The sequence below is a fragment of the Nocardioides exalbidus genome (assembly GCF_900105585.1).
In the GTDB taxonomy this organism is placed as follows: Bacteria; Actinomycetota; Actinomycetes; order Propionibacteriales; family Nocardioidaceae; genus Nocardioides; species Nocardioides exalbidus.
The window spans coordinates 959,219-1,865,751 of sequence record NZ_FNRT01000002.1 but is presented as its reverse complement, the minus strand read 5'-3'; the positions used below and the strand labels follow the sequence as shown (position 1 = coordinate 1,865,751).

Annotated in this window: 847 protein-coding genes, 10 tRNA genes, 1 other RNA gene, 7 pseudogenes and 3 riboswitches (2 of these 868 running past the window's edge); of the genes and pseudogenes, 442 read left to right on the top strand and 423 right to left on the bottom strand. The window is 71.9% G+C overall.

Going from position 1 to position 906,533, the window contains the following annotated elements:
- Window positions 1–1,528, bottom strand: the 5' portion of a protein-coding gene (locus BLV76_RS09260) for a sodium-translocating pyrophosphatase (protein WP_090968871.1). The gene continues 764 nt to the left of window position 1, outside the view; 1,528 of the gene's 2,292 nt are visible here — the first part of the coding sequence; its start codon is at window positions 1,526–1,528; its stop codon lies beyond the left edge, outside the window.
- A 172-nt stretch (window positions 1,529–1,700) separates the two neighbouring features.
- A complete protein-coding gene (locus BLV76_RS09255) occupies window positions 1,701–2,036 on the bottom strand; it encodes an anti-sigma factor antagonist (protein ID WP_090968870.1) in 336 nt (111 codons plus the stop codon).
- A 201-nt stretch (window positions 2,037–2,237) separates the two neighbouring features.
- Here BLV76_RS09255 and BLV76_RS09250 point away from each other — a divergent pair, with 201 nt between their 5' ends.
- Together BLV76_RS09250 and BLV76_RS09245 are read left to right on the top strand one after the other, a co-directional pair.
- Window positions 2,238–4,586, top strand: a complete 2,349-nt coding sequence (locus tag BLV76_RS09250; RefSeq protein WP_090968869.1) for a DEAD/DEAH box helicase — start codon at window positions 2,238–2,240, stop codon at window positions 4,584–4,586.
- Between the two features lie 9 nt (window positions 4,587–4,595).
- Window positions 4,596–4,913, top strand: a complete 318-nt coding sequence (locus tag BLV76_RS09245) for a hypothetical protein (protein WP_090968868.1) — start codon at window positions 4,596–4,598, stop codon at window positions 4,911–4,913.
- A gap of 57 nt (window positions 4,914–4,970) precedes the next feature.
- Here BLV76_RS09245 and BLV76_RS09240 read toward each other — a convergent pair whose 3' ends face one another.
- Genes BLV76_RS09240 through BLV76_RS09230 form a run of 3 tightly spaced genes read right to left on the bottom strand, consistent with a single transcriptional unit; the run spans window position 4,971 to window position 5,856 of the window.
- The gene (locus BLV76_RS09240; RefSeq protein WP_139306531.1) at window positions 4,971–5,309 is read right to left on the bottom strand and encodes an Rv3654c family TadE-like protein; all 339 of its coding nucleotides are present in this window, start codon (window positions 5,307–5,309) and stop codon (window positions 4,971–4,973) included.
- Entirely contained in the window at window positions 5,306–5,668 is a 363-nt protein-coding gene (locus BLV76_RS09235) for a TadE family protein (RefSeq protein WP_090968866.1), read from the bottom strand. Before BLV76_RS09235 ends, BLV76_RS09240 begins: the two co-directional genes overlap by 4 nt.
- On the bottom strand, window positions 5,668–5,856 hold the full coding sequence (locus BLV76_RS09230; protein WP_217630301.1) for a DUF4244 domain-containing protein: 189 nt from the start codon (window positions 5,854–5,856) through the stop codon (window positions 5,668–5,670). Before BLV76_RS09230 ends, BLV76_RS09235 begins: the two co-directional genes overlap by 1 nt.
- A 164-nt stretch (window positions 5,857–6,020) precedes the next feature.
- Between BLV76_RS09230 and BLV76_RS09225 the strand changes: the two genes are divergently transcribed.
- Window positions 6,021–6,494 carry a GNAT family N-acetyltransferase gene (locus tag BLV76_RS09225; protein WP_175539618.1) on the top strand — a complete coding sequence of 158 codons (474 nt, stop codon included), beginning with the start codon at window positions 6,021–6,023 and terminating at the stop codon, window positions 6,492–6,494.
- A gap of 189 nt (window positions 6,495–6,683) precedes the next feature.
- On the opposite strand, the gene BLV76_RS09220 is transcribed toward BLV76_RS09225, so the two are convergent.
- Genes BLV76_RS09220 through ssd form a run of 4 tightly spaced genes read right to left on the bottom strand, consistent with a single transcriptional unit; the run spans window position 6,684 to window position 10,217 of the window.
- Window positions 6,684–7,370 carry a type II secretion system F family protein gene (locus BLV76_RS09220; RefSeq protein ID WP_090968863.1) on the bottom strand — a complete coding sequence of 229 codons (687 nt, stop codon included), beginning with the start codon at window positions 7,368–7,370 and terminating at the stop codon, window positions 6,684–6,686.
- Window positions 7,367–8,050 (bottom strand): type II secretion system F family protein, encoded by a 684-nt coding sequence (locus tag BLV76_RS09215; protein WP_175539617.1) that lies wholly within the window; start codon window positions 8,048–8,050, stop codon window positions 7,367–7,369. Before BLV76_RS09215 ends, BLV76_RS09220 begins: the two co-directional genes overlap by 4 nt.
- Complete coding sequence (locus BLV76_RS09210) at window positions 8,047–9,210, bottom strand: TadA family conjugal transfer-associated ATPase (RefSeq protein ID WP_090968861.1); 1,164 nt, start codon at window positions 9,208–9,210, stop codon at window positions 8,047–8,049. The genes BLV76_RS09215 and BLV76_RS09210 overlap by 4 nt, the downstream gene beginning before the upstream one ends.
- Window positions 9,207–10,217, bottom strand: coding sequence for a septum site-determining protein Ssd (gene ssd / locus BLV76_RS09205; RefSeq protein WP_090968860.1), 1,011 nt, complete (start codon window positions 10,215–10,217; stop codon window positions 9,207–9,209). The genes BLV76_RS09210 and ssd overlap by 4 nt, the downstream gene beginning before the upstream one ends.
- A 133-nt stretch (window positions 10,218–10,350) precedes the next feature.
- Between ssd and BLV76_RS09200 the strand changes: the two genes are divergently transcribed.
- Window positions 10,351–11,148, top strand: a complete 798-nt coding sequence (locus BLV76_RS09200) for an HAD family hydrolase (protein ID WP_090968859.1) — start codon at window positions 10,351–10,353, stop codon at window positions 11,146–11,148.
- 316 nt (window positions 11,149–11,464) lie between these two features.
- On the opposite strand, the gene BLV76_RS09195 is transcribed toward BLV76_RS09200, so the two are convergent.
- Together BLV76_RS09195 and BLV76_RS09190 are read right to left on the bottom strand one after the other, a co-directional pair.
- Complete coding sequence (locus BLV76_RS09195) at window positions 11,465–12,181, bottom strand: Fic family protein (RefSeq protein ID WP_090968858.1); 717 nt, start codon at window positions 12,179–12,181, stop codon at window positions 11,465–11,467.
- A gap of 20 nt (window positions 12,182–12,201) precedes the next feature.
- Complete coding sequence (locus BLV76_RS09190) at window positions 12,202–12,927, bottom strand: hypothetical protein (RefSeq protein ID WP_217630300.1); 726 nt, start codon at window positions 12,925–12,927, stop codon at window positions 12,202–12,204.
- Between the two features lie 83 nt (window positions 12,928–13,010).
- On the opposite strand from BLV76_RS09190, the gene BLV76_RS22500 reads away from it, so the two are divergent.
- The 6 genes from BLV76_RS22500 to BLV76_RS09160 are packed head-to-tail and all read left to right on the top strand — an operon-like array spanning window position 13,011 to window position 18,983.
- A complete protein-coding gene (locus tag BLV76_RS22500) occupies window positions 13,011–14,291 on the top strand; it encodes a hypothetical protein (RefSeq protein ID WP_090968857.1) in 1,281 nt (426 codons plus the stop codon).
- A 36-nt stretch (window positions 14,292–14,327) separates the two neighbouring features.
- Complete coding sequence (locus tag BLV76_RS09180; RefSeq protein WP_090968856.1) at window positions 14,328–15,176, top strand: class I SAM-dependent methyltransferase; 849 nt, start codon at window positions 14,328–14,330, stop codon at window positions 15,174–15,176.
- 49 nt (window positions 15,177–15,225) lie between these two features.
- Window positions 15,226–16,356, top strand: a complete 1,131-nt coding sequence (locus BLV76_RS09175) for a sensor histidine kinase (protein ID WP_090968855.1) — start codon at window positions 15,226–15,228, stop codon at window positions 16,354–16,356.
- On the top strand, window positions 16,353–17,072 hold the full coding sequence (locus tag BLV76_RS09170) for a LytR/AlgR family response regulator transcription factor (RefSeq protein ID WP_090968854.1): 720 nt from the start codon (window positions 16,353–16,355) through the stop codon (window positions 17,070–17,072). The genes BLV76_RS09175 and BLV76_RS09170 overlap by 4 nt, the downstream gene beginning before the upstream one ends.
- A 10-nt stretch (window positions 17,073–17,082) precedes the next feature.
- On the top strand, window positions 17,083–17,472 hold the full coding sequence (locus BLV76_RS09165) for a hypothetical protein (RefSeq protein ID WP_090968853.1): 390 nt from the start codon (window positions 17,083–17,085) through the stop codon (window positions 17,470–17,472).
- Window positions 17,469–18,983 (top strand): sodium/solute symporter, encoded by a 1,515-nt coding sequence (locus BLV76_RS09160; protein ID WP_090968852.1) that lies wholly within the window; start codon window positions 17,469–17,471, stop codon window positions 18,981–18,983. Before BLV76_RS09165 ends, BLV76_RS09160 begins: the two co-directional genes overlap by 4 nt.
- On the opposite strand, the gene BLV76_RS09155 is transcribed toward BLV76_RS09160, so the two are convergent.
- Complete coding sequence (locus tag BLV76_RS09155) at window positions 18,984–19,667, bottom strand: VOC family protein (protein ID WP_090968851.1); 684 nt, start codon at window positions 19,665–19,667, stop codon at window positions 18,984–18,986.
- Window positions 19,668–19,802: 135 nt separating this feature from the next.
- On the opposite strand from BLV76_RS09155, the gene BLV76_RS09150 reads away from it, so the two are divergent.
- A complete protein-coding gene (locus BLV76_RS09150) occupies window positions 19,803–20,384 on the top strand; it encodes a hypothetical protein (RefSeq protein ID WP_090968850.1) in 582 nt (193 codons plus the stop codon).
- A gap of 114 nt (window positions 20,385–20,498) precedes the next feature.
- Here the strand turns inward: BLV76_RS09150 and BLV76_RS09145 are convergent, their stop codons facing one another.
- Window positions 20,499–21,548 (bottom strand): S-adenosylmethionine:tRNA ribosyltransferase-isomerase, encoded by a 1,050-nt coding sequence (locus BLV76_RS09145; RefSeq protein ID WP_090968849.1) that lies wholly within the window; start codon window positions 21,546–21,548, stop codon window positions 20,499–20,501.
- Entirely contained in the window at window positions 21,545–22,243 is a 699-nt protein-coding gene (locus BLV76_RS09140) for an SDR family NAD(P)-dependent oxidoreductase (RefSeq protein WP_090968848.1), read from the bottom strand. Before BLV76_RS09140 ends, BLV76_RS09145 begins: the two co-directional genes overlap by 4 nt.
- A 64-nt stretch (window positions 22,244–22,307) precedes the next feature.
- Between BLV76_RS09140 and soxR the strand changes: the two genes are divergently transcribed.
- The gene (gene soxR / locus BLV76_RS09135) at window positions 22,308–22,784 is read left to right on the top strand and encodes a redox-sensitive transcriptional activator SoxR (RefSeq protein WP_245734608.1); all 477 of its coding nucleotides are present in this window, start codon (window positions 22,308–22,310) and stop codon (window positions 22,782–22,784) included.
- A gap of 57 nt (window positions 22,785–22,841) precedes the next feature.
- Window positions 22,842–23,255, top strand: coding sequence for a GNAT family N-acetyltransferase (locus BLV76_RS09130; protein WP_090968847.1), 414 nt, complete (start codon window positions 22,842–22,844; stop codon window positions 23,253–23,255).
- Here the strand turns inward: BLV76_RS09130 and BLV76_RS09125 are convergent.
- The 3 genes from BLV76_RS09125 to BLV76_RS09115 are packed head-to-tail and all read right to left on the bottom strand — an operon-like array spanning window position 23,239 to window position 25,221.
- Window positions 23,239–23,631, bottom strand: a complete 393-nt coding sequence (locus BLV76_RS09125) for a VOC family protein (protein ID WP_090968846.1) — start codon at window positions 23,629–23,631, stop codon at window positions 23,239–23,241. The genes BLV76_RS09130 and BLV76_RS09125 overlap by 17 nt on opposite strands.
- A 40-nt stretch (window positions 23,632–23,671) precedes the next feature.
- Window positions 23,672–24,571 carry an NAD-dependent epimerase/dehydratase family protein gene (locus tag BLV76_RS09120; RefSeq protein ID WP_090968845.1) on the bottom strand — a complete coding sequence of 300 codons (900 nt, stop codon included), beginning with the start codon at window positions 24,569–24,571 and terminating at the stop codon, window positions 23,672–23,674.
- Window positions 24,568–25,221 carry a phosphatase PAP2 family protein gene (locus tag BLV76_RS09115; protein WP_175539616.1) on the bottom strand — a complete coding sequence of 218 codons (654 nt, stop codon included), beginning with the start codon at window positions 25,219–25,221 and terminating at the stop codon, window positions 24,568–24,570. Before BLV76_RS09115 ends, BLV76_RS09120 begins: the two co-directional genes overlap by 4 nt.
- A 170-nt stretch (window positions 25,222–25,391) precedes the next feature.
- Here BLV76_RS09115 and BLV76_RS09110 point away from each other — a divergent pair, with 170 nt between their 5' ends.
- The 5 genes from BLV76_RS09110 to BLV76_RS09090 all read left to right on the top strand — a co-directional run bounded on the left by BLV76_RS09110 (window position 25,392) and on the right by BLV76_RS09090 (window position 31,493).
- Window positions 25,392–25,748: a DUF485 domain-containing protein gene (locus BLV76_RS09110; RefSeq protein ID WP_090968843.1), complete on the top strand. Its 357-nt coding sequence runs from the start codon at window positions 25,392–25,394 to the stop codon at window positions 25,746–25,748.
- On the top strand, window positions 25,748–27,355 hold the full coding sequence (locus BLV76_RS09105; RefSeq protein WP_090968842.1) for a solute symporter family protein: 1,608 nt from the start codon (window positions 25,748–25,750) through the stop codon (window positions 27,353–27,355). The genes BLV76_RS09110 and BLV76_RS09105 overlap by 1 nt, the downstream gene beginning before the upstream one ends.
- 205 nt (window positions 27,356–27,560) lie before the next feature.
- Window positions 27,561–29,489: an acetate--CoA ligase gene (gene acs, locus BLV76_RS09100; protein WP_217630469.1), complete on the top strand. Its 1,929-nt coding sequence runs from the start codon at window positions 27,561–27,563 to the stop codon at window positions 29,487–29,489.
- 142 nt (window positions 29,490–29,631) lie between these two features.
- Window positions 29,632–30,447: an S-methyl-5'-thioadenosine phosphorylase gene (locus BLV76_RS09095; RefSeq protein WP_090968840.1), complete on the top strand. Its 816-nt coding sequence runs from the start codon at window positions 29,632–29,634 to the stop codon at window positions 30,445–30,447.
- Window positions 30,444–31,493, top strand: coding sequence for an NAD-dependent epimerase/dehydratase family protein (locus BLV76_RS09090; RefSeq protein ID WP_090968839.1), 1,050 nt, complete (start codon window positions 30,444–30,446; stop codon window positions 31,491–31,493). The genes BLV76_RS09095 and BLV76_RS09090 overlap by 4 nt, the downstream gene beginning before the upstream one ends.
- Window positions 31,494–31,497: 4 nt before the next feature.
- Here BLV76_RS09090 and BLV76_RS09085 read toward each other — a convergent pair whose 3' ends face one another.
- Window positions 31,498–32,826 (bottom strand): hypothetical protein, encoded by a 1,329-nt coding sequence (locus tag BLV76_RS09085; protein WP_090968838.1) that lies wholly within the window; start codon window positions 32,824–32,826, stop codon window positions 31,498–31,500.
- 114 nt (window positions 32,827–32,940) lie between these two features.
- On the opposite strand from BLV76_RS09085, the gene BLV76_RS09080 reads away from it, so the two are divergent.
- From BLV76_RS09080 to BLV76_RS09050, 7 genes are read left to right on the top strand one after another with little or no spacing between them, the layout of a single operon-like run.
- Complete coding sequence (locus BLV76_RS09080) at window positions 32,941–33,609, top strand: glycosyltransferase family 2 protein (RefSeq protein WP_090968837.1); 669 nt, start codon at window positions 32,941–32,943, stop codon at window positions 33,607–33,609.
- Entirely contained in the window at window positions 33,606–34,256 is a 651-nt protein-coding gene (locus BLV76_RS09075) for a TIGR04282 family arsenosugar biosynthesis glycosyltransferase (RefSeq protein ID WP_090968836.1), read from the top strand. Before BLV76_RS09080 ends, BLV76_RS09075 begins: the two co-directional genes overlap by 4 nt.
- The gene (locus tag BLV76_RS09070; RefSeq protein WP_217630299.1) at window positions 34,253–34,888 is read left to right on the top strand and encodes a class I SAM-dependent methyltransferase; all 636 of its coding nucleotides are present in this window, start codon (window positions 34,253–34,255) and stop codon (window positions 34,886–34,888) included. Before BLV76_RS09075 ends, BLV76_RS09070 begins: the two co-directional genes overlap by 4 nt.
- Complete coding sequence (locus BLV76_RS09065) at window positions 34,888–36,060, top strand: molybdopterin-dependent oxidoreductase (RefSeq protein ID WP_090968835.1); 1,173 nt, start codon at window positions 34,888–34,890, stop codon at window positions 36,058–36,060. Before BLV76_RS09070 ends, BLV76_RS09065 begins: the two co-directional genes overlap by 1 nt.
- On the top strand, window positions 36,057–36,470 hold the full coding sequence (locus BLV76_RS09060) for a hypothetical protein (protein WP_090968834.1): 414 nt from the start codon (window positions 36,057–36,059) through the stop codon (window positions 36,468–36,470). The genes BLV76_RS09065 and BLV76_RS09060 overlap by 4 nt, the downstream gene beginning before the upstream one ends.
- A gap of 4 nt (window positions 36,471–36,474) precedes the next feature.
- Window positions 36,475–37,185 carry a response regulator transcription factor gene (locus BLV76_RS09055; RefSeq protein WP_090968833.1) on the top strand — a complete coding sequence of 237 codons (711 nt, stop codon included), beginning with the start codon at window positions 36,475–36,477 and terminating at the stop codon, window positions 37,183–37,185.
- On the top strand, window positions 37,182–38,327 hold the full coding sequence (locus BLV76_RS09050) for a sensor histidine kinase (protein ID WP_090968832.1): 1,146 nt from the start codon (window positions 37,182–37,184) through the stop codon (window positions 38,325–38,327). Before BLV76_RS09055 ends, BLV76_RS09050 begins: the two co-directional genes overlap by 4 nt.
- A gap of 25 nt (window positions 38,328–38,352) precedes the next feature.
- On the opposite strand, the gene BLV76_RS09045 is transcribed toward BLV76_RS09050, so the two are convergent.
- Window positions 38,353–38,784, bottom strand: a complete 432-nt coding sequence (locus BLV76_RS09045; RefSeq protein WP_090968831.1) for a VOC family protein — start codon at window positions 38,782–38,784, stop codon at window positions 38,353–38,355.
- 36 nt (window positions 38,785–38,820) lie between these two features.
- A complete protein-coding gene (nhaA, locus tag BLV76_RS09040) occupies window positions 38,821–40,209 on the bottom strand; it encodes a Na+/H+ antiporter NhaA (protein ID WP_090968830.1) in 1,389 nt (462 codons plus the stop codon).
- A gap of 156 nt (window positions 40,210–40,365) precedes the next feature.
- Here nhaA and BLV76_RS09035 point away from each other — a divergent pair, with 156 nt between their 5' ends.
- On the top strand, window positions 40,366–40,764 hold the full coding sequence (locus BLV76_RS09035; RefSeq protein ID WP_090968829.1) for a phage holin family protein: 399 nt from the start codon (window positions 40,366–40,368) through the stop codon (window positions 40,762–40,764).
- Between the two features lie 253 nt (window positions 40,765–41,017).
- Here the strand turns inward: BLV76_RS09035 and BLV76_RS09030 are convergent, their stop codons facing one another.
- The 4 genes from BLV76_RS09030 to nth are packed head-to-tail and all read right to left on the bottom strand — an operon-like array spanning window position 41,018 to window position 44,307.
- The gene (locus BLV76_RS09030; protein ID WP_090968828.1) at window positions 41,018–42,193 is read right to left on the bottom strand and encodes a MarP family serine protease; all 1,176 of its coding nucleotides are present in this window, start codon (window positions 42,191–42,193) and stop codon (window positions 41,018–41,020) included.
- A 5-nt stretch (window positions 42,194–42,198) separates the two neighbouring features.
- The gene (locus tag BLV76_RS09025) at window positions 42,199–42,936 is read right to left on the bottom strand and encodes an NUDIX hydrolase (protein ID WP_245734607.1); all 738 of its coding nucleotides are present in this window, start codon (window positions 42,934–42,936) and stop codon (window positions 42,199–42,201) included.
- Complete coding sequence (locus BLV76_RS09020; RefSeq protein WP_090968827.1) at window positions 42,933–43,556, bottom strand: TlpA family protein disulfide reductase; 624 nt, start codon at window positions 43,554–43,556, stop codon at window positions 42,933–42,935. The genes BLV76_RS09025 and BLV76_RS09020 overlap by 4 nt, the downstream gene beginning before the upstream one ends.
- Before the next feature lie 7 nt (window positions 43,557–43,563).
- Entirely contained in the window at window positions 43,564–44,307 is a 744-nt protein-coding gene (nth, locus tag BLV76_RS09015; protein ID WP_090968826.1) for an endonuclease III, read from the bottom strand.
- A gap of 141 nt (window positions 44,308–44,448) precedes the next feature.
- Here nth and BLV76_RS09010 point away from each other — a divergent pair, with 141 nt between their 5' ends.
- The 5 genes from BLV76_RS09010 (at window position 44,449) to BLV76_RS08990 (ending at window position 48,686) form a co-directional block, all read left to right on the top strand.
- Window positions 44,449–45,126, top strand: coding sequence for a Crp/Fnr family transcriptional regulator (locus BLV76_RS09010; RefSeq protein WP_090968825.1), 678 nt, complete (start codon window positions 44,449–44,451; stop codon window positions 45,124–45,126).
- A 77-nt stretch (window positions 45,127–45,203) separates the two neighbouring features.
- Complete coding sequence (locus tag BLV76_RS09005) at window positions 45,204–45,695, top strand: SigE family RNA polymerase sigma factor (protein WP_090972518.1); 492 nt, start codon at window positions 45,204–45,206, stop codon at window positions 45,693–45,695.
- Window positions 45,692–46,816, top strand: a complete 1,125-nt coding sequence (locus BLV76_RS09000; RefSeq protein WP_090968824.1) for a hypothetical protein — start codon at window positions 45,692–45,694, stop codon at window positions 46,814–46,816. The genes BLV76_RS09005 and BLV76_RS09000 overlap by 4 nt, the downstream gene beginning before the upstream one ends.
- Window positions 46,817–46,890: 74 nt before the next feature.
- The gene (locus tag BLV76_RS08995; protein WP_245734606.1) at window positions 46,891–47,391 is read left to right on the top strand and encodes a SigE family RNA polymerase sigma factor; all 501 of its coding nucleotides are present in this window, start codon (window positions 46,891–46,893) and stop codon (window positions 47,389–47,391) included.
- A complete protein-coding gene (locus BLV76_RS08990; protein WP_090968822.1) occupies window positions 47,388–48,686 on the top strand; it encodes a WD40 repeat domain-containing protein in 1,299 nt (432 codons plus the stop codon). Before BLV76_RS08995 ends, BLV76_RS08990 begins: the two co-directional genes overlap by 4 nt.
- A gap of 58 nt (window positions 48,687–48,744) precedes the next feature.
- Here BLV76_RS08990 and BLV76_RS08985 read toward each other — a convergent pair whose 3' ends face one another.
- Complete coding sequence (locus tag BLV76_RS08985; RefSeq protein ID WP_090968821.1) at window positions 48,745–49,281, bottom strand: TIGR03086 family metal-binding protein; 537 nt, start codon at window positions 49,279–49,281, stop codon at window positions 48,745–48,747.
- A 9-nt stretch (window positions 49,282–49,290) separates the two neighbouring features.
- On the bottom strand, window positions 49,291–50,679 hold the full coding sequence (locus BLV76_RS22830) for a helix-turn-helix transcriptional regulator (RefSeq protein WP_217630298.1): 1,389 nt from the start codon (window positions 50,677–50,679) through the stop codon (window positions 49,291–49,293).
- Between the two features lie 109 nt (window positions 50,680–50,788).
- Between BLV76_RS22830 and BLV76_RS08975 the strand changes: the two genes are divergently transcribed.
- Window positions 50,789–51,361, top strand: a complete 573-nt coding sequence (locus BLV76_RS08975; protein WP_090968820.1) for a hypothetical protein — start codon at window positions 50,789–50,791, stop codon at window positions 51,359–51,361.
- Here the strand turns inward: BLV76_RS08975 and BLV76_RS08970 are convergent.
- From BLV76_RS08970 to sp36, 4 genes are read right to left on the bottom strand one after another with little or no spacing between them, the layout of a single operon-like run.
- Window positions 51,343–52,152: an MBL fold metallo-hydrolase gene (locus BLV76_RS08970; RefSeq protein ID WP_090968819.1), complete on the bottom strand. Its 810-nt coding sequence runs from the start codon at window positions 52,150–52,152 to the stop codon at window positions 51,343–51,345. The genes BLV76_RS08975 and BLV76_RS08970 overlap by 19 nt on opposite strands.
- Window positions 52,149–53,024 (bottom strand): NUDIX hydrolase, encoded by an 876-nt coding sequence (locus BLV76_RS08965; protein ID WP_090968818.1) that lies wholly within the window; start codon window positions 53,022–53,024, stop codon window positions 52,149–52,151. The genes BLV76_RS08970 and BLV76_RS08965 overlap by 4 nt, the downstream gene beginning before the upstream one ends.
- Window positions 53,024–53,479 (bottom strand): RidA family protein, encoded by a 456-nt coding sequence (locus BLV76_RS08960; RefSeq protein WP_090968817.1) that lies wholly within the window; start codon window positions 53,477–53,479, stop codon window positions 53,024–53,026. The genes BLV76_RS08965 and BLV76_RS08960 overlap by 1 nt, the downstream gene beginning before the upstream one ends.
- A gap of 1 nt (window position 53,480) precedes the next feature.
- A complete protein-coding gene (gene sp36, locus BLV76_RS22495) occupies window positions 53,481–53,633 on the bottom strand; it encodes a Sp36 family protein (RefSeq protein ID WP_165354369.1) in 153 nt (50 codons plus the stop codon).
- 91 nt (window positions 53,634–53,724) lie between these two features.
- Between sp36 and BLV76_RS08955 the strand changes: the two genes are divergently transcribed.
- Together BLV76_RS08955 and BLV76_RS08950 are read left to right on the top strand one after the other, a co-directional pair.
- Window positions 53,725–54,918 (top strand): sensor histidine kinase, encoded by a 1,194-nt coding sequence (locus tag BLV76_RS08955; protein ID WP_175539615.1) that lies wholly within the window; start codon window positions 53,725–53,727, stop codon window positions 54,916–54,918.
- Window positions 54,915–55,583, top strand: a complete 669-nt coding sequence (locus BLV76_RS08950) for a response regulator (RefSeq protein WP_090968815.1) — start codon at window positions 54,915–54,917, stop codon at window positions 55,581–55,583. The genes BLV76_RS08955 and BLV76_RS08950 overlap by 4 nt, the downstream gene beginning before the upstream one ends.
- A gap of 97 nt (window positions 55,584–55,680) precedes the next feature.
- Here BLV76_RS08950 and BLV76_RS08945 read toward each other — a convergent pair whose 3' ends face one another.
- The gene (locus BLV76_RS08945; protein WP_217630297.1) at window positions 55,681–56,394 is read right to left on the bottom strand and encodes a TetR/AcrR family transcriptional regulator; all 714 of its coding nucleotides are present in this window, start codon (window positions 56,392–56,394) and stop codon (window positions 55,681–55,683) included.
- A gap of 84 nt (window positions 56,395–56,478) precedes the next feature.
- Between BLV76_RS08945 and BLV76_RS08940 the strand changes: the two genes are divergently transcribed.
- The 3 genes from BLV76_RS08940 to BLV76_RS08930 all read left to right on the top strand — a co-directional run bounded on the left by BLV76_RS08940 (window position 56,479) and on the right by BLV76_RS08930 (window position 60,615).
- Entirely contained in the window at window positions 56,479–57,327 is an 849-nt protein-coding gene (locus BLV76_RS08940) for an NmrA family NAD(P)-binding protein (protein WP_090968813.1), read from the top strand.
- Between the two features lie 121 nt (window positions 57,328–57,448).
- Entirely contained in the window at window positions 57,449–58,198 is a 750-nt protein-coding gene (locus BLV76_RS08935; protein ID WP_090968812.1) for an ABC transporter ATP-binding protein, read from the top strand.
- Window positions 58,198–60,615, top strand: a complete 2,418-nt coding sequence (locus BLV76_RS08930) for an ABC transporter permease (RefSeq protein WP_090968811.1) — start codon at window positions 58,198–58,200, stop codon at window positions 60,613–60,615. The genes BLV76_RS08935 and BLV76_RS08930 overlap by 1 nt, the downstream gene beginning before the upstream one ends.
- A gap of 7 nt (window positions 60,616–60,622) precedes the next feature.
- Here BLV76_RS08930 and BLV76_RS08925 read toward each other — a convergent pair whose 3' ends face one another.
- Complete coding sequence (locus BLV76_RS08925) at window positions 60,623–61,120, bottom strand: GAF domain-containing protein (RefSeq protein ID WP_090968810.1); 498 nt, start codon at window positions 61,118–61,120, stop codon at window positions 60,623–60,625.
- A 221-nt stretch (window positions 61,121–61,341) separates the two neighbouring features.
- Between BLV76_RS08925 and BLV76_RS08920 the strand changes: the two genes are divergently transcribed.
- Window positions 61,342–61,737 (top strand): low affinity iron permease family protein, encoded by a 396-nt coding sequence (locus tag BLV76_RS08920; protein ID WP_090968809.1) that lies wholly within the window; start codon window positions 61,342–61,344, stop codon window positions 61,735–61,737.
- 24 nt (window positions 61,738–61,761) lie between these two features.
- On the opposite strand, the gene BLV76_RS08915 is transcribed toward BLV76_RS08920, so the two are convergent.
- Entirely contained in the window at window positions 61,762–62,796 is a 1,035-nt protein-coding gene (locus BLV76_RS08915) for an LLM class flavin-dependent oxidoreductase (protein WP_090968808.1), read from the bottom strand.
- A 74-nt stretch (window positions 62,797–62,870) separates the two neighbouring features.
- Between BLV76_RS08915 and BLV76_RS08910 the strand changes: the two genes are divergently transcribed.
- Entirely contained in the window at window positions 62,871–64,268 is a 1,398-nt protein-coding gene (locus BLV76_RS08910; RefSeq protein WP_090968807.1) for an MFS transporter, read from the top strand.
- Here the strand turns inward: BLV76_RS08910 and BLV76_RS08905 are convergent.
- From BLV76_RS08905 to BLV76_RS08870, 8 genes are all read right to left on the bottom strand, one after another.
- On the bottom strand, window positions 64,246–65,403 hold the full coding sequence (locus BLV76_RS08905; protein ID WP_090968806.1) for a DUF418 domain-containing protein: 1,158 nt from the start codon (window positions 65,401–65,403) through the stop codon (window positions 64,246–64,248). The two genes, BLV76_RS08910 and BLV76_RS08905, sit on opposite strands and share 23 nt — an antisense overlap.
- Window positions 65,404–65,549: 146 nt before the next feature.
- Window positions 65,550–66,638, bottom strand: a complete 1,089-nt coding sequence (locus tag BLV76_RS08900) for an alkene reductase (RefSeq protein WP_090968805.1) — start codon at window positions 66,636–66,638, stop codon at window positions 65,550–65,552.
- 146 nt (window positions 66,639–66,784) lie between these two features.
- Entirely contained in the window at window positions 66,785–67,828 is a 1,044-nt protein-coding gene (locus BLV76_RS08895; RefSeq protein WP_090968804.1) for an aldo/keto reductase, read from the bottom strand.
- Window positions 67,825–69,177 (bottom strand): LLM class flavin-dependent oxidoreductase, encoded by a 1,353-nt coding sequence (locus BLV76_RS08890; protein WP_090968803.1) that lies wholly within the window; start codon window positions 69,175–69,177, stop codon window positions 67,825–67,827. Before BLV76_RS08890 ends, BLV76_RS08895 begins: the two co-directional genes overlap by 4 nt.
- The gene (locus BLV76_RS08885) at window positions 69,174–69,953 is read right to left on the bottom strand and encodes an ABC transporter ATP-binding protein (protein ID WP_090968802.1); all 780 of its coding nucleotides are present in this window, start codon (window positions 69,951–69,953) and stop codon (window positions 69,174–69,176) included. The genes BLV76_RS08890 and BLV76_RS08885 overlap by 4 nt, the downstream gene beginning before the upstream one ends.
- Window positions 69,929–70,786, bottom strand: a complete 858-nt coding sequence (locus tag BLV76_RS08880) for an ABC transporter permease (protein ID WP_090968801.1) — start codon at window positions 70,784–70,786, stop codon at window positions 69,929–69,931. The genes BLV76_RS08885 and BLV76_RS08880 overlap by 25 nt, the downstream gene beginning before the upstream one ends.
- Window positions 70,783–71,856, bottom strand: coding sequence for an ABC transporter substrate-binding protein (locus BLV76_RS08875; RefSeq protein WP_090968800.1), 1,074 nt, complete (start codon window positions 71,854–71,856; stop codon window positions 70,783–70,785). The genes BLV76_RS08880 and BLV76_RS08875 overlap by 4 nt, the downstream gene beginning before the upstream one ends.
- A 117-nt stretch (window positions 71,857–71,973) precedes the next feature.
- A complete protein-coding gene (locus BLV76_RS08870) occupies window positions 71,974–73,005 on the bottom strand; it encodes an LLM class flavin-dependent oxidoreductase (RefSeq protein WP_245734605.1) in 1,032 nt (343 codons plus the stop codon).
- A gap of 152 nt (window positions 73,006–73,157) precedes the next feature.
- Between BLV76_RS08870 and BLV76_RS08865 the strand changes: the two genes are divergently transcribed.
- The 3 genes from BLV76_RS08865 to BLV76_RS08855 all read left to right on the top strand — a co-directional run bounded on the left by BLV76_RS08865 (window position 73,158) and on the right by BLV76_RS08855 (window position 75,237).
- Complete coding sequence (locus BLV76_RS08865) at window positions 73,158–73,562, top strand: VOC family protein (protein ID WP_090968798.1); 405 nt, start codon at window positions 73,158–73,160, stop codon at window positions 73,560–73,562.
- Window positions 73,563–73,614: 52 nt separating this feature from the next.
- Complete coding sequence (locus BLV76_RS08860; RefSeq protein WP_090968797.1) at window positions 73,615–74,505, top strand: hypothetical protein; 891 nt, start codon at window positions 73,615–73,617, stop codon at window positions 74,503–74,505.
- A 93-nt stretch (window positions 74,506–74,598) separates the two neighbouring features.
- Window positions 74,599–75,237, top strand: a complete 639-nt coding sequence (locus tag BLV76_RS08855; RefSeq protein WP_139306530.1) for a hypothetical protein — start codon at window positions 74,599–74,601, stop codon at window positions 75,235–75,237.
- A 40-nt stretch (window positions 75,238–75,277) separates the two neighbouring features.
- On the opposite strand, the gene hrpB is transcribed toward BLV76_RS08855, so the two are convergent.
- From hrpB to BLV76_RS08835, 4 genes are all read right to left on the bottom strand, one after another.
- Entirely contained in the window at window positions 75,278–77,788 is a 2,511-nt protein-coding gene (hrpB, locus tag BLV76_RS08850; protein WP_245734604.1) for an ATP-dependent helicase HrpB, read from the bottom strand.
- A 32-nt stretch (window positions 77,789–77,820) separates the two neighbouring features.
- On the bottom strand, window positions 77,821–78,489 hold the full coding sequence (locus BLV76_RS08845; protein ID WP_090968795.1) for a 3-oxoacid CoA-transferase subunit B: 669 nt from the start codon (window positions 78,487–78,489) through the stop codon (window positions 77,821–77,823).
- Window position 78,490: 1 nt separating this feature from the next.
- The gene (locus tag BLV76_RS08840) at window positions 78,491–79,315 is read right to left on the bottom strand and encodes a CoA transferase subunit A (RefSeq protein ID WP_090968794.1); all 825 of its coding nucleotides are present in this window, start codon (window positions 79,313–79,315) and stop codon (window positions 78,491–78,493) included.
- Between the two features lie 146 nt (window positions 79,316–79,461).
- Window positions 79,462–86,334 (bottom strand): OmpL47-type beta-barrel domain-containing protein, encoded by a 6,873-nt coding sequence (locus BLV76_RS08835; RefSeq protein ID WP_090968793.1) that lies wholly within the window; start codon window positions 86,332–86,334, stop codon window positions 79,462–79,464.
- Between the two features lie 187 nt (window positions 86,335–86,521).
- On the opposite strand from BLV76_RS08835, the gene bagA reads away from it, so the two are divergent.
- The gene (bagA, locus tag BLV76_RS08830) at window positions 86,522–87,547 is read left to right on the top strand and encodes an ATPase BagA (RefSeq protein ID WP_175539614.1); all 1,026 of its coding nucleotides are present in this window, start codon (window positions 86,522–86,524) and stop codon (window positions 87,545–87,547) included.
- Window positions 87,544–88,689 (top strand): ArsA family ATPase, encoded by a 1,146-nt coding sequence (gene bagB, locus BLV76_RS08825; RefSeq protein WP_090968791.1) that lies wholly within the window; start codon window positions 87,544–87,546, stop codon window positions 88,687–88,689. The genes bagA and bagB overlap by 4 nt, the downstream gene beginning before the upstream one ends.
- Window positions 88,690–88,813: 124 nt before the next feature.
- Here the strand turns inward: bagB and BLV76_RS08820 are convergent, their stop codons facing one another.
- Window positions 88,814–89,092, bottom strand: a complete 279-nt coding sequence (locus BLV76_RS08820; RefSeq protein ID WP_090968790.1) for a WhiB family transcriptional regulator — start codon at window positions 89,090–89,092, stop codon at window positions 88,814–88,816.
- 194 nt (window positions 89,093–89,286) lie between these two features.
- On the opposite strand from BLV76_RS08820, the gene BLV76_RS08815 reads away from it, so the two are divergent.
- The gene (locus tag BLV76_RS08815; RefSeq protein WP_175539613.1) at window positions 89,287–91,638 is read left to right on the top strand and encodes a penicillin-binding protein; all 2,352 of its coding nucleotides are present in this window, start codon (window positions 89,287–89,289) and stop codon (window positions 91,636–91,638) included.
- Here BLV76_RS08815 and BLV76_RS08810 read toward each other — a convergent pair.
- Window positions 91,635–92,093 carry a GatB/YqeY domain-containing protein gene (locus BLV76_RS08810; RefSeq protein ID WP_090968788.1) on the bottom strand — a complete coding sequence of 153 codons (459 nt, stop codon included), beginning with the start codon at window positions 92,091–92,093 and terminating at the stop codon, window positions 91,635–91,637. The two genes, BLV76_RS08815 and BLV76_RS08810, sit on opposite strands and share 4 nt — an antisense overlap.
- Window positions 92,094–92,118: 25 nt before the next feature.
- Here BLV76_RS08810 and BLV76_RS08805 point away from each other — a divergent pair, with 25 nt between their 5' ends.
- The 3 genes from BLV76_RS08805 to BLV76_RS08795 all read left to right on the top strand — a co-directional run bounded on the left by BLV76_RS08805 (window position 92,119) and on the right by BLV76_RS08795 (window position 93,868).
- Entirely contained in the window at window positions 92,119–93,054 is a 936-nt protein-coding gene (locus BLV76_RS08805; protein WP_090968787.1) for a metallophosphoesterase, read from the top strand.
- A 10-nt stretch (window positions 93,055–93,064) separates the two neighbouring features.
- On the top strand, window positions 93,065–93,694 hold the full coding sequence (locus BLV76_RS08800) for a dihydrofolate reductase family protein (RefSeq protein ID WP_090968786.1): 630 nt from the start codon (window positions 93,065–93,067) through the stop codon (window positions 93,692–93,694).
- A gap of 100 nt (window positions 93,695–93,794) precedes the next feature.
- Window positions 93,795–93,868: transfer RNA gene (locus BLV76_RS08795), tRNA-Pro, on the top strand.
- Window positions 93,869–93,936: 68 nt separating this feature from the next.
- Here the strand turns inward: BLV76_RS08795 and BLV76_RS08790 are convergent.
- From BLV76_RS08790 to BLV76_RS08775, 4 genes are all read right to left on the bottom strand, one after another.
- The gene (locus tag BLV76_RS08790) at window positions 93,937–94,893 is read right to left on the bottom strand and encodes a hypothetical protein (RefSeq protein ID WP_090968785.1); all 957 of its coding nucleotides are present in this window, start codon (window positions 94,891–94,893) and stop codon (window positions 93,937–93,939) included.
- Window positions 94,893–95,597, bottom strand: a complete 705-nt coding sequence (locus BLV76_RS08785) for a class F sortase (RefSeq protein WP_090968784.1) — start codon at window positions 95,595–95,597, stop codon at window positions 94,893–94,895. The genes BLV76_RS08790 and BLV76_RS08785 overlap by 1 nt, the downstream gene beginning before the upstream one ends.
- Window positions 95,594–96,487, bottom strand: a complete 894-nt coding sequence (locus BLV76_RS08780) for a DUF4397 domain-containing protein (RefSeq protein ID WP_090968783.1) — start codon at window positions 96,485–96,487, stop codon at window positions 95,594–95,596. The genes BLV76_RS08785 and BLV76_RS08780 overlap by 4 nt, the downstream gene beginning before the upstream one ends.
- A 294-nt stretch (window positions 96,488–96,781) precedes the next feature.
- On the bottom strand, window positions 96,782–101,440 hold the full coding sequence (locus BLV76_RS08775; protein WP_217630296.1) for a LamG-like jellyroll fold domain-containing protein: 4,659 nt from the start codon (window positions 101,438–101,440) through the stop codon (window positions 96,782–96,784).
- Between the two features lie 148 nt (window positions 101,441–101,588).
- On the opposite strand from BLV76_RS08775, the gene BLV76_RS08770 reads away from it, so the two are divergent.
- Window positions 101,589–102,215 carry a hypothetical protein gene (locus BLV76_RS08770; protein WP_090968782.1) on the top strand — a complete coding sequence of 209 codons (627 nt, stop codon included), beginning with the start codon at window positions 101,589–101,591 and terminating at the stop codon, window positions 102,213–102,215.
- 104 nt (window positions 102,216–102,319) lie between these two features.
- On the opposite strand, the gene BLV76_RS08765 is transcribed toward BLV76_RS08770, so the two are convergent.
- The 7 genes from BLV76_RS08765 to ffs form a co-directional block, all read right to left on the bottom strand.
- Window positions 102,320–103,360 (bottom strand): aspartate-semialdehyde dehydrogenase, encoded by a 1,041-nt coding sequence (locus BLV76_RS08765; protein ID WP_090968781.1) that lies wholly within the window; start codon window positions 103,358–103,360, stop codon window positions 102,320–102,322.
- 1 nt (window position 103,361) lies between these two features.
- On the bottom strand, window positions 103,362–104,642 hold the full coding sequence (locus BLV76_RS08760) for an aspartate kinase (protein WP_090968780.1): 1,281 nt from the start codon (window positions 104,640–104,642) through the stop codon (window positions 103,362–103,364).
- Window positions 104,643–104,783: 141 nt separating this feature from the next.
- Window positions 104,784–105,371, bottom strand: coding sequence for a DUF5063 domain-containing protein (locus BLV76_RS08755; protein ID WP_090968779.1), 588 nt, complete (start codon window positions 105,369–105,371; stop codon window positions 104,784–104,786).
- Entirely contained in the window at window positions 105,368–105,964 is a 597-nt protein-coding gene (gene recR / locus BLV76_RS08750) for a recombination mediator RecR (protein WP_090968778.1), read from the bottom strand. The genes BLV76_RS08755 and recR overlap by 4 nt, the downstream gene beginning before the upstream one ends.
- Window positions 105,965–105,973: 9 nt before the next feature.
- Window positions 105,974–106,369, bottom strand: a complete 396-nt coding sequence (locus tag BLV76_RS08745) for a YbaB/EbfC family nucleoid-associated protein (RefSeq protein ID WP_090968777.1) — start codon at window positions 106,367–106,369, stop codon at window positions 105,974–105,976.
- Window positions 106,370–106,386: 17 nt separating this feature from the next.
- Window positions 106,387–108,588, bottom strand: coding sequence for a DNA polymerase III subunit gamma and tau (locus BLV76_RS08740; RefSeq protein ID WP_090968776.1), 2,202 nt, complete (start codon window positions 108,586–108,588; stop codon window positions 106,387–106,389).
- A 57-nt stretch (window positions 108,589–108,645) separates the two neighbouring features.
- Window positions 108,646–108,736, bottom strand: an RNA gene (ffs, locus tag BLV76_RS08735) — signal recognition particle sRNA small type.
- Window positions 108,737–108,831: 95 nt separating this feature from the next.
- Between ffs and BLV76_RS08730 the strand changes: the two genes are divergently transcribed.
- A tRNA-Ser gene (locus tag BLV76_RS08730) sits at window positions 108,832–108,917 on the top strand.
- 88 nt (window positions 108,918–109,005) lie between these two features.
- On the opposite strand, the gene BLV76_RS08725 is transcribed toward BLV76_RS08730, so the two are convergent.
- From BLV76_RS08725 to BLV76_RS08680, 10 genes are all read right to left on the bottom strand, one after another.
- Window positions 109,006–110,349 (bottom strand): FAD-dependent oxidoreductase, encoded by a 1,344-nt coding sequence (locus tag BLV76_RS08725; RefSeq protein ID WP_090968775.1) that lies wholly within the window; start codon window positions 110,347–110,349, stop codon window positions 109,006–109,008.
- 131 nt (window positions 110,350–110,480) lie between these two features.
- The gene (locus tag BLV76_RS08720; RefSeq protein ID WP_090968774.1) at window positions 110,481–110,921 is read right to left on the bottom strand and encodes a hypothetical protein; all 441 of its coding nucleotides are present in this window, start codon (window positions 110,919–110,921) and stop codon (window positions 110,481–110,483) included.
- A gap of 10 nt (window positions 110,922–110,931) precedes the next feature.
- The gene (locus BLV76_RS08715) at window positions 110,932–112,233 is read right to left on the bottom strand and encodes a UDP-N-acetyl glucosamine 2-epimerase (protein WP_090968773.1); all 1,302 of its coding nucleotides are present in this window, start codon (window positions 112,231–112,233) and stop codon (window positions 110,932–110,934) included.
- Window positions 112,234–112,275: 42 nt separating this feature from the next.
- The gene (locus BLV76_RS08710; protein ID WP_090968772.1) at window positions 112,276–113,343 is read right to left on the bottom strand and encodes a sugar phosphate nucleotidyltransferase; all 1,068 of its coding nucleotides are present in this window, start codon (window positions 113,341–113,343) and stop codon (window positions 112,276–112,278) included.
- Window positions 113,344–113,377: 34 nt separating this feature from the next.
- Window positions 113,378–114,625: a S8 family serine peptidase gene (locus tag BLV76_RS08705; RefSeq protein WP_090968771.1), complete on the bottom strand. Its 1,248-nt coding sequence runs from the start codon at window positions 114,623–114,625 to the stop codon at window positions 113,378–113,380.
- Window positions 114,625–116,043, bottom strand: a complete 1,419-nt coding sequence (locus BLV76_RS08700) for a type VII secretion protein EccB (RefSeq protein ID WP_090968770.1) — start codon at window positions 116,041–116,043, stop codon at window positions 114,625–114,627. The genes BLV76_RS08705 and BLV76_RS08700 overlap by 1 nt, the downstream gene beginning before the upstream one ends.
- A gap of 13 nt (window positions 116,044–116,056) precedes the next feature.
- Complete coding sequence (gene eccD, locus BLV76_RS08695; RefSeq protein ID WP_090968769.1) at window positions 116,057–117,439, bottom strand: type VII secretion integral membrane protein EccD; 1,383 nt, start codon at window positions 117,437–117,439, stop codon at window positions 116,057–116,059.
- A 151-nt stretch (window positions 117,440–117,590) separates the two neighbouring features.
- Window positions 117,591–117,881, bottom strand: a complete 291-nt coding sequence (locus BLV76_RS08690; RefSeq protein WP_090968768.1) for a WXG100 family type VII secretion target — start codon at window positions 117,879–117,881, stop codon at window positions 117,591–117,593.
- A 37-nt stretch (window positions 117,882–117,918) separates the two neighbouring features.
- A complete protein-coding gene (locus BLV76_RS08685) occupies window positions 117,919–118,230 on the bottom strand; it encodes a WXG100 family type VII secretion target (protein ID WP_090968767.1) in 312 nt (103 codons plus the stop codon).
- Window positions 118,231–118,416: 186 nt separating this feature from the next.
- Window positions 118,417–119,796, bottom strand: coding sequence for a hypothetical protein (locus BLV76_RS08680; protein ID WP_139306529.1), 1,380 nt, complete (start codon window positions 119,794–119,796; stop codon window positions 118,417–118,419).
- 123 nt (window positions 119,797–119,919) lie between these two features.
- Between BLV76_RS08680 and eccCa the strand changes: the two genes are divergently transcribed.
- Entirely contained in the window at window positions 119,920–123,921 is a 4,002-nt protein-coding gene (gene eccCa, locus BLV76_RS08675) for a type VII secretion protein EccCa (RefSeq protein ID WP_245734603.1), read from the top strand.
- A gap of 158 nt (window positions 123,922–124,079) precedes the next feature.
- On the opposite strand, the gene BLV76_RS08670 is transcribed toward eccCa, so the two are convergent.
- Complete coding sequence (locus tag BLV76_RS08670) at window positions 124,080–125,714, bottom strand: helicase HerA-like domain-containing protein (protein ID WP_090968765.1); 1,635 nt, start codon at window positions 125,712–125,714, stop codon at window positions 124,080–124,082.
- 57 nt (window positions 125,715–125,771) lie between these two features.
- On the opposite strand from BLV76_RS08670, the gene BLV76_RS22490 reads away from it, so the two are divergent.
- Window positions 125,772–126,071, top strand: coding sequence for a type II toxin-antitoxin system VapB family antitoxin (locus BLV76_RS22490; RefSeq protein WP_090968764.1), 300 nt, complete (start codon window positions 125,772–125,774; stop codon window positions 126,069–126,071).
- Window positions 126,068–126,571 (top strand): LytR C-terminal domain-containing protein, encoded by a 504-nt coding sequence (locus BLV76_RS08660; RefSeq protein WP_090968763.1) that lies wholly within the window; start codon window positions 126,068–126,070, stop codon window positions 126,569–126,571. The genes BLV76_RS22490 and BLV76_RS08660 overlap by 4 nt, the downstream gene beginning before the upstream one ends.
- A gap of 12 nt (window positions 126,572–126,583) precedes the next feature.
- On the opposite strand, the gene BLV76_RS08655 is transcribed toward BLV76_RS08660, so the two are convergent.
- Window positions 126,584–128,116 (bottom strand): potassium/proton antiporter, encoded by a 1,533-nt coding sequence (locus BLV76_RS08655; protein ID WP_090972509.1) that lies wholly within the window; start codon window positions 128,114–128,116, stop codon window positions 126,584–126,586.
- A gap of 173 nt (window positions 128,117–128,289) precedes the next feature.
- Here BLV76_RS08655 and BLV76_RS08650 point away from each other — a divergent pair, with 173 nt between their 5' ends.
- Genes BLV76_RS08650 through BLV76_RS08640 form a run of 3 tightly spaced genes read left to right on the top strand, consistent with a single transcriptional unit; the run spans window position 128,290 to window position 131,000 of the window.
- On the top strand, window positions 128,290–128,715 hold the full coding sequence (locus BLV76_RS08650; protein ID WP_090968762.1) for a hypothetical protein: 426 nt from the start codon (window positions 128,290–128,292) through the stop codon (window positions 128,713–128,715).
- A gap of 1 nt (window position 128,716) precedes the next feature.
- The gene (locus BLV76_RS08645) at window positions 128,717–129,670 is read left to right on the top strand and encodes a hypothetical protein (RefSeq protein WP_090968761.1); all 954 of its coding nucleotides are present in this window, start codon (window positions 128,717–128,719) and stop codon (window positions 129,668–129,670) included.
- Window position 129,671: 1 nt separating this feature from the next.
- The gene (locus BLV76_RS08640; RefSeq protein WP_090968760.1) at window positions 129,672–131,000 is read left to right on the top strand and encodes a hypothetical protein; all 1,329 of its coding nucleotides are present in this window, start codon (window positions 129,672–129,674) and stop codon (window positions 130,998–131,000) included.
- A 4-nt stretch (window positions 131,001–131,004) separates the two neighbouring features.
- Here the strand turns inward: BLV76_RS08640 and BLV76_RS08635 are convergent, their stop codons facing one another.
- The 3 genes from BLV76_RS08635 to BLV76_RS08625 all read right to left on the bottom strand — a co-directional run bounded on the left by BLV76_RS08635 (window position 131,005) and on the right by BLV76_RS08625 (window position 133,447).
- Window positions 131,005–132,369 carry a vWA domain-containing protein gene (locus tag BLV76_RS08635; RefSeq protein WP_090968759.1) on the bottom strand — a complete coding sequence of 455 codons (1,365 nt, stop codon included), beginning with the start codon at window positions 132,367–132,369 and terminating at the stop codon, window positions 131,005–131,007.
- Entirely contained in the window at window positions 132,366–133,238 is an 873-nt protein-coding gene (locus BLV76_RS08630) for an AAA family ATPase (RefSeq protein ID WP_090968758.1), read from the bottom strand. Before BLV76_RS08630 ends, BLV76_RS08635 begins: the two co-directional genes overlap by 4 nt.
- A gap of 124 nt (window positions 133,239–133,362) precedes the next feature.
- Window positions 133,363–133,447, bottom strand: a tRNA-Ser gene (locus BLV76_RS08625).
- Between the two features lie 81 nt (window positions 133,448–133,528).
- On the opposite strand from BLV76_RS08625, the gene BLV76_RS08620 reads away from it, so the two are divergent.
- From BLV76_RS08620 to BLV76_RS22485, 3 genes are all read left to right on the top strand, one after another.
- Complete coding sequence (locus BLV76_RS08620; RefSeq protein WP_090968757.1) at window positions 133,529–133,990, top strand: hypothetical protein; 462 nt, start codon at window positions 133,529–133,531, stop codon at window positions 133,988–133,990.
- 77 nt (window positions 133,991–134,067) lie between these two features.
- Window positions 134,068–134,158 (top strand) — tRNA-Ser (locus BLV76_RS08615).
- A 184-nt stretch (window positions 134,159–134,342) separates the two neighbouring features.
- Entirely contained in the window at window positions 134,343–134,564 is a 222-nt protein-coding gene (locus BLV76_RS22485; protein WP_175539612.1) for a hypothetical protein, read from the top strand.
- Window positions 134,565–134,729: 165 nt separating this feature from the next.
- Here BLV76_RS22485 and BLV76_RS08605 read toward each other — a convergent pair whose 3' ends face one another.
- The 4 genes from BLV76_RS08605 to BLV76_RS08590 all read right to left on the bottom strand — a co-directional run bounded on the left by BLV76_RS08605 (window position 134,730) and on the right by BLV76_RS08590 (window position 140,821).
- Window positions 134,730–135,740 (bottom strand): TrmB family transcriptional regulator, encoded by a 1,011-nt coding sequence (locus BLV76_RS08605; protein ID WP_090968755.1) that lies wholly within the window; start codon window positions 135,738–135,740, stop codon window positions 134,730–134,732.
- A 136-nt stretch (window positions 135,741–135,876) separates the two neighbouring features.
- Entirely contained in the window at window positions 135,877–137,727 is a 1,851-nt protein-coding gene (locus BLV76_RS08600; protein ID WP_090968754.1) for a phosphoenolpyruvate carboxykinase (GTP), read from the bottom strand.
- A gap of 226 nt (window positions 137,728–137,953) precedes the next feature.
- Complete coding sequence (locus BLV76_RS08595; RefSeq protein ID WP_090968753.1) at window positions 137,954–138,856, bottom strand: sulfite exporter TauE/SafE family protein; 903 nt, start codon at window positions 138,854–138,856, stop codon at window positions 137,954–137,956.
- Between the two features lie 126 nt (window positions 138,857–138,982).
- The gene (locus tag BLV76_RS08590) at window positions 138,983–140,821 is read right to left on the bottom strand and encodes a phosphoenolpyruvate carboxykinase (GTP) (RefSeq protein ID WP_175539611.1); all 1,839 of its coding nucleotides are present in this window, start codon (window positions 140,819–140,821) and stop codon (window positions 138,983–138,985) included.
- 177 nt (window positions 140,822–140,998) lie between these two features.
- Between BLV76_RS08590 and BLV76_RS08585 the strand changes: the two genes are divergently transcribed.
- The 5 genes from BLV76_RS08585 (at window position 140,999) to BLV76_RS08565 (ending at window position 145,963) form a co-directional block, all read left to right on the top strand.
- Window positions 140,999–141,071, top strand: a tRNA-Arg gene (locus tag BLV76_RS08585).
- A gap of 147 nt (window positions 141,072–141,218) precedes the next feature.
- Window positions 141,219–142,235: an AraC family transcriptional regulator gene (locus BLV76_RS08580; protein WP_090968751.1), complete on the top strand. Its 1,017-nt coding sequence runs from the start codon at window positions 141,219–141,221 to the stop codon at window positions 142,233–142,235.
- 76 nt (window positions 142,236–142,311) lie between these two features.
- Window positions 142,312–143,859: a flavin-containing monooxygenase gene (locus BLV76_RS08575; protein WP_090968750.1), complete on the top strand. Its 1,548-nt coding sequence runs from the start codon at window positions 142,312–142,314 to the stop codon at window positions 143,857–143,859.
- Complete coding sequence (locus BLV76_RS08570) at window positions 143,856–144,860, top strand: alpha/beta hydrolase (protein ID WP_090968749.1); 1,005 nt, start codon at window positions 143,856–143,858, stop codon at window positions 144,858–144,860. The genes BLV76_RS08575 and BLV76_RS08570 overlap by 4 nt, the downstream gene beginning before the upstream one ends.
- A 47-nt stretch (window positions 144,861–144,907) precedes the next feature.
- The gene (locus BLV76_RS08565; RefSeq protein ID WP_090972507.1) at window positions 144,908–145,963 is read left to right on the top strand and encodes a zinc-binding dehydrogenase; all 1,056 of its coding nucleotides are present in this window, start codon (window positions 144,908–144,910) and stop codon (window positions 145,961–145,963) included.
- A 9-nt stretch (window positions 145,964–145,972) separates the two neighbouring features.
- On the opposite strand, the gene BLV76_RS08560 is transcribed toward BLV76_RS08565, so the two are convergent.
- From BLV76_RS08560 to BLV76_RS08500, 13 genes are all read right to left on the bottom strand, one after another.
- Window positions 145,973–147,136 carry an acyl-CoA dehydrogenase family protein gene (locus BLV76_RS08560; RefSeq protein WP_090968748.1) on the bottom strand — a complete coding sequence of 388 codons (1,164 nt, stop codon included), beginning with the start codon at window positions 147,134–147,136 and terminating at the stop codon, window positions 145,973–145,975.
- Complete coding sequence (locus BLV76_RS08555) at window positions 147,133–149,097, bottom strand: acetyl/propionyl/methylcrotonyl-CoA carboxylase subunit alpha (RefSeq protein WP_090972505.1); 1,965 nt, start codon at window positions 149,095–149,097, stop codon at window positions 147,133–147,135. The genes BLV76_RS08560 and BLV76_RS08555 overlap by 4 nt, the downstream gene beginning before the upstream one ends.
- A 5-nt stretch (window positions 149,098–149,102) precedes the next feature.
- Window positions 149,103–150,746, bottom strand: coding sequence for an acyl-CoA carboxylase subunit beta (locus tag BLV76_RS08550; protein WP_090968747.1), 1,644 nt, complete (start codon window positions 150,744–150,746; stop codon window positions 149,103–149,105).
- Complete coding sequence (locus BLV76_RS08545) at window positions 150,743–151,213, bottom strand: SRPBCC family protein (protein WP_090968746.1); 471 nt, start codon at window positions 151,211–151,213, stop codon at window positions 150,743–150,745. The genes BLV76_RS08550 and BLV76_RS08545 overlap by 4 nt, the downstream gene beginning before the upstream one ends.
- Before the next feature lie 10 nt (window positions 151,214–151,223).
- Window positions 151,224–152,354 (bottom strand): acyl-CoA dehydrogenase family protein, encoded by a 1,131-nt coding sequence (locus tag BLV76_RS08540; protein WP_090968745.1) that lies wholly within the window; start codon window positions 152,352–152,354, stop codon window positions 151,224–151,226.
- Complete coding sequence (locus tag BLV76_RS08535) at window positions 152,351–154,054, bottom strand: acyclic terpene utilization AtuA family protein (RefSeq protein WP_090968744.1); 1,704 nt, start codon at window positions 154,052–154,054, stop codon at window positions 152,351–152,353. The genes BLV76_RS08540 and BLV76_RS08535 overlap by 4 nt, the downstream gene beginning before the upstream one ends.
- Window positions 154,051–154,830 (bottom strand): TIGR03084 family metal-binding protein, encoded by a 780-nt coding sequence (locus BLV76_RS08530; RefSeq protein ID WP_090968743.1) that lies wholly within the window; start codon window positions 154,828–154,830, stop codon window positions 154,051–154,053. The genes BLV76_RS08535 and BLV76_RS08530 overlap by 4 nt, the downstream gene beginning before the upstream one ends.
- Window positions 154,827–155,426 (bottom strand): TetR/AcrR family transcriptional regulator, encoded by a 600-nt coding sequence (locus BLV76_RS08525; RefSeq protein ID WP_342711574.1) that lies wholly within the window; start codon window positions 155,424–155,426, stop codon window positions 154,827–154,829. Before BLV76_RS08525 ends, BLV76_RS08530 begins: the two co-directional genes overlap by 4 nt.
- A gap of 48 nt (window positions 155,427–155,474) precedes the next feature.
- Entirely contained in the window at window positions 155,475–156,008 is a 534-nt protein-coding gene (locus BLV76_RS08520; RefSeq protein WP_090968742.1) for a DUF6199 family natural product biosynthesis protein, read from the bottom strand.
- A 41-nt stretch (window positions 156,009–156,049) separates the two neighbouring features.
- Window positions 156,050–157,597, bottom strand: a complete 1,548-nt coding sequence (locus BLV76_RS08515) for a hypothetical protein (RefSeq protein ID WP_090968741.1) — start codon at window positions 157,595–157,597, stop codon at window positions 156,050–156,052.
- Window positions 157,581–158,282, bottom strand: coding sequence for an ABC transporter ATP-binding protein (locus BLV76_RS08510; protein ID WP_090968740.1), 702 nt, complete (start codon window positions 158,280–158,282; stop codon window positions 157,581–157,583). Before BLV76_RS08510 ends, BLV76_RS08515 begins: the two co-directional genes overlap by 17 nt.
- 239 nt (window positions 158,283–158,521) lie before the next feature.
- Window positions 158,522–160,744, bottom strand: a complete 2,223-nt coding sequence (locus BLV76_RS08505; RefSeq protein WP_090968739.1) for a 3-hydroxyacyl-CoA dehydrogenase NAD-binding domain-containing protein — start codon at window positions 160,742–160,744, stop codon at window positions 158,522–158,524.
- A gap of 11 nt (window positions 160,745–160,755) precedes the next feature.
- Window positions 160,756–161,967, bottom strand: a complete 1,212-nt coding sequence (locus tag BLV76_RS08500) for an acetyl-CoA C-acetyltransferase (protein WP_090968738.1) — start codon at window positions 161,965–161,967, stop codon at window positions 160,756–160,758.
- A gap of 118 nt (window positions 161,968–162,085) precedes the next feature.
- Here BLV76_RS08500 and BLV76_RS08495 point away from each other — a divergent pair, with 118 nt between their 5' ends.
- From BLV76_RS08495 to BLV76_RS08485, 3 genes are read left to right on the top strand one after another with little or no spacing between them, the layout of a single operon-like run.
- On the top strand, window positions 162,086–162,673 hold the full coding sequence (locus BLV76_RS08495) for a helix-turn-helix domain-containing protein (RefSeq protein WP_090968737.1): 588 nt from the start codon (window positions 162,086–162,088) through the stop codon (window positions 162,671–162,673).
- A complete protein-coding gene (locus BLV76_RS08490; RefSeq protein ID WP_090968736.1) occupies window positions 162,670–163,989 on the top strand; it encodes a cation:proton antiporter in 1,320 nt (439 codons plus the stop codon). The genes BLV76_RS08495 and BLV76_RS08490 overlap by 4 nt, the downstream gene beginning before the upstream one ends.
- A gap of 35 nt (window positions 163,990–164,024) precedes the next feature.
- Window positions 164,025–164,921, top strand: a complete 897-nt coding sequence (locus BLV76_RS08485) for an NAD(P)H-binding protein (RefSeq protein ID WP_090968735.1) — start codon at window positions 164,025–164,027, stop codon at window positions 164,919–164,921.
- Window positions 164,922–164,952: 31 nt separating this feature from the next.
- Here BLV76_RS08485 and BLV76_RS08480 read toward each other — a convergent pair whose 3' ends face one another.
- The 14 genes from BLV76_RS08480 to BLV76_RS08415 form a co-directional block, all read right to left on the bottom strand.
- Window positions 164,953–165,732: an SDR family NAD(P)-dependent oxidoreductase gene (locus BLV76_RS08480; RefSeq protein ID WP_090968734.1), complete on the bottom strand. Its 780-nt coding sequence runs from the start codon at window positions 165,730–165,732 to the stop codon at window positions 164,953–164,955.
- Window positions 165,733–165,769: 37 nt separating this feature from the next.
- Window positions 165,770–166,456 (bottom strand): CPBP family intramembrane glutamic endopeptidase, encoded by a 687-nt coding sequence (locus tag BLV76_RS08475; protein ID WP_090972499.1) that lies wholly within the window; start codon window positions 166,454–166,456, stop codon window positions 165,770–165,772.
- A 33-nt stretch (window positions 166,457–166,489) separates the two neighbouring features.
- Entirely contained in the window at window positions 166,490–167,617 is a 1,128-nt protein-coding gene (locus BLV76_RS08470) for a carboxylate-amine ligase (protein ID WP_090968733.1), read from the bottom strand.
- 69 nt (window positions 167,618–167,686) lie between these two features.
- Window positions 167,687–168,763: an LLM class flavin-dependent oxidoreductase gene (locus BLV76_RS08465; protein WP_090968732.1), complete on the bottom strand. Its 1,077-nt coding sequence runs from the start codon at window positions 168,761–168,763 to the stop codon at window positions 167,687–167,689.
- Window positions 168,750–169,385, bottom strand: a complete 636-nt coding sequence (locus BLV76_RS08460; protein ID WP_090968731.1) for an alpha/beta hydrolase — start codon at window positions 169,383–169,385, stop codon at window positions 168,750–168,752. Before BLV76_RS08460 ends, BLV76_RS08465 begins: the two co-directional genes overlap by 14 nt.
- A 172-nt stretch (window positions 169,386–169,557) precedes the next feature.
- Window positions 169,558–171,081: a DEAD/DEAH box helicase gene (locus BLV76_RS08455; protein WP_090968730.1), complete on the bottom strand. Its 1,524-nt coding sequence runs from the start codon at window positions 171,079–171,081 to the stop codon at window positions 169,558–169,560.
- 233 nt (window positions 171,082–171,314) lie between these two features.
- The gene (locus tag BLV76_RS08450) at window positions 171,315–172,349 is read right to left on the bottom strand and encodes a LacI family DNA-binding transcriptional regulator (RefSeq protein ID WP_245734602.1); all 1,035 of its coding nucleotides are present in this window, start codon (window positions 172,347–172,349) and stop codon (window positions 171,315–171,317) included.
- Window positions 172,350–172,359: 10 nt separating this feature from the next.
- Entirely contained in the window at window positions 172,360–173,832 is a 1,473-nt protein-coding gene (locus BLV76_RS08445) for a GH1 family beta-glucosidase (RefSeq protein ID WP_090968728.1), read from the bottom strand.
- Window positions 173,829–174,647, bottom strand: coding sequence for a carbohydrate ABC transporter permease (locus tag BLV76_RS08440; RefSeq protein WP_090968727.1), 819 nt, complete (start codon window positions 174,645–174,647; stop codon window positions 173,829–173,831). Before BLV76_RS08440 ends, BLV76_RS08445 begins: the two co-directional genes overlap by 4 nt.
- Window positions 174,644–175,669 carry a carbohydrate ABC transporter permease gene (locus BLV76_RS08435; RefSeq protein ID WP_245734601.1) on the bottom strand — a complete coding sequence of 342 codons (1,026 nt, stop codon included), beginning with the start codon at window positions 175,667–175,669 and terminating at the stop codon, window positions 174,644–174,646. The genes BLV76_RS08440 and BLV76_RS08435 overlap by 4 nt, the downstream gene beginning before the upstream one ends.
- A 46-nt stretch (window positions 175,670–175,715) precedes the next feature.
- On the bottom strand, window positions 175,716–176,993 hold the full coding sequence (locus BLV76_RS08430; protein ID WP_090972495.1) for an ABC transporter substrate-binding protein: 1,278 nt from the start codon (window positions 176,991–176,993) through the stop codon (window positions 175,716–175,718).
- Window positions 176,994–177,187: 194 nt separating this feature from the next.
- On the bottom strand, window positions 177,188–178,630 hold the full coding sequence (locus BLV76_RS08425; protein WP_090968726.1) for a flavin-containing monooxygenase: 1,443 nt from the start codon (window positions 178,628–178,630) through the stop codon (window positions 177,188–177,190).
- Between the two features lie 159 nt (window positions 178,631–178,789).
- Complete coding sequence (locus BLV76_RS08420) at window positions 178,790–179,521, bottom strand: glutamine amidotransferase (RefSeq protein WP_090968725.1); 732 nt, start codon at window positions 179,519–179,521, stop codon at window positions 178,790–178,792.
- Complete coding sequence (locus BLV76_RS08415) at window positions 179,518–180,666, bottom strand: CaiB/BaiF CoA transferase family protein (protein ID WP_245734600.1); 1,149 nt, start codon at window positions 180,664–180,666, stop codon at window positions 179,518–179,520. The genes BLV76_RS08420 and BLV76_RS08415 overlap by 4 nt, the downstream gene beginning before the upstream one ends.
- 94 nt (window positions 180,667–180,760) lie before the next feature.
- Between BLV76_RS08415 and BLV76_RS08410 the strand changes: the two genes are divergently transcribed.
- Together BLV76_RS08410 and BLV76_RS08405 are read left to right on the top strand one after the other, a co-directional pair.
- Complete coding sequence (locus BLV76_RS08410) at window positions 180,761–181,291, top strand: PadR family transcriptional regulator (RefSeq protein WP_090968724.1); 531 nt, start codon at window positions 180,761–180,763, stop codon at window positions 181,289–181,291.
- Window positions 181,288–183,303 carry an NADPH-dependent 2,4-dienoyl-CoA reductase gene (locus tag BLV76_RS08405; RefSeq protein WP_090968723.1) on the top strand — a complete coding sequence of 672 codons (2,016 nt, stop codon included), beginning with the start codon at window positions 181,288–181,290 and terminating at the stop codon, window positions 183,301–183,303. Before BLV76_RS08410 ends, BLV76_RS08405 begins: the two co-directional genes overlap by 4 nt.
- Window positions 183,304–183,403: 100 nt before the next feature.
- Here the strand turns inward: BLV76_RS08405 and BLV76_RS08400 are convergent, their stop codons facing one another.
- A complete protein-coding gene (locus BLV76_RS08400) occupies window positions 183,404–183,799 on the bottom strand; it encodes a hypothetical protein (RefSeq protein WP_090968722.1) in 396 nt (131 codons plus the stop codon).
- 155 nt (window positions 183,800–183,954) lie between these two features.
- Between BLV76_RS08400 and BLV76_RS08395 the strand changes: the two genes are divergently transcribed.
- Both BLV76_RS08395 and BLV76_RS08390 read left to right on the top strand, forming a co-directional pair.
- Window positions 183,955–184,620 carry a response regulator gene (locus tag BLV76_RS08395; protein WP_090968721.1) on the top strand — a complete coding sequence of 222 codons (666 nt, stop codon included), beginning with the start codon at window positions 183,955–183,957 and terminating at the stop codon, window positions 184,618–184,620.
- Entirely contained in the window at window positions 184,617–186,377 is a 1,761-nt protein-coding gene (locus tag BLV76_RS08390; protein WP_090968720.1) for a sensor histidine kinase, read from the top strand. The genes BLV76_RS08395 and BLV76_RS08390 overlap by 4 nt, the downstream gene beginning before the upstream one ends.
- 1 nt (window position 186,378) lies before the next feature.
- On the opposite strand, the gene BLV76_RS08385 is transcribed toward BLV76_RS08390, so the two are convergent.
- Window positions 186,379–186,984 carry a hypothetical protein gene (locus tag BLV76_RS08385; RefSeq protein ID WP_139306527.1) on the bottom strand — a complete coding sequence of 202 codons (606 nt, stop codon included), beginning with the start codon at window positions 186,982–186,984 and terminating at the stop codon, window positions 186,379–186,381.
- 435 nt (window positions 186,985–187,419) lie between these two features.
- On the opposite strand from BLV76_RS08385, the gene BLV76_RS08380 reads away from it, so the two are divergent.
- Together BLV76_RS08380 and BLV76_RS08375 are read left to right on the top strand one after the other, a co-directional pair.
- Window positions 187,420–188,355 carry an ABC transporter ATP-binding protein gene (locus tag BLV76_RS08380; RefSeq protein ID WP_090972491.1) on the top strand — a complete coding sequence of 312 codons (936 nt, stop codon included), beginning with the start codon at window positions 187,420–187,422 and terminating at the stop codon, window positions 188,353–188,355.
- Window positions 188,355–189,140 (top strand): ABC transporter permease, encoded by a 786-nt coding sequence (locus BLV76_RS08375; RefSeq protein WP_090968718.1) that lies wholly within the window; start codon window positions 188,355–188,357, stop codon window positions 189,138–189,140. The genes BLV76_RS08380 and BLV76_RS08375 overlap by 1 nt, the downstream gene beginning before the upstream one ends.
- Before the next feature lie 174 nt (window positions 189,141–189,314).
- Here BLV76_RS08375 and BLV76_RS23310 read toward each other — a convergent pair whose 3' ends face one another.
- Both BLV76_RS23310 and BLV76_RS08370 read right to left on the bottom strand, forming a co-directional pair.
- Complete coding sequence (locus tag BLV76_RS23310) at window positions 189,315–189,437, bottom strand: hypothetical protein (RefSeq protein ID WP_281246158.1); 123 nt, start codon at window positions 189,435–189,437, stop codon at window positions 189,315–189,317.
- Window positions 189,438–189,477: 40 nt separating this feature from the next.
- Window positions 189,478–189,900 (bottom strand): DUF1810 domain-containing protein, encoded by a 423-nt coding sequence (locus BLV76_RS08370; RefSeq protein ID WP_090968717.1) that lies wholly within the window; start codon window positions 189,898–189,900, stop codon window positions 189,478–189,480.
- 31 nt (window positions 189,901–189,931) lie between these two features.
- Between BLV76_RS08370 and BLV76_RS08365 the strand changes: the two genes are divergently transcribed.
- Together BLV76_RS08365 and BLV76_RS08360 are read left to right on the top strand one after the other, a co-directional pair.
- Window positions 189,932–190,537 carry a DUF998 domain-containing protein gene (locus tag BLV76_RS08365; protein WP_090968716.1) on the top strand — a complete coding sequence of 202 codons (606 nt, stop codon included), beginning with the start codon at window positions 189,932–189,934 and terminating at the stop codon, window positions 190,535–190,537.
- Between the two features lie 27 nt (window positions 190,538–190,564).
- Window positions 190,565–191,242 carry a VOC family protein gene (locus BLV76_RS08360; protein ID WP_090968715.1) on the top strand — a complete coding sequence of 226 codons (678 nt, stop codon included), beginning with the start codon at window positions 190,565–190,567 and terminating at the stop codon, window positions 191,240–191,242.
- On the opposite strand, the gene BLV76_RS23305 is transcribed toward BLV76_RS08360, so the two are convergent.
- Window positions 191,236–191,367: a hypothetical protein gene (locus tag BLV76_RS23305; protein WP_281246157.1), complete on the bottom strand. Its 132-nt coding sequence runs from the start codon at window positions 191,365–191,367 to the stop codon at window positions 191,236–191,238. The genes BLV76_RS08360 and BLV76_RS23305 overlap by 7 nt on opposite strands.
- 160 nt (window positions 191,368–191,527) lie before the next feature.
- Between BLV76_RS23305 and BLV76_RS08355 the strand changes: the two genes are divergently transcribed.
- The 5 genes and pseudogenes from BLV76_RS08355 (at window position 191,528) to BLV76_RS08335 (ending at window position 196,231) form a co-directional block, all read left to right on the top strand.
- Window positions 191,528–192,262 carry a hypothetical protein gene (locus tag BLV76_RS08355; RefSeq protein ID WP_090968714.1) on the top strand — a complete coding sequence of 245 codons (735 nt, stop codon included), beginning with the start codon at window positions 191,528–191,530 and terminating at the stop codon, window positions 192,260–192,262.
- An 88-nt stretch (window positions 192,263–192,350) separates the two neighbouring features.
- Complete coding sequence (locus tag BLV76_RS08350) at window positions 192,351–192,635, top strand: hypothetical protein (protein ID WP_090968713.1); 285 nt, start codon at window positions 192,351–192,353, stop codon at window positions 192,633–192,635.
- Entirely contained in the window at window positions 192,619–194,109 is a 1,491-nt protein-coding gene (locus tag BLV76_RS08345; protein ID WP_090968712.1) for a WXG100 family type VII secretion target, read from the top strand. The genes BLV76_RS08350 and BLV76_RS08345 overlap by 17 nt, the downstream gene beginning before the upstream one ends.
- The gene (locus BLV76_RS08340) at window positions 194,082–195,104 is read left to right on the top strand and encodes a hypothetical protein (protein ID WP_090968711.1); all 1,023 of its coding nucleotides are present in this window, start codon (window positions 194,082–194,084) and stop codon (window positions 195,102–195,104) included. The genes BLV76_RS08345 and BLV76_RS08340 overlap by 28 nt, the downstream gene beginning before the upstream one ends.
- Window positions 195,105–195,215: 111 nt before the next feature.
- A pseudogene (locus BLV76_RS08335) lies at window positions 195,216–196,231 on the top strand (IS481 family transposase).
- Here BLV76_RS08335 and BLV76_RS08330 read toward each other — a convergent pair.
- Complete coding sequence (locus BLV76_RS08330; protein WP_090968710.1) at window positions 196,228–196,905, bottom strand: ribbon-helix-helix domain-containing protein; 678 nt, start codon at window positions 196,903–196,905, stop codon at window positions 196,228–196,230. The pseudogene BLV76_RS08335 and the gene BLV76_RS08330 sit on opposite strands and share 4 nt — an antisense overlap.
- A gap of 131 nt (window positions 196,906–197,036) precedes the next feature.
- Between BLV76_RS08330 and BLV76_RS08325 the strand changes: the two genes are divergently transcribed.
- Window positions 197,037–198,209, top strand: a complete 1,173-nt coding sequence (locus BLV76_RS08325; protein ID WP_281246156.1) for a nucleotide sugar dehydrogenase — start codon at window positions 197,037–197,039, stop codon at window positions 198,207–198,209.
- 295 nt (window positions 198,210–198,504) lie between these two features.
- Here BLV76_RS08325 and BLV76_RS08320 read toward each other — a convergent pair whose 3' ends face one another.
- The 8 genes from BLV76_RS08320 to BLV76_RS08285 form a co-directional block, all read right to left on the bottom strand.
- Complete coding sequence (locus tag BLV76_RS08320) at window positions 198,505–200,067, bottom strand: glycosyltransferase family A protein (protein ID WP_090968709.1); 1,563 nt, start codon at window positions 200,065–200,067, stop codon at window positions 198,505–198,507.
- Window positions 200,068–200,070: 3 nt separating this feature from the next.
- Window positions 200,071–201,837, bottom strand: coding sequence for a glycosyltransferase family A protein (locus tag BLV76_RS08315; RefSeq protein WP_090968708.1), 1,767 nt, complete (start codon window positions 201,835–201,837; stop codon window positions 200,071–200,073).
- Window positions 201,834–202,772 (bottom strand): glycosyltransferase family 2 protein, encoded by a 939-nt coding sequence (locus BLV76_RS08310; RefSeq protein ID WP_090968707.1) that lies wholly within the window; start codon window positions 202,770–202,772, stop codon window positions 201,834–201,836. The genes BLV76_RS08315 and BLV76_RS08310 overlap by 4 nt, the downstream gene beginning before the upstream one ends.
- Window positions 202,772–203,824: a sulfotransferase family protein gene (locus BLV76_RS08305; protein WP_090968706.1), complete on the bottom strand. Its 1,053-nt coding sequence runs from the start codon at window positions 203,822–203,824 to the stop codon at window positions 202,772–202,774. Before BLV76_RS08305 ends, BLV76_RS08310 begins: the two co-directional genes overlap by 1 nt.
- A 22-nt stretch (window positions 203,825–203,846) precedes the next feature.
- Window positions 203,847–204,251: a hypothetical protein gene (locus BLV76_RS08300; RefSeq protein WP_090968705.1), complete on the bottom strand. Its 405-nt coding sequence runs from the start codon at window positions 204,249–204,251 to the stop codon at window positions 203,847–203,849.
- Window positions 204,251–204,994: a hypothetical protein gene (locus BLV76_RS08295; protein WP_139306526.1), complete on the bottom strand. Its 744-nt coding sequence runs from the start codon at window positions 204,992–204,994 to the stop codon at window positions 204,251–204,253. The genes BLV76_RS08300 and BLV76_RS08295 overlap by 1 nt, the downstream gene beginning before the upstream one ends.
- The gene (locus BLV76_RS08290) at window positions 204,991–205,983 is read right to left on the bottom strand and encodes a hypothetical protein (protein WP_090968703.1); all 993 of its coding nucleotides are present in this window, start codon (window positions 205,981–205,983) and stop codon (window positions 204,991–204,993) included. Before BLV76_RS08290 ends, BLV76_RS08295 begins: the two co-directional genes overlap by 4 nt.
- Before the next feature lie 90 nt (window positions 205,984–206,073).
- Window positions 206,074–206,580: a hypothetical protein gene (locus tag BLV76_RS08285; protein ID WP_090968702.1), complete on the bottom strand. Its 507-nt coding sequence runs from the start codon at window positions 206,578–206,580 to the stop codon at window positions 206,074–206,076.
- Window positions 206,581–206,709: 129 nt separating this feature from the next.
- Here BLV76_RS08285 and BLV76_RS08280 point away from each other — a divergent pair, with 129 nt between their 5' ends.
- Complete coding sequence (locus tag BLV76_RS08280) at window positions 206,710–207,009, top strand: GIY-YIG nuclease family protein (RefSeq protein ID WP_175539610.1); 300 nt, start codon at window positions 206,710–206,712, stop codon at window positions 207,007–207,009.
- 104 nt (window positions 207,010–207,113) lie between these two features.
- On the opposite strand, the gene BLV76_RS08275 is transcribed toward BLV76_RS08280, so the two are convergent.
- Window positions 207,114–208,463 (bottom strand): GH1 family beta-glucosidase, encoded by a 1,350-nt coding sequence (locus BLV76_RS08275; protein ID WP_175539609.1) that lies wholly within the window; start codon window positions 208,461–208,463, stop codon window positions 207,114–207,116.
- A gap of 18 nt (window positions 208,464–208,481) precedes the next feature.
- On the opposite strand from BLV76_RS08275, the gene BLV76_RS08270 reads away from it, so the two are divergent.
- On the top strand, window positions 208,482–209,162 hold the full coding sequence (locus tag BLV76_RS08270; RefSeq protein WP_090968700.1) for a pirin family protein: 681 nt from the start codon (window positions 208,482–208,484) through the stop codon (window positions 209,160–209,162).
- A 44-nt stretch (window positions 209,163–209,206) separates the two neighbouring features.
- Window positions 209,207–210,748: a hypothetical protein gene (locus tag BLV76_RS08265; protein ID WP_090968699.1), complete on the top strand. Its 1,542-nt coding sequence runs from the start codon at window positions 209,207–209,209 to the stop codon at window positions 210,746–210,748.
- A gap of 93 nt (window positions 210,749–210,841) precedes the next feature.
- Here the strand turns inward: BLV76_RS08265 and BLV76_RS08260 are convergent, their stop codons facing one another.
- The gene (locus tag BLV76_RS08260; protein WP_090968698.1) at window positions 210,842–213,880 is read right to left on the bottom strand and encodes an amidase; all 3,039 of its coding nucleotides are present in this window, start codon (window positions 213,878–213,880) and stop codon (window positions 210,842–210,844) included.
- A gap of 177 nt (window positions 213,881–214,057) precedes the next feature.
- Entirely contained in the window at window positions 214,058–215,641 is a 1,584-nt protein-coding gene (locus BLV76_RS08255; protein WP_245734599.1) for an FAD-binding oxidoreductase, read from the bottom strand.
- A gap of 17 nt (window positions 215,642–215,658) precedes the next feature.
- On the opposite strand from BLV76_RS08255, the gene BLV76_RS08250 reads away from it, so the two are divergent.
- The 3 genes from BLV76_RS08250 to BLV76_RS08240 all read left to right on the top strand — a co-directional run bounded on the left by BLV76_RS08250 (window position 215,659) and on the right by BLV76_RS08240 (window position 219,249).
- Complete coding sequence (locus tag BLV76_RS08250) at window positions 215,659–216,252, top strand: TetR/AcrR family transcriptional regulator (RefSeq protein WP_090968697.1); 594 nt, start codon at window positions 215,659–215,661, stop codon at window positions 216,250–216,252.
- Window positions 216,249–217,808: a glycerol-3-phosphate dehydrogenase/oxidase gene (locus BLV76_RS08245; protein ID WP_090968696.1), complete on the top strand. Its 1,560-nt coding sequence runs from the start codon at window positions 216,249–216,251 to the stop codon at window positions 217,806–217,808. The genes BLV76_RS08250 and BLV76_RS08245 overlap by 4 nt, the downstream gene beginning before the upstream one ends.
- Window positions 217,809–217,869: 61 nt before the next feature.
- Window positions 217,870–219,249 carry a hypothetical protein gene (locus BLV76_RS08240; protein ID WP_090968695.1) on the top strand — a complete coding sequence of 460 codons (1,380 nt, stop codon included), beginning with the start codon at window positions 217,870–217,872 and terminating at the stop codon, window positions 219,247–219,249.
- A 247-nt stretch (window positions 219,250–219,496) separates the two neighbouring features.
- Here BLV76_RS08240 and glmS read toward each other — a convergent pair whose 3' ends face one another.
- Window positions 219,497–221,320: a glutamine--fructose-6-phosphate transaminase (isomerizing) gene (gene glmS / locus BLV76_RS08235; RefSeq protein WP_090968694.1), complete on the bottom strand. Its 1,824-nt coding sequence runs from the start codon at window positions 221,318–221,320 to the stop codon at window positions 219,497–219,499.
- Between the two features lie 14 nt (window positions 221,321–221,334).
- Window positions 221,335–221,595: a hypothetical protein gene (locus BLV76_RS08230; RefSeq protein WP_090968693.1), complete on the bottom strand. Its 261-nt coding sequence runs from the start codon at window positions 221,593–221,595 to the stop codon at window positions 221,335–221,337.
- Window positions 221,596–221,842: 247 nt separating this feature from the next.
- On the opposite strand from BLV76_RS08230, the gene BLV76_RS23300 reads away from it, so the two are divergent.
- From BLV76_RS23300 to BLV76_RS08220, 3 genes are all read left to right on the top strand, one after another.
- The gene (locus tag BLV76_RS23300; protein WP_281246155.1) at window positions 221,843–221,968 is read left to right on the top strand and encodes a hypothetical protein; all 126 of its coding nucleotides are present in this window, start codon (window positions 221,843–221,845) and stop codon (window positions 221,966–221,968) included.
- 174 nt (window positions 221,969–222,142) lie between these two features.
- Window positions 222,143–222,712 carry a YceI family protein gene (locus tag BLV76_RS08225; RefSeq protein ID WP_090968692.1) on the top strand — a complete coding sequence of 190 codons (570 nt, stop codon included), beginning with the start codon at window positions 222,143–222,145 and terminating at the stop codon, window positions 222,710–222,712.
- 187 nt (window positions 222,713–222,899) lie between these two features.
- Window positions 222,900–223,361 (top strand): DoxX family protein, encoded by a 462-nt coding sequence (locus BLV76_RS08220; protein WP_090968691.1) that lies wholly within the window; start codon window positions 222,900–222,902, stop codon window positions 223,359–223,361.
- 101 nt (window positions 223,362–223,462) lie between these two features.
- Here the strand turns inward: BLV76_RS08220 and BLV76_RS08215 are convergent, their stop codons facing one another.
- Window positions 223,463–225,196, bottom strand: coding sequence for a DEAD/DEAH box helicase (locus tag BLV76_RS08215; protein ID WP_245734598.1), 1,734 nt, complete (start codon window positions 225,194–225,196; stop codon window positions 223,463–223,465).
- A 94-nt stretch (window positions 225,197–225,290) separates the two neighbouring features.
- Here BLV76_RS08215 and BLV76_RS08210 point away from each other — a divergent pair, with 94 nt between their 5' ends.
- From BLV76_RS08210 to BLV76_RS08200, 3 genes are all read left to right on the top strand, one after another.
- Window positions 225,291–226,211 carry a GNAT family N-acetyltransferase gene (locus BLV76_RS08210; protein WP_090968689.1) on the top strand — a complete coding sequence of 307 codons (921 nt, stop codon included), beginning with the start codon at window positions 225,291–225,293 and terminating at the stop codon, window positions 226,209–226,211.
- 197 nt (window positions 226,212–226,408) lie between these two features.
- A complete protein-coding gene (locus tag BLV76_RS08205; protein WP_090968688.1) occupies window positions 226,409–227,239 on the top strand; it encodes a response regulator transcription factor in 831 nt (276 codons plus the stop codon).
- Window positions 227,240–227,514: 275 nt separating this feature from the next.
- Complete coding sequence (locus tag BLV76_RS08200) at window positions 227,515–228,291, top strand: response regulator transcription factor (RefSeq protein WP_090972483.1); 777 nt, start codon at window positions 227,515–227,517, stop codon at window positions 228,289–228,291.
- Window positions 228,292–228,303: 12 nt separating this feature from the next.
- On the opposite strand, the gene BLV76_RS08195 is transcribed toward BLV76_RS08200, so the two are convergent.
- Genes BLV76_RS08195 through BLV76_RS08180 form a run of 4 tightly spaced genes read right to left on the bottom strand, consistent with a single transcriptional unit; the run spans window position 228,304 to window position 235,364 of the window.
- The gene (locus BLV76_RS08195) at window positions 228,304–231,372 is read right to left on the bottom strand and encodes an FtsX-like permease family protein (RefSeq protein ID WP_342712394.1); all 3,069 of its coding nucleotides are present in this window, start codon (window positions 231,370–231,372) and stop codon (window positions 228,304–228,306) included.
- Between the two features lie 8 nt (window positions 231,373–231,380).
- Complete coding sequence (locus tag BLV76_RS08190; RefSeq protein ID WP_090968686.1) at window positions 231,381–233,762, bottom strand: ABC transporter permease; 2,382 nt, start codon at window positions 233,760–233,762, stop codon at window positions 231,381–231,383.
- Window positions 233,763–233,769: 7 nt separating this feature from the next.
- Complete coding sequence (locus BLV76_RS08185; RefSeq protein WP_175539608.1) at window positions 233,770–234,444, bottom strand: ATP-binding cassette domain-containing protein; 675 nt, start codon at window positions 234,442–234,444, stop codon at window positions 233,770–233,772.
- A complete protein-coding gene (locus tag BLV76_RS08180) occupies window positions 234,441–235,364 on the bottom strand; it encodes an ABC transporter ATP-binding protein (RefSeq protein WP_245734597.1) in 924 nt (307 codons plus the stop codon). Before BLV76_RS08180 ends, BLV76_RS08185 begins: the two co-directional genes overlap by 4 nt.
- Window positions 235,365–235,401: 37 nt before the next feature.
- On the opposite strand from BLV76_RS08180, the gene BLV76_RS08175 reads away from it, so the two are divergent.
- The 4 genes from BLV76_RS08175 (at window position 235,402) to BLV76_RS08160 (ending at window position 239,649) form a co-directional block, all read left to right on the top strand.
- Entirely contained in the window at window positions 235,402–236,052 is a 651-nt protein-coding gene (locus tag BLV76_RS08175; protein WP_090968683.1) for a response regulator transcription factor, read from the top strand.
- Window positions 236,053–236,102: 50 nt separating this feature from the next.
- Entirely contained in the window at window positions 236,103–237,635 is a 1,533-nt protein-coding gene (locus BLV76_RS08170) for an SDR family NAD(P)-dependent oxidoreductase (protein ID WP_245734596.1), read from the top strand.
- A gap of 241 nt (window positions 237,636–237,876) precedes the next feature.
- Window positions 237,877–238,947: an acyltransferase family protein gene (locus BLV76_RS08165; protein WP_175539607.1), complete on the top strand. Its 1,071-nt coding sequence runs from the start codon at window positions 237,877–237,879 to the stop codon at window positions 238,945–238,947.
- Window positions 238,948–239,013: 66 nt separating this feature from the next.
- A complete protein-coding gene (locus BLV76_RS08160; RefSeq protein ID WP_090968681.1) occupies window positions 239,014–239,649 on the top strand; it encodes an HIT family protein in 636 nt (211 codons plus the stop codon).
- 4 nt (window positions 239,650–239,653) lie between these two features.
- Here BLV76_RS08160 and BLV76_RS08155 read toward each other — a convergent pair whose 3' ends face one another.
- The 5 genes from BLV76_RS08155 to BLV76_RS08135 are packed head-to-tail and all read right to left on the bottom strand — an operon-like array spanning window position 239,654 to window position 247,069.
- Window positions 239,654–240,898 (bottom strand): vWA domain-containing protein, encoded by a 1,245-nt coding sequence (locus BLV76_RS08155; protein WP_090968680.1) that lies wholly within the window; start codon window positions 240,896–240,898, stop codon window positions 239,654–239,656.
- Window positions 240,882–243,164 (bottom strand): DUF5682 family protein, encoded by a 2,283-nt coding sequence (locus BLV76_RS08150; protein ID WP_090968679.1) that lies wholly within the window; start codon window positions 243,162–243,164, stop codon window positions 240,882–240,884. The genes BLV76_RS08155 and BLV76_RS08150 overlap by 17 nt, the downstream gene beginning before the upstream one ends.
- 16 nt (window positions 243,165–243,180) lie before the next feature.
- On the bottom strand, window positions 243,181–244,281 hold the full coding sequence (locus BLV76_RS08145; protein ID WP_090968678.1) for an ATP-binding protein: 1,101 nt from the start codon (window positions 244,279–244,281) through the stop codon (window positions 243,181–243,183).
- The gene (locus BLV76_RS08140) at window positions 244,278–245,774 is read right to left on the bottom strand and encodes a DUF5691 domain-containing protein (protein ID WP_090968677.1); all 1,497 of its coding nucleotides are present in this window, start codon (window positions 245,772–245,774) and stop codon (window positions 244,278–244,280) included. The genes BLV76_RS08145 and BLV76_RS08140 overlap by 4 nt, the downstream gene beginning before the upstream one ends.
- A complete protein-coding gene (locus BLV76_RS08135) occupies window positions 245,771–247,069 on the bottom strand; it encodes an SWIM zinc finger family protein (RefSeq protein ID WP_090968676.1) in 1,299 nt (432 codons plus the stop codon). Before BLV76_RS08135 ends, BLV76_RS08140 begins: the two co-directional genes overlap by 4 nt.
- Window positions 247,070–247,218: 149 nt before the next feature.
- Between BLV76_RS08135 and BLV76_RS22480 the strand changes: the two genes are divergently transcribed.
- Both BLV76_RS22480 and BLV76_RS08125 read left to right on the top strand, forming a co-directional pair.
- The gene (locus BLV76_RS22480) at window positions 247,219–248,229 is read left to right on the top strand and encodes a hypothetical protein (RefSeq protein WP_175539606.1); all 1,011 of its coding nucleotides are present in this window, start codon (window positions 247,219–247,221) and stop codon (window positions 248,227–248,229) included.
- A gap of 97 nt (window positions 248,230–248,326) precedes the next feature.
- Window positions 248,327–249,748 carry a hypothetical protein gene (locus BLV76_RS08125; RefSeq protein WP_090968675.1) on the top strand — a complete coding sequence of 474 codons (1,422 nt, stop codon included), beginning with the start codon at window positions 248,327–248,329 and terminating at the stop codon, window positions 249,746–249,748.
- Between the two features lie 57 nt (window positions 249,749–249,805).
- Here the strand turns inward: BLV76_RS08125 and BLV76_RS08120 are convergent, their stop codons facing one another.
- The 3 genes from BLV76_RS08120 to BLV76_RS08110 form a co-directional block, all read right to left on the bottom strand.
- A complete protein-coding gene (locus BLV76_RS08120) occupies window positions 249,806–250,093 on the bottom strand; it encodes a hypothetical protein (protein ID WP_090968674.1) in 288 nt (95 codons plus the stop codon).
- A gap of 131 nt (window positions 250,094–250,224) precedes the next feature.
- Complete coding sequence (locus BLV76_RS08115; protein WP_090968673.1) at window positions 250,225–250,887, bottom strand: CE1759 family FMN reductase; 663 nt, start codon at window positions 250,885–250,887, stop codon at window positions 250,225–250,227.
- Window positions 250,884–252,071 carry an LLM class flavin-dependent oxidoreductase gene (locus BLV76_RS08110; RefSeq protein ID WP_090968672.1) on the bottom strand — a complete coding sequence of 396 codons (1,188 nt, stop codon included), beginning with the start codon at window positions 252,069–252,071 and terminating at the stop codon, window positions 250,884–250,886. The genes BLV76_RS08115 and BLV76_RS08110 overlap by 4 nt, the downstream gene beginning before the upstream one ends.
- Window positions 252,072–252,217: 146 nt before the next feature.
- On the opposite strand from BLV76_RS08110, the gene BLV76_RS08105 reads away from it, so the two are divergent.
- From BLV76_RS08105 to BLV76_RS08075, 7 genes are all read left to right on the top strand, one after another.
- The gene (locus BLV76_RS08105; protein WP_090968671.1) at window positions 252,218–252,604 is read left to right on the top strand and encodes a tetratricopeptide repeat protein; all 387 of its coding nucleotides are present in this window, start codon (window positions 252,218–252,220) and stop codon (window positions 252,602–252,604) included.
- Between the two features lie 14 nt (window positions 252,605–252,618).
- Window positions 252,619–253,116, top strand: a complete 498-nt coding sequence (locus tag BLV76_RS08100; protein ID WP_090968670.1) for a 4'-phosphopantetheinyl transferase family protein — start codon at window positions 252,619–252,621, stop codon at window positions 253,114–253,116.
- A gap of 138 nt (window positions 253,117–253,254) precedes the next feature.
- Window positions 253,255–254,067 (top strand): glycerophosphodiester phosphodiesterase family protein, encoded by an 813-nt coding sequence (locus tag BLV76_RS08095; RefSeq protein WP_217630295.1) that lies wholly within the window; start codon window positions 253,255–253,257, stop codon window positions 254,065–254,067.
- Window positions 254,068–254,127: 60 nt separating this feature from the next.
- The gene (locus tag BLV76_RS08090; RefSeq protein WP_090968668.1) at window positions 254,128–254,430 is read left to right on the top strand and encodes a metal-sensitive transcriptional regulator; all 303 of its coding nucleotides are present in this window, start codon (window positions 254,128–254,130) and stop codon (window positions 254,428–254,430) included.
- 23 nt (window positions 254,431–254,453) lie between these two features.
- Window positions 254,454–254,657: a heavy-metal-associated domain-containing protein gene (locus tag BLV76_RS08085; RefSeq protein ID WP_090968667.1), complete on the top strand. Its 204-nt coding sequence runs from the start codon at window positions 254,454–254,456 to the stop codon at window positions 254,655–254,657.
- On the top strand, window positions 254,654–255,553 hold the full coding sequence (locus BLV76_RS08080; protein WP_090968666.1) for a nucleotide exchange factor GrpE: 900 nt from the start codon (window positions 254,654–254,656) through the stop codon (window positions 255,551–255,553). Before BLV76_RS08085 ends, BLV76_RS08080 begins: the two co-directional genes overlap by 4 nt.
- On the top strand, window positions 255,543–257,759 hold the full coding sequence (locus tag BLV76_RS08075; protein ID WP_090968665.1) for a heavy metal translocating P-type ATPase: 2,217 nt from the start codon (window positions 255,543–255,545) through the stop codon (window positions 257,757–257,759). Before BLV76_RS08080 ends, BLV76_RS08075 begins: the two co-directional genes overlap by 11 nt.
- Window positions 257,760–257,771: 12 nt before the next feature.
- Here the strand turns inward: BLV76_RS08075 and BLV76_RS08070 are convergent, their stop codons facing one another.
- Both BLV76_RS08070 and BLV76_RS08065 read right to left on the bottom strand, forming a co-directional pair.
- Window positions 257,772–259,010 (bottom strand): alpha/beta hydrolase family protein, encoded by a 1,239-nt coding sequence (locus tag BLV76_RS08070; RefSeq protein ID WP_217630294.1) that lies wholly within the window; start codon window positions 259,008–259,010, stop codon window positions 257,772–257,774.
- 110 nt (window positions 259,011–259,120) lie between these two features.
- Complete coding sequence (locus tag BLV76_RS08065) at window positions 259,121–260,014, bottom strand: SDR family oxidoreductase (protein WP_090968664.1); 894 nt, start codon at window positions 260,012–260,014, stop codon at window positions 259,121–259,123.
- Between the two features lie 88 nt (window positions 260,015–260,102).
- Between BLV76_RS08065 and BLV76_RS08060 the strand changes: the two genes are divergently transcribed.
- Genes BLV76_RS08060 through BLV76_RS08045 form a run of 5 tightly spaced genes read left to right on the top strand, consistent with a single transcriptional unit; the run spans window position 260,103 to window position 263,086 of the window.
- On the top strand, window positions 260,103–260,663 hold the full coding sequence (locus BLV76_RS08060; RefSeq protein WP_090968663.1) for a TetR/AcrR family transcriptional regulator: 561 nt from the start codon (window positions 260,103–260,105) through the stop codon (window positions 260,661–260,663).
- A gap of 33 nt (window positions 260,664–260,696) precedes the next feature.
- Window positions 260,697–261,398 carry an EcsC family protein gene (locus BLV76_RS08055; protein ID WP_090968662.1) on the top strand — a complete coding sequence of 234 codons (702 nt, stop codon included), beginning with the start codon at window positions 260,697–260,699 and terminating at the stop codon, window positions 261,396–261,398.
- 7 nt (window positions 261,399–261,405) lie between these two features.
- Window positions 261,406–262,278, top strand: a complete 873-nt coding sequence (locus tag BLV76_RS08050; RefSeq protein ID WP_217630293.1) for a ribokinase — start codon at window positions 261,406–261,408, stop codon at window positions 262,276–262,278.
- Window positions 262,279–262,325: 47 nt separating this feature from the next.
- Complete coding sequence (locus tag BLV76_RS22825) at window positions 262,326–262,685, top strand: hypothetical protein (RefSeq protein ID WP_217630292.1); 360 nt, start codon at window positions 262,326–262,328, stop codon at window positions 262,683–262,685.
- Complete coding sequence (locus BLV76_RS08045; RefSeq protein WP_090972477.1) at window positions 262,682–263,086, top strand: hypothetical protein; 405 nt, start codon at window positions 262,682–262,684, stop codon at window positions 263,084–263,086. The genes BLV76_RS22825 and BLV76_RS08045 overlap by 4 nt, the downstream gene beginning before the upstream one ends.
- Window positions 263,087–263,096: 10 nt before the next feature.
- On the opposite strand, the gene BLV76_RS08040 is transcribed toward BLV76_RS08045, so the two are convergent.
- The gene (locus BLV76_RS08040) at window positions 263,097–263,399 is read right to left on the bottom strand and encodes a hypothetical protein (RefSeq protein WP_139306524.1); all 303 of its coding nucleotides are present in this window, start codon (window positions 263,397–263,399) and stop codon (window positions 263,097–263,099) included.
- Between the two features lie 223 nt (window positions 263,400–263,622).
- Window positions 263,623–263,910, bottom strand: coding sequence for a hypothetical protein (locus BLV76_RS08035; RefSeq protein WP_090968660.1), 288 nt, complete (start codon window positions 263,908–263,910; stop codon window positions 263,623–263,625).
- 113 nt (window positions 263,911–264,023) lie between these two features.
- On the opposite strand from BLV76_RS08035, the gene BLV76_RS08030 reads away from it, so the two are divergent.
- The 4 genes and pseudogenes from BLV76_RS08030 to BLV76_RS23065 all read left to right on the top strand — a co-directional run bounded on the left by BLV76_RS08030 (window position 264,024) and on the right by BLV76_RS23065 (window position 267,494).
- On the top strand, window positions 264,024–264,524 hold the full coding sequence (locus BLV76_RS08030) for a hypothetical protein (protein ID WP_090968659.1): 501 nt from the start codon (window positions 264,024–264,026) through the stop codon (window positions 264,522–264,524).
- 143 nt (window positions 264,525–264,667) lie between these two features.
- Window positions 264,668–265,264 (top strand): hypothetical protein, encoded by a 597-nt coding sequence (locus BLV76_RS22110; RefSeq protein ID WP_139306523.1) that lies wholly within the window; start codon window positions 264,668–264,670, stop codon window positions 265,262–265,264.
- A 439-nt stretch (window positions 265,265–265,703) separates the two neighbouring features.
- Window positions 265,704–266,408 (top strand): annotated as a pseudogene (locus tag BLV76_RS23450) (zinc-ribbon domain-containing protein); the annotation flags it as partial.
- Window positions 266,409–266,423: 15 nt separating this feature from the next.
- Window positions 266,424–267,494: a zinc-ribbon domain-containing protein gene (locus tag BLV76_RS23065; protein ID WP_245734595.1), complete on the top strand. Its 1,071-nt coding sequence runs from the start codon at window positions 266,424–266,426 to the stop codon at window positions 267,492–267,494.
- A 152-nt stretch (window positions 267,495–267,646) separates the two neighbouring features.
- Here the strand turns inward: BLV76_RS23065 and BLV76_RS08020 are convergent, their stop codons facing one another.
- Window positions 267,647–268,450 carry a hypothetical protein gene (locus tag BLV76_RS08020; RefSeq protein ID WP_090968657.1) on the bottom strand — a complete coding sequence of 268 codons (804 nt, stop codon included), beginning with the start codon at window positions 268,448–268,450 and terminating at the stop codon, window positions 267,647–267,649.
- Window positions 268,451–268,649: 199 nt separating this feature from the next.
- Between BLV76_RS08020 and BLV76_RS08015 the strand changes: the two genes are divergently transcribed.
- Window positions 268,650–269,405 carry a hypothetical protein gene (locus BLV76_RS08015; RefSeq protein ID WP_090968656.1) on the top strand — a complete coding sequence of 252 codons (756 nt, stop codon included), beginning with the start codon at window positions 268,650–268,652 and terminating at the stop codon, window positions 269,403–269,405.
- Window positions 269,406–269,674: 269 nt separating this feature from the next.
- On the opposite strand, the gene BLV76_RS08010 is transcribed toward BLV76_RS08015, so the two are convergent.
- Together BLV76_RS08010 and BLV76_RS08005 are read right to left on the bottom strand one after the other, a co-directional pair.
- Window positions 269,675–270,688, bottom strand: a complete 1,014-nt coding sequence (locus tag BLV76_RS08010) for an IS481 family transposase (protein WP_090968655.1) — start codon at window positions 270,686–270,688, stop codon at window positions 269,675–269,677.
- A 111-nt stretch (window positions 270,689–270,799) separates the two neighbouring features.
- Window positions 270,800–271,249: a hypothetical protein gene (locus BLV76_RS08005; RefSeq protein ID WP_090968654.1), complete on the bottom strand. Its 450-nt coding sequence runs from the start codon at window positions 271,247–271,249 to the stop codon at window positions 270,800–270,802.
- A gap of 215 nt (window positions 271,250–271,464) precedes the next feature.
- On the opposite strand from BLV76_RS08005, the gene BLV76_RS22105 reads away from it, so the two are divergent.
- Complete coding sequence (locus BLV76_RS22105) at window positions 271,465–271,941, top strand: hypothetical protein (protein WP_139306522.1); 477 nt, start codon at window positions 271,465–271,467, stop codon at window positions 271,939–271,941.
- 149 nt (window positions 271,942–272,090) lie between these two features.
- On the opposite strand, the gene BLV76_RS08000 is transcribed toward BLV76_RS22105, so the two are convergent.
- Complete coding sequence (locus tag BLV76_RS08000) at window positions 272,091–272,996, bottom strand: tyrosine-type recombinase/integrase (RefSeq protein ID WP_090968653.1); 906 nt, start codon at window positions 272,994–272,996, stop codon at window positions 272,091–272,093.
- Between the two features lie 182 nt (window positions 272,997–273,178).
- On the opposite strand from BLV76_RS08000, the gene BLV76_RS07995 reads away from it, so the two are divergent.
- Complete coding sequence (locus tag BLV76_RS07995) at window positions 273,179–273,559, top strand: DUF6228 family protein (protein WP_090968652.1); 381 nt, start codon at window positions 273,179–273,181, stop codon at window positions 273,557–273,559.
- A 256-nt stretch (window positions 273,560–273,815) separates the two neighbouring features.
- On the top strand, window positions 273,816–274,766 hold the full coding sequence (locus BLV76_RS07990) for a hypothetical protein (protein ID WP_139306521.1): 951 nt from the start codon (window positions 273,816–273,818) through the stop codon (window positions 274,764–274,766).
- Between the two features lie 172 nt (window positions 274,767–274,938).
- On the opposite strand, the gene BLV76_RS07985 is transcribed toward BLV76_RS07990, so the two are convergent.
- The gene (locus BLV76_RS07985; protein ID WP_090968650.1) at window positions 274,939–275,934 is read right to left on the bottom strand and encodes a PIN domain-containing protein; all 996 of its coding nucleotides are present in this window, start codon (window positions 275,932–275,934) and stop codon (window positions 274,939–274,941) included.
- Between the two features lie 222 nt (window positions 275,935–276,156).
- Between BLV76_RS07985 and BLV76_RS07980 the strand changes: the two genes are divergently transcribed.
- The 5 genes from BLV76_RS07980 (at window position 276,157) to BLV76_RS22100 (ending at window position 281,776) form a co-directional block, all read left to right on the top strand.
- Window positions 276,157–277,245, top strand: coding sequence for an HNH endonuclease (locus BLV76_RS07980; protein WP_090968649.1), 1,089 nt, complete (start codon window positions 276,157–276,159; stop codon window positions 277,243–277,245).
- 465 nt (window positions 277,246–277,710) lie between these two features.
- Entirely contained in the window at window positions 277,711–278,073 is a 363-nt protein-coding gene (locus tag BLV76_RS22475; protein WP_175539604.1) for a TauD/TfdA family dioxygenase, read from the top strand.
- Window positions 278,070–278,987 carry a hypothetical protein gene (locus BLV76_RS07970; protein WP_090968647.1) on the top strand — a complete coding sequence of 306 codons (918 nt, stop codon included), beginning with the start codon at window positions 278,070–278,072 and terminating at the stop codon, window positions 278,985–278,987. The genes BLV76_RS22475 and BLV76_RS07970 overlap by 4 nt, the downstream gene beginning before the upstream one ends.
- A gap of 234 nt (window positions 278,988–279,221) precedes the next feature.
- A complete protein-coding gene (locus BLV76_RS07965; RefSeq protein WP_139306520.1) occupies window positions 279,222–280,721 on the top strand; it encodes a hypothetical protein in 1,500 nt (499 codons plus the stop codon).
- A 626-nt stretch (window positions 280,722–281,347) separates the two neighbouring features.
- Window positions 281,348–281,776: a hypothetical protein gene (locus BLV76_RS22100; RefSeq protein ID WP_139306519.1), complete on the top strand. Its 429-nt coding sequence runs from the start codon at window positions 281,348–281,350 to the stop codon at window positions 281,774–281,776.
- A gap of 176 nt (window positions 281,777–281,952) precedes the next feature.
- Here BLV76_RS22100 and BLV76_RS07955 read toward each other — a convergent pair whose 3' ends face one another.
- The 3 genes from BLV76_RS07955 to BLV76_RS07945 are packed head-to-tail and all read right to left on the bottom strand — an operon-like array spanning window position 281,953 to window position 285,787.
- Window positions 281,953–283,887 carry an ATP-binding protein gene (locus tag BLV76_RS07955; protein ID WP_090968644.1) on the bottom strand — a complete coding sequence of 645 codons (1,935 nt, stop codon included), beginning with the start codon at window positions 283,885–283,887 and terminating at the stop codon, window positions 281,953–281,955.
- Window positions 283,884–284,456, bottom strand: coding sequence for a hypothetical protein (locus BLV76_RS22820; protein WP_245734594.1), 573 nt, complete (start codon window positions 284,454–284,456; stop codon window positions 283,884–283,886). Before BLV76_RS22820 ends, BLV76_RS07955 begins: the two co-directional genes overlap by 4 nt.
- Window positions 284,453–285,787, bottom strand: a complete 1,335-nt coding sequence (locus BLV76_RS07945; protein WP_139306518.1) for a hypothetical protein — start codon at window positions 285,785–285,787, stop codon at window positions 284,453–284,455. The genes BLV76_RS22820 and BLV76_RS07945 overlap by 4 nt, the downstream gene beginning before the upstream one ends.
- A 233-nt stretch (window positions 285,788–286,020) precedes the next feature.
- On the opposite strand from BLV76_RS07945, the gene BLV76_RS07940 reads away from it, so the two are divergent.
- Window positions 286,021–287,403 carry a DUF222 domain-containing protein gene (locus BLV76_RS07940; protein ID WP_090968642.1) on the top strand — a complete coding sequence of 461 codons (1,383 nt, stop codon included), beginning with the start codon at window positions 286,021–286,023 and terminating at the stop codon, window positions 287,401–287,403.
- A gap of 12 nt (window positions 287,404–287,415) precedes the next feature.
- Here BLV76_RS07940 and BLV76_RS07935 read toward each other — a convergent pair whose 3' ends face one another.
- Window positions 287,416–288,603 (bottom strand): RimK family alpha-L-glutamate ligase, encoded by a 1,188-nt coding sequence (locus BLV76_RS07935; protein WP_090972474.1) that lies wholly within the window; start codon window positions 288,601–288,603, stop codon window positions 287,416–287,418.
- Window positions 288,604–288,668: 65 nt separating this feature from the next.
- On the opposite strand from BLV76_RS07935, the gene BLV76_RS22815 reads away from it, so the two are divergent.
- From BLV76_RS22815 to BLV76_RS07925, 3 genes are read left to right on the top strand one after another with little or no spacing between them, the layout of a single operon-like run.
- Complete coding sequence (locus tag BLV76_RS22815) at window positions 288,669–289,184, top strand: ATP-dependent zinc protease family protein (protein WP_217630291.1); 516 nt, start codon at window positions 288,669–288,671, stop codon at window positions 289,182–289,184.
- Entirely contained in the window at window positions 289,184–290,131 is a 948-nt protein-coding gene (locus BLV76_RS22810) for a succinylglutamate desuccinylase/aspartoacylase family protein (protein WP_217630290.1), read from the top strand. The genes BLV76_RS22815 and BLV76_RS22810 overlap by 1 nt, the downstream gene beginning before the upstream one ends.
- A gap of 10 nt (window positions 290,132–290,141) precedes the next feature.
- Complete coding sequence (locus BLV76_RS07925) at window positions 290,142–291,341, top strand: cysteine desulfurase-like protein (RefSeq protein WP_090968640.1); 1,200 nt, start codon at window positions 290,142–290,144, stop codon at window positions 291,339–291,341.
- Between the two features lie 7 nt (window positions 291,342–291,348).
- Here BLV76_RS07925 and BLV76_RS07920 read toward each other — a convergent pair whose 3' ends face one another.
- Window positions 291,349–291,582, bottom strand: a complete 234-nt coding sequence (locus BLV76_RS07920) for a hypothetical protein (protein WP_090968639.1) — start codon at window positions 291,580–291,582, stop codon at window positions 291,349–291,351.
- Between the two features lie 87 nt (window positions 291,583–291,669).
- On the opposite strand from BLV76_RS07920, the gene BLV76_RS07915 reads away from it, so the two are divergent.
- A complete protein-coding gene (locus BLV76_RS07915) occupies window positions 291,670–292,713 on the top strand; it encodes a DNA polymerase IV (RefSeq protein ID WP_090968638.1) in 1,044 nt (347 codons plus the stop codon).
- On the opposite strand, the gene BLV76_RS07910 is transcribed toward BLV76_RS07915, so the two are convergent.
- The 4 genes from BLV76_RS07910 to BLV76_RS07895 form a co-directional block, all read right to left on the bottom strand.
- Window positions 292,710–293,402, bottom strand: a complete 693-nt coding sequence (locus BLV76_RS07910; RefSeq protein WP_090968637.1) for a ZIP family metal transporter — start codon at window positions 293,400–293,402, stop codon at window positions 292,710–292,712. The genes BLV76_RS07915 and BLV76_RS07910 overlap by 4 nt on opposite strands.
- A gap of 18 nt (window positions 293,403–293,420) precedes the next feature.
- Window positions 293,421–294,902: a peptide MFS transporter gene (locus BLV76_RS07905; RefSeq protein ID WP_090968636.1), complete on the bottom strand. Its 1,482-nt coding sequence runs from the start codon at window positions 294,900–294,902 to the stop codon at window positions 293,421–293,423.
- A gap of 75 nt (window positions 294,903–294,977) precedes the next feature.
- Window positions 294,978–297,128: an ABC transporter permease gene (locus BLV76_RS07900; protein WP_245734593.1), complete on the bottom strand. Its 2,151-nt coding sequence runs from the start codon at window positions 297,126–297,128 to the stop codon at window positions 294,978–294,980.
- 400 nt (window positions 297,129–297,528) lie between these two features.
- Window positions 297,529–298,320, bottom strand: coding sequence for an ABC transporter ATP-binding protein (locus BLV76_RS07895; RefSeq protein WP_090968635.1), 792 nt, complete (start codon window positions 298,318–298,320; stop codon window positions 297,529–297,531).
- 96 nt (window positions 298,321–298,416) lie between these two features.
- Between BLV76_RS07895 and BLV76_RS07890 the strand changes: the two genes are divergently transcribed.
- On the top strand, window positions 298,417–299,019 hold the full coding sequence (locus tag BLV76_RS07890) for a LysE/ArgO family amino acid transporter (RefSeq protein ID WP_245734592.1): 603 nt from the start codon (window positions 298,417–298,419) through the stop codon (window positions 299,017–299,019).
- Window positions 299,020–299,028: 9 nt separating this feature from the next.
- Here BLV76_RS07890 and BLV76_RS22470 read toward each other — a convergent pair whose 3' ends face one another.
- Window positions 299,029–299,205 (bottom strand): hypothetical protein, encoded by a 177-nt coding sequence (locus BLV76_RS22470; protein ID WP_175539603.1) that lies wholly within the window; start codon window positions 299,203–299,205, stop codon window positions 299,029–299,031.
- Between the two features lie 41 nt (window positions 299,206–299,246).
- Here BLV76_RS22470 and BLV76_RS07885 point away from each other — a divergent pair, with 41 nt between their 5' ends.
- Complete coding sequence (locus BLV76_RS07885; RefSeq protein WP_090968633.1) at window positions 299,247–299,879, top strand: hypothetical protein; 633 nt, start codon at window positions 299,247–299,249, stop codon at window positions 299,877–299,879.
- Window position 299,880: 1 nt separating this feature from the next.
- On the opposite strand, the gene BLV76_RS07880 is transcribed toward BLV76_RS07885, so the two are convergent.
- On the bottom strand, window positions 299,881–300,834 hold the full coding sequence (locus tag BLV76_RS07880; RefSeq protein WP_090968632.1) for a helix-turn-helix transcriptional regulator: 954 nt from the start codon (window positions 300,832–300,834) through the stop codon (window positions 299,881–299,883).
- A gap of 94 nt (window positions 300,835–300,928) precedes the next feature.
- Between BLV76_RS07880 and BLV76_RS07875 the strand changes: the two genes are divergently transcribed.
- The 6 genes from BLV76_RS07875 (at window position 300,929) to BLV76_RS07850 (ending at window position 306,769) form a co-directional block, all read left to right on the top strand.
- Window positions 300,929–301,612 carry an alpha/beta fold hydrolase gene (locus BLV76_RS07875; RefSeq protein ID WP_090968631.1) on the top strand — a complete coding sequence of 228 codons (684 nt, stop codon included), beginning with the start codon at window positions 300,929–300,931 and terminating at the stop codon, window positions 301,610–301,612.
- 129 nt (window positions 301,613–301,741) lie between these two features.
- On the top strand, window positions 301,742–302,104 hold the full coding sequence (locus BLV76_RS07870; RefSeq protein WP_090968630.1) for an ArsR/SmtB family transcription factor: 363 nt from the start codon (window positions 301,742–301,744) through the stop codon (window positions 302,102–302,104).
- Between the two features lie 3 nt (window positions 302,105–302,107).
- Entirely contained in the window at window positions 302,108–302,596 is a 489-nt protein-coding gene (locus BLV76_RS07865) for an SRPBCC family protein (RefSeq protein WP_090968629.1), read from the top strand.
- Between the two features lie 39 nt (window positions 302,597–302,635).
- Complete coding sequence (locus tag BLV76_RS07860) at window positions 302,636–303,199, top strand: dihydrofolate reductase family protein (protein ID WP_090968628.1); 564 nt, start codon at window positions 302,636–302,638, stop codon at window positions 303,197–303,199.
- 42 nt (window positions 303,200–303,241) lie between these two features.
- Window positions 303,242–305,086 (top strand): Na+/H+ antiporter, encoded by a 1,845-nt coding sequence (locus tag BLV76_RS07855; RefSeq protein WP_090968627.1) that lies wholly within the window; start codon window positions 303,242–303,244, stop codon window positions 305,084–305,086.
- 21 nt (window positions 305,087–305,107) lie between these two features.
- Window positions 305,108–306,769, top strand: a complete 1,662-nt coding sequence (locus BLV76_RS07850; protein ID WP_090968626.1) for an NAD(P)/FAD-dependent oxidoreductase — start codon at window positions 305,108–305,110, stop codon at window positions 306,767–306,769.
- A gap of 3 nt (window positions 306,770–306,772) precedes the next feature.
- Here the strand turns inward: BLV76_RS07850 and BLV76_RS07845 are convergent, their stop codons facing one another.
- Window positions 306,773–307,150, bottom strand: a complete 378-nt coding sequence (locus tag BLV76_RS07845; protein WP_090968625.1) for a DUF1304 domain-containing protein — start codon at window positions 307,148–307,150, stop codon at window positions 306,773–306,775.
- A 102-nt stretch (window positions 307,151–307,252) separates the two neighbouring features.
- Here BLV76_RS07845 and BLV76_RS07840 point away from each other — a divergent pair, with 102 nt between their 5' ends.
- Window positions 307,253–307,462 (top strand): hypothetical protein, encoded by a 210-nt coding sequence (locus BLV76_RS07840; RefSeq protein WP_090968624.1) that lies wholly within the window; start codon window positions 307,253–307,255, stop codon window positions 307,460–307,462.
- Window positions 307,463–307,492: 30 nt separating this feature from the next.
- Here the strand turns inward: BLV76_RS07840 and BLV76_RS07835 are convergent, their stop codons facing one another.
- Complete coding sequence (locus BLV76_RS07835) at window positions 307,493–307,714, bottom strand: hypothetical protein (RefSeq protein WP_245734591.1); 222 nt, start codon at window positions 307,712–307,714, stop codon at window positions 307,493–307,495.
- A 58-nt stretch (window positions 307,715–307,772) separates the two neighbouring features.
- Window positions 307,773–308,351, bottom strand: coding sequence for a mycothiol transferase (locus BLV76_RS07830; RefSeq protein WP_090968622.1), 579 nt, complete (start codon window positions 308,349–308,351; stop codon window positions 307,773–307,775).
- A gap of 97 nt (window positions 308,352–308,448) precedes the next feature.
- Between BLV76_RS07830 and BLV76_RS07825 the strand changes: the two genes are divergently transcribed.
- Window positions 308,449–309,534: a beta propeller repeat protein gene (locus BLV76_RS07825; RefSeq protein ID WP_090968621.1), complete on the top strand. Its 1,086-nt coding sequence runs from the start codon at window positions 308,449–308,451 to the stop codon at window positions 309,532–309,534.
- Window positions 309,535–309,569: 35 nt separating this feature from the next.
- Window positions 309,570–309,821 (top strand): hypothetical protein, encoded by a 252-nt coding sequence (locus BLV76_RS07820; protein WP_090968620.1) that lies wholly within the window; start codon window positions 309,570–309,572, stop codon window positions 309,819–309,821.
- On the opposite strand, the gene BLV76_RS07815 is transcribed toward BLV76_RS07820, so the two are convergent.
- Window positions 309,818–310,111: a putative quinol monooxygenase gene (locus tag BLV76_RS07815; RefSeq protein WP_090968619.1), complete on the bottom strand. Its 294-nt coding sequence runs from the start codon at window positions 310,109–310,111 to the stop codon at window positions 309,818–309,820. The genes BLV76_RS07820 and BLV76_RS07815 overlap by 4 nt on opposite strands.
- Before the next feature lie 216 nt (window positions 310,112–310,327).
- On the opposite strand from BLV76_RS07815, the pseudogene BLV76_RS07810 reads away from it, so the two are divergent.
- Window positions 310,328–310,600: pseudogene (locus BLV76_RS07810) on the top strand (TetR family transcriptional regulator C-terminal domain-containing protein); the annotation flags it as partial.
- Between the two features lie 127 nt (window positions 310,601–310,727).
- The gene (locus BLV76_RS07805; RefSeq protein ID WP_090968617.1) at window positions 310,728–311,039 is read left to right on the top strand and encodes a hypothetical protein; all 312 of its coding nucleotides are present in this window, start codon (window positions 310,728–310,730) and stop codon (window positions 311,037–311,039) included.
- 6 nt (window positions 311,040–311,045) lie between these two features.
- Here BLV76_RS07805 and BLV76_RS07800 read toward each other — a convergent pair whose 3' ends face one another.
- Window positions 311,046–311,414 carry a VOC family protein gene (locus BLV76_RS07800; protein ID WP_090968616.1) on the bottom strand — a complete coding sequence of 123 codons (369 nt, stop codon included), beginning with the start codon at window positions 311,412–311,414 and terminating at the stop codon, window positions 311,046–311,048.
- Window positions 311,415–311,474: 60 nt separating this feature from the next.
- On the opposite strand from BLV76_RS07800, the gene BLV76_RS07795 reads away from it, so the two are divergent.
- On the top strand, window positions 311,475–311,912 hold the full coding sequence (locus BLV76_RS07795; protein WP_090968615.1) for a MarR family winged helix-turn-helix transcriptional regulator: 438 nt from the start codon (window positions 311,475–311,477) through the stop codon (window positions 311,910–311,912).
- A gap of 2 nt (window positions 311,913–311,914) precedes the next feature.
- On the opposite strand, the gene BLV76_RS07790 is transcribed toward BLV76_RS07795, so the two are convergent.
- Together BLV76_RS07790 and BLV76_RS07785 are read right to left on the bottom strand one after the other, a co-directional pair.
- Window positions 311,915–312,151 carry a DUF1059 domain-containing protein gene (locus tag BLV76_RS07790; protein WP_090968614.1) on the bottom strand — a complete coding sequence of 79 codons (237 nt, stop codon included), beginning with the start codon at window positions 312,149–312,151 and terminating at the stop codon, window positions 311,915–311,917.
- A 41-nt stretch (window positions 312,152–312,192) separates the two neighbouring features.
- Window positions 312,193–313,065 carry a sigma-70 family RNA polymerase sigma factor gene (locus BLV76_RS07785; RefSeq protein WP_090968613.1) on the bottom strand — a complete coding sequence of 291 codons (873 nt, stop codon included), beginning with the start codon at window positions 313,063–313,065 and terminating at the stop codon, window positions 312,193–312,195.
- Between the two features lie 121 nt (window positions 313,066–313,186).
- Here BLV76_RS07785 and BLV76_RS07780 point away from each other — a divergent pair, with 121 nt between their 5' ends.
- Window positions 313,187–314,299 carry an alpha/beta hydrolase family protein gene (locus BLV76_RS07780; protein WP_090968612.1) on the top strand — a complete coding sequence of 371 codons (1,113 nt, stop codon included), beginning with the start codon at window positions 313,187–313,189 and terminating at the stop codon, window positions 314,297–314,299.
- Window positions 314,300–314,363: 64 nt separating this feature from the next.
- On the opposite strand, the gene BLV76_RS07775 is transcribed toward BLV76_RS07780, so the two are convergent.
- The 4 genes from BLV76_RS07775 to BLV76_RS07760 form a co-directional block, all read right to left on the bottom strand.
- Window positions 314,364–316,817 carry an immune inhibitor A domain-containing protein gene (locus tag BLV76_RS07775; protein ID WP_090968611.1) on the bottom strand — a complete coding sequence of 818 codons (2,454 nt, stop codon included), beginning with the start codon at window positions 316,815–316,817 and terminating at the stop codon, window positions 314,364–314,366.
- A 136-nt stretch (window positions 316,818–316,953) separates the two neighbouring features.
- Window positions 316,954–318,354, bottom strand: a complete 1,401-nt coding sequence (locus BLV76_RS07770; RefSeq protein ID WP_245734590.1) for an MFS transporter — start codon at window positions 318,352–318,354, stop codon at window positions 316,954–316,956.
- Between the two features lie 37 nt (window positions 318,355–318,391).
- A complete protein-coding gene (locus BLV76_RS07765; RefSeq protein ID WP_090968610.1) occupies window positions 318,392–319,342 on the bottom strand; it encodes a homocysteine S-methyltransferase family protein in 951 nt (316 codons plus the stop codon).
- A gap of 64 nt (window positions 319,343–319,406) precedes the next feature.
- Complete coding sequence (locus BLV76_RS07760; RefSeq protein WP_090968609.1) at window positions 319,407–320,009, bottom strand: DinB family protein; 603 nt, start codon at window positions 320,007–320,009, stop codon at window positions 319,407–319,409.
- Window positions 320,010–320,127: 118 nt separating this feature from the next.
- On the opposite strand from BLV76_RS07760, the gene BLV76_RS07755 reads away from it, so the two are divergent.
- On the top strand, window positions 320,128–320,580 hold the full coding sequence (locus tag BLV76_RS07755; protein ID WP_217630289.1) for an MOSC domain-containing protein: 453 nt from the start codon (window positions 320,128–320,130) through the stop codon (window positions 320,578–320,580).
- 19 nt (window positions 320,581–320,599) lie between these two features.
- Here the strand turns inward: BLV76_RS07755 and BLV76_RS07750 are convergent, their stop codons facing one another.
- The 8 genes from BLV76_RS07750 to BLV76_RS07715 all read right to left on the bottom strand — a co-directional run bounded on the left by BLV76_RS07750 (window position 320,600) and on the right by BLV76_RS07715 (window position 329,939).
- Window positions 320,600–321,349: a glycoside hydrolase family 16 protein gene (locus BLV76_RS07750; protein ID WP_090968608.1), complete on the bottom strand. Its 750-nt coding sequence runs from the start codon at window positions 321,347–321,349 to the stop codon at window positions 320,600–320,602.
- A 10-nt stretch (window positions 321,350–321,359) separates the two neighbouring features.
- The gene (gene katG / locus BLV76_RS07745; protein WP_175539602.1) at window positions 321,360–323,597 is read right to left on the bottom strand and encodes a catalase/peroxidase HPI; all 2,238 of its coding nucleotides are present in this window, start codon (window positions 323,595–323,597) and stop codon (window positions 321,360–321,362) included.
- A 12-nt stretch (window positions 323,598–323,609) separates the two neighbouring features.
- The gene (locus BLV76_RS07740) at window positions 323,610–324,074 is read right to left on the bottom strand and encodes a Fur family transcriptional regulator (protein ID WP_090972466.1); all 465 of its coding nucleotides are present in this window, start codon (window positions 324,072–324,074) and stop codon (window positions 323,610–323,612) included.
- A gap of 53 nt (window positions 324,075–324,127) precedes the next feature.
- The gene (locus tag BLV76_RS07735) at window positions 324,128–325,084 is read right to left on the bottom strand and encodes an SDR family NAD(P)-dependent oxidoreductase (RefSeq protein WP_090968607.1); all 957 of its coding nucleotides are present in this window, start codon (window positions 325,082–325,084) and stop codon (window positions 324,128–324,130) included.
- Between the two features lie 17 nt (window positions 325,085–325,101).
- Window positions 325,102–325,971, bottom strand: a complete 870-nt coding sequence (locus BLV76_RS07730; protein ID WP_090968606.1) for an aldo/keto reductase — start codon at window positions 325,969–325,971, stop codon at window positions 325,102–325,104.
- 25 nt (window positions 325,972–325,996) lie between these two features.
- Window positions 325,997–326,575, bottom strand: a complete 579-nt coding sequence (locus BLV76_RS07725) for a TMEM165/GDT1 family protein (protein WP_090968605.1) — start codon at window positions 326,573–326,575, stop codon at window positions 325,997–325,999.
- A gap of 253 nt (window positions 326,576–326,828) precedes the next feature.
- Complete coding sequence (locus tag BLV76_RS07720) at window positions 326,829–327,260, bottom strand: BLUF domain-containing protein (RefSeq protein ID WP_090968604.1); 432 nt, start codon at window positions 327,258–327,260, stop codon at window positions 326,829–326,831.
- A gap of 141 nt (window positions 327,261–327,401) precedes the next feature.
- The gene (locus tag BLV76_RS07715; RefSeq protein ID WP_175539601.1) at window positions 327,402–329,939 is read right to left on the bottom strand and encodes a 5'-nucleotidase C-terminal domain-containing protein; all 2,538 of its coding nucleotides are present in this window, start codon (window positions 329,937–329,939) and stop codon (window positions 327,402–327,404) included.
- A gap of 247 nt (window positions 329,940–330,186) precedes the next feature.
- Here BLV76_RS07715 and BLV76_RS07710 point away from each other — a divergent pair, with 247 nt between their 5' ends.
- A complete protein-coding gene (locus BLV76_RS07710) occupies window positions 330,187–332,358 on the top strand; it encodes an acyltransferase family protein (protein WP_090968602.1) in 2,172 nt (723 codons plus the stop codon).
- On the opposite strand, the gene BLV76_RS07705 is transcribed toward BLV76_RS07710, so the two are convergent.
- Both BLV76_RS07705 and BLV76_RS07700 read right to left on the bottom strand, forming a co-directional pair.
- Window positions 332,334–332,948, bottom strand: a complete 615-nt coding sequence (locus BLV76_RS07705; protein WP_090972464.1) for a response regulator — start codon at window positions 332,946–332,948, stop codon at window positions 332,334–332,336. The genes BLV76_RS07710 and BLV76_RS07705 overlap by 25 nt on opposite strands.
- Before the next feature lie 44 nt (window positions 332,949–332,992).
- Entirely contained in the window at window positions 332,993–334,198 is a 1,206-nt protein-coding gene (locus BLV76_RS07700; RefSeq protein WP_139306517.1) for a sensor histidine kinase, read from the bottom strand.
- 176 nt (window positions 334,199–334,374) lie between these two features.
- Here BLV76_RS07700 and BLV76_RS07695 point away from each other — a divergent pair, with 176 nt between their 5' ends.
- From BLV76_RS07695 to BLV76_RS07685, 3 genes are all read left to right on the top strand, one after another.
- The gene (locus BLV76_RS07695; protein ID WP_090968600.1) at window positions 334,375–334,809 is read left to right on the top strand and encodes a DUF6069 family protein; all 435 of its coding nucleotides are present in this window, start codon (window positions 334,375–334,377) and stop codon (window positions 334,807–334,809) included.
- 27 nt (window positions 334,810–334,836) lie between these two features.
- Window positions 334,837–335,283 (top strand): hypothetical protein, encoded by a 447-nt coding sequence (locus BLV76_RS07690; RefSeq protein ID WP_090968599.1) that lies wholly within the window; start codon window positions 334,837–334,839, stop codon window positions 335,281–335,283.
- Window positions 335,284–335,359: 76 nt separating this feature from the next.
- Window positions 335,360–336,766: a DUF1963 domain-containing protein gene (locus BLV76_RS07685; RefSeq protein WP_090968598.1), complete on the top strand. Its 1,407-nt coding sequence runs from the start codon at window positions 335,360–335,362 to the stop codon at window positions 336,764–336,766.
- 5 nt (window positions 336,767–336,771) lie between these two features.
- Here BLV76_RS07685 and BLV76_RS07680 read toward each other — a convergent pair whose 3' ends face one another.
- Together BLV76_RS07680 and BLV76_RS07675 are read right to left on the bottom strand one after the other, a co-directional pair.
- Entirely contained in the window at window positions 336,772–337,014 is a 243-nt protein-coding gene (locus BLV76_RS07680; RefSeq protein ID WP_090968597.1) for a hypothetical protein, read from the bottom strand.
- Between the two features lie 112 nt (window positions 337,015–337,126).
- Window positions 337,127–337,873 carry a lipoate--protein ligase family protein gene (locus tag BLV76_RS07675; RefSeq protein ID WP_090968596.1) on the bottom strand — a complete coding sequence of 249 codons (747 nt, stop codon included), beginning with the start codon at window positions 337,871–337,873 and terminating at the stop codon, window positions 337,127–337,129.
- Between the two features lie 35 nt (window positions 337,874–337,908).
- On the opposite strand from BLV76_RS07675, the gene BLV76_RS07670 reads away from it, so the two are divergent.
- The gene (locus BLV76_RS07670) at window positions 337,909–338,757 is read left to right on the top strand and encodes an SCO6745 family protein (protein ID WP_090968595.1); all 849 of its coding nucleotides are present in this window, start codon (window positions 337,909–337,911) and stop codon (window positions 338,755–338,757) included.
- 59 nt (window positions 338,758–338,816) lie between these two features.
- On the top strand, window positions 338,817–339,476 hold the full coding sequence (locus BLV76_RS07665) for a GTP pyrophosphokinase (protein ID WP_090968594.1): 660 nt from the start codon (window positions 338,817–338,819) through the stop codon (window positions 339,474–339,476).
- 9 nt (window positions 339,477–339,485) lie between these two features.
- Here the strand turns inward: BLV76_RS07665 and BLV76_RS07660 are convergent, their stop codons facing one another.
- The 4 genes from BLV76_RS07660 to dnaB form a co-directional block, all read right to left on the bottom strand.
- Window positions 339,486–340,181, bottom strand: coding sequence for a SprT-like domain-containing protein (locus BLV76_RS07660; RefSeq protein ID WP_090968593.1), 696 nt, complete (start codon window positions 340,179–340,181; stop codon window positions 339,486–339,488).
- Window positions 340,182–340,232: 51 nt separating this feature from the next.
- Window positions 340,233–340,988 (bottom strand): exonuclease/endonuclease/phosphatase family protein, encoded by a 756-nt coding sequence (locus BLV76_RS07655; RefSeq protein WP_090968592.1) that lies wholly within the window; start codon window positions 340,986–340,988, stop codon window positions 340,233–340,235.
- A 29-nt stretch (window positions 340,989–341,017) separates the two neighbouring features.
- Complete coding sequence (locus BLV76_RS07650; RefSeq protein WP_090968591.1) at window positions 341,018–341,950, bottom strand: quinone oxidoreductase family protein; 933 nt, start codon at window positions 341,948–341,950, stop codon at window positions 341,018–341,020.
- Window positions 341,951–342,012: 62 nt separating this feature from the next.
- Window positions 342,013–343,410 (bottom strand): replicative DNA helicase, encoded by a 1,398-nt coding sequence (dnaB, locus tag BLV76_RS07645; protein WP_425433741.1) that lies wholly within the window; start codon window positions 343,408–343,410, stop codon window positions 342,013–342,015.
- 523 nt (window positions 343,411–343,933) lie between these two features.
- On the opposite strand from dnaB, the gene BLV76_RS07640 reads away from it, so the two are divergent.
- On the top strand, window positions 343,934–345,259 hold the full coding sequence (locus BLV76_RS07640) for an MATE family efflux transporter (protein ID WP_245734589.1): 1,326 nt from the start codon (window positions 343,934–343,936) through the stop codon (window positions 345,257–345,259).
- A gap of 35 nt (window positions 345,260–345,294) precedes the next feature.
- The gene (locus BLV76_RS07635) at window positions 345,295–346,491 is read left to right on the top strand and encodes a hypothetical protein (RefSeq protein ID WP_090968589.1); all 1,197 of its coding nucleotides are present in this window, start codon (window positions 345,295–345,297) and stop codon (window positions 346,489–346,491) included.
- Between the two features lie 86 nt (window positions 346,492–346,577).
- Here BLV76_RS07635 and rplI read toward each other — a convergent pair whose 3' ends face one another.
- From rplI to BLV76_RS07610, 5 genes are all read right to left on the bottom strand, one after another.
- Complete coding sequence (gene rplI, locus BLV76_RS07630; RefSeq protein WP_090968588.1) at window positions 346,578–347,024, bottom strand: 50S ribosomal protein L9; 447 nt, start codon at window positions 347,022–347,024, stop codon at window positions 346,578–346,580.
- A 14-nt stretch (window positions 347,025–347,038) separates the two neighbouring features.
- Complete coding sequence (rpsR, locus tag BLV76_RS07625; protein ID WP_056603689.1) at window positions 347,039–347,275, bottom strand: 30S ribosomal protein S18; 237 nt, start codon at window positions 347,273–347,275, stop codon at window positions 347,039–347,041.
- 85 nt (window positions 347,276–347,360) lie between these two features.
- Window positions 347,361–347,969 (bottom strand): single-stranded DNA-binding protein, encoded by a 609-nt coding sequence (locus BLV76_RS07620; protein WP_090968587.1) that lies wholly within the window; start codon window positions 347,967–347,969, stop codon window positions 347,361–347,363.
- A 112-nt stretch (window positions 347,970–348,081) separates the two neighbouring features.
- Window positions 348,082–348,372, bottom strand: a complete 291-nt coding sequence (gene rpsF / locus BLV76_RS07615; RefSeq protein ID WP_090968586.1) for a 30S ribosomal protein S6 — start codon at window positions 348,370–348,372, stop codon at window positions 348,082–348,084.
- Window positions 348,373–348,595: 223 nt separating this feature from the next.
- Window positions 348,596–349,189 (bottom strand): hypothetical protein, encoded by a 594-nt coding sequence (locus BLV76_RS07610; RefSeq protein WP_090968585.1) that lies wholly within the window; start codon window positions 349,187–349,189, stop codon window positions 348,596–348,598.
- A 173-nt stretch (window positions 349,190–349,362) separates the two neighbouring features.
- On the opposite strand from BLV76_RS07610, the gene BLV76_RS07605 reads away from it, so the two are divergent.
- The 4 genes from BLV76_RS07605 to BLV76_RS07590 all read left to right on the top strand — a co-directional run bounded on the left by BLV76_RS07605 (window position 349,363) and on the right by BLV76_RS07590 (window position 353,461).
- Window positions 349,363–350,289 (top strand): serine/threonine-protein kinase, encoded by a 927-nt coding sequence (locus BLV76_RS07605; protein ID WP_245734588.1) that lies wholly within the window; start codon window positions 349,363–349,365, stop codon window positions 350,287–350,289.
- Window positions 350,286–351,098 carry a deoxyribonuclease IV gene (locus BLV76_RS07600; RefSeq protein ID WP_090968584.1) on the top strand — a complete coding sequence of 271 codons (813 nt, stop codon included), beginning with the start codon at window positions 350,286–350,288 and terminating at the stop codon, window positions 351,096–351,098. The genes BLV76_RS07605 and BLV76_RS07600 overlap by 4 nt, the downstream gene beginning before the upstream one ends.
- Before the next feature lie 127 nt (window positions 351,099–351,225).
- Window positions 351,226–352,374: a lipid II:glycine glycyltransferase FemX gene (locus BLV76_RS07595; protein ID WP_281246154.1), complete on the top strand. Its 1,149-nt coding sequence runs from the start codon at window positions 351,226–351,228 to the stop codon at window positions 352,372–352,374.
- Between the two features lie 7 nt (window positions 352,375–352,381).
- Window positions 352,382–353,461 carry an alanine racemase gene (locus BLV76_RS07590; RefSeq protein ID WP_090968583.1) on the top strand — a complete coding sequence of 360 codons (1,080 nt, stop codon included), beginning with the start codon at window positions 352,382–352,384 and terminating at the stop codon, window positions 353,459–353,461.
- Here BLV76_RS07590 and BLV76_RS07585 read toward each other — a convergent pair.
- Window positions 353,372–354,607 carry a hypothetical protein gene (locus BLV76_RS07585; RefSeq protein WP_090968582.1) on the bottom strand — a complete coding sequence of 412 codons (1,236 nt, stop codon included), beginning with the start codon at window positions 354,605–354,607 and terminating at the stop codon, window positions 353,372–353,374. The two genes, BLV76_RS07590 and BLV76_RS07585, sit on opposite strands and share 90 nt — an antisense overlap.
- A gap of 5 nt (window positions 354,608–354,612) precedes the next feature.
- Entirely contained in the window at window positions 354,613–356,937 is a 2,325-nt protein-coding gene (locus tag BLV76_RS23295; protein ID WP_090968581.1) for a transglycosylase domain-containing protein, read from the bottom strand.
- A gap of 71 nt (window positions 356,938–357,008) precedes the next feature.
- Here BLV76_RS23295 and BLV76_RS07575 point away from each other — a divergent pair, with 71 nt between their 5' ends.
- Together BLV76_RS07575 and BLV76_RS07570 are read left to right on the top strand one after the other, a co-directional pair.
- Window positions 357,009–357,626 carry a PadR family transcriptional regulator gene (locus BLV76_RS07575; protein ID WP_090968580.1) on the top strand — a complete coding sequence of 206 codons (618 nt, stop codon included), beginning with the start codon at window positions 357,009–357,011 and terminating at the stop codon, window positions 357,624–357,626.
- A 53-nt stretch (window positions 357,627–357,679) separates the two neighbouring features.
- Complete coding sequence (locus BLV76_RS07570; RefSeq protein ID WP_090968579.1) at window positions 357,680–358,762, top strand: inositol-3-phosphate synthase; 1,083 nt, start codon at window positions 357,680–357,682, stop codon at window positions 358,760–358,762.
- A gap of 120 nt (window positions 358,763–358,882) precedes the next feature.
- Here the strand turns inward: BLV76_RS07570 and BLV76_RS07565 are convergent, their stop codons facing one another.
- Window positions 358,883–360,334 carry a CCA tRNA nucleotidyltransferase gene (locus BLV76_RS07565; RefSeq protein WP_090968578.1) on the bottom strand — a complete coding sequence of 484 codons (1,452 nt, stop codon included), beginning with the start codon at window positions 360,332–360,334 and terminating at the stop codon, window positions 358,883–358,885.
- Between the two features lie 53 nt (window positions 360,335–360,387).
- On the opposite strand from BLV76_RS07565, the gene BLV76_RS07560 reads away from it, so the two are divergent.
- The 6 genes from BLV76_RS07560 (at window position 360,388) to trxB (ending at window position 368,849) form a co-directional block, all read left to right on the top strand.
- Window positions 360,388–362,673: a DUF6049 family protein gene (locus tag BLV76_RS07560; RefSeq protein ID WP_090968577.1), complete on the top strand. Its 2,286-nt coding sequence runs from the start codon at window positions 360,388–360,390 to the stop codon at window positions 362,671–362,673.
- Window positions 362,670–364,304, top strand: coding sequence for a murein biosynthesis integral membrane protein MurJ (murJ, locus tag BLV76_RS07555; protein ID WP_090968576.1), 1,635 nt, complete (start codon window positions 362,670–362,672; stop codon window positions 364,302–364,304). Before BLV76_RS07560 ends, murJ begins: the two co-directional genes overlap by 4 nt.
- Window positions 364,305–364,394: 90 nt before the next feature.
- The gene (locus BLV76_RS07550; RefSeq protein ID WP_245734886.1) at window positions 364,395–366,302 is read left to right on the top strand and encodes a protein kinase family protein; all 1,908 of its coding nucleotides are present in this window, start codon (window positions 364,395–364,397) and stop codon (window positions 366,300–366,302) included.
- Window positions 366,299–366,976, top strand: coding sequence for an RNA polymerase sigma factor SigM (gene sigM, locus BLV76_RS07545; RefSeq protein ID WP_090968574.1), 678 nt, complete (start codon window positions 366,299–366,301; stop codon window positions 366,974–366,976). The genes BLV76_RS07550 and sigM overlap by 4 nt, the downstream gene beginning before the upstream one ends.
- A 44-nt stretch (window positions 366,977–367,020) precedes the next feature.
- Window positions 367,021–367,731 carry a hypothetical protein gene (locus BLV76_RS22465; protein WP_090968573.1) on the top strand — a complete coding sequence of 237 codons (711 nt, stop codon included), beginning with the start codon at window positions 367,021–367,023 and terminating at the stop codon, window positions 367,729–367,731.
- Between the two features lie 104 nt (window positions 367,732–367,835).
- Window positions 367,836–368,849, top strand: coding sequence for a thioredoxin-disulfide reductase (gene trxB / locus BLV76_RS07535; protein WP_090968572.1), 1,014 nt, complete (start codon window positions 367,836–367,838; stop codon window positions 368,847–368,849).
- Between the two features lie 34 nt (window positions 368,850–368,883).
- On the opposite strand, the gene BLV76_RS07530 is transcribed toward trxB, so the two are convergent.
- The 4 genes from BLV76_RS07530 to BLV76_RS07515 all read right to left on the bottom strand — a co-directional run bounded on the left by BLV76_RS07530 (window position 368,884) and on the right by BLV76_RS07515 (window position 373,121).
- A complete protein-coding gene (locus BLV76_RS07530; protein ID WP_090968571.1) occupies window positions 368,884–369,528 on the bottom strand; it encodes a response regulator transcription factor in 645 nt (214 codons plus the stop codon).
- Window positions 369,529–369,563: 35 nt separating this feature from the next.
- Window positions 369,564–371,783, bottom strand: coding sequence for an ATP-binding protein (locus BLV76_RS07525; protein ID WP_090968570.1), 2,220 nt, complete (start codon window positions 371,781–371,783; stop codon window positions 369,564–369,566).
- A 274-nt stretch (window positions 371,784–372,057) separates the two neighbouring features.
- A complete protein-coding gene (locus tag BLV76_RS07520; RefSeq protein ID WP_090968569.1) occupies window positions 372,058–372,675 on the bottom strand; it encodes a hypothetical protein in 618 nt (205 codons plus the stop codon).
- Window positions 372,672–373,121, bottom strand: coding sequence for a MarR family winged helix-turn-helix transcriptional regulator (locus BLV76_RS07515; RefSeq protein ID WP_090968568.1), 450 nt, complete (start codon window positions 373,119–373,121; stop codon window positions 372,672–372,674). The genes BLV76_RS07520 and BLV76_RS07515 overlap by 4 nt, the downstream gene beginning before the upstream one ends.
- A 122-nt stretch (window positions 373,122–373,243) precedes the next feature.
- On the opposite strand from BLV76_RS07515, the gene trxA reads away from it, so the two are divergent.
- Window positions 373,244–373,567 (top strand): thioredoxin, encoded by a 324-nt coding sequence (gene trxA / locus BLV76_RS07510; RefSeq protein WP_090968567.1) that lies wholly within the window; start codon window positions 373,244–373,246, stop codon window positions 373,565–373,567.
- A 29-nt stretch (window positions 373,568–373,596) separates the two neighbouring features.
- Here trxA and BLV76_RS07505 read toward each other — a convergent pair whose 3' ends face one another.
- Window positions 373,597–374,241, bottom strand: coding sequence for a GNAT family N-acetyltransferase (locus BLV76_RS07505; RefSeq protein WP_090968566.1), 645 nt, complete (start codon window positions 374,239–374,241; stop codon window positions 373,597–373,599).
- 43 nt (window positions 374,242–374,284) lie between these two features.
- Between BLV76_RS07505 and BLV76_RS07500 the strand changes: the two genes are divergently transcribed.
- Both BLV76_RS07500 and BLV76_RS07495 read left to right on the top strand, forming a co-directional pair.
- Window positions 374,285–375,499, top strand: coding sequence for a pyridoxal phosphate-dependent aminotransferase (locus BLV76_RS07500; protein WP_090968565.1), 1,215 nt, complete (start codon window positions 374,285–374,287; stop codon window positions 375,497–375,499).
- 60 nt (window positions 375,500–375,559) lie between these two features.
- Window positions 375,560–376,336 (top strand): lysophospholipid acyltransferase family protein, encoded by a 777-nt coding sequence (locus BLV76_RS07495; protein WP_090968564.1) that lies wholly within the window; start codon window positions 375,560–375,562, stop codon window positions 376,334–376,336.
- A gap of 99 nt (window positions 376,337–376,435) precedes the next feature.
- Here BLV76_RS07495 and BLV76_RS07490 read toward each other — a convergent pair whose 3' ends face one another.
- From BLV76_RS07490 to rpmH, 8 genes are all read right to left on the bottom strand, one after another.
- Window positions 376,436–377,425 carry a ParB/RepB/Spo0J family partition protein gene (locus tag BLV76_RS07490; RefSeq protein ID WP_090968563.1) on the bottom strand — a complete coding sequence of 330 codons (990 nt, stop codon included), beginning with the start codon at window positions 377,423–377,425 and terminating at the stop codon, window positions 376,436–376,438.
- Window positions 377,422–378,243 (bottom strand): ParA family protein, encoded by an 822-nt coding sequence (locus BLV76_RS07485; RefSeq protein ID WP_342711490.1) that lies wholly within the window; start codon window positions 378,241–378,243, stop codon window positions 377,422–377,424. Before BLV76_RS07485 ends, BLV76_RS07490 begins: the two co-directional genes overlap by 4 nt.
- A 322-nt stretch (window positions 378,244–378,565) precedes the next feature.
- Entirely contained in the window at window positions 378,566–379,270 is a 705-nt protein-coding gene (gene rsmG / locus BLV76_RS07480; RefSeq protein ID WP_342711489.1) for a 16S rRNA (guanine(527)-N(7))-methyltransferase RsmG, read from the bottom strand.
- Between the two features lie 29 nt (window positions 379,271–379,299).
- Window positions 379,300–379,884, bottom strand: a complete 585-nt coding sequence (locus tag BLV76_RS22090; protein ID WP_245734587.1) for a Jag family protein — start codon at window positions 379,882–379,884, stop codon at window positions 379,300–379,302.
- A gap of 61 nt (window positions 379,885–379,945) precedes the next feature.
- Complete coding sequence (yidC, locus tag BLV76_RS07470) at window positions 379,946–380,884, bottom strand: membrane protein insertase YidC (RefSeq protein WP_090972455.1); 939 nt, start codon at window positions 380,882–380,884, stop codon at window positions 379,946–379,948.
- Between the two features lie 36 nt (window positions 380,885–380,920).
- Window positions 380,921–381,175: a membrane protein insertion efficiency factor YidD gene (gene yidD, locus BLV76_RS07465; RefSeq protein ID WP_090968560.1), complete on the bottom strand. Its 255-nt coding sequence runs from the start codon at window positions 381,173–381,175 to the stop codon at window positions 380,921–380,923.
- Entirely contained in the window at window positions 381,172–381,525 is a 354-nt protein-coding gene (rnpA, locus tag BLV76_RS07460; protein ID WP_090968559.1) for a ribonuclease P protein component, read from the bottom strand. Before rnpA ends, yidD begins: the two co-directional genes overlap by 4 nt.
- 25 nt (window positions 381,526–381,550) lie before the next feature.
- Window positions 381,551–381,688: a 50S ribosomal protein L34 gene (rpmH, locus tag BLV76_RS07455; protein WP_056156542.1), complete on the bottom strand. Its 138-nt coding sequence runs from the start codon at window positions 381,686–381,688 to the stop codon at window positions 381,551–381,553.
- Window positions 381,689–382,182: 494 nt separating this feature from the next.
- Here rpmH and dnaA point away from each other — a divergent pair, with 494 nt between their 5' ends.
- The 13 genes from dnaA to leuE all read left to right on the top strand — a co-directional run bounded on the left by dnaA (window position 382,183) and on the right by leuE (window position 394,881).
- Window positions 382,183–383,616: a chromosomal replication initiator protein DnaA gene (gene dnaA, locus BLV76_RS07450; RefSeq protein WP_090968558.1), complete on the top strand. Its 1,434-nt coding sequence runs from the start codon at window positions 382,183–382,185 to the stop codon at window positions 383,614–383,616.
- A gap of 434 nt (window positions 383,617–384,050) precedes the next feature.
- Entirely contained in the window at window positions 384,051–385,187 is a 1,137-nt protein-coding gene (dnaN, locus tag BLV76_RS07445) for a DNA polymerase III subunit beta (protein ID WP_090968557.1), read from the top strand.
- Window positions 385,188–385,229: 42 nt separating this feature from the next.
- Window positions 385,230–386,204 (top strand): phosphogluconate dehydrogenase (NAD(+)-dependent, decarboxylating), encoded by a 975-nt coding sequence (gnd, locus tag BLV76_RS07440; protein ID WP_090968556.1) that lies wholly within the window; start codon window positions 385,230–385,232, stop codon window positions 386,202–386,204.
- Window positions 386,205–386,210: 6 nt separating this feature from the next.
- Window positions 386,211–387,338 (top strand): DNA replication/repair protein RecF, encoded by a 1,128-nt coding sequence (gene recF, locus BLV76_RS07435; protein ID WP_090968555.1) that lies wholly within the window; start codon window positions 386,211–386,213, stop codon window positions 387,336–387,338.
- The gene (locus BLV76_RS07430; protein ID WP_090968554.1) at window positions 387,331–387,876 is read left to right on the top strand and encodes a DciA family protein; all 546 of its coding nucleotides are present in this window, start codon (window positions 387,331–387,333) and stop codon (window positions 387,874–387,876) included. Before recF ends, BLV76_RS07430 begins: the two co-directional genes overlap by 8 nt.
- 288 nt (window positions 387,877–388,164) lie before the next feature.
- On the top strand, window positions 388,165–390,357 hold the full coding sequence (gyrB, locus tag BLV76_RS07425; protein WP_425433730.1) for a DNA topoisomerase (ATP-hydrolyzing) subunit B: 2,193 nt from the start codon (window positions 388,165–388,167) through the stop codon (window positions 390,355–390,357).
- Window positions 390,358–390,505: 148 nt separating this feature from the next.
- Window positions 390,506–393,160 (top strand): DNA gyrase subunit A, encoded by a 2,655-nt coding sequence (gene gyrA / locus BLV76_RS07420; RefSeq protein WP_245734879.1) that lies wholly within the window; start codon window positions 390,506–390,508, stop codon window positions 393,158–393,160.
- 7 nt (window positions 393,161–393,167) lie between these two features.
- A complete protein-coding gene (locus tag BLV76_RS07415; protein ID WP_090968552.1) occupies window positions 393,168–393,728 on the top strand; it encodes a DUF3566 domain-containing protein in 561 nt (186 codons plus the stop codon).
- A gap of 72 nt (window positions 393,729–393,800) precedes the next feature.
- A tRNA-Ile gene (locus tag BLV76_RS07410) sits at window positions 393,801–393,874 on the top strand.
- Window positions 393,875–393,906: 32 nt separating this feature from the next.
- Window positions 393,907–394,032, top strand: a complete 126-nt coding sequence (locus BLV76_RS22805) for a DLW-39 family protein (protein WP_217630287.1) — start codon at window positions 393,907–393,909, stop codon at window positions 394,030–394,032.
- Window positions 394,033–394,046: 14 nt separating this feature from the next.
- Window positions 394,047–394,122, top strand: a tRNA-Ala gene (locus BLV76_RS07405).
- 88 nt (window positions 394,123–394,210) lie between these two features.
- Window positions 394,211–394,372, top strand: a complete 162-nt coding sequence (locus BLV76_RS22800) for a LysE family translocator (RefSeq protein WP_217630286.1) — start codon at window positions 394,211–394,213, stop codon at window positions 394,370–394,372.
- Window positions 394,318–394,881, top strand: coding sequence for a leucine efflux protein LeuE (gene leuE, locus BLV76_RS07400; RefSeq protein ID WP_217630285.1), 564 nt, complete (start codon window positions 394,318–394,320; stop codon window positions 394,879–394,881). The genes BLV76_RS22800 and leuE overlap by 55 nt, the downstream gene beginning before the upstream one ends.
- A 3-nt stretch (window positions 394,882–394,884) precedes the next feature.
- On the opposite strand, the gene BLV76_RS07395 is transcribed toward leuE, so the two are convergent.
- Window positions 394,885–395,496 (bottom strand): TMEM175 family protein, encoded by a 612-nt coding sequence (locus tag BLV76_RS07395; RefSeq protein WP_090968551.1) that lies wholly within the window; start codon window positions 395,494–395,496, stop codon window positions 394,885–394,887.
- 101 nt (window positions 395,497–395,597) lie between these two features.
- On the opposite strand from BLV76_RS07395, the gene BLV76_RS07390 reads away from it, so the two are divergent.
- The 5 genes from BLV76_RS07390 to BLV76_RS07370 all read left to right on the top strand — a co-directional run bounded on the left by BLV76_RS07390 (window position 395,598) and on the right by BLV76_RS07370 (window position 399,071).
- Window positions 395,598–395,930 (top strand): YciI family protein, encoded by a 333-nt coding sequence (locus tag BLV76_RS07390; RefSeq protein WP_090968550.1) that lies wholly within the window; start codon window positions 395,598–395,600, stop codon window positions 395,928–395,930.
- 6 nt (window positions 395,931–395,936) lie between these two features.
- Entirely contained in the window at window positions 395,937–397,178 is a 1,242-nt protein-coding gene (locus tag BLV76_RS07385) for an RNA polymerase sigma factor (protein ID WP_090968549.1), read from the top strand.
- Window positions 397,179–397,187: 9 nt separating this feature from the next.
- Window positions 397,188–397,907, top strand: a complete 720-nt coding sequence (locus tag BLV76_RS07380) for a siderophore-interacting protein (RefSeq protein WP_090968548.1) — start codon at window positions 397,188–397,190, stop codon at window positions 397,905–397,907.
- Window positions 397,908–397,968: 61 nt separating this feature from the next.
- Window positions 397,969–398,733, top strand: coding sequence for an SURF1 family protein (locus BLV76_RS07375; RefSeq protein WP_139306514.1), 765 nt, complete (start codon window positions 397,969–397,971; stop codon window positions 398,731–398,733).
- Between the two features lie 5 nt (window positions 398,734–398,738).
- Window positions 398,739–399,071, top strand: coding sequence for a DUF3817 domain-containing protein (locus BLV76_RS07370; RefSeq protein WP_090968546.1), 333 nt, complete (start codon window positions 398,739–398,741; stop codon window positions 399,069–399,071).
- 169 nt (window positions 399,072–399,240) lie between these two features.
- Here the strand turns inward: BLV76_RS07370 and BLV76_RS22460 are convergent, their stop codons facing one another.
- Window positions 399,241–400,005, bottom strand: a complete 765-nt coding sequence (locus BLV76_RS22460) for a hypothetical protein (protein WP_090968545.1) — start codon at window positions 400,003–400,005, stop codon at window positions 399,241–399,243.
- A 185-nt stretch (window positions 400,006–400,190) separates the two neighbouring features.
- Here BLV76_RS22460 and BLV76_RS07360 point away from each other — a divergent pair, with 185 nt between their 5' ends.
- Both BLV76_RS07360 and BLV76_RS07355 read left to right on the top strand, forming a co-directional pair.
- A complete protein-coding gene (locus tag BLV76_RS07360; RefSeq protein WP_090968544.1) occupies window positions 400,191–400,703 on the top strand; it encodes a peptidylprolyl isomerase in 513 nt (170 codons plus the stop codon).
- A 33-nt stretch (window positions 400,704–400,736) separates the two neighbouring features.
- Window positions 400,737–401,696, top strand: a complete 960-nt coding sequence (locus BLV76_RS07355) for a rhomboid family intramembrane serine protease (RefSeq protein WP_090968543.1) — start codon at window positions 400,737–400,739, stop codon at window positions 401,694–401,696.
- A gap of 353 nt (window positions 401,697–402,049) precedes the next feature.
- Here BLV76_RS07355 and BLV76_RS07350 read toward each other — a convergent pair whose 3' ends face one another.
- Complete coding sequence (locus tag BLV76_RS07350; protein WP_090968542.1) at window positions 402,050–402,502, bottom strand: cell division protein CrgA; 453 nt, start codon at window positions 402,500–402,502, stop codon at window positions 402,050–402,052.
- A gap of 78 nt (window positions 402,503–402,580) precedes the next feature.
- Here BLV76_RS07350 and BLV76_RS07345 point away from each other — a divergent pair, with 78 nt between their 5' ends.
- The gene (locus BLV76_RS07345; RefSeq protein ID WP_090968541.1) at window positions 402,581–403,333 is read left to right on the top strand and encodes a DUF881 domain-containing protein; all 753 of its coding nucleotides are present in this window, start codon (window positions 402,581–402,583) and stop codon (window positions 403,331–403,333) included.
- On the opposite strand, the gene pknB is transcribed toward BLV76_RS07345, so the two are convergent.
- The 7 genes from pknB to BLV76_RS07310 are packed head-to-tail and all read right to left on the bottom strand — an operon-like array spanning window position 403,305 to window position 411,945.
- Entirely contained in the window at window positions 403,305–405,140 is a 1,836-nt protein-coding gene (gene pknB / locus BLV76_RS07340; RefSeq protein WP_090968540.1) for a Stk1 family PASTA domain-containing Ser/Thr kinase, read from the bottom strand. The two genes, BLV76_RS07345 and pknB, sit on opposite strands and share 29 nt — an antisense overlap.
- The gene (locus BLV76_RS07335; RefSeq protein ID WP_090968539.1) at window positions 405,137–406,615 is read right to left on the bottom strand and encodes a serine/threonine-protein kinase; all 1,479 of its coding nucleotides are present in this window, start codon (window positions 406,613–406,615) and stop codon (window positions 405,137–405,139) included. The genes pknB and BLV76_RS07335 overlap by 4 nt, the downstream gene beginning before the upstream one ends.
- The gene (locus BLV76_RS07330; RefSeq protein WP_090968538.1) at window positions 406,612–408,072 is read right to left on the bottom strand and encodes a peptidoglycan D,D-transpeptidase FtsI family protein; all 1,461 of its coding nucleotides are present in this window, start codon (window positions 408,070–408,072) and stop codon (window positions 406,612–406,614) included. The genes BLV76_RS07335 and BLV76_RS07330 overlap by 4 nt, the downstream gene beginning before the upstream one ends.
- Window positions 408,069–409,466: an FtsW/RodA/SpoVE family cell cycle protein gene (locus BLV76_RS07325; protein WP_090968537.1), complete on the bottom strand. Its 1,398-nt coding sequence runs from the start codon at window positions 409,464–409,466 to the stop codon at window positions 408,069–408,071. The genes BLV76_RS07330 and BLV76_RS07325 overlap by 4 nt, the downstream gene beginning before the upstream one ends.
- Window positions 409,467–409,500: 34 nt before the next feature.
- Window positions 409,501–410,760 (bottom strand): PP2C family protein-serine/threonine phosphatase, encoded by a 1,260-nt coding sequence (locus BLV76_RS07320; protein ID WP_090968536.1) that lies wholly within the window; start codon window positions 410,758–410,760, stop codon window positions 409,501–409,503.
- Complete coding sequence (locus BLV76_RS07315; RefSeq protein ID WP_090968535.1) at window positions 410,757–411,233, bottom strand: FHA domain-containing protein FhaB/FipA; 477 nt, start codon at window positions 411,231–411,233, stop codon at window positions 410,757–410,759. The genes BLV76_RS07320 and BLV76_RS07315 overlap by 4 nt, the downstream gene beginning before the upstream one ends.
- Window positions 411,226–411,945, bottom strand: coding sequence for an FHA domain-containing protein (locus tag BLV76_RS07310; protein ID WP_090968534.1), 720 nt, complete (start codon window positions 411,943–411,945; stop codon window positions 411,226–411,228). The genes BLV76_RS07315 and BLV76_RS07310 overlap by 8 nt, the downstream gene beginning before the upstream one ends.
- A gap of 187 nt (window positions 411,946–412,132) precedes the next feature.
- Between BLV76_RS07310 and BLV76_RS07305 the strand changes: the two genes are divergently transcribed.
- From BLV76_RS07305 to BLV76_RS22080, 6 genes are all read left to right on the top strand, one after another.
- A tRNA-Leu gene (locus BLV76_RS07305) sits at window positions 412,133–412,219 on the top strand.
- Between the two features lie 180 nt (window positions 412,220–412,399).
- Entirely contained in the window at window positions 412,400–412,639 is a 240-nt protein-coding gene (locus BLV76_RS07300; RefSeq protein ID WP_090968533.1) for a helix-turn-helix domain-containing protein, read from the top strand.
- Window positions 412,640–412,658: 19 nt separating this feature from the next.
- A complete protein-coding gene (locus BLV76_RS07295) occupies window positions 412,659–413,615 on the top strand; it encodes a hypothetical protein (protein ID WP_090968532.1) in 957 nt (318 codons plus the stop codon).
- A gap of 133 nt (window positions 413,616–413,748) precedes the next feature.
- Window positions 413,749–414,240: a hypothetical protein gene (locus BLV76_RS07290; RefSeq protein ID WP_139306513.1), complete on the top strand. Its 492-nt coding sequence runs from the start codon at window positions 413,749–413,751 to the stop codon at window positions 414,238–414,240.
- Window positions 414,240–415,376 carry a serine/threonine-protein kinase gene (locus BLV76_RS07285; protein WP_090968530.1) on the top strand — a complete coding sequence of 379 codons (1,137 nt, stop codon included), beginning with the start codon at window positions 414,240–414,242 and terminating at the stop codon, window positions 415,374–415,376. Before BLV76_RS07290 ends, BLV76_RS07285 begins: the two co-directional genes overlap by 1 nt.
- A 389-nt stretch (window positions 415,377–415,765) precedes the next feature.
- The gene (locus tag BLV76_RS22080) at window positions 415,766–416,089 is read left to right on the top strand and encodes a hypothetical protein (RefSeq protein ID WP_139306512.1); all 324 of its coding nucleotides are present in this window, start codon (window positions 415,766–415,768) and stop codon (window positions 416,087–416,089) included.
- 85 nt (window positions 416,090–416,174) lie between these two features.
- On the opposite strand, the gene BLV76_RS07275 is transcribed toward BLV76_RS22080, so the two are convergent.
- The 7 genes from BLV76_RS07275 to BLV76_RS07245 all read right to left on the bottom strand — a co-directional run bounded on the left by BLV76_RS07275 (window position 416,175) and on the right by BLV76_RS07245 (window position 421,797).
- Window positions 416,175–416,396, bottom strand: a complete 222-nt coding sequence (locus tag BLV76_RS07275; protein ID WP_090968528.1) for a hypothetical protein — start codon at window positions 416,394–416,396, stop codon at window positions 416,175–416,177.
- A 161-nt stretch (window positions 416,397–416,557) separates the two neighbouring features.
- On the bottom strand, window positions 416,558–417,652 hold the full coding sequence (locus BLV76_RS07270) for an ABC transporter permease (protein WP_090968527.1): 1,095 nt from the start codon (window positions 417,650–417,652) through the stop codon (window positions 416,558–416,560).
- Between the two features lie 7 nt (window positions 417,653–417,659).
- Window positions 417,660–418,310, bottom strand: coding sequence for an ABC transporter ATP-binding protein (locus BLV76_RS07265; RefSeq protein ID WP_090968526.1), 651 nt, complete (start codon window positions 418,308–418,310; stop codon window positions 417,660–417,662).
- Window positions 418,307–419,377 (bottom strand): peptidoglycan-binding domain-containing protein, encoded by a 1,071-nt coding sequence (locus tag BLV76_RS07260; RefSeq protein WP_175539599.1) that lies wholly within the window; start codon window positions 419,375–419,377, stop codon window positions 418,307–418,309. The genes BLV76_RS07265 and BLV76_RS07260 overlap by 4 nt, the downstream gene beginning before the upstream one ends.
- A gap of 85 nt (window positions 419,378–419,462) precedes the next feature.
- On the bottom strand, window positions 419,463–420,332 hold the full coding sequence (locus BLV76_RS22075; protein ID WP_139306509.1) for a hypothetical protein: 870 nt from the start codon (window positions 420,330–420,332) through the stop codon (window positions 419,463–419,465).
- Window positions 420,333–420,373: 41 nt separating this feature from the next.
- Window positions 420,374–420,901, bottom strand: a complete 528-nt coding sequence (locus BLV76_RS07250) for a SigE family RNA polymerase sigma factor (RefSeq protein ID WP_090968523.1) — start codon at window positions 420,899–420,901, stop codon at window positions 420,374–420,376.
- Window positions 420,898–421,797: a hypothetical protein gene (locus tag BLV76_RS07245; RefSeq protein ID WP_090968522.1), complete on the bottom strand. Its 900-nt coding sequence runs from the start codon at window positions 421,795–421,797 to the stop codon at window positions 420,898–420,900. Before BLV76_RS07245 ends, BLV76_RS07250 begins: the two co-directional genes overlap by 4 nt.
- Before the next feature lie 237 nt (window positions 421,798–422,034).
- Here BLV76_RS07245 and BLV76_RS07240 point away from each other — a divergent pair, with 237 nt between their 5' ends.
- On the top strand, window positions 422,035–422,619 hold the full coding sequence (locus BLV76_RS07240) for a hypothetical protein (RefSeq protein ID WP_090968521.1): 585 nt from the start codon (window positions 422,035–422,037) through the stop codon (window positions 422,617–422,619).
- Window positions 422,620–422,654: 35 nt separating this feature from the next.
- Here BLV76_RS07240 and BLV76_RS07235 read toward each other — a convergent pair whose 3' ends face one another.
- Window positions 422,655–423,011: an AsnC family protein gene (locus BLV76_RS07235; protein ID WP_139306508.1), complete on the bottom strand. Its 357-nt coding sequence runs from the start codon at window positions 423,009–423,011 to the stop codon at window positions 422,655–422,657.
- Window positions 423,012–423,168: 157 nt separating this feature from the next.
- Here BLV76_RS07235 and BLV76_RS22070 point away from each other — a divergent pair, with 157 nt between their 5' ends.
- Window positions 423,169–423,447, top strand: coding sequence for a hypothetical protein (locus BLV76_RS22070; protein ID WP_139306507.1), 279 nt, complete (start codon window positions 423,169–423,171; stop codon window positions 423,445–423,447).
- A 257-nt stretch (window positions 423,448–423,704) separates the two neighbouring features.
- Here the strand turns inward: BLV76_RS22070 and BLV76_RS07230 are convergent, their stop codons facing one another.
- Both BLV76_RS07230 and BLV76_RS22065 read right to left on the bottom strand, forming a co-directional pair.
- A complete protein-coding gene (locus BLV76_RS07230; protein ID WP_090968519.1) occupies window positions 423,705–424,616 on the bottom strand; it encodes a hypothetical protein in 912 nt (303 codons plus the stop codon).
- 231 nt (window positions 424,617–424,847) lie between these two features.
- On the bottom strand, window positions 424,848–425,345 hold the full coding sequence (locus BLV76_RS22065; protein ID WP_139306506.1) for a hypothetical protein: 498 nt from the start codon (window positions 425,343–425,345) through the stop codon (window positions 424,848–424,850).
- 118 nt (window positions 425,346–425,463) lie between these two features.
- On the opposite strand from BLV76_RS22065, the gene BLV76_RS07220 reads away from it, so the two are divergent.
- Window positions 425,464–426,120 carry a SufD family Fe-S cluster assembly protein gene (locus tag BLV76_RS07220; protein WP_175539598.1) on the top strand — a complete coding sequence of 219 codons (657 nt, stop codon included), beginning with the start codon at window positions 425,464–425,466 and terminating at the stop codon, window positions 426,118–426,120.
- A 1,150-nt stretch (window positions 426,121–427,270) separates the two neighbouring features.
- Here BLV76_RS07220 and BLV76_RS07210 read toward each other — a convergent pair.
- The 3 genes from BLV76_RS07210 to BLV76_RS07200 all read right to left on the bottom strand — a co-directional run bounded on the left by BLV76_RS07210 (window position 427,271) and on the right by BLV76_RS07200 (window position 429,108).
- Window positions 427,271–427,717, bottom strand: a complete 447-nt coding sequence (locus BLV76_RS07210; protein WP_090968515.1) for a hypothetical protein — start codon at window positions 427,715–427,717, stop codon at window positions 427,271–427,273.
- A 104-nt stretch (window positions 427,718–427,821) separates the two neighbouring features.
- Window positions 427,822–428,472, bottom strand: a complete 651-nt coding sequence (locus BLV76_RS07205) for a hypothetical protein (protein ID WP_090968514.1) — start codon at window positions 428,470–428,472, stop codon at window positions 427,822–427,824.
- A 9-nt stretch (window positions 428,473–428,481) separates the two neighbouring features.
- Window positions 428,482–429,108, bottom strand: coding sequence for a Panacea domain-containing protein (locus BLV76_RS07200; RefSeq protein WP_090968513.1), 627 nt, complete (start codon window positions 429,106–429,108; stop codon window positions 428,482–428,484).
- Window positions 429,109–430,358: 1,250 nt separating this feature from the next.
- Here BLV76_RS07200 and BLV76_RS07185 point away from each other — a divergent pair.
- The 3 genes from BLV76_RS07185 to BLV76_RS07175 all read left to right on the top strand — a co-directional run bounded on the left by BLV76_RS07185 (window position 430,359) and on the right by BLV76_RS07175 (window position 434,818).
- Window positions 430,359–431,486 carry a site-specific integrase gene (locus tag BLV76_RS07185; protein ID WP_090968510.1) on the top strand — a complete coding sequence of 376 codons (1,128 nt, stop codon included), beginning with the start codon at window positions 430,359–430,361 and terminating at the stop codon, window positions 431,484–431,486.
- A 72-nt stretch (window positions 431,487–431,558) separates the two neighbouring features.
- Window positions 431,559–433,493 carry a hypothetical protein gene (locus tag BLV76_RS07180; protein WP_090968509.1) on the top strand — a complete coding sequence of 645 codons (1,935 nt, stop codon included), beginning with the start codon at window positions 431,559–431,561 and terminating at the stop codon, window positions 433,491–433,493.
- A 614-nt stretch (window positions 433,494–434,107) separates the two neighbouring features.
- Complete coding sequence (locus BLV76_RS07175; RefSeq protein WP_090968508.1) at window positions 434,108–434,818, top strand: alpha/beta fold hydrolase; 711 nt, start codon at window positions 434,108–434,110, stop codon at window positions 434,816–434,818.
- Between the two features lie 6 nt (window positions 434,819–434,824).
- Here the strand turns inward: BLV76_RS07175 and BLV76_RS07170 are convergent, their stop codons facing one another.
- Window positions 434,825–436,678: a helix-turn-helix domain-containing protein gene (locus BLV76_RS07170; RefSeq protein WP_090968507.1), complete on the bottom strand. Its 1,854-nt coding sequence runs from the start codon at window positions 436,676–436,678 to the stop codon at window positions 434,825–434,827.
- A gap of 187 nt (window positions 436,679–436,865) precedes the next feature.
- Here BLV76_RS07170 and BLV76_RS07165 point away from each other — a divergent pair, with 187 nt between their 5' ends.
- The 4 genes from BLV76_RS07165 (at window position 436,866) to BLV76_RS07150 (ending at window position 439,259) form a co-directional block, all read left to right on the top strand.
- Entirely contained in the window at window positions 436,866–437,189 is a 324-nt protein-coding gene (locus BLV76_RS07165; protein ID WP_090968506.1) for a hypothetical protein, read from the top strand.
- Window positions 437,190–437,340: 151 nt separating this feature from the next.
- Window positions 437,341–437,721, top strand: a complete 381-nt coding sequence (locus BLV76_RS07160) for a YciI family protein (protein ID WP_090968505.1) — start codon at window positions 437,341–437,343, stop codon at window positions 437,719–437,721.
- An 18-nt stretch (window positions 437,722–437,739) separates the two neighbouring features.
- A complete protein-coding gene (locus BLV76_RS07155) occupies window positions 437,740–438,972 on the top strand; it encodes an RNA polymerase sigma factor (protein WP_090968504.1) in 1,233 nt (410 codons plus the stop codon).
- Window positions 438,969–439,259: a biopolymer transporter Tol gene (locus BLV76_RS07150; protein ID WP_090968503.1), complete on the top strand. Its 291-nt coding sequence runs from the start codon at window positions 438,969–438,971 to the stop codon at window positions 439,257–439,259. The genes BLV76_RS07155 and BLV76_RS07150 overlap by 4 nt, the downstream gene beginning before the upstream one ends.
- Before the next feature lie 4 nt (window positions 439,260–439,263).
- Here the strand turns inward: BLV76_RS07150 and BLV76_RS07145 are convergent, their stop codons facing one another.
- Window positions 439,264–439,629 carry a YciI family protein gene (locus BLV76_RS07145; protein WP_090968502.1) on the bottom strand — a complete coding sequence of 122 codons (366 nt, stop codon included), beginning with the start codon at window positions 439,627–439,629 and terminating at the stop codon, window positions 439,264–439,266.
- Between the two features lie 33 nt (window positions 439,630–439,662).
- Window positions 439,663–441,246 (bottom strand): MFS transporter, encoded by a 1,584-nt coding sequence (locus BLV76_RS07140; protein WP_175539597.1) that lies wholly within the window; start codon window positions 441,244–441,246, stop codon window positions 439,663–439,665.
- 211 nt (window positions 441,247–441,457) lie between these two features.
- Here BLV76_RS07140 and BLV76_RS07135 point away from each other — a divergent pair, with 211 nt between their 5' ends.
- The 4 genes from BLV76_RS07135 to BLV76_RS07120 are packed head-to-tail and all read left to right on the top strand — an operon-like array spanning window position 441,458 to window position 444,794.
- Entirely contained in the window at window positions 441,458–442,618 is a 1,161-nt protein-coding gene (locus BLV76_RS07135; protein WP_090972451.1) for a S1 family peptidase, read from the top strand.
- 45 nt (window positions 442,619–442,663) lie between these two features.
- Window positions 442,664–443,287: a nitroreductase family protein gene (locus BLV76_RS07130; protein WP_245734584.1), complete on the top strand. Its 624-nt coding sequence runs from the start codon at window positions 442,664–442,666 to the stop codon at window positions 443,285–443,287.
- Window positions 443,284–443,760, top strand: a complete 477-nt coding sequence (locus BLV76_RS07125) for a glutathione peroxidase (RefSeq protein ID WP_090968500.1) — start codon at window positions 443,284–443,286, stop codon at window positions 443,758–443,760. Before BLV76_RS07130 ends, BLV76_RS07125 begins: the two co-directional genes overlap by 4 nt.
- Entirely contained in the window at window positions 443,757–444,794 is a 1,038-nt protein-coding gene (locus BLV76_RS07120; protein ID WP_090968499.1) for a hypothetical protein, read from the top strand. The genes BLV76_RS07125 and BLV76_RS07120 overlap by 4 nt, the downstream gene beginning before the upstream one ends.
- A 3-nt stretch (window positions 444,795–444,797) precedes the next feature.
- Here the strand turns inward: BLV76_RS07120 and BLV76_RS07115 are convergent, their stop codons facing one another.
- Window positions 444,798–445,112 (bottom strand): GNAT family N-acetyltransferase, encoded by a 315-nt coding sequence (locus BLV76_RS07115; RefSeq protein ID WP_090968498.1) that lies wholly within the window; start codon window positions 445,110–445,112, stop codon window positions 444,798–444,800.
- Window positions 445,113–445,173: 61 nt separating this feature from the next.
- On the opposite strand from BLV76_RS07115, the gene BLV76_RS07110 reads away from it, so the two are divergent.
- A complete protein-coding gene (locus BLV76_RS07110; protein WP_090968497.1) occupies window positions 445,174–446,553 on the top strand; it encodes an NAD-dependent malic enzyme in 1,380 nt (459 codons plus the stop codon).
- A 153-nt stretch (window positions 446,554–446,706) separates the two neighbouring features.
- Here BLV76_RS07110 and BLV76_RS07105 read toward each other — a convergent pair whose 3' ends face one another.
- Window positions 446,707–448,755, bottom strand: a complete 2,049-nt coding sequence (locus BLV76_RS07105) for an MMPL family transporter (protein WP_090968496.1) — start codon at window positions 448,753–448,755, stop codon at window positions 446,707–446,709.
- Window positions 448,756–448,943: 188 nt separating this feature from the next.
- On the opposite strand from BLV76_RS07105, the gene BLV76_RS07100 reads away from it, so the two are divergent.
- Window positions 448,944–449,426 carry a MarR family winged helix-turn-helix transcriptional regulator gene (locus tag BLV76_RS07100; RefSeq protein ID WP_245734583.1) on the top strand — a complete coding sequence of 161 codons (483 nt, stop codon included), beginning with the start codon at window positions 448,944–448,946 and terminating at the stop codon, window positions 449,424–449,426.
- Between the two features lie 15 nt (window positions 449,427–449,441).
- Here BLV76_RS07100 and ppgK read toward each other — a convergent pair whose 3' ends face one another.
- Window positions 449,442–450,200 carry a polyphosphate--glucose phosphotransferase gene (ppgK, locus tag BLV76_RS07095; protein ID WP_090968495.1) on the bottom strand — a complete coding sequence of 253 codons (759 nt, stop codon included), beginning with the start codon at window positions 450,198–450,200 and terminating at the stop codon, window positions 449,442–449,444.
- Between the two features lie 120 nt (window positions 450,201–450,320).
- Between ppgK and BLV76_RS07090 the strand changes: the two genes are divergently transcribed.
- From BLV76_RS07090 to BLV76_RS07055, 8 genes are all read left to right on the top strand, one after another.
- Window positions 450,321–450,971, top strand: coding sequence for a PadR family transcriptional regulator (locus tag BLV76_RS07090; RefSeq protein ID WP_245734582.1), 651 nt, complete (start codon window positions 450,321–450,323; stop codon window positions 450,969–450,971).
- 135 nt (window positions 450,972–451,106) lie between these two features.
- Window positions 451,107–452,117, top strand: coding sequence for an ATP-binding cassette domain-containing protein (locus tag BLV76_RS07085; RefSeq protein ID WP_090972443.1), 1,011 nt, complete (start codon window positions 451,107–451,109; stop codon window positions 452,115–452,117).
- Window positions 452,117–452,875 (top strand): ABC transporter permease, encoded by a 759-nt coding sequence (locus BLV76_RS07080; RefSeq protein ID WP_090968494.1) that lies wholly within the window; start codon window positions 452,117–452,119, stop codon window positions 452,873–452,875. Before BLV76_RS07085 ends, BLV76_RS07080 begins: the two co-directional genes overlap by 1 nt.
- 191 nt (window positions 452,876–453,066) lie before the next feature.
- Window positions 453,067–454,545 (top strand): fatty acid desaturase, encoded by a 1,479-nt coding sequence (locus tag BLV76_RS23290; RefSeq protein WP_090968493.1) that lies wholly within the window; start codon window positions 453,067–453,069, stop codon window positions 454,543–454,545.
- Window positions 454,546–454,554: 9 nt separating this feature from the next.
- On the top strand, window positions 454,555–455,124 hold the full coding sequence (locus BLV76_RS07070) for a TetR/AcrR family transcriptional regulator (protein ID WP_090968492.1): 570 nt from the start codon (window positions 454,555–454,557) through the stop codon (window positions 455,122–455,124).
- Window positions 455,125–455,133: 9 nt separating this feature from the next.
- Window positions 455,134–456,537, top strand: coding sequence for an MFS transporter (locus BLV76_RS07065; RefSeq protein ID WP_090968491.1), 1,404 nt, complete (start codon window positions 455,134–455,136; stop codon window positions 456,535–456,537).
- Window positions 456,538–456,574: 37 nt separating this feature from the next.
- Window positions 456,575–457,804 carry a M15 family metallopeptidase gene (locus BLV76_RS07060; RefSeq protein ID WP_139306505.1) on the top strand — a complete coding sequence of 410 codons (1,230 nt, stop codon included), beginning with the start codon at window positions 456,575–456,577 and terminating at the stop codon, window positions 457,802–457,804.
- 106 nt (window positions 457,805–457,910) lie between these two features.
- Window positions 457,911–458,888 carry an NADPH:quinone oxidoreductase family protein gene (locus BLV76_RS07055; RefSeq protein ID WP_090968489.1) on the top strand — a complete coding sequence of 326 codons (978 nt, stop codon included), beginning with the start codon at window positions 457,911–457,913 and terminating at the stop codon, window positions 458,886–458,888.
- Window position 458,889: 1 nt separating this feature from the next.
- Here BLV76_RS07055 and BLV76_RS07050 read toward each other — a convergent pair whose 3' ends face one another.
- A complete protein-coding gene (locus tag BLV76_RS07050; RefSeq protein ID WP_090968488.1) occupies window positions 458,890–460,365 on the bottom strand; it encodes a hypothetical protein in 1,476 nt (491 codons plus the stop codon).
- A 157-nt stretch (window positions 460,366–460,522) separates the two neighbouring features.
- Here BLV76_RS07050 and BLV76_RS07045 point away from each other — a divergent pair, with 157 nt between their 5' ends.
- A complete protein-coding gene (locus tag BLV76_RS07045; protein WP_090968487.1) occupies window positions 460,523–462,466 on the top strand; it encodes a M13 family metallopeptidase in 1,944 nt (647 codons plus the stop codon).
- Between the two features lie 107 nt (window positions 462,467–462,573).
- On the opposite strand, the gene BLV76_RS07040 is transcribed toward BLV76_RS07045, so the two are convergent.
- Both BLV76_RS07040 and BLV76_RS22455 read right to left on the bottom strand, forming a co-directional pair.
- Window positions 462,574–463,563: a hypothetical protein gene (locus BLV76_RS07040; RefSeq protein ID WP_090968486.1), complete on the bottom strand. Its 990-nt coding sequence runs from the start codon at window positions 463,561–463,563 to the stop codon at window positions 462,574–462,576.
- A 218-nt stretch (window positions 463,564–463,781) separates the two neighbouring features.
- Window positions 463,782–465,581: a collagen-like domain-containing protein gene (locus tag BLV76_RS22455; protein ID WP_090968485.1), complete on the bottom strand. Its 1,800-nt coding sequence runs from the start codon at window positions 465,579–465,581 to the stop codon at window positions 463,782–463,784.
- A gap of 119 nt (window positions 465,582–465,700) precedes the next feature.
- Here BLV76_RS22455 and BLV76_RS07030 point away from each other — a divergent pair, with 119 nt between their 5' ends.
- From BLV76_RS07030 to BLV76_RS07010, 5 genes are all read left to right on the top strand, one after another.
- A complete protein-coding gene (locus BLV76_RS07030) occupies window positions 465,701–466,495 on the top strand; it encodes a 2-phosphosulfolactate phosphatase (RefSeq protein WP_090968484.1) in 795 nt (264 codons plus the stop codon).
- A gap of 121 nt (window positions 466,496–466,616) precedes the next feature.
- On the top strand, window positions 466,617–467,630 hold the full coding sequence (locus BLV76_RS07025; RefSeq protein WP_090968483.1) for an SGNH/GDSL hydrolase family protein: 1,014 nt from the start codon (window positions 466,617–466,619) through the stop codon (window positions 467,628–467,630).
- A gap of 74 nt (window positions 467,631–467,704) precedes the next feature.
- On the top strand, window positions 467,705–468,685 hold the full coding sequence (locus tag BLV76_RS07020) for a hypothetical protein (protein WP_090968482.1): 981 nt from the start codon (window positions 467,705–467,707) through the stop codon (window positions 468,683–468,685).
- Window positions 468,682–469,182, top strand: coding sequence for a SigE family RNA polymerase sigma factor (locus BLV76_RS07015; RefSeq protein ID WP_245734581.1), 501 nt, complete (start codon window positions 468,682–468,684; stop codon window positions 469,180–469,182). The genes BLV76_RS07020 and BLV76_RS07015 overlap by 4 nt, the downstream gene beginning before the upstream one ends.
- A gap of 50 nt (window positions 469,183–469,232) precedes the next feature.
- Window positions 469,233–471,374 carry a RecQ family ATP-dependent DNA helicase gene (locus BLV76_RS07010; protein WP_090968481.1) on the top strand — a complete coding sequence of 714 codons (2,142 nt, stop codon included), beginning with the start codon at window positions 469,233–469,235 and terminating at the stop codon, window positions 471,372–471,374.
- 4 nt (window positions 471,375–471,378) lie between these two features.
- Here BLV76_RS07010 and BLV76_RS07005 read toward each other — a convergent pair whose 3' ends face one another.
- From BLV76_RS07005 to BLV76_RS06990, 5 genes are all read right to left on the bottom strand, one after another.
- The gene (locus BLV76_RS07005; protein ID WP_090968480.1) at window positions 471,379–472,602 is read right to left on the bottom strand and encodes an RNA polymerase sigma factor; all 1,224 of its coding nucleotides are present in this window, start codon (window positions 472,600–472,602) and stop codon (window positions 471,379–471,381) included.
- A 7-nt stretch (window positions 472,603–472,609) separates the two neighbouring features.
- The gene (locus BLV76_RS07000) at window positions 472,610–472,975 is read right to left on the bottom strand and encodes a YciI family protein (protein WP_090968479.1); all 366 of its coding nucleotides are present in this window, start codon (window positions 472,973–472,975) and stop codon (window positions 472,610–472,612) included.
- Between the two features lie 250 nt (window positions 472,976–473,225).
- Window positions 473,226–474,071: an MFS transporter gene (locus BLV76_RS23040; RefSeq protein WP_245734580.1), complete on the bottom strand. Its 846-nt coding sequence runs from the start codon at window positions 474,069–474,071 to the stop codon at window positions 473,226–473,228.
- Entirely contained in the window at window positions 474,056–474,799 is a 744-nt protein-coding gene (locus BLV76_RS23035; RefSeq protein ID WP_245734579.1) for a DHA2 family efflux MFS transporter permease subunit, read from the bottom strand. The genes BLV76_RS23040 and BLV76_RS23035 overlap by 16 nt, the downstream gene beginning before the upstream one ends.
- Window positions 474,800–475,003: 204 nt before the next feature.
- On the bottom strand, window positions 475,004–476,179 hold the full coding sequence (locus BLV76_RS06990) for a dipeptidase (protein WP_090968478.1): 1,176 nt from the start codon (window positions 476,177–476,179) through the stop codon (window positions 475,004–475,006).
- A 124-nt stretch (window positions 476,180–476,303) separates the two neighbouring features.
- Between BLV76_RS06990 and BLV76_RS06985 the strand changes: the two genes are divergently transcribed.
- Both BLV76_RS06985 and BLV76_RS06980 read left to right on the top strand, forming a co-directional pair.
- Window positions 476,304–479,012: a DEAD/DEAH box helicase gene (locus tag BLV76_RS06985; RefSeq protein ID WP_090968477.1), complete on the top strand. Its 2,709-nt coding sequence runs from the start codon at window positions 476,304–476,306 to the stop codon at window positions 479,010–479,012.
- Window positions 479,009–479,734, top strand: a complete 726-nt coding sequence (locus BLV76_RS06980) for an SWIM zinc finger family protein (protein ID WP_090968476.1) — start codon at window positions 479,009–479,011, stop codon at window positions 479,732–479,734. Before BLV76_RS06985 ends, BLV76_RS06980 begins: the two co-directional genes overlap by 4 nt.
- 15 nt (window positions 479,735–479,749) lie before the next feature.
- Here BLV76_RS06980 and BLV76_RS06975 read toward each other — a convergent pair whose 3' ends face one another.
- Both BLV76_RS06975 and BLV76_RS06970 read right to left on the bottom strand, forming a co-directional pair.
- Window positions 479,750–480,262 carry a ferritin gene (locus BLV76_RS06975; RefSeq protein WP_090968475.1) on the bottom strand — a complete coding sequence of 171 codons (513 nt, stop codon included), beginning with the start codon at window positions 480,260–480,262 and terminating at the stop codon, window positions 479,750–479,752.
- Window positions 480,263–480,286: 24 nt separating this feature from the next.
- Window positions 480,287–480,838, bottom strand: a complete 552-nt coding sequence (locus BLV76_RS06970) for a TetR/AcrR family transcriptional regulator (RefSeq protein ID WP_090968474.1) — start codon at window positions 480,836–480,838, stop codon at window positions 480,287–480,289.
- A gap of 336 nt (window positions 480,839–481,174) precedes the next feature.
- Between BLV76_RS06970 and BLV76_RS06965 the strand changes: the two genes are divergently transcribed.
- The 8 genes from BLV76_RS06965 to BLV76_RS06930 are packed head-to-tail and all read left to right on the top strand — an operon-like array spanning window position 481,175 to window position 490,897.
- On the top strand, window positions 481,175–481,870 hold the full coding sequence (locus BLV76_RS06965; RefSeq protein ID WP_090968473.1) for a response regulator transcription factor: 696 nt from the start codon (window positions 481,175–481,177) through the stop codon (window positions 481,868–481,870).
- Window positions 481,867–483,081 carry a sensor histidine kinase gene (locus tag BLV76_RS06960; RefSeq protein WP_090968472.1) on the top strand — a complete coding sequence of 405 codons (1,215 nt, stop codon included), beginning with the start codon at window positions 481,867–481,869 and terminating at the stop codon, window positions 483,079–483,081. The genes BLV76_RS06965 and BLV76_RS06960 overlap by 4 nt, the downstream gene beginning before the upstream one ends.
- A 9-nt stretch (window positions 483,082–483,090) precedes the next feature.
- Window positions 483,091–484,677: a carboxyl transferase domain-containing protein gene (locus BLV76_RS06955; protein ID WP_281246153.1), complete on the top strand. Its 1,587-nt coding sequence runs from the start codon at window positions 483,091–483,093 to the stop codon at window positions 484,675–484,677.
- Window positions 484,678–484,682: 5 nt separating this feature from the next.
- Window positions 484,683–486,554: an ATP-binding protein gene (locus BLV76_RS06950; protein ID WP_090968470.1), complete on the top strand. Its 1,872-nt coding sequence runs from the start codon at window positions 484,683–484,685 to the stop codon at window positions 486,552–486,554.
- Window positions 486,551–487,495, top strand: coding sequence for a hydroxymethylglutaryl-CoA lyase (locus BLV76_RS06945; RefSeq protein WP_245734578.1), 945 nt, complete (start codon window positions 486,551–486,553; stop codon window positions 487,493–487,495). The genes BLV76_RS06950 and BLV76_RS06945 overlap by 4 nt, the downstream gene beginning before the upstream one ends.
- Window positions 487,492–488,577: a hypothetical protein gene (locus BLV76_RS06940; protein WP_090968469.1), complete on the top strand. Its 1,086-nt coding sequence runs from the start codon at window positions 487,492–487,494 to the stop codon at window positions 488,575–488,577. Before BLV76_RS06945 ends, BLV76_RS06940 begins: the two co-directional genes overlap by 4 nt.
- Window positions 488,574–489,710 (top strand): hypothetical protein, encoded by a 1,137-nt coding sequence (locus BLV76_RS06935; RefSeq protein WP_090968468.1) that lies wholly within the window; start codon window positions 488,574–488,576, stop codon window positions 489,708–489,710. The genes BLV76_RS06940 and BLV76_RS06935 overlap by 4 nt, the downstream gene beginning before the upstream one ends.
- Window positions 489,707–490,897 carry a hypothetical protein gene (locus BLV76_RS06930; protein WP_090968467.1) on the top strand — a complete coding sequence of 397 codons (1,191 nt, stop codon included), beginning with the start codon at window positions 489,707–489,709 and terminating at the stop codon, window positions 490,895–490,897. The genes BLV76_RS06935 and BLV76_RS06930 overlap by 4 nt, the downstream gene beginning before the upstream one ends.
- Window positions 490,898–490,901: 4 nt before the next feature.
- Here BLV76_RS06930 and BLV76_RS06925 read toward each other — a convergent pair whose 3' ends face one another.
- Window positions 490,902–491,579, bottom strand: a complete 678-nt coding sequence (locus BLV76_RS06925) for an EcsC family protein (RefSeq protein ID WP_090968466.1) — start codon at window positions 491,577–491,579, stop codon at window positions 490,902–490,904.
- 44 nt (window positions 491,580–491,623) lie between these two features.
- Here BLV76_RS06925 and aat point away from each other — a divergent pair, with 44 nt between their 5' ends.
- The 3 genes from aat to BLV76_RS06910 all read left to right on the top strand — a co-directional run bounded on the left by aat (window position 491,624) and on the right by BLV76_RS06910 (window position 493,304).
- On the top strand, window positions 491,624–492,310 hold the full coding sequence (gene aat / locus BLV76_RS06920; protein WP_342711457.1) for a leucyl/phenylalanyl-tRNA--protein transferase: 687 nt from the start codon (window positions 491,624–491,626) through the stop codon (window positions 492,308–492,310).
- Window positions 492,311–492,335: 25 nt separating this feature from the next.
- A complete protein-coding gene (locus tag BLV76_RS06915; RefSeq protein ID WP_090968464.1) occupies window positions 492,336–492,818 on the top strand; it encodes a hypothetical protein in 483 nt (160 codons plus the stop codon).
- 99 nt (window positions 492,819–492,917) lie between these two features.
- The gene (locus tag BLV76_RS06910; RefSeq protein ID WP_090968463.1) at window positions 492,918–493,304 is read left to right on the top strand and encodes a hypothetical protein; all 387 of its coding nucleotides are present in this window, start codon (window positions 492,918–492,920) and stop codon (window positions 493,302–493,304) included.
- 107 nt (window positions 493,305–493,411) lie between these two features.
- Here the strand turns inward: BLV76_RS06910 and BLV76_RS06905 are convergent, their stop codons facing one another.
- Window positions 493,412–494,293, bottom strand: a complete 882-nt coding sequence (locus BLV76_RS06905; RefSeq protein ID WP_090968462.1) for an Fpg/Nei family DNA glycosylase — start codon at window positions 494,291–494,293, stop codon at window positions 493,412–493,414.
- A gap of 46 nt (window positions 494,294–494,339) precedes the next feature.
- Here BLV76_RS06905 and BLV76_RS06900 point away from each other — a divergent pair, with 46 nt between their 5' ends.
- Window positions 494,340–494,603, top strand: coding sequence for a hypothetical protein (locus BLV76_RS06900; protein WP_090968461.1), 264 nt, complete (start codon window positions 494,340–494,342; stop codon window positions 494,601–494,603).
- A gap of 27 nt (window positions 494,604–494,630) precedes the next feature.
- Here BLV76_RS06900 and BLV76_RS06895 read toward each other — a convergent pair whose 3' ends face one another.
- The 3 genes from BLV76_RS06895 to zwf all read right to left on the bottom strand — a co-directional run bounded on the left by BLV76_RS06895 (window position 494,631) and on the right by zwf (window position 498,569).
- Window positions 494,631–495,506, bottom strand: a complete 876-nt coding sequence (locus tag BLV76_RS06895; protein WP_245734876.1) for a universal stress protein — start codon at window positions 495,504–495,506, stop codon at window positions 494,631–494,633.
- A gap of 5 nt (window positions 495,507–495,511) precedes the next feature.
- Complete coding sequence (locus BLV76_RS06890) at window positions 495,512–496,957, bottom strand: APC family permease (RefSeq protein WP_090968459.1); 1,446 nt, start codon at window positions 496,955–496,957, stop codon at window positions 495,512–495,514.
- A 103-nt stretch (window positions 496,958–497,060) separates the two neighbouring features.
- Window positions 497,061–498,569: a glucose-6-phosphate dehydrogenase gene (zwf, locus tag BLV76_RS06885; protein WP_425433729.1), complete on the bottom strand. Its 1,509-nt coding sequence runs from the start codon at window positions 498,567–498,569 to the stop codon at window positions 497,061–497,063.
- An 85-nt stretch (window positions 498,570–498,654) separates the two neighbouring features.
- On the opposite strand from zwf, the gene BLV76_RS06880 reads away from it, so the two are divergent.
- Complete coding sequence (locus tag BLV76_RS06880; RefSeq protein ID WP_090968458.1) at window positions 498,655–499,848, top strand: ATP-binding protein; 1,194 nt, start codon at window positions 498,655–498,657, stop codon at window positions 499,846–499,848.
- A 252-nt stretch (window positions 499,849–500,100) separates the two neighbouring features.
- Here BLV76_RS06880 and BLV76_RS06875 read toward each other — a convergent pair whose 3' ends face one another.
- The gene (locus BLV76_RS06875) at window positions 500,101–501,507 is read right to left on the bottom strand and encodes a dihydrolipoyl dehydrogenase family protein (protein ID WP_090968457.1); all 1,407 of its coding nucleotides are present in this window, start codon (window positions 501,505–501,507) and stop codon (window positions 500,101–500,103) included.
- A 190-nt stretch (window positions 501,508–501,697) separates the two neighbouring features.
- On the opposite strand from BLV76_RS06875, the gene BLV76_RS06870 reads away from it, so the two are divergent.
- Window positions 501,698–502,675, top strand: coding sequence for a TerC family protein (locus tag BLV76_RS06870; protein WP_090968456.1), 978 nt, complete (start codon window positions 501,698–501,700; stop codon window positions 502,673–502,675).
- 18 nt (window positions 502,676–502,693) lie between these two features.
- Here the strand turns inward: BLV76_RS06870 and BLV76_RS06865 are convergent, their stop codons facing one another.
- Genes BLV76_RS06865 through BLV76_RS06855 form a run of 3 tightly spaced genes read right to left on the bottom strand, consistent with a single transcriptional unit; the run spans window position 502,694 to window position 504,646 of the window.
- Window positions 502,694–503,455, bottom strand: coding sequence for an endo alpha-1,4 polygalactosaminidase (locus tag BLV76_RS06865; protein WP_090968455.1), 762 nt, complete (start codon window positions 503,453–503,455; stop codon window positions 502,694–502,696).
- 18 nt (window positions 503,456–503,473) lie between these two features.
- A complete protein-coding gene (locus tag BLV76_RS06860) occupies window positions 503,474–504,097 on the bottom strand; it encodes a LysE family translocator (protein WP_090968454.1) in 624 nt (207 codons plus the stop codon).
- Between the two features lie 54 nt (window positions 504,098–504,151).
- A complete protein-coding gene (locus tag BLV76_RS06855) occupies window positions 504,152–504,646 on the bottom strand; it encodes a hypothetical protein (RefSeq protein ID WP_090968453.1) in 495 nt (164 codons plus the stop codon).
- 239 nt (window positions 504,647–504,885) lie between these two features.
- On the opposite strand from BLV76_RS06855, the gene BLV76_RS06850 reads away from it, so the two are divergent.
- The 4 genes from BLV76_RS06850 (at window position 504,886) to BLV76_RS06835 (ending at window position 507,808) form a co-directional block, all read left to right on the top strand.
- The gene (locus tag BLV76_RS06850; protein WP_090972435.1) at window positions 504,886–505,335 is read left to right on the top strand and encodes a DUF2087 domain-containing protein; all 450 of its coding nucleotides are present in this window, start codon (window positions 504,886–504,888) and stop codon (window positions 505,333–505,335) included.
- 17 nt (window positions 505,336–505,352) lie between these two features.
- Window positions 505,353–505,706: a UBP-type zinc finger domain-containing protein gene (locus BLV76_RS06845; RefSeq protein WP_090968452.1), complete on the top strand. Its 354-nt coding sequence runs from the start codon at window positions 505,353–505,355 to the stop codon at window positions 505,704–505,706.
- 272 nt (window positions 505,707–505,978) lie between these two features.
- Window positions 505,979–506,824: a glycerophosphodiester phosphodiesterase family protein gene (locus BLV76_RS06840; protein WP_245734577.1), complete on the top strand. Its 846-nt coding sequence runs from the start codon at window positions 505,979–505,981 to the stop codon at window positions 506,822–506,824.
- A 51-nt stretch (window positions 506,825–506,875) separates the two neighbouring features.
- Window positions 506,876–507,808 carry a DUF5926 family protein gene (locus BLV76_RS06835; protein ID WP_090968450.1) on the top strand — a complete coding sequence of 311 codons (933 nt, stop codon included), beginning with the start codon at window positions 506,876–506,878 and terminating at the stop codon, window positions 507,806–507,808.
- A 127-nt stretch (window positions 507,809–507,935) separates the two neighbouring features.
- Here the strand turns inward: BLV76_RS06835 and BLV76_RS06830 are convergent, their stop codons facing one another.
- The 7 genes from BLV76_RS06830 to BLV76_RS06800 form a co-directional block, all read right to left on the bottom strand.
- The gene (locus BLV76_RS06830) at window positions 507,936–508,976 is read right to left on the bottom strand and encodes an adenylate/guanylate cyclase domain-containing protein (protein ID WP_245734576.1); all 1,041 of its coding nucleotides are present in this window, start codon (window positions 508,974–508,976) and stop codon (window positions 507,936–507,938) included.
- 3 nt (window positions 508,977–508,979) lie between these two features.
- Entirely contained in the window at window positions 508,980–509,354 is a 375-nt protein-coding gene (locus tag BLV76_RS06825; RefSeq protein ID WP_090968449.1) for a cyclic nucleotide-binding domain-containing protein, read from the bottom strand.
- A 69-nt stretch (window positions 509,355–509,423) separates the two neighbouring features.
- Window positions 509,424–510,650 carry an arginine deiminase gene (locus tag BLV76_RS06820; RefSeq protein ID WP_090968448.1) on the bottom strand — a complete coding sequence of 409 codons (1,227 nt, stop codon included), beginning with the start codon at window positions 510,648–510,650 and terminating at the stop codon, window positions 509,424–509,426.
- Window positions 510,651–510,741: 91 nt separating this feature from the next.
- Window positions 510,742–511,668 (bottom strand): hypothetical protein, encoded by a 927-nt coding sequence (locus BLV76_RS06815; protein WP_090968447.1) that lies wholly within the window; start codon window positions 511,666–511,668, stop codon window positions 510,742–510,744.
- A gap of 126 nt (window positions 511,669–511,794) precedes the next feature.
- Window positions 511,795–512,946: a GNAT family N-acetyltransferase gene (locus tag BLV76_RS22040; protein ID WP_139306504.1), complete on the bottom strand. Its 1,152-nt coding sequence runs from the start codon at window positions 512,944–512,946 to the stop codon at window positions 511,795–511,797.
- Window positions 512,928–513,527 (bottom strand): TMEM165/GDT1 family protein, encoded by a 600-nt coding sequence (locus BLV76_RS06805; RefSeq protein WP_245734575.1) that lies wholly within the window; start codon window positions 513,525–513,527, stop codon window positions 512,928–512,930. The genes BLV76_RS22040 and BLV76_RS06805 overlap by 19 nt, the downstream gene beginning before the upstream one ends.
- A gap of 107 nt (window positions 513,528–513,634) precedes the next feature.
- Entirely contained in the window at window positions 513,635–514,471 is an 837-nt protein-coding gene (locus tag BLV76_RS06800) for a prephenate dehydratase (RefSeq protein ID WP_217630452.1), read from the bottom strand.
- 80 nt (window positions 514,472–514,551) lie between these two features.
- Here BLV76_RS06800 and BLV76_RS06795 point away from each other — a divergent pair, with 80 nt between their 5' ends.
- The 7 genes from BLV76_RS06795 to BLV76_RS06770 all read left to right on the top strand — a co-directional run bounded on the left by BLV76_RS06795 (window position 514,552) and on the right by BLV76_RS06770 (window position 522,553).
- The gene (locus BLV76_RS06795) at window positions 514,552–514,944 is read left to right on the top strand and encodes a DUF4446 family protein (protein WP_090968446.1); all 393 of its coding nucleotides are present in this window, start codon (window positions 514,552–514,554) and stop codon (window positions 514,942–514,944) included.
- An 82-nt stretch (window positions 514,945–515,026) separates the two neighbouring features.
- On the top strand, window positions 515,027–515,119 hold the full coding sequence (locus tag BLV76_RS22035) for a potassium-transporting ATPase subunit F (protein ID WP_129399508.1): 93 nt from the start codon (window positions 515,027–515,029) through the stop codon (window positions 515,117–515,119).
- A complete protein-coding gene (gene kdpA, locus BLV76_RS06790) occupies window positions 515,116–516,774 on the top strand; it encodes a potassium-transporting ATPase subunit KdpA (protein WP_090968445.1) in 1,659 nt (552 codons plus the stop codon). The genes BLV76_RS22035 and kdpA overlap by 4 nt, the downstream gene beginning before the upstream one ends.
- Window positions 516,771–518,774, top strand: coding sequence for a potassium-transporting ATPase subunit KdpB (gene kdpB, locus BLV76_RS06785; protein WP_090968444.1), 2,004 nt, complete (start codon window positions 516,771–516,773; stop codon window positions 518,772–518,774). The genes kdpA and kdpB overlap by 4 nt, the downstream gene beginning before the upstream one ends.
- Window positions 518,771–519,382: a potassium-transporting ATPase subunit KdpC gene (gene kdpC, locus BLV76_RS06780; protein WP_342711449.1), complete on the top strand. Its 612-nt coding sequence runs from the start codon at window positions 518,771–518,773 to the stop codon at window positions 519,380–519,382. The genes kdpB and kdpC overlap by 4 nt, the downstream gene beginning before the upstream one ends.
- A gap of 4 nt (window positions 519,383–519,386) precedes the next feature.
- Window positions 519,387–521,882, top strand: a complete 2,496-nt coding sequence (locus BLV76_RS06775) for an ATP-binding protein (protein ID WP_090968443.1) — start codon at window positions 519,387–519,389, stop codon at window positions 521,880–521,882.
- On the top strand, window positions 521,879–522,553 hold the full coding sequence (locus tag BLV76_RS06770; RefSeq protein WP_090968442.1) for a response regulator: 675 nt from the start codon (window positions 521,879–521,881) through the stop codon (window positions 522,551–522,553). The genes BLV76_RS06775 and BLV76_RS06770 overlap by 4 nt, the downstream gene beginning before the upstream one ends.
- A gap of 23 nt (window positions 522,554–522,576) precedes the next feature.
- Here BLV76_RS06770 and BLV76_RS06765 read toward each other — a convergent pair whose 3' ends face one another.
- Window positions 522,577–524,151: a bifunctional phosphatase PAP2/diacylglycerol kinase family protein gene (locus BLV76_RS06765; protein WP_245734574.1), complete on the bottom strand. Its 1,575-nt coding sequence runs from the start codon at window positions 524,149–524,151 to the stop codon at window positions 522,577–522,579.
- Window positions 524,152–524,210: 59 nt separating this feature from the next.
- Between BLV76_RS06765 and serS the strand changes: the two genes are divergently transcribed.
- The 4 genes from serS to BLV76_RS06745 all read left to right on the top strand — a co-directional run bounded on the left by serS (window position 524,211) and on the right by BLV76_RS06745 (window position 527,761).
- Window positions 524,211–525,476, top strand: a complete 1,266-nt coding sequence (gene serS / locus BLV76_RS06760; RefSeq protein WP_090972423.1) for a serine--tRNA ligase — start codon at window positions 524,211–524,213, stop codon at window positions 525,474–525,476.
- Window positions 525,469–526,308: an HAD family hydrolase gene (locus BLV76_RS06755; protein ID WP_090968441.1), complete on the top strand. Its 840-nt coding sequence runs from the start codon at window positions 525,469–525,471 to the stop codon at window positions 526,306–526,308. The genes serS and BLV76_RS06755 overlap by 8 nt, the downstream gene beginning before the upstream one ends.
- Before the next feature lies 1 nt (window position 526,309).
- The gene (locus tag BLV76_RS06750) at window positions 526,310–527,107 is read left to right on the top strand and encodes a Cof-type HAD-IIB family hydrolase (RefSeq protein WP_090968440.1); all 798 of its coding nucleotides are present in this window, start codon (window positions 526,310–526,312) and stop codon (window positions 527,105–527,107) included.
- Between the two features lie 69 nt (window positions 527,108–527,176).
- Window positions 527,177–527,761, top strand: a complete 585-nt coding sequence (locus BLV76_RS06745) for a hypothetical protein (protein ID WP_090968439.1) — start codon at window positions 527,177–527,179, stop codon at window positions 527,759–527,761.
- Between the two features lie 25 nt (window positions 527,762–527,786).
- Here the strand turns inward: BLV76_RS06745 and BLV76_RS06740 are convergent, their stop codons facing one another.
- The 4 genes from BLV76_RS06740 to mobA form a co-directional block, all read right to left on the bottom strand.
- The gene (locus tag BLV76_RS06740) at window positions 527,787–528,305 is read right to left on the bottom strand and encodes a bacterial proteasome activator family protein (protein WP_090972421.1); all 519 of its coding nucleotides are present in this window, start codon (window positions 528,303–528,305) and stop codon (window positions 527,787–527,789) included.
- A 316-nt stretch (window positions 528,306–528,621) separates the two neighbouring features.
- Window positions 528,622–529,590 (bottom strand): NAD(P)H-quinone oxidoreductase, encoded by a 969-nt coding sequence (locus BLV76_RS06735; RefSeq protein ID WP_217630284.1) that lies wholly within the window; start codon window positions 529,588–529,590, stop codon window positions 528,622–528,624.
- A gap of 4 nt (window positions 529,591–529,594) precedes the next feature.
- Window positions 529,595–529,918, bottom strand: a complete 324-nt coding sequence (locus BLV76_RS06730; RefSeq protein WP_090968437.1) for a DUF6457 domain-containing protein — start codon at window positions 529,916–529,918, stop codon at window positions 529,595–529,597.
- Between the two features lie 66 nt (window positions 529,919–529,984).
- Window positions 529,985–530,542: a molybdenum cofactor guanylyltransferase gene (gene mobA / locus BLV76_RS06725; protein WP_245734573.1), complete on the bottom strand. Its 558-nt coding sequence runs from the start codon at window positions 530,540–530,542 to the stop codon at window positions 529,985–529,987.
- Window positions 530,543–530,576: 34 nt separating this feature from the next.
- Between mobA and BLV76_RS06720 the strand changes: the two genes are divergently transcribed.
- The 5 genes from BLV76_RS06720 to BLV76_RS06700 are packed head-to-tail and all read left to right on the top strand — an operon-like array spanning window position 530,577 to window position 534,576.
- A complete protein-coding gene (locus BLV76_RS06720) occupies window positions 530,577–531,359 on the top strand; it encodes a carbon-nitrogen hydrolase family protein (RefSeq protein WP_090968436.1) in 783 nt (260 codons plus the stop codon).
- An 11-nt stretch (window positions 531,360–531,370) separates the two neighbouring features.
- Entirely contained in the window at window positions 531,371–532,597 is a 1,227-nt protein-coding gene (locus tag BLV76_RS06715) for a hypothetical protein (protein ID WP_139306503.1), read from the top strand.
- Between the two features lie 46 nt (window positions 532,598–532,643).
- The gene (locus tag BLV76_RS06710) at window positions 532,644–532,871 is read left to right on the top strand and encodes a biotin/lipoyl-binding carrier protein (protein ID WP_090968434.1); all 228 of its coding nucleotides are present in this window, start codon (window positions 532,644–532,646) and stop codon (window positions 532,869–532,871) included.
- A 39-nt stretch (window positions 532,872–532,910) separates the two neighbouring features.
- On the top strand, window positions 532,911–533,555 hold the full coding sequence (locus BLV76_RS06705; RefSeq protein ID WP_139306502.1) for a Pr6Pr family membrane protein: 645 nt from the start codon (window positions 532,911–532,913) through the stop codon (window positions 533,553–533,555).
- A gap of 10 nt (window positions 533,556–533,565) precedes the next feature.
- Window positions 533,566–534,576 (top strand): aldo/keto reductase family protein, encoded by a 1,011-nt coding sequence (locus BLV76_RS06700; protein ID WP_090968432.1) that lies wholly within the window; start codon window positions 533,566–533,568, stop codon window positions 534,574–534,576.
- 144 nt (window positions 534,577–534,720) lie between these two features.
- Here the strand turns inward: BLV76_RS06700 and BLV76_RS06695 are convergent, their stop codons facing one another.
- On the bottom strand, window positions 534,721–535,986 hold the full coding sequence (locus tag BLV76_RS06695) for an MFS transporter (protein WP_090968431.1): 1,266 nt from the start codon (window positions 535,984–535,986) through the stop codon (window positions 534,721–534,723).
- 72 nt (window positions 535,987–536,058) lie between these two features.
- On the opposite strand from BLV76_RS06695, the gene BLV76_RS06690 reads away from it, so the two are divergent.
- Entirely contained in the window at window positions 536,059–536,391 is a 333-nt protein-coding gene (locus tag BLV76_RS06690) for an ArsR/SmtB family transcription factor (RefSeq protein ID WP_090972418.1), read from the top strand.
- A 30-nt stretch (window positions 536,392–536,421) separates the two neighbouring features.
- Here the strand turns inward: BLV76_RS06690 and BLV76_RS06685 are convergent, their stop codons facing one another.
- Complete coding sequence (locus BLV76_RS06685; RefSeq protein ID WP_090968430.1) at window positions 536,422–537,057, bottom strand: vitamin K epoxide reductase family protein; 636 nt, start codon at window positions 537,055–537,057, stop codon at window positions 536,422–536,424.
- A 147-nt stretch (window positions 537,058–537,204) separates the two neighbouring features.
- On the opposite strand from BLV76_RS06685, the gene BLV76_RS06680 reads away from it, so the two are divergent.
- The 3 genes from BLV76_RS06680 to BLV76_RS06670 all read left to right on the top strand — a co-directional run bounded on the left by BLV76_RS06680 (window position 537,205) and on the right by BLV76_RS06670 (window position 540,075).
- Complete coding sequence (locus tag BLV76_RS06680; protein ID WP_090968429.1) at window positions 537,205–538,104, top strand: cation diffusion facilitator family transporter; 900 nt, start codon at window positions 537,205–537,207, stop codon at window positions 538,102–538,104.
- 118 nt (window positions 538,105–538,222) lie between these two features.
- Window positions 538,223–538,489 (top strand): GlsB/YeaQ/YmgE family stress response membrane protein, encoded by a 267-nt coding sequence (locus BLV76_RS06675; protein ID WP_245734572.1) that lies wholly within the window; start codon window positions 538,223–538,225, stop codon window positions 538,487–538,489.
- A gap of 98 nt (window positions 538,490–538,587) precedes the next feature.
- Window positions 538,588–540,075 (top strand): fused MFS/spermidine synthase, encoded by a 1,488-nt coding sequence (locus tag BLV76_RS06670; protein WP_175539596.1) that lies wholly within the window; start codon window positions 538,588–538,590, stop codon window positions 540,073–540,075.
- A 3-nt stretch (window positions 540,076–540,078) separates the two neighbouring features.
- Here the strand turns inward: BLV76_RS06670 and BLV76_RS06665 are convergent, their stop codons facing one another.
- Entirely contained in the window at window positions 540,079–540,849 is a 771-nt protein-coding gene (locus tag BLV76_RS06665) for an HAD-IIA family hydrolase (protein ID WP_090972414.1), read from the bottom strand.
- 83 nt (window positions 540,850–540,932) lie between these two features.
- Between BLV76_RS06665 and BLV76_RS06660 the strand changes: the two genes are divergently transcribed.
- Window positions 540,933–541,298 carry a metallopeptidase family protein gene (locus BLV76_RS06660; RefSeq protein ID WP_090968428.1) on the top strand — a complete coding sequence of 122 codons (366 nt, stop codon included), beginning with the start codon at window positions 540,933–540,935 and terminating at the stop codon, window positions 541,296–541,298.
- Here BLV76_RS06660 and BLV76_RS06655 read toward each other — a convergent pair.
- A complete protein-coding gene (locus BLV76_RS06655) occupies window positions 541,295–543,775 on the bottom strand; it encodes an MMPL family transporter (protein WP_090968427.1) in 2,481 nt (826 codons plus the stop codon). The two genes, BLV76_RS06660 and BLV76_RS06655, sit on opposite strands and share 4 nt — an antisense overlap.
- The gene (locus BLV76_RS22450; protein ID WP_217630283.1) at window positions 543,768–544,451 is read right to left on the bottom strand and encodes a TetR/AcrR family transcriptional regulator; all 684 of its coding nucleotides are present in this window, start codon (window positions 544,449–544,451) and stop codon (window positions 543,768–543,770) included. Before BLV76_RS22450 ends, BLV76_RS06655 begins: the two co-directional genes overlap by 8 nt.
- A 112-nt stretch (window positions 544,452–544,563) precedes the next feature.
- On the opposite strand from BLV76_RS22450, the gene BLV76_RS06645 reads away from it, so the two are divergent.
- Window positions 544,564–545,031: an aminoacyl-tRNA deacylase gene (locus tag BLV76_RS06645; RefSeq protein WP_090968425.1), complete on the top strand. Its 468-nt coding sequence runs from the start codon at window positions 544,564–544,566 to the stop codon at window positions 545,029–545,031.
- A gap of 18 nt (window positions 545,032–545,049) precedes the next feature.
- Here BLV76_RS06645 and BLV76_RS06640 read toward each other — a convergent pair whose 3' ends face one another.
- Window positions 545,050–545,703 carry a GntR family transcriptional regulator gene (locus BLV76_RS06640; protein ID WP_090968424.1) on the bottom strand — a complete coding sequence of 218 codons (654 nt, stop codon included), beginning with the start codon at window positions 545,701–545,703 and terminating at the stop codon, window positions 545,050–545,052.
- 87 nt (window positions 545,704–545,790) lie between these two features.
- On the opposite strand from BLV76_RS06640, the gene BLV76_RS06635 reads away from it, so the two are divergent.
- Complete coding sequence (locus BLV76_RS06635; RefSeq protein WP_090968423.1) at window positions 545,791–546,954, top strand: enolase C-terminal domain-like protein; 1,164 nt, start codon at window positions 545,791–545,793, stop codon at window positions 546,952–546,954.
- A gap of 21 nt (window positions 546,955–546,975) precedes the next feature.
- Here the strand turns inward: BLV76_RS06635 and BLV76_RS06630 are convergent, their stop codons facing one another.
- Complete coding sequence (locus tag BLV76_RS06630; protein WP_090968422.1) at window positions 546,976–548,061, bottom strand: alkene reductase; 1,086 nt, start codon at window positions 548,059–548,061, stop codon at window positions 546,976–546,978.
- Between the two features lie 73 nt (window positions 548,062–548,134).
- Here BLV76_RS06630 and BLV76_RS06625 point away from each other — a divergent pair, with 73 nt between their 5' ends.
- Window positions 548,135–548,512 carry a MerR family transcriptional regulator gene (locus tag BLV76_RS06625; RefSeq protein WP_090968421.1) on the top strand — a complete coding sequence of 126 codons (378 nt, stop codon included), beginning with the start codon at window positions 548,135–548,137 and terminating at the stop codon, window positions 548,510–548,512.
- On the opposite strand, the gene BLV76_RS06620 is transcribed toward BLV76_RS06625, so the two are convergent.
- Complete coding sequence (locus BLV76_RS06620) at window positions 548,509–548,970, bottom strand: MarR family winged helix-turn-helix transcriptional regulator (RefSeq protein ID WP_090968420.1); 462 nt, start codon at window positions 548,968–548,970, stop codon at window positions 548,509–548,511. The genes BLV76_RS06625 and BLV76_RS06620 overlap by 4 nt on opposite strands.
- A gap of 92 nt (window positions 548,971–549,062) precedes the next feature.
- Here BLV76_RS06620 and BLV76_RS06615 point away from each other — a divergent pair, with 92 nt between their 5' ends.
- The 5 genes from BLV76_RS06615 (at window position 549,063) to BLV76_RS06595 (ending at window position 553,138) form a co-directional block, all read left to right on the top strand.
- Window positions 549,063–549,464 carry a VOC family protein gene (locus BLV76_RS06615; protein ID WP_090968419.1) on the top strand — a complete coding sequence of 134 codons (402 nt, stop codon included), beginning with the start codon at window positions 549,063–549,065 and terminating at the stop codon, window positions 549,462–549,464.
- 109 nt (window positions 549,465–549,573) lie between these two features.
- A complete protein-coding gene (locus tag BLV76_RS06610; protein WP_090968418.1) occupies window positions 549,574–550,719 on the top strand; it encodes a S1C family serine protease in 1,146 nt (381 codons plus the stop codon).
- 84 nt (window positions 550,720–550,803) lie between these two features.
- Window positions 550,804–551,526 (top strand): SDR family oxidoreductase, encoded by a 723-nt coding sequence (locus BLV76_RS06605; protein WP_342711435.1) that lies wholly within the window; start codon window positions 550,804–550,806, stop codon window positions 551,524–551,526.
- Window positions 551,526–552,131, top strand: coding sequence for a TetR/AcrR family transcriptional regulator (locus tag BLV76_RS06600; RefSeq protein ID WP_090968416.1), 606 nt, complete (start codon window positions 551,526–551,528; stop codon window positions 552,129–552,131). The genes BLV76_RS06605 and BLV76_RS06600 overlap by 1 nt, the downstream gene beginning before the upstream one ends.
- Entirely contained in the window at window positions 552,128–553,138 is a 1,011-nt protein-coding gene (locus BLV76_RS06595; protein WP_090968415.1) for an NADP-dependent oxidoreductase, read from the top strand. Before BLV76_RS06600 ends, BLV76_RS06595 begins: the two co-directional genes overlap by 4 nt.
- Window positions 553,139–553,176: 38 nt before the next feature.
- On the opposite strand, the gene BLV76_RS06590 is transcribed toward BLV76_RS06595, so the two are convergent.
- Window positions 553,177–553,266: transfer RNA gene (locus BLV76_RS06590), tRNA-Ser, on the bottom strand.
- A 117-nt stretch (window positions 553,267–553,383) separates the two neighbouring features.
- Here BLV76_RS06590 and BLV76_RS06585 point away from each other — a divergent pair.
- The 3 genes from BLV76_RS06585 to BLV76_RS06575 are packed head-to-tail and all read left to right on the top strand — an operon-like array spanning window position 553,384 to window position 558,165.
- A complete protein-coding gene (locus tag BLV76_RS06585) occupies window positions 553,384–555,309 on the top strand; it encodes a lysophospholipid acyltransferase (RefSeq protein ID WP_090968414.1) in 1,926 nt (641 codons plus the stop codon).
- A 25-nt stretch (window positions 555,310–555,334) separates the two neighbouring features.
- On the top strand, window positions 555,335–556,768 hold the full coding sequence (locus tag BLV76_RS06580; protein WP_090968413.1) for an HAD-IB family hydrolase: 1,434 nt from the start codon (window positions 555,335–555,337) through the stop codon (window positions 556,766–556,768).
- Window positions 556,765–558,165, top strand: a complete 1,401-nt coding sequence (locus tag BLV76_RS06575) for a wax ester/triacylglycerol synthase domain-containing protein (protein WP_139306501.1) — start codon at window positions 556,765–556,767, stop codon at window positions 558,163–558,165. The genes BLV76_RS06580 and BLV76_RS06575 overlap by 4 nt, the downstream gene beginning before the upstream one ends.
- Here the strand turns inward: BLV76_RS06575 and BLV76_RS06570 are convergent.
- The 4 genes from BLV76_RS06570 to BLV76_RS06555 all read right to left on the bottom strand — a co-directional run bounded on the left by BLV76_RS06570 (window position 558,144) and on the right by BLV76_RS06555 (window position 560,161).
- The gene (locus BLV76_RS06570) at window positions 558,144–558,608 is read right to left on the bottom strand and encodes a GNAT family N-acetyltransferase (protein ID WP_090968411.1); all 465 of its coding nucleotides are present in this window, start codon (window positions 558,606–558,608) and stop codon (window positions 558,144–558,146) included. The genes BLV76_RS06575 and BLV76_RS06570 overlap by 22 nt on opposite strands.
- A gap of 20 nt (window positions 558,609–558,628) precedes the next feature.
- Window positions 558,629–559,111 carry a hypothetical protein gene (locus tag BLV76_RS06565; protein ID WP_090968410.1) on the bottom strand — a complete coding sequence of 161 codons (483 nt, stop codon included), beginning with the start codon at window positions 559,109–559,111 and terminating at the stop codon, window positions 558,629–558,631.
- Window positions 559,112–559,217: 106 nt separating this feature from the next.
- Window positions 559,218–559,649, bottom strand: coding sequence for a nucleoside deaminase (locus BLV76_RS06560; RefSeq protein ID WP_090972412.1), 432 nt, complete (start codon window positions 559,647–559,649; stop codon window positions 559,218–559,220).
- 26 nt (window positions 559,650–559,675) lie between these two features.
- Complete coding sequence (locus BLV76_RS06555) at window positions 559,676–560,161, bottom strand: tRNA adenosine deaminase-associated protein (RefSeq protein ID WP_090968409.1); 486 nt, start codon at window positions 560,159–560,161, stop codon at window positions 559,676–559,678.
- Between the two features lie 98 nt (window positions 560,162–560,259).
- Between BLV76_RS06555 and upp the strand changes: the two genes are divergently transcribed.
- Window positions 560,260–560,901, top strand: coding sequence for a uracil phosphoribosyltransferase (gene upp / locus BLV76_RS06550; protein ID WP_090968408.1), 642 nt, complete (start codon window positions 560,260–560,262; stop codon window positions 560,899–560,901).
- Here the strand turns inward: upp and BLV76_RS06545 are convergent.
- The 5 genes from BLV76_RS06545 to BLV76_RS06525 form a co-directional block, all read right to left on the bottom strand.
- A complete protein-coding gene (locus BLV76_RS06545) occupies window positions 560,898–561,845 on the bottom strand; it encodes a glycoside hydrolase family protein (RefSeq protein ID WP_090968407.1) in 948 nt (315 codons plus the stop codon). The two genes, upp and BLV76_RS06545, sit on opposite strands and share 4 nt — an antisense overlap.
- Before the next feature lie 12 nt (window positions 561,846–561,857).
- Complete coding sequence (locus BLV76_RS06540; protein ID WP_090968406.1) at window positions 561,858–563,051, bottom strand: ABC transporter ATP-binding protein; 1,194 nt, start codon at window positions 563,049–563,051, stop codon at window positions 561,858–561,860.
- 7 nt (window positions 563,052–563,058) lie between these two features.
- Window positions 563,059–563,970, bottom strand: a complete 912-nt coding sequence (locus BLV76_RS06535) for a sugar ABC transporter permease (RefSeq protein WP_090968405.1) — start codon at window positions 563,968–563,970, stop codon at window positions 563,059–563,061.
- A complete protein-coding gene (locus tag BLV76_RS06530) occupies window positions 563,970–565,574 on the bottom strand; it encodes an ABC transporter permease subunit (RefSeq protein ID WP_217630282.1) in 1,605 nt (534 codons plus the stop codon). Before BLV76_RS06530 ends, BLV76_RS06535 begins: the two co-directional genes overlap by 1 nt.
- A gap of 93 nt (window positions 565,575–565,667) precedes the next feature.
- A complete protein-coding gene (locus tag BLV76_RS06525; RefSeq protein ID WP_090968404.1) occupies window positions 565,668–566,948 on the bottom strand; it encodes a sugar ABC transporter substrate-binding protein in 1,281 nt (426 codons plus the stop codon).
- A 212-nt stretch (window positions 566,949–567,160) separates the two neighbouring features.
- Here BLV76_RS06525 and BLV76_RS06520 point away from each other — a divergent pair, with 212 nt between their 5' ends.
- Window positions 567,161–568,177 (top strand): LacI family DNA-binding transcriptional regulator, encoded by a 1,017-nt coding sequence (locus BLV76_RS06520; protein ID WP_090968403.1) that lies wholly within the window; start codon window positions 567,161–567,163, stop codon window positions 568,175–568,177.
- 88 nt (window positions 568,178–568,265) lie between these two features.
- Here the strand turns inward: BLV76_RS06520 and BLV76_RS06515 are convergent, their stop codons facing one another.
- Window positions 568,266–569,279 (bottom strand): LacI family DNA-binding transcriptional regulator, encoded by a 1,014-nt coding sequence (locus tag BLV76_RS06515; protein ID WP_217630281.1) that lies wholly within the window; start codon window positions 569,277–569,279, stop codon window positions 568,266–568,268.
- A 187-nt stretch (window positions 569,280–569,466) separates the two neighbouring features.
- On the opposite strand from BLV76_RS06515, the gene BLV76_RS06510 reads away from it, so the two are divergent.
- The 17 genes and pseudogenes from BLV76_RS06510 (at window position 569,467) to pntB (ending at window position 602,286) form a co-directional block, all read left to right on the top strand.
- Window positions 569,467–570,984 (top strand): sugar ABC transporter ATP-binding protein, encoded by a 1,518-nt coding sequence (locus tag BLV76_RS06510; RefSeq protein ID WP_090968401.1) that lies wholly within the window; start codon window positions 569,467–569,469, stop codon window positions 570,982–570,984.
- The gene (locus BLV76_RS06505; RefSeq protein WP_090968400.1) at window positions 570,981–572,063 is read left to right on the top strand and encodes an ABC transporter permease; all 1,083 of its coding nucleotides are present in this window, start codon (window positions 570,981–570,983) and stop codon (window positions 572,061–572,063) included. Before BLV76_RS06510 ends, BLV76_RS06505 begins: the two co-directional genes overlap by 4 nt.
- Window positions 572,060–573,133: an ABC transporter permease gene (locus BLV76_RS06500; RefSeq protein WP_090968399.1), complete on the top strand. Its 1,074-nt coding sequence runs from the start codon at window positions 572,060–572,062 to the stop codon at window positions 573,131–573,133. Before BLV76_RS06505 ends, BLV76_RS06500 begins: the two co-directional genes overlap by 4 nt.
- 19 nt (window positions 573,134–573,152) lie before the next feature.
- Complete coding sequence (rhaS, locus tag BLV76_RS06495) at window positions 573,153–574,199, top strand: rhamnose ABC transporter substrate-binding protein (RefSeq protein WP_090968398.1); 1,047 nt, start codon at window positions 573,153–573,155, stop codon at window positions 574,197–574,199.
- Window positions 574,200–574,276: 77 nt separating this feature from the next.
- Window positions 574,277–574,672 carry an L-rhamnose mutarotase gene (locus BLV76_RS06490; RefSeq protein ID WP_090968397.1) on the top strand — a complete coding sequence of 132 codons (396 nt, stop codon included), beginning with the start codon at window positions 574,277–574,279 and terminating at the stop codon, window positions 574,670–574,672.
- The gene (gene rhaI, locus BLV76_RS06485; protein ID WP_090968396.1) at window positions 574,672–575,850 is read left to right on the top strand and encodes an L-rhamnose isomerase; all 1,179 of its coding nucleotides are present in this window, start codon (window positions 574,672–574,674) and stop codon (window positions 575,848–575,850) included. Before BLV76_RS06490 ends, rhaI begins: the two co-directional genes overlap by 1 nt.
- A 40-nt stretch (window positions 575,851–575,890) precedes the next feature.
- Window positions 575,891–577,933 (top strand): bifunctional aldolase/short-chain dehydrogenase, encoded by a 2,043-nt coding sequence (locus tag BLV76_RS06480; protein WP_090968395.1) that lies wholly within the window; start codon window positions 575,891–575,893, stop codon window positions 577,931–577,933.
- Window positions 577,930–579,402, top strand: a complete 1,473-nt coding sequence (locus BLV76_RS06475; RefSeq protein WP_090968394.1) for a rhamnulokinase — start codon at window positions 577,930–577,932, stop codon at window positions 579,400–579,402. Before BLV76_RS06480 ends, BLV76_RS06475 begins: the two co-directional genes overlap by 4 nt.
- The gene (locus BLV76_RS06470; RefSeq protein ID WP_139306500.1) at window positions 579,399–579,608 is read left to right on the top strand and encodes a LuxR C-terminal-related transcriptional regulator; all 210 of its coding nucleotides are present in this window, start codon (window positions 579,399–579,401) and stop codon (window positions 579,606–579,608) included. Before BLV76_RS06475 ends, BLV76_RS06470 begins: the two co-directional genes overlap by 4 nt.
- 84 nt (window positions 579,609–579,692) lie before the next feature.
- A complete protein-coding gene (locus tag BLV76_RS06465; RefSeq protein ID WP_090968393.1) occupies window positions 579,693–580,493 on the top strand; it encodes a (Fe-S)-binding protein in 801 nt (266 codons plus the stop codon).
- Window positions 580,490–582,010 (top strand): lactate utilization protein B, encoded by a 1,521-nt coding sequence (locus tag BLV76_RS06460; RefSeq protein ID WP_090968392.1) that lies wholly within the window; start codon window positions 580,490–580,492, stop codon window positions 582,008–582,010. The genes BLV76_RS06465 and BLV76_RS06460 overlap by 4 nt, the downstream gene beginning before the upstream one ends.
- Window positions 582,007–582,603: a LutC/YkgG family protein gene (locus BLV76_RS06455; protein WP_090968391.1), complete on the top strand. Its 597-nt coding sequence runs from the start codon at window positions 582,007–582,009 to the stop codon at window positions 582,601–582,603. The genes BLV76_RS06460 and BLV76_RS06455 overlap by 4 nt, the downstream gene beginning before the upstream one ends.
- Window positions 582,604–582,796: 193 nt before the next feature.
- On the top strand, window positions 582,797–588,259 hold the full coding sequence (locus BLV76_RS06450) for a family 78 glycoside hydrolase catalytic domain (protein WP_090968390.1): 5,463 nt from the start codon (window positions 582,797–582,799) through the stop codon (window positions 588,257–588,259).
- Window positions 588,260–588,279: 20 nt separating this feature from the next.
- Window positions 588,280–594,090, top strand: coding sequence for a family 78 glycoside hydrolase catalytic domain (locus tag BLV76_RS22445; RefSeq protein WP_090968389.1), 5,811 nt, complete (start codon window positions 588,280–588,282; stop codon window positions 594,088–594,090).
- Between the two features lie 4 nt (window positions 594,091–594,094).
- Window positions 594,095–599,191: an alpha-L-rhamnosidase-related protein gene (locus tag BLV76_RS06440; protein ID WP_090968388.1), complete on the top strand. Its 5,097-nt coding sequence runs from the start codon at window positions 594,095–594,097 to the stop codon at window positions 599,189–599,191.
- A gap of 128 nt (window positions 599,192–599,319) precedes the next feature.
- Window positions 599,320–600,869: pseudogene (locus BLV76_RS06435) on the top strand (Re/Si-specific NAD(P)(+) transhydrogenase subunit alpha).
- Between the two features lie 4 nt (window positions 600,870–600,873).
- Window positions 600,874–602,286 (top strand): Re/Si-specific NAD(P)(+) transhydrogenase subunit beta, encoded by a 1,413-nt coding sequence (pntB, locus tag BLV76_RS06430; RefSeq protein ID WP_090968387.1) that lies wholly within the window; start codon window positions 600,874–600,876, stop codon window positions 602,284–602,286.
- 18 nt (window positions 602,287–602,304) lie between these two features.
- On the opposite strand, the gene BLV76_RS06425 is transcribed toward pntB, so the two are convergent.
- The 3 genes from BLV76_RS06425 to BLV76_RS06415 form a co-directional block, all read right to left on the bottom strand.
- Entirely contained in the window at window positions 602,305–603,039 is a 735-nt protein-coding gene (locus BLV76_RS06425) for a VIT1/CCC1 transporter family protein (protein WP_217630280.1), read from the bottom strand.
- Between the two features lie 165 nt (window positions 603,040–603,204).
- A complete protein-coding gene (gene thpR, locus BLV76_RS06420) occupies window positions 603,205–603,795 on the bottom strand; it encodes an RNA 2',3'-cyclic phosphodiesterase (RefSeq protein WP_245734570.1) in 591 nt (196 codons plus the stop codon).
- Window positions 603,796–603,797: 2 nt separating this feature from the next.
- Entirely contained in the window at window positions 603,798–604,943 is a 1,146-nt protein-coding gene (locus BLV76_RS06415; RefSeq protein ID WP_090968386.1) for an acyl-CoA dehydrogenase family protein, read from the bottom strand.
- Window positions 604,944–605,059: 116 nt separating this feature from the next.
- On the opposite strand from BLV76_RS06415, the gene BLV76_RS06410 reads away from it, so the two are divergent.
- From BLV76_RS06410 to BLV76_RS06400, 3 genes are all read left to right on the top strand, one after another.
- The gene (locus BLV76_RS06410) at window positions 605,060–606,847 is read left to right on the top strand and encodes a sensor histidine kinase (RefSeq protein WP_090968385.1); all 1,788 of its coding nucleotides are present in this window, start codon (window positions 605,060–605,062) and stop codon (window positions 606,845–606,847) included.
- A gap of 4 nt (window positions 606,848–606,851) precedes the next feature.
- The gene (locus BLV76_RS06405) at window positions 606,852–607,700 is read left to right on the top strand and encodes a M15 family metallopeptidase (protein WP_245734569.1); all 849 of its coding nucleotides are present in this window, start codon (window positions 606,852–606,854) and stop codon (window positions 607,698–607,700) included.
- A 134-nt stretch (window positions 607,701–607,834) separates the two neighbouring features.
- Complete coding sequence (locus BLV76_RS06400; RefSeq protein WP_090968384.1) at window positions 607,835–609,586, top strand: sensor histidine kinase; 1,752 nt, start codon at window positions 607,835–607,837, stop codon at window positions 609,584–609,586.
- Here BLV76_RS06400 and BLV76_RS06395 read toward each other — a convergent pair.
- The 5 genes from BLV76_RS06395 to BLV76_RS06375 all read right to left on the bottom strand — a co-directional run bounded on the left by BLV76_RS06395 (window position 609,576) and on the right by BLV76_RS06375 (window position 613,899).
- Window positions 609,576–610,331, bottom strand: coding sequence for a hypothetical protein (locus BLV76_RS06395; RefSeq protein ID WP_090968383.1), 756 nt, complete (start codon window positions 610,329–610,331; stop codon window positions 609,576–609,578). The genes BLV76_RS06400 and BLV76_RS06395 overlap by 11 nt on opposite strands.
- Window positions 610,332–610,404: 73 nt before the next feature.
- Entirely contained in the window at window positions 610,405–611,091 is a 687-nt protein-coding gene (locus BLV76_RS06390) for an NAD-dependent deacylase (RefSeq protein ID WP_090968382.1), read from the bottom strand.
- Window positions 611,088–611,927: a hypothetical protein gene (locus BLV76_RS06385; protein WP_090968381.1), complete on the bottom strand. Its 840-nt coding sequence runs from the start codon at window positions 611,925–611,927 to the stop codon at window positions 611,088–611,090. Before BLV76_RS06385 ends, BLV76_RS06390 begins: the two co-directional genes overlap by 4 nt.
- Window positions 611,902–612,909: a type IV toxin-antitoxin system AbiEi family antitoxin gene (locus BLV76_RS06380; protein WP_175539595.1), complete on the bottom strand. Its 1,008-nt coding sequence runs from the start codon at window positions 612,907–612,909 to the stop codon at window positions 611,902–611,904. Before BLV76_RS06380 ends, BLV76_RS06385 begins: the two co-directional genes overlap by 26 nt.
- 45 nt (window positions 612,910–612,954) lie before the next feature.
- Window positions 612,955–613,899, bottom strand: a complete 945-nt coding sequence (locus BLV76_RS06375; RefSeq protein ID WP_090968379.1) for a 1,4-dihydroxy-2-naphthoyl-CoA synthase — start codon at window positions 613,897–613,899, stop codon at window positions 612,955–612,957.
- Between the two features lie 61 nt (window positions 613,900–613,960).
- On the opposite strand from BLV76_RS06375, the gene BLV76_RS06370 reads away from it, so the two are divergent.
- Both BLV76_RS06370 and BLV76_RS06365 read left to right on the top strand, forming a co-directional pair.
- A complete protein-coding gene (locus BLV76_RS06370; protein ID WP_090968378.1) occupies window positions 613,961–614,401 on the top strand; it encodes a nitroreductase family deazaflavin-dependent oxidoreductase in 441 nt (146 codons plus the stop codon).
- Complete coding sequence (locus BLV76_RS06365; RefSeq protein WP_090968377.1) at window positions 614,398–615,057, top strand: response regulator; 660 nt, start codon at window positions 614,398–614,400, stop codon at window positions 615,055–615,057. The genes BLV76_RS06370 and BLV76_RS06365 overlap by 4 nt, the downstream gene beginning before the upstream one ends.
- 2 nt (window positions 615,058–615,059) lie before the next feature.
- Here the strand turns inward: BLV76_RS06365 and csrA are convergent, their stop codons facing one another.
- The 5 genes from csrA to flgN are packed head-to-tail and all read right to left on the bottom strand — an operon-like array spanning window position 615,060 to window position 618,581.
- Complete coding sequence (csrA, locus tag BLV76_RS23285) at window positions 615,060–615,302, bottom strand: carbon storage regulator CsrA (RefSeq protein ID WP_090968376.1); 243 nt, start codon at window positions 615,300–615,302, stop codon at window positions 615,060–615,062.
- A 37-nt stretch (window positions 615,303–615,339) separates the two neighbouring features.
- Window positions 615,340–615,762 (bottom strand): flagellar assembly protein FliW, encoded by a 423-nt coding sequence (gene fliW, locus BLV76_RS06355; protein WP_217630279.1) that lies wholly within the window; start codon window positions 615,760–615,762, stop codon window positions 615,340–615,342.
- 8 nt (window positions 615,763–615,770) lie between these two features.
- The gene (gene flgL, locus BLV76_RS06350) at window positions 615,771–616,670 is read right to left on the bottom strand and encodes a flagellar hook-associated protein FlgL (RefSeq protein ID WP_090968374.1); all 900 of its coding nucleotides are present in this window, start codon (window positions 616,668–616,670) and stop codon (window positions 615,771–615,773) included.
- The gene (flgK, locus tag BLV76_RS06345; protein WP_090968373.1) at window positions 616,670–618,070 is read right to left on the bottom strand and encodes a flagellar hook-associated protein FlgK; all 1,401 of its coding nucleotides are present in this window, start codon (window positions 618,068–618,070) and stop codon (window positions 616,670–616,672) included. The genes flgL and flgK overlap by 1 nt, the downstream gene beginning before the upstream one ends.
- A 1-nt stretch (window position 618,071) precedes the next feature.
- Window positions 618,072–618,581, bottom strand: a complete 510-nt coding sequence (gene flgN, locus BLV76_RS06340; protein ID WP_090968372.1) for a flagellar export chaperone FlgN — start codon at window positions 618,579–618,581, stop codon at window positions 618,072–618,074.
- 289 nt (window positions 618,582–618,870) lie between these two features.
- Here flgN and BLV76_RS06335 point away from each other — a divergent pair, with 289 nt between their 5' ends.
- From BLV76_RS06335 to BLV76_RS06195, 29 genes are all read left to right on the top strand, one after another.
- A complete protein-coding gene (locus tag BLV76_RS06335) occupies window positions 618,871–619,686 on the top strand; it encodes a sigma-70 family RNA polymerase sigma factor (protein WP_245734568.1) in 816 nt (271 codons plus the stop codon).
- A 133-nt stretch (window positions 619,687–619,819) separates the two neighbouring features.
- Window positions 619,820–620,608 (top strand): flagellin N-terminal helical domain-containing protein, encoded by a 789-nt coding sequence (locus tag BLV76_RS06330; protein WP_090968370.1) that lies wholly within the window; start codon window positions 619,820–619,822, stop codon window positions 620,606–620,608.
- Between the two features lie 97 nt (window positions 620,609–620,705).
- Window positions 620,706–622,037 carry a flagellar filament capping protein FliD gene (gene fliD / locus BLV76_RS06325; RefSeq protein WP_090968369.1) on the top strand — a complete coding sequence of 444 codons (1,332 nt, stop codon included), beginning with the start codon at window positions 620,706–620,708 and terminating at the stop codon, window positions 622,035–622,037.
- Window positions 622,038–622,050: 13 nt separating this feature from the next.
- A complete protein-coding gene (gene fliS / locus BLV76_RS06320; protein WP_090968368.1) occupies window positions 622,051–622,500 on the top strand; it encodes a flagellar export chaperone FliS in 450 nt (149 codons plus the stop codon).
- On the top strand, window positions 622,497–622,835 hold the full coding sequence (locus BLV76_RS06315; RefSeq protein WP_090968367.1) for a hypothetical protein: 339 nt from the start codon (window positions 622,497–622,499) through the stop codon (window positions 622,833–622,835). Before fliS ends, BLV76_RS06315 begins: the two co-directional genes overlap by 4 nt.
- A 180-nt stretch (window positions 622,836–623,015) precedes the next feature.
- On the top strand, window positions 623,016–623,363 hold the full coding sequence (locus BLV76_RS06310) for a flagellar basal body rod protein FlgB (protein WP_175539594.1): 348 nt from the start codon (window positions 623,016–623,018) through the stop codon (window positions 623,361–623,363).
- Window positions 623,363–623,755 (top strand): flagellar basal body rod protein FlgC, encoded by a 393-nt coding sequence (locus BLV76_RS06305; protein ID WP_090968365.1) that lies wholly within the window; start codon window positions 623,363–623,365, stop codon window positions 623,753–623,755. Before BLV76_RS06310 ends, BLV76_RS06305 begins: the two co-directional genes overlap by 1 nt.
- The gene (gene fliE, locus BLV76_RS06300) at window positions 623,755–624,084 is read left to right on the top strand and encodes a flagellar hook-basal body complex protein FliE (protein ID WP_090968364.1); all 330 of its coding nucleotides are present in this window, start codon (window positions 623,755–623,757) and stop codon (window positions 624,082–624,084) included. Before BLV76_RS06305 ends, fliE begins: the two co-directional genes overlap by 1 nt.
- Window positions 624,081–625,664, top strand: a complete 1,584-nt coding sequence (fliF, locus tag BLV76_RS06295) for a flagellar basal-body MS-ring/collar protein FliF (protein WP_090968363.1) — start codon at window positions 624,081–624,083, stop codon at window positions 625,662–625,664. Before fliE ends, fliF begins: the two co-directional genes overlap by 4 nt.
- Entirely contained in the window at window positions 625,664–626,686 is a 1,023-nt protein-coding gene (gene fliG, locus BLV76_RS06290; protein ID WP_217630278.1) for a flagellar motor switch protein FliG, read from the top strand. Before fliF ends, fliG begins: the two co-directional genes overlap by 1 nt.
- Window positions 626,670–627,251 (top strand): FliH/SctL family protein, encoded by a 582-nt coding sequence (locus BLV76_RS06285; RefSeq protein ID WP_139306499.1) that lies wholly within the window; start codon window positions 626,670–626,672, stop codon window positions 627,249–627,251. Before fliG ends, BLV76_RS06285 begins: the two co-directional genes overlap by 17 nt.
- A complete protein-coding gene (locus BLV76_RS06280) occupies window positions 627,248–628,549 on the top strand; it encodes a FliI/YscN family ATPase (RefSeq protein ID WP_090968361.1) in 1,302 nt (433 codons plus the stop codon). Before BLV76_RS06285 ends, BLV76_RS06280 begins: the two co-directional genes overlap by 4 nt.
- Complete coding sequence (locus BLV76_RS06275) at window positions 628,549–629,031, top strand: flagellar FliJ family protein (RefSeq protein WP_090968360.1); 483 nt, start codon at window positions 628,549–628,551, stop codon at window positions 629,029–629,031. Before BLV76_RS06280 ends, BLV76_RS06275 begins: the two co-directional genes overlap by 1 nt.
- Window positions 629,028–629,984 (top strand): transglycosylase SLT domain-containing protein, encoded by a 957-nt coding sequence (locus BLV76_RS06270; protein WP_090968359.1) that lies wholly within the window; start codon window positions 629,028–629,030, stop codon window positions 629,982–629,984. The genes BLV76_RS06275 and BLV76_RS06270 overlap by 4 nt, the downstream gene beginning before the upstream one ends.
- On the top strand, window positions 629,981–631,246 hold the full coding sequence (locus tag BLV76_RS06265) for a flagellar hook-length control protein FliK (protein ID WP_090968358.1): 1,266 nt from the start codon (window positions 629,981–629,983) through the stop codon (window positions 631,244–631,246). Before BLV76_RS06270 ends, BLV76_RS06265 begins: the two co-directional genes overlap by 4 nt.
- Window positions 631,247–631,256: 10 nt before the next feature.
- Entirely contained in the window at window positions 631,257–631,715 is a 459-nt protein-coding gene (locus tag BLV76_RS06260) for a flagellar hook assembly protein FlgD (RefSeq protein WP_090968357.1), read from the top strand.
- A 23-nt stretch (window positions 631,716–631,738) separates the two neighbouring features.
- On the top strand, window positions 631,739–632,578 hold the full coding sequence (locus BLV76_RS06255; protein ID WP_090968356.1) for a flagellar hook protein FlgE: 840 nt from the start codon (window positions 631,739–631,741) through the stop codon (window positions 632,576–632,578).
- 140 nt (window positions 632,579–632,718) lie between these two features.
- Window positions 632,719–632,994, top strand: coding sequence for a flagellar FlbD family protein (locus tag BLV76_RS06250; protein WP_090968355.1), 276 nt, complete (start codon window positions 632,719–632,721; stop codon window positions 632,992–632,994).
- On the top strand, window positions 632,994–633,770 hold the full coding sequence (locus BLV76_RS06245) for a motility protein A (protein WP_090968354.1): 777 nt from the start codon (window positions 632,994–632,996) through the stop codon (window positions 633,768–633,770). Before BLV76_RS06250 ends, BLV76_RS06245 begins: the two co-directional genes overlap by 1 nt.
- A 1-nt stretch (window position 633,771) precedes the next feature.
- On the top strand, window positions 633,772–634,665 hold the full coding sequence (locus tag BLV76_RS06240) for an OmpA/MotB family protein (RefSeq protein WP_090968353.1): 894 nt from the start codon (window positions 633,772–633,774) through the stop codon (window positions 634,663–634,665).
- The gene (locus BLV76_RS06235; RefSeq protein ID WP_090968352.1) at window positions 634,662–635,102 is read left to right on the top strand and encodes a flagellar basal body-associated FliL family protein; all 441 of its coding nucleotides are present in this window, start codon (window positions 634,662–634,664) and stop codon (window positions 635,100–635,102) included. Before BLV76_RS06240 ends, BLV76_RS06235 begins: the two co-directional genes overlap by 4 nt.
- A gap of 50 nt (window positions 635,103–635,152) precedes the next feature.
- Entirely contained in the window at window positions 635,153–636,121 is a 969-nt protein-coding gene (locus BLV76_RS06230) for a flagellar motor switch protein FliM (protein ID WP_245734567.1), read from the top strand.
- The gene (fliN, locus tag BLV76_RS06225) at window positions 636,118–636,915 is read left to right on the top strand and encodes a flagellar motor switch protein FliN (RefSeq protein WP_090968350.1); all 798 of its coding nucleotides are present in this window, start codon (window positions 636,118–636,120) and stop codon (window positions 636,913–636,915) included. Before BLV76_RS06230 ends, fliN begins: the two co-directional genes overlap by 4 nt.
- Before the next feature lies 1 nt (window position 636,916).
- Complete coding sequence (locus tag BLV76_RS06220; RefSeq protein WP_090968349.1) at window positions 636,917–637,444, top strand: FliO/MopB family protein; 528 nt, start codon at window positions 636,917–636,919, stop codon at window positions 637,442–637,444.
- Window positions 637,441–638,337, top strand: a complete 897-nt coding sequence (gene fliP, locus BLV76_RS06215; RefSeq protein ID WP_245734566.1) for a flagellar type III secretion system pore protein FliP — start codon at window positions 637,441–637,443, stop codon at window positions 638,335–638,337. Before BLV76_RS06220 ends, fliP begins: the two co-directional genes overlap by 4 nt.
- A gap of 6 nt (window positions 638,338–638,343) precedes the next feature.
- Entirely contained in the window at window positions 638,344–638,613 is a 270-nt protein-coding gene (fliQ, locus tag BLV76_RS06210; RefSeq protein WP_090968348.1) for a flagellar biosynthesis protein FliQ, read from the top strand.
- 15 nt (window positions 638,614–638,628) lie between these two features.
- Window positions 638,629–639,396 (top strand): flagellar biosynthetic protein FliR, encoded by a 768-nt coding sequence (locus BLV76_RS06205; RefSeq protein WP_090968347.1) that lies wholly within the window; start codon window positions 638,629–638,631, stop codon window positions 639,394–639,396.
- A 6-nt stretch (window positions 639,397–639,402) separates the two neighbouring features.
- Window positions 639,403–640,569, top strand: coding sequence for an EscU/YscU/HrcU family type III secretion system export apparatus switch protein (locus BLV76_RS06200; RefSeq protein WP_090968346.1), 1,167 nt, complete (start codon window positions 639,403–639,405; stop codon window positions 640,567–640,569).
- Window positions 640,570–640,647: 78 nt separating this feature from the next.
- Window positions 640,648–642,693, top strand: coding sequence for a flagellar biosynthesis protein FlhA (locus tag BLV76_RS06195; protein ID WP_090968345.1), 2,046 nt, complete (start codon window positions 640,648–640,650; stop codon window positions 642,691–642,693).
- A 94-nt stretch (window positions 642,694–642,787) separates the two neighbouring features.
- On the opposite strand, the gene BLV76_RS06190 is transcribed toward BLV76_RS06195, so the two are convergent.
- From BLV76_RS06190 to recC, 5 genes are all read right to left on the bottom strand, one after another.
- Window positions 642,788–644,479, bottom strand: coding sequence for a sensor histidine kinase (locus BLV76_RS06190; protein WP_090968344.1), 1,692 nt, complete (start codon window positions 644,477–644,479; stop codon window positions 642,788–642,790).
- A gap of 202 nt (window positions 644,480–644,681) precedes the next feature.
- Window positions 644,682–645,278 carry an ACT domain-containing protein gene (locus BLV76_RS06185; protein WP_425433740.1) on the bottom strand — a complete coding sequence of 199 codons (597 nt, stop codon included), beginning with the start codon at window positions 645,276–645,278 and terminating at the stop codon, window positions 644,682–644,684.
- A 73-nt stretch (window positions 645,279–645,351) separates the two neighbouring features.
- The gene (recD, locus tag BLV76_RS06180) at window positions 645,352–647,121 is read right to left on the bottom strand and encodes an exodeoxyribonuclease V subunit alpha (protein WP_090968342.1); all 1,770 of its coding nucleotides are present in this window, start codon (window positions 647,119–647,121) and stop codon (window positions 645,352–645,354) included.
- Window positions 647,118–650,465 carry a UvrD-helicase domain-containing protein gene (locus tag BLV76_RS06175; RefSeq protein WP_090972399.1) on the bottom strand — a complete coding sequence of 1,116 codons (3,348 nt, stop codon included), beginning with the start codon at window positions 650,463–650,465 and terminating at the stop codon, window positions 647,118–647,120. Before BLV76_RS06175 ends, recD begins: the two co-directional genes overlap by 4 nt.
- Window positions 650,466–650,475: 10 nt before the next feature.
- Window positions 650,476–653,826 carry an exodeoxyribonuclease V subunit gamma gene (gene recC / locus BLV76_RS06170; RefSeq protein WP_090972397.1) on the bottom strand — a complete coding sequence of 1,117 codons (3,351 nt, stop codon included), beginning with the start codon at window positions 653,824–653,826 and terminating at the stop codon, window positions 650,476–650,478.
- Between the two features lie 77 nt (window positions 653,827–653,903).
- Between recC and BLV76_RS06165 the strand changes: the two genes are divergently transcribed.
- Window positions 653,904–654,644: an ABC transporter permease gene (locus BLV76_RS06165; RefSeq protein WP_090968341.1), complete on the top strand. Its 741-nt coding sequence runs from the start codon at window positions 653,904–653,906 to the stop codon at window positions 654,642–654,644.
- On the top strand, window positions 654,641–655,834 hold the full coding sequence (locus tag BLV76_RS06160) for a hypothetical protein (RefSeq protein WP_090968340.1): 1,194 nt from the start codon (window positions 654,641–654,643) through the stop codon (window positions 655,832–655,834). Before BLV76_RS06165 ends, BLV76_RS06160 begins: the two co-directional genes overlap by 4 nt.
- A gap of 9 nt (window positions 655,835–655,843) precedes the next feature.
- Here BLV76_RS06160 and BLV76_RS06155 read toward each other — a convergent pair whose 3' ends face one another.
- Entirely contained in the window at window positions 655,844–656,017 is a 174-nt protein-coding gene (locus BLV76_RS06155) for a CsbD family protein (protein ID WP_090968339.1), read from the bottom strand.
- Between the two features lie 121 nt (window positions 656,018–656,138).
- Entirely contained in the window at window positions 656,139–656,336 is a 198-nt protein-coding gene (locus BLV76_RS06150) for a hypothetical protein (protein WP_090968338.1), read from the bottom strand.
- A gap of 107 nt (window positions 656,337–656,443) precedes the next feature.
- On the opposite strand from BLV76_RS06150, the gene BLV76_RS06145 reads away from it, so the two are divergent.
- Window positions 656,444–657,280, top strand: a complete 837-nt coding sequence (locus BLV76_RS06145) for a DICT sensory domain-containing protein (RefSeq protein WP_090968337.1) — start codon at window positions 656,444–656,446, stop codon at window positions 657,278–657,280.
- 15 nt (window positions 657,281–657,295) lie between these two features.
- On the opposite strand, the gene BLV76_RS06140 is transcribed toward BLV76_RS06145, so the two are convergent.
- Together BLV76_RS06140 and BLV76_RS06135 are read right to left on the bottom strand one after the other, a co-directional pair.
- Window positions 657,296–657,571, bottom strand: a complete 276-nt coding sequence (locus BLV76_RS06140; RefSeq protein WP_090968336.1) for a DUF7218 family protein — start codon at window positions 657,569–657,571, stop codon at window positions 657,296–657,298.
- 53 nt (window positions 657,572–657,624) lie between these two features.
- Complete coding sequence (locus BLV76_RS06135; protein ID WP_090968335.1) at window positions 657,625–658,062, bottom strand: SRPBCC family protein; 438 nt, start codon at window positions 658,060–658,062, stop codon at window positions 657,625–657,627.
- Window positions 658,063–658,186: 124 nt separating this feature from the next.
- Between BLV76_RS06135 and BLV76_RS06130 the strand changes: the two genes are divergently transcribed.
- Window positions 658,187–658,768: a TetR/AcrR family transcriptional regulator gene (locus BLV76_RS06130; protein ID WP_217630277.1), complete on the top strand. Its 582-nt coding sequence runs from the start codon at window positions 658,187–658,189 to the stop codon at window positions 658,766–658,768.
- On the top strand, window positions 658,765–660,255 hold the full coding sequence (locus BLV76_RS06125; protein WP_090968334.1) for an MFS transporter: 1,491 nt from the start codon (window positions 658,765–658,767) through the stop codon (window positions 660,253–660,255). The genes BLV76_RS06130 and BLV76_RS06125 overlap by 4 nt, the downstream gene beginning before the upstream one ends.
- Before the next feature lie 13 nt (window positions 660,256–660,268).
- On the opposite strand, the gene BLV76_RS06120 is transcribed toward BLV76_RS06125, so the two are convergent.
- Entirely contained in the window at window positions 660,269–660,715 is a 447-nt protein-coding gene (locus BLV76_RS06120; protein ID WP_090968333.1) for a MarR family winged helix-turn-helix transcriptional regulator, read from the bottom strand.
- Window positions 660,716–660,816: 101 nt separating this feature from the next.
- Here BLV76_RS06120 and BLV76_RS06115 point away from each other — a divergent pair, with 101 nt between their 5' ends.
- Window positions 660,817–661,638, top strand: a complete 822-nt coding sequence (locus tag BLV76_RS06115; RefSeq protein WP_217630276.1) for an alpha/beta fold hydrolase — start codon at window positions 660,817–660,819, stop codon at window positions 661,636–661,638.
- A 27-nt stretch (window positions 661,639–661,665) separates the two neighbouring features.
- Here the strand turns inward: BLV76_RS06115 and BLV76_RS06110 are convergent, their stop codons facing one another.
- Together BLV76_RS06110 and BLV76_RS06105 are read right to left on the bottom strand one after the other, a co-directional pair.
- Window positions 661,666–662,082, bottom strand: coding sequence for a PPOX class F420-dependent oxidoreductase (locus BLV76_RS06110; protein ID WP_217630275.1), 417 nt, complete (start codon window positions 662,080–662,082; stop codon window positions 661,666–661,668).
- Window positions 662,083–662,135: 53 nt separating this feature from the next.
- Window positions 662,136–663,434 (bottom strand): aspartate aminotransferase family protein, encoded by a 1,299-nt coding sequence (locus tag BLV76_RS06105; RefSeq protein WP_090968332.1) that lies wholly within the window; start codon window positions 663,432–663,434, stop codon window positions 662,136–662,138.
- A gap of 175 nt (window positions 663,435–663,609) precedes the next feature.
- Between BLV76_RS06105 and BLV76_RS06100 the strand changes: the two genes are divergently transcribed.
- Complete coding sequence (locus BLV76_RS06100) at window positions 663,610–664,134, top strand: VanZ family protein (protein ID WP_090968331.1); 525 nt, start codon at window positions 663,610–663,612, stop codon at window positions 664,132–664,134.
- A 12-nt stretch (window positions 664,135–664,146) separates the two neighbouring features.
- Here the strand turns inward: BLV76_RS06100 and BLV76_RS06095 are convergent, their stop codons facing one another.
- A complete protein-coding gene (locus tag BLV76_RS06095; protein WP_090968330.1) occupies window positions 664,147–664,524 on the bottom strand; it encodes a winged helix-turn-helix transcriptional regulator in 378 nt (125 codons plus the stop codon).
- Between the two features lie 102 nt (window positions 664,525–664,626).
- Between BLV76_RS06095 and BLV76_RS06090 the strand changes: the two genes are divergently transcribed.
- Entirely contained in the window at window positions 664,627–664,995 is a 369-nt protein-coding gene (locus BLV76_RS06090; protein WP_090968329.1) for a DoxX family protein, read from the top strand.
- Here the strand turns inward: BLV76_RS06090 and BLV76_RS06085 are convergent.
- Window positions 664,992–665,255, bottom strand: coding sequence for a DUF1905 domain-containing protein (locus tag BLV76_RS06085; RefSeq protein ID WP_090968328.1), 264 nt, complete (start codon window positions 665,253–665,255; stop codon window positions 664,992–664,994). The two genes, BLV76_RS06090 and BLV76_RS06085, sit on opposite strands and share 4 nt — an antisense overlap.
- Window positions 665,256–665,316: 61 nt before the next feature.
- On the opposite strand from BLV76_RS06085, the gene speB reads away from it, so the two are divergent.
- Both speB and BLV76_RS06075 read left to right on the top strand, forming a co-directional pair.
- The gene (speB, locus tag BLV76_RS06080; RefSeq protein ID WP_090968327.1) at window positions 665,317–666,330 is read left to right on the top strand and encodes an agmatinase; all 1,014 of its coding nucleotides are present in this window, start codon (window positions 665,317–665,319) and stop codon (window positions 666,328–666,330) included.
- A 235-nt stretch (window positions 666,331–666,565) separates the two neighbouring features.
- A complete protein-coding gene (locus BLV76_RS06075) occupies window positions 666,566–667,141 on the top strand; it encodes a dihydrofolate reductase family protein (protein ID WP_090968326.1) in 576 nt (191 codons plus the stop codon).
- A 4-nt stretch (window positions 667,142–667,145) separates the two neighbouring features.
- Here BLV76_RS06075 and BLV76_RS06070 read toward each other — a convergent pair whose 3' ends face one another.
- On the bottom strand, window positions 667,146–669,398 hold the full coding sequence (locus BLV76_RS06070) for an LLM class flavin-dependent oxidoreductase (protein WP_090968325.1): 2,253 nt from the start codon (window positions 669,396–669,398) through the stop codon (window positions 667,146–667,148).
- A 64-nt stretch (window positions 669,399–669,462) separates the two neighbouring features.
- Between BLV76_RS06070 and BLV76_RS06065 the strand changes: the two genes are divergently transcribed.
- Together BLV76_RS06065 and BLV76_RS06060 are read left to right on the top strand one after the other, a co-directional pair.
- Window positions 669,463–669,795 (top strand): winged helix-turn-helix transcriptional regulator, encoded by a 333-nt coding sequence (locus BLV76_RS06065; protein ID WP_217630274.1) that lies wholly within the window; start codon window positions 669,463–669,465, stop codon window positions 669,793–669,795.
- Between the two features lie 57 nt (window positions 669,796–669,852).
- Window positions 669,853–670,230, top strand: a complete 378-nt coding sequence (locus tag BLV76_RS06060) for an MmcQ/YjbR family DNA-binding protein (protein WP_245734565.1) — start codon at window positions 669,853–669,855, stop codon at window positions 670,228–670,230.
- A 17-nt stretch (window positions 670,231–670,247) separates the two neighbouring features.
- Here the strand turns inward: BLV76_RS06060 and BLV76_RS06055 are convergent, their stop codons facing one another.
- The 11 genes from BLV76_RS06055 to BLV76_RS06005 all read right to left on the bottom strand — a co-directional run bounded on the left by BLV76_RS06055 (window position 670,248) and on the right by BLV76_RS06005 (window position 680,941).
- Complete coding sequence (locus tag BLV76_RS06055) at window positions 670,248–670,727, bottom strand: cupin domain-containing protein (RefSeq protein ID WP_090968324.1); 480 nt, start codon at window positions 670,725–670,727, stop codon at window positions 670,248–670,250.
- A complete protein-coding gene (locus BLV76_RS06050) occupies window positions 670,727–671,188 on the bottom strand; it encodes a VOC family protein (RefSeq protein WP_090968323.1) in 462 nt (153 codons plus the stop codon). Before BLV76_RS06050 ends, BLV76_RS06055 begins: the two co-directional genes overlap by 1 nt.
- Window positions 671,189–671,198: 10 nt before the next feature.
- A complete protein-coding gene (locus BLV76_RS06045; protein WP_245734564.1) occupies window positions 671,199–671,648 on the bottom strand; it encodes a helix-turn-helix domain-containing protein in 450 nt (149 codons plus the stop codon).
- Window positions 671,649–671,703: 55 nt separating this feature from the next.
- Complete coding sequence (locus BLV76_RS06040; RefSeq protein ID WP_245734563.1) at window positions 671,704–672,477, bottom strand: DUF1295 domain-containing protein; 774 nt, start codon at window positions 672,475–672,477, stop codon at window positions 671,704–671,706.
- A 7-nt stretch (window positions 672,478–672,484) separates the two neighbouring features.
- Window positions 672,485–673,795 (bottom strand): SAM-dependent methyltransferase, encoded by a 1,311-nt coding sequence (locus BLV76_RS06035; RefSeq protein ID WP_217630273.1) that lies wholly within the window; start codon window positions 673,793–673,795, stop codon window positions 672,485–672,487.
- On the bottom strand, window positions 673,792–675,165 hold the full coding sequence (locus BLV76_RS06030; protein ID WP_245734562.1) for an SAM-dependent methyltransferase: 1,374 nt from the start codon (window positions 675,163–675,165) through the stop codon (window positions 673,792–673,794). The genes BLV76_RS06035 and BLV76_RS06030 overlap by 4 nt, the downstream gene beginning before the upstream one ends.
- On the bottom strand, window positions 675,162–677,165 hold the full coding sequence (locus BLV76_RS06025; protein WP_090968322.1) for an FAD-dependent oxidoreductase: 2,004 nt from the start codon (window positions 677,163–677,165) through the stop codon (window positions 675,162–675,164). Before BLV76_RS06025 ends, BLV76_RS06030 begins: the two co-directional genes overlap by 4 nt.
- Window positions 677,162–677,872 (bottom strand): anti-sigma factor, encoded by a 711-nt coding sequence (locus BLV76_RS06020; protein ID WP_090968321.1) that lies wholly within the window; start codon window positions 677,870–677,872, stop codon window positions 677,162–677,164. Before BLV76_RS06020 ends, BLV76_RS06025 begins: the two co-directional genes overlap by 4 nt.
- The gene (gene sigK / locus BLV76_RS06015) at window positions 677,869–678,495 is read right to left on the bottom strand and encodes an ECF RNA polymerase sigma factor SigK (RefSeq protein WP_090968320.1); all 627 of its coding nucleotides are present in this window, start codon (window positions 678,493–678,495) and stop codon (window positions 677,869–677,871) included. Before sigK ends, BLV76_RS06020 begins: the two co-directional genes overlap by 4 nt.
- A 27-nt stretch (window positions 678,496–678,522) precedes the next feature.
- A complete protein-coding gene (locus BLV76_RS06010; RefSeq protein WP_090968319.1) occupies window positions 678,523–679,182 on the bottom strand; it encodes a fasciclin domain-containing protein in 660 nt (219 codons plus the stop codon).
- Window positions 679,183–679,399: 217 nt separating this feature from the next.
- Window positions 679,400–680,941 carry a molybdopterin-dependent oxidoreductase gene (locus tag BLV76_RS06005; RefSeq protein ID WP_090968318.1) on the bottom strand — a complete coding sequence of 514 codons (1,542 nt, stop codon included), beginning with the start codon at window positions 680,939–680,941 and terminating at the stop codon, window positions 679,400–679,402.
- Window positions 680,942–680,997: 56 nt separating this feature from the next.
- Between BLV76_RS06005 and BLV76_RS06000 the strand changes: the two genes are divergently transcribed.
- From BLV76_RS06000 to BLV76_RS05990, 3 genes are read left to right on the top strand one after another with little or no spacing between them, the layout of a single operon-like run.
- The gene (locus tag BLV76_RS06000) at window positions 680,998–681,756 is read left to right on the top strand and encodes an enoyl-CoA hydratase-related protein (protein ID WP_342711405.1); all 759 of its coding nucleotides are present in this window, start codon (window positions 680,998–681,000) and stop codon (window positions 681,754–681,756) included.
- Between the two features lie 25 nt (window positions 681,757–681,781).
- Entirely contained in the window at window positions 681,782–682,468 is a 687-nt protein-coding gene (locus tag BLV76_RS05995) for an SDR family NAD(P)-dependent oxidoreductase (protein ID WP_217630272.1), read from the top strand.
- Entirely contained in the window at window positions 682,465–682,899 is a 435-nt protein-coding gene (locus BLV76_RS05990) for a hypothetical protein (protein ID WP_090968315.1), read from the top strand. Before BLV76_RS05995 ends, BLV76_RS05990 begins: the two co-directional genes overlap by 4 nt.
- Before the next feature lie 9 nt (window positions 682,900–682,908).
- On the opposite strand, the gene gndA is transcribed toward BLV76_RS05990, so the two are convergent.
- The 4 genes from gndA to BLV76_RS05970 all read right to left on the bottom strand — a co-directional run bounded on the left by gndA (window position 682,909) and on the right by BLV76_RS05970 (window position 688,557).
- Window positions 682,909–684,357, bottom strand: coding sequence for an NADP-dependent phosphogluconate dehydrogenase (gene gndA / locus BLV76_RS05985; RefSeq protein WP_090968314.1), 1,449 nt, complete (start codon window positions 684,355–684,357; stop codon window positions 682,909–682,911).
- A 102-nt stretch (window positions 684,358–684,459) separates the two neighbouring features.
- On the bottom strand, window positions 684,460–685,656 hold the full coding sequence (locus tag BLV76_RS05980) for an IS110 family RNA-guided transposase (RefSeq protein ID WP_090968313.1): 1,197 nt from the start codon (window positions 685,654–685,656) through the stop codon (window positions 684,460–684,462).
- A 666-nt stretch (window positions 685,657–686,322) separates the two neighbouring features.
- Entirely contained in the window at window positions 686,323–687,756 is a 1,434-nt protein-coding gene (locus tag BLV76_RS05975) for an HNH endonuclease signature motif containing protein (protein ID WP_090968312.1), read from the bottom strand.
- Between the two features lie 234 nt (window positions 687,757–687,990).
- Window positions 687,991–688,557, bottom strand: coding sequence for a hypothetical protein (locus BLV76_RS05970; RefSeq protein WP_090968311.1), 567 nt, complete (start codon window positions 688,555–688,557; stop codon window positions 687,991–687,993).
- A 648-nt stretch (window positions 688,558–689,205) separates the two neighbouring features.
- On the opposite strand from BLV76_RS05970, the gene BLV76_RS05965 reads away from it, so the two are divergent.
- Together BLV76_RS05965 and BLV76_RS05960 are read left to right on the top strand one after the other, a co-directional pair.
- Window positions 689,206–691,386 (top strand): HelD family protein, encoded by a 2,181-nt coding sequence (locus tag BLV76_RS05965; RefSeq protein ID WP_090968310.1) that lies wholly within the window; start codon window positions 689,206–689,208, stop codon window positions 691,384–691,386.
- A 105-nt stretch (window positions 691,387–691,491) separates the two neighbouring features.
- Window positions 691,492–692,319: a LamG domain-containing protein gene (locus tag BLV76_RS05960; RefSeq protein WP_090968309.1), complete on the top strand. Its 828-nt coding sequence runs from the start codon at window positions 691,492–691,494 to the stop codon at window positions 692,317–692,319.
- Here the strand turns inward: BLV76_RS05960 and BLV76_RS05955 are convergent.
- Window positions 692,306–693,265 carry a DMT family transporter gene (locus tag BLV76_RS05955; RefSeq protein ID WP_090972377.1) on the bottom strand — a complete coding sequence of 320 codons (960 nt, stop codon included), beginning with the start codon at window positions 693,263–693,265 and terminating at the stop codon, window positions 692,306–692,308. The genes BLV76_RS05960 and BLV76_RS05955 overlap by 14 nt on opposite strands.
- On the opposite strand from BLV76_RS05955, the pseudogene BLV76_RS23025 reads away from it, so the two are divergent.
- The 3 genes and pseudogenes from BLV76_RS23025 to BLV76_RS05940 all read left to right on the top strand — a co-directional run bounded on the left by BLV76_RS23025 (window position 693,264) and on the right by BLV76_RS05940 (window position 697,543).
- A pseudogene (locus tag BLV76_RS23025) lies at window positions 693,264–695,176 on the top strand (polysaccharide biosynthesis protein). The gene BLV76_RS05955 and the pseudogene BLV76_RS23025 overlap by 2 nt on opposite strands.
- A 46-nt stretch (window positions 695,177–695,222) precedes the next feature.
- A complete protein-coding gene (locus tag BLV76_RS05945) occupies window positions 695,223–696,269 on the top strand; it encodes a polysaccharide biosynthesis protein (RefSeq protein WP_245734561.1) in 1,047 nt (348 codons plus the stop codon).
- A complete protein-coding gene (locus tag BLV76_RS05940) occupies window positions 696,266–697,543 on the top strand; it encodes a lipopolysaccharide biosynthesis protein (protein WP_090968307.1) in 1,278 nt (425 codons plus the stop codon). The genes BLV76_RS05945 and BLV76_RS05940 overlap by 4 nt, the downstream gene beginning before the upstream one ends.
- A 22-nt stretch (window positions 697,544–697,565) precedes the next feature.
- Here the strand turns inward: BLV76_RS05940 and BLV76_RS05935 are convergent, their stop codons facing one another.
- From BLV76_RS05935 to BLV76_RS05900, 8 genes are all read right to left on the bottom strand, one after another.
- Complete coding sequence (locus tag BLV76_RS05935) at window positions 697,566–699,005, bottom strand: hypothetical protein (protein WP_090968306.1); 1,440 nt, start codon at window positions 699,003–699,005, stop codon at window positions 697,566–697,568.
- On the bottom strand, window positions 699,002–700,255 hold the full coding sequence (locus BLV76_RS05930; protein ID WP_090968305.1) for a glycosyltransferase: 1,254 nt from the start codon (window positions 700,253–700,255) through the stop codon (window positions 699,002–699,004). Before BLV76_RS05930 ends, BLV76_RS05935 begins: the two co-directional genes overlap by 4 nt.
- Window positions 700,252–701,166: a glycosyltransferase family protein gene (locus tag BLV76_RS05925; protein ID WP_090968304.1), complete on the bottom strand. Its 915-nt coding sequence runs from the start codon at window positions 701,164–701,166 to the stop codon at window positions 700,252–700,254. Before BLV76_RS05925 ends, BLV76_RS05930 begins: the two co-directional genes overlap by 4 nt.
- Window positions 701,163–702,284 carry a non-hydrolyzing UDP-N-acetylglucosamine 2-epimerase gene (gene wecB / locus BLV76_RS05920; RefSeq protein WP_090968303.1) on the bottom strand — a complete coding sequence of 374 codons (1,122 nt, stop codon included), beginning with the start codon at window positions 702,282–702,284 and terminating at the stop codon, window positions 701,163–701,165. Before wecB ends, BLV76_RS05925 begins: the two co-directional genes overlap by 4 nt.
- The gene (locus tag BLV76_RS05915) at window positions 702,281–703,273 is read right to left on the bottom strand and encodes a polysaccharide biosynthesis C-terminal domain-containing protein (RefSeq protein ID WP_217630271.1); all 993 of its coding nucleotides are present in this window, start codon (window positions 703,271–703,273) and stop codon (window positions 702,281–702,283) included. Before BLV76_RS05915 ends, wecB begins: the two co-directional genes overlap by 4 nt.
- Before the next feature lie 101 nt (window positions 703,274–703,374).
- On the bottom strand, window positions 703,375–704,283 hold the full coding sequence (locus tag BLV76_RS05910; protein WP_090968301.1) for an NAD-dependent epimerase/dehydratase family protein: 909 nt from the start codon (window positions 704,281–704,283) through the stop codon (window positions 703,375–703,377).
- The gene (locus BLV76_RS05905) at window positions 704,280–705,512 is read right to left on the bottom strand and encodes a glycosyltransferase family 4 protein (protein ID WP_090968300.1); all 1,233 of its coding nucleotides are present in this window, start codon (window positions 705,510–705,512) and stop codon (window positions 704,280–704,282) included. The genes BLV76_RS05910 and BLV76_RS05905 overlap by 4 nt, the downstream gene beginning before the upstream one ends.
- Window positions 705,509–706,501, bottom strand: a complete 993-nt coding sequence (locus BLV76_RS05900) for an MraY family glycosyltransferase (protein ID WP_090968299.1) — start codon at window positions 706,499–706,501, stop codon at window positions 705,509–705,511. Before BLV76_RS05900 ends, BLV76_RS05905 begins: the two co-directional genes overlap by 4 nt.
- Window positions 706,502–706,641: 140 nt before the next feature.
- Between BLV76_RS05900 and BLV76_RS05895 the strand changes: the two genes are divergently transcribed.
- Together BLV76_RS05895 and BLV76_RS05890 are read left to right on the top strand one after the other, a co-directional pair.
- Complete coding sequence (locus BLV76_RS05895) at window positions 706,642–707,724, top strand: NAD-dependent epimerase/dehydratase family protein (protein ID WP_090968298.1); 1,083 nt, start codon at window positions 706,642–706,644, stop codon at window positions 707,722–707,724.
- Window positions 707,721–709,550 (top strand): glycosyltransferase family 2 protein, encoded by a 1,830-nt coding sequence (locus tag BLV76_RS05890; protein WP_090968297.1) that lies wholly within the window; start codon window positions 707,721–707,723, stop codon window positions 709,548–709,550. Before BLV76_RS05895 ends, BLV76_RS05890 begins: the two co-directional genes overlap by 4 nt.
- A gap of 21 nt (window positions 709,551–709,571) precedes the next feature.
- On the opposite strand, the gene BLV76_RS05885 is transcribed toward BLV76_RS05890, so the two are convergent.
- Window positions 709,572–710,948 carry an O-antigen ligase family protein gene (locus BLV76_RS05885; protein WP_090968296.1) on the bottom strand — a complete coding sequence of 459 codons (1,377 nt, stop codon included), beginning with the start codon at window positions 710,946–710,948 and terminating at the stop codon, window positions 709,572–709,574.
- Window positions 710,949–711,083: 135 nt separating this feature from the next.
- On the opposite strand from BLV76_RS05885, the gene BLV76_RS05880 reads away from it, so the two are divergent.
- From BLV76_RS05880 to BLV76_RS05865, 4 genes are all read left to right on the top strand, one after another.
- Entirely contained in the window at window positions 711,084–712,976 is a 1,893-nt protein-coding gene (locus tag BLV76_RS05880; protein WP_090968295.1) for an anthranilate synthase family protein, read from the top strand.
- A gap of 188 nt (window positions 712,977–713,164) precedes the next feature.
- Window positions 713,165–714,865 (top strand): sulfatase-like hydrolase/transferase, encoded by a 1,701-nt coding sequence (locus BLV76_RS05875; protein WP_090968294.1) that lies wholly within the window; start codon window positions 713,165–713,167, stop codon window positions 714,863–714,865.
- A gap of 25 nt (window positions 714,866–714,890) precedes the next feature.
- Window positions 714,891–715,451, top strand: coding sequence for an anthranilate synthase component II (locus BLV76_RS05870; RefSeq protein ID WP_090968293.1), 561 nt, complete (start codon window positions 714,891–714,893; stop codon window positions 715,449–715,451).
- Window positions 715,448–716,716, top strand: coding sequence for an anthranilate synthase component I family protein (locus BLV76_RS05865; protein WP_090968292.1), 1,269 nt, complete (start codon window positions 715,448–715,450; stop codon window positions 716,714–716,716). The genes BLV76_RS05870 and BLV76_RS05865 overlap by 4 nt, the downstream gene beginning before the upstream one ends.
- On the opposite strand, the gene BLV76_RS05860 is transcribed toward BLV76_RS05865, so the two are convergent.
- From BLV76_RS05860 to BLV76_RS05840, 5 genes are read right to left on the bottom strand one after another with little or no spacing between them, the layout of a single operon-like run.
- Window positions 716,696–718,087 (bottom strand): sensor histidine kinase, encoded by a 1,392-nt coding sequence (locus tag BLV76_RS05860; protein WP_090968291.1) that lies wholly within the window; start codon window positions 718,085–718,087, stop codon window positions 716,696–716,698. The two genes, BLV76_RS05865 and BLV76_RS05860, sit on opposite strands and share 21 nt — an antisense overlap.
- A gap of 9 nt (window positions 718,088–718,096) precedes the next feature.
- A complete protein-coding gene (locus tag BLV76_RS05855) occupies window positions 718,097–718,792 on the bottom strand; it encodes a response regulator transcription factor (RefSeq protein WP_090968290.1) in 696 nt (231 codons plus the stop codon).
- A 51-nt stretch (window positions 718,793–718,843) separates the two neighbouring features.
- On the bottom strand, window positions 718,844–719,707 hold the full coding sequence (locus BLV76_RS05850; protein WP_090968289.1) for a fructosamine kinase family protein: 864 nt from the start codon (window positions 719,705–719,707) through the stop codon (window positions 718,844–718,846).
- Entirely contained in the window at window positions 719,707–720,228 is a 522-nt protein-coding gene (locus BLV76_RS05845; protein ID WP_090968288.1) for a low molecular weight protein-tyrosine-phosphatase, read from the bottom strand. Before BLV76_RS05845 ends, BLV76_RS05850 begins: the two co-directional genes overlap by 1 nt.
- Entirely contained in the window at window positions 720,228–720,617 is a 390-nt protein-coding gene (locus BLV76_RS05840; protein ID WP_090968287.1) for a phage holin family protein, read from the bottom strand. The genes BLV76_RS05845 and BLV76_RS05840 overlap by 1 nt, the downstream gene beginning before the upstream one ends.
- 191 nt (window positions 720,618–720,808) lie before the next feature.
- On the opposite strand from BLV76_RS05840, the gene BLV76_RS05835 reads away from it, so the two are divergent.
- Both BLV76_RS05835 and hisC read left to right on the top strand, forming a co-directional pair.
- Complete coding sequence (locus tag BLV76_RS05835) at window positions 720,809–721,369, top strand: VanZ family protein (protein WP_139306496.1); 561 nt, start codon at window positions 720,809–720,811, stop codon at window positions 721,367–721,369.
- Window positions 721,366–722,436, top strand: a complete 1,071-nt coding sequence (gene hisC / locus BLV76_RS05830; protein ID WP_090968285.1) for a histidinol-phosphate transaminase — start codon at window positions 721,366–721,368, stop codon at window positions 722,434–722,436. Before BLV76_RS05835 ends, hisC begins: the two co-directional genes overlap by 4 nt.
- Window positions 722,437–722,466: 30 nt before the next feature.
- On the opposite strand, the gene BLV76_RS05825 is transcribed toward hisC, so the two are convergent.
- Window positions 722,467–723,726: an MFS transporter gene (locus BLV76_RS05825; protein ID WP_090968284.1), complete on the bottom strand. Its 1,260-nt coding sequence runs from the start codon at window positions 723,724–723,726 to the stop codon at window positions 722,467–722,469.
- Window positions 723,723–724,283 carry an ArsR/SmtB family transcription factor gene (locus BLV76_RS05820; RefSeq protein ID WP_090968283.1) on the bottom strand — a complete coding sequence of 187 codons (561 nt, stop codon included), beginning with the start codon at window positions 724,281–724,283 and terminating at the stop codon, window positions 723,723–723,725. Before BLV76_RS05820 ends, BLV76_RS05825 begins: the two co-directional genes overlap by 4 nt.
- A 73-nt stretch (window positions 724,284–724,356) precedes the next feature.
- On the opposite strand from BLV76_RS05820, the gene BLV76_RS05815 reads away from it, so the two are divergent.
- Window positions 724,357–725,346, top strand: coding sequence for a glutathione S-transferase family protein (locus tag BLV76_RS05815; RefSeq protein ID WP_090968282.1), 990 nt, complete (start codon window positions 724,357–724,359; stop codon window positions 725,344–725,346).
- 7 nt (window positions 725,347–725,353) lie between these two features.
- On the opposite strand, the gene BLV76_RS05810 is transcribed toward BLV76_RS05815, so the two are convergent.
- Complete coding sequence (locus tag BLV76_RS05810) at window positions 725,354–726,127, bottom strand: carbonic anhydrase family protein (protein ID WP_090968281.1); 774 nt, start codon at window positions 726,125–726,127, stop codon at window positions 725,354–725,356.
- Between the two features lie 53 nt (window positions 726,128–726,180).
- The gene (locus BLV76_RS05805; RefSeq protein WP_175539592.1) at window positions 726,181–727,284 is read right to left on the bottom strand and encodes a family 43 glycosylhydrolase; all 1,104 of its coding nucleotides are present in this window, start codon (window positions 727,282–727,284) and stop codon (window positions 726,181–726,183) included.
- 591 nt (window positions 727,285–727,875) lie between these two features.
- Between BLV76_RS05805 and pdhA the strand changes: the two genes are divergently transcribed.
- From pdhA to BLV76_RS05790, 3 genes are all read left to right on the top strand, one after another.
- Entirely contained in the window at window positions 727,876–729,060 is a 1,185-nt protein-coding gene (gene pdhA / locus BLV76_RS05800) for a pyruvate dehydrogenase (acetyl-transferring) E1 component subunit alpha (RefSeq protein WP_090968279.1), read from the top strand.
- A gap of 1 nt (window position 729,061) precedes the next feature.
- Window positions 729,062–730,048: an alpha-ketoacid dehydrogenase subunit beta gene (locus tag BLV76_RS05795; RefSeq protein ID WP_090968278.1), complete on the top strand. Its 987-nt coding sequence runs from the start codon at window positions 729,062–729,064 to the stop codon at window positions 730,046–730,048.
- Window positions 730,049–730,256: 208 nt separating this feature from the next.
- Window positions 730,257–731,846, top strand: coding sequence for a 2-oxo acid dehydrogenase subunit E2 (locus BLV76_RS05790; RefSeq protein ID WP_090968277.1), 1,590 nt, complete (start codon window positions 730,257–730,259; stop codon window positions 731,844–731,846).
- A gap of 100 nt (window positions 731,847–731,946) precedes the next feature.
- On the opposite strand, the gene BLV76_RS05785 is transcribed toward BLV76_RS05790, so the two are convergent.
- Window positions 731,947–732,894 carry an NAD-dependent epimerase/dehydratase family protein gene (locus BLV76_RS05785; protein ID WP_090968276.1) on the bottom strand — a complete coding sequence of 316 codons (948 nt, stop codon included), beginning with the start codon at window positions 732,892–732,894 and terminating at the stop codon, window positions 731,947–731,949.
- A gap of 134 nt (window positions 732,895–733,028) precedes the next feature.
- Between BLV76_RS05785 and BLV76_RS05780 the strand changes: the two genes are divergently transcribed.
- Together BLV76_RS05780 and BLV76_RS05775 are read left to right on the top strand one after the other, a co-directional pair.
- On the top strand, window positions 733,029–734,522 hold the full coding sequence (locus BLV76_RS05780) for a coiled-coil domain-containing protein (protein WP_090968275.1): 1,494 nt from the start codon (window positions 733,029–733,031) through the stop codon (window positions 734,520–734,522).
- A 36-nt stretch (window positions 734,523–734,558) separates the two neighbouring features.
- Window positions 734,559–735,617, top strand: coding sequence for a coiled-coil domain-containing protein (locus BLV76_RS05775; RefSeq protein WP_090968274.1), 1,059 nt, complete (start codon window positions 734,559–734,561; stop codon window positions 735,615–735,617).
- 117 nt (window positions 735,618–735,734) lie between these two features.
- Here the strand turns inward: BLV76_RS05775 and BLV76_RS05770 are convergent, their stop codons facing one another.
- Window positions 735,735–737,243, bottom strand: a complete 1,509-nt coding sequence (locus BLV76_RS05770; RefSeq protein WP_090968273.1) for a M1 family metallopeptidase — start codon at window positions 737,241–737,243, stop codon at window positions 735,735–735,737.
- The gene (locus tag BLV76_RS05765; RefSeq protein WP_245734560.1) at window positions 737,240–737,830 is read right to left on the bottom strand and encodes an RNA polymerase sigma factor; all 591 of its coding nucleotides are present in this window, start codon (window positions 737,828–737,830) and stop codon (window positions 737,240–737,242) included. The genes BLV76_RS05770 and BLV76_RS05765 overlap by 4 nt, the downstream gene beginning before the upstream one ends.
- Window positions 737,831–737,850: 20 nt before the next feature.
- Between BLV76_RS05765 and BLV76_RS05760 the strand changes: the two genes are divergently transcribed.
- Window positions 737,851–739,308, top strand: coding sequence for a serine/threonine-protein kinase (locus BLV76_RS05760; protein ID WP_090968272.1), 1,458 nt, complete (start codon window positions 737,851–737,853; stop codon window positions 739,306–739,308).
- Between the two features lie 3 nt (window positions 739,309–739,311).
- On the opposite strand, the gene BLV76_RS05755 is transcribed toward BLV76_RS05760, so the two are convergent.
- Complete coding sequence (locus tag BLV76_RS05755; RefSeq protein WP_090968271.1) at window positions 739,312–739,950, bottom strand: hypothetical protein; 639 nt, start codon at window positions 739,948–739,950, stop codon at window positions 739,312–739,314.
- 4 nt (window positions 739,951–739,954) lie between these two features.
- Window positions 739,955–740,605: an L-asparaginase family protein gene (locus BLV76_RS05750; RefSeq protein WP_090968270.1), complete on the bottom strand. Its 651-nt coding sequence runs from the start codon at window positions 740,603–740,605 to the stop codon at window positions 739,955–739,957.
- 55 nt (window positions 740,606–740,660) lie between these two features.
- On the opposite strand from BLV76_RS05750, the gene BLV76_RS05745 reads away from it, so the two are divergent.
- The 6 genes from BLV76_RS05745 (at window position 740,661) to BLV76_RS05725 (ending at window position 749,730) form a co-directional block, all read left to right on the top strand.
- Entirely contained in the window at window positions 740,661–742,172 is a 1,512-nt protein-coding gene (locus BLV76_RS05745) for an amidohydrolase (RefSeq protein ID WP_245734559.1), read from the top strand.
- A 105-nt stretch (window positions 742,173–742,277) separates the two neighbouring features.
- Window positions 742,278–743,741 carry a pyridoxal phosphate-dependent decarboxylase family protein gene (locus BLV76_RS05740; protein WP_217630270.1) on the top strand — a complete coding sequence of 488 codons (1,464 nt, stop codon included), beginning with the start codon at window positions 742,278–742,280 and terminating at the stop codon, window positions 743,739–743,741.
- Window positions 743,738–745,057, top strand: coding sequence for a lysine N(6)-hydroxylase/L-ornithine N(5)-oxygenase family protein (locus BLV76_RS05735; protein WP_090968267.1), 1,320 nt, complete (start codon window positions 743,738–743,740; stop codon window positions 745,055–745,057). Before BLV76_RS05740 ends, BLV76_RS05735 begins: the two co-directional genes overlap by 4 nt.
- Entirely contained in the window at window positions 745,054–745,587 is a 534-nt protein-coding gene (locus tag BLV76_RS22440) for a GNAT family N-acetyltransferase (protein WP_175539591.1), read from the top strand. Before BLV76_RS05735 ends, BLV76_RS22440 begins: the two co-directional genes overlap by 4 nt.
- On the top strand, window positions 745,584–747,365 hold the full coding sequence (locus BLV76_RS05730; RefSeq protein WP_175539590.1) for an IucA/IucC family protein: 1,782 nt from the start codon (window positions 745,584–745,586) through the stop codon (window positions 747,363–747,365). Before BLV76_RS22440 ends, BLV76_RS05730 begins: the two co-directional genes overlap by 4 nt.
- Before the next feature lie 7 nt (window positions 747,366–747,372).
- Complete coding sequence (locus tag BLV76_RS05725; protein ID WP_090968266.1) at window positions 747,373–749,730, top strand: GNAT family N-acetyltransferase; 2,358 nt, start codon at window positions 747,373–747,375, stop codon at window positions 749,728–749,730.
- Between the two features lie 133 nt (window positions 749,731–749,863).
- Here the strand turns inward: BLV76_RS05725 and BLV76_RS05720 are convergent, their stop codons facing one another.
- Entirely contained in the window at window positions 749,864–751,003 is a 1,140-nt protein-coding gene (locus tag BLV76_RS05720) for a PucR-like N-terminal domain-containing protein (protein ID WP_245734558.1), read from the bottom strand.
- Window positions 751,004–751,149: 146 nt separating this feature from the next.
- On the opposite strand from BLV76_RS05720, the gene BLV76_RS05715 reads away from it, so the two are divergent.
- From BLV76_RS05715 to BLV76_RS05700, 4 genes are all read left to right on the top strand, one after another.
- Window positions 751,150–752,280: a ferredoxin reductase gene (locus BLV76_RS05715; protein ID WP_090968264.1), complete on the top strand. Its 1,131-nt coding sequence runs from the start codon at window positions 751,150–751,152 to the stop codon at window positions 752,278–752,280.
- A gap of 34 nt (window positions 752,281–752,314) precedes the next feature.
- Complete coding sequence (locus BLV76_RS05710) at window positions 752,315–753,556, top strand: fatty acid desaturase family protein (protein WP_090968263.1); 1,242 nt, start codon at window positions 752,315–752,317, stop codon at window positions 753,554–753,556.
- Window positions 753,557–754,108: 552 nt separating this feature from the next.
- Window positions 754,109–754,354 (top strand): hypothetical protein, encoded by a 246-nt coding sequence (locus BLV76_RS05705; RefSeq protein WP_090968262.1) that lies wholly within the window; start codon window positions 754,109–754,111, stop codon window positions 754,352–754,354.
- 83 nt (window positions 754,355–754,437) lie between these two features.
- The gene (locus BLV76_RS05700; protein WP_090968261.1) at window positions 754,438–755,943 is read left to right on the top strand and encodes a PQQ-binding-like beta-propeller repeat protein; all 1,506 of its coding nucleotides are present in this window, start codon (window positions 754,438–754,440) and stop codon (window positions 755,941–755,943) included.
- Window positions 755,944–755,953: 10 nt separating this feature from the next.
- Here the strand turns inward: BLV76_RS05700 and BLV76_RS05695 are convergent, their stop codons facing one another.
- The 7 genes from BLV76_RS05695 to BLV76_RS05665 form a co-directional block, all read right to left on the bottom strand.
- Window positions 755,954–756,883: an oxidoreductase gene (locus BLV76_RS05695; protein WP_090968260.1), complete on the bottom strand. Its 930-nt coding sequence runs from the start codon at window positions 756,881–756,883 to the stop codon at window positions 755,954–755,956.
- Window positions 756,880–757,692, bottom strand: a complete 813-nt coding sequence (locus tag BLV76_RS05690; RefSeq protein WP_090968259.1) for a maleylpyruvate isomerase family mycothiol-dependent enzyme — start codon at window positions 757,690–757,692, stop codon at window positions 756,880–756,882. The genes BLV76_RS05695 and BLV76_RS05690 overlap by 4 nt, the downstream gene beginning before the upstream one ends.
- 141 nt (window positions 757,693–757,833) lie before the next feature.
- Window positions 757,834–758,439, bottom strand: a complete 606-nt coding sequence (locus BLV76_RS05685; protein WP_090968258.1) for a response regulator transcription factor — start codon at window positions 758,437–758,439, stop codon at window positions 757,834–757,836.
- Window positions 758,436–759,551, bottom strand: a complete 1,116-nt coding sequence (locus BLV76_RS05680; RefSeq protein WP_139306495.1) for a sensor histidine kinase — start codon at window positions 759,549–759,551, stop codon at window positions 758,436–758,438. Before BLV76_RS05680 ends, BLV76_RS05685 begins: the two co-directional genes overlap by 4 nt.
- Complete coding sequence (locus BLV76_RS05675) at window positions 759,488–760,297, bottom strand: ABC transporter permease (RefSeq protein WP_245734557.1); 810 nt, start codon at window positions 760,295–760,297, stop codon at window positions 759,488–759,490. Before BLV76_RS05675 ends, BLV76_RS05680 begins: the two co-directional genes overlap by 64 nt.
- Complete coding sequence (locus BLV76_RS05670; RefSeq protein ID WP_090968256.1) at window positions 760,294–761,175, bottom strand: ABC transporter ATP-binding protein; 882 nt, start codon at window positions 761,173–761,175, stop codon at window positions 760,294–760,296. Before BLV76_RS05670 ends, BLV76_RS05675 begins: the two co-directional genes overlap by 4 nt.
- A gap of 212 nt (window positions 761,176–761,387) precedes the next feature.
- A complete protein-coding gene (locus BLV76_RS05665) occupies window positions 761,388–763,262 on the bottom strand; it encodes an acyl-CoA dehydrogenase (protein WP_090968255.1) in 1,875 nt (624 codons plus the stop codon).
- Between the two features lie 215 nt (window positions 763,263–763,477).
- Here BLV76_RS05665 and BLV76_RS05660 point away from each other — a divergent pair, with 215 nt between their 5' ends.
- Window positions 763,478–763,936, top strand: a complete 459-nt coding sequence (locus BLV76_RS05660) for an RrF2 family transcriptional regulator (RefSeq protein ID WP_090968254.1) — start codon at window positions 763,478–763,480, stop codon at window positions 763,934–763,936.
- A 107-nt stretch (window positions 763,937–764,043) separates the two neighbouring features.
- Here BLV76_RS05660 and BLV76_RS05655 read toward each other — a convergent pair whose 3' ends face one another.
- Window positions 764,044–764,580 carry a hypothetical protein gene (locus BLV76_RS05655; RefSeq protein WP_090968253.1) on the bottom strand — a complete coding sequence of 179 codons (537 nt, stop codon included), beginning with the start codon at window positions 764,578–764,580 and terminating at the stop codon, window positions 764,044–764,046.
- 167 nt (window positions 764,581–764,747) lie between these two features.
- Between BLV76_RS05655 and BLV76_RS05650 the strand changes: the two genes are divergently transcribed.
- Together BLV76_RS05650 and BLV76_RS05645 are read left to right on the top strand one after the other, a co-directional pair.
- Window positions 764,748–765,254, top strand: coding sequence for a SigE family RNA polymerase sigma factor (locus BLV76_RS05650; RefSeq protein ID WP_090968252.1), 507 nt, complete (start codon window positions 764,748–764,750; stop codon window positions 765,252–765,254).
- Window positions 765,255–765,267: 13 nt separating this feature from the next.
- Window positions 765,268–766,059 carry a hypothetical protein gene (locus BLV76_RS05645; RefSeq protein WP_090968251.1) on the top strand — a complete coding sequence of 264 codons (792 nt, stop codon included), beginning with the start codon at window positions 765,268–765,270 and terminating at the stop codon, window positions 766,057–766,059.
- On the opposite strand, the gene BLV76_RS05640 is transcribed toward BLV76_RS05645, so the two are convergent.
- Window positions 766,056–766,673, bottom strand: coding sequence for a FadR/GntR family transcriptional regulator (locus tag BLV76_RS05640; RefSeq protein ID WP_090968250.1), 618 nt, complete (start codon window positions 766,671–766,673; stop codon window positions 766,056–766,058). The two genes, BLV76_RS05645 and BLV76_RS05640, sit on opposite strands and share 4 nt — an antisense overlap.
- Before the next feature lie 116 nt (window positions 766,674–766,789).
- Here BLV76_RS05640 and BLV76_RS05635 point away from each other — a divergent pair, with 116 nt between their 5' ends.
- Complete coding sequence (locus BLV76_RS05635; RefSeq protein WP_175539589.1) at window positions 766,790–768,148, top strand: SLC13 family permease; 1,359 nt, start codon at window positions 766,790–766,792, stop codon at window positions 768,146–768,148.
- Between the two features lie 4 nt (window positions 768,149–768,152).
- Here BLV76_RS05635 and BLV76_RS05630 read toward each other — a convergent pair whose 3' ends face one another.
- From BLV76_RS05630 to BLV76_RS05605, 6 genes are all read right to left on the bottom strand, one after another.
- Window positions 768,153–768,827, bottom strand: a complete 675-nt coding sequence (locus BLV76_RS05630; protein ID WP_090968249.1) for an HAD family hydrolase — start codon at window positions 768,825–768,827, stop codon at window positions 768,153–768,155.
- The gene (locus tag BLV76_RS05625) at window positions 768,824–769,462 is read right to left on the bottom strand and encodes a DUF2461 domain-containing protein (RefSeq protein ID WP_090968248.1); all 639 of its coding nucleotides are present in this window, start codon (window positions 769,460–769,462) and stop codon (window positions 768,824–768,826) included. The genes BLV76_RS05630 and BLV76_RS05625 overlap by 4 nt, the downstream gene beginning before the upstream one ends.
- Before the next feature lie 10 nt (window positions 769,463–769,472).
- Complete coding sequence (locus tag BLV76_RS05620) at window positions 769,473–770,582, bottom strand: hypothetical protein (RefSeq protein ID WP_139306494.1); 1,110 nt, start codon at window positions 770,580–770,582, stop codon at window positions 769,473–769,475.
- Window positions 770,579–771,793 carry a cysteine peptidase family C39 domain-containing protein gene (locus BLV76_RS05615; RefSeq protein WP_090968246.1) on the bottom strand — a complete coding sequence of 405 codons (1,215 nt, stop codon included), beginning with the start codon at window positions 771,791–771,793 and terminating at the stop codon, window positions 770,579–770,581. Before BLV76_RS05615 ends, BLV76_RS05620 begins: the two co-directional genes overlap by 4 nt.
- A 363-nt stretch (window positions 771,794–772,156) precedes the next feature.
- Window positions 772,157–772,232 (bottom strand) — tRNA-Gly (locus BLV76_RS05610).
- Between the two features lie 41 nt (window positions 772,233–772,273).
- Window positions 772,274–773,035: an SGNH/GDSL hydrolase family protein gene (locus BLV76_RS05605; protein WP_090968245.1), complete on the bottom strand. Its 762-nt coding sequence runs from the start codon at window positions 773,033–773,035 to the stop codon at window positions 772,274–772,276.
- A 122-nt stretch (window positions 773,036–773,157) separates the two neighbouring features.
- Between BLV76_RS05605 and dcd the strand changes: the two genes are divergently transcribed.
- The 6 genes from dcd to BLV76_RS05575 all read left to right on the top strand — a co-directional run bounded on the left by dcd (window position 773,158) and on the right by BLV76_RS05575 (window position 778,772).
- Window positions 773,158–773,733 (top strand): dCTP deaminase, encoded by a 576-nt coding sequence (dcd, locus tag BLV76_RS05600; protein WP_090968244.1) that lies wholly within the window; start codon window positions 773,158–773,160, stop codon window positions 773,731–773,733.
- A gap of 114 nt (window positions 773,734–773,847) precedes the next feature.
- Window positions 773,848–774,900: an ABC transporter substrate-binding protein gene (locus tag BLV76_RS05595; RefSeq protein ID WP_090968243.1), complete on the top strand. Its 1,053-nt coding sequence runs from the start codon at window positions 773,848–773,850 to the stop codon at window positions 774,898–774,900.
- Between the two features lie 41 nt (window positions 774,901–774,941).
- The gene (locus tag BLV76_RS05590; protein ID WP_245734556.1) at window positions 774,942–775,955 is read left to right on the top strand and encodes a FecCD family ABC transporter permease; all 1,014 of its coding nucleotides are present in this window, start codon (window positions 774,942–774,944) and stop codon (window positions 775,953–775,955) included.
- Complete coding sequence (locus BLV76_RS05585; protein ID WP_245734555.1) at window positions 775,952–777,001, top strand: FecCD family ABC transporter permease; 1,050 nt, start codon at window positions 775,952–775,954, stop codon at window positions 776,999–777,001. The genes BLV76_RS05590 and BLV76_RS05585 overlap by 4 nt, the downstream gene beginning before the upstream one ends.
- On the top strand, window positions 776,998–777,837 hold the full coding sequence (locus tag BLV76_RS05580; protein WP_090968242.1) for an ABC transporter ATP-binding protein: 840 nt from the start codon (window positions 776,998–777,000) through the stop codon (window positions 777,835–777,837). The genes BLV76_RS05585 and BLV76_RS05580 overlap by 4 nt, the downstream gene beginning before the upstream one ends.
- Window positions 777,834–778,772, top strand: coding sequence for a siderophore-interacting protein (locus BLV76_RS05575; RefSeq protein ID WP_090968241.1), 939 nt, complete (start codon window positions 777,834–777,836; stop codon window positions 778,770–778,772). The genes BLV76_RS05580 and BLV76_RS05575 overlap by 4 nt, the downstream gene beginning before the upstream one ends.
- Before the next feature lie 193 nt (window positions 778,773–778,965).
- On the opposite strand, the gene BLV76_RS05570 is transcribed toward BLV76_RS05575, so the two are convergent.
- From BLV76_RS05570 to BLV76_RS05550, 5 genes are all read right to left on the bottom strand, one after another.
- On the bottom strand, window positions 778,966–779,814 hold the full coding sequence (locus BLV76_RS05570) for a DUF4097 family beta strand repeat-containing protein (RefSeq protein WP_090968240.1): 849 nt from the start codon (window positions 779,812–779,814) through the stop codon (window positions 778,966–778,968).
- 109 nt (window positions 779,815–779,923) lie between these two features.
- A complete protein-coding gene (locus BLV76_RS05565; RefSeq protein ID WP_090968239.1) occupies window positions 779,924–780,472 on the bottom strand; it encodes a toxin-antitoxin system HicB family antitoxin in 549 nt (182 codons plus the stop codon).
- Between the two features lie 81 nt (window positions 780,473–780,553).
- On the bottom strand, window positions 780,554–784,288 hold the full coding sequence (locus BLV76_RS05560; protein ID WP_245734554.1) for a (Fe-S)-binding protein: 3,735 nt from the start codon (window positions 784,286–784,288) through the stop codon (window positions 780,554–780,556).
- 105 nt (window positions 784,289–784,393) lie between these two features.
- Entirely contained in the window at window positions 784,394–784,693 is a 300-nt protein-coding gene (locus BLV76_RS05555; protein ID WP_090968238.1) for a WXG100 family type VII secretion target, read from the bottom strand.
- Entirely contained in the window at window positions 784,690–785,010 is a 321-nt protein-coding gene (locus BLV76_RS05550; protein ID WP_090968237.1) for a WXG100 family type VII secretion target, read from the bottom strand. The genes BLV76_RS05555 and BLV76_RS05550 overlap by 4 nt, the downstream gene beginning before the upstream one ends.
- Window positions 785,011–785,143: 133 nt before the next feature.
- On the opposite strand from BLV76_RS05550, the gene BLV76_RS05545 reads away from it, so the two are divergent.
- Genes BLV76_RS05545 through BLV76_RS05530 form a run of 4 tightly spaced genes read left to right on the top strand, consistent with a single transcriptional unit; the run spans window position 785,144 to window position 788,101 of the window.
- Window positions 785,144–785,467 (top strand): hypothetical protein, encoded by a 324-nt coding sequence (locus BLV76_RS05545; protein WP_090968236.1) that lies wholly within the window; start codon window positions 785,144–785,146, stop codon window positions 785,465–785,467.
- On the top strand, window positions 785,467–787,158 hold the full coding sequence (locus BLV76_RS05540; protein ID WP_090968235.1) for a TNT domain-containing protein: 1,692 nt from the start codon (window positions 785,467–785,469) through the stop codon (window positions 787,156–787,158). The genes BLV76_RS05545 and BLV76_RS05540 overlap by 1 nt, the downstream gene beginning before the upstream one ends.
- Entirely contained in the window at window positions 787,155–787,433 is a 279-nt protein-coding gene (locus BLV76_RS05535) for a hypothetical protein (protein ID WP_090968234.1), read from the top strand. Before BLV76_RS05540 ends, BLV76_RS05535 begins: the two co-directional genes overlap by 4 nt.
- Window positions 787,430–788,101 (top strand): glycohydrolase toxin TNT-related protein, encoded by a 672-nt coding sequence (locus BLV76_RS05530; RefSeq protein ID WP_090968233.1) that lies wholly within the window; start codon window positions 787,430–787,432, stop codon window positions 788,099–788,101. Before BLV76_RS05535 ends, BLV76_RS05530 begins: the two co-directional genes overlap by 4 nt.
- Window positions 788,102–788,116: 15 nt before the next feature.
- Here BLV76_RS05530 and BLV76_RS05525 read toward each other — a convergent pair whose 3' ends face one another.
- The 3 genes from BLV76_RS05525 to BLV76_RS05515 all read right to left on the bottom strand — a co-directional run bounded on the left by BLV76_RS05525 (window position 788,117) and on the right by BLV76_RS05515 (window position 792,108).
- A complete protein-coding gene (locus BLV76_RS05525) occupies window positions 788,117–790,672 on the bottom strand; it encodes an amidohydrolase family protein (RefSeq protein WP_139306493.1) in 2,556 nt (851 codons plus the stop codon).
- Window positions 790,673–790,748: 76 nt separating this feature from the next.
- On the bottom strand, window positions 790,749–791,510 hold the full coding sequence (locus BLV76_RS05520; protein WP_090968231.1) for an IclR family transcriptional regulator: 762 nt from the start codon (window positions 791,508–791,510) through the stop codon (window positions 790,749–790,751).
- 1 nt (window position 791,511) lies between these two features.
- Entirely contained in the window at window positions 791,512–792,108 is a 597-nt protein-coding gene (locus BLV76_RS05515; protein WP_090968230.1) for a hypothetical protein, read from the bottom strand.
- A 143-nt stretch (window positions 792,109–792,251) separates the two neighbouring features.
- Between BLV76_RS05515 and hutH the strand changes: the two genes are divergently transcribed.
- A complete protein-coding gene (gene hutH / locus BLV76_RS05510) occupies window positions 792,252–793,826 on the top strand; it encodes a histidine ammonia-lyase (protein WP_090968229.1) in 1,575 nt (524 codons plus the stop codon).
- Between the two features lie 10 nt (window positions 793,827–793,836).
- Here hutH and BLV76_RS05505 read toward each other — a convergent pair whose 3' ends face one another.
- Window positions 793,837–794,322 (bottom strand): hypothetical protein, encoded by a 486-nt coding sequence (locus tag BLV76_RS05505; RefSeq protein WP_090968228.1) that lies wholly within the window; start codon window positions 794,320–794,322, stop codon window positions 793,837–793,839.
- Between the two features lie 220 nt (window positions 794,323–794,542).
- Here BLV76_RS05505 and hutU point away from each other — a divergent pair, with 220 nt between their 5' ends.
- The 3 genes from hutU (at window position 794,543) to BLV76_RS05490 (ending at window position 798,131) form a co-directional block, all read left to right on the top strand.
- A complete protein-coding gene (hutU, locus tag BLV76_RS05500) occupies window positions 794,543–796,270 on the top strand; it encodes a urocanate hydratase (RefSeq protein ID WP_245734553.1) in 1,728 nt (575 codons plus the stop codon).
- Window positions 796,271–796,298: 28 nt separating this feature from the next.
- Window positions 796,299–796,877, top strand: a complete 579-nt coding sequence (locus tag BLV76_RS05495; protein ID WP_090968227.1) for a DinB family protein — start codon at window positions 796,299–796,301, stop codon at window positions 796,875–796,877.
- Window positions 796,878–797,093: 216 nt separating this feature from the next.
- Entirely contained in the window at window positions 797,094–798,131 is a 1,038-nt protein-coding gene (locus BLV76_RS05490; protein ID WP_090968226.1) for a M48 family metallopeptidase, read from the top strand.
- Between the two features lie 3 nt (window positions 798,132–798,134).
- Here BLV76_RS05490 and BLV76_RS05485 read toward each other — a convergent pair whose 3' ends face one another.
- Complete coding sequence (locus BLV76_RS05485; protein WP_090968225.1) at window positions 798,135–799,454, bottom strand: MFS transporter; 1,320 nt, start codon at window positions 799,452–799,454, stop codon at window positions 798,135–798,137.
- A gap of 64 nt (window positions 799,455–799,518) precedes the next feature.
- Between BLV76_RS05485 and BLV76_RS05480 the strand changes: the two genes are divergently transcribed.
- A complete protein-coding gene (locus tag BLV76_RS05480; protein WP_139306492.1) occupies window positions 799,519–801,315 on the top strand; it encodes a glycerophosphoryl diester phosphodiesterase membrane domain-containing protein in 1,797 nt (598 codons plus the stop codon).
- 66 nt (window positions 801,316–801,381) lie between these two features.
- Here BLV76_RS05480 and BLV76_RS22435 read toward each other — a convergent pair whose 3' ends face one another.
- The 3 genes from BLV76_RS22435 to BLV76_RS05470 form a co-directional block, all read right to left on the bottom strand.
- Entirely contained in the window at window positions 801,382–801,525 is a 144-nt protein-coding gene (locus BLV76_RS22435; RefSeq protein ID WP_175539587.1) for a hypothetical protein, read from the bottom strand.
- 113 nt (window positions 801,526–801,638) lie between these two features.
- On the bottom strand, window positions 801,639–802,505 hold the full coding sequence (locus BLV76_RS05475; protein WP_090968223.1) for an HpcH/HpaI aldolase/citrate lyase family protein: 867 nt from the start codon (window positions 802,503–802,505) through the stop codon (window positions 801,639–801,641).
- Complete coding sequence (locus BLV76_RS05470) at window positions 802,502–803,593, bottom strand: HpcH/HpaI aldolase/citrate lyase family protein (protein ID WP_090968222.1); 1,092 nt, start codon at window positions 803,591–803,593, stop codon at window positions 802,502–802,504. The genes BLV76_RS05475 and BLV76_RS05470 overlap by 4 nt, the downstream gene beginning before the upstream one ends.
- A gap of 214 nt (window positions 803,594–803,807) precedes the next feature.
- Between BLV76_RS05470 and BLV76_RS05465 the strand changes: the two genes are divergently transcribed.
- Window positions 803,808–804,170, top strand: coding sequence for an NADH-quinone oxidoreductase subunit A (locus BLV76_RS05465; RefSeq protein WP_090968221.1), 363 nt, complete (start codon window positions 803,808–803,810; stop codon window positions 804,168–804,170).
- Window positions 804,171–804,173: 3 nt separating this feature from the next.
- On the opposite strand, the gene BLV76_RS05460 is transcribed toward BLV76_RS05465, so the two are convergent.
- A complete protein-coding gene (locus BLV76_RS05460) occupies window positions 804,174–804,746 on the bottom strand; it encodes a DnaJ family domain-containing protein (protein WP_090968220.1) in 573 nt (190 codons plus the stop codon).
- 195 nt (window positions 804,747–804,941) lie between these two features.
- Here BLV76_RS05460 and BLV76_RS05455 point away from each other — a divergent pair, with 195 nt between their 5' ends.
- The 10 genes from BLV76_RS05455 to BLV76_RS05410 all read left to right on the top strand — a co-directional run bounded on the left by BLV76_RS05455 (window position 804,942) and on the right by BLV76_RS05410 (window position 813,383).
- Window positions 804,942–805,568, top strand: a complete 627-nt coding sequence (locus BLV76_RS05455) for a M15 family metallopeptidase (RefSeq protein ID WP_090968219.1) — start codon at window positions 804,942–804,944, stop codon at window positions 805,566–805,568.
- Window positions 805,565–806,755: an alanine racemase gene (gene alr, locus BLV76_RS05450; protein WP_090968218.1), complete on the top strand. Its 1,191-nt coding sequence runs from the start codon at window positions 805,565–805,567 to the stop codon at window positions 806,753–806,755. The genes BLV76_RS05455 and alr overlap by 4 nt, the downstream gene beginning before the upstream one ends.
- Window positions 806,752–807,708, top strand: coding sequence for a D-alanine--D-alanine ligase family protein (locus BLV76_RS05445; protein WP_245734552.1), 957 nt, complete (start codon window positions 806,752–806,754; stop codon window positions 807,706–807,708). Before alr ends, BLV76_RS05445 begins: the two co-directional genes overlap by 4 nt.
- Entirely contained in the window at window positions 807,705–808,760 is a 1,056-nt protein-coding gene (locus BLV76_RS05440) for an acyltransferase family protein (protein ID WP_217630269.1), read from the top strand. Before BLV76_RS05445 ends, BLV76_RS05440 begins: the two co-directional genes overlap by 4 nt.
- Window positions 808,757–810,115: a sensor histidine kinase gene (locus BLV76_RS05435; RefSeq protein WP_090968217.1), complete on the top strand. Its 1,359-nt coding sequence runs from the start codon at window positions 808,757–808,759 to the stop codon at window positions 810,113–810,115. Before BLV76_RS05440 ends, BLV76_RS05435 begins: the two co-directional genes overlap by 4 nt.
- Window positions 810,088–810,771 (top strand): response regulator, encoded by a 684-nt coding sequence (locus BLV76_RS05430; protein ID WP_245734551.1) that lies wholly within the window; start codon window positions 810,088–810,090, stop codon window positions 810,769–810,771. The genes BLV76_RS05435 and BLV76_RS05430 overlap by 28 nt, the downstream gene beginning before the upstream one ends.
- 30 nt (window positions 810,772–810,801) lie before the next feature.
- The gene (locus tag BLV76_RS05425; protein ID WP_090968216.1) at window positions 810,802–811,683 is read left to right on the top strand and encodes a crotonase/enoyl-CoA hydratase family protein; all 882 of its coding nucleotides are present in this window, start codon (window positions 810,802–810,804) and stop codon (window positions 811,681–811,683) included.
- Between the two features lie 88 nt (window positions 811,684–811,771).
- On the top strand, window positions 811,772–812,023 hold the full coding sequence (locus BLV76_RS05420; RefSeq protein ID WP_090972357.1) for a PspC domain-containing protein: 252 nt from the start codon (window positions 811,772–811,774) through the stop codon (window positions 812,021–812,023).
- Between the two features lie 17 nt (window positions 812,024–812,040).
- Entirely contained in the window at window positions 812,041–812,715 is a 675-nt protein-coding gene (locus BLV76_RS05415) for a maleylpyruvate isomerase family mycothiol-dependent enzyme (RefSeq protein ID WP_090968215.1), read from the top strand.
- Window positions 812,716–812,747: 32 nt separating this feature from the next.
- Window positions 812,748–813,383, top strand: coding sequence for a maleylpyruvate isomerase family mycothiol-dependent enzyme (locus BLV76_RS05410; RefSeq protein ID WP_090968214.1), 636 nt, complete (start codon window positions 812,748–812,750; stop codon window positions 813,381–813,383).
- A gap of 44 nt (window positions 813,384–813,427) precedes the next feature.
- On the opposite strand, the gene BLV76_RS05405 is transcribed toward BLV76_RS05410, so the two are convergent.
- Genes BLV76_RS05405 through BLV76_RS05395 form a run of 3 tightly spaced genes read right to left on the bottom strand, consistent with a single transcriptional unit; the run spans window position 813,428 to window position 816,869 of the window.
- Entirely contained in the window at window positions 813,428–814,903 is a 1,476-nt protein-coding gene (locus tag BLV76_RS05405; RefSeq protein ID WP_090968213.1) for an MFS transporter, read from the bottom strand.
- Entirely contained in the window at window positions 814,900–816,258 is a 1,359-nt protein-coding gene (locus BLV76_RS05400) for a M20/M25/M40 family metallo-hydrolase (RefSeq protein WP_090968212.1), read from the bottom strand. The genes BLV76_RS05405 and BLV76_RS05400 overlap by 4 nt, the downstream gene beginning before the upstream one ends.
- Window positions 816,255–816,869 (bottom strand): nitroreductase family protein, encoded by a 615-nt coding sequence (locus tag BLV76_RS05395; protein ID WP_090968211.1) that lies wholly within the window; start codon window positions 816,867–816,869, stop codon window positions 816,255–816,257. Before BLV76_RS05395 ends, BLV76_RS05400 begins: the two co-directional genes overlap by 4 nt.
- Before the next feature lie 335 nt (window positions 816,870–817,204).
- On the opposite strand from BLV76_RS05395, the gene BLV76_RS05390 reads away from it, so the two are divergent.
- The 6 genes from BLV76_RS05390 (at window position 817,205) to BLV76_RS05365 (ending at window position 826,113) form a co-directional block, all read left to right on the top strand.
- On the top strand, window positions 817,205–818,404 hold the full coding sequence (locus tag BLV76_RS05390) for an allantoate amidohydrolase (RefSeq protein ID WP_217630268.1): 1,200 nt from the start codon (window positions 817,205–817,207) through the stop codon (window positions 818,402–818,404).
- Window positions 818,401–819,729, top strand: a complete 1,329-nt coding sequence (locus BLV76_RS05385; protein ID WP_090968210.1) for a formimidoylglutamate deiminase — start codon at window positions 818,401–818,403, stop codon at window positions 819,727–819,729. The genes BLV76_RS05390 and BLV76_RS05385 overlap by 4 nt, the downstream gene beginning before the upstream one ends.
- Window positions 819,726–820,898, top strand: coding sequence for an imidazolonepropionase (gene hutI, locus BLV76_RS05380; protein ID WP_090968209.1), 1,173 nt, complete (start codon window positions 819,726–819,728; stop codon window positions 820,896–820,898). The genes BLV76_RS05385 and hutI overlap by 4 nt, the downstream gene beginning before the upstream one ends.
- A 347-nt stretch (window positions 820,899–821,245) precedes the next feature.
- Window positions 821,246–824,197, top strand: coding sequence for a helix-turn-helix transcriptional regulator (locus BLV76_RS05375; protein WP_175539586.1), 2,952 nt, complete (start codon window positions 821,246–821,248; stop codon window positions 824,195–824,197).
- 69 nt (window positions 824,198–824,266) lie between these two features.
- Complete coding sequence (locus BLV76_RS05370; RefSeq protein ID WP_090968207.1) at window positions 824,267–825,328, top strand: hypothetical protein; 1,062 nt, start codon at window positions 824,267–824,269, stop codon at window positions 825,326–825,328.
- A 29-nt stretch (window positions 825,329–825,357) separates the two neighbouring features.
- Complete coding sequence (locus BLV76_RS05365; RefSeq protein ID WP_090968206.1) at window positions 825,358–826,113, top strand: sucrase ferredoxin; 756 nt, start codon at window positions 825,358–825,360, stop codon at window positions 826,111–826,113.
- An 8-nt stretch (window positions 826,114–826,121) separates the two neighbouring features.
- On the opposite strand, the gene BLV76_RS05360 is transcribed toward BLV76_RS05365, so the two are convergent.
- From BLV76_RS05360 to BLV76_RS05345, 4 genes are all read right to left on the bottom strand, one after another.
- The gene (locus BLV76_RS05360) at window positions 826,122–827,135 is read right to left on the bottom strand and encodes an SPFH domain-containing protein (protein ID WP_090968205.1); all 1,014 of its coding nucleotides are present in this window, start codon (window positions 827,133–827,135) and stop codon (window positions 826,122–826,124) included.
- A complete protein-coding gene (locus tag BLV76_RS22430) occupies window positions 827,132–827,431 on the bottom strand; it encodes a hypothetical protein (protein ID WP_090968204.1) in 300 nt (99 codons plus the stop codon). Before BLV76_RS22430 ends, BLV76_RS05360 begins: the two co-directional genes overlap by 4 nt.
- A gap of 101 nt (window positions 827,432–827,532) precedes the next feature.
- Window positions 827,533–828,039 carry a DUF1648 domain-containing protein gene (locus BLV76_RS05350; protein ID WP_175539585.1) on the bottom strand — a complete coding sequence of 169 codons (507 nt, stop codon included), beginning with the start codon at window positions 828,037–828,039 and terminating at the stop codon, window positions 827,533–827,535.
- 10 nt (window positions 828,040–828,049) lie between these two features.
- Complete coding sequence (locus BLV76_RS05345) at window positions 828,050–828,844, bottom strand: nucleoside/nucleotide kinase family protein (RefSeq protein ID WP_090968202.1); 795 nt, start codon at window positions 828,842–828,844, stop codon at window positions 828,050–828,052.
- 105 nt (window positions 828,845–828,949) lie between these two features.
- On the opposite strand from BLV76_RS05345, the gene BLV76_RS05340 reads away from it, so the two are divergent.
- Complete coding sequence (locus BLV76_RS05340) at window positions 828,950–829,477, top strand: hypothetical protein (RefSeq protein ID WP_090968201.1); 528 nt, start codon at window positions 828,950–828,952, stop codon at window positions 829,475–829,477.
- Here the strand turns inward: BLV76_RS05340 and BLV76_RS05335 are convergent.
- Window positions 829,474–830,688, bottom strand: a complete 1,215-nt coding sequence (locus BLV76_RS05335; RefSeq protein ID WP_245734550.1) for an MFS transporter — start codon at window positions 830,686–830,688, stop codon at window positions 829,474–829,476. The genes BLV76_RS05340 and BLV76_RS05335 overlap by 4 nt on opposite strands.
- 224 nt (window positions 830,689–830,912) lie before the next feature.
- Window positions 830,913–831,743, bottom strand: coding sequence for an aldo/keto reductase (locus BLV76_RS05330; RefSeq protein ID WP_090968200.1), 831 nt, complete (start codon window positions 831,741–831,743; stop codon window positions 830,913–830,915).
- 64 nt (window positions 831,744–831,807) lie between these two features.
- Here BLV76_RS05330 and BLV76_RS05325 point away from each other — a divergent pair, with 64 nt between their 5' ends.
- Window positions 831,808–833,745, top strand: coding sequence for a M3 family metallopeptidase (locus tag BLV76_RS05325; RefSeq protein WP_090968199.1), 1,938 nt, complete (start codon window positions 831,808–831,810; stop codon window positions 833,743–833,745).
- Between the two features lie 197 nt (window positions 833,746–833,942).
- Complete coding sequence (locus BLV76_RS05320; RefSeq protein ID WP_090968198.1) at window positions 833,943–834,272, top strand: GIY-YIG nuclease family protein; 330 nt, start codon at window positions 833,943–833,945, stop codon at window positions 834,270–834,272.
- 85 nt (window positions 834,273–834,357) lie between these two features.
- On the opposite strand, the gene BLV76_RS05315 is transcribed toward BLV76_RS05320, so the two are convergent.
- From BLV76_RS05315 to BLV76_RS05305, 3 genes are all read right to left on the bottom strand, one after another.
- Window positions 834,358–835,797 carry a M28 family metallopeptidase gene (locus BLV76_RS05315; protein ID WP_090968197.1) on the bottom strand — a complete coding sequence of 480 codons (1,440 nt, stop codon included), beginning with the start codon at window positions 835,795–835,797 and terminating at the stop codon, window positions 834,358–834,360.
- 99 nt (window positions 835,798–835,896) lie between these two features.
- Complete coding sequence (locus BLV76_RS05310; protein WP_090968196.1) at window positions 835,897–837,930, bottom strand: M4 family metallopeptidase; 2,034 nt, start codon at window positions 837,928–837,930, stop codon at window positions 835,897–835,899.
- A 210-nt stretch (window positions 837,931–838,140) separates the two neighbouring features.
- Window positions 838,141–838,854 (bottom strand): GDSL-type esterase/lipase family protein, encoded by a 714-nt coding sequence (locus BLV76_RS05305; RefSeq protein WP_139306490.1) that lies wholly within the window; start codon window positions 838,852–838,854, stop codon window positions 838,141–838,143.
- A gap of 118 nt (window positions 838,855–838,972) precedes the next feature.
- Here BLV76_RS05305 and BLV76_RS05300 point away from each other — a divergent pair, with 118 nt between their 5' ends.
- Complete coding sequence (locus tag BLV76_RS05300) at window positions 838,973–839,773, top strand: GNAT family N-acetyltransferase (protein ID WP_090968194.1); 801 nt, start codon at window positions 838,973–838,975, stop codon at window positions 839,771–839,773.
- Window positions 839,774–839,858: 85 nt separating this feature from the next.
- Here the strand turns inward: BLV76_RS05300 and BLV76_RS05295 are convergent, their stop codons facing one another.
- Window positions 839,859–840,149 carry a Dabb family protein gene (locus tag BLV76_RS05295; protein WP_090968193.1) on the bottom strand — a complete coding sequence of 97 codons (291 nt, stop codon included), beginning with the start codon at window positions 840,147–840,149 and terminating at the stop codon, window positions 839,859–839,861.
- 192 nt (window positions 840,150–840,341) lie between these two features.
- On the opposite strand from BLV76_RS05295, the gene dnaK reads away from it, so the two are divergent.
- The 7 genes from dnaK to BLV76_RS05260 all read left to right on the top strand — a co-directional run bounded on the left by dnaK (window position 840,342) and on the right by BLV76_RS05260 (window position 849,544).
- Window positions 840,342–842,216, top strand: coding sequence for a molecular chaperone DnaK (gene dnaK, locus BLV76_RS05290; RefSeq protein ID WP_090968192.1), 1,875 nt, complete (start codon window positions 840,342–840,344; stop codon window positions 842,214–842,216).
- Window positions 842,213–842,887, top strand: a complete 675-nt coding sequence (gene grpE, locus BLV76_RS05285) for a nucleotide exchange factor GrpE (RefSeq protein WP_245734549.1) — start codon at window positions 842,213–842,215, stop codon at window positions 842,885–842,887. Before dnaK ends, grpE begins: the two co-directional genes overlap by 4 nt.
- Window positions 842,888–842,933: 46 nt before the next feature.
- Window positions 842,934–844,109, top strand: coding sequence for a molecular chaperone DnaJ (dnaJ, locus tag BLV76_RS05280; RefSeq protein ID WP_090968191.1), 1,176 nt, complete (start codon window positions 842,934–842,936; stop codon window positions 844,107–844,109).
- A 70-nt stretch (window positions 844,110–844,179) separates the two neighbouring features.
- Window positions 844,180–844,596 (top strand): heat shock protein transcriptional repressor HspR, encoded by a 417-nt coding sequence (locus tag BLV76_RS05275; RefSeq protein WP_090968190.1) that lies wholly within the window; start codon window positions 844,180–844,182, stop codon window positions 844,594–844,596.
- 121 nt (window positions 844,597–844,717) lie between these two features.
- Window positions 844,718–847,627: an Ig-like domain repeat protein gene (locus BLV76_RS05270; RefSeq protein ID WP_090968189.1), complete on the top strand. Its 2,910-nt coding sequence runs from the start codon at window positions 844,718–844,720 to the stop codon at window positions 847,625–847,627.
- Window positions 847,628–847,935: 308 nt separating this feature from the next.
- Window positions 847,936–849,246, top strand: coding sequence for a reverse transcriptase family protein (locus BLV76_RS05265; RefSeq protein ID WP_090968188.1), 1,311 nt, complete (start codon window positions 847,936–847,938; stop codon window positions 849,244–849,246).
- A gap of 49 nt (window positions 849,247–849,295) precedes the next feature.
- Entirely contained in the window at window positions 849,296–849,544 is a 249-nt protein-coding gene (locus BLV76_RS05260; protein WP_090968187.1) for a hypothetical protein, read from the top strand.
- Window positions 849,545–849,550: 6 nt separating this feature from the next.
- On the opposite strand, the gene BLV76_RS05255 is transcribed toward BLV76_RS05260, so the two are convergent.
- The 3 genes from BLV76_RS05255 to BLV76_RS05245 are packed head-to-tail and all read right to left on the bottom strand — an operon-like array spanning window position 849,551 to window position 852,755.
- Window positions 849,551–850,330 carry a lysophospholipid acyltransferase family protein gene (locus BLV76_RS05255; RefSeq protein WP_090968186.1) on the bottom strand — a complete coding sequence of 260 codons (780 nt, stop codon included), beginning with the start codon at window positions 850,328–850,330 and terminating at the stop codon, window positions 849,551–849,553.
- Window positions 850,331–850,379: 49 nt separating this feature from the next.
- On the bottom strand, window positions 850,380–851,177 hold the full coding sequence (locus BLV76_RS05250; protein ID WP_090968185.1) for a pentapeptide repeat-containing protein: 798 nt from the start codon (window positions 851,175–851,177) through the stop codon (window positions 850,380–850,382).
- Between the two features lie 42 nt (window positions 851,178–851,219).
- Window positions 851,220–852,755, bottom strand: a complete 1,536-nt coding sequence (locus BLV76_RS05245) for a family 16 glycosylhydrolase (RefSeq protein WP_090968184.1) — start codon at window positions 852,753–852,755, stop codon at window positions 851,220–851,222.
- A 241-nt stretch (window positions 852,756–852,996) separates the two neighbouring features.
- On the opposite strand from BLV76_RS05245, the gene BLV76_RS05240 reads away from it, so the two are divergent.
- The 5 genes from BLV76_RS05240 to BLV76_RS05220 all read left to right on the top strand — a co-directional run bounded on the left by BLV76_RS05240 (window position 852,997) and on the right by BLV76_RS05220 (window position 857,379).
- Window positions 852,997–854,508, top strand: coding sequence for a cobyric acid synthase (locus BLV76_RS05240; protein WP_090968183.1), 1,512 nt, complete (start codon window positions 852,997–852,999; stop codon window positions 854,506–854,508).
- The gene (locus BLV76_RS05235) at window positions 854,505–855,248 is read left to right on the top strand and encodes a cobalt-precorrin-6A reductase (RefSeq protein ID WP_090968182.1); all 744 of its coding nucleotides are present in this window, start codon (window positions 854,505–854,507) and stop codon (window positions 855,246–855,248) included. The genes BLV76_RS05240 and BLV76_RS05235 overlap by 4 nt, the downstream gene beginning before the upstream one ends.
- A 31-nt stretch (window positions 855,249–855,279) precedes the next feature.
- A complete protein-coding gene (locus BLV76_RS05230; protein WP_090968181.1) occupies window positions 855,280–855,792 on the top strand; it encodes a YflT domain-containing protein in 513 nt (170 codons plus the stop codon).
- A 199-nt stretch (window positions 855,793–855,991) separates the two neighbouring features.
- Window positions 855,992–856,954, top strand: a complete 963-nt coding sequence (locus BLV76_RS05225) for an RNA polymerase subunit sigma-70 (protein WP_245734548.1) — start codon at window positions 855,992–855,994, stop codon at window positions 856,952–856,954.
- Window positions 856,951–857,379 carry a DUF6069 family protein gene (locus BLV76_RS05220; protein ID WP_217630266.1) on the top strand — a complete coding sequence of 143 codons (429 nt, stop codon included), beginning with the start codon at window positions 856,951–856,953 and terminating at the stop codon, window positions 857,377–857,379. Before BLV76_RS05225 ends, BLV76_RS05220 begins: the two co-directional genes overlap by 4 nt.
- 195 nt (window positions 857,380–857,574) lie before the next feature.
- Here BLV76_RS05220 and BLV76_RS05215 read toward each other — a convergent pair.
- The 7 genes and pseudogenes from BLV76_RS05215 to BLV76_RS05185 all read right to left on the bottom strand — a co-directional run.
- Window positions 857,575–858,291: pseudogene (locus tag BLV76_RS05215) on the bottom strand (CobD/CbiB family cobalamin biosynthesis protein); the annotation flags it as partial.
- A gap of 11 nt (window positions 858,292–858,302) precedes the next feature.
- Complete coding sequence (locus BLV76_RS05210; RefSeq protein WP_090968179.1) at window positions 858,303–859,112, bottom strand: CbtA family protein; 810 nt, start codon at window positions 859,110–859,112, stop codon at window positions 858,303–858,305.
- A 10-nt stretch (window positions 859,113–859,122) separates the two neighbouring features.
- Entirely contained in the window at window positions 859,123–859,341 is a 219-nt protein-coding gene (locus tag BLV76_RS05205) for a CbtB domain-containing protein (protein ID WP_090968178.1), read from the bottom strand.
- Window positions 859,342–859,497: 156 nt separating this feature from the next.
- Window positions 859,498–861,965 (bottom strand): annotated as a pseudogene (cobBC, locus tag BLV76_RS23445) (bifunctional hydrogenobyrinic acid a,c-diamide synthase/histidinol phosphate aminotransferase CobBC).
- Complete coding sequence (gene cobO / locus BLV76_RS05195; protein WP_090968177.1) at window positions 861,959–862,573, bottom strand: cob(I)yrinic acid a,c-diamide adenosyltransferase; 615 nt, start codon at window positions 862,571–862,573, stop codon at window positions 861,959–861,961. The pseudogene cobBC and the gene cobO overlap by 7 nt, the downstream one beginning before the upstream one ends.
- On the bottom strand, window positions 862,573–863,199 hold the full coding sequence (gene bluB, locus BLV76_RS05190; RefSeq protein WP_090968176.1) for a 5,6-dimethylbenzimidazole synthase: 627 nt from the start codon (window positions 863,197–863,199) through the stop codon (window positions 862,573–862,575). Before bluB ends, cobO begins: the two co-directional genes overlap by 1 nt.
- Window positions 863,196–865,229, bottom strand: a complete 2,034-nt coding sequence (locus tag BLV76_RS05185) for a magnesium chelatase subunit D family protein (protein ID WP_090968175.1) — start codon at window positions 865,227–865,229, stop codon at window positions 863,196–863,198. The genes bluB and BLV76_RS05185 overlap by 4 nt, the downstream gene beginning before the upstream one ends.
- Window positions 865,230–865,256: 27 nt before the next feature.
- A riboswitch (cobalamin riboswitch) is annotated at window positions 865,257–865,403 on the bottom strand.
- Between the two features lie 18 nt (window positions 865,404–865,421).
- Here BLV76_RS05185 and cbiE point away from each other — a divergent pair.
- A complete protein-coding gene (cbiE, locus tag BLV76_RS05180; RefSeq protein WP_090972348.1) occupies window positions 865,422–866,651 on the top strand; it encodes a precorrin-6y C5,15-methyltransferase (decarboxylating) subunit CbiE in 1,230 nt (409 codons plus the stop codon).
- 71 nt (window positions 866,652–866,722) lie between these two features.
- On the opposite strand, the gene BLV76_RS05175 is transcribed toward cbiE, so the two are convergent.
- Window positions 866,723–867,439 (bottom strand): CDP-alcohol phosphatidyltransferase family protein, encoded by a 717-nt coding sequence (locus BLV76_RS05175; RefSeq protein WP_090968174.1) that lies wholly within the window; start codon window positions 867,437–867,439, stop codon window positions 866,723–866,725.
- Window positions 867,440–867,740: 301 nt separating this feature from the next.
- Here BLV76_RS05175 and BLV76_RS05170 point away from each other — a divergent pair, with 301 nt between their 5' ends.
- Window positions 867,741–868,121 (top strand): GtrA family protein, encoded by a 381-nt coding sequence (locus BLV76_RS05170; RefSeq protein ID WP_175539581.1) that lies wholly within the window; start codon window positions 867,741–867,743, stop codon window positions 868,119–868,121.
- A 16-nt stretch (window positions 868,122–868,137) separates the two neighbouring features.
- Here the strand turns inward: BLV76_RS05170 and BLV76_RS05165 are convergent, their stop codons facing one another.
- Entirely contained in the window at window positions 868,138–869,337 is a 1,200-nt protein-coding gene (locus BLV76_RS05165) for an acyl-CoA dehydrogenase family protein (RefSeq protein WP_090972346.1), read from the bottom strand.
- Between the two features lie 331 nt (window positions 869,338–869,668).
- Here BLV76_RS05165 and BLV76_RS22415 point away from each other — a divergent pair, with 331 nt between their 5' ends.
- Entirely contained in the window at window positions 869,669–873,610 is a 3,942-nt protein-coding gene (locus BLV76_RS22415; RefSeq protein ID WP_090968172.1) for a phage tail tape measure protein, read from the top strand.
- Between the two features lie 10 nt (window positions 873,611–873,620).
- Here BLV76_RS22415 and BLV76_RS05155 read toward each other — a convergent pair whose 3' ends face one another.
- On the bottom strand, window positions 873,621–874,265 hold the full coding sequence (locus BLV76_RS05155; RefSeq protein ID WP_090968171.1) for a TetR/AcrR family transcriptional regulator: 645 nt from the start codon (window positions 874,263–874,265) through the stop codon (window positions 873,621–873,623).
- Window positions 874,266–874,323: 58 nt separating this feature from the next.
- On the opposite strand from BLV76_RS05155, the gene BLV76_RS05150 reads away from it, so the two are divergent.
- Window positions 874,324–874,839 (top strand): cupin domain-containing protein, encoded by a 516-nt coding sequence (locus BLV76_RS05150; RefSeq protein ID WP_090968170.1) that lies wholly within the window; start codon window positions 874,324–874,326, stop codon window positions 874,837–874,839.
- 74 nt (window positions 874,840–874,913) lie between these two features.
- A complete protein-coding gene (locus BLV76_RS05145; protein WP_090968169.1) occupies window positions 874,914–875,189 on the top strand; it encodes an iron-sulfur cluster assembly accessory protein in 276 nt (91 codons plus the stop codon).
- 296 nt (window positions 875,190–875,485) lie between these two features.
- On the opposite strand, the gene cobM is transcribed toward BLV76_RS05145, so the two are convergent.
- From cobM to BLV76_RS05130, 3 genes are read right to left on the bottom strand one after another with little or no spacing between them, the layout of a single operon-like run.
- Window positions 875,486–876,223, bottom strand: coding sequence for a precorrin-4 C(11)-methyltransferase (gene cobM, locus BLV76_RS05140; RefSeq protein ID WP_090968168.1), 738 nt, complete (start codon window positions 876,221–876,223; stop codon window positions 875,486–875,488).
- Window positions 876,220–877,767 (bottom strand): precorrin-2 C(20)-methyltransferase, encoded by a 1,548-nt coding sequence (locus BLV76_RS05135; RefSeq protein ID WP_090968167.1) that lies wholly within the window; start codon window positions 877,765–877,767, stop codon window positions 876,220–876,222. The genes cobM and BLV76_RS05135 overlap by 4 nt, the downstream gene beginning before the upstream one ends.
- On the bottom strand, window positions 877,764–878,444 hold the full coding sequence (locus BLV76_RS05130; RefSeq protein WP_090968166.1) for a precorrin-8X methylmutase: 681 nt from the start codon (window positions 878,442–878,444) through the stop codon (window positions 877,764–877,766). Before BLV76_RS05130 ends, BLV76_RS05135 begins: the two co-directional genes overlap by 4 nt.
- A 62-nt stretch (window positions 878,445–878,506) precedes the next feature.
- A riboswitch (cobalamin riboswitch) is annotated at window positions 878,507–878,569 on the bottom strand.
- Between the two features lie 318 nt (window positions 878,570–878,887).
- On the opposite strand from BLV76_RS05130, the gene BLV76_RS05125 reads away from it, so the two are divergent.
- A complete protein-coding gene (locus tag BLV76_RS05125) occupies window positions 878,888–879,574 on the top strand; it encodes a 4a-hydroxytetrahydrobiopterin dehydratase (RefSeq protein ID WP_090968165.1) in 687 nt (228 codons plus the stop codon).
- Here BLV76_RS05125 and BLV76_RS05120 read toward each other — a convergent pair.
- Window positions 879,558–880,394, bottom strand: a complete 837-nt coding sequence (locus tag BLV76_RS05120) for a hypothetical protein (protein ID WP_090968164.1) — start codon at window positions 880,392–880,394, stop codon at window positions 879,558–879,560. The genes BLV76_RS05125 and BLV76_RS05120 overlap by 17 nt on opposite strands.
- A riboswitch (cobalamin riboswitch) is annotated at window positions 880,388–880,534 on the top strand. Its footprint overlaps the gene before it by 7 nt.
- A gap of 28 nt (window positions 880,535–880,562) precedes the next feature.
- On the opposite strand from BLV76_RS05120, the gene cobN reads away from it, so the two are divergent.
- Together cobN and cobF are read left to right on the top strand one after the other, a co-directional pair.
- On the top strand, window positions 880,563–884,171 hold the full coding sequence (gene cobN, locus BLV76_RS05115; RefSeq protein ID WP_090968163.1) for a cobaltochelatase subunit CobN: 3,609 nt from the start codon (window positions 880,563–880,565) through the stop codon (window positions 884,169–884,171).
- Complete coding sequence (gene cobF, locus BLV76_RS05110; protein ID WP_090968162.1) at window positions 884,168–884,920, top strand: precorrin-6A synthase (deacetylating); 753 nt, start codon at window positions 884,168–884,170, stop codon at window positions 884,918–884,920. The genes cobN and cobF overlap by 4 nt, the downstream gene beginning before the upstream one ends.
- On the opposite strand, the gene BLV76_RS05105 is transcribed toward cobF, so the two are convergent.
- A complete protein-coding gene (locus tag BLV76_RS05105; RefSeq protein ID WP_090968161.1) occupies window positions 884,887–885,315 on the bottom strand; it encodes a hypothetical protein in 429 nt (142 codons plus the stop codon). The two genes, cobF and BLV76_RS05105, sit on opposite strands and share 34 nt — an antisense overlap.
- A gap of 166 nt (window positions 885,316–885,481) precedes the next feature.
- Between BLV76_RS05105 and clpB the strand changes: the two genes are divergently transcribed.
- The 3 genes from clpB to BLV76_RS05090 all read left to right on the top strand — a co-directional run bounded on the left by clpB (window position 885,482) and on the right by BLV76_RS05090 (window position 890,380).
- Window positions 885,482–888,064: an ATP-dependent chaperone ClpB gene (clpB, locus tag BLV76_RS05100; protein WP_090968160.1), complete on the top strand. Its 2,583-nt coding sequence runs from the start codon at window positions 885,482–885,484 to the stop codon at window positions 888,062–888,064.
- An 81-nt stretch (window positions 888,065–888,145) separates the two neighbouring features.
- Window positions 888,146–889,345: an MFS transporter gene (locus BLV76_RS05095; protein WP_245734547.1), complete on the top strand. Its 1,200-nt coding sequence runs from the start codon at window positions 888,146–888,148 to the stop codon at window positions 889,343–889,345.
- A gap of 69 nt (window positions 889,346–889,414) precedes the next feature.
- Window positions 889,415–890,380: a peptidoglycan-binding domain-containing protein gene (locus tag BLV76_RS05090; RefSeq protein ID WP_090968159.1), complete on the top strand. Its 966-nt coding sequence runs from the start codon at window positions 889,415–889,417 to the stop codon at window positions 890,378–890,380.
- Window positions 890,381–890,406: 26 nt separating this feature from the next.
- Here BLV76_RS05090 and BLV76_RS05085 read toward each other — a convergent pair whose 3' ends face one another.
- The gene (locus tag BLV76_RS05085; RefSeq protein ID WP_090968158.1) at window positions 890,407–892,068 is read right to left on the bottom strand and encodes a WXG100 family type VII secretion target; all 1,662 of its coding nucleotides are present in this window, start codon (window positions 892,066–892,068) and stop codon (window positions 890,407–890,409) included.
- A complete protein-coding gene (locus tag BLV76_RS05080; RefSeq protein ID WP_090968157.1) occupies window positions 892,065–893,063 on the bottom strand; it encodes a hypothetical protein in 999 nt (332 codons plus the stop codon). Before BLV76_RS05080 ends, BLV76_RS05085 begins: the two co-directional genes overlap by 4 nt.
- Window positions 893,064–893,166: 103 nt before the next feature.
- Here BLV76_RS05080 and BLV76_RS05075 point away from each other — a divergent pair, with 103 nt between their 5' ends.
- The gene (locus tag BLV76_RS05075) at window positions 893,167–894,000 is read left to right on the top strand and encodes a CPBP family intramembrane glutamic endopeptidase (protein ID WP_245734546.1); all 834 of its coding nucleotides are present in this window, start codon (window positions 893,167–893,169) and stop codon (window positions 893,998–894,000) included.
- A gap of 13 nt (window positions 894,001–894,013) precedes the next feature.
- On the opposite strand, the gene BLV76_RS05070 is transcribed toward BLV76_RS05075, so the two are convergent.
- The 5 genes from BLV76_RS05070 to BLV76_RS05050 all read right to left on the bottom strand — a co-directional run bounded on the left by BLV76_RS05070 (window position 894,014) and on the right by BLV76_RS05050 (window position 900,075).
- Window positions 894,014–895,216, bottom strand: coding sequence for an MFS transporter (locus tag BLV76_RS05070; RefSeq protein WP_090968155.1), 1,203 nt, complete (start codon window positions 895,214–895,216; stop codon window positions 894,014–894,016).
- Window positions 895,217–895,329: 113 nt separating this feature from the next.
- A complete protein-coding gene (locus BLV76_RS05065; RefSeq protein WP_090968154.1) occupies window positions 895,330–897,189 on the bottom strand; it encodes a reprolysin-like metallopeptidase in 1,860 nt (619 codons plus the stop codon).
- A 72-nt stretch (window positions 897,190–897,261) separates the two neighbouring features.
- A complete protein-coding gene (locus BLV76_RS05060; RefSeq protein WP_090968153.1) occupies window positions 897,262–897,705 on the bottom strand; it encodes a DoxX family protein in 444 nt (147 codons plus the stop codon).
- Window positions 897,706–897,727: 22 nt separating this feature from the next.
- The gene (locus BLV76_RS05055; protein ID WP_090968152.1) at window positions 897,728–899,146 is read right to left on the bottom strand and encodes an FAD-binding oxidoreductase; all 1,419 of its coding nucleotides are present in this window, start codon (window positions 899,144–899,146) and stop codon (window positions 897,728–897,730) included.
- Window positions 899,147–899,163: 17 nt separating this feature from the next.
- The gene (locus BLV76_RS05050; RefSeq protein ID WP_090968151.1) at window positions 899,164–900,075 is read right to left on the bottom strand and encodes an AEC family transporter; all 912 of its coding nucleotides are present in this window, start codon (window positions 900,073–900,075) and stop codon (window positions 899,164–899,166) included.
- 110 nt (window positions 900,076–900,185) lie between these two features.
- Here BLV76_RS05050 and BLV76_RS05045 point away from each other — a divergent pair, with 110 nt between their 5' ends.
- The 3 genes from BLV76_RS05045 to BLV76_RS05035 all read left to right on the top strand — a co-directional run bounded on the left by BLV76_RS05045 (window position 900,186) and on the right by BLV76_RS05035 (window position 903,024).
- Window positions 900,186–901,112 carry a 2-hydroxyacid dehydrogenase gene (locus tag BLV76_RS05045; protein WP_245734545.1) on the top strand — a complete coding sequence of 309 codons (927 nt, stop codon included), beginning with the start codon at window positions 900,186–900,188 and terminating at the stop codon, window positions 901,110–901,112.
- Window positions 901,113–901,195: 83 nt separating this feature from the next.
- On the top strand, window positions 901,196–902,353 hold the full coding sequence (locus BLV76_RS05040) for an L-talarate/galactarate dehydratase (protein ID WP_090968149.1): 1,158 nt from the start codon (window positions 901,196–901,198) through the stop codon (window positions 902,351–902,353).
- The gene (locus tag BLV76_RS05035) at window positions 902,350–903,024 is read left to right on the top strand and encodes a FadR/GntR family transcriptional regulator (RefSeq protein WP_090968148.1); all 675 of its coding nucleotides are present in this window, start codon (window positions 902,350–902,352) and stop codon (window positions 903,022–903,024) included. Before BLV76_RS05040 ends, BLV76_RS05035 begins: the two co-directional genes overlap by 4 nt.
- Before the next feature lie 169 nt (window positions 903,025–903,193).
- Here the strand turns inward: BLV76_RS05035 and BLV76_RS05030 are convergent, their stop codons facing one another.
- The 5 genes in view from BLV76_RS05030 to BLV76_RS05010 are tightly spaced (at most 43 nt apart) and all read right to left on the bottom strand, a layout consistent with a single transcriptional unit that may run on beyond the window.
- Complete coding sequence (locus BLV76_RS05030) at window positions 903,194–903,529, bottom strand: ArsR/SmtB family transcription factor (protein ID WP_090968147.1); 336 nt, start codon at window positions 903,527–903,529, stop codon at window positions 903,194–903,196.
- 3 nt (window positions 903,530–903,532) lie between these two features.
- Window positions 903,533–904,174, bottom strand: coding sequence for an SRPBCC family protein (locus BLV76_RS05025; protein ID WP_090968146.1), 642 nt, complete (start codon window positions 904,172–904,174; stop codon window positions 903,533–903,535).
- 43 nt (window positions 904,175–904,217) lie between these two features.
- Window positions 904,218–905,483, bottom strand: coding sequence for a glucarate dehydratase family protein (locus BLV76_RS05020; protein WP_090968145.1), 1,266 nt, complete (start codon window positions 905,481–905,483; stop codon window positions 904,218–904,220).
- An 8-nt stretch (window positions 905,484–905,491) separates the two neighbouring features.
- Complete coding sequence (locus BLV76_RS05015; protein WP_090968144.1) at window positions 905,492–905,887, bottom strand: universal stress protein; 396 nt, start codon at window positions 905,885–905,887, stop codon at window positions 905,492–905,494.
- A protein-coding gene (locus tag BLV76_RS05010) for a tripartite tricarboxylate transporter permease (protein WP_090968143.1) crosses the window boundary here: on the bottom strand, window positions 905,884–906,533 show its 3' portion. 901 nt of this gene lie beyond the right edge of the window; only the last 650 of its 1,551 coding nucleotides appear in the window; its start codon lies beyond the right edge, outside the window; it ends in the stop codon at window positions 905,884–905,886. Before BLV76_RS05010 ends, BLV76_RS05015 begins: the two co-directional genes overlap by 4 nt.

Below are 906,533 nucleotides of genomic sequence, written 5' to 3'. Positions count from 1 at the left end.
AGGACCCGAACAGCGCCGTCGCGGCGAGCACGGCCGTCGCGATCGCGATGCCCTTGGTGATGGCCTTGGTGGTGTTGCCGACGGCGTCGAGCTCGGTGAGGATCTGCGCCCCCTCCTCGCTGACGTCGCCCGACATCTCGGCGATGCCCTGGGCGTTGTCGGAGACCGGGCCGAAGGTGTCCATTGCGACGATGACGCCGACGGTGGTCAGCAGGCCGCAGCCGGCGAGCGCCACGGCGAACAGCGAGACCGTGAGGGTCGCGCCGCCGAGCAGGTAGGCGCCGAAGACGGCGGCGCCGATGACGAGCGTCGTGTAGACCGCCGACTCGAAGCCGACGCTCAGGCCGGCGAGGATCACCGTGGCCGGGCCGGTCAGCGACGTCTTGCCGACGTCCTTGACCGGGCGGTACTCGGTGCCGGTGTAGTAGCCGGTCAGGGCGAGGATGCCGGCAGCCATGACGATCCCGATGACGACGGCGGCGCTGGCGATGAAGCGCGGGTCGCCGTCGATCGCGGCGAAGTCCGGACCGAAGTCGGCGAACGAGCCGGGCAGGTAGATGTAGGACAGGATCACCGAGGCGACCGCGCCGATGGCGGCGGAGATGTAGAACGCCCGGTTGATGGTGGTGAGGCCGTTCTCGCCGGGCCTCGGCTTGGTGATGTAGATGCCGACGACCGCGGTGAGCGCGCCGATCGCAGGGATCAGCAGCGGGAAGACCAGGCCCTTGTCGCCGAAGGCCGCGGCGCCGAGGATCAGCGCGGCGACCAGCGTGACGGCGTACGACTCGAAGAGGTCGGCAGCCATGCCGGCGCAGTCACCGACGTTGTCGCCCACGTTGTCGGCGATGGTGGCGGCGTTGCGCGGGTCGTCCTCGGGGATGCCCTGCTCGACCTTGCCGACGAGGTCGGCGCCGACGTCGGCGGCCTTGGTGAAGATGCCGCCACCGACCCGCATGAACATGGCGAGCAGCGCGGCACCGAAGCCGAAGCCCTCGAGCACGTGCGGCGCCTCGTCCTTGAACAGGAGCACGACGACGCTGGCGCCGAGGAGGCCGAGCCCCACGGTCGCCATGCCGACGAACGCACCGGTGCGGAAGCCGATCGTCATGGCCGGGTCGCGACCCTCGGTCTCGGCGGCGGCCGCGACGCGGAGGTTGGCGCGGACGGCCAGGCTCATGCCGAGGTAGCCGATGGCGGCGGAGAAGCCGGCACCGACGAGGAAGAACACGGAGCGGCCGATGCGCACGGTGACGTCATCGGCGGGGAGTGCGAAGAGGACCACGAACGCGACAGCGGCGAAGATCCCGAGAGTGCGGAACTGCCGCTGCAGGTAGGCGTTGGCGCCTTCCTGGACGGCCTGGGCGATTGTCTTCATGTTGTCGGTGCCCTCGCCGGCGGCGAGCACCTGCGACCGGAACATCGCGGCCATCCCGAGCGCGCCGAGCGCGATCAGGGCGACGACGACGACCAGGACGAGGTTCCCGCCCTCGAGCTCCGGCTTCACGACTGCGGGCAGCATCCCCGTCATGCGTGTCCTCCTAGGACTTGGCCAAGTTGGTGAACGCGCCGGAGTCTACGCAGAAGTGACCCAGATCACGGGAGGGGGTGACCTACGCCACACGGGGGTGGGTCACCGGGGCATGCGCAAACCCCGCCGGACCCGTCCATCTGGGCATCCGTCGGGGTGGTGGAGCGGGCGGTCAGGCGCCCGGGGCGAGGCCGACGGAGTCGTGGATGACGAAGACCTTCGCGAGGCCGGTGATCCGGAAGATCTTGAGCAGGCGCTCCTGGGTGCACACGAGGTCGAGCGACCCGTCGTGGGCGCGGACCTTCTTCAGGCCACCGACCAGCACGCCGAGGCCGGTGGAGTCGAGGAACTCGACGGCCTCGAGGTCGACCACGATGTCGTAGGTGCCGGCGCCGACGAGCTCGGTGATGCAGTCACGCAGCTTGGGTGCGGTGTAGACGTCGATCTCGCCGCCGACGGACACGATGGCACGACCATCCACCTCGCGTGTCGCAAGGGTGAGATCCACGACTGCTTCCCCGGTCCCCGAACTCGTTCGGACAGTGCGGCGGGAGCGCGAGACGCGCCCCCCTTCATTCCGGGTGGTATCAAACCACGTCGTCCCAGGTTTCGCAGGACTCCCCAACAGTTCCCCGCGTGGGGTCACCGCTTCCGGGGAGGCGGACCTGCGATCGGCCCGCGGTCGGTGCCCACTGCCAGACTCGGGCGGGTGAGCCAGCCCCACCCGCACGCCCCGACCTCGGTCGACGGGCTCGTACGACGCCTCGCGGAGGTGCCGGGGCGGGAGGACCGGCTCCGCCACCTCGAGGTGCTCCCCGCGCGGGCGGCGGTCCACGAGGACTGGCCCGCGTGGGTGCCCGACGACGTGCGCGGGGCGTTCGCCGCCCAGGGCGTGGCGAGGCCGTGGCGCCACCAGGTCGTCGCCGCCGACGCGGCGCACGCGGGCGACCACGTCATCGTCGCGACCGGCACGGCGTCGGGGAAGTCGCTCGCCTACCAGCTCCCCGGGCTGTCGGCGATCCGCGCCGCGCGCGGTCCGCGCGGCGAGCGGGGCGCAGCGGTGCTCTACCTCTCACCCACGAAGGCGCTCGCCCACGACCAGCTCGCCGGGCTGTCGTCGCTCGGCCTCGACGTGCGGTTCGCCGCCCACGACGGCGACAGCTCGCACGAGGAGCGCGACTGGACGCGCGACTTCGGGGAGTACGTCCTCACCAACCCCGACATGCTCCACCGCTCGCTCCTCCCCTCCCACCACCGGTGGTCGCGGCTGCTCGGCTCGTTGCAGTACGTCGTCGTCGACGAGTGCCACCACTACCGCGGTGTCTTCGGGGCGCACGTCTCCCACGTGCTGCGTCGGCTGCGTCGGGTGTGCGCGATGTACGGCGCCAACCCGACGTTCGTGCTCGCCTCGGCCACCGTCGCCGAACCCGAGGTGACGGCCGCCCGGCTCACCGGGCTCGACGTCGTGGCGCTCACGCGTGACGACTCTCCGCGCGGCACCGTGTCGGTGCTGCTGTGGGAGCCGCCCTTCACGTCGTACGCCGGCGAGAACGGCGCTCCCGTGCGGCGAGCCGCCTCCTCCGAGGTGGCCGACCTGCTCGCGGACCTCGTCGCCGAGGACGTCCGGACGCTGGCCTTCATCCGCTCGCGGCGGGGCGCGGAGCAGGTGGCCCTGACGGCGTCCGAGCTGCTCTCCGAGGTCGACCCGTCGCTGCCGGACAAGGTCGCGGCCTACCGCGGCGGCTACCTGCCGGAGGAACGGCGGGCGCTTGAAGCAGCCCTGCGCCGCGGCGACCTGGTCGGGCTCGCGGCGACCAACGCGCTCGAGCTCGGCATCGACATCAGCGGGCTCGACGCCGTCCTGATCGCGGGCTTCCCCGGCACCCGCGCGGCCTTCTGGCAGCAGGTGGGGCGTGCCGGTCGTGGCAGCCAGGACGCGCTCGGGGTGCTCGTCGCCAAGGACGATCCCCTCGACACCTATCTCGTGACCCACCCCGAGACGCTGATCGGAGCGCCCGTCGAGGCCTCCGTCTTCGACCCGTCGAACCCCCACGTCATGGGCCCGCACCTGTGCGCGGCGGCCCAGGAGTCGCCGCTGGTCGAGGCCGACCTGCCGCTCTTCGGCCCGACCGCCCGCTCCGTGGTCGACGAACTGGTCGCGCTCAACCTGCTCCGCAAGCGCCCGCGCGGGTGGTTCTGGACCGACCGGTCGCGTGCGGCCGACCTCGCCGACATCCGCTCCGCGGGCGGGTCGGCGGTGCAGCTCATCGAGGCCGACACCGGCCGCGTGGTCGGCACCGTCGACGCGGGTGGCGCCCACAACCAGGCCCACGCGGGCGCCGTCTACGTCCACCAGGGCGAAACCTGGCTCGTGGAGGACCTCGACCTCGAGCACCACGTGGCCACGATGCGTCGCGACGAGCCGTCCTACAGCACCACGGCGCGCGAGGTCACCGACATCAGCATCGTGTCGACCCGCGAGCGCCGCTCGTGGGCCGGGTGCGAGCTGTCGCTCGGCGAGGTCGACGTGTCGCACCAGGTGGTCTCCTTCCTCAAGCGTCGCCAGCCCGGCGGCGAGGTGCTGTCGGAGGAACCGCTCGACCTGCCCGAGCGCACGCTGCGGACGACGGCCGTGTGGTGGACCGTGCCGGACGACGTGGTCGCCGAGTCGGGCCTCGCGACCCTCGACGTGCCGGGTGCAGCCCACGCAGCCGAGCACTGCTCGATCGGCCTCCTCCCCCTCTTCGCGACCTGCGACCGCTGGGACATCGGCGGCGTCTCGACCGCGCGCCACGCCGACACCGGGGTGCTGACCGTGTTCGTGTACGACGGCCACCCGGGCGGCGCGGGCTTCTCCGAGCGTGGCTTCCACACCGCCGTCTCCTGGCTCTCAGCCACGCGCGAGGCGATCGCCGGTTGCGAGTGCGCGAGCGGCTGCCCCTCGTGCATCCAGTCACCCAAGTGCGGCAACCAGAACAACCCACTCGACAAGGCCGGCGCGATCACTTTGCTTGATGCCCTCCTCGCGGGTGCCCCGAGCACGCCCGCGGAGGGCTAGATTCGCGTCATGGTCATCATCGGTCTCGGCCTCATCATCATCGGCGGCATCGCGATCCTCTCCGCCCTCTTCGTCAGCCAGCCCGGCACCGGTGGCGAGCTGCTCGGCTTCGACGTCACCACGCTCGAGTCGTTCTTCGTCGGGGTGGGCGCAGGAGCCGCCATCCTGTGGGGCTTCGCGATCCTCAAGTGGGGCACCAAGCGCAGCCTCGCGCACCGCAAGGAGCGCAAGGAGCTCAGCCAGCTCAACGCGAAGCTCGAGCGCGTCGAGGCCGAGCGTCGCGCCGAGGGTGACGACCACGACGGTCACGGGCACGACCGGGTCTGAGCCGTGCGCGTCGTCACCCGGCCGCCGCTCGTGACCACCCGCGCTTGATCCCCGCCCTCACCCCGGGCCCGCCCTCGCCTCCGCGGTAACCCTCACGACCCGCCACGGGACGTCCGGACCCGCGACGGACACCTCGACGGTGACGTCGTCGCCGGCCACGGTGCAGCTCTCCAGCAGTGCGTGGTTGGCCGACGCGACCCGTGCCGCCGAGGCGCAGGCGTCGTCCGTCGAGCCCGCTCCGGCCAGGGCCGCGAGGTCGGCTGCTGCTTGCGCCCGGCGCTGGGCGGCCACCAGGCCCCCTGCGGCGGCCAGACCCAGCATCACGAACATCAGCACCCCGGCCATCGCGACCACCAGCACCGTCGCCGCTCCGCCTTCTCCCCGCGGTCGCGTCACGACTCCTCCACCAGGGCGGTCGCCTCGGCGGAGACGGTGATGCCGGGCAGGGCGCCGAGAAGGCCGCCCGGGCCGGTGATCCGCGCGCTCGTCGTGACGACCACCTGGGCGTCGCCCGTGGAGATCGAGACCCGTGCGGAGTCCGGCGCGATCCGGAGGGCCACGGCCTCGGCCGAGGCCACGTCGTCCCCCCGCGCCACCGCACGGGCGGCCTCCCGGGAGGCGTCGATGACCCGGACCTGGGCCGCGCCGACCGCCAGCATCCAGACGAGTCCGGCGGTCAGCGCGACCAGGAGCGGGATCCCCAGCGCGAGTTCGGCCGTCGCCGCCCCGGACTCGCCCCGCGCCCGCCTCGACATCAGCCGATGCCGAGCAGGCCCATGACGTGCTTGAACAGCCGCTCGAGCAGCTGGTCACCGAAGCTGCCAGTGAGCAGCGTGTAGAGCAGCCCGGCGAACCCGGCACCTGCGGCGGTGCCGACCGCGTACTCCGCGGTGGTGATCCCCGCCTCGTCGCGCGCCACGTCCTTCGTCGTCCGCCTCTTCATGCGCATCCCCTCTCGTCGCGAGGCTCCCGGTGAACCTCGACGAGCACAGCCTTCGACGTCGGACCGACACCCCGCACCCGCGACCGACCGAGACTGGGGACGACGGCCATCTCGGACTGCCTGTGGACGGAAAGTGGCCCGTCGCGGTCGCTAGCCTCGGAGGCGTGAGCGAGATCGAGGTCGTCCGCATCGGGCCGGACGAGTGGCAGGAGTTCCGTTCGGTGCGACTCGCCTCGCTGCGCGACGCGCCCGGCGCGTTCGGGGCGAGGTACGACGACTGGGTGGCGGCCGACGGGGACCGCTGGCGCCGGCGGCTGGTCGACGTACCCCTCACGCTCGTCGCGCGCAGCGACGGCCACCCCGTCGGTGTGGTCTCCGGCGCCGACGACGGCCAGCGGGTCGAGCTGATCTCGATGTGGGTCGCGCCCGAGCAGCGAGGGACCGGGCTCGCCGGGCGCCTCATCGAGCAGGTGGTCGCCTGGGCCGCGTCGCACGAGCGGCCGACCTTCCTGATGGTGCGCGACGACAACGAGGCGGCGATCCGGTCGTACGCGCGCGCCGGCTTCACCGACCTCGGCGTGCCGGACGGCTGGCCCGCCGACGCACCCCTCGAGCGCCGGATGCGCCACGACGGCTGACGCACACGATCCGTCATCCCGACCCGCACCCATCAGTACGCCTTCGGATGACGGACCGGCGCGGCGACGGCACACGCACACGATCCGTCATCCCGACCCGCACGCATCAGTACGCCTTCGGATGACGGACCGGCGCGACGACGGCACGCGGGACCGACCGCACGAGGTCTGACGACCCAGGGCACACCCTCACGGCGCGACGGTGCTGAACAGCGAGGCGACCGTCGGCACGACACCGAGGAGGAGAAACGCGGGGAGCAGGCAGACGCCCAGCGGAAGGGCTGCCGAGACCCCGACCTTGCGCGCGGCGTCCTCGGCCCGGGCGAGCGACTCGCGCTCGAGCTCGTCGGCGAGGCGTTCGACGGCGTGCACGACGGACGCGCCGGAGACCTGCGACCGGACCATCGCGCGGGCCAGCGGCGCGAGCACGTCGTCGTCCGCGACCGCCGACCACGCCTCGGCGCCGGCCGCACCCCAGCGCGCACGTTCGACGACCGGAGCGAGCCGGTCGGCGGCCGGTCCGGGGAGGGCCCAGCACGCCTGCGCGAGGCCCGCGACCGGTTCGGCACCGGCACGAAGGGTCGCCGCGAACAGGTCGACGAGGTGGGGCAGCGTGCGCTCGGCCTCCTCGCGGTCGCGCCGGACCGACGACGGCTCGGCGTTCGCGAGGATCCGTCGGGCGACCAGGGCGGCGACGGCACCCGCCACGGCTCCCGGCAGGCCGCCGACGAGCAGCCACGCGCCGATACCTGCGCCGACCGCGGCCAGCGGTCGGACCGGGGAGCCGGACGACGGGCGCGGTCGGACGACCTGCGGCACCGGGGGTGCCAGGACCGCCACGGCGAGCGCCGCGCAGAGTGCGCTGAGCCAAATCACGGTGCGGCCGCCCGGTCGGCCAGCCGCTCGATCCACCAGAGCCCGAGCCCGAGCAGCGAGGCGCCGAGGGCGAGGCACAGCCACCCCACGGGCGTCGTCAGGAGGAACGACCACGGGTCGGAGCCGGCACCGGATCCCATGAGCAGCACGGCGACCGGGAGTGCCGCGACCAGGCGGGCGGTGGCCCGTGCCGACGCCAGCTCGGAGTCCACGAGCCGGCGCGTGCGACGGCGCGTCCGGAGACTGGCAGCGGTGCGGTCGAGGGCGGACGCCAGGCCGTGCCCCGAGTCCTGGGCGACCTGCCACGCCGCTGCCACCCACCGCAGGTCACCGGCTCCGGGTCGCTCAGCGGCCACCCGGCGGAGCGCCTCCGGGACGTCGGCCCCGAGGCGGGACGCCTCCACCGCGGCAGCCAGGGGCCGCCAGCGCTCGCTCGCCGACTCCAGGGCCAGGCCCGGAGGGCGACCGGCAGCGAGGTCAGCGGCGAGCAGCTCGCACACCTCGAGGACGGCCGCACGGTCCTCGGCGAGCGCCCGACGCCCCGGTCGCCAGCGCCGCCGGGGCCGGGCGGGAAGCGCCGACAGCCCGAGCGACTCCACGACCACCCCACCGGGCGGAACCAGGACGAGGACCGCTGCGGCCACCGCCAGCGCGGCGATCCACGTGGGATCGACGGTCACCACGCCACCCCGCCCAGCCGCTCCATGAGCGCCGGCGCCGCCGGCCCGCGCACCACCCGGTCGGGTTCGAAGGTCGCGGCCGTGCGCAGGGCGACCAGACCGGACGCGTCGCGCTCCGGCACCCCCAGCTCGAGGATGCGCCGTCTCCCGTCACGGCCCCGGCCGAGGTGGATCACCACGTCGAGGGCGGACGCGAGCTGGCTGTGCGCCGCCTCGCGAGGCAGGCCGGCGGCCAGCGAGAGGGCCTCGATCCGGGCCGGCACGTCGGCCGCGGAGTTCGCGTGGAGCGTGCCGCAGCCCCCTCCGTGCCCCGTGTTGAGCGCGGCCAGGAGGTCGACCACCTCGGCCCCTCGCACCTCGCCGACCACGAGCCGGTCCGGTCGCATCCGCAGCGCCTGCCGCACCAGCGTCTGCAGCGAGATCTCGCCCGCGCCCTCGATGTTGGCGGGCCTCCCCTCGAGCGCGACCACGTGCGGGTGCTCGGGGCGCAGCTCGCTGGCGTCCTCGACGAGCACGACCCGCTCGCCGGGGTCGACCAGGGACAGGAGCGCCGACAGCACCGAGGTCTTCCCGGTCCCGGTGCCGCCGGTGACCAGGAAAGCGCATCGCGCGTCGACGACCTCCTCGAGCAGGAAGGCACCGTCAGGAGGCAGGGCGCCCGCGGTCACCAGCTCGGGCAGCGTCCACACCCGGCCGCGCGGCACCCGGAGCGACAGCACCGTCCCGGTCCGCGCGACGGGCGCGAGCACTGCGTGGAAGCGTGTCCCGTCCGGGAGACGGACGTCGGCGTGCGGGGTCGCGTCGTCGAGCCGCCGACCTGCCGAGGCCGCGAGGCGTTGCGCGAGGCGACGCACGGACGAGTCGTCGGGGAAGGAGACCGCGACCCGCTCGAGGCCAGCACCCCGGTCGATCCACACGTCGTCGGGGCCGTTGACCAGCACGTCGGTCACGTCGGGCAGCCGGAGCAGGTCCTCGAGCGGGCCGGCCCCGAGGACGTCACGGCGGAGCAAGTCGTGCACCGCCAGGACGGTGGCGTCGCCCACCGGCGAGCCCGAGGCACGCAGCGCCTCGGCCACCCGGTGCGGCGTCAGGTCGCCGGCGGACCCGGCCAGCCGTCGTCGTACGTCGTCGAGGACCGCCGCCGGCACCGGGGCACTCATGCCGCCACCGGCAGCAGGTCGCGTGCGGCTCGCAGGAGCGGACCGCGGGCCCCGAGCGGACCGAGCCCGCGGTCGACGGCAGACGCGAGGCCGCGCTGGTCGCCGACGGCGGCGACGACCGGCAACCCCGTCACCTGGGTGGCGTCGGCGTCGCTGACCGAGCCGGGGCGCAGCACCAGTCCGGCCCCCGGCGCGCGGCCCAGCTCGGCCACCAGTCGAGCCGTCGCGGCCAGACCGGGCAGCGTCGCGGGCGTCACGACGAGCAGCTCGTCGCACCGGTCGGCCAGCTCGGCCACGCCCGCTCCGTGTCGGGCGAGGTCGACCACCACGAGGTCGTGCCCGGAGGTCGCCGACGGGAGGATCCGCCGCACCGTGGGCACGTCGAGCCATCGGCGGCGCCCGGACCAGGTCAGGACGCCCAGCAACCCCGCCCGCGGCACGCCCTCGCGCAGCGCGCGTGCACCCACCCGGCCCGCGGTGTCGACCAGTCCCTCCCACCGCACCCCGGGCACGGCCTCCATCCCGAGCAGCCGGTCGAGTCCCGGGCCGAGGGGATCGGCGTCGACCAGCAGCGTCGGCGCGAGCCTGGACTGCCACTGGGCGAGCGCGCAGGCGAGCGTCGTCGCCCCCGCGCCGCCGGATCCGCCCACGACTCCGACGACCCGGCCGGGCGAGGCCTGCTCGCCGACGTCGGCCAGCGCGTCGGAGAGCCACGAGGACCCGGCCGAGAGGTCGAGCACCGACGCCGCGCCGATCTCGAGCGCGCTGCGGAAGACCGCGTCACCGGGCGAGAGCCCCACCACGTGCACGCCCGCTCGCCGGGGCGGTGCGAGCTCTGCGACGGCGCTCGCGAGGTCGGTGCCGACGAGGACGAGCTCGGCCTCCGCCCATGCGGCGAGGGCGAGCGCGGGCGAGGACGACACCTCGGCGCCGACACCGGCCGCAGCGCAGAGCGGCACGACGACCTCGTGGACGGACGGGGAGCCGGTGAGGAGCAGGACAGCCATGCCCCGACGATCCCGTCGCCCACCGACGACGCCCACCCGCCGACGAGGTCACCTGTGGACAAGCCGCCTCAGGGCCCGCCTGTGGACGGTTGGCGGCCCGGTATCCATCCGCGTCCGCCCCTACGATGGCGGCATGACCCGCCCCACCGCGGCCTTCTTCGACCTCGACAAGACGATCATCGCCAAGTCGAGCACGCTCGCGTTCAGCCGCGAGTTCCAGGCCGGTGGGCTCATCACCCGGCGCGCGATGCTGCGCTCGGCCTACGCCCAGTTCGTCTTCTTCACCGGCGGCGCCGACCACGACCAGATGGACAAGATGCGCGAGTTCATGTCGCAGCTGTGTGCCGGCTGGGACGTCGCGACCGTCCGCGAGATCGTCCACGACACGCTGGACAACATCGTCGAGCCGCTCGTCTACCACGAGGCGGTCAGCCTCATCGAGGAGCACCGCGCGGCCGGGCGCGACGTCGTCATCGTGTCCGCCTCCGGCGCGGAGGTCGTCGAGCCGATCGGCGAGATGCTGGGCGCCGACCGGGTGATCGCGACGCGCATGGAGATCGTCGACGGGAGGTACACCGGCACCATCGACTACTACGCCTACGCCGAGGAGAAGGCACGGGCGATCGAGCACCTCGCGGAGACCGTCGGCTACGACCTCGACGAGTGCTTCGCCTACAGCGACTCGGTCACCGACGTCCACATGCTCGACGTCGTCGGCCACCCCTTCGCGGTCAACCCCGACAAGGAGCTGCGGCGCATCGCCCAGGAGCGCGACTGGCCCGTGCTGAGCTTCGTCCGGCCCGTCGCGCTGCGGCGCCGGATCCCCGTGCCGCCGGCCAGGCCGACCCTCGCGGCCCTCGCCGTCGGTGGCGCGGTGGCCGCCGGCGGGGTCCTCTGGGCCAACCGGAGACGCCGGGTGACGGACGCCTGACGTCGTACTCACCGGTACCCGGACGCCCCACCAGCGGTGGTCAAAGTCAAGCCTTGTGGGTGCTCCCGGACAGGGCTAGAACTGAGGCAACGAACTCCACAAGCAGCACGTGATCCAGGTACCCACGCGGCGATCCACCCATCCGATGGGGTGCTGACCGGTCGGGATCTGCCCGAGGCAGCGATTGAGAAGAGCACGCTTGGTAGCCAGGCGTCACGTGTCAGCGGCGGCACCCGATCCACGTGAGCGGGTGCCGCTCGCATGTCCGGGGTCTCCGTGCCGACCGACCGCGGTCAGGCGACCATCTGCCACTGGATTACCGCACGAGGGGCGAGGCCTCGGCGCCGGCCGCGAACGCCTCCGCGCCGTAGAGCGCCCAGGCCTGGACGCCGCGCGGGCCGCCAGCGCTGTAGGCACGGAGGTTGGACTCGTACGCCGCCCGGTGCGCGAGGTGCCCGGCCTCGGGGACCACCAGCGACTTGGCGTCGACCCCGCGGGAGACCAGCACGAGTCGCTCGAGGGCGCGGGCGACGATGCCGTTGTGCGAGGCGAACGGTGCGGCCGTCGCGACGTCGGCGTGCGCGACCGCCGCGACGAGCAGCGCCGGCGCCGACGTGCCCGAGACGAGGAGCTCGGCGACGCCGCGCAGCCGGTCGGCCGAGGCCGCGTCGCGTGGTCGGCCGAGCTCCTCGGGGTCGAGGGCGCCCGAGCCGACGACGGTGTGGAGCCGGGCGATCGCCTGCAGCGGCGCGGTCTTGAGCAGGGGCGCGAGCGCCAGCATCGAGGCCGAAAGCCGGACGGCGTCCGAGGCGATCTCGTCGCCCGTCCCCGCGCGCACCTCGTCCAGCGACGAGGCCGATCCCTCGAGCACGGCGCTCGCGTGGGCGCCGCGCAGGAGGGACTCCGCGGTCATCTCCGGCGACGTACGACGCAGGCCGCGGTCGCGCAGCAGCGCGTCGATCCCGTCGCGGACTCCGGCATAGGCCGACGGGACCCCTTCGAGGTCGGTCAGCCAGGCGAGCGGATCGGTCACGGGGAGGACGGTAGTCGGGATCAGTCCGCGACCGGCCGGGCGCCCTCGCTCGGCAGCAGCGAGATCTTCTGCCAGATCTTGCGCGACATGCCGGTGGTGAGCGTCTCGAGGTCGCTGACCGTGGTGAGCACCAGCGAGTCGCGCGACTCCTCCGCGCACAGTGCCGCGACCTTGCCGATCAGCGAGAGCATCTCCGAGCAGTAGTCGAGGTAGCGCTCCATCTCGCCGCGGTCGAGGTCGACCTTCACCATCTTCTCGGTCTTCACGAAGTCCGGTCGCAGCCGCTCGGGGTCCTTGGTGAGCTGGTGCATGTCGACGATGTGCGCGAGCGAGCGGAGCCGGTGGAGCAGGTCGAGGAGGTGGCCGCGCTCGAGGCGCTGCGGCAGCGCGTAGAGGAACCACAGCGCCAGCCCCGCGAAGACCAGGTCGTTGATCGCGGACTCGATCAGCGGCACCCACTCGAAGGTGCGCTCCGGACCGATGCGCAGCGCGTCGCGGAGCGCGAGCCCGAAGATCGTCACCGTCGCGACGAGCACGACGACCGCGGCCAGGCGCGAGGCCAGCCGGACCCACCGCAGCCGGACCCGGATCGCCGAGGACCCCTCGGCCACGTCGGAGGTGAGCACGCCGAGCTCGCCCACGACCGCGAGCAGCCCGCGGTCGGGGAACCGGGCCGCGATGCGGGACTCGAGGCGCGCGACGGTGTCCGCCACCGGCCCCGCGTCGAGGCGTTCGAACGAGCTCACGGACGTCAGCGTAGGGACAACTTCTCCGGCACGGGGCGCGTCACAGCCGTGGTACCCCACCACCGACCCGATCCGAGGTCCCGATGCGCCCGACCATCCCCCTCCTCATCACCGCCGCCCTGGTGGTCGGCACGGCCGTCTCGATGGCCCCGGCCAGTGCCGCGGCAGCCACCTGCCGCGGCGTGCCCGCGACGATCGAGGCCAGCGGCGTGCTCCGCGTGGACGGCACCGAGGGCGACGACGTGATCGTCGCCCACGACGTCAGCGGCGTGCGCGCACTGGGCGGGGACGACCTGGTCTGCGTCATCGGCAGCGTGGTCGGCGTCGTCGACGCCGGCACCGGCAACGACGTCGTCGACGCCACCGGCCGCACCGGGAGGACCACCACCTTCCTCGGCGAGGGCGACGACACCTTCCTCGGGTCCGCGGCGGTCGACGAGGTCCACGCCGGCACCCAGGGTCGGGTGGACACCGGCCGGGACGTCGTCGACGCCGGTCCTGCCGGTGCCGACCAGGACTTCGTCGTGTCCGGGCGGACCGGACTGCCCAACCCCGACGAGGTGGTCGGCCGGTTGGTCTGGCTCGACTGGGCGGGCGACCCGACTCCCACCAGCAGGGCCGAGGGAGGCACCGGCAGCACCTTCGCGCTCGGCACCGGCCCCGCCACGAGGCTGGCGATCGACGTCCCTGCCCGGACGCTCACCACTTCGGGGTCCGGCGCCGCGCTCACCGTCCGCGGGTTCTCGACCTTCAGCGTGCGCGCCTCCCGCGACCTCGAGCGGTTCACGTTCCGCGGCAGCAACCGCGACGAGGCACTCCTCGTGCCGCCGGGAGGGCGTACCGTCCTCCGTGCCGCGATGGGTGGGGGCGACGACACGATGCAGGTCGGGACCTACGCGAAGGGCAGCTGGTTCAGGGGCGGCCACGGCCGCGACCGCGTCTACGTCCAGTCCTCTGCGCGCCTCGACCTCGACCTCCGGCAGGGGGTGCTCACGAAGCGGTCCGGCAGGAAGGTGGTCACCCACGAGGTGACCGGCTTCGAGGACGCCGCCGTCGGCGCCCCCACCGTGCGGCTCACGGGCACCCACGGGAGCAACGCGCTCGAGGTCGACGCCTGCCGTGCGACGGTCCAGAGCCTGGGCGGCCGGGACACGACCTCCGCCCTGCCCAGCACGGGGAGCGGGTCCCCGTGCGTGGGCGGTCGACAGATGCGGTTCTTCGGCGGACACGGCGACGACCGGATGTTCGGGTCCAGCGGCAACGACCTCCTCGTCGGCGGTCCCGGTCGCGACCAGGCGGTCGGCGGAGGTGGTCGCGACACCTGCGGGGCCGAGATCCGGCGCGAGTGCGAGGTACGTCGCTGAGCGCGGGACGTCGCCGTCGCTTGTAGCCTGACCGGGATGAGCGACGAACTGCCCGGGACTCCCGCACCGACCGACCGCGCCCGCTCGTTCGGGTCGGTCGCCGGCGCCTACGACCGGGCGCGTCCGTCGTACCCCTCCGACGCGGTCGCGTGGCTGACGGGCGGCGAGGCCAAGGTCGTCCTCGAGCTCGGCGCCGGGACCGGCAAGCTGACGCGCCAGCTGGTCGACCACGGGCACGCGGTCTTCGCCACCGAGCCCGACGAGGCGATGCTGGCGATCCTGCGCGAGCGCGTGCCCGAGGTGAGCGCGAAGGTCGCGACGGCCGAGGAGATCCCGGCCAACGACCGCTCCGTCGACGTCGTGGTGGTCGCCCAGGCCTTCCACTGGTTCGACCACGGGTCGGCGCTGGCCGAGATCGCCCGGGTGCTCAAGCCCGGCGGCCACCTCGCCCTCGTGTGGAACAGCCGCGACGACCGCATCCCGTGGGTGCGGCGGCTGGGAGACATCCTGGGCATGCAGGACGGCAACACCACCTCGGCCCAGCACCTCGCCGACAGCGAGCTGTTCGGCGAGATGGAGGACACGACCTTCAAGAACTGGCAGGAGATCGACCGCGAGTCGATCCTCGACCTGGCCCGGTCGCGGTCGAACTTCGCCGTCATGGGCGAGGACGAGCGCGCCGAGAGCCTCGCCGCGGTCCTGGCGTTCTACGACGACTACGGCCGCGGCATGGACGGGATGCAGATCCCCTACGTCACCCGCTGCTACCGCGCCGTGGTGGTCGACGGCGACGAGCAGGCCTCCGGCCCCGACGACCCGTCGCAGGACGGACCGGCCGTGAGCGACGGCACCGACACCGACATGCTGCTCATCGACTTCCGGTAGACCACCCGTCCGGTAGCGCCCATCCGAGGTCGCACCTAGGGTCACGTGCGTGGCGAGGTGGAGGTGGCGGCGCACGTCGCTGGGCGGGGAGACCGACCGCGCCACCTTCCGCGCGCTGCACAACGCCTCCCTCGCGAGCCCGGCGCTGCGCGAGGGCCTGACGAGCGCGAGCGCGGAGCGGTCCGTGCGCCACCTGCGGGCGCTGCTCGGCACCCCGGCTGCCGGGCTCGGGGACACGAGCGGGCTGCTCGCGTGGGACGGGCTCGGCGGCCACCACCGCGGCCAGCTGACCGCCACGATCAGCCAGGTCGCGGAGACCGGGCGGACGATGATCGTCGACGAGCGGACCCTGGTCTGCGAGGACGGCGGCTGCCAGGTGCGGCAGGCGATCGTGAGCCCGCTGGTCGCCGAGGACACCCTCGTCGGAGCGCTCGTCGTCGGCGCCCCGCACACCACCGGCGGCCTCGTGCGCGCGGCCGACGAGGTGGCCTCGTGGGTGAGCGGCCAGCTCGAGCTCGCCGAGCTCGACCTCTCCCGCAACCGCCTGATGGAGGCCGAGGTGCGTGCCCTGCGGGCGCAGATCAGCCCGCACTTCATCTACAACTCGCTGGGCGCGATCGCGAGCTTCGTGCGCACCGACCCCGACCGGGCGCGCGAGCTGCTCCTCGAGTTCGCCGACTTCACCCGCTACTCCTTCCGGCGCCACGGCGAGTACACGACGCTCGCCGAGGAGCTCCGCTCCGTCGAGCGCTACCTCCTGCTCGAGCAGGCGCGCTTCGGCGACCGGCTCCAGGTGACCCTCCAGGTGGCGCCGGAGGTGCTGCCGGTCGCGGTCCCGTTCCTGTGCATCCAGCCGCTGGTCGAGAACGCCGTGCGCCACGGGCTGGAGGCCAGCGCCGACAAGGAGGACGGCGTCGGCCGGCTCCACATCACCGCGCGAGACCTCGACCAGGAGTGCGTCATCGAGGTCGAGGACGACGGCACCGGCGAGGACCCCGAGCGGGTGCGCCGGGCGCTGGCCGGCGACGCCTCGATGGACTCCGTCGGTCTCGGCAACGTCGACGCACGGCTGCGCAACGCCTACGGCGACGACTACGGTCTGGTCGTCGAGACCGCGCCCGGCGCCGGCACGAAGGTGATCGTGCGGGTGCCGAAGTTCGCCCCGGGAGTCCAGGTATGACTGCTCTGAAGGTCCTCGTCATCGACGACGAGCGCCCCGCCCTCGACGAGCTCACCTTCCTCCTCGGCCGCGATCCGCGCATCGGCGAGGTGAGGGGCAGCGACTCCGCGACCGAGGCCCTGCGGGTGCTGCAGGCCGAGGAGGTCGACGCGGTCTTCCTCGACATCCAGATGCCCGGCCTCACCGGGCTCGACCTCGCGCAGGTGCTCTCCCGCTTCAAGAACCCGCCACCGATCGTCTTCGTCACCGCGCACGAGGAGCACGCCGTCGCCGCCTTCGAGCTGCGCGCCGTCGACTACGTCCTCAAGCCGGTGCGCGAGGAGCGTCTCGCCGAGGCCGTACGACGGGTGGTGGAGGCCGGCGGCCCCGCTCCGTCCGGTGACGTGCAGATCCCCGTCGAGCGGGGCGGGGTGACCCGGTTCGTGAACCGGTCGGAGATCACCCACGTCGAGGCGCAGGGCGACTACGCGCGCCTCCACACCGCCGACGGCTCGCACCTCGTCCGCACGCCCCTCACCTCGCTGGCCGAGCAGTGGGCGTCGGCGGGCTTCGTCCGGATCCACCGCTCCGTGCTCGTCGCGCTCCCCCACGTCGAGGAGGTGCGCAGCGAAGGCGGCCGGGTCAGCGTCGTGGTCGGCGGCACCGAGCTGCCGGTCTCGCGGCGCCACACCCGGGAGCTCCGCTCGGTGCTGACCAGGCGCGAAGCGCCGTCGTGAGCAGGCCCTCGTGAGCGACCAGCCGCCACCCCGGGTGCGGGTCACCGGGCCGCCGCGGCGTCGCGCTGACGTCGTACGGCACCCGGGGGCGCGGGAGATCGACGCGGAGACCGCCCTGGGCGAGGTCTTCATGCGCTCGCTGCTGCGCGAGCAGCTCGTGCTCGCGCTGCGGGTGCTCGCGGCCCTGGCGCTCACGGTCGGGCTCGTGCCGCTGGTGTTCCACCTCGACCCGTCGCTGGGCGACGTCGAGGTGGGGCCGGTGCCCCTCGCGTGGCTCGTGCTCGGCGTCCTCACCTATCCGTGGCTGATCGTGCTCGGGTGGGTCTACGTGCGGCAGGCCGAGGCCAACGAGCGCGACTTCGCCGACCTCGTCGGAACCGTCGAGGAGGACTCCCCGTGAGCGCCGACGTCGTGCCGGGTGTTGTGGCGGTCGTCCTCGTCTCGCTCGCGACGCTGGCGATCGGCACGTGGGGCCTGCGGATCTCGCGCACCACGAGCGACTTCCTCGTCGCCTCGCGCACCGTCCGCCCGCGCCTGAACGCGAGCGCCATCGGCGGCGAGTACCTCTCGGCCGCCTCCTTCCTCGGCGCCGCCGGGCTGCTGCTGACGTTCGGCGCGGAGATGCTGTGGTACCCCGTCGGCTGGACCGCGGGCTACCTCGTCCTGCTGGTGCTCGTGGCCGCGCCGCTGCGCCGGTCCGGGGCGTACACCCTGCCGGACTTCGCCGAGGCCAGGCTCGGCTCGCGCGGCGTGCGCAAGCTCTGCTCGGTGCTGGTCGTCGGCATCGGCTGGCTCTACCTGCTCCCGCAGTTCCAGGGCGCCGGGGTCACGCTCCGCTCGACCATCGGCGCGCCCACGTGGGCGGGCTCGCTGGTCGTCGCGCTGGTCGTGCTGGCGTCGGTGAGCCCGGGCGGGATGCGCTCGATCACCTTCGTGCAGGCCTTCCAGTACTGGCTCAAGCTCACCGCCCTGCTGATCCCGATCTGCATCCTGCTGGCCGTGTGGATGGCGGACGGCGCGGCCGATCCGTCGGCCACCGCACCGGCGTCGTGGTCGATCCCGCTCGCCACGCCGGGCGGGGGCATCGGGCTCTACACGACGTACTCCCTCATCGTGGCGACGTTCCTCGGCACGATGGGACTGCCGCACGTGGTGGTGCGCTTCTACACGAACCCGGACGGCCGCGCCGCACGCCGTACGACGCTCGCGGTGCTCGGCCTGCTGGGGATCTTCTACGTGCTGCCGCCGGTGTACGGCGCCCTCGGCCGGCTCTACGCACCCGGACTCGTCGACGCCGGGTCGGACACGCTGGTGCTCGAGCTGCCGAACCTGATGGTCGGCGGCGTGCTCGGGGCCGTGCTCACCGGGCTGGTCACCGCGGGCGCGTTTGCGGCCTTCCTGTCGACGAGCTCGGGGCTGACCATCGCCGTCGCCGGCGTGCTGTCGCAGGACGTGACCGGGCGGCGCTGGGGCTCCTACCGGCTCGGCGGGGTCGCCGCCTTCCGGGTCGCGGCGGCGATCGCGGTCGTCGTACCCCTCCTCATGTCGCTCCCGGCGCAGGACGTGCCGGTGGCGCGGACGGTCGGCCTGGCGTTCGCCGTCACCGCCTCCACCTTCGCGCCGCTGCTGATGCTCGGGATCTGGTGGCGCGGCCTGACGCCGACGGGTGCCGTGTCCGGCCTCCTGGTCGGTGGCCTCGGGTCCGGTGCGGCGGTCGCGTGGACCCTCGCCTCGTCGGCGTCGACCGGCTGGTCGGCCGCGCTCCTCGGGCAGCCGGCCGCCTGGTCGGTGCCGGCCTCGCTCGCGACGATGGTCGTGGTGTCCCGCCTGACGCGTGCGTCGGTGCCCGCCCACGCCAACCGCTTCATGGTCCGCCTCCACACCCCCGAGGCGGTCGAGCTCCAGCGCTGATCAGCCGCGCACGTGGAACTCGCTGCCGTCGGGATCGGCCATCTCGACGTCTCCGTCGTCCGAGCGGGCGACCTCCCTCGCCCCGAGCTCCACGAGGTGCGCGACGTCGGCGTCGAGGTCGTCGGCGACCAGGACGAAGTGCATCCGGTTGCGCCCGACCCGGGCGTCGAGCGGTTCGCCGCCCCAGGCGATCTTCGGACCGCCGCCGGCGGGCTGGATCCCGGTCTCCCCGTCCTCGTCGTGCACCAGCGGCCAGCCGATCGCCGCGCTCCAGAACAGGCCGACCGCGCGGGTGCCGTCGCAGGCGAGCTCGCCGAGGAACGGCGTGCCGGCCATCCAGCTGTTGCCCTCCTCGATCACGCAGAACGGGACGCCGTCGGGGTCGGCCAGCACCACGTGGTCCTCGTCGGGCTGCTGCCCGACGTCGACGTGGCTGGCCCCCAGCGCCAGCGCGCGGGAGACGGTCTCCTGCTGGGAGGCGGAGTTGCTGCTCAGGTGGAGGTGGACCTGGGTCGGCAGCACGAGGGGCTCGAGCCAGGGCTCGAGGTGCACCTCGAACGGGGTCCCGTCACGCGGGACGAGCGTGACGCCGTCGACCTCCCAGCCGAGCAGGTCGCCCCAGAACTGCGCCGACCGGACGGGATCGGCGGCCAGGATCGTGAGCGCGTGCAGTCGGGCAGCCATCCCGGCAGCCTAGGGCGATCCCCTGTGTGATCTGCCACTCAAATCAACAAAACATCAACACAATTGCGTTGTCTTGGTAACTTCTTGACATTCGTCATGACGTTCCCCGTCCCTCCCCACGCCAGGACCGCACCCATGGAAGCCCTCCGCCCCTCCCGCCGCGCCATCGCGCGCAGTGCCGTGTGGACGGTTCCTGTCATCGCGGTGGCCGCCACGGCGCCGGCGTTCGCGGCGTCCCCGTGCGACTGCGCCGGCTTCTCGGTCCCGGCCTTCCCCGCCTCCGGAACGCTCGGCAACGGTTGGTCCCTGTCCTCGAACAACGTGAGCTCCGGCGGCGGGACCGACCGGTTCGAGAACGGCTCGTTCGTGACCGTCGAGGACTCCACCAGGTACGACACCCGCACCGTGACCGCCTCCCGATCGATCTGCGTCACGGCGGGCAAGACGTACCGGTTCCAGTACTCGTGGACCGCGTACCTCATCAACAACCGGAAGATGACCTCCGTGCTCCAGGTCAACGGCCAAGCGGTCGCCAACAGCCAGATCGACACCTCGACCAGCCAGGCGTCCGGGACGCGCAACGTCACCTGGATGTCCAACGCGAGCGGCACGGTGACGATGAGCTTTCTGCACACCGTGACCCCGCCCGGGTTGCTGGGCGGAAACCTCACCGGCGACGACATCACCATCAACAGCGTCACCGCCAGCTGCTCCTGACGGCCCGGCGTGGCCGCTCGAGCCAGCACCATGAAGGCGGTTCGAGAACGGACCGCGGGCCCGCGAGCGTGGCGGTCCGGCTCGTGGAGTCGAACTGCCTTCATCGTGCTGTCCTCACCTCCGCAGCAGCAGCGCCGAGTCCCCGAACTCGTGCCAGAGGTAGCCCTCGGCCACCGCTGCGTCGTACGCCGCCTGCGTGAGGCGCTCGCCCGCGACCGCCTCGACGAGGAGGAGGTGCGAGGCCATCGGGTCGTGCCAGCCGGTGACGAGGCCGTCGACGACGCGTGGCGGCTGGGCGGGCGTCACGACGCGCGAGGTCCAGCCGCGCGAGGCGACGACGTGCCGTCCGAGCACCGACGACTCGACGGCGCGCGTCGCGGTGGTGCCGACGGCGATGACGCGGCCACCGTTCTCGCGGGCCACGTTGATCGTGCGAGCGGACGTCGGCGGGACCTCGAACCACTCCGGCCCGGGCGCCTCGCCGGCCTCCTGCGAGGAGACACCGGTGTGCAGCGTCACCGGCGCGAGCTGGACGCCCGCGGTGACGAGACGGGTCACGAGAGACGGCGTGAAGGGGCGCCCGGCCGACGCCATCTCGGCGCTGCCCGGACGGGTCCCGAAGACGGTCTGGTAGTCGGCGAGCGGGTAGCGCCAGTCGAGGTAGCCGTAGGCGATCGGGCGCCCGTTCCACCCCAGCTGCCGGTCGAGGTCGCCGCGCACCGACGCCCGCCACAGGCGGTTGCCCGCACCCGTCGGGGAGGACGCCTCGCCCGGCCAGGGCGACCGCAGCACCAGGCGTACGTCGCCGACCCGCACGACGTCACCCGCCGCCCGGTCCAGCACGGCACGGCCCGCGTCGGGCGCCGACCGCACCTCGACGACGCGGTCGCCGTCCTCGAGGTGGTGGGCCACGTGGAGCACGACCGGCTGCCCGTCGATCGTGGCGTCGACCTCGGCGTTGACGGTGGCGGACGTGTTGACGACCAGGACGTCGCCCGGACGCAGGTGGTCGGGCAGGTCTCGGAAGCGCACGTGCGAGAGGCCGTCGGGCGTGCCGACCAGCAGGCGCACCTCGTCGCGCTCGAGGCCGCGCGCCTCGGCCGGCTGCGGCGCGAAGTCGGACGCGGCGAACCGGGTGTGCGGGGTCTCGGTCAGGGTGCTCATCCGTCGGCCTCCGCGAGGTCGGCAGCCCGGTAGCGGCCCGACTCCGGACGCGCGTCGAGCAGCGCCAGCAGCCGGGGTACGACCGTCGCCGGGAGCGGCCGGTCGGAGATGTCCTCCCCCGGGAAGGCGTCCTGCTGCATCGCCGTGCGCATGTCGCCGGGGTCGACGGCGTACGCCCTCAGGCCGGTCTCGGCGGCCCAGGTCAGCGTCACGTGGTCGAGCGCGGCCTTGCTCGCGCCGTAGAGCCCCCACGTCCCGTAGTGCTCGACGGCGGCGTCCGAGCTGATCGAGAGCAGGACGCCGTCCGCCTCGCGCAGCCACGGCAGCAGCGCCGACGTGAGGACGAGCGGCCCGCCGATGTTGGTGCGCCAGACGTGCATCAGGTCGGGGAAGTCGACGTCGGCCAGCGGGCGCATCGGCAGCGGACCGAGCGTGCTGGCGTTGTGGACCAGCAGGTCCAGGCGGCCTCGCCGCTCCACCTGGGCCACGAGCTCGGCCCTGTGGTCGGTGTCGGTCAGGTCGCCGATGACGACCGTGACCTCGGGAGGCAGGTCCGCCTCCTTGAACTTCTCCTCGCTGCGGCCGTCCGTGACGACGTCCCAGCCCCGGGCCGCGAGGGCCCTGCACAGGGCCAGCCCGAGGCCGGCCGATCCTCCGGTGACCAGGGCCACCCGTGTCTTCTTCGTGGTGTTCATGGCACCATGGTTCAAGTTGAAGTGAACTTGAGTTCAAGGGCCAGTTTCCAGGAGGGGGGCGCAGGTGGATCCCAAGGACCTGCTGCCGATGGGTGAGATCTCCAGCAGGAGCGGCTTCGCCGCGTCGGCGATCCGCTACTACGAGGCGGAGGGGCTCATCGAGGCGCACCGCTCGGGCGGCGGCCAGCGGCGGTTCGAGCGCAGCGTGCTGCGACGGCTGGCCTTCATCCGCGCCGCGTCCAACGTCGGCCTCACCATCGAGGAGATCCGCGACGAGCTCGGCCGGCTGCCCGGCAACCGCACCCCGACCAAGGCGGACTGGCACCGGATCTCGAAGCACTGGGGCGCCCGGCTCGACGAGCAGATCGCCGCCCTCCAGCGGCTCAAGGGCGGCCTCGACTCCTGCATCGGCTGCGGCTGCCTCAGCCTCCGCTCGTGCGCGTTCTCCAACGCCGGCGACTGGGCAGCCGAGCGCGGTTCCGGCGCCCAGCTCCTCCCCGACACCCTCCGGCGCCCACACCCCTCCCGCCGATCGGGGTGACCATCTGCCACCGGACTACCGCACGAGAGGCGGCCACCCGGTGTCAGGATCGACCACATGAGTGACGGCTACGAGATCCGGACCGACCTCGCCGAGATGGACCTCGACCGGGTGCACGGGTGGCTCAGCACCGACGCCTACTGGGCGCTGGGCCGCACGCGCGACAACGTCGGGACGGCCGCGGCCCACTCGCTCAACTACGGCGTCTTCCACGGCCGCGGGCAGGTCGCCTACGCCCGCGTCGTCACCGACCGCGCCAACTTCGCCTGGCTCTGCGACGTGTACGTCGACCGCGACCACTGCGGTCGAGGCCTGGGCCGGATGGTGGTCAAGGCTGTCAACCGCGACCTCGACGCGTTCGGCGTACGACGCACCCTGCTCGCCACCGGCACCGCCCACGGTGTCTACGAGCCGCTGGGCTTCGGGCCGCTGCCCGACCCGACGATGTGGATGATCAGGCAGGAAGGCTGAAGAGCGTCAGCTGCATCCCGTCGGGCGCGGCGACCCGGGCGTTCGTGTCGCCCCACGGCGTCGTCCGGGCCGGGGCGACGGACGTCGCGCCCGCCCCGACCAGCGCAGCCGAGGCGTCGGCAGCGGACGGGACCCGGAGTGCGAAGCGCACCTTCCCCGACACCCGCTGGCCCACCTCGAGGTCGTCGACCATCGCGGCCTGCCGCTCGTCGAAGAGCTCGAGCGTCGCGCGACCGGCGTCGAGCAGCAGCACCCGGCCGTCGTCACTGCTCCAGTCCTCGAGCTGGGCCAGCCCGAGCGCGTCTCGGTAGAACGCCACCGCCGCGTCGAAGTCGTCGACGGTGAGGGTGATGCGGAGCTCCTGGACCTCGGTCATGGACCCATCCTGCGAGCTCACGTGCACCTGAGGTCAAGCCTCAGCGCAACCCGGCCGCCAGCTCCTCGAGCGCCTCCTCGAGCGAGACCCTCGGGGTCCAGCCCCAGCCGCGCGCCCGGTCGGCGACGATCTGCCCGGTCCACACCGGCTCGTCCTCCCAGACCGGCTCGAGGCCCAGGGCCGTGGTCACCGTGCCGAGGTAGTCGCGCTGGGTCGCGGGCTCGCCGGCCGCGTTGACCGGGGTGCAGCCTCCCGCGACCGGACCGGCCTCCGGGTCGTCGCCTGCGGCGATCGCTCCGGAGGCGAGGTCGGCGATCAGGGCGGCGAGGTCGTCGACGTGCACCCAGGCGAAGCTCGCGTCGGGCGCGGCGTGCCGCTGGGCCTCGTCGTCCCGGATCCGCGCGGGGCGCAGGGCGTTCCAGACCGAGGAGTCGCCCGGCCCGAGGATCGCCGGCGGCCGCACCAGGACGCGGGTCGTTCCCGCAGCCCGGGCGAGCGCGGCGTCGACGTCGCGCTTCACGACCGCGTAGTCGCCGGCGTCGTCGTCGACGAGGTCGCCGTCCTCGGCGACGTCACCGGTGCCGGGGCTGCGGTCGTAGACCGCGGCCGTCGAGACGTGGACGTGCCGGGCGACCCCGGAGCCAGCAGCGGCGTCGGCGATGGTGAGCGTGCCGTCGACCCCGACCCGGCGCTGGCTGTCGCGGTCGTCGCCCATCGGGTGCACGGTCGTGACGAGTGCGTCCGCACCCGCGACCACCGAGCCGGCGAAGCCCGGATCGGCGAAGTCGCCGACGTGCTCCTCGACGCCCGGTCGCCCGGGTGCGGTCCCGGGTCGTCGTACGACGGCGCGCACCGTCGCCCCGCGGTCGACCAGGGCGGACACCACGTGGCTGCCCACCAGTCCGTTGGCACCGGTCACGACGACGACAGGAGAGGTCATGCGTCCACCTTGTCAGGCAGGAGGGCACGGGCGACCACTGCCACCCACAGGGGAGCGAAGACCAGGCTGGTCACGACGTCGGTGACGTGGTGGGCACCCTCGTAGAGCCGGGACGGCGCGACGACCACCGGCGCCAGGAAGAGGATCCACGCCCAGCGCCTCGAGCCGGGCACGGTCCGGAAGAGGTAGATGGCCAGTGCGCAGTAGACGACGATCGAGGTCGCGACGTGGCCCGAGGGAAAGCTGTGGTCGGGCACGAGACCCGGGTCGAGGATCTCCACCGGCGGTCGGTCGCGGGTGATGAGGGTCGTGACGACCAGGTAGAGCGCGAGCGTCCCGGCGACCAGCACCGTGAAGTAGACGAGCGGCAGCCGTGTGCGCTGCACCCGCCACAGCACCAACGCCGACACGGCCGCGAGGGCGACGCCGACGACCGTGTCGGCGACGTGGCTCCCCCAGGCCGCGAGGAGCTCCCCGTCGGGGGTCCTGCGCTCGGCGATCCAACGCGAGACGCTGTCGTCCCACGGATCGACGCTCGACTCGAGCGGGTGGGTCAGCAGCCATCCGACGGCCAGCACGGCCAGGAGCAGGACGATCCAGGCGATCGTCAGCGTGCGGGCGGCGTGGCGCGTGCGCGCGGAGATGTCCACGACGAGAGCGTGCCACCCCGACCGTTCGTCGTGCGCCACCCACCGCTCGGCGCGCGGCGGCACCCACCCGACGAGCAGGACGTACGTGCCCCTGCCGCCCGTCCTGTGACCGGTGTCACGGTGACGGCGGTCACATCCGTGACCCTCCCCCGCCCGGAAGGACTCGCTCCGTGACAGAGCAGGACCAGGCCGCCACTGAGCAGGCCCCACGACACGATCCGATCTACGACCGGTTGGCCGCCACCCCCGAGTTCGCCGAGCTGCGCCGTCGCTACCGCAGCTTCGTGTTCCCGGCGACGGCCGCCTTCCTGGCCTGGTACCTGCTCTACGTCATCCTCTCCAACTGGGCCGGCGGCTTCATGGACACCCGCGTGGTCGGCCACATCAACGTGGCGCTGATCTTCGGGCTGCTGCAGTTCGTCACGACCTTCGGGCTGGCGTGGATGTACGCCCGCTACTCCCAGCAGAAGCTCGACCCGCTGGCCCGCCAGCTCGACGCCGACTACCGCAAGGGAGAGGAGGCCTGATGGACACCCAGGTGCTCACCACGAGCCTGTTCCTGCTCGTCGTCGCGTTCACGATCGGCATCACCTTCTGGGCGAGCCGGCAGACCAAGAGCGCCGCCGACTTCTACTCCGGCGGCCGCTCCTTCTCGGGCTTCCAGAACGGCCTCGCGATCGGCGGCGACTACATGTCGGCGGCGTCGTTCCTCGGCATCTCCGGCGCCATCGCGGTCTACGGCTACGACGGCTTCCTCTACTCGATCGGCTTCCTGGTGGCGTGGCTCGTCGCGCTCCTGCTGGTCGCGGAGATGCTGCGCAACGCCGGCCGCTACACGATGGCCGACCAGCTCGCGTTCCGGATGAGCCAGCGCCCGGTGCGCACGGCCGCGTCGATCTCGACGGTCGTCGTCTCGATCTTCTACCTGCTGGCGCAGATGGTCGGCGCCGGCTCGCTCGTCGCGCTGCTCCTCGGCGTGGACAGCCAGACGATCAAGAACCTCACCATCGTGGGTGTGGGCGTCCTGATGATCTTCTACGTCGTCGTCGGCGGCATGAAGGGCACGACCTACGTCCAGATCGTCAAGGCCGTGCTGCTGATGATCGGCTCCGCGCTGATCGTCGTGCTGGTGCTGGCCAAGTTCAACTTCAACCTCTCCGACCTGCTCGGCACCGCAGCCGACAACAGCGGCAAGGGCGAGGCGTTCCTCCAGCCCGGACTGCAGTACGGCGCCACGCTGACGTCGCAGATCGACTTCCTGTCGCTCGGCCTGGCCCTCGTGCTCGGCACCGCCGGGCTGCCGCACATCCTGATCCGCTTCTACACCGTGCCGACCGCGCAGGACGCACGGAAGTCGGTGCTGTGGGCGATCGGCCTGATCGGCGTGTTCTACCTGATGACGCTGGTGCTCGGCTTCGGTGCCGCGGCCCTGCTCGACCGCTCGGCCGTCGACCCGCTGGAGGGCGGCAACCAGAACCTCGCCTCGCCGCTCCTCGCCGAGGCCGTCGGTGGCGGCGAGGGCTCCACGGGCGGCGCGATCCTGCTCGCCCTGATCGCGGCGGTCGCCTTCGCGACGATCCTCGCGGTGGTCGCCGGGCTCACCCTGGCCAGCTCCTCGTCGGTGGCGCACGACCTCTACAAGGGCGTCATCAAGAAGGACCAGCCGGTCAGCGAGCACGACGAGGTCCGGGTCGCCCGGATCGCCGCCTTCGTCATCGGCGCGGTCGCGATCGCGCTGTCGATCCCGGCGCAGCGGCTCAACATCGCCTTCCTCGTGGCGCTCGCCTTCGCGGTCGCGGCGTCGGCGAACCTGCCGTCGATCATCTTCAACATGTTCTGGAAGCGCTTCAACACCCGCGGCGCGACGTGGAGCATCTACGGCGGTCTCATCGCGGCCGTCGGCCTGGTGTTCTTCTCGCCGGTGATGTCGGGCCTGCCGACCTCGCTCTTCCCGGACTCCGACTGGGCGATCTTCCCGCTCAACAACCCGGGCATCATCTCGATCCCGATCGGCTTCCTGCTCGGCTACATCGGCGCCGTCACCTCCAAGGAGCCGGCTGCCGAGGACCGCTTCACCGAGCTCGAGGTGCGCGCCCTCACCGGCGCCGGCGCGGAGGAGGCGTCCCAGCACTGACGCGTCGCTGAGGCGTCGTACGACGACGGCGTTGCGGTCGCCAGCAGGCCTCCGCGAGCAGTGTCAGCCGTCACAGATCCACCGGTGACCCCCTCGCCGAGCCGGAGTAGGTTCGGCGAGGGGGTCATCGTCCCCGTCAGCACCACCCTGCACACGTGTCCCTCACGAGGAGAGAGCCTTGTCCGAGCAGACCCTGTCGAACCTGATGCACGAGGACCGCCGCTTCGAACCACCGGCCGGGCTCGCGGCCGACGCCAACGTGAAGGAGGAGGCCTACGCCCGCGCCGACTCCGACCGCGAGGCCTTCTGGGCCTCCGCCGCCGAGCGGCTGGACTGGGGCCAGAAGTGGGACCAGGTCCTCGACTGGTCGAACCCGCCCTTCGCGAAGTGGTTCGTCGGCGGCACCATCAACGCCTCGGTGAACTGCGTGGACCGGCACGTGGACGCCGGCAACGGCGACAAGGTCGCGCTGCACTGGATCGGCGAGCCTGAGGACGACACCCGCGACATCACCTACGCCCAGCTCAAGGACGAGGTCTCGAAGGCGGCCAACGCGCTGACCGGGCTCGGCGTGCAGAAGGGCGACCGGGTCGCGATCTACATGCCGATGATCCCCGAGGTCGTCGTCGCGATGCTGGCCTGCGCCCGCATCGGCGCACCGCACACGGTCGTGTTCGGCGGTTTCTCCGCCGACGCCCTCGCCTCCCGCATCACCGACTGCGGGGCGAAGGTCGTCATCACCGCCGACGGCGGCTACCGGCGCGGTGCGCCCTCGGCGCTCAAGCCCGCCGTCGACGAGGCGGTCACCAAGCTCGAGGACGACGAGCTGGCGAGCAAGGTGCTGGTCGTGCGCCGCACGGGTCAGGACGTCGACTGGGACGATGACCGCGACGTGTGGTGGCACGAGGCCGTCGACAACGCCTCCGCCGACCACGAGCCCGAGCTGCACGACGCCGAGCACCCGCTGTTCGTGATGTACACGTCCGGCTCCACCGGCAAGCCGAAGGGCATCCTGCACACCACCGGCGGCTACCTCACCGGCACGTCGTTCACCCACTGGGAGGTCTTCGACCTCAAGGACGACGACGTCTACTGGTGCACCGCCGACGTCGGGTGGATCACCGGCCACTCCTACATGGTCTACGGCCCGCTCGCCAACGGCGCGACGCAGGTGATGTTCGAGGGGACCCCGGAGAAGGGGCGCTGGTGGCAGATCGTCCAGGACTACAAGGTGACGCTCTTCTACACCGCGCCCACCGCGATCCGGACCTTCATGAAGCAGGGCCGCGAGATCCCCGACGCGTACGACATGTCGTCGCTGCGGCTGCTCGGCTCGGTCGGTGAGCCGATCAACCCGGAGGCCTACGTCTGGTACCGCGAGGTCATCGGCGGCGACCGCTGCCCGGTCGTCGACACCTGGTGGCAGACCGAGACCGGCCAGATCATGATCAGCCCGCTGCCCGGCGTCACTGCCGGCAAGCCGGGCTCGGCGATGAAGGCGCTGCCCGGCATCGCCGCCGACGTCGTCGACGACGACGCGCAGTCGGTCGGCAACGGCAACGGCGGCTACCTCGTGCTCAAGGAGCCGTGGCCGGCCATGCTGCGCACGCTGTGGGGCGACGACGAGCGCTTCAAGGACACCTACTGGTCGCGGTGGAAGGGCCTCTACTTCGCCGGCGACGGGGCCAAGCTCGACGACGACGGCGACATCTGGCTGCTCGGCCGGGTCGACGACGTCATGAACGTCTCAGGCCACCGCCTCTCCACCACCGAGATCGAGTCGGCCCTCGTGTCGCACCCGAAGGTCGCCGAGGCCGCCGTCGTCGGTGCCGCCGACGAGACCACCGGCCAGGCCGTCTGCGCCTTCGTCATCCTCCGTGACTCCGCGGGCGACGGCGGCGAGGACATCGTCGAGGAGCTCCGCAAGCACGTCGCCAAGGAGATCGGCGCGATCGCCAAGCCGCGCCAGATCATGGTCGTCGCCGAGCTGCCCAAGACCCGCTCCGGCAAGATCATGCGCCGCCTGCTCAAGGACGTCGCCGAGGACCGCGAGGTCGGTGACGTCACGACGCTCGCCGACTCGACGGTCATGGACCTGATCAAGTCGAAGAGCTCCGGCTCCTCCGAGGACTGAGTCGGCGCGGCTGACGCCTGAGCCCGCTGAGTCGGCAGAAGCTTTCTGCCGACTCAGCGGGTCTTCTGACGAGTTCCTGACGACTCAGCGTCCGGGGGACTCACTTCCTGCCGGGTCAGGAGGGGCTCACTAGGGTGGCGGGATGAGCGCCACCCCCCGCGTCGACGTCGCCGTGATCGGCGGATCCGGCTTCTACTCGTTCCTGCCCGACGCGACCGAGCACGAGGTCGCGACGCCGTACGGCGACCCGTCGGCGCCGATCGCGATCGGCGAGGTGGCGGGCCGCTCGGTCGCCTTCGTTCCCCGCCACGGCAAGCACCACGAGGCGCCGCCCCACGGCATCAACTACCGCGCGAACGCCTGGGCGCTCCGCTCCCTCGGCGTGCGCCAGGTGATCGCCCCCTGCGCGGTCGGCGGCCTCCGCGACACCGTCGCCCCGGGTGACCTCGTCGTCCCGGACCAGCTCGTCGACCGCACGTACCGCCGGATCGGCTCCTTCGTCGAGTCGGGCGCGGTCCACCTCCCCTTCGCCGATCCCTACTGCCCGGGCGTCTCGGCCGCGCTGGTCGGCGCCGATCCCGACGTGCGGGGCGGCGGCACGATGGTCGTCGTCGAGGGCCCGCGGTTCTCCACCCGCGCCGAGTCGCGCCACTACGCCGACCAGGGCTGGGACCTGATCAACATGACCGGCGCCCCCGAGGCCGCGCTCGCCCGCGAGATGGGCCAGTGCTACGCCTCCCTCGCGCTCGTCACCGACATGGACGCCGGCGCCGAGTCCGGCGAGGGCGTCGGCCAGGAGGAGGTCTTCGCGCTCTTCCGGGCGAACCTCGAGCGCCTCACCGGGCTCCTCACCTCGGCGGTCGCCGCGCTCCCCGACCCGGACGGCTGCGCCTGCGGCTCCTGGTGGGACGGCGGCGAGCTGACCTACGAGGTGCCCGGCGTCGAGGCCGGCCGATGAGGGTCCTGCTCACCGGCGCCGCCGGGTTCATCGGCACCGCGATCGGACGTCGGCTCGCCGAGGCCGGGCACGAGGTCGTCGGCGTCGACCTGATGCTCGCCTCCGCCCACGGCAGCAGCACGCCGCCCGACGGCGTCCACCAGCTCGACGTACGCGATGCCGGCTCGCCCGAGTGGGCCGACCTGCTGGGCGGCGTCGACGCCGTGTGCCACCAGGCCGCGCTCGTCGGCGCGGGCGTCCGCGTCGGGGACCTGCCGGCGTACGCCTCCCACAACGACGTCGGTACGACGGCGCTGCTGGCCGCGATGCATGACGCGGGCGTCGACCGGCTGGTGCTCGCCTCGTCGATGGTCGTCTACGGCGAGGGCCGCTACGCCTGCCCCGAGCACGGCGTCCAGGAACCGCCGCCGCGATCGGTCGCCGCGCTCGAGGGGGGCGACTTCGAGAACCACTGCCCGCTCTGCGACCGCGCGCTCGGCTGGTCGCTGGTCCCGGAGGACGCGCGGCTCGACCCGCGCAGCAGCTATGCCGCGAGCAAGCTCGCGCAGGAGCACTACACGTCGTCGTGGGTGCGCCAGGCCGGCGCGGGCGCCGTGGCGCTGCGCTACCACAACGTCTACGGGCCGGGGATGCCGCGCGACACCCCCTACTCGGGCGTCGCGGCGATGTTCCGCTCGTCGCTCGAGCGTGGCGAGCGTCCGCAGGTCTACGAGGACGGCGGCCAGGTGCGCGACTTCGTCCACGTCGACGACGTCGCCCGCGCCAACGTGCTCGCCCTCGAGCAGGTGGTGGCCGAGGACGTCCCGCGCTATGCGGCCTACAACGTCTGCTCCGGCACACCGGTCACGATCCTCGACGTCGCCCGGCAGGTCGGCGCCGGCACCGGCAGCGGGATCGAGCCCGAGGTCACCGGCCAGTTCCGGCCGGGCGACGTGAGGCACGTGGTCGCATCGCCGGAGCGGGCACGCGCGGACCTCGGCTTCACCGCCTCGGTCGAGCCCACCACCGGCCTGGCCGACTTCGCGACGGCGCCGCTGCGCACCTGAGGGGTCACCACGACGTGTAGAGCAGGTGCTGCACCAGCAGCGCGGCGACCACCTGGAGCGCGAGGCCCCACCGTCGCCAGCCGCCCGGCAGCAGCGCGAGCGACAGCGTCAGCCACGGGACGAACGGCAGCCAGATCCGCTCGACCTCGGCCTTCGACATCCCGCTGAGGTCGGCGAGCACGACAGCAGCCGCGCCGGCCAGCGCGAGGGTGGCGGGCACCCGGTCCTCGCCGGAGTGGCGGCGCGCCGCGACCGCGACGCCCGCCCCCAGCAACGGCCCGGCCGAGACGAGCAGGGCCCCGAAGTTGCCCCACATCCAGTACGACGCCGGGCGGGTCGCCGCGATCCCGTCCCAGTAGCGGTCGACGAGGACCGGGTAGGCCTCCCACCACGCGAAGCCGTAGGCCGCGAAGACGAGCACGACGGCCAGGGCCGCGACCGCGGCGACGGGGAGCGGCCACCACGACCTCGCCAGCCAGAGGACGGCGAGGGCCAGGATGCCGAGCAGCGGCAGTCCGTAGGAGCTCATCACGCACCAGCCGAGCAGCAGCCCGGCGGTCACGCCCCAGCCGACGAGCCCCCGCCGGGAGCGGGCGGTCGCGGAGCAGGCCAGCGCGGCCAGGCCCCACGCCGCGTAGGCGGTGAACAACGCGTCCCCCGAGACCGCGAGGTAGACCGCGGCAGGCGAGAGCACGAGGAACGGCGCCGCCAGCCTGGCCAGGCGGTCCGCGCCGAGCGCCCGCAGCGTCAGCATCGTCGCCGCCGGGATGCTCGCCGCGATCACGACGATCGTCAGCGCGGCCGACAGGTCACCGCCGAGACCGACGCGCACGAGCGCCACGAAGAACAGGAGGGCCCCGGGCGGGTGGCCGGCCGGGTGGGTGTCCCAGTTGTCGGGGTGCGAGCGCGGGATCCGGTCGACGTACTCGCGCAGCATCGCCGGGACGTCGTGGATCTCGCGAGCCGTGAGCAGGTACTCGTGGTGGTTGGTCATCACCCGGGTCAGGCCGGACGTGCCGTCGACCAGCGCGAGCGCGAGGAGCCACGCCAGCGCGACGACGTACGACGTCAGCAGGACCCGCCGCCACGACCACGCGAGCGCCCACGCCTCGGCCCGCCACACGCCCAGGGCGGCGATCACGAGCGCGGGCACGGTCCCGAGGCCGACCTTGGCCTGCCAGTAGCCGTGCGTCGGCGGGGCGCCGAGCATGTCGCTGCGCGCGTCGACGTCCCAGCCGGCGAGCGGCGGGACGACGAAGGATGCGAGCAGCACCACCGCCGCGACAGCCAGCCCGACCGCGGCCGCGCGTGCGATCGGGGTCCGGGCGGTCATGTCCTCGAGCCTAGGTCGCGCCATCCCGGCCGGTTTCGGGTGGCTCGGGACGTCACACTTCCGTAAGCCCCAGGGATGGTCCGTCGGCGGCCGTTCGTGGCTAGGTTCGACGACATGCCCAGCGATGCCGCCGTCTGCGACCTCGTCCTCCCCTGCCGCGACGAGGCTCCGGCGCTGGCAGCGCTGCTGGCGAGGGTGCCCGTCGAGTTCGCGGTGATCGTGGTCGACAACGGTTCACGGGACGGCACGGCCGCGGTGGCAGCAGGCCTCGGGGCCCGCGTGGTGGTCGAGCCGGTGCCGGGGTACGGCTCGGCCGTCCACGCGGGCATGGTCGCCGCGACCCGCGACTACGTCGCCGTGATGGACGGGGACGGCTCGTTCGACCCCGCCGACCTGCTCCCGCTGCTCGCGGACGTCCGGGAGGGACGAGCCGACATCGCGGTCGGCAGGCGTCGCCCCACCTCGCGGGGCGTGTGGCCCTGGCACGCCCGGGCCGGCAATGCACTCATCGCGGCCTGGCTGCGCCGCTCCATCGGGATGGACGCCCACGACATCGCGCCGATGCGGGTCTGCCGGCGCCAGGCCCTGCTCGACCTCGACCTGAAGGACCGCCGCTTCGGCTACCCGGTCGAGCTGCTGCAGGCGATCACCCGCGCCGGCTGGCGCGTCGTCGAGCACGACGTCGACTACCACCCGCGCGCCGAGGGCACCCGCTCCAAGGTCTCCGGCTCCGTCGTCGGCACCGCCCGCACGGCCCGTGACTTCATGCGGGTGCTGCGATGAAGGTGCTGCTCGTCGCCAAGGCGCCCGTCGCCGGCCAGGTGAAGACCCGGCTGGGCGCGGAGGTCGGGGCAGGGAGGGCCGCCGAGCTCGCCGCGGCTGCCCTCCTCGACACGATCGAGGCCTGTCGCGAGGCCGGCATGGAGGGCCACCTGAGCCTGTCGGGCGACCTCGCCGGTGCCGTCCGGGGCGAGGCCCTCGCGGCGGCCCTCGACGGCTGGACCATCACCGCCCAGCGAGGAGACAGCTTCGCCGAGCGCCTGGTGCACGCCCACGACGACGCCGGTCACGGCGTCGTGGTCCAGATCGGGATGGACACCCCGCACGTCACCGCCGAGGCGCTGACCGCTGCCGCCGCCGGGCTCGCCGACCACGACGCGGTGCTGGGCCCGGCCGACGACGGCGGCTGGTGGGCGCTGGCGCGCCGCGACCCCGACGTCGTACGACACGTGGCGGAGGTCGAGATGTCGACCGCGGACACCTACGCCGACACCCGGCGCGCGCTCGAGCGAGCCGGCTGCCGGGTCGGCAGCACCGGCGCCATGACCGACGTCGACACCGTCGAGGACGCCGACCGTGTGGCCGAGCTCGCCCCGCACACCCGATTCGCGCGCCTCTGGCGCAGCACCGCCCGAGGAGGCACCCTGTGACCGACCTGTCCTTCACCGAGGTGTTCGGCAACGCCCTGCACGGCTCGCCCACCGTCGTCGTCGGGCTCGGCGCGGAGCCGGTGGCCCTCCCGGTGGACATGTGGACCCGGCCGGCCGACGCGGTCGACCGCGCCATGGTCGCCCTGTGCGTCGACTCGACCCTCGACATCGGCTGCGGTCCCGGTCGGATGACCCACGCACTGCAGGAGGCGGGGCACGTCGCCCTCGGCATCGACGTGGTGGACGCCGCCGTGACCCTGACCCGCCAGCGTGGAGCCTCCGCGCTCTGCCGCGACGTCTTCCGCCGGGTGCCCGGTGAGGGACGGTGGGAGACCGTCCTCCTGGCCGACGGCAACATCGGCATCGGGGGTGACCCGGTCACGCTGCTCCAGCGCGTGCTGACCCTCCTGGCTCCCGGCGGCCGCGTCGTCGTCGAGGTCACCGGCCCCGGCACCGGGCTGGTCCAGAGCTGGGCCGTGCTCGACGCCGAGGGCCAGCGCAGCCGGCCGTTCCGGTGGGCGACCCTGGGGCTGGACGACCTCGAGGCCGTCGCCGAGCAGGCCGGGCTGGCGATCCTGGACGTGCACCACCTCGAGGACCGCTGGGTCGCCGTGCTCTGGGACGCCGACTGATGAGGACGCCCCTGGCTCCTCCCACGCCCGAGCAGTTCGCCTCGCGGCTCCGCAGCCCGGCCGTCGCCGCCCGCGTCGGCGTGTGGCTCGGCGTCTCGTTCGGCATCTGCTTCGTCACCGGCCTGGTCAGCCACTACGCGCAGCTGCCCACGCAGCCGGTCCCCTTCCCGACCAGCCCGAGCTGGGGCTACCGGGTGACCCAGGGCCTGCACGTGACCTCCGGGGTCGCCGCCATCCCGCTGCTGCTCGTGAAGCTCTGGTCGGTGCTGCCGAAGTTCTTCGAGCGCCTGCCGCTGCGCGACCACCGCCGCCTGCTGCTCGCGGTGCTCGAGCGCGCCTCGATCGGCGTGCTCGTGGCGTCGGCGATCTTCCAGCTCGCGACCGGGCTGCTCAACGCGGCCCAGTGGTACCCCTGGACGACCTTCTCCTTCCGCACCACCCACTTCGCCATCGCCTGGGTCGCCATCGGCGCGCTCGTCGTGCACATCGCGGTGAAGCTGCCGATCATCCGCGACGTGCTGACCAGCGACATCGAGGCGACCGCCCACGACCGCGCGACGGCGACCGCCCCGGGAGCGCTCTCGCGCCGCGGCCTGGTCCGGACGACCTTCATCGCCGCGGGCGTGGCCGTGCTCGCCACTGCCGGCGGCACCGTTCCCTGGCTCCGGAAGGTGTCGGTCTTCGCCACCCGCACCGGCGAGGGGCCGGGTGGCGTCCCGATCAACAAGTCCGCACGAGCAGCCGGGGTCGAGGAGTCGGCGATGTCGGACGACTGGCGGCTCGAGGTGCTCGTCGACGGGGTGGTCGCCACCTCGCTCCGGTACGACGACCTCCGCGCGATGCCGCAGCACACGGCCGACCTGCCGATCGCGTGCGTCGAGGGGTGGAGCGCCCAGGGCAGCTGGTCCGGCGTCCGGCTCGCCGACCTGCTCGACGCCGCCGGCGCACCTGCGGACCGCGACGTCACGGTGACCTCCCTCCAGGAGTCGGGGCCCTACCGGGTCACGACGCTGCCGGCGGGCTTCGCCGCCGACCCGCGCACGCTGCTGGCGCTCGACCTCTCCGGTGAGCAGCTGGCGCTCGACCACGGCTACCCGTGCCGGCTCATCGCACCGAACCGACCGGGCGTGCTGCAGACCAAGTGGGTCACCCGGCTGGAGGTGGGCACGTGAGGACCCGGCTCGCGCTCGGCGCCGTCGGCGTCCTGGTCGGCCTCTACGGTGCCTTCCTGTTCCTGTCCCGGCAGGACCCGGCGCAGTGGCTCGAGGTCGCCCTCTGGTTCGGCGCCGGCGTGGTCGCCCACGACTTCGTGCTCTCCGCCGCCCTCATCGGCGTGTGCCTGCTCGGGGCCCGCGTGCTCCCCCGGTCGTGGCGGGCACCGGCGCTCGTCGCCCTGGTCGTGTGGGGCACGCTCACCGTCGTCGCCGTGCCCGTGCTGACCCGGGGCGGGGCGCGTGCGGACAACCCCACGCTGCTCGACCGCCCCTACGTCGCGACCTGGTGGGCCCTCAGTGCGATCGTGGTGGTGTCCGTGGTGATCGCCGGGTTCGTCCGGTCCCGCCGGGCCCACGGCGAGGAGTGAGACGATGGCCCGTGTGCTCGTCGTCGACGACGACGCGACCGTGCGCGAGGTGGTCGTGGACTACCTCCGCAACGCCGGTCACCAGGTGCACGAGGCCGTCGACGGCGCGGGGGCGCTCGACGCCGTGCACCGGCTGGAGACCGACCTGGTCGTCCTCGACGTGATGATGCCCGGCCTCGACGGGCTGGAGGTGTGCCGTCGGCTGCGGCGGCACAGCGACGTACCGATCGTGCTGCTCACGGCGCTCGGCGGCGAGCAGGACCGGGTGGTCGGCCTGGAGATCGGCGCGGACGACTACGTCACCAAGCCGTTCAGCCCCCGCGAGCTCGTGCTGCGCGTCGATTCCATCCTGCGCCGCTCGGCGGGCTCGGCCGACGCCTCCGTGCCGTCCGTCGTGGTGGACGGCGACCTCATGATCGACCGCGCCCGACGGGTGGTGACCCGCGCCGGGCGCGAGGCCGCCCTGACCGTCCGCGAGTTCGACCTGCTGGCCCACTTCGCCTCCCGGCCGGGGGTCGCCTTCTCCCGCGACGACCTGCTGCAGCAGGTCTGGGGCTGGTCGTTCGGGGACCAGTCGACGGTCACCGTCCACGTCCGCCGGCTGCGCGAGAAGGTGGAGGCCGATCCCACGACCCCGACCCGGCTGCTCACCGTGTGGGGCGTCGGCTACCGCTGGGAGCCCCAGCCACCGCACGACCAGGAGGCGAGCCGATGAGCGACCTGGCCGAGATCTGGGCCGTGGCGATCTGCAGCGGCCTCGTCGTCGGCCTGCTCGGCCTGCTGGTCGGCTGGGCACTGCGTCATCGGTCCCTGCGCTGGCAGCTCGCGCTCGTCGCCGTGGTCACCACGCTGACCGTCCTCCTCGGCGTGCAGGCGATCTCGCGGCGGATGCTGATCTCCTCGCACGACCGCTCCGTGGTGCTGATCGTCACCAGTGCCGCTGCCGTGGTCTCGCTCGTCGCCGCGATGGTCCTCTCCACGGCGCTGGTGCGGTGGTCACGGTCGCTGCGGGAGGACGTACGCCGCGTGGGCGCAGGTGGCGAGGTCGCCGCCGGGCGACGGGGCCCGGCCGAGTTCCAGGAGCTGTCCGCGGAGCTGTCGGCGGCGCACGCGAGGCTGGCCGACGCGCGTGAGCGCGAGCAGCGGCTGGAGGAGTCCCGACGCGAGCTGGTGTCGTGGGTCTCCCACGACCTCCGCACGCCGCTTGCCGGGATCCGGGTGATGGCCGAGGCGCTGGAGGACTCGATCGCCACCGACCCGGCTCGCTACCACCGGCAGATCCGCGGCGAGGTCGACCGGATGGTGACCATGGTCGACGACCTGTTCGAGCTCTCCCGCATCCATGCCGGCCAGCTCGTCGTCGAGCCGCAGCCGGTGGTGCTCGGCGACCTCGTCAGCGAGGCCATCGCGGCCGCCGACCCCGTCGCCCGCGCCCGGCGCGTGCACCTCGGGGGCGAGGTCACCCACGGCCTGCAGGTCGCCGCCGACCCTGCCGGGCTCTCCCGGGTGCTGGCCAACCTCATCGTCAACGGCATCCGCCACACCCCGGCCGACGGCACCGTGCACGTCACCGCCGCGCCGGTGGACGGTGGGGTCGAGCTCGTGGTCACCGACGGGTGCGCAGGCATCCCCGACGAGTCACGCGAGCGGATCTTCGACGTCGGCTACAGGGGTACCACCGCGCGGACACCCGAGAGCCCGATGCACGACGTGCACACGTCGCGGGCCGGGCTGGGGCTCGCCATCGTCAAGGGCATCGTCGAGGCGCACCACGGCATGGTCGACGTGGAGAACGTCGGCAGCGCGGACGCTCCGGCTCCCGGCTGCCGCTTCCGCGTGGTGCTCCCCACCGGCTGAGTGCGGGGCCTGTCCCGCAGCGGGCTCAGCCGAGCGGTGCGGTCAGCTCGACGTTGATGTCGTCGGGGTCCTGGAAGGACAGGATCGCCATCCCGGCATCGGTGAGGTCGATGATCTCGCCGTGCTCGATGCCGGCCTCGCCGAGCGCGGTGACAGCCGCCTCGAGGTCGGCCCGGGAGTCGACGGCGAAGCTCACGTGGTCGAGACCGGTGGCATCGGGGTCGAAACCCTCCGCGCCGACCGGCCGCAGGCCGAACAGCGTGCCCTGCGGGGTCTGGTAGACCGTGCCGCCGAAGAACTCCTCGGCGGAGTCGCGCACGCCGGGCTCGTCGACGCGGGCCGAGTTGTCGACCGCGGTCGGCCACCCGAACAGCCGGTCGTAGAAGTCCTTCGAGCGCGCGATGTCGGTGACGGTGAGTCGGACGTGGGCGAAGCCGGTGCTGGTGACGAGTGCCATGTGACCTGTCTACCCGTCACCCGAAGGGGCGGGGAGTCACGCGTCGGCCGGCTCCACCGGCTCCTCCTCGGACGAGGTGCCGCCGGCGGTCAGCAGCAGGAGCACGACGCCCACCACGGCCGCGAGCAGCGAGGCCAGCAGGATCGCGATCTTCGCCTCCTCCGTCAGCAGGTCGGCGCCGGGGAAGGACAGTCCGGCGATGAAGATCGAGACGGTGAAGCCGATGCCGCCGACGGCGCCGAGGCCGAGCAGCATCGGCCACGAGGTCCCGTCGGGCAGCCGGCCCAGCCCGAGTCGTACGGCCACGAACGACGCCAGGAAGATGCCGACCGGCTTGCCGAGCACCAGCCCCAGCACGATGCCGAGCCCAACCGGTTCGGTGAAGACCTTGCCGATCGCACCGAGCTCGACGCCGGCGTTGGCGAGCGCGAAGACGGGGAGTACGACGTACGCCGACAGCGGGTGCAGGCTGCTCTGCAGACGCTCGACGACGGACACCGACTCGCGCAGCAGGAAGCGCAACCGGTGGAGCTCGTCGGCGTCGAGCTGGTTGTCCTTCAGGGCCTCGCGGGCGTAGCCGCGGGCGACGTCCTCCTTGAGCAGCGGGGTCGCCGGCGCCAGGAGGCCGATCGCGACGCCGGCCAGCGTGGCGTGCACGCCCGACTCGAGCAGGGCGAACCACACGCCGACGCCGAGGACGACGTAGACCACCGTCGACCAGACCCGCAGCAGGCGGGCGAGCACCATGACGGCGAGCAGCCCGACCGCGATCGCGAGCCAGCCGAGCGAGAGGTCGGCGGTGTAGAAGACCGCGATCACCAGGATCGCGCCGATGTCGTCGACGATCGCCAGAGTCAGCAGGAAGAGCCGTGCGGCCGACGGGATCCGTCGGCCGAGGATGCCGAGCACGCCGACCGCGAAGGCGATGTCGGTGGCCATCGGGATCCCCCAGCCGGCGTTGCCGTCGCTGCCCGGCAGGTTGAGCGCGAGGTAGATGCCGGCGGGCACGACCATCCCGCCCACCGCGGCGACGATCGGCAGGGCGGCCGTCTTCGGGTCACGCAGGTCCCCGTTGACCAGCTCGTACTTGATCTCCAGCCCGACCACGAAGAAGAAGACCACCATCAGCGCGTCGTTGACCCAGTGCTGGAGCGACTCGTCGAGGTGGAGCGGGCCGAGGTCGAGCACCAGGTGCGTGTGCCAGAGGGAGTCGTACGACGACGCCCACGGGCTGTTGGCCCACACGAGTGCGACCGCCGCCGCGAGGAGCAGGAGCAGCGAGCCGGCGGCCTCGACCCGGAGGAACTCGCGCACCGGCCGTGCCACGAGGCGGGCCAGCGGCTTGTCGCTCGCGCTGTAGACGGGACCGGTCTCCCAGAGCTCGTCGAGCTTGCGGGGGTCGGGGCTGCCGGGACGTGAGGCCATGCGGTGGCCACCTTTCGGGGTGGTCGGAGGATCATCACCGCAGTCGCAACCGCGGGCCGACCAGACTTCCCGGCTCACCTGCAGCCCAGTCTAGACGCGACCCGTTGGTAGGGTCGCAACGTCACCACACCGGCGTACCGAAGGACACCTCCGCACATGGCCAACGCACCGATCCAGGACGACGATCCGACGCTCGGCAAGCTCGTCATGGACGCGCAGCGCGACATCTCCTCGCTCATCTCCAAGGAGATCCAGCTCGCCAAGTCGGAGCTGAAGGTCAGCGTCCGGCACGGCGGCCTCGGCATCGGCCTCTTCGCCGCCGCGGCCTTCCTGCTGCTGCTCGCGATCATCATGCTGTCGGTCTCGATCGCCTACTTCATCCACTGGGCCGGCCTCGGCCTGCACTGGGCGTTCCTCATCGTCTTCGGCGTCTACGTCCTGCTCGCCGCGATCCTCGGCCTCGTCGGCGTGAAGCAGGTCAAGCAGGTCAAGGCGCCCGAGCGCGCGATCGAGCAGGGCAAGCAGATCCCCAGCGCCCTCAAGGGCAAGGGCTGACCCCTCCTTCGCTAGGAGCGGTGGCCCACCCACATTCCGGAGCTCGGGAATGTGGCTCACGCACCGCCCGCGCAGGACACGCTCGCAACTCGCCGACGGGCGGTGACCCACCCACATTCCTGATGGCGGGGATGTGGCTCACGCACCGCCCGCGCAGGACACGCTCGCGACTCGCCGGCGGGCGGTGGCCCACCCACATTCCTGACGCCGAGGATGTGGCTCACGCACCGCCCGGAGCGCGGGGGTACGACGCTCAGCGCACGCAGGTGCCGGTGTCGACGGGTGAGGTGCGGGCGATCCCGGCCTCCGCGGACTCGGCGACCTGGTCGGCGGTCAGCGCGTAGCCGGTGTCCTGGTCGCTGACCGAGGCGGCGAAGACGAGGCCCGCGACCTCGCCGGCCGAGGTGACGATCGGACCGCCGGAGTTGCCCGGGCGGATGAGCGCGCGGAGCGAGAAGACCTGGCGGATGACGGTGCCCTCGCCGTAGATGTCGGGCGAGCGGAGCCGCTGCTCGGAGCGGACGCGGCCGGACTCGACGTCGTAGGGGCCGTCCTCGGGGTAGCCGAGCACGGCGACCGGGTCGCGCGGCTCCACCTCGGTGTCGAACGCCAGGGTCGGCACGCCGGCGTCCGGCACCGACAGGACCGCGATGTCGAGGTCGGGGTCGTAGAGCACGACCGAGGCCACCACCGTGGAGCCGGCGACCTCGACCTCGGGTCGGGTGACGCCCGCGACGACGTGGGCGTTGGTCATCAGCCGGCCGGGTGCGTAGAAGAAGCCGGTGCCCTCGACGCCGCTGCCGCAGCCGTTGGCGCCGCGGACCTTGACCACGCTGGCCTCGGCCGCGACGACGTCGGGGTCGGTGAGCATCCGGGGGTCGCCGGGCTTGACCGCGACGATGCGCTCGGGCGCGAACGGCTCGAGGTAGCGCGGGAAGAACGTGGTGCCGACGACGTTGTTGAAGGCCTGCAGGACCTTGCTCGAGTCGGCCGGCAGGGTCTGGTCGACCTTCGCCAGGACCGTCGAGTCGCGCACCAGCGGCGTGATCGCGCCGATCCGGGTGCCCGACACCGCGACGCCGAGGGCCCACGCGACCAGGAGCACGGCGACCGCGCTGAGGGCGGCACCCCCGACGGCGTCGAGCGCGCGCACGGGCTGCCAGGTGATCCGGTCGCGGACCTTGGTGCCGGCGAACTGGAGCAGCGCCTGTCCGAGCGAGGCCGCGATGATGACGATGAACAGCGCGCCCAGCGAGACCCAGAGCGACGGCGAGGCGTCGCCGAGCGCGAGCGGTGCGGCCCAGATGCCGAGCATGCCGCCGAGCAGCAGGCCCGCCGTGGCGCAGGCGCCGGTGATGAACCCCTGCCAGTAGCCCGAGAGGGCATAGATGCCCACCAGTGCGACGAGGCACCAGTCGAGGAGGTTCATGGAGCTCACTCCTCGAGATCGGTGTTCGGCGCGGCCTGTCGCGGGTTCTGGGGGACACCTTGCAGCATGTGGTCCGGCAGGTCACGCACCCGCGCCCCACCCGGTTGCTCAGCCCAGTCCTCGGCCCAGCCGAGGTAGGAGAAGAGGCGGGCGATGATGCCGGCGGTGAAGCCCCAGAGGATCACGTCGTGGTCGGGCCCGATGAGGAAGCCCGGGCCGAGCCATCCGCTCGGGTGGCGGACCTGGATCCGGTTGTCGGGGTCGAGCAGGTCGGCGATCGCCACGTGGTGGATCTCGTGCACCTCGGCGGGGCTGGCGATGTGCACGTCGCTGCGGTCGCGCCAGTAGCCCAGCACTGGTGTGACGGCGTTGTTGCTCGGCGGCAGCCAGAGCTCGGGGAGCTCGCCGAAGACCTCGACCTCGGCCGGGTCGAGGCCGATCTCCTCCCACGCCTCGCGCAGCGCGGCCTCGACCGCGGTCTCGCCCGGGTCGAGGGAGCCGCCGGGGAAGGACACCTGGCCGGGGTGGGAGCGCATGTGGTGGTTGCGCTCGGTGAGGATCAGCTCGCCACGGTGGGCGAGGTCGTCGGGGCCGGTGACGTCGCCGTCGCGGTCCGCGAAGACCATGAGCACCGCGCTCCGCCGGGGATCGGCGTCCGCCGGCGGCATGAACCGGGTGAGCTCGTGGACCGTGATCGTGGACGACGCCTCGACCACGGGGGCGAGCCAGCCGGGGAGGGTCACAGGTCGATCCCGAGGTTGTCGGCCACCAGCTGCTTGAGCTCGTCCATCGACTCCACGCCGCCCGACGTCTGGGAGACGACCGTGCCGTCGGCGTCGACGAAGACGAAGGCCGGCAGTCCGCGGCGGCCGATCGCGAAGGCCTGCTCGACCATCAGGTCGCCGCCGGGGTCGGCGATCGCGGGGTAGGTCGCTCCGGTGCTCTCGGCCAGCGCCAGCGCCCGGGCCGGGTGCACGTCGTTGAAGTCGATGCCGACGACGGCCACCTGGTCGGCGTACTGCTGGTGGAACGCCTCGAGGACCGGCATCTCCTTCTTGCACGGCTCGCAGTTGGCCTGCCAGAGGTTGATCATCAAGGGGCCGCGCAGGGCGGCGAGGTCGACGTCGGGGCCGCCACCGAGGCACGGGAGCGTCACCTCGGGGAGACCGTCCGCGACGGGCTCGCCGGTGCCCGGCGTGCAGTCCTCGATGCCGGCCCGGGCCTTCTGCTCCCGCAGGGCAGGCGTGTCGACGTCCACGTCGGGAGGGCGTACGTCGATCCCGCCGCCGCTCATCGCGGACCACGTGAGCGCGCCGACGGCGACGATGGCGACCACGAAGACCGCGACCAGCACCTTCCTCATGCGGGCCTCACGCGGGACCTTGCGTGGTGACGAGCTTCTCCGCCTCGATCGGGTCGGTCGGCCCGGCGCCGAAGGACGGGCACAGCCGGGCGACCGGGCAGGCCCCGCACGCGGGCTTCTTCGCGTGGCAGCGACGGCGCCCGTGCCAGATGAGGTGGTGCGACAGCATCGTCCAGTCGCGCGGCGGGAAGAGCGCGCCGATCGCGTGCTCGACCTTGACCGGGTCGGTCTCCTCGGTCCAGCCCATGCGCCGCACGAGCCGGCCGAAGTGGGTGTCGACGGTGATCCCGGGCTTGTCGAACGCGTTGCCCAGCACGACGTTGGCGGTCTTGCGGCCCACGCCGGGCAGCTTCACCAGGTCGTCGAGCCGGGCCGGCACCTCGCCGCCGAAGTCCTCCACGAGCGCCTGGCTGAGCTTGAGCAGGGAGTCGGTCTTCTGCCGGAAGAAGCCGAGCGGGCCGAGCAGCTGCTCCATGTGCTCACGCGGCGCCGCCGCCATCGCCTCGGGCGTGGGGTAGGCCGCGAAGAGCGCCGGGCTGGCGGCGTTGACGCGCCGGTCGGTCGTCTGCGCCGAGATCACCGTGACGACGAGGCACTCGAACGGGTTCGTGAAGTCGAGCTCGGCCCTGGCGTCGGGATAGGTCTCGGCGAGGATCCGGTCGATCTTGCGCGCACGTCGCACGAGGGCGGTGTCGGGCTTCGGGACCTCGACGACCTTGACGGGCTTCTTCGCGGACGGGGCTGGCGGCACCCGCCCAGCGTACGGTCCGCCTCCGACAGCAGGCGCACCGCGGTTTGGTGGGCAGATTCACGTCTGTGAGGCGGCACACGGCTAGGATCGTGCCCGTCCCGACCGCATTGACTGGGACCGACCCGATCTTGGAGGAATGACGTGGACAACGACGTGCTCCGGCAGGCACCGCTGTTCAGCTCGCTCGACGACGAGGCAGCGACCGCGCTGGGCAACTCGATGGCCGAGACGACGCTGCGGCGCGGTGACGTCCTGTTCCACGAGGGCGACTCGGGCGACAAGCTCTACATCGTCACCGAGGGCAAGGTGAAGCTCGGCCGCTCCTCCTCCGACGGCCGCGAGAACCTCCTCGCGATCATGGGCCCCGGCCAGATGTTCGGCGAGCTCTCCCTCTTCGACCCGGGCCCGCGCTCGGCCACCGTCACCGCGGTCACCGACGCCACCTTCGGCTCGCTCTCGCACGACGACCTCCTGCGCTGGCTCGACGGCCGCCCGCAGGTCGCCCGCGGCCTGCTCTCCCAGCTCGCCTCGCGGCTGCGCAAGTCCAACGACGTCGTCGCCGACCTGGTCTTCTCCGACGTCCCGGGCCGGGTCGCCAAGGCGCTCCTCGACCTCGCCGACCGCTTCGGCCGCACTGCCGACGACGGCGTCCACGTGCACCACGACCTCACCCAGGAGGAGCTCGCCCAGCTGGTCGGCGCCTCCCGCGAGACGGTCAACAAGGCGCTCGCCGACTTCGCCTCGCGCGGCTGGCTGCGCCTCGAGCCCCGCTCCGTGGTGATCATGGACCTCGAGCGCCTCTCGCGCCGCGCCCGCTGAACCTGCGCGACATTTCTCGTACGACCTGACCCCCGCCGCGACGCATCCGTGCGTCTGTTGAGGTGAAGGGGGCCAAGATGACCGATCGATCCGGGTTCGACCAGTTCGTCCACGCGCGTGGCCCAGCCCTCGCGCGGACGGCGTACCTCCTCACGGGTGACCACCACCTGGCCGAGGACCTCGTGCAGGCCGCGCTCGTCAAGGCGGCCCAGCACTGGGAGCGCATCGACACCTCTCCGGAGGCCTACGTCCGGCGCACGATGTACCACCAGAACATCTCCTGGTGGCGTCGCCGCAAGCTCACCGAGACCTCGCTGGGGTCGTACGACGCCCCGGTGGCCGCGGCCGACCCGACGCTGCGGCTGAGCCTCGAGCAGGCCCTGCGCCGGCTCACCCCGCGCCAGCGCACCGTGCTGGTGCTGCGCTTCTTCGAGGACCTCACCGAGGTCCAGACGGCTGCCGCGCTGGGCATCTCCAGCGGCGCGGTGAAGTCCATGTCGCGCCAGGCCCTGAAGCGGCTGCGCGACCTCGCACCCGAGCTCGCCGACCTGGTGGGAGCAGACGCATGAGCACCGACCTGCGCGAGGAGCTCGACGCCCTCGCCGACACCCAGACCTTCAGCGCCGACCCCTCGGCGTGGGACCGCGGGCGCCGGGCGCGACGCAACTCCCGCCTCGCTCGCGGGGCCGCCGTGCTGGTCGCCGTCGCGGCCATCGCCGGAGCCGGAACCCTCGCCCTCCAGCCCGACCGCGAGGCCCGCACGGCCGACACCGAGGTGCCGGGTGGCGCGCTGCCGAGCGTCATCCCCGAGCCCAGCGGTGACGTCCTCACCGACGTCGCGATCGGCCGCGCCTCCGTGGCGTACGTCGACTCCGACGCGCAGCCGGTGCTGGTGGACGCCAGCACGGGCGAGGCGCATCGCGTGACGCTGCCGGACTTCCCGGACGCGCAGGCGTTCGACCTCTACACCGACTACCTCACGGGCTCCTGGCTCGCGCTGTCGCCCGACGGCACGCGCCTGGCCTACCCGACGGCCGTGCCCATGGAGCGCGATCCGGGCCAGTTCTTCGTGCAGACCGCCTGGTACCGCACCGTCGACCTCACCACCGGTCAGAGCGAGCTGGTCGACCTTCCCGAGTGCGGCCCGAACCCCTGGGCGATGACGTGGACGCCCGAAGGCCGGATCTCGATCGTCGCGTTGAGCCGGGGGACCTTCGAGGAGGAGCCGGAGGTGGTCAGCTGCACGGTCGACCCCACCACCGGTGACTCGACCTCCCAGCCGCTCGTCGGGGTGATGGCGCCCGGAGCCGGGATCAGTGCGACCTTCGCCGGCGCCGACCTGAGCTTCGATGACCTGCAGAAGGGCGGACCGCCCGTCGACGAGCCCGTCGACGCCGTGCCGTTCGTGACCTCGTCCGGCGCCGACCTCTCGCGCGAGCTCCCGGCCGACACCTACCCCGACGGCGCCGTCGTCCGACCGCTCGGGTGGGCCGACGACAGCCACCTCGTCGCCGAGGTGGGGAGCGACCTCGTGCTCCTCACCTCGCCCGACCGTCCCGAGTCGGAGTGGGTCTGGCGCACGCTGGTCGAGGACGTGCCCGAGGGCCTGGGCACGAGCGTCGCGGTCGACCTCGTCCCGGACCTGGACGGCGATCCCGACCAGGAGCTCACGCACGACTTCGGCGACTGATCGAAAGTTTCCTACCCTTCATGCCACCCGGCGCCCGTCCTGCGGGCGTCGTGGTGGGTGAAGGAGGTGCACCGGTGATCACTGACGACGAGGCGGGCTTCGCCGAGTTCGTGGCGGGGCGACAGGCCGCGCTGTCGCGGACGGCGTACCTCCTGACCGGCGACCACCACCTCGCCCAGGACCTGGTGCAGGCCGCGCTGCTGCAGGCGGCCAGGCACTGGCGACGGATCCACACCTCGCCGGAGGCCTACGTGCGCCGGGCGATGTACCACCAGAACATCTCCTGGTGGCGGCGCCGGCGCCACGTGGCCGAGACCTCGCTGGGGGCGTACGACGGTGCCTCCACGTCTCCCGACACCGACCTGCGGCTGACGCTCGACGAGGCACTCGGCCAGCTCACCACCAAGCAGCGCACCGTGCTCGTGCTGCGCTTCTACGAGGACCTCACCGAGGTCGAGACCGCCCGCGCGCTCGGGCTCTCGACCAGCACCGTGAAGTCCACGACCCGCCACGCCCTCGCCCGGCTGCGCGCGCTCGCGCCTGAGCTCGCCGAGCTGATCGGAGCCGACACATGAGCGACCTCCGCACGAATCTCCAGCGCCTCGCCGACTCCGCCGATCCGCTCCCCGTCGACGACGACCTCTGGCAGCGCGGCCAGGCCTCCCGCCGGCGCGGCCAGGCCCTCGTTGTGGCTGCTGTGCTCGCGATCATCGCCTCCGTCACCTGGAGCGCGGTCCTGCTCGGCACCGGCGACCGGGAGGCGCGTACGGCGTCCACCGACGTCGTGCCGGGTGGAGCGATCCCCAGCCGGATCGACGACATCCCCTCCGACCTCGAGGTGACGACACAGCTCGACCTGGGTCTCGCCTCCGCCGCCTTCATCTCGTCGACGACGAGCGACCCGGTCGTGATCACCGCGACCGACGGGGTGCCTCACCGACTCGGCCTCCCCGGCTGGATCCGCGACGGGACCGAGCTCGGAGAGCGGGTCAACCAGTCCCTCGCCCTGTCACCGGACGGCACTCGACTGGCGTGGCAGGCGGCTGACTCCGACGACGGGCATCCCGTGATCGGCGTGCTCGACCTCTCCACCGGGGAGTGGAAGGCCTACGCGCAGTCCCCGGGCGCGGGCATCCGGCTGCGGGAGATGTCGTGGTCCCCGGACTCCGCGTGGCTGGCCTGGATCGCCGACGACCTGCCGAACGTCCAGGTCGGCCGGTTGCGCCCCGGCTCCGCCCCGCAGAGCGACGTCACCGCGCTCACCGCAAACATCCAGGACGTGGCGGTGTCTGCCGACGGCACCTTGGTCATCAGCCGTCCGTCGGGCGGTCTCTACGAGGTCGAGGGCGACGACGCCACCCGCCTCACCCGCGCCGACGGCGTCGGGGCCGGGAGGTTCTCCCCCGACGGACGGCAGCTCTCACTGCGCTCCGGGATCGACCCCACGTCGTTCACCCTCGACCTGGCGACGGGGAAGGTGCTCGAGCACCCGTTCCCGGCCGGGACGTTCGAGGACGCCGCCGTGCTGCAACAGGGCTGGCTCGACGACCGGCTCCAGCTGCTGCTCGTGCAGTCGTCAGCCATGCCCGACCAGCGGGAGATGGTGGTCACCACGCCCACGGTCGGCCCCACCAGCACGTGGCGCCGGTCGGTCGGACTGGTCGAGGCCGGCCCGGCCGTCGACCTCAGCCTCGCCGTCGACCTCGTGCCCGACCTCGACGGCACCTCGTCCCAGCAGCTGACCCACGACTTCGGCGACCCGTTCGGCAGCGACCCGCGCGACCTCTCGTGGATCATCGGCCTCGGCGTCGCGGCAGCGATCGCCGTACTCATGGCACTGCGGTGGCTCCTCCGTCGCCTGCTGGGGTAGTCCAGTGACGGATGGTCGTCCGGGAGCCGAGATCCCAGCCATCCGTCACTGGACCACCTCACCCCGGGAAGGCGCGCGGGTTGCGACCGGCGAAGGCGACGAGCCGCTCGTAGGCCGTCGCGTCGTCGGGCAGGGGGACCTCGGGGTCGAAGGCGCCCTTGCGGTTCTCGTCGGTGAGCCCCTCCTGCATCGTGGCGAGGGCGGTCTCGGCGACGGCGTCGTCGAGCATGACGTCCGACCCGGTCGAGGCCACGAGGTCCCACGAGTGGACGGCGTACTCCGCGACGGCGACGGCCGCGCTGCCCTGCTGCTCCTCGGGCAGCTCGCGCAGCCCGGCGAGGAAGGTGTCGGCGGACGAGCGGAACGACGAGGCGAGGTCGTCGTCGGCGATGCCGGGGTCGGCGGCCCAGTCGACCTCCTCCCCCCGCGCCATCTGCCCGAAGCGGCCGGGCGAGGCCGCGACGTGCGAGGCGAGCTCGCGCACGGTCCAGCCGACGCAGGTGCTGGGGTTGTCGAGCTGGTTGGCGCCGACCGCGTCGAGCGCACGCCCCGCCTGGTCGAGTGCCTTCTCGAGGGTGTCCACGGGTGAGGTCATGACCTCACCTCACTCCTCGCGGCGGGCCGGCGCAAGACCCTCGACGGAGCGGAGGTAGGCCAGCACCGCCAGCACGCGCCGGTTGGTGTCGGGCTGCTGGTGCAGCTGCAGCTTGGCGAAGACCGAGCCGACCGCGGGCTCGACGGTCTTGATCGAGAGATGCAGCCGCTCGCAGATCGCGGCGTTCGACAGGCCGTCGGCCATCAGCTCCAGCACCTCCTGCTCCCGCGGCGTCAGACCCACGACCGGCCCCGGTCGGCACCCGACGAGCTCGCCCAGCGTCAGGTGCTCGAGCACGAGCGCCGCCTGCGCCGCGAGGTCGTCGAGCAGCCGGACCTCGGCGAGGGAGAGCGGGCCGTCGCGATCCACGACGAGCGCCCCGACCCGGTCGTCCGACAGCGCGACCAGCCGGGACCCGACCGGCAGGTCGGCCGCCGCCACCGGCGAGGGATCGGCGTCGACCGCCGGCCACGTCCCGACCACCTGGAGCCGCTCGGCGGTCCCGAGCCACACCGACGCCGGCGCGCCCATGGCGCCGGACGTCGCGTGCGCGAGGTCGGTCGGCAGGTCGTCGGCGGCAGGGCCGCGTCGCGACATCCACGTCAGCGCCGCGTAGGCCGCCGCGTGCTGGCCGTGCACGACGGCGAGCCCGGCCACGACGGGCACGAGCGTGGCCGCGAGCAGACCGGGCGTCGGCGTGCGCCACCCGACCAGGCCCACCACGAGCACCAGCACGGCAGCCGCAGCGGCCAGGAGCAGCCACGCGAGCTGGCGGCGTACTCCCCCCGTCGCGCTGCGCCACCGCAGCCAGATCGCGGCGGGCCACAGCAGCTGGAGGACGAGGTACGACGGGTGCGCGAGGGCCGACCACGCCGCGACCACCGCGTCGGGCGCAGGCCCCGCGAACGGGTGCGGGACGGACACCCCGGCGGCGTCGTACTCCACCGGCCACAGCAGCGACAGCGTCGAGCACGTGGTCGCCAGCACCGCGATCACGGCGACCACCGGACGCCAGCGCGGCGAGGGCAGGCGACCGTCCGGGTAGGCGACGACGGCAAGGGTCACGAGGGCGATCCCGAGCGCGATCGGCCAGACCCCGAGCCACGCGGCCCACCGCACGGGCACGGACGTCGGGTCGCCCGTGTGCCCGACCTGCCGACCCCAGAACATCACCGCCTGCACCACCCCGGTCGCGAGCAGCAGCACTCCCTCCGGATGGTGGCGGCGCTGGTGCAGGACGTAGGCGCCGACCAGCGCGAAGGCCAGCGCGAGCAGGCCGTTGTGCAGGTTGGTCAGCCACACGCCCTGCGCCAGCCCCCAGGTGACGAGCAGGACCACCACGCTCACGACCAGCAGCGGCACGAGGCCGCGCGGGAGCCGGGGTGGACCGCTGGTCATGCGGTCATCGTGGCACCGGATCCGCGAAAGGGGCACAGGGTTCTCCCTGGACCTCACCGCAGGGTCAGCCCCGTACCGCTCGACGAGGACAACGCGCAGCCTCGACGGCATGACCACCACCACCGAGACGACACCCGCGACCACGACCACCCCGACCGACCGCCTCCTCGACGGATCGCTCGCGGTGGCCCCGCTGCTCTACCTCGCCGCCGACACGACGTACGCCGTCCGCGGCTGGAGCGACGCGACCGCCGGCGTGCTGCACGTCCTGGGCGCGATCGCCTACGGATTCGTCGTCCTCGCGGTGGGGTCGTGGCTGCCGCGCGGCTCGCGCCTGGCTGCCGCGATCGTGCTCACCGGGCTGGTCGGCGCCGCGGGCAACGTCGCCTACGGCTTCGACACGATCCACCTCTCGCTCGGTGACACCGCCCTCGTCGACCAGCCGGGGGCGGCGAACCTCATCAAGCCGCTCGGCCTGTTCTTCCCGCTGTCGTTCGCGTTGGTCGCCGCCGCGCTCGCCCGGCTCGGCCACCGCTGGCAGGCCGTGCTGGTGCTCGTCGCGATCGTCGCGTGGCCGGTCGCGCACATCGGCAACATCGCCGCCGTCGCGGTGCCGGTCAACGTGGTGCTGGTCGTCGCCTTCGGCAGCCTGCTCTGGACCCGTCAGTCCTCGCCGAGGTAGGCCAGCTGGGCGCGGACCGAGAGCTCGGCCGCACCCCACAGCACCGGGTCGACGTCGGCGTACACGACCTCGACGACCGCACGGGCCGGGTCGTCGACGTCGGGCAGGGCGGCGAGCGCGGCACGCACCTGCTCGAGGCGCTGCTCGCGGTGGGCGAGGTAGAAGTCGAGGGCGCCGAGGGCGTCGTCGATGACGGGGCCGTGACCGGGCCACACGGTGGTGATGCCCTGCTCGCCGCAGAGCGCGTGGAGGCGCTGGAGGGAGGAGAGGTACGCCCCCAGCTGGCCGTCCGGGTGCGCCACGACGGTGGTGCCTCGGCCGAGGACGGTGTCGCCGGTGAGGACCGCGCGGTCCTGGGGGACGACGAAGGACAGCGAGTCCGACGTGTGCCCGGGCGTCGCCACGACGTGCACCTCGAGGCCGCCGACGGAGACGACGTCGCCCTCGCCGAGGCCCTCGGAGCCGAGGCGGTGGGCCGGGTCCAGGGCACGTACGCCGCACCCGTGCCGCTCGGCGAACTCGCGAGCGGCCTCGCTGTGGTCGGCGTGGTGGTGGGTCAGGAGCACGACCGCCACGCTCCCCCGTCCATCAGGGGCGGCAGCGGCGTCGATCGCGGACAGGTGCGCGTCGATCGACGGGCCGGGATCGACCACGACCGAGCGTGACGAGTCGGGGTCGCGCAGGACCCAGGTGTTGGTGCCGTCGAGGGTCATGATGCTGGCGTTGGGCGCGAGCACGCAGGTGCCGGTCTCCCCGAAGGAACCGCCGGCCCAGTCCTCCGACGACGTCATCGGTCCGCCATCAGCGCCGCGTAGGCCGGCGGCGTGGAGAGGATGAACTCCTCGCCGTCGGCCACGACCTCGGGCATGAACATCTCGACGGTCCGCTCCCGCGAAGCCGCGAGCACGGCGGCGGGGTCGGCGTACTGGCCCACCTCCAGGCAGGTCAGCCACGTCGGCGGCAGCATGAGGATCCGCTCCTCCTCGACCTGGGCGACCGCGTCGAGCGCGCCGGTCCACATCACCGACGACGACTCGGTCGACACGTCGCGGGTGACCTGGCCCTCCGGTAGGAGCGCGACGAAGAACCACGTGCGGTAGCGGCGCGGCTCGAAGACGGGGGTCAGCCAGCCCGACCAGGCGCCGAGGAGGTCGGTGCGGAGGACGAGCGACCGCTTCTCGAGGAAGGCGGTGAGCGACAGCTCGCGCGACTCGAGGGCCACCCGGTCGGCCTCCCAGTCGTCACCGGTGGTGTCGGCGACGACCTCGGTCGGACCCGCGCCGGCGAGCAGGACCGACGACTCCTCGAAGGTCTCGCGCACCGCTGCGCACACCAGCGCGCGCGCCTTCGGCTCGTCGCAGCCGAGCCGCGTCGCCCACTCGGCCGGCGACGGACCGGCCCAGAGACCGCGGTCCACGAGCCCGTCCTCGGTCAGCACGGAGTCGAAGTCGCGCGGGTCGACCCCGCCGCCGGGGAACACGCACATCCCGCCGGCGAACGCCATCGACGTGTGCCGGCGCAGGAGGTAGAGGTCCGGTCCCGAGGCGCCGGGACGCATCAGCACCACCGTCGCCGCGTCGCGCGGCTCGGCGGGCGTGGCGTCGCCGGCGGCGTAGGCCCGGGCCTGGGTGACGAGGGCGTCCGGCAGCGGGAGCCGCTGCATCAGACCTCGACGATGATCTCGACCTCGACGGGGACGTCGAGCGGGAGCACCGGGACGCCGACGGCGGAGCGGGCGTGCTTGCCGGCCTCGCCGAACACCTCCCCGAGCAGCTCGGAGGCGCCGTTGGCGACCCGCGGCTGTCCGGTGAAGTCGGTCGTGGACGCCACGAAGGCGACGACCTTGACGACGCGCTTGACGTGGTCGAGGGAGCCGATCTCGGCCCTCACCGCGGCCAGCGCGTTGAGCGCGCACTGGCGGGCGCAGGCGTAGCCCTCCTCCTCGGTGACCTCGCCGCCGACCTTGCCGATGGCGAGCATCTCGCCGTCCTTGGCGGGCAGCTGGCCGGAGGTGAAGACGAGGTTCCCGGTGCGGGCGGTGGGCTGGTAGGCCGCGACCGGCGGGACGACCTCGGGGATCGTGATGCCCAGCTCGGCCAGGCGTGCCTCAGCGCCCACGTCAGGCCTTCTGCTTCTTCAGGAAGGCGACGAGGCCGCCCTGGGCGTTGGTGTGGATGGCCACCAGCTCCCAGCCGTCCTGGCCGAAGTTGTTGAGCATCAGCGCTTCGTTGTGGAGCGGAATCGGCGCCACCTGGTATTCCCACTGGGTCATGGATCGCACCCTACTCGGGCCGGACGGAGCGGCTCCGAGGTCCTCCCGTGGTCCGACGCGCAGCGCCCGCGCGCCGTCTAGCGTTCGGCCCATGCCGACAGGAGGGCCAGCAGCAGGACCGATCCGGGACGACCAGCACCCGTGGCGCCTCGGCGTGCGGGGACGCCTGTGGTTCGACCGGCTCCTCGTGGCGGGCATGGGGCTGCTCACGCTCGGCCACGTGCTGTCGGACCAGCCCGTCTCGTTCGTCCTCGCGGTGCTCGAGGTGCTGCCGCTGCTGTGGCGGCGCACCCGCCCGGGCGCGGCGTTCGCCGCCGTCGCCGGCGTCAGTGTGCTGCAGGCCGTCGCGATCACCGAGCCCACCGTCGGGCAGCTGGCCTTCCCCGTCGCGGTCTACTCCGTGGCGCGCTGGTCGCCGCGGTGGCAGGGCGTCGCTGCGCTCCTGGTGGGCTACGCCGGCGCGCTGGTCGCCGCGGTCCGCTGGCTCATGGGGTTCGACGCCGACCTCACCGCGGCCGCCCTGATCCCCTACACCGTGACGATCGGCGCGATCGTCACCGCCGCCTGGGCGCTGGGCTTCGCCGCGCAGGAGCGGGAGAGGTACGTCGCCTCCCTCCTCGCGCGCGCCGAGCAGGCCGAGCGGATGGCCGAGCGCGAGGTCGAGCTGGCCGCCCGCGACGAGCGCTCCCGGATCGCGCGCGAGATGCACGACGTGGTGGCGCACGGCCTGTCGGTCATCGTGATCCAGGCCGACGGTGCGCGCTACGCGGCAGCCAAGGACCCCGACGTCGCCGTCGAGACGCTGGAGACGATCTCCGCCACCGGCCGCAGCGCGCTCGCCGAGATGCGCCGGCTGCTGGGGCTGCTCCGCGACGGTGACACCGGCGTGGTGCCGCAGCCCTCGCTCGACGACGTACGCCACCTGGTGGACGAGGCGCGCGCCGCCGGGATGAGGGTCGACGCCGACCTGCCGGCCGACCTGTCGGACGGGCTGCCCGAGGTGCCCGACGGTGTCGGGCTGGCGGCGTACCGCATCGTGCAGGAGGCGCTCACCAACGTCCGCAAGCACGCCGGCCCGTCGGCCGCGGTGTGCATCCGGGTGGCCGTGGGGCGCGACGTCGAGGTCGAGGTGCGCGACGACGGGCGCGGTGCCGCGGCGCAGTCCGACGGCCACGGGCTCGGGCTGGTCGGGATGCGCGAGCGGGCCGCGGTGCACGGCGGATCGGTCACGGCGGGACCCGCGGCCGGGGGCGGCTACGTCGTGTCTGCGAGGCTGCCGCTGTGAGCGATCCAGCCATTCGCATCTTCCTCGTCGACGACCAGCAGATGGTGCGCGCAGGCTTCCGGATGCTCGTCGAGAGCCAGGACGACATGACCGTGGTGGGCGAGGCGGGCGACGGCGGGGAGGCGCTGTCGCAGCTCGCCGTGACGTCCGCCGACGTGGTGCTGATGGACGTGCGGATGCCGCGCCTCGACGGCGTCGAGACGACCCGTCGGCTGCTGGCGACCGATGCCCCGCCGCGGGTCATCGTGCTGACCACCTTCGACCTCGACGAGTACGCCTTCGCCGCCATCCGCGCCGGCGCCTCGGCCTTCCTGCTGAAGGACGCCGCACCGCCCGACCTGCTCGGCGCCATCCGCTCGGTGGTCGCCGGCGACGCCGTGGTCGCGCCCAGCACCACCCGCCGGCTGCTCGACCACTTCGCGGCCCTCCCCGACCCGGCCACGCCCGCCGCCCACGACGACCGGCTCGCCCTGCTGACCGAGCGCGAGGTCGAGGTGCTCACCCTCATCGCACGCGGTCGCACCAACACCGAGATCGCCGCCGACCTCGTCGTCGCCGAGACGACGGTGAAGACCCACGTCGGCCGGATCCTCGCCAAGACCGGCTCGCGCGACCGCGTCCAGCTCGTCGTGCTCGGCTACGAGACGGGTCTCGTGACGGCCTGATCTGGGCCGGCCCCGGGCTGGAGTCACCGGATATCCGGTGACCGCCCCGCTTGTCGGCCGAGATCTCGGCCGACAAGCGGGAGACTCGGGTGCACAGTCACCCGGCGGCGATCCGGTCGAGCCACTCGGCGAGGAGCTGTCGCTCGGGCGGGCTGAGCACCTCGAGCTCCGGCGCGACGGCCCGGAGCGAGACCGCCGCCGCCACCGGCCCGTGCCCCGCGACGTCCGCGCTCGAGCCGGCGTCGACGAGGATCGCGTCGAGCACGGCGTCCATCATCGTCTCCCCCAGCGCCGGGTCACGCTGGTCGCCCGGCATGGCCAGCAGCGCGTGGATCACCCCCACCCCCGACGCGTGGATCAGGTCGACGGCGCGCGCCTCGGGCACGCGCAGCAGCCCCGCGGTCGCCAGCCGGTGCACGCGCGAGCGCAGCACCTCGCGCCCCGATTGCGCGGCCGGCGACCCACCCACGCGGTCCGGGTCGCTCAGCAGCCGGAACACCGCGGGGTTGGCGAGGCTGAACTCGACCTGGCGCCGCCAGCTCGCCCTCAGGTCCGCCACCGGGTCGAGGTCGTCCGCAGCGGTCGCCTCCATCTCGGCGGTCTTGACGGCCACGAAGCCGGCCATCACGTGCTCGGCGACGGCTTCCAGGAGGCCGTCCTTGTCGCCGAAGAGCCGGTAGATGGTGGGCGCCTGCACCCCGGCGAGCTCGGCCACCCCGCGCGTCGTCATCGCCGCCGGACCGCCCTCGCGGAGCAGGCGCGCACCCGCGTCCACGATGGCGTGGCGGGCGTCGGTGCGAGGTGGAGTCACGGACCAAGGATAACGACACCTTGCTATCACCGATCTCATGTGTCTATCGTCGTTGTTATCAACGTTAACAAGAAGGACGTAACCATGATCATCGTCACGGGCGCCGCCGGCGCCCTCAACGGTTCGACCGTCGACCACCTGCTCGAGCGAGTCCCACCCAGCGAGGTCGTGGTGGTGGCGCGCGACGTCGCCCGGGCCCAGCGGTTCGCCGACCTCGGCGTCGAGGTGCGACGCGGGGACTACGCCGACACCGCCTCGCTCCCGGCGGCGTACGACGGCGCCGACCAGCTGCTCCTCGTCTCGTCCAACGACCCGGCGGGGGACCACGTCGCGCTCCACCGGGCCGCGATCGAGGCCGCCGTTTCCGTCGGCGTCGGCAGGATCCTCTACACCAGCCACCAGGCCGCCGCTCCCGACAACCCGTTCCGCCCGGGCGCGACGCACTTCGCGACCGAGCAGCTGCTCGCCGCGTCCGGCGTCCCGTGGACCTCCCTGCGCAACGGCTTCTACGCCCACAGCCTCCAGTGGCTGGCCGGGCCGTGGCGCGAGACCGGCGTCATCGCCGTGCCCGGTGACGGACCGGTGTCGTGGACCGCCCGCGAGGACGCGGCCGAGGCCGCTGCCGCGATCCTGCTCTCCGACGGCGCCCACGACGGCCCCACGACCCTCACCGCCGCCGAGGCCCCGACCTTCGCCGAGCTCGCCGAGGCCGCCTCGGCACTGGCCGGCCGCACGGTCACGCTCCGGGTGCTGGAGGTCGACGAGTGGCTCGCGGCGCAGGCCGCTGCAGGGGTGGCCGAGCCCATGTCGCGCTTCCAGCTCGGCTTCTACGAGGCGGCCCGCGACGGCTTCTTCGCCGGCACGGACCCCCTCCTCGGCGAGCTGCTCGGCCGCGAGCCCCGCACGGCCCGGGAGGCGCTCGCCCACGCCTGACCCGGTCGCCCGGGTCCTCCCCAGGTCGTACGCCGACCACGCGGCGTCGGACCCCGGACCGAGTCGACGTCCGTGCCGGGGACCGACGATCGCAGGGCCGGGACGGACGAGCGTTGTCCCCATGACGACCACACTCGGAACGACGACCAGCACCGCCGCGAGCGCCCGCGGCCTCGCCCGCACCTACGGCAGCGGGGACAGCACGGTCCACGCGCTGCGCGGTGTCGACCTCGACCTCCCGGCCGGCCGCTTCACCGCGATCATGGGCCCGAGCGGCTCGGGCAAGTCAACGCTCATGCACTGCCTCGCCGGCCTCGACGTCGCGACCGCGGGCAGCGTCACCGTCGCCGGCCGCGACCTGGCCGGGCTCGACGACACCGCCCTCACCCTCTTCCGCCGCGAGCACATCGGCTTCGTCTTCCAGGCCTTCAACCTGCTGCCGATGCTCACCGCCGGACAGAACATCCTGCTCCCGCTCGAGCTCGCCGGCCGCCAGGTCGACCGGGAGCGCTACGACCAGGTCGTGGGCGTCCTCGGCCTCGCCGACCGGCTCGGCCACCTGCCCAGCCAGCTCTCCGGCGGCCAGCAACAGCGCGTCGCGATCGCGCGGGCCCTCGTGACCCAGCCCGACATCGTCTTCGCCGACGAGCCCACCGGCAACCTCGACAGCGAGGCCAGCGCCGAGGTCCTCGGCCACCTGCGCCGCTCGGTCCGCGAGCTCGGCATGACGGTCGTGATGGTGACCCACGAGCTCGACGCAGCGGCGTACGCCGACGACGTGGTCGTCATCCACGACGGCGCGGTCACCGCCCACCTCACCGACCCCGGCCAGGACCAGCTGGTCGTGGCACTGCGCGGAGGCAACGCCTGATGCGCACCGTGCTGCTGGCGTCGCTGCGCCACCACACCCGGAGGTACGTCGCCGCCTCGCTCGCCGTCGTCATCGGCGTCGCGTTCGTCGTGGTGACCGGGATGCTCACCGGCGCCACCCGGGCCGGGCTGACCGCCGACGTCGGCGCCCCGGTCGCCGGCCTCGACCACGTGGTGACCATCCACGACTCCCGGGAGGGCACGAAGCTCCTCGACGCCGCGACCGAGCAGGACGTCCCGGCCCTCGTCATCGGCTACGCGATGGAGCCGGTCTCGCGCGACGGCGTCGAGCTGGCACCGGCCGCGGACGTCTCCGAGGTCTCCCTCGACCCCGCCCTGCAGTGGCAGGAGCTCGAGGACGGCCGGTTCCCGACCGCGCCCGGCGAGGCCCTGGCCGACGCCAACGCCGCCAAGAGCACGGGCGTGGAGATCGGTGACACGCTCCGCATCGGCAGCGGTGACCTCGCCTCGGAGGTCGAGGTCGTCGGGCTCGTCGACAGCCCGGCCGGCGCGTCGTCGTCGCTCTACGTGCCGTGGCAGACGCTCGAGCGCTACCAGGACTCCAGCCTCTGGGTCGAGGCGCTCGCCTGGGGCGGCTCCACCGACCTCGCCGCCGAGGTCGCGCCCGGAGCGACGATCGAGTCCGCGGACACGTGGGTCGCGGCCAGGCAGGCCGAGATCTCCCGCGGGGTCGACGTCATCGCGATCATGGCGCTGGTCTTCGTCTTCATCGCGCTCTTCGTCGGCGTGCTGGTCATCGCCAACACGTTTGCGATCCTCTTCGCCCAGCGCCAGCGCGACTTCGCCCTGCTCCGCTGCGTCGGCGTGACCCGCCGCCAGCTCCGTCGCGCGATTTGCCTCGAGGCCCTGGCGATGGGTGTCGCCGCATCGGTCGTCGGCATCCTCGTGGGCACCGCGCTCGGCTACGGCCTCGTCGCGCTCGTGCACCACTGGTACGCCGACATGGGGGCCGCCACGATCGACCCGAGGTGGACCGGTGCCGCGTTCGCCGTCGGTGTCGTCGTCACCCTCCTCGCCGCCTGGCTCCCGACCCGCGCGGCCACGAAGGTCGCCCCGCTGGCGGCGCTGCGGCCCGACACCGGCGTCGACGTGCGCTCCGCCGCAGGACGCATCCGACTCGCGCTCGCCGCGCTGTTCCTCGTCGCCGGGGCCCTGCTCATGGCACTGTCGGTCGGCACGCACACCGTGCCGGTCATGCTCGGCGGCGGCGCGATCTTCTTCCTCGGCGTGCTGCTGCTGGGCCCGGTCCTGGTGCCGGCCCTGATCCGGCTCGTCGGCCGGATGTCGGGCACGGGCCCGGTCCGCCAGCTCGCCGCGGGCAACGCGGTGCGCAACCCACGTCGTACGGCGACCACCGCTGCGTCGCTGCTCGTCGGCGTCACCCTGACCACCGCCGTGCTCACCGGGCTCGCGTCGTCGCGCACGGAGATCAACCGCGAGATGGACGACGACTACCCGGTCGACGCCTCGATCACCGCCGTCGACCAGCCGCTCGCCGCGGACCTCACGTCGCGCACCGAGGCGGTCGACGGCGTCGCCGCCATCGCTGCCCTCGACGGCACGACGGCCACGATCGGCAAGGTCTCGTTCCCCCTCGTCGGCGCGACGCAGGAGCCCGGCGTCGTCCGCGGCAGCGACGACCTCGTCCCGGCCGACGGCGTGCTCGTGCTGCCGTACGACGTGGTCGGCGAGCTGCCCACGAAGGTCGGCGACCGGGGGTGGGACGACGAGGAGGTCACCATCACCGTCGGTGGTCGCGAGCGGACGCTGCAGGTCGAGCTGTCCAGCGGCTGGGGCCGTTCGGGCATCGTCTCGGCGGCGACGCTCGCTGCGCTCGACGCCGACCCGAGGCCGACGGCGATCTGGGTCCGCGCGGCGGACGGCGCCGACGCCGAGGACCTCCGCGGCGACCTCGCCGCGCTGGCCGGGGCGTCCGGTGCGGGCATCGACGGTGGCTACAGCAACCGCACGTGGGTCGACCTCCAGGTCGACATCCTCACCGGCGCCGTGGTCGGGCTGCTGGCCATCGCGATCGTGATCGCACTGGTCGGCATCGCCAACACGCTCGGCCTCTCCGTGCTCGAGCGCGGTCGCGAGAACGCCCTGCTCCGGGCGATGGGCCTGACCCGCTCGCAGCTGCGCCGGGCGATGGCGATGGAGGGGCTGCTGCTCTCGGCGGTCGCCACGCTGATCGGTACGACGCTGGGGCTGGTGTTCGCGTGGGTCGGCGTGAAGGTCATGGTCGGCACCGTCGTGGAGGGTGCCGGGATCACCGTCCCGGTGCTGCAGGTGGCGGCCGTCGTCGTGGTGGCCGCGCTCGCCGGCCTCGCCGCGTGCGTCGTGCCCGCACGCAAGGCCGCACGCGTCACGCCGGCCGCGGGGCTCGCGCTCGACTGACCGGTCGTCAGGCGGCGTCGCGCTCGAGCGCGGCGCCGATGGCGATCACGACGTCCTCGGCGAGGGCGAGCCCCTGGGCGACGTCGCTCGCGGTGAACGCCTCGGGCTCGAAGGAGTAGAGGTTCAGCACGCCGGCGACCTCGCCACCCACGAACAGCGTGAACCCGAGGTAGGCACGGACCCCGATGTCGTCCCACGACGACCACTGCGAGCCGTCCAGCAGGTCCGCGACTGCGACGACCTCGGGACGACGGCGCTCCGACACGACGACCGGTCCCTCGGACAGCGTCCGCTGGAGCTCGTCGAGGAGCTCCACAGTGGCGTGTCGCGCCACGTAGGACGTGGATCCTCCCGGTCCGACGAGCCCGATCCCCGCGAGGTCGCAGGCCCCGATCTCGCGGGCAGCCGACAGGGCCGCGCGCTCGAGGATCGCGAACACCTCCGGCTCGGACCGTGCGTCCCACACCCTCGCACCCGGACCGTCGACGACGTCCCCGTGGATCATGGTTCTCTCCCTCGGCCGTGCCTGCTCGTGTGCACGCCGAGTCGTGCGCCGTGTCGCCGGCGACTGGCCGGCGTCATCCTTCGATCCCGACAACGCATCGGATGGGGAAGGGTGACGCCGGTCTGGACCAGCGGTCCGGAAGGCGTGCCGCTCGAGGGTCGTCCCGGGTGACCGAGCACGAGCAGCGGGATCGGTCGGACGGACTCGACTAGCCTCCGGGCATGGAGCGCAAGGAGGCGGCCGAGAGCCGCGAGCGGCAGGACGGGCTCGACCCGTTCGAGAGGTTCGTCGAGGTGTCCACCGGCGTGATCAGCCGGGCGCCGTTCTTCGCCGTCTGCGTCGCGGTCGTCGTGATCTGGGCGGCGAGCTTCCCGCTCTGGAAGAGCACGACGAAGTGGGAGCTGGCCATCCACACCTTCGGTGCGGTGCTGTCGCTGCTCCTGCTCGTGCTGCTCGAGAACGCCGGGCGCCGCAACAGCGAGGCCCAGCAGGAGAAGCTCAACGTGATCGCCGAGGCGCTCGCCGCGCTGATGGACTCACGGGCGGCCGACGACCCCGAGCTGCGGGAGGCGGCCGAGAACCTCCGCGAGGCCGTCGGCCTGGAGGAGCGGCACTAGCCGTCGACCCGGCGTCGACAGGGCTCAGGCGGCGAGCAGCCGCAGCGTCGTCTCGCGGTTCGGGGACGCGGTGGCCTCGGTGCCGGCGTGGGCCCCGGCGACCGGGTGCACCATCACCTCGTCGACGCCGTACTCCCCGGCCAGCTCGGCGAGCTGCTTGCGCGCCTGCTCGGGGTCGCCGACGACCCACTTCGAGGACATCGCCTGGCCGAAGGCGCGCTGGTCCGGGGTCATCTCGACCGCCTCGGCCTCCTCGACCAGGCGCTGCGGCAGCAGCGGAGCGCCGGTGCGGAGCGCCAGCATCATCAAGATGTTGGGCAGCGCCTGACGACGCGCCTCCTCCTCGGTCTCGGCGACGACGGCGTTGACCGTGAGGAAGGTCCGCGGCTCGGGGTACTCCGGGGAGGGCCGGTAGGACGAGCGGTAGAGGTCCAGCGCGACGCCTGTCCCCTCGCCCTGGAAGTGGTGCGCGAAGACGTACGGCAGACCCTTCTCGGCGGCGAGCCGGGCGGAGTAGTCCGACGAGCCGAGCAGCCAGATGTCGGCGACCGAGCGGGCCGACGGGGTCGCGCGCAACGGCTGGCGACGCGGCCCGATCTGCAGCTCCACGCCGTCGCTCGTCATCAGCGTGCGGATGTCCTCGACGTAGTCGGGGAACTTGCTGACCGCCTCGTCCGCCGACTCCGCACTGCCCCCGCGCAGCACGTACCTGGTGAGCGGGTCGGTGCCGGGGGCGCGGCCGATGCCGAGGTCGATGCGACCGGGGTACGCCGCCTCCAGCAGGGCGAACTGCTCGGCCACCACGAGCGGCGCGTGGTTGGGCAGCATGACGCCGCCCGAGCCGACCTTGATGCGCGAGGTGGCGGCGGCGAGCATCGCGATGATGACCGGCGGGTTGGTCGCGGCGACTGCCGGCATGTTGTGGTGCTCGGCGACCCAGTAGCGGGTGTAGCCCGCCTCGTCGGCGACCTGCGCGAGGCTCCGGGACGCGGCGATCGCGTCGCCGGTGGTCTGGTCGCTGCGGACGGGGACGAGGTCGAGCACGGAGAGAGCAGTCACTGTCTCCACAGCGCTCGGCGGGCCTCGTCTATTCCGATTGACCTCACGTGCACCTGAGGTCCTACCGTCACGGGGTGACCACCGGCACCACCCCCGAGACCAGTCCCGCCTCCGGCGAGGGCGAGCGGATCCTGTCCCCTGCCTACGCCGCGACGACCATCGCGATGTTCGGCCTGATCGCGTTCGTCGCCTTCGAGGCGATGGCGGTCGCGACGGTGATGCCCACCGTGGCGCGCGACCTCGACGGCCTCGACCTGTACGCCCTCGCGTTCGCGGCGCCGCTCGCGAGCGGGGTCGTGGGGATGGTCGCCGCCGGCATGTGGAGCGACCGCACCGGACCGGTGGTGCCGCTGCTCGCCTCGATGGCGCTGTTCTCCCTCGGCCTGCTGGTGTGCGGGGTCGCGCCGTCGATGGACGTGCTGCTCGTCGGGCGCGTGCTGCAGGGGCTGGGCGGTGGTGCCCTCACTGTCGGGCTCTACGTCCTCGTCGGCCTCTGCTTCCCGTCGCGCCTGCGACCGGCGGTCTTCGCGTCCTTCGCGGCGGCCTGGGTGCTGCCGTCGCTCTTCGGCCCGGGACTCGCGGCGCTGGTCGCCGACACCTGGAGCTGGCGCTGGGTCTTCCTCGGCACCGTCGGCTTCGTGGTCGTCGCGCTGGCCCTGCTCGCGCCGGCACTGCGCGGGCTCGAGCCGCACCTCGAGGGCGTCTCCACCCCGGTCGCCCGGCTGTGGTGGGCCGTGCTCGGCGCGGTCGCCGTGCTCGTCCTCGAGCTCCTCGGCTCCGCGCAGGGGGTCGCGGTCGGCGGCGCGCTCGTCGCGCTGGCCGGCGTCTGGGTCGCGCTCGGCCGGCTGCTCCCGCAGGGCAGCCGGGTCCTCCGGCGCGGGCTGCCCTCCGTCATCGCGACGCGCGGGCTGCTCGCTGGCAACTTCTTCTGCGCCGAGGCCTACATCGTCTACGTGCTGCAGGACCACTGGAGCCTGACGCCCGGTCGGGCCGGCATCGCCCTGACGTGCGTCGGCGTCGTCTGGGCCGCAGCGTCCCAGGTGCAGGCACGCCTCGGCGACCGCGTCTCGCACCACCGGGCCATGGTCGTCGGCAGCTGCCTGGTGCTCGCCGGGCTCCTCGCCCTCGCCGGGTCGGTGCTCGCCCACGACTCGGGCCACGACCCGTCCGCGCTGCTGCCGGCGGCGGCGTACGTCCTCGCGGGTGCCGGCATGGGCTTCGCCTATCCGCGCACGGGTGTTGCGATGCTCGAGGTGTCGACCGATCGCGACCGCGGGTTCAACTCCTCCGCGCTCTCGATCGCCGACTCCCTCGGCGCCGCCCTCGCGCTGTCGCTCGCGGGCTCGGCGTTCGCGGCGGCCGGGCGCACCGATGTCGACCCGTTCCTGACCGTCTTCACCATCGCCGCGGTCGGAGGGTTCCTCGGCGTGCTCGCCGCGTCCCGCACCTTCAGCCGTACGTCGCCCGCCTGAGCAGGACCTCGAACGGTCCCCGCCGCCCCGTGCGGTGCATCCAGTCGGCGAGCGCCACGGTGAGCAGCCAGGTGGCGGTCGCGAGCACGGCGCAGCCGGTGACCGACAGCACGTCGGACAGGCCGAGCAGCGCCGGGGTGAAGGCCAGCGTCCACATCACCGACTGGGCGAGGTAGCAGGTCATCGAGCGCTGCCCGACGGCCGCGACCGCGTCGACCAGGCGGCTTCGCCGGTCCTGGAGGCGCAGGGCGAGCAGCGCCAGCAGCGCGGCGTACGCCACCCCGCCGGCGACCCCGGCGGTGTCGTGGAGCGGACCGAGCACGTCACCGTTGGCGGGCACGTCGAGCACCCCGAGCTGCACGAGTGCGATCGGCTGCGCGCCGGCGACCGCGACGGCGAGCCCGACCACGCCGGTGACGAGCAGGCCCCTCTCGCGAGCGGCCCGACGGTCGGCGGGCGGCGGCTCGAGCAGCCGGCGTCGCCCGGCCCACAGGCCGAGGAGGAAGGGGCAGCCGAAGCCGATCGGCCCGAGGGAGGCGACGAAGGCGGAGGTGAAGGCGCGGTCGACGAGCATCGCGCCGAGGTCGGTCGGCAGCATCGTGGTGGGGTCGGGCCCGTAGGTCGCGGCGGCGAACGACCCCTCGCCCGGCATCGACGTCAGGACGAGGAACAGCGCCGCGCCGGCGAGGAGCCAGCCGTCGCGCCACCGCACCGCCCACGCGCCGAGGAACAGCAGCACGCCGTAGGCGGCGAGGATGTCGCCGGCGAAGAGCAGCGTGGCGTGCAGGAAGCCGACCACGACGAGGAACGTCGCCCGCCGCCACAGCAGCCGGCGGACCCGCTTCGGCGGCGCGCCACCCTGGCGGCGTACGACCTGCGCCACGCCGTAGCCGAACAGCAGGCCGAACATCGGGAAGGCGCGACCGTCGACGAAGGTCGCGAGGGTCCACGCCACCGCGCGGTCGAGCGGACCCCCGTCCTGCGGGAAGCCGCCGAAGTACGACGACCCCTCGACGAAGTAGTGCGAGTTGGCCAGCGCGATCGCGAGCAGCATGACGCCCCGCGCGAGGTCCGGCCCGAGCGACCGCGCCGCCGGGGCCAGCGGTCCGGCCGGTGCGGTCACCTCGGTGGTCATGGCGGTAATACTAGAGTGCGTACTCCACTATTGGAACTGTAGTGCCTGCTTTGCACCCGAGACTCCCGCTTGTCGGCCCGGATCTCGGCCGACAAGCGGGGCGGTCACCGGATATCCGGTGACCGCCCCCGGTCAGGCGCCCGGCGTCAGGAGGCCTGCTCGAGCGTGGGGTAGTCGGTGTAGCCCTCGGCGCCGCCGCCGTAGAAGGTCGACTGGTCGGGCTCGTTGAGCTCGGCGCCGGCCTTCCAGCGCTCGGTCAGGTCGGGGTTGGCCAGGAACGGGCGGCCGACCACGACGACGTCCGCGAGCCCCGTGTCGAGGAGTCGCTCGACGGAGTCGAGGGTGGTGACGTCGCCGAAGCCGTCGTTGAGCAGCACCGGACCCTCGAAGCGCTCGCGCAGGTCGCGCACGAGCTCCTCGCGCGGCTCCAGCGGGCTGGCGAGCAGGCTGAGGTAGGCCAGCCCGAGCGGAGACACCGCGTCGACCACGGCGCGGTAGGTGGCGTCGAGGTCGTCGCCGACCTCCTCGCCGATGCCGTTGAACTGGTGGGCGGGGCTCAGCCGCAGGCCGACCCGCTCGGCGCCGACGGCCTCGGCGACCGCCGTCACGACCTCCACGACGAAGCGGGCCCGGTTCTCCGGGGAACCGCCGTAGGCGTCCTCGCGCAGGTTGACCGTCGGGTCGAGGAACTGGTGCAGGAGGTAGCCGTTGGCACCGTGGACCTCGACGCCGTCGAGACCGGCGGCGATCGCGTTGCGGGCGGCCGTGACGAAGTCCGCGACCAGCCCGGCGATCTCGTCGGTCCCGGGCGCGCGGGGCTCGTCGTGGGGCTTCGAGCCGTCGGCGGTGACCATCTCCCCGGGTGCCTGCACGGCGCTCGGGGCGATCGTCTCGGCGCCGTCCTTGTTGTCGGCGTGGGCGATGCGCCCGGCGTGCATCAGCTGCGCCACGACCACGCCGCCGCCGGCGTGCACCGCGTCGGCGACGAGGCGCCAGCCCGCGACCTGCTCGTCGGTGTAGAGGCCGGGCACGTCGAGGTAGCCCTGCCCCACCTGGCTCGGCGCGATGCCCTCGGTGACGATCAGCCCGGCACCCGCCCGCTGGCCGTAGTACTCCGCGTTCAGGCCGGTGGGTGCGTGGCCCTCCCCCGCGCGGTTGCGCGTCAGCGGCGCCATCACGAAGCGCTGCGGGAGCTGCCAGGGACCGACCGAGATCGTCTCGAATGCACGGGACATGAGGATGCTGCCTCCAGAGAAGTTGAGGACTGTACGACCGTCCTCAGCGACCCCGTGGCCCGCGATGTTCCCCGACGAGAGATGGCTCACAGCCCTCCCCCACCCGCCGGGGTAGTCCAGATGTCACTGGACCACCCCAGCTGGGATCAGCGGCGCCGCAGCGCCGCCTCCACCAGCGCCGGAGGTGCGTAACCCCGGTCGGCCTCGTTGATGGTCGTCCCGGGCGGGACGATCTCGTCGATCCGGTCGAGCAGGTCGGCGCTCAGCACGACCTTCTCCACGCCGAGCTGCGACTCGAGCTGCTCCAGGGTGCGCGGGCCGATGATCGCCGACGAGATCGCCGGGTGGGCGAGCACGAAGCCGATGGCGAGGTGGATGAGCGACAGGCCGGCCTCGTCGGCGAGCTCCTGCAGCTGGTGCACCGCCTCGAGCTTGACCTTGTTCTCCGGGCTGTTCGGGTCGTGCCGCGCCGGCTGGCGGTCCTGCCGGCTCGAGCGCACGGCGGGCTCCTCGCCACGGCGGTAGCGACCGGACAGCCAGCCGCCCGCGAGCGGGCTCCACGGCAGCACGCCGATGCCGTACTTCTGCGCCGTCGGCAGGATGTCGCGCTCCACCTCGCGGGCGAGGATGGAGTACGGCGGCTGCTCGGTCACCGGGCGCTCGCGGCCGCGCTTCTCGGCCACCCACTGCGCCTCGACGACCTGCGACGGCAGGAACGTCGACGTACCGAGGTAGCGGATCTTGCCCTGGCGGACCAGGTCGGTGAGCGCGCCGAGCGTCTCGTCGATGTCGACCTCGGGACGCGGGCGGTGCACCTGGTAGAGGTCGATGTGGTCGACCTGGAGCCGGCGCAGCGAGGCCTCGACCTCGCGGACGATCCAGCGACGCGAGTTGCCCTGCTGGTTGGGGTCCTCGTCGTGCATGGAGCCGTGGAACTTGGTGGCGAGGAAGACGTCGTCGCGGTCGCCGCGGGCCTTGAGCGCCTTGCCGACGATCTCCTCGGACTCGCCGCGGGCGTAGACGTCGGCGGTGTCGATGACGTTGATGCCGGCGTCGAGCGCGCGGTGGATGATCGTGATCGACGCGTCGTGGTCGGGGTTGCCCCACGCGCCGAACATCATGGCGCCGAGGGTCAGCGGGCTGACCTGGACGCCGGTCCGGCCGAGGGGGCGGAAGTGCTCGAAGCTCATGCGGATTCCTTTGCGGATCGGGGGGCGTACTGGCTGTCGGGGCGCGCGAGGCCGAGGTGGTCGCGCAGCGTGCTTCCTGTGTACTCCTCGCGGAACAACCCGCGCCGTCGCAGGATCGGGACGACCTCCTCGATGAAGACGTCGATCCCGCCCGGGAGCCACGGCGGCATCACGTTGAAGCCGTCGGCCGCGCCGTTCTCCGCCCACTGCTGGATGGTGTCGGCGACCTGGTCGGGCGTGCCGGTGACGACGCGGTGCCCGCGCGCGCCGGCGAGGCGGTGGCACAGCTGGCGCAGGGTCGGGTCCTCGCGCTCGACGATGTCGAGCACGAGCTGGAACCGGCTGCCCTCGCTGCGCTCCTCGTCGGCGTCGATCACCTCGCGCGGGAACGGCCCGTCGAGGTCGTACGACGAGAGGTCGACGCCGGTGAGCCGGTGCAGCTGCGCGAGGGAGTACTCCGGCTGCGTGAGGTCGTTGAGCTCCTGGTGGAGGTCCTCGGCCTCCTGCGCCGTGGACCCGATGAACGGGCTGATGCCGGGCAGCACCTTGAGCCCGCGCGGGTCCCGTCCCCCGGCCTGCGCCCGCTGCTTGATGTCGGCGTAGAACTCCTGCGCCGACCCGAGGGTCTGGTGCGCGGTGAAGATGGCTTCGGCCCAGCGCGCGGCGAACGCCCGACCGTCCTCCGACGACCCGGCCTGCACGTAGACCGGCCTGCCCTGCGGCGACCGGGGCGCGTTGAGCGGCCCGCGGACGGAGAAGTACTCGCCCTCGTGGTCGACGCGGTGGATCTTGTCGGTGTCGGCGAAGAGCCCGGAGCGCCGGTCGGCGACGACGGCGTCGTCCTCCCAGCTGTCCCACAGCTTCGTGACGACGTCGACGTACTCCTCGGCGCGGGCGTAGCGGTCGCGGTGGAGCGGGTGCGCGTCGAGGCCGAAGTTCAGCGCGGCGTTGGCGGCACCGGTGGTGACGATGTTCCAGCCCGCGCGACCCTTGCTGAGGTGGTCGAGGGCGGAGAGCTGCCGGGCCAGGTTGTAGGGCTCGGTGTAGGTCGTCGACGCGGTGCCGATCACGCCGATCCGCTCGGTCGCCGCGACGATCGCCGTCATCACGGTGATCGGCTCGAGGCGAAAGCGGGCGGCGTACCGGATGTTCTCGGCCAGCGACGGACCGTCGGCGAAGAAGACGGCGTCGAACTTCGCGGCCTCCGCCTTCTGCGCGAGCTCCTGGTAGTAGGAGATGTCGAGGATCCGGTCGGTCTCGCTGTCCGGGTGCCGCCAGGCCGCCTCGTGGTGGCCGTCGGGGTAGATGAACAGGTTCAGGTGCAGGCTCTTGCGCGGAGCGGAGGTCACGAGGCCGCCCTCGCGACCCGGCGCGGCGCGGCGTCGTGGTCGTCCTCGACGCCGAGCTCGTGGAGCAGCTCGGCGCGCAGGCGGGCGAAGGCCGGGTCGGCCTGCGAGCGCCGGGTGCCGAGGTCGATCCGCGCGTCGTGGCGTACGACGCCGCCGTCCAGGACGATGACGCGGTCGGCCAGCACGATCGCCTCGTCGACGTCGTGGGTCACGAGCAGCACTGCGGGCTGGTGCACCTCGCAGAGCTTGCGCAGCAGCGTGTGCATGCGGATCCGCGTGAGCGCGTCGAGGGCGCCGAAGGGCTCGTCGGCGAGCAGGAGCTCGGGGTCGCGGACCAGCGAGCGGGCCAGCGACGCGCGCTGCTGCTCACCGCCGGAGAGCTCGTGCGGCCACGCCCTCTCCCGACCGGCGAGGCCCACCTCCTCGAGCGCCTGCGACCCGCGCTCGGCCGCGTCGCCCGCCCGCAGCCCGAGGGTCACGTTGTCGAGCAGCCGCTTCCACGGCAGCAGGCGCGAGTCCTGGAAGACGACCGAGACCTTGTCGGGCACCTCGATCCGCCCGTGGCCGGCCACCCCCCTGTCGAGGCCGGCCAGCGCGCGGAGGAGGGTGCTCTTGCCCGAGCCGCTGCGGCCGAGCAGCGCGACGAACTCGCCGGGCGCGATCTCGAGGTCGAGGCCGTTGAGCACGCCGCCCGCCTCGTTGAAGCTGCGGTGCAGGGCCTCGACCCGGACCGCCGGGTCGGGCTGGGTGGTCAGCTCGCCAGTGTGCGACGCCATGACAGTGCCTTCCTCTCGATGAGCCGGACGACCGCGTCGGCGGTGACGCCGAGCAGCGCGTAGACGACCAGGCCGACGACGATGATGTCGGTCTGCCCGTAGTTCGACGCGAGCGTGATCATGTGGCCGATCCCGCTCGTGGCGTTGATGACCTCGACCACGACGAGCGCCAGCAGCGACGAGGTCACCGCGAAGCGCAGTCCCAGCAGGAAGCCGGGCATCGCGCCGGGGAGCACCACGTGCCGGACGAACTCGGCGCGGGTGACGCCGAGGGTCTCCGCCAGCTCGGCGTACCTGCCCTCGATGGAGCGCAGGCCGTTGTGCGTGTGGATGTAGATCGGCACGAAGACGGCCAGCGCGATCGTGATGACCTTCATCGGCTCGCCGATGCCGAGCCACAGGATGAGCAGCGGGATGAGGGCGAGCGTCGGGATGGATCGCTTGACCTGGATCGGCCCGTCGATGAGCGACTCGCCGATCCTGGAGAGCCCCGAGACGAGCGCCAGGACCGTGCCGACCGCGACGCCGAGCCCGAGGCCGAGCGCGGCGCGGACACCTGAGGTCACCAGGCTCTCCTGGAGGCGGCCGTTCTCGATGAGCGTCCCGGCGGACTCCACGACGGTCCAGGGCTCGGTGAGCGTCCGCGGGTCGAGCAGGCCGGTGGCCGAGCCGACGACCCACGCGGCGAGCAGCAGCGCGATGCCGATGAGCCCGCCGAACCGGATCGGGGCGCCGGGGCCCAGCCGGCGGCGGACGGGACGGACGTCCTCGGCGCCGGGGGGTGCCCCGGCGGATCGGGGCCGGGTGGTGACGTCGCCGGCGAGCGTCGTCATGACGATCCCTCCCCCTGGCCCGAGACGGCGGCGGCGATGGCCTTCTCGAAGCGCCGGTCGTAGAGCGTGGAGACGTCCAGCGGCTCCTGGTCCTGCTCCTTCACCAGCGTGTCCACGGTGACCTGGTGGCGGGCGATGAAGTCGTCCCAGTCGGTCGGCACGGTGAACTGGCCGAGCGCGTCGACGACGTAGGCCGCGTCCTCGGGCGAGAGCCCCTCGTGGTCGACGTAGTAGGCCTGGGCGAACTCGTCGGGGTGGTCGGAGATCCACTGCTGCGCCTCGGCCCAGAGACCGACGTACTCCTTGATCGCCGTCGCCTTGTCGGCGTCCTCGAGCACGGTGGTCGGCGCGTAGAGCGTCCACGCGTCGTCGCGCACGCCGGACGGGATCGTGGTGGCGCCGTCCTGCTCGTACTTCGCGAGGTAGGTCTTGACCAGCGTCTGGCCGAGCGGCGCGACGTCGACCTGGTTGCTGGCCAGCGCGACGGAGAAGGCGTCGTCGACGCTCTGCATCTCGACGAGCTCGACGTCGTCCTGGGTCAGGCCGGCCTCGCGCAGCACGTTGAGCACGAGCGCGCCCTGCGCCTGGCCGGGGCTGTAGGCGATCTTCTTGCCCGCGAGGTCCTCGACCGACTTCACGTCGACGGCCGGCGCGACGCCGAGCTCGTAGGTCGGGTGGTCGGCCGGGTCGACCGTCTCGCGCGCGGCGACGATGCGGACGTCGGTGCCGGTCCAGTGGGCGAAGAGCGGCGGGATGTCGGCGACCGAGCCGATGTCGATCGCGTCGGCCCGGAAGGCCTCGAGGGTCTTGGGGCCGCCGGTGATGTTGGCCCACTCGACGTCGACGTCGAGGTCGTCGATGAGGCCTGAGGTCTCGAGCGCCACCTGGGTGGCGGGGTCCCCCACACGGAGCACGGTCCCGTCGGGGGCGGCGTCCGGGAGCGCCGCGGTCAGCTCGAGCTTCGGTCCGGCGTCGCTGCTGCCGCACGCGGACAGGGTCGCCACCATCAAGCCTGCCGTGGTGAGCAGGGCGGCGCGGAACAGGGGGCGGGTGGGCCCTCGTCGTGGCATGGGGGTTCTCCTTCTCGGGATCGAGCGTCCAAAGTAATGTAAGTCAGTACATAAACCTCACTATTGGACGACAGGAGTTCCCTGTCGCCCGTGCACGCGTTCTCGGATCGGGTGCCGTCAGGCGGACCGGAGCAGGGGCAGCAGCGAGTCGCCGACCCGGACGATCTCCTGCTCGTACGGCGTGTCGCTGAGCACGAAGTGGGTGACGCCGAGGTCGGCGTAGCGCAGCAGCGCCTTCGCCACGTCGTCCGGCGACCCGACCAGCCAGGTCGTGCCGGCGCCTCCTCCGCCGACCCGGCCGGGGGCGGTGTAGAGGCAGTCGTCGAGGACGTCGCCCTGCTCGGCGAGGTCGAGCAACCGCTGCTGGCCGACGGCGACGCGGCGACCGGGATCGGCCGCCCACTCGTCGCGCCCGGCCGCCATCGCGGCGACGCGCGCCTCGGCGTCGGACCATGCCTCGTCGGTCGTGTCGCGCACGAGCGTGGTGATCCGCAGGCCGAACTCGAGCGGCGGCAGGTCGCGGTCCAGCTCCGCGCTCAGCTGCCGCAGGTGGTCGATGCGGGCAGCGACGCCGTCGAGGGGCTCGCCCCAGAACAGCTGCACGTCCGCCTCGGCCGCCGCGGTGCGCTGCGCCGCCTCCGACGCGCCGCCGAAGTAGAGCTGCGGGTGCGGTCGTCCGGGCCGAGCGACCGGCTTGTGCTCGAGCGTCGCCGCCTCCGCCCCGTAGTGCTCGCCCGCGAAAGTGATGTCGTCCTCGGTCCAGTAGCGCCGGACGAGCCGCATGAACTCCCGGGTCCGGGCGTACCGCTGCGCCTGGTCGCCCTCGTCGTCGCCGTACTGCGGCTGGTGGTCCGGGCCGCTCACGATGTTGACCTTCACGCGCCCGCCGCTGAGCTGGTCGAGCGTGGCGGCGGACGAGGCGAAGTGCGCCGGCGTCCAGTAGCCCGGCCGGATCGCGATGAGCGGGTTGAACGTCGTCGTCCCCGCCGCCAGCGCCGTCGCCACGGTGAACGTGTCGGGCCGCTTCCACCCCGTGCCGATCAGGGCGCCACCCCAGCCGTGGGCCTCGGTGAGCCGGGCGAGGTCGGTCAGCCGGCCCAGGCTGTTGTGCCCCTCGACCGTGTCGTCGAGCCGGTGGCCCGGGGCCACCTGGTTGGGGATGTACCAGAGAGAAGTCCATCACTGCGCCTTTCTATATTTTGTCGACCTAGTTACTACACATAACACACCTGCCACGTCCCACCCGGCATTCAGGGACGGAGCGGACAGGAACTGACCTGATGGCGTCCTAGCCTCGAGGCATGGACATGAAGCTGGAGCTGGTGATGGTGCCCGTGACCGACGTCGACCGGGCCAAGGAGTTCTACGTGCGGGCGGGGTTCGTCGCCGACCACGACCAGACCGTGAGCGAGGAGGTCCGCTTCGTGCAGCTCACCCCACCGGGGTCCGCCTGCTCGATCGCGATCGGCCGAGGCCTGACCGGGATGGTGCCGGGCTCGCTCGACAACATGCAGATGGTCGTCGCGGACGCCGACGCCACCCACGCCGACCTGGTGGCCCGCGGCATCGAGGTGAGCGAGGTCGTCGACCTGGCGTGGGGACGGTTCGTGCACTTCGCCGACCCCGACGGCAACCGCTGGTCGCTCCAGCAGCTCCCGGCCTGGTCGACCGGCGCCGGCGGCGACGGCGAGCGCCCGGGCGCCTGACGCGCGCTCGCGGCGTCCCGGATCCGGGCCGCCGTCCTGACAACCTAGGCGCATGGACCGCCCCGACGTCACGACCCTGCGTCGCCGACTCGAGCCGGGACGGCTCCTGCTCGGGTCGCTGCTGGAGATCGGCATCAAGGCCTACGGAGCCGGCGCCGCCCTGAGCGTGGCGCTGAGCGACACCGACACGGTCGGCGGCAAGGCGGGCGACGCGGTCCGCGCCGTGCCCAACCTGTCGGAGAAGTACCACCGGGCGCAGTACCTGGTCGACCACCGGCAGGAGATCGAGTCCGCCGTCACCTACCTCAACGAGCACACGGTCTCCCAGGCCGAGCTCGAGGGCACGATCACCCGGAGCTCGGCGACGCTCGACTCGATCGAGACGACGTACTCGGAGGTCGACCAGGCCCGCGAGGTGCTGCAGATCGACGGGATCCGCGGCACGATCGACAACGCGCGGAAGGCGATCGGCCACATCGGCAACGCCTGGAGCGCGAAGCCCGACCTCGACTCGATCAACCAGCTCGCCGTGGTGGCCGACCAGGTCCGGCCCCTCCTCGACCAGGTCGACGTGCTGATCCCGGTCTACTACGGCAGCATGCTGGCCCTCACCGACAACTTCGCGAGCGACGAGATCGCGGGGACCCTGGTCGTGATGGCCCTGGCCTTCGGGATCGCCGCGGTGCTCGGCCGCGTCGTCGGGTTCTGGGTGCGACGGGGGCGACCGGGACTCCTCGCCGTGCTCCTGCAGGCGCTGGGCGCCCGCGTCTTCCGTCCCTGGTACGTCGCCAACCTGCCGTGGGCGATGAGCCCACCGCTCTACGACGCCGCGCGCGAGGGCATCCAGCGCCGGATCGTCGCCGACCCCGAGGCCGCGCTCGACGAGGAGTCCTTCCGCGAGCTCGAGCAGTACTTCGCCCGCCGGGCGGACCCCGGCTCCTGAGCCGGAGCGCCCACCCCGTCGGCGCCTACCCCATCTGGTGGCAGTCCGCGTGGCCCTTCCCACGTGCACCCGCGGCGCGGTTCCATGGAGCGCATGACTGCCAGCCCCTCGGTCGTCGGCGCCCTCGCGATGACGCTCGCCTCGCTGTCGTACGACTTCGCCGACGACGAGCTGGCCTACCTCGCGCTCACCGGCGACGCCTTCCGGCCCGTGCGCGACCGCATCGCGTGGCGGCTCCAGCAGGAGCTGGGTGAGGAGTACGTCGTCGCGCGCACGTGGCGGCGCTCCGACATCGCCGTGCTGACCGGGGCCACGCCGGTGCTCCAGGTCGAGGCGCGGGCCATGGCGGCCCTCGACCTCCTGGACACCGTCACGCGGGCGGACCACCTCGCCGCGCTCACCGCCGACGGCCTCCGGATGGCCGCCGTCGCACCGGAGAGCTCGGCGTACCTCCTCGCCCTCGTCACCCACGTCGACGGCCCGGTCCCCGGCCACCTCCACGACGTCGTGGAGCAGAGCGACCTGATCGCGTCGGCGACGCCAGGCGCCGAGCCGGTCGCGGCGACGGCGCGCAAGCTCTGGGAGGCCGAGGTCGGCCGACTGGCCTGGCCCTGCACCCGCTTCGCCATCGGCGCGGGCTCGAGGTGGGGCCTGGCCGTCGAGCTCGACGCCCACCTCGTGGGACCGCTGCCGCAGGTCGTCGGGGAGACCGGGCTCCAGGTGGCCGGGTAGCCGCGGGCGCACCTCGTGCCGATCCGGCTCGACGCGTCGCTCAGCGCCGGCGAGGGTTGTTCGTCCGCGCGGTGGCCGGTGCGGTGCGCGGGTCCTCGGGCCAGGAGTGCCTGGGGTAGCGCCCACGGAGGTCGGCGCGGACGCCCGGGTAGCCGTTGTCCCAGAAGGACTCCAGGTCGGCGGTGACGGCGGCCGGGCGCCGGGCGGGTGAGAGCAGGTGCAGGAGCAGCGGGACCCTGCCGTCGGCCAGGACCGGGACTGCCGTCCAGCCGAAGACCTCCTGCAGACGCACGGCGAGCACCGGCTGGTCCTGGGAGTAGTCGATGCGCACGCTCGACCCGCTGGGCACCTCGACGCGCTCCGGGGCCAGCTCGTCGAGCCTTCCTGCCGCCGGCCACGGCAGCATCCCTCGCAGGGCCGCGGCGACGTCGATGCGCCGCAGGTCCTGGGCCGAGCGGACCCGGGCGAGCTGCTGCCCGAGCCACGGGTCGAGGTCCTCCGTCAGCGCCGCGTCGCTCACGTCGGGCCACGGGTCGCCGAGCGCGCGGTGCAGGAAGTCGAGGCGCGCACGCAGTGCGGTGGCCGCGTCCGTCCAGGTGAGGAGGGCGATGCCCTCGCGGGCGACGGCCTCGCCGATCGCGTCGCTGACGGCCTGCGCGGGGGGATCGCCGAGCGGGACCGAGCCGAGCTCGATCGCGCCGAGCAGCGTCCGGCGACGGGCCAGCACCCGACCCCCGGTCCAGGTGACCTCGTCCACCTCGGTCCACGACGGTGCCGCTGCCTCCAGCGCGAGGTCCTCGGTGAGGGGCGCCGCCGCGCGGATCCGGGCCTCCCGTTGCCCGGGCCGTCGCTCGGCGTCGGCGACCGCGAGCCACTCCAGGCCGGCCAGCGGCCCCGGGTCGCGCGGGTCGAGTGCCGCCCCGGTCCCGGACGTCATCAGGTAGCTCGACGTGCCGGAGCGCTTGCGCGCGATCCGGTCCGGGTGCGCGAGGGCCACCACCAGGCCCACCGCCACGTCGTCGGTGAGTGCTGGGGGGTCGCCGGTCGTGCCCTGCGTGGCGACGACCTCCTCGAGCCGGGTGACCTGGTGGCGCCAGGATCCGGACGTCCGGTCGGCGCGCAGCGCCCGGAGCGCAGCGACCAGGTCGCCGCCGGGAGCGCGGACGCCCTCGCTCAGCATCGCGACCACCTCCGCGGCCCGCCCTGCCCCGACCAGACCCGCCCCGTCGATGAGGGCACGTGCCAGCCGGGGATCGGCCGGCACGCCGGCGATCAACCGGCCACGCGGCGTGGCCCTCCCGTCCTCGGTCATCGCCCCCAGGCCGACCAGCACCTCCCTGGCCGCCGCCAGGGCGTGCGCCGGTGGCTGGTCCAGCAGCGCCATCGACTCGACGTCGGCGCTGCCCCAGCACGCCACCTCCAGCGCGAAGGCCGTCAGGTCGGCGGTCGCGATCTCCGGGGTCGGGTGGGCGGCGAGGTGCGCGTGGTCCGCCTCGGACCAGCACCGCAGCACCGTGCCCGGTCCCAGTCGTCCGGCACGTCCGGCCCGCTGCTCGGCCGCGGCCCGGCTCACCGCGACGGTGACCAGGGAGGCCAGTCCGCGACGGTGGTCGGTGCGCGGCTCGCGCGAGAAGCCGGCGTCCACCACGACGCGCACGCCGGGCACCGTCAGCGACGACTCGGCGACCGCGGTCGAGACGATCACCCGCCGGCGCGGGCCCTCGCCCAGCGCCCGGTCCTGCTCGGCTCCGCGCAGGCGTCCGTGCAGGGCGTGCACGTCGGCGTCCACGCCGGCCAGGCGTCGTAGGGTCGCGTCGACCTCGGCGACACCGGGCACGAAGACCAGGACGTCGCCCCCGTGGCCCGCCAGCGCGCGGCGCACGGTCGCTGCGACGTGGTCGTGGAACGCGGGCGTGATGCCCCGGTCGTCCGTACGACGCACTCCCGCAGGAGGCGGGCACCAGACCACCTCGACCGGGTGCAGCGCGCCCGGGACGCTGATCACCGGGACGTCCCCGCCGAGCAGGGCCGCCGTGCGGTCGGCCTCGATGGTGGCCGACATCGCCACCAGCGACAGGTCCTCACGCAGGTGGGTCCGGAGGTCGACGAGCAGCGCCAGGGTCAGGTCCGCGTCGAGGTGCCGCTCGTGCACCTCGTCGAGCACCACGGCGCCGACGCCGGCGAGCTCGGGGTCCTGCTGGATCCGCCGGAGCAGCAGACCGGTCGTGACGACGTCGACGCGCGTGCGCCGACCGGCGCGCCGGTCCCCGCGCACGGAGTACCCGACCGTCTCGCCGACGGGTTCACCGAGCAGGTGCGCCAGCCGGCGGGCGGCCGCCCGGGCCGCGATGCGGCTGGGCTGCGTGACGACGACCCGCCCGTCCACGACCCCGGCGACCGCGGGCGGGACCAGGGTCGTCTTGCCGGTGCCGGGCGGCGCGTGGACCACCGCGGCCCCGCGGGTGCGGAGCGCCTCGACGAGAGGCGCGAGGCCTGCAGTGACCGGGAGGTCGGGCGGCGCGGCGAGCAGGAGGCGCAGCGGGTCGGACACGCGTGCAGTGTGCCCGACCTGTCGGCGAGGGCTCAGACCAGCGCGGGGCCGGTCTTCTCCCGCACCTCGTCCTCGGTCACGCCAGGAGCGAGCTCGACGAGCTTGAGCTGCCGCTCGCCCAGGGTCCCGGACGGCGCGACCTCACCGGTGGCGGGGTCGATCACGTCGATGACCGCGAGGTCGGTGATGATCCGCTGAACCACGCGCTTGCCGGTGTAGGGCAGGTCGCACTCGTCGAGGATCTTCAGCGACCCGTCCTTGGCGGTGTGCTCCATCAGCACGATCACCCGCTTCGCGCCGTGGACCAGGTCCATCGCGCCACCCATGCCCTTGACCATCTTCCCGGGGATCATCCAGTTCGCGATGTCACCGTTGACCGACACCTGCATGGCGCCGAGGATCGCCGCGTCGATCTTGCCGCCGCGGATCATCCCGAACGACTGCGCGGAGTCGAAGAACGACGCGCCCTTGCGCAGGGTCACCGTCTCCTTGCCCGCGTTGATCAGGTCGGGGTCCTCCTCGCCCTCGAAGGGGTACGCCCCCACGCCGAGGATGCCGTTCTCCGACTGCAGCACCAGCTCCACGTCGTCGCCGACGTAGTTCGGCACCAGCGTCGGCAGCCCGATCCCGAGGTTCACGTAGGAGCCGTCGACCAGCTCCGAGGCCGCGCGCGCGGCCATCTCCTCACGCGTCCAGCTCATCTCAGCCTCCCAGTCCGTGCGTCGCCGCGTCGTCGACCAGCGCGTCCTCGGCCGAAGGCCGCGGTCGCGTGGTGACCTTCTCGATCCGCTTGTCCGCGGCCTGCTCGGGCGTCAGCTGCACCACCCGCTGCACGTAGACCCCCGGCGTGTGGACGTCGTTGGGGTCGAGCTCGCCGGGCTCGACGAGCTCCTCGACCTCCACGATGGTGATCCGCCCGCACATCGCCGCGAGCGGGTTGAAGTTGCGCGCGGAGTCGCGGAAGACGAGGTTGCCGTGGCGGTCGCCCTTCCAGGCCCGCACCAGCCCGAAGTCGGCCACGATGGCCTCCTCGAGGACGTACTCCCGGTCCCCTTCCTTCGTGGAGAAGACCTTGGTCTCCTTCGGCGGCGAGGCCACGACCACGTTGCCGGCGTCGTCGTACTTCCACGGCAGGCCACCCTCGGCGACCTGCGTGCCCACCCCGGTCGCGGTGTAGAACCCGGGGATCCCCGAACCGCCTGCGCGCATCCGCTCCGCGAGCGTGCCCTGCGGCGTCAGCTCGACCTCGAGCTCGCCGGAGAGGTACTGCCGGGCGAACTCCTTGTTCTCCCCGACGTAGGAGGAGATCATCCGCCGGATCCGCTTCGCGAACAGCAGCCGGCCCAGGCCCCACTCGTCCACACCGCAGTTGTTGGAGACCGCCTCGAGGTCGGACGTGCCCGCGTCGAGGATTGCGTCGATGAGGACCGACGGGATGCCGCACAGACCGAAGCCGCCGACCGCGAGGGTCGCACCGTCCGGGATGTCGGCCACGGCGTCGGCCGCCGAGGTGACCACTTTGTCCATGTCCCGCACCCTAGCGGGGGTGTGAGCGCCGCCACGGTGGGGGCGAGCCCGTCGTCCGGCCCCTCCGGGGCGTGCCGCGGCCGGACCCGGGGGGACCTGACTGGTCCTCCCGGGCACGGCCGGCACTCAGTGCCTCGGTCGGTGCCTCACAGCTTCGCCAGGCGCTCCTTCACCTGCGCCAGGAGGGCGGCGCGGAGGTCGCCCTCGACCTTCGTGCGGACCAGCTTGCGGATCGCCTTCAGCTGCTTCTTCGCCGCCCGCCGGTCGCCCGTGTTCTCGGCCCTGCGGGCGCCCTTGTCGAGCTGCATCAGCTTGTTCGCGAGCTTCGGGCGGAGGTCACCGCCGGCTGCCGAGGCCGCCAGCACCTTCTTCAGCGATGCACGGGTCGCCTGCACCGTGAACACCACCGTCCGGGAGCTGGTGTTCCCGGCGACGTCCGTCCCGGTGACGGTCAGGACGTGGCGGCCCGTGGACAGGGTCCACATCTGCCACTCGCCCGCCTCGACGACCTCGCCGTCGAGCCTCGCCCGCACCCCGCGGATCCCCGACGTCGCGTCGGAGCCCGACCACGACACGGTGGCCGACCGGTGGCTCGGGTAGGTCCGCGCCCGCAGCCCCTCGACCGCGACCTCCGGACCAGCCGTGTCGAGCGACATCTCCCTCGACTGCACCGACTCGACGTTGCCGGCCCGATCGACCGACCTCACCTCGAGCACCTGACGGCCCTGCGCGGTGATCGCGAAGGGAGCGACGTACGTCGTCCACGGGCCGCTGCCGACCCGGTACTCCGTGCGTGCCACGCCGGAGCCCTCGTCGGACGCGGACAGGGTGACCGTCGGTGCCGTGGTGAACCAGCCGGCGCTGCCGTCGGGCGAGCCCGGAGCCGTCGCCACCCTGGTCGTCGGTGCCGAGGTGTCGGCCGGCGGGCCGTCGACCGAGACCGTCAGCGACTGCTCGTCCTCGACGTTGCCGGCCTTGTCGGTCGAGCGGTAGCGGACCACGTGCTCGCCGGCACCGGTCACGACGACCGGGCCCGCGTAGTCGGCCCAGGCGCCACCGTCGACGCGCACCTCGGTGCCGGCCACGCCGGACGTGGCATCCGTCGCCTCCAGCACCACGCGGACGCCGTCGGCGACGGCCTCCTGGGTCGCGCCCGTCGCCGGGGTGACGGTGTCGGCCTTCACCTCGGCCGAGCCCGCGGTCTCGACGTTGCCCGCGACGTCGGTGGAGCGGAACTCCACCGTGTGCTCGCCGTCGGCCACCTCGACCGCACCGGCGTACGCCGTCCACGCGCCGCCGTCGAGGCGGTACTCGGTCGACTCGATGCCCGAGCCGTCGCCGTCGTCTGCCGCCAGGGTGAAGGTCGGCGTGCTGACGAACCAGCCCGCGTCACCGTCCGGTGCGGCCGGCGACCAGGTGAGGGTCGTCGTGGGCGCGGTCGTGTCGGGAGCCTCGACGACCACCTCGAGCGACTTTGTGACCTCGACGTTGCCGGCCACGTCGGTCGAGCGGTACCCGACCGTCCAGGTGCCGGGCTCGTCGATCACGAACGGAGCCTCGTAGTCGGTCCAGTCGCCGTCACCGACGCGGTACTCCGTCGACGCGACGCCCGATCCGCCTGCGTCGTCGGTGGCGGTGAGCGTGACCCGCACGCCGTCCGCCAGGACCTCCTGGCTCGCGGTGGTGGTCGGCGCCGTGGTGTCGACCGGCGGCTCCTCCCCCGTGTCGAGACGGAACCAGTCGAACTCGACCGTCACCGGCTCCTCCTGCTCCGGACCGATGGCCATCAGGCCGAGCGAGTTGAGCGGACCGTCGTAGGTGATGCCGTCGCCGATCGGCGTCCACGTGACGCCGCCGTCGCTGACCTCGGCGGTGTAGGCCGTTCCGGTCCTGGTCACCCGGACGTACCAGTAGCCGCTCTCGGTGCTGTCGGCGATGTTGATCGCGTCACCCCCTGCCACGCCGTTGCCACCCTTCTCGGCCGCGATCTCCGCACGGAGGTCGACCGCCGAGCCGGGAGCGTTGTAGGCCACGACGTCGGCCTTGGCGTAGTTGTCGTCGTCGCCGTACATCAGCAGGCCGGCCAGCTGGTAGCGGTGCTTCAGCGGCGCCTTGAAGCGGGTGGTCGCCACCCAGTCACCCTCGGGCGCGTCCTGCAGAACGAAGTTGCGCGGCGACAACGGGTTGGCCCCGTTGATGTCGCCGGGCTCCGTGCTGATCTTCAGGTGCCCGTCCACCACGGAGGCGGTGCGAGAGTTGTAGCGCACCGACTCCGCCCAGCGGCAGCCGTCGAGGCTCGTGCCGGCGAACTCGTCGTCGGCCTCCACCGCGCCGGCCGTGCCGTCCGGCGTCACCCGGAACCAGTCGACCTGGGCGACCCGCGGCGTGGCGCCGAGGTCACCGCCGGCCATGATCCCGATCCTCGTGCCGGCGCCGGTCTTGAGCGCCGTCGATCCGGCGACGTTGGTCCACGCCTCCCCGTTGGTGGAGTACGCCGCGGTCAGCGTGCCGCCGGTGTTGGTGAGGCGCAGGTGGATCGTCGACGGGAAGTCGACCGGCACGCGGGGGGCACCCGGCGTCGAGCGCGTCCCGTTGGTCTCCGACTGGAACTCCACCAGCCGGCCACCGTCCTGGTGCCGGACGAAGGCGAGCTTGTTGTACTCGTTGTCGTTGCGGTGCACGACCAGGCCGGCCCACTGCCAGTGCGAGCTGTGGTCGAGCGTGATCTTCGTGGTCGCGACCCAGTTGCCGGCCGGCAGCGCCTGCCCGGCGAAGCTCACCGGACCGGTGTTGGCCTCGTTGATGTCCGCACCGGTGACCGGCACCCGCAGGCTGCCGCCCGCCTGGGTGATCGGCTGGCCGGGCGCGTTGCGCAGCGCCCACTTCGGGAGCAGCGCCGGCGAGTCGAACTCGTCGGTCAGCGGCCCGCCCACGCAGCTGAGCGGCTCGCTCGGCGTCTCCGGCTCCGGCTCGGCCGGGTCGGAGTCGATGGCGAACTGGGCGAAGTCCCCGGTCCGCGCCGTTGTCTCGTGCGACATCACGAACATGCCGACGTCCTGGCTGGCGCCGATGCCGGCCAGGGTCACCGCCGCACCGACCTGGCTCCACGTGGTGCCGTTGTTGGACCAGTACGCCGACACCTCGGCACCGCGGCGGCTCAGCTTCAGCCACTTCGGCAGGCTCGTGCTGCCACCGGCGACCGACGCGTTGAGCTGGCCGTTGCCGTCGGGGTCGGTGAGGAACTCCATCCCGCCGCTCGGCCGCCACGCGACCATCGCGTAGCCGGGCGAGGTGCCGGGCTGCGTCATGTCGTTGCGGATGACGAGGCCGGCCTTGCCGGACTGGTGGGTGAGGTTGCTGGCGTCGACCCGCACCACGGCGTCGTACGAGTCGTCGCCGCCGGCGGGCTCGTAGAGGGCGGTGTACTGGTCGGTGCCCTGCCACGTGTCGGCACCCGCGCCGGTGAGCCGGAAGGAGCCGGCGCCGAGGCGCTCGAACTGGCCGCCCACGTTGCTGAAGGGCAGCAGGTCGCCGAAGAGCTCGCCGACCTGGGCGACCACGATGCGCGAGGTCTTCGACTCGCCCGCGGCGTTCGTCGCGACCGCGGTCAGGTGGTAGAGCCCCTCCTCCTCGGGCGTCGTCCACTCGGCGGTGTACGGCGCCGTGGTGTCGGTGCCGATCGAGTCGCCGTCGACGAAGAACTCGACCTCCGCGATCGAGCCGCCGTCCTGGCTGGCGTCCGCGGTGACCGTGACCTCCGAGCCCGGGTCGAGCTTCACGCCCTGCTGGGGAGCGGTGACCGCGACCTCCGGGAGCGCGTCCTCCGACGAGCCCTGGCCGATCGCCTCGAAGAAGTTGAACCGGATGTCGCTGCCGCCGGTGAAGACGAAGAAGAGGTTCATCGCCTCGTCACCGAGGTCGCTCACGTCCACCGAGACGTCGGTGAAGTTCGCGCCCGTCGCAGGCACCGGCACGGTCTTCACCAGGTCGCCGGTGGCCGAGCCCCTGCGGAGCTCGATCGCGCCACCGCCGGCCGTCGACTGCACCCGCAGGGCCAGCCGCTTGATCTGGTGGAAGTTGACCGGCGAGAAGTTGATCCAGGCACCGTCCTTGCCGACGACGACCTGCTTGCCGCCCTCGGCGTCGGTCGACGGGGCGAGCGTGGCCGAGGACGACTTGCGGGAGAAGAACTCCGCCTGCCGCAGCTTCGGGAACACCAGCGTGGTGTCCGACCCGGTGAGCGGGTTGGCGCCCCCCGCGCCGCCACCGTCGGTGTAGCGCGCGTCGATGGCGAAGAAGATGTTCTCGTCCGGCGCGTGCCCACCGAGGCTGGTCGGCGTGGTGCCGGTCAGCCCGGTGTACGGCGTCGTGGGGTGCGCGTGCTCGTCGTGGCCGAGGGCCGGCTGGATGATCACGTCGGCCGGGTCGACCGTGCCGTCCTCGGCGTCGGTGACCTCGACGTCCCAGTCGAGGTCGTCGCCGAAGTCGAAGAACGAGCCGTCCGGCGGCAGGTTGAAGTCGACGCTCGGGCGGGTGTTGCCGACCGTGATCGGGACCGTCGTCGTGCCGTCCTTGCCGGCCGGGTCGGTCACCGTGAGCCGCGGGTTGAAGACGCCCTTCGTGGAGAAGGTGTGGCTGGCGGTGGCGCCGGTCTCGTCGACCGTGCCGTCACCGTCGAAGTCCCACTCGTAGGTGAGGTCCTCTCCCTCCGGGTCGGACGAGCCGGAGCCGTCGAACGCCACGGTCAGCGGCGCGGGTCCGGAGTCGACGTCCACGGTGATCTTCGCGATCGGCGAGCGCGAGCCGGAGATGTAGTCGACGCGGAACAGCCCCGAGTTGGGGTTGTCGCGGCCGTAGCCGCCGCCCCAGTCCAGGACGTAGAGCGAGCCGTCGGGTCCGAACTTGGAGTCGATCGGCGCGAGGAACTGCTGGTTGGGCAGGAAGGGGTTGACCTTCTCCACCTCGGTGCCGGGCTCGCCGGTCGCCGGGTCCTTGAGCTGGATCGAGTACATCTTGTTGCGCGCCCACTCGTAGAAGAAGGGCTTGCCGTCGTAGGACTCGGGGAACTTGGTGTCGGACTCGAGGTCGGCGTCGTAGCGGTAGAACGGGCCGCCCATCGGGGCCAGGCCGCCGCCCTGCGGGATCACGCTGGGCACCGACGAGCGCTGGTAGCCGTACCACATGTCCGCGGCGCGAGCCGGCGGGAGCTCGGTGAGGCCGGTGTTGCGCACGGAGTCGTTGACCGGGTTGTCGCAGTCGAAGTAGCCGCCGACCGTGACCGGGTTGGTGCGGTAGTCGACGTCACGGAACGGCTCGTTGTCGCCCATGCACATCGGCCAGCCGTAGTTGCCCGCGGTCTTGATGAGGTTCCACTCCGCGATGCCGGCGGGGCCGCGCGTCGCGGGAGCGTCGTTGTTGTTGTCCGGCGAGTAGTCGGCCATGCTCAGCCAGCCGGTCTCCTGGTCGACGCTGAAGCGGAACGGGTTGCGGAAGCCCATCGCGTAGATCTCGGGAAGCGTCTTGTCGTCGGCGTCGTCCGCCTCGTCGAAGAGGTTGCCGTCGGGGATCGTGTAGCCGGTGCCGTCGGCCTTCGGCGTGATCCGGAGGATCTTGCCGCGCAGGTCGTTGGTGTTGGCCGAGGTCTCGCGGGCGTCGTGGAACGTGCCGGGCCGCTCCGAGATCGGGGCGTAGCCGCCGGACGGCTCGGAGTGCGGGTTCACGTCGTCGCCGACGCCGATGTAGAGGCTGCCGTCCGGACCGAAGTCGAGCGCGCCGCCGGTGTGGCCGGGCTCGTCGGGCAGGCGACGGGCCGGGATCCGGATGATCTCCTTCTCGCTGGCCGGGTCGAAGGCGCCGTTGACCATCGTGAAGCGCGAGACCGTGCTCCAGAAGTTGGCCGGGTCGCTCTCGTTGGCGCTGGCCGGTGCGCGGTAGACGAACACGTGCCCGTTGTCGAGGAAGTCCGGGTCGAGCGCGATGCCGAGCATCCCGTCCTCACCGCCGGAGTAGACCGGCACCTCGAGGACCGTGCTGACGTCCTGGGTCTCCGGGTCGTACTCGCGGATCTGGCCGCGGACGAGCTCGGTGTAGAAGACGCGGCCGTCGTCGGCGATGTCGATCGCGTAGGGCGCGGAGGTGTTCTGGTCGAGCGGGACGCGCTCGAAGTTGCTCCAGACGGTGCCGCCGCAGTCGCCCTCCTCGAGCCCGGCGACGTACTTCACGCCTCCGACGATCTGGGCCATGAACTCGGGCTCGTCGTAGTGCGAGGGGAAGTGACCCAGCGCGGTGGCCCAGAAGCGGCCGCCCTCGTAGGGCTTGCACCAGCTGATCGGGTGGTCGTAGCCCTGCGTGCCGCCGGAGTAGGTCGTCTCGTCCATCGTCTGGAGGACGTGGGCGGTGCCGCGGACGTTGTTCGAGAAGTTGTACCACTCGTCGTTGCGGGTCCAGCGGGTCACGGAGTCGGTGCCGTCGAAGTGCTTCGTCGAGGGGTGGCTGACGTCCTCGTTGCGGACGACGCCGGACGGACCGGGGTCGGTGCCGGTGGGTGCGTGGCCCGGCATCAGCGAGCCGACCATGTTGTCCCACCACGGGTAGTTGCCCCGCATGTCGAGGGCGTTGTGCACGGCCGCGATGCCGTTGCCCGCCTCCATCCAGCGCTCCATCGCCGCCTTCTCCGAGGCGTTCCACGGATCACCGTTGGCCTGGAACACCAGGATCGCGTCGAACGGCTCGAGGCCCTCGTCGGTGAAGACCGCCTCGGAGCCACCCGGCGTCTCCTTGTGCACGACGGTCACCGTCATGCCGGCCGCCTCGAGCGCCGCCTTCACCTTGGGCGTGGCCTGGGCGATGGCCGCGTCGTGCCAGTCACCCGCGGCGTCCTCGGTGAAGATCAGGACGTGGCCGTGGCCCGGGTGGGCGCTGGCCGGTGCTGCGGCGACGACGCCGAGCAGCAGCCCTCCGAGGAGGGCGAGCACGGTGAGCAGTGCGGTGGGCTTGAGCGGGGATGACAGGCGGGACATCGCGGCCTCCGGGTCGATGGGGTGCCCGCGGACGACGTGTGACGCACGTCACCGATGAGCGTGCTCGGACGCTGGCAGGCTTTTGCGTGTCCGTCAAGCAAAAGTCGTCGTATGCAAAGGAATAAGGTGCTTAAGTCGCATGAGAAGCCGTGGATCGCCGCGTGACCACGCTCGCTAGGCTCGGCTCGTGCCTCCCCCTCGCGACCGGTCCGGCGACTGGGGACAGGTGCGCCTCCACGTCGTCACCGGCAAGGGCGGCACCGGGAAGTCGACGGTGGCCGCGGCGCTCGCACTGGCCCTCGCCTCGTCGGGGCGCAACGTGCTGCTCTGCGAGGTCGAGGGCCGCCAGGGCATCGCCCGGATGTTCGACGTCGACCCGCTGCCCTACGAGGAGCGCCGCATCGCCAAGGGCGCACCCGACGCCGGCGGCCGCGCCGGCCAGGTGCACGCGCTGCACATCGACCCGGAGTCGGCGCTGCTGGAGTACCTCGCGATGTACTACAAGCTCGGTCGCGCCGGGAAGGCCCTCGACCGCTTCGGCGTCATCGACTTCGCCACGACCATCGCTCCCGGTGTCCGCGACGTGCTCCTCACGGGCAAGGTCTACGAGGCCGTTCAGCGCCCGCGCGCCGGGCGGCGCAAGGAGCAGATCACCTACGACGCGGTGGTGCTGGACGCACCCCCGACCGGACGGATCTCGCAGTTCCTCGGCGTGAACTCCGAGCTGGCCGGGCTGGCCAGGGTCGGTCCGATCAAGAACCAGGCCGACAACATCATGGAGCTGCTGCGCTCGCCCCGCACTGCCGTCCACCTCGTGACGATCCTCGAGGAGATGCCGGTCCAGGAGACCTCCGACGGCATCGCCGAGCTGAGGTCGGCCGGCCTCCCCGTCGGCGGGGTCGTGGTCAACCTGGTCCGGCCGCGCGACCTGGGTGACGCCGCCCTCGCGCAGGTGCGCGACGAGCAGGTCGACCAGGCGGCCGTCGCCTCGGACCTCACGCGCGCCAAGGTCGACGTCGACGCCGGCCTGGTGGAGTCGCTGCTCCAGGAGGGCCGTGACCACGCCGTGCGCCGCCTGCTCGAGGACCAGCAGCGCGCGCTGGTCGCCGAGGAGGGCGTGCCCACCTACGAGCTGCCGCGCATCGCGGGCGGCATCGACCGGGGCGCGCTCGTCGAGCTCGCCCAGCTGCTCCGGAAGCAGGGCCTGGCATGAGACTCACCCCCGTCCTCGACGTCGACGCGCTGGTCGACGACCCCGGCACGGGCATCATCGTGTGCTGCGGCTCGGGCGGCGTCGGCAAGACCACCACGTCGGCGGCGCTCGCGCTGCGCGCGGCCGAGCGCGGGCGCAAGGTCGTGGTGCTCACCATCGACCCGGCCCGGCGGCTGGCCCAGGCGATGGGCATCGAGCAGCTCGACAACACGCCGCGGCCGGTGGCCGGCGTACGCCCCCGGCGCGGCCGGTCGGGCGGCTCGCTCGACGCGATGATGCTCGACATGAAGCGCACCTTCGACGAGGTGGTCGAGGGCCAGGCCAGCCCGGAGAAGGCGAAGCAGATCCTGGAGAACCCGTTCTACGTCGCGCTGTCGACCTCGTTCTCCGGCACGCAGGAGTACATGGCGATGGAGAAGCTCGGCCAGCTCCACCGTCAGGCGCAGGCCGAGGGCACCTACGACCTGATCGTCGTCGACACGCCGCCCTCGCGCTCGGCGCTGGACTTCCTCGACGCGCCGGAGCGGCTCTCGGGCTTCCTCGACGGCCGGCTGATCCGGCTGCTGCTCGTGCCCGCCAAGGGCCCGGCCCGGCTGATGACCGCCGGGTTCTCGGTGATCACCGGTGCGCTCACCAAGATCCTCGGCGGGCAGATGCTGCGCGACGTGCAGACCTTCGTCGCGGCGCTCGACACCCTGTTCGGCAGCTTCCGCCAGCGCGCGGACAAGACGTTCGCACTGCTGCAGACCGACCAGACGGCGTTCGTCGTCGTCGCGGCACCGGAGCCCGACGCGCTGCGAGAGGCGGCGTACTTCGTGGACCGGCTGACCGACGACGCCATGCCCCTGGCGGGACTGGTGGTCAACCGGGCGAGCCCGTCGGCCCGCACCGAGTTGTCAGCGGAGGCCGCGATCGCGGCGGCCGACACGCTCGAGGCGTCCGACTCCTCGTCGCTGACGGCCGGCCTGCTCCGGCTCCACGCGGACCGGGTCCGCATCATCGAGCGCGAGCAGCACCTGCGTGAGCGGTTCGCCGCGTCGCACCCGCAGGTGCCGACGGCGGTCGTGCCGGCCATGGCGGGCGACGTGCACGACCTCGACGGCCTGCGCGCGATCGGCGACAGCCTGGCCCAGCAGGCCTGATCGGGTCTGTGCCTCCACGCGGGATCTCGACGCGACCGTCGCGCCTTCGTTCCTCAGCCGCGGGTCTTGCTCGATCTGGCCGCGCCCACGCGGCGAGCGAGTTCCTCGCTCGCCGCTGCGCGTCTCAGACCGAGACCTCGACCTTGGTGCGGGCGGTCTCCAGGATGGAGCGCCACGACGAGCCCGGGCGGCGACGGAGCAGCGCACGGCGCTCACGCTCGGTCATCCCGCCCCAGACGCCCCACTCGATCTGGTTGTCCAGCGCCTCGGCGAGGCACTCGGTGCGCACGGGGCAACCCGCGCACACGGCCTTCGCCTTGTTCTGCTCAGCGCCACGAACGAACAGCGCGTCCGGCGTCTCGCCCTTGCATGCTGCCCTTGATGCCCAGTCCTCGACCCACATAGTCAGATCCCCACGGTGTGTGCGAGCCGGTCGGCCGCCCCCATAGCGGCTGTCCTTGCTCGATACGGAAAGTAAAACCGTTCCGTAGCAGCGTCGGCAGGGCCAGGTGGCTCAATTCGAGTAGTCCGATGTGACTATTCGTCTGCGCAGGTGGAATTCCGGGTGCTATGCGGTTCCCACGTACCCTAGGGCCCATGTCTTCCCCCTCGCCGCGTCCTCCGAAGGGCTCGGGCCGACGCCTGGGCGCCGGCCGTGTCGCCTCGCACGTCGCCGTCATGGCGGCGGTCGCGGTGGTCATGGGCGTCCTCACCGCGTGCCTCGCCATCCCGTTCGCGGGCCTGGCCGGCGTGGCCGCCAAGGACGTCAGCCAGGGGATGGTCAACCTCCCGGAGTCGCTGGAGGCCAAGGACCTGTCGCAGAAGACCACGATCTACGACGTCAACGGCAACCCGATCGCCTCGCTCTACGACCAGAACCGGATCAACGTCCCGCTCACGTCGATCTCGCGGCCGATGGTGAAGGCGATCGTCGCGATCGAGGACTACCGCTTCTACGACCACGGCGCCCTCGACCTCAAGGGCACGCTCCGCGCCTTCATCACCAACCAGGCCAACGGCGGCGCCGTCCAGGGCGGGTCGTCGATCACCCAGCAGATGGTGAAGCAGACGCTGCTCTACCAGGCCGAGACGCCCGAGGAGAAGGCGGCGGCCACCGAGGAGACCTACGCGCGCAAGATCCGCGAGCTCCGCTACGCCATCGCCTTCGAGAAGAACCACACCAAGGACTGGATCCTCGAGCGCTACCTCAACATCGCCTACTTCGGCGACGGCGCCTTCGGCGTCCAGTCCGCCGCGCGCCACTTCTTCTCCAAGAACGCCAAGGACCTCAACCTCCTCGAGTCGGCCACCCTGGCGGGCCTGGTGAAGAACCCGGTCGGCTACGACCCGCTCGACAACCCCGAGCGGGCCGAGAGCCGCCGCAACGTCGTGCTCGACCGCCTCGCGCAGCTCAACGTGATGACCGAGAAGAAGGCCGAGCGGCTGAAGAAGAGGCCGATCGGCAAGACGCTCGACGTCGAGGTCGCCCCCAACGGCTGCCAGCAGTCGCGGGCGCCCTTCTTCTGCGACTACGTCGTCAACTGGCTGATGAAGGACCCGGTCCTCGGCGACACGCCCAAGGAGCGCGAGCGCACGCTGAAGAACGGCGGCCTCCAGATCCACACCACGGTCGACCTCGACATGCAGAAGGCCGCCGACGACTCGGTCTCGTCCCACGTCTTCCCCACCGACCAGGCCATCGGCGGCCTGGCGATGGTCGAGCCCGGCACCGGCGACGTCCGCGCGCTCGCGCAGTCGCGCCCGATGGGCAAGGACAAGGCCGCGGGCCAGACCTACCTCAACTACGTCGTGCCGAAGGCCTACGGCGACGCCAACGGCTTCCAGGCCGGGTCGACGTTCAAGGCGTTCGTGCTCGCCTCCGCCATCAACCAGGGCATCCCGCTCAGCACGAGCATCAACGCACCGCAGACCATGCACTTCGACGACTCCGACTTCGAGACCTGCGACGGGCCCTACGCCGGCGACGGCAAGGGCTGGGACCCGCAGAACTCCACCGGCTACGGCACCTACAACCTCTACTCCGGCACGCAGAACTCGGTGAACACCTTCTTCGCCCAGCTCGAGACCCGCACCGGCATGTGCGAGCCCCTCGAGCTGGCCAAGGCGATGGGCGTCGACGTGCCGCCCGCGCAGCAGGTGCCGTCCTGGATCCTCGGCGTCTCGGACGTCGACCCGCTGACGATGGCCCAGGCCTACGCCACCTTCGCGGCGCGCGGCCTGCACTGCGACCCGCGGCCGGTCACCCAGGTGCTCGACTCCTCCGGCAACACCCTCAAGGACTTCCCCTCGACCTGCGAGCAGGTCATGCCGGGCGCGACCGCCGATGCCGTCAACGACATCCTGCGCGGGGTCATGGAGGGCGGCTTCGGCTCGGCGCTCCAGATCGACAAGCCGTCGGCCGGCAAGACCGGCACGACCAACGACGGCCGGTCCGTCTGGTTCGTCGGCTACACGCCGAAGCTCGCCGCCGCCGCGATGATCGCCGGCGCCAACGGGGAGGGCCAGTGGCTCGAGCTGGAGGGCCAGACCATCGGCGGCCAGTACATCTACTCGGCCTCCGGCTCCGGCTTCGCCGGACCGGTCTGGGGTGACGCGATGGCCGCCATCTCGGCCAAGCTCCCCTACGAGAACTTCCAGTCACCGGCCGGCGACGAGATCGCCGGCGTGCTGACGACCGTCCCCGACGTGACCGGCCTGTCGCCCGAGGACGCCACCGCCCAGATCCAGGCGGCCGGCTTCACGGCGGCCGACGGCGGCCAGGTGAACTCGACGACCGAGGCCGGCCTGGTCGCCTCCACGTCGCCCGAGGTCGGCACCCAGCTCAGCAGCGGTGACACCGTCACCTACTACACCTCGACCGGCTACGTCCCGCCCAGCAAGGGCGGGAAGGGCAAGGGCAAGGGCCGCGGGGGCAAGGGTCGGGGCTAGCCCAGCTGCTTGCGCACCTCGGCGGCGACCACGCCGCCGTCGGCGCGACCCCTGACCTGGGGCGTCACGACGCCCATCACCTTGCCCATCGCGCGCATGCCCTCGTCGGCCGCACCGGTCTGGGCGATGGCGGCGGTGACCAGCTCGCTGATCTCGACCTCGGTGAGCGGGGTCGGGAGGTACTCCGCGATGACCTCGCCCTCGGCGGCCTCCTTGGCGGCCATCTCGGCCCGGCCACCCTCGGTGAACGCGGTCGCGGCCTCGCGGCGGCGCTTGGCCTCGGAGGTCAGCACGCCGAGGACGTCGTCGTCGGAGAGCTCGCGGGCCTCCTTGCCGGCGACCTCGGCGTTGGTGATGGCGGTCAGCACCATTCGCAGCGTCGAGGAGCGCAGCTCGTCACGCGCCTTCATGGCGGTGGTGAGGTCGGCGCGGAGACGGTCCTTCAGGGCACTCATGGGTCCATTGTGGCAGCCTTGGCGAATGGCTTTCCTCCCGCTGCTGCGCCGCGCCGCCACGCTCGGCGCAGTCGCCGGAGCCAGCCTGGCGTCGTACGCCGCCTGGGAGGCGCGGCAGTACACCCTCCGTCACGTGACGGTCCCGCTGCTGGCTCCGGGGGTCGCGCCGATGAAGGTGCTCCACCTCAGCGACATCCACATGACCCCCGACCAGCGGGCGAAGCAGGAGTGGCTGCGCGCGCTGGCCTCGCTCGAGCCCGACCTGGTCGTCAACACCGGCGACAACCTCGCGCACATGGGCTCGGTCCCCGTGGTCGCCGACTCCCTCGGCGGCCTGCTCGACGTGCCGGGCGTCTACGTCCTCGGCTCCAACGACTACTACTCCCCCGGCCTGCGCAACCCGTTCGCCTACCTGCTGCCCGACACCGGCAAGCGCAAGACCAACGTCCCCCAGCTGCCGTGGCCCGAGCTCAAGCAGCGGTTCGACGACGCGGGCTGGCAGGACCTCACCAACGGCTTCGGGTCGCTCGAGGTCGGGGGCACCCGGATCGCGTTCGCCGGCGTCGACGACCCGCACCTGCAGTACGACGACCTCGCCCGTGTCGCCGGCCCGGCCGACCCGCAGGCCGACGTCAGGCTCGCGGTCACCCACGCGCCGTACCTGAGGGTCCTCGACCAGTTCGCCGCCGACGGCTACGACGCGATCATCGCCGGCCACACCCACGGCGGGCAGGTCTGCCTGCCCACCCTCGACGGGCGGGGCCGCTCGCTGACCACCAACTGCGACCTCGAGCCCGCCCGCGCGAAGGGACTGCACCGCCACCCCGCCGACTCGGTGCCGGGCGACGACGGCTCCACCTGGTTGCACGTGTCCGCAGGCCTCGGCACCAACCCCTACGTCCGGCTCCGGGTGGCCTGCCGCCCCGAGGCGACCCTCATGACCCTCGTCCCCCACGACTGAAGGACCGCCCGTGCCACGTGTCCGCGTCACCAACTTCGCCATCTCCCTCGACGGCTTCGGCACCGGCGAGCCGCAGTCGCTCGAGAGCCCCTTCGGCCACGCCGGGATGAAGCTGCACCAGTGGCGCTTCGACAGCTGGCGCGACGACGCGCCCGACGGTCTCGACAAGCTCTACGGCGCCCAGTACGACGTCGGCTTCGGTGCCGAGATCATGGGCGCCCACAAGTTCGGCCCGCCCGGCTGGCAGGACGACCCCGACTGGCGCGGCTGGTGGGGCGAGGACCCGCCGTTCCACACCCCGACCTACGTCCTCACCCACACGGCGAGGCCGTCGATGGAGATGGAGGGCGGCACGACGTTCCACTTCGTCGACGCCAGCCCCGTCGACGCGCTCGCCCTCGCGCGGGAGGCGGCGGGCGACCTCGACGTCCGCATCGGCGGCGGCGCGACCACCGTCCGCGCCTTCGTGGCCGAGGACCTCGTCGACCACCTCCACGTCCCCGTCGTCCCGATCGTCCTCGGCCGCGGCGTGCGGCTCTGGGACGGCCTCGAGGGCCTCGAGGAGCGCTTCCACATCGAGTCCGTCGTCGCACCGAGCGGCGTCGTCCACCTCAGCCTGAGCCGCCGCCCACGCGGCTGAGGTCCAGCCGCCGGGTCGATTTCGGGAGGCCCTGACCGCTCCGGTATGCTCGCCCGCGTTGCCCGGATCGATCTCGAGTTCCGATCTCGACCCCGGGCGGCGGGCTGTGGCGCAGCTTGGTAGCGCGCCTCGTTCGGGACGAGGAGGCCGCAGGTTCAAATCCTGTCAGCCCGACAGATGAGTGACGGACCCACGCAGTGCGTGGGTCCGTCGCTCATTTCCTGCCTGCCCCTGACCCGGCCTCAGCGGCCGGGCGTGAGGTCGAGCTGGGCGATCACGGTGACCGGGCGGTCGTCGGCCGGCGAGATGACCTCCCACGTGTCGCCCACACGGGTCCCGCACAGCTCGGGAACGGCCCGGGCGCCCCGGCCCAGGCAGGCGAGGGTCAGCACGTCGTCGGACGCGAACACCTGCGTCCGCGCCAGGGTCGCGCCGCCGAGCCCGACGTCGAGCGCGGTGACGGTCGCGAGTCCACGGCCCGTGGCCGAGCCGGTGAGGTCGACGGCACCGGGGAGGACGTACCGGACGTAGAGCGTCCGGGTGGGGTCGATCGCGCGCGCGGGGGCTCCCGGAGCCACGTCGACGTCGAGGCGGACGCCGTCGGAGCCGACGACCACGTCATCGACCGCCAGGGCCGCGTCCTCGAGCCCGGGGCTCCTCGGCACCCTGAGGGCGACCTGTCGCACGGGCTCGGTCGTCGAGATCCAGTGCGTGACCTGCAGGCTGCCGTCCGCGAGCACGTCGGTCTCGACGTGCTCGTTGTCGGGCGCCAGGGCCACGGGCGGGGCGAGCTCGCTCGTCGGGGCGGGAGGGCGCGCGGCGCTCTCGACCGCCACCGCCGACCCGCCCTCCTGCCCGTCGGGCCACAGAAGCGCCGTCGCCGCGGAGCCGACGAGCAGGGCGCCCAGGACGGCGCCGACCACGGCCGTACGACGCCTCGGCCCGGGTCGGACGGGGGTCGCGACCTCGGGCACCGGCGCGGCGTCACCCGCCACAGGCCGCGCGGGTGCGGGCGCGACGGTGACGGCCACGTCCGGCGCATTGCGCCTGAGGGCGGACGAGGTCAGCCGGCTCCGCGGGCGGGGCGCGTCGGGATCGCGGGTCGGGGCCGGGCCGCCCGTGCCCCAGATCGGCTCGAGCGGGCCGAAGCCGTCGGGAAGGGGCTTCCCGCCCCGGTGCGGCAGGTCGTCGTCCGCCATCACGGCTTCTTCCGCGCGGGCTCGCCCACGGCGGTCGCCGTGACCACCGCGAGGCGCTGGTAGCCGCCCTTCGCGGGGACGAAGGGACCGGCGCACGTCACCATGACGAGCCGGTGCGGACCGGTGGCCGAGTAGACCCAGGGGTGGTCCAGCAGCGGGCCCTTGTCGAGCAGCCGCAGCGAGCTCACGACGTAGTCCTGGCTCAGGTGCGCCGACTGCAGCTCGATGCGCTGGCCGGCCCGGACCGAGAGCAGCTCGGCATAGGGGCCGAGGCCCTGGGTCGTGGAGTCGACGTGCGCGGAGACCAGCGTCGAGCCGAACGGGTCGCCGAGTCGCGATCCGCCTCGCCACCACCCGGCGGTGGTGATGTCCCCGGGCACCTCGAGCATCCCGTCGTCGTCCGTGGACACCGCGACGATCGGCACGTCGACGCCGCTGGGCAGCACCGCTCGGGTCGGCGGTTCCGGGGCCACCGAGCCGGTACGACGTCCGATGGCGGCGGGAGCCGCCGACGACGCCGCGCTGGCCGGCGCGGCCCCGGGTGCCACGGTGGCGGAGACGTCGGACGCCACCGCGCGGTCCTCGGGTGCCATCGGCCGGAGCGCGAGCACCGCGCCGAGGACCGTTGCCACGGCGAGGAACCCGACCGCCACCCTCCGACCGGTCGGACGCCTCGACGCGTGCCGCGGCACGTGCGTGCTCACCGCGAGGAGTCCACCGTGATCCGCCGGCGCGTGCGGCCGGCAGCGACGAACGCCATCCCGAGGAGGGTCACCATCGCTGCGCCGCCGAGCGGTCGCCACGCCACACCGGCGTCGGCTGCCGGAGCAGCCGCCTCGGTGGACGAGAACGGCGTGACGTGGATCCCGGCGGCCAGGCCGGCGCTGCCGGCCTCGATCGAGGCCGGCGGCATCGTGCCGTTGGAGGTGAGCGGGATCGAGTGGGTGATGGCCTGCATCGACCCGGACCCGGTGTTGCCGACGGCGTAGACCATGGTCGCGGTCGCCGGCGAGAGGCTGACGTCGAGGGGGCCCAGGATCGGCCGCGAGGTGAGGCCCGACGGCAGCAGCTCGGCGACGTGGTCACCCTGCGCGACGTCGGCCGTGGCGAACTCGCCGTTGGCGATGTTGGTGAACACCACCGTGCCGTCGAGTCGTACGTCGGCCGGTGCGACCGACGCCGTGTGGGCGATGAGCACCCGCGCCTTGTCGACGCCGATCGGCGTGGTCGGCGTCGTGTAGAGGGTGGCGAGGGGCGCACCGTCCACCTGCGCGGGCAGGTGGACGACGAGGTCCTGCGCGGCACCCGAGGTGAGGTCGACCGACGTCCGGACCACGACCTCGCCCGAGGCGTCGCTGAAGGTCACGTCGTGCTGTCCGGCATCGACGTCGAGGGGGCCGACGATCGCGCCGGTGGCGGAGTCGGTGGAGATCGGACGCCCGTCGAGGTCCACGTCCAGCGTCTGGCCGGGGACGGCCTGGACGACCGTGAGTCGGGTCGTGTCCTGCTGCTCGGCGTGCGCAGCGGAGACGACGGAGGTGGCGCCCGTGATCGCCAGTGATCCCACGAGTGAGATCCACGTCAGTGTCTTCATGAGTGCTCCTGCATGTCGGGCGCGTCCCGTCGCGCGGGTTCGGTTCGCGGGTCGTTCGCCCCGTCGAACGGCCCGGATTGGCACGTCACCGCGACGGCCCGATTTGTTGCCGGTGCGTGCCCTGGCGTGCACGTCACGTGTCCCCGGGGCCCGGATCGGACTAGACCGCACGCGAGCCGGCGCACCGGTCGGGACTCGGAGCGGGACATGGCACAGGGGCCGGGTCCACGTGGGTGGCTCCGGCCCCTGTGCGTTCCTCTGGGGGGTTCCTTCTGGTGTTTCCTTCTGGGGGGCTCAGCCGGTGAAGATGCTCGACACCTCCGCCTGGGTCAGCTCGTAGGGGTAGATCCGCAGGTCGTCGACCTGCTCGGTCGGGCGCGGGTCGTTCCAGCTGCCGTTGCCGACGAAGTTGGCGGTCGTGCCGCCGTCCCCGATGTCACCGATGCTGACCGGGATGTTGTTCCTCGTCCCGCCCGCCTGGAGCACGCCGTTGAAGTAGACCTTCCCCGTGGTGCCGCCGCCGGTCGGCGACGGACCGAGGGTGACGACCACGTGCGTCCACTGGTTGAGCGGCAGGTCGGTCGTGCCGTCCAGCTGGATCCGGTACTGCTCGCCGTTGTCGCGCCGCATCGTGACCCCGAACCCGCGGGTGCCGTTCTCCGTCCTCGACTGCAGCAGCAGGAACTCGCTGGTGTCCTTGCCGATCTGGAGGTGCGAGGTCCAGCTCGGCAGGGCCGTCGGGCGGATCCACGTGGAGACGGTGAGCTCGGTGGTCATGCCTGCCGTGAGGTTGTTCGGCAGGTTCACGTGACCGGCGCCCGGGAGGTTGAGGCCGGCGTTGTACTTCGCCGTCCCGACCCATCCGGCACTGCCCTGGAGCGTGCCCGCTCCGACCGAGGTGGTGGTGCCCGTGTTGGCGGCGCTCGTCCCGGTGTTCTCGTCGAACCGGTAGCGGATCGGCACGACCGTGTTCACCGGCGGCCGGCTCACCGTGTGGGTGACCGTGCCGCTCGAGTCCTTCCACCCGCCGCCGGCGACGAACCGCACCTGGACGCTGTGGGCACGCGGGGACATCGTGACCGCGGGGAACGAGACCGCTCCGTTGGTCACGGTGCGCTGCGCCCCTTCGCGTGCGCCGTCGATCCAGAGCTCGGCGACACCCGTCGGGTTGGCGTTGGTGGCGTCCTTGACCGTCGCCGACACCGCGACCGGGGCGTTGTACGCCGACGGGGACGCCGGCGACGTGCTGACGGTCGTGGTCGTGGCGAGCGCGCTGCCGTCGGCGTACAGGCCCGCGACGTCGGAGTCCGACAGCGTCGAGGTCCACATGCGCACGTCGTCGACGAGCCCGTCGAAGGCCGGGTCGGGGAAGCCGTTGCGACCCACCCAGTTGTCGGCCGTGGGACCGACGTCGGCCATCGAGATGGTCAGGTCGGACCGGGTCGCGATCTTGACGCCGTTGAGGAAGAGCGAGCCGGTCGTGCCCTGGCGGGTGAAGGCGACGTGGTTCCACTGGCCGGCGACGACGTCCTTCGTCGGCGTCGCGTAGATCCGCTCCTCCAGCGCGCTGCTCTTCTTCTTGAAGGTCGCCGCCAGACCCGTGCTGCCGTTGATCTGGGTCTGCATCTGGATCTGGAAGAAGCCACCCGCCCCGGCGACGCCGTCGCCGATGTGGAGCAGGTTGATCCAGTTGCCCTTCGTGTCCGGGCGCACCCACATCGAGGTCGAGAAGCTCGCCTCGTTCTGCAGCAGGTTGTCCGGGAGGTCCACGGCGTTGGCGTTGCTGCCGCCGGCGAGATCGACCGAACCACCGGTGATGCCGGTGGTGCTCCAGCCTGTCGTGCCGGTGAGGACCGCGCGTCCGGCCGTGACGTCGGACCCGGAGCTGGCCGACGTCGTGCCGCTGCCCTCGTCGAACTGGTAGCTGACGGCCGGCTCGGCCGTGCCGGACTGGGCGCCGACCACCACGAGGTCGTCGACCACCAGGTTGTTGCCGCTGCCGCCGCCGGCGATCGTCAGCGCGTGCTGCCGTGCACTGGCGGTGAAGGTGCCGACGTAGGTGCCGAAGGCGGTCTGCGAGGACAGGGCCGTCCCCGCCGTCAGGGGGGCGTTGAGGTTGGCGATGCTGACCGTCCCCGTGGCGCTCGCCGTGCCTGCCGACCTACTGTCACGGGCGTACCTCAGGGAGACGCGGTAGGTGCGACCGACGTCGAGGCCCTTGAGGGTGCGCGTGATGCTGCCGGCGTTGGTGAGCGCGAGGTGGTAGCCGGTCGAGCCGAGCCCACCGTTGCTCGCCGCGTTCGAACGGATCAGCTGGACCTGGCTGGTCACCTCCCACGGTGCCATCCGGCCGTTGCCGGGGGCCACGTCGACGGTGGTGGGCGGGGTGCCGGTCCGGAAGTCGGCCGGGATCCTCGGGTACTCGAACTGGTCGACCACCTTCGGCGCCGGGGCGTCCGTCGTCACCGCGGGGTCGATCTGCACGATGTTCGCGACCGAGGGCGTGCCGCCGCTCCACACGAACACCATGTAGGCACCGGGAGGCGCGTAGTTGCCGTTGCTCGGCGAGGTGATGGTGACCGTGCTCCCGGACTGCGTGAAGGCGAGGTCCTGGAAGTTCTGGTCGTTGTTGAAGCCGTGCGTCACCGAGCCGTTGCGCACCAGCGTGACCCGCTGGACGGTGCTGCTCGACGTCACGCCGAAGGTACCGCCGTAACCGATCCTCCTCGGCGCGTTGGTGACCACCGGACGCGGCGCCGGGGAGTTGCCGTCGAAGAGGTACGCCGGGGAGTAGTACTCGACGTCGGTGTAGCTGTGCGGGCCGGGAGCGCCGCCGCCGCCGATCATGATCCTGCCGTCGGGCAGGAGCAGGTTGACCGAGTGGTAGAGCCGGGCGTGCTCGTAGGGGACCTTGACCTCGGTCCACTGGCCGTTGTCGGGGTTCCAGATCTCGGCGTTGGTGACGAAGCCGGCCTGGCCGTTGTTGTCGCGCGAGCCGCCGGTGACCATGACGTTGCCGTCCGGCATGACGACCGAGGACGCCCAGTGCCGGCCGTACTTCATCGGCTGCGTGGCGGTCACGACCGGGTTGGCCGTGCCACCGGTGATGTCGACCGTGAAGCCGGCGCGGGCACCGGCCGGACCACCGCCGTTGGCCCACCAGCCGCCACCGACCTGCAGGATCTTGCCGGGTCGGTACATCGTGGCCGTCGAGGTCGCGCCCACGGGGTTGCCGAGCGCGCCCTGGTTGCCGGTCCCGGTGCCGAGCGTGCCCCGCATCGTGATCGAGCCGGTGCCGCTGTTGGCCGACGGGTCCAGCTCGTACATCTGCGTGCCCGTGATGTTGAACAGGTTGCCGTTGGTCGGCGCCACGAAGGCCCGCGGGTACCACCAGCGGTTCTCGTCCTGCGGGGCGCCCGCACCGTCGCCGTACGCCTGCGCGCTGGTCGCGCCGGTGAGCAGCTTCCACGAGCTGCCCGCGTTGGGCGTGTAGATCTCCGGCGTCTGGACGCCCGGGCCGCCGGGACCGCCGCGCAGCGAGCCGCCCTGCACGACGACCGAGCCGTCGGGCATCGTCGTACCGGTCGGGTACCAGCGGGGGATGTTCATCGGGGCCTCGTTGCGCAGGCCCTGGTTGGTCGTCCAGCTCGTCACGCCGATGGCGGCGTCATTGGGGGCGTTGCCGCCGAGGTTGTCGTCACCGCCGACCGTGAAGGTCGCGCGCCGGTGCGGCACCTGGACCTGCATGGAGCAGAAGAGGTCGGTGTAGGTCGCGTTCGGGACGATGCCCGAGACGAGGTTGGCGAGGGTGCGCGGGATCGCGGGGTCCCACACGTCGATCTCGGTCTGGCCGCCCTGGGTCACGCAGTCGTTGCCGCTGTAGTCGTAGGGGTTGCCGTCCGTGCACCCGGAGGTGACCGAGCCGAAGGACTGGACCTTGCCGTCCGCCGTCAGCGCGGCGTTGATCGGCACCAGCGGCCACGGGGTGACCGGGCTCATCTCGCCCTGCTGGTCCTTGACCGGCGGGGAGCAGTCGGCCGCGAGGAGGCCGGCCGAGTAGGCCATGCCGTTGCGGAGCTGCTGGCGGATGAAGTCGTCGGCGTCGTTGTCGTTCGCGTTCCCGCCGTCGTTGGCCGCCGTCCACGCCGAGGCGTGGTGGCCCAGCGAGGAGTACCACGACCGGCCGGAGTCGATCTTCTGGCACCACGTGACCGGGTGCGAGGTGCCCTCCTCACCGACGCGCGCACCGGCGGCGTACGACGACTCGTCGACGGAGACGAGCGTGCGCACGTTCTGCGTCGGGTTGACGTCCCACTCGTACCACTCGTCGGTGTAGGACAGCGAGGCCGGCATGCCGGCCGTCAGCGGGCTCGCGGCACCGAGGTTCACCGTGCCGCGCTGGCCGCCGGCCGGCTCGGGGTGGCCGGTGGCGGCCGCGCCGACGAGGCGCCGGTAGAAGGGGTTCACGTCGTGCTCGGTCTGGTCCGGCGACCACGCCGTGTAGTGGATGCCGACGAAGCCGCCGCCCCCACGGATGTAGGACTCGAGCGCTGTGCGCTGGGAGGTGTTGAAGAGGACGCCGGCGGTGTGGGCGAAGACGAGCAGGTCCTTGCTGGCGAGGTTGGCCGTCGTGAAGACGCTGGCGTCCGTCGTCTCCTGGATGTCGGCGACCGCCGCGCTCTGGCCGTTGTTGTCCAGGCCGTACTGCACGGCCAGCGCGTTGGCCATCTCGCGCACGGCGGCGCGGGTGTTGGCGACGGAGCCGTGCACGCCGTCGCCGCTGCTGAAGAGCAGCACGCGCAGCACGTCGTCGTCGCCGGGGGCGGCGGACGCCGGGGTGGCGACCGTCGTGGCGGCGAGCGCCGCCAGCGGGATCGCGACCCCGAGGGACGCGGTCACCGCCACGAAGCGCGTCGCGACGCGACGCAGGGAGGACCTGTGGAGCAGACTCATCTTCGATTCCCTTGGCTCGGTGGTGAGCTCGGCGGGCGACGGGTGCGGTCTGCGTCCTCGAGATTGAGCCGAACGTAGTGACGTAGGTCACACAGAGTCAAGAACTGCGTCCAGAAACGTGAATTCCCGGCGGTGGCAGACTGCGGGCATGGCTCCCGACCCCGACGAGCGGTCCTCGCTCGAGATGCCGTCCTTCTCGCTCCGGCGGCGGAAGAAGGATGCTCCCGAGCCGGCCGACGAGGCCGTGACCGAGCCTGTCGACACGCCGGTCGCCGAGCCGTCGGTCCCGGAGACACGGACCGTCGTCCAGCCCGATCCCGAGCCCGAGCCCGTCACCCCCCGCGTCCGTCGCGAGCTGCCGGCGGTGTCGGGCCTGGTCGCGGCGGTCGTGACCGGGCTCGTGGTCGGCCTGCTCGCCGTCGCGCTCGCCTGGCTGGCCGGCGTCGGCTGCGACGCGGCCCGGGGCACGACCTCGTGCGGTGGCGCGATCGGCTTCCCCGTGCTGGTCGCGGTGGTGGCGATCCTCGCGTGGGCAGGCACCCTGCTGCTGCGCACGCTCCGGGTCGTCGATGCCGGGTCGACCAGCCTGCTCGCGGTCGGCGTACTGGCCGTGCTGGTGATGGTCTTCCTGCTCGGCTCGCTCGACACCTGGTGGGCGGTCGTCGCCGTGCCCGTCCTCGCCGCAGCGTCCTACGCCGGCTCCTGGCTGCTCACCCATGCCGTCGCCGACTCGGAGGTCACGGAGCCGGTCGTGGAGTCGCACGACGTCCGGTGACGGGACCGTTGTCCGTCACTCACTGAACTTGTCAGGCCTTGCAAGGGCCGACAAGTGGAGCGATCCCCGGTCAGCCGGGGATCACGAGAGCCGGGCGACCCCGCTCAGCGGGCGGCGGCGATCAGCTCGGCGATCTGGACCGTGTTGAGGGCCGCGCCCTTGCGGAGGTTGTCGTTGCTGACGAAGAGCGCGAGGCCGCGGTCGTCCGGGACGCCCTCGTCCTTGCGGAGGCGCCCGACGTAGGACGGGTCCTTGCCGGCCGCCTTCAGCGGGGTCGGCACCTCGTCGAGCTCGACGCCGGCGGCGGTCGCGAGGATCTCGCGGGCACGCTCGGGGGTCATCGACCGCTCGAACTCCGCGTTGATCGCGAGCGAGTGGCCGGTGAAGACCGGGACGCGCACGCAGATGCCCGAGACCAGCAGGTCGGGGATGTCGAGGATCTTGCGCGACTCGTGGCGGAGCTTCTGCTCCTCGTCGGTCTCGTTGAGGCCGTCGTCGACGACCGAGCCGGCCATCGGGAGGACGTTGTAGGCGATGGTCTCGACGTACTTCACCGGCTCGGGGAAGGCGATCGCCTCCCCGTCGTAGGCCAGCTCGCGGGCCTTGTCGCCCGCCTGGGCCACGCCGCCCGCGAGCTCGTCGACGCCGGCGACGCCCGAGCCGGAGACGGCCTGGTAGGTCGAGACGACCAGCCGGGTCAGGCCGGCCTCCTCGTGGAGGGGCTTCAGCACGGGCATCGCGGCCATGGTCGTGCAGTTGGGGTTGGCGATGATGCCGCGCCCGGCCTCGATCACCGACGCCACCGCGTCGGGGTTGACCTCGGAGACGACCAGCGGGATCGACGGGTCCTTGCGGAAGGCCGAGGAGTTGTCGACGACGATCACGCCGGCCTCGACGAACCTCGGCGCCAGGTGGCGCGAGGTGGTGGCGCCGGCGGAGAACAGCGCGATGTCGAGCCCGGTCGGGTCGGCGGTCTCGGCGTCCTCGACGGTGATCTCGCGGTCGCCGAAGGGCAGCACCGTGCCGGCCGAGCGGGACGAGGCGAAGAAGCGGACCTGGTCGGCCGGGAACTCCCGCTCGAGCAGGATCTGGCGCATGGCGACGCCGACCTGGCCGGTCGCGCCGACGATGCCGATGTTCACCATGTCAGCGTCCCGTCCCGCCGTAGACGACGGCCTCGACCTCGTCGGCGTCCAGGTCGAACGCCGTGTGCGTCGCGCGGACCGCGTCGTCGACCGACGCCTCGTCGACCACGACGGAGATGCGGATCTCCGAGGTGGAGATCATCCCGATGTTGACGCCCGCCGAGGCGAGCGCGCCGAAGAACTTCGAGGTGATGCCGGGGTGCGAGCGCATGCCGGCGCCGATCAGCGAGACCTTGCCGATCTTGTCGTCGTAGAGCAGCTTGTCGTAGCCGACCTCGCCCTGGATCCGCGCGAGCGCGGTCATGGCGGTCTGGCCGTCGGTGCGCGGCAGCGTGAACGAGATGTCGGTCAGGCTGGTCGCCGCGGCCGAGATGTTCTGCACGATCATGTCGAGGTTGATCTGGGCGTCGGCCAGGGCCTCGAAGATGCGGGCGGCCTCGCCGACCTTGTCGGGCACGCCGACGACGGTGATCTTGGCCTCGCTGCGGTCGTGGGCGACACCCGCGATGATGGGCTGTTCCATGGTGGTCTCTTCCTGACCGGGCTTCGGGTCGTTGCTGACCCAGGTGCCCTCGAGCTGGCTGAACGACGAACGGACGTGGATCGGGATGTCGTAGCGACGGCCGTACTCCACGCACCGCAGGTGCAGGATCTTGGCGCCGCACGCGGCGAGCTCGAGCATCTCCTCGTAGGAGACCTTGTCGAGCTTGCGGGCGTTGGGCACGATGCGCGGGTCGGCGGTGAAGACCCCGTCGACGTCGGTGTAGATCTCGCACACGTCGGCGTCGAGCGCCGCGGCGAGAGCCACCGCGGTCGTGTCGGAGCCGCCACGACCGAGGGTGGTGATCTCCTTGGTGGTCTGGCTGACGCCCTGGAAGCCCGCGACGATCACGATGTGGCCCTCGCCGATGGCCTGGGTGACCCGGCCGGGCGTGACGTCGATGATCTTGGCCTTGCCGTGCTGCGCGTCGGTGATGACGCCGGCCTGCGAGCCGGTGAACGAGCGGGCCGTGAAGCCGAGGTCGTTGATGGCCATCGCGACGAGCGCCATCGAGATCCGCTCGCCGGCGGACTGCAGCATGTCGAGCTCACGGGCGGGGGGCAGCGGCGTCACGGCGGCGGCCAGGTCGAGCAGGTCGTCGGTGGTGTCGCCCATGGCGGACACGGCGACGACGACGTCGTGGCCGGACTTCTTGACCTCCACGATCCGCCGCGCGACGCGCTTGATGGCGTCGGCGTCGGCGAGCGAGGAGCCGCCGTACTTCTGCACGACAATGCCCACGGTTGAACCTCTGCGGTCGGGGTGCGGCCGTCAGCGGCCGCGAACGTCTGACGTGCCCTCCGGCGCCCTTGCCGGCGGGCCACCGAAGATTCTACGGCGCGCGGACCAGCGGGTGAGGGCCATCTCATCCCCGCCGGGCGACTACCGCGTGGTGACCTCGGTCGGGTCGCTGCCGAGGATCTCGTCGGCGACGGCCAGCGCCTCGGCGTCGGCGTCGAAGTCGGTGTTGAAGCGGTCGTGGGCCACGACGGTCAGCAGCGCGTTGAGCGCCGCGCCGGCGAGGTTGCCCCAGCTGTTGACGTAGGAGAACTGCCACCACCACAGCGCCTCGGCGACGTTGCCGGCGCGGAAGTGGCGCAGGCCGTTCTCGAGGTCGATCGCGATCGAGGCCATGTCGTCGGACAGCCGGCTCTCGACGACCTCGGGGACGTAGGGGTCGAAGACGAAGGTGTACGCGTCGACGCCACCGAGCATGTCGGCGAGCCGCAGCCGCAGCTCGTCGATGTCGGCCTCGGGCCCGACGTCGGGCTGGAACTCCTCGCGCGGGGTGAAGTCGTTCTGCGCGCCGAGCCGCGCGCCGGCGAGCAGCACCTGGCTGATCTCGAGCAGCAGCAGGGAGACCGCCTGGGCGCCGTTGCCCTCGCGCGCGATCGCGCGCAGGGCGAGCAGGAAGCTCTCCACGGAGTCGGCGATCTGCTCGCCGAACACCTTCTCGTCCGTCCCGGTCATTGCGCTGATCTCCTTCCGGCGAACGCTCGTCCGAGCGTCACCTCGTCGGCGTACTCCAGGTCGCCGCCCACAGGCAGTCCACTCGCCAGACGGGTCACGCGCAACCCCATCGGCGACAGCAGGCGCGTGAGATACGTCGCGGTCGCCTCGCCCTCGAGGTTGGGGTCGGTGGCGAGGATGACCTCGGTGACCGTGCCGTCGGCCAGGCGCGGCATGAGCTCCTTGACGTGGAGCTGGTCGGGGCCGATGCCGTCGATCGGCGAGATGGCGCCGCCGAGCACGTGGTAGCGCCCGCGGAACTCGCGCGTGCGCTCGATCGCGACGACGTCCTTGTACTCCTCGACGACGCACAGCACGCTCGGGTCACGCCGCTCGTCGCGGCAGATCCGGCACTGCTCGTCCTCGCTGACGTTGAAGCAGATCGAGCAGAACTTCACCCTGGCCTTGACCTCGATGAGCACGTCGGCGAGGCGGCGTACGTCGACCGCCTCGGCCTGCAGCAGGTGGAAGGCGATGCGTTGGGCGCTCTTCGGACCGACGCCGGGCAGCCGGCCCAGCTCGTCGATCAGGTCCTGGACGACACCCTCGTACAACGAAGCCCCTCAGCCCAGGCTGGGCGGGTTGAAGCCGAAGCCGCCGCCCTCGCCGCCGCCGAGGCCGCCGCCGAGGCCGTCCGTGAGCGGGCCGAGCGAGTCGCCGGCAAGCGCCTCGGACTTGGCGCGCGCGTCGCGGTAGGCGGCGACGATCAGGTCGGAGAGGTCGGACAGGTCGTCGGGGTCGCTCCCGTCGAACTCGCCCGCGCGGATCGTCACGCCGACCAGCTCGCCCACGCCGTTGGCGGTGACGGTGACCGCGCCGCCGGCGACGGTGCCGTCGACGGTCTGCTTGGCGAGGTTGGCCTGCGCCTCCTCGAGCTGCTGCTGCATCTGCTGCGCCTGCTGGAGCAGCGCGTTCATGTCGAAGCCGCCACCGAGGGCGTCGAAGGGGTTCTGGGTCATCGCATCGTCCTTGGTCGTCAGTCGTTCTTGATCTCGTCGATGAGCTTGGCGCCGAGCGTCTGGCTGAGCAGGGCCTCGGTGTCGATGGCGCCGGAGTCGGCGTCGGGGTCGTCGTCGGCGTCCACGTCGTCGTCGGCGTTGCGCACCGGCTGGGCCGGCTCGGTCGAGGTGGCGCCGTTGCGGAAGGCGTCGAGCGCCTCGCGGGCCGGCGCCGCGGAGACCGACGGCTGCGGCTCGACGGGCGCGTCCGGCTGCGGGGCGGCGGCAGCCGCGTCGCCGGTCACCCACGAGGGCGGCGCGTCGGGCGCCTCCTGGGCGGGCGGACCCGGCGGCGCCGGGTCGGCCGACGGCGCGGCGGGCGAGGTGCGGGGGTCGGTGGCGGCCTGCTTGACGACGGGCTGCTCGGCGGCGGCACCGCTCGGGTCGACGATCGACTCCACGCGCCAGTCCATGCCGACGATGTCGATCGCGGCCTGGCGCAGGATCTCGTCGCAGCCGCCGTTGACGAAGGAGTCGCGGGCCCCGGCGTTGGCGAAGCCGACGGTGAGGCGGGTCGCGTCGACGTCGACCACGTGGGCGTGCTGGGAGAGCACCATCCACGCGAGGCGGCGACGGTTCTTGGTCTGCTCGAGGATGTCGGGCCACAGGCGTCGGACGTCGACGAGGCTGAGGCCGCCGCGCGGCCCCGCGGGCTGCGCCGCGACGGGAGCGTCCGAAGCGGCCGGCACGGACGGCACCGGGGCCGGCTCCGCGACCGTGGGCGGCGGCTCGGGCGCGCTCGTGGGCATCGGCGGCGGAGGCGGCGGGCCGTCGTCGCGCACGCTCGGCGTGGTCGGCATCGGAGGCGGCGGGGCCGGCTCGTCGGCGTGGACGGGCGTGGCCTCCGGCGCTGGTGCCGCGGCGGGGCCCGGCGCAGCCGCCGGGGCCGCCACGGGCGGGGCCTGGGGTGCGGGGGCTGCCGGGGCCTCGGCGGGAGCGGCGGTCGGCAGCGCAGCCGCGGCAGGGGGCGCGGTCGCGGCACGCGCCTGGGCGGCACCGGTCGGGGCGCCGCTCACGTCCATCCGGCGCTCGAGCCGCTCGAGGCGGGCCATCACGCCGTCGGAGGTGTGGTCGGCACCCGGCAGCAGCACGCGTGCGCAGAGCAGCTCGAGGAGCAGGCGGGGCGCGGTGGCTCCGCGCATCTCGGTGAGACCCGCGGCCACGATGTCGGCGGCGCGGCTGAGCTCGATCGCGCCGAACCGGGCGGCCTGGGCGACCAGGCGCTCGCCGGCGGCCTCGTCGACGTCGATGAGGCCGGTGGCCGGGGCGTCGGGGACGGCGGTGACGATGACCAGGTCGCGCAGGCGGCGGAGCAGGTCCTCGGTGAACCGGCGCGGGTCCTGGCCGGTCTCGACGACCTTGTCGACGACCGAGAAGACGGCAGCGCCGTCGCGGGTGGCGAACGCCTCGACCACCTCGTCGAGCAGCGAGTCGGGGGTGAACCCGAGCAGGTCGGAGGCCAGCTTGTGGGTCACGCCGCCCGGACCGGCGCCGCCGAGGAGCTGGTCGAGGACGGACAGCGTGTCGCGCGCCGACCCCGCGCCCGCTCGGACGACGAGGGGCAGCGCCGCCGGCTCGATGGCGACGCCCTCCTCGCCGGCGAGCTGGGAGAGGTAGTCGCTCAGCAGGCGCGGCGGGATCAGCCGGAAGGGGTAGTGGTGGGTGCGCGAGCGGATGGTCGGCAGCACCTTGTCGGGCTCGGTCGTGGCGAAGATGAACCGCAGGTGCGGCGGCGGCTCCTCGACCAGCTTGAGCAGGGCGTTGAAGCCCTGCGTGGTGACCATGTGCGCCTCGTCGATGATGTAGACCTTGTAGCGGTCGCGCACCGGCGCGAAGAACGCCTTCTCGCGCAGGTCGCGGGCGTCGTCGACACCACCGTGGGACGCGGCGTCGATCTCGATGACGTCGATCGACCCGGGGCCGCCGCGCGCGAGGTCGCGGCAGCTGTCGCACTCGCCGCACGGGTCGGAGATCGGCGCCTGCGCGCAGTTGAGCGCCCGGGCGAGGATGCGCGCGGACGTCGTCTTGCCGCAGCCGCGGGGGCCGGAGAAGAGGTAGGCATGGTTGACCCGGTTGGCCGCGAGGGCGGCGCGCAGCGGCTCGGTCACGTGGTCCTGCCCGATGACCTCCTGGAAGGTCTCGGGCCGGTAGCGGCGATAGAGCGCGAGCGGTGACTCCACGTCGTGAACCCTAACCGGGCCCACCCACACTGCACACGGGCCGGGACCCGGACATGGAAAGGCCCCCCACGCACCCGTCAGAGCTCACTTACCCTTGCTGCCTTCCGGCCCTGGGGGAATTGGGCGAGATGTCGCCGCGTGGGGGGTTGCGGGGGAGTCTAGGTGAGCCGGCGACCGGTGCCCAAACCCGGTGGGGCGCACGCGATTTCACCGGCCCGCGAGCCGACCGGTACTCTCCTCCGCGGAGGTATCGCCTAGTGGCCTATGGCGCTCGCTTGGAAAGCGGGTTGGGTTAATAGCCCTCGGGGGTTCGAATCCCCCTACCTCCGCCGCACGAGGCCCCGGCACCGATCATCGGTGGCCGGGGCCTCGCTCATGCCGTGGGCTCACGCACCGCCCCAGGCGGACGTACGTCGCTCAGGCCTTGCTGCGGCGGAGCATCTCCTCGCGGTCGACGACCTTGACGCGCTCGCGGCCCTCGGCCTCGCCCAGCGAGATCTCGTGGGCGTCGAGGCGCTCCCAGTCCTCCCACAGGAACGGCTGGGTGCCGCCGGCGGCGAGGTGCTCGAGGATCGCGGACGGCTCCGGGCGCGCGGGCGCCGGCAGGGCGTCGAGGTCCTCGAGGAGGTGGGTGATGGTCTCCGACGCGTCGGACTTGGTGTGCCCGATCAGACCGACCGGGCCTCGCTTGACCCAGCCGGTGACGTAGACGCCCGGCACCTGGATGCCGTCGAGGTCGAGCACGCGGCCGCCCTCGTTGGGCACGACGCCGTTGGCGTCGTCGAAGGGGATGTCGGCCAGGTTCGTCGAGCGGTAGCCGACGGCGCGGTAGACGGCCTGCACGGGCCAGTCGATGAACTCGCCGGTCCCCTTCGCGGTGCCGTCGCCCTGGAGCTCGGTGCGCTCGGTGCGCAGGCCCTCGACCCGACCGTCACCGGTGATCTCCACGGGCGCCTGGCACATGTGGATGTGGATGCGGTGGGGCGCGCCGGTGGGCTCGGCCTCGAGGTACTTCAGCAGGGTGTCGACGACGAGGCGGGTGCCCTTCGACGCGGCGATCGCGGCCTGGCCGGCGTCGTCGACCTGGAAGCCCTCCTCGGTCACGTGCACGTCGACGCTCGGCGAGTGCGACAGCTCGCGCAGCTCCATCGGGCTGAACTTGATCGACGCGGGGCCGCGGCGGGCGAAGACGTGGATGTCGGTGGCCTGGTTGGCCGCGAGACCGGCCGCGACGTTGGCGGGGATCTCCGTGGTCATCTGCTCGGCGACGGGCTTGGCCAGCATCCGCGCGACGTCGAGCGCCACGTTGCCGGCACCGATGACGGCGACCTGCTGGGCGTCGAGCGGCCACTCACGGGGTACGTCGGGGTGGCCGGTGTACCAGGAGACGAAGTCCGCGGCGCCGTGGCTGCCCGGCAGGTCGACACCCGGGACGTCGAGGTCGCGGTCCTCGGTGGCGCCGGTCGCGAAGATGACGGCGTCGTAGAACTGGCGCAGCTCCTCGAGCTTCAGGTCGCGGCCGTAGTCGACGTTGCCGATGAGGCGCACGCCCGGCTTGCCCAGCGCGCGACGCAGCGCCTTGATGATCTCCTTGATCCGCGGGTGGTCCGGCGCGACGCCGTAACGGACCAGGCCGTAGGGCGCGGGCAGGCGTTCGATGACGTCGACACTGGCCTCGGGGTGCTGGTTGGTCAGGATGTCGGCGGCGTAGATGCCTGCGGGGCCGGCGCCGACGACGGCGACGCGGAGGGGGCGGGACACGAAGGGCTCCTGGAGCTAGGGACGGAACGAACCCCTCAAGGGTAAACTTAGGGTGACCTTACTTTCGTGAGAGATCCATCACGCGGACTTCGTCGGCGAGATCGCCGTCCGTGTGCTCCAGCAGGGGTCGGTCAACGACGTACGCGTCGCAGGACCAGCGCCAGCACCGCCGCCGTGCCGACCCCGACGAGGAGCTCCTGCGGCATCCGGGCCGACGACTCGCGGGTCTGGATGCGCGCGTGGAAGTCGTCGACGAACCGCGGGAACGGCGAGGCGCCGAGGAACACCGTGCCCGGCTTGTCGAGGTCGGGGACGGACGCCCCGGCCATCCCGGCGAGGACGCGCAGCCTCCGTCCCGGCGGAGTGCTGCGCCACACGACGGCGATCACGCCCAGCCCGGTGAGCCCATCGGCCATCGCGATCGGCATGACCTCGTCGATCGGCCGGTCGCCCCAGTGGGGCACGACGTCGAGCGCGAAGTGCGAGGCCACGCCACCGACGAACGCGGTGACGGGCCCCGGCGCGGCCAGGCCGACGAGGGCGCCGGCGAGGACGTGGTTGGTGACGAGCACGATCAGGCCGTCAGCGCAGCTGCTTCTTCAGCCCGTAGCGCCACTCCTCGGAGATGAGCAGGCTGCCCTCGTCGAGGCGGCGCTCGACCGCGTCGACGAGCATCGTGCTCGCGCCCTCGGGGTAGACGCGGTCCCAGGTCAGCTCGGCGCGGTGCTCGAAGACGTTGTGCACGACGCTGACCAGGAGGGCCCGGTCGATGGGCGGGGCGAGGAAGTTGCTGCCGGCGAGGAAGGTCTCGGAGCGGTCGGAGCCGAAGCGCAGGGTCACGCACGGGACCTGGAGCACGTTGGCCTCCTCGACGATCGAGCCGGAGTCGGTCACGATCACGGCGCACATCGACATCGCCGCGACGACGTCGAGGTAGCTGTCCCACACGGGCGTGGAGATCAGCGCATCGCCGTAGCGCGCCTCGAGGTCCTCGAGCCACTGGCGGCGCCCGAAGTTGTCGATCGCGGCCTCGGTGCCGAGGAGGCGGATGAAGAGCACGTGGTGGCCCTGCTCGAGCAGCGACTCCATCGCGTCCATGAGCAGGTTGAAGCGGTCGCGGTTGGTGGTGTTCTCGCGGCGGTGCACGCAGAAGCGGAGGAACGACCCGTCGCCCATCTGCGGGAACTTCTGCAGCACCTGGTTCTTGTCGCTGCCCGCGACCGCCTGCGCGAGCGCGTCGACGACGGAGTTGCCGACGACGTCGATCGCGGCCGGCGCGAAGCCCTCGTCGACGAGGAACTCGCGGTTGAGCTCGACGGGCGCGGCGTGGAGGTCGGTGCCGGCGTCGGCGACACGGGTGTTGAACTGCTCCGGCGAGGGCTCGCGACTGCCCTTGGACCAGCTGCCGCGGTCGATCGACTGGGCCCGGAACGACGCCCAGTCGAGGTCGGCACCCTGGTCGAGCCAGCCCTGGAGGACCTCGGGCTTCGGGGAGAGGGTGCGCAGGCCGGCCTCGACGTGGACCAGCGCCTGACGCTCGCCGAAGGTCGCGAGCGCACCGGCCATCGCGGTGGTGGTGTCGCCGTGCACGTAGGTGATCGGGAAGCCGCCCCGCTCGGCGAAGCCGCGGAGGTAGAGAGCGAGCTTGGCGGTGATCCCGGAGACGAGGTCGTTGACGCCGCCGCGGACCTCGAGGTTCACGTCCTCGCGGACGCCGAACTCGTCGAGCATCGACTGCGACAGGTTGTGGTCGTAGTGCTGGCCGGTGTGGCAGAGCACCACGTCGTGACCGCGGTTGCGCAGCTCGTGGTAGATCGGCGCCTGCTTGATGATGTCGGGCTTGGTGCCGACGACGACGATGTGCTGGGCGTTCTCGTGGGTCATGGGGTCCTTCGCTGGGACGGGCGGATCAGCCGGGTCGGTGGGTCAGAGGAGGTCTTCGCGCTCGGTGGCCGCGACGAGCGAGCGCAGCTGCTCGAGCGAGCCGGCGTTCATCGCCCGGCTCTTGTCGACGACGTAGACCGCGTCCTCGTGGGTGACGATGATGAGGCCGCTCACGCCGAGGGTGACGACGGACCGGCCGTCCATGCTGGCGACGAGGACGTCCTCGCTCTCGAGCTGGAGGGCGGCGCCGATGGACTGCACCACCTCCTCGGTCAGCACGTCCTCCAGCCGCCGCCAGGTGCCGATGTCGCTCCAGCCGAGCTGGCGCGGGACGACCAGGCACTCCATCCCCGCGGCGATCAGCGGGTAGAGCTCGTGCCCGCCGATGGCGGCACCGCGATAGCCGTTGACGTCGGGCCGGTCGCTCGCGAACCGCTCGATCGCGTCGAAGATGAGCGGCATGGCGGCGCGGTAGGCGTTGCACGCCTGCTCCACGCGTACGCCGTAGCAGGCGGTGTTCCAGTAGAGCGACCCCGCGTCGCCGAGCTCGTCGATCGTCGCCGGGTCGGGCTTCTCGAAGAAGCTGGTGATCACCTCGACGGGTCCGCCCTCGCCCTGGGTGTGGATGTAGCCGAGGCTGCCGTCGAAGCGCTGGGGCTCCGCACCGAGCACGACCATCGACTCCGGGCTGGTCCCGAGCTGGGCGAGCATGTCGCGCGAGGCCTGGTTGAAGGCCTCGTCCTCGGTGATGAGGTGGTCGGAGGGCGCGATGAGTGCGGGAGCGTTGCCGTAGCGGCGGGACAGGGTGGCGATGCTCAGCGCGAAGGCGGTGGCGGGCCCGGCCGGGTCCTCCTCGAGGATCAGGTTCTCCGGCGGCACCGGCCCGAGGGTCGCGCGCGCCGCGTCGGCGAAGCGCGCGCGGGTCGACACGTGGATCCGCGACGGGTCGACGATCTCGGTGAGTCGTTCGATCGTGCCCGTCAGCAGGGGGCGCCCGCCGACGACCGGCTGGAACTGCTTGGGCCGGCGGTCACGGCTGATCGGCCACAGCCGCGAGCCCTGGCCCCCGGCCAGGATGACGGCCACCGGCTCGTCAGAGGTGTCGCTCATTGCCAGATTCCATCACGTCGCGGTGTCGCGTGGGTCAACGTCGCAACAATGGACGGAGCATGAAGGCGAGCGCGAGGAGCGAGCCCGCGACCAGGCCCGACCAGAGCAGGATCGCTCGCGGCGTGCTGAACAGGTCGAGCCGCTGGGGCGCGGGCGGCGCCTGGGCGTCCGCGCGGGTCTCCGCGACGGTGGTCTCCAGCTTGCCCTGGCGGCCGGGCTTGATCTCGCGGGTGAGGGCGTCGTGGGCCTGTACGACGCCGGCGCCCGTCCACGGGTTCACCTCGTCGCGGACCTCCGAGTCGGCGGGCGGGCCCGACCCCTCGGTGGTGGCCTCGAGCCGCGCGACGAGCTGCTGGGGCGTCTCGCGCGGGAAGCGCTGTCGCAGCAGCGCCACCACCCCGCTGACCTCGGCCGCCGACCACGAGGTGGCGACGTCGCCGACCACGCACACCTGGCCGGTGGCGTTGACGGAGATCGCGCCCACCGTCGGAGCGGCGACGTCGGTGTCGCGGTTGGGTACGACGTAGGCGCTCGGGTCGTCGCCGTTGGGCGGGGTGGCGCTGACGGCCAGCACGCCGGGGTAGTCGGCCGGGTAGACGTCGGCGTCGCTGCCGGGCGTGCCCTTCGCGTCGTCCGACCCGTCGGGGTCGCGGTTGCCCGCCGACGCCACCACGACGACCGGCAGCGCCACGAGGCGGGCGACGGCCGCCTCGAGCTTCGGGTCGGAGGACGTCACGGCGAGCGAGATGTTGACGACGTCGAAGCGCTCCTGCGGGTAGTCCGCGACCACCGCGTCGATCCCGGCGATGATGCCGGCCGAGGTGAGCCGGACCTGGCCCTGCGCGGTGTCGGCCTGCTCGTTGTCGTAGACCTGGTAGTCGTAGACCGCGGCCTCGGGCGCGACGCCCCGGGGTCCGGCGATCAGCGCGGCGACGATCGTGCCGTGGCCCGAGAGCAAGCCGGTGCCCCTGACGACGGTGCGCTTGCCGATGCTCAGGCCGTCGACCGGCACGATGCCGCTGTCGATGACCGCGACCTTGACCCCGGCGCCGGTGGCGACCTGCTGCGCCTGCTCGACGTGCATCCGGTCGGAGGCCGGGTTGTCCTCCTCGTGGGTGTCGGCGAGCCGCTCGTTGCCGGGGATCTCGCCGGGGTTGCACGGCGCGTCGTGGTCGGCGTGGGCCGCCGGGGCGCCGACCCAGACCGGGACGACCGAGGCAGCGAGGACGCCGGCCGCGAGCGTCGTACGGACGAGCCGACGGGGTGGGCGGGCCGCGGGCATCAGCCGGCGTCCGCTTCGGACTCGTCGGGGAGCGGCGCGTCGAGGGGCATCCGCCGCGCCGCGGCCGTGGACAGGTCGACGCCGGACTCGAAGAACTCCAGCCAGGTGCTGGGCACGAGCGGCGGGTCGACCTCGCCGTAGCCGATGTAGTCGGGCACCGACGGGCCGACGAGCTCGTACTTCTCGCCCTTGGTGTCGATGACGTAGGGCGTGCCGTCGGCGGCGGCCTCGTCGGATCCGGACAGGACGTAGGAGCCGACGGTCGGCTCGACGTCGACCTCGTGCCGGCCGGTGCCGACGTCGTTCGGGTCGGCGGCGCCGGTCGGGTTGGTGGCCAGGCTGACCACGGGTGCGGCGTCGGGCGCGGGGTGCAGCTCGGCGCAGAGGGCGCCGCTGGTCACGGCCTGCGGCACCTCGGTCGGCCACTCCGCGGGGTACTTCTCGTCGCCGAACGACGCGACCAGCTCCTCGGGGAGCTCGGTCGCGGTCTTGCCCACGACGTCGTAGACCATGCCGGCGAAGGCCGAGAGCTCCTCGGGCCGGTCGTCGCCGAGCAGGTAGTAGCGACCGGTGGCCGAGCGCAGCAGGTCGCCGACGCGGTAGGCGGAGAGGTCGGTGCCGGTGTCGGCGTAGGGCACGGCCGCACCCTTGGCGGTCACGCCGAACGCCGCCTCGTCGAGCGCGTCGCCGAGCGGGAACAGGTTGAGCCACTCCGGGTCGACCTCGACCGGGGTGGCGGCGAAGCCGATGCGGTTGCCGACCGTGGAGGCGGCCGTGGCGTTGGTGGGCATCGGGTAGCGGTAGGCGCGACCCTGCGTGCTGCCGACCGGCGGAGCGGTCGCGACGAGCCACTGCCGGCCCTCGCTCGAGACGAGGAAGCCGGCACCGAGGAGGTCGTCGACGGTGGGCGTGCGCTGGATCGCGATCTTGATGCCGACTCCGCTGCCGGTGCAGGCGGTCCAGCCGTCGTCGACGAGCTCGTCGGCGGTGGGCAGGCCCGACGGCGCGCTGTCGATGCCGAGGTCCTCGCCGAGCTGGACGGTGCGGATGTACTTGTCGCGCACCGTGAACGGCGTCAGGGACGGCTCGCCGAGCAGCAGCTGGGCGGAGACGTAGTTGGGCACCCGCTGGAGCAGCGGGTCGTCGCCGCCGCGGAGGACGACGTACTGCTCGCCGGTGTCCTTGGAGATGATGAAGCTGCCCTCGTCGAGCCACTGGGCCGGCGGTCGGCCGAGCAGGAAGCCGGCGATCGCCGCTCCCGCCAGCAGCAGCACCGACAGCGCCACGCCGCCGATCAGCACGCGGCCCGGACGCACGGGCTCGACCTCGCGGCCGCCCGGCGCACCGGAGACGAACGCCGTCACCAGCCGGCGTCGGCTGAACGCGTGGGCCTCGACGAGGTCCTTCTTGGTCGCCACTCCTCAGCCCGCCTCAGCCCGCGACCGCGGAGACGAACCCGGCGGCGAGCACCATCAACGGCAGCAGCGCGAGCAGCGTCATCGTCTCGACGACGTCGCCCATCCGGCCGCGGCGCACCGAGGCGGAGGCCGGCACCAGGGTGAGCGCGAGCAGCAGGGCTCCGACACCTGCCAGGCCGATCGCGGCGCCGGCGCGCCAGCCGTCGTGGATCAGCAGCATCGACACGGCCACCGAGACCAGGCCGAGGATGCCCGACGCCAGACCGGCCAGCACCTCGGCGCTGGTGCGGTACTGGCGGGTGCGGAACATGACCGCCAGGCAGCACACGGCGGCGAGCACCGTGCCGTAGACGCCGCGGGCGACCGCGAACGGTGAGAACAGGACGAGCAGGGTGCCGACCGTCGCCGAGACGGCGAGCAGGATCTCGTGTCCGACGCGGGCGTCGTCGGCGACCTCGTGGGGGTCGATCTCCTCCGGGTCGGCGGTGATGTCGTGCAGCGAGTAGAGCTGGTCGACGTTGGTGCCGGTCACCCCGAGGGCCAGCCACGGGAAGATGCTGCCGGCGAGCACGACGAGGGTCATCAGGACGGTGAAGACCGGACCGGGCTCGAGGTCGAAGACCCGGATCACCACGGAGCTGGCCACCACGACCGCCCCGACCACGATGGCCGGGATGACGAGCGGGCGACCCTCCTGGAGGCCCACCACGGCGATCAGGCCGACCGCGAGGATGCCGAGGCCCGCGAAGAGCAGGGGGTCGACGAAGAAGGCGTCGTCGAGCGGCCAGCCCCAGGCGGGCAGGTCGCCGGGGGCGAGCAGCAGGCCGGCCACACCGGCGTACATCGCCGCGAGCAGCGACACCGCGACCCCGGCCTCGGGCTCCTCCTGGGCCCGCGCGAGCACGATGCCGCCGACGACCAGCAGGCCCGCGATCACACCGGCGGCGACGCCGCCGAGCAGGCTCTCGCCCTGGAGCAGCAGGGCCAGCGCGCCCAGGCCGAGCAGGATGCTGCCCGCGCCGAGTGCCGTACGACGACCGGCCGCCGGCTCCCACGGCTTGAGCTCGTTCTCCACGACGTCGGCCATGGCCTCGACCACGTCGTCGTAGACGCGGGGCGCCTTCTCGTCGACGCCGGCGGTGACGGTGAGCAACCCGCCGTCCTCGATGCCCTGGATGGTCAGGCCGGCGTCGTTGGCCAGGATCCGTCCCTCCTGGGTCACCAGCTTGTAGCCGCCGTAGACGGTGGAGGCGTCGAGCAGGCCCACCGAGCGGGCGAGCTCGGGGACGAGCTCGGCGACCGGGATCGAGCCCGGCAGCACCAGATCGACGCGTCGCGATCCCGAGGCGATGGTCACCCGGACCAGCCCGGACGCGACCGAGGACCCCTGAGCCATTGGTGTTTCCCCCTGAACAGTCCTGGACGTGCGTGGACGGGGTGCAGCCTAGATGAATGGTTGGCCAGTCATCCGCCCGACCACGCCTGCGGAAATGGCCCGAGGCCGGTCATCCCCGGAGGGACGACCGGCCTCGGAAGGTGGTCTGCGCTCAGAAGCGGTTGGCACCGCGGGCGTCGGCCGCCTTGTACTCGGCGTTGGACGAGTCGACGCCCTGGCTCGCCTGCTGCAGCAGGAGGGTCATCTCCTGCATGGCCTGGTCCCACTTCGCCTTGGCCTGGTCGTAGGCCATCTTGGCGTTACCGTTCCAGTCCGACTTCAGGGGGTTGAGCTCGTTCTCGAGCTGGTCGAGGCGGGCCTCGATGTCCTTGGCGGCCTTCATCACGTCGGCGGCACCGGCGTCGAGGTGGCCGTGCTGGACCTTGATTCCGTCGAAAGTCATGTCGATCTCCTAGATCTCAGAAAGTCAGGTGTCGGCGTCAGCCGAGACGGCCCTGGAGGTTGGTGTGGGTGGCGGACTGGTTCTCGTCGGTCGAGACGTTGTCGCGCTCCGTCTCCTTCATCGACGCCGAGAGCTGGTCGAGGGCCTTGAGGATGGTCTCCTGCTTCTGGTCCCAGGCGATCATCAGGTTGTTGAACGCGGTGGCGCCCTGGCCGCCCCATCCACCCATCATCGTCTGGATGTTGCCGGAGAGCACGCCGCACTTGTTCTTGACGTCGCCGCGGGCCTGGTCGACGTAGTCGGCGCCCTTGGAGAGAGCCTTCTCTGTCTGGCCGTACATCTCGCTCATGAAAGATCCTTCTCCCTCGGCTGGTCGAACCGTCCGAGATTCTCAGTGGGTTGGTGATCGCCGCTGTCGGTGATCCGTTGCTCGGGGAGACGTCCCGACCCCCCGCGCTGACGTGTCTCTACCCGGCGAAATCGGGGCTAAACATCAATCCACCGAACTTCGGCGGACCCGGGGTCCGGCCGGGGTTCAGGAGGTCATCTCCCACAGGCGGCGGAAGACACCCGCCGCGACGACGGCCGCGGCGAAGGCGAAGCTGCCGCAGAAGGACTCCGCCACCTCGGCCCGGCGCGACCACCACACCGAGCGCCAGCCGCGCCCGGTGGCGACCGCGGCCGCCAGCGCGATCGCGCCGAGCGCGACGACCGCGTAGAAGAACGAGCCCAGGTGCGGTGCGCCGGGGCCGGCGACCAGGTGGGCGGCGAGGGCGGCCAGGCCGCTGAGGCCGGCGAGGCGCAGGAGCACGCGCGCGGCCGCGTGCCGGTAGGACCGGGCGGCCAGCAGCAGCGAGCAGCCGGCGAAGAAGACGAGGCAGCGGGCGCCGATCACGTCGAGGTCGAGCGTCGCGGTGCGCAGCAGGAGCGGGCTCGCCACCGTCATCGTCACCAGGATCGCCACCGCTGCGCCGGTGACGATGCGCGAGGCCCGGCGGACCAGCCGCTCCATCGCGTCGCCGGCCACCACGATCCGTCCCCGCTTGCCCGAGCGCTGGCTGTCGCGTGCGGACCACGCCGTGACCGCGAGCCGGTCGAGGTCGAGCAGCGCCTCGTCCGGCACGTCGATGGCGAGCGAGGGCGCGAACCGGGCGGCCATCATCGACAGGAACACCAGCAGGGTCCACGCGACCCGGTCGTCCCAGCCCAGGAGGGCGGGCAGCCCGCAGCAGGCGAAGACCGTGAGGCCGCTCGCGATCCAGACCGCGCTGATCTCGTCGCCCGACTCCGACAGCGCCCGGCCGATCCCGGCGACCACGGCCGCGGAGATGCCGCACGCGCCGAGGATCGCGGGGAGCAGGTGGACCCCTGGCTCGTAGAGGGCCGCGAAGGCCGCGGCGGCGGCGAAGGCGGGCGCGGCGGCGGCACGCTGGCGGGTGTGCCGCCCGACCGGCAGCGACCCGACGAGGCCGCACGCCAGCAGGATCCCGGTCGCGACGGTGCGGATGGTGTCGTCGCCCGTGCGTCCGGCGTACCAGGCGGAGAGGACGGCGACGGCGGCCGCGATCGTGGCGATCATCGACGCCAGCGCGGGGCTCTCGGGCGCGTTCTTGGCCGCGTCGAGCAGGGTCTGCTTGCGCGGCAGGTGCACACCGGCCGTCGCGATGAGCACGTCGCCCGCCTGCACGCCGGCCTCGTGCAGCGGGACCGCGGCGTTGAGGCGCTGGCCGAGCGCCGTCTGCAGCAGCGGGATGCCCAGGGCCTGCCCGACCTCGGCGGCCTGCTTGGCGTACTCGCGGGCGACGTCGACCGACGTCGCGCCCGTGGGCACCACGAGGTCGAGCACGCCGGCGGGACCGTGCACGCTCACGGCGATGGTGGTGGCCGTGGGGCCGGGCATCGCGACCTCCGACACGGATTCCCCCTTCGCGTGCATCGGGCTGGCGCCTTCTGGGCAGGAGGGTAGTCGCTGGTGCGGCTCCGGCGGCAGCACACCTATCATCGTCGCGACTTCATCGAATGAGGCACTGGGGGAAGCGTGAGCACGACACTGCGAGGCGGCCAGAGGCTCGACGAGCCGGAGATGCCGGGCGGCCAGATCGTGCTCCAGCCGCCGCCGGAGCTCCAGGAGGGCGAGGGCGCCAGCGGCGTCCTGATGAACGCCATCCCGATGCTCGGCAGCCTCGGCTCCATCGTGCTCGTCGCGACGATGGGCGGCGCCAACAAGAGCCGCAGCTTCCTCGCCGCGGGCATGTTCCTCTTCGCCACGCTCGGCTTCATCGTCGTCCAGATCGACCGGCAGCGTAAGCAGCGCGCCCAGCAGGTCACCGGCTCGCGCACGGAGTACCTCCGCTACCTCAGCAACATCCGCAAGGTGGCCCGCGAGGCCGCCGACCAGCAGCGCCGCGCGCTCAACTGGCACCACCCCGAGCCCGCCGCGCTCCCCTCGCTGGCCGAGGACCGCACCCGGCTGTGGGAGCACACCGGGTCGGACGACCACTTCCTCCACGTGCGCTACGGCCTCAACTCCCAGCCGCTGTCGCTCGAGCTGGTGCCGCCTGAGAGCGCGCCCGTCGACCAGGTCGACCCGGCCGCGGCCTCGGCGCTGCACCGCCTGCTCGTGGTGCACCGGCTCCAGCCCAACCTGCCGGCCTCGATCGACCTGCGCGCCTTCGACCGCATCGAGCTGTGCGGCGGCGACGAGGAGGTCCGCTCGACGGCCCGGGCGATGATCTGCTCGGCCACGGCGTTCCAGAACCCCGACCAGCTCATCGTCGCGGTGCTCAGCTCGGAGGAGAACCTCACCCACTGGGACTGGGTGAAGTGGCTCCCCCACGCACAGAGCCAGCGGGAGTCCGACGCGGTCGGTCCGATGCGGCTGGTCTCGACGTCGCTCGACGACCTCGGCAACCTGCTGCCGCCCGACCTCGCCGAGCGCCCGCGCTTCGGCGCCGACGAGCGCGCCGCGACCCCGCACATCCTGCTGGTCATCGACGGCGGCCACCTGCCGCCCGGCAACCACATCGTCCCGCCCGACGGCCTGCACGGGGTGACCCTCCTCGACCTGCCGAGCCGGTGGGACGAGCTCGAGGACTCCACCCGGCTGCGGCTGGAGTTCACCGACGCCCCCGACGAGCTCGGCAAGCGACCGGTGCTGGCGCTGCGGCTGCGGCACGAGGCCGTCAAGGCGCTCGCCGACCAGTGCGACCTCGCGACCGCCGAGGCGTTCGCGCGCCGCATCGCCCCCCTCAAGACCGCGAGCGCCGAGTCGTCCTCGGCCGGCGGCGCCGTCGACATCACCTCGACCACGCCCGACCACATGGACCTGCTCGGGCTGGGCGACATCTTCCAGTACGACCCCGCGACCGCCTGGCGCCCGCGCCCGGCTCGCGACCGGCTGCGCGTGCCGATCGGCATCGGCGACTCCGGCGGCCTGATCCACCTCGACATCAAGGAGTCCGCCCAGCAGGGCATGGGCCCCCACGGCCTGGTGATCGGCGCGACCGGCTCCGGCAAGTCGGAGTTCCTCCGCACGCTGGTGCTCGGGCTCGTGATGACCCACTCCTCGGAGCAGCTCAACCTCGTCCTCGTGGACTTCAAGGGAGGTGCGACCTTCGCCGGCATGGCCGACATGCCGCACGTCTCGGCCGTCATCACCAACCTCGCCAACGAGCTCACCCTCGTCGACCGCATGCAGGACGCCCTGTCCGGCGAGATGACGCGTCGCCAGGAGCTGCTGCGCGACGCCGGCAACTACGCCTCGGTGCGCGACTACGAGAAGGCGCGCGCCAACGGCGAGCCGCTCGAGCCGATGCCGTCGCTCTTCATCGTCGTCGACGAGTTCTCCGAGATGCTGTCGGCCAAGCCGGAGTTCATCGACCTGTTCGTCGCCATCGGCCGCCTCGGCCGGTCGCTCGGGCTCCACCTCCTGCTCGCCTCGCAGCGCCTGGAGGAGGGCCGGCTCCGCGGCCTCGAGTCGCACCTGTCCTACCGGGTCGGCCTCCGCACCTTCTCCGCCGGCGAGTCCCGGGCGGTCCTCGGTGTCCCGGACGCCTACGAGCTCCCCGCCGTCCCGGGCCTGGGCTACCTCAAGCCCGACCAGTCCACGCTGCTGCGGTTCAAGGCGGCGTACGTCTCGGGGCCGCCGTCGAGCCGCACCCGCGTCACCCGCGACGAGGGCGGCGGCATCCGCGGCATCCTGCCCTTCACGATCTCCGAGGTGCAGGCCCTCGAGCCGACCCACGACACCGACGACGAGGTCGCCGCCCCGCAGCCGCAGCAGCAGGGCGAGCAGCCCTCGCTGCTCGACATCGCGGTCACCCGGATGATCGGCAAGGGCCCCGAGGCGCACCAGGTCTGGCTGCCGCCACTCGACGTGCCCGACACCCTCGACGAGCTGATGCCCGACCTGGTCGAGCACCCCGACCTCGGCCTCGTGTCGCAGCAGTGGCGCAACGTGCCGGGCCTGGTGATCCCGCTCGGCACCGTCGACCGCCCGCGCGAGCAGCGCCGCGACACGATGACGCTGAACCTCACCGGTGCCGCCGGCCACGTCGCGGTCGTCGGCGGACCCCGCTCGGGCAAGAGCACGCTCCTGCGCAGCATCGTCACGAGCATGGCGCTGGTGACGACCCCGCTGGAGTCGCAGTTCTTCGTGCTCGACTTCGGCGGCGGCACGTTCGCGCCGCTGACCCGCCTGCCGCACGTGTCGGGCGTCGCGACGCGCTCGGAGCCCGACGTCGTACGCCGCGTGATGGCGGAGGTCGAGGGCATCGTCGACCGGCGCGAGGCCTACTTCCGCGAGAACGGCATCGACTCGATCGAGACCTACCGCTCGCGGCGCAACCAGGGTCGCGCCGACGACGGCTGGGGCGACGTGTTCCTGGTCATCGACGGCTGGAGCACCCTGCGCGCGGAGTTCGACGACCTCGAGATGGAGATCCAGCAGCTCGCCGCGCGCGGCCTGACGTTCGGCCTCCACATCGTCACCGCCTCGACCCGCTGGGCCGACTACCGCGCCGCGATGCGCGACGTCTTCGGCTCCAAGCTCGAGCTGCGCCTCGGTGACCCGCTCGACTCCGAGGTCGACCGGAAGGTCGCCGCGCTCGTCCCGGTCGGCCGCCCGGGCCGTGGTCTCGTGCCGTCCAAGCTGCACTTCCTCGGCGCGCTGCCGCGCATCGACGGCGACGGCAACGCCGACAGCCTCGGCGACGGCGTCGACGACCTCATCGACAAGATGGCCGCCGCGTGGAAGGGCCCGCAGGGTCCCAAGCTGCGGCTGCTGCCCGAGCTCGTCACGCTCGAGGCGATCCGCGAGGACGCGGTGCGGCGCGCGATGCCCGAGAAGCTCATCCTGCTCGGCATCAACGAGAAGGAGCTCGCGCCGATCGGCCTCGACGTCGACGCCGAGCCGCACATGCTGATCTTCGGCGACGGGCAGTCGGGCAAGAGCGCCCTGCTGCGGGCGTACGTCCACGAGATCATGCGCACGCGCACGCCGAAGGAAGCCCAGATCGTCCTCGTCGACTACCGGCGCTCGATGCTCGGCGAGGTGCCCGACGAGTACCTCCTCAACTACCTGACGTCCGCCACGCAGGCGACGCCGACGCTGAAGGACATCGCGACCTACCTCGAGGGCCGCATCCCCGGCCAAGACGTGACGCCCGAGCAGCTGCGCAACCGGTCGTGGTGGACCGGCGCCGAGGTCTTCGTCGTGGTCGACGACTACGACCTCGTCGCGACCGCCCAGTCGTCACCGGTGTCCTCGCTCCAGCCGCTGATGGCGCAGGCCCGCGACGTCGGCCTGCACATCGTGGTCGCCCGCCGCACCGGTGGTGCCTCGCGTGCGCTCTACGAGCCGGTCATCCAGTCGCTGCGCGACCTCGCGATGCCCGGCGTGATGCTGTCGGGTCCGCGCGACGAGGGCGTCCTGATCGGCAACCTCCGCCCGCAGCCCGCGCCCGAGGGCCGCGCCCGCGTCGTCACCCGCGACGGCGGCACCCAGACTGCGCAGCTCGCCTGGCTCGACGCGACCATGTGATCGCTGGCCGAGCGCGGTGAGTGAGCCACATTCTCCTGACGCTGAATGTGGGTCACGCACCGCTCAGGCGCGTGTCGTACGACGACTCGCCCGGGGGGCGGTGAGCAGGCCACATTCCGAGGCGGCGTCATGTGGGTCACGCACCGCCCGGGCAGGGCTCAGCGACGACCGCTCTTGAACATCCCCCGCGCGATCTCGCGGCTCGCGGTGCGCATGAAGTCCTTGAACGCGGAGGACTTCACGACGGTCTCGATCATGCTGTCCTTCGGCTTCTCGGCCTTCCTGGTGACCCGCTCGTTCTTCTGCTCGCGGGCCATCTCCTTCACCTTCGCGTCCTCGGCGGCCTTGCGAGCGCCCTCCTCGAGCTTCTTGGCGAGCAGCTCGCGGGCGGACTCGCGGTCGATAGACTCGGCGTACTTCGTGCTCAGCGGCGAGGCCTTCACCGCGGCCTCCATCCCGTCCTCCGGCGCTGCGTCCATGAGCGACTCGGGTGCACGGAGGCGGGTCCAGGCGACGGGGGTCGGGGCGCCGCGCTCGTTCATCACGGTCACGATCGCCTCGCCGATCCCGAGCGAGGTGATGACCTGGCCGAGGTCGTCGTACGCGCTGTTGGGGTAGGTGTTGACGGTCGCCCTGAGTGCCTTGGCGTCGTTGGGCGTGTGCGCGCGGAGCTGGTGCTGGACCCGCGAGCCGAGCTGGGCGAGAACCTCGTCGGGCACGTCGGTCGGCGACTGCGTCACGAAGAAGACGCCCACTCCCTTGGAGCGGATGAGGCGCACGGTCTGGGCGATCTGGTCGAGGAAGGCGTCGGAGGCGTCGTTGAACAGCAGGTGCGCCTCGTCGAAGAAGAAGACCAGCTTGGGCTTGTCGAGGTCACCCTCCTCCGGCAGGTCGTGGAAGAGGTCGGCGAGGAGCCACATCAGGAACGTCGAGAAGAGCGCCGGGCGGTCCTGGAGGTGGGGCAGCTCGAGCAGGCTGATCACCCCGCGACCGTCGTCGGTCGTGCGGAGGAAGTCCTTGCTCTCGAACTCCGGCTCGCCGAAGAACACGTCGGCGCCCTGGGCCTGGAAGGAGACGAGCTCGCGCAGGATCACGCCGGCGGTCTGCGGGGAGAGCCCGCCGATCGTCTTGAGCTCGGCCTTGCCGGCCTCGTCGCCGGTGAGGTACTGCAGGACGGCGCGCAGGTCGGCGAGGTCGAGCAGCGGCAGCCCGTTCTGGTCGCAGTAGTAGAAGACCAGGCCCAGCGACGACTCCTGTGTGTCGTTGAGGCCGAGCACCTTCGCGAGCAGCGTCGGGCCGAAGGCGGTCATCGTCACCCGCACCGGTACGCCGATCCCCTGGCCGCCGATCGCGTAGAACTCGGTCGGGAAGCCGGTCGCCGCCCAGGTCTGGCCGACGCTCGCCGTGCGCGCGGTGAGCTTGTCGCTCGCCTCGCCCGGCAGGCTGAGCCCGGACAGGTCGCCCTTGATGTCGGCCGCGAACACCGGCACGCCGTTGGCGCTGAGCTGCTCGGCCAGCAGCTGGAGGGTCTTGGTCTTGCCGGTGCCGGTCGCCCCGGCGACGAGGCCGTGGCGGTTGACCATGCCGAGCGGGATCCTGATCCGCACGTCGCTGAGGTCGTCGGCGTCCAGCATCAGCCCGCCGAGCTCGAGCGCGGGACCCTCGAACGCGTAGCCCGGCGCCACGGCCGCGGAGATCGGGTCGTCGGCGGCAGGTGCCGGCGGCTGCGCCGGGGGTACGGCCTCGGCCGGCGTCGACTCGTCCGCGGGCGTCGCCTCAGGGGTCTCGGTCATGGGTCGAGCGTAGTCAGCCCGGAGGTCCGCGACGAGGGCGTCGTTATAGTCACCGGCGTGATCTTCAAGCGGGTGGGGGTGGGGAGGCCGTACCCCGAGCACGGGCTGACGTCTCGTGAGTGGGCCGACCTGCCGCCGCGCCAGGTGCGCCTCGACGACCTGGTGACCACGAAGGACACCCTCCAGCTCGACACCCTGCTCGACGAGGACTCCACGTTCTACGGCGACCTGTTCGCCCACGTCGTCTACTGGCGCGGCGAGCTCTACCTCGAGGACGGCCTGCACCGCGCCCTGCGGGCGGCGCTCCAGCAGCGCAGCGTGCTGCACGCCCGCATCCACCAGGCGGTGGACAAGTGACGGCAGGCCTGAGGTCGGCGGCCACCCTCGGCGTCCTCGTCGCACTGGTCCTCCTCGCCACGCTGTGGGGCTGGGCGGCCTTCACCGAGCCGTTCCCGAAGGACGAGCCCGTCGCGATCTGCGAGAACGCGACCGTCCCTGCCGGCGGCGAGGTGCGCCGCGACCAGGTCGTGGTCAGCGTCTTCAACGGCAGCGGCCGCAGCGGCCTGGCCAGCACGGCGAGCGCCGAGCTGGAGGAGCGCGGCTTCGTCGCCGGCGACGTCGGCAACGCACCCGACCCCTCGCCCACCACCCAGATCTGGGCCGACGACGCCGCCAACCCGGCCGTCGACCTCGTGCGCCAGCAGTTCAAGGGCGCCCAGGTCGTCGAGGGCGACGCCCTCGGACCGGGAGTGGTCGTGATCCTCGGCGAGAAGTTCCAGTCCCTGAAGAAGAAGCAGGTCGAGTCGGTCGTCGCCCAGGCCGACGCGACCTACTGCAGGGCCACCGGCTCGGAGTGATCCCGAGGGGGCCTACTCCTCGGTGCCGCGCTCGACCGCGCGCCGCTTGCTGTCGCCGAGCCAGAGCGCGAGCCGTCCGTTGGCCGAGACCTGCCGAAGCCGCTCCTCGGTGGCCTCGCGCAGCTTGCGGGGAGTGACCACCAGCAGGTCGTCGCCGGCGCGCAGGACCGTACGACGCTCCGGCACCAGCACGTTGTCGGCGCGGATCACCAGCGAGACCGAGGAGCCCTGCGGCAGCCGCAGCTCGCCGACCTCGACACCGTGCATCCGCGACTTCGGCGCGATCGTCACCTGCAGCAGGTCGGCGGCGACCTTGTCGAGCGGGGCGGCCTCGACGTCGAGGCCGCGCGGCTCGTTGCGCTGCGCGACGCCCAGCAGGCGGGCCACCCACGGCAGGGTCGGCCCGGTGAGCAGTGTGTAGATCACGACCATCACGAAGACGATGTCGAAGATGTCGTAGGACCCGTCCACGCCCTCCGACAGCGGGATCGTCGCGAGCACGATGGGCACGGCTCCGCGCAGGCCCGCCCAGGAGATGAAGGCGAGGTCGCGCGCCGCCATCGGTTGCACGATGCTGCTGACGAAGACCGAAAAGGGGCGGGCAACGATCGTCAGCACGAGCCCGGTCACGATCGCCTGGACGACGGTGTCGAGGTCGATCCGCGACGGCGAGAGCAGCAGCCCGAGCATGACGAAGAGGCCGATCTGGGCCAGCCACGCGACACCCTCGGAGAACGACCGCGTGGCCACGCGGTGCGGCAGCTCGCTGTTGCCGAGGATCAGCGCGGCGACGTAGATCGCGGCGAACCCGGACGCGTGCACCGCGGCCGCGGCGCCGTAGGCGGTGAACGCCAGGCACAGCACCGCCAAGGGGTAGAGACCCGACGACGGCAGGGCGGCCCGACGCATGACCCAGGCGCCGGCGACACCGCACGCAACGCCGATCAGCGCTCCCGCGATGAGCTCGAAGACGATCAGTCCGGCGGTCTCGAGCACGCCGGACTCGGCAGCGGCGCCGGTCGAGATGATGCCGACGAGCACGACGGTCGGGGCGTCGTTGAGCCCGGACTCGGCCTCTAGCGCGCCGGTCAGCCGTTTGGGCAGAGGCAGGGCGCGGAGCACGGAGAACACCGCGGCCGCGTCGGTCGGCGAGCAGATCGCGCCGAGCAGGATCGCGAGCTCCCAGGGCAGTCCGAGGAGGTAGTGCGTGCCCACCGCGACGACCGCGACCGACACCGCGACGCCGAGGGTCGCGAGCGACAGGCCCAGGCGCACGCTCGGTCGCATCTGGCGCCAGTCGGTCGTGAGACCACCCTCGGCGAGGATGATCGCGAGCGCGCCGAACCCGAGGGCGTGCGCGAGCTTGGCGTCGTCGAACTGGATCCCGAAGGGACCGCCCTCACCGAGGGCGACACCGATCAGCAGGTAGATCAGCAGCGAGGGCAGCCCGGCGCCGGCCGAGACCCGGACCGCGAGGATCGCCGCCAGCGTGACCACTGCGCCGACCAGCACGAACAGGTCGAGCTGGTGGACGTCGAAGGTCACCGGCACCCCGTCTCTGGTTGTCGCTGGCAGTTGTGTGCCACGATCCTATCGGTGCGGGAGGGAGCCGGACCGCCGTCGTTCCACGCCCTGCAGGGCGGGAATACCGAGCGTCGCCAGGACGTTTGGGGACGGCCCTCTCCGGGTACTCGGACCCGGACGAAAGGGTGTGATCGATGTACGGCGACACCGCCGCGGGCCGCAAACGCGTCGCCCAGCTCCGTGAGCAGAGCGGCGACATCCGCGCCCTCGCCGCCCGGCTCGTCGCCCAGGCCGAGGCCGTGCCGTGGCACGGCAAGGCCGCCGACGCGATGCGCGAGCGGATCAAGGAGCGCGCGGGGCACCTCCGCACCGCGGCCGCGCACCACGAGACCGCGGCCGACTCGCTCGCCAGGCACCTCGGCGAGGTCGACACCCTCAAGGAGGCGATCGACGTCCGCAGTGCCAAGGCGACCACCCTCGTCGAGGACGCCCGCACCCGTGCCAGCGAGGCCGGCGACGAGGCGGGCGAGCCCGACTCGGCCGACACCGCGCTGCTGGCCTTCGACCCTCCCCCGGCCGGTCACAAGGACTGGCTGACCGTGACCCTCCCGGGGCTCTGACATGGTGACCATCGACCTGACCACCCCGCCCCCGCCGCCCACGAGCATCCTCGACGGACTGGCCCGGCGGCTCGCCCTCACGCTCCCCGAGCTGCGCCACATGGCCGGTCTCGCGGGCGGCGCGCCGCTCCCCTTCGACCTGCGCGACTCCGACGGCGCCGCCCCGGCCGGGTCGCTGTCCGGCCGGCTCGGCCAGAGCCGTGGTTCGGTCGAGGACTCCGCCTACACCGACGCGCTCGGCACCCTGCACGACCCCGACGACTCGCTGCGGCGGCGCGGCCTCATCACCGACGACGGCGCCGACCCCGGCATCGTCGGCGCGATCGGCCTGCTCGCCACCCCCAGGCTCGCCCTCGACCTCGACGTCGCGGCCGGCGGCACGCAGGTGAAGGCCTGGCACCGCCAGTCGGGCGAGGCCGTCGCGAGCCTGTCCACCTGCGACGGCATCGTCTTCGAGCTGGCGTGGTTCCCCGTCGACCAGTGGACCACCGAGCTCGCCCGCGTCACGGCCGTGCCGGAGGACCTCGCGGTCACCGAGTCGCACGTCCCTGCGCTCCTCGACGTGCCCTACGCGCTCGCCGACTCCATCGGCGAGGCGCTGCGGGCCGGCCGCTCCGACCTGGTGCCGGTGCTGGTCGGCCAGTCCGACGGCGCGGTCCTCGCCGACGGGGACGAGCTCGGCGACGCCGAGGCGGGAGCCGCCCTCTCCGCGGTTCACGCCGAGAGCCGGGGCCGGCTGCGGATCCTGGCCGCCGAGGTCTCCGAGCGCGCGACGACCTCGGTCGGCGTCATCTCCTGGGTCCTGCTCAAGGACGGCTGGCACTCCCTGACCCCGCGCCACGACGACGGCGCCCGCGTCGCCGTGTCCCGCGTCGATCCCGACGACCTCGCCACCGAGCTCGCGCCGGTGCTCGCCCAGGTCGTCCGGGCCATCCCCGGAGAGGACGTGGCCTGACATGGGCGACCTCGAGATCCCCCGCACGCACTCGGCCGACGACGGCGCCGACTCGTCGGCGTCCGTCACCGCCGACAAGTACGACCAGATGCTGGCGCTGGCCGACCTCTTCGACTCCTCCGGCAACGAGATGCGCACCCGCGCCCGCCTCGGCTCGGAGATCCTCGGCGACGACGACGTCGTGGACTCCGGCGAGCTGTCGAAGGCCACGTGGGGCCAGGCCGAGGAGGACATCCGCGCCGCGACGACCGGCAAGCACGGGTTGCTGACCCGGTCGGTCGAGCTCGACGCCGACGCCCTCGTCGTACGCGCCACCGTGCTCACCTACCGCTGGATCGACGAGCTCCAGCAGGCGGCCTACAAGACGCTCGGCTCCATCGCGGGTCGCGCCATCGGCTACCTCGCTCCCGAGGTGGCCCTCGGCGGCGCGATCGTCAGCGCCGGCCTGATCGAGGCCGACGCGCTCGACCGCGACGGGGTCACCGCCTACCTGAGCGAGCTCGCCGACAGCAACCCCGACCTGATGGACCACCTCTCCGGTGGCGGTGGCCTGCTCGACGGACTGCACATGCGCTCGCTGCTGACCGCCGGCGTCCTCGCCTCCGACCAGGGCGCGCACGCCGCCCGCGGTGGCCTGCGCGCGATCGGCGTCGACGCGTTCCCGACCGACGCGGTGTCGGCGTTCCGCGACTCGGCCGGCTCCTTCGTGGAGGTCGAGGCTCCCGAGCCCGTGGCCGCCAGCGAGGAGGGCACCGCGCCGCGCTCCCTCGAGGAGCTCATGGCCAACCTGCTCGCCGAGGACCGCAGGATCAGCGTCCAGCGCGTGGGCGCGGGCCGCTACATCGCCTACCTCCCCAGTGGCCTCGGTGACGACTCCGGCCGGCTGCGCCTCGTCGGCGCCGATCCATCCACGTCGGCGCGCCAGGTCGTCCGGGCGATCGAGAAGGCCGTGACCGACGACGACGCCCGGGTCATGCTGGTCGGCTCGGCGGCCGGTGGAGCGCTCGCGGCCGAGATCGCCGCCGACGTGACCTCGGACCGCTTCGTGGTCGACCAGGTCGTCACCGCCGGCGCCCCCTCGGCACTGGTGCCGCGCATCCCCGACACGACGCGCATGCTGTCGCTCGAGGACCGCTCCGACCCCGTCGCGCTCCTCGGCTCGCTGATCAACGCCCGCACGAGCAACCGGCTCACCGTGGTCTTCGACGGAGCCGCGGCCGGCGGTGGACCGCTCTACGTCGCCGGTGCCCGCGCCGCCGACGTCGCCGAGCACCCGGAGCTCCGCGCCGAGATCGCGCGGATGCAGGACCTGGGCTACCTCGCCGGCTGAGCCGCTAGACGATCCCGTGCACGAACTCGCCGAGCTGGGCGAGGTTGCGGCACTCCGACATCGCGACGACCCCGCCGTAGGCGTCGGCCGCGCTGTCCCCCGTGCCCCAGTGGCGGGGGTGCTCGGGATTGAGCCACCACGCGTGGCGAGCGCGCCCGGCGAGGTCGGACAGGACCGGCAGGGCCAGGTCGCTGTAGTTCGAGCGCGCGTCGCCGAGCACGAGCAGTGACGACCGCGGCCCGATCGCGTCGGGGTGCTCCTCGGCGAAGCGGGTGAGCGCGCGTCCGTAGTTCGTGCGGCCCCACAGCGCGGCCTGCGAGATCTTCGGGGCGAGCGCCTCCATCACCTCGACCACGTCGGCGCCGCGCCGGAAGGTGTCGGTGACCTCGACGACGTCGTCGACGAAGGTGAAGGCCCGCACACCCGAGAAGGCCTCCCGGAGTGCGAAGACGAGCAGCAGGGTGAACTGCGCGAAGTTCGCCACCGACCCGCTGACGTCGCAGAGCACGACGAGGTCCGTGCGGTGGGGCCGCTTGGGACGGTGGTACGTCGTCAGCGGCACCCCGCCCGTCGCGATCGAGGCGCGCACCGTCCGGCGTACGTCGAGGGGGCCGCGACGCTGCGCGTGCTGCTCCTTCGTCAGCCGGGCCGCGAGCCGGCGGGCGAGCGGGTAGATCTCGCGCCGCATCTCCTCGAGGTCGCTGCGACGGGCGGCGGTGAAGTCGAGCCGGTCGATCGTCGGGCGGACCGTGACCTCGGCGACGTGCTCGGGTCCCTTCTCCTCCGCGATCCGGCGACGCGCGTCGCCCTCGACCATCCGGGTGAAGTCGCCGATGCGCCGACCGGCCGTCCGCTGCGCACGCTCGCCGTCGAGCCCGCCGGCCAGCAGGCCCTGCACGAGACGGTCCATCAGCTCCGCGGGCGAGACGCGCTGGAGGGAGGTGTACGCCGACCAGCTCGACAGGCCCGGTCCGCGCCCGGGCATCGCACCGAACCGGGCCACCGCCTCGACTGCAAGGTCCTGCAACGCCTGCTGGTCGCCGGAGGCCAGGGCCTCGGCGAGAGCCTCGCGGAAGCGGGCGAGCTCGGGACCGGTGTCGCGCGGACCGTCGGCGTCCGGCTGCTCGTCGCCCGCGACGCCACCGCCGACCAGGCGCGGGTAGTAGATGTCGAAGACCGCGTCGAAGGTGACCCGCTGCGGCTGCCGCTTGACCAGCGTCGCGGCGTAGGCCGCCCGCACCGTCTCGCGGTCGTGCCAGCGCACCTGCTCCAGCGCGGCGATCGCGTCGAGCCCCTCGGCCAGCGACACCGACAGGCCCGCGGAGCGCAGCGCCTCCACGAAGCCGATGTGGGTGTCGAGTAGGCTCATCGAGCGGCCAGCTTCAGCTCCTTGATCGCGCGCTGCTGGTCGGAGGCGTGCTTGAGCACGACGCCCAGCGTCCGCGCGACCGTGGCCTCGTCGAGGTCGTCGATCTCCAGCGCGATCAGGGTCCGCGCCCAGTCGACCGACTCCGCGATCGACGGGGCCTTCTTGAGCTCGAGCTCGCGCAGGCGTACGACGACGTCGACCAGCTGGGCGGCCACCCTGTCGTCCAGCCCGGGGACCTGGCTCCTGACGATCTCCCGCTCGCGCGCGGCGTCGGGGTAGTCGAGGTGCAGGAACAGGCAGCGACGCTTGACCGCCTCGGACAGCTCGCGGCTGGCGTTGGAGGTGAGCACCACGAAGGGGCGGCGGGTCGCAGTGACCGTGCCGAGCTCGGGGATGGTGACCTGGAAGTCGCTCAGCACCTCCAGCAGCAGGCCCTCGACCTCGACGTCGGTCTTGTCGACCTCGTCGACCAGCAACACCGTCGGCTCCTCGCGCCGGATCGCACCCAGGAGCGGCCGGGTCAGCAGGAACTCCTCGGTGAAGATGTCGTCGTGGGTCTCGCTCCACGTCGTGTCGTCGCCCTGCGCGGACTGGATCCGGAGCAGCTGCTTCTTGTAGTTCCACTCGTAGAGCGCCCGGGCCTCGTCGAGGCCCTCGTAGCACTGGAGCCGCACCAGCTCCGCGCTCGTCGCGCGGGCCACCGCCTTGGCCAGCTCGGTCTTGCCGACCCCCGCCGGTCCCTCGATGAGCAGCGGCTTCTCCAGCGCCCCCGCGAGGTAGGCCGTCAGCGCCGTCGCGTCGTCGGTGAGGTAGCCGGCCGCGCGCAGCCGCGCGGTCGCGTCGTCGGCGGACTCGAACCAGGTCGTCACGTGATCGACACTATCGGCGCGTCTCCCACGAGCGGAGGCGGTTTCCACGCGGAGCGCTCGCTGGCGCTCACGCCCTTCCGTTCACGACGTCTCTGCTGACCCCATCGCGGAGCGATGGGGTCAGCAGAGAGGGCGGGATTCGAACCCGCGGTAGGTCTCCCTACGACCGCTTTCAAGGCGGTTCCGATCGGCCGCTCCGGCACCTCTCCTCGTACGACGCCGGGGCGTCGCACACCGCCGGACTCTACCCAACGGGTCCGGGGCGCCCGGAGCGTGATGAAATCTCCGCCGTGACGTCCGAGACCGCCACCGTCTACCGCCTCGCACCCGCCATCGCGGCGCGGCTGGTGGGCCTGCTGCTGTGCGTGGTCGCCGTGCTCATCCTCGCGTGCACCCTCGCGATCGCGGTCGTCGACCTGCACACGGTGTTCCTGCTCGTGCCCGTGGGTCTCACGATCGCGATCCTCGTGGGGTCGTGGTGGCTGTGGCGGGAGAAGGGCTGGATCGTCCGGGCGACCGACGAGGGCTACCGGATCCAGTGGGTGCGCGGCGTCGGCGCCGAGGCCGCCCGCTGGAAGGACGTCGAGGACGCCGTGACCACGACCGTCGCCGAGGCGCCCGTGGTGGTGCTCCGGCTGCGCGACGGACGCAGCAGCACGATCCCGGTCGAGATGCTCGCCCTCGACCGCGAGGCCTTCGTGCGCGAGCTCCAGGAGCACCTGCGCCGCGGCCAGGGCCTCCGCAGTCTCTGACCCGAGTTGCCACCTGATTCGGCGCAGGGGCGCCGGGCCTTGTAGCCTTCTCTGCGCCCGACCTTCGGATCGGGCATGGAGGCGTCGCCTAGTCCGGTCTATGGCGCCCGCCTGCTAAGCGGGTTTGGGGCTACAACCCCATCGAGGGTTCAAATCCCTCCGCCTCCGCCGCGTGATCGGCCCCCTTCTGCGGAAGGGGGCCGATCTTCTGGGCGTCGATCGTCCGAATTGCACACTTTTGCAGGTATCTGCAATGCACAGACCTGCAGCACCATCGATGTGACGCCGCCACGGCCGTGGGGGAGAATGAAGACTGTCATCCCCTGTGACATTGACCCTCGAGGTGAAAGACATGACCCCTGTACGCCGCATAGCCGCAGCAGCCCTGGTGGCCGCGCTCGGCTCCGGATTCATCGGCCTCGGGGCCACTTCAGCACACGCCGACACGACCTGGGGCTTCAAGTCCAAGGGCAGCAGCCAGAACCTCGGCGACACGACCTGGGGCTTCAAGTCCCGGGGCAGCCAGAACGTTGGCGACACGACTTGGGGCTTCAAGATCAAGGGTCGCGACTGACCAGACGTGCCATGATGTGCACGCAAGTGAAGAACCGGGACCCGGACCCCTCAACCCCCCACGAGTTCTGGTCCGGAAGCCTCCCCCACAGGCGAGTCCCGGTCGCGAGGGCAGCAACTCATCGAGTTGCTGCCCTCGTCCACTTCCTGCCCGTCGGGCAGCTCGTCACGACGACGTGTCCGAGCCCTCGTCGGTCTCGCGACCGGAGATCCCACGCTTGCCCATCTCGTAGCCGAGCTGGAAGCGCGTCTCGATCTCGAACTCGCTCTTGAGGTCCGCCACGTAGCCGGCGTAGGTCCGGGGGCTGACGCCGAGCCGCTTGGCGCCGGCCGGGTCGGCCCGGCCCTCCAGCAGCATCCGGATGGTCATCGCGCGCTGCTCGGCGGCGATGTCGCGCATGAGCGAGGTCTCGCTGCTGGTGAAGGGGCGCGCGCGCTCCCAGTGCCGCTCGAACATGTCGACGAGGTAGCTCACCATCGACGGCTCGCTGATGACCATGGCGGCGCTCACGCCCTCGTGGCTGGGGATGATGGCCAGCCGCCGGTCGACCACGATGAGGCGGTTGAAGAACTCGTCGAGTGTGCGGACCTCGGCGCCCTCCGCGGTCACGGCGGCGACGTACTTGCGGGTGTCGGCGCCCCGTCGTGCGGCGTGCTGGTAGAGCGTGCGCATCTTGACGCCGCGCCGCAGGGCGGCGATCTCGCGCGCCCCCGCGGCGCCGAGCTGCTTCACCCCGCGCCGGTCCTGCGGCTGGGCGGTGAGCAGCTCCTCCTCCGCGTCGCTGACCATCGAGGCGAGGAAGCTGCCGATCGTGGCGCCCCGGATCTCCGCGAACGGCCCGCCCACCGCGGTCGGGGAGCGGCGCCAGGCGTGGGAGAGCGTGCTGAAGGCCTGCGCCCAGTGGGCCGACTCCGCGATCAGCTCGGCGCCCTGCTGGCCGAGCGGGGCCACGACCTGTGCCTGCACCGCCGCCGGGTCGACGGCGCGCCACTGGGCTCCGTCGTCGCTCTTGACGACCAGACCGATCTCGACGAGCAGCTCGAAGGCCTCGTGGAGCTCGCCGCGCTTGACGATGCGCTTGTCGGTGGCGCTGAGACCTCCCGACGCGACGATCTCCTCGTAGAGCGGCGTGGCCTGCTCCTCGAACATCCCGCGCTCGTGCTGCCCCAGGGGCATGACTCACCTCGCCTTCCCACCGAGACCCGACCCCGTAGGGGGTGATGCTGCCACAACGTCCCCCACCCTCCCCGGAGACGCGACGACCCGCCTCCCCGGGACGAGGGAGGCGGGTCGTACGACGCTGCTGCGGGCGTCAGGCGTCGAGTCGGGCCTTCAGCGTGTCGAGCTCGCTCCACAGGACCGCCGGGAGGTCGTCGCCGAACTTCTCGAACCACTCCTGGATCTGCGGGATCTCGGCCCGCCACTCCGCGGCGTCGACGGCGAGTGCCTGGGCCAGCTGCTCGTCGGTGAGGTCGAGGCCGTCGATGTCCATCGAGCCGGGGGCCGGCACGTGGCCGATCGGGGTCTCGACCGCGGCGGCCTGGCCGTCGATGCGCTCGATGACCCACTTGAGGACGCGGCTGTTCTCGCCGAAGCCGGGCCACAGGAAGCCGCCCTCGTCGTCGCGGCGGAACCAGTTGACGTAGAAGATCTTCGGCAGCTTGGCCGCGTCGTTGTCCTTGCCGATGCCGACCCAGTGGCCGAAGTAGTCGCCGGCGTTGTAGCCGATGAACGGCAGCATCGCCATCGGGTCGCGACGCACCACGCCCACGGCGCCCACGGCGGCGGCCGTGGTCTCCGACGACAGCGTGGCGCCCATGAACGTGCCGTGGTTCCAGTCGCGGGCCTCGGTGACCAGCGGGATCGTCGTCTTGCGGCGACCACCGAAGAGGATCGCGTCGATCGGGACGCCGCGCGGGTCGTCGTACTCGTCGGCGAGGATCGAGCACTGCTTGATCGGGGTGCAGTAGCGGCTGTTGGCGTGGCTGGAGAGCTCGCCGGTCTCCTCGAAGATCTCCGGCGTCCAGTGCTCGCCCTTCCAGCTGGTGGCCTCGGCCGGGGTGTTCTCCAGGCCCTCCCACCACACGTTGCCGTCGGGGGTCAGCGCGACGTTGGTGAAGACCGAGTTGCCCTTGCGGATGGTCTCCATGGCGTGCGGGTTGGTGTGCTCGTTGGTGCCGGGCGCGACGCCGAAGAAGCCGAACTCCGGGTTGACCGCCCACAGGCGGCCGTCCTCGCCGATGCGCATCCAGGCGATGTCGTCGCCGATGGCCTCGACCTTCCAGCCGGGGATGGTCGGCTTGAGCATCGCGAGGTTGGTCTTGCCGCACGCGCTCGGGAAGGCTGCGGCGACGTACTTGGTCACGCCCTGCGGTGAGGTGAGCTTGAGGATGAGCATGTGCTCGGCCAGCCAGCCCTCGTCGCGCGCCATGACCGAGGCGATGCGCAGCGCGTAGCACTTCTTGCCGAGCAGGGCGTTGCCGCCGTAGCCCGAGCCGAAGCTCCAGATCATCCGCTCCTCGGGGAACTGGACGATGTACTTGGTGTCGTTGCACGGCCACGCGACGTCCGCCTGGCCGGGCTCGAGCGGCATGCCGACGGAGTGGAGCGCGGGGACCCACTGCACGTCCTCGCCGATCTCCTCGATGCGGCTGAGCACCTCGGTGCCCATGCGGGCCATCACGCGCATCGAGACGGTGACGTAGGCCGAGTCGGTGACCTCGATGCCGAACATCGGATGCTCGGCGTCCACGTGCCCCATCACGAAGGGGATGACGTACATCGTGCGGCCCCGCATGCAGCCGGCGTAGAGCCCGCGCATGAGCTCCTTCATCTCGGCCGGGTCCATCCAGTTGTTGGTGGGGCCGGCGTCGCGCTCGTCGACGGAGCAGATGTAGGTGCGGTCCTCGACGCGGGCGACGTCGGTCGGGTCGGAGGCCGCGTGGAACGAGTTGGGCATGACGTCGGGGTTGAGGCGGGTGAACGTGCCGGTCGCCTCCAGCGACGCGGTGAGCTGCTCCCACTCCTCGTCGGAGCCGGTGCACCAGTGGATGGTGTCGGGCTGGGTCAGCTCGGCGACCTCGGTGACCCACGCCAGGATGCCCTGGTGGGTGGTCGGCCTGCCCTCGTGGATTGTCGTCTGCGGGTCGATCGTTGCGGTCATGACCGTTTCCTTCAGCGTGCGTAGCGGCTGGTTCGCGCGGCCTCGTTGTCGGCGACTTGCGGGGACGCTAACCGCCGCCGGAGTCCGCACATATTGGATCGATCACAGACTTGTGGCGTGGGTCTCACTGTGCATGCGTTGATTCGTTTCACCCTGTGCGGCGTCCCCGAAATGCGCGAAACCCCTGCCGGAGCAGGGGAAACGCGGCTCGGACGAGCGTGTCGGGTCAGGCCTCGACGGCGTCGCGCATCTCGTCCAGCTCGGCCATGTCGGCCTTGTGGGCACGCCAGGAGTGGCTGACGGCGAAGGCCCACACGGCGGCGATCGCGACGTAGAGGGTGATCGCCACGGCGCCGGGTACGGCGACCAGGTCGGCGTTGATGAGCGTGCGGGTGTTGGTGAGGACGATCAGGCCACCGACGAGGGAGCCGAGCATCCGGGCCGGGATGACCTTGACCAGCATCGCGGCGAACGGCGCGACGATCACGCCGCCGATGAGCAGGCCGGCGACGATCTCCCACTGGATGCCCGAGAGGCCGAGGGCGGCGAGGAAGCCGATCGAGGCGGCGAGGGTGACCACGAACTCCGACGTGCTGACCGAGCCGATGACCTTGCGGGGCTCCATCTTGCCGCTGGCGAGGAGGGCGGGGGTGCCGATCGGTCCCCAGCCGCCGCCGGCGGTCGCGTCGACGAAGCCGGCCACACCGCCGAGCGGGACGAGGAACCTCTTGCCGAGCGGCTCTCCGACGCGGCTGCTGTCGAAGCCCTTCACCGTGAAGCGCACGAGGAGGTAGGAGCCGAGCGCGAGGAGCAGGACCGCCATGACGACCTTGGCGAGGTCGACCGGCATGTTGACCAGCAGGGTGGCGCCGATGAACGCACCGATCGCGCCGGGGAGGGCGATGGTGCGCACGACGCGCCAGTCGACGTTGCCGAAGGAGTGGTGCGAGATGCCCGAGGCGGCGGTCGTGCCGAGCTGCGCGAGCTGCACCATGGCCGATGCCATCGCGGGGTTCGTGCCGATCATCAGCAGCAGCGTCGTGGAGGTGACGCCGTAGGCCATGCCCAGGCTCCCGTCGACGAGCTGGGCGGCGACACCCACCAGGGCGAACATGACGAGCTTCTGCACGGGGACTCCTCCGAGGGCAGGTTCAAGACGTAGTCACCAAAGTACACTGAATTGATAAGTTTTGCCTCATCAGTGATCGGTGTGGCCTTTCACCTGCCCCCAGTGGGGCTGTCACCCCTGTCGGGGTCACTCCTCCGCGTCGAGGTCGGCGGCGACCCGGCGGTGGGCCTCCCAGATCTCCTCGGGCATCCGGTCGAACTGCGACAGGTGCTCCTCGCGGAAGCCCATCTCCTGCTGCCACCGCTCCTTGTCGATGGTGAGGATCCGCTCGAGGTCCTCGGGCGTGATGTCGACGCCCTCGAGGTCGAGCTCGTCCTCGGTCGGGAGGATGCCCACGGCCGTACGACGTCCCTGCACCTCGCCGGCCTTGAGCTGCAGGAGCCAGAGCAGCGGGCGCAGGTTGTCGCGGTAGCCGGGCCAGAGGAAGTGGCCGTCCTCCGGGTCGCGCTGGAACCAGTTGACGTGCGCGAAGATCGGCTGCTCCTTCGCCGCGCCGACGACGTCGAGGTAGTGCCGTGCGTAGTCGCCCTCGCCGTAGGCCATGAAGGGCCGGTTCGACATCGGGTCGTAGCGCAGCTGGCCGTCCACGCCCTCGGCGGCGAAGGTGGCCTCGGCGCCCAGCGTGAGGCCGTCGTACACGCCCTCGGCGAGGTCGGTGATCGCACGGATCAGCGGCTCGCGGTCGCGGGTGCGGCCGCCGAAGATGATCGCGTCGATCGGCACGCCCATCGGCTCGTCGTAGTCGGCCGCGATGTTGGGGACGTTGTCGAGCGTCGTGGTGAAGCGGCTGTTGGGGTGCGACCAGGCCGCCGTGTCGTCGGACTTGCGGTCCGCGAGGGGGGCACCCGTCCAGTCGAGCCAGCCGTGGACGTCGCTCGGCGGCTTGGGGGTCTTGCCCTCCCACCAGACCTCGCCGGTGCCGGGGTTGTAGGACACGTTGGTGAAGATCGCCTCGGTGCCCTCGTCGATCGAGGCGAGGGCGTTGGGGTTCGTCGTCTCGTTGGTGTCCTTGGCGACGCCGAAGACGCCGTACTCCGGGTTCATCCCCATCAGTCGCCCGGACTCCTCGTCGACCCACAGCCACGCGATGTCGTCGCCGTAGAACGACACGTGGTAGCGATCGCCCAGCGCGTCGGGCGCGGCCATCATCGCCAGGTTTGTCTTGCCGGAGGCGCTGGGGAACCCACCGCAGACGTGCCAGGTCTTGCCCGTCTCCTTGTCGTGGATGCCGATGAGCATGTACTGCTCGGCGAGGAACTTCCTGCTCGCCCAGCCGTCGTACGCACCCTGCCGCAGACCGTGGGCGATCTTCCCCAGCAGCGCGTTGCCGCCGTAGGACGAGCCGAAGTGCAGGATCGTGCGCTCGTCGGCGACCGTGACGAAGTAGCGCTGGTCGTCGGGCGTGCCCTGGCCGAGGTGCTCGAGGTCGCCGGTCACGTGGACCGCGCGGACGAAGGAGTCCGGGTCGTCGAGGTCGTTGACGAACTGCACGCCGACGCGCGCCATCCGGATCATGTGGAGCACGACGGTGCGGGTGTCGGTGAGCTCGACGCCGGCGGCCCACGGCGCGAGCGCGTTGCCGGCAGGCGCCATCAGGTAGGGGATGACGTACATCGTCTTGCCCTCGGACGCACCGCGCATCCGGTCGTGGAGCATCGGCTTCATCTCCGAGGCCGGGCGCCAGTTGTTGTAGACACCCCTGTCCTTCTCGTCGTTGGTAGCGACGATCGTGCGCTCCTCGGAGCGGGCGGTGTCCTTGTGGTAGCTGCGGGAGTAGTAGCGCCCCTCGCCCGCCATCTGCAGCTCGCCTGCGGCGACGGCCTCCTCCAGGAGACGTGCGTCGTCGGAGGCGTTGACCACCTCGACGCGCGCCGCGCCCGTGAGCTCGGCGTACTCCTTCACGAACTCCCTGACCCTCGGGTTGGTGAGCCCGGCTGCGTCCAGGACTGCCTCGAGATCTGCCATGCGCCTGCCTCTCATCCTGCGGCGGGTGCGGACCGCCGCGTGTGCGGGTGCAAGGCACCCTAGGGCAAGGCTCACACCGGCCGATCCACCGATATGGGGGATGCTGATTTCGCTCGTCCGGTCGCGGTCGGCTATTGTCGTCCAGTCCCCGCGGGTCAGTCGGCCGGCACGGACGATGCGCCTGTAGCTCAACGGATAGAGCATCTGACTACGGATCAGAAGGTTTGGGGTTCGAATCCCTACAGGCGCGCAGATCACGAAGCCGCAGGTCAGCCCAGCTGACCTGCGGCTTCTTTCTTCCCGGTCCGCCAGGGCGTCGCGGAGCTCCTCGAGCGCGCGAGGCGCGGGCTGGACTGCTGAGTTGACGCGCCCGGCGGCGACCTTGACCCTAGGCGACATGACGTTGGCGCGCTCCGCCGCACTCCGGGGTTTCCACTCCCTGGTGCTCGAGCTGGGTGGCGACCCGGACGCCATCGCACGCGAGGTGGGACTGGACCCGTCCGCACTCCACTCCGACGAGCTGCTGGTTCCCGAGCGCGCCGTGGCCGGCGCACTGGAGATCGGGGCGAGGCAGACGGACTGCCCGGACCTCGGACTGCGCGTCGCAGCACGCCAGGAGCTCAGCATGCTCGGCCCCCTCGCGCTCGCGCTCCAGTCGTCCGCGACCGTCGGGGACGCGCTCGAGTGCTGTTCTCGCTACCTCTCCGTCCACTCCCGCTCGGTGGGGCTCGCGGTCGAGGCGGACCCCTACGGCGACAAGGGTGTGGTGGCCCTGCGGTGGAACGTCCCCGGGGACGGCGATCTCGCGCCCGTGCAGGCGACCGACCTGAGCCTGGGCTTCGCACACGGCGCCCTCAGATCGGTGACCGGCGCGGGCTACGGGCTCCGCACCGTCGACCTGCCGCACGAGCCGTTGGCGGATCCCGAGACCTATCGTGCCTACTTCGGGACGGAGGTCCGCTTCCGGCGACCGGCCGCGCTCCTCCGCGTCCCGTCGTCACTCATGCGCCAGCCGGTCGCCGGCGAGGACGCGGTCCTGAAGCAGCTCGCCATCGCCTACCTCGACCGCCTCTCCCCCAGCGGTCCCGGGCTGGTGGCGGCACGGGTTCGCACTGCCGTGGCACAGGCACTGGGCACGAGCCCGGTGACCATCACGGCCATCGCCGACCTGTTCTCGGTCCATCCCAGGACCCTGCAGCGTCAGCTCGCTCGGGAGGACACCTCGTTCGTCGCCCTGGTGGACGGCGTCCGCAAGGAGGCCGCGCAGAAGTACCTGCGCGGGACCGACCTGCCGTTCTCCCAGGTCGCGGCGCTGCTGGACCTGTCCGAGCAAGCGGTCCTCACGCGATGCTGTCGTCGTTGGTGGCACGAGACGCCGACGCAGGTACGTCAACGGGGCGCTGCGCCGTCGTGAGGCGGTGTCGCGCGTGGGCAAGGAACTGTCGCGACGGATCAAACGCGTCGACCCCAGGCTCGACACACTCGATGACATGGCTGAACACCCCCACGACGGACCCACGGCGACCCACGAGCGGGACGTCGAGCACGTCGACGTCGTCATCGTGGGAGCAGGGCTCTCGGGCATCGGAGCGGCCTACCGCATCCAGACCGAACGACCAGGATCGTCGTACGTCGTGCTGGAAGCGCGCGAGGGCCTCGGCGGCACGTGGGACCTGTTCCGCTACCCGGGGGTGAGGTCGGACTCCGACATGTTCACCCTCGGCTACTCCTTCAGGCCGTGGCGCGACAGCCGGAGCCTCGCCGACGGAGCGTCCATCCTGACCTACATCCGCGAGACGGCGGACGAGCACGGGATCGACCAGCACATCCGCTACTCCAGCCGCGTCGTCGCAGCCGACTTCGACACCGCGACCTCGGCCTGGACCCTCGTCGTCGAGGACGGGGACAACGTCCGGCGGCGCACGATGACGTGCGGCTTCCTCTACTCCTGCGCCGGCTACTACGACTACGACCAGCCGCACGCTCCTGCGTTCGAGGGGGTCGACGACTTCGCCGGCACCGTGGTGCACCCCCAGTTCTGGCCGCAGGACCTCGACCACGCCGACAAGCGGGTCGTCGTCATCGGATCGGGTGCAACTGCGGTGACGCTCGTGCCGGCGATGCTGAAGGGCGAGCGCCCCGCCAGTCACGTCACGATGCTGCAGAGGAGCCCCACCTGGATCAGCGCGGTTCCCGGTCGGGACAAGGTGGCGGACAGGATCCGGGCGGTGCTCCCCGGGTCGCTCGCCCACAAGGTCATCCGCGCGAAGAACATCGCCTTCAGCACCGCGTTCTACCAGTTCTGCCAGCGGTGGCCGCGCAAGGCCCGCGAGCTGCTGACCCGTTCCGCGACCGGGATGCTGGGCGACCCGCAGCTGGTCGCCGACCACTTCACCCCGTCCTACGACCCGTGGGACCAGCGGTTGTGCGCCGTGCCCGGCGGCGACCTCTTCCGCGTGGTCAGGGACCGGCGCGCGGAGGTCGTCACCGACCACGTCGACCGCTTCGTCCCCAAAGGGATCCGGCTGCGGTCCGGGCGGCTCCTCGAGGCCGACGTCGTCGTCACGGCGACGGGGCTCAAGCTCCTCGCGTTCGGCGGGATCGAGCCGCACGTCGACGGACGCCGTGTCGACCTCTCGGAGCAGTACGTCTGGAACGGCGCCATGATCACCGGTGTCCCCAACTTCGCGGTGTGCATCGGCTACACCAACGCGTCGTGGACCCTGCGTGCAGACCTGACCCACCGTCTCGTGTGCAAGGTGCTGGGCTGGATGGAGCGTCGCGGACACCGCGCTGTGGCCCCTGTGGCGGACAGCGACCTCGAGCCGCAGCCGTTGCTCGAGCTGGCCTCGGGATACGTCCAGCGCTCGATCGCGGCGTTCCCGCGCCAGGGCGACCGATCGCCGTGGCGGGTCCGCCAGAACTACGTGCTCGACTCGGCGACGACGCTGCGCGCCGACCTGGCCCGCCACCTGGCACCCGTCCACCCCGCAACCACGACCGCGGCCGCGGTCGACCGGACGAGGGTCGAGGCATGAGCGCGACGTGGCAGCCCGACCTGCTCGGGACGGGCTACGAGCAGCACACGCTCGAGCTCGGCACCGATCCCGACGGTGAAGGACGCATCACCGCGGTCGTCGTTCGCCGGGTGCCGCTCGAGGACGAGCAGCCGCACGGCGCGGTGCTCTACGTGCACGGATTCGCCGACTACTTCTTCCAGACCGAGCTCGCGGACTTCTTCGCCGAGCGTGGGCTGGCGTTCTACGCGCTGGACCTGCGCAAGTCCGGGCGCGCGCGGAGCGAGGGACACACTGCCCACTACGTCACCGATCTCGAGCTCTACGACGTCGAGCTCGAACGCAGCCTCGAGCTCGTCGCCGACGAGCACCCGGACAGTCCGGTCGTCGTGGTGGCCCACTCCACAGGCGGCCTGATCACGCCCCTGTGGCTCGATCGCAGGCGACGTGCCGGCAGGACGGATCCGGTGGCGGGGCTGGTCCTGAACAGTCCGTGGTTCGACCTCCAGGGCAAGCCACGGATGCGCCACGCCGTGACCCAGGCCGTCCGCATCCTCGCCAGGATCGCCCCGCTGCGGGTGCTGGACCTGCCTGCCACCTCCGTCTACGGCGACTCGCTGCACGCCGAGCGAGGCGGGACGTGGCACTACGACCTCATGCTGAAGCCGCTGGCCGGGTTCCCCGTCACGGTGGGCTGGCTGAACGCCGTCCGGCGCGGACAGGCTCGGCTGCACCGCGGCCTCGACGTCGGCGTACCGTCACTGGTCCTGCGCTCCGACAAGACGCACTACTCCCGCACGCACAGCCCGGCGAGCGACCGCGCCGACACCGTCCTCGACGTGCAGCAGATCGCTCGCTGGGCCGGCTGCCTCGGCGGCGAGACGACGGTGCAACCGATCGAGGACGCCCGGCACGACGTCTTCCTGTCGCTCGACGTGCCTCGGCGACGGTCGTACGACGCCGTGGACGGCTGGCTGCGCCGTCTCGGTCTGACCGAGCCGTTCCCCGACCCGCCCGCCTGAGACGTCCCTGCCGAGTCAGCTCGCCCCCACGTGTGAAGGACCAGACGATGACCAGCACTGCCACGACGATGCGCGCCCAGCGCCTCGACACCACGACCCTGACCTTCGAGATCACCGACGTCCCCGTGCCCGCTCCGGGCCCCGGGCAGGTGCTCATCGAGGTCGCGTTCAGCGGCATCTGCCACTCGGACCTGTCGCTGCTCGACGGGACGTTCCCGGCCATGGGGCCGGAGGTGATCACCCAGGGACACGAGGCCTCCGGCGTGATCGCCGCACTCGGACCCGGTGTCGAGGGGTGGGCACTGGGCGACCGCGTCGTGCCTGCTGCCGGTCGACCGTGTCGGCAGTGCCCGATGTGCCGGCGCGGCGAGCTCGGCCGGTGCCTGGCCCTGCAGCTGATGGCGTTCGCCTACGACGGCGCCTGGGCGCAGTACACCGTTGCGGACGCGCAAGGACTCACCCGGATCCCGGACAACGTCTCGATGGAGCACGCGGCCGTCCTCGCCGACGCCGTCGCGACACCGTACGGCGCCGTGGTGCACACGGCCGAGCTGCGGGTCGGTGAGTCGGCCGGCGTGTGGGGAGTGGGCGGCGTCGGCACGCACATCGTCCAGCTGGCCCGGCTGGTGGGAGCCACCCCGATCGTCGCGGTCGACCTCGACCCGGCGGCGCGTCAGCGAGCGCTCGACCTGGGGGCCGACCTGGCCCTGGATCCCCACGACGCCCAGCTGGTCAGCAAGGTGCGCGAGGCCACGGGAGGGATCGGCCTCGACGCCGCCTTCGACGCGGTCGGCATCAAGGCGACCTTCGACCAGGCGCTCGAGGCGCTCGGCAACGGCGGACGCCTCGTCGGCGTCGGCATGAGCGCCGACGAGCTCTCCCTCGGCATGAGCGTGCTCTTCAACCTCAGCCGCAAGCAGGTGCGTGGCCACCTGGGCTACGAGGTGACGGACGTCGGGGTCCTCGCACGCCTGGTCTCGACCGGCCGCCTCGACCTCAGCCGGTCGATCAGCCAGGTCGTGGCGCTGGAGGACCTCGAGGAGGGCATCAGGACGCTCCGGAGCGGGGAGGGAAGTCCGGTCCGGATCCTCGTCCAGCCGTGAGGTCCTTCCTCAGTAGCTCTTCGGCAGCCCCAGGCTGTGCATCGCGACGAAGTTGAGGATCATCTCCCGGCTCACCGGCGCGATCCGCCCGGCGCGGGCGGCGACGAGCATGCCGGCCATGCCGTACTCCTGCGTGATGCCGTTGCCGCCGTGGGTCTGCACGGCCGCGTCGACGGCGTGCACGGCCGCCTCGGCGGCGGCGTACTTCGCCATGTTGGCCGCCTCGCCGGCGGCCATGTCGTCGCCGGCGTCGACGAGGGCGGCGGCCTTCTGGGTCATCAGGCGGGCGAGCTCGTTCTCGATGTGGGCCATCGCGAGGGGGTGGGCGATCGCCTGGTGGGAGCCGATGGGCGCCTTGAAGACGGTGCGCTCCTGGGCGTACGACGACGCCTTGCCGAGGGCGTGGCGCGCGAGGCCCGTCGAGAAGGAGGCCGCCATGATCCGCTCGGGGTTGAGGCCGGCGAAGAGCTGGACGAGGCCACCGTCCTCGTCGCCGACGAGGGCGTCCTGGGGCAGGCGGACGTCGTCGATGAAGACCTGGAACTGCTTCTCCGGGCTGACGATCTCCATCGGGATCGCGGTGAACTCGAAGCCCGCGGAGACCGTCGGCACGACGAAGAGGCAGGGCTTGAGCTTGCCGGTCCGGGCGTCCTCCGCGCGGGCGACCACGAGCACGTGGGCGGACTCGTCGACGCCGGAGATGTAGATCTTCTGGCCCTTCAGCACCCACTCGTCGCCATCACGGCGGGCGGTGGTGGTGATGTTGTGGGAGTTGGTGCCGGCGTCGGGCTCGGTGATCGCGAAGGCCATCGTCGCGGTGCCGTCGGCGATGCCGGGCAGCCACTTCTGCTTCTGGTCCTCGGTGCCGTAGCGCGCGATGACCGTGCCGCAGATCGCCGGGCTGACGACCATCATCAGCAGCGGGCAGCCCTGGGCAGCGAGCTCCTCGCAGACGGCGGCCACGTCGCCGATGCCGCCGCCCCCGCCGCCGTACTCCTCCGGGATGTTGACGCCGAGGTATCCCGCCTTGGCGATCTCCATCCACAGCTCGGTCGTCTTCTCGCCTGCGCGGGCGCGCTCGACGAACCACTCGCGGCCGTAGCCCTTCGCCAGCCTCGCGACCTGGCGGCGCAGCTCGGTGCGCTCCTCGGACTCGGTGAACGTGCTGCTCATGGGCTCTCCTCCACTACTGCCAGGACCTCCCCGGACGCGACCTGCGACCCGGGCTCGACGTTGATCTCGGTGACCGTGCCGGCGTGCGGCGCGGTCACGGTGTGCTGCATCTTCATCGCCTCGAGCACGAGGACGACGTCGCCCGCCGCCACGCCCGCACCGGCGGCGACCTTCACGGAGACGACCGTGCCGGGCATCGGCGCGAGCAGAGAACCGCTCGCCACGGCGTCGGCGGGGTCGGTGAAGCGCGGCACCTCGCGGAACGTGCGTCCTGAGCGCGGGCTGTCGACGTACACCTCGCGGCTGCCCGGCAGGCCCGGGCCGAACCGGACCTCGCACCACCCGCCCTCGCCCTCACCGGACCAGTCGATGCGCCAGCCGTGCTCGAGCCGCGTGGCCCGCTCGACGGTGAAGTCGGCGTTCGGGAACGCGATGCCGACGCCGGTGCGGGCGCTGACCCACTCACCCTCGAACACGTCGTCGGGCCACCCGGTCTCGAACCGCTCGACCTGCCCCTGGCTGCGGACGTTGCGCCAACCAGTCGGGACGCCGCGCTGGGCCGTGCGACGCTCGTCCTGATCGAGCACCGCTGCGGTCGTCGCGCACAGCAGGGCCGCCCCCATCCAGTCGCCGGCAGCCGGCGAGGGCGCCCGCGACTCGAGCCACGTCGTGGTCATCTCACCGGCCACGAAGACCGGGTCGGTGAGGATCTCCACGAGCTGGTCGCGGTTGGTGGTGACGCCGTGGATCCGGGCCCGACGGAGCGCGGCGACGAGCTGGCGGACCGCCTGCTCGCGGGTCGGCGCCCACGCCACCACCTTGGCCAGCATCGCGTCGTAGAACGTCGACACCTCGTCACCGCTCGCGAAGCCGCTGTCGACCCGGACGCCCGCCCGGTCGAGCGGCCCGAGCTCGGTGTCGGCCGGGAGGTCGAAGGTGACCAGCCGGCCGCTCTGGGGGACGTAGGCCGCGTCCTCGGCGTAGAGGCGTACCTCGATCGCGTGCCCGCCCCTCGACGGCGCGACCTCGGGCAGCCCGCGGCCCTCGGCGACCGCGAGCTGCTGCTCGACGAGGTCGAGGCCGGTCACGAGCTCGGTGACCGGGTGCTCGACCTGGAGCCGCGTGTTCATCTCGAGGAAGAAGTAGCGGTCGCCGGCGGGGTCGTGGAGGAACTCGACCGTGCCGGCGCCGCGGTAGCCGATGCCATCGGCGAGCCGCTCGGCCGCCTCGCACATCGCCCGCTCGGTCTCCTCCGACAGCCCGGGGGCCGGGGCCTCCTCGACGACCTTCTGGTGCCGGCGCTGCACGGAGCAGTCGCGGGTGCCGAGGGCGCGCGCGCCGGATCCGTCGGCCATCACCTGCACCTCGACGTGGCGCCCGGACTCGACGTAGGGCTCCACGAAGACCGTGCCGTCACCGAAGGCCGACTCGGCCTCGGCGCGCGCGGACTCGATCTCGGCGTCGAGCCGGTCGAGCGACCGGACGATCCGCATGCCGCGGCCGCCGCCGCCGGCGGAGGCCTTCACCAGCAGCGGGAGGTCGGCCTCGGTCGGCTGGTCGGGAGCGGAGAGGACGGGTACGCCGGCGCGCGCGGCGATGTCCTTCGCGCGGATCTTGTCGCCCATGGCCTCGATCGCGTCCGGCGGCGGGCCGACCCAGGTGAGGCCGGCACCGATGACTGCGCGGGCGAATGCGGCGTTCTCCGAGAGGAAGCCGTAGCCCGGGTGGACCGCGTCGGCGCCCGACCTCAGCGCCGCGTCGACGACGAGGTCGATGCGGAGGTAGGTGTCGGCAGGCGCGGTGCCCGGCAGCCGGACGGCGTGGTCGGCCTCGGCGACGTAGGGCAACCCGGCGTCGGCGTCGGAGTGGACCGCGACCGTCTCGATGCCGAGGCGGCGACACGTGGCGAAGACGCGGCGGGCGATCTCGCCGCGGTTGGCGACCAACAGGCGCTGGATCATGGCCGTCACATCCTGAAGACGCCGAAGCCGTCGGCGCCCTTGATCGGAGCGTTCCCGATGACGCTGAGGCAGATGGCCAGGACGGTGCGGGTGTCGCGGGGGTCGATCACGCCGTCGTCGTAGAGCATCCCGGACAGGGCGTAGGGCAGCGACTGCTCCTCGACCATCTGCTCGACCATCGCGCGCATGCCGGCGTCGCCCTCCTCGTCGTACTGCTGGCCCTTCGACTCGGCAGCCGCGCGGGCGACGATGCTGAGCACGCCCGCGAGCTGGGCAGGTCCCATGACCGCGGACTTCGCACTCGGCCAGGTGAAGAGGAAGCGGGGGTCGAACGCGCGGCCGTTCATGCCGTAGTTCCCGGCGCCGTAGGAGGCGGCCATGATCACGCTGAGGTGCGGGACGGTGCTGTTGGACACGGCGTTGAGCATCTGCGCGCCGTGCTTGATGATCCCGCCCTGCTCGTAGTCCTTGCCGACCATGTAGCCCGTCGTGTTGTGGAGGAACAGCAGCGGGGTGTCGGACTGGTTCGCGAGCTGGATGAACTGCGTCGCCTTCTGCGCCTCCTCGCTGAACAGCACGCCCTGGGCATTGGCGAGGATGCCGACCGGGCGCCCGTGCAGCCGCGCCCAGCCGGTGACGAGCGAGGTGCCGTAGAGCGGCTTGAACTCGTCGAACGGCCGGCCGTTGTGGGCGCTCGTCCCGTCGACGACGCGGATGATCACCTCCCGCGGGTCGAACGGCTCCTTGAGGTCGGTCGGGATGAGGTCGAGCAGACCCTCGGGGTCGGCGTCTGGCTCGGCGAAGCGGGCTGGGCTGGAGTCACCGGATATCCGGTGACCGCCCCGCTTGTCGGCCGAGATCTGGGGGGCGAAGCGGGAGTCCTGGGTGCAAAGGTCGGGCTGGTTGCGGTTCAGCCGCGCCACGATCCGGCGCCCGATGCGGATGGCGTCGTGCTCGTCCTCGGCGAGGTAGTCGGCGAGGCCGGAGACCCGGGCGTGCATCTCGGCGCCGCCGAGGGACTCGTCGTCGGACTCCTCGCCCGTGGCCATCTTCACCAGGGGCGGACCGCCGAGGAAGACCTTGGCGCCGCCGCGGACGAAGACCGTGTAGTCGCTCATCCCCGGCACGTAGGCCCCGCCGGCGGTCGAGTTGCCGAAGACCAGGGCGATGGTCGGTTGCTTGCGCGCGGACGACCGCGTCAGGTCGCGGAAGAGCCGTCCGCCTGGGATGAAGATCTCCTTCTGCGTCGGCAGGTCGGCACCGCCGGACTCGACCAGCGAGATCGTCGGGAGGTTGTTCTCCTCGGCGATCTGCGAGGCGCGGAAGATCTTCTTGACCGTCCACGGGTTCGACGCGCCACCCTTGACCGTCGGGTCGTTCGCCGAGATCAGGCACTCGACGCCCTCGACCACGCCGATGCCGGTCACCACGGACGCACCGACGGTGAAGTCCGAGCCCCAGCCCGCCAGCGGCGACAGCTCGAGGAAGGCCGACCCGGGGTCGACGAGCAGCTCGATCCGCTCGCGGGCCGTCAGCTTGCCGCGCGCGTGGTGGCGCTCGACGTACTTCTCGCCCCCGCCCGCCACCGCGACGGCGTGCTGCGCGTCGAGGTCGGCGATCTTGTCGAGCATCGCCTCGCGGTTCGTCATGACTCGAGCACCGCCTTCATCCGCTCGAGCGTCGTCTGCATCCCCAACTTGTTGGTGCGGCGACGCAGTGGGCCGAGGACGAGCCAGTAGAGGCGCGTGGGGAGGTTCGGGTCGAGGCGGAAGTACTCCGTGACCAGGGTGCCGCCGTCCTTCGGCTCGAGCCGGTAGCCCCAGTTGTTGACGGTCACGGAGTCCGAGCCGACGGAGAACTCGAAGAGCCTCTCGGGCTCGCAGGCCGTCACCTTGCAGCCCGACCAGTAGGTCGGGCCGACGCCGTTGCGCTTCACGTGGCCCTTGAAGTACGCCCCGACCTCCGGCCCCGTCGCACCGCGGGTCCACTTCGCCTCGAAGGTCTCGGGGCTGAACTCGCCGATCCGGGTGACGTCGCTGACGAGGTCCCAGACCTCGGCCGGCGTGGCGTCCATCTGGACCGAGACCTCGTCACCGAGGGAGGGCAGCCTGATCATCGGATCTCCTTCATGATGCGTAACCCAAGAGCTTGGCGGTGAGGTCGCGCAGCACCTCGTCCGCGCCACCCCCGATCGGCAGCAGCCGGGCGTCGCGGTAGTGCCGCTCCACCTCGGTGCCGTGCAGGTAGCCGGTGCCGCCGAAGAGCTGGACGGCCCGGTCGCAGACGAACGCGGCGCAGTCGACGGCGGTCTGCTTGGCCAGGCACGCCTCGGCGATCACGCCCTCGCCGGCGACGTGCCGTGCGGCGACCGCGCGCGTGTAGGTGCGCGCGACCTCGACCTGGCGGCGCATCTCGACGAGCGTGTGGCTGACCGTCTGGTTGCTGGCGAGCGGGCGGCCGAAGGTCTCGCGCTCCCGGCACCACGCCGCCGCGAGGTCGAGGCTCCGTGCCGCGATGCCGTAGCCGTGGACGGCCAGCGCGATCCGCTCGACGACGAACTGGTCGGCGATCTGCGCGAACCCGGAGCCCTCCGCCCCGACGAGGTTGGCCGCCGGCACGCGGACGTCGACGAACGACAGCTCGGCGGTGTCGGAGCAGTGCCAGCCCATCTTCCTCAGCGACCGGCTGACCGTGAAGCCCGGCGTGCCCTTCTCGACGACCAGCAGCGAGAGGCCGCCGTGCCCCGGCCCACCGGTGCGCACGGCGGTCGTCACGAAGTCGGCACGGACGCCGCTCGTGATGAAGGTCTTCGCGCCGTTGACGACGTAGGAGTCCCCCTCACGCACCGCCCGGGTGGTGAGGCGCGCGACGTCGGAGCCACCGCCGGGCTCGGTGATCGCGAGCGACCCGATCGTCTCGCCGGCCAGTGTCGGGCGCACGAAGCGGTCGACGAGGTCGGTGTCGCCGGAGGCCGCGATGTGGGGCAGCGCGATGCCGCTCGTGACGAGCCCGGCCATCAACCCGCTCGAGGCGCCGGCGTCGAACATCGCCTCCTGCACCGCCACCGAGTCGAGCAGGTCTCCCCCGCCGCCGACCGACTCCGGGAAGCCGACGCCGAGCAGCCCGAGGTCGCCCGCCGTCCGGTGCAGCGAGCGCGGGATCTCCCCCGCGTCCTCCCACTCCTGGAGGTGCGGCACGACCTCGCGGCGCGTGAACTCGGCCGCGGTCGCGCGCAGGGCGTCGCGCTCGGTGATCACAGCAGCGAGTCCTCGATCGAGACCATCCGCGAGCGCAGCCACTCGCCGAGCCCCTTGGCCTGCGGGTCGAAGCGCGTGGACGCGGCGACCCCGTCGCCGAGCAGGCCGTGGATGACCAGGTTGACCGCGCCGAGGTGGGGCAGCAGCCACACGTCGACCTCGAGGTCCGCCGCCTCCGGCAGCAGCGCGCCGATCCCGCGCGGCGACATCATCTTGAACAGCCACTGCACGCGGGCGTCGTACTTCTCCTGCGCGACGCCGTCGTGCGCGACCCAGAGCCCGACGTTGGCGTCCCCGCCCTTGTCGCCGGAGCGGGCGTGGACGAAGCGACCGAGCGGCAGCCGGCGGGTCATCACGTCGGTGCGGCCCGGGTACGGCGACGGGCGGGCGCCGGGTGCCTCCTCGGTGGGCGTGTACGACGTGGGGTCGGCGACGACCTCCCGACGACCGTCGGCGTGGACGACCGTGTGCGTGACGTCGGCGCGGTCGACGTAGGCCGCGCGGTAGATGCCGAACGGCGTCGCGGGCGCGGGCGGTGCGGTCATCGTGAAGCCGGGGTAGGAGCCGAGGGCGAGCTCGACGGCTGCCGCGGTGAAGGCGCGGCCGACCGGGTCGGGCGAGGGGTCCTTGACGGTGCAGCGCAGCAGCGTCGAGGCGGACTCCTCGGTGTCGGCGTCGGCGGGCGGGAGCACGACCTCGGACCAGTGGACCTGGGCGGCGGACGGCGTGAGCTGGGACCTCACCCACTCCGCCTTGGCCTCGACGTCGAGGCCGGTGAGCACGAGCTCGACGCTGTTGCGCCAGCCGCCGAGCTCGTTGACGCAGACCTTGAGCCGCTGCGGTGGGGCCTCCCCGACGACCCCGCTGACCCGGACGCGGTCCTCACCGTCGTCGTCGAGCCGGACCGAGTCGAGGTGGACGGTGACGTCCGGGCCGAGGTAGCGGGTGGACTGGATCTCGTAGACGAGCTGCGCGGTGACGGTGTCGATCGTGACCGCGCCGCCGGTGCCGGCGTGCTTGGTGATCACGGACGACCCGTCTGCGGCGACCTCGGCGACCGGGAACCCGAGCGGCCGGTCGCGGTGGGGCAGCGCGAGGAAGCCGCTGAAGTTGCCGCCGGTGGCCTGGGTGCCGCACTCGATGACGTGGCCGGCGACGACCGCGCCCGCCAGCTCGTCGTACGACGTCGCGCTCCAGCCGTGGCGGGCAACCGCGGGCCCGACGACGAGGGACGCGTCGGTGACCCGCCCGGTGACGACGATGTCGGCGCCGCCGGTGAGCGCCGCGGCGATGCCGAAGCCGCCGAGGTAGGCGTTGGCGGTCAGCGCGCCATCGAAGGAGAGGTGGCGGACGTCGTCGCCCTCGACGTGGGCGATCGCCGGGTCCAGCCCCAGGCCGGAGGCGACCTCGCGGAGCCTGTCGGCGAGCCCGGCGGGGTTGAGGCCGCCGGCGTTGGCGACGATCTTCACGCCCTGCTCGAGCGCGAGGCCGAGGCAGTCCTCGACCTGGCGGACGAACGTGCGGGCGTAGCCGAGGGTCGGGTCCTTCAGCTGGTCCTTGCCGAGGATCAGCATGGTGAGCTCGGCGAGGTAGTCGCCGGTGAGCACGTCGAGCCGACCGCCCTCGAGCATCTCGCGCATGGCGGCGAGCCGGTCGCCGTAGAAGCCGGAGCAGTTTCCGATCCGCACGACACCCGTCACGTCGGCCGCCGCCCCTCGCCCGGCTGCCCGGCGAACGCCTGCGCGATGTCGAGCCACCGGTCGACGTCGGCGCCGCCCGCGACGAGGTCGGTGTCGTCGCGGTGGATGCGCTGGGTGACGAGCCGGCAGAAGTCGCCGGCCGTGCCGGTCAGGGTCTGCTCGGCGTCCTCGGGACCCCAGCTCCACACGTCGTCGGACGGCGAGAGCAGGTCGATGCGGAACTCGCCGGCCGGCGGCTCGAGGCCGTGGACGGCGAAGGCGAAGTCACGGGTGCGGACGCCGAGGTGCGCGACGTGGCGGATCCGGTCGGTGTCGACGACCTGCGCGCCGAGGCCCGCGTGCACGTCGAGGCTGTGCGCCCACGTCTCCATCAGCCGGGCGGTCGCCATCGACGCGGCCGACATGGGCGGGCCGAACCACGGCATCTTCGCCCCGCTCGGGAACGCGGTCAGGGCCGCGTGGAGGTCGGCGCGGGTACGCCGCCAGCGCTGCAGGAGCCCGGGCTCGCTCGCGACGGCAAGGGCCTGGCGGTCGACGTAGTGCTCGGGGTCGGCGAGCGCCTCGAGCACGAGCGCGTCCCACGCGTCCTTGTCGGTCGCCGCCTTCAGCGCTGCCTCGTCGGTCCACGCGAGGTGGGCGACCTGGGCCGCGACGTCCCAGCCGGGCGCCGGCGTGGGGGTGTGCCAGCCGCCCTCGTCGAGGTCGGCGACGAGCCACTCGAGCGCGTCGCCCTCGGCGGCGAGGTCGGCGAGCACCTGCTGGAGCACGTCGGTCATGTCGTGAGCTCCTTCTCGAGCACGTCGGCCCACTCGCGCAGGATGCGCCGGCGGCGGGCGGAGTCGTCGGTGATCGTGGACGCGAGGCCGAGGCCCCGCACCAGGTCGAGGGTGGCCTGCACGAGCTCGCGCACGCCGGGCCGCGACTCGTCGGCACCGAGCGCGGCGACCGTCATCCGGTGCGCCTCGCGACCGACCCGCTGCTCGAGCGGGGCGACGGCGGCGAGCAGCGTCTCGTCGGTGCGGGCGGCGACCCACAGCTCGAGCGCGGCGGCGAACACCGGCGAGGAGAAGTGGTCGCCGAGCATCTCGACGACGGCACGGGTGCGCCGCTTCCCCGCCGGCAGTGCGGCCGCGGCCTCCGCGAGCTCGGCGCCGCGGCGCTCGGTGAGGTGCTCGACGGCGGCGACGACGAGGTCGTTCTTGGTCGGGAAGTGGTGCAGCTGGGCGCCGCGGCTCACGCCTGCCCGCTCGGAGACGAGGGTCGTCGACGTGCCGGCGAACCCGCGCTCGACCAGGAGCTCGACCGTCGCCTCGAGCAGCCGGGCCCGCATCGCGCGGGTCCGGTCGGCCTGCGGCACCCGGGTCGAGGTCACCGTCCCAGCGTGCCGTCGTACTAACAAACAGTCAAGCCTGACTTTTTCTCAGCAGGCACCCGAGGTGTACGTCGCGTCGACGTCGAGGTCACCCTCGTGGAAGAGACCGCCGTCGTAGGCGATCTCCATGCAGCCACGGACCGCGTCGTCGTCGGCGGCCCGGAGCTCGTAGTACTCCTGGATCCCGTAGGACTCCCCGAAGGGGGCGTCCTCGTTGACGGTGCGCCCCTCGCGCACCTCCACGTCGTCGCGCCCGAGCGCCTCCTGGATCGCCGTGACCCCGGGCGACCCGTACTTGCCGTACGCACCGGTGAGGTCCCCGGCGGCCGAGGACCCCGCGGAGTCGAGCCGGTCCTGCGTGAGCGGGCCGACCGAGTCGACCGTCACGGTGAGCGCGGCGATGCCGAACCCGAGCGCCGCGACGCCGGAGACGACCCGGCCGAGGGCGAAGCTGGCACCGGAGGGCTCGTTGGCCTCCGGGTTCTTGAACTGCCAGGCGGTCGTGGCGTACCAGAGCTGGCGGGGGTCCACGATCGTCAGGACCAGGAGGAGGATCGCGACGATCCAGAGCACGGTAGCCATGGCGGAGATCTCCCCCGTGAGGGCGGCGCTGAAACTCCGGGTCAGACGGCGGCGACGGTGAGCACGATGCGGGCGCGCTCGTCGGGGGCCAGCCAGCGGCGGCGGGCCCGGAGGAGCTTGCGGGTCGACCAGGCGACGAAGACGACGGCAAAGGCCACTGGGAGCCAGACGAACGGCAGCCCCGCCAGGGCGGTGAAGAGCATGCCGGTCAGGGTCGTGACGAGCGAGAGCTTGCCGGCGTACCCGGCCATCGCGGCGTGCGGCGCCGGGGTCGCGCGGGGCGAGGAGAGGTCGACGGAGTAGGGCGAGCGGATCGACCAGGTCATGACCGTCGACAGCACCTGGCCCATCACGACCAGCCAGCACGACGCGACGCAGACGCCCACGAGCAGCGGGGGCGCGCCGTTGCGCACCAGCGCGAAGAGGATGGTCACGCCCGACACGAGCGCCATGCACTCGGCGATCACGAGGGTGCGTACGTCGAACACGTCCCGCGCGGGGACCGGCAGGGTCTCGCGCCACACCATGCCCTTGCCGTCGAGGCAGAAGGCGTTGACGCCGAAGAGCAGCGCCGCGCCGCTGGCGGTCAGCCCGGGCAGGAGCATGACCGAGCTCCACTGGAGCCCGGCCACGAGCGCGACCAGGCCGGGACCGACACCCAGCACCATCAGGCCCCGGCGCAGGCCGACCGAGCGCCACACGGAGTCGCGGTCGAGCCGGCGCAGCAGCGCGCGCTCGGGGGTGAGCCAGCGGGACTCCGGTGCCGGGCGCGCCTCGTGCACCCCGGACTGGACCCGCAGCTCCTCACGTGGCGGCAGGCCGAGCGCCCAGGTGGCCGGCCGGGCGCCGACGAGCGTCATCACCGCGGCGAGCGCCAGCAGGACGAGGACCGCCAGGGGCCAGCGCGACGTCGGCGCCGTCTCCGCGAGCCAGGTGGTCGGCAGGGCGCGGACGATCGGGCCGAGCGCGCCGGCGAGGTGGAGCGTGGCGACGAGCAGCAGGAAGACGACGCTGACCACGCGGACGACGAGCACGCCGTGCTCGGTGCGGCGCACGCCCTCGACCGTCCAGCCGATCGCCTGCCCGATGGTCGAGGCGGCGACGACCCACGCCAGGACGACGAGCTGCGCGCCGAGCAGGTGCGCGGGGTCGGCCACGAGCGCGCTGACCGCGAGCAGGCCCCACATCTGGACGAGCCAGGCCAGGTTGACCGGGGCGAGCAGGAGCGCGCCGAAGTGCTCGCTGGTCGGGCTGATCGGGTGGATCGCCGCCTCGCTGCGCGAGAGCAGCTCCCTGCCACCGCCGCTGCTCATCGCCGAGCTGACCGACAGCAGCAGGAAGCCGACGAAGGTCGCGCCGAGGTTGGCCTGCAGCGCGGTGACGGCCTTCTGCACGGTGTCGCTGCGGATCGCGTCGACGTCGAACGTCGAGGGCAGGACCGCGAAGCAGAGCGTCAGCCCGAGGACGACGAGCACGCCGACCACTGCGGCGGCGGGTCGTCGTACGGTCCCGGCGCGGAAGCGCACGAGGTGCCCGGTGTCGCGGGCGGCCTCCAGCAGGCCGGCCGGGCCGCTAGTCGAGGAGGGCACGGTAGGCCTCACCGGTGAGCTCGGCGGCCTGCATCTCGGCGACGCGGTTGCCGCCGCGGAGCACGATCGCGGTGCCGCACGCCTCGAGGGCGAGGTCGCGCAGGTGGGTCGAGAGCAGGACGCAGGCGCCGCGCGCGCGGGCGTCGGCGACGACCTCGAGGGTCGCGTCGACGCCGATCGGGTCGACACCGTCGAAGGGCTCGTCGAGGAGCAGCACGGCGGGCTCGTGGAGCGCGGCCAGCACCACGCTGAGCCGCCGGCTCATGCCGTGGCTGAACCCGCCGACGACGCGGTGGGCCACGTCACCCAGCTCGAAGCGCTCGAGCAGGTCGCGGCCGCGGTCCTCCCAGGTGTCCATCCGGCGCAGGCGGGCGGACAGCTGGAGGTGCTCCCACGGGGTCGCGCGTGGCACGAGCCCGCCGACGTCCGGGCAGTAGCCGACGACCCGCTTCACGCCGATCGCGTCGGTCTCCGCGTCGTGGCCAGCGACCGTGACCTGCCCGGAGGTGGGCGGCACGACACCGGCCAGCACCTTCATGGTGGTCGACTTGCCGGCGCCGTTGCGCCCGAGCAGCGCGGTCGCCCGGCCGTTGCCGGCGGCCAGGTCGACGCCGGACACGGCCTCGACGTCGCCGAAGCGGACGTGCAGGTCGCGCACGACGACGGCAGGGGCGATCTGGTCCACCCGACGATTGTCGCCGAGTTCGCGTCCGCGCACAGGAGAATCGACCGGGCGCTTCCTCCCCGTCCTCCACGCCGACCGGGCACTTCCTCCCCGTCCTCCACGCCGACCGGGCACTTCCTCCCCGTGAGTGGGGACGAAGTGCCCGGTCGGCACGCGTGACGGGGACGGAGTGCCCGGTCGGCACGCGTGACGGGGACGGAGTGCCCGGTCGGCACGCGTGACGGGGACGGAGTGCCCGGTCAGGCGGGGAAGGAGCCGCCCGTCGCCGCGAGGTCGCGGAGGTACGCCGTCGGGCGGAAGCGGTCGCCATAGGTGTCGGCGAGCTCGTCGGCGCGGTCCAGGAAGGCCGTCAGGCCGACCGGACCGACCGGGTGGCCGGTCTCGTCGAGCGCCTGCCAGCCGGTCATGAACTGGGCGGCGCCGCCGGTGAGGGCGGGGAAGCCGATGCCCATGATCGAGCCGATGTTGGCCGCGGCGGCCGAGGTGAGCACACCCTCCTCGAAGCACTTCGCGGTCTCGAGCGCCTCGATGAAGAGCATCCGGTCGCGCACGTCGCGGATCGGGACCTGCACCTCCGCGACGGGGAACGTCTCCGCGAGCCCCGGCCACAGCGTCGTACGACGTCCGTCCTCGTCGTAGTCGTAGAAGCCGGCACCCTTCAGTCGCGACGGGCGACCGAGGTCGATCATGGTCGCGATGACATCACCGGCGGGGTAGTCGCCGAGGTCGACGCCGTCGCGCGCGGCGGCCTCCTCGGTCGCCTTGCGGATCTTGGCCATCAGCTCGAGGTTGAGCTCGTCACTGATCTGCAGCGGCCCGACCGGGAAGCCGGCCGAGGTCGCGGCGCGCTCGAGCGACACCGGGTGGACGCCCTCGGCCAGCATCGTGAGTCCCTCGTTGATCTGCGTGCCGATGACGCGCGAGGTGTAGAAGCCGCGCGAGTCGTTGACCACGATTGGCGTCTTGCGGATCTGCTGGACGACGTCGTAGGCCTTGGCCAGGGCGAGGTCGGAGGTCTCCGCGCCACGGATGATCTCGACCAGCGGCATCTTGTCGACCGGGCTGAAGAAGTGCAGGCCGATGAAGTCCGCAGGACGGTCGACGCCCTCGGCGAGCTCGGTGATCGGCAGCGTCGAGGTGTTGGAGCAGAGCAGCGCGTCCGGGTCGACGTGGTCGGCGACCTCGGCGAACACCTTCGCCTTGAGCGAGGGGTCCTCGAAGACGGCCTCGATGACGAGGTCGCAGCCGGCGAGGTCGGCGGCGTCGCCGGTGGGCGTGATCCGCCCGAGGATCTCGTCGGCCTTGTCCTGCGTGATCCTGCCGCGCTCGACGCCCTTGGCGTTGAGCTTCTCGGTGTACGCCTTCCCGCGCTCGGCGGCCTCGAGCGAGACGTCCTTGAGGACGACCTGCATGCCGGCCCGGGCGCACGAGTAGGCGATCCCGGCACCCATCATCCCGGCGCCGAGGACGGCGACCCTGGTGGCGGTGAACTTCTCGATGCCCTGCGGGCGCAGGGAGCCGGAGTTGATCGCCTGGAGGTCGAAGAAGAACGCCTGGATCATGTTCTTGGCCTGCTGGTTGACCACCAGGCTGGTGAAGTAGCGGCTCTCGATGCGCGAGGCGGTGTCGAAGTCCACCTGCGCGCCCTCGACGGCCGCGCTCATGATCGCGCGCGGCGCGGGGTAGACCGCGCCCTTGGTCTGCTTGCGCAGCAGCGCCGGGAAGGCCGGCAGGAACTGCGCGAGCGCCGGGGTCCTCGGGGTGCCGCCGGGCATCTTGTAGCCCGCCCGGTCCCACGGGTTCGCCGCGGCGTCGGCGTCGTCGCGGTGCTCGAGGATCCACGCCTTCGCGGCCGGCACGAGCTCCTCGCGGGTCGCCACGACCGCGTCGACGAGGCCCTTGGCGAGGGCGCCCTGCGGGTCGAACTGCGTGCCCGGCATGAGCACGTCCATCAGCGCGGACTGCAACCCCAGCATGCGTACGACGCGGGTGACCCCGCCGCCGCCCGGCAGCAGGCCGAGCGTCGCCTCGGGCAGGCCGATCTTGACCGAGCGGTCGTCGACGGCGATGCGGTGGTTGGTCGCGAGCGCGATCTCGAGGCCGCCCCCGAGCGCGGCACCGTTGATCGCAGCGACGACCGGGCGGGGGAAGGTCTCCAGCCGGCGGAGGCTGGACTTCACGGCCTCGCCCATCGCGAAGATCTCGTCGGCGTCGTCGGGCGTCGCGGACATCATGTTCTTGAGGTTGCCGCCCGCGAAGAAGGTCTTCTTGGCGCTGGCGACGACGACCCCGACGACCTCGTCCTGCTCGTCGTACAGGCGCTGGACGGCCGCCTCCATCGAGCGGAGGTAGAGGTCGTTCATGGTGTTGGCGCTCGCCGTCGGGTCGTCGAGCGTGAGGGTGACGATGCCGTCGGCGTCGCGGTCGTAGCGGACGGCGGTCTGGGTGTCGGTGTCAGTCATGTGCAGTCTCCTCAGACCAGCTCGACGATCGTGGCGATGCCCATGCCGCCGCCGACGCAGAGCGTGGCGAGGCCGCGCTTCTGGTCGCGGCGGGCGAGCTCGTCGACGAGCGTGCCGAGGATCATCGCGCCGGTGGCGCCGAGCGGGTGGCCCATGGCGATGGCGCCGCCGTTGACGTTGGTGACGTCGTGGCTGATGCCCATGTCGCGCATGAAGCGCATCGCGACGGCGGCGAACGCCTCGTTGATCTCCCACAGGTCGATGTCGTCGACCTCGAGGCCGGCGCGCGAGAGCGCCTTGCGGGCGGCGGGGGCCGGGCCGGTCAGCATGATCGTCGGGTCGGCGCCCGAGACGGCGGTGGAGATGATCCGGGCGCGGGGCGTCAGCCCCAGCGACGTACCGACCTCCTCGGTGCCGATCGCCACGAGGGCCGCGCCGTCGACGATGCCCGAGGAGTTGCCGGCGTGGTGGACGTGGTCGATGGCGGGGACCCAGTGGTACTTCTCCAGCGCCACGTCGTCGAAGCCGGCGTCGCGGCCGATCTGGGCGAACGACGGCTTGAGCCCGGCGAGGCCCTCGACGGAGGTGTCGGGGCGCACGGTCTCGTCGCGGTCGAGCACGGTCACGCCGGCGAGGTCACGGACCGGGATGACGGCGTCGTCGAAGTAGCCGTTGGCCCAGGCCTTCGCGGCGCGGTGGTGGGACTCGGCGGCGTAGGCGTCGACGTCCTGCCGGCTCCACCCCTCGATCGTGGCGATCAGGTCGGCGCCGATGCCCTGCGGCACGAAGCCGGTCTGCAGCGCGGTGGCCGGGTCCATCGCCCAGGCGCCGCCGTCGCTGCCCATCGGCACGCGGCTCATCGACTCGACGCCGCCGGCGAGGATGAGGTCCTCGAAGCCGGAGCGCACCCGCTGCGCGGCCTGGTTGACGGCCTCCAGGCCGGAGGCGCAGAAGCGGTTGAGCTGCACGCCCGCGACGGTCTCGGGGTAGCCGGCCTTGAGCGCGGCGGTCTTGGCGATGTCGCCGCCCTGGTCGCCGATCGGGGTCACGACCCCGAGCACGACGTCGTCGACGCGGGCCGGGTCGAGCGTGGGGTTGCGGGTCTTGAGCTCGTCGAGGAGTCCGACGACCAGGTCGACCGGCTTCACCTCGTGCAGCGTGCCGGTGGCCTTGCCGCGGCCGCGAGGTGTGCGGATGTGGTCGTAGACGAATGCTTCTGCCATGCCAGCGATTGTGACACCATTACTGTCACAGTCCAACAGGTGTGACGTGGGCAACTCGGGCCCGACCTGCTGGCCGCCGGACCGACCGGCACACCGGTGACGAGGAGAGGATGGCCGGATGTCCGACACCGACGAGCTGCTCACCCTCGACCAGCTCACGGAGCGCACCGGGGTGAGCGCGCGCAACGTCCGGTTCTACGCCTCGCGAGGCCTCGTCCCCTCCCCGATCCGCCGCGGGCGCTCGGGCTACTACGGCCCCGACCACGTCGCCCGGCTCGAGCTCGTCCGCGAGCTCCAGGGCCACGGCTTCACGCTCTCGGCGATCGAGAAGTACGTCGAGCAGATCCCCGAGACCGCGACGCCCTCCGACATCGCCCGGCACCTGTCCCTGCTCGCCCCGGTCACCGGCGACCGCGACGTCGACGTCCCCGGCGGCCTGTCGGGCATGGGCATCTCGCCGGACGCCGCGCAGGCCGTCGCGGAGGTGTACGCCGCCCACGGCAGGCAGGTCGCCGACGAGCTGTCCGAGATCGTGCGCACCAAGGTGTGGCCGCAGTTCCGCGAGGCCGGCTACACCGCCGAACAACTGCGCGAGTTCATCCACCGACTGAAGCCGATCACCATCGCCGGCCTGGTCACCGCCTACGAGCAGGCGATCGACGAGAGCCAGGCGTCCTACGACGCCAAGCCCTCCAGGACCCGATGACAGGGGGCGCGGTCTACCTGCTGCTCGGTCTGTCGCTGCTCCTCGCGATCGTCCTCCCGCAGGTCACCCGGCGCATCGCGCTGTCTCCACCGATGGTGCTCGTCGGCGTCGGCATGCTGATCGGGCTGCTGCCCCTCACCGACAGCATCAGCCTCGAGCCGCAGGACCACCGCGACCTCGTCACGCACGTCACCGAGTTCACCGTGCTGGTCTCGCTCATGGGCGTCGGCCTCGCGATCGACCGCACGCTCGACCTGCGCTCGTGGCGCTCGTGGCGCACGTGGTCGCCGGTCTGGCGGCTGTTGCTGGTGACGATGCCCCTCACCATCCTCGGCATCACCCTCCTGGGGTGGTGGGTCGCGGGCCTGACGCCCGCGGTGGCCCTCCTGCTGGGCGGCACCCTGTCGCCGACCGACCCTGTCCTCGCCTCGGACGTCCAGGTCGGCGAGCCCCTCACCGACGACGTCGGCGGGGGCCCCGACGACGAGGACCGGCCGGAGGAGGACGACGACATCCGGTTCGCCCTCACCGCCGAGGCCGGGCTCAACGACGGCCTCGCCTTCCCCTTCGTGCACCTCGGCCTCCTCGCCGTGGCCGGCGGGCTCGGCGTCGGCGACGTGGGGGCGTGGCTCGGCTGGTACGTCGCCGGCAAGATCGTGGTCGGCGTCGGGATCGGGCTGCTGGCTGGGTGGCTCCTCGGCAGGCAGGCGTTCCGCGCCCGCGCCGACACGCTCCGCCTGGCCGACCACGGCGAGCCCCTGCTCGCGCTCGCGGCGCTGCTGGCGGCGTACGGTGCCGCGGAGCTCCTGCACGGCTACGGCTTCCTGGCCGTCTTCGCCTGCGCGATGCGGTTGCGCGCCTCGGCGCACGGGCACTCCTACCAGCGGGCGATGCACGCCGTCGTCGACCGGCTCGAGCGGCTGATGACCCTCCTGGTGCTCCTCGTGCTCGGGATGGCGATGACCCAGGGCCTGCTCCGGCACCTCGACTGGCGGGGCGTCGTGCTCGCCCTCGCGCTCGTCCTCGTCGTCCGCCCGGTCACCGGCTACGTCGGCCTGCGGGTCCTCGCACGCGACGAGCGGCGCGCCGGGGGGCTCGACCACGGCGAGATGGCGGCGGTCGCGTTCTTCGGCGTCCGCGGCGTCGGCTCGCTGTTCTACCTGGCCTACGCCGCCAGCCACGAGCACCTCCCCGACGAACCGTGGCTCTGGTCGACCGTCGCCTTCACGGTGATCGTGTCCGTGCTCCTCCACGGCGTGACGGCCACGCCGGCGATGGCACGGCTCGACGCCCGCCGGGGGTCCTCGTCGGGATGAGGCGGGCACGCCCGGTCGGCTGACAGAGTAGGGACATGTCCACCGTCCTCGTGACCGGCGCGACCGGCTTCATCGGCCGCCGCCTCGTCCCTGCCCTGCTCGACGCCGGCCACGACGTGCGGGCGATGACCCGCCACCCCGAGACGTACGACGGACCCGGCGAGGCGGTCGGCGCCGACGTGATGGACGCCGACAGCCTGAAGCCCGCGCTGGAGGGGGCCGACGTCGCGATCTACCTCGTCCACTCCCTCGACGACCCCGACTTCGTGCGCAAGGACGCGGACGCTGCCCGCCACTTCAGCGCGGCGGCTGCGGCGGCCGGGGTGCGGCAGATCGTCTACATGGGAGGTCTCGGCGACGAGGACCACGACCTCTCGGACCACCTGCGCTCGCGTCGCGAGGTCGAGGAGCTCCTCGGTGGCGACGGGGTGCCGGTCACCGTGCTGCGTGCCGCGATCGTCGTGGGCCACGGCGGCATCTCGTGGGAGCTGACCCGGCAGCTGGTGAAGAACCTCCCCGGCATGGTCGTGCCCAAGTGGGTCGGCACACGGACGCAGCCGATCGCGATCGACGACGTGGTGCGCTACCTCGCCGGCGTCGTCGACCACCCGGACGCCCTCGGGCGGGTCTTCGAGATCGGTGGGCCCGACCAGCTGACCTACCGCGAGATGCTGCAGGGCGTGGCCGAGGAGATGAACGGCCGCAAGGTCCCGATCGTCGTCGTGCCGCTGCTGACCCCGGGGCTGTCCTCGCGCTGGCTCGCCCTGGTCACCGACGTGGACGTCACCACCGGCCGCAACCTCATCGACTCGATGTCGACCGAGGTCATCGTGAAGGACACCTCGATCCGCGACGTGGTGCCGGGCGAGCCGCTGACCTACCGGGAGTCCGTGCGCCGGGCGCTCGCGGAGCGGAGGGCCTCGGGGGCCTGACCCGACTGGCCGGGCCCGGGTCGGGTCGCCGTCAGTGCACCGAGAACCCGCCGTCGACGAAGAGCGCCTGGCCGGTGACGTAGGCCGACGCCGCGCTCGCCAGGAACACGGCGGCGCCCGCGAAGTCGTCGGCCAGCCCGTTGCGGCCCACCATCGTGCGTGCCGCCAGCGCCGCCACCCGCTCGGGATCGGACGACAGGCGCTCGTTGAGCGGCGTCATCACGAAGCCGGGCACGAGAGTGTTGACCGTGACGCCCAACGGTGACCAGGCCTCGGCCTGCGAGCGCGCCAGCGACTCGAGCGCGCCCTTCGACACCCCGTAGGCGCCGCTCTGGACGAACGCCCGGTGCGCCTGCTGCGAGGAGATGTGGATGATCCGCCCGAAGCCGCGCTCCGCCATCCCCGGACCGAACCGCCGGCCCAGGACGTGGGGCGCCTCCAGGTTGATCGCCATGGTGGCGTCCCAGTCGTCATCGCCGAGCTCGCCCAGGGGCGGGCGGATGTTGACGCCGGCGCTGTTGACGAGGATGTCGGGCTCCCCGAAGACGCCTGCCGCCACCTCGGCCGCAGCGCGCGCCCCGGCCCGGGAGCCGAGGTCGGCCGCCACCCACGCGGCCGTGCGACCCGCGCCCGTCAGCTCGTCCACGGTCGCGACGAGCTCGGCCTCCCGGCGCGCCACGACCACGACCCTCGCCCCGGCTCCGGCGAGCGCGGAGGCGATGGCCCGCCCGATGCCCGAGCTGCCACCCGTCACGATCGCCGTCCTGCCCTCCAGCGAGAACAGGCCGGAGAGGTAGTCGCTCGACGTCATGGCACCATCCTGCCGCCCGGCGGCACGACCGCGCAGGCTAGAAGATCAGCGGCAGCAGGAACAGCATCGAGAGCGACCACGTGATGTGGGTCAGGATCGGGGCCAGGATGCCGCCGCTGGCCCGACGCTCCAGGCCGCAGACCGCGCCCAGCAGGATCGCGGCGAACCCGAGCATCACGTTGCCGGTGGCCAGGGTCGCGACGACGTAGGCGAGCGTCGTCCACAGCACCGGGTGGCGCGGGATCGCGGCATACATCGCGCCCCGGAAGAAGAGCTCCTCGGCGATGCCGTTGAAGAAGGTGATGACCGCCAGCAACGGCAGCGAGCCCTCGTCGGCGTACGCCAGGACGGAGGAGACGTAGGACGCCAGCGGGTCGATCTCGCGCACCACCAGCGCGCCGAGGACGAACACCCCGACCATCAGCAGGCCGAGCAGGATCGGCGCGACGATCGGCCGGACGAAGACCTCCCCGCCGCGAGCCATCCGTCCCAGGTGGAGCCGGCCCGACAGGAACGCACCGGCCGCCCAGACCCCGGCCAGGACGATCGCGGCGACGTAGAAGAGGTTCCCGCCGGGCTCGAGGCGCAGCGACCAGCCGAGGACGACCGCGCCGACGACGACCACGGCGGCCGCCACCATCTGACGACGGCGGAAGGCCTCCGGTGTGTCGCGCTGGTCGCGCGGGACGACGTCCCACAGCGACCGGCGGATGAAGGAGCGCATGACGACCACCCTAGGAAACCCCCATCCGTTGTCTCACTCGCCCGCCGTGATCCGGCTCAGCCGCACCACGGCGGCCCCCTGCGCGGCCTCGTCGTCGCCGGCGGCGTCCAGCAGCTCCCGCTGGCGTCGGGCGCCGGTCCCGTCGGCCAGCAGCCGCGCGACGCCCCGGGACATGTGGTCGCGGTCGCCTGCGTCGTCGAGGGCGTCGCCCACGTGGTCCAGCAGGCCGGCGAGCACGTCCGCCGCGGGGCGGCTCTCGCCGGTCGGCGGGTGCACGAGCTCGCCGGTGAGCCCGTGGCGACCGGCCTTCCAGCTCGCGAGCCGGAGGAGCGGCGCCGGTACGTCGGGTGCCGGCACGCCGTCGGCCCACTCGCGGGCGGCGGTCTCGACGAGCGCCCGGGCGAGCGCGGCGACCACGAGCGTGTCGCGCACGTCGAGGCAGACGTCGGCGGTGCGGATCTCGACGGTCGGGTGCAGGGCCGACAGCCGGGCGTCGGAGTAGACCATCGCCTCGTCGATCGGCACGCCGGTCGCGAGCATCGCGTCGACGTACGACCGGTAGGCGGCGGGCGTGCCGAGCACCGGCAGCGGACCCGACGAGGGCCAGCGCATCTGCATCTGCCAGCGATAGCTCTCGTAGGCCGTGTCGACCGACTGCGCCCACGGCGAGTTGGCGCTGATCGCCAGCAGCAGCGGGACCCACGTCCGGATCCGGTCGAGCACGCCGACGCCCTCGTCGTCACCCGCCACCTCGACGTGCACGTGGCAGCCGCAGACCAGCTGCTCGGCGATCATCAGGCCGTAGCGCTGCGCCATCGCGTCGTAGCGGTCGGTCCGCTCGATCCGCGTGTCACCGGCGAGGGGCGAGGTGCCGGAGGCGAGGACGCGGGCGCCGACCTCCAGCGCGGCCGACCTGGTCCGCTCGCGCCAGGCGCGCAGAGCGTGGTCGAGGGCGGTCAGGCTCTCCAGCGGCGGGGTGTCGGTCTCGACCTGGGTCTTGTGGAGCTCGTGGCCCAGCGACCCACCGCTGTCGTCGCTGGGCGCGGGGTTGTGCAGGTCGCGTGCCTCTGCGGCGCGGATCACCTCCGAGGCGACGTTGCGCGGCCGGCCGGTGCGGGCGTCGACGAGCAGCAGCTCCTCCTCCACCCCGATCGACCTCATGGATCGATCCAAGCACCGTGCCGTCTGCGCCCGCCCCATCCCTACGAGGTGGCCGTCCCCACGAGGTCCCTACGAGAGGGCCAGCAGCTCCCGCACCCGGGGGACGACTTCCTCGCCGTAGAGCCGGATGGACTCCATCCGCTGGTCGTGGGGCAGCGAGCCGACGGAGTACTTCAGCTGGAAGCGAGAGAGGCCGAGGGTCCTCGCCGCCCAGGCGATCTTCTGCGCGACCGTCTCGGGCGAGCCGACGAACAACGCGCCCTGCGGGGACGCGCCCTGCTCGAAGGCGATCCGGCTGTAGGGACCCCAGCCGCGCTCGCGGCCGATCCGGGTGACGAGCTCGGCCTGGTGGGGGTACAGCTGCTCGCGCGCCAGCTCGTCGGTGGCCGCCACGTGGCCCGGCGAGTGCATGCCGATCGGCAGCTCCGGGACGGCGTACTCGATCAGCGACTGGCGGTAGAGGTCGGCGAACGGCACGAACTGTGCGGGCGACCCGCCGATGACGGCGAGCATCAGCGGCATGCCGTAGCGGGCGGCGCGCACGACGGACTGCGGGGTGCCGCCGACGCCGATCCACGCGGGCAGCTTGCCGGCCGCGGTGGTCGGGTAGACCGGCTGGTCGACGAGCGGGGTGCGGATGCTGCCCTCCCACGACACCGGCTCCTCGTCCTGGAGCGCGGCGAAGAGGTCGAGCTTCTCGGCGAAGAGCCGGTCGTAGTCGCCGAGCTCGAGGCCGAAGAGACCGAACGACTCGATGAACGACCCGCGGCCCAGCTGCACCTCGGCGCGACCGTTGCTCACGGCGTCGAGGGTGGCGAACCGCTCGTAGACCCGGATCGGGTCGTCGCTCGACAGGACGGTGACGCCGGTGCCGAGGCGGATCCGCTCGGTCTGCCCGGCGATCGCAGCGAGGACGACGTCGGGCGCGGAGATCGCGTAGTCCGGGCGGTGGTGCTCGCCGAGGCCGATGTAGTCGATGCCGACCCGGTCGGCGAGGACCGCCTCGGCGACGACCTCGCGGAGAGTCTCGGCGTGGTTGCCCGGCGCACCGTCGAGCGGCGCGTCGCCGAAGGTGTCGAGGCCGAGGGAGATGTGCTCGCGGGTGCCGAGCACGCTGTGGTCGAACCCTGTGTCAGAGGAGCTCATCGAGCCAACCCTTCAGGTCGTCGGTGGTCTGGGTGGAGAGCTGGTGGCCACCGGCCTCGCGGCGCGACACCACTGTGGCAGCGGAGTCCTCGGCGAGCCACGACCACGTCCGGTCGAGCAGCTCGCGCGGGATCACGTGGTCGGCGTCGCCCTGGGCGACGAAGACGTGGCTGCCGGCGAGGCGGCCGGGTGCCACGTCGACACCTGCGTCCTCGAAGGGCAGCGTGCCGTGGAGGATCGCGGCGCCCGTCAACCGCTCGGGAGCCGTGAGCAGCACGCCGCCGGCGAAGGCGGCGCCGCCGCTGAAGCCGACCAGCACGACCTTCCGCCCGGTCGGGGCGACGGCGTCGAGCCAGGCCTCGAACCACGCGACGGTCTCGGCGAGCGACTCCGGGACCGGCCGCCCGATGCCGCGGTTGTCGAACCAGGCATGGCCGCCCCCCTCGCCGATCGGCGCGCGCACGGCGGCGTACGACGCCTCCCGCGGCAGGTGCGCCGCGAGCCCGAGGATCGAGTGCTCGTCGGCCCCGCGGCCGTGGAGCAGCACGACCAGCGGGCGGTCGGGGTGGTCCGCTCCGTCGCTCCAGGCGACGACCGGCTCGGTCAGGGTGTGGCGCGGCATGGTGCTCCTCAGGCTGGTTGAAGACGCAACCAATGCGGGGCCTCCGGTGTTCCCGCCGCTCCCGCTTCACCATGGGATGCAGACGAACCCGCACCTCCCTCAGTCAGTTGACCGAGGGGAGTGCGGGTTCAGCGACATCCCATGGTGGAGTGTCGCCCGGAGCTGCGTGAGGTCAGCGACGACCGCTGAACGACGCGGCGCTGTGGCTGCCACCGGAGCGCTGGGCGCCCTGGCCGCCGCCGGAGCCGCCGCGGCGACGACGGTTGCCGCCGCCACCCTGGCCGCCACCGGCACCCTGGCCGGAGCCCTGGCCGCCACCGGAGCGACGACGCTGGCCGCCGCCGGTGGAGCCGGAGCCGGTCGAGGTGCTGTAGGCCGGGGCGGAGCCCGAGCCGCCGGCCGGGTTGCCCCGACGCGACTGGCCGTTGGTCTGGCCGCCCTTGCGGGCCCGCTTGCGCTGGGCGTTGGCGCCGGTCGAGCGACCACCGCCGCCCTGCTGGGCGGGCGCCTCGACGACGAGGCCGCCGGGGACCAGCACGCGCTCGCCCGGGGCGAGCTGGGCGAGGACCGGGTGGTCGGGGCCGCTGACCTTGGTCGTGACCGGCTTGATGCCGGCCTGACGGGTGAGGTCGCGCACGTCGCGCTGCTGCTCGTCGGTCATCAGGGTGATGACGGTGCCCTCGTTGCCGGCGCGGGCCGTGCGGCCCGAGCGGTGCAGGTAGGCCTTGTGCTCGACCGGCGGGTCGGCGTGCACGACGAGCGAGACGTCGTCGACGTGGATGCCGCGCGCCGCGATGTCGGTGGCGACCAGCGTGGTGGCGGTGCCGGAGTGGAACGCCTCCATGTTGCGGGTGCGCGCGTTCTGCGACAGGTTGCCGTGCAGCTCGACGCTCGGCACGCCGGACTTGTTCAGCTGGCGGGCCAGCGCCTTGGCGCCGTACTTCGTGCGCGTGAAGACGACCGTGCGACCGGGCGCGCTCGTGAGGTTCACCAGGACCGGCACCCGCTGCTCGCGCGTGAGGTGCAGGACGTGGTGGTGCATCGTCGCGACCGGCGACTGGGCGGAGTCGGCCTCGTGGGTGACGGCGTTGGTCAGGAACCGCTTGACCAGGACGTCGATCGCCTTGTCGAGGGTGGCCGAGAAGAGCATGCGCTGACCCGACTGCGGGGTCTTGTCCATGATGCGCCGCACGCCCGGCAGGAAGCCGAGGTCGGCCATGTGGTCGGCCTCGTCGAGGATCGTGATCTCGACCGACGACAGGTCGGCGAAGCCCTGGCCCATGAGGTCCTCGAGGCGACCGGGGCAGGCGATGACGATGTCGACGCCCTTCTTGAGCGCGGTGACCTGCGGGCCCTGCCCGACGCCGCCGTAGACGACGACGGTCGACAGGCCGGTGGCCTTGGCCAGCGGGACGAGCGAGGCGTGGATCTGGCCCACGAGCTCACGCGTCGGCGCGAGGATCAGGGCGCGGGGCTTGCGCGGCATGGCCGGCAGCTTGCTCGCGTCGAGGCGGGCCACGAGGGGAAGGAGGAAGGCGAACGTCTTGCCGGAGCCGGTGCGGCCACGGCCGAGGACGTCGCGGCCGGCGAGGCTGTCGGGCAGCGTCGCGGCCTGGATCGGAGTGGGAGTGGTGATGCCCTGCTGCTCCAGGATCTGGGCGAGCGAGGACGGAACGCCGAGGTCGGCGAAGGTCATGTGAGTTGCTTTCGGTTGGCGTCTCGCCACCGTGAGCCGCAGTCGCGATGGACGCGGCGTACGTGCCTCAGAAGTGAGGAAGGGCCCCGGGTTGATCTGGGTGGATCCGGTGGGACCTGCGCCCGGGGCAAGACCGGCCGGGCGACTGATGGGCACAACGCTAGTGGGACAAGTGGTGTTCCCGTGAATCCGGTGACGTGTGAGAACGGACTCAGCGCCCGCTCCACGCGCGCTCAGGCGCTGTCGCGGTGCACCAGCGTCGGCGGGATGATCAGCCGCATCGGGTGGCTGCCCTCGGCCTGGTCGACCCGGTCGAGCAGCAGGCGCGTGGCTCGCTCGGCCATCGCGACCACGGGCTGGCGGACGGTCGTGAGGCGCGGGGTGGTGCGCTCGGCCACGCCCAGGTCGTCGAAGCCGATCACGGCGACGTCGTCGGGGACCCGGCGGCCCATCTCGGCCAGCACCCGGAGCGCCGCGGCCGCCATCAGGTCGGAGGCGACGACGAGGCCGTCGAGGTCGGGGTGCCGCTCCAGCAGCGCGCGCGTGGCGTGGACGCCGCTGGCCTCGGTGAAGTCGCCGTGCGCGACGGCGTCGGTGGCGAGGCCGGCCTCCGTCATCGCCAGTCGCCACCCGGCGAGGCGGTCGGCCGAGGCCGTCATGTCGGAGGGGCCGGCGATCGTCCCGATGCGGGTGCGCCCCGACAGGATCAGGTGCTCGGTCGCCTCGCGCTCGCCGGCGGTGTTGTCGACGTCGACGTAGGCCACGCGGTCGCCCCCGGTCCAGGGCCGGCCGCCGAAGATGCAGGGCAGGCCGATGTCGGAGAGGTGCTCGGCGAGCCGGTCGTCGCGGTGGTGGGAGACGACGTAGGCGCCGTCGACGTGGCGACCGGTGAGGTAGCGCAGGGTGCGCGCGCTGGAGGCGCCCGGCCGGGCGAGCAGCAGCACGAGCTGGATGTCGCGCTCCCCCAGCACCCGCGTGACGCCGCGCAGGGTGCCGGCGAAGAAGGGGTCGGAGAAGACGCGGTCGTCGGGCTCGGGCACCACGACGGCGATCGAGTCCGTACGCCGGGTGACGAGGCTGCGGGCCGCCGGGTTCGGGACGTAGCCGAGGGTGCGCACCGCCTGGTCGACCGCGGCCTGTGCGCGGGGGCTGACCCGCTGGCCGCCATTGATCGCCCGCGACGCCGTCGCGCGGGAGACCCCCGCCACGCGCGCTACCTCGTCGAGGGTGGGCGAACCACCGGTCGAGACGGCGCGCGTGCTGTTCACCCCGCCCACGCTAGTGGTCCGTGGCATCCGCGGGTCGCAGGACTCCGGTGCGCGCGAGGTCGGCGTACCAGCGTGCGCTCGACTTCGGCGTGCGCACCTGCGTGGCGTAGTCGACGTGCACCAGGCCGAACCGCTTCGCGTAGCCGAAGGCCCACTCGAAGTTGTCGCAGTAGGACCAGTGGAAGAAGCCCCCCACGTCTACGCCCTCCTCGACGGCGAGGTGCACCGCGCGGAGGTAGGCGTCGAGGAACGCGATCCGGTCGGGGTCGCGGACCTCGCCGTCGTCGTCGGGGCGGTCGGCGAACGCCGCGCCCGTCTCGGTGAGGTAGATGGGCAGGTGCGGGTAGTCGTCGTGGAGCCGGCGCAGCAGCCGGTGCAGCCCCTCGGGCTGGATCTCCCACCCCATGTCGGTGACCGGCAGGCCGCGGCTGGGGAACGTGACGTGCTCGGAGCCCACGAAGGGCGACAGCGCCACCCGGTCGGGCTGGTCGGAGCCGATGCCGACGACGTCGGTGCGCGGGTGCCCCGAGACCTCGTTGCCGTGGTAGTAGTTCACGCCCAGCACGTCGATCGGCGCCGAGATCACGTCGAGGTCGCCGTCACGGACGACGTCGACCCACGGTCGCCCGTCGAAGGTCAGGCCGGCGGTGTCGTCGAGCAGGTCGGCGGGATAGGCACCGCGGAAGATCGGGTCCAGGAAGAACCGGTTGTGGAGGGAGTCGATGCGTCGGGCCGCGTCGACGTCCACCGGGTCGGTGGGGTCGCTCGGGTCGGGCACGGTGAGGTTGAGGCTGATCCCGAGTCGGTCCGCGCCCCGGCTGCGGAGCTCCTGCACGGCCATGCCGTGGGCGAGCAGCAGGTGATGGCCGGCCACCAGGCCGGCGGCACCCTCCTGACGACCCGGGGCGTGGTGCCCCGCGGAGTAGCCGAGGAACGCCGAGCACCACGGCTCGTTGAGCGTCGTCCACGTCGGGACCCGGTCGCCGAGCGCCTCGTGCACCGAGACGGCGTGGTCGACGAAGCGGTGCGCGGTGTCGCGGTTGGTCCAGCCGCCGGCGTCCTCGAGCACCTGCGGGAGGTCCCAGTGGTAGAGCGTCAGCCACGGTGCGATGCCGTGGGAGAGCAGCTCGTCGACGAGGCGGTCGTAGAACGCGAGCCCGGCCGGGTTGACCGCGCCGGCGTCGGGCCGCACGCGCGGCCAGGCGACCGAGAAGCGGTACGACGTCGCCCCGAGGTCGGCCATGATGGCGACGTCCTCGCGCATCCGGTGGTAGTGGTCGACCGCGACGTCGCCGGTGTCGCCGTTCATCACGGCGCCCGGGACGCGGGAGAAGGTGTCCCAGATCGAGGCGGTGCGGCCGTCCTCGGCCACGGCTCCCTCGATCTGGTAGGAGGCGGTGGCCATCCCCCAGACGAAGTCCGAGGGGAAGCTCAGCCGACCACGGTGGTCGACGGTGGCGGCGGGGGTGCTCTGGACGGTCATCCCTTGACGGCTCCTTGCATGATGCCGGACACGAGCTGGCGCCCGGCGAGGACGAACAGGACGAGGAGCGGGATGGTGGCCAGGGTGGTCCCGGCGAGGACCAGGCTGAAGTCCTTGAAGTACCCGCTCTGGAGCTGGTTGAGCGCCACCTGGATGGTGGGGTTGTCCGGCGGCAGTGCGATCAGCGGCCAGAAGAAGTCGGTCCACACCTGCATGAAGGTGAAGAGCCAGAGGATGGCCGCAGCCGGTCGTGCCGCCGGGACGGCAACCGTCAGGAAGGTGCGGATCTGGGAGCACCCGTCCATCCGCGCGGCCTCGATGAGCTCGTCGGGCACGGCGTCGACGAGGTACTGGCGCATGAAGAAGACGCCGAAGGCCGTGACCAGCCACGGGATGACGACCGACCAGACGCTGCCGGCCCACCCGAGCCTGGACATGAGGATGAAGAGCGGGACCACACCGAGCTGCGTCGGGACCGCCATCGTGGCGATGACGAAGACCATCAGTGGGCCGCTCCCCCGGAAGCGGAGCTTGGCGAACGCGTAGCCCGCGAGGGTGCAGAAGAACACCACCGAGCACGCCGTGACCGTCGAGACCATCAGGCTGTTGCCGAGGGCCTTCCAGAAGGGCAGCGAGTCCAGGACGCGCTGGGCGTTGTCGATGAAGTGACCACCCGGCAGGAGCGGTGGGATGCCCTGGGACGCCTCCTCCTTCGTCTGCGAGCCGAGCAGGAACGACCAGTAGAGCGGGGCGGCCGAGCCGAGCACGAAGGCGATCAGCAGGCCGTAGACGAGGAAGCCCGGACGGCGGCTCATCGCCTGCCTCCGATCGTGCCGAGACGCCCGAGACGTCGGATGAGCAGGAAGTTGACGACCGCGAACGCGCAGATCACCAGGAAGAGCAGCCAGGCGGTCGCCGAGGCGCGGCCCAGGTCACGCAGCTGCCAGCCGAAGTCGTAGATCAGCATCGTGATGGTGCCGAACTGCCGGTCGCTCCCGCCGTTGCGGGCGGTCGTCTCGTCGAAGAGCCGCGGCTCGGCGAAGACCTGCAGCCCACCGATCGTGGACGTGATGATGATGAAGATCATCGTGGGCCGGATCATCGGGACGGTGATCGAGACGAACTGGCGCAACCGTCCGGCACCGTCGATCGCCGCCGACTCGTAGAGCTCGCGCGGGACCGCCTGCATCGCGGCCAGGAAGATCAGCGCGTTGTAGCCGGTCCAGCGCCAGTTGACCATCGTGGCGATGGCCACGTGGCTGGCGAGCCGGTTGGTGTGCCACGAGACGGGGTCGATCCCCACGAAGCCGAGGATCTCGTTGGCCAGGCCGTAGCGGTCGCCGTAGAGGCTGCCGAAGATGATCGCCACCGCGACCGGCGAGACCACGAACGGCAGCAGGATGCTCATCCGCCAGGCCGTCCTGGCGCGCAGCTGGTTGTCGAGCAGTGCGGCCAGCACCAGGGCGATGAGGATCTGGGGCACCGAGGAGATCAGGAAGATGCTGATCGTGTTGACCAGCTGCTTGGTGAAGTAGGGGTTCTGGAGGACCTCGCGGTAGTTGTCGAGGCCGACGAACTCCCCCTTGCCGCCCAGCAGGCTCCAGTCGTGGACCGAGACCCACGCCGTGTAGAGCAGGGGGAACATGCCGATGACGAGGAAGAGCAGGAAGAACGGCGAGATGTAGAGGTAGGGCGCGAGCGTGTGGTCGAGGCGGCTCAGCCGCTGCCGCCACTGCGGGCGCTCGGAGCCGCCGGTCGGCTGGCCCTTCGGGCCGGGCGGCCGGGGTGGCGACACCGTCTCGGTGTCGCCACCCCGCGTGGGGAGGGAAGTGCTCACGTCTCGCCGTTCGGTGGTGGGCGGTCAGGGGCCGGTGAGGGGCCGGTCAGCCCAGTGCTTCGACGTCGGCCAGGAACTGGTCCCACGAGGCGTCGGGGTCCTTCGAGCCGTCGTCGACCCGGAGGATGGCCGCCTGGAAGGCCGTGAGGATGTCGGAGTACTTCGGACCCTTGAAGGGCTGCACGGTGATGGCGGCGGCACGGTCGGCGGTGATCTCACCGATCGGCGCGTCGTTGAAGAAGGCGTTGGTCGCCTCGTTGACCTCGGGCGAGTCCTGGGCCTCGACCTGGCTGGGGAACGCTCCCACCGCCTTGAAGGCCTTGGCCTGCTGCTCGGGCGCGGTCAGCCAGGCAGCGACCTTCTTGGCCTCCTCCTGGTGGTCACCCTGGGCCGGGACGGTCAGGAACGAGCCGCCCCAGTTGCCGCCGCCGCCGGGGAAGACGTTGGCGATGTCCCAACCGTCGACACCCTCGGAGTTGCCCTCGATGATGCCCATCATCCAGCCCGGGCAGGCCATCGTGGCGAAGGCGTCCTTCTGGAACTGCGCGTTCCAGTCGTCGCCCCACTGGGCGATCCGCGTGGACAGGCCGCGCTCGACGTTGTCGGTCACGGCGGTGTAGACGGCCTCGAGCTCGGGGTTCTCCACGTCGACGGTGCCGTCGTCGGTCTCGAACGGGTTCGCGACCTGGTTGAGCATGGCCTGGGCCAGCCCGCCCGAGGAGTCGTACCACGCGGCGCCGGGCATCGCCTCGACGAACTTGTCGCCGGTGGCGAAGTAGTCGTCCCAGGTGCCCATCAGCTTGGCGACCTCGTCGCGGTCGGTCGGGAGACCGGCCTTCTTGAAGAGGTCGGCGCGGTAGCAGATGCCCTCCGGGCCCACGTCGGTGCCGTAGCCGATCATCTGGCCCTCGGAGTTGGTGCCGGCCGCGGCCTTCCAGTCCAGCCACCGGCCGTCGAGCGCGGGGTCGGTGAGGTCGGCGAAGGCGTCGCTCTCGGCCATGATCGCGGGCATCGCGTCACCCTCGATGGCCTCGATGTCGGACAGGCCGGAGCCGGCCGCCAGCTTGGTGTAGAGGTTGGCCTTGGCGTCGTCCCAGGTGCCGACCTTGACCTGCTTGATCTTGATGTCGTCGTTGGCGGCGTTCCACTCGTCGATCAGGCCCTCGTAGCCGAACTCGTTGAACGTGGCCACGGTGATCGTGGTCGTGCCGTCTGCGCTCGCGTCGTCACCGCCGCCGCCACAGGCGGCCGCGGTCGTCGCGAGGGTGAGCGCCACCAGTGCGCTCGTGGCGAGTCGTACTCGCCGGCTCTTCGGGGTCTGCACCACTGCACTCCTGCCATCCTGCGGGGAACCGAACTGGTCGTCCGGCCTGGCGGACGGGGGGTGAGAAGTGTGAGAGCGCTTCCACTTCCGTCCGCCGTCAATGTGTCAGCCGTCACATCGGATGTCAATGGCGCGCGTGGAGGTCGTCCCGCAAATGTGGGAGCGCTTCCACGATTGGAACGTTCAGGACCGGGTCACGACCACGTCAGGACGCCGTCGTCGAGCTTCGCGGTGCGGATCCTGACGGCGTCGTGGAGGTAGCTCTGCTTCAGCGACCACGGCTCCTCGGTGCCCTGGCGGGGCAGGGTGTGGACGAGGCGCTGGACGTAGCCGGAGTCGAAGTCCATCAGCGGGACCTCGGCCACCGACTCGTCCCGGACCGGTACGACGGTGTGGGTGCCGGTCGCGCGCAGCCGCTTCAGGACGCGGACGACGTACTCCCCGACGAGGTCGGCCTTCAGGGTCCACGACGCGTTGGTGTAGCCGATCGTGAAGGCGAAGTTGGGCACCCCCGAGAGCATCATCGCCCGGTAGGCCATCGTCTCATGGGGCTTGACCGCCTCGCCGTCGATGACGAGCTCGGCACCGCCGAAGACCTGCAGGTTCAGGCCGGTCGCGGTGACGACGACGTCGGCCTCGAGGCGGTCGCCGGAGGCGAGGTCGAGGCCGGTCTCGGTGAAGGTCGCGATCCGGTCGGTGACCACCGACGCGGTGCCGTCCTTGATGGCCGCGAAGAGGTCGCCGTCGGGGACCAGGCACATCCGCTGGTCCCACGGGTCGTAGGCCGGGTTGAAGTGCGTGTCGACGGCGTAGCCCGGCGGCAGCATCGCGACGTTGGTCTTCCGCACGACCTTTCGCACCAGCGCCGGCCGGCTCTTGCTGACCTTGAAGAGGGCCGACTGGAGCACGATGTTCTTCCAGCGGGTGACGGCGTAGGACGGGCCCTCGCCGACGACCTTCGTCAGGCGGCGCTTCACCGCGTCCTTGCCCGGCACCGAGAGGACGTAGGTCGGGGAGCGCTGCAGCATCGTCACGTGGGCCGCGCCGGCCCTAGCCATCGCCGGCACCAGGGTCACGGCCGTCGCGCCGGAGCCGATGACCACGACGCGCTTGCCGGCGTAGTCGAGGTCCTCGGGCCAGTGCTGCGGGTGCACGACCTGCCCGCGGAAGCGCTCCTGGCCCTCGAAGTCGGGCGTGTAGCCCTGGTCGTAGTCGTAGTAGCCGCTGCACGACCAGAGGAAGTCCGCGGTCATCGTCCGCTGCTCCCCGTCGACGTCCGACGTGACGGTCCAGCGGGCGGTCTGCGAGTCCCACGAGCACGTCGTGACGCGGTGGCCGTAGCGGACGTGGCGGTCGACGCCGTACTCCCGCGCGGTGTCGCGGACGTAGTCGAGGATCGAGGCGCCGTCGGCCAGCGCCGTGTCCCCGCGCCACGGCCGGAAGCGGTAGCCGAGCGTGTGCATGTCGGAGTCGGACCGGACGCCGGGGTAGCGGAACAGGTCCCACGTCCCGCCGCTCACCGCGCGCCGTTCGAGGAGGGCGTACGACGTCCCCGGCAGGTCCTTGACCAGGTGGGCCGCGGCGCCGATGCCCGACAGCCCGGCCCCGATGATCAGGACGTCGACGTGCTCGCTCATGCCTCCAATGTAGGTCAGGTCCCGCCGGAATGTAACTATGAGTTACACCTCAGTGATCTGGGGCGCGAGTCACCGGATATCCGGTGACCGCCCCGGTTGTCGGCCCAGATCTGGGGGACGAAGCGGGAGACTCGGGTGCAAAGGTCGGCCGGCGCGACCTCAGCGGGCGTACAGCTCCACGAACCGGGCGAGCAGCCGGACCGGTTCCGTCACCAGCGCGTCGCGCGCCTCGGCCTTGAGCCGTTCCTGCTCGTGCGGCTCGTAGTAGCCGTGCGAGCTGTAGGCGTCGATCCGGTCGCAGATCGCGACCGCGTCGAGCTCGGGGTGGAACTGCGTGGCATAGACGTTGAGCCCGATCCGGAAGGCGTGCACCGGGCACGTGTCGGTCGAGGCGAGCAGGACCGCGCCCTCGGGCAGTCGCGACACGGCCTCCTTGTGGCCGAGGTAGGCCGTGAACTCGGGCGGCATCGTGCCGAGGAGCGGGTCGGCCCTCCCCTCGTCGGTCAGCCGCACCGGCAGCGCGCAGATCGGCTCGCCCCAGGTCCGGTCGACGATCCCACCGCCCAGGCTGCCGAGCACGCCGATGCCGTAGCAGGCGCCGAGGAACGGGAAGTCGGCCGCGACCGCGCGCACGGCGAGGTCGTGGAGGTCGGCCTCCGCCTGACGCTGGGCGGGCGACTTCGACTCCTCGGGGTCGGAGACGTTGAAGGGCCCGCCACCGAGGATCACGCCCGACCAGTCGTCGAGGTCGACCGGCGCGAGCGGCCCCTGCTCGAGGCGCACCCGCACCAGCTCGTCCGGTCGCAGGCCGCAGCCGGCGAGCACGGCGTCGTACTCCTGCTGGGCGACGTCGTCCTCCGCGCGGGTGCCGAGGAAGAGGAAGGGCTTCACGTCTGGACGGCCGCGCCGGACTCGAGGAGGGCGTCGACGCCGTCGATGCCCCAGGCGGCGAGGGCCTCGCGGGTGTGCTCGCCGGGGAGGCCGGGAGCCTGGCCGAGGGTGGCCTGCGTGCGCGAGAAGCGCGGTGCGGGAGCCGGCTGGGTGACGCCGTCGGGCGCGACGAAGGTGCCGCGGGCGGCGAGGTGCGGGTGGGCGGGCGCGTCGGCGAGGGGTACGACGGGTGCGACGCAGGCGTCGGTGCCGTCGAAGACCTCGGACCACTCGGCCTGCGTGCGCTCCCGGAAGCGTGCGGTGAGGGCGTCGCGGATCGCCCCGGCGTTGGCAGGGTCGTCGCGGTCGGGCAGGTCGACGCCGATCCGCTCGACGAGCGCGGCCCAGAACTGTGGCTCGAGGGCCCCGACGCTGACGTGGCGGCCGTCCGACGTCTCGTAGACGTCGTACCAGGGCGCGCCGCCGTCGAGCATCCCCTCGCGACGGCGCCCGCTCGCGATGCCCATGGCCACGAAGCTCGACGCGATCGCGTTGAGGTGGGCGGTGCCGTCGACGATCGCGGCGTCGACGACCTGACCACGGCCGCTGGAGCGTGCCTCGAGGAGGGCGGCGAGGATCCCGATGACGAGGTACGTCGACCCGCCGCCGAAGTCGCCGAGGAGGTTGCCCGGGAAGTGCGGGCGGCCGGGATCCTGGCCGAGCCCGTCGAGGGCGCCGGTGATGCCGATGTAGTTCATGTCGTGGCCCGCGACCTGGCTCCACGGGCCGTCCTGGCCCCAGCCGGTCATCCGCCCGAACACCAGGCGCGGGTTGCGCTCCAGGCACACGTCCGGCCCGAGCCCCATCCGCTCGATCGCTCCGGGACGCATCCCCTCGACCAGCACGTCGGCCCGCTCCACGAGGTCGAGCACGGTCGCCACGGCCTCCGGCTTCTTCAGGTCCAGCGCGACGCTCGGACGGCCCCGGTTGAGCAGGTCGGCCCTACCTGCGGCGAACATCCCACCGCCCGGGCGGTCGATGCGGATCACGTCGGCACCCAGGTCGGCCAGCAGCATGCACGCGTGCGGACCCGGCCCGATGCCCGCGACCTCCACCACCCCCACGCCCCGCAGCGGCCCCGTCCCCTGCCCCAGCTCGTACGTCATGCGCCCGATCATGACACCGCCGCTGTCACGGTCGCGAGGGGCAGTGGCACCGCTCACCTTGCAACTCGTTGCATAGGTGCCGCACACTGGCGCCATGGCCCTCGAGCACGCCCTCCTCGTCGCGCTCAGCGAGCGACCCGCGAGCGGGCTCGAGCTCACCCGGCGCTTCGAGAGGTCGCTCGGCTTCTTCTGGCACGCGACGCACCAGCAGATCTACCGCGTCCTCGGCCGGATGGTCGACGACGGCTGGGTGACGGTCGAGGTCGTCGCCCAGGAGGGCCGGCCGGACAAGAAGGTCCACACGCCGTCGGACCTCGGGCGCGCGGCCCTGCGGGAGTGGCTGGCCGAGCCGCTGCCGATGGAGACCTTCCGCAGCGAGCTGGCCGTCAAGCTGCGCGGTGCGTCGTACGGCGACCGCGCGAGGCTCGCCTCCCACCTCGCGACGACCAGGGCCGAGCACGTCGCCCGGCTGGCGGCCTACGAGCTGATGGAGCGCGAGCAGTTCCCCGACCCCACCGGCCTGGACGAGGCGGCGCGCGACCAGTGGCTCGTGCTCCGCGGCGGCATCGGGCTCGAGCACTTCTGGATCGACTGGATCACCGACTACCTGGAGAAGACGGCATGACGCACCCCCTCTACCCCCACCTCCTCGAGCCGCTGGTGCTCGGCGCCGGCGACGATGCCGTCGCGCTGCGCAACCGCGTGGTGATGGGCTCGATGCACACCGGGCTCGAGGACCACCCGTGGGACATCGACAAGCTCGCCGAGTTCTTCGCCGAGCGGGCGCGCGGCGGTGTCGGCCTGATCATCACCGGCGGCTACGCGCCCACCAAGCGCGGCTGGCTCAAGCCGTTCGCGAGCGAGATGACCAACCGCTTGCACGCCATGCGGCACGAGCGGATCACCGGCGCGGTGCACGACGCCGGCGGGGCGATCGCCCTGCAGGTGCTCCACGCCGGCCGCTACGGCTACCACCCGCTCTCGCAGAGCGCGTCGGACAAGAAGTCGCCGATCACGCCGTTCAAGCCGAGCGCGATGTCGACGAAGGAGGTCGACCACACCGCGACCGCTTTCGCGAAGAGCGTCGCCCTGGCGCGCAAGGCGGGCTACGACGCGGTCGAGATCATGGGCTCCGAGGGCTACCTCATCAACCAGTTCCTCGCCGCGCGCACCAACGACCGCGACGACCAGTGGGGCGGCTCGCCGGCGCGGCGGATGCACTTCGCCGTCGAGGTCGTACGACGCTCGCGCGAGCTCGTCGGCCCCGACTTCCCGATCGTCTACCGGATCTCCCTGCTCGACCTGGTCGAGGGCGGCCAGACGTGGGAGGAGACCGCCGAGCTCGCGCTGCACCTGCAGGCGGCCGGCGTGACCGTCTTCAACACCGGCATCGGCTGGCACGAGGCCCGCGTCCCGACGATCATCACGCAGGTCCCGCGCGGCGCGTGGCGGTCGCACACCGCCCGACTGAAGCAGGTCGTCGACGTCCCGGTCTGCGCGTCGAACCGGATCAACACCCCGGAGCTCGCCGAGGACATCCTCGCCGCCGGCGAGGCCGACCTGGTGTCGATGGCCCGCCCGCTGCTGGCCGACCCGGCCTTCGTCGCCAAGGCGATGGACGAGCGCGCCGACGAGATCAACACCTGCATCGCCTGCAACCAGGCCTGCCTCGACCACGTCTTCAGCAACGAGCGCGCCAGCTGCCTGGTCAACCCGCGCGCCTGCCACGAGACCGAGCTCGTGCTGATGCCGACCCTGCGCAAGCAGGCCGTCGCGGTCGTCGGTGCCGGCCCGGCCGGCCTGGCGGCGGCCACGTCCGCCGCCGAGCGCGGCTTCGCGGTGACGCTCTTCGAGAAGTCGGCCTCGCTCGGCGGTCAGTTCCGGCTGGCCATGGCCGTCCCCGGCAAGGAGGACTTCGCCGACACGCTGCGCTACTACACCCGCCGGCTCGAGGTGCTCGGCGTCGACGTCCGGCTCGGCACCGAGGCCACGCCCGACGACCTCGCCGGCTTCGACCAGGTCGTCGTCGCGACGGGCGTCGAGCCCCGCATCCCGGAGATCCCCGGCATCGACCACCCGTCTGTGGCGTCGTACGCCGACGTGCTGAGCGGCGCCGTCACCCCCGGCCGGCGCGTGGCCGTGATCGGCGCGGGCGGCATCGGCGTCGACGTGTCCGTCTTCCTCACGCACGAGCCGGAGGACCTCGACGACTGGATGGCCCACTGGGGCGTCGGCGACCCGGCCCTGCACGAGGGCGGACTGGTCGAGAAGAAGCCGCGCACGCCGACCCGCGAGGTGACGCTCGTGCAGCGCAAGACCACGCCCATCGGCATCGGCCTGGGCAAGACCTCGGGCTGGGCGCACCGCGCCGTGCTCAAGCAGTCGAGGGTCACGCAGGTCAGCGGCGCGACCTACGACCGGATCGACGACGACGGCCTCCACGTGACCGTCGACGGGGTGACCCGCGTGATCGAGGCCGACACGATCGTGGTCTGCGCCGGGCAGGACTCCGTGCGCGGGTTGTACGACGACCTGGCGCGCGACGGCGTGCACCTGATCGGCGGCGCCGACGTCGCCGCGGAGCTCGACGCCAAGCGCGCGATCCGGCAGGGGACCGAGGTCGTGGCGGCTCTCTGAGGCGACCTTTGCACCCGAGTCTCCCGCTTCGTCCCCCAGATCTGGGCCGACAACCGGGGCGGTCACCGGATATCCGGTGACCGCCCTCGAAGCAGGTGGCTCAGGCGCGCTTCGGCGGGGAGAACATCAGCACGACCATGACGATCGTCCAGATGACCCCGGCGGCGACGATGGCCTTGATCGCGGCGGGCACGTCGACGAAGAAGGCCGGCACCGAGGTGAGCGTGACGATGATCAGGCTGGCGGCGGTGAGGCGGGCGGCGGGCCGGCTGCCCCTGCGCCAGGCGATGACGGCGGCGACGAGCGCGACGGCCGAGAGGATCGAGCAGACGACGAGGATCGCCATCGGCGGGCCGGCCTCGTCGCCGGTGTCCGGCGGCATCAGGGCGCTCGGCAGGTTGGTGATCGCGTAGAAGATCGCCAGGCCGAGGCCGACCTTGTTCTTCGTGCTCCAGATGGTGCGTTCGCTGGTCGCGGGGCTTGCGGTGGTGGTCATCGTGACTCCTCGGGACGAGTGGCTGATGGCTCCACGGTGGCCGCGCGGCACCCCTGTCGGCATCGATGTGCGCTCCCCATCCTCCGGGAGGATTCCCGGCACGGATAGGTGCCAGCCCCCGGGACAGACCGGCCGCCGGGCGGGACGATGGACCCATGTCCGATGCCCGCTCCACGGCGCAGCCGATCCGCGTGGTGCTCGTCGACGACCACCCGGTCGTGCTGGGCGGGTTGCGCGCGCTGCTGGAGTCGCTGCCCGGCTTCGAGGTCGTGGGCGAGGCGACCGACGGCGAGGCCGCGGTGCGCGAGGTCGTGCTGGCGAGGCCCGACGTCGTCCTGATGGACATCCGGATGCCCGGCATCGACGGGCTCGAGGCGACCCGCCGCATCCGCGAGGCGACCACGGGGGTGGCCGTGCTGGCGCTGACGATGTTCGACGACGACGACACGGTCTTCGGCGCGATGCGCGCGGGCGCCCAGGGCTACCTCCTCAAGGGAGCCGCGCAGGTCGAGATCGACCGCGCCATCCGTGCGGTCGTGGCGGGCGAGGCGATCTTCAGCCCGGGCGTCGCCCAGCGGGTGCTCGGCTACTTCGCGGCGCCCCCGCCGGTCGCCGATCCGTTCCCCGACCTCACCGCGCGCGAGCGCGAGGTGCTCGACCTCATGGCGGCCGGGGTCCGCAACCAGGTCATCGCCGAGCGGCTCTTCCTGTCCCCGAAGACCGTCGCCAACCACATCTCCTCGATCTTCGTGAAGCTCGAGGTCGCCGACCGGTCGGCCGCGATCGTGCGCGCGCGACAGGGCGGGCTGGGCGGCCCGTGAGTGCCGCCCTCGTCGCCTCGGCGGCGCTCGGGCTGGTGACCACGGGCTCGGGGTGGGTCGTCCGGAAGAGCGGCCGGGCGCGTTCCAGCGCCGTCGCCCTGGTGGCGGGTGGCCTGCTCCTGCTCCTCGCGTCGGGCCTGGCGCTGCTCGGCAGCGATGCGGCGGCCGGCCGGATCTTCCTCGTGGCCGGCTGCCTGGCCCTGCCCCTGGCCGTGCTGTCGTACCCCCGGCTCAGCTGGCGCGACCCGCTCTCCTTCGTGGTCCTCGTCGTGCTCGTCGGCGGCGGCGCCATCTCGGCGGCGTGGCCCGTGGCGATCTATCCGCTCGGGTTCGTGGTCGTCGGCGCGCTGCTCGTCCACGCGTGGTGGGCCTTCGAGCAGGGCACGAGCGACGACCGGCGCGCGCTCACCTGGAGCACGCTCGGCTGGATCGGAGCCGGACTGGCCGTCACCTTCCTCGGCTTCCTGGGCGAGTCCGCCGGGACCGGCGTGATGACCGACGTCGGCCCGGTGTTCGTGGTCGCGCTCGCCGTCGGTCCGGTCGCGATGGCCATCGGCGTCGTGCGTCCCGAGGTGGTCGACGTACGCGGCCTCGTCACGCAGGCGGTCGTCGCCACCACCGTGTTCCTCGCCTACCTCTCGGCCGCGATCGGGCTCGCCTCGGCAATCGAGGTCGTCGGAGGCACGCCGCTCCGGGCGACGCCGCTCGTGGTGCTGTGCGGCCTGCTCGCGTTCGGCGTACGACCCCTGCAGGTGCTGCTCCGCGGGGTGGTCGACCAGCTCCTCTTCGGCGACCGGCCCGACCCGCTGCAGGCGGCCACGTCGGTCGCGGACCGGATCGGCGACGACCCCTCGCTCGCGCTCGCCGCGGTGCGCGAGGCGCTCGTGCTGCCGTACGCCAGCCTCCGCGCCGGCGGCGAGACCCTCGCGTCGTCCGGGACCGAGGTCACCCACACCCGCGTGCTGCCGCTGCGGCTCGGCGACGACGAGGTCGGCGAGGTGGTGGTGGGGCTGCGGGCCGGCGACCTCTCGCTCGACGCGGGCGACGCGGACGTGCTGCGGATCGTCGCGCCCCTGCTCGCGCAGACGCTGCGCGCGCAGGCGATGAGCCGTGACCTGCAGAAGTCCCGGGAAGCCGTCGTCACCGCGGTCGAGGAGGAACGGCGTCGCTTGCGACGGGACCTGCACGACGGCCTGGGCCCGACCCTCAGTGGCGTCGCCTTCGCGACCGACGCGGCGCGCAACCAGCTCCACGCCGACCCGGCCCGTGCCGACGAGCTCCTCGTCCAGCTCCGCGCGGACACCACCCGCGCGATCACCGAGATCCGCCGGCTCGTCGAGGGCCTGCGCCCGCCGGCGCTCGACCAGCTCGGCCTCGTCGGAGCGCTCCGGCAGCACGCGTCGACCCTGCACTCCGCGGCCGGCACGCCGCTGCCCGTCACGCTCGTCGCTCCGGCCGAGCTGCCCCCGCTCCCGGCGGCCTCCGAGGTCGCGGCCTACCGGATCGTCGTCGAGGCGCTCACCAACGTCGTACGCCACTCGTGCGCGACGTCGGCCTCCGTCGAGCTCGGCGTGCGCGACGGGGCGCTCGTGCTGGCCGTCCGCGACGACGGCACCTCCGACAGCGACTGGACGCCCGGGGTCGGGATCTCGTCGATGCGCGAGCGGTCGCTCCAGGTCGGGGGCTCGCTCTCGGCGGCTGCGACGAGCGCCGGCGGGGTGGTGGAGGCGACGATCCCGCTGGGCCGCGCGGGCTAGGTCAGGCGCCTGCGAACTCGTAGGTCGTCTTCGCCTCGGGGTCGATGCCGGTGATCAGCCCGTCATAGAAGACCTTCGCTTGCTCCTCCAGCGTCGATCGTTGCTCCTCGAGATAGTCCTGACGAGCATCGCTGTTGAGGATCTCGTTGACCATCTCGACCTTGTCGATGTCAGGGGTCGTCCAGCTCATGACTCCGTTGTCCTCGACGGCGACCTCGAACGTCGGGTCGCTGTAGCCGATGAAGGCGAAGTCTGGAACCGACACGACGTAGGCGTTCTCGCTGGTCTTGGTCAGCCTGACCAGCGAGCCGTCGATGCCCAGCTTCGCGTCGAACTCGTACTGAATGAAGACGGTCTCGCCCGATCCAGGGACCGAGAATCCGAAGGCCTCGCTGTTGCGCTTCTCCGACTTGATGCCTTGGACGCCGAGGCTCAGGAGCGAGACTTCCTGCGTCCGCGTGACCGCAGTGATCACCTGCGAATCCTTGCTCTCGGAGCTGATCCCCAGTGGTGAGAGCAGGCCTACCTTCGCGGCAACGCCGACCCCGGCGGCACCGACGACCAGCACTACAGCAATCAACACAGCCGTCTTGATCGTCTTCAACACAAAGTTCTCTTCCCGATGTCAAGCAGCGTGGCACGAACGCCCACTGCGAAGGCAGCATGGCGCTGGCCAAGCCGAGATCCCCACCGGCACAAGACCCACCCTGTGCCGAACGATCGGAATGCTAGGCGCGGGGCCCGACAGTCGTCCGAGGAATCGGCAAGTCAGGGCTGAGGACACCGGTGGGCGGGGCCTCGCGACCCCGCCCACCGGGCAACCCCTGCCGATGTGGTCGGACCACTGTTCACGGATCCCGGTCGCCGCGCAGGTCGAGCCTGCGGAGCCCGGCCGCCCCAGGGGTGGGGCGAGGCCCCGAGGGTAGCGCCGGGACCGCCTGCGAGCGACGGACTTCCGAGCCCGCGGGCCCTGACAGATGTCACGCCGAGGTCGTGACGACCGGTGTGTCCACGGCCGGTCGCGCGGGTGGACCGTGGCGACATGAGCACCTCCCAGCTGTCCCAGCCCGACCTGCCCGGCACCGGCGCCGGACAGGCGCCCGCCGTCCGGCTCGAGGGCGTGACCAAGTCCTTCGGCTCCGTGGAAGCCGTCCGTGGCATCGACCTCGAGCTTCACCATGGGGAGGTCGTGGCGTTCCTCGGCCCCAACGGCGCCGGGAAGACCACGACCATCGACATGGTCCTCGGGCTGTCCCGCCCGACCAGCGGCCGCGTCGAGGTGCTCGGCCTCGAGCCCCGCCGGGCCATCGCCCGCGGGCTGGTCTCGGCCGTCATGCAGACCGGCGGCCTGATCAAGGACCTCACCGTGCGCGAGACCGTCGCCTACACCGCCAGCCTCTTCGCCGACACGCGCCCGGTCGCGGAGGTGCTGGCCGACGCCGGCATCACCGAGATCGCCGATCGCAAGGTCGGCAAGTGCTCGGGCGGCGAGCAGCAGCGGCTGCGGTTCGCGATGGCCCTGCTGCCCGACCCGGCCCTGCTGCTGCTCGACGAGCCGACGACCGGGATGGACGTCGAGGGCCGCCGCGCCTTCTGGTCGGCCATCCGCCGCGATGCCCAGCAGGGCCGCACGGTCCTGTTCGCCACGCACTACCTCGAGGAGGCGGACCAGTACGCCGACCGCATCGTCCTGATCTCCAGGGGCCGCGTCGTCGCCGACGGCAGCGGCTCCGAGATCCGCGCGCTGGCCGCAGGGCGTACGGTCCGGGCCACCCTGCCCGGCGCCGACACCGACCGACTGGCCGCTCTTGGGGGCGTCGACGGTGTCGAGGTGCGTGGCGACACCGTGCTCGTCCGCGCCAAGGACAGCGACGCGGTCGCCCGCTACCTCCTGACCGAGACCGCCGCACGAGACGTCGAGATCACCTCGCACGGCCTCGAGGACGCCTTCCTGAGCCTGACCACCGAGGAGAAGTGATGAGCAGCGCCACGATCGACCCCACCTCCCGACGGGTCCCGCCGCTCGGCGGGTTCAACCGGACCATCCTCGCCATCGAGCTCCGGCGGATGATGCGCAACCGCCGCACCATCATCTTCACCCTCGTCTTCCCGACCGCGATGTTCTTCGTCTTCGGCTCGGGCGCGGGCGGCGACGAGCGGGTCGGCGTCGGCAACGTCGCGGCCTACGTCATGGTCTCGATGGCTCTCTACGGCGGCGCGCTCATCGCGGCGTCCGGCGGCGCCATGGTCGCGGTCGAGCGCGCCCTCGGGTGGTCCCGCCAGCTGCGGCTCACCCCGCTCAACCCGCTCGCGTACATCCTGGTGAAGGCCCTGGTCGCGCTGGCCATGGCCGCCCTCGCCATCGCCGTCGTCAACCTCGTCGGCGCCTTCCGCGGCCAGCCCGACATGCCGACCGCGACGTGGCTCGAGTGCATCGTCACCACGCTCGTGTGCACGATGAGCTTCGCCGCGCTCGGCGTCTTCGTCGGCTACCTGGTGCCCGGCGAGAACACCATGCAGATCCTCGGCCCCGGCCTGGCGCTGCTGTCCTTCCTCGGCGGCCTGTTCATCCCGCTCTCCCAGTACAGCCCGCTCATCCGCGACATCGCCTACTGGACCCCGATGTACGGCGTCGCCGAGGTCGCCCGCGCGCCCCTGACCCGCGACCTGCCCTGGTTCGCGATCGTCAACGCGGTCGTGTGGTTCGCGATCTTCGTCCTCGGCGCGGCCTGGCGGATGAGCAAGGACACCGCGCGGGTCTGACACCGGCGCCACGGTCGCGGCCACCGCGTTACCGAACAGTCGGGTTCCCCGGAGACCGGTTCGACGACCGGACTGCTCGGTAACGGTGTGATGTCGAGGAACCGGAGCCCGGGGCCCCACATCCGCGGTCCCGAGGGGATCATCGCCTCGGTCGCGGAGCGGATCGGCTGAGCGCTACGGCAGCGGCGAGGGCTCGGTCGGCGGCGCGTCGGGCTGGCCGGGGTCGATCGGCGCAGGCCCACTGGGGTCGCCGGGCGGGATGATCTCGGGATCGGGGAGCGGGGGCGTGGTGGTCATGCCTCCTGCCTACGCCGCTCCCGGTCGGTTCTGCACACCCCTAGCGGGGGTCGAGCAGCTCGGTCGTCCGCTCGTCCGCGCGCCCGCCGAAGTAGCGGTCGAGCACCTCGGCGACGAGCGGCTCGGACGGGTCGGCCCGCGCGAAGAGGGTCATCGACGAGCGCAGCTTCATCGCATCGACCGAGCCCAGCACGTCGTCCGCCGACGAGGCGTCGAGGTCGAGCAGCGCCTGGCAGCACTCCCGCAGCCGCGGCCCGAGCACGTCGTGGGCGAGGTAGGCCGTCGCCTCGGCGAGCCCCGAGACGGCGTACTGCTGGGCCATCGAGGACCGGCCTAGCCCCGCGACCTGCGGGAAGACGAACCACATCCAGTGCGAGGTCTTCCGCCCGGCACGCAGCTCCACGAGCGCGCTCCCGTAGGTGCCGCCGGCGTCCTGGGCGAGCACGAAGCGGTCGAGGTCCATGCCCCCTGTCTACCCCGGATAGCGTGTCCGCGTGCCTCCCACCTCCCGCGCGACGCAGCTCGGCGCGCTCGTCCTCCTGCTGCGACCGACGTACGTCCTCACCGAGGTGGTGACGGCCGCAGGGACGCGGGGCGGGTACAGCTTCGTCGCCGACACCGTCAGCAAGCTCGGCGAGGTCGGGACGACCGACGGCTACAGCTCACCGCGCCACGCGGTGATGAACGGGTCGTTCATGGGCTACGGCGTCGCGCTCGCCGGCGGCGCGCTGCTCATGGCGAAGCCGCTCGGCCCGTGGGTGACGGGGCTGCTCGTGGTGTCCGGCGCGAGCTCGTACGCCGTCGGGCTGGCGCCGCTCGACCAGGACGCGACGCTGCACGCGATGGCGGCGACGCCGTTGTTCGTCGCGCAGCCGCTCGCGCTGGCGCTGCTCGGCCACCGGCTCAAGCACGAGAGGCCGCGGCTCGCGAAGGCGCTGCTCGCGACCGGGATCGTCACGGCGGCAGGTGCTGTCGGCTTCGTGCTGTCGGGCGAGGAGAGCCGGGTGGCCGGTGCGCTCGAGCGCGCCGCGCTCTGGCCGGTGCTCGGGGGGCTCGCGGCCTTCGCGTGGACCCAGCTGCGGAGATCGTCCGCGACCTGACCTCATCAGCGGTGGTTGACTGCGCCCATGAGCCCGGTGACCTGGCAGGACCTGTGCCTCGACGCGCTCGACGTCCCGGTGATGTCGCAGTTCTGGAGCCGCGTCATCGGCCTGCGCATCGGCGATCCCGAGCCGCCGGCGTCACTGCGTGGTCCGAGCGAGAGACACACGGTCTGGGTCAACCCCGTCGACCGGCCACGACGGGCGAAGAACCGCACCCACCTCGACATCGACTGCGCGTCCGTCTCCGAGCTCGTGGCGCTCGGCGCGACCGTCACCGCCCCGGCGTCCGAGACGGGGCTCGGCTGGACACGGATGGCTGACCCCGAGGGCAACGACTTCTGCGCGTTCGTGCGCGACCCGGCGGACCTCGCGGCATACCGGCTGCACGGCATCGGTGTGGACTGCAAGGACGCCGAGGCCCTCGCCTCGTGGTGGGGTGAGCTCTTCGGGGCCGACCCGAGCCAGGACCTCGAGGACTGCTGGACGTTGACGGGCATCGCCGTCGACGAGCGGATGACGCTCGACTTCAACAACGTGCCCGAGCCCCGCACCGAGCCGAACCGCGTGCACTGGGACGTCAAAGGCGACGTCGACGAGCTGCTCGCTCGCGGTGCGACCCACCTGTGGGACCAGCCGCGATGGACGGTCCTCGCCGACCCCGAGGGCAACGAGTTCTGCGTGTTCCCCCGCAGTGGTCAGTAGCGCTTGCGGCGCTCCTGCACCTTGCGCACGGCGGCCTTGATCTTCGCCTGGTTGTGCGGCTTGCGCGCCTCGTCGTAGACCTTCTTGGCGATGCCGAATGCTGCGAACTTCTTTCCCATGCCCATGGGCCAACCCTGCAGGAGCGCTCCAAGGCACTGATGAGAGCTCGATGAGAGGCCTCTCACGAAGTTCCATACTTAAGTCGGACATCTGTGACCCGCACCACCTCCGAACCACGTGGCAAGCCGTCGATCCCGGCGGCCCTGTCGACGAAGGGTCACTCCCATGCGCCTCCCCGCACTCCGCCGCCCGTCCCCGTCCCTGGCCGTCTCGGTCCTGGCGCTGGTCGTGGCCTCCACCGGTACGTCGTACGCCACCGGCCTGATCGGCTCCGCGGACATCAAGAACAACTCCGTCGCCTCGGTGGACATCAAGGACAAGACGATCCAGGGCAAGGACATCAAGACCGGCACGATCGGTGCCAAGCAGGTGAAGGACGGCTCGCTGCGTGCCCGTGACTTCAAGGCCGGCCAGCTCCCGGCCGGCAAGACCGGTCCGCAGGGTCCGGCCGGTGTGGGTCGCTGGGCCCTCGTCGACGCGACCGGCGCGATCATCGCCCAGTCCGGCGGCTTCACCGTGACCGCCGCCTACCCGACGCTCGCGCCGACCGCCACGGACGCGGCCGGCCTGCGCGCCAACGGCAACGTCTACATCAATGCCGGTGAGGACCTGTCGAACAACGGCATCATCACCACGATCGCGCTCCAGAACACCGTCGACCAGAACGGCGACATGATCACCACCGGCCGCGCGCCCGGTGCCGACGCCAACCCGGAGTTCTCGGGCGAGGTCACGGCCGCGATGTGCCAGCCCAACGTGGTCAACTGCGCGCCTCCCGGCACCGGCAACAGCAACCACCTCGTCGTGAGCCCGCGCAACAGCGACGGCAGCTTCACGACCGCCGACACCCGCAAGCGCTTCTACGTCGTCGTCACCGGCGACTCGAGCGACCGGAGCTAGTCGGCACCGCCCGTCATCCCCAGCCGGCAGGTCCCGCGTTTCGGACCTGCCGGCGGGGGAACTCTCTCCTCAGACAGGGAGGGTTCGCATGACGATCATTCTCGACCCCGAGGCCGTCCGGGCCGGCTGGGTCTACGGCGACAACGCCCACGCCGAGGTGCAGGACGCGCTCACCCGCACCGCCGACGCCGCCGGTCACGACCTGGCCGACCTCGCAGCGACGCTCGCCGACGCGGCCAGCGACCTCGACGGCGTGCTCCGCGTGGTCCTCGGCGTGATCGCCGAGCACCACGTCAACACCGAGCAGTGCATCGCCGACTTCGTGGCGAGCGACGGCAACTCGGCGGGAGAGTTCCATGGGCTTGCTCGATGACGCCGTCGCCGGCCTGAGGACCGTCCTGTCGACGGTCGAGGACATCGACCTCTGGCCGCCGTGGGACGCCGCGCAGACCATCGTCGACGCGGTCGCGCAGGCGGTCGAGATCGCCACCCAGCCGCCCGAGCCGGAGCCCGGGGACCTCACGGCAGCGGCCGCCGTCTGGCGCCGCATCGCCACCTCGGTCGACAACGCCACCGACGAGCTCGCCACCTGCCGCGACAAGATCGGCCCCACCGCGTGGGACGGCACCTCGGGAGACGGGTTCCGCACGTCGATGGGGCGCCTGCGCACCCGCACCGACACCGTCCCGCCCGCGTGCCGCGACGTCGCGACCGCCCTCGACGCGCTCGCCGAGGCGATGACCGACGCCCGCGACCGCCACCGCCGGGCCGACGACATGCTGCGCAAGAACCTGTCGCTCTCGTGGGGCGACCTGCTCCCGTGGGAGCTCGTCGACTTCCTCCGCGGCGTCGTCGAGGGCGTCGTCCACGCGATCCGCGAGGCCATCGGCGCCTACGAGGACGCCGCCGCTGCCGTCCGGGTGGCGCGCAACGCGATCCGCACCGCGATGGACGAGATCGACCTCCCCGACCACCTGCCCGACGGCATCAGCCCGGTGTCGCTGGTCAACGGCTGGGAGGACGAGGACGGCCCGCTCTCCGGGTCGGCGCTGGGGGACTACGACGAGGCGTTCGGCAAGCTCAGCCCCGCCGAGCAGCAGGCCGTGCGCGACGCGCTCGCCGGCGCACGGAGCGACGAGGAGCGCGCGTGGATCATCGCCGGCGTGGCCTCCGGCCTCACCGGCACGGCGCTGTCCAACTACCTCGACAAGCTCCACACCATGAGTCCGTCGGAGCTCGACGCCCTCGACCCGCCGACCGACGGCTCCTACTCCCAGCCCGACCAGACGACGTGCGGCTCGTCCAGCCTGGTGATGTCGCGGATGCTCAACGACCCGGCCTACGCCCTGTGGATCGAGACCGGCTACGACCCCGAGACCGGGGTCACCGACCCGCGCACGCCCGAGCAGCGCTTCGCCGACGAGTCGCTGGCCATGCACGACCGCACCAACAGCCACCGCGACCGCGACGGCGACCTGCAGTTCCCGTGGCCCGAGGCCGCCGGCACGCAGCCGTGGGCGGTCGCCAACGAGATGTCGTCCGAGGGCGGCAGTGGGGTGCCCGGCACGGACTACGAGGTGGAGACGGTGTCCCCCGGCGACCGCGGCGCGACCTACGACCACATCGCCACGGCGGTGGAGAGCGGTCACAACGTGCCGCTCTACGTCGGCGACACCACCCGACCGGGGCACGTCGTGCTGGTCACGGGCAGCTCGGGGGACACGATCACCGTCTTCGACCCGGCGTCCGGGCAGGAGGCGACCATCTCGCGCGACGACTTCACCAGCGGGAACCTCGGGGTCTCCGGTTGGGACGAGCCGTGGTTCGCGGTCACGCCCTCGTCCTGACGCTCGCGCTCGCCCTGCCTGCCCTGGCCGGGTGCAGCAGCGACCCCGAGATCACCTCCGACCGCTCGGACCTCGAGCGGGCGGTGGCCGTCTGGTCCGACCCGTGGGTGGCACCCGACTCCGCGACCGTCGCCGGGCCCGCGCTCGGGAGCAACGGCCAGGTCACGCGGGTCGTCGCCCGGCGGCTCACGACGTACGACACCGACGCCGCGGCGGCCGCGCGCTCCGAGCTGCGGCTCGCCGAGGAGGCGGGGTGGTCGCCGACGTCGAGCACCTGTGGCGATGCGGTGCAGATGGCGCTCGCCGGACCCGACGGCGCGGTGGCCATCCTCTCGGTCAATCCCGACGGCACCGGTGCGCAGGCCGGCGTGCGCGCGCTGACCCGGCACCACCTCGACACGCGGTGGTCGGTGCCCGACGAGATCGCGCGCACGTGCCTGGACGGGGAGTCGCCGCTGTTCGAGGCGCCTCCGCTGCAGTCGGCGCCGCTCGGCGACGAGGACGCCGACGAGGACGTTGCCGCGTGGAGCGACGACCCCGGCAGCGACGTCGTCGACGCCGCGAACGCCGACCCCGCGCTCGACGCGCTGGGCGTCCGGCTGGCCTCGCCCCGCCTCGAGCCCGGGGTCAACCGGCGACGCGCCCCCGTCACCGAGCTCGACGTCGCGTCCGGAACGGTCGCCGACCTCTCGGCGCGACTGCCCGGTTGGCAGCTGACCTACGCCGCCTGTGGCGGTGGCGGTGCGACCAGGGCGACGTTCGTCCGGACGATCGACGGGCTGCCGGCCGTGGTCGACGCGACCTTCGCCCGCAACGGCGCCCAGCTGCGCATCACCCTGACGATGGCCGAGGGACCCGACGGCGACTGGGTCACCGAGCTCCAGCCGCTCGACCCGTCGGTGACGTGCGCCCCCACCGACCTCGAGGTCGGCCCGCGTCAGTCCTCCGGCATGCCCGCCGTCCTGCCGAGCGACCTGACGCCGATCGCCGACTAGTTGTACTGACCACAGAGGTTGGTGACAGCCGACTGGGTCTAGACGAGATGGAGACCTCCGGGTGAGGTGTGAAGCAACCACGCATTCGCACCCCAGATCCCGGAGGTCTCCATGTCCCACGCTAATGCCACGCTGACCCCGCGAGGGCGGCTGTATCTGGCCCGCTGTGTCGTCGAGGACGGCTGGCCGCTACGACGTGCTGCCGAGCGGTTCCAGGTCTCACCCACGACCGCGAAGCGGTGGGCCGACCGCTACCGCGAGCACGGTCCCTCAGCTATGGGCGACCGATCCAGCCGGCCACACCACTCGCCACGACGCACCAGCCGCCGGCTCGAGGCCAAGGTCAAGCACCTGCGCACCACCAAACAACTCGGCCCCGTGCAGATCGCCGGCCGGCTCGACATGAACTCTTCCACGGTGGGACGGGTGATCGCGCGGCTTGGACTGCCCAAGCTGGTCGGGATCGATCGCGCCACCGGCCTGCCGGTCCGCCGTGACCCCGTGGTGCGCTACGAGCACCCATACCCGGGCGATCTGGTCCACGTCGACATCAAGAAGCTCGGCAACATCCCCGACGGCGGCGGCTGGCGCATCCACGGCCGCAGCCAGGGCGCGGGGTGAACAGCCAGGCGCACCGCGACCCGGACCGGCCCCGCAAGGTCCACGGCCGACCGAACCTGGGCTACGCCTACATCCACACCGCGATCGACGACCACACCCGACTGGCCTACTGCGAGATCCACTCCGACGAGCAGGGCGCCACCGCGGCCGGGTTCTGGCGTCGAGCCGTGGCGTGGTTCAACGCCATGGGCATCCACATCCGTCGAGTGCTGACCGACAACGGCGCCTGCTACCGCTCACGCATGTGGGCCGAGGCCATTGACGAGACCGGATGCCGACACAGCCGCACCCGTCCGTACCGACCTCAAACCAACGGCAAAGCAGAACGCTTCAACCGCACCCTGCTCACCGAGTGGGCCTACGCCAAGCCGTACTCCAGCGAGACCGCCCGACGACGGGCCTTGCCAGCCTGGCTGCACATCTACAACCATCACCGTGCACACAGCTCACTCGCAGGCCACCCGCCCATCAGCCGCGTGACCAACCTGCCGGGTCAGTACAACTAGTCGCCGGAACCGACTTCCCGGATGTGCGCCGTCCAGCTCACGCCGTTGTACCAGCGCTCACGCGACCCATCAGCCGTGCGGTACCAGCCCTCCGGCACCGCCCCGGCAAGCGGACCTTCGTAGCCGGTCAGCTCACTGGGCGCCAGGATGCCGCGGCCGGGGGCTGTCGCAGTCGGTGCAGGATCCGAAGAGGTCGGTTGACCAGGTGCGACGACGTCCGGCGGCAGGCCCATCAGCCGGGCGAACGCAGGACCGAGCGGCCCGCTGACCTCGACGTGGAGCCCGTCCTTCTCGGGTGCGTCCTTGGCGAGCTCGGCGCGCACCTCGGGAGGCAGCTGGGCGTAGACCCGGGTGGCATCGCGCATGACCTCGTCGTTGCTGCGGCCGCCCGGGATCACCAGCTCGCCGGCGAGCCTGGTCAGGCGATCGGCGACGTCAGGTCCCAGGTCGACGGACGTGCGAGCGCGGCCGGACCGGCGCACACGGGCGCCAGCACGTCCGTTCTCCGCGGGGTCGGTCCCCGACTGACGTCCGGACCTGGAGGCCGCGCCTCGGAAGACGAGGAGGAGCAGCACGGCGACGACAACGAAGACTCCTCCGGGGACCCTCAGCAGGGTCACCGCGAACAGCGCGCCCAGGCCCGCTTGCACCCACCACCCGACGCGTCGGTTCATCTCGTCCCCCTGTGCTCGCACCGCCTCCAGCGCAGGACAAGGGTGCGGCACGCCGAGCGCTCGCGTCCGCAAAACGGCGTACGCCATGCGCGATTCACCTCGCGGCCACCGGCCTGCGGCAGACTGACGGCGTGACCACGAAGATCTCCGTCGCCGGGCTCGGCTACGTCGGCCTCTCCATGGCCGTGCTGCTGTCGCGCCACAACACCGTCGTCGGCCTCGACCTCGTCGCCGACCGCATCGAGCAGCTCCGCCGCGGCGAGAGCCCGATCCACGACGAGGACATCTCGCGCTTCCTCGCCGAGGAGGACCTCGACCTCGCGTTCACCACCGACGCCGACGAGGCCCATGCCGGTGCCGACTTCGTGATCATCGCGACGCCGACGAACTACGACCCCGAGACCAACTACTTCGACACCTCCTCGATCGAGGCGGTGATGCGCGACGTGATGCGGCTCAACCCGCACGCGACGATGGTCGTGAAGTCGACGGTGCCGGTGGGTTACATCGAGGACGTCCGCCAGCGACTCGGCACCGCCAACGTGATCTTCTCCCCCGAGTTCCTCCGCGAGGGCCGGGCTCTGCACGACAACCTCTTCCCCGCCCGGATCGTCGTGGGCGAGGACTCCGAGCGGGCGCGCGCCTTCGCCGAGCTGCTGCTCAAGGGCGCCGACGCGGACGACGTACCGGTGCTCTTCACCGCCCCCACCGAGGCCGAGGCGATCAAGCTCTTCGCCAACACCTACCTCGCGATGCGGGTGGCCTACTTCAACGAGCTCGACTCCTTCGCCCTCTCGCGCGGCCTCGACTCGCGCTCGATCATCGACGGCGTGGGGCTCGACCCGCGGATCGGCACCCACTACAACAACCCGTCGTTCGGCTACGGCGGCTACTGCCTACCGAAGGACACCAAGCAGCTGCTGGCCAACTACTCCGACGTCCCGCAGACGCTGATCTCCGCGATCGTCGACGCCAACACGACCCGCAAGGACTTCATCGCCTTCGACATCCTCGACCGCGAGCCCAAGGTCGTCGGCATCCACCGCCTGATCATGAAGGCCGGCTCGGACAACTTCCGCGAGTCGTCGGTGCAGGGGATCATGAAGCGGCTCAAGGCCAAGGGCGTGAAGGTCGTGATCTACGAGCCCGAGCTCGACGAGGCCAAGTTCTTCGGCTCGAAGGTCTACCGCGACCTCGACAAGTTCAAGGTGAAGGCCGACGTCATCGTCGCCAACCGGATGGTCGAGGAGCTCGCCGACGTGAAGGACAAGGTCTACACGCGCGACCTCTTCGGCGGCGACTGACTGCCTGACGGTCAGACCATCGAGGTCCGTCCGCGGCGCGCCCGTGAAGTAAGGACGAGGGCTGCGTCCTGGAGGAGCGGAGCGGGGGAAGGGCGCGGCAACGAGGACGCACGAGCGGGCCTCCAGCGCCGCGGACACGCGCCGAAGCGAAGCGGAGGCGCCAAACAAGCACCGTGATCCATGGTCACGGGTGACCGGACCCACGGCCCTTGGTTTCGACACGGGCGCCAGAGCGCCCTGCTCAACCAGCGGGGCGGGCGCGCCGCGGACGAAACCCCCTCAGGGAATCTTCGGCCTACTTCTTGCGGCCGAAGAGGCCGCGCTTCTGCTCCTCGGCGGGCGCCTGGGCGGGCGGGGTCCGGACCTCGCCGGTGGCCTTCTCGAGCGTGCGCCGCAGCTTGGTCTCCGACTTGTCGGGGTCCATCGGGGGGCGGGCGGGGAGGATGAAGCGCTCGACCTCGCGGTCGGCCACCGGCACGAAGCCGACGGACGTCGCGTCGTAGGTCTTCACGCCGAACGACTCGTCGAGGAGCGCGTCGTGGTCGTCACCGCCGTCGGACAGACGGCCGACCCGCGCGCGGGCGGCGGTCCGCTCGAGGCGCGCGACGGCACCCGAGTCGTACGACAGCAGGCGGGCGCCGTGGTGGGTGCGCTCGAGGTCGTCGAGCAGGGCGGCCACGGCGGCGGGGAGCGGGGCGAGCGAGACGTCGGGCAGCGTCAGGACGAACTCGGCGTCCGAGCCGTCCGGGGCCGACTCGACCAGCCGCACGCGCGGCTCGTGGAGGTAGGAGCGGTGCACCAGGCGGGTCTCGAGGACCGGGTCCTCGACGGGCTGGACGCGGTCCTCGTGGACCTCGCCCCACGGCCCGACGATCGTCACCCGCAGGTCGGGGACGTCGCCGTCGAGCAGCGCGTCGACGACACGGATCGTCTCGTCGGCGGGCCCGGTGGTGAGCACGACCTCGAGGTAGGGCACCTGGTAGGCGCGGCCGCGCTTGTTGCGCTTGGGCCGCATCGTCGGCACGAGGTCGGCGAGGTAGGGGTCGTTGTAGCGGTTGACCTGCTCGGCGCGACGCAGCACCTGCGAGCGGCCGAGGTGCCAGCTGCGGGCCTCGCGGTCGACGACGAAGACACCGCCGGCCTGTGCGAGCGAGTGGCCGAGGTGCATGTCCTCGCCGAGGCGGAGCGTGACGTCGAAGCCGTCGGAGTCGAGGTAGAGGTCCTTGGTGACCGAGCCGGTCATGCCGATGTGGAAGCGCTGCGCGCGCGGCCCGGCGGTGCGCAGGTCGTCGGTCTTGGCCCAGTAGTCCTCGACCCACTGGTGCGGCTCGTGCTCCTCGCCCGGGAAGAGGTCGGCGGCCTCGCCGGCGGCGATGCGGTCGCGCACGGACGCCGGGTCGGACCCGAGGAGCGAGGTCGGGTCGACGAAGAGCTTGTGGCCGCCGGGGACGGCGTAGTCGACGAGGTGGTGCCACCGGGCGTGCGCCTCGACCTCCTCGCGGTGCGCGAGCATGTCGGCGTCGTACCAGTGCAGGATCTCGCCCTCGGCCGCGAGCGCGCCGAGGTGGCACGCGTTGGCGCGGCCCCAGCCGTCCTCGACCCGGATGATCCGGGTGTTGTCGGGCCGCACCTCCGGCAGCTCCTGCGCGGGCGAGCTCTGGTCGTCGACGACGAGGACCTCGAGCAGGTGGGAGGGGTACGACTGCGCGGCGAGGCCGGCGAGGACGTAGGGCAGCGTGCGCTGGTAGTTGAACGTCGGGACCACGACGGTCACCGACTTCGTCGGCTCCCAGGCGCCGAGGGTCGCGGGCGTGAGCGATCCCCAGTCGTTGGCGCGCACCACGGGCTGCCGAGCCATGTCCTACCCACCCCCGTCAGGACGGTCGACCTCGTCGACCTCCAGCGCCAGGCTCGGCTGGAAGCCGGGCCACTCCGAGGCCACGATGTCAGGTCGGCGGAACTCCTCGTCGTCACGGACCCAGGTGTGTCCGTCACCGGTGCGCCGCAGGATGTAGCCGAGGCCGTGGGTGCGGTAGATCCGGCCGCCCGCCGCCTCGACGCCGGCGAGCAGCTGCGCGTCGACGAACCGCCGCACCCGCCGGAAGTCGCCGAGCGAGCGCAGCAGCCCGCGATCGATGAGGATCGTGCCGCCGGCGATGAAGCGCGCGAAGACCTCGGAGGGGTGCTTGCGGCGCACGGTGAGCGGGTCGCGGCCGTCGTTGCCGTGGAGGAAGACGAACTCCGACGGCATCCCGACCACGTCGGCGCCCGAGAAGCGGCGCGCCATGAGCAGGTCGTGCACGGCGTCGGGGGCGTACCAGTCGTCGTCGTCGACCTTCAGCAGCACCTCGCTCGACGCGGCCCGCGAGGCCGCGGTGAGGACGTCGCCGAAGAACGTCGATCCGTCGAAGGTCAGCACCTGGTGCGGGCGGTCGCCGAGGGCGCGTCGTACGACGTCGCGGTCGGGCTCGAAGCCGTGCGCGGCCAGCACCAGCTCGACGTCGGCGCCGCGCTGGCGGGCGACCTGCCGGAGCGCGAAGTCGAGCATCTCGGGACGACGGGTCGCGAGCAGCGCGCTGACCGGCGGAAGCCCGACGTGGCGGGCGCCGGACCGGTCGGCGAGCGCGGACCGCCAGGCCAGCGTCGAGTGGTGGTCGAAGGTGGCGCGGCGGACGGCGAGGCTGTGCTCCTCGCGCCGCAGCGGGTCGTCGAGGTCGACCTCGGCGTCGAGGGCGGCGGCCACCGCGGGTGCGACGTCGAGGACACCCTCGGTCACGACCGGCACCCCCGACATCGCGAGCGCGAGCAGGTCGGCGGTGGGCGTGTCGGCGGTGAGCCGGACCCCCTGGAACGCGCGGGCAGCGGCCACGACGTCCTCGGTGACCGGCCCGCGGCTGATCCGGGACAGCTCGACCACCGGGTGGTCCCAGTCCTTGCGGAAGCCGATCGGGTTGTAGACCCGCTCGTCGACCGGCTCGGGTCCCGGGTCGGTGACGACGGTGGGCGCGCGGTCGATGACGTGGTGGTCGGCGACCTCTCCCCCGCGACGGGCCACGACGACGTCCGGCGGCACGTCGCGCTCGGACTCACCGGCGTCGGCGACCGCGGGCACCAGCACCGACCGGGAGTCGAGGCCGGGGGCGGCGGGGCGGCCGGCGTAGGCCACGACGAGTCCGCCGTGCGTGGTGTCGCCCGGCCCGGCGACCTGGCGCGCCATCTCCATCACGACGAGCTGGGCACGGGCGCCCGAGGCGAAGCGGGCGACCGTCAGCACACCGCGGTTGCCGGCCTCGCGGGCGGCGAGGTGGGTCAGCCGCGGCCACTCCGGGCGCGGCACGAGGACCCACGGGACGGGCGCGTCGGTGAGCCAGCAGGCGACGACCTTGCACTGCCCGAGGAGGGGTACGGCGCTCGCCATCCGCCGCAGCCGCGCGCGGTCGGCGGCCACGACGAGCACGGACCCCCAGCCCTTGCGCGGTCCGTCGAGCGAGGACAGCGTGACGATCGTGGGCTCGAGGCCGGGCACGTCCTCGATGCCGTGCAGCGCCTCGATCGCCAGACGGTCGGCGTCGTCGACGAGCACCAGCGTCGGGCCGGGCATGCGGACGTCGTGCAGGGGATGCGTCACGGTCGCACGCGCTCCTTCAGCGAGGCGGGCAGCGAGTGCTGCACGAGCGGTCGGGGCTGGCGCCAGAGCCAGTCGCGGCTGACGTGGTCGATGACGTGCACGCCCGCGGGCGCGGTCACCTTCACGAGCCCGCCGAGGGCCTCGGGGTCGCCGTTGCGGATCGCCTCGTCGACCTCGAACTCGCGCAGCTTGCGGTAGAGCCGGGTGTTGGTGAAGTCGACGCCGTCGCGGCGCCAGTGGGCGTACTCGTCCGCGTCGAGCCACTTCACCTCGAGGACCAGGCCCTGCTGGAGGACGATCCGCTCCACACCAGGGGGGAACTCGCGCAGCTCCCAGTCGAAGGCCTTCACGAAGGTGAAGTCGGGTCCCATCGGGTAGACCCACGGCTCGAGGAAGCGCAGCGACAGGTCGAGCCAGCCGGTGGACTCGTCGACGACGGTCAGCGGGTGGCGGGGCATCGCGACGATCGCGCGGGTCGACTGGAGCTGCCACGACAGGTCGCGCAGGATGCCCGCGCCCTCGGGCGTGAGCACCATGTCGCCGTCCCACTTCATCGAGTAGGTCGTGCGCACGTGCGAGAAGCACCAGTTGTAGAAGTGCGTCAGCGAGTGGACGCTCGTCGCCGGCGTCGCGAGGTGCTCGCCGCCGGCACGGGCGACCCGGTGGGGGTAGTCGAGGACCGTCAGCCGGTCGGCGGCGCCGCACTCCTCGGCGACCTTCCGCGCGACGTCGGCGGTGCCGTCGTCCGAGCCGTTGTCGACCAGCAGCACGTGCTGGACCGCGGAGAAGATCGGCGGCAGCACCCACGGCAGGTTGCGCGCCTCGTTGCGCACCCGGAAGACGCACGTCAGCCCCGGCGTCAGCGGCTCACCACTGGTCCAGGGCCAGGTGACGTCGAAGCCGGGCTCCCCCTCGAGCGAGGCGATGTCGGGCATCAGGCAGGCCGCTCCCGGCCCATCGCCCTGCGCAGCTTCTGGCGCGCGGCCGGCGGCACCATCGCACGCACCGCGTGGGGCACCCGGTCGGCGCCGCTGCGACCGCCGGGCGACTGCTCGCCGGCCTCGCGACGTGCCTCCGCGGCCGCCGTGCGCCGCTGGGCGACGACCGTCGAGTGGGCGAACGCCTCGGCGTCGGCGTACTGCTCCGCGTAGGCCGCGCGCAGCTGGTCGCAGGTCTCCTGGAGCTCCGCGGTGTCGTCGGCGGCGAGGGCGTCGAGCACCTGCCAGGTCTCGTCGGCGAGCTCGCGCAGCCGGGCCGGGACACCGATGTCGTCCCACGTCATCGTCACGCGCCGCAGCGAGGGGTCGATGAACCGGTGCACCTCGGCGATGTCGACCGCCATCGCCGTCTTCACCCCGGCCAGGTCGAACGCCTCGCCGAGAGCGAACACCGGCTGGGTCCAGTCGTCGAGGAGGTCGCCGTAGCGGACGAATGCCCGCTGCTGGCCCCGCGTCGCGCGCTCGGTGTGGAGCATCATGTTGATCCAGGCGGCCGTCCGGGTGACGGCGCCCTGGTCGGACCCGGCGCCCATCTGGCCGTAGTAGGTCTGCTTGGAGCCGACCACCTCAGTCACGGGCCGGAGCATGGTGACGTAGGACGACGTGGCGCCGCAGCGGTCGGCGCCCGCGCGCCAGAGGCCGAGGAACCAGGCGGCGCGGGGGTCCTTGATGACGAGCTCGTCGGCGACGGCGAACTGCTCCTCGAGCCACGCCGTCACGCGCTCGCGCACCGCGTGGTCGCCGCTGGTGGTGCCGGTGTCGAGCCACGCCCGCGGGCGGGCGTCGGAGACCTGGACGTTGCTGCGCGCGAGGAGCTCGGCGTGGAGGTCGACGACCCAGCGCGGCTCGCCGAAGCCCTTCGGGTTGGTCGCGTCGGCGACCACCTCCGGCTGCGGCACGTGCAGGCCCAGGGTGCGCAGCGTCCCGGCCATCGTGCTCGTGCCGGAGCGGCCCGAGCCGACGACGTACACGATCCGCCGCTCACTCATGACCCGAGCCTATCGGCGCGCGTCAGTGCTCGGGCATCGCCCGTCGCTGCTGCTCCCGGGCGGCCTCGTCGGCCTCGAGGAAGGCGTCGTCGAGCTCGAGCTCCTCGCGGAGCTCGGTCAGGTTGTGGCTGAGGCCCGCCCGGGCCGCCTCGGCGCTCGGGTGCTCGTCGGCACCGCTCGCGATGTCGCGCCACGAGGTCTCGCCGGCGTCGACGCGACGCTGCAGCCGCTCCTGGTCGGGACCGAGGTCGCCGCGGCGGGCCTCGCGCTGCAGCTCCTCGATCCGGCGGGCCGACTCGGCCTTGAACTTGTCGCGCTCCGCGCTGAGGTGGGCGGCCATCTGGCGCAGGGAGGCCGTGGCCTCCGCGGCCTGCTGGCGCGACTCGGCGAGCGCGGCCTGCAGCGCGGGATTGTCGGAGAGTGCCATCAGAACCCCTGCGTGGCTGAGTTGTCGGTGCGGTTGCCCGCGTCGGCGTGCTGGGCGGTGCTGAACGCGGACAGCAGCGTGTTGGCGCCGCCCAGACCGGCGTTGACGTAGCGCAGCACCTTGAGCAGCGCCTCGGCAGCCTTGGTGAGCTTCTCGATCGCCCGGAGGCCGTCGTGGATCAGCTCGACGATGCGGCGCGCCTTGCCCGGGGCCGACACACCCGCCTTCAGCCAGCCGATGGGCCCGGCGAGCCCGGAGATGATCAGCTCCTGGATGACGCCGTCGATGAAGTCGATGGCGATGACCAGCACGTCGAGGGTGGCCTTGCCGACCTCGATCACGTGGCCGAGCTGCTCGGCGATGTAGCCGGAGGCCTCCTGCTGGTCGGCGTGCATCTCGCCGACGTCGCCCATCCGCGACGTGGCCGAGGTGCCGGCCGGGCCCTGCCACACGCCGGGCAGCTGGCCGGCCAGCGAGGTGTAGTTCTGGCCGACGGCGCCGCAGGCGTTGCCGACGTTGCCCCAGGCGAGCTGCATGGACGACACGGCGTTGAAGTCGCCGGCGACGGGCTTGAAGAGCGCCTCGAGCAGGCTCCAGCCGGTGATCTTGTCGACGATGCTGTCGATCGCCGGGATGATCAGGCCGCACTCGCCCTTCTTGTCCTCGATGTACTGGCCCTGGGTGCCCGGCGGCGTGCCGCCCGAGACGGCGGAGGTCGGGTTGACCGCTTCGGTGATCGTCATGACCGTGCCCACTCCTGTGCGCTCTCGTCCTCGTCCTGCGACTCGTAGTCGTCGTACTCGTCGAGGTCGTCGGCGTTGTCGTTGATCTCGTTGACGTTGTCGACGAGGTCCTTGACGCCGTCGACGGTCTTGTTGGCCTCGTTGTAGAGGTCGTTGTAGGTGCTCGCCGTGCTGCCGATGTCGCGGCGCCGGTCGTGGTCGGCCGAGTCGGTCGACCGGGAGTCGGCGTAGGCGTCGTTGGCGCGCTCGCGGGCGTCCTCCTCGCTGGCACCGGCGGCGATCTGGCGGTCGTACTCGGTGTTGTAGGCGGTCTCCGCGTTGCGGTTGATCCGGTCGTGGTTGATCGTGTCGGCGCGACCGTCGGCGTTGTCGGTCTTGGCGAACTCCAGCGCCTCCTCGTCGGAGTAGCCGAGCGAGCGGTAGTACTGGTACTCGTCGGTGCGGCGCTCGATGCCGTCCTTGATCGCGTCCTCGGCGGCCTTCTTCGGGTCCATCCACGCCGGCGGCTTGTCGACGTCGTTGCCGGGCTTGACCTGGTCGAGGCCCTTCTTCCCGACATCGGTGAGGCCGGGCGACTTGTCCTCGAGGTCGGGCAGCTTCGTGCCGTCGGCCGGGGCGTTGGAGAGCGGGCCGCCGGGGGTGTCGTTGCCGCTGCCCGCCGGGTCGTAGGGCGGGAAGCTCGACGGGTCCGACGAGAGGGCGCGGAAGCGGTCGTAGGTCGCCTCGTCGGTGGCGAGGTAGTCGTCGCGCGAGCCGATGAACGCGTCGCGCACCTTGTCGGCCACGGCCTGGGAGTCGCGGAGGCCGTCGTGGGCGGTGCTCACCGCCGACTCGTAGCTGCCGAGGAAGAGGGAGAGGACGCCGGAGAAGGCGCCGAAGTTGCTGCACGAGGCGCTGATGTAGCCGTCGATCGTGCCGATGTGCTCGTGCTGCTTGGACGCGAGTTTCGACGCCGCTGTCAGCGCGTCGGGGTCCACCTGGAAGCTCACTGTCGCCGTCCTCGTCCGGTCTCGTCTGGTCTCGTGCCGTCGACCCGACTCCTACCCCGCGGCCCGGTCCGCAAACGCGCTCCGCCCTTGCTAGAAGGGACTTCTGCCCCGCTTCACACGTGAGCGCACCCGGAACCAGCCGACGACCATCACGAGCAGGAGCACCAGCCCGATGCCCCACCCGAGCGTGCTCCCCCACGCCTTCTCCGACGTCGTACGCCACTCGCCGCCGGACTCGTAGACGGTGATCGTGTCGCCCTTCTCGGCCTCGCCGAGGCGGCGCAGCTGGTAGATCGCGGAGGCGTCGGAGCCGTCGGCGAGCTGGAAGTGGATCGAGGCGTACTCCGGCGAGCCGTCACCCGGCCGGCTCCGGCCGAGCTCCTCGAACCCGAGCACCGTGGCCTCCTGCGCCCCCGCCGGCGCCTGCCGGCTGTCCCAGAAGTCGTAGAGGCGCCACGAGCAGATCGCGATCATGAGCACCAGCAGCGCCAGCGCCACCCACGTCATCCCGTAGCTGTCCTTCGCCCCCTCCGAGGAGAACCCCTCGCTCGGGCGGTCCGGGACGGGGCGGTCGGGGACGGGACGGTCGGCGGCCATGCCCGGCAGTCTGCCAAAGCCACCCCGCTGGTTGAGCAGGGCGCCCTAGCGCCCGTGTCGAAACCAAGGTCATCCACAGATCGTCGACACCCCCTGTCGTCCAGCGCCGTGATCCGATCGACTGACGTGATGCCCTGGACCTACATCCTCGAGTGCTCGGACGGCAGCTTCTACGTCGGCAGCACCTGGAACCTCGAACGTCGGCTGGGGGAGCACAACGAGGGACTCGGCGCGGAGTACACGAGACGCAGGCGACCTGTGCGGCTCGCCTGGGCGGGTGAGTGCGATCGCATCGACGAGGCGTTCGCGTTCGAGAAGCAGGTGCAGGGGTGGCGCCGCGACAAGCGGTTGGCGCTCATCGAGGGTCGGTACGACGACCTGCCGGAGCTCGCGATGGGCCACTGGCGGCGGCCTCGAGGCGCCGGGTGAGCCTTGGTTTCGACACGCTCGCTGGCGCTCGCTGCTCAACCAGCGGCAGGCGGGTCGTTGGCGCTCGCTGCTCAACCAGCGGGGGACCAGCGGCGGACCAGCGCCTACAGGTGCTGGGGCTGGGCCCTGATCAGGTCGGCGTACCACTGGAACGACTTCTTCTTCGTCCGCTCGAGGGTCTCGTAGTCGACGTGGACGAGGCCGAAGCGCTGGGTGTAGCCCTCGGCCCACTCGAAGTTGTCCATGAGCGACCAGGTGTAGTAGCCGCGGACGTCGACGCCGCGGGTGATCGCCTCGGAGACGGCGTTGACGTGGGCGCGGAGGTAGTCGATGCGGGCCTGGTCGTCGACGACGCCGTGCTCGTCGGGTCCGACGTTGTAGCTGCAGCCCGACTCGGTGATCATCATCGGCGGCAGGGCGGCGCGGAAGCGGGCGCGGAACATGACCAGCCACTCGCGCAGCGCGTCGGGGACGATCGGCCAGCCGAAGTCGGTCGTCGGGTAGCCGACGACCTCGCGGAAGTCGAACGGGATGTCGGACTCCTCGTCGGCCGCGGCGATCTTCATCGGGTTGTAGTAGTTCACGCCGTAGAAGTCGAGCGGCTGGCGGATCGTGGCGAGGTCGCCGTCCTGCATGACGTCCTCGAAGAGCGGCATCAGGTCGACCGGGTAGCGCCCGAGCAGCATCGGCTCGAGGAACATCCCGTTCCACAGGGCGTCGAAGATCTTGCTGATCCCGACGTCGGCGTCGTCGTCGCTGGCCGGCCAGATCGGGGCGTGGTTGTTGGCGCAGCCGATCGACTCGGCGCCGACCCTCCGCAGCTCGATCGCCGCGCGGCCATGGGCCATCAGCAGGTGGTGGGCGGCGGCGAGGCAGTCGAAGAGCATCGCCTTGCCGGGCGCGTGGGTGCCCATGCCGTAGCCGAGGATCGAGGCGACGTTGGGCTCGTTGACCGGGATCCAGTGCTCGACCCGGTCCACCAGCTTCTCGCCGACGATGGCCGCGTAGTCGGCGAAGCGCTCGACGGTGTCGCGGTTGAGCCAGCCGCCGTCGTCCTCGAGCGCCTGCGGCAGGTCCCAGTGGTAGAGCGTGACCATCGGCTGCTGGCCGTTGGCCAGGAGCGTGTCGACGAGCCGGTCGTAGAACGCCAGCCCCTTCGGGTTGGCCGGCCCGCGGCCGTCGGGCTGGATGCGCGGCCAGGCGATCGAGAAGCGGTAGCCACCCGTGCCGAGCTCCTTCATCAGCGCGACGTCCTCGTCGACCCGGTGGTAGTGGTCGCAGGCGACGGCGCCGGTGCTGCCGTCGACGACGCGACCGGGCTCGGCGGTGAAGGTGTCCCAGATGCTCGGCCCACGGCCGTCCTCCGTCGCGGCACCCTCGACCTGGTAGCTCGCGGTGCTGGTCCCGAACCGGAATCCGGGCGGGAGCAGGGGGAAGTCATGCGGTGGTGCCACATCGGCGAAGATATCGGCATGGGCATGGCCGTGTACGCCGGTTCGGACAGGTCCTCCTCCACAGAGGTGGGACGGGTCACGCGGCACTCGTTCTCGTTCGGACCGCACTACGACCCGGCCAACCTCGGCTTCGGTCCCCTGGTCTGCCACAACGACGACCTCCTGGCCGCGGGCGGGGGCTATCCCGACCACCCGCACTCGGAGCTGGAGATCGTCACCTGGGTCCTCGAGGGCGCCCTCGTGCACACCGACTCGACCGGTCACCGGCACGTCGTCGAGGCCGGCCGGGCGCAGGTGCTGTCGGCCGGCTCGGGCATCCGGCACAGCGAGGTCGCCGACCCGCGGTCGGGCCGGTGCCGGTTCGTCCAGGCCTGGCTCGCACCGTCGGCACCGGGGAGGGAGCCGGCGTACGTCCTGGGCGAGGCGCCGCAGCCGGCCACCGGGCTGGTCGAGGTGGTCGGAGGTGGTGGCCTCCCGATCGGCACGACCGGCGCCCGCCTGCTCGTCGCCCGGCTCGCGCCCGGCGATGTCGTCGCGTTGCCCGAGGACCCGCGCCAGCACGTCTTCGCCGCCACCGGTGCGGTGCAGCTCGGTGACCGCGAGCTGCGGGAGGGCGACGCCGTACGCCTCGAGGGCGAGCCGGGCAGGGTGGTCACGGCGTCGGAGGAGACCGACCTGCTGGTCTGGTCCTTCGCCTGAGCACGCCGACGGCGGGCGCACCCCCGGAGGCCTATGCTGCCGAGATGTCGTCGTCCCGGGCTCGACTCGTCGCCGGGGTCGTTGCCCTGGCCCTCCTCCCTGCGGCCGCGAGCGCGAGCGTCGCGACGGGCAGTCCCGACGTGCCCCCGCACCCGCCCTCGCCCCTGGCCGGGCTGCCGCGGGCCGTGCCCCACGGCCAGGTCGTGCGGCTCGGCGACGGCGACCGCTACGAGGTCACCCGATCCCGCGGCGGCCGGGAGATCCAGGGCCGTCGGTTCGACGTCCAGACCGGGTCGTGGGGTGCTCGCACCACGGTCTTCCGCGAGGCGGACCTGCGCTGCTGGAACGTCGTCGCGCGCGGCGCCGGAAACGGGATCGCCGTGACGTTCGAGTGCGGACCGGCGCTGGTCGAGCCGGACGAGGGCAAGCCGTACGCCGCCGCGAGCGCCGACGGCGTGCACTGGTCCGCGCAACGACTGCCGGGCTACGCCTGGCGCGACCCGGCCATCTCGCCGTCGGGCACCTGGGCAGCATGGTCACGAGGGCGCGACTACCTGACCTGGACCGGTGGAGCCTTCACGCAGCACGAGGCGTCGCAGTCGACCGGCGAGTTCGAGGACGCCCAGGCGCCGGTCGTCTCGGACGACGGCACCGTCACCCTCGCCTGGTCGAGCTCGGCGGACTGCACGGTGACCTTCGACGCCTATCCCGTTGCCGGCGCGCCGGCGCGCCAGGTCGTCCAGGACGCGCGGGTGTGCGACGACTTCGCCACCAGCGCGGACTCCCGCACGGTGCTGCTGGGCGACACCGCCGACCGCTGGAGCGTGACGCGGCTGACACGGGTCGACGAGTCGTCGGCCTGGGCGGTGACCGCGGTGGCACCGCTGGCGGCGCCCGGTCTGCTGGTCGACGACTTCCGCCCGGACTTCGCGCCCCTGCTCCTCGACGCCCCGGGCCGGCCCCTGGCGGTCGTCGCCAACCGGGGTGACGACCTCGGCGTCCAGCTCTACGAACCGGCGAGCCAGACGTGGCGACCCCCTCTGTCGTTCCTGTCCCGCGCGGGCGGCACGCGCTGCGCGTTCGAGGACGACGCCACCCCACGCGTCGGCTTCTTCGCACTGGCGCTGCGCTGCCGCGGCGGAGACCGCCGCCTGGTCACCTCCTCCGACGGTGCCACCTGGCAGGCCCTGCCCCTGCGCGCCCAGCTGGTCGGGCTCGACGCGCGGGCCGACCTCGTGGCGGTGCCCGGGCGCAGGCGCACCGTGGTGCTCTCCCACAAGGGCGCGGCCACCCTTCCTGTCGGCGTTGCCGGACGGTGCGACGTGGTCCACCCGATCGGTCGCCGCTCGGTGCTGCGGGTCACCGCCACGCGCGGCAGCGCGGGGTGGCCAGCACTCCTGCAGCGGTCGACGTCCGACGGGTGGCGGACGCTGCGGCGACTCGACCTGCCACACCGGGGAACCTGTCGCGGGGTCTTCTCCGGCGGGTTGTCGGGGGCCGACTTCCAGCTCAGCGGTGGAGGCCGGACGCTCGGACTGAGGTTCGTCCGACGCGACGGCCGCTGGGACGTACGCCGCGACTACTGACCAGGGTCCGGTCGGGAAGGGCCGCCGGGCCGTGTCGAGACCAAGGTCCCGAGACCTTGGTGTCGACACGCTCGCCCAGCCGTGGCGGTGGAGCTACTTCCTCTTCTTCCTGGCCTTCACGACCTTGAGGTGGAGGGTCCGGCTGGTGGCGGCGGCGTACTCCTCACCCGCGACCACGTGGAGCCGGATCTTGTGCTTGCCGCGCGCGAGCTTGCCGAGCGACATCACCTTGCTGCCGGTCACCGACCGCGTCCGGATCACCTTGGTGCCGTCGTAGACCAGGACGGTGGCCGTTCCGGTGGTGCTGACCGCGACCCTGACCTTGACCTTCTGGCCGACCTTCACCTTGGTCCTCACCAGCTTGGCCGTGATCGTCGGCGCGGCGCGGGTGACCTTGAGCGTCGTGGTCGCGGCGCTCGCGGCGACGGTCGCCGAGCCGGCGTACGACGCCGTGACCAGGTGGGTGCCCACCGGCGTGGTGGCCGGGAGGGTGACGGTGGCCGTGCCGCCGGCGAGGGTGCCGGTGACGGTCGTGCCGGCGACCTGGACCGAGACGGCGCCCGTGGCTGCCGGGTCGGCGGCGACGGTGACGGTCGCCGTGGTCGTCGACCCGTAGGTGGTCGCGGTCGAGCCGAGGCTCACCGAGGTCGTCGACGCGGCCGGGCCGCTCCACGCGAGGGCAGGAGCGAACTCGGTGTGCATCGCGGCCCGCGCCCGCTGCTCGACGGCGTACGCGTAGCCGAGGACGGCGGCGTCGTCCCAGGCCCGGCCGACGATCTGCACGTTGTTGGACTGGCCCTCGTCGTTCGCGCCGATCGGCAGGATCGCCGTCGGCAGGCCGACGCCCTGGGTGATGACGCCGGACGCCCGGTCGGAGCTGAAGATCGCCGACGCGGCGTCGTTGTTGCCGACGCTGGTGAGGAAGCCCGGGTAGATCACGGCGTCGACCGACTGGCCGAACGCGGTGTCCATCCAGGTGTCGGCGTTGACCTTGTAGGCGTCGCGGCGGGCCAGCAGGTTGGCGACGCTGGTGTCGTCCATCGGGTTGTAGCTGTAGTTGCCGGAGACGTTGTAGGGCAGGTTGAGCGGGTTCTCCAGCAGCTGCTTCGCCGTCATCGGGAAGGTGGCGGGACGGTCCTCGCCGATGTAGCGCTCCCAGCCCTCCGAGCCGGCGCTGCCGGTGGTCGGGTAGCCGGCCGCCGGCGGGTTGGTGGGGGCGGTCGCGGCGCCGGAGGGCAGCGCGACGAGCGTGCCACCGGCGGCCTCGATGGCGGCCCTGGCGTCCGCCAGGGCGACGGCACCGGCGTTGTCGTCGATGATCGCGGTCGAGGCGAAGGCGGTCGGGACGTAGCCGATGACCTTGCCCTGGAGCGCGTCGGGCCGGAGCGACGACTTCCACTCGACCGGGCGCAGGCTGTTGTCGACGCGGCTGGTGAGCAGGTCGTCGGGGTTGTTGCCCGTCGCCTGCGTCGAGGTGGCGTCGAGCAGCGACGCGACGTCGGTGACCGACTTCGCCATCGGGCCGGCGTAGTCGGTGGCCCAGGTCAGCGGCATGACGCCGTTGGTGCTGGCGAGGCCGTCGGTGCCGCGGAACGTCGTCAGGCTGGCGCCGGTCGACGGGGCGTAGAGCGAGACACCGGTCTGGGTGCCCATGGCCGCGGCCGCGAGGTCGGCGGCGACCGCGGTGGCCGAGCCGCCGCTGGAGCCGAACGACGTCTTGGACGGGTAGAGCGCGTTCCAGACCTGCTTGAAGCCGCTCTCGCTGAACGAGCCGGAGTTGGCGAACTCCGAGAGCACGGTCTTGCCGATCATCACGGCGCCCGCCTCGCGCAGCCTCGCGACCTGCCAGGCGTCCTTCTTCGGCTCCCAGTCCTTCAGCGCGAGCGTGCCGCCGGAGGTGGGCATGTCCTTCGTGTCGTAGATGTCCTTGAGCGCGATCGGGATGCCGAGCAGGTCGCCGGTGCGACCGGCCTTGCGGGCCTCGTCGGCGGCCATCGCCTGGGCGACGGCGTCCTTCGCGACGGTGATGAAGGCGTGGAAGCCGAGCGCCCCGTCGTCGTAGGCCTCGATGCGGTCGAGGTAGGCCTTGGTGACCTGCACCGAGGTGACCTTGCCCGCGACCATGTCGGCCTGGAGCTGGGCGATCGTCTTGCCCGTGACGTCGTAGGCGACGTCGGTGGTGTGCTCGACGTCGACCTCGGCGGCCGGCACCTTCAGCGGCTCGGCGCCCGCGCAGGCCGCGGCGTAGGACGTGATGTCGATGTTCTGCAGCGTGCAGATCTCGTCGACGGTGAGCGTCGAGAGGTTCGGCGACGCCGCGAGGGCGGCGGTGTCGGTCGCGATCTGCGTGGTGTCCGACAGCGCGCCGATGACGACGTACTGCATCAGCGACTCGGTCGCACCGGGCTCGATGGTGAGCGTCCGGACGAAGCCGAGGTCGTTGGCGCGGCTGCCCGTGGGGACGTACGCCGTCTCGAACGGGTTGGACTGCTGGTCACCGAGCGCACCCACGCCCGAGCCGACGACGACGCCGGTCGGACGGGTGGCGCCGGGGGTGGTCGCCGTGATCCACGTGTCCGCGGTGCCGACGGCGTTGTCGCCGCTGCTCGACGCGCTGATCGTGGCCTTGTTGGGGCTGGTCGTCGCCGTGAGGCCGGAGCCTAGCGAGCCACCGAACGACACGTCGAGCGTGACCGGCTCGGTCGCGGTGTTGGTGAAGGTGTCGAAGAAGCTGGTCGTGTTGCTGGCCGTCGCGACCTGGACCTTCCTCGTCATCAGCACGTCCCCGAGACGGACCGACTTCGTGGAGGCGTACGATCCGGGCGAGGTCGCGGTCAGGCCGAAGCCGCGCATCATCTGGTCGTTCATCCGCGGCTCCTCGCCGGCGGGCGCGTCGACGTGGACGAAGATGTTGCCGAAGCCCTCCATCCGCGATCCGCTGACGTTGCGGATCGAGCCGGTGTCGAGGCCGGGGCGGCGGGCGTCGTTGATGCTGATGGTGGCGGAGTTGGCGGTCGTGACGCTGGTCAGCGCCTGGGCGCCGGGGGTCACGGCGAGGGAGCCGAGGGCGACGGCCGCGATCGCCGGGAGGGCGACGAGGCGGGCGGTGCGCCCGGAGGGGGTGAAGGACATGACGTATCAAGCGCCTCTCGAGGTCGGGGGTGAAGGCGCCTGATTTCTATGAGCCGTTCATGTCGACCGGAGACGGTCCCCGTTTCGGCTGTGTAACGTTCCAAGTTCCGACTTTGGAACGAGTGACGACCACCCACCGCGCGGACACGCGCCGAAGCGAAGCGGAGACGCCAGAAACTACGGGATGAGGACCCCCGGGTTGAGGATCCCGGCCGGGTCGAGCTCGGCCTTCACGGCCCGCAGCACCCGCACCCCGACCTCGCCGATCTCCTGTGCGAGCCACGGCCGGTGGTCGGTGCCGACGGCGTGGTGGTGGGTGATCGTCGCGCCGGCGGCGACCATCGCGTCGCTCGCCGCGGCCTTGGCGACCTGCCACTGCGCCAGCGGGTCCTCGCCCTGCGGCACGGCGACGGTGAAGTAGAGCGAGCACCCGGTCTCGTAGACGTGCGAGACGTGGCAGAGCACCAGCGCACCCTCGCCCAGCGACGAGGTGAGCGCGGCCTTCACGTCGGCGTACAACCGCTCGCGGTTCGACCAGAACGTCGCGGTCTCGAGCGTCTCGACGAGCACGCCGTGGTCGAGCAGCGAGTCGCGGAGGTACGGCGCGTGGAACCGGCCGTGGACCCACGCGTCGCCCGGCCCGGTGCCGAGCGGCGTGCCGCCGAGGTCCGTCAGCACGGCGGTGACCGCCTCGCGCCCGGCCGCGACCTGGGACGCGGTGCCTTCGTAGCCGGTGACCATCAGGCAGCCGGGGTCGTCGGTCCCGCCGATCGACGACGGGTCGGCGAGGTTGATCACCGTCTCGTTCTCGTCGGACAGGCGGATCACCGTCGGCAGCAGCCCGGCCTGCGCGAGGGTGCGCATCGCGTCGGAGCCCGCGTCGAACGACGACCAGCGCCAACCGTCGTACGCCGTCTCGGCGGGCGCGCGACGCACCCGCACGGTGACCGAGGTGATGACGCCGAAGGCTCCCTCCGAGCCCAGCAGCAGCTGGCGCAGGTCGGGGCCGGCGGCGTTGGCGGGCGCGGAGCCGAGGTCGAGCGAGCCCGTGGGGGTCGCGGCGGTGAGGCCGACGACCATCGCGTCGAAGCGGCCGTAGCCGGCGCTCGACTGGCCGCTCGACCGCGTGGCCGCGAAGCCGCCGATCGAGGCGTGCTCGAACGACTGCGGGTAGTGCCCGAGCGTGAGCCCGTGCTCGCCGAGCAGTGCCTCGGCCTCGGGTCCGCGCAGGCCGGGCTCGAGGGTGGCGGTCATCGACACCTCGTCGACGGCGAGCAGCCGCTTCATCCGGACCAGGTCGAGGCTCACCAGCCCGGCGAAGCCGTCGCGACGTGCCGCGAGACCGCCGGTCACGCAGGTGCCGCCGCCGAACGGCACGACCGCGACCCGGTGCTCGCTCGCCCACGCGAGCAGCGCCGCGACCTCGCCGTGGCCGTCCGGGCGGACCACGGCGTCGGGGGCGTCGGACAGGTCGCCGGCGCGGGCGCGGAGCAGGTCGGGCGTCGACTTGCCGCGGGTGCGCAGGGTGCGGGTCCGGTCGTCGAGAAGGACGTGCGCCTCCCCCACGATCGCGCGCAGCCCGTCGAGCAGTGCCTCGTCGAGCGTGCTTGCCGGCGGCCGCGCGTCGGTGACCGCCGGCCGGTCCTGCAGCCCGAAGGCGAGCTCGACCAGGCCGCGTGCGGACTCCGGCAGGTCGGCCGCCGCGGCGGGGTCGCCCCAGCGCTGGGGGTGCATCTCGACGGTGGGCGTCTCAACGGTCATGCGTTACAGTGTGACACATGTCGTCACTTCGTCACATCAGCGATCCGCGACTCGACGCCTACCTCGACTCCGCGCGCGACTGCATCCTCGACGTCGGGTGGCGGCGCACGACGCTGACCGAGGTCGCCCGGCGCGCCGGCGTCTCGCGGATGACGATCTATCGCGCGTGGCCCGACATGGGCTCGCTGCTCGGCGACCTGATGACCCGCGAGTGGGTCGGGATCGCCGCCGCGACGCGCGTCGCGGCGGCAGACACGACCACGCCCCAGGGGATCGCGGCGGCCGCCCTGTCGACGGTCCGCGCGCTGCGCGACAACGAGCTCTTCGTCCGCATCGTCGAGCTCGACCCCGACCTGATGCTGCCCTACCTGCTCGACCGCCGCGGTCGCTCGCAGGAGGCCCTCATCGAGATCCTGGCCGCCGAGATCGAGAGCGGCCAGGAGGCCGGCACGATCCACGGCGGCGACCCGGTGCTGATGGCCCGCGGCCTGATGCTGGCCGGCCAGGGCTACGTCTTCTCCGCGCTCACGATGACCGACGACCAGGTCAGCCTCGAGCTGCTCGACGGCCAGCTCCTCCACCTGGTCTCCTCCTCCCTGGCACCCCGATGACGGAGACTCCGGCGACCCGGATCACGCCCGGACTCGAGGGCGTCCCGGACGAGGTCGACGTCGTGGTCGTCGGGCTCGGCATCACCGGCGCCGGGGTCGCCCTCGACGCCGCGACGCGTGGGCTCACCGTGCTCGCCGTCGACGCCCACGACCTCGCCTTCGGCACGTCGCGCTGGTCGTCCAAGCTCGTGCACGGCGGCCTGCGCTACCTCGCCCAGGGCCAGCTCGCGATCGCCCACGAGAGCGCCGTCGAGCGCGGGACCCTGATGGACGTCACCGCCCCGCACCTCGTCCGCCCGCTGCCGATGCTCACGCCGGTCAACGACACGATGACCCGGGGCAAGGCGGCACTCACGTGGGCCGGCCTCCACGCCGGCGACGTGCTCCGCCGCACCGCCCACACCACCGCGCGCACCCTCCCCCGGCCCCGTCGGCTCAACGCCACCGAGACCCTCAGCCTCGCCCCGGCACTGCGCGCCGACACCCTCCGCGGAGGGCTGCTCGGCTGGGACGGGCAGCTCGAGGACGACGCGCGGCTCGTGGTCGCCGTGGCGCGCACGGCAGCGTCCCACGGCGCCGAGGTGCGCACGCGCGCCCGCGTCACCTCCGCCACCGGCACGGGCGTCCGGCTGCGCGACGAGCTCACCGGGGTGGCGTACGACGTCCGCGCGAAGGCGGTCGTCAACGCGACCGGTGTGTGGGCTGGCGACCTCGACGACCAGGTCCGGCTGCGGCCCAGCCGCGGCACGCACCTCGTCCTCCGCGGCGACTCTCTCCCGCACACGCGGGTCGCGGTGATGGTGCCGATCCCGGGCACGACCGCGCGCTTCGCGATGGTGCTGCCCCAGCCTGACGGCACGATCTACGTCGGACTCACCGACGTGCCGGTCACCGGGGCCGTGCCGGACGTGCCGGTGCCGAGCCCCGGCGAGGTCGAGTTCCTGCTCGACGTCGTCGCGTCGGCCTTCACCACGCCGCCGACCCGCGAGGACGTGGTCGGGGTCTACGCCGGCCTCCGCCCGCTGCTCGAGGTCGCCGGCACCGACACGACGGCCGACCTGTCGCGACAGCACGCGATCCTCACCTCGACGAGTGGGCTGACGACGATCGTCGGCGGCAAGCTGACGACCTACCGCCGGATGGCGCAGGAGGTCCTCGACTCCCTGGTCGCCGACGGCCGCCTCGAGGCCGACCCGTGCCGCACTGCTGCCCTCCCCCTGCTGGGCGCCGCGGGTCCCGAGGAGCTGCGGCACGTCGACGCCGACCCCCGGCTCGTACGCCGCTTCGGCACCGACGCCGCCCTCGTCCTGGCCACCGCCCGCGAGGTCACCGGGCTCGCCGACGACGAGCTCCTCGCACCCGCCTCGGACACGGTCCCGGTCACCCTCGCCGAGCTCGTGTTCGCGATCACCCACGAGGGCGCGCACGACGTCGACGACCTCCTCGACCGGCGGACCCGGGTCGGCCTCGTCGACGCCGACCGCACGGTCACGGAGCCGCTGGCGAGGCGGGCGCTCGACCTGGTGTCGGCACGAGTCGACAGCCTCGCACCCTAGGACGCAACCTTTCCCGCGCCGGCGGCGTCTCCACCGCACACACCCACCGAACGGGGAACCCATGCTGCGTCGTCTCGGAGGTTGCGCGCTCGCGCTCGCCCTCCTCGTCCCGGGCCCGGCCCTCGTCACCAGCGTCGCCTCGGCCGCACCGGCGGCCGGGGCCGCCTCGGGCTCCGCCTCCCCGAAGTCGCCGCTGAGCCGCGACGTGCGGCTGGGCCACAAGCCTGTGCGGTACGACGGCAAGCGACCGTCGGTCCGGCTGACCTTCACCGGCCGCAAGGGCCGCCTCGTCGAGCTGGCCCACTGGTCCGGCTGGCAGCCGAACCCGTGCGTGCGCACGACGCTGCGCCGCGCCGACGGAAGCCCCGTGACACCGTGGGCCACCGGCTACTGGAGGCTCCCGCGCACCGGGACCTACACCGCCGTGGTGCGGCCGTGCCCCGACTTCCGCGCGCGGATCCGCCTGCAGGTGCGCGGCGTCGTCGTCCAGCAGGCAGACGTCGACGGTCCGGGCACGGAGGTCGGCGACGACCCCGACGTCACCCACCTGCTGCAGGTCCGGGTCAGCGACGACGAGCGACTCTCGGTCCGTCCCTCGCAGACGCCTCGTCACCTGGTCCTGCCTGACCGGACGCTCGACGAGGAGCTCGGCCACGGCTGGTTGTCGCTGGAGACGCCGGGCCGCACGTTCGTCGCCGCCGCCCCCGGCAGCACGATCGCCGTATCCCGCACCCTCGACCACACCGCCACCCTGGACGGCAGTGCCGTCGCCCTCGCCAACTCCGGGATCGGCGGGCGCGAGCACCTGGTCGCCTTCAGCGCACGAGCCGGTCAGTGGGTGTACCCGGAGCTGGTCGACGACTCCGGCACGGTCGTCAGCAACGGCCGGCCGCGCACCCAGGTGCTCGGCCCCGACGGCCGCTGGGTCAACAGCGACGTGATGACGAGGTGCCCGGGCACGCCGACCTCGCCGTCCTGCGACTGGTTCCTTCGCGGGCCCTGGCAGCTGCCCACGGACGGCACCTACCGGATGTCGGTCGCCGTCGTCGGCTCGTCGCCCGTCGAGTCGTTCTCGCTGCGCGTGCGGGCCGCCGCCGTCGCTCCGGCACTCACCCTCGACGGCCCGCCCGTGACGTACACCTCCGCCACGCCCGGCCAGTGGGTCGTCGGCCCCTACACGGAGGGCCTGCCGGGCCCTCGTCCGACGGGAGGCGGCGTGAGCGTCACCGCGAGCAACCCGTCGGCCTCGCTCACCGACTGGCGGATGTCGCTCGCCAGCGGTTTCTCCAGCGCGTACCCCGACCAGGGCGTCACGACACTGACTCCCGACATGCCGAGCCAGTTCGCGCCGGAAGACGGCGACCTCGGCCTGTCGACGGCTGTCCTGACCGTCCCGCCGGACGTGATGGGGTCGCTGGAAGTCCGCCTCGGCAACGGCTGATCCAGCGGACAGCAAAATCCCGCTGTTCTTCCGGAGAAGCACGGACAGGACGCCGATGAGGGTGGGATCGTTCTCCACGGCGCGCCCCTTGCTGACCCCATGCAGCAAGGGGCGCCCAGTCCATTTCCTTGGGCCCGCTCCGCTCGCCGTGTCCTCGGTGCTGGAGGCCCGCTCGCGCGTCGTCGTTGCCACGCCGCTCCCCCGCTGCGCTGGAGGCCCGCTCGCGCGTCCTCGTTGCCGCGCCCTCCTACTCCACTGTCACGCTCTTGGCGAGGTTGCGCGGCTTGTCGATGTCGTGGCCGAGGTGCTGCGCCGCGTGGTAGGCGAGCAGCTGCAGCGGGATGGTCAGCAGGATCGGGTCGAGCTCCGGCTCGTTGCGGGGTACGACGACCCGGCGGGCATCGATGCCGCCGAGGCCCACGTCCTCGTGGGTGACCACGACGAGTGGTCCGGAGCGCGCGGCGATCTCGTGCAGCGCCCCGATGTTGCGCTCGGTCAGCTCGTCCTGCGGCACCAGCGCGACGGTCGGCACGGCGGGGTCGATCAGCGCGAGCGGTCCGTGCTTGAGCTCGGAGGTCTGGTAGGCCTCGGCGTGCCGGTAGCTGATCTCCTTGAACTTCTGCGCGCCCTCGCGGGCCACCGGGAATCCGCGCACCCGGCCGATGAAGAAGAGGCTCTCCGCCTCGGCCAGCGAGTGGGCGACCTCGACCAGGTCGGCCTCGCCGGCGAGCACCTCCTCGATCTGGCCGGGCAGCCGCTCGAGGCCGGCCACCAGCCGCTTGCCGTCGGCGATCGACAGGTCGCGGACGCGGCCCAGCTGGAGGGCCAGCAGCGCGAAGGCGAGGAACATGTTGGTCAGTGCCTTGGTGCTCGCCACCGCGACCTCGGGACCGGCGTGCAGGTAGATGCCGCCGTCGCACTCACGCGCGATGGCCGAGCCGACGACGTTGACGAGGCCGACGCAGCGCCCGCCCTTGCGGCGTACCTCCTGGACCGCGAGCAGCGTGTCGATGGTCTCGCCGGACTGGCTGACCGCGACGTAGAGCGTGTCGGGCTCGATCACCGGGTTGCGGTAGCGGAACTCGCTGGCGGCCTCGGCGTCGGCGGGGATCCGGGCGAGCTCCTCGATCAGGGCGGCGCCCATCTGCCCGACGTAGTAGGCGGAGCCGCAGCCGAGGATCTTCACCCGACGCACGGCCCGCAGGTCGCGCGCGTCCATGTCGAGACCGCCGAGGTGCGCGGTGCCGAAGCGCTCGTCGAGCCGGCCTCGGAGCACGGCCTGCGCCGTCGTCGGCTGCTCGAGGATCTCCTTGCGCATGTAGGACTCGTGCTCGCCGGCGTCGTAGGCCGAGGCGTCGATGTCGACCTCGCTCGCCGTCTTGCCTGTGTGGATCAGGTCGGAGTGCCGCATCGTGTGGAAGCCGGCAGCCGTCACGGTCGCCATCTCGCCGTCGTCGAGCATCGCCACCGTCGTGGTGTGGCGCACGATCGCGGCCAGGTCCGAGGCGACGTACATCTCCTTGTCACCCACCCCGACCACCAGCGGGCTGCCGTTGCGGGCCACGACGATGCGGTCCGGGAAGTCGGCGTGGAGCACCGCGAGGCCGTACGTCCCGACGACGGCGGCGAGCGCGTCGCGGACCTTGCCCTCGAGGGTGTCGGCGTCGCTGCGGGCGACGAGGTGCGCGAGCACCTCCGTGTCGGTGTCGCTCGCCAGCGCGGTGCCGGCGTCGGTGAGCTCGGCGCGCAGCGCGGCGGCGTTGTCGATGATCCCGTTGTGCACGACCGCCACCCGGCCGGACTCGTCGGTGTGGGGATGGGCGTTGACGTCGTTGGCCGGGCCGTGCGTGGCCCAGCGGGTGTGGCCGATCCCGGTCGTGCCGGCGAACCGCTTGGGCAGGTTCGCCGTCAGGTCGCGCACGCGGCCGGCCTGCTTGGCGACCCGGAGGCCGCGGTTGCCGAGGACGGCGACCCCGGCCGAGTCGTAGCCCCGGTGCTCGAGGCGGGTGAGTCCTTCGAGGACGAGGGGGGCCGCGTCCTGGCGGCCGATGTAGCCGACGATTCCGCACATGCTTCAGGTCTTCCTCACGTGTAGATGATCCGGCGCAGCTGGCGCTCGCTGAGCTCGGGAGCCGCGACGACGCGTTGGCCGAGCTCCTCGGCGATGCGGGCGAAGATCTCGGGGTTCTTCGCGCCGAAGGTCTTGAGATGGGCGTGCCGGGTGCGCACGTAGTCCTCCACGCTCTGGGCGTGGAAGGCGATCACGTCGTCGATGACCCGTGCCGCCTCGCCCGGGGTGAGCGAGGTGGTGGCGACGACGTGGGCGACGAGTGCGGGGTCCGGCACACGTCAGATCGTGCCGGGAAATCGACCCGATGCCAACTTCCTGCCCGAAATCGGGCAGAAATCTCACTTCAGCCACTCAGGTTGCCTTCGAGTGGTAGTCACATCCGCCCCAGGTGGAGTGCCGACACCGCTTCGGTGATGCTCTGGGACCGCAAGTGGGGGAAGTTCGACGACTTCCAGCGAAAGTGGTGTGTGCCAGTGGGGACGTGCTACCTTAGGTGAACAGAAAGTGAACGGGAGGTGTCACATGAGCAAGCACACGATGTCCGCAGTGCCGGTCTGCACCTGGGTCGCCGTCACGGATGCGTCGGGTCGCACCCGCATGGAGGCACACTGGTCGATCGCCGGAGTTGCCCAGAGCAAGGCAGCCTGAGCGGCCAGGTCTTCACCAGTCACACCACGAGCCGCGTCCCCGCCCGGGGAGGCGGCTCGTGGCATGTCCGGGCGACAGGAAATTCCTCGCGCCTCTGGGGAATGATCCGCCGACGGTGTACGTTCGTTTGGTTGAATCTTGGATCAACAACCCGACACCTCAGGAGACCACGCCATGTCCAGCGCCTTCGACGCCCCCACCACCGCCATCGACGACATCTCCGGCGACTACGCCCTCGACGTCACGCACAGCCGCCTCGGCTTCGTCGCCCGCCACGCGATGGTCACCAAGGTCCGCGGCCAGTTCCACGCCTTCAGCGGCACCGCGAAGATCGACGAGGCCACCCCGTCGAACTCCAAGGTCGACCTCTCCATCGAGGTCGCCTCGATCGAGTCCGGCACCGCGGACCGCGACGGCCACCTCAAGTCCGCCGACTTCTTCGACGCCGAGACCTACCCGGCCATCACGTTCTCCTCCACCGAGGTCTCCAAGTCGGGCTCCGACTGGACCATCACCGGCGACCTGACCATCAAGGACGTCACCAAGCCCGTCACGATCGAGTTCGAGCAGACCGGCTCGGCCGTCGACCCGTTCGGCAACACCCGCGTCGGCTTCGAGGGCGAGACCACCATCAACCGCAAGGACTGGGGCCTCACCTGGAACGCCGCGCTCGAGACCGGCGGCGTCCTCGTCTCCGAGAAGATCAAGCTCGAGTTCGACGTCTCGGCCATCAAGAGCGCCTGACCTCCACCGACCGGGCACTTCGTCCCCGTCACGCACGCCGACCGGGCGCTTCCTCCCGCAACACGGGGAGGAAGCGCCCGGTCGCTGCACGTGACGGGGAGCAAGTGCCCGGTCGGCTCACAGGTTCCTCACATGTTCCCCGCCTACCGTTGATGGTTCAACCGTCAACCACTCGGAGGTAGAGACGATGAACATCCCCACGATCCATCCCCGCACCACCCCCACCGCCGACGTCGCCCTGCTCGTGGGGCGCATCGCCCTCGGCGTGACGATGGTGGCCCACGGCCTGCAGAAGCTCGACCAGGGCGGGCTCGGCGGCACGGCCGAGGGCTTCGAGGCCATGGGCATCCCGGCCGCGGGCGCGGCCGCGCTCTTCGCGATCTCGATCGAGGTCGGCGGCGGCGTGCTGATCCTGCTCGGCGCCCTCACCCCGGTCGTCGGGGTGCTGTGGGCGGCCAACATGGCGGGCGCGTGGTGGTACGTCCACCGCGACGCCTTCTTCGCGGGCGAGGGCGGCTACGAGCTGGTCATGGTGCTCGGCGCCCTCGGCCTCGTGCTCGCCGGCACCGGACCCGGCCGGCTCTCGGTCGACGCGCTCCTCACCCGCCGTCGTACCAGCGAGCGCGAGCAGGAGCTCGTCTCGGCCTGAGTGGCGTGCTGTGCACCCGAGTCTCCCGCTTGTCGGCCGAGATCTGGGGTGCGAAGCGGGGCGGTCACCGGATATCCGGTGACCGCCCCGATCCACGAAGCTCAGGTGCGCGGGCGCTTGCCCTTGTAGCCGCCGGATCCACCCTTGTGGCCGCCACCGGGACGACCGCGATAGGGGCCGTTGTCCGGCTTGATCTCGATGAGCTTGCCGGAGATGCGGGTGCCGGCGAGGCGATCGAGCGTGCCGGCGGGCAGGTCGGCGGGGAGCTCCACGACGGAGAAGTCGGGCTTGATCGAGATGTAGCCGAAGTCGCCGCGCGACAGGCCGCCCTCGTTGGCCAGGGCGCCCACGATCTGGCGCGGCTCGACCTTGTGGCGCTTGCCGACCTCGATGCGGTACGCCGCCATCGGCGCGCCGCTGCGCGACTCCCGCGGCTGCCGCTCGCCCTTGCCCGCGTGGGTCGAGCGCTCCTCGAAGGACCGCTGGCGCGGCTCGGGCTCGGGCTCGAGCAGGAGCGGCTGCTCCCCGTGCATCACCGCGGCCAGCGCGGCTGCGACGTCGACCTCGGGGACGTCGTGCTCCTCGACGTAGTGGGAGACCACGTCGCGGAAGAAGTCGATGCGCTCGGGCTCGGTCAGCGCCTGGGTGATCTGGTCGTCGAAGCGCGAGAGGCGGGTCGCGTTGACGTCGTCGACCGTCGGCAGCTGCATCTGGGTCAGCGGCTGGCGGGTCGCCTTCTCGATCGCGCGGAGCAGGTGGCGCTCGCGCGGGGTGACGAAGGCGATCGAGTCACCGCTGCGACCGGCACGGCCGGTGCGACCGATGCGGTGGACGTAGGACTCGGTGTCGGTCGGGATGTCGTAGTTGACGACGTGGCTGATCCGCTCGACGTCGAGGCCGCGGGCGGCGACGTCGGTGGCGACGAGGATGTCGAGCTTGCCGGCCTTGAGCTGGTTGACCGTGCGCTCACGCTGGACCTGAGCGACGTCGCCGTTGATGGCCATCGCGGAGTAGCCGCGGGCGCGGAGCTTCTCGGCGAGCGTCTCGGTCTCGTTCTTCGTGCGGACGAAGACGATCATCCCCTCGAAGTTCTCGACCTCGAGGATGCGGGTGAGGGCGTCGACCTTCTGCGGGTAGGACACGATCAGGTAGCGCTGGGTGATCGTGGACGAGGTCGTCGTCTTGTTCTTGACGGTGATCTCGACGGGGTCCTCGAGGTACTTCTTCGAGATCCGGCGGATCTGGGCCGGCATGGTCGCAGAGAAGAGGGCGACGTGCTTGTCGTCCGGGGTGTCGGCGAGGATCGTCTCGACGTCCTCGGCGAAGCCCATCTTGAGCATCTCGTCGGCCTCGTCGAGGACGAGGAAGCGGAGCTCGCTGAGGTCGAGCGTGCCCTTCTCGAGGTGGTCCATGATGCGGCCCGGGGTGCCGACGACGACGTGCACCCCGCGGCGCAGGGCGGAGAGCTGGACGCCGTAGCCCTGGCCGCCGTAGATCGGCAGGACGCGGACGCCCTTCATGTGGGCGGCGTACTTCTCGAAGGCCTCCGAGACCTGCAGCGCGAGCTCGCGGGTCGGGGCGAGGACGAGCGCCTGCGGGGTCTTCTGGTCCATGTCGAGCTGCGACAGGATCGGCAGCGCGAACGCGGCCGTCTTGCCGGTGCCGGTCTGGGCGAGGCCCACGACGTGGCGGCCCTCGAGCAGCGGCGGGATGGTCAGCGCCTGGATCTGCGAGGGGGTCTCGTACCCGACGTCGGCCAGCGCCTTGAGGACCTCGGGCGCGAGGCCGAGGTCGGAGAAGTTCTGCTCAGGTGCTTCGGGCTGGTCGTCACTCACCCGACAACGGTAGGGCTTCAGGCGTGAAACGGGCATTCCTCGGGGGCTGGAAATGCCCGCGACAGGCACCGACGTGAGGCAGCACACTCCCCACATGGCTCCTCCCGATCAGGCACAGCTGCCCGCTGGGCTCACCACCCGCCCGCTGACGAGGTCCGACGCCCACGCCGTCTTCGTGCTGATGGTCGCCCAGGAGCAGGAGGACATCGGCCAGGTCGCGATCGAGGAGGCCGACATCGTCAGCGACTGGGCGCGCCCCAGCCACGACCTCGGTGCCCGGTCGGTCGGGGTGTGGGACGGCGAGACCCTGGTGGCGTACGCCGAGCTGATGGGCGCCGACCGCGCCGACACCGCCGTCCTGCCCTCCCACCGCGGCCGCGGCATCGGCACCTGGCTGGCCGGCTGGCTGCAGGACCTCGGCCGCAGCCTCGGGTCGAGCATCGTCGGGATGCCGGTGCCCCAGGGCTCCCCGGGCGACCGGCTGCTGGAGGAGCTCGGGTTCCGGGTGCGCTGGACGAGCTGGGTGCTCACGCTGCCCGAGGGCACGACGATCGCCGAGCGCGACCTGCCGGAGGGCTACGTCGTCCGCACCGCGGCGCCGGACGAGCGGCGCGCGGCCCACGACGTGCTGGAGGACGCGTTCCTCGAGTGGTCGGAGCGCGACCGGGAGGCGTTCGAGGACTTCGAGGCCTCGCTGGTCGGTCGCCCCGGTTTCGAGCCGTGGAACCTGCGCGTCGCGCTCGACGCCGACGGTGCCGTGGTCGGCGTCTCGCTCGTGCTGGTGTCCGAGGACGGCACGACCGGCTACGTCGACCGGCTGGCGGTGCGCCGCGACCAGCGCAACCGCGGGATCGCCCAAGCACTGCTCGTCGACTCCTTCGCCCGGGCGCGCGAGCACGGCGCCACGACCTCCGAGCTGAGCACCGACTCGCGGACGGGGGCACTGGGTCTCTACGAACGAGTGGGGATGGTGGCAGGAACCATCTGGGTCAATCGCGCGGTGGACCTGTCCTGACGTCACGGAAACCGTGGCCACCGGCGATTCTGGCCACTGATTTCGCAGATCAGCATGTCTAGACCGGGTGTCCACACCGGCTAGCACCACTGTTTTTGCGGTGAACCTGCCCTTAATATCGATCGACGCCCTCTCGGGCGGCGCCACGGTGGGGACGTGGGGTCCCCGCTTCTGCAGTGATTCAGTGGGGGTAACACGTGCAAGATCTTCATGCCCTGGTCGTCGAGGACGATCCAGACATCTCCTCGGCCCTGGTCGAGACGCTCGAAGGCGCGGGATTCCGCGTCACGTCGGCCCCGGACGGCCGTGCTGCGGTGGGGATCGCAGCCGACGACCCGCCCGACCTGGTCACGCTCGACCTGACGCTGCCGCACATGGACGGCATCGAGGTGTGCCGTCGGATCCGTGAGACCAGCGACTGCTACATCGTGATCGTGTCCGCACGGTCCGACGAGGTCGACAAGCTCATCGGCCTCGAGGTCGGCGCCGACGACTTCGTGCTCAAGCCCTTCTCGCCGCGCGAGCTGCGCGCACGGGTGGCGGCGCTGTTCCGACGGCCGCGCTCCAGCGGGGCTACGGAGGAGGCGGCCGCGCAGGCGCCGCACGTGCCGAGCCCGGCCCGTCCGGCGGACGAGCCGAGCACCATCAACTGCGGTGCCGGCCTCGTCATCAACTCCGCACGCCGCGAGGTGCAGGTCGACGGGATGATCGTCGACCTGACCCGCATCGAGTACGACGTCCTGGAGTACCTCGCCACGCACCTCTCCCGGGTCTGCACCCGGGAGGAGATGGTCCTGGCCATCTGGAGCAGCGCGCTGACGCACGACCACCACCTGGTCGACGTCCACGTCGCCAACCTCCGCGGCAAGCTGCGCCGGCACTCGGCGGCGACGTGGATCCACACGATCCGCGGCATCGGCTACCGGATGGACCGCGAGGACGATCCGCGCGAGCGTCGCGCCGGCGGCGGCCCCTTCCTGGTGGCGCACTTCGACTCCGAGGACTGGGCCAAGGGCCTCGACTTCTGACGTCATATCCCCGTGGTCCGGCGCCCTGCGGTGCCCGGCCACGGGGTCGGCGCGTCCGGGACACCAACGGCCGATGAACGGCAGTCGGGGCGATTCGCCCCCACGCCGTGGCATCACCACCTAACATCGGTAGTGGCTCGGCGGTCGTGGGGACCCGCACCGAGCCCGGCTCCGGTCGACCCGCACCAGCGGGCCGGTCAGGAATCGGTGGCCTGCCCATGGTTTGGCTGCCTCGGTCCCGGGTAGTTGGATCGTCAACAGGAGCCTGACTGATGATGAATGAACGCATTGCCGTGGTCGTCGAGGACGACCACGATGTCGGCGACGTCATCTCCAAGCTCCTCGACCAGGCGGGCTTCGACGTGGTCGTCGCCTCGACCGGGGCCGACGCCCTGGCCGTCATCCGGGAGCGCAAGCCCGACCTCGTCACGCTCGACCTCTCCCTCCCCGACATCGACGGCGTCGAGGTCTGCCGCCAGATCCGCCTGGTGAGCGACTGCTACGTCATCGTGGTCAGCGGCCGCACCGCCGAGGTCGACCGGCTGATCGGCCTCGAGGTCGGCGCCGACGACTACCTCGTCAAGCCCTTCTCGATGCGCGAGCTCCAGGCGCGCGTCGCCGCCCTCTTCCGCCGTCCGCGCACCTCCGAGGCGCTGGTCAGCGAGCCCGGGCACACCACCCAGGGCACCGCCGCGCTGCGCTCGACCGAGCCCACCGGCGGGATCGCCGTGGCCGCGCTGCCCACCCTCGGCTGCCGGCACCTGACGCTCAACCGCGGCGCCCGCGAGGTGCTCGTCGGGGGTGTCGAGATCGACCTCACCCGCACGGAGTTCGACCTGCTCGCCCACCTCGTCGCCAACTCCGGCGTCGTGGTGCCGCGCGAGGAGCTGCTGCGTGCGGTCTGGGCGACCGAGTTCGTCCCCGACAGCACCCACGTCGTCGACGTGCACCTGGCCAACCTGCGCCGCAAGCTGCGCAACGCCGCCCCCGACAACGAGTGGATCCGCACGATCCGCGGCGTCGGCTTCCGGTTCGACCCCTGCTGCCCCTGACGCGGGCGAGCGTCAGCGGGCCGACTCCCGCAGCGTCGAGCCGCGGGCACCGCGCACCGTCATCGACGCGCTGACCAGCGCCACCGCGCCGAACACCGCGGCTGCGAGCAGGGCGAGGACGACCAGGCGCACCGGCGAGATGGTGGCCACCAGCGCAGGGGTCGCCAGGCCCTCGGCATAGCCGAGCGTGATGGTGCGGAGGACGACGTACTGCGCCAGCGAGCCGGCCAGGATGCCGGCGATCGCGGCACTGCCGAGCACGACGGCGAGCTCGCGCACCACGGCGACCATCACCGATGCGCGGGGCACGCCGACCACGCGGAGCGCCGCGGCGTCCCGCCGGCGGGCCGGGAGCTGGACCGCCGCGCTGACGAACAGGCCGGCCAGCGCCATCACCAGCACGAGGGCGGCGACGACCCCGTAGAGCCGCAGCGCGAGGGCGTACGCCGTCTGGTCGAGCACCTGCCGCTCCCCCGCGAGCGTCGACTCGATGCTCAGCCCGGCCGCCGACAGCGCGTCGGTGATCTCGGCGGGCGCGCCGGCGCGCTGGAGGACGCGCGTGTCGAGGTTGCTGTCGTAGACCGGGCGGTCGGTGATGAAGGACGAGTAGTCGACGAGCAGGCCGGACGGACCGACGAACGGCATGCCCTCCACCCGGCCGACCGGGTCGACCCGGATCAGGCCGAAGCCCTCGTCGAGCTTGGCGAGCGCGGTCTGTCGCACCTTCGGTCCCTCGAGAGCCGGTCGGCGCTCGACGATGCCACCGGCGGTGAGCCGGGCCATGCCGACCGAGTCGCCGGTGTCGAGGTCGAGGTCGATGCCGGTGTCGGTCACCTCCAGCCCGGTGATCGCGCTGCGCACGGCCGGGTCGGGGGTGGCGACCCAGTCGGCGTCGCCCAGGACCCCGGGCACGGGCTCGCCGTCGGCGTCGATCGCGGTGATCGTGGCGGTCCCCGACATGGCGGTGTTGGTGCCGGCGCCGCCACCGAGGGTCATCCCCTCGATCGGGCACGGCACGTCGCCGCACCAGGGCACCTTGGCCGAGCTCGTCGACTCGCCGCGGTCGTAGGGACCGAGGTAGACCTTCAGCGGGATGCCGTCGCGTCGGCCGAAGCGCACCTCGAGGGCGAGCGGGCCGTCGGACGCGACCTGGTTGTCGACGGTGACGGAGATCCGCCGGCCGGCGAAGGTCGGCACGGTGCCGGGCGGCTTGATCGCGGCGACCACCTGGTCGACGTCCAGGCCCGGGCTCCAGGTCGGCGGCCAGGTCGCCACGGTCGCGAGCCGGCTGCTGTCGACCACCGAGAAGTTCGCGCCGGGGTTGAGCACCGAGCCGGCGGCCATCACCCACTGGCCCTCGGGGTCGATGCGCCTCGTGAGCTCGAGCGTCTCGGCGAAGCTCACCGGCGAGTGCCACGTCGTGTCGGCCGGCGAGATCGTCGCGGCGACGCTGGTGCGCCAGTCGGCGGCCGAGGAGTAGACGCCGGCGCCGAAGACGGCGACGGCGATGGCGGCGGTGATCGGCAGGATCACCAGCGTGCCCTCCTGGCGCCGGGAGAGCGCCCGCGACGACACGAAGCCGCTGAGCGACCGGCCGCGCGAGCGACGGGTCCACCACGTGGCGAGCGCGGAGGTGAGGCGGGTGGCGCCGAGCCCGGCGACCACGGCCAGCAGCACGGGCAGCAGCAGGTCGGTGACGTCGGGGTCGCCCTGCCCGGCGTCGGAGAGCTTGCTGACCAGGATCGCCGCGGCCAGCGCGACGAGCGTCAGCTGCGCGACCACGGACCAGCGGCGCGCGGCCACGGGGCGTCGGACGCCGGCGAGCTGGGAGGCCAGCGACTCGCGCACCACCAGGCCGACCGCGACGCACGCGACGGCGAAGGCCGACACCAGCACCAGCGCGGCGGCGATCCAGCTCGCCGCCGGGAGCGGCAGCGGCAGGCCCGGCACCAGCCACTGGCGGACGAGCAGGAGCGAGAAGCCAACGCCGAGGCCGGCCCCGATCGGGGTCGCGAGCAGGAGCAGCGTGACCGGCTCGGCGAGGCCGAGGCCCCACAGCCGGCGCGAGGTCACGCCACGCAGCGAGGCCAGGGCGAGCTCGGGCACCCGCAGCTCGCTGGCGGCGTTGAGCAGCCGCATGAGCAGGGCCAGCGCGACGAGGACGAGGGACAGCACCGCCGGCGCGATCGAGCTGCGGGCGGTGGCCTGCTGGTCCTCGACCTCCTGCACGACCGCACCGAGGTCGTTGGTGCCGTCGTCGGTCAGGGTGCCGCCCTCGACGTCGAGCGTCGTGTCGGCCGGGATCGCGGCGGCGGAGCGGGCAGCGACAGCGAGGTCGGCAGGCGTGACGTCGGGCGGCACGTCGAGGAACGTGTCGACGCGCACCGTCCAGTCGCCGAGCTGCTCGATCGTCTCGGGCGTGGTGAAGATCGGGCCGGGGAAGTAGGGCGCGTAGCCGCCTCCCCTGTCGCTGGTCGCCTCGTTGGTCACCGTGAGCCGACTGGGCACCAGCCAGTGGTCGTCGGTCCTGGGGGTCGTGTAGGTGCCGACGACCGTGACGGTGCGCAGCGGCGGCCGGGGCAGGCCCAGCCCCTTCAGCGCCCCGGGCTCGAAGCCGACCAGGTCGAGCGGCTCCCCGATGCTCGCCCCGGCCCGCTCGGCCGACTTCGCGAGGAGCAGCACCTCGCCGGGCTTCTCCGGGCACCGGCCGGTGACCTCGAGGACGTCGCACGCACCGTCGCGCGCCCAGAAGCGCACGGCTCCGCGCAGGGCCATGAAGCGCTCGGACTCCACGGTCGCGACCGTGTCGCCCCACGGACCCTGGTTGAGCGAGGTGGTCGCGGCGACGGCGTCCTCGGTCGCCTCGGCGGTGCTCATCGCGCCGCCGGGCGTGAAGACCCGGCTGGTCCCGGTGAGGCCGGCGGGCGCCTCGTTGAGGCGGGTCACGACGTAGGAGTTGGTCACCGCGGCGGCGAACACCGGGCCGAGCACGGCCGAGCCGATGGCCAGCGCGGTCAGCAGGACCGAGCCCGAGGACAGCAGGGCGCGGGCGCGCAGCCCGCGGAGGATGGCACCGAGCATCTGCACCACTAGCCCTCCTCCTCCCGCAGGATGCTGGGTCGGGTGGCCGTGGAGCGCACGGCCCGGGCGCGGCCGCCGACCAGCACGACGGCGACGGCCGCGACGACCGCCGGGATCGCGAGCGGCCAGGCGCGCGGAGCCGTGTCGAGCGGGAGCCCGGCGACCGGGACGTCGAGCAGGGGCAGACCGCCCAGCAGGAGGTCGACCGCGAGCCACCCCCCGGCGATGACGCCGGCGAGCACGAGCACCGTCAGGCTGACCAGCTCGGCGCGACCGGCCCGCCGAACGGTGCCGACGGAGACGCCGAGGACACGCAGCGAGGCGACGTCGCGGCGGTAGTCACGCAGGTGTCGCGCCACGCCGGCGCCGAGGGCGAGCAGGGCGACGAGCGCGCAGGCGAGGGCGGTCAGGGCGTACGCCACCGACTGCGCGCCGCCGAAGCGCTCGCCGAGGCTGCCGCGCACCGACTCGAACGTGCGCCACCTCGCGTCGGTGGCGGACGCGACGTCGTCGAGCATGGAAGCCGGCGTGCCGGCCGCGGCGACGATCTGGACCTCGGCGGAGGGCACGGTCCGGTCCGAGCCGGCGGCCGAGGTGCCGATGTCGCTGACCACGCCGACCGAGCCGACGAGCGGGAGGACGTCCCCCACGCCGACGACGTCGGGGGTGCGGTCGTCGCCGCCGAGGTCGAGCACCGGGATCTCCGCGCCCTCCTCGAGCGCCTGGGTCTCCGTCGTCGCGAGGGCTGGGACCGGCTCCTCGAGCGCGGTGTCGAGCAGGCGCAGGCTGCTGTTGGGCAGCAGCGAGAGGCGCAGGCCCTCGGGCAGGTTGACGAGGAAGTCGCGGTCGATCTGGTCCGGGTTGAGGAAGCGGTCGCCGAGGGCGGCGTCGATCGAGCTCGGGTCGGGCACCCACACGTCGTCGGTGAGGTCGTGGTCGCTGAAGAGGATGCGCGAGGCGAGCACCCGGAAGCGCTCGATGCTGTAGACGCCGCTCAGGTCGCGCGACACCTCGAGGCCGGTGATCGCGCACCCGTCGCGGCAGTCCCGGACCCTGGTCGAGCCGGTGACCTGCGTGCCCTCGCGCGGCAGCCGGACCGTCACGCTGGCCGTGCCGGTGGCGTTGGTGCTGGTGACGTAGGAGACGTTGACGACGAACCCGCCCGCGCGGCGGGAGCGGACCTGCGTGCCGTCGCGGTCGGTGAAGACCTGCACCGGCGGGAGCTCCAGCGCGGTGGCGTCGACGGTGAGCCGGTTGCCCGTGACCTGCACCGGGCGGACGTCGGTGCGCAGGTCGTCGATCGCGTCGGAGCCCGCACGCGCGGGCGTGCCGTCGTAGAAGTCGCCGACGACCGCGTCCCACCGGCCGGCGTCGACGTAGGCACGGCGCTCGGCCAGACGCGCCTCGTTGGGCACGATCGCGGTGGCGATCAGGTGCTCGCCCTCCGGGTCGGCGCGCTCGGTGAGCTCGAGCGCGCCCATCGCGCCGAGCGGGGTCGCGTCGATCGTGCGCGCGCCCGGGACGTCGACGGCCGCCTGCTCGCCGGTCCAGCCGCTGACCGCGACCGCACCGCTGAGCGCGAGCGAACCGACCACCGCCGCCGCGACGACGAGCCGGATCGGGGTGACGAGGTCGTCGGCACGGGCGAGGCGGCGAGCGGCGAGGAAGGCGCCGAGCCCGCGGCGCTCGGTGGTCGGGGTGAGGACGCGCGCCGCGATCCGGACGACCCAGATGGCGACCTGGCCCAGCGCGAGGCCGACGAGCGCGGGGCCGAGGAGCACGACGAGGTCGGGGTCGCCCGCGGTCTGCCGGCTCCGGTACGCCGCCACGCCGGCGCCGACGAGCACCAGCACGCTCAGGAAGATGGCCAGCGTGGTCGCCCGCCGCGGCCGGCGACGGGCCGCCACCTGGACGGCCAGCGGCTCGCGCAGCGCCGCGGCGGCGGACAGGCCGACGATGACCAGCCCGGCTCCCGCGATGGCGAGCGCGGTGAGGACGGCGGGCTGCTCGAGCGCCGGCGCCGCGTCGTCGAGCCACCGGCGGGAGGCGAGGACGGTGCCGATGGCACCCAGCGCGAGCCCCAGCGCCGTACCGACCACGATCGCGAGCAAGGGCTCGACCAGAAGGAAGCGCCACAGCCGCAGGCCGTGGATGCCGCGCAGCCGGGCCAGGCCGATCTCCTCGCGCCGGGCGGCGGCGAGCTCGGCGCCGATGCTGGGGACGGCGACCGCGCCGAGCAGGAGCAGGGGCGCGGCCAGCCAGCGGGACGTGCCGGCCGCGTCGGCGAACTGGAGGACGGTCACGGCACCGGCCACGACGACGAGGGTCATCAGGACCAGGGTCGTCAGGGCGCCCCTCCGGCTCCAGATGCCGCGGAGGACACGGCTCACGGCACGCTCACCGGACGACGCGCCCCTCGTCGAGCGCGATGTGGAGGTCGCAGGCGTCGACGACGGCGGGGTCGTGGGTGGCCACGACGACGACCGCGCCGCGGGCCGCCTCCTCGCGGAGCTCGGCGAGCACGACACCGCGGTTGCCCTCGTCGAGCTCGGAGGTGGGCTCGTCGGCGAGCAGCACGTCGGCACCGACCACGAAGCCGCGCGCGCAGGCGACGCGCTGCATCTGGCCGCCGGAGAGCTCCTCGACCTGGCGCTCGCCGAGGTCGGCGATGCCGAAGCGGGCGAGCGCGGCCTCGGCGGCCTCGTCGGCGTCGGCAGGCGACGTGCCGCGGGCGCGCAGCGCGATGGAGACGTTCTCGCGCGCGGACAGGATCGGGACGAGGCCGTAGACCTGGAGGACGAACGCGACCTCGGGACGCGGGTCGCCGCTGCCGGTCCACATGTCCTGCCCGTCGAGCACCGCGGTGCCCGACGTCGCCTGCAGCAGACCACCGGCGATCGAGAGCAGCGTGGTCTTGCCCGAGCCACTGGGCCCGGACAGGGCGGTCACCTTGCCCGCCGGGAACGAGACGCTGACGTCGTCGAGCAGCGTGCGCCCGGCGACGTAGGTGATGCCCTCGAGCGCGAGACCGCCGACGTGGTCGCGACCGCTGAAGCCGCCGAGGGTCGTCACTTCTGGGATCCTTCGCTGCTCGCGCGGGTCACGATGATCCGACCCTGCTCGTCGTCCTCGAACCGCACCAGCGTGCCGGGAGGCCACTCGGCGGCGATGTGGCCGGGCAGGTGGAGGACGCCGTCCTCGCCCACCACGGCGTACTCCGACCCGCCGTGGCCCTCGGCCCCGACGCGGCCGCCCTTCATGGTCACCGTGCGCGGGAAGGTCGCGGCGACCTCGGGCTGGTGGGTGACCACGACGATCGTGGTGCCGAAGTCGTCGCCGAGCGAGTGGATCAGGTGGAGCACGTGGTCGCGGTCGGCGTGGCTGAGCTGGCTGGTCGGCTCGTCGGCGAGCAGCAGGCGCGGCGCGGTCGACACGGCGCACGCGAGCGCGAGGCGCTGGCGCTGGCCGCCCGACATCGTCGAGACGACCTGGTCGGACTGGTCGCTCAGCCCGACGCGGTCGAGCAGCTCGACGTCGGGGATCGCGTCGCCGCGCTCGCCCGCGGAGAGGGAGAGCCGGGCGAAGGCGATGTTCTGCCGGGCGGTGGCGTAGGGCAGGAGGTTGCGGGTGGCGCCCTGGAGCATCGTGGAGACCTGGCGCGAGCGGATCCGGGCGAGGAAGCGCTCGCCCATCCGGGAGACCTCCTCGTCGCCGAGGTAGATCCTGCCGGCGCTCGGCTTCTGGATCCCGCCGAGCAGTGCGAGGAGCGTCGACTTGCCCGATCCGCTGGGTCCGAGGAACGCGACGCGCTCACCCGGCCGGATCGTGAGGTCGACGCCGCGCAGCGCGACCACGTCGTGGCCGCCGAAGGTCTTGTAGAGGTGGACGACGCCCTCGCACCGGATGCCGAGGCCCCCCGTGCGGGTCTCCTCGACCGTCGCACCCTGCTCTGAACGGCTCAGCCGCACCCCGTCGCCCTTCTGTCCGTACAAGGGCTTCAACATACATAAGTAGCAGTACGTTGAGCGCATGGTGATCCGAGTCGCACTGGTCAACGACGACGAGGTCGTCGTCCGCGGCCTCGATGCGATGCTGCGCAGCTACAGCAACCGCGTCGAGGTGGTCGAGCTCGTCGCCGGCAGGCAGGTCGCGAAACCCGTCGACGTCGCCCTCTACGACACCTTCGGCATGGGCCAGGGCAACGGGGCCGCGGTCGGGAAGCTCCTCGCCAGCCCGGCCGTGCGGCACGTCGCGGTCTACACGTGGAACTTCCAGCCGTGGCTGACCCGCGACACCCTCGAGCTCGGCGTGAAGGGCTACCTCTCCAAGAGCCTGCCCGCCGCCCGCCTCGTCGAGGCGCTCCACGCGATCGCCGCCGGCCAGACCGTGGTCTCGCCCTCCCGGGGGCGCTCGGCGCTCGTCGGCGGCGACTGGCCCGGCCGCGAGGAGGGCCTCACCGCCCGCGAGGCCGAGGTCCTCTCGCTGATCACGATGGGGCTCAGCAACCAGGAGATCGCCGAGCGCACCCTCCTCTCGCTCAACTCGATCAAGTCCTACATCCGCTCGGCCTACCGCAAGATCGACGTCGACTCCCGCTCCAAGGCGGTGCTCTGGGGCGTCGAGCACGGCATGCGCGCCGACCGGGTCCGGATCAACGGCTCGCCGGCACGCGAGGGCTGAGGGAGTCACCGGATATCCGGTGACCGCCGTGGCGCCCGTACCCTTCTCCGGTGAGTGAGCAGCAGCCCGAGAAGCCGGACCTGGGCGGCATCGACCCCGACAAGCTGGCGATCGCGCTCGAGGTGCTGCAGCAGGTCGCGGACCTGCCGCCCGACCACGACGACGTCCGCACCATGAAGCGCGCGGCGTCCTCCATGTACAAGCTGATCAAGAAGCAGCGTCGCGCCGAGATCCGCCTGGAGCGGCACCAGCACGACCTCGCCATCATCGCGCGGACCGCGACCGGCTCGCCGATGCGGATCGATGACGAGACGGCCGGCATCCCGCTGGTCTCGAACACCGCCGGGGCCTTCGCCGGCGAGCTGATCACCGCGCGCGGCTGCTACATCTGCAAGCAGGACTTCACGCTGGTCGACGCGTTCTACCACTGGCTGTGCCCGAGCTGCGCGGCGATGAGCCACGCCAAGCGCGACCAGCGCACCGACCTCACCGGCAAGCGCGCGCTGCTCACCGGGGGCCGCGCGAAGATCGGCATGTACATCGCGCTGCGGCTGCTCCGCGACGGCGCCCACACGACGATCACGACCCGCTTCCCGAAGGACGCCGTCCGCCGGTTCGCCGCGATGGAGGACTCGGCCGACTGGATCCACCGGCTCAAGGTCGTCGGCATCGACCTCCGCGACCCGACCCAGGTCATCTCGCTCACCGACGACGTCGCGGCCGACGGGCCGCTCGACATCATCGTCAACAACGCCTGCCAGACCGTACGCCGCCTCCCGGGCGCGTACTCCCACCTGATCGACGGCGAGAACGCCCCGCTCCCGACGGCGGAGTCCCTCGGCGTCCGGGCGCTGCCGGAGATGGTCACCTTCGACCGGATCTCCGAGGCGCACCCCGCCGCGATCGCCGGCGCGCTGTCGTCGACGGCGGTCGCGCACCACGACGGCGAGTCCCAGGAGCACGCGCTGGCCGCGCACAACGCCGCGTCGCTCACCGCCCTCGCGCTCAAGGCCGGCGGGGCCTCGCTGGATGCTCACCTGGCCGGCACGGCCATCGACGCGGGCGGTCTGATCCCCGACATCCAGGACAACAACTCGTGGACCCAGGTGCTCGACGAGGTCGACCCCCTGGAGCTCCTCGAGGTGCAGTTCTGCAACTCGATCGCGCCGTTCCTGATCAACTCCCGGCTCCGGCCCTCGCTGCGGGCAGCCGTGCAGAACGGCGCGCGCCGCGCCTACATCGTCAACGTCTCGGCGATGGAGGGGCAGTTCGGCGGCCGTCGCTACAAGGGCGCCGGCCACCCGCACACCAACATGGCCAAGGCCGCGCTCAACATGATGACGCGGACCTCGTCGGGCGAGATGTTCGAGACCGACAGCATCCTGATGACCGCCGTCGACACCGGCTGGATCACCGACGAGCGCCCGCACCACGAGAAGCTGCGGATCGCCGCCGAGGGCTGGCACGCGCCCCTCGACCTGGTCGACGGCGCGGCGCGCGTCTACGACCCGATCGTGCAGGGCGAGCAGGGCGAGGACATCTACGGCTGCTTCCTGAAGGACTACCAGCCCGCCGCGTGGTGAGGCGGGAGACGCCGCAACCGGATCGCGACCACACGGCTCGATCATCATCTGGCTGTGCTGCTTCCGATCGAGGCGCTGCCTACCCAATGGTGGGGAGCCCTCCAACGCGCGGCGATGATGGCTCCGCAGGGTCAGCAGGCTGTTGTCATGCTGACACCAACGCGTCTGCGCGACGACTCCCGAGCTCGCGATGAGTGACACGACTCCCGCCGCGACGGCGTCGCCACGCCATGAGCCGGCGTTGGACGGCATCCGCGCAATCGCCGCGACCCTGGTCCTGCTTTTTCATGCGCGCATACCGGGGTTCGCCAACGGCGGGATAGGCGTGGATGTCTTCTTCACACTCAGCGGGTTCCTGATCACCGGCATTCTCCTGAGCTCGGTCCGTCGGATCGGTGGCGTCGATTACCGCGTCTTCTACCTGCGGCGTGCCCTCAGGCTCTTCCCGGCGTACGTGGCCGTGGTTGTGGCGGCGGTGCTGGCCGACGTCGTCATCGACAGCGGCGGCACGTTGAAGGGCGCACTCTTCAGCGCCTTCTACGTGGCGAACTGGGCTGTCGGTGGTCTGGGCGTTGGTCTCGGCGCACTGGGGCACACCTGGTCGCTCTCGATCGAGGAACAGTTCTACATCGGCTGGCCCATCGTTCTGGTGTTCCTCACGCGTGTGGCGAGAGGACGCCGCGACCTCCTGGCGATTCTGATCAGCATGCTGGTGATGGCGTCGTACCTGTTGGCCGCAATCCTGCTCGCCGGTGGCGTGTCGGCGAGTCTCGTCTACAACGCCACTCCAACTCGCGCCGTGGAGCTCTTGGCCGGAGCACTGCTTGCGGTTCTCATCGAAGGCCGCCGCCAGAGGTACGCGTCCCTCAGCCGGTCTGCCATGGGCTGGGTATCGATCCTCTTGTTGGTGCTCGTGGGGTCGTGGGGCTCCCTGTCCCTGGAGACCGACATTCTCCTCGTGTGGCCAGTGGTGGCACTGCTGACCTGCGGCACCATCACGGCGGTCCACCGCACTGCCGGATCCCTCCACCGGGTCCTCGCGAGCAAGGGGTTCGTCGAGGTCGGCAAGCGGTCCTACGGGCTTTACCTGTGGCACTTTCCGATCTTCACCACGATCGATGCTGAGGCCGGGCTGGACACGTGGCCACCCCGTCTCCTGGCGATGGCTCTCACCGCGGTGATCGTGCCGCTGTCCTACCGATACATCGAGCAACCGTTCCTCGCGCTCAAGGACCGCACCGGCACCGGCCGCGCCTCGCAACTCGGGGAAGGAACCACCGTCCCAGAGATGTCGGCGCGCACCGCCACCTGACGGATCCCGGTGGTCGTCCACACGTCGGGGCGACCGCTCTCGCCAGTGAGGTGGGACACTCCGGGCATGGAGCCGGAGTCGATCGAGGAGTACTACGCACGCGTCGCCGCGGCGACCGACGACGAGGGTCGCCTGACCGTGGCGATCGAGGAGATGCCCGGCTGGTTCATCTACCCCTACGAGCTCGACGGGCTGCGGATCAAGCCGCTCGAGCCGCTGTCGGACGTCGAGCCCGACCGTGTCGGCGAGGACCCGGCCGACTGCCCCTGCCAGGCTCCGCCCACGCCCGACCAGGATGCCCGGGTCGCCTGGAGCAACGAGCGCTGGCTCGTCTCCGAGGTCGCCATGAAGCTGCCGGTCACGCTGATCCTCAAGCCGCGGGCCCACCACGACATCGCCGACCTCCCCGACGACCTGGCCGCCGAGATGGGGCGGCTGATCGTCGCGATCACCGCGGCCGTCGAGGAGCTGCCGAGCGTCGGGCGCTGCCACATGGGTCGCTACGGCGACGGCGGGGCTCACGCCCACCCGTTCTTCTTCGGTCGCCCCGCGCGGATGTCCCAGCTGCGCGGCTCACCGCTGCTGGACTGGGAGGAGAACCTCCCCGAGGTGCCCCAGGACGTACGCCGTGCCAACGCCGGGTTCGTCGGCCGCCGGCTGGTCGCACGCCTGGGTGGCACCGGGCCCGCCTGGGAGTCCTGACCCCTCAGGCCGGCGGGGTGGTCTCGTGGGTCGTCACGATGTCGTGCGCCGAGGCCCACTCCCCGATGTCGCGGCGCTCGATGGCGGCGGCCATCAGGTCCGGGAACAGGTCGGGGGTGCAGGCGAACGACGGCACGCCGATCTCCGCCAGCGCCGCGGCGTGCGCGGCGTCGAACGACGGCTGGCCCGAGTCGCTCAGCGCGAGCAGCGCGATCATGGTGGCGCCGGAGTCGACGACGGAGCGGGCGCGACGGATCATCTCCTCGGCGATGCCGCCCTCGTAGAGGTCGCTGATCAGCACGAGCACCGTCTCGGCCGGCTGGGTGATCCTGCCCTGGCAGTAGGCCAGCGCCCGGTTGATGTCCGTGCCGCCGCCGAGCTGCACGCCGAAGAGCACGTCGACCGGGTCCTCGATCTCGTCGGTGAGGTCGACGACCTCGGTGTCGAAGACGACCATCCGGGTCTCGACCGAGCGGATCGAGGCGAGCACCGCACCGAAGACGGAGCTGTAGACGATCGACTCCGCCATCGAGCCCGACTGGTCGATGCAGAGGATGATCTGGCGCTCGACCTGGGTGGAGCGGCGGGCGTAGCCGACGAGTCGCTCGGGCACGACGGTGCGGTGCTCGGGCAGGTAGTGCCTGAGGTTGGCCGCCACGGTGCGACGCCAGTCGACGTCTCGCCACCGCGGTCGTCGCGTCCGCGCCGACCGGTCGAGCGCTCCTGTCACGGCCTGAACCGTGCGCTGACGCAGCCGCTCCTCGAGCTCGTCGGTCACGAGGCGCACGACCGCGCGGGCGGTCTCGCGGGAGTGCTCCGGGATCACCCTGCCCAGGCCGATGAGGGTGCTCACGAGCCCGACGTCGGGCTGGACGGACCGCATCATCTCCGGCTCGAGGAGCATCTGGCGCAGCCCGAGCCGGTCCATCGCGTCGCCCTGCATCACCTGCACGACCGAGGAGGGGAAGTAGGTCCGGATGTCGCCGAGCCACCTCGAGACCCGCGGAGCCGAGCCACCGAGCCCGGCCTTGCGGTCGCCTCCGTAGAGCGCGTCGAGGGCCGCGTCGCGCCGCTGGTCGGCCTCGGACAGCGCGATCCCCGGCCCGCCACCGGCCGCGGGCGGTCCGTCGGGGCCGGACAGGCCGTCGGCCTCACCGCCACCGAGCACGAGGCGCCACCGCACCAGCCGCCCGCGGCTCGCCGCAGGACCGGAGTCGGGTGCGCTGTCCTGGTCAGGCTGCTCCGTCACGGTCCACCACCTCCCAGCCGATCAGTCGGGCCACGGCGTGCACGGCGGGTGCGGCCCGGTCGACGTCGAGGTCGACCGCTCCGGCGCGAACCTCGTCGGGACCGCCGAGTCGCGAGACCTGCTCGCCGATCGTGCGTCGCTCGGCCTTGCTGAACTCGGAGAACGTGCGCCGCACCAGCGGCAGCAGGTCCTCGAAGGTCGTCTCGTCGAGCCCGTCGATCCACGTGTCCACCAGCCCGAGGAGCACCGCGTCGTGCACCAGCAGCACGGCGTCGCCGGCGAGGAAGCCGGCGAGCCAGGCCGCGGCCTGGGGCGCGGACGCTGCGAGCGAGAGCCGGCGACCCATCCGGTGCGCGGCGGCGTCGGAGTCGAGGTGGCCGCCGTCGAGCAGGATCCGCGTGGCCCGCCCGGCCACGGCGCCGGCGACGTGCTCGGGAGCCGACACCGACTCCATCGCCTCCGCCCACGCCGAGTCGAGCTCGTCGTCGGCCAGCAGCGCGAGGCCCCGCTGTGCGCCGGCGACCGCCTTCACCATCACCTCGGCCGAGTCCTCGTCGAGGCTCGCGCACGCCATGGGCAGGCCGACGCAGGCGCGGAGCACGGTGGCCCCGAGCACCGCGTGCACCCGCGCGGTGTCGACGCCGCGCACGTCGCCGTAGCGACAGGTGCGGGCGAGCGGCTCGACGGTGGCGAGCAGGGCAGGTACGTCGTGCTGCACCGCCGCGCGTGCGTCGAGCGCGTCGAGCACGGCGCCGATCCCGTCGGGGAGGTCGGCGGTCAGGCAGGCGCTCACCAAGGAGGCGAGCTCGACCAGGTCGGCGGCCTTCGCGGCCCGGTCGGCCGCCCGTGCCGCGGCTGCCGCGGCGACCGTCGTACCCCAGATCCCGGCCTCCACGAGGTCGACCGCGAGCTCGGGCCGCCACTCCAGGGACCAGCTCTCCTTGAACGTGCCCGTGGTGCGGCCGGTGTCGGCCGGCTCGCCCCACCGCACTCCGAGGAGGACCAGCCGGTGCAGCAGCACCGAGCGCGCCAGCTGGGACTCCCGGCGCAGGTCGAGGTCGACCTGGCGCACCGCGGCGGTGGGCCTGAGCTTGAGGGCACGCTGCTGCCGGGCCAGGTCGGCCGCGAGCGGGACGACCGGAGCCGACTCGGGGACCGTGCCGAGCTCCTGGCCGACGACGAGTCGCTCGTGCACGAGGTCGAGCGGCAGCCGCGACCCCTCGCAGAGCACGGTCTGGGCGGCGTCGTCGAGCTCGCTGAGCCCGACCGACGGCCGGCCGCGCACGGTGGCGAGGGTCTCGGCCAGCCGGGCCGCCTCGACCACCGAGGCCGTCGATGCGTCGAGCGACTCCTCCCTCAGGGTGCGCGCCACCCGCACCAGCCAGGTGGTCGCCAGGTCGCGGGGATCGGGGTCGGGCCCGGTCATGTGGTCGAAGAGGTGCTGGTACCACCCCGGTGCGCCGACGCCGGCGCCGTAGCCCGAGGCGTAGCTGAGCCGCCCCGCCGTCCACGGCGTCCAGGCTGTCGCCACCCTGGTGCGGGGGAGCTTCGTCAGCAGCGCCTGGTCGCGCGACGCCGGCGGGAAGTCGGCGGGCACGAGGGCGGGAGCGTGCCAGGCGCCGCACACGACGGCGATCCGGGCCTCCGGCGACTCCTTGATCGCTGCGCGCAGGATCCGTCGCATCCACGCCTCTCGCCGCGCGTTGTCGAGCACGTCGGGATCGTCCTGCGGGCGCGCGTCGGCCTCGCGCACGGACGCCATCGCGTCGCGGATCGCGTCGAAGCGCTCGGCCGGGGAGTCGTGGCGCTGCTCGACCGCGTCCTCCCACCACCGCTCGGCGTCGTCGTAGCCCGCCGAGGCCGCCAGCGTGCCGATCGGGTCGAGCCTGGCTGCCGGCGGCTCCGCGTCGTCGAGGTCGTTCGCCCCGACCTCGCGCGCTGTCGTCGCGAGCACGAACGAGTGGGCCGCGGGCAGGTCGAGGAAGCGCACCGGCACGCCGTGGGCGAGCGCCCAGCGGATCGCCACCCACTCCGGTGAGAAGCGGGCCAGGGGGTAGAAGGTCGCGAGCCGCGGCTCGTCGACGGCGTAGACCAGCCCGGCGATCGGCGGCACCATGTCGGGGTCGCCGAGCAGGTCGACGATGCCGTCGAGCTCGGGGCAGCCCTCGACCAGCAGCAGGTCGGGAGGCTGCTGCTCGAGCGCGCCGAGCACGGCCCGGGCGGAGCCGGGGCCGTGGTGGCGTACGCCGTAGACGTCGACGGTCATGGTCGGGCCGGCCTGCTCAGCCGAGGTCCCGGCACGCGCGGTAGAGGTCGCTCCACTCCTTGCGGTTGCGCACCACCGTCTCGAGGTACTCCTGCCAGACGAGCTGGTCCTGCACCGGGTCCTTGACCACCGCACCGAGCAGCCCGCCGGCGACGTCGGCGGCCCGGACCGTGCCGTCGCCGAAGTGGGCGGCGAGCGCGAGCCCGTTGGTCATCACCGAGATCGCCTCGGCGGTCGAGAGCGTGGAGCTCGGGGACTTGATGGTGGTGCGCTGGTCGGCGGTGACGCCGCTGCGCAGCTCGCGCATGACCGTCACGACGCGCTGGATCTCCGATAGCGACGCGAGGTCGGCCGGCAGCTCGAGCGAGGCGCCGAGCGACGCGACGCGCGTGCGCACGATCTCGACCTCCTGCTCGAGGGAGTCGGGCAGCGGCAGGACGACGGTGTTGAAGCGGCGGCGCAGCGCGGAGGACAGGTCGTTGACGCCCTTGTCGCGGTTGTTGGCGGTGGCGATCACGTTGAAGCCGGGACGGGCCTGCACCTCGGCGTCGAGGTCGGGGATCGGCAGCGTCTTCTCCGACAGGATGCTGATCAGCGCGTCCTGCACGTCGGAGGGGATGCGGGTGAGCTCCTCGATGCGGGCGATCGACCCGGTCTCCATCGCCCGCATCACCGGGCCGGCGACCAGCGCCTCCCGCGACGGGCCCTCGGCGAGCAGGCGCGCATAGTTCCAGCCGTAGCGCAGCGCCTCCTCCTGGGTGCCGGCCGTGCCCTGCACGACCAGCGTCGAGCGCCCGCTGATGGCGGCGGCGAGGTGCTCGCCGAGCCACGACTTCGCGGTGCCGGGCACGCCCAGCAGGAGCAGTGCCCGGTCGGTCGCGAGCGAGGAGATCGCGACCTCGACGAGGCGTCGCTGGCCGAGGTACTTCGGCGTGATGGTGGTGCCGTCGGGCAGCTCGCCGCCGAGGACGTAGGTCGCCACCGCCCACGGAGACAGCTTCCACGAGGGCGGCCTCGGTCGGTCGTCGACCGCGGCCAGGGCGGCGAGCTCGTCGGCGTAGGCGTCCTCGGCGTGCTGGCGGAGCACGCCCTCGGCGGGTGGCTGGCTGGTGGTCATCTGAAGGCCTCCGTGAGGGATGTGCGGAACGCGTGGAGCTGCAGGGTCTCGGTGAGGGCGCGGCGGAGGTACGTCGCGTCCTCGGGAACGCGGTCGAGCGCGGCCCGGACCTCGGGCGCGGACGACGGCGGGAGTGCGGAGGCGAGCATCGGGCCCGCGACCAGGGCGAGCCGCGAGGTGCTGCCCTGGCCCTGGATCGCGCGGAGCACCGTGCGGGCGAGGTCGTCGGGCCAGGGGCGCGGGGCGGCGTTGAGCAACGCGGGGAGGTCGAGGCCCTGCGGCGGCCGGAGCACCCAGGTGCCGAGCAACGCACTCCGGGTCTCGTCGGGCAGGAGGGCGAGCAGCCGGGCGTCGGGGCGCCCCTGGTCGACGAGGGCGGCGGCCCACTCCCGGTCGCGGCGCGCGAGGACGACGTCGACCAGCCAGGTGAGCACGTCCTTGTCGCGCACCATCTTGAGGGTCGCCGCCGGAGCACGACCGGTGAGGTCGGTCCAGGTCTCGAGGGGCGCGGCGTGGACGACCTGGGCGAGCCAGGTGGTCGGCGGGACCGTCGCGCCGCGGCCGGGCGCGGTGAGGCCGTCACGGACCCCGGCCTGGTCGGGAGCATCGGGGACGTCGACCTCGAGGTGCCGCACGAGGGTGCCCTTCACCCGGACCAGGCCGCGCAGCCGCTCCGCCATCCGCGCGCCGCGGGCGCTCCCGGGGAGCCGGTCGAGCATCCGGACGGCGACGTCGCGCACGGACTTCGCCTTGTCGTCCAGCGCCCGCTCGAGCAGCGGCTCGTCGTCGAGCGACAGCCCGCTGCGGAGTGCCTGCAGCGCCTCGCTGCGCACCTTGGCCGACAGCCCGTCCCACTCCGAGGCGAGCAGCTCGCGCGCCGCGGCGGGGTCGGCCCGGCGACCTGCCTCGAACGCCGGCACCGCCTGCGCGGTCGGCAGGGTCGGCCACACCTCGACCCAGTCGTCGGCGACACCGGCCAGCGCGAGCGAGTCGTCGTCGAGCAGCAGCGAGGCCCAGTCCGGGTTGAGGGCCGCGAGCCACGCTCCACGCTCGCCCGGCGCCGTACCGAGGGCGCGTGCGACGTGTCGGCGGCCGGCGGCGAACGCGAGCAGGCCGGGCAGCAGCCACGACGGTGCCCGCTGGCCGGCGGCGGTGGCCAGTCGCAGCCACTCCACGACGAGGTCGTCGCGCGTCGCCTTGGTCACCGGCGGCTGGGTCAGGAGGAGGTGGAGCAGCTGGGCCGCCGTGTCGCTGCACACGGGGAGGTCCTCGGGCGGAGCGACCTCCGTGGCAGGCAGCGCGTCGGGCAGCCGCGCACCGGCGCGCGCGAGGGCGTCGACCAGCGCGGCCCCGTCCAGCAGCCGGTGCTCGGCAGGAGCATCGGCCGCAGGCCGGACCCCGAGCTCCGCGGGGGCTCCGGGCGCGTCACGACGGGCGGTGCCGACGAGCGCGGTCGTCGCGACGTCGGCGAGCCACTGCTCGAGGCCGCTCACAGGCCCACCACCCGGTCGTCCAGCCAGACCGACAACGGCCGGAGCACGCCCGACTCGAGCTCACCGAACACGTCGACCGGCTCCCCACCGCTGAGGGCGAGCAGGGTCCAGACCGGCGATCCGGGTGCCACGGGCACGGATCCCGTCGCGTCGCTGACGTGCCACTCGTCGCCCTCGCCGACCAGCCGCACACCGGCCAGGGCGGCCGGGTGCCGGTCGCGCCACGGCGTACGTCCGAGGGCTGCGGCAGCCGCCGCGTGCACCTCCGCGAGCGTGCTGCGACCCGGGAGGTCGGTGACCGGGTCGGCACCGGTCGGCGGGTCGGTGAAGAGCGCGCGCCGAGGCAGGGAGCCGGGGTAGCGCGAGACGTCGACGTGCAGCCGCGCACCGCTGAGCTGGGGCACCGCGAGGGCCTGGCCGTAGCCGGCGAAGTCGAGCACGGTCACCACCTCGCCGTCGTCGTGGGCGAGCCAGGTGCGCTGCTGCTGGAGCTTGCCGTCGTCGCTGCGGTGGGCGCCGAGCACGGTCCACGGGCCCGGTCGGCGCTCGCCGTCGCGGACCTCCTCGCTCGGCTGCGCCCAGCCGACCGCGACGCGCACGTCGGCCATCTCGTCGGCGTCGAGGCCGCTGCGGCCCTGCCACGCGCAGGTGACGGTCCACCAGCGCCCGACCTCTGCGAGCAGGTACGTCGCCCAGTCGGCGCGTGCGTGCACCTGCGAGCCGGCCTCGCGGACCCGCTCCCCCAGCCCGGGCACCTGGGCGTCGACGAGCCGCGCGGCGGCGGTGTCCCAGAACGAGTACGGCTGCGTCCGGGCGGCCGCGAAGCCACCGCGCACGAGGTCGGCGAGCCACAGGCGGAAGTCGTCGATGCCCGCGTCCATCCGGGCCAGCCGCTGCTCGACGCGCCTGGCCTGGGCCGCCGGGTCCACCGGCTTCTCCGACGCCGCACGAGGGGGCGCGGCCGCCTTCTCGGCGCGTTGGGCGGCCCACTCCTCGGCGAAGGCGGCCACGGAGCCGGACTCGTCCATCGCCCCCTCGGACCACAGCATCAGCAGCGCCAGCGCGTGCTTGCAGGGGAACTTCCGGCTCGGGCACGAGCACCGGTAGGCGGGCCCGGTGAGGTCGACGCTCACCTGGTAGGGCGTCTTGCCGCTGCCCTGGCACTGTCCCCACACGAGGACGTCGTTGCACCCGGTCTCGCGCCACGGCCCCGGCACGGCGAGCTTGCGCCCGGCGGACAACGAGGCCGCGTCGGGCGCGACCTCGGTGACCTGGCTGGCAGTCCATCGGCTCATGGCGCGGCCATCAAACCATCCGCGGCCGACACAGGACGGAGGATCGACCAGACATCGTGGCGCGGTCGTCCCACCCGACCGGGTGGGCAATCTGGAAAATCCTCGCGATCGACCCATCCGTCCCACGGGTCGCTCCCGAAGCCACCGTGATGCTCCTCCGACGACGCTCCGACCTCCTCGCCGGGGACGGCTCCGTCCCGATGCCCACGGGCTCGCGTCGTCGCCCCGCCCTCTGGCTCGTCTCGGGCCTCGGGCTCGTCGCCTTCTTCCTCCTGCTCGGAGCAGGCTCGGCCAGCGCCGAGACCCCCGACGACCCGTCCCTGCTCGGGACGGTCGGTGAGGTCGGCGCAGGTGTGACGGGCACCGTCACCGAGCAGACCGCCCCCGTCGCAGAGGTGCTCCGCGACGACGTTGTCGAGCCCGTCGTCGAGCCCGTCGTCGAGCCCGTCGTCGAGCCCGTCGTGCACCCGGTCGTCGCTCCGGTCCGCGATGCGGTGGAGCCCGTTGTCCAGCCCGTTCGCGACCAGGTCGTGAAGCCGGTCCGGGAGGCGATCACGCCAGTCACCCAGCCGGTCCGAGACGCAGTCGAGCCGGTCGTCGACCCCGTGATCGAGCAGGTGCGCGACACCCTCGAGCCCGTCCGCGACGCCGCCGACCCGATCGTCGAGCCGGCGCTCCCGGCGCCGACGACCGAGGCGCCGGCCGAGGCCCCGAACGACACGACGGCGGTCCCGACCGAGGCCCCTCAGCCGGACGTGACCACCCCGTCCGGCGAGCCGGTCGATCAGGCCGGCAGCGCGACCGTCGTCCCGGCCGACGACCGGTTGGCCGCCCCGGCCTCGACCGTCGCCACCCCACCGATCGCCGAGACCCCGACCGCCGACCTCACCGACGCCCACACGGCCGACCGCGCCGCCGGCTCCGACGAGAAGCCGCATCCCGCTCCTGACCAGCAGGGCGAGCAGGCCGTCGTCGCGACGTCCTCGTCCACGTCGTCGCACACCGGCGGCCAGGGTGACCCGCAGGCCGGTGCAGCCGTCGGCGTGATCCCCGACTCGCGGGCCGACGGGCACCGCGCCACGTGGTCGATCCGGGTCATCCCCGCCGACCACGCCCTTCCCAGCTCGGTGGCGTACCGCCCCGGCTTCTCCCCCGACTGACCCTCCTTCACCTCAGTCATCCCTGCCTGCGCAGACGCGCCGGCACGCGGCACCGCCGTTCGGCGACGCCGCGCACCACTGAACCGAAGGAAGTCACATGAACACCTGGATCAAGCGATCCCTGGCCGTCTCGGCCGTGGCGGGCGGGCTGATGCTCGCCGGTGCCACCGCCGCGAACGCCGACGACACGGAGAACAGCTCCACCACCGAGTCGTCCATCACCACGCCGATCGAGATCGGCGGCGTCGACCTGGGCTTCCACCAGTCCCAGGGCTCGTCGGAGTCGTCGACCTCGTCGACCACCGACGAGGACGGTACGTCGACCTCGACCGAGTCGTCGGAGACCACCACCGACCAGTCGGGCGGGCTGCAGATCGACCCGACGACCATCGACCCCGGGGCGGCGCTGTCGTCGGCCCAGCAGTCGAAGGACGACGAGACGCGCAACACCGGCTCGAGCGAGCAGTCGTCGCAGACCAACGGCTCCGCGCAGGCGCCGATCAACATCGGCGGCGTCACCGTCACCGGCCAGCAGGACCAGGCCAACCACGACGCGCAGTCGTCGTCGACCACCGACGAGGACGGCACCCGGTCGTCCTCCTCGGAGTCGCACGAGACCCACTCCACCGGTGGCACGCTCGGCACCGGCGGCATCGCCGTCGATCCGCAGGGCGCGTTCGGCCAGTCCGGCTCCTCGGAGTCCGACCAGGCCGGCAGCACCGGCTCGGACGAGTCGCAGTCGAGCAGCTGGGTGAGCGGCTCGGTGCCGTTCACCATCGACGGCGCGACCGTCGACTTCCACGACGAGCAGGCCTCGCAGGGCTCCTCGTCGTCGAGCGTGACCGACGAGGACGGCACCCGGTCGTCCGAGGAGTCGCACGCCGACGCCACCTCGACCGAGGGCGACTTCGTCCTCGGCCAGATCACCGGCGACCCGGCCGGCACGTTCTCGCAGTCGAACGCCTCGTCGTCCGACGAGGTCGGCGCCATCGACAGCAGCGAGAGCTCCAGCAGCACCGCCGGCCAGCTCGGCGGCCCGTTCTCCTTCGCCGGCGCCGGTGGCGCCCTCGGCCAGGAGAGCTCTTCGAGCGACAGCACCAGCTCGACCGTGACGGACGAGGACGGCACCCGGTCGTCCTCCTCGAGCAACGAGTCGTCCACGGACCGTGAGCTCGGCGGCGCGACGGGCGCCTTCACCGGCGACCCCTCGCTGGTGTTCGGCCAGGAGAACAGCGACGAGTCCGACCGGATCGGTGACGACACCGACCGCGACTCGACCAGCAGCACGCAGGGCGCGTACGCACTCCCGTACTCCTACGAGGGCTTCGCGGCGTTCTTCTCCCAGGTCACCGACGACCAGTCGGCGAACAGCAGCACCGTGACCGACGAGGACGGCACCCGCTCCTCGCAGACCACGGAGCACACGCACGACGAGATCGCCCCGACCTTCGGCTTCGACGGCTTCTCCGGCAACCCGGCCGGCGAGCTCGACACCGAGGACCTCACCACGCAGGACTGACCACGGCACGAGCGTCGGCGGCGCGTCCCGCGAGGGACGCGCCGCCGGTGTGCGTTGCTAGGCGGTGTCCGCGCCGTGACCCGCGACGTCGGCGGCAGGTGCGTCCGCACTCGTCGCGACCTGCCCCGCCTCACGGTCGACGACCGTCATCGCGATGTCCGCGGTCGGGTCGGCGGCGTAGACGAGGCCGTCGAGGCGACCCGCCTCCTCGATCGGGTGGGTCACCGTCAGCGACGACCGCGCGTGGCGCCCAGCGCACACCTCGGCGTCGAAGCCGAGCGCGCACAACTCATCGACCAGTGCCCGCTGGACGACGGGGTCCCCCAGGTCGTACGTCGTGATCACGCCTACCACCAAAGTGGGTCGGCGCCACCAGCACAAGGCCGCCGGCTGAACGTGACCGCCTCGTGACCACACAGCCGAACCGGGCCCGTCCTGAGGGGTGAGGCCGAGGGACATGGCTCCACGCGAGTGCGTCAGTCCGAGCCGGCGTGACCGCGGAGCAGGTCGCCGAAGGGCGTCACGTCGGCCTCGACCCGCGTGCCGGACGTGCGGCGCGGGCGGGCGGCGAGGTCGGGGGCGAACCCGCCGACGCCGTAGCCGCCCTGGCCCACCACGAGCGCGGCGAGCTCGGCCGCAGCGCGGGTGATGCGGTCGGAGAGCCCGTGGCTGCCGAAGTCCTCGGTGGCCGCGAACACGCCGGTCGGTACGACGACCGCGCGGAGGTAGGCGAAGAGCGGACGGAGCGCGTGGTCGAGGACCAGCGAGTGCCGCGCCGAGCCGGCGGTCGCCGCGACCAGCACCGGGGTGCCGGTCAGCGAGTCCTTGTCGAGGGCGTCGAAGAACATCTTGAACAGCCCGCTGTAGCTGGCGTTGAAGACCGGCGTGACCGCGATCAGGCCGTCGGCGGTGGCGACCAGCTCGCGCAGCTCGGTGAGCCGCGGGGTCGCGATGCCGCCGGTGACCATGAACTGCGCCAGCTCGCCCGCGACCTCGCGGAGCTCGACGTACGCCACCTCGAGGCCCTCGCCGCGCGCGCTGACCTGGGTCGACGTGGCCTCGGCGAGCTGGTCGGCCAGCAGCCGGGTGGACGACGGGACGGTCAGTCCCGCCGTCACCACGACGACGTGTCGGCTCATGCCTGCACCGTCTCCGCGACCTCGGAGACCTCGTCGGCCCGGGCAGCCTGGGCGGCCTGCATCTCCTTGACCCGCTCGAGGGCGGGCTCGACCAGGTGGAACGGCGCGTCCGGGCCGGCGGCGACCATCGAGGCGTGGGTGGGCGGGTCGCTCGGCACGTGGGCCGGGCGGCGGCGCTCGAACTCCTTGCGGAGCACCGGCACGACCTCGGTGCCGAGCATCTCGAGCTGCTCCATCACCAGCGACTCCGGCAGGCCGGCGTGGTCGGCGAGGAAGAGCTGGCGCTGGTAGTCACCGACGTAGTCGGCGAAGCCGAGCGTGCGCTCGATGACCTGCTCGGGGGTGCCGACGGTCAGCGGCGTCATCTTCGTGTAGTCCTCCAGCGACGGGCCGTGGCCGTAGACCGGGGCGTTGTCGAAGTAGGGCCGGTAGGTGCGCTTGGCCTCCGCCTCGGTGCTCGCCATGAACACCTGGCCGCCGAGTCCGACGTAGGCCTGGTCGGCGGCGCCGTGGCCGTAGAACTCGAAGCGGCGGCGGTAGAGCGCCACCATCTGCTCGGTGTGCTCCTTGTTCCAGAAGATGTGGTTGTGGAAGAAGCCGTCGCCGTAGTAGGCGGCCTGCTCGGCGATCTCGCTGCTGCGGATCGAGCCGTGCCACACGAACGGGGGCGTGCCGTCGAGCGGCGCCGGGGTCGAGGTGTAGCCCTGCAGCGGGGTGCGGAACTGGCCCTGCCAATTGACCTGGTCCTCGCGCCACAGCTTGCGCAGCAGGTGGTAGTTCTCGACCGCGAGCTTGATGCCGTCGCGGATGTCCTTGCCGAACCACGGGTAGACCGGGCCGGTGTTGCCGCGACCCATCATCAGGTCGACGCGACCGCCGGAGAGGTGCTGGAGGAAGGCGTAGTCCTCCGCGATCTTCACCGGGTCGTTGGTGGTGATCAGCGTGGTGCTCGTCGAGAGCAGCAGCTTGTCGGTCTTGGCGGCGATGTAGCCGAGGTGCGTCGTCGGGGAGCTCACGACGAAGGGCGGGTTGTGGTGCTCGCCGGTCGCGAACACGTCGAGCCCGACCTCCTCGGCCTTGAGGGCCACGCGGGTCATGAGGTCGATCCGCTCGCCCTCGGACAGCACCTTGCCGGTGGTCGGGTCGGGCGTGACGTCGCCGACGCTGAAGATGCCGAACTGCATGATGTCCTCCGAAGATGGTTGAAGGTTGTATCACCTCCAACGGTGCGATCACCCCCAGTATTCCGCGGAATCGCCGGGGCCCTTCCCGCGTTGGACCGGCATCCGGGCGCACGCTCGGGTGGGAACGGCGTTCGAGAGGAGCGACCATGACCGACTTCACCCCCTTCGAGGACCTGCTCCGTGGACACGCGGGCCTGCTCGAGGACACCACCCACGACCGCTGGGTCCGCGCCCAGGCGCTCTTCGAGGAGCGCGCCTACCGCGAGGCGGCCGTGCTGCTGAGCGAGCTGCTCGACGACCCCGGCGACGTCGTGCACGAGCTGACCGACGTCCGCCTGCTGCTGGCGCGCTCGCTCTTCCACTCCGCCCAGCTCGACGGCGCGATCACGGTCGCGACCGAGCTGCTGGAGCACGACCCGAACGAGCCCTACGCCCACCTGCTGCTCGGGCGTTCGCTCCAGCGCAAGGGTCGCAAGGACGAGGCCAAGCCGCACCTGCGGCTGGCCGAGCTGCTCGGCGGCTACCGCAGCTGAGCGACAGGACCCCGGTGCCGTACGACGTTCGCTGGCACGCCCCCGGCACCACCACCAAGCGAGCCCTGGCGCTCCACGCCGCCGACCACCTCGGTGTGACGGCGGAGGCAGTCAACAGCGGACGCCTGTGCCCCCGATGCGGGTCGTCGAGGCACGGGCGCCCGTGGCTGCGCGCGTACGGGGTCGCGCACCACGTCTCGCTGTCGCGCTCGGGGCCGCACCTGGTCACGGCCTTCGCGGACGTCCCGATCGGGGTCGACGTCGAGTCGGTCGCCGACGTCGCGCGGGGCTGGGACTCCTCGCTCGTCCTCGCGCCGGGGGAGACGGCGTCGACCGACCTCGATCGCGCGCGGGCGTGGTCGCGCAAGGAGGCGGTGCTCAAGCAGCGCGGCACCGGTCTGCTCGTGCCGATGGCCTCGGTGGTGCTGGCCGACCTCGACGACGAGGACTGGACCGACCTCGACGCGCCCGACGGCCACGTCGCGGCCGTCAGCACCTCCACCGCTGGTTGAGCAACGAGCGCCGGCTGGGGCGACCGGCAGGTGAACGCCGTGTCGGTCCCCGGACGCCTGCGCGAAGGCTCGGTGAACACTCGCTCGCCGGGGTCGATCTCGCGCGACAGGCCGGGTCGCGGCGCCCATCCTGATGACGTGACCAGCTACGGCGACACTCGCTATGGACATGAGAGCGGCCCGCTCGCCATCGCCCACCGCGGTGGCATGGCGCTCGCACCCGAGAACACCCTCGCGGCCTTCGGCCGAGCGACCTCCCTGGGCCTCACCTACCTCGAGACCGACGTGCACACCACCCGCGACGGGCACGTCGTCTGCTTCCACGACGCGACCCTGAAGCGCGTGACCGGCCACCCCGGCAAGGTGTCCGACCTCGACCTGGCGGAGATCCGCCGCCTGCGGGTCGACGGGACCGACCAGATCCCGACCCTCGCCGAGGCGATGGCGACCTTCCCGCAGGCGAGGTTCGCGATCGACCTCAAGGACGAGGCCTCGATCGGTGCGATGGCACGGCTGCTGCGCGCGAACCCGAGATGGGCCTCGCGCGTGCTCGTCGCCGGTGCCTGGAGCCGCTGGCTGCGCCGCCTGCAGGACGAGGCCCCCGGCGTCACGACGGCCCTCGGCTGGCGCTCGCTCACCACGCTGATCGCCTGCTCGCGAGGCGGCGTACGCCCCGTCGGCGTGCGACCCGGCACCGGCGTCTTCGCGCACGTGCCGATCCGGCTCGGCCGGCTCCCCATCCACTCCGAGCGCGTCATCGCGCGCGCCCACGAGATGGGCATCCGGGTCGTCGTCTGGACCGTCGACGACCCCACCACCATGCGCTCGCTCCTCGACGCCGGGGTCGACGGCATCATCACCGACCGCCCTGACGTGCTCCGCGAGGTGCTGATCTCCCGCGGCCAGTGGACGCCCCTCCCGTCGGCGGCCCCCGTCACCCTCCCCCGGTAGTCCAGTGGCAGGTGGCTGCCCCGCTTGAAAGCGATACCCCCTAGGGGTATCGTCGACAGCATGAGCGAACAGCACGGCCACCTCGAGGGCAACGACGAAGCCGTCCAGGCGCACCTCAAGCGCCTGCGGCGCATCGAGGGCCAGGTGCGGGGCATCCAGCGGATGGTCGAGGAGGAGAAGTACTGCATCGACATCCTCACGCAGGTCTCCGCGGCCACGAAGGCGCTCCAGGCGCTGGCGCTGTCGCTGCTCGACGACCACATGGCCCACTGCCTCGTCGACGCCGCACGCCAGGGCGGCGAGGAGCAGGAGCTGAAGCTCAGGGAAGCGTCCGAGGCCATCGCCCGCCTCGTGAAGTCCTGACGTCCACCGCACGAGGAGAAGACATGACCACCGAGACCTACACCGTCACCGGCATGACCTGCGGCCACTGCGCCGCCTCGGTCACCGAGGAGATCTCCGAGCTCGCGGGCGTCGACAGCGTCGACGTCGTCGTCGAGACCGGAGCCGTCACCGTCACCAGCGCCGCACCCCTCGACCCCGCTGCCGTCCGGGCAGCCGTCGAGGAAGCCGGCTACCAGCTGACATGAGTACGCCGCTGCGCGTCGCCGCGTTCGTCGCCGTCCTCGCCGCCGCCTTCGCGGCCGCGTGGGGCGGGGGCCGGCTCGTCGGTCCGATCGAGGCCGCACCCTCCGCAGCCCACGAGGGCGGCCACGGTGCCCACACCTCCGAGGCCGCCGACGTCTCCGGGCTGACCGCGCAGGCGGACGGCTACACGCTCGCGCTCGCCGACCGGAGTGCGGAGGCGGGCCGGGCCCGACTCGAGTTCCAGGTCCTCACCTCCGGCGGCCGGCCGCTGCTCGGCTACACCGAGGAGCACACGAAGGACCTGCACCTCATCGTCGTACGCCGCGACCTGACCGGTTTCCAGCACGTGCACCCGACGCTCGACCGGGCGACCGGCACGTGGTCGGTCGACGTGCGGCTGACGCCCGGCGTGTGGCGGGTGATCACCGACTTCACGCCCGAGGGCTGGGACGGCATCACCCTCGCCGACGACCTGTCGGTCGCCGGCGACTTCTCGCCCGAGCAGCTCCCGGCGGACACCCGCACCGCGACGGTCGAGACCGACCAGGGCACCTACACCGTGACCCTCGGCGGGGACACCGCGCCCGGCGTGGGCACCGTGCTGACCACGACCGTCGAGCTCGACGGCGAGCCGGTCGACGACCTCGAGCCCTACCTCGGCGCCTTCGGCCACCTCGTCGCGATCCGCTCGGGTGACCTCGGCTACCTCCACGTCCACCCCGAGGAGGGCGAGCCCGGTCCGTCGATCGACTTCGCGACCGCGTTCCCGACCGCGGGGACGTACCGCCTCTTCCTCGACTTCCAGCACCGCGGCGAGGTCCACACGGCCGCCTTCACCGTCGAGTCCGGCGGCGCACCGTCGGCCGACCACGAGGAGGGCGGGACCCATGAGCACTGACGTCGAGCTCGCCATCACCGGCATGACCTGCGCGTCGTGCGCCAACCGCATCGAGCGCAAGCTCAACAAGCTCGACGGCGTCACCGCGACGGTCAACTACGCCACGGAGAAGGCGAAGGTCTCCTACCCCGGCACCGTCTCCACCGACGACCTGCTGGCGACGGTGGAGGCAGCCGGCTACGGCGCCGCGCTCCCGACGCCCCCGGCGTCAGGCCCGTCCGCCGGGTCGGCCGACGAGGCGCCGGAGGCCGACCCGCTGCGGCAGCGCCTGCTCATCAGCGCCGGACTGAGCATCCCGGTGGTCGCGCTCGGCATGGTCACCGCCTGGCAGTTCACCTACTGGCAGTGGGCCTCGCTCGTGCTCGCCGCGCCCGTGGTGGTGTGGGGAGCCTGGCCGTTCCACCGCGCCGCGTGGACCAACCTGCGCCACGGCGCGACGACGATGGACACGCTCGTGTCGGTCGGCGTGCTCGCGGCCTTCGGCTGGTCGCTGTGGGCGCTCTTCCTCGGCACCGCGGGCGAGCCCGGCATGACGCACCCGTTCCGGATCTCGGTCGACCGGACCGACGGCGCGGGCAACATCTACCTCGAGGCCGCCGCCGGCGTGACGACGTTCCTGCTCGCCGGGCGGTGGCTCGAGCACCGCTCGAAGCGCCAGGCCGGTGCCGCGCTGCGCGCCCTGATGTCACTGGGCGCGCGGGACGTGGCCGTGCTGCGCGACGGCAGCGAGGTGCGGATCCCCGTCGACCAGCTCGTCGTCGGCGACGAGTTCGTCGTCCGCCCCGGCGAGAAGGTCGCCACCGACGGCGTGGTCGCCTCCGGCACCAGCGCGGTCGACGCCTCGATGCTCACCGGCGAGTCCGTGCCGGTCGAGGTCGGACCCGGCGACGACGTGGTCGGGGCGACCGTCAACGCCGGCGGCCGGCTCGTCGTACGCGCCACCCGGGTCGGCGCCGACACCCAGCTCGCCCAGATGGCGCGGCTCGTCGAGGACGCGCAGAACGGCAAGGCCGAGGTGCAGCGCCTCGCCGACCGGGTCTCCGGCGTGTTCGTCCCGGTCGTGATCGGCCTCGCCGTCGCGACGCTCGGCTTCTGGCTCGGCGCCGGCGGTGGCGCGACGGCTGCCTTCACCGCGGCCGTCGCGGTGCTGATCATCGCCTGCCCCTGCGCCCTGGGCCTGGCAACGCCGACCGCGCTGATGGTCGGCACCGGCCGCGGCGCGCAGCTCGGCATCCTCATCAAGGGCCCCGAGGTCCTCGAGTCCACCCGTCGCGTCGACACGATCGTGCTCGACAAGACCGGCACCGTCACCACCGGCGAGATGACCGTCCACGCGGTCGTGGCCGCCGAGGGCGAGTCCGCTGACGACGTACGACGCCTCGCCGCCGCCCTCGAGTCCGCCTCCGAGCACCCGATCGGCCGGGCCATCGCCGCCGCGGACGGCGTGCTGCCGGAGGTGGAGGGCTTCACCAACCGCGAGGGCCTCGGCGTCGAGGGTGTCGTCGAGGGCCACGCGGTCGTCGTCGGCCGGCCGAGCCTGCTCGCCGAGTGGGCACAGCACCTGCCGGCCGAGCTGGTCGAGGCCGTCGACCGGGCGCAGGACGAGGGCTTCACCGCCGTCGCCGTGGGCTGGGACGGCAGGGCGCGAGGCGTGGTCGTCGTCGGCGACACGATCAAGCCGACCTCGGCCGAGGCGGTGCGCGAGCTCCGCGCGCTCGGCCTCGAGCCGATCCTGCTGACCGGCGACAACGAGCGGGCGGCCCGCCACGTCGCGGCCCAGGTGGGGATCACCGGGGTCGTGGCCGACGTGCTGCCCTCCGGCAAGGTCGCCGAGGTCAGGCGCCTGCAGGAGCTGGGCCTCGTCGTGGCGATGGTCGGCGACGGCGTCAACGACGCCGCCGCGCTCGCCCAGGCCGACCTCGGGCTGGCGATGGGCACCGGCACCGACGTGGCGATCGAGGCCAGCGACCTCACGCTCGTGCGCGGCGACCTGCGCGTCGCGGTCGACGCGATCCGGCTCTCGCGCCGGACGCTGGGCACGATCAGGGGCAACCTGTTCTGGGCCTTCGCCTACAACGTCGCCGCCCTCCCCCTCGCCGCGGCCGGTCTGCTCAACCCGATGCTCGCCGGCGCGGCGATGGCGTTCTCCAGCGTCTTCGTGGTGACCAACTCGCTCCGGCTGCGGGGCTTCCGCTCGTCGATCTGATCCGCCCGGGCCTCACGGCGCGATGCCGATCCCCGGCACGTGCGACCAGGCCCGCTCGAGCCAGGCGGGCATCGTCGGCCAGTGGCGGCCGAGCAGCCGCGCGTTCACCCGCGAGTCGTACGACGCCGGGGTGAAGGCCGGGTCGATGAAGCAGCCGGTGGCGTAGGTGGCGTCGTAGTCGGGGCAGGAGGCGGCGACCGAGGCGGGCGTCGGCTTCTCGCCGGTGGTGACCCACGTGTCGAGCGCGTGCAGGTCGAGCGTCGGGATCGAGACCGCGCCGGTCAGGTCGCTGTCCCACATGAGGTCGCGACGAGCCCGCGGATGGGCGACGAACCGCTCGACGCCGCGGTTGAGCGCCCGGTCGTCGTGGCTGCCGGAGTAGCGCACACCGAGGTTGGAGAACGGGTTCCGGCCACCGAGCCGGTCGTGCACGATGTCGCGGAAGGTGAACGTCGCGAAGCTCAGGTGCGACGACAGCGTCCGCTCGGGCACCTTCGTCACGGCGAGGATGTCGTCGAGGTTCCGCTGCTGCAGCGGGGTGCGATCAGCCGGCGCGGACTCGATGCCGGTGCACTCCTGGAGCCGCGCGCGGAGCCCGGTCGAGGTCATCGTCGAGTCGGCGCGCAGGCCCTGCCAGAGCGGGTACTGCGGCTCGCTCGGCCGCGGGTGGTTGCCGCAGTAGTACTGGTAGACCACCCGTAGGTCGACGCGGTAGTCGTAGCCGCGCGACGCCCCGGCGAGCACGCCGTTGGTCAGCAGCACGCCGTCGTAGGTCGTCGGGTGCACCTCGACGAGCTTGGCCGCGACGTCGCCGCCCCACGACTGCCCGTGCGCGAAGGTGCGCTCCGGCTCGCCGAAGGCCGCCTCGAAGGCGAGCCGCGCTCCCTCGGTGTCGGCGACCGCCATCCGGGTGCCGAAGCCACCACGGCGGTACGCCGACCCGACCCAGGCGTAGCCCTCGCGCGGCATCACCGCCCAGCGGTCGAGGTCGTCGAGGCTCCGGGAGGCGTCGGTCGGGTCGTCGAGGTCGGGACCGCCGTGGGAGTGGACGACCAGGTCGCCGTTCCAGTCGTGCGGGACGGCGATCGCGTAGAACGCGCCGTTGGCGTCCTGCCCGGTCCAGCAGTCCGCGACCTCGGCCACCGAGGCGGGGCAGGCGGTCGGCGTCGGTGGCGAGTCGGCGTACGACGGTGCGGGTGACAGCAGGGTGCCCGCGAGGGCGAGCCCCGCAAGGGCGACGAGACGGGACATGACGATCCTCCGAGCCGGGAGCCCGGCCGCCGAGTACGACCGGGCTCCTCGACGCTAGGACGATGTGACGCCCGTCTCACCGTTGCGTGCGTTGTGTTCGGCGGTGCCGATCACTCCGTGTAGGCGCCGGACGCGATGTCCTCGAGGAGCGTCGGGTGGGTCGGCGTCCAGTCGAAGCGCTCGCGGGTGAGGGCGTTGGACGCGGGGATGTCGAGGCCCCAGAAGCCGGCGATCCAGCCGAAGTGCGCCGGGGCGTCGGCCGGGTCGACCGACACGGTCGGTACGCCGAGCGCCTCGCCGATGGCGGCCGCGACGTCGCGGGTGGCGAGGCCCTCCTCGCCGACGACGTGCAGGCGGGACCCGGCCGGCGCGGTGCTGATCGCCCTGGCGACGAGCTGGGCCGCGTCGGCCCGGTGGACGGCCGACCAGCGGTTGGCGCCGTCGCCGACGTAGCCGGCGGCACCGTTGCGCCGGGCCGCCTCGACAACCTGCGGGATGAAGCCGTGCTCACCGCCGGCGCCGTGGACGGTCGGGGCGAAGCGGAGCGAGATGCTGCGCACGCCACGGTCGACGGCCTCGAGGGCGAGCGCCTCGGTCCCGCCGCGGGGTGCATCGGGGCCGGCGGCCGGGTTGGCGTCGTCCTCGGTGACGAGCCGGCCCGGCGCGAACGCCGTGCCCGAGGCGAGGGCGAAGGCGCGGTCCGACCCGGCGAGCACGTCGAGCAGCGTCTCGACGGCGGCGCGCTCGGCGCGGTTGGACTCGGCCACGTTCGACCAGTCGTGCTTGTTGGCGAGGTGGACGACGGCGTCGGCCCGCTCCGCACCGGCGCGCAGCGAGGCGAGGTCGTCGAGCGACCCACGCAGGGGCTCGGCGCCCGCGGCGGAGACGGCGGCGGCCGCCTCGTCGGAGCGGACGAGGCCGAGGACGTGGTGGCCCGCGGCCAGCAGCTCGGGCACGACGGCCGAGCCGATCCAACCGGATGCGCCGGTGACGAAGACCAACATGAGAGTTCCTCCTGGATAGGTGATGTCAGGTTCTGTCATCACCGTAGCACTGCCATGTCAGGGACTGACATCACGTAGGATCGAACGCATGGCACGTTGGGAACCGGGCGCGAAGCAACGGCTGCAGCTCGCCGCGCTCGACCTCTTCGTCGAGCAGGGCTTCGAGGCGACGACCGTCGCCCAGATCGCCGGCCGCGCCGACCTGACCGAGCGCACCTTCTACCGCCACTTCGCCGACAAGCGCGAGGTGCTCTTCGACGGCCAGGACGTGCTGCTGCACGCGTTCGTCGACGCCGTCGGCTCCGCACCCGACGGAGCGAGCCCCCGTGAGCTCGCCGAGGCCGCGGTCGCCGGGTCGGTCGCGTTCTTCACCGACGAACGCCGGCCCTGGTCACGACGGCGCCAGCAGGCGATCGACACCGAGGACGGCCTGCGCGAGCGCGAGTCGCTCAAGATGGGCGTGCTCGCGTCCGCGGTCGCCCAGGCACTGCGCGACCGGGGGGTCACCGACCCCGCCGCCGAGCTCGCGGCCGACGCGGCGATCTCGGTCTTCCGGGTGTCGTTCGGGCAGTGGATCGCCCCGGGCGAGACCCGCGACATCGGCGACATCCAGGCCGGGCTCTTCGCCGCGCAGCGCGCGCTCGCCTGAGGCGCTTGCCTGGGCCCCCCTAGGCTTGCGGGCATGGGCATCAAGGACCTCGTCACCGGGGGCAAGAAGGACAAGCGCTCGGCGCTCGAGGCGGCCGACGACCCCCGGCCCGACCCGGGCACCGTCGACAAGCTCGTCGACCTCCTGATCGACGTGGGGATCAAGGGCCGCGGCCCGCTCTCCCCCGTGACCGCGGTGGCCGACCAGGCCCTCGCCAAGGCGGGCGGTGACCGCGAGAAGGCGATCGCCGCGCTGGCCCGTCGCTCGACCCTCACCGGCGGCGTCGGCGGCTTCGTCACCGGTCTCGGCGGGTTCGTCACGATGCCCGTCTCCCTGCCGGTCAACGTCGCCGAGTTCTACCTCCAGGCCGTGCGGCTGGTGGGCGCCGTCGCCACCCTGCGCGGGTACGACGTCCACGAGCCGCGCGTGCGGACGGCGATCCTGCTGACCCTCGTAGGCTCCGACGCGGACGACGTGCTCAAGAAGACCGGCATGTCCTCGGCCACCGGCGCCGTGACGTCGTACGCCCTCAAGGGCCTGCCGCCGGCCGCGCTCATGGTCGTCAACAAGGCCGTCGGGTTCCGCCTCCTGCGCGGCGTCAGCGAGAAGGTGCTCGCCCGCTTCGGTCGCGGCATCCCGCTCGCCGGTGGCGTCGTCGGCGGCGGCGTCGACGGCTGGATGATGAAGAAGATCGCGGACCAGGCGATGGAGGAGTTCCCGCAGGTCGAGGCCTGATCCGGCCATGGCCCCGCTCGTCGCCGTCGTCGGAAGCATCAACGTCGATCGGGTCGTGCGCGTGCGCGAGCTCCCCGCGCCCGGTGCGACCGTGATCGGGATCGCCCCCGCCACGCTCGGTCCCGGCGGCAAGGGCGCCAACCAGGCTGCCGCCGCGGCCGCCCACACCGAGCGGGCCGGCAGCGTGGTGATGCTGGGCGCCGTGGGCCGGGACGAGGGCGCCACCCTGTCCCTCGACGACCTCGCCGGGCGCGGGGTGGGCACCGACCTCGTGCGCCGCACCGCCGGCGTGTCCACCGGCCACGCGACGGTGGTGCTCGACGCGGATTCGCAGAACCTGATCGTCGTCGACCCCGGGGCCAACCTCACCCTCGAGCCCGAGCACGTCCGGTGCGATGCCGTACGCGACGCCGCCGTGGTGTTGCTCCAGCTGGAGGTCCCGACCGCGACCGTCCTCTCGGCGGCCGAGCACGCCTCCGGCACCGTGGTGCTCAACCCGGCCCCCGCCCCCGCGCCCGAGGACGTACCGGCCCTGCTCGCCGCTGCGGACGTGCTGGTGCCCAACCGGGGCGAGCTGGCAGACCTGCTGGGCGAGGCCGAGGCCTACGACCTCGCCGGCGTGGCCGAGCAGGCCCGCGCACTTCCCTTCTCCGGGACCGTCGTCGTCACGCTCGGCGGCGACGGTGCCCTGGTCGTCAGCGGCGCGACCGTGGAGCACGTCCCGGCGCCGCCCGTGACGCCGGTCGACACCACCGGCGCCGGCGACTGCTTCTGCGGGGTCCTGGCCGTCGGGCTGGCCGAAGGTGTCGAGCTGATGGACACGGTGCGGGCCGCCGTGGCCGCCGCGTCGACGTCGGTGACCCGCGCGGGCGCCCGCTGAGTCTCCCGCCGATGCGGGTGACCGGTGCTCTGCGAGAATCCACCCTCGTGGACGGTCCCCTGCCCCTCGCGCTGATCATCGCCTCGCTCGCGTTCGCGGCGGTGGTGCTGGTCTACGTCGTCCTCGACCGCACGCCCGACTGGGGCCTGCTCGGCTTCGCCGGCGTCATCGAGCTCGCGACGCTCGTGCTCCTCGTGGTGGCGGCGGTCCAGGTCGGTGGTGTCGACCTGCACGGGGGCGCGCTCGTCACGCTCTTCGGCTACCTCGTCGCGGGACTCGTGCTGCTGCCGATCGGCTTCGTCTGGTCGCTCGCCGAGCGCTCGCGCGGCGCCACGGCGGTCCTGCTCGTCGCCGGCCTGGCGCAGGCGTTCGTGATCGTCCGGGTCGAGCAGGTGTGGCCGTCGTGAGCTCTCGCTCAGCCTCCACCCGTTCCGGACTCGGCCGCGCCCTCGTGGCTGTGTACGGCGTCTTCGCGCTCGCCGCGACCGCCCGCTCCCTCGTGCAGCTGCTGACCAAGGCGTCCGAGGCGCCGCTGGCGTACTCCCTCTCCGCGGTCGCCGGCGTCGTCTACATCGCCGCCACCCTCGGCCTCGCCGAGGTCGGCCCCTCGCCGCGTCGCCTCGCCTGGGCCGCGGTCTGCTTCGAGCTCGTCGGCGTGCTCACCGTCGGGACGCTCACCGTCCTCGACGCCAAGCTCTTCCCCGACGCGACCGTGTGGTCCGACTACGGCTCCGGCTACGGCTGGCTCCCGCTCGTGCTGCCCTTCGTCGGGATCGCCTGGCTCTGGCGCACGCGCCCGCGTGACTGAAAGCTCTCGCTCAGAACCGGCTGAGAATGTCGTCGGACGCCGTGTTCTTGGCGATGCCGACCAGCATGAGCAGCGTCTGCTGGAGCCAGCCGAAGAAGACATAGACGACGAGGGCCGCAACTGCGGCTGGGACAAACGTCAACGCGAGCACTGACAGGTACTCGGCGCCCTGCGGCATGCCTGCACCGGTCAGGGCAGTCATGCTCAGGACCCCCAGGGCAATGAGGCCCATCGCGACCCAGCGGATCACCCCGATCGTGTGGACCAGCCGCATGGCTGCTCCGGTGCTGACCGCACCACCTGACTTCGCCATCCGAACCCCCGTTCGTCCTGTGCCGAGCGCGACGAACGACCGCTGGAGTCTCGGGTCACCAGCGGCCGTTCGAGGACGAGCCTAGACAGGACAGCGTGGGTTTCGCAGCGAAACGCGGGATCGTACTTTTCCAATCCCGCGCAGACGCTGGTTGGCGGAGAGGCGTCCGCTTCGCGGCGGAAGGACGCATGTTCCGCACGGGCCTGACAACGACTGATTGCTCTCAGCGCCTTCGGGGTCTCGGCGCCCCGCGTTCCCACCAGTCGATCTTTGGTGCTTCGTGGATCTGTTCTGCGATGAGCTCGACGTTGTCGGTGTTGCAGAACTTCCAGAGTTCCTTCGCTGCGCGGGAGTACTGGAACACCACGTGGTCGACGTCGAACGCGTCTGCGTCGCCGCTGCGAAAGCGGTCTGTTGCGTTGGCGACGTGCATGAGCAGCTCCGCCAGTTGCGCCTCGTGATAGTTCGCGACGGTCTCTCGCGCCTGTTGACGCTCGGCCTTTCCGGACACGGACTCAGGCTAGTGCGGGGGAGGCCAGCAAAAGGCGCCGCGCACTCATCGCGGCATGTGCGGACGCTCTGAAACACCGACTTAGGCCCAGAGGACCGCCATAGGGTGTCCACGTGAACCAGGTCGAAGAGCGCTTGGCGCAGCCGTTCTATCTCAAGATGATGGGCCTGAACGCGCGTGCAGAGATTGACGAACTCTGGGATGACCTCGTGGTTGCTGGGAGGTCCGCAGGCTTAGCCGAGGTGACTCAACTCCTACGTCCCGGGCACTGGCGTCCCTTGGTCATGGGTGCCTGGTTCAGCCTCAAGTTTGATCGCGACCAAGTTGGAGATGCACTGACGGAGGCAGTAAGTAGCTGCCAGGGCTCGCTGACTGCGCCTCCACTCGCGGTGGCCACTGCCACGATTCTGGGGCCTGATGCCTCTGCACCTCTCATGACGTACGCGACCAGCGAGACTGGGCAGATGGATGGGTCGGGCGCTTTCGTCGCAGCGGTGGTGGAGAGCGTGGACCCGGCTCGCGCCTCGCTCGTGTTAGAGGACCGGGACCTTGAAGCCGCCGCCGAGATGCTTGGTTTGGCCCGGCGTCTCAGGGATGCCTGGTTCTCTAGTTGAGACGGGATCCTGACATCGGCAGATCCGGATGTCGCGAGCGTCCCCGACAGGCGGTGGAATGGGTCGCTCAGAGTGCGATCTCCGCTCAGTCGCTCGAGGTTAGGCTCACGCTCGTCCCGTTTCCGGTCGCTTAATGAGGTGTCGTGCACGACGAGTTTGGCAAACTGATCGATCGTTTAGGCGACGTCGTCGGCGACATCGACTGGGGTTCCTTTCCGGCCTACTTTGGCGCCATCGCCCTGGTTCTGACGACGCTGACTATCCGCCGCGACCACCTCGCAAGACGTCATGAGCAAGCCGATCAGGTAGCGGCTTGGGCTGAGAACAGCGACCAGGGTTGGGTCGTCAAAGTCAAGAACGCAAGCAACCTGCCGATCAAACGACTCAACATCGGGCTCGCTGGCTCGCCCCGCAATGGAGGAGTTCGCCTCACGAAGTACGAGCAGGACGATGACTTGACCGGACGGGTTAGGTCCAAGCGCGTTGATGTCCTCGGTCCTGACTCGACCCGCGAGCTCAGCCACCCCAGTGGGCCGATCACGGTGACGTCCATTGAATTTTTAGACGCCGCAGGGCGCTACTGGCGGCGCCGCCGAGATGGCAAGTTGATCGAGGTTCCCGCGCCCGGGAGTCTTCGAGCTCGCGCACAGCGACTGCGTTTCCGCCTTCAAGTCCGCCTCAATGCGGCTATCCGCAGAGCCCGGCGCTTGGGCGCAGCGACACGCGGCAGTTCTTCCTAATCGAGCTACCGCGCGCGAGTCGTTTGCTGGTGGCGGGGCCGCCGCAGGTGGCCATCTATGTTGCGCCATCTTGCGGCGCTATGACGCGTCTGACGATGCAGCATCTGTTTCAACAGATACGGACAACCCCTACGCGGCGCCTATGTCCAGGTCGGCCGAGGTCTCTACTTTCAGTAGGACTGAATGTCCTGCAACGGGAGACAAACAGTTGTGTCGGACTCTGAAGGCAGTATGACGCGGGTTTCATCCCCGTCGCGCTAGTCAGTTCTTGCTCTTGTGACGGCCATGTCGCTAGCGTTGCTTCCGCGGTCGACCCCGAGTCGACCCGAAGAACCGAATAGAAACATCCCATGGGAGCGAACGTGGGCCTCACAAAAGGCCGACGTTCGCTTTTGCGTTGGTCGGTCTTGGTGGGGCTCCATACGAGAGGTGATCGACGATGCCGATGGTGCGAGACAACAGCAACCAGCACGCCCCGCACGTATCCATGCTGACCGCGCCGGCCGTTGCGCCGAGTCGCGGCGGACCGACGGTCTTCGATGTCGACGCGCGTCTGTCCGACCTCTGGCTGGAGGAGCGCAACCGGCACCCCGCAGATGCTGTCGGTGCATGGGTGAGGGCTTATGCCGATTTTCGCTGCCCCGAGTCGAGGTGCACGAACATCCGAACCGTGCTGGTGGCGAGCGTGTGTCGTAATGCGCAGGCACGTCGAGTCGTTGCCACGTGCAAGTCATGCTCCGCGAGGCTTCGAGGCGGTTCTAAGAATCGGCTCACGTCGTGGATGGGAGATGCGGCCGCGGCACTCGTCGTTGATGCCGACCAGCCATACATGCCGGGCGAGCTATCCCGATTTCAGCCAGGCTTGCTCCGATGGCACTGTCTCGCTGACCCGAGTCACCCGATCTACCCGGCCTCGACACAGAAGCTAGCCCCAGGACGAGCGCCCACGTGTCCGTGGTGCAACAGCCTGCAGGAGCGGCGCCCGGACCTCGCCCGTGAGTGGCATCCGACGCTGAATGGCACTACGACGCCGCTCGAGGTGTCGGTCGGTGAGTCCGGAACGACAAGGTGGTGGCTCTGCGGGGCCGGACACTCCTGGCAGACCACGGTTGGGTTGCGTACAGGGCCGCAGCGCACCGGATGCTCCGATTGCGGTGCCATGCAGACCTCGCGGCCCGAGATCGCGCTATGGGCTGAAATCGCGACCGTGCTCGGAGAGTTCTTGGGAGAAGGGCCGGCACCTGATGTCGCGGTCCGGCGCAGCGTTCGACTCCCGAGGCAGGCCCGCTCGACCAGCGTCGTCGACATGGCCGTCATGTGGCAGTCGTTCGAAGGAACACAGGACAGCGCCGAGCGCTGGGTGGGCATCGAGTACGACGGCGCTTACCACCACGCTGGACGCGAGGTGCAGGACGCCGAAAAGCACTTGATGTTGGAGGCCGAAGGTCACGTCCTGATCAGAGCTCGCGAGCGTCCCCTCGATCCGCTCGCCTCCTCCGACGTCAGCATCCCTCCCGGAGTCTTCATCGATCCGCAGGCGACCCACAAGGCCGCAGCCGCAGTTCTCGCTGCCGTTGCCGCAGTGCCCGGATGCCCGCAATCTGCAAGGTCCGCCATCGAGGACTACCTGGCCCGCGGCGTGTGCGTGGGCACCGATGCCTTCAATCGGCGCTACTCCAATCGGGTCCTACCCGATCTCGGAGCCGAATCGATCGCAGCAACACATCCGGAACTGGTCCCTCGTCTCTGGGCATACGACAAGAACGAAGCATGCGTACCGTTCCACCAGCGGCACCTCCGCGCACCGGGCCGAACAGTCGACGGCAGGACCTGGCCATGGGCAGCCTCAATCAGCCCACGCCAGGTCAGGGCAGACTCCAGCAGGAAGGTTTGGTGGCGATGCGAAGAGTATGGCGACTACTTCGTGATGGCGCCACGCGATGTCGTGTGCGGGCGCGGCTGCCAGTTCTGCGGCCACAAGCAGATCAACGACCGCACCTGTCTACTGTCGACCGACCCCGCGCTCGCGGCCCAGATTGACTCGGCAGACCCGACAGTGGCGCGATCGATGTCCGCTGGCGAGAACAAGTTGATCAAGTGGTTGTGTTCGGTCTGCGGCCATTCCTGGTCCCGAACGCTCAAAGTGCGCAAGAAGTTTCCCAAGTGCCCGACCTGCCGCCACGATCCAACGGCTCCGGAACCGAAGGGCCCGCGCGGGCGCCCCTCGTAGACACGGCGCCCGGGTCGTCGCGCGACTGGGACAGCTCCCGCCTGGCGGCGCAATGTCGCGCACCGGACGGTACGCGGCGGAATGCCGCACGCCTTGACGATCGTGCTTCGGTGGATCCGAGGCACGCGAGGCTGTGGCCAAAGGTGGGGACGCTAGAAGTCGTAGCCGCTCGCGCCCATGGCGAAGATCTCGCAGGCCTCGTCGAAGAGGTCAACAGAGAATGACGAAGTACCGCCAGAGGCGATGGAGTCCGAGTCGGCGAAGCCGCTTTGAGTGCTGATGAGTGCCCCCGACTTGTCGAAGCAAGCCGCGGATACGTCAATGGGTCCGGATACCTCTTGTCCGGTTGGGTTCTTCAGGATGCCGGTCAGATTGTCCCCGAAGCTGCCTTCGGTAGTGGCAACCTCGACAATCTCGACATCGACGGAACTAAGGAAGTCCTCCGGCTCACTTCCCGTGGCAGTGAAGTCGAACTCAGTGTCCTTCGCGGCTTTCACGCCGTCGATGTACACATATCCGAAGGCCCACTCTCCGGGGTTCACGAGCTCGGGGGCGAAGCCTTGAGAGGAGCCGGAGCCCATCAGGTTTCCGGCTCCGTCACGGGCTGTCCCGCTCACCTCGAGGTTCGCAAGTGGCGACGCAGTCATGTTGCGGATCACGACGGGCACAGTCCCTGATGCGGGGTCGGCTTGGCCGATGACAACCACGGACAGCTCCCCATCTTCGCCGTCCGGAATCTGCGGGTTGCCCTTGATGCTGAGCATGGGCGACGTGGTGGGCTCGACCGATGCGTTCCCGGCATCCTCGTCAGACTCTATGTCCAGGTCTTGCTCTGCGCTGTCGGTGTTTGTCGACGCTGGGCCGTCCCCCGAGCGCACCGTTTCCCCGGAGTCTGACGCGCCGCACCCGGTGAACAGAGTTGCGGCGCAGATGGCAGCAGCGAGTCGCTTCTTCATGGTCCCCCGACCTACATGTTCGTGGCGTTACGGGCCGAAGTATGCCGGAGGGCTTCCGGGAGCATTGGCCTTTTCGTGAACCTTCGATCGGTAGGTGAGGGGTAGTTAGGCGGGCTGAGGCAATCTGGCGATCGCACTACGTGGATGACGCTGACGTCATACGGTGACCGCCGACCTGTCGCCGCTTCAAGGAGCTTTCGTGTCTCGTTCGATCCACCGATTCATTGGCGTTTCCGCGGCGATGGCCGTCCTCTCGCTGGCCGCCACCGGATGTGGAGGCGATCGTTCGGAGAGAGCAATCACAGTCGATCCTCAGAAGAGCAGTAGTACCACTGACAGCACTCAGGAGGCCGAGGTTGTTGAGGCTCCTGAGGACTCTGCGGGCGACCAGTTGAGCAAGGCCCAGATCGGCAAGGCCCTCCTGGCCGTTTCGGACCTGCCGGCAGGCTGGACCGCCACCCCCGCAGAGGACGAGGAGGAGGAGAGCGAGGACACGGTCTCTCCGCCAAAGTGCAAGGACGTGCTCGACGCGCTCGACGAGACGTCTACGGACGCGGCCGCCGAGGGCGAGGCGAACTTCAATAAGGGCGGCCCATTCGGCACGGTCCTCTCCCAGACCATCTCTAGTTACGCCGAACCCGTGGACGCCAGCAGGGTCCAAGAGATCGCGGATGCGTTTTCTGACTGCCCGTCCTTCAACAGCACGGACTCCGACGGCACGGTTAGCAAGGTGACAGTTTCTCCCATGTCCTTTGGGAACCTGGGTGACCAGACGCTCGCCTTCGCGATGACCCTCGAGTCCTCGGCGTTCACCGTCTCGGTGAACGTGGCATACGTGGTCATCGGCCACAACGTCATAGCAATGGTCAACGGCGGACTCACAGGCGCCGACGGTGCCCAACTCGAGAAGCTCGCGAAGAAGGCCATCACAAAGCTCGAGAAGACCGCCAGCTAACCGTCCATCGGCAGGTGCTCCCGTCCCAGCGCACTGCGCCGCGCCACCTCTGAGCCCTTAGGGTTCCGGTCATTGTCGTGAGCGCCCGCGGCGAAAAGGAGCACTAGGTCAAGACGTACGCAACGGATCGTGCATGCTGCGAACAAGCGGCGGAATGCCGCAGTAGGAGGACGCACACCTCCCATGCGCTCAGGGACACGAACCTTCCTGGCCCTAGCAGTCGTCGCGGGAAGTGGACTGCGGGCGGCTGGCCAATTCAGGGGTCCGTGCTAGCTGTACTGACCCGGCAGGTTGGTCACGCGGCTGATGGGCGGGTGGCCTGCGAGTGAGCTGTGTGCACGGTGATGGTTGTAGATGTGCAGCCAGGCTGGCAAGGCCCGTCGTCGGGCGGTCTCGCTGGAGTACGGCTTGGCGTAGGCCCACTCGGTGAGCAGGGTGCGGTTGAAGCGTTCTGCTTTGCCGTTGGTTTGAGGTCGGTACGGACGGGTGCGGCTGTGTCGGCATCCGGTCTCGTCAATGGCCTCGGCCCACATGCGTGAGCGGTAGCAGGCGCCGTTGTCGGTCAGCACTCGACGGATGTGGATGCCCATGGCGTTGAACCACGCCACGGCTCGACGCCAGAACCCGGCCGCGGTGGCGCCCTGCTCGTCGGAGTGGATCTCGCAGTAGGCCAGTCGGGTGTGGTCGTCGATCGCGGTGTGGATGTAGGCGTAGCCCAGGTTCGGTCGGCCGTGGACCTTGCGGGGCCGGTCCGGGTCGCGGTGCGCCTGGCTGTTCACCCCGCCCTGGCTGCGGCCGTGGATGCGCCAGCCGCCGCCGTCGGGGATGTTGCCGAGCTTCTTGATGTCGACGTGGACCAGATCGCCCGGGTATGGGTGCTCGTAGCGCACCACGGGGTCACGGCGGACCGGCAGGCCGGTGGCGCGATCGATCCCGACCAGCTTGGGCAGTCCAAGCCGCGCGATCACCCGTCCCACCGTGGAAGAGTTCATGTCGAGCCGGCCGGCGATCTGCACGGGGCCGAGTTGTTTGGTGGTGCGCAGGTGCTTGACCTTGGCCTCGAGCCGGCGGCTGGTGCGTCGTGGCGAGTGGTGTGGCCGGCTGGATCGGTCGCCCATAGCTGAGGGACCGTGCTCGCGGTAGCGGTCGGCCCACCGCTTCGCGGTCGTGGGTGAGACCTGGAACCGCTCGGCAGCACGTCGTAGCGGCCAGCCGTCCTCGACGACACAGCGGGCCAGATACAGCCGCCCTCGCGGGGTCAGCGTGGCATTAGCGTGGGACATGGAGACCTCCGGGATCTGGGGTGCGAATGCGTGGTTGCTTCACACCTCACCCGGAGGTCTCCATCTCGTCTAGACCCAGTCGGCTGTCACCAACCTCTGTGGTCAGTACAGCTAGCCGCCCAGATAGGCGCGTAGGTCTTCGTCGAGCTTTCGAAGGGCTTCGTCGTACTCAGGGCGCGCAAAGACGAAGGGGCCGAGGGTGGAGAGGTTCCAGTCGCGGTGGCCCTGCCGGAAGCAGCTCCAGGTGACCTGAACGTCCGTGGCAGTGATGTCTGCGACGAGGGGCCAGCATCCCCATTCACCGCAGTCGCAGCCGAGCAGTACGGTGTCGCCATCGTCGAACCACACGGCGCGCGGATTGTCGAGGAAGTGGGTGGAAGAGCCGCCGAGGGCCCATGGCCCGAGCCCCATGTATGAGCCGGCGAGATTGGGCTTTCCCTCGCGATCCGCCCAAGGCTGTTCGGCGGCGCGAGCGAGGTCGATGAGGGAGGTCTCGTTGATGCGGATGATGACCTCGGTGGTCCCGCTGCTGTCGTTGACCGCGAATTGCACCGTGTCCATCAGCGAAGAGTAGACACCTGGGGCTTGCCGGCGCCCGTTGAATTACCGTCCGCGGCGACAGGCGGCGGAATGGGTCGTAGCCGGATGTCACCCTTCGCACAGCGGTCGCCTCTAGTCAGGTGAACCCGCGAGTGGGTCGATAGAAGAGATTCCACGGTCTATCGCATGTGGATGAACTACCCACAGAACCCTCAGTTCCCGCTTACGCTCTCGGGATGAGCAGTCTCACCGGTGGTGCCGCTGCTGCTGTGGGGCGGCGACTAACGCAAGCTCTGGCTGGCATAGCACTCGTGGTTGCCTGCGGGGGTGGATGCTCGTCGTCCGCATCGGTTTCATGGAACGAGGCAGACGGCGAGGTAGGGAATCGAGCAGAAGTCTGCGGCAGACTTGTCAGCGTGTCCTTTGACCCGGGCTCCGAAGCTACGTTCTTCAACCTCGGCAAAGATTATCCGGACCCAAACCGGTTCACGATCGTCGTCTGGAATTCGTCGAAGGATCTTGCGAACGACTTTCGGTCGGCTACAACAGAAGGTGGCCAGAAGGTCTGCGCCGAAGGAGACGTGTCGGAGTACGACGGTGTGGCGCAGATCGAGTTCGACTCTGGAGACGAAGACATCGTCGTAGAGTCGCCTAGCGAAGAGTATGAAGAGGAGTATCCGGACATCAGCGACGAGATTCCTGGACCTTTCTAGCGCCTAATTGGCCTTCGATCGATCGTCGGTCGATTCCCGTACGCGCCGAGCCGCTCGACGCATCCAGTGAGGGATGCAATCTGCCTAGTCAACCGTCACCAATCTGCGTTCGCAGCATCCGTTTCTGCGCCACAGATCGCCCGGTCTCACTAGACGCCTGCAACGTAGGCGGTGAGGAAGTGGACGCCGTGGCGGTCGAGGTTGCCGCGGGCGCGGTCGTAGTGCTCGGTGGTCCGTGGGTCGGAGTGTCTGGCGAGGATCTGTGCGTCGCGGAGCGGGACGCCGGCGTCGAGGGCGTTGGTGATGGCCGCGTGGCGGAGTGAGTGTGGGCTGATGTGGCGTGGGATCGCTGCGGCTTTAGCGATGCGCGCGACCATCCGGTAGGCGTCTCGGCGATCGATGGGGTTGCCGGAAACGGGGCGCAGGATGAGTCGGCCCTCCGTCCGGTCACCTCGGCAGGCTTCGAGGACCCGCAGCACGGGGACGGTGATCGGCATGGTGGCCGGCTTGTCGCCCTTCCCTACGAGGTGGATCACTCGGTGTCCTCGGAGGGTCTCGGCGTAGTCCTCGATCCGGACCGCGGCCGCCTCGGATGCCCGGAGGGCGTTGATGCCGAGGAGGAACGCCAGCGCCCCGTGGTGGACGGTGAGCGTCTGCGCAACCTGGAGGAACCGGATGAGCTCGAGACGATCCAGCCCTTGGGTGCGGGACTCGTCGCGGTGCACCTTCGGCAGGCGTGCGTAGACGGCTGGGTCGGCCACGATGAGTCCGTCGATGTGGGCATAGCGGAAGTACCCGCGGACGGCGTGCATCGAGGTGACGACCGAGGACGCCATAAGACCGGCCTGTCCGAGGTGTCGGATGTAGAGCTCAATGTGAGCGCGCTGAATCCCGATGAGCGGGTCAAGCGTGTTCGTCTCACACCAAGCGAACCAGCGCCGTAGTTGCGCGGAGTACAAGGTGTGGGTGTGGCCGGAATAGCGGGCGAGGTACGACACTGCGGCGAGCTGAGCCGGTGTCATTGCGTCTGGTTGGAACGGCAGCAGGGTGTTCATGGGTGGCACCTGGCGGAGTCGGGCAAGCCTCGCCCCGGTCCGCCGAACGAGGACGAGGCACTCGCCCGACGCTAGGCCTGTTCGCTGCCCTCGAGCACGCAGCCAGAGACATCGCGGCGGAAGGACGCACCCATCCCGGAAGATCCCGGCGCTTGGGGCCGGACTGTGCAAACCTTCCCGGCATGCTCCGACTGGGTGATGACGCCACGACGGTCGAGCTCACGTGGGACACGGGCGAGCGACGCGCCGCTATCCGGTTCCACGGGGCGCGCTTCAAGTACCGCGACCCGCATGACCCGCTGTACGAAGCCGACAACATAGTCGAGTACATCGTCAGCATGGAGGGCAACGGATTCTCCGCCGAAGCCGTGCTGATTAGCATCGACGCTGCCGGATTCGGTCTTCCTCGCGTCATCGAAGGCGTCGCGGGCGACTTTCGAGGGTGGGAGGGCACTCAGACGTGGGAGAACGCAGACCACGACCTGGCCGTTAGCGCCACCCGGACAAGCCGGGGTTACGTGTCACTCGATTGGCGCTTGACTCCAAGCATCTACGACAAGTGATCCGCCAATGTGGTCGTCGATGTCGAGTCGGGTGAGGAGATGCTGCGACTCGCACGCAGCCTCCGGACGTTCTTTGCCGTGGATGGGTGACGAGCGCAGCACCAAGTAGCTCTGACTATCCCCACCACGCGGCGGTTTGACGCACCTCTCACCGGTCGCGGGCGTGCTGTCAGAATGAGTGGGAGTGACCGATGCCAAGGCGCTAGTCCGGCGTCAAATCACAGTTACGGAGAGCCGAGTGTCCTACAGCGCCCTTGTGACGCAGATCCTGCTGTCCTCTCCGAGCGATCTCGACAGTGGACACCGTCAGATCATCTTGGACCAAACGCGTTCCTGGAACGCTGACCACGGCCGCATCTATGGCGTGCACTTCAGCGTTGTCGACTGGAAAGACAACGCCGCTGCCGGCGTAGGCGACTATGCACAGGCCGTCTTGAATGCTCAGATCGTCGACGAATCTGACGCCGGCTTGGTGGTCTTCACCGACCGCATGGGAACGCCGACTCGCGACTTCCCGTCGGGGACTGCGGAGGAGATCGACCTTCTGCTTGGTTTGGGGCGTGACGTTGCCGTGCTGCGGAACGAGTGCCCGCGACCGCCCATAACGACTCCTGATGGCCTTAGGCAGAAACAGGCCTTGGACCGATACGTCGAGAGCTTGTACGCCGGAGCACTCGTCAAGTCCTATACAACCCTCGACGAACTGCGTCGCGAGATCGACTTGGTACTCTCGTTTCTCGCGAGGAAGCAAAGAAGAGAAGCCGATGCCGGCCTTACTGAACCCGTTGATGATCGCGAAGTCGGGCCGATCCGGCCGGAAACACTGACGAACGCCACGGTGAGCGCCGGGGGAGAGGTGCTCGAGCGAGGGCTGTGGCCTCGCGTTGAGGTGTCGGAGTCGTCGGTAACTGACAGCAGAGGGAGGTTGCGCACACGACGCCGGTGGAGTCTGGTGCTCGAAAGCACGCTGTCGACGCCCGTCTCCGACATCTCGTTGCGGTTCGAAGACGGAGCGGGCGCTGTCGTCGACGACTTCGACCTCGGTAGGACTGCAGACCAACACATCGAACTGCTTCCTCCGCGTGGTTCGGTTTCCTTTCCGCTGATTCAGGCGTTCGGCTCCCGATCGCAGGCGATGTGCGTGGTCACGTGGCACGACGCAGAGGGCGTCGAACATGAGACGCGCGCCAGCGTGCGCACTGGGTAGAGCGACCGTTCTCGGCTGTTCGAGACACGACGACATAGGCAGTTCTACATCTAGAACCAGCGTTGGGCGTCGGCATGCGGCGATAAGACGCACGTCTCGGCCCCGAAACGCGAAAGGGCTGAAACGTGACTGGTCCGCGGCACTCAGCGCGAGGTCACTTTGCCCGCATTCCTCAAGTGTCGAGGAAGTCCCACTCCGCTCCCAGTACCCACCGCAGGGCGGACAGCTTGCCGTTCAGCATGCCGAGCTCGAAGTCGGTGTATGGACCCAGCTGACCCGGTTCGGTGTACTTCTCCTCGACTCGTTCGCGGGCGGTTTGGGCATTCCCCGCGTTGCTGTCGGCAGCGGCGTCACGGCCTTCCTTCCGAAGCTTGTACTCACGCTGCAGCGAACGGTGGTGCCAAACACGGTCGAACATCTCTTGCTCGGCGTCGCTGATTTCAGCCAAGCTCCGCGGCTCATCCTGGAACTCCGTCTCGTCGAACAACTCTTCGAGTTCTGGGCCGAAGTGATTAAGCATCACGCTGTTGAGGCCGTCCACGCCGAGCGCATAGCTCGTCCCATCGTCTTGGAACAGGGGAGCCAGGTCGGGGTGTGGCTCGCGCTTGTCGCCGTTGGGGAGCGAGAAGTCGTCACTGTTGCTGGTGACGAAGGCGTGCGGCTGGTCCGCAAGATCCGCCCTACCAATCTCGGTCGCGTACAACTCGATTAGGAGTGCGTCCGCCACGCTGTTGCGTGAACGGTGAAAGGGTGCGCTTTTGGTAAGCGCACGCTCAACCACGCGCCTGCGTTCTGCGTCGGCCGCCTCTATTGAGCGCCCGCGTCTAAGGAGCTCCAACACCTCGTCGAAGTTCCGTGTTGTCATGGCGCCGATGAGGGGCACTTCGTAGACGAGGCCGTCTATGACGCGCAGCGCCTGTTCGTAGTCACTTGCGCGGTAGGCGTCGAGGTCCTGCTTGATGAGTCTGAAGCGTTGTTCCACGCTAGCGGTCATGGAGGTTTCGACGCGCTCGCGGTTGCGCTCGAACTCGTCAATGACGACGGGCGGCACGAGCAACTCGATCCCGTGGTTGTGGACGAGCACGCGGATCGCGACGATCCACTTCTGACCGTCGCGTCGCTTGGCCAGGTCGAGCCAGGTAGACGTATCCACGAGCAGATGAAGCATTGCTCGACCCTAGCTGTGCCGAGGCGTGACGGCGGCCGTTCACTAGCAGCGGTCTGAGAGGCGGCAGGGACGCGCTACAGATCGTGGTGCCGACGTCGCTCCACTCCTTGCGCATCACCCTCTTCCATGTAGCGCTTCGCGATCCCCATGCGCGGAATGAAACCCTCTGACGACTGCGACCCGAGCGTTTAGAGTGCGGTTGGTCTGGGCGAAAGGGGCGCGATGGCAGACGAGGTGCGGTACAGGCCCAGTGGCGACAACGCAGTTCTGCGGCACGTCTTGTGTGAGGTCTGGGATCTGCAGTGCTACTGGTGTCGGGAGTTCAAGAAGTATCTAGAACTTCAGATCGACCACATCGTGCCGCAGAAAGATAGTGAGGCAGAACGGGAGCGCCTGAGAGAGGCGTTCAAGCTCGACGCTGACTACGACGTTGACGCTGTCGCCAATCTCGCGCCGATCTGTGCACCGTGTAATGGCCGTAAGAGCAACGCCGATATGACGCAGTTTCCGGTCGTGCTGACCTGCCTCAAGAAGGCGCGACAGCACGCGCCTATGGTGACCAGAAGGTTCATCGCGTTCACCTCACCCGCCGATCTGGGCGGCGCGTTGCTGACTGCGGTCAACGCTGACCTGGATGATCTCGACGTTCGCGCGGCTTTCGAAGTCGGTGCGCCGGCCGTAGTGCAGCGGCTGGCTGAGCTGGGAGAGGGCAAGGCCGACTACTACACGCACCGAGAGGTCACGGTCGAAGCCCGGGATGAAGAGCACTCCTTCTTCGTCAGTCTCAACGAGCAGGGGCGAGCCGCCGTCGGAGTGTTGGAGCAGGTGGCCGGCGGGGCGCTCGATGAGGTCCTTGCTGAGCCGGTCGAGGATCTCTTTGAACAGACCGAGGAGGCCATCGGCAACGCACTTCGCCAGCACGATGACGGTCTTGGAGCACCGGACGTGGGATCGGTCTCGATCGACTGGCCGACCCTCTCGATCGGTTCGGTGCGGTACTCGGCCACCGCTCTTGCGAAGGTCGAGTTCGAGTTCGAGGGTGCGTTCGAGGGGCTGGCGACGGCGTCTGTGGCTAGGGACAGCGCGGACGGAGACGGTTTGGAGGACGCGCAAGGAGACGCAACGTTCTCGACACGCTTCAAGTTCGACCTTGTTTGGGAGTTGGGTGACGACGACGAGCCGAGCTTCTTCTTCGACCAGGTCTGGCTGGAAGACTTCGACGCAGACACACTGGTAGATGGCCGAAGCAGCCATGCGTGGTGGGACTGGCCGCAGGACCCAGAGGAGCCTCAAGGCGAGGACAAACCCTAGCCTCCGGAAGTTGGCCAAGCGGCAAAGTCCAGCAACATAGGGTTGTTGTGCGGAATCAACAGCTCGGCCACGAGGGGAGCTCGAGGCGGAATACCGTACTCATCGCGACAATTCGTTCGTCCACTGTCCGCGCGATCACCAAAGACTCTGGCCTGCCAAGATGTATGGACGATGACATCATTACTCCGCGACCTCATCTCCGCTGCCCGTAGAGACGGGTGGGCGAGTGGTACAGCAACGGCCCAAGCGCTGAAGTTCCAGGCATACTCGATGGAGTTGCGCCCCGTAGCAGGTCGACATGGTCAAACCGAGGCCGAAACCTTACGCCCTGTAGCGGCAGCAGAAGCCCCAAAGAGGTCGCTCAGCGCAACCTTTGGCACTGGCCCACAGCCACTTCACACCGACGGCGCTCACCTACCGAAGCCACCTGACATCGTCATCCTGTCCGCCGCCGACCCGAGTTCCGTGCCAACCATTCTCTCTACTACCGCCTACTGGAAGCTGGCGGAGGGCACCCGCGACGATCTTGCTCACGGCCTGTTCACTATTGACGACGGCGTCTCACGTGTTCTAGCGCCCGCCTACGCGAATGCGCGCTTCCGGTTCGACCCTGGGTGCATGACGCCAGCTGATTCGCGTGCCCGCAGGGTCGTCGACTTCTTCGTGGACGCCCTTGCGTCGGCAACTGAGTTCGAGTGGTCCGAGCCGAACCAGGTGCTGGTGATCAACAACCGCACCGTCCTGCATGCCAGAGCAGATGCACAGGCCGACCCCGACCGACAGATGCAACGACTGATGTTCCGGTTCGAGAAGGGCACGACGTTGTGAGCGTCCCGTACGACCACGAGGCGTTGTGGCTAAAAGCGAAGCTCTTTCTCAACAAAGCTATGGACGACGAGGAGGTGCGCTCGTTCGATGAGCGAGCTCTTTGGGCGTCCCTGTCGTTGGAACTCCTCGCCAAAGCGGCTCTTGCCCGGCAATCACCTCTGCTCATTGCCGTCCCCAGCGAAGACGGCACCAACGTCCTGATAGCACTCGGGCTGATAGCGGGAAAGGCACGATTCGAATCCGTTGCGGCAAAGACGCTTTACTCACGCTGCGAGAAGGCGTTCAAGCCCTTCACCAAGGCCGAGGCTGACAAGATCACTTACGCGCGCAACGAGTATCTGCACGGCGCCGCGGCCGGCTTCACCGAGATCCCCGAGTCCGGGTGGTGGCCGCGCTACTGGGCCCAGGCGGTCATCCTCGTTGCCGCATGCGAGCGAGAGATCGACGATCTAGTGGGCGAGGTCAGGGCGCACATCGTCCGCGCTCACTTGGAACAGAACAAGAAGAACGTCGAACACCGAACCGAGATGCTGTTGGAGCGTGCGCGTCAACGACGCGCACAGTTCGAGGCGGGCTCGCTACCTGCGAAGGTTGCGGCAGAATGGCAGCCCGGCCAGCCGATGACAATCTCGCTCGCGCACTCTCAGGACGAGACATGTCCGGCGTGCGGCGACCGGGGAACTGTTGAGGGCGACACGGTTTCCGACACCGACGTCCAGTACGAACGCGTCGGCGAAAACGACTATGACGCCATCGTGACTCTTACTGTCGATTCCGAGTACTTCAGTTGCGAGCACTGTGGACTCGCTCTCGATGACTACCAGGTGCTCACGGAGGCCGGGATCGCGGACACCTTCGAGGTAGATGGCGATAGCAGCGACATCGAGCACGAGGGCGAATACGGCAACGATTGACGAGGCAAACGGCGCGGAGTGCCTTCGTCGTAGGACGCCGTTGGTGGGCTGCCAGACATGCGGCGGCAGGACGCACCTCGATGTGCAACCTCAGTGGAGTCGGCTGGGCTCGAAGCTGGTCGCTGGGTCAGATCCCTTCAACGGGCGGGATCGCGTGGAGCATCTCTGCGAGGTCGTTGATCTGGGCGAGAGAAGCGCTTTCTGACCCCGCCAACTCGCAGGGACAATGGCCAGGTGAGCACACGTGTTCGTCATGGCCATTCACACTCAGGTATGCCCACGTGGCACGAGTTCAAGAGCGCTGTCCGCAAGGTCGATCGGGACAGCCTGCTCGTCTTGGCCGCCGGAGTCTCAGCCGCAATCGCGAGAGACGAGATCGACCCGGAGTGGTCGCGCAAAGGCCTGACTGCCTGGAACGTCGCCGATGTCGCGCGAACGGCTCTCGCGTGGGCGCGGTTCCAACACCCGGGTGCTGACGAAGAGACGCTGCTGAGGCTCTGCAACAAGAACGCTCTGATCGTCGACGAGCGTCTCGTGGCCAATTCAGACTCGTCGGAGTACCTCGGGCAGGTTTTGGCCAGAGCCTTCTTCGAGCAGTTTCCGAACCAGAACTCAGCGATGGCAAACGTGTCGCGCTCCATTTTGCTGTTTGGTTCGGGAGCCGAGTACCCGCCTGATTTTAGTCCGAGCTCGTTGACCCCTGGCTGGTTCGAGGCCGTCGCCGACGGGATCAGCGTGGACGACTACATCGAGGCCGTCTTCCTCATCTCGGTCATGGCTCAGACGCGTGCGGGCTCGTTCTCGCTTGATTGGCTCGACGGACCAGAATTCGAAGGTCTGGACGGCATGATCTCGTTCGACGTCATCCGGCGTGTGTTCAACGACCACCTCGTCACAACGGCGCCAGAGTTCAAAGCGATTAACCAACAGTGGCAGGCCGACGTACCGGCCGCGCAGAAGAAGTTCGCGTTCAATCCGTTGCTGGACAAGCCTTTCATCAGCGGGGTCGCACCGGTGCCTATCGCGCCCTCGGTGCAGGCGATCATGCGCAAAGCAAGCCCGCCGGCCATCTACCACTTCGGCCTACGTGAAGTCGCTGGCAGGTTCACCACAGAGCTCGGGCCGGTCTTTCAGCACTATGTAGGGCGACACCTGAAGCTGGTGCAAGGCGCCGAGACTCTGCCCGAGTTCAAGTACGGGCCGAAGAAGGAACGTCGAGACTCCTGCGACTGGTTCCTCGATTTGCCTGGCATGTTAGTGCTCATCGAGTGCAAGGCCCGCCAGCCGATCGAGTCATTGCGGCTCGGAAGCAGAGAGTGGATGGCAGCGCCGGAGGAGTCGATAGGTCACGCCGTCGGTCAGCTCAACATGTCCAACATCAATATCGATCAGATCAGTGCCGCGGACCCGCGGATCGATGCTGGCAAGCGGCGGGTCGGTCTTATCGTGACGCTCGAGCCGTTTTACGTGACTCAGAATTGGCTTCTGGCGGAGCGTCTCGCGGGACCTGAACTCCCGGTCGCTGCGATCTCGGTGGCTGAGTTGGAGCACTTGGTGGTGCTGGATTCCGTCGAGCTTGAGGCGGTGCTCGGGGAAGCCGCCGACAGAGCGGAGACCAACCTGATGCGCCCGGCCCCTGATTGGTCCAACTATGGCGAGCGTGAGAACGCACTCATCGCCTCCACGTGGGAGTCGATTGGACTCTTCTCTCGCGTGGCGGCCATGAGCGAGTGAGCAGCACCTAGCACCGGGGCGCGGAGCCGGGTGGGCCGTCAAGAGGCGGCTGCGCTTCCTTCGGCGAGTCGTTCCGACCATCCAGCCTGTTTGCGGCGTAGGCACCGGCCACATCAGCGGGAAGCCACGCACCGGATTGGTTACGCGCTGAACTGCAGCGAACGACCTATTCGCACGCCGGCCCCGCGGCGCGTCGTTAGACTTCGTGGACATTCGACAAGGGGGCGGGCAGTGGGACTTTTTAGCAGCGGCGGCGTTAGCAGCGCGAACACATACGCACGGCTCGCCACGGAGAAGAACACTCGAGAGATCGCGAAGACGCTCAAAAATCAAGCGGCGACTGCGCAGAACGACTCGGCCCGCGTTCAGTGGTGCATCGACAGAATCCAGGAACTCGATGCTGAGGTGCGACGGCTTCGCGCCGAGGTGGATCGGCTGTCAGGTACTCCTGCCTGACTGTTTGGCTCGCGGCGATGTGACGCAACGCGTTTCTTGCGTCGCTCAAGTGTTTCATGCGGGCGGACCACTACATCCGCGGCGGCCTTCATGCTCGACGTTGAACCGCTCCGGTCTGTCCGTGGATGCAGCAGTAGCGGGCACTGATCGGAGCGGGCGTAGGCGCTGTCGTGCCTGCCGTAACCTCGGCGTGGTCTGCCTGGCTGCAACACGACCGCGCACGGGAGGCACAGCAGGACATTCGCGATGCCCGGCTCTTCGAGCATCGCCGAGAGGCATACGCACGGTTCGTTGCCGAGTCCAACGGGCTCGCCTCGAGGTACAACCGGCATTTTATGGACGACGAGGCGCTCGACCTCGGGGCTGATCCGCTCCGAAGTGTCATAGACCGCGCTGCGCTCGTTCAGCTCTATGGGACGGCTGAGGCCGCTGAGTTGGCCGACTTCGCTTGGTCTGCGCTTGCCAAGTACATACGTCATGGCCGAGAGGAAGGCGGCCTGGTGTTCGACTTTCAGGTTGTCCTCGACCGGTTCATCAACCAGGCAAGAGCGGACCTTGGTGTTCCCGAAACGCCAAGCGTCACCACGGAGGCTGGCTGATTGAGTCCGTACTTGGGGTGCACGCGTGGATGCAGCGGTACGTGCCTGAACCTTCGCCCATGCGTCACGTTGCTATGTCGAGCCCCGCGGGGACGACGCAAGCCATCGCTAAACGCTCGCCCGCGGCGAACCAGGAATCAGCGATGTCGCTCGGTAAGTCAGTCTTCAGAAGAGGCCTATGCTTCGTCGTCGGTCTGGGGCTCCGCGACAAGCGGCTTCACCGCCGGGCCAGGGTGCCTAATAGTGCCGATGGTGGGGTTGTCGTACGAGAAGTTCAGTTCGGTGAACTCGTTCACGAGGTCCTTCGTCAACTTGTTGTCCGCGACAATGAACTGCAAGCGCCCCTTCACGACTGCGACCTGGGTTGCGAAACGGTTGTACATCTGGCTTGAGATGCCTTCTGCGCTGCTCAGCGCTAGCTGCGGGCTGTCGATGAGCAGGAACCCGGGGTAGGGGGTGTCGTTCAGGCGGACAGCCACCGCGATGAGGGACATCCAGTACGCGACCTGGGTGGCGGTGGCGATTCCGCCAGCGGAGCTGACCTTGTCGAAGGCGCGTCCGTCGATAAGGGGCAGATAGGTGTCGGGGTCAATGGTTGCACTCTGACCGGCGGGGATCCGGAAATCAGCGACTGTGTTGGCGAACTCTTCCGTGAGGTCGGCGAAGACCATGGAGCGGCGCTGAGCCAGAGCGGCGTTCGCATTATTTATGCGGGTTTTCAAGGCGCCGCGGCGCTTCTCGAGTTCTTGTGCTGCGAGTCCAAGGTCGTTGGCGCGGTCCCACTGCTTGAGCACCTCGCTGAGGTGCTTCTGGTCTGCCTTCGCGCGTGCCGCCTTTGCTGACGCGTCCATATAGGCCTGGAGGCGCGGGGTGACACGGTTCGCGGTGCGCTCTTCTATTCGGCTGGTCAGGTTCGCAACGAGTTGTGTCCGGTCGGCGACCGCACTGGCCGCCTCCGCTGCTTGCGCACGGATGACCGAAAGCTGCAGCTCGATTTCCTCAGCTTGCTCGACCAGTTGAGTTGTCTCGTACTGACCTCGTGTGAGGTCCTTCACGTTGTCGTGCTGTAGACAAACACGGCACGTGTCAGGAGGAACCTCTCGCTGGTTCAGTTTCTGCGTACAGCGCGGGCAGACGACGAACTCGATGTTTGCAAGACGGTCGCCCGCACTCGCCATCTGGGTAAGTCGTGCGATGTCTTGGCCAACTTGGTGCCGCTCGGCCGTGTACTGGGCTTGCTCGCGTTGCAGCGAGTTCACCAGGTCGCGCGCATCGCTCAGAGAGCGTTCGCTTGTGGTGAGCATTTCTCGAAGCATTTGAGTTTCGCGATCAATGACATCTTCGACCTCGTTGCTCAACCGAGTGAGCGAGGCTATTCCGTCTGCTTCTTCCTTGACAGCACCTTCGTACGCCAGCTCTGCGTCGAAGCGTGCTTTGGTGCCACTGCCACTCAAGAATTGATTGATGGTGTCGAATTCGCGCTTGGCCTCAGCAGTCTCGCCCTTTAGCTGGTTGACCTGCGACTGCATGTCGAGGATGTCGGCGTCAGTTAGGCCGAACAAAAGCTCGAAAACAGCCTTTCGCTTAGGTTCGTAGTAGCTCTCCTTACTTCCCGCGATCTGTTGATTGATCGCTGCCTGCGGCACATACATGTATCGGAAGAGGTCGTAGAAGGTGATGAGCGCGCCCTTGCGGCTGCTTGCGCCGGACCGTGCCGCTGCACGCATCTGAGTCGAAAGGCCAAGAGCATTCATCAGGATGTCGCTGACGGTCTCGTTCTTGGCGTCCTCGATGGGGACTTCTGTGCGCACTTCGCCGGTGATGAGGTCCGTGACGGTGAGGGTCTTGGAACGGCTGGCGTCGAGTTCGCGACTTAGCTGGAACTGCTCGGTGCCGACGTAGACGGTGATGTGAACCTCGGAAACTGCCTGGGTCGCGACCGGTGCAATGAGGCCATCCCCACCCAGGGAGAACTTGACCAGTTCGAACAGGGTGGTCTTCCCGACTCCGGTGTCGCCGGCGAGGACGGTCAGGTCGTCGTCAAAGTTGTAGATGACGGGACCTTCGACGGTCTCGACCCTGAACTGTCGGATACGGAAGCGCGCGGTCATGAGATGACCTCGCGGTGCGGGCGGTCCATGAGCGTTGCGAGCCTCTCGTAGATTCGTTCTTTGAGCGCGTTGCCGGACATGCCACGTGATGCCTGTGCAACCGCCGCACACCGGTCTGCGACGTCGCTCCATACGGAGTCTTTGGCGAGGTTCGCGGCGAGTGCACTTCCCGCGGCGGTTGGGACGAGAGAGACGCTGCCTTTGCGGCCTGACCCGTACTTGAGAAGACCCCGGGACACCAGAGCGCCGATGACGGGGTAGTACCTATCATCCCAAGGGCCGTACTTATAGCGAGTCATCGGGTCTTGAACCACAGTGGGGTTCAAGATGTCCTCCTCGCTGAGGTGGAGGCGCTTGTCGGGCCCAAGCTCTTCCAGTACGACACTTGCCAACGCTGGGTAGCGCACGAAGAAGTCGAGCTTGGCCAGCTTGGTGAGCCCGTCTAGCTTTCGGTTGTGCTCGGGCTCGGCCGCTACGGAGGCGACCAAGAGCAGGACCCGAATTTGGTGGTACGCAAGATCGTCCAACTCCCACTGGAGCTCGTCGAGCTCCTCGATGCTTTGGCTCACGAGGCTGCCCCTTGTGCGAGCTGGCGCATCTTCTCCTCGACGTCGAACTTCGGGGAGAACCAGACAACACAGTTGTTCGACAGTTCCGCGATGCCGCCCAGGAGCATGTCAGCGTCCAACCCGTTTGCCTTAGGGGTGCCCTCGAGCTCGTCTACCCGGGCTTGTACCGAGACCCAGAGCTTCTTCCCCCACGGTTCAGTCGGGTGGGAAACACGTTCGACCTCCTCTTCGGCGACCCGGTGAAGCATGTTCAATACCTTGCGCTCCGCCGTGATCTTGCTCGGACCCGACGTCTCTGCTCTCCAGTGCGATCGGTACTGCAGCCGAAGTCTCTCGGCCCGCCCAATCGAGGTGTCAGAGCACCCGCCGACGTCCATCTTCACGGCCACCCTTGTCGCCCAGACCTTCTTGGGAAGCGGGCGGTACCCGGACGTGTTCGCGAGCGCGACTTCAACAATTGTCTCGACGTCGGCGAGGGTAAGCATGCGCTTCTCGAACCCGGTCTCGTCTGCCGCTCCCAGAAGAATAGGCAGTGACGCACGCGCGTTTGGACCTGCCGCACGCATCCGCTGCCGAACCATGTCCAACAACGCGCTCCAGATAGCATCCGCTGCGTCAGGTCGGCCGAGTGCGACAGCGACCGGCATGGCGTACCGACTGCTCGCTGAATACTCCAAGTCGTCCCGGAACGGCCGGCCGTGATCGATGCAAAGGATTTGCAGGAACGCAGCCAGAGTCTCGCGAGTCTCTGCGCCTATCGATTCCAATGTGACGGTCGGATCGGTCGCGGTCAACTTGTGTAGGCGCCGCTTCGACATCTCCTTCGAAAGTCTGTCGAGCAATGCGCCGTACTCGTTGTCACTGAGGTCGATGGTGCTCTGCTCGGCAAAGTGAGCGCACGCCTTCTCTAGATCGAGAGCAATTGAACTAAGCGCTGACGTTGTAACCAAGCGACAGTGAGGTGAGTTGCCCAACGCCACCCAGCGGTCAAAAAGGTGAAGGACGCCGCCGTCATCGAGCAGCATCTTGAGAGTGCTGTAGGTCCCGAACTCACGCTCATGGTGCTTGGCCGAAACGATCTCGGCGTCTGGGCCCTTCGTGAATGACCAGTCCTCGTGGTGCTCGCAGTACAACTCGAACGCGGCCGTCGCGTCGGCAGAGCCCGGGCTCGCAGTCAGACGCGAGTACATCAGAGACAGAAGATCCGCGGTCGCCATCGCGCATTGCCAGTCGAACCGATCATAGGTCTCGGCTCCGGCATCGTCGGGCGCGGGTGTGGAGACTAGGACTTGGGCAGGCGTTGCCGCAATCGCAGCCCGGGAGTCATCCACGGACGACAGAATAGGTCGCCATTGTCGGAAGCGGTCAACTTTTCTCGAGATCCAATGAGCGGGCATGCGTGGGTGTTGCTATGCCTCAATTCATGACTCCTTGGGGGCCGTTTCTTGATCGGCAATCAGGCGTCGTGAGTTGGCTCGCCGCGTCATTCTGGGCGAAGGGCCGTACGCCACAACCCCTTTCGCCACCGGGACCCAGTGTCGGACCCTCCTGCTTGAGTAGATCCATGCACCTGACCGCCGCCCTCGACGAGCTGACCGAGGCCGAGCTCCTCGATCATGCCGACGAGGTGGCGCGCACCCAGCGCGAGTGCGAGGTCCAGGTGCTGCGGATCGCGTTGCAGGTGGCGGTGATCAACAACCCGGATCGGCTCGATCCCGAGGTCGCCAGGCTCCCGGGCCGGGAGCGGACCCGACGGTTCGGCGGGGTCGGCACGCACGACGTGACCGAGTTCGCCGCGACCTCTCTCGGCGCCAGGCTAGGGATCTCCACCGGGTCGGCGCACTCGCTGATGGCCGACGCGTTGGACCTGGCGATCCGACTCCCTCAGCTGTGGCGGCGCGTCGAGGCGCTGGAGGTGAAGGCGTCCTACGCCCGGTTCGTGGCTCGCCGCACCCGCGACCTCACCATCGATCAGGCCCTCTACGTCGATGAGCGCGTGGTCGAGTCGGCGGACGGACGGATCCCGTGGTCGCGGTTCGAGGACCTCGTCACAGGTGCCATCGTCGCCTCCGACCCTGTGGCCGCGGCGCGCAAGGAGCAGGAGAACGCCACGCGTCAGGTCGCCAGCCCGACCCGATCGACCGAGGACGGGATGCGGGGCTTCTTCATCCGTGCACCGTTCCACGTGATCACAAAGCTGGACGCGACGGTGCAGTGGCTCGCTGACATCCTCGCCGCCCTGGGCGACACCGACGACAACGACGCCCGCCGGGTCAAGGCCGTCGCCGTCCTGGCGACCCCGCACGAGGCCGTGCGGCTGATCGAAGCCTTCCTCGCGTCACAGAACGCCGTGGAGACCACCGAACAGCCGGACGTCGACTGGGCAAAGGTGATTCCGACCGTGACCCTGTTCGTCCACCTGTACGGCGCCACCGACCCGGCCGAGGCGACCGGCACCGCGCGGGTCGAGGGCCACGGCCCCGTCACGGAAGCCTGGGTGCGCGAGCACCTCGGCCCACACGCCCGGTTCACCATCCAGCCCGTCTTCGACCTCGCCGGTCAGGCACCGGTCGACGCCTACGAGATCCCCGACCGACATCGAAGGGCCGTGCACCTGATGACGCCGGCCGACACCTTCCCGTGGGGAGCATGCACCCGAGAGATGCAGATCGACCACACGGTGCCCTACCGCTCGATGAAGGACGGCGGGCCACCGGGACAGTCGAGGGTGGGCAACTACGGACCGATGACCCCGTTCCACCACCGCATCAAGACCCACACCAGCTGGCAGGTCCAGCAGCCCTTCCCGGGCATCTACGTCTGGCGCGACCCCCACGGCGCGCTCTACCTCGTCGACCACACCGGCACCCGACGCGTCGATGCCACGCCACGACGTAGTCCTGCGGAGGAAGCCCTCCACCGGGCGCTGTTCGACCTCGCCGCCTGAGGGCTGCAAGAGTCAGTCGCTCGGCGGCAGGTGCTTCTTCATCAGGCGCCGGACCCGCTTCTGCTTGCGGTCCGGGATCATCGAGCGCATCTCCTCGAGCTTGCCGAAGCACAGCAGCCGGTCCTCGGCCTCGAGGACTGTCTTGTTGCGCGGGTTCGGGATGACCTGTGGACCGCGGTGGAGTGTCAGGACCGTGATGTCGCGGTCGTCGAGGCCGGAGTCGCCGAGCTTCTTGCCGACCATGTCGGAGCCGTCGTGGACCGCGATCTCGGCCACGCCGTAGCCGGTCGAGACGGTGAGCCGCTGGCGTACGTCGATGTCGGGGAAGGCCACCTGGTTGTCGATGTAGTCGATGATCGCGCCGGCGACGTCGAGCTTGGTCGCGGCCTCGATGCCCTCCAGGCCGGGCGAGGAATTCACCTCCATCACCTGCGGGCCGTTCTTGCCCTCGAGCATGTCGACACCGGCGACGCGCAGGCCCATGATCTGCGCGGACCGCACGGCCACGCGCTCGAACTCCTCGTCGAGCTCGACCGGCTCGACGCTGCCGCCGCGGTGCACGTTGGAGCGGAACTCGTCGCCCTGCGCCACGCGCCGCATCGCCGCCACGACCCGGTCGCCGACGACGAGCGCACGGATATCGCGGCCCTTGCTCTCCTTGACGAACCGCTGGATCAGCACGTTCTGCCGGGTGCTCTGGAGGGTCTCGATGATCGCCTCCGCCACCTTGATGGTCGGCGCCAGGATCACGCCGATGCCCTGCGTGCCCTCCAGCAGCTTGATCACGACGGGCGCACCGCCGACGCGCTCGATCGCCGGGATCACGTCGGCGCGGTCGCGCACGAAGGTCGTCGCCGGCATCGGGATCTCGTGGCGCGAGAGGATCTGCGTCGCGCGCAGCTTGTCGCGGCTGTTCGCGATGCCATAGCTGGTGTTGGGCGTGTAGACGTCCATCTGCTCGAACTGACGCACGACGGCGGTGCCGAAGTAGGTGATCGAGTTGCCGATGCGCGGCAGCACGGCGTCGTACGTCGACAGCTGCTTGCCGCGGAACAGGAGGTCGGGCTCGTCCCCCGAGAGGTCGATGCCGAAGCGGAGGGTGTTGAGCACCTTCACGTCGTGCCCGCGGTCCACCGCGGCGGTCCGAAGACGCTGGGTGCTGTAGGAGCGCGGGGCCCGAGACAGGATGGCGAGCTTCATGGTCACCCATACAACCATCCCCACCAGCACCCGTTGCCCCGGCCGTCACCTGAGAGGATGGGGCCGTGTCCTCCACCCCGAGCTCATCCGCAGCCGCGGACGACTCCGCCCCGGGAGCACCGACGATCGTGGGCTGGCGCGAGTGGGTGTCGCTCCCACAGGCAGACGTCGAGTGGGTGAAGGCCAAGATCGACACCGGCGCCCGCTCGTCCTCGATCCACGCCTTCGACCTCGAGGTCTTCGTGCCCGACGGCCTCGACGAGGAGTGGGTCCGCTTCTCGATCCACCCCTGGCAGAAGTCCGACGACGAGTCGCACGAGCTCACCCTCCCGGTGCTCGACACCCGCGAGGTCCGCAGCAGCAACGGCCAGGTGGAGAAGAGGTACGCCGTCGCGCTCGACGTGGTGCTCGCCGGCCGCACCCTCACCACCGTGATGACGCTGAGCAACCGCGACGAGATGGGCTTCCGGATGCTCATCGGCCGCGAGGCGCTCGAGCGCGGCTACCTCGTGGACTCGTCGAGGTCCTACGCCGGTGGCCGGCCGAAGCGGTCGATCCGCAAGAAGAACTGGGGCAAGTAGTGGCCCGCGAGTCGTTCGCCATCGGCGGGGTGAGGATCCGTGCCGGCACGGTCCGCGCGCTCGAGCTGCCGATCACCCGCCTGGTGACCGGCTCCGACGTGACGCTCCCGGTGCGCGTGGTCCACGGGCGCGAGGACGGCCCGACGACCTGGATCAACGCCGCGATCCACGGCGACGAGGTCGTCGGCGTCGAGGTCGTGCGCCAGGTGATGGCCGGGCTCGATCCCAAGACCTTCCGCGGCACGCTCGTCGCGGTCCCGATCGTCAACGTGCTCGGCTTCATGACCGGCGACCGCTACCTCCCGGACCGCCGCGACCTCAACCGCTCCTTCCCCGGCTCCGCGCGCGGCTCGCTCGCGGGCCGGATCGCGCACCTGTTCATGCGCGAGATCGTGTCCGGCTGCGAGGTCGGGATCGACCTCCACACCGGCTCCGACCGCCGCAGCAACCTGCCGCAGGTGCGCGCCGACCTCGACGACGAGCGCACCCGCGAGCTGGCCGCCGTCTTCGGCGCGCCGGTCATGCTGCACGCCAAGATCCGCGACGGCTCGCTGCGCCACGCCGCGCGCGAGCACGGCGCCAAGGTGCTCCTCTACGAGGCGGGCGAGCCGCTGCGGTTCGACGACTACGCCGTCGACGCCGGCGTGGTCGGCGTACGACGCGTGCTGGCCGCGCTCGGCATGACCGAGCCCGTCGACGAGCCGCCGGTCGAGCCGAGCCTGGAGTGCCGGTCCAGCGGCTGGGTCCGGGCCCGGCGCACCGGGATCCTGCACCTCGACGCGCACCTCGGCCAGAAGGTCAGCGACGGCGAGCGGCTCGGCACGCTCTTCGACTCCTTCGGCAAGACCCTGCGCGCGGTCTACGCCAACCGCGACGGCATCGTGATCGGACGCACCGAGGCCCCGCTGGTGAACTCCGGCGACGCGGTCGTGCACATCGCCAACTAACGTCTCCGGCATGGCCTTCGACGTCGCTTCCTTCCGCCGCGAGTTCCCGTCGCTCCGATCGGGGATCGCGCACTTCGACAACCCCGGCGGCACCCAGACGCCCGCAGTCGTCGGCGAGGCGATCGCCCGCACGATCACCGGTCCGCTGTCGCAGCGCGGGGCCGGCACGCTCAGCCAGCGCAACGCCGAGGCAGTGGTCGCCGGCTTCCGCTCGACCATCGCCGACCTGCTCGGCGCCGACCCCCGCGGCGTGGTGCACGGCCGCAGCGCGACGGCACTGACGTACGACTTCTCCCGCACGCTCGCGAGGACCTGGACCGCGGGCGACGAGATCGTCCTGTGCGAGCTCGACCACGACTCCAACGTGCGGCCGTGGATCCAGGCCGCCGAGCGGGCGGGCGTCACCGTGAAGTGGCTGCGGCTCGTGCCGTCCACCGGCGAGCTCGACCTGGCCTCGCTCTCCGAGATCGGGCCGCGGACCCGCCTGGTCGCGCTCACCGCGGCGTCCAACCTCCTCGGCACCCGGCCGCCGGTCGCGACCGTCGCGGCCCGCGCGCACGAGGTCGGCGCGCTGGTGTATGTCGACGCGGTGCACCACGCCGCGCACGCCGCCCCCGACATCACCGCGATGGGCGCGGACCTGGTCGTGTGCTCGCCCTACAAGTTCTTCGGGCCGCACTGCGGGGCGCTCGTGGCCGACCCGGCGCTGCTCGAGACGCTCCAGCCCGACAAGCTGCTGCCGTCGACCAACGCGGTGCCCGAGCGGTTCGAGCTCGGCACGCTCCCCTACGAGCTGCTCGCCGGCGCGACGGCGGCGGTCGACTTCATCGCCTCGTGGTCGCCGGTCGAGGGCAACCGCCGCGAGCGGATCGTCGCCTCCGCGGCGGAGATCGCCGACCACGAGCTCCGGCTCCGCACCCGGATCGAGGAGGGGCTGGCGTCCCTCGGCGACGGGCTCACCCTCCACTCGCGCGCCGCCGACCGGACCTCGACGCTGTTCCTCACGCTGCGCGACCACGACCCGGCGGCGGCGTACGCGTTCCTCGCGGAGCGCGACGTCCTCGTCCCGGCCGGCACGTTCTACGCCGTCGAGACCTTCCGCGCGCTCGGACTCCCCGTCGACTCGGGCCTGCGGATCGGGCTCGCGGCCTACACCGACGACTCCGACGTCGACCGGCTGCTCGCGGGACTGGGCGACTTCCTGCGCTGAGCCGCGATCAGTCGGGTCGGTAGGCACCCCGCGCCTGCTGGGCGACCTCCTGGCCGGACGTACCCTGCTCCGCGCTCGAGTCGACGTCGTCGGTGTCGACCGTGTCGCCGACCGTCGCGTTGCCGTCGGGCTCGGCGTCGAGCGCGCGCTGACGGTCCTCGTCGCTGACGCGCTCTCCGGCCGTCGGGAAGTCCGACTCCTCCGGGTGCTCGGCGTAGGGGTCGGGTTGGTCGGTGGTCATGTCGTCGACGCTACGTCGGCGGGGTGCGACCGGAACCGCCCCGACGGGTGACCGGCTCGTGTCGGTGGGCTCGGGCAGGATGGCGGTGTGCCTCAGCACTGGGTGCTCCACGTCGACATGGACCAGTTCCTGGTCGCGGTCGAGCTGCTGCGCCGACCCGAGCTGGTCGGCAAGCCGGTCGTGGTCGGCGGGCGCGGCGACCCGACGGAGCGCGCGGTCGTCTCGACGGCGTCCTACGAGGCGCGCGAGCACGGCGTACGCAGCGGGCTGGCGCTCAAGCTCGCGCACCGGCGGTGCCCGGAGGCGGTGTTCCTCCCGGTGGACTTCCCGGTCTACGAGGAGGCGTCGGCGCGGGTGATGGAGACGCTGCGGGCCTTCCCGGGCGCGACGGTCGAGGTGCTCGGCTGGGACGAGGCGTTCGTCGGGATCGAGACCGACGACCCGGTGGCCACGGCCGACCAGGTGCGCGCGGCGGTGTTCGAGGCGACCGGCCTGCACTGCTCGGTCGGGATCGGCGACACCCTCGTGCGGGCCAAGATCGCGACCGACTTCGGCAAGCCGCAGGGCACCTTCATGCTCACCCGCGACACCTGGATGGAGGTGATGGGCGCGCGGCCGACCACCGCCCTCTGGGGCGTGGGCAACAGGATCGGCGCACGCCTCGAGTCGATCGGGATCCGCACCGTCGCCGACCTCGCGGGCGCCGAGGAGGAGGCACTGGTCGCGGCGTTCGGCCCCACCAACGGCCCCCACCTCGGGCGGCTCGGCCGCGGTGGAGGTCGCTCCCGGCCCGACGACACGCCCTGGGTGGCGCGCGCCCACGGACGCGAGACGACGTACCAGCACGACCTGGCCTCCGCCGAGGAGGTGCTGGCCGCGATCACCGAGCTCGCCGAGCGGGTCGTCGCCGACTGCGGCAAGGAGGGGCGCGAGGTGGCGCGGGTGCACCTGAAGGTGCGGTTCGCGCCGTTCTTCACGTTCACCAAGGTCCGCAAGCTGGCCGGTCCCACGCTCGACGTCGAGGTGATCGCGCAGACCGCCTTCGCGCTCTACCTCGCCCTCGACGACACCCGCCCCGTGCGCCTGCTCGGCGTCCGGGGCGAGATGGTGCCGCCCGAGGGTGGCTACTAGCCGAGCAGCGAGAGCCCGGCGGCCAGGGCGAAACCGGCGACGGTCGCGAGCCCGGCGCGGTCCTTCGCCTTCTCCTTCGCCTCCGGCACCATCGAGTCGATCAGCATCGTCAGCAGCGCACCCGCGGCGAAGCCGTCGATCGCCGCGCGGACCTCGCTCGACGCGGTGTCGGCCGCGAGGTAGCCACCCACCGTGGCGAGCGCGCACGCGATCGCGACGACGGCCCAGAGCCGGAGCACCTGGGCGGGCGCACGTCCCGACGACCGCATGTCGGCGGCCGATCCGATCCCCTCGGGGAGGTTGGACACGAAGATCGCGACGAGCAGCGCCGCACTGACTCCCTGGCCCTGCGCCAGCCCGATGCCGAGCACCGCCTGCTCCGGGATCCCGTCGAGGAACGATCCCAGCGCGAGCGACGTACCGCCTCCGGACGACCGCGACTCGACGGCCTTGTCAGCGAGGTAGAACGTCGCAGCACCGAGGACCAGGCCGAGCGCGACCGGCCACGCGCCGCCGATCCGCAGGCCCTCCTCGGCGAGCTCGAAGGAGACGCTCGCGATGAGCGCTCCAGCCCCGAAACCGAGCACCAGCCCGACGAGCGTGTCCGACCAGGACCGGACCAGCGCCAGGGCGGCGCCGAGCACCAGCGAGCTGGCGGCCAGCGCTCCCCACCCCAGCGCCTCGATCACGACAGGGCCCCGGGCATGTCAGTCGACGCCGGCCATCAGCTTGTGGATCGGCTTGTTGAGCGCCATCACCACGACGCCGGTGACGACCGAGGCGAGGCCGACCCAGATGAAGAACGGCGCCTCGTCGGTCTCGTCGTAGTAGCCCGCGAGCGTGCCGGCGAGGGCGGTGCCGAGGGCGATCGAGAGGAAGTAGAGGCCGACCATCTGCGTGGCGAACTTCTTCGGCGCCAGCTTGGTCGTCGCGCTCAGGCCGACCGGCGAGATCAGCAGCTCGGCGAGCGTGAAGAGCAGCAGGATCCCAACGATGCCGATGAGCGGAGCGGTGTTCTGGCCGCCGGGCATCGGCAGGAAGGCGAAGAACGCGACGCCCATCAGGGCGGTGCCGGCACCGAACTTGAACGGCGTGGCCGGGGCCCGGTCGCCGAGCTTGGTCCACAGCGCGGCGAAGACGCCGGCGAGCACGATGATGAAGATCGGGTTGATGCTGTTGACCCACGAGACCGGCATCTCCCAGCCGAAGAGGCTGCGGTCGAGCCGCTTGTCGGCGTAGATCGTGACCACGGTGAACTGCTGCTGGTAGAGCGACCAGAAGACCACGTTGCACACGAAGAGCGGCATGAACGCGAAGATCCGGCTGCGCTCGACGCCCTGCACCTCCTTGTCGGCGAGGATCACCGCGAAGTAGGCGATCGCGGCGACGAGGCTGATGCCGATCACGATGTTGGAGAGCCGGTCGGCGGTGATGACGTCGGCCCACACGAGGACGCCGATCAGCACGAGCACGACGACCGCGCCCACGGCGTAGCGCGCACCGCGTCCGGCCGGGAGCGGATTCGCGACGTGGTTGGTCTCGTCGGGCAGCCGGTGGCGGAAGTACGCGTACTGCGCGAGGCCGAGCGCCATGCCGACGGCCGCGGCGCCGAAGCCCCAGTGGAAGCCGGCCTCCTTCTGCAGCAGGCCGGTCAGCAGCGGGCCGATGAAGGCACCGATGTTGATGCCCATGTAGAAGAGCGAGAAGCCCGCGTCGCGGCGCGGGTCGTGCTCGTCGTAGAGCGAGCCGACCAGCGAGGTCGCGTTGGCCTTCACGCCGCCCGAGCCGAGGGCGATCAGCACGAGCCCGACGCCGACCCCGGTCAGCCCCGGCAGGACCGCCAGCGCGATGTGGCCGAGCATGACGCAGACGGCCGCGTAGAACAGCGTCCGCTCCGGGCCGAGCACCCGGTCGGCGAGCCAGGCGCCGAGGATGGTGGAGAGGTAGACCGCGCCGCCGTAGGCGCCGACGATGCCGGTCGCGACGCCCTCGTCGATGCCGAGGCCGCCCTGCGCGGCGGTGTAGTAGAGGTAGATGAGCAGGATGCCCTGCATGCCGTAGAAGCTGAACCGCTCCCACAGCTCGACACCGAAGAGGTTCGCCAGCACGCCCGGCTGGCCGAAGAACGCGGTGTCCGATCGCTTGTCCTGCGTGTTCTGTCGAGGCGTGTTCTCAGGTGTGGCACTCACTCGCTCCACAGTGCCACCGCGCGCGCCGGATGTCTCCACCGGACCCCTCCCCGGGGGTAGTCCGGGAGAAGCGGGTCACTCGGTCGCGATGGCCTCGAGCACCTTCATCCTCGACGCCCGGACGGCGGGTACGACGGCGGCGAGCACGCCGAACAGGACGGCGACCACCAGGAAGAGGGCGAGGCTGGTGATCGGCAGGGCGAGCTCGGTGAGGTCGTCCTTGAGCGACTCGCGCAGGACCACGCCGATGACCAGGCCGAGCACCATCCCGAGGACGGCGCCGAGGAGGGCGATGGCCACCGACTCGAGCGTGATCATCAGGCGCAGCTTGCGCCGCGACAGCCCGACCGCGCGGAGCAGGCCGATCTCGCGGGTGCGCTCGAGCACGCTGAGGCCGAGGGTGTTGACGATGCCGATGACGGCGATGACCACGGCGAGGGCGAGCAGGCCGTAGATGACGTAGAGCAGCTGGTTGACCTGGCCGCTGATGAGCTCCTTGAACTCCTCCTTGTCCTGCACCGACAGGATCGGCAGGTCCTTGACCACGTCCTCAAGGTCCTGCTTGACCGCTCCGCGGTCGGCACCGTCGGCGACGTTGATGCTGATCGAGGAGTCGCTGCGCTTGACGCCGGCCTCGCCCAGGACCGCGAGCGGCACCGTGAGCCCGCTGGTCACGGGGGTGTCCTCGAAGACGCCGGCCACCCGGAGCGGGATCGACCTCCCGCCGGGGAACTCCACGTCGATCGTGTCGCCGGTCGTGGCGTCCAGGTCGTCCGAACGGCTCTGGCTGAGCAGCGCCTGGTCGCCGGAGATCCTCTCGGTCCCGGAGACCATCGTCAGGGTGTAGACCTCGGAGAAGGCCGCGTCGACGCCGTTGGCGAACGTCTGGTCGGGCTTGCCGTCGACCTCGACGCTGACCGGGACGCCCTGCTGGCGCGAGACCACACCGACCCCGTCGACGGCCTCCATCGCGTCGCCGTACTGGACCGGGAAGCCCTGGAACGTCGGGAGCTGGACCAGGAAGTCGCTCGTGAACTGGTCGTCGACGATCTTGTCCTGAGTGGCGCTGAGCGAGGCGGCGAGGACGCCCACCGCGGAGACGACGGCGAGACCGATCATCAGCGCGGAGGCGGTGGCGCCGGTGCGGCGCGGGCTGCGCAGGGCGTTCTCGCCGGCCAGGCGCCCCGGTGTGCCGAAGAGCCGGCCGAAGAGGCTGCGGCACAGCAGCAGCACCGGCTTGCCGACCACCGGCGCGAGGACGGCGGTGGTGACCACCCAGATGACCGCGCCGGCGCCGATCCAGATCGCGTCGGTCCCCGGCGCGCCGACGAGGCCGGCTGCCACCAGCGCGGTGCCGACGACCATCGCGATCGTGCCGAGCAGCAGCCGGCGGGCCATCCCCTTCTCCTGCACGACCAGGTCGTCTCGCATCGCTGCGACCGGAGGTACCTTGGCCGCGCGCCGCGCCGGGACGAAGGCCGCGACCATCGTGACCACGATCCCGACCACGTAGCCCGAGAGGACCGTGAAGGGCGTCAGGGTCAGCACGTCGCCGGCGATGTCGAGGCCGAAGGTGCGGAAGAGGCCGGCGAGGGCTCGCGCCAGACCGAGCCCGAGCAGCAGGCCGAGCGTCGCGCCGACCACGGACATCAGGAACGCCTCGACCAGCACCGAGCGCGTGACCTGCCTCCTGCTCGCGCCGAGGGCGCGCAGCAGCGCGGACTCGCGCACCCGCTGGGAGACGAGGATCGAGAAGGTGTTGAAGATGATGAAGGCCCCGACCACGATCGCGATCACCGCGAAGGTGGTCAGGAAGATCGAGATGACGTCGAGGAACTGGCCGATCTGGTCCTGCTGCTCCTTGATGACCGTGTCGCCCGTGACGGCCGTGAAGCCGTCCGGCACGACGGCCTTCGCGGCCTCGGCGAGCTCGGTGCGTGACACCCCGTCGGCGGCGGTCAGCGACACGCTGGTGAAGGCGTCCTTGCCGTCGAGGAAGATGTCCTGCGACTCCCGGGTGTCGAGCAGGACCAGCGTGGCGCCGGCGGTGCCCCCGCCGTTGAACTCGGCGGTGCCGACGAGGGTGAAGGTGCGCTCCGGCTTCGCGGTCGGAGTGATCATGGTGACCGTGTCACCGATCGAGTAGCCGCCCCGCTCGGCGGAGGAGGCGTCGAGGGTGACCTCGCCCGGCTTCTCGGGCCACCGGCCCCGGACGAGCTGGAGCACCTGCTCGCCCTGGATGTTCTCGCTGGGCGCGTAGTTGAAGGCGAGGGTCGGCGCACCCTGGCCGCCGACCAGCTTGTCGTCGGCGCCCAGCAGGAACGAGCCGAAGCCGTCGACCGAGCCCGCCGCCTCCGCGACCTGGGGGAGGGCGGCGAGCTTCGCGACGTCGTCGGGGTGATCAGCGAGGTCGTGCCGACGCCGGCGTTGGCGCCCTGCACGTCGCCGGCGGGCCGCACCTGGGCGTCGGGGGTGGAGCCCTCGACGATGTTGTCGAAGGTCGTGTTGAGCCCGGTGCTGAAGGTCATCACACCGGCCAGGAAGCCGATGCCGAGCACGATGGCGAGCGCGCTCATGAGCAGGCGCACCTTGCGGGCGAGCAGGTTGCGCCAGGTCAGGCGAAGCATCAGCCCGCCGCCTTCCGGGCGGCGATGTCCTGGAGGCCGGTCATCTTGTCGAGGATGGCGTCGCGGTCGGGCTCGCGGAGCTCGTCGACGATCGTGCCGTCGGCCAGGAAGACGATCCGGTCGGTGTACGACGCCGCGACCGGGTCGTGCGTCACCATCACGACGGTCTGGCCGAACTCGTCGACGCTGCGGCGCAAGAAGCCGAGCACCTCGGCCGAGCTGGTCGAGTCGAGGTTGCCGGTGGGCTCGTCGGCGAACACGATCGACGGCTTGCTGACCAGCGCGCGGGCGCAGGCCACGCGCTGCTGCTGGCCGCCCGACATCTCGCTGGGCCGGTGGCCCAGCCGCGGTCGCAGGCCGATGGCGTCGACGACGGCGTCGAACCACGCGCGGTCGGGCTTGCGGCCGGCCAGGCTCAGGGGGAGCAGGATGTTCTCCTCCGCGCTGAGGGTCGGGACGAGGTTGAAGGACTGGAAGACGAAGCCCACGCGCTCGCGCCGCAGGGTGGTCAGGTCCTTGTCCTTCAGCGACCCGAGCGAGGTGCCGTCCACGATCGCCTCGCCCGACGTGGGGGTGTCGAGCGCGGCCAGGCAGTGCATGAGCGTCGACTTGCCGGAGCCCGAGGGCCCCATCACGGCCGTGAACTCGCCCTTCATCAGGTCGACCGTGACCCCGTCGAGGGCCCGGACCTCGGCCTCGCCCTTGCCGTAGGTCTTGACCAGGTCGTGTGCGCTCGCTGCGACGCCGCGCGCCGACTCCCTGCTGGTCTCCCCCGTGGGCTGCTCCGTCATGTCGACGAGTCTGTCAGCGTCGTGCCAACGGCAGCCATGGGACAACACCCCGAGTCGACCCTGACATCCGTCAGGGTCGGCCCTAGGTTGTCGGCCGTGGGAGACGTCTTCGCCGGCCTGCTGACCGGTCTGTCGCTGATCGTGGCGATCGGTGCGCAGAACGCCTTCGTGCTCCGCCAGGGCCTGCGCCGCAGCCACGTCGCACTCGTGGTCGCGATCTGCGCCCTCTCCGACGTGGTCCTCATCGTCGCCGGCGTGGCGGGCATCGGCGTGGTCCTCGACCGTGCCGCCTGGGCCGTCGAGGTGGTCCGCTGGCTCGGCGTCGCGTTCCTGACGGCGTACGGCATCGGCTCGCTGCGGCGGGCCCGGCGTCCGCAGGCCCTCGCGGCGGGCGAGGGCGTGGTGGAGTCGCGCGGCGGCGTGGTCGCGAAGTCCGTGGCGCTGACGTGGCTCAACCCGCACGTCTACCTCGACACCGTGCTCCTGCTCGGCTCGATCGCCGGCACCCACGGCGACCCGGGCCGCTGGTGGTTCGCGGTGGGTGCGTGCGTGGCGAGCGTCGTGTGGTTCTCGGGTCTGGCGTACGGCGCCCGGCTGGCCGCGCCGCGGCTCGCCGACCCGCGGGCCTGGCAGGTGCTCGACGTGGTCATCGGGCTCGTCATGCTCGCGATCGCCCTGCGGCTCGCGCTCGGGGCCTGACGCCGGCGCCTACTCGGCAGGTGCGGTCGTCTCGCGGGCGACGGCCTCGGCGTGGCGCTCGTGGAGGCGGTCGCGGATCTCGCGGGCGTCGTAGTGGCGGCGGACGCGCTCGTCGCGGGCGACGGCGGCACCCGTCGCGACACCGGCGAGGATCCCGGCCAGGCCGAGGAGCTTCCATGCGCGCATGTCGACGAGGGTAGACCCACATCTAGGGCAGACTTCCGCCCATGGCACAGGCGTTGGGTCTCGACGAGGCGGTCGACCTCACCCGCAGCGGTGACATCTGGCTCTTCCGCGGCCGGCGCGCGCCGGACCGGGCGATCCGCGCGGTCACGAACTCGCCGGTGAACCACGTCGGCATGGCCGTCGTCGTCGACGACCTGCCGCCGCTGATCTTCCACGCCGAGCTCGGCAAGAAGCAGGTCGACATGTGGACCGGCGCCCACCACCGCGGCGTCCAGCTGCACGACCTGCGCGAGGCCGTCCAGCGGTGGCAGGTCGAGTACAAGCAGGACGCGTGGTTCCGCCAGCTCGGCCCCGAGATCGGCCGCGACGAGGAGGACGGCATGCTGCGCGCGGTCGCCCGCCTCGACGGCGTCTCCTTCCCCAGCCTGACCCGGCTCGCGGCCCGGTGGCTGCGCGGCCGCGACGCCTACGTCCCCCGCAAGAAGCGGGGTCGCCGGGTCACCCCGGAGGCGGCGTTCTGCGCGGAGATCGTGGCCACCTGCTACATCGAGATGGGCATCCTGCGCGACGACCGCAAGGCCACCTGGTACGACCCGGGCAAGTTCTGGAGCGGCGACTACCTGCCGATCTCCAGCGGCTGGACCCTGGGCAAGGAAGTCGGCATCGAGCGCTGAGCTATCGCGCGGCGCGGAGCATCCGCTCGCCGACCTCGCGCACGGCCTGCCGCAGCTCGTCCCCGCCCACCACGGTGAAGGACACCGGCACGAACGAGAGCCACTCGCCGGCGTACGCCGCTGCGTTGCTGGTGCTGCCGACGAGCTCGCACCGGCCGTCGGCGGTCTCGCGCAGCTCGCCGAGCGTGCGTCGGATCCACGGGCGCACCTCGTGTATGGGGGCGTCGAAGACGACGTGCGTCTCGTACTCCCAGCCCTTGCCGAGGTTGGCCTCCAGCTCGGCCGCCGGGTCGAGGTCGGCCGGCACCTCGAAGGTCTCCTCGAGCGAGGTGACCTCGGTGATCCGGTCGATCCGGAAGGTGCGGAGCGCGTCGGCGTGGTGGGAGTGGCAGAGCAGGTACCACCGGCCGTAGCGGACGACGACCGACCACGGGTCGACCTCGAAGCTGCGGGCGTTGCCGGCGGCGGTGCGGTAGCCGAAGCGCACCTGGCGCTGGGCGGCGACGGCCGCGACGAGCTCGCTCGTCACCGCCGGGTCGGGCCTCGCCGGCGAGCGGTCGGGGACCGTGCGCGCGGTCTCGCGCACCATCGTCGCCTGCCGCGCGACGTTGGTCGGCAGCACGCGCAGGATCTTGCCGAGGGCCGAGCCGACCGGGTCGTCGGGGTCGGCCACCGCGTGCTGGGAGTCGAGCGCGGCCATCACCAGGCCGAGCGCCTCGGTGGCCGAGAAGACGAGCGGCGGGAGCCGCAGCCCGCGGCCGAGCGTGTAGCCGCCGTAGGGGCCGCGGGTCGACTCCACCGGGATGTCGGCCTCACGCAGGATCGCGACGTAGCGCCGGGCGGCGCGCTCGGTGACGCCGAGCCGCTGCGCCAGCTCGGTCGCGGTGATGCCGGGGCGCGACTGCAGGATGTCGAGCGCCCGCAGCGCGCGGGCGGTCGGGCTGATCTCGCTCATCCGCAGATGGTCCCACCAGTACCGGTCGTGGAGCGTCCGGAATCCTCGTTAGCGTGGGGACAGCCCCTCCACCGACCCTCCGAGGAGACACCTGATGGACATCGTGCTGATCGCCGGACTCTGGCTCGACGGCTCGGCCTGGGACGACGTGCTGCCCGAGCTGGAGAAGCTCGGCCACCGCGGGATCCCGCTCACCCTGCCCGGGCAGGGCGACGGCGCCACCTCGGCGACGTACGACGACCAGGTGGCCGCGGTCGTCGCTGCGGTCGACGCGGCCGAGGGCCGGCCGCTCGTCGTCGGCCACTCGGCAGCGTGCACGCTGGCGTGGGCGGCGGCCGACCTGCGCCCCGACGCGGTCGCGGGCGTGGCGCTGATCGGCGGCTTCCCCTCGACCGAGGGCGAGAAGTACGCCGACTTCTTCGAGCCGGTCGACGGCGTGATGCCGTTCCCGGGCTGGGAGAAGTTCGAGGGCCCCGACTCCGACGACATGTCCGACGAGCTCAAGGAGTCGCTGCTCGGCGGGATGATCGCGGTGCCGGTCGGCGTCACCCGCGGCGTCGTGCACTGGACCAGCGACGCGCGCCACGGCGTACCCCTCACCCTCGTGTGCCCGGAGTTCAGCCCGGCCGAGGCGCAGGAGTGGATCGACGCCGGCGACGTGCCCGAGCTCGGCGCCGCGACCGCCCTCGAGCTGGTCGACATCGACTCGGGCCACTGGCCGATGTACACCCAGCCCGCCGCCCTGGCCGACCTCCTCGACGGGGCCGTCCGCCGCTGACCCCCGCTCCCCGCCCGACCGGATCCGTCATCCGAACCCGCACGCATGACCGCGGGTCCGGATGACGGATCCGGCGATTTCGGGGGAAGGTCTTGACAACGTACAACCATATGGTTGTACGTTAGTCCCATGGCCGAGACGGAGCAGGGCACCGAGGACCGGGCGGACGCCTGGTTCCACGCCCTCGCCGACCGGACGCGGCGCGACATCCTGCGGCGCGTGCTGGCCGGCGAGCACTCCGTCTCGACCCTGGCGGCGAGCTACGACATGAGCTTCGCCGCCGTCCAGAAGCACGTCGCCGTGCTGGAGAAGGCCGGCCTGCTGACCAAGCGTCGGCAGGGCCGCGAGGCCCTCGCGAGCGGCGACGTGGAGGCGGTGCGGTCGGTGGGCGCCATGCTCACCGAGCTCGAGGCGCTCTGGCGCGGCCGCATCTCCCGCATGGACGAGCTCTTCGCCAGCGACGACCCGACCACCCACACAGACAAGGACTGACCCATGCCCGTCACCGACGTGAAGCACGACCTCGACGCCCTCACCCTCACCATCACCGCCGACTTCGCGGCGCCGGTGGAGCGCGTGTGGGACGTGTACGCCGACCCCCGCCAGCTCGAGCGCGTCTGGGGCCCGCCCGGCTTCCCGGCCACGTTCGTCGACCACGAGCTCACCGAGGGCGGACGGATGAACTACTACCTGACCAGCCCCGAGGGCCAGAGGTTCTACGCCTACTGGGACATCGCCTCCGTCGACCGACCCACCGGCTTCACCTTCCGCGACGGCTTCGCGGTCGACGAGACCTTCACCGCCAACCCCGACCTGCCCGAGTCGCACCAGGACTTCGCGTTCACCGCGACCGACAGCGGCACCCGGGCCACCTTCCGCGCGACCTACGCCGACGCCGCCTCGCTGCAGAAGGTGCTCGACATGGGCGCCGTCGAAGGGTCGACGATGGCCATCAACCAGATCGACGACCTGCTCGCCTCCTGAGCGCCCCCACCGACCACGAGACCTGAGAAGAGACCAGCCATGCGACCCATCGTCATCACCACCTTCCTCTCCCTCGACGGCGTCATGGAGGCCCCCGGCGGGGGCGACCACCCGCACGCCGGCTGGACGTTCAAGGACGTCGAGTTCGACGAGGCGGCCTACGAGATCAAGGGCCGCGAGATCGGCGAGGCCAGCGCCCTGATGTTCGGCCGCCGGTCCTACGACGAGTTCGCCCCGGTGTGGCCGTCGATGGAGGAGTTCGCGACCTACAACGCGATGCCGAAGTACGTCGTCTCCACCACGCTCGAGGGCGACCGCGTGCCGTGGGGCGACGGCGAGGTCACCGTGCTCCGCTCGCTCGACGACGTCGCGGCGCTCAAGGAGAGCGAGGGCGGGGAGATCCACGTCCACGGCAGCGCGCACCTCGCCCAGGAGCTGGCGCGCGCCGGCCTGGTCGACCGCTACACCCTGCTCGTCTTCCCGCTGCTGCTCGGCAGCGGCAAGAGGCTGTTCGGCGACGGTGACAAGACCAAGCTGTCGCTGGTCGAGCACGCCGCCTACGGCAACGGCGTCACCCTCCAGCGCTACGACGTCGTGCGCTGAACGAGACGACCGTCGCAGGGCGGGTTCTGCCAGACTCGACCGGTGGAACTCGCCCTGCTGCTCGTCTCGATGGCCGCGGTCGTCCTGGCCGCCACCGCCATCAGCGAACGCCTGCACGTCCCCGCGCCGCTCCTGCTGGTCGTGGTCGGCGCCGCGGCGTCGTACCTCCCGGGTCTCCCGACCATCCACCTCGAGTCCGAGGTGGTGCTGCTCGGCCTGCTGCCGCCGCTGCTCTACGCGGCCGCGATCCAGACCTCGCTGGTCGACTTCAACGCCAACCGGGGCTCGATCCTGCGCCTCTCGGTCGTGCTCGTCATCGTCACCGCGCTCGCGGTCGGCGCGGTCGTGCAGTGGCTGGTCCCCGACCTGGGGTGGGCCGCCTCGATCGCGATCGGCGCGGTCGTCGCCCCGCCCGACGCCGTGGCCGCGACGGCCGTCGCCAAGCGGATCGGCCTCCCCCGGCGGGTGGTGACGATCCTCGAGGGTGAGTCGCTGCTCAACGACGCCACCGCCCTCGTCGCCCTGCGCACCGCCATCGCCTTCATCTCCGGCAGCGTCGCGGTGATGGACGTCGGCATCGACTTCGTCCGTGCGGCCGGTGGCGGCGCGCTCATCGGGTTCGCCTTCTTCTGGGTCGTCGCCAAGCTGCGCCGCCGGATCACCGACCCGCTGATGGACACCGGCATCTCGTTCCTCACGCCCTTCGCGTCCTACGTCGCGGCCGAGGAGGTCCACGCCTCCGGCGTCATCGCCGTCGTCGTCGCCGGGCTGCTGCTCGGCCACAAGGCGCCGATCATCCAGACCGCGCAGTCGCGGATCACCGAGCGGATCACCTGGGGCACCGTCGCCTTCATGCTGGAGAACACGGTCTTCCTCCTCATCGGCCTCCAGCTCGACTGGATCCTCGAGGACGTCAGCGAGTCCTCGCTCGAGCCCGGCCGCATCGTGCTCGTCTGCGGCATGACGCTGCTGACCGTCGTGGTCGTGCGCATGGGCTGGGTGTTCTCGACGCTGCTCTTCCGCCGCTTCGGCGGCAACCCGCTCCCGGCGTCGTGGACCTTCCTCGTCGGCTGGGCCGGGATGCGCGGCGTGGTCACCCTGGCCGCCGCGTTCGTCATCCCCGAGGAGACCGAGCACCGCGAGCTCCTCCTGCTCATGGCGTTCACGGTCGTGGCCGGCACGCTCCTCATCCAGGGGCTCTCGCTGCCGCTGCTCACCCGCCTCCTCGGCGTACCGTCCCCCGACCCCGCCGAGGACGCGCTCGCCCGGGCCGCGCTGCTCCAGCAGGCCGCCGACGCCGGCTTCCACAAGCTCAAGGAGCTCGAGTACGACGACCAGCACGGGGTCGTCGAGCAGATCCGGGCCCGGCTCGACCAGCGCACCTTCGCCGCGTGGGAGCAGCTCGCCACGGCGACCGGCGAGGAGACGCCGTCGGAGCTCTACGCCCGGATCCGCGGCGAGATGATCGACGCCGAGCGGGCCAAGGTGCTGCTGGTGCGGAGCAAGGGCAAGGCGCCCTCCGACGTCGTGCGGCAGGTGCTCGGCATGCTCGACATCGAGGAGTCGATGCTCGACGCGGGCACGTCGGCCCGCGAGAGCGTGCGCACCGGGTCGCTCACGATCAACACCGGGCGCTCGTGCGACGACCTCGACACGCACCCGGCGATCGAGACCGTCGCCGACCCGGTCTGCCAGACCTGTCTCGACGACGGCACCCGCTGGGTCTCGCTGCGCCAGTGCCTCGAGTGCGGCCACGTCGGGTGCTGCGACTCCTCGATCGGCAAGCACGCCACCGCGCACTTCCACGAGTCCCTCCACCCGGTGATGCAGTCCGCCGAGCCGGACGAGTCGTGGCGCTGGTGCTACGTGCACAACCTCACCGCCTGATTCCGGGGCTAGGCTCGAAACATGGGCGCCCCCGCGATCGTCATCGCCTCTGCCAACCACGCCGCCGAGCTGTCGGAGGCGTTCGCCCGCTACGAGCGGGAGTACGACGTCCGGCTCGTCGGCGACGAGCTCACGGCCAAGCTGACGGCCAAGGAGCTGATGGCGTCGGGCCACCAGGTCGCGCTGTTCGTGATCGACACCGACCACGACCAGGACAAGCTCTACACGCTGATCGCCGGGACCCGGAAGGTCGTCCCGACGGCGCGGCGGCTGATCGTGTCGCACATCAGCCGGTTCCGCACGGACAACGCCACCTTCCGCCACGCGGTCGCCGCCGGCAAGGTCGACGCGCTGCTGCTGATGCCGCAAGGACCACGCGACGAGGAGTTCCACGGGGCGGTCGGCGAGCTCATCAACGAGTGGAACGCCACGGTCGCCACGCCCGTGGTGGAGAACGTCCGGATCATCACGCCGGAGAAGGACGCGCTCACCCGCGACCTCCTCGACTACCTCGGCCGCGTCGGCATGCCGGCCGGCGTGCACCACCCCGACAGCGAGGTCGGCCGCGAGGTCATGGCGAAGTGCCCCGACGACGAGGGCCGTTGGCCGATCGTGAGCTCGCTCGCCGGATGGTGCGGCCACTGCCCCGACGTCCGCTCGCTCGCCAACCAGCTCTACGGACGCCCCGACGAGATCGACGTCGACGAGGTGGTCGACCTGGTCGTGGTCGGCGCGGGCCCGGCGGGCCTGGCAGCCAGCGTGTACGCCTCGAGCGAGGGCCTCTCGACGGTCTGCCTCGAGGCGGAGGCCATCGGCGGCCAGGCCGGCACGAGCTCGATGATCCGCAACTACCTCGGCTTCCCGCGCGGCATCTCGGGCATGCGGCTCGCCCAGCGCGCGCGCGGCCAGGCGCTCCGCTTCGGCACCCGGTTCTTCACCGGCTGGCCGGCGACCGGGATCTCACCGTGCGAGGACGGCGGCCACCACATCGTCCACACCGACGGCGGGAACGTGCACACGCGCTCGGTGCTCGTCGCGACCGGCGTCGACTACCGGCGCCTCGGCGTCGAGTCGATCGAGGAGCTCGTGGGCCGCGGCGTCTACTACGGCGCCGCGATGGCGGCCGCGCGCGAGCTCGCCGACGACCACGTCGTGATCGTGGGCGGCGGCAACTCCGCCGGGCAGGCCGCGATCCACGCGGCCCGCTTCGCGAAGGAGGTCACCATCGCGGTGCGGCGCCCGGACCTGACCGCCACCATGTCGTCGTACCTCATCGACGAGATCCAGTGGAACCCGCGGATCACGGTCCGCGGCTGCACGCGGGTCATCGACGGTGGCCCGGACGACGTCGACCACCTCGCGTGGGTGACCTTCGAGGACGTCGACTCGGGCGAGCAGGAGCGGGTCGACGCGCGCGGGCTCTTCCTGCTGCTCGGCGCGGCTCCGGAGTGCAGCTGGCTCCCCGACACGGTGCTGCGCGACGAGCGTGGCTTCGTGCTGACCGGACGCGACATCCCGCGCGAGCGGTGGGCCGAGGACGTACCGCCCGAGGACCTCGCCACGACGATGCCCGGCATCTTCTGCGGCGGCGACATCCGCTCGGGCTCGATGAAGCGCGTCGCCTCCGCGACCGGCGAGGGAGCCTCCGTCGTGTCGTCGGTCCACACCTGGCTGGGCCAGTAGTCCCTAGAGCTGGATCAGCAGGAAGACCACGGCCAGGGCCGGGAAGAGCCCCTGAGTGAGGGCCGCGCGGGCCATCGTCCGGTCGTGGGTGACGAGCACCAGCGCGGCACCGAGCATCGAGCCGGTGCCCGCGAGCGCGAGGGCGGTCCCGACCGCGCGCTCCGAGCCCAGCAGGGCGAGTCCGATGACGGTGATGATGCCGAGGAAGAGGTTGTAGAAGCCCTGGTTGTAGGCCATGGGCGCGGTGACCTCGGCCTCGGACTCCGACGTGCCGAAGGTCTTGCGGGTCGCGGGCTCGGTCCAGCGGAAGGACTCGAGCACCCAGATGTAGACGTGGAGCAGGGCGGCGAGGGCCGCGAAGACCACAGCGATGATCGTCATGGTCGGCAGCCTAGGGCCACCCCTGGGTGGGTGGTACGTCGTCGCGCGCGGGCGCAGAGTCGACCGTGTGGCTACCCCGCCGCCAGCACCGAGGAGGCCCTCATGGGACGACTGATCGGGATCCTGCTCGTCATCTGGCTCGTGATCGGCGCCTTCGCCGCCTACCAGCGCGGCTACTTCGACGACGGCGACAAGAACTGCTCCGAGACCAGCGACATCGTCCTCAACATCGTGGCCGGTCCGCTCAACTACACCGGCATCAACCCGAAGACGGACTGCTCGGACATCAACGTCCCGGAGCCGTCGAAGTAGGAGACGTCGAAGTAGGAGCCACCGCGCAGGTCATCGTCCCTGGTTGCGCGGGTGGTTCCTGGCGGTGCGCTCGTTGCCCCGGCGGTAGTTGCCGGTGACCCGCGCCATCAGCTCCTGCGGGTCGTCGTCCTCCACCTCGGCGAGGAAGCGGTTCGCGGCGCTGCCGCGGAGCACCGTGGCGCGCTTGCCGTGGTGGGTGATCACGACCTCGCCGCCACGCACGTCGTAGTCGAATCCCTCGGGCGCAGGCACGCCGGCACCGTACGACGATCCGTAGGCTGACCGCATCTCCCTTCTCGGGCCCGACGGGCTAGAGCCAGGTCGGCTTCCAGTCGTCGGGCGGGTCCTCCCCGACACGGCCGTCGACGGCCTCGCGGATCAGGTCGGCGTGGCCGGTGTGGCGGCCGTACTCCTCGAGCATGTCGAAGAGCAGCCGGCGCAGCCTCGGGTGGTTGCCGTTGCCGTCGTCGACGTGGGCCACCAGGTCGAGCCCGCCGTCGGCGAGCGCGGACGCGATCCGCTCGTCGGCCCGGAGGACTGCCTCGTCGTAGGCGGCGTACAGCTCGTCGGGCGCCATCACGTCGGCGTGCGCGAGCTCCCAGTCGTTGGAGCCGTCGTGGCCCATCGAGGTCCACGGCTCGTCGACCCGCTCGCCGCGGAGCTTGGTGAGGAACACGTAGTCCTCGGACGCGGCGAGGTGCAGCAGCAGGCCGCCCAGCGACAGGCTCGACGGGGCCAGCCGCTGCCGCAGCCCGGCTTCGTCGAGGCCGTCGGTCTTCCAGCGGAACGTGGCGCGCAGCCGACCGAGCGCACCGAGGAGGTGCTCGAGCTCGGTGCCGGCGAGCGGCGGCTCCCACGGCGGGGGGACCCAGATGTCGTCAGTGCTCATGGTGACGACGCTAGACCCGGATCCGGACGATCGGGGGCCGGAAGGAGTCACCGATCAGGTGTGGACAGGCATCCGGTCACGGGAGGAAGGTGGCCGGATGCGACGACTCGGAGCCTCCCTCATCCCCGCCACGCTCCTTCCGGTGGTGCTCGCCCTCACGCTTCCGGCCGCGGCCGACGCCGCGGTCGACAGGTCGAACGGCCCGGATCCCTTCGGGGACTGGACCGAGACGGTCCTCGATGCCGACCAGAACTTCCGCGGCCTCGAGGCCGTCAGCAGGACGGAGGCCTGGGTCACCGGCGAGAGCCTCACCGACGACGGCGCCGCCCGCGTCTTCCGCACGACCGACGGCGGCGACACCTGGGTCGACGTCAGCCCGGCCGACTCGGAGGGGCTGTCGTTCCGCGACGTCGAGGTGCACGGCAGGGTCGCGCACGTCCTGGCGATCGGCCCCGGCGAGGCGTCGCGCATCTACCGCTCGACCGACGGCGGGACGACCTGGACCGAGGCCTTCCGCAACCCGGACAAGAAGGCGTTCTACGACTGCATGGCGTTCTACGGCAACGGCAAGCGCGGCCTGGCGGTGAGCGACCCGGTCAAGGGCAAGCTGCGGATCCTGTCGACCGACGACCGCGGCGAGAGCTGGAAGGTGCTGCCCAGCAAGGGGATGCCGGCCTCGGCCGACGAGTTCGGCTTCGCCGCCAGCGGCGACTGCCTGGTGACCGTCGGCAAGGTCGCCTTCATCATCACCGGCGGCGCGCAGTCGCGGGTCCTGCGCTCGGACGACCGCGGCCTGACCTGGACGGCCACCGAGTCCGGCATCCCCGCGGGCGAGTCGGCCGGCGGGTTCGCCGGCGCCTTCGCCACCCCGGGCAACGGCATCGTCGTCGGCGGCGACTTCGCCGAGGCGGACGACACGGCCGACACCACGGCGTACACCCGCAACGGGCGCACCTGGACCTCCGGCGGCGACCTGCGGCACATCGGCGAGGACGTCACGTTCCTGCGTGGGACGCGGTACGCCGTCGCGACCGGTGACTACGACGGCTCGGCCGGCACGAGCACGACCTCCGACGGCGGTCGCACCTGGACGCGCGTGTCGAAGAAGGGCTACCACGTCATCGACTGCGTCGGGAAGGTGTGCTGGGCGGCCGGGAGCAAGGGCCGGGTCGGGCACAGCTGAGCCATCCGCGGCCCCGGCCGCACCGAACCAGGGGTGTGAGCCAGCCCGACACGACCCCGGACTCGATGTTCGCCAGCCGCAGCGTGCCCCGGCACCTCGTCCGGGGCGCGCTCGGCCTGCCGATGATGGTCGCGGCGTTCGTGCTCGTGCCCTGGCTCGGCCCGCTCGCGCTGCTGCTCGTCGTGCCCGCCGCGGTGCTGCTGCGCGGCTGCCCGACCTGCTGGGCCCTCGGGCTCGCGCAGACCTGCGCGATCCGCGACGCGGCCGGGCGACCGGAGCGCGGCTAGCCGACCGGCTGGAGCGGGTGGATCGACACCTCGCCGCTCAACGCGCCCTCGGCCGCACCGAACGCGGCGGCCACGTGCGGCGTGGCCATGTGGGCGTCCAGCGCCGCCGAGTCGGTCCACCGCTCGACGGTGACGAACGTGCCCGGCGCGCTCCCCGACTCGAAGAGGTCGTAGGCCAGGCAGCCCTCCTCCTCACGTGTCGCGGCGGCGAGCGTCAGGAGCGCCTCCCTGACCTGGTCGGCTGCCTCGGGCTTGGCGGGGATGGTGGCGACGACCTGGAGCTCGCTCATGGGGTTGCCTGTCAGGAGAAGGGGTGGGGCGTGGAGCCCCAGTGTGCGCCCGGGCCTGTGGATGAGGGAATGCCTCGTGCGACCCGACATGGTCGGGTGTCCCCATGGACGAGCTCCCTCCGCGAATGACCCGCCACCTCGAGTCCCGCTACACCCAGGCTCAGGAACACCCACCCGCCGGGCACGCGTGAGGACGGGTGGCAGCGCTGGCTCCCCGCCGACGACTCGGACCTGTCCGACGTCCGGGTCTGGCTGTCGTGCCTCGCACTCGCTGCGTACTCGCCAGTGGTCGGGGAGGTGGTGCGGGACTCGTGGGAGCGGGAGCTGGACGTCCTCCTGCGCGACCTCGAGCAGGCCGATCCGACCGTGGGTGCCGAGCTCGTCCAGCTGGTCGTGGCGGGACTGTCGATCAGGCGCGTCCTCGACCCCGACCTGACGCACGAACGGGCCGTGGCGCTCCTCGAGCACGCGGTGTCCGCACTCGGGTGAGCGAAAGTTCTCGTGCACCGCGCCAAGCCGCCACCGGCCCCTGCACGGAAGTTTTCGTGCACCCCGCCACGCCGCGGTCGAGGAGCGTGCGGCCCGAGGACTGTTCCGTGCTGGCTACGCTCGCCGGGTGACCGCAGCCTCCCGCCTCCCCACCGCTCCCCTCCTCGCCGCCGGCCTCGTCGGCGGCTTCGCGCTCGCCCAGCAGACCGGCGTACGTCCCCTCGGCGGCGCCGCGATGCTCGGCGCGAACGCGGTCGCCGCGAAGCAGTGGTACGCCGTCGGCGGTGCGCCGCTGGCCGCCGGGCTGACCGCGGCCTACTGGACCGCGATGGGCGTCTCGCACCCCTTGGCCAAGAAGGTCGGCACCTGGCCGTCGGTCCTCGGCGTGGCCACGGCTGCCGCCGGCGCCGCGTGGGCGCTGTCCGACCGCCGCCGCTGAGCGCGCTCAGGCGCGGTCGTGCAGCGTCACCTGGTAGCCGTCGGGGTCGGCGAAGGTGAAGGTCCGGCCGAACGGGCCGTCGATCGGCGCGGCGACGATGGTGTGGCCGTCGGCGACGAGCGCATCGTGGATGTCCTGCACGTCGGTCGCGTGCAGCCAGATCGCGGCACCGATGCCGGGCTGGGCGACGCCGCCGAGGTCGGTGCCCGGCGCGAGGTCGCGGATCGCGAACGCGATCGGCTTGGTGTCGAAGACGACGGCGTGGGGCGGACCTGCGTCGGACTTCACGAGGCCGAGGTAGCGCTCGTAGAACGCGCGGGACGCGTCGAGGTCGCGTGCCTGGAGGGAGATGAAGTCGGGTCCGGTGACGGGCATGGGGTGCTCCTTCGATTGGTGTCAGTTATCTGACACGTGAATCTATGTCAGGATGCTGACATGAGTCAAGACGGCATCGAGCTCGAGACGTCGCTCGGCTACCTGCTCAAGGAGGCCTCGAGCGCACTGCGCCACGCGATGGAGCAGGTGCTGCGCCCGCTCGGCATGACCATCACGCACTACTCCTGCCTCGAGCTGCTGGCCCAGCGGCCGGGGGTGTCGGCCTCGGACCTCGCGCGCGGCACCTTCGTGACCCGCCAGTCGATGCATACGCTCCTGCAGCAGCTCGAGCGCGACGGCGACGTCACCCGGGCGGAGTCGGCGCCGGTCGGCAAGGCCCTGCCGACCACCCTCACCCCGCAGGGGCGGGCACGGCTGGCCGAGGCGTCCGCGGCGGTGCGGTCGGTCGAGGTCCGGATGCTCGCCGGTCTCTCCGCCTCCGACCAGGCCGCGGCGCTCAGGATGCTGCGGGGCATGGTCGACGCGCTCCAGGCGTGAGGTCAGTCCTCGGGGAGCTCGGCGAAGGCCTTCTTCATGTCGTTGTACCAACCGAGCGACTTCTTCGGGTGGCGCCAGCGTCCCTTCATCTCCTTGCGGGCCGGCAGGTGCGCCTCGTCGCCGTCCTTCTCGGCCTGCTTGAGGTGCTGGTCCTGCGCGTTGATCACGTCGTCGTGGGTCTCGCCGTGGTGGGCGAGGTCGCACGGGCCGCCCAGCTGGCGGCAGGTCATGGTCTTCATCGGGTTCTCCTGTGGTCGGGTGGGTGGGGTGGTCTGACTGGTCAGCGGCGCTCGGCGCCCTTGCGGCGTACGACCTGCGCGAGGGCGTCCGGGGCGGCGCGCAGGACGATCGCCCGGACCCGGCCGTCGGCGACCTCGAAGTCGAAGGCGACCTTCGCCTCGCCCCGCAGGTACCACGCCGCACCGGGCCGGTCGCCGACGTAGACGGCGAGCGCCGAGTGGGCGCTGCCGTTGAAGAAGCCGGCCATCGCCTCGCGCCCCTCGATCGACGACGGGGTGCCGGACAGGATCGCTGCCTCGTCGGCGCTGAGGGCGGCGTCCGGGGCGAGCAGCTGGAGGAGGCGCTCGAGGTCCCCGCCGCGGGCGGCATCCATGAAGGCGTCGACGACCTCCCAGTCGGCGAGCGCGTCGTCGGTCCGGGGCTGGGCGACCTTCGCCCGGGCGCGAGAGGCGAGCTTGCGGGCCGCCACGGGTGAGGTGTCGAGGACTGCGGCGATGGTGCCGAACTCGAAGCCGAAGCTGTCGTGCAGCACGAACGCCACCCGCTCGCGCGGCGACAGCCGGTCGATCACCGCCTGGAGCGCGATGCCCACCGTGTCGGCGAGCGCGACGTCGTCGGCCGGGTCGGGAGCCGTCTCGGCTGCTCCGACCAGGTCGACCTCCTCGACCGGGACGGGCGTCCGGGCCCGCAGCCGGTCGAGGCACAGGCGGGTCGTGACCGTCGTCAGCCAGGCGGGGAGGCTGTCGATCTCCGTGCCGCCGTCGCGCGCGCGGTCGAGCCGGAGCCAGGCCTGCTGGACGACGTCCTCGGCCTCGGCGTGGTCGCCGAGCACCCGGCTCGCGATGCCGGTGAGCCGCGGTCGCTCCGCCTCGAACGCCTCCGCCAGGTCCAGCTGGTCACCCTGCTCGTGCATGTCGGTCCTCCCCGTCTGCATCATTCCAACTCCCTGACGAACCGGGAGGCGCGAGTGTGACCGGCAGCCCGGACACCTTCCTAGGACGTGGCGCTGGGAACGGTGGCGCACACTGGAACGCATGGCAGCGCTCACGCTCGCGACCCGGTCCTCCCTGGCAACGGCGGCCCTGGTGCTGCTCGCGGGCTGCACCAGCGAGCCGGACGCGGGCCCGGCACCTGCCGGGGAGTCGAGCGCGACGACGTCCGCCGAGCCGGAGGCAGCCGAGACGCCGACGGAAACCCCGACCGAGACCCCGACCGAGACCCAGTCCCCCGAGCCGCCGCCGAACCCCATCTCGATCGCCGCGCTCGCCCAGGCCGACCTCACCGGCGGCGGTCTGCGGCTGGGAGCGGTGCGCGAGCGGACGCCCGCCTACACGTCGTACGACGTCACGTTCGCCTCGACGACCGCGGGAGACGGGACCGCGCCGCTGCGCATCAGCGGCGTGCTCAACGTGCCGACCGGGCGGGCACCCCAGGGAGGGGGATGGCCCGCGGTCGTGCTCGGCCACGGCTACATCGACCCGGCCTACTACGTCCGCGGCCAGGGCATGACCCGCGAGCGCGGCTTCCTGGCCCAGCGCGGCTACGTCGCCCTGCACGTCGACTACCGCAACCACGCCGAGTCGAGCGACGACCCGCGGATCGAGTCCGCCGTGCGGCTCGGGTACGCCACCGACGTGATCGCCGCGGCGCAGGCGCTGCAGGAGTCGCGGGACGTCCGCGTGGACCCCGACCGGATCGCGCTCTTCGGCCGGTCGATGGGCGGCGGCGTGATGCTCAAGGCGCTCGCGATCGACCCGGGGCTCTTCGCCGCCGGTGTCGGCTGGGCCTCGGTGTCGAGCCTCGAGGGCCAGAACTTCGACCACTTCCAGCGACCCGACGCGCCGGTCGCCCAGCTCGAGGCGGCCTTCCGCGGCCGGCACGGCCTGCCCGACGAGGACCCCGCCTTCTGGCGGGGCGTCTCGCCGCGCCCGAGCTTCGGTGACATCACCGAGCCGGTGCTGATGGTCCACGGCCGCTTCGACGACACCTGCCCGCCGCCGTGGGCCACCGCGACGCAACGCGCGCTCACCGAGGCCGGCGTCGACTCGACACTCGAGTGGTACGACGACGGGCACGCCTTCGGCCCGGCCTTCGTCGCCGCGATGGACCGCACCGTCCGGTTCCTCGACAACCGGATGCCCGCCTGAGCACCCGGACGCGACGAGGGGCCGGGAGCTGTGCGCTCCCGGCCCCTCGTCGGTCACTGGTGGGTCAGTACACCCGGACCTGCATGCCGGTGCCGCTCTGCGAGAGCACCTGCATCTTCACCCCTGCTCCAGCCACCTTGACCCCGACCCGGGGCAGGCCCGCGTCGGCGAAGGGCTGGAAGTAGCGGTTCGGGTCGCTGTCGTCGAACAGCGGGTTGGCCGCGCGTCCCCGGATGTAGCTCTTCCGTCCACCGGAGGTGAGGTAGAAGGAGTCCGAGGTCTGGAGGCCGAACGGCGCGTCGTAGTTCTGGATCCGACCGCGCCACGCCTGCCCCTGCAGGTTGTAGTGCACGAAGGGGTTGGCGTCGACCGGCAGCACCAGGCCACCACCCGGGTGGGTGCTGGTGTTGTTGTCGGAGAACGACGTGTCCCAGTAGTTGACCAGCAGGCCGTCCTGGTAGGGGAACTTCTCCACGAAGTCGGGCCGGTCCGGGAAGCTGAAGTTGTACGGACCGGTCTGGAGGTACTTGTCGTAGGAGGTGTAGGTGCGGTTGCTGGCCAGGTAGAACTGGTCGTAGGCCGTGTCGTAGCTGGCCCCCACCGAGCGGAAGCCGTCGAGCGTCCACCCGTTGGGCGAGGTCTCCGCGCCGTCGGCGAACACGGTCGTCGCGCCGTTGGTCACCTTGATGTCGTCGACCAGCAGGCCCGACCAACCGAGGTCGGCGTCCTGGCCCTGGACGGCGCCGTCGGTGACGTAGCGGGCCCGGAAGCCGATGGTCTGCCCGGCGTAGGCCGACAGGTCGTAGGTCGCGGTGACGTAGTCGCTGACGCCGTCGATGCCCGTCTCGGCGATGGGATCGTTGTCGGGGTTGGTGTCACCATCGGTGTCCGGGTCGATCGCGGAGGTGTCCAGCGGCGTCCAGGTGCCGCTGCCGGCCGGCGACTGCACCTCGAGGTAGCCGTAGTCGTAGTCCTCCTCGATGTTCCACGCCGCCTTGAGCGACAGCGTGGTGGTCCCGGCCGGGATCGCGAGGTCGGTGCGGGCCATGGTGGCCTCGTAGCCGTCGCCGGCACCGCTGTACCACTGCTTGGTGCCCTCGGCCGGGGTCGGCAGCGTGGTCGCGACCTGCTTGTCGGGGAGCACGACCGCGACACCCTGGGCCTTGCTCGAGTTGTACTCGTGGGGGCCGAGGTCGATGGTGCGGTCCTGCCCGGCGACGACGGTCTCGTAGTCGAGCCAGCCCAGCTGCAGCTTGTCCCACACCCCGAGGTCGGCCGCGCGGGTGCCGATGCCCTGGTCGCCTGCCGCGGACACGCGGCTCTGCGCCATCAGCGTCCACCAGCTGACCGGGTTGTCCCCGGAGGCGGCGGTGTCGTAGTGGTCGGGCAGGCCGAGGTCGTGGCCGTACTCGTGCGCGACCACCGAGATGCCGCCGTTCTCGGGCTGCACCGTGTAGTCGGCCACCCAGATGCCGGTGTTGCCGATCTGCGTGCCACCGTCCGGGTTGGCGACGCCACCGGGCGTCGGGCCCTGGCCGGTGCCCTGGAAGGCCTTCCAGCGGTGGCTCCAGATGGCGTCCTCGCCGTAGATCGGGTCACCGTCGGCCTGGTCACCACCGGAGTGGATGACCTGGAAACGGTCGATGTAGCCGTCGGGCTCGTCGAAGTTGCCGTCGCCGTCGAAGTCGTAGCGGTCGACCTTGTCGAACTTCGAGACGATCCGCTTGATCTGCGCGTCGGTCTTGCCGGCGGCCCTCTGGTCGGCGACCCACTGGGTCATGCCGTCCGAGATGAGGTTCCAGGTGTTGTTGCAGACGTTGCCGGCGCAGGGGTAGCCGTTGCTGCGGCCGTAGCGCGCCTCGTTGTAGGGGACGGTCACCACGTCGGTGACCATGCCGTCGACGCTGTAACGACCCGAGGACTGGCGCTCGTAGTAGCTCTTGAGCGAGTCCTTCAGGTCGCCCTCACCGAAGTAGAGGTCCTTGTAGTACTTCTTGTTGAAGTTCTTGCGCCACTGCGTCGAGTTGTCGTTGGGACCGGGCTGGGGGATCTCGTTGAACCCGGGGCCCTCGAAGGTGACCGGGCCGGGCGTCAGCGGATCAGTGTCACGGTCGGGGTAGTTCGGGTGGCGCTGGTTGCCGAAGTCGACCAGCAGCACGAAGACCTCGTCGGTGCGCTCGTTGCCGAGCTCGACGTACTGGTCCTGCGTGGTGGCCGCCTTGCCCTTGCGGGCTCCGGCCTTGCCGCGGGCGGCCGGCTCCTTGCCGACCTTCAGCACGCTGGTGCCGTTGATGGTCTGCGGCGACGCCTCGCCGCTGAGCACGTCGGCCCAGGCCTGCTGGCGCAGGGCCGCCTGCTTCTCGGCCTCCGGGTTGGGCAGCACGTGCTCCGAGTTGGCCGCATGCGCCTCCCCGACGCTGCGCTTGGTCTCGGCGGGGGCCGAGGTGGCCGGGGCGATGCTCAGCGCCCCGAGTCCGGTGATCAGGGCAAGGGAAAGCCCAAGGGTCGTGGATCTCACGAGTTCTTCCTTTCCGAGAGACAGGAAGGCGGGCTGGATCAGCCGCGACGACTCCCTGCCTCTGGGACCCTAGGCCCGCCCCGGCGCGTTGAACAGACCCCCGGTTGGGGAAATAGACCGAAGGACTACGGGCGCGCTACTGCGTCGCCTCGAGCTGCTGCGGCGGCGCGACGGCGTAGGACGAGGAGAGTCGGCGGTAGGGCGACGAGGCGAGCGCGAGGAGGACCGTCACCATCATGATGGCGCCGGCGGCGAGGAAGACGAGCGCGATCCCGCGGGCGTCGCCGTCGCCGAGCAACCACCCCCACGTGTCACGACCGGCGCCGGACTCCATGTAGGGGATCAGCCAGAACTCGGCGATCGGCCCGATCAGGAACGCCGAGATCGGGCTGGCCGCGAGCTCGACGCTCTGGGCGAACCCGAAGACACGACCCTGGGTCCGGTAGGGGACGACGCGCTGGAGGATCGTCTGCTCCGACGCCTCCGCCACCGGCATCAGCGCCATGAAGACGAAGATGCCGAGGACGTAGAGCCAGGCGAGCTCCCGGATCGTGAACGTCATCCCGAGCACCGCGACGGCCAGGTTGATCAGCAGGAGCGTGCGCACGGGGTTCTTCCCGAGGCCGAACCTGGCGACGAGGCCGCCGCCGATGACGAAGCCGATGCCCGTCACGCCGAGGACGATGCCCCACGCCTCGACGCTGAAGAGCTCGAGGCCGTAGGGGTCCATGAGCGCGACGTAGACGCCGCTCACCAGGTTGTTGAAGGTCGTGAAGAGGATGAGGGCGACCAGGCCGGGCACCACGGTGATGGCGGCGATCGCCCCCCTGACGTCGAACCGGGCGCCGCCCTCCTCCGGGTCGGGCGCGCGCTCGGGGATGGTGATCGGCAGCAGGTGGAGCAGCGAGACGCCGGTCAGCACGATCGAGACCGCGAGGGTCCAGCCCATGCCGATGAGGCCGACGCTCAGGCCGCTGAAGACGCTCGTGACCATGAACGAGATGCCCTGCACGGTGCCGACCAAGCCATTGGCCTTGTCGCGGTCGTCGTCGGGGACGAGCAGTGTGACCGTGGTCGACAGCGCGATGTTGCGCAGGCTCTCCACGACGCCCCCGGCCAGGATCACCGCGCTGAGCAGCCAGAACCACGGGCTGCCCCAGTCGGCGAGGCGGTCCTCGCCGAGCAGCACCCAGAGACCGCCGGCGGTGGCGTAGGTCACCAGCGTCACGGTCGAGGAGATGACCATGACCTGCTTCTTGCGGTGCCGGTCGACCAGCGTGCCGAAGAAGGTGCCGAAAACTGCGGTGAAGAGCATGTAGCCGCCGCCGATGATCGCGGTGGCCATCACCGAGCGGGTCTCGAGGTAGGCCCAGAAGGTGAGCGCGAACCAGAGGTAGCTCGACGTCACGTTGGCCACGAGGGTGTTGCCGAGCACCTGCCGGAAGGCGCGCACGGTCTCCGGCCCGCGGGTCACCCCGGGCGGGAGGTGCGCCTCGACCTGCGGGGCTGCAGGATCGGCGGGGATCTCGTCGGCCACGTCGCGACCCTAGACGCCGGCACCGACATCGCGCCTCCTACTTCGTGCGGCCCCCGACCGGGGTCCAGCCGTCCCACATCGCCGCCACGTGGCGTACGTCGGTCCCGCAGCAGCCGCCGACGATGCGGACCGACGGCAGCTCGTCGGCGAGCGCCCGGGTCCGCGCGGCCAGGTCGTCGAGGTCGCCCTCGTCGAGCACCTCGGCCTCGTCGAGCTCGGCGTGCGTCTGGCGCGATGAGTTCACGCGCAGGCCCGCGATGCGGGCGGCCCACGGTGCTGACGCCTCGATCCCGGGCCGCACGTGGTCGGGATGCGCGCAGTTGACCAGCAGGTGCGCGGCGCCGGCACCCGTCGCGGCGTCGAGCTGCTGGACCGCCTCGCCCAGGGGCGTACCGTCCGGGAGCCGGCCGTCGGTCTCGACGGTGAACGAGACGGCCAGCGGCAGCCCGACGTCCTGGGCCGCCCGGACCACCCCGACGGCCTCGGCCACCGTGGTCAGCGTGAGCACGGTCGCCAGGTCGGCGCCCGCCTCGGCGAACGCCGCCACCTGCGCCAGGTGGTAGTCGGCGTAGCGGTCCGCGTCGAGGTCACCGGCCTGGTAGCCGTCGCCCCGCGGCCCGATCGTGCCGCCGACGAGGGTCTCGCCCCCGTGCTCGCGGACGTGCTCCTCGGCGAGCGCGGCCAGGAAGGAGACCGCGTCGTGGTTGACCCGGCGCAGTGCGTGGTCGTCGTACCCCAGCCGGGCGCCCCAGTCGGCGTTGGCCCGCCAGGTCGGGGTCTCGAGCAGCAGCCCGGCTCCGGCGTCCGCCGCGACCTCGGTGAAGCCGCGGAAGTAGTCGGTGAGGACCTCGCGCCCCTCCTGGTCGTCGAGCAGCGGGAAGGCCGCGAACTCCGGCAGGTCGATCCCGTGGTGGAAGACCAGGTCGGTCTCGAGCCCGCCGTCGGTGACCCAGCCTGCGGGGTGGTCCGGCAGCCGCCATGTCGTCATCGGACCTCCCGTGGTGGGGCAACATCTCGTTGTAGCACCGCGGGCCGAGGTCGCGAACGGCCGACTAGACCGCTGGGAACTCCTCCGCGACCGCCGTCAGCCTGGCGACGTACGACGACCACTCGAGGTCGGGCAGGTTGCTCGAGCCGACGAGGAAGCCGGCGGCGCCGTCGATGCCCTCGCGCAGGATGTCGGCGTGGCCGGCGTGCCGGGCGACGTCGCTGATGACGTGCACGACGACCCGGTGCAGCGAGACGTCGCAGTGGTCCTCGGGCCACCACGGCACCCGCCCGCGGGCGTCGAGCGGCAGGCTGGCGACGGTCTCGTCGCAGAAGGCCCACACCCGGCGGTAGAACTCGACGACCTCGCTCGCCGGCACGTCGGCCGGGACCCACCAGTCGGCCTGCGGATCGAGGTCGGCCACCTCGTCGGTGACGTACAGGGGGTGGTCGGTCTCGGGCCACTCGCGGCCGAACGTCGGCCCGAAGTAGCCGATCTCGACGTTGGCGCAGTGGCGCACGATCCCGAGCAGGTTGGTGCCGGTCGGGGTGCGCGGCAGGCGCAGGTCCCGCTCGCCCAGCCCCTCGAGCTTCCAGAGCAGCGAGTCCCTCGCGTCCTGGAGGTAGTCGAGCAGCGCGGTCGCGGGGTCGAGCAGGTGGTCGTCCATCCGCCGATCATGCCCCCGGAGATTTCTGGAGTCACCGGATATCCGGTGACCGCCCCGCTTGTCGGCCGAGATCTGGGCCGACAACCGGGAGACTCGGGTGCGAAGTACCGTTTCCGGCGTGACCTCCCGCGTGCACTCGATCCACGTCGCGCCGGGCCGCCGGCTGCCGACGAAGTCGGTCGGGAGCGTCGAGGCCGAGGAGGGCCGGGGCCTGGTCGGCGACCGCTACCACGGCTCGAAGCACCGGCACGTCACCGTGCAGGTCCTCGACGACCTCGAGGCCGCTGCCGAGGCGCTCGGCCGGCCGGTCGACCCCGGCCTCACGCGGCGCAACATCACCCTCGACCACGGCCCGCTCCCGACGCGACCGGGCGAGCGCATGACGATCGCCGACGTCGACCTCGAGGTGGTCCGGATCGCGGCGCCGTGCCGGCTCCTCGACGACGACCTCGGCCCGGGCGCGATGCAGGCGCTGAAGTCGCCCCGCGGCGGCACGGTCTTCCGGCTGCTGTCGTCCGGCACGATCAGCGTCGGCGACGAGGCCGCGATCGTCCCGGCCCCTGACAGCTAGGGAGGTCCTGGTCGGCGAGCTACAGAGGCTCGTGCCGGATCCAGTCGACCTCGAAGGTCGGCTCGTGGTCGCGGGTGCTGCCGTCCTCGCGGTCGGGGAAGTCGAGGACGCCGACGAACATCTGCAGGGGGTACGCCGGGCACTCCGCCGACGTGCGCAGCGGCACGTCGTCGACGGTCCAGGTGCACCCCGACGCGGTCATCGAGACGGCGTACTCGTGCCACTCCCGCAGGTCGAGGTCGACCGGCGTCACCGAGAAGTCCTCCCGCAGCGCGGGGTCGCGGAACCGGTGCACGCCCGCACCGACCCCGGCGGACGCCGGGGTGACGGTGTCGCCGAAGACCTCGAAGACGCACACCTCGCCGCACCGGTCGGGCTCGTCCTCGAAGCCGGTCATCCAGACCGACACCATCGAGCGCGCGGTCAGGTCGGCGCGCGCCCGGACGGTCACACGTCCGCCGGAGACGAGCCACCCCTCGAAGCGCGCCTGCTCCTCGGTGACCGTCAGGCCCTCGGCGAACGGTTGCTGCCCGACCGTCGAGCCGAGCGGTCCGGCGTAGAGCCCCGAGGCGATCGTCGAGACCCGCAGCGCGGGGGTGTGCCGGTCGGGACACCACAGGCCTTGGCCGACCGGGATGGTCAGGCGCAGCACCGAGTCGCGGACGGCGTACGACGCCCGCGTCCCCTCGCGGGACGACCAGTGGGGCAGGTAGTGCGGCACCCACCGGTCGTCCGCGAGGTCGGGACCCTCGAAGTCCTCCGTCGTCACGCAGCCAGCGTCAGACGTCGTACCTGTCGTTGTCCATGACCTTGACCCACGCTGCGACGAAGTCGTGGACGAACTTCTCCTCGGCGCCGTCCTGGGCGTAGACCTCGGCCACCGCGCGCAGCTCGGAGTTCGACGCAAAGACCAGGTCGGCCCGCGTGCCGGTCCAGGCACCGCTCTCGTAGCGGTCGTTGGAGCCCGCGGGCGACCAGACCGTGCCGAGGTCGAGCAGGTTGACGAAGAAGTCGTTGGTCAGCTGGCCGGGACGCTCGGTGAGCACGCCGTCGGTCGACGCCGCGGTGTTCGCGCCGAGGACCCGGAGGCCGCCGACGAGGACGGTCAGCTCGGGCGCGCTCAGGTTGAGGAGATTGGCCTTGTCGACGAGGAGGTACTCCGCCGGCAGCTTGGCGTCCGAGCGGACGTAGTTGCGGAAGCCGTCGGCCTTCGGCTCGAGCCAGGCGAAGGACTCGACGTCGGTCTGCTCCTGCGTCGCGTCGCCGCGACCCGGGGTGAAGGGCACCTCGACCGTGACGCCGGCCGCGGCTGCGGCCTGCTCCACCCCGACGTTGCCCGCGAGGACGACGGTGTCGGCGAAGGTGATGTCGTGCGCCTCGGCGATGCCCTCGAGCACCGTGACGACGCCGGCGAGCTGCTGCGGGTCGTTGACCTCCCAGCTGCGCTGCGGCTCGAGGCGGATGCGACCGCCGTTGGCGCCACCGCGCTTGTCGGAGCCGCGGTACGACGACGCGGCGGCCCAGGCGGTCGACACGAGCTGGCTGACCGTGAGGCCGGCGTCGGCGATCTTCGCCTTCACGGCAGCGACGGTCTCGGCGGTGGCGACGTGCGCCGGGGCCGGGATCGGGTCCTGCCAGAGCAGCTCCTCCGAGGGGACCTCGGGGCCGAGGTAGCGCGAGACCGGGCCCATGTCGCGGTGGGTCAGCTTGAACCACGCGCGGGCGAAGGCGTCGGCGAACTGGTCGGGGTTCTCGAGGAAGCGGCGCGAGATCTGCTCGTAGGCCGGGTCCATGCGCAGGGCGAGGTCGGTGGTGAGCATCGTCGGGCGACGCTTGGCCCCGCCCTCGTCGGGCGCCGGGATGATCGCCTCGGAGTCCTTGGCGACCCACTGGTTCGCACCCGCGGGCGACTGCTCGAGCTCCCACTCGTGCTCGAAGAGGATCTCGAGGAAGCGGTTGCTCCACTGCGTCGGGACGTCGGTCCAGGTGACCTCGAGACCGGACGTGATGGCGTCCTTGCCGACGCCGGAGCCGTAGGTCGAGAGCCAGCCCATGCCGCCGGTCTCGATCGGGGCACCCTCCGGCTCGGGGCCGACGTGCTCCTCCGGGTCGGCCGCGCCGTGGGTCTTGCCGAAGGTGTGGCCACCGGCGATGAGGGCGACGGTCTCCTCGTCGTTCATCGCCATGCGGCTGAAGGTGTCGCGGATGTCGAAGGCGGCCGCGAGCGGGTCGGGCTTGCCCTCGGGGCCCTCCGGGTTGACGTAGATGAGGCCCATCTGGACCGCGGCGAGCGGGTTCTCGAGCTCACGGTCGCCGGAGTAGCGCTGCTCCCCACCCCGGTCGCCGCCGAGCCACTCGGTCTCCGGGCCCCAGTAGACGTCGTCGTCCGGCTCCCAGGCGTCGACGCGGCCGCCGGCGAAGCCGAAGGTCTCGAAGCCCATGTCCTCGAGCGCGACGTTGCCGGTGAGGATCATCAGGTCGGCCCACGAGAGGGCGTTGCCGTACTTCTTCTTCACCGGCCACAGCAGGCGGCGGGCCTTGTCGAGGTTGCCGTTGTCGGGCCACGAGTTGAGGGGTGCGAAGCGCTGCTGGCCGGTGCCGCCACCGCCGCGGCCGTCCTGGACGCGGTAGGTGCCGGCGCTGTGCCAGGCCATCCGGATCATCAGCGGGCCGTAGTGGCCGAAGTCGGCGGGCCACCAGTCCTGGCTGTCCTTCAGCACGGCCGCGATGTCGGCCTTCACGGCCGGCAGGTCGAGGGTCGCGAACGCGGCCGCGTAGTCGAACTCCTCGCCGAGCGGGTTAAGCACCGGCTGGTTCTTCGCGAGGATCTTGAGGTTGAGCCGCTCGGGCCACCAGACCTGGTTCGCGTCGCCCTCGGTGGGTCGCGGCTGGTGGTGGATGACGGGGCACTTGCCCGCGCCGCCCTCCTCGTTCATCTCGCCGACCTCGGCGTTGGCGTGGTTCGAGTCGGAGGTGTCGGTCGCGCGTGCGGAGTCGTTGGGCAGCTCGTCGGACATGGGGGATCCCTCTCAGTTGGTGGACGTGTGCGAAGCGGTGGTGGCGCAGGCGGGGCACAGGCCCCAGTAGGTGACCTCGGCCTCGTCGATGACGAAGCCCCGGCTGTCGGAGGCGTCGAGGCACGGCGTGTGGCCGACGGCGCAGTCGACGTCGGCGACCGCGCCGCAGGAGCGGCAGACCACGTGGTGGTGGTTGTCGCCGACACGCAGCTCGTAGCGCGCGACCGACCCGGCCGGCTGGATCCTGCGGACGATGCCGTGGTCGGACAGGACGCCGAGCACGTCGTAGACCGCTTGGTGCGACACCGCGGGCTCCTCGGCCCGGACGGCGGCGAGGACGCTTCCGGTGTCGGCGTGCGGGTGACGTCGTACGGCGCGCAGCACGGCCAGGCGCGGCCGCGTGACCCTCAGGTCGGCGCTGCGGAGCAGCTGCTCGAACTGGCCCTCGAGCTCGGCCTCGGACGTCTGGTCGTTCATCGTCTCCACCCTGCCCCCGTTTCTTGAACGAGTCAAGTCTTGCCGGGCGACCGCTATCCCAGCGAGGCGGCCTCGACCAGCCAGGCCCAGGCCTTCGCCCGGTCGGCGTCGGAGGGGCGGGTGGTGGGCAGGAGGGACGTCGGCCGCGCGACGCGGTCGTGCCAGAACAGGCTGGTCGGCGGCGGGGGCTCGACCGCGGTGAGCCAGACACTGGTGTCGGCGCCCTGGGCGTCGTCGCGGAGCACCGGGCGGGTGATCCTCCGGAAGCCGGGCAGCGACTCCTGCACGCCGGGGGTGTCGGCCCAGCCGGGGTGCATCGTGGCGACCGTGAGCCCGCCCCAGCGCTCCGCGAGGAGCGGCGCCATCTCGACCTGCCACCGCTTCGACCGGGCGTAGGACGCGGTCGGGGAGTAGTCGCCGGTCGTGTAGGCGGGGTCGTCGGCGCGCAGCGGCTGGCCGTACATCCCCCCGCTGCTCACCAGCACCACCCGGCCGCCGGCCAGCGACGGCAGCAGCGCCTCGGTCATCACGACCGGACCGACGAGGTGGACGGCCATGCTGAGCTCGAGGCCCTGCGGCGACTCGGTCCGCTCCGGCGGCATCACGCCGGCGTTGTGGACGACGGCGTGCAGCTCGGGGACGGACGCGGCGAAGTTGGTCGCGAAGCGTCGTACGTCGTCGAGGTCGGCCACGTCGCACCGCCAGAGCCTCAGGTCGACGCCGGGCTGCGCGGCCCGCAGCCGGTCGGCGACCCCGGCTCCCTTGGCCTCGTCGCGCACGAGCATGTGGACGCTCGCCCCGAGCCGGGCGACGCCCGCGACGGTGGCGGTCCCCAGGCCGGAGCTCGCGCCGGTGACCAGCACGTGCCGGCCCTCGAGCGAGCGCGGCAGCGGGTCGGCGGGCCAGCCCGGCAGTCGGCGCCGCACCGCCAGGCCGATCGTCGTGTAGCCGAGGACCAGCGAGCGGTCCATGACGGCGTCGACCAGCCTGGCAGGCAGCGGGCGTGACATCTCGACCAGCCCCCGGGTCAGCTCGCGTCGAGCCGCGACAGCTCGTCGGCCGTGAGCTCGAGCGACGCGGCGGCGGCGGAGTCGGTGATCGACGAGGGTCGCTTGGCGCCGGGGATCGGGATGACGACCGGCGACTGGGCGAGCTCCCAGGCCAGGGCGACCTGCTGGGCGCTGACCCCGCGGGCCTCGGCGATCTCGGCGAACGCCGGGTGCTTCTCGGCGAGCTCCTTGGCGTCGGACAGACCGCCGAGCGGGCTCCACGGGAGGAAGGCGAGGCCGAGCTCCTCGCACGCCTCGATCTCGGCCTGGGAGGAGCGGAACTTCGGGCTGTACTGGTTCTGCACGCTGATCAGCCGGTCGCCGAGGACCGCGTGCGCGGCGCGGATCTGCTCAGGGTTGGCGTTGGACAGGCCGACGTGTGCGACCTTGCCGCTGTCGGCGATCTCCTTGATCGTGCCGATGACCTCGTCGTAGGGCACCTTCGGGTCGGGCCGATGGTGCTGCCACAGAGACAGCTGCTCGACGCCGAGGCGCTCGAGGCTGGCGTCGACGGCGGCGTGCAGGTGGGCCGCGGAGGAGTCGGTGTCCCAGCTGCCGCCCTCGCCGCGGACGTGACCGCCCTTGGTGGCGAGGAAGACGCGGTCGCGGGCGCCGAGCTCGTCGAGGATCGAGGCGATGAGGCGCTCGTTCTCGCCCTGCGCGCCGGCGCCCTTCTCCTCACCCGGCCCGTAGGCGTCGGCGGTGTCGAAGAGGGTGACGCCCGCGTCGAGCGCGGCGGAGACGGTGTCGACGAGCTGCTGGCGCGGCTGCGTGCCGGTCTGGTCGAAGGTCATGAGGCCGAGCCCGATGGCGCCGACCTGTGTGGTTCCGAGGGTGCGAGTGTCCATGTCACCCAACCTACGAGACCCGCGGTCAGGCGGTGACGCCCTGCCAGATCAGCAGGACGCCGAAGACCACGAAGGCCGCCGTGGCGAACCACTTCACGGCCTTCTCGGGCAGCTGGCGGCCGAGCAGCGCACCGACCACGATGGCGAGCGCGTCGGCGGCCACCATCCCGACCGTGGATCCGATCCAGGTGCCGAACCAGCCCTCGTGCGTGGCGAGGGTGATGGTGGCGAGCATCGTCTTGTCGCCGAGCTCGGCCAGGAAGAACGCGATGCCGACGGCGAGGATCGCCGCACCCTGGCTGTTGCGGGCCTTGTCGGCCTCCTCGTCGGTGAGCTCGTCGCCGCGGAGCGTCCACGCCGCGAAGCCGAGGAAGGCGATGCCGGCCACGATGTTGATGGCGCCCTGGTAGTCGGAGAACGCGTCGCCGATGGCGGCGCCGATGCCGACCGAGACGAGGTGCACGATCGCGGTGGCGATCGTGAGGCCGATGATGACGTCACGGGGCTTGTAGCGGGTGGCGAAGGTCATCGCCATCAGCTGCGACTTGTCGCCGAGCTCGGCGACGAAGATGACGGCGGTGCTGATCCACAGGGCTTCCCACATGGGGGTTTCCTCTCCGGCCCAGCCGGAGGACGACCCTCAGGGAGTGGGACGCGCCTTCGACCAGGCACGTCCCGTTGAAATGGTCGTGTGTTCTGGTCGAAAGTCTCGTCCGCCACCGAGGTGGCCCGGTGCGCCGGACCCGGAGAGGATCAGCATGTCGACGCACCTGTTGGGGACTACTCCCTTTCAGGTCCCACGCTAGACGACATCGTGTCGAGCGACCCAGTCGGCGCAGGCGTGACCTGGCCCACCCTCAGACGGCGTTGAGCCGGAAGGTCTCCAGCAGGCCGAACGCCGCGACCGCGTGCGGGCCCAGGTCGTCGCCCACCGACTCCCGCGCGAACGACACGAAGTCCTGGAGGTCGGCGACCTCGCGGGCGGTGATGTTGCGGAAGCCCATCGACCAGGTCGAGAACGCCCGCTCGTCGACGTACCTCCGGTCCACGACGCGTACGCCGGTGTGGCGCGGGTCGGCCTCGATCAGCTCGAGCAGGTCGTCGACGACCAGCGCGTCTCCCTCGAGCGTCTGCATCACGGCACCGCCGCTGTAGAGCAGGAGGCCGGTGATGCCGAGGCGCTCGTTCTTCGGCCGGATCTGCTCGATCAGGTCGACGAGCTGGCCGACGGACATGAGCTCGGTGGCGGAGCTGGCGTAGGTGACGGAGATCAGGTCAGGGCTGGTCATGGCACGGTCGATCGTAGTTCGGCGGTTCGCGCGGTTCTTCACCCGCAGGACGGTGTGGACGACGCAGGTCCGCGCTGGTGATCCGCCGGCCCGGGGGAGGCGTCTCCCGGGCCGGCGGACTCTGGGGGGTGGAGAGGTGGGTCAGGGGGCGACGGCGTTGACCCGCAGGGTCAGCGTCGAGGTGAGCGTCCGGGCGTCGCCGCCGTAGGACACCGTGACCCGCGTGGCGCCGGGCTTCTTCATGACCGGCAGCCAGACCGTCGCCCGGCCGCGGCCGAGACGCTTCTCCAGGCGCACCTTGCCGATGCGGACGGTGACCACGCCGGTCGGCCTGGCGCCGGCCGAGGAGACGGTGATCGCCAGCTTCGCCCGGGTGCGGCGCGCGACGACCTTGCCGGGCTTGACCGCCACCTTGATCCGCGAGCCGGCCTTGGTCGGGGCGGGCAGGGCCGGCGTCGGACCCGTCTGCGGAGCGGGGTTCGGCGCCGGGTTCGGGTTCGGGGTCGGGTCGGGCGTCGGGTCCGGGTCGGGCTGCGGGTTGGTGGGTGCCGCGGTGACGACGACCGGGAGCTGCACGGTGGTGCCGGTGGTGGTGCCGACGACCTTCACGGTGGTGGCTCCTGCGGCCAGGTCCGCGGGCAGCGTCGCCCGGACGGCGACCCGGCCGTGCAGGTCGGTCGGGTCGTCGGAGCGCGTGTTGTCGACCGGGAAGGTGCCGATCACGCGGTTGCCGACGCTCACCGCGACGGTCGTGTCCACCGGGTCGGAGGCGCCGGCGTAGGACCACGACGCGAGGTCGACGGCGTACTCCGTGCCGGCGACATAGGACGACGGCGCACCGGCGGGCACGTGCACGTCGACGGCCGCCTGGGCGGACGGCGCCGCGACCGGGGCGGTCAGCGACTTGTCGCCGAGGTAGGCGGCGAGGGCCGCGACCGTGCTGGTGCGCGCGGTCGGCGTCCCGGCCGAGAACCCGGTGAAGTTGTCGCCGCCGGCGGCGAGCGACTGGGCGACGGCGACCACGATGTTGCCGGTGCCGGTCAGCGAGACCGGGGTGCCGTCGAGCCACATGCCGGTGATCCGGTCGCCCACGGGGCGGGTGGCGTCCTGGGTCCACGTGAAGCCGGACGACGCGCCGAGGCGGACGAACCCGGGGGTCGCGCCGGAGGGCTGCCACTGCTGCTCGAGGATCGCCTTGATCTGCGATCCGGTCAGTCGCATCGTCACGAGCGGCTCGTCGGTGACGGCCGCGGCCGCCTGGGCGTAGGTGAGTCCCGCGCCCGAGGCGACGAGGTCGGCCTGCAGCCGGGTCGGGCTGGCGAGGGCGAGCCGGGCGTTGCCGGTGCCGGCCGTGCGGGTGGCCCAGCGCTGCGAGTCGGCGACGAGGTTGCCGAGGGTGGACTCGCCACCGGGGTTCACGGTCGTGCCGTTGGCGAGCGTCGCGCGCCGGACGGGCGCCGCCTGGCCCAGGACGACACCGCTCGCGGACCAGATGTTGCGGAAGCGGACGTTGCCGACGGCGTCGTTGCCGGCACGGTTCTCGAGTCCGACGTAGCCGGTCATCGGCGCGGTGCGGTCGACCGAGTTGATCCGCGTCCCGTTGAGCAGCAGGCGGATGCGTGCCGGGGTGACCTGGATGCTGAAGCTGTTCCACTGGCCCTGCGGCTTGAGGGCGGCGGCGAGTGCGGCGGCATCGGGCGGGGTGGTCAGCGAGCCGTCGCCGGTGACGATGGTGCCGGTGTCGGACGCGCCGATCCGGACCTGGTAGCCACCGGTCGGGCTGGCCGCGTTGTTGCTGGTCGAGCCGACGTAGACCGACGAGGCCGACGTCGCGGCGCCGCGCATGAAGTCGACGCCGAGCGTGTAGGGACCGCTCTGCTGGGCCAGCGTCCAGGTCGTGCCCTGGCCGCGGAAGCCACGGAGCGTGCAGTCGGTCTGGAAGCCGAAGCCGCCCGCGCCGGCCTTGTGCCACCTCGGCGCGGCGATCGTGCCGTCGAAGGAGGCGAAGGTGCCGTCGAAGAGGCGGGTGGCGCCCGCCGGGATGGTGGTCGAGGCGGTGCACGGCGCGGCCGGGGTGCCGCCGCTCGGGGCGGCCGGGGCGGTGCCCCCCACCTGGATCGCGTCGAAGTTGAGGCGGCAGGTCTCGTCGCCGCCGTTCTCGACGTTGCGCTGGCAGTCGACGGCAAGGGTGTTGGTGCCCGCGTTGAGGGTGACCGTGGCGGGCGTCCAGCCCCACCGCTCCCAGCCGTCGTGCTGGTCGGGCTCACCGGGGACGAAGGTGCGGGGGAAGCTGAGGACCTGGCGGGAGCCGCCGTTGACGAGCAGGCCCATCTTGCGGGTGACGTTGTCGTCCTCGGCGCTGCCGAGGCCGCCGGCGGAGTAGCGGATCCAGACCGGGTACGTCCCCGCCTCCGGCGCGGTGAACGTCATGGTCGAGCGCATGCCCGGGTCGCGGAACGTGTAGGAGCTCTCGCCGGAGAAGTTGCCGTGGTCGCCCTGGTCGCGCCCGGGGTTGCCGACGATCGCGCCGTTCTCGACCTCGAGCCACGCGATCATCGCGTCGCCGGGAGCGGCGGAGGCCGGCGCCGACGAGGCGGCGACGACGCCCGCGGCGGCGACCGCGAGCGAGACGAGGGTGGTGACGGTGCGGCGCCAGCGGGCGGGGGCGGACTGGGTCACGAGGGGTGCTCCTTGCGAGGACTGCGGTGACGGCCTGTGACGCATGCCACAGGCACTCGCGGACGCTACTCCCATGAGTTCACGATGTCGAACAAGGTTCCAGATATCGACACATTCTTGAATCTCGTGCGCCCACCCGTTGCTCGTTCACAAACATGAATTCACAGTGGGGTCCGGACCCCATCAGGTCCCGCGTGACGCGTGGCTAGCGTGTCGGGGACCCCCGCACCCGTCCGTGAGGACCTCCGTGACCCCCGCACCACCCGACCGGTCCGGGAGCACGGCCCCAGCGCGGCGCGGCTTCCGCGACGACATCCAGGGCATGCGTGCCCTCGCCGTCCTCGGGATCCTCGTCTTCCACGCCGGCCTGGCGCCGTACTCCGGCGGCTTCGTGACCCTCGACGTCTTCTTCGTGCTCTCCGGGTTCCTCATCACGACGCTCCTGCTGCGCGAGGTCGCCGCCACCGGGACGATCGACCTCATCGCCTTCTACGTCCGCCGCGCACGACGGATCCTCCCCGCGGCCACCGTCGCGATCGTCGGGACCGTCACGGCGTCCTACCTCTGGCTGCACCCGCTCGACGCGCGCGACGCCGCGGTGGACGGCGTCTGGGCGTCGCTCTTCGGCGCCAACGTCCGCTTCGCCGTCGAGGAGACCGACTACTTCACCCGGTCGGACCCGCCGTCGCCGCTCCAGCACTTCTGGTCGCTGTCGGTGGAGGAGCAGTTCTACCTCGTCATGCCGGTCGCCCTGCTGGGCGCGGTCCTCGTCGCCGCGCGGCTGCTGCGCCGCGGTGACCGGGGCCGGACCGTCGCGATGGTCGGCGTGCTGTCGGTCGCCAGCGCGGCCAGCCTCGCGTGGTCGGTGCACGCCTCGACCGCCTCCCCCGAGAGCGCCTACTTCTCGACCTTCACGCGCGTGTGGGAGTTCGGAGCCGGGTCGCTGCTGGCGATCGCCGCTCCCCGCCTCGCCGGGTCCCTCACCCCGCTGGTGCGCAACCTGGTGGTCGCGGCCGGGCTCGGGCTGGTCGCGCTGGCGATGTTCACCCTCACGACCGAGTCGGCCTTCCCGGGGTGGCTGGCGCTCCTGCCCGTGGTGGGGACCTGCCTGGTGATCCTCGGTGGCACCGGCGCCGGCACCGAGGGCGACCGGTTGCCACTGGCCCAGCGTGCACTGGGAGTCCGGCCGCTGCGCGTCGTCGGCGACGCGTCGTACTCCCTCTACCTGTGGCACTGGCCGGTCCTCGTGATCGCCGAGCAGCGCCTCGCCCGGGAGCTGACCCCGCTCGACCTCTGCGTCGTGCTCGCGGTGACCGTGCTCATGACGTGGGCGTCGTACCGCTTCGTGGAGACCCCGTTCCGCAGGGTGCGCGGCACGCGGTCGCGGGGGATGCTGCTCTACCCGGCCGCCGTGACGACCGCGGTCGTCGTCTGCCTGGCCTCCACCCACCTCATCGACCGGCAGGTGACCGGCGACGACCCGGGCATCGAGGTCGCCGACTACGAGCGCGGCATCGACGGCTCGGCGTTGTCCGACGACCCCGCGATCGCCGCCGTGCAGGCGTCCGTCCGCGCGGCGCTCGAGGGCCGGGAGGTGCCGCGCGACCTGCGGCCCGCGCTCACCGAGCTCAAGGACGACCGCGCCGACCTCGGCGCGTGCGAGTACGTCGGCACGCCGGAGCGGCTCTGCCTGCGCGGCGACCCCGACGGCGACCGGACGCTGGTCGTGCTCGGCAACTCGCACGGGCGGCACTGGGCGCCCGCGCTCGACCGGATCGCGGAGCGCGCCGGGTGGAAGGCCTACTTCCTGGTGAAGTCGCAGTGCACCCCGGCTCGAGTCCAGATGGTGCGCGGCGGGCAGGACGAGCCCTGGCGGGGTTGCCTCGACTTCAACGACTGGGCCGAGGACCGGGTGCGCGAGCTGGCACCCGACCTCACGATCGTGTCGACGTCCGGCGCGCCCAACGTGGAGGTCGACGGCGAGGTCGTCCGCGAGACCGACGGCGTCGTCGCCGAGCTCGGCCACGGGATGGCCCGGCTCCTCGACGACCTCGGACCGCTCACCGACCGGCTCGTGCTGCTCGAGGACGTCCCGCGGCGCCGGACGTCGCCGGAGCGCTGCCTGCCCCTGCTCGACTCCGACCTCGGCGACTGCCTCAGCGGCACCACGCGACGGGCCGACGCGGTGAGCCGGGTGAGCACCGAGGCCGCCGAGGCGGCCGGCGTGGAGGTGGTGCGCACGCGGCAGTGGTTCTGCGACCGGGGCAGGTGCCCGGCGGTCATCAAGGACATGGTCCCGCAGCGCGACGTGGGGCACGTGACCACGACGTACGCCCGGTGGCTGGCGACGCCGCTCGGCCGCGCCCTCGGCCTGCTGCCGCCGCGCGACGGCGATCAGTCGACGAGACCGGCGCCGTAGGCCCAGATCACCAGCTGCACCCGGTCGCGGAGGTCGAGCTTGTCGAGCAGGCGGCCCATGTGGCCCTTCACGGTCGCCTCCGACAGCGCGAGCGACTCCGCGATCTCGCCGTTCGTCAGGCCCTGCGCCACGAGGGTGGCGACGTCGAGCTCGCGCGGCGTCAGCAGCGCCAGGCCCGGGTGGGGCACGACGTCCGCGCGGGGGTCGGGCAGGTGCGAGCCGACGGCGTCGAGCAGGGCCCGCGTCACCCGGGGCGCGACGACGGCGTCACCGGCAGCGACCGAGCGGATGCCGGCGACGAGCTCCTCGGGGCGGGCGTCCTTGAGCAGGAAGCCGCTGGCCCCGGCGCGCAGCGCGGCGAAGGCGCTCTCGTCGAGGTCGAAGGTGGTCACGACCAGCACCCGGGCGCCCGGGTCGGCGGCGACGATGGCCGAGGTGGCGGCGATCCCGTCCACCACCGGCATCCGCACGTCCATCAGCACGACGTCGGGTGCGAGCGCGGCGACCATCGCGATCGCCTTCTCGCCGTCGCCCGCCTCGCCGACCACCTCCAGGTCGGGCTCGGCGTCGAGCAGCATCCGGAAGCCCATCCGCACCAGCGGCTGGTCGTCGACGAGCAGGATCCTCAGCGCCGTCACGGGTCCAGCCTCCCGGACGACCTGCGCAGGGCCGCGTGGACCCGCCAGCCGTGCGGGTCCATCGGCCCGGCGGTCAGCTCGCCGTCCCAGGCCGCGACGCGCTGCGCCATCCCGGCCAGCCCGCGTCCGTCGGGACCGCCCGCGCGCGCCGGCGTACCTGCTCCGTCGTCGCTGACCTGCACCTCGACCACGTCGGCGTCGGCGCGCACGGACAGCTGGGCCGAGGTGCCCCGGAGTGCGTGGCGCAGCGCGTTGGTCAGGGCCTCCTGGGCGATCCGGTAGACCGCGAGCTCGGCGCCCGCGCCCCAGCCGTCGAAGGACCCGTCGACGTCGGCGGTGACGCCGAGGCCGGCCGCCCGGAACCGCTCGACGAGCCGCGGCAGGTCGGCGACGGCGGGCTGCGGCTCGCGCGAGGCCGAACCCCCAGCCGGATCGGGGTCGTCCTCGGAGAGCACGCCGAGCACGCGTCGCATCTCGGCCAGCGAGCTCCGGCCGGTCTCGGCGAGCGCTCGCAGGGCGACGCCCTCCTGCTCGTCGCGCTCGCGGTCGCCGGCGAGGACGCCCTCGGAGAGCCGCACCATCACGGTGATCGAGTGGGCGACGACGTCGTGCATCTCGCGCGCGATCCGGCGCCTCTCCTCGGCGACCGCGATCCGCGCCTGCTGGTCGCGCTCGACCTCGAGCTGGCGGGCGCGGGCCTCGAGCTCGCGGTGGTACTGCCCGCGCACCCGGACCACGCTCCCCGCCAGGGCGGCGGCGGCGAGGAGCGCCGACAACAGGCCCCCGGCCACGGTCGCCGAGACGGGCGGCCCGCCGCGCGGCCCGCCGACGTCGGCGATGCGCAGCGCGACGACCACGTTGAAGACGGTGGCGAGGCCGGTCACGACGAAGCCGGCGACCCGCGACCCGCTCCACCACGAGAGCCCGACCACCAGCAGCATCAGGACGGTCGGCACCAGCTGGCGGCCGTCGGTGACGACGTAGGCCACCAGCAGCAGCGCCATCGACGACGCCAGCGCCGGGAGCGGCCGGCTCCGCGCCCCGTGGAGCGCGCCGATCGCCACGAGGACCAGCAGCGCGGACACCGGACCGCCGGAGCGCCACTGGGCCGGTGCCAGGACGACCGCCAGCAGGACGAGCGCGGCCGGGCCGACCCGGGCGTCGAGCGTCGCGCGCCGGCGCCGGTCGCAGGTGTCGTCCACGGGCTCACCGTAGGTGCTGCGCGGGGCCACGACGAGCGACCGCGGGAGGGGTCCGGGACCGGCGACCCCCTCCCGTGGTCGGGGGTCCGCGACCGCGATCCGGGCCTGTCGGCGCTCACCGGCTCCCCGGCGTCGTACCTAGCGTCGAGGCACACCCACCAGCCAGAGGAGTCACCATGACCGCCTTGTCCGAGACCCGAGGCGACGCCCGCTCCTCGAGCACCGTCGTACGCCGCGGCCTGACCGTCGTCGCCGCACCGGTCGCGGCGGTCGCCGCCTGGGCCGTGCTCACCGCCGTCCCCGGGGCCGACCTCGTCGTCGACCCGGGCGCGGCGTCCGCCCAGACCGTCGGTGCCGTGCCGGTCGTCGTCATCTCGGTCGTGGCGGCGCTGGCCGGGTGGGGCGTGCTCGCGCTGCTCGAGAGGTACGCCGCCTCCCGCGCCACCCGCGTCTGGCGGGCCGGGGCCGCCGTGGTCCTCCTGGTCTCGCTCGTCCCGCTCCTCGCCCCGGGCACCACCGACACCGGGACCCGCGTCTCGCTCGCCGCCCTGCACGCCCTCGTGACCGGCGTCGTCGTGCTCGGCATGACCCGGCCCGCCCGCACCCACTGATCCACGCACCCACCGAAGGAGATCGACATGACCACCACCCGCACCCTCACGAGCAGGTTCACCCGGGCCGTCACGACCGTCGCGGTCGGCGCCGCCGCCGGCGCGACGACCTACGTCCTCGTCCCGTCCGCGGGCGCCGGCGTCGAGGCCACGTCGGCGTCGACCTCCGTGTCGGCCACCGCCGCCGGCGCGGGCACGGACGAGGACACCGACCAGGGCGGTCCGGGCTGCGGGCCGTTCGGCGCCCGGGTCGAGGACCGGCTCGACGACCTGCCGGCCGACCTCCGGGCCGACCTCGAGGTGGCGTGGGCGATCACGGACCGCGCCGAGCGCGGCGACGCGCTGCGCGAGATCTGGCGGGCCGCGAAGGACGGGGACTACGGCGCCGAGGTCCAGGCGCACGTCGAGGACGGGCCGTTCGTCGGCCGTGGTGGCTGGGGCCCCGGCGGGCACCGCGGGCCCTGGGGCCGCTGATCCGTCTGACCCGTCTGACCCGTCTGATCCGTCGAAGTGCCCCGGAGGCGTCGTCCGACTCGGCTAGCCTGCCGGCATGGACGGCGCCTCACTCCTGATCGTCCTGCTGGGCGGCATGGTCATCGTCGGGCTCGTGTCGGTCTACTACCTGGGCGAGGTCAAGCGCGAGGCGGCGGACCTCACGCCCCCTCCGCCGATCGAGCCGCTGCCGGACGGCCTGCCCGAGCCGTCGGCCGACGCGCCTCCCGCCCCGCCGGCCACTCCCGAGCACGAGGCCGCACTGGTCGCCTCGCGCGACCAGGCCGTGCTGCTGCGACGCGACTTCCCGCCCCGCCCGGGCGCCCTGAGCCACTGGGGCGGGGTCCCGTCGGTCCCCCGCGACTTCACGTGGCCCTTCTTCGTCACCACCGACGGCACCGAGCGGGCGATGCACCACGTGCTCCAGCTCGACTGCTCGACCATCCCGGAGGCGGGTCGGCTCGGGCTGATGCCCGACCGGGGCCTGATCTACGTCTTCCTCGACCTCGACTGGGGCATCCACTGGCGGTGGAGCGTGCGCTACGTCGACGCCACCCCCGACCAGCTCGTGCCCGCACCGGTCCCCGCCTCGCTCCCCCACGCCTACGGCGAGCGCGCGTCCTGGCGCTGGCCGAGCACCGATGCCGAGTGGCCGCGGCTGCTGCCGGCGTGGAGCATCGACCCGGTCGTCGTCACGGGCGATCCCGCCGCCGAGGTCGACGAGCCGGACTTCTGGCCCGGCACGGTCCGGCTCGCGGCGCGGGTCGCGGCGATCGACGGCGCGGTCGTGGAGGCGCGGTGGTTCTCCACCAGTCACGCCGACGGCGTCCTGGTCCGCCCGTGGTCGTCGTACCCCCACGACTGGCGTGCGGTCTCGATCCTCACCGGCCACCTCGCCCGGCAGGCCCGGCGGCAGCACCTCGACCACCACGTCCGGCAGGGCGTGATGACCGAGGCGGAGGCCGACGACTCCCTCGTACGACTGCGCGCGGGCGCCGAGTCCTGGTCGGCGCGTGCTGCGGCGTCGCCGGCGTGGGCTCCACTGACCGCGGCCGAGAGCGACGAGGTGTGGCAGCTCGTCCTCGACCACCAGCCGGTGGCGCACGTCGCGCTGGCCGACGCGGTCAACGACTCGCTCGACGCCACCCTGGCCGGCAACCCGGACGCGGCGCGGGTGCTGCCGGCCGAGGCGCTCGACCTGGTCAGGTCACGGCACGCCCTGGCCACGCGGCGCGCCGACGGCGAGCTGCACGTGGCCGACGTCGACCGGATGCTGAGCGCGCCGTCCTACGTCCAGGGCGACGCGGAGGAGCGGATCGGCGAGTGGATCCTGCTGCTCGAGATGTCGTCGGACGAGGCGATCGGGCACCACTTCGCCGAGGGCGTCTACCAGTTCTGGATCCGCCCGGCAGACCTGGCCGCACGGCGCTTCGACCTCGTCGAGCTCACCGCGTCGGCCTACTGAACAGGTCAGGCGGCGACGCGGGAGCGGAGCCGGTCGACCATCCGGCGCAGGGCGCTGGCCGGGCGGGCCTGCGGCGTGAGGGGGAGCATCGAGGTCAGGCCCTCGCGCTCGGCCATCAGCTGGACGGCGTCGTCCTCGTAGGCCTGGGCGAGGCGCTCGGCGAGCGCGACGTCGTCGGCCTCGACCGCGGCGTCGATCCGGCGGAGGTAGTGGTCGTACAGGTCGTCGAGCTCGTCGATCAGGCGCATGTCGGTCTCCTCGGGTGTGCGCGTACGTCCAGTGTGCGCGCTCGATTGGAACGATCCAATACCGCGGCGGTGTGATCTCGCTCGCGGCGGCGGCCGGGCTCCAGGTCCCGACTCAGGACTCGGTGCGCTGGTCCGGCTCGAGGCGCTCGGCCAGCTCGCGGGTCTCCGCGTCGAGCTCGGCGGGGGCGGCGCCCTCGATGCCCCAGGCCCGGGCGATCGCCGTGTGCGCGTCGGCGAGCGTCGCGTCGGGCGCCTCGGCCCGCACGGTCCCCACCGACGCCGCGTCGAAGGGCAGGTCGAGGTGGCCGTGCACCTCGGTGAGCACCTCCTGGAGCCGCTCCTGGTCGTCGACCACGACGAGCGAGCTGAAGAGCCACGCGTCCTTCACCACGCGCTGCGCGGTGCCGACGAGCTTGACGGTCCCGCGCGCGTTGACGCTGTGGGCGCCGGGGCAGTACTCCCCCGGCACCGGCCCGACGCGCGCCTCGATGCCGAGGTCGCGGAGTGCAGCGGCCATCAGCTCGCCGTAGGACTGGAACCGCTGGTCCATCGCGCCCACCGCCTGCGGCTCGCGGCGTACGACGTCGAGGACCAACGCTTTGCCGGTGTAGGCCACCACCCGGCCACCGACCGCGCGCACCGCGGTGGCGAACCCCGCGTCCTCCGCGGCCCGCACCGCAGCGGCGTACCCGGGCAGGCGGGTGTCGCGCCGGCCGAAGACGACCGCGGGCGCGGCGGGCCGGTAGAGGTGGACCGCGGCCCGGAGGGCACCCACCGACGCGCGCCGGAGCAGGGCGTGCGCGACCGCCAGCTCGCCGGACTCGCGCCCGGCCAGCGGGCCGAGGAAGACGGTGCTCATGGGGACATTCCACCGGATCGGGGTAGGAAGGAGCCATGGACCCTCACACCGCCGGCCGCACCGCTCGCATGCTCGAGCCTCTCCACGCGCTCGGCTACTTCGCCCGGGAGGTGGACGACGAGGTCAGCGCCCTCGGTGTGCGCAGGGGCCGCGCCACCTACTTCGCGTCCCGGGCGGCCCCGATGGGTCGCGTGGGTGCAGGCCCGGTCGCGGCGACGTTCTACGTGTTCAACCCGTCGCTGGTCGCCCACTTCATCCCCTCGGCCTGGGAGTCGGCGAGCCCGGACGAGGTCGTCGCCGCCCGCTACCGCGGCGTCTCGGCCGCGTGGGCACGACTGCTGGGCGAGGAGGTGCTGGCCTCCGACGAGGTGAAGGAGGCCGCAGACCTGGCCCGCGCGGCTGCCGGCGGTTGCTCGGTGGCTGGACGGCCGCTCCACGCCGCGCACGCCGACCTGCCATGGCCCGTCGAGCCCCACATGGCGTTGTTCCATGCGATCACGCTCCTCCGCGAGCACCGTGGGGACGGACACGTCGCCGCACTGGTCGGATCCGACCTCAGCGGCATCGACGCACTGGTCACGCACACCGCGACCGGCCGGGGCTTCACCCGGGCGGCCGCGCAGTCCACCCGGGCCTGGTCGGACGACGAGTGGGCGGCCTCCGTGGCGGGCCTGGCGGAGAGGGGACTGATGACCTCCGCCGGAGAGCTCACCGAGGAAGGCACAGCACTGCGTCGGACGGTCGAGCACCGGACCGAGGAGAGCGCCTTCGCACCGTGGCAGGCACTCGGCGAGTCGGGCACGCAGCGGCTGACCGAGCTGTGCCGTCCGCTCGTCACCACGGCGCTGGCCAACGGCGCCTTCCCCGAGGGTGTGTTCGCCTGAGGGTCGACCGCGGCTGAGCCCGGCGCCGGGCACTGGTCCCGCCCGCCTACCGTGGGCGCATGACCGAGCTGCCCGCCGATCCCGCCTCGCTGTCACCGCAGGAGATGCGACGGCTCCAGCAGGAGCTGCAGAGGTTCATGCTCGGCTACGAGTTCGGCCTGCGCGAGATCGAGACCAAGATCTCGATCCTCAGCGACGAGTTCCGGCACATGCACGACTACAACCCGATCGAGCACGTCAGCAGCCGGGTCAAGTCCGCCGAGAGCCTCTTCAGCAAGATCACCCGCAAGAAGCTGCCGCGCGACCTCGACGCGATCCGCGAGCACGTGCGCGACGTCGCCGGCGTCCGCGTCACGTGCAGCTTCGTCCAGGACGCCTACCGGATCTTCGACCTCCTCACGCAGCAGGAGGACGTCACCGTGATCGAGGTCAAGGACTACATCGAGTCGCCGAAGCCCAACGGCTACAAGAGCCTGCACGCCATCGTCGAGGTGCCGGTGTTCTTGTCCACCGGTCGCCAGGACGTGCCGGTCGAGGTGCAGCTGCGCACCATCGCGATGGACTTCTGGGCCAGCCTCGAGCACAAGATCCACTACAAGTACGACGGCCGCGTGCCCGCCGACCTCGTCGGCCAGCTCCGCGACGCCGCCGACACCGCGCAGGCGCTCGACGACCGGATGCAGGCCCTGCACCAGGAGCTGCACGGCCCGCACCGCTGAGGCGCGGTCTCACCCCAGCGGCACGACCGACGCGAACGGTGCGGACACCAGTCCCTCGCGGGTGCGCACCCGGTAGCGGGTCCGTCCGCGAGCCTCGACGACACCCTCCAGCCCCCCGAAGCGACCACCGCCGGAGAGCCGCACGGGTGCGCCGGGGCCGAGCGAGAGCGCCGACCTCGCTCGCGTGCTCCCGCCCGCCGCCCGGGCACGGATCTCGTCGAGCTCGAGCACGAAGTTGGGGTGCATGGGCGCCGGACGGCCGCGGAACGTCCAGTCGTGGAGGGCCGCGGGGTCGAACCTGCCCGGCGTGCACGCGCCACACGACGTGACCCGCTCCGGACGCCGGTGGGCCGTACGCCGGTGACCGGCCGGGCACGTCCCGACCCAGCCGCCCTCCACGCGCGGGACGTCGGAGGAGACGCAGCGCTCGGCCGAGCAGCCGATCCGGAGCGCGGTGGCCCGCCACACCGCGTCGTGGCCGTGCTCCGGCCCGACGAGCGCGTGGGCGATCTCGTGCAGGACGGTGTCGCGCACCTCGTCGACCGGGTGGAGCTGGGTCAACGGCCGGGACAGGCCGATCTCACGGCGACCGGGCCGGCACACGCCGGCCCGGGTCTTGGCCCGGTCGAACACTAGGCGCCAGCCCTCGAGGCCGTGCTCGGCCATGAGCCCCTGCGCCATCACGCGCGCGTCAGCGAGATCCATGGGCCGGATCCTGACAAACACCACCGACAGGCGGGCTACCCGGCGCGGTGCTCACGTGGTGACGACGACGGCCCGGTGGTCGGAGGGCGTGTCGATGAGCTCGACGCTGCGCACCCCACCGGTGGTGAACACGTCGTCGATCCTGCGGCGCGGTCCGAGGGTGCCGGGACCGTCCGGCCTCGCAGCCCAGGCGGACACGAGGCCGGGCAGCTCGAACCCGTGGAAGTTCGAGTCGCCGAGGGCGACCACGTCGTGACCGGCCTCGAGCCGACGGCGTACGACCCGTGCGAGGGCCGCGACCTCGTGGCGGTGTCGCTCGACCAGGGCCGGCCGGTCAGCGCGGTAGACGTCGTGCGCCTGCACCCCCGAGACGAGGTGGTAGTCGACCAGGCAGAGCAGGCGGCCGTCGTCCGGGCCGTGCCGGTCGTGCAGCAGCACCTCCTGTGCAGCGCGTGGCACCTCGAGGCCCGCCGGTCGCCCGCCCCGGTCGGCGCGGCCGGGTCGGCTCAGCAGGTGCAGGCGTGCCGAGACGAGGTCGTAGCGAGCCGTGCGGAAGCCCACCGTGCAGCCGCCCACCAGCGGCGCGAGCCAGCGGTACGGGCCGCGCCCGCCCAGCGGCACACCGCCTGTGGTGACGCGACCGCTCGCGCGCAGCAGCGGCGCCCGAGGGGGATGCCACTCCTGGAGCCCGACCAGGTCCGGCGGTCCCGACGTGTGGGTGCCGCCGAGGACCAGGTCGAGCGCGGCGCGCGCCGCCGTGGCCCGGAGCACGTACTCGACGTTGGCCGAGCCGATCACCGTGGCCACCGCACACCTCCTCCGTCGCGCCTCGCGGCTCAGGGCTCGAGCGCGAGCTTCCCGCCCGGGTGGCCGCCCATGAGCAGCTCGGCCGCCTCGAGGGCGTCGGCGAGCGGGAAGGTCCGCGCGACCGGCACCAGCAGACGCCCCTCGCCGGCCAGGCGCACCAGGTCGGCACGCACGGCGTCGCGGTAGGCCTGGCTGGCCGGCATCGCACCGGCGATCGCGATGAACCCGTCTGCTCGCGCGCGCTCGGCAGCAGCGATGGTCACGATGCGCCCCCGGTCGGCGACGAGGGCGAGCGAGACGTCGACCGCCTCGTCGGTGCCGACGCAGTCGAGCGCCGCGGCGACACCGTCGGGAGCGAGGTCACGGACGCGCTGCTCCAGCCCGTCGCCGTACGCCACCGGGGTCCCGCCGAAGTCGCGCACGGTCTCGAACCGTGCCTCGCTCGCCGTGCCGATGGCCCTCGCCCCGACCATCGCGGCCTGCTGGAGGACGCTCACGCCGACGGCTCCGGACGCACCGTGGACCAGGATCGTGTCGCCGGCCGAGACCCCGGTGACGTGCAGCATCTCGGCGGCCGTGCAGCCCGCGAGGAGCAGGTTCGCCGCCTCCGCCCACGACAGCGAGGCGGGCTTGGCGAACACGTCGGCGGCCGGCACGGTCACCGCGCTCGACCACCCGCCGGCGATCCGGAACGCGAGCACCTCGTCACCCACGGCCACCGGGCCCGACGCCGCCAGGGTGTCCGGCCCCACGGCGGTCACGACCCCGGCCACCTCGTAGCCGACGGGTCGCGGGAAGTCGTCGGGGTTGCCGCGGGCGACGTGCTTGACGTCGGCCGGGTTCATCCCCGCGGCATGCACCTCGATCGTCACCTCGCCGGCGCCGGGGGCGGGCGGCTCGAAGTCCTCGAGGACGAAGCCGCCGGTGTCGCCGGGGCGGGTCGCGATCCAGTGCTGTGCCATGACCCGAACCTAGCCCGGGCCGCCCGACCCGACGCAGGCTCGGCGCCGGGTCAGTCCCGGGCTCAGCCCTGGGCCATGTCGACGAAGCGGGAGTAGTGGCCCTGGAAGGCGACGGTGAGGTCGCGGGTCGGGCCGTTGCGGTGCTTGGCCACGATCAGGTCGGCCTCACCGGGACGGGTCGACTCCTTCTCGTAGACGTCGTCACGGTGGAGCAGGATCACCATGTCGGCGTCCTGCTCGAGCGACCCGGACTCACGCAGGTCGCTCATCATCGGGCGCTTGTCGCCGCGCTGCTCGGGACCACGGTTGAGCTGGGACAGCGCGATGATCGGGCACTCGAGCTCCTTGGCGAGGAGCTTGATGTTGCGCGAGAACTCCGAGACCTCGAGCTGGCGGGACTCGACCTTCTTGCCCGAGCTCATCAGCTGCATGTAGTCGATGACGATGAGCTTGAGGTCGTGGCGCTGCTTGAGCCGACGCGCCTTGGCCCGGATCTCCATCATCGTCATGTTGGGGCTGTCGTCGATGAACATCGGGGCGCCCGAGACCTGGCCCATCTTGCGGGCCAGCTTGTCCCAGTCCTCGTCGCGCATCGTGCCGTTGCGGATGTGGTTGAGCGGCACCTTCGCCTCGGCCGAGAGCAGGCGCATCATGATCTCCGAGCGCGTCATCTCCAGGCTGAAGAAGACGCTCGTGAGGTTGTTGTGGATCGAGGCCGCGCGGCAGAAGTCGAGCGCGAGGGTCGACTTCCCCATGGCGGGACGGGCCGCGACGATGATCATCTGCCCCGAGTGGAGGCCGTTGGTCAGGTCGTCGAGGTCGGCGAAGCCGGTGGGCACGCCGTAGAGCCCGGCCTCGCGGTTGCCGATCGCCTCGATCTCGTCGAGGACGCCGCTCATGATGTCGCTCAGCGGCGCGTAATCGACCGCTGCACGGCGGTCGGTGACCTTGTAGACCTCGGCCTGGGCGTGGTCGACGACGTCGTCGATCTCGCCCTCGCCGGCATAGCCGAGCTGCGCGATCCGGGTGCCGGCCTCGACCAGGCGGCGCAGGATCGCCTTGTCGCGCACGATCTCGGCGTAGTAGCCGGCGTTGGCCGCGATCGGCACGTTGGCCGACAGCGTGTGGAGGTAGGGGGCGCCGCCGATGCGCTGGAGCTCCCCGCGCTTGGTCAGCTCGGCGGCCACCGTGACCGGGTCGGCTGGCTCGCCGCGGCCGTAGAGGTCGATGACCGCGTCGTGGATGACCTCGTGGGCCGGGCGGTAGTAGTCGACGCCCTTGATCACGTCAACGACGTCGGCGATCGCGTCCTTGGACAGCAGCATCGACCCGAGCACGCTCTGCTCGGCGGCGTTGTCCTGCGGGGGCGTGCGGTCGCCCGCCGATCGGGGCGACTCACCGGGCTCGTAGGCCGCCGGTCCGTCGCCCCAGGCCTCGTCGGTGTCGCCGTCGAACGCGATGCTCACCCGTAGCTCCTCTGCTGCGCTGCTGTTGCCGGCGACCCCGTCGTGGTCGACGGTAGGGAGGGCCACCGACACTCCCACCGACGTGCACGTCAGGACTACTTCCGCGCGAGACCGTACGTGCTCGGGGGCGGCCGGGGGAAGCCGACGAGGCCGAGTTATCCACAGGCTCTGTGGAGAAGCTGGGCACTCACGTGGACGACACGCCCGGCCACGTGCACATGCCGTGGAACGTCCTGTGGACACAGCAGGACAGTCGGCCCTCATCTGGCCTCTGACCTGCGGAAACGTCGTACACACGCTGTGGACGGAAAACAGTCGTGATGTCGGGTCGTTCACCTGTCCGACATCTGGAAGTCGCCGGTTGCTTTGTCGACACGGGCGGGCGACCACGGTCCCCGCGTCATCATCCACACCGCCATGCACAGGTAGTCCGAATGGACTATGTACACCTCGCGGCGACGGTCGATATGTGAACGCCCCGGGCGTGCCGCCAGGGCCGTTTCCTAGGGTGGGCACCGTGAGACCAGTCAACCGGGAGATCCTGCGCCTGGCCGTCCCGGCCTTCCTCGCGCTCGTCGCCGAGCCGCTCTTCCTGCTCTCCGACGCCGCCATCGTCGGGCACCTCGGCACGCCCGAGCTCGCCGGCCTCGGCGTCGCCGCCGTGGTGCTCCAGACGGTCGTCGGGCTGTGCGTGTTCCTCGCCTACGGCAGGACCGCCAGCGTCGCGCGCCACCTCGGCGCCGGGGACCTCCGCGCAGCGCTCGCCCAGGGCGTCGACGGCGTCTGGCTCGCGGTCGTCATCGGCACGATCGCCACCGTCGCCGGCATCGTCCTCACGCCCACCCTCGTCGGCGCCTTCGACGCCGGCGCCGAGGTCAGCGGGCACGCCGAGACCTACCTCTCCCTCGCCTTCCTCGGCACCACCCCGCTCCTGGTCATGCTCGCCACGACCGGTGTGCTCCGCGGACTGCAGGACACGCGGACGCCGCTGCTGGTCGCGGTGGCCGGCAACGGGCTCAACATCGTCCTCAACGTCGTCCTGGTCTACGGCCTCGACCTCGGCATCGCCGGCTCGGCGATCGGGTCGGTCGTCGCCCAGGTGCTGTCCGCCGCGTGGCTCGTGGCCGTCGTGGTCCGCGCCGCCCGGGAGCACGACGCACCGCTCACGCCCGACGGCGCCGGCATCCGCGCAGCCGCGCACGCGGCGATCGCGCTCGTGATCCGCACGCTCGCGCTGCGCGCCTGCCTGCTCGTGGGGACGTACGCCGTCGCCCGCGCCGGCACGCAGGGCTCCGACGTCACCATCGCCACCCACCAGATCGCGATCACCCTCTGGAGCTTCCTCGCCTTCGCGCTCGACGCCATCGCGATCGCCGCGCAGGCCCTCACCGGGCGCGCGCTCGGGAGCGGCGACGTCGACAGCACGCGCCGCCTCACCCGCCGGATGGTCCAGTGGGGCTGGGGCAGCGGGATCGTCGCCGGGTTCGCGCTCGCCGCCGTGTCGCCGTTCATCGGTGCACTCTTCACCAGCGACCCCGAGGTGCGCGCCCTGCTCGTGCCGGTGCTCCTCGTCGCGGCGCTCGGCCAGCCCCTCGCGGGGGTGGTCTTCGTCCTCGACGGGGTGCTCATCGGAGCGGGGGACGGCACCTACCTCGCGTGGGCCGGCCTGGTCGTGCTGGCGGCGTACGCCCCCGCGGCGCTGTGGGCGGCGACCCTCCCCCACGGGCTGGTCGCGGTGTGGATCGCGATGACCTTCGTCTTCATGGGTGCGCGCGGTGTGCTGCTGACCCTCCGGGCGCGCAGCGAGAAGTGGATGGTGACCGGAGCCTCACTCGCTCGTTGAGCCTCTCGAGCAGACGTCACGCCTCGGGAGGGCAGATGAAGATCGCACGCGCCGCACTGAAGGGGGCGCTCGTCGCCCTGGTCGCCGGAGGCCTTGTGCCGCTCGCCGGCGCGGCCCCGGCACAGGCCGCCGCCGGCTGCACCGACGAGACGCCGCCGTCGGTGCTCCAGGACGGGTGCGACGACGCCACCCCGCCGGAGACCTCGGTCTCCTCGAGCGTCACGCCCAACGCCGCGGGCCTGGTCACCACCTCGTCGGTCACCTTCACGCTCGGCTCGTCGGTCGACGACGGCGACCTCGGGCCGTTCGGCTTCGAGTGCCGGCTCACCGGCACGCCGACGTCGTACGACTGGCAGGCGTGCCCGAGCATCGTCACGCTCACCGGGCTCCCCGACGCGGCGCCCGGGACCTATGTCTTCGAGGCCCGCGCCGTCGACCTCGGCGACCGCGCGATCGACCCCGACACCCTCCTCGGACCCGGGTCGGTCGTCGACACCCCCGACCACGACCAGACCCCCGTGCGCGTCGCGTGGGGCCAGGACACCAGGGCGCCGTTCGTGTTCGTCACCGGCAGCACCTACGACGAGGCCACGCCGACGCAGCCCGTCGTGACCAGCGAGACCGTGCCGATCCGGCTGAACAGCAGCGAGCCGGGCTCGACCTTCGAGTGCACCGACAACGGCACGGCGATCCCCTGCTCCGCCGGCCGCTTCGAGCTGGCCGGCGCCGCACCGGGGCGGCACACCTTCACCGCCCGGACCCTCGACCGGGCGGGCAACGCCAGCGGCTGGTCGGACCCGATCGAGTTCTTCGTGCCGCGCAACATCGTGCGGACCACCGGGAAGGCATCGGGATCGGCGGCACGTACGACCCGCGCCGTGCGGGTCTCGAAGGGCTGGCGGACCGTGCGCGACGCGGGCTACTTCCGCGGCGACGCCCTGAGGGCGACCACGCGCGGCGCGCGCCTGGTCCTCCCGCGCACCGAGGTCGGCGAGCTCCGCCTGCTGGCTGCCACCGGACCGCGCTTCGGCAAGGTGCGGGTCCGCGTGGGCAACCGCGCCTGGCACGTCGTGGACCTCGCCGCACCGGCCGCGAGCTCGCGCCAGCTCGTCGTGATCGACCGCTACTCCGGGATCCGCACGGGTCGGATCACCATCGAGTCGCTGAGCAGGAAGCCGGTCGTGGTCGACGCGGTGGTCGCCCGGCCGAACCGGTTCCCGGCCGCCAGCTGACGACCGCACGACGCAGGTCCGGGACGACGAACGGCCCGCCGCCCCCGGAGGGGCAGCGGGCCGTCGTGTGGTGCGTCAGGCGTCGATCAGGCCGGGACGACGTTGAGGGCCACCGTGGCGGACACCTCGTCGTGCAGCTTGACGGCCACGGAGTGGCTGCCGAGCGACTTGATCGGGTTGGCGACGAGGATCGTGCGCCGGTCGACCTTCTCGCCGGAGACCTCGGAGATCGCGTCGGCGATCTCCGCGGTGGTGACGGCGCCGAAGAGGCGGCCGCCCTCGCCGGCACGGACCTTCACGTTGACCGTGCTGGCCTCGAGCTTGGTCTTGATCTCCGCGGCGTGGCTCTCGTCGCGCGCCGCGCGGGAGGCACGGGCGGACTTGATCGACTCGATGGTCTTCTCGCCACCGCGGGTCCAGCGGATGCCGAGGCCCCGGGGAACGAGGTAGTTGCGGCCGTAGCCGTCCTTGACCTCGACCACGTCGCCGGGGGCGCCGAGGCCGTCGACCTCCTGGGTCAGGATGAGCTTCATGTCTCGTGCTCCTCTCAGCGACCGGTGGACGTGTAGGGCAGCAGAGCCAGCTCGCGCGCGTTCTTGACGGCGATGGCCACGTCGCGCTGGTGCTGGACGCAGTTGCCGGTCACGCGACGGGCGCGGATCTTGCCACGGTCGGAGATGAACTTGCGGAGGAGCGTGGTGTCCTTGTAGTCGACACCGGTCGCCTTCTCCTTGCAGAACTGGCAAACCTTCTTCTTGGGCTTGCGCAGAATTGCCTTGGCCATTGTGGTGCTCCCTTTCAGTGAGCCCGGCCCTGAAGGCAATCAGGGACGGAATGGTGGTGGGTGTTGCAGGTGATCCGGATCAGGATCAGAAGGGCGGCTCGTCGTTGCCGCCGCTGACCCCGGGCGTGGCCCACGGGTCGTTGGCCGGGGCGCCGCCCTGCTGGCCGCCGCCCTGTTGGCCGCCCTGGGGCTGGCCGCCCCAACCGGCGCCGCCACCCTGCGAGGGAGCGGGGCTGGCCCACGGGTCGTCGGCCGGCGCGGACTGACCGCCACCGCCGCCACCCGAGTAGCCGCCGCCACCGCCGGAGTAGCCGCCACCGCCGCCGGACCGGGTCGTCTTGGTGACCTTGGCCGATGCGGAGCGCAGCGACGGGCCGACCTCCTCGACGTCGATCTCGAAGACGGTGCGCTTCTCACCCTCGCGGGTCTCGTACTGACGGGACTTGAGGCGACCCTGGACGATCACGCGCATGCCCCGCTGGAGGGACTCGGCGACGTTCTCCGCGGCCTGGCGCCACACAGCGCACGAGAGGAACAGCGTGTCGCCGTCCTTCCACTCGTTGCTCTGGCGGTCGAAGGTGCGCGGCGTCGACGCGATCCGGAAGTTGGCCACGGGGGCACCCGAGGGGGTGAACCGCAGCTCCGGGTCGTCGACGAGGTTGCCGATGACGGTGATCGTGGTCTCGCCTGCCATGTCAGGTCTCCTCAGAATTTCCTGCTGATCCGGTGTTGCTCTGGGTGCTGCCCATCAAACAGGCAGGCACCCACAGCGGGAAGGGTCTATCCACAGACGCCCGCGAGGGCGGTCAGTGGGCGTCGGGACGCATGACCTTCGTGCGCAGGATCGACTCGTTCAGCGTGAGCTGGCGGTCGAACTCCTTGACCGTCGCGGGCGTGGCCGTCAGGTTGATGACGGCGTAGATGCCCTCGGCGTTCTTCTTGATCTCGTAGGCCATCCGACGGCGACCCCACACGTCGAGGGACTCGATCGAGCCACCGTCCTTGCGGATCACGTTGAGGTACTTGTCGAGCGACGGCTCGATGGTGCGCTCGTCGAGACTCGGGTCGAGGATGACCATCACTTCATAGGCACGCATAGCGGTCTCCACCTCCTCTGGGCTAGAGCGGCCACGGGCTTTCCGTGGCAGGAGGGCTGTGCGTGGTGGCGGGCGATCGATTCGCACGCCACCGGGTGCTGCGTGTTGCCCGCAGGCAACCGGGGAAGGCTACCAGCGCGGCGACCGCCGGCCGGAATCGTCGTACGACGGCTCCGACCGGCGGTCAGCGGCTGGCAGGTGGCGCGTGGTGGCGGGCGGTGCGTCAGTCGGCGGAGCGGCGCACGAACGACAGCGCCGTGCCCGCGATGGCGGCGAGCAGTGCGAGCCAGTAGCCGATGCCACGGCCGATGTCGATGCCGTCGCAGAGGCCGTCGATGCCGGCGTCGTCGCAGCCGCCGCCGGGGGTCACGAAGAGCGCGACCAGCAGGCAGAGCGTCGCGACGGCGAACAGGCCGAGCACCGCGTCGCGCAGCGGGACCGGCAAGGAGAACGAGACGCCGAGCAGCCTGGTGACCAGCAGCCCGGCGGCGACGACGGCAGCGAGCACGCCGAACCAGCCGAGGAAGCCGTGCCAGGCGTTGGCCGAGCTCCCGGCCGAGGTGCCGAGGATCTCGACCGACACCGTGTAGAAGGGCAGCAGCGAGGCGATGAAGGCGACGAGGCCGGCGCCGATGATGCCGAGGTCGAGCGGGTTGCCGGCCTTGAGCTTGTCGGCGGCCTGGCTGGCCTGGGCGGCGTAGTCCGGCCCCGGCGCGGACGGCGGGGTCGAGGCGGCGGGCGGCGGGGTCGAGGCTGCGGGCTCGACGGGCTGGGTCGGCTCCGGTGTGGGCTCGGCCCCGGGAGTGGTGTCAGACATCGGGATATCCCCCTCTTGGGCCCCGGGAGTGCGGGGCCGATCAGCGGGAGACTGTCGCAGTCCGGGGTCGCCCGCAAGGGGGCTGGCCACACCATCGCCGGGCGGGAGACGGTCGTCACCAGCCCTGTGGACGACCGCAGCGCGCCGGGGTCGACTCGGGCTAGCGTCGAGCGGTGCCCCCTGCCTCGCGCGCCCCCGCCGTCGTGGCGGGCCGCTACCGGCTGCTCGACCAGGTCGGCGCGGGAGGGATGGGCTCGGTGTGGCGGGCCTACGACGAGCGCACCGGCCACCACGTCGCGGTCAAGGTGCTCGGCCAGCACAGCGCCGCGCTCCTGGCGAGGTTCGTGCGGGAGCAGGCGATCCGGGTGCGGCACCCGCACGTCGTCGCGCCGCACGGCTGGGCGGCCGAGGACGACCTCGTGGTGCTCGCGATGGAGCTCGTGACGGGCGGGTCGGTCGCCGACCTGCTGCGCGAGCGCGGACCCCTCGACGCCGGCACCGCGGGCGTGCTCCTCGAGCAGCTGCTCCTCGGCCTGGGCGCGGTCCACGCGGCCGGGCTCGTCCACCGCGACGTCAAGCCGGCCAACCTCCTCCTCGAGGCCACCCCGCACGGCGCACCGCACCTGCGCCTCGGCGACTTCGGGGTCGCCGCGCCCGTCGCCGACCGGCGCTTCACCACCGTCCCCGGCGCCATCGGCACCGACGGCTACATGGCGCCCGAGCAGGCCCACGGTGCGCTGCCCGAGCCGTCGCAGGACCTCTACGCCGTCGGCCGGGTCGCCCTGGAGATGGTGACCGGCCTGCGTCCCAGCCGGCAGCACGACGTCCCGTCCCACCCGCTCCGGCCGCTCGTCGACCGGTTGCTCGTCGCCGACCCCGCCCAGCGCCTGGCCACCGCCGACGCGGCCCTGCGCCTGCTCCGCCGCCTCGACCTCCCCGAGCCGCTCTGCCCGCCGGTGCCCGATCGGCTGGGGCCCGCGCCACGCGGTCGTCGTACGACGTCGGGTGGGGGTGTCGACTGGCTCGGCTGGCTCGCCGTCGCGGGGCTCGTCGGCGTGGTCGCCGGGTGTCTGTGCCTGCTCCTAGGGTGGTCCCCATGAGCACCCAGCAGTCCACCCAGGTCGCGATCGGCGCGCACGTCGAGCAGACCGACCCCGTCGCCGAGGCGCTCGCCCGCGACACGACGCTCGTGCAGTTCTTCCTCGGCGACCCGCAGGGCTACAAGGGCCCCGAGATCAGGTACGACGGTGGCGCGGCCGCCCTGCGTGCCGCGGCCGAGGAGGCCGGCGTCGACCTCTACGTCCACGCGCCCTACATCGTCAACGTGGCGACGACCAACAACCGGATCCGCATCCCGAGCCGCAAGCTGCTCCAGCAGCACATGGACGCCGCCGCCGAGATCGGCGCCAAGGGCCTGATCGTGCACGGCGGGCACGTCAACAAGGACGACGACCCGGCGAAGGGCTTCGACAACTGGCGCAAGGCCGTCGAGGCGACCGACATCAAGGTGCCGCTGCTCATCGAGAACACCGCGGGCGGCGACAACGCCATGGCGCGCCACCTCGACCGCATCGCCGGGGTGTGGGACGCGATCTCCGCCGCACCCCACGCCGACCAGGTCGGCTTCTGCCTCGACACCTGCCACGCCTGGGCCGGCGGCATCGACCTCGGCGACGCGGTCGAGAAGGTCCGCTCGATCACCGGCCGCATCGACCTCGTCCACGCCAACGACTCGCGCGACGACTTCGACTCCGGTGCCGACCGGCACGCGAACTTCGGCCAGGGCCACCTGCCGCCCGACGAGTTCGCCGGGGTCGTGCGCGAGGCCGGCGCCCCGGTCATCTGCGAGACGCCCGGCGGGGCCGCGGAGCACGTCGCCGACTTCGCCTGGCTGCGCGAGCACCTCTGAGCCCGACAGGACACCTGCAAGAAATCTGCCGAGGTCGTGCAACCAAACGCCGGCCCACCGCGTCTGCACCTGTGAGGGGACCAGACACGTACGGGGGTCGTGTCTGGTCCCTTGTACGGTTCTGAGGGTGACGACCTCAGTGACGACCGGGCTGACCCTGCGCCCGATCACGACGCAGGAGCACCGCGACTTCATCGCCGGCCGGTCGTCCGCGAGCTTCCTCCAGACGCCCGGGTGGGCGAGCGTGAAGGCGGAGTGGAAGGCCGAGTCGCTCGGCTGGTTCCGCGGTGACGAGATCGTCGGAGCCGCGCTGGTCCTGAACCGACAGCTCCCGCGCGTGAAGCGCTACCTCGCCTACCTGCCCGAGGGCCCGGTCATCGACTGGACCGGCGACGACCTCGAGGCCTGGCTGCGCCCGATGGTCGCGCACCTGAAGAAGCAGGGCGCGTTCGCGATCCGGATGGGACCGCCCGTCGTGACCCGGCGGTGGTCGGCCGAGCAGGTCAAGGCCGGCATCGCGGACGAGACGGTGCGCCGGCTGGGCGACGTACCTCCCCTGGAGCGGTCGCAGGACGGCGCGCGCGTGATCGCCCAGCTCCACGAGCTCGGCTGGCAGCAGCAGTCGGCCGAGGGCGGCTTCTCCGCCGGGCAGCCGCAGTTCAACTTCCAGATCCCGCTGGTCGACGAGTCGGGCGCCCCGCGCACCGAGGCCGACGTCCTCGCCGGGATGAACCAGCTCTGGCGCCGCAACATCAAGAAGGCCGACAAGTCCGGCGTCGAGGTGGCCCTCGGTGGCCGCGACGACCTCAAGGCCTTCCACGACCTCTACGTCCACACCGCCGAGCGTGACCACTTCACGCCGCGGCCGCTGGCGTACTTCCAGACGATGTACGACGCCCTCGCCGCGGAGGACGCGGACCGGATCCAGCTCTGGCTGGCCCGGCACGAGGGCGACCTGGTCGCCGCCACGATCGCGATCCGCGTCGGCACCCACGCGTGGTACTCCTACGGTGCCTCCTCGACCGAGAAGCGCGACGTGCGCGGCTCCAACGGGGTGCAGTGGGCGATGATCCGCCACGCGATCGCGGCCGGCGCCGAGGTCTACGACCTGCGCGGCATCACCGAGACGCTCGACGCCGACGACCCGCACGTCGGGCTGATCCAGTTCAAGGTCGGCACCGGCGGCGAGGCCGTGGAGCACGCCGGCGAGTGGGACCTCCCGGTCAACCGGGCGATCTACAAGGCCTTCCAGCTCTACCTGGCCAGGCGGGGGTGACGCGCCGATGAGCCTCACCCTCACGGTGGACGGCGACCGCTGGCGCCGGCACCTCCTCAGCACCGTCACCACGCACCCGGGCATCGTCCCGGTGGCGAAGGGCAACGGCTACGGCCTCGGGCTCGGCCGCCTGGCCCGTCGGGCGCAGTGGCTCGCCGACCACGCCGGTGAGACCGGGGCGCCGCTCGACCTGCTGGCCGTCGGGACCTACGACGAGGTCCCGGAGGCGGCCACCCGCTACTCCGGCGACCTGCTGGTGCTCACGCCGTGGCGACCGTTCGGCGCCGCGCTCGACCTCGACGAGCGCACGGCCGCGCGGGTCGTCCACACGGTCAGCCGGCCCGAGGACCTCGCCGCGCTGCGCGAGCGCGACCCGCGGGCGCGCTTCGTCCTCGAGCAGCTCACCTCGATGATGCGGCACGGCATGACCCGGCGCGAGCTCGCGACCGCGGCCGAGGAGCTCGGACAGGCCCGCAGCGGGCTGCGCGGCGTCGCGATGCACCTGCCGCTCAACACCACCTCGCACCTCGGCGAGGTCACCCGGCTCATCAACGAGATCGTGGCCTCGGGCCTGCCGACCACGACCGTCTTCGCCTCCCACCTCACGGCGAGCGAGCTCGCCCGGCTGGCCACGAGCTACCCCGACTTCACGGTCCGTCCGCGCATCGGCACCGACCTCTGGCTCGGCGACCGCGGCGCGCTGCGGGTGGGCGCGACCGTGCTCGACGTGCACCAGGTCGAGCGCGGCGACACCTTCGGCTACCGCGGGCGCAGCGTCCCGAAGAGCGGCCACATCGTGGTGGTCTCCGGCGGCACCGCGCACGGCATCGGGCTCGAGGCGCCGACCGGTGACCAGTCGCTCAAGGCGCGGGCCGCGACCCTCGCGCGCGGCGGCATGGACGCGGTCGGCTTCGTCCGCTCGCCCTTCTCCATCGACGGCAAGCAGCGCCTGTTCGCCGAGCCCCCGCACATGCAGGCCTCGATGCTGTTCGTGCCGTCAGGCGCGCGCGTCCCCCGCGTCGGCGAGGACATCGACGTCCGGATCCGGTTCACCGCCACCGACTTCGACCGCGTCGTCGTCAGCTGACTCCGACGCGGCGTCCCGCACGACGGCGACGACCAGCCAGAGCAGGGCGCCGACGCGCAGCACGACCGCCAGCCAGTAGGCCCGGTCGTCGTCCGTGATCGTCGGGTCGAGCGCCATCCCGACCCACCAGCCGGTGATCACCGAGCTCAGCAGGGTCAGGCCCTGCCACACGAGCAGGTCGCGCCAGCGTCGTACGCCGATCGCGGCCAGCGGCAGCGCCAGGAGGGCCGCCTCCGGAGGGGCGGACGGCGCGACGACGAGCGCCGCGGCCAGGAGTACGAGCCCGGCCCGCGCACTGGTGACGGCCGTCGGTCGTCCGGCGCGGCGCGCCAGCCACCACACCAGCGCGGCCGCGGCCGTGAGGGCCGCCAGCTGCACGACGGTGCGCGTGGTCGACGACGGCGGGTGACCGGCCTGCTGGAGCAGCAGCCACACCGATCCGGTGTCCGCCTCGGGGATGCTGCCGCGGCCGGGGAGGGTGAGGACGACGTAGGCGGCTGCCGCCGCGAGGAGGGCGTCGACACGGTCGCGCATCCGGGCCCCGACGGCGATCACGCCGACGAGGGCGAGCACCACCGGGAGCGCGAAGGCGGCACCGATGCCGGCACCGACGCCGGCCAACCAGGCGCGCCCCGAGGTCCAGCCCCACAGCAGGACGGCGATCCCGACCGCGGCGACGAGCTCCCAGGAGAGCCAGTGGACCAGCAGCACGGGCGACATCGCCCAGCCGGCCGCCGCCCAGGGGCGGCGGTGGTCGACCCGGACCAGCAGGGCGGTCGCGAGGAGCGCCAGCGCCGCGAGCAGCACCGCCAGGCCCGCGGTCGAGCTGACCGGGCCCGACCCGGGGAAGAGCTCACCGAGCCGCTGGAGCCAGGTGGCGACGTGCGGAGCGGAGGCGTCGTCGGTCGAGCGCCCGGCCAGCTCGCTCCAGCACTGCTGGGCGAACGGCTGGTTCGGCTTGCTCCACCCCGACGGCACGCAGGCCGACTTCGAGACCATGCCGAGGGCCAGCACGACCGCGGTCGAGCCGAGCAGCACCCGCGCGGGGCTCCACCACCGGTGCCCGGCGGAGTGCTCGCCCAGCGGACCGCCGACGACCTCGGACATCGCCGCGACGACGGGATCGGTGCGCGTCGGGCTCTCCACGGTCGTCAGGGTCGCAGATCGGGGGTGTGGCGCGGCTGGAGGCGCCCGGTCGGGGTGGCCGGAGGGGTCTCCGTCGGGATCGGCGTCTCCGTCGGGACGGTGGGCGTCTCCGTCGGCACGGTGGGCGTCTCCGTCGGGACGGTGGGCGTCTCCGTCGGCGTCTGGGTCGGGGTCTCGGTGGGAGTCTCCGTCGGCGTCTCCGTCGGGATGCCGCCCGTCGCGGTCTGCGTCGGCCGGGTGGGCTTCGGCGGCGGGGGCGGCGGCGGGGTGTACTCGTGCCCGTCGGACGGGGCGTCGCCGTCGAGCATCGCGGGCTCGGGGAACTCCTCGACCGTCATGCCGTCCATGACGCGCTCCATGATCCCGGCCCACGTCTTGGCGGGGTAGTTGCCGCCGAAGTAGCCGGAGCGGCCGTCGGAGCTGGTCGGCAGCCAGAGGTCGGCACCGTCGGGGCGGGGCACGTCGAGGCCCTCGCGGCCCTTGCCCCGGACGTACATCACCGCGGTGGAGATCTGCGGGGTGTAGCCGACGAACCAGGACGACGACACGTCGCCGTCGTCGTTGGTCGCGGTGCCGGTCTTGCCGGCCGCGGGACGGTCGATGGCGAGCGCCTCGGCGCCCGAGCCGCTCTGCACGACCTGCTGGAGCGCGTACGACACGTCCGAGGCGATGTCGGGGTCGACGGTCTCCTTGCTGCGGTCCTTCGCCTCGTAGAGGACGTCGCCGTTCTTGTCGACGACCTTCTGCACCACGTGGACGTCGTTGCGCACGCCGCCGTTGGCCAGGGTGGCGTAGGCGTTGGCCATGTTGATCGGGCTGACCTGGGCCGTGCCGAGGGTGACTCCGACGTTGTCCTGGAAGTCGATCGACTGCCGGGGGATGCCGAACTTGGAGCCCTCGTTGCCGGGGATGCCCAGGTCCTCGGCCGCCTGGATGACCTTCTGCGGGCCGTCGTCCATCGCGTCGACCATGTCGACGAAGGCGGTGTTGACGGAGTTCTCGGTGGCGTTGAGCATCGAGACGGCCGAGCCGTAGCTCTCGTTGCCCTGGTTCTCGAACTCGGTGCCGGCGATGTCGATCGGGCTGTTGCCGTCGAAGGTGTCGGTGAGCGAGAAGCCGTCGCGGATCGCGGCCACGTCGGTGGCCGCCTTCATCGTCGAGCCGGCCATGCCGCCGGCCACGGCCCAGTTGATCTGGGAGTCGAGGTAGTCCTGGCCGCCGTAGAAGCCGAGCAGCTCGCCGGTCTGGGTGTCGACGGTGGCGGCGCCGATGTGGAGGTCGGCGTTGCCGGCCTGGCCCGGCATGCCGGCGTCGGGGCGGTTGGCGTTGACCGCCTCCTCGACGTCGGACATCACCTGCGGGTCGAAGGTCGTGGTGATCCGGAGGCCGCCGCCGTCGATCTGGTCCTCGGTCGCGATGCCGCGGGACAGGATCTCCTTCTTGACCAGGGCGAGCATGTGGCCCTTCTGGCCGCCGTACTGGCTCGACGCCGCGATCTTGGGGAACTTCGGCAGCTTCTTCTCGGCCTTGTCCCGCTGCTCGCCGGTGATGGTGCCCATGTCGGCCATGCTGTCGAGGACGTAGGCGTAGCGGCCCTTGAGGGCGTCCCTGCTGTCCTGGCCGTTGGCCGGGTCGTAGCGCGTCGGGTTGTTGAGGACCGTCGCGAGCACGGCGGACTCGCGCAGGTTGAGGTCCTTGGCGTCCTTGTCGAAGTAGGCCTGCGACGCGGCCTGGATGCCGTAGGCGCCGCGGCCGAAGTAGATGGTGTTGAGGTAGCCCTCGAGGACCTGCTTCTTGTCGAGCTGCTGCTGGATCTTCAGCGAGACGATCGCTTCCTTGATCTTGCGCTTGTAGCTCTGCTCGCTCGTCAGGTAGAGGATCTTGACGTACTGCTGGGTGATCGTGGACGCGCCCTGGCGGGCGTTGCCGGCGGCGTTGGAGAAGAGCGCGCGCAGGATGCCCTTGGGGTCGATGCCCTTGTCGGTCCAGAAGGTCTGGTTCTCCGCGGCGACCACGGCGTCCTGGATGGAGTCGGGCATCGTGGACAGCGGGATCGACTCGCGGTTCTGGTCGTCGTAGTAGGTGCCGAGCTGCTGCTCGCCGTCGCGGTAGTAGACGAACGTGGTCTGGGCCTGGAACGCGGAGTTCGGGGTCGGGATGCTGATCGCCTGGTAGAGCACCACCACGACGCCGCCCAGGACGAGGGCACCGACCACGCCGAGCACGGCGAGGACCTTCGCGACCTTGGCCACGCGCTGGCGGGCCGTGCGCCTCGGCTTCGGTCGACGGGTCTGGGCCTTGCCGTCGGCCCTGCGCTTCTTCGCACTCACCGGAAAAGGGTAAGGGGACCGGCCCAGCATCCCGATTCGTCATGTGCGGATATATCGGTACGATAGATCGCATGGCACGCCGTGGAGACACCATCGAGCTCGCAGTCCTCGGACTGCTGCACGAGGGACCCATGCACGGCTACGAGCTGCGCAAGCGGCTGAACCTCATGCTCGGCTGGGGGCGGGTGCTGTCGTACGGCTCCCTCTACCCCGCGCTCAAGAAGATGCTGCGCGCCAACCTGATCACCGAGGTGGCCGACACCTCGACGCCGGTCAACCGCCGCCCGCGCATCACCTACGAGGTCACCCCCGCCGGCAACGAGCACTTTCAGCGGCTCATGTCGGAGGTCGGTCCCACCGCGTGGGAGGACGACAACTTCGACATCCGGTTCGCCTTCTTCTCCTCCACCGACATGGAGATCCGGCTCCGGGTCCTCGAGGGCCGCCGCTCGCGGCTCCAGGAGCGGCTCGCCCGCGTCCAGGGCGAGCTCGAGCGCACCCAGGCCGAGGTCAACCGCTACGCCGCCGAGCTCAACCGCCACGGCGTCGAGTCGGTCGAGCGCGAGGTCCGCTGGCTCTCCGACCTGATCCGCGCCGAGCGCGACGAGTCGCCCGGCGCCTCCCCCTCTGCCCCAGCCACGTCACCCGCCACACCGCACGGCAGCACACCCCGAGCAAGCAACGACTGACAACCGCCAGCACAGCACACAAAGTAGACCGAGAAATCGAGAAGGAGAGCCCCATGGGTTCGGTACGAGTAGGGATCGTCGGAGTCGGCAACTGCGCCACCTCCCTCGTCCAGGGCGTTGAGTACTACAAGGACGCGGACCCGGCCGGCACCGTGCCCGGGCTCATGCACGTCAAGTTCGGCGACTACCACGTCGGCGACGTGCAGTTCGTGGTCGCGTTCGACGTCGACGACAAGAAGGTCGGCAAGGACCTGTCCGAGGCCATCAACGCCTCGGAGAACAACACCATCAAGATCGCCGACGTCCCGACCCTCGGTGTCGAGGTGAAGCGCGGCCCGACGATGGACGGCCTCGGCAAGTACTACCGCCAGACCATCGAGGAGTCGGCCGCCGAGCCGGTCGACGTCGTGCAGGCGCTCAAGGACGCCGAGGTCGACGTCCTCGTGTGCTACCTCCCCGTGGGCTCCGAGCAGGCCGCCAAGTTCTACGCGCAGTGCGCGATCGACGCCGGCGTCGGCTTCGTCAACGCCCTGCCCGTCTTCATCGCCTCCGACCCCGAGTGGGCCAAGAAGTTCGAGGACGCCGGCGTCCCGATCGTCGGCGACGACATCAAGTCGCAGGTCGGCGCGACCATCACGCACCGCGTGATGGCCAAGCTGTTCGAGGACCGCGGCGTGGCGCTGGACCGCACCTACCAGCTCAACGTCGGCGGCAACATGGACTTCAAGAACATGCTCGAGCGCGAGCGCCTGGAGTCGAAGAAGGTCTCCAAGACCCAGGCCGTGACGTCCAACCTCACGGGCGAGCTGGCCGACAAGATCGACAGCCGCAACGTCCACATCGGCCCGTCCGACTACGTCGCCTGGCTCGACGACCGCAAGTGGGCCTACGTCCGCCTCGAGGGTCGCGCCTTCGGTGACGTCCCGCTCAACCTCGAGTACAAGCTCGAGGTCTGGGACTCCCCCAACTCCGCCGGCATCATCATCGACGCCGTCCGCGCCGCGAAGATCGCCATGGACCGCAGCGTCGGTGGCCCGATCATCCCGGCCTCGACCTACCTGATGAAGTCCCCGCCGGTGCAGATGCCCGACGACCTCGGCCGCGCCGAGCTCGAGAAGTTCATCGCCGGCGAGTGACCTGATCGCTCGCCCGCACGGGCAGTGCCGAAGAACTGCGGCCGTACGCCGCCCCGGATCCGTCCGGGGTCGTCGTACGGCCGCAGTTCTTCTGTTTTTGTCACGGACGTCTGGCCCACGTCAGGTGGGCCGGGCGGCCCACCAGGCACGGAGCGCGGCCTCGGCCGCCTCGGGGGTCTGCGGCCCCTCGTCCATCCGCAGCTCCAGCAGGAAGGCGTACGCCTCACCGACCTCGCGGCCCGGGCCGATGCCGAGGATGCCCATGATCTGGTTGCCGTCGAGGTCGGGCCGGATCGCGGCGAGCTCCTCCTCCTCGCCGAGGCGGGCGATGCGCTCCTCCAGCGAGTCGTAGGTCCGGCGGAGCCGGTCGGCCTTGCGCTGGTTGCGGGTCGTGCAGTCGGCGCGGGTGAGGATGTGCAGCCGCTCGAGCTGGTCGCCGGCGTCGCGGACGTAGCGGCGCACGGCGCTGTCGGTCCACTCCCCCGAGCCGTAGCCGTGGAAGCGCAGGTGCAGCTCGACGAGGGTGGCGACCGCGTCGATGTCGGAGTTGGAGAAGCGCAGCGCCTTCATCCGCTTGCGGGTCAGCTTGGCGCCGACGACGTCGTGGTGGTGGAACGTCACGATGCCGCCGTCCTCGAAGCGGCGCGTGCGGGGCTTGCCCACGTCGTGCATCAGCGCGGCGAAGCGCGAGACGAAGTCGGGTCCGCCACCGAGGCGGTGCTCGAGGTCGATCGACTGCTCGAGCACGGTCAGCGTGTGCTCGTAGACGTCCTTGTGGCGGTGGTGCTCGTCGCGCTCGAGCGCGAGGGCCGGCAGCTCCGGGAGGACGTACGCCGCCAGGCCGGTCTCGACGAGCAGCGTGAGGCCGAGCCGGGGGTGGGGCGCGCAGACGAGCTTGACCAGCTCGTCACGCACGCGCTCGGCCGAGATGATCTCGATCCGGCCGGCCATCTCGGTCATCGCGTCGACGACCTCGGGCGCGACGGAGAAGCCGAGCTGCGCGGCGAACCGGGCGGCCCGCATCATCCGCAGCGGGTCGTCGGAGAACGAGTCCTCCGGGGCACCGGGGGTGCGCAGCACCTGCTCGGCCAGGTCGACGATGCCGCCGAACGGGTCGACGAACTCGCGACCCGGGACCCGGACGGCCATCGAGTTCACGCTGAAGTCGCGGCGGCCGAGGTCACCCTCGAGGCTGTCGCCGAAGTCGACGTCGGGCTTGCGCGAGGACGGGTCGTAGGTCTCCGAGCGGTAGGTCGTGATCTCGACCTGCCACGGACCCTTGCGGCACCCGATGGTGCCGAAGTCGCGGCCCATGTCCCACACGGCGTCGGCCCAGCCGGAGACCAGCCGCTCGGTCGTGTCGGGCCGCGCGGAGGTGGTGAAGTCGAGGTCCTCCTGCAGCCGGCCGATCATCGCGTCGCGCACGGGACCACCGACCAGCGCCAGCTCCTCGCCGGCGTCGGCGAAGAGCTCACCGAGCTCGTCGATGACGGATCCGATGCGCGTCAGCTCGGAGGCGACGCGCCGCTGGATCTCGACGATCGTCAGGGGCTGGAGTGCGACGTCGGACACGACAGGCCACTCTACGTGTGAGGAGGGCGGGTCCTAACAACTACAGTCTGTGCGTGCCCCGCCCCTCGTCGTTCCGTGCTGCCCTGGCGGGGCTCCTGGCGCTCGGATTCGCGATGGTGCCGTCCCTGGCGGGCGCAGGCGGGGCCTCGGCGACGGTGACGGCGGCCGCCCGGGCCACCACCGCCGACCCGCTCGTCGTCCACCTCGACAGCATCACCGCGGTGCTGCCGCGCAAGGGCAGCGTCGACATCAGCGGCACCGTCACCAACGTCAGCGACGAGACCTTCACCCGGATCAACCTGCACGCCTTCTCCTCGGCGACGCCCATCCCCGACTCCCGCCAGCTGGCGGACGCCGCGCTGAGCGATCCCACCATCGCGGTCGGCGAGCGCGTCACGACGCCCGGGACCTTCTACACGGTCGACCAGCTGGCGCCGGGCGAGACCGCCTCGTTCTCCGACTCCGTCCCGGTCGGCCTGCTCCAGGCGACGGGTGACCCCGGCGTCTACTGGATCGGCGTGCACGCGCTCGGCGACAGCACCTCCACCCCGCGCGACGAGATCGCCGACGGCCGGGCGCGGACGTTCATCCCCGCCCGCCCGACGGGCAACCGGACGCAGGAGGCCTCGGTGATGCTCTCCATCCGCAGCCGGGTCTGGTTCAAGGAGGACGGCTCGCTGGCGGGCACCGAGCGCTGGGCGCGCCGGCTCGCCCCCGGGGGCAGCCTCTCCGGCGTGCTCGACATGGCCGACTCGGCCGGCTCGACGCCCTACAGCTTCCTGGTCGACCCGTCCGTGCTGGTGGCGCTGGTGCGGCTCACCCAGGGCAACCCCCCACGCAACATCCTGCCGGACCCGACCGTGGAGGGGCAGGCGCCGTCGCCGACCGCGACGCCCAGCGACGGCGAGACGGCGACCCCCGAGACCCTCACGCCCCAGGCCGAGTCGACCGAGGAGCCCAGCCCCGAGGAGGCCGCGCTGGCCGAGGCGGCGCAGGCGTGGCTCGACCGCTTCCTGCTCACCACCGCCGGTCAGCAGGTGCTGACCCTGCCCTTCGGCGACCTCGACGTGTCGGCCGCGATGCGCAACGACCCGGCCAGGTACGACGAGGCGACCGCGCGGTCCGCGGACGTCATGACCACCCTCGGTGTCCAGTACGTCCCGACGGTCGCGCCGAGCGACGACGTGCTGAGCCCCGAGGCGATCGAGGCCCTGCCCGAGGACACCGTGATCCTGATGGGCGACACCTCGTTCACGGTGCCCCCGGACGGCGACAGCTCGGTGGTGCGGCTGCTCGGGCACAAGGTCATCGTGACCAGCACCGGCGCCGAGTCGGGTGGACCCGGTCCCACCGCGGCGACCGACCCGCTCGCGCTGCGCCAGCGGCTGATCAGCGAGGCCGCCCTCCGCGCGGGCAGTGCCGACCCGGCTCCCCTCGTCGTGACCCTCCCGACCGTGTGGCGCGGCGAGGACGCGGCGTCCTTCTTCGACGACCTCGAGCAGTCGTGGCTCGAGCTGGTGCCGGTGAGCGAGGTCGCCGCCCAGGACCCGACCTTCGTCTCCTCCACCAACCTGGCCTACACGCAGGAGGACCTCGACGCCGAGCTCGAGCCGTCGAGCTTCACGGCGGCGACACGCGCCACCGACGACGCCACGCTCCTCGAGGACGTGCTCAGCCTGCAGACCACCATCGAGCGACAGGTCCGCGACGAGGTGCTGGCCACCCTGTCCGAGCTGCACCGTGCCCGCCCGGTCCTGGCGCGGGCGGCGGCGGACCGGATCTCGGACTCGCTCCGCGCCGAGCTCGCCAAGGTCGCGATCGAGGCGCCCACGGCCGTCACGCTCTCCAGCGACTCGGGCCCGCTCGGCGTCACCCTCGTCAACGGCCTCGACCAGCCGGTCGAGGTGCAGGTCGCGGTCAGCACCGACGGCGAGCTCACCCTCAGCGGCGCCTCCGGCGCCCGCACCCTCGGACCGGGCGCCCGCAGCGTCCTGCGCTACGAGGCGTCGACGACCCAGGACGGCGTCCACAACGTCCGGCTCGCGGTCACCAGCGTCGACGGCGTACCCCTCGGATCGTCGGACCAGCTGCCGATCCGGGCGGCACGGGTCAGCGCCCTCATCTGGATCGTGATGGCCGTGGGTGCGCTCGTGCTGTTCGGGATGATCGGCTACCGCCTGCCCGGCCAGATCCGGGCCCGCCGGGCCGAGCTCGCCGCGGCGGCCGAGGCACCGGACGAGGACGCGCCCCAGGACGAGGACGCACCCCAGGACGAGACCGGAGCCGGCACCGAGGCGGGCACCGAGGCGGGGAGCCCTGCCGTGCCGGGGCGCGCATGAGCGACCAGAGGGTCCTCGCGTCGTCCGCCGTGATGGCCGCCGGCACCGTGGTGTCGCGCGCCTCGGGCTACGTGCGCGCGGCCCTGCTGGTCGTGGCGCTCGGCTCCGGCATCCGCGGCGACCTCTTCGCGATCGCCAACACGCTGCCCAACATGGTCTACATCCTGCTGGCCGGCGGCATCTTCAACGCGGTCCTCGTCCCGCAGCTCGTGCGGCGGATCAAGGAGGACGCCGACGGCGGCGACGCCTACGCCAGCCGGGTGATCACGCTCGCGGCGCTGTTCCTCGGAGCGGTCACCCTCCTCCTGGTGCTGCTCGCACCGCTCCTGCTCCGCGTCTACCTCGACCACCGGTTCCTCGACCCCGCACTGTCCGCGCAGCTGGAGTCGATCGTCGACCTCACCCGGTGGTGCCTGCCCCAGGTGTTCTTCTACGGCATGTACGTCCTGGTCGGGCAGGTGCTCAACGCCCGCGGCCGCTTCGGGCCGATGATGTGGGCGCCGATCGCCAACAACCTGCTGTCCGTCGCGATCCTGGCGGCCTACCTGGTGTCGTTCGGGGCGACCGGTGGCGGGGCGGAGAAGGACCTGGCCCTCGGCACGAGCGCCGAGGTCCTGCTGGGACTCGGCTCGACGCTCGGCATCGTCGTGCAGTTCCTGGTCCTGGTGCCCTACCTGCGCGCATCGGGCTTCGGCTACCGACCGCGCTTCGACTTCCGCGACCCCGAGCTGGGGAAGACGCTGTCGCTCGGGATCTGGACCGTGCTGTTCGTGGTGGTCACCCAGGCGGCGTACCTCGTGGTCGTCCGGCTGGCGTCCGGCGGCACCGTCGACGGCGGCACCGGCTACCTCGTCTACTCCAACAGCCTCCTGATCATGATGGTGCCGCACGCCATCGTCACCGTCTCGCTCGCGACGGCGATCCTCCCGCGCCTGTCGTCGTACGCCCACGAGGGCCGGCTCGCCGAGCTGGGCAGCACCGTCGGCTCGACCCTGCGGACCGCGCTCGCACTGGTGCTGCCCTTCGCCGTGCTGCTGCCGATCACCGCGGTCGACGTCGCCGGCGTGGCCTTCAGCTGGGCCAGTGCGACCGAGGCGGCGCGGTTCGCCCCGACCCTCGCCGTCTTCGGCCCGGCGCTGGTGTTCTTCACCGTCCACTACTTCATGCTGCGCGGCTTCTACGCGATGGAGATGACCCGGCTGGTGTTCTTCATCCAGGTGGCCGTCTCGCTCACCAACGTCGTCGTCGCGAGCGTGCTGGTCCCGCGGGGAAGCCCCGACGACACGGCACCGCTGCTCGTCGTGGCCTACCTCGTGTCGTACGCCGTCGGGGCGATCGCCGCGTTCGTGCTGCTGCGGCGCACCGTGGGCGGGCTCGAGACCCCGCAGCTGGTGCGGTTCCTCGTGCGGATGGCGATCGTGCTGGTCGCGGCGGGCGGTGCCACCTGGCTGGTCGAGCACGGCCTCGCCGGTCTCGGCGAGTATCCCGGGCCCCTGCTGTCCCTCGTCCGCGGCGGGGCGAGCGCCGCCGCCGGGCTGCTGGTCGTGCTGCTCGGCGCCCGGCTGCTCCACGTGCGCGAGGTGACCGGCCTGGTGGACGCGGTCGCGTCTCGGCTGCGTCGCGGCGCGTAGCAGGGGAGATCGGCCCGCTGCCTCCTACAGTGGCCGGAAGCAAAGGACACGCACAGGGTCGAGCGGGGAACGAGGTGGGACGTGGGGTCGATGCAGGCCGGTGACGTGCTCGCCGACCGCTACCGCCTCGACGACCTGCTCGCCGAGAGCGGCGCAGGACGGTTCTGGCGCGCCCACGACCTCGTGCTGCACCGCCCGGTCGCGGTGCACATCCTCGCGGCCGACGATCCCCGGGCCGACGCGGTCCTCGAGGCCGCGCGCACGGTCGGGCCGGTCATCAACCGGCGGCTGCTCCGCGTCCTCGACGCCGAGGTGGCCGGCGCGAAGTGCTACGTCGTCAACGAGTGGGGGCAGGGCGACTCCCTCGACATCCTGCTGACCCGCGAGGGCCCGCTGCCGCCCCGTCGTGCGGCCTGGCTCGTCGCCGAGGTGGCCGACAGCATCGCCGAGGCACACGCCGCGGGCATCGCGCACGGCTGCCTCACGCCGGAGAACGTGCTCGTCGACCAGCACGGCCAGGTCCGCATCATCGGCTTCGGCGTGGAGGCGGCGCTCCGGGGCCTGCCGCCGGGCCGGGTCACCGTCGACGAGATCGACCTCGCCGGACTGCTCTACTGCGCGCTCACCGGCAAGTGGGCCGGCGTCTCGACCTCGGCCGTGCCGAGCGCGCCCGAGGTCCACGGCGAGGTGCTGCGCCCGCGCCGCGTGCGCGCCGGCATCCCCCGCCCGCTCGACACGCTCTGCGACCAGGTCCTCAACCCCGAGCACGCTCCCGGCGGGGGTCAGGCCGACCACACCGCCCGCCGCATCAACGAGCTGCTCCGCGACTACGTCGGCGACGTCGTCGGCACCCACGCCCCGGTCGCCGGTCCGCGGCCGGCGGCGCCCGCCACGTCGTCGTACGCCACCCAGGCCGTGCCGGTGGCGACGCCCGAGCCCGCGCCGCCGTCTCCGGAGCCCGAGGCGCACCCCGAGCCGGAGCCCGAGCCCGAGGTCGAGGCCGTCAGTGAGCCGGCACCCGAGCCGGCACCGACGGCGGTGACGGACCTCCCGACCCAGGCCGGGATGCCGGTCTTCCACGACGACGACGAGGTCGACTGGCTGCGCGCCCGCGCCGACAAGCCGGCGCCCCCGCCCCCGCTCGAGACGCCCGCACCGAAGCCGCTCTTCGCGCCCGACCCGCCCGAGGGCGAGCCCGTCCGCCGCCCACGCCCGGGGACGAAGGCGGCCACCGCCGGCAGCGACTACTGGCCGTGGGACGACTCCCGCCACGGCTCGTCGGTCGACGCCACCGGACGACCGGCGGGCCGCGACACCGGCTCGTGGGGCTCGGGCCACTGGACCGACGACCGCTGGGGCACCGGCGAGGGCTTCGACGACACCGACGACCGGGTGCCCGGGCGCAGCTGGAACCGGCTGGCGCTGGCGGTGATCGTCGTCCTGCTCGTGGGCGTGGCCGTGGTGGCCGCCTACCAGCTCGGCATCAAGCCGCCGGCGAGCGACTCCGACGACGAGCCCTCGACCTCGGCGTCGCCGAGCGTGGTGACCCCGACGCCGTTCACGGGACTCGTCGCCGACGACTTCGACCCGCAGGGCGACGCCCCGCAGGAGGAGAACCCCGACCAGGTCCCGAACGCCGTCGACGGCGACCCCGCGACGACCTGGAGCACCTCGACCTACCGGCAGAACTTCGGTCCGGGCGGGCTCAAGACGGGCGTCGGCCTGGTCATCGACCTCGGCGCCAGCAAGGGCGTGCGGGAGGTCGTCGTCTCGACCGTGGGCGGCCAGACCGCGCTCGCGGCCTACGTCACCTCCGAGCCGCCGACCGGCGTCGCCGGGCTCACCCCCGTCGGCACGGCGGCCGGCACCGGCGATCTGACGATCAGCCTCGACGAGGCGGTGTCGGGGAGGTACGTCACGGTGTGGCTGACCCTGATCCCCTCGGTCGGCGCCGACGAGTTCCGCGGCACGATCTCCGAGGTGCAGGTGCTCGGATGACCACCCCGGGGAGCGAGCCGGTGGACGGGCCGACCGACCGGGAGCTGCTCCAGGCCCACGTCGACGGCGACGCCGAGGCGTTCGGCGTCCTCTTCGCGCGCCACCGCGACCGGCTGTGGGCGGTCGCGCTGCGCACGATGGGCAACCCGGACGACGCGGCCGACGGTCTCCAGGACGGGATGATCGCGGCCTTCCGCCGCGCGGGCTCGTTCCGCGGCGAGGCGGCGGTGACGACCTGGCTGCACCGGGTCGTCGTCAACGCCTGCCTCGACCGGCTCCGCGCGGCGAAGATCCGGCGCTTCGACAGCCTGCCCGACGACGTCGAGGACCGCGGCACCCTGGTCGCGACGGCCGTCCACGACGACCAGCCCGACGCGAGGGCCGAGGAGTCCGAGCGCCGGCGTCGGGTGCTGGCCGCCCTCGCCACGCTGCCCCCCGACCAGCGCGCCGCGCTCGTCCTCGTCGACATGGAGGGCTACCCGGTCGCCGAGGTCGCGCTGATGCTCGACTGCGCGGAGGGCACCGTGAAGTCGCGGTGCTCGCGCGGTCGCGCCAAGCTCGCCGAGCTGCTGGTCGACCTGCACCGCCCCTCGGGTGACCCGCCTCACGGGAACCCGCCGCCCGACGGTCCCGTCCAAGCCACCGTGCGGCCGCGGGGACCGCCCGCGCCCTGACTCCTGCCCACCCGCCCCACGACACCTCGAGGAGGTGACCCCCGATGACCGATCCCGACCTGACGCCCGAGCAGGAGGCCGTACGCCGCCTCCTCGCCGACGCGCGCCACGACGAGCCGACGCCACCCGAGGTCGTCGCCCGCCTCGACGAGCAGCTCGCCGCGCTGGTCGACGCGCGGGCCACCACGCCCCTCGTCACCGAGCGGCCTCCCGCGCCGGTGGTCGACCTCGGAGCCCGCCGTCGCCGCGCCGTCGGCATCGGCCTGCTGGCCGCCGCCGCGGTCGTGGTCGCCGGGGTCGGCATCGGCCAGGTGCTGCCCTCCGGCTCGGGCGACTCCGGCGGGTCGACGTCGGCCGACAGCGGCAGCGCGGACCGCGAGCTCGCCGACCAGCCCGCCGAGGGTGGGTCGGACGCCGGGGGCAGCGCCGACTCCGAGCTCGCACCGGAGTCCCAGAAGAGCGTCACGCCCTTCGCCTCCAGCCCCACGGTCTCAGCCGACGACCCGCAGCTCGAGGACGAGCTGCTCGCGGCTCGCTCGACTGCCCCGCTGTCCTCCGACGCGTCAGGGGCGCCCGCGCCCGGCACCGCCTGCGACCTGCCGGCGCTCGGCAGGGGCCGCCAGGTCGCGGCCGAGGTCGACGGCCAGCCGGGCATCATCGTCTTCCGGCGCCCGTCCGGTGCCGCGCAGCAGGTCGAGCTCTACGTCTGCGGCACCCCGGAGCCCGTGCGCACGCTCACGCTGCTCGCGCCCTGACGAGCGCCCACCTCAGGAACAACGGTCGCCTACGATCGGTTGTGCACGGCGTACGCCATCCACCCGATCCAGACCGTCGATCCAGCAGGAGTCACTGACCGCTCATGAGCACCAGCACCGAGACGCGCAACGTCATCATCATCGGCTCGGGCCCGTCGGGCTACACCGCCGCGGTGTACGCCGCCCGCGCCTCGCTCGAGCCGCTGGTCTTCGAGGGCTCGGTGACCGCCGGCGGTGCGCTGATGAACACCACCGAGGTCGAGAACTTCCCCGGCTTCCGCGACGGCATCATGGGTCCGGCCCTGATGGACGAGATGCGTGCGCAGGCCGAGCGCTTCGGCGCCGAGCTGGTCGCCGACGACGTCGTCGAGGTCGACCTCACCGGTGACATCAAGGTCGTCAAGACCGCCACCGACACCTACACCGCGCGCTCGGTGATCCTCTCGACCGGCTCGAGCTACCGCAAGCTCGGCCTGCCCCGCGAGGAGGAGCTCTCCGGTCGCGGCGTGTCCTGGTGCGCCACCTGCGACGGGTTCTTCTTCCGCGAGCAGGCCATCGCCGTGATCGGTGGTGGCGACTCCGCCATCGAGGAGGCCACCTTCCTCACCCGCTTCGGGTCGAAGGTCTACCTGATCCACCGCCGCGACGAGCTCCGCGCCTCCAAGATCATGCAGGAGCGCGCGTTCGCCGACCCCAAGCTCGAGATGGTGTGGAACTCCGAGGTCGCCTCGATCAACGGCGCCGACAAGCTCGAGTCGATCACCCTGCGCGACACCGTCACCGGCGAGGAGCGCCAGCTCGACGTCACGGGGATGTTCATCGCCATCGGCCACGACCCCCGCTCGGAGCTCCTGACCGGCCAGGTCGACCTCAACGACGACGGCTACGTCCTCGTCGACCACCCCTCGACCGCGACCAACCTCCCCGGCGTCTTCGCCGCCGGCGACCTGGTGGACCACCACTACCGCCAGGCGATCACCGCCGCCGGCACCGGCTGCGCCGCCGCCCTCGACGCCGAGCGCTTCATCGCCGCACTCGACCACGAGGCTTCGACCGCCGGTGAGGCCGCCGCGACGGTGGAGGCGATCGAGGAGCAGGTGCAGACCGCCGGAGCCTGACGCTCAGCCAGGTGGGCCGGGACCGGGCGTGGACTCAGATCCACCCGTCCCGGCCGGCCTCGCGGACGAGGCTGCCGGTGTTGGTGACCTCGCGCTCGGCCTCCATGTACTTCGCGCGCACCGACTTCAGGTGCGCGCGCACGGTCTCCTCCGCGACGTGGAGCCGTGAGCCCACCTGCCGCTGGGTGAGGCCGTCGCGCAGGTTGCTCAGCACCTCGACCTCGCGCGCGGTCAGCCGCGGAGTCGTCCGCTCGTCGCTGACCAGCGCCTCGGCCACGACGCTGCTGCAGACGAAGTCGCCCTCCAGCGCCCGGCGTACGACATCGACGAGCGACTCCGTGCCGTCGTTCTTCAGCACCACGCCGTGCACGCCGAGGGCCACGGCCCGGCGAAGCGGCACCGGCTTCTCCTCGGCGGTGTGCAGCACCACGACGCCGGCCCACCCGGTGAGGGCGGGGATGTGCTCGAGCACGGACTCGTCGTCACGACCGAGGTAGAGGTCGAGCACCAGCACGTCCGGGCCGGGGGCGGCGAGGTCGACCTCGTCGAGGGAGGCGTACGCCGCCCCGCCGACCAGCTCCTCGGGGTGCCGGGCGATCGCCGCCAGCACGCCGTCGCGGACCACCTGCTGGTTGTCGAGGACGGCGACGGTGGGGAGGCGTTCGGGGTGCGCGGTCATGGGCACTGATTATCCGGACCTGCCGCGCGATGTCCCTACCCGGATCCGGGCAGGTCGTCGACGAGCAGGACGGCACGGAAGTCGTCGACGTCGCTGTCGAAGCCGGTGCCCGCACCGTCGTGCAGGCGGTCGATGTCGGCGGCGAGGGGTGCGGGGACGACGGCGATGCGCACCTTGCCCTCCTGGGCGGCGGGCGGCGTCACGATGATCCGACGACCGGTGGCGATGGGCAGCAGGCCGCGCAGCACCCGTCCGACCGTCCGCTGGTGCCCGCCCGGCTCCAGGCCGGCGCGCAGCTCGACGGTCCCCCCCGCCGAGCGGAACCGGGCCACCTCCTCGCGGAGGCCCTCGTCGAAGAAGCCCGGCGCGTAGAGGTCGTCGCGAGCCGCCGAGGCGAGGATCCGGGCGCGGGCGACCGTGTCGGGAGCATCGGGCGCGACGGAGCCGTCGGCGATCCCGTCGAGCCACGGCAGCACCTCGTCGCGGACGTGGGCGAAGTAGAGGTCGATCGTCGTCGCGCGCCACTCCTCGACCGCGCGCCGCTGGTCGAGGGCGAGCTCACGTCGGCGCTGACTGCGAAGTGCCCTGCCCTGCCGCCGGATCAGCGTGCCGAGGACGAGCGCCGGCACGGGTGGGGTGATCACGGAGTTGAGCGATCCCCACGGGAACAGCCCGTTCGTCAGGTCCGGCTCGACCTGGGGAGCGACCACGACGACGAGCACCTGCAGGAGGAGCACGACCAGCCCGACCGGCAGCGGCAGGCTCAGGACGAGGACGGACAGGGGCACCGCGCACATCCCGATCGACCACGAGCGGAAGTCGAGCATCGCGCCGTCGGGCAGGAGGGAGATGCCGACCACCTGCAGCACGGTGCTGGCGCCGACGACGAGCACCACCCACCGCGCGTCCGGGCCCGGGCCCTCCAGGCGCCGCACGATGCTCGCGGTGATCAGCACCCAGCCCGCGCAGACGACGAGGGACGGCCAGGTGGAGGGGTGGTCGAGGACCGAGTGCGCGGCGATGACGCACCAGGCGAGGGTCAGCGGTACGGCGACGGTGCGCGCCAGCGTCCGGACGGGACCGAGGCCGCCGGTCGTGAGGCCGTACGCGTGGTCGAGGACCCCGGTGGTGTCACGGGGGACGACCAGGAGGAGCACCGTGCCGCCACCGGGCCGGGGGAGCAGCGCCGAGCGCCCTCCGACGGCGGCCAGCGGTCGCTCGACGGACTCCCGGAGCCCGAAGCCCTTCTGCGGGGAGGTGCCGGGGCCGAGCCCGCGGTCGAGCACCTCGACCCGCACCTCGTTGCGGTCGGCCGACAGCCGGACCGTCGCCGCCTCGACGTGGCCGTGCCGTGCCGCGTTGCGCACTCCCTCGCCGGCCGCCCGCAGCAGCACGGCGGCCTGGGCCTCGGGCAGCGCGGGCAGGCGCTGGGGACGTCCGACCACCACGACCTCGACGTCGACCGGGGCCGAGGCGCGCAGCTGGGCGACGAGGTCCGACCAGGTGTCGGGCAGGTCCTCGTCGGGTGCGGGCACGGAGTCGCGGTCGCCCTCGGGTGCCTCCGACGTCGCGAGCACGCCGCGGATCACCTCGGCGGTCGCGCGGCACTGCTGCTCCGCGTTGCGCATCGGTGCGTTCGGGTCGGAGAGCAGGTGGAGGGTGCCGAGCACGTCGTCGTGCAGGACGCGACGGCTCATCGTGCGGGCGACGAGCTCGGCCTCCGCCCGGGTGATCTCGAGCTCCTGCTCGCGGTTGGCCTCGCGCACCCGCTCCGTGGCGATGGCACTGGCCTGCATGGCGTTGACGAAGCCGATGGCGGCCGCGGCAGTGGCGACCACGAGGACCATCGCCTCGAAGGGGAGTCCGCTGTTGGGGAGGTCGAGCAGCACCAGGGTCGCCACGTGGACGGCGCCGAGCACGCCGACGAGCGCGAGCGCCCGGATGATCGGCATCAGTCGGGCGGCCATGATGCCGACGGCCGTGAGGGTCAGGCTCACGGTGCTGTCGTTGGTCACGGGCTGGGCGACCAGCATCGGTGAGAGCACGAGGAAGGCGACCGAGAGGACCGCGAGCTGGAGCAGGTGCTCCCCGCGGCGGTAGATGTCGGCGGCGACGACCAGCAGGACGAGCGAGATCGCGGCACGCGGCGGGACGCTCGGGTCGTCGGGTGCCATCCGGACCACGAGGGGCAGCGCGGTGAAGACCGCCAGGGTGACCAGCAGGCAGGCGTGCGCGCCCAGGATGCTGCGGTACATCCGGTAGGCGCCGCCTGCCGTCCCCCGCGGCACCGGGGGCGGGGTGGGGACGGCGGCCCACAACGGCCAACGCACGTGAGACCCCCAGACACCGGACAACGACGCCCATGATGCCAGGTCGGAGCACGTTCGTACACCGTCGTCGACGCTCGGGCTGGACGGACTCTTGAGGTTCACCCCCCGGTTCCGGGGACAGATACCGGTGACTGTCATCACCTAATGTGGTGATGTCGACGCGCCGCGACCGCGGTACGGGGGTTCGCGGTCCGGTGCGTCAGGCGTTCTCGGCAGCGCGGCGCCTCAGCAGCTGCGCCACCTCGCGCGGCTCGTCGACCCAGAGCCCGACGGCCGCGGGGCTCATCTCCCCGAGCGGGGTCGTCAGCGTCGTACCCTCCACCAGCGCGAGCTGGACGTTGGTCCGGCCCGACACCAGCACCAGCAGCTGGTCGTCGACGACCTTCAGCGCGCGGATGCCGCCCTCGTCGACGTCGGCCACCCGGACCGACGCGATCACCTCGAGGGGTACGACGACCTCCGTCCGCGCCATGTGGCGCACGTGCAGCGCCGCGTCGGTGACCAGGTGCGGGCGCATCCGGTAGGACGCCATCAGCCCGAGCATCCACACCACGCCCCAGATCCCCAGGACGAGGAACGGGATCCGGAGGAAGGTCAGCCAGCGGCTCAGGATCAGGTCGAAGGCGACCACCTCGACGGTGGAGCCGAAGACGAAGAGCCACACGACCGGCGTCGCCAGCCGGGCGTACGGCACCGGGGTGGCGCCCTCGGGCACGTCCGGGCGACGGGTGATCCACCGGCCGAGCTGGCGGTAGAGCGCCAGCTCGGTGACCAGTGCGCCGCCGACCACGGCCACGACGCGCCTGAGGTCGCTCATCGCGCGCTCCCCCCGGCCTCCATCAGCGCGGCGAACCGCTCGATCGTCGCGGCCAGGACCCCGTCGAAGGTGGTCAGCCGGGACGCGGGGACGTCGCCGAAGAGCTGCTCGGCGAGCTGCTGGTGCGAGCGGGACAGGCCGTCGACCGTCGTGGCACCGAGGTCGGTCGGGGTGACCAGGGTGGCGCGACGGTCGGTGGGGTGCGGCTCGCGGGTCACGTGGCCGCTCGCGACCAGTCCGTCGACGAGGCCGGTCACGTTGCGCGGAGTGACGTCGAGCGCGTCGGCGAGCGCCTGCTGCGTCGTGGGGCCGGTGGTGCCGAGGACCCAGAGCAGGTGGACGCGGGAGGTGGTGAGCCCCTGCTCGCGCTCGAAGTGCGCCAGGTCCGCCTGCACGAGCTGGGCGAGCATCAGGACCCGGTCGAAGACTGCGGTCGGCTCGGTCATGTGCTGAATATACTTCACCATGTAGGTAGTGCAGCAATCGGGGTCTGGCGGGCCGGGAACAACTGTCACCGGGGTGGTGTTCACTGGGTGTCCCCTCACACGACCAAAGAAAGGGCACTGCTGTGGCCAACATCGCCGCTGTGACCGACGCCGAGTTCGAGGCGCAGGTCCTCAAGTCCGACAAGCCCGTCCTGGTGGACTTCTGGGCGGAGTGGTGCGGTCCGTGCCGCCAGGTCGCCCCGATCCTCGACGAGCTCAGCACCGAGCACGGTGAGAAGATCACCTTCCTCAAGATGAACGTCGACGAGAACCCCGTCACGCCCTCGTCCTACCGCGTGACCGGCATCCCGACCATCAACGTCTACCAGGGTGGCGAGGTCGTGAAGTCGATCGTCGGCGCCAAGCCGAAGGCCGCGCTGCTCAAGGAGCTCGAAGGTCTCATCTGAGTCTCCATCGAGTCCCGTCGCGGGACTCGCTAGTCGCCCGGGGCGGCCCGCACCGATCCGATCGGGCGGGCCGCCTTCTGCGTGGGGCGGACGACGCCGATGAGCCGCTCGAGCGCGAGCTCGACCTCGTCCTTCCAGCTGAGCGCGGTGCGCAGCTCCATCCGCATCCGGGGAGTCGTGGGGTGGGCCCGCTGGGTCTTGAAGCCGACGCTGCCGAGGAACTCCGCCGGCAGCACGCAGCCGTTCGCGCGGCCGCGGGTGTCGCCGTAGGCCTCGATCGCCGTGTGCCCCCGCTCGACCAGGTCGGCGGCCATCGCCTGCACCAGCAGCCGACCGAGCCCCCCACCGCGGTGGGCGGGGTCGATCCAGGCGGTGGCGGCGACGATGGCGTCGGGCGAGCCCGGCGCGGTGGGCAGCGCGGCCGCGCCCGGGAGGAAGGGCGCCGGGGCGTAGAGCACCATGCCGACCGTGCGTCCCTCGAGGCGTACGACGCGCCCGCAGGAGCCCCAGTCGCGCAGGAGCGTGGAGACCCAGCGCTCCTTCTCCGCGATCCGGTCCGCCTCGTCGAGCCGGGTCCGGTCGACCGGGCCGAGCTCCCAGAACAGGCACGACCGCACCGGATCGGCCAGCTCCGCGAGGTGGTCGACCGTCAGGCGCGCGGTCTTGCGTGACACGACTCCGATGCTAGCGGCGTACGGCGCCTGCGAGGATGAGGCCGTGCGACCGATCCGACAGAGCAAGAAGCTGCAAGGTGTCCGCTACGACGTGCGCGGACCGATCCTGGTCGAGGCCCAGCGGCTCGAGGCCGAGGGCCACCGGATCCTCAAGCTCAACATCGGCAACACCGCGCCGTTCGGCTTCGCGGCGCCGGAGCAGATCCTCGCCGACATGATCCACCACCTGCCGCAGTCGCAGGGGTACGCCGACAGCCAGGGCATCTGGTCGGCCCGCACCGCGGTCATGCACTACTACCAGTCCCACGGCCTGCGCGACGTCGGCGTCGAGGACATCTACATCGGCAACGGCGTCTCCGAGCTCATCTCGATGGTGCTCCAGGCATTCGTCGACGACGGCAACGAGATCCTCGTGCCGGCGCCCGACTACCCGCTGTGGACCGGGGCGGTGACGCTCGCCGGCGGCATCCCCGTGCACTACCGGTGCGACGAGGAGAACGACTGGAACCCCGACCTCGCCGACATCGAGGCCAGGATCACCGAGAACACGCACGCCCTCGTCATCATCAACCCGAACAACCCCACCGGCGCCGTCTACAGCGAGGAGACGGTCAAGGGGCTCGTCGACATCGCGCGCCGCCACGAGCTCGTCGTGATGGCGGACGAGATCTACGAGAAGATCCTCTTCGAGGACGCCGAGCACCACCACGCGGCGACCTACGGCGGCAACGACGTGCTGGTGCTGACGTTCTCCGGCCTCTCCAAGGCCTACCGCGTCTGCGGCTACCGCGCCGGCTGGGTGATGATCTCAGGCCCCAAGGAGATCGCCACCGACTTCCTCGAGGGCCTGACGCTGATCGCCAACATGCGCATGTGCGCGAACGTCCCGGCGCAGCACGCGATCCAGACCGCGCTCGGGGGCTACCAGTCGATCGAGGAGTTCATCGGCCCCGGAGGTCGGTTCTACGAGCAGTCGATGCTGGCCCACCGGCTCCTCAACGAGATCCCCGGGGTCACCAACGTCAAGCCGCGCGGTGCGCTCTACTGCTTCCCCCGGCTCGACCCCGAGGTCTACGCGATCGACGACGACGAGGAGTTCGTCATCGACCTGCTGCGCGCCAAGAAGATCCTCGTCACCCACGGCACCGGCTTCAACTGGCCCACCCCCGACCACTTCCGGCTCGTCACGCTGCCCGAGGCGAGCGTGCTGGAGGAGGCCATCGGGCGGATCGCGGAGTTCCTCGCCACCCGTCGGTGAGTCGCTCCTCACGTACGCCCTCGCTCGCTCAGCCGTCGGCGCGGCCCTAGGCTCCTCGTCGTGCGTGACATCACCTATCCCCCGATCATCGTCACCGCCAAGGTCGCCTTCAAGGCACTCGGCCAGAACATCCGGATGACCGGGGCCGACAACGTCCCGCGCGAGGGCGGCGTGCTGCTGGCCTACAACCACGTCGGCTACGTGGACTTCATCTACGGCGGTCTCGCGGCCAACCCGTCCGGCCGCCTGGTCCGCTTCATGGCGAAGCGCGAGCTCTTCGACCACACGTACGTCGGCCCGCTGATGCGCTCGCTGCACCACATCGAGGTCGACCGCGGGGACGGCGTCGCGAGCTTCCACACCGCCGTCGACTACCTGAGGAACGGCGAGGCGGTCGGGATCTTCCCCGAGGCGACGATCTCGCGCTCGATGGAGCTCAAGGAGTTCAAGAACGGTGCCGTCCGGATCGCAGCCGCGGCTGGCGTCCCGGTCGTGCCGGTGATCATGTGGGGCACGCAGCGGATGATGACCAAGGGTCACCCGCGCGACTTCTCCCGCGGCAAGACCATCTCGCTCACCATCGGTGAGCCGCTGCACCCCACGGGCGACGACCCGGCCGCCGAGACCGGCGAGCTCCAGGACCGGATGTCACAGATGCTCGTCGAGGCCGTGCGCGACTACCCCGCCGACGAGCAGCCTCCCGGCTCCTGGTGGGTGCCCGCCTCCCTCGGTGGTTCCGCCCCCACGCCCGAGGAGGCCGAGCGCCTCGACGCCGAGGAGAAGCGCGAGCGCGCCCGCAAGCGTGCCGAGAAGCGAGCAGCGAAGCGGAAGAAGTGACAAGACGACAGGTCGACCTGTCGATCAGTCGCCATATCTCTTTGTCGACTTATTGATCGACTACACGGCTTCCTCGAGCCTCGTGCGCCGCCGCTCGTCTCAGATCGGTCGGTCGTCGCGGTTGCGCGGGTCCATCACGTCGACGATCCGACGGAGGTCGTCGAGGCTGGCGAACTCGACGGTGATCTTGCCCTTGGCCTTGCCGAGGTCGACCTTGACCCGCGTCTCGAACCGGTCGGAGAGACGGTCGGCGAGCTCGGAGAGCCCGGGGGCGACGGGCTTGCGACGGACGATCCGCGGGGTGTCGTCCTCGACGCCCATCGAGACGATCTCCTCGAGACCGCGGACCGAGATGCCCTCGGCCGTCACCCGGGACGCGAGCTTGTCCTGGAGTCCGGCGTCCTCGACGCTGAGCAGGGCCCGGGCGTGGCCCGCGGACAGGACGCCGGCAGCGACCCGTCGCTGGACCGCCGGCGACAGCTTGAGAAGCCGCAGCGTGTTGGAGATCTGCGGACGGGAGCGACCGATGCGCTGGGCGAGCTCCTCGTGGGTGCAGCCGAAGTCCTCGAGCAGCTGGCCGTAGGCGGCGGCCTCCTCGAGCGGGTTGAGCTGCGAGCGGTGGAGGTTCTCCAGGAGGGCGTCGCGGAGCATGTCGTCGTCGTCGGTCTCGCGGACGATCGCCGGGATGGTGTCACGGCCGGCCTCCTGCGACGCGCGCCAGCGCCGCTCGCCCATGATCAGCTCGTAGGCGTCCTCGCCCGTGCGCCGTACGACGACGGGCTGGAGGAGTCCGACCTCCTTGATCGAGTGGACGAGCTCGGCGAGCGCCTCCTCCTCGAAGACCTGCCGGGGCTGGCGGTGGTTCGGGCGGACCTGCGTGATCGGCAGCTCGGCGAAGTACGCGCCGGCGACCGCCCCACCCGCCGCCGCGCTCGGCGCGGCAGCATCGCGGGTCGCAGCAGTGTCGACGGTGGACGCCGAGCCGGCCTGCCCCTCCGGCTCGTCGACCGGGGCAGGCTGCGACGGCGCGGTCGGGATCAGGGAGCCGAGGCCACGACCGAGACCTCGACGAGGGGGGTTGGCGTTCATGCTGGGGGGGCTCCCTTGGTCGCGATCTCCCGGGCGGCCTCCAGGTAGGAGAGCGCGCCCGCCGACGCAGGATCGTAGGTCATCACGGTCTGGCCGTAGGAAGGCGCCTCGGAGACCCGGACCGACCTCGGCACCGCAGTGCGGAGGACCTGGTCGCCGAAGTGGCTGCGGACCTCGTCGGCCACGCCCGAGGCGAGGCGGGTGCGGGCGTCGTACATCGTCAGGAGGATGGTGGAGATGGTGAGCCCGGGGTTGAGGTGCTGACGGACCATCTCGACGGTCTCCAGGAGCATGCCGAGTCCCTCGAGGGCGTAGTACTCCGCCTGGATCGGGATGAACATCTCGCGCCCGGCGACGAGCGCGTTGAGGGTGAGCAGGCCGAGCGACGGGGGACAGTCGACGAAGACGTAGTCGAACCGGTCCTCGCCCACCTCGGCTGCGGAGCCGACGAGCGGGTGGGCGTCGATCGCGCGCGCGAGTCGCTGCTCACGAGCCACGACGCTGACGAGCTCGATCTCGGCACCGGCGAGGTCGATGGTGGCGGGCACGACCCAGAGGCCGGGCAGGTCGGCACACTCCGACATCACGTCGGCCAGCGGCCGACCCTCGACCACCATGTCGTAGGTCGACGGGACGCCGCGGTGGTGGTCGATGCCGAGGGCCGTCGAGGCGTTCCCCTGCGGGTCGAGGTCGATGACCAGGACCTTCTGGCCGAGCTGCGCCAGCCCCGCGGCGACGTTGACCGTGGAGGTCGTCTTGCCGACGCCGCCCTTCTGGTTCGCGACCACGAGGACACGGGTGGCATCCGGTCGCGCCACTCCCTGTCGCCTCAGGCCACCGGTGCGCGCCAGGACCGAGTGCTGGGCAGCCTGCGCCAGGGGCGTGCCGTGGTCGTCGAAGTCGTTGTCCTGGACGGCGATGTCAGCTGCCGTACGTGGCTGCCAGGATGCTCGCGTCTCACGTGAAACATCACCGGAAGCTGTTTCACGTGAAACGCCTACTGCACCGCCCACCTGTGGAAAAACCGGTGGACGCTGTGGATAGTCAGGCTCAGATGACGCACTGTCGCCGGTGGAAAACGTCTCGGTGGCGTCGCCGTACGACCGCCAGTCGACGCCCTCGCTGGGACCCTCGGACACGTCAGGACACCTCTCGCTTGGCTGCGCGCTGGCCACGACGCTGGCCACGCCGCTTCGATTCAGGGGCAAGGGGCCAACCTATCCGGGCGGGATCCGCCCACGGCACCCGCACCACGGTGGCGGGGTGGTCCAGCACGTCGCCCCCGACACTGAACACCTCCGGCTCGCCGCAGCGCCACTCCCGCAGGAAGCCACGCGACGACTCGATCTCGTCGTGGATGGACTGACCCTTCATCGCCACCAGTGCACCGGAGGGGCTGACGAGGGGCATCGACCACCCGAGGAGCCGCTCGAGGGGAGCGACCGCCCGGGACGTGACCACGTCGAACGTGCGCTGGCCGTGGAGCTCCTCGGCGCGACCCCGCACCACCTCGACGCACGTCAGGTCGAGGTGGGCGACGACCTCCTCGAGGAACGTCGTCCGGCGCAGGAGCGGCTCCACGAGGGTCACGGACAGGTCCGGCCGCGCGATGGCCAGGACCAGGCCGGGTAGCCCGGCTCCGGTCCCGATGTCGCACACCGACGCAGCCGGTGGGATCGCCTCCGCCAGCACGGCCGAGTTGAGGACATGACGGTCCCACAGGCGTGGGGCCTCCCGGGGACCGATGAGTCCCCGGACGACGCCCTCGGTGGCGAGGAGCTCCGTGTAGCGGACCGCGAGGGGCATCCGGTCGGACGCGAACACCCTCCGGGCCACGTCGGGCACGGAGGGTGTTTCACGTGAAACGTCGTCGCTCACGCCGGGAGGATCACCACGTGGCGCTTCGGCTCGGCGCCCTCGGACTCCGAGGTCAGGCCGGCAGCGGCCACGGCGTCGTGGACGACCTTGCGCTCGAAGGCGCTCATGGGCTGGAGGGACAGGCGGTCACCCGACTCCTTCACCTCGGCGATCGACTCCTCCGCGAGGGCGACCAGTCGCGTGCGCTGCTCGGCCCGGTGGCCCCCGACGTCGAGCATCAGCCGCGACCGCTCGCCCGTCTCGCGGTAGACGGCCAGACGGGTCAGCTCCTGGAGCGCCTCGAGGACCTCGCCGTTGCGACCGACCAGCAGGCTGAGGTCAGCGCCACCGATCTGGACGCTGGCCCGGTCACCCTCGACGTCCATGTCGAGGTCGCCGTCCAGGTCGGCGATGTCGAGCAGCTCCTCGAGGTAGTCGGCGGCGATGTCGCCCTCGTGCTCGAGGCGCTCGACCTTCGACGGCCGGGCCTTGCCCTCCGAGCCGTCAGTGCCCTCGACGGCCTCGGTGGTCTCGACGGTCTCCGCGGTCTCCGCGGTCTCCGCGGTCTCGACGCCCTCGGCGTCGCTCACCTGCTCACTCACGTGTGTCTCCTGCTTCGTCAAACGGATGCGCGCCGGGCGCGCAGAGAATCGTGGGGCGCTGCTACTTCTTCTTCTTGTTCGTCCGCTGCGCCTTGGTCTGCCGCTGGGGCTGCACGCGGGTGCTCGCCTTCTCCTCGCGCTTCGCGTCGGCCTCGGCCGCGATCCGCTCCTCCTCGAGCTGGGCCGGGGTCTTCAGGCCCTTCTTCTCGGCCTTGGCGCGGTCACGCTGCTCCTTCGCCTCAGCGGCAGGTGTGCCGGGGGCGGGGTTGTTGCGGATCACGTAGAACTGCTGGCACATGGTCCAGAGGTTGGAGATCGTCCAGTAGACGAGGACGCCGATCGGGAAGGCGATACCACCGACGGCGAAGACCACGGGAAGGACGTAGAGCAGCATCTTCTGCTGCTGGGCGTAGGGCCCGGAGAGCGCGTCGGCCGGCATGTTCTTGCTCATCAGCTGGCGCTGGGTCATGAAGGTCGTGGCCGTCATCGCCACGACCAGGATGCCGGCCACGATCATCACGCCGGTCTCACCGCCGGTGAGCGTCCCGGACACCTTGATGTCACCGAGGAAGGTCGCGTCCCGGAACTGTCCCGCGAGCGTGGAGTCCATGAACCCGTGGGCCTTGCCGCGGCGGGCGGCCTGGTCGAGCATCCGGAAGAGCGCCAGGAAGATCGGCATCTGCAGCAGGATCGGGAGGCACGAGGCGAACGGGTTGGTCCCCGAGTCCTTGTAGAGCTTCATCGTCTCCTGGGCGAGCTTCTCCCGGTCGTGGCCGTACTTCTTCTGCAGCTCCCGCACCTTGGGCTGGATCAGCTGCATGTTGCGGCTCGACTTGATCTGCTTCACGAAGAGCGGGATCAGTGCCGTGCGCACGACGAGGGTGAGGCCGATGATCGACAGGATCCAGGTCCAGCCACCCGCGGCGTCGAAGCCCAGGGCGGTGAGGCCCCGGTGGAAGCCGACCAGGATGAAGGACACCGCGTAGTAGAGCGGCGTCATGATGGCGCCGCCGATGGTGCCGAAGAAGTCGAGCACTCATGCTCCTCGAGTTGCAGTGGACTCCGCGGCCGACGTGGCGCGGGAGGGAACGGGGTCGTAGCCGCCGGCTGCCCACGGGTGGCAGCGACCCAGACGGCGTACGGACAACCAGGTGCCTCGCACCGCACCGTGCTCGGTCACGGCCTCGAGGGCGTACGCCGAACAGCTCGGGTGGTAGCGGCAGACCTGGCCGTAGAGCGGGCTGATGGCGAAGCGCCACGCGCGGATGAAGGCGATGAGGAGGTGCTTCATGCCGGGCTCACGCGCTCGAGCGTACGGGCCAGGTCGGCACCCAGCGTGGCGTACGACGCTCCTGCCGCCGGCGGCAGCGCACGCACCACCAGTGCAGCACGACCCGGGAGCCCTTCCAGCTGGGGAAGGTGCTCCCGGGTCAGGTGCCGAAGTCGTCTCTTCACACGGTTGCGGGTGGCGGCGTCGCCCACGGCCTTGCTGACCGTGAACCCCACTTCCACGGGTCCGGCCACGCCGGTCGGGTCCACCCAGAGGTGGACGACCAGGGTCGCGCAGCCGGCGCGTCGTCCGCTTCGGACAGCGCGGCGGAAACCGTCACTGTCGCGCAGGCGGTGGACAGCGGAGAGCACGGCAGGTGCCGTGAGCCCTGGGCCGTCAGACGGCCAGGCTCTTGCGGCCCTTGCGGCGACGGCTGGACAGGATCGAGCGACCGGCGCGGGTCCGCATGCGAAGACGGAAGCCGTGCACCTTGTGACGGCGACGGTTGTTCGGCTGGTAGGTACGCTTGCTCACGGCTATTTCTCCGAAGGTTTCGAGGGATGTCCACTCCACGCGAGGATCGGTGCTTGGCATTCGGCCGGCACCGCCCGCCCACGCGGCCGCCCTGTGGCGGATCGTGGACATGCGGCACCCGTCGACACGGAGCGACCGGCCAACGGTACGCGGACTCCGAAGAGGGGGTCAAACCCACGACCACCCCCATCGGGCCGGCCTGTGGATGACATCTTGCTCTACGGCCCGCGCGGTTGTTACGTTCCAGCAGTTCGGGGCCTGTGGAAATCACGGTCCGGCCACGGTCCACCTCGCAGTGTGACCCGGGCCACACGATCGAGAAAACCGGCTCTGACCTGCGCGAACATGGCGAGGATCCGGCTTCGCGACGTGGCGGGGGGCGTGATCCGGATGATCGGGCCCGGCAACTCACAGCTTGTGGACAACCCTGTGGACTCAGCTTCGGCCGGTCACCGGGAAAGCCACACACACGCGAAAGACGAAGGCGGTTCCGGGTGGACGACCAGCAGGTAGATCTCGGGACCGCGTGGCAGCAGATCGTCGAGGACCTCCAGCCCAACCAGCGCGCCTGGCTCCGGCCGAGCGTGCCGATGACGCTGCACGAGAACACCGCGATCATCGCCGTGCCCAACGACTTCACCCGCAACCAGCTCGAGGGTCGCCTGCGCAACCACATCGAGGCCGCCCTCACCGAGGGCTTCGGACGCGAGATCCGGATGCTCGTCACCGTGAACCCGGCCCTCGAGGAGGCGGGTCAGCAGCAGCCACTGATCGATGAATCGACAGATGGATCTATCGCTTTGTCGACAAACGAGGCCGACTACGAGCCGGCCCCACCGGTCGACCACGTCGAGCCGCCGCTGTCCCACGAGCGGCGACCCTCGGCCCTCGAGACGCGGCTCAACCCGAAGTACACCTTCGAGACCTTCGTCATCGGCTCGTCCAACCGCTTCCCCCACGCAGCGGCGGTCGCCGTCGCCGAGGCCCCGGGCAAGGCGTACAACCCGCTCCTGGTCTACGGCGAGTCCGGACTCGGCAAGACCCACCTGCTGCACGCGATCGGCCACTACGTCCGCAGCCTCTACAGCAACGCGAAGGTGCGCTACGTCTCCTCCGAGGAGTTCACCAACGAGTTCATCAACGCGATCCGCGACGACCGGCAGGACCGGTTCAAGCGGCGCTACCGCGACGTCGACGTGCTGCTGATCGACGACATCCAGTTCCTCGAGGGCAAGACCCAGACGCAGGAAGAGTTCTTCCACACGTTCAACACCCTCCACAACGCCAACAAGCAGATCGTGCTGACGTCCGACCGCGCACCCAAGCGGCTGGAGGCGCTGGAGGACCGGCTGCGCAACCGCTTCGAGTGGGGCCTGATCACCGACGTCCAGCCGCCGGACCTCGAGACCCGGATCGCCATCCTCCGCAAGAAGGCCGCGATGGACCGTCTCACCGCGCCGCCGGACGTGCTGGAGTTCATCGCCTCCAAGATCCAGACCAACATCCGCGAGCTCGAGGGCGCGCTCATCCGCGTCACGGCCTTCGCCAACCTCAACCGCCAGGAGGTCGACATGACCCTGGCCGAGATCGTGCTCAAGGACCTGATCCCCGAGGGTGGCGAGCCCGAGATCACCCACGCGCTGATCATCGCCCAGACGGCCGCCTACTTCGGCGTCTCCCTGGAGGACCTCACCGGACCCTCCCGCGGTCGCCACCTCGTGATGGCGCGCCAGATCGGGATGTACCTCTGCCGCGAGCTCACCTCCATGTCGCTGCCGCAGATCGGGCGCGAGTTCGGCGGCCGCGACCACACGACGGTGATGTACGCCGACCGCAAGATCCGTCAGCTCCTCGCCGAGCGCCGCGCGGTCTTCAACCAGGTCAGCGAGCTCACGAACAGGGTCAAGATGCAGGCCCGTCAGGCCTGACGCCACACCGGCAGATGCACCACGACCACACGACCAGGAGCCCGCCGGAACGTGTGGAGAACGTGTGACTCGGTCCGGCCCGTCATCCCCAGCCCCTGTGGATGCCTCGGGACCCATCGCACGGCACCGGTCGGCCTCCACACCACCCGGCAGTTCGACCCCTGGTGCTCCACACCCGTCGTACACAGGGAATCAGTGCGCTGACCTGCACGAACGCGAGTTGTCCACAGTTTCCACGGACCCTACGACGACTATGAACCTCAAGACTGTCCCGATCTCCCACCAACGACGAACGGCCCTCCCTCTGGGGACAACCCTGCCGAAGGCCCTGCGCCGCGTGGCAGGATGCACTTCCCACGCGCGTGCGCGCGGCCTCCAAACCTGTCATCACCCCTTCCCCGCCCCTTGCTCGTCCGCTCCCTGAGGAGACCCTTGTGAAGTTCCGCGTCGAACGCGACGTCTTCGCCGATGCCGTTGCCTGGGCTGCCCGCAGCCTCCCGGTCCGCCCGAGCTCCCCGGTCCTGGCCGGCCTGCTCATCGAGGCGAGCGACGCCGGGCTGGTGCTCTCCACCTTCGACTACGAGACCTCCGCCCGGGCGACGCTCACCGCCGAGGTCAACGACGAGGGCAGGGCGCTCGTCAGCGGGCGCCTGCTGGCCGACATCTGCCGCAGCCTCCCGGCCAAGCCGGTCGAGCTCACGCTCGAGGGTCCGCGCGTCTCGCTCACCTGCGGCTCGGCGCGCTTCAGCCTCCAGACCATGCCGGTCGACGACTACCCGACGCTGCCCGAGATGCCCTCGGCCACCGGCACCGTCTCCAGCGCCGACTTCGCGCACGCCGTGTCCCAAGCGGTCACCGCCGCGGGTCGCGACGACATGCTGCCCGTGCTCACCGGCGTCCGCATCGAGATCGACGGCTCGACCATGGCGCTGCTGGCCACCGACCGCTTCCGGCTCTCGCACCGCGAGCTCACCTGGAACCCGCAGTCCCCCGACGAGTCGATCGCCGCGCTCGTCCCGGCCAAGGTCCTCGGCGACACGGCGAAGTCGCTCACCTCGGGCGCCGAGGTCACGATCGCGCTCGCCGCCAGCGGGGCCGGCGAGGGCCTCATCGGCTTCGAGGGCACCGGTCTCGGCGGCGTGCGCCGGACGACGACCCGCCTGCTCGACGGCGAGTTCCCCAAGGTCCGCTCGCTCTTCCCGGCCGAGCACCTGACCGTCGCCAAGGTCAACAAGGCCGAGCTCATCGAGACGGTCAAGCGTGTCGCGCTGGTCGCCGAGCGCAACACCGCCGTGCAGATGAAGTTCGGCGAGAACCAGATCGTCCTCGACGCCGGTTCCGGCGACGAGGCGATGGCGACCGAGGCGGTCGACGCCGACATCGACGGCGACGACCTGACGACGGGCTTCAACCCGCAGTTCCTGCTCGACGGCCTCTCCGCCATCGACGGCGAGTTCGTCGACCTGGCGTTCACGCAGGCCACCAAGCCGGTCGTCATCTCGGGCACCGACGCCGACGACGACGCCAGCTCCTTCCGCTACCTGCTGATGCCGCGCCGCCTGCTGTCCTGAGGCCCTCCCCTCCGGCTGTCATGCACGGCTAGGCTCACGCGTATGGACATCGGACTCATCGGCCTGGGCAAGATGGGCGGCAACATGCGCGAGCGCATGCGCCGTGCCGGACTCACGGTGGTCGGCTACGACCGCAACCCCGACGTCAGCGACGTCGACTCCCTGGCCGCGCTCGTCGAGGCGTTGCCCAGCCCGAAGGTCGTGTGGGTGATGGTGCCCGCCGGCGACCCCACCCGCGCCACGGTCAAGGAGCTCTCGACGCTCCTCGGCGAGGGCGACGTGATCGTCGACGGCGGCAACTCGCGCTGGACCGACGACATCGCCAACGCCGAGCTGCTCGCCCCACTGGGCATCGGCTACGTCGACTGCGGTGTCTCCGGCGGCGTCTGGGGCCTGGAGAACGGCTACGCGCTGATGTACGGCGGCGACTCGGCCGACATCGCCAAGGTCCAGCCCGCCTTCGACGCGCTCAAGCCCGAGGGCGAGTTCGGCTCCGTCCACGCCGGCAAGGTCGGCGCGGGCCACTTCTCCAAGATGGTCCACAACGGGATCGAGTACGCCATCATGCAGGCGTACGCCGAGGGCTGGGAGCTGCTCGACAAGGTCGACCTCACCGACAACGTGACCGAGGTCTTCCGCTCCTGGCGCGAGGGCACGGTCATCCGCTCGTGGCTGCTCGACCTCATGGTCAACGCCCTCGACGAGGACCCCGGGCTCGAGAAGATCGCCGGCTACGCCGAGGACTCCGGCGAGGGCCGGTGGACCGTCGAGGCCGGCATCGACAACGCGGTCGCCACCCCGGCCATCACCGCGGCGCTCTACGCCCGGTTCGTCTCGCGCCAGGACGACTCCCCGACGATGAAGGCGATCGCGGCGATGCGCAACCAGTTCGGCGGTCACGCCGTGCGCTCGGCCGCGCCCAAGGGCGGCGACGCGGAGGGCAGCACCGGCGCCGAGCAGTCCGAGGCGGCCAGGCAGGCCGGAGCCGGCGACGACAAGGCCCATGGCGAGAGCTAGGACGACTTGCACGTCGCGCACCTGACCCTCCACGACTTCCGCTCCTACAGCGACATCGACGTCGCCCTGGAGCCGGGGGCGACGGCCTTCATCGGCCGCAACGGCCAGGGCAAGACCAACCTCGTCGAGGCGATCGACTACCTCTCCCGGCTCTCCTCGCACCGCGTCGCGACCGACGCGCCACTGGTGCGTGCCGGTGCGGACCAGGCGATCGTCCGCGCCTCGGTGGTCAAGGAGGGGCGCCCGGCCCTGCTCGAGGTCGAGCTCAACCCCGGCCGGGCCAACCGCGCCCGGATCAACCGCTCGCCGCTCCCCCGCCCCCGCGAGATCATCGGCCTGGTGCGCACGGTCGTCTTCGCTCCCGACGACCTGACGCTCGTCAAGGGCGACCCGTCGGACCGGCGCAAGTTCCTCGACGACCTGCTGATGCTGCGCGCTCCCCGGCTCGCCGGCGTCCGCTCCGACTACGACCGGATCCTCAGGCAGCGCAACAGCCTGCTCAAGACCGCGGGCGTCGCGCGCGGCTCCTCGCGCGACGCCGCGATGTCGACGCTCGAGATCTGGGACGACAACCTCGCCCGCGTCGGGGCCGAGCTCCTCGGCGCCCGGCTGCGCCTGGTCGACGACCTCCGCCCCTACCTCGGCAAGGCCTACGAGGCCGTCGCCCGAGGCGCGACGCGTGACGACGCCGACCTCGACTACAGGGCGAGCGTGGAGGTCGGCGACGACCTGGAGAAGGCGCTGCTCGACGCGATCGCCTCGAAGCGCAAGGACGAGCTCGACCGCGGCATCTCGCTCGTCGGCCCCCACCGCGACGAGCTGCTGCTGACCCTCGGCAGCCCGGAGCTACGGTTGCCGGTCAAGGGCTACGCCTCGCACGGGGAGTCGTGGTCGTTCGCGCTCGCGCTCCGGCTGGCGTCGTACGACCTGCTCCGCGCCGACGGCGACGACCCGATCCTCGTGCTCGACGACGTCTTCGCCGAGCTCGACGCCGAGCGCCGGGCCCAGCTCGCCGAGCTGGTCGCGGGGGCGGAGCAGGTGCTCGTCACGGCCGCGGTCGCGGCCGACGTGCCGGCGTCGCTGCAGGGGGTGCGGTTCCTCGTCGCGGACGGCCAGGTCACCCGCGATGGGTGAGGAGGAGCCGGAGGCCGCGCCCACGCCCGAGGAGCAACCGGAGCACCAGCCCGACGGGCTCGACCTGGCTCGCGCCGCCGCGCGCGCCGCCGCCGCGAGCCCGGGCGCACCGCGCGCGCGGAGGAGGTCGCCGAGCCGCCGCCGCACGTTCACGAAGTCGTCCGGGGCCAGCCCCGACGACCGCGACCCGCAGCTGCTCGAGCAGGCGATGGGGCGGCTGATCGCGAGCCACGGGTGGGAGGTCGACCTGAAGGTGCAGGGCGTGTTCGGCCGGTGGGGCGAGCTCGTGGGGTCGGAGGTCGCCGACCACTGCACGCCCGAGTCGTTCGACGACGGCCGGCTCGCCGTGCGCACGGACTCCACCGCCTGGGCGACCCAGCTCAAGCTGCTCGCACCGACGATCGTGCGCCGCCTCAACGAGGAGCTCGGCCACGGCACCGTCACCCTCATCGACGTGCACGGCCCCCACCTGCCGACCTGGACCAAGGGCCGGTTGTCCAGCCGCGACGGCCGCGGCCCGCGCGACACCTACGGCTGAGACGGCGCCGACGCGAGAGCCGCGCTCTGCCGATCTGGCAGCCGCGCGGACCTGTGGGGGCCCATCGACCCCCCTGATCGAGCGGCTCACGGCGTCTCACGGGGCTTCTGAGGGCATATTTTCGTGCCGAACCATCCCCATCCCGGGGTGGGTCCTTCGGTTGAGGGCCGCTGACGGCTAGTATGAGGGGACGAGTCGCACGTCGTGTTGCTGGCGCAACCGCAGCGACTCGACTCATGTCCAGCGCAGCCGGAGAGACATCCGGGGCGATGAGAAGAAGGCAGTGCCGTGAGCGAAGAGAACGTCGAGACCCCCGCAGCTCGGACCCCCGATTCGCCGGCACCGGACCCCACTCCCGCCGAGGCCATCGCCGCGTCGGTCGAGGAAGCGGTCGAGGAGGCGGTCGCCGAGAAGCGGTCGTCGACCGCGGTCGACGAGGGCACCGAGTACGACGCCTCGGCGATCCAGGTGCTCGAGGGCCTCGAGGCGGTCCGCAAGCGTCCCGGCATGTACATCGGCTCGACCGGTGAGCGCGGCCTCCACCACCTGATCTGGGAGATCGTGGACAACGGCGTCGACGAGGCGCTGGCCGGCTACGCGACCCGGATCGTCCTCACGCTCCAGGCCGACGGCGGCGTGCGCGTCGAGGACAACGGCCGCGGCATCCCGACCGACACCGCCCCGGGCCAGGACATGCCCGCGCTCACGATGGCGCTCACGATGCTCCACGCCGGCGGCAAGTTCGGCGGCGGCGGCTACAAGGTCTCCGGTGGTCTCCACGGCGTGGGCGTCTCGGTCGTCAACGCGCTCTCCACACGCCTGGTCGCCGAGGTGAAGAACCGTGGCCACCTGTGGCGCCAGAGCTTCCAGCTCGGCACCCCCGACGCCGACCTCGAGCAGGTCCGCCCGCTCGAGGCCGACGAGGGGACCGGCACCACCGTCACCTGGTACGCCTCGGAGGACATCTTCGAGAGCACCACCTACCACCTCGAGACGATCACCTCCCGCCTGCGCGAGATGGCGTTCCTCAACAAGGGCGTCGAGTTCGTCGTGCGCGACGAGCGGGCCGACGCCGAGTCGCGGGTCGACGCGGTCGAGGACGACACGATCGACAACGAGGTCGACAACGCCGGCCACGACGCCCCCAAGCGCGCCGAGACCGGCGGGCTCGAGCAGGTCTTCAAGTACGACCGGGGCCTCGTCGACTACGTCGAGCACCTCAACCGCCGCAAGACCGTCGCCAACGCCACCGTCATCTCCTTCGAGGCCGAGACGGCCGAGGGTGCCTCGGGCCAGCACATGAGCCTCGAGGTCGCGATGCAGTGGAACACCTCCTACACCGAGTCGGTCCACACCTTCGCCAACAACATCAACACCCACGAGGGCGGCACCCACGAGGAGGGCTTCCGCGCCTCCCTCACCTCGCTCGTCAACAACTGGGGCGAGGAGTGGGGCCTGATCAAGAAGAAGGAGGACCGGGTCTCCGGAGACGACATCCGTGAGGGCCTGACCGCCATCATCTCGATCAAGCTCGGCGAGCCGCAGTTCGAGGGCCAGACCAAGACCAAGCTCGGCAACACCGAGGCCAAGGGCTTCACCCAGCGGATCATGAACGACCAGCTCGGCGCCTGGTTCGAGGAGAACCCGGCCGAGGGCAAGGACATCGTCCGCAAGTCGCAGGCCGCGGCCAACGCGCGCATCGCCGCCCGCAAGGCGCGCGAGCTCGCCCGCAACCGCAAGGGCCTACTCGGCGGCGGCGGCCTCCCGGGCAAGCTGAGCGACTGCCAGTCGACCAACCCGGCCGAGTGCGAGGTCTTCATCGTCGAGGGCGACTCCGCCGGCGGTTCGGCGCGCCAGGGCCGCGACCCGCGCATCCAGGCGATCCTCCCGATCCGCGGCAAGATCCTCAACGTCGAGAAGGCGCGCATCGACAAGGTGCTCGCCAACACCGAGGTCCAGGCGATCATCTCCGCCCTCGGCACCGGCATCCACGAGGAGTTCAACCTCGAGAAGCTGCGCTACCACAAGGTCGTGATGATGGCCGACGCCGACGTCGACGGCCACCACATCAACACCCTGCTGCTGACGCTGCTGTTCCGCTTCATGAAGCCGCTGATCGAGCACGGCTACGTCTACATGGCGCAGCCCCCGCTCTACCGCCTGCGCTGGAACAAGCCGGCCGAGCACGAGTTCGTCTACTCCGACGCCGAGCGCGACGCCCTCATGAAGGACGGCCTCGCCAGCGGCAGGAAGCTGCCCAAGGAGAACCCGGTCCAGCGCTACAAGGGTCTCGGCGAGATGAACGCCGACGAGCTGTGGGAGACCACGATGGACCCCGACGCCCGCCTCATGAAGCAGGTGACGCTCGAGGACGCCGCCCAGGCCGACGAGATCTTCTCGATCCTCATGGGCGAGGACGTCGAGCAGCGCCGCTCGTTCATCCAGCGCAACGCCAAGGACGTCCGTTTCCTCGATATCTAGGCCGCTAGTCGCATCTACGACCAGACCTAGACATCGATAGAACGCAGGAGAGAGACAGATGACTGAGACCCCCACGGGCACCGGCGACGGGGCAGGCGGCTTCGGCTTCGGCGACGACCGCATCCAGCCGATCGAGCTGCAGACGCTGATGCAGCAGTCCTACATCGACTACGCGATGACCGTCATCGTCGGGCGGGCGTTGCCCGACGTACGCGACGGGCTGAAGCCAGTGCACCGCCGCATCCTCTACGCGATGTACGACGGTGGCTACCGCCCCGACCGCGGCTTCTCGAAGTGCTCGCGCGTCGTGGGTGACGTGATGGGTCAGTACCACCCGCACGGCGACTCGGCGATCTACGACACCATGGTCCGCCTCGCGCAGCCGTGGGTGCTGCGCTACCCGCTGATCAACGGCCAGGGCAACTTCGGCTCGCCGGGCAACGACTCGGCCGCCGCCATGCGGTACACCGAGTGCCGGATGGCGCCGCTGGCCATGGAGATGGTCCGCGACATCGACGAGGACACCGTCGACTTCCAGCCCAACTACGACGGTCGCTCGCAGGAGCCGACCATCCTGCCGAGCCGGTTCCCCAACCTGCTGGTCAACGGCTCCGCCGGCATCGCGGTCGGCATGGCGACCAACATCCCGCCGCACAACCTCATCGAGGTGGCCGAGGGGGCGAAGTGGGCGCTCGAGCACCCCGACGCGACCAAGGAGGAGCTCCAGGACGCGCTCGTCGAGCGGATCAAGGGTCCCGACTTCCCCAACGGCGCGCTCATCGTCGGTCGCCAGGGGATCGAGCAGGCCTACCGCACCGGCCGCGGCTCGATCACCCAGCGCGCGGTCGTCGAGATCGACGAGGACGCCAAGGGCCGGGTGATGCTCGTGATCAGCGAGCTCCCCTACATGGTGAACCCCGACAACCTCGCGCTGAAGATCGCCGAGCTCGCCGACTCCGGCCGGATCCAGGGCATCTCCGACGTGCGCGACGACACCAGCTCGCGCACCGGCCAGCGACTCGTCATCATCCTGCGGCGCGACGCGGTCGCCCGCGTGGTGCTCAACAACCTCTTCAAGCACACCGAGCTGCAGTCGAACTTCTCGGCCAACATGCTCGCGCTCGTCGACGGCGTGCCGCGCACGCTGTCGATCGACCAGTTCATCTCCAACTGGGTCACCCACCAGATCGAGGTCATCCAGCGGCGTACGCGCTTCCGCCTCGCCGAGGCCGAGCGCCAGGCGCACATCTACCGCGGTCTCGCCAAGGCGCTCGACGCGCTCGACGAGGTCATCGCGCTGATCCGCCGCAGCCCCGACGTCGAGGAGGCCCGCCAGGGCCTGATCGACCTGCTCGAGATCGACGAGATCCAGGCCAACGCCATCCTCGAGATGCAGCTGCGCCGCCTCGCCGCGCTCGAGCGCCAGAAGATCATGGACCGCCTCGCCGAGCTCGAGCGCGTGATCGCCGACCTCGAGGACATCCTCGCCAACGAGGCCCGCCAGCGGCAGATCGTCTCCGACGAGCTCACCGAGATCGTCGAGAAGTACGGCAACGAGCGTCGTACCCAGATCATCGCAGCCGACGGGGACCTCTCGATGGAGGACCTCATCCCCGACGAGGAGCTGGTCGTCTCCATCACGCGGGGCGGCTACGCCAAGCGCACCCGCGCCGACCAGTACCGGCTCCAGAAGCGCGGCGGCAAGGGCGTGCGCGGTGCGACGCTGCGCGGCGACGACGTCGTCCAGCACTTCATCGCCACGACCAACCACCACTGGCTGCTGTTCTTCACCACGGCCGGGCGGGTCTACCGCACGAAGGCCTACAACCTCCCCGAGGCAGCGCGCGACGCGAAGGGCGGCCACGTCGCCGGCCTGCTGAGCTTCCAGCCCGACGAGGAGATCGCCCAGGTGCTGGCGATCCGCGACTACGAGCAGGCTCCCTACCTCGTGCTCGCCACCCGCACCGGCCTGGTCAAGAAGACCAAGCTCGGTGACTACAACAGCCCGCGCCAGGCCGGCGTCATCGCGATCAACTTCCGCGAGGAGGACGACGAGCTGATCGGCGCCGAGCTGGTCAACGCCGACGACGACATCCTGCTGGTCTCGCGCAAGGGCCAGGCGATCCGCTTCCAGGCCAGTGACGACCAGCTGCGTCCGATGGGTCGCGCGACCGGCGGTGTGCGCGGCATGAAGTTCAAGCACGACGACGACAGCGTGCTGTCGCTGTCCGTCATCCGCGCCGCCCAGGTCGCGGCCGAGGAGGCCGCGGAGGCGCGTCTCGTCGAGGGCGGCGAGGCTCCCGAGGACATCGAGCCCGGTGCGCTGCCCGACGTGAAGGAGCAGTACGTCTTCACGATCACCGACGGCGGCTACGCCAAGCGCTCGCGGATCACCGACTACCGGATCACCAACCGCGGTGGCGTCGGCATCCGCGCGGTCAAGCTCAGCAACGAGGACCGCGGGGGCCTGGTCGGCGCGTTCATCGTGGAGGAGGGCGACGAGGTCCTCTCGATCACCAGCGGTGGCCAGGTCGTGCGCAGCCCCATCGACGCGAACTTCCGCGCGACCGGTCGCGACAGCCAGGGCGTGAAGTTCGTGACGCCCAAGAAGGGCGACACCGTCGCGGTCGTGGCCCGCTCGGTCGAGGCGCGCGAGGACGAGGAGGAGCTCGTCGAGGGTGCCGAGGGCGAGGCCGTCGAGACCGTGGTGGCGACCGGTGACGAATCGCCGGTTGTGGGCGACGGTGCAACAATCGATCCTCAGACCGCCGAGCCCGCCCCCGACGACAACACTGAGGAGTGAGTGATCCGTGTCCGAACGCACCACGACTCCACGTCGTACGTCCGCCAGTCCCGGTGAGGGTGGGGAGCCCCCGCGCAAGTCGCTGACCGAGCGGCTGCAGAGCACGCTGTCCAACGCCGCCGAGGAGCACCGCGCCAACGCCTCGACCTCGGAGACGAAGGTCAGGCGGCCAGGTCGCCAGCCGGGCCGTCAGCCCCGTCGCGCGCGGCTGCGGCTCACCCGGATCGATCCCTGGTCGGTCATGAAGACCTCGTTCCTGCTGTCGGTCGCCTTCGGCGTCGTCACGTTCGTCGCCATCTTCATGGTGTGGTCGGTCCTCGGCGCCGCCGGAGTGTGGGACTCGATCAACTCCGCCGTGGCGAGCATCGTCGAGGGCGACAGCGGCAACTCGACCTTCGACGTCACCGACTACGTCGGCATGTCGCGGGTCCTCGGGTTCACCCTCCTGGTGTCCGTGGTCGACGTGATCCTGCTGACCGCGCTGGCCACCCTGACGGCGTTCCTCTACAACCTCGCCGCCGCCCTGCTCGGCGGCATCGAGGTCACCCTCGCCGAGGACGAGAAGTGAGCTGACCCCCTCGATTGGCACCCGCCGATCGTGGTCAGGTAATCTTCGGCGTCGCTGCTGGTGCAGCGTTGCGGGCCTATAGCTCAGACGGTTAGAGCGCTTCCCTGATAAGGAAGAGGTCGGAGGTTCAAGTCCTCCTAGGCCCACTCCATCCCCTTCTTCTCTCGAGGAGAGCTCCATGAAGAAGCTCCTGCTGGTCGTCCTGGCCGCCGGCGCCGCACTCTTCGCGAAGAGGAAGATGGACGAGGGGAAGCACGAGCAGGCCCTCTGGGCCGAGGCCACCGACACCGTCGAGAAGGCCTGACGCTCCTCCCACACGGGGCCTTGGCGCAATTGGTAGCGCACCTGCTTTGCAAGCAGGGGGTTAGGGGTTCGAGTCCCCTAGGCTCCACCACTCCCCGGCGACGGCGCGGCCGTGTGACCTCCCGCCCATCCCTCGGAATCGGTCACGCCGCCCGTGACGGTGGTCCCACACTGATCCCATGCTGGGCATCACCGACCTCCCGACCTACCTCGTCGGCCTGATCCTGATCGTCCTGCTGCCGGGCCCGAACTCGCTCTACGTCCTCTCCGTCGCCGCGCGGCGGGGGTGCGCACCGGGTACGCCGCCGCAGCGGGCGTGTGGACGGGCGACGCCGTGCTGATGACGCTCTCCGCCGCGGGCGTGGCGTCGCTGCTGCAGGCCAACCCGACGGCGTTCGGCGTGGTGAAGTGGGTGGGGGCGTCGTACCTCCTCTGGCTCGCGATCGGCATGATGCGCGCCGCCTTCGGCATGTGGCGCTCGCGCCGCAGCGTCGCCGAGCAGATCGCCGACGCTGCCATCGAGGCCGGGGTCGACGCGAAGGTGAAGGGCGAGCGGCCCTACCGACGGGCGCTGGTGATCAGCCTGCTCAACCCGAAGGCGATCCTGTTCTTCGTCGCCTTCTTCGTGCAGTTCGTCGACCCGGCCTACGCCCACCCGGCGATCTCGTTCCTGGTGCTCGGCAGCCTCGCGACCGTCGCGAGCGCGGCGTACCTCAGCATGCTGATCTTCGCCGGCACCCGGCTGGCCGCCGCCTTCCGTCGCCGCAAGCGGCTCTCGGCCGGTGCGACGTCGGCGGTCGGTGCGGTGTTCCTCGGCTTCGCGGTCAAGCTGGCGCTCGCGTCCGCCTGATCCTCACCCGCGGAACAGCAGCCGCTCGATCGGTCCGCTGAGGACGAGCACCAGCAGCGCGAGGTAGCCGATGCCCGGCACGACCAGGGCGATGACCAGCGCGATCGTGAGCAGGGCGGCGAAGGTCAGCAGGCCGTAGGTGCCTGAGCTGTCCGGCGGGTTGTCGGCCACCCACAGCGCGGGGTTGCGACGCAGCACGACGTGGAGGGCGACGCTGACCAGGGCGTTGGCCAGCATGCTGCCGATGTAGAGCGCGAGCTGCGGCCGATCGGTCTCCAGGGATCCCGCGAGGGCCGTCGGCACGGGCAGCCAGACGATCGTGAACATCCAGAGGATGTTGAGCAGCATGAGCGGCTCGGAGTAGGCCGCCACGTGCTCGAACAGGCGGTGGTGGGCGCGCCAGAAGGTCGCGATGATCGCGAAGCTCAGCACGAACGCGAACAGCTGGTCGGAGTGCTCCTCGAGGTACTCCGCGGTCGAGAGCCCCTCCGACGCGGTCTCCGAGACGGCCTCCATCAGCGGCAGGATGAGCAGCGTCATCGCGATCGCGACGACGGCGTCGGTGAAGAACGTGAGCCGCTCCGCCGAGCGGTGCTCCACCTCGTCGACTGCCATGGGCTCACGATATGGCCGGACCTGTCGGATCGGCACTGCCGCGTTCGTAGGAGTGGTGAGAGGCTGCCCGACAAGGGGCGCCCACGACCACAGGAGCAGACATGCACTACCTCCTCACCGTCATCGGAGACACCGACAACCCGACCGACGACTCGGCGCCCGGCGCCGTCGACGCCTTCAACGACCGGCTCAAGGACGAGGGGCGCTGGGTGTTCGCCGGCGGCCTCACCGGTCCGGAGGACGCGACCGTCACCGACAACCGCAGCGGCACCGCGATCCTCACCGACGGGCCGTTCGTGGAGTCGAAGGAGTTCCTCGCCGGCTTCTGGGTGGTCACCGCCGACGACCTCGACCAGGCGCTCGCCCTCTCGGTCGACGCCTCGCAGGCGTGCCACCGCAAGATCGAGGTGCGCCCGTTCGACGGTGTGGCCTGAGCACCGATGACCGACGTCGACGCCGCGATCGCCCAGGTCCACCGTGACGAGTGGGCCCGGCTCGTGGCCGTCCTGGCCCGGCGCTTTGGCGACCTCGACGTCGCCGAGGACGCCGCCGGCGAGGCCTTCGCCGTCGCGCTCGAGAAGTGGCGCACGGACGGCCTCCCACCCAACCCCGGAGCCTGGCTGACCACGACCGCCGGCAACAAGGCGCTCGACCGGGTCCGCCGCGAGGGCAAGCGCGACGACAAGCAGAAGCAGGCCCACATGCTCACCGACCGCCCCGCCGAGCCGCTCGGCGTGATCGACGACGACCGCCTCCGGCTCCTCTTCACCTGCGCCCACCCGGCGCTCGCCATGGAGGCGCGGGTCGCGCTCACCCTGCGCATGGTGGGCGGGCTCACCGTCCCCGAGATCGCGCGCGCCTTCCTCGTCCAGGAGACGACGATGGGCCAGCGGATCACCCGCGCCAAGGCCAAGATCGCGAACGCACGCATCCCCTACCGCGTGCCCGAGGCCGCCGACCTCCCGTCGCGCGTCGCCGGCGTGCTGGCGGTGCTCTACCTCGTCTTCAACGAGGGCTACCTCGCCAGCAGCGCCGAGTCCGACCCCGTCCGCGCCGACCTCACCGGCGAGGCGATCCGGCTGACCCGCCTCGTCCGCACCCTGATGCCGTACGACGGCGAGGTGGCCGGGCTGCTCGCCCTGATGCTCCTGACCGAGGCCCGCCGCGGCGCCCGCGTCTCGGCGTCGGGGGAGCTGGTCACCCTGGACCAGCAGGACCGGGGCGCGTGGGACCGCGCGCTGGTCGCCGAGGGCCACGCCCTCGTCCGCGAGCGGCTGGCCTCGGGCCAGGCGCCCGGTCGCTACCAGGTGCTCGCCGCGATCAGCGCCGTGCACACCGACGCCGCGGACGTGCGCGACACCGACTGGTCGCAGGTCGTCGCGCTCTACGACCAGCTCGTCCGGCTCGACCCCAACCCGGTCGTGGCGCTCAATCGCGCGATCGCCGTGGCCGAGCTCGACGGACCGCAGGTCGCGCTCGCCCTGGTCGACGCGCTCACCGCTTCACTCGACGACTACCACGCCTTCCACGCCACGCGCGCAGACCTGCTGCGGCGGCTCGGCCGGTCCGCCGACGCCCGGGCGGCCTACGACCGGGCGATCGGGCTGGCCGGCAACAGCGCGGAGTCGTCGTACCTCACCCGGCGCCGGGACGAGCTCGGGACGTCAGGAGCATCGACGTAGCCTGCTGGGGTGTCCACCCGCCTCACCGTCACCTCCACCGAGCCCGTCACGCCCAGCCTGCGGCGGGTCTGGTTCCGCTCCGACGACCTGTCCGCCTTCGCCGCGAGCGAGGACACCGACCGCTACGTGAAGCTGGTGTTCCCCGACGGCGTGCGCACCTACACCGCGCTCTTCCCCGACGTCGCCGCCGGCACCGTGGCCATCGACTTCGTGGTCCACGGCGACGAGGGCGTCGCCGGCCCGTGGGCGCAGCGCGCCCAGCCCGGTGACGAGCTCGAGGTCAACGGCCCGGGCGGCGGCTACCGGCCCGACCCGAGTGCCGACGTGCACCTCCTCGCGGGCGACGACTCCGCGGTCCCGGCGATCTCCGCGGCCCTCGCCGCACTGGCCGACGACGCCGTCGGCCAGGCGTTCGTCCTCGTCGACGACGCGGCGCACGAGCCGACCCTCGCGGCCCCCGCGGGCGTGACGGTCACCTTCCTCCACCGCGAGGCCGGGCAGACGCTCGGCGACGCGGTCCGCGCGTGGCCGTGGCCGGAGGGCCGGGTCCAGGCGTTCGTCCACGGCGAGGCGCAGGAGGTCATGCACGGCGTGCGCCCCTACCTGCTCCGGGAGCGCGGCCTGCCCCGCGCCGACGCCTCGATCTCCGGCTACTGGCGCGCCGGCCGCACCGAGGAGTCGTTCCGGGTGTGGAAGCGCGAGCTCGCCGAGGCCGAGTCGGCCGGTTGAGCAGGTGAGTGCCCCCGCACCGCCGCACCCCGACGAGGACGTGGCTGGGACAATCGGTGACGTGAGTGTCCCCCGCCGACCCAGCGTGCTGGCCGACCTCGGGGCGGCCGTCCTCGCGCTCGTGCTGATCAGCCTCGCCGGGATGCTCGGGAAGTGGCAGTACGACGCCTGGCAGGCGCACCGCGACGCCGAGGCGCGCGACCTGACCGGGGTGGCGCCGGTCCCGCTGACCGACGTGATGGGCAACGACGACCCGTTCCCGGGGATGGACGTGGGCCGACCGGTCGACGTGGCGGGCACGTGGATCGACGGCGGCTTCTGGGTCGCCGACCGCGACCACGACGGCACGCCCGGCTACTGGGCGGTCGCCCCGCTCGAGGTCGGCAACGCCGCCGTGCTCGTCGTACGCGGATGGGCGCCCGAGCCCTCTCCCGACCTGCTCGCGGCCAGTGGCGACGCCTCGATCACGGGCTGGCTCCAGCCGCCCGAGGGCAGCCTCGTCGTCGACGACGACCCGACCGACGACGTCTTCCCCGAGATCCGCGTCGCCGACGCCGTCCAGCGCGTCGACGTCGACCTCTACTCCGCCTACGTGATCAGCCAGGAGCCCGCCGACGGCCTGCAGTCCGCCGAGCTCGAGGCGCTGCCGGAGGCGAGCAGCTTCACCGGCATCCGCAACCTGCTCTACGCCTTCGAGTGGTGGGTCTTCGGTGCCTTCGCCGCCTTCATCTGGTGGCGGTGGCGGCGCGACGTGGTGACCGGGGTCTCCTCCCCGCTCAACGCGGGCGGGGACCCCCAGGACGCGACCAGCCGCCGGATAGGTTGAGGGCCGTGCGACCCCTCTTCACCACCTACCGCGTGCTGGCGTTCGTCGTCGGCGTCGCGCTCGCGTTCTGCGCCCTCGTGGCCGCCCCGATGAAGTACCTCTTCGCCGAGGGCAGCAGCATCCAGGAGCTGGGCGACTCCCTCAGCATCCTCTGGGCGCTGCACGGCACCCTCTACATGGTCTACTTCCTGGTCGCGCTGATGCTCGCCTACCGCGCGCGCTGGTCGCCCCAGTTCACGCTGCTGCTCCTCATCGCCGGCCTCGTGCCGCTGCTGATGTTCTTCGTCGAGCACCGTGCGGCCGAGCGGATGAAGGCCGAGCACCCCGAGCTCGCCTAGCTCCCTCGTCGTACTCCCGCTCGAGCGGTGAGTGAGCCACCTTCGGCGCACCTGGAACGTGGCTCGCGCACCGCTCGGCAGCCGACGCGCCCGAGACATGACTCTGGCGGTGCCCCAGCCACATTCGCGCCGTACGGAATGTGGCTGGGACACCGCCAGGGGTCTGGCCCTACTTCTTCTGCGGCACGTCGTCGATGTCGATGACCTCGGCCGGCTCGTCGGGCGTGGTGGCCTCGTGGGCCTCCTCGACCGAGTCGCTGATCGCCTCGCCGGGGGCTCCGCCACCGGCGTCGTCGACGGCCGGCGGGTCCGCGGTGACGACGTCGTCAGCCGTGGGCGCGGCACCCGTGGCCGGGGCAGCGGGGGACGGCGGGGTCGCGGGCTTGGGCGCGGGCGGGGCCGGCGGGACGTAGGTCGACTGCCACGCGTCGTCCTGCTTGGCCCGGAGCTTGCTGAAGACCGCCCCGCCGATGGCCAGCAGCGCGCCCACCAGCAGGAACTTCTTCAGCTTGCCGCCCTTGGGCTCGGGCTCGATGCCGCGCAGCTCGTTGACCTTGGCGGTCGCCAGGTCGCGACCCTCGGCCGCACGCTCGGCAGCCACGGTCGCAGCGGTCGACGCCACGGCGGACGCCCGCTCGGCGGCGGTGGAGCGGTACTCGGCGAGGAGCGGCGCGGCCTTGTCACGGGCCTCGGCGGCCTTCTCGGCGGCGGTCGCGGCACCGGCCGACGCCGCCTCGGTCGCCCGGGTGCGCGCCTCCTCGACCAGGGGCGCGGCCTTGTCGCGCGCGTCGGAGATCACGGGCCCCGCCTTGTCCGCGGCCTGCTCCCACGCGTGCTCGAGCTGGGGCAGGACCTTGTCGGTGAACTGGTCCGCGATCTGGTCGACGTAGTCATGCGCCCGGTCCGTGAGGGACTTCTTGCGGCCGAAGGGCATACGGGTCCTCCTCTGTCAGGTGTTGCTCCATCTCACCACGCGCACCCTGAGGCGACCAGCCCCGTCCGGGTGGTGGGGCGAGGTGGGGATGGTGGTACGTCCCGCGTGGGCGCCGCGTGGCAGGATCGAGGCGCACAGAGATCACTGAGCTCGTCACTGCGAGCACCACCGAGAGGCACACTCCCATGGCCGACCCCAAGGCGACCTTCAAGACCAACCGCGGCGACATCGTCGTGAACCTCTTCCCGAACCACGCTCCCGAGACCGTCGACAACTTCGTCGGCCTCGCCGAGGGCACCAAGGACTACCGCGACGACGCCGGCCGCTCGGGCGAGAAGTACTACGACGGCCTCGGCTTCCACCGCGTCATCGACGGCTTCATGATCCAGGGCGGCTGCCCGCTCGGCACCGGCACCGGCGGCCCGGGCTACACCTTCAAGGACGAGATCCACCCCGAGCTCGTCTTCGACAAGCCCTACCTCCTCGCGATGGCCAACGCAGGCCCGGGCACCAACGGCTCGCAGTTCTTCATCACCGTCGCCGCCACCCCGTGGCTCAACCGCAAGCACACGATCTTCGGCGAGGTGGCCGACCAGGCCAGCCGCGACGTCGTCGACGCCATCGCCACCACCGCGACCGGCGCGATGGACCGGCCGGCCGACCCGGTCGTGATCGAGTCCGTCACGATCGAGCAGTGACCCTGCACTGACCCGACGCACCACACACCAGTCATGAGCCAGCCGCCCGACGGGGCCCCCGCTGACGGGACCGCGACCGGGGTGCCCACCTGCTACCGGCACCCCGGTCGTGAGACCTGGATCCGCTGCCAGCGCTGCGACAAGCCGATCTGTCCCGACTGCATGCGTGACGCCGCCGTGGGCTTCCAGTGCCCCGACTGCGTCAAGGAGGCCGCGAGGACGTCGCGCCAGAACCGTGCGATGTACGGCGGCGAGCGCAGCGCCGACCCGCGCCTGACCAGCCTCGTGCTGATCGGCATCAACGCCGTCGTCTGGCTCGCGGTGATCGCGACCGGCTGGAAGAACAGCGACCTGATCGCGCGGCTCGCGCTGGTGCCGAAGGGGACCTGCGAGTCGCTGTCGAGCAGCGGCTACTACCCGACCGCGATCGGCGAGCGCCTGTGCACGCTCGGCACCGGCGGCGACGGGCACTGGGTGCCGGGCGTGGCCGACGGCGCCGTGTGGCAGCTGATCACCAGCCAGTTCCTGCACGTCGAGATCTGGCACATCGCCAGCAACATGCTGGCGCTGTGGTTCCTCGGCCCGCAGCTCGAGGCCGTCCTGGGCCGGACCCGGTTCCTCGCCCTCTACCTCCTCTCCGGCCTGGCCGGCTCGGTCGCCGTGCTGTGGCTCTCGGGCTCGGGCGGGCTGACGCTCGGCGCGTCCGGCGCGATCTACGGCCTCTTCGGCGCCTACGCCGTGATCGCCCACAAGGTCCGCGCCGACCTGCGCAGCATCGCGACGCTCCTCGCCGTCAACCTGTTCATCACCTTCGCCATCCCCAACATCTCGTGGCAGGGACACCTCGGCGGCATCGTCGGCGGCGCCGTCGTGGCGGCGATCATCGCCTACGCCCCGCGCACGCGTCGCACGCTGGTCCAGGCCCTCGGCCTCGGCGGCTTCCTCCTCGTGCTCGTCGCGCTGATCGCGGCGCGCATCGCCGCGCTGTCCTAGCCCCGACCGCGCCCGCGCCGGCGGCGTACGCCGTCCCGCTGACCGCTGCCAGCTGACGCGATCCGTCATCCGGACCCGCACCGATCGGTGCGCCTCCGGATGACGGATCCGGCGTGCCCGGGGGACCCCTCATTTCCCACAGGTGTGCACACAGCTGTGGATAACTACACGCGTGTAATTCTCCACAGGAGTTATCCCCAGTGTGGAGAGCGAGAGCCCAGCCGACCCCGAAATCGACTCGAGCGGTGAGAGAGACGCCTCCCCTTCCCCAGGAAGGCGCCTCACTCACCGCTCGAGGCGACGAATGGATTCTGCTGGACGAGCAGCGGCCGCTCAGCAGCCGCGGGAGAAACCTACTCCCACTTGGTGGCGAAGCTGAACCCGACCGCCATGAACGCGATGCCGACGACGAGGTTCCACTGGCCGAGGTCGTTGATGACCCACAGCCCGGAGAGGTCGTCGGAGAAGATGTAGAAGGTGCAGATCCAGATCAGGCCGATCAGGAAGCAGCCGAGCATGCCGACGACGACGCCGCGGCCGCGACCGAGCGGGGTCGAGGGGTGGGCGGAGACCATCAGGCCGAGCATCAGCACGCCGAAGCCGATGAGGTAGTTCCAGCGACCGAGGTCGGCGACCGCCTTCGGGGTGCCCTCGACGGGCGGGAAGGCCAGCGGGTTGCCGCGCGGGCCGACGTAGTACCAGGCGATGTAGGCGATGCCGGCGATGATCAGCAGCAGGGCGACCAGGAACCTCACGGAGAAGAGGCTGCTCTTCTCCTCGGCGATGATCGTCTTGGACTTCGACACTGCTGCTCCTGTGGCTCGGCGGGAGTTCGGCGAGAGTTCGAGGGCGTACGCCGCCCAACGGGGGTTAGCGTAGTCGCCATGCCCTCGCCGTCCCACTCGTCCCCCGGGCGTCGCCGGGTCTGGCGGGTGGCCACGCCGGTGGTCGTGCTGCTGAGCGGAGCCCTCTTCGCGGTCAGCGCGGAGCAGAGCGACGGCCTCGACCTCCGCGGTGGCCGGCTCACCGACCTGGCCTCCGTGGTCCGCGCCGAGCGCGACGAGGCGGGCGACCTGACCGCCCAGGCGGCGGCCCTCAACGCGGAGGTCGACTCGCTCAGCACCGAGCTGGGCGACCGCTCGGTCGGCCGTGCGCAGCGCAAGGTCGCCGAGCTCGCCGACCCGGCCGGGCTCACGGAGAAGACCGGGGCCGCGGTGCAGGTGACCCTCGACGACGCCCCGCTCGAGGCGCGCCTGGCCTACGAGGAGGATCCCAACGACCTCGTCGTGCACCAGCAGGACATCCAGGCCGTCGCCAACGCGATGTGGAACGCCGGCGCCACCGCGATCACGATCCAGGGCCAGCGGCTGATCTCGACGACCGGCATCAAGTGCGAGGGCAACCAGGTCACGCTCCACGGGCTGCCCTACTCACCGCCCTACGTCATCGTCGGCATCGGTGACCCCGCGGCGCTCGAGGCCGAGCTCTCGATCGACCCGATCCTCGCGTCCTACCGCGACTACACCGACGTCCCGGGCGGTGGCGTCTCGTGGGACATGACCGAGCTCGCGTCGGCCACCGCACCGGCCTACACCGGGCTCCTCGACCTCACCTACGCGACGCCGATGCCGGAGTAGCCGGCGGCACCTCCACCCGCGGGGTCGGCGACTCCGTCGGGTCGGTCGGGCTCGTCGTCGGGTCCGTCGGGGTCGTCGGCGGTTCGGTCGTCGGGTCCGTGGTCGGGTCCGTCGGTTCCGGGGTGACCGGCTCCTCGTAGGCCGAGACGAAGATCGTCACGGTGCTGCCCTGGTCGAGCGTGCCGCCGATCGGGATCTGGTCGACGACCGTGCCCTTGGGCTCGACGGACGTCGGGTCGGTCCGGATGTCGGCGACGAAGCCGGCCTCGCGGATCGCCCGCTCGGCGTCGCGCTGGTCCATCCCGCGCACGTCGGGGACCTTCACCGGCCCGTTGGAGTAGACGACGGTGATGGTGGTGCCGTCGGCCACGGACGTGCCCGGCGCCGGGTTGGTGCTGAGCACCTGGTTCCGGGCCTCGTCGGAGTCCTGGGCCTCGAAGCTCACCTTGAGGCCAGCCGCGACGAGGGTCGCCCGCGCCTCCTTGCGCAGCTGTCCCACGACGAAGGGCACCTCGACCTCCGGCTTGCCGTTGGAGACGACGAAGTCGATGGAGGCACCCGGGTCCTGGAAGGTGTCGCGGTTGGGGTCCTGGTCGATGACGTGGTCGGCCTCGACGGTCTCGGAGTTGTCACGAGAGACGTCGCCGACGACGAAGCCCGCGTCGACGATGGCGAGCCGGGCCTGCTGCTCGGTGAGCCCGACGACGTTGGGCACCGCCTCGCGGGTGGGCGCGGAGTCGAAGAGGACGCCGTTGAGGACGTAGGCGCCGATGCCCAGCACCGCGACGACGAGGAGGCCGACGAGGACCCACAGCCCCGTGCGGTTGCGCGAGGGCTCGTCCTGGCGCGGCGGCGGGGCGGCGGCGGCCATCGCCGAGGTGGCGTCGACCGGCGGTACGGGCGGGACGTATTGCGTCTCCGCCGGAGGGGGTACGACGGCGGGTGCCTGGATCGGGTGACCCGCGAGGTAGCGCTCGATGTCGGCCTTCATCGCCGCGGCGCTCTGGTAGCGGTCCTCGACGCGCTTGGCGAGCGACTTCATCACGATCGCGTCGATCTCGGGGTCGAGCTGGTCGTCGAGGTCGGACGGCGGCGCGGCCTGCTCGCGGACGTGCTGGTAGGCGACGGCGACGGGGCTGTCGCCGACGAACGGCGGCCGGCCGGTGAGGAGCTCGTAGAGCAGGCAGCCGGTGGAGTAGACGTCGGAGCGCGAGTCGACGGTCTCGCCGCGCGCCTGCTCGGGCGAGAGGTACTGCGCCGTGCCGACGACCGCCGCCGTCTGCGTCATCGTCGAGGAGGCGTCCGAGATGGCCCGGGCGATGCCGAAGTCCATCACCTTCACGTCCCCCGACGGCGTGAGCATCACGTTGCCGGGCTTGATGTCGCGGTGGATGATCCCCGCGCGGTGGCTGTAGTCGAGCGCCGACAGCACGCCCGCGGTGATCTCGAGCGCGCGCTCGGGAAGGATCTTGCGGCCCTCGCGCAGGATGTCGCGCAGGGTGCGCCCCTCGACGCACTCCATGACGATGTAGGGCTGGGCGACGCCCGAACCGTCGGTCGCCATCTCCTCGCCGGTGTCGTAGGTCGACACGATCGCGGGGTGGTTGAGCGAGGCCGACGACTGGGCCTCGCGGCGGAAGCGGGCCTGGAACGTCGCGTCGCTGGCCAGGTCGGTGCGCAGCCGCTTCACGGCCACGGTACGGCCCAGCCGCAGGTCGCGTCCCTTGCGGACCTCGGCCATGCCGCCGCGTCCGAGGAGCTCACCGAGCTCGTAGCGGCCGCCGATCAGTGTCGGCTCCTGCGTCATCCCTGGTCGTCCTCTCCATCGCTGGTGATGGTCGTGCTGTCGCCCGCGGGCGACGTGGTGCTGCTCGGGGTCGCGCCGGGGCTCGGGGTGGGCGAGTCGGTGGTCGGCGACCCGGTGGGCGTCGGGGTGGGGGTCTCCGTCGGTGACGGGGTGGGGGTCTCCGTGGGAGTCGTCGGCGACTCGGTGGGGGTCTCCGTCGGCGTCTCGGTGGGAGTCTCGGTCGGCGTCTCCGTCGGAGTCTGCGACGGCGTCTCGGTCGGGGTCTCCGACGGTGAGTCGCTGGGAGACTCAGAGGGCGTGTCGGACGGTGAGTCGCTCGGAGACCCACTCGGCGACCCGGACCGGCTGGGCGACGGGCTCGGCGTCTCGTCCGACGGGGAGCCCGAGTCACGGGTGCCGAGCCAGAGCGCCACGAGCAGCACCGCGACGACCACGGCCACCAGGCCCAGGATGACCGACCACGGCGTCGTACGACCTCGCGTGCCGTCGTCGCCTGCCCGGGCCGCCGCCGGTGTCGCGACCGGGGTGACCACCGGTGCCGGGACCGGAGCCGGCTCGACGGCGGGCGCCATCGTCGGGATGACCTGGGTGGCGTCGCCGGCCACGGGGGCGGCCGGGGTGACGGCAGGAGTGGCACTCGGGTCCCGCAGGGCGGCGGCGAACGCGGCCCCGTCGGCGTAGCGGTCCTCGGGCGCCTTGCTCAGGGCACGGCGTACGACCCGGGCGAGGTCGGCCGGCACCGAGGCGGGCAGGTCGGGCACCGGGTTGCGCAGGTGCGCGATGGCGGTGGCGACCGGTGTCGCGGCGACGAACGGCTTCTCGCCGGCCAGGCACTCGAAGGCGACCACGCCGAGGGAGTAGACGTCGGAGGCGGCGGTCGCGGTGCCGCCCTCGGCCTGCTCGGGCGAGATGTAGGCGGGGGTGCCGAGGACCTGTCCGGTCTCGGTGAGCGCCATCCCGTCGGCGGCGCGGGCGATGCCGAAGTCGGTGACCTTGATCGTCCGGTCGGGCGTGACGAGCAGGTTGGCGGGCTTCACGTCGCGGTGGACGATGCCCGCCTCGTGGGCGACCCCCAGGGCGTCGGCGGCCAGGGCGAGGAGCGCGCGGGTGGCGTCGGGGTCGAGCGGTGCGCCGGGCCGGAGCAGGTTCGACAGGGGCTGGCCGTCGACGAGCTCCATCACGAGGAACGGCCGACGCGTGCCCGAGCCGTCGCCGACCGCGCTGTCGCCGTAGTCGTAGACGGAGGCGATGCCGGGGTGCTGGAGCGCGGCGGCGTGCTGGGCCTCGGTCTCGAAGCGCGTCCGGAAGAGCGGGTCGTCGGCGTACTCCGCCTTGAGCACCTTCACCGCGACCGCGCGGTCGAGGAGCGTGTCGCGGGCCGCCCAGACCTCGCCCATGCCGCCGGTGGCGATGCGCGACTCGAGGACGTAGCGACGACCGTCGTCGACGGCCGTCCCCGGTCCGAGGACGCTCATCGGTTGATCACCGCCTCCATGATCGCCTTGGCGATCGGGCCCCCGAGGCGGCCGCCGGCAATCTCGTCGCGCGAGGTGTCGCTCGACTGCACGAGCACCGCGACGGCGACCTTCGGGTCGTTGGCAGGGGCGAAGGAGACGAACCAGGCGTAGGGCGGGCGCTCGGGCGTGGACTGGGCCGTGCCGGTCTTGCCGGCGACCTCGACGTTGGGGATCTGCGCGGGCGTGGCGGTGCCCACCTCGACCGTCGCGACGAGCATCTTGGTGAGCTCCCCCGCCGTCGAGCTGGAGATCGCCTTGCTGATGCTCTGCGGCTCGGTGCGGGCGAGGACGGACAGGTTCGGCGCGCGCACCTCGTCGACGATGTAGGGGCGCATCACGTCGCCGTCGTTGGCGATCGCCGCCGCAACCATCGCCATCTGCAGCGGCGTCGCGGTGACGTTGGACTGGCCGATGCCCGACATCGCGGTCTGCGGCGGGTCCATGTCACGCGGGTAGAGCGACTTGGCCTGGCCGCCGAGGTCCTCGAGCGAGGTCGAGTTGAAGCCGAACGCCTCGGCCTGGTCGGCCATCGCCTCGGTGCCGAGCTCGTTGGCGAGGCTGAGGAAGGAGACGTTGCAGGAGACCTCCATCGCCTGCGTCATGGTGATCCGGTTGCCGCCGCAGTTGCCGCCGTCGTGGTTGCTGATCTCGGTCGTCGACTGGGGCAGCTTGAACTTGTAGCCGCCCGGGACCATCGAGTCGGCGTCGTAGTTGCCGGACTCGATCGCGGCCGCCGCGGTGACCAGCTTGAACGTCGAGCCGGGCGGCAGCGTCGTGCCGATGGCGCGGTTGATGAGCGGGTCGCGGTCGTCGGCGTTGAGCCGGTCGCTGGTGTCCTTCACCTCGGTGAAGTCGTGGGAGGCGAAGTTGTTGGGGTCGAAGGTCGGGGTCGAGGCCATCGCCAGCACCCGGCCGGTCGTCGGCTCGAGCGCGACCACGGCGCCCTGCGCGTCACCCGGCAGGTTCTCCAGGCCCTCCCAGGCGGCGTCCTGTGCGGCGGCGTTGACGGTCAGCTGGACGTTGCCGCCCTTGGGGTCGCCGTTGCTGAGCATGTCGACGAGCCGGGTGACGAACAGGCGCGAGTCGTCGCCGGCGAGGACGGCGTTCTGCGAGCGCTCGATGCCGGTCTGGCCGTACCAGGAGAAGTAGCCGGTGATGGGGGCGTACTTGAAGGGCTGGGAGTAGACGCGCTGGAACTTGTACTTGTCGTCCGACGGCACGCTGCGCGCGATGGCGTCCTTGCCGACGAGGATCGCGCCCCGCTCGCGGGAGAACGTCGCGGTGATGATGCGGCGGTTGCGCGGGTCCTTGGAGAGGTCGTCGGAGCGGACGTACATCAAGTAGGTCGCGTTGACCAGGAGCGCCATGAAGAGCACCAGGCAGAAGACCGAGACGACGCGGATCGGCTTGTTCATCGCAGCTTCACCACCTGCGTGCTCTCGCTGTCGGCCACGTCGTCGTCGACGGGGTCGAGGCGCGGCGCCGGGCGGCGCGCCTGGTCGGAGATGCGGAGCAGCAGTGCGATCACGACCCAGTTGGCGACGAGCGAGGAGCCGCCGTAGGAGAGGAAGGGAGTGGTGAGGCCCGTCAGCGGGATCAGGCCGGTCACGCCGCCGATGACGACGAAGACCTGGAGGGCGAAGATCGCGCCGAGGCCGACGGCCATCAGCTTGCCGAAGCCGTCGCGCGAGATCAGCGCGATGCGCAGCGCGCGCTCGACGATGAGGCCGTAGCAGAGCACGATCGCCATCACGGCGGTCAGGCCGAGCTCCTCGCCGATGGTGGAGAGGATGAAGTCGGAGTAGGCGAACGGCACCCGCTCGGGGAAGCCGTTGCCGAGGCCGCGGCCGATCAGGCCGCCCCAGCCCATCCCGAACATCGCCTCGACCGGCTGGAAGCTGGTGCCGGGGTCGGTGTAGTAGTCCATCGGGTGCAGCCAGATGTCGAAGCGGCGCTGCACGTTGCCGACGAAGGTGTACGCCGCCAGGGCGCCGCCGGCGAACATCAGCCCGCCGACGACCAGCCACCCCGGCCGCTCGGTCGCGACGTAGAGCATCGCGAGGAAGAGGCCGAAGAAGAGGAGCGAGGAGCCCAGGTCGTTCTGGAGCACCAGGATCATCATCGAGACGCCGAACATCGCCAGGATCGGGCCGAGGTCGCGCCCGCGGGGCAGGTCGACGAAGACCACCCGGCGACCGGCCAGCGCGAGGGCGTCGCGGTGCAGCACGAGGTAGCCGGAGAAGGCGATCACGAGCAGCACCTTGGCGACCTCGCCGGGCTGCAGGCTGAAGCCGGCGACCCGGATCCAGATGTTCGCGCCGTTGATGTCGCGACCGATCACCGGGACGAACGGCAGGATCAGCAGCACGATGCCGGCCAGGCCGGAGGTGTAGGTCAGCCGCTGCAGCGAGCGGTGGTCGCGCAGCAGGAAGAGCGTCGCGATGAACAGGACGACGCCCACCGTCATCCACGTGAGCTGCTGGCGCGCGAAGGTGTGCGCCTGGCCGAGCGTCTCGTAGGTGAGGTCGAGCCGGCGGAGCACCGCCAGCCCCAGCCCGTTGAGCGCGGCGACGAGCGGCAGCAGCACCGGGTCGGCGTACGGCGCCACGAGGCGGACCGTGATGTGGGCGGCCACGATCAGGCCCGTCAGCCAGCCGCCGTAGCCGACGAGGTCGGCGGGCACGACGCCCTCGACGCCGAGGCCGACCGCGGCGTAGGCCCCGATCCCGACCGCGAGCGCGAGGACGAGCAGGAACAGCTCCGCGCCCCGGCGCCGCCGGTGCACGAAGGTCATGAGGGGTCCGCCCATGAGGCTTCCGGTGTGACTCATCGCAGCGCGCCCGTCAGCCGATGTCCTGCCGGGCGGCGTAGTTGTCGACGGTGGCCTGGGCCTCGTCGAGGCTGCCGGCTTCGATGCCCTCGCGCACGGTCTCGGCGTCGAGGTCGCTGAGCAGGGTGAGGTCGACGTCGCTCACCTCGTAGGGGTGCGACAGGGAGAGGCCGGGGAGGTCGGCGTTGAGCCCGCGGTAGATCGCGACCCGGCCGTCGCTCTCGCCGACGTAGAACTGCTGCTGGCTCCACGACCACCCGGCGGCCAGGACCACCCACGCGATGCCGAGCAGGACCGCGGCACCCAGGACGCGGCGCAGCCAGGTGTAGCGGTCGGGCGCACGCGGCGCGTAGCGCGCGGTCTCGGCGTCGATCGGGTCGGTGACGAAGGCCCCGGCGGGTACGTCGTCGGGCACCGGCGCGATCTCGCCCGTGTCGCCCGAGCGGTGGCCGCGGAAGAGGCCTCCGACGGCGCCGCCGACGCCGCCACCGAGGGGCGCCCGCCGGGGGAGGTCGGCGGCTGCGCCGACCAGGAGCGGGGTGAGGTCGTCGGGCGGCGGCTCCTCGGAGACGTCCGCGACGAGGCAGGTGACGTTGTCGGTGCTGCCGGCGTCGAGGCTCGCGCGGACCAGCTCGACCGCCGCGAAGTCGGGGGTGCCGGTGGCGAGGATGTCGGCCATCCGCTCGGGCGTGAGCGTGCCGCAGGCCCCGTCGCTGCAGAGGAAGATGCGGTCGCCGGGCTCGGCCGGGAACTCGAAGAGGTCGGGCTCCTCGTGGCGGATGCCGTCGAGGGCCTTGAGGATCAGGTTGCGGTGCGGGTGGGTCCGCGACTGCTCCTCGGTGATCCGGCCCTCGTCGATGAGCGACTGCACGAAGGTGTGGTCGTGGGTGAGCTGGCGCAGCTCGCCGCGGCGGTAGAGGTAGGCCCGGCTGTCGCCGATGTGGCCGACCCCGAAGCGGGCGCCGTCGAAGAGCGCGACCGTGGCCGTGGTCGAGGTGCCGTTGAGCGCCGGGTCCTCCTCGACCAGCTCGGCGATCCGGTCGTCGGCGCGGTGCACCGCCCCGGCCACCTGGCCGAGGATGTCCTCGTCGGGCTCCTGGTCGAGCTTGCGCAGCGCCTGGACGGCCGTGCTCGAGGCGAGGTCGCCGCGGACGGCACCGCCGACCCCGTCGCAGACCGTCAGCAGCCACGGGCCGGCGTACCCGCTGTCCTGGTTCTCCCGGCGGACGCGACCGACGTCGGAGATGGCGGAGTAGTGGAGGTAGAGGCTCACTTCCGCAGCTCCAGGATGGTCTTGCCGACGCGAACCTGGACCCCGAGGCCGATGGTGGTGGGCTGGGTGATGCGGACCGGGCCGACATAGGTGCCGTTGGTGGAGCCGAGGTCCTCGACGAACCACTCGTCGCCGCTGGCCGCGACGCGGGCGTGGCGCGTGGAGACGTAGTCGTCGTCGAGCTTGATCGCGGCGTCGCTGCCGCGTCCGATGAGCAGGGGTGCGTCCTCGAGCTCGGCGCGGGTGCCGGGGTTCTCGCCCTCGACCACGACCAGGTGGGTGGGCGCTCCGCGGCGCGGCTTGGTCTTGCCCTTGGTCTTGCGGCTCGGGACGGGGGCGGCCGCTCCCCGGGCGGTCTCGGGGACCCGGGCCCCGAACATGTCGGAGCGGATCACCGAGATCGCGGAGAGCACGAAGATCCACAGGATGGCCAGGAACGCCATCCGGATCAGGAAGAGGGTCAGCTCAGACATTCCAGCCCCCGGCCTCGTCGCGTCCGCCGTCGATGCGGACGGTCATCTCGGTGTGCCCGATCTTGATCGTCGAGCCGTCACGCAGGCCGGCGCGGCCGACCTTCGCGCCGTCGACGAGGATGCCGTTGGTCGAGCCGAGGTCGACCGCCTCGACGCCGTCGATGCTGACCACGAGCTCGAGGTGGCGCCGGCTCACGCCCGGGTCGTTGATCCGCAGGTCGGCCTCGGTGCCCCGGCCGATCACCAGGCCGGGCGGGCGCAGCGGGTGGCGGGTGCCGTTGACCTCGAGGGTGGCGTGCGAGGACCGGGTGCGGGTGCGCTGGTCGTTGTCCGTGACGGAGGCCTGCGCCTTGCTGCGGATCCGGAACCGGCCGGTGGTGAGGTCGTCGGCCGACTCGAAGGCGATCGAGATCGGGCCGGTGAAGACGTAGCCCTGGGCGTCGGCGTGGTCCTGGAGCTGGTCGGTCAGGTCCTGCTCGAGCGCCCGGCCGAGGCCGACGATGCGGTCGAGGTCGGCCTCGGAGAGCTCGACGTGGAAGTCGTTGGGCACGAGCCGGCGCTGGCGGCTGAGCACCTGGGCGTTGTTGTCGCACTCGCGCTGGAGGGCCGCCGCGATCTCGACCGGCTGCACCGCGCTGCGGAAGGCCCGCGCGAAGACGCCGGAGATCGCGGACTCCAGCTTCTGCTCGAATCGCTGCAACGGGTTCGGCACCGGGGGCCTCCTCTCCTCGCGCTCGGGGGTCGGTCGTCGGCTCGCTGGCCGGGGTGGGCAGGCGTCACCGACCGCGAGGTCGGCTCGTCAACCGTACCGGCCGGTCGCTCGAGTGCACGGCTGCCGCCCCGTCCTCCAGCCGATTGGGAGCGCGACCGGGCGTTGGGGTAGCCTGAGCCCGCTTCTCGCGCGAGTGGCGGAATAGGCAGACGCGCACGGTTCAGGTCCGTGTGTCCGAAAGGACGTGGGGGTTCAACTCCCCCCTCGCGCACCACGAGTGGTTCAGGTTAAATCCCGAATCGCTCCATGTAACTGGAAAAGGGCTCCTGACCTCGGCAAACGAGGTGGGGAGCCCTTCCTAGTTCCCAAGTGGGACGGAGGCCGGGTTGATCACACTCTGGATCCCCTTGCGCCACCTCGCGTCCACCGCGGCTCTCGGGGAGGTCGGTGCTCCGTGGAACTGACGACCGCACAGGCCAGGGCGCAGCGCGCCGGCGAGATGGCTCGCATCGGGGCCAGGGTCCGCGAGCTCCGGAAGGCACGGGGTCTCACGCAGCAGCAGCTCTCCGACGTGGTCGGGCTGCATCGGGTGAACCTCAACAAGTTCGAGAACGGCCGAGCCGATCTGGGCGTCAGCCGGGTACGCGCGCTGGCCGGCGCGCTGGGCGTCGGCCCCGGCCAGCTGTTCGAGTAAATCCGGAGAGGACACCGCCGTGCACTTCATCTTCGCCCCGCAGTTGGACTTCCCCCTTCAGCCACGGCCGCCGATCCCATGGGACGAGCTTGTTCGCCACGGCGAGATCGAAGTGCCTAGTGAGACCGACGGGAGTGTCCGCGAGATCGTCCGGCGGCTCATCAGTGAGCAAAGGCCAGACCTGATCGGCGCCGAACCCCATGTAGATGCGCCAGCGTTCTCTGCGGACCTCTGGTGGCTCGCGACGGTCCGGCGCGAGGGAGAGCTAGCTATCGTCCGCAACTTCGATCTGGGCGACGCATTCGGTATCGACGAGCATGGCCTCGTCCACTTCGCCTACCCGCGAGAAATGCCGCTGCACCAGCTGGCGAGAGCCATCGCCGAAGGGCACTACGACTCCGACGAGGACTACCTCGTCGTCACACGAACAGGCGAGTTCGGCGGCAACGGTTTCGGCATCACCTCGCTGGTCATCTGGCTGTTGCAGGAGTTCCCATCGGTCCTCCTCGGCGCCGGCGTGGATCGAGGCCTGCTCCGGCACGATATGAAGCGCCGCGAGGAGCTGGAGGCGCTCGCCGCCGCATGGGCCGGTCAGCACGTCCTCTACCCGATGAAGCTGAAGCAGTTCGTCGAATCGAAGGATGCCTGGTTCGTCTCGGTCCTTGCGCAACGTCTCGCCATGTCCACGGGATCCGCGCGACGGCTCCTCGACACGCTCGGCTATGAACAGTCACCGCACGACGAAGAGCTCATGGAGATCTCGGACAGCTTTGCCGCGCGGGCGCTGCGCCAACAGTGGGAGGACGTCCAGTGGGAGGACTCATTCGTCAGCATCGACGAACTGCTCGACGCGGGTACGGCGCGGCCGGAGAGTCGGCCCTTGCTGGACGTGTCGGATGAGGACTGGGAGGCGGCGCTGGATGTGCCGAGGCGATCGGGTGTCGATCGCTTCCTTGGCTGGATCCGGCGCCGCTAGCGCGAGCCGATGGCCTCATTCGTCGGCGAGAGCACGACGCTAATCCCTGCGTATAAGTAGCGCCACGCACGCCGCTCTCGTGTCAGCATGTCCCTGACGTCGGTCAGGGTGTCATGGCAGTGGAGGAACGGACATGAGGGTCATGGGGGTCAACGGCTCCAGCGAGACGCTGTGGTTGGCGTGCGCCGATGACACCGGTCTCGTGGACATGACGACCTTCCGGGTCGACAAGGCCAGCGCCCTGGAGACGGGCGATGCGCTGATCGCGGCCCGCGACTCGCTTCGGCGAGTCATGCGGACGAACGATGTCACGCGCGTGGTCCTGCTGAGCGCCGGCAACGACGGACAGCACAAGGTCGGCTACCACGCGGCCGTCCCACGCATCACCATGGAGACCGTGGTGGCCTTCGCCGCGGCCGAGGAAGGCATCGAGTTCGCCCGGATCAGCCGAGCCACCGCGCTGTCGTGGCTCGACCTGCCGGCCAAGGGTGGCGTCGACGCTCACATCTCGACCCTGGTCCCGGTGCCGAAGGCGCCCCACTGGAAGAAGAAGCGCGACCTCGCGTCGATGGCGGCCCTGGCCGGAGCCCGCGACCTCGGCGCCCAGGCTGACGGGGAGAACTGATGGCCAGCGACAACCCCGGACCCCTCCATGAGCACTACCTCGAACGACCCAACTACACGTTCCTTCACACGGTCGGGGTCGGCAACGCCGGCAAGTCCCTCCTGTGGGTGCACGAGGTCCTTGGCCGTCCCGTCGTGTCGAAGACCATCGACCTCCTCGGCCTGCCCGGCGGGATCGCCAGGAGCGAGCCTCGTCTGCTGGAGTCCATGGATCACGCCCACCTCGTGCGCGTCCGTGAAGCACAGTGGGCCGAGGGATACGACCCGTCGCTGAAGGTCGTCACCTTCACCACCGACTACTGCGAGGGGCGCTCCGTCGCCACCGCGCTGGAGGAGGGCCACGAGTTCTCCGTCCGCGAGTCGCTCACGATCGTCGGTCACGTCCTCGACGCGCTCGACTACATGCACAACGACCACCGGATGGTCCACCGTGACGTGAAGCCGGGCAACGTGATGCTCGACGGTGCGCGGCGCCAGGGCTTCCTCGGCGACCTCGGCAGCGCCGCGCTGATGAAGGACGACGGGACCGTGCCAGCCGGGGGTTGCACCCCGCTGTATCAGGCTCCGGAGTCGACCGAGGGCCGCATCGACGCACGGGCCGACGTGTACGGGGCCGGCATGGTCCTCCACGAGATGCTCGCCGGGTCACCCGACTTCGCGACGATGGACTACGACAGGATCTGCGACCGCCTCGACGAGGGACGACGCGCGATGCCCAACAGCTACTTCGACCTCCCGCCCTGGGTGCCCGACAACGTCGCGCGGCTCGTGCGCTCCATGACCCACAGCGACCCCGACCGTCGACCGGCCGATGCTGCCGAAGCGCTGAACCGCGTGCAGCGCACCGCTTGCGTCGACTGGCGACGTGCCGACGGATCAGGACTCACCGGACGCTGGGAGGGCAACTGGCCCTCGTCCGTGCCGATGGCTCGTCGTCGACTCCTCGAAGTCATCGCCGAGCCCGTGACGTCGGGGAAGTTCAAGGGTCTCGTCCTGCTGAAGGCCGCACACAGGACGACCACGAAGCCGTGGCGCGGCTACGCGAGGCTGACGCGTCGGGTCGCCCCCGGTGACGCCGCCGCCCTGGCTGGTTTTTTCCGTGAGGTCGAGGCCGCCGCCCAGGCCACGCCGATCTGAGTCACCAGCTCCGCCTCGTCGGCCGGTAGACGCAGCAGGGCGCGACGGCCCGCAACCGACGCGTCAGCCGTCATCACGTAAGCGGCGTCATCCTCGGTCTCCACCGCACGCATCTGACCCCTGTTTACCAAGTCCCACAACGAGGGCGCGACCTCGTCGACCTGCCTGCCGTATCGCGCTCCGACATGCCAGCGCGGCGCTCCGCCGTGACGTGCCAGCAGGCGGCGCGATGTTGGCGAGCCGCAGTCCACCAGCCGCATCAGTGCCTCGTGGCAATGACGGTGGTCGCGCGCTGGTAGCGCAGACACCTCACCGGCGGCCATGATGGTGACGATGAGGTCGGATAGACCTCTTTCAGACATATTTCTATTCTAGAGAGACGCACTGACATGTCCGATCGACACTCCGTACCGGGTGGCGATCGTCTGCGCGATTCCAAGGACAAGCAGGTCGGGATCCGCTGGCCGGTCGCGTTGGACCAGCGTCTCGACGACCTCGTTCAGCGGGCCAACGACGCCGGAAGCAACACGAACCGTCGCGAGCTCATCGCCGCGCTGCTCCTCGCCGCCGACCACGACGGAGACGGGCTGAACGACGTCGTGCGCACGTATCGCAAGGCAGTGGTGCGGGATGCGCCGCTGGCGCCCGATGATCACGGTGCGGACGTGCTCGATTTCGAGAGGCACCGCCCGGGGCCGCGGACGTCGGCCTAGTTGTCCGCATTTCGTGACGAAGGTGACACGATAGAACATCCGGATCTGCCGATGTGCGGATGTTTCGTTCGCCAAAACCAGTGCTCTATTGGCGCGGGTTGCGGCGATCATGCTCCCTTGTCCACGAGAACGTCAGATACAACACCGCCAGTCCGGCCGCCAGGTAGACAACCAGCAGGAGGGCGTCGGCGGCGCTGGAGTCGATCACTTTCGCCAACGCCCACCGGATCCCAAAGAGAATCCCAACGGCCAAGAGCATCGTCCACAAGAAGCGACGTCGAGACCAGTCCAGCCACGGCTTCCGCATGGCCGCAATGTACAGGCATCGTGACGTAGGCACCGGGGCCGTGAACGGACCTGTGCAAGGTCGCGCTACATCCGGATCTGCGCGGTGAGCGCGTGTCAACCACTTCGGGACCGACGCCTGGGCGCCCGCTGACCGGACACGGCGGCACCGATCATCCTCGTTCACGGCACTCGCATGACTTCGACCGGGTCGAGCCGCGCGGCGTAGATGGCGGGCGGCACGGCTGCGATTGCAGCGACGAGGACGCCGAGGGCCGCGACGCTGACGGTGAAGTCAGGTGGTGTCGGGTAGCCGATGTTGGTGTTCATGACCGACGCACCGAGCGTTCCCAGCGTGGCGCCAAGGAGGCCTGCGAAGACGCAGCGCAGGGCGACCATCGCTACGAGGTCGGTTCGGGAGCCGCCGAGCGTGCGTCGTCTTCCCAGGTCGCGTTGGCGCACGAGCACATCGGCGAGCACCACCGCAGCGACGAACAGTCCGCCGATGGCCAGAATGAGCGCAAGCAGGCTGCGACCCTGCCTCGACAGGTCGGCTTCGAGCTGGCGGGCCGTCTCGGCCAACCCGGTGGGCGACTCGACCGAGACGTCATCTTGCGCTGGAGGGGCGAGGACGGCCAACACGGCCTGCACGGTCGGCGTGGCGGAGTCCACGCTGTCGATCGTGACGACGAGCTCACGGGCCGATGCGTTGGTCGACAGGTTGACGATGGCGCCACTGTCGAGGTCATCAAGGGCCGTGGTTGCTTCGTACGCGCCGACGATGGGGTACTGGGCGCTGCCGTCGAGGCTGGTCAGGAACCCGAGTGGTTCATCGAGCAGGAGCTTGAGTTGTGTGGTGACGGAGACGACGGCTTCGCCGTCAGCTGGTGCTCGGCCGCGGACGATGTGGACAGCCGTGGCGGTGTCGCCGGTGAGCTGCCAGGTCGGGATCTTCGTGCCGCCGGCACCGGTTGACCCGTTGACGGTGTCGAACGGGGTTCCGAGCGCGTGCACGCTTTGCACGGTGTCGATGCTCGCAAGCTGCCGCACGGTGGACGGGTTGATGAACCCGAGCCCCTTCACGTCGATGACGGTGAGGCGGCGGGCACCGGCCTCGTCCAGGCGGGAGGTGACCTCATCCACGGATGAGGCGGAGCGTCCGACGGTGGCGACTGCGGCGAAGCACATGCCGGCCACGACGGCGACCACGAGCGTGGAGGCGACCTTGGCAGCCCAGGTGGTCGCGATGGCTTCGCGGAGCAGCGAGGCGAGTCTCATGGTCGTCTCACAGGGCAACGACCTCATCGACTCGTTCGAGGACGAACGGGTCGTGCGTGGCGATGACGACGGTGTCCGACCTTTCGCGTGCGGTACGGGTGAGGGCGTCGATGACGAGGCCCGCGTTGCCGAGGTCGAGGTTCCCGGTGGGCTCGTCGGCGAGGACCACGTCCGGTTCGTTCAGCAGTGCGCGGCACACGGCCAAGCGCTGTGCCTGTCCGCCCGAGACCTGGCCGGGACGGTGGTCGGCCCGTTCGGCTAGCCCGAGCTCGTCGAGGAGGTCGTAGGCGCGGGGAAGGACGTCGCTGCGGCTACGTCCTGCGTAAAGCGCTGGTTCGACGACGGAGTCGATGACCTTGCGTGCCGGATCGAGCTCGGAGTCCTGGAACACGAACCCGATACGGCGTGCTCGCAGGGCCGAGCGGGTCAGGTCACGTGCAGCGGAGACAGGAGTTCCGTCGAGGAGGACGTCGCCTGTGGTCGGGGATCGCAGCAGCCCGATGATGTGGAGCAGGGTCGACTTTCCGCGTCCCGACGGTCCGGTGAGCGCGGTGACCTTTCCGGGTGTGAATGCGTGGGTGAGTCCGTCAAACAGCTCGTCATGACTTCCGCGGTAGCGGAAGGTCAGGTCGCGCACCGCGAGTGTTGGGACTCTCACTCGCTCTCCTGTGCCGGGTTCTGACGCGCCTCGCTGGTGGTGGCGCCGAACACGAGGACGTTGTCGCCGTCGCTGAGCCCGTCAACGACGGCCACTCCGTCTTGGGAAGCCAGGACCTTGACCGGTGTAGGTGTAGTCCGACCTGCGTGGTCGACGACCTGCACGGTGGTGGTGCCGTCGGGGGCGGTGCTGATCGAGGCGACGGGGACGCCCGGACCGGTGGTGCGCGGCACGATGGTGACCTTGGCGAGGATGGATGTCTTGTCCCCGGCCGGTACGAGCTGGCACTGGCTTCTGCACACCGGCCCGCCGGAGAGGCTGGTGAGGACGATGGTGGTGTCGCCGGCGTCTGTCTGCTCGGTGCGCTGGATCCGGGCACGCCACCTCTGGCCCGCGTACTTCATGGTGATGGTCGCGGACTTCGGGATGAGTCGTGCCTGCTCCTCGGCGACGACGAGGGTGAACCGCGGGGCGCCTCGTGCGCCCGAGACCAGCGGTTCGCCGCCGGCCAGGACGTTTCCGGGCGCTGCGGTCTTGGTGTCGACGAGCAGCGCCGCGGGCAGGCGCGGTACTGCGACGAGCTCGCCGAGCCGGACCGTTCCGGTCTCCTCGACGCCGAGGTCGCGCTGCCAGGCTCGCACGGCGTAGTACGTGGAGGTGTCGAAGTCATCGCCGACGATCGTGAGGTAGCCCATGGCGACCAGCGCGCCACGCAGTTGCGCCACGTCCTGTCCCGACGCACCGGTTGCGAGGTCGCGGTAGAACGGCTCGTTGCCCTGAACGGCGCGCACCGGGATGCCGGCGACGGCGTACAGGATTGAGCCCTGCTTGGCGTTGACGGTACCTGTGGAGCGGGTGACGACGCCGGTGAGCATGTTGGCTGTCAGCGGCACCTTCGGCTGCTCTGCCGTGACGGCGAGGGTGAGGGCGCGCCCCACGCTCTGCCGCGTTGCGATCGCGGTGAGGTTCGCGGAGGGGACGTCGCCCGCGTAGGGCGTCGTGCCGACGGCTGCCTGACCTGCCCAGAACCCGCCACCACCGACGCAGACCAACAGCAGCGCACCCATCCACAATCCTCGGCCTCGTGGTGTCTTCGTCGCCGGGCGTGACATACCGGTGTCGGGGCTGGGGTTCGTCGAGTGGTGGCTCACGTCAGGATCCGTAGAGGACGTTGCTGGGCGGCAGCACGGGGCACGCGGTGTTGGCTTCGGGTCCCTTGTCTCGGGGAAGTTCGAGCTGCGGCATCCACCCGTCGCCGTCCGCGGTGGCCATGAACACCTCCCGGCTGGGCGGCTTGGACACCTCGATGCCGAGCTTCTTCAGGCACGACACGTAGTAGGTGGTTTGGTAGTCGTAGAGGATGCCGCGCTGCTCGGTGTTGAGCTCTTCGGAGTAGCGCGGGTCGATCGCGTACTCGCCCATGCACACGTACATCGCCAGTTCGAGTGCCGGAGTCTGCTCGCCTGGGATGTTGGCCGAGCTGATCCCGCCGTCTGTGGTGTAGCCGACAGGGAAGCCCGCGTTGGTCAGGCATTCGCGGAGGGCGGATGCCCATTCCTCGGGTGTGATCCAGCGGACCAGGTCGACCTTCGGTGGGTCTTCTAGCCCGATCGCCTCCGCCTCCAGCGCCATATTCGACGCACGCTTGCGCATCTTCTCGGTCTCGTTCATGTCGACCTTGCGGCTCAACGGTGTGGGTGCAGTCCAATCCGCAACTGGCGGAGGAGAGCCCTGCGGTTCGTCACCGTTCGCGCCAGCCGGGTCGGGGGTCGAGTCGAGGGTGAGCGAGGCCGACGGGTTCGACGAGCCCTGCGCAGGCGGCGCGGCGTCGGGGTTGTCGGTGGGGCTGACACCAGAACAGCCGGAGGCAAAGACTGCGACGAGAAGGCAGAGTGCTGTTGTTGTGGCTCGCATGAGATTCCCCCCGATGTGCTTGCGAGATGCGCCGACGACGGCATCCGTGGACGTCGCGCGCTGGCCGCAGACCGCGGATCGCCGATCGCGATGCACGCTGTTGCCCATGCCCCTTAGTACGGAAGGGGCGTGACAGCGGTTGCAGTTCTTCAGAAGATTGTGGAGAACCCGACTGGTTCGGGCTCCTGGTCGTCTGCCAGCAGTTCCTGCAATCTGGCCAGGCCCCGCGAGGTGTAGCTCTTCACCGTGCCCTCCGGAATGCCGAGCTCGGCTGCCGTCTCGGGCACCGACAGGCCGAGCCAGTGACGGCACAGGACGCACTTGCGCTGGGTGGTCGGTAGTTGGTCGAGAGCGTCCATGAGGGCGCTTCGTTCCTCCACCGGGAAGTCGTCCGGGGCTGGCCGGTCGGGCATCTGATCGGATGCCGCCCGTTCGCGGTTCCGCCCACGACGGAACTCGTCGATGTTGACCCGCAGCAAGATCTGCCGCGCATACGCCTCTTCCCTGCCGTCGCGGCGCACCCGCGGCCACGCGACGTACAGCTTGGCCAAGGTCTGCTGGACCAGGTCGTCTGCCTGGTCCCAGTTCCCGCACATCATGTAGGCGGCACGCCGTAGATAGGGCCTGCGGGCCGCGACGAACTCGACGAACTCGGCCTCGCGGTCGTTACGCCTCACGACGCGTCTCCCGCTCCGGAGACCGGGGCCAGTAGTCCTTGCCGGTCCGGGTCGTAGGCCGCTGAGGCAGTGTGGGTGAGGACTGAGGCGATGCTCGTACCCGCGCCGATGACCGGGAATGCTTCGGCTTGGCCCTCAGAGCCGCCGGCGGCGGGTCGCACGAGGAACCAGACGCCGGGAGCGTCATCGAGACTGATCACTGCTGTCACTCCGGAGGGTCCGCGGTATCCGGCCGGGAGAGTCACGTCGTTTGCCTGCTGCTCGATCGACCAGCCCGGCAGTGGGCGCAGGTCGCCGTCGGCTCCGAAACGGACCAGGTTCGTGGCGGGTGTGCCGAGGAATCGCGATGCCTCGTAGCGCACCCAGGCGTCGAACGTCAGGGCGGACGATAGATTGGCCGGGTTGACGTGCTCGTGCAGGGATCCGCCTCCGGGGCCACCTGGCTTCTTCAGTACCGCCCATTCGGTCCGGTCGCTGTTACTGACGGCGACGGCAGTAGCGGGAACTTCGCCGAGCGGGTTGTCTACCTCGTCGACGATGTCCCAGCCAGAGCGGACGATCAGTCGGCCAGACGGGGTGTAGCCCACGGCGTTCTCTTGCAGGAACGACTCGGAGTCGTTGCACGAGCCCGACTGTCCAGCGGAGACACGGCCCTGGGCACACTCGTCCGAGTCGCCTTGAGAAGCGACCCGGTCCGCGTCGACCGGCGACTGGCCGAGGTTCAACGCCACCGTCAGGCCCGATCCGAGCGCAACCACCGCGGCGGCACCGGCGACAAGGGTCAGGACGCGCCGACGACGCAAGGCGCTGCGTCCAGCGACCAGTGCGTCGTCCATGCGGAACAGGTCGACCGGCTCGCCGGCGAGCTCTCGCTCGATGTCGTCGCGCAGGTCCATGACATTCGTCCTCCGGGTCGAGTATGCGGCTTGTCACCGTTGGATACGGACGCACCAGCTCGACGGTTGCACCTTCGACGCCCGGACTTCGCACGGCCTCGCGCGCTGGAGCTGGTCGCGACGGAATCACCGGCACCGTTCATGCACCGTTGACTTCTCAGTGCCGACCCGGGCCAGCTCCTTAGCTGTCGTGGCCCCGACACCAACGGCTGGCACAACCACCGCGAGACTTGCGGCATGGGTGAGCCGAGCCGTGACGTGATCGCCGACCGCTTCTTGGGAGCACTCGCCGTTGCCTGCTCGCAGATCGGGAAGCACTGGTTCCTCGTGCCGGTGCACAGCAAGGCCACTCTTCCCGTCTACCGAGAGCGGGTCTACTGCTACGAGCTCTATCACCAGCTACGCACGCTCACCGACGACGACGCGACGCTCGGTGCGCCCGAGTACACCGTGTCCGGAGAGATCGACAAAGCTGGGCTGCACTCGGTCATCGAGCACGGCCGCCACAAGCCTGACCTCGTGTGGCACAAGCCAGGTACAGGCGACAACGCAGTCGTAGTCGAGGTGAAGATGGCCCGGGGCCTGTCGGCTGCCGGCATCCGCAAAGACCTGGAGACCCTCGCAGCATTCGTTGATGCCCCGCACGGCCGGGACTACGCGCGAGGAGTGATGCTCCTGTTCGGACCCGGCAACGAGGGCCGGCTGATGAACCGCATCCGCCTGCATGCCGGGCGTCTCACCATCAAACATCCCGAACGCATCTCCGTGTTGTGGCACGCCAAGCACGACGAGGCCCCGCGGTCGCTGGGAAGCGTGGTGTAGTAGCCGCTCGATGTCGTGAATCCGGTGTGGTCAGGTCACAAACGATAGGCGTACCGGGCCCACGCCGCCTGCCGTGACAGACCGACAGCTCCCCCGATGTCGGTCCAGCTCGCTCCTCGGGCTCGAAGAACCCGGATTGCCTCGAAGGCCGCGGCGGTTGTCTGCTCGCCTACGCCGAGCACGGGAGCGAGAAGGCCGATCAGCTCGTCCAGCGGAGCGATGTCGTATCTCCACGCGGCGGGGGTTGGTGGGGCGTCGGTCGTGTTGCGATCGTGGAGGCGTTCGACGCATCCCGCGCATATCCCTGAACCCAGCGCGACGTTCAACGCGTTGCGGTCGAAGGAGACGCCGCAGAAGGCGCACAACATGTCGGCTTCCATGTTCTGTTCCACCCACCGCCTCCGATCGCCACGATCATCGGCCAGCGTAGTGGAAACGCTACCCGCCATCGCAGGTGTCGCGTCATCACGCGTGGCGCCTGCTCGTGGGCCGTGATGCGGGCCGGTCGTGGCAAGCCCGACGCCGGTCTCGACGTCTAGCCTCTAGGCCATGCCCGAGGAGTGGATCACCCAGCGAGAGGTCGCTGCGATTCTCGGAGTGCACAAGAGCGCGATCCCCAAGATGCAGCGCCGTGGCGACCTGACGCCTCGTGCCCGGCGTCGTCCGGCGCTCTCGCTTGCAGCGGTCGTTGAGCTGAAGGCCGCGCGAGAGGCCGCCGCACTGGAACTTGAACGCCGTCACACTGCGCTCGTGAGTCTCCCGCACGCAAGCCTCCAGAGCCGCCGGACGACGACCACGAATGGCTGCTTGCTGTCGAAGCGGCGGTGATCGTTGGGTGCTCGGTCAGTGCACTGAAGGAGCGTGCCCGCGTCGGCACCGTGCGTTCGACCGTCTACAAGCGCCGGCGGTGGTTCCGGCGAGACCTAATCTGACGCGGCCTTCCGAGTCCAAGGTGCGGTGCCTGGCGCCTGCCAGACCAGGGGTAGCCACCCCTGGGTCGACGCGGGCGATTGGGTCGGCACCCAGCGCCCGTGAAGAAGGCCGTGAACGTCAGAGGCGTCGTCTCTGATTCGAGCGTGACGGTCTCAGCCGTTGCCGTCGGGGCGGGGGAGGGAGTTGACCTCGTCGCACACAGCGATGACGGGCTCGACATCGAGCCCGAAGTACGACGTCGTGATGAACCACGCCTGCTGGTAGGCCTGTACGGCCGACTGCAAGATCATGAACTCGCGCCGCATGTCACTCGACCCGAACTGATGCAGGTCCTCGCCGCCACTACTGCCGACACTGATGAGTGTCTCCATGACGGCGTAGATCGTGGGGTGAGTCGCGTCGGACAAGAAGGAGTACATCGGCGTGTGCACGTCGGCGATCTGCATACCCGCCGCGATGTACTTCAGAGCACCGCCGAGCCCTGGTACGTGCTGTCCGCGCAGGGTGATCCTCCCGTGTTCGTTGTCGATCTCGGACGGGTAAAATCGGCGGGGGATCTCCTCGTTGCGGATCGACTTCTTAAGCTTCACGAGCGCCTCGATACGCTTCTGGTTGTCCTTCTGCCAGCCCTTCGCTGTCCTGACCTGGCGTGTGACGTCATCGACGCGGTACATCCACACGCGTGCAGCCAGGTCGCGCGCGTCGCCGAGCCGCGGGTCGATCAGCCAGAAGGTGCGCCCGGCGTTCTCCACGATGGCGCGCGCCAATGGCGCGACGGGAAAGACGACCTGCCGGGCGCGCAGCAGTGCCCGAATGCCCTCCAGATGCTGACCTGACACGGCCAGCATCAGCGTGGCGAGCCGGCCCGCTCTGTCAGCCTCTTCGCCGTCCCACGCACCCCCGGGCCCCAGTTTCCGGCCGAGGAGATCGCGTACGAGCTCCATCGTCGAGTCCTGCGTGGGCATCCAGCGATGACCGCCCTCCATCAGGTCCCACTGCACGTCGAGAATCCGGTCGATGTGTGACGCCCAACCGTCCAGAAGGGCGGCCGCCTCGTCGTTCACGTCGGATCCCGGCCTCACCCGCACAGTGTGACCAACGACCCCAATGACCCAGCGCGTACCAACGGATCGCCCCTGGTCGGATCATCTCGTCGGGTAGTTCCTTCGGGCGGTCGAGATCGGGCCCGGTAGGTGGGCGGTCACTCGGCTCGCATGCGCAGTGACGCAAGGGTCTGCTTCCTGAGCACCGCCAGTTCGCCGACCAGTCGCCGATCGGGTGCTTCGTGACGGGCCCTAGAACCCGCGCGCGACCGACATGGCCAGCTGCACGACCGGTTCGGGGTGGCCACCTCTGATCAGCCATTGGACTGCCGTGAGGTCGTCGAGCTCTTCATGTGGGACGTCAGCGAGGAAGCCCTCGACCGTGTACGGGTGGCGGGTCGCGGCACCGAACGATGGCAGGACCAGGTCGAGATATGGGACCCGCTGGCCGTCGGGGAACTGCCACTCCGGGAAGCGCAGGCCCTCCTCGGACGCAAACGCGTAGAGGGCCTCGCTCCCGGCCCAGTCGATCACACGGGATACGGGGCATCCCAGTAGTCCCGCGACCTGTCGCGCCGTGAGCTCGGGCGAAGCCTTGCGACGTGTCTCCTCGGCTCGCGCGCGAAGCCGAGCACGTGCCGCTTCCTTGACGTCCGGGTCGAACGAGTCGGCAGGCACTCCGGAGTCGATCAAGAACTGCCGCTCCGCAGGCGTCAATGGCTCGTCCGCACCGCGTTGCCCCGGCTCCATGACGCCACGGTACGCCCTCGAACGATGAGTAGCGCAGGCGCTACATTTGTCCGAGTTTCCCTCTTGTCTAGTCGGCAGGGTGCACGAACCACAGCCACCCGAACACAGAAGAGCCATGATGACCTCAAGCCAGCCGTCCGAGGCGAGTGCAACCGCCGTTCGCAACGTCATCGAGCGACCCCAGCCACTCTCGACGCTCTCCGAGGCTAGGCAGCGCCGCATCGCCGCACGCAAGACCCCGCCGAAGAAGTGGGTCGACCGTTACGCCGGCGTGCTCACCGAGGAGTACAAGGTCTGGCAGAGCGCCAACCCGCAGCTGAGCGCTGAAGAACTGGGCGATGCGACCCTGCACTCGATGGGCGGCCACAACCGATCGGTCTACTACCCCGAGGAATACGGCAAGGAGTTGGGTGACGGTGCGTGGGTCTTCGTCATGAAGCCGCCAAACCACCCGCAGCTCCCGCAGGTGCCGAAGCTCAGCCTGTGGTGGGCGCGCCCCTACGTCATCCCGGATGGCGAGTGGGGCAACCGGCTGCCGTACCAGGCCCAGATCGCGACGGCCGACGGCTCGCTGCACCTGTGGCCCCACGAGTACGTCGTATGCAACGACCCCGAGACCTTCGCTGGCATGGAGGGCAGCCACATCCACGGCCTCGGCGGCGAGGCCCTGCTCGACGTCGACCACCTCTTCTACCTGATGAGCCGCGGCATCAGCCGCCACGAGGCCACCCAGCTGCTATTCGACAGATCACCCAGCCGGGCGTCGCCTACATGACCTTCGATGACGAGGTCGTCGACTTCTTCGCCAGCCTCGACCGTCCGGCGCCGACGAGGGGTCTCTCCCTCCTGTAGACGCGCGCTCGCATCGCCCCGAACACCGGGCGACTAACTCACCTGGGTGCACGAACAGGAGCACTCCGCACACAGAACCCCCGACATGCGATGCCGGGCTTGCCCGGAAGACACCCAGACAACCAGGAGAACCGATGGACGCCACGATCGGCAGCAAGAGCAGCGCAGACAGGCTCCCCAGCAGCGGGTCCGAGCCATTCGAGGCATGCCCCGACGGCGGTCGCTGCTGGCACGACTGCCCCCTCGTCGAGGGTGCACCCGAAGGCAAGGGGATGCCCTGCTGGCGCGTCAAGTACGCCGCGCCTCTCAGCACACACGGCTCGGACTGGACGCCGGAGGAGAAGGCGGCGCACCGCGGACTCCCAGGACCGATGACCGAGGTCACCACAACGGACCTTTGAGGAGGCGCGATCATGCCTGCCAAGGACAAGACCGTGTGCGTCCCGTGCCGCCGAGTCTGGGGCGGGGGCGGGTCATCCAACCGTGGACGGCGAACCGCCTCGTGGGACAGCCGCATCATCACCGTCGCCCCGACGACGGGATGCCCGCTCTGTGGTGGCGAGACTGTCAGCGCGTCCTACCGCTGGAGGGCGCCTGCGCGTCGTAACGACCGCGCATGGAAGCGCATCGCCCAAGGCGACTGGCTGTGGGAGCGCGACCCGAGAGAGAAGGAGCTGATCAAGCCATGAACCGTTTGCAGTGGTGGGCCTTCAGCGCCGCATGCCTGGTGTGGGTAGCGTCCCCGTTCGTCCTGGCGTGGGTGATGCGCTGACGAACTCCGGCTGTCCCTGGACATGTGCAGCCTGACGACGTGGGCGCGGGTACCGGAGCGCAACCATGTGGGCAAGCCGGCCGAGTCTCCGGGGCACGTCGGTGCTCGGTGATCTCGTCGCCTTGAGTTCACGACGCCCGCCTGAGCCGAGCCCCATTCGGAGACCTGGACGGGCGAGCTCTTCCCGCCGGTGGCGCCACATCCCCAGTCCGGACAGATGTGCCAGCTCAACGCGGCGCGAGAAGACGCTGCGGGAACTGGCTGGGTTGATCATGGACGCTGCCGCCTACGCCGGTCCTAGTCACCGATGCCGATGGTCGCGAGGTTTCATCTCCGCGACTGCACTCACGAGTCCGTCCTGTGAGCCGAGGAAGCTGCGAGCGCCCCACGCCCGCAGCTCGTCTTCGTACTCGGTCGGAATGTCGTGCAGCAGGTAGATCGCACGTTCGTCCGCGAAGGCGACAGCGATCTCTGCGAAGGTGTTGGGCCCGACGTAGCTCGGCGTGCCATGTCGGTCGGGGTTCACGACGACCAATGCGCTCGTGCGGGGGTCGCGGATGTGCGCGAAGTGCAGTCGGCTGGCTTCGCGCTTGACCTCGACGAGCTGCGCCGGCGTGAGCGGCGCGGACAGGTCGTCGGCTGCGGGGACGATCGGATGGATGTCGTGTTGCCGAAGGCGGTCGGCCAGCTCGGCCATTGTGTCGAGGGCACGCATCGAGCCGGCAAGCACTACTTGGAGACGGATCATGCCATCTTGGTGTGCGGGGGACTGGCGTTCGTGCTCCAACCACCCAACTGCACACCCCAGGTGTTCTTCGAGAAGGCAATGCCCCGGCCCTATGGTTTAGGACGTCAGCTCTCTGGCTGCCTGGTGTTCGCGGGACGGGGCCGCATGCGGGACATGGCTGCTTGCGATCTGGCTCGACTCGCGAGCATGACGAACTGCGAGGGGTGCATCACCCGAGGGTGGCCAAGCTCTGCGCACTTTTCGATGAAGCGTCGGTCGCGGGTGACGAGGATGCGATCGCAGACCAGGTCACCGTCGGCGGCCGCCAACGCGGTGGCCAACACCATGCCGTCTTCGTGGTCGAGTGGTGGGGAGTGCTCTGGGTAACGGAGGTTGCCCACCGTGTCGCCACCTGAACCTTCGATGACCTGCCACAGCAGGTCATCGAGCAGGCCCTGGGCGTGCTCCGCCGTCCAGCCGAGGCCGCGATCCTCGGGGAGGAGCGCCTCGTCGTCCAACTGCTTGGCCTTATGTCGCACGAGCGCGTTGATGTGGTCCGACGTCCACGCCTCCAGTCGCTGGGTGCCGGCGAGGAAGCCACTTCGTGCGATCACCAGGGCGCGGGCCGAGTCAACCTTTGGATCGCGATGGGGCGCAGGCTTCCCGTTCTCTCGGGCGAGGGCGTCCGATAGTGCCGACGTGTTGAACGGAGCGCCGATCAGGCGTGCGACATCGAGGTAGATGTTGACGTCGAATACGACGACCAGCGGCTCCACGCGTGATGGTCAGGCGCGCTCGGAGGGACCGACGTTGTCGTGGTCGATCTCGTCGATCGGCCAGTACGACACCAGCGACTCCTCGACCTCGTCGTCGGGCCACGGCATGTCGAAGTTCTCGAGCAAGTCCTTCACGTCCACGGTTGCGTCTGGTACCGGGATGTAGAGACCGGTGGCTGCCAAGTCCGCGGCGCTGCGCGAACCGAGTTGACGATGATCGCGGAAAAACCTGGCCATTGACTCCTTCGAGACCTGCGAGCGACCCTGTTCGCCGTCGCGAAGGCCGACACGAGCGTCGTTCCAAGGGGCCTCAAGGTGGATCAGCGCCGACAGCTCGTCGCCACTCCGACCGCCGTACTCGGCAAGGACGAGCTCCATGATCACCGAGGCGTCGTAGGGCAACTCGGCGGTCGCCGAGCCGTCGCTGTGCCGGCGAGTCCGGTGGTCCTGTCGGGCCTTCCACACCTCGTAGACGACCGGCCCGTCAGACCACCCGAGAAAGTCCTCGTCGAACAGAGGGCGATCGGTGATCGCCAGATGCCACGACTGCACGTAGTACAGGAGCTTCTGGAGCTTCATTGCGCTGATGCCGGGCAGGCGGGCCACAATGACTTCCGCTACGTCGTTCGCGTGCACCGTTTCCCCTTCCTGCTCGGCGTCGCTAAATACATCAACGCGACGCTAGTTGCAACTCTTCCACATCGGGGGACGTCGAGCCAATCCATGGCGCCGCGAAGGCCCCGCGTGTGTGCGCCCCCTGATGCCTTGGGCCGTCTCGCGCGGCCCCTACCGCAGCACGGCTGCATCCCTATGAAGGAACAACAAGGGCTCGGCAAAGTCCCGTTGCAGGTCGTGCACATGGAGAAGCGTCATGTGGATGTCTCCGCGTAGGACGCGCATCAACGTGTTGTAGTCCATGGTCTCTAGTCGCTCGGCGACCGACGGCAAGGTCCAGTCCCGCTTCTCGCCCTCGCTCGCGGCCGCCCGCCTTTCGGCGGCGTGCCCCCGAATGTGAACGGCCAGAAGGTGCTGCATTTGAGCCGCACGAATCGACACGACCTCTCTGTCACTCCTGGCGTTCGCCCAACCGAGCTGCTGAACGCGCCCGAACGACTGACGTGACGCCGGGTTACTGATCCATGACTTCGGCTTGGTCGTCGTTCGTCGATCTCGCCTCTCACCCACAGCGGCATCATGTCATTGCTAAATAAGCAAAGTGGGCATTTGGAGCAAAGCGCGCAAACGAGTTCCTGACAGGTGTCAGGCGCTCCTGACATCTCGCCGTCGGTTCCGCGACTGGGCATGTTCTCGCAGGTCAGACGCGTGGAGAGGTCTGTACCAAAGTCCAAGCTGGCGTGCGAAAGAGGCTCTGAATGTGCTTACCGGTGCGCACTTGCGGAGCGCGAGCTAGGGCAACCCCGCACACCACATCTTCGAGTGGCCGGCGGCACTGGAAACGCCAGGCGGCCCCTTGACGGGAAGAGCGCCGGGTCACTCTCATGTAGCGCAAACGCTACATCGCTAGGTGTGCATCGCAGGTGGAGCTTGGACCGCCTGCAACGAAGGCGACAACGGGGTGCCGTGTGCAACCACGACACCCCGCCGGCCGGACCAAGTCCGACCGAGCCACGCCTCCGGACGGACCGGAGGTGCACATCCGACGAACGAGAAAGACGAACGCTCGTGACCTGTTCACCGAGTGTGCCTCCGGGCACCGACAACACCATCCAGGTGGCCACCCGCAAGCTCAGAGTGCCCATGACACGGGAGCGCTACGCGCTCCTTCGGGACCTCGCGGCGGCTTCGCCGAAGATGCCGCCCGTCCGCGGCAAGATCCCCGACGCTGTCGCGATGCTCGCGTTCAAGGCAGCAGCGGGCGGCGGACGATGAGCCGCCGACGCAAGGTAGAGCGCCCCGACGATGTCGCGAAGGCGCAGGCAGCGACCTTCGGGGAGTTGAGGGACCGCGCTGATGCAGCCCGCGACGAAGCGATCTCGCGGCCGGAGGCGCACGCTGCCATCGAGGTCAGCCGGGCCGTCGCCGAAAAGCGGGCCGCGTACAGCGAGGGCTCAGTCTCCTTGGGAAGGCGGCGTCTGGGCGTCCCGAGCGTCGAGGAGCGTCATGACTGGCTGTGGTGCTACGCGCCACACCGAGATGCCATGTCTCGCATCAGGGTTCGCCCGCAGGTGGTCGAGGCCGTGATGCGAGTTCCCTACGTCAGCGCACGTACCGACGGTGCGATGATGGGGAGGACCTACATGTTCGCGATGTGGCTGGACGAAACCCAAGGCTCTTTCGACTGGCGCCGTGACTTGACCGCGGAGAACATCAACGCATTCGCGGCGGCCAACCTCGTCACCCACGCCCAGGGAACGGTGAACACGTATCGCTCGACCCTGATGCGAGTGAAGCGTGGGGGGCAGATCGTGACGCCCGTCGGCAAGAGGACCGAGGCTCGTCGCGCCTACACCTCGATGGAGTTCGAGGTCATCGAACGCACCATCGACGTCGCTGGTTCCGAGGGGGAGGACTGGAAGGTCCACCTGGCGCTGTCGGGCGGAGCTGGACTCCGTCCGGAGGAGATTCCCTACGCACACGCTTCCTGGGTTCATGAAGGCCCCAGCGGCACGTTCATCCGAGTGCCGAACAAGAAGGGAACCTACCGTGACGTGCCCCTTCTCGGCAGGTTCGCGGAGACGATCCGCAACGCTGCGAGGCGAAATGAGGGGACCTACCTGTTCTGCCCCGAGTTGCGTGGGCGTGCGAACGCGCTCTCGTACATGAAGCGCAAGATCCGAGGCATGCACCCCTCGATCGTCGACTACGACGTGACTCGCGCCAGGCACTACTGGATCTCGCGAATGCTCGACGCCGCGGTCCCCGCCACCCTCATTGCCGAGATCGCCGACATCCATGCAGGCGCGCACCTGCTTGCTGACCTTCTCTCCGAGATGCCTCGTCCTGACCTCGATGAGTCCTTCGCCGCCCTCGCGGCCGCCGGACTGTCCGACTGACCAGCACCTTCCCCACAGGCGGCGGGCCCGTAAGGGCCCGCCCACCCCCCCCACTTCATCCAGGAGCACCACATGTCCTACGCACCCGCCTACCGCACCCAACGCACTGACACCGACGAGATCCTCATGTGGTCGAACGAGGTCGTCGAAGGAGCGGCCATCCCTGCTTTCATCGAACGAGTGGAAGCCGCGACAGCTGCCCTCAACGGCATCAGCGCTCCAAGCGCGCAGAGCGCTAGCCCGCCGAAGCGGAATCCAGGCGGCGCCCCGAGGCGCCATCCGGAGTACTTACTTCTCGCAGTCCTGAAAGTGATCCTGGAGATCGGCTGCCGCGGCGAGACCTTCACATGGACCGCTGTAGTGAACGCGCTCTGGTTCCGCTACACCGACGCGCAGCTCGCCATCATCGGACTGGCCGGATGGCGTGACCCAGAACGGGCCCGCCAGATGCGGGACGCGGCCAGGCTCACTCGACCCGTGACCGGTGCCGACGGCACTCGTCGGCTTCGCGTCGTCGACGACGCCACCGCCCGGGCCATCGACGCCGCGATCAAGGTCCAGCACAACGAGGTCGGGCGCCTGCAAGCTGCTATGGACAAGCTCTGCTCGTTCATGGACGACAACGCACTGGCTGCCGGTCGACGACACACAGAGGCGGCCCTGAGAGATGCACGCACGCCGGAGGTCGAGCACATGCGAGACGTTCGCGCGGAGTTCGGGAACCTCCTCGTTCAATCAGCCATCAGGGTCGCGCATGCCATGTACTACCCCGATGCCGATCCGAATGACCCGAGCACCGGCCTTCTGAAGGACTACAGAGGCGACGTGGGGGTCGACGAGCACCAGGTCGCGGTCGCGAACAGGCACAGCACGACGACCGGCACCAGCACTGCCAAGCAGTTGGCCAAGCTGACCGGCAATAGCCGCAAGTACGGCTTCGCCCACGTCATCGGCATGACAGCAGGCATCGCCGTGTCTCGTGCCGACTCGCCGAAGGTCCCTCGGCTCCTCCTGGCGTACGCCCTGCATGACCCGACATCGGGTGCGCACCAGGGCGCTCGGGACGTCTTGACCAGCATCGACGCATCCGGTCTCCGCCCACCGCTGCGCGGCAAGGCCCACCACTATGTCGTCGGGGACAAGGCGTACCCCACCTACATCGAGTTCAACGAGTGGATGCTCGCCAACCGCTGGACCATGCTCGGCAAGTTCCGGGCCGACGCCGCGCCGTTCACGGACCTGGCGCCACACGGCACCGGGCCCGGCCCGTACCAGTTCAACGGTGCGGTTCTCTGTCCGGGCATCGGCGGTGAGGTCCTGAAGGCGAACGCGGGCTTCGACATCCCGTGGGAGCGGAAGAACCTGACTCCGGAGTGGTTGCTGAAGAACGACAGCACAGTGGAGCTCCTGACCTCCGCCGTGATGCCGACCGACGGACGCCCGAAGCCGCGCAAGCACCCCGGCCGGGGTAGGCCCTCCGCGGGGGTAAAGCCGCTGGAGAACTCCTGGACCATCGACGTGTTCTGCCCCGCCGCAGGCAGACGAGCAAAGGTTCGGTGCCCGCTGGTCAGCAACTCGATGGATCTACCCGCCGACAAGTTCCCCACCCTGCGTCACTCTCCTGACCCGGACGACCCGAAGGCACCCGAGTGCTGCACCAGCGAGGTCGGAGCCATGAAGGTCGTTCTCGACAAGAAGACCATGAAGAACTGGCAGCCAAAGATGGCTGGTTCGTGGGAGCACCAGGACATCTACTCGCCCGCTCGCACGGCAACCGAGTCCTACTTCGGCCGCCTCATGGACCGCGACACCGGTGACCTCGACATGTACAAGATCGAGTGGCAGAAGAACCACTTCGTCGCCCTTGGGATCGCGAGCACGATCGTCGCCACCAACCAGCGCGCCATCGAATCGTGGCAGGACGACCTCCGGAAGAACGACGGGAAAGCCCCGAAGGGACTGGGCGAGCGACGACGAGCTCACCGCCAATGGCTACGAGGCAGTTGAACGACGCCACCAGAACCTCGACGGACCCGCCAAGGTCAAGTCGCGCTGACGACTAGGTCGACACTCTCCCTGTGCCCGGGGCTACACAACAGGGGCAGAGCAACGACACATCTTCGGTCTCAGCTGGAGACGAGACCACCAGCACGTCGGCTCCCTCGGGGGCCGGCGTGCTTGGCCACTCAGCACTGGATATTCACGGCATTTCTCGCGATTCAATCTCGCGTCAGGCAACTCGCGCCCCACGGGCGCTGTGCGGGCTCGACCTTCCCAGGTTCGAGAAAGCTGGGTCGACCAGCCGTGCAGCTCTTACACCCGCTCCGCACGCTCAGAACGCGGGTGTGATCCGGGGCTTGGCGGCTGCTCGAAAATCACGGCATTCCGCCCGATATTCACGGCATCGAGATCGAGACCAGCCAAGAGCGCAGGTGAGACCAGATATCGGAACCACTCACCACCACGAAAGGCCCCGGACGACGTCCGGGGCCTTCGTCGTTCCCGCGTCGTTCGCGCGTGTCAGATCTGCCCGCATTGTGTGGGCATCGTGCCCATTCCAGCAGTCGGACCCCGCCAATATATTGCATATAGGAGCACCGACCCGACCGAAGGAGACCCCCATGGACACCACTGCCGGAGCGATCAGGAACGTCGTGCTGGTGCACGGCGCGTTCGCCGACGGATCGGGCTGGCGCCCGGTCCACAACCTCCTCACCCGCCGCGGCTACCGCGTCTCGATCGTCCAGAACCCGCTCACCTCGTTCGACGACGACGTCGCCGCGACCCGCCGGGTCCTCGACCGGCAGGACGGCCCGACCGTCCTCGTCGGGCACTCGTGGGGCGGCACGGTCATCACCGAGGCCGGCGGTCACGACAAGGTCGCGGGCCTGGTGTACGTCGCCGCCCTCATCCCGGACAGCGGCCAGACCTCCGGTGAGCAGTACGAGGGGTTCGCCGCGACGCCGGACTTCGTCATCGACATCGGCGAGGACGGCTTCGGCGTCCTCGACCACGACACGTTCAAGACGGGCTTCGCCGCGGACGCCACCGACGCCGAGGCCGCCTTCATGCGGGACTCGCAGGTCCCGGTGAACATGTCCGTCTTCGCGCAGCCCGTGACCCGGGCGGCCTGGCACGACAAGCCGAGCTGGGCGGTGTACGGCACCGAGGACAAGGCGTTCGACCAGGCCATGCTCACCCACATGGCCGAGCGCGCCGGCGCCACCATCACGACCGTGCCCGGCAGCCACGCCGTGTACCTGACGCAGGCCGAGACCGTCGCCGAGGTCATCGTCCGGGCCGCCGAGAACGCGCTCGTCGCCAGCGCCTGACACCCGTCAGGTGGCGCGTCCCGCGGTCCGTCCTGCGACGTCAGCCGGCCACGTCCCCGTCCGGGCCTGGTGGACCTTGAGGGCCAGCTGGAGCGGGAACCACTCGGCGGGGTCGCAGACGTCGAACCCGCCCAGCTGGGAGGCGCGGGTGAGCCTCTGGTTGAGCGTGTTGCGGTGGATGATCAGCTCGCGCGCCGCCGCGCTCTGGCTGCGGACGTGGAGGAACGCGGCGACCGTGGCGAGCAGCTCGGTGCGCTTGACGCGGTCGTACTCGGCGATGCGCTCGATCGCGACGGCGTAGCGGTCCGGCACGGTCGCGGCACTCGAGACGCGGCTGAGGAGCAGGTGGTGGCCGACGTCGTCGAGGGTGAAGACTCCGGACGGGTTCGCCAGCGTGCTGCCCACGATCATCGCCTCGCGGGCCTCGGCGAGCCCCTGGCCGAGCTCCTCCACCGAGGACACCGGCCGCGACAGCCCCACGGTCAGCGCCGCCCCCGTGGACCGGAGCGTGGCGCACGCCTCGACCAGGGTCCGCCGCAGTGCCTCCAGCGAGTCGCGTCCCGGTGTCCACGGCACGACCGCGACGACCTGGTGCGGAGTCACCGCGAACAGGGTGTCGGCGGGCAGCCCGGCCGTGCGCGCGAGCTGGTCGGCGAGGCCTGTCTCGAGTGGAACGGGGGTCGACCCCACGGGTGCGAGGGGGAGCCCGGTGAGGCTGGCCACCGCGACGACGTGCGCACGTGCTCGGTCGATCCCCACTGCCGTGGCGCGCCGGGCGAGCTCCTCGCTGCCGAGCCGACCGGACGTGAGGTCGCGCAGGAACCAGCTCAGCCTGTTGCGCTCCTCGAGCCCGTCCAGCGCGATCGTGAGCTTGATGGCCGTCGCCACCTGGTGCGCGATGGTGCGCAGCACGCTGGGGCCCGACGCGCTGAATCCTCGTGGGTCCAGCCGGTAGCAGGCCATGGTGCCGAGGTCGTCGGCTCCGACGCGGACGGCAGCCGTCGTCACGGCCCGGGCGGACCCCTCGAGGGCGCGCGCGACCCGCTCGGACGCCACCTGCCAGGAGATGCGCGAGCGACGCAGCTCGAGGTCGATCTCGAGCAGCACCGGACGGAGCGAGGCGATCGCCGCCGCCACTCCCGGGTCCCCGGCCGTGCCGGTCCTGAGCACCATGCGGTCTGCGCCGGACGGGTCGGTCACGACCGTGACGGCGACGTCCGCGTCGGTGGTGCTGCGGGCGAGCTCGGTGGCCCGGTCGACGACGGTCGCGGCAGGCGTGCGGTCGGCGACCATCGCGGCCAGCGCGCGGATGCCGTCGAGGTCACGGGCCGAGCGCTGCGCCGTCCCGGCCAGCCTCTCCCTCTCGAACGACGCCGCGACCATCGCGGCGACGTCCTCGACGAGCCGCACCTCGAAGTCCTCGAACCGGTTGCCGGTGGTCGCCCACACGGTGATGCAGCCGACCAGCTCGTGCCCCGCCGAGACGATCGGCACCGAGAAGATCGCGCCGTAGCGCTCCTCGCCGATCCCGGGGTAGGCCAGGAATCGCGGGTCGCGAGCGGGTTCCTCCGCGACCAGGTAGCTCTCCCGCGACGCAGCCACCCAGCCCGTGACACCGGACCCGTAGGCGACGCGCAGGGAGCCGACGTGGCTCGCTGCCGGGCTCTCGGTGGCGCCGGCCAGGACCAGGTCGTCGTCGATCGGGTCGTAGGTGTAGAGGTAGACGTCCCGATCGGCTCGCCCGCACGCGACTGCCTCGGCTACCCGGGTCAGGACCACGCTCGGGTCGGGGTCCGACCCCAGCGCCCGGGCGACGCCGCGCAGGACCTGGAGCTCGAGCAGGGAGGTGGCCGTCGCCATGGCTCACCTTATCCGGCTCCATCCGGACCCGGCCGGGCTCATCAGGCGTCATCGGGCCTCGGTGGGGGCGATCGGGGGGTTTCAAACAGCCCGGAACCGGTGATGCACCGGGTGCAGCCGCACGCCCTACGTTGGGGGCGGCCCCCAGCAGCACCCGACGACACCGAGACGAACAGGAACCACCGTGATGAAGAACCGCCCCGCCCAGCTCATCGCCGCCAGCCTCATGGCCCTCACCCTCCTCAGTGGCTGTGGAGGCGGCGACGGCGGCGGCCGTCCCTCCGTCGAGGAGCTGTCCGGCGCGATGCAGGAGGAGGGCAACGTGCTCAACGCGGGTCTCACCGCGGAGCAGTCCGACTGCTTCGCGCAGGCCCTGATCGACTCCGACGTCTCGGACGAGACCCTCCAGGCGATCGTCGACAACGACGAGGACTACAAGGGCAACGACGCGGACGAGGAGGCCATGCAGAGCATGTCCACCGACGGCCTCGCGGAGTGCATGGCGGGCTGACCCCGCGCGACGACAGGCCCCGGCCCGCCGGGGCCTGTCGTCATTTCGCGAGATCGTGGCCCGGTGATGTCGAGGACCCCACCCCCGGCTCCGATGTAGCAGTGTGGGGCCGAACGGCGGCCCCGGATCGCACCGGAAACGAGGAGCACCCATGAAGTACGTCGTCCTGATCCACTCCAACCCGCAGCCCTGGGGCCACCCGACCGGGGACTTCGTCGCCGAGCACCAGGCCCTCCCGGCCGAGCAGCGCCAGCAGCTCAACGACGCCTTCGAGAGCCTGCTGGGCGAGCTCGAGGAGAACGGCGAGCTCGTCGGAGGCCAGGCCCTCGGCGACCCCGCCAGCGCGAGGCTCTACCGCTGGGACGACGGCGCGGTCGTCACCGACGGCCCCTACTCCGAGGCCAAGGAGCACCTCGCCGGCTTCTTCCTCATCGACGTCGAGGACCCCGCCCGCGCCGAGGTCGTCGGCCGCGCGTTCGCCGGCCCGGGCGAGACCGTCGAGGTGCGCCCCGTGATGGTCTTCGAGGACTGAGGCGGAGGACTGACGCGGATGGGTTCGAGCGCGCCCGAGGAGGTGTGGCGCCGCGAGGCACCGCACGTGCTCGGCGCGCTCGCCCGGCGCTACGGCGACTGGGGTGACTGCGAGGACGCCGTGCAGGAGGCGTTGCTCGCGGCGCACGACCAGTGGCCCGCCGCCGGCGTGCCCGAGCACCCACGCGGCTGGCTGGTCCGGGTCGCGTCGCGCCGGCTGGTCGACGTACGCCGCTCGCGGGCGGCACGCGAGTCGCGAGAGGAGTCCTGGGCCGACCCGCCCGGGGAGGTCGCGGACGACCCGGTCGAGCGGGACGACACCCTCGACGTGCTGCTGCTGTGCTGCCACCCCGTGCTGACGCCCGCGTCCCAGGTCGCCCTGACGCTGCGCGCCGTCGCCGGCCTGACGACGGCGCAGGTGGCGGCAGCCTTCTTCGTGCCGGAGGCGACGATGGCGCAGCGGATCAGCCGCGCGAAGAAGACCCTGCGCGAGCACGGCGTCGGCTTCGGTCGCGTGGACCCCGCCGAGCTGCCCGACCGGCTGACCGCCGCGCTCCGCGTGCTCTACCTGGTGTTCACCGAGGGCCACACGGCCAGCGCCGGCGAGGACCTCGTCGACGGGTCCCTGGCGAGCGAGGCGCTGCGGCTGGCGCGCGACCTCCACACCCGGCTGCCGTACGACGACGAGGTGACCGGCCTGCTGGCCCTGATGCTGCTGACCCACGCCCGCCGTCCCGGTCGGGTCGACGGTGCCGGTGACCTGGTGCCGCTGGCGGAGCAGGACCGCTCGCTGTGGGACGCCGCGGCGATCCGGGAGGGCGCGGGCCTCGTCGAGCAGGTGCTGCCCCGCGGGCACGTCGGGCGCTACCAGCTGCAGGCCGCGATCGCCGCGGTGCACGCCGAGGCGGCGACGTTCGAGGAGACCGACTGGGTGCAGGTGGTCGCGCTCTACCGGATGCTCGCCGAGCACTTCCCCGACCCGACCGTGACGCTCAACCTGGCGGTCGCGGTCGCCGCCGCGATGGGTCCCGAGGCTGGGCTGGCCGAGCTCGCGCCGCTGCTCGACGACCCGGCGCTCGCCGGTCGCCACCGGGTCCACGCGGTGCGCGCGCACCTGCTCGAGGAGTCGGGGTCGCTCGCCGGTGCGCGGGCGTCGTACTCCCTCGCGGCGCGACTGGCGACCAACGCGCGCGAGCAGCGCTACCTCAACGGGCGGCTGGCCGCCCTCGATCGACAGGACGGCGGAGCATGACGACCGACGACGAGAGGTGGCTGGTGGTCGACGGCCGGCGCTGGCGGCGTACGGACCCCCTCATCCCGGACGACGAGCTCGCCCGGCTCAAGTCCCACCTCGGTCGCGGCAGGTCGGGGGTGCGCACGGCCACGACCGACGCCGAGACGAAGGCGACCCGGCACCGCACGCAGCTGGCGAAGGTCGGGCTCGGCGAGCGCGGCACGCCGTGGTGGGAGCAGACCGATTCCCAGCGCAGGGAGCGGTGGGAGTCGGCGTTGGCGGAGCTGGACGCGCTGGACGACTGAGCGCTCAGCCGAGCCCGTCGAAGGCACGCACCTCGACCTTGCCGCGGCAGGCGGCGGACGCCTCCGCCGCGAGCCCGAGGGCGGTGTCGAGGTCGGCGGCCTCGATGATCCAGAAGCCGGCGAGGTACTCCTTCGACTCGAGGTAGGGGCCGTCGGTCACGACCGGCGCCCCCTCCTGGCCGTCGACGACCCTGGCGTTGCTGGCGGACTCGAGGCCGCCGGCGAAGACCCAGTGTCCGTCGGCGCGGAGCTGCTCGTTGTAGCGCTCGGTGGCGGCGAAGGCCTCGTCCCAGTCGGCCTGGGACCCGTAGCTGCCGATGGTGGGGTCGAGGTCGGCCGGGCCGTGCACGGTCATCAGGAACTGCGACATGGTGGTTCTCCTTCGTGGGGTGGGTCGATCGAATCAGGCGGCAGTGGTCTCGAGGAAGGCCTCCTCGGCAGGGATCTCGACGGCGTCCGCCGGTGCGGCGAGCACCCGCCGGACGAGGACGGCGAGCGCAAGGAGCGCGACCCCGCCAAGGACGCCGACGACGTTGTAGGCGTCGGTGAAGGCGGTCTGGGCGGCGCCGACGATCGAGCCGGCGAGGTCGGGGGTGCCGGCCGCGGCCGCGGGGGCGGTGGTCACGCCCTCGCTGACCCACGAGGCGGTCGCGGTGGACGTGCCGGCCGGCAGCAGGCCGGGGAGCTCGAGGCGGTAGATCGCGGATACGAGCGAGCCGAGGGTGGCGACGCCGAGCGCGACGCCGAGCTCACCGCACATCTCCATCAGGGATCCGGCCGAGCCGGCCCGCTCGGGCGGGGTGACGCCCATGACGAGGTTGATGACCAGCGCCATCGGCACGCTGACCCCGCCGGCGGCGAGCACCATCGCGACCAGGTGCAGGCCGAGCGAGTCGGTGTCGAGCAGGCCGAGCAGCAGGAGGCCGACGCCCGCGACGGCGAGGCCGCCGGCGACGAGGCGGGCGGTGTCGAAGCGCTGGTCCAGCCGCGGGGCGAGCAGCGTGCCCGCCAGCATGACGAGGCTCTGGGGCACCATCCACGCACCGACGGCGGTGGGCGACAGGTCGAGCACGCCCTGCAGGTAGAGCGCGGCGGCGAACGAGACCCCTGCCATCACGACACCGGTCACGAGGAAGGTCGCGAGGCCGACGCTGAACCGCCGGTCGGCGAAGAGGGACAGGTCGATCAGCGGGTCCGCGATGCGGCGCTGGCGGCGCACGAACACGGTGCCGGCGACCGCCGCGACGACCAGCCCGAGGGCGGCGCCCACCAGGTGGTCGCCGCGGGCGACCTCCTTGAGGCCGTAGACGCCGGGCAGCAGCGTGACCAGCGAGAGCACGACCGAGGCCGCGTCGGGGAGCCCGTGCCCGCCGCGGGTGGGGCGTACGTCGGGGAGGAGCCGCGGCGCCAGCACGACGAGCAGCACCATCACCGGCACGCCCATGAGGAACGCGGCGCCCCACCAGAAGCGCTCGAGCAGCGCGCCGCCGAGCACGGGGCCGACGGTCATCCCGCCCATGAAGCAGGCCATCCACACGCTGATCGCCAGCGCCATCTGCGCGGGGTCGCGGAAGACGTGGCGGATCATCGCCATCGTCGACGGCATGATCGTCGCTCCGGCCACGCCGAGCAGCGCACGCGACACGATCAGCATCTCCGCGCTCTGCGAGAGGGCGGCGAGCACCGACACCAGGCCGAAGGCGGCACCGCCTACTAGCAGCAGCCGCCGGCTGCCGATCCGGTCGGCCAGCCCGCCCATCGTGACCAGCAGGCCGGCCAGCATGAAGGAGTAGATGTCGAGGATCCACAGCTGCTGGGTGGCGCTGGCGTGGAGGTCGCGGCTCAGCGAGGGGAGCGCGACGTAGAGGACGCTCACATCGATCGAGATCAGCAGCGTGGGGAGGGTGAGGACGGCCAGTCCGGCCCAGTCACGGCGGGTCGCACGCGCGGATCCGGTGTCGAGCGAGGTGTCGGAGGTGGTGGTCATGTCGCGTCCTTGGATCGTGGGTGGAGGACTTCTCACCCACTCCACGAACGGGCCCGTCGGGATTCGACACCCTCCGCAGAAATACGTCACAGACCCCGACCTTGGTCGTGTTGACCTCCGCGGAAGCGCTTCCCTACGTTGAAAGAGCCCCTTCCACAGGGGTGATCGACACAAGCAACCTCTCTCTCGGGCTCTTGCAGGAGGTCCCAGCATGTCCAGATCACGCATTGCCAGCGCGACCCTCGGGGTCGCCACCCTCGCCGCCGCAGCCATCGGGCTCGGCTCCCTCATGGCGCCGACGGCGTCCGCGGCTCCGGACGACCCGGCGCCGAAGGTCGACCGCTCGGCCGTCTCGCCCGGCCTCGTGGCCGCGATGAAGCGCGACCTCGGGATCGACGCCGGCCAGGTCCGTGCCCGGCTCGCGATGGAGGCGAAGGCCCCGGCCGTCGCGTCGTCGCTGGAGAAGAAGCTCGGCGCGTCCTACGCCGGCTCGTGGATCGCCCACGGCGACACCAGGCTGTCGGTGGCGACCACCGACCGCTCGGAGGCCGCGGCCATCCGTCGCGGCGGCGCCCGCGCGGTCGTCGTACGCCACAGTCAGGCGGAGCTCACCGCCGACCGCTCGGCGCTCGACGAGCGAGCGGGGTCGGCGGCCGGCGCGATCCACTCCTGGTACGTCGACGTGGCGACCAACTCGGTCGTCGTCACGGCGGCACCCGGCGCGAAGCAGGTGGCCAAGGCCTTCGCCGCGCGCAGCGGTGCCGAGAGTGTCCGCGTGGTCACCTCGTCCGAGGCGCCGCGCACGGTCGCCGACATCCGAGGCGGCGACGAGTACGTCATCAACAACAGCGCGCTCTGCTCCGTGGGCTTCGCCGTCAACGGCGGCTTCGTCACCGCCGGCCACTGCGGCGGTGTCGGTGCGACGACCACCGGCTTCGGTCAGGCCCAGGGCACCTTCGAGCAGTCGTCGTTCCCCGGCAACGACTACGCCTTCGTGCGGACCAACGGCAACTGGGTCTCCCAGCCGTGGGTCTACAACTACGCAGGCCAGGCCGTGCTGGTCTTCGGCTCGCAGGACGCAGCCGTCGGCAGCTCGATCTGCCGCTCGGGTCGCACGTCGCAGTGGACCTGCGGCACGCTCCAGGGCCGCAACGAGACGGTCAACTACTCCAACGGACCGGTCTACGGCCTCTCGCGGATGAGCGCGTGCGCCAACCCCGGTGACTCCGGCGGCTCGGTCATCTCGGGCAACCAGGCCCAGGGCGTGACCTCCGGCATCGCCGGCGGCTGCGGCTCGAGCAACCCGCAGACCTGGTTCCAGCCGGTCAACGAGATCCTCGGCGCCTACGGCCTGTCGCTGACCACGGGCTGATCCACGCGGGGAACACGGGGCGGCTCGCACGGGTTGAGCCGCCTCGTGAGCCCCCAAGCACCGCAACCGTCCGCCGAGCTCCTCGCCGAGCCGATGCGCTCCCGCTGGAGCGCGAGCGTGTACGACGCCTCCCACCGGTTGAGCGACGCCGAGGTCGAGACCCTGCTCCACGCCGCCCAGTGGGCGCCGAGCGCCGGCAACAGCCAGCCGTGGATCTTCTTCGTCTGCGTCCCGGGGACGGCCAACCACGACCGGCTCGTGGCGAACCTGAGCCGCGGCAACTCCGGCTGGGTGCCGCGGGCGTCGGTCGTCTTCGTCACGGCCGCCCACGTCCGCAGCGGGGAGGAGGACGACGCCCCGGCCTTCAGCGACTACGCGCTCCACGACGTCGGCCAGGCGGCGGCGCACCTCACCCTCCAGGCGCACGCGATGGGGCTGCTGACCCACCAGTTCGCCGGCTTCGACCACGACGCCCTCGCCCGCGCGCTCGACGTACCGGCCACGCACCAGCTGCTCACCGGCATCGCCGTCGGCCTTCCCGGCGACCCGGCGGACGTCGACGAGCGCACCGCGGCCCGCGACCACCGCGACCGCGTGCGCAAGCCGCTGGCCGAGTGGGCCTTCGGGGGCGTGTTCGGTGAGGCAGAGGTGGCAGACTCGCAGGCATGACTTCTCTCTCCGACTTCTCGGCCGTCGCGATCGACGGCTCCGAGAGCGACCTCTCGCAGTACGACGGCAAGGTCGTCCTCGTCGTCAACACCGCCTCCCAGTGCGGGTTCACCGGCCAGTACAAGGGCCTCCAGGAGCTGCAGGACACCTACGCCGACCAGGGCCTCGTGGTCCTCGGCTTCCCGTGCGACCAGTTCGGCGGCCAGGAGCCCGGCACGGAGGAGGAGATCTCGGACTTCTGCGAGAAGAACTTCGGCGTGACCTTCCCGCTGTTCTCCAAGATCGAGGTCAACGGCGACGGCACGCACCCGCTCTTCTCCTGGCTCAAGGACTCCAAGGGCGGGATGCTCGGCAGAAAGATCAAGTGGAACTTCACCAAGTTCCTCGTCGGCCGTGACGGGCAGGTCATCGACCGCTACGCCCCGACGACGGAGCCCGCCAAGCTGTCGAAGGACATCGAGAAGGCGCTGTGATCCGCGCCGGCGCCCTCGCCGCGACGCTCCTCGGTCTCGGGGTCGTCGCAGTGGTGGCGTCGGGCGCTCCGGCTGCGGCCGTGGCGCATCCGTCATATCGATCCGGTGCCATCGGATCGGCTCCGCATGACGGATCGGTCCGGGCCGAGGCCGACACCGTGATCGGCGACGGCACGCCCGGGTCGTGCACCTCGGGCAAGGTCGTCCGGGCGGTGGCGAAGGGCGGGAGGATCGCGTTCGACTGCGGTCCGGGTCCCGTCACGATCGTCATGAGGAAGACCGCCAAGGTCGTGAACACCTCCGCGAAGGTCGTCCTCGACGGTGGCGGCACGGTCACGCTCAGCGGCGAGGGCCGGCGGCGGATCCTCTACATGAACACCTGTGACCGGGCCCAGGTCTGGACGACGTCGCACTGTGACGACCAGGCCTCGCCGCGGCTGGTGGTCCGCCGGATGCGCTTCGCCGACGGCGACGCGAGCCGCGAGGACGAGGGTGGCGGCGCGATCTTCGCGCGGGGCGGCCGGCTCACGATCCTCGACTCGACCTTCACCGGCAACCGCTGTGTGCGCACCGGTCCCGACGTCGGCGGCGCCGCGGTGCGGGTCTTCGACCAGTTCCGGGACCGCCCCGTGGTCGTGAAGCGCTCGACCTTCACCGGCGGTCGGTGCAGCAACGGCTCGGCGCTCAGCAGCATCGGCGTCTCGTGGCGGATCAGCGACTCGACGTTCACGGGCAACGCGGCGATCGGCCGCGGCGCGAACCCCTCACGCCCGGGATCGCCGGGCGGCGGCTCGGGCGGCGCCATCTACATGGACGGCAACGACATCCACCTCACGCTCACCGGGTCCACCCTCACCGGCAACCGCGCGCGCGAGGGCGGCGGGGCGATCTTCTTCGTCTCCAACGACCGCACCGGCACGCTCACCATCGAGGGCTCCGAGCTGAGCGACAACCCCAGCGACGGGTTCGAGACCTTCCCCGGGATCTTCTTCCTCGGGGCCGACCACACCTTCACCGACAGCACCGTCGAGTAGCGCTCAGGGCTGGTCGCGGGTGGCCACCAGGTCGGCGTACTCCGGGTGCTTGCCGATGTACGCCGCCACGTAGGGGCAGGACGGCACGACCCTCAGCCCGCGGGAGCGGGCGTCGTCGAGCGCCGAGCGGGCGAGCGTGGAGGCGTGGCCCTGGCCGTTGAAGGCGGGCAGCACCTCTGTGTGGATCAGGGTGATCGTGTCGCCGTCGAGGTGGTAGGCGATGAGGCCGACGAGCTCGCCGTCGGCTCCCTGGCCGTCGGGCGCGGCGTGCAGCTCGTAGCGGCTGCGCTCGGGCGAGTCGATGAACTCTGTGTCCACAACCCCATCCTAGGCCGCGCGTACTTGCCCGTAACCCTCCGCGGGTGGTGAGGTCGGGTCCATGGCAGCAACCGCATCGTCGTACTCGATCACCATGCGGTTGTACACCGCTCCCGACCACAGCGTCGTCGGCGCCGTCGCGACCACCATCGCGAAGAACGGGGGCGTGGTCACCGCGATCGACGTCACCGAGTCGCGCCACGACCGCCTCACCGTCGACGTGACCTGCTCGGCCGCCGACGCGACGCACTCCCAGGAGCTCGTCGCGTGCGTCTCCGAGGTCGAGGGCGTCACGGTCCACAAGGTCTCCGACCGCACCTTCCTGCTCCACCTCGGCGGCAAGATCTCGGTCGAGTCCAAGGTGCCCCTGCGCACGCGTGACGACCTGTCGATGGCCTACACCCCGGGCGTCGGACGGGTCTCGATGGCGATCCACGACAACCCCGAGGACGTCCGCAAGCTGACGATCAAGGGCAACTCGGTCGCCGTCGTCACCGACGGCTCGGCCGTGCTCGGCCTCGGCAACATCGGCCCCGGTGCCGCGATGCCGGTGATGGAGGGCAAGGCCGCGCTGTTCAAGCGGTTCGCCGACATCGACGCCTGGCCGATCTGCCTGGCCAGCCAGGACACCGACGAGATCGTGAAGGCCGTCGAGATGATCGCCCCCGGCTTCGGCGGCATCAACCTCGAGGACATCGCCGCGCCCCGCTGCTTCGAGATCGAGGCCCGGCTCCGCGAGTCGCTCGACATCCCCGTGTTCCACGACGACCAGCACGGCACCGCGATCGTCGTGCTCGCCGCACTGACCAACGCCCTGCGCTGCGTCGACAAGCAGCTGACCGACGTCCGCATCGTCGTGTCCGGCGCGGGTGCGGCCGGCACCGCCATCGTGACGCTCCTCCTCGCCGCCGGTGCGGAGGACGTCGTGGTGGTCGACCGCTTCGGTGCGCTCTCGGCCGACGACGAGTCGCTCTCGCCCGCCCACCGCGACCTCGCCTCGGCCACCAACCCGCGCCGCGCGACCGGCTCGCTGCAGGACGTGCTGGCCGGCGCCGACGTCTTCGTCGGCGTCTCCGCGCCCGGCATCCTCAAGGCCGAGTGGCTGCCGACGATGGCCGCGAACCCGGTCGTCTTCGCGCTCGCGAACCCCGACCCGGAGATCGACCCGGCCGAGGCCGACAAGCACGCCGCCGTCGTCGCGTCGGGCCGCTCCGACTACCCGAACCAGATCAACAACGTGCTCGCCTTCCCCGGCGTCTTCCGCGGTCTCCTCGACGCCGGCGCCTCCGAGGTCACCGTCGACATGCTGCTCCGCGCGGCCCAGGCGATCGCCGACACGGTGAAGCCCGAGGAGCTGCACCCGTCCTTCATCATCCCGAGCGTCTTCCACCCCGACGTGACCAAGCGCGTCGCCGCCGCCATCAGCGGTCGGGAGAGCTGAGGCGCCCGCCGGCCACCGGGTCGGCGTACGGCCTCGTCGGTGGCGCGGCGACCTCGTGATGGTTGCGCGAACATCTGGCGGCGTGCATGCCCCCGGTAGTTCGGGTTCCCCCGCGGAGGCGGGGGATCGAGGGGCAGCAGGGGCACGCGAGCCTCAGGCCCGGTGCTCCGGGTTCGCCCGCACCGTCCGCGGCCACCAGAACGTGTCGCCCAGCGTCATCGCGAGCGCCGGCACCAGCACGGTGCGGACGACGAGCGTGTCGAGCAGCACGCCGACGAAGATGATCGCGCCGAGCTGGGCGAGCACCACGAGCGGCAGCACGCCCAGCACCGCGAAGACCGCGGCGAGCAGGATGCCGGCGCTCGTGATCACGCCGCCGGTGGCGGTCAGCGCGCGCAGCATCCCGGTGCGGGTGCCGTGCTCGGCCGCCTCCTCGCGGGCCCGGGTGACGAGGAAGATGTTGTAGTCGACGCCGAGCGCGACGAGGAACAGGAACGCCAGCAGCGGCACCCCGCTGTCCATCGCCTCGAAGCCGAAGACGCCCTGGAAGAGCCACCACGACGCGCCCATCGCGGCGGCGTACGTCGCCACGACCGTCGCGACCAGCAGCACCGGCGCGAGGAGCGAGCGCAGCAGCAGCACCAGCGCGCCGAGCACGAGCAGCAGGATGATCGGCAGGATCAGCAGCCGGTCGTCGGACGCTGACGTCCGCTCGTCGATCGCCTCCGCGTCACCGCCGCCGACGTGGGTGTCGTCGAAGCCGGCCACCGCGGCACGCACGTCCGCCACCACGGCCTCGGCCGCGGCGCTGCCGGGCTCCGCGTCGGGTACGACGTCGATGCCGGCGACGCCGCCACCCTGCGAGGTGATGCGGGCCGAGGTCGTGCCGTCGACCTTCTCGACGGCGGCGAGGACCTCCTCGGGGTCGCTCTTCGTGAGCACCTGGACCGGGTCGGTCGTGCCGGCGGGGAAGGACTCCGCGAGCCGGGCGGCCGCGGTGATCGCCTCGGGCTCCTGGAGGAACTGCTCGGCCGGGTCGAGGCCGGTCCGGATCGACAGGGTCCCGGTGGCGAGGACCGCGAGGCCGACCAGCGTCGCGACGACGAACGTGCGCGGGCGGTGGGAGACGGCGTCGCCGACCCGGTGCCAGATCGAGTTCGAGTCGACGAGCACGGTGTCGCCGACGTGGGGGACCCGCGGCCAGAAGACCCAGCGGCCGAAGAGCACGAGCGCGGCCGGCAGCACCACGAGGGCGAAGGTCGCGGCGATCACGATGCCGACGGCGCAGGCGACGCCGAGGCCGCGGGTCGTCGGGATCGCGGACAGCAGCAGGGTGAGGAGTCCGAGCACGACGGTGATCGCGCTGGAGCAGACGGCCTCGGTGGTGCGGGCGAGCGCGTGCGCCATCGCCGCGTGGCGCGAGTCGGTGGTCTTGAGCTCGTCGCGGTAGCGCGAGATCAGCAGCAGGGCGTAGTCGGTGCCGGCGCCGAACACGAGCACGCTGAGGATGCCGACGGTCGACTCGTCCCACGCGAGTCCCGTCCACTCCAGGACGTTGGTGGCGGCGATCGCGGCGAACCGGTCGGCGACGCCCACCACGGTCAGCGGCACCAGCCACAGGACGGGGCTGCGGTAGGTGATGATCAGCAGCAGCGCGACCACGCCGGCGGTGGCCATCAGGAGCCGGAGGTCGGCGCCGTCGAAGACCTGGCCGATGTCGGCCTGGATCGCGGCCGGTCCGGTGACCTGGACGTCGAGTCCGTCGGGTGCGTCGGCACGCAGCTGCTCGCGGAGCTCGGTGACCTTGTCGATGTTGTCGGTGTTGGACGCCGACGTGACCGGTACGACGGCGAGCGCGGCCGTGCGGTCCTCGGAGATGCTCGGCGGCGGACCCTGCTGTCCGTCCGCGAGGGCGGCTGCCTGCTTCGTGATGGCCGCTTCGTCGGCCTTGGTCAGCTCGCCGTCGGTGGTCCACAGCACCAGGGCGACCTGGCCCTCGTCGTCGGGCAGCTGGTCGGCGAGCTGCACCGCGAGCGTGCTGTCCGCTCCCTTCGGCAGGGTGTCGGTCGACCTCGCGTCGTGCTCGCCCTCGGGGACGAAGCCGATCGCGAGGATCGCGAGGAGCAACGGCACGACCGCGACGAGCCAGGCCGTACGACGTCCGGTGACGAGGCGGGCGAGGGCGGGGGACTGGTGGGACACGGTGCTCCTCGATGATGGTGCGCGGAGTGGTTAGGAAGAATGGTTGCTAACCAAGTTACTTATCAAGTTAGCGGTAGGATGACGGCAGTGGCAAGCCGACCCCTGACGACGACCGGTGCGACCGGCAGGGGTGGGCGTGCCGAGGACGGTCCCCCGAGCGGAAGAGGTCGAGTCGTGCGAGGTCGGTCGTGACGGACCAGCAGGAGCCGGTCGCCCCGGCCTGGGTGGGTCGGGACCGCGAGCGCGAGCAGCCGCCGACCCTGGTGGCGCTGCGCGACCTGATCGCTGCGGGCAGCCGGGTCAGCCACCACGTGGCGCGCCGCGCGGGGCTGAGCGAGAGCGAGATGGTGACTCTCGAGCACCTCACCCGCGAGCAGATCGGTCCGGCCGAGGTGGCACGACGGCTCGAGGTGTCGACGGCAGCGGCCACGGGCATCGTCGACCGCCTCGTCTCGCGCGGTCACGTCGAGCGCAGGCCGCACGAGGTCGACCGCCGACGTACCGACCTCCACATCACCGACTCGGGCCGGGCGGAGATCGTCGGCCACCTGATGCCGATGTTCCGCGGTCTCGACGAGCACGACGCGTCGTTCAGCGAGGACGAGCGCGCCGTCGTCGAGCGCTACCTCCGGGGTGCGAAGGCAGCCATCGAGCAGGTGCTGGAGCCGTAGGCGCTCCGGTCGGACCTAGTCGTCCGCCTGGCCGGCCTTGCGGTGCGCGACGAGCGCGGCGCCGACGATGCCGGCGCGGTTCTGCAGCTTGGCCGGGATGATCTCGGTGTCGATCTTGATCAGGTGCCCGAACTTGTCCCACGACTTGCTCACGCCGCCCCCGACGACGAAGACGTCGGGGGTGAAGAGGCGCTCGACGTGACGGAAGTACGTCGTCAGCCGCTCCGACCAGTCCTCCCAGGACAGGCCCTCGCGCTCGCGTGCGCTGGTGGCCGCACGCAGCTCGGCGACCGCGCCGCCGATCTCGAGGTGGCCCATCTCGGTGTTGGGCACCAGGACGCCGTCGTAGATCAGGGCCGAGCCGATGCCGGTGCCGAGGGTGATCACCATGACCACGCCCTTGCGGCCCTTCGCGGCGCCGTACTCCGCCTCGGCGAGTCCGGCGGCGTCGGCGTCGTTGACGACGTGGACCTCGCGGTCGAGCGCCTCGGTGAAGATCGCGTCGGCGTCCTCGCCGATCCACGACTTGTCGATGTTGGCCGCCGACAGGACCACGCCGTGCTTGACGATTCCGGGCACGGTCACGCCGACCGGGCTCGAGGAGCTCGGGAAGCTGCCGACGATCTGCGCGAACACGTCGGCGACGGCCTTCGGGCTGGCCGGCTTGGGGGTGTCGATGCGGACCCGGTCGTGCGCGAAGTCGCCGTGCTTGAGGTCGACCGGCGCGCCCTTGATGCCCGTGCCGCCGAAGTCGATGCCGAAGGGGTGCTTCATGGGCACAACCTATCGCCACGCTTCCAGCGGTGTGACCGCCCTCTCACCGTCGGAATCTGCGAGGTCGGCAGAAACCGGACACCGCGGAAGTCGCTCCGCGGACGACCTACGATCCGGTGCATGGCCGTCCACACCACCCGCATGCTCCTGCTGGGCGCGGTGGCGATGTTCGAGCCGGTCAACGGCTACCAGATCCGCCGCGAGCTGGTCTCGTGGCGCGTGGACGAGTGGGCGAACCTCGGTCCGGGCTCCATCTACAGCGGTCTGACCACGTTGGAGAAGCTCGGCCAGGTCCGCCGCCACGACCTCCGCGACGACGGTCGTGACGTCGCGGTCTACGAGATCACCGAGGCGGGTCGCGGGGAGCTGGCCCGCCTGCTCGGCGAGGGCCTGGAGACGGTCACGCTCTTCAGCTCCGTCGGCTTCCACGCCGCGTTCGGCATGCTGCCGCTGCTCTCGCGCGAGGTCGCGCTGCGCCACCTCGAGGTCCGGCTCCACGAGATCGACCGGTCGCTCGAGGCGTGGGACCCGGGCGACGGTGACCAGGCGCCGCCGCACGCGGTCCACGGCGTACGGCTGTGGCTGGCCGCGCTCGGCGAGGAGCGCTCGTGGGTCGCCGACACCGTGACCCGGCTGCGCTCCGGCGAGTTCGACCTCGCGGGCGAGCCGTGGCGCTGGGTCCCGCCTGCCGACGACCCGGGTCGGCAGATGGGCGCGGACAGCGAGCGCTACCGCGAGCTGCTGCGTCGTACGTCGTCCCGCGACGCCTGATCCCGCGGCCCGTCAGGGGTCGGCCGGGTGGTGGTCAGGACGGTTGTCGGTGGCCGGTCGCAGAATCCGGTTGCGGTCGGGTGAGCGACGGCTGCACACTGGTGTTCAAGTTTGAACAGACCGATGGGGGAGCCCGTGATCACAGCGCGAGGACTCGTGCAGACCTTCCAGACGAGAGTCGGGAAGGAGAAGAAGGAGGTCCGCGCCGTCGACGGCGTCGACCTCGACGTCGCGGAGGGCGAGGTCGTCGGCTTCCTCGGTCCCAACGGGGCGGGCAAGACCACGACGCTGCGGATGCTGACCACGCTGCTGCGTCCCGACGCGGGCTCGGCGACCGTCGCGGGCTACGACGTGGTCACGCAGTCGGCGCAGGTGCGGCGCTCGATCGGCTACGTCTCGCAGGCCGGTGGCGTCTCCTCCGGTGCCCGCGCCGGCGAGGAGGTGATGGACCACGGCATGCTCTACGGGCTGTCCAGGCGGCAGGTCGAGACCCGCGGCAAGGAGCTCTTCGCCCAGCTCCAGCTCGACGGCCTCTGGGAGCGGATGCCGAAGAACATGTCCGGCGGCCAGAAGCGCCGCCTCGACATCGTCATGGGCCTCATCCACGACCCGACGCTCGTCTTCCTCGACGAGCCCACGACGGGCCTCGACCCGCAGGCGCGCGCCAACCTCTGGGAGCACATCGCCCGGCTGCGCACCGAGCGTGGCGCGACGGTCTTCCTCACGACCCACTACCTCGACGAGGCCGACGCCCTGTCCGACCGGATCGTGATCATCGACCAGGGCAGGATCGTCGCCTCCGACACCAGCGACAACCTCAAGGCGCAGGTCTCCGGCGACCTGGTCACGCTTGAGGTGGCTGCCGACCACGTGTCCCTCGCCGCGGAGAAGCTCGGGTCCGTCGCGGAGTCCGTCGAGGTCGCCGGCACCCACGTCTCGGGCCGAGTGGCCCGCGCCGGCCGCGTCGTACCCGGCCTGCTGCGTGACGTCGAGGCGGCCGGGGTCGCGCTCGAGTCGATCGAGGTCCACCGCCCGACGCTCGACGACGTCTTCCTCACCCTCACCGGCCGCTCGCTGCGCGACGCCGAGACCTCCGCGGATGCCGACGCGTCGGACGCCGCCTCGACCGAAGGAGCGAACGCCTGATGTCCACCTTCCTCCACGACACCTTCATCGTCTTCCGCCGCCAGCTGCGGATGAACCTCCGCAACCCCGCCTGGGTGATCATCGGCGCCCTCCAGCCGATCCTCTACCTCCTGCTCTTCGGGCCGCTGCTCAAGCCGCTCGTCGCGCAGTTCGGGGCGACCAACGCCTACACGTTCCTCGTGCCCGGCCTGCTCGTGCAGCTCGGCATGTTCGGCGCGTTCTTCGCCGGCTTCGGCCTCATCGCCGAGTGGCGCGAGGGCGTCGTCGAGGCGGAGCGGGTCACCCCGGCCTCGCGCACGGCGCTGCTGATGGGCCGGCTGATGCGCGACCTGCTCCAGCTGCTGGTGCAGGCGCTGATCCTCATCGGCCTCGGCACGGCGATGGGCATGCGCCCGTCGTGGGGCGGGGTCGTCGCCGGCGTCGGGATCACCGTGCTGGTCGGCGGTGCGTGCGCGGCCGCCTCCAACGCGCTCGCGCTGACCACCAAGTCCGAGGACGTCATGGCCCCGGTCATCAACATGGTGATGATGCCGGTGCTGCTGCTCAGCGGGATCATGCTGCCGATGACCCTCGGCCCGGCCTGGCTCGAGCGGCTGAGCGACTTCATGCCGTTCCGCTGGATCGTCGACGGCGTCCGCAGCTCGTTCGCCGGCGACTTCGCCGCCAGCGGGGTCATGTGGGGCACCACCTGGGCCTTCGCCCTCTTCGCCCTCGCCGTCTGGTGGGGCACTGCGACCTTCCGCAAGGAGAACGCCTGAGCCGTCGTCTGATCTGCGGGGCGGTCACCGGATATCCGGTGACCGCCCCGCTTCGTCACCCAGATCTCGGCCGACAAGCGGGAGTCTCACCGGATATCCGGTGACTCCCGGCTTGACGAAGTCGCCCCTCTTGTCAAATGAGGTTTACAGATCCTATGGTTCTGTAAACCCGATGGCAGGAGGTCAGACAGATGGCCGGCTACCCCACCCGGATCCCGAACCGCCTCGCTCCCAGCGGCACGGTGCCGGACGGCACGACCGAGCTGTGGAAGGACCGGAAGCGCTACCTCTGGCTGATCGGCCTGGTCGTGCCGAGCCTGGCGTTCGTCGCGTTCGGCGGCTACCTCGCCACCGGCTGGTCGGTCTGGTTCTGGGTCGGCCCGATCGTGATCCTCGGCATCGTCCCGACGATCGACCTGGTCGCCGGGCTCGACCGCTCCAACCCGCCCGACGACGTGATCGAGGCGCTGGAGCAGGACCGGTACTACCGGTGGATCACCTACCTGTTCCTGCCGATCCAGTACGCCGGCTTCCTCGGCGCCATGGCGGTCGTCGGCGGCTGGAGCGTCTTCGGCGCCCTCGACGGCATGCCGCTGTCGCCGGTCGACAAGGTCGGCCTCGCGATCTCGATCGGCTGCATCGGCGGCATCGGCATCAACACCGCGCACGAGCTCGGCCACAAGAAGGAGGCCAACGAGCGCTGGCTCTCCAAGATCGCGCTGGCCCAGGTCTTCTACGGCCACTTCTACATCGAGCACAACCGCGGCCACCACGTCCGCGTCGCCACTCCGGAGGACCCGGCGAGCTCCCGGCTCGGTGAGAACTTCTACCAGTTCTGGCCGCGCACGGTCGGCGGCTCCGTGAAGTCCGCCTGGCGCCTGGAGAAGCGTCGCCTCGCCCGCCGCAAGCAGAGCCCGTGGCGGCTCGACAACGACGTGCTGAACGCGTGGCTGATGACCGTCGCGCTCTGGGCCGTCGTGGTCGTGGCGTTCGGCGTCGAGGTGCTGCCGTTCCTCCTCATCCAGGCCGTCGTCGGCTTCTCGCTCCTCGAGGTCGTCAACTACATGGAGCACTACGGCATGCTCCGCCAGAAGGTCGGCGAGGGTGAGCGCCAGCGCTACGAGCGGGTCCTGCCCAGCCACAGCTGGAACTCCAACAACATCGCGACCAACGTGCTGCTCTACCACCTCCAGCGCCACAGCGACCACCACGCCAACCCGACCCGGCGCTACCAGACGCTGCGCGACTTCGAGGAGAGCCCGGTGCTTCCGACCGGGTACGCCGGGATGATCGTGCTCGCCGCAATGCCGTTCGTCTGGCGCCGGGTGATGGACCAGCGGGTCGTCGACCACTTCGGCGGCGACGTCTCGCTCGCCAACATCAGCCCGCGCAAGCGCGCGGCGTACCTCCGGCGCTACGGCGCCTCTCCGCTGGTGGAGGAGGGGGAGCGAGCCCGTGCCGAGACCACGGAGGAGCAGGCGAGGAAGGAGGTCCTCGCCGCGCGCTGCCCGAGCTGTGAGTACGTCTACGAGGTCGCGGCCGGCGACGAGCACGAGGGCTTCGCGGCCGGCACCGCCTGGGCCGACATCCCGGACGACTGGTGCTGCCCCGACTGCGGCGTGCGCGAGAAGGTCGACTTCGTCGTCATCGAGCCGGAGAGGGCTGCCTAGACTCCACCCATGCCCAGCACGCGCGACCGCATCGTCGCGGCGGCCGTCGAGATGACCACGTCGTCGGGCTGGGCCTCGGTGACGATGGCGCGCCTCGCCGAGGTCGCCGGGGTGAGCCGGCAGACCGTCTACAACGAGGTCGGCTCCAAGCCGGCGCTCGCGGAGACGATGATCCTCGAGGAGCTCGCGCGCTTCCTGCGGGTCATGGAGCAGGCCTTCGACGCCGAGCCCGACGACCTCACCCGCGCCATCGAGCGCGCCGTCACCGGCGTCCTCGACCACGCGGCCTCCAACAAGCTCCTCCACGCGGTGGTCAGCGCGACCCACGGCGCCGACACCGAGCTGATCCCGCTGCTCACCACCAACGCCGCCGGGCTGCTCGAGGTCGCCAAGGAGGTCATCGGCCTGCGCGTGGCGCCGTACTCGCCCGGCATCGACCCCGACCACCTCGACCCCGCGATCGACATGGTCGTGCGGGTGGTGCTCAGCCACGTGATGCAGCCCTCGGCAGCGCCGGCGAAGACCGGCGCCGACATCGCCTGGCTCGCCGGACAGGTGCTCGACGGCGAGCGGGCCTAGTCTTCGTCCGTGAGTGGAGTCTCCTGGGGTACGCCGACCGCGCGCGGCATCGTGGCGGCCGCCACCCTCGGGTCGGGGCTGACGCTGCTCGACGGCACGGTGGTCAACGTCGCGCTGAGGACGGTGGGCGACGACCTCGACGCCTCGCTCGTGCAGCTGCAGTGGATCACCAACGGTTACTTCCTCTCGCTGGCCTCCCTGATCCTTCTCGGCGGCTCGCTCGGCGACCGGCTCGGCCGGCGCCGGGTCTTCGTGATCGGCACGGTGTGGTTCGCGCTGGCCTCGCTGCTGTGCGGCATCGCGCCGACGGCCGAGGTGCTGATCGTCGCGCGCGTCCTCCAGGGCATCGGCGGCGCGCTGCTCACGCCCGGCAGCCTGGCGATGATCCAGGGAGCCTTCCGCGCCGAGGACCGCAGCCGCGCGATCGGCGCCTGGTCCGGACTCGGCGGCATCGCGGCCGCGATCGGTCCCCTCGTCGGCGGCCTGCTCATCGACCACGCCTCGTGGCGCTGGATCTTCCTCATCAACCTGCCGCTCGCGGCCGTCACGGTCTGGCTGGCGATGCGGTGGGTGCCCGAGACGCGCGACACCCGGGCGCTCGACCGGTTCGACGTCCCGGGGGCCGCGCTCGCGTCGCTGTCGCTGGCTGGGGTCACGTGGGCGCTCACCGACGCCGGCGGACCGGCGACCTGGTGGGCGGCCGGGCTCGGTGTTGCGGCTGCGGTCGGGTTCATCGTCGTCGAGCGCCGCACGCACGGGCCGATGGTGCCGCTCGGGCTGTTCACCGACCGCACCTTCAGCGCCGCTAACATGATGACCCTCATCGTCTACGCGGCGCTCGGCGCGATCCTGTTCTTCCTGGTCCTGCAGCTCCAGACCGTCGCCGGCTACAACGCCCTCGAGGCCGGCCTCGCGACGCTGCCGATGACCGTCTGCATGCTCTTCCTCGCCGCCCGCGGTGGCGCGCTCGGCGAGCGCATCGGACCGCGGATCCCGATGACCTTCGGGCCGATGGTGATGGCCGGCGGCACGCTGCTCCTCCTCATGGCCGGGCCCGACGCCGTCTACTGGCGTGACGTCGCGCCGGGCCTCACCGTCTTCGGCCTCGGGCTCGCGCTGATGGTCGCCCCGCTCACCGCGACCGTCCTGGCCGCCGCCCCCGACGAGGTCACCGGCATCGCCAGCGGCATCAACAACGCCGTCGCCCGCGCCGGCTCGCTGCTCGCGGTCGCCGCGCTCCCCATGGCCGTCGGGCTCTCCGGCGACGACTACCGCGACCCGGTCGTCTTCGACGCGTCCTACAGCACGGCCATGGTCATCTGCGCCGTACTCCTCGTGCTCGGCGGCCTGGTCTCGTGGATCACCATCCCGCACCGGGTCGAGACTCCCGACGCGACGGACGTTGCGACGTAGTCCGGACCGCGCTTCGGCGGTCTCCTATCGTCTAGGGGTGCGCGTACGACGGGGGGCGGGGGTGGCGACGGCCGTCGCCCTCTCACTGCTGCTCGGCGCGTGCAGCGGCTCGGACGCTCCGGAGGACGAGCCGCCGGCCTCCGGCGGCACCAGCGACGTACCGACCGACGGGCCCAGTCCGACGACCAGCGACACCCCGGTCGTCCCGGTCGCCGACCCCGCGCACGCCGTCGACCCGCCCGGCGAGCGCGAGGGCCGGCTGTGGAGCGCGGACGTCCTCGTGCAGTGGGACAAGCCGCTCGACGACGCGCTCGTGAAGAAGATCGACAAGCTCAAGGGTGTCGCGCACACCGAGCGGATCGGGCTCGGCCAGGTCAGCCTGGAGAACCGTGTCCTGACGGTCGCCGCGGTCGACCCGGGCGCCTACCGGCACTTCGCCCGCTCCGACGTCGCCGACTTCCAGGAGGGCTGGGACCGGGTCGCCGGCGGCGAGATGTCGACGACGAAGGCGGTCTCGAAGCGGCTCGCCGACAAGGGCGGCAGCATCACCCTCGGCACGGACGACGACGCACCGACCCTGCACGTCGGCGCCCTCACGCCGCAGCTGCCGACCGTCGACATGGTCGTCAACACCGCGTGGGCGGGCGACATCGGGATGGCCACCGACAACGGGCTGCTGATCTCCACCGACGACCGCACGCCGGCGAGCATCCGCAAGCCGCTCGAGCGGCTCGTGGGCAAGGGCGCGTCGGTGCAGATGCTCGACGTCGCCTCCCGCCTGGGCCTCGACCCCGACGCCAGGCTCACCGCGATCCCGACCGGCAGCACGCTCGGTACCCTCGTCGGGACCTACAGCTACCGCGTCGCCGGCGGCCAGGTGCAGCCAGACCCGGCCTGGGTCGCCGCCAACATCCGCACCGAGGCCGTCCCGATCCTCGGCAGCGTCACCTGCCACAAGGACCTCTTCCCCCAGCTGCGCGCCGCGCTGCTCGAGGTGCAGCAGCAGGGCCTCGCCGACAAGATCCACGTCGGGGAGTACGCCGGCTGCTACTACCCCCGCTTCATCGCCAACACGACCTCGCTGTCCAACCACGCCTTCGGCCTCGCGCTCGACCTCAACGTGCCGGGCAACCAGCGCGGCACCGTCGGCGAGATGGACCGCAGCGTCGTCGCGATCTTCAAGCACTGGGGCTTCGCCTGGGGTGGCGACTGGCGCTGGACCGACCCGATGCACTTCGAGCTCGCCGAGGTGAAGCGGGTCGGCTGAGGTCGACCTTCGCACCCGAGTCTCCCGCTTCGCCCCCCAGATCTCGGCCGACAAGCGGGGTGGTCACCGGATATCCGGTGACTCCCGGATGGCTAGGGTCGAGGCCATGAAGGCAGTCCAGGTCGTCACGCTCACCGGTCCCGGCGACATCGAGGTCCGCGAGGTCGACCCGCCGCAGCCGGGCCCCCACGACGTGCTGGTGGAGGTGCACAGCGTCGGCATCGCGTTCCCCGACCTGCTGCTGAGCCGCGGGGAGTACCAGTTCAAGCCCGAGCCGCCGTTCACCCTCGGCGTCGACTTCGCCGGTGTCGTCCTCGACCCCGGGCACCCGGAGTCGAGCGGCTTCACCGCCGGCCAGCGCGTCGCGGGCGTGAACCTCCACGGCGGAGCGGCCGAGCAGGTCGCCAACCCGGCCGTCTTCACCTTCGCGCTGCCCGACGCGATGTCGTACGACGAGGGCGCGGCGCTGCCCATGAACTACCTGACCGCCCTCTTCGCGCTCGAGGAGCGTGGCGGGCTGCGCGACCGGGAGACGGTGCTGGTCCACGGCGCGGCCGGGGGCGTCGGCACGGCGAGCATCCAGGTCGCGAAGGGCCTCGGCGCGCGGACCATCGCCGTCGTCAGCACCGAGGAGAAGGCCGCCTTCGCCCGGGCGGCCGGCGCCGACGAGGTCGTCCTCGGCCCCGACTTCAAGGACGCGGTCAAGGAGCTGACCGGCGGCAAGGGCGTCGACGTGGTCGTCGACGTCGTCGGCGGGGACGCGTTCACCGACTCCCTGCGCTGCCTCGCCGAGCAGGGCCGGGTGCTGGTCGTCGGGTTCGCCGCCGGCCAGGGCATCCCGGAGGTCAAGGTCAACCGCCTGCTGCTCGGCAACACCGACGTCCGGGGGGTCGGCTGGGGCGCCTACGCGATGGCGCGTCCGGGCTACATGCAGAAGCAGTGGCACCGCCTCGCGCCGATGATCGGGTCCGGGGTCGTGAAGCCGCCGATCGGCGCGACCTACGACCTCGCCGACTTCGGGCGGGCGCTCGTCGACATGGACGAGCGCCGCACCCTCGGCAAGTCGGTCGTGCGGGTCCGCTGACCTACTTCTTCACCCTGACGTCGGCGACGGCGAAGCCGTAGCCGTTCTTCGTCGCCTTCGCCGACACCTTGCCGGGCTTGCCGGCCGCGATGGTCAGGGTGCACTTCCCCTTGCTCGTGGTCGTGCAGGAGTCGCCGCCGCCCTTGACCTTGACACCGCCGACGCCGTCGCCGGCGTCGGTCACGGTGAAGGTGATCTTCGTGGCCTTGCCGGCCTTCGCGCTGCCCTTGGCCTTGAGGGTCAGGCCGGGGTTCACGATCCGCGAGTAGACCGCCCGTGCGTCGACGTCGTTGACCAGCACCGTGCCCTGGTTGAGCGAGGCGTCGACCGAGATGCTCCAGAGGTCGGAGCCCTTCGACGGCGCCTTGATCGCCTGCACGGCGCCGAGGCCGAAGCCCTGCGGCGAGGTGCGCAGGGCGTAGGCCTCGTCGGCGTCGGTCGTCCACGCCAGCCACATCCGGCCGGTGACACCGGTCGAGAGCGAGACCAGCCGGGCGTTCTTCGAGTCCGGGACCTTGACGGCCTTCGACGTGCCGACCTGCCAGAGCCCGATGTTCCTGGTGGTCGGGTAGCCCATCTTGTAGGCCACGACGATGCCGCCGCCGGGACGGGCGACGACCGCGACCGCCTGGTCCGCGGCGAGGGAGTCGCCGCCGACGCTCGAGCCCGGCGCCTTCAGGGTCGGACCGGCGGTCGGGTAGACCTGCTTCACGAAGATCCCGTTGTCGGCCTCGCCCGTGCCGTTGGCGTACCACGTCATCCAGATCGCGTCGCCGGCGTTGACCAGCTGGGTGTCGTAGAGGCAGCACGCGGGCGCGGTGTAGAGGTAGTCGTCGCTCGCGGTGTTGACGACGTTCTGGTCGGTCGTGGCGATGTCGCCGACGCGCACGGCGATGTCGGAGTTCAGGGTGCCCGCGGTGACCGGCGTGCCGTTGGACAGCGTCGTGGCGCCGACGCCGTAGCCGGAGTAGACGGCCGAGAACTTCGTCAGCGCGTGCGGCTGCAGCGCCCACGCGGCCCCGCTCGCGTCGCTGATGGTGTCGTAGGCGTTGCCGCGCGAGTAGAAGTTGGACGTGTCGGTGTCCTGGAGGCCGCTGAAGACCAGGCGCAGCCCGCCGGTCGCGGTCGTCAGCAGCTCGGGGTTGTCGATCAGCGAGCCCCACGTGCCCAGCACGTTGCTGTGCCCGGTGACCTTGCCGCTGGTCGCGACGGTGCTGTGCTCGTAGCTCGCGTCGGTGCCGACGTCCTGCTGGTAGACGACGTGGAGCACGCCGTCCGCGGTCCGCGCGGTGGTGATCTCGGAGAGCGTGTCGACCGAGCCGGTCGAGACCTTCGCCCAGCCGCCGCCGGCCATGGCCGCTCGCGCGTCCGGCCGGGCGGCTGCCTCGGCGGAGGCCACGCCGGCGGCGGGCGCGAGGGCGGCGGCGGCCAGGCCGCTCGAGGCGAGCAGCGCGAGGGTGCGCGAGCGTACGGACATAGGTGTTCCCCCGGTCGAGACGATGTGGTGGCATGTGGTCGGCACCACACTCCACCCAGCACGGTGTCCCGGGCGATGGTGCAGGCACCCGGTCTGGACCGGGGCGTGCCCCCACGCTGCACCCGTGCCTTGGGCGCGATGACCTAGGGTCGAGCGCGTGACGATCCTCGACGCCGCCCGCGAGGGCATGAACCCGGACATCCGCCCGCAGGACGACCTCTTCGGCCACGTCAACGGACGCTGGCTCGAGGAGACGGAGATCCCCTCGGACAAGTCGAGCTGGGGCGCCTTCGTCGCGCTCGCCGACGCCGCCGAGCAGCAGGTGCGCGACATCATCACCGAGCTCGCCGACCGGCCGGCCGAGTCCCTCGACGCCGACGAGCGGCGGATCGGCGACCTGTTCGCCTCCTTCATGGACACCGAGGCGATCGAGGCCAAGGGGCTGCGCCCGATCAAGGGCCTGCTCGACCGTGCGCAGGAGGTGGGCGACCTGACCGGGCTCGCCGCCTTCCTCGGCATGTTCGAGCGCATCGGCGGTCCCGGCCTGTTCGGCTCCTACATCACGCCCGACCGCGCCGACGCCTCGCGCAACATCGTCTACCTCGCCCAGGGCGGCCTCGGCCTGCCCGACGAGTCCTACTACCGCGACGAGAAGTTCGCCGACATCCGGGAGAAGTACGTCGCCTACCTGACGACGCTGCTCACCCTCAGCGAGCACCCCGACCCGTCCGGCTCGGCCGCGCGCGTGCTCGCCTACGAGACCCGGCTGGCCGAGGGCCACTGGGAGGCCGCGGAGACGCGCGACGTCCAGAAGACGACCAACCACAAGAGCCTCGAGGAGCTGCTCGAGCTCTGCCCGGCCTTCGACTGGAACACCTACGTCACGGGCCTCGGCGGCACCGAGGAGATGCTGCGGACCTCGATCGTCATGCAGCCCGACTTCTTCTCGCACCTGTCCACGGTGCTCGAGGAGACGCCCATCGAGACGTGGCGCGACATCCTGCACGTGCGCATCGTCCGCAGCTCGGCGCCGTACCTCCCGGACCCGTTCGTCGAGGCCAACTTCGACTTCTACGGCCGCACCCTCAACGGCACCCCGGAGCTGCGCGCCCGCTGGAAGCGCGGTGTCGACTTCGTCGAGGGCTGCGTCGGCGAGGCCGTCGGCAAGGTCTACGTCTCGCGCCACTTCCCGCCGGCGTCGAAGCAGATGATGGACGAGCTGGTCGCGAACCTCGTCACGGCCTACCGCCGCTCGATCGAGAAGCTCGACTGGATGGGCGAGGACACCAAGCAGAAGGCCTACGACAAGCTCGACCGCTTCTACCCGAAGATCGGCTACCCCACGGAGTTCCGCGACTACTCCGCGCTCACCACGACGCCCGACGACCTGATGACCAACGTCGCCGCCGCGTCGGCGTTCGAGACCGACCGCCAGCTCGAGAAGGTCGGCCAGCCCGTCGACCGCGACGAGTGGCTGATGCTGCCGCAGACCGTCAACGCCTACTACCACCCGGGCACCAACGAGATCTGCTTCCCGGCCGCCATCCTCCAGCCGCCGTTCTTCAGCCCCGACGCCGACGAGGCCGAGAACTACGGCGGCATCGGCGCCGTGATCGGCCACGAGATCGGTCACGGCTTCGACGACCAGGGCGCGCAGTACGACGGCGACGGCAACCTCCACGACTGGTGGACCGCCGACGACAAGTCGGCCTTCGAGGCGAAGTCGCAGGCGCTGATCAAGCAGTACGACGGCTTCGAGCCCCGCAACCTGCCCGGCGAGCACGTCAACGGCAGCCTCACGGTGGGCGAGAACATCGGCGACCTCGGCGGCCTGACCATCGCCCACAAGGCGTTCGTGATCAGCCAGGACGGCGACCCCTCGGCCGAGGACCGCCGCACGCTGTTCCTCAACTGGTCCCACGTGTGGCGCACCAAGCGCCGCAAGGAGCAGGAGGTCCAGTACCTCACCATCGACCCCCACAGCCCGGCCGAGTTCCGCGCCAACATCGTGCGCAACCTCGACGAGTTCCACGACGTCTTCGACACCCAGCCCGGCGACGGCCTCTGGCTCGAGCCGGAGGCGCGCGTCCGCATCTGGTGACCGCCCCTCGCCCGTGAGTCTCCAGGAGACTCACAGGTGAGTCCTGCGTCGCTACCGAACAGTCCGGGGGTCCGGAGGACCGATCGACCCCGCGACTGTTCGGTAGCTCAACTCGCTTCTGGCAGGTTCTCGTAGAAGACGGCGGCCTCGTCTCGCTCGGACAGCCACTGCTCGAGGTCGAAGTCGTCGGGCGCCAGTGCCCAGCCGCCGGGCCTCGCTCCACGCGCGAGCGCCCTCGCGCGCACGGCGACCAGGCGGGGTGCGAGCGTCGTCGGGTCGAGCGCCTGTCGGCCAGTCACCCGGGCCACCTCGAACCCGAGCTGGCGCAAGGACTCCTCCTTGGTGATGTCCCACGCCTGCACGTCGCCGTCGCGGTGATCGGCACCGTCGACCTCGATCGCTGCCGGCGCCCGGACCTCGACGAGGTCCACCTCACCGACGCGGACGCCGAGCGAGGTCCGCACGACCCTGTTGACGAGCAGCCGCGGCCAGCCCGCGTCCTCCTCGGCCACGGTCCGCGCCCGCACCTCGGCGGGCGAGCGTACGCCGCCCCGCGCCCGCGGCAGCGCCCACGCCACGACGGCGTACCTCCGCGCGGATCGGTGGGTCAGGGCGTACGAGCCGAAGCGGGGCAGCGACGTGATGCGGCCGGCCAGCGCGGACTCGAGCGCGACCAGCGCCTCCCGTGCGTCGTGGCGCCGCATCTCGTCGAAGAGCGCGCGCTCGGGACGGGTCACGCGAACGCCCTGGCGCTGCCACACGTGCCACTCCGGCAGGGTTTCGAAGGAGACCGTGATGCCGGTGTGACGACGTACGCCACCTCGTGGTCCGACCACCACCGGGACCGGGAGGGCCGTCACGCCGTCGGGTGCCAACCCGTCGAACCAGGCGGCTCCGTGGAGCAGGCACGATGCCCAGCCGGTGACGGCGGCCGACGGTGGGAGGGAGGCCGCCACCTCGATGACGCGCTGCTGAGCCACTGCCCGGTCGGTGTCTGACGGCACGTAGAGGCCCGACGACGTACGGACGTAGTGCGGCCCGCGCGCCTGGTCCGGCGTCAGGTCGACGCCGACGCGCAGCGGACGGACCAGCCGCACGTGAGGTGCTCGTGGATCCCATCGATGGCGGGGCATCCGACGAGAGTGGTGGAGATCGCCGTACGGCGTCGGACCCCGTCCACAGGCTCGGAGCTACCGAGCAGTCCTGGGGTGGAAGGGGTGGTTCCGCCCCGCGACTGTTCGGTAGCGGGCCGCGGAACAGATCCCTTGCCCGTGAGTCTCGGGAGGACTCACGGGCAAGGGAGGTCGTACGCCGCTCAGTTGGCGACGGTCACGCAGACCACGCTCAGGCTGAGGAGCTGGGCGCTGCCGATGTTGAGGCCGGTGGCGCCGAGCGCCGTGAAGGCGGTGTCGCTGGTCCGGCTGACCTGGGTGAAGAGTCCGGTGAGCAGGCCGAGGGGCGCGTTGAAGGTGGCCGAGGCGGAGATGGCCTTCTTGCCACCGGTGCAGCCCGCGGAGACGGTGCCGGTGCCGCCGAGGCCGCCGATGCTGATCGAGTCGGTGACGACCTGGAAGCCGCTGAGGCCGGGCAGTCCCTGGATCCCCTGGATGCCCTGGATCCCCTGCAGTCCCTGGGCGCCGGTCGCGCCGACGGCACCGGCTGCCCCGGTCGCGCCGGTCAGGCCCTGGAGGCCCTGCTCGCCGGTGAGTCCCTGGATCCCCTGGTCGCCCTTGGCGCCGGCTGCGCCGACCGCACCGGCGAGCCCCTGGATGCCCTGGTCGCCCTTGGCGCCGACCGCACCCGCCGCCCCGGCGGCTCCGGTCGCACCGACGGCCCCGGTCGCGCCGACGAGTCCCTGGATTCCCTGGATGCCCTGGTCACCGGTGAGTCCGCGGACGCCCTGGATGCCTTGGGCGCCGGCGAGTCCGGTCAGGCCCTGCACGCCCTGGATGCCCTGCTCGCCGATGAGGCCCTGCAGGCCCTGGAGGCCGCGCTCGCCGATGAGTCCCTGGATGCCCTGGATGCCCTGGATGCCCTGCTCGCCGATGAGGCCCTGCAGGCCCTGGAGGCCGCGCTCGCCCTGCTCGCCGGTGAGGCCGGTCAGGCCGCGGACACCCTCGAGGCCCTGGATGCCCTGCACGCCGGGGATGCCCTGGAGTCCCTGCTCGCCGACGAGGCCCTGGAGGCCCTGCAGTCCCTGCAGACCGGGAATGCCCTGCAGCCCCTGGATGCCCTGGAGCCCGGTGAGTCCGATCAGGCCCTGCACGCCCTGCTCGCCGACCAGTCCCTGCAGGCCCTGCAGCCCCTGGATGCCCTGGATGCCCTGCTCGCCCGTGAGCCCGGTCAGTCCGACGACTCCCTGGATCCCCTGGAGTCCCTGCTCACCCGTGAGCCCGGTGAGTCCGGTCAGTCCCTGCACGCCCTGGATGCCCTGCTCGCCGATGAGGCCCTGCAGGCCCTGCAGGCCGCGCTCGCCGATGAGTCCCTGGATGCCCTGGACGCCCTGGATGCCCTGCTCGCCGAGGAGTCCCTGGAGACCCTGGAGTCCCTGCTCGCCCTTCTCCCCGGTCAGCCCGGTGAGTCCGCGGACGCCCTGGAGCCCCTGGATGCCCTGGAGGCCGGGGATGCCCTGGAGCCCCTGGGCGCCGACGACGCCCTGGATGCCCGGAAGGCCCTGGAGGCCGGGGATGCCCTGGAGGCCCTGCAACCCCTGGAGTCCCTGGAGGCCCATCAGGCCCTGGATGCCCTGCTCGCCGATCAGGCCCTGCAACCCCTGGAGTCCCTGCAGGCCCTGGAGGCCCTGCGGTCCCTGGGCACCCACGTCGCCCGACGTGCCGTTCACGCCGTCGGTCCCGGCGGCACCCGTGGCACCGGTGGCGCCCGTCGCTCCGTCCGCACCCGCGGCGCCCGTGGCACCGGCCAGCTTCTGCTTCGCGCTGGCGGCGAAGTCCCGGATGAGCAGTGAACGGTTCTTCACGTCGGCCGACGTGATCGTGCCGTCCTTGATCTGCTGGCCGGTGATCAGCATCGACGCCGTGGCGCCGGCGCCGGCCGAGACGGTCAGGGCGGCGACGATGGCGGCGACGGCCAGTGCGGTGCGAGATGTTGCCTTCACGGTGACTCCGAGGATGTTTCGTTGATGTTGCGTACATGTGGAGAGTAGGTAGGAGGCCGATCGGGCGCAGGAGATTCGGAATTTCCCACTGAGCGCCCGCCTGCCTGTTGAATGCAGGGGTGACGCTGCCGGGCCACGACCAGTCCACCTATCGGCTCCGCCTCGAGTGGGGCCCGTCGGGCGCCGAGGCCGTGCCCGCCGACTACGCCGTGGTCGTCGACGTCCTCTCCTTCACCACGACCCTCGACGTCGCGGTCGAGCGCGGCATCGAGGTCTTCCCCTACCGCTGGAAGGACTCGCGCGCCACCGAGCACGCGATGCGCCACGGCGCGACGCTGGCGGTCGGCCGCTTCGAGGCCAAGTCGCGCGGCGACGCCCGCCACGTCTCCCTCTCGCCGGCCAGCCTCGCGGAGGTCGAGGGGATCGAGCGGCTGGTGCTGCCCTCGCCCAACGGCTCGACCATCGCCTTCGCGCTCGCCGACTCCGGGGCGCAGGTCGTCGGGGCGAGCCTGCGCAACGCGGGCGCCGTCGCCCGGTGGCTCGCACCCAAGGTCGCCGACGGCGCCAGCGTGGTCGTCGTACCAGCAGGGGAGCGGTGGTACGACGACACGCTCCGCCCCGCGGTCGAGGATCTGTGGGGCGCCGGTGCCGTCCTCGCCGCCCTGGACGAGGAGGTCGAGGCGAGCGCCAGCCCCGAGGCGCGGATGGCCATCGCAGCCTTCGAGGCGGCCGTCCTCCCGCTCGACCTGCTCCAGTGCGCGAGCGGTCGTGAGCTGGCCGACGCGGGCTTTGTGGCCGACGTCGAGATCGCCGCGCAGCACGACGCCAGCGACGTCGTACCCGTGCTGGTCGGGGAGTCGTTCCGCGACAGCACCACGCTCGCGCCGCGGGGCTCGCACCTGCGGCGGATCTGAGCCGACGAGCCGGCGAACAGCGGGTGAGCAGTCGGTCCGACACTGGCTACCGGCGGGTCACTTCCCTAGTGTGAGGGGGACCACACTCGGGGTGGTCACTCATCTCGGAGGTTCTCGGACCATGCACATCTCACCTCGGTGGGCGTTGCTCGGTGCTGCCCTGGCGGCCCTCGTCTCGCCCCTGCTCGTCCAGCCCGCACAGTCGGCGGCGCCCGCCTACGTCGCCCTCGGCGACTCCTACTCCTCGGGCACCGGCACGCGCTCCTACATCGACGACGGCACGGAGTGCCAGCGCTCGACACAGGCCCACCCCAGCCTGATCGCGGCCGGTCGCGGCTACGAGCTCAACTTCCGCGCGTGCTCCGGAGCCACGATCCCGGACGTCACCGGCAGCCAGCTCAGTGCGCTGAGCGCGGCCACGAGCTTCGTCACGATCTCGGTCGGCGGCAACGACGCCGGCTTCGCCGACGTGCTCACCGAGTGCGCGCTGCCCGGCTGGGCGAGCGACTGCGACGGGGCGATCGACGGGGCGCAGGCCTTCGTCGACGGCACGCTGCCCGCCCAGCTCGCGAGCCTCTACGCCGACATCCGCGGACGGGCGCCGTCGGCGCAGGTGACGGTCGTCGGCTACCCGCGCATCTTCATGGGCGAGGACTGCAACGCGCTCACCTGGTTCTCGCCGGAGGAGGAGGCGCGGCTCAACGCGATGGCCGACCTCATCAACGCGCGCACGGCGTCGGCCGCCTCGGCCGCGGGCTTCCAGTTCGCGAACCCGACCAGCGCCTTCACCGGCCACGCGGTCTGCGACGACCCGGAGTGGCTCAACGGCCTCTCGAACCCGATCTCGGAGAGCTACCACCCCAACGCCCTGGGCCACGCCAACGGCTACACGCCGGTCGTCAGCTCGGTGACGGGCCTCGCCCTCGCGGTCACGCCGAGGCTCGAGGCGGAGTCCGACGCGACCGCTGCCGACCAGGCCGCGCTCCAGCGCCAGTACGCCGCTGCCGACCGCGGCATCGAGCCCGACGAGTTCGTCGCCCCCGACCTGTCCTCGCCCGCGGTCCGCAAGGCCGCGCGCGAGGCCGGCGTCGACCTCGACCGCTTCATCGCCCGCAGCGAGCGCGCCGCCCGCTGACCGCTCGGACGAGTCGCGGGGGTCGAGTTCCCGGACCATGACAACCTGACGACGTCCCGACACGTCGAGGGAGCATGAGTCCAGAGATCGACCTCCGCGACCGGCTCGACCACGAGCTGGGCGACCTGCCGGACCTGCCCGCCGGCCACTACCTCCAGCAGGGCCGACGGGTGCGCCGCCGTCGCCGCGTGCTGGCCGCCGGCGCGGTGGCGGCCATCTCGATCGGCGCCGCGCAGCTGCTCGCGCCGGGCAGCGCCGATCGCACCGACTCGATCGCCGTCGAACCCACGCCGGCGCCCCCGACGCCCGCCGTCGAACCCACGCCGGCGCCCCCGACGCCCGCCGTCGACCTCGCGGCCGACCCCGACTTCGTCGCTCCCGCTCCCAGCAACCCGGTCGAGGCGCAGGAGGGCCTCGACGGCGTGGACTGGTTCACCACCGACGACATCCCGCAGTGGGCCCAGGAGTACGGCAACCACGGCCCGATCTCCGTCAGCCCCGAGGGCCGGCTGTGGATCGCACCCGAGGCGACCATCCGTCGCATCGTCGTCGACCCCTACCCGCCTGGCGAGCACGGCATCGTGTCTTCCTGGGCCGTCGAGGCGCACTGCACCTGCTTTCCGGAGGACATGACCGACGACATCGGCTGGGTGATCGTCTCCAGTGGTGCCAACGGGCAGAGCCAGGGCGGCACCATGGAGGTTCCGGGGTGGGTGACCGACGACTTCGAGCTGTGGGTCGACGGTGCCACCGCTCAGGTGCAGGAGCGGCCGACGATCGGCGAGAGGTTCGCCCACTTCGCGGACCGCCGCACCGGTCGGATGGTCGCGGGCGCTCCCGGCGTGACGCTGGTGCAGCAGGTTCCCGACGCCGACCTCGGCTCCGGCCGGGTGACGCACACCCGCGCGGGGGCCGCCGAGGTCGAGTACGACGGCCAGACCTTCTACGTCGTCGGGGTCGACCCCGACGAGGGCGCCCCCTGGTACCAGTGGTGGACCGGCGACACCCAGCCCGACTTCGACGCGTTCCTCACGTTCCTGAGGGGCAACTGGTGAGCGCCGCCGACGAGACGTACGTCGAGTTCGTCACCGCGCGCCAGGCGGCCCTGCGCCGCATCGCGTACGCCGTGTGCCGCGATGACGCGCGCGCCGAGGACGTGCTGCAGGAGGCCCTCGTCAAGCTCTACCTCGCGTGGTCGCGCGTGCAGGGCACCGGTCGCGAGGAGGCCTACGTCCGCCGCATCATCGTCAACGCCGACCTCGACCAGCGCCGCCGGCCGTGGCACCGCCGCCGCTCGTCGGTCCCGCTCGAGCTGGTCGACGGCCCGGCGCGGTCCGGCGCGTCGGCCGAGGACCGGATCGAGCTGCTCGCCGAGCTGCGCCGGCTCCCGCCGATGCAGCGCCGCACCGTCGTGCTGCGCTACTGGCTGGGCTTCTCCGTCGAGGACACCGCCGCCGAGCTCGGCATCACCGAGGGCACCGTCAAGAGCCACGCGTCGCGCGGCCTGGCAGCGCTGCGCGCACGAGTGGAGATGCCCCTCGACGTCGGGTGAGCTGTGGACGGGCCGGGCGAGCCGTCGGTGCGGGTTGGTAGACAGAGGGCATGACCACCGACACCGCCGTCCCCGACGACGTACGCCGCTCCTCCCGCGAGGCGGCCGAGCGCCACCTGCGCGCGCTGGTCGGACGTGACGACGCCTCGCTCCGGGAGGACCAGTGGGCGGCCATCGAGGCGCTCGCCGTCGACCGCCGCCGCGCGCTCGTCGTGCAGCGCACCGGGTGGGGCAAGTCGGCCGTCTACTTCGTGGCGACCAAGCTGCTCCGCGAGGGCGGCGCCGGGCCGACCGTGATCGTGAGTCCGCTGCTCGCCCTGATGCGCAACCAGATCGCGGCGGCCGAGCGCGCCGGCATCCGCGCGGTGACCATCAACTCCACCAACATCGACCAGTGGCAGGTCATCCAGGACCAGATCCACGCCGGCGAGGTCGACGTGCTGCTGGTGAGCCCCGAGCGCCTCAACAACCCCGGCTTCCGCGACGAGGTGCTGCCGCGGCTCGCCGCGACGTGCGGCCTGCTCGTGGTCGACGAGGCCCACTGCATCTCCGACTGGGGCCACGACTTCCGTCCCGACTACCGCCGGCTGCGGACGTTGCTGGCCGAGCTGCCGTCCGGCATCCCGGTCCTCGCCACGACCGCGACCGCCAACGCCCGCGTCACCTCGGACGTCGCCGAGCAGCTCGGCGTGCACGCCGACGGAGCCGCCGACTCGCAGGTCCTCGTCCAGCGCGGCACCCTCGACCGGGAGTCCCTCCGACTCGGGGTCGTCCAGCTGAAGACGCCCGAGCAGCGGCTGGCCTGGCTCGCCGACCACCTCGCCGAGCAGCCGGGCTCCGGCATCGTCTACTGCCTGACCGTGGCGGCGACCCAGGAGGTCGCGGGCTACCTCCGCGACCGCGGGCTCGAGGTCGCGGCCTACTCCGGGCAGACCGAGGCCGACGAGCGGCACGGTCTCGAGCAGGCGCTGGTCGACGGCCGGGTGAAGGCGTTGGTCGCGACGAGCGCGCTCGGCATGGGGTTCGACGCCAGCCTCGGCTTCGTGATCAACCTCGGCGCTCCCGCCTCGCCCGTGGCCTACTACCAGCAGGTCGGTCGCGCCGGCCGCGGCACCGACGACGCCACCGTCGTGCTGCTCCCGCAGATCGAGGACCGCGACATCTGGGCCTACTTCGCCTCCCTCGGCTTCCCGCGCGAGGAGCAGGTGCGCGAGACGCTGGCCGCGCTGGCCGGGTCCGACCGCCCGCTGTCCACCGCGACGATCGAGACGCGTGTCGAGCTCGGCCGCAACCGCCTGGAGTCGATGCTCAAGGTGCTCGACGTCGACGGTGCCGTGCAGCGCGTGCAGGGCGGGTGGGTCGCGACGGGACGGTCGTGGGACTACGACGCCGAGCGCTACGCCCGGGTCGCCGAGGCGCGCGAGCGCGAGCAGCAGGCGATGCTCGGCTACCTGAGGACCACCGAGTGCCGGATGCGCTACCTCCGCGAACAGCTCGACGACCCCGACGCCGTCGACTGCGGGCGGTGCGACAACTGCGGCGGACTCACCCTGTCGACGTCGGTGAGCGAGGCTGCCGTCGCCGAGGCAGGTCAGCGGCTGTCCCGGCCCGGGGTGGTGGTGGAGCCGCGACGCATGTGGCCGACCGCGCTCGCCAACCTCGGTCTCGACCTCAAGGGCAAGATCGCCGAGGGCGCCGAGCCCGGTCGCGCCGTCGCCCGGCTCACCGACCTCGGCCACGGGCAGGCGCTGCGGGCGCTGTTCCGCGAGGACACCCCCGACGGACCGGTCCCTCCCGGCCTGGCCCAGGCGGTGATGGACGTGATGAAGGACTGGTCGCCGGAGTGGAAGGCGCGCCCGGACGCCATCGTGGTCGTCGAGTCGGCCACCCGCCCGACCCTCGGCCGCGACCTCGCCGACAACCTCTCCCGGGTGATGCAGGTCCCGATCGTCGGCACCTGGGCCATCCGCGACGACACCGTCCCGCCGCGGGCCGGCGCGTCCAACTCCGCGCAGCGCGTCTCCGCCGTACGCCGCCGGGGCGCGCTCGACGCCCAGGTCCCGCCGGGCGCGACGGTCCTCCTCGTCGACGACCAGGTCGCGACGGGATGGACCCTCACCGTCGCTGCGACCGAGATCCGCGCCGCCGGGGCCGCCGCGGTCCTCCCGCTGGTGCTGGCGACCCAGGGCTGAGCGGTCACGACCCGTCGGACAGGGGCCGCCGGTGCAGTCGCGTCGCGAGGAGCCGGCGCTCGGCGTCGTTGGTGGTGAGCTCGAGCGCGCGGCGGTTGGCGGTCGCGGCCTCGTCGTCGCGACCCACAGCGGTGAGCAGCTCGGCGCGGGTCGCGTGGATGAGGTGGTAGCCGTCGAGCGGGCCCGCGAGCGGATCGAGCAGGGCGAGCGCGTCGACCGGGCCGACCACCTGCGCGCGGGCGACGGCCTGGTTGAGGCGCACGACCGGCGAGGGGTCCCACCGCGCGAGCTCGTCGTACAGCAACGAGATCTGCAGCCAGTCGGTCTCCGCCCAGCTCGCACCGGTGGCGTGGACCGCGGCGATCGCGGCCTGGAGCTGGTAGCGCCCGGGGCTGCGGAGCGAGGCGGCGCGCTCGATCATCCGCTCACCCTCGGCGATCGCGGCGTGGTCCCAGAGCGAGCGGTCCTGGTCGCGGAGCAGGACGAGGTCGCCGTCGGAGAAGCGGGCCCGGCTGCGGGCGTGCTGGATGGTGAGCAGCGCGGCGAGGCCCCAGGCCTCTGCCTCGTCGGGCAAGGCGGTCGCGACCACCCCCGCGAGCCAGACCGCGTCAGCGGCCAGGTCGCGGTCCTGCGTGGGACCCGTCGACGACACGAACCCCTCGTTGAACATCACGTAGACCACGGCCAGCACGTCGTCGAGGCGGTCACCGAGCTCCGACCGGGGCGGGACCGTCAGGCTGATGCCGGCGGCCACGACCTTGCGCTTGGCGCGCACGATCCGCTGCGCGAGCGTCGACTCGTGGGTGAGGAACGCCCGCGCGATCTGCGGGGTTGTCAGGCCCACGACGGCGCGGACGGTCAGAGCGAGCCGGGCCTCGGGCGCCAGCGCCGGGTGGCAGCAGGCGAAGAGCAGCGCGAGCCGGTCGTCGGTGTCGCCCGCGCAGGTGTCGTACGCCGGGGGGGCGGCGTGGTGGGCGAGTGCCCGCTGCCGGTCGCGCAGGCGCATGCCGTCCATCGCGTTGCGGGTGGCCGCGACCTGCAGCCACGCGCCGGGGCGGTGCGGGGCGCCGTCGCGCCGCCACGTCGTGAGCGCCTCGACGACCGCGCCCTGGACGGCCTCCTCGGCGAGGTCGAAGTCGCCGAAGCGCCGCGTCAGCCGCGCCACCAGCGGGCCGGCCTCCTCGCGCAGGGTGCGCGCGAGGAGGTCGTCCGTGCTGGAGTTCGTCACGCGCGGATCACTCGAACTGGGAGTAGTCCTCGACCATCGGCCGGATCTCGACGGCCACTCCCGGCAGGTCGAGCAACGGCCAGGACTTCACCACCGCGATCGCGGCGTCCATGTCGGCGACATCGATGACGCTGAAGCCGCCGATCACCTCCTTGGCCTCGTTGAAGGGCCCGTCGACGACGACCGCTCCGGCCGGGTCGTGCTTCACGGTGGTGGCGGTCTCGACGCCGAGCAGCTCGGCGCCGGAGTCGGCCATCACGCCGGCGTTCTCGCCGAACCACTCGTAGACGCGCTTGTAGATCGCCTGCGCGGCCTCGGGGTCGGCACCCGCGGCCAGGTCGGGGCGGGAGGTGTACATCAGGACGTACTTCATGGCTCGTGCCTCTCTGTCGCGGCCCCGCCTCCCGGGGCCCGTCACCACCTCGTCGCCGCCCGCCGCCGCAGATCGACAGCCTGCGAGAACTTTCTCGGGAGATCTTCCTCCGCTCGCGCGGATCCGTCATGCGATGTCGAACTCACGGGCGCCGATCGGGATGACGGACCGCGGCAGGCTCGCGACGGAACGACAGCGGCCCGCCCTCCCGCAGGAGGACGGGCCGCGGGCGTCGTACGGACGACCTGGCTCAGTGGCCCATCACGGCGGTCGGGTCGACCGGGGCGACCTTCTTGCGGGGCAGGAAGGCAGCCGGGATCAGGCAGCACGCGACGAGCACGGTGGCCACGATGAACACCGTGGCGAACGCGTCGGCCATGTCGCTGGTGACGAGGCTCGGGAGGTTGGCGAGCTGGTCCTGGGTCAGGCCGAACTTCTCCAGGATCGCCGCCACCGCGGACTGGTCGTCACCGGCCGCCTGGAGCGCCTGGCCTGCGGCGACGTAGTCGGAGCCCTTGAGCTGGTTGGTCAGGATCACCGAGAAGAGCGCGGTGCCGATCGAGGCCGCGACCTGCTGGCTGATGTTGAGCAGCGTCGAGCCGCGGGCCACGGTGTGCGCGGTCAGCGTCGCCAGCGCGGCGGTCATGATCGGCATCATCGTGCCGCCCATGCCGAGGCCCATGATGAAGAGCGCGCCCAGGATGTAGACGTAGGACGTGTCGGCACCGATCTGGGTGAACATCGCCATGCCCACGGTGATCACGGTGACGCCGACGAGGACGATCTTGCCGGGGCCGATCTTGTCGGCCAGGATCCCGGCGATCGGCATCGTGATCATCGCGCCGACGCCCTGCGGGGCCAGCAGCCAGCCGGTGTCGAGGGTGCCCTCGCCGCGGACCTGGATGAAGTAGAGCGGGAAGAGCAGCGAGGCGCCGAAGAAGGCGATCGCGAACAGGCTCATCGCGATGATCGCGACCGTCATGTTCTTGTTCTGGAACAGGCGCAGGTCGACGAGCGGGTGGAGGTTGCGCGCGCCGAGGGCCCACGGCACGAAGGCGACGATGAGGATCGCGCCGATGATCATCGGGATGAGCACCCGGGGGCCATCGCCGTGCCCTCCTCCGGGATCGAGCTGACCCCGAAGAGGAAGAGCGCGAGGCCCGGCGACAGCAGCAGCATGCCGACGAAGTCGAAGCTCTCGGACGGCTCGACGTCGTCCTTCGGCAGCACGATCACGGCGTAGATGATCGCCAGGATGCCGATGGGCAGGTTGATCAGGAAGATCCAGTGCCACGAGGCGGACTCGATGAGCGCGCCGCCGATGATCGGGCCGAAGATCGGGCCGAGCAGCATCGGGATGCCGAGCACGGCCATCACGCGGCCGACGCGCTCGGGGCCGGCGGCACGGGTCAGGATCGTCATGCCCAGCGGCATGAGCATGCCGCCGCCCAGGCCCTGGAGCACCCGGTAGATCACGAGCAGCTCGAGCGAGCTGGCGGTGGCGCACAGCACCGAGCCGGCGGTGAAGAGGCCGACGGCGATGAGGTAGAGGCGCTTGGTGCCGAAGCGGTCGGCGGCCCAGCCCGTCAGCGGGATGACGCTGGCGAGGGCGAGGGTGTAGCCGGTCATCGTCCACGCGACCTCGGCCGCGGTGGCGTCGAACTCTTGCTGGAAGGTGTTGAGCGCCACCGAGACGACGGTGATGTCGAGGATCGACATGATGGCGCCGAGGACGACCACGCCGGCCACCATCAGCACGCCCTTGTCGAGCTTGTCGGAGTTCGCCGGCTGGGTGTCGCCGGACTGGAGCTGGGTGTCTGTCACGCCTCAACGGTATTGGTTGCCACTGACAACGACCCAATCCTTTTCGGGGTGGGCTGGATCACTCGAGAAGGGGTGCTCAGGCGTAACAATCCGCTGCCAGACTGCGCCCCGAGACGGACCTTTGCACCCGAGTCTCACGGTTGTCGGCCCGGATCTGGGCCGACAAGCGGGGGAGTCACCGGATATCCGGGGACCGCCGAAGGGTCAGGCGCCGTCCAGGTCCTCGATCCGGGCCAGGCTCGGCCCGCGCACGAGCCGGATCTCCTCGGCGCGCTCCTCGACCTCGCGCATCACGCGCAGGGTGTTGCGACAGGTCAGCCGGGCGAGGTCGTCGTGGGACCAGCCGCGGTCGGCGAGGGCAGCGAGCAGGACCGGGTACGCCGAGACGTCCTCGAGGCCGGTCGGCAGGGTCTCGACCCCGTCGTAGTCGCCGCCGAGCCCGACGTGGTCGATCCCGGCGACCTCGCGCACGTGCTCGACGTGCGCGACCACGTCGTCGAGCGTCGCCGCCGGCGCGGGGTTGTCCTCGAGCCAGCGGTCCTCGAACGCGGCGAAGCGCAGGCCGTCGGACTCGGGCACGCCCTGGGCGGCGGCCGCCGCCACGAGCGCGCGGTGGTGGTCGGCGCAGTCGGCGTTCACGAACTTCGGCACGAAGGTCACCATGCACACGCCTCCGCCGGCCGCCATCGAGGTGAGGACGTCGTCGGGCGCGTTGCGCGGGCTGTCCGTGACCGCGCGCGCCGAGCTGTGGCTGAAGATCGCCGGTGCCTCGGTCACCTCCAGGGCGGCGCGCATCGTGTCGGCCGAGACGTGGCTGAGGTCGACCATCATCCCGAGCCGGTTCATCTCCCGCACCACCTCGCGGCCGAAGGCGGTGAGCCCCCCGACCGCCGGGGTGTCGGTCGCCGAGTCGGCCCACGGGGTGTTCGCGTTGTGGGTCAGCGTGAGGTACCGGACGCCGAGCCCGAACAGCTGGCGCAGCGTGCCGAGCGAGCAGTCGATCGAGTGCCCGCCCTCGGCACCCATCAGGGAGGCGATCCGGTCGCGCGACCACGCGTCCTCGACCTCGTCGGCGGTGGTCGCCCACGCGAGCTGGTCGGCGTACGTCCCGGTCAGCAGCCGCGCCGCGTCGACCTGCTCGAGGGTGGCGGTCACCGCGTCGCCGCCGGTGAACCGGCACGGCACGTACACCGACCAGAACTGCGCGCCCATCCCGCCCGCACGCATCCGCGGCAGGTCGGTGTGGGTCGGCGTGCCGCCGGTGCCCACGTCGAGGCGGGAGAAGTCGTACGCCGTCTCCGCGCGCGCCGTCCACAGCAGGTCGTTGTGGCCGTCGATCACCGGGTGGGCCGCCAGCAGGCTGGTCACGTCGACGTTCATGGCCCCGACCGTAGCCGGTGGGAACTCCGTGTCGGTGCGGCGCGTTACCGTCCCTGTTGCCTTCCTTGCTGGTGGAGCAGCGAGCGCAGCGAGCGTGTCGAGACCGAGACCGAGAGGTGCCTGCATGACCTTCGTCCCGGTCACCGGTCCCGCCAGGCTGCTGGCGGGGGAGCCGCCCCGGGAGGGCTCGATCGAGTTCACCGACGACCGGCGCACCATCGTGATGCCGATCCGCGGGGCGCTCCCGGTGCTGGCGAAGGTCCGCGACCGGGCCGACCTGCACCCGTCGGTGCAGCTGCTGGCGGGCGCGGCACTCATGGGGCTCCAGCTCGTCGCGCAGGGCCGGTTCGCGCCCGACCCCGAGGGCCGGCACTGGCAGGTCGCCGGCCTCGACGCCGACTCGGAGCGGCGCATCCTCGACCTCGCGCGCGCCCGGGCGGGCGACGGCTTCGACGAGTCGACCGCCGAGGGGATGGTGCGTGGCGTCCTCGACGCTGTGGTCGACACCATGCCGCGCACGACCCCGGGCAACGCCCGTCGTACGACGCGACCGCGGGCGGTGGCGGTCCCGGGGACGAGGCCCAGCCCGGACGCCTTCAGCGACGAGCTCCAGCAGCGCATCGCCCGGCTCCGCTCGCGAGGTCGCGACGACCGCCCGCACCTGGTGACCATCTCGTTCCGCGTCGAGGCCGACGAGGAGGAGCTGGTCGCCGGCGCGGTCCGGCTCGTCCTGCAGGTGCACGCCGCCGACAACGCCGCACACCTCGCGGACGCCTCGGAGCTCTGGGCCGACACCGGCCCGGAGGCCGCGCACGGCTTCGGCGACCGGGCCCGCACCCACGCCGCGATCGCGCTGCGCTCCGCGGCCGACGCATGGCCGGTGCTCGACCGGCTGCTCGACCTGCGGGTGCCCGACGAGATCACCCTCGACACCGACGAGATCCTGTCGCTGCTCGACTCGGGTGCCGCCGCGCTCAACGAGGCTGGCCACCCCGTGATGTGGCCGAAGTACCTCGACCGCGACGTCACCCAGCGCGTCGAGCTCGGTCGTCAGAAGTCGGCGACCGGCACCCGCGAGGAGGCGCTCAACGACGGGCTCTTCGGCACCCAGGCGCTCTTCGGCTTCGAGTGGCAGCTCTCCCTCCACGGCGAGGAGCTCACCGAGGCCGAGATGGACGAGCTCGCCCACACCACCAGCCCGATCATCAAGCTCCGCGACAACTGGGTCGCCGTCGACTCGGGCGTCATCAAGCGTGCCCGCAAGCGGCTGATCCGCTCGATCACCCCCGTCCAGGCGCTCGCCGCCACCCTCACCGGGGTCGTCGACATCGAGGACGTGCCCTACGAGGCGGTCGTCGGGGCGAGCCTGCTGAAGGCGCGCGACCGGGTGCGCGACGCCGCGACCGGCGAGCCCGTCGAGGTGCCGGCGGCGCTCCACGCCGACCTCCGCGACTACCAGCGCCGGGGCCTCACCTGGCTCGCCGAGCTCACCTCGCTCGGCCTCGGCGCCTGCCTGGCCGACGACATGGGACTCGGCAAGACGATCACCCTGATCGCGCTGCACCTGCACCGTCGCGAGGGTGGACACGGCGGACCGACCTTGGTGGTCTGTCCCGCGTCGCTGCTTGGCAACTGGGAGGCCGAGATCCGTCGCTTCGCACCGGGAGTGGCCGTACGCCGCCACCACGGCAGCGCCCGCGACCTCGACGGCGTGACGTCGGGCTTCGTGCTCACGACCTACGGGACGATGCGCAACGACGCCGAGCTCCTCGCGGCCGTGCCGTGGGACCTGGTCGTGGCCGACGAGGCGCAGCACATCAAGAACTCCCGGTCCGCCGCCGCCCGCGCCCTCCGCACCATCCCGAGCACCGCGCGCGTCGCGCTGACCGGCACCCCGGTGGAGAACGACCTCACCGAGCTCTGGTCGATCCTCGACTGGGCGATCCCCGGGCTGCTCGGGAGCCGCGGCGCCTTCCGCAAGGTGTGGGCGGGGCCGATCGAGTCGGGCCTCGAGCCGACCAAGGCACGCCAGTTCGCCGACCTCATCGGCCCGTTCCTCCTGCGCCGCCGCAAGTCCGACCCCGGCATCGCGCCCGAGCTGCCGCCGAAGACCGAGACCGACCACGTCCTCGGCCTGACCCGCGAGCAGGTCGTGCTCTACGAGACGCTCGTGCGCGAGTCCATGCGCCGCATCGAGGAGGCCGACGAGGACACCCGTCGCGGCCTGGTCCTCAAGCTGCTCACCGGCCTCAAGCAGATCTGCAACCACCCCGCCCACTTCCTGCGCCAGGCCAACCCCAAGCTCCGCGGCCGCTCGGAGAAGCTCGAGCTGCTCGACGAGCTCGTCGGGACGGTGGTGGCCGAGGAGGGTGCCGTCCTCGTCTTCACCCAGTACGTCGCCATGGCAGACCTGCTCGTCCGCCACCTCGGCACGACGGGGGTGCCGCACCAGTTCCTCCACGGCGGGACGCCCGTGCGCGGGCGCGAGGCGATGGTCGCGCGCTTCCAGGCGGGCGAGGCGCCGGTGTTCCTGCTGTCGCTCAAGGCCGGCGGCACCGGGCTCAACCTCACCCGCGCCGACCACGTCATCCACTTCGACCGCTGGTGGAACCCGGCCGTCGAGGACCAGGCCACCGACCGCGCCTACCGGATCGGCCAGACCCGGCCCGTGCAGGTCCACCGGTTCGTCACGCAGGGGACCATCGAGGAGAGGATCGCCGAGCTCCTCACCCGCAAGCGCTCGCTCGCCGACTCGGTGCTCGCCCGCGGTGAGACCGCGCTGACCGAGCTCACCAACGCCGAGCTCCGCGACCTCGTCGAGCTCAGACGATGAGCACGGCCACCCATCCCCGGCTCGCCCCGCGGCGCGGCGGCGGCAGCGGCACGTGGTGGAGCAAGGCCGTCCTCCGCGCCGTCGAGGAGGCCGCCTTCAGCCAGCAGGACCTCCGCAAGGGCCGGGCGATGGCCCGGGCGGGGGACGTCGGCTCGATCACCGTGTCCGACGGCGGTGCGGTCGCCGCGGTGACCGACGGCCACGACGCCTGGACCGTCGAGGTGACCGTGCCGGTGCTCGACCACACCGACGCCGCGGCCTTCATCGAGCTCGTCGCGACCGAGTCCGGCCGCATCGGCGCGCTGCTCACCGGGCAGCTGCCCCACTCCTTCGTCGAGGCCGTGGAGGAGGCCGGCGTCGAGCTCCTGCCCTACGGCGGCGAGCTGGGCTCGGCCTGCACGTGCGACGCCTGGCTCGACCCGTGCCCCCACGCGCTCGCGGTGCTGACCCAGCTCGCGTGGCTGATCCAGGCGGATCCGTTCGTGCTCACCCACCTGCGCGGGCTCTCGCGCGACCGGGTGCTGCGCGACCTCCACGAGCTCACGGCCCGGCACGCCCCGAACCCGTCGCTGGGACGTGAGTCTCCCGGGGACTCACCCCCGGGCGCGGCGTCGTACGACGACCACGCGGGCGACGAGCCCGACGACCTGGCGGTCGCCCAGGACGCCGCCGAGCGCGCGGCGCGGCTGCTGCAGCTCGACCAGCCCTTCGACGCGATCTGACCTGCCCGGCCGGCGTCAGCGAGCCTCGGTGGTGCCGCCCGGGCGGGCGCCGAGCTCCTCGTCGAGGCGGAGCAGGCCGGGGCCGTCGTCGTTGATCAGCTTCACCCGGCCGACGATCTCGCGGACCGTGGCCTCCTCCTCGATCTGCTCCTCGAGGAAGAAGTTCAGCAGCGGGCGGGAGTCGAGGTCGCCCTCGGACTCGGCGAGGCGGAACAGGTCGCGGATCGAGGCCGAGACCTTCTCCTCGTGCGCGAGGGCCGCCTCGAAGGCGTGGAGGACCGAGCCGACGACCGGGGTGGGTGCGGAGGTCGCGCCGATGCGCGGGTGGTTGTCGCGGTCGGCGACGTGGTCGATGAACTTGTTGGCGTGGACGATCTCCTCGTCGGCCTGGTGGCGGAACCACAGCGCCATGCCGGGGAGGTCCATCAGGTCGACCTCGATCGCGAGCTGGCGGTAGACCAGGGACGCCTGGAACTCCAGGGTGATCTGCGCGTTGAACGCGTTCTCGAGACTCTCGCTCAGCTTCATGGCGAGAAGCGTAGCGAAGGCGGGTCAGTCGAGACCGAGCGCTCCGTGCGCCATCTCGCGCAGCACGTCGTGCATCTGCGGGTCGGGCAGCCGACCGCTGTGCGGCGTGGAGTTGAGCAGTCCGAAGAGGACGTGGGCGCGCGTGCGAGCGGCCTCGGGACCGAGCCGGTCGTCGTGGCGGCGCAGCTGGGTGGCCCACACGTCGACGTAGGAGCGCTGCAGCGCCCGCACCCGCTCGCGCGCCTCGTCCGGGAGACTGCTCCAGTCGCGGTCCTGCACGACGATGAGCGGTCGGTGGGCCAGGGCGAACTCGATGTGCCACTCGATCAGCGCCACGAGCGCCTCGCGGGCACCGGCGGCGGTCGAGACGCGGCTGCGGCCCTCGGAGAGGAGCGTCTCGCTGATGGTCACGAGCATCTCGGCGAGCATGGAGTCCTTGGACTCGAAGTGCTTGTAGAGCGCCGGACCGGAGATGCCGCAGGCCGAGCCCAGCTCGGCCACCGAGACGCCGTGGAACCCGCGCGAGGCGAACAGATCGGCGGCGATGTCGAGGATCTGCTGGCGGCGGGGTGTCACGAGCTCGAGGTTAGTGCCGCCGGACGGGTCTCGCGGAGCTCGCGGTGTCGGCGGGCGCACAGGCGCCTCACGTCCGGCGAGCGGAATCACGCGAACCCTCCCTGATCAGTGCTTCCAGTGGGCCGCACCCCCGCGGCGGCCCACTGATCCCAAGAGCACACCCTCCCGCCCACGAGTGTGCGTGCGTCGGGGCCCGTTGGCCAGTGGTGCCAGCACCACTTTCGTGACCGACGCCTCCTCCGGGACCGCCCGCACGGGCCGTCGCGACGACACGGTGTCGTGACGGTGGTGCCTGCTCTACCGACGTACGGACCGAGCCGTGGCTACAGTGCGCGCATGCCGCAGATCCGAGTCGTGCTCGCCGAGGACGGCGACCTGCTGCGGGCGGGGGTGCTCGCCCTGCTCGACGGGTACGACGACCTCGACGTGGTGGCGACCGCGACCAGCCTGCCGGAGCTCCTCGCGGCCGTCGACGAGCACCGCCCCGACGTCCTGCTGACCGACATCCGGATGCCGCCCGACTTCACCGACGAGGGGATCCGCGCGGCCGGCGAGCTGCGGCGCACGCACCCGGAGATCGGCGTCGTCGCCCTGACGCAGTACTCCGACGTGGAGTACGCCCTCGACCTGGTGCGCGACGGCAGCGACGGGCGCGGCTACCTCCTCAAGGAGCGCGTGGCCGACGTCGACGAGCTGGTCTCGGCGCTCCGCACGGTCGCGGCCGGCGGCTCGGTCATCGACCAGATCGTGGTCGACGCGCTGATGGCCACCGGCACCCGCCGCCACGACTCGCTCCTCGACCGGCTCACGCCGCGCGAGCTCGAGGTGCTCGGCATGGTCGCGCGCGGGATGACCAACGGGGCGATCGCCGGCGAGCTCGTCATCACCGACCGTGCGGTGGAGAAGCACATCAACTCGATCCTCACCAAGCTCGACCTGCCGGCCGACGCCCCGGTCCACCGACGGGTGGCGGCCACGCTGGTCTTCCTCAGCGAGGCGGGCGTGGGCGGCGGGGTCGCACCTCGTCGATGAGGCGCCTGCTCTCCGGCTGGGACGGCCTCGACCCCGCGCTGCGCTGGCTGCTGCGCATCAACCTGATCGCGCTGACCTCGGCGACGATCCTGCTGGCGGCGGCGTACCTCGCCGGGTTCAAGCACACCGCGGTCGAGATCGACCTCGCGGTCATGGTGGTCTCGATCGTGCTGATGCTGGTGACGCCGCCGCTGTGCACGCGCTACGGCGCTCCGGCCGCGATCATCGGCCTCACGCTGTCGGCCTGCCTCTTCGCAGCCGGCGGCACGTGGGCGACGCCCAACCTCGCGCCGCTCACCGTGCTGCTGACGATGGTCCCGCTGCTGGTCGGCTTCCCCTACCTGACCCGGCCGTGGATCCGCGCCCTCATGGTCGTCGCGGTGGTCGGGAGCGCGGCGGTGGCCGGGCTGGGCGAGTGGCGTCGCGTCGACAACCTCAACGAGCTCTGGTGGGTCAACGCGATCGTCATCGCCGTCTCGCTGCCACCGGGCGTCGCCGTCGTGGTGTTCCTCGTGCGCGACGCCTACACGCGGCTCCGCGACCAGTCGGTCCAGCTCGCCGAGTCGCGCACCCGCGTCGTCGAGGTCGCCGACGCGGCCCGGCGCAGCATCGAGCGCGACCTGCACGACGGCGCGCAGCAGCGCCTGCTCGCCATGAGCGTGACCATCGAGCGGGCCCGCAAGGAGCTGCTCGCGGGTCGCCACGAGAGCGCCACGGCGCTGATGGGACAGCTCGCCGCGACCAACCGCGAGGTGCTCACCGAGCTGCGCGAGCTCGCCCGCGGCATCTACCCGCCGCTGCTCACCGAGCGCGGCCTGGTCGCGGCGCTGCAGTCGACCGCGCGCCGCTCGACCGTGCCGGTGACCCTCGACGTCGCCGACTTCGAGCGCCCGAGCAAGCAGGTCGAGGTGGCGGCGTACTTCTGCATCCTCGAGGCGCTCACCAACGCCGCCAAGCACTCCGGCGCGACCGAGGTGCTGATCTCGGTGCGTGGCCTGCCGCACCTGTCGTTCGTGGTCTCCGACGACGGCAAGGGCTTCGACCGCAGCCTGGTGGACCCCGGTGGCCTGCTCGGCATGGAGGCCCGCGCGGCCGCGGCCGGCGGCACGCTCCGCCTGGAGACGGCCCCCGGCTGGGGCACGACGCTGCGCGGGGAGTTCCCGCCCGGACCGCCTCCCGGCCAATGGACACCGGAGGTTAACGATCGCTAACCTGACGGGGTGTCCGAGCCCGTAGCAGCCTCCTCGCCGCCCACCATGCGTGACCTCGTCGACGACCTGCGCGCCCGGCTGGCGAGGGTCCGCCAGGGCGGGTCGGAGGCGGCGCGCCAGAAGCACACCGACCGCGGCAAGCTCCTCGTCCGCGACCGCGTCGACCGGCTGCTCGACCCCGGCAGTCCCTTCCTCGAGCTCGCGCCGCTCGCGGGCTACGGGATGTACGGCAAGGACGGCGACGACTACGCCGTCCCGTCCGCCGGCGTCGTCGGCGGCATCGGGCTGGTCTCCGGCCTGCCCTGCGTGGTCGTCGCCAACGACGCGACCGTCAAGGGCGGCACCTACTACCCGATGACGGTGAAGAAGCACCTGCGCGCGCAGACGATCGCCGCAGAGAACCACCTGCCCTGCATCTACCTCGTCGACTCCGGCGGCGCGTTCCTGCCGATGCAGGACGAGGTCTTCCCCGACCGCGAGCACTTCGGCCGGATCTTCTTCAACCAGGCGAACATGTCCGCGCAGGGCATCCCGCAGATCGCCAGCGTCATGGGCTCGTGCACCGCCGGTGGGGCCTACGTCCCGGCGATGTCCGACGAGACCGTGATCGTGCGCAACCAGGGCACGATCTTCCTCGGTGGTCCGCCGCTGGTGAAGGCCGCGACCGGTGAGGTCGTCACGGCCGAGGACCTCGGCGGCGGTGACGTCCACGCCCGCACCTCCGGCGTCGTCGACCACCTCGCCGACGACGACGCGCACGCGCTGGCCATCGTCCGCTCGATCGTCGACACGCTCCCCGCCGCGACCCCGGCGCGGGTGCCGGCCACCGGTCCGACGGGGGAGGTGGAGGAGCCGCACGAGCCGCCGGAGTCGCTCTACGACGTCGTGCCGACCGACACACGCACGCCCTACGACGTGCGCGAGGTGATCACGCGCCTCGTCGACGGCAGCCGCTTCCACGAGTTCAAGAAGCTCTACGGCGACACGCTGGTGTGCGGCTTCGCGCGGATCCACGGCCACGAGGTCGGCATCGTCGCCAACAACGGCATCCTCTTCAGCGAGTCCGCGCTCAAGGGCGCCCACTTCATCGAGCTGTGCAACCAGCGCAGGATCCCGCTCGTGTTCCTGCAGAACATCACCGGCTTCATGGTCGGGCGCGAGTACGAGAACAAGGGCATCGCCCGCGACGGCGCCAAGCTGGTCACCGCGGTGGCGTGCAGCGTCGTCCCGAAGTTCACCGTCGTCATCGGCGGCTCGTTCGGTGCCGGCAACTACGGCATGTGCGGGCGCGCCTACGACCCCCGCTTCCTGTGGATGTGGCCCAACGCGCGGATCTCGGTGATGGGCGGCGAGCAGGCCGCGTCGGTCCTCGCGACGGTCCGCACCGACCTCGAGGACGAGGCCGCCGTCGAGGCGTTCAAGGCCCCGATCCGCGAGCAGTACGAGACCCAGGGCTCGCCCTACTACGCCTCCGCCCGGCTGTGGGACGACGGGATCATCGACCCCGCCGACACCCGCCGGGTGCTCGGCATGGCCCTCGTCGCGACGTCGTACGCCCCGATCCCCGAGCCGTCCTACGGCATCTTCCGGATGTGAGTGACATGAACACCCTCCTCATCGCCAACCGCGGCGAGATCGCGCTGCGGGTCATCCGGACCGCGAAGCGGCTCGGCTGGCGGACCGTCGCGATCCACACCGACCTCGACGAGCGCGCCCTGCACGTGCGCGCCGCCGACGAGGTGGTGCGGGTCGGGTCCTACCTCGACATCGACGCCGTCGTCGCAGCCGCGCGCGAGTCGGGTGCCGGCCACGTGCACCCGGGCTACGGCTTCCTGTCCGAGCGCGCCCCCTTCGCGCGGGCGCTGGCCGAGGCCGGCATCACCCTGGTCGGTCCGTCGGCCGACGTGATGGACGCGATGGGCCGCAAGGACGCCGCCCGGGAGGTCGCGGTGGCGGCCGGGGTGCCGGTGGTGCCGTCGTACTCCCTCGAGGAGGATCCCGCCTCCTTCGCCTATCCCGTCCTGGTCAAGGCCGCGGCCGGCGGCGGCGGCAAGGGCATGCGCGTGGTGGGTCGCGTCGAGGACCTCGCCGAGGCGCTGGCGGCGGCCCAGCGCGAGGCGCGGTCGTCGTTCGGCGACGACACGATGCTGGTGGAGAAGTACGTCGAGTCCGGCCGCCACATCGAGGTCCAGGTCATGGGTGACACCCACGGCACGGTGCTCCACTTCTTCGAGCGCGACTGCTCGACCCAGCGGCGGCACCAGAAGGTGCTGGAGGAGGCGCCCGCGCCGACGATCACCGCCGAGCAGCAGGCCGCGATCACCGCGTCGGCCGTCGCGCTCGCCGAGCAGTGCGGCTACACCGGCGCCGGCACGGTCGAGTTCCTCCTCGACAACGCGACCGGCGAGTTCTACTTCCTCGAGATGAACACCCGCCTCCAGGTCGAGCACCCGGTCACCGAGGAGGTCACCCGGGTGAGGGGCGAGCGGGTCGACCTCGTCGAGCTCCAGCTCCGGGTCGCGAGCGGGGAGCCGCTGGGGATCGTGCAGGGCGACATCACGCTCGAGGGCCATGCCATCGAGGCCCGGGTCTACGCCGAGGACTCCTTCCACGGGTTCCTGCCGCAGGCCGGCGTGGCGACCCACGTGAGGTGGCCGGGCGAGGGCGGGCTGGTCGGGGAGGACGTCCGCGTCGACCACGCCCTCGAGTCCGGGCAGGAGGTCAGCGCGTCCTACGACCCGATGCTGGGCAAGGTGATCGCGTGGGGCGCCGACCGCGAGGCGGCCCGCGAGCTGCTGGTCGAGGCGCTTGACGAGACGGCGATCCTCGGGCTCACCACCAACACCGGCTTCCTCAGGACGCTCGTCGACAGCGAGGCCTTCGCCTCTGCCTCCATCGACACGGCGTGGCTCGACCACCACCCGCTTCCCGAGCCCGACGACGCGGGCGCGCGCGCCCTCGCGGGGGTCGTGCTGGGGGTGGCGCTCGACGCCACCCCGCGTGGCCCGTGGCAGCCGGACGGCTTCCGGCTGGGTGGCGATCGCGGCCGCCTCACCGAGTTCGGCCGGGACCTCTCCGGGACCGGCTGGTTCGCCAGGCCGAGGTCCGCGGAGGGAGTGCAGCGCGTGGGCTCGATGACCCACGGCGACGGCTACGTGCTCCGCGGCCGGGACGGCACCGAGGTCGTCGTCCGCGGCCAGCGCTTCGTCCTCGACCGTCACGACCCCTTCGCCGACACGGCCGCGGCTGCGGGCGACGGCACCCTGGTCGCACCCATGCCGGGCACCGTCCTCGCGGTCAACGTCGCCGAGGGGCAGGTCGTGGCCGAGGGTGAGACGCTGGGCGTGATGGAGGCGATGAAGATGGAGCTCGCGCTCAAGGCACCCTTCGCCGGGACGGTCACCGCGGTCGGCGCCACGGTGGGCGACCTCGTGAAGCTCGGCGCCGCCCTCTTCACGGTGGAGGAGTCGTGAGCCTCCCGATGCAGGTCCCGGCCGAGGGCATGCCCGAGCGGGTGACGATCTACGAGGTCGGGCCACGAGACGGCCTGCAGAACGAGTCCGCGATCGTCCCGGTCGACGTCAAGGCCGAGTTCGTACGACGACTCGTGGCCGCCGGCCTCCCGATCGTCGAGGCCACCAGCTTCGTCCACCCGGGGTGGGTGCCGCAGCTCGCGGACGCCGCTGAGCTGATGGCCGACCTGGGCGAGGAGGGCCGCCGCCTCCCCGTGCTGGTGCCCAACGAGCGGGGCCTCGACCGGGCGCTCGAGCTCGGCCTCGAGCACATCGCGATCTTCGGCAGCGCGACCGAGACCTTCGCGAGCAATAACCTCAACCGCACCTTCGACGAGCAGTTCGCGATGTTCGAGCCGACCGTCGCCCGCGCCCGTGAGGCCGGGATGGACGTCCGCGCCTACGTCTCGATGTGCTTCGGCGACCCGTGGGAGGGCACCGTGCCGGTCGAGCAGGTCGTCAGCGCCGGCACCCGGCTCCTCGACCTCGGCGCGAGCCAGCTCAGCCTCGGCGACACCATCGGGGTCGCCACGGCCGGCCACGTCAAGGCGCTCGTCGCGGCGTTCGGCGAGGCCGGCGTCGGCACCGACCGGCTCGCCATGCACTTCCACGACACCTACGGCCAGGCGCTGGCCAACACCTTCTCCGCGCTCCAGGCCGGCATCACCACCTTCGACGCCAGTGCCGGCGGGCTGGGCGGCTGCCCCTACGCGAAGTCCGCCACCGGCAACCTCGCCACGGAGGACCTCGTCTGGATGCTCGACGGCCTCGGGATCGCGCACGGCGTCGACCTCGCGGCGGTCGTGGGGACCAGCACCTGGATGGCCGGCCACCTCGGTCGCCCCAGCCCCAGCGCCGTCGTACGAGCCCTCGGAGGGTCACTGGCACAATCAGCCCCATGAGCCGTGTCGTCCACCTGCACATCGGCGCCCCCAAGACCGGGACGACCTACCTCCAGGACCGGCTGATGCTCAACGCCGCCTCGCTGGCACGCCACGGCGTGACCGTGCCCGGCCCGCGCGCCGGTCGCACCGACCTCTTCCACTTCCGCGCCGCGCTCGACCTCCTCGAGCAGGACTGGGGCGGGGCCGCGGGCCACGCCAAGGGCGGCTGGGACGCGATGGTGAAGCGGATCAACCGCGCCAGCGGCAACGTCGTGGTCAGCCACGAGATCCTCGCGGGCGCCAAGCCCGACAAGATCGCCAAGGCGATGAACGACCTCGCCGGCAACGAGGTCCACATCATCTACTCCGCCCGCGACCTCGGCCGCCAGCTGCCGGCTGCGTGGCAGGAGTCGATCAAGCAGGGCCGCAAGTGGCCCTTCAGGCGCTTCCTCACCAAGGTCGAGCGCGGCCAGACCTGGTTCTTCAACGCGATGGACCTGCCGCGGGTGCTGTCGCAGTGGGGCGCCAAGCTCCCTCCCGAGCGCGTCCACGTCGTCACCGTCCCGCACGACCGCGGGCCCAACGGCGACGAGCTGTGGCTGCGCTTCTGCCGTGCCTTCTCGATCGAGCCGTCGTGGGCGCCGCTCGACTCCGAGCGCGACAACCGCTCGCTCGGGATCGCCGAGACCTCGCTGCTGCGCAAGCTCAACCGGCGCCTCGAGCTCGGCGTGTGGCGCGAGCCGGCCTACGACAACCTCATCCGCGAGGTGCTCGCCCAGGAGGTGCTCGTCTCGCGCACCGCGATCCCGGTGCGGCTGCCCCCCGAGCGCTACGAGTTCGCGGAGGAGCGCGCCCAGATCTGGATCGACTGGATCAAGGGCAGCGGCGTCGACGTCATCGGCGACCCCGAGGACCTGCGCCCGCACCGCCCGGCCGAGGACGAGGTGTGGCGCGACCCCGACCGCGTGCGTGCCAAGCTCGAGCTCGGTGCCGCGCTCGACGCGCTGACGGTGATGACGCAGGAGGCCGCCAGCCGCGCCACGGCGGAGACGATGGGCGGCCGGCTCCGCGACACCGCTCGTCGGCTGCGCGACCGTTGAGCAGCCGTGCCCACGCGTGGGTCGCGCACCTGCGGGAGGGCGGTACGACGCCCTGGCTGGCGTTCGCGGGCAGCCTGACCGAGGGTGCCGAGCCCGCCTCGCGCAGCCTCCCCGGCGCCCAGCAGCTCGAGCTGCTGCGCCGGATCAACGTCGCGCTGGAGTCGAGTGCGCAGACCCGTGGCGACCACCACCGCGAGCGCACCCGACTCGCCGACCGGGTGCTCGCCGCGCCCGCCGCCGGACGCGGCAAGGCCGACCTCCCGCTCGTCGGGCTCGACGGGACGACCGGGTTCGGGCCGCGGGCGGTCGACCCGGAGCACGTGGGCGCCCACGAGCTGCTGCGCGTCGCGAGCGTGCTGCTGGCCGACGACCTCGTCGGCCTCGGCCCCGACCCGGTGCGCTCGAGCTGGGCCCGGCCGTGGCGGCGGCGCTTCCGCCTCGTCGGCGACCCGGTCACGGCCTCGGCGCTCCGCGAGCACCTGCTCGCCCAGGGGCGACCCGAGGGCGGGCCTCGCCCGTTCCTCGTCGCCGTCGGCGGCCCGCTCGACGAGCTGCTCGCCCGCACGTGGACCCAGCGGTGCTTCGAGACCGGCACCAAGCCCTTCGCCGAGTGGCTGCGGTTCTGGCGCGAGCGCGACCAGCTGCCCGCCCGCACCGACCTCGTCGCGTCCGTGCGCCGGTGGAACGCGCGGCGGCCCTTCGTCCGGATCGTCACCGACGCGGACCGGCTGCCCCGCCAGCTCGGCGTACGCCACCTGCCGGAGGTCCGCGTGCCCGGCGCCGACCAGGCCGAGCTCGCCCGCCGGATCGCCGCGGTCGTCGGGCTGAAGGTGCCCAGGGCCGAGCGACCGGGCCTGCTGCGGACGCTCCAGCAGCGGATGCCGTCGAGCGGCGCCGCGCCCGTCGCCGTACCCGCGCGGGAGCAGGAGTGGGTCGCCGCGTCGGCCGACCGGATGGGCAGGAACATCGCCCGCGCTGGCTACCCTGTCGTCGGCGACCTCGCCGACCTCGCTCCTCGGGCATCGACCTCATCTGCCGTCGACGACCAGCAGGTGCTGGACCTGGCGATCAGGATGGTCGTCGATCCGACGTGGCGCACGACCGCAGGGCAGGCGAAGGGGGTGGAGCGGTGAGCAGGCGAGTGCTGCTGCACGTGGGCTGCCCCAAGACCGGCACCTCCTACCTCCAGGACGTCCTCTTCCGGAACCAGAAGGCGCTGCGCGAGCACGACATCCTCTACCCCGCGGACCGCTTCGACGCGCACTTCCTCGCCGCGCTCGACCTGATGACGCTGCCGTGGGGCGGCCTCGAGACCGAGGCCGTCGGTGCCTGGGACCGGCTCGCCGCGCAGGTGCGCGAGTGGCACGGCACCGCGATCGTCAGCCACGAGATCTTCGCCCGCGCGACCCCGACGCAGGTCGAGCGCGCGCTCGCCTCGCTCGGTGACGCCGAGGTGCACCTGGTGCTGTCCGTGCGCGACCTGGTCCGCCAGATCCCGGCGGAGTGGCAGGAGAACGTCAAGCACCGCAGCCACATCACCTATGCGAAGTTCCTCCAGACGATCCGCGACCCCGGCCGCGACTCCAAGATCGGCTCGTGGTTCTGGGCGGTGCAGGAGGTCCCCGACATCCTCGACCGGTGGGGAGCGTCGCTCCCGGCCGAGCGGGTGCACCTCGTGACCGTGCCCCCGTCCGGCTCCGACCGTGGTGAGCTGTGGCGCCGGTTCTCCCACACCTTCGGCCTCGACGGGCTCGAGCTCGACCTCACCGCCGAGCGGGAGAACCCCTCGCTCGGCGTCCCCGAGACCTCCCTGCTGCGCACGATCAACCAGCGGGTCACCTCGATCATCGCGCCGCCGGACTACCGCCCGCTGGTGCGCGAGGTGCTCGCCCACCAGACCCTGTCGCGCGGCGTCGCGTCGGCCCGGCTCGGCCTCGCGCCCGACGACCACACGTGGGCGCAGGACCTCTCGCGTGGCTGGGTGTCGGTGCTCGAGGAGCGGGGCTACGACGTCTCCGGCTCGCTCGAGGACCTCGTCGGCCCCGACCTCGGCACCTTCGCCGACCCCGACACCACCACGGCCGAGGAGCTCCTGCCCCCCGCGCTCGACGCGATCGGCGCCCTGCTCGTCGAGGCCGCGCGCCTCCGCGACGTCGAGGAGCGGCTGCACGAGGAGCTCCGCGAGGCACGCGAGGAGCGTGACCGCGCGCGTACGACGCCGACCTACCGCGCGAAGCGCAAGATCGTCACCACCCTCGAGGACTCCGCCGCCGGGCGGGGCACCCTCGACGCCTACCGCCGCGTCCGCAGGCGGGGCTGAGGCCTCACTTCCGGCGCTGCAGCAGCTCCCGGTCGGCGTAGCGGCCGACCTTCCAGGTGGCGTAGCCGTCGGCACCCATCCCGACCACTCCGCCGATCACCGGCACCCGGCGACCCACGGTCGTCGCGAGTCGCTTGCCGGCGACGCGCGTGATGATGTCGGTGGCGACCACCGCGGAGATCGCGCCGTCGAGCGTCGGGTCGTGGACAGGCGCGGTGGCGAGCGCCATCGGGGTGGCGGGGAGCTTGCGCTTCCCGACCAGCTCGGCGACCTGCTCCTCCCCGAGTAGCAGGGCGAGGATCGCGTTGCGCACGCGGGGATCGGAGAGGTCGTGCCCGCGCAGGTGCGCGATGCCGGCGACCATCCGGCACTGGATCACGGCCAGGCCGGTGATGTTGGCCGGGATCGCGACGGCCATCGTGACCAGTCCACCGAGGTTGGTCGCGAAGCCCTGGGCGCCGGCGATGCGGACGTTGTTCTCGATGACCTCGTGGATCGCCCGCTCGACGTCGCCGCGCTGCTCCTTGAGCTGCTTGTCGGCGGCGACGGAGGCGGGCGCGAGCGGACCGACGCCCTCGATCGCCCGGTTGAGCGCCTCGCGCACGAAGCCCGCGGTCAGCCCGGGCGCGAGCTCCTGCACCCGCGGGGCCAGCTGCCGGCCGACGCTCTTCATGACACCCATGCCACGATCGTACGCATCGCGCCGCACGCGCTACGGTGCGAAATGTGCCCATCGCCCCCGATCCGACGCCCTGGGCCTTCCCCCACCACTCGACGTGGGACCCCGACGACGACCTGGTCGCGCTGGGCGCCGACCTCGACAGCGGCACGCTGCTGACGGCCTACGGGCTCGGGCTCTTCCCGATGCCGGTGACCCTCGAGGGCGACGAGCAGCTCGGCTGGTTCTCCCCGGTGGAGCGCGGCGTGCTGCCGCTCGACGGGCTGCGCGTCTCCCGCTCGCTGCGGCGCTCGGCCCGCGACTTCGAGATCCGGATCGACACGGCCTTCGACGAGGTGGTGGCCCGGTGCGGCAGCCCCGAGCGTGCCGACGGCTGGATCACGCCGGCATTCACGCGGGCCTACGGACGCCTGCACCGCCTCGGCTGGGCGCACTCCGTGGAGGCCTGGCGCGACGGCGAGCTGGCGGGCGGGCTCTACGGCGTCAGCATCGGCGGGCTCTTCGCGGGCGAGTCGATGTTCCACCGCGACCGCGACGCCTCGAAGGTCGCGCTGCTCGGCCTCGTCGACGTCCTACGCGACTCCGACGCCGAGCACCGGGTGCTCGACGTGCAGTGGCAGACGCCGCACCTCGCGTCGCTGGGCGTCGTACGACGTCCGCGTGCCGAGTACCTCGAGCAGCTCGGGCAGTGCCTCGACCTGCCGCTGCCGCTCGCCTTCCGAGTGGACGACTGAGCGCGGGCCGGAAAGAGTGGGACCCATGAACCTGCGCACCCGACTCGTCCTGACCAGCACCGTCCTCGTCGTCGGCGCCGTCACCTCCGCCTGCGGCGGCGGTGGCAGCGACAGCAGCGGCGCGCCGACCGACGCCAGCAAGGACGAGTTCTGCAGCACCTACTCCGACCTGTTCACCGACCTGATGGGCGACATGACGGAGGTCCCCAGCGACGAGCAGATGGCGACGGCGGTCAAGGACTGGGCGCAGAAGCTCGAGGACGTCGGCACGCCGGAGGACATCTCCGACGACGCCCGCGCCGGGTTCGACTCCCTGGTCGAGCAGGCCAACAGCATCGACGCCGAGGACTTCTCGATCGACAAGCTCGACGAGCTGGCGAAGGGTGGCGAGGGCGCGTCGGAGGCCGTGCAGAAGCAGGCGACGGCGTTCGCCGACTACCTCACCGACACGTGCGGCAACCCGCTCGACGACCTGGAGATGCCGGAGATGCCCTCGGCGACCCCCTGATCGTCGCCGTCCGATTGCGGACAGGACGAGTGTTCGTCGGACGCCCACCCACCGCGGAGGTAGCCTGCCTGCGGGGGTCGTGAGAGGTGAGGGAACCAAATGGCGATCACGCGTGAGGGCAAGATCTGCTCCTTCTGCGCCACGCCCGGTGGACCGGGCACGGACGTGCTGCTGGTCGGTGGGCTCGGCGCGCAGGTGTGCAGCACCTGCGTCGACGACTTCCACGCCACGATCCACGACGAGGAGGCGATGGCGCACACGCGGACCTTCCCGTGGGAGCGGATGAGCGACGCCGAGGTGCTCGCGGTGCTGCCGCAGATCATGGCCTCGGCCGAGCAGAACCAGGCGTTCGCGCGCGAGTGGGTCGACCTGCTGCGCGACCGCAAGGTGTCGTGGGCCGAGATCGGCCGCACGCTCGGCGTCTCCCGCCAGGCGGCCTGGGAGAGGTTCGCCAGGAAAACAGGAGACAACGGCGCCACTGCGTGAGAAGATCGCCGTCCGTCAGGTTAGACTTGACGTGAAGGTGCTGGTCGGTCTGTCACGGGGGTGAGGCCGACCGGCACCTTCTGTCATTCCCACCCGGCGTGGCGGCGCTACTTCAGCAGCTTCGACATCCGCCGGTCGGCGAGCGGCTTGCCGCCGGTCTGGCAGGTCGGGCAGTACTGCAGGCTGGAGTCGGCGAACGACACCTCGCGCACGACGTCGCCGCAGACCGGGCACTTCTGGCCGGTGCGGCCGTGGACGGCGAGGTTGCTCTTCTTCTCGCCCTTGAGCTCGCTGGCGGCGAGCCCGCTCGACCGGGCGACCGCGTCGCCGAGCGTGGTGCGGATGGCGTCGTACAACGTCTGCAGGTCGTCGTCCTCGAGGCTGTTGGCGGGCTTGAACGGCGACATCCTCGCCGCGTGCAGGATCTCGTCGGAGTAGGCGTTGCCGATGCCGGCGATGATCGACTGCATCCGCATCACGCCCTTGATCTGCTTGCGGCCCTCCTTGTCGAGGATCGCGCGCAGCACGTCGATGGTGAAGTCGTCGGACAGCGGGTCGGGGCCGAGCCGGGCGACGCCCTCGACCTCCTGCGGGTCGCGCACGACGTAGATCGCCAGGCCCTTCTTGGTGCCGGCCTCGGTGATGTCGAGCCCCGGCTGGACGTCGAGGTCCGGGTCGTCGATGACGATGCGCGCGGCCAGCGGGTTCTTCGGGTTCGGCCGGGCCGGGAGCGCGGGGACCTCGTCCTTCCACCGGATCCAGCCGGCCCGCGCGAGGTGGATGACCACGTGCACGCCGCTCGCGTCGATGTCGAGGAACTTGCCGTGCCGGGTGACGCTGTCCACGAGCGTGCCGTGCAGCGCGTGCAGCGGCGGGTCGAACGTCTTGAGCGCGCTGAACGCGGTCAGGTCGACGCGGCTGATCGCCCGGCCGACCAGTCGGCCGCGCAGGTCCTGGACGAGGGCTTCGACCTCCGGCAGCTCGGGCACGGAAGAGAGTCTAGGCAGAAGTTTGTGGGCCGGGTCACAATGGGACATGGCCCAGCAGCACGCACCTCGCACCGGCGGGATCTTCCTCGATCCCCGCGGTGAGGACCGCTCGCTGCGCGTGACCTGGCACCAGGAGTCGCAGCTGGTCGTGCTGTCGCTGTGGCGCGACAACGTCTGCGCGGGCACGTTCCGGCTCGCCGCCGACGAGGTTCCCGACCTCATCTCGCTGCTGCGCACGGGCCTCGACGAGGCCTACGACACCGCCCGTGACCGCGTCCGGCGGGTCGAGCGGCCGAGCCGGGCGGGTTAGCCGGGCGGGCTGGCCGGGCGGGCTGGCTCAGGGCACCACGAGGACCGGCACCGGCGAGGCGCGCAGGATCTTCGTCGCGTGCGACCCGAGGAACAGGCGCGACGCGAGCCCGGCCCGCGAGGACCCCACCACGAGCAGGTCGCCGCGCTGCCAGTCGAGGCGGTCCATCGCCGACTGCCAGGTGCGTCCGTCGGCCACCACGGCGCGGACGTCGCCGGGACGCGGCTCCCCGAGCGCCGCCAGCGCCTCCGCCTGGAGCGCCTGGGTCTGCTCGATCCACGCCTCCATGACCATGTCCTCGTCGCGGAGTCCGGTCTCGGGCGGGTACATCGTGCGCCCGCGCACCGCGAAGGTCGCGACCCGCAGCGCCGCGCCCGTGCGCGCGCACACCTCGGCGGTGGCGGTGAGCGTACGCCGCGACTGCTCGTCGCCGCGGAAGGCGCAGGTGGCGCGGGTGACCGTCGACCCCGCGGGTGCGTCGAACCCGCGCGGCGCGATCGCGACGGGCACGGACGCCGAGTGCAGCAGCACGTCGGCGGTCGAGCTGAGGTGCACCTGGCCGTAGCCGCCGGCCTGCCCGGAGCCGACGACGACGGCCCGCGCACCGTGCTTCTCGGCCTGCGAGAGCAGCACGGAGGAGGCCGAGCGGCCCTCCACCCAGGTCGCCCTGGCCTGCACGTCCGGGTCGATCTGCGCCATGAGGGCGGTCGCCTCGGCGACGGCTGCCTCGCCGTGGGCGCGCGCCCACTCGGCGTACTCGCGATCGGTGCCGCCGGCCACCGGCGTCGGCCACCTCGCCGGCGCGGCGGTGACGATGCGGAGGTCGTCGCCGTCGGAGCGCGCGAGGAGCGCGGCGAGCTCGAGGCCCGAGCGGTCGTCCTTGCCGGGCGCGAACCCGACCATCAGGGTCACCGCGCGGCTCCCTCGTGCTCACCGGTCTCGAGGCGGGAGTTGCGGCGGCCCCACAGGAAGTAGAACGCGAGCACGATCGCGAGCCAGACGCCGAAGATCAGCCAGGTGATCGCGGCGAGGCCGGAGAGGACGTAGACGCAGGCGGCGACGGTGAGGACGGGCGTCACGGGGTAGCCCGGCACGCGGAACGGGCGCTCGAGGTCCGGCTGGGTGCGCCGCAGGATCAGGATGCTCAGCGCGACGACGCTGAAGGCGACGAGGGTGCCGATCGAGACGGTGTCCCAGAGGTAGTCGGCGGGCACGAAGCCCGCGATCAGCGAGACGACCACGCCGACGACCACCGTGTTGAAGGTCGGGGTCATCGTGCGGGAGCTGACCGAGGCGAAGCGGTCGGGCAGCATCCGGTCGCGGCCCATCGCGAAGAGGATGCGGGTCTGGCCGTAGAGCGTCACCAGGGTGACGGAGAAGATCGAGATCACCGCGCCCGCGGCGACGATCGTGCCGGGGACCGACGAGCCGGTGATGTTCTCCAGGATCACCGACAGGCCGGCGCTCTGCTGCTCGTCGCTGGAGAACTCGGCGAGCGGCTGCGAGCCGACGCCGGCGAAGGCGACGAGCAGGTAGACGCCGACGACGATGACCAGCGCGCCCATGATCGCGCGCGGCAGGGCGCGCTGCGGGTCCTTCACCTCCTCCCCGGCCGTCGACACCGCATCGAGCCCGATGAAGGAGAAGAAGATCGTGCCGGCGGCCGCGCTGATGCCGGCCGAGCCCGAGGCGAAGAAGTCGTCGAAGCGGTCGGCCCGGAACGCGGTGAGCGCGACGACCACGAAGAGCAGGAGCACGCCGAGCTTGATCAGCACCATGATCGTGTTGACCTTCGCCGACTCGCTCGCGCCGCGGATCAGCAGGATCGTGCAGAGGAAGACCAGCACGACGGCGGGCAGGTTGATGAAGCCGGTGACGTTGTCCTCGTAGGGGACGGGGGAGTACGACAGCGCGTCGGGCAGCTGGAACCCGAAGAGGCTGTTCAGCAGCTCGTTGAAGTAGCCGCTCCACCCGACCGCGACCGCCGACGCCGCGACGCCGTACTCCAGGAGCACGCAGGCGGCGATCACCATCGCCATCAGCTCGCCCATGGCGTGGTAGGTGAAAGAGTACGTCGACCCGCTGACCGGGATGGAGCTGGCGAGCTCGGCGTAGCAGAGCGCCGAGAGGCCGGCCGCGATCCCCGCGACGAGGAAGGAGATCATCACCGCAGGACCCGCGTCGGGCACGGCCTCCTGCAGCACGAAGAAGATGCCGGTGCCCACGGTCGCGCCGACGCCGAACATCATCAGCGAGAACGTGCCGAGCGTCCGGGCGAGCTCGGGTCCGTCGTGCTCGGTCCGTGGTCGGGCGAAGGGCTTCTTGCGCAGGAGCTGCTCGCTCAGACCGGCCATGGACGGATCCCTCCCCGAGAACGTCGCTTGCTCGGGAATCTAGACCTGCCGGGGCATTTCGTCACCGCCCGTCTCAGGGCCGGCGCCCGCCCGGGAGCACCGCCTACTTCTTCGCGCGCCACTCCCGCTCGAACGGCAGCCGCCACGCGTGGGGGGCGATGAGCTGGTGGATGGCGTTGGGCCCCCAGGTGCCGGGGGCGTACGGCTTCACCGGCGGCGGGTCCGCGAGCAGCTGGGCCGAGCGGTCCCAGAGCGACTCGATGCCCTCGGCCGTGGTGAAGAGCGTGTGGTCGCCGCGCATCGCGTCGAGGATGAGCCGCTCGTAGGCCTCGAGCACGTCGCCGGCCGTCTCGGTCTCGCCCGTGGAGAACTGCATCGACAGCTTCTGCAGCCGCATGCCGGGACCGGGCCGCTTGCCGTAGAACGACAGCGACACCTTCGACTCGTCGGCGAGGTCGAAGGTGAGGTGGTCGGGCCCGGACTGGCCGACGCCGGAGTTGGCCGGGAACATCGAGCGCGGCGCCTCCTTGAAGGCGATCGAGATGATCCGCTTGCCCTCGGCCATCTCCTTGCCGGTGCGCAGGTAGAACGGCACCCCGGCCCACCGCCAGTTGTCGAGGCGGCACTCCATCGCGATGAAGGTCTCGGTGTCGGAGTCGGGAGCGACGCCGGGGAGGCTGGTGTAGCCGGTGAACTGCCCGCGCACGACGGTGCTCGGCCGGATCGGCAGCAGCGAGCGGAAGACCTTGTTCTTCTCCTCCGAGATCGCGCGCGGCTCGAGCGCGGTCGGCGGCTCCATCGCCACGAACGCCATCACCTGGAACAGGTGGGTGACGACCATGTCCTTGTAGGCGCCGGTGGACTCGTAGAAGTTGGCGCGCTGGTCGAGGCCCAGCGTCTCGGGGATGTCGATCTGGATGTGGTCGATGAAGTTGCGGTTCCAGATCGGCTCGAAGAGGCCGTTGGCGAAGCGGAACGCCAGGATGTTCTGCGCGGCCTCCTTGCCGAGGAAGTGGTCGATGCGGAAGACCTGCGACTCCTTGAAGGTCTCGTGCACCCGGTTGTTGAGCGCGATCGCGGAGTCCAGGTCGGTGCCGAAGGGCTTCTCCATCACGATCCGAGAGCGCGCTACCAGGTCGGCCTCCCGGAGCATGTCGATCACCGGGAGCGCGGCCTTGGGCGGCACGGAGAGGTAGTGGAGCCGGCGTGCGTCGCCACCGAGCGCCTGCTCCGCGCGCGCGACCGCGGCGGCGAGGGCCTCGGGTCCTGCGGACTGCGCGACGTAGGTGAGGTTGTCGTCGAACAGGTCCCACTGCTCGGCGGTCAGCTGCTTGTGCCCGAACTGCTCGACGGCGGTCCGGGCGAAGCCGCGGAACTCCTCGTCGCTCATGTCCTCCAGCGACGTCCCGACGATGCGGATGTCGGGCGCGAGGTCGGACAGGACGAGGTGCGCCATGCCAGGCAGCAGCTTGCGGCGGGCCAGGTCGCCGCACGCGCCGAAGAGCACGATCACGTGGGGGTCGAGGTGCTCCTGCGCGTAGCGCGACGAGGGCCTGGACTCGGCGGGGTAGGAGATGGACTGGGCGGGGTACGGCTCCAGCTGCTCGGTCACGGACTTGATCGTTCCACTCTTTCGGCGACTCGCCGAGTATCGCGGTCTCTAAGGAACCGGCTAGAGAATCCGATAGCGTCCGATCGTGGACCCGATCCGGAACCCGTACGCCCCCGGCGCCGGCCAGCGCCCGCCCGAGCTCGCCGGCCGCGACGAGCAGCTCTCCGCCTTCGACGTCGTGCTCGAGCGCGTCGCCAAGGGCCGCCCCGAGCGCAGCCTCGTGCTGACCGGGCTGCGCGGCGTCGGCAAGACCGTCCTGCTCAACGCGCTGCGCGGCACGGCCGTGCGCAAGGGGTGGGGGACCGGCAAGCTCGAGGCCCGCCCCGGGCAGGGTCTGCGCCGGCCGCTGAGCAGCGCGCTGCACCAGGCCGTGCGCGAGCTCGGTCGCTCGGAGGACGAGGAGTCGGTCGACCACGTGCTGGGCGTGATCAAGTCGTTCGCCCACCGCGACGCCGGCGCCCAGGCGAAGCTCAAGGACCGGTGGAGCCCGGGCATCGACGCGCCCGCCGTGCGCGGCCGGGCCGACTCCGGCGACATCGAGATCGACCTCGTCGAGCTCTTCACCGACCTCGGCGGTCTCGCGGCCGACGTCGGCAAGGGCCTCGGGATCTTCATCGACGAGATGCAGGACCTCGGCCCCGACGACGTCTCCGCGCTCTGCGCCGCGTGCCACGAGCTCAGCCAGTCGGGGCTGCCCGTCATCGTCGTCGGTGCCGGGCTGCCGCACCTGCCGGCCGTGCTCAGCGCGAGCAAGTCCTACAGCGAGCGGCTCTTCCGCTACCAGCGCATCGACCGGCTCGCCCGCGAGGCCGCCGACCGCGCGCTCGAGGCGCCCGCCGCCTCCGAGGACGCCGCCTTCGACGAGGCCGCCCTCGCCGCGATGCACGACGCCACCGGCGGCTACCCCTACTTCATCCAGGCCTACGGCAAGGCCGTCTGGGACCTCGCGCCCCGCTCGCAGATCACGGCCGCCGACGTCGCGGTCGCCGCCCCCGAGGCCGAGTCGGAGCTGGCCGTCGGGTTCTTCGGCTCGCGCTACGAGCGCGCGACGCCGGGGGAGCGCGACTACCTCATGGCGATGGCCGACGTCGCCGTCGCCCTCGGTGACCCGGACTCGGTGCCCTCGGCCGACGTCGCCGCCGCGCTCGGGAAGAAGCCGCAGTCCCTCTCACCCGCCCGCGACTCCCTGCTCAAGAAGGGCCTCGTCTACTCCGGCGAGCGCGGCCGGATCGCCTTCACCGTCCCCCACTTCGGGAGGTACCTCCGCGAGCGCGGGTGACGCTGGTCGTCGGCGGGGGTTCGTCCGCAGCGCGCGCCCGCGAAGTCGAGTGGGGGTGTCGCCGATCGTCGGCGGGGGTTACCGTCCGCGGCGCGCGGGCCCCCGCTGGTTGAGCAGGGCGCCCTGGCGCCCGTGTCGAAACCCCCGGGCCGTGGGTCCGGCCACCCGTGACCATGGATCACGGTGCTTGTCTGGCGCCTCCGCTTCGCTTCGGCGCGTGTCCGCGGCGCTGGAACCCCCGCTGGTCCGGGTTCAGGCGACGGGCGGCGGCACCCGGAACTCGCGCGGGAGCTCCTCGAGGAGCCGGAGCCAGAGCTCGGCGGCGGTGGGGTACGACGCCACGGCGTGGCGCAGCACGTGGACCGGGACCCCGCCGGTGATGGCCACCGTGGCGGCGTGCACGAGCTCCCCGGCCTCGGGACCGACGAACGTGGCGCCGAGCAGCAGGCGGGAGCCGCGGTCGACGACGAGCTGGGCGTCGCCGACCACGTGGTCGCGGAGCAGTCCGGTGCCGGCGGCGGACGACGTGGGCACGCGGGTGGTCACCACGTCGTGGCCGGCGTCGCGGGCCTCGGCCTCCGTCATGCCGACCGAGGCGACCTCGGGGTCGCTGAAGACGACCTGCGGCACGGGTGCCTCGCGGTCCGGCTCCCAGGCGACCTCGCCCGCGGCGGCCGCCGCGATCCGGGCGCCCACGACCCGGGCCTGGTGCTTGCCCCAGTGGGTGAGCGGCGGACCGCCGCTCGCGTCGCCCACGGCGTGCAGCCACTCGGGCAGCCGGCCGGCCTTGACGTCGTCGGGCGACAGCCCGACCGAGTCGAGGCCGATGTCGTCGAGCCGCGGCACGCGGCCGATGGACAGCAGGATCTCGTCGGCCTCGATCTCACCCGTCGACGTCGTCAGCGTGACCGCCCCGCCGTGGACCTTGCCGATCCCGGTCGCCTCGGGCGACTCCCGGCGGACGTGGGTGACGTCCACGCCGAGTCGCACGTCGATCCCGCGGTCGCGGAGGCCGGCCAGCACGGCCTCACCGGCGAACGGCTCCGTGCGGCCGAGCAGGCGCCGGTCGCGCACGACGAGCGTCACGGCCGAGCCGAGCGCATGCATCCAGATCGCGGCCTCGCACGCGACGACCCCGCCCCCCACGACGACGAGTCGGTCGGGCACCTCGACCACACCGGTCGCGTCGCGGGAGTCCCACGGGAGGGCGTCGGCGTACATCTCCGGGACGCGTGCCTCGCTGCCTGTGGCGATCACCACGGCCTGCCGGGCCTGCACGAGCGTGTCGCCGACCCGCACGGTCCGCTCGCCCGCGATCCGCCCGTCCCCCCGGACGACGGCCAGGCCGGCACCCTCGGCCCATGACTCCTGCCCGGCGTCGGAGTAGTCCGACACCCAGTAGTCGCGCCGCTCGAGCAGGGCCTTCGGCGCGACGTGGGCCGTCGACACGCCGTGCAGGTCGGCGGTCGTGTCGGCGACCGCGATCGGCCGGAGCAGCGCCTTGCTCGGCATGCACGCCCAATAGCTGCACTCGCCGCCGAGCAGCTCGCGCTCGACGATCGCCGCCGTCATCCCCGTGCCCTCGACGGCGTACTGCGCGGCGTTCTCGCCCGCCGGACCGCCGCCGATCACCACGACGTCGTACTCCACTGTCTCCATGCCCGTGACCCTAGCCCCGCGTCGATTGGGACTCGCTTGCCCGTTCAACTACAGTGGTCCACGAGGGGAGTACCCCGCCCAACATCCGTCGGTCAGTACGGTGCCTCGACAGGCACCCCGGCGGAGGCCGCTCTCGGAAGCGGTGGGGGAGACCTCAGGAAGTTCCACCTGCCGATTCCTGAGGAGACCCATGTCGTCCATCGCGTCCCCCACCCTGTGGTTCATCACCATCGCCGTGGTGCTCGCCCTGCTCGTCGTCGACTTCGTCGCCACCCGGCGGCCCCACGAGGTGTCGATGAAGGAGGCCCTGGCCTGGTCGGCGTTCTACGTCGCCCTGCCGCTCACCTTCGGCCTCTACGTCTGGAACGCCCACGGCGGTGACCGCGGGCTGGAGTACTACACCGGCTACCTCGTCGAGAAGACGCTGAGCGTCGACAACCTGTTCGTCTTCATGCTGCTGCTCGCAGCCTTCGCCGTGCCCGAGGTGCTCAAGCAGCGGGTGCTGCTCTACGGCATCATCGGCGCGCTGGTCCTGCGCGGCATCTTCATCGCCCTCGGTGCGGCCGCGCTGTCGCGCTTCGACTGGGTCTTCCTGATCTTCGGCGGCGTGCTGCTGCTCACCGGCATCAAGCTCCTGCGTGACGCGATCCGCGGCCAGGAGCACGAGGTCGACGTGGCCGAGATGCGCATCGTGAAGCTGCTGCGCCGCTTCATGCCGGTCAGCGACGAGTACGACGGCGCCAAGATCACCGTGGTCAAGAAGGGCGTGCGGATGCTGACGCCCTTCGCGCTCGTCACGGCTGCCGTCTTCGCCACCGACATCGTCTTCGCCGTCGACTCGGTGCCCGCGGTCTACGGCATCACGGGCGATCCGTACCTCGTCTTCGTGACCAACGCCTTCGCCCTGCTCGGCCTCCGCGCGCTCTACTTCGTGCTCGAGGGAGCGCTCAGCGCGCTGGTCCACCTCAGCTACGGCCTGGCCGCGATCCTCGGCTTCATCGGGTTCAAGCTCGTGCTCCACTGGGCGCACCTGGTGTGGCCGTCGGTCCCTGACGTGCCGACCCTCGCCTCGCTGTTCGTGATCGTCGGCATCCTCGCCGTCACCGTCACCACGAGCCTCATCGCCAGCCGCCGCCAGAAGGCGCGCGAGCCGGAGGCCGTGGGCTGACCCGGCTGCGGCCCGGCCTCAGCACCAGCGGCGTACGCCGTTGGGGCTGAGGTCGAGGTCGCGGTAGACGACGGCCAGCAGGTCGCCGTAGTCCCGGCAGGTCTTCGCAAAGTCCCGGGCGCGGTACTCGACGACGAGGACCTGGTCGCCGAAGTGGTCGACGTAGTCGCCGCACTCGTCGTAGCGCCCACACTCCTCGGAGACCGCGAAGTCGAAGCCGAGCGTCGTGCCGTCGAGGGTCGCCCAGTTCTTCTGGCCGACCGCGAGTCCCGCGTCGTGCGCGGTGGCGGTGAGCAGCCGGGCGAACGCCTTCGCCTGCTTCGCCTTGATCAACCCGCGGCTGCGCGAGTAGGAGTCGAGGTTGTCGTACTCGACGGCGTCGAAGCCGTCGCGTGCACAACCGGCGGTCCAGCGGCCGACCACCGAGGCGAGCGCCTTCCGCTTGGCCGCCGTGCGGACGTCGAGGAGCCACTCGCCCCACGCCTCGTCCTCGACCAGCCGGCCCCGGCCGTCCTGGAGCAGGAGGTCGCGGTGCTTGCGCCAGTAGCGCTTGGCGTCCGGCTGCGTCTGGAAGCCGTTGACGTAGCAGATGTTGTAGGCCCCGGGGGCCGGCTCGGCGGTGCGGTCGCGCACGACGATCCCGACGTTGTCCGGGACGTAGGCCGGCCCGCCGAGCTGGTAGTCGACGTCGGTGCCGGTCGGGAGCGGCTGCGTCTCGGCCGCGTGGACCGGCGCCGAGAGGCCGACCAGCAGCAGGAGGGTGACGAGCAGGGTGCGCATGTTCGCCAGCGTAGGCGGCTACTCCGTGGCGAGCATGGTCGCGCCGAGGCCGATCATCATCGTGCCGCCGCCGGCGCTGAGGGCGTCCAGCCGCTGGGGGCGACGGGCGAACCAGGTCCGCGCGGCACCGGCGACCATCGCCCACGTCGTGTCGGAGACGATCGCCATCGCACTGAAGACCGCACCGAGCACGAGCGTCTGGACGAGGACCGGGCCGGCGGGGTCGGTGAACTGCGGCAGGAAGGCGACGAAGAAGACCATCGTCCTCGGGTTCGTGGCGCCGACGGTCAGCCCGATGCGCACCGGGTGCCCACGTCGTACGGGCATCGCGTCGGCCATCGCCAGCCGGGCGTCGGCGCGGTGGCGGATCGCCTGGATCCCGAGCCAGACGACGTAGGCGGCGCCGGCCACCTTGACCACGGTGTAGGCCGCGGCGCTGGCCGCGACCACCGCGCCGAGGCCGATCGCCACGAGGACGACCTGCACCATCACGCCGAGGCCGTTGCCGAGCACCGACAGCAGCGCCTCACGACGCCCGACGGTCAGCGCGCGGCCGATGGTGAAGAGCAGGCTCGGGCCCGGCACCTGGACGAAGAGGAACGAGGCGACGAGGAACGCGAGCCACTGGCTGGACGACGGCATGGCCCCAGTGTGGGACCACACCGCCGTCGCTGTCAGCCGGGTTCGTGGGTCGGCTCAGCAGCCGCCGCAGGAGTAGTAGGTGATGTCCCAGTGGCTGCCCTCGCGGGCGTAGACGTTGCCGGAAGGAGCCGTGTAGAGGGTGGCGCCGTCACCGCGCACGCCGGAGTAGGCATAGGTGCTGGTGATGAAGCTCGAGACGCAGTCGGTCGGGCGGATGTCGACCTTGTAGCCGTTGGCGTGGCTGTAGGTGCCGCCGGCGTGACCGGTCTCGGTGCCGCCGGTGATCGTGATCGCGCAGCCGCTGGCGCCCTTGAACGTGATGATCCCGCTGACCGACTCCTGGTTGATCTGCTCGTAGGACGTGCAGGTGCTGACGTTGCGGTCGGTGCAGCCGCCGGTCGAGACCCGGCTGATGCCCGCCGCGGAGAGCTGGCTCGCGGCCTGCGCGTCGGTCAGCTTGGTGACCGCCTGCGAGGGGCTCGAGAGGCCGATGATCGCGACGAACGAGGCGATGACGGCGAGGACGATCCTGCTGGTGGTGCGGTGCATGAAGGCGTGCCTTCCTGTCGTGGCGAGACCCCCGATGGGCTCGCCGCTCCCTCCACCACACCGGATCGACGCGGTAGGGTCAACTCCGAGGGCGCCGTCCAGCGCCCAGCCCACGCGTCGGCCCCAGTCCGCAGCGAGGTGGCGAAGGGGAGCAGATCCTCGGGCAGCTCACTCAACGGATTCGTCGATGCCCGCTGCAGCGGCGTACTGGGGACGCAGCGCAGTCGAAGGTGATGACGATGACCAGGGACAGTGACTTCAAGCGCGTCGTGCGGGGCCGCATGGCCGAGACCGGCGAGGGCTACACCGCCGCACGCGCGGCGCTCGAGCGAGAGGCGTACGACGCCGCGCGGACCGAGCAGGAGCGGCTGGTCGCCCGGCTGTTCAGCGGCGGGCGGATCGAACGCGTGCCGGCGAAGCGCAAGGTCCGCGCGGCGGTGCTCCTCGAGGTGGTGAGCCGGTTCGAGCCGGGCCGGGACTACTCCGAGAAGGAGGTCAACGAGGTGCTGCTCGGCGTGCACGAGGACTTCGCCTACCTCCGCCGCGAGCTCGTGAACTACCACTACCTCGAGCGCGCGGACGGTCGCTACCGCACGGCCCCGCACGCTCCCACGCGCTCGCCGCTCGAGCGCCAGGAGATCCCGGCGTGGGAGGCGCACTGGCTGGAGGGCTTCCTGAGCGGACGCTGACGGGGCAGGCTGGAGGCATGACAGCCACGACTCCCGAAGGCATCGACCCCGAGGTCGCCCCGTCCGGCCCCGGCTGCGTGGAGTGCGACGCGGCCGGCGGCTGGTGGGTGCACCTGCGTCGCTGCGCCCAGTGCGGCCACGTCGGGTGCTGCGACAGCAGCCCCGCGCAGCACGCGACGAAGCACTTCGCGGCGACCGGCCACCCGGTCATGCAGAGCTACGAGCCCGGCGAGGACTGGTTCTGGGACTTCGCCCGAGAGGTCGGGGTGCAGGGGCCGCGACTCAGCGACCCGCAGAGCCACCCCGCCGACCAGCCGGTCCCCGGCCCCGCGGGCCGGGTGCCTGCGGACTGGCAGGACCACGTCCACTGATCGGGTCCCCCACCCCGCCCAGCAGGCGGCGTGCGGACAGCGTGACTGCACCCATGGAATCCCCATTCCCCTGTCGGCACCCGCGGCATGACCCCCACGCACGAGCTCGGATGCTCTCAACGCAGATGAGGTTAACCACGACTCCGTCGTCGGCGGAAGCAAAAAGCGTGGAATCCGTCGATCCTGTCCCAAAGTAGGAGCCGATCCTCGCTCGTGGTCTGGACCAGCGGCGCACCCGGCGGACCTCCCCCGCGGGGGTCGACCCGCGTGCCATGCTTCGTCGCATGCGTCGTACGCCGCGCCTCCGCCGCAGTCGTGAGCGGCAGGCCGAGGCCCGCACCCGCCCGCAGGTCGTCGCGCACCGCGGCAGCAGCCACGACACCGCCGAGCACACGCTCGAGGCCTACGTGAAGGCGCTCGAGGAGGGTGCCGAGGCGCTCGAGTGCGACGTCCGGCTGACCGCCGACGGCCACCTCGTGTGCGTCCACGACCGCGACCTGAGGCGTACGACGTCCACGATGGGGCTCGTGTCGACGATGAGCCTGGCCGAGCTCGACGAGCTCGACTTCGCGTCGTGGAAGAACCCGTGGTCCGACCTCGACGACGAGGCCCCGGCGCGGGACCCGATTCACGGCAAGGTGCTGACCCTGCGCAAGCTCCTCGAGACCGTCGCCGACTACGACCGGCACGTCGAGCTCGCGATCGAGACCAAGCACCCGACGAGGTACGGCGGCCTGGTGGAGCGGCGCCTGGTCGAGGCGCTGGACGAGTTCGGCTGGGCCGGTGCCGGCTCGCCCGCGCGGATCATGAGCTTCTCGGTCAACGCGATGAGCCGCGTGCGCCGGCTCGCGCCCGACCTCGACATCGTGATGCTCGTCGACAGGGCGCACCACTGGCCCGTCCTGCGCCCGATCGTCGACGACGACTGGATCATCGGGCCCGGCGTCGAGGAGCTGCGCGACCACCCCGGCCTGGGCCGGCACCTGGTCAGGGCCGGCCGCGAGATCCACGTGTGGACCGTGAACACCGCCGACGACCTCCAGCTCTGCCTCGACGTCGGGGTCACCGCGGTCATCACCGACCGGCCGAAGTTCATCCTCGAGCTGCTCGACTCCTAGCGGCGATCGCGGAAGTCCGGTCGCGGGGCCTGCCCGACTAGGGTTCGCGCCATGGCCAAGAAGTCGCGCAGCACGCAGACGTCCGCTTCCCGCACCGAGGGTGAGGTCGGACCCCGCCAGCCCTGCCCCTGTGGTTCGGGCAAGCGCTACAAGGCCTGCCACGGTGCGGCCGGCGGCGCCGCGCCGACGTTCGTGGCACGCCCCTTCGAGGGGATGCCCGACGAGTGCGACGTGATCGCCCTGCGCGAGCTGGTCCCGGCCGCGACCGCGCCCCTGACCCTCGCGGCCGGCGGCCCGGCCGTGCGCCTCGCCACCCTGCTCCCGGGCGCGGCTCCCGCGATGGTCCGCGACTCCGGCGACATCTGGCTCGGCCTGCAGGTCCAGCACTCCTACGGCAACCCCGCGCGCGACCTCGGCGCCGTCCTCGAGGCCGCGCTCGCGACCGAGGAGCCCGGCATCGTCGGCCTGATGAGCGCCCCCGGCGACGGCCCGAGCATCCAGGACCTGATCTCCGACACGTCCCTCGACATCACCGTCCACGACGGCTTCGAGTACTGGATCGACGACATCCCCGAGCGCGACGCGTCGATGGAGGCAGCGCTGGAGCAGGCCAACGGCGGCGTGATGCCGACCAGCCGGCTCACCTCCGTCGAGGCGGCGTACTGGACCAACGTGGGCACCAAGGAGCACCTGCGCTGGGTCATGCCGCACCCCGAGGACCAGCTCCTCGACGCGCTCGCCCGCCTGCACGCCGCCGGCCAGGACTCGGTGGCCGACGGGTCGCGCTTCGTGGGCATGTTCCGGGCCCACGGGCTGCTCGCCCCGGTGTGGGACCTGCCGCTCGGGACGGGGGCCGAGGTGCTCGAGGGACCGGCCGCGACCTTCGCCTCCGACCTCGCCGAAGCCCTGCAGGGAGGGGACCTCTCGGCTGCCGAGCGGTCGGCCCGTGCGGGACTCGCCAACCGTCAGGTGACGATCCGGTAAGGACGCTCCTACGGGTTCGCCACGTGTCGAACACAACCGGACCAATGGTTGTGCGCGCGCTCACGAGCGGAGTAGATTCGCTCTCGCCCGGTCGTTGTCGTTTCCCCCGTCGACAACGACCGGGCACTCACATTTCACGCGCCCGCACCCGCCAGGCCTCCAGGTTCCTGAAGCCCTTGGCCGAGATCCGGCGCAGCCGTCGCCAGCGCCACCGCGCCTCGGGATCCTCCTCCGGCGCGTCCTCGTGCGCCTCGTCGCCGGCCGCGGTCAGCGCCGCGTGCACGCCCGCGTCGACCAGCACGGAGCCCGGGCGCGCGGCCGAGGTCAACCGGGAGGCGGCGTTGACGGTGGAGCCGAACACGTCACCGAGGCGGCGTACGACCGCGCCGTGGGCGATGCCGGCCCGCACCGCCGGGAAGGGGTCGTCCTCGTCGTCCCCGCGCGTGGTCAGTGCCAGCGCGATCTCCACCGCGGCGGCGGGGTCGGCGACGGTGAAGAGCACCTCGTCGCCGATGGTCTTGATGACCTGACCGCCGTGGTCGACGACCAGGGTCGTGGTGTCCTGCTCGAACCCGTCGACCCAGGCGACGAGCTCGGCGCCGTCGAGGCGGCGGCTCTGCGCGGTGTAGCCCACGATGTCGATGAAGCACACCGACAGCTCCGACTCCGCGCTGGTGAGCGCCGTCGAGTCCTCCAGCAGGTGCTGGGCGGCGCTGGCGAGGTGCCGGCGCCAGACGTAGGTCTGGAGCGCCTCGACCCGGGGGAGCACGTCGGACGCGAGCTCGGTGAGGTGCGCCGCCGGGTCTCCGGCCTCCGCTGCCAGCCCGGCCAGCAGGGAGGCCTGCCACTCGGCGAGGCGGGCGTAGCTGCGACCCCAGGTGCGCACCAGGGCCGCCTGCTGGTCAGGCGGCAGGATGCCCATCTGGACCAGGTCGGAGGCCAGCCGCAGCGCCTCCACGTCGCTCGCCGCGAACGCCCGGTCGTCGTCGCTGTGGTGCGGGAAGCCGAGCTGGTGCCAGAGCGTCGTGGCGACCTCGATCGGCACGCCCGCGCGCTCGGCGACCTCGTGCTGGGTCAGGCCGGGTGCCTCGCCGAGGAGGAAGGCCCCCATCGCTTCGGCGACCTCGGCGGGGACGTCCAGCGGGGGCGGCGCCTCCTCCGCGCTCATGGCTCAGCCGCCGTTGACGCGTCCGGCCGCCGCCTCGCGCAGGGCGGCGCCGAAGGCGGGGACCTCGTCGGCGAGCTGTTCGAGCCGCTCGCTGGTGAAGTGGACGACGCGCAGCGGGGTCAGCGCGACGACGGTGGCCGAGCGGAGCGTCCTGTTGACGATCGCGGCCTCGCCGACGACGGAGCCCGCGCCGAGGGTGGCGATCTCGACGCCGCCCCTGCGCACCGACACCTCGCCCTCGGTGATGAGGTACGCCTTGTCGGCCGGTGTGCTCTCGGCGATCGGCGACCAGCCCTGCGGCAGGGTCAGGGTCCGGCCGGCCGCGATCACGCGCTCGGCGTCGGCCGGGCTCAGGGCATCCAGGATGGAGTCGGTCATGCCTGCTCAACGAGTCAGCGCAGGCGACGTGACGGGCCTTCGGTCAACAGTTGTGCACTGAGGTGTGGATCACCCGGCGTGGAGCGGCTCACGGGCGATCGGGCAGCTCATGCAGCGCGGGCCGCCGCGGCCGGAGCCGAGCTCCGAGCCGGCGATCCGGACGACCTCGATGCCGGCGTCCTCGAGCCGGTCGTTGGTCTCGTCGTTGCGCTCGTAGGCGACCGCCACCCGCGGTGCGAGGGCCAGGGTGTTGTTGCCGTCGTCCCACTGCTCGCGCTCGGCGGTGACCGGGTCGAGCCCGGTGTCGATCTGGTGCAGCGTGTCGATCTGCATCGCCTTGGCCGCAGCGACCAGGAACGGCTCCGACTCGCCGACCTCGAGCTCGAGCTCGGCCTCGTCGTCGCCCTGGCCGGACATCGTCACCGTCACCGCGCGGAGGGTGTCGGCGATGTTGGGATACATCACCACCTTGTCGACGTCGACCATCGTGCAGACGGTGTCGAGGTGCATCGTGGCGCGCTCCTGCGCGATCGGGACGGCCAGCACGGTGTGGGCGAGGCCCGCGTGGAAGACCTGGCGCGCGAGCCGCTCCACCCCGGCGGGCGTCGTACGCTCCCCGACGCCGACCGCGATCACGCCCGGCGCGAGCAGCAGGACGTCGCCGCCCTCCACGTGCTCGTTGTGCCAGCCGTGGATCTTGCGGGTGCCGGCGAAGCGCGGGTGCTCGGTGTAGATGAGCTCGGTCAGCTGCGTCTCGCGCTTGCGCGCGGGCATCGCGAGGCTGGTGACGGCGACGCGGTCGCGCACCCAGACGCTGGAGTCGCGCGTGAAGAGCAGGTTGGGCAGCGGGTCGATGAGGAAGTCGTGGGGGTCGAGCAGGCTGGTGACCAGGCCGTGGCCGCCCTTGACCTCGTCGTTGCGGATGCCGGCGGTCAGCACGCCGGTCAGCTCGGCGGGGGAGAGGTCCTTGAGCGCGGTCGCGAGGTAGCGGCGCATCGTGTCGCCGAGGTGCAGTCCCGACAGCGCGCTGGTGATCGCGTGGTTGCGCGCGAGCTCGCTGTCGAGCGTCTCGGTGAGCAGCTCGGTGAGGTAGAGCACCTCGACGCCGCGGTGGCGCAGCGTCTCGGCGAACGCGTCGTGCTCCTCCTGCGCCCGGCTCACCCACGGGATGCCGTCGAAGAGCAGGCGGTCGTTGTTGCGGGGCGTGAGCCGCTTCAGCTCGTTGCCGGGACGGTGGAGCATGACGGTCGCCAGCCGGCCGACCTCGCTGTCCGCGCCGTGAGAAGTCTGTGCCATGGCGCGACTCTAGTGCGTCCGGGTGTCGGTGCACGTGCGGCGGATGTGGCCCTCGGATCGACGATGGCGGGGCCACAACCGCCGCAGCTGGTCACGCCGCGTCGGCGTGGCCCGGGAAGTGGGCGCGCCAGGCGTCGTCCAGGCGGAGCGGTACGCCGTCCAGCCCGCGCGCGAGCAGCACGCGGTGGATCCGCCTGAGGGTCTCGTGGGGCTTCGCGTAGACCCCCGCGCTGATGACCGGGAGCAACCGCCACTCGTCGTCGTCGATCGCACCGCGCCGCTCGAGGTCCGACTCCCAGGCCTCGGTCGTGACGACGTGGACCTTGCCGTTGTACTCGACCGCGACCCTGACCGCGGGGTAGGACAGGTCGTACTTGCGGATCATCTGGCCGACCTCGTCGCGCACCTCGAGGTTGACCGCCGGCTCCGGCAGCCCGGCCAGCACGATCAGCATGCGCAGGCGCGACTCCATCGGCGAGTCGACTCCGGCGCGGACGTAGGCGGCCGCCTGACGCGCTGCTCGCGCAGCCGGGTGTGCGACATCGGCGCACCAGGCGACGAGCGCGGCCGCTGTCACCAGGTTGCGCCGCACCATGGCGTCGCCGAGCACCACGAGGTCCACCAGTCCGACCAGCGAGGCCATCTCGACGAAGAGCATGCGCGGCTCGGAGACGCGGATGCCGTTGACCACGCGCGTGGTCACCTTCCCGCCGACGTGGACCTTGACGCCGGCGTGGCGGCGACGCTGTCCGGCGCGCGGCACGCTCACGTGCTCCAGCGCGATCGTGGGGATGGGGAGGTCGTAGACCCGGGCAGCCGAGGCGTGGGTTGCCCAGGCGACGTCGTCGTACGGCAGCAGGGCTGCGGCTGCCCGCGTCGCCGGGGTGACGACCTTCGCCGCGGCGACGTACGTCCCGGGCAGCACGAGCTTGTACGCCGGCCCGCGAAGCTGCTTCGCGGTGATCCCGGCGCTCAGCGCGCTCTGGCGCCGGAACGGACGGAGTGGATCGAAGTCCATCGGGTGATGGTGGACCGCGACCCCACCTCTCCGCTGGCGCGATCCACAGGCCCTCGCGCAGGTGCGGCGGATGTGGCCCTCAGAACAGAGACTCGAGGGCCAGAACCGCCGCACGTGCGTACGGCGTCAGAGCTGGGTCGCGCGCCACTCGTCGCGGAGGAGGGCGTACTCGTAGGAGCTGGTCCACTCGCCCTTGGACCAGAAGTCGCCGACCTTGTCGACCTCGCGGCGCATCCCGAGGCGTTCGCAGAGGGCGGCGGAGCGGTCGTTGCGGGTGTCGAGGTTGGCCACGATCCGGCGGAGGCCGTAGTGCTCGAAGCCGAGGCGGAGGACCGCCCGCGCGGCCTCGGTGGCGTACCCGCGACCACCCTGGTCGGGCAGGACCGTCCAGCCGATCTCGCCCTCGCTGAGGCCGGTGCCCTGCAGGTGCAGCATCGAGTCGCCGACGACCGTGCCGTCGTGGGTGACGACCACGAGGCCGACGAACATCCCGTCGCCGGGCTGCATCCGGCGGCGGACCATGTCGACGACCTCGGCGCGGTTCTGCGGGCGGGTCAGCAGCAGGCTGGTCCACTCCTCCGACGCCCACGCCCCGACGAACGCCTCGGCGTCGCCCTCCTCGAAGGGACGGAGCACCAGCCGCTCGGTCGTCAGCGGCCACACGGGCGCGATCGGGGTGAGGAACTCCGCGCGCGGGCGGTCGACCCAGGTCTCGCGCAGCGTGGGCTGGTCGAAGCGGAGCCGGTCGTAGGCCGTCATCGGCAGCAGCAGGGAGTCGAGCCCGGTCACCGCGATCACGCCGTCGATCGCCTCGCCGAGCATCCCGCGCCCGACGCCGTCGTGGGGGTCGTGGTGCAGCAGGTCGACCGCGGCGGCGGCCTCGGCGACGCGCTCGAGCATCTGCTTGATCCGGACGGGCGTCACCTCGCGGAGGGCGACGTACTGCCCGTTGAGGTAGTGCACCCACTTCTGCTCGCCGGTCTCGGCGTCGCCCTCCCAGAAGGCGACGAACCAGTCGTGCAGCCGGTCCGGCCCGCCGGCGATCGCCGCAAGCTCCGCGTGCGCGGCGGGCACCATCGGCGTCCCGTCGGAGAGGACGTACGACGGCAGCGGCAGGAGGCCGGCCAGCATGGCGTCGAGCGCCTCGGGCGTGGCGGCGACGAAGTGCCTGCGGACGTAGGCGTCGTCCTCGGGGGTCATCGGGTGGTCGCCGTTGACCGCGACGTAGCGATCGTGGACGGCCATCTCGGCCGGGGTCCTCAGCGCGTCATCTCCCACACGGTCAAGCCTGCCATCAGCACGCAGACCGTGGCACCCACGTAGTGGAGCACCGAGAGCTGCACGTGCTGGAGCAGCACCCGGCCGACGATGACGGCGAGGCCGGAGACGGCGAGGAGCGCTCCCCACGAGCCGAGGAAGACCGACACCGGGTCGTCGTACTTCGCGACGAGGGAGATCGTCAGCAGCTGCGACAGGTCGCCCCACTCGGCCGCGAAGAGCACGAGGAACGAGGTGACGACGACGCGGAAGCCCTGCGCGGTGGAGCGGGCGGCGTACTCCTCCTCCTGCTCGGACTCGTCGTCGTCGGACGAGCGTGCCTCACGGAAGAGGATGATCGCGCCGATCACGAACATCAGCGCCGCCACGGCGTGGATGAGGTTCGCGGGGAGGAACGACGCGGCCTTGCCCACGCCGACCGCGACCCCGGTCTGGACGAGGAACGCCAGCGCGACGCCGATCCAGACGAGGAGCGGTCGCATCCTCGTCGACATCACCAGCGTGGCGATGAACGTCTTGTCGGGCAGCTCGACGACGAAGATGGCGCCGAAGGCCAGCGCCACCACCAGGGGATCGATCACCGGCTGAGCATGCCACCTGCCCTGGAGTCACCGGATATCCGGTGACTCCCCCGCTTGTCGGCCGAGATCTGGGTGACGAACCGGGAGACTCGGGTGCGAAGTACGTCCTACGCGCCGCGGAACGGGTCGGCCGGGTAGACGCCGAGCACCTTGACCTCGGTCGTGAAGAAGGCGAGCTCCTCGAGCGCGTTGCGCACGCCCGGGTCGTCGGGGTGGCCGTCGACCTCGGCGAGGAACTGGGTGGCGGTGAAGTGGCCGCCGACCATGTAGCTCTCCAGCTTGGTCATGTTGACGCCGTTGGTCGCGAAGCCGCCGAGCGCCTTGTAGAGCGCGGCCGGCAGGTTCCGGACGTTGAAGATGAAGGTGGTGACGACCGGGCCGTTGCCCGACGGCGCCTGCTCGAAGTCGCGGGAGAGGACGACGAAGCGGGTGGTGTTGTGGTCCTCGTCCTCGACGTCGTCACGCAGGATCTCGAGGCTGTAGATCTCCGCCGCCAGCGGTGGGGCGAGGGCCGCCTGGGTCGGGTCACCGCTCTCGGCGACCTCGCGGGCGGCACCGGCGGTGTCGCCCGCGACGACCGGGGTCAGGCCGAGCTCGCGGATCACGCCGCGGCACTGGCCGAGCGCGTGGACGTGGCTGTGCACCGTGCGGAGCGACCCGACGCCGGCGCCCGGGAGGGCCATCAGCGCGAAGCGGATCCGCAGGAAGCGCTCGCCGACGATCTTCAGCGACGAGGTCGGCAGGAAGTGGTGGATGTCGGCCACGCGGCCGGCGATCGAGTTGTCGATCGGGATCATCGCGAGGTCGGCATCGCCGTTCTCCACGGCCGCGAAGGTGTCCTCGAAGGAGGCGCACGGCAGCGGCTCCCAGTCGGGGTAGGCCTGCTGGCAGATCAGGTGCCCGTTGGCTCCGGGCTCGCCCTGGTAGGCGATGCGGCGCCTCACGTCAGTCACGATCGGAGAGTCTGTCACCCGCAGCCGTGTCCGACCGGCCGTGACCAGTCGCCGAACATAGGCTCACCCCCATGCTCGATGTGGTCGCCGTCGTCCTCGCCGCCGTCGCGTGCGCCCTCGCTGCGCTCGCGCTCCGTCGTACGACGACCCGCACGGCCGGCGCCGACGTCGAGGCGCTGCCCGAGGACGTCCACGGCCTCCGGCAGGAGGTCGCGGCCCTCAAGGCGGAGAACCGCGACGCGCTGCGCCACCTCTCGGTCGTGCGCTACGACGCGTTCGGCGACGTCGGCGGACACCTCAGCTGGAGCCTCGCCGTGCTCGACGACGCCGGCCACGGCGTCGTGCTCACCTCGATCCACGGTCGCAGCGAGGCCCGCACCTACGCCAAGTCGGTCTCGTCGTGGACCTGCGAGCAGCAGCTCTCGCCGGAGGAGGAGGAAGCGATCGAGCACGCCCGCCCCTGAGCCTCGACAAACGGGCGTCAAGGCCCGTTAAGACGGCGACAAGACCGGGCCGGAGGCGCTCGGGCGGGGTGACGGTGGGGGCATGTCCCTCTCCAGCAGCCTGCTCGTGGTCGCGGTGGTCGTCATCGCGCTCTACGTCCTTGCAGCCCTCGTCTTCCCGGAGCGCTTCGAGTGAGCGACACGACCTCCGGACTCCTCACCATCGCCGTCCTCGTCGCCCTGCTCGCAGCGGCGTACGCCCCGCTCGGCGACTACATGGCGCGCGTCTTCACCAGCACCCGCCACCTGCGCGTCGAGCGCGTCGTCTACCGGCTGACCGGGGTCGACCCGGGCGCCGAGCAGGGGGCGCGGTCGTACGCCACCAGCGCCGTCGGGTTCAGCCTCGTCAGCGTGGTCGTCCTGATGGCGATCCTGCTCGGCCAGGCCGCGCTCCCGATGAGCCGCGACCTGCCCGGGATGCCGTGGTGGATGTCGTTCAACACCGCGATCTCCTTCGTCACCAACACCAACTGGCAGTCGTACGCCGGTGAGTCGACGCTCGGCTTCACCGCGCAGATGGCGGGCCTGGCCGTCCAGAACTTCCTGAGCGCGGCCGTCGGCATCGCGATCGCCGTCGCGCTGATCCGCGGCTTCGTCCGCCAGCGCAGCGGCACCCTCGGCAACTTCTGGGTCGACCTGACCCGCGCGACCGTGCGGATCCTGCTGCCGCTGTCGTTCGTCGCGGCGATCCTGCTCCTCGCGGGCGGCGTGGTGCAGAGCTTCACCGACACCACGGTCACCACGCTGGCCGGGCACTCGCAGGTGCTCACCGGCGGCCCGGTCGCGAGCCAGGAGGCGATCAAGGAGCTCGGCAACAACGGCGGCGGCTTCTTCAACGCCAACTCCGCGCACCCCTTCGAGAACCCGACCGCGCTCACCAACTTCCTCGAGGTGTTCCTGATCCTCGTGCTGCCGGTCGCGCTCACCCGCACCCTCGGCACGATGCTCGGCAACCGCCGCCAGGGCCGCGCGGTGCTGGCGGTGATGGGCCTGCTCTGGACCGTCTCCCTGGTCGTCACCACGTGGGCCGAGGCCGGCGCCCACTCCGTCGCCGGGCAGGCCGCGGGCGCCGCGATGGAGGGCAAGGAGACCCGCTTCGGCGAGTGGGCGACGGCGCTCTTCGCGGTCGCCACGACGGGGACGTCCACGGGCGCGGTCAACGCCTCCCACGACTCCCTCACCCCGGCCGGTGGCGGGACGGTGCTCGTCAACATGATGCTCGGCGAGATCGTCCCCGGCGGCGTCGGTGCCGGCATCTACGGCATCCTCGTGATGGCGATCCTGACCGTCTTCGTCGCCGGCCTCATGGTCGGCCGGACGCCCGAGCTGCTCGGCAAGAAGATCAGCGCGAGGCAGATGACCTACGTCGCGCTCTACACGCTGACCACCCCGGCCCTCGTCCTCGTCGGCACCGGGGCCGCCATCGCCCGCGGCAGCACCGGCGACGCGATGGGCAACCCGGGCGGCCACGGCTTCAGCGAGGTGCTCTACGCCTACACCTCGGCGGCCAACAACAACGGCAGCGCGTTCGGCGGGATCACGGTGACCTCGGACTTCTTCCAGGTCACCCTCGGCCTCGCGATGCTGCTCGGGCGGTTGCTGCCGATCGTGCTGGTGCTGCTGCTCGCGGGCTCGCTCGCCGAGCAGGGCAAGGTGCCCGCGACCGCCGGCACGCTCCCCACCCACACCCCCCTCTTCGTCGGGATGCTGGTCGGCGTCATCGTGATCATGACCGGCCTCACCTACTTCCCGGCGCTCGCCCTCGGACCGATCGCAGAGGCCCTCGCATGAACGCCCTCCTGACGCAGGCCGGGACCCAGCTCCCGCAAGCCGTCCGCAAGCTCGACCCGCGCCACATGTGGCGCTCGCCCGTGATGTTCCTGGTGCTGCTCGGCTCGGTGGTCACCACGGTCGCCGCTGTCGGCGACCCGAGCATCTTCACCGTCTCGATCGCCGCCTGGCTCTGGCTGACCGTGCTCTTCGGCAACCTCGCCGAGGCGGTCGCGGAGGGCCGTGGCAAGGCACAGGCCGCCTCGCTGCGCGCCACCCGCACCGACACCGTCGCCCGGCGCCTGGCCGACGACGGCACCGAGACCGAGGTCGCGGCGACCCAGCTGAGGGTCGGCGACCACGTGGTGGTCGAGGCCGGCGAGATCGTGCCCGGCGACGGTGACATCGTCGAGGGCATCGCCTCGGTCGACGAGTCGGCCATCACCGGCGAGTCCGCCCCGGTCATCCGGGAGGCCGGCGGCGACCGGTCGGCGGTGACGGGTGGGACGCGCGTGCTGTCCGACCGGATCGTCGTCCGCATCACCGCGGCGGCCGGCGAGACGTTCCTCGACAAGATGATCGCCTTGGTCGAGGGCACCTCGCGCCGCAAGACGCCCAACGAGGTCGCGCTCTCGATCCTGCTCGCCAGCCTGACGCTCGTCTTCCTGGCGGCGGTCGCGACGCTCGCGCCGATGGCGACGTACGCCGGTGCGCCGCAGGACCTCGTCGTCCTGGTCGCGCTGCTGGTCTGCCTCATCCCCACCACGATCGGGGCGCTGCTCTCGGCGATCGGCATCGCCGGCATGGACCGGCTGGTGCGGGTCAACGTGCTCGCCATGTCGGGCCGCGCGGTCGAGGCCGCGGGTGACGTCAGCACGCTGCTGCTCGACAAGACGGGGACCATCACCTACGGCAACCGGCAGGCCAGCCGCTTCGTCGCGGCCCCCGGCGTCGGCGACGACGAGCTCCGCGACACCGCGCGGCTCTCCAGCCTCGCCGACCAGACCCCCGAGGGGAGGTCGGTCGTCGAGCTCGCCCTCACGCAGGGCGCCGACGACCGCCTCCTCCCGGGCGACGCCTGCTTCGTCGAGTTCACCGCGCAGACCCGGATGTCGGGCGTCGACCTCGGCGACGGGACCCAGGTCCGCAAGGGCGCCGGCTCCGCCATCGCCGCGTGGCTCGGGGTGGAGCAGCCGTCGGAGGTGCACGGGATCGTCGAGCAGATCTCCCGCGAGGGAGGTACGCCGCTGGTGATCGGCCGCAAGGACGCGGCCGGCCACGGTGCCGTGCTCGGCGTGATCCACCTCAAGGACGTCGTCAAGGAGGGGATGGCCGAGCGCTTCGCCGAGCTGCGGTCGATGGGCATCCGGACGGTGATGATCACCGGCGACAACGCCCTCACCGCCCAGGCGATCGCCGCGGAGGCGGGGGTCGACGACTTCCTCGCCGAGGCCACGCCAGAGGACAAGATGGCCTACATCCAGCGCGAGCAGTCGGGCGGGCGGCTGGTCGCGATGACCGGCGACGGCACGAACGACGCCCCTGCGCTGGCCGCGGCCGACGTCGGTGTCGCGATGAACAGCGGCACCGCCGCCGCCAAGGAGGCCGGCAACATGGTCGACCTCGACTCCGACCCGACGAAGCTCATCGACATCGTCGAGATCGGCAAGCAGCTGCTCATCACGCGCGGTGCGCTGACGACGTTCTCGATCGCCAACGACGTCGCGAAGTACTTCGCGATCATCCCGGCGATGTTCGTGACGGCCTATCCCTCACTCGACCGGCTCAACGTGATGGGCCTGTCGTCGCCCCAGTCCGCGATCCTCTCGGCGGTCGTCTTCAACGCCCTCGTGATCGTGGCCCTGATCCCCCTCGCCCTGCGCGGCGTGCGCTTCCGCGCCGCGTCGGCGACCTCGGTGCTGCGCCGCAACATCCTGGTCTTCGGCCTCGGCGGCATCGTCGTGCCGTTCGTCGGGATCAAGCTCATCGACCTGCTCGTCTCGACCCTCCCCGGAATGTGAACAGGAACCCGATCGCCATGCTCGCCGACCTCCTCCGCCAGTCCCTCGCCGCGCTCCGCCTGCTCCTCGTGATGACCGTCCTGCTCGGCGTCGGCTACCCCGTCGCCGTGTGGGCCGCCGCCCAGCCGTTCGGTGACCGGGCCTCCGGCCAGCCCGTCAGCCTCGACGGCCGCGTCGTCGGCTCCCGGCTGATCGGCCAGCAGTTCGACGGCGACGAGTGGTTCCACTCGCGGCCCTCCCCGAACGACTACGACACCCTCGCCTCGGCCCCGAGCAACCTCGGCCCCAGCAACCCCGACCTCGTCGCGGCCATCGCCGATCGCCGGGCGGAGATCGCTGCGCGCGAGGGCGTGGCGCCGGGCGACGTACCTCCCGACGCGCTCACCGCCTCGGGATCCGGCCTCGACCCGCACATCTCGCCGGCCTACGCCGAGCTCCAGGTCGCCCGGGTCGCCGCGGCCAACGGCCTGTCGGAGGACGACGTGCAGGCGATGGTCGACGACGCCACCGAGGGTCGCGGGCTCGGCTTCCTCGGCGAGCCGGGCGTCAACGTGCTCGAGCTCAACCTCGCGATCGCCGGTGCTGCTTCCGGTCCAGGTGGAGACTGAGCCCGTGGAGAGAGGACGGCTGCGCGTCTACCTGGGCGCGGCGCCCGGGGTGGGCAAGACCTACGCCATGCTCGACGAGGGCCACCGCCGGCTCGAGCGCGGCACCGACGTCGTCGTCGGGTACGTCGAGACGCACGGCCGCGCGAAGACCGAGCAGGCCGTCGGGGGCCTCGAGGTCGTGCCGCGCCGCACGCTCGAGCACGGCGGGACGCGCCTCGAGGAGATGGACCTCGAGGCGGTCCTCGAGCGCAGTCCCGAGGTGGTGCTGGTCGACGAGCTCGCCCACACCAACGTGCCGGGCAGCGCGCACACCAAGCGGTGGCAGGACGTCGAGATCCTGCGCGACGCCGGCATCGAGGTCGTCACCACCATCAACATCCAGCACCTCGAGTCGCTCAACGACGTGACCGAGCAGGTGACCGGTGTCCGGCAGCGCGAGACCGTGCCCGACCACGTGGTGCGCTCGGCCGACCAGATCGAGCTGGTCGACATGAGCCCGCAGTCGCTGCGGCGCCGGATGGCGCACGGCAACGTCTACGCCGCCGACAAGATCGACGCGGCGCTGTCGCGCTACTTCCGCGAGGGCAACCTCACCGCGCTGCGCGAGCTCGCGCTGCTCTGGCTGGCCGACCGGGTCGACGAAGGCCTCGAGCGCTACCGCGACCAGCACGAGATCGACTCCACCTGGGCGACGCGCGAGCGGATCGTCGTACCGGTCAGCGGCGGTCCGGAGTCGTCGACGCTCATGCGGCGGGCGGCGCGGATCGCGAGCCGGCGCTCGGGCGGGGAGTGGCAGGCGTTGTACGTCACCCGGCAGGACGGGCTGCGCGGGATCGCGCCCGACGGGCTGGCCGCGCTCGGCACCAAGGCCGAGGAGCTCGGCGGCAGCTTCCACACCGTCGTGGGCGACGACCCGGCGGAGGCGATCCTCGCCTTCGCGCGAGCGGAGAACGCGACCCAGGTCGTCATCGGGGCGAGCCGGCGCGGGCGGGTCTCGACGGTGCTGCGGCCCGGGGTCGGCGAGCGGGTGGTCGCGGGCTCGGGCGACATCGACGTCCACATCGTGTCGCACGACCACGCCCGTCAGTCGTCGATGCGACCTCCGGCCGACAACCTCGGGGTCCGTCGCCGGGCCGTCGGCTTCGCCGTCGGGGTCGTCGTGCCGGTCGGGCTCAGTGCCCTGCTCTACGCCACCCAGGACCTGCACGGCCTGCCCATCGAGGCGATGTCGCTGATGATGGTCGTCGTCGCGACCGCGTTGATCGGCGGGCTCGTGCCGGCGGTGCTGTCGGCGCTGGTGAGCGCGCTGCTGCTGAACTACCTCTTCACCCCGCCGCTCTACACGCTCACGATCGCCGAGCCGGAGAACGTCGTCACGATCGCGATCTTCGTGGCCGTCGGCATCGCCGTCGCCACCGTCGTCGACAACGCCGCCCGCCGGACCGCGGAGGCCCGGGCCGCCCGGGCCGAGGCCGACGCGCTCACGGTGCTCGCGCACTCGCTGCTCACCGCCAGCGACGACCTCCCCGGGCTGCTCTCGTCGGCGTGCCGGCTCTTCAACGCCGACGGGGCCGCGGTGCTGCGGCGCCCGCCCTCCTCCGTGGCCGGCGAGCAGGTCGAGGTCGTCGCGAGCTGCGGCAAACCGCCGACATCGGTCGACAGGGCCGACATGTCCGCCGCGATCGACGACCAGTCGACGCTCGTGCTGGCCGGCGCCACCCTGCCGGCGACCCAGCGCGGCCTGCTCAACGCGTACGCCGCCTACGCCAAGGTGATGGACGACCGGCGGCTCGCGACGCTCGCCGAGGTCGAGCGGCTCCGGCTGACCGAGGTCGACCGTACCCGCACCGCGCTCCTCCAGGCGGTCTCCCACGACCTGCGCAACCCGCTCGCCGCGGTGAAGGTGTCGGTCGACAGCCTGCGCAGCACCGACGTGGCGTGGTCCGACGAGGACCGCGACGGGCTGCTGGAGACCATCGAGGAGTCCACCGACCGGCTCATCGCCCTGGTGGGCAACCTGCTCGACATGAGCCGGATCAGCACCGGCTCCGTCAGCGTGGTGCTGCGCGAGGTCGGGCTCGCGGACGCCGTCCGCACCAGCCTCGCGCCGCTCGACGGCGGCTCGCGCATCGAGGTCGACGTCGACGCCGGGCTGCTCGTCATGGCCGACGCGGGCCTGCTCGACCGGGTGCTCGCCAACATCTGCGAGAACGCCCTCAAGTACACGCCCGCCGCCGCCGACGTCCGCGTCGACGCGGCCGCCGACGGCCAGCGGGTCGTCGTACGCATCGCGGACTCGGGCCCCGGTGTCGCCGACCAGGACCGCGACCGGCTGTTCGCGCCCTTCCAGCGGTTCGGCGACGTGCCGGAGAAGGACGGCGTCGGGCTCGGGCTCGCCGTGGCGAGGGGCCTGACCGAGGCGATGGGTGGCACGATCGCGACCGAGGAGACGCCCGGCGGCGGGCTGACGTTCGTGCTCGAGCTGGAGGGTGCACCGTGACCTTCGTCCTGGTGGTCGACGACGACCCGGCGATGCGCCGCACGCTGACGATCAACCTCCGCGCGCGCGACTACGAGGTCGAGACCGCCGGTGACGGCCGGTCGGCCCTCCAGGTCGTCGACGAGCGGATGCCCGACGTGGTGCTGCTCGACCTCGGGCTGCCCGACCTCGACGGCGTCTCGGTGCTCGCGCAGCTCAGGTCGTTCACGCAGGTGCCGGTGATCGTGGTGTCCGCACGCACCGAGTCCGACGACAAGGTGGAGGCGCTCGACCTCGGCGCCGACGACTACATCACCAAGCCCTTCTCGATCGAGGAGCTGCTCGCCCGGATCCGGGTGACCACGCGCCGGACCGGCCGTGAGGAGCCCGACCTGGTCGTCGAGGTCGACGGCCTGCGCCTCGACCTCACCGACTCCCGCGCGTGGCGCGACGGGTCGGAGGTGCACCTGACCCCGACCGAGTGGCGCATCGTCGAGGTGCTCGCCCGGCGCCGCGGCCGCCTGGTCCGCCAGGCCGAGCTCCTGCGCGAGGTGTGGGGTCCGGCGTACGACACCCAGACCAACTACCTCCGCGTCCACATGGCCGGCATCCGGCGCAAGCTCGAGGCCGACCCCGGCCGCCCGGTCGTCTTCCTGACCGAGCCCGGGATGGGCTACCGCTTCGTGGGCTGACCCGGCGTCGCAGCGGGCTCGGCTCAGCGGGGGACGCGGACCAGGAGCCGCCCGTGGACGCACTCCATCCAGAGCTCGCGGCCCTCGCCGATCGAGTCGCCGTCGAGCTGGCGGGGGGTGTCGGAGGAGGCCTTCAACCGCACCCGCGCACCCGTACGGCGGTCGAGGGTCTCGTCGACGACGCTGCTCTTGCGCAGCACGCGCGAGGCCACCGTGATCCACGACAGGAACTGCCGCGGATGGATGATCACGACGTCCAGGATGCCGTCGTCGATCGTCGCGTCGGGCAGGAGCGGCATGCCGGCCTGGAGGAAGCCGACGTTGCCGACGACGACCGTGCGGGCGCGGTGGGTGGTGGGCTCCTGGTCGTCGACCTGGACCTCGATCCTCACCGCCGGGAACATCAGCGACTTCAGCGCCGAGACGACGTAGGCGACCCAGCCGATGCGCTTCTTGATGTCCTCGTTGACGCCCTCCATGATCGCGGCGTCGAAGCCCATGCCGGCCATCACCATGAAGTGCGTGTCCTCGATGCCGTCGCCGCCGACCTCGACCAGGTCGATGGCCCGGTCCTGGCCGTTGAGCGCGACGTCGATCGCCGAGCGGAGGTAGAGCGGGATGTCGAGGTTGCGGGCCAGCAGGTTGCCGGTGCCGGCGGGGATGATGCCGACCGGGATGCCGGTGCCGGCGAGCTCGGCGCACACCTCGCGGACGGTGCCGTCACCGCCGCAGACCATCACCAGGTCGGCGCCGGAGACCGCGGCCCGCTCGGCCATGCCCGTGCCGGGGTCCTCGACGGTCGTGTACTGCCAGGTCGGCTCGGACCAGCCCGACTCCCGGGCCATCGAGCCGACGATCGCGCGGAACTGGCCCACGTCCTCGACCTTCACCGGGTTGAGGATGACCGCGAGCCGCTTCTCCGAGGCGTAGACCTCCGGCAGCGGCTCCGCCTTGGCCGCGGTCGAGCGCGGGCGCGGGTCGACGAAGGCGAGCACGACGAGGAAGACGGTGAGGGCGAGCAGCGTGCCGCCGATGACGTCGGTGGGGAAGTGCCGCCCGAGCAGCAGCCGGTCGAAGCAGACCAGCAGCCACCACGCCACGACGACGGTGATGCCGAGCCGGCGCAGGTTGGTGCGGCGGACGAAGAGGGCCAGCAGCATGACCAGGATCGCGGCGAACGCCGCCACGGACGACGCGTGGCCGGAGGGGAAGCTGTAGTTCTCGTGGAGGCCGAGGGTGTCCTGCCAGCTCGGGCGCGAGCGGCCCAGCCAGAGCTTGATGCCGGTGGTCGCCAGCGCGGTCACCGACATCACGACGACCGCCAGCAGCGACGCCCAGCGCTGGCGGCGTACGAACAGCACCAGGGCGAGCAGCACCGTCAGCGTCGTCATGCCGATGGTGCCGAAGGCGACCTCGATGACGCGCAGCACGTCGACCAGCGCGGAGTAGTCGTCGGCCCAGTCCTCGAGGCGCCGGCCGTTGACGTCGAAGGAGTCGAGTGGCGCCCGGTCGCGCGTCACCATGATCGCGAGGACGCCGAACAGCACGGCGGTCACTGCGGCCCACGTGAGGCAGCGGTTCCGGGAGGTGGGGGTCACCGGTGAAGTATGCCCAAACCGATGCGAGAACCCGAGTCCGCGACGGCTAGCCTGTGGGCGTGATCGATCCCCGCCTGCTCCGTGACGACCCCGACCGCGTGCGCGCCGCCCAGGCCAAGCGTCGGCTGTCCGACGACGTGGTCGACCGTGCGCTGGAGGCCGACTCCGCGCGCCGGCAGGCGATCGCCGACTTCGAGGCCAGGCGCGCCGAGCAGAAGGCCAGCGGTGCCCTCGTCGCGAAGGCGCAGGGCGAGGAGAAACAGACCCTGCTCGCCCAGGTCAAGGAGCTCGCCGCCGGCGTCAAGGAGGCCGAGGCCGCCCGCGCCGCCGCCGAGGCCGCGTGGGACGAGGCGATGAAGGCGATCCCCAACATCGCCGACGACGCGGCGCCCGCGGGCCTCGAGGACGACTACACCGTCATCGAGCAGGTCGGCACGCCGCGCGAGTTCGACTTCGAGCCGCGCGACCACGTCGAGCTCGGCCAGCTGCTCGGCGCCTTCGACCTCGAGCGCGGCGCCAAGGTGTCGGGCTCGCGCTTCTACTTCCTCACCGGCGTCGGCGCGCAGCTGCAGCTCGCGCTCGTCAACATGGCGATGGACCAGGCGCGCGCCGCCGGGTTCGTCCAGACCGCCGCGCCGTCGCTGGTCCGCCCGCGCGCGATGGAGGGCACCGGCTTCCTCGGCCAGGCCGCCGACGACGTCTACCGGATCGAGGGCGAGGACCTCTACCTCGTGGGGACGTCGGAGGTGCCGATGGCGGCCTACCACTCCGACGAGATCCTCGACGCCGGCCAGCTCCCGCTGCGCTACGCCGCCTTCAGCCCGTGCTTCCGCAAGGAGGCCGGCTCGCACGGCAAGGACACCCGCGGCATCTGGCGCGTGCACTGGTTCGACAAGGTCGAGATGTTCGTCTACACGACCGTCGAGGAGTCCTACGCCGAGCACCAGCGGCTGCTCGCGTGGGAGAAGGAGTTCCTCGACAAGCTCGAGCTCTGCTACCGCGTGATCGACACCGCCGCCGGTGACCTCGGCCTGAGCGCGTCGCGCAAGTTCGACTGCGAGGCGTGGATCCCGACCCGCAACGGCTGGGGCGAGCTGACCTCCACCTCCAACTGCACCGAGTTCCAGGCCCGCCGCCTCGACATCCGCACCCGCGGCGAGCACGGCACCACGCCGGTCGCCACCCTCAACGGCACGCTCACCGCGGTCACCCGCGCGATCGTGGCGATCCTCGAGACCCACCAGAACGAGGACGGCTCGGTCACGCTGCCGCAGGCGCTGCGCCCCTACATGGGTGGCCTGGAAGTGCTGAAGCCCCTTGTCTGACTGGATCCCCCGGGTCGTCGCGCTCGACATCGACGGCACGCTGCTCAAGTGGGTCGACGGGCAGACCGAGGACTACGAGACCATCACCGCCCCGGTCCACGACGCCGTGCACCGCGCGCTCGACGCGGGAGCGCACGTCGTGCTCTCCAGCGGTCGTTCGCCGCACGGCATGACCCGGATCGCCGACCTGCTGGGTCTTCCCCGTGAGGGCACCGACCGGCTGTGGATCGTCGCCTCCAACGGCGCGGTGGTCTTCCGCTACCCGCCGATCGAGGTCGTCCACGAGGAGACCTTCGACGCCGCTCCCGCCGTGGCCGCGGTCCTGGAGCACCACCCCAGGGCGCTCGTCGCGGTCGAGGAGCGCGGGGTCGGCGGCTACCGCGTCAACCGGGTCTTCCCCGAGGGCGAGATCTCGGGTGAGCAGATCATCACCGAGGTCGACGACATCGTCGGCGAGCCGGTCAGCCGCGTGATCATCCGCGACCCCGAGGCCACCGCCGACGACTTCATCGAGCTCGCCGCGCGCCTCGGCCTCCACGGCACCGACTACGTCGTCGGCTGGACCGCGTGGATGGACCTCTCCCCGGTCGGCGTCTCGAAGGCCTCCGGGCTCGAGCACGTGTGTCGCGAGCTGGGCCTCGGTGCGGCCGACGTGCTGGCGATCGGCGACGGACGCAACGACATCGAGATGCTCCGCTGGGCCGGTCGCGGTGTGGCGATGGGGCAGTCGGTCGACGCGGTCAAGGAGGCCGCCGACTTCGTGACCGACTCGGTCGTCGACGAGGGCGCGGCGGTCGAGATGTCGCGATGGTTCCCCGCGCCCGGAGCCTGACGTGACCGCTCCGCGTCTCGTGGCCACCGATCTCGACGGGACGCTCCTCGACCCCTCCGGACGGGTCTCCGCGCGGACCCGCGCCGTGCTCGACGAGCTCGACGCGCGCGACGTACCCGTCGTGTTCACCACCGGACGTCCCGTGCGCTGGATGGTCGACCTCTGGGACGCCGTCGGCGGGCACGGGCTGGCGATCTGCAGCAACGGCGGGATCGTGTACGACGTCGCGGCGCGGGCCGTGCGCGACTTCAGCGCGGTGCCGCGCGAGGTGGGCATGGAGCTCGCCGCCCGGGTGCGCGAGGCGGTGCCGGGGACGACGCTGGCGGTCGAGCACACGTCGGGCTGGGCGAGCGAGGACGGCTTCCCGACCCACCCGGACGATCGCGACTCCGAGCAGGGGACGTGGGAGTCGATCTGGCGCGACGACGTCGTCAAGGTCCTCGCCGTGCACCGCGACCTCGAGGCGGAGGACTTCTGGAAGCGGGTCGACGACGCGGTGGGCGACCTCGTCACCACCACCTGGTCGTCGGCCTTCGCGCTCGTCGAGATCAGCGCCGCCGGCGTCACCAAGGCGACGACGCTCGACTCGCTCGCGACCGAGATGGGCGTCTCCGCGGCCGAGGTCGTCGCGTTCGGCGACATGCCCAACGACCTGCCGATGCTCGAGTGGGCCGGGACGTCCTACGCGATGGCCAACGCGCACCCCTCGGTGCTCGACCTCGCCGACCACGTGGCGCCCGGCAACGACGAGGACGGCGTCGCGGCCGTGCTCGCCGAGCTCTTCTCGCTGTCCGGTTGAGTGCGGACGCGGCACCCGTCGCCGCGGGGGCGCGCACTCGAGCCGGTCGGGCTGGTTAGGCTGGCCCGCATGTCCGTCGCGCTGTCCCGACCCGTGCGCATCGCCGCCGCGATGCTGCTCGCGTGCCTCGGTCTGGCCGTGACCAGCGGCGCCCCGGCGAGCGCCGCCGGGCCGTGCACGCCCGGCTCGCTGCAGGAGCAGATCGACCAGGCGGCGGCGATCTTCATCGGCAAGGTCGACACGGTCTCGACGGAGGGCACCACGACGACCTACGGCATCACGGCGTCGCGCGCCTACAAGGGCACCCCGGAGCGCTCGACCGAGGTCGAGACCCTCGACCGGGCGAAGGCGTGCGGCCTCGTCGACCTCAAGGTCGGCAACGACTACGTCTTCTTCGCCACCGGCGACGCCGCCCCCTACTCCGCCGACCGCCGCGGCGGCACCGGTGCGGCCAACCCGACCAAGGTCACGAAGATCGAGGAGGTCCTCGGTGCGGGCACCTCGGTCGAGCCTCCTCCTCCGCCGACCGCCCAGCTGACCAAGGTCGAGGACTCACCGCCGCGCGGGCTCGCCCGGATGGCGGCGCCCGGGGCCGCTGCCGCGATCATCGGCCTGCTCGGCCTCGTCGTCGTACGACGTCTCGCGCGCCGCTGAGCGCTGCCTTCGGGCTATCGGGGGATCAGAGGTACATCCCGCCGGACGGGCCGCCGGACTCGCCGGCGCCCTCGTCGGTGGGCATGTTCGGCATGCCGGTCGGCTGCTGGGGCGCGCCGCCCTGGCCCATCGGGAGGGCGCGGCGCATCTGCTCGAGCTGGGCGCGCGAGGCGACCTGCTGGGCGTAGATCGCGGTCTGGATGCCGTGGAAGAGGCCCTCGAGCCACCCGACGAGCTGGGCCTGGGCGATGCGGAGCTCGCCCTCCGACGGGGTCCCGGCCTCGGTGAAGGGCAGGGAGAGTCGTTCGAGCTCCTCGACGAGCTCGGGCGCGAGGCCCGTCTCGAGCTCCTTGATCGAGGCGGCGTGGATCTCCTTGAGGCGCTGGCGGCTGGCCTCGTCGAGGGGCGCAGCCTTCACCTCCTCGAGGAGCTGGCGGATCATGCTGCCGATTCGCATCACCTTCGCCGGCTGCTCGACGAGCTCGGTGATGTGGCGCTCGCCCTCGTGCTCGTCGCCGTCGTCGTCGCCCGAGCCCTGCGTCATCGCCGGCAGGGCGCTCGCCGGGATGGTCCCGATCGGCTGGCCGTCGGGTCCGACGACCACGACCACGTCCTCGCCCCGGGCGTCGTCCTTAGTGCTCGCTGCGGACTGGTCGGGCTGCTGCTCGGTCATGCCATGACCCTATCCGGGCCTCTCAATCCCCTCGGAGCGGTGCGTGAGCCACGTTCCGTCCGTCGGAGAGGTGGCTGGGGCACCGCCCACTGGCGTGTCGGGCGGCCCTCGCCGGAAGGGCGGTGCGTGAGCCACGTCCGACCGCGCGGGAATGTGGCTCACTCACCGCTCGCGACCCACGACGAGGTCAGAGCGTCAGGACGAACTTCCCCGCGTGCCCGCCGGCCTCCATCGCCGCGTGGGCGCGGGCGACGTCCTCGAGCGGCATCGTCGCCTCGACGATCGGCCTGACCGCACCGGAGGCGACGAGGGGCCAGACGTTCTCGACGACGCCGCAGCAGATGGCGGCCTTCTCGGCCAGCGGCCGGGCGCGGAGCGAGGTCGCGGTGACCGAGGCGCGCTTGCGGAGCAGCGCGTTGATGTCGAGCTCGCCCTTGGCGCCGCCCTGCATCCCGATGATCACCAGCCGACCGCCGGTGGCGAGGGCGGAGACGTTGCGGGGGAGGTACTTCGCGCCCATGTTGTCGAGGATCACGTCGGCACCGCCGGCCCCCTCCAGCACCTCGACGAAGTCCTCGTCGCGATAGCTGATCGCCCGGGTGGCGCCGAGGGAGAGGCAGAAGTCGAGCTTCTCCCTGGACCCTGCGGTGGTGAAGACCTCGGCGCCGAGGTGGGAGGCCAGCTGGATGGCCATCGTGCCGATGCCGCCGGCACCGCCGTGCACCAGGAACCGCTCGCCCTTCGTCAGGTGCGCCGTCATGAAGACGTTGGACCACACGGTCGTCGCGACCTCGGGCAGCGCCGCCGCCTCGACGAGCGAGAGGCCGGCGGGGACCGGCATGACCTGTCCGACCGGCACGGCCACGCGTTCGGCGTACCCGCCACCGGCGAGCAGGGCACACACCTCGTCGCCGACGTTCCAGCCCTCGACGCCCTCGCCGAGCTCGGCGATCCGGCCGCTGCACTCGAGCCCGATGACGTCGGAGGCGCCGGGCGGCGGCGGGTAGACGCCCATCCGCTGGAGGGTGTCGGCGCGGTTGACGGCCGTGGCGACGACGTCGACGAGCACCTCACCGGCGCCCGGGCGGGGGTCGTCGACCTCGCCGATGGACAGGACTTCAGGGCCACCGGCGGCGGTGGTCAGGACAGCGCGCAAGGGATCAGTCCTCGTAGAGATCGTCGGTGTGGTCGACCGTGGAGTCGTCCGGGACCTCATCGTCCACGTCGTCGGGATCCGGTGCGTCGGCGGGTCGGTCCCAGCTCTCCGCGAGCTGCTGGGCGCGCGCGGCGAGGCGTTCGACGGCGTCCGGGTCGGCGCCCCGGGCACCCGCGGCGATGCCGAGCAGGTAGGCCGTGATGGGCGCTGCCGTCCGCTGCACGTTGTCCGCGACGGTCTTCGCCAGGTCGAGGAGCAGTCCCTCGTCGACCTCGGCCTCGACGTCGAGCACGTCGCTCAGCTCATCGATCCAGTCGTGAAGGTTCACCTCGCCAATGTCTCGCAGACGACGGTCCCCGGGCAAGCAGGTCGGGTCGATCCGCAGCGCCCGGGCTCAGCCGCGCAGGTCGCGCAGGTCCGTCCACGTGTCGACGTCGACCGCCTCGTGACCGCTCGAGGTGACCTCGGCGAGGTCGAGCGGCGCGAGCAGCCGGTGCAGGGCCATCCCGTGCTGGTCCTCCAGCCCCGGACGTACGTCGCCCAGCCGGCGCGCGTCGAGGACACCTGCGAGCTGGCGGCGACCTCCGGCGTCGTGGAGGAACGCCCCGTCCCGGCCGGCGGCCGCCTCGCGCAGCCGCCGCATCGTCGTGGCCGTCACGCGCGGCATGTCGACCGCCAGGACACCGACGAGGGTCGCCCGGCGCAGCAGCGCGTCGACGCCCGTCAGGAGCCCGGCGACCGGACCGCCGCGCGGCGGGTCCTCGCAGACGAACGTGACCGGGCGCTCGGTGTGCACGGCCCCGGGCGCGACGACGACGACCTCGTCGGCGTCGACGTAGGCGTCGATCGCGTGGGCGAGCAGGGTGCGGCCGTCGAGCTCGACGCTCGCCTTGTCGACCCCGTCCATCCGCGCCGCGGTGCCGCCGGCGAGGACGATGCCGCAGAAGGTCACCTCCCCATCCTTGCAGCGGTCCTACGCTGGAGGCATGAGCGACCACCCCACGACCGACCGGCTGCGCGTGCGCGTCCACCAGTGGGCGAGCGGGCTCGAGCCGGCGGAGAACCGCGACCGGCTGGCCGAGGGCGTGGCGCCCGGTGCGGACCTCGTGGTGTTCCCGGAGGCCTTCGCCCGCGACTTCGGCAGCGCCGGGTCCGGCGTGAGCGACCACGCCGAGCCGCTCGACGGGCCCTTCGCGACCGGGGTCGCGAAGGCCGCCGCCGAGGGCGCGTGCACCGTGGTCGCCGGGATGTTCGAGGTCTCGGACGATCCCGGCCGGCCGTTCAACACCCTCGTCGTCCGCGGCGCGAGCGAGGCGTCGTACCGCAAGATCCACCTCTACGACTCCTTCGGCTACCGCGAGTCCGACCGGCTCACCGGCGGCGCGCTCGAGCCCGTCGTGGTCGAGGTCGCGGGATGGCAGGTGGGGCTGATGACCTGCTACGACCTGCGCTTCCCCGAGCTGGCGCGCCGGCTCGTCGACGCGGGTGCCGAGGTCATCGTCGTCCCCGCCGCCTGGCTGCCCGGCGAGCGCAAGGTCGAGCACTGGCGCACCCTGCTCGCGGCGCGCGCGATCGAGAACACCTGCTTCGTCGTCGGGGCCGGCCAGCCGGAGCCGCGCTACAGCGGGCACTCGGCCGTCCTCGGCCCGCTCGGCGAGGTGCTCGCCGAGGCCGACGGACCGGAGCAGACCGTCGAGGCCACCCTCGACCGCACCGCCCTCGAGGCGGCCCGCCGCACCAACCCGTCCCTGGCCAACCGTCGGCTGTAACCTCGTCCGTCGTGTCTTCCCCCACCTCCGACAGCCGCCGCGGGAGCTCCCGCGGCAAGCGGGCTGCCGAGCGCCCGCCGTCGCGGCTGCGCAGGACGCGGAGGACTGACGCCGAGCCGGCGCCCGCACCCGCTGCGGAGACCGCCCCCGCGGTGCCGGTCGCACCGACGATGACGGCCGAGGCGCCCGCCCAGCCACCGGTCGTCGGCACCCCCGAGCCCGACTTCGCCGTGGGTCCGCGGCGCTCGCACCTCGCGCTGTGCCTCGGCGTCCTCGCGCTCGGCGCCCTGGCCCTCGGCTGGTCGGCGATCAACGGGATCTTCCACCACAACCAGACCCTCCGCGCGATCGGACCGGTCCCCGAGTGGGTCGACGGCACCGGCTCGACGCTCGTCGTGACCGCGCTCTCCTGGCTGCTCGCGACGCGCACCGCCGGGCGCCCGCTCATCTCCGCCGGGCTCGCGCTCGTGCTCTCCGTCGGGAGCCTGCTCGTGGGCGGGCGCGTCCTGCTCACCGGCGCGGCCGTGATGACGTGCGTCGTCGGGGCGGTGTACGCCGTCATGGTGACCGTCCCGGCCGTGACCTGGCTTCGGGCGGTGCGCGAGGTCGTGCTCGCCGCCGTGGTCGCGCTGCTCACCGCCCTCGCGGCCGTCGGCTTCGAACCGACCGTCTCGACCGAGCGCTTCGACCTCGCGGCCCTCTTCCTCGCGCTGGGCCTGGTCTTCACCATCGTCTACCGCCTCGGCGCCGGCCTGCACGGCCTCGGCCGCCGCGGCCTGTTCGTGGTGGCGAGCGGCCTCGCGGTGCTGGTGGCGACCCTGGCGTACGCCGAGCTGCTCCGGCGCTACGGCGTGCAGTCGTTCGTCTCCTCGCTCCTCGACTTCGCCGACTGGACGACCGCCCGCATCGGCGCCTTCCCGCGCCCCCTCGTCGTGCTCCTCGGGATCCCGGCGCTCGTGTGGGGCACGCACCTGCGCGCGCGTCGGCGGCAGGGCTGGTGGGTCTGCGCCTTCGGCGTCGCGGCGACCGTGCCGCTCGCGACGAGCCTGGTCTCGCCGGACAGCTCCTACCAGGAGGCGGGCCTCCGCGCGCTCTACGCGCTCGTCCTCGGTGCGCTGGTCGGCTACGTGCTCATCCGCCTCGACCTGGTCTTCACCGGCACCAAGGGCCGCCGCGGCAGGCGTGCCGAGGAAGCCGGACCGCACCGGCCCGAGCCGAGCCGGTTCGCCGCGCTCTGACCGCCCGATCAGCCGGTACGGATCGGTAACCGCTAGCGTCAGCGGCATGGCCCGATCCACGTCCCTCGAGATCGTCTCCGAGCTGGTTGCCAACGTCCTGGTGATCGAGGTCGCGGAGGGTGACCGCGTCGAGGCCGGCGACACCGTCGTGCTGCTCGAGTCCATGAAGATGGAGATCCCGATGCTGGCCGAGCGCGCGGGCACGGTCACCGCGATCAAGGTGACCGTCGGTGACGTCGTGCAGGACGGCGACGTCCTCGTCGTCCTCGACTGACCCCTCCCTCCCCGTCTGCGTGAGCCCTAGGCTCCTGCCATGACTCCTGCGCGCGCTCGCACGGTGCACCTCGTCGTCGCCGTCCTGGCCTGGGGGGCAGTGCTGTTCCAGCTCGTCCTCGTGCTGGCCGGCTCGGACGTGCTCCTCGAGGACGACCCGCCCGGCATGGGCGAGCGGATCTACCGCTTCTTCGCCTACTTCACGATCCAGAGCAACCTGCTGGTGGCGATCCCGTCGACGGTGCTGGTCCTGCGCCCCGACGTGGACAGCCGGTGGTGGCGCGTGGCACGCCTGGCCGGGCTCATCGGCATCAGCGTCACGGGCCTGGTGCACTTCTTCCTCCTGCGCCCGCTCCTCCACCTCGACGGCAGCGACTGGGTCGCCGACAAGTGGCTGCACATGCTCGTGCCGGTCGTGGCCGTCGCCGCCTGGGCCTGGGTCGGGCCCCGTCCCCGCGCGAGCGCGCGCGACGCGGCGTACGCGATCGTCTGGCCGATCCTGTGGACGGCGTGGACCCTCGTGTTCGCCGAGATCGACGGGTGGGTGCCCTACCCGTTCATGGACGCCGACAAGGACGGCTGGGGCCCGGTCGTCGTCGTGTGCGCCGGCATCACGGTGCTGTTCGTCGGCTTCTTCGCGCTCTACGTGTGGCTCGACAAGAGGCTGCGCCCCGCTCCTCAGTAGTGTCGGGAGCATGGAATTCCGATACCTCGGCAACAGTGGTCTCAAGATCTCCGAGATCACCTACGGCAACTGGCTCACCCACGGCTCGCAGGTCGAGAACGACGTCGCCTCGCAGTGCGTGCGCGCGGCCCTCGACGCCGGCATCTCGACCTTCGACACGGCTGACGTGTACGCCAACACGGCGGCGGAGACCGTGCTCGGCGAGGCCCTGAAGGGCGAGCGCCGCGAGTCGCTCGAGATCTTCACCAAGGTCTACTGGCCGACCGGCCCCAAGGGCAAGAACGACACCGGCCTGTCGCGCAAGCACATCATGGAGGCGATCGACGGCTCGCTCGAGCGGCTGCAGACCGACTACGTCGACCTCTACCAGGCCCACCGCTACGACACCGAGACTCCGCTCGAGGAGACGATGCAGGCATTCGCCGACGTCGTGCGCCAGGGCAAGGCGCTCTACATCGGCGTCAGCGAGTGGACCGCCGACCAGCTCCGTGCGGGCGTGGAGCTGTCGAAGGAGCTCGGCTTCCAGCTGATCTCCAGCCAGCCGCAGTACTCCATGCTCTGGCGCGTCATCGAGGACGAGGTCGTCCCCGCGTCGCAGGAGCTCGGCGTCTCGCAGATCGTGTGGAGCCCGATCGCCCAGGGCGTGCTCACCGGCAAGTACAAGCCCGGCGCCGAGCCGCCGGCCGGCTCCCGTGCGACCGACTCCAAGGGCGGGTCCGACATGATCTCGCGCTGGATGAAGGACGACGTCCTCACCGCCGTCCAGGACCTCAAGCCGATCGCCGACGACCTCGACCTGACGATGGCCCAGCTCGCCGTCGCGTGGGTGCTCCAGAACGACAACGTCGCCGCCGCCCTCGTCGGCGCCTCGCGCCCCGAGCAGGTCCACGACAACGTCAAGGCCGCCGGCGTGAGGCTCGACGCCGACGTCATGAAGCGCATCGACGACGCCATCGGCTCGGTCGTGGTCCGCGACCCGAAGCTGACGGCCGAGAACTCGCCCCAGTCGCGCCCGGTCTGACGTACGCCGCACGTGCGGCGGTGATGGCCCCCGGATCGCGATTCGGAGGGCCACATCCGCCGCACGTGCTCACACGTGTCCGAGAAGCTGCCCTCGATCGAGCGGTCTGGGGGCAGCTACTCGGACATGTGTCCGAATGAGACGTCAGGCGACCCGCGTGATCCGGTAGCGCACGAACGCGGGGACGAGGAGCGCGGCGAGGACGGTGAAGACCACCACGAGTACGCCGCCCCCGGCCGCGGCGACGGCGGCACCGGTGGCTGCCGCGGTGGCGCCGTGGGCGACGTCGGCGATGCGGGGGCCGCCGGCGACCACGACGATGAAGATGCCCTGGAGCCGCCCGCGGACGGAGTCGTCCGCCGCGGCCTGGAGCATCGACATCCGGAAGGCGGCCGAGGCCATGTCGGCGCCGCCGCCGATCGCGAGCATCACGACGGCGAGCACGAGCATGACCGTCGGCGCGGAGGGGGCGAGCATCGCGGAGACGCCGAAGCCGACCATGGCCAGGCCCCACACGATGATCGAGACGATCACTGCGAACCCCTGGCGCTCGACGTGGGAGACCCAGCCCGACAGCACGCCGCCGACCACCGCGCCGGCGGGGATCGCGGCGAAGAGCAGCGCGAAGGCCAGGCCGCCCTCGCTCGGGCCGCCGAAGTCGACGTGCGCCATCTCCGGGAAGAGCGCGCGCGGCATCCCGAAGACCATCGCGATCATGTCGACGCCGAACGACATCATCAGCACCGGCTGGGTCCGCAGGTAGCGGAAGCCGTCGACCACCGCCGACAGCCCAGGCACGGCGGTCGCGCCCATCACGGGCAGCGCCGGGAGCCGTACGACCGCGCTCAGGGTCGCGAAGAGCGTGATCGTGTCGAGCAGGTAGAGCCACGAGAAGCCGATCAGCGGGATCAGCGCGCCACCCACGAGCGGGCCGGCGATGCCGCCGGCCTGCATGACCGTCATGTTGAGCGAGTTGGCCGCGGGCAGCAGCTCCTTGTCGAGCAGCCGCGGCAGCAGCGCCGACCGGGTCGGCTGGTTGACCGCGAAGAAGGCCTGCTGCACGGCGAAGAGGCAGAGCAGCAGCCAGACGTTTTCGAGCCCGGAGGCCGCCTGCAGCCAGAAGCACGCGCTCGTCACGATGAGCCCGGTCGTGGTGACCATCAGGAGCGTGCGACGGTCGAAGACGTCGGCCAGCGCCCCGCCCCACAGCCCGAAGACCACGAGCGGGACGAGCCCGAAGACGCCGGTGAGGCCGACGTAGGCCGACGAGCCGGTCATCGCGTAGATCTGCGCGGGCACCGCCACGACGGTCAGCTGGGCCCCGATGACCGTGACGATGTTGGCTCGCCAGAGCCGCTTGAAGTGGGGGTTCGCCAACGGGCGGGTGTCCGCCAGCAGTCGCCTCTCCACCTCCGCAGGCTAGGCGAGCGCCGGCGGCCGCCGACGGGGTGGTCCGCGATGACCTAGCATCGTCGCGTGGCGATGAACCAGGACACGGCCGGGCTGACCGCCGAGGCGGCCCTCTTCCACGCCCTGTCCGATCCCTCGCGGCTGCTGATCGTGCGCCACCTCGTCCTCGGCGAGCACCGGGTCGTCGACCTGACGGCCCACCTCGGGCTCGCGCAGAGCACGGTCTCCAAGCACCTCGCCTGCCTCAAGGACTGCGGCCTGGTGACCTCGCGCCCCGAGGGCCGGGCGTCCATGTGGTCGCTGAACCACGCAGGCGAGCTGCTCGAGGTGCTCGGCACCGCCGAGCGGCTCCTCGGGCTCACCGCGATGAGCCCGGCCCACCACTACGAGGACCACCACCGCTGAACGGCGGTCGGGCAGTGGCTGGGCCGTGGCTCAGAGCAGCGTCGACCAGTACGACCAGAACCGCTGCAGGATCAGCAGCACCACGACGGCGTACACCCCGAAGAGCAGCGGCGCCGACCAGCCGTCGAGGAAGCGGCGCAGGCCACCGTCGCGCGCGGCCTCGCCGAGGACGCCCTCGCGGAGGTTGCGGCGGGTGACGTACCAGAAGGTCGGGATCACCACGACCCACACGACCATGCAGTAGGGGCACAGCGCGCCGATGCGGTAGAGGCTCTGGAAGGCCAGCCACCCGATCAGGGCGAGCGCGACGGTGACGCCGGCCTGGAGCCCGGCCCAGTACCACCGGGCGAAGCGGGCGCCGGCCAGCAGCGCCATGCCGGTGGCGATGACGACCGGGAAGGCGGCGACGCCGATGAGCGGGTTCGGGAAGCCGAGGAGCGCGGCCTGCGGGGTCTGCATGACGTTGCCGCAGCTGAGGATCGGGTTGATGCTGCACGACGGGACGTAGGTCGGGTCCTCGGCGAGGTGGATCCGCTCCACCAGCAGCACCGCCGCCGCGACCAGGCCGATCAGGCCGCCCACGACGAGGCCGACGGCGAGCCGCCGGTCGCGGAGGTCACGGTCGAGGTCGAGGTCGGCACCGGTCTCGGTGTCGTGCTGCGTCATCGGCGGAACCTCACTGGCTCAACGGAGTGGGGAGCGGGCGGCTCCGCACCATCTTCCGACATCGCGCCAAGGCTGGACGTGCCGGGTGCCGTGCACCTATCATCGCCAATGAGCGATGACAAAGACCACAAGCGATGGAGTACGACGATGGGTGCAGGTCACGGGCACGGCAGCGCGGCCGGTCGGCACCGCTGGCGCCTCGCGGTGGCCTTCGGCCTGGTGGCGGCCTTCTTCGTGGTCGAGCTCGTCGTCGGCCTGGCCGCGCAGTCGCTCGCGCTGATCTCCGACGCCGGGCACATGGCCGCTGACGTGGTCGCGCTCGGCGCCGCGCTGGTGGCGACGAAGATCGCGACCCGTCCCGACGGCACGGGGCGTCGGACGTACGGCTCCTACCGGGCCGAGGTCTTCGCCTCGGGCCTGACGGTGCTGATCATGCTCGGCGTCTCGGTCTACGTGGTCGTCGAGGCGGTGACCCGGATCGGTGAGACCGTCGAGGTCGCGTCCGGCCCGATGCTGGTCGTCGGTGGTCTCGGGCTGCTCGTCAACGTGGTCTGCCTCGTCCTGCTCCGCGGGGGAGCGCGGGAGTCGATCAACGTCAAGGGCGCCTACTTCGAGGTCGTCGCGGACGCCGCCGGCAGCGTCGGCGTGCTGCTGGCCGGCCTCCTCGTCGGCCTCACCGGGGCGGGCCAGTGGGACACCGCGGTCGCGGTCGCGATCGGCGTCTTCGTCGCCTTCCGCGCGGTGGTCCTCGGCCGCGAGGTGCTCGCCGTCCTCGGACAGCACGCGCCCCAGGACGTCGACCTCACCGCCGTCGTGCGCGACCTCGAGCAGGTCTCCGGCGTCGCCGAGGTGCACGACCTGCACGCCTGGACCCTGACGTCGGGGATGAACGTCGCCACCGCCCACCTCGTGCTCTGCGTCGGCGCCGACTCGCAGGCCGTCCTCGCCGGCGCGCAGACCACCCTGCGCGAGGGCCACGGCATCGAGCACGCCACCCTCCAGGTCGAGGCGAACCCGGCCAAGGAGTGCCACGCGGCCACGTGGTGAGGGCCGTCACCCCGGGGTCGATCCCGGGGCTCACCCCGATGGGTAGCGCGGGGCTGCGAACTATGCTGGAAACAAGGGAGCCACCGCTCCCACCACTCGAGCCACAGGAGCACTCATCATGGCCATCATCGGTTTCCTCGTCTTCGGGCTCGTCGTCGGAGCCCTGGCCCGGCTGATCAAGCCCGGCAAGCAGAACCTCAGCATCCTCGCGACCCTCGGCCTCGGCGTCGTCGGTTCGCTGATCGGTGGCGTCGTCGCCAGCGCGCTCGGCACGGGTGACATCTTCGAGCTCAACATCCTCGGGGCCATCGTCGCGATCGTCGCCGCCGTCCTGCTGATCGGTGTCGCCGAGTCGCTCACGGGTCGCAACAAGACCCACGTCTGACGCTGGCCGCTCCGGCCCCGACGCTCCCCCACGGGTGGCGGCGCGGGGCCGGTGGTGATTTCACGGGCGTCGGTGGACCGGGCTGCGAGGATCGGCGCGTGAACGAGGAGCGGCAGGAGACGGCGTACGGCATCGGCGCGTGGGCCGCGGCAGCACTGGTCTTCGGGTCGTCGGCCGCCGTGCTGGTCGTCGAGCTGGTCGCGCTGCGGCTGCTGGCGCCGCACTACGGCCTGACGCTCGAGACCAACACGATGGTCATCGGGCTCGCGCTCACAGCGATCGCGGCCGGCACCTGGGCGGGTGGGTCGGCCGCCGACCGGCTGCCGCCGCGCCACCTCCTCGGACCCCTTCTCGGGATCTCGGGCGCCGCCGTCGCCGTGACGCCCTCCGTCGTCCGCGCCTCGGCGGCGAGCGACAACCCGGGCCTGCTCCTGATCGCCGCCACGTTGTCGATCCTCGTGCCGGGCGCGCTCCTGTCGGCGGTGAGCCCGGTCGTCATCAAGCTCCGGCTGCGGTCGCTCGACGAGACCGGGTCGGTCGTCGGCCACCTGTCGGGCATCGGCACGGTCGGCGCGATCTTCGGGACAGTCGTGACCGGGTTCGTGCTGATCTCGCGGGTGCCGGTGAGCGGGATCCTCGTCGGGCTCGGCGTCGCGCTGCTCGTCACGTCGGTGCTGGTCCAGGTCGCCGGTCGCCGTGGCCGCGGTGACCTCGTGACTGCTGCCGTGGTCGCGCTCGGTGCCCTCGGTGCGGCGGCCGCGCCGAGCGGCTGCGACACCGAGACGACGTACCACTGCCTCGCCGTCGACGCCGACCCGCTGCGCGCGAGCGGCCAGGTCCTCGTGCTCGACGGACTGCGCCACTCCTACGTCGACGACGACCCGACCTTCCTCGAGTTCTCCTACGTGCAGGCGATGGCCTCGGTCGTCGACACCGCCTTCCCCGAGGGCGATCCGCTGGACGCCTACTACCTCGGCGCCGGCGGGCTGACGCTGCCGAGGTACGTCGCCGCGACCCGGCCCGGGTCGGCCAACCTGGTCTCCGAGATCGACGGCGGCGTGGTGGAGGTCGACCGCGAGCTGCTGGGCGACGACTTCCCGGCGAGCACCGACGTCCGCATCGAGGACGGCCGCCTCGCCCTCGACGACCTCGAGCCCGCGAGCCGCGACCTCGTCGTCGGGGACGCCTTCGGCGGGATCAGCGTGCCGTGGCACCTCGCGACCGAGGAGGTGCTGGCCGGGATCGAGCGCGCGCTCGGCGCGGACGGTGTCTACGTCGCCAACGTCATCGACAACGCACCCCTCGCCTTCGCGCGCGCCTACGTCCGCACGACGGCCGAGGTGTTCGACGAGGTCGCCCTGTTGGCCGCGCCCGAGGTGCTCGCCGGCACGGGTGGCGGGAACCTCGTGGTCGTGGCCTCGCAGCAGCCCGTCGACCTCGCTGCCGTCGAGGCACGAGCCGCGGAGCGGGACCTCGACTGGGGCTCGCTCGCCGGCGACGACCTGGCCGCGTGGTTCGGCGACGCGCCGCTCCTCACCGACGACTTCGCGCCGGTCGACCAGCTGCTGACGCCCTACCGCCAGTGACCCTCAGACGTCCTCGGGCCGGAAGAACTCGTGCACCAGCGAGACCACGTCGGCGATCGAGTCGACCACGCGGGTGGGGCGGTAGGGAAAGCCCTCCACCTGGTGCCGCTCGGTCGCGCCCGTCGCGACCAGGATCGTGCGGAGGCCGGCCTCGAGGCCGCTGATGATGTCGGTGTCCATCCGGTCGCCGATCATCACGGTCGTCTCGGAGTGCGCCTCGAGCCGGTTGAGCGCGCTGCGCATCATGAGCGGGTTGGGCTTGCCGATGAAGTACGGCTGGCGACCCGTCGCGGTGCTGATCAGCGCGGCCACCGAGCCCGTCGCGGGCAGCATGCCCTGCGCGCTCGGACCGCTCGGGTCGGGGTTGGTCGCGATGAACCGGGCGCCGTCGTTGACGAGGCGGATGGCCCGGGTGATCGCCTCGAACGAGTAGGTCCGGGTCTCGCCGAGGACGACGTAGTCGGGGTCCCGGTCGGTCATCACGTAGCCGATGTCGTGCACTGCCGCAGTGAGGCCGGACTCGCCCACGACGTAGGCCGACCCGCCCGGGCGCTGGTCGTCGAGGAACTGCGCGGTCGCGAGCGCCGAGGTCCAGATCCGGTCCTCCGGCACGTCGATCCCGCTGCTGCGGAGCAGCCGCACCCGCAGGTCGCGCGGGGTGAAGATCGAGTTGTTGGTGAGGACGAGGAACGGGATGTCCTGGTCGCGCAGCGCGGCGATGAACTCCTTGGCGCCGGGGATCGGGTCCTCCTCGCGGACGAGGACGCCATCCATGTCGGTGAGCCAGGTCAGCACGGGGCGCGGGGTGTCGGTCACGGGGACAGTCTGGCCGAGGTCGACCGACGTAGGCTCGAAACGTGGACGAGCTGGTGTCGGCGGAGGCGTTCGACGACCTCGTGCGTGACGCGATCGACGAGCTGCCGGAGTGGGTCGAGCACTTCGTCGAGGACATCGTCATCACCGTCGACGACCGGCCGCCGGCCGAGATGGTCGGCCCCGGGCGGACGCTGCTCGGTCTCTACCGCGGCGTCCCGCGCACCCGCTACGGCGGCCGCCCGCCCGGCTCGATGCCCGACACGATCACCCTCTACCGGCTGCCGATCCTGGCCACCTGCCGCGACGCGGAGGACGTACCGGCGCGGGTGCTGAAGGTGCTCGGCCACGAGGTCGGGCACGCGTTCGGGCTCTCGGACGAGCGGCTGCGCGAGCTCGGCTGGCACTAGTCGCCGGAGGACGCCGCCGGGTGTGACCGCTCGAGCTTCGCGCCCTCCACGTCGACGTCCGGCAGGATCCGGTCGAGCCACCCCGGGAGCCACCACGCCTTGTCGCCGAGCAGGTGCATCGCGGCCGGGATGAGCAGCATCCGCACCACGAAGGCATCGAGCAGGACGCCGAAGGCGAGCCCGAAACCGATCGGCTTGATGGTCGAGTCGTGGGAGAAGACGAAGCCCGCGAAGACCGAGATCATGATGATCGCGGCGGCCGTGACGACCGACCGCCCGGCGCGCAGGCCGTGCTGGACGGCGACGCGGGCGGGCGCGCCGTGGGCGTAGGACTCGCGCATCCCCGACACCAGGAAGAGCTGGTAGTCCATCGCCAGCCCGAACAGGATGCCGGTGGCGATGATCGGCAGGAAGCTCAGCACGGGGCCGGGCTCGTGGACGCCGAAGAGGTCGGAGAGGAAGCCGATCTGGAAGATCGCGGTGATGCCGCCGAAGGCCGCCAGCAGCGAGAGCACGAACCCGAGCGTCGCGGTCAGCGGCACCAGGATCGAGCGGAACACGATGACCAGGATGAGCAGCGAGAGCCCGACGACGAGCACGAGGTAGAGCGGGAGCACGCCGGAGAGCTGCTCGGAGATGTCGATGTTGGCGCTGGCGTTGCCCGCCACGCCGAGGGTCGCGACACCGCCGTCGGTCTCGGGGGTCATGTCGCGCAGGTCGTGCACCAGCGCCTCGGTCGACTCGCTCGAGGGCCACCGCTCGGGGATGACCTGGAACGCGAGGGCGTCGCGGTCCTTCGACGCCCCGATGGGGACGACGGCCACCACGTCGCCGAGGTCGCCCATAGCGCTGCCGACGGCCGCCTGCGCGGCGAGGACCTCGTCCTGGGCGATCGGCGCCGGGAGGTCGGCGACGACCAGGAGCGGACCGTTGAAGCCGTCGCCGAACTTCTCGGCCTGCACCTCGTAGGCCTGGTAGGCCGCCGAGTCCGGGGGCTGGGTCGCACCGTCGGGCAGGCCGAGGCGCATCTGCGTCGCGGGCGCGGCGACGACCAGGAGGGCGGCGATGCCGAAGCCGAGCACGCCCCAGGCGCGGGCGGTGCTCATCGGCCGGTCGCGGTCGGTGACGGCCGCGTCGTCCGCGCGGTGCCCGGCGGCGAGCGTCGCCCGCTCCCGCTTGCGGAGGATCCGCATCCCGACCAGCGACAGGATCGCCGGGGTGAGGGTGACGGCCATCAGGATCGCGACGAGCACGGCGACCGCGCCGACGGTGCCCATCAGGCCGAGGAAGCCGATGCCGGTGATGTTGAGCGCGAGCAGCGCGACGATGACGGTGATGCCGGCGAAGACGACCGCGTTGCCGGAGGTGCCGTTGGCGAGCCCGATCGACTCGTGGAGGTCGGCGCCCTGCTTCAGCTGGCGACGGTGGCGGTTGATGATGAAGAGCGAGTAGTCGATGCCGACCGCGAGGCCGAGCATCACGCCGAGCACCGGCGTGACCGAGACGAAGTCGACGACGCCCGACAGCGACAGCGAGCCCAGGGACGCGACGCCGACCCCGAGGAGTGCGGTCAGCAGCGGGAGCGCCGCGCCGATCAGCGTCCCGAGCATCACGGCCAGCACGATCGCGGCGATGACGACGCCGGCGACCTCGCCCGGGCCGAGGATCGACGGCACGGTCTGGGCGATCTCCTGCGACGGCAGCACGCGGACGCCGTCGATGCCGGCGTCGGCGACCAGGTCCTCGATGGCGGTCTTCGCCTCGGCGCTGACCTCGTTGGTCGCGACCTCGAAGACCACGTTGGCGACGGCGGCCGAGCCGTCCTCGGAGACGGACCGGTAGGGCGACGACAGGTCGGACAGCGTCTTGCCGAGCTCGAGCTCCGGTGCCTGCTCGTCGATCTTCGCGCGGTTGCGGTCGATCTCGGCCTGGCCGTCGTCGAGCTGCTGCTGGGCCGCGGCGAGCTGCTCGCGGACGGCCGCGAGGGTGCCGCTCTCGCGGGCCTGCCGACGCTGCTCCGCGAGGGCCTCGCGCCCTGCGTCGACCTGCGCCTGGGCCGCGTCGAGCTGGGCGAGGCCGTCGGTCAGCTGCTGCTCGCCGTCGGCCACCTGCTTCGCGGACTCGTCGAGCTGCTGCTGGGTGTCGAACGGGTTGGTGACGTCGGCGACCTGGTCGGACTGCGCGACCTCGTCGAAGAGGTCGCCCAGCTGCGACTCCTGCTCCGCGGTGAAGGCAGAGCCGTCGGTCGTCTCGGCGACCAGCGCGCCGTTGCCGCCGCCGGTGCCCTCGAAGTCGTCCTCGAGCTGCTGGGAGACCCGCGTCGTCGGGGTGTCGGGCAGCGTGATCGACGACGACAGCGCGCCGGCGAACGACACGTAGGTCACCGCCGTCAGCACCAGCAGGGCCAGCCAGGCGCCGATGACGGTCCAGTGGCGGCGGGCCGCGAAGCGACCGAGGCGGTAGAGGAGCTCAGCCATGCGGGGCCGGCCTTTCGGGGGTCGTGGTGGTGCCGGCGTGGCCGACGCGGAGGCGGTGGAGCAGTCGGTCGAGCAGCAGGTCCCAGTCGGCGCGGGCGCCGGGCGGGACGTCGTACGCCATCGCGGGGTGCTGACGGAGCCAGTGCCCCGCCATCAGGGCGAGGCCGTTGGTGAGCAGGCAGAGGGTGAGCTCGAGGTCGAGCGGGTCCAGGCCCGGCGCGCGCTCGAGGAGGCGCTCGCGCAGGCGGCCGCCGACGTGCTCGAAGGCCGAGCGGGAGATGCCGGCGGCGCGCTCGTCCTCCGGGCCGGCGCCGCCGAGCACGTGGCTGATCGTGACGATCGCGCTCGCGAGGTCGACGTCGCGGGCCGCCTCGCCGAGCGCGTCGAGGGCGAGGCGGTGGCCCTCCGGCCCGGCGGGCAGGTCGGCGGTGCGCCGGTCGACGCCGTGGAGCAGCTCGGTCGTCACCTCGGCCAGCACCTGCTCGCAGACCGCGACGAGGAGGTGGTCGACACCCGGGAAGTGGTTGAAGACCGTCCGCCGCGAGACGCCGGCGAGCTCCGCGACCCGGTCGACGGTGAAGCCGTGCGCGCCGTGCTCGGTCGCGAGGGCCCGTGCGGCGTCGACGATGGCCCGGTGGCGCTGGTCGCGCTGGGTCCCGGGGTCGGTGGCGGTCACGGCATCAGTGTTGCACTCAGTGCAAATGACCCCGATCGGCTTCCGGTCCGTCATCCCGACCTCGCTCGATCGGTGCGGTTCCGGATGACGGATCGCGGCATAGGGTCGAGCCGTGGACGACGAGACCCCCGCGACGATCGCGCTGACCGAGTCCGGGATCGCACACACGATCACCCGCCACGGACGCGTCGGGTCGCTCGCCGAGGCGGCCGCCATCCGCGGTGTCGACCCGTCGGCGATCGTGAAGACGATGGTCGTGCGCCGCGGCGAGGGCGACCACCTCCTCGTCCTGGTGCCGGGCGACCGCCAGATCTCCTGGCCGAAGCTCCGCGCCCTCCTCGGGGTCAACCGGATCTCGATGCCCGACGCCGACGCCGCGCGCGAGGTCACCGGCTACGAACGCGGCACGATCACGCCCTTCGGTGCCCGGGGCGACCTGCCGGTCGTCGCCGACGAGCACATCGTCGGCCGGACCATCTCCCTCGGTGCCGGCGGGCACGGGGTCGCGGCGACGCTCGCGGCCGACGACGTCGTACGCCACTTCGGCGCGCAGGTCGCCGACGTGACCGACCCTGCCTGACCGCTGGACAGCGAGAGGTCAGGAGTCGGCCAGCGCGGTGGCCGCCAGGCTGTGGTCGATGTGCGACGTCATCAGCGCGGAGGCGGCCGGGCCGTCACCGGCGACGACGAGGCGGACGAGCTCGTGGTGCTCCTCGAAGTCGCGGGTGCGGTCCTCGCCGCCCGGCGGCTTCTGGAGGCCGACGCGGCGGTAGCGGTCGGACTTGTCCCAGAGGTCGTCCAGCATCCGGGTCACGACCTCGTTGTGGGAGGCGGCGTACAACGCCCGGTGCACGTCGCGGTGCGCGGTCAGCGCGGCCTCGCCCCACTTCCGGGTGACGGGCTTGAGGCGCGTGAGCGCCGCCTGCATGAGTACGACGTCCGCGTCCGTACGGCGCTCGGCTGCCAGCGCGACGGCGGCGGGCTCCAGCGCGCGGCGGGCCTCGAGCAGCTGCCGGGCCTGGCCGAGGTCGAGCTCGGCGACCCGCGAGTTGCGGTGCGTGTCGAGGATGATCCAGCCCTCCCCGCTGAGTCGGCGTACGGCCTCCCGCAGCGGCGTGATGCTGATGCCCAGGTCGTCGGCGAGCTCGTACTGCGGCAGCCGCGACCCCGCCTCCAGCCGGCCGTCGAGGATCCGCTGCCGGATCTCGGCGTAGGCGACGTCGGCCTTGCTGGTGAACGTGTGGGCGGGCACCCATCGATCTTATAAGACCGATTGGCGAAAGCGCGGTAGGCATGGCACCCTCGAGATCTGACATCTTATAAGACTTGGGAGCAACGCATGAGGATCGTCTCCGCCCACGAGGGCACCATCCCGATCAGCTCGTCGATGAGCAACGCCTTCATCGACTTCAGCCAGATGGACTGCTCGGTCCTCGCGCTGGTGAGTGACGTGGTGGTCGACGGCAAGCCGCTCGTCGGCTACGGCTTCAACTCCAACGGCCGCTACTCCGCGGGCGAGATCCTGCGGCGCCGGATCCTCCCGCGGCTGATGGCGGCGCCGGCCGACGACCTGCTCGACGAGGCAGGCGGGCTGTCGCCGAGCGCCGCGTGGGACGTGATGATGCGCAACGAGAAGCCCGGCGGCCACGGCGAGCGGTCCGTCGCGGTCGGCGTCGTGGACATGGCGCTGCACGACCTGGCCGCCAAGGTCGCCGGCGTGCCGCTCCACCGCTGGATCGCCGAGCACTACGGCGACGGCACGAGCGACGAGTCCGTGTTCGTCTACGCGGCCGGCGGCTACTACGCGCCCGGCAAGACCCACGCCGACCTGCAGGCCGAGATGCGCGGCTTCCTCGACGCGGGCTACGAGGTGGTCAAGATGAAGATCGGCAACGACCTGGTCGACGACCTCCGTCGGATCGAGGCCGTCCTCGAGGTGCTCGGCGGCGACGGCTCGCGGCTGGCCGTCGACGTCAACGGTCGCTTCGACCTCGACGCCGCCCTGCTCTACGCCCGCGAGATCGAGCAGTACGGCCTGTTCTGGTACGAGGAGGTCGGCGACCCGCTCGACTTCCACCTCAACGCCACCCTGGCCGAGCACTACCGCGGCCCGATCGCCACCGGGGAGAACCTCTTCTCGCTCCAGGACGCCCGCAACCTGGTGAGGTACGCCGGACTCCGCCCCGACCGCGACTGGATCCAGGTCGACCCTGCGCTGGGCTACGGGCTCGTGGAGTACCGCAGGATCCAGGACATGCTCGCCCAGCACGGCTGGTCGTCGCGCCGCTGCATCCCGCACGGCGGCCACCAGTTCTCCCTGCACATCGCGGCCGCGCTCAAGCTCGGTGGCAACGAGTCCTACCCCGGCGAGTTCCAGCCCACCGGCGGCTTCGCCGACGACGCGGTGGTCGAGGGCGGCCGGGTGCGGCTGGACGACCGCCCGGGCATCGGCTTCGAGGGCAAGGCCGCGTTCATCGAGGTGCTGCGCGCGCTGCACGCATGACGTCCCGCCGGCCGGCGGAGGTCAGGCGGTCTCGGGCAGGTGCGTCGGGTAGTCGACGTAGCCGCGGTCGCCACCGGCGTACCAGGTCGCCTGGTCGAAGGGGGCGATCGGCGCGTTGACGCGGAGCCGCTCGACGAGGTCGGGGTTGCTGATGAACGCACGACCGAACGAGACGAGGTCGGCACCGAGGCCGAGCCAGTGGTCGGCGGCCTCGCGGTCGGCCTGCTTCGGCGAGCCGGGGTGGACCGGGTTCACGACCAGCGTGCCGGGCCACGCGCGGCGGAGGTCGACGAGGACGTCCTCGTCGGTGGTCGCCTCGAGGTGGACGTAGGCCAGGTCCAGCGGCGCGAGCTCGGCGAGGAGCGCGAGGTATGTCTCGCGGGCGTCGGTCTCCTCGGCGCCCCAGATGCCGGAGCCGGGGGAGAGCCGGATGCCCGTGCGCCGCCCGCCGACCGCGTCGACGACGCCCGAGACGGCCTCGACGGCGAAGCGGATCCGGTTCGCCACCGACCCGCCGTACCTGTCCGTGCGCCGGTTCGAGCCGGAGGCGAGGAACTGGGTGATGAGGTAGCCGTTGGCGCCGTGCAGCTCGACGCCGTCGAAGCCTGCGTCGACCGCGCGGGTGGCCGCGTCGGCGTACGACGACGCCTCCGCGGGAACCTCGTCGGTGGCGAGCTCGCGCGGGACCGGGGCGTCCGCCATGCCGGTCGGGGTGAAGACCTGGCCGGTCGCGGGGATCGCCGACGGGCCGACCGGGTGGAGGCCGGTGGTGTCGGGGTGCGAGACGCGGCCGCCGTGCATCAGCTGCGCGAAGATCCGCCCGCCGTTGGCGTGGACGGCGTCGGTCACCGGTCGCCACGACGCGACCTGCTCGTCGGTGTGGAGGCCGGGCGTGCCGGGGTTCGACTGGCCCTGGAGGCTGGGCTGGACGCCCTCGCTGACGATGAGACCGGCAGTGGCGCGCTGGGCGTAGTAGGTCGCCATCGACGGGGTCGCGAGGCCGTCGGCCGCGGCGCGGACCCGGGTCATCGGGGCCATCACGACGCGGTTCGGCAGGGTGAGGCCGGCGAGGTCGTAGGACGTGTGGAGTGGTGAGGGAGTGGTCATGGGACTAGCCTGAACCCTGACATTGACGTCAGAGGCAAGTGTTGAGAGGCAGATCACGGATGAGGACCTCGCGATGAGGATCGGGGAGCTCGCGGAGCGGGCGGGCGTGAGCGTGCGGTCGCTGCGCTACTACGAGGAGCAGGGGCTGCTCGTCTCGGAGCGCAGCGCGTCGGGGCAGCGGCACTACGTCGAGGGCGACGTCGACCACGTCGTGTTCCTGCAGCGGATGTATGCCGCCGGGCTCTCCAGCCGCACCATCCTCGAGCTGATGCCCTGCGCCACCGCGCCCAGCCAGGAGAACTCCGACGCCGCCTTCGACCGGCTGCTCGTCGAGCGCGACCGGATCGACGCCCACATCGAGGAGCTGATCCGCACCCGCGAGGCCCTCGACACGCTCGTCGACCTCAACCGCGCGCACCGGGACTCACTTCCGGCGTCGGCCGCCGGCTAGGCCCGTTGCTCCGGCAGGTGGAGGCCGAGGTCGACCATCATCGCGCGCAGCAGGCCGCGCAGCTGCTCCTGCTGGTCGGCGTCGAGCCCGCCGACGTACCGTCCCTCCGCCTCGTAGGTCGCGGTCTGCACGTCGAGCAGCAGGGCGGCGCCGGCGGCGGTGAGCCGGCTCTCGATGATCCGGCCATGGGTCGGGTGCGGGCTGCGCTCCACGAGGTCGCGCTCGACCAGGCCGGCGACGGCGGTGTGCATCGACTGCGGGGTGAGCCCCGAGCGCTGGCTCAGCTCGGCGCCCGACAGTGATCGGGGACGCACCTGTCCGAGCAGGGCGAGGGCGGACAGCTGCGCCTGGGTCAACCCGTAGGGCTTGAGGTCAGCGTCGAGCCGCTGCGAGAGGGCCCCGCCGACCCGACGCAGCAGGTACGGGATCCGTTGCCCGAAGTCGGACACGTCGGTCATCGATCTTCCTCTCGCCGCCAGCCAGCGCTTGCAATATATCAGGCAACTGATAACGTGAGATATAAGTTGACTGATAACTCACGGAGGTAGTCATGAAGTTCGCATCTGTCCGGCTCCCGGCGCGCGACGTCGCCCAGCTCGTGCCGTTCTACGAGTCGCTCACCGGGATCCCGGCCGCGTGGGCCAACGACCAGTTCGCCGAGATCGTGCTTCCGGGCGCGACGATCGCCATCAGCAGCCGGGGCCTCACCGATGCCTTCGCCGCGTCCTCGATCGAGCCGGCGGCCAACCGCACGGTGATGCTCGAGCTGCTGGTCGACGACGTGGACGCCGAGCGCGACCGCGTCGCCGAGCTTGCCGGCGGCCTGGTCATGGAGCCGACGACCCTCCCGTGGGGAAACCGGTCGCTGCTCCTCGCCGACCCTGACGGCAACGTCGTCAACCTCTTCACGCCAGTCACCCCGGAGGCGCGAGCGAAGTTCGGCGCTCGCTGACCTCACGACCTCATGGCGGGCCGCTGGCTGCTTCACAGCAGTCGCACAAGCCGGTTCACGAGGCTCGGGTCCACACCGACCTGAGACCCGACCGATCCGAGGAGCCGTGATGAGCACGTCCACCACTTCCCGCACCTGGCGCACGCGTGCCGCGGCGACCGCCGCTGCCTCGCTCCTCGCCGTCACCGCCGTGGCGATGCCCGCAGCGGCTGCCGCACCACGGCACCCGGACGCCGTACAGGCCGACAGCTCGTGGTCGCCGTACGCCACTCAGGGCGGGTACCCGTACGGCCGCGGGTACTACGGCAGCGAGCTGCCGGGCTCGACCACCGCGACCACGACCGCCGGGCTCGACGTGACCACCGCGACCGCCGAGCAGTCCGCCGGGCTGGTGCTGGTGTCCTCGATCCTGGGCTACGAGCAGGGCGAGGCCGCGGGCAGCGGAATCGTGGTCGACAGCGACACGATCGTCACCAACCACCACGTGGTCGAGGGCGCGACCAGCGTCGAGGTCACGGTCGCGACGACCGGCGAGACCTACGACGCCACCGTCGTCGGCACCGACTCCGTCCGCGACATCGCCGTGCTCCAGCTCGACGACGCTCCGGCGCTCACGCCCGTCACCACGGACACCGACGTCGCGGTGGGTGACGCCGTCACCGCAGTGGGCGACGCGGGCGGCGACGGCAGTGACCTCACGGCGGCCGCCGGCACCGTGACGGCACTGCGCGAGACGATCGACGTGCAGGACGAGCAGACCGGCGGTTCGACCGAGCTGGCGAGGCTGATCGAGATCGACGCCGACATCATCGGCGGCGACTCCGGCGGTGCGCTCCTCGACGCGGACGGCGACGTCGTCGGCATGAACGTCGCCGCCTCCAGCGGCACCTCCGACATCACCGGCTACGTCATCCCGATCGCGCGCGTCCTCCGGATCGCCGACCGGATCCTCGCCGGTGACGAGGGCGGCAGCGTCGTCATCGGCCAGGGCGGGATGCTCGGCATCTCCACCGCCGACACCACCTCCGGGCCGACGGTCGCGAGCGTCGTCACCGACAGCCCGGCTGCCTCGCTGGGGCTGGAGGCCGGCGACGTGATCACCTCCGTCGACGGCACGACGGTCTCCACCGCCGAGGAGCTCAGCGACCTCATCGGCTCCCACGACGCCGGCGACCGGGTCACGGTCACGTGGACCGACGCCTCGGGCGCCTCGCAGTCGGGTACGGCGACCCTGGCCGAGGGGGCGGTGCAGTAGGCGTCGGATGCACAGGCCGTCCGGCTCGATCCCGGTGCAGCGCGAGGCAGGAATAACCGGAGCACTCTTTGCATTACGATCATCATGTCATCAGAGATGCAAGATCGTTCCGGGTCAGGGCTCGAGGGAGCCGTCGTGCTCGTCACAGGCGCCAACGGCGGCCTGGGCACCCACTTCGTCGCGCAGGCGCTCGAGCGGGGAGCCAGCAAGGTGTACGCCGCTGCGCGGAGGCCGCGCGGGTGGGAGGACGCACGGATCGTGCCCCTCGAGCTGGACGTGACCGACCACGAGTCGGTCCGCCGGGTAGCCGGCCGCGCGACCGACGTCACCGTCCTGGTCAACAACGCCGGCGGGTTGAACGGGTCGAGCGTGCTGGGCGACCTGAGCGCCGTGCGTGAGCTCTTCGAGGTCAACTTCTGGGGTGCTCTCGAGGTCACGAACGCGTTCCTGCCGTCCCTCGAACGGTCGGGAGGAGTGGTGCTGAACGTGCTGTCGGTGCTGAGCTGGATCGGGATCGGCGACGGCTACAGCGCGTCGAAGGCCGCGCTGTGGTCCGCCACGAACACCCAGCGCCTCGCCCTCGCCCCTCGCGGCGTCCGCGTGGCGTCGCTCCACCTCGGCTACACGGACACGCCCATGGCGGCGGGGGTCGAAGCGCCCAAGAACGATCCGGCCGACGTGGTCCGCGCTGCCTACGACGGGGTCGAGGCCGGCGAGCACGAGGTCCTGGCCGACCAGGTGAGCCGCGACGTGAAGCAGGGACTGGCCCAGCCGATCGAGGTGCTCTACCCCCAGGTCCGGCGCTGATGCCGCGCTATCCGAGCGAGCACAAGCTCCAGACACGTCGGCGCATCCTCGAGGCTGCCGGGCGCCGGATGAAGAGTGACGGGATCGACGGGTCGGGCGTCGCCGTCCTGATGAGCGACGCCGGCCTGACCAACGGCGCGTTCTACTCGCACTTCGACACCAAGAGCGACCTCGTCGCGGCGGTCGTCGCCCAGCAGATGGACACCTACGTGGCCATGGTCGAGTCGCTGCCGCCGGGGCCGGCGGGCCTGGACGCCTACATCGGTGCGTACCTCTCGCCCGAGCACCGCGACGACCTCGCGGGCGGTTGCCCGTCGGCGGCGCTGCTCGACGAGATCGGACGGTGCGACGACGGCGTGCGGGAGGCCTACGACGACGGCCTCCAGCGGTTCCTCGCGACCGTCGCCGCGCGGCTGTCCGGAGACCTGGGGCTCGAGCCTGACCTGGCGCGGACCCGGGCCGTCGGGCTGTACACGGTGCTGGTCGCCACGCTCCAGCTCGCGCGCGCGGTGGCGGACCCGGCCCAGTCGCAGCAGATCCTCGAGGCCGGCGCCGCCAACGCGCGGGCGTTGATCGGTCCGGGCACGGGCGGGGGTCGATCGTGAAGGCCTTCGTCGTCCGCCGCTACGGGGGCCCGGTGGTCCCCGACGAGCTGCCCGAGCCCAGCGCCGGGCCCGGCGACGTGGTCGTCGACGTCCGGGCAGCGAGCGTGAACCCGCTCGACTCGATGCTGCGTCGTGGTGATCTCAAGCAGGTCCTGTCCTACAGGCCGCCGTTCGCGCTCGGCCACGATCTCGCAGGCGTGGTCGTCGCGGTGGGTGCCGGCGTCTCGGCGTTCTCGGTGGGCGACGAGGTGATCGCGCGTGTCCGGGACGGGAGGATCGGCACGTTCGCCGAGCGCATCGCGGTCGACGCCGCCGACCTCGCTCCCAAGCCGTCCTCGTTGACGATGGCCGAGGCCGGAGCCGTTCCGCTCGTCGCCCTGGCAGCATGGCAGGTGCTCGTCGAGGTGGCCGACGTGCAGCCCGGCCAGCGGGTCCTCGTCCACGGTGGCGCCGGCGGGTTGGGATCCACCGTCATCCAGGTCGCCAAGCACCTGGGCGCCCACGTGGCGACCACCGTGTCCACGCGCGACGTGGTCAAGGCGCGGGAGCTCGGCGCGGACGAGGTCGTCGACTACACCGCGGCCACCGACTTCGCCGACGTCCTGGCCGGCTATGACGTCGTCGTGGACTCCGTCGGTGGCGAGACGCTCCTGCGCTCGATGACCGTCATGCGTCCGGGTGGCATCGCGGTCAGTGTGGTCGGTCCTCCGGATCCTGCTTTCGCGCGGTCGGCCGGCAGGCCGCTCCTCGCACCCGTGATGGCCCTGCTGAGCAGGGGCGTCCGCAGGCAGGCACGGCGACACCGCGTGCGCTACGCGTTCTGGTTCATGCGCGCCGACGGTGCCAGGCTGGCCGAGCTCGGCCGTCTCTACGACGCTGGCGTCCTTCGTCCGGTGCTCGACCGCACCTTCGCGTTCGAGGACACCGTGGATGCCGTCGAGCACGTCGAGCAGGGTCGTGCCCGCGGCAAGGTCGTGATCACGCGCCGACAAGACCCCGGGACATGACGATCGGGCCGGCCCCGTGAGGGACCGGCCCGATCGGCTGGCGGTGACGGAGGGATTTGAACCCTCGGTGGACTTGCGCCCACAAACGCTTTCGAGGCGTTCTCCTTAGGCCGCTCGGACACGTCACCGCGCCGAACGTTACCGGAGGAGGTGGGCCAGCCGAAAACTGGCGGCATCCCTCAAGGTTCGTCCAGCAATGCGCCGATCCCGTGGCCAGACGGGTGTGACGCCGGTAACTTTCGCCCATGGCTGCCGTACGCCGGATCCGCGAGGTCGCCCGTTCCGCGCTGCCCCGGGCGGTCGGCGAGCGGCTGCCGGCCGCGCCGCCGCAGGAGGTCGGCGAGCTGCTGCGCGACGAGCGCTTCCTCGCCGCCGTCGAGGAGCAGGCCGCGAGCCAGGGCCGCCCCGAGGGCGAGGTGCTCAAGGAGGTCGAGGGCTACCTCCACGAGATGTCGGCCGCGCACGACGACCGCGCCTCGCAGGGCTGGGCGCGGATGGGCGACTGGTTCCTCAGGGCGTACGACGTCCTGGTGGACGAGGACCAGATGCAGCAGCTGCGCAAGGTCGACCGGACGCACTCCCTGGCCCTCGCGTTCAGCCACCGGTCCTACCTCGACGGGATGGTCATCCCCAACGTGCTGATGGCGCGGCGGTTCTCGCCGACCTACACCTTCGGCGGCGCCAACCTGAATCTCCCGCTGATCGGCTCGGTGGCCAGCCGGACCGGCGTCATCTTCATCCGGCGCGCCACGCAGGAGCTCCCGGTCTACCGGCTGGCGCTGCGGTCCTACATCCGCCAGATGGTGACCAACAAGCGCAACCTCGCCTGGTCCATCGAGGGCGGTCGCACCCGCACCGGCAAGCTCCGCCCGCCGGTGCACGGGATCCTCAAGTACCTCACGGACACCGTCCAGGGCGAGGGTGCCGGCGACGACGCGCCCGACGTGCAGGTCGTCCCGGTCTCGGTGGTCTACGACCAGCTCCACGAGGTCACGCTGATGACCGAGGAGGCGCGCGGCGCCAGCAAGACCCCGGAGGACTGGCGCTGGCTGGTGAAGTTCGCGCGGCTCCAGCGCAACCGCCTCGGCCGCGCCTACCTCACCGTCGGCGAGCCGTTCTCGCTGAAGGAGCGGATGGCCGAGCTCGAGGCCGACGGCGTCACCGGCCACGCCGCGGTCGAGCGGGTCGCGCTGGACATCTCCCACCGGCTCAACCGCGCGACGCCGGTGACCGTCACCGCGATCGTCAGCCTCGCGCTCCTCGGCGCCGACCGAGCCCTCACCGTCGACGAGGTGCTCGACACGGTCGAGCCGCTGGCCACCTACATCGAGGCCCGGAAGTGGCCGGTCGCCGGGGCCGCCGACCTCCGCGACCGCTCGACGATCCGCCGGGCGCTCACCGAGCTGACCCGCAGCGAGGTGCTGACGGCCTACGAGCAGGGCACCGAGCCGGTCTGGAAGATCGCCGACGACCAGCACCTGGTCGCCGCGTTCTACCGCAACACCCTGATCCACATCCTCGTCGAGCGCGCGATCGGCGAGCTCTCGCTGCTCACCGTCAGCGAGCTCGGGCCCGACGCCGAGCTGCCCGAGGGCGGCGAGCTGCAGGTGGGCTGGGAGGAGGCCAAGCGGATGCGCGACCTCCTCAAGTTCGAGTTCTTCTTCCCGGCCCGCGCGGGCTTCGAGGACGACCTGCGCACCGAGCTCGAGCTGCTCGTCGGCGAGGACGCCGGGTGGGACACGCGGGGCCAGCTCACCCCCGTCCGCGCGCGCGAGCTGCTGGTCACCGCGCGACCGCACCTCGCCCACCTCGTGCTGCGGCCGTTCCTCGACGCCTACCTCGTCGTCGCCGACCGGCTCGCCGACCGCGGCGACGCACCCGTCGACGAGGACGACCTGCTCGCCGATGCGCTCGCCGTCGGCCAGCAGTGGGCGCTCCAGCGGCGGGTCGCGAGCTTCGAGTCGATCTCGCTCGAGCTGTTCCGCACGGCCCTGGCCCTGGCGCGCCACCGCGGCCTGCTCGAGGGCGCCGAGGGCATCGGCACGGCGCGCGAGGCCTTCGCCGCCGAGCTCCGCGACTCGGTGCGCCAGGTCAACGTCATCGGCGAGATCGCCGCCGCCGCCGCGGCACCCTCGATCGTCCCGCAGCCACGCCGGCAGGAGACCGTGTGACCACCGCACGCCGCGGGGACCCCGGATGAGCGGGCTGTCCGGGGAGGTCCGCGCGGCGATCGACGCGATCGAGGCCGGGCCGCAGGGGCCGGAGGTCGGCGCCTTCTTCGACCTCGACGGCACCCTGGTCGCGGGCTACACCGCCGCCACCTTCTACGGCGATCGGCTCAAGGGCCGTGAGGTGTCGCCGGCCGAGTTCCTCCGCACCGTCGTCACCGCCGTCGACGGCGAGCTGGGCGGCGACCCCACCCGGATCGCCCACGTCGCCTTCTCCGCGATGCGCGGGGAGTCCGAGGAGGCCTTCGCCGACCTCGGCGAGCGGCTCTTCCGCGCCAAGATCGCCGGCACCATCCGCCGCGAGTCCCGCGCCCTCGTCGCGGCGCACCAGCGGGCCGGCCACACGGTCGCGGTCGCCTCGGCAGCGACGTCCTACCAGGTCAGGCCGGTCGCCCGGGACCTCGGCGTCGAGCACCTCGTGTGCACGCAGCTCGTCGTCGAGGACGGCCAGTTCACCGGCGCGACCGACGGCCCGATGCTCTGGGGCAGGCACAAGGCGAGTGGCGTACGCCGTTTCGCGAAGGCGCACGGCGTCGACCTCGCGCAGTCCTATGCCTACGGCAACGGCTACGAGGACGTCGCCTTCCTCTCCTCCGTCGGGCACCCCACCGCGCTCAACCCGCACCGCGACCTGCGGTCGGCGGCCGCTCGCCTCGGGTGGCCGGTCCTCGACCTCACCGACCCGGTCGGCGGATCGCTCCTCGCATCCGGACGCACGGTCGCCGCGCTCGCCGGGATGAACGCCGGCGTCACGGCCGGCATCGCCTACGGACTGGCGCGCCGCGACCGGAGTGAGGGCCGCAACCTCGCGGTCAGGCTCGCGACGCGCATCCCGATGGCCGTCGCGGGCGTCTCGCTCGACGTCCTCCACGAGGAGCGCCTCTGGACCCACCGGCCGGCGGTCTTCGTGGCCAACCACCAGAGCTCGCTCGACATCCCCGTCCTCGGCCGGCTGCTCGATCGCGACTTCACGATCGTCGCCAAGAAGGAGGCGCGCTGGGACCCCCGCGCGATCGTGGGCTCGGTCGTCATCGACCCCGCCTGGATCGATCGCTCGGACTCGGGATCGGCCCGCGCGACCCTCGACGGCGTCGTCGATCGGATCCGCGGCGGCACCTCGCTGATGATCTTCCCCGAGGGCACCCGCTCGCCGACACCGGTGCTCGGACCCTTCCGCAAGGGCGCCTTCCACCTCGCGGCGCAGTCGGGGGTGCCGATCGTGCCGGTCGTGCTCCGCAACACCGGCGAGCTGATGGGCCGCAGCTCGCTCGTGCTCAACCCCGGCGTCGTCGACGTGTGCGTCCTCGAGCCCGAGACCGACTGGAGCGCCGACGACATGTCCGAGCGGATCGCCTCGCTGCACGCGAAGTTCGCCGACACCCTGGCGAGGTGGCCGTCGTGAGCACCGACGACCTCGCGCGCTGGACCGACGCCGCGCACTGGTCGACGCGGAGCGAGCTGACGCCGGTCGAGACCCTGATGTGGCGCTCCGAGCGCCACCCCGTGCAGTCGTCGACCTCCGTCGTGCTGATCGACCTCGACCGCGCCCCGGACTGGAAGCGGCTCGTCGCGGCGACCGAGTGGGGCACCCGGCTCGTACGACGTCTCCGCCAGCGCGTCGTCGACCCGGTCGTCCCGACCGCCGCTCCGACGTGGGCCGACGACCCGACGTTCGACCTCGGCTACCACCTCCGTCGCGAGCGCGTCGCGGACCGCGACGAGGTGCTGGCCCAGGCGGCGCAGCTCGCGCTGCGCCCCTTCGACCGCACCCGCCCGCTGTGGGAGGGGGTCCTGTTCGACATCGACGCGGCCGGCGCGGCCTACGTCCTCAAGATCCACCACGCCCTCGCCGACCCGCTCGGCACCGTGCAGCTCCTCGCGATGCTCCAGTCCGGCAAGCGGGGCCACACCGCACGCAAGCCCGTCGCCGTGGTGGACGCCGCCACGCCGGTCGATCCGATCGAGCTCGCCGTCGCCGGTCTCCGGGCCGACGCCGCCGCGCTCCCCGAGGCGGCGCTCGACGCGGTGAGGCGGCTGGCGACCACGCGACCGCAGACCGTGGTCGCGTCGGCCCTGCGCTACGGCGCGTCCGTCCGCAGGCTCCTCACCCACGCCGCTCCGGCCTCGCCCGAGCTGTCGCCGCGCTCGGGGAAGAGGTGGACCTTCCTCACCCTCGACGCCTCGCTCGACCGGCTCCGCGAGGTCGCGCGGCAGGGCGGGGGGACGCTCGACGACGCCGCCGTCGCGCTGGTCCTCGGCGGGCTCGGCCGCTACCACCGACGGCGCGACAGCGACCTGACCGAGCTCCCCGTCGGCGTACGCGTCTCGCTCGACCGCGCCGACGACCTCGGCAACCGCTTCGCCGGCGCCGTGATCTCCGGCCCGCTCGGGATCGACGACCCCGTCGACCGCGTCGCCGCCGTCCGCGGGGAGGTGCTGTCGCTGCACACCGAGCGCGCCCTCGAGGTGCTCGACGTCGTCGCACCCGCCGTCAACCGGGCGCCGTCCTGCGTGGGGGCCGGCGCCCTCCGCCTGGCCGCGCCTCCCGACGCGCACGTCTCGACGCTCCCCGGCCCGCCACACAGGCGCTTCATGGCCGGCGCGCAGGTCGAGGGGATGTACGTCCTCGGGCCACTGCCCGGCTCCGCGCTCACCGTCGTCCTGACGACCGTCGGCGACACCGCCTGCATCGGCGTCAACGTCGACGCGAGCGCCGTGGCCGACGTCGGCGCGCTCGAGGAGTGCCTGCGCGAGGAGGTCGACGACTTCGCCGTGGGTCAGCCGGTCGGACCGACGTAGCAGAGCATCCGGTAGTCGGTGCCGTCCTCGACGTTGACCCACCCGTGCCGCTCGTAGAACCGGCGGGTGTCGACGTCGACCTCGTCGACGTTGATGTGCATCTCGGGCGAGCCCTGCTCGCGGGCGAGCGCCGTGCACAGGTCGAGCACCCGGGTCCCGATGCCGCGGTCGCGCAGCGCGGGCACGACGTAGAGCTCGTCGAGCTGGGACACCGGCCCGTCGAACCAGATGGCCGGCCGCAGCGTCACGAGGGCGAAGCCCACCGGGTCGGGGCCGTCCTCGGCGAGGACCGCGAGGACCGCCGGCAGCTCGAGGATCCGGGCGAAGCGGGCCTCGAGCACGTCGACGTCGTCGACCTCGGTCTCGAACTCGGTGTTGAAGTCCCACAGCAGCCGTGCGAGCACCGCCGCGTCGCCGGCACCGGCTCGTCGTACCTCCGTCATGGACCGAGGCTACGGCCTGGTCAGAGGAGGCCGCGCTCGCGCCAGAGCGGGTTGCAGGTGCTCTGGAGGTAGGTGCTGAGCTCGCGCGCCTGGTTGAACTCCTCCGTGGACAGGTCGTCCATGCCGTCGCCGGGATCCTCGACGTTCCGCAGGTTCTCGAACTCCCCGAAGTCCAGCTCGTCGGCGTCGTACTCGTACTCGAGATAGGTCTCGAACGACGACCGCGCCCCGTCGGGCATGTCGCCCGGGGTGCCGACCGCCAGCATCTCGGCGGACCAGGCGTCGATCAGGGTCACGAACTCCTCGCCGGTCGGGATCTCCTGGACCTGCACCTTCTCGGTGATGAGGCTCGCGATGTCGGTCGCCTGCTTGACCCACGTCATGCAGAAGTCCACCTCGCTCGCGGTGGTCGGCGCGGTCGAGGCGTCGACGCCTCCACACCCCGAGGAGAGCAGTGCGGTCAGCGCGAGCGCGCCGGCGAGGGCCGGTCGTCGAAGTGCCATGTCGTGTCGTTCCCCCGTGTCGATCGTGCCGCGGCACGGGCGCGGCGCCGGAAGCGTACGACTGACAGGGGCGCCCTGACAGGAGAACGACGAGGTTGGCGGGACGTCAGCGGTGACGGGCGAAGAAGCCGTCGAGCAGGGCCGTGGACTCGTCGGCCAGCACCCCGGCGACGACCTCGGGGCGGTGGTTGAGGCGGCGGTCGCGCACGACGTCCCAGAGGGAGCCGACGGCGCCCAGCTTGTCGTCGTACGCCCCGAAGACGAGGCGGTCGACCCGCGCGAGGACGAGCGCGCCGGCACACATCGTGCAGGGCTCGAGGGTGACGACGAGGGTGCAGCCCGTGAGCCGCCACTCGCCGCGCGCGGCCGCGGCGGCGCGGAGCGCGACGACCTCGGCGTGGCCGGTGGGGTCGCCGTCGGACTCACGCGTGTTGCGCCCGGTGCCGATGACGGTGCCGGACTCGTCGAGCACGACGGCCCCGACCGGTACGTCGTCGCCCGCGAGCGCTGCCTGCGCCTCGGCCAGGGCCAGCCGCATCGGGCCGACCCAGGGAGCGGTGAGGGTCATGCAGAGGTCAGCCCGACGGCGTCGTCGAAGAGCTTGCCGAAGCCGAGCCGGCGCGCGATGTCGGAGAGCATCTCGTCAGGGTAGAGCTCGACGTCGTCGAGGAGCGCACCCATCTCGACGGCGTGGAGGCCGAGGTCGCCGAGGAGGTCGAGGTCGCCCGCCGGGACCTCGACGTCGTCGTCCTCGGGTGGCGGCAGGCCGAGGAAGTCGATGGCCGACTGCGCGAGCTCCCACTCGTCGGCGGCGGTCACGTCGGAGAGCAGCACGCGCGTCGAGGTGCCGTCGACGCGCACGAGTACGAAGAAGTCCTCGTCGACGGCGACCATGCCCACCGCCCCGGAGTCGCCGGAGACGTGGCGCAGCGCGTGGCTCAGCGAGTCGATCGTCTCGAAGGCGGGGGAGGCGATGTCGCGCACCTGCCAGCTGCCGTGCTCGACGAACGCGGCCAGCGCGAAGTCGACCTCACCGCTCTGCTCGGACATGGACCGACCTCCCACGGGGCTCCCGACCCGTCCAGAGTCGCAGAAACCGGCAACACCGCCAACCCTGATCCGGGCATCGAGGCCCTAGGGTTGCCCCCATGCGCGTCAACGTGGTGAACCACCCCCTCGTCTCCCACAAGCTGACCGTCCTCCGGGACGAGCACACCGACTCACCGACCTTCCGTCGGCTGACCGACGAGCTGGTCACCCTGCTGGCCTACGAGGCGACCCGCGAGGTGCGCGTCGACCCCAAGCCGATCACCACCCCGGTCGGCCCGACGACGGGCGTCTACCTCGCGCAGCCCAAGCCGATGGTCGTGCCGATCCTGCGTGCCGGGCTCGGCATGCTCGACGGGATGATGCGCCTGCTGCCCACGGCCGAGGTCGGCTTCCTCGGCATGGTGCGCAACGAGGAGACGCTCGAGGCGTCCACCTACGCCGAGCGCCTCCCCGAGGACCTCTCGGGCCGCCAGTGCTACGTCCTCGACCCGATGCTCGCCACCGGCGGCACGCTCGCCGCGGCGATCAAGTTCCTCACCGACCGCGGGGCCGACGACATCACCGCGATCTGCCTGCTGGCCGCGCCCGAGGGCGTCGCCAACCTGGAGAAGGGCCTCGACGGCCTCGACGTCCCGGTCACCGTGGTCACCGCCGCCCTCGACCAGAAGCTCAACGAGAAGGGCTACATCGTCCCGGGCCTCGGCGACGCCGGCGACCGGCTCTACGGCGTCGCGCACTAGTCACCCCGCGCCACCAGGAAGCCGTCCTCGTCCAGCACCACCGGGACGGGGTCGCTGATCTCCATCCCGTCGACGCCCTCCTCCTCGCGGTTGCGGAAGCCGATGAGGCACCACGACCCGTCGCGCCGCTGCACGAGCGGGGCGGCGAAGAGGTCGGGCACGGCGGTGAACGGCCGCGCCGCCGCCACGTCCCACGGCCCGAGCATCGACTCCCCGGGGACGGACCAGGTGCAGAACTCGCCCCAGCGCGCACGTCGTACGTCGGTCTGCTCGGCGGGGTGGCACGTGAAGACGAGCACCCACCGGCCGTCGAGCTCCCTGACCTGCGCCACCTCGAGCTGGCCGAAGCCGGCGCCGGGACGCGAGAGCGGCTCGCGGACCTCCCACTGGAGGAGGTCGCGGCTCCACGCGTGGGCCAGCACGCCGTCGTCGTGGCGGCCGGCCCCGACGGCCCGGGCGGTCACGAGCAGGTGCCAGCCGTCCTCGTCGCGCAGCACGAACGGGTCGCGCCAGGTCTCGCTGGCGGTCGGGTCGACCGGGTCGGTCTGGTAGAGGTCGGGGCGCACCGGCACCACCGGCGCCCCGGAGAGCCGGGTCCAGCTCACGAGGTCGTCGGACACCGCCTGGCCGATGCGCTGGTCGGTGAGACCGCCGTCGCGGGACACCCCGGTGTAGAACATCCGCCACCGACCGGCGTCGCACTGCACGACCGAGCCGGTCCAGGTGGCGAGGTCGTCGAACGCGCCGTCCTCCCCCGGGCCGAGCGCGTCGGGGAGCTCGGTCCAGGTGGTGAGGTCTGGCGAGGCGGCGTGGCCGACCACGGCCCGGGTGTGGCGGCTGGCCATGTCGTCGTTCCGCTCGGCCTTGAGGAAGAACAGGTGGTAGAGGTCACCGTCGTCGGCGACCCAGCTGTCCCAGGCCCAGTGGCGGGGGAGGCGGAGCATCTGCTCAGGGCATCAGTCGCGGATCGCGAGGCCGGTGTCGGGGTCGAAGTAGTGCAGCCGCTCCGCGTCGAGCGCGATCTGCACCGTGTCACCCGGACGCACCCGCGACCGCGGGCTGAACGAGGCGACCCACGTGTTGCCGGAGGTGGTGGTCGGGATGTCGTCGGTGCCGGCGTCCTCCTCGAGCGCCCGGGTGTCCTCGGTGACCACGCGCGGCGCGTCGACCGGGAAGTGCACGACGATCTCCGAGCCGAGCGCCTCGGTGAGGCTGACCGTGGTCGACAGGGTGGCCCTGCTGGCGCCGTCGCGGGCGAGCGAGGCGTCCTCCATGTCCTCGCTGCGGAGGCCGATCGCGACCTGGCGCCCGGCGTAGGACACGAGGGCGGGGCGTGCCGAGGTCACGGTCTCGGGAACGGTGACCTCGGCACCCCCCATGGTGACCGTCACGCCCTCACTCGTGCGGTCCACCGTCGCCAGGGCCATGTTCATCGGCGGTGAGCCGATGAAGCCCGCGACGAAGATGTTGTCGGGGTTGTCGTAGAGGTGCTGCGGCGCACCGAGCTGCTGCAGCACGCCCGCCTTCATCAGGGCGACGCGGTCGCCCATCGTCATCGCCTCGGTCTGGTCGTGGGTGACGTAGATCGTGGTGACGTTGAGGTCGCGCTGGACCTGGCCGATCTCGGCGCGCATCTGCACGCGCAGCTTGGCGTCGAGGTTGGACAGCGGCTCGTCCATCAGGAAGACCTTGGGCTCGCGGACGATCGCGCGGCCCATCGCGACGCGCTGGCGCTGGCCGCCGGAGAGCTGCTTGGGCTTGCGGTCGAGCAGGGGACCGAGCTCGAGCATGTCGGCGGCGCGCTTGACCCGCTGCTGGATCTCGGACTTGTCCATGCGCCGGATCTTGAGGCCGTACGCGATGTTGTCGGCCACGCTCATGTGCGGGTAGAGCGCGTAGGACTGGAAGACCATCGCGATGTCACGCTCGCGCGAGGACAGCGTGTTGACCACGCGGTCGTCGATCGACAGCGTGCCAGTGCTGATGTCCTCCAGCCCCGCGATCATCCGCAGGGCGGTGGACTTGCCGCAGCCGGACGGGCCGACCAGCACGATGAACTCGCCGTCGGCGATGTCGATCGAGAGGTCGTGCACGGCGTGGAAGCCGTTGTCGTAGAGCTTGTTGACCTTGTCGAGGACTACTTCGGCCACGATCCACTCATCCCTTCACGGCGCCGGCGGTCAGTCCGCCGACGATGTAGCGCTGGAGGTACATGAACAGGGCGACGGTCGGAATGGAGAGGACCATCGAGCCGGCCGCGAACACTCCGAAGTTGGCGTTCTTGGTCAGCGGGTCGGCCACGAGGCCGTAGAGGCCGACGGCAGCGGTCTTGGAGCTGTCGTCGGTGAGGAAGATGCTGGCGATCAGGAACTCGTTGATCGCGCCGATGAAGCCGAGCAGGCCGGTGATCGCCAAAATCGGCGCGACCAGCGGGAGGATGATCCCGAAGAAGACCTGCACGTGGGTGGCGCCGTCGACCTTGGCGGACTCGTCGAGGTCCTTCGGGATGGTGTCGAAGAAGCCCTTCATCAACCAGGTGTTCACGCCGAGCGCGCCGCCGAGGTAGAGGATCAGCAGGCCCCACCGGGTGTTGAGGCCGACGGCCGGCCACAGCTCCGTGATGTTGGCGAACATCAGGTAGATCGCCACGATCGCCAGGAACTGCGGGAACATCTGGATCAGCAGCAGGCCCAGCAGGCCGGTGCGCCGCCCCATGAAGCGGAAGCGCGAGAAGGCGAACGCCGCGCAGGCCGAGATGAACATCGAGGCGCCCGCCGACAGCGAGGCGATGATGATGCTGTTGAGGAACCAGCGCGGGAACGAGCCGCCCAGCGCCTCCCGGTAGTTCGTGAAGCTGACGCTCGTGGGGAGCAGCTCGGACGTGCTGAGCGTGCCGACCGGGTTGAGCGAGGCCGAGAGCACGAACAGGATCGGGAAGATCGAGAACAGCAGGGCCAGCACGCCGACGAGGTGGCTCCAGCCGACGCGGCGGAACCAGTTCCCCTTGGCGGTGCCGAGCCGGACGACCTCGTCGTCGGACGTGACAGGTGCTGCGGTGGTGGTGGCCATCAGTTGATCTCCTCGAGGGCCTGGGTGCGGCGGAAGCCGATGATCGAGACGACCGCGACGATCAGGAAGATGAAGACCGAGATCGCGGCGGCGAAGCCGTAGTCGGCGCCGGAACCGCCGAAGGCGAGCCGGTAGGTGTAGGTGATCAGCAGGTCGGTGCCGCCGGCGCTCGGGTTGTCAGGGGGGAACGGCCCACCCTGGCTGGTGAGGAAGATCGCCGGGAAGTTGTTGAAGTTGAAGGCGAACGACGTGATCAGCAGCGGCGCGAGCGCCACCAGCAGCAGCGGGAACGTGATCGTGCGGAAGGCGTAGAACGGCTTCGCGCCGTCGACCCCGGCGGCCTCGACCAGGTCGGTGGAGATCGACTGCAGGGCCCCGGTGATGACCAGGAACATGTAGTTGTAGCCCAGCCACAGCTGGATCAGGAAGATCGCGAACATCGAGCTCGCGGTCGTGCCGAACCAGTTGATGTCGGTGCCGAGCAGCCGGTTCATCAGGCCGAAGTCGGTGTTGAACATCTCGCGCCAGACGAGGTACATCGCGACCGACGGCATCGTGTAGGGGAGGATGATCAGCGAGCGGTAGAGCGTGCGGCCCTTCAGCAGCGGGTTGTTGAGCGCCACCGCGACGAGCAGGCCCAGCGCGAAGCAGATCACCACGGTGCCGATCGCGAAGGCGAAGTTCCACACCACGATCCGCAGGAACGACGAGCGGATGGTCTCGTTGGTCAGGACCCGGGTGAAGTTGTCGAAGCCGACGCCGACCTTCCACCCCTGCGCCAGCGCCCGGCCCCCGTCGTCGGAGGTGAACGTCCCGCTGGAGTCGTCGGCGGTCCAGGTGTTGCCGGTCGTCGCGTCCGTGATGCAGTCGCACCCCTTGTCGTACGACTGCTGCGGCGCCCCCTCGAACGCGGCCGAGAGGCCCTGGCTCTTGATCGCCCCCGCGTCGGTCGGGACGCTGAAGGCCTGGATGTCGTCCTGGCGGGCGTTGACCTGGGGGACGGTGAGCACGGTGTAGCCGTCGGCCTCGGTGATCTTGCCGCCGACGGTCGGTGCCTCGAAGGTGCCCGAGTCGAGCGGCTCGAGGCCGTCGGCGGTGCCGACGAAGCTCTCCTGGGTCGACGGGTCGGCGAGCAGGAAGACGATGTCGCCGGTCGCCGGGTCGCCGTCGGTGGCGAGGGTCAGCGTGTAGATCGTGGAGTCGGGGACCTGCTTGACCGAGGCGCCCTCGATCGCGGTGATCGCCTGCTCCTTGCTGCCACGGTGGCCGTCGCCGAAGTTCGTGAAGGCGGTGGAGACGGTGTAGACGACCGGCACGATCTGGAAGGCGATCAGGAAGAGGGTGCCGGGCAGGAGGTACTTCAGGGGGACCGGGCGCGGGGAGAGGTAGACGTAGAACGCGAGCGCGGTGACGAGGACGACGACCGCCAGCCCCAGCCAGTTGTCGGTGCGGAGCAACGGCATGGCCGAGAAGACGGCGATGGCCGCGACGAGCGCCAGGCCGGCGATCTTGACCAGCAGCATCAGCGGGGTGCTGGTGCCGTCGGCGCCGAGCCCGAAGCGCGGCCGGCTGGCCTCGGGGGGCGGTGCGGAGCTGTGTGCCACGTGGCTCTCCTCTGCGGAGTCGGTGCGGGGACACGTCCCCCTGGGTCCCGGGCCGGCCGGTGGCGGTCGGCCCGGGACTCGTGCGGGGTGGTGCTACTTGATCGCGGCCTCGATCGTCTTCGCCGCCGCCTTGATGGTGCTGTCGGGGTCGGCGCCGCCGATGACGGCGGCCTCGGCCTTGCCCAGCGGGTCCCAGACCGCCGCCATCTGCGGGATGCTCGGCATGATCTGGCCGTTGTCGGCGCCGGCCTTGGCCACGGCGGCCACGGCGGGGTTGTCACCCTCGATGGCGGCCAGCGTGTCGGTGTTGGCCGGCACGTTCTTGGTGGCCTCGAAGAGCGTCTGCCCGACGTCGGCGCGCGACCAGTAGTTGGTCACGAACTCCTGCGCGAGCGTCTTGTTGGCGCCGCCGCTGGCGACGTAGGCCGCGTCGACGGTGATGAACGGCGAGGCCGGGTCCATGCCCTCGAAGCCCGGCACCGCGGACACCTCGTAGTTGATGTCGCTGTCGTCGAGGGTGGTGAGCTGCCACGGGCCCTCGATGAGGAACGGCGTCTTGCCGGAGGTGAAGAGCGAGATCGCGTTGTCGGTGTTGATGGAGCGCTTGAGCACGCCCGAGCCCTTCTCGCCGAGCGCGCCGATCTTCTCGTACGCCGTCACCGCACCGGGCGTCGCGACGCCGAGGTCGGCCGGGTCGAAGCTGCCGTCGGAGCCCTGGCCGAACATGTAGCCGCCACCGGAGGTGTAGAGCGGGTTGATGAAGTAGGGGTTGCCCGTGTCGCTGACCGGCCAGGCCAGCGGCTCCTGGGCCTTGCCGTCCGAGACGGCCTTCTCGCCGGCGGCGACCATGTCCTCCACCGTCGCGGGTGCGTCGGGGACCATGTCGGTGTTCCGCATCAGCACGATGTTGTTCATCGTGTAGGGCATGCCGTAGGTCTGGCCGTCGAACGTGACGGCCTCGAGGGCCAGGGGCTGCAGCGTCGAGGCGGTGGCCTCGGGGATCTGGATCGGGTCGATGGTGCCGTTCTGCACCAGGTTGCCGATCCAGTCGTGCGCGCCCATCACGACGTCCGGCGGGTCGCCGGCCTGCGCGGCGGTGACGAACTGCGCCTGGAGCTTGTCGCCCGGGACGACCTCGACCTTGACGTCGACGCCGTTCTCCTCGCCGAAGGCCTTGCCGAGGTCGGTCGTGGCGTCGCCACCGGGACCGGTGCCGACCCAGATCAGGAGCTCGCCGCCGGCTGCCGGGGTGTCGCTGCTCCCGCCGCCACCGCCGCCCGAGCTGTCGTCGCTCGAGCCGCCGCAGGCGGTCAGGGCGAGGCCGGTCGCGAGCAGGCCCGCCGCGATCCGGAAGGTGTGCTTCCTACGTGCCATGAGGACTCCTCTAGTGCGGATGTGGAGCAGGGGCCGCGATGCCACGAGACACGGTCGACGACTCGGTGGCCGACCGGACAGCCCCTTGATAAAACGATTTAGCGGGAGTAAACCTTGTGATGTACGCCACGTCAAGAGTCCTCGCCCTAGGCTCTGCCCGGCGGTGCGCGAGGTCAAGGCACAGCCGTGCAACGAAGTCGGAAAGGAACCACATGGCGTCGTCGGCCCGGCGGCGCGTGCTGCTGCGCGACGTCGCGGAGCACGCCGGCGTCTCGTCCGCCACTGCCTCGCTCGTGCTGGGCGGGCGCGACGTGCGTGTCTCCGAGGACACCCGGCAACGCATCCTGCGCGCGGCCCGCGAGCTCGACTACCGCCCGAACCTGATGGCGCGGAGCCTGCGCACGCAGGTGAGCAGCACCATCGGGCTGGTGGCCGACACGATCATCACCGGCCATTACGGGGGCGACATCATCCGTGGCGCGCTGACGGCCTCGCTCGAGCACGGGCACCGGCTGCTCATCTGCGAGTCCGAGGGCGACCCGAAGCTCGAGCCGGTCCTCGTCGACGACCTCGTCGCCCGCCAGGTCGACGGGATCCTCTTCACCACCGCGTCCCACGACGTCGTCGAGCTGCCTGCGGCGCTCGCCGACCAGCGCGTCGTGCTGGTGAACTGCGAGGCCGGGCCCGGCGTCCCGAGCGTGGTGCCCGACGAGGTGGAGGGCGGACGTGCGGCCGCCCGGCTGCTCACCGACGCCGGCCACCGCGAGGGCATCGTGCTCGTCGGCGAGACGCTCACCCGCAAGCTGCCGGCCCAGCGCCGGCTCGAGGGGCTGCTCGCCGGGCTCGCCGCGGCCGGCACCGGCTTCGCCGACCGGATCGACTGCGCCTGGTGGCCCGAGGCCGGCTTCGACGCCCTCACCGAGGCGCTCGCCTCCGGGCTCCGGCCGAGGGCCCTCGTCTGCCTCAACGACCGCATCGCGCTCGGCGCCTACCAGGCCCTCGCCGCCGCCGGTCTCAGCGTCCCGGGCGACGTCTCGGTGGTGTCCTTCGACGACTCCGAGCTCGCCAGCTGGCTGCGACCCACGCTCTCCACGATCGCCCTCCCGGAGTTCGACATGGGCCGGACCGCCGTCGACCTCCTCCTCGGCGACGACCCGCCCGCGGGCGTCGTACTGGTCCCGATGCCGGTGCGCGAGCGCGCCTCCGTCGCCCCGCCGTCGTCCCGCTGAGCGGTGCGTGAGGCAGGTTCTGCGGGATCAGAAGATGTCTCACTCACCGCTCCGGTGAGCGGGACGAGGAGGAGGGCGCCCAGGGAGGTCAGCCGAGGGTGGAGCGCCGGGCGACCAGCTCGGGGGTGAAGACGACCTGCTCGTGGCGGTGGTCGGGGTTGTCGGCCTCGTCGAGGACGAGCTCGGTGGCGCGGCGGCCGAGCTCCTGGCGGGGCTGGCGCACGGAGGTGAGGGGTACGGCGGCGGCGCTGGCGTACTCGATGTCGTCGTAGCCGACGATCGCGAGGTCACCGGGGACCGTGGAGCCGGCGGTGCTGAGCTGCTGGAGCAGGCCGAGGGCGAGCAGGTCGTTGGCGCAGAAGGCGGCGGTCGGGCGGCGCTTGCGGCCGATGCCCATCACGCGTTCGCCGGCGGAGCGGCCCTCCACGACGGTGAGGCCCTCGGTCGGCACGACGACGAGCTGGTCGTCGGGCAGTCCCGACTCGGCCCACGCCTGGCGGGCCCCCTCGAGGCGGTCGCGCACCTGGCCGATCGTGGCGGGGCCGCCGATGAAGGCGACGCGGGTGTGGCCCTGCTCGAGGAGGTGCTCGACGGCCAGCCGGCCGCCGAGGACGTCGTCGACGGCGACCGAGCAGAACTCGTCGTCGTCGCGGGTGCGGTCGACGATGACGAGCGGCGTGCCGTTGCGGCGTACGTCGCCGAGGACGCTCGCGTGCGGGTCGACCGGGGTGACGAGGATGCCCTGCACGCGCTGCTCGACGAGGTGCGCGAGGTAGTCGCCCTCGCGGGAGGCGCGGTTGTCGGAGTGGCACAGGAAGAGCGAGAGGTCGGCGGCCTCGGCGGCCCGCTCCGCCCCCTCGGCCACGTCGGTGAAGAAGGGGTTGCGGGCGTCGAGCAGCACGTAGGCGAGCATCCGGCTGTGCCCGGCACGCAGCTGGCGAGCCGACTCGTTGCGCACGAAGCCGAGGTCGCGCATCGCCTGCTCGACCTTGCCGCGGGTGCCCGGGGACACCCGGTCGGGGCGGTTGAGGACGTTGCTGACCGTGCCGAGCGAGACGCCCGCGAGGGCAGCGACGTCCTTGACGGAGGAGGCACGCGCCACTCGCCGTACCTCCTCGTGCTCGGTGCGCTCCAACCCCCCGTTGAAACGATGTGGCTCGGAGCGTACGCCATGGCGGCCGCTCAGGTCACCAGTCGATAACGACGCAGAAAACACCCCGAAGTGACCCTTGACACGTGTGATCACCTTCACCTACGTTTCGTTGAAACCTTTCAAACCGAGGAGCTCCATGCCGACCAGCAACACCGCCGCACCGGTGCTCGTGCTGCGCGACGTCTCGAAGTCGTTCGGGCCCGTGGTCGCCCTGCGCGCGGGCAGCATCTCGGTCGAGGCGGGCTCCATCCACGCTCTCATCGGTGAGAACGGGGCCGGCAAGTCGACCCTCGTCAAGGTCGTCGCGGGCGTCCACCGCCGCGACTCCGGCACCTTCGAGCTCGGCGGCGAGGCGGTCGACTTCGGCTCGACCGCGGAGTCCAAGCAGGCCGGCGTCGCGGTGATCTACCAGGAGCCGACCCTCTTCCCGGACCTCTCGGTCACCGAGAACATCTTCATGGGCCGCCAGCCCGTCACGCGCGGGCGCCGGATCGACCGCCAGGCGATGTACACCGAGGCCGAGGCGCTGTTCGCCCGCCTGGGGGTGCGCATCGACCCCCGCCGTCCCGCCGAGGGCCTGTCCATCGCCGACCAGCAGATCATCGAGATCGCCAAGGCGATCTCGCTCGACGCACGCCTCCTCGTCATGGACGAGCCGACGGCGGCGCTCAGCGGGGTCGAGGTCGAGCGGCTCTTCGCCGTCGCTCGGAGCCTGCGCGACGAGGGCCGCGCGCTGGTCTTCATCTCGCACCGCTTCGACGAGGTCTTCGCGCTCTGCGACACCGTCACCGTGATGCGCGACGGCTCCTACGTCGACACCCGTCGCGTCGACGAGACCACGTCGTCGGACCTCGTCTCGCTCATGGTCGGCCGCGACGTCGACGACCTCTTCCCCAAGACGCCCGCGGAGATCGGCGAGCCGGTCCTGCAGGTCCGCGGCCTCACCCGCGCCGGCGTCTTCCACGACATCGACCTCGACGTCCGCGCCGGCGAGATCGTCGGACTGGCCGGGCTCGTCGGTGCCGGTCGCAGCGAGGTCGCCCGCGCCGTCTTCGGCGTCGACGCCTACGACTCCGGCTCGGTGACGATGCTGGGCAAGCCGGTCCGGGCCCGCGACCCGCGCTCCGCCATCAAGGCCGGCATGGCCTTCATCCCCGAGGACCGCCGCAAGCAGGGCCTGGTCATCGACTCCTCCGTCGCGGGCAACGTCGCCGCGGTGATCCGCCGCGGCATCGCCAGGGCCGGGCTGATCACCGGCTCGATGGAGAACAGGGCCGCCGGTCCGTGGGCCGGTCGCCTGGAGGTGAAGACCTCCGCGCTCGACATGAACGCCGCCACGATGAGCGGCGGCAACCAGCAGAAGGTCGTCATCGCCAAGTGGCTCGCGACCAACCCGAAGCTGCTGATCATCGACGAACCCACCCGCGGCATCGACGTCGGCACCAAGTCCGAGGTGCACCGCCTGCTCTCCGAGCTCGCCGGCCAGGGACTCGCGATCCTGATGATCTCGTCCGAGCTGCCCGAGGTGCTCGGCATGGCCGACCGCGTCCTCGTCCTCTGCGAGGGCCGGCTGACCGCCGAGCTCGACCGCGCGGACGCCACCCCCGAGGCCGTCATGCACGCGGCCACGCACCACCTGGAGGAAGCACGATGAGCCACACCGACGTCGAGCGTCCCGGAGTGGACGCCGAGGTCTCGTCCTCGGAGGCGCTGCTCGTCGAGCCGAGCCGCCTCTCGCCGACGCGACGGGCGCTGACGACGGTCCTGCGCTCGCGCGAGCTCTCGATCTTCCTGGTGCTGGTCGCGGTCGTCGTGCTCGCCACGACGAAGAACAACGGCTTCCTCTTCAGCTCCGACGGCTGGCGCAACTTCCTGCTCAACCCGTCGATCCTGCTGCTCCTGGCGGTCGGCCAGGCGGTCGTGATCATCACCCGCAACGTCGACCTGTCGGTCGGCTCGACGATGGCGCTGACGGCCTACCTCACCGGGCGCCTGTTCATCGAGCAGCCGAACCTGCCGATCGTCGTGGTGCTCGCCGCGTGCCTGCTGATGGGCGCCGTGCTCGGCCTCGTCAACGGCGCGCTCGTCGCCCACGGCAAGGTCCCCGCGCTGGTGATCACGCTCGGCACGCTCTACATCTACCGCGGCATCATGCTGACCTGGGCCGGCAGCGACCGGATCAACGCCGGCGACCTGCCGCGCGACTTCCTCGCCCTCGGCACCAAGACCGTCCTCACCATCCCGGTGCTGACGATCATCGCCGTGGTCGTGCTGGCCGCGGTGGGCTACTACCTCCACAACGCCCGCGGCGGCCGCGAGCTCTACGCGATCGGGTCCGACCCCGACGCGGCGGTGCTCTACGGCCTGCCCGTACGCCGCCGCCTGCTCGCCGCCTTCGTCCTCAGCGGCGCGCTGGCCGGCCTGGCGGGCGCGCTCTACACGGCCCGCTACGGCACGGTGAGCTCGAGCGTCGGCTCCGGCATCGAGCTGCAGGCCGTGGCCGCGGCCGTGATCGGCGGCATCGCGATCTTCGGCGGCAGCGGCACCGTCTGGGGCGCCGCCATCGGCGCCTTCCTCCTGATCACCATCAACCGGGCCCTGCCCAGCCTCGGCATCGAGGACTTCTGGCAGCGCGCCGTCGTCGGCGTCCTGATCCTCGGCGCGATCGTGCTCGACCGCGTCCTGGCCCGCCGACAAGCCCGCAAGCTCGCAGAATCGAGGGACCACGCATGAGCACCGCTGTGTCCAGCGCCCCGACCCGGACGTACGCCGCCTACTCGGCGCCGCTCTGGAAGCGCTGGCTGCTGACCCGCGAGACCGCCGTCATCGTGCTCACGGCCGCGGTGATCCTCTACTCGCTCGCCAACGTGCCGAACTTCGACGGCCCCCTGACGCTGAAGTTCCTGCTCCAGGACATCGCCCCGATCCTGCTGATCGCGCTGCCGATGACGCTGATCATCATCACCGGCGAGATCGACCTGTCGGTGGCCAGCATCATGGGACTGAGCAGCGTGCTGCTCGGCGTCCTCCACGACGCCGGCATGTCCATCCCGGCGGCAGCGCTCCTCGCGCTCCTGGCCGGACTGGTCTGCGGCGCGCTCAACGGATTCCTGATCGCCTACGTCGGGCTGCCCTCGCTCGCGGTCACGATCGGCACCCTCGCGCTGTTCCGCGGCATCGCGGTCGGCCTGCTGGGCACCACGGCCATCACCGACTTCCCGGACACGTGGTCGGACCTGGCCACGGGCACCATCGGCGAGTCCCGGATCCCGCTCGTGATGATCCCCTTCGCGGTCCTCGCCGTCGGCTTCGTCGTGCTGCTGCACTTCTCGACGTTCGGTCGCGGGGTGTACGAGATCGGGCTCAACGACGAGGCCGCGCACTTCACCGGCGTCGACGTGGCCCGCACCAAGATGGTGCTCTTCCTGCTCTCCGGCGTCGTCTCCGCCCTCGCCGGGATCTACTTCACGCTGCGCTACGGCTCGGCCCGCGGTGACAACGCGACCGGCTACGAGCTCCAGGTGATCGCCGCGGTGCTCCTCGGCGGCGTGTCGATCTTCGGAGGCCGGGGCCGGCTGCACGGCGTGCTCGCCGGCGTGGTCCTCATCGGCGTCATCGCCAGTGCGCTCCGCCTGGAGTCCGTGACGGTCAACGTCACCAACATCATCGTCGGCCTGCTCCTGGTGGCCTCGGTGATCCTCCCCAGCGTCCTTGGGTGGGCCGGCTCGCGGCTGCCCCGCAAGGCATCAGCGGCTCCTCCGGGACCGCGCCCCGACAAGGACGCGGCGACCGCCGACGTCTGAACATCCGAAAGGTAGACAGATGAAGATCCAGAAGCGGTCCACGGCCATCGCCGCGCTCCTGCTCACCGCGACCTTCTCGCTCGCCGCCTGTGGCAGCGACGACAACGGCGACGGCGGCTCCGCCGACGGCGGCAGCGGCGGCGGCGGCGACCTGAGCATCACGATGCTCCCGAAGAACCTCGGCAACGCCTACTTCGACACCAGCACCGACGGTGCGGAGAAGGCCGCCGACGAGATCGGCGCCGAGTTCGAGGAGGTCGGTCCCGACACCGCGAGCCCCGACGCCCAGGTGTCCTACATCAACACCGTCGCGCAGCAGGGCAAGAGCGCCCTCCTGCTCTCGGCCAACGACCCCGACGCCCTGTGCGACGCGATCGACGAGGCCCGCAGCGCCGACGTCAAGGTGATCACCTTCGACGCCGACACCAACCCCGACTGCCGCGACCTGTTCATCAACCAGGCCACCGCCGAGGGCATCGCCACCAAGCAGCTCGAGCTCGTCGCCGACCAGATCGGCGGCAAGGGCGAGATCGCGATCCTCTCCGCCTCGGCCAACGCGACCAACCAGAACGCGTGGATCGAGACCATGGAGCAGGAGCTCGCCGACAACCCCGACTACGCCGACATCGAGCTCGTCGACACGGTCTACGGCGACGACGACGACCAGAAGTCCTTCGACCAGACCGAGGCGCTGCTGCAGAACCACCCGAACCTCAAGGGCATCATCTCGCCCACCACGGTCGGCATCGCCGCCGCGGCGCGCTACCTCTCCGACAGCCAGTACAAGGGCAAGGTCGCGCTGACCGGCCTCGGCACCCCGAACCAGATGCGTGAGTACGTCGAGGACGGCACCGTCACCGCGTTCGCGCTGTGGAACCCGGGCGACCTGGGCTACCTGGCCACCTACGCCGCGCAGGCGCTGGTCGACGGTGACATCTCCGGCGAGGAGGGCGACTCCTTCGAGGCCGGCGACCTCGGCTCCTTCGAGGTCGGCGCCGACGGCGTCGTCCTGCTCGGCGAGCCCTACACGTTCGACGCGGACAACATCGGCGACTTCGACTTCTGATCGCCCCCGTCCCGGGGCCGTCGGCCCGTCCAGCCGCCGACGGCCCCGGGAGCACCACCCACCGAACAGGACCCTCGATGCACCGCGTCTGCTTCACCCTCCAGGTCAGGAAGGACCGGATGGAGGAGTACGCCGAGCGCCACGCAGCCGTGTGGCCGGACATGCTCCAGGCCCTCCACGACACCGGCTGGCACGACTACTCCCTCTTCCTGCGCGACGACGGCCTCCTCGTGGGCTACCTCGAGACGCCCGACCTGGCCGCCGCACAGGCAGGCATGGCCCGCACCGACGTGAACGCCCGCTGGCAGGCGGAGATGGCCGAGTTCTTCGAGGACCTCGACCTCCCGCCCGACCAGGGCTTCTGGCAGCTGACCGAGGTCTTCCACCTCGAGGACCAGCTCGCCGCCCTCAGCACCCCTCCACCCGCGGCAGCACCCGCCGCCCATCCCACAGACACAGCTCAGGACCAGTGATGACTTCCTTCTCCGACATCAGCGACCGGCTCGGCGACCTCGCGATCGAGGTCCCGTCCTGGGCCTACGGCAACTCCGGCACGCGCTTCAAGGTCTTCGGCTCCGCCGGCACCCCGCGCTCGGTGGAGGAGAAGATCTCCGACGCCGCGGCGGTCCACCGCTTCACGGGCCTCGCGCCGAGCGTTGCGCTCCACATCCCGTGGGACCAGGTCGACGACTTCGGTGCGCTGGCGACGTACGCCAAGGAGCAGGGCGTCGCGCTCGGGACGATCAACTCCAACACGTTCCAGGACGACGACTACAAGCTCGGCGCGCTCACCCACACGGACAGGCGGATCCGCCAGAAGGCGATCGACCACCACCTCGCGTGCATCGAGGTGATGAACCTGACCGGTTCGCGCGACCTCAAGATCTGGCTCGCCGAGGGCACCAACTACCCCGGCCAGGGCGACATCCGTGCCCGCCAGGACCGCCTCGCGGAGGGCCTGCGCACGATCTACGACCAGCTCTCCGACGACCAGCGGCTGGTGCTGGAGTACAAGTTCTTCGAGCCGGCGTTCTACCACACCGACGTCCCGGACTGGGGCACGTCGTACGCCCACGTGGCCGCCCTCGGCGACCGCGCGATGGTGTGCCTCGACACCGGCCACCACGCGCCCGGCACCAACATCGAGTTCATCGTCGCCCAGCTCCTGCGCCTGGGGAAGCTCGGCTCGTTCGACTTCAACAGCCGCTTCTACGCCGACGACGACCTCATCGTGGGCGCGGCCGACCCGTTCCAGCTGTTCCGGATCATGGTCGAGGTCATCCGCGGCGGCGGCTTCGGCCACCAGGCCGACGGCACGCCCAACGACGTCGCGCTGATGCTCGACCAGTGCCACAACATCGAGGCCAAGATCCCCGGCCAGATCCGCTCGGTGCTCAACGTGCAGGAGATGACCGCCCGCGCGCTGCTCCTCGACACCGAGGCGCTCGACGTGGCCCGCTCCGACGGCGACGTGCTGCGCGCCAACGAGATCTTCATGGACGCCTTCTACACCGACGTCCGCGCCGAGCTCGCCGCCTGGCGCGAGGAGCGCGGCCTGCCCGCCGACCCGATGCGCGCCTACCTGGCGTCGGGCTACCAGGAGCAGATCGAGGCCGACCGCGTCGGCGGCGCCCAGCTCAGCTGGACCTGATCCCCTCCCTCACCCACACCCATCAGAAGGATCCCGCACCGTGAGTGACCTCAACCCCACCGTCGCTGCTCTCGTCGAGCGCTCGAACCGGCTGGGCGCCGACCCGAAGAACACCAACTACGCCGGCGGCAACACCTCCGCCAAGGGCACCGAGACCGACCCCGTCACCGGCGAGGACGTCGAGCTGCTGTGGGTGAAGGGCTCCGGTGGTGACCTTGGCACGCTGACCCCCGCGGGGCTCGCGGTGCTGCGCCTGGACCGGATGCGCGCCCTCGTCGACGTCTACCCGGGCGTCGAGCGCGAGGACGAGATGGTCGCCGCGTTCGACTACTGCCTGCACGGCAAGGGCGGCGCCGCGCCGTCGATCGACACCGCCATGCACGGCCTCGTCGACGCCGCGCACGTCGACCACCTGCACCCCGACTCCGGCATCGCGATCGCGACCGCGGCCGACGGCCAGGAGCTCACCAGCACGATCTTCGGCGACCAGGTCGTCTGGGTGCCGTGGCGCCGGCCCGGCTTCCAGCTCGGCCTCGACATCGCCGAGATCAAGGAGAAGAACCCGCAGGCGCGCGGCTGCATCCTCGGCGGCCACGGCATCACCGCCTGGGGCGACACCAGCGAGGAGGCCGAGACCAACGGCCTCTGGATCATCGACACCGCCGCCGCCTACATCGCGGAGCACTCGAAGGCGGAGCCGTTCGGTCCCGCGCTCGAGGGGTACGCCGCCCTCCCGGAGGCCGAGCGCCGCGCGAAGGCCGCGGCCCTGGCCCCCACGATCCGCGGCATCGCCTCGGCCGACCGCCCGATGGTCGGTCACTTCACCGACTCCGACGAGGTGCTGCACTTCCTCGCCCACGCCGAGCACCCCCGCCTCGGCGAGCTCGGCACGTCGTGCCCCGACCACTTCCTCCGCACCAAGGTGAAGCCGCTCGTGCTCGACCTGCCGGCGGCCGCCTCGGTCGAGGACAGCATCGCCCGGCTCCAGGAGCTCGCGGTGTCCTACCGCGAGGACTACCAGGGCTACTACGACCGCAACGCCACCCCCGACAGCCCGGCGATCCGCGGCAAGGACCCGCTCATCGTGCTGGTGCCCGGCGTCGGCATGTTCAGCTTCGGCAAGGACAAGCAGACCGCCCGTGTCGCCGGCGAGTTCTACGTCAACGCGATCAACGTGATGCGCGGCGCCGAGGGCCTGTCGACGTACGCCCCCATCGACGAGTCGGAGAAGTTCCGGATCGAGTACTGGGCGCTCGAGGAGGCCAAGCTCCAGCGGATGCCGAAGCCCAAGCCGCTCGCGACCCGCGTCGCGCTGGTCACGGGCGCGGCGTCGGGCATCGGCCTGGCCACCGCGAAGAAGCTCGCTGCCGAGGGCGCGGCCGTCGTCATCGCCGACCTCGACCTGGCGAAGGCGCAGGCCGCGGCCGCGGAGATCGGCTCGTCCGACGTCGCCGTCGGCGTGAAGGTCGACGTCTCCGACGAGGCTGCCGTCCAGGCTGCCGTCGACGCGACCGTCCTGGCGTTCGGTGGCGTCGACCTCGTCGTCAACAACGCCGGCCTCTCGCTCTCGCGCTCGCTGCTCGAGACCACCGAGAAGGACTGGGACCTCCAGCACGACGTGATGGCGAAGGGCTCGTTCCTCGTCGCCAAGGCCACCGCCAAGGCGATGATCGAGCAGGCGATGGGCGGCGACATCGTCTACATCTCCTCGAAGAACTCGATCTTCGCGGGCCCCAACAACGTCGCCTACGGCGCTGCCAAGGCCGACCAGGCCCACCAGGTCCGCCTCCTCGCGGCCGAGCTCGGCGAGCACGGCATCAAGGTCAACGGCGTGAACCCCGACGGCGTCGTCCAGGGCTCCGGCATCTTCGCCTCCGGCTGGGGTGCCAACCGCGCCGCGGTCTACGGCGTGGAGGAGGAGGACCTCGGCAAGTTCTACGCGCAGCGCACGATCCTCAAGCGCGAGGTGCTGCCGGACAACATCGCCAACGCGGTCTTCGTGCTCTGCACCGACGAGCTGAGCCACACCACCGGCCTGCACATCCCCGTCGACGCCGGCGTGGCAGCGGCCTTCCTGCGATGACCCAGCCTGCGGTGACGCCCGGGGCGACCTCGACACCACCGCCCGTCAGCGTCGCCGCGATCGACCTCGGGGCGTCGAGCGGCCGGGTGATGCTGGGCGAGGTCGGCCCGGGCGTGCTCCGCCTGACGGCCGCGGCACGGTTCGGCAACGACCCGGTCCGCACGCCCGACGGCCTGCACTGGAACCTGCTCGAGCTCTACCGCCAGTCCCTCGCCGGGCTCGGCGCGGCCGTCCGGCTCGCCGCCGAGACCCCGGCGGGCCGGCTGGCCAGCGTCGGCATCGACAGCTGGGCGGTCGACCACGGCCTGCTGCGCGACGGGCGGCTGCTCGGCCAGCCGTTCCACTACCGCGACGAGGCGCGTGGCGAGGCCGGCCCGGCGATCGTCCACGACGTCGTCGCCGCCGACGAGCTCTACGCCCGCAACGGCCTGCAGTTCCTGCCGTTCAACACGGTCTTCCAGCTCGCCGCCGACCCGTGGCACCGCGACGCCGACCGGCTGCTGCTCGTCCCGGACCTGCTGGCCTACTGGCTCACCGGCGTCGAGCGCACCGAGCGCACCAACGCCTCGACCACCGGCCTGCTCGACGTCCGGACCCGCGCGTGGGACGACGAGCTGCTCGCGCGGCTCGGCTTCGCGCGCTCCCTGTTCACCGACCTCGCCGACCCCGGGGACCTGGTGGGTTCCTTGCTTCCCCGGGTCGGCGAGGCGGTCGGTGCCCCCGGCCTCCCCGTGGTGGCCGTCGGGTCGCACGACACCGCCTCGGCCGTGGTCGGGGTGCCGTTCGAGCGGCCCGAGTCGGCGTACATCTCCCTGGGGACGTGGGGCCTCGTCGGCCTCGAGCTCGACAAGCCGGTCCTCACCGAGGAGAGCCGGCTGGCGAACTTCACCCACGAGGGCGGCGTCGACGGGACCATCCGGTTCCTCACCAACGTCATGGGCACCTGGCTGCTCAGCGAGACCCTGCGCACCTGGGGCCGCGACGACCTCACCGCCCTGCTCGCGGCGGCCGCCGACGTGCCGGCCGACGCCGTCCCGGTGGTCGACGTCCAGGACCCGCGCTTCGTGCCGCCCGGCGACATGCCCGCCCGCATCGCCGCCTGGTGCGCCGAGCACGACGTCGCGCCGCCGACCGACGCGGCCACCACGGTGCGCTGCATCCTCGAGTCTCTGGCGGTGGCGTACGCCGACGCGCTGGCCACCGCGACCCGCCTGTCCGGCCGGACGGTCGAGGTCGTCCACGTGGTCGGCGGCGGCAGCCAGAACGAGCTGCTGTGCCAGCTCGTCGCCGACCGCACCGGCCTCCCCGTCGTCGCCGGACCCGTCGAGGCGACCGCCCTCGGCAACGTGCTGGTGCAGGGACGGACCGCCGGCGCGATCACCGGCGGCCTGGACGCGATGCGTGCCCTCGTGCGCGCGACCCACGACCTGCGACGGCACGAGCCGGATCGGCGCCGGGAGACACCTTGACCGACGCCCGCGAGGTCGTCCCGGCCGATGACGAGCTGCGTGTCCTCCGGCTGATGGCCGAGGGCGACACCATCGACGTCGTCGCGCGCAAGCTGGAGATCTCCGAGCGCACGGTCCGCCGCAAGGCGCGCAGCGCCTGTGACACGTTGGGGTGCGAGACCACGATCGAGGCGATCGTCTGGGCCGTGCGTCGTGGCCTCGTCTAGCACCACACTGGGAGCACGACGGCAACCACCAGAGCACGCACCAGAGCAAGCACCAGAGCACGAGCAAGAAGGAAGGACAGCGACGTGAGGGTCGCCCTCCAGGTCACCTGCGTCAACGACGCGATGTTCCCCGACACGGGGAAGGCCGTCGTGCGCCTGCTGCGCCGCCTCGGTGTCGACGTCGAGTTCCCCAGGGCGCAGACGTGCTGCGCGCAGCCGATGGTCAACACCGGCTACTTCGACGAGGCCGTGCCCGTGGTGCGCAACTTCGTCGACGCGTTCGCGGGGTACGACGCGGTGGTGACGCCGTCGGGCTCCTGCGCCGGGTCGGTGCGCCACCAGCACGCCCTCGTCGCCGAGCGCTCGGGCGACGCCGGGCTCCGGGCCGCCGTGGCGGAGACGTCGCCGCGGACCTACGAGCTCACCGAGTTCATCGTCGACGTGCTCGGGGTGACCGACGTCGGCGCCTACTTCCCGCACCGGGTGACCTACCACCCCACCTGCCACAGCCTGCGGATGCTCGGCGTCGGCGAGCGGCCGCGCCGGCTGCTCGAGGCGGTCCGCGGCATCCAGCTCGTCGACCTCCCCCAGGCCGAGGAGTGCTGCGGCTTCGGCGGCACCTTCGCCCTCAAGAACGCCGACACCTCCGTCGCGATGGGCGCCGACAAGGCCCGCCACGTGCGCGACACCGGCGCCGAGGTGCTCGTGGCCGGCGACAACTCGTGCCTGATGCACATCGGCGGCATGCTCTCGCGCCAGCGCGCGGGCGTCCGCGTCATGCACCTGGCCGAGATCCTGGCCAGCACCGAGGGCACGGAGGCGGAGCCGGGCGGCCCGGCGGTCGGCGAGCGGGCCGAGTCCGCCACGAAGGGCGGCCGGGGATGAGCGGCACCTTCGTCGGCATGCCGGCCTTCCCGACAGCCGCGCGCGCGGCGCTGGGCGACACCCAGCTGCGCAGCAACCTCGCGCACGCCACCCACACCATCCGCGACAAGCGCGCCGCCGTCGTGGCCGAGGTGGAGGAGTGGGAGGAGCTCCGGCTCGCCGGGGCCGGGGTGAAGGAGGCCGCGCTGCGCGACCTCGCCACCCACCTCGAGACCCTCGAGGCCTCACTCACCCGCGCCGGCGCCACGGTCCACTGGGCCCGCGACGCCGCCGAGGCCTGCGCGATCGTGGCTCAGGTGGCACACAGCCACGGGGTCGACGAGGTCGTGAAGGTGAAGTCGATGGCCACCGGCGAGATCGGCCTCAACGAGGCCCTCGAGGCCGAGGGCATCGCCGCCTGGGAGACCGACCTGGCCGAGCTCATCGTGCAGCTCGGCGAGGACCTGCCCTCGCACATCCTCGTGCCCGCGATCCACCGCAACCGGGCGGAGGTCCGCGAGATCTTCCTGCGGCGCATGGGCGACGTCGGCCGGCCCGCACCGGCCGACCTCACCGACGAGCCGGCCGTGCTGGCCGGCGCTGCGCGCGAGCACCTGCGGGAGAAGTTCCTGCGCGCCAAGGTCGCCGTGAGCGGTGCCAACTTCGCCGTCGCCGACACCGGCACGCTGGTCGTCGTCGAGTCCGAGGGCAACGGCCGGATGTGCCTGACGCTGCCCGAGGTGCTGGTCAGCGTGGTGGGCATCGAGAAGGTCGTCGCGACCTGGGGCGACCTCGACCCGATGCTCCGGCTGCTGCCGCGCTCGTCCACTGGCGAGCGGATGAATCCCTACACCTCGACGTGGTCGGGCGTGACGCCGGGCGACGGCCCGCAGGAGGTGCACGTCGTCCTGCTCGACAACGGCCGCACCCGTGCGCTCGCCGACGACGTCGGTCGCCAGGCGCTGCGGTGCATCCGCTGCTCGGCCTGCCTCAACGTCTGCCCGGTCTACGAGCGGGTCGGCGGGCACGCCTACGGCTCGGTCTACCCCGGCCCGATCGGCGCGATCCTCAACCCGCTGCTCAACGGCGTCTCCGACGAGCAGACCGCCTCGCTGCCCTATGCCTCCTCCCTGTGCGGCGCCTGCTTCGAGGTCTGCCCGGTCCGGATCGACATCCCGTCGGTGCTGGTCGACCAGCGCGCCCAGGTCGTCGACTCCCACCGCGGCGACCGGATCCCGAAGGCCGAGGCCGTCGCGATGAAGGCCGCGGCATGGACGTTCTCCGACGCGAGGCGCCTCGGCCTGGCCGAGCGCGCCTCCGGTCTCGCCGGCCGCGTCATGGGCCGCTTCTCCCGTACGACGCTGCCCGGCGGTCGCACCGCCGCCGGCCGCCTGCCCGGCCCCGCCGCCGGGTGGACCGGGGCCCGCGACCTGCCTGCCCCGCCGAAGGAGTCCTTCCGCGAGTGGTGGGCCCGGACCGACGGCGGCACCCACGACGACCAGGACGGGTCCGGCACCACGAAGGGCGGTGGCTCATGAGCGCCCGCGACGACATCCTCGGCCGTGTCCGTGCGGCCCTCGCCGACGTGTCACCGGCCGTCTCCGTGCCCGCCGCACCGCGGGCGCCGGACCGCGGCGACCTCGTCGCGCTCTTCGACGAGCGCGTCGCCGACTACCGGGCCGTCGTCACCCGTTGCACCCGGACCGGGCTCGAGGAGGCCGTCGCTGCGGCGCTGGGCGGGGCGCGCGCGGTCGTACCTCCCGGTCTCGGGCTCGAGGTGGCCGGAGCAGTCGTCGACGACCCCTCCACAGGTGGCCTCTCGGCCGCCGAGCTCGACGCGATCGACGCGGTGGTCACCCGGGCCGCCGTCGGCATCGCCGAGACCGGCACGATCGTGCTGGACCACCAGCCCGACCAGGGCCGGCGGGCGATCAGCCTCGTGCCCGACCTGCACGTCTGCATCGTCGACGCGGGCCAGGTCGTGGCCGACGTGCCCGACGCGATCGCCCTCCTCGACCCGGCCCGGCCGCTGACCTGGATCAGCGGACCCTCGGCGACGAGCGACATCGAGCTCGACCGCGTCGAGGGCGTCCACGGCCCCCGCACCCTCCACGTGCTCCTCGTGAGCTGAAGCCCGACCGCTGGGTGGTGGCCAGTTCCGGTCATTCGACCTTCGACTCTTGTGACCGTGGTCACGCCAGTTCTACGGTGCTCGCGCTGGAACGTTTCAAACTGCGTTCCGTGCCTCACTCGGAGAGTCTGGAGTTCCTGTGTCTCGTCATCGTCGTGCTGCTCGTGAACGTTTCACTGCCCTGGCAGCAACGGTGGCCGTGCTGGCCGCCGGCCTCGTCGGCATCGGCCTCGCCGGCACAGCGTCCCCCGCCGGCGCGGCCGAGGGCGTCTCGCTCGCCGACCTCGAGGTGGAGCGGAAGGCCGAGCCGGTCGGCATCGACCTGGACCACCCGCGCTTCGGCTGGGTGATCCAGTCGGCCGCCCGCGGCGTCGTGCAGGAGTCCTACCGGGTCCGCGTGGCGACCGAGGCCGAGGGCCTCGACGGCGACCTCGCCTGGGACAGCGGCACCGTCCAGGACGACCGCTCCTTCGACGTGGACTACGACGGCCCCGCGCTCGCCTCGACCACCGGCTACGTCTGGGACGTCACGGTCGTGACCAACGCCGGCACTGCGGTGGCGTCCAGCTCCTTCCGCACGGGCTTCGTCGACGAGGCCGACTGGGACGGCGCCGCCTGGATCGGCGCGCCGCCGCCGGCCGACCCCGCGGAGGGATGGACCGACTACACCGCCGAGTTCGACTTCTCCATCCAGCGCCACGCGTTCGGCGCCCTCTTCCGCGCCAACGGTGCGAACAACGCCCTCATGTGGCAGGTCTCGGTCGTCGACGGCGTCGCCGCGCTCCGACCGCACCGCAAGGTCAACGGGGGCTACACGCTCCTCGAGAACAAGAACATCCAGGCGCAGGTCAGCGCCGCCCAGCTCAGCCAGGGCGTGCACACGCTCAGCGTCACCGTCAGCCCCGGCACCGCGACCGACAGCACCCGCGTGGTCACGAAGATCGACGGCATCCAGGTCGACGACCGCCAGGTCGCCGGCACCGGCACCCTCTCGCGCGGCACCGTCGGCTTCCGCTCCAGCACCAACGCCGGCACCAACGAGCAGTTCACCGTCCACGGCGTCCGCGTCACCCGCACCGGCGACGGCGAGAAGCTGCTCGCCACCGACTTCTCCGACGGCAACCCCTTCCAGGGCGGCACGCTCGTCGGCAAGGAGCTGCGCTTCACCTCGTCCGCCGAGACGCTGCTCAAGGCGCCGGACAAGCCGGCACCGCTGCTCCGCAAGGAGTTCTCGGTCTCGAAGCCCGTCGCCCACGCGACCTACTACGTCGCCGCCGGCGGCTACGCCGACGTCACCCTCAACGGCGAGCGGATCAGCGACGACACCCTGTCCCCGGGCTTCACCGACTACGACGACACCGTCCAGTACGTCGGCACCGACGTGACCGACCAGCTCGCCCCTGGTGACAACGTCCTCGGCCTGGAGCTCGGCCGCGGGTTCTACGGGATGCTCGGCGGCAACGTCTGGAACTGGCAGAGCCCGCCGTGGCACGGCGAGCCCCGCGCCCGCGGCGTTCTGGCACTGGAGTACGCCGACGGCACCACCGAGCGCGTCGTCACCGACGACACCTGGACCACCCGGGGCGGCCCGCGCCGCCTCGACGACCTCTACGCCGGTGAGCGCTACGACGCCCGCTACGAGGTCCCCGGATGGGACACGGCGGTGTACGACGACGCGGACTGGGCCGCGGCCGCCGAGGTCGACGCCCCGAAGGGCGAGCTCGTCAACCAGCGCCAGCAGCCGATCCGGGTCACCCGCGAGCTCGAGCCGGTCTCGATCACCGAGCCCGAGGACGGCGTCTACGTCCTGAAGTTCCCCCAGGTCATCGCGGGCCGCACCCGCGTCACCGCGCAGGGCCCGGCGGGCAGCACGATCACGGTGGCGCACGCCGAGAAGCTGCGTGCCAACGGCCGGGTCAACCTCGACAACAACGGCGGCTTCCAGCTCGGCTTCCAGACCGACACCTTCACCCTGGCCGGCACCGGCGCGGCGGAGACCTTCGAGCCGCGCTTCTCCTACCAGGGCTTCCAGTACGTCGAGGTCACCGGCTGGCCGGGCGACCAGGCGCCGCCGCTGAGTGCCTTCACCGCCGAGTGGCTCCACACCGACGCCGAGCAGACGGGCGACTTCGCGAGCTCCAGCTCCATCATGAACCGCACCCACCAGGCGGTCGTGAACACGCTCTACAACAACATCCACGGCATCCCGACCGACACCCCGATGTTCGAGAAGAACGGCTGGACCGGCGACGCCGCGGTCGGTGCCGAGATGTTCATGCGCAACCTCGACACCCACGAGCTCTTCGCCAAGTGGATGCGCGACCTCGACGAGACCCGCGAGGCCAACGGCGCCCCGATGGTGATCGCGCCGAGCTCCGGCACCTGGGGTGCCTGGGGTCCGTCGCAGCCGTGGCACGCGGCCTACGTGATGATCCCGTGGTGGCTGTACCAGTACGGCGGCGACGAGCGCGTGATGACCGAGCTCTACGACAACATGCTGGCCTACGTCGACCTCGAGTACGGCCGTCGCCAGGCCGACGGGCTCGTCATCAGCAACCGCCTCGGCGACTGGGTCAGCCCCGAGGGCAGCCCCGCCGGCGGCCACGCCCCGGGTGAGGACCAGCGGGTCGAGGGCAGTGCGTACCTCTACCTGATGCTCGACCAGATGGCGACCGTCGCCGAGCACCTCGGCAAGACGGCCGACGCCACCCGGCTCGCCACCCGCGCGGGCGTCGTCAAGGACGCCTTCAACGCCGCCTACCTCGACGGCGACCAGTACAGCGGCGCGGGCCAGGACGGCAACCGCTACCGCCAGGTGCACAACGTGCTGGCCCTCGCCTTCGGCCTGACCCCCGACGCGGAGACCGAGGACGCCGTCGCGGCCCGGCTGGCCGCCGACGTCGAGCAGCGCGGCTACCACCTCGACACCGGCACCCTCGGCACCAAGTACCTCCTGCCCGTGCTGACCGAGCACGGCTACGCCGACGTCGCGGTCCGCCTCGCCGAGCAGACGTCGTACCCCAGCTGGGGCTTCATGCTCGACAACGGCGCCACCACGATGTGGGAGCACTGGTCCACCGACGCCCGCTCGCTCGGCCACTACTTCCTCGGCACGGTCGACGACTGGTTCTACCAGTACGCCGCCGGCATCCGGCCCTCGCAGGAGGACGGCTACCGCGAGGTGACCATCGCGCCGGCGACGACCGAGCAGATGGCCTCGGCCCGCGCGACGACCGACACCCCCTACGGCCCGGTCACCTCCGACTGGCGCAAGCGCGGCCGCAACCTCGAGCTGCACGCCGAGGTCCCGGTCGGCAGCACCGCGACCGTCCGGCTCCCGCTGGGCGAGGCGACCACGGCCGAGGAGGTCCTCGAGGGCGGCACGCCCGTCGCGGACGCCGACGGCGTGGAGAGCGTCGCGATCGTCGACGGTGTCGCCGAGGTGGTCGTCGGGTCCGGGTCGTACGACTTCCAGGTGCGGCCCGAGGCCGACCCCGAGCGCGACGTGTGGCTGACGCTCGCCCCGCTCGCCGAGCCCGTCGTCCGCGGCGAGCACGCGGCCGGCAGCATCGTGGTCACCAACTGGGGTGGCGTCCCGGTCACCGGTCTCACGGCCACCGTCGACGCCGGCGACCTCGAGATCACCGGTGACCTCACCGTCGGCGAGCTGGCGCCCGAGGCGTCGGCCGAGCTCACCTTCGACGCCGCCGTCCCGCAGGACGCCCGCCTGGGCGACCGCGAGGTCGAGGTCACGCTCGCCTTCACGAGCGGAGGCCGGGCCTACGAGGTCACCGAGACCTCGACGTGGGCGGAGATCGTCGCGGGGATCGCCGTCGAGGGCGTCACCGGTGCGGTGACCGACCCGCGCGGCCGGCTCGTCCCGGTCGACGTCACCCTCCACAACGCCGGCACCCAGCCGCAGACCGGACAGGTGCGGGCGACCGTGCCCGACGGCTGGCCGGCCCCGCCGGCGGGTCCGACCCTGACCCTCGAGCCGGGGGAGACCCGCACGGTCACCACCCGCGTGCGGGTGGCCCACCGGGTCGTCGCCGGCACCCAGGCGATCGGCGCGCGGATGCTCCAGGGCGACCAGGTGCTCGCGAGCGGCCAGGGGACGCTGGCGGTCAGCCTCACCACGCCGCCGGCCGGCGCGACCGACCACGTCGACTTCGGCAACAACGCCTCCGAGACCGCCCACCAGGTCCTGGCCGGCCCCGACAGCGGCACGAGCAGCGAGGCCGGGCTGACCCGGCGCTACGCCAACTCGCAGTTCCCGGGCTCGTGGTACTCCGCGCTGGTCGACGTGCCTGCCGGGCAGCCGTTCGGCGTCCGGATGATCGAGACCTTCGACGGTGCGCGCACCAAGGAGCTCAACCTGTACGTCGACGACGTGCCGGTCGGGCGCTACTCCGTCACGCGCACCCAGGGCGGCCTCGGCTGGCTCGCGCACGACCTCCTGGTCGACGCCCCGGCGGCCCTCGCCGCCACAGCCGACGGCAAGGCCCGCATCAAGATCGAGTTCCCGACCGACGCCACCGACTACGACCCGTCCGTGGCCGACCTCTGGGTCGTCCCCGACCCGACGAAGGACACCGAGGCCCCGGCGGTCGGCGCCACCCTGCAGGGCACGGCCGGCCAGGGCGGCTGGTTCACCGGTCCCGTCCAGGTGCAGGTCGACGCGCTCGACGACCTCGACGAGCAGCCGCTGGTCGAGGTGCAGGACGGCGCCACCTGGCTGCCGTACGTCGCCCCGGTGGAGGTGGCCGCCGACGGCGAGCACACCGTGACCTACCGCGCCACGGACGCGGCCGGCAACGCCAGCGAGCCGGCGACGACCGAGGTGAAGGTCGACCGGACGGCACCGGTGACGGTGTCGGAGGTGGTCGCCCCGACGAGCAGCAGCGCGGCCGCGCAGGTGCGCCTCACCGCGACCGACGCCACGAGCGGCGTGGCCGCGACGATGGTGAAGGTCGACGACGGCGAGTGGCAGCAGGCCACCGGCCCGGTCGTCCTGCCGGACCGCGGCGCCCACCAGGTCGCGTGGTTCTCCACCGACGTCGCCGGCAACGCCGAGACGGCGCAGCACGTGCAGGTCGCCGCGCTCCCGACCGACGGCGGCAGCCAGCAGCTCGTCGCGCTGGCCGCACCGCAGGTCAGGGGGACCGCCGAGATCGGCAGGAGGCTGAGGGCCACCGACGGCTCGTGGAGCCGGGCCGACGTCACCGTCACCCACCAGTGGCTGCGCGACGGCGACCAGATCCCCGGCGCGACCGGCGCGACCTACCGGATCGGGAAGCGCGACCTGAAGGCCCGGATCTCGGTGCGCGTCACCGCGACCGCCGGCGCCTCGCGGGCCGCGGCGACGTCCCTGCAGACCGACCGGGTCGGCAAGGCGACGACGACGCTCAGGGTGAAGGTCCTCGACCGGACCGCCCGCTCCGCGCGGCTGCGGATCGCCCTGTCGGCCATCGGGGTGAAGGTGCGGGGCACGGTGGTGGTCCGCGTCGACGGCACCCGGGTCGCACGCCTCACCTCGCGCGGCACGACCACCCTCCGGGTGCCGATCGGCCGGGGCGGTCGCCACCGGATCTCGGTCACCTACCTCGGCTCGCAGCAGACGACCCGGGCCACCACGAAGATCGTGGTGCGCCGATGAACCCCTCGAAAGGCACCCGCATGTCCCGTGCACCCCACCTCGCGCGCCTGCTCGTCGGCTCGCTGGCGCTGACCGTGGGGCTCGGCGCCCTCGCGCCGACCGCGGCCTCGGCCGACGAGCCGACGGCGGCCGCGGCGGCGACCCCGCTGACGGTCACCGGGCTCGAGACCAACGCCCGGGTCGACCCGATCGGCATCCCCGGCGACGCCCCGAGCCTGTCGTGGCACTCCACGTCGACGGGCCGCGGCGCGGTGCAGTCGGCCTACCAGGTCCGCGTCGCCGCGAGCGAGGGTGACCTCGGCGGAAGCACCCTGTGGGACACCGGGAAGGTCGTGTCCGACCAGCAGGTCGACGTCGCCTACGGCGGCCCCGACCTCGAGTCGGGCACCCGCTACGCCTGGCAGGTCCGGGTCTGGAACGGCGACGACGAGGCGTCCGCGTGGAGCGAGCCCGCCTCCTTCGAGACCGGCCTGCTGGACGCCGGCGACTGGCAGGGCGACTGGATCGGCCGGTCCGCATCGGGCGAGGTCGACCGGTGGGACAACTACACCGCCGACATCGACTTCGACATCGCCGACATGGCCGTCGGTGTGTTCATCCGCGCGGCCAACACCAGCAACGCCCTCATGTGGCAGCTCTCCGTCGCGGACGGCACACCGCGGTTCCGCCCGCACAAGCGCGTGAACGGCGGCTACGCCCTCCTCGACAACAAGCTCATCCCCGGCATCACCGCGGCCCAGCTGCTCGACGGCACGCACCGCCTGTCGGTCACCGTCGACGGCAGCACCATCACGACCCTGCTCGACGGCACCCAGATCGACCAGCGCACCGACACCTCGTTCAGCAAGGGGTTCGTCGGCTTCCGCCAGGACTTCGTCGACGCCGGCAACGTCAACGAGGCCGCCGACATCAAGAAGGTGACCGTCACCCGCAAGAACGGCGACGTGCTCCTCGACACCGACTTCTCCGACGGCAACCCGTTCGACGGCGGCACCCTGACCGCCGGCGGGCTCCGCGTCGCCGACCGCAAGGACGTCCTCTACCGCTCGCCCGACTCCAACAAGCCCCTCCTCAGGACGTCGTTCACCACCGAGCCCGGCAAGACGATCGAGTCGGCGCGCGTGTACGCCTCGGCGCACGGCGTCTACGAGATGCGGCTCAACGGCGAGCAGGTCGGCGACCAGTTCCTGGCGCCGGGCTGGACCGAGTACCGCAAGCGCATCCAGCACCAGACCTACGACGTGACCGACCAGGTGCGCAGCGGCGCCAACGCGTTCGGCGCGGAGCTCGGCGACGGGTGGTGGAAGGGCAAGATCGCGTCCTTCGGCTTCAACAACTACGGCTCCGACCTCGGCCTGATCGCCCAGCTGCGCATCGACTACACCGACGGGTCGACCCAGGTCGTCGCGACCGACAGCACGTGGAAGAGCCACTTCGGCCCCTACGTGCAGGCCGACAACGTCGAGGGCGAGACCTACGACGCCAACGCCGAGCAGACCGGCTGGGACGAGCCGGGCTTCGCCGACGGCGCGTGGGGCCAGGTCACGAGCGCGACGAACACCACCGCGCGCCTGGTGCCGCAGCCCGACGAGCCCGTGCGGGTGACCGAGGAGATCGCCGCGAAGAAGCACACCACGCCTGCGCCCGGCGTCGAGATCTACGACCTCGGCCAGAACATGGTCGGCGTCGCGCGGATGAGGCTGCAGGGCAGCGCCGGCACGACCGTCCGGATCCGCTACGGCGAGGAGCTCAACCCCGACGGCTCGCTCTACACCGCCAACATGCGCTCGGCGAAGGTCACCGACTTCTACACCTTCGCCAGCACCGGGACCGCGACGTACACGCCGAAGTTCACCCAGCACGGGTTCCGCTACCTCGAGATCACCGGCACCACGGCAGCGCCCGCGCTCGCCGACGTGACCGGGGTCGTGTGGGGCTCGGACCTGCGCGCGACCGGCGACCTCGAGACGTCCGACGCGATGCTCAACCAGCTGGTCAGCAACATCTCGTGGGGCCAGCGCGGCAACTTCCTGTCGATCCCGACCGACACCCCTGCCCGCGACGAGCGGCTCGGCTGGACCGGCGACATCAACGTCTTCGCGCCGACGGCGAGCTACCTGCGCGACACCCGGTCGTTCCTGGGCAAGTGGATGACCGACCTGCGCGACGCCGCCTACACCGACGGCAACGTCCCGGGCATCGCCCCGGTCGTGCCCAACGCCGGCGACTTCGGCTCGGGCCTCGGCTGGTCCGACGCCGCCATCACGGTGCCGTACGCCACCTGGAAGGCGTGGGGCGACGGCCGCATCGTGCGGGAGAACTACGCCGCGATGGAGAAGTTCCTCGGCTTCGTCCGCACCAGCGCCGGCGCCGACCTGATCGACTCCGGTCGCGGGCACTGGGAGGACTGGCTCAACCTGGACGACCCGACCGGCGTCGGCGTGCTCGGCACGATGTACTACGCCGAGGACGCCCGGATGCTCTCGGAGATGGCCGCCGCGGTCGGCGAGGACGCCGACGCCGCTGACTACGCCGCGCTCTCGACGGCGGTGCGCCAGGCGTTCGTCGCCGCGTTCGTGCAGCCGGACGGCACGGTCCAGGGCAACAGCCAGGCCGGCTACGCCATGGCGCTCGGCATGGACATGGTCGCGGACCCCGCCCTGCGCCAGAAGGTGGCCGACAAGTTCGTCGCCAAGCTCGCCGCGAGCAACAACCACCTGACCACCGGGTTCCTCGGCACGCCCTGGCTGCTCCCCGCCCTCAGCAGCATCGGCCGCGACGACCTCGCCTACACGATGCTCATGCACAAGGACTACCCGTCCTGGGGCTACGAGATCGAGAAGGGCGCCACCACGATGTGGGAGCGCTGGAACTCGATCATGCCGGACGGCTCGTTCGGGCCGGTGGAGATGAACTCCTTCAACCACTACGCCTACGGCGCGGTCGGCGACTGGATGTACCAGAACATCGGGGGGATCACGGCCGTCGAGGCCGGCTACAAGGTGTCGCGGATCGCCCCCGTCGTCGGCGGTGGCCTGACCCACGGCGCCGGTGACCTCGCCTCGGCGTTCGGTCCGATCTCGACCGACTGGGCCCTGACCGACGACGGCATGACGCTCGCCGCGCAGGTCCCGGTCGGCACCACGGCCGAGGTCGTGCTCCCGGCCGACAACGCGTACGCCGTCCTCGAGGGCGGTGCGCTGCTCGACGACGTCGAGGGCGTGCAGTCCGTGGTCGACGACGGCGACACCGTCACCGTGACGGTCGGGTCCGGCAGCTACGACTTCGACGTGGTGGCCGGCAACTCGCGGCTCGGCTCGATCCTCGAGCAGCTCGACGCCCTGCAGGCGCACGTCGGCGTCCTCGCTGACGACGGCGACCTCACCGCGGGCGACCGCGGCGCGATGGACGGGGGCATCGACGCCGTCCGCGGGCACGTCTCCGACGCGCTGCTCGCCGCGGTCGACAGCGACGGCTCGGCGTCCACCACCGCGCTCCGGGCGGCTCGCTCCGAGCTGCGCGACCTGCGGTCCTGGCTCGCCTCGTCGTCGGTCGCCGGACCGGTGAAGAGCTCGCTCGACGGCAGTCTCGGTGCCATCGAGAACAGCCTCGTGCTCGCGCTGACCACGGCGCTCGGCGTCACCATGACGCTGCCGCCGGTGCCCGGCGCCGTCCTCCCCGGAGGCACGATCTCCGGGACGGTCGACGTGACCAACGACGGATCGCTGCCGCTCACCGGGATCACCGGGACGGTGTCGGTCGACGGGCTCGGCGACGCCCCGGTCGCAGGCGGACCCGTGGGTGCGGGGACGACCCTGCAGCTGCCGGTCACCGTCACCGTGCCCGAGGACGCGAAGCCCGGTGGCCACGACGCCGCGCTGTCGCTGACCTACACCGCCGGTGACGACACCTTCACCGTCGAGCAGTCGACGGCCGACTGGGCCACCGTGACCTCGGGCCTCACCATCGGCGACCCCACCACGGTCGTCGACGGCGCTGACCGGAGCGAGCACGCCACGGTGTCGGTCCCGGTCACCAACACGGGCTCCGCCGACGTGCGGGCGCACGCGGCGGTGACCCTGCCGCAGGGCTGGAGGTCCGTGCCCTCGTCCGACACCCTCGTGCCGGCCGGTGCGACGGTGACCCTCGCGGTCCCCGTCGTGGTGCCGCTCGACCTCGTCGGCGGTGCGGTCCGGGCGGGGGTCTCGGTGGTCCGCCGCGGTGACGTGCTCGCCAGCCGCGACACCTCCATCACCGTCGACCTGCCGCGGCCCCCCGGGGCGGACGTGCTCGACCACGTCGACTTCGGCAACACCGCCTCGGAGAGCGCCCACGGCATCCAGGCCTCCCCGAGCAGCGGCACCAGCAGCGAGGCCGGCCTCAGCCGTCGGTACTCCAACTCCGCGGTCCCGGGCTCGTGGTTCTCCGCGACCATCGACGTGCCGGCCGGCCAGCCGTTCGTGCTGCGGGGGGTGGAGACCTTCGACAAGGCCGTCACCAAGGACTACGACGTCTACGTCGACGGCGTGCTCGTGCGGGCGCAGCTCGTACCGCGCACCGAGGGCGGCCAGGGCATCAAGGTCTACGACGCCCTCATCGACCACCCGTCCCTGGTGGGCAACGACGGCAACGTCCGGATCCGCTTCGAGTTCCCCGCGGACGGCTCCAGCCAGGGCGACCCGTCGATCGCCGACCTGTGGGTCCTCGAGGTCCCCGACGACACCCAGTCGCCGGACGTCTCGGCGACCGTCGCGTCGGGCAACCAGGGCAGCAACGGCTGGTACCGCTCCGACGTCGGCGTCCGGGTCGACACCGTCGACAACCGCGACGACACGCCGGTCGCCCAGACCGGGCTCGGCGCCGGGTGGCAGGACTACGTCGGACCGGTGACCGTCACCGGCGAGGGCGAGCACGAGCTGTCCTACCGGGCGACCGACGCCGCGGGGAACGCGTCCACGACGCGGACCCTCACGGTCGGGATCGACGCCACCGCGCCGAGCACGCAGCTGTCGGTCACCACGGACAAGGGCGCGACGGGAGCCGACCGGGCGACCCTCGCCCTCGCCGCCACCGACGCCGTCAGCGGGGTCGCCACGACGCGCTACCGCGTGGACGGTGGTGCCTGGCAGGTCGCCGGCAGCGCCCCGGTGCTCGTCGAGGGCGTCGGTGACCACGTGGTCCAGTACTCCTCGACCGACGTGGCCGGCAACGCCGAGCCCGTCAGGCAGGCGGTGCTGTCCCTGGCCGCCGCGCCGCCGACCAACCCGGGCACGCCCGAGGTCGTGACCTCGGTCCTCGCGCCGCAGGTGTCGGGCACCGCCCGGATCGGTCAGAAGCTCACCGCGACCACCGGGTCGTGGAGCACCGGTGGCCTGCAGCACGCCTACCAGTGGTTGCGCGACGGCTCGCCGATCGCGGGCGCCACCTCGTCGTCGTACGCCGTCGGGGTGGCCGACCGCGGGCGCCGGCTCTCCGTGCGGGTGACGGCGAGCAAGTCGGGCGTGACCCCGGCCAGCGCGACCTCCGTCGCGACGGCACCGGTCCGCAAGGCGTCCGCCACCGTCACCGCGAAGGTCTCGAGGACCAAGGTGAGGGCCGGCACGAGGGTGTCGGTCACCGCCAAGGTCACGGCGCCCGGCGTGAAGGCCACCGGCAAGGTGCGGTTCGTCGTCGACGGCAAGGTCGTCGCCACCGTGAGGCTGGCGAAGAACGGCAAGGCCTCGGCGTCGCTCCTCGTCCGCAGGGGCACGCACAAGGTCGTCGTCCGCTACCTCGGCTCGGCGTCGGTGTCGAAGGCGACGTCGTCCAGGCGGATCGTGAAGGGGGTCTGACGCCATGCCACGCACGACCCGCCCGCTCCTCCCGGCCTGCACCGCGCTCCTCGCCCTCCTGGTCTCCGGCCTCGTCGTCGTGCTCGGGAGCGCGGCTCCGGCCCAGGCAGCGCCACCGCGCGTGTGCGGCAAGGCGCTCGACACCGGCACGAACAACGTCGTGCTGCTGGGCCTGCCGGCGACCGGCGGGACCGGAGCCGACACCTACGACGGCGGCTACCTCGCGCCGGCGCAGGCGTCGGCCTGGACCGACTACGCCATCGAGGGCGACGCCACCACGTCCAACACGGTGGCCGTGTCGTTCCGGCAGAGCGGCAACAACGGCCCGTCGCTGCAGTTCTCCGCGGGCCAGAACTCCCTCGGCCCGCTGCGGCTCAACAACGGCGGCTGGCAGGCCGACGGCACCATCCCCCTCCCCGCCGGGACCCTGGTGCCCGGCCAGCCGTTCCACTTCCGGATCGAGGTGAGCGGCCAGCAGGTGACCGTCGTCGTCGACGACGTGCAGGTCGCGCAGTACAGCCGACCCTGGCTCCCGGCCTCCGGAACCGTCGGCGTCCGGCTCTCCGGCGCCGAGACCGGCACCCTCGACAACCTCGTCGTGCGCCACCTGTCGAACGGCCGCTACCTCTACGCTGACGACTTCGACGGCCGCCAGCCCGGCACCGCCGGTGCCACCGCCGCCGGCTGGCCCGGACTGGGCATCGTGGAGGTCTGCACCGTGCCGGACTCGCCCGACGACGCGTACTGGATCTGGAGCGACGACGCCACGTCGGTCAACAGCTGGACGGCCTTCCGCACCTCGTTCGAGGTCGCCGACGTGGAGGCGCTGCCCGCGACCGTGAACGCCCGGATCGCTGCGGAGACGAAGTACTGGCTCTACCTCAACGGCGAGCTCGTCGTCTTCGAGGGCAGCGTGAAGCGCGGCCCGAACAAGTCCGACTCCTACGTCGACAACGTCGACCTGCGGCCCTGGCTGCGCTCCGGCGAGAACACCCTCGCGGTCCTCGCCGTCTCCTACGGCAAGGGCGGCTACGCCGGGCCGTACTCCGGCCGCGCCGGGCTCTTCCTCGAGTCCACCGACCTCGACCTGCGCTCCGACGACACGTGGAAGGCGCTCGACCTCGACGCCTACGGCTCGATGGGCGTGCAGCCCAACTACCGCCTCGCCGAGCCGAACGTGAAGTACGACGCCCGTGCCGAGGTCGCCGGCTGGGACGGCTGGACGAGCGCCGCCTTCGACGACTCCGCCTGGCCGGCAGCCGTGACGGCAGGCAACGAGGGCTCCTCGCCGTGGAACCTGCTCGTCGACAACCCGATCCCGCTGCTGAAGTTCGACGACCTGGTGACCGTGCCGGTCACCGACCCGAAGGTCAGCGCGACCACCAGCGGTGGCGTGACGACGTACGAGATGCGGCTGCCGGTCAACCACCAGCTCACCCCGTGGGTGCGGCTCGCCGCCGGCACCGAGGCCGGCCGGACGATCGGCCTCAAGACCGACCACGCGACCGTGAAGGGCTCGGGCACCGAGCAGGCCGTGCAGGCCGAGTACGTCACGAAGGCGGGCGCCCAGGCCTACGAGTCGCTCGTGTGGATGAACGGCGACAAGCTCATCGTCACCGCACCGGCCGGCGCCCAGGTCGAGGAGATCGGCTACCGGTTCTCCGGCTACGACACCGAGTTCGACGGCACGTTCACCTCCGACGACCCCTACATGGACAAGCTCTGGACGATGGCGCGCGACACCCTCTACGTCACGATGCGCGACTCCTACATGGACTGCCCGGACCGCGAGCGCTCGCAGTGGTGGGGTGACGCGACCAACGAGCTCGAGGAGGCGTTCTACGCCCTCGACCCGTCGGCCGCCGCGCTCGGCCGCAAGGGCATCAGCAACATCATGGGCTTCCGCAACGGCGACCTGATCCCGACGCAGGCGCCGGCCGCCTCGTTCTCCGAGCTGCCCGCGCAGTCGCTCACCGCCTTGATGAGCTTCTGGATGTTCTACGAGTACTCCGGCGACGAGTCGGTGCTCGACGAGACCTACGCGCCGTCGGTCGCCTACCTGCGGACCTACAACATGGCGCCCGACGGCCTGCTGCAGCACGACCACGGGGGCACCTGGCACTGGCACGACTGGGGCTCGGGCGAGGACGGCCGGCTCATCGACACGCTCTGGTACTACATCGCGCTGGACTCGACCCTGAAGTCCGCCGCCGAGACCGGCGTGGCCGCCACCGACGCCGACGTCGTGTGGATGCAGGGCCGCGCCGACTCGATCCGCGCCAACATCGACAAGCTCTGGGTGCCCGGCAAGGGCTTCTACGAGTCCACCGGTGACGGTCGCGCCGACGACCGTGCCAACGCGCTCGCCGTCTACTCCGGGCTGGCGAAGCCGGCGCAGTACGAGCAGATCCGCGACGTGCTGGTGAACATCAAGAAGTCCAGCCCCTACATGGACAAGTACGTCCTCGAGGCGCTCTACCTGATGGGCTACGCCGACGACGCGATGGCGCGGATGAAGGACCGCTACGCGCCGATGGTCAACAGCACCGAGCACTCCACGCTCTGGGAGTTCTTCGCCGGGCCCGAGCAGGACGCGGCCGGCACCTTCAACCACGCCTGGACCGGCGGCCCGCTCACGATGATGAGCCGCTACGCCGCGGGCATCCAGCAGGTCGAGCCCGGCTTCACGGAGTTCGCCGTGCGGCCCCAGCTCGGGACCATGAAGAAGGTCTCCGCCGACGTGCACAGCGTCAACGGCGAGATCGCGGTCGCGATCGACGCGAGCGACCCGACGACGTACGACCTCGCGGTGACCGTGCCCACCGGCACCGTCGCGCAGGTGCACCTCCCGACGACGGTCGCCGAGGACATCACCCTCGACGGCCAGTCGCTCGACGACGCCGACGGGGTGCTCGACGTGAGCGTCGACGACGGGTCCGGCGAGACGGTCGTGCGGGTCTCCGCCGGCGAGCACGCCTTCACCGCCGCGTCGCCGCCGGCGACCGTCACCCTCGCCAAGGCCGGCACCGTCCGGCCCGGCCAGCGGGTGGACGGAGTCGTGCAGGTCGCCAACACCGGCACCGCCGCGCTCGACACGGTCGACGCCGTGCTCGACGTGCCGGGCCTCACCGACCCGATCGCGCTCACCGCCACCGACGTCGCCGTCGGCGGGACCGCCGAGCTGCCCTTCAGCATCGAGGTGCCCGAGGGCGCGCGCAGCGGGTCGACGTACGACGCCGAGGTGCGGGCCACGGTGACCTACGGCGACCAGGAGCGGACCTCGACCACCTCGGTCACCGGCTTCGCGAAGGTCGCCGCGGACGTGGCGATCTCCTCGGTCGTGGTCGGCGACCGGGCGGGCGCCTACCCCGCGACGGGCCAGTGGACGGCGACCGCGACGGTGCGCAACGACGGCACCGCGCCGGTGACCGGTCGTGCCGTGGCGCGATCCGTGGACGACGTCCTCGAGGCCGGCGCGCCGTCGCGACTGGTGACGATCCCCGCCGGCGGCAGTGTCGACGTGCCGGTGACGGTGCACGGCGGCGGGCGCCACTGGCTGCCGATCATGCAGTCCGTGACGGTCGACTTCACCGACCGCGGGTCCGTGCTCGCCACGGGCACCAGCGCGACCCGCGTGAAGTGGTACGGCCCGCAGGGCCAGGGCTGGAACGCCACGGGCGCAGGGGCGGTGCCGGGCGCGACCGACTTCGTCGACCTCGGCGACGGCGGATCCGGCTCGACCGGCAACAGCCAGGCCAACGTGCGTCCCGGCCCGACCGAGACCGCGCACAACCTCCGGTGGGGCTACCGGTCGACCATCCCGGTCGGCGGCACCAGCTCCGAGGGCGGGCTGACCCGACGCTTCACCTGGTCGCGCGACGGCAGCTGGTTCAGCCTCGACCTGGCCGTCGAGTCCGGCGAGCCGTTCGTGCTCACCATGCGCGAGACCGCCGACACCTCGGCCGCCTCCACCGTCGCAGCGGTGCAGAACCGGCCCAAGGCCTACCAGGTGCTCGTGGACGACGTGCTCGTACAGCGGGTGAAGTACCTCGTGCCCAACGAGGGCGTCGTCGGCAACACGCTCGCGAGCTACCAGGTCCTCGTCGACGAGCCGGAGGCGCTGGACGCGGACGGCGACGGCAAGGTCACCGTGACGTACCTCTACCGCGGCGGCGACGACGAGTTCTACGACGCCTCGCTGACCGACGTCTGGGTCTCGCCGGCCCCGGAGTCCGTCCTCGACGAGCGTGCCCCGACGGTGTCCGCGTCACCGGTCGACTCCACGGTCTACGGCCGCAACGGCTGGATCACGGCGCCGACGGAGGTCGAGGTGACCGCGATCGACGACACCGACGCCGGCCTCGCGGTCCGGGTCGCCCTCGACGACGCCCCGATGGCGGCGTACGACGGTCCGGTGGCCGTGACCACCGACGGCAGCCACGTCGTGCGCTACTCCGCCACCGACGCGGCGGGCAACGCCTCCGAGGTGCAGGAGCTCGCGGTGAAGGTCGACACCACCGCGCCGGTCCCGTCCTTCGGAGACTTCCCGACCGGTGAGGTCACCGAGGGCGAGGTCCCGGCCGAGCCTGCCTGTCAGGCCACCGACGCCACCTCCGGCGTCGCCTCCTGCACCCTCACGGGGTACTCGACGGCCCTCGGCGCGCACACCCTCACCCAGAAGGTGGTCGACCGGGCCGGCAACCGGGCGACCGCGACCCTCGACTACGAGGTCGTGGCGGCCGGGACGCCCGAGCCGACGCCCACGCCGACCCCCACCCCCACCCCGACCCCCACCCCGACCCCCACCCCGACCCCCACCCCGACGCCGACCCCCGGCGTGGAGCCGACGGTGAAGGTCAGGGACACCGTGCGAGCGGGCGCCAGGCTGAGGATCCGGGTCCGCGACCTGGACGTGCGCCGGGTGACGATCACGCTGGGTGGCAAGAAGCTCGGCACCGTGAGGGTGAAGGACGGCAAGGCCTCGCTCACCCGGGTCGTGCCGAAGGGGCTCTCCGGGAAGGTGGTCCTGCGAGTGCTCGACCGGTCGGGAGACGTCCTCGTCAGGACCCGGGTCCGGGTCGTGAGGCCGAAGCCGGCCTGACGGGGGGGCCACGTGGTCCACGTCACGTGGGACGGTGCGGTGAGGGGCACGGCGTTCGGTACGTTGTGCCCCGGCCCGCACGCCGCTCCGGTCCCGACCAGGTCGGAGCCCCCACCCAGGAGGCAGCAGTGCGCATCGGCATCCCACGCGAGTCACGACCCGGCGAGACCCTCGTCGCGGCCACGGCGAAGACGGCGGCGCAGCTCGCCGCGCTCGGCTACGACGTGGTGGTGGAGGCCGGCGCGGGTGCGGCGGCCGACCAGCCCGACCGCGCGTTCACCGACGCCGGGGTGCAGGTCGTCACCGCCGACGAGGTGTGGGGCAGCGACGTCGTGGTGAAGGTCAACGCGCCCACCGAGGCCGAGATCGCCTCGCTGCGCAGCGGCGCGACGGTCATCAGCCTGATGGCGCCCGCCCGCAGCCCCGAGCTCGTCGCGCAGCTCGCCGCCGCAGGCGTCACCGGGCTCGCGATGGACGCCGTGCCGCGCATCTCGCGTGCCCAGTCGATGGACGTGCTCTCGTCGATGGCCAACGTCGCGGGCTACCGCGCCGTGATCGAGGCCGCCCACGAGTTCGGCCGGCTCTTCACCGGCCAGGTCACCGCCGCCGGCAAGGTCCCGCCCGCGCGCGTCTTCGTGGTCGGGGCCGGTGTCGCCGGCCTCGCCGCCATCGGTGCCGCCGGCTCGCTGGGCGCGATCGTCCGCGCGTTCGACGTACGCCCCGAGGTGGCCGAGCAGGTCGAGTCGATGGGCGCGCAGTTCGTCACGGTCGACATGGAGCAGGAGGTCTCCTCCGACGGCTACGCCAAGGAGATGACCGCCGAGCAGGAGGCCGCCACCGCCGCGATGTACGACGAGGAGGCGCGCGCCGCCGACATCGTCATCACCACCGCGCTGATCCCGGGCCGCCCCGCGCCGCAGCTGGTGACCGCCGAGACGGTGGCCGCGATGAAGCCGGGCTCGGTCGTCGTCGACATGGCCGCGGCCAACGGCGGCAACGTCGCCGCGACGGTCACGGACCAGCGCGTGGTCACCGACAACGGCGTCACCGTCCTCGGCTACACCGACCTCGCCGGACGCCTCGCTGCCCAGACCAGCCAGCTCTACGGCACCAACGTCGTCAACCTCCTCAAGCTGCTCACGCCCGGCAAGGACGGCGTGCTGACCCTCGACACCGACGACGTGATCCAGCGCGGCATCGCGGTCACGCTCGCCCGGGGGGACAGCGCCGAGGTGATGTGGCCGCCGCCGCCCGTGCAGGTCTCCGCGGCCCCGGCCGCGCCGGTCGCGGCCGGTGGGGTGAGCAGGCTCCCGTCGTGGAGAAGGCTCCGCCGGACCCGCGCCGGAGGCTGTACGCCGCCGGGTTGGCCGCCGTGGTCTTCCTCGCGCTCGCCTCGACCGCGCCGGCGTACTTCCTGCCGAGCCTCACCGTCTTCGTGCTCGCCGTCGTCATCGGCTTCTACGTCATCGGCAACGTCCACCACGCGTTGCACACCCCGCTCATGAGCGTCACCAACGCCATCAGCGGGATCATCGTGGTCGGCGCGATCCTGCAGGCACCGATCGAGAACCCCGCGGTCCAGGTGATCGCCGGGGTGGCCATCCTGCTCGCCAGCATCAACGTCTTCGGTGGCTTCACGGTCACCCGGCGGATGCTCAACATGTTCCAGAAGGGCTGAGCCGGTGGTGCAGTTCGTCCAGGGCGCCTACATCCTCGCGGCGCTCCTCTTCATCCTCGCGCTCGCCGGGCTGAGCAAGCACGAGACGGCCCGTCGCGGCAACCAGCTCGGCATGGCCGGCATGGCCCTCGCCGTCGTCTCCACCCTGCTGCTGGTGCTCGACCAGGTCTCCGACTTCGGCAGCACCGCCGGCTGGGTCGGCGTCGGGATCATCCTCGTCGCGGGCACGGTCGGTGCGGTCATCGGCGTCCGGCTGGCGCGCGGCGTCGAGATGACGGGCATGCCCGAGCTCATCGCGATGATGCACAGCTTCGTCGGCCTCGCCGCGGTGCTGGTCGGCTACAACACCTGGATCGAGGTGGCCGACTACGGCGGCCACGCCGACGCCGTGCACAACGGCGAGGTCTTCATCGGCGTCTTCATCGGCGCGGTGACCTTCACCGGCTCGATCGTGGCCAACCTCAAGCTCAGCGCGAAGATGAAGTCCGCGCCGGTCACGCTGCCGGGCCGGCACCTGCTCAACCTCGCGATCCTGGTGGCGTCCGCCTTGCTGATGGTGTGGTTCATGAACGCCGACGGCTGGATCGGCGCGGCCCCGCTGGCCCTCATGACCGTGCTCGCGCTGGTGCTCGGCTTCCACCTCGTCGCGGCCATCGGCGGCGGAGACATGCCCGTCGTGGTGTCGATGCTCAACAGCTACTCCGGCTGGGCCGCGGCCGCCGCCGGCTTCATGCTCGGCAACGACCTGCTGATCATCACCGGCGCGCTCGTCGGATCGTCCGGTGCGATCCTCAGCTACATCATGTGCAGGGCGATGAACCGCTCGTTCGTCAGCGTCATCGCGGGCGGCTTCGGCTCCGACGGCGGTCCCGCCGAGGACCGCGACTACGGCGAGCACCGCGAGATCCAGGCCGGCGACGTCGCCGCCCTCCTCGCCGACGCCTCGTCGGTGGTGATCACGCCGGGCTACGGGATGGCGGTCGCCCAGGCGCAGTACCCCGTCGCCGAGCTGACCCGGAGGCTGCGCGACAAGGGCGTCGACGTCCGGTTCGGCATCCACCCCGTGGCGGGTCGCCTGCCCGGCCACATGAACGTCCTCCTCGCCGAGGCCAAGGTCCCCTACGACATCGTGCTCGAGATGGACGAGATCAACGACGACCTCGCCGACACCGACGTCGTGCTCGTGATCGGTGCCAACGACACCGTCAACCCGGCCGCCCTCGAGGAGCCCGGCTCGCCCATCGCCGGCATGCCGGTGCTCGAGGTGTGGAAGGCCCGCGACGTGATCGTCTTCAAGCGCTCGATGGCCACGGGCTACGCCGGCGTGCAGAACCCGCTGTTCTTCAAGGAGAACTCGCAGATGCTCTTCGGCGACGCCAAGGACAAGGTCAACGAGATCGTCGCCGCCCTCTCCTGAGGGCGGGCGGGTGACGCCTCAGCCGAGGTGGACGCCGGCGAACATGCCGATCAGGTAGGTCACGCCCATCGCGAGCAGGCCGCCACCCACGTTGCGCGCGACCGCGGGCAGGCGCGGGCTGTAGCCCAGCCTGGCGCTGACCGCACCGGCGCCGGCGAGCGCCAGCGCGACCACGACGACGGTGGTCACCACGCGGGCGGCGTCGGGCACGAACGCCACGACCAGCAGCGGCAGCAGGGCGCCGAGCGTGAAGGCGACCATCGAGGCGAGCGCCGCGTGCCACGGGTTCGTGAGGGAGTCGGGGTCGATGCCGAACTCGATGTCGGCGTGCGCCTCGAGCGCGTCGTGGGCGGTGAGCTCCTCGGCGACCTTCTCCGCGGTCTCGGGCGTGAGGCCCTTCTCGCGGTACATCCGGGCGAGCTCCTCCTGCTCGGTCTGCGGCATCTGCTCGAGCTCCCTGCGCTCCATCGCGAGGATCGAGCGCTCGGAGTCGCGCTGCGTGCTGACCGAGACGTACTCCCCGGCGCCCATGCTCAGCGCACCCGCGGTCAGTGCGGCAATGCCCGCGATGAGGATCGTCCCGCTGTCGTCGGTGGCGCCCGCGACGCCCATCACGACCCCGGCCGTCGACACGATGCCGTCGTTGGCGCCGAGCACCCCGGCCCGCAGCCAGTTCAGCCGGCCGCTCACGTCGTCGTCGACGGCATCGTGCCAGTGCTGCGGCTCCTCGTCGGTCCCGATCTCAAGGCTCACGCCCTCGATCCAACTCCGGCCGGGCGCGCCTCGCAACGTAGGTCAGCCTCCGCTCACCGGGCGCGTCGTCCCCGTCCGGCACGCCGACCGGGCACGTCGTCCCCGTCCGGCACGTCGACCGGGCACTTCATCGCGCTACACGGGGAGGGAGTGCCCGGTCGGCGCTCAGGACGGGGAGGGAGTGCCCGCTCGGCGGAGGGGGTACGTCGCGACGACCTCGTGGCGGGGCCGGCGGCGCGGGCCCTCACCGAGGTGGGAGGCGACCAGGGCGACCTCGTCGACGACCCAGGCCGGGCCGTCGTACGCGTCGAGCAGGCGCACCCACGACGTGACGTTGTCCGGTCGGGCGAGCCGCCCGAGCGTGAGGTGGGGTCGGAACCGCTGGCCGTCGACGCGCGCCCCGGCGGCCGACATCGCCTGCCGGCACGCGGTCGACAGCGCGTCCAGGGCCGCGTCCGACTCCTCAGACGTGTCGAGCCCGGCGACGAGCACCCGGGCCCGGTCGGGGTCCGGGAAGGCCCCGCCGCCGGCGACCCGCAACCCGAAGGGCGTACGACGACCCGCGACCGCGGTGAGCCGGTCGTCGAGGTCGTCGAGGCTGCGGTCGGCGACGTCCTCGGCGAAGGCGAGCGTGACGTGCCACTGGCGGGGGTCCGACCACCGGAAGCTGGCCGCCTCCCGGCGGAAGGACAGGAACTCCTCGAGGTGCTCGACCACCTCCGGCGGCGGGACCACCGCGACGAACATGCGCACCATGCCTAGAGCCCCAGGTCGCGCCCGATCAGCATCTTCATGATCTCGTTGGACCCGGCCCAGATCTTCGTGACGCGGGCGTCGCGCCAGGCGCGGGCGACGCGGTACTCGTTCATGAAGCCGTAGCCGCCGTGGACCTGCACGCAGTGGTCGAGGACGTCGTTCTGGACCTGCGAGGTCCACCACTTCGCCTTGGCGGCGTCGACCGGTGTCAGCTCCTTCTTCGTGTGGGCCAGCACGCACTGGTCGACGAAGGCCTCGGTGACGTCGATGCGGGTGACGAGGTCGGCCAGCAGGAACTGGGTGTTCTGGAAGGAGCCGATGGGCTGCCCGAACGCCTGGCGGTCCTTGGCGTACTGCACGGTCTCGAGCAGGATCTGCTTGGCGTGGGCCAGGTTGGTGATGGCCGAGCCGAGGCGCTCCTGCGGCAGGAACTGCATCATCGAGATGAAGCCGGTGTCGAGCGGACCGACGAGGTCGTCGTTGCTGACGCGGACGTTCTCGAAGGCGAGCTCGGCCGTGTCGGACTCGTCCTGGCCGACCTTGTCGAGCACGCGGCCGACGCTGAAGCCGTCGAGCGTGGTGTCGACGGCGAAGAGCGAGATGCCCTTGGCCTTCTTCTCCGGGCTGGTGCGCGCTGCGACGAGCACGAGGTCGGCGGAGCCGCCGTTGGTGATGAAGGTCTTGGAGCCGTTGATGATCCAGTCGTCGCCGTCGCGCACGGCGGTCGTCCTGAGGTTGGCCAGGTCGGAGCCGCCGCCGGGCTCGGTCATGCCGATGGCGGTGACCAGCTCGCCCGTCGCGGCCTGCGGCAGCCAGCGCGCCTTCTGCTCGTCGTCGGTGAGGTGCACGAGGTAGGGCACCGTGATGTCGGCGTGGATGCCGACGCAGCTCGGCAGGGTCATGTTGACCTTCGCGAGCTCCTCGGTGAGCACCGCGTTGAACCGGTAGTCGCCGGCCTCGGAGCCGCCGAACTCCTCCGGGATCTCCAGGCCGAGGAAGCCCTGCCTACCCGCGGCGAGCCAGAACTCACGGTCGAGCCCGTGGTGCTCGGCGTACGTCTCGAGGTGCGGCACCACCTCGCGGTCCAGGAACTGCTTCACCGAGGAGCGGAACGCCTCGTGGTCCTCGTCGTAGATCTCACGCTTCATGGCCCGGATGTTACTAGCCAGTCACCTCTTCGGGTCATTCTCACCGAAGTCACCCACGCGGGTGGGCAGCGCGACGTAACCTCGCAGCGACGGCACGTTTCCGGGGGTGGGATCGCATGGCCGCGAACAGGGGGACGTGGACGCGTCCGAGAGGAGAGGCGTGGGGCAACGATGCCCAACGCGCCGTCCTGCATGCCATCGCGGAGGACGCCGCGCGCCGCTCGGGCTTCAAGGTGGTCGCCATCGAGGCGCTCCGCTCCGACGGCAACCTCGAGTTCGTCGCCATCGCCGGCGACGCCGACGCGCACGACGAGCTGCTGGGGAAGGCCTCCCCGCTCGACCTCGACCGCATCCTCGCCTTCAGCACCGAGATGGAGGGATGGAGGTTCATCCCGGGCGAGGCGATGGACGACGACACCCGCGAGTGGCTCGCCGGCTACGGCCACATCCCCGACCTGCCGCCCTCCGACCTCCCCGACGCCTGGACCGGCGAGGACCGGCTCGTGCAGCTGCTCACCAACGAGGACGGTGAGCTGCGCGGCACGCTCTACCTCGACGAGCCCCTCTCCGGGCGCCGGCCCACGCAGGGCACGATGGCCGCGGTCAACAGCGAGATCGCCGTGCTGTGCGAGGCCGTGGTGAGCATCGTCGAGCGCGAGCTCTACGGCGAGCAGGTGCGGATGGTGTCGCAGGCGCGCGCCGCACGGCAGAGCGTCGCGCCGGGGCTGGAGATCGGCGAGTTCCTCGGGGAGCTGTCGCGAGCGATGGTCTCGTCGATGCAGGTCGACACCGTCGACGTGCTGCTGTCGGGGGCGCCGGCTCCCGCGCTCGAGCCCTACAAGGTCTTCTTCGAGGAGCACATGCGGCGGGTCTGGCTCCGCCGCGGGCACCTGGTGGTCGAGCCCACCGAGACCTGGGGGGTGACCGAGCGGTCGGTCGCCACGCCCGAGGTGCTCGCCGAGGCGATGGCGCACCGAGGGGTCGGGTCGTGGCTCCTGGTGCCGATCGGCATGGGCGAGGAGTACCTCGGCTCCATGGGCCTCGGTCGCGCCCCCGACGAACCGCGCTGGATCGACTCCGAGATCAACGCCGCGAAGTCCGTCGCGAGCGACGTGGCGACCGTGGTCCTCGAGGCTCGGCTGATGCAGCGCGAGCGCGAGCTCAACGCCGAGATCCGCGACATCAGCGACTACCGGCGCGACATGGTCCTGACCCTCGCGCACGAGCTGCGCAACCCGGTCAGCGTGCTCTTCTCCCACCTCGAGATGCTCGCGATGGACGTGCCCGAGTCGACCGACGGCCCCATCGGGGAGTCGATGGACGCGATGGACCGCGCCTCCCGCCGGATCGCCAGCATGATCGAGGACCTGATGGCGCTCGCCACCGTGAGCGACACCGACCGGTCGGCCGACATCGCGACGGTCGACCTGTCCGCCCTGGTGCGCGACACGTGCGAGTTCCTCGCGCCGACCGCGACCAGTGGAGGGGTCGCCCTCCGCACGGAGGTCGCCGACGGCCTGGTGGTCGTGGGGGAGCCGGACGGGCTGCAGCGGATGGTCGCCAACCTGGTCTCCAACGCCTGCAAGTACACCCCCGACGGCGGTGAGGTCCGGGTCTGCCTCAAGCCGGCGACACGCGAGTCCGACGGCGCTGCCGGGGTGTGCCTGGTCTGCGCCGACTCGGGCATCGGCATCGCGGAGTCCGCGCTCGAGCACGTCTTCACGCCGTTCTTCCGCGCGCCCGACCCCGAGGCGCGCAAGCGTCCCGGCACCGGCCTCGGACTGGCGATCATGGAGCGCGTCGTGAAGGGCCACGGCGGCACGATCGACGTGGCCTCCGTGCTCGGCGAGGGCACCACCTTCACGGTGTGGCTCCCGGTCGGGTCGCCCGCCGACGTAGCGTGACGGGGTGTCCGTCACCGCGCTCGCCGCCGCCGTCCTGCAGGTCGTGCTGGTCGCCACCGGCACCCCGGTGACGTACGACGACCGCGCGCCGGCCGCCCAGCCGAGCGTCGACGGCACGCAGCCGCAGGCGGCGACCGGCTGGGGCAGCGTCGCACCGCGCTGGCTCGGCACGAGGCTCCTGCCCGACGATCCCGCCACCGGCAACGGCGAGGTCCGCCCGACCCCGTCGGTGATGCGCCACCGCCGGTGGACCCTGCCCGACGACGTGCGGATGCTGCCCGGCACGGGCTTCGCGAGCAGGGTCGTCTCGCCGGCCCCGCGCCGGGTGATCGCCCGCTCGACGTGGCAGGAGGGCTGCCCGGTCGCAGCGAGCGACCTGGCCTGGGTGCGGGTCGTGTTCTGGGGCTTCGACGCCCAGCGCCACACCGGCGAGCTGCTCGTGAACAGTGCCGTGGCCGACGACCTCGTCCAGGTCTTCCGCACGCTCTACCGGGTGCGCTTCCCGCAGGAGCGCCTCGCGATCGCCCGGACCTACGACCCCGACGCGCCCTCGACCGGCGACGGCAACGAGACGAGCGCCTTCGTGTGCCGCCCGTCGACGGGGGCGACGTACTTCTCCCAGCACGCCTACGGCCTCGCGATCGACATCGACTCGTTCCAGAACCCCTACCAGAAGGGCGACGTGGTGCTGCCCGAGCTGGCGTCGTCGTACCTCCGCCGGGACCGGGTGCGGGCCGGGATGATCACCCCGGACGGTCCGGTGGTGCGCGCCTTCGCCCGCATCGGGTGGGAGTGGGGCGGGTCCTGGCGCTCATCCAAGGACTACATGCACTTCAGCCAGAACGGCCTGTAGCGGCGTCGGCACGGCCGACCAGTGGTTGGAATCGAGGGCAAAATCCTCCCGGCCACGCTCGGCCTGGCCGTACGATCCCCCGTGGGGATCGGCATGGGAGACGGCCCCCGGTGGATCTGGTGGGCGGGGACAGGATGCGGGACTCGAGCTGGGGCGGTGCGCGGGCGCGTGCGCTGCTGCACGAGATCACCGCGGACGCCGCCGCCCGGGCGGGCTTCAAGGTCGGCGCGCTCGAGGTCGTGCGGCCGCAGGGCCTGCTCGAGTTCGTGGCCATCACGGGTGAGCCCGAGGGATCCGCCCAGCTGCTCGGGACCGGCTCCCGCGTCGAGGACATGATCGCCGCGATCGACGACGGCGTGACCCACGGGGAGTGGACCTTCGTCGCCGAGGACGCCTACTCGCCCGGGGTCGAGGAGGCGCTGCGCGACGCCTCGTGGGTGCCCGACATCCCGCGCACCGACGACGACGGCGACTGGCACCCGCTCGACATGCTCGTCGCCGAGGTGCGCGACGAGGGCGGCGCGCTGCGGGCCCTGCTCTACCTCGACGAGCCCTTCGGCCTCCGCCGCCTGTCGCGCACGCGCTTCGAGGCGCTGACCGACACCCTGTCGCTGACCCTCGGCACGATCCTCGCGGTGATCGAGCGCGAGGAGTTCGCCCACCTCGCGCGCAGCATCCGCGCGGCACGGGTGATGGTGCAGTCCAGCCCGGCGCGCCACGACGTCGGCCACCTGCTCCGCGAGGCGCGCAAGGCCCTCGTCGAGGCGCTCTCGGTCGACGAGCTCGAGATCGACGTGTTCATCGCCGGGGAGATCGAGACGACCGACGGGCTGAGCCTGGAGCTCGACCTCGACGTACGCCGGGCGCTGCAGGCCGCGGCGATCCGGGCGTGGACCCAGCCGAACCGCGTGGTCATCATCGAGCCGGGCCTGGTCTGGGGCGACGGCGAGGTCGAGGCGGCGTACGCCGACTGGTTCACCACGGCGCTCGCGACGGCCGGGTTCGAGACGCTGGTCGTCGCGCCCGTCGGGGTCGACGACCAGGTGCTCGGGATGATCGTGTGCGCCCGGCGCACCGGGTCGCGGCGCTGGACCGACGGTGAGTCGCTCGCCGCCCTGGAGCTCGGGCACGACCTCGGTCGCGCGCTCGCCAACGCCCACGCCACCCAGCGCGAGCGACGGCTGCTGGGCGAGCTGCGCGAGCTCGAGGAGTCGCGCTACCGGTTCCTGCGGGAGCTGACCCACGAGATCAACAACCCGATGACGGTGATCGCCGCCAACGCCGAGTTCCTCGCCACCAACGACCTCGCCGATGAGCGGGACGTCAAGCGCGCGCAGGCCATCCTGCGCGGGACCGAGCGCCTCGGTGACCTGCTCGACGGGCTCGCGATGCTCTCCCGGGTGAGCGACCCGCAGAACGCGCCGGCGCTCGAGGAGGTCGACCTGCTCGGTGTCGTCGAGGACACCATCTCCTCGATGGCCGCCGTCGCCGAGCGGGCCGGCATCACCCTCCACCTCGTCGGCGAGACCGGCTCGACGATCGTGCTGGCCGACTCGCGCGAGATCTCCAGCGCCGTGGCCAACCTCGTCGACAACGCGGTGAAGTACTCCGACTCCGGCGACGAGATCTGGCTCGGGGTCGAGCGGCGCGACGACGGCGGCGTCACCTTCACCTGCCGCGACGAGGGCATCGGGATCTCCGACGCCGACCAGGTCGACCTGTTCGACCCGCTCTTCCGCTCCACCAACGAGGAGGCGCTGATGCGCCCGGGCACCGGCCTCGGGCTCGGCATCGTGCGCCAGATCATGCAGCGCATCGGCGGCGACGTCGAGGTCGAGTCGGTCCTCGGTCGCGGGACCACCGTGAGGCTGCGCTTCAGGGCGTGAAGACGTCCTGGGCCCTCGGCGCCTCGACGACGACGTCGCGGTTGAACTCCGAGAAGTTGACCGAGCCACCGGTGCGCGGAGTGGCGTCCTCGACCCGGATCACGTAGTGGGGCGCCTTGCTGAGCACCCAGACGGTCTCGGTCGGTGTGGTCAGGATCGGCACGACGCGGTCGCCGTCCTGGCTCGTCTCCTCGCCGACGGAGACGTTGTCGAGCGAGACCCCGGACGCCGGCGTCGCGTCCTCGCCCCCCTTCGTCCCCTTCCTCCCCTTCGTGCCCTTCGCCGTCGAGGGCTCGACGAGGGTGAAGGAGTCGAGGAACGAGTCGAGGTCGCACAGCCGGAGGACCGACCTGTCGTCGACCGCGATCCACGTGGTGCTGAGCCGGCCGAGGGCGGCGCTCGACAGGGGGGTGGCGGCGATCCGGCTGTAGGCGGTCGCGTCGCCCTTGACCCAGGCCTCCTTGCCCACGCGTCGGACGGCGAAGTGGCCCTTGTCGAAGCGCATGGAGCCGGTGCACGACTGCTCGTCCATGCTGAGGTCGAGCAGGATCGGGTTGCCGCCGACGCGGACCTGGCCGGTCAGGCGCATGCTCGTCACGTCGGCCATCGCCCGGCTCGCCTCGGTGGCGATCTCGGCGCCGTCCTGCTTGGCGAAGCCGGTGGTCCTGAGGTCGTCGACGACCCCGCAGCCGGTCACCGCAGTGGTGAGCGCGACGGCGGCAGCGACGTGCCAGGTCCTGCGCATGTTCCTCCCTCGACCTCCGGCCAGTGATCCCACCACGGGACGACCCGGTCGGTCGGGGGTTTGGGGCAACTCCCTACCGAAGTAGGCCCACGACCTGGTCGACCCAGGCCGGCACGAGCTCGCTCGCCGGTCCCTGGCGCGACTCGGCGAAGTCGGTGGCCCCGGCGCTCGGCTCGAGGTTGAGCTCGAGGGTCGCCCCGCGAGCCCAGTGGACGAAGGCGGCGGCCGGGTAGACCAGGCCGGACGTCCCGATCGAGACGAACAGGTCGCACTCCCACAGCGCCTGCTCGACCAGGTCCATGCCGTAGGGGATCTCGCCGAACCACACGATGTCGGGCCGCAGCGCGCGTGCCCCGCAGGCCGGGCACGGCGGGGTGTCGGCCAGCGGCCCGTCCCACTCGTGGCGTACGCCGCAGGCGCGGCACCACGCCGACCGGAGCCGGCCGTGGATGTGGTGCACCCGGCGCGAACCGGCCCGCTCGTGGAGGTCGTCGACGTTCTGCGTGACGACCAGCAGGTCGTCGCCCAGCGCCTCCTCCAACCGGGCCAGGGCGTGGTGCGCCGCGTTCGGCTCGACCGTGTCGAGCGCCGCCCGCCTCGCGTCGTAGAACCTCTGCACCAGCCCCGGGTCGTCGGCGTACGCCTCCGGGGTCGCGACCTGCATCGGGTCGTGCCCCTCCCACAACCCGCCCGAGTCGCGGAACGTCGACAGCCCGCTCTCCGCCGAGATCCCGGCTCCGGTGAGGACGACGACCTTCATGGGTGCACCCTGTCATCCAACAGGCCGCGCGTGAGCGCGTCCACGACCTGGCGCCGCCGACCGGCCGGTCCGGGCCACCCGGTGCCGGCGCCCGGCGCGAAGTTGGTGATCAGCTGGTCGACGTCCCCCGGCCAGCGCGAGAGCACTTCGTCCCGACGGGCGGGTCCGATCAGGTCGACGATCTCGCGGCCAAGGAGCCTGGTCGCACTTCGAGCGACGTCGAACTCCTCGGCCTCGAGCAGATCCGAGTGTGTGTCGTAGAGAAGGTCCTCTACCTGAGTCGACTGCGCGTACCAGTACGCCGCAAGCGCCAAGTCCATGGCGTCCTTCGGCTCCAGCCACTCGGAGCGGTCCAGCCAGGCGGCGAGCTTGACGGCGGCGTAGCCGGGCACCGTCGGCATCCGGACGACGACCCCCTCGCCGAGCCGGAGCGGGACGGAGTGCTGGTGGATCTCCTCGAAGGCCCAGACGCTCAGTCGCTCCTCGCGGGTGGGCGGCACTACCTCGCCCTTGGGCGACTCGACAGAGCCGAAGGGCAGTAGATCGACCTTCGCCCCGCCGATCCGGAAGCAAACTCCCGACGAACCCGCGGGGTCGAACGCCGCGGCGAGCGTGTCGAAGGTCGCCCACTCACGCAGGCCCAGCGCGAGGTCGACGTCGTGGGTGATACGCGTGTCGATCGTGTGGCCGAGGGCGACGTGCATCGTGTCCCGGCACCATGCTCCGACGAGCATTATGTCGTCGGTCGCGAGGTCGGGAGCGTGCTTGAGCACCTCCTCCACCACGACGCGCACCAAGTCCAGATGCCCCTCAGGAATGGCGGTCAGGTCCAGCAATGCGCTGCCTCCACTCCTCCGCCGACGCCCGCACGCGCGGGTCGTCATGGGTGACAAGGTCGGCGAAGACGAGCACCGCGGGCGCGCTGCGGAATCCGGGGCCCACGTGATGTCCAGCGTTCTCGTAGGGCGGAGTCGACCAGAACGCCCGGCGCAGGACGATGTTGGGATCCCCGTCGGAGCGCCACCTGTTCTTGATCACCATCCTCGACTCGAGCTCCTCGACGTAGAGCACGGCTGACAGGGGTCGGACGAGCTCACTCGCGGCAACCTCGCCGGACATGTAGACAGGGCCTCCCGCACCGTCAGTTCGGAGGTCCGCGATTTCACCGCGGAACCGGGCGAGCACGATCTTCTCGCCGAGACCCGTGGGAAACGCGGTCACCCACTGGTCGAGTAGGTCGGTCGTACGACGGTGACCGCCCGGCCCGAAGCCGACCTCGCGGAGCAGCGTCAGCGCGCTGTGAGCCTGCCCGACGGACACGCCCGCAGTGTCTGCCACAGCGCGCTGGGACTCGCGCCACAGGTCGGGCCACTCCAGGAGCGCAAAGATCACCTGCGCGCGCGCTGCGCTGAAGAGGTTGCCGGTGCTGGGTGCGAGCCGCTGCTTGGGCGCCTTCGCCGGGCGGCGTCCCTGGACGTCGATGCGCACGTCACCGAACCTGATCCGGGCGTTGCCCGCCACGTCGACGTACTGCAGTCCGGCCTCGCCCAGCATGGAGGCCACTGGGGGCGTCACAACCGAGCCTATGCCGAGGAGCGTGGCCTCGGAGTGGGCCGTAAAGCGCGCCAGCCGGGGGACGGCGGACGGCTTCACTGCCGGGGTGATCTCGAGGTGGTAGAGCTCGCTCGAACGCCCGTGCGTGAGCGTGATGACGTGATCGGGGTACCGGTCGTCGCGGGCCTGGAACTCGGCACGAAGCTCGAGGTCGTCGAGCTGCGTTAGGAGCCTCTCGAGGACCTCTTGCTCAGTGTTCAGCATTTCCATACGTTCACTTTAAATGAACGCTCGGGAAAACTGAACGGATTAGTAATACCAAGGGTACGGCGACCAGTCGGGCTCGCGCTTCTCGAGGAACTGGTCGCGGCCCTCCTGCGCCTCGTCGGTCATGTAGGCCAGGCGGGTGGTCTCGCCGGCGAAGAGCTGCTGGCCGACGAGGCCGTCGTCGAGGAGGTTGAAGGAGTACTTGAGCATCCGCTGGGCGGTGGGGGACTTGCCGTTGATCCTGCGGCCCCAGTCGAGGGCGACCTTCTCGAGGTCGGCGTGGTCGACGACGCGGTTGACCGCGCCCATCCGGTGCATCTCCTCGGCGTCGTACTCGTCGGCGAGGAAGAAGATCTCGCGGGCGAACTTCTGCCCGACCTGGCGGGCGAGGTAGGCCGAGCCGTAGCCGCCGTCGAAGGAGCCGACGTCGGCGTCGGTCTGCTTGAAGCGGGCGTGCTCGCGGCTGGCGAGGGTGAGGTCGGCGACGACGTGGAGGCTGTGGCCGCCGCCGGCCGCCCAGCCGGGGACGACGCAGATGACGACCTTGGGCATGAAGCGGATGACGCGCTGGCACTCGAGGATGTGGAGGCGGGCGAGCCTGGCCTTGTCGATCGGGCTCGGCTCCTCGGCACCGGTGTCGCCGGAGCCGGCGGAGACGTCCTCGTACTGGTAGCCGGCCTTGCCCCGGATCCGCTGGTCGCCGCCGGAGCAGAAGGACCACTTGCCGTTCTTCGGGCTCGGGCCGTTGCCCGTGAGGATCACGCAGCCGACGTCGGCCGACATCCGCGCGTGCTCGAGGGCGCCCAGCAGCTCGTCGACCGTGTGCGGGCGGAAGGCGTTGAGCACGTCGGGGCGGTCGAAGGCGATCCGGACGGTGCCGTGCTCGCGGGCGCGGTGGTAGGTCAGGTCGGTGAGGTCCTCGAAGCCGGGCACCACGTCCCAGGCCTCGGGGTCGAAGATCTCGCTGACGCCCTCGATCGCACTCATGTCGCGAGGTTATCGGGGCCGTCGCTGGAAGATCACCGCCGCCCGTGGTGTTGTGGGGGGCATGGCACTGACAGGTGAGTACGTCCCGAGCAAGTCCGAGTGGGTCCGCAACCAGGTGGCGGAGTACGAGGCCAGCGGCGGCCAGAAGGCCAACACGCTGCCCGGCACGAGCTATCCGATCGTCGTGATCACGTCCGTGGGTGCGAAGTCGGGCAACCTCCGCAAGAACCCCGTGATGAGGGTCGAGCGCGACGGTTCCTACCTCGCCGTCGCCTCCAAGGGCGGCGCGCCCGAGAACCCCGAGTGGTACTACAACTTCGTCGCGCACCCCGAGGTCGAGCTGCAGGACGGCCCGGAGCCCCACACCTACACGGTCCGCCAGCTCAGCGGTGACGAGCGCGCCGACTGGTGGGAGCACGCCGTCGCGACGTGGGGGACCTACGCCGAGTACCAGACGAAGACCGACCGCGAGATCCCGCTCTTCCTGCTGGAGCGCGCTTGACGACCGACCGGTCGCCGATCCGGGTCTACCTGCTCGACGACCACGCCGTCGTGCGTCGGGGACTGCGCGCGGTGCTCGAGCTCGAGGCCGACCTCGAGGTGGTCGGCGAGTCCGGCACGGTGGCCGACGCGGTCCCCGAGATCCTCCGGCTCGCGCCCGACGTGGCGGTGCTCGACGGGCGGCTGCCGGACGGCAACGGCATCGAGGTCTGCCGCCAGGTGCGCTCGGCGAACCCGGGGATCCGCGCGCTCATCCTCACCAGCTACGACGACGACGAGGCGCTGTTCAACGCGATCCTCGCCGGCTCCGGCGGCTACGTCCTCAAGCAGGTGGACGAGAGCGCGCTGGTCAACGGCATCCGGGCCGTCCACCAGGGCCAGTCGCTGATCGACCCGGCCGTCGCGGTGCGGGTGATCGAGCGGATGCGTGCGGAGAGCAAGACCCCGGAGGGCCTGTCGGCGCTCACCGAGGTGGAGTCGCAGATCCTCGACCTGATCACCGACGGGCTCACCAACAAGCAGATCGGTGAGCAGCTCCACCTCGCGGAGAAGACGGTGAAGAACCACGTCACCTCGCTGCTCGCCAAGCTCGGCGTGCAGCGTCGTACGCAGGCCGCGGTGCTGGCCTCCCAGCTGGGACGCAGCCGGAGGGACTGACCTCAGGCCTCGGTCGAGCGGTCCCGGAGCGCGTTCGCGAGCGAGTCGACGGCGTCGTCGGCCGGCGAGGCGGCGTCCTGGTTGGACCGGGCCAGCTGGGCGAGCAGCTCCTCGCGGTGGACCGCGATCGAGCGTGGCGCGTCGATGCCGATCCGGACCACGTCACCACGCACCTCGAGCACCGAGACCGTGATGTCGTCACCGATGACGATGCTCTCCCCTGCACGACGGCTCACGACCAGCATGGGCCAACGCTACCGGAGTCGGGTCCGGCGCGACGCCTCACGCGATCAGGGGCGTGGCGACCGAGAGGGCCGGGTCGTCGAGCACGACCTGCACGGCCCGGCGGGTGCCGATGTCGAGCACGACCGGCGCGACCAGGTTGGCCGTGGTGCTCGCGAGCGACTCGCCCGCCGTGAGGACGCACAGGACGACCAGGTCGTCGGCCGACGTGGAGCCGAGGTCGGCGAGGACGTCCTCCTCCACCTCGGGGGTGTAGTCGGGGAAGAAGGTCGCGGGAGGCACCACGAGGAACCTCAGGCCCGGCTGCTCCAGCGAGGTGAGGCTGCACAGCACGCCCGTCTCGTCCACCTGCACGAGCGCGAAGCGGGCCAGGTCGGGGAAGCCGGGCATCGGCTGCACCATCTCGATCACGGGGATCTCGGGGGTGCCCGTCGAGCTGCCCGTCGGGGTCGTCGTCTCCATCGTCGCGATCATCGCAGAAAGTCCATCAGGCTCGGTTGAAGCACACGGGCGGTCGCGGCCAGGGCGGCCTGGTAGGCCACCTCCTGCATCTGCAGGTCGACCGTCGTCCTCGGGAGGTCCGCGTTCTCGATCTCCGACAACGCGTTGGTGAGCGAGAGCTCGGTGTCGGCCGCGCGGGTGCCCGCCAGCTCGACGCGGTTGGTGCGGGCGCCGACGTCGGCGCGCGCGACCGTGATCCGGTTGCCGTCGACCCCGAGGGCGTCGAGCCCCGTGCGGACGGCGGCGAGGTCGCCGGCGCGCAGCGCGGCCGAGAGTGCGCTGAGGTGGTCGAAGACGTTGTCGCCGTCGGCACCGAATGCCGACGGCCCGGCCACCGACACGTCCACCCGTACGCCGTCCGCGACGGCACGCTCGACCGGGTGGGTGTCGCCCGCGAAGGTCACCGTGCCGCCGCTCTCGGCGAAGGCCGCGGAGCCGGCGGTCGTCCCGCCGAAGACCGGCCGGTCGAGGTAGCGCGCGTTGGCGGTGGTGACGAGGGCGGCCCGCACCTGGTCCAGCTCGGCGGCGAGCGCCTCGCGGGCCTCGGGGCCGGCCGCGCCGCTGATCGCTTGCTGGCCGAGCTCGCGCGCCCGGCGCACCAGGTCGCCGGCGCTGCCGAGCGAGGAGTCGAGGGTGTCGAGCCAGCCGACGCCGTCCTGCGCGTTGCGGACGTACTGCTGCTGGGCGCCGATCGAGGAGCGCAGGCGCATCGCGGACGAGGCGTCGGCCGGGTTGTCCGAGGCACGGTTGAGCACGCGCCCGGTCGACAGCTGCTCCTGGATCTCGCCCAGGCGCGACAGGCTGCCCTGGAGCCGGCTCAGCGAGCGGTCGGTCAGCATCGTCTGCGTGACCCTGCCGATGGCGGTCATCAGCGCACCAGCCCGGTGCGGTTGATGAGCGTGTCGAGCACGGAGTCGAGGGTGGTCATCACCCGCGCGGCCGCCTCGTAGGCGCGCTGGGCCTGCATCATCGTCACGGTCTCCTCGTCGATGTTGACCCCCGACAGCTGGTCGCGCGAGCCGTCGACCTGCTCGGTCAGGTTCTGCTGGGTGGCCGCGAGGCGCCGGATGGACGCGACGTCGGTGCCGAGGGTGGTCACGAGCTGCTGGTAGCCGCGCTCGGGCGCGGCGAGCGCGGCCGCGAGGGCGGTGGCGTTGCTGCCGTCGCGGTTGGCGCCGCCGCCGATGCCGGACGCCGCCACCTCGGCAGGGTCGCGGACCAGCAGGACGAGCGGGCCACCGGGAGCGTTCGGGTCGACGGCGAAGAACGCCTGCCCGGGCGTCCCCGAGGCGTCGTACCCGGCCTGGTGGACGGTGTTGACCGCGTCGGCCAGCTGCTGCGCGACGTCCTGGAAGCCGGCGCGCAGCGCGGGGAGCGTGGTGCTGATCAGCACGGCGCTGCCGCCGATCTCGCCCGCCAGCCCGCTGACCGCGGTCGCGGTCCCGCCCGGGGGCGTGACGGCGAGGGCGAGCGGCAGGCCGTCGGCCGTGCCGTCGGCGTTGATCCCGGCCGCGACCGACAGCGCGCCGGCCGTGCCGCCGGTCACGAGCGCGACGCCGCCCACGGTGACGTCGAGGCCGCCGTGACCGTTCTCCACGGCGGTGCCACCGGTCAGCTCGGCCAGCCGCAGCGCCATCGTGTCGCGCTGGTCCAGCAGGCTCGAGGCGTCGTTGCCGGAGAGCCGGGCCGCGGTGATCGCCTCGTTGGTCGAGGCGAGGTCGGCGGCGAGGGTGTTGGCCTCCTGGACCCCGCTGAGCAGGTGCATCCGCTGGTCGGACTCCTCCGAGTCCACGGTGCGCCGCTGCGCTGCGACGGCGTCGACCAGGCCCTGCGACCTGGTGAGCACCTGCGCGCGCAGCGCGGGGGAGTCGGGGTTGTTCGCGAGGTCGTGCCACGAGGAACGGACGGCGGCGATGGCCTTCGAGATGCCCTCGCCGGCGGGCTCCCCGAGGGACGCCTCGACCCGGGCCAGCGCGGCCGCGCGGGTGTCGAGGGAGGCCTGGGCGCCGTGCTCGCGCCGGGCACGCGAGTCGAGCAGCGGGTCCACGAGCCGGTCGACCGACCCGACGCGCACGCCGTCGCCGTGACCGTCGTACCGGCTCCACATGGCCGGCTGGGCCGGGGCGCCGACCGACACCCCGACGACCCGGCGGCGGGCGTAGCCGTCGGTGGTGACGTTGGCGATGTTGCCGCTCGCGACCTCCATCACCGCCTGGTGGTAGCGCAGGGCGCTGGCCGCGGTGTTGACGGAGCCGAAGGTGCCGGCCACCTCACAGGCTCCTGTCGAGGAGCCCGGCGCGCAGCGGCTCGGCCGTCGCGACGCCGTCGGCGGTGTAGCCGTCCACGGACTCGCCCAGGGCGAGCAGCGTCTCCCGCGCCGAGCGGTAGCCGGCGGAGATGAGGTGGCGGTTGGAGTCGGCGAGGGTGGTGATCTCGCTGGTGAGGGTGACGAAGGCGTCGCGGTGGTCGGTGAGGATCGTCGTCCACGGCTCCCCGCAGGCCTCGGCCAGGGCGGCCAGGCTGGGGTTGGAGCTCATCCCCGCGGCGGCAGCGGCCCCGTCGGCGGCGACCGCACGCAGCACCTCGGTCTCGCGCACGGTGGCGAGGAGGGAGTCGATGTCACGGGTCGCGTGCGCCAGCCACCGGGTGCGCCCGCTGGCCAGGACCAGCTGCTCGACCTCGAGGCGGTAGTGGAGCTCCTCGAGGAGCTCGCGCTCACGCCACAGCACGAGGGAGAGCTTCTCCACGGCTGCGGTGCGGATGTCGTCGGTGACCTGCATGGAGTTCCCATCGACCGCTCCGGCGCCGACCTGAGGGAAAACGGGTGGTCCACGCTCGGCCTCGTCGGGCGGGGCCGGGGCCCATGGCCCGTGCGGGTGGTCGCGGGCATGGTCCCTTCGGGCCATCCGGCCCCGGGACCACGGTCCCCCACCCGTGTTCCGCCCGGATCAGTTCCGTTCATTTGGTAACAAACGGTCCACAAACTCGTTGAGTCTCCTTCATGTGCTCCTCAACACGACCCCCACTTCCCCCGTTTCTGTGGATTTCGCGTCGACGTCCCCCACCGATGTGGACGCCCTCGTCACGGCCCACATCCCCCTCGTCGGCCACCTCGTCCGCGAGGTGCTGGCCCGGGTGCCCGGCCACGTCGACCGCGACGACCTGACCTCCGCGGGCCTCACCGCGCTGGTCCAGGCGGCGCAGGGCTTCGACCCCGAGCGGGGCGTGCCGTTCCCCGGCTACGCCTCGACCCGGATCCGGGGTGCTCTCCTCGACGAGCTGCGCGGCATCGACTGGGCCTCGCGCGCGGTGCGTCGCACGGCCCGCGGGCTCGACGAGACGCGGAGCCGCCTGACGCACAGCCTCGGCCGCACGCCCACCGACGCCGAGCTCGCCTCGGCCCAGGGCATCCCCGTCGAGCAGGTGCTGGCCAACCGTGAGGACCTCGCCCGCGCCCAGGTGATGTCCCTCGAGGCCGACGAGGCACGCGGGTCGTACGCCGCCGCCCTCCCGTCGTCGACGCCCACCCCCGAGCAGTCGGTCGAGCACGCCGAGCTCCTCACCTACCTCTCCGAGGCCGTCGCCGAGCTGCCCGAGCGCCTGCGCCGCGTCGTCGAGGGCTACTTCCTCGCCGAGCAGCCGATGGCCGACCTGGCCGCCGAGATGGGCGTCACCGAGTCGCGCATCTCCCAGCTCCGCGCCGAGGCGATGGTGCTGCTGCGCGACGCCCTCAACTCCCAGCTCGACCCCGAGAAGGTGCAGGTGCACGGCAAGCCGGGCGGCGTCGCCGTCCGCCGCCGCGAGGCCTACTTCGCCGCGGTCGCCGAGCGCCACGCCGCGGCCGCCGCGCGCCCGTACGCCCCCGCCGTCGCGACCAGCGCCTGAGGCGCCCCCACGTCGTCCGAAGAAAAATCCAGCAGAAACCTCAGGTGGGCCGCCGGCCCGCCGAACAGGACCTCGACGGAGTCCACGGACGGACTCCAGCAGGCAACCCAAGAAACCACGGAAGGAATCCATCATGGGTCTTCGCATCAACCAGAACATCGACGCCGTCAACAGCTACCGGAACCTCTCGGTCACGCAGGGGCAGATGTCGAAGTCGCTCGAGAAGCTGTCCTCCGGCTTCCGCATCAACCGCGCTGCCGACGACGCGGCCGGCCTCGCCATCTCCGAGGGCCTGCGCCAGCAGGTCGGCGGCCTGAAGGTCGGCGTCCGCAACGCCCAGGACGGCATCTCCGTCGTCCAGACCGCTGAAGGTGCGCTCACCGAGGTCCACTCCATGCTCCAGCGCATGAACGACCTCTCGGTGCAGTACAACAACGGCACGCAGAACACCGACTCGCAGGCGGCCCTCGGGGCCGAGTTCGACCAGCTGCAGGAGGAGATCACCCGCATCACCGACAACGCCAAGTTCAACGGCGTCTCGCTGTTCGGTGGCGCCGACATGACGTTCCAGGTCGGCGGCGACGCCGCCGACAAGATCACCGTCACCGGTGCCGACGCCCTCGCGGCCGTCGACACCTCGGCCGCCGTCATCACCGACAGCGACTCCGTGAAGACCGCCATCACGGCGATCTCGACGCAGCGTGCATCGCTGGGTGCGTTCCAGAACCGCTTCGAGCACACCATCAACAGCGTGAACGTCGCGATCGAGAACCTGTCGGCGTCGGAGTCGCGGATCCGCGACACCGACATGGCGTCCGAGATGATGAGCTTCACCCGCTCGCAGATCCTCTCGCAGGCCGGCACCGCGATGCTCGCGCAGGCCAACCAGGCCTCGCAGGGCGTCCTGTCCCTCCTCCGCTGATCGCGGCTGAGGGAGCGCACACCACACGGGCGCCGGGCGGGTCGCGGTCGCGACCTGCCCGGCACCCGGGCACGACGACCGAGGAGGGACGAGGGCGATGGCAGGATCGGCCAGCATCAGCGGGCTCAGCAGCGGCCTGGACACCGCCTCCATCATCGAGCAGTTCATGCAGCTCGAGGCGGCACCCCAGACGCGCCTGAAGTCGCGCCTGACGTCGGAGAAGTCCGTCCTCACGACCCTCCAGTCGCTGAACACCAAGGTCGCCGCCCTCGCCACGTCGGCCGCCGCCCTCCTCAAGCCCGCCGCCTGGAACGCCGTCACGGCCACCAGCTCCGAGGCGAAGGTCGCGGTCAGCGCGGCGACCACCGCCGGCCCGGGCTCGTTCTCGCTGCGCGTCGACCAGACCGCGCTGAGCCACCGTCTCGAGATGGCCACCGCCGTCGGCGCGAGCACCGCCGGCACGGTCCCCACCACGGTGCGCCTCGACCGGCTCGACGGCACCCCCGCCGTCGACCTGGCCACGGACGGCACCCTCAACGGGCTCGTCAAGGCGATCAACGACCCGGCCAACGCCACCGGCCTGCGGGCCACGGCGGTCAAGGTCGGCACCGACCAGTACCGCCTGGTCGTCGAGGCCGCCACCACCGGCGCCGCCGGTGACTTCACCCTCACCGACGCCGTCGGCTCCACCGACCTGCTCGGCGGGGCGACCGTCCGGAGCGGACGCGACGCCCAGGTCACCGTCGGCGACTCGGTCGTGGCCACGTCGTCGTCCAACACCTTCGCCGACCTCGTGCCCGGGGTGACGGTGACCCTCGCCGACGGCACCGCCGGCGGGACCACCTCCCAGGTCGTCCTGGCGCGCGACCCGGCCGCCACGACCTCGGCGGTGAAGGCCCTCGTCGACGCGGTGAACTCGGCCCTGGCCGACATCGACAGTGCGAGCAGGACGGGGAGCGGGACGCGCGGCCCCCTCGCCGGCGACACCGGCGTGCGCAGCGTGCGGGACCAGCTGCTCAACAGCGTCTTCCCCGGCGACGGCACCACGCTCGCCGACCTCGGCATCCAGACCGACCGCTCCGGACGGCTGGTGCTCGACGAGAAGGCGCTGCGCAAGGCGTACGACACCGACCCGGCCGCGCTGCAGGCCCGGCTGACCACCCCCGGCACCGGCTTCGTGGACCGCGTCCGCGCCGCCGCCGTGACGGCCAGCGACCGGGTCACCGGCACCCTCACCACCGCCATCACCGGCCGCACGGCCACCATCGACCGCCTCGACGACAACGTCGAGGCGTGGGACCTCCGGCTCGAGCTGCGACGGACCGCGCTCACCCGGCAGTTCACGGCCCTCGAGACGGCGCTCAACCAGATGAGCAGCCAGTCCTCGTGGCTCGCGGGCCAACTCTCCTCACTCTCGACGGGAAGCTAAGGACGGCACCCTGATGACCTACTCGACCTACTCGACCTACTCGACCTCTCGCCCGACCGCCTACGGCGCGGCCTCGTCGGCCGCGGCCGCGCCGCAGCAGGCCTACCTCCAGGCGGCCGTCCAGACGGCCAGCCCCGCCCGGCTCCTCGTGATGCTCTACGACCGGCTCGTGCTCGACTGCCGGCGTGCGGTCGCCGCCCAGCAGGAGGGCGACCACCAGGCCGCCCACCAGCAGCTGCTCCACGCGCAGGACATCGTCGCCGAGCTCCAGTCGTCGCTGCGCCCCGAGGGATGGGACGGCGCGGAGGCCCTGAACAGCCTCTACTCCCACCTCATGGTCAAGCTGGTGGAGGCCAACATCCGGCGCGACGTGACGATCACCGCCCACTGCCTCGAGCTGGTCGACGGCCTCGCCGACGCCTGGCGCCAGGCCGCCGCCGCGACCGCGGTCCAGTCCGCATGATCGACGCAGGCCCGTCCAGCAGCGCCGCGAGCGGCGCGTCGGCCTGGGAGGCGATCCTCGACACGCTCGAGCTGTCCCTCCAGGACGCCTCCCGCCTGGTGCACGAGCGCGGCAGCACGACGAGCGAGCCGACCTCCTGGCTGCCCCCGGAGACCGACGGACCGCTGCCCCGCCACCTCGTGCCGCGCGTGAGCCAGCTGCTCGGGGAGTTCGAGCGGGTGCAGCAGGAGATCAGCCGGGCCATGGGCGCCCGACGCTCGGAGCTCTCCGCCCTCTCCCGCGCGGCCGGTGGCGTCGGCCGCCCGGTGCCGGCGTACGTCGACATCTCGGCGTAGCCGGAACGGGTGGCCCGACCGGGACCAAGGTCCCGACCTCGGCGAACGCCTCAAGAAAGTCTCATCAATTCCTCAACCGGGCGGCCCGCGGGCCGATCCGACCACTGAGCACGGAACGCTCACCCCTGACGCCGACGGACCGGCACCGCTTCTCCTCCTGGAGGACACGTGTCCCTCGGCATGCCCGACGCCGTCACCTCGGTGCTCGCCACCGCCCTCGACGGCCTGGCGACCCGGCAGAGCGTCATCGCCGACAACATCGCGAACGTCGACACCCCGAACTTCCGGGCGACCACCGTCGACTTCGAGTCCTCCCTGGCCGCCGCCCTCCAGCGCGGTGAGATGCCGGTGTCCGGGGTCACCCCGACGACCCAGGCCACCAACGCCCCGGTCGGCGCGGACGGCAACAACGTCGACCTGCGCCAGCAGTCGCTGGCAGCGGTGCAGACGCAGTTCCAGTACCAGATGATGACCCGCGCGGTCTCCGACCACTTCGGCGTCATCTCCACCGCGGCGGGCCAGTTCTGATGGGCGCCTTCGACATGCTGCGCATCGCGAACAGCAGCCTGGGCATGCACCAGACGTGGCTCGACGCCCTCGCCCACAACATCGCCAACGCCAACACCGTCCGCTCGACGAGCGAGGACGCCTTCCAGGAGCAGCTGGTCGTCGCGACCGCGCGCCCCGACGGCGGCGTCGACGTCAGCGGCATCGAGCTCGGCGACGCCGAGGGCATCCTCGAGTACGCCCCGGACCACCCGCTCGCCGACGAGGACGGCTACGTCCGCGCGCCCGCGATGGACATGTCGGTGCAGATGACCTCCCTCGTCCAGGCCCAGCGCGGGTTCCAGGCCTCGGTGCAGGTCACCAAGACCGCGCAGGACACCTACAACGCGGCCCTCCAGATCGGACAGCGCTGATGAGCATCGGAGGGATCGAGTCGGTCAGCGGCTTCATGCCCCTCGCCGCCCCCGTCGTCCAGGCGCCCTCGGCCGCCCCGGCGGCGGGCACCGCCGCCACGCGCGGTGCGGACTTCGGCGGCATGGTCCTCGACGGCATCGAGCGGCTCGAGGGCATCCAGGACAAGGCCGACACCCTCGCGGTGCGCGCCGCGTCGGGCACCCTGCCCAACATCCACGACTACACCCTGGCCGCCACCGAGGCCGAGACCGCCACCAAGCTGACCGTCGCCGTGCGCAACAAGGCGATCGAGGCCTTCAGCGAGATCATGAGGATGCAGGTCGGATGAGGGCAGGGATCACGCAGGCGCTCGACCGCTACCGCCGGGCCTTCCTGCTCTTCACGGCCGGCCAGAAGGTCGTGGCCATCGTGGGCACGGCCGCCCTGCTCCTCGCCGCGTTCATGGTGTTCCGCTGGGCCAGCGCGCCGTCCTACGCGCCGCTCTACAGCGGTCTGTCGTCCGAGGACGCCGCCGCGGTCGTCGACAAGCTCGACGCCGACGGCGTCCCCTACGAGATCGGCGGCGGCGGAGGGACCATCTCCGTCCCGCGCGACCAGGTCTACGCGACCCGGATCTCGCTGAGCGGCGAGGGCATCCCCTCCGGCAGCGGCGACACCGGCTACGGCCTGCTCGACAACCAGGACATCTCCACCTCGCAGTTCAAGGAGCAGACCGACTTCAAGCGGGCCATGGAGGGCGAGCTCGCCTCGACGATCGAGGCGATCGACGGCGTCGACACCGCCGTCGTCCACCTCGCGCTGCCGGCCAAGCAGGTCTTCCTCGAGGAGCAGGACCCCGCCACCGCCTCGGTCCTCGTCGACACCGGCGGCACCGAGCTCGGCCCCGACCAGGTGCAGGCGATCGTGCACCTCGTCGCCTCCAGCGTCGACGGCCTCGAGCCCGGCAAGGTCACCGTCGCCGACGCCTCCGGCCGGGTGCTGTCGGACAACGGCGATTCCTCGAGCGGCCTCAGCAGCAGCCGCAACCGGCAGGTCGAGGACTACCAGGACCAGCTCGGCTCCAAGGCGCAGAAGATGCTCGACCAGATCTTCGGCCCCGGCCACTCCTCGGTGCAGGTCACCGCGATCCTCGACTTCGACTCGGTGAAGACCGAGACCACGACCTACGGCCGCAAGAAGGACGCCCCGACGCTGTCGGAGTCCGTGCAGAGCGAGACCTACTCGGGCGGTGCCAACCCCGGCAGCACGCCCGGCGGGACCGTCGGGCCGGACAGCCAGCTCGAGACCGGCGCGAGCGGCTCCGGCGACGGCAGCTACCAGAACTCCTCGACCGTGCGGGAGAACGGGATCGACAAGGTCGTCGAGCAGTCCGAGACCGCGCCCGGCTCGGTGTCGTCCCTGCACGCCGCCGTCGTCATCGACACCGCGTCCAAGGCGGCCGTCGACCCGGCGCAGATCAACGACCTCGTCGCCTCGGCGATCGGCCTGGACACCGCCCGCGGCGACACCATCGAGACCTCCTCGGTGCCGTTCGACACCACCGTCGCCGACGCCAACGCCGCCGCGTTGAAGGCGGCCGAGGCGGCCGACGCAGCCGCCACCCGCAACACGTGGATCCGCAACGGGGCCCTGGCCGGAGGGGTGCTGCTCCTGATCGGCCTGGCCTGGCGCCGCTCGCGCAAGAACGCGCAGGCCCGCGAGGACGCGACGTCCTACGTCGTCGAGCAGCTGCGCGCCGAGCAGGCCTCGCGCGCCGCGCTCCAGGCGGCCGACGCCCCCACCTCCCTCGCGCTGCCGGCGGTCGTCGAGCCGGTCGACGGGATGCGTGACGAGCTCGTCGCGCTCGTCGAGCGCCAGCCCGACGAGGTCGCCTCGCTGCTGCGCGGCTGGCTGGTGGAGCGCTCCTGATGACCCTCATGACCACCGGCCAGTCGGCCACCGGCGCCCGCAAGGCGGCCATCGTCCTCGTCCGCCTGGGCAAGGACCGCGCCAGCCAGGTGCTCGCCCACATGAGCGAGGAGGAGGTCGAGGCGGTGTCCGCCGAGATCGCCCAGCTCGCCGCCGTCGAGCCCGACGAGACGCACACGATCATGGGCGAGTTCTCCGAGCTCCTGAGCGCCCGCCAGCACATGCTGCAGGGCGGCATGGACTTCGCCCGCGACGTGCTCAAGGGTGCGCTCGGCGACGACCGGGCCGCGGAGGCCGTGCAGCGGCTCAACGCCCGCGCGATCCACCTGCCCTTCCAGTTCCTCGGTCGCGCCGACCCCGCCCAGCTGCGCTCCTTCATCCGCGAGGAGCACCCCCAGGTGATCGCGATCGTGCTCGCGCACATGTCGGCAGAGAAGGCCTCGACGGTGCTCACCGGCCTCGCGCCCGAGCTCCAGGCGGAGGTCGCGCACCGGATCGCGGTGATGGACCGGGCCAACCCCGAGACCGTCCGCACCGTCGAGGCCGTGCTGGAGCGCCGCCTGTCGTCGGTGCTGCAGACCACCGACTCCTCGCGCGTCGGCGGGCTCGGCCCGCTGGTCAGCATCATCAACCGCGCCGACCGCTCGACCGAGCGCCAGATCGTGGAGGGCCTCGAGACCCTCGACGCCGGCCTCGCCGAGGAGGTGCGCAGCCGGATGTTCATGTTCGAGGACGTCGTCGGCCTCTCCGACCGCGACGTGCAGCAGGTCCTCCGCCTGGTCGACCCCGCCCAGCTCGCGCTCGCGCTCAAGGGCGTCTCGGAGCAGGTCCGCGACAAGATCACCGGCAACCTGTCCGAGCGCGCCGCCGAGAACGTCCTCGACGAGGTCGAGATCCTCGGCCCGGTCCGCCTCACCCAGGTCGAGGAGGCCCAGCAGGCCGTCATCCGCACGATCCGTGAGCTCGAGGAGCGCGGCGAGGTCGTCGTCCGGCGCGGGGGTGACGATGAGTTCGTCGACTGACGTCCTGCGTCCGCGGCTGCCCGAGCTGCAGACGCTCGAGGCGACGCACGACACCGCCCGCGCCCAGGGGTACGCCGTTGGCTGGGCGCAGGGTCGCCGCGACGCCGAGGCCGCCGCCCGCGCGGAGTCCGAGGAGCTCGCCCGCTCGTCGGTTGCCCACGAGGCCCGCCGCGACGCCGAGGTCGCCGCCGCCGTCGCCGCGCTCACGGCCGCAGTCACCGCGGCCCACGACCTGCTCGCCGCCGCGTGCGTCCGGGTCGACGAGCAGGCCGGAGCGCTCGCCCTCGAGCTCACCCGCGCACTCGTCGGCGCCACCCTCGACGCCGGGTCCGACCCGGCCCACGTCCTCGACCGCGTCGTCGGGCTGCTCCCCGGGCACGCCGTCGCCTCCGTGCGCCTGCACCCGTCGGTCGCCGCTGTCGCCGACGACCTCGTCGCGCTCGGCGTGCAGGTCGTCGCCGACCCGACGCTCGGCCCGGCCGACGCCGTCGCCCAGGCCGACGACCACGTCGTCGACCTACGGGTCGACGAGGCACTGTCCCGGCTCGCGGAGGTGCTCGGATGAGCGTCCTCGCCGCCGACCTGCGCACCCGCGCGCTGGACGCCGTCGCCCCGCTGCGGATGGGACAGGTCGCCGAGCTCCTCGGCCTGCAGGTCCGGGTCACGGGCCTGCCCGCCGCGGTCGGCGACCTGGTCGCCGTCGAGGGCTCGACCCGCGTGCTCGCCGAGGTCGCCGCCATCGGCCCCGGCGGCCTCACCTGCCTGCCGCTCGGCGAGACCAGCGGGCTGCGGGTGGGCGACGTCGTACGCCACACGGGTGGGCCGCTCCGCATCCCCGTCGGGGAGGCGCTGCGGGGCCGGGTGCTCGACGGCCTCGGCCGTCCCATCGACGGCGGGCCGCCGCTCGACGGCCTGCCCCTCGTCGGCGTAGGCCTCGGCGCGCCCCCCGCGCTGAGCCGTCCTCGCATCGACCACCAGCTCGGCCTCGGCGTCCGGGCCCTCGACGCCCTGACGCCCTGCGGCCGCGGCCAGCGCATCGGCATCATGGCCGGCTCGGGCGTCGGCAAGTCCAGCCTGCTCTCCATGGTCGCCCGCGGCACCGACGCCGAGGTCTCGGTGATCGCGCTGGTCGGCGAGCGCGGCCGCGAGGTCCGCGAGTTCATCGAGAACGACCTCGGACCCGAGGGCCTGGCCCGCTCGGTCGTCGTCGTCGCCACCTCCGACGCGCCCCCTGTCGAGCGGCTCCGTGCGGCCGGCGTCGCCACCCGGATCGCGGAGTTCTTCCGCGACAGCGGCCGGCACGTCGTGCTGATGATGGACAGCCTCACCCGGGTCGCGATGGCGCAGCGCGAGATCGGCCTGTCCGCCGGCGAGCCCCCGGCCACCCGCGGCTACCCGCCGAGCGTCTTCACCCTCCTGCCGCAGCTGCTCGAGCGTGCCGGCACCTCCGCGACCGGCAGCATCACCGGCCTCTACACCGTGCTGGTCGAGGGCGACGACATGCAGGACCCGATCGGCGACACCGCCCGGTCGATCCTCGACGGGCACGTCGTGCTGTCGCGTCGCCTCGCCACCGCCGGGCACTTCCCGAGCATCGACGTGCTCGAGTCCATCTCCCGCGTCACCCGCGCCGTCACCGACACCGACCAGCGCGCCGACGCCACCCGGCTCCGGCAGCTGCTCGCCGCACACCGGTCGGTCCGCGAGCTCGTCGAGATCGGCGCGTACGTCGCCGGTGCCGACGCCGACGCCGACGCCGCGCTCGCGCGGATGACCCGCATCAACGACTTCCTCCGCCAGGACATGGACGAGAGCACCTCGCTCGCGGACACCTGGCAGTCCCTCCGAGAGCTGGTGGCCTGATGGCACGCACCCCTGACTCCGACCCCGACGCCGGGATGCGCGCCGTCGCGCGCGTGCGCGGCGTGCGCGAGCACGACAGCCGTCTCGGCCTGGCCAGCGCCGCCGCCGACGAGCTCGAGGCCGCCCGCCGCCTCGACGCGGCCGGCGTACGCCTCGCCGCGATGGCGCACCCGGCCGTCACCGACCCCGCCGGCTTCGCCGCCGCGCGGCTGGCGTCGGCGGACGCCGTGGCCGCGATCGCCGCGTCGCGGGCCTCGCTCGCCTCGTTCACGACCTTCGCCGCGGTGGCGCGCGAGCACTGGCAGCGCGACCGCGCCCGCCTCGACGCCGTCGAGCTGCTGCTGGAGCGCCGTGTGGAGCAGCGTCGCGAGGAGCGGCTGCGCCGCGAGCGTGTCGAGATCGACGACCTCGTGGCCGCCCGCTGGCTGCGCGCCCGCCGCGGCGCCGACGCCGACGTGGACTCCGACGGAGGTGCCGCATGAGCGTCACCGACGTCACGGCCCGCATCTCCCAGATCCAGGCGCAGCTCGCGCTGCTCCCGAGCGCGTCGGTCGGCTCGAGCAGCTTCGCCTCGACCCTGAGCCGGACGACCGCCTCCACCACGGGCGGCTCGGTCACCGGTGACCAGGTCGTCGCGAAGGCGAAGGAGATGATCGGCCTGCCCTACGTCTGGGGCGGCACCGACCCCGAGAAGGGCGTCGACTGCTCCGGCCTCGTCCAGTCGGTCTACCGGTCCTTCGGCATCGAGCTGCCCCGGCTCTCCGCCGACCAGGCCCGCTCGGGCACCCCCGTCGCGAGCATGGCCGACGCGAAGCCCGGCGACCTCATCGCGTGGGACAACTCCAGCCGCAACGTCGGCGCCGACCACATCGCCATCTACATCGGCAACGGCCAGATGATCGAGGCACCCCGGCCCGGCGGCCACGTGCAGGTGGTCCCGGTGACCACGCCACCCGACTACATCCGGCGCGTCATCCCGGAGGCGTCGGCCACGGCCCCCGCGACGCCCGTGTCGCCGGTGGCCGGGTCGACCGGCGACGTGCCGGCAGGGACGCCGTACGCCGACCTGTTCCGCGCCGCCGGCGCGAAGCACCACGTCGACCCCGCCCTCCTCGCCGCCGTCGCGCAGCAGGAGTCGGGCTTCGACCCGCAGGCCGTCAGCCCGGCCGGTGCGCAGGGGATCATGCAGCTGATGCCCGGGACCGCGAAGGGCCTCGGCGTCACCGACCCCTTCGACCCGGCCCAGGCCATCGACGGCGCGGCGAAGCTGCTCGACAACCTCATCACCCGCTTCGGCTCCATCGAGATGTCGCTGGCTGCCTACAACGCCGGCCCGGGCGCGGTCGTCCGCTACGACGGCGTCCCGCCCTACCCGGAGACGCAGGCCTACGTGAAGTCGGTCATGGCCCACTGGCTCGGGGAGGCAGCAGCATGAGCATCTCGCCCCTGAACGTCGCAGCGCCCGTCCCCGTGGGCCCGAACGGCGCCCCGGCCACCAGCGACCCCGCCGCGGCCGGCAGCTTCGCCGCGCTGGTCGCGGGCCTGCTCGGTACGCCGCTCGCTCCGGCCGTGCCCGGCACCCCGGTGCCTGCCGGGCCGGACGCGGGCTCCGAGGAGCTCCCCGCCCCCGAGCCCGGCGAGGCCTCCGAGGAGGACGCCACCTCCCTCCCGGTCGAGCCGTCCGTCGACCCGGCCGCCCTTGCTGCCGGTGCGCTCGTGCTGGGACAGCCCGCCATCGCCATGGTGACCGCGCCGGTCGCGGCCCCGACCTCGGTCCCGTCACCGGTCGGTCCCGAGGCGCTCGACCCGGCCGCCGACGTGGCTGCCGCGGCCACCACCTCGGCGCAGCCGCTCGCCGGGTCGACCGCACCCGGGTCGGCCGCCCCGGCCGCGCCCGACGCAGCCGGATCCACTCCGCCCGGTGGTCCCGCGGTCGCGGAGGGCTCGGGAGACGACTCGTCGGGAACCGCCGGCGACGCGCAGGACCAGCCGAGCACGCCGGCAGCGCCCCCGTCAGCATCCCAGTCGGCGCCCCAGTCGGCGCCCCAGTCGGCTCCCCAGTCGGCTCCCCAGCCCACGCCGCAGCCGTCGAGCCCGCAGCAGGTCGCCGTGCTGCCCCTGGCGGCGGGCGCGAGCCCCGTCGTGTCGCCGTCGACGCCGGTGGCGAACGCCCCGGCCGAGGCCCCGCGTGCGGCCACCCCGGTGGCGCAGGTCGCCCCCGAGGTCACCCGGCTCGTCTCGCGCGGCAACGGCGTGCACCGGCTCACGATGCGTCTCCAGCCCGAGGCGCTCGGCGAGGTCCGGGTGACGCTGACGGTCCGCGACGGAGCGGTGCAGGTGCACCTGTCGGGCGGCGACGACGCCGCCCGTGCCCTCGCCGAGGGAGCCCCCGAGCTGCGCCGCGTGCTCGAGCTCGCCGGCGCGACCGACGCCCGGGTCGTCGTCCGCGACACCTCGGGCCAGACCTCGAGCCAGACCTCGAGCCAGCCGGGCAGCACCGGCACCACGACGTCGTACGACACCCAGGCGGGTGCCGGCGGTGACACCTCGTCGACGCGCGGGGACGCAGGACAGCAGGACCAGCACGCACGGACGCGTGGTGGAGCAGGAGCCAGGGACGGCCTCACCGACGGAGCGACCACGCTCCGTCCCGAACCGGTCACCGCTGCCCGTCGGGGCATCGACCTGACCATGTGAGGAGGGGATCGTGACGATCTCCGCGAACGAGCCGGTGACCGGCACGCCCAGCGCGTTCCCGACGGGGACGACGACGCTGTCGTCGACCTCGGAGGACAAGCAGATGTTCCTGGAGCTGATGGTCGCCCAGCTCCGCTACCAGGACCCGCTCAACCCGGCCGACTCCGGTGAGTTCCTCGCCCAGTCGGCCCAGTTCACCGCGCTGGAGAAGATGCAGGACGTCTCCGACCGCGTGGGTGCGCTGCTCGGCTCGCAGATGGCCTTCGGCGCCGGGGCGATGGTCGGCCAGCAGGTGTCGTGGGTCGACACGGACGGCACGACCACCCACAACGGCACCATCTCCGGGGTCACCTTCGGGGCGCAGGGACCGGTCTTCGAGATCGACGGCACCCAGGTCCCGCTCGCCCAGCTCCTCTCCGTCGGGACGACCACCCCGGCGCCCACCACTCCCACCACTCCCGCGGCCTGACGCCGTCCCCGAAAGGAACCACCATGCTCCGCTCGCTCTTCTCCGGCATCAGCGGCCTCCGCGCCAACCAGACGATGCTCGACGTCACCGGCAACAACATCGCCAACGCCAACACGGTCGGCTTCAAGGCCACGACCACCGTCTTCCAGGACACCCTCAGCCAGGTCATGCGCGGCGCCGGCGCCTCCGGCACCACCGGCGGCGGCACCAACCCGATCCAGGTCGGCCTCGGCGTCCAGGTCGCCGCGACCCGCGGCAACTTCGGCCAGGGCTCCGCCCAGACCACGGGTGCCGCCACCGACCTGATGATCCAGGGCGACGGCATGTTCGTCCTCGGCTCGGGCGCCGACCGCGTCTACACCCGCGCCGGCGCCTTCACCTGGGACGAGGCGGGCAACCTCGTGTCGTCCAGCGGCAAGAAGGTCCAGGGCTACGCCCCGGGCGACCCCGGCGGCACGCTCGTCGACATCAACCTCGACGCGCTCGCCGGCTCGCTCCCGGCCGGCGTGGAGATGACGTCGTACTCCATCGGCAGCGACGGCATCCTGCGCGGCACCTTCTCCGACGACGTGCAGCGCGACATCGCGATGGTGGCGATCGCCGACTTCACCAACCCCGCCGGGCTCGAGCGCGTCGGCGAGACCGCCTTCCGCGCCAGCGCCAACTCCGGGGCCCCCGAGCTCGGTGTCGCCGGCCAGGGCAGCCGCGGCGACCTGATGGGCGGCACGCTCGAGATGTCCAACGTCGACCTGTCGGCCGAGTTCACCAACCTGATCCTCGCCCAGCGCGGCTTCCAGGCCAGCTCGCGCGTCATCACCACCTCCGACCAGGTGCTCGAGGAGCTCGTGAACATCAAGCGCTGATGACCGCTCCGGCCCGGCAGTCCTCGAGGCTGCCGGGCCGCAGGGGCGGTTCCCCTCAGGTCGGGCGCCACCCGGCCGATGACAACTCCACGGGGCCCACGGACGGGCCTCGAGACAACGCACAGGGATGGTGCACCGACATGATTGTGTTGACCCGACTCTCCGGATCGCCGTTCGTCCTGAACGCCGACCTGATCGAGCGCCTCGACAGCACCCCGGACACGGTGGTGACGCTGGTCGACGGCAAGAAGTACGTCGTGGCCGAGGGGCTGCTGGAGGTGGTGGACGAGGTCCGCGCCTGGCGCGGCAGCATCATCGCCGCCGGCGCGATGGCCGAGGCCACGCCCACCGCGTGGGCGCCGCGCTCGCACCTCGCCGCCGTGTCGTCCCACCCGACTCTGGAAGGTGAGGCCTGATGGACCCGGCAACCCTGATCGGGGTCCTGGTCGGCCTGATCATCATCGTCGTCGCCAACGTGATGGAGGGCGGCAACCCGGCCAGCCTCCTGCTCGTGCCGCCGATGCTGCTGGTCTTCGGCACGACCCTGATGGTGACCGTCGCCGGTGGCACGATCCCGGACGCCAAGCACGCGCTCGCCTCGCTCAAGACCGCCTTCACCGCCAAGGTGCGGCCGGCGGGCGACGTCGTACCGATGGTCGTGGCGCTCGCCGAGCGGGCCCGCCGCGAGGGACTCCTCGCGCTCGAGGACGACCTCAAGACGGTGGACGACCCGTTCCTGGTCAAGGGCGTGCAGCTCGCGATCGACGGGACCGACCCCGACGAGGTGCGCGAGATCCTCGAGTCGGAGGTGTACGCCGCCAAGGCGCAGGGCAAGCACGCCGCGAAGTTCTTCGCCGACGCGGGCGCCTACGCCCCGACGATCGGCATCATCGGCACGGTCATGGGGCTGGTGCACGTCCTGGAGAACCTCGCCCAGCCGGAGGAGCTCGGCCACCTCATCGCGGCCGCCTTCATCGCGACGCTGTGGGGCGTCATGTCCGCCAACGTGATCTGGCTCCCGATCGGCAACCGGCTCAAGCGGCTCACCGAGCTCGAGGCGGCCCGCATGGAGGTCATCATCGAGGGCGTCGCGGCGATCCAGGCCGGCTCCAACCCGCGCGTCATCGCGCAGAAGCTGACCTCCCTCCTGCCCGCCGGCGAGCAGCCGCCGAGCCTCGACAAGGCCGCGTGAGATGGCCGGCGGGGGCGGCCGCAAGCGCCGTGAGGAGGAAGAGGAGCACGAGAACCACGAGCGCTGGCTGGTGACGTACGCCGACATGGTGACGCTGCTGATGGTGCTGTTCATCGTGATGTTCGCGATGAGCTCGGTGGACCAGAAGAAGTTCAACGCCCTCAAGGACGGGCTCGCGGCCGGCTTCGGCGACTCCACCTCGGTGATGACCGGGTCGGAGTCCACGCTCGACCAGCCCGGCGTGTCCGCGATCGCGCCAGTGCGGCCGGAGAACTTCATGGGCTCGACCAAGCAGGCGATCTCCACCCAGGACCAGCGCGACGAGCAGGCCCAGCGTCAGGCCCAGCAGCAGTCCGAGGACTACGCCGCCGCCTCGGCCGAGAAGGCGCGCCTCGACGAGCTCGGCGAGAAGCTCGCCCGGGCGCTGCGCGAGGCCGGCCTCGCCCACGACGTCACCCGGCGCGTGGACGACGACGGGCTGGTCCTCAGCCTGACCTCGCGCCACGTCGTCTTCCAGCCGGACCGCGCCGAGCTGAGCCCGCGCGGACAGCGGGTGCTCGAGGTCGTCGCCCCGGTGCTCCGCGCCACGACCGAGGACCTCCGCATCGACGGCCACACCAACCAGGTGCCGGTGAAGCCCCGCTACTTCGCCACCGACTGGGACCTCTCCTCGGCCCGCGCGATCACGGTGCTGCGCTACCTCCAGGAGGTCGGGCAGGTCCCGGGCGAGCGCCTCAGCGCGGCGGCGTACGGCCACGAGGTCCCGCTGGTCGACCCGGCCGAGCCCGGGTCGCAGCGCATCAACAAGCGCGTCGACATCGTCGTGCTCTCCGCGCTCCCGGCGTCCGCCCGCGAGCTGCTCGACGACATCCAGACCGAGAAGGGATCCTCATGAGCACCGCCACGATCGACCGCACGGCCCCCGAGGCCACGACCGGCGAGCCCCCGAAGAAGGGGAAGAAGAAGCTCCTGGTGATCGGCCTCGTGCTGGTCGTCGGCGCCGCGGCCGGCTGGTGGTTCTTCCTCAGGCCCAGCGGTCCGAAGGAGCCCGAGCCGGGCGAGGTGATGACCCTCGAGCCGATCCAGGTCAACCTCGCCGACGGCCACTACCTGCGCCTCGGCCTGGCCCTCCAGCTCTCCGCGGACGCCCACGAGGCAGACGGCAGCAAGGCGCTCGACGCCGCGATCGACCTGTTCAGCGGGGCCGACCAGTCCGCGCTGGTGAAGGCCGGCCAGCGCCAGGACCTCAAGCACGAGCTCGAGGAGAAGCTGCACCACGACTACCACGGTGACGTGCTGGAGGTGTACTTCACCGAGTTCGTCACCCAGTAAGCGCGCGCCAACTCCTCAGGTGCCGGCCGTGGGGGCCGATGGGGGAGTTCGTGACCCTCGTGCAGACCCCCGCGCCGCGTCAGCCCGTGCACCCCGGTGCCCGGGCGCGCCGGCGTGCCCGCAGCGGGTCGGAGCCGACGGTCTACGACTTCCGCCGCCCGATCCAGCTCTCGCGCGAGCACACCCGCGTGCTCCAGGTCGCCCTCGACGGCTTCGCCCGCCAGATGGGCACGGTCTTCACCGCCGCCCTGCGCGTGGTGTGCACGGCCGAGCTGCAGGGCATCGCCCAGCAGACCTACGGCGAGCACGTCGACGCGCTCGGCACGATGACGTACGCCGTCAAGGTGGGCGTGGAGCCGCTGCCGGGCCTCGGCCTCCTCGAGCTGCCGCTGCCGGTGGTCATGAGCGCGATCGACCACATGCTCGGCGGTCCGGGCTCCGAGGAGCAGCCGCGCCGGCCGCTGACCGAGATCGAGGGCTCGGTCGTGCACGGGATCGTGACCCGGCTGGTGGCCGAGCTCGGCCACGGCCTCGCCGGGATCGTCGAGGTCACCCCGACCCTCGCCGGCATCGAGTACCACCCCCAGCTCGTCCAGGCCGCCGCCCCCGGTGACGCCGTCGTCGTCGCGGGCTTCGACCTGGTGATCAAGGAGCGCCACCACCGGGTGAGCCTGTGCCTGCCCTTCGCCGGCCTGCACCCGCGGCTGGTCGAGGCCGCCGCGCCGGCGCCGGTCTCGGAGCACGAGCGCGTGCAGCGCACCCGCTCCGCCGGGCTCGTCGACCGTCGCTTCCAGGACGTCCCGGTGGACGCCGTGGTGCGGTTCCGCGCGACCCGGCTCGGCCCCGACGTGATCACCCACCTCGCCGTCGGCGACGTGGTCCGCCTCGCACACCCGTCCTCCGCGCCGCTCGACGTCGTCGTCGCGGACGCCACCTTCGCCCACGCCACGGCGGGCAGCCACGGCGCCCGGCTGGCGGCACTCGTCGTCGGCACCGCCGCCACCAAGGAGAACGCATGACCACCACCCACGACCTGGGCCACGATCTCGGCCGCGACCTGGGCCACGACCCGGCCGCCCCGGCGGGCGACCTCCGCGCCGTCCGGGCCGCGGCTGCCGCTGCCGCGGCGGTGCTGCCCGCCCCGACGCAGCTCGAGGCCGGCCAGCCGGTCCCCGGTGCCGAGTGGAACAGCTCCGGTGGCGCCGGCGCCGTGGTCGCCGAGCTGCACCTGCCGGGTGCCCCGCGGTTCGCGGTCCTGGTCGGCGCCGACCTGGTCGAGGCGCTCGCCGCCAGCCCGCTCGGCGGGCTCGACCTCGCCGCCGCGACGCAGCCGGCCCTCGAGGCCGCCGCGGCCGCGCTCGGCGCGGGCTGCGGCCCGGCCCGCGAGGTGTCGGTGGAGCTCGTCGACACCGACCTCGGCGGCCCCTTCACCGCCGTCCCGCTCCTCGGCGGCGGGCTCACCGCCGGCGTGCTCCTGGTCAGCGACGCCGCGGCCGACGCCGCCGGTGCGCTGCGCCAGGCGCTGGTCGCGGACGCGCCGGTCGCTGCTCCGTCCCGGACCGCCGCGCGGGGCCTCGAGATGCTGCACGGCGTCGACATGGAGGTCACGGTCGAGCTCGGTCGCACCCGGATGACCGTGCGCGAGCTGCTGGCCCTCTCCCCGGGCGAGGTCCTCGAGCTCGACCGGGCCGCCGGCAGCCCCGCCGACCTGCTGGTCAACGGGCACCTCATCGCCCGCGGCGAGGTCGTCGTGGTCGACGAGGACTTCGGCCTGCGGATCACCGAGATCGTCGACGACGGCGCAGCAGGCTGACGTGCTCGAGCTGACCGTCCGACTGGTCGTCTCCCTGGCGATCGTCGTGGGCCTGATGCTGCTCCTGGCCCGGCTCGCGGGCAAGCGCTACGGCGCCCGGGCCGGCGCACCGGTGCAGGTGCTCCACCGCCAGGCGCTCTCGCGCAGCGCGTCCGTCGCCGTCGTCACCGTCGGCGGTCGCGTCCTGGTGCTCGGCACGACCGACCAGCAGGTCAGCCTGCTGACCGAGCTCGACCCCGACGAGCTCGAGCTCGAGGAGCTCGACGACCTCGTCACCGCGGACACCGCCCCCGACGCGGCGGTCCCGGTCGAGGACGCACCGGCCCTGCCGGCCCCCACCCTCGCCCCCACCCTGGCCACGCGCGGGTCGCACCGCGCGACCCCCGCCCCGCGTCGTACGACGACCCCGGATCGCACGTCCGAGGGCGGCGCCCTCGCCGGCTCGATCCTGTCCGGCCAGACCTGGCGGCAGGCGATCGCGGCCGCGACCGGCGGGTCCGCGGGCGGCCCGACGAGGAAGGCCTCGTGAGCGCCCGGACCCGGGCCGCGCACCTCTTCGCCACGCTCCTCGCCGTCGGCCTCGGCGCGCTCGCCGTGCTGCTCGGCGCCACCGCCCCCGCGAGCGCGGCTCCCGCGCTCCCGACCGGCTCCCTGGTCCACACGAGTGCCCACACGACGGCCCGCACCGCCCTGCCGATGGCGCCGCAGGGCCCCGAGGGCCCCACGGCTCCGAAGGGTCCGAACGCGCCGGGCACGGACAGCTCGGTGACCATCGACCTCGGCGGCATCACCGACAAGCCGAGCACCTCGGTCACCGTCATCGTCGCGATGACGCTGCTGTCGCTGCTGCCGGCGATCCTGCTGACCTGCACGAGCTTCACGAAGGTGCTCGTCGTGCTCGGCCTGACCCGCAACGCCCTCGGCCTCCAGCAGATCCCGCCCAACCAGGTCCTCGCCGGCCTCGCGCTGTTCCTCTCGCTCTTCATCATGGCGCCGGTGCTCAGCCAGATGAACGACGACGGGTTCCAGCCCTACCTCGACGGCGACAAGGCCGCCTCGGCCGCCTACACCGACGGCGTCGAGCCGCTCCGCGCGTTCATGCTCGACCAGACCGGCGACGACGAGCTGCGGCTGCTCACCAGCGTCGCGGACCGCAAGCTGCCCGAGAGCCGTGCCGACGTCTCGATGGCGACGCTCGTCCCGGCGTTCGTGCTGAGCGAGCTCAAGCAGGCCTTCATCATCGGCTTCATCATCTTCATCCCCTTCCTGGTCATCGACATCGTGATCAGCGGGGCGCTGATGGCGCTCGGCATGATGATGATGCCGCCGGTGATGGTGTCGCTGCCCTTCAAGCTCCTGCTCTTCGTCCTCGTCGACGGCTGGGGCCTGGTCATCACGTCCGTCGTCTCGAGCTACCAGTAGGCCACCATGACCGACACCACCGTCATCAACATCGCCCTCCAGACCATGGTCGTCGCGCTGAAGCTCTCGGCGCCGATCCTGCTGACCTCGCTGGTCATCGGCTTCACGATCTCGCTGTTCCAGTCGATGACCCAGATCCAGGAGTTCACGCTCGCCTTCGTGCCCAAGCTCGTCGGCGTCGGCGTCGCCCTGCTGGTCTCGGGCGGCTGGATGCTGCAGACCCTCGTCGACTTCACCCGGGACCTCTTCGACATGGTCCCGACGCTGCTCGGCTGAGGGCGGGGCCGACCCATGACCCTGACCGTCGCGGGTGAGCCGCTGCTGGCCTACCTGCTGGCGTCGGTGCGCATCATCTCGTGGCTCGCGCTGGTGCCCCCGTTCGCCGGCCGCGCGGTCCCCACCTTCGCCAAGGTCGTGCTCTCGCTCGGCCTCGCCTTCGCCGTCGTACCGTCCGTCGAGGGCGGCAGCATCCCCACCTCGACCGGCGCGCTGCTCGTCACCACGCTCACCCAGGTGGTCGTGGGCTCCGCGCTCGGCCTGGTGACGTACGTCCTGCTGGCCGCGATCGCCACTGCCGGCTCGCTCATCGACACCTTCGGCGGCTTCCAGCTCGCGCAGGGCTTCGACCCGCTGTCGATGAACATGAACACCGTCTTCGGCAAGCTGCACCAGATGCTCGCGGTGATGATCCTCTTCGCCACCGGCGGGCACCTGCTGGTGCTGGGCGGGCTGCTCAGGACGTTCGACGTGCTGCCGCTCGGCCAGGCGCCCCGTCTCGACGGCGCGTCGCACGTGCTCATGACGGCGTTCGGGATGTTCTTCGTGACGGCCGTGCAGATCGCGCTCCCGCTCGTCGCGGTCCTCTTCGTCGCCGACCTCGGCCTCGCCCTGCTCACCAAGGTCGCGCCGCACCTCAACGCGATCAACGTGATGTTCCCGGCCAAGATCGGCCTCACCCTGCTGCTCCTCGGCCTGTCCTTCCCGGTGCTCCCCGAGGCGGTCTCCCGGCTCGTCGAGCTGGCCAACGAGGCGCAGTTCGCGCTCGTCGGCGGGGGGTGAGGGCGGGTGTCGGAGGAGAAGACCGAGAAGCCCACCGCCAAGCGGCGCAGGGAGTCGCGCAAGGAGGGCCAGGTCCCGCGCACCCAGGAGCTCGGCGGCTGGGCGACGCTGCTGATCGTCGGGATGCTGCTGCCGGGCCTGCTCGGCCACGAGCTCACCGCGCTCGCCGAGCTGATGCGCGAGTGCTTCAGCCTGCGCGGGCAGGTCGAGGTCTCCGACGCGACCGCGCTGCTCGGCCGCGGCGCCCGCCACGTGATGGTCACCCTGGTCTCGCTCGGGTGCGCCGTGATGGTGGTCGGGGTCGGCGCCGCCCTCGCCCAGGGCGGGTTCTTCGTGGCGACCAAGTCGGTGAAGCCGTCGCTGAAGAAGCTCGACCCGATCGCCGGCTTCAAGCGCGTCTTCGGCCCGCAGGCGCTGTGGGAGGGCGCGAAGATGCTGCTGAAGAGCGCCGTCGTCGGGTTCGTGGCGTACGGCGCCGTGGTGGCGCTGATGCCCCTCATCGGGGGACTGGTGCCGATCTCGGCGGTGCTCGAGGTGGTGCGCGACCAGGTGCTGGCGCTGGTGCGCAGCGTCGCGGTCGCCGGGCTGGTCATGGCCGCCTTCGACTACGCCGTCATCCGGCGCCGGATGGGCAAGAAGACCCGGATGAGCAAGCACGAGGTCAAGCAAGAGAACAAGCAGTCCGAGGGCGACCCGCTGCTCAAGGGCGCGATCCGCTCGCGCCAGCTCGCCGCCTCGCGCAACCGGATGATGGCCGACGTCGCGAACGCCGACGTCGTGCTGGTCAACCCGACCCACATCGCCGTCGCGCTGCGGTACGACGCCGAGCGCGGCGCCCCGCGCGTGGTGGCCCGCGGGGCCGGCGTGGTCGCGCAGAAGATCCGCGAGCGCGCCGCCGAGAACCGCGTACCGCTCGTCCAGGACGTCCCCCTGGCCCGCGCGCTGCACCGCTCCACCGTCGTCGGCCAAGAGATCCCCGCGGAGCTGTACGCCGCCGTCGCGCAGGTCCTCGCGTTCGTCATCTCCCGGCGCTCGGCCGGCGTGCGGGGCGGCGAGCACCGCAGCCCCCGCAGCGAGGGCGACCTGCCCGCCGTGGCCGCTGCGGGACGTCGTCGTCGTCCTGCCGCAGCGGCGGCGCCGAACTCCTCAGGAGCCGTCGTCGCCGGCCGATGAGGACGGTGGCGCCAGGACGGTGCCGACCCGTGCCACGGAGGGCGCAGCCCGTTCCGCGACCCCCCCGAGAGGCACCCCGTGGCCCCCAAGCGACTGCTCCAGCTGGGCGTGCCGGCCGGCATCGTGATGATCATCGTGATGCTCGTCGTGCCGCTGCCCGCGGTGGTCCTCGACATGCTCATCGCGCTCAACATCACCAGCGCGCTGCTGGTGCTCCTCGTCGCGATGTTCGTGCACAAGCCGCTGGAGTTCGCCGCGTTCCCGGCCGTGGTCCTCGTGCTGACCCTCTTCCGGCTCGCGCTCAACGTCAGCGCGACCCGACTCGTGCTGCTCGACGGCTACGCCGGCAAGGTGATCGACACCTTCGGCCACTTCGTCGTCGGCGGTTCGCTGATCGTCGGCCTCATCGTCTTCGCGATCCTGCTCATCATCCAGTTCGTCGTGATCACCAAGGGCGCCGAGCGCGTCGCGGAGGTCGGCGCGCGCTTCACCCTCGACGCGATGCCCGGCAAGCAGATGGCCATCGACGCCGACCTCAACTCCGGGCTCATCGACGAGGACGAGGCCAGGCGGCGCCGCCACGAGGTGCACGCCGAGGCCGACTTCTACGGCGCGATGGACGGTGCGTCGAAGTTCGTGAAGGGTGACGCGATCGCGGCCATCGTCATCACGATGGTCAACCTGCTCGGCGGCTTCGCCGTCGGCATGGCGCAGAAGGGGATGTCCTTCGGCGACGCCATCACGACCTACAGCCTGCTGTCCGTCGGTGACGGCCTCGTCTCGCAGATCCCCGCGCTGCTGCTGTCGACGGCCACCGGCCTCATCGTCACCCGCAACACCGGTGACTCCGACATGGGCTCCGACATCCTGCGCCAGCTCACCGCCAACAAGCTGCCGCTGCAGATCGCCGGCTTCGGGGCGCTGGCGATCTGCCTGATCCCCGGCCTGCCCAAGCTGCCCTTCGTCACCGCCGGCGGGATCATGCTGCTGGCGTCGAGCCGGGTCCCGAAGGCCGACGAGGCCACGCCGGACGACCCGGCCGAGCAGGTGCTCGCCGCGGCCCCCGACACCCCGGAGCTGCTCGCCGCCGAGATCCAGGTGGACCCGCTCGGCCTCGAGCTCTCGCCCGACATCATCGACCTCGTCGACCCGGCGAGCGGCGGCGACCTGCTCGACCGGGTCAAGGCGCTGCGCCGCAAGATCGCCGGCGAGCTCGGCATCATCGTGCCGCCGGTCCGCACCCGCGACAGCATCGACCTGCCGTCCGGCACGTACGCCATCCGCCTCTTCGGCATCGAGGTCGCGCGCGGCGAGGCCCCGCGCGGCACGGTGCTCGCGATCGGCGACAGCGTGGGCGTGCTGCCCGGCCAGCCCACCCGCGAGCCCGTCTTCGGCCTCGAGGCCTCGTGGATCCCCGCCGAGCTGCGCGTGCAGGCCGAGCTGAGCGGTGCCACGGTCGTCGATCGCGCCTCGGTCATCACGACCCACCTCGCCGAGGTCGTCGGCCAGCACGCCGCCCGGCTGCTGGGTCGCGAGGACGTCAAGACCCTCACCGAGCTCGTACGCCGCAGCCACCCCGTCGTCGTCGAGGAGCTCACCCCGGCCCAGCTGAGCCTCGGCGAGGTGCAGCGCGTGCTCCAGGGCCTGCTCCTCGAGGGCGTGGCGGTCCGCGACCTGGTCCGCATCTTCGAGGCGCTCTCGCTGAAGGCCCCGACCACCAAGGACCCGGACGCCCTGGTCGAGGCGGCCCGCGCGTCCCTCGGCCCGGCCATCGTCGCCCCGCACCTCACCGAGGCCGCGGTCCACGTCATCAGCTTCGAGCCCACCCTCGAGCAGCGGATGCTCGAGGCCGTGCGGGCCGGCGACATGGGGGCGGTGGTCGCCCTCGACCCGCTGCTCGCGCAGACGGTGCTCGGGGAGCTCGTCACCCTCCGAACGGCAGCCGAGGAGCAGGGCCTGCGGCCGGTCGTCGTGTGCGCCCCGCAGCTGCGCGCCGCGGTGCGCCGGATGCTCGCTCCCGCCCTGCCGACGACCGCGGTGCTGTCCTACAGCGAGCTCGTGGGCGCGACGCAGGTCCGCTCCGTCGGCACCGTCACCGGTGACCGGGTGGCGGTGTCGGCATGAGGCCCGTGATGCTGCTCGTCGCCGCGCTCCTCACCTCGCCCGCGCTGGCGGGTACCGTGACCGGCGAGATGCCGCTCGACCAGGCGCTGATGCGCTACCTCGTCGTCTCCGGGTTGTCCTGGCTGCTGCTCACGATCGCCTCCGAGTGGGTCTGGTCGACGCCCGGGCCGTCGCCCGCGCTCGCCGAGGCGGCGGCACCGGCAGACGACCCGTCGGCCGCGCCCGGTCCCGCGGACGGCTGAGCGCCGAGCGGCACCCGCCACGACACCCGCGTGCCGTGGGGGTCGCAGGGCTCGACCCGGAGCTCGCCGCCGAGGGTCTCGGCCCGCATCCGCAGGTTGCGCAGGCCGCTGCCGGGGGTGGTGTCCTCGGGCACGCCCCGGCCGTCGTCGGTGACGACCAGGGAGAACCACCCCGACTCGTCGACGCCCAGGTCGACGTCGCACCGGCTGGCCCTCGCGTGGCGAGCGCAGTTGGACAGGACCTCGCGCAGCACGACGCTCGCCTGGTCGCCCAGCGCGATCGGCACGAGGGAGTCGACCGCGCCCCAGGTCCGCACCGCCGGGACGAACCCCAGCGCCTTCTCGTACTCCTTGGCCATCCCCAGCACGTCGCCGCGCAGCGATCCCGAGCGGCGCTGCTCGAGCTGGAAGACCGCACCGCGGACGTCGCGGATCGAGTCGCCGATCTCGCGGACCGCCTCGGCGATGTGGCCGCCCGGGTCGCCGTCGGTGCGGATCCCGGCGCGCAGCTTGAGGGCGGTGGCGTACAGCCGCTGGATGACGACGTCGTGGAGGTCGCGGGCGATCCGGTCGCGGTCGTCGGCGAGCATCGCGTGCTGGAGCTCGCTCTGCAGGACGGCGTGGTCGAGGATCAGCGCCGCGTGGCGCACGAAGCCGGACATGAGGCTGCGGTCGTCGCGGGTGAGCCGGCCGTGGACCTGGTCGAGCACCAGCAGCACGACACCCCGGCGGGCGAGCTCGGGCCGCAGCGGGACCCCCCACACGGTGTGGTCCCCGATCCGCACGACGAGGTCGACGTCGAGGTCCTGGGCCACCTGGAGCCGCTCGGCGATCCGGTCGAGGACCTCGGGTAGCACCTCGTCGACGACGCCCGCCGTGCCGGACACGTCGACGCTGCGCGGGGTCGCCGACACGACGGCGGCGGTGCGGGCGCTGGCGATCCGCTGGGCGGCCGCCGCGACCCGCGCGTAGGGCTCGGCCAGCTCGAAGGGCGGCTCGACCGACTGCTCGATCGCGGCCACCAGCTCCAGCACCTGCCGGCGCCGGTCGTTGAACTCGTAGCTCTGCGCGTTGCGCACCGCCACGCCCGCCACCCGGCCGAGCACCGAGATGCTGGCGACGTCGTCGTCGGCGAACCCGCCCTCGGGAGGTGACAGGAGCAGCAGGTCCGCGAACAGGCACCCGCCGACGACCACCGGGATCCGCAGCACCTCCGACCCGTCCGCGGGGTCGTGCAGCCGGATCACGTCGTGGCCCGGGCGACCGCCGGGCTCGCCCTGGAGACCCGCGGCCCCGATCCGCGCGCGCAGGTCGCGCGCTGCCTCCGCGCTGATGCCGCGGGCATGCTCGACGGGCTCGATCGGCTGCGCCCAGGGGCCGGTGCCCGGGAGGACCTCGTCGACCACCGTCAGCACGTAAGCGCCCGCGCGCGTGCGCTCGGCGCCGATGGTGGCGGCGCGCTCGAGCGCCACGTCGACGTGGAGCACCGACACGACCGCGAGCAGGTCGGTGCGGCGCTGCGCCGGGTCGCCGGAGAACACCATGGCGCCATTGAACCAGCGCGCTCGCCCGCCGCCGCGGACACCGGCGGTGCGTGAGCCACCTTCTGCGACCCGGGAATGTGGCTCACTCACCGCCCACGGGCGTGTCGTGGTCGGACTCGCGGACCGGCGGTGCGTGAGCCACGGCGTGGACCCCGGGAATGTGGCTCACTCACCGCCCGGGTGGGCGAGCAGGCGGGCGGGGTCAGCCGCGGGAGATCGTGATCGCCAGGCCGAGGAGGTGCGCGAGCCGGGCGAGCTCGGAGTCGAGGAACTCCGGGCCGCCGCGGCGGCCCATCATCACGTGATCGTGGCCGAAGGGGGCGGCGCACTCGACGTAGATCTCGTCACCGGGCAGCCGGGTCGGCGAGGTGACGGGCTCGAGGTCGAAGTCGGTCGGCGCGGCGTCGGTCGCGTGGACGACCGTCCAGCCGGACGGCGTACGACGGATGCGAGCCGCCCAGTCGACGCGGAAGGCGATCGGCAGCAGGTCGATCAGCCGGTCGCGCGCCGTGGTCGGGTCCTCGGTGAGGGACTCGACGACCTCGAGGTCGAGGAACAGGTTGCCGCCGGCGGCGTAGCGGTTGATCCACAGCACGCTCACGCCGTCGAGCCGGCTGCAGGCCGACACGATCGAGTCGGGCATCGTGCCGGGCGCGATCTCGAGCAGCACGTCGTCGACGGCCGACCCGTCGAGCTTCTCGACGATCTCGATCGCCTCGATGTCGCCCCCGGCCTCACCGATGGCCGTCGCGACGCGACCCAGCGAACCCGGGACGTCCGGGAGCTCGACACGCATCAGGTAGGGCATGCGGTGAGCGTATCGGGAGCGTGTGTCGCGGACGTTTCGCCGCCGTGACCCGAGGGCCTGCGTGTCACGGCGCGGTTTCGGGGGCAGTCGAAAGGCGTACGGCGAGCCCGCTCGCGCGCTGGGCACGCCGGCCGATCGCGGCCCGGATCGCCGCCTCCGAGCCGACCACCCGGACGGTGGAGCGGGCGCGGGTGACGGCGGTGTAGAAGAGCTCGCGCGAGAGCAGCCGCGACTCCTCGTCGGGCAGGAGCACGGTGACCACGTCGGCCTGCGAACCCTGCGACTTGTGGATCGTCATCGCGTGCATCGTCTCGACGTCGCCGAGCCGCGACGGGGCGAGGTCGCGCGGCCCGTCGCTCGCCGCGATGATCGCCCGCGGGCCGGCCGCCGTCAGCACGACCACACCGCTGTCGCCGTTGTAGACGCCGAGCTGGTGGTCGTTGGCGGTGACCAGCAGCGGGCGCCCGACGTAGGCGCGCTCGAACAAGCCGTCGCCGGTCTCGGCGGTGAGCCACTGCTCGATGCGGCGGTTCCAGTGGCGTACGCCGAAGGGGCCGTCGCGGTGCGCGCACAGCAGGCGGTGCCGGTCGAGGGCCGCCAGCGCCCCCTCGACGTCACCGTGCTCGGCGGCGTCGCGGACGGCCAGGGCCGCGGACAGGGCGGTGCTGCGGATGCGCGACGACGGGTCGGCCTCGTCGACCCACTCGACGGCCTCGTGCCCCGCGGCCAGCACCTGCAGCGCGCCGTCGGCGTCGCCGGTGCGCAGCGCCTCGGCGAGCTCGTGGATCTCGGCCCCGAACCGGTGGGTCGACCGGAGGGCCGCGACCGGGGAGTCCGGCCGGTCCTGGAACCCGCGCACCACGTCGCTCAGCACCGCGCCCGCCTCGACCGAGGAGAGCTGGTGGGGGTCGCCGACCAGGACGAGCCGCGCGTCGGGGCGGACCGCCTCGAGCAGGCGGGCCATCTGGGTGAGCGAGACCATCGACGACTCGTCGACGACGACCACGTCGTGGGGGAGCCGGTTGCCGCGGTGGTGGCGGAAGCGGGTGGAGTTGCCCGGATCCGGCCGCAGCAGCCGGTGGAGCGTCGAGGCGGTGACCCCGGCGAGCCGCACCCGGTCGGCCTCCTCGAAGGCCTCGGCCTCCTGGTGCACCGCCTGCTGCAGCCGTGCGGCCGCCTTGCCGGTCGGCGCGGCGAGCGCGATCCGCAGCCCGCCCGGGTGCTGGTCGAGCAGTCCGACCAGCAGCGAGGCCACCGCGGTCGTCTTGCCGGTGCCCGGGCCGCCGGTCAGGACGGTCGTCCACTGCCCGGCGGCGGACACGCACGCCTCCACCTGCTCGTCGTAGGTCGTCCCGGGGCGCGCCGCCTGCATCGCGGCCACCAGCCGGTCCATCGACGCCGACATCAGGACCGGGTCGTGGTCGGGGGCCGAGGCGGCGCGGGTGAGCAGGTCGTGGACGACCTGGGTCTCCTGCTCGTGGTAGCGGTCGAGGTAGAGCAGGTCGTTGTCCCAGCGGACCAGCCCGGCCTCCACGAGCGGGCTCGCCGCGACAGCGGCAGCCCAGCCGTCGGCCTCGGGCCACGGCAGGTCGGGCGGGTCGGCGACCGTCGCGAGGTCCACGCACACGGAGCCGCCGCGCACCGCGCGCACCGCCAGGGCGACGGCCAGCAGCACACGGTCGTCGGTCTCGCGCCCGAGCCGGCCGAGCGCCGAGGCCACGTGGACGTCGGCGCTGGTCAGCAGCCCCGCCCTGTTGAAGGTCGCCAGCAGTCCGGTGGCGCCGAGCGCCAGTCGCGCGTCGGTCGCGTCGACGGGGTCGAAGAGGTCAGTCATGGCGCGACTCCGTCCAGGAGGTCGGACAGGGCGGTCACCAGCGCGACCGGCGGCTGCCACGAGAACACCCCGCAGGGCCGACCGTCGACGCGCGGCGTCGCCGGTCCGCACATGCCGCGGAGGTAGAGGTAGAGCACGCCACCGAGGTGCTCGGCCGGGTCGTAGCCGGGCAGCCGCCAGCGGAGGTAACGGTGCAGGACGACGGTGTAGAGCAGCGCCTGCAGCGGGTAGTCGGAGTGGCCCATCGCCTCGTCGAGGACCTCGGGGCGGTACTCCCAAGCGGTCGCGGGCGCTGCCCGGTCGCCGAGCCAGTTGGTCTTGTAGTCGATCGTGACGTAGCGGGTGCGCCCGTCGACCGGCACCCGGACCACGACGTCGATCGACCCGGTGAGGTAGCCGAGCAGGCGCTGCCCGGCGAGGTCGGCGTCGCCGTCGAGGGTCTCGGCGAAGGCCAGCAGCGGGTCGCCGTCGGGCAGGTGGGTGCGCAGGAGCGGGCCGAGGTCGCCGAGCACGACGTGCGCGGCACCGGGCCCGTCGGAGCGCGCGGCCAGGTCGCCCCCGGCGAGGGGCACCTCGAAGTCGAGCTCGCGCAGGCGGTCGGGGATCGTGATGTCGCGCAGCGTGAGGTCACCGGCCAGGGGGCCGAGCGGGGAGTCGCACACCGCGACCAGCGCGTCGGCCAGCGCCTCGGCGTCGACCTCCACCGCCCACCACGCGCGGTGCTCCTCGACCTGGGCGAGCAGCTCGGCGCGCAGGTCGGGCGCGGCCGGGTCGGCGTGCTCGAGCACCTCGTGGACGAGCGAGCCGAAGGCCGCGCCCACCGGCAGGTCGGCCATCGGGGAGGCCACGGCCGACAGCGCACCGTCGACGTCGGGAGCCGGGGCGTCGTCCACGACCTCGTCCAGGGGTACGTCGTCGAGCTCGGGCACCTCGTCGGGCTCGGACAGCACCCGGTCGGGCGCGCCGGCGTGCGGGGCGCCGGCCGCGGCGAGCGCGGAGTAGGAGGTGCGGCGCCAGTCGGTGTCGACGTCGCGGTCGAAGGAGCGCACCGCCAGGGTCGGCAGCTCGCGGTCGATGGGCGTCGTGTCGACGGTGGCAGGAGTGGCGAGCTCGGGCTGCGGACCTCCGGCGGTCTTCCAGCGGCCGAGGATGTCGACGACCTCGTCGTCACCGAGCACCGACTGCTCGTCGTTGACGTGGGCGTGCCCGGGCGCGCGGCCGAACAGCATCCGGTGCAGCGGCGCGGACGCGGTGTTGTTGGCGCTCGGGCAGTACCACGCGACGACCTGCGACTGGGCGCGCGTGAGGGCGACGTAGAGCAGTCGCAGCGACTCGCCGGCGTCCTCGCGCCGGCTGGCGGTGGCAGCCGCGTCGCGCCACCTGCTCGGCCCCCCGACGTCACGGCACCGGTCCCCGGCTCCGTCGTGGAAGAGCGGCACCTCCTCGTCGCGGACCCACCGGTCCCAGAGCGTGGGGAGGTAGACGATGGGGTACTCCAAGCCCTTGCTGCCGTGGATCGTCACCAGCTGCACGGCCGCGGCGTCGGAGTCGAGGCGCCGGGTCCGCTCGGACGCGACCTCGATCTTGTCGTCGGCGACCTGGGTGCGCAGCCAGCCCAGCAGGCCGACCACGCCGAACCGCTCGCTGACGGTGACCTTGTGCAGCGCCTCGCCGATGTGGCGCAGGTCGGTGAGGGTGCGCTTACCGCCGACCCGGCCGAGCACGCGCTCGTTCAGCCCGCCGAGCACCGCGATCTCCAGCACCGCGGCCACCCCGCGGGCGACGAACAGGTCGGCGAGGCGGCGTACGGCGTCACTCAGGTCGTCGGTGGGGTCGTCCTCCGACTGGAGCTCCTCGGCGGTGCGTCCGATGAAGTCGGTCAGTGCTGCCGCCCGCACCCGGTCGGCGCGGTGCGGCTGCTCGAGCGCCTCGAGCAGCGTGAGCCACTGGGTCGCGGCGGCGGTCTTGAAGACCGAGCCGCCGGCGTTGACGACGGACGGGACGCCGACGGCGGCGAGCGCCTCCTGCGCCGCGAGCAGGTCGGCGCGCCGGGCGGCGAGCACGGCGACGTCCTTCGGCTCGACCGGGCGCGCGTCGGCGCCGGTCCCGACGGTCGCGCCCGAGGTCAGCAGTCGCTTGACGTCGGCGGCGAGGTCGGTGAGCACGTGCGTGCGCCAGTCACCGATCCGCGGCTTCCGGCGGCCGAGCTCCTCGTGGCGCACGACCCGCAGCCGGAACGGGGCGCCGACCCCGTCGAGCCGGGACTCCTGGTGGTGGGCGGTGACCGGGTGCACCGGGATCCGGTCGTCGCCGAGCGAGGCACCCTGGATGAGCACCTGCAGCGAGTCGAGCAGCGGCCGGTCGGCCCGGCGGTTGACGGCCAGCGTCTGGCGGGTCGTGGCCTGCTCGGCGGCCTTGAGGTAGGTCACGATGTCGCCGCCGCGGAAGGCGTAGATGGCCTGCTTGGGGTCGCCGATGAGCACCAGCGTCGCGGCGCCGTGGAACGCGCGCTCGAAGACCTCCCACTGCACCGGGTCGGTGTCCTGGAACTCGTCGATCAGCGCGATCTTCCAGCGCTGCCGCATCCGGGCGCGGGCGGGGGAGTCCTCCGGTCGCAGCGCCTCCGCGAGCTGGATGAGGAGGTCGTCGTAGGACAGCACGCCCAGGCGGCGCTTGCGCCGGTCGATCTCGTCGAGCACCTCGCTGGCGAAGCGCACCCGCTCGGCCGCCTGGCCGTCGGGATCCTCGGCCAGCGCCTCCTGCGGTGCGACGTTGGCTCGCGGGTCGCCGACGACGGCACGGGCGATGGTGAGGGCGGTCTCGTGGGACCAGGTCGTGGCCTCGCGGCGGGCGAAGAGGCCGAGGTAGAGGTCGTCGGTGACCTCCGACGTGAGCTGCTCGAGGTCCTCGACCAGCACCGCACCGGTGTCGGTGTCGCCGGCCACGCCGAGGCTGCGGAGCACGAGCTGGCAGAACTGGTGGATGGTCGCGATCGTCGCGGCGTCGTAGGAGGTCAACGCATCGGTGAGCCGGGAGCGCCGGAGCGTGCGCTCCGGCTCGTCGGCGTCCAGCAGCCAGTCGTGCAGCCGGTTGCCGGCGTCGGCCGACGTCGGGTCGGCGAGCACCGCGGCCGCCTCGTCGAGCTGGCCCCGGACGCGATCGCGCAGCTCCTGGCTCGCGGCCCGGGTGAAGGTGACGACGAGCATCTCCTCGAGCGTCGCGACGCCCTCGGCGACGTAGCGGGTGACGAGCGCGGCGATCGTCCAGGTCTTGCCGGTGCCGGCGCTCGCCTCGAGCAGCGTCGTGCCGGTCGGGAGGGGGCCGGTGATGTCGAACGTCTCCATGCTCGTCACCTCAGATCCCCCTCACGAGCTCGTGCGCGAGCAGCGGCGACCAGACCCGGAGGGCGTAGTGGCCCAGCCGGTGCGGGGCCTCGCCCTGCTCGTCCGGCAGCAGCGGGGCGGCCAGCACGTCGTAGGGGGCGGCCTCGCCCCACGCGCGCACGTGCCACTGGTCGCCGTCCTCCTTGGGGAAGCCGGTCTCGTTGAAGCGCGGCGTCACCCACTCGGCGGCGGCCTTGGTGTCGGGGTCCGCATGACCGTGCGACCCGATGGCGAACTCCTCGGCGAAGGCCAGGCTGGTCTTCACCGGCAGCGGCAGCGGCTCGCGCTGGCCGCGCTCCATGACGTCGACCAGCGAGCGCAACCGGGTGCGGGCGTCGTCGTCGGTCATCGGCGAGATCAGCGCGCGCCGGCCGGACCGTCCCCAGCGGCCGATGGTGTGGGCGGTCCAGTTCTCGTCGGGGTGACCGGCCGCCAGGGCCAGGGCGTCGAGCCAGGCGGCGAGGCGGTGCTTGGCGCCGAGGCTGGAGTAGCTCACCGCGACGAGGTTGTTGCCGAAGACGTTGCCGACGGTGCCGGTCAGCCGGCGGTCGCCGAGGTCGATGTCGACGTCGAGCGTGCGGGCCGGACCCGAGCGCAGCGGCACGGCTGCCTCGACGAGCGGGCGCACCCGCGTCACGATGTCGGTCAGCATCGCGGCGCCGAGGTCCTCCGGAGGGAGCAGCCCGCGCAGCTGCTCGGCGACCATCGCCGCCTGCGGGTCGCCGCCGGTGAGCACGTCGTGGACGAGCCGGTCGCCGACCTGCCACTTCTCCAGGCCGTCGAGCGTGATCGGCACGGCGTCCTTGGTCTCGTCGACGTCGTAGGGCGTCGTCACCCGCAGCCGGTGGCGCAGGAAGCTGCGCACCGGGTGGGCGAAGAAGTCCTGCAGGTCGCTGAGCGAGACCTCCTCGACGACCTCGGGCGCCGGGAGCGGCCCGGGCACGAGCGACCGGACGGCGGGTCGGGGCGCCCGCGCGGCCCGCGCCCCGGACAGCGCGGTGCGGTCGAAGGAGAACGGTCGCCGGTGCGCCGGGACCAGCGCGCCCGCCGTCAGGTTGGCCTCGTCGAACGGCTGGAGCGGGTGGTGCACCACGAGGCGGTCGCGGACCGGCTCGCTGCTGGTGCGGTCGAGGGTGTCGAGGAGCTCGCCGAGGGGCACGGCCGGCGGCTTGTCGTCGCCGGTGTGCTCGCCGCGGCCCGCATAGGTGATGACCAGCGTCTCCGTGGCGGCGCCGATCGCGTCGAGGAGGAGCTGGCGGTCCTCGGAGCGGATGTCGCGCTCACCGGTGAGCGGACGCCGCGCCAGCACGTCGTCGCCGTCGACCGACTCGAGCCGGGGGAAGACGCCGTCGTCGAGCCCGACGAGGCACACGACGCGGTGGGGGACCGAGCGCATCGGGACCATCGTGCAGACGGTCAGCGTGCCGGTGCGGAAGTTGCTGCGGGTCGGTCGTCCGCGCAGCCGGTGCCGGAGCAGCGCCCGCACGTCGGCGTGCCGCAGCCGGGTCTCGTGGTCGCCGACGCCCGCGGAGATCCGGGCGAGCTCGCGGTCGAACTGCGCCACCCGCCAGGCGTCGTCGGCGTCGCTCGCGGTCAGCCCGTGGACGGCCGAGCCGAGCGCCGCCGTCCAGTCGGCCACCGAGGTGGCGTCCCCGGCCGAGCGGACGAACGTGTGCAGCCGGTCGACCATCTCGACGAAGCTGCCGACCAGCTCCAGGTGGCCGTCGCCGACGTCGTCGAGCGGCAGCGTGCCGCGGACGTAGCGGTGGCCCTCGCCCGACATCGCCGCACCGAGGAGGACGCGCTGGAGACCGGTGAGCCACGTGTTGGCGTCGAGGTCGAGCCCGAACGCCGCCCGGTGGTCGTGGTCGTAGCCCCAGCGGATCGCCGCCTGGTCGACCCAGTGCGCCATCCGCTCGAGGTGGTCGTCGGTGAAGCCGAACCTGGCGCGCACCGGCTCGGTCGCAGCCAGGTCGAGCACCGCGGTCGCGGTCATCCGGCCGGCGGCGAGCTCCACCAGCTCGGCGGCGACCCCCAGCAGCGGGTTGGTCGCACCGGGCGAGCGGTCGGCCAGGCGCACCCGCAGCCGGTGGGCGGGGTGGCCGACGTCCTCGTGCGCGACGTCGGCGAGGCCGAAGCCCGCCGAGATCAGCGGCGCGTAGGTCTCGATGTCGGGGCACATCACGAGGATGTCGCGCGGCTCGAGGCCGGGGTCGTCCTGGAGGAGGCCGACCAGCACCTCCCTCAGGACGTCGACCTGACGGGCCGTGCCGTGGCAGGCGTGCACCTGCACCGACAGGTCGGTCTCGGCACGCACCCGCGACGCGAGCACCGAGGCGTCGGGCGAGCGGTTGGCCCGCAGGTCGGACTGGAGCCAGCCGAGCATCGTCGTCGGGTCGGCGTGGCCCGAGGCGTGCTGCTCGGTGGCGAGGTCGCCGAGGGTGCGGCGCAGCTCGCGGGAGTCGCGGCCGAGCGAGGCGAGCAGCGGGTGCGCGACCAGCAGCGCGGAGTCGTCGTCGGCCCGCGCCACCGGCCCGACCACCGCCGTCGGGGCGAGCGCGGACCACAGCGCCGGCGACGGCTGCGGCAGCCACAGGTGGACCTCCCGGCGCTCGCCGAGCGCACGCAGCAGCTCGACCTCGGTCACCGGCAGCCGCGTGTGGCCGAAGAGGGAGAGCCGACCGGGCAGGTCGAGCCCGTCGCCGCCGGCCTCGAGCCGCTCGAGCGTCGCGGCGTGGCGCAGGTCGGGGGCCGGCGCCTCGACGCGCTCGACCAGTCGTCGGAACAGCTCGGCCTGCCACCGCAGGTCGGGGGCCAGCGGGTTGCCGTCGCCGTCGGAGTCGTCGCCGGCGCGCCAGTCGCGGACGAGCTGCGGTCGCTGGGCGGCGTAGGACGAGAGGAGCCCGGCCAGCCGCCGGGCCACCGCGTAGCGCCGGGCCGAGCGCTCGTCGGCGGGGTCGCCGTGGCCGAGGTGGCGGCTGAGGTCCTCGAAGCCGGGCTCGTCCAGGCAGCCGTCGATGACCTCGAGCAGCGGCCAGGCCAGCCGGTCGGGGCCCCACGGGTCCTCGGCGTCGCGGTCGAGCAGCATCGCGACCAGCGAGTGGGGCGAGACGAAGTCGACGCCGGCGCACACGCCGTCGCCGCCGCGGTCCCCCACGCCGAGGCGGTGGGAGAGCCGCTGGGTCAGCCACCGCTCGACGCCGCGAGCCGGCACCACGACGACCTCGCGCGCGAACGGATCGGGCAGCGGGGTGACCAGCAGGTCCGCGAGTCCGTCGGCGAGCGCGTCGGTCCGCTCGGCGGTGTGCAGGTGCAAGGTCACGGTCGCCACCCTATGAGCGGGGACCGACATGCCGGGGCCTCTATCCCCAGGCGAGGGGAGTCGGCGAGGATCGGCGCGTGGACTACGTGTGGTGGGGAGCAGGGCTGCTCGTGCTCGCCGTCTCCACGTACGTCCTCTCCCGGGCCGCGCGGGTCCCGCTCGGCTGGCTGCCCGTCACCGCCCTGCTCCGCGCGGTCGTCCAGCTCGCCGTCGTCGCCGCCATCCTGCGGGGCGTCCTGGCCGTGCCGTGGACCGTCGCCCTCTTCGTCGTCCTGATGCTCAGCACCGCGTCGTGGACCGCGGGCTCCCGGCTCGTGGAGCTGCCGCGCGGCCACGCCATCGCCCTGACCGGAGTCCTGGCCGGTGCCGCGGTGACCCTCGTCCTCGTCTTCGCGCTGCGACTCGTCGACCTCGAGGCGCGCTACGTCGTCGCGGTCGCGGGCATCATCATCGGCAACGCGATGTCCGCCTCCACCCTGTCGGGGCGCAACTTCATGCGCGCCGCCCGTGCGCGTCGCGACGAGGTCGAGGCCTGGCTCTCCCTCGGCGCCACGCCCGTGCAGGCCTACGACGACATCGGCCGCGACGCCGCCCGCGAGGCGCTCCTGCCCAACCTCGACCAGACGCGCTCCACCGGGCTGGTCACGTTGCCGGGGGCGTTCGTCGGCGCCCTCTTCGGCGGCGCGTCGCCGGTCGTCGCCGCGCAGTTCCAGCTCGTCGTGCTCGCCGGCATCGCGCTGACGATGCTCACCACGGCGATCGTGGTGACCCGCCTCGCCGGGCGGTCGCCGTACGTCGTCCCGGACGTGGTCGCGTGAGGGCGCTCGCGCTGGTGGCCGCCGCGCTCCTCCTCACGGCGTGCGACGCGACCGCGCCGACGCCGTCGCCGGACCCGGTGCGGGTCCAGTGGGAGGAGCGGCAGCTGCCCGCCCCCGCCGGCGCGCCCGGCCGCAACGTGCTGCGCGACGCCGTCGAGTGCGGGGGCGGCTGGTGGGTCGTGGGCGCGGTCTTCCTCGACGAGCCCACCGAGACCCGCGACACCCGGCCTGCCGCGTGGTTCTCCACCGACCGCGAGACGTGGACGTCGGTGCCCGTCGACGCGCGCACCTACTGGGGCCGCCGCGCGATCCTCAACTCGATCGCCTGCTCGCGCGACCGCATCGCGGTCGTCGGCGCCCGCTCGGGCGGCGCCCACGGCAACCCCCGCGTGACGACCTTCTGGCTCGACGACGGGGCCGGCGACCAGGGCCGGCTCGTCGACGTGCCCACGACGTTCGTGCAGTACGGCGGTGTGAGCGCGACCAACGTCGGCCCGATCTCCGGTGGACCGGAGGGCTGGCTCATCGTGGGCAACCGCACCTCCGGGCCCAGTGTGTGGTTCACCGACGACCCGCGCGGGTTCACCCGCGTCGAGGCCGAGCCCGGCCTCACCGACGACGGTGATCTCGAGTCGCTCGCCCAGGCCGGCGGATGGGCCGGCGACGAGTGGGTGGCGGTCGGCGGCGGAGCGCGGACCGGCAGGCACCTCGAGCAGGCGCCGCTCGCGTGGACCTCGCCCGACGGGCTGACCTGGACGCCCGAGGAGATGCCCGACGACGACGGCGCGCAGGACGTGCACCGGGTCGCCCGGCTCGACGACGGCGACCTGCTGGCGGTCGGGCTGAGCGACGGCCGGTTCGCGGCCTGGCTCCGTCGTGCGGGAGGGGGCGGCGACGACGGCTGGACCGAGCCGGTGACCTTCGGCTCCGTCGCCGACTCCTGGACCGGGGCGCCCTACGTCGCGTCGCTCGCGATGACGCCGGCCGGGATGCTCGCGACGGTCAGCACCGGGCAGCGCTACGAGATGTGGCAGACCGACGACGGCCGCGACTGGCGGCAGGTCGACGTACCCCTGGAACCACAGACCGCCGGCGACCACACGTTGGTGGCAGCCGGCGGCGGGAGCCTGCTCGTCATCGGCGATGCCGGCGACGGCGGGCACGTGTGGATCGGGCAGCCCGAGGGCTGACCGACCCGGTCAGCCCTTGAAGACGTCCTTGATCTTCTCGCCGGCCTGCTTGAGGTTGGCGCCGGCCTGGTCGCTCTTGCCCTCGGCCTCGAGCTGCTCGTCGTCGGTCGCCTTGCCGGCCGCTTCCTTGCCCTTGCCCTTGAGCTCCTCGGCCTTGTTGCCGATCTTGTCGTCGAGTCCCATGGTGGTTCCTCCTGTGGAGTGTGTGCGGACCTGGTGGTCTCTCTTCCAACCTGCCACGCAGGTGGGTACCGAACCGCACCCGTCCGGGTGGGGGCAGACCGGACGGGGCGGTGGCTCGGTGTCAGGACCCGAGGGTCCGCGGGGGCGTCGGACCGGTGTCCGTCGCCCCGGTCCGGAGGGCCGACGGGGGAGCGGGCTGCCGCACCGGGGTGATGTGCTCGACCTCGTCCGCCCGTGAGGCGTCGATGCGCCAGATGAAGAAGCAGCCGACGATGGCAACGACCACCGCCGCGGTTCCGATCAGGATCACTGTGCCCATGCGGTTCACTTCCTTGAGGTGGGGAGGCGAAAACCTCTACAAACCTGTATAGGTTAGTTCTGCACATTGCACAAGCAGTGTCCACGAGCAGGTCCACGAGGAGCGGGATGTCGGAGCACGGGTTCAGCATCGGGACGCTCGCCGCCCGCACCGGTCTCACGCCGACCGTGCTGCGCACGTGGGAGCGCCGCTTCGGCTTCCCCGAGGGCACCCGCTCGTCGGCCGGCCACCGCAGGTTCGGCGACGTCGACGTCGAGCGGGTGCGCGAGGTCGCGGAGGCGCGGTCCGCGGGCATGTCCCTGCAGGCGGCGATCGACGCGGTCCGCCGACGCCACGAGGACGCCCCCGAGTCGGTGCACGCAGCGCTGGTCCGCGACTTCCCGCACCTCGGCGTGCAGCGCCTCGGCCGGCGCGCGCTCGTGGCGGCCTCGCAGGCGCTGGAGGACGAGTCCCTGGCCCGCGCCGACCGGCCGGTGGTGCTCGGGGCGTTCCAGGAGGGTCACCGCTATGCCGCCTCCCGCCACCGGTGGGACGAGCTGGGACGCACCGCGTCGTGGGCGGCGGTCGTCGCCGACTTCGACGACGACCATCCGGCCGACCCCTCGGCGAGCCCCGCGCGGTGCCAGCTGGCGGAGGGCTCCCCGCTGCGTCGCGAGTGGACGGTCGTCACGGTGAGCGCCGGTCTCGCAGCCGTCGTCTCGGCGTGGGAGGTGCCGCGGCCGCCCGGCGCCGAGCCCGTCTACGAGTCCGTGATCAGCAGCCAGCGACCGGTCGCGCTGGCCGCGGCGCGGGTGCTCGCCGCGGCGGCGGGCTCGGCGGGGGCACGGCCGCCGTCGGTCGTCGACCGCGTGCTCGGCGAGCAGGCGCCGACCACTGGTCCGGGCGGGGCCGACCCCGACCGGATGTGGGCGCGGGCGCTGGCCCGGCTCGACCCGGGGGCCTGAGCCGCTGGGAGCTCGTCAGTGGTTGCGGAGGGCGTCGACGAGCTCGGCCTTGGTCATCGACGAGCGACCCTCGATCTCGAGCTCGGCCGCGCGCTCGCGCAGCTCTGCCACCGTGCGGTCCTCGTAGTCGGTGGCCTCGCCGCCGCGCTCGCCGACCTTCGACCGACCCTCGGCGGCCGACGCGTTGGCGATGCGGGCCGCCTTCTCCTTGCTGGCGCCCTCGTCGCGCAGCGCCTCGTAGACCTCGTCGTCCTTGACGGACGGACCCGGACCCTTCTTCTTCTCGGCCATGGCTCCACCGTGCCAGCGGCCGCCGGGCCCGGGATCACCCTGCCGGGGGTGGGTCAGGCGGACAACCGGTCGAGGCAGTCACGCAGCTGGTCGACGGTCTTCTTCGCCAGGAGGGGGAGGTAGGCCGCGACGAGGGGCGAGGCCAGCTTCGAGGCGCCGGAGAAGTGCATCTCGGCGTGGTAGGTGATCCGGGTGGCGTCGCCGGACCGCTCGATCTCGAAGCGGTCCTCCCCGTCGAAGGAGTCGTTGCGGCCCGTCAGCAGGACGAGCCGCTCGGGCTCGAGCTGCGCGGTCGTGTAGGTGAGCTCGACCTCGCGGCCGAGGAAGCCCGAGACGTTGCGGTACGTCGTGCCGACCCCGCCGTCGCCGCTCGTCCGCTGGCAGGTCTTCGTGCCCGGGTCCCAGCCCTCCGCGTTGCGGAAGTCGGCGAGGTAGTCGAAGGCAGCCTCGGGGCTGGCGGTGGTGGCGAAGGCGCGCGTGATGGACGGCATGTGCCGACCGTAACCAGCGAGCGGGTGGGGCGGATCACCCCCAGAGACCGAAAAGCGGTTTGAGACACGAAAGTCTCATGTGAGACACTGATGTCTCACACCGGACCGAGCGCGAGGAGGCGCCGTGGCAGACCGCAACGAGATCCTGGGCGCAGCCCAGGGTGCGTTCAACGCCGACCCGGCCGCCTCGATGGCCGCCGTGGCGGAGGCGGCCGGCATCAGCCGCGCGACCCTCCACCGGCACTTCGACTCGCGCGAGGCGCTGCTCGTCGAGCTCGGCACCCGCTCGCTCGACCAGTGGGCGGGACGGCTCGACGAGGTCGACGCCGAGGCGCTCGCCGCCTCGGGTGACGCCCCCGCCATCCGGGCCGCGCTCGAGACGCTCGTCCTCGGCTACGTCGACGACGCCGACGGGTTCGGCTTCGCGCTCACCGACCACGTGATCCTCGCGAACGCCGACCTCGAGGAGCGCACGCAGGTGCTCGCCGACCGCGAGGCCGTGCTGTTCGCCGCGGCCCAGCGCGTCGGCGTCCTGCGTCCGGACCTGCCGCCGCGCTGGTTCGGCCACGCGATCTACGGCCTCCTCGTCTCCGGGCGCGAGGCCGTCCGCATCGGCGACGTCGCCCGCCGCGACGTCGGCCGCCTCGTCCTCTCCTCCCTGCTCACAGGGATCGCCCAGCCCCAGAACCAGGACAGCACGCCATGACCGACCTGATCCCCACCTCCTCGACGACCCCCGCGACCGCCTCCGACCCGCGTCGCTGGTGGGCGCTCGCCGTCCTGGCCGCCAGCCTGCTGGTGGTCGTGATGGACATGACGATCCTCAATGTCGCCCTGCCCGAGATGGCCACCGAGCTGCACCTCACCTCGGTGTCGCAGCTGTGGGTCGTGGACGCCTACGCCCTCGCGCTCGCCGGTCTCCTGATCCCGGTCACCGCGCTCGGCGACCGCTGGGGCCGCAAGCGGATGCTCATCACGGGCTACGCCGCCTTCGCGGTCGGGTCGGTCGCGATCCTGTGGGCCGACTCCGCCGCTGCGGTCATCGCGATCCGCGCGCTGCTCGGCATCGGCGGTGCGATGGTCATGCCGTCGACGCTGTCCCTGATCCGCTCCGTCTTCGCCGACGCCCGCGAGCGCACGCTCGCCCTCAGCATCTGGGGCGCCTCCGCCGCGCTCGGCGGTGCGGTCGGTCCGGTGGTCGGCGGCGCGCTGCTCGAGCACTTCAGCTGGCACTCGGCCTTCCTGGTCAACGTGCCGCTGATGGCGGTCGCGATCGTGGCCGGCGTGTGGCTGCTGCGCGAGAACCGCTCCCCGCGACCCGGCCGGATCGACGCCGTCGGCGTGCTCCTGTCCGCGGGCGGGATGACCGCGTTCGTCTACGCCGTCAAGCAGCTCGGCAAGCACGGCCCGTCGCTCCCCACGCTCGCCCTGCTGGTGCTCGGCGTCGTGATGCTCACCGCCTTCGTCCGGGCCGCGCTCGCGTCCGACCGGCCGATGCTCGACGTCCGCCTCTTCGGCAACCCGGTGCTCCGCGCCGGCGTCGTCGCGGCCCTCGCGAGCAGCGTCGCCATGGCCTCCGTCCTCTTCGTCGGCAGCCAGTGGCTGCAGCTCGTCGACGGTCGTACGCCGCTGCAGGCCGGCGTCGCGCTGCTGCCGCTCGCTGTCGGCGCCATCATCGCCTCACCGTTCGCGCCGGCGCTCGCCGAGCGCACCAGCCCGCGGATCGTGCTCGCCGGGGGCCTGCTCGTCCTGTCCGCGGGTCTCGGGCTGCTCGCGGTGCTGCCGGTGACGTACCCGTTCGTGGCCGTGGCGTTCGCCGTCGTCGGCCTCGGCACGTCCGCCCTCGGCCTCGGCTCCGCGCTGATCATGGGTGCGGCGAACGACGACCAGGCCGGCTCGGCCGCGGCCGTCGAGGAGATCACCTACGAGCTCGGCGCGGTCCTCGGCATCACCTTCCTCGGCAGCCTCGTCGGCGCGGTCTACCGCGCCGGCCTGCCGTCCGGTGCGGACGGCGCCGTGCGCGAGTCCGTCGCCGGCGCGGTCGGGGGTCCGTGGTTCGCCGACGCGGCCGACGCGTTCGTGACGGCCTTCGGCTCGGTCGGAGCCGTGGGCGCGGTGCTCACGGCGCTGGCGGCGTACGCCGTGTGGCGGCTCGTGCCGGCCGACCTCTCCCTGTCCGACGTGCACCACTGAGCCCGGCGCCCGGTCAGGCGTCGGCCCGGGCTGCGTGGTCCATCGACGCGGTGATCCCGCGCAGCAGCAGCTGAAGGGCACGCACGTCGTCGGGGGCGAGGCCGAGGTCCTCGACGATCCGGCACTGCACCGCGTCGGCGCCGGCGTGGGCCTCGCGACCGAGGTCGGTGAGCCCGACGAGGGACGACCGGCCGTCGTCGGGGTCGCGACGCCGGGTGACGAGGCCTGCGTCCTCCATCCGGCGCAGCAGCGGGGTGAGGGTGGCGTGGTCGAGCCGCATCGTCGCGGCGAGGTCCTTGATCGAGCTCTGGCCGGTGCCGCCGAGCAGCACGACGACGAGGTACTGCGGGTAGGTCAGGCCCCATTCCTCGAGCAGCGGGCGGTAGCGCTGGGTCATCGCGCGCGAGGCCGCGTAGAGGTCGAAGCACACCAGCTCGTCGAGGACGTCGTGATCGGTCACCCCTGCCCTCCCTCCGGGTGGGGCCACCTTGATCCGAGCGGTGGCCCGTGCGACGTTGTCTTGTGTACAAGACAACTGTACGCCGACCCCGAGGAGCACGCGTGTCCACCATCTCCGCGAACGACATCACCCTCAGCTACACCGACAGCGGCGGCACCGGCCGTCCGGTCGTCCTCATCCACGGCTGGCCGCTCAGTGGCGCCTCCTGGTCCGGCCAGGTGCCGGCCCTGACCGACGCCGGCTACCGCGTCGTCACCTACGACCGTCGCGGCTTCGGCGAGTCCGACAAGCCCGCCGACGGCTACGACTACGACACCTTCGCCGCTGACCTCGCCGGCCTGCTCGACGGTCTCGACCTCACCGACGCCACGATCGTCGGCTTCTCGATGGGTGGCGGTGAGGTGGCCCGCTACCTCGGCACCCACGGCTCCGGCCGGATCCGCTCGGCCGTCCTGGCCGGCGCCGTCCCGCCGTTCCTGCTGAAGACCGACGACAACCCCGACGGCGGCCTCGGCGAGGAGGACGTCGCCGGCATGGAGGAGGGCGCGCGGACCGACCGCGAGAACTTCCTCGACGGCTTCACGACGAACTTCTTCAGCGTCGACGGGGAGCTCGTGGTGACCGAGGAGCAGCGCCAGGAGGCGCTGGCTCTCGAGCAGCCCGCACGCGACGAGGCCGTCGTCGGCTGCATCGGCGCCTTCGGCCGCACGGACTTCCGCGACGACCTGGCCAAGATCGACGTACCCGTCCTCGTCATCCACGGCGACTCCGACGCGATCGTGCCCTTCGAGGTCTCGGGCAAGCGCTCGGCCGAGGCGATCGCCGACAGCACGCTGGTCGTGGTGGAGTCCGCGCCGCACGGCTTCAACGTGAGCCACCGCGACGAGTTCAACAGCGCGCTGCTGGAGTTCCTCGGGCGCTGAGCCGCGGCGTCGCGGCGTCGCCCGGTGCTACCCCATCGTGTTGATGCGGGTGGGCACGATCTGCAGGATCACCCGCTGCTGGTCGCGGCCGCCGTACCAGGGATAGGGCTGGCCGGTGTAGCGCTGCGACAGGGCCTCGATGTGGTCCACCGCGCCTTCGGTCGTGGTGGCCACCACGAGGCCCCTGATCTCGTGGTAGCGACTGGGGTTCGCGGGATCGGACACCGCCACCGCGACGCGCGGGTCCCGCGCGATGTTGCGGGTCTTCTGGTGGGTGGCGACCGTGTTGACGAGCACGTGGGCTCCCGAGGCGTCGACGTCGACCCAGGTCTGCGTCAGCTGGGGCGAACCGTCGGGCATGGTCGTGGCGACGTAGCAGGTGGCAGCCGAGCGCAGGAGGTCGAGCAGGGCGTCGTCGAGCTGCACGGCGGGGTCGGTGCTCATCCGACCATGCTCGCCCGCGGGCAGGAGGACTGCCTCCCCCCGGCGGGTGCGCCTCAGGCGGTCGCGCCGACGATCGCGGCCTCGAGCTGGTCCACGCCGAGGTGGAGGTCGTCCTCGGAGATGGTGAGCGGCGGGGCCATCCGGATGACCCCGCCGAGGCCGGGGAGCTGGACGATGTTGATGTGCAGGCCGAGCTCAAGGGCCTCAGTGGTCACCGCGCGACCGAGCGCGTCGGCGGGCGTGCGGCTCTCCTTGTCGGTGACGAGCTCGACACCCTGCAGCAGCCCGCGTCCGCGTACGTCGCCCACGCACTCGTAGCGGTCGCGCAGGTCGAGCAGGTGCTCGGACAGCGCCGCGCCGAGGTCGTGCGCGCGCTGCGCCAGGCCGTCGCGCTCGACGACGTCGAGGACCGTCAGCGCGACCGCGGCGGCGAGCGGGTCGGAGGAGTGGGTGGTGAAGAAGAGGTGGCCGCGCTCGTGGCAGCGCTCCTCGATCTCGGCGGTCGTGACGACGACCGCGACCGGCAGGCCGGCGCCGAGGGTCTTGGAGAGGGTGATGATGTCGGGCACGACGCCGTCGCGCTCGACGGCGTACATCGTGCCGGTGCGGCCCAGGCCGGTCTGCGCCTCGTCGACGACGAGCAGCATCCCGCGCTCGCGGCACTTCTCGTGGAGCGCGGCGAGGTAGCCCGGCGGCAGCTCGAGGATCCCGCCCGAGGACAGGATCGGCTCGACCAGGCAGGCCGCGAGGCTCCCCGACGACTGGCGGTCGAGGGTGGCGAAGCCGTAGTCGAGCTCGGTCCGCCAGTCGTGGCTGCCGTCGGGGTGGCGGAAGGGCGAGCGGTAGGCGTCGGGTGCCGGGAGCGTGAGGTTGCCGACCGGCGGCGGGCCGTAGCCGTGGCGCCCGGCGGAGAAGGTCGCACCCGCGGCGCCAGTGGTCATGCCGTGCCACGACCGGTCGAGCGCGACGACCTCGTAGCGTCCGGTGGCGAGCTTGGCCATCTTGATCGCGGCCTCGTTGGCCTCGCCGCCCGTGCTGAGCAGCTGCATCCGCTCGAGGTCACCGGGCAGGCTCGCCGCGAGGCGCTTGCCGAGCTCGACGACCGGGCGGCTGAGCATCCCGGAGTAGAGGTGGTCGAGCGTGGAGATCGACGTCGTGACCGTCCGCACGACCTCGGGGTGGGAGTGGCCGAGCACGGCGCTCATCTGCCCGGAGGTGAAGTCGAGGATCGCGCGGTCCTGCTCGTCGTGGACCCACGACCCTGCCGCCCGCGCGATCACCCGCGGGGTGAAGCCGCCGCCGTAGCGGATCAGGTGCCGCTCCGCGTCCTGCCAGAAGGTGTCGTCGACCATGGGGTCCTCCGCGCCGGTGGTGTGGTGGGCACACCCTGCCAAGGGAACGGCGTCCGCGCGAGGGGACCCGGCCGGCCGTGGACGTCGGGCCGGCACCGTCGGGCCGGCACCGTGGGACCGAGGGGTGGTACCTCGGGTGGAGGAACCGGGCCCCCGGGATCCCTAGGGTCGTCCCGTGATCACGACGTTCCTCATCGCGCACACCTGGCTCACGACCGTCGCCCTCGTGGCGCTGGTGGTCCTCGGCACGCCCCTCGCCGCCTGGCTCGCCACCCGCCCGCGGGCGGCGTACGTCCTCGCCGCGGTGGCTGCGCTGCCGATCGCCGTGCTGACGCTCTGGCCCACCGACCGCGACCTCCCGGTGGGGTGCGCCCAGGAGTGGTCGGTGCCGACGCTCGGCCGGGTCGAGCTGGTCGCGAACGTCGTGCTGTTCGTGGCGCCGGTGCTCTTCCTGGCCGTGGCCCTCCGGCGGCCGGTGCTCGCCGTGCTCGTCGGGAGCACGGCGTCCTTCGGGATCGAGGCGTTCCAGGCGTTCGTGACCGCGCTCGGCCGCTCGTGCTCGACCAACGACTGGCTGTCGAACACGATCGGCTCCGTGCTGGGCGGCGTGCTCGCCGCCGTCGCGCTGGCGGTCAGCCGACGTGCTGCCGGCTCCCGGCCGGCGTCCGACCCGCACGTGCGGGAGCCGCTGGCGCGCTGACGGTGGCGGCGCTCAGCCCTGCCTGGCGTCGTAGTCGCCCTGGCTCCGCTCGATCGCCGGGTTCTGCTCGATGGCCCACTCGGCCAGTGCCACGGCCGGCTCGATCAGGGTGGAGCCGGTCGAGGTGAGGGCGTACTCGACGCGAGGCGGCACCTCCGCGAAGACCTCGCGCTCGACGAGCCCGTCGCGCTCGAGCTGGCGGAGCGTGCGGGTGAGCATGCGCTGCGATATCCCGGGGATCCGCTGCTGGAGCTCGGTGAAGCGCATCCGCTCACCGTCGAGCGTCGCCACGACGAGGAGGGTCCACTTGTCGCCGATGCGATCGAGGATCCCGCGGATCGCGCGGCCGCCGTCACCGCGGATCAGGCAGGTCTTCTCATAGCTCGACATGCGTCCTCCTGTGTGCGTCAGGCACACCGGTGTGCCTTTTGCAGGGACCCCGTGAGTGCTCCACGATGGGGTTCCTTACTGATCGTAACCATTGGAGCCCACATGGACATCGCCTACTGGATCGTCGCCGGACTGCTCGCGGTCTTCTACCTCTACGCCGGTGGCACCAAGGTGGTGCAGAGCCAGGAGCAGCTTGCGCCGATGATGGCCTGGGCCGGGACCACGATCCCGATGGCCGGCGTCCGCGCGATCGGCGTGCTCGAGGTCGCCGGGGCCCTCGGGCTGGTGCTGCCCCGGCTCACCGGCGTGCTGCCCGGGCTGGCGGTCGCCGCGGCCATCGGCCTCACGGTGCTGCAGGTGCTGGCACTCGGCTTCCACGCCTCGCGCGGGGAGACCAAGGACCTCTGGCTCAACGGCGTGCTCGTCGTCGTCGGGGCCGTGGCCGTCTGGCTCGCCGTCGCGACCGCCTAGCGGTCGGGATCGACGACCAGCTCGACCTCGACCTCGTCGCCGGCTCCCCGACCTGTCTTCTTGCGGGTCTCGGCGTTGAACGAGACGAGGTAGCGACCGCCCATCACGCCGATCGTCGTCGCGTAGGTGTAGTCGCCGTCGATCGTCACGACGACGGGCACCCGCTTGCCGCGCTCGAACGCGAGCACGACCTCCTCGGGGACGACGATGCCGACGTTGTTGCCGCCGGTGGCCTCGAGCACGGTGCGGAAGACGGCCATCTCGGTCCTTCGGGGTCGGGAGAACGTGTCGGTGGAGAGCCTAGATCCCTAGAGTCGGGCCATGGCTCGCTACGGCGCTCAGTTCGGACCGGACATCACCTTCCTCGGCGTCCCCGCCTGCGACCTCGACGACGCGTCGACGTACGACGACGCGGACGTCGTCATCCTCGGCGCCCCCTTCGACGGCGGGACGTCGCACCGGCCGGGCACGCGGTTCGGCCCACAGGCGATCCGGATGACCGACTACCTCCCGCACGACGGCTCCCGGCCCTCGCTCGCGCTGCGCACCGACGGGCTGCAGGACCTCACGGTCTACGACGCGGGCGACGTCGAGCTGCCGCCCGGCGACATCGAGACCACGCTCGGCCGGCTCGAGGCGGCGGTGGAGAAGGTGACCCGGTCGGGCGCGATCCCGGTCGTGCTCGGCGGCGACCACTCCATCGCGTACCCCGACGCCCAGGGCGTCGCCAACGTCCTGGGCCACGGGCGGGTCTCGATGATCCACTTCGACGCCCACGCCGACACCGGCGACATCGAGTTCGGCTCGCTGTGGGGCCACGGCCAGCCGATGCGCCGGCTGATCGAGTCCGGCGCGCTGCGCGGCGACCGGTTCCTCCAGGTCGGGCTGCGCGGCTACTGGCCCGGGCCCGAGACCCTCGACTGGATGGCCGCCGAGAGGATGCGGTCCTACGAGATGACCGAGATCGTCCACCGCGGCCTGCAGGAGTGCCTCACCGAGGCCTTCGGCATCGCGACCGACGAGTGCGAGGGCGTCTTCCTCTCCGTCGACATCGACGTGTGCGACCCCGGCCACGCCCCCGGCACCGGGACGCCGGAGCCCGGCGGCCTGTCCGCCCGCGAGCTGCTCGACTCGGTCCGCCGGATCTGCCTCGAGCTGCCGGTCGTCGGCGTCGACGTGGTCGAGGTCAGCCCGCCCTACGACCACGCCGACATCACCGCCGCCCTCGCCAACCGGGTCGTCCTCGAGGCGCTCTCCGCGATCGCCCGCAGGCGGCTGGACGAGCGCGACGGCACGACCTGGGACCCGTCCCGGCCGTTGCTGGACCGCCCGTGACCGTTACCGAACAGTCGGGTTGGCAGACCGCTGGATGACAGCGTGACTGTTCGGTAGCGCGGGTCCGGAGGCCGTCGACGCCGTGCACGACGGCCGCGTCGTAGTAGGCCAGCGCTCCATCGCGATCGAGCACGCCATCCCCGACGGGATTCCGGCACGATGTCGAGAACCCGGATGCTGCTCCGTCCCCGGAGCGAAGCGGTCATCCGGACCGCCACCTCCCGAGGAGCACGTCATGGGCACCATCACCGTCGACCAGATCGTCACCGCCGACGGCTTCGCCGCCGAGTCCGACGGGGGGCTGTCGTTCTTCGGCGCCTTCGACCCCGCGCTGGCCGAGGACGGCCGCACCGACCACGGCCAGCTCGCCTGGCTCGAGACGGTGGACGCGATGCTGCTGGGGCGGCGGACCTACGAGATGTTCAGCAGCTACTGGCCGACGCCGGCCTCTGACGGCGACGAGGTCGCCGGCTGGATCAACGCTGCGCCCAAGCACGTCGTCAGCAGCACGCTCGACGCAGCGCCCTGGGGCGACCACCCCGCCGCCGAGCTCCACCGCGACCCGGTCGCGGCCGTCGCTGACCTGCGCGAGCGCTACGGCTCGGTCGTCGTCTGGGGCAGCCTCGACCTCACCGACGCCCTCTTCACGGCCGGCGAGGTCGACGTGCTGAGGCTGCGCACGGTGCCGGTCGTGATCGGCTCGGGTCGCTCGTTCGTCCCGGCCTCCCTCGGCTCGCAGCGGCTCGCGCTGGACGGCTCGACGACGCAGGTCACGGGCCACGTCGCGACGTCGTACCGCGTGCTGCGCTGAGGCCTCAGGCCGCCGGTCCCTCCACCGCGGTCTCGACCGAGCCCGGCTCGATGAAGAAGTTGTCGCGGAAGAGGCCGGTCGGGTCGAAGCGGCGCTTGAGCTCGCGGAGCCGGGCGAGGTGCGCGGGCGGGAAGGCGCGCTCGACCCACTGCGGCCCGATGCCGGTCTCGAAGCTGAGGTAGCTGCCCGACAGGTGCGGCACCAGCCGCTCCCACGCCTCGTCGAAGCGGCTGCTCGCGCCGAACCCGGAGAGCGAGAAGTTGGCGCTGCGCCCGGCGTAGGCCGTCGCCTCGCTCGGCACGTCGCCGACCGCGCCGCCGACCGCGCGGATCGAGAAGAAGTACGACGCCCCCGCGTCGAGGAGTGCGGCCACCTCGGCCGAGAGCTCGGGCGTGAAGTGGTCGGCGAGCCCGGAGTGGGTGTGCGGGTCGCCCTGGCCACGCTGCGGTCCGTCGCTGCTGAAGAGCCCCATCACCTGGTCGTACGTCGCCAGCGCGACGTTCTGCTGGACGAGCGGGGCGACCTCGGCGATCGGCTGCAGCCGCTCGACGACGGTCTCGGGGTCGTCGGAGTCGACGACCAGCATGGCCTGCGCGATCCGCTGGCCGCCCTGCCGCTGGCCGAGGATCACCTGGCCGGTGACGGACCGGTCGGCGGCCTCGATCGCGGCACCCCACGCCTCGAGGAAGGCGGCGGTGTCGCTCGCGTCGAAGGCGAGCTGGGCGAAGGCGATCGTGCCGACCTTGGCCGCGGTGAGCTCGAAGGAGGTCGCCACGCCGAAGTTGGGGCCCGCGCCGCGGACGCCCCAGAAGAGGTCGGGCTCCTCGTCGGCGCTCGCGCGGACGACCCGGCCGTCGGCGAGCACCACCTCGACGGCGGTGAGGTGGTCGATCGTCAGGCCGTGCTCACGGGCGAACCACCCGACCCCGCCGGCCGTCGCGAGGCCGCCGACCCCCACGCCGCCGTAGTCGCCGCTGCTGATCGCGAGGCCGTGCGGGGCCAGGGCCCGGGCCACCTCGGTCCAGGTGGCGCCCGGCCCGACGCGGACCGTGCCGACCCCGGGGTCGAGCACCTCGACGGTGTCGAGCGCGCTCACGTCGATGACGAGGCCGCCGCGGTTGAGCGAGCGGCCGGAGATCCCGTGCCCGGCGCTGAGGATGCCGAGCGGCACGTCGCGGTGCTCGCGGGCGACCGCGACCGCGGCCTGCACGTCCGCGACGCTCCCCGCGCGCAGCACCAGGCCGGGCGAGCCGCCGCGCAGGTAGCCGGAGCGGTAGCGGGAGTACGCCCGGTCGCCGGGCTCGACGGCCTTCTCGGCCAGCGACGCCGGGAGGTCGTCGTACGCGATCCCGGGGTGCCGCTTGGCGAGCGCCGCCGGTCCGCGGACCCGCGAGCGCTCCTGCGTGCCGCTGGCGGAGCGCGCCTCGGCCACCCGCTCGTGCACCTCGGCGAAGAGGCCGGCGAAGGCGCGCAGGCCACCCTCGTCGTCACCCATCACGATGAAGGTGCTCACCCCGTCCTCGACCGCGAACCGGACCAGGTCGTCGGCGCTCGCCTCGGCGCCCACGTTGAGCAGCCGGGTGATCTCGGCCGGGTCGCGACCCGCGCCGCGCGCGGCCTCGTCGATCACCTGCATGCCGCGCTGGAGGTCGCCGGGCTGGAGGTACGGCAGCGACGGCAGCCAGCCGTCGGCCGAGCGGCCGATGAGCCGCTGCATGCGGGGCTTGAGGGCGCCGAGCCAGATGGGCACGGGGTGGGCGGGGGCAGGGCCGCGCTTCGCTCCGCGCACGTGATGGTGCTGGCCGGCGACCGCGAGCACCGAGTGGTCGTCGGTGGCCCAGATGCCGCGGATGACCTCGATCGCCTCGGCGAGCGCATCGACCGACTCACCCGGGGTGAGCCGTCCGCCACCGTAGGCCTCGATCGCGTCCCAGAAGCCACCCGCGCCGAGGCCGAGCGCGACCCGGCCGCCGGAGAGCAGGTCGAGGCTGGCGACCGACTTGGCCAGCACGGCCGGCTGGCGGAGGGGGAGGTTGAGCACGTTGCCCGACAGGTGGATCCGGTCGGTGCGCGCGGCGGCGTACGACATCAGGGTCCAGGTGTCGAGGAAGGACGGCTGGTAGGGGTGGTCCTGGAAGGTGGCCAGGTCGTAGCCGAGCTCCTCGCTCAGGACGGTCAGCTCGACCGGTCGCTGGGGCGAGGCGGCGGTGGGCGTGAGGAACGAGCCGAAGCGCAGGGGGTGGCCGTAGTCGGGCATGGCTCAAGGATCCGTCGCTCCGACGACCCCGGACAAGTCGGGGTAAGTGGGTTACTCTGGGTAAGTGACCACGACCCGACCCGCCCTCATCGACGACGCGACCTGCCGCGAGGCGACCCCGGTGCTGGAGTTCGTCGGGAGGCGCTGGACCGGCGCGATCATGCTCGCCCTCGGCCGCGGTGCGTCCCGGTTCGGCGAGGTCGAGGCAGCTGTCGACGGCCTCTCCGCCCGGCTGCTCACCGCCCGGCTGCGCGAGCTCGCGGCCCACGGGATCGTCGAGCGCGAGGTGATCCCGACGACCCCGGTGCAGGTGCGCTACCGGCTCACCGAGCGGGGCAGCGACCTGCTCGCCGCCCTCCAGCCGTTGATGGCCTACCAGCTGCGCTGGGGCCACTGAGCCCCGGACATCCGGTGCCGGTCGCCGGTGTCGGTCGCCGGTGGCAGGGTGTGTGCCGTGGCCCTCGCCGACCGACCGCTCGTGCCCGAGGAGTGGGTGCTGCGCATCGACGCGGTGCTGGGCGCGCTGCCCCGCTGCCGGCAGGAGGCGGCGTGGACCGGCACCCGGTGGCGCGTCGGGAGCGCGACCGTGGCGCACGTCTTCGGGGGCGAGGACCAGGTCTTCCGGATCACCTTCCGCGGCGAGCCCGACGAGGTCGCAGCCTTCGAGCACATGGGTCCGCCCTACTTCCGCTCCGGCTGGGGCGGCAACGCGATCGGCATCGTCCTCGACGACGACACCGACTGGGACGAGCTCGCCGAGATGCTCACCGACTCCTACTGCATCCAGGCCCCGGCGAGCCTCGCCGAGCAGGTCGCCCGGCCCCCGGGGTAGCCCGACGGCTCGGGGGGTCAGACCCAGTGGTTGTCGTGCTCGGCCATGAACCGGTCGTGGGCGTCGCCGTCGAGGTCGCCGAGCCCGGCGGCCAGGCCCTCGAAGTACGCCTCGCGGGGAGCGCCCGGGGCGAAGTGCAGCAGCATCTTCGCCGCGCCGTCCTCGTTGCGGAAGCCGTGGATCCCGCCGGCCGGGACGTGGGCGAAGTCGCCCGCGCCGCACTTCACCCAGTCGGTGCCGTCGAAGATCGTGACGATCCCCTCGAGGACGTAGAAGGACTCGGTGATCGTGCGGTGGAAGTGCGGGTCGGGACCGCTGCGCGGCCCGGCGAACTCCCACCGGTAGAGGCCGAACGTGCCCTGGGTCCCGCTGCCCAGGGCGAGGTGGAAGACCTTGTTGCCGTTGGGGTAGACGACCGCCGGCTCGATCCCCGCCCGCACCACGCGCGCGGAGACCTCGCCGGACTCGCCGTCGTAGAGCGGAGGCGGGTAGGACATCAGGGGGCCGACCCCTCGTAGGCATCCTGGATCTCGTCCGGGGAGGCGGTGTTGAACTGGTTGATCCGGATCTGGTTGCCGAACGGGTCGCGGATGCCGAAGTCGGTGCCGTAGGGCTGGGTCACCGGCTCCTGGGTGATCTCGACGCCGGCGTCGCGGAGCGCGGCGTAGGTCGCGTGCACGTCGGTGCTGATCAGGAACAGCCCGCCGAGCGCGCCCTTGGTGACGAGCTCGCGCACCTGGGCGGCGGTGTCGTCGTCGTGCTGGGGGCCGCCGACGAGCTCGAGGAGGATCGAGGTGTCCTGGCCGGGGACGCCGACGGTGAGCCAGCGCATGAAGCCCATGTCGATGTCGTCGCGCACCTCGAAGCCGAGGTGGGTCGTGTAGAAGTCGAGCGCCTCGTCCTGGTCGAGGACGGGCACGGAGCGGATGTGGAGGGAGGAGATGTGGTTGTCGGTCATGACGATGACGCTATTCGGCGCCGACCTCCTCCCGCTTCTCCGAAACGACTGTCCCCGCCGAGGACGACGTGCGCGGCCGCGTCCACGCCGCGATGAAGCACGACGGCACGGCGATCGGCGGGTGCTGGGCGCGGAACTCGCTGGGCGAGCAGCCGACGATGTTGCTGAACGTGCGGCTGAAGGTGCCGAGGCTGGCGAAGCCGACGTCCCAGGCGACGTCGGTGATCGGCCGGTCGGTCTGGCGCAGCAGCGTCATCGCCCGCTCGACGCGGCGGCGCTGGAGGTAGCGGTGCGGGGTCTCGCCGTAGACCTCCTTGAACACCCGCCCGAACTGCGAGGCGGACAGGTGCGCGATCGCCGCCAGTGTCGGCACGTCGAGGGGCTCGGCGTAGCGCCGGTCCATCTCGTCGCGGGCGCGCAGCATCCGGCGGTTGGTGTCCTCGCGCGCGCTGAGCTCCACGGGGGTGACGCTAGCCGGTGGGTACGACGACCGGGCGCGGACGCGGGAGGGCGGGTCAGCGCCGCGGCGGGCGGGGGAAGAACAGCGGGACGCGGTCGGCGTACTCGCTCCAGCCCTCGCGCTGCGACATCGTCTGCTCGAGCAGCTTGGCGCCGGTCACGTTGCGGATGAAGAAGGTCATCGCGATCGGCGCGAAGACGGTGACCAGGCCCGGGACCCAGCCCAGCGACACGGCGCCGGCGATCCAGAGGCCCCACCACACGCACGCGTCGCCGAAGTAGTTCGGGTGGCGGGTCCAGCCCCACAGGCCGGTGTCGAGGATCTTCGGCCGGGACTCGCGCGGCTTCGCCTTGTAGGCCGCGAGCTGCCGGTCGCCGACGACCTCGAAGAACAGGCCGACGGCCCAGACGAGCACGCCGAGCCAGACCACGGGCCACCACTGCACGTCCGCGATGGCGGCCGCCTGGAGCGGCGCGGAGATGATGAAGGCGACGACGGCCTGGGTGAGGAAGACGCGGACGACGACCTTCGCCGCCCCGGCGTGCCAGCCGGGACCGCCGAGCATCTTCTCGTAGCGCGGGTCCTCGCCGGCGCCGTGCGAGCGGCGCGCGATGTGCCAAGCCAGCCGCCCGCCCCAGATCGTGACGAGGAGGGCGAGCAGCCACGAGTGGCCGTCGGGCCAGACGAGCGCCAGCACGATCGCGATCGCGACGAAGGACGACCCCCAGGCGACGTCGACGACCGCGACGCGGTCCTGCCGCTTGCTCACCGCCGCCGTCACCCCCATGACGCCGGCGGCGGCGAGCAGCGCGACGAGCACCTGGATCACGGCTCGATCACCAGGTCCTCACGGCCGGGAGGGTGTGGGCGGCACCCGGACGCACGGAGAGGATCTGGTCGACGCCCATCCGGCCGTCGCGGAAGGCGAGCGCCCCTCCGACGAGGTAGAGCCGCCAGACGCGGACCACCTCCTCGCCGACGAGCTCGGTGAGGCGCTCGATGTTGGCCTCGAAGTTCTCCATCCAGCCGGCCACGGTGAGGACGTAGTGCTCGCGGAGCGCGTGCACGTCGCGGACCTCGAGGCCGCCGGACTCGATGAGGTCGACGGTCTCGCCGACCGGTCGCATCGTCATGTCGGGGGCGATGAACGACTCGATGAACGGGCCGCCGCCGGGGTGCTTGCCGCCGCCGACGCCCTGGCGCGACATCTGCTGGACGAGCACCCGGCCGCCCGGCTTCACCGCACGACGGAGCACCTCGACGTAGGTCGGGTAGTTGCCCGCGCCGACGTGCTCGCCCATCTCGAGCGAACCGACGGCGTCGAAGTGGTCGCGCTCGGGCACCTCGCGGTAGTCCTGCAGCCGGATCTCGACCCGGTCCTGCAGGCCGCGCTCGGCGATGCGGGCGTCGATGAACTTCTTCTGCTCCGCCGCGATCGTGACCCCGGTGACCTGCGCCCCGAAGTGCTCGGCCGCGTGCAGGGACAGCGAGCCCCAGCCGCAACCGACGTCGAGCATCCGCATGCCGGGCTCCAGGCCGAGCTTGGTGCAGACCAGGTCGAGCTTGGCGCGCTGCGCCTCCTCGAGCGGGACGTCGGGCGTCGCGTGGTAGCCGCAGCTGTAGGCCATCTGCGGCTCGAGGATCAGCGAGTAGAACTCGTTGGAGAGGTCGTAGTGGTGGCTGATCGACGACCGGTCGCGGGCCAGGCTGTGGAGCTTGCCCTTGATCTGCGCCTGCGATGCCGGTGGGGCGGGCGGGCGGCCGAGCGCGCCGAGGCCGGCGGCGGTGCGGATCGCGTCGACGAGCGCGCGGGGCGAGAGGCGTACGCCGGACAGGCCGCGCTCCCTGCCCACGGCGAAGGCGTGCGTGAGTGCGGCCGAGAGGTCCCAGCCGTCCTGCTCGGGCACGTCGAGCTCGCCGGTGACGTAGGCCTGGGCAGCGCCCAGCTCGCCCGGGTGCCAGAGCAGCCGGCGCAGCGCGTCGGGGGAGCGGAGCACCACGAGCGGGCCGTCCTCGGGACCGGCGACCGAGCCGTCCCAGGCCTCCAGCCGGACCGGCAGGTCGCCACCGATGAAGGGACGGACGGCCTCGGCGAGCTGCGGGGCGACGCCCTCGTGCGAGGTGATCCGCTGGGCGGTCTGGGTCACGGGTTCTCCTGCTGGTTCTCGCGGGTGAAGGTGAGCTGCGAGACGTTGATGTAGCCGCTGGCGAAGCCGGCCTGCGAGTAGGACAGGTAGAAGTGCCACACCCGCAGGAACACGTCGTCGAAGCCGAGCGCCTGCACGGCGTCGGCCTGCGCGAGGAAGCGGCGGTCCCACCGCCGCAGGGTCTCGGCGTAGTGGCTGCCCATCTCGAGCTGGCCGGTGAGGCGCAGCGAGGTGTCGTCGCGGGTGATCTGGTCGATCACCTCGACGCTGGGCAGGAAGCCGCCGGGGAAGATGTACTTGTTGATCCAGGTCTCGCCGTCGCGGGTGGCGAGCATCCGGTCGTGGGGCATGGTGATCGCCTGGATCGCGACCTTGCCGCCGGGCGCGAGCACCCGGTCGATGGTCTCGAAGTAGGTGCCCCAGAACTCGGCGCCCACGGCCTCGATCATCTCGACCGACAGCACGGCGTCGTACTGCGCCCCGTCGGCGCCGAGCGCGCGGTAGTCCATCAGCTCGAGGCGGCACTGGTCGGCGAAGCCGGCGGCGGCGATGCGCTCCTGCGCCAGCTCCAGCTGCTCGACCGAGAGCGTGATCGAGTGGATGGTCGCGCCGCGTCGGGCCGCACGGATGGCGAGCTCGCCCCAGCCGGTGCCGATCTCGAGCACGCGGGTGCCCGCGGTGACGCCGGCCTCGTCGAGCAGCCGCTCGATCTTGCGGCCCTGCGCCTCGGCGAGGTCGACGTTGTGCTGGGTGGGGTCCGGGCGGTCGCTGGGCTCGGGCGGCGTGGCCACGAGGTGGTCGCCGACGGAGCCGGGGCCGATCCCCGCAGTGACCGTGGAGGTGTCGAAGAGCGCGGAGGAGTAGCTCAGCGTCTCGTCGAGGAAGAGCGCGTAGAGGTCGTTGGACAGGTCGTAGTGGTGCGAGATGTTGGCCTGGCTGTTGGCCTCGGTGCTCCGGTGGTGGTCGGGCAGGCGGGGCGTCACGAAGGCGCGCAGCCTCTGCAGCGGCTCGGGGATCAGGGTCGCCATCCGCGCGGCCGGCACGGTGAGGAAGCCGGCGAGGTCCTCGGCGTCCCACGCACCGGTGAGGTAGGCCTCGCCGAAGCCGATGAGGCCGTCGCGGCCGAGCCGCGCGTAGAACTCGTCGGGCCGGTGCAGCCGCATGGTCGGGCCGCCCCGGCCGTAGGTCTTCCCGCTGGGCTCGTCGACGACGGTGACGGCGAGGCGGCCGACGGCGGCGTGGAAGAGCCGCTTCGCGACGGCCGCCGAGATCGCGGTGCGGGGGCCCCGGCGCAGCTGCTCGAGCGGAGGGACGCCCTGGCTCGGGTTGGGGTTCTGGGCGCGGTCGGGCCGCGTCTTGTCGAGAGTCACTTCACGCCCTCCTGGGAGTGGGTCGGTCGGGGACGGATCGGCAACCGCCGCGCCCACAGCCAGATGCCGTGTGCCCGGATCAGCGCGCTGCCACGCAGCGCGGCGCCGAGGGTCCTGCGGACGGGGACGTCGCTGCGGGTGCCGGTCAGGCTGGCGCTGAAGGGCGCCGAGCCACCGTTGTCGTGACCCCGGAGGGTCACCGCGACGTGCAGTCGGTCGGTCGGGATGGGGACGGCGACGTCGTACGCGCCGTCGGTGCCGTGGAACGGCGAGACGTACATCGCCTTGTCGGTCTGCGCGCGGCCCTGCTCGTCGGGGTGGACGAGGTAGGCGTGGCGGTCGCCGTAGGTGTTGTGCACCTCGACCACCACGGCGGCCTGGGCGCCGTCGTCGTCGAAGCACCAGAAGACGCTGATGGGGTTGAAGGCGTAGCCCAGCGAGCGGGGCTGGGCGGCCATCAGGATCGTGCCGCCGCCCGTGCCGAGCGAGACGTCGTGCCGGTCGAGGAACGCCTCGACGTTGTGCCGCAGGCTCCGGTCGGGCGAGCCGAGGTGGTCACGGGCCTCGAAGCTGGCGAGGACCCCGTGGGACGGGAGGTCGTCCACGTCGACGAGCCAGAAGGTCGAGCGGTGCTCGAAGGTCCGCCTGAAGGGCGTACGACGGGTGTGGCGGATGACGGTCTCGAAGCGACCGGGCTGCGGGACCGCGTGCGTCGTGCGGACCCACGGCAGGTCGAGATGCGTCGCGGCCACCAGGCCCGAGCGCGCACCGTCCTCGTGGAAGCCCCAGCCGTGGTAGGCCCCGGCGAAGGCGATCCGGTCGGTGTTGATCTCCGGCAGCCGGCGCGAGGCGGCGACGGACTCGGGGGTGTAGAGCGGGTGCTCGTAGTCCATCCGGTCGATGATCTTCGCGGGGTCGACGAGGTCCTCGCCGCCGAGCGTCACGAGGTAGTGGGTGTCGGTGGGGAGGCGCTGGAGCCGGGTGAGGTCGTAGGTGACGGTGACCGCGCCGTTGTCGTCAGCGGGGCGGAAGAAGTTCCACGACGCCCGCGCCCCCTCGGCGCTCGGCAGCAGGGAGGTGTCGGTGTGCAGCAGCGCCGGGTTGTGGCTGTAGGGCAGCGCGGAGAGCACCTCGCGCTGCAGGTCCGTCGGCTCCTCGAGCATCGCGAGCGCGTGCGAGGGGTGGGTGGCGATGACCAGGGCGTCGTACGCCGTCGTGGCGCCGCTCCCGTCGGTCACCTCGACCCGGTCGGCGAGCTCGCGCACCGACGTCACCTTGGTGTCCAGCCGGACCTCCTGCAGGCCCGCGCCGACCTTGGCGACGTACTGCACCGAGCCGCCGCTCACGGTGCGCCACTCGGGCGAGCCGAAGACGCCGAGCATGCCGTGGTGCTCGAGGAAGGTGAAGAGGTAGCGCGCGGGGTAGTCGAGCGAGGTCGAGGGGTCGCACGACCACACGGCCGCGACGAGCGGCTCCATGAAGTGCCGCACGAACCCCGGCGTGAAGCCGCCGTCGCGCAGGAACTCGCGCAGCGTCTGGTCGTCGCCATCGCCGCCGCCGTCGTCGGAGGAGGTGGCGAGCAGGGCCCTGGCGCGGCGGTGGAAGCGCGGGATCTCCAGCAGCATCCGCCAGTGGTCGCGCGAGGCGAGGGACGAGCGCTGGGCGAAGAGGCCCTTGGCTCCGAGGGCACCGGCGTACTCCACCCCGGTGCCGGCGTCGCTGACCGACAGCGACATCTCCGACGGCTGGGTCTCGACGCCGAGCTCGGCGAAGAGGCGCAGCAGCGTGGGATAGGTACGACGGTTGTGCACGATGAAGCCGGTGTCGATCGCCAGCTCGCCCTCGGGCGTGGAGACCCGGTGGGTGTCGGCGTGACCGCCGAGGCGGTCGTCGGCCTCGTAGAGCGTGACGTGCGCGGTGCGCGAGGCGATCCACGCGGCCGTCAGGCCGGCCACGCCGGACCCGACGACGGCGACCCGTCGCTGTCCGGACTCGATCATGCTGATTCCAGGTCGAACAGGGCGATCGGGTCGGACGTCGGCTGCTCGGACCCCCCGTCGGGCTCGATCGTGATGCCGACGGCAGCGGCATCCGCCGCTGAGCCCTCGAGGAGCTGGGTCTGGTCCGCGTCGTCGGACATGAGGCCGGCGGGCGAGAAGGTCCCGTCGGGGGCCATCAGCCACAGCTCGTAGTCCTTGCCCGAGGGCGCGGCCTGCATGTTCTCGGTGACGATGACGGCTCCGTCGCGCTCCTTCGAGCGGGTCACGGTGGCCTTGCTGTCACCGATCTTCACGGACACGTGCTGCGCGTCGCCGGCGGTGAGGACCTGCTCGGCGGCGCTGATCTGCGGTGCCGGGGTGGACCAAGGCTGCCACACGACGGCACCGAAGCCGGCAATCAGGACCAGGGCGGCAGCCACGAGAAGAGGGAAGCGGTGGCGTGCCGTCGAGGGCGTGGTGGCGACCGGCTCGGGTACGACGGGAGGCAGGGGGCGGACCTGGGAGATCCCGGCGAGCACGGAGTCGCGCAGCGACGCCGGCGGTGCGACCGCCGTGGACTGCGACAGCAGGGCTGCCGTCTCCTGGAGCTCTGCGACCTCGGTGCGGCAGTCCTCGCACTCGGCGAGGTGCCGCTCGAAGCGGGCACGCTCGAGCTCGTCGAGGGCGTCCACGGCATAGGCGCCCGTGAGCTTGTGCAGATCGCTCATGAGGCAACTCCCATCAGGTCTCGCAGGCGGATCAGTCCGTCGCGTATTCGAGTCTTGGCCGTCCCGAGCGGGACGTCGAGCAGGGTGGCCACTTCCGTGTGGGTGTAGCCACCGAAGTAGGCGAGCTCGACGGCTCGCCGTTGGACGTCGGTGAGGGTGGCGACCGCGTTGCGGACCCGGGTGGCGTCCAGGGACGCGTGGGCCGACTCGGCGGTCTGGTCGTGGTCGACCGGGGTGGTGTCGCGGTTCCAGCTCTCGTCGCGGGCCGTGGCCGCCTCGACCGAGCGGACCCGGTCGACGGCCTTGCGGTGGACGATGGTGAGGAGCCAGCCGGCCGCGCTGCCGCGCTCGGCGTCGTACCTCGTGCTGGAGCGCCACGCGTCGAGGTAGGCCTCCTGCGTGACCTCCTCCGCGTGGGCCGGGTTGCGGACCACGCGGAGCGCGAGGCCGTAGGCGCGAGCCGAGGTCGCGTCGTAGAACGCGGCGAAGGCGGTCTCGTCGCCGAGGGCGGCACGGCTCAGGAGCTCGGCCAGCCTCGGTGCATCGCCCCCGGACGGGGCGCCCTGGATCTTCTCCTGGGGCGCCCCGTCCGGTACGGGCCTCACGTGGTCCACGTCAGCCATCCTTGCAGTGTGGTCGTCGGAGGACGATCACATCTCCGGCATCAGGACCTGGTCGACGACGTAGACGGTCGCGTTGGCGGTCTGCACGTTGCCGCAGACGACGGAGGCGTCACCGATGGTGAAGTCCTCGCCCGAGCCGTCGACGGTCAGCATGTCGCCGGCCAGCGTCTCGTGCTCGCCCGCGAGGTCGGCCGGGCTGAGGCGCTCACCGATCACGTGGTGCGTGAGGACGGTGGTCAGCATCTCCTTGTCCTTGAGAAGGGCGTTGAGGTCCTTCTTCGGGATCGCGGCGAAGGCGTCGTCGGTCGGGGCGAAGACCGTCAGGTTCTCGGCCGAGTTGAGGGTGTCGACGAGGCCGGCCTCGGTCACCGCGGCGACGAGCGTCTTGAGGAGCGGGTTGTTCGAGGCGGCGGTCGCGACCGGGTCGTCGGCCATGCCCTCGACGGAGCCCTCACCGGAGGTGGGGACGCCGGCGCAGCCGGGGCCGAAGGGGGCGTCGTCGGCCGCAGGCGTCTCGGAGGTGGTCTCCGACGGCGTCTCCGAGGCGGACTCGGAGGGCGACGAGCTGGTCGTGTCGGACGCGGTGCTGTCGGTGTCCGAGTCGCTGCCACATGCCGCCAGGCTCATGGAGGCGGTCAGGGCGATCGCGGCGATACCCAGGGTGCGGGTGCGGAGCTTGGTGTTCATGGCGTTGCCTTTCGGTGGGGGCCATTTGGTGGGGGCCGTGAGGCCCGCTGTCGAGAGGTGTTCGGCACCGTGCCGGGTGCGGATGGGTCCGGTGGAAGAAAATCCTGAGAACTTCCACCGGCCGTGCCCGGAGACGCCGACCGGGCGGTGAGTGACGCAGGTTCCGGAGGCTCGGAACCTGCGTCACTCACCGCCCGGCGGCGAGCTCGTGGGTCGATCAGCTCACGTTGAGCGAGATCTCCTGGATGCCCGAGGAGCCCTCGGGGAACGGCGTCATCCGGACGTCGGTCTGCACGTCGCCGTCCTTGTTCGTGGCACGGCAGGCGACGAAGTGCTGGCCGGGCTTGGCGTCCCACTCGAGGAACCACTGGCGCCAGTAGTCGTTGGTGACCTGCTGGCCGAGGGTCGCGGGCTGCCACGCCTCGCCGTCGATGCGGACCTCGACCTTCTCGATGCCGACGCCCTGCGCCCAGGCGACGCCGCCGATGATGACCTTGCCGGCGTCGCTGCTGGAGAGCGGCTTCGGGGTGTCGATCCGGCTCGAGATCTTGATCGGTGCGTCGATCGCCCACTTGCGCTCGGTCCAGTAGGCCTGCTCGGCGTCGTAGGTCGTCAGCGTCATCCGGGTGATCCACTTGCACGCGCTGACGAAGCCGTAGAGGCCGGGCACGACCATGCGTGCCGGGAAGCCGTGCTCGCGCGGCAGGGCCTCGCCGTTCATGCCGACCGCGATGATCGCGTCGCGCCCGTCGAGCGCCACGTCGAGCGGCGTCGAGATCGTCATGCCGTCCACGTCGGTGGAGAGGATCTGGTCCGCCTTGGTCGCATCGATCCCGGCCTTGTCGAGGATGTCTTTGAGAGGCACGCCGAGCCAGCGCGCGGAGCCGACGTAGGGTCCGCCGACGTCGTTGGAGACGCAGGTGAGGGTGATGTCGCGCTCGACGACGTCCATCGCGGCGAGGTCGTCGAAGGTCAGGGTGACCTCCTGGTCCACGTCGCCGTCGATGGTCAGCGTCCAGGAGTCGACGTCGACCGCCGGCACCGTGAGGCGGGTGTCGACCCGGTAGAAGTCGGCGTTGGGCGTCTGCAGGGGCGAGATGCCGCTGTACTTCGCCTCGAGGCCCTGGGGGAATGCCGGCGCGGGGTCGGTGGCCTTCGGCAGTGCGATGTCGGTGCCGCCGAGGCGGTACGACGTCACCCAGCGTCCGAGCGCCCCCATGGTCACTGCAGCCGCGGCGAGACCGCCGGTGGCCAGCACGACCCCGCGCCGAGTGGGTCCGTCGGCCCTGTCCGACGTCCCCGTGCCTGCCCGGCCGTCGACCCGGTGGAGCCACCACAACGAGGTGGCACCCACGATCGCGGCGATCAGTGCGGGCAGGAGGTCCAGCGGTCCCGAGGAGGGACGCAGGACGGCGAGCACGCCGGCGATGCCGGCGAGGCCCACGATGATGAGCAGACCGACCGTCTCGCGCTTGCGGGCGACGACGCCCGCGAGCGCGGCGAGGAGCAGCACGACGATCGTGACCGAGCCGGTCAGCACCAGCTTGTCGGCGGTGCCGAACTGCCGGATCGCGAACTCCTTCAGCGGCGTCGGCGTCAGGTCGATGACCGTCGAGCCAACCGCCAGCACCGGCGAGGCCGCCGGGACGGTGAAGGCCGCGACGAGGTGGGCGGCCGCGAGCCCGACCAGGGTCGCCAGCACGCCGTACGCCGCATGACGGAGGACGTGCCAGATCGATCGCGTGCCGGGGGTCTGCATGCCGGGTGTTCGTCGCAGCGGCCGTGCCGGATGGGTGGTGGGGCAGGATGATCGGCATGAGCGACGACCCCGCAGAGCTGGTCACCTACGACGTGGACGACGCGGTCGCCACGATCACCCTCGACAGCCCGGCCAACCGCAACGCGCTGAGCAAGCGGCTGGTGACCGGGCTCCTCGGCCACCTCGAGCGGGCCGGTGCCGACGAGGCCGTGCGCGTGGTGCTGGTGCAGAGCTCCGGCAAGGTCTTCTGCTCGGGGGCCGACCTCACCGAGGCGAGCACCGAGGGCATGGAGGTGGGGGCGCGCCGGATCGTCGACCTGCAGCGGCTGATCGCCACCCTCGACAAGCCCGTCGTCACCAAGAACCTCGGCGCCGTCCGTGCCGGCGGCATCGGCATCATCGCCGCCGCCGACATCGCGATCAGCGCCGACGACGCGACCTTCGCCCTCACCGAGGTCAAGCTCGGACTGGCCGCCGCGATCATCAGCCTGACCGTGCACCACCGGATGAACCCGCGCGCTGCTGCCCTGACCACCCTCGGCGGTGAGGTGTTCACCGGCGCCGAGGCCGCGGCGTACGGACTGGTGACGAAGGCCGTGCCGGCCGACGCCCTCGACGACGAGGTCGCCGCCGTCTGCGCGAGCCTCGCCACCGGGGCCGCCCAGGGGCTGCGCGAGTCCAAGCGGATCCTCAACCGCGACCTGGTCGCCCGCATCGACGCCCTCGGGGAGGAGATGGCCACGACCAGTGCACGGCTCTTCGCCAGCGACGAGGCCCGTGAGGCGATGACCGCCTTCCTGTCCCGGCCCCGCTGACGCCACCCGGGCTAGGGTCGGGAGCATGGCTGGTCGTGAGCTGGAGGGCGCGCGGGTGGCGGTCGTCGGCGCGTCGGGCGTGCTGGGGTCGCTGGTGGCGCGCGAGCTGGCGGGGCGCGGTGCCCGGCTGCTCCTCGTGGGTCGCGACCGCGCACGGCTCGAGGCCCCGGGCCTCGACGCGCCGGTCGTCGTCGGCGACCTGGGCGACGCGACGACGGGCGACGCGGTGGTCGACCGGGCGCGCGAGAGCCTCGGGGGGCTGGACGGGCCGGTCAACGCCGCGGGGATCGTGGCCTTCGGTCCCCTCGTGGACACGCCTGACGAGGTGGTGGAGGAGCTCTTCCTGACCAACGTCGTGGGGCCGATCTTCCTGCTGCGGCGGGTGCTGCCGCTGCTGACCGAGTCGCGCGGCTTCGTGCTGCAGGTGAGCGCCGTCGTGGCCGAGCGGGCGATGCCCGGGATGGCGGCGTACTCCGCGAGCAAGGCCGCGCTGAGTGCCGTGGACAGTGCGCTCCGCACGGAGCTGCGGCGTGCCGGCGTGGAGGTCTACGACGTCCGGCCGCCGCACACCGAGACGGGTCTGGCGACGCGGCCGGTGGCCGGGAGCGCCCCGGGCCTGCCGGCGGGCAAGGATCCCGCCGAGGGGGCCCGCCGGGTGGTGGATGCGCTCGTCGTGGGCGAGTCGGACCTCCCGGCGAGCGCCTTCGGGTGAACGCCGGCGACCCGGCTCCCTGGCTGCTGCTCGCCGCATCGCTCCACGCGGGGTTCCAGCTGACGGTCACGCTGGTGGTCTACCCGGCGCTGGTGGACGTCGCGCCCGAGGCGTGGACACGTGCCCACGACCGGCACTCGCGGCGGATCGCGCCCCTCGCGGTCGTGCTGTACGCCGCCCTCGTGCTGCTGCTCGGCTGGACGATCCTCGCCGAGCCGGGGTCTCCCGGCACGTGGGTCGCGCTGGCCGGCGGGGTGGTGTCGGTCCTCGCGACGGCGCTCGCGGCGGCCCCGCTGCACGGCCGTCTGTCGCTGGTGCCGCCCGCCGAGCGCCGGGTCCTGCTCGAGCGCCTGGTCCGGGCGGACCGGGTGCGGACGGTCGGGGCGCTGGTCTGCCTGGTGGGGGCGGCCTGGGTCTCCTGGCCGGGCTGAGCCGGCCGGCTACTCCTCGACCTGCTCCTCGGGCTTGCCTTCCTCGGCCCAGCGCGTGTGGAACGTGCCGTCGCGGTCCACGCGCTCGTAGGTGTGGGCGCCGAAGTCGTCGCGCAGCGCCTGGATGAGGGCGGCCGGCAGCCGGTCGCGCCGCAGACCGTCGAAGTAGGCGAGCGACGAGGAGAACGCCGGAGTCGGTACGCCGCCCCGCACGGCGGCGACGACGACCTCCCGCCACGCGTCGGCACCGTCCGTCACCGCGTGCGCGAAGTAGGGGGTGGTCAGCAGGGTGGTGAGGTCGGGCTCGTCGGAGTACGCCTCGCGGATCCGGTCGAGGAACTGCGCACGGATGATGCAGCCGCCCCGCCAGATCGTGGCGACCTCGCCGAGGTCGATGTCCCAGCCGTGCTCCTCGGCGCCGGCGGCGATCTGGTCGAAGCCCTGGGCGTAGGCGACGACCTTGGAGGCGTAGAGGGCGGCGCGCACCTGGTCGACGAACGTGTCACGGTCGACGTCTGCTGACTCCGGCGTCGTGGAGAAGACCTCGCGTGCGGCTGCGCGCTGCTCGGTGTGGCCGGACAGCGAGCGGGCGAAGGTCGCCTCGGCGATGCCGGTGATCGGCACACCGAGGTCGAGCGCGTCCTGCACGGTCCAGCGGCCGGTGCCCTTCTGCTCCGCCGCGTCGCGCACGACGTCGACAAACGGCTTGCCGGTCTCCGCGTCGGTGTGGCGCAGCACGACCGCGGTCATCTCGATGAGGAACGACTCCAGGTCGCCGCCGTTCCACTCGTCGAACACGTCGGCGATCTCGGTGGGCTCCAGCCCGAGCACCGACCGCAGGAGGTCGTAGGACTCGGCGATCAGCTGCATGTCGGCGTACTCGATGCCGTTGTGCACCATCTTCACGAAGTGGCCGGCGCCGTCGCTGCCGATGTGGGCGCTGCAGGGCGTGCCGTCGACCACCGCCGCGATCGACTCGACGACCGGCTGCAGCACCTCGAAGGCGTGGTCGGACCCGCCGACCATGATCGAGGGACCGTGGAGCGCGCCCTCCTCGCCACCCGAGACGCCCATCCCGACGAAGTGCAGGCCCTTCTCCTCGAGCGCCTCCTGCCGACGCAGGGTGTCGCGGTAGTGCGCGTTGCCCGCGTCGACCACGATGTCGCCCTCGTCGAGCAACGGCACCAGCTCGTCGACCACGGCGTCGGTCGCCTCGCCCGCCTTGACCATCACCAGGATCGCCCGCGGTCGCTCGATCGCGGCCACCAGGTCCTCGAGCGACTCGCAACCGACGAAGTCGCCCTCGTCGCCGAACTCGTCGACCAGTGCCGTCATCTTCGCCGTCGTCCGGTTGTGGACGGCGATCGTGTGCCCGTTGCGGGCGATGTTGCGGGCCAGGTTGCGGCCCATCGTGGCCAGGCCCGTCAGTCCGATGGTCGCGCGTGCGTCGTCGCTCATGGTCCCGAACCTACGACCGGCGTCCTCACCGTCTGGCTCGCGCAGGTCGTCAGGGTTCACTGGTTCGCCGCGGCGAACGACCGGATCTGGCACCCCTCTGTGTCAAGGGGCGCTCGTGGTGAGGGTCTTCCCGCGCGCCGGTGGCCGGCGTAGCGTCGGCTGCGCGGGTCCGGGAAGTGGCTGATCCGAAGTGTCGATGTGTGGGTGGGAATCGGCCGCGCTGGATTGAAGAGACGCCCCGCAGTGCCCTCCCGGATCCGCTCCATCGTCTTGTTTCGAGTCGGCGATGAGTTGCCGGTAGACGACGTCAGACAGCCGTCGTTTGAGGCAGCGCAGTGCTTCCATCGGGGTCTTGCCGGCGGCGAGCTTGCGTCGGTAGTAGGTGCGGCCTTGGGTGTCGTGACGGATCTGCACGATGGCTGCGACGTGGAGCAGGTGGTTCATCCGCCGGTTCCCCGCGCGCGACAGACGGTGGCGGGTCTGCTCGCCGGACGAGGCGTCCAGGGGTGCGGTGCCGGTCCAGGACGCGAACCGGTTGCGGTCGGCGAAGCGCGCGACGTCGCCGACGTCAGCCAGCACCCGGGCAGCGCCGGCGGGTCCGATGCCGTAGAGGTCCATCAGGTGCGATCCGCGAGCAGTGACCGCGGCCTTCAACTCGGCCTTAATGCGCTTGAGCTTGGCGTCGACCGCGACCAGGTCCGCGACCTCTTCGGCAGCCATCCGCCGTCGGGTCTTGCCTGCGATGTCACGAGGCCTGATGGTGGCGAGCATGGCTTTGGCCTGCGTGGCGGACAGGTCGCGTTTGCGCTGGCCAGGCAGCAGTTCGCTGAGCAGGCGCTGCAACCGGTTGACGGTCTGGACGCGCTGGTGGGCCAGCTCATCGCGGCGGTCGGTGAGCATCCGCAGCGCTTCGAGCTCACCGTCCTCGGTCAGCTCCCGCAGTCCGTCGGTGCGGACCGCGACGACGGCGACGGAGTGGGCGTCCAGGGCGTCGGTCTTGCGGTTGTGGCCGGTGTCGAAGAGCCGCACCCGCGCCGCGAGCTTGGCCGGGACATCGACCACTTGCTCCCCGGCGGCAAGGAGCCGTTGAGCCAACGGACGGCCGGCACCGTTGGCTCCCTCGACCGCCCACAGCCGGGCAGGCCACTGCTTCACATAACGGCACATCGCGGCATACCCGGCCTTGTCGGTGTCGAACCGAGCCCTACCGAGCAACCGTTCGCGGGTGTCGACGACCTCGATCGTCACCGACATCTTGTGGGGATCAACCCCGATGATCACTGCCTTCGTGCTGCTCATGTGCTCACCTCGTCCTCGCTTGGAAATCGGAAGAGTCGACGAGGTGGGCATTGCTACTACGAGCTGGGCAGACCCCTCTGGAGCCACTCCTCGTCACGGTGGTCGACGGGTCGCAGTCCAGATGAGAGCCACACCAGCCGGTGGGCAGCCGATAAAAGAGCGTCCCGCCGATCACCTAGACCAGAGTCTGGCCAGACACCGATCCTGCAGGGAAGTCTCCTAGTAGCCGATGAGTGGCTTCACGCCAAGGACTTATCGATGATCTGCGTCCACGAGTCCGACCTGACCGGAGCGTCGACGCGTCACCCAGAGCACCGCCAGAGCGAGCACGACAGCAGCCACGGCGGTGGCGACGTGGGTGGAGGAGGGACCACCTGGCAGTTCGCAGAATCGGGCGTCGTACTCGGGGTGCCCATCGCTGCAATTGGCGGCGAACCCGTGCAAGAACACTTCTCTGACGGCGTGAACGAAACCCCAGCCCAAGAGCGTGACCGCTGCAGCAAGAACCACACAGGCCGCCACTCGTACACGCGTCTCGGTCACCCGCACAGGCTAGTCAGACTGGAACGCGAAACGTCCGGATCTGCCGTCATGAGCGCGCGCGTTCAGCCTGCAGACGTGCCTGTGGCCCCGCCCTCGTGGTGACGGGCGGGGTGTGGGGCTTGGTCATGGTCGTGCGGGTGGCTCGGGCTCGGCCGGGTTCATCGGGTTGATCTGCGTGGTGCCTGATCGGTCGCGTCTGAACTGGTGGCCGTGGGGTGAGGTCCATTCGAAGACGCCGGGAGCGACCATCTGGTAGCGCCAGGTGGTGAAGGTCTTCAGCCGGTGGTGGGAGCGGCACAGGCAGGCGAGGTTGTCGGACCGGGTCGGACCCGGCTGTGGTCTGCCTCCTGCTTCGGCGTCGTGGTCGTACGGGCTGATGTGGTCGACGTCGCAGCCCCGGGCTGGTCGGGTGCAGTGCGGGAAGACGCAGGTCTTGTCGCGCAGGATGACCTGCTCGCGGATGCGGGCGGGGATCTCGTAGCCGGGTGCGGTGAGGTTGTGGTTGAGGTCGATGACCGGCTTCACGGTCACCTTCGTCCGGCTGTCGCCGCACCAGGTCTGGAGCTGTTCGAGGAGGAGGAGCTTCTGGCGGTTTTCCATCCGTCCGGTGGGACCGAAGACCGTGCCCTCGCTGGTGATGTCGGCGTCGAAGTGGGCGTGGAGGACTACCTCTCGCGCGGCGGGAAGGATGGGGAGGTCGGGTCTCGATACGCCTCCTCGTTCCTCGTCGGCCACTCGACCACCTGAAGAGAGGTCGAGGGCGGTCTGGGTGCGGGCGAGGTTGCCGAGGGCCTTGGCGCGGCGGACGTCGAGGGTCTCGGTGGAGCCGAGGGCCTTCTGCGTCGCTGCGTCGTGCGCGAGGGTGTGGTCGAGGTCGATGCCGTCGGCGAGGTCGAGGTCGGCCTCGACGTGGATGGTGCCGGCGAAGTGGACGTCCTGGTCGTGCACAGTCACATGCCTGGGGTCGACGTGGAGGTAGCCGTCTTCCGGGTCAGCAGCCGGATCAGGTGCAGCGAGCTGGAACCTCTTGATGGCTTCGGCGAGGAGGCGGTCGAGCTGCGCGACACCCACCTTCCCGGCAGCAGCCGCGACCTGGTCGTCGACCCACCCAGCGGCCTCACGGGTCAGCGAAGGAACAGCGTGGATGGTCGCCTCGGCGACGGACCGGGCCCGCCACGCGGGCACCAGGCCGGCGTGCACCTGACCCCACAGCCTGGGCAGGCGGTGGCGCAGCTCGAGGGCGTGCCCGATGAGCTTCTTCGCAGCGGTCGTGCTGATGCCCAGGACGGCGCCGAGCTCGGCCACACAGAACTCCGCCACCAGCGGGCAGCCGTCGCCGGCGATCGGCTCCTCGTGCTCGGACCCGGGGGTGGTGAACGCGGCGGCCAGGTGGATCGACTCGGGTGGGTGGAGGTCGGCCCACCGGGCGGCGAGGTCGAGCTGGTCAGCCGCGGCGCGGTCCTCGACGGCCTTGCGGTCGCGCAGGGCAGCGAGCAGGGCCGAGGCAGTGAGGTCGTCGACCCCTGCCTCTCCGACCACCGCCAGCGCTTCGCTCATGCGTTCGATTGTAGTCGGCAGGTCTGACAGTGGCCCCGGCTGAAGCGGATCTGTGGACGGACGTCCGGGGGTGGGCTGAAGGCTCGTCGCCTGCGCTCCTTGCAACTCAGTCATCGAGAGTTGTCGCGCTCGCTCCGCAGTTGGCGTGAACCACCTGGCGCCCTCGCGGCTGTCGGCGACGTCGGTGGCAAGCGTCGGGCACCACCAGCCGATGTCCTTCGCGGTCAGTGGCTCTCAGAACAACACCTTCCGAGTGGAGTACACGCGATGTCTATGCGTGTCACGGATCATGAACACAACCGTGTACTCCCCTGACGGATCGTCCGCTCGCGGCCTCCACAGAGGCTTCTTGGACACGAAGCCGCCGGTCGAATCGAGACGGAGCGTCCGCGCCCACTTCTTGAGTTTGACCGGGTTCTTGTCAGGATCGAAGAGGCGAACCCGTGCCTTGCCGTAGGGGAGCCACCCTCGGATTCCAACGATCAGTTCGCCGCGACGCGACTTGGTCGCCTCGACTGCGCGCTCATCTGGGTCGGGGACTTCGCAGAAGAAGGGCACGAGGGGAGCGAGGTTGTCCTCGACCCCGACCACCCTGGCGACCTTGCCGCCGATGGGGCATGCTCCGGCGGCAACTCCTGGAACCCACTTCACGGCGGCGCCCGTCATGGCCAGCGCGATGATCGCGGCGACCGTGACGATCTTCCAGATATCAGTAACCAGGCCAGCCAGCGGGCCAACCACTTTGCGAACGGACTCGATTGTGTCGTTGGCCCGGCGCCAGATCGGGACTTGGGTGCTCATCGCAAGGGGCCTCCTTGTGAGGTGGTGTCAGCTCCCGCCGGTCGCTACGGGCAACCGGTCGATTGTGCAGGGAAAGGTGACAAGGGCCAGTCGAAGCTGCCCATCCGACATCGATGCATCGGCGATCCGACTCGCCGATCCGACTTACCTCGGCTACGAGGCAGTCATGGTCCTCACAGTTCGCGGACCTCGACTCGAGAGTCCTTGGCGATAAGGATGCCTCTGTTTGTCGCCGTTGGCGAGAGGGGACTAACGGTCAATTGAGTTCACACACACGGGCTCCCCGGACGTGGTGCACGCATCAACAGTGGAAGCGACCTTGAGGCACACTCCGGCCCCCCGGGGCCTGATGTAGGCGGCGGAGGGCGAGAGCGCTTAACTGCGATCGGCCGAGTCGGAATTCGACCTTTCCCTGCACCGAGGGAGCTACCCCCGGAACGCGATCCCAGACGGTACATCCAGAATCAACCCCAGGTCCCTACCCAACTCGAGGTGGTCTAAACCTCGCTTGCCTTTCAGGGGTTGCCGTGGGCGCCGCTTCAGCTTCCACGGATTCGCGGTAAGTCGGCGCTGGGGGGTGCTCGCCGGTACTCTTGACGGTCTGCCCGATGGGTACGGGCAGTCGGTTTCGGGGGATGAGGAGCTGGTGTGAGCGAGGAGCTCGAGGCGCGCGAGATCGCGGCGGAGCAGGGCTACGTCGACGAGGTCTACGTGCAGCTGGAGGCGTCCACCCGCAGCGCGCAGGCGCTCGCCGCAGAGGGACGCAACCGCGGCAAGCTGGAGCACGAGGGAGGCCTCGTCGAGCGTGACGCGATGGTCTTCCAGGCCGCGAAGCGCATCGCCCAGCTCGACGCCGCCCACGAGGGTCTGGTCTTCGGGCGCCTCGACCTCGACCCCGCGATCGACCCGCTGCCGCGCTACATCGGCCGCATCGGCGTACGCAACGCGGACCGCGACGTCCTCCTGATCGACTGGCGCGCCCCGGCCGCCGGCGTGTTCTACCAGGCCACGGCCGCCACCCCGTCCGGGGTAGTGCGCCGTCGCGTCCTCCGCTCGCTGCACCGCACCGTCATCGGCGTCGAGGACGAGCTGCTGGACCAGGAGATCGAGACCGACCTGCCGATCGTCGGCGAGGGCGCGCTGATGGCGCAGCTGTCCCGGGCCCGCGACCGGTCGATGCACTCGATCGTCGCCACCATCCAGGCCGAGCAGGACCAGGCGATCCGGGCGCCCGGCAAGGGCGTCGTGTCGATCTCCGGCGGTCCGGGCACCGGCAAGACCGTGGTCGCGCTGCACCGCGCGGCCTTCCTCCTCTACTCCGACCGCCGTCGCTACGAGGGCGGCGGCGTGCTCGTCGTCGGTCCGAGCGGCGTCTTCATGCGCTACATCGAGCGCGTGCTCCCCAGCCTCGGCGAGACCGCCGTCGCGCTGCGCTCGCTCGGCGAGGTCGTCGGCGGGATCCGTGCGACCCGCCACGACGAGCCCGCCGTGGCCGACGTGAAGGGCGCCACCAAGATGGCCGAGCTGCTGCGCCGCACCGCGCGTCAGCACGCGCCCGGCGCGCCGACGAGCTTCCGCATCTCCTGGCGCGACGAGACGATCGTGCTCGACCCCGGCCTGCTCGGCAGGCTGCGCCGACAGCTCATGTCGCAGGGCCGCCGCAACCGCCAGTTGCCCCGCGTCGCAAGGACGCTGCTCGACGCGATGTGGCGCCAGGTCACCGGCGAGCGGGGCCGCGAGCGGGGCCGTGAGGCCTTCGACGACGACATGCTCTCCCACGCGGGCTTCGTCGAGTTCGCGTCGGCCTGGTGGCCGCCGCTCGACGCGCCGACCGTCTTCGGCTGGCTGCGCGACCCCGAGTTCCTGGCCCGGGTCGGGGAGGGCGTGGTGTCCCGCGAGGACCAGGTCGTGCTGCTGAAGTCGTGGGACGGCTCCGCCGGGCCGACGATCGAGGACGTGCCGCTGCTCGACGAGCTCCGCTACGCCCTCGGCGACGTACCGCAGCGCACCGACGACGAGCGCGACCTCGACGAGACCGGCCTGCTCGAGGGCGGCGTCGACCTCCAGGAGCTGACCACGATCTCCGAGCGCGAGTACGCCCCCGGTGGACTCGCCTGGTCCGCGCCGACCCACCGCATCGAGGACGACGGCTACGCCCACGTCCTCATCGACGAGGCCCAGGACCTCACGCCGATGCAGTGGCGGATGGTCGGTCGTCGCGGTCGCGCCGCCAGCTGGACGATCGTCGGCGACCCCGCGCAGTCGTCGTGGCCCGACGCGCCGGAGGCCACCGCCGCGCGGGCCGAGGCGCTCGAGGGCAAGGAGCTCCACGAGTTCCACCTGTCGACCAACTACCGCAACTCGGCCGAGATCTACGCCTTCGCCGCCGCCTACGCCCGACGCGTCGGTCTCGACGCCGACCTGCCCGATGCCGTACGCCGGACCGGTGAGGAGCCGCAGGTGGTCGGACCGGTCGACGACCTCGAGGCCGCCGTGCGCGAGTCCGTCACCACCATCAGCGGGCGTGTCGAGGGGACGGTGGGCATCGTCGTACCCGTGGCGCGGCGCTCCGAGGTCAACGCCTGGCTCGCGTCGTGGCCCGAGCACGCCGACGACGCCGCGGGTGCCCGCGCCGCCGTCGACTCGAGCGTCACCCCGAGCGGGGAGGACCGCATCGTCGTGCTGACCGGCCTCGACACCAAGGGCCTGGAGTTCGACGGCATCGTGGTCGTCTCGCCGCAGGAGATCGAGGACGAGTCCGCCACCGGCCGGGCGACCCTCTACGTCGTCCTGACCCGCGCCACGCAGCTGCTCACGACGGTCAGCTGATGGCGTCGCGGGGCGTCGATTCGGACGGGTTGGTCTGACTTCGTAGCATCGCCGCACGGTCACACCTGTCACACACGTATCGGTCACGCACACCTGGGGAGGGCGATGTCACGGCTCGCGCGCGCCCTCGTCGGCGCCGTCTGCGCCTCCGCGCTCGTCGTCGTGGCGCACGCCGCGCCGGCGCCCGCGTCGATCCCGCGCGGTGACACGGTCGACTCCGACCCCGCGCCGACCTGGGGCTGGGAGCAGGTCTTCAGCGACGGGTTCGACGGCCCCGCCGGGACGACCTCCGACCAGTGGCACAGCATGCTCGGAGGCCAGGGCTCGGCCGTGCAGAACGGCCTGGGCCAGCTCGACGTCGGCCAGGTCGCCCAGATCCGGAGCAACGCCGGCTGGACCCTCCCGGTGGGCACCCAGGTGCGGGTCACGGCCAGCCTGGTGATGCCCGACGTGGGCACCAGCTACGCCGCCTTCTGGGTGCAGCACCCCGACGGCGTCGACCCGCGCGAGGTCGACGTCATCGAGAGCTACGGCCCGCTCAAGCAGTGGGGCGCCCAGCTCGGCTCGCACATCTGCTACGACGACGCGCCGGACACGGTCGCCAACGCCTGCGTCGCGACCGGACGCGGCCCCGAGCTGTTCCCCGTGACACCGGCGTTCCCCGCCGGCGCGATGCCGTGGGAGGTCTACTGGCAGTACTCCGCCGAGTTCACGATCGGTGGCGACACGGTGACCTACTCCGCGACGGACGGCGCCGGCAACCGGCTCTACGACGTGGTGTCCACGCCGGACGCGCGACGCGTGCCCGGCAACGCCACGCCCTTCCACCTGCGGCTCTCCAACAAGCTCGTCGAACCCCAGTACGCCGTCGCCGGCGGCACCCGGCCGAGCATGCTGGTCGACTGGGTCAGCGTCGACGTCAAGGTGCCGTAGGCGGTCGGACCGGGTCCGGGTCCGGCAGCACCGGTCCTGCCGCGGCCGCCGGGCGACCGAGACCGGCGACGGCGCCGAGGACGAGCAGGATCCCGACGACCGCGACCGGGCCGAGCGACTCGCCCAGCACGACCGCGGCCACCACCGCCGCGGTGACGGGCTCGACGAGGCTGGCCGTCACCGCCGTGCTCGGCGCGACGACGCGCAGGCCGGAGTAGAGCAGGACGTAGGCCAGCGCCATGGTCAGCACGCCGAGGTAGGCCAACCACGCCAGGGCGGCCGCATCGGTCGTGACGTGCGGTCCGTCGACCAGCGCCGTGCACGGCAGCAGCACCACGGCGCCGACCAGCGTCATCCCGCTGGTGAGCACGAGTGGGGACGACTCCTTGCTGATCGAGCCGCCGGCCGCGGTGGTGAGGGCGTACGTCGTCCCGCTCGCGATCGCGAGCAGCACCCCGGCGACCGGGGCCGGGCCGGTCGACGACGCGTGCCCGGCCACGCTGACCATCAGCAGGCCGGCGAGGGCCGCCACCAGCACCACCAGCCGCCCCGCCGCCGGGGGCCGGCGATCGCGCACCGCCTCCGCCACGGTCAGGAGGACGGGCGCGAGGCCGAGGCTGACCACGGTCGACACGGCGACCCCGACCTGGGTGACCGAGACGAAGTAGAAGCCCTGGTAGGCGGCCGTGCCGGCGCCGACGACGAGCAGCTGGCGGGGCCGCGAGCGGGCCAGCTCGACGAGCTCCCCGGCCCGGCGCACCGCGAGGAGGGCGACCAGCAGCACGACCGCGGCGATCGCCATCCGCCAGGCGCTGATGGTCACCGGCGACATCGCCTCGTGCTCGCGGATCAGCTGGACCGCCAGCCCGCCGGTGCCCCACAGGACGCTGGCCGCCGCGACCTCGGCGAGGCCGCGCAGGTGGGACGGCGACGACCCGTGGCTCATGAGCGTGAGTCTTCCAGTGCCGCGAGTGAAGCGTACGTCGCGTCCCGCGCTGCGTCGGATGGCCTCCCGAGCCGCCATCCACGGTTGTGCGTCGATCGTGGCGACACCGCCGACCCGCGTTAGCATCACGACGAGTTCTTGCAGGCGAACGACGGGGTTCAATTCGATGTGGTCCAACAGTGTGGTGCGGCGGGGCGCTCTGGCGACGTGGGACGTCGTCTGCTGGACCCTCGGGGTCGCCTTTGTAATCGGCCTCCGCTACTCCTTCAACATCAACGAGGTCCAGTGGGAGTCGGTGCTCCGCTACCTCGTCCTGTCGTGCGTGTTGCTGGTCGTCATCGGGGTCGCCACGAAGTTCTACCGCGGTCGCTTTCTTGTGGGCTCCTTCGACGAGGCCCTCGGCCTCGCCCTGCACTTCCTCGCCGTCGCCGCGATCACGGTCGTGACGGCACCTGTCCTCAACGACCTCCTGCCCCGGAGCCTGCCCGTCCTTGCCCCTCCGATGGCGCTCGTGGCAGCGGCTGCAGGTCGCTGGTTCTATCGGGCGATGCGCGACCGCGGCCACGAGTCGCGCCACTCCGGCCGGGCCCTGCTGATCTACGGCGCCGGTGACGCCGGCCGACAGGTGCTCAGCCTGGTGCGGGCCGACGACAGCCTCGGGTTGCGCCCGGTGGGCTTCCTGGACGACAACCCCGGCAAACGCCACCTCCGGATCCATGGGATCCCCGTCGTTGGCTCGGGCGCGTCGCTCGTCGAGGCGGCCGACAGCGTCGACGCGTCCGCCGTGCTGATCGCCGTGCCTCGGGCTCCCGGCGAGCTAGTCGACCGGGTCCAGCGCCAGGCGACCAAGGCCGGGCTCGAGGTCTTGGTGCTGCCGCGTCTCGGCGAGCTGTCCAACGGCGAGGTCAAGCGCAACGACATCCGACGCGTCGAGATCAGCGACGTCCTCGGTCGGCACCAGGTCGCGACCGACCTCTCCGCCATCGCCGGCTATCTCAGCGGCAAGCGCGTGCTCATCACGGGCGCCGGCGGGTCGATCGGCTCCGAGCTCGCCCGCCAGGTCCACCGGTTCGGCCCGTCGTCCATGACGCTGCTCGACCGCGACGAGTCCGCGCTGCACGCGGTCCAGCTGGCGATCTACGGCCACGGCCTGCTCGACTCACCGGAGACCGTGCTGGCCGACATCCGCGAGAAGGACAGCCTGCGCGCAATCTTCGCCGACGTCCGCCCGCAGATCGTCTTCCACGCCGCTGCGCTGAAGCACCTGCCGATGCTCGAGCGCTTTCCCGCCGAGGGCTGGAAGACCAACGTCCTCGGCACGCTCAACCTCCTCCAACTCGCGGCCGACTTCGACGTCGAGCGGTTCGTCAACATCTCCACCGACAAGGCCGCCGACGCTACGAGCGTCCTGGGCTCGACCAAGCGCTTGGCCGAGCAGCTCACGGCCTGGCACGCCGAGACCACCGGCGCGCCCTTCATGTCGGTTCGCTTCGGCAACGTGCTGGGCTCGCGCGGGTCGATGCTGCACACATTCAACGCGCAGATCGCCGGTGGTGGGCCGATCACGGTCACTCACCCCGACGTGACTCGCTACTTCATGACGATCCCCGAGGCCTGCGAGCTCGTCGTGCAGGCCGGGGCCATGGGTGACGGGGGTGCCGTGATGGTGCTCGAGATGGGCGAGCCGGTGCGCATCCTCGACGTCGCCAAGCGGATGATCTCGCTCTCGGGGCCCAGGGCATCGACATCGTCTTCAGTGGTCTGCGTCCGGGCGAGAAGCTACATGAGGTCCTCTTCTCCGAGGCGGAGGCCGCCACGGCTACCGGTCACTCGATGATCCGGTCGGTATCGGTCCCACCCATCGACCCGGCCGAGTTGAGTGACCTGACCCACACGGCGGGAGACACGTGACACGCTGCGTTGCCAACTCGACACCGGATACTTCCGAGGAGCACATGTGAACCACCCCGCCCCGCCCCACGCCGAGGACCTCGCGGGAGCGACGGTCGCCATCACCGGAGGCACCGGCTCATTCGGCGCCGTGATGGCGCGCCACCTCCTTGAGGAAGGGGTCGCGCAGGTCAACGTCTTCAGCCGCGATGAGGCCAAGCAGGACCTGATGCGTCGCTCGTTCAACGACGAGCGCATGCGCTTCTTCTTGGGCGACGTCCGCGACGCCGACTCCGTGCGCCCTGCCTTCACCGGCGCTGACTTCGTCTTCCACGCAGCCGCGCTCAAGCAGGTGCCCTCGTGTGAGTTCTTCCCGCAGCAGGCGGTCAAGACCAACATCGTCGGCAGTCACAACGTCATCGAGACCGCCGCCGCATCCGGTGTTCGGGCGCTGGTGTGCCTGAGTACCGACAAGGCCGTTTACCCGGTCAACGCGATGGGGATGTCGAAGGCCCTCATGGAGAAGACGGCGCAGGCCTACGCACGCAACAATCCCACGTCGGGCATGACCGTCTCGGTGACCCGGTACGGCAACGTGCTCTACTCCCGTGGCTCGGTCATCCCAGCGTTCGTAGCGCAGCTGCACGCGGGCCAGCCACTGACGCTCACCGAGCCCACGATGACCCGGTTCCTGATGTCGCTGCAGGAGTCGGTCGAGCTGGTCAAGCACGCCTTCCTCAATGCCCGCCCGGGCGACCTCTTCGTCAAGAAGGCGCCGGCGTCCACGGTAGACACCCTCGCGCGCGCGGTCTGGGGGCTGCTCAGCGAGGACGAGCCGGACGTGCGGGTCATCGGCATGCGGCACGGTGAGAAGCTCCACGAGACGCTGCTGAGCCGGGAGGAGTTCGTCAAGGCCGAGGACCAGGGCGACTTCTTCCGGGTGCCGCTCGACGACCGCGGACTGCAGTACGAGAAGTACTTCACCGAAGGCGAGGACGCCGTCTCGCACGTCGCGGACTACGCCTCCGACAACACCGAGCGGCTCGACGTGGCGGCGACCCAGGCCCTCCTCCGGACCATTCCCGAAGTGGTCGAGGAACTGGCGCGTCGATGACGGCGCCGGCTCGGCCGCCCGCCGGGCGGCGGGGCCCGATCTCGCGGATCACGAGCAGCCGCGTCCTGAGCACCTCGGCCACCAACCTGGCGATCGCCGGTGGTGCGGCCTTGGGCGGCGTCATGCTCGCGCGCGGCCTCGGACCCGAGGACCGCGGTGTCTATGCCGCGGTCTTCGTGTGGATGACCTACCTGCTTGCGCTGAGTGAGGGCGGCCTGAACGCCGCGGTGGTCTACTTCCTCGGCAAGGCGCCGGGGCAGCTGGGGCGCATCGTGCGTCTCGCCCTCGGAGGGGTCGTCCAGCAGACGGTCGTCATCCTCGGCCTGGCCGTCGGAGTCGTGCTGCTGCTCGACCTGGGACCCGCCCTCACCCGCCACTATCTCCTAGGCTTCGCCCTGCTCGTGCCCGCCCTCGTTGGCGGTGTCTTCACCGCCGCGCTCTACGGGCTCGACCTGCGCCGGTGGAACCTGGCCCGGGCGATCCAGATGCCCGTCTACACGGGCGGCATCCTCGTGCTGCTGCTGCTGGACGCGGTCGCGGTCGACCGCGCGCTCGTGGTCTACGGCCTCTCGGTCGGGGTGTCCGGCCTGACCAGCGTGCTATTGCTGGCTGCGGCCCGGCACTCGGCCGTTGCCGGCGCGGTGGAGGGCGAGGCTCCCGTCGAGCGCGGGTCGCTCCGAGCGTACGCCGTCCGCAACGCGGCCTGGGTGGTGCCGGCCATGACCAACACCCGCGTCGACCAGCTTGCGCTGTCCGTGACGGCCTCCCCGGCGACGCTGGGGGTTTACGCTATCGCCAGCACATGGTCGCAGATGGCGTCCCCGGCGATCAGCGCCATCGGCAACGAGCTGCTCCCGCGAATCAGCGCCGAGACCGAGGCCGAGGCGCGCCATGACTCGGCCCGCATCGCCGTTCGCCGTGCCGCCGTCGGTGGCCTGGCCGTCGGCGTGGTGTCTGCGCTGCTGGCTTGGCCCGCCATTCACCTGCTTTTCGGCAGAAACTTCTCCGAGTCCGTCCTCCTCTCGGTCGCGCTCGCGCCGGCCGCCTGGGGCATCGCCGTCCGCTACGTCTCGGCCGACGTGCTGCGCGGCGTCGGGCGACCCCAGACCGCGGCCGCGGTCGAGGGAGCCGCCCTGCTGGTCGGCGTACCCGCGCTGCTCCTCACGGGCCTGCTGGCGAACGGACTGGCGGTCGCCCTGGTCATGTCTGTCGTGTCGGCAGCCTCGGCCTGGATCCTGATGCGGCGGGCGCTCTCCGCCGCCGCCATGGCGTAGGCGCCAAGCCGGACCAGCCGGGCTAGGCCGACTCAGCCGACGCGTGCACCTCTGCCTCGTCGGCATCTCGGTCGAGGCGGCGACGCAGGACGAGCCACGCGATCAGGACCACGGTGAAGCCGATCGCCAGCTGGCCGCCCTGGTAGAGCTGGTTGTTCGCCGAGAGGTACAGGACCTGGATGCCGAGGTAGAAGAAGACGATGCATGCCAGCGGGTCGCGCCGACGGCACATGTCGCGCCAGGCCAGCCCGAATGCCAGCCCGAAGAGCGCCATCAGCGGCACAACCCCGACGAACGAGACGTCGGATGCCGGGTGGACGAAGAAGGTCGACCACTGCACACCGGCAACCCATCCCACCTCGTCGATCTGGCCCTCGTAGGAACGGGCCTCGATGGCGTCCTCGTCGAGCCCGGCGACCCTCGCCACGTTGTGGCGGACGAACGAGGAGAATCCGAGACCGTAGGTCGGCTCCCAGGGTGAGTCCATGGCCAGCGACAGGCCCTTGTAGCCCTGTGTCAGGTAGCTCGACAGCAGCGTCCCGGTCGGCTGCGCGACCGGCGGCACGACCGTGAAGAACACGCTGTCGCTCCGCTCCTCGCCGAAGCTCGCCAGCGCCGTCGAGGTCATCGCGTCGTCGATCGACTCCTTCTCCGGGCTGTCCGAGGCCTCGACGTCGGCCGCGACCCGCCCCGAGAGGGTCGAGCTGTAGTAGGCGAGGAAGGCACCGGTTACCAGCGCGGCGCCGGCGACGCACGCGGCGACTCGTCGCCACCGGCTGCGGGTGTGCTGGGTCGACGTCGAGGCCACCAGGACGAGGAAGAGCACGAGGTAGCCGGCGATCTCGCCGACGTCCTGGTTGACGGCCCGGGAGACGCCGAGTGCAAGGCTCAGGAGGGTGGTGATGACACCGAGGGTCCGCGCGAGGCGCGAGATGCGCGGCCAGAAGAACAGCGTGAGCGGCAGGATCCCGATGGTCAGGGGAGCCACCAACATCCCCAGGTAGGTCGCCACTTGGGGGATCTCGAGCTCGGCGGCCGTCTTCTCGGCGTAGGCGCGGCCCGGGTCGGTGAGCCCACCGACGACGTCAGGGTACCAGTTCCCGGTGCTGTTGTAGACGGTGAGCGGGTAGAGGACGAGGTAGACGAGCGCACCGACGACGAGGATCGAGCTCGCGGACAGGCGTGCTCCGCCCGTGGCGAACAGCGGCTCCGGCTGGCGCCGTACGGCCCAGAGGTACCCCGCGCACATGGCGACCAGGCACGCCAGGAGGAACGCGTAGACCTTCGCGGGATTGTCCAACTGCCAGTCGATAGGACCGATCAGGGAAACGACGATGGTGACCGCGAACAGGCCGGCACCCGCCAGCAGTGGGACGAGGCGCGTCGCACCGGTGAACGAGAAGAGCAGCGGCGCATCCGTGTCACGCATCTGCCGATGTCGGAGGACGTCGGACCAGGTCATCGTCGGGCCTCCTCGGCGAGCGCCACGATGCGCGCCGCCTGTCGCACGTTGTTCTTCCGCTCGACCACGAAGGCCCGGCCGCGCTGCCCGCGACGCTCCAGCGCCTCAGGTCCCTCGGCGAACGCTGTCGCGAGGGCGGTGGCGAGACCCGGGGCGTCGGGTTGATCGATCGTCAGCACGTGGTCGAGATACTCGGCCGGCATGCCCGGGAGCCGGGTGGAGAGCACCGGGGTCCCCGACGCGAGGTACTCCATGTTCTTGGACGGGAACGAGTACTGGGTGAAGACCTCGTCCGGGGGCCGGGGGTTGATCAGCACCCACGCGCGGCGCTCGGCGTCGAGCACCTCGTCCAGCGGCACTGGCCCGCGATAGGTGATCCGCGGGTCACGCGCAGCGATCTCGGCCAGCTCGGCGGCGTACTCACCTTGGCCGAGCACGATCAGCTCGGCGCTGCTCTCGTCCCAGGCCTGGAAGCCTCGCACGAGCGTCTCGAGGCCGTACTCCTTGCGCAGGGCGCCGGCGTAGAGGACGGTCGGGTGCGGCGACTTCCCGGCGGCGCCCGCTGCCGGCGCGACGGCCTCGGAGTCGACGAGGCCCTCCATGACGATGGACGGCTTGCCACCGGTGTCCAGGACGTCGGCCATCTGCCGGGTGAGCACGACGAACCCGTCGAGCATCCCGAGCGAGGCGGTGACCGAGCGTCGGGCCACGCGGTAGAGGGTCCCGACGGTGCGGTCGCTCGCGTCGTCGACATCCACCATGTAGGAGTAGAGGTCGGCGAAGATGCCGATGCGCGACATGCGCGCGCCGCGCAGGCAGGGCAGCACGCTCGACATCGCCGAGACGTAGGACCCGTCGACGACGAGCACCCGGGTCGCGGCCCGCCGCGTCCGCCAGCGCCACGCCAGCGTTCCGCGTGCCATGCCGAGCGCGATCCAGACCTGCCTGAGCACGGGCAGGTTCGGGAACGGGAGGTGGTCCACGGTGAGTCGGTCCGAGGCCGCCCCGCGGCGGCGCGGCCACCAGACGCCTCGGTGGAACTGCCGCGTGATGCTGCGACCGACCAAGGAGTGGACCCGGCACCCCTGCTCCACGAGGCCGCGCTGGATGAGGTTGTGGAACTTGAACGACGCCTCCGGCATGCCGTAGGTCACCACCTGGACGCCGGACCGCTCGCTCGCCCGCATCCTCGCGAACTCGTCGGGGGTGGGGGCGCTGGAGATGTAGAGCACCTCGATCGGCTCGGTCACAAGACGTCCTCCGTCCGGGGTAGTCCGAGGGTGCGCCCGAGTGCAACCCACGACGCGCGTAGGTCGTCGGGTCGGGGCAGCACGGGCAGTCGCGATGCCGCGGGCTCCTGGCCGAGCCAGCTCGGCGTACGACCGGCGCGCGCGGCGAGGTCGGTGTGCGCCGGGATGGCCGAGGCGACGACGTCCCCGGGGGACAGGGCGAGCGCCTCGGTCATCGAGAAGCCGAGACTCTCGAGGCGGCTCGTGAGCAGTACGGCGCTCGCTCGGCGTAGTAGGGCGACCATCACCGGGCGGGACACGGGCTCGCCGGTGACGTCGAGGCCGAGCAGGTCACCGACGCGCCGAACCTCCTGCCAGCACCCGGAGCCGTCGTCGTTGCCCGCCAGCACCACGCGCGTCGGCAGATCGGATCGCGACGCGGTGAGCGCCAGCGCGGTGAGCGGGTCCTTGTACCAGGTGATGGTGCCCGGGACGAGCACGAACGGCTCGGCCGGCACCCCTGCCACGTCTCCTGCCACCCCGTCGGCCGGGTCGAGCACGTCCATCGGGTGGAGGACCTCGCTGACCTCGACCTCGCGACCCGTGCGACGTGTGACCAGGTCGGCCATGGCAGCGGTGAGTGCCACGACCCGCGAGGAGCGGCGGACGTTGAGCGCGGCCAGCAGCCGGCGCTGGCGCATCCGGCGCTGCATGCGAGCCGGGTACGGGCGCGCGAGCTCGGCGAAGTCCTCGTCGGGCAGAAAGTTCCACGCGCTCTGGACCAGGACGGTGCTTCCGCCCATGAAGCGGGGGCGCGCCGTCTCCACGATCTGCACGTCGGGGGACGGGCTGAAGCCGACCCGGTCCAGGGCGTCGTCGACGACCCGGCCGCCGAGGGACCGTCTTGGGTGGCCGTGGTCCGGGGCCGTCATGAGGTCCGGATGCCGGCCCAAGCGTGGTGCCTGCCGGCGGTTGAGAGGATGAACCGGACCACGCGGTTGCTCGTGTCGGACACCTCGTAGCCACCGGGCATGGACGTCGTGACCGCTCCGTCGGAGATGGCGACACCCACCGCACGTACGACGTCGCCCGCGTCGAGCCCGGTCATCATGATCGTGCCGGCGTCGAGCGCCTCGGGCCGCTCGATCGAGTCCCGCAGCGTGACGCCGGGGAAGCCAAGGATCGCCGACTCCTCCGAGATTGTGCCGGAGTCGGAGAGGACGCACGCGGCGTCGACCTGGAGCTTGTTGTAGTCGTGGAAGCCGAAGGGCTCGAGCCAGCGGATGTCGCCCTCAATCGCCTCGTTGAGCGCCTCGAGCCGCTTGCGCGTCCGCGGGTGCGTCGAGACCACGACCGGGTCGCCATAGGCCTCGTGGACCGCGCGGAGGCAGTTGACAAGCATCCGCAGCCGGTCGGGGGAGTCGACGTTTTCCTCACGGTGCGCGCTCACCAGGAAGTACTCACCCGGGGTCAGGCCGAGCCGCGACACGACGTCGGAGGCAGCGATCCGCTCGCGGAAGTGCTCGAGGACTTCGCGCATCGGCGAGCCGGTCACCAGCACTCGCCGGGGGTGCAGGCCCTCAGCCAGCAGGTTGCGCCGGGCGTGCTCGGTGTAGGCGAGGTTGAAGTCTGCGACGTGGTCGACGAGGCGCCTGTTGGTCTCCTCAGGGACGTTGTCGTCGAAGCACCGATTACCGGCCTCCATGTGGTACGTCGGGATCCGCATCCGCTTGGCCATCACGGCCGCAAGGCAGGAGTTGGTGTCGCCGAGCACGAGCACCGCGTCGGGACGCTCCGCCGTGAGCACCTCCTCGGTGGCGATGAGCACGCCGCCGAGCACCGCGCCTAAGCTGCTGGTGTCGACACCGAGGTAGTGGTCGGGCGCCCGCAGCCCGAGATCCTCGAAGAAGACTTCGTTGAGGGAGCGGTCGTAGTTCTGGCCGGTGTGGACGAGACGGTGCTCGATTCCCTCGGTGGCCTCTAGGCGGGAGATCACCCGGGACAGCCGGATGATCTCTGGACGGGTGCCGACGACGGTGATCACCTTCATCGCGCTCGCACCTCCTCGGGGTACTGGTCGGGGTCTTGAGGGTCGAGCAGCTGGTCGGCCCAGAACATCGTGATGAGGTCGTGGTCGCCGACGTTGTCCAGGGCGTGGACCCACAGGGTGGGCATGTCCACGAACGCGGGCCGGTCGCCGGAGAGCCGGAAGGTCACCACGTCGTCGTGCAGCAGCCGGCGTAGGGAGATCTCGGCCTCGCCGGACACCACGAAGAACCGCTCCACCTTTCGCAGGTGGTAGTGGTGGCCGCGGCCGTGGCCCGGCACGGTCGTGGAGACGAACGCCTGGGCGGTGCCGCCGTGCGAGCGGGCCGTCTCGAAGAGCCGGCCACGCGCGTCGGCGTGCACCTGCGCCTCGATCGGGAACGCCTGGGGGAAAAGGTAGGACCGGTAGGTGTTGAACAGGTCCACCGCGAACGGGTCGCCGAGGTCGGGCAGCTCACCGCGCTCGGAGTACAGCGCGTGGAACTGGCGCAGCAGACCAAGGACCTCGGTGACCATGTGCTCCTCGCCGGCCGCCACCTGCGACGAGTCTTCGCGCCGGAGCGCGGCGTCGATGATCGCCGCGGCCGCGCCCTGAGCGTGCAGGAGGGGAACGCTGCGGTCGACGTGGACCTCGGGACTGCCGCCGGTGGCGACCTCGTGGCAGAACGTCGCGACGAAGGAGTTGTAGGCGGGTCTTCCGTGCTCGCCGAACAGGTTCGGCAGGACGACGTCGGCCGTGGTGCCCGGCAGGGCGCGGAGGATGTCCCCGGCGCGACGCTTGCCGCGACCGTAGGCGGTGTCCCGGTCGTGGTGAATCGTGTTTGAGTAGACGACGTGCACCGGCCGGTCGTCGAGTGCGGTCGCGAGCGATTGCGCGAGGTCAGCGTTGCCCAGCTCGACCTCGTCGTCGGTCGCGGCGCGGTTCACGCCGGCGAGGTGCAGCACGGTGTCGACGTCGCGGAGCGCGTCGGCCAGCCGCTCGGGGTCGGACATCACATCCCGCCCGATCCGTGCGGCGTCCACGCCGTGGCGTGCTCGCAGGCGGCACGCCGTGTGCCACCCGAGGAACCCGTGCCCCCCCGTGATCGCGACCTTCATCGCAGTTCCTCCCACGCCTCGAGCCCCACTGGTGCTTCCCATCTCGTCGTCAGCCAGCCGTTCTCCTGGTGCTGGCCGAACCACATCATCTCCAGCCGCCTGCTCTCGCCCGCCAACCGCGGCGAGCGCCGGCCCAGGCGCCCACCAGCGCGCACGGCGGCGGACGCCACCCGGACCGGGACGTGTCGGGGCTCGCGTCCGCCCAGTCGACGGACGAGCTCGGCGACCGTCAGGCCCTCCCATGGGTGCAGGACGATCCCCGGAGGAGCCTCGTCGCTGAGGGTAACAAAGGCAATCGCGTCGGCCACGTTGGCGACCAGCGCCTGCGGGGTGGGACCCTCGCCTGCCCCGGCGACCGAGGCGAGCGGCGAGGCCAGCACCCGGGCGAGGGACCTCGTCACGTCGCGGCCGGGCCCGTGCACCGAAGTGGGACGGAACACCACGACGTCGTGGGCGTCGGTGAGCGCCACCTCGGCTAGGGCCTTGGTGGTCGAGTAGGGGCTGAACGGGTCCCGATCGTTCGTCTCGTCGAGGACTCTCCGGCTGCCCTGGACTGCCGCGGTGGAGACGTGGACGAGCCGTGCCCCGGCCGGGCGGGCCGCGGCCAGCACGACCGGCAGCAGGGAGTTGGCCCCGGTCAGCTCCGGCGACACCCCCCCGGTGGCAGCGGCGACCCCTGCAGCGTTGACGACGCCTGCACAGGCGGCGAGCTCCTCGCGGAGCGCGGCGGCGGCCTCGTTGACTTCCGGGCGGTCGAGGTCGGCGCGGAGCGCGGGCACGTCCAGTGCCGTGCTCGTCAGGCGTGGAGCCTTGAGCGGCAGCACCTCGGCACCGCGGGCGCGCAGTGCATCCATGACGGAGCCACCGACGAAGCCGCTCGCGCCCAAGACCGCCACCCGGGTCATCGGCGGCTCCCGGCGGCGGTGACGAGCAGCTGCTCGAGCCGCTCGGCGCCAACCGCTCGACTCATCTGGCCGGCGTAGGCCTCGCGACCGCGCGCCCCCATCGCCCGCAGCTCGGCGGGTTGGGCGGCGGCTACCGCGCGCAGCGCCCCGGCCAGGGACGTGGGGTCGTCGGGCCGGGCGACGAACCCGCACCGCGCTTGCCGCACGACCTCGGCGGCGTCACCGGCGACGGCGCACACGACCGGCAGGCCGCAGGCCATGGTGGCCTGGAGCTTGCTGGGGATGGTGCCGCGGAAAAGGGGCAGGTCCCGGAGCGAGACCAGCTGGGCGTCGGCGTTCGCCATCAGCGGGGGCATGTCGCTCAACGGGTGGCTGCCAAGGAAGGCCACCCGCTCGGCAACGCCCAGCTCCGCGGCCAGCGCCCGCAGCCCGGGGACAGCGACGCCGTCGCCGACGAACGCGAGCCCGAGGTCGGGCAGGTCGTCGAGCTGGCGCATGGCCCGGACCGCGGTGTCGAGGCCCTGCACGTCGCCGATGCTACCGGCGTACATCACCCAGCGCTCGGCGCCGTCGAGCGGTGACGGATCGAGCGGCGCGCTGGGCACGAAGACGTCCTCGTCCACCCAGTTGGGGATCGACACCGGCGTGACCTGGCTGCCGCGCCCGGACAGCGTCGCGGCCATGGTGGGGGCGATTGCCGCGATCCCGGCCGCGCCGCGGTAGAGGCGGGCCAGCCATGCGTGCAGCGCGCGCTCGACGGTATCGGTGGTCCGGGACCCCCCGATGAAGCCGCTCGCCGTCACCGTCTCGGGCCAGAGGTCCTGCACGTAGAGCACGTAGGGGACTCCCCAGACGCGGCGCAGTGTCATCGCCGCCATGCCGACGGTCGCCGGGGTCAAGTAGACCAGGCACACGTCGACCCGGCGCAGCCAGCCGACCTGCGTGGTAGCCGAGCCGGCGAACGAGCCCAGGCTGACCATCCGCCGCACCGCGGAGCGGTCGTGGCTCGGCACGTCGGGCACGCGCAGCAGCGAGATGCCGTCGCGGACCTCGGTCGCGCGCGGGCGCATCCGGTGGCCGTCGTAGACGCGGCCCAGCGGATAGCTCGGGAAGCCGGTCAGCACCCGGAGGTCGTGCCCGCGCTCGTGGAGCGCACGGGCGATGGCCGTCGGGTGGGCGGCCGAGCCGGTCTCCGGCTCGTACCACTGGGAGATCATGCCGATCCTCATGACGCCACCCTGACCCGTCGGCCCAAGAGGCTGGGAAGCGAGTGGTAGATGACCGCGACGACTGCTGCGACCAGGATCGCCCCGGCGGTGTGCAGCGCCAGCGTGGCGCTGCACACGACCAGGCCACCCGTGGCCACGATGGCGGTCGACCCCAGATGGGACAGGCCGACGTCGAGCAGTCGCTGGTAGACGTGCGAGCGGTGCGCCTCCATCAGCGCCTCACCCCGCAGTGCGCGGCGCAGGAGCGTGCCGCTCGTGTCGACGAGGTAGACGGTGAGGGGGGCAAGGGCGAGCCACAAGTCGGCCTCGCGCACCGCGGTGAGGAGGGCGAGCACGCCCACCAGGGCGCCGATCCCATAGCTGCCGACGTCGCCGAGGAACACTTTCGGGCGGTGGGCGTTCCACGGCAGGAAGGCCAGCGCGGCGCCAGCAAGGGACCACGCCGCGGCTGACACGAGCCCGTCGGACGCCTGGGCCCCCAGGGCGCCGTACCAGCACGCCGCCAGCAGGGCGCTGGTGGCGGAGATAGCGTTGACCCCGTCCATGAAGTTGAACGCGTTGACGTAAGAGACCAGCCACAAGCAGCCGAAGATTGCGACCAGGGCCACGGGCCACGGCGTCGGGCTGCCGACCGCGACGGCGGTCGCCACCCCGGCGGCGATCGTGCCCTGGAGGGCGAGGCGGATCCGGGCCGAGACGTGGGCGACGTCGTCCGCGAACCCCAGCGAGGCCAGAAGCAGCATCCCGGCGCAGGTCGCTAGGACGGCCCAGCCATCCACCACATCGTCGAGCGCGGAGCCCGCGATGAGCGCCGAGACGACTCCCGCTGTGCAGCCGGCGATCATCGCCAGGCCACCGCCGCGCGGCACCACCACGACGTGGGAGGAGCGCTGATTGGGGACGTCGACCACCTGGAGCCGCCTGAGCAGCGAGAGCACCGGAACCATGGTGGCGCTGGTGACGACGAAGGAGATGAAGAACTGGAGCACGCCTAGTTGACCACGTCAGACATGTGGGGACCCTTCGTCGCAGCGTGCCGCGAAGGTGTTGCCCCCCGGCTCGGCCCGCAGTCTAGATGACGGCGTGGGCACGCCCTGCCCGAGCCCTCGGACGCTCTAGGCTGAGAACCATGTCTTCTTCGCAGCAGGCAGGCGGCCGCGTCCTCGTCACCGGCGGTGCCGGCTTCATCGGTACGACGCTCGCGCGCGAGCTCGCCGACTCCGCGGAGCAGTGGGTCGTGCTCGACAACCTGCACCCGCAGGTGCACCCCGGCTCGGAGCCGCCCGCCGACCTCCCGGGGTCCGTGGACCTGCGGGTCGGCGACGTCACGAGCGCCGACGACCTGGACGCCGTGGTCGCCGAGCTGCGGCCCGACACCGTCGTGCACCTCGCCGCCGAGACCGGCACCGCGCAGTCGCTCTCGGAGAGCACCCGCCACGGCATGGTCAACGTCGTCGGCACCACGCAGCTGCTCGACTCGCTGACGCGCGCCGGGCACGTGCCGAGCCACTTCGTGCTGACCAGCTCGCGCGCCGTCTACGGCGAGGGCGTGTGGCGCAACGTCGACGGCTCGACCTTCCAGCCCGGCCTGCGCACCCACGCCCAGCTCGAGTCGGGGAAGTGGGACCACGGCGACGGCGCGGCCCACGTGCCCAACACCGTGCTCGGCACCCACCCGAACCCGATCAACGTCTACGGCGCCACCAAGCTCGCGCAGGAGCAGATCCTCTCGGCGTGGACCGGCTCCCACGACACCCGGTTGTCGGTGCTGCGCCTGCAGAACGTCTACGGCCCGCGCCAGTCGCTGTCGAACCCCTACACCGGCATCGTGTCGCTCTTCTCGCGGCTGGCTCGCGAGGGGCAGTCGATCCCGCTCTACGAGGACGGCGAGATCACCCGCGACTTCGTCCACATCGACGACGTGGTCAGCGCGCTGGTCGCCGCGATCGCGCACAAGCCGGCCGACCACATGCGCACCGTCGACGTGGGCAGCGGCATCCGGACGACCATCGGCGACCTCGCCCGCGAGGTCGCGCGCTACCACTCCGCGCCCGAGCCGCACGTCACCGGCCAGTACCGCGACGGCGACGTCCGGCACGCGTCCTGCGACGTCGAGGTCACCCTCCGCCAGCTCGACTGGCGCCCGGAGGTCGGGCTTCGCGAGGGCGTCGCCGGCCTCCAGGAGTGGATTGCCGGGGAGCTCGGCCGATGACCGAGATCGACGACCTCCCGGTAGTCACCCTCCTCGTCGGCGCGCCGTCCGCGACGGGTCAGGCCGACTGGGAGCTGGCCACCCCGGGTGGCGACGTGCGAATCGTCGAGAACGTCGACGCCCTGCGTGCGGCTCTCGCGGGGCTCCACGACGGGCAGCCCGTGGTCATCGTCGAGGCTGCCACGACTCCTGGTCCCGAGGTGGTCGACCGACTTCTGGCGGCCCGGTGGTCGGCCGACGTGGTCGACGCGCGCACCCTGCCCGTCGACCTGTCCTTGGCGCCGGAGGTCGACATGGCTGCCGAGCTCGCTGCGGTCCGCGTGGGCAAGGTGCGTCCGCGCATGTCCGGATGCTGCGTCCTGGCCAGCGCCTCGATCGCCGCAGAGGTTGCCGACGTCCTCGGCGGGGCCCGTGACGATGGCACCGGGCGCGAGCTCGCCGCCGGGCTCGAGGAGGCCGGGCGCAGCGCCGCCGTCGCCGTGCTCGCCACCGTCGTCCGGCACGCCGACCTGCCGGGCGACCAGCCGGGTGACGCCTCGGGTGGGGCCGAGCCGGGCGACGTGGCTGTTCCGCCAACCGCCCACCCGAACGCCCACCCCACCACCCATCCGGCCCTGCTACCGGCCACCGCCCTGCACCAGGTCCTCTCGACGACCGGCCTGCTCCCCGCGCCCGCCCCGGACGATGCCGCCGATCGGCCCTTCCTGACCGTGCTGACCCGCACCCAGGGCCGGCGCCGCCGCTCGCTGGAGGACCTGCAGGCCTGCCTGTCGGCCCAGGCCGACGTCGACTTCGAGTGGCTCGTCGTGTGCCACCGCACGACCCCCGAGGAGCTCGCCTCGGTCCGCGAGGTGGTAGCCCTGGCGCCCGAGAGGCTCGCGGACCGCATACGGGTGGTCGAGGTGGAGCGTCCCGGCCGCTCGTCGCCGCTCAACGATGGATTCGCCACCGCAAGAGGGCGCTACGTCGCCGTCCTCGACGACGACGACCTGCCCGCGCCCGGCTGGGTCTCCTCCTTCCACCGGCTCGAGCCGGAGCACGCCGGCCGGGTGCTGCGTGTCGGCTCCCTACGGCAGAGCGTCGTACCCCACGGGGAGGGAGAGGACGCCGTGGCGGTCTCGGTGGGCAACCCGCGCCGCGACTGGCCCCAGCGCTTTGACCTGCTCGATCACCTGCGGTACAACGAGACCCCGCCGCCGTCGCTGGCGTTCCCCCGAGGAGCGTTCCACTCGCTCAGGATCAGCTACGACGAGTCGCTCGACGTCACCGAGGACTGGGACTTCCTGGTCAGGACCGCCGCCTTGGTGGGGGTCACCGACTCGCCCGCCATCACCGCGGTCTACCACTGGTGGCTCAGCGGGGAGACCTCCCGCTCGGTGCACGACGAGGCTCACTGGGACAACGCGCGCCAACGCGTGCTCGACGGCTTCGCCGGCGCCCAGGTGCTGCTCGCCGGTGACGGTGGTCGTCGGGTGCAGGCTGAGCTGGCGCAGGCGCGGGAGCGGATCGCGGAACTCGAGGCGTCGCAGCACGAGGTCATCATGAAGCTCGACCGCACAGCGACCGCGCACCAGGAGACCGTCGAGAACTGGCGCGCCACCGAGGCGCGGGTCGAGGAGCTCAAGGAGCGGCTCGACACGGTTCGCACGCGCCACAACACGCGTATCGACCTGCTCGAGGCCATCGAGGAGATCCTCCGCACCACGGGTGCCGAGCGGCCCGCGCACTCCCTCTACGAGATGGGTCCGCAGCAGCTCAAACGGGTCTTCGACGGGCTCAGCACCGAGCCGGCGCGCACCGGGCGCGAGCGTTGGTGGCGCCGCTGAGCCGACCGACCTGGCGGCTCACTAGACCGACTGCGGTCCACCGGCCCGAGGATGCACGGTCGTATCACCCGGTCCGCTCGCGAGATGGCGCGGCGGGGCCATGTCGCGCCTGCGCAGGACGCGCTGTCGCGTCACGGCGACGACGAGCGCGAAGGTCCAGAAACCCAGGGGGATGGTGAGCATCGGCTCGGTGATGCCGTTCACCAGCAACGTGACCATGGTGAAGAGCACGAGCCGGCCGGCCACCGGGTCGCGACCGGTCCTGAGGCCAGACCTCCGCACCGACGCGACGGCGTAGACCACCATGGCGACCGCGACCGCGACCCCGGCGAGGCCAAGTTCGGGCATCACGTCGAAGAAGAAGTTGTGTCCGTGCGGGAACGCGATGCCCGCGCGGTCGTAGATCTGCTGCGCGACGGCGTTCGGCGCGGCGCCGTTCCACGGGTGCTCCCACACTGCGCTCCAGCCCGAGCCCAGCCACGGAGCCGTGTCCAGGGAGGTCTCGATAGCTGCGCGCCAGTAGGCGGAACGACCCGAGAAGGTGGTCAGGTCCTTGCCGAGCAGCACGGTGACGGCGACCAGGCCGACGGCAACGACCCCGATGGCCGAGGCGAGCACCACGGCCAGTTCGCGGCGGGTCCTCTCGCGGATGATCGGCCAGGCGAGCACGACCGCAATCGTGACCGCGAGGCTCAGCATGACGACGAAACCGGTCCCGGACCCGGCGAGGAAGATGCCGCAAGCGTTCACGCCGATGACGGCCAGCCACAGGACCCGCCCCACCAGCCTGCGCGGCATGCCAGCGGCGCAGACCGCGGCCAGGGCGAGCATTAAGGTGTAGGCCAGGATGTTCTCGTTGGTCCCGACGCCGGTGAACTCGGCGCCCCCGGAGAGCGCGTTCGACGTGCCGGGAAGTCCCTGCCGGTAGGAGTCCACCGACAGGTAGACAACCACCACGCCGCCGAGCCCGAGACCCCAGCAGACCAGGAGCGGCTCGCAATTGGCGGCGACGAGCAGGGCGACCACGGCGATGTGGAGGTACATCGTGTCGCCGACGTCGGTGTTGAAGTCGTTGATCGTCCACAGCTGAGAAGCGAAGCAGAGGCTCAGGAACGCCAGCCACGGCCACGGCACCCGCGGCAACCGGGCCCATGGCGAGGTGAGGACGACGACGATGATCGTCCAGTTCGTCACCTCCAGCATGGCCAGGAAGAAGTTGGCGATCAGGACCAGCGGGTTGGACATCCAGTAGAAGACGGCGGCAATCAGGGCGAGCCAGATCCAACCCCGAGGCGAGGACAGCCGTGCCTGGGGGCGGGAGTCGTGCCAGTCGATGACGAAGCGGGCACCACGCACCACGTGCTGCACGGCAGTGCCGGCGGTCTGGTGGCGGCGCATGGGACGGACTCCGGTGGTCGGCACGGACGTGGACGGGCGGTCCGCAGACCGGCGCCCCAGCATACGGGCCCGGCCAGCGCGGGTACGGCTGAGACGCCGGACCGGCGTCGGACCCGTCAACGTAGGGTCTCTGCCATGACCGCGACCACGCCTGTCCCCGACCTCCTGGAGCAGATCCAGGGGCACGGCGCGTGGGCGGTCATCCGGCGCAAGGCCGCACCCACAGCGGGCCTCATCGGCGGCACCCCGCACGAGGTCGCCTCGCTGCTCGACATCCCGCTCGAGACCGGCGCACCCGAGCCGGGCCGCAGCGCCGACCGGCTGGTCGCGGTGCCCTTCCAGCAGGTGCGCGAGCGCGGGTTCGCCGCGATCGACGACGGCACGCCGCTGACCGTCGTCGACATCGAGGCCGAGCACGAGGTGTCGGTCGACGACCTGCTCGCGGCCCTCCCCGACGCGCCCGTCGAGTTCGCCGACCGCGGCGGCTTCGCGACGAGCGATGACGACTACGGCACGGTCGTCGAGGCGATCATCCGCGACGAGATCGGCCAGGGCGAGGGCGCCAACCTCGTCATCGGCCGGCACTACCGCGCCGTCGTCGCCGACTGGGACGCCACCAAGGCCCTCACCGTCCTGCGCCGCCTGCTCGAGCGCGAGCGCGGTGCCTACTGGACCTTCTGCTTCTTCACCGGCGAGCGGTTCCTCATCGGCGCCAGCCCCGAGCGCCACGTCTCCGTGCGCTCCGGCGACGTCCGGATGAACCCGATCTCCGGCACCTTCCGCGTCGGGGGCCTCTCCGAGGACGAGCTCAAGGCCGGCCTGCTGGAGTTCCTGGCCGACGAGAAGGAGGTCTTCGAGCTCTTCATGGTCGTCGACGAGGAGCTCAAGATGATGTGCGACATCTGCTCCGAGGGCGGGCAGGTGCTCGGCCCGTTCCTCAAGCCGATGACCCACCTCATCCACACCGAGTACCTCCTCGCCGGTCGCTCCGAGCGCGACCACCGCGAGATCCTGCGCGACACGATGTACGCCGCCACCGTGACCGGTGCGCCCGTCGAGAACGCCTGCCGGCTGATCGCCGACTACGAGCCCGAGGGTCGCGGCTACTACGGCGCCGCCCTCGCGCTGTTCGGCCGCTCGCCCGACGGCACGCCGACGATGGACAGCCCGATCCTGATCCGCACCGCCGACGTCTCCCCGGAGGGTGAGCTCAAGGTGACCGCCGGCGCGACGCTCGTGCGTGACTCCGACGCGGCCTACGAGGTCGCCGAGACCAGGGCCAAGGCCGGCGGCATCCTCAGCGCCTTCGGCCTGGCGCCGGCGGCGACCTCCGACGGCGCGGCCGTCGCCGACCTCGCGCGGGACGAGGACGTCGTACTCGCCCTGGGGACGCGCAACCAGCGGCTGTCGCGCTTCTGGCTGACCGACCAGGCGGGCGAGCCCGCTGACCCGGGGCTGGCCGGCAAGCACGTCGTGATCCTGCACGGCGAGGACGACTTCGTGAACATGCTCGTCCACGTGCTCGGCGTCTTCGGCATGACGTCGAGGGTCGTGCGGCACGAGGACTACGCGGCCGGCTCCTTCGACGGCGCCGACCTGGTCGTCGTCGGGCCCGGTCCGGGCGACCCGCGCGAGGGCGAGCACCCGAAGATCGCGTCCTTCCGCCGGGCCGTCGACGACCTGCTCGCCGGCGAGCAGCCGTTCCTCGCGGTCTGCTTGGGCCACCAGACGCTGTGCCAACGGCTCGGCCTCGACCTCGGCTACAAGGACGTCGTCTTCCAGGGCACCCAGTCGCCCGTGCGGATCGGCGGGCGCACCGAGCGGGTGGGCTTCTACAACACCTTCGTGGGCCGCGTGCCCGCCGGCGCCCCGCTCCCCGACGGCGTGACGGTGGAGGCCGACGACGCCGGCGACATCCACGCCATCTCCGGCCCGCACTTCCGCGGCATCCAGTTCCACGCCGAGTCGATCCTCACCGAGAACGGCTACGACCTGCTCCACACCGCGGTCCGCGACCTGCTCACCTGACGTCTCGAGACAGTCCCCTGCGTTCTGGGCGTCGACTCGGTGGTGACCAGAACGTAGGGGACTACGCGGGGTCCGTTCCGGGTTTAGTCAACCGAAATGATAGACATTGATCCTCGGCGTGGACGCAACCGATCCACGCCCCAGAGCGTCACTGTTGCGTACGCAACGGGGGACATGACGGGGGACAGGTGCAGCTCGACAAGCGTGCATGGGTGGGCGTGTGCCTGCTGGTGCTGATGACGGTGGCCGCGTGCGGCGGCGCGAACGACGCCGACCCGCCCCAGGGCCCACGCCCCCCGCGGACGACGAGCAGTGCGTCCGCGGTCGGTGACCTCGAGCCGGCGGCGGCCAGCGACAAGCGGCCCAACATCGTCGTCGTGATGCTCGACGACTTCTCGATGGACCTCGTCCAGACCATGCGCTCGGCCCAGCGGATGCGGAAGGCCGGGGCGTCGTACCCCTTCACCTTCGTCACCGACTCGCTGTGCTGCGTGTCGCGCTCGAGCTTCTTCACCGGGCAGTACCCCCACCAGACCGGGGTGCGCACCAACACCTCCCACCAGGGCACGTCGACCCTCGGCGGCTGGCCGGCCTACGACACGAACGGCAACCCCGAGCGGGCGTTCAACGTGCGGCTGCAGGAGGCCGGCTACACGACCGGCTTCGTCGGCAAGTTCCTGAACGAGTACGAGTGGGTGCCGGGCCGCGCGCTGCCGCCGGCGGTGCCGGGCTGGTCGACCTTCAACGCGGTCTTCGGCTCGGCCTACGACGGCTGGGACTTCGCCAGCACCTCGGTCACCGGTGGCCGGCTGCAGGTGACGCAGCACCCGGCTCCGCCCGCCAGCGTGAGCGACGCGGCCAAGGACGCGGCGTATGCCGGCACGGTGATCGGCGACAAGGCCATGCGGTTCCTGCGCCAGGGCGAGGCGTCGGACGCGCCCTACTTCCTCGAGGTCGGGCTCTACGCCCCGCACAACCGCACGCAGCCGGAGGGCTACTACCCGGGCGACCCGCTGTTCCCGCCGATGTTCCGTGACCGGACCGGCGACCGCAGCTGCGGGCGCGTCGCGTGCCGCAAGCTCACCGTCGACGACCTGCCCGGCTTCGGCGACAACCCGCGCGACAACCGGCCGCGGCTCGCGAACGGCACGAAGGGCCGGGCGTGGAACACCGCCGGCAGCCTGCGCCCTGCCGCCGCGGTGCGCGACCTGCGCGACCGGGCGCGGATGTCGCAGTCGGCCGACCGGCTGGTCAACCGGATCCTCAGGGCCGTCGGGCCCAACACCTACGTCGTGCTCACCTCCGACAACGGCTTCCACCTCGGCCAGAACGGGCTCGGCCGCGGCAAGGGGACGCCGTACGACACCGACGTGCGCGTCCCGCTCCTGGTGACGGGTCCGGGCGTGGTGCCCGGTGCGCGCCGGGAGGTCACCAGCAACATCGACCTCGCGCCGACCTTCGAGGAGCTCGCCGGACTCGGACCCGCGCCCTTCCGCAGCGGCCTCTCGCTGGTGCCGACGCTGACCCAGCCGAAGCTCGTGCGGCAGGGATACGCGTTCCTCGAGCACACCCAGCAGACGCTGACCGGGCCGGACCCCGACGCGGCGTTCACCGGCTCCGAGCTCGACCGGATCCCCTCCTACACCGCCGTCCGCAGCCGCACGGCGCTGCTCGCCCGCTTCGACCTCGACCCGCGCCCCGACCAGGTGCAGTGGGGCTACGAGTACTACAACTACAAGCGCAACGAGTTCGAGCTGCGCAACAACGTCGCCAACCCGAAGCGCCGCGCCGAGGTGGAGCTGCTGATGGCCAGGCTGGCCGCCTTCGACACCTGCCAGCAGACGGGCAACCAGGCGGTGCCGGAGGCCTGTCGGTCCGTCCGCCAGTAGGTCGAGTGGCACTACTGTCTGGCGCGTGCAGCCGGACGTGATCGTGGTCGACCACCACGACTCCTACACGTGGAACCTGGTGCACCTCGTCGCGTCCGTGACCGGCGTGCTGCCGACCGTCGTCCAGCACGACGAGGTCGACCCCGACGACGTGCTGCGCCACTCCCACGTGGTGCTCTCGCCCGGGCCGGGCCACCCTGCCGACCCCGCCGACTTCGCCGTCGGCACCGCCGTGCTCCTCGCCGGCACCCGCCCCGTGCTCGGCGTGTGCCTGGGCATGCAGGGACTGGTGACGTCGTACGGCGGCACGGTGGCGCGGCTGCGTCCCGCGCACGGCGAGGTCGCCGCCATCCGACACGACGGGCTCGGGGTCTTCGACGGGCTGCCGCAGGGCTTCGACGCGGTGCGCTACCACTCGCTCGGGGCCGTGTCGCTGCCGTCGTCGCTGGTCGCGACGGCGTGGTCGGAGGACGGCGTCGTGATGGGCGCGCGGCACGTCGACCTGCCGCTCGAGGGCGTGCAGTTCCACCCCGAGTCGATCCTGTCGGCGCACGGCGCCGTCCTCATGGGGAACTTCCTCTCGTGACGGACCCGGTCGACTTCTTCCGCCAGGTCGCGGCGGAGCACCGGCGGTGCTTCTGGCTCGACGGCGGCGGCGCGCGCGAGTGGTCGGGACGCCGCTCCCTCGTCGGCTGGCTCGACGACGACGACGTCTCCCTCACCTGGTCGGCCGCCCGGCGCGAGGTGCGCGCCCACTCCGGGGGCGCGTCGACCGTCGTGGGCGACGACGTCTTCACCGTCCTCGAGGAGTGGATGCGTCCCGGCGAGCAGTGGTTCGGCTACCTCGGCTACGCCTCCCGCCCCGACCTCCCCGCGTCCGCCGACCCCGTCCTCCCCGACGCGGCCTGGATGCGGCCCGCCGGGGTGCGCGTGTTCGAGCATGCTCCCCCGTCCCCAGAACCCCCGCATCTGCGGGGGAACCCCGACATCCCGGGGCGTGCACACCCCCCGAAGTTCGGGACTCGCCCGAGAGGTCCGGTCCCCGATGAGTACGCCGACGCCCTCGCGCGGGTCCAGGAGCACCTGCACGCTGGCAACTCCTACGAGGTCAACCTCACCCACCGGATCGCGCGGACGAGCGACCTCGACCCGGTGACGGCGTACCTCCGGCTGCGCGAGCTCAACCCCGCGCCCTACGCCGGGTTCCTCCAGCACGACGTCGCCGACGCGCGGGCGTGGCTGCTGTCGAGCTCGCCGGAGCGGTACGCGCTCGTCACCGCCGACCGCCGCCTCGAGACCAAGCCGATCAAGGGCACCACCCCGCGCGGCGCCACGCCCGAGGAGGACGACGCGCACCGCGAGCGGCTCGCCAGCGACCCGAAGACGCGCGCGGAGAACCTGATGATCGTCGACCTGCTCCGCAACGACCTGTCGCTGGTCTGCGAGGTCGGCTCGGTCGAGGTGCCGGCGCTCATGGAGGTCGAGTCCTACGAGTCGGTGCACCAGCTGGTGAGCACGGTCCGCGGCCGGCTCCGCGACGACGTCTCGACCGTCGCCGCGCTGCGCGCGCTCTTCCCGGCCGGGTCGATGACGGGTGCGCCCAAGCTCCGCACGATGGAGATCGTCGAGGACGTCGAGTCGACGCCGCGGGGGGCGTACGCCGGCGCGTTCGGCTGGATCAGCGGCGACGGCCCGGCCGACCTGGGGGTCGTCATCCGGTCGCTGATGACCGACGGCAGCGGCACGTGGACGCTCGGCACCGGCGGCGGCATCACCGTGAAGTCCGAGGTCGCGGAGGAGTGGGCCGAGTCGGGGTGGAAGGCCGAGCGGCTACTGCGCGTGTTCGACTGAGGTCGGCAGCCACATCTGGAACCGCGCCCCTCCGCCGGGCGCCTCGGCCACCTGGACCCGGCCGCCGTGGCGGTCGACGACCTGCCGCACGATCGCCAGGCCGAGCCCGGAGCCGGGCATCGTGCGCGACTCCTGGGCGCGGTAGAAGCGCTCGAAGACGTGGGGCCGGTCGTCCTCGGCGATCCCGTTGCCCTGGTCGTCGACGGTGAGGATGCCCTCGGCCAGCCGGACGGTCACGGTGCCGTCGGTGGGGCTCCACTTGGCGGCGTTGTCGAGCAGGTTGGTCACCGCCCGCTCGAGGCTGCTCGCGTCGCCGACGACCCGCCAGGGCTTCAGCTCGACGTCGAAGTCGATGCCGTGCGCGCGGCGCCGGACGCGGGTCGCGGCGCGCTCGACGACGTCGGCGAGGTCGATCTCGGAGACGTTGCCGGTGACCGGCTCGTCGCGAGCCAGCTCGACCAGGTCTCCGACGAGGGCGCTGAGCTCCTCGATCTGGGCGCGCACGTCGTCGAGCAGCTCGAGGCGCGCCTCGGCCGGGAAGGACGTGTTGCCCTCGGCCTGGCGGAGCAGGTCGAGGTTGGTGCGCAGCGACGTGAGGGGTGTGCGCAGCTCGTGGCTCGCGTCGGCGACCAGGCGTCGCTGGCGGTCCCGCGACGCGCCGAGCGCGAGCAGCATCTGGTTGAACGCCGTCGACAGCCGGGCGACCTCGTCGTCGCCCTCGACCCTGAGCGGCGTGAGGTCCTCGGTGACGGCGATCCGCTCGACCGCGGAGGTCAGGCGGCGCACGGGTCTCAGGCCGTTGCGTGCCACCAGCCACCCGGCCAGCAGCGCGGCGAGCACGCCGAGGGCGCCGAAGACGAACAGCACCCCGCCGAGCTTGCCGAGCGTGCGGTCGTTGGCGGTCAGGGGCTGGGCGAGGACGAGGGCCTGGCCGCTGCCGGCCTGCACGGTCGCGACCCGGTAGCGCTCGCCCTCCTTGGTGACGAGGGTCCGCACGGACGAGTCACGCTGCCCGGTGACGACGTCGTACTCCGGCTGGCCGAGCGTGAAGTGGGGGACGATCGTGCCGGAGAGGGTGTTGCCCTCGGCGTTGACCATGAAGATCCGGATGTCGGCGGCACCCAGCAGCCACGAGGGGACCTCGCCCGTCGCGACCCCCGACAGGGCCGTGCTGGCGGTCGCGCGGTGGGCGCGGTTGAGCAGCGACTGGTCGAGCGAGCTCATCAGCTGCTGGCGCATCACGACGAAGGCGGTGAAGGCCATCACCGCGATCGACAGGCCCAGCGCGAGCGTGGTCAGCACCGCGACGCGCGACGCCAGCGACCTGCGGTAGTGCCAGCGTCCCTCGGGCCAGGCGTCAGGCGAGGCCATGCGGTGCGCTCACGCTTCCTTCAGCACGTAGCCGACGCCGCGGACGGTCTGGATCAGCCGCGGCTCGCCCTCGGCCTCGGTCTTGCGCCGGAGGTAGCCGACGTAGACCTCGAGCGAGTTGGCGCTCGTCGGGAAGTCGTAGCCCCACACCTCCTCGAGGATGAAGGACCGGTCGAGCACCCGCCGCGGGCGCCGCAGGAACATCTCGAGCAGGGTGAACTCGGTGCGGGTGAGCTCGATCGGCCGGTTGCCGCGGGACACGTCCCGGCTGCCGACGTCCATCGTCAGGTCGGCGAACGAGAGGACCTCGCCGTCCGCCTCCGGGTCGGGCACGACGCGGCGCAGCAGCGCGCGCAGCCGGGCCAGCAGCTCCTCGAGCGCGAAGGGCTTGGTGAGGTAGTCGTCGGCGCCCGCGTCGAGGCCCTCCACGCGGTCGCCCACCGCGTCGCGCGCGGTCAGCACGAGGATCGGTACGTCGTTGCCGGCCGCCCGCAGCGCCCGCGTCGTCTCGATGCCGTCGAGCCGCGGCATCATCACGTCGATCACCACGACGTCGGGGTGGTGGGAGCCCACGGCGACCAGGCCCTCGGCGCCGTCGGCGGCCAGGACGACCTCGTAGCCGTTGAACTCGAGCGAGCGGCGCAGCGAGTCGCGCACCGCCCGGTCGTCGTCGACGACCAGGACCCGGGGCTTGGACTCGCTCACAGCAGCATCACAGCGGCAAGGATGCCACCGCGTCCTGAGCGCAGGCTGAGATCAGAGATATCGCGCGGCGAGCGTGCCGGCGCGGGCGCCGTAGCCGCCGCCGAACATGCAGGCGTGCACGAGCAGCGGGAAGAGCTGGTGGACCCCGAGCCGGTCCTCCCAGCCGTCGGCGAGCGGGTGGGCCTCGTCGTAGGCCGCCATCACCCGCGGCAGGTGGGTGAGCCCGAAGAGGTGCAGCATCGCCAGGTCGGCCTCGCGGTGCCCGCCGTAGGCCGCGGGGTCGATGACGTGGATCGCGAGGTCCTGGCCCCAGAGGCAGTTGCCGTTCCACAGGTCGCCGTGCAGCCGGGCGGGCTCCTCGTCGGGGAGGAGGTCGGTGAGCCGACCGATCACCTTCTCGACCGCGGTGGCGTCGGCCTCCTCGATCGCGCCGCGGTCGCGGGCGAGCTTGAGGTAGGGCAGCACCCGGCGGACCGCGTAGAACTCCGCCCACGACCCGGCCGTCCTGTTGGGGAGCGGCAGCCGGCCGATGTAGCCGTCGTGGTCGAGGCCCCAGCCGTCGGCGCCCGCGCGGTGGGTGGTCGCGAGCTGCTGGCCGAAGGCGACGGCAGCCTCGACGGGGGTCTTCGAGCTCGGCTCGATCCACGCGAGGATCACGCAGTCGTCGGCCGCGCCGAGCACCTCGGGCAGCGGCACGCCGCCCTCGACCTCGGAGAGCCAGCGCAGCCCGGCCGCCTCGGCCTCGAAGAAGCCCTCGGGCGCGTGCGGCAGCGTCTTCATCAGCGCCGTCTGCCCGCTCGAGAGGCGCAACCGGGTCGCGGTCGCGATGTCGCCGCCGGCCACGGGAGAGGTCGCCACCACGGACGAGCCGAGGAGCTCCTCGGCACGCTTGGCGACCAGTGGCTGGCGAGCCATCAGGCGGGGTCCCCGGGCGGCCCGTCGGCCCCGCGCAGCACGTCGTCGAGCGCCGTCACGATCGCCTCGCTCGTCCGCTCCACCATCGCCAGCACCTCCTCGAACCCGTCGTCTCCACCGTAGTACGGGTCGGGTACCTCGGCCCCGGGATCGACCGGATCGAGGTCGCGGAACAGGCCGACGCGATCGGTGCGGCCGCCGACGTCGGCCAGGTTGGCCTCGTCCATCACGAGCACGACGTCGTACGCCGTCGCCCACGAGTCGTCGTACTGCCGCGCGCGGTGCCGGGTCGGGTCGTAGCCCGCCGCGCTCAGCGTGGCCGCGGCGCGGCGGTCCATCGGGTTGCCGACGTGCCAGCCCCCGGTGCCCGACGAGGCGACCTCGACGCGGTCGTCGAGACCGGCGTCGGCGAGGCGCTGCTCGAGCACGACGTGGGCCGTGGGGGAGCGGCAGATGTTGCCGAGGCAGACCAGGGCGATGCGATAGCTCCCCGGCGTGCGTGCGGGAGGCAGCCCCGGCATCAGCGCTCGGCGGGCAGGGCCGATCGGACGCCCCAGCCGACGATCGTGATGATCAGTGACCCGGCGACCGCGTTCCAGAAGCCGTCGACGTGGAAGCCGACGTCGACGGCGCCCGCGAGCTTGGCGGTGAGCAGCAGCATCAGCGCGTTGATCACCAGCAGCAGGAAGCCCAGCGTCAGGATGATGAACGGCAACGACAACAGCTTGATCACCGGCTCGATGAAGGTCGAGACCAGGCCCAGGATCAGGGCGACCAGCAGCAGCGGCAGGATCTTCTCCTGGATCTCCGCCTGGCCGTTCCTCGGTCCCTCGAACCAGATCCCGTCGAGCAGCCACGCCGCGACCGCCAGGCCCGCGGCGTAGGTGAGCAACCAGGTGATGAAGCGCATGGCTGTGACATTAGCGCGCTCCGCGCGCGGTGCTCGCCGCGCTGGAGGACCCCGTCGACCCTCCTCGCTCGACGGCGCTGCCTCGCTGCGCTCGTCACGCTTGCTCGCTCGTCAGTCACGACGGGGTAGGGCACCGAGCGTGGTGGCTGGGTCAGGCTGTCGGCCACCCGGCTCCCGCTAGCCTCCGTGAGGTGGTGACGATCGGCGGGACGGGCGTGATGGTGCTCGGCGGGCTGGCCGCGGCCGTCGTCGCCGTGCTGCTCGTGCTCCTCACCCACCGCTGGCTGGGGACGGTCACGGCGGTGTCGGTCGCGGGCCTGCTCTGGTCGCTCGTCGCGATCGCGCTGGTCACCCTCGTCCCGACCCGCCCCGACGTCGGCTTCGTCCCCGCCGAGACCCGGAGCGAGACCTGCTCGTGGGACTACGGCGGGCCGTCGGGCGCGGCCTTTCAGGTCCTCGGCCTCGACCAGCGCACCCTCAACGTGCTGCTCTTCGTCCCGGCGGGCCTCTTCCTCGTCCTCGCCGTGGGGCGGTGGTGGGCCGGGGTGGTGCTCGCTCCGCTCGGCCTCGGGCTGCTGGCGGCCTACAGCCTCGGCATCGAGCTCACCCAGCTCCAGCTCGCCCGGCTCGACCGCGCGTGCGACGTCACCGACATGGTCGACAACATCCTCGGTGCGGGCATCGGGTTCGTGCTCGGGCTGCTGCTCCTGCCGGTGGTGAGGCCGTGGCGCGTCACTAGGGTGCAGGGGTGACCACGCCCCAGCCCCGTCCCAACGTGCTCGCCATCCCGGCGTACGTCGCCGGCAAGCCGCCCGTCGCGCAGCCCGGACTGACGTCCTACAAGCTCTCCTCCAACGAGAACCCCTACCCGCCGCTGCCCGGCGTGCTCGCGGCGGCGACCGAGGCGGCGGCGACGATGAACCGCTACCCCGACATGGGCAGCACCGCGCTCTACGCCGCGCTCGGCGAGGCGATGGGCGTGCCGGTCGAGGACCTCGCGGCGGCCACCGGCTCGGTCGCGCTGATCTACCAGCTCGTCAACGCCTTCTGCGACCCCGGCGACGAGGTCGTCTACGCGTGGCGGTCCTTCGAGGCGTACCCGATCGCGGTCACCGCCGGCGGCGCGACCAGCGTGCAGGTGCCCGTGACGGCCGACGGCCGCCACGACCTCGACGCGATGGCCGCGGCGGTCACCGACCGCACGAAGGTCGTCATCGTCTGCACGCCCAACAACCCGACCGGGCCGGCCGTCACGCAGGCCGAGCTCGACGCCTTCATCGCGAAGGTCCCCGGCCACGTCGTGGTCGTCGTCGACGAGGCCTACCTCGAGTTCGTGCGGATGGACGACGCGATCGACGGCGTCGCGACCTACCGCCGCCACCACAACGTCGTCCTGACCCGCACCTTCTCCAAGGCCTACGGCCTCGCCGGCTTCCGGGTGGGGTACGCCGTCGCGCCGGCGCCGCTGGCCGCAGCGCTGCGCGCGGTCTCCACGCCGTTCGGGGTCAGCCACGTCGCCCAGGCCGCGGCGATCGCCTCGCTCGCCGCGCGGGACGACCTGTTCGCGCGGGTCGAGGACCTCGTCGAGCGCCGCGCCGACCTCGTCGCCCGGCTCCGCGAGGTCGGCTGGGAGCTGCCCGAGGCGCAGGGCAACTTCGTCTGGTTCCCCCTCGGTGACCGCGCCCTCGACTTCGCCGCCGCCTGCGGGGAGGTCGGGATCTCGGTCCGCCCCTTCGCCAGTGACGGCGTGCGCGTCAGCATCGGCGAGGCCGAGGCCTTCGACCGCCTGGTCGAGGTGGCCGCCCGCTTCGCGCCCTGACCGCCGAGTCGGCGTGAACTTCGCGCCGAGTCAGCGCACGGGGGCCGGAGCTTCCACCGACTCGGCGGGCGTCCGGTCCATCCGGCGGAACGCCGGCACCCGGGTCGGGGCCATCGTCGTGACCAGGTAGACCGCGCCGGCCACGAGCAGGGCCGGGGAGATCCCGAGCCCGGCGACCGCGAGGCCGCCGAGGATGCCACCGAGGGGCATCAGCGACCAGCAGATCGCGGAGTTGAGCGAGGAGACCCGGCCCATCAGCGGGGCCGGGATCCGCTCGAGCACCACCGCCCCGAGGATCGGGTTGAGGAAGCCGGACGCGAAGCCTGCGAGCACCGTGATCGCGAAGACCGTCCACACCGGCGAGTCCAGCGCCATCACGACGTAGCGCGGCGCACCGGCGACGAGGAAGGCGAGGACGTACGTCCGGAAGCGCGGCAGCGTCTCGCCCCAGCGCGCTGCCGCGAGCGCGCCGACGACCGAGGCTCCGCTCATCACCGCGAAGAGCGCGCCGAGCACGGCGACGCCAGCGCCGGACTCCTTCGCCCACACCGGCGCGAGCACGGACACGTAGGCCTGGTCGACCAGGTTGGTCACCGCGACCATCGCGCAGATCGCGACGAGCACCGGCTCGGTGCGGAGGAAGTCCCAGCCCTGCCCCAGCTCACGGGCGTACGACGTCCGGGTGCCCTCCGCGTCCGGCTCCGGCGGGACCGGCCGTCCGAGCCCGGTCGTGGCGACCGCGAAGACGACGAACGACACGAGGAACGACGCCGCGTCGACGTAGAGCGCGTTGGCCGCGCCGATGGAGGCGACCAGGACGCCGGCCAGCGCGGCGCCGACCATCGTCGACGTGCGCTCGATGGCGGCGGCGAGGCCGGACACGCGCTCGAGGGAGTAGTCGGCGGTGCGCGCGATCTCGGGACTCATCGCGGCCTTGCCGGCGTCGCCCGGACCACGGAGCGCGCCGGCGACGGCGACCAGGACCAGCAGCACGGGGAAGGTCAGGAGTCCGAGGTGGTGCAGCAGGGGGATCGTGGCGACGACGAAGGCCGACAGGAGGTCGCACAGCAGCGTCACCCGCCGGGGACCGACCCGGTCGAGCAGCGGCCCGCCGAGCGCCTTCACCACCACGAGCGGAGCGATCTCCGCGGCGGCCACGAGGCCGGTCTGCGTCGCGGACCCGGTCGTCGAGAGCACGAACCAGGGGATGGCGATCATCGAGACCCGGGTCCCGACGAAGGAGACGCCCTCCGCGACGAGCGCGCCGACGAGCGGCGTCCGGCTGGTCATGACTCGTCCCACCTCTGGCCGGGTCGGGGATAGGCGTTGAGGTTGATGGTGAACGGTGCGGCCTCGCCCGCCTCGGAGTCCTCGGCGTCGCCGATGACCTCGGCGAGCTTCTGCACGAGGGCCTCGGCCTGCGCCGGCGTGAGTCGCACCTCCCAGTCGCTGAGGGTCCCGACGCGGCGCCACTCCTCGGGCAGGAAGGCCATCTCCGCGACGGCTGCGCGCGTGCGGTCGGCGTAGAGCATCGCGACGGTCGAGAGGTAGGCCTCGACGTCGGTGTCGACGACGCCCTCCTCGCGGAACGCCGTGCGGGTGCTCTGGTGCGCGGCCCGCCACCAGCGGTCGCGGGCGTTGCCGCGGTCGGTGTCCTCGACGATGAAGCCGTGCTGGGCCAGCTGGCGCAGGTGGTACGACGTCGCGCCGGTGTTGAGGTCGAGGCGCTGCGCCAGCGTGGTCGCGGTGGCCGGCCCCTCGGCGCGCAGCAGCGCCAGCATCTTCAGCCGGACCGGGTGGCTCAGGGCGCGGAGGCCGGCGATGTCGGGAGTGATGGAGGAGGGCATGTCCGCACGCTACGACTGCAAAGAGTTATTTGCAAACACTTCTTTGTGATGGGTCGCCGAGTATGGTTGAAGGATGAACGAGACGGCGAGCTACACGAAGCAGGGCCAGCCCTTCGAGCGCGACATGACCTACCTGCCCGACCGGGTCCTGGCCGGCGCGACCTCGCTCGACCCGCTCGACGCGCAGTTCCCGAGCGGTTCCAAGGACAGCCCGCGTGACGTCCCGGTCTGGGAGGCGGTGCCCGGGCGCTACCGCATCGTCGCCGCGCGCGCCTGCCCGTGGGCGCACCGCTCGATCATCGTGCGCAGCCTGCTCGGCCTCGAGGACGCCATCTCGTGGGGCGCCCCCGGTCCGACGCACGACCAGCGCAGCTGGACCTTCGACCTCGACCCCGGCGGGGTCGACCCGGTGCTCGGCATCGAGCGGCTCCAGCAGGCCTACTTCGCCCGCGAGGCCGACTACCCGCGCGGCATCACGGTCCCGGCGATCGTCGAGGTCGAGTCGGGGAAGGTCGTCACCAACGACTTCCCCCAGATCACCCACGACCTCTTCTTCGAGTGGCGCGAGCACCAGCGCCCCGACGCGCCGGACCTGTGGCCGGCCGACCTCCGCGAGGAGATGGAGACCGTCATGAAGCGCGTCTTCACCGAGGTCAACAACGGGGTCTACCGCTGCGGCTTCGCCGGCTCGCAGGAGGCGTACGACGACGCCTACGAGCGGCTGTGGACGGCGATGGACTGGCTCGAGGAGCGCCTCGCCGACCGTCGCTACCTCATGGGCGAGGCGTTCACCGAGGCCGACGTCCGCCTGTTCACGACGCTCGTCCGCTTCGACGCGGTCTACCACGGCCACTTCAAGTGCAACCGCAACAAGCTCACCGAGATGCCGAACCTCTGGGGCTACGCCCGCGACCTCTTCCAGACGCCGGGCTTCGGCGACGAGGTCGACTTCGAGCAGATCAAGCGGCACTACTACGTCGTGCACACCGACATCAACCCGACGCAGATCGTGCCTGCCGGTCCCGACCCGGCCGTCTGGCTCACGCCGCACGGCCGGGCCTGAGCCCGGGTCAGGGGCGGCCGCGCCACTCCGGGTCGGCGACGACCCGGCGGTGGTGGAGCTTCTGCGTCGGGCGTGAGTCGCCGTCGGGGAAGACCGACCGGAAGGCCTTGATGCCCGCGGCCGACGTGGTCTGCGGCGTGGTGAGGAACCAGCGCACGCCCTCGGTGTAGGGGTCGGTGGTCAGTGACCCGCGGTAGCGCAGCGTGGCGGGACGGGCCGGGACGAGCGAGGCGAGGTCGAAGTCGTCGACCTCGATCTCGTCACCGCACTCGTCGGGCAGCTCGGTGAGGATCCGGTCGGCCTCGCTGCTCGCGCCCGGGTGGAGGAGCACGCCGATGACGAGCTTGCGCTCCTCGGAGTCCTGGTGGACCAGGTGCATCTCGAGCGGCGCGTGGCGGCCGTCGATGGTGTGCTCGGAGCGGGTGTGGAAGTGGAACTGCAGCAGGTCGTAGCGGTGCCCGTCGACGGTGACGTGACCGGCACCGTCGGCGACCTCGACCTCCTCGGTCTCCTGGTCGCTGCGGATCTGGCACCCGTCGGAGTCGGAGCCGTCCTTCTGGACGTAGTGCACGCGGACCGGCGTGCTGGAGGAGTAGTGCACCTTCAGCGCGGGCAGGTTCGCGACCCGTCGGACGTCGGCGGGGTGGATGTCGATGGGGCTCTGGTGGGGGACGCCCGCCGACGTGGACGCGAGGGCCGGGTCGCCGAGGAGGCGGACGGTGGCGATCGTGCCGGCGGCGGCGAGGGGGAGGCCGAGGACCGACCTGCGAGCGACGTTCATGGAGGCTCCTGGTTCCGAGGAAAGTGGTTGTTGACCACAACCAGTCGCGGATCCTAGCGGTGCCGGGTGACCGGGAGGGGCGGGGTCCACGCGGGCCCCTGACCGAAGCGCGCGAGCACCGGTCCGTCGGCGGTCCAGCGCAGCCGCGCGAGGTAGAGCACCCGTCGGCCGCGCAGCGCCGCGTCGGAGTGCGAGGAGTACGTCGCCTCGCACGGCCCGTTGGCGCCGTCGCAGACCCAGCCGTGCACGAAGAGCCGGTTCGGGGTGCCGGGCACGTAGTCGGCGCCGCCCGGTCCGCAGATCCCCGTCGTCCGGCGGTCCAGCAGGGTCGCCTCCGGCGCCGACTGCCAGCCGCGACGGATCGAGGGCGAGGCGCGCCACACCGTGCGGTAGGAGCAGCTGCCGAAGTCGCCGCGGCTCAGCAGCAGGTGGTGGGTGCCGCGGGCGTCGACCATCTCGGGGTTCTCCAGCACGCCGGGGTCGCGCAGCAGCTCGCGGCTCGGCCCGGCAGCCCGCAGCCCGCTGGCGGTCAGGCGCACCATCCGGATCGACGACGGGGTGCCCTGGGTCCGGTAGAGCAGGAAGCGCCGGCCGTCGGGCGCGACGTAGGACGACGGGTCGATGACACCGCGCCTCGGCAGCCCGCGCTCGGTGGGTACGACGTCGCTCGCGACCGCCGTGGCCGCCCCGGACGGGCAGGCCAGGGGCTGGGTCTGCAGTGGCGTGAAGGGGACGGAGAGGTCGGGCGAGGTGGCGACGCCGATGCAGCGGTCGTCAGTGCTCGGCAGCCCGGTGACCGGGATCGAGTAGTAGGTCAGCCACGTCCCGTCGGGTGCGCGCACCACCTCGGGCGCCCACACGTCGCCGTTGCGCGCCCAGTCCGGGCGCGCGGCGAGCAGGGGCGCGCCGGGCACCCATCCGGCGTACTCCTGCGTGCTGCTCGCGGTGGCACCGCGCCACCCGGTGCCCGCGGCGAACCACCGGGTGCCGTCGTGGACCACGCTCGGGTCGGCCAGCGGCTGCTCCCAGAACAGCGGGCGGGGCGGGAAGGCGACCACGTCCGCGGTGGCGGCGGTGGCGGGCGCGAGCAGGGTGCCGAGCAGTGGTCCCAGCAGGGGTCCCAGCAGGAGGGCGAGGGCGGTCGCGGGCAGGCGCATCGCGCCACAGGCTACGGCCGAATCGACGTCTTCGCGGGCTGATCCGGGACGGATCGTCAAGACATGTCGAACGCACCCTTCAGCCTTCGTCCGGGGCCTTCCCCCGCGGCTCCCGGCCGTGCACTGTTGTCCCTGTTCCGGTCTGGGGGGATCGGACGCGGGGCTGGCTGGGGGGCCGGCCCCGCGAAAAGTTTCGTCGGCAGATCGATGCCCGGCGCCGGCGGTCCCGAGCCGCCGGCTCCGGGCTTTCGCCGCCGGCATCGGGTGGCTCCCCCCGCGCCACCCGGACCGCCCCCGCCAGTGACCACGCTCTGCGAAGGTCGGCGGAGGCGAGCCGGTGCCGACGGGTACCCACGAGCCCGTCGGCACCGGTCTCGGCGTCCCGCTGCCGCTCCGTCGCCGCTCCTTCGCAGCTCCGTCGCCGCGCAGCCCGACCCGTCCGTCGAGCCCACTCCGGATTGGTGCTGCCCGGCTGGTCCGGATACGTTTGATCCCATCATGTGGTCGGGGTCACACACGCCGACGACCACGCTGCAAGCCGTCGGCGTCCGGCGATCCCGCGACCGCCGCTAGCTGTTGAAGGAGACTGCGTTGTCCGATCCTGCCTCCACCCGGAGCGACACCTTCGGCCCCGACCTGGCGGAGGTCTTCGGGCCCAGCCAGTCCGACGGAGGCCCCGACCTCGTCCAGCTGCTGACGCCCGAGGGCGAGCGCGTCCACCATCCCGAGTTCGACCACGACTTCTCGGCCGAGGAGCTGCGCGGGCTCTACCGCGACATGGTCCTCACCCGGCGCATCGACGTCGAGGCGACCGCGCTCCAGCGCCACGGCGAGCTCGGCATCTGGGCCCAGCTGCTCGGCCAGGAGGCTGCGCAGATCGGCGCCGGCCGCGCGCTGCGCCCGCAGGACTACGTCTTCCCGACCTACCGCGAGCACGGCGTCGCCTACTGCAAGGGCGTCGACCCGCTCCGCCTGCTCGGGCTCTTCCGCGGCGTCGACCAGGGCGGCTGGGACCCGAACGAGAACAACTTCGGGCTCTACACGATCGTCATCGGCGCGCAGACGCTCCACGCCACCGGCTACGCCATGGGCATGCAGCGCGACGGCGTCGTCGGCACCGGCGATCCCGACCGCGACTCGGCCGTGATCGCCCACTTCGGCGACGGCGCCTCCTCGCAGGGCGACGTCAACGAGGCCTTCATCTTCGCCGCGTCCTACAACGCCCCGGTCGTGTTCTTCTGCCAGAACAACCAGTGGGCCATCTCCGAGCCGATCGAGCGCCAGACCCGCATCCCGCTCTACCAGCGGGCGCTGGGCTTCGGCTTCCCGGGCATCCGGGTCGACGGCAACGACGTGCTGGCGACGTACGCCGTCACCAAGGCCGCGCTCCAGCGGGCGCGCGAGGGCAACGGCCCGTCGTTCGTCGAGGCCTACACCTACCGGATGGGCGCGCACACCACGACCGACGACCCGACGCGCTACCGCCTCAACGACGAGCTCGAGCACTGGAAGCTCAAGGACCCGATCGAGCGGCTCAAGGTCTACCTGCGCCGCAACGGCCTGGTCGACCAGGAGTTCTTCGACGACCTCGACGCCGAGGCCAAGGAGCTGGGCCACCACCTCCGCGAGGGCTGCAAGGCGCTGCCCGACCCGAAGCCGCTCGACCAGTTCGGCTACGTCTTCAGCGAGATGACCGACGAGATCGCCGCCCAGCGCGACGAGTTCGCCGCCTACCTCGCCTCGTTCGAGGGCTCTACCACAGGAGGGGGGCACTGAGATGAGCACCAACCAGAAGATCACCCTCGCCAAGGGCCTCAACATGGGGCTGCGCAAGGCGATGGAGGACGACGACAAGGTCCTGCTCATGGGTGAGGACGTCGGCAAGCTCGGCGGCGTCTTCCGCATCACCGACGGCCTGCAGAAGGACTTCGGCGAGGACCGCGTCATCGACTCCCCGCTCGCCGAGTCCGGCATCGTCGGCACCGCGGTCGGCATGGCGCTGCGCGGCTACCGCCCCGTCATCGAGATCCAGTTCGACGGCTTCGTCTACCCCGCCTACGACCAGATCGTGTGCCAGGTCGCGAAGTACACCTACCGCTCGCAGGGGAAGGTGAAGATGCCGATCGTCATCCGCATCCCCTTCGGTGGCGGCATCGGCGCGGTCGAGCACCACTCCGAGAGCCCGGAGGCGCAGTTCGCGCACACCCCCGGCCTCAAGGTGGTCGCCTGCTCCAACCCGGTCGACGGCTACTGGATGATCCAGCAGGCGATCGCCCACGACGACCCGGTGATCTTCCTCGAGCCGAAGCGGCAGTACCACGCCGACAAGGCCGAGCTCGACGAGACCGCCACGCCCGAGCCCCTCTTCACCTCGCGCGTCGTGCGCGCCGGCACCGACGCCACCGTCCTCGCCTACGGCCCGACCGTGAAGACCGCGCTCAAGGCGGCCGAGGCCGCCGCGACCGAGGGCCGCCACCTCGAGGTCATCGACCTGCGCACCCTCTCGCCGCTCGACATGGGCCCGGTGCTGGAGTCCGTACGCCGCACCGGCCGCTGCGTCGTCACGCACGAGGCGCACGTCAACCTCGGCATGGGCGCCGAGCTCGCCGCCCGGATCACCGAGCACTGCTTCTACTCGCTCGAGGCCCCCGTGCTGCGCGTCGGCGCGTTCGACATGCCCTACCCGCCGTCGCGGATCGAGGAGGAGTACCTCCCCGACCTCGACCGGGTGCTCGACGCCGTCGACCGCACCTTCGCGTACTGATGGGCTCGCTCCACGTGAACCCGGCGATCGAAGGAGCCGTCCGCGGCGCGCCCGGGAGTGAGGAGGAGGGCTGTGTCCGGAGGAGCGAAGCGGGGGAGGGCGCGGCAACGACGACGAACCGAGCGGGCCTCCAGCGCCGCGGACACGCGCCGAAGCGAAGCGGAGGCGCCAGAAAGCACCGTGACCAGATCTGTGAAAGGCCCTTGTGATGTCTGACTTCCTCCTCCCCGACGTCGGCGAGGGCCTCACCGAGGCCGAGATCGTGGCCTGGAAGGTCAAGGTCGGCGACACCGTCGAGATCAACGACGTGATCGTCGAGATCGAGACCGCCAAGTCGCTCGTCGAGCTCCCCTCGCCGTTCGAGGGCACCGTCCTCGCGCTGCTCGCCCCCGAGGGCGAGACCATCCCGGTCGGAACGCCGATCATCTCGATCGGCGCTCCCGGTGAGGCGCCGACCGCGCCGCAGACCGAGTCGGACCCCTACCTCGGCATGGCGGAGAAGGCCGGGCTGAAGGACGGCGCCGAGGACGGTGGTTCCGAGGGCTGGGGCGGCAGTGCCGCCACGCCCGAGCAGGTCGACCCGGCCGACATCGACCTCTCCAACCCGGCTGCCTCCGGCTCGATGGAGGGCGCGTCCCTCGTCGGCCGGATCAAGGCCGAGCGCGGCCCGATGCGCCGGGCACGCCGCGGGTCCGCCTCGCCGAGCACCGTCGCCGGCAGCCAGACGCAGCTCCAGGTGCAGGGTGCCTTCTCGCCCGGCGGCGCCCAGTCCGACGAGGTCATGCCGGCCGACGAGTCGCCGGTCCCGGCCGTCGACCAGCGCCCGGCGCACGCCGCACCCGCCGAGGCGCTCGTCCCGGCCGCCGTGCAGGAGCCCAGCGACCTGCGCGCCCTGGCGAAGCCGCCCGTGCGCAAGCTTGCCAAGGACCTCGGCATCGACCTGTCCACGCTGGTCGGGTCGGGTCCGTTGGGCTCGATCACCCGCGACGACGTGCAGGGCGCCGCCAACGGGACGGGTGGTCGTACGCCGGCAGCCACCGTTGCGTCATCCGCTCCCGCACCCACTGGTGCGGCTTCGCATGACGGACCGCGCGAGCGCGAGACCCGCGAGCCGATCAAGGGCGTGCGCAAGATGATGGCGACGGCGATGAGCCAGTCGGCCTTCACCAGCCCACACGTGACCGAGTGGATCACCGTCGACGTCACCGAGGCGATGAAGCTCGTCGCCCGGTTGAAGAAGCGGCCGGAGCTCCGCGACCTCAAGGTCAGCCCGCTGCTCGTCCTCGCCCGTGCGGTGATCCTCGCGATGAAGCGCACGCCGGAGATCAACTCGTTCTGGGACGAGGCCGCGCAGGAGGTCGTCTACAAGCACTACGTCAACCTCGGCATCGCGGCAGCCACGCCGCGCGGCCTCGTGGTGCCCAACGTCAAGGACGCCGACAGCCTCTCGCTGGTCGAGCTGGCCGGGGCGCTCGGCGAGCTCACCGCCACCGCGCGCGAGGGCAGGACGCAGCCGGCCGAGATGGCCGGCGGCACCTTCACGATCACCAACGTCGGCGTCTTCGGCGTCGACGCCGGCACCCCGATCATCAACCCGGGGGAGTCCGCGATCCTCTGCTTCGGCGCGGTCAACAAGCGCCCGTGGGTCGACGAGGAGTCCGGCGAGATCGTGGTCCGTGACGTGACGACGCTGGCGCTGTCCTTCGACCACCGCCACATCGACGGCGAGAGGGGCTCGCGCTTCCTCGCCGACGTCGCCGGGATCCTGCGCGACCCCGGCACCGCCCTCCTCTTCTGATCGCCGAGTCGGCGCCAGCTGTTGCCTCGTGCCGCTGAGTCGGCGTGAAGTTCGCGCCGACTCAGCGGGCGGGTGGCGAAGTTCGCGCCGACTCAGCGAGTCAGCGGGCGTGCCAGGCCGCCAACACCTCGGCCTCGCGCTCCGGCGTGAGCGCGACGACCGGGGAGTCGAGGCAGTCGGGCGCGGTCTCGGCCACGGGTCGCAGCACCAGCCCGGCGGCCAGGGCCGGGCCGGCGTCGTGGGCCAGCATGCCGTCGTACTCCGGCCGCGGCAGCCACAGCGGCAGCGACCCCTCGCCCGCCCAGTGCTGCACGCCCTGCTCCTCGAGGAAGCCGGTCGGCACCCACGTGAAGGTCGCGTCCGAGCCGACGCCGGACGCCACCTCGGCCAGCATCCGCGAGATCGGCACGGGGGTGCCGACGGCGTCGAGCACCCCGGTCGTACGGCGCTCGGCGAGCACCAGGATCCACGCGGCGAGGTCGCGGACGTCGATCACCTGCACGACGTCGTCGGGTGACCCGGGCGCCAGCACCTCGCCCCCGCGCGCGAGGCGTTGCGGCCAGTGGGCGAAGCGGCCGGTCGGGTCGCCGGGACCCACGATGAGCCCGGGTCGTACGACGACCGAGGACGCCGCGCCGGCCGCCACGGCCTGCTCGCAGGCGACCTTCATCCCGCCGTAGGCCTCCGGGTCGACGGCCAGGTCGACGTCGTCGGTGACCGGGTCGAGGAGCGGCTCCATCAGCGGGGACGAGTTGTCGGCGTAGACGCTGACGGTGGAGACGAAGACCCAGTGGGCCTCTGCGGTGGCCGCCACGGCGCTGCGCACCTGGGACGGCAGGCGCGCGACGTCGACCACCGCGTCCCACCCGCCGTCGGCGACCTCGGGTGGCGCCTCCTGTGCCCGGTCCCACGGCAGGTGGGTCGCTCCGTGGGGCACGGCGCCCGACTGCCCGCGGCACGCGCAGGTGACGTCCCACCCGCGGGCGACGCCCTGCGCGGCCACCTCGCGGGACAGGAAGCGGGTGCCGCCGAGCACGAGGATCCTCATCCCGCGAGCCTCCACCGCGGCCGCTCCGGCGGGAAGACGGGTTCGCTCTCGGCGCAACGGGTGGACCACCCCTTGGTGAGGGCAGCGTCACGCTGCGACAATGACACCTCACCCCGAAGTGTGAGAGGAGTGGCATGTCCCTCGATGCCACGTCGGCATCCGCCGGAGCCCCCAGCACCGCCGCCCTGCTCGCTCGGGCCCAGCAGGTCGCCGACCAGCTCGTCGACGAGGCCCGCAACGAGGCGGAGCGGCTCACCGCCGACCTCGCCACCCTGCGTGAGGAGGCCCGCCTGCTCAAGGTCGAGGCCGAGCGCGACCGGGCCGAGGCCGGACGAGCGCGCAAGCAGGCCGAGCAGGTGCTCGCCGGCGCGTCGGCCGAGGCGTCCGCCATCGTCGTCGACGCCAACGAGCAGGCCGGGCTGCTGATGAGCTCCGCCGCCGGGGCCCGCGACGAGCAGGTGGAGGCCGCCCGGACCGAGGGCGACAAGCTGCGCGCCCAGGCCCAGGACGACGCCGTCGCCCTGCGGGCCGAGGCGCAGGAGCTGCGCGACACCGCGGCCACGGACCGGGCCGACCTCCTCGAGGGCGCCCGGCTCGAGGCCGAGGCGGCCGTGGGCACTGCCCAGGAGACGGCCGCCCGCCTCGTCGAGGAGGCGCGGACCGCGGGCCAGCAGCACCTCGACTCCGCGACGTCCGAGGCCGAGTCGCTGCGCGCGAGTGCCTCGACCGAGTCCGCCCGGATGCGCGACGAGGCCTCGCTCCACGTCGAGGAGCTGCGCCGCACCACCGGGTCGGAGGTCGACCAGATGCGGCGGATCGCCGAGGAGACCCTGGCCGCCGCTCGCGCCGAGAGCGAGGAGAAGCTCCGCCACGCCGCCGAGCAGACCGAGTGGGCGACCCGGACCGTCGAGTCCGTCCTGGCGGGCGCGGCCTCCGAGGCCGAGTCGATCCGCAAGGCGAGCCACGCCGACGCCGGCGACCACGTCCGGCTCGTGCGCCAGCGGCTGCAGGGCGTGATCGCGGCCGTCGACGCCCGCGTCGCGCTGGAGCTCGCCGAGGCCAGGCAGCGCGCCGACGAGATCGCCCAGGACGCCGCGCACGCGGCCGCCGAGCGGCGGGCCGAGGCCAAGGCCGCCCTCGAGCAGGCCGAGGCGGAGGCGGCGCGTGTCGTCGCCGACGCGACCGACGAGTCGGAGCGGGCCGTCGAGCGGCTCGAGCGCCGTCGTGCCGAGGCCGAGTCCGGTGCCGCGAACCTCCGCGCCCTCGTCGCCGAGGAGGTCACCCGCTCCCGCGCCGAGGCCGCCGAGGAACGCCGCCGCGCGCGCGAGGAGGCGGTCGTCCACGTCGCGGAGGGTCGCGCCGAGGCCGACCAGCTGCGCGAGGGTGCCCGCCGCGCCGTCGAGCGTGCCCGCGCCGAGATCGCCCAGCTGCAGACCCGTCGCGACGGCATCGCCGCCGAGCTCGGCCAGCTCTCCGGCGTGATCGAGGCGCTGTCGGTGCCCGAGCGCGAGCAGACCGCGTTCCAGCCCCTGCCCGAGGCGGCCCCGACCGCAGAGCCGCCGCGTCCCTCGCTCCCGCACCGCCCCGTCGCGGTCTCCCCGGACCTCGACACCGACGACCGTTCCTGATCACCCCGCTTCCCCCGCCCCCACAGGAGACTCCCGATGCCCGAAGAGCTGTTCACGATCGTCCGCCGCGGCTACGACCAGACCGAGGTCGACCGGGCCGTCGGCCAGGTGCAGGCCGAGCTCGCCGACCTCAAGCAGCGGCTCCAGTCCGCCGAGGTCGCCGCCGAGCAGGCGCGCACGGACGCCGAGGCCGCCCGCAGCGAGGCGTCCGCCACGCGCGACGCCCTCGTGTCCGCGCAGCAGCAGGAGCCCGAGGTCCCCACCTTCGCCCACCTCGGTGACCGGGTCGGCCAGATCCTCTCCCTCGCCGAGGCCGAGGCCGCCGAGATCCGCGACCGGGTCGTCGGCGAGGTCGAGTCGCTGCGCAAGGAGGCCGAGGCCGAGGTCGGCCAGCTGCGCGCCGACGCGGACCGCTACGCCGAGGAGACCCGCCGCGACGCCGACGCCGAGGGCGCGCGCGTGCTCTCGGACGCCCGTACGGCAGCCGACTCCGAGCGCGACGCCGCCGAGCGCGACGCGTCCGCCCGTCGCGCGGAGGCCGAGGCCCTCCACGAGGACCAGCGTGCGAAGGCCGCCCAGGCCGCCGCCGACTTCGAGACCACGCTCGCCGAGCGGCGCCAGAAGGCGACCTCGGAGTTCCAGGCCCAGCAGGCCGCGACCCAGGCCGAGCTCGACGCGATGAACGCCCGCAACCGCGACGCCGAGGCCGCCCTCGAGCGCTCGCGTGCCGAGGCCGAGGCCCGCATCGCCCGGATGCTGAGCGAGGCCGAGGAGCGCTCGACCGCGATGGTCACCGAGGCCCGCGGCACCGCCGACCGGGTCCGCGCCGAGTCCGAGCGCGAGCTCACCGCCGCCGCGCAGCGCCGCGACAGCATCAACGCCCAGCTCGGCAACGTCCGCCAGATGCTCGCCACCCTCACCGGCACGGTCCCCGGGATCGCCTTCCCCGGCGAGCCGGAGCCCGCTGCGGTCGCGGACGACGTACCCGCCCCCGAGGCCCCGGCGGACGAGACCGACGTCGAGTCGTCGGAGGAGCCCCAGGTCGAGGCGTCCGACGAGGTCGCCGAGGGCGAGGAGTCCTCCGAGCAGCGCTGACGCTCGTGATGCTTCACCAGGGGATGTCGACGAATGTGCACTTCCCTCACGCAGTTGCGTGAGGGAAGTGTGGTGGTTCCCGACATCCCATGGTGAAGCAGCGGGGGAGGGCGGGGCTCAGGCGCCCGGCACGCCCGGCGCGGGCGTCGTACGTCCCATGATCCAGGCGTCGAAGAACGCGCCGAGGTCGAGCCCGGTCTCGGTCTCCCAGTGGTCGTAGATCTCGTCGCGGGTGACCGAGGTGTCGTCGTGGTCCACCAGCCACGAGCGGGCGATGGCGTAGAACTTCTCGTCGCCGAGCGCGACGCGCAGCTCGTTCCACATGAGCGCGGGCGGGTAGTAGATGTTCGAGCCGCCGAACTGGTCGGGGTCGTAGGCACCGGGCGGGCCGTAGGCGTCACGCAGCCCCTGGTCGCCGGCGCGGGCGTTGCGCAGGGTCTCCTTCAGCGGCCGGATGTCGTGCTCGTCCTCGTAGATCCACTGCAGCAGCATCGTCATGCCCTCGTTGAGCCAGACGTCGCTCCAGTCGGCCGGCGAGACCTGGTCGCCGTACCACTGGTGCACGAGCTCGTGGGCGATCACCTGCGGTGACAGGACGTAGTCGTTGTTCCCCAGCGTGACCATCGTCTGGGTCTCCATCGCGCTCTCGGAGTCGGTGACGACGAGGCCGAGGGAGTCGAAGGGGTAGTCGCCGAGCTTGCCCTCGATCCAGTCGATCGAGTCCGCGGCGGTCTGCAGGTCGTCGAGCGCGACGGGGTCGACCATCCCGCGCGGCGTCCAGTAGTCGACGCGCATCCCGCTCGCCGTGGTGTTGCTGCTGTGCGCGTAGTCGCCGATCGCGAGCGTCATGAGGTACGACGACGCGGGCTCGGTGAGCTGCCACGACGTGGTCGTGCCGTCGTCGGTCTCCTCGAGCGCGGTGAGGTGGCCGTTGGAGATGCCGGTCCACTTCGGCGGGGCGTGCACCGTGACGTCGTACAACGCCTTGTCGGACGGCTGGTCGTTGACGGGGTACCAGGTGTAGGCGCCGTAGGGCTCCTGCATCGTCCAGACCTCGCCGGTGTCGGTGGTCGTGAAGCCGGTCGTGGAGAAGTCGCTGCGGGTGGTCGGCGCGGGGGCGGGACGCGGCGTGCCGACGTAGTCGAGGGTGAGCCGGTAGCGCTGGTCGGCGACCACGGGTGCCCGGACGACCAGGTCCTTGCCGCTCCGGCGGAACCGGACGGCCTCGTCGTCGAGCCGGACGTCACCGACCGTGAGGGCGGGCGACAGGTCGAGCTGGAAGCGCGGCGCCCGCCGGGTGGCGCGGAAGTCGATCACGGCCTCCCCGGTCAGCCGCCGCCCGGCCGGGTCCCAGGTGAGGTCGAGGTCGTAGTGGAGGGCGTCGACGACCGGGTCCCCGACGCCGGGGTAGACGCTGTCCTCGACCGGCTCGGAGAGCGCGAGGTCGAGGTCGGGCTCCACCTCGTCGACGACCACCGGGTCGGACGCGGGCGCCGCGACGAGGTCGGCGGGATCCGCCGTCGTGGTGACCGGAGCGGGCGCGGACAGCTCCGACGACGTCCGGGCCTCGGAGGAGCACCCCGCGAGCAGCAGCACCGAGGCGAGACCTGCCGCGAGCGACCTCACTGCTCGCCGCGCAGCAGGGGCCGGGCCAGCTTGCGGCCGTGGTGGATCTGCGCCTTGATCGTGCCGAGCGGCGCGTCGACGAGCGCGGCGATCTCCTCGTAGGGCAGGCCGTAGACGTCGCGCAGCAGCAGCGGCTCGACGTACTGCGGGTGGTCCTTCTCGATGGTGTCCATCGCCTCGAGCAGGTCGAGCCGGGTGCCGGCGATGACGCTGGTCGTGCGCGGGTCGGGCCGGTCGTGCGACCCGTCCTCGAAGTCGGTCGGGGTGGCGAGGTTCTTCAGCCTGCGGTAGGTCGTCCGCGCGCTGTTGACCGCGACGATGTGCAGCCACGTGGAGAACCGGCCGCGTCCGCCCCACGAGGCGATCCGGGTCGCCACGTTGAGCATCGCCTCCTGGCACGCGTCCTCCGCGTCGCCGGAGTAGGGCAGCACGCCTCGGCAGATGTTGAGGACCCGCGGACGGACCGCGCCGAGCAGCTGCTCCATCGCCTCGCGGTCGCCGTCGCGCGCGCGACGGGCGAGCTCGTCGATCTCGTCCGGCGTCGCCGCGGCGCCACCGTGTCCCGACCCGTCCCCCGAATACGTCACGCCTGCACGATAATGCCCGGGTGTCCGCTCCCTCTCGTCTCGGTCGCTACCCGGTGCGGCGCCGCATCGGGTCCGGGGCGTTCGCGACGGTGTGGCTGGCCTACGACGAGCACCTCGACTCGCCCGTCGCGATCAAGGTCCTCGCGGAGAACTGGACCGGCGACCTCCACATCCGCCAGCGGTTCCTCGAGGAGGGCCGGTTCCTCCGCAAGGTCGAGTCGCCGCACGTCGTGACGGTCTACGACGCCGGGGAGCTCGACGACGAGCGCCCCTACCTCGTGATGGCGTACGCCGACCAGGGCACGCTCGCCGACCGGCTCGAGCTGTCCGCCCTGGAGCCGTCGCAGGCGCTGACCGTGGTCCACCAGGTCGGCGCGGGCCTGGCCGCCCTGCACGACCGCGGGGTGCTGCACCGCGACGTGAAGCCCGCCAACGTGCTCTTCCGCAGCGTGGAGCGCGCGGTGGGCTCGCAGGTCGTCGCCATGGTCGGCGACCTCGGTCTCGGCAAGGCGATGGACATGTCGTCGCGGCTCACCATGGTCGGTGGCACCCCGACCTACGTCGCCCCCGAGCAGGCGCTCGGCGAGGGCCTCGACCCGCGCGCCGACCAGTTCTCGCTGGCCGCGCTCACCTACTACCTGCTCAGCGGCCGCCAGCCCTTCCGGCACGCCAGCCTCGCCGCGGCGGAGAACCCGGCACCCCCGCCGCCGATGGGCCTCGACAACCCGGAGGCCGAGGCGGTCGTCCTGAAGGCGCTCTCCAAGGACCGCGGCGACCGCTACGACGACGTCGAGTGCTTCACCGCCGCGCTCGTCGAGGCGATGGGCGGCCACCTCGACGAGGCCCCCGAGGCGTGGATGCCGGAGGACCCCGAGCTCACCGACTCCGTCCCGATCGACGTGACCGCCGGTGCGACCGACCCGGAGGGTCCCGCCTCCGGGCGCCGGCACCGCCGGTGGCCACTGGTCGTCGCGGCGGCCGCCGTGCTCGCGGCCGGCGCCGGGGCCGGGTGGGGGATCGAGCGTGCCGCGACCTCCGAGCGCACCGTCGAGGACCGCACCGGCACGCTGGCCGTGACCGTCCCCGAGGCCTGGACCGTGCAGGTCGACCCCGAGCAGTGGACCCCCCTCGACGGCAAGCAGGAGCAGCCCTCGATCGCGTCGGGCACCCGGGCCGGCTGGAGCTCCGTCACCGACCCCGCGCCCGGCGTCTTCGTCGGCCTCCTCCCCGGCGAGAAGCTGCCCACCCGCGTCCCGCAGCACAACGACTGCACCGGCGATCGCGTCGGCCCGATCCGGGACACCCAGGACGGCGACGACTCGATGACGATGACCTTCACCGGCTGCCCCGGCCCCGACGTCACCGTCGAGCGCGTCGTCCAGGTCAACAGCAGCCAGCTGCTCTGGATCCAGATCCGCAGCGACGACCGGGCCACCGCCAACCGGGTCCTCGACTCGGTCCAGACCTTCGGCGTCTGAGGCTCAGCCGAGCCGTACGCCGTCCGCGACCCGCGCGACCAGGTCGGCGAGCCCGGACTGGTCGACCCGTCGCCCGGTCACGGCGATCTCCACCTGCGCGTTGTCGCTGCCGGTGAGGTCGACCCAGGCGAGGTAGCCGTGCCGGAGGTGGTTGTTGGTGATGTAGGTGTAGTGGATCCCGTCGCCGCTCTGTCCGACGACCTCGAAGCCCTGCTCGTCCTCGTCGAGCTCGTCGACGCGCCGGTCGAGCGTCCAGTCGATCGAGCGCCGGTTGCTGAGCACCTGCTCGACCCGCATCACGTAGCCGAACGACTGGTCCTGGCCGTCGGGTCGCCACTGCCACTCGTTGAGGGCGATCGGGACCATCCGCCAGCCCTCCGGCGCCGGCACGGTCATCTGGAAGTCCTCGCCCTCCCCGACCACGGTGTCCACCAGTGGCACGTCGGGCTCGAGCGGCGGGTAGTCGGGGTCGGCGAGGACGTCGGGCACCGGGTCGACCGGGAGGCTCGGCGAGGCGGCGGCGACCGGGGCCGCGGCCCCGGAGCCGGGCGGGTTCTCGCCCAGCACCCACGACGTGGCGAACCCGCCGGCCAGCCCGACCACCAGCACCAGCGCGAGGAGGAGTGCGCGACGTCCCGTCACCGGCTCACGCCAGCCCGCCGGTGGCGCCGCGCATGCCGTCGGCCACGCGGTCGATGAGGTCCTTCGCACCCACCTGGTCGCGCTCGCGACCGTGCACGACGATCTCGACGTCCGCCTGCCCGCTCGAGTCGAGGTCGAGCCAGCGCATGAAGCTGTGCCGCTTGGTGTCCTCGTTGCTGCGGTAGGTGTACTCGAGCGAGTCCGCCCCACGATCGATGATGACGACGTCCTCCTGCTCGTCGCGCACCCGTGCCACCCGGATGTCGATGGCGTCCTCGATCGTGATGTCCTGGCTGTCGATCTGCTCGATGCGCATGACGTAGCTGTTGTCGGGCGTGCCGGGTTGCTTCCACTTCCACTCGTTGCTGGCGACGGGGTGGATCCGCCAGCCCTTCGGCGCGGGGAAGAGGATCTCGAACTTGCCGATGCCCAGCGTCGCCTGCCGCATCGGCAGGTCCGGCTCCAGGGCAGGGATGTCGGGGTCCGCGGTGAACGGCCGCGGCGCCTCGACGGGCATCTCCGGGCGCTCGGCGGGGACCGGGGCGGGTACGCCGGACCCGACGGTGGTGTCCCGGCTGGCCGCGGACGCGGCGAACCCGCTCCCCGCGCCGATCGCGAGGAGCGCGACGACAACCGCAGGCCCCCGCCAGTCCATGGGGCCAACCTATCCGCCCTCCGTGCCGTCGCAGTCCATTCCCTACGGTGGGACCGTGCTGATCCGCAATGCCCGGCTGGTGGCCGTCACCGATGTCGTCGACGGTCCGGTCGACGTGCGCCTCGAGGAGGGGCGGGTCGTCGAGGTCGGCCCGGGCCTGCCGCCCCACGACCACGAGCGCGAGCACGACGCCGGAGGTCGCTGGCTCGCGCCCGGCCTGTGGGACCAGCACGTCCACCTCGGCCAGTGGACGCTCGCGTCCGCGCGGCTCGACCTCGCCCCGGCCCGGTCGAGCGCGGAGGCCGTGGCGCTGGTGCGGGAGCGGCTCGAGGAGTGGCCCGACCTGCCGGTCATCGGGTGGGGACACCGTCCGACCGCGTGGCCGGAGAACCCGTCCGTGTCCGACCTCGACGCCATCGACACCGACCAGCCGATCGTGCTGATCGCCGGCGACGGCCACCACGGCTGGCTCAACACGACCGCGCTGCACGTGCTGGCGCTCTCGACGCGCGACAGCGTGGTCAGCGAGGCGGAGTGGTTCATGGCCTACGGCCGGCTCGCCACGGTGCTGGGCACCGACGGCACCGGGCCGGACGCCTACCGCCGCTCGATGGAGGCGGCCGCCGCGCAGGGAGTCGTCGGTCTCGTCGACCTCGAGTTCAGCGGCGGTGTCGCCGACTGGGTGGCGCGGTGGGCCGACGGTGCATCGCTGCTGCGGATCCGCCACGCCTGCTACGCCGACGGCCTCGACGACGTGCTCTCCCGCGGCCTGCGCTCCGGCGACCCGCTCGCCGACTCCGTGTCCGATCCCGGGGGCCGCCTGACGATGGGGCCGCTCAAGATCATCAGCGACGGCTCGCTCAACACCCGCACGGCCTGGTGCTGCGAGCCGTACGCCGAGAAGGCCGTCGCCGGCTTCGAGTCCGGGCAGCCGAACCAGACCCCGGCCGAGCTCCGCGACCTGCTCGCCCGCGCCACGGCCGGCGGGCTCGACGTCGCCGTGCACGCCATCGGCGACCGCGCCGTCACCGAGGCGCTGGCCGCCTTCGCCGAGACCGGCGCCCACGGCGGGATCGAGCACGTCCAGCTGACCACGCGCGACGACGTCCGTCGGATGGCCGGGCTCGGTGTCCGGGCGAGCGTGCAGCCCGCCCACCTGCTCGACGACCGCGACGTCACCGAACGGCTCTGGCCGGGACGAGCCGAGCGGTGCTTCCCGCTGCGCTGGATGCTCGACGAGGGCGTCGACGTCGTCCTCGGCTCCGACGCGCCCGTCTCCCCGCTCGACCCGTGGCTGGCGATCGCGGCCGCCGTCCACCGCTCCGGCGACGAGCGCGAGCCGTGGCACCCCGAGCAGGCGATCACCGCCCGCGAGGCGCTCGCCGCCTCGACCGACGGCTGGGGCACCGTGGCCGTCGGGCACCCGGGCGACCTGGTGCTGCTCGACGCCGACCCCCTCGACGGGTCGTCCGACCGCGCGCACGGCCTGCGGCTGCGGTCCTTCGGGGAGAACGTGGTGGCGACCTGGGTGGCCGGCGAGGTGGCGTACTCCCGCGACCCCTCGTGACGCCGCCGGGCGGTCGGGTGTGACCGCCCTCACGTAGCGCGGATGAGGTTGGTGAGTAAGGTAAGCCTTGCCTTACTCACTCCCTACTCGGAGGGACGTACGTCCGTGCGCTCACCTTGGCAGCACCTCTTCCACCCCGCCAACGCGGGACGCTACCGCCGGGCCGTCGCCTCGGCGGTGGACCACCTCGTCGACCACCTGGAGGGGACCAGCGGCCGCCCGCTGACCGGGGTCTCGCCGCGCGAGGCCGCCGCCCGCGTGGCCGCCGTCGACCTCGACCGCCCGCTGGGCGAGGGATCGGAGGCGCTCGCCGAGCTCTCCTGCCTCTGGCTCGACGACGCGATCTGGTTCCACGAGCCGACCGCGGCGGCGCACCTCAACTGCCCGGTCGTCATCCCGGCGCTCGCGGCCGAGGTCTTCATCAGTGGGGTCAACTCCAGCCTCGACACCTTCGACCAGAGCGCCGGCGCCACCTTCATCGAGCGCCACCTCGTCGACTGGACCGCCGCCCGGATCGGGTACGACGACCGCGCGGACGGCGTCTTCACCACGGGTGGCACCCAGTCGAACCTCCAGGCCCTCCTGCTGGCCCGCGGCCAGAAGGAGGGGCACCGGGCGGAGGACCTCCGCATCTTCGCCAGCGCGGACGGCCACTTCTCGGTCCAGAAGGCCGCGCGGCTGCTCGGCCTCGGCGACGAGTCGGTCGTCCCGGTGCCCGTCGACGTCTCGCGCCGGATGGACCCGGGCGCGCTCTCGACCGCGCTGGCCGACTGCACCGCCACCGGCCGGACGCCGATGGCCGTCGTCGCGACCGCCGGCACCACCGACTTCGGCGCGATCGACCCGCTCCCCGAGGTCGCTGCTCTCGCGAAGGCCCACGGCGCGTGGTTCCACGTCGACGCGGCCTACGGCGGCGGGCTCCTCGTCTCGCCCCGGCGGCGCGGCTGGCTCGCCGGCATCGAGCTGGCCGACTCGGTGGCGATCGACTACCACAAGACCTGGTTCCAGCCGGTCTCGTGCAGTGCCCTCGTCGTCCGCGACGGGGCGACCCTCGGCCACGTCACCTGGCACGCCGACTACCTCAACCCGAAGGACTCCGCGCACCCCAACCAGGTCGACAAGAGCCTCCAGACCACACGCCGCTTCGAGGCGCTCAAGCTCTGGATGACCCTGCGGGTCATGGGCGCCGAGGCGATCGGCGAGCACCTCGACACCGTCATCGACCTCGCCGACGCGGTCGCCGCCGAGCTGACCGCGATGCCCGACATCGACGTCGCCGCGGCGCCCCGGCTGAGCACGATCGTGTTCCGCTGCTCCCCGCCCGGCCACGACGAGGCCGCGTTGACGGCGCTCAACGCCGCCATCCGCGCCGAGCTCTTCGACGACGGCCGCGCCCTTGTCGCGGCCACCAGGGTCGACGGCCGGTCCTACCTCAAGCTCACCCTGCTCAACCCGGTCGCGACCGTCGACGACATCCTCGGCGTCGTCGCGATGGTGCGGGAGGCCGGCGAGCGGCTGGCCGGTTCCCCGGCGTCAGGACGCGGCGATCGTCTGGCGGTGGCCCGATGACCGAGCACGCCCGCGAGCGCACCCACGACCTCCTCGGCATCGGCCTCGGCCCCTTCAACCTCGGCCTGGCCTGCCTCGCCGACCCGATCCCCGGCCTCGACGCCGTCTTCCTCGAGGCCGACAGCGGCTTCTCCTGGCACCCCGGGATGATGCTGCCCGACGCGACGCTGCAGGTGCCGTTCATGGCCGACCTGGTCACCCTCGCCGACCCGACGTCGCGCTTCTCCTACCTCGCGTTCCTCAAGGACGTCGGCCGGCTCTACCCGTTCTACATCCGCGAGAGCTTCTACCCCCTGCGCCGCGAGTACGACGACTACTGCCGCTGGGCCGCCGACCGCCTCGACTCGATCGAGCTCGGCGAGCGCGTGGTCGCGGTCGAGCACGACGGGGAGGCCTACGTCGTCCGCTCGGCGACCGGCCGCAGCTGGCGCACCCGTCACCTCGTGCTCGGCACCGGCACCGCGCCGCGCATCCCGTTCGCCATCGACGGTGCAGGGGAGGGCGGCGGACCTGCGCTCCACTCCGCCGACTACCTCGCCCGCAAGGAGGAGCTGCTCGCCACCGGCTCGATCACGGTCGTCGGCAGCGGCCAGTCCGCCGCGGAGGTCTACGCCGACCTGCTGGCCGAGCAGGAGACCCACGGGTTCGAGCTCGGCTGGGTCACCCGCTCGCCGCGGTTCTTCCCGATGGAGTACACCAAGCTCACCCTCGAGATGACCTCGCCGGAGTGGTCGTCGTACTTCCAGGCGCTGCCGGCACCACGCCGCGCCGAGGTGCAGCAGGGCCAGGCCGCGCTGTCGAAGGGGATCAGCTCCGACACGATCAACGCGATCTTCGACGAGCTCTACCGCCGCGAGGCCACGACCGGCGTCGAGACGACCCTGCTCACCGCGACCGAGGTGACCGCAGCCCGGTGGGACGGGAGGGCGTACGCCCTCGACCTGCGCCACACCGAGCAGGGCACCACCGGCCGGATGACGACCGAGTCGCTCGTGCTCGCCACCGGCTACGCGCCGCGCGTGCCCGACTTCCTCGACGGCGTCCGCGACCGGATCCGCTGGGACGAGCGCGGCCGCTTCCTCGCCGGCGGCACCTTCGCCGTCGACCACGCCGACAGCGAGGTCTTCGTGCAGAACGCCGAGGAGCACACGCACGGCTTCGTCGCGCCCGACCTCGGCATGGGGGCGATGCGCAACTCGGTGATCCTCGCCCAGGTGCTGGGCCGCGAGCCCTACCCCGTGGAGAAGCGGATCGCCTTCCAGGAGTGGGGCATCCCCGACCGCTTCCTCACGTCGTCGGTCGAGGAGGCGTCGTGAGACTGACCCTCGAACCCCTCGACACCGGTCGCGACCTGGCGCTGCTCCACGCGTGGGTCACCCACCCGCGGTCGGTCTTCTGGGGCATGCAGGACGCCACCCCGGCGCAGGTGCGCGACGACTACGCCAGGATCGCGGCCGACCCGCACCACGAGGCGCTGCTCGGCCGGGCCGACGGCGAGCCGGCGTTCCTCGTGGAGACGTACGACCCCGCGCACTCGCCGCTGGCCGGCCTCCCCGAGCTGCGGGCCGGTGACGTCGGCATGCACGTCCTCGTCGCGCCGACCGACCAGCCCGTCCACGGCTTCACCCGGGCCGTGATGCGCCGCGTGATGAAGGCGTGCTTCGCCGACCCCTCGGTGCGGCGCGTGGTGGTCGAGCCCGACGCCCGCAACCACCGGATCGCCGTGCTCAACGAGGCGGTCGGCTTCGTGGTCGCCCGCCACGTCGAGCTGGCCGACAAGACCGCGGCGCTGAGCTTCTGCACCCGCGCGGCCTTCCACGACTCCGCACTCGGAGGAGCAGCATGACCACCCACTCCAGCGCCGACCTGACCGCCCACCTCACCGCCCACCTCACTCCGGCGACGATGGCCCGGGCCCACCGCGAGCTCGTCGCCAAGGCGATCGCCGAGTTCACCCACGAGCGCCTGCTCGCACCACGGCCCCACGGCGACGTCTGGCAGCTCACGCTCGGCGCCTCGACCTACCTCTTCGAGGCGCGGCGCCACGCGCTCGAGCACTGGGTCGTCGACCCGGCGTCGGTCGTGCGCCTCGTCGGCGAGCGCCGGACCGCCGTCGACGCCCAGGACTTCGTCGTCGACTGCAACGAGCTGCTCGAGATCCCCGACCACCTGCTCGCGGTCTACCTCGAGGAGATCGCCAGCACGCTCGCCTCCGCGGCGTGGAAGCTCACCCACCACCGGCTCTCCTCGCGCGACCTCGTCGACGCCGACCACCAGACGATCGAGGCCGCGATGTCGGAGGGCCACCCGGGCTTCGTCGCCTGCAACGGCCGCATCGGCTTCGGGGTCGACGACTACGCCGCCTTCGCGCCGGAGACCGGCGCGGACGTGCGCCTGCACTGGGTCGCCGTACGCCGTGACGAGGCGCAGCTGTCCCTGTCCGAGGGGCGCACCGAGGAGCAGCACTACGCCGAGGAGCTCGGCCCCGACGTGCTCGTCGACTTCGAGAAGCGGCTGCGCGACCTGGGCCTCGACCCGGTCGACTACCTCTACCTGCCCGTCCACCCGTGGCAGTGGGCGAACCGGCTCGCGGTGACCTTCGCGCCCGACGTCGCGCGGCAGGCCGTCGTACCCCTCGGCGAGGTCGACGCCGTCCACCGCGCGCAGCAGTCGATCCGCACCTTCTTCCCCGTCGACCACCCCGGGCGGTCCTACGTGAAGGTCGCGCTCGCCGTGCAGAACATGGGCTTCCTCCGGGGCCTCTCGCCGGCCTACATGGCTGCCACGCCGGCGATCAACGACTGGGTCGCCAGCCTCGTCCGGGGGGACGACGAGCTGGCGGCCCTCGGCTTCACGGTGCTCCGGGAGCACGCGGCGATCGGCTGGACGGGCGACGCCTACCACCGCCTCCCTGTCACCTCGCCCTACCGCAAGATGGTCGCCGCGCTGTGGCGCGAGAGCCCGGTGCCGCAGCTGCGCGAGGGCGAGCGGCTGGCGACGATGGCCTCGCTGCTGCACCGCGACCGCGACGGCGTGCCGCTCGTCGGCGAGCTCGTCGCCGCGTCCGGGCTCGACCCGGCCGACTGGGTCGCGAGCTACCTGCGCGCCTACCTCCGCCCGCTCGTGCACTGTCTGCTCGCGCACGACCTCGCGTTCATGCCGCACGGGGAGAACCTGGTGATGGTGCTGCGCGACCACGTGCCGGTGCGGATGGTCATGAAGGACATCGGCGAGGAGGTCGCGGTGCTCACCGACCGGCCGCTGCCCGCGGAGGTCGAGCGGATCCGCTCGGTCGTCCCGCCCGCGACGGCCGCGCTCGCGATCCACACCGACGTCTTCGACGGGTTCCTGCGCCACCTCGGCGGGATCCTCGCCGGCGCCGACCTGCTGTGCGACGAGCACTTCTGGGAGCTGGTGCGCGAGACGATCGCGGGCCACCTCGACGACCACCCGGAGCTGGCCGGTGCCGCGGCGACCTACGACCTGCTGCGGGCGGAGTTCGCGCACTCGTGCCTCAACCGGCTCCAGCTGCGCAACACCCTCCAGATGGTCGACATCGCCGACCAGGCCGAGTCCCTGATCTACGCGGGCACGCTGGCCAACCCGGCAGCCGTGCGGGCGTGAGCGCCTCGTGAGCGTGCATCGGGACGCGCACGGCATCCCGCGCGTCCGCTCCGCCACCCTGCTCGACCTCGCGTTCGACCAGGGTCGGGTCACCGCGCACGACCGCGCCTGGCAGCTGACCGTCGAGCGGCTCCGCGGCGAGGGCCGGGTCGGCGTGCTCGGAGGCTCGGCCGCCTGGGACGCCTTCGCCGCCGACCTCGACGTCGCGGGCACCGCGCAGCGTGGCTTCGCGGCCCTCGACGCGGAGTCGCAGGCCTTCTTCGCGGCGTACGCCGACGGGGTGCGCGCCGGCTTCGCCGAGGGTGCGACCTCCCCCGAGCTCGTCTCCCATGGGGACCTCGGGGAGTGGCAGCCGTGGTCGTCGCTGGCGGTCTACCTCGTGCAGCACGTGCTCTTCGCCGGCTTCCCGACGAAGCTCTGGGCGGCGTCGGTCGAGCCCGGCCTCCACCCCCGGCTGGCCACGCTGCTGGGGGTCGAGCCGCCGCACGGGAGCAACGCCTTCGCCGTCGGCGCCGCCCGCACGACCACCGGGCTCCCGCTGATCGGGGCCGACCCGCACCGGGTCTTCGAGTCGCCGGGGATCTACCAGCAGGTCGGGCTGTCCTGCGACGAGGTCGACGTGGTCGGGCTGGCCTTCCCCGGCGTGCCGGGCGTGCAGCACTTCGGCCACACCGGCCACGTCGCGTGGGCGGTCACCCACGCGATGGCCGACTACCAGGACGCCAGTGTCGTGGACGGCCACCTCGTGGTCCGTACGCCGACCTCAGAGCTCGGCGACGTCGGGCTCGGCGCGATCCTGCCGCTGCTCCGCGCCCGGACGGTCGACGACGTCGACGCGGCGCTCGAGCACTGGGTCGAGCCGGTCAACAACGTGCTCGTCGCCGACACGACCGGGCGGGTTCTGCACCGGGTCGCGGGGAGGGTGCCGGTCCGATCCGGCGGCGCGTGGACGGGCTGGGTCGACCTCCCCCGGATCGAGGTCGGCCCCGACGAGGTCGCGGTCACCGCCAACGACCGCACCGACGAGCGGTGGGACGCCCTCGCCACGCGCTTCGCGCCGCCGTGGCGCCGCGACCGGATCGCGTCGCTGCTCGCGTCGGGAGGGGCCGACGCCGGCCTGGTCGACGTGCGACGCGCCGCCTCCGTGCTCACCGACCACCACGACGCGGCCGGCGCCGCGCTGCTGGGGCTGCTGCTGGGCCTCGACGACCTGCCCGAGCGCAGCGCCGCCGTCGTCGACCTGCTGCGTGCGTGGGACGGGTCGATGGCCGCCGACTCCGTCGCCGCGGGTGCCTACGCCGCCGTCCGCGACGCGGTCGTCGCTGCGGTCGTGGCCGACCCGGTGCTGGCGCCGGCGCGGTCGGCTGCGCCGCCGGTCCACGCCGAGGTGCTCGCGCCCTGGTGGCACCTGCCGTCGCGGATCGCCCGCGTCCTGCCCGACCTGGTGCGCGACCCGCCGCCCGGGCTCGACCTCGACGAGATCGCCCGCTCGGCGCTCGCCCAGGTCGCCGCGCTGCCCGACCAACCGTGGGGCGACCGGCACCGGCTCACCCCGATCCACGCGCACGCCGAGCTGCGCCTCGACCCGGTGCCGTACCTCCCCTCCGTCGCCGGCACCCCGCTCGACGGCGACGTCGAGTGCGTGGCGGCTGCCGCGTCGATCCCCGGCACCGACATGTCCGTCTCGGGCCCGATCGCCCGGATCGTGTGGGACCTGTCGGACCGGTCGCGCAGCCGCTGGGCCGTGCCGCTCGGCGCCTCCGGGATCGTCGGTGACCCGCACCACGACGACCAGCTCACCTCCTGGAAGGACGGAACCTTGCTCCCTGTCGCCTCGCACACCTTCAGCCTCCGACCGGTCTCGCCCGTCGCGGACGCGTCGCTGCTGCACGGCTGGTTCACCGAGCCCCGCGCGGCCTTCTGGGGCATAGGCACCCGCTCGCCGGAGGAGGTCGGCGACATCTACGCCTGGATCGACGAGCAGCCGCACCTCACCGCCTCGCTCGCGCTGCTCGACGACCACCCGGTCGGCTTGCTGCAGACCTACGACCCGTTCGTCGACGAGATCGGCGAGCACTACGACCGGCGCTCCGGCGACCTCGGTGTGCACCTCTTCCTCGCCTCCGACGCCGCGCGCGCCGGGCACACGGCCGAGCTGACGGCGTACCTCCTCGAGCAGGTCTTCGCCGACCCGGCCGTGGTCCGGCTGGTCCTCGAGCCCGACGTCGACAACGCCGCGTCGATCGCCCTGCTGCGGCGCCTCGGCGCCGAGCTCGGTCCGGTCACCGAGGTCCCCGCCCCGATGCCCGACCTGCCGGCCAAGAAGGCCCAGTTCGCCTTCCTCGCCCGCCGGCCTGAGCGGTGAGTGAGCCACATTCCCGCGGCCTGCAATGTGGCTGGGCCACCGCCAGCCGGCGCGTCGTTGTGCGCCACACCCCCGGGCGGTGTGTGAGCCACATTCCAGCGGCCCGGAATGTGGCTCACACACCGCTCGGAGCTCAGGCGAGCGCGAGCGTCGCGTCGAGGACGAACGCCGGGTCCTCGAGCCGGTCGCCGTAGATCTCGCGGAGCTGCTGCACCCGGTAGCGCACGGTCTGGGCGTGCACGAAGAGCTCCTCGGCGACGGCGTCGCGGCGACCGTGGTTCAGCAGCCAGCTGCGGAGGGTGTCGGTGAGCTTCTCGGCGGTCGAGGGCCGCAGGTCGGCGAGCGGCGCGAGCACGCGCGCGCGGAGCTCGGCGCGCGCGTCGGCGTCGGCGGCGAGCACGAGCGCGGCGAGGTGGTCGTCGGAGTCGACCAGGCCGCTGAGCCCCAGGGCGGAGCAGCGGAGGGCGCGCCGGTGCGAGCCGGCCACCTCCAGCCAGGGGGTGCCGGGCCCGACGACGGCGTCGGTGCCGCGCAGGGCCCGGAGCAACGTACGGCGTGAGGTGGCCGACCCGGTCGAGGGCACGAGCAGCGACGCGTGTCCCTCGGGCAGGCCGGGCACCTCGTCGGTCGGCTGGAGCGTGCGGGAGTCCAGGGCGGTCAGGGCGTGGGAGACCTGCGACTCGGGCAGCACCACCGCGGTCAGCGCGCCGGGCGGCTCCCAGTCGGCGCGCTCGGCGGCGGCGTTGACCGCGTCGGCCGGGGCGCCGTTGAGCAGCGCGCGGGCGAGCCGCTCGAGGTTGCGCTGCCGCACGCGACCGCTGCTCTCGAGCTCGTCGGTGTGCCCGGCGACCGAGGCCGCGGACAGCTCGTCGATGTAGGCGAACACCAGCTCGGCGAAGCTGGCCAGCTGGCCGGCGTCGATGCCCGCCCGGACGGCCGTGTCGGCCATGTCGTGCCACGACTTCCGGGCGCCGACCCGGTAGGCCGCGAGCAGTGCCTCGGCAGTGCGACCGCTGCGGGCCTCGCCGCGGCCGAGCTGGTAGGCGCCCTCCATCGCCGTGGCGCGGGGCGCCTCGAGGCCCTGGCGGGTGGCCAGCGTCAGGAAGCCACCGAGGGCGAGCTGCACGGCGTTGCGGATGACCTCGCCCATCCGCCCGGTCAGCGCCCCGGCATAGCTCGGCACCTCGTCGATGATCGCGAGCACGACGTTGTCGGCGACCTCGGCCAGGCGCCCGCGCAACGCGGCGGCCACCTCGGCGTCAAGGGCCACCACGGTCTGCACTTGTGTGCTCGGACGCACAGGATGGGATGTCACAGCAACTCCACAGGGCGACAATTGTTCGCGGCGAACAAGAGTCTAGCCCCGATTCACGTGCGCAGGGCAGGAACCCGACCCCCGGATCCGCGACTCTTGATGACATGAGCACGACTCTCGAGCCGACCCGGCAGGACGCACCGCGGGGCAAGCGCGTGCGCGACCAGCTGGTCCGCGTCGCCGAGGCCGCGACCACGCCCTACCTGCCCTCCGACTTCATGGACCTCTTCGCGCCGCTCCGCAGCGGCGCCGACCTCCGCGGTCGCATCGAGTCCGTCCACCCCGAGACCGCCGACGCGGCGACCATCGTGATCCGCCCCGGCGCCGACTGGGCCGGCCACGTGCCCGGCCAGTACCTCCGCATCGGCATCGACGTCGACGGCGTACGCCAGTGGCGGGCCTACTCCCTCACCCACGGCCCGCGCCGCGACGGCCGCATCTCGATCACGGTCAAGGCCGTGCCCGGCGGCCTCGTCAGCAACCACCTCGTCCACGAGGCGAGGCCCGGCACGCTCGTCCACCTCGAGCAGGCGGCCGGCGAGTTCGTCCTCCCGCCCGCCGGCGGCAAGTTCCTCATGGTCACCGCCGGCTCCGGCATCACGCCGGTCATCGGGATGCTGCGCAACCTCTTCCCGAGCACCGACGAGGGCGTCCTGCGCCCGGCCCGCAGCGCCGTCCACGACATCGTCGTCGTCCACGTGGCGCCGAGCCGGCCGCACTCGATCTTCATCCGCGACCTGGAGGCGCTCGCCGCCGCCGGCGCGATCCGCCTCGTCGCGAGGTACGACGACGAGCACGGCGTGCTCGAGGTCGACCACCTGGCCGACCTGGTCCCCGACCTCGGCGAGCGGGCGACGCTGGCCTGCGGCCCGGCCGGCCTGCTCGACGCCCTCGGCGCCCACCACGACGAGGCGGGCATCAGCCTGACGACCGAGCAGTTCCGCACCAGCCGGGTCGAGCCGGGCGAGGGCGGCACCGTCGCCTTCTCCTGCGGCACCACCCTCGACCTCGACGGCGCCACGCCGATCCTCGACGCCGCCGAGGAGGCCGGGAAGCTGATGCCGAGCGGCTGCCGGATGGGCATCTGCATGGGCTGCGTCATCCCGCTGCGCGAGGGCAGCGTCCGCGACCTCCGCGACGGAGCCATCACCACGGCCGTCCCCGGCGAGAGCGGCGCCGTCAAGGTGCAGACCTGCATCAACGCCGCCGCCGGCCCGTGCCACTTCGACCACTGACACCCGACCTCCCCGACACCCCCAGGAGAGCGACATGACCACCGTCCAGAAGAAGGCCGTCCTCGGCCAGACCAACCCGATCGCGCACCTCACCGAGGCTGACATCGAGCAGCTCGGCCACGAGCTCGACGCCATCCGCCAGGAGGTCCTCGACACCCGGGGCGCCGGCGACGCGGCCTACATCCGCAAGGTGATCGACACCCAGCGCAAGCTCGAGCTGGGCTCCCGCGCGGTCCTGCTCTTCAGCGCCTTCCCGCCGGCGTGGGTCCTCGGCACGCTCGGCCTGAGCGTCTCCAAGATCCTCGACAACATGGAGATCGGCCACAACATCCTCCACGGCCAGTGGGACTGGATGCGCGACCCGAAGATCCACTCCAGCGTCTGGGAGTGGGACATGGCCTCGCCCGCCGAGCAGTGGAAGCACAGCCACAACGAGCTCCACCACACCTACACCAACGTCATCGGCAAGGACAACGACCTCGGCTACGGCATCATGCGCGTCGACGAGGACCAGCCGTGGACCCCGTCCTCGCTCGCCCAGCCGGTGTTCTGCTTCATCAACGCCGTCTTCTTCGAGTACGGCATCGCCGCCTACGACCTCGAGCTCGGCGCGGTCATCGCCAAGAAGCAGACCAAGGACCCCGACTTCCGCCGCCGCGCGAAGCAGGTCCTCACCAAGATCCGCAAGCAGGCCACCAAGGACTACGTCGTCCACCCGCTGCTGTCGATCCCGACCGGCTCGTTCCTCCCGACGCTCGCGGCCAACTTCACCGCCAACGTCGTGCGCAACCTCTGGTCGAACTCCGTCATCCTCTGCGGCCACTTCCCCGAGGGCGTCGAGACCTTCGAGAAGCGCTCCATCGAGGGCGAGACCAAGGGCGAGTGGTACGTCCGCCAGATGCTCGGCAGCGCCAACATCTCGGGGTCCAAGGCCCTCCACATCATGACCGGCAACCTGTCGCACCAGATCGAGCACCACCTCTTCCCCGACCTGCCGTCCAACCGCTACGCCGAGATCGCGCCGAAGGTCCAGGCCCTCTTCGAGAAGTACGACCTCACCTACTGCGCGCGTCCGATGCCGCAGCAGGTCGCCTCGGCCTGGCACAAGGTCATCCGGCTCTCGCTGCCCAACGGCTGGCTCGCGACGACCAACAAGAAGAACGCGCCGCAGCAGCTCGCGATCCTCTACAAGATGGCCACCGGCGACCGCCGCACCCGCCGCCTGCTGGGCCGCAAGCTCGAGAGCGAGTCGCGCGCGATGGCGAAGGCCGCCTGAGCGCTCGAGGACGGATTCCTCGGCATCTCTTGACAGTTGACAAGGATTCCACTGGTCTAGCCCTCGGTAATTGCACGGATGTATCAGGACGCGACCAGGAGCATCCTTGAGTGCAACAGCAACACATGGGGTGGGAAACGATGACCAGCAACACGTGTGACACAGGGGCGGACCAGTGATCCGCATCGGCTCCGTGGGGGAGTCGGCGTACGACGTCCGGGGGGACACGAAGCGGGACAGGGCACTCGCCGTGCCACGTCCGCGGACGCCGGTGGACAACGGTTCGGCGGTGCGTCCGCCGGTCGGGTGAGGCGTCGGGGGGACGCCCACCACCTGGGAGGCACACGGCTCGGGCCGGCGGTCGGGGGGACCGTCGGCCCGAGCCTGTCTCCGTGCCCGTTTCCGTGCCCGTTTCCGTGCGCGTCCTTCAAGGCGGCGCGAGGTCCTTGCAGACTTCCCACAGGGATCCATTAGTAAAGGCTTCTCGGGTGGCGCGCTCCTAGCCTTGCCGCAGGCGGTCCGTGGGGGACCGAGGTGGGAAAGCAGGGAGTCATGAAGCGCGAGTTCACCGACGAGGTCGTGGACCTCACGGGACGGATCAAGTCCCTCGACCAGTTCGACGGATCGCTGGTCGCCAGGCGCGAGCCCGTGGCCGACGCCATCCCGATCAGCGACGCCCCGAGCCAGCTGTTGCCGGCGCCGCGTCGCTCGCGCGTCTTCCTGCGCGGCGGCGAGGGCCACGGCTCGTTCGCCGACCTCACGCTGACCGCACCGCGGCCGCGGCCCGCGTCCGAGTGACCGACCGAACACGTGACCGACTGAACAACGGGCTGCCGATGCGCCTCCCGGCCGAGGACGGTCGGCGCCTCTAGAGTCGCCCGGTGGTCTGGCTGGTCGCTGCGCTCCTGCTCGCCTGGATCGCGTGGGGACCGGTCGTCCTGGTCGTCGCGGCCGGGCTGCTCTGCATCCCGCGCCTGCGCTGGTGGGTGCAGGACCGCACCGACCTCGACCGTCGCACGGCGGGCTGGGTCGCCGGCTTCGTGGTCGCACTCGTCGGTGCGGTGCTCGTCGTCCCCGACGGGTGGCTGCCGATCCCGCCCGCGCCGGGGGTGATGGCGGGTCCGTCGTACGCCGGCCGCCCGGCGTCGGCGCGTCCCGTCGCCGCCGAGGTGGTGACCAACCCGCACGTCGCGGCCCCCGACTCGACGACCAGGCCCGGCCCGCTGGGCCTGCAGCCCGAGGTCGAGACGTCCTGGCTCGGCCTCCAGCGGTGCGGCCGGATCCTGCCGACGTCCCGCGACGCGCTCGTCGCGCTCTGCACCGGCCGGTCGGGCGAGAGCCTCCGGGTGGTCGACCCCGCCTCGATGCGCCCCACCGCGACGCGCGACCTGCCGGCCCCGGGCAAGGGCGGCTGCACGACGACCGGCTTCTACCTCGACGACGCCGACCGCGCCGTCGTCGCCACCGCCGACCGGCAGGTCGTCGTGGTCCCCACCGCCCCGTCGGGCAAGGACGCCGAGGTCGACCTCACGACCGAGCTGGGCTGGGACCTCAAGCCCTGGATCCCCTACGGCGACTGCGTCGTCGACGTCGTCCCCGACTGGCCCGGCCGGCTGTGGTGGGTCTCCCGCGCCGGCCTGGTCGGCACGATCACCCCGGAGACGGGCGCGGTCGAGGTGCTCGACCTCGACGAGGCGGTCGCGCACGGGCTCGCCGTCGACGGCCAGGGGGTGTACGTCGTCACCGACGCGGCGCTGCACCGGCTCGAGGCCGGCGCGGACGGCGTACCCCGCGACGCGTGGCGCACCGAGACGGCCGGCCCCAGCGGCTCGGCCCCGGTGCTGGTCGACGGCGGCATCGTGGCGGTCACCGACGAGGACGACGACCAGCTCGGAGTGGTGTTCGTGGCACGCGCGACCGGCGAGGGCGTGTGCCGCCAGGCGGTCTTCGAGAAGGGCCACGGCGCCACCGGGAGCGACCTCGCCCCGGTCGGGTCGGGCGTCGTCGTCACCAACAACGACGACTACTCCTCGCCCCGCAGCACCCTCCTCGGGTTCACCAGCAGTCCCGGCATCGCGCGCGTCGACCTCGTCGACGGCGGCTGCGTCGTGCAGTGGACCAACGAGGCCGCCTCACCGGGCTCGGGCGTCACGGCCAGCTGGCCCCAGGGGCTCGTCTACGCGTGGACCAAGCGCCCGTCGTTCACCGGCGTCAGCGCGTGGTACCTCACCGCGATCGACGTCGCCTCCGGACGCAGCATGTGGAGCGTGCGCACCGGCACCGGCCTGCTCGCCGGCAGCGACGGCTCGACGATCACCCTCGGCGCCGACGGCTCCGCCTGGCTCGGCACGCTCGCCGGGCTCGTCCGGGTCCGCGACCGCTCCTGACCCACGACGGTCAGGGCCAGGTGAGGTCGACCGTCTTCTCGCTCAGCTCCCAGAGGCGGCGCTGGGCCATCTCGTCGTGCGCGAGCGCCGTGGCGCCGACGATGCCGGGAGCTCCGCTGCCCTGACCCAGGCCGCTGGGACCGACGTAGGTCCCACCCGGCAGGTCCTCGGTCGCGGCCATCAGCGTCGGCCAGGCACCGGCGTGCGCCGGCTGGGAGACCGCCCGCACGGCGGCGTCCATGATGGAGGCCACCCGGCCCTGCGTGGAGGAGAGCTGGCCGTTGACGACGAGGTGCGTGCCGGCGAACCCCGGGTGCGCGGCCATGGCCTGCACCGGCAGGCCGGCGCGCCGCAGCCGCCGGTCGAGCTCGAAGGTGAAGAGCAGGTTGGCCAGCTTGGTCTGGCCGTAGACCCGCCAGCGGCTGTAGCGCCGGCGCTCGTGCGGGTCGCCGAGCGGGGCGGAGCGCGCGACCCGGTGCATCTGCGACGACAGGGTCACGACGCGACCGTCGCCCGACGCGACGAGCTGGTCGAGCAGCAGCCCGGTCAGGAGGAACGGCCCGAAGTGGTTGGTCGCCAGCTGCGACTCGAGCCGGTCGACGGTCCGCCGGTAGGGCGTGGCCATGATGCCGGCGTTGTTGACGAGGAGGTGGAGCGGGCCGAGCCCGGCTGCCTCCGCGGCGGCCGTGCGGACCGACGCGAGGTCGGCCAGGTCGACGACGAGGGTCTCGAGCGACGCCCCGGGCACCTCGTCGCGGATCGCCGCGGCCGCGGCGTCCAGCTTGTCCGGCGTACGTCCTGCCAGCGCGACGCGCGCACCCGCGCGCGCGAGCTCGAGCGCGGTGAACCAGCCGAGGCCGCCCAGCGTCGGGCCGGTGACGAGTGCCGTGCGCCCGGTGAGGTCGGGGATGTCGGCCGTGGTCCACGCGTCGCGGCTCACGGGGTGACGCCCATCGAGGCGACGACGCGCTCGCCCAGGTCGGTGTCGCCGGTGATCCGGACGCCGTCGGGCGACGCTCGCCGCCGGCCGCCCGCCAGGACCACGAAGGTCTCCCGGTCCATCGCGATGGTCACGCCGGGCTCGGTGTCGACGTCGCCGGGCCGGCCGCGACCGTCCTCGCCGACCTCGGCGACGGCCGGCGCATGCCCCTCCACCTCGAGGCGTACGACGCTCCCCGCCGGCGCCTGCGCCTTCTTGCCCACGATGAAGGGCAGGCTCTCCAGCAGGTAGTCCACCGCGTGGAGCGCCGGGGCGTTGCCGAGGTTGCCGGGCTTGTCGAGCGCGCGGCGGATGTCCTGCTCGTGCATCCACACGTCGAGCGGACGGTTGCGCAGCAGCAGCCCGGTGCTCCAGCCGATCGCACCGAAGACCGCGGGCGCCGGTGCGGCGGCGTCGGTGGGCGGGTCGGCGAGCAGCTGGGTGTGGCGGGCCGTGGTCGACTCGTGGATCTCCGTGATCAGGGCGTCCGTCGCCGCCTGCCGCCGGGCCACCACGCCCTGCTCGGTGAACTGGCCCATCATCCCGTGCGCGTGCGGGGCCTCGCCGATCTCGACGTCGTCGTGCGGCCGCCCGGCGAGCAGCGACTCGAGGTGCGCGGTGTGCGCGGCGACCGCCTGGACGTCCCACCCGGGCAGGTCGGTCTGCGTCGACCACTCGTCGTCGCCCACCTCCTCGAGCAGCCGGGTGAAGTCGTCGACCGCCTCCCACCACACCGCGACGTAGGACGCGAGGCGCTCCTGATCACTCATGTGCCGAGCCTAGGGCCCGCCCTTCCACGCCGATGGTCCGATGGGGTGGTTTTCGGCCGATCGCGCACGCCGGAGCCCGCCGGTCCCTACGTTCGACGAGGGCCGGATCTCACGGGGGGATCCGGCCCTCGTCGCGTGTGCCTAGAGCCAGCCGCGGTCCTGGGCGATGCGCGCGGCCTCGCTGCGCGTCGTCGCACCGGTCTTCCCGATCGCGGCAGACAGGTGGTTGCGCACGGTGCCCTCCGACAGGTGCACCCGCGCGGCGATGGTCGCGACGGGCGCGCCGTCGAGGGCGTGCGTCAGCAGCTCGCGCTCGCGGCCGGTGAGCGGGCTCGGGCCGTCGATCAGCGACTCCGCGGCGAGGTCGGGGTCGATGACCCGGAGGCCGGAGTGCACCCGGCGCACGGCGTCGGCGAGCTGGCGGGCCGGCGTGTCCTTCACGACGAAGCCGGACGCCCCGGCCTCGATCGCCCGGCGGACGTAGCCCGGCCGACCGAAGGTGGTCACGATCAGCGAGCGCACGCCGGGGAGCTCGCGGCGTACGGCGGCAGCGGCGTCGATGCCGTTGAGCCCGGGCATCTCGATGTCGAGCAGGCACACCTCCGCACCCGAGGTGCGCGCGGCCTCGACGACCTCGTCGCCGCGACCGACCTGGGCCACCACCTCGAGGTCGGCCTCGAGGTCGAGCAGGGCGGCCAGCGCACCGCGGACGAGGGCCTGGTCGTCGGCCAGGAGGAGCTTGATCACGGGAGGGTCACCTCCACCCGGGTGCCGGGCGTCGCAGGGCTGATGGTCAGGGTGCCGCCGGCTCCGGCGACGCGCTCGCGCATCCCGCGCAGGCCGTTGCCCTCGTGGCCGCTGCAGCCGGTGCCGTCGTCGCAGACGGCGATCCCGCGCGAGCCGAGCTCGATGACGACCCGGTCGGCCCGCGCATGGCGTACGACGTTGGTGACCGACTCGCGCAGCACCCAGGCCAGCAGCGCCCGGTGCCGCGGATCGGTGTCGGAGACGTCGCCGTCGACCGTCGTGGTGATGCCGGCGTCGGCGAGCACGCGGGGTGCGGCCAGCAGCTCGGCCTCGAGGTTGCCGGCGCGCAGGCCGCCGACGGTCGCGCGGACCTCGGCGAGCGCCTGCCGGGCGGTGGCCTGGATCGACTCCAGCTCCTCCTTCGCGCGAGCCGGGTCGACGTCGACGAGGCGCGCGGCCAGCTCGGCCTTCACCGAGAGCGCGGTGAGCGAGTGCCCGAGGACGTCGTGGACGTCGCGGGCGACGCGCTCCCGCTCGGCCACCATGGCGTACTCGCTGCGGGCGTCCTCGGCGATCCGCTCGCGCTCCCCGAAGATGCGCAGCATCACGCCACCCAGCATCACCGGCCACAGCACCAGGAAGAAGAAGGTCGGGAAGCCGTCGATGTCCAGCAGCGACAGGAGCGGCACGACGCTCCAGAAGGCGACGGACCACCGCCACGCGGGGGCCGGGAGCTCGAGCGCCGAGAGCATCGCGAGGTAGGGGGTGTAGGAGAGGACGCCGATCCCGATCACGGGCATCGTGGCGGCGCCGATGAGCACCATGGCGCCCAGTGCCAGCCAGGGGGACACCCTGCCGCTGTAGCCCAGCACGTTCGCGACGGCGAAGCCGGCGATGAGCAGCAGGGTGAGGCCCGTCGCCACCGGTGTGGCGTCGGCGGCGAGCACCGAGCTGACGGGGAAGAACAGGAACACCAGCCAGATCGACGCGAACGCCCAGCCCCACTTCTCCCAGGGGTTGGCGGGGAGGTCGGCGCCGGGATGGCTGGTCACGTCCGCGCCCGGCTCCGGCGCACTCCCCAGGTCGCCAGCAGCGAGAAGATCACGGTCCACGCGAGCACGTTAGCGACCGGGAGCCACAGCGGGTCGCTGCCGCCGAGCGGGAGGCCGCCGCCGGTGAGCGGGAAGCGCGCCAGCGCGGCGTACCCGTAGAGGGGGGTGAACCGGCCGATGTCGAGCATCAGGCCGCTCATCGGCGTGAACAGCCCGCCCAGGAACGCCATCACGACGATGAAGCCGGAGGCGATGCCGGGGGCGTTGGAGCCGCGGAAGAGCAGGCTGACCGAGAGGCCGTAGATGGCGAAGAGCGCGGACCCGGCCCACACGATCGCGGCGCCGAGCACCCAGTCGCTCCAGCTGCCGCGCGCGCCGGTGAGTGCGCCGATCGCGAAGATCAGGGTGACCGGCATGGCCGCGACGACCATCGCGATGCCGGCCTTGGCCGCGACGAACGCGAGCGGGCGCATCGGGGTGAGGCCGAGCTGGCGGCCCCAGCCCATCATCTGCTCGGTCGCGGCGCTGCCGGCGATGCCGGTGGTCGCGGTGACGGCGCCGTAGCAGGCCATCGAGATCATGATGTACATCGCGACGTTGCCGCTGCCGACGCGGTCGTCGGAGCCGAGGCCGAACACGAGGTACATGAACATCGGCAGCCCGACGATGAAGAACATCGCCATCCGGTCGCGCAGCTGGCGGCGCAGGTCGAGCCGGGCGTACGCCACCACGTCGGGCCGCGGCGCGGTGCGGGCGGTCGCGGTCGGGATCGTGGCGGCGGTCAGGGTGTCGGGCGTGGCGCTCATCGGGTGGCTCCGATCATCTCGGGCGAGTGGGGTGTCTCGGTCGTCAGGGCGAGGAACGCGGCCTCCAGGCTGGCGGCCGACACCTCGAGGTCGGTGACGCCCAGCGGCTCGAGCGCGTGGCGCACCTGCGCCAGCCAGGCGGGGTCGATGCCGTCGGCGCCGACCACGTCCGCCGGTGGGCGGAAGGTGAGGGTGCGCCCGCCGTAGGCCGCCCGCACGTCGGTGGTCGCGGCGTCGTGGACGATCCGGCCGTGGTTCATCAGGACGGTCCGCTCGGCGAACTCGTCGGCCTCGGCGAGGTAGTGGGTGGCGAAGACGATCGTGCGGCCGAGCGCGGCGTCGGCGCGCATCGCCTGCCAGAACTCCTGCCGCGCGCCCACGTCCATCCCCGTCGTCGGCTCGTCGAGGATCACGAGGTCGGGGTCGGGCAGCAGGGCGAGCGCGAACTTCAGCCGCTGCTGCTCGCCGCCCGAGCACGCCTCGACCCGGCGGCCGGCGAGGTCGCTCAGCCGGGCACGGTCGAGGACGACCTCGACCCGGTCGGTGCGGCCGTGCAGCGCGGCGACGGCGCGGACGGTCTCCTCGACGGTGAAGTCGTTGAGCAGCCCACCGGTCTGCATGACGGCGGAGACGAGTCCGTTGCGGACCGCCTCGGCGGGAGTCATGCCGTAGACCTCGATCGTCCCGGCGTCGGGGTCGGTCAGGCCGAGCAGCATGTCGACGGTCGTGGTCTTGCCGGCGCCGTTGGGGCCGAGGAACGCGACGATCTCGCCGGGCTGGATCGTGAGGTCGACGTCGTCGACCGCCACGACCTGCGCCCCGTCGGTGGCCCGGAACTGCTTGCGGAGCCCGATCGCGTGGATGGCTGGGGAGTTCATGTCCCTCAGCCTGTCGTCGTACCGGTCCTCCCGCCTGACGGAGATGTCACGACCTCCCCGTGACACCTGTCATCCGGTGCTGCCGGCGCCGGTGCTGCTTCACCATGGGATGTCGGGAAATGCAGCACTTCCCTCACGCAGCTGCGTGAGGGAAGTGCATGTTCAGCAACATCCCGTGGTGGAGCGTCAGGGCGACGACACCGAGGGAAGCGTCAGAAGGACGCCTCGTCGAGGTCCATCAGGTCGAGGGTGATGCCCTCGGCGATGGCGCGCTCGGAGGCGATCTTCGGCAGGTTGGTCTGCGCGAAGAACTGCGCCGCGGCGATCTTGCCCTCGTAGAAGACCTTGTCCTTGGCCGACACCTCGCCGCCGAGCTTGGCGAGCGCGACCTCGGCCTGGCGCAGCAGCAGCCACGCGCAGACCACGTCGCCGAGCACCATCAGCAGGCGCGAGGTGTTGAGGCCGACCTTGTAGATGTTGCGCTGCTCCTCGGCCGACGACATCAGGTCGTTGATCATGTGCCCGACGATCGCGTTGGCGTCCTCGAGCGCGGTGGCGAGCAGCGCGCGCTCGTTCTTCAGGCGGCCGTTGCCGGCCTCGGAGGCGATGAAGCCCTCGATCTGCTGGGCGAGGTGGCCGAGCGCCTTGCCCTGGTCCTTGACGATCTTGCGGAAGAAGAAGTCCTGGCCCTGGATGGCGGTCGTGCCCTCGTAGAGGGTGTCGATCTTGGCGTCGCGGACGTACTGCTCGAGGGGGTACTCCTGCAGGAAGCCGGAGCCGCCGAAGGTCTGCAGCGACTCGGTGCCCAGCAGCACCCACGAGCGCTCGGAGCCGTAGCCCTTGACGATCGGGAGCAGCAGGTCGTTGACCGCGGCGGCGAGCCGGGTCTCGTCGGAGTCGGCGGTGCCCTCGTGCTCGGCGACCAGCACCTGGTCCTGCCAGGTGGCGGTGTAGAGCACGAGCGCGCGCATCGCCTCGGCGAACGACTTCTGCGTCATCAGCGAGCGGCGTACGTCGGGGTGGTGCGTGATCGTGACGCGCGGGGCGGTCTTGTCGGCGGCCTGGGTCAGGTCGGCGCCCTGGACGCGCTCCTTGGCGAACTCGAGGGCGTTGAGGTAGCCGGTCGAGAGGGTCGCGATGGCCTTGGTGCCGACCATCATGCGGGCGTTCTCGATGACCTGGAACATCTGCGCGATGCCGTCGTGGACCTCGCCGAGCAGCCAGCCCTTCGCGGGCTCGCCGCCACCGACGGAGGAGTCGCCGAAGGTGAGCTCGCAGGTGTTGGACACCTTGATGCCCATCTTGTGCTCGACGTTGGTGACGTAGACGCCGTTGCGCTCGCCGGTCAGCTCGCCGGTCTCGTGGTCGAAGTGGACCTTCGGGACGATGAAGAGCGAGAGGCCCTTGGTGCCGGGGCCGCCGGCGCCCTCGACGCCGACCGGGCGGGCCAGCACGAGGTGGATGATGTTGTCGCAGAGGTCGGACTCGGCCGAGGTGATGAAGCGCTTGACGCCCTCGATGTTCCACGAGCCGTCGTCGTTGGGCGTGGCCTTGGCGCGTCCGGCGCCCACGTCGGAGCCGGCGTCGGGCTCGGTGAGCACCATCGAGGTGTTCCACCCGTGGTCGACGACGTGCTGGGCGATGCGCTTGTCGCGCTCGTTGCCGTTGCGGTGGATGACGCCCGCGAACGCCGGCCCGGCGCCGTACATCCAGATCGGCGCGTTGGCGCCGAGCACCATCTCGCCGATGGCCCAGATGAGCGACGAGGGGGCGGGCGTGCCGCCGAGCTCCTCGCTGATCTGCAGGCGCCAGAACTCGGCGTCCTCCCAGGCCTTGTAGCTCTTCTTGAACGACTCGGGCAGCGGCGCGGTGTTGGTCGCCGGGTCGAAGACCGGCGGGTTGCGGTCGCTGTCGACGTAGGACGCCGCGAGGTCCTCGCGGGCGAGGCGCTCGACCTCGGCTAGCACCTCGCGGGCGGTCTCGCCGTCGACCTCGCCGAACGGGCCGGTGCCCAGGACGTCGTCGCGGCCGAGGACCTCGAAGAGGTTGAACTCGATGTCGCGGAGGTTGGTCTTGTAGTGGCTCACTGCTTCCACCTGTCATCACTAGCGGTGCGGTCTGGGGGGGCGGGTGCGGGCTGGTCTCTCCCTGCGGGCTACTCGCCGGTAACTAAAGAATGCCTCGCGATCGGCCGTCGCGCAACACGAACGCCCGATGTCGTGGGCCACACGGCGCGGGCCGATCGGATCGGCTGCGGCGCCAACAACAGTGAACCTGCCGAGATATCTGACAAACTGGCCTTATGCGCGTCTCCGCCAAAGCCGACTACGCCCTGCGGGCCCTGATCGAGATCGCGGTGCGCACCGACGGGACCGCCGTCAGCGCCGAGCAGCTCGGCAAGGCCCAGCAGATCCCCCACGGCTTCCTCCAGGCCATCCTCGCCGACCTCCGCCGCGCCGACGTCGTGGTGTCGCAGCGCGGCCAGTCCGGCGGCTGGCGCTTCGCGCGCAAGCCCGAGACGGTCACCGTCGCCGACGTCATCCGCGCGGTCGACGGCCCGCTGGTGTCGGTCTACGGCCTCCGGCCGGAGGCGGTCGAGTACGACGACTCCGCGCAGGTGCTGCAGCACGTCTGGATCGCTGCCCGCCACTCGCTGCGCAGCGTGTTCGAGCAGGTCACCATCCAGGACCTCGCCGACGGCAAGCTCCCGCAGGGCATTGCCGCCCTGACGGCCGACGAGGACGCCTGGCAGCCCCACTGATCCGGTTCGGGGGAGCTTTGCACCCGAGTCTCCCGCTTCGGCACCCAGATCTGGGCCGACAAGCGGGGCGGTCACCGGATATCCGGTGACTCCCGACGGGTCAGCACCTACGCGGCGAGCCGGCGGTTGACCTGCTTGCGCCGCTTGGAGACCTTGGCGAGCCGCTTGTCGAGGCGGGCCTCCTCCTCGATCAGGGCGATGCGCGCGACCTGCGCGGCGAGCTGCTCGTCGGTGAGGTGGGACGGCAGCACGTGGGTGCGGTCGGACTTGACCAGCTCGACCCAGGCGGCGGGCGGCTCGACCTCGAAGCCGCTGGTCACGACGAGGACGACCTTGAAGTCGGCGAGCCCGTCGAGCGCGAGGGCGGCCTGCTCGGGCTCGGCCTCGAAGAAGCCGGGGATGCTCACGAAGCAGTCGGATCTCGTCTTCCACGCGCGGCGGGCGACCTTGGCCCACGCCCCCTCGACCTGCTTGCGCTTGAGCCCGGCGGCCTTGTGGGCGCGGCGGATCTCGATGCCCGCGTGGTCGAAGACCTCGGCCTCGAGCTCGGGGACGGCGATCTGGCCGAGGGCGAGCGCCTCGGTCATCTCCGAGACGTCGACCGGGGCAGGACCGATGTGGAGCAGGAACAGTCGCTTGGCCATGGCGCCAGCCTCACGCCGGTGGGCGACACGGACGTGAACAGGTCCTGACGGGGTCCGGAACTCTTCGCAGGCGGAATCGTTGCGATCTCCGTGTGACGTCCGGGCCGCTCGGCGCGTCTCACTGGTGACGCCGACCCCGCCCACCCCGACCAGCAGCAAGGAGAGACGTGCCCCGCCCGACCGAGGAGTTCGAGGAGTTCGCGATCGCGCGGACGCCCCAGCTCTTCCGTGCGGCGTGGCTGATGTGCGGCGACACCCACCGTGCCGAGGACCTGGTCCAGGAGACCCTGGCCAAGGTCTACGTCCGGTGGCACCGCCGGCTGGGCGCTCCGATCGAGCACCCGGTGGCGTACGCCCACACGACGCTGGCGCGCACCTACCTCAGCGCCCAGCGCCGCCGCAGCACCCACGAGAGACCGACCGAGCACCTGCCCGAGACGGCGATGACGGATGGAGACGCCGCCACCCGACTCGCGCTCCGGGCAGCGCTCGACGAGCTCGCGCCGATGGACCGCGCGGTCCTGGTCCTGCGCTACCTCGAGGACGTGTCGGTGGCCGACACCGCGCAGGCCCTCGGGGTGAGCCCCGGCGCCGTGCGCAACCGCACCCTCCGTGCGCTCGACCGTCTCCGTACCGTGCTGGGCCCGACCCTCCGCGACCTGCTGGAAACCTGAAGGAGCAGCACAGATGTCCCAGCACGACACCGGCGTCACCGAGCTGTTGCGTCGCGCCAGCGACGACCTCGCCCCCGACGTCGACCGCCTCGTCAGCGGCGGCGTCTCCCGCGGCCGCTCGCGGCAGCGCCGCGCCCGGATCGGTACGACGGTCGCCTCGCTCGCCGTGATCGGCGTCGTCGGCTGGCTGGCGACCGTCGTACCCCTGCTCGGGGACCCCGACAGCGCCCGCGACCCCGAGATCGCCGACGGCACCGGCCGGACGGCCGGCACGCAGGCCGCCGACCCCGACCGTCCGCCACCTGCCGAGGAGCTCCGCCCACTCGTGTCGCCGGACGCGATGGCCACCACGCTGCAGGAGCTCACCGGCGCCACCGCGGTGCGCCGGGTGGAGGTGGACGAGTCCGCTCAGGACCTCGTCCGCCTCTACTACGCCACCGTCGACGGGGCGCAGGTGTCGTTCCACATCCGGTGGTACAACAACCCGCTCGTCGTCGAGGACGGCGGCGACCCCCTCGCCCCGAGCGACGTCTGCGAGCCCGCTCCGGACGTCGACTGCACGACGCTCCCCGACGGTTCGCGACTGCTGCGCGAGGAGGTGCGTCCGAGCGGGGGCACCGGGGTCTCCGAGACCTTCCTGGAGCGCTCGCTCACCCTGGCGACCAGTGACGGGTGGCAGATCGACGTGATCGCGCGCAACACCACGGACGAGAAGCAGGGGGACGTGGTGGCGGGGGAGCCGGTCCTCACCATGGCCGAGATGGAGGCCCTGGCCGTCAGCGACGCCTGGTTCGCCCGGGCCTAGCCGGCGAGCATCCCCGCGCACGCCGTCGCCGCGGCGCTCGCGTCGCCGCGGATGACCGCCTCGGCGAGCACGTCGAGCGACTGGCGCAGGGCGGGTGAGTCCGCCGGCGGGGGCGCCTTGTCGGCGAGCAGGTCGTCGAGGTCGACGAGGAGCGGTGAGTCGGCGAGTCGGCGCACGCACCGCCACGTGTGCTCGAAGCCGCGGGGGCGACCGTCGTCGGCGAGCATCGCGAGGCGGAGCGAGGCGTTGGGGTGCACGGCGGCGGCGCGCGCGAGGCCGGCGAGCATCGACTCGCGCGCCACGGCGACCTCGGCGTGGGGCTGGGTGTCGACCCGCTCCTGGAGACGGGAGTCGGTGCCGCCGTCGACGTCGCGGACGAGGGCGCCGACGCCGTGGCGGACCTCGATCCGGCCGCGGGTCTCGAGCGAGGCGAGGGCCCGGGACAGCGTGGCGCGGCTGACCCCGAGGTCGGCGGCGAGCTGGCGCTCGGGCGGGAGTCGGTCGCCGCCGACGAGGCCCTGGGCCTCGATGAAGTCGGAGATGTGCGCGGCCAGGCTCTCGTAGAGGCGCTCGCGACGCAGTGGCGGCAGGTTCCTCGAGGGCTGCTCGGGCATGTGGCCACCTTAGTGGCGCTGTGGCTCGGTTGCTAGGTGGCCTAGCCACTGGCATGATGCCCGTCACATGCTCGACGTGGCCCCGGTCACATCCCGACATCGACAAGGTGGAACGTGTGTCCCACGAACTGATCTCCCTGGCGGTCCTCGTGATCGTCTTCCTCGTCGCCACGGTGCGCGGCGTCAACATGGGTGCGCTCGCGCTCGTCGCGTCGTTCATCGTGGGCCTCGCGGTCTACGACGCGACGACCGACGACGTGCTGGCCGGCTTCCCGAGCGGGCTCTTCGTGATCCTGGTCGGGGTGACGTACCTCTTCGCGCTGGCCAAGAACAACGGCACCGTCGACTGGATCGTTCACGGCTCGGTGCGTGCGGTCGGCGGTCGGGTGGCGCTCGTGCCGTGGGCGATGTTCCTGGTCTGCGCGATCGTCACCGCGATCGGTGCGGTCAGCCCGGCCGCCGTCGCGATCGTCGCGCCGGTCGCGATGGGCTTCGCGGTCCGCTACCAGATCCACCCGGTGATGATGGGGATGATGGTGGTGCAGGGCGCCACGGCCGGCAGCTTCTCGCCGATCGGCATCTTCGGCTCGATCACCAACGGCGTCGTCGAGAGCAACGACCTGCCCGGCAGCCAGACGTTCCTCTTCTTCTCCACGTTCCTCGCCGCCACGCTGATCGCGGTCGTCACCTACATCGCCTTCGGCGGGCGAGCCCTCATCGCCCGCGGGCGCGAGGACGTCCAGGTCGCCGCCATGGGCGCCGAGGCCGAGCAGGCGTCGTACGCCGCCACGCGCTCGGGCGGCACCGGTGGTACGCCGCACTCCGCGGTCGAGGCGAAGCGCTCGGTCGCGGCAGCGTCCGACGCCGACGACCCGAGCAAGCTCAACGCGCAGCGCATCGTGACGCTCGTCGGCCTGGTCGCCCTGATGGTCGGCGCGCTCGGCTTCGACCTCGACGTCGGCTTCACCGCCCTCACGATCGCGGTCGCCCTGACGCTCGCCTTCCCGGCCTCCGCCAAGGGTGCGGTCGAGAAGATCAGCTGGGGCACCGTGCTGCTCATCGGCGGCATCGTGACCTACGTGACGCTCCTGCAGAACCAGGGCGTGGTCGACTGGCTCGGCGACGGCGTCGCCAACGTCGGCGCGCCCCTCGTCGCGGCCGTGCTGATCTGCCTGATCGGCGCCGTGGTCTCGGCCTTCGCCTCGACCACCGGCATCATTGGCGCGCTCATCCCGCTGGCCGTGCCGTTCCTGCTCACCGACCAGGTGAGCGCGATCGGCCTGATCGCCGCGCTGGCGATCTCGAGCTCGGTCGTCGACTGCAGCCCGTTCTCGACCAACGGCGCCCTCGTGGTCGCCAACGCCGAGCCCGACCAGCGCGAGATGGTCTTCAAGCGGCTCATGCAGTGGGGCATGTCGATCGTCGTCGTGGCGCCGGTCGTCGCCTGGGCCGTGCTGGTCGTGCCGACCGTCTGAGCCCCTACAGCCGGCTGATCAGGCCGGCCAGGTCCGCGGCGTCCTGCACCTCGTGCGGGGGCCGCGGGCCTGTCGCGTCCACGACGTGCCCGGGTCGCGCGAGCCGGACCGCGGTGATGCCAGCCTCGAGCGCACCGCGTACGTCCCGCGCCGAGGCGGCGACATGCACGAGCGACTCCGGCGCGACTGCTGCGACCGCACGTGCGTAGATCTCCGGGCTCGGCTTGAAGGCACCGAGCCGCTGCGAGCTGAGCACCAGGTCGGGGTCGACGAGGGCGTGGGCGCGGGTGAGCCGGGCGAGGTCGTCGTCGACGTTGGAGAGCAGCCCGACCGCCGTCACGTGTCCGATCGCCGCGACCGCGGCGACGCCCGCCTCGACGTCGGGCCACAGCGGCCAGTCGGGGACCGTCCCGTGCAGGCGGACGAGGTCGGCCGGGGCGAGGGGGACGTCGAGCCCGAGGTCGGCGTACGCCAGCTCCAGGGCTGCGCGCGACAGGTCGCGGAACGTCGCCGGCGGGTGCGCGTCGCGCTGGAGCGCCTTGTTGTGCGCGTCCCACGTGTCGTAGAGGTCGTGGCCGGACGGGCTCCAGCCGCGCTCGGCGGCGATCTCGGCGAACGTCCTCGATGCACCGGTGCGGGTGTCGGTCAGGGCGCTGAAGAGGTCGAACGTGACGATCACGTGGGCTCGACCTCGACGGCCGTCAGCCAGGTGACGAGCGGCTTGAGCGCCCGCCAGTCCTCGCGGACGCGGTCGACGAGGCCTGCGTCGATCGCGTCGGCCTCGAAGCCGTAGGGGCGGCCGACGACGAGCTGCTTGCGGCGGAGCAGGTGGATGCGGGGGTGGTCCGCGTCGTACCCGCGCGGCGAGGTCTTGAGCTGGTCGCCGCCGACCTCGAAGCCGGCCTTCTCGAGCTTCCTCAGCAGGCGGTCGAGCGCCTTGCCGGACGTGTCGTCGGCCATCGCCTCGCGGATCGCCGCGAGCCGCCTGCCGTCGGCGTCGTAGAACCCCGCACCGACCCGGGTGCCGCGAGGCGAGATCTCGAAGTACCACCCCGTCGCCGGGCCGGCGCCGACGAACGCACCCTGGTGGGTCTTGTAGGGCGTCTTGTCCTTCGCGAACCGGACGTCTCGGTAGGGCCGGAACACCTTGGCGGTGCCGAACTCCGGCTCCAGTGCGGCCATCAGCGCCTTCGTCGGGGCGGCGACCGACTCCTGGTAGACGTGCTTGTGGGCCTCCCAGAACGACTTCGTGTTGTCGACCTCGAGGTCGTCGTAGAAGTCCAGTGCCGCGACGGGGAATCCGGTGAAGCTCACGTCCCAGACGTTAGGCGACGGGGGCCCACACCTGCTCGTCGCCCTGCTCGCCGAACGACGACAGGGTCAGCACGCCACCACCGCAGGCCGGCTCGCCGAGGAAGGCGTTGCCCGTCGAGGCCGACTCGTAGGCGACCTCCAGGGTGTGGTCGGCCGTCCAGCGCATCAGCCGGGCGGGCTCGTCGGGCGACTGCGGGTCGCGGACGAAGAACACCGAGTCACCGCACGGCGTGAGGCTGCCGGTCGTGCCCGGGCCGAGGTCGACGAAGGCGCCGTAGGCCGAGGCGTGGAAGTGGGCCTCCTCCTGCCGCTTCGGCCGGGGCACCTCGGACCACACGTAGCCGTCGTAGGCGGGCGCGACGTCCCAGGCCAGGCACTCGGTCGGACCGTCGATCGGCTGTGGCACGCCGCTGTCGTCGAGGAGGTTCGCGGTGCGGCAGGCCACCGGCCGGCTGTCGTCGAAGGTCATCATCCCGACGCCGAGGTCGGTGGCGGTGAGGCCGGAGAAGCCGGTGTTCCTCGGCGCGCACCAGCCGTCCTCGCCGTTGCTGTCGGCGAGGGCGCTGGTGGCGAGGCAGTACGCCCGCCGGTCCCCGTAGGTGGGGTAGTAGAGGTCGCTGCCGGTGAGCGCCCACGAGCCGCCGCTCGCCGGGGCCGGGCCCGCGAGCGTGCCCTTCTCGCCCGTCGCGAGGTCGACGACGTCGACGAGGCTCGACCGGGTCTCGGCCTCGTCCTGGCGCACGACGACGACCCAGTCGGTGCTCATCAGCACCTCGGAGATCGTGCGTCCGGAGCCGGCGGCGATCCCGATGTCGGTGCCCGGCCGGGTGAGGTCGACCCGGCTGCCGCTGCCCGTCGACCGGGCGCTCCACTCGGGTCCCGCGAGGTACGGCGTCCCGGCCTCGTTGCCGGTGTCCGTCCAGTCGAGGAAGGCGTCCGTCGGCTCGGCGACGGTCGGGTCCTCGCTGGCCCCGCCCGACGGCGCCCCGCTCGGGCTCCCGGTCGGGGACGGCTCCTGACCCGGCTGCTCGGTCTCGGTCTCGCCGCCCGAGGAGCAGGCGGTCAGGGCGAGCAGCAGCGCCAGCGCGGTCGTCGTACGTCTCACGTCAGCGGTCCTCACACGCCCAGGTTCTGCTGGAAGTGGTCGAGGTTCGCGCGGTAGGAGCGGTACGCGTTGCGCCACTGGACGCGCGAGATCGCTGGCTCGCTCGGGTCGAACCTCGACTGGTCCCAGGGCTCGAAGTAGCCGATCCGGGGGTTGCCCTTCGGGTTCCGGTCGAAGCCGCGGCCGACCTGGAAGTGCCCGCTCGCGTCGTCGTCGAGGTAGGGGTAGTACTGCTTCAGCAGCACCGGGTGGAGCACGACGGGCGCGCGGTAGTCGTGGATGTGGCGCATCATCAGGCGGTACCACTGGCGGAAGCTGAAGTCGCTGATGTCGAGCACGACGTAGGGGCCCGCGAACTTCCTCTTGTCGTAGTGCGTCTTGTCGTTGACCACGCGGACCATGTCGGTGATCGACGTGCCGGCGCTCGTGGTGCCGAGTCGGCGGGCCCAGTAGGCCTGGTTCTTCCGCTTCCCCTGCGAGCTCCAGCCGATCGCCTGCATCGTCGTCGGTCCGCACCACCACGTCTCGTTCTGCGCGAGCGCGACCCTGCTGGTGAGGATCTTGTCCTTGCGGGGGTAGGCCCTCCCGGACGTCCGCGCACTCACCTCGGGGTGCTTCCTCGCGAAGTCGTCCGGCAGCGGGACGCCCTGGAGCTCGTGGCGGAGCAGCCAGACCTTGCCGACCGCCCGGGCTGCCGCGGTGAGCTCGGCGCGCTCGGCGTCGGCGCGTTCGGTCGTCGTACGTCGTCCCGCGCGGGCCAGGAGCCCGTCGGCGTCCAGGTCGCCGGTCGTCTCGCGGCCGGCCGGGGTGCGGGTGTCGAGCCGGGCTGCGAGGTCCTTGCGCGACTGGTGGGTCCAGCCGAAGCCGAGGCAGTAGCGCTGGCCCTCGAAGGTGGCGCAGCGGACGGACGCGTCCGCCGTCGCCGTACGCCCCCGGGCGCGGTCGAGGCGGCTGCCGGCTGCGACGACGCGGTCGATCTCGGCCTGCATCTCGGGCGTGACCTCGCCGTAGCCGACGGTGCCCGGCGATGTCGGGGTCTCCGCCGCCGGTGCGATCGCGCCCCGGGTCGTGTCGTCGCCTCCTGAGTCCGGGAGGAACGGGACCGCGCCCAGCGTCAGCGCGAGGGCCGCGGCGGCGACGGTCGCGGGGTGGCGCCACAGCGGACGCGGGCGGTCACCGCCGGCGATCTGGTGGGCGAGGCGGGGCAGGAGCCGGGGAAGGGGCATGGGGAAGGGACCTCCGAGAAGCAGATCGACTCACTGTCCCCTCTGGTCACAGAAGTCGCAAGTTCCTCAGGCGTCACAGGTTGGGTATGTGCGTCGGGAACTGTGCACCCGAGTCTCCCGGTTGTCGGCCTGGATCTGGGCCGACAAGCGGGGTGGTCACCGGATATCCGGTGACTCCAGAGCATCGCGCTCGCGCGCCCTTCACATGCTGGAGCGGATGACGAGACTCGAACTCGCGACAGCGACGGTGGGCAGAGCGTCGCGCGGCGCGGCGAGCTTTGCACCCGAGTCTCCCGGTTGTCGGCCTAGATCTGGGCCGACAAGCGGGGCGGTCACCGGATATCCGGTGACTCCAGAAGTAACTGGAGCGGATGACGAGACTCGAACTCGCGACATCGACCTTGGGAAGGTCGCGCTCTACCAACTGAGCTACATCCGCATGCCGTCCGGGGACGGCGGGCCGAACATTACCGGACCCGGCTATCGGACCTCGCTGAGCCCGGGGCGCTTGGCGGAGACGGTGTCGCCGGAGGAGCGTCCGGTGACCCGGCGGTGCACCCAGGGCACGAGGAACTCGCGGGTCCACTGGGCGTTGGCGGCCCACTGCTCGCGGCGGCCGAGGACCGGCAGCGGGTCGAGCTCGACCGGCGGGATGTCGTGCTCGACGCCGATCGCCTCGAGGACCGCGCGGGCGATGTAGGTGTGGCCGAAGGCGTTGAGGTGCATCCGGTCGGTGTCCATGGCCGCGGCGATCTCGACGTCGCGCATCCGCCACATGTCGACGAGCGTGACGCCGTTGTTGTCGGCGATCTCGCGCACCCACTCGTTGAAGATCGCCATCCGGCCGCGGACGGGGCCGTAGATGCCACCGGCGCCCGGGTCGTAGACGGTGAACATCACCACGCGCGCCCCGGTCGCGACCAGCCGCGCGACGGCGGCGTCGTACGTCGCGGCGATCGCGTCGATGTCGACGCGCGGGCGGAGCACGTCGTTGCCGCCGCCGTGGATCGTGATCAGGTCGGGCTCGAGGGCGATGGCCGGGTCGAGCTGCTCCGCGACGATGGGGCCGAGCTTGCGACCGCGGATCGCGAGGTTGGCGTAGCCGAAGTCGTCGGTCTGGCGCGCGAGGACCTCCGCGACCCGGTCGGCCCAGCCGCGCAGGCCGTTGGGGTGGGCGGGGTCGGGGTCACCGACTCCCTCGGTGAAGGAGTCGCCGAGGGCGACGAAGCGGTGGTAGGTCACCGGATCATTGTGGCGCCCTCGGTTTCGACACGGGCGCCAGGGCGCCCTGCTCAACCAGCGGGGCGGACCCCGCTCAACCAGCGGGCTCCCGGAGATCCCACGACGCCGCTAGGGTCGGCCGCGTGCTGCTCTCTGATCGCGACATCACCGCTGAGATCGACGCCGGCCGGATCGGCATGGAGCCGTGGGACCCGGCGATGATGCAGCCCTCGAGCGTCGACGTGCGGCTCGACCGGTTCTTCCGGGTCTTCGAGAACCACCGCTACCCCCACATCGACCCGGCCGCCGACCAGTCCGAGCTGACCCGCGAGGTCGAGCCGGAGGGCGACGAGCCGTTCATCCTCCACCCGGGCGAGTTCGTGCTGGGGTCGACCTACGAGGTCGTGTCGCTCCCCGACGACATCGCCGCCCGCGTCGAGGGCAAGTCGTCGCTCGGCCGGCTCGGGCTGCTGACCCACGCGACCGCCGGGTTCGTCGACCCCGGCTTCTCGGGGCACGTGACCCTCGAGCTCGCCAACGTCGCGACGCTGCCGATCAAGCTCTACCCCGGCATGAAGATCGGCCAGTTCTGCTTCTTCCGGCTCACCTCGCCGAGCGAGCACCCCTACGGCTCCGAGAAGTACGGCTCGCGCTACCAGGGCCAGCGCGGCCCGACGCCCAGCCGGTCGTTCCAGGGCTTCCACCGCACGGAGATCTGAACTGGCGGTCTGGTCCGCGCTGGTCATTAGCGCACACCCACATGACGTAATTGGCTCACCTGTGGTTAGGCTTTCCTAAGTTAGCCTCACCTTCCCGCCACACGGAGCCCCTTGATGAAGCGAAGCCTCGCCGCGCCCCTGGCCGCGGCCACCCTGTTGGTCGCCGCCCTCACCGGCTGCAGCACCGGGTCCACCAGCGCCGACGACACCGACGCCGCTCCCACCGCGACCAGCTCGGTCGACGCCGACGCCTTCCCGGTGACGATCGAGCACGCGCTCGGCACGACGACGATCGAGGAGGAGCCGACCCGCGTCTTCGCGCTCGGCTACGCCGAGGCCGACTACCCGCTGTCCCTGGGCGTGGTGCCGGTCGGTGCCGACAAGATCGAGTACGCCGGCAACGAGAACAGCTCCTCCGACTGGTTCGACGCGGCCCTCGCCGAGATCGACGGCGCCGAGCAGCCCCAGCGCTTCAGCACCGCCGACGGCGTGCCGGTCGACGAGATCGTCAAGCTCCAGCCCGACCTGGTCACCGCGACCCAGTCCGGCATCACGCAGGAGGAGTACGACAAGCTCACCGAGGCCGGCATCCCGGTCGTCGCCTACCCCAACGCGCCCTACAACACGACGTGGCAGGAGTCGCTCGAGATGGTCGGCCAGGCGCTGGGTCGCACCCAGCTGGCCGAGGAGATCAAGGCCGAGACCGAGCAGGAGCTTGCCGACACCGCCGCGGAGTACCCGCAGCTCGCCGGCAAGACCTTCACCTTCGCCGGTCCCAACGCCGACCCGTCGTCGTTCTACGTCTACACCGTGATGGACAACCGGCCGCGCCTGCTCGTCGAGCTCGGCATGGTCAACTCGCCCTTCGTCGAGGAGCGCAGCGAGCCCGGCCAGTTCCTCTTCAACGTCTCGGCCGAGCGCACCGCGCAGCTCGACGCCGACGTCTTCCTCACCTACGCCACGTCGGACGAGAACGTCCAGGAGCTCGCCGACGACCCGCTGCTGCAGCAGATCCCGGCCGTGGCCGACAACCGCTGGTACGCCACGGTCGACGTGACCGAGGCCGTGGGCTTCTCCGCCCCGTCCCCGCTCTCGATCCCGGACGCGCTGGACCGCTACATCCCGAAGGTCGCCGCGGCGGTCGACGGCGACGGCTCCACGCCCTGATCCACCCGCACTGACCCACGAAGGACCTGACCGACCCGACGATGGCGACCACCACCGAGCTGCTGGACCGGCCGCGGAGCACCTCCGCGGCCGGCCCGGCATCGGCGTACGCGCTGATGCTGGCGCTGCTCGTGGTGGCCGCCCTCGTCTCGGTCTTCGTCGGGTCACGGCTGTTCTCACCGCTCGAGCTCTTCCGTGACGGACCCGACCAGACGGTGCTCCAGGTCCGCGCGATCCGGACCGCGCTCGGCGTCTGCGTCGGCGTCGCGCTCGGACTCGCCGGCGCGTGCATGCAGGGCCTGACCCGCAACCCCCTCGCCGACCCCGGCATCCTCGGCGTGAACGCCGGAGCCGCGCTGGCCATCGTGCTGGGCATCGCCTACCTCGGCGCCGGCAGCATGACGTCGTACGTCCTCTTCGCGCTGGTCGGTGCGGCGGTCGCCTCGGTGGTCGTGCACACGATCGCCGGCGTCGGTCGCGACGGCGCGACGCCCGCGAAGCTCACGGTCGCCGGGGCCGCGTTCGCCGCCGCCGCGAGCAGCTGGACCGTCGCCGTGCAGCTGGTCGACCAGACCACGCTCGACGTGATGCGGCGCTGGCAGGTCGGCTCGATCGGCGGCCGCTCGTGGGACCTGGTCGTGTCGCTGGTCCCGATGTTCGTCGTGGGCGCCGTGCTGGCTCTCGCACTCAGCCGCACGCTCAACGCGCTCGCCCTCGGCGACGAGATGGCCAAGGGCCTGGGCCGCCACACCGCGCGCGACCGGATCCTGGTCGGCACCGCGATCGTGCTGCTGGCCGGGACGGCCACGGCCGCTGCCGGACCGATCGCCTTCGTCGGCCTGATCGTCCCGCACCTCGTGCGCACCCGCACCGGCTCCGACCATCGCCACCTGCTGCCGCTCAGTGCCGGGTACGGCGCGGTGCTGGTGCTGCTCGCCGACACGGTCGGGCGGATCATCCTCCCGCCGTCGGAGGTGCAGGTCGGCATCATGACGGCGGTGATCGGGGTGCCGTTCTTCCTGCTGCTCGTGCGCCGCGGACGGATGGGCCTGTGAACACCGTCCTCGACCAGGCCACCCGATCCGGGGCGTGGGCCGACATGCGGGCGGCGACCGCCCGCCCGCGGCGCCGTCGCCTGCTCGTCCTGTCCGGGCTCGCACTGGCCCTCGTCGCGGCCTTCGCGGTGCGGGTGCTGCTGGGCGACTACACCTTCACGGTGCCGGACTTCTTCCGGATCCTCTTCGGCGAGCAGATGCCGGTCTCCACCTTCATCCTGATGGAGAGCAAGCTGCCGCGAGCGGTCCTCGCTGTGCTCGTCGGCGTCGCGCTGGGCTCGGCCGGGTCGCTCTTCCAGATGCTGCTGCGCAACCCGCTCGCCAGCCCCGACATCGTCGGCGTGAGCCTCGGCGCGAGCGCCGCCGGCATCTTCGCGATCCTCACCCTCGACCTGCGCGACGGCGCGGTGTCGGCCTTCGCCGTGCTCGGCGCCGTGGTCATCGCGGCGCTGGTGCGCTGGGTCGCCGGCACCACCGGCGGCTACCGGCTGGTGCTCGTCGGGGTGGGCGTCGCGGCCGCGATGGTCTCGGTCATCCAGTACCTCCTCGCCCGCTCGAACACCTACGACGTCCAGCTCGCGCTGCGCTGGCTGGTCGGCAGCGTCAACAACGTGCCGTGGCAGACGATCGGCCTGCTCGCGCTCGTCCTGGCCGTGCTGCTGCCGCTGCTGGCGGTGCTGTCCCGTGCCCTGCCCGCCCTCGAGATGGGCGACGACGCGGCGGCGGGGCTGGGCGTCGGCCGCCACCGCACCGACGTGCTGCTGCTGGTCGGCGTGCTCCTGACCGCGGTCGCGGTCGCCGCGGCCGGACCGGTCGCCTTCGTGGCGTTCATGGCGGGCCCGATCGCGCGGGCGTTCATGGGCGGGCGGCACAGCCTGCTCGCCGGCGCCCTGGTCGGCGCGATCCTCATGCTGCTCGCCGACTACACGGCGGCGTATCTCATCCCCGGCGTGGTGCTGCCCGTCGGGATCGTGACCGGGGCGGTCGGCGGACCGTTCCTGCTCTGGCTACTGGCGCGCGGCGCCGCGACCGGGAGGACCGGATGACCGACTCGACCAGCAGGCTGCACACCGAGGCGGTGAGCCTGGGCTACGGCGACCGGTTGGTCGTCGACCAGGTGAGCGTCGAGATCCCCGACGGCAAGGTCACCGTGGTCGTCGGTCCCAACGCGTGCGGCAAGTCCACGCTCCTCAAGGGCCTCGCGCGGCTCGTCCGGCCCCAGGGCGGGGCGGTCATCCTCGACGGCCAGGAGATCCACAAGCGTCCGACCAAGGAGGTCGCGAAGGTCCTCGGCCTTCTCCCGCAGAACCCGATCGCGCCCGACGGCGTGGTCGTGGCCGACCTCGTCGGCCGCGGCCGGCACCCGCACCAGGGCGTCTTCACCCGCTGGTCCGCCGAGGACCGCGCGGCGGTCGAGGAGGCGATGGTCCTCACCGACACCGCCGGGCTGGCCGACCGCGTCGTCGACGAGCTGTCGGGCGGCCAGCGCCAGCGCGTCTGGATCGCGATGGCCCTCGCGCAGGGCACCGACCTGCTGCTGCTCGACGAGCCGACGACCTTCCTCGACGTCGCCCACCAGGTCGAGATGCTCGACCTGCTGCACGACCTCAACGTCGACCGTGGCACGACGGTCGTCATGGTGCTCCACGACCTCAACCTCGCCGCCCGCTACGCCGACCACCTGATCGCGGTGTCCGAGGGGCGGGTGTACGCCGTGGGCGACCCGTCGCAGGTGCTCGACACCACGCTGGTGCAGGACGTCTTCGGGATGCAGAGCGCCGTCATCGACGACCCGGTCTCCGGCACCCCGCTCGTCGTCCCGATCGGGCGGCACCGCTGCAACGGGCGCGGTGTGGCGCAGGTCGCGGAGGGGGAGCGATGACCACGACGTCCGACGTCCTGCCCCTGATCTTCACCGAGGTCGAGGTCGTCTCCATCGACCGGCTCGGCCCCACCTTCGTCCGCGTCGAGCTGGGCAGCCCCGAGCTCGCGGAGTTCGGCGTCGAGGGCCCGCGCTACGACCAGCGGATGAAGCTCGTCTTCCCCGACCCGGTGACGGGCGGGATCACCTCGACCGAGGGCGCCGACGCCTCGTGGTTCTCCACCTGGATGGAGCAGTCCACCGGGGAGCGCGGCCACATGCGCACCTACACGATCCGCGACGTGCGCGGCTCCGGTGCCGCGACGACGTTCGTCGTCGACATGGTCCTGCACCTCGAGGGCGACCTCGTCGGCCCGGGCTCGACCTGGGCCTCGACGGCCGAGGTCGGCGACCGGATCGTGGTGCTCGCGCCGCGGCGCGGCCACTTCTACGGCGGGATCGAGTTCGCTCCCCCCGAGGGCGCCGAGCTGCTGCTGGTCGGCGACGAGACCGCGGTGCCCGCGGTGTGCGCCGTCCTGGAGCAGCTGCCGGCCGGTGCCCGCGGCACGGCCTTCCTCGAGGTGCCCCACGTCGACGACGTGCAGACCACGGTCGGGCCGGCGGGCGTCGAGGTGGTGTGGCTCGCCCGCGCCGGCGCCGAGCTCGGAGCCCGGCTCCACGACGAGGTGGTCGCGCACCTGGGCATCCCGGGCGCCCGGGTCGAGGTCGCCGAGGACGAGGTCGATCCCGACCTCTGGGAGACGCCCACCCACTCGTCCTCGGGGGAGGAGGTGGCGGGCGACGCGGCGTCCGCGGCCGGGACGTACGCCTGGATCGCGGGCGAGTCGAAGGTGGTCACCGGCCTGCGCCGGCACCTGGTCAACGAGCTCGGGTTCGACCGCAGCCAGGTGGCGTTCATGGGCTACTGGCGCCGCGGCGTGGCCATGAGGTCCTGACGGTCCTGGCCGAGGTCCTGCCCGCGGCGCCCGTGCTGGGTGCTGCTGGGCGCTGGTCAGCGTCGCTTCGGCGCGCGGGGCGAGTAGCGCGCGCGCTCGGCGATGCGGTGGCGGGCGATGAGCTCGATGTCGGTGAACGAGTCGTGCATGGCGGTGCTCCTTCTCGGGTGGGTCGTGCGGGGTGTGTGGGGTGTCAGCTCTGGTGGAGCGTGACGTCGCCGGAGGCCGTGGTGGCACGGACCTCGAGGTAGGGCTGGTCGGGGGCGGGCTCGCCCGTGCTCGGCAGGTTCGAGGACAAGGTGCCGCTCGCGGTGCGGATGTCGGTCCACACGGGGAGCCCGGGACGGACGCCGATGCGGACGTCGCCGCTGGCGGTCTTGGCGGTGATCCGGCCGGCGCCGGCCTCGCCGATCGCGAAGTCGCCCGAGCCGGTGGTGAAGATCGTGTCGCCACTGACCGACCCGACCTCGGCGTCGCCGGAGCCGGTCTTGACGGCGAGCTCGTCGCTCGACGCCTCGACGCGGACGTCGCCGCTGCCGGTCGTGACGACCAGGGCCGCGTCGGAGCGGCGTACGACGACGTCGCCCGAGCCGGACTTCACGCGGGCCTCGCCGACGAGGTGCTGCGCGACGACGTCGCCCGAGCCGGTCTTGATGTCGGCCTCGCCGTCGACGACGTCGAGCGCGACGTCGCCCGAGCCGGAGTCGACCTTGGTCTCGGAGAAGTGCCCGTGGGTGACCACGTCGCTGCTGCCGACCTTGGCGTTGAGGCCGCTGCCGAGGGGGACCTCGACGACGATGTCGTGCGCCGGCTCCCGGCCGAAGATGCCGGCGTTGCGGCGGGGGGCGATGATCGCGATGCGACGGTCGCCCCGTCCGTCGGCGAGGTCGCGGACGTCGTACTCCTCGGCGCGGTCGCCGGTGATCCGGATCGTGGTCTGCGTGGTCTCGGTCGCCGTGACGTCGACGCTGCCGCGGCCGTTCTCTACGTAGAGGCCGATGGCCTCGGGGGTGTCGAAGGTGCGGTCGAGGAAGTTGCTCATGGAGGGCTCCTGAGGGTGTGTTCGTCCGACGGGCCGGCGGGTGCCGGTCCGTGGAGGTGAGAGGTGAAGGGGTGGTGGGCCGCTCAGACCCTGCGGTGATCGGTGTGCGTCACTGCCAGCCGCTCATCCGGCGGCGGTTGTTGTCGCGCTTGCGGCTGGCTGCGAACGGGTCGTAGCCGACGAAGGGGACGCTGCTGAGGTCGATGTCGACGTTGATGGCGTGCTCGCTGGTCGCGCTGCGGACCACGCCGACCATCCAGGTGTTGAGGCTCTGCCCGGCCGCTGCTGCCTTCTCCTCGGCGCGAGCCTTGACGGCCTCGGGGATCCGGAGGGTGATCCGGGACAGGTCACCGTCGTCCTCCTCGGGCGGGGCCGGCGGCGCCGGCGGCGGGGGAGGCGTGGGGATCGCCGCGGCCGGGGCGACCTCGACGACGAAGTCGAGCTCGCGACCGACCAGCCGGACGTCGACGCTGCCCTCGGGCAGCTCGGCCGTGATCTCGGCGGCCGCGTGCGAGATGGCCTCCATCAGCGCCAGGCGGGCGCTCGGGTCCAGGGCGAAGGCCAGCCGCTCGGCGGCCTGCTTGAGCTCGTCGCTCCCCGCCTCCGCCGCGGCCACCAGGTCGCGGCGGAGGGTGTCGACGTAGGGGGTGATGTCCATGCGCACTACTCTGACATCACTGTGATGTCATGTCAAGCGAATGTGATGTCACGTGTGGTGCACCGTGACGTCACGGCGGCGTCAGACGTCGAAGAGCGACCCGGAACCGGAGATGTCGACGTCGGTCTTCGGCGTGTGCGTCGGACCGTCGGACGTCGGCGCGGGCTTCGTCGGCGCGGGCGTCGTCGGCTCGGTCTCCGGCTCGTCCGCTGCCGGGGCGTCAGCGTCGTCCGCGTCCAGGATCGTCTCGGGGTCCTCGTCCGCCCCGGACGCCGCTGCAGGGGCCTCGTCGGGGGCCTCGCTCGGCTCGGAGAACGTCGCTGCCTGGCTCAGGTCCGCCCCGCTCGGCGGAGCCCCGGGGGCGGGCGTCTCCTCGGCGACGGCCTCCGGCGCGGGCTCCGGCTCGGGCTCCGGCTCGGGCTCGGGCTCGCTCGACTCCGGGGCGTCCGACGAGCCGGCGGCCGGGGCAGCCGGTGCGTCCTCGGTCGCGGGCGTCGCGGGCGTCGCCTCGGGGGCGGGCACGTCGAAGAGGGACCCGAGGCTCGTGATGTCGACGTCGGTGCTCGGCGCGGACGTCGTACCGCTCGGGGCCGGGGCCTCGGCGACCGCCTCGGCCTCGGGTTCCGGGGCCTCCTCGACGGGCTCCTCGACGGCCTCGCTGGGACCTGAGTCGCTGGGAGACTCAGGTGCGACGGTGGGCTCGGGGCTGGCGACGTCGAAGAGCGATCCGTAGCTGCCGTCGGTGCTCACCGACGCGCTCGCCGGCGCCTCGCTGGGACCTGAGTCGCTGGGAGACTCAGGTGCCACCACGGGCGCCGCCGCCGGCTCGGAGGTCGGCTCCGGGGCGGCGATGTCGAACAGCGACCCGCCGCTGCCGAGGTCAGCCGCCGGCTTCGCTGCAGGGGCCTCCGCGGCCGGAGCGGCCTGTGCCTCGGGCTCGGAGGGGGCCGCGGCGGGAGCCTCGGCCGCCGGAGCGGCCTTGGGTGCCTCGGGCTCGGTGGCGGGTACGTCGAAGAGCGAGCCGCCGCTGCCGAGGTCGGCCGCCGGCTTCTCGGCAGGCTTCTCGGCGGGAGCCTGCGGAGCGGTCTTCGGTGCCTCGGGCTCGGTGGCGGGTACGTCGAAGAGCGAGCCGCCGCTGCCGAGGTCGGCCGCGGGCTTCTCGGCGGGCTTCTCGGCGGCAGCTTCGGCCTTGGGTGCCTCGGGCTCAGTGGCCGGCACGTCGAACAGCGACCCACCCGCGGCGGGCTCGGCGGGCCTGGCCGGCTCGGGCTCGGGGGCGGGCGTGTCGAAGAGCGAGCCTCCCGACGCGGGCTCGGGCTTCTTGTCCTCGGCCGGTGCCGGGGTGTCGAAGAGCGAGCCGCCCGCGGCGGGCGCGGCGGGCTCCTCGGTCGCCGGCGTGTCGAACAGCGACGACCCGCCGGAGGCCTTGGCTGCGGGCCCGGCGTCGGCGGTCTCGGTGATCGTGTCCTCGGTGACGGTGACGTCACCGGCCTCGGGCTCGTCCTTGGTGGCGACGTCGGACTTCGCGGCCGGCGCGGCGGCCGAAGCGGCAGCCGGGGCAGCAGCGGGGGCGGCGGACGGCGCGGCCTTGGTCGCCTGCTCGCCCTTCACCGACGCGAGCAGCATCTGCGCCACGTCGAGGACCTCGACCTCCTCGCGGGCCTCGCCCTTGGCCTGCTCGGAGGTGAGCCCGTCCGAGAGCATGACGCGGCAGAAGGGACAGCCGACGGCGATCTGGTCGGCGCCGGTGCCGACCGCCTCCTTGGTGCGGTTGACGTTGATCCGCTCGCCGATGTTCTCCTCCATCCACATGCGGGCGCCACCGGCGCCGCAGCAGAAGGACCGCTCGGAGTTGCGCTCCATCTCGACGAACTCGGCGCCGGGGAGGATCTCGAGCAGCTCGCGCGGCGGCGAGTAGACCTGGTTGTGGCGACCGAGGTAGCACGGGTCGTGGTAGGTGATCGAGCGCTTCGCGGCGCCGGCGCCGTCCTTGACCGGGGTCAGCCTGCCCTCGCGCACGAGGCGGTTGAGCAGCTGGGTGTGGTGGACGACCTCGAGCTCGATGCCGAAGTCCTTGTACTCGTTCTTGAGCGTGTTGAAGCAGTGGGCGCAGGTCGAGACGACCTTCTTGACCTTGTACTCCTTGAAGGTCTCGACGTTCTGCTGGGCCAGCCCCTGGAAGACGAACTCGTTGCCGGCACGCCGGGCCGGGTCACCGGTGCAGGTCTCGCCGTTGCCGAGCACGCCGAAGGAGATCCCGGCCATGTCGAGCAGCTCGGCGACCGCGCGGGTGGTCTTCTTCGCGCGGTCCTCGTAGGCCCCGGCGCAGCCGACCCAGAACAGCCAGTCGACCGATTCGAGGGACTCCAGGTCCTCCCCGACGACCGGGACGTCGAACTCGAGGCCCTTCGCCCAGTCCATGCGCGCCGACGGCGACATGTTCCACGGGTTGCCCTTGTTCTCCAGGCCCTTGAAGAGCTGGTTGAGCTCGGCGGGGAAGTTCGACTCCACCAGCAGCTGGTAGCGCCGCATGTCCATGATGTGGTCGACGTGCTCGATGTCGACGGGGCACTGCTGGACGCAGGCGCCGCACGAGGTGCAGCTCCACAGCACGTCCTCGTCGATGACGAAGTCGCCGTCGGCCGGGTTGTAGAAGTAGTCGAGGACGTCGGTGCCGGAGCCCGCGCTCTCGCCCTTCGAGCCGACACCCACCAGGGCCCGCTCGGCGTGCGCCTCGTGGCCTTCGGACTTCGGGTCGCCGGCGGCGTACGCGTGGTCGCGCAGCGCGGTGATCAGCAGCTTGGGCGAGAGGGGCTTCTCGGTGTTCCAGGCCGGGCACTGCGACTGGCAGCGGCCGCACTCGGTGCAGGTGGTGAAGTCGAGGATGCCCTTCCAGGAGAAGTCCTGGATCGAGCCGGCGCCGAGCACCGAGTCCTCGTCGAGGTCGTCGATGTCGTCGAGCGTGACGGGCTTGCCGGCCGAGGTGAGCGGCTTCATCGCGCCGAGCGCGGTGCTGCCGTCGTCCTCGCGCTTGAAGTAGATGTTGAACCACGCGGTGAAGCGGTGCCACGCGATGCCCATCGTGATGTTGCGGGCGATCACCATCAGCCAGATCATCGCCAGCGCGATCTTGAAGGCGGCGATGAAGTAGATGATGTTCTCGAGCGTGTGCGCCGAGCCGGCGCCCGACGGGTAGAGCACGTCACCGATGAAGGACGCGATCGGGAAGTGCGCGCGGGTCGCGGTGTCGTGGCCCTCGACGACGCCGAGGTTGTACTCCGCGCCGCGGACGAACAGGATCGCCGCACCCTCGAGCAGCGCGAGCGCCTCGACGAAGTAGGCCTGCCAGAAGTTCGACCCGAAGAAGCGGCTCCTGCGGCCCTCGGAGCGCGGGTGGTGCTTCTGGCGGTAGACGATCAGGTAGACGATGCCGACCGTGCTCAGCAGTCCGATGAGCTCGCTGAACCACTCGAAGGGGTACCAGTGGCCGACGACCGGCCACACGAAGTCGGCCTTGAAGAGCTGGAAGTACGCCGCCAGCACGGCCGTGCTGAGGAACAGGAACGCCGCGTAGACGAACCAGTGCATGACGCCGATCCAGTGCCACTGGAGCATCCGCGTGTGGAGGAACGTCTCCTTCAGCATGGTCGCCGCGCGGCCGGTCGGGTTCCCGGTGCGCCCCGGCGCCGGCTGGCCCGAGCGGATCACGCCCAGCATCCGTCGTACGGCCGGCACCAGCAGGGCGACGGCGGCCACGGTGAGTGCGAGCGAGATGACGATCGCGACGATCTGCATGAAGGGCTGCTCCTCGGTCATGGCGTACAGAGCCGGAGCATATGGCCGGCATGCATGCCGGCGGCAGGCTCCAACGAGTGAGAAGAATCCTACCCGCAGGTAACTTCTCGACCGGGGGCGGTGCGCTCAGTTCACGATCGCGACGTTCTCGATCTCGATCTCGCGTGCGTCCTCGCGGTAGGTCGCGACCTTCGACTTCACCTGGTCGAGGGCGTCGGTCAGCCGCTTCACGCCGTCGCGCAGCTTCTGCTGGTGGTCGAGGTGGGCCATGTGGGACTCGCTCGTCTCGTCCCAGCCCGGCGTGAGCTTCTCCACCTGCTCGAGCAGGTCGTTGATCTGGGTGGTGATCGTGGTCGTCGCGTCGGCCAGGGCGGTCTCCATGGTCGAGAGCGAGTCCTGGTGCACGACGAGCCCGCGCTCGCTCATCGGGGACCACCGCCGAGGCGCTCGTTGAGCTGGCCGGCCCGGGTGGCCTGCTCGGTGTCGTTCGTGGCGTGCTCCTGCGCGACGTACATCAGGCTCTGGGAGTAGCCCTCCAGGATCGGGCCGAGGGTGACGGCGACGTCGAACCAGGCGTTGATGGCCTCGCCGAAGCCGGCGGCCGCCTGTCCCTTGAACCCCTTGCCCGCCTCGGTCTCGATGGTGGCGCCGAGGTCGCGCAGCGACGACTGCAACGGGTCGATCGCGTCGGCGGCGGCCTGGGCGGCAGCCTGCATCTCGGAGTAGACGAGTCCGACGGCCACGGCCGCCTCCTTCCATCGGGCTTCACGGGGTGACGCGTCGGTGCTCCTACCCCCGGAACAGGGGGTTCACACGCGGCAATTTTGCCCGGTCGGCGACGGTTTGAGCGGCGCTGGGCGGGGGAACTGCACAGCCATGCCGTCCTACGACTACGAAGTCGACCTCGAGAGCATGGGCAAGGCCGCCCAGGGGCTCAGCGAGACCGTGCAGCTGTTCAAGGACAAGGACGTCGAGGACCTCGTCCCGACCAAGGGCGACGTCGGCCACGACACCGTCTGGGACGCGCTCGACGAGTTCAAGAACCGCTGGGAGGAAGGCGTCAACAACCTCTGCCAGGACGTCGAGGAGATGTCGGGCCGGCTCGGCAAGATCGCGATGAACTACTTCGACACCGACAAGGCGGGCGGCGAGTCCCTTAAGGGCACCGTCGGGTCCATCTCAGCGGTCAAGGTGCTGTGATGCCGGACTTCGAGATCGACGGCAACCCGGGCAACATCCGCTCGAAGGCCGTCACGATGCAGCAGAAGGGCCAGCTCTTCTACGACACCGGCGACGCCCTGTCGAAGATCGACGTCTCGGGCTGGACCGGCCGCGCGGCCGACCAGTTCCGCGAGGCCCACGACCTCGAGCCCGAGCGGTGGACCAAGGCCGGCAACGGCTTCCGGAAGGCGGCGGCCGGCCTCCAGACCTACGCCGGCCAGCTCGAGGACGCGCAGCGCCGCGCCGCGGCGGCCAAGGCCGAGTACGAGCGAGGCCAGCGCGAGTCGGAGAGCGCGCGCACCCAGTACGACGGCTACATGGGCCGGATGCGCTCCTACTGGGCGAGCGGCGGCACCGACCAGGCCGAGCCGTTCACCGACTGGGGCGACCCGATCCAGCAGCAGGCGCTGCGCGACCTCGCGTCCGCGAGGTCCGACCTCGACAACGCCGCGCACGTGTGCGCGGGCGAGGTGAGGGCCGGCTGTGCGGACGCACCGGAGGAGCCGAACTGGCTCGAGTCCGGGCTGAAGTTCGTCGGCGGCATCTTCGAGGGCGCCGGCGAGGCGGTCTGGGACCTGCTGACGATGGTGCCGTTCAGCCCGGTCAACATGGTCATCGACTCCTACAAGCTCGCGACGGGCGACCTCACGCCCGAGGAGCTCATGAAGAAGTACGAGCTCTCCGCCGAGAACGCGTGGGACATGGCGCAGGGCATCTACACCGGTCTCACGACCGACCCGATCGGCTTCGGCAAGGAGCTCGGCAAGAGCCTGCTGGACTGGGACACCTGGGCCGACGACCCGGCCCGCGCCATCGGCCACCTCGTGCCCGACGCGATCGTCGCGGTCGCGACCGGCGGCTCCGGGGCGATCGCGACCCGCGGCGGCAAGATGGGCATGGACCTCCTCGACGGGCTCGCGGACCTGTCGAAGTTCCGCCACCTCGACGACCTGTCCGACCTCGGCGGCCTGCGCCGGCTCGACGACGGCGCCCCCCGGTCCCTGTTCGAGTTCGACGGCAGCGGCAAGTTCCGCGGCCTCGACGACCAGCTGCGCGAGCCCAGCTACACCCCGTCGAACCGCAGCATCATCGACGACGACTACAACGTCCTGGGCCGCAACCCCGAGACCGGGCGGCCCTACACCCACGACGAGTTCATCGACGAGTTCCGCACCACCAACGAGCGGGGCGAGACCGACTGGGACTGGAAGCACGCCGCCCCGAACGACGGCAAGGTGCCCGGCACCGAGCAGATCGTCGACCCGCACGACGTGCCGCGGATGGACCGCATCGGTGGTCCGGGAGGCGAGTACTTCGCCGACGACGGCGCCAAGATGAGCGAGCGCTCGCTGCCTCCGGACCGGCTCAACTTCGACCGCAACCAGTGGGACATCAACCGCGACCACCCGGACCTGCAGAACGGGTCCGTCACCATTGAGAAGTCCGAGGTCGCCCCGGCCTTCGGCCAGGAGGGCGGCGGCAACCAGTACCGCTTCCTCGACGCCGACGGGAACCCCCTCAGCCAGGGCGAGCTGGTCGACCGTGGGATCATCGACAACCCCTACCGATTCGACGCCGGTGACGCCGCACTCGGTGCGGGTGCCACCCAGGCGGCCCAGGGCGCGGACCGGATGGCCGACGAGCAGCAGCGTGAAGGAGCCAGCCGGTGAACGAGCTCGACGAGGTGGCCGAGGAGCTGGTCTCGCGCGGCCTCGGCGAGGGTGTCGACTTCTTCGTCTCGGGCCGGTCGCCGGTCGACCTCTCCAGCGAGTACGTCGGCATCCGGCGCCTCGACGAGGGCGGCTACGAGGTCTGGTACCGCGGTGACTGGGGCAAGGACCGGACGCTGGTCGAGACGACCGACTTCGCCGCTGCGCGCGAGCGCTTCGTCGCCGAGGCCGTGACCCTCGCGAAGGGTCGCTGGGGCAGGTCGGTGCGCGCATGATCGCCGACGACGTACGCCGCCTGCTCGAGGCGGCAGGGGACGACGCCGACGCGGTGCTGTGGGCGCCGGTCTCTGACCAACCCCCGCAGGCGCCGAGTCACCAGTGGGTCGTCTGGCCGACGGCGGACGACGAGGTCGTGCTCGGCGGGTCCGACCACGGCCGCTTCTCCGCCTACGCCAGGTTCGGCGACCCGACCCTCGTCGCGGAGATCCTGTCGCGGTGGCTCGATCCCGTGCTGCCGCCGCCGCCGCGGGACGCGGAGACGCTCCACGCCGCCTCGCTCGCGGTCGCCGACGGCATCGTCGGCCCCGACGCCGCTGCGCCGCTCGAGCCCGGTCGGTTCCTGCCCGGGTCGGTCGTGCCCGCAGGGGCACCGCTCGACCACATCGGCACGGCCAGCGGGCACGTGCTCCACCTGTTCGACACCGCGTTCGACGCGCGCAGCCTGCCGCCGACCGATGCGAACGTGGCCCGGATCGGCCTCGTGCTCACCGCGCCGCTCCCGGACTCCTGCTCCGTCGTCCGCGTCGAGCCGTGGTTCGGCCAGCCGGGCGGTGGTGTCTCGATCGTGCTCGACCGGGTGATCGCCTACTACGTCGACCAGGGCGTGCTCGCGCCCTTCGCGATCGACGCCGAGGTGCCGGCCGCGCCCGACGTGCGGACCTGACGTGCGGGCCTGACGTCAGGCCCGACGCACGACCTGCACCGTGCCGGCGCCGGACAGCCGGACCGTCATCAGCACGCGCTCCTTCCCCGAGGTCCTCGCGCAGTAGGTGAACTCCCGGCCCAGCCGCTGCCACGGCTGGCCGACGCGCCGCATGAGCTCACGCGTCCTGGTCCCGGGCGCCGCCAGCCTGGTGAACGCCTGCACGGACCGGCGCAGGCCCGGGTTGCGGCAGGAGTCGGGCGCGACGCCCCACGCCCGCTCCCAGGTCTGGAGGTAGGCCTCGGCGCCGCGCGACAGGTCGTCGGCGAGAGCGGGACCGTCGGCACCGGCCACGTGCTCGGCGTCCTCGACCCAGTCGGCGTACAACCCGTAGTGGGCGACGCCGTCGGTGTTGATGTCGTAGACCCGCTCGCCACTGCGCTGCTGGCTGATCGTGACGCCGCCGAGCCCGGTGAAGGGGTACGTCACCGGGTCGGCCGCGTCGGCCCCGCGCGGGTCTCCCTGGGCGCCGAAGCCGTTCATGTCCGAGCCGAACCCGAAGCCGAAGTAGAAGCGCGGGTCGCTCCACCCGAGGTGCTGGCGCCACTTGTCGACGAACCCGATGGAGTCGCCCGCGTAGGGGGCGACGAAACCGCCGAGCCGGTAGATCCGCGGGTAGGCGTCGGGCGTCGACCACGAGTGGGACGACACCACGCCGACCGGGCGGCCGGCGGCCTGCTGCTGCTCCATGTAGTCGAGCGCAGCGGTGCGGCCCGCGACGCTCATGTGGTCGGGGTCGAAGAGGATCTTCTGGTCGATCATCGCGTCGAGCAGCTTCTCGCCGAGCGGGCTGAAGCCGAGCTGGTTGCAGTGCGGGCCGGCGGGATAGATCGGGCCCGGCTGGATGCCGGTGTCGCCGAAGAGCTTCCAGATCGCACCGAAGATCGCGTCCTGGTCGGGCAGCTGGTCGCCGGGCGGGCTGGGCAGGTCGCCGCGGTTCGGCGACTGGAGCCGGTCCTCGACGCCGGGCGCGTCGGTCGACGGGCACGTCTGCATCCGCAGGAAGGAGCCGGTGTTGAGGAAGTTCGCCGCGTTGGTCAACGTGCCGGTGGTGCCCGCGTCGCCGGCGACCCCGGTGAAGGCGTTGTCGAACTTGTTGGTGAGCTCCATCTGGCTCACGCCCAGCGCGCGCACCTGGGCGAGCTCCTCGAGCATCTGCTCCTCGGTGCACGTCGGCCTGCCCAGCTGGACGTTGCAGCCGAGCGGGACGGACGTCTCCATGCCCATGATCACCGCGAGCTTGCCCTCGTTGATGACCTTCCGGGCCTCGAAGGGGTCGCCGACGATGCGGTACCAACCGCGGCCGGGACCGCCGTACTGCGCGTCGATGTAGTCCTGCATCGCGCGCATGTCGCCGGCCTGGAGGCGGACGGCGTCGCGGTCGTCGCACGAGTTCTTCTTGAGCGGGTAGATCGCGCAGAGCACGTTGTTCTCGGTGAGCAGGCTCGTGTGGATGCGCAGCCCGGCGCGCCACGAGCGCTCGAGCCACTTGTAGTAGACCTGCTGGTGCGTCAGCGAGTGCGGGTTGGGCCAGTAGGAGAACGTCGGCCAGCCGACCGGGTCGTGGCCGGTGCCGGGCGTCTTCTCGGCCAGCACGTCCTCGAGGAGCGCGCCGCGACCGTCGGCGACCTGGTGGTCGGGGCAGTCGACCAGCGCGGCGGCGGCGCCGTACCTGTGGAAGGGCGGGCTGCAGATCACCCGTCCGCCGAGGAACTCGTGGGTCTGGCCGTGGACGTGCGGGTCGACGTAGCCGCGGACCTCCTGGAAGGGCGTGACTCCGCCGAAGGGCCGTCCGCTGACGTTGGTCTCGACCTCGGGGAAGGCGGTGCAGCCCTCGGTGAGGCGGAGCGCGATCGGGCTGGCGGCGCCGCTGGTGGTGGCGAAGCCCCCGGACGCGCGCCGCAGCGACCGACCGTCGGCGAGGGTGAAGGTGAAGCGGCCCCTCCCGGCCCTGCGGACCGTCCAGTCCGCCGCGTCCGACGGGTTGGCCGCGAAGGTCGCGCCGTCAGTGCCCGAGGCGGCGAGGAAGGTCCGGTCGGTCGCGTAGAGGAGGTAGCTGCCGAGCCCGGTGGCCTGGAACGTGGTCGGCCGCCCGCCGAGGTCGTAGCAGCCCCCGGCCATGGCGTACCTGCTCTCCGGGACGGCTCGCCGCTTGCTCCGCAGCGGCACCTTCACCAGCCGCGGTTCTGCCAGCGTGCGCTGGCTCGCGACGCGGGCGCGGCTCGCCTGCCGCTGTGCCGGCGTCGTCGGGTCGGGATGGGCGGTCGCCTCGCCGCTGCGACTGATCGCGTTCTTGGTCCGCGGGTCGTTGTGCACGTGGCCGTGCCCGTCGAGGCGGCCGGTCCCGGCGGCGGTCGCCAGGGCCATCGCCCCGGGGTCGGTGATCGGCGCCGGGCCGGCCAGCGCGGCCGCGCGCGCCTTCGTCTCGGCGTCGTAGGTCGTGATCAGGTCGGCCGCCGGCTCACCGTCGGGCACTGCCGAGAGGACCCCTCCCGTCACCAGCCCGCCTGCTGCGAGGAGGGAGATCAGCACGTGCTGAAGGTTGCGAGGCGTCCGGTCCACGAGAGCTCCTGTCGTCAGGAGGTGAACGACGGTGACGTGTCCGGGGTCACGTGGCAACCCCTCCGCTGACCCGGCGGGTGAGCCGGTCGGCGGTCTGCGCGACGGCCGTGGCGATGGCCGCGCCGTCGGAGTCGGCGTCGTGGGGGAACGTCACCGCGACGCCCGCGACCGGGTGCCGGTTGTGGTCGAGCACGGCGGCCGCGACGCTCCGGAGCCCGGGAGTCACCTCTCCGTCCTCGGTCGCGTGGCCGCGCTGCCGGGTCTCGGAGAGCACCGTCCGGAGCGCGCTGAGCGACGCCGGGCCCTTCCCGTGGCGGTCGACGAACGCGTCGCGGTCGGGGTAGAGCGCGCGGACCTGGCTCGCCGGCAGCGCCGCGAGGATCGCGCGACCCGAGGCGGTCAGGTGGGCGGGCAGGCGAACGCCGACGTCGGTGACCAGTGGTGGCAGGCCGGGGGCGCGTTCCTCGATGACGTAGAGCACGTCACGGCCGTGCAGCACGGCGAGGTGTGCGCCGTGGCCGGTGCGGTCGACCAGCTCGGCCAGCGGGCGCCGCGCGAGCCGGGCGAGCGGCTCCTGCCGGGTGAACCCGCTGCCCACCTCGAAGGCCGCCACGCCGAGGCCGTAGCGGTGCTCGTCGGGCAGGTGCACGACGAAGCCCTCGTCGATCATCGTGTTGAGCAGGTGGTACGCCGTGCTCCGCGGCAGGTCGCACGCGCGCAGGATGCGTTCGAGGGGGACGGGGTCGGCCTGCGTGGCCAGGAACCGCAGGACCCGTAGGGCGCGGGTCGCGGCCGGGACCTGGCTCACGTCACGGCCTGGTGTCGTCCGGGTGCTCGGGTGCCTTCTTCGTGAACCAGCCGCCGCCTGCGTCGGTCTGCTCGATCGGCTTGCCCGGCATCTCCTGGGCGCCGCGGGTGCGACGGGGGAGCAGCGGCGGCTGCTGGTCGGGGGCCTCCGCCGGGGGCGCCGACGCGGGTTCGGTGGCCACCTCGTCGGCGGCCGGCGGAGGGGTCGGCTGCTGGTCGGCGGTGCCCGGGAGCTGCGGCTCGTAGGTGTCGGCCTCCTGGTCGACACGCGGGTCGAGACGATCTGCCTCGCGGACCTGGTCCTCGTGGACGGCCTCGGCCTGCTGCGCCTCGAGGCGTGCCCGCTCCGCCTCGGCGTCGGCCTCCGCGGCGCGGCGCTCGGCGGCCTCGGCCTCGGCGCGCGCCTGCTCGGCGTCGGCCTCCGCGACGGCGGCGCGCTCCTGCGCCGGCGGCACGGCGGCAGCGGCGTCGGTGGCGGCCTGCGTGCGGATCTCCTGCGAGCGGTCGATGCTCGCCCTCCGCCTGGTCCGCTGACCCAGGAACAGCGCGACCCCGATCGCGATGATCACGACGACGATGACGATGACGACGGCAGTCACTGTTCCTCTTTTCGCAGGGAGTACGGCCAGTCTGGCAGCATCGGCGGGCCTCGGCCCACGTCCTTGAGTGTGTCTCGTATGCCAGACCCCGGCCGTGTGCGGGACTCTGGCGGGACGCCGGGGCCGGGAGTTGGATGGATCGCATGCAGAACAGCCAGTCCGTCCGGACCCCCGTGCAGCTCGGGGTCGGCCCCGTCTCCTTCGACGACCTCGTCCGCGTCGCCCGCGGCGGCGCTCCCGTCGAGCTCACCGAGGAGGCGCTCGGCGCGATCGACCACGCCCGCGGCGTCATCGAGACCCTCGCCGCCGCGGAGACGCCGACCTACGGCGTCAGCACCGGCTTCGGCGCACTCGCCACCCGCCACATCCCCACCGAGATGCGGGCCCAGCTCCAGCGCTCCCTCGTCCGCTCGCACGCCGCCGGCTCGGGTCCGGAGGTCGAGCGCGAGGTGGTGCGGGGCCTCATGCTGCTCCGTCTCTCCACGCTCGCCACCGGCCACACCGGCGTACGGCGTGAGACGGCCCGGCTCATGGCCGGCCTGCTCTCGCACGGCATCACGCCGGTGGTCCGGGAGTACGGCTCGCTCGGCTGCTCGGGCGACCTCGCGCCGCTGTCGCACTGCGCGCTCGCACTCATGGGGGAGGGCGAGGTCCGTGACGCCGCCGGGACGCTGATGCCGGCGGCCGACGCCCTGGCCGCGGCCGGCCTCGAGCCGGTCGAGCTGGTCGCCAAGGAGGGCCTGGCCCTCATCAACGGCACCGACGGGATGCTCGGCATGCTCGTCATGGCGATCACCGACCTGCGGATGCTGCTGCGCACGGCCGACATCGCGGCCGCGATGAGCGTCGAGGGCCAGCTCGGCACCGACCGGGTCTTCGCGCCCGCGCTCCAGGCGATCCGGCCGCACCCCGGCCAGGCGCTGTCCGCGGCCAACCTCACCGCGCTGATGTCCGACTCGGCGATCGTGGCGTCGCACCGCACCGGGCCAGGGGAAGGGCCACAGTGCAACCGGGTGCAGGACGCCTACTCGCTGCGCTGCTCGCCCCAGGTGCACGGCGCCGCTCGTGACACCGTCGAGCACGCCGCAGTGGTGGCGGGCCGCGAGCTCGCGAGCGCGATCGACAACCCCGTGGTGATCGGCGACTCGGTCGAGTCCAACGGCAACTTCCACGGCGCCCCGGTCGCCTACGTGCTCGACTTCCTCGCGATCGTCGCGGCCGACGTGGCCTCGATCAGCGAGCGTCGTACGGACCGCTTCCTCGACCGGGCGCGCAGCCACGGGCTGCCGCCGTTCCTGGCCGACGACCCGGGCGTCGACAGCGGCCACATGATCGCCCAGTACACCCAGGCCGCGATCGTCTCCGAGCTCAAGCGCCTCGCCGTGCCCGCGTCCGTCGACTCGATCCCCTCCAGCGCGATGCAGGAGGACCACGTCTCGATGGGCTGGAACGCCGCCCGCAAGCTGCGCACGGCCGTCGACGGCCTCTCCCGGGTGGTGGCGATCGAGGTGCTGACCGCGGCCCGTGCGCTCGACCTGCGCGCCCCGCTGACGCCGTCGCCGGCGACCGCGGCGGTGGTGGCGCTGCTGCGCGGCAACGGCATCGCCGGTCCCGGCCCGGACCGCCACCTCTCGCCCGAGATCGAGGCCGTCGTGGGGCTCGTGCAGTCGGGCGCGGTGCTCGCGGCGGCCGAGGCCGTGGTGGGGGAGCTGGCCTGACCCTCCGCGGTCAGGTGGGCGCCCCGGCGCCCGTCCGGCCGCGTCCGGAGTCGTGGTCGACGAAGCCCTGCGCCAGCCAGAGCGCGAAGAGGAGCAGACCGCGGTCGCTCGCGTCGCGCACGGTCACCTTTGCCGGCGGGTGACCCCAGCCGGTGGCCTGCACCTCGAGCAGCGCGGCACCGTCCTCGATCAGCTCGAAGCGGCTGACCAGCACGGGAGTGGTCCGCAGGCGCAGCGTGCGCTCGTGCCAGCGCACCCGGCCGCTGCGGGTCAGCAGGTCGGGGTGGGTGTACTCACCGACCTGCTCACCGCCCGCGGCCACGGCCTCCGACTCGCCGCTGAGCAGTCCGCGCGACTGGGCGGTGAACGGTTCGCCGTCCGCCGGGAGCAGCAGCGCGGTCCGCGAGAACAGGCTCATCCGGCGGATCGAGCCGACGCCCTCGAGGTCGTACCTGCGCCGGTCGTCCGCCGATTGCGTGAGCAGCTGATCTCCCATGGCCAGAAAATAGACCCCTTCACCCCACGGGAACAGCGCCCGCGGACGGAGGGTGGCGGTGTCGCGCTCGACCACGTCCCCGCCGGAGCCTCGGTCGTCTCCGACGTCCACCCGGTCTCGGATCCGAGACGACTCTGCCGGATCGCCGGGTTGGCACGGATCCTCGGCGGGCGTTCGATGGTCCCAACCCTCGACCACCGTCTGCGCCAGGAGCATCGTCGTGACCGAGCCCAACCCCCGCCTCCCCATCCACGCCGCCCACGGCACCGACCTGACCGCGAGGTCGTGGCAGACCGAGGCGCCGCTGCGGATGCTGATGAACAACCTCGACCCCGACAACGCCGAGCGCCCCGAGGACCTCGTCGTCTACGGCGGCACCGGCAAGGCCGCGCGCAGCTGGGAGGCGTACGACGCCCTCCTCCGCACCCTGCGCGACCTGGAGGACGACGAGACCCTGCTCGTGCAGTCGGGCAAGCCGGTCGGCGTGATGCGCACCCACGAGTGGGCGCCGCGCGTGCTGATCGCCAACTCCAACCTCGTCGGCGACTGGGCGAGCTGGGAGGAGTTCCGCCGGCTCGAGGACCTCGGGCTGACGATGTACGGCCAGATGACCGCCGGCTCGTGGATCTACATCGGCACCCAGGGCATCCTGCAGGGCACCTTCGAGACGTTCGCCGCGATCGCCGACAAGAGGTTCGGCGGCACCCTCGCGGGCACGATCACGGTGACCGCCGGCCTCGGCGGGATGGGCGGCGCGCAGCCGCTGGCCGTCACCATGAACGACGGCGTCGCGATCTGCATCGAGGTCGACCAGCACCGCATCGACCGTCGCCTCGAGACCCGCTACCTCGACGTCCAGGCACGCGACCTCGACCACGCGATCGAGCTCGCGCTCGAGGCCCGCGGCGAGCGCCGTGGCCTGTCGATCGGCCTGCTCGGCAACGCCGCCGACCTGCTGCCCGAGCTGCTGGAGCGCCACCTCGACCGGGTCGAGGGCGGCTCCGCGGACGGGGGAGGACCGCTCGTCGACATCGTCACCGACCAGACGTCGGCCCACGACCCGCTCTTCTACCTCCCCGCCGGGACGTCGTACGACGACTGGGAGCGCGAGCGCACCGACGACCCGCGCGGGTTCACCAAGCGCAGCCAGGAGTCGATGGCCCGCCACGTCCGGGCGATGGTCGAGTTCCAAGACGCCGGCGCCGAGGTCTTCGACTACGGCAACTCGATCCGCGACGAGGCCCGCAAGGGCGGCTACGACCGCGCCTTCGAGTTCCCCGGCTTCGTGCCGGCCTACATCCGCCCGCTCTTCTGCGAGGGCAAGGGCCCGTTCCGCTGGGCCGCGCTGTCGGGCGACCCCGAAGACATCTACGCCACCGACCGCGCGATCAAGGAGCTCTTCCCGGCCGACGAGAAGCCGGAGTACGCCCGGCTGCACGCGTGGCTCGACATGGCCCGCGAGCGGGTGCAGTTCCAGGGCCTGCCGGCGCGCATCTGCTGGCTCGGCTACGGCGACCGCGCGAGGGCCGGCGCGAGGTTCAACGAGATGGTCGCCAGTGGCGAGCTGAAGGCGCCGATCGTGATCGGGCGCGACCATCTCGACTGCGGCTCCGTCGCCTCGCCCTACCGTGAGACCGAGTCGATGCTCGACGGCTCCGACGCGATCGCCGACTGGGCGATCCTCAACGCGCTGGTCAACACCGCCTCCGGCGCCACCTGGGTGTCGTTCCACCACGGCGGCGGTGTCGGCATCGGTCGCTCGCTCCACGCCGGCCAGGTGACGGTCGCCGACGGCACCGACCTCGCCGCGGAGAAGATCCAGCGGGTGCTGACCAACGACCCCGGCATGGGCGTCATCCGCCACGTCGACGCCGGCTACGACCGGGCCATCGAGGTCGCCGAGGAGCGCGGGGTCACGATCCCCGTCGAGCCGGTGTCCCGCGGCTGACGCCGCCGGGCGGTGGCAGGGTGACACCATGGACGACTCGGCCGCCAAGACGAACCTCCACCGCTACCTCCAGCACGAGCGCGAGGCGGTCCTCGCCAAGCTCGAGGGCGTGTCGGAGTACGACGTTCGCCGTCCGCTGACCACCACGGGCACCAACCTGCTCGGGTTGGTGAAGCACCTGGCGACGTGGGAGGCGAGGTACCTCGGCGAGGTGTTCGGTCGTCCCTTCCCCGAGCCGCTGTCGCGCTGGGACGTGGAGGAGGAGCGCCTCGCCGACATGTGGGCCACGGCGGACGAGTCGCGCGACGAGGTCGTCGACCGCTACCGGCGCGTGTGGGCGCACGGCGACGCGACGATCGAGGCGCTCGAGCTCTCCTCGACGGGTCGCGTCGCGTGGTGGGGCGATGCCGAGGTGCCGCTGTTCAACGTCCTCGTCCACGTCCTGGCCGAGACCAGCCGGCACGCCGGGCACGCCGACATCCTCCGCGAGGAGATCGACGGTGCCGTCGGCACGGATGCCGAGGCGATGGCCGACGCCGGGCACGACGCGGCGTTCTGGGCCGTGCGCCGGGCGCAGATCGAGGAGGCCGCCCGTCTTGCCGACTGACGTCCCGCGCCGCGCCTGAAAGTTGCTGTGCGCAGGGAGGACCGGCCTGTCCTCCCTGCGCGAAAGCTTTCGCGCACTCCTTGAGCGCCGCGCGACCACCCGCAACGAAAGTTGCACAGCCTCGGGTCCGGCGACGCGCGAGTCCACCTCGGCCGGGAGGCCGGCGAAGACTTTCGAACGGCTGACTTTCCCGGCGTCATGGGCGAGGATTCCGCCATGGCAACGGGGGACAAGAAGCCGGCGCGCTCGCGCGTCGCACTGACCGACATCAGCTCGCGGGCGTGGGAGCACCCCGCTGACCGGGGTGCACTGGTCGCGCTGCGCAAGCTCAAGGGCTTCGACGTGGTGCTCAAGACCATGTCCGGCGTCTTCCGCGAGCGCACGTACCGGCTGACGCTGCTCGGCTCGGCGGTGCGGGTCGACGAGCGGCAGTTCGCCCGGCTGCACCGGCTGCTCGCCGAGGTCGGCCAGAGCCTCGACTGCACCACGTTGCCGGAGATGTACGTCTCGGCCGACCCGAGGCTGACCGCGCAGACCGTCGGCATGGACAAGCCGATCATCGTGCTGTCGTCCGGCCTGGTGCACCACCTCGACGACGACGAGCTGCGCTTCGCCATCGGCCACGAGCTCGGCCACGCGATCACCGGCCACGCGGTCTACCGCACGCTGCTGGCTCGCCTCATCAGCATCAGCAACCTGCTCAGCGCGGTCCCAGGCGGCGCCCTCGGTGCCCGGATGATCACCGTCGGCCTGCTCGAGTGGTCGCGCAAGGCCGAGCTGTCGGCCGACCGCGCGGGGCTGCTCGCCTGCCAGGACCCGACCGCCGCGCTGCGCACCCACATGAAGCTCGCCAGCGGCGGCACCCTCGAGGAGCTCGACGTCACCTCGTTCCTCCAGCAGGGCGCGGAGTACGACGAGGGCGGCGACGTCCGTGAGTCGCTGATCAAGCTCTCGCTGCTCCAGCAGCAGACCCACCCGTTCGCCGTCGTCCGCGCCACCGAGCTGCGACGCTGGACCGACTCGGGTGCCTACACCGCGATCCTCGGCGGCGACTACCCCCGCCGCGCCGACGACGACTCCGCCTCGGTGAGCGCGGCCGCGCAGGAGGCGGCGGCGAGCTACTCCGACGCCTTCGAGCGCACGCAGGACACCCTCGGCAAGCTGGTCCACGACCTCGCCGGCTGGATGGGCCAGGCGAGCGGCTGGCTCAACGACCGGTTCCGGCGCGGCGGCAGCAGCGACGACGTCGCCTGATCGTCAGGCCCCACCGGGCTCGCCCTGCGGGGCCCGCTCGCCCGTCGCCGGGTCCGCGGTGACGACCGGCTCCTCGGGGACACCGTTGACCGATGGCGGGACCAGGCGCTCCACGACGAGCGCGAGGACGGCGATCAGCCCGCAGCCGGCGACGAGCACCGCGACGTAGGCCTGGCTCCAGCCGCGGTCGAGCACGAACCCCGCGAAGAGCGGGCCACCGATCGCGCCGGCCTGGAAGGCGCCGGCGTTGACGGCGTTGTAGCGCCCGCGCAGGTGGTCGGGCGCCATGTCGTTGGTGATGGCCGGGATCGTCGGCTGCATCATCGTCTCGCCGAGCGCGAAGAGCGCCATGAACACGAGCACCCCGACGGCGGCCGCCGTGCCGGACACGAGCCCGGTCGCGCCGAGGGTCGTCCACGACAGGGCCCACAGCGCGCACATCACCAGCATCACGCGAGTACGCCGCCGCCCGGCGATGCGCCGCAGGACGAGGAACTGGAGCAGCACGATCACGGCCGTGTTGATCGCGAAGGCGAAGCCGACCACCCCGGTGGACACGCCGCCGACCTGCCGCGCGAAGGCGGGGAAGCCGGCCTCGAGCTGGGCGTAGCCCACGAAGACGGCGAAGAAGGTCAGCGCGGTCATCCCGATCACCGCGGGCTTGCGCAGGATCGCGAGGTAGGACCCGCTGCCGGCCTCGGCGTCGTCGGGCGCGTCGTGCCGGCTGACGACGTGGCGGAGCGGGCCGAGGAGGAGCCCGATCGGCACCAGCATGCTGGCGGCGTCGGCGAGGAAGATCACCGTGAACGTGTGCGGCTGGGACACGTCGGCGTAGATCCCGCCGATGATCCCCCCGACCCCGATCCCGAGGTTGACCAGCGCGAAGTTGATGCCGAAGTACTGCTGGCGCATCTCACCGGTCGTGACCGCCGCGATGAGGGCGTTGAAGGCCGGCCAGGACATCCCGAAGTTGATGCCCAGGAAGGCCATCGCGAGCGTGGCGAGCACGGGTGTGGTGGCGAAGGCGAGGATCGCGCACCCGACGAGCTGGGAGGTGGTGGCGAAGAGCAGGACGTTGCGGGCGCCGACCCGGTCGGTGAGCGCGCCGCCGGGCCCGGTCACGACCAGGGCGACGACCGCGATGAACGCCATCAGCGCGCCCGCGAGGTCGAGCGAGAAGCCGCGCACCTCGTGGAGGTAGATCACCGTGAAGGGCAGCGTCAGCCCGCGGCCGAGCGTCTGGATCGCGACGGTGGACAGCAGCCAGCGACCCTCGCGCGACAGCTGGGTCCAGAACTGGCGCAGGGTCACCGAGGAGCTCACCGGACGATCATGCCGCCCGCCACCGACAGCGGGCACGCGGGTTCCGGTCCTCCATAATGAGGCCGTGGAACCGCTGACCGGCGTGCCCCCGACGAGGGTGGCGACACGCGTCCTGCGCCGGCACCTCCTCGGCTACCTCGTCGTCGTCGCGCTCGTGCACGCCTTCGTGCTCGGGCTGGGGATGCCGCTGCTGGGCCGCCTGTTCGACCTCGTGCTCGACACGGTCGACGACGGCGCGGTCAACATGGACTCCCTCACCTCGGTGCTCACGAGCCCGTTGACGATCCTCGTGCTGCTGGTCTTCGGCGCCGTCTCGGTCGCCCTGGTCTTCGTGGAGCTGACGGTGCTGACCCTCTGCGCGCAGCGGCACCTCGAGGGTGGCTCGCTCAGCGTCCGCGGGCTCGCCGAGGACTTCGCCCACATGGTCCGCAAGCTCACCCCGCTGTCGTTCGTGCTCTTCGCCCTCTACGCGGTCTTCCTGCTGCCGCTGGCCAACGTCGGCATCACGAGCGGCTTCACCACCCACATCGCGGTGCCGGCGTTCATCGGCGGCGAGCTGACCAAGACCACCGGCGGCACCCTCGCGTGGTGGACGGTCAACGCGCTGATCGTCTACCTCGCCCTCAGGCTGCTCCTCACCCTCGCGATCTTCCTGGGCTCCGAGCGCAGCCTCCCGGGTGCGATGCGCGACAGCCTCCGCGCGACCGGGTGGGTCCCGTGGCGTCCCGCCGTGACGCTCCTCGGGGTGCTGGCGGTGGTCCTGCTCGCGCTCGGCCTGGTCTCCGGGCTCGCGGTCCTCGTCACCGCGCTGGCCGACACCGTCGGCGGGTCCGACAGCGCGTGGTGGGCGGGCTTCTCGCTCGCCCTCGTCGACCTGTCGCGCTTCCTGGTGCTCGGCGTCGCGGCCGCCTGGGTGACCCTCTGGCTGGTGTCGTGGGAGCGCGACCTCACCGACGAGCCCGACGTACCTCCCCGGCGGCTGCGCTCGCGGACGCGCCGGGTCGTCGCCGGCCTCGCCGTGGTCGTGTCCGCAGGCTTCCTCGTGATCGGCACGATCGCCCACACCGCCGACCTGCGCACGGTCCGCGACCCCGCCGCGACCGTCGTGGTCGGCCACCGCGGCTACACCGCGGAGGGCGTCGAGAACACGATCCCGGCCCTCGAGGCGGCCGCTGCCGCGGGCGCGGACGTGGTCGAGATGGACGTGCTCGAGACGAAGGACCAGCAGCTCGTCGTGATGCACGACCCGAACCTCGGGCGGCTCGCGGGCCAGGACGTCGACGTGTGGGACCGGGACCTCGACCAGCTCGTGGGCACGCCGCTGCGCGCCGGCGGGCACGAGGCGGTGCTGCCCTCGTTCGAGGAGTACGCCGCCCGCGCGGAGGAGCTCGACGTCCGTCTGCTGGTCGAGCTCAAGCCGCACGGCCACGAGGCCCCGGGCTTCGCCGAGCGCGTCGCGGCGGACTTCGCAGCGCTCGACATCCCCGACGACTGGCTGGTGCAGTCGCTCGACCGCGACCTGGTCGAGCAGGTCGGCGAGCTGGTGCCGCAGGACGTCGGCTACGTGGTGCCGTTCAACCTCGGTGCGCTGCCGGCGACGAGCGCGGACTTCGTCGTCGTGGAGGACTGGTCCTACTCCGACCGCATCGGTCGCGAGGGACGCGATGCCGGCAAGGACGTGTGGATCTGGACGGTCAACGACACCGGCCTCCTGCGCGCCTACATCCGCCGCGGGGTCGACGGCATCATCACCGACCGGGTCGGCGCCGCGGTCGTCGACCGTGACTTCGGCGCGGCGGTCGCGAGCCCGGTCGGGCAGGTGCTCGACGGGATCATGCGCATCCTCGGACCGAGGTCGTGAGCAGGACGGAGACGCACTCGGGCCCCGGACACCGAGGTGTCCGGGGCCCGGGAGTGGTCGGAGGTGCTACCAGACCCGGCGGCTCGAGCCGCCGATCGGGACGAAGTTCAGCACGAGCCCGACGACGAGCAGGATGATTCCGAGCGTCGTCAGGATGCTGGGGCCGACGAGGATGCCGATCAGCAACAGGATCAGTCCGAGGACAACCATGGTTCTGCCTCCTTCATGCCGCCCACGGTGGACGGCCGGACCACCCTGCCGAAGGTCGAGCGGTTTGTGAAGTTCGCTCCATCCCTGGGGGTGGTGTCCGGAAGCCGGACACGTCACCCGTCGAGCGCGACGATCGCCTCGTGGATCGCGAGCGTGCGCCGGGCCGACTCGACGTGGAGGTTCTCCACCATCTTGCCGTTGTAGGTCACCACGCCGGCGCCCTTCCCGTCCTCGAAGGCGGCGATCAGGCCGCGTGCGTCCTCGACCGCCTGCTCGCTCGGGGCGAAGGCGGAGTTGGCGCCCTCGACCTGGCCGGGGTGGATGAGGGTCTTGCCGTCGAAGCCCATCTGGCGACCCTGCGTGCACTCGGCGAGGAATCCCTCGGTGTCCTTCACGTCGTTGTAGACCCCGTCGATCACCGCGATGCCGGCGGCGCGGCCGGCGAGCAGGATGGTGTGGAGGCTCGGCAGGATCGGCGCGCGACCCGGGACGTGCTCGGCGTACAGCTCCTTGACGAGGTCGTTGGTTCCGATGACCAGCGCGGAGAGCCGCGGCGAGGCCGCCGCGAGCTCGCGGACGTCGAAGATCGCCTCGGGCGTCTCGACCATCGCCCACAGCTTCGTGTGCTCGGGGGCGCCGGCCCACTCGAGCGCGGTCGCGAGGCCGCGGACCTGCTCGGCCGTCTCGACCTTGGGCACGACGACCGCGTCGGGGCCGGCGGACGCCGCGGCGACGAGGTCGGCCGCGTGCCACTCGGTGCCGATGCCGTTGACGCGGATCGTGACCGTGCGCCGGCCGTACGCGCCACTGGCGACGGCGGCGGCAGCCGCCTCGCGCGCCGAGGCCTTGGCGTCGGGCGCGACGGCGTCCTCCAGGTCGAGGATCAGCGCGTCGCACGCGATGGTCCTCGCCTTCTCCAGCGCGCGCTCGTTGGAGCCGGGCATGTAGAGGACGGAGCGGAGGGGGGTGAAGTCACTCATGCGTCGATCCCGTCGTAGAGGGCCTTGAGGTCCGGGTCGATCGCGGCGAGCTCGTCGGCGAGGGCGACCATCACCTGGCACTGCTTCACCGAGGCGTCGTCCTCCATCTTGCCGTCGATCATCACCGCGCCCGTGCCGTCGCCCATCGCGGCGATCACGCGGCGGGCGTGCGCGACGTCCTCGACACTGGGGGAGAAGACCTGGTGGGCGATCTTGATCTGCACGGGGTGCAGGCTCCACGCGCCGACGCAGCCGAGGAGGAACGCGTTGCGGAACTGGTCCTCGCACGCGACGGTGTCCTTGATGTCCCCGAATGGGCCGTAGTAGGGGTAGATCCCGTGCATCGCGCACGCGTCGACCATGCGGGCGATCGTGTAGTGCCACAGGTCCTGCTGGTACGACGTCCGCTCGGCGTCGTACTGCGGCACGCCGAGGTCGTCACGCGTCGGGTCCTGGCGCACGAGGTAGCCGGGGTGGCCGCCGCCGACGCGGGTGGTCTTCATCCGGCGGTCGGCCGCGAGGTCGGCCGGGCCGAGGGAGAGGCCCTGCATGCGCGGGCTGGCCGCGCAGATCTCCTCGATGTTGGCCACGCCGCGCGCGGTCTCGAGGATCGCGTGCACGAGGATCGGGCGCTCGAGACCGGCCTTCGCCTCGAGCTGGGCGAGCAGCCGGTCGACGTAGTGGATGTCCTCGGCGCCCTGCACCTTCGGCACCATGATCACGTCGAGCTTGTCGCCGATCTCGGTGACGAGCGTGACCAGGTCGTCGAGGCCCCACGGGCTGTCGAGGGAGTTGACCCGGGTCCAGAACTGGGTCGGTCCCGCTGTGCTGCCCAGGTTGGCCGTGGCCCTGCCGATCTCGACCAGGCCCTGGCGCGACTTCTCCTTGTTCTCCGCCTTGACCGCGTCCTCGAGGTTGCCGAGCAGCACGTCGACGGTGCCGACCATGTCGGGGATCTTCGCGGCCATCTTCTCGTTGCCCGGGTCGAAGAAGTGGATCGCCCGGCTCGGCCGGGCCGGGATCTCGCGCAGCGGCGCGGGCGCCCCGACGGCCAGGGGGGCGAAGAAGTCCTTGGCGGGTCGTGTCATGCGCGCAAACTACCGCCGCGTAGCAATCCGCGGATATGACGCATGTCTCTCGGGTCGTGGGCGCGCGCGAGTCACCGGATATCCGGTGACTCCCACGCTTAGTGGCCGAGATCCCGGCCGACAACCGGGAGTCTCGGGTGCAAAGTCTCCTCGTCGTCCTTTGGTATTTCCTGTACGACTCGGTGTCGTAGGCCCCCGACGACGAGGAGTCACGATGGAGCTCTACCTGCCGGTGATCGTGCTGTCGCTGATCGCCGGGCTGTTCGCGGTCGGATCGGTGCTGATGAGCTCGGTCGTCGGACCGCGCCGCTACCACCGGGTCCGGCTCGAATCCTACGAGTGCGGCATCCAGCCGGTCGACGACCCGGGCCGCGGTCGGCGGACGATCCCGGTGCGCTACTACACGATCGCGATGACCTTCATCATCTTCGACATCGAGATCATGTTCCTGGTGCCGTGGGCGATCCACTTCGACCAGCTCGGCACCTTCGGCTACCTCGCGGTCGTGCTGTTCATCCTCAACCTGTCGGTCGCCTACGCCTACGAGTGGCGTCGCGGCGGCCTCGAGTGGGACTGACCCTCAGCGGCCGGTGAGCCTGCGCCACCACGGGCGCTGCGGTGCGGCCTCGTCGGCGGCCGCCCGCGCCACGCGCTGGGCCTCGATCCGGGCCGTACGCCGATCACGCCAGGCAGCGACCTCCGCGTCGACGTCACGGGTCGGGGTCACGACCGGCGGGCCGCCCTGGAGCTGCCGACGGGCCTCGACGACGCGCCGGTTGAAGTCGTCGAGCTGGCGGCGCAGCTCCGCCTCGGCGGTGATCCGGTCGAGCCTCGCCTCGAGCTCGGCGTCCTCCTTGCGCAGCGCGAGGGCCGGCGGGAGGATCGCGATGTTCTCGCGCTCGACGAGCTTCTTCACCCACCAGTCGGGGTCGTGCTCGGCGCCGAGACCCTCGATCGGCTTGCCCGCCCCCGGCAGGTCGTCGAACTCGCCGCGCTCCATCGCCTGACGAACCTGGAGGTCGACCCAGGTCGCCTGCTGGGCGATCCGGGCCGCCGCGGCCGAGCGACTCGTCCGCGCGTCACGCTCCGCCTCGCGGCGCCCCGTCTGGGGGTCCGCGACCTCGAACTCCTCGCTCCGGTCCTGCTCCGGCATGCCTCCAGTTTACGACCGGTCACCCCACACGTGTCCGAGAAGCCGCCCTCAATCCGCCGCACGAGGGGCCACATCCCGGACACGTGTGCCGACCGGGACGACAGCGGGGCGTCAGGGAGATCTCGTCCTCGAGGACAGCCCCTCGGCACCTCAGGTGGAGGCGTCCGACCCGGTCGGACGACGACCGTTGTCGTCATGATCATCCTGCTCTCCGACCCGCGCGTCGGCGCCGTACCACTCCACGAGTCCGGTGAGCCGCTCGTCCACCTCGACCGCTCGTTCGGCCCCGCCGGCGCGCTCGTGCGGCAGGGCCTGGCCGACCGGCTCCAGGCGGCGCAGGCAGCGCTCCCGCCCGGCCTCGCGATCCGGGTGGTCGAGGGCCACCGGGCGGTGGCCGACCAGCAGGCGATCATCGACGCCTACTCCGCGGAGGTCTGTGCCGCGCACCCGGGCATCTCGCCGGCCGACCTCGCCGTGCTCACCAGTCGCTTCGTCTCCCCGGTCGCGGTCGCCCCGCACGTCGCGGGCGCGGCGGTCGACCTGACGCTGGTCGACGTGACGGGCGAGGAGCTCGACATGGGTACGCCGATCGACGCGACGCCCGAGCAGTCCGACGGGGCCTGCTACTTCGCCGCGGCCGGCATCAGTGCCGACGCCCGTGCGCACCGCGACCTGCTGGCCCGCGTGCTCGGCGGCGCCGGGCTGGTGAACTACCCGACCGAGTGGTGGCACTGGAGCTTCGGCGACCGCTACTGGGCGCTCACCACCGGTGCCGACGCGGCGCTCTACGGTCCCGCCGACACCGCCGCGGTCGCGGCATGAGTGCGCTCGCCGTCGTGCCGAGCACCGGCGCGACCCACGGGCCGCGGCTCGAGGTCGACCTCTCCGCGATCGCCGCCAACACCCGTCTCCTCGCGGGACGCACCGACGCCGAGGTGATGGCGGTCGTCAAGGCCGACGGCTTCGGGCACGGCGCGGCCGACGTCGCGCGCACCGCGCTCGCCAGCGGCGCGACCTCCCTCGGCGTCACCAGCATCGACGAGGCGCTCGCCCTGCGCGCGGAGGGTCTCGGCGGCCGGATCCTCAGCTGGCTCAACCCGCTCGACGCGTCGTACGGCGCCGCGCTGGCCGCCGACGTCGACCTAGCCGTCCCGTCGCGCGAGCACCTCGACGCGGTCCTGCGGGTCGCGTCGCTGCAGCGACCCGCGCGGGTGCACCTGCACCTCGACACCGGCATGGCCCGCGACGGCGCCGAGCCGTCCGCGTGGCCGGCGCTGTGCCGGGCGGCACGTCGTGCCGAGCGGGCCGGACTGCTCGAGGTCGTCGGCGTGATGGGTCACCTCGGGTGTGCGGACGACCCCGGTCACGAGGCCAACGCCCTCGGCCGGCGACGGTTCGCCTGGGGGCTGGAGGTCGCGCGCGGCGCCGGGCTCCGGCCCGCGATGCGCCACCTCGCGGCGACGTCGGCGACGCTGCTCGACCCGCGCAGCCACCACACGCACGTCCGGATCGGCGCCGGCCTGGTCGGGATCGACCCGACCGGCACCACGCCGCTCTCCCACGGCCTCACGCTGAGCGCGCCGGTGGTCAGCGTCCGCCGGGTCCGCGCCGGCACCGGTGTCGGCTACGGCCACACCTGGACCGCGCCCGCGGCGACCCACCTGGCGCTGCTGCCGCTCGGGTACGCCGACGGGCTGCCCCGCGTCGCCTCCGGGCGCGCCGAGGTGCTGCTGCGCGGGCGTCGCCGCCCGGTCGTCGGCCGGATCTCGATGGACCAGGTCGTCGTCGACCTCGGCGACGAGCCCGTCCGCCCGGGCGAGACCGCGACCGTCCTCGGGCCCGGCGGTGCCGGGGAGCCGACCGTCGCGGAGTGGGCCGTCTGGTCCGACACCATCGAGCACGAGGTCGTCACCGGCGTCGGCTCCCGCGTCCACCGCACCACTGTCCCCGCATCCCGCACCACCGCATCCCGCACCACTGCACCAGCACGCCTCAGGAGCCTGTCGTGACGAAGACCCCCATCGACCTGGTTCGAGTGGCCGTCGTCGGCGGCGGCCAGAACTGCGAGCACGAGGTCTCCCTCGCCTCCGCGGCCGCGGTCGCCGCGGCGCTCGACCCGACGGCGTACGACGTCGTCCGCCTCACCATCGCCCCCGACGGCGCGTGGCACGGGGGCGGGCGGCGCCTGACGCTCGGTGAGGCCGTCGCGATCCTCCAGTCGTGCGCCGCCGTGCTCCCCGTCGTGCACGGCCCACGTGGTGAGGACGGCTCGCTGGCCGCGCTCTGCGAGCTGGCGGGCGTGGCCTACGTCGGGTCCGGTGTCGGCGCCGGTGCCCTCGCGATGGACAAGTGGGCGACCAAGCTCGTCGCCGGGGCGCTCGGCATCGCCACCGCGCCGGGTCGGCTGCTGACCGCAACCACCGCGTCGTCGTACACCTGGACGCACCCGGTCGTCGTGAAGCCGGTCGCGGCCGGCTCGAGCCACGGCGTCTCCCTCGTCCGCGAGGCCGCCGACCTGCCCGAGGCGCTGGCGACGGCCCTCGCGCTCGACGACCGGATCCTCGTCGAGGACGTCGTCGTCGGCCGTGAGATCGACGTCGCGGTGCTCGGCACCGCGGACGGCGCGCGGGTGGTCTCGCCGGCGCTGGAGATCGTGGTGGACGGCTGGTTCGACTTCGAGGCGAAGTACGGCGGGGGCGCCGACTTCCGCATCCCCGCCGCCCTCGACGACACCGGGCGCAAGGAGCTCGAGGAGGCCGCGCTCGCGGTCTACGACGCCCTCGGCTGCGCCGGCGTCGCGCGCGTCGACTTCTTCGTCACGCCGGCCGGCCCGGTGCTCAACGAGGTCAACACGATGCCCGGCTTCACCGAGCAGTCGCAGGTCCCGAAGATGTTCGCGGCGGCAGGGGTGTCGTACGCCGACCTCCTCGACCGCCTCGTCCGCGACGTGCTGCCCGCGTGAGCGCGCCGACCACGGGGCGCATCGACGGGATCGACCTGCTGCGCGGGATCGCCATCGCGCTGGTGATGCTGCGGCACGCGTGGCCGTCGGCGTTCCCCGGCGCGGGGGTCGTCGGGGTCGTGATGTTCTTCGCGCTCAGCGGCTCCCTCATCACTGGTCTGCTGGTCGACGAGCTGGAGCGGACGGGCCGGGTGGACCTGCGCCGCTTCTACGCGCGCCGGGCGCGACGGCTGGTGCCTGCACTTCTGTTCCTCGTGGCGGGCGTCGTCGTGGTGACGCTGCTCCTCGACCCGCTCGGCGATCGCGGTGAGCTCGGCACGACGGTGCTGGTCGCACTGACGTGGACGGCCAACCTGCCCTTCGGCCACGCCAGCGACGCGACCTTCCACCTGTGGACGCTCGCGACGGAGGAGCAGTTCTACCTGGTCTGGCCGGCGGTGCTGGTGGTCGCCTTCGCGCGGGGGCGGGTGCGGCTCGCGCTCGTCGTCGTCGCCGCGGCCTGCGTGCTCGCGTGCGTCGCCACGCTCGTGTGGCTCAGCGAGGCGCCCGACTTGGCCTACGCGCTGCCGACCTCGTGGGCGGTCTGCTTCGTGATCGGCGGCGCGACGCGGATCCTGGGTGCCCGCGCCGCGGATCCGTCATCCGGATCGGCGCGCACCGGTGTCGCTCGGTATGACGGACTCGCCCGCCGGGCGGCGCCTGCCGCACTCGTCGGACTGGCGGTCCTCAGCGTGGTTCCATTGCGGGGTCACGCCCTCACCTACCTGGCAGGAGGCCCCGCCATCGCTGTGCTGACCGCGGTCCTGCTGCTGTCGTGGCGGAGCTGGACCACCGTGACCGGCCCGGCGCGGGCGCTGGTCGTCCTCGGCACGGTGTCCTACGGCGCCTACCTCTGGAACTACCCGCTCACCCTCTGGCTGCGGCCCTCGCTGGAGCAGTATGCCGGCCCGGTGGCGGCCGTCCTGACCCTGGTCATGGCGGTGATCAGCTGGCGGCTCGTGGAGCGGCCTGCCCAGCGCTGGCGTCGTACGCGCGAGGCGGTGGTGGCGTGAGCGACCGCACGCCGCAGCCCCGGTCCGACTACCGCCGTCCCGGTGGGCGCCTGGACGTGGAGCAGCTGCAGGGATGGGGGCCGGACCTCGCCCTGGGGGCGGCCGTGCTCGTCCTCGGCTTCCTCGAGGCCGTCAACACCGTGCAGGTCTACGGCAGCCGGTTCCCCCTGGTCCTCCTGGTGCTCGCCACCGCGGTCGCGGTGGGCCTGAGCCGTCGCATGCCGGGGCTCGCGCTGGGGCTGGTCTGGGTGATCTGCTTCCTCCAGCTCTCGACCGGGACGCCGGTGCTGCTGACCCAGCTGGCGATCGCCGCGGTCGCCTTCGGCGCAGCCCGGTGGGGCAGCACCCCGGTGGTGCTGCTGAGCGGGCTGTCGATCCCGCTGGGGGCGGCGGTCGTGGTGCTGTTCGCCGCGTCCGAGGTCTACGACGTCCTCGCCGGTTTCATCGACTACAACAGCATCATCAACGGGGCCTACCGCTTCGGAGCCACGTGGCAGATCGGCGCGGCGTTCCTCGGGATGCTGGTCCTCGGGTCGCCGTGGCTGCTCGGCCTGGCGCTGCGCTTCGGATCGCGCGCGGAGCAGTCGCGGGTCTCGCAGGTCGCCGCCGAGGACCACGCGGCCCGTGCGGTGCAGGAGTCCGAGCAGGCCCGCGAGATCGCCCGCCTGCGCGAGGAGCAGACCCGGATGGCGCGCGACGTGCACGACGTCGTGGGCCACTCGCTGGCGGTGATCCTCGCCCAGGCCGAGTCCGCCCAGTACCTCAAGGACGCCGACCCGCTCGCGCTCAACGACAAGCTCAAGGACACCCTCGCGACGATCGCGACCTCGGCACGGACCTCGTTGCAGGACGTGCGGCAGGTCCTGACGACCACCAAGGACCCGACCGCCTCCGGTCGCGCCGGCAGCCTGGACTCGCTCATCGAGGGCGTCCGCTCCAGCGGCCACGAGGTCGTCTCGACCGTCGTCGGCCAGCCGCAGCCCCTGCCCCCCGAGCTCGAGACGGTCGCCTACCGTGTCCTGCAGGAGATGCTGACCAACGCCATCAAGCACGGGCGCCGGGACGCCCCGGTCACCGTCGAACGCCACTGGGAGGGCGAGCTGCGCATCGAGGTCCGCAACGTGGTGGGCGGCGAGCCCGCGCCCGACGTCACCCAGCCGATGCGTTCGGTGTCCTCCGACGCGACCGCACCCGTCCCGGTGGCGAGCCCGGCCCAGGCGCCCGGCCAGGGCGTCGACGGGATGCGCCGGCGGCTCGAGGCGGTCGGGGGACGGCTCGACGTACGACGTCGCGACGAGGCGGGCCGGACGACGTTCACGTCCACCGCGTGGGTGCCCGTGCGGGGCGGCGCGTGATCCGGGTCGTGCTGGTCGACGACCAGGAGCTCTTCCGCGAGGGCGTCCGGGTGATCGTCGACGCCCAGGACGAGATGGAGGTCGTCGGCGTGGCCGGCGACGGCTTCGAGGCCGTCGCCGTGTGCGACGAGCTCCAGCCCGACGTGGTGCTGATGGACATCCGGATGCCCGAGATGGACGGCGTCGAGGCGACGCGCCAGCTCTTCATGCCCGACCGGGTCTCCCGCCGGGAGCGCCCGCTGCGGGTCGTGGTGCTGACCACCTTCAACCTCGACGACCGCGCGGCCACCGCCATCCGCTACGGCGCCAGCGGGTTCCTCCTCAAGGACACCACGCCGGTGATGCTGCGCGACGCGATCCGCACGGTCCACGCCGGCAACGCGGTGCTCGCCCCCGCCGACCTGTCCCTCCTCCTGCAGGGCCAGTTCGTCGCGCGCGCCCCTGCGCCGTCGGCGTACCTCTCCCTGACCGACAAGGAGCGCGAGGTCTTCTCCGCCGTCGCGCGCGGTCTGTCCAACACCGAGATCGCCGGGCTGATCTTCGCCTCCGAGTCGACGGTCAAGACCCACGTCGGCTCGGTGCTGCGCAAGCTCTCGCTCCGCGACCGGGTGCAGATCGTGGTCTTCGCCCACGAGCACGGGCTGGTCGGGGACTGACCCCGGGACGCCGTCGCTATCGTGCCCGGCATGTCCCCACGCCGCTTCGAGACCCTCGCGATCGACCTCGACGCCGACGGGGTCTGCACGCTGACCCTCGACCGCCCCGACGCCCTCAACGCCTTCGACCTCACGATGGCGCGCGAGCTGGAGGAGTTCTTCCTCGTCGACGCGCGGCACGACGACGTGCGTGCCGTCGTGGTCACGGGTCGCGGGCGAGCCTTCTGCGCGGGGATGGACCTGTCCGCCGAGGGCAACGTCTTCGGCCTGGACGAGTCGCTGGCGCCCACGCCCGAGAGCCTGCGCGAGCGCTTCGACGACCCGGCGTACGCCGACGGGATCCGCGACACGGGCGGCCGGGTCACCCTCGCGATCCACGCCCTGCCGAAGCCGGTGATCGCCGCGATCAACGGCGCCGCGGTCGGCATCGGCGCGACGATGACCCTCGGCATGGACCTCCGGCTGGCCGCCACGACGGCCCGCATCGGCTTCGTCTTCGGTCGGCTCGGGATCGTGCCCGAGGCGTGCTCGTCGTGGTTCCTGCCCCGCCTCGTCGGGCTCCAGCAGGCGCTGGAGTGGGTCTACTCCGCCGAGATCCTGACCGCCGGGGCTGCGCTCGAGGGCGGTCTGGTGCGCTCGCTGCACGAGCCCTTGGAGCTCGTGGTGACCGCGCAGGAGCTCGCCCGCTCGTTCGTGGTGGACCGCTCGCCCGCCGCGCTGGCGATGGCCAAGAGCCTGCTCTACCGCAACGTCGCGGCGGCGAGCCCGCTCGAGGCGCACCTGTCCGACTCGCTGGCGATGTTCTACTCCTCGATCGGCGACGGGAAGGAGGGCGTCGCGGCCTTCCTCGAGAAGCGGCCGCCCCACTTCACCTCCAGCGCCACCGACGTCCCGCGACTGTTCCCGGGGTGAGCCGACGCCCGGCTCTCGGGGTCGGGCCGGGGTCGGTCCGGGGTCGATCCGGATGGTGTGGCGACCGGTCGTCGCGCACGCTGGAGGCATGGACAACATTCGTGCCTTCTTCGCCCGTCAGGGCCTCGTCCGCTCCGCCGACCGAGGGATCCTCGGTGGTGTGTGCGCCGGCGTCGGCCGCCGCCTCGGCCTGGGCCCGTGGGTGACCCGGCTGCTCTTCCTGATCAGCCTCGTCGTCATCCCCGGCAGCCAGTTCCTGGTCTACCCGATCCTCTGGTTCGTGATGCCGAGCCAGACCAGTCTCGTCGCCGCGGCCAACTCGCCGCACCTCGCGCGCTGACCTCTAGGTTCTGCTGCATGACGCACGACTGGCTGACGCTCCTGCGCCGGAGCACCGACCGCTTCGCTGCGGTCATCGACGGCGCCGACCCGGCTGCCCGGATCTCGTGGTGCCCGGAGTGGAGCCTCCACGACCTGGTCGACCACCTCGGTGGCGTCCACCAGTGGGCCGCCCACGCGGTCGTCGACGGCAACCCCGAGTTCGAGGCCGAGCCGGTGCCGCCCGGGTCGGACCTCGCGGCGTGGTACCGGCGCCACGCGTCCGACCTGGTCGACGTGCTGGCCGCGATCCCTCCCGAGGCGCCCGCGTGGACCCTCGACAAGAACGACCGCACGGCCGGCTTCTGGCGACGGCGCCAGGTGCACGAGACGGTGATGCACACGTGGGACGCGGAGGAGGCGCTCGGCGCGGTCTCGCCGATCGATCCCGCGCTGGCGTGGGACGGCGTGCTCGAGGTCGTCGAGGTGATGTATCCCCGTCAGGTGCGGCTCGGCCGCATCGCGCCACTCCCGATGGCCGTCCTGCTCGCGCCCACGGACGTCGACGCTGACGTGCTGCTCGGCACCGGGCGGGGTGCGCAGGTCGTACGCGACCGTGCCGAGGTCCTGCTGCGCCTGCTCTGGCACCGCGCGCCCACCGCCGACCTCGACCCGAGGACCGCCGAGCTGCTCGCGGGGCCGGTCACTCCCTGAGCACTGTCGGGGTCGGCTGACAGGGTGGCGCCATGACCGACGTGTGGGAGCTGGTGCGCGCCGAGCGCGAGGCGCTGGCCGACGACCTGGCCGGGTTGACCGACGAGCAGTGGGAGGCGCCCTCGTGGTGCGGCGGCTGGACCGTCCACGACGTGGCGGCCCACCTCGTCGACAACGCCCGCACGACCCGGATCGGGATCGTGCTCGCGATGGCCCGGGCGCGCTTCGACTTCGACCGGCAGAACGACCAGGGCGTCGCGCGGTGGAAGGGAGCGACGCCCGCCGAGACGCTCGGTCGGCTGCGCGAGGTGGTGGGGCGTACGACGACCCCGCCCGCGCCGCTCGACAGCCGGCTGGTCGAGGAGGTCGTGCACGGCGAGGACGTCCGCCGCCCGCTCGGCCTCGTCCGCGACTACCCGTCGGAGACCGTCGAGCGGGCTCTCGCCCACCAGCTCCGGACCTCGGTCGGGCTCGGCGGCGGCAAGCAGCGCGTCGCCGGGCTGCGCCTGGTCGCGACCGATGCGGACCTGTCGTACGGCGACGGCGTCGAGGTCAGCGGACCGCTGGTCTCGCTCCTGATGGTCGTCTCCGGTCGGGGTCAGGCGCTCGGGGACCTGTCCGGGCCGGGGATCGGCCGGCTGGAGCAGGGGTTGTCAGGCTCTTCCTGAACATGTCAGGCCTTGCACGGGCCGACATGTTCAGTGATCCCCGGTCAGCCGGGGATCACTCCGGAGGAGGCGGGCGTGTCGCTGAACGCGTGCTTCGGCGCAGCCAGCAGCGCGAGGGCGGCGAGGAAGGACGCGCCGGCGCAGACGGCCCAGACGGTGAGGTAGCCGCTGAGCGGGGCGACCTTCTCGGCGGTGGCGTCGAGGGAGCCGGTGGCGGTGAGCGCGATGGCGAAGATCGCGGAGGCGATGGCACCGCCGACGGTCTTGGTGCCGTTGGTCATGCCGGTCGCGATGCCGGTGCGCTCGGGCGGTGCGGCGGCGGCCGCGGCGGCAGGCAGGGCCGCGACGAGCGCGCCCGAGCCGAGGCCGGCGATGCCCATGTTGATGAGGGCCTGCCAGGTGTGGTCGTGGAACGGCAGCCACAGCAGGTAGCCGACGCCGACGAGGCAACAGGCGACGACGAGGGCGCGACGTACGCCGCCCAGCAGCCGCGTCGTGAGCGGGAGGGTGAAGGCGCCGATCGCCAGCGTGACGACGTACAACCCGATGAGCGTCGAGATGAAGGCCGAGTCCGCTCCGAGGCCGTAGCCGCGGACGGCCGGGTCGGCCTGGGCGTAGGTGGACAGCGGGATCTGGCCGCCGAGGACCGGCACGCCGAAGAGGAAGGCGGTCAGCTGCACCGGCCACTGGGCGGAGCTGGAGAACAGCTTCACGTCCACGATCGGTTCGGGGTGGCGGGCCTCGAAGCGCCAGAAGGCCACGAAGACGCCGAACGAGACCACGATCGTCAGCCAGCCGAGCAGGCTGCCGCCGCCGTCGAGGCGGAGCCAGACCAGTCCGCCCATCAGCACGCCGAGCGCGACCGTGACGAGCGCGAGCCCGGTGGAGTCGATGCCGCCGCCGGTGTCGTCTCCGGGCGCCTGCTCGATGCCGGCCAGGATCACGAAGAAGACGGCCGTGACGACGACGGCGGGCATGGCGAGCAGGACGTTCATGTCGAGGGAGTCGACGAGCAGGCCGCTGGTCAGCGCGCCGATGATCACGGCCAGCTCGAGGGAGCCGACGAGGATCGCGGCACCGCGCCGGGTCAGCAGCTCCTGGCGGCCGGACGACCTCGTCCGGCGGTGGATGATCGCGATCTCCAGCGGGAGCCAGACGACGTACGCACCCTGGATCGCCCAGCCGACGAGGAAGGTGGTGAAGCCGGGCGCGAACGCCAGCCACCACGAGCCGACGGCCGTGACCGCGGTCGAGATCAGCAGCACCTTCTTGTGCCCGATCAGGTCGCCGAGCCGCGCGAGCAGCGGGATGCAGAGCGCGCTGACGATCAGCTGCGCGGCCTCGAACCAGTTGATGTCGCCCTCGTGGATCGACAGGTGCTCGGCGATCTGCGGGTAGATCGGCGTGTAGTAGCCCTGCAGGATGCCGCTGGCGAACTCCACCAGCACCAGGAAGCCGACGATCGCGGCGAGACCCTTGACCGCGGACTGCGCGACCGGGGCCGGGGACGTGGCGCTCATGCGGGGAGCCTCTCGATCAGCAGGGCGTACCAGCGGGCTCCGTCGACGAGGTCGGCGACGCCGATGTGCTCGTCGTAGGAGTGGATCGCCTGGCGCTGGGCCTTGGTCATCCGGAACGGGGCGAAGCGGTAGACGTGCTCGCTGATCGCGGTGAAGTGCCGCGAGTCGGTGGCCGCCATCATCACGTAGGGCGCCGGCACGGCTTCCGGGAAGACCGCGGTGATGCAGGCCTCGAGCAGCTCGAAGGGCTCGTCCATCGGCGAGATCGGCGACGGTTCGCCCGACTCGACGACGTCGATCCGGATCGAGTCGTCACCCACTGCCTTGCGCACGTGCTCGACCACGCCCGCCACGGTGTCGCCCACCATCACCCGGATGTTGAGCCCCGCCTTCGCGGTCGAGGCGATCACGTTGAGGGCGGGCGAGCCGCTGAGCGTGGTGGTCGCGACGGTCGTACGCGTCATGGCGGCCGCCTCCGGGCCGGCGGCGAGCAGCGCGCGGGTGACCACGGGCGCGAGCCTGTCGGCGTTGCCGAGGAGCGGCTTGAGGACCGGGCGCAGGGGGAGCGGGACGTGCGGCGCGAGCCGGCGCATCAGCTCCAGGGTCGGCGCCGGGGCCGACGCGGGGAACGGCGCCTTCTCGACGTCGAGGATCGCGCGGGCGAGTCGCGCGGTCGGGCCGTTGCGGGCCGGGGTGGAGGCGTGACCCCCGCGTCCCTCGGCCACCAGCTCCAGCGACGTCGTGCCCTTCTCGGTCACGCCGATCACGCCGAGCGGCGCCTTCACGCCGGGGAAGGCGCCGCCTGCGATCGCGCCGCCCTCGTCGAGCACCAGCCACGGCGTGACGCCGCGCTCGCGCAGCACCTCGACGGCCTCGGGGGCAGCAGTGCCACTGACCTCCTCGTCGCAGCCGAACGACAGCCACACGTCCTGCGCGGGCACGTGCCCGGCCTCGAGCAACGATTCGACGGCCTCGCAGATCCCGGCCACGCAACCCTTGTCGTCCAGGGTCCCGCGGCCCCAGATCGCCGGCCCGACCTCGGAGTCGTGGATCTCGCCGCCGAACGGGTCGTGCTGCCACGGCGCCTCGCCGTCGACGGGTACGACGTCGAGGTGCGCCATCAGCACGACCGGGCGCTCGCTGCTCGCGCCGGCCCAGCGGAAGAGGAGGCCGTGCGACCCGACCCGCGTCAGGTCGAGCCGCTCGTGGAGCAGCGGGAACTGCGTCGCGAGCTCCGTCAGCAGCCGGTCGAACGCGTCGGCGTCGACCCGCGACGGGTCTCGGTCGGAGACGGTCGGGATGCGGACGAGCGCCTGCAGGGCGGAGACCACGCGGGGCGTCGGGCGGTCGGTCATGGGGTGACCGTAGTGCCCCATCGCCCCCGGTGGACCACATTCGTACGCCGCTCACGGCGCGACGGTGACCCCTGGGCGCCGCTGTCGGCGACCCGGTGGCCGACCGTGATCGCGCCGACCGGCTTGTGGTCGGCCGGGATCGCGAAGGCCTCGCGGAACGAGTCGGTGTGCTGCGCGGGGATGCCGAAGAAGCAGGCACCGAGCCCCTCGTCGACGGCCGTCTGGAGGATGAGGAGAGCCGCCATCCCGGTGTCGACGTACCAGTAGGGGACCGGCCACCGGTCGTCGCGACGGTCGGTCCAGCCCTTGTCCTCCTCGGCGTACCTCTCGAGGTAGGCGTCCTTGCTCGCCAGCGGCACGATCACGACGGGTGCGGTGCGCATCCCGTCGAGCCAGGCGTTGTGGGTGTCGGGGTCGGCGCCGGTCGACTCCCAGAACCGCGCGACGTCCTCGGGGGTGTCCAGCACCAGGAACGCCCACCCCTGCGTGAAGCCCGCGTTGGGCGCGCGCTGCGCGTGCTCGAGCATCCGGTCGACGACGGCCGGGTCGACCGGCTCGTCGGCGTAGCGGCGGACCATGCGGCGGCGGCGGACGACCTCCTGGAACTCCATGCGTGCAGGTTCTCACCAGTGACGACCCGGAGGACCGCTGTGAGGGGTTTCGTCCGCGGCGCGCCCGTGAAGTAACGACGAGGGCTGTGTCGCGGAGGAGCGGCGCTTGGGGTCCCCGCGCGCTTGTGACGGGGGAGCGGAGCGGAGGAGTCAGAAGCTCGTGGGGTGAAGCGTTGCGGGGGAGCGGCGCGGCAACGAGGAGGCACGAGCGGGCCTCCGGCGCCGCGGACACGCGCCGGAGCGAAGCGGAGGCGCCAGACAGCACGTCTCAGATCCGAGACGCCTCGCCGACCCGGCTCGTTGACCGGTGTGGCCGCACCCGATGGACTGGCGCCATGGGCTTCGAGGGGATGTGGCGCGACCTGGCGCCGGTCGGGCGCTCGGCATCCTCGGGCGGCTACAACCGCCAGCCGTGGGCCTCGGCCGAGTCCGAGCTGCGGGCGTGGTTCGCGGAGCAGTGCGCCGCTCGTGGACTCACGGTCGAGACCGACGGCATCGGCAACCAGGTCGCGTGGTGGGGAGCCGGGGACGACGGCGTCCTCACGGGCTCGCACCTCGACAGCGTCCTGGACGGTGGGGCGTACGACGGTCCGCTGGGCGTGGTCTCCGCCCTCGCGGCGATCGACACCCTCCGGGCGCGCGGCTTCGAGCCGGGGCGACCGATCGGGGTCGGGGTGTTCGTCGAGGAGGAGGGCTCACGCTTCGGTCGCGCGTGCCTCGGCTCGCGGCTCGCCACCGGTGCGACGACGTGGGACCAGGCCAAGGAGCTGCGCGACCGCGACGGCGTCTTCCTCGCCGACGCGATCTCCGGGGCGGGGCTCGATCCCTCGCGCGGACTCGTGGACCTGTCCCGCGTGGGCACCTTCGTCGAGCTCCACGTCGAGCAGGGCCGCGACCTCGTCGACCGTGACGTCGCCGTCGGCCTCGCGAGCGAGATCTGGCCGCACGGCCGGTGGCGCTTCGACTTCTCCGGCCAGGCCAACCACGCCGGCACCACGCGCATGGAGGATCGCCACGACCCGATGCTGACCTACGCGATGACCGCGCTCGCGGCCAACAAGCAGGCTCGCCTCGCCGGACAGCGCGCCACCTTCGGCCGGATCGCCGTCGAGCCCAACGGCACCAACGCCGTGCCCGCGCTGGTCACCGCCTGGCTCGACGCGCGCGCCTCCTCCGACGAGGCCCTCGCCGAGCTGGTCGATGCGATCGGGCGCCAGGCGACCGACCGCGCGGAGCGGGACGGCACCTCGTTGACGCTCACCGCCGAGTCGGTCTCGGGCTCGGTCGCCTTCGACGCCGACCTCGCCGCTCGCCTCGCCCGGATCGGCGACTGGCCCGTCATCCCGACCCAGGCGGGCCACGACGCCGGGATCCTCTCCGACGCGGGCATCCCGACCGCGATGGTCTTCGTCCGCAACCCGACCGGCGTCTCGCACTCGCCCGAGGAGCACGCCGAGGTGCCCGACTGCCTGGCCGGCGTCGAGGCGCTCGCCGACGTGCTGGCCGAGCTGGATGGCACCGGGGACAGCGCATGACGGCGTACCTCCTCGAGCGCGCCTGGGTCGGCGGTGCGGTGCGCGACGACGTCCTCGTCGAGGTCGAGGACGGCCGCTTCACGTCCGTCACCCCCGACGCCGACCCGAGGCGGGCAATCCCGGTGCGCGGCCTCGTCGTCCCGGGCCTGGCCAACACCCACAGCCACGCCTTCCACCGCGCGCTGCGCGGCCGCACCCAGCGCGAGCGCGGCACGTTCTGGACCTGGCGCGACCAGATGTACGACGTCGCCGCCCGGCTCGACCCGGAGACCTACCTCGCCCTCGCGCGGGCGACGTACCGCGAGATGGCCGCCGCCGGGATCACCGCCGTCGGGGAGTTCCACTACCTCCACCACCAGCCCGACGGCACGCCCTACGACGACCCCAACGAGATGGGGCTGGCGCTGGTCCACGCGGCACGGGAGGCGGGCATCCGGATCACGCTGCTCGACACGCTCTACCTCTCCTCGGCCTTCGGGGCTCCGCCGCAGGGCGCGCAGGGGCGCTACTCCGACGGCTCGGTCGACGCGTGGCTCCAGCGGGTGGAGCCGCTCCACGGCATCCCCGACCCCGGGGTCCAGGTCGGCCTCGCCGCCCACTCCGTGCGCGCAGTCCCGCCAGACGCGCTGCGCGTCCTCGGGGAGTACGTCGACGACGCACAGGGCGGCGTGCCGGTGCACGTCCACCTCTCCGAGCAGGTCGCGGAGAACGACGCCTGCCGGGAGGCCCACGGCGTCACCCCGACGCGGCTGCTCGCCGACGCCGGGGTGCTCGGACCGATGACCAGCGTCGTCCACGCCACCCACCTCGTGCCGGACGACATCGCGCTGATCGGGCAGGCCGAGGCGTTCGCGTCGTTCTGCCCCACCACCGAGCGCGACCTCGGTGACGGCATCGGCCCGTCGCGGGCGCTCCACGACGCCGGCGCTGCGCTGACGCTCGGCTCGGACAGCCACGCGGTCATCGACCCGTTCGAGGAGATGCGTGCGCTCGAGCTCGACGAGAGGCTGGCGACGCAGCAGCGTGGCCACTGGACCGCCGCCGAGCTGCTGACCGCGGGGACGAGCCACGGCCACCTGTCGCTCGGCTTCCCCGACGCGGGCGCGATCGCGGTCGGCCTGCGCGCCGACCTCGTCGTCCTCGACCCCGCCAGCGCGCGCACCGCCGGCACCGGCCGTGACGAGAGCACCGTCGTCTTCGCGGCCGCGGCCGAGGACGTACGCCGAGTCATGGCCGACGGCCGCTGGATCGTGCAGGACGGCGACCGCGCCGAGATCGGCCGCGAGCTCGACGACGTCATCAGTCGCACCTGGGAGGGCAGATGAGCACCACCGTCATCACCGGCATCGGCGAGCTGGTCACCAACGACCCGGCGCGCGCGCAGCAGGGTGGGCTCCTCGGCCTGGTCACCGACGCCGCCGTCGTGATCGAGGGCAGCCGCGTCGCCTGGGTGGGCCCGGCCGCCGAGGCGCCCGACGCCGACGTGCAGGTCGACGCCGGCGGGCGAGCGGTGATCCCCGGCTTCGTCGACTCCCACAGCCACCTCGTCTTCGCGGGCGACCGGAGCGCCGAGTTCGAGGCGCGGATGACCGGCGAGCCCTACACCGCGGGCGGCATCCGCACCACGGTCGCGAGGACCCGTGCCGCCACCGACGAACAGCTCACGTCGCACGTCGCCCGGCTCGTCGCCGAGATGCGGGCCCAGGGCACCACCTCGCTGGAGATCAAGAGCGGCTACGGGTTGTCGGTCCTCGACGAGGCACGCAGTCTCGCGGTGGCCGCCCAGTTCACCGACGAGACCACGTTCCTCGGCGCCCACGTCGTCCCCGCCGGCACCACCCCCGAGGACTACGTCGCGCTCGTCACCGGCCCCATGCTCGCGGCGGCCGCACCGCACGCCCGGTGGATCGACGTGTTCTGCGAGGACGGCGCCTTCGACGTCGACCAGGCACGCGCCATCCTGGCGGCGGGGGCCGACAGCGGCCTGCGCGGGCGGCTCCACGCCAACCAGCTGACGTACGGCAAGGGCGTGCAGCTCGCCTGTGAGCTGGGCCTCGCGGCGGTCGACCACTGCACCTTCCTGAGCCCGCTGGACGTCGAGTCCCTCCGGGACTCAGGGACGATCGCGACCCTCCTGCCCGGCGTCGAGTTCTCCACCCGCCAGCCCTACCCCGACGCCCGCGGGCTGATCGACGCCGGCGTGCGCGTGGCCCTCGCGAGCGACTGCAACCCGGGCTCGTGCTTCACGTCGTCGATGGCACTCTGCATCGCGCTCGCCGTCCGGGAGATGCGGATGAGCCCCGCCGAGGCGCTCCACGCGGCGACCGCGACGGGTGCCGCGGCGCTCGACCGCGACGACGTCGGCGTGCTCGCCCCCGGCAAGGCCGCCGACCTCGTCCTCCTCGACGCCCCGTCCCACGTCCACCTCGCCTACCGCCCTGGCGTCCCGCTCGTGGCCGGGGTCTGGCAGGCCGGCCGTCCCGTCGTGGGGTAGTCCGCACTGGACCACCCCGCCCCGGGCTACCTCAGACGGGTGTCGTACGCCGTACAGCACCTCGTCTGAGGTACCCCGGCACGCGGAGATAGGGCACGCGCCCGATGTCCGGGGCTACCTCATGGACGGACTCTCTTCTCACGGCCCAGGAAGGGCCGCGACGAAGAGGAGAAGGACATGTTCACCACCGACAGCTTCCTGGGTGCCGAGATCCGCTACCGCCAGGACAAGGTGCGCCGGGACTACGCCCCGCGCCGCTGGATCCGGGTGCGCGCCACCGACACCCAGAAGTGACCCGCACCGCGATCGACCCGTCAGTGTCGGTCGGGCAGGACACAATGTCGTCCGTGCCGGCCCTGCGGACCACCGATCTCATCGGACGCGATGCCGAGCTGGAGCAACTCACCGCCCAGCTCGGCATTCGCACGTCCGGAGCAGGTCGCGGGCAGGGGGACCTGCTCGACCCGACGGTCCGCGCGATGCTCGTCGCCGGCGACGCGGGCGTCGGCAAGACCCGCCTGCTCATGGCCCTGCGCGACGAGGCGCTCGCCGCCGACTGGCAGGTCGTCGCGGGCCACTGCCTCGACCTCGCCGACAGCTCCCTGCCCTACCTCCCCTTCTCCGAGGTCCTCGGCCGGCTGATGTCCGACGTGCCCGACGTCGCCGCGCGCGTCCTCGAGCAGCACCCCACGCTCGCCCGGCTCCAGCCCGGGCGACGCATCCGCAGCAGCGAGACCGCGTCGGGCGACCAGGCCCTCGACCGCGGCAACGTCTACGACGCGTTCGGCGACCTCCTCTCCGCCGTCGCCCAGCAGGCGCCGCTCCTCCTCGTCGTCGAGGACACCCACTGGGCCGACGAGTCCACGCGCGACATGCTGAGCTTCCTCTTCTCCCGCCCGCTCCCGGGTGTCGCGCTGGTCGTGTCCTACCGCGCCGACGACCTCCACCGCCGCCACCCGCTCCGCCGCCAGGTCGCGGAGTGGAGCCGGCTGCGCGGCGTCGACCGGCTCCAGCTCGAGCCGCTCGCCGACGACGACGTGCGCCGCCTCGTCCGCGCGCTGCACCCCTCGACGATGTCCGAGGCGGAATACGTCTCCATCGTCGACCGCGCCGAGGGCAACCCCTTCTTCATCGAGGAGCTCGTCGGCGCGACGTGGTCGGGCCAGGTGCCCGGCGAGCTCGCCGACGTGCTGCTCGTGCACCTCGACCGCCTCGACGAGACCACCCGCCGGGTCGTGCGCCTGGTGTCGGTCGCCGGGCGACAGGTCAGCCACGGCCTGCTCTCCGCGGTCTCCGACCTCGACGCGACCGAGCTCGAGGCGGCGCTGCGCACCGCGGTCGAGGCGCACGTGCTCGTCGCGTCCCGCGGCGGGACCTACGCCTTCCGCCACGCCCTGCTCGGCGAGGCGGTCTACGACGACCTCCTGCCGGGCGAGCGGGTGCGGCTCCACGCCGACTTCGTGTCCGCGCTGGGGGAGGGCCGTGCGGTCGGCACCGCTGCCGAGCTGGCCCAGCACGCCCGCCGCGCCGACGACCGGCCGGTCGCCGTGCACGCCTCCATCGAGGCCGGCGAGGAGGCCCTCGCCGTCGGCGGTCCGTCGGAGGCCGCGACCCACTTCCTCGACGCGCTCGAGCTCATCGACACCGCGCGCACGCCCTTCGACGACGTCGACGCCCACGCGCTGACGCGGCGCTGCGCCGAGGCGCTGATCGCGGCCGGGCGGGTGCCGAAGGCGGTGAAGGTCCTGCGGGCCCGGCTCGCGACCCTGCCCGCCGACGGCGCGGCCATCGACCGTGGCCAGCTGCTCACGGCGCTGGCCACGGCGCTGCTGCTCACCGACACCGCCGACGACCCCACCGAGATCGCCGCGGAGGCGATCGAGCTGCTGCGAGGTGGCCCGCCCAAGCTGCTCGCCCAGGCGCTCTTCGTCCGCTCCCGCGGCCTCGGCAGCTGGCGGGCCGACGAGGCTCGCGCCCTGGCGGTGGAGGCCCTCGAGATCGCCGAGCGCAACGACCTCACCAGCCTCGCCGTGGAGCTCCACACGACCCTCGCGGGCCTCGAGGCCGACGACAGCAGCAGCCCGGGCCCGGGGTGGCGGGCCGCCGCGGACCGCGCCCGCCGGGCCGGCCTCATCGACGCCGAGCTGCGCGCGCTCTACATGCTCGGTCGCTTCCACCACGACGACGGCGACCTCGAGGCCGCCGTCGAGGTCTACGGCGAGGTCATCGAGCGGAGCGAGGTCGGCGGCCTGGTCTGGTCGCCGTTCCCTGCCGAGTCGCGCCTCCTGCTCGCCGTGGTGCTGACCCACCAGGGCAAGCTCGACGAGGCGTGGGAGCTGCTCGACGTGAGCGGCCAGAACCCGCCCATGGTCTACGAGTGGCTCTTCTTCGCCCACCAGATGCTCATCACCATCGGCATCCGTGGCGAGAGCCACGCGAAGGCGCTCGAGCGGCTCCGCGACTACTGGGGCACCGACGGCCTCACCGCGATCTCGGCCGGCAGCGCCGAGCTGATGCGGGCCGTCGCCGCCGGCGACGGGGCTGGCGCGCTGGCGATCTACGACGACGTGGTGGCCGCCGTCGTGCCGCTCTGGCACGAGTGGTTCCAGGCCCGGCTCCGCTTGTCGACCATCGCGATCAGCGCCTTCGCCGCCGCAGCCGCGCGCCAGTCCGCCGACGAGCGGGAGTCCGCCGCCGTCGACGTCGAGCGGCTCGTCGCCGACGGTGGCCGGGTCATCGACTTCTACGCGCCCTACGACGGCAGCCACGGCCCGGAGTACCGGATGTGGGTCGCCCGTCGCGCTGCCGAGCACCTGCGCTGGCGCTGGCTCGCGCAGGTCCAGCCGCCCACCGCCGAGGAGCTCGTCGACGCGTGGCGCGCAGCCGAGGAGACCTCGCTCGCCTACGGCTCCGTCCCGGAGGTCGCCCAGGCGCGAGTACGGCTCGCCGGCGTGCTGCGGGCGACCGGCGACGCGGCCGGTGCCCGGGTGGTGGCCGACCGGGCGCGCGAGGCCGCCCACGCGATGCACTCCACCTCACTCCTCGCCGAGCTGACCGCCCAGGGCTCGGCGCCCTCGCCGGCCGCCGCGTCGGCCGAGACGGCCGTCCTCACCCCGCGCGAGGCGGAGATCCTCGCGCTCGTCGCCGAGGGGCGCTCCAACGGCGAGATCGGCAAGCAGCTCTTCATCAGCACCAAGACCGTCTCGGTCCACGTCTCCAACATCCTCGCCAAGCTCGACGCCGCGTCCCGCACGGAGGCGGCTGCGGTCGCCCGCCGTCGAGGCCTCCTCGACGCCTGAGCCGTTTGCCGCGCCCGGGGCCGGGGTAGGTGGACCAGCACTGCCCGACCTCGAACCACGGAGTGCCCGATGAATGCTCGCCGCCGCCTGACCGTCGCCCTCGTGGCCGCAGCGATGGGATCCACCCTCGCGACCGCTCCCGCCGGCGCCGAGCCGACCCCTCGTCGAGCGGCGGTCACGTCCGCCGCCGAGGGTCAGGACGTCCCGCCCCTCGTCGCGCCGGTCCTCGGCACGCCCGACGTCGGCCGTGCCGCGGCGAGCGCGTCGTACCGCCGTCCGCTCTTCGCCTTCTGGCCGAAGAAGTACAACCGGATCGACGGCTTCGGCTTCACCTCCGCCATCCGCGGCTCCGGCAGCGGGGTCACCTTCAGCGCCGCGTGGAAGACCTACCGCGGCACCAAGCCGATCCTGCCGAAGAAGGTGTTCGTGCAGGCCCGCGTCGACGGCGGGAAGTGGACGAAGGTCTCCGGCGCCAAGGGCAAGATCAGCCGCAAGGGGCTCGTCACGGCGAGCCTCCCGCCCTACACGGTGACACCCGGGGTCCCGGTGCAGTCGGTGGACTACCGCTTCAAGACCAAGAAGATCAAGCAGGGCCCGCGCAAGGCGCGGCGCAGCACCACCTCGGGCCCGATCACCGTGCAGTTCGACAACCAGGCGATGTACACCGGCGACCAGGCGCGCTTCTACGCCCCGATCGCCAACCTCTGCCCGCAGGCGAGCGTCACCCTCGACCCCACCGGCACGATCACGACGGTCCGCGACGCGGCCTTCTCCTTCCAGTACGGCATCGCGGTGCAGGTGGAGGAGATCAACGCCGTCACCTGGGAGTCGGAGGCGTCCAAGATGGCCGTCGCGATCCACGAGTGCGCGCACTACCGGCAGTTCACCAACTGGGGCGCCACGCGCGCCGGCTGGGCACGCCAGGAGAAGGCGGCCGCGGCGGTCTTCGTGCCGGACGACAACCCGAGCGGCCCGACCCCGCCGATGCAGCCCGACTGGGCGCCGCTCGAGCACGCCGCCGACTGCGCCACCTTCCTGGTCACGACCGGCGCCGAGCGCACCTACGGCGGCTACTGCAACCCGGCCGAGAACGCCGCCGCCGGCCTGCTCTGGCAGGGCCAGCGCTACTGACCCGCGGACCCGTCCGTCAGACTCCTCGCATGCCCGAGGCTGACTTCCGGTGCTCCTTCGCCAGCGCCGACGACGACGAGCCGATCGTCGGCACGGCACCCACCGACGCCGAGGTCCTGCTCGTCGAGGCACCCGGCCCGTGGGGCAGGGACGCGCTCAGGGACAACCGGCTGCCCGAGTCGGTCCGCGACCACCTCGCCTCGCTCGACCTCAAGGTCTTCCTGCTCCGCCGGCCCGACGGCAGCGGCGGCCCGGGCACGCACGTCTTCCGGGCCACCGCCACGCCCGAGGGGTACGACGTCCGCGCGACGCTGCTCGACCGGCCCGAAAACCTGGTCGGGCTCGACCTCGACGCGCTGCCGGCCCACGACTCCCCGCTCTGGCTGGTCTGCACCAACGGCAAGCGCGACCGCTGCTGCGCCGAGATCGGCCGGCCGATCGCCGGGCTGCTCGCGCGCGAATGGCCCGAGGGCACGTGGGAGACCACCCACCTCGGCGGCCACCGGTTCTCCGGCACGCTGCTCGCCCTGCCGAGCGGGGTGGCCCTGGGTCGGCTCGACACCGGCTCGGCGCTCGACGCCTGCCGGGCCGTCCTCGGTGGTGAGCTCCCCGAGGGGCTGACCCGCGGGCGGGCGGGCCGCCCCGGTGTCGAGCAGGTCCGCGAGCTCCACGTGCGCGCCGGCGGCTCGCCGGACGCCGAGGTGGTCGCCCTCCCCGGCCCGATCCGTCGCCAGTCCTGCGGCGACACCAAGGTCAAGGGGACGACGGTCTACGAGGTCCACTGACTCCGACCTCAGCCCAAGCGGTCCTTGAGGTTCACCGGCTCGATCGACGCCTGGGGCACCGGCCGGACCTCCGAGACGATGCGGGGGCGACCCTCCTCGGCGGCCTCGAGGTTGCGGGCCGCGCGGTTGGCCTGGGCCTGCTCGCGCTGGGCGGTGGCCTCGGCCTCGCGGGCCTCGGAGCGCGCCTCGACGAGCTCGCGGTGGATGGCGGCGACCTTGTCGGCCTGCGCCTTGATCTGGTCGGCCGGGGCGTCGGCCATCGCGAGGTCCTCGAGGTCGCCGAGCGCCTTCTGCTCGCGGCCCTTGAGGGCGGTGACCGTCGCCCGCGCGGCGTCGGCGGCGTCGTTGGCCTCGACCGCCTCCATCGCCTCCTCGGCCGCCTCGCGGCGCAGGTCGCCGAACTTCACCTGCTTGCCGCCGGCGGCGACGAACTTCTGCTTGTCCTTGTCGGGGTGGACCCCGGCGTAGTCGGCCAGCGCCCTGACCAGGTCCTTCGTGCTGGCGCGTCGCGCGTCACGCAGCGCGATCTTGGTCTCGAAGCACTCCTTGTAGGCCTTCCAGTCGGCCTCCCAGGCGTCGGCCTGCTTCTGGGTGGAGTCGCCCGGGAGGGTCTCGATCGGCGGCCAGATCTGGTTGCCGCGGACGTCGAGACCGACCGAGACGGCGAAGTCGCGGAGCTGCTCGAGGCCCTCGCGGTGGCGACGCAGGACGTCGGAGTAGGTGTTGATGGCACGGCCCAGGCCGCGGAGGTTGTCGCGCACGGAGGCGGACTCCTCGTGGCGCTTGGCCGCGCGGTCGCGCAGCGTGTCGGCGGCCTCGCCGGCGAACACGTCCTCCGAGGTCGACGCGGTGCGCTCGAAGCCGTCGACGGCGAGCTCGACCTTGGTGGCAAGCCGACGGACGGAGTCGCCGTAGGCATCGATCGTGTCGGGCTCGGTCCAGTGGTAGCCGCACCCGATCGGGTCGCCGAACTGGAGACCGTCCTGCTGGACCTCGATCCGGTCGACGACGACCTTGGTCACGACCGCACCTCGTCGAGCGACGCCGCGATGGTGGCGGCCTGCCCGACCATCACGTCGAGCTCGTCGAAGTCGACGATCGAGTCGTCGATCGCACCGGCGATGTTGCGGCAGCGCTTGGCCACCTGCTCCGCGTCGTCGACGAGGCTGCGCACGCCCTCGACGACGAGGTCGCGCCACGGGAAGTCGTCGGCGGGGTGGTCGATGTCGCCCAGCGCGGCCAGCAGGGCCTCACGCGCGGAGTCGAGCTCCTCCTTGGCACCGCGCAGTGCCCGCTGGTTGATCGCGATCGGCCTCATGCCGACCTTGTGCCCCGGTGAACGACGTCGAAACCAGAAGTCGTGAATCTGTGAACTACCTCGCGTCCCGGTCTGGACCGGCTCCGCCCGCGGGGGTGGGCTCAGGCGTCACGGGGCGGTGCGTACGCCCTCAGCAGCCGCACCACCCAGAGCGCCGTGGCGACGAGGTAGGCGCCGACCACGACGGCGAAGACCCACCACGGCACGCCGTCCCGACCGGCGGCGCCCACCCACGTCGTCAGCCCCATCACGACCACGAGCAGGACCGTGGTGAGCGCGACGAAGCCCTCCATGTCGTCCTGGAACCGCGCCCGGAACTCGTCCCTGCGAGATGGTGCGAACCAGTGGTCCTTCGTCGCCCGGGGCAGGTTGACCCACGTCCCGTCGCCGCGGAGGGCGAGCCGGGTCAGCACCGGGATGCCGACCACGACGACGAGGCCGACCACGACCCAGAGCAGGACCAGCGAGCCGCGGGACGACCACGCGTCGACGCGACCACTGCCGTCGAAGTGCGAGGGCACCCGCTCCGGCAGCACCGCGGCCGACCACGCCAGCGCCACGACGTACGCCGCCGTGGTGACGAGGAGTGCCCGCCTGCCGCGCCGCACCGGCAGCGCCTCAGACGTGGCCGCAGAGCTGGGCGATGCGCAGCTCGAGGCGGTTGAGGAGCTCGGCGGCGGCCTTGTCGGGCATCGCCGACTTCTTCCCGCCGCCCTCCGCGCACACCGGCAGCACGTCGATCGACAGCTTGGCGCCGCCGGCGAGGGCGCGCAGCTCGTCGAGCTTGTCGCCGAAGGGCGAGCCGCTGCCGGGGGAGTAGTAGCGCACCGCCGCCTCGAGGTCGTCGGCGAACAGGTCCGCCTTCGTCACCGCGATCACCAGCCACGTCGGGCGCTCGCGGCGCACGGCCATGCTCGCGACCCGGTGCGCGGTGATCGACCAGTCCTCGAGCTCGGCGGCGAGCTGCTGCTCGCGCGTGGCGACAGCAGCGCCGGTGGTGCCGGCCGTACGACGCGGCGTGGCGTAGCCGTTGGCGACCACGTGCAGCACGCCGTCCACCGGCTCGTCGTGGAACACCTCGTCGAGCGCGCCGAGCCGGGTCGCGGCGTTCTCGCCCGGCACCACCCGGAACCGGTAGCCGCGCAACCGCGCGTTGCGACGCGTGCGCCGCTCCATGGTCGCCGAGCCCACGTCGGCCCCGGCGTCGACCGAGGCCTGGCTGCTCGCGCGCCGCGAGAGCCGGTCCGCGAGGCGGGTCTTGCCGACGCCGGTCATCCCGGTGACGGCGACCGTCGGGTACCGGTGGCGGAGGAGCCGCGAGGCCCGCTCGGGCGCCTGGGACAGCGCGGCCAGCGCGCCGCCGGCGATCGTCGTACCGATGGCTGCCTTGCCGTGTCGCAACGGTGACTGCATGACCCCATCCTGTCGGACGCTGCAACCACCCGGTCGGATCGAGTTGGCCCGGTGACCAGCCATCTTGGATGATGGCGAGACCCTGTTGTCGCTGGAGAGGTCCTCATGGACACCGAGAAGCGCCCGGTCCTGACCGGGCTCATCGCCCTGGTCGGCGTCGCCGTCGTCCTGGGCCTCATCGTGGGCGGGGCCGTGATGATCGGGGTCAAGGCCACCGGCATCGGGGGCTCGTCCTCCGCGAGCGGCAGCAGCGACAGCCCGTCGACGTTCGAGCTGCCGAAGCCCACCGACACGAGCACCGAGACGCCGCCGGAGGCGACCGAGCCCAGCCCGGGTGCACCGTCGACCACCGAGGCCCCCGACACCGGCATCGCGCTGTCCGCGGCGCAGCAGTCGGTGAGCCCGATGCAGCAGATCGACCTCACCGGCACCTACGCCGGTGGTGAGGGCGCGATCCTCCAGGTGCAGCGGTTCGAGAACGAGCAGTGGACCGACTTCCCGGTGACCATGTCGGTCAGCGGCGGCACGTTCGCGACCTACGTCCAGACGAGCCGCACCGGGCCGAACAAGTTCCGGGTCGTTGACACCGACTCCGATGCGGTCTCCAACGAGGTCACCGTCACCGTCGGCTAGACGCCGCTCATCTCCGCCGCGCGCGCCACGTCGACGCGTCGGGTCCAGTAGCCGACCCAGCCGGTGCCGGCGAGGATCAGCGCGCCGAGCACGAGGCACGCCGTCGCCAGCGGAGCGACGGCGGCGACCGCACTGACCAGGAGCGGGCCGCCGGAGTTGCCGATGTCGCCGCACAGCCGCCAGGCGCCGAGGAACTGCGGCCTCCCGTCGAGGGGCGCGGAGTCCGCGCCGAGCGTCATCACGATGCCCGAGCCGAGGCCGTTGCCGCACGCGATCATCGCCATCACCAGCGAGACCGTGACGACGTTGGTCGCGAGCGGCAGCAGCAGGCAGGCGAGCGCCATCGACAGCACGACCGGCACCGCGACGTACATCCGTCCCCGCACGTCCATCAGCCACCCGCCCGGCCACATGAAGGCGACGTCGATCGCTGCCGCGCCCGCGAAGATCAGCGACGTCGTCGACGCCGACAGCCCGAGGTGGTCGGCCCACAGCGGCAGCAGGCTCAGCCGCAGCGACCGGCTCATGCCGAGGATGACGACCGCGGAGCCGACGGTCGCGAGCACGCGCCGGTGGGAGCGGATCACGGTCCACACGCCGAGGTGGCCGCTGGCCTTCGCGACGGCCCGCTTCTCCTCGCCGAGGTCGGGCATGGTGCCGGCCAGCAGCGATGCGGTCACCGACATCACGGCGCCGAGCCAGAAGACGCTGGTGATGCTCGTGACGTGGATCAGGCCCGCGCCGATCAGCGGCCCGACCAGCACCCCGACGCGGTAGGAACCACCCAGGAGCGACATCGCCCGCGCGCGGTGGGTCTCGGGGACGACGTCGATCATGAAGCCCTGCCGCGCGATGAGGAACAGCGTCCAGCACACCCCGCTCAGGAGCACACCGGCCGCGAGCCCGAGGACGGAGTCGGTGAGGGCCGCGAAGGCCATCGCGCACGCGTCGACGAAGCCCGCCGCCACGAGCGCCCGCCGCTCCCCGATGCGCGCGATGAGGGCGCCCGACGGCAGGCTCGCGAGCAGCTGCCCCACGCCGACCAGGGCGACGATCGCAGCCGCGACGCTGATGTCCGCACCGAGGTCGCGCGCCCGCAGGGCGAGCACCGGCATGATCGCGCCGTGCCCGATCGCCGAGACGACGGAGGGGCCGTACGCCACCAGCGCGATGTCGCGGAACCTGAAGTCCGCCGCGCTGCCCGAGGTCACTGCCGCATCCTCTCAGCCGATCCGACGAGCGGTGAGTGAGCCACATTCCATCGTGGCGAGAGGTGGCTCACTCACCGCCACCGGGCCGACGCGCGCACGACGCACCGGGGGGCGGTGCGTGACCCACATTCCGCACGCCGGGAATGTGGGTCACTCACCGCTCAGGACGAGATCAGCGCTCAGGCGAGATCACCGCTCAGGCGAGATCAGCGCTCAGGACGAGATCAGAAGGTGTCCGGGTTCGGGCCCATCCGGCCGGCCTCGCCGCGGTCGAGCTCGTCGAGCGCGGACATGTGGGTCGGCTCGAGCTCGAAGTCGAAGATCTCGAAGTTCTGCTTCATCCGGTCGGCGTTCATCGACTTCGGGAAGATGATGTCGCCGCGCTGGACGTGCCAGCGGAGCGCGACCTGGGCCGGCGTACGCCCGACGAGGGAGGCGATCTCCCCGATGGTGTCGTCGTCCATGACCTTGCCCTGCGCGATCGGCGACCACGCCTCGGTCAGCACCCCGTGCTTGGCGTTGGCGGACCGGACGTCCTCGTTGGCGAAGAACGGGTGCACCTCGACCTGGTTGACGACGGGGACGACGCCGGTCTCGGAGACGATGCGCTCGAGGTGGGCGGGCTGGAAGTTCGAGACGCCGATGCTGCGGGTCTTGCCGGCCTCCTGCGCCTCGATCAGCGCGCGCCAGGTCTGCACGAAGTCGCCGCCGTACTTGTTGGGCAGCGGCCAGTGGATGAGGAAGAGGTCGACCTGGTCGAGGCCGAGCTTGTCGAGCGAGGCGTCGATCTCGCGGCGCGCGTCGTCGGGGAGGTGGAAGGAGTTGTTGAGCTTGGTGGTGACGTAGAGCTCGTCACGCGCGATGCCGGAGGCCTTGATCGCCTCGCCGACGCCGGCCTCGTTGCCGTACATCTGGGCGGTGTCGATGTGGCGGTAGCCCGCCTCAAGTGCCGTGGCCACGGTGGCGGCGGTGTCCTCCGGCGGGACCTGGAAGACGCCGAAGCCGAGCTGGGGGATGGTCGTGCCGTCGTGGAGTGCGATGTCGGGAACAGTCATACAGGTTCCTACGCAGGCAACCCGCGAGGTATTCCGGGCACCGGGGGCGTCCTAGTCTCTTGGGGTGACTTCCGAGACCGAGACCCCGCTCGTCCCCCTCGCGCTCCCCGGAGGCGGTGACTGGCTGACCTGGGTCGGCGAGCGCTGCGAGGGCTCCCTCGACGAGGCGAGGCGCGAGGTCGAGGCGGTGAAGACCGGTGCGGCCGACGAGGTGCTCGCCGCCTGGAACCGCGCCGAGACCGCGATCGCCAACGCCGACGCCGTCGCGCTCTGGGCCGAGGTACACCCGGACGCCGCGGTCCGCGACCGCGCCGACGAGCTGAGCCAGGAGGTGCAGAAGTACGTCACCGAGCTGGGGCAGGACCTGGAGCTGTACGCCGTCTTCGCGGGGCTGTCCGACCGGCTCGACCCGGCGGCCCTCGACGCAGGCGCGACCCGGGTCCTCGAGCACACGCTGCGCGACTTCCGCCGTGCCGGTGTCGACCGCGACGAGGCCACGCGCGACCGGCTGAAGGAGCTCAGCGAGCAGGGCGTGAGGCTCTCGCAGGACTTCGGCCGCAACATCCGCGACGACGTCCGCTCGATCAAGGTCGCGCCCGAGCGCCTGGCGGGGCTGCCCGACGACTACCGCGCCGGCCACGAGCCCGGCGACGACGGGCTCGTCACGATCACCACCGACTACCCCGACCTCGTGCCGTTCATGACCTTCGGCGCCGACGGCGAGGCCCGTCACGAGCTCGCGCTCGCGCAGAACAACGTCGCCTGGCCCGCCAACGACGAGGTGCTGCAGGGCATCTTCGCGATCCGCCGCGAGACCGCCGAGCTCCTCGGCTACGACTCGTGGCCCGACTACGACACCGAGGTCAAGATGATCGGCAGCGGTCAGGCCGTCGCCGACTTCATCGACCGGATCAGCACCGCCGCCAACGAGCGCGCCGCCAGCGAGCTCGGCGTGCTGCTCGAGCGCAAGCGGGTCGACGTGCCCGGCACCGACGTCGTGGCCACCTACGACTCGCGCTACTACTCCGAGCTCGTCCGCCGCGAGCAGTACGACGTCGACGGCCAGGTCGTGCGGACCTATTTTCCCTTCGAGCAGGTCCGGCAGGGCCTCCTCGACGTCACCGGCCGGCTGTTCGGCCTCGAGTGGACGCCGGTCGACCGCGCGGAGGCCGGCACCTGGCACGACGAGGTCGCGAGCTACGACGTCGGCCTCGACGGGGTGCGGATCGGCCGCATCCACCTCGACCTCCACCCGCGTGAGGGCAAGTTCAAGCACGCGGCGCAGTTCGACATGGTCAAGGGCATCGCCGGCGTGCAGCTGCCCGAGGGCGTGCTGGTCTGCAACTTCAACCGCGGCCTGATGGAGCACGACGAGGTCGTCACGCTGTTCCACGAGTTCGGCCACCTCGTGCACCACGTGCTCGGCGGCCAGGGCCGGTGGACCCGCTTCTCCGGCGTCGCCACCGAGTGGGACTTCGTCGAGGCGCCGAGCCAGATGCTCGAGGAGTGGGCCTGGGACGCGGACGTCCTCGCGACCTTCGCGCGCAACGCCGCCGGCGAGACCATCCCGGCCGAGCTGGTCGCCGCGATGCGCCGCGCCGACCACTTCGGCAAGGGCGTCTACGCCGCCCAGCAGATGGCCTACGCCGCGCGGTCCTACTACTTCCACGCCGGCCCGCACGACGACCTCACGGCGTACGGCGACGAGCTCCAGCGCCGCTACTCGGTCTTCCCGCCGCTCGAGGGCGGGCACATGCACTGCGCCTTCGGCCACCTCGACGGCTACTCCTCGGGCTACTACACCTACATGTGGTCGCTCGTGATCGCGAAGGACCTCTTCTCCGCCTTCGACGACGACGACCTCTTCGCGCCCGACGTGGCCCACGCCTACCGCGACAAGGTCCTCGCCCAGGGCGGCCGCGCCGACGCCGCCGACCTCGTCGCCGACTTCCTCGGCCGCCCCTACTCCTTCGACGCCTGGACCGCCTGGCTCGAGGAGTAGGTGGTCGAGTGCCGAGCGAGGAACGAGCGAGGCGTATCGAGACCCCTCGCTCCTCCGGGTTGAGATACACCGACTCGCTGGCGCTCGCCGGCTACCCGAGCACCTGAACCCTGGGCGGTCGAGTGCCCGTTCGTGACCTGTCCACAGATCCGGTGCCCCCACTGTCGCTGACGGCAGCTGGCCGTGAGGCTCGATCGATGATCGCCTACGTCTACATGCTCCGGTGCTCGGACGGCTCGCTGTACGTCGGGAGCACGCGCCTCCTGCAGGAACGCGTGCACCAGCACCAGATGGGAATGGGAGCCAACTACACGCGCTCGCGTCTCCCGGTCGAGCTCGTCTGGCACGAGGAGCACGAGAACCCCTCGCACGCCTTCGCTCGTGAGAAGCAGGTCCAGAACTGGAGCCGGGCAAAGAGGCTGGCGCTCATCGCGGGTGACTACGAAGGCCTACCGGCTCTGGCGAAGAAGGACTTCTCCCGACCGGGTACGGCGGACGGGTCGGGTCCCGGTGACCTGACTCCCTAGGTGGTCGAGTGCCGAGCGAGGGGTCTCGATACGCCGACTCGCTGGCGCTCGCTGGCTACTCGACCACCTGTGCATGAGGTCGGACCTACGAGGTCGTGACCGCGGTGTCGTCGAGGACGAAGCTCGTCTGGAGGGACGAGTCCTCGGTCGCGAGGAACTTCACGGTGATCGTCTTGCCGCGGTAGGCGAGCAGGCTGTGGGTCGTCTGCGCCCAGGTGGCGGTGGCGCCGGCGTTGCTCACCGTCCGCAGCGTGGTCGTCGTACCCCCGCTGACGACCTGCACCTTCAGCGTGTCGTAGGCGGTCGAGCCGGTCTCGGCGGTGTCGGTGCGCAGCCAGTACGACAGCGACGCGGCGGTCGCGGAGGCCGGGATCGTCACCTGCTGCTGCACCGACTCGGTGGCCGTGCGCCCGTTGCCGCCGAGCCACGCCTTCCACGAGCCGGCGTGGGCCGGGCGGCCGGTGTTGCTCGTGATCGCGCCGGAGGTGCCGGTCCACGAGGCGGCGCCGGACTCGAAGCCCGGGTTGGCGAGCAGGTTGGTGCCGGTCGGCGGGACGCTGGTGCCACCGAGGTCCTTGTCGGCGTAGAGCCAGACCATGTGGCCGATCATGTCGAGGTTGCGGTCGAGCGCGGTGCTGTTGATGTTGGCCATCGTGTCGCAGGAGCGGTGGTAGCAGGGGTCGAACGCCCGCCCGGACGTGCCGCCCCACTTCTGCGCCTGCGCGCTGGTCTTGATGTCCTCGCCACCGGCGTACATCCCGGTCGTGGCGATGCCGTAGCTGCGGAACGACGCGTGGTCCGAGCGGCCCTGCACGTCGATGTACTCCCACGGGATGCCCTTCGACGTGTAGTACGCCGTCATCGCGTCGCGCGCCTCGTTGCCGACGGGGTTGTCGTCGTAGACGAAGTAGCCCGGGTTCGGCGAGCCGACCATGTCGTAGTTCTGGTAGAGGTCGATGCGGTCCTTGTCGGCCGTCGGCAGGGTGCGCATGTAGTAGTTGGAGCCGAGCAGGCCCTGCTCCTCAGCGCCCCACCACGCGAAGCGCAGGTGGTTCCTCGCGGTGTTGCCGCTGGCGGCCCACGCGAGCGCGGCCTCGAGGATCGCGGCCGAGCCGGTGCCGTTGTCGTTGATGCCCGGGCCTGCCGAGACGCTGTCGAGGTGCGCGCCGGTCATCACGACGTGCTCGGGGTCGCCGCCCGGCCAGTCGGCGATGACGTTGTAGGACGTCCCCGACGAGGTCGAGAACGACTGGAGCTGCGTGGTGAAGCCTGCCGCGTCGAGCCTGGCCCTGACCCAGTCGGCCGAGGCCTTGTAGCCCGGGCGGCCGGTCGCGCGGTTGCCGCCGTTGGCGGTCGCGATGTCCTGCAGCGCCTGCAGGCTGGCGGTCACGTTGGTGACGCTCAGATCCGGCGAGGGGGCCGCGGCGGCCGGCGAGGTGGTGCCGGCCAGTGCCACCCCGGTCAGGCTGGCGACGAGGGTGGCCGACGCGACGGCGGTGAGGGCGGTCGTACGGATGCTGCGCATGTCGTGGTCTCCCGAGAGTAGGAACGGCTGTGCTCGTGGACAGATGGATGACGGGGCGGGGCAGCACTGCTGCCCCGCCCCGTCAGAGGCGGTGAGACGTCAGGAGACGTTCAGCGCGGTGTCGTCGACCACGAAGCTGGTCTGCAGCGACGAGTCCTCGGTCATCGTGAAGCGGATGGTGACCGTCCTGCCCTTGTACGCCGCCAGGTTGGAGGAGTACTGCGTGTACGTCGCGTTGGTGCCGACGTTGGTGAAGGTGCGCAGCGTGGTCACGGTGGACCCGTCCACGACCTGCACCCGCATGGTGTCGTACGCCGTCGAGCCGGTCTCGGCGGTGTCGGTGCGGATCCAGTACGACAGGGTCGCCGCGGTGGCCGAGGCCGGGATGGCGACCGACTGGTTGACGGTCTCAGTGCTCGACGAGCCGTTGCCGCCGAGCCACAGCTTCCACGAGCCCGTGCGGGCCGCGCGGCCGGTGTTGTTGGTGATGGGGCCGGAGGTGCCGGTCCAGCTCGTCGCACCGGACTCGAAGCCCGGGTTCAGCAGCAGGTTGCCACCGGTCGGCGGCGTGGTGGGCGGCGTGGTCGGCGGCGTCGTGGTGGTGCCACCGCACGTCGGGTCGCCGGTCTGGGCCGGCACGTTGACGGCGTTCCAGGCAGCCTTGACCGCGTTGAACTGGGCGCAGGTGCTGTCGAGGTTCTTCGCAGCGGTGAGCGTCCAGGTGCGGTACTTGAGGTAGTTCGACGACGAGGTCTTCATCAGCATCCCGTTGTAGAGGACCTTGATCGCCGCCTGCTCGCCGATGCCGGTGACGGACTGGCCGTTGCACTTCGAGACGCCGCCGCGCGAGAGGAGGTAGAACCAGTGGTCGCCGGGACCGGCGGCCGCGTGCACCTCCGCGTTGGGGATCGAGCTGGAGTAGCAGGACGGGTCGCCCACGTTGGCCGGGTTGGAGCCGTCGCGGATCGGGCCCTGGCCGACGAGGTCGATCTCCTCGCCGATGGTGTGGTCGGGGGTGTCGTAGGGCGAGGGCTGGTTGTCGTAGTACTCCGTCGCCGTGGCGAACGCGTCACCGACGAACTCCTGCGTGCCGCCGCCGGAGATGCCGCCGGGGGTCTTGTCGTCGATGCCGTGGCCGAACTCGTGCGCCACGACGTCGATCGAGGAGATCCAGCGACCGCCGGTCTGGCTGTGGCCGATCTGGACCTGGGTGCCGTCGTAGTAGGCGTTCACGTCGTTGAGCCCGACGCGGATCGGCACCCAGCCGCCCGAGCCGTTCATGCCGTTGCGGCCGAGCCACGACGACAGCATCCCCTTGAGCTGCTGCGCGGCGTAGAGCGCGTCGACGCAGCCCGTCTCACGGTTGGTCGGGTCGCCGTTGCCCCACACGTCGTCGGTGCCGGTGAAGGTGGCGTTGCCGGAGGCGTTCTGGCACTTGAGCGTGGTGGCGGTCGGGTCGGTCATGCTGAAGCTGCTGCCCGAGCCGCTCGTCTGGATCGAGACCGGGTTGGGACCGGAGTACGCCGCCGTGCCGGTGCCGTGCGCGATCTGCTCGCGCGACTCGAGCACCGAGCCGTCGTTGGCGTCGACCCACACCTTCTGCCACGACACGTTGCCCGCGTCGACGCCGCGGACCTCGACCTCGTAGGCCAGCCTGGTGCCGGCGTCGCGGTGCCAGATGACCAGCTCCGGCGCCGAGGAGTCGCTGACCTGGTCGACCTGGCCCTGCGCGACCTGGGCGGCACGTGCGGCCTTGACGGTCGGCGTGGTGCTGCCGATCTCGACGGGCTGCTCCTGCGCGACCGACGAGCCGACGACCTGGCCGGCGGAGTTGGCGAGGACGACGAAGTCGCCGCCGACGACACGGAGGCCCTCGTGGGTGCGCTCGTAGGCCATCGAGTAGACGCCGGCGTCACCGTCGTACGTGCCTGTGCGGACGAACGAGTCCGCGGTCGCGCGCTCCAGCGCGTTTCCGTGGCCCTGGACCCAGGAAGCAGCAGCCTGCTGGGCCTCGAGGCGGGGGTTGCCCGCCGTGGGTGCGGCGTCGGCCGGGGTGGCGGTCGGTGCCAGGAACGACGCAGCGACCGCGGTCGCTGCGATACCGGCCAGTGCGGCCAGTCGAGTTGATTTCACTGGGGTGTTCCAATCGTGAGTTCGAGCCCGGGAGCCCGATGACGGATTGGGTGATGCGGACCAGTGCACAACTTCGCAATCGCTCATACTTTCGTCAATGAGCCTTGATCTGCATGATCCTGCAACGCGAGAAGATGCACATCCCGACCGCAAATCTTGCGGTGGGTCCGATAGTCGGACGCTCGCGCGATTCCGTTGCGCAGAGCGCGATCAGGGCAGCAGAACCGCCGGTCGCGCCGGGTCCACGGCAGCGATTCGCTCGGCCACGGCGTCGCCGAACTCGGCGTGCCCGTCCTCGGTGAGGTGCAGGTCGTCGTCGAGGTAGTCGAGGTCGAGGTCATCCGTGGGGATGTAGGGGACGCCGTACTCCGCGCAGAGGCGGGCCAGGACGGCGTCGACCCGGGGGATCGCGGCGGCCCGCGAGGGCGCGGCGGCCGGACCCACCACGACGACGTGCTCGGCGACCAGGTCGCCCATCAGGGAGCGGAACCCGCGCTCGATCGCCGCGTCGGTGCGGTCGAAGTCGTTGAGGCCGCCCTCGACGACCACGAGCCGGGGGCGGACGACGGCGACGGCGGCCGCCGCGCGGGCGTGGAAGGAGACGTGGCCGCACGAGCTCGCGCTGGCGCTGAAGCCCGAGCCGGAGAAGCCGGCGACGTGCACGCGGCCGGGGAGCCGGTCGGGCCACGAGACGCCCAGGTCCTCCTGGCCGAGGCCGACCGACCACGAGTCGCCGATCACCAGGACCTGCTCGCCCTCGCCGGTCACGATCGACGCGCGCTCGCGCGCGTCGACGCGGTGCTGCTGGCAGCGGGTCGCGCCGGCGCCTGCGCGATCGGCGACGTAGAACGCCAGCAGGGCGGCGACCAGCGTCACCACGACTGAGGCGCCGAACACCCGGCGCAGGTTCCCCCGATGGATCACACGGAAAGTGTGCGGTCTGCCGAGCCGTTTGTGCAGCGGAATGTCCCTGAGATTTCCCCTACATCCGGCAGCTTTATCGGCAGGCGCGGCCCGTCCCGGCCGATCTAGGCTGCGGCCCATGACGACCGACCCGCTCCTGACGGCGTACGACGACCAGCTCCGCACGGGGGCCGAGATGGCCAGGGCGACCTCGGTCGACCAGGACGGTCCGCTGTGGCGGGCGGTCTTCGACCACGGCGGCTTCGTGTCCTACCGCGACCTCGGCGGCGTCTCGGGCACCGCGCTCGACGCGCTCGTCGCACGCACCGTCGCGCACTACCGCGACGACACCGACGTCGAGTCCTTCGAGTGGAAGTCGCGCGGCCACGACCTCCCCGCCGACCTGGGTGATCGGCTCGTCGCCCACGGCCTCGTCGCCGAGCCGGTCGAGACGGTGATGATCGGGGAGGCGTCGCTGCTCGCGGTCGACGTGCCCCTCGCCGACACGCCCGACGGCCCCGTCGTCGTGCGCCGCGTCCTGCCCGGACCGACGGCGGCCGACGACCTGACGCGGATGCTCGCCGCGCAGGAGTCGGTCTTCGGCGGCGGCCGCGGGCCCTCGCTCGCCTCGTCGATGCGCGAGCTCGAGAAGGATGCGTCGGAGTTCTGGGTCGCCGAGGTCGGCGACACCGTCGTGTGCGGCGGCCGGCTGACGCCCGTCGAGGGCACCGAGTTCGCCGGCATCTGGGGCGGCTCGACCCTGCCGGACTTCCGCGGCCGCGGGATCTACCGCGCGCTGGTCTCCGCCCGCGCGAGGTCGGCCCTCGACCGGGGGATCCGCTACATCCACTCCGACTGCACCGACATGTCGCGCCCCATCCTCGAGCGCTCCGGCCTGCGCGCCGTCACCACCACGACGCCCTACGTCTGGACGCGCTGAGTCGGCGCGAGCTGTCGCGCCCGGCCGCTGAGTCGGCGCGAAGTTCCTGCCGACTCGGCGGTGGGGACGCTCAGCTCCTGCCGACTCAGAGCGGCGTGTAGTCGATCTCCAGGAAGTCGGCGACCTCGGGCACCCAGCGCTCGGCGACGAACGCGGTGTGCACCGGGTGCTCGTTGTAGCCGTCGTAGGCGGCCTGGTCGGCGAACTCCATCGAGAAGCCGAAGGTGAAGTCGTTCTTCGGGCTCGTCTGGCGCAGCTGCTCGTAGGTGGTCACGCCCGGGATGTCGCCCAGGGCGCGCGCGGCAGCGAGGAAGTCGGCCTCCTCCGCCGAGCCGGTGTCGTGGTGGAGACGGAAGGCGACGGTGTGCCGGATCATGCGCCCACCGTAGGTGTGACGCGGGGCACGCGGAACTGCCGTCCGGATCCGGGAACATCCGCCGCGCCCGTGCGTTGAACTGGATAACGAGAGTTGAGTCAGATCGACTCAAGTGTTTTGCCTCCTGATCCGCAGCGCGGCAGGATGGCGACAACCCCAAGCATCCGGAAGAACCAAGCAGGAGGTAGCACCATGGCTCGAGCGGTCGGCATCGACCTCGGCACGACGAACTCCGTCGTCGCCGTCCTCGAAGGTGGGGAGCCCACCGTCATCGCGAACGCCGAGGGCGCGCGGACCACCCCGTCCGTCGTGGCGTTCACCAAGTCCGGCGAGGTCCTCGTCGGCGAGGTCGCCAAGCGTCAGGCGGTCACCAACGTCGACCGCACCATCCGGTCCGTCAAGCGCCACATGGGCGAGGACTGGTCGGTGGACATCGATGACAAGAAGTTCACTCCGCAGCAGATCAGCGCGTTCGTGCTGCAGAAGCTCAAGCGCGACGCGGAGGCCTACCTCGGCGAGACCGTGACCGACGCGGTCATCACCGTGCCGGCGTACTTCTCCGACGCGCAGCGCCAGGCGACCAAGGAGGCCGGCGAGATCGCGGGCCTCAACGTCAGCCGCATCGTCAACGAGCCCACCGCGGCCGCGCTGGCCTACGGCCTCGACAAGGGCGAGGACCAGACGATCCTCGTCTTCGACCTCGGTGGCGGCACGTTCGACGTGTCCCTGCTCGAGATCGGCGAGGGCGTCGTCGAGGTCAAGGCGACCTCCGGTGACAACCACCTCGGTGGCGACGATTGGGACAACCGCGTCGTCGAGTGGATGGTCAAGAAGTTCAAGGACAGCAACGGCGTCGACCTCGCGGCCGACAAGATCGCCAAGCAGCGCCTCCAGGAGGCCGCGGAGAAGGCGAAGATCGAGCTCTCCTCGTCCAGCGAGACCACGGTCCACCTGCCCTACATCACCCACGGCGAGTCCGGCCCGCTCCACTTCGAGGAGAAGCTGACCCGCAGCGAGTTCCAGAAGCTCACCGCCGACCTGCTCGAGCGCACCAAGGCGCCGTTCCAGTCGGTGCTCAAGGACGGCGGCGTCGCGGTCTCCAACATCGACCACGTGGTCCTCGTCGGCGGCTCGACCCGCATGCCGGCCGTCACCGAGGTCGTCACCGAGCTCCTCGGCGGCAAGCAGCCCAACAAGGGCGTCAACCCCGACGAGGTCGTCGCCGTCGGCGCCGCCCTCCAGGCCGGTGTCCTCAAGGGCGAGGTCAAGGACGTGCTGCTCCTCGACGTCACCCCGCTCTCCCTCGGCATCGAGACCAAGGGCGGCGTGATGACCACGCTCATCGAGCGCAACACCACCATCCCCACCAAGCGGTCGGAGATCTTCACCACCGCTGACGACAACCAGCCGTCGGTGGAGATCAAGGTCGCGCAGGGCGAGCGCCAGATGTGGAGCCAGAACCAGCCCCTCGGCAACTTCGAGCTGACCGGCCTCCCTCCGGCTCCGCGCGGCGTGCCGAAGATCGAGGTCACCTTCGACATCGACGCCAACGGCATCGTGCACGTCTCGGCCAAGGACCAGGCGTCCGGCCGCGAGCAGTCGATGACGATCTCCGGCGGTTCGGCGCTCGGCAAGGACGAGATCGACCGCATGGTCAAGGAGGCGGAGCAGTACGCCGAGGAGGACGCGAAGCGCCGCGAGGCCGTCGAGGCCCGCAACCAGGGCGACCAGCTCGTCTACACGACCGAGAAGTTCCTCACCGACAACGGCGACAAGCTCCCCGACGACGTGAAGACCGAGGTCCAGGCCGACGTCGACGCGCTCAAGGAGACCCTCGCCAAGGAGGACGCCACCTCCGAGGAGATCACCGCCGGCGTCACCAAGCTCAACGAGTCCAGCCAGAAGATGGGCGCCGCGATGTACGCCGCCGCGGAGGCCGACCAGGCCGCCGCGGGTGGTGCCACCGGAGCGACGGGCGAGGCCGACGACGACGTCGTCGACGCCGAGATCGTCGACGAGCCCGTCGAGGGCGAGACCTCGTCCGACTCGGAGGGTGAGAACAAGTGACCACCCCCGGCAGCGGATCCTTCGGGGACGCGGCCGGCGAGATGGCCGACGAGACCGAGGTCGAGGTGCCCGTGGAGGGCGCCTCGGCCTCGGCCGGCCAGCCGGACGCGGCGTCCGACACCACGACCGACCCCGGCGCCGACCGCGACATCAGCGGCGTCGACAACTGGCTCGAGGAGGGCGGACCACTGGAGCCCGAGGACGTCATCGACGCGGAGGCCGGCGAGACCGACCTCCCGCCCTCGGCCGACGTACAGCTCGCGGAGCGGACCGCCGACCTGCAGCGCCTGCAGGCGGAGTACGCCAACTACCGCAAGCGCGTCGACCGCGACCGCCAACTGACCACCGAGAACGCCACGTTCCGCGTCCTCGCGCCCATCATCGAGGTGCTCGACACCATCGACCGGGCGCGCGAGCACGAGGAGATCGCGGGCGGCTTCAAGGCCGTCGCCGACCAGCTCACCGGCGTCGTGACCAACCTCGGGCTGACCCGCTTCGGCGAGCCCGGCGACCCGTTCGACCCCAACCTCCACGAGGCGCTCAGCCACCTGGGCACCGACCCGGAGGTCGAGGTGGTGACGTGCAAGCACATCGCGAAGGCCGGCTACAAGATCGGTGACCGGGTGGTGCGCGCCGCACAGGTCCTGGTGGTCGACCCCGTCGAGGCCTGAGCCGCCGTGGTGCGCCACGACAACACCACCGAGAGGAGGCACGCCCATGGCTGACGAGGGCTTCCGCAACGACTGGGCGACCAAGGACTTCTACCAGGTCCTCGGCGTCGCCAAGGACGCGAGCGCGGCCGACATCAAGAAGGCCTACCGCAAGCTCGCGCGCGAGAACCACCCCGACTCCAACCCCGGCGACGACGCCAAGCACGAGAAGTTCAAGTCCGTCGCCGAGGCCTATGACGTCATCGGCGACGAGGCCAAGCGGGGCAAGTACGACGAGTTCCGCGCGCTGCAGTCGCGTGGCGGGTTCGGCCCCGGCATGGGTGGTGGCGGTGGCGGCTTCAACGGTGGCGGCTTCAACCTCGACGACCTGCTGCGCGAGCGCGCCGGCGCCGGCGGCGGGCTGGGCGACATGTTCGGCGACCTCTTCGGCGGCGGCCAGCGCACCCGCCAGCAGCAGGCCGCCCGGCCGCGTCGCGGCGCCGACATGGAGAGCCACGCGACGATCGCGTTCACCGACGCGCTCGACGGCGTGACGCTGTCCCTGCGGCTGCCGACCGACACCGCGTGCGAGACGTGCCAGGGCACGGGCGGCAAGCCCGGCACCCGGCCGCACATCTGCCCGCAGTGCGAGGGCGCCGGCTTCGTCACCTCCGGCGCCGGCGGCGCGTTCGCGATGCAGGAGACCTGCCCCGCGTGCGGCGGACGCCAGCTCGTGTACGACGAGGCCTGCCCGACCTGCCACGGCTCCGGCCGCGGCACGTCCGCGCGCGCCATCCAGGCCCGCATCCCCGCCGGGGTCAAGGACGGCGCGAAGATCCGCCTCAAGGGCAAGGGCGCCCCGGGCGAGCACGGCGGGCCCGCCGGCGACCTGTTCGTGAAGGTCACCGTGAGCCCGCACCGCGTGTTCGGGCGCAAGGACGACAACCTGACCATCGACGTACCCGTCTCCTTCGACGAGGCAGCGCTCGGTGCCGAGGTGAGGATCCCGACGCTCGGCGGCTCGCCGGTCACGCTCAAGCTGCCCGCGGGCACCCCCAACGGCCGCACCTTCCGGGTGCGCGGCAAGGGCGCGACCAAGCGCGACGGCTCCAAGGGCGACCTGCTCGCCACCGTCGAGGTCCAGGTCCCGGCCACCCTCGACCCCACCGCGCGCGAGGCCCTCGAGGCCTACCGCACGGCGACGGCCGGCAAGCCGCTGCGCGAAGGGCTGTTCTCCTCATGAACTCACCCCACGACGTTCTTCGCCTCCCCCGCTTCGCTCCTCTGTCGAACAACGCCGCGGGGACCCCGAGATGAGCACTCCCTTCGGCACGCCGTCCCCCGACGCCGCCGTCTACGTCATCAGCGTGGCGGCGGAGCTGACCGGGCTGCACCCCCAGACCCTGCGCGCCTACGAGCGCATGGGCCTGATCCAGCCCGGCCGCACCGGGGGCGGCGGCCGTCGCTACTCCCACCGCGACCTCGAGCGGCTCCGCGAGATCGCCGACCTCACCAGCGCCGGCGTCGGGGTCGAGGGCGTCCGCCGCATCATGGACCTGGAGCTCCAGGTCGACGCCCTCCGCGCCCGCAACGAGGAGCTCCTCGCAGAGCTCGACGCCGTACGCCGTGCGGTCGCCGCGCGCGCCACCACGTCCGCGTCGGCCAACAAGCTGCCCGTCCTTCACACCTCGGCCGGCCAGTCGGTCGTCGTCTGGCGCCGGCCGGGATGACCCGTTCTGCTCAGCCCGAGAGGGTGGGCTCGAGCCACAGGACTGCCACAACCGTCCACGGCGCGTCCACGGCGGCTCCATTCGCCTGAGGTGTCCCGCCGGCGCAGGTTCTGATTCGCCCATGACCTCCCGGATCTCCGTCGGCGCGACCGCGCGACGCGGGCTGCGCACACTCACCGCGCTCGCCCTTCCTGCGACCACCCTGGCCCTCGTGGGCCTCGGTGCTCCCGCCGCGTTCGCGGCCAATCCCGCGACGGACTGCGTCCTCGCGGGGGACCACTTCAACTGCACCCTGCCCTACGCCTTCACCGGCGCCGAGCAGACCCTCGTCGTCCCCCATGGCGTGCACAGCGTCGACGTGACGGCGGTCGGCGCCAACGCCTCGACGTACCAGGGCAACGCAGTCGACGCCACGCCCGGCCGTGGCGCCGTCGTCACCGCCAACGTCTCGGTCACTCCTGGCTCGACCTACTACGTCCGCGTCGGTGGCCCGGCCAACATCTCGACCGGTGGCTGGAACGGCGGAGGCAGGAGCCTCGGCAGCGGCGGCGGCGGCGGCGCGACCGACCTCCGCTCCCTCCCGGGGACCGACGCAGCCACGTTGTCCTCCAGGATCCTCGTGGCCGGCGGCGGAGGAGGCGCCGACATCAACGGCGCCAACGGCGGCGACGCCGGCCTCGTGGGCAACGACGGCACTCGCAGCCCCGCGACGAGCAACACACCCGGCAAGGGCGCGACGCAGGTCGCCGGCGGTGCGGCAGGCGCGGGCGGCAGCGGAGCCACCGCTGGCCAGCTCGGCGTCGGCGGCACGGGCGCATCGCCCTACGGCGGCGGCGGCGGCGGTGGCCTGTACGGCGGTGGCGGTGGCGGTGGCGGCGTCTTTGCCGGCGGCACCGGCGGTGGCGGCGGGTCGTCCCTCGTCCCGAGCGGCGGCACCGTCGCGGTCAACACCGCTGCGCTCGCCCCGCAGATGAAGATCACCTACAGCTCCCCGATCACCGACGCCGACCTGGCCGTGGGCGCGCCCTCGGTCGCTGCCGGAGTGGCGAACCCGGTGACGATGACCGTCACCGACGGCTCGGCCTCGGCGACCGTGACGCCTCAGGCGCTCACGATCGCGCCGACGGGCGGCACCACCGGAGCTGCGTGCACGGCGACGGCTTGCTCGGCGACTGAGATCGGCACCTACACCGTGACCGGCACCTATGGCACCTTCGTCCAGAAAGCGACGTTCAAGGTCGTCGCGGGTGCCGCGGCCTCGATCGACCTCACCCCGGCCACCGGCACGGCGGCAGCGGGCGAGCAGGTCGACTACACAGTCACCGGCACCGACACCTACGGCAACGCCCTCGGTGACCTCACCGGCCAGTCGCTCGTGACCTGGACCGGACCGGGCGGCACCAACGTCGCCTGCCCGAGCGGCGTCTGCAAGATCGACGCGGTCGGTGACTACACCATCAACGCCAGCACCCCCGGTGCCGGTGGCGCAGCCGTGACCGACTCGGCGACGCTCACCGTCACGGCCGCCGACGTCGCGACCCTCAAGCTGTCCCCGGCCAACGCGGTCGTGGCGGCCGGGCAGTCGCGCAGCTACACCGTGACCGGCAAGGACGCCTTCGGCAACGACCTCGGCGACCTCACCTCGTCCGCGGCGATCTCCTTCGCGCCCTACGACGGTGGCGCCTCGACCTCGTGCGTCACGGCCAGCTGCACCCCGGCGACCGCCGGCGTCTACCAGGTGACGGCCACCGTCGGCGGCGCCTCCGCCACGGCCACCCTCGTGGTGGAGGCAGTCGCGACCGAGGTGACGGTGACCCCGGTCTCCGGCATCGTCTTCGGCGCTGACGTGCCGGTCTCGGCGACCGTCTCCAGCGTCGCCGGGACGCCCACCGGCACCGTGCAGTTCTCCCTCGACGGCACCACCGTCGGCGTGCCGGTCACCGTGGGCTCCGACGGCGTGGCCGCGCTGCCCGACGTGAGCGGCCTCCACGCCGGCCTGCACACCCTCGGCGCGGCGTACATCTCTGCGGACGGTTCCTTCGCCCGCGGCAACGACGAGTCGTCGTTCGTCGTCGCGAAGGCGCCGACCACCACGACGGTCACCGCGGCCACCGGCAAGCTCACCGCGACCGTCACCGGTGCGGGCGAGCCGACCGGCGACGTGACCTTCTACGTCGACGGGGTGGACGTGGGCTCCGCCCCGCTCGCCGACGGCACGGCGACCCTGGAGGGCACGTCCAACGACGGCGGTTCGGTCGTCGGCGCCTCCTACGCCGGCGACGCCGACCACGAGGCCTCCTCGGCGTCCTCCTCGCGCAAGGCCCCCGTGGTCACGCCGAAGGCGGACGGCCAGGGTCACAGCGGCTGGTTCAACGGCCCGGTCACCGTGTCCTTCGTCTGCGGCTCCGACGTGACCTCCTGCCCGGCCCCCGTGGTCCTGGCCAAGGAGGGTGCCGGCCAGTACGTCACCCGCACCGTCACCGGCACCGACGGCGGTGTCACCACCGTCACCGCCGGCCCCTACAACCTCGACCTGACGGCCCCCACCGCGTCGGTGTCGCGGGTGGGTGACGGCAAGACCTACAAGGGCCGTGCCCGCATCGGTCAGTGCGAGGGCGGCGACGCCCTGTCGGGCCTCGCGTCCTGCACGGTCGTCACGACCGGCGGTCCGTTCGGTGCGATGACCTCGACGGCCACCACGACCGACGTCGCGGGCAACGTCACCACCTCGACCGCGTCCTACCGGGTGCTCGGCACCTGGCTGGCGCGCTCGAAGCAGGTCGGCTCGGCCTGGACGCTGGGCAAGGGCTCGCGTCGCGTGCTCCACGTGATGTCGACCAAGGCGCCGAAGCTCTCGGGCTCGGACGCGGTCACCGCGAGCAGCTTCCGGATGGTCGGTCGCACCGGCGCCATCACCGGGTGGGTGGCCTTCCTGACCGCGCCCGACTCGCTCAAGGCCGGGCGCACCGTGTCCCTGAAGCTCACGAGCTCGCAGGGCGCGCAGACGGTGCGGCTCAGCATCACCCGGTGACACCACGGGATCCCGGGACGGACGGCGCGGCCGGCTCGTCCCGGGATCCTGTGCGTCCGACCCCGGCCAGTCCGGCTCGGCCCCTGAGCGCTGTCGTCCTGTCCGGTTAGGGTGCCGAGGGTGCGGCAGCGCTTCTTCGAGACGGCTCACCGGTGCGCGTCACCGGTCAGCTTCTCCGGGGCTACCCCGGGGACCACCGGAACGTTCGGGCACTGCACCGCGCGCGACGCGCTGTGCTTCGCTGCAGGAGGTCGCGCGCACGACGGGACAGGTCGGGCTGCGCTGCCGCACGCCAGCCGGCCGGCCGGATGAGGCCGGAGCTCGCCCGGGCGCTCGCGGCAGGCTTCGTGGCCGGGGAGTGGACCCGGCCCGGGCTGGAGGCCAGCGGAGCGGTCGTGCTCGGCCGACGCCCACGGTGGCTCGCGCCGCTGGTGCGGCAGGTGCTCGAGCTCTATCCGCGTGCTCCGGTCGACCGGCCGCGCGAGCTGGCCACCAACATCGCCTCACGGCCGGCGGCCGCCAAGGCCCTGCGCGCCCGCGCGGTCGTGCTGCCGATCGCCGAGACCCGCATGCTGGCCAACCGCTGGCGCCTCCCGGTCCTCGACGACCTCGGCGACCTGGCAGCGTTCCTCGGCACCAGCCCCGCGGAGCTCGACTGGTTCGCCGACCCGCGCCGCCTGGCCAGGCTCACGAAGCAGGCGCCGCTCCAGCACTACCGCGTCAGCCACCTGGTCGCCGCCAGCGGTGGCATCCGCGTGCTCGAGGCACCCAAGCCCCGGCTGAAGGCGATCCAGCGCCGACTGCTCCACGAGGTCGCGTCCCTGGTCCCGCCGCACGACGCCGCCCGCGGCTTCCGTCCCGGCGGCTCGGTGAGGTCCTACGCTGCCCCCCACGCCGGCCGGAGCGTGGTCCTGCACCTCGACCTCGAGGCCTTCTTCGCCAGCGTCACGGTGTCCCGGGTCTACGGGATCTGGCGCTCCGCCGGCTACCCCGAGCCGGTGGCCCACGCCCTCGCCGGGCTGGTGACCGCCGTCCTGCCGCTTGCGGCCTGGCGGGCGATCCCGGCGCCGGCGGACGACGGCCTCCTCGACGCCCACTGGCGCCTCGGCCGCCGGCTCGCCGCACCGCATCTACCGCAGGGCGCGCCCACGTCGCCGGCGATGGCCAACCTCGCCGCGTTCGGCCTCGACGTCCGCCTCACCGCGCTCGCGCGGTCGTGGGGCGGGCGCTACACGAGGTACGCCGACGACCTCGCGTTCTCCGGCGAGCGCGGCTGGGGCACCGGCACCTCGCGGCTGATCGACGCCGTCGAGCGCATCGTGGTCGACGAGGGCTTCCGGCTCAATCCCCGCAAGACCGGTGTGATGCCGCGCGCCGGCCGCCAGGCACTGGCCGGCCTCGTCGTCAACGAGCGGCCCCGCGTCTCGCGACGCGACGTCGACCTCCTCAGGGCGATCCTGCACAACTGCCTCGTCCACGGACCGAGCAGCCAGAACCGCGACGACCTGCCTGCCTTCGAGGAGCACCTGCGCGGCCGCATCGCGTGGGTCGCCCAGCACGACACGCTGCGTGGCGCGCGGCTGCTGGCCGTGCACCGCGAGATCGACTGGAGCCGCTAGCCGAGGCGATCGTCGGTGGCACCGCATAGGGTCACGGGGTGATCAGCCGATGAGCAAGATGGACAACCTCCGCGCGATGCGGGAGGCGAAGTATGCCGAGCAGCAGAAGCGCGCGGCCGCGGCCCCGAGCCGGCCGAAGGCGCAGGCGCCCGTGGCGCCGCCCGCACCCAAGAAGGTCGAGGAGCGGGCAGTCGAGGCGACGGCCGACACCGACGACCTCTGCGGCCACCGCAACATCTCCGGTCGCACCTGCACGCGCGAGAAGGGCCACGCGGCCAAGAGCCACCGCTACTCCTGAGGTCCGTCAGGCCGGGAGACCGAGAGCCGATTCCGGCACTCCGGTGGGGTGGGGTGCGTCCTCGCCGCGGAGCTCGGCGACCTGGGCCACCAGCACGGCCATCACGTCGTCGGCGAGGCGTCGGACGGTGGCGTCGTCGAGCGGCTCGACCGGCGATCCGGGCAGGCCGGCGAGGCGTCGTACGTCGATGGGCTCGCCGACCGCGACGGCCACCCGGGGTCGCAGGACCGTGTTGCGCAGCAGCCGGGCCAGGATGCCGCGCCGGCCGACGACCCGCTCGGCGCCGACGAGCGCGACCGGGACGATCGGGGCTCCGGTGCGGAGCGCGAGGCGGACGGCGCCCGTCTTGCTGCGCTCGGGCCAGTGCGCCTCGTCGCGGGTGATCCGTCCCTCGGGGAAGAGGCCGACGGCCTCGCCGGCCTCGAGCGCCGTGGCGGCCGCGTCGAGCGAGCCGGCGGCGGACGACGTACCGCGCAGCACGGGGATGAAGCCCAGCCGCCGGACGATCGGGCCGACGAGGCCGGAGCGGAAGACGCCGCCGGTGGCCATCAGGCGGAGCGAGCGGCCGAGGCGACGGCCGACGAGGGCGAGCAGGATGCCGTCGGCGAAGCTCGTGTGGTTGGCGACGACGATGACGGGGCCGGCGGGGAGCTCGGCGTCCGGGACCGAGCGACGGGTCAGCTCGAGACGGCTGACGGCAGAGACGACGGCGCCGAGGAGACCGGCGGCGAAGGCGTAGAGGAGAGCGGCGCGGAGGCCGGGGCGCTGCCAGGTGCTGGGTTCCATGGCACGGAGTCTGGTCGCCCGGCGCCCCGGAGGGCACGGGTACGACTACTCAGGTCCAGTGACCCGGCCGGTCCATCCCGTCGGGGAGCACGGTCGCGGCGTCCCCGCGCGTGCCGTTGACCTGGGGCTGGGTGAGGAACAGGGCAGCCGACAGGTCGGTGCCGCGGACGTCGGCGTCGCGGAGGTCGACGCCCAGCAGGTCGGTGTCGTCGAGGGCGAGGCCGCGCAGGTCGGCCCGGATGAGGACCGCGCCGCGCAGGGTCGCCCTCCGGAGATCGCGTCCACGCAGGTCCTGCCCGGCCAGGTCGTCGTAGGACAGGTCAACGCCGGCGCCGGCGCTGTCACCGCGCACCCGCGCGCTCGCCTCGCGCAGCACGCCGCCGACGCGAGCGTGGAGGTCGTCGACGTCGGCCGTCAGCAGGGTGACCGGGTCGGCGTGGTCGAGGGCGACGATCTCGTCGACCAGCCCGTCGGGCACGACGTCCGGTGCGCGCCGGGTGGCGGTCCGCAGGTGCAGCAGCATCTCGTGCAGCCCCCGGACCACCGAGAGCACGGCCGCCATCTCGCCGAGGTCGGACTGGTCGCGCCAGGAGGCGCCGGCATAGGTCACCCGGGTGACGTGCTGGCCCGCCCCGAAGCACTCGAAGCGGGTGCACCCGACCCAGCCGTCCCGGCGCAGGGTGTCGTGGATGCCGCACGAGTCGTCGCCGGCGAGGTTGGCGCACGGCGTGCCCCCGGACTTGGAGACCTTGAACCCGTCGTCCTTCGAGAACGGCAGCAGGACGCAGCACAGGCCGCTGCACTGCGAGCAGTCCGACGACAGGACGGGGAGGACGGGCAGGCTCACCCGACCATCGTGTCAGCCGGCCCCACGGCGGACCGGCCGGCGTCAGCAGGTCGGGGTGGAGGAGCCCGGCGTGAGGCGGGCGCCGCCGCGCGTCGGGGAGCCCTTGCCGAGCGGCCACGCACGCACCCAGTCGGCGAGGGTCCGCGTGGTCCGCATCGGGACGTCCCCGCTGGCCTGCATCGAGATCCGCACGGTCAGCGGCTGCCCGGAGATGGCCGCGGTGTCGGTCACGCGGCCGACGACCCGGCCGTCGACGAACCACGTGATCTTCTTCTTCGTCACCTCGACGGCGTACGCGTGGAAGGTCTGGCCCGACACGACCTCGGGGAGGTTGCGCTGCCACGCCGTGGCGCCGGAGCGCGCGCCGATGCTGATGCCCGGCGTGCTCGGGCGCGCCTCGAACATCGTGATGGCCCGCGCGTCGCAGCCGCGGGCGGCGTCGGACTCGGGGAGCAGCTCGACCTTCACGGTGTAGTCGGTCGCTCCGCCGGCGTAGACGAGCGGGTTGAGCCGGGTCTCCCAGCGGCCGTAGGGCGTCGCGTTGCCCTGCAGCGTCGCGGCGAGCGAGCCCGTGGACCCGGCACGCCCGGCTCCTTCGCTGTTGCTGCTGAGCTGCAGCCCGCCGTTGCGCATGAAGACCCGACCCGTGCCGCTGCTCGCGTCGAGCCACGTGCCGCGGCGGCGGGTGCCGAGCGGCGCGCCGTCGGTGAGCGACTCGCCGTACTCCCAGTCGAAGTCGTAGCGGCTGAGGCCCCAGCGCCGGCCGACCCCGGCCGTGGCCTGGTGCGGCGCCGGAGCCTGCCTCACCTGCGCCGTGACCGGCTTCGCGACCGGCTTCTCGGCGGGCGTCGGCAGGAGGGTGCGGCGGGTGCCGGCGCGCGCCACGTCGACGTACAACGGATAGCTCGGGAACCAGCCCACGTGCCCGATGCCCTGGTCCCAGTCCTCCTGGCGCACGCGGTAGACCGCCTGGCCCTCGACGGACGGCACGACGCTGAAGCTGCCGCGGCCGTCCGTGCCGACCGTCGACGTGGCGACCGTCGTCCAGCCCGCGCCGGTGCGGGCCTGCAGGGTCAGCGCCCGGCCGGCGAAGAGGGGCATCGCGGTCGTGTCGGCGACGAGGGTGAGCGGCTCGCCCGCGACCGCGGTGCGGCCGTCGGTGGCGAGCGCGATCTCCTGCTGCACGGCGGCGGACGTCCACGAGGGAGTACGCCGTCCGCCGGCGGCGACGCGGTAGAGGATGTGCGTCGCGTGGGCGCGGAGCCGGAGGGTGAAGTCGCCCGACCGGTTCGTGCGGACCTCCGTGCCGGGGACAGCGCGCCACTGGTCGCCCGGACGGTCGAGGTGGGTCTCGAGGTGGACCCGGCGGCGACCCGGCGCGCCGATGTTGCCGCGCAGGGTGATCTGCTGGCCGGCGGTGAAGGCGCCGTTGCCGGGCGTGACCTTCAGGTACGCCGCGCGCTGCCGCTCGGGTGCGGGTGCGGCGTGGGTCGGGGTGACGAGGGCGAGGGTGCTGCTGAGCAGCAGCGCGAGCAGCGCGCTGAGGGGTCGGATGACGGCCTCCCGGGTCGGGGTCACCCCGACCCTAGGCACACCTCAGCGCTCCTGTCGCCGAGTTGCGGCGATCAGGCGGGGTGGATCAGGCGTACCAGCCGCTCTGCATCGCGAACGCGTTGAGGAACACGAGCGCCAGGAAGAGGCCGCCGATCACCCGGTTGTCGAAGATCAGTTTGCCCATGCCTCCACACTTGCCCGGCCTTCGGGGAGGGGAAACACGTACCCCGTAAAGATTGCGTCTGGCTTTGTCTAGGCTGGCGCCGTGAGCGCGCTGCTGGTCGCCGGGACCACGTCCGATGCCGGCAAGACCATCGTCACGACCGCGCTGTGCCGCGCCTTCGCGCGCCGGGGGGTCCGGGTGGCGCCGTTCAAGGCGCAGAACATGTCCAACAACTCGATGGTGTGCACCGCGTCGGGTGGAGGTGGCGCGGAGATCGGACGCGCCCAGTGGATCCAGTCCGTCGCGGCCGGCGTCGAGCCGGAGGCCGCGATGAACCCGGTCCTGCTCAAGCCGGGCGGCGACAGGCGGAGCCACGTCGTGGTGATGGGCAGGCCCGGCGGCACCATCGACTCGAAGGACTTCGTCGGCGGCCGCACCCACCTGCGCGACGCGGCCTACGCCGCCTTCGACGACCTGCGCTCGCGCCACGAGCTGGTCGTGGTCGAGGGCGCCGGCAGCCCGGCGGAGATCAACCTGCGCGAGGGCGACTACGTCAACATGGGGCTCGCGCAGCACGGCCGGATCCCCACGATCGTCGTCGGCGACATCGACCGCGGCGGCGTCTTCGCCGCTCTCTTTGGCACCGTGGCGCTGCTCGACAAGGCCGACCAGTCGCTCGTCGCCGGCTTCGTGGTCAACAAGTTCCGCGGGGACGTCTCGTTGCTGCGACCCGGTCTCGAGGAGATCCGGGCGCTGACCGGGCGCGAGGTCTACGGCGTGCTGCCGTGGCACCCGGACCTCTGGCTCGACTCCGAGGACGCGCTCGACCTCGCCGGGCGTCGCGCCCCGGACACGGGGCCGGACCAGGGGGCCGCGCGGCTGCGCGTGGCCGTCGTACGGCTCCCGCGGATCTCGAACTTCACCGACGTCGACGCGCTCGGCATCGAGCCCGGCGTCGACGTCACCTTCGCCTCCGACGCCCGCGCGCTGGCGGGCGCCGACCTGGTCGTGCTGCCCGGCACCCGCGCGACGATCGAGGACCTCGCCTGGCTGCGCTCGCGCGGCATGGACCGCGCCGTCCTCGACCACGCGGCCGCCGGCAAGCCGGTGCTCGGGATCTGCGGCGGCTTCCAGATGCTGGGGCGGCGGATCGTCGACCCGGCCGGTGTCGAAGGCGCCGCCGGTGCGGACGTGGCCGGCCTCGGGCTGCTCGACGTCACGACGACCTTCGACGCCGACAAGGTGCTGCGGCTGCCGACCGGCACGGCGCTGGGGCAGCCGGCGCACGGCTACGAGATCCACCACGGCCGGATCACCCGTCACGGCGGGGACGAGTTCCTCGGCGGTGCCCGCGCCGGCTCGGTCTTCGGGACGATGTGGCACGGCAGCCTCGAGGGCGACGAGCTCCGAGGGGCCCTGCTGGCGGAGGTGTCCGCGGCGGCAGGGGTGCCCTACGAGCCCAGCGGGGTGAGCTTCTCCGTCATGCGCGAGCGTCGCCTCGACCTGCTCGGCGACCTGGCCGAGGAGCACCTCGACCTCGACGCGCTCCTCGCGCTGGCGACCGACGGCGCCCCCGACGGCCTGGCGATGCTCGAGCCCGGGGCCTCGCGGTGAGGGTGCTGCTGCTCGGCGGGACGAGCGAGGCCCGGCAGCTCGCGGTCCACCTGCTTGAGGGCGGGGTCGCCGTCGTGTCGTCGCTGGCCGGCCGGGTCGAGCGGCCGCGGCTGCCCGTCGGGCCGACGCGCATCGGCGGCTTCGGCGGGGTCGACGGACTGCGTGCGTGGCTCGCCGACCACCGGATCGAGGCGGTCGTCGACGCGACCCATCCCTTCGCCGAGGGGATGTCGGCCAACGCCGTCGCGGCGTGCTCGGCCTCCGGGCTCCCGCTCCTCCGGCTGGCCCGACCCGGCTGGTCGGACGCCGCGGGCGCCGACGGGTGGCACTGGGTCGACGACCACGATGCCGCCGCCGCCCTCACGGCCGGCCTCGGCACGCGGCCGTTCCTCACGATCGGCCGCCAGCACCTCGACCGCTTCGTCGGCCCGCTCGCCGGGCACCGGGTGGTCGCGCGCGTCGTCGACACCCCGACCATCGACCTCCCACAGCCCTGGCTGGTCGTCAACGACCGCGGGCCCTACGACCTGCCCGGCGAGCTCGAGACGCTCGGCGAGCACGGGATCGACGTGCTCGTCACCAAGGACTCCGGCGGCAGCTACACCTGGCCCAAGATGGAGGCCGCCGGGCAGCTCGGCGTGCCCGTGGTCGTCGTACGACGTCCGGGTGCAGCCGCCGGCGTGCAGACGGTCAGCGACGCCGGAGCCGCCGCTCAGTGGGTGTTCAGCAAGCGGCCCTAGGCTGGCAGGACCGATCACGAAAGGTCCGACCATGTCGACACCCGGCATCAACCCCACGCTCAAGTCCGGCTCGCCGCTCACGCTGCAGTTCCCGCAGTCGCTGGCGGTCTACGACGACTACGCCTCGGCGCAGAAGAGCGTCGACTTCCTCGCCGACGCCGAGTTCCCCGTCGAGCACCTGATGATCGTCGGCACCGACCTCAAGCGGATCGAGCGCGTCACCGGCCGGCTCACGTGGTCGAAGGTCGCCGTCGGCGGCATCCTGTCCGGCCTCTGGCTCGGCATCTTCATCGGCCTGGTCTTCGCGCTCTTCACCGAGACCGGCTTCCTCGGCGTGCTGGTGAGCACCGCCTTCCTCGGCGCGACCTTCGGCCTGGTGTGGGCGCTCATCGGCTACGGCGCGACCCGCGGCCAGCGCGACTTCTCCTCCGTCACCCAGGTCGTCGCGACGAAGTACGAGGTGCTCGTCGAGAACAAGCACGCCGCCAAGGCGCGCGAGGTGCTCGCCGGGCTGCCCGGCGCGCTGCCGAACCCGTTCGCCTGACCCGTTCGCCTGACCCCGCGAGTCACCGGATATCCGGTGACCGCCCCGGTTGTCGGCCGAGATCTGGGTGACGAACCGGGAAACTCGGGTGCCAAGCCCGTCGAGTGATGAGTTCTCCGCGTCGTCGCGGTCATACAGGTGACAGCAGACGACACGGAAGGACCGGATGATGGCGGCGACGCAGGTGGAGAGGGTGGACGTGGATCTCAGTGAGGTCGGTGAGGCGGAGTTCGCGGAGCTGGTCGAGCCGCACCGCCGCGAGCTGCACGTGCACAGCTATCGGATGCTCGGCTCCTTCGAGGACGCCGAGGACGCGGTGCAGGAGACGCTGCTGCGGGCGTGGCGGCGGCGCGAGACGTACGCCGGCCGCGCGACGCTGCGCGCCTGGCTCTACCGGATCGCGACCAACGCGTGCCTCGACCTGCTGGCCAAGCGGCGCCCCGAGCAGGCGACCGGCGGCGAGGTGCTCTGGCTCCAGCCCTACCCGGACCGGCTCCTCGACGAGCTGCCCGCGGCCGGTGCCGACGAGCCGGAGGCGCGGGCCCTGGCCCGGGAGACGATCGAGCTGGCCTACGTCGTCGCTGTGCAGCACCTCGCGCCCCGCCCGCGTGCCGCGTTGATCCTGCGCGACGTGCTCGGCTGGCCGGCCAGGGACGTCGCCGAGCTGCTCGGTGACTCGGTGAACTCGGTCAACAGCGCCCTCCAGCGCGCCCGTGCCGGGATGCGCGAGCACCTGCCCGCCGAGCGCCAGGAGTGGACGGGCGCCGAGGACGACGTCGACAACCGCGAGCTCGTACGACGCTTCACCGACGCCAGCGTCGCCACCGACATCGACACGATCGCCACCCTGCTCCGCGACGACGTGCGGTTCGCGATGCCGCCGACGCAGGGCCTGGTCGTCGGCCGCGACGCGGTGCTGGCCGACTGGACCGCGGACGGCTACCCGGAGATGACCGGCCTCCGGGCGGTCCCGACGTCGGTCAACCGGCAGCCGGCGGTCGCCTCCTACCTCTGGCGCGAGTCGGAGCGGGCCTGGCTCCCGCTCACGATCGACGTGCTCCGCCTCTCCGGGGGCCAGGTCACCGAGGTGACGATCTTCGACTCGTCGCGGTTCGCCTCGCTGGGGCTGCCCGCACGCCTGGACGAGGAGGGCGACCGATGAGCGCCACGACCCTCGCCCCGTCCGGCTTCGCCTCGCGCCTGGGCCGGCTGGTCGCGGCCGGTCTGCTCGCGGCGCTCGTCGCCGCCGTCGTGACCGCTGCGGTGGCCGCCCTCCTGGAGGCGCTCGGCGCCGACTTCGAGGTCGACGGGGGTGCAATCCCGATCGCCGGCTTCGGCTCGATCACGTTCCTGTTCTCGGTGGTCGGCGTCATGGTCGCCGCCGTCCTGCTCCGGTTCAGCGCGCGGCCCGAGCAGTGGTTCGTGACGATCGCGGTCGTCCTGACCGCGGCCTCGCTGGTGCCGCCGGTCCTCTGGGGCCACGGCGCCGGCACGGTCCTCGCGCTCGTCGTGCTCCACCTGGTCGCGGCCGGGGTGATGGTCCCGGCGCTGGTGCGGGTGCTGCGGCGGGTCAGCGCCTCGACCTGAGGGCCAGCAGCACGGCGACGACGACCGCTCCGGTCCCGACCCTGCTCGCCAGCCGGACGGAGCGGTCGATGTCGTCACGGGTCGGGGGCGGGCCGTCGCCGAGGACCACCCGGTCCTCGACCCCGTGGGCGTAGGTGTTCGTCCCCCGAGCCGTACGCCGAGCGCGCCGGCGAACGCGGCCTCCACCACCCCGGCGTTCGGGCTGGGGTGGCGTCGCGCGTCGCGGGCCCACGCCCGGAGCGCGTCGATCGGGCGGCCGCCGACCGTCGGGGCGAGGGCCGCGGCCAGCAGGCCGCTGACCCGGGCGCCGGGCAGGTTGAGCAGGTCGTCGAAGCGTGCGGATGCCCAGCCGAACCGGCCGTAGCGCTCACCCCGGTGGCCGACCATCGCGTCGAGGGTGTTGGCCGCTCGGTAGCCGAGCAGGCCGGGGATGCCCAGCACCCCGCCCCACACGAGGGGCGCGACCACGGCGTCGGAGGTGTTCTCCGCGACGGACTCGACGGTCGCCCGGCTGACCTCGCCCTCGTCGAGGACGGTGGTGTCGCGGCCGACCAGGTGGGTCAGTCGCCGCCGCGCACCGGGCAGGTCGTCGGCCACGAGGAACCCGTGGACCGCCGCGGCCTCGCGGCCGAGCGACGTACCGCCCAGCACGGTCCAGGTCGCTGCCGCGGTGAGCAGCGTGTGGGCCAGGAAGTGCTCGCGCGACCGGCGCTCCAGGACGAGGCCGCCCCCCGCGGCGGCCCCGGCCAGGAGCGTGAGGTGGACGACGCCACGACCTCGTGAGTCGGCGTACGTCCTCCTCTCCAGCGCCAGTGCGGTGGTGCCGAAGAGTGCGACGGGATGTCCCCGCCGCGGGTCGCCGAAGCGACGGTCGGCGAGGTGGCCGAGCGCGATGCCCAGTGCTCGGCTCACCCGTCGTGAGGTCAGAGCGATGCGGCCAGCTCCCGCTTGGCGTGCGCCATCGTCGCCTTCTCGTGCTGCCGGGCGACCATCGCGGTCATCCCGACGCCGATGAGTGCCCACAGGGTCGCGAGCGTGACGAGCGAGGCGCGGCGGAAGTACCAGAGCGTGTCGGCCGGGAAGCTGCCGAGCTCGTTGACCGTCGGCATGAGGTGACCGACGACGACCACGACCAGGAGGTAGGCCGCGGCGGCTGCCGCGACTGCCTCGGTGGTGCGGAGCCGGCCCAGCAGCATCTTGCCGAGCAGGACCGCGCCGATCATCGCGACCACGGAGACCAGCAGGAAGCCGAAGTAGAGCCCGGTGCGCGAGCCGATGGTGTCGCCGCTGCCGACGGCGGGCGGCGTCGACGGGTACTTCGCGAACGGCACCAGCGCCACTGCGACGAAGCCGAGCAGGGCCACGAGCGCGGTCGACTGCGCGGGCGAGAGCCGGCGGAGCCGACCCATCGCGAAGGCTGCCGCGATGCCGACCAGGCCGCCGAGGGCGGGGCCGACGACCACCATGGCGGTGGCGAGGCCCCACGTCTTCTGCGTGGTGCGGCTGATGCCGCCCTCCTCGTCGCCGTGCGAGTGGCCGCCGGCCTCCTCGCCGTCGGCGTGGGTGTGGCCGTCGTCAGCAGCAGGCGCCTCGGCCGCTGCCGAGTTCGCCTCCTCGATGCCGATCGCGGTGTCGATGGAGGGCTCGCCGAAGAGGTTGGCGACGGCGAACGTCAGTACCCCGGCGACCAGTCCGACGAGCAGACCGGTGACCAGGAAGGTGCGTACGGTCATCCCCGCGCGCTCAGTGGCAGGGGAAGCCGAGCAGGTGCCGGCCGTCGTGCACCCACTCGTGGATCGCGGTGCCGGCGGGCAGGCTCACGGCGCCCTGGTCCGCGCTGATGAAGAAGAGCGCGAGGACGGCCAGCAGGCCGAAGAAGAGGGCCCACGGGGTGATCTGGGCGACGGGAATGCTCGGTACCGCGATCTCGGGTGCCGCGGGAGCGGGAATGGCGTTGCTCATGTGATGCCTCCTGGGGATGAGTGCGTCCCCTTGATAGATGGGCGATCGTCGAGCTCGGGTCTGGCTCCAGCCGCCGAAGCGGCCGTCACAGTAGCGCTACTGCTCCGGACTTCCACCGGATTCCTCGCACACGATCAGGCCGCAACCTACCAGCGATCATGGGCGTGCTGACAAGGCCTCGAGGAGCTTTGTGGACACCTCGGGCGGACGCACGGCGATCCGGATCCAGGAGTCGTCGAGACCGGGGAATGTGTCGCAGCGTCGTACGGCGAACCCGGCCGCGCGCAGGGACGCGTGCACGCCGGCGCCGGGCCGGGCGAGCACGAAGGGAGCCGTGCTCGGCACGTGCTCGATCCCGGCCGCGTCGAGCCCTCGTTCGAGGTGCTCGCGCCACTGCTCCACGTCGACGTGGCGGGCCTTCGCGTCGGTGACTGCCTCGTCGGTGGTGCAGGCGATCATCGCGGCAGCGGCGGGCGTCGACACCGACCACGGGGGCTGCAGGTCGCGCAGCTCCGCGATCGTCGTGGGCTCGCCCAGGACGTACCCGGCCCGGAGGCCCGCGATCGCCCACAGCTTGGTGAGGCTGCGGACCACGAGCAGCCCGGCGACCAGTTCGCCGGCCAGGCTCTCGGTGCCGTCGTCGTTGAAGGCCTCGTCGACGACGACCAGGCGCCCGTCCCTCGTGAGGCTCCGGATGGCCGCCGCCGGGTGGCGTACGCCGGTCGGGTTGGTCGGGTTGCCGATGACCACGAGGTCCGCGTCGTCGGGGACCGCGGCGGGGTCGAGGGTGAAGCCGCCGTCGAGGATGACGTGCTCCGGGGCGCGACCGGCCGAGGCCAGCGCGACGTCGGGCTCGGTGAACTGCGGGTGCACCACGACGGGCCTGCGCCACGGCCGCAGGCGAGCGATCAGGGTGAACGCCTCGGCGGCGCCGGAGGTGGCGAGTACGTCGCTCCGGCCGCGGTGGTGGTGCGCCGCGAGCGCCGCCTCGGCCGGGGTCGGGTCGGGGTAGCGGGCGAGGTCGTCGACGCTGCTCGCGATCGCCTCCCGCAGCCACGGCGGCATCGGAGCCGGGTGGACGTTGACCGCGAGGTCGACCAGCCCGGGCGTCGCCTCCCGGTCCCCGTGGTGGCGGAGGTTCACCGCAGCGCGGCCGTCACCGGCACGGCCGCCGCCGCGGCCTCGGCGAACCGGGTCGCGAGGTGCGGGTGCCCGGCCCAGTGGACGTGGAGGTAGGACGCGTGGAGCGTGCGCGTGCCGACGCCCGCGGGGTGCGGACCGCCCTCGCCGTCGAGCCACCACGCAGGTTGGCCGCCGGTGTCGCCGAGCAGGTGCGTGCGGTGGAACTCGTGGCCGGTGACCGACTCGCCGGGGCGGGAGAGCAGGTCGTCGCCGACGGCCTTGGCGCGGCGGTAGGACAGCGTGAGTCGGGGCGCCATCGAGGCATCGGCCGGGATCGCGCCGACCATGTGCGCTGGCTGCCCGGACGGCCCGGCGACGGTGCGGCAGAGGTAGAGCAGCCCGGCGCACTCGGCGACCGTCGGCAGCCCGCGACCGATGGCGTCCCGGATGTCCGCGCGCAGCCGCTCGTTGGCGGTCAGCTCCATCGCGTGCATCTCGGGGAACCCGCCGCCGAGGTAGAGCCCCGTGGTCCCCTCCGGCAGCTCGGTGTCGCTCAGCGGGTCGAGGTCCACGACCTCCGCCCCCGCCGCCTCCAGCAGCTCCACGGTCTCGGCATACCGGAAGGTGAACGCCCGGCCGCCGGCGACCGCGATGACCGGTCGACGCCCCCCGAGGCCTGGTTTCGACACGGGCGCCAGAGCGCCCTGCTCAACCAACGGCCGACCGGAGCTCGCTGGTTGAGCAGCGAGCGAAGCGAGCGTGTCGAAACCAAGAGCGACTCGCGGATCCCACGGAGCCTCCGCCAACGCCGGCGCGGCGGCAGCGAGCCGTACCACTGCCTCCAGATCGACCTTCTCGGCGATCTGGCCGGCCAGCCGGTCGAGCGCCGCAGCCGCATCCCCGCGCTCGGCGGCCGGCACCAGCCCGAGGTGGCGCGACGGCGCCTCGATCCCGTCGTCGCGCTGCAGGATCCCGAGCACGGGCACCCGGTCGCCGATGGACCGGACGACCTCGTCGGCGTGGCGCGCGGAGCCGGCCTTGTTGAGGATCACGCCGACGACGTCGACGGGCGGCTGCGCCCAGGTCATCAGGCCGTGGACGGTGGCGGCGATGGTGCGCGAGGCCGAGGAGATGTCGACCACCAGCACCACCGGCGTGCGCGTGACCGCGGCGACGTGCGCGGTCGAGGCGAAGCCGTCGCCGCCGATCTGGCCGTCGTACAACCCCATCACGCCCTCGATGACGGCGAGGTCGGCACCGGCGGCGCCGTGGAGGAGAAGGGGTACGAGACGCTCCTCCCCGACGAGGTGCGGGTCGAGGTTGCGGCCGGGTCGGCCGGTGGCGAGCGCGTGGTAGCCGGGGTCGATGTAGTCGGGGCCGACCTTGTGGCCGCTGACGGTGTGGCCTGCGCGGGCGAGGGCGGCCATCAGGCCGGTGGCGACGGTGGTCTTGCCGTGGCCGCTCGCGGGGGCCGCGACCATGAGGCGGGGGAGGGTCACCATTCGATGCCTCGCTGGCCCTTCTGCCCGACCTCCATCGGGTGCTTGACCTGGCCCATCTCCGTGACGAGGTTCGCGGCCTCGACGAGGCGCGGGTCGGCGTGGCGGCCGGTGATCACGACGTGCTGGCGGCCGGGCCTGTCGACGAGCGTGGCGACGACGTCGTCGACGTCGACCCAGCCCCACTTCATCGGATAGGTGAACTCGTCGAGGACGTAGAGGTCGTGGCGCTCCTCGGCGAGCGCGCGCTTGATCTCCTGCCAGCCCTCGGCGGCGTCGGCGGCGTGGTCCTCGTCGGTGCCGGCCTTGCGCGACCACGACCAGCCCGAGCCCATCTTGTGCCAGGTGACGGGCCCACCCTCGCCGGTCTCCTCGTGCAGCTCGCCGAGGCGCTCGAGCACGGTCTGCTCGCCGATGCGCCACTTGGCGGACTTCACGAACTGGAAGACCCCGATGCTGAAGCCCTGGTTCCACCCGCGCATCGCGAGGCCGAAGGCGGCCGTCGACTTCCCCTTGCCGGGGCCGGTGTGGACCATGATCAGCGGCCGGTTGCGGCGCTCGCGCGTGGTCAGGCCGTCGTCGGGGACGGTGGTCGGCACTCCCTTGGGCATCAGGCGCTCCAGCCGTCGATGTGGATGGCCTCGTCGAGCGAACGGCCCTTGCGCCAGTCGTGCCGGACCAGGTCGGGCACCTCCTGCAGCCGCGTGACCGGGCCGAGGCAGAGCCACGCGACCGGGCGTACGCCGTCGGGCAGGCCGACGAGGTCGGCGAGGAACTCCTCGCGGTAGAACGACACCCACCCCACGCCGAGGCCCTCGGCGGTGGCGGCGAGCCAGAGGTTCTGGATGGCCAGGCAGGTGGAGTAGAGGCCGGCGTCGGCGATCGCGTGCCGGCCGAGCACGTGCTGCCCGCCGCGTCCGGGGGAGTACGTCACCACGACGCCGAGCCCGGACTCGCGGATCCCCTCGACCTTGATCTTCTCGAAGGTCGCGCGTCGCTCGCCGTCGAGCTGGTCGGCGAAGACCTTGCGCTCGGTCTCGACGTGCTCGGCGAACTCGTTGCGCGTGGTCTCGTCCTTCACCAGCACGAAGTCCCAGGGCTGGGAGTGCCCGACGGACGGCGCCTGGTGAGCCGCTCCGAGGACCCGCAGCAGGGTCGCGTCGTCCAAGGCCCCGCCGCTGAACTCGGCTCGGACGTCGCGCCGGCGGGCGATGACGTCGTACAGATCCGTGCTCACGCCGCGCGCGCCATGGACGTGAGGGCCTGCGCGCTGACCTCGGCGAGCGGGAGGTGCGTGGCCTGCATCCGTGCGGCCAGCTGACCGGCGAGGCCCATCCGCATCGGACCCTGCTCGCAGTCGACGACGACTGAGCTGGTGTGCTGCTCGGCGATCCAGGCGGCTGCCTGTCGGCTGCGGGCCACGGCGTCGGCGCCGTGGGTGGCGCGGCCGTCGGTGATCACGATGAGGAGCGGGCGGCGGCGCGGGTCCCGGACCCTCTCCACCCGCAGCACCTCGGCCGCGGTGAGCAGCCCCTCGGCGAGCGGCGTACGCCCTCCGGCCGGCAGGTCGGCGAGCCGCTTGGCCGCGATGTCGACCGAGTGGGTCGGCGGCAGCGCGATCTCTGCACCATCGGCGCGGAAGGTGACCAGCCCGACCTTGTCGCGGCGCTGGTAGGCGTCGAGCAGCAGGCTGAGGATCGCGGTCTTCACCTGCTCCATCCGCTTCTTCGCAGCCATGCTGCCGCTCGCGTCGACGCAGAAGAGGACGAGGTTGGCCTCGCGTCCCTCCCGTCGAGCGGTCCTCAGATCACCGTCCTGGAAGAGGATCCGGCCGCCCTGGCGCCCTCGTGCCTGCTGGTGAGGAGCCGCTGCCCGGATCGTCTCGATCAGGTGCAGCCCGCCGTTGCCGGTCGGGTCGGCGCCGATCCGCCGTCCGTTGCTCGTCAGCGCGCGGCTCCGCTTGCCCGACTCCCCGGCGCCGGTCCCGTGCACCTCGAACCGCTTCACCTTGTAGGGGTCCGCCGCCCCGATGACCGACGTCTGACCCGCGCCACTCGGCCGTGAGTCTCCCGGAGACTCAACGTCGGTCGGCTCGTCGGACGTCATGGAATCGCTCGGTTCGGACCGGGGATTCTCATGACGTCCGCTGTCGTCGGTGTCGCTCTCGTCCGGCTGGTCGGGCGTCATCGACTCCGGTTGCTCGGACGATCCGTCGTCATGACCTTCCGGGTCGGGCTCCGGCGGAAGCGGCGGCTCCGGGTCCGGCTCCTCGTCCCCGAGGATCTGGTCGAGCAGCTCCTCGTCGAGCCCGGGAGCGTCGAACGGATTCCGCCGCCGCCGGTGAGGCAGCGCCAGCAGCGCCGCCTGCCGGATGTCGGCCCGGGTGACGTGGGTCCGCCCGTTCCAGGCGGCGTGCGCGATCGCGGTCCGGGTCGTGACGATGTCCGCGCGCATCCCGTCGACCTTGAAGGCGGCGCACACCTCGGCCACCTTGGTCAGCACCGCGTCGGTCAGCTCGACCTCGGGGAGCAGCTTGCGGGCGGCGGCGATCCGGTCGGTCAGCGCGCGCTCGGCGTCGGCGTACGACTCGACGAAGGCATCGGGGTCGGCGTCGAAGGCGAGCCGACGTCGTACGACCTCGGCGCGCAGCTGCGGGTCGCGCGGTGCGGCGATCTCGACGGTGAGGCCGAAGCGGTCGAGGAGCTGGGGGCGGAGCTCGCCCTCCTCGGGGTTCATGGTGCCGACGAGCACGAAGCGGGCGGCGTGGGCGACCGAGACGCCGTCGCGCTCGACGGTGGAGCGGCCCATCGCGGCGGCGTCGAGCAGCAGGTCGACGAGGTGGTCGTGGAGGAGGTTGACCTCGTCGACGTAGAGGATGCCGCGGTGCGCGCGGGCGAGGAGGCCGGGCTCGTACTCGGCGACGCCGTCGGCCAGCACCTTCGAGAGGTGGAGCGAGCCGAGCACGCGGTCCTCGGTGGCGCCGACGGGCAGCTCGACGAGGCGTACGGGCCGGGTCTCGGTCTCAGCGTCGCTTCCCCAGGCCCCGTCGGGCGACGTCTCGCCGGGAGCGGAGGAGAAGCGGTCGCCGGCGACCACCTCGATGGGCGGCAGCACGGTGGCGAGGGCGCGGACGGTCGTGGACTTGGCCGTGCCCTTCTCGCCGCGCACGAGCACGCCGCCGACCTCGGGGGAGATCGTGGTGAGGAGGAGGGCGAGCGTCATGTCGTCGCTGCCGACGACTGCGCAGAGGGGGTACTGCTGTGGCATGGGGGCTCCCGCTCTCGTTGCCAGGTTGGAACTGGTCAGCGGGAGGCCGGTCTTCGGACTTCCCGGATCGCCCTGTTGGACGTCTCGAGTCACCGCAGCGGGCCCTGTGCCGGACTTTCACCGGCTTCCCAGATTCTCCCCAAGCTTCGGGGCACCTCTCGCCTTGTCCGCGTCACGATAGCGTCTGCGGCCATGTCGTCCACTGCAGTGCCGTTCAGTGATGGGCCCAGCGAGATCGTGGTCGTCGGGATCGGCGCCGACGGCTGGTCCTCGCTCTCTCCGTCCTCGCAGGCGCTGGTGCTCGAGGCGTCGGTGCTCTGGGGCGGGTCGCGTCACCTCTCCCTGGTGCCCACTGTTGACGGTCAGGTGCGGGTGCCGTGGCCCTCTCCGCTGGCGGCCTCCCTGCCTGCGCTGCTCGCTGAGTACGCCGGGCGCCCGGTCGTCGCGCTCGCCTCCGGGGACCCGCTGGTGTCGGGCATCGCAACCACGCTCTTGGAGCACGGCGCCCCGGTGCGGGTGGTGCCTGCTGTCTCGTCGGTCGCGTTGGCGCGGGCGCGGATGGGGTGGTCCTCCGAGTCCTGCGAGGTCGTCTCGCTTGTCGGTCGTCCCTTGGAACGTCTGGTGCTAGCCCTGGCACCGGGTCGTCGGATCCTGGTGCTGTCGTCGGACGCCTCGACGCCGGCTGCGCTGGCTTCGCTGCTGACCACGTCGGGCTGGGGTGCGTCTTCTTTCACGGTGCTCGGGGACCTCGGCTCGCTGTCCGAAAGTTTTCAGTCAGGCGTCGCCTCCTCCTGGTCCGCGCAGTCACCGGCGCTGAACGTCATCGCCATCGAGGTCTCCGGCAACGGTCTGGCCTCCTGGGCCCCCGGCCTTCCCGACTCGGCCTTCGAGAACGACGGCCAGCTCACCAAGCGTGACCTCCGCGCCTCGGCCCTCGCCCGCCTCATGCCCGCCCCCGGCCAGCTCCTCTGGGACGTCGGCGCGGGTGCCGGCTCGGTCGGCATCGAGTGGATGCGCACCCACCCGTCTTGTCGGACCATTGCCATCGAGTCCGACCCCGAGCGCGCGGCGCGCATCGGACGCAACGCTCACGCTTTGGGCGTCCCCGACCTCCAGGTCGTCGAAGGCCGCGCCCCCTCAGCCCTCACCGGGCTCGAAGCGCCGGACGCCATCTTCATCGGAGGCGGCGCCACCCGCGAAGGCGTACTCGACGCCTGCCTCGCCGCCCTCAAACCCGGCGGCCGCCTCGTCGTCCACGGCGTGACCCTCGAGACCGAGGTGTTGTTGGCGAAGGCGTACGCCGACCATGGCGGGGAGCTCATCCGGATCGGCGTCGAGAACGCAGCACCAGTCGGCACCTTCACGGGCTGGACACCCGCTCGCGGAGTCACTCAGTGGGCCCTGCGGCAGGCACTTGCCTGAAGCACGACACGTGCTGCACTCCGCCTCTGTGACGCGTCCGGAGCGCTGCCGAGCAACCATGGGCGATCGGCTCAACGCCGCAGTGTCAGCACGACGCTCACGGCGGCGTAGTAGACCACGTACAGCAGCGACAAGGCGGTGACGACGACGCTCGGATCGGGGAACTGCACCAGCATCACGGCGTAGGTCACCAGCCACGACCCCGCCAGGACGAGGTTGAGGCCGCGGGCGGTGGCTGTGCGGGAGGGGTAGACGTACTTGATGGGTACGAAGACCAGCACCACGCAGGTCAGGAGCAGAGCTGCCGTCGCTCCAGGGGAGACGCCCAGCACGATCACGTAGAAGGCCAGGACATTCCAGTAGCTCGGGAATCCCAGGAAGAAGTGGTCGTCGGTCTTGGCGTCGGTGCGGCAGAACTGGTAGCTGGACGCCAGGAGCGGCAGCACGGCGAGCAAGGTACCGAGCCGCCCTTCGGGCAGGTGGCCGCCGTACCAGAGCAGGAAGATGGGCACGAAGCAGTAGGTGATGTAGTCGCCGATGTCGTCGAGCCGCGCTCCGTCGAAGGCCGGAATGACCTCCTTGACGCGGAGCCGGCGAGCCAGCATGCCGTCGGTGCCGTCGATCAGCAGGGCGAGGAACAGCCACCACAACGCCGCGATCTCCTCGCCGCCGACGGCGGCCGTCAGGGCGAGGAACGCGATCGCGGTGCCGCTGGCGGTGTAGGTGTGCAGGGCCCAGCCCGCGGCGCGAAGGCGCGGCGAGTCCTTGGCGACGTACGGCGCGGTCATGTAGGTGGCTACCTCTCGGTCACGCCCGGAGGGCGTCTCAGCACGGACCGGATGCCCGCCGCTCGAGCGCCCGTTGTTGTCGGCAACGCCAAGCATGCTGGATCAGGCTCAGCGCCACGAACAGAACACGGGACAGGACGGAGACGAAGGACGATGAGCGCCGGGGTGCCACACTTACCACGCCATGCCGCCCGTCCCGTCAGTGCCGAACTCTCGAGTGGGATCGCCCGCGCGTGAGGGACAGGTCACCGGCGCGGCGCGTTGGCGGTCGATCCTCGTCCAGCTCGTGGTCTTCGCGTGCGTGGGCGCTGCGTTCAACGTGCTGTACGGACTGCTCTACGTCGTCCTCCGGGAGCAGCTCACCGCGCAGCCGGCGAACGCTCTCGCGCTCGTGCTCTCGACCATCGCTGGAACGTTCGGGCATCGCTACATCACCTTCGGGGTCCGAGGCACGGACCGAACCGTGCAGCACCAGGTGCTCGGGCTCGCCCTTCTGGCCTTCAGCCTCGCCGTGACGGCTGGTGCCCTGTGGGTGCTCGACGCCACCGTCGCCGAGCCGTCGCGTCGACAGGAGCTCGCGGTCCTCATCGCGGCCAACCTGGGCACGGGCCTGGTGCGGTTCTGCGCATTTCGTGTGGCGATGCTGGACCAGTCGAGAGCCCCGCGTCCCACCGCCCCGTAGGCATGGACGCGGCACTTCAGACGAACGCGCTCTCGCCGGTGATGGCCCGACCGACGATCAGGGTGTTGATCTCGCGGGTGCCCTCGTAGGAGTAGATCGCCTCCGCGTCGGCGACGAAGCGGCCGACGTGGTGCTCGAGCAGGATGCCGTTGCCGCCGAGGACCTCGCGCGCCCAGCCGACGGCCTCGCGCATCCGTACGGTCGCGTGCACCTTGCACAGCGAGGCGTGCTCGTCGCGGAGCAGGCCGGCGTCCTGCAGCTGCGAGGCCCGGACGTTCATGGCCGTGGAGGCGGTGACGTTGCCGAGCATCTTCACGAGCAGGTCCTGCACCAGCTGGAACGACGCGATCGGCCGGCCGAACTGCTCGCGGGCCTTCGTGTAGCGCAGGGCGTGCTCGAACGCACCGCGCGCACATCCGGCCGCCTGCCAGGCGACACCCATCCGGGTCACCCGCAGCACGTCGGCCGTCGAGCGGAAGCTCTCGGCCTTCTGCAGCCGGTTGGCCTCGGGGACGCGGACGTCGTGGAGGTGGATCTCGGCGTTCTGCACGACGCGCAGGGCGATCTTGTCCTCCTGCTTGTCGAAGGTCATCCCGTTGGTGTCCTTCTCGACGACGAAGCCCTTGACCTGCCCGTCGGCCTCGTCGCGCGCCCAGATCACGACGAGGTCGGCGAAGGCGGCGTTGCCGATCCACTTCTTCTCACCGTTGAGGATCCAGTCGTCGCCGTCGCGCCGGGCGCTCGTGGCGAGGCCGGCGGAGATCGCCGAGCCGACGTCGGGCTCGGTCAGCCCGAACGCGCCGATCAGCTCCATCCGGGCCATCGCCGGCAGCCAGCGCTCGCGCTGCTCGTCGGAGCCGCACAGGTTGATCGATCCCATGGCCAGGCCGCCGTGGACGCCCATGAACGTGGCGATCGACGGGTCGATCCGACCGAGCTCCATGGCGACCATGCCGTCGACCAGGGCGCCCCGGTTGGGGCAGCCGGGTCCGTCGTACGCCAGACCCGCGATCCCGAGCTCCGCGAGGCCCTCGACCAGCTGGTGCGGGAACTCCGCGCGGGTCCAGTAGTCGTTGATGATCGGCTCGATCTCGCGGGTGGTGAACGCGCGCACCCGGCTGAGCAGCTCGCGGTCCTCCTCGTCGAGGAGCAGCTCGAAGCCGAGGAAGTCGGAGAAGGGGGAGTCGGTGAGTCCGACGTCGTCGAGCGTGCTCATCAGGGGGATCTCCTCGTCGTGGCTGACCGCCACGGTAGACGCGGCTGAAAGCGCGGGCCCGCAGCGGTTTCGGATAAGCGGTGCCGCGACGGCGCAACTAGCGTCGGCGGCACACCCCTGAAGGGACGCACGATGAGGCTGACCGGCGCCCGCCACCCGGTGTCCGGGGGCCGTCGAGACCCCGGTACAGACCGCTGGACCGAACGAGGGCGTTCTCCTGCGGGGGTGATCCGTGCCCCCTAATGTGCGAAGCGATCACCTGACGAGGCTCTCCCACGTGCAACGACCGGCTCGGCGCCGTTGCCTCCGTCGCCCTATCGAAGGAACGCCCATGCTCCGGCGCCTCGTCCTCTGCCTCACGCTGTCCGTGATCGGCTTGCCCGCGCTCACCCCGACGACGGCCAGCGCCGACGGCGGGGCGGTCCCGCTGGTCCTGCAGATCGCGGACGAGCCCGTCGAGGTCGGCGCAGCCGCGTTCCGCCGCGCGCTCTTCGTCGCGGCCGACGCAGCGCGACTCTCCGACCCGGACAACACCGCCGACCTGCTGGCCGAGCGGGTGCTCCAGCACGTGTACGCCCTCGCGCCGCGGACCGACCCGGTCGCGGCCGAGGACGCCGTACGCGCGCTCCAGCAGACGGCCTCCTCGGTCAGCGGCCCGGCGTTCGACGCCCGGATCGCGCGGACGATGGTGCTCTTCCAGCAGGCCGCGTCGGACGACCGCGGCCCGATCGCCGCGACGCTCCAGCGCGCCACCACCGAGGTCGTCGCGCTGACCGCCCGGCAGATGAGCGCCGTCTCGGCCAGCTCGCACGCCGAGAACGCGCTCGGCAGCAACGGCGACACCGAGTCCCGGCTGCTGATCTCCGCGACCTTCACGCCGACCGAGGTCCTGCGCGACAGCGCCAGCCTGGCCGACACCAACTCGTCGTTCGCCGCCGCCCGCGACGCCGTGTGGGAGAGCGCCACGGGCGCCTCGATCCGCGACTCCAGCGCCGACCTGCTCGCGCATGCACCGACGCTGAAGGACAACGCCGACGTCCAGGCGCTGGCGGCCCTGCGCGACGAGGCCGGCAACCTCAGCACCACCGGCGGCGTCATCGCCGGCACCCCGCGCGACCCCGCGCCACACACCATCGGCGCCGCCATGGCCGACATGGGCGATGCCCTCGCCACCACCCGCGAGGCCGCGTCCGCCAGCACCACCTCCGACCCGCTCGACGACGCAGTGGGCGCGGAGGCCGTCGCGGACGCGCAGGAGAGCCAGACGACGCTCGCGTTGCAGACCGGCTTCCTCACCGGCGGCACGAGCGCCGCCAAGGACGTCGTCGACCAGGTCGGCGCCGTGGCCATCCAGGTGACGCTCCTGGCGATGGCGTTCAACGACTTCGCCGCCAAGGACATCGGAGCCGCCGCGCTGTCGGGCAACGTCGTCGGCGTCGTCATGACGCTGCTGCCCGCCGTGCTCGAGTGGGCGGGCGTCTTCGGCCCGTCGCAGGAGGACCTCGTCACGACCCAGCTCGACAACATCTCCCAGCAGATGGCCGACTTCCAGAACTCGGTCAACACCCAGTTCACCCAGGTCTTCGAGGACCTCTCCCACGTCTCCGACCAGATCAACGACATCGCGCAGAAGCTCGACCGGGCCGTCATCGACATCGAGCAGGCGCGGGTGCAGATCGGTCAGATGTACGACAGCCTCAGCCGCCTGCAGGGCTCGCTCGACGCCGTCCAGAACAACATCCTCGAGGCCCTGCGCAACGGCACGAACTCGCAGCTGCGCCAGACCATCAGCTCGGTCCTGGGCTACCAGGAGCGCAACAACACCCCGCTGCCGGCCAACGACTTCAACAACGCCGCGGCCTACCTCCACACCTTCGCCACGGTCACCGCGCGCCACAGCCCGGAGCTCAACACCGACCACCCGTCGTTCGACGTCCTCAACGACGCCAACCAGATGAGCACCGGCATCGCCAGCAACGTCCACTTCCTCGATCGCCTGCCGTCGCAGCGCGGCTGGGGCCCCGGCCGGCTCTCCGGGGTCACCGGCGACGCGCCGGGCCTGGCCAACATGGATGACTTCGTGCTGGCCTCGCGGGCGTACTCCCAGCTGATGCTGGAGAACCCGACCTACGTCACCGCGGGCTACCGCCGCTGGCTCAGCGACATCCGCCAGCTCGGCACGCCGCTGGCCGACCTGACCTCGGCGATCGCCACCCAGGACAGCACCGACGGGACCGGCAGCACGCTGCTCGACCACGCTGTGTGCGCCCGGACCTCGGCGGCGTTCCTGCCGACCGCGCAGCCCTGCCAGGCCGTGTCCGAGGAGACGCCGTCGGTGGGCACCCTGGTGGGCGAGGCCACCCGGTCGCTCGCCACCGTGGTGCCCGGCTGGGACGGCGCCACGCGTACGCCCAGCTCGGCGCTGCGCGCGAAGGGCCGCTCCACCTTCGACCCGTTCGTGGACCCCACGACCGACACCTCCGACCTGTCCGACCTGTGGCCCACTCTCCCCGGCCGCGACTCCGTCGCCCAGTGCGGCGCACCAGCAGGCGTGACCCAGACCGCGATGACCACGATGACCCGCCCTCCCGCGATGACCCCGTCGTCCCAGGGCGTCCCCCAGGGCTACCAGTGGGCCGACCGGATGGGCCTGGGCCGGCTCGACGTGTGCTTCAAGACCACGACGCGCTCCATGCGGGTCGACGCGTGCCAGTTCGGCACCCAGTGGATGGTGGTCAACCGGCTCGGTCCCAGCGAGTGCACCGACACCTTCTGGGACCCGGGCATCGGGTCGGCCAACGTGTGGGGCGCCAACACCACCGTCGGCTACAAGTACGACGACATCGCCTTCGTGTGGACCTACACGCCGTTCGGCGGCTCGGGTGCTCCCGTCTACGTCCAGAGCCTGGTGCGGCGCGGAGCGGCCAACGCCCCCGCGCCCCCGACCAGGGCCATCAAGCACGACCTCCCGTGGGGCGGCTACGACACTGCCGGCGCGGTGCAGACCTACATCAAGGACACCGAGCTCGACGCGACGAACGGCGGCACGTCCGTCATCAAGTACGAGCTGACCAACGTCGAGGTGGCGCCGACCTACGCCGCGCCGACCACGTCGACGCAGGTGCGGGCCGGGTGGGGCGACGTGACCACGAGCGACGGGGTCGCGTCCTTCCAGGCCTCCAACGGCGTGATCGCGGCCGGCGACCCGCTGGACCAGCCGATCGCCGGCCTGGACCCCAAGCTCGGCAACGCCACCACGAAGTACGCCCGCACGTGCTCCGACGCCGAGGCCACCATCAACTCGCCGTGCCAGTTCGCTACGGGGGCGAAGCCGATCATCAGCCAGGCCTCCGCTGCGGCATCGGCCAGGGCCGGCATCGACGCCAAGCTCATCGGCCTGCAGGGCGACGTCTACCGAGGACTCATCAGCGGGACCCAGACCGAGGGCACCCTCTCGGCCGGTCCGCTGCACGACGCGCTGGTCCGCCTCGACGGCGCCAACGCGGTGCTCGGCGCGTACCTCCAGCTCGGCGCCAGCGGCGCCCTGCGCCAGCACGACCTGACCAGCCTCCCCGGCGAGCTCGAGGGCTCCAAGGCGTTCGGCCTCGCGATCCGCCACGAGCTCGCCGAGACCGTCGCCGGTCGCACCGGGAAGGCCCCGGCCCGGGTGCTCACGGACGTCCTCGACCCCGACGCGCTCGACGTGCTCGACGGGCTGCTCGTGCCCGCGGTCCGGTCCTCCGGACGCGCGAGCTCGGTCACCAGCCTCGGCGGAGGAGTCGCGGGCCCGGTCAACCCGGCCGTGCAGTCCACCGTCGACCAGCTGACCCTGACCGCGATCGCTCTCGGTGCACCGCCGGCCGTGACGCCGACGCCGACGCCCACCCCGACGCCGACGCCCACCCCGACCCCGACGCCCACCCCGACCCCGACGCCCACGCCCACGCCTACGACGACCCCGATGCCGACCCCGACGCTGTGGCTCAGCCCGATGCGCGGCATCCGCGCCACGTCGACCGCGGGTGGAGTCCTGGGAGCGGATGTCGGCAAGCGCTTCAAGGCGCGGGTCACCATGACCGGCGGCACCGGCACCGTCACCTGGTCGCGTCGCGGTGCGCTGCCCCGTGGCCTGCGGGGCGCGACGAGCGGCAGCGGTGACGCGTACGTCATCACCGGCAGGCCGGCCCGGGCGGGCACGGTGAGGTTCACCCTGACCGTGACCGACGCTGGTGGCGCGGTCGTCTCCAGGCGCTACCGGATCCGGGTGCGCTGACGAGGGGCGGTCAGCCGGCCAGGAGCGTGCGGCCCCAGAGGTCGGCCAGCGCGGCCGCGTAGTGCTCCGGGGTGCGGCCGCGCGAGATGTAGGCGGCGAACCACTCCGGGCTGTTGGTCGACCAGACGAGGTCGGCGACGTCCTGGTCGGTGAGGTCGTCACGCACCTCGCCCGTGACGCGGAGGTCGGCCGCGAGCTGGAGCATGTTGGTGGCGCGACGCTCGGTGATGTGCCGCCATGCCTGCGCGCACTCGGGGTCGGTGAGTCCGGCATCGCGCAGGGCGAGCAGCAGCGGCGAGATCGTCGGCATCAGCCGGGCCAGCGCGGCGGCGTACGTCTCGAGCTTGCGGCGCGCACCCTCCGCGCGACGGATCTCCTGGACGTAGTCGCGCTCGGTCGCCGGAAGGGGTCGGGACGACGAGGCGAGCACCATGTCGACCACAGTGAGGAGCAGCTGTGGCTTGCGGCCGACCGCGGTGTAGACGGTGTCCACCGACACGCCCGCCCGCCTCGCGATCTCGCTGACCGACGTCGCGGCGTAGCCGCCGGAGACGAACAGGTCGTGCGCGGCGGCGAGGACCCGTGCGCGCGTCTGCTCGGCGGCCGCGCGCCGGGCAGAGGCGTCGTAGGTGCGGGCCTTGCGCTGGGTCGGCACGGGGCCTACCGTAACTGATATTCATCCGAAGTCGATTCGGATCAACGTGGGAGGCCCGATGGACGACGAGGCGACAGCGGTCATGCGGGAGCCGGGCAGCTCCGCGCACGAGACCTGGGCGATGGGTTCGCTCTTCGAGCACCTGCTGGTGGCGGGGGAGTCCGCGGGGCGGCTGGGGGTCGCGGTGGTGACCCAGCCGCCCGGCATCGCGACCCCGCTGCACCGGCACACGCGCGAGGCCGAGGCGTTCTACCTGCTCGAGGGGGAGATGAGCTATCGGGCGGGCGAGGAGCAGTTCGAGCTCTACGCCGGCTGCTTCATGTACCTCCCGCAGGGCCTGCCGCACGCCTTCCGCACACGCGGGACGAGTCCCGTGCGCTACCTCGCGCTCACCGAGCCGGGGCACCTGCTCGGGCTGTACGACGAGGTGGGAGTCCCGGCGGCGGCCCGCCGGATCCCCGGGGAGGGCGAAGGGTTGCCGATGGCCGAGGAGATCGCGCGCTGGAACGAGGTCGGGCCGCGCTACGGGCTCGAGGTGGTCGGCCCGCCGATCCCCGAGGAGGCTCCGGCCTGACGCACTCGGTTTGGGTCTGGGGCCGATCTTCGTCATGGTGGAGGGGACACATTCGCCATACGGGAGGAGAGCCCATGCTTGCTCTCACCGACAACGCGACCGAGATCGTCAACAAGCTCACCGAAGAGGTGCCCGGCATCTCCGCGCTGCGCATCGCGACCGAGCCGGACGGGGAGTCGCTCTCCGTCAGCCCCGCTGAGGCGGCCGCACCGGACGACGTGGTGCTCGAGCAGGACGGCGCCACCATCTACGTCGACCAGCCGGCGTCGGAGTTCCTCTCCGACAAGATCCTGGACGGCGGCGTGGACGAGGAAGGCAACATCCAGTTCGCGCTGGGCCAGCAGGCCTGACGTACCGCTTCAGGAGCCCCGGATCGCTGGTCGGTCCGGGGCTCTTCGCATGATGGCGCCTGAGACGCCGACTGTCATGAGTTCCATCAGCACTGGCACGGCCGGATTCTAGGCATGTCGCAGGCACCGGGTGGTTGCTTCGCCAGATCGCATCGGCGTTCAGCTTGAAGGTGATCCCGGGTGGGCTTGGTTTCGACACGGTCGCTGCGCGACCTGCTCAACCAGCGGAGATCGCGCGACCGGGGCTGAGGGGTCTCGTGACAGGCGCCAGGGCGCCTTCCTCGACCAGCGGTTGGCTAGCTGCGCGGTCGGTCGGCCTGGTAGAGCCAGGACTCGGCCCCATCGCGGGCGAGGGCCCGGCCGACCAGGATGACCGCGGCTTGTTTGAGCTCGGCGGCCTCGACCTGGTCGGCGATGTCGGCCAGCGTCCCGACGAGGACGAGCTCGTCCGGCTGGGTGGCCCGGTGGACGACGGCGACGGGGCAGTCGGCGCCGTACTCCTCGACGAGCTCGAGAGCCAGCTCGCGGGTCTTCGTGATGGCGAGGTGGAGGCAGAGCGTGGCGCGGGTCGCGGCGAACGCGGCCAGGGACTCGGTCGACGGCATCGCGGTCGAGCGGGCCTGGGTGCGGGTCAGCACGACCGACTGCGTGACCAGGGGGACGGTGAGCTCGCGACCGACGGCGGCGGCAGCAGCGGCGTACGCCGGGACTCCCGGGCACACGTCCCACGCGACCCCGGCCGCGTCGAGGCGGGCGGTCTGCTCGGCGAGCGCGGAGTAGAGCGACGGGTCGCCGGAGGTGAGCCGGACGACTTCCTTGCCCCCGGCGGCCGCGTCGACCATGACCGAGGTGATCTGGTCGAGGTGGAGCTTCTGGGTGTCGACCTGCCGCGCGTCGGGGCAGTGGGAGAGGACCTCGGCGTCGAGGTACGTCCCCGGGTAGAGGACGACGTCGGCGGCCGCGAGCAGCGATGCGGCGCGCAGGGTGATCAGGTCCGCAGCGCCGGGGCCGGCGCCGACGAAGTGGACGGTCACTCGCCCTCCACGAACCGCGGCGTCCAGACCTGGCCGGCCGCCGTGACGGTGGTCGAGGAGGCGCCGATGATCAGCAGGCACTTCATGTCGATCGTGTCGGCCTCGAGCTCGGCGAGGGTGGTCACGGTCAGCGACTCCTCGGCCCGACCGACGTCGCGGCCGACCACGACGACGGTGTCGGCGCTGCGGTGCTCGAGGAAGAGCTTCTGCAGGTCGGCGACCCGGGTCGTCCGGCTGCGCGAGGCGGGGTTGTAGACCGCCAGAACCAGGTCGGCCTCGGCGATCGCGCGCAGGCGCTTCTCGATGACCGGCCACGGCTTGAGCCGGTCGCTCAGCGACAGGACCGCGAAGTCCGCGCCGACGGGTGCTCCGGCCCTGGCTGCGACGGCCTGGAAGGCGCTGACGCCGGGGAGGACCTCGATGGGTACGTCGGGGAAGTCCGGGGCGGCTTCGAACACGGCACTCGCCATCCCGAAGACGCCCGCGTCTCCGCCGGACACGACCGCCACCCTCTCGCCCTGCGACGCCAGGGTCAGCGCGTGGCGAGCGCGGTCGACCTCGACGGTGTTGCCGGACGCGTGGCGGGTGAGGCCCTCGCGCTGGGGTACGCGGTTGACGTAGGGCGCGTAGCCGATGACGTGGTCGACGTCGGCGAGGGCCTCGGTGGCCTCGGGGGTGAGCCACTTGTCCGGGCCGGGGCCGAGGCCGATGACCTTGAGCGGCCTTGGTTTCGACACGCTCGTTCCTCGCTGCTCAACCAGCGGCTGCGCGGCGCCTTCCTCGACCAGCGATGCGCTGGTCGCCCTTCTTCCCGTCGGGTCGTCGGACTTGGAGTCGCCGGGGACGACGATCAACGAGAAGTAGGGGACGGAGGTGGGGTCGACGTCGACCACGGGCATCCAGCGCTCGGCGGGCATCGAGGCGCGCTCGACGTACAGCGCGTGCTCGAGGCGGCCGGCCTGGCGCAGGGCCTCGACGACGCGGGGGAAGGTGCGGCCGAGCTTCATGATGATCGCGCCGTCGGTGTCGGCGAGGCGGCGGGCGAGCTCAGGGACCGGGAGGGTGCCGGGGAGCACGGTGAGCACGTCGGTCTGCCGCACGAGCGGCGAGGCGAGGACGGCGGTGGCGGCGGCGAAGGCCGGTACGCCGGGGACGACCTCGGTGGGGAAGCGCGGGGAGAGGCGGTCGTGGAGGTACATGAACGACCCGTAGAACAGCGGGTCGCCCTCGGCCAGCACGACGACGGTCCGCCCGGCCTCGAGGTGCGCGCCCAGCCGGGCGGAGCAGGACTCGTAGAACTCGGCCATCGCGCCGGCGTACCCACCCGGGTGCGCCGTCTCGCCCGTCGTGACGGGATAGCGGAGCTCCTCCTCGATGGCCGACGCCGGGATCAGCGAGGCGGCGATCGTGCGGGCGTTGGACGTCTTGCCGACGCCGGCGTGGAAGGCGATCACGTCGGCCGACTCGATGAGCCGGGCGGCCTTCAGGGTGATCAGCTCGGGGTCGCCGGGGCCGAGCCCGACGCCGTACAACCGGCCCGTCATTCCTTCTCCTGGGCGAGCGCGTTGAGGGCCGAGGCCGTCATCGCCGAGCCGCCGCGACGCCCGCGGATCGTGAGGAACGGGATGTCGAGCGCGACCTCCTCGAGCGCCTGCTTGGACTCCGCGGCGCCGATGAAGCCGACCGGGCAGCCGACGATCGCGGCCGGGCGCGGTGCCCCGTCGAGGAGCATCTCGAGGAGGTGGAAGAGGGCGGTGGGGGCGTTGCCGATCGCGATGACCGCGCCGTCGAAGCGGTCCTCGAGCAGGGACAGCGCGGCGGCGGAGCGCGTCGTACCCATCGCCTTGGCGAGCGCGGGCACCCGCTCGTCGCGGAGCGCGCAGAGCACCTCGTTGTCCTTCGGCAGGCGGGCGCGGGTGACGCCGCTGGCGACCATGTGGGCGTCGGTGATGATCGGGGCGCCGAGGTTGAGCGCGGTGCGGGCGCTGACCACGAGCCGGTCGTGGATGACGAGGTCGTGGGCGAGGTCGATCTGCCCGGTGCCGTGGACCATCCGGACGGCGACGCGCTCGGCGTCGGCCGGCAGGTGGTCGAACCCGGTCTCGCGACGGATCGTCGCGAACGAGTCGACGTAGATCGCGGCACCGTCGTCGATGTAGTCGTAGCGCTTGGTCGGGCGCTGGACCTCGCTCGGGATCTCGCTCTGGATGGTCAGGCTCATCACTGCTCCTCGGGGTTCTCGCCCCTCTCGGCTGGTACGTCGCGCGGGCAGTGTCTGGCTTCGTCCCCTGGCTGGGCTTCGAGGACTGACAGTGGCGGAACCGCCCCGGACTCGCACCGGGTTCCTGCGTTGCGTGACGGGGGCAGCCTAGGGCAGCCGGCGGGCTACGGTCCCCGGGTGTCCGGGACGCACGGTGGACAGCTGGCCGCGAAGTCCGGCGGCGCACGCTGGTGTGCAGGCATGCAGCAGCGTACGGTCGAAGGGTTGGGTGCGGCCTGGCCACTTTCCGGGGCCAGGCCGCAGTCTTCGATCACCCTGCTCGGGTGGATGCACCACCCGGAAGTGGTGAGGCCTTTCGAAGACGACGTCCACGTTAGACGACGTCAAACGTCTGTCCAACCTTCCTCCGGGTGGGGACACGTCCAGCGGTCTATCGTCGCGACATGGACATGATCCCGAGTGAGCAGATCGCCCAGGCCGGGCTGACCGACTGGCGCAAGCTGGCCCAGGGGCTGCACGCCCGCTACCTCGTCGGGTCCTTCGCGGAAGCCGTACGCCTCGTCTCCGCGATCTCCGAGGCCGGTGAGTCGGTCGGGCACCACCCGCGCGCCGTGCTCGGGAACGGCCACGTCGACCTGGAGCTGGTCACCGCCGATGCGATCTACCGCGACGACGACGGCACGGAGTACGTCGTCGAGTGGCCGACGCAGCAGGACCTCGACCTCGCCCGCCGCATCGAGGCGATCGCCTCCGACCTCGGGCTCACCGCGGATCCCGCCGCCGTCGCCGAGCTCGAGCTCGGGCTCGACGTCGACGCGTCGGGGGACGTCGCGCCGGTCTGGGCCGCCCTGCTCACCGGCGACCTCGCCTCGCAGGGACGACGGACTCCGGGCGACGAGGTGCGCGACGCCTCGGTGCGCGTGCCGAACCTGTGGTTCGACGACCTCGACGAGGACGCGGCGCCCGGCCAGCGGTTCCACGTCGAGGTGTACGTCGCCGCGGAGGCGCGCGACGGTCGGGTGGCCGCCGCCCTCGCTGCCGGCGGCACCATCGTGGACGACTCGCAGGCCCCCGGGTTGACGGTGATCGCCGACCAGGAGGGGAACCGCGGGGTCATCTGCGTGGCGTGAGTCCGATCAGGGACTTCCACGGGGTCACGACCAGCTCCTCCGGGAGCGTGAGCGAAAGTTTTCGGTCGAGCACGCCACCGTCGATGGGGACGTGCACGACTCCTTGCACGACCTCGCCGGGGGGCGGGGGTGCGGAGGAGACGAGGGCGCGGGGGTCGGGGTCCTGGGAGGGAAGCGCGACCGGGAGCTCGTCGACGTGCCAGGCGGCGTCGTCGCCGCGGCCGCGGACCTGCTGGAAGGCGCGGGCCAGGCCGTTGAGCCGGGCGGCCGCCTCGGAGACAGGGACGACCGGGCCCCACGCCGACGACCCGATCCGCAGCTGGACCTCGGACGGGGAGAGGGCGACCAGGCCGAGGTCGGTCGACCGCGCGGCGAGGTCGCCGCGGCCGTCGTCGAGGACGAAGAGGAAGCGACCGGGCAGGGACGCGAGGGACGGCGTCGCGCAGATGCGCGCGTCGAGCTCGGCCACGACCGGGCGCAGGTCGGCGCGGCCGCCGACCAGGCCGGTGAGCGGCGACGCCATCACGTTCCGCACCAGCTCGTGGGCGGGATGCGGCAGCAGCCCGGTGCCCCGGATCGCCTCGACGACCTCGGGGAGCAGGTCGGGACCGGAGGAGGGGAGCGCCCGCAGCTGGAGGTTGGCCCGCTTGGTCAGGTGGACCTGCCCGTCGCCGTGCTCCTCAGCGACGGCGACCAGCGACAGCAGCGTCGAGCGGGAGAGATGGCCGCCGGGGAGTCGCAGCCGGACGAGCGCGCCGTCGTCCGCCGGCCACGGACGGAAGACGCCCGGGCAGAGGTCGCCTCGGGTGCGCTCGGTCATGGGCCGAGTGTGGCAGTAGGCTCGCGGCAGCCACCTGCGTGGGACCAGGAACCCGGTGCGAGTCCGGGGCGGTTCCGCCACTGTCAGGCCCGCCAACCGGTGGGCCGAGCCAGACACTGAGCCACGCGGGATCCGACAACGAGGGGCGAGAACCCCCTGGAGGAAATCGTGCGCATCGCACTCCTGTCCACGTCCGACACCGACCTGCTGAGCGCGCGGGCGTCCGGCGCCGACTACGTCCTCGCCAACCCGGCGCGGCCCGGCCACCAGTCGATGGCCGAGGTGATCGAGGGCTGCGACCTCGTCATCGGCCGGCTGCTCGGCTCGCCGCAGGACCTCTGCTCCGGCTTCACCCGCGTCGCCGCGACCGGCATGCCCGTCGTCGTCCTCGGTGGCGAGCAGGCACCGAGCGCCGAGCTGATGGAGCTCTCGTCGGTGCCGATGGGCGTCGCGGCCGAGGCCCACCGCTACCTCGCCGAGGGCGGCCCGGAGAACCTCACCCAGCTCCACGCCTTCCTCTCCGACACCGTCCTGCTCACCGGCGAGGGCTTCGAGCCGCCGGCGGTGCTGCCGCAGTGGGGCTACGCCGCCCGTCCGCAGGCGGAGACGGCTGCGGAGGGCAAGGCACGCGTCGGGGTGCTCTACTACCGCGCCCACGAGGCGAGCGGCAACACCGCCTTCGCCCACGCGCTCGCCGACGCGGTCGACGCGACCGGCCACGCGGTCGGCGTCCCGATCTTCGCCGGGTCGCTGCGCTCCGCGCCCGATGAGCTGTACGACGCCTTCGGCACGCTCGACGCGCTGATCGTCACCGTGCTCGCCGCCGGTGGCCGCACGCCGGCGGGGGCCAGCGCGGGCGGCGACGACGAGTCGTGGGACGTGGCGCGGATGTCGGCGCTCGACATCCCGATCATCCAGGGCCTCTGCCTCACGAGCAGCCGCGCGGAGTGGGAGGAGTCGGACGACGGCGTCAGCCCGCTCGACTCGGCCACCCAGATCGCGATCCCCGAGTTCGACGGCCGGATCATCACCGCGCCGTTCTCCTTCAAGGAGGTCGACTCCGACGGGCTCCCGCACTACGTCGCCGACCCCGAGCGCTGCGCGCGGGTGGCCGGCATCGCGGTCAAGCAGGCCCGCCTGCGCTCCATCCCGAACGCCGAGAAGCGGCTCGCGCTCGTGCTGTCGGCGTACCCCACCAAGCACGCGCGCATCGGCAACGCCGTCGGCCTCGACACCCCGGTCTCCGCGATCCGGATGCTCGAGCGGCTGCGCGCCGAGGGCTACGACCTCGGCACCGACAACGCCGTCACCGACATCCTCGGCCGCGACGCCACCGACACCGAGAAGGGCGACGCGCTGATCCACTCGCTCATCGAGGCGGGCGGGCAGGACGAGGAGTGGCTGACCCACGCGCAGCTGACCGACGCGCACGTGCGGATCACGCCGCAGCAGTACGCCGACTGGACCGCCGACCTGCCCGAGGACCTCAAGGCCGACATGGTCGGGGCCTGGGGCGAGGGCACCGGGTCGCTCTTCACCAACGACGCCGGCGAGCTCGTGCTCGCGACCGTCCAGGCGGGCAACGTGGTGCTCATCATCCAGCCGCCGCGCGGCTTCGGCGAGAACCCGATCGCGATCTACCACGACCCCGACCTGGCGCCGACCCACCACTACATGGGCGCCTACCGGTGGCTGGGCAGTGCTGTTTCCGAGGGGGGTTTCGGGGCCGACGCCGTCGTGCACCTCGGCAAGCACGGCTCGCTCGAGTGGCTGCCCGGCAAGAACGCCGCGCTGTCGGCCTCCTGCGGCACCGACGCGGCGCTCGGCAACCTGCCGATGGTCTACCCGTTCCTCGTCAACGACCCGGGCGAGGGCGCGCAGGCCAAGCGCCGCGCCCACGCCACGATCGTCGACCACCTCGTGCCGCCGATGGCCCGCGCGGAGTCCTACGGTGACATCGCCCGGCTCGAGCAGCTCCTCGACGAGCACGCCAACATCGCCGCGATGGACCCGGCCAAGCTGCCGGCGATCCGCGGCGAGATCTGGCAGCTCATGCACGCCGCCGAGATGCATCGCGACCTCGGCCTCGACGAGCAGCCGGACGACGAGTCGTTCGACGACTTCATCATGCACGTCGACGGTTGGCTCTGCGAGATCAAGGACGCGCAGATCCGCGACGGCCTGCACATCCTGGGCGACGCACCCGCGGGCGAGGCGCGGGTCAACCTCGTCCTCGCGATCATGCGGGCCTCGCAGGTCTTCGGCGGGCAGGCGCAGGCGGTGCCGGGGCTCCGGGCCGCGCTCGGGCTGAAGGAGAACGCCGAGGCCACCAGTGCCGTCGACGCGATCGAGGCGAAGGCCCGCGCGCTCGTGCAGGCGATGGACGACGCCGACTGGGACGTCGCCGCCGCGGCCACGCTCCACGACGACCCCGAGGTCCAGCGGGTGCTGGAGTTCGCCGCCACCCAGGTCGTGCCCCGCCTCGCCCGCACCACCGACGAGCTGGACGCGGTCGTGCACGCCCTCGACGGCGGCTTCATCGCCGCCGGCCCGTCCGGCTCGCCCCTGCGTGGGCTGGTCAACGTGCTCCCGACCGGCCGCAACTTCTACACCGTCGACCCGCGCGCGGTCCCGTCGCGCCTCGCCTGGCAGACCGGGATGGCGATGGCCGAGTCGCTGGTCGCGAAGTACGTCGACGAGACCGGCGGCTACCCCGAGTCGGTCGGCCTGTCCGTCTGGGGCACGAGCGCGATGCGGACCTCCGGCGACGACATCGCCGAGGTGCTCGCGCTGATGGGCGTCCGCCCCGAGTGGGACCCGGCCTCGCGCCGGGTCAACGACCTCACCGTCATCCCGCTCGACGAGCTCGGCCGTCCGCGCATCGACGTCACGGTGCGGATCTCCGGCTTCTTCCGCGACGCCTTCCCGCACGTGGTCGCGATGCTCGACGACGCCGTCCAGCTGGTCGCCTCGCTCGACGAGCCGGACGACCAGAACTACGTGCGCGCCCACACTCGCGCCGACCTCGCCGAGCACGGCGACGAGCGCCGCTCGACCACCCGGATCTTCGGCTCCAAGCCGGGGTCCTACGGGGCCGGCATCCTGCAGGTCGTCGAGTCGGGCAACTGGCGCAGCGACCAGGACCTCGCCGAGGTCTACACGGCCTGGGGCGGCTTCGCCTACGGCCGCGACCTCGACGGCGCACCCGCCGCCGACGACATGCGCACCAACTACAAGCGCATCAAGGTCGCCGCGAAGAACGTCGACACCCGCGAGCACGACATCGCCGACAGCGACGACTACTTCCAGTACCACGGCGGCATGGTCGCCACCGTGCGCGCGCTGACCGGCAGCGACCCCAAGGCGTACGTCGGTGACTCGACGACCCCGGACGCGGTGCGGACCCGGACGCTGCAGGAGGAGACGAACCGCGTCTTCCGGGCCCGCGTCATCAACCCGCGCTGGATCGGGGCGATGCAGCGCCACGGCTACAAGGGCGCCTTCGAGCTCGCCGCCACCGTCGACTACCTCTTCGGCTTCGACGCGACCGCGGGCGTGGTGCACGACTGGATGTACGAGTCGCTCGCCAAGGAGTACGTCCTCGACGAGACCAACCAGCAGTTCCTGCGCACGTCGAACCCGTGGGCGCTGCGCGGCATCGTCGAGCGGCTGCACGAGGCCGCCGACCGCGGCCTCTGGGCCGAGCCGGACGCCGACGTGATGGCTGCGCTCCAGCAGGTCTACCTCGACGTCGAGGGCGAGCTGGAGGACCGGTGACGTCGCGTGTCCGCATCGTCGGGATCGGCTGCCACCCCGAGCAGCTGACGCTCGAGGCGCGGTCCGCGATCGAGTCGTGCGACTACGTGATCGCCGCCGACAAGGGCTCGGACGACCCGCTCCTCGCACTGCGTCGGTCGATCTGCTCCTCGCTCGGCGTCGAGCTGGTGGCCGTCGCCGACCCGCCCCGTGATCGCTCCTCCGGTCTCGACGAGGCCGGCTACGACGGCGCGGTCCTCGACTGGCACGACGCGCGGGCGGCGGCGTACTCCTCCGTCATCTCCGCACGTCCCGGCACGGTCGGGTTCCTCGTGTGGGGCGACCCGGCGTTCTACGACTCGACGATCCGGGTGGTCGACCGGCTGGGACTGGAGTACGACGTCCTGCCGGGCGTCTCCGCGATCTCGCTCCTCGCCGCCCGCCACCGGCTCGTGCTCCACGAGGTCGGCCGGCCGGTGCTGGTGACGACCGGGCGCCGGCTCGCCGCCGAGGTCGAGGCCGGCCACGACAATCTCGTCGTGATGCTGGACGGTCGGCTGCAGGCCGCGGAGCTGGCGGGCGACTGGGACATCTGGTGGGGCGCCAACCTCGGCAGCCCCCACGAGGAGCTGGTCGCCGGCCGGCTGGCCGACGTCCTCGACGACCTCACTGACGCGAGGACCAGGGCCAGGCAGTCCGACGGCTGGGTGATGGACACCTACCTGCTCAGGCGGGCTCAGAGGACCACGCCACCGGGCCTGCGGGGCTGAGGCCGGGGCGCCACGGACGCGCTGACCACCGAGCAGGTGGTGAGCGCGATCAGGCAGACCCCGGCGGCCGACAGCGGCACGAGGTAGACGAGGTAGTTGAAGCCGCCCATCCAGCCGCCGCTGTGGCCGTCGAGGACGGCCACGGACTCGGAGGCTCCCCACCACAGGCCGGCCGTGACGCCGACGGCGGCCAGGAGCGCCCACGGCAGGGAGCACAGGCACGCCGCGACGACGAGGCCGGTCGCGGCCACGGCGACGAGCACGTAGAGCGTCGCGTTGATGGAGTCGATCCGGTAGGGGTCGACGGCAGTGAGTGCGTGGGCCGTCCCGAGCCAGGCGAGGGCGACGGCGACGAAGGCGAGGGCGGCGGCGAGGAGCGGGTGCGATCGGGGCATGGCTGCACGCTACGAAGCAGCGGTGCCCCACGGATTGAGCAATGGTGCTCAGTCGGCATGGCCCGCTCGGACAAGAAATCAAAGTTGAGGGGAATCGACTCAACTTCTGGCGCGTTGGACCCAGTGTCGACCACAGTGGTCGCACGCCGAGTCATGAGGAGATGAGTTGAGCACGTTCGGTGCCGAGAAGTTCACCACCCGCAGCCGAGAGGTCATCGAGGCTGCCCAGCTGGCCGCCACCACGGGCGGCAACACCCACACCGAGCCCATCCACCTGCTCGTCGCGCTGCTGAAGCAGGAGGACGGAACCAGTCGGAGCCTCGTGCAGAAGGCCGGCGTGGACGCCGCCCCGCTGCTCGCGCAGGCCGAGGGCGTCCAGCAGAAGCTGCCTCGTGCGACCGGTACGACGGTCCAGCAGCCGAGTGCGTCGCCGTCACTGACGCGCGTCCTCGCGAGCTCGCTCGACCTGGCCGGATCGATGAAGGACGACTACGTCGCCACCGACCACCTGCTCGTCGCCCTGGCGACCGTCGAGTCGCCCGCGCAGAAGGTGCTGACCGACGCCGGCCTCACCGCCGACGGCCTGCGCGAGGCGATCACCGCCGTCCGCGGCAACCGCCGGGTGACCAGCGAGAGCGCCGAGGCGTCCTACGAGTCGCTCGAGAAGTTCTCCGTCGACCTCACCCGGCAGGCCGAGGACGGCAGGCTCGACCCCGTCATCGGCCGCGACGCCGAGATCCGGCGCGTGATCCAGGTGCTGTCACGGCGCACCAAGAACAACCCCGTCCTCATCGGCGAGCCCGGCGTCGGCAAGACCGCCGTCGTCGAGGGGCTCGCCCAGCGCGTCGTCGCCGGCGACGTCCCCGACTCGCTCAAGGGCCGCCGGGTGCTGAGCCTCGACCTGGCCGCGATGGTGGCCGGTGCGAAGTACCGCGGCGAGTTCGAGGAGCGGCTCAAGGCCGTCCTCGAGGAGATCAAGGACGCCGGCGGTCAGGTCATCACCTTCATCGACGAGCTGCACACGGTCGTCGGTGCGGGCGCCGGCGGCGACTCCGCCATGGACGCCGGCAACATGCTCAAGCCGATGCTGGCGCGTGGTGAGCTGCACATGATCGGCGCGACGACGCTGGACGAGTATCGCGAGCGCATCGAGAAGGACCCCGCGCTCGAGCGCCGCTTCCAGCAGGTCTTCGTCGGCGAGCCCAGCGTCGAGGACACCATCCAGATCCTGCGCGGCATCCAGGAGAAGTACGAGGCGCACCACGGCGTCCGGATCACCGACGCCGCACTGGTCGCCGCCGCCACCCTGTCCGACCGCTACATCACCGGCCGCCAGCTCCCCGACAAGGCGATCGACCTCATCGACGAGGCCTCGTCGCGCCTGCGCATGGAGCACGAGTCGAGCCCCGAGGAGATCGACGTGCTCCGTCGGCAGGTCGAGCGCCTGAAGATGGAGGAGTTCGCGCTCGACAAGGAGTCCGACGACGCGTCCGTCGAGCGGCTGGCCGTGCTCCGCAAGGAGATGGCTGACCGCGAGGAGGAGCTGCGCGGGCTCGAGGCTCGCTGGGAGCGCGAGAAGGACCAGCTCCAGGGCGAGGGCGAGCTGCGCCGCCAGCTCGACGCCCTGAAGATCGAGGCCGAGAAGAAGCTGCGCGAGGGCGACCTCGCGGGTGCCTCGGAGATCCAGTACGGCCGGATCCCCGAGCTCGAGGAGCAGATCGAGCAGGTCGAGAAGGCCGAGCAGGTCGACCTCGAGCCGCTCGTCGGCGAGGAGGTCGGCGCCGAGCAGATCGCCGACGTCGTCGAGGCGTGGACCGGCATCCCCACCGGCAAGATGTTGCAGGGCGAGACGGCCAAGCTCCTCCAGATGGAGGACGTCATCGGCGAGCGCCTGATCGGCCAGCGCGAGGCGGTCACGGCCGTGTCCGACGCCGTACGACGCTCGCGCGCCGGCATCGCCGACCCCAATCGGCCGACCGGGTCGTTCCTCTTCCTCGGCCCGACCGGCACCGGCAAGACCGAGCTCGCGAAGTCGCTCGCGGACTTCCTCTTCGACGACGAGCGGGCGATCGTCCGGATCGACATGAGCGAGTACAGCGAGAAGCACTCGGTCTCGCGGCTCGTCGGCGCGCCTCCCGGCTACGTCGGCTACGACGAGGGCGGCCAGCTCACCGAGGCCGTGCGGCGGCGCCCCTACAGCGTCGTGCTGCTCGACGAGGTCGAGAAGGCGCACCCCGAGGTCTTCGACATCCTGCTGCAGGTGCTCGACGACGGCCGGCTCACCGACGGCCAGGGGCGCACGGTCGACTTCCGCAACACGTTGCTGATCCTCACCTCCAACCTCGGCTCGAACTTCCTGGTCGACCCGAACCTCATGCCCGACACCAAGAAGATGTCGGTGATGAACGTGGTGCGGCAGCACTTCAAACCGGAGTTCCTCAACCGGCTCGACGAGGTCGTGATGTTCGAGGCGCTGAGCAAGGACGACCTCGCGCACATCGTCGACCTGCAGCTCGCGCTGCTCGAGAAGCGGCTCGCGGTCCGGCGGATCACCATCTCGGTGACCGACGCCGCGCGCGCGTGGCTGGCCGAGACCGGCTACGACCCGGCGTACGGCGCCCGGCCCCTGCGCCGGCTCATCCAGTCGGCCATCGGCGACCCGCTCGCCCGGCAGCTGATCGCCGGTGACGTCACCGACGGGGGCGCGGTCACGGTCGACGTCGGTGACGACGGGCTCGTGCTCCGCTAGGTCGAGCCTCACCCCGGCCGCGAGGACCCAGCCCGTGGACGGCGGACGGACCGGACGGCCGGGCAGAACTAGCGTGAGGCCGTGACGGAGAGCGCGCTGGCCGAGCGGAGCGAGATCGGCACGGCCCGCCGGTGGGGGATGCTCGGCGCGAGCACGGCGGCCCAGGCCGCGGCCGCGGTGATGACCAACGGTGCGGTCTTCCTGATCCCGGCGCTGCACGAGCAGCGCGGGATGAGCATCGCCGAGGCGGGCGTCGTCACCGCGACCCCGATGATCGGCGTGATGCTGACGCTGGTCGCGTGGGGCTGGTTCACCGACCGCCGTGGCGAGCGGATCGCGCTGGTGGCCGGCCTCGGCCTCGCGGCCGTCGCCGGCCTGCTCGCCGTGCTGGCCGAGGACGGTGTGCTGCTCGCGATCGCACTCGGCCTCGGCGGAGCCGCCGCGGCGAGCACCAACGCCGCGTCGGGCCGCGTCGTGGTCGGCTGGTTCCCACCGCACCGCCGCGGGCTGGCCATGGGGATCCGGCAGATGGCACAGCCGATGGGCGTCGGGATCGCCGCCATCGCCGTCCCGGTCGTCGCCGACGGCCACGGCATCCGCGCAGCCCTCTGGGTGCCGACGATCGCGTGCGCGCTCGCCACGGTCGTCGTGGCGCTCGTCGTGGTCGACCCGCCGCGGACCGCGCCGAAGGAGGGCACGGCGCCCAACCCCTACCGCCAGGACCGCTACCTCGCGCGCATCCACGGCGTCTCGGTGCTCCTGGTCGTGCCGCAGTTCGTCGTGTGGACCTTCGCGCTCGTCTGGCTGATCCAGGACCGCGGCTGGTCGCCCGCGGCCGCCGGCTCGCTCGTCGCCGGCACCCAGGTGCTGGCTGCGTTCGGCCGGATCGCCGCCGGCCAGCTCTCCGACCACGTCCGGTCGCGGATGCGTCCGCTCCGCTGGGTCGCGATCGCGGCGGGCCTGGCGATGGCGCTGCTTGGCCTCGCGGCCGGCCTCGACCTCGCGGTCGCCGTACCCCTCGTGGTCGTCGCCACGGTGATCACCGTCGCCGACAACGGGCTCGCCTTCACCGCCGTCGCCGAGCGCGCCGGCCCGTTCTGGTCGGGCCGCGCGCTGGGCGTGCAGAACACCGCGCAGTTCCTCGCCGCCGCCCTCGTGCCGCCCATCGGCGGCCTGGCGATCGGGAGTGCCGGGTACGCCGGCACGTTCGCGCTCGCGGCCCTCTTCCCGCTGCTGGCGGTGGCCCTGGTGCCGGTCTCGGACGAGCGCCCGCTCGAGTAGGTGTGGCAGGGTCGGAGCACGCGCCCCGGCCGACTCGGCTGGCCGGGGCACTTCTCTCGGGAGCTCCACATGCATCGATCGAACCTGCCCCGACCGCGCTCGCGCGCGGTCGCCGTCGTCCTCGCCCTCCTGGTCGCGACCTCCCTGATGATCGTCGCCGCACCGGCCCAGGCGGCCAGCGCGTGGCCGGTCACCCAGGCCGGACAGCCGCGCAACAACAACGCGATGGCGCTGCAGTACCTCCTGACCTCGCGCGGCTACGCCACCTCCGCCGACGGTGTCTTCGGGTCCGGCACGACCACCAACCTCAAGGCCTTCCAGTCCGCCCAGGGCATCGGTGCCGACGGCATCGCCGGCAGCGGCACGTGGCCGCGGCTCGTCGTCCAGGTGGGCCAGGGCTCGGCCGACACCAACGCGGTGAAGGCGGCGCAGACGCAGCTCAACAAGTACGGCGCGAACCTCGTCGCCGACGGCGTCTTCGGGTCCGGCACCCGGGCGGCCGTCGTCTCCTTCCAGGCCAGCCGCGGGCTGTCGCAGTCGGGCACGGTCGACGCCGCGACGTGGCAGGAGCTGCTCGGCTGGAGCCAGGCCGGCGACCAGTCGCTGTGCTACTCGACCGGCGGCTCGACCGCCTCGTCACTGCTGCCGTCCCAGGTCGCCAACGTGCAGGCGGTCCTCGGTGCGACCCGGGCGGCCGGCGGCAACCGCAACGCCCAGATCATCGCGCTGATGACGGCCATGCAGGAGTCGAAGCTCTGCAACATCCAGTTCGGCGACCGCGACTCGCTCGGGCTCTTCCAGCAGCGCCCGAGCCAGGGCTGGTGCCCCGGCAGCGTCGCGTGCGTGGACCCGACGGCGTCCACCCAGGGCTTCCTCGGCGTCTCGTCGTCCACCTCCAACCCGGGGCTCTTCGACGTCTCCGGCTGGGAGTCGATGAGCAAGACCCTCGCCGCCGACAGGGTGCAGCGCTCCTGCTGCCCCAACGCCTACGCGCAGTGGGAGTCGATGGCCGCCACGCTGGCCGACACCTACTGAGCCGACGCCGCCAGCGCAGGGGCCGCTCAGTCGAAGGGGTTGAGGGTGCCGAAGAGGCCGTCGACGAGCGAGTCGGACCGCTCGTAGTCGCGGGCGGCGGCCATCAGGTTGTCCGAGGTGAGGCCGACGGCCTGCGAGCCGGACCGCAGGCTGTCGGCCGACACGTCGAGCAGCTGCCTGATCGCCGAGGCGAGCTTCGCGCAGCCGGGCACCTGGCCGAGGTCGAGGCCGGTGACGTGCACGCCGGCCACGGTGGAGGAGGCCGTCATCAGCCGGCCGGCGGGCTTGTCGAGCTCGTCGGAGGCCTGCCGCAGCGTGCCCGGCTTCACGTCGAAGTCCGCGCCGAGCCCGAGGCTCGAGAGCGGGGTGACGGTGAGGTACGGGTTGGACCAGAGGTCGTCGTCGTCCGGCACCCCGGGGACCCAGCCCCACGAGCTGCCGTCGTCGTCGTACTTCTCCGCGCTGGACTCGTAGAGCGTGACGAAGCTGCCGTCGACCTCGACGACGCCCTCTGACATGTTGGGCAGCGAGTAGGGGTCGCTGCGCTCGCCGGTGTCGCGGTCCTGCACGATCAGCGAGCCCTCGTCGAAGCGGTTCGGCGAGGTGCTGAAGACGTACTCGCCGTCGCGCACGACGACGCCCTGCGCCTTGGGCGGCGTGTCGATCGAGACCGCCTTGCCGGTCGAGCTGTCGACGACCGGTTGCCAGTCGCCGAAGGCGTCCTTCTCGTAGACGTAGAGCTTGTCGGCGGCGTAGTCGCCGAGGTAGAGCCGGCCGTCGTGGACGGCGGAGTACGACCCGCCGCCGGGCACGTCCTGGACCGACGAGGGCGTCACCGTCGCGCCGTCCTGCTGGTCGCGGATGTCGGCCATCGAGTAGGTGTAGACGCGGCCCTTGTCGACGACGATCACGTCGTCGCCCTGCACGCTCACGCCGCCCGCGTGGGAGGGCGCGTCGGCCGTCGTCGTGCCGCCCAGGTCGACGTCGCCGATCTCCTGGCCGGTCACGCTGTCGACCAGCGCGATCGTCGACCCGTCCGAGGAGTAGTAGGTCATGACGTAGGTCCCGGTGCGTGGGTCGTAGGCCAGGCCCTGCGGCGTGAGGCCGCGCTCGTCCCCGGTGGCGGCGGTGTTGGGGATGAGGGGACCGAAGGTGCTGCCGCTCTCCCTGGCCCACTCCTCGTTCTTCTCGAGCCCCTGCTCGACCCACTTCCGGGTCTCCGCGTCGAGCTCGTCGAGGTCGACGTCGTCGCCCATGATCACCGCGGCGATGCCGGTGAGCTGCTGGCTGTAGGTCGCCCCGGTCTCCACGAGTCGCGCCTGCACCGCGAGGCCGAGGACCTGCTCGAGCACGGGGAGCAGGCCGCTCGGCCGGTTGCGCCAGAAGGAGATGTAGTGGTCGGCGTTCTGCACGGCGACGTCGTACGCCGCCGCAGCCGTGTCGAGTGCCCCGCGGGCCCGCGCGAGCATGGTGCGGTTGACGTTGACGCCGCTGGCCAGCTGGGCCAGCCGCGCCTCGAAGCCGGCCGAGGCGGCGCCCGTCCAGTCGGTCGTCGCGCCGGCGTCGTGGATGCGCGAGCGGGCGTCGTCGAGGTCGTGGCCGACGTCGCGCAACGTGTCGGCGGCGCCGGTGACGGCGCCCGGGTTGCCGGACACCAGCCGTCGGTACTCGATCTCCGGGTCGATCACTGCGGTGCTCCGCCCAGGTCGAGGAGGTCGGTCGGCGAGGTGTCGACCGGCAGGCGCACGACGGCGCCCGCGGTGCCCTCGACGCTGGTGCACGCCCCGTCGGGGACCACGCAGGTGATGACCGACCGGGTCCCGCCCGGCCCGGTCGGGGCGACGCCGAGGACCGTCGTGTCGTCGAGCCACCAGCCCGGCTCCCACGAGTCGGTCCCGGTGCGGGGGCGGAGGCGCTCGCCGTCGGCCGACAGCAGCACCGGCTGCGCGCCGCGGTCGTCGATCCGCCACCGGCCGTCGGGGCTCGTGGGGTCGAGCGGGCTGCGCACGGGGGAGTCGATCGGGTCGACCTCGGTGCCCTCGCCTCCCGGCAGTGCGTATGCGATGCCGCCGAGCCCCTCGACGTAGGCGGTGCCGGCGTCGGGGAACCGCACGCTGAGGTTGGTCTCGGGGTAGTCGTGGGCCAGGTCGTCCTCGGTCGGGTCGCCCATCCCGTCGGTGGTGTCGACCACGCGCTCGCCGGTCGTCAGGTCCACCACGACGGCAGTCGCCTGGTGGTAGTCGCTGAAGTCGTCCTCCGGGCCGGACGTCGCGTCGACGACCCCGAGGTAGCGCCCGTCGGGCGAGGAACCGAGCGACTCGACGTAGACCGTCAGGCCGGTCTCGACGATCGCGCCGTCGCGGTCGGCGAAGCTCAGCGGGCCGGTGGTCATGTTGGCGTGGTCGACGTCGTCGCCGTCGGCGGGCGTGAAGTAGACGCCGTCGCCGGCGACGACGTAGGTGGTCATCGCGCCGCCCGTGTCGACGGTGCTGCCGTCGGGGAGGTGCACGACGCTCCCCTCCGCCCAGACGAGCCCGTCCGTCGCGACGGGGTCGGTGCTCGTCGTCCACGACGGGTCGTCGGACGGGGCCGGGGCCTCGCGGTCGCCGCCGCCGGACGCGCACGCGGTCGCCAGCAGCAGCAGGACTGCTGAGGCGGCGAGCGTGGTCCGCGTGCGGGGCATGGAGAGCAGTCTGCCCCCGCGATCGGCCGAGGAAACCGAAACCACGTCCACCGATCACGGTCCTCTCAGCGGCGGCTCAGCCGGCTGGGGGATGCTGTCCCTCGTGAGCACCACGACCACCACTGCGCGCCGGTGGTGGCAACTGCCGGACACGCCGGTGCCCGGAGGGGTGCCCGACCTGGCGAGGGCGCTGCTCTGGGCCGAGCTCGCGATCGTCCTGCTCGTGTCGCTGGGCCGGAGCGCGATCTACTCCGTCGTCAGCCTCGTCTCCGCGCTCACCGCGCCGGGACCGCTGTCCTCGCAGGCGGCGAACCTCAACAACTCGCTCGCCCCCGACCGGCCCTGGCTCGACCTGACCTACCAGCTGCTGCGGATCGGCTTCGCGCTCGTGCCCGTCGCGCTGGCGGCGTACCTCCTGGTCCGCTCCGGCAGCTGCCTGCGGGAGGTCTGGGCCCGCGACGGCGGCTGGCACGGCCTGCGTGACTGGGGACGCGGCGCGGTGCTCGCGGCCGGCGTCGGGTCGGTCGGCGTGGTCTTCTACCTCGCCACCTTCGCGCTCGGGACCAACCTCACCGTGGTCGCGCAGTCGCTCCCGGGGGAGTGGTGGCGGACGCCGGTGCTGGTCCTCGCGGCCGCGGAGAACGCCGTGCTCGAGGAGTTCATCGTGCTCGGCTTCGTCCAGGTGCGGCTGCGCCAGCTCGGCTTCGGCGACTCCGCGGCGATCGGCCTCGCGGCCCTGCTGCGCGGCAGCTACCACCTCTACCAGGGCCTCGGGGGCTTCGTCGGCAACCTCGCGATGGGGCTGCTCTTCGGCTACCTCTTCCGCCGCTGGGGGCGGGTGATGCCGTTCGTCGTGGCGCACACGCTGCTCGACGTGGGTGCCTTCGTGGGGTACGCCGTCCTGGCTGGCCGCGTCGACTGGCTGCCGACGCTCTAGGGCCCGGGTCGGCTCAGGCGGTCCCGACCGGGCGGGTCTCCGGCGCGGCGAGCCACAGGGGGATGGCGAGCAGGCTCACCAGGGCGGTCGTGGCGAAGGCCCAGCCGAAGCCGGCCTGGTCGGCGACCAGTCCGACGAGGACGGGGCCGAGGATCGCGCCGGCGTCCTGCGACATCTGGAAGGTGCTGAGCACCGTGCCGCCACTGCGACCTGACCCGACCACGTCCGCGACGCTGGCCTGCTGGCCCGGGTTGACCAGCCCGGCGCCGATCCCGGACAGCACCGAGAGGACGAGGAGCACCACGAGCGAGCTGCTCAGGCCGAGCGGACCCAGCGACAGCGCCGTGACGACGAGTCCGACCACCACCAGGGGGCGCCGGCCGAGCGAGTCGGCCAGCCGCCCGGAGACCTGCAGGGTGGCGGCCGTGCCGGCGGCTGCCAGGGCGAGGGCGACGCCGGCGACCCAGGTGTCGTCGTGGATGGCCACGGCCAGCTGCGGCAGCACCGCCACCCGGACGCCGAAGTTGCACCAGCCGTTGGCGAAGCCGGAGCCGAGCGCGGCGACGTAGGTCCGGTGCCCCAGTGCCTCACGCAGCCGCATCGGCGGAGCAGGTGGCCCGGCGGCCTCGGCGGGACGCAGCCGGGCGCCGCTGAGGCGTACGCCGACGATCCCGGCCGCGGCCACCAGCGCCACGGCGTAGACGATGAACGGCGCGCGCAGCCCGAACCCGGCGAGCGCACCGCCGAGCACCGGACCGATCATCCCGCCGACCAGGAACGCGCTGGCGTAGCCGGAGGAGACGCGCCCGCGCATCGCCGGCGGCGCCAGCCGCACGAGCAACGCCATCGCGGAGACGGTGAACATGGTCGAGCCGATGCCGCCGAGACCGCGCAGCACCAGGAGCTGGACGTAGGACTGGGCGAAGGCGGTGGCCAGCGACGACGCCGCGACCACGAGCAGGCCGGCGAGGTAGACGGGGCGCTCACCGAGCCGCTGGACGAGCGCCCCGCCGGCCGGTGCGAAGACCAGCCGGAAGAACGCGAAGGCCGAGACGACCACGGACGCGGCCGCGACGCCGACGTCGAAGCTGCGCGCGTAGGCAGGAAGGACGGGGGAGACGAGGCCGTAGCCGACCGCGATCAGGAACGCGGCGACGAGCAGGACGCGGATCTCGGCCGGGAGCGCGGGACGGCCGGCAGTGTCGGTGCGCCTCACGCGCGGGCGTCGATCGCGGCCTTCACGGAGCCAGCCTAGGTGGGCGTGATCGACGCCGGTCCCGCCGGGTGGGTCGGCGGGCTGCTGACCCGTCGCCCCACCCGGCGAGGGGTTCAGCGGCGGACCTTGACCTTCTTCGAGCTCTTCTTCGCGGTGTCGTAGTTCTTCTTCTTCACCTTGACCACGACGGAGACCTTCTTGCCGCGGTCCTTGCGGCCGAGGCGGTAGGACGCCTTCTTCGCGCCCTTGATCTTCTTGCCGTTGCGCATCCACTGGTAGCGGACCTTCACGCCCTTCTTGCCGGGCTTGGGCTTCCAGCCCTTGAGCTTCACGGTGAGGACGCGACCGGCGCGCGGCACACCCTTCAGCTTGGGCCGCTTCGTCTTGAAGGTCGCCTTGCCGATGGCCACGGGCGCGCTGCCGAGGCCGACCGAGCTGTAGAAGGGAGCGCTGCCGACGACGCCGACGCTGAGCGCGTGCCCGATCAGCGACGCGCCGGGGGTGTAGGTCGCCCCGACTGCACCCGGGACGGCCACGCCGTCGACGTACCACTGGTAGCTGAAGCTGACGGCCGGCGTCCAGCCGGCCGGGGTGGCGACGGCGGTGCCCTTGTAGCGGGCCGAGCCGGTGATCGCGACGGTCCCGGGGTAGATCTGCGACTGGCGGTAGTTGGCCGCGAGCCCGATCTGCTCGTTGATCGCGCGGGTGTTGTCGATCGCCGGGTTGCCTTGGGGGATGCCGTTCCAGAGCACGCCCGGGCCGGAGTAGACCGCGGCGCGGGTGCACGACACCCCGGCCGCGTCGCAGGCGCTCGGGTAGGCCATGACGGTGTAGGTCCTGGCGGCGAGGTCGACGTAGCCGCGGGCGTAGGCCTTGCCCCGCGACGACGGCGGGGAGCTGGCGCCGGCGTCGTGGTCGGCGCTGAGGTTGTGGCCGAGCTCGTGGGCGAACGTCATGTTGCCGGTGGCGCAGCTGGGGCCGTAGAGCGCGGTGAAGGCGTAGTTCGGGTCGTTCTTGGCGTCACCCGATCCGATGTAGCCGATGCCGCACGAGATGCTGCCGGGGTAGTTGGAGTGCCACATGCTGACCAGGTCGGCGTGGACCTCCTCGCGGAACCCGGCCACCTCGTCGTACTGGCCGTCGGACGGGTTCTGCAGCGCGTAGAGCGAGGACTGGGTGCTCGCCAGCTGCGGCTGGGCGAGCTGGCGGGTGCCGACGAGCCGCACCTGGGTGGGGATGCCCGAGGCGGCGAAGGCCTGGTTGGTCTGCGTGATGCCCAGCGCGAACTGGGCGCGCATCGGACCGTCGCCGAGCTCGGCGACCAGCGAGGCGGGGTAGACGATCGCGACGTCGATGGTGCTCGCGGCGTCCTCGGCCGTGTCGGGCGCCTCGGCGCTCGCGGCATCGCCACCGGCGGCGGGCGCCTGGCGTCGCGGCGCCGCGTGGTCGGCGTGGTCGGCGTGGTCGGCGCCGGCCTCGTCGGGCAGGATCGCGTCCTTGCCCTCGCCGGCGAAGGCGGGGACCTCGGTCAGGACGTAGTCGCCGGCCTTGGTGCTGGTGACCTCGTAGGTGCCCCGCTCGGCGGAGCTGATCGTGATGTGGCGGTAGCCGTCGACGTCGACGGCCGCGAAGGTGCCGCCCTCGCCGGCGAGCGAGCCGGTCCACGACGTCACGCCGTCGACGGTGCGCTGCGCGTCGACGACCGCGGTGACGGACTCGCCGCCGAAGAGGTCGATCGCGAGCCGGTCGCCCGCGCGAGCGGCGTCGAGGCCGGACTCGTCGATCGCGACGGAGCGCGAGCGGTCACCGGTCAGGCCGGGTGCGCGGGTGGGGCCGTCGGAGGTCGACAGCAGGTCGACCTTCCCGGGCTTCGCGACGGGAGCCGCGGTGGCGGTGTTGCCGGGAACCATCGACGCGGCGAGCGCGATCGTGGCGAGGCCGGCGATGCTGGACAGGACTTTGCGGGTCGGCATGTGGAGTCCCCCTTCTCTCGAGGTCGTACGTGCCCCGAGCGGGCAGCGTCCAAACCGTGAGGGGGCAGCCTCTCACTCGCCGGTGTCGACGTCCTCGGTCGCGAGCGCTTCGGCCTGCCGCCTCCGCTGGGCGCGGCGGGTCAGCAACCCGCCCGCCCACAGCGCCCAGAGGACGAGCACGGGCTGGAAGAAGAGCCGGACGAACCGGGCGCGGTCGGTGTCGAGGCCGAACGCGTCCGTGCCCTCGACGTACTGCGCGATGTTGCCCGGGAAGATCGCGACGTAGAAGGCCGCGAGCAGCGCGCCGATCGTGCCGCGGTGCTTCGGCAGCGCGACGAAGGCACCGCCCAGCGCGATCTCGACGACGCCCGAGCCGACGACCGTGACGTCCTCGTCGATCGGGAACCAGTCGGGCACCTGCGCCTGGAACTCCTGGCGCTGGGTGGTCAGGTGCAGCACGCCTGCCCCCACCATCGCCGAGCCGAGCAGGATGCGTCCGATCGTCTGCGCCTTCATGCGGCCAGCCTAGTTCTCGCGATCAGGGCAGGAGCACGCCCGGGTTCATCAGGCCGCGGGGGTCGAGCGCGTGCTTTACCGCGCGCATCAGGTCCACCTCGACCCCGGACTTGTACGACGACCCCGCGACGGCCTTCGACCGACCGAGGCCGTGCTCGGCGCTGATGGAGCCGTGGCCGGCGGCGACGGAGTCGTAGATCGCCCTCGAGAGGTCCGGCGCCGCCGCGAGGAGCTCGGCGTCGCGACCCTTCCCGTCCAGCACGGGTGCGCTGACGTTGTAGTGCAGGTTGCCGTCGCCGACGTGTCCGTAGGTCACCGGACGGACCCCGGGCAGGACCTCCTCGAGCACCGGCGCCATCGCGGTCGCCCACGCGGCGAGGTCGGCGATGGGGAGCGTGACGTCGTGCTTGAGCGTGGCTCCCTCGACCTTCTGCGCCTCCGAGATGCCCTCGCGCAGCGCCCACAGCGCGGACCGCTGGGCCGGGCTGCCGGCGATGGCCGCGTCGGCGACGAGGCCGGCCTCGACCCCCTCGCCGAGGATCGCCTCGAGCGCGTCGTCGAGGCCCTCCTCGGTCGCCGCCCCGGCGAGCTCGACCAGGACGTACCAGTCGCTCGGCTCGGCCAGCGGGTCCGTCGCCCCGGGCAGGTGCGCGAGCACCAGGTCGACCGCCTGCCGGTTGGCGATCTCGAAGGTCGAGAGGTGGGCGCCGGCGCGCGACTGCGCGACGCCCAGCAGGGAGACGGCGGCCTCGACCGACGCGACGGCGACCCACGCCGTCGCGTGGCGCGGCGTCGCCGGGAAGAGCCGGAGCACGGCGCCGGTGATCACGCCGAGCGTGCCCTCGGAGCCGACGAAGAGCTGGGTCAGGTCGTAGCCGGTGTTGTCCTTGCGGAGCCCGCGCAGCCCGTCCCACACCCGGCCGTCGGGGAGCACGACCTCGAGGCCGAGGACGAGCTCGCGGGTCATGCCGTAGCGCAGGACCGCGGTGCCTCCGGCGTTGGTCGCGAGGTTGCCGCCGATCGTGCAGCTGCCCTCCGAGCCGAGGGACATCGGGAACAGCCGGCCCGCGTCCGCGGCCGCCGCGTGCACGTCGGCGAGCACGACCCCGGCGTCGACGGTGATCGTGCCGGCGACCGGGTCGACGGCACGCACGGTCCGCATCCGGCCGAGCGACAGCACCACCGCCTCGCCGCTCGCGTCGGGCACGCCGCCACCGACGAGCCCGGTGTTGCCGCCCTGCGGCACGATCGCGACCCCGGCCTCGTGGCAGGCGGCGACGACGGCGGCGACCTCGGCGGTCGACCCGGGCCGGACGACGGCGAGCGCGCGGCCGGCGTACATCCCCGTCCAGTCGACGACGTAGGCGGCCACGTCGGGGTCGGCGGTGAGCACGTGCGCGTCGCCGACGGCGGTGCGGAGGTGGTCGAGGAGGTCGGTCATGGGTTCTCCAGGGATGGTCAGCCCAGCACGACGGCGATGAGGAGCACCACCGGCAGCGAGGCGAGCGTCGTGATCAGGATGGTCTCGCGGGCGACGTCCTCGCCGACGCGGTAGCGCGTGGCGTGGAGGAAGATGTTCTGCGCGGTCGGCAGGGCGGCGGTGACGACGACGCCCAGCAGCACGGTCCCCTCAAGGCCGAGCGCGGCGCCGACCGCCCACGCGACGACCGGCATCACCGCGAGCTTGAGGACGGTCGCGAGCAGCACCTCGCCGTTGTGGCCGGCCTTGCCGAGCGCCGGGCTCAGACGCAGCGCGGCGCCGTAGGACATCAGCATCATCGGGATCGCCGCGCCCGCCATCAGCTCCAACGGTGCCTCGGCGACCTCGGGCAGCCGCCATCCGGTCAGGGCGAGCACGACGCCGATGACCGCGGCGACGGTGAGCGGGTTGGTGACGAGCCTGCGCGCGGCCTTGCCGAAGCCCTCGCCGCGGCCGGTGATCCGGTCGAGCATCACCAGTGCGGCCGGCTGCACGACCATCATCTGCACGAGGAGCGCGGGCACCACGACGGTGATGTCGCCGACGACGTAGGCCGCGACGGCGAGGCCGAGATTGCCGGCGTTGACGTAGGACGAGGTGAGCGCGCCGATCAGCAGCGGGCCGCTCGACAGCCTCCAGCGCAGCCGCGCCAGGACGACGTACAGCACGAAGCAGACGGCGAGCGAGATCGAGCTCGCGACGAGGTTCTTGGTGGCGGTCTCGAGGTGGACCTTGCTGATCGTGACGACCATCAGGGCCGGCGAGGCGACGAAGAACGCGATCTCGCCGAGGGTGCGCTGCGAACGGGCGTCGAGGACGCCGACGTGCGCGAGCCCGACGCCGGCTGCGATCACGACGAGGATCGTGGTGAAGCCGATCAGCAGGTCCATGTCGGACCCATCGTTCCAGCCGTTCGCGGGCCCGGGGCACCGGGTCGGTCATGCCCGACGGGCAATGGACGATGCTCACGGGCCGCCCCTACGGTCCCCCTGTGGATGGCGTGAGCGGATCGACGGTCGTCATGGTGGGCACGCTGCGAGCCGAGCTGGTGGGCCCGCTCCAGGAGGAGTACGACGCCCGCGAGCTGTCGCAGCTCACCCCCGAGGAGGCCGCCACGGTCCGCGTCGCGGTGACCAGTGGCGTGTGGGGCGTGCGGGCCGAGCACCTGGACCGGCTGCCGGCGCTCGAGGCGATCGTGAACTTCGGCGTCGGCCACGACGCGACCGACGTCGCCGAGGCGGGCCGTCGCGGGATCGTCGTCTCGAACACCCCCGACGTGCTGACCGACTGCGTCGCCGACGCGGCCGTCGGCCTGCTGATCGACACCCTGCGCGGCCTCTCCGCCGCCGATCGGTTCGTGCGCCGCGGCGACTGGGCGGCGGGAGGCACCCCGCCGCTCGCCCGTCGCGTCAGCGGCACGCGCGTCGGCATCGTCGGCCTGGGCCGGATCGGGCTGGCGATCGCGACCCGGCTCGAGGGCTTCGGCACCACGATCAGCTACCACAACCGCAGTCCGCGCGCTGACGTGTCGTACTCCTACGCACCCGACGTGGTGACGCTCGCCGAGGGCTGCGACGTGCTCGTCCTGGCCGCCGCCGGGGGCGACGGCTCGCGCCACCTCGTCGACGCGAAGGTGCTCGACGCGATCGGTCCGGACGGCTTCCTGGTCAACATCGCCCGCGGCTCGGTGGTCGACGAGGATGCGCTGGTCGCGGCGCTCGATTCGGGCGCGATCGCCGGCGCCGGCCTCGACGTGTTCGCGTCCGAGCCGACCGTCCCGGCGGCCCTCCTGGAGCGCGACGACGTCGTGCTCACGCCGCACATCGGCAGCGCGACGGTGGAGACCCGGCAGGCGATGACCGAGCTCACCCTCGCCAACGTGGCGGCGTACCTCGACAGCGGGAAGCTGCTGACACCCGTCGGCTGACACGGTCCCCGCCTCCTCTTGACTTACTTGTGTAATGAGTTGCAAACTCATCATACAAGTTCGTGACGACCCGAGGAAGCCCCATGACGCAGACCCTGACCCCACCCGCCGCCACCGCGACGACCGGTGACCGCATCCGCTCCGTCACGCTGTCGCACGTCGTGCTGCCGCTGCCCTACGCCGTCAGCGACGCCAAGGTGCTCACCGGCCGGCAGAGGCCGCTGACCGAGACGGTCATGCTCTTCGTCGAGCTCACCACCGAGCAGGGCTTCGAGGGCATGGGCTTCAGCTACAGCAAGCGCGCCGGCGGGAAGGCGCAGTACGCCCACCTCAAGGAGGTCATGGACCGCGCGATCGGCCAGGACCCGAGCGACATCGCCAAGATCTACGAGTCGCTCATGTGGGCCGGCGCCTCGGTCGGGCGCTCGGGCGTCGCCACCCAGGCCGTCGCCGCGCTCGACGTCGCGCTCCACGACCTCAAGGCCCGCCGCGCCGGCCTCCCGCTCGCCAAGCTGCTCGGCGCGCACCGTGACTCGTGCCGGGTCTACAACACCTCCGGCGGCTTCCTCCAGGCCTCTGTCGAGGAGATCAAGGAGAAGGCGTCGGCCTCGATCGAGTCCGGCATCGGCGGCATCAAGATCAAGGTCGGCCAGCCCGACTGGCGCGAGGACCTGCGCCGCGTCGCCGCGCTGCGCGAGCACCTCGGCGACGGCCCCTTCATGGTCGACGCCAACCAGCAGTGGGACCGCGCCCGTGCCCGCCGGATGTGCCGCGAGCTCGAGCAGTTCGACCTGGTCTGGATCGAGGAGCCGCTCGACGCGTGGGACCACGTCGGCCACGCCGACCTCTCGCAGACCTTCGACACCCCGATCGCCACGGGCGAGATGCTCACCTCGGTCGACGAGCACATGGGCCTGGTCAACGCCGGCTACCGCGGCATCGTGCAGCCCGACGCCCCGCGCATCGGCGGCATCACGCCGTTCCTCAAGTTCGCCACCCTCGCCGCGCACCACCGCCTCGACCTCGCCCCGCACTACGCGATGGAGATCCACCTCCACCTCGCGGCGACGTACCCCACCGAGCCGTGGGTCGAGCACTTCGAGTGGCTCAACCCGCTCTTCGAGGAGCGCATCGAGATCCGCGACGGCCAGATCTTCGTTCCGGACCGCCCGGGCCTCGGTTTCACGCTCACCGAGCGCATGCGCGAGCTCACGCTGGAGACCGCTACCTTCACCGCATGAGCTCCACCCTCTCCGCGCGCGTGGTCGCCGGCCTCAAGGACAAGATCCTGGCCGGCGACCTCGCGCCGGGCGCGAAGCTCCCCTCGGAGGCGGAGCTCATCGACGAGTACGCCGTCTCCCGCACCGTCGTGCGCGAGGCGGTCACCCGCCTCCGGGCCGAGGGCCTCGTCGAGACCCAGCAGGGCCGCGGGTCGTTCGTGCTGGCGGTCCCCGAGTCGTCGTCGTTCCTCGTCGAGGCGTCGGCCATCCGCACCAACGCCGACGTCACCGCGATGCTCGACTTCCGCATCGGCGTCGAGTCCGAGGCCGCCGCTCTGGCCGCCCTGCACCACACGGGCGCGGACGTCACCGCGATCTCGTCCGCCCTCTCGGGCTTCACGCGAGCCGGTCACGAAGGTGCGGTCGAGGCCGACTTCGCCTTCCACCTCGCGATCGCCCGCGCCACGCAGAACCGCTTCTACGTCGACCTGCTCGGCTCGCTCGGGCCGATGATGATCATGCTGCCCCGCACCCGCCTCGGGGATGCGTACTCCATGACCGACGCCACCCACGTCGAGCGCGTCCAGCGCGAGCACGACAACGTCGCCGCCGCGGTCCTCGCCGGCGACGTCGACACCGCCCGCGCCGCCATGCGGCTCCACCTCGGCAACACTCGTCGTCGGGTGACGTGACCTTCTGGGCTCGCCCCGGTTCGCGGGGGCGGTGTGTGAGCCACATTCCTGAGGCTCGGAATGTGGCTGTGGCACCGCCCCCGGGCGTGTCGTCGTACGCCGCGCCGGTGGGCGGTGAGTGAGCCACATTCTCGAGGCTCGGAATGTGGCTCACTCACCGCTCAGGAGGTCAGCGGCGGGACCTCTTGCCCCGGGCGACCTCGGTGGCGAGGGCGTCGAGCCGGACGTCCCAGAAGGCCCGGAACTGCTCGACCCAGGCGTCGACCTCCCGCAGGCCGGTGGGGTCGACGGCGTAGAGCCTCCGGGTGCCCTCGGCGCGCACGGTCGCGAAGCCGTGGTCGCGCAGCACCTTGAGGTGCTGGCTGACGGCCGGCTGGCTGATGCCGAACTCCTCGCGCACGACCGACGCCACGTCGCCGGCGCTCGACTCGCCGGTCGGGTCGGCGGCGAGCAGTTCGAGGATGCGACGGCGCACGGGATCCCCGAGGACGTCGAAGGCGTGCACGGCTCAGGCCGGCGGTTCGGCGCCGGTGTAGAACGCGGCGGTCCGGGCGGCCGCCGCGCGGGAGGCCTCGGGGTCACCCGAGACCAGGGCGTCGGCCTCGCCCCACTGGGTCGCCGAGCCGCCCATGAACGTCTGGCCGCCCTCCGACGCGCCCCAGCCCTCGACCTCCTCGTGGGGGATCGCCGTCCCGGTCGCGAGGTGCTCGGCCAGCCCCATCAGGCCGAGCTCCCAGCCGACGCCGACAGCCCCGGGGCCGTACGTCGACCAGTGCTCGTTGCCGGACACGTCGGCCGCGTGGCGGAGGGTCAGCGTGGTGCCGTCGGCCTCCTCGACCAGGTGCACGTCGACCCACGAGGTGTCGCCCCCGAGCTCCCAGGAGATCGCGAGGTGCTGCGGCTCCTCACAGGCGAGGACCTCGCCGCCGGCGTTGCCCTCGACCTGGAAGCGGCCGCCGAGGCGGAGGTCGCCGGTCACGGGTGCGAACCAGCGCGGGATCCGCTCGGGGTCGGTGACGGCGTTCCAGAGGTCGGCCGCGTCGGTGGGGTAGGTGCGGGAGGCGACCACGACCTTGACGGGCGTGCCCTCGTGGGTGCTGTCCTCGACGGCGCGGGTGGTCGCGCCCAGGTGCTTCGCTACGTCGAACATGGCTCTAGTAGTTCATGCGTGACTTATATAAGTCAAGGATGAATCACCAGCGCGCGGTGTTGACCTCGAAGTCCGGCTGGATCGACCGCATGTAGACGGTGTCCTCACGGCGGCGGACACCGCACGAGAGGTAGAGCTCGTGCAGCTCGCCGAGCCTGTCGCGGTCGAGGGTCACGCCGAGGCCAGGGGTCGTGGGCACGGCCACGGACCCGTCGACGAACGACAGCACGCCGTCGGTGATCACGTCCTGGGTCTTCCAGGGGTAGTGGGTGTCGCAGGCGTAGGTGAGGTTCGGCGTCGCGGCGGCGAGGTGGACCATCGCGGCGAGCGAGACGCCGAGGTGGGAGTTGCTGTGCATCGACAGCCCCATGCCCCAGACCTCGGTGATCCCGCCGAGCAGCGCGGACTTCTTCAGCCCGCCCCAGAGGTGGTGGTCGGACAGCACGACCTGGACCGCGTCCTGCGCGATCGCGGGCGGCAGGTGCTCCATCGCGATCACGCACATGTTGGTCGCGAGCGGTACGTCGGTGCCGGCGGCGACGGCTGCCATGCCGGGGATGCCGGGAGTCGGGTCCTCGAGGTACTCCACGACGCCGGCGAGCCGCGCGGCGACCTTCAGCGAGGTCTCGACGGTCCAGGCGCCGTTCGGGTCGAGCCGCAGCGGCATGTCCGGGAACGCGGAGCGCAGCGCCTCGATCGCCTCGCACTCCTGCTCGGGCGCGAACACGCCGCCCTTCAGCTTGAGCGAGCCGAAGCCCCAGCCGTCCACCATCCGGTGCGCCTGCTCCACGAGCTGGGCCGGCGTCAGCGCCTCGCCCCACGCGTCGTCGGCGAAGCCGGGGTGGCCGGCCCACTTGTAGAAGAGGTAGCCGCTGAACGGCACGGTCTCGCGGACCGCGCCGCCCAGCAGGTCGGAGACGGGCACGCCGGCGGCGTGGCCCTGGAGGTCGAGGCAGGCGACCTCGAAGGGGGAGTAGACGGTGTCGACCGCGGAGTCGACGTCGAGCATCCCGCCGAACGACGCACCGCCCCCGCCGGTCTCCCGGCCGAGCACGTCGGTGACGTGGCGGCGCAGGCCGTGCAGGTCGTACGCGTCGTGGCCGGGCAGCCCGGCAGCGACCGCCTCCAGCCGCGCGAGGTGCACCTCGTCGGCGTACGTCTCGCCGAGTCCGAGCAGGCCCGAGTCGGTGTGCAGCTCGACGATCGCGCGCAGCGCGTAGGGCTGGTGCACGCCGACGACGTTGAGCAGCGGCGGGTCCTCGAACGCGACGGGCGTGACGGTGACGCGGGAGATGCGGAGCTGTGACACGCGTGGGCTCACCTGGTCGGCTTCACCGCGAGGATCGGGACGTCGAGGTCGAGCAGCAGGCGCTGCGCGTCGCTGCCGGTGACGAGCTTGCCGACGGGCGAGCGGCGGCGCATGCCGATCACCACGAGGCGCACGCCGTGGGCGGCGGCGACCTTCGTGAAGGTCTCGACGATGTCGTCGCCGTGGTCGGAGTGGTCGACCTGCGCGGTGACGCCGAGCGCGGACGCCCGGACCACGAGCTCGTCGGCGGCGGCGTCGTCGATCAGCTCGCCGTCGACGGTGCTGCGGCGGCGCGGGCTGTTGAGGATGACGACCTCGTCGCCGCGGGCGGCGGCCTCGGCCAGGCCGGCCTCGAGGGCCGCCTCGCCGACGGCGCTGGGGACGTAGCCGATCAGGATGGTCATCGCAGGGAGTCCTCTCGGGTGGTGGCGCCGTCGTCGGAGCCGGAGGTGGTGGCCTGCCCGGCCGGCTGCTGCGTGCGGCCGGACAGGAGCTTCTTGCCCAGCGGCCACAGGGCCACCAGGACGAAGGCGGCGAGGATCGTGCCGGAGATCGGGTCCTTCACGAAGCCCGTCGGGTCTCCGTCGTAGATGATCATCGAGCGGCGGACGTTGTTCTCCAGGATCGCGCCGAGCACGAACGCGAGGACCATCGGGCCGGGCTCGAACCCGCCCTTCTTCATCAGGTAGCCCAGGACGCCGAAGATGATCATCAGGAAGACGTCGAAGGTCGAGTTGTTGAGCGTGTAGGCGCCGAGGATCGTGATGAGCGCGGTGATCGGGGCGAGGATCGCCGGCCGGATCCGCAGGATGCGCACGAAGATGCCGACCAGCGGGATGCTCAGCAGCAGCAGGATGATGTTGCCGACGTACATCGAGTTCACGACGCCCCAGAACAGGTCGGGGTTCTCGTCGACCAGCGCCGGGCTGGGCGTGACGCCCAGGACGAGCAGGCCGGCGAAGAGCATCGCCATCGAGGCGTTGGCCGGGATGCCCAGGGTGAGCAGCGGGATGAACGACGACGTGGCGGCGGCGTTGTTGGCCGTCTCCG

Excerpts from the sequence above, each read along its gene's own strand:
- BLV76_RS07390 (WP_090968550.1), top strand. The coding sequence starts at position 395,598 with ATGCACTACCTCCTCACCGTCATCGGAGACACCGACAACCCGACCGAC.
- BLV76_RS06315 (WP_090968367.1), top strand. The coding sequence starts at position 622,497 with ATGATCGACGCAGGCCCGTCCAGCAGCGCCGCGAGCGGCGCGTCGGCC.
- BLV76_RS06145 (WP_090968337.1), top strand. The coding sequence starts at position 656,444 with ATGTCGGAGCACGGGTTCAGCATCGGGACGCTCGCCGCCCGCACCGGT.
- BLV76_RS06865 (WP_090968455.1), bottom strand. The coding sequence starts at position 503,455 with ATGCGCACCCTGCTCGTCACCCTCCTGCTGCTGGTCGGCCTCTCGGCG.
- BLV76_RS06585 (WP_090968414.1), top strand. The coding sequence starts at position 553,384 with ATGGCTGCCGTACGCCGGATCCGCGAGGTCGCCCGTTCCGCGCTGCCC.
- BLV76_RS06690 (WP_090972418.1), top strand. The coding sequence starts at position 536,059 with ATGAACCAGGACACGGCCGGGCTGACCGCCGAGGCGGCCCTCTTCCAC.
- BLV76_RS06390 (WP_090968382.1), bottom strand. The coding sequence starts at position 611,091 with ATGAAGGTCGTCGTCCTCACCGGAGCCGGGATCTCGGCGGAGAGCGGG.
- BLV76_RS07090 (WP_245734582.1), top strand. The coding sequence starts at position 450,321 with ATGGCCGTCCACACCACCCGCATGCTCCTGCTGGGCGCGGTGGCGATG.
- BLV76_RS07600 (WP_090968584.1), top strand. The coding sequence starts at position 350,286 with ATGAGCACCCAGCAGTCCACCCAGGTCGCGATCGGCGCGCACGTCGAG.
- BLV76_RS06490 (WP_090968397.1), top strand. The coding sequence starts at position 574,277 with ATGCACCGCGTCTGCTTCACCCTCCAGGTCAGGAAGGACCGGATGGAG.
- BLV76_RS09000 (WP_090968824.1), top strand. The coding sequence starts at position 45,692 with ATGAGCACCGACCTGCGCGAGGAGCTCGACGCCCTCGCCGACACCCAG.
- BLV76_RS08920 (WP_090968809.1), top strand. The coding sequence starts at position 61,342 with ATGGAGCGCAAGGAGGCGGCCGAGAGCCGCGAGCGGCAGGACGGGCTC.
- BLV76_RS08600 (WP_090968754.1), bottom strand. The coding sequence starts at position 137,727 with ATGACCGCAACGATCGACCCGCAGACGACAATCCACGAGGGCAGGCCG.
- BLV76_RS09245 (WP_090968868.1), top strand. The coding sequence starts at position 4,596 with ATGGTCATCATCGGTCTCGGCCTCATCATCATCGGCGGCATCGCGATC.
- BLV76_RS09045 (WP_090968831.1), bottom strand. The coding sequence starts at position 38,784 with ATGGCACTCGTCACCAGCACCGGCTTCGCCCACGTCCGACTCACCGTC.
- BLV76_RS07275 (WP_090968528.1), bottom strand. The coding sequence starts at position 416,396 with ATGCGGAAGCCGTGGCTGGACTGGTCTCGACGTCGCTTCTTGTGGACG.
- BLV76_RS22470 (WP_175539603.1), bottom strand. The coding sequence starts at position 299,205 with ATGCGCGCATGGAAGCTCCTCGGCCTGGCCGGGATCCTCGCCGGTGTC.
- BLV76_RS06980 (WP_090968476.1), top strand. The coding sequence starts at position 479,009 with ATGAGCACGGCCACCCATCCCCGGCTCGCCCCGCGGCGCGGCGGCGGC.
- BLV76_RS08635 (WP_090968759.1), bottom strand. The coding sequence starts at position 132,369 with ATGAGCCTACTCGACACCCACATCGGCTTCGTGGAGGCGCTGCGCTCC.
- yidD (WP_090968560.1), bottom strand. The coding sequence starts at position 381,175 with ATGAAGCACCTCCTCATCGCCTTCATCCGCGCGTGGCGCTTCGCCATC.
- BLV76_RS05690 (WP_090968259.1), bottom strand. The coding sequence starts at position 757,692 with ATGAGTGATCAGGAGCGCCTCGCGTCCTACGTCGCGGTGTGGTGGGAG.
- BLV76_RS08505 (WP_090968739.1), bottom strand. The coding sequence starts at position 160,744 with ATGACTGACACCGACACCCAGACCGCCGTCCGCTACGACCGCGACGCC.
- BLV76_RS05105 (WP_090968161.1), bottom strand. The coding sequence starts at position 885,315 with ATGCCCCGATCGCACCCGCTCCTCGCCGCCGCCCTCGCCTTCGTCGCC.
- BLV76_RS06370 (WP_090968378.1), top strand. The coding sequence starts at position 613,961 with ATGGCACTGACAGGTGAGTACGTCCCGAGCAAGTCCGAGTGGGTCCGC.
- fliE (WP_090968364.1), top strand. The coding sequence starts at position 623,755 with ATGAGCATCGGAGGGATCGAGTCGGTCAGCGGCTTCATGCCCCTCGCC.
- BLV76_RS05840 (WP_090968287.1), bottom strand. The coding sequence starts at position 720,617 with ATGCGCTTCATCACCTGGTTGCTCACCTACGCCGCGGGCCTGGCGGTC.
- BLV76_RS07210 (WP_090968515.1), bottom strand. The coding sequence starts at position 427,717 with ATGATCCGTCTCCAAGTAGTGCTTGCCGGCTCGATGCGTGCCCTCGAC.
- BLV76_RS06285 (WP_139306499.1), top strand. The coding sequence starts at position 626,670 with ATGAGTTCGTCGACTGACGTCCTGCGTCCGCGGCTGCCCGAGCTGCAG.
- BLV76_RS05995 (WP_217630272.1), top strand. The coding sequence starts at position 681,782 with ATGGCTGGTCGTGAGCTGGAGGGCGCGCGGGTGGCGGTCGTCGGCGCG.
- dnaJ (WP_090968191.1), top strand. The coding sequence starts at position 842,934 with ATGGCTGACGAGGGCTTCCGCAACGACTGGGCGACCAAGGACTTCTAC.
- csrA (WP_090968376.1), bottom strand. The coding sequence starts at position 615,302 with ATGCTGGTCGTGAGCCGTCGTGCAGGGGAGAGCATCGTCATCGGTGAC.
- BLV76_RS05300 (WP_090968194.1), top strand. The coding sequence starts at position 838,973 with ATGACGACCGACCCGCTCCTGACGGCGTACGACGACCAGCTCCGCACG.
- BLV76_RS08110 (WP_090968672.1), bottom strand. The coding sequence starts at position 252,071 with ATGCAGTTCGGCATCTTCAGCGTCGGCGACGTCACGCCCGACCCGACC.
- BLV76_RS05785 (WP_090968276.1), bottom strand. The coding sequence starts at position 732,894 with ATGAGGATCCTCGTGCTCGGCGGCACCCGCTTCCTGTCCCGCGAGGTG.
- BLV76_RS07860 (WP_090968628.1), top strand. The coding sequence starts at position 302,636 with ATGCGACCCATCGTCATCACCACCTTCCTCTCCCTCGACGGCGTCATG.
- BLV76_RS05135 (WP_090968167.1), bottom strand. The coding sequence starts at position 877,767 with ATGACGGGCCGGTTGTACGGCGTCGGGCTCGGCCCCGGCGACCCCGAG.
- BLV76_RS05260 (WP_090968187.1), top strand. The coding sequence starts at position 849,296 with ATGAGCAAGATGGACAACCTCCGCGCGATGCGGGAGGCGAAGTATGCC.
- BLV76_RS06855 (WP_090968453.1), bottom strand. The coding sequence starts at position 504,646 with ATGCACCGCACCACCAGCAGGATCGTCCTCGCCGTCATCGCCTCGTTC.
- cobO (WP_090968177.1), bottom strand. The coding sequence starts at position 862,573 with ATGCCCAAGGGAGTGCCGACCACCGTCCCCGACGACGGCCTGACCACG.
- BLV76_RS07395 (WP_090968551.1), bottom strand. The coding sequence starts at position 395,496 with ATGGCAGTCGACGAGGTGGAGCACCGCTCGGCGGAGCGGCTCACGTTC.
- BLV76_RS08460 (WP_090968731.1), bottom strand. The coding sequence starts at position 169,385 with ATGCCGCGCCACACCCTGACCGAGCCGGTCGTCGCCTGGAGCGACGGA.
- BLV76_RS09230 (WP_217630301.1), bottom strand. The coding sequence starts at position 5,856 with ATGAAGAGGCGGACGACGAAGGACGTGGCGCGCGACGAGGCGGGGATC.
- fliS (WP_090968368.1), top strand. The coding sequence starts at position 622,051 with ATGACCTACTCGACCTACTCGACCTACTCGACCTCTCGCCCGACCGCC.
- BLV76_RS08210 (WP_090968689.1), top strand. The coding sequence starts at position 225,291 with ATGGCTCCTCCCGATCAGGCACAGCTGCCCGCTGGGCTCACCACCCGC.
- BLV76_RS06410 (WP_090968385.1), top strand. The coding sequence starts at position 605,060 with ATGGCCGCGAACAGGGGGACGTGGACGCGTCCGAGAGGAGAGGCGTGG.
- BLV76_RS08310 (WP_090968707.1), bottom strand. The coding sequence starts at position 202,772 with ATGCCCGACATCGCCTCGCTCGAGGGGGAGCCCGGCTTCGACGTCACC.
- BLV76_RS06050 (WP_090968323.1), bottom strand. The coding sequence starts at position 671,188 with ATGACCGACAACCACATCTCCTCCCTCCACATCCGCTCCGTGCCCGTC.
- BLV76_RS06665 (WP_090972414.1), bottom strand. The coding sequence starts at position 540,849 with ATGGATGGCGTCCTCGTCCGCGAGGAGGACCCGATCCCCGGCGCCAAG.
- BLV76_RS22080 (WP_139306512.1), top strand. The coding sequence starts at position 415,766 with ATGTCCGATCGACACTCCGTACCGGGTGGCGATCGTCTGCGCGATTCC.
- BLV76_RS09120 (WP_090968845.1), bottom strand. The coding sequence starts at position 24,571 with ATGACCTCTCCTGTCGTCGTCGTGACCGGTGCCAACGGACTGGTGGGC.
- BLV76_RS07335 (WP_090968539.1), bottom strand. The coding sequence starts at position 406,615 with ATGAGCGTCCTCGGACCGGGGACGGCCGTCGACGACGGTCGTCGCTAC.
- BLV76_RS08145 (WP_090968678.1), bottom strand. The coding sequence starts at position 244,281 with ATGACCACCAGCCAGCCACCCGCCGAGGGCGTGCTCCGCCAGCACGCC.
- BLV76_RS06720 (WP_090968436.1), top strand. The coding sequence starts at position 530,577 with ATGAGCGACCACCCCACGACCGACCGGCTGCGCGTGCGCGTCCACCAG.
- BLV76_RS06875 (WP_090968457.1), bottom strand. The coding sequence starts at position 501,507 with ATGGAGACAGTGGAGTACGACGTCGTGGTGATCGGCGGCGGTCCGGCG.
- BLV76_RS06705 (WP_139306502.1), top strand. The coding sequence starts at position 532,911 with ATGACTCCTGCGCGCGCTCGCACGGTGCACCTCGTCGTCGCCGTCCTG.
- BLV76_RS07920 (WP_090968639.1), bottom strand. The coding sequence starts at position 291,582 with ATGACCACCGACCAACCCGACCCCTACGCCGAGCACCCGGAGGAGTCG.
- BLV76_RS05320 (WP_090968198.1), top strand. The coding sequence starts at position 833,943 with ATGATCGCCTACGTCTACATGCTCCGGTGCTCGGACGGCTCGCTGTAC.
- BLV76_RS06620 (WP_090968420.1), bottom strand. The coding sequence starts at position 548,970 with ATGACCGACGTGTCCGACTTCGGGCAACGGATCCCGTACCTGCTGCGT.
- BLV76_RS08010 (WP_090968655.1), bottom strand. The coding sequence starts at position 270,688 with ATGTCCCACGCTAATGCCACGCTGACCCCGCGAGGGCGGCTGTATCTG.
- BLV76_RS05295 (WP_090968193.1), bottom strand. The coding sequence starts at position 840,149 with ATGATCCGGCACACCGTCGCCTTCCGTCTCCACCACGACACCGGCTCG.
- BLV76_RS07720 (WP_090968604.1), bottom strand. The coding sequence starts at position 327,260 with ATGACCAGCCCTGACCTGATCTCCGTCACCTACGCCAGCTCCGCCACC.
- BLV76_RS07050 (WP_090968488.1), bottom strand. The coding sequence starts at position 460,365 with ATGTCCGTACGCTCGCGCACCCTCGCGCTGCTCGCCTCGAGCGGCCTG.
- BLV76_RS08975 (WP_090968820.1), top strand. The coding sequence starts at position 50,789 with ATGACCACCACCACCGAGACGACACCCGCGACCACGACCACCCCGACC.
- BLV76_RS08755 (WP_090968779.1), bottom strand. The coding sequence starts at position 105,371 with ATGACCGGGACGGACGAGAAGGTGTTCGGCGAGCAGATCGCCGACTCC.
- sigK (WP_090968320.1), bottom strand. The coding sequence starts at position 678,495 with ATGGCTGACGTGGACCACGTGAGGCCCGTACCGGACGGGGCGCCCCAG.
- BLV76_RS09090 (WP_090968839.1), top strand. The coding sequence starts at position 30,444 with ATGAGGGTCCTGCTCACCGGCGCCGCCGGGTTCATCGGCACCGCGATC.
- BLV76_RS08565 (WP_090972507.1), top strand. The coding sequence starts at position 144,908 with ATGACCAGCACTGCCACGACGATGCGCGCCCAGCGCCTCGACACCACG.
- BLV76_RS05040 (WP_090968149.1), top strand. The coding sequence starts at position 901,196 with ATGACGCAGACCCTGACCCCACCCGCCGCCACCGCGACGACCGGTGAC.
- BLV76_RS05560 (WP_245734554.1), bottom strand. The coding sequence starts at position 784,288 with ATGACCGAGGAGCAGCCCTTCATGCAGATCGTCGCGATCGTCATCTCG.
- BLV76_RS08990 (WP_090968822.1), top strand. The coding sequence starts at position 47,388 with ATGAGCGACCTCCGCACGAATCTCCAGCGCCTCGCCGACTCCGCCGAT.
- BLV76_RS06985 (WP_090968477.1), top strand. The coding sequence starts at position 476,304 with ATGACCTTCGTCCCGGTCACCGGTCCCGCCAGGCTGCTGGCGGGGGAG.
- BLV76_RS07080 (WP_090968494.1), top strand. The coding sequence starts at position 452,117 with ATGTCCACCTTCCTCCACGACACCTTCATCGTCTTCCGCCGCCAGCTG.
- BLV76_RS06010 (WP_090968319.1), bottom strand. The coding sequence starts at position 679,182 with ATGAACACCAAGCTCCGCACCCGCACCCTGGGTATCGCCGCGATCGCC.
- BLV76_RS05230 (WP_090968181.1), top strand. The coding sequence starts at position 855,280 with ATGTCGACACCCGGCATCAACCCCACGCTCAAGTCCGGCTCGCCGCTC.
- flgN (WP_090968372.1), bottom strand. The coding sequence starts at position 618,581 with ATGCAGGTCACCGACGACATCCGCACCGCAGCCGTGGAGAAGCTCTCC.
- BLV76_RS06310 (WP_175539594.1), top strand. The coding sequence starts at position 623,016 with ATGCCCGACGCCGTCACCTCGGTGCTCGCCACCGCCCTCGACGGCCTG.
- BLV76_RS06840 (WP_245734577.1), top strand. The coding sequence starts at position 505,979 with ATGCTTCGTCGCATGCGTCGTACGCCGCGCCTCCGCCGCAGTCGTGAG.
- BLV76_RS23305 (WP_281246157.1), bottom strand. The coding sequence starts at position 191,367 with ATGGGCATGGGAAAGAAGTTCGCAGCATTCGGCATCGCCAAGAAGGTC.
- BLV76_RS06535 (WP_090968405.1), bottom strand. The coding sequence starts at position 563,970 with ATGGCCACCACCACCGCAGCACCTGTCACGTCCGACGACGAGGTCGTC.
- BLV76_RS07260 (WP_175539599.1), bottom strand. The coding sequence starts at position 419,377 with ATGGGTGCGCTGCTGTTGGTCTGCGTCGGTGGTGGCGGGTTCTGGGCA.
- BLV76_RS07735 (WP_090968607.1), bottom strand. The coding sequence starts at position 325,084 with ATGTCACGCCCGCTGCCTGCCAGGCTGGTCGACGCCGTCATGGACCGC.
- BLV76_RS06205 (WP_090968347.1), top strand. The coding sequence starts at position 638,629 with ATGACCCTGACCGTCGCGGGTGAGCCGCTGCTGGCCTACCTGCTGGCG.
- BLV76_RS05220 (WP_217630266.1), top strand. The coding sequence starts at position 856,951 with ATGAGCGCCACGACCCTCGCCCCGTCCGGCTTCGCCTCGCGCCTGGGC.
- BLV76_RS06815 (WP_090968447.1), bottom strand. The coding sequence starts at position 511,668 with ATGGACTTCGATCCACTCCGTCCGTTCCGGCGCCAGAGCGCGCTGAGC.
- BLV76_RS07220 (WP_175539598.1), top strand. The coding sequence starts at position 425,464 with ATGACCTCAAGCCAGCCGTCCGAGGCGAGTGCAACCGCCGTTCGCAAC.
- BLV76_RS07870 (WP_090968630.1), top strand. The coding sequence starts at position 301,742 with ATGGCCGAGACGGAGCAGGGCACCGAGGACCGGGCGGACGCCTGGTTC.
- BLV76_RS08355 (WP_090968714.1), top strand. The coding sequence starts at position 191,528 with ATGCGCCTCCCCGCACTCCGCCGCCCGTCCCCGTCCCTGGCCGTCTCG.
- BLV76_RS07725 (WP_090968605.1), bottom strand. The coding sequence starts at position 326,575 with ATGTGGGAAGCCCTGTGGATCAGCACCGCCGTCATCTTCGTCGCCGAG.
- BLV76_RS05940 (WP_090968307.1), top strand. The coding sequence starts at position 696,266 with ATGACGGCGCCGGCTCGGCCGCCCGCCGGGCGGCGGGGCCCGATCTCG.
- BLV76_RS05910 (WP_090968301.1), bottom strand. The coding sequence starts at position 704,283 with ATGACCCGGGTGGCGGTCTTGGGCGCGAGCGGCTTCGTCGGTGGCTCC.
- BLV76_RS22075 (WP_139306509.1), bottom strand. The coding sequence starts at position 420,332 with ATGGGCAACAGCGTGCATCGCGATCGGCGATCCGCGGTCTGCGGCCAG.
- BLV76_RS08195 (WP_342712394.1), bottom strand. The coding sequence starts at position 231,372 with ATGCTCGGTGCCATCCTCCGCGGGCTGCGCGCCCGCGCCCTGCTGTCC.
- BLV76_RS05850 (WP_090968289.1), bottom strand. The coding sequence starts at position 719,707 with ATGGCTCGCCAGCCACTGGTCGCCAAGCGTGCCGAGGAGCTCCTCGGC.
- rhaS (WP_090968398.1), top strand. The coding sequence starts at position 573,153 with ATGAAGATCCAGAAGCGGTCCACGGCCATCGCCGCGCTCCTGCTCACC.
- BLV76_RS05185 (WP_090968175.1), bottom strand. The coding sequence starts at position 865,229 with ATGCCACAGCAGTACCCCCTCTGCGCAGTCGTCGGCAGCGACGACATG.
- BLV76_RS09145 (WP_090968849.1), bottom strand. The coding sequence starts at position 21,548 with ATGAGCACCCTGACCGAGACCCCGCACACCCGGTTCGCCGCGTCCGAC.
- BLV76_RS06675 (WP_245734572.1), top strand. The coding sequence starts at position 538,223 with ATGGCCATCATCGGTTTCCTCGTCTTCGGGCTCGTCGTCGGAGCCCTG.
- BLV76_RS05660 (WP_090968254.1), top strand. The coding sequence starts at position 763,478 with ATGCGCGTCTCCGCCAAAGCCGACTACGCCCTGCGGGCCCTGATCGAG.
- BLV76_RS09095 (WP_090968840.1), top strand. The coding sequence starts at position 29,632 with ATGAGCGCCACCCCCCGCGTCGACGTCGCCGTGATCGGCGGATCCGGC.
- BLV76_RS08300 (WP_090968705.1), bottom strand. The coding sequence starts at position 204,251 with ATGGCACTCTCCGACAATCCCGCGCTGCAGGCCGCGCTCGCCGAGTCG.
- BLV76_RS07055 (WP_090968489.1), top strand. The coding sequence starts at position 457,911 with ATGAAGGCAGTCCAGGTCGTCACGCTCACCGGTCCCGGCGACATCGAG.
- BLV76_RS22065 (WP_139306506.1), bottom strand. The coding sequence starts at position 425,345 with ATGGAGCCGGGGCAACGCGGTGCGGACGAGCCATTGACGCCTGCGGAG.
- BLV76_RS05795 (WP_090968278.1), top strand. The coding sequence starts at position 729,062 with ATGAGCACCAACCAGAAGATCACCCTCGCCAAGGGCCTCAACATGGGG.
- BLV76_RS05825 (WP_090968284.1), bottom strand. The coding sequence starts at position 723,726 with ATGACCAGCCGGACGCCGCTCGTCGGCGCGCTCGTCGCGGAGGGCGTC.
- fliQ (WP_090968348.1), top strand. The coding sequence starts at position 638,344 with ATGACCGACACCACCGTCATCAACATCGCCCTCCAGACCATGGTCGTC.
- BLV76_RS05035 (WP_090968148.1), top strand. The coding sequence starts at position 902,350 with ATGAGCTCCACCCTCTCCGCGCGCGTGGTCGCCGGCCTCAAGGACAAG.
- BLV76_RS06105 (WP_090968332.1), bottom strand. The coding sequence starts at position 663,434 with ATGGTCGACGACACCTTCTGGCAGGACGCGGAGCGGCACCTGATCCGC.
- BLV76_RS07840 (WP_090968624.1), top strand. The coding sequence starts at position 307,253 with ATGGGACGACTGATCGGGATCCTGCTCGTCATCTGGCTCGTGATCGGC.
- BLV76_RS08670 (WP_090968765.1), bottom strand. The coding sequence starts at position 125,714 with ATGACCGAGACCCCTGAGGCGACGCCCGCGGACGAGTCGACGCCGGCC.
- BLV76_RS06860 (WP_090968454.1), bottom strand. The coding sequence starts at position 504,097 with ATGCCGTCGTCCAGCCAGTGGCTCGCGTTCCTCGTCGCCTCGTTCCTC.
- BLV76_RS06975 (WP_090968475.1), bottom strand. The coding sequence starts at position 480,262 with ATGAAGCTGAGCGAGAGTCTCGAGAACGCGTTCAACGCGCAGATCACC.
- BLV76_RS05465 (WP_090968221.1), top strand. The coding sequence starts at position 803,808 with ATGGAGCTCTACCTGCCGGTGATCGTGCTGTCGCTGATCGCCGGGCTG.
- BLV76_RS06820 (WP_090968448.1), bottom strand. The coding sequence starts at position 510,650 with ATGGCACAGACTTCTCACGGCGCGGACAGCGAGGTCGGCCGGCTGGCG.
- BLV76_RS08220 (WP_090968691.1), top strand. The coding sequence starts at position 222,900 with ATGAACATCCCCACGATCCATCCCCGCACCACCCCCACCGCCGACGTC.
- BLV76_RS06000 (WP_342711405.1), top strand. The coding sequence starts at position 680,998 with ATGAGCGACGACCCCGCAGAGCTGGTCACCTACGACGTGGACGACGCG.
- BLV76_RS07695 (WP_090968600.1), top strand. The coding sequence starts at position 334,375 with ATGACCGCCTTGTCCGAGACCCGAGGCGACGCCCGCTCCTCGAGCACC.
- BLV76_RS08855 (WP_139306530.1), top strand. The coding sequence starts at position 74,599 with ATGACTGCCAGCCCCTCGGTCGTCGGCGCCCTCGCGATGACGCTCGCC.
- pknB (WP_090968540.1), bottom strand. The coding sequence starts at position 405,140 with ATGACGCAGGAGCCGACACTGATCGGCGGCCGCTACGAGCTCGGTGAG.
- BLV76_RS08835 (WP_090968793.1), bottom strand. The coding sequence starts at position 86,334 with ATGTCCCGCCTGTCATCCCCGCTCAAGCCCACCGCACTGCTCACCGTG.
- BLV76_RS06835 (WP_090968450.1), top strand. The coding sequence starts at position 506,876 with ATGGCCAAGAAGTCGCGCAGCACGCAGACGTCCGCTTCCCGCACCGAG.
- BLV76_RS05705 (WP_090968262.1), top strand. The coding sequence starts at position 754,109 with ATGAAGCGCGAGTTCACCGACGAGGTCGTGGACCTCACGGGACGGATC.
- BLV76_RS05385 (WP_090968210.1), top strand. The coding sequence starts at position 818,401 with ATGACGGCGTACCTCCTCGAGCGCGCCTGGGTCGGCGGTGCGGTGCGC.
- BLV76_RS22480 (WP_175539606.1), top strand. The coding sequence starts at position 247,219 with ATGCTCCTCCGACGACGCTCCGACCTCCTCGCCGGGGACGGCTCCGTC.
- BLV76_RS05060 (WP_090968153.1), bottom strand. The coding sequence starts at position 897,705 with ATGAAGGCGCAGACGATCGGACGCATCCTGCTCGGCTCGGCGATGGTG.
- BLV76_RS06870 (WP_090968456.1), top strand. The coding sequence starts at position 501,698 with ATGTCGTCCATCGCGTCCCCCACCCTGTGGTTCATCACCATCGCCGTG.
- BLV76_RS07730 (WP_090968606.1), bottom strand. The coding sequence starts at position 325,971 with ATGGACACTCGCACCCTCGGAACCACACAGGTCGGCGCCATCGGGCTC.
- BLV76_RS08925 (WP_090968810.1), bottom strand. The coding sequence starts at position 61,120 with ATGATCCACGGGGACGTCGTCGACGGTCCGGGTGCGAGGGTGTGGGAC.
- BLV76_RS08260 (WP_090968698.1), bottom strand. The coding sequence starts at position 213,880 with ATGTCCTTCACCCCCTCCGGGCGCACCGCCCGCCTCGTCGCCCTCCCG.
- BLV76_RS05805 (WP_175539592.1), bottom strand. The coding sequence starts at position 727,284 with ATGCGCCTGCCCGCGACCGCCCTCGCCCTCCTGCTGGGACCCCTGCTG.
- BLV76_RS08240 (WP_090968695.1), top strand. The coding sequence starts at position 217,870 with ATGCTGCGTCGTCTCGGAGGTTGCGCGCTCGCGCTCGCCCTCCTCGTC.
- alr (WP_090968218.1), top strand. The coding sequence starts at position 805,565 with ATGAGTGCGCTCGCCGTCGTGCCGAGCACCGGCGCGACCCACGGGCCG.
- BLV76_RS05145 (WP_090968169.1), top strand. The coding sequence starts at position 874,914 with ATGCTTGCTCTCACCGACAACGCGACCGAGATCGTCAACAAGCTCACC.
- BLV76_RS07740 (WP_090972466.1), bottom strand. The coding sequence starts at position 324,074 with ATGAACGACCAGACGTCCGAGGCCGAGCTCGAGGGCCAGTTCGAGCAG.
- BLV76_RS05395 (WP_090968211.1), bottom strand. The coding sequence starts at position 816,869 with ATGGAGTTCCAGGAGGTCGTCCGCCGCCGCCGCATGGTCCGCCGCTAC.
- BLV76_RS05175 (WP_090968174.1), bottom strand. The coding sequence starts at position 867,439 with ATGACCGCGCCGTACGTCGCCAAGGACTCGCCGCGCCTTCGCGCCGCG.
- BLV76_RS22800 (WP_217630286.1), top strand. The coding sequence starts at position 394,211 with ATGCTGGGCATCACCGACCTCCCGACCTACCTCGTCGGCCTGATCCTG.
- BLV76_RS09150 (WP_090968850.1), top strand. The coding sequence starts at position 19,803 with ATGGAAGCCCTCCGCCCCTCCCGCCGCGCCATCGCGCGCAGTGCCGTG.
- BLV76_RS06280 (WP_090968361.1), top strand. The coding sequence starts at position 627,248 with ATGAGCGTCCTCGCCGCCGACCTGCGCACCCGCGCGCTGGACGCCGTC.
- BLV76_RS07135 (WP_090972451.1), top strand. The coding sequence starts at position 441,458 with ATGTCCAGATCACGCATTGCCAGCGCGACCCTCGGGGTCGCCACCCTC.
- BLV76_RS05710 (WP_090968263.1), top strand. The coding sequence starts at position 752,315 with ATGACCACCGTCCAGAAGAAGGCCGTCCTCGGCCAGACCAACCCGATC.
- BLV76_RS07880 (WP_090968632.1), bottom strand. The coding sequence starts at position 300,834 with ATGAGCGAGATCAGCCCGACCGCCCGCGCGCTGCGGGCGCTCGACATC.
- BLV76_RS06025 (WP_090968322.1), bottom strand. The coding sequence starts at position 677,165 with ATGATCGAGTCCGGACAGCGACGGGTCGCCGTCGTCGGGTCCGGCGTG.
- BLV76_RS08530 (WP_090968743.1), bottom strand. The coding sequence starts at position 154,830 with ATGACCGACGTGCTCCAGCAGGTGCTCGCCGACCTCGCCGCCGAGGGC.
- BLV76_RS06740 (WP_090972421.1), bottom strand. The coding sequence starts at position 528,305 with ATGACGCAGGGCTCGGGCGACGACGACGGCGACGAGCACGAGGGCGAG.
- BLV76_RS08445 (WP_090968728.1), bottom strand. The coding sequence starts at position 173,832 with ATGACCGTCCAGAGCACCCCCGCCGCCACCGTCGACCACCGTGGTCGG.
- hutI (WP_090968209.1), top strand. The coding sequence starts at position 819,726 with ATGAGCACCACCGTCATCACCGGCATCGGCGAGCTGGTCACCAACGAC.
- BLV76_RS05615 (WP_090968246.1), bottom strand. The coding sequence starts at position 771,793 with ATGCCCCTTCCCCGGCTCCTGCCCCGCCTCGCCCACCAGATCGCCGGC.
- eccD (WP_090968769.1), bottom strand. The coding sequence starts at position 117,439 with ATGGCTCAGGGGTCCTCGGTCGCGTCCGGGCTGGTCCGGGTGACCATC.
- BLV76_RS07690 (WP_090968599.1), top strand. The coding sequence starts at position 334,837 with ATGACCACCACCCGCACCCTCACGAGCAGGTTCACCCGGGCCGTCACG.
- BLV76_RS07550 (WP_245734886.1), top strand. The coding sequence starts at position 364,395 with ATGCAGGCCGGTGACGTGCTCGCCGACCGCTACCGCCTCGACGACCTG.
- BLV76_RS05885 (WP_090968296.1), bottom strand. The coding sequence starts at position 710,948 with ATGCGCCGCCACCAGACCGCCGGCACTGCCGTGCAGCACGTGGTGCGT.
- BLV76_RS05165 (WP_090972346.1), bottom strand. The coding sequence starts at position 869,337 with ATGAGCACGCTCGACGACGTCGGACTCACCGACTCCCCCTTCTCCGAC.
- BLV76_RS08350 (WP_090968713.1), top strand. The coding sequence starts at position 192,351 with ATGACGATCATTCTCGACCCCGAGGCCGTCCGGGCCGGCTGGGTCTAC.
- BLV76_RS08065 (WP_090968664.1), bottom strand. The coding sequence starts at position 260,014 with ATGTTGGTCTTCGTCACCGGCGCATCCGGTTGGATCGGCTCGGCCGTC.
- BLV76_RS05735 (WP_090968267.1), top strand. The coding sequence starts at position 743,738 with ATGACCGAGCACGCCCGCGAGCGCACCCACGACCTCCTCGGCATCGGC.
- BLV76_RS05980 (WP_090968313.1), bottom strand. The coding sequence starts at position 685,656 with ATGAGCAGCACGAAGGCAGTGATCATCGGGGTTGATCCCCACAAGATG.
- BLV76_RS08705 (WP_090968771.1), bottom strand. The coding sequence starts at position 114,625 with ATGCCCGCGGCCCGCCCACCCCGTCGGCTCGTCCGTACGACGCTCGCG.
- BLV76_RS09055 (WP_090968833.1), top strand. The coding sequence starts at position 36,475 with ATGGCCCGTGTGCTCGTCGTCGACGACGACGCGACCGTGCGCGAGGTG.
- BLV76_RS07670 (WP_090968595.1), top strand. The coding sequence starts at position 337,909 with ATGGACCCTCACACCGCCGGCCGCACCGCTCGCATGCTCGAGCCTCTC.
- BLV76_RS08125 (WP_090968675.1), top strand. The coding sequence starts at position 248,327 with ATGAACACCTGGATCAAGCGATCCCTGGCCGTCTCGGCCGTGGCGGGC.
- BLV76_RS08745 (WP_090968777.1), bottom strand. The coding sequence starts at position 106,369 with ATGACCCAGAACCCCTTCGACGCCCTCGGTGGCGGCTTCGACATGAAC.
- BLV76_RS05265 (WP_090968188.1), top strand. The coding sequence starts at position 847,936 with ATGAGGCCGGAGCTCGCCCGGGCGCTCGCGGCAGGCTTCGTGGCCGGG.
- BLV76_RS07650 (WP_090968591.1), bottom strand. The coding sequence starts at position 341,950 with ATGGCACAGCACTGGATCGCGACCCGCCCCGGCGACACCGGCGGCTTC.
- BLV76_RS06460 (WP_090968392.1), top strand. The coding sequence starts at position 580,490 with ATGAGCGGCACCTTCGTCGGCATGCCGGCCTTCCCGACAGCCGCGCGC.
- BLV76_RS09170 (WP_090968854.1), top strand. The coding sequence starts at position 16,353 with ATGACTGCTCTGAAGGTCCTCGTCATCGACGACGAGCGCCCCGCCCTC.
- BLV76_RS08115 (WP_090968673.1), bottom strand. The coding sequence starts at position 250,887 with ATGAGCCGACACGTCGTCGTGGTGACGGCGGGACTGACCGTCCCGTCG.
- BLV76_RS08905 (WP_090968806.1), bottom strand. The coding sequence starts at position 65,403 with ATGACCACCGAGGTGACCGCACCGGCCGGACCGCTGGCCCCGGCGGCG.
- BLV76_RS08685 (WP_090968767.1), bottom strand. The coding sequence starts at position 118,230 with ATGAGCGAGATGTACGGCCAGACAGAGAAGGCTCTCTCCAAGGGCGCC.
- BLV76_RS06925 (WP_090968466.1), bottom strand. The coding sequence starts at position 491,579 with ATGGGTGTCATGAAGAGCGTCGGCCGGCAGCTGGCCCCGCGGGTGCAG.
- BLV76_RS09200 (WP_090968859.1), top strand. The coding sequence starts at position 10,351 with ATGACCCGCCCCACCGCGGCCTTCTTCGACCTCGACAAGACGATCATC.
- BLV76_RS08805 (WP_090968787.1), top strand. The coding sequence starts at position 92,119 with ATGGCTTTCCTCCCGCTGCTGCGCCGCGCCGCCACGCTCGGCGCAGTC.
- BLV76_RS06330 (WP_090968370.1), top strand. The coding sequence starts at position 619,820 with ATGGGTCTTCGCATCAACCAGAACATCGACGCCGTCAACAGCTACCGG.
- BLV76_RS07610 (WP_090968585.1), bottom strand. The coding sequence starts at position 349,189 with ATGTCTGACACCACTCCCGGGGCCGAGCCCACACCGGAGCCGACCCAG.
- BLV76_RS08305 (WP_090968706.1), bottom strand. The coding sequence starts at position 203,824 with ATGAGTGAGCGGCGGATCGTGTACGTCGTCGGCTCGGGCCGCTCCGGC.
- BLV76_RS09005 (WP_090972518.1), top strand. The coding sequence starts at position 45,204 with ATGACCGATCGATCCGGGTTCGACCAGTTCGTCCACGCGCGTGGCCCA.
- BLV76_RS05905 (WP_090968300.1), bottom strand. The coding sequence starts at position 705,512 with ATGAGGATCGGCATGATCTCCCAGTGGTACGAGCCGGAGACCGGCTCG.
- BLV76_RS05400 (WP_090968212.1), bottom strand. The coding sequence starts at position 816,258 with ATGACCGACCGCCCGACGCCCCGCGTGGTCTCCGCCCTGCAGGCGCTC.
- BLV76_RS09155 (WP_090968851.1), bottom strand. The coding sequence starts at position 19,667 with ATGGCTGCCCGACTGCACGCGCTCACGATCCTGGCCGCCGATCCCGTC.
- BLV76_RS05670 (WP_090968256.1), bottom strand. The coding sequence starts at position 761,175 with ATGAACTCCCCAGCCATCCACGCGATCGGGCTCCGCAAGCAGTTCCGG.
- BLV76_RS07160 (WP_090968505.1), top strand. The coding sequence starts at position 437,341 with ATGAAGTACGTCGTCCTGATCCACTCCAACCCGCAGCCCTGGGGCCAC.
- BLV76_RS05330 (WP_090968200.1), bottom strand. The coding sequence starts at position 831,743 with ATGACTGTTCCCGACATCGCACTCCACGACGGCACGACCATCCCCCAG.
- BLV76_RS08255 (WP_245734599.1), bottom strand. The coding sequence starts at position 215,641 with ATGACCGTTGAGACGCCCACCGTCGAGATGCACCCCCAGCGCTGGGGC.
- BLV76_RS05565 (WP_090968239.1), bottom strand. The coding sequence starts at position 780,472 with ATGGACATCACCCCCTACGTCGACACCCTCCGCCGCGACCTGGTGGCC.
- BLV76_RS07875 (WP_090968631.1), top strand. The coding sequence starts at position 300,929 with ATGGACATCGTGCTGATCGCCGGACTCTGGCTCGACGGCTCGGCCTGG.
- BLV76_RS09030 (WP_090968828.1), bottom strand. The coding sequence starts at position 42,193 with ATGAACCTCCTCGACTGGTGCCTCGTCGCACTGGTGGGCATCTATGCC.
- BLV76_RS06950 (WP_090968470.1), top strand. The coding sequence starts at position 484,683 with ATGAACACCCTCCTCATCGCCAACCGCGGCGAGATCGCGCTGCGGGTC.
- fliG (WP_217630278.1), top strand. The coding sequence starts at position 625,664 with ATGACCCTCATGACCACCGGCCAGTCGGCCACCGGCGCCCGCAAGGCG.
- BLV76_RS06095 (WP_090968330.1), bottom strand. The coding sequence starts at position 664,524 with ATGTCGAGCTATGAGAAGACCTGCCTGATCCGCGGTGACGGCGGCCGC.
- BLV76_RS08330 (WP_090968710.1), bottom strand. The coding sequence starts at position 196,905 with ATGAACCGACGCGTCGGGTGGTGGGTGCAAGCGGGCCTGGGCGCGCTG.
- BLV76_RS05810 (WP_090968281.1), bottom strand. The coding sequence starts at position 726,127 with ATGAACGTCGCTCGCAGGTCGGTCCTCGGCCTCCCCCTCGCCGCCGCC.
- BLV76_RS08175 (WP_090968683.1), top strand. The coding sequence starts at position 235,402 with ATGGTGATCCGAGTCGCACTGGTCAACGACGACGAGGTCGTCGTCCGC.
- BLV76_RS07345 (WP_090968541.1), top strand. The coding sequence starts at position 402,581 with ATGCCCTCGCCGTCCCACTCGTCCCCCGGGCGTCGCCGGGTCTGGCGG.
- BLV76_RS05425 (WP_090968216.1), top strand. The coding sequence starts at position 810,802 with ATGTCCCCACGCCGCTTCGAGACCCTCGCGATCGACCTCGACGCCGAC.
- fliD (WP_090968369.1), top strand. The coding sequence starts at position 620,706 with ATGGCAGGATCGGCCAGCATCAGCGGGCTCAGCAGCGGCCTGGACACC.
- fliW (WP_217630279.1), bottom strand. The coding sequence starts at position 615,762 with ATGGAGACGACGACCCCGACGGGCAGCTCGACGGGCACCCCCGAGATC.
- BLV76_RS06140 (WP_090968336.1), bottom strand. The coding sequence starts at position 657,571 with ATGGCCGAGAAGAAGAAGGGTCCGGGTCCGTCCGTCAAGGACGACGAG.
- BLV76_RS06890 (WP_090968459.1), bottom strand. The coding sequence starts at position 496,957 with ATGGCCGGTCTGAGCGAGCAGCTCCTGCGCAAGAAGCCCTTCGCCCGA.
- BLV76_RS08410 (WP_090968724.1), top strand. The coding sequence starts at position 180,761 with ATGGCCCTCGAGCACGCCCTCCTCGTCGCGCTCAGCGAGCGACCCGCG.
- BLV76_RS07020 (WP_090968482.1), top strand. The coding sequence starts at position 467,705 with ATGAGTCCAGAGATCGACCTCCGCGACCGGCTCGACCACGAGCTGGGC.
- BLV76_RS22465 (WP_090968573.1), top strand. The coding sequence starts at position 367,021 with ATGACCGATCCCGACCTGACGCCCGAGCAGGAGGCCGTACGCCGCCTC.
- BLV76_RS06900 (WP_090968461.1), top strand. The coding sequence starts at position 494,340 with ATGGCCCAGCAGCACGCACCTCGCACCGGCGGGATCTTCCTCGATCCC.
- BLV76_RS07185 (WP_090968510.1), top strand. The coding sequence starts at position 430,359 with ATGAGCCGCCGACGCAAGGTAGAGCGCCCCGACGATGTCGCGAAGGCG.
- BLV76_RS07685 (WP_090968598.1), top strand. The coding sequence starts at position 335,360 with ATGGACGGCGCCTCACTCCTGATCGTCCTGCTGGGCGGCATGGTCATC.
- BLV76_RS07885 (WP_090968633.1), top strand. The coding sequence starts at position 299,247 with ATGGCACAGGCGTTGGGTCTCGACGAGGCGGTCGACCTCACCCGCAGC.
- BLV76_RS06175 (WP_090972399.1), bottom strand. The coding sequence starts at position 650,465 with ATGGAGACGTTCGACATCACCGGCCCCCTCCCGACCGGCACGACGCTG.
- BLV76_RS06700 (WP_090968432.1), top strand. The coding sequence starts at position 533,566 with ATGGAATTCCGATACCTCGGCAACAGTGGTCTCAAGATCTCCGAGATC.
- BLV76_RS08265 (WP_090968699.1), top strand. The coding sequence starts at position 209,207 with ATGTCGTCGTCCCGGGCTCGACTCGTCGCCGGGGTCGTTGCCCTGGCC.
- BLV76_RS06265 (WP_090968358.1), top strand. The coding sequence starts at position 629,981 with ATGAGCATCTCGCCCCTGAACGTCGCAGCGCCCGTCCCCGTGGGCCCG.
- BLV76_RS08005 (WP_090968654.1), bottom strand. The coding sequence starts at position 271,249 with ATGGACACGGTGCAATTCGCGGTCAACGACAGCAGCGGGACCACCGAG.
- BLV76_RS07245 (WP_090968522.1), bottom strand. The coding sequence starts at position 421,797 with ATGGACCTGCGCGACGACATCGAGCGAGAGCTCGCCGGCGAGCCGGTC.
- BLV76_RS08080 (WP_090968666.1), top strand. The coding sequence starts at position 254,654 with ATGAGTACGCCGCTGCGCGTCGCCGCGTTCGTCGCCGTCCTCGCCGCC.
- BLV76_RS06455 (WP_090968391.1), top strand. The coding sequence starts at position 582,007 with ATGAGCGCCCGCGACGACATCCTCGGCCGTGTCCGTGCGGCCCTCGCC.
- BLV76_RS05545 (WP_090968236.1), top strand. The coding sequence starts at position 785,144 with ATGCCGTCCTACGACTACGAAGTCGACCTCGAGAGCATGGGCAAGGCC.
- BLV76_RS06090 (WP_090968329.1), top strand. The coding sequence starts at position 664,627 with ATGGACATCGCCTACTGGATCGTCGCCGGACTGCTCGCGGTCTTCTAC.
- sigM (WP_090968574.1), top strand. The coding sequence starts at position 366,299 with ATGACCACCCCGGGGAGCGAGCCGGTGGACGGGCCGACCGACCGGGAG.
- BLV76_RS07850 (WP_090968626.1), top strand. The coding sequence starts at position 305,108 with ATGGGCGCCCCCGCGATCGTCATCGCCTCTGCCAACCACGCCGCCGAG.
- BLV76_RS08875 (WP_090968800.1), bottom strand. The coding sequence starts at position 71,856 with ATGCCACGACGAGGGCCCACCCGCCCCCTGTTCCGCGCCGCCCTGCTC.
- BLV76_RS07995 (WP_090968652.1), top strand. The coding sequence starts at position 273,179 with ATGCTCCGACTGGGTGATGACGCCACGACGGTCGAGCTCACGTGGGAC.
- BLV76_RS08885 (WP_090968802.1), bottom strand. The coding sequence starts at position 69,953 with ATGGCGTCGCACACTGGCGAGCTGACCACCCAGCCCGACCCGGCGGTC.
- BLV76_RS06255 (WP_090968356.1), top strand. The coding sequence starts at position 631,739 with ATGCTCCGCTCGCTCTTCTCCGGCATCAGCGGCCTCCGCGCCAACCAG.
- BLV76_RS06005 (WP_090968318.1), bottom strand. The coding sequence starts at position 680,941 with ATGCAGACCCCCGGCACGCGATCGATCTGGCACGTCCTCCGTCATGCG.
- BLV76_RS08370 (WP_090968717.1), bottom strand. The coding sequence starts at position 189,900 with ATGGACCTCGACCGCTTCGTGCTCGCCCAGGACGCCGGCGGCACCTAC.
- BLV76_RS07980 (WP_090968649.1), top strand. The coding sequence starts at position 276,157 with ATGGCAGACGAGGTGCGGTACAGGCCCAGTGGCGACAACGCAGTTCTG.
- BLV76_RS08940 (WP_090968813.1), top strand. The coding sequence starts at position 56,479 with ATGATCATCGTCACGGGCGCCGCCGGCGCCCTCAACGGTTCGACCGTC.
- BLV76_RS05410 (WP_090968214.1), top strand. The coding sequence starts at position 812,748 with ATGACCGACGTGTGGGAGCTGGTGCGCGCCGAGCGCGAGGCGCTGGCC.
- BLV76_RS05065 (WP_090968154.1), bottom strand. The coding sequence starts at position 897,189 with ATGCCGACCCGCAAAGTCCTGTCCAGCATCGCCGGCCTCGCCACGATC.
- BLV76_RS07330 (WP_090968538.1), bottom strand. The coding sequence starts at position 408,072 with ATGAACAAGCCGATCCGCGTCGTCTCGGTCTTCTGCCTGGTGCTCTTC.
- BLV76_RS07520 (WP_090968569.1), bottom strand. The coding sequence starts at position 372,675 with ATGAGCGACCTCAGGCGCGTCGTGGCCGTGGTCGGCGGCGCACTGGTC.
- BLV76_RS05970 (WP_090968311.1), bottom strand. The coding sequence starts at position 688,557 with ATGAGCACCCAAGTCCCGATCTGGCGCCGGGCCAACGACACAATCGAG.
- BLV76_RS08270 (WP_090968700.1), top strand. The coding sequence starts at position 208,482 with ATGGGCATGGCCGTGTACGCCGGTTCGGACAGGTCCTCCTCCACAGAG.
- BLV76_RS07530 (WP_090968571.1), bottom strand. The coding sequence starts at position 369,528 with ATGACCGCGCACCCCGAACGCCTCCCCACCGTCGCCGTCCTCGACAAC.
- BLV76_RS07430 (WP_090968554.1), top strand. The coding sequence starts at position 387,331 with ATGGGTGAGGAGGAGCCGGAGGCCGCGCCCACGCCCGAGGAGCAACCG.
- BLV76_RS09140 (WP_090968848.1), bottom strand. The coding sequence starts at position 22,243 with ATGAACACCACGAAGAAGACACGGGTGGCCCTGGTCACCGGAGGATCG.
- BLV76_RS06580 (WP_090968413.1), top strand. The coding sequence starts at position 555,335 with ATGAGCGGGCTGTCCGGGGAGGTCCGCGCGGCGATCGACGCGATCGAG.
- BLV76_RS05505 (WP_090968228.1), bottom strand. The coding sequence starts at position 794,322 with ATGGGAGATCAGCTGCTCACGCAATCGGCGGACGACCGGCGCAGGTAC.
- BLV76_RS07590 (WP_090968583.1), top strand. The coding sequence starts at position 352,382 with ATGAGCCTCACCCTCACGGTGGACGGCGACCGCTGGCGCCGGCACCTC.
- BLV76_RS09075 (WP_090968836.1), top strand. The coding sequence starts at position 33,606 with ATGAAGGTGCTGCTCGTCGCCAAGGCGCCCGTCGCCGGCCAGGTGAAG.
- BLV76_RS22105 (WP_139306522.1), top strand. The coding sequence starts at position 271,465 with ATGAGCAGTCTCACCGGTGGTGCCGCTGCTGCTGTGGGGCGGCGACTA.
- BLV76_RS08650 (WP_090968762.1), top strand. The coding sequence starts at position 128,290 with ATGTACGGCGACACCGCCGCGGGCCGCAAACGCGTCGCCCAGCTCCGT.
- BLV76_RS07165 (WP_090968506.1), top strand. The coding sequence starts at position 436,866 with ATGAAGAACCGCCCCGCCCAGCTCATCGCCGCCAGCCTCATGGCCCTC.
- BLV76_RS08555 (WP_090972505.1), bottom strand. The coding sequence starts at position 149,097 with ATGATCCAGCGCCTGTTGGTCGCCAACCGCGGCGAGATCGCCCGCCGC.
- BLV76_RS05050 (WP_090968151.1), bottom strand. The coding sequence starts at position 900,075 with ATGGACCTGCTGATCGGCTTCACCACGATCCTCGTCGTGATCGCAGCC.
- BLV76_RS08090 (WP_090968668.1), top strand. The coding sequence starts at position 254,128 with ATGAGCGAACAGCACGGCCACCTCGAGGGCAACGACGAAGCCGTCCAG.
- BLV76_RS06555 (WP_090968409.1), bottom strand. The coding sequence starts at position 560,161 with ATGTCCGAGCAGAGCGGTGAGGTCGACTTCGCGCTGGCCGCGTTCGTC.
- BLV76_RS09065 (WP_090968835.1), top strand. The coding sequence starts at position 34,888 with ATGAGGACGCCCCTGGCTCCTCCCACGCCCGAGCAGTTCGCCTCGCGG.
- BLV76_RS07845 (WP_090968625.1), bottom strand. The coding sequence starts at position 307,150 with ATGACGATCATCGCTGTGGTCTTCGCGGCCCTCGCCGCCCTGCTCCAC.
- flgL (WP_090968374.1), bottom strand. The coding sequence starts at position 616,670 with ATGACCGCCATCGGCAGGGTCACGCAGACGATGCTGACCGACCGCTCG.
- BLV76_RS05390 (WP_217630268.1), top strand. The coding sequence starts at position 817,205 with ATGGGCTTCGAGGGGATGTGGCGCGACCTGGCGCCGGTCGGGCGCTCG.
- BLV76_RS05455 (WP_090968219.1), top strand. The coding sequence starts at position 804,942 with ATGATCATCCTGCTCTCCGACCCGCGCGTCGGCGCCGTACCACTCCAC.
- BLV76_RS08320 (WP_090968709.1), bottom strand. The coding sequence starts at position 200,067 with ATGGCTCGGCAGCCCGTGGTGCGCGCCAACGACTGGGGATCGCTCACG.
- BLV76_RS06250 (WP_090968355.1), top strand. The coding sequence starts at position 632,719 with ATGATTGTGTTGACCCGACTCTCCGGATCGCCGTTCGTCCTGAACGCC.
- BLV76_RS08815 (WP_175539613.1), top strand. The coding sequence starts at position 89,287 with ATGTCTTCCCCCTCGCCGCGTCCTCCGAAGGGCTCGGGCCGACGCCTG.
- BLV76_RS07025 (WP_090968483.1), top strand. The coding sequence starts at position 466,617 with ATGCACATCTCACCTCGGTGGGCGTTGCTCGGTGCTGCCCTGGCGGCC.
- BLV76_RS07570 (WP_090968579.1), top strand. The coding sequence starts at position 357,680 with ATGGGTTCGGTACGAGTAGGGATCGTCGGAGTCGGCAACTGCGCCACC.
- BLV76_RS06395 (WP_090968383.1), bottom strand. The coding sequence starts at position 610,331 with ATGCGCAGGACCTGGCACGTCGCTGCCGCCGTCGCGCTCACCACTGCG.
- wecB (WP_090968303.1), bottom strand. The coding sequence starts at position 702,284 with ATGAAGGTGATCACCGTCGTCGGCACCCGTCCAGAGATCATCCGGCTG.
- BLV76_RS09125 (WP_090968846.1), bottom strand. The coding sequence starts at position 23,631 with ATGACCGAGGTCCAGGAGCTCCGCATCACCCTCACCGTCGACGACTTC.
- BLV76_RS07955 (WP_090968644.1), bottom strand. The coding sequence starts at position 283,887 with ATGACCGCGCGCTTCCGTATCCGACAGTTCAGGGTCGAGACCGTCGAA.
- BLV76_RS06845 (WP_090968452.1), top strand. The coding sequence starts at position 505,353 with ATGACAGCCACGACTCCCGAAGGCATCGACCCCGAGGTCGCCCCGTCC.
- BLV76_RS07780 (WP_090968612.1), top strand. The coding sequence starts at position 313,187 with ATGGCAGCGCTCACGCTCGCGACCCGGTCCTCCCTGGCAACGGCGGCC.
- acs (WP_217630469.1), top strand. The coding sequence starts at position 27,561 with ATGCACGAGGACCGCCGCTTCGAACCACCGGCCGGGCTCGCGGCCGAC.
- BLV76_RS06710 (WP_090968434.1), top strand. The coding sequence starts at position 532,644 with ATGGCCCGATCCACGTCCCTCGAGATCGTCTCCGAGCTGGTTGCCAAC.
- BLV76_RS08775 (WP_217630296.1), bottom strand. The coding sequence starts at position 101,440 with ATGAGTCTGCTCCACAGGTCCTCCCTGCGTCGCGTCGCGACGCGCTTC.
- BLV76_RS06305 (WP_090968365.1), top strand. The coding sequence starts at position 623,363 with ATGGGCGCCTTCGACATGCTGCGCATCGCGAACAGCAGCCTGGGCATG.
- BLV76_RS08900 (WP_090968805.1), bottom strand. The coding sequence starts at position 66,638 with ATGTCCCGTGCATTCGAGACGATCTCGGTCGGTCCCTGGCAGCTCCCG.
- BLV76_RS23300 (WP_281246155.1), top strand. The coding sequence starts at position 221,843 with ATGAGCAAGCACACGATGTCCGCAGTGCCGGTCTGCACCTGGGTCGCC.
- BLV76_RS05270 (WP_090968189.1), top strand. The coding sequence starts at position 844,718 with ATGACCTCCCGGATCTCCGTCGGCGCGACCGCGCGACGCGGGCTGCGC.
- BLV76_RS08935 (WP_090968812.1), top strand. The coding sequence starts at position 57,449 with ATGACGACCACACTCGGAACGACGACCAGCACCGCCGCGAGCGCCCGC.
- BLV76_RS07070 (WP_090968492.1), top strand. The coding sequence starts at position 454,555 with ATGCCCAGCACGCGCGACCGCATCGTCGCGGCGGCCGTCGAGATGACC.
- BLV76_RS05475 (WP_090968223.1), bottom strand. The coding sequence starts at position 802,505 with ATGAGTGACTTCACCCCCCTCCGCTCCGTCCTCTACATGCCCGGCTCC.
- BLV76_RS08075 (WP_090968665.1), top strand. The coding sequence starts at position 255,543 with ATGAGCACTGACGTCGAGCTCGCCATCACCGGCATGACCTGCGCGTCG.
- BLV76_RS05780 (WP_090968275.1), top strand. The coding sequence starts at position 733,029 with ATGTCCCTCGATGCCACGTCGGCATCCGCCGGAGCCCCCAGCACCGCC.
- BLV76_RS08965 (WP_090968818.1), bottom strand. The coding sequence starts at position 53,024 with ATGCAGCGGCTCCCGCTGCCGGACGCCCTCGTCACCCAGGCCCGGGCC.
- BLV76_RS06625 (WP_090968421.1), top strand. The coding sequence starts at position 548,135 with ATGAGGATCGGGGAGCTCGCGGAGCGGGCGGGCGTGAGCGTGCGGTCG.
- BLV76_RS07525 (WP_090968570.1), bottom strand. The coding sequence starts at position 371,783 with ATGTACCGCAGCATCCTGGGCGCGCACGCCTGCCTGCTGGTCACCCTG.
- BLV76_RS09235 (WP_090968866.1), bottom strand. The coding sequence starts at position 5,668 with ATGTCGAGGCGGGCGCGGGGCGAGTCCGGGGCGGCGACGGCCGAACTC.
- BLV76_RS09080 (WP_090968837.1), top strand. The coding sequence starts at position 32,941 with ATGCCCAGCGATGCCGCCGTCTGCGACCTCGTCCTCCCCTGCCGCGAC.
- BLV76_RS23290 (WP_090968493.1), top strand. The coding sequence starts at position 453,067 with ATGGCCGGCTACCCCACCCGGATCCCGAACCGCCTCGCTCCCAGCGGC.
- BLV76_RS08480 (WP_090968734.1), bottom strand. The coding sequence starts at position 165,732 with ATGACGTCGAGCGACTACCTCTCCGGCCTGTTCTCGCTGGAGGGCAGG.
- BLV76_RS06085 (WP_090968328.1), bottom strand. The coding sequence starts at position 665,255 with ATGGCCGTCTTCCGCACCGTGCTCGAGGCCACCGGCGGCAACAACGTC.
- BLV76_RS07660 (WP_090968593.1), bottom strand. The coding sequence starts at position 340,181 with ATGGATCTCGCTGACGCGCGCGTGATGGCGCAGGGGCTCATGGCCGAG.
- BLV76_RS07815 (WP_090968619.1), bottom strand. The coding sequence starts at position 310,111 with ATGAGCGAGCTCCAGGTCGTCGCCACCATCCCCGCCAAGCCCGAGGCA.
- BLV76_RS05575 (WP_090968241.1), top strand. The coding sequence starts at position 777,834 with ATGACCACGACGTCCGACGTCCTGCCCCTGATCTTCACCGAGGTCGAG.
- BLV76_RS05080 (WP_090968157.1), bottom strand. The coding sequence starts at position 893,063 with ATGCCCCGCACGCGGACCACGCTCGCCGCCTCAGCAGTCCTGCTGCTG.
- BLV76_RS06965 (WP_090968473.1), top strand. The coding sequence starts at position 481,175 with ATGCCGCAGATCCGAGTCGTGCTCGCCGAGGACGGCGACCTGCTGCGG.
- BLV76_RS08550 (WP_090968747.1), bottom strand. The coding sequence starts at position 150,746 with ATGACGAACCGCGAGGCGATGCTCGACAAGATCGCCGACCTCGACGCG.
- BLV76_RS06500 (WP_090968399.1), top strand. The coding sequence starts at position 572,060 with ATGAGCACCGCTGTGTCCAGCGCCCCGACCCGGACGTACGCCGCCTAC.
- BLV76_RS08715 (WP_090968773.1), bottom strand. The coding sequence starts at position 112,233 with ATGACCCACGAGAACGCCCAGCACATCGTCGTCGTCGGCACCAAGCCC.
- BLV76_RS06825 (WP_090968449.1), bottom strand. The coding sequence starts at position 509,354 with ATGACCGACTCCATCCTGGATGCCCTGAGCCCGGCCGACGCCGAGCGC.
- BLV76_RS05925 (WP_090968304.1), bottom strand. The coding sequence starts at position 701,166 with ATGACGGCCCCGGACCACGGCCACCCAAGACGGTCCCTCGGCGGCCGG.
- BLV76_RS08880 (WP_090968801.1), bottom strand. The coding sequence starts at position 70,786 with ATGACGACGCTCGCCGGCGACGTCACCACCCGGCCCCGATCCGCCGGG.
- BLV76_RS08490 (WP_090968736.1), top strand. The coding sequence starts at position 162,670 with ATGACAGGGGGCGCGGTCTACCTGCTGCTCGGTCTGTCGCTGCTCCTC.
- BLV76_RS08500 (WP_090968738.1), bottom strand. The coding sequence starts at position 161,967 with ATGGCAGAAGCATTCGTCTACGACCACATCCGCACACCTCGCGGCCGC.
- BLV76_RS07175 (WP_090968508.1), top strand. The coding sequence starts at position 434,108 with ATGGACACCACTGCCGGAGCGATCAGGAACGTCGTGCTGGTGCACGGC.
- BLV76_RS07515 (WP_090968568.1), bottom strand. The coding sequence starts at position 373,121 with ATGACCGAGCCGACCGCAGTCTTCGACCGGGTCCTGATGCTCGCCCAG.
- BLV76_RS08105 (WP_090968671.1), top strand. The coding sequence starts at position 252,218 with ATGACCGACTTCACCCCCTTCGAGGACCTGCTCCGTGGACACGCGGGC.
- BLV76_RS08590 (WP_175539611.1), bottom strand. The coding sequence starts at position 140,821 with ATGGCAGATCTCGAGGCAGTCCTGGACGCAGCCGGGCTCACCAACCCG.
- BLV76_RS09180 (WP_090968856.1), top strand. The coding sequence starts at position 14,328 with ATGAGCGACGAACTGCCCGGGACTCCCGCACCGACCGACCGCGCCCGC.
- katG (WP_175539602.1), bottom strand. The coding sequence starts at position 323,597 with ATGTCCGACGAGCTGCCCAACGACTCCGCACGCGCGACCGACACCTCC.
- BLV76_RS08040 (WP_139306524.1), bottom strand. The coding sequence starts at position 263,399 with ATGGCGAAGTCAGGTGGTGCGGTCAGCACCGGAGCAGCCATGCGGCTG.
- BLV76_RS08020 (WP_090968657.1), bottom strand. The coding sequence starts at position 268,450 with ATGAAGAAGCGACTCGCTGCTGCCATCTGCGCCGCAACTCTGTTCACC.
- BLV76_RS07705 (WP_090972464.1), bottom strand. The coding sequence starts at position 332,948 with ATGGGCTTCCGGATGCTGCTCGACGCCGAGCCCGACCTGGAGGTGGTC.
- BLV76_RS07785 (WP_090968613.1), bottom strand. The coding sequence starts at position 313,065 with ATGCACGAGCAGGGTGACCAGCTGGACCTGGCGGAGGCGTTCGAGGCG.
- BLV76_RS06135 (WP_090968335.1), bottom strand. The coding sequence starts at position 658,062 with ATGCCGTCCATCACGCGCGCCTTCGCCACCACCGCCAGCCCCGAGGCT.
- BLV76_RS08895 (WP_090968804.1), bottom strand. The coding sequence starts at position 67,828 with ATGAGCTTCGAGCACTTCCGCCCCCTCGGCCGGACCGGCGTCCAGGTC.
- BLV76_RS06895 (WP_245734876.1), bottom strand. The coding sequence starts at position 495,506 with ATGGTCGGGTTCGCGCCCGGCAAGGACGACCGCTCGGGCCTCGAGCTC.
- BLV76_RS05960 (WP_090968309.1), top strand. The coding sequence starts at position 691,492 with ATGTCACGGCTCGCGCGCGCCCTCGTCGGCGCCGTCTGCGCCTCCGCG.
- BLV76_RS08955 (WP_175539615.1), top strand. The coding sequence starts at position 53,725 with ATGCCGACAGGAGGGCCAGCAGCAGGACCGATCCGGGACGACCAGCAC.
- BLV76_RS08160 (WP_090968681.1), top strand. The coding sequence starts at position 239,014 with ATGGAGCCGGAGTCGATCGAGGAGTACTACGCACGCGTCGCCGCGGCG.
- BLV76_RS06915 (WP_090968464.1), top strand. The coding sequence starts at position 492,336 with ATGAACCTGCGCACCCGACTCGTCCTGACCAGCACCGTCCTCGTCGTC.
- BLV76_RS08930 (WP_090968811.1), top strand. The coding sequence starts at position 58,198 with ATGCGCACCGTGCTGCTGGCGTCGCTGCGCCACCACACCCGGAGGTAC.
- BLV76_RS08985 (WP_090968821.1), bottom strand. The coding sequence starts at position 49,281 with ATGACCTCACCCGTGGACACCCTCGAGAAGGCACTCGACCAGGCGGGG.
- BLV76_RS07490 (WP_090968563.1), bottom strand. The coding sequence starts at position 377,425 with ATGAACGCCAACCCCCCTCGTCGAGGTCTCGGTCGTGGCCTCGGCTCC.
- BLV76_RS06630 (WP_090968422.1), bottom strand. The coding sequence starts at position 548,061 with ATGACCACTCCCTCACCACTCCACACGTCCTACGACCTCGCCGGCCTC.
- BLV76_RS05955 (WP_090972377.1), bottom strand. The coding sequence starts at position 693,265 with ATGAGCCACGGGTCGTCGCCGTCCCACCTGCGCGGCCTCGCCGAGGTC.
- BLV76_RS08405 (WP_090968723.1), top strand. The coding sequence starts at position 181,288 with ATGACGCACCCCCTCTACCCCCACCTCCTCGAGCCGCTGGTGCTCGGC.
- BLV76_RS22435 (WP_175539587.1), bottom strand. The coding sequence starts at position 801,525 with ATGGTTGTCCTCGGACTGATCCTGTTGCTGATCGGCATCCTCGTCGGC.
- BLV76_RS06380 (WP_175539595.1), bottom strand. The coding sequence starts at position 612,909 with ATGCTGAACACTGAGCAAGAGGTCCTCGAGAGGCTCCTAACGCAGCTC.
- BLV76_RS06125 (WP_090968334.1), top strand. The coding sequence starts at position 658,765 with ATGACCGACCTGATCCCCACCTCCTCGACGACCCCCGCGACCGCCTCC.
- gndA (WP_090968314.1), bottom strand. The coding sequence starts at position 684,357 with ATGAGCGACGACGCACGCGCGACCATCGGACTGACGGGCCTGGCCACG.
- BLV76_RS07940 (WP_090968642.1), top strand. The coding sequence starts at position 286,021 with ATGCACCTGACCGCCGCCCTCGACGAGCTGACCGAGGCCGAGCTCCTC.
- BLV76_RS05540 (WP_090968235.1), top strand. The coding sequence starts at position 785,467 with ATGCCGGACTTCGAGATCGACGGCAACCCGGGCAACATCCGCTCGAAG.
- BLV76_RS08280 (WP_175539610.1), top strand. The coding sequence starts at position 206,710 with ATGCCCTGGACCTACATCCTCGAGTGCTCGGACGGCAGCTTCTACGTC.
- BLV76_RS06910 (WP_090968463.1), top strand. The coding sequence starts at position 492,918 with ATGGCGATCACGCGTGAGGGCAAGATCTGCTCCTTCTGCGCCACGCCC.
- BLV76_RS08050 (WP_217630293.1), top strand. The coding sequence starts at position 261,406 with ATGGCCCCGCTCGTCGCCGTCGTCGGAAGCATCAACGTCGATCGGGTC.
- BLV76_RS05750 (WP_090968270.1), bottom strand. The coding sequence starts at position 740,605 with ATGGACTGGCGGGGGCCTGCGGTTGTCGTCGCGCTCCTCGCGATCGGC.
- BLV76_RS06680 (WP_090968429.1), top strand. The coding sequence starts at position 537,205 with ATGGGTGCAGGTCACGGGCACGGCAGCGCGGCCGGTCGGCACCGCTGG.
- BLV76_RS06190 (WP_090968344.1), bottom strand. The coding sequence starts at position 644,479 with ATGGTGTTCTCCGGCGACCCGGCGCAGCGCCGCACCGACCTGCTCGCG.
- murJ (WP_090968576.1), top strand. The coding sequence starts at position 362,670 with ATGAGCGACCAGAGGGTCCTCGCGTCGTCCGCCGTGATGGCCGCCGGC.
- BLV76_RS05340 (WP_090968201.1), top strand. The coding sequence starts at position 828,950 with ATGGACACCGAGAAGCGCCCGGTCCTGACCGGGCTCATCGCCCTGGTC.
- BLV76_RS06110 (WP_217630275.1), bottom strand. The coding sequence starts at position 662,082 with ATGAGCACCGACCCCGCCGTGCAGCTCGACGACGCCCTGCTCGACCTC.
- BLV76_RS06150 (WP_090968338.1), bottom strand. The coding sequence starts at position 656,336 with ATGGGCACAGTGATCCTGATCGGAACCGCGGCGGTGGTCGTTGCCATC.
- BLV76_RS05775 (WP_090968274.1), top strand. The coding sequence starts at position 734,559 with ATGCCCGAAGAGCTGTTCACGATCGTCCGCCGCGGCTACGACCAGACC.
- recD (WP_090968342.1), bottom strand. The coding sequence starts at position 647,121 with ATGACTGACCTCTTCGACCCCGTCGACGCGACCGACGCGCGACTGGCG.
- BLV76_RS08780 (WP_090968783.1), bottom strand. The coding sequence starts at position 96,487 with ATGAAGACACTGACGTGGATCTCACTCGTGGGATCACTGGCGATCACG.
- BLV76_RS06850 (WP_090972435.1), top strand. The coding sequence starts at position 504,886 with ATGACCAGGGACAGTGACTTCAAGCGCGTCGTGCGGGGCCGCATGGCC.
- BLV76_RS08845 (WP_090968795.1), bottom strand. The coding sequence starts at position 78,489 with ATGAGCTGGACGCGTGAGGAGATGGCCGCGCGCGCGGCCTCGGAGCTG.
- BLV76_RS08225 (WP_090968692.1), top strand. The coding sequence starts at position 222,143 with ATGTCCAGCGCCTTCGACGCCCCCACCACCGCCATCGACGACATCTCC.
- BLV76_RS08820 (WP_090968790.1), bottom strand. The coding sequence starts at position 89,092 with ATGTGGGTCGAGGACTGGGCATCAAGGGCAGCATGCAAGGGCGAGACG.
- BLV76_RS08560 (WP_090968748.1), bottom strand. The coding sequence starts at position 147,136 with ATGAGCAGCACGTTCACCGAGTCCGAGGAGCGCACCGAGCTGCGCCGC.
- BLV76_RS06510 (WP_090968401.1), top strand. The coding sequence starts at position 569,467 with ATGCCGACCAGCAACACCGCCGCACCGGTGCTCGTGCTGCGCGACGTC.
- rpsF (WP_090968586.1), bottom strand. The coding sequence starts at position 348,372 with ATGCGTGCCTATGAAGTGATGGTCATCCTCGACCCGAGTCTCGACGAG.
- BLV76_RS05210 (WP_090968179.1), bottom strand. The coding sequence starts at position 859,112 with ATGACCGTACGCACCTTCCTGGTCACCGGTCTGCTCGTCGGACTGGTC.
- BLV76_RS08000 (WP_090968653.1), bottom strand. The coding sequence starts at position 272,996 with ATGAACACCCTGCTGCCGTTCCAACCAGACGCAATGACACCGGCTCAG.
- BLV76_RS08245 (WP_090968696.1), top strand. The coding sequence starts at position 216,249 with ATGACGGAGACTCCGGCGACCCGGATCACGCCCGGACTCGAGGGCGTC.
- thpR (WP_245734570.1), bottom strand. The coding sequence starts at position 603,795 with ATGGTGCGCATGTTCGTCGCGGTGGTCCCGCCGCCGGAGGTGGTCGAG.
- BLV76_RS08570 (WP_090968749.1), top strand. The coding sequence starts at position 143,856 with ATGAGCGCGACGTGGCAGCCCGACCTGCTCGGGACGGGCTACGAGCAG.
- hutH (WP_090968229.1), top strand. The coding sequence starts at position 792,252 with ATGCAGAACAGCCAGTCCGTCCGGACCCCCGTGCAGCTCGGGGTCGGC.
- BLV76_RS05365 (WP_090968206.1), top strand. The coding sequence starts at position 825,358 with ATGCCCGAGGCTGACTTCCGGTGCTCCTTCGCCAGCGCCGACGACGAC.
- BLV76_RS06940 (WP_090968469.1), top strand. The coding sequence starts at position 487,492 with ATGAGCCGTGTCGTCCACCTGCACATCGGCGCCCCCAAGACCGGGACG.
- BLV76_RS07665 (WP_090968594.1), top strand. The coding sequence starts at position 338,817 with ATGACCGAGCTGCCCGCCGATCCCGCCTCGCTGTCACCGCAGGAGATG.
- BLV76_RS22805 (WP_217630287.1), top strand. The coding sequence starts at position 393,907 with ATGAAGAAGCTCCTGCTGGTCGTCCTGGCCGCCGGCGCCGCACTCTTC.
- BLV76_RS22485 (WP_175539612.1), top strand. The coding sequence starts at position 134,343 with ATGACCCCTGTACGCCGCATAGCCGCAGCAGCCCTGGTGGCCGCGCTC.
- BLV76_RS08840 (WP_090968794.1), bottom strand. The coding sequence starts at position 79,315 with ATGGACAAAGTGGTCACCTCGGCGGCCGACGCCGTGGCCGACATCCCG.
- rplI (WP_090968588.1), bottom strand. The coding sequence starts at position 347,024 with ATGAAGCTCATCCTGACCCAGGAGGTCGACGGCCTCGGCGCCCCCGGC.
- BLV76_RS07800 (WP_090968616.1), bottom strand. The coding sequence starts at position 311,414 with ATGCCCGTCACCGGACCCGACTTCATCTCCCTCCAGGCACGCGACCTC.
- BLV76_RS06990 (WP_090968478.1), bottom strand. The coding sequence starts at position 476,179 with ATGAACGTCGACGTGACCAGCCTGCTGGCGGCCCACCCGGTGATCGAC.
- BLV76_RS22430 (WP_090968204.1), bottom strand. The coding sequence starts at position 827,431 with ATGAGGCCGATCGCGATCAACCAGCGGGCACTGCGCGGTGCCAAGGAG.
- BLV76_RS05130 (WP_090968166.1), bottom strand. The coding sequence starts at position 878,444 with ATGAGCCTGACCATCCAGAGCGAGATCCCGAGCGAGGTCCAGCGCCCG.
- BLV76_RS07325 (WP_090968537.1), bottom strand. The coding sequence starts at position 409,466 with ATGGGCGGACCCCTCATGACCTTCGTGCACCGGCGGCGCCGGGGCGCG.
- BLV76_RS06155 (WP_090968339.1), bottom strand. The coding sequence starts at position 656,017 with ATGGGACTCGACGACAAGATCGGCAACAAGGCCGAGGAGCTCAAGGGC.
- BLV76_RS05420 (WP_090972357.1), top strand. The coding sequence starts at position 811,772 with ATGGACAACATTCGTGCCTTCTTCGCCCGTCAGGGCCTCGTCCGCTCC.
- dnaK (WP_090968192.1), top strand. The coding sequence starts at position 840,342 with ATGGCTCGAGCGGTCGGCATCGACCTCGGCACGACGAACTCCGTCGTC.
- BLV76_RS05090 (WP_090968159.1), top strand. The coding sequence starts at position 889,415 with ATGCATCGATCGAACCTGCCCCGACCGCGCTCGCGCGCGGTCGCCGTC.
- BLV76_RS05275 (WP_090968190.1), top strand. The coding sequence starts at position 844,180 with ATGAGCACTCCCTTCGGCACGCCGTCCCCCGACGCCGCCGTCTACGTC.
- BLV76_RS07140 (WP_175539597.1), bottom strand. The coding sequence starts at position 441,246 with ATGACCACCACCTCCGACACCTCGCTCGACACCGGATCCGCGCGTGCG.
- BLV76_RS06570 (WP_090968411.1), bottom strand. The coding sequence starts at position 558,608 with ATGACGGAGGTACGACGAGCCGGTGCCGGCGACGCGGCGGTGCTCGCA.
- gyrA (WP_245734879.1), top strand. The coding sequence starts at position 390,506 with ATGCAGCAGTCCTACATCGACTACGCGATGACCGTCATCGTCGGGCGG.
- BLV76_RS05405 (WP_090968213.1), bottom strand. The coding sequence starts at position 814,903 with ATGAGCGCCACGTCCCCGGCCCCGGTCGCGCAGTCCGCGGTCAAGGGT.
- BLV76_RS09085 (WP_090968838.1), bottom strand. The coding sequence starts at position 32,826 with ATGACCGCCCGGACCCCGATCGCACGCGCGGCCGCGGTCGGGCTGGCT.
- fliF (WP_090968363.1), top strand. The coding sequence starts at position 624,081 with ATGAGGGCAGGGATCACGCAGGCGCTCGACCGCTACCGCCGGGCCTTC.
- BLV76_RS07145 (WP_090968502.1), bottom strand. The coding sequence starts at position 439,629 with ATGTCGCAGTTCCTGATGACCGTGCACGGCCCGGCCGACCTCGACCCC.
- BLV76_RS07925 (WP_090968640.1), top strand. The coding sequence starts at position 290,142 with ATGGCCTTCGACGTCGCTTCCTTCCGCCGCGAGTTCCCGTCGCTCCGA.
- BLV76_RS07155 (WP_090968504.1), top strand. The coding sequence starts at position 437,740 with ATGGGTTCGAGCGCGCCCGAGGAGGTGTGGCGCCGCGAGGCACCGCAC.
- BLV76_RS07360 (WP_090968544.1), top strand. The coding sequence starts at position 400,191 with ATGGCCGACCCCAAGGCGACCTTCAAGACCAACCGCGGCGACATCGTC.
- BLV76_RS08425 (WP_090968726.1), bottom strand. The coding sequence starts at position 178,630 with ATGAGCGAGCACGTCGACGTCCTGATCATCGGGGCCGGGCTGTCGGGC.
- BLV76_RS07680 (WP_090968597.1), bottom strand. The coding sequence starts at position 337,014 with ATGCGCCTGATCGACGAGCTCGACGACCTGTACGACCACTACCTCCGC.
- BLV76_RS07240 (WP_090968521.1), top strand. The coding sequence starts at position 422,035 with ATGGGTGAGCCGAGCCGTGACGTGATCGCCGACCGCTTCTTGGGAGCA.
- BLV76_RS08470 (WP_090968733.1), bottom strand. The coding sequence starts at position 167,617 with ATGAGGTCGATCGGGGTGGAGGAGGAGCTGCTGCTCGTCGACGCCCGC.
- BLV76_RS08375 (WP_090968718.1), top strand. The coding sequence starts at position 188,355 with ATGAGCAGCGCCACGATCGACCCCACCTCCCGACGGGTCCCGCCGCTC.
- BLV76_RS07575 (WP_090968580.1), top strand. The coding sequence starts at position 357,009 with ATGGCACGCCGTGGAGACACCATCGAGCTCGCAGTCCTCGGACTGCTG.
- BLV76_RS08345 (WP_090968712.1), top strand. The coding sequence starts at position 192,619 with ATGGGCTTGCTCGATGACGCCGTCGCCGGCCTGAGGACCGTCCTGTCG.
- BLV76_RS08770 (WP_090968782.1), top strand. The coding sequence starts at position 101,589 with ATGGCTCCCGACCCCGACGAGCGGTCCTCGCTCGAGATGCCGTCCTTC.
- BLV76_RS06475 (WP_090968394.1), top strand. The coding sequence starts at position 577,930 with ATGACCCAGCCTGCGGTGACGCCCGGGGCGACCTCGACACCACCGCCC.
- BLV76_RS07985 (WP_090968650.1), bottom strand. The coding sequence starts at position 275,934 with ATGCTTCATCTGCTCGTGGATACGTCTACCTGGCTCGACCTGGCCAAG.
- BLV76_RS08085 (WP_090968667.1), top strand. The coding sequence starts at position 254,454 with ATGACCACCGAGACCTACACCGTCACCGGCATGACCTGCGGCCACTGC.
- BLV76_RS08250 (WP_090968697.1), top strand. The coding sequence starts at position 215,659 with ATGTCGTCACTTCGTCACATCAGCGATCCGCGACTCGACGCCTACCTC.
- BLV76_RS05815 (WP_090968282.1), top strand. The coding sequence starts at position 724,357 with ATGAACGAGACGGCGAGCTACACGAAGCAGGGCCAGCCCTTCGAGCGC.
- ssd (WP_090968860.1), bottom strand. The coding sequence starts at position 10,217 with ATGGCTGTCCTGCTCCTCACCGGCTCCCCGTCCGTCCACGAGGTCGTC.
- BLV76_RS09210 (WP_090968861.1), bottom strand. The coding sequence starts at position 9,210 with ATGAGTGCCCCGGTGCCGGCGGCGGTCCTCGACGACGTACGACGACGG.
- BLV76_RS06560 (WP_090972412.1), bottom strand. The coding sequence starts at position 559,649 with ATGCGGCTGGCCCTGGCCGAGGCGCAGGCAGCGCTCGCGGGCGACGAC.
- yidC (WP_090972455.1), bottom strand. The coding sequence starts at position 380,884 with ATGACGCCGCTCTACTACGCGGTGTCCTTCATCCTGGTCGGCTTCCAC.
- BLV76_RS08605 (WP_090968755.1), bottom strand. The coding sequence starts at position 135,740 with ATGCCCCTGGGGCAGCACGAGCGCGGGATGTTCGAGGAGCAGGCCACG.
- BLV76_RS08395 (WP_090968721.1), top strand. The coding sequence starts at position 183,955 with ATGTCCGATGCCCGCTCCACGGCGCAGCCGATCCGCGTGGTGCTCGTC.
- BLV76_RS09020 (WP_090968827.1), bottom strand. The coding sequence starts at position 43,556 with ATGAGGAAGGTGCTGGTCGCGGTCTTCGTGGTCGCCATCGTCGCCGTC.
- BLV76_RS06600 (WP_090968416.1), top strand. The coding sequence starts at position 551,526 with ATGCCGCGCTATCCGAGCGAGCACAAGCTCCAGACACGTCGGCGCATC.
- BLV76_RS22445 (WP_090968389.1), top strand. The coding sequence starts at position 588,280 with ATGTCCCGTGCACCCCACCTCGCGCGCCTGCTCGTCGGCTCGCTGGCG.
- BLV76_RS08495 (WP_090968737.1), top strand. The coding sequence starts at position 162,086 with ATGTCCGACACCGACGAGCTGCTCACCCTCGACCAGCTCACGGAGCGC.
- BLV76_RS07635 (WP_090968589.1), top strand. The coding sequence starts at position 345,295 with ATGAAGATCGCACGCGCCGCACTGAAGGGGGCGCTCGTCGCCCTGGTC.
- BLV76_RS08295 (WP_139306526.1), bottom strand. The coding sequence starts at position 204,994 with ATGACGATCACCGAAGCGGTCAACCCGACCTCCGCCGTCTCGGGCGGC.
- BLV76_RS06685 (WP_090968430.1), bottom strand. The coding sequence starts at position 537,057 with ATGACGCAGCACGACACCGAGACCGGTGCCGACCTCGACCTCGACCGT.
- BLV76_RS05845 (WP_090968288.1), bottom strand. The coding sequence starts at position 720,228 with ATGCCGGGGCTGCCTCCCGCACGCACGCCGGGGAGCTATCGCATCGCC.
- BLV76_RS08380 (WP_090972491.1), top strand. The coding sequence starts at position 187,420 with ATGAGCACCTCCCAGCTGTCCCAGCCCGACCTGCCCGGCACCGGCGCC.
- nhaA (WP_090968830.1), bottom strand. The coding sequence starts at position 40,209 with ATGGCCTCACGTCCCGGCAGCCCCGACCCCCGCAAGCTCGACGAGCTC.
- BLV76_RS05715 (WP_090968264.1), top strand. The coding sequence starts at position 751,150 with ATGAGCACGACTCTCGAGCCGACCCGGCAGGACGCACCGCGGGGCAAG.
- BLV76_RS08790 (WP_090968785.1), bottom strand. The coding sequence starts at position 94,893 with ATGGCGGACGACGACCTGCCGCACCGGGGCGGGAAGCCCCTTCCCGAC.
- BLV76_RS07270 (WP_090968527.1), bottom strand. The coding sequence starts at position 417,652 with ATGAGACTCGCCTCGCTGCTCCGCGAAGCCATCGCGACCACCTGGGCT.
- BLV76_RS05675 (WP_245734557.1), bottom strand. The coding sequence starts at position 760,297 with ATGAGCGCCACGCCCGACACCCTGACCGCCGCCACGATCCCGACCGCG.
- BLV76_RS07150 (WP_090968503.1), top strand. The coding sequence starts at position 438,969 with ATGACGACCGACGACGAGAGGTGGCTGGTGGTCGACGGCCGGCGCTGG.
- BLV76_RS05590 (WP_245734556.1), top strand. The coding sequence starts at position 774,942 with ATGGCGACCACCACCGAGCTGCTGGACCGGCCGCGGAGCACCTCCGCG.
- BLV76_RS06830 (WP_245734576.1), bottom strand. The coding sequence starts at position 508,976 with ATGAGCGCGGAGGAGGCGCCGCCCCCGCTGGACGTCCCCGCCGAGGTC.
- BLV76_RS06635 (WP_090968423.1), top strand. The coding sequence starts at position 545,791 with ATGAGGATCGTCTCCGCCCACGAGGGCACCATCCCGATCAGCTCGTCG.
- BLV76_RS09035 (WP_090968829.1), top strand. The coding sequence starts at position 40,366 with ATGGCCAACGCACCGATCCAGGACGACGATCCGACGCTCGGCAAGCTC.
- BLV76_RS05415 (WP_090968215.1), top strand. The coding sequence starts at position 812,041 with ATGACGCACGACTGGCTGACGCTCCTGCGCCGGAGCACCGACCGCTTC.
- BLV76_RS08135 (WP_090968676.1), bottom strand. The coding sequence starts at position 247,069 with ATGAGCCGATGGACTGCCAGCCAGGTCACCGAGGTCGCGCCCGACGCG.
- BLV76_RS07010 (WP_090968481.1), top strand. The coding sequence starts at position 469,233 with ATGACCACCGACACCGCCGTCCCCGACGACGTACGCCGCTCCTCCCGC.
- BLV76_RS06565 (WP_090968410.1), bottom strand. The coding sequence starts at position 559,111 with ATGGCACTTCGACGACCGGCCCTCGCCGGCGCGCTCGCGCTGACCGCA.
- BLV76_RS05125 (WP_090968165.1), top strand. The coding sequence starts at position 878,888 with ATGGACATGATCCCGAGTGAGCAGATCGCCCAGGCCGGGCTGACCGAC.
- BLV76_RS06525 (WP_090968404.1), bottom strand. The coding sequence starts at position 566,948 with ATGGCACGTAGGAAGCACACCTTCCGGATCGCGGCGGGCCTGCTCGCG.
- BLV76_RS22070 (WP_139306507.1), top strand. The coding sequence starts at position 423,169 with ATGCCCGAGGAGTGGATCACCCAGCGAGAGGTCGCTGCGATTCTCGGA.
- bagB (WP_090968791.1), top strand. The coding sequence starts at position 87,544 with ATGAGACTCACCCCCGTCCTCGACGTCGACGCGCTGGTCGACGACCCC.
- BLV76_RS06415 (WP_090968386.1), bottom strand. The coding sequence starts at position 604,943 with ATGAAGCGTGAGATCTACGACGAGGACCACGAGGCGTTCCGCTCCTCG.
- BLV76_RS06605 (WP_342711435.1), top strand. The coding sequence starts at position 550,804 with ATGTCATCAGAGATGCAAGATCGTTCCGGGTCAGGGCTCGAGGGAGCC.
- BLV76_RS07865 (WP_090968629.1), top strand. The coding sequence starts at position 302,108 with ATGCCCGTCACCGACGTGAAGCACGACCTCGACGCCCTCACCCTCACC.
- BLV76_RS05890 (WP_090968297.1), top strand. The coding sequence starts at position 707,721 with ATGACCGAGATCGACGACCTCCCGGTAGTCACCCTCCTCGTCGGCGCG.
- BLV76_RS08200 (WP_090972483.1), top strand. The coding sequence starts at position 227,515 with ATGAATGAACGCATTGCCGTGGTCGTCGAGGACGACCACGATGTCGGC.
- BLV76_RS05595 (WP_090968243.1), top strand. The coding sequence starts at position 773,848 with ATGAAGCGAAGCCTCGCCGCGCCCCTGGCCGCGGCCACCCTGTTGGTC.
- BLV76_RS07675 (WP_090968596.1), bottom strand. The coding sequence starts at position 337,873 with ATGAGCACCGTCTTCCTCGGCCCGCTGGCCGGGCGCGAGTCCGGCGAG.
- BLV76_RS06375 (WP_090968379.1), bottom strand. The coding sequence starts at position 613,899 with ATGAGTGCGATCGAGGGCGTCAGCGAGATCTTCGACCCCGAGGCCTGG.
- BLV76_RS23065 (WP_245734595.1), top strand. The coding sequence starts at position 266,424 with ATGCAGACCTCGCGGCCCGAGATCGCGCTATGGGCTGAAATCGCGACC.
- BLV76_RS05860 (WP_090968291.1), bottom strand. The coding sequence starts at position 718,087 with ATGGCCTCGCCTGACGCCTGGCCCGAGGGACGCTGGCACTACCGCAGG.
- BLV76_RS07110 (WP_090968497.1), top strand. The coding sequence starts at position 445,174 with ATGGCAGCAACCGCATCGTCGTACTCGATCACCATGCGGTTGTACACC.
- gnd (WP_090968556.1), top strand. The coding sequence starts at position 385,230 with ATGGACATCGGACTCATCGGCCTGGGCAAGATGGGCGGCAACATGCGC.
- BLV76_RS07180 (WP_090968509.1), top strand. The coding sequence starts at position 431,559 with ATGTCCTACGCACCCGCCTACCGCACCCAACGCACTGACACCGACGAG.
- BLV76_RS06440 (WP_090968388.1), top strand. The coding sequence starts at position 594,095 with ATGCCACGCACGACCCGCCCGCTCCTCCCGGCCTGCACCGCGCTCCTC.
- BLV76_RS09130 (WP_090968847.1), top strand. The coding sequence starts at position 22,842 with ATGAGTGACGGCTACGAGATCCGGACCGACCTCGCCGAGATGGACCTC.
- BLV76_RS08765 (WP_090968781.1), bottom strand. The coding sequence starts at position 103,360 with ATGGTGAACATCGGCATCGTCGGCGCGACCGGCCAGGTCGGCGTCGCC.
- BLV76_RS22035 (WP_129399508.1), top strand. The coding sequence starts at position 515,027 with ATGTCCCTCTCCAGCAGCCTGCTCGTGGTCGCGGTGGTCGTCATCGCG.
- BLV76_RS07790 (WP_090968614.1), bottom strand. The coding sequence starts at position 312,151 with ATGAAGACCATGACCTGCCGCCAGCTGGGCGGCCCGTGCGACCTCGCC.
- BLV76_RS05345 (WP_090968202.1), bottom strand. The coding sequence starts at position 828,844 with ATGCAGTCACCGTTGCGACACGGCAAGGCAGCCATCGGTACGACGATC.
- BLV76_RS07290 (WP_139306513.1), top strand. The coding sequence starts at position 413,749 with ATGAGGGTCATGGGGGTCAACGGCTCCAGCGAGACGCTGTGGTTGGCG.
- BLV76_RS06235 (WP_090968352.1), top strand. The coding sequence starts at position 634,662 with ATGAGCACCGCCACGATCGACCGCACGGCCCCCGAGGCCACGACCGGC.
- BLV76_RS06245 (WP_090968354.1), top strand. The coding sequence starts at position 632,994 with ATGGACCCGGCAACCCTGATCGGGGTCCTGGTCGGCCTGATCATCATC.
- BLV76_RS05935 (WP_090968306.1), bottom strand. The coding sequence starts at position 699,005 with ATGACCTGGTCCGACGTCCTCCGACATCGGCAGATGCGTGACACGGAT.
- BLV76_RS06545 (WP_090968407.1), bottom strand. The coding sequence starts at position 561,845 with ATGCTCCGCCTCCCCCGCCACTGGGCCTGGGACAGCTGGGTCGCCGAC.
- BLV76_RS05315 (WP_090968197.1), bottom strand. The coding sequence starts at position 835,797 with ATGCGCAGCATCCGTACGACCGCCCTCACCGCCGTCGCGTCGGCCACC.
- ppgK (WP_090968495.1), bottom strand. The coding sequence starts at position 450,200 with ATGAAGCACCCCTTCGGCATCGACTTCGGCGGCACGGGCATCAAGGGC.
- BLV76_RS08060 (WP_090968663.1), top strand. The coding sequence starts at position 260,103 with ATGGCACGTTGGGAACCGGGCGCGAAGCAACGGCTGCAGCTCGCCGCG.
- BLV76_RS06960 (WP_090968472.1), top strand. The coding sequence starts at position 481,867 with ATGAGGCGCCTGCTCTCCGGCTGGGACGGCCTCGACCCCGCGCTGCGC.
- BLV76_RS08520 (WP_090968742.1), bottom strand. The coding sequence starts at position 156,008 with ATGGCTACCGTGCTCTGGATCGTCGCGATCCTCCTCCTGGTCCTGACG.
- BLV76_RS05790 (WP_090968277.1), top strand. The coding sequence starts at position 730,257 with ATGTCTGACTTCCTCCTCCCCGACGTCGGCGAGGGCCTCACCGAGGCC.
- BLV76_RS07795 (WP_090968615.1), top strand. The coding sequence starts at position 311,475 with ATGAGTCAAGACGGCATCGAGCTCGAGACGTCGCTCGGCTACCTGCTC.
- BLV76_RS08865 (WP_090968798.1), top strand. The coding sequence starts at position 73,158 with ATGGACATGAAGCTGGAGCTGGTGATGGTGCCCGTGACCGACGTCGAC.
- BLV76_RS05205 (WP_090968178.1), bottom strand. The coding sequence starts at position 859,341 with ATGAGCAACGCCATTCCCGCTCCCGCGGCACCCGAGATCGCGGTACCG.
- BLV76_RS06075 (WP_090968326.1), top strand. The coding sequence starts at position 666,566 with ATGGGCACCATCACCGTCGACCAGATCGTCACCGCCGACGGCTTCGCC.
- BLV76_RS07170 (WP_090968507.1), bottom strand. The coding sequence starts at position 436,678 with ATGGCGACGGCCACCTCCCTGCTCGAGCTCCAGGTCCTGCGCGGCGTC.
- BLV76_RS07830 (WP_090968622.1), bottom strand. The coding sequence starts at position 308,351 with ATGAGCACTGACGACATCTGGGTCCCCCCGCCGTGGGAGCCGCCGCTC.
- BLV76_RS05025 (WP_090968146.1), bottom strand. The coding sequence starts at position 904,174 with ATGTTCGACGTAGCGAAGCACCTGGGCGCGACCACCCGCGCCGTCGAG.
- BLV76_RS08070 (WP_217630294.1), bottom strand. The coding sequence starts at position 259,010 with ATGTCCCGTCTCGTCGCCCTTGCGGGGCTCGCCCTCGCGGGCACCCTG.
- BLV76_RS05120 (WP_090968164.1), bottom strand. The coding sequence starts at position 880,394 with ATGACCGAGCGCACCCGAGGCGACCTCTGCCCGGGCGTCTTCCGTCCG.
- BLV76_RS07760 (WP_090968609.1), bottom strand. The coding sequence starts at position 320,009 with ATGGACGACCACCTGCTCGACCCCGCGACCGCGCTGCTCGACTACCTC.
- BLV76_RS06615 (WP_090968419.1), top strand. The coding sequence starts at position 549,063 with ATGAAGTTCGCATCTGTCCGGCTCCCGGCGCGCGACGTCGCCCAGCTC.
- BLV76_RS07000 (WP_090968479.1), bottom strand. The coding sequence starts at position 472,975 with ATGAAGTACGTCCTGATGTACACCTCCCGCCCCGACCTGGCCGCGGGT.
- BLV76_RS08415 (WP_245734600.1), bottom strand. The coding sequence starts at position 180,666 with ATGACGTACGAGCTGGGGCAGGGGACGGGGCCGCTGCGGGGCGTGGGG.
- BLV76_RS07315 (WP_090968535.1), bottom strand. The coding sequence starts at position 411,233 with ATGTCTGAGCTGACCCTCTTCCTGATCCGGATGGCGTTCCTGGCCATC.
- glmS (WP_090968694.1), bottom strand. The coding sequence starts at position 221,320 with ATGTGCGGAATCGTCGGCTACATCGGCCGCCAGGACGCGGCCCCCCTC.
- BLV76_RS07895 (WP_090968635.1), bottom strand. The coding sequence starts at position 298,320 with ATGACGGAGCAGCCCACGGGGGAGACCAGCAGGGAGTCGGCGCGCGGC.
- BLV76_RS08575 (WP_090968750.1), top strand. The coding sequence starts at position 142,312 with ATGGCTGAACACCCCCACGACGGACCCACGGCGACCCACGAGCGGGAC.
- BLV76_RS05645 (WP_090968251.1), top strand. The coding sequence starts at position 765,268 with ATGTCCCAGCACGACACCGGCGTCACCGAGCTGTTGCGTCGCGCCAGC.
- BLV76_RS05150 (WP_090968170.1), top strand. The coding sequence starts at position 874,324 with ATGGACGACGAGGCGACAGCGGTCATGCGGGAGCCGGGCAGCTCCGCG.
- BLV76_RS06745 (WP_090968439.1), top strand. The coding sequence starts at position 527,177 with ATGTCCGTCGCGCTGTCCCGACCCGTGCGCATCGCCGCCGCGATGCTG.
- BLV76_RS05055 (WP_090968152.1), bottom strand. The coding sequence starts at position 899,146 with ATGACCGACCTCCTCGACCACCTCCGCACCGCCGTCGGCGACGCGCAC.
- BLV76_RS06610 (WP_090968418.1), top strand. The coding sequence starts at position 549,574 with ATGAGCACGTCCACCACTTCCCGCACCTGGCGCACGCGTGCCGCGGCG.
- BLV76_RS07355 (WP_090968543.1), top strand. The coding sequence starts at position 400,737 with ATGAGCCAGCCGCCCGACGGGGCCCCCGCTGACGGGACCGCGACCGGG.
- BLV76_RS07285 (WP_090968530.1), top strand. The coding sequence starts at position 414,240 with ATGGCCAGCGACAACCCCGGACCCCTCCATGAGCACTACCTCGAACGA.
- BLV76_RS22460 (WP_090968545.1), bottom strand. The coding sequence starts at position 400,005 with ATGCCCTTCGGCCGCAAGAAGTCCCTCACGGACCGGGCGCATGACTAC.
- BLV76_RS23310 (WP_281246158.1), bottom strand. The coding sequence starts at position 189,437 with ATGACCACCACGCCCCCGCTCCCCGATCCCGAGATCATCCCGCCCGGC.
- BLV76_RS22830 (WP_217630298.1), bottom strand. The coding sequence starts at position 50,679 with ATGACCAGCGGTCCACCCCGGCTCCCGCGCGGCCTCGTGCCGCTGCTG.
- BLV76_RS07620 (WP_090968587.1), bottom strand. The coding sequence starts at position 347,969 with ATGGCAGGCGAGACCACGATCACCGTCATCGGCAACCTCGTCGACGAC.
- BLV76_RS08055 (WP_090968662.1), top strand. The coding sequence starts at position 260,697 with ATGGGCATCAAGGACCTCGTCACCGGGGGCAAGAAGGACAAGCGCTCG.
- BLV76_RS08970 (WP_090968819.1), bottom strand. The coding sequence starts at position 52,152 with ATGACGTCGTCGGAGGACTGGGCCGGCGGTTCCTTCGGGGAGACCGGC.
- BLV76_RS08545 (WP_090968746.1), bottom strand. The coding sequence starts at position 151,213 with ATGATCAGGCTGCCCTCCCTCGGTGACGAGGTCTCGGTCCAGATGGAC.
- BLV76_RS05580 (WP_090968242.1), top strand. The coding sequence starts at position 776,998 with ATGACCGACTCGACCAGCAGGCTGCACACCGAGGCGGTGAGCCTGGGC.
- BLV76_RS08860 (WP_090968797.1), top strand. The coding sequence starts at position 73,615 with ATGGACCGCCCCGACGTCACGACCCTGCGTCGCCGACTCGAGCCGGGA.
- BLV76_RS08475 (WP_090972499.1), bottom strand. The coding sequence starts at position 166,456 with ATGCGCTCCTTCATCCGCCGGTCGCTGTGGGACGTCGTCCCGCGCGAC.
- rhaI (WP_090968396.1), top strand. The coding sequence starts at position 574,672 with ATGACTTCCTTCTCCGACATCAGCGACCGGCTCGGCGACCTCGCGATC.
- BLV76_RS08465 (WP_090968732.1), bottom strand. The coding sequence starts at position 168,763 with ATGAGCTCCTCTGACACAGGGTTCGACCACAGCGTGCTCGGCACCCGC.
- BLV76_RS05495 (WP_090968227.1), top strand. The coding sequence starts at position 796,299 with ATGGACGACTCGGCCGCCAAGACGAACCTCCACCGCTACCTCCAGCAC.
- BLV76_RS05895 (WP_090968298.1), top strand. The coding sequence starts at position 706,642 with ATGTCTTCTTCGCAGCAGGCAGGCGGCCGCGTCCTCGTCACCGGCGGT.
- BLV76_RS06275 (WP_090968360.1), top strand. The coding sequence starts at position 628,549 with ATGGCACGCACCCCTGACTCCGACCCCGACGCCGGGATGCGCGCCGTC.
- BLV76_RS08690 (WP_090968768.1), bottom strand. The coding sequence starts at position 117,881 with ATGACTTTCGACGGAATCAAGGTCCAGCACGGCCACCTCGACGCCGGT.
- BLV76_RS06240 (WP_090968353.1), top strand. The coding sequence starts at position 633,772 with ATGGCCGGCGGGGGCGGCCGCAAGCGCCGTGAGGAGGAAGAGGAGCAC.
- BLV76_RS06655 (WP_090968427.1), bottom strand. The coding sequence starts at position 543,775 with ATGGCTGAGCTCCTCTACCGCCTCGGTCGCTTCGCGGCCCGCCGCCAC.
- fliN (WP_090968350.1), top strand. The coding sequence starts at position 636,118 with ATGACCACCACCCACGACCTGGGCCACGATCTCGGCCGCGACCTGGGC.
- BLV76_RS08810 (WP_090968788.1), bottom strand. The coding sequence starts at position 92,093 with ATGAGTGCCCTGAAGGACCGTCTCCGCGCCGACCTCACCACCGCCATG.
- BLV76_RS08400 (WP_090968722.1), bottom strand. The coding sequence starts at position 183,799 with ATGACCACCACCGCAAGCCCCGCGACCAGCGAACGCACCATCTGGAGC.
- BLV76_RS05460 (WP_090968220.1), bottom strand. The coding sequence starts at position 804,746 with ATGCCGGAGCAGGACCGGAGCGAGGAGTTCGAGGTCGCGGACCCCCAG.
- BLV76_RS05555 (WP_090968238.1), bottom strand. The coding sequence starts at position 784,693 with ATGAGCGAGCGCGGGCTCGTCGTGCACCAGGACTCGCTCTCGACCATG.
- BLV76_RS05370 (WP_090968207.1), top strand. The coding sequence starts at position 824,267 with ATGAATGCTCGCCGCCGCCTGACCGTCGCCCTCGTGGCCGCAGCGATG.
- BLV76_RS05255 (WP_090968186.1), bottom strand. The coding sequence starts at position 850,330 with ATGGAACCCAGCACCTGGCAGCGCCCCGGCCTCCGCGCCGCTCTCCTC.
- BLV76_RS09105 (WP_090968842.1), top strand. The coding sequence starts at position 25,748 with ATGGACACCCAGGTGCTCACCACGAGCCTGTTCCTGCTCGTCGTCGCG.
- BLV76_RS05570 (WP_090968240.1), bottom strand. The coding sequence starts at position 779,814 with ATGAGCAACTTCCTCGACCGCACCTTCGACACCCCCGAGGCCATCGGC.
- upp (WP_090968408.1), top strand. The coding sequence starts at position 560,260 with ATGCGCGTCAACGTGGTGAACCACCCCCTCGTCTCCCACAAGCTGACC.
- BLV76_RS05470 (WP_090968222.1), bottom strand. The coding sequence starts at position 803,593 with ATGACACGACCCGCCAAGGACTTCTTCGCCCCCCTGGCCGTCGGGGCG.
- BLV76_RS06070 (WP_090968325.1), bottom strand. The coding sequence starts at position 669,398 with ATGCCCGACTACGGCCACCCCCTGCGCTTCGGCTCGTTCCTCACGCCC.
- BLV76_RS08440 (WP_090968727.1), bottom strand. The coding sequence starts at position 174,647 with ATGAGCCGCCGTCCGGGCTTCCTCGTCTACGGCCTGCTGATCGCCTTC.
- BLV76_RS09050 (WP_090968832.1), top strand. The coding sequence starts at position 37,182 with ATGAGCGACCTGGCCGAGATCTGGGCCGTGGCGATCTGCAGCGGCCTC.
- BLV76_RS06020 (WP_090968321.1), bottom strand. The coding sequence starts at position 677,872 with ATGAGCGATCTGCACAAGCTCACGGGCGCCTATGCCGTGGACGCCCTC.
- BLV76_RS06400 (WP_090968384.1), top strand. The coding sequence starts at position 607,835 with ATGCGGGACTCGAGCTGGGGCGGTGCGCGGGCGCGTGCGCTGCTGCAC.
- cbiE (WP_090972348.1), top strand. The coding sequence starts at position 865,422 with ATGTCGTCCACTGCAGTGCCGTTCAGTGATGGGCCCAGCGAGATCGTG.
- BLV76_RS08285 (WP_090968702.1), bottom strand. The coding sequence starts at position 206,580 with ATGGCCGCCGACCGTCCCGTCCCCGACCGCCCCGTCCCGGACCGCCCG.
- BLV76_RS07385 (WP_090968549.1), top strand. The coding sequence starts at position 395,937 with ATGACCGACGTCGACGCCGCGATCGCCCAGGTCCACCGTGACGAGTGG.
- BLV76_RS05530 (WP_090968233.1), top strand. The coding sequence starts at position 787,430 with ATGATCGCCGACGACGTACGCCGCCTGCTCGAGGCGGCAGGGGACGAC.
- kdpB (WP_090968444.1), top strand. The coding sequence starts at position 516,771 with ATGAACGCCCTCCTGACGCAGGCCGGGACCCAGCTCCCGCAAGCCGTC.
- BLV76_RS08710 (WP_090968772.1), bottom strand. The coding sequence starts at position 113,343 with ATGAGCGACACCTCTGACGAGCCGGTGGCCGTCATCCTGGCCGGGGGC.
- BLV76_RS06270 (WP_090968359.1), top strand. The coding sequence starts at position 629,028 with ATGAGCGTCACCGACGTCACGGCCCGCATCTCCCAGATCCAGGCGCAG.
- BLV76_RS08645 (WP_090968761.1), top strand. The coding sequence starts at position 128,717 with ATGGTGACCATCGACCTGACCACCCCGCCCCCGCCGCCCACGAGCATC.
- BLV76_RS07765 (WP_090968610.1), bottom strand. The coding sequence starts at position 319,342 with ATGACGACATGGCGGCTGCCGGACCACCCCGCAGGCTGGGTCACCGAC.
- rpsR (WP_056603689.1), bottom strand. The coding sequence starts at position 347,275 with ATGGCCAAGGCAATTCTGCGCAAGCCCAAGAAGAAGGTTTGCCAGTTC.
- BLV76_RS08150 (WP_090968679.1), bottom strand. The coding sequence starts at position 243,164 with ATGACCGTCGACGTCTACGGCGTACGCCACCACGGCCCCGGCTCCGCC.
- BLV76_RS07935 (WP_090972474.1), bottom strand. The coding sequence starts at position 288,603 with ATGAAGCTCGCCATCCTGTCTCGGGCCCCGCGCTCCTACAGCACCCAG.
- BLV76_RS05820 (WP_090968283.1), bottom strand. The coding sequence starts at position 724,283 with ATGCCCTCCTCCATCACTCCCGACATCGCCGGCCTCCGCGCCCTGAGC.
- BLV76_RS05015 (WP_090968144.1), bottom strand. The coding sequence starts at position 905,887 with ATGACCATCCTGATCGGCTACGTCCCCAGCGCCGTCGGCGAGGCGGCC.
- BLV76_RS07825 (WP_090968621.1), top strand. The coding sequence starts at position 308,449 with ATGCGACGACTCGGAGCCTCCCTCATCCCCGCCACGCTCCTTCCGGTG.
- sp36 (WP_165354369.1), bottom strand. The coding sequence starts at position 53,633 with ATGACCCAGTGGGAATACCAGGTGGCGCCGATTCCGCTCCACAACGAA.
- BLV76_RS08485 (WP_090968735.1), top strand. The coding sequence starts at position 164,025 with ATGTCCACCGTCCTCGTGACCGGCGCGACCGGCTTCATCGGCCGCCGC.
- BLV76_RS22415 (WP_090968172.1), top strand. The coding sequence starts at position 869,669 with ATGCTCCGGCGCCTCGTCCTCTGCCTCACGCTGTCCGTGATCGGCTTG.
- BLV76_RS05880 (WP_090968295.1), top strand. The coding sequence starts at position 711,084 with ATGACCGCGACCACGCCTGTCCCCGACCTCCTGGAGCAGATCCAGGGG.
- BLV76_RS05490 (WP_090968226.1), top strand. The coding sequence starts at position 797,094 with ATGGCAACGGGGGACAAGAAGCCGGCGCGCTCGCGCGTCGCACTGACC.
- BLV76_RS06520 (WP_090968403.1), top strand. The coding sequence starts at position 567,161 with ATGGCGTCGTCGGCCCGGCGGCGCGTGCTGCTGCGCGACGTCGCGGAG.
- BLV76_RS06795 (WP_090968446.1), top strand. The coding sequence starts at position 514,552 with ATGCTCGATGTGGTCGCCGTCGTCCTCGCCGCCGTCGCGTGCGCCCTC.
- BLV76_RS08640 (WP_090968760.1), top strand. The coding sequence starts at position 129,672 with ATGGGCGACCTCGAGATCCCCCGCACGCACTCGGCCGACGACGGCGCC.
- BLV76_RS05730 (WP_175539590.1), top strand. The coding sequence starts at position 745,584 with ATGACCACCCACTCCAGCGCCGACCTGACCGCCCACCTCACCGCCCAC.
- BLV76_RS07125 (WP_090968500.1), top strand. The coding sequence starts at position 443,284 with ATGACTTCTCTCTCCGACTTCTCGGCCGTCGCGATCGACGGCTCCGAG.
- BLV76_RS22500 (WP_090968857.1), top strand. The coding sequence starts at position 13,011 with ATGCGCCCGACCATCCCCCTCCTCATCACCGCCGCCCTGGTGGTCGGC.
- BLV76_RS05640 (WP_090968250.1), bottom strand. The coding sequence starts at position 766,673 with ATGCCCGAGCAGCCCTCGAGGAACCTGCCGCCACTGCGTCGCGAGCGC.
- BLV76_RS08455 (WP_090968730.1), bottom strand. The coding sequence starts at position 171,081 with ATGACCTTCGCCGACCTCGGCGTTCCGTCCTCGCTCGCCCAGATCCTG.
- trxB (WP_090968572.1), top strand. The coding sequence starts at position 367,836 with ATGAGCACCAGCACCGAGACGCGCAACGTCATCATCATCGGCTCGGGC.
- speB (WP_090968327.1), top strand. The coding sequence starts at position 665,317 with ATGGCTCGCTACGGCGCTCAGTTCGGACCGGACATCACCTTCCTCGGC.
- BLV76_RS08360 (WP_090968715.1), top strand. The coding sequence starts at position 190,565 with ATGAGCCCGGTGACCTGGCAGGACCTGTGCCTCGACGCGCTCGACGTC.
- BLV76_RS05975 (WP_090968312.1), bottom strand. The coding sequence starts at position 687,756 with ATGAGCGAAGCGCTGGCGGTGGTCGGAGAGGCAGGGGTCGACGACCTC.
- BLV76_RS05655 (WP_090968253.1), bottom strand. The coding sequence starts at position 764,580 with ATGGCCAAGCGACTGTTCCTGCTCCACATCGGTCCTGCCCCGGTCGAC.
- BLV76_RS06505 (WP_090968400.1), top strand. The coding sequence starts at position 570,981 with ATGAGCCACACCGACGTCGAGCGTCCCGGAGTGGACGCCGAGGTCTCG.
- BLV76_RS08580 (WP_090968751.1), top strand. The coding sequence starts at position 141,219 with ATGACGTTGGCGCGCTCCGCCGCACTCCGGGGTTTCCACTCCCTGGTG.
- BLV76_RS05915 (WP_217630271.1), bottom strand. The coding sequence starts at position 703,273 with ATGTCCGACCCCGAGCGGCTGGCCGACGCGCTCCGCGACGTCGACACC.
- BLV76_RS06055 (WP_090968324.1), bottom strand. The coding sequence starts at position 670,727 with ATGTCCTACCCGCCTCCGCTCTACGACGGCGAGTCCGGCGAGGTCTCC.